The sequence below is a fragment of the Citrobacter sp. FDAARGOS_156 genome, assembly GCF_001559235.2.
GTDB classification, from domain to species: domain Bacteria; phylum Pseudomonadota; class Gammaproteobacteria; order Enterobacterales; family Enterobacteriaceae; genus Citrobacter; species Citrobacter youngae.
The window spans coordinates 2475644-3398389 of the sequence record NZ_CP014030.2; the positions used below are offsets into that span (position 1 = coordinate 2475644).

At 51.2% G+C, this 922746-nt stretch carries 859 protein-coding genes, 10 tRNA genes, 3 other RNA genes, 27 pseudogenes, 4 riboswitches and 1 other annotated feature (2 of these 904 only partly in view); of the genes and pseudogenes, 427 read left to right on the forward strand and 472 right to left on the reverse strand.

What is annotated here, in order from left to right:
- Positions 1-510 carry the 3' portion of an RluA family pseudouridine synthase gene (locus AL515_RS12030; RefSeq protein ID WP_048211772.1) on the forward strand. 189 nt of this gene lie to the left of the window's left edge, so 510 of the gene's 699 nt are visible here — the last part of the coding sequence; its start codon lies beyond the left edge, outside the window; its stop codon occupies positions 508-510.
- A 19-nt stretch (positions 511-529) separates the two neighbouring features.
- On the opposite strand, the gene mdtK is transcribed toward AL515_RS12030, so the two are convergent.
- The gene (gene mdtK / locus AL515_RS12035; RefSeq protein ID WP_061067852.1) at positions 530-1903 is read right to left on the reverse strand and encodes a multidrug efflux MATE transporter MdtK; all 1374 of its coding nucleotides are present in this window, start codon (positions 1901-1903) and stop codon (positions 530-532) included.
- 217 nt (positions 1904-2120) lie between these two features.
- On the opposite strand from mdtK, the gene AL515_RS12040 reads away from it, so the two are divergent.
- Positions 2121-2768: a riboflavin synthase gene (locus AL515_RS12040; RefSeq protein ID WP_061067853.1), complete on the forward strand. Its 648-nt coding sequence runs from the start codon at positions 2121-2123 to the stop codon at positions 2766-2768.
- A 41-nt stretch (positions 2769-2809) separates the two neighbouring features.
- Here the strand turns inward: AL515_RS12040 and cfa are convergent, their stop codons facing one another.
- Together cfa and punC are read right to left on the reverse strand one after the other, a co-directional pair.
- Complete coding sequence (gene cfa, locus AL515_RS12045; RefSeq protein WP_061067854.1) at positions 2810-3958, reverse strand: cyclopropane fatty acyl phospholipid synthase; 1149 nt, start codon at positions 3956-3958, stop codon at positions 2810-2812.
- A 290-nt stretch (positions 3959-4248) separates the two neighbouring features.
- Positions 4249-5454, reverse strand: a complete 1206-nt coding sequence (gene punC / locus AL515_RS12050; RefSeq protein ID WP_048211768.1) for a purine nucleoside transporter PunC — start codon at positions 5452-5454, stop codon at positions 4249-4251.
- Between the two features lie 111 nt (positions 5455-5565).
- Here punC and punR point away from each other — a divergent pair, with 111 nt between their 5' ends.
- Positions 5566-6498 (forward strand): DNA-binding transcriptional activator PunR, encoded by a 933-nt coding sequence (gene punR, locus AL515_RS12055; protein ID WP_048211767.1) that lies wholly within the window; start codon positions 5566-5568, stop codon positions 6496-6498.
- On the opposite strand, the gene purR is transcribed toward punR, so the two are convergent.
- Positions 6495-7520, reverse strand: a complete 1026-nt coding sequence (gene purR / locus AL515_RS12060) for an HTH-type transcriptional repressor PurR (protein WP_048211766.1) — start codon at positions 7518-7520, stop codon at positions 6495-6497. The genes punR and purR overlap by 4 nt on opposite strands.
- Positions 7521-7817: 297 nt before the next feature.
- On the opposite strand from purR, the gene cydH reads away from it, so the two are divergent.
- On the forward strand, positions 7818-7907 hold the full coding sequence (gene cydH, locus AL515_RS12070) for a cytochrome bd-I accessory subunit CydH (RefSeq protein WP_003029209.1): 90 nt from the start codon (positions 7818-7820) through the stop codon (positions 7905-7907).
- 177 nt (positions 7908-8084) lie between these two features.
- Positions 8085-9254 (forward strand): MFS transporter, encoded by a 1170-nt coding sequence (locus AL515_RS12075; protein ID WP_048211765.1) that lies wholly within the window; start codon positions 8085-8087, stop codon positions 9252-9254.
- Between the two features lie 40 nt (positions 9255-9294).
- On the opposite strand, the gene sodB is transcribed toward AL515_RS12075, so the two are convergent.
- Together sodB and AL515_RS12085 are read right to left on the reverse strand one after the other, a co-directional pair.
- Positions 9295-9876 carry a superoxide dismutase [Fe] gene (gene sodB / locus AL515_RS12080; protein ID WP_048211764.1) on the reverse strand — a complete coding sequence of 194 codons (582 nt, stop codon included), beginning with the start codon at positions 9874-9876 and terminating at the stop codon, positions 9295-9297.
- 127 nt (positions 9877-10003) lie between these two features.
- Complete coding sequence (locus tag AL515_RS12085) at positions 10004-10834, reverse strand: C40 family peptidase (RefSeq protein ID WP_048211763.1); 831 nt, start codon at positions 10832-10834, stop codon at positions 10004-10006.
- 334 nt (positions 10835-11168) lie between these two features.
- On the opposite strand from AL515_RS12085, the gene grxD reads away from it, so the two are divergent.
- A complete protein-coding gene (gene grxD, locus AL515_RS12090; RefSeq protein ID WP_003832760.1) occupies positions 11169-11516 on the forward strand; it encodes a monothiol glutaredoxin 4 in 348 nt (115 codons plus the stop codon).
- A gap of 53 nt (positions 11517-11569) precedes the next feature.
- Here grxD and rnt read toward each other — a convergent pair whose 3' ends face one another.
- The 4 genes from rnt to AL515_RS12110 all read right to left on the reverse strand — a co-directional run bounded on the left by rnt (position 11570) and on the right by AL515_RS12110 (position 14569).
- Positions 11570-12217 (reverse strand): ribonuclease T, encoded by a 648-nt coding sequence (gene rnt / locus AL515_RS12095; RefSeq protein WP_048211762.1) that lies wholly within the window; start codon positions 12215-12217, stop codon positions 11570-11572.
- Between the two features lie 95 nt (positions 12218-12312).
- Complete coding sequence (gloA, locus tag AL515_RS12100; RefSeq protein WP_003029198.1) at positions 12313-12720, reverse strand: lactoylglutathione lyase; 408 nt, start codon at positions 12718-12720, stop codon at positions 12313-12315.
- Positions 12721-12817: 97 nt separating this feature from the next.
- Positions 12818-13915 carry an alkene reductase gene (locus tag AL515_RS12105; RefSeq protein ID WP_061067855.1) on the reverse strand — a complete coding sequence of 366 codons (1098 nt, stop codon included), beginning with the start codon at positions 13913-13915 and terminating at the stop codon, positions 12818-12820.
- Positions 13916-13969: 54 nt separating this feature from the next.
- Positions 13970-14569, reverse strand: a complete 600-nt coding sequence (locus AL515_RS12110) for a TetR/AcrR family transcriptional regulator (protein WP_048211760.1) — start codon at positions 14567-14569, stop codon at positions 13970-13972.
- Between the two features lie 101 nt (positions 14570-14670).
- Here AL515_RS12110 and AL515_RS12115 point away from each other — a divergent pair, with 101 nt between their 5' ends.
- From AL515_RS12115 to sodC, 3 genes are all read left to right on the forward strand, one after another.
- Positions 14671-14910: a DUF1289 domain-containing protein gene (locus AL515_RS12115; protein WP_048211759.1), complete on the forward strand. Its 240-nt coding sequence runs from the start codon at positions 14671-14673 to the stop codon at positions 14908-14910.
- A 49-nt stretch (positions 14911-14959) separates the two neighbouring features.
- Positions 14960-15856 (forward strand): aldo/keto reductase, encoded by an 897-nt coding sequence (locus AL515_RS12120; RefSeq protein ID WP_061067856.1) that lies wholly within the window; start codon positions 14960-14962, stop codon positions 15854-15856.
- 81 nt (positions 15857-15937) lie between these two features.
- Complete coding sequence (gene sodC, locus AL515_RS12125; protein WP_005127180.1) at positions 15938-16459, forward strand: superoxide dismutase [Cu-Zn] SodC; 522 nt, start codon at positions 15938-15940, stop codon at positions 16457-16459.
- Here the strand turns inward: sodC and AL515_RS12130 are convergent.
- The 3 genes and pseudogenes from AL515_RS12130 to AL515_RS12140 all read right to left on the reverse strand — a co-directional run bounded on the left by AL515_RS12130 (position 16435) and on the right by AL515_RS12140 (position 19574).
- Positions 16435-18475, reverse strand: a pseudogene (locus AL515_RS12130) (FUSC family protein). The gene sodC and the pseudogene AL515_RS12130 overlap by 25 nt on opposite strands.
- Complete coding sequence (locus AL515_RS12135; protein WP_048211756.1) at positions 18472-19335, reverse strand: efflux RND transporter periplasmic adaptor subunit; 864 nt, start codon at positions 19333-19335, stop codon at positions 18472-18474. Before AL515_RS12135 ends, AL515_RS12130 begins: the two are co-directional and overlap by 4 nt.
- 2 nt (positions 19336-19337) lie before the next feature.
- On the reverse strand, positions 19338-19574 hold the full coding sequence (locus tag AL515_RS12140; RefSeq protein WP_005127177.1) for a DUF1656 domain-containing protein: 237 nt from the start codon (positions 19572-19574) through the stop codon (positions 19338-19340).
- Between the two features lie 192 nt (positions 19575-19766).
- Here AL515_RS12140 and slyA point away from each other — a divergent pair, with 192 nt between their 5' ends.
- Positions 19767-20207 carry a transcriptional regulator SlyA gene (gene slyA, locus AL515_RS12145; protein WP_019076732.1) on the forward strand — a complete coding sequence of 147 codons (441 nt, stop codon included), beginning with the start codon at positions 19767-19769 and terminating at the stop codon, positions 20205-20207.
- Between the two features lie 48 nt (positions 20208-20255).
- Here the strand turns inward: slyA and slyB are convergent, their stop codons facing one another.
- Complete coding sequence (gene slyB, locus AL515_RS12150; RefSeq protein ID WP_003029175.1) at positions 20256-20723, reverse strand: outer membrane lipoprotein SlyB; 468 nt, start codon at positions 20721-20723, stop codon at positions 20256-20258.
- A 274-nt stretch (positions 20724-20997) separates the two neighbouring features.
- Here slyB and anmK point away from each other — a divergent pair, with 274 nt between their 5' ends.
- The 5 genes from anmK (at position 20998) to pdxY (ending at position 25576) form a co-directional block, all read left to right on the forward strand.
- On the forward strand, positions 20998-22119 hold the full coding sequence (gene anmK, locus AL515_RS12155; protein WP_048211755.1) for an anhydro-N-acetylmuramic acid kinase: 1122 nt from the start codon (positions 20998-21000) through the stop codon (positions 22117-22119).
- 87 nt (positions 22120-22206) lie between these two features.
- Positions 22207-22536, forward strand: a complete 330-nt coding sequence (mliC, locus tag AL515_RS12160; RefSeq protein WP_086523662.1) for a C-type lysozyme inhibitor — start codon at positions 22207-22209, stop codon at positions 22534-22536.
- Between the two features lie 58 nt (positions 22537-22594).
- A complete protein-coding gene (pdxH, locus tag AL515_RS12165; RefSeq protein WP_048211753.1) occupies positions 22595-23251 on the forward strand; it encodes a pyridoxamine 5'-phosphate oxidase in 657 nt (218 codons plus the stop codon).
- A gap of 126 nt (positions 23252-23377) precedes the next feature.
- Complete coding sequence (gene tyrS / locus AL515_RS12170; protein ID WP_020996426.1) at positions 23378-24652, forward strand: tyrosine--tRNA ligase; 1275 nt, start codon at positions 23378-23380, stop codon at positions 24650-24652.
- Between the two features lie 63 nt (positions 24653-24715).
- Complete coding sequence (gene pdxY / locus AL515_RS12175; RefSeq protein WP_048211752.1) at positions 24716-25576, forward strand: pyridoxal kinase PdxY; 861 nt, start codon at positions 24716-24718, stop codon at positions 25574-25576.
- 83 nt (positions 25577-25659) lie between these two features.
- Here pdxY and gstA read toward each other — a convergent pair whose 3' ends face one another.
- From gstA to blr, 12 genes are all read right to left on the reverse strand, one after another.
- Positions 25660-26265 (reverse strand): glutathione transferase GstA, encoded by a 606-nt coding sequence (gene gstA, locus AL515_RS12180; protein WP_048211751.1) that lies wholly within the window; start codon positions 26263-26265, stop codon positions 25660-25662.
- Between the two features lie 104 nt (positions 26266-26369).
- On the reverse strand, positions 26370-27875 hold the full coding sequence (gene dtpA / locus AL515_RS12185; protein ID WP_048211750.1) for a dipeptide/tripeptide permease DtpA: 1506 nt from the start codon (positions 27873-27875) through the stop codon (positions 26370-26372).
- 611 nt (positions 27876-28486) lie between these two features.
- Positions 28487-29122 (reverse strand): endonuclease III, encoded by a 636-nt coding sequence (gene nth / locus AL515_RS12195; protein ID WP_048211749.1) that lies wholly within the window; start codon positions 29120-29122, stop codon positions 28487-28489.
- Complete coding sequence (locus tag AL515_RS12200) at positions 29122-29814, reverse strand: electron transport complex subunit E (RefSeq protein ID WP_048211748.1); 693 nt, start codon at positions 29812-29814, stop codon at positions 29122-29124. Before AL515_RS12200 ends, nth begins: the two co-directional genes overlap by 1 nt.
- 2 nt (positions 29815-29816) lie before the next feature.
- Complete coding sequence (gene rsxG, locus AL515_RS12205) at positions 29817-30437, reverse strand: electron transport complex subunit RsxG (protein WP_048211747.1); 621 nt, start codon at positions 30435-30437, stop codon at positions 29817-29819.
- 9 nt (positions 30438-30446) lie between these two features.
- Entirely contained in the window at positions 30447-31499 is a 1053-nt protein-coding gene (gene rsxD / locus AL515_RS12210) for an electron transport complex subunit RsxD (protein WP_048211746.1), read from the reverse strand.
- Positions 31500-33524 (reverse strand): electron transport complex subunit RsxC, encoded by a 2025-nt coding sequence (gene rsxC, locus AL515_RS12215; protein ID WP_061067858.1) that lies wholly within the window; start codon positions 33522-33524, stop codon positions 31500-31502. It abuts the gene before it with no gap.
- Positions 33517-34095: an electron transport complex subunit RsxB gene (gene rsxB, locus AL515_RS12220; RefSeq protein ID WP_005121200.1), complete on the reverse strand. Its 579-nt coding sequence runs from the start codon at positions 34093-34095 to the stop codon at positions 33517-33519. Before rsxB ends, rsxC begins: the two co-directional genes overlap by 8 nt.
- Entirely contained in the window at positions 34095-34676 is a 582-nt protein-coding gene (gene rsxA, locus AL515_RS12225; RefSeq protein ID WP_005121199.1) for an electron transport complex subunit RsxA, read from the reverse strand. The genes rsxB and rsxA overlap by 1 nt, the downstream gene beginning before the upstream one ends.
- A gap of 76 nt (positions 34677-34752) precedes the next feature.
- Positions 34753-35193, reverse strand: coding sequence for a DUF2569 domain-containing protein (locus AL515_RS12230; protein ID WP_061068822.1), 441 nt, complete (start codon positions 35191-35193; stop codon positions 34753-34755).
- 91 nt (positions 35194-35284) lie between these two features.
- On the reverse strand, positions 35285-35500 hold the full coding sequence (gene ydgT / locus AL515_RS12235; protein ID WP_003832804.1) for a transcription modulator YdgT: 216 nt from the start codon (positions 35498-35500) through the stop codon (positions 35285-35287).
- A 298-nt stretch (positions 35501-35798) separates the two neighbouring features.
- The gene (gene blr, locus AL515_RS12240; protein ID WP_040233850.1) at positions 35799-35924 is read right to left on the reverse strand and encodes a division septum protein Blr; all 126 of its coding nucleotides are present in this window, start codon (positions 35922-35924) and stop codon (positions 35799-35801) included.
- 241 nt (positions 35925-36165) lie between these two features.
- Between blr and AL515_RS12245 the strand changes: the two genes are divergently transcribed.
- Positions 36166-37206 (forward strand): oxidoreductase, encoded by a 1041-nt coding sequence (locus AL515_RS12245; protein ID WP_048211743.1) that lies wholly within the window; start codon positions 36166-36168, stop codon positions 37204-37206.
- A gap of 90 nt (positions 37207-37296) precedes the next feature.
- On the opposite strand, the gene add is transcribed toward AL515_RS12245, so the two are convergent.
- The 3 genes from add to malX form a co-directional block, all read right to left on the reverse strand.
- Entirely contained in the window at positions 37297-38298 is a 1002-nt protein-coding gene (add, locus tag AL515_RS12250) for an adenosine deaminase (protein ID WP_048211742.1), read from the reverse strand.
- 100 nt (positions 38299-38398) lie between these two features.
- Positions 38399-39571: a MalY/PatB family protein gene (locus AL515_RS12255; protein ID WP_061067859.1), complete on the reverse strand. Its 1173-nt coding sequence runs from the start codon at positions 39569-39571 to the stop codon at positions 38399-38401.
- 10 nt (positions 39572-39581) lie between these two features.
- The gene (gene malX / locus AL515_RS12260) at positions 39582-41174 is read right to left on the reverse strand and encodes a maltose/glucose-specific PTS transporter subunit IIBC (protein WP_061067860.1); all 1593 of its coding nucleotides are present in this window, start codon (positions 41172-41174) and stop codon (positions 39582-39584) included.
- Positions 41175-41343: 169 nt separating this feature from the next.
- On the opposite strand from malX, the gene AL515_RS12265 reads away from it, so the two are divergent.
- Positions 41344-42372, forward strand: a complete 1029-nt coding sequence (locus tag AL515_RS12265; protein ID WP_048211739.1) for a Mal regulon transcriptional regulator MalI — start codon at positions 41344-41346, stop codon at positions 42370-42372.
- A gap of 57 nt (positions 42373-42429) precedes the next feature.
- On the opposite strand, the gene AL515_RS12270 is transcribed toward AL515_RS12265, so the two are convergent.
- Positions 42430-43938: a YdgA family protein gene (locus tag AL515_RS12270; protein WP_061068823.1), complete on the reverse strand. Its 1509-nt coding sequence runs from the start codon at positions 43936-43938 to the stop codon at positions 42430-42432.
- 107 nt (positions 43939-44045) lie between these two features.
- Positions 44046-45221 (reverse strand): mannose-6-phosphate isomerase, encoded by a 1176-nt coding sequence (manA, locus tag AL515_RS12275; protein ID WP_061067861.1) that lies wholly within the window; start codon positions 45219-45221, stop codon positions 44046-44048.
- A gap of 263 nt (positions 45222-45484) precedes the next feature.
- Between manA and fumB the strand changes: the two genes are divergently transcribed.
- Complete coding sequence (gene fumB / locus AL515_RS12280; RefSeq protein WP_048211738.1) at positions 45485-47131, forward strand: class I fumarate hydratase; 1647 nt, start codon at positions 45485-45487, stop codon at positions 47129-47131.
- Between the two features lie 141 nt (positions 47132-47272).
- Complete coding sequence (fumC, locus tag AL515_RS12285; protein WP_048211737.1) at positions 47273-48676, forward strand: class II fumarate hydratase; 1404 nt, start codon at positions 47273-47275, stop codon at positions 48674-48676.
- On the opposite strand, the gene tus is transcribed toward fumC, so the two are convergent.
- Together tus and rstB are read right to left on the reverse strand one after the other, a co-directional pair.
- Positions 48673-49602, reverse strand: a complete 930-nt coding sequence (gene tus, locus AL515_RS12290; protein WP_061067862.1) for a DNA replication terminus site-binding protein — start codon at positions 49600-49602, stop codon at positions 48673-48675. The two genes, fumC and tus, sit on opposite strands and share 4 nt — an antisense overlap.
- A 73-nt stretch (positions 49603-49675) precedes the next feature.
- Complete coding sequence (gene rstB, locus AL515_RS12295; protein ID WP_048211735.1) at positions 49676-50977, reverse strand: two-component system sensor histidine kinase RstB; 1302 nt, start codon at positions 50975-50977, stop codon at positions 49676-49678.
- 354 nt (positions 50978-51331) lie between these two features.
- On the opposite strand from rstB, the pseudogene AL515_RS12305 reads away from it, so the two are divergent.
- The 7 genes and pseudogenes from AL515_RS12305 to AL515_RS12340 form a co-directional block, all read left to right on the forward strand.
- Positions 51332-51657, forward strand: a pseudogene (locus tag AL515_RS12305) (DDE-type integrase/transposase/recombinase); the annotation flags it as partial.
- A gap of 49 nt (positions 51658-51706) precedes the next feature.
- Positions 51707-52090: a hypothetical protein gene (locus AL515_RS12310; RefSeq protein WP_225807907.1), complete on the forward strand. Its 384-nt coding sequence runs from the start codon at positions 51707-51709 to the stop codon at positions 52088-52090.
- A 1368-nt stretch (positions 52091-53458) separates the two neighbouring features.
- Positions 53459-53937 (forward strand): annotated as a pseudogene (locus AL515_RS12320) (transposase); the annotation flags it as partial.
- 110 nt (positions 53938-54047) lie between these two features.
- Positions 54048-54392: a DUF1294 domain-containing protein gene (locus AL515_RS12325; RefSeq protein WP_061068825.1), complete on the forward strand. Its 345-nt coding sequence runs from the start codon at positions 54048-54050 to the stop codon at positions 54390-54392.
- A gap of 41 nt (positions 54393-54433) precedes the next feature.
- Positions 54434-54958, forward strand: coding sequence for a hypothetical protein (locus AL515_RS23815; protein ID WP_048211733.1), 525 nt, complete (start codon positions 54434-54436; stop codon positions 54956-54958).
- Between the two features lie 44 nt (positions 54959-55002).
- Positions 55003-55845 (forward strand): aminoglycoside phosphotransferase family protein, encoded by an 843-nt coding sequence (locus AL515_RS12335; RefSeq protein WP_061067864.1) that lies wholly within the window; start codon positions 55003-55005, stop codon positions 55843-55845.
- A 121-nt stretch (positions 55846-55966) separates the two neighbouring features.
- Positions 55967-56995, forward strand: coding sequence for a HoxN/HupN/NixA family nickel/cobalt transporter (locus AL515_RS12340; protein WP_061067865.1), 1029 nt, complete (start codon positions 55967-55969; stop codon positions 56993-56995).
- Positions 56996-57079: 84 nt separating this feature from the next.
- Here the strand turns inward: AL515_RS12340 and rstA are convergent, their stop codons facing one another.
- Positions 57080-57814 carry a two-component system response regulator RstA gene (rstA, locus tag AL515_RS12345; RefSeq protein WP_162926026.1) on the reverse strand — a complete coding sequence of 245 codons (735 nt, stop codon included), beginning with the start codon at positions 57812-57814 and terminating at the stop codon, positions 57080-57082.
- 126 nt (positions 57815-57940) lie between these two features.
- Here rstA and AL515_RS12350 point away from each other — a divergent pair, with 126 nt between their 5' ends.
- The gene (locus AL515_RS12350) at positions 57941-58276 is read left to right on the forward strand and encodes a GlpM family protein (RefSeq protein ID WP_005121178.1); all 336 of its coding nucleotides are present in this window, start codon (positions 57941-57943) and stop codon (positions 58274-58276) included.
- On the opposite strand, the gene folM is transcribed toward AL515_RS12350, so the two are convergent.
- The 3 genes from folM to ydgH all read right to left on the reverse strand — a co-directional run bounded on the left by folM (position 58273) and on the right by ydgH (position 61547).
- A complete protein-coding gene (folM, locus tag AL515_RS12355; RefSeq protein WP_061067866.1) occupies positions 58273-58995 on the reverse strand; it encodes a dihydromonapterin reductase in 723 nt (240 codons plus the stop codon). The genes AL515_RS12350 and folM overlap by 4 nt on opposite strands.
- 37 nt (positions 58996-59032) lie before the next feature.
- Entirely contained in the window at positions 59033-60415 is a 1383-nt protein-coding gene (locus AL515_RS12360) for an amino acid permease (protein WP_061067867.1), read from the reverse strand.
- Positions 60416-60602: 187 nt separating this feature from the next.
- Positions 60603-61547 (reverse strand): DUF1471 family protein YdgH, encoded by a 945-nt coding sequence (gene ydgH, locus AL515_RS12370; protein ID WP_005121175.1) that lies wholly within the window; start codon positions 61545-61547, stop codon positions 60603-60605.
- Positions 61548-62072: 525 nt separating this feature from the next.
- Between ydgH and pntA the strand changes: the two genes are divergently transcribed.
- A complete protein-coding gene (gene pntA / locus AL515_RS12375) occupies positions 62073-63602 on the forward strand; it encodes a Re/Si-specific NAD(P)(+) transhydrogenase subunit alpha (RefSeq protein ID WP_048212589.1) in 1530 nt (509 codons plus the stop codon).
- 10 nt (positions 63603-63612) lie between these two features.
- On the forward strand, positions 63613-65001 hold the full coding sequence (gene pntB, locus AL515_RS12380) for a Re/Si-specific NAD(P)(+) transhydrogenase subunit beta (protein ID WP_005121173.1): 1389 nt from the start codon (positions 63613-63615) through the stop codon (positions 64999-65001).
- A gap of 45 nt (positions 65002-65046) precedes the next feature.
- Here pntB and AL515_RS12385 read toward each other — a convergent pair whose 3' ends face one another.
- Positions 65047-65898 (reverse strand): aldo/keto reductase, encoded by an 852-nt coding sequence (locus AL515_RS12385; RefSeq protein ID WP_048211726.1) that lies wholly within the window; start codon positions 65896-65898, stop codon positions 65047-65049.
- A 262-nt stretch (positions 65899-66160) separates the two neighbouring features.
- On the opposite strand from AL515_RS12385, the pseudogene AL515_RS12390 reads away from it, so the two are divergent.
- Positions 66161-67358 (forward strand): annotated as a pseudogene (locus AL515_RS12390) (multidrug effflux MFS transporter).
- Positions 67359-67389: 31 nt separating this feature from the next.
- On the opposite strand, the gene AL515_RS12395 reads toward AL515_RS12390, so the two are convergent.
- On the reverse strand, positions 67390-68424 hold the full coding sequence (locus AL515_RS12395) for an AI-2E family transporter (protein WP_048211724.1): 1035 nt from the start codon (positions 68422-68424) through the stop codon (positions 67390-67392).
- A gap of 130 nt (positions 68425-68554) precedes the next feature.
- Between AL515_RS12395 and AL515_RS24105 the strand changes: the two genes are divergently transcribed.
- The 3 genes from AL515_RS24105 (at position 68555) to mdtI (ending at position 69514) form a co-directional block, all read left to right on the forward strand.
- Positions 68555-68725 (forward strand): protein YdgV, encoded by a 171-nt coding sequence (locus tag AL515_RS24105; protein ID WP_086523670.1) that lies wholly within the window; start codon positions 68555-68557, stop codon positions 68723-68725.
- 107 nt (positions 68726-68832) lie between these two features.
- Positions 68833-69198: a multidrug/spermidine efflux SMR transporter subunit MdtJ gene (gene mdtJ / locus AL515_RS12405; protein WP_161958620.1), complete on the forward strand. Its 366-nt coding sequence runs from the start codon at positions 68833-68835 to the stop codon at positions 69196-69198.
- Positions 69185-69514 carry a multidrug/spermidine efflux SMR transporter subunit MdtI gene (gene mdtI, locus AL515_RS12410; protein WP_040233868.1) on the forward strand — a complete coding sequence of 110 codons (330 nt, stop codon included), beginning with the start codon at positions 69185-69187 and terminating at the stop codon, positions 69512-69514. Before mdtJ ends, mdtI begins: the two co-directional genes overlap by 14 nt.
- Positions 69515-69548: 34 nt before the next feature.
- On the opposite strand, the gene AL515_RS12415 is transcribed toward mdtI, so the two are convergent.
- The 3 genes from AL515_RS12415 to AL515_RS12425 form a co-directional block, all read right to left on the reverse strand.
- On the reverse strand, positions 69549-70370 hold the full coding sequence (locus AL515_RS12415; protein ID WP_048211723.1) for a trypsin-like serine peptidase: 822 nt from the start codon (positions 70368-70370) through the stop codon (positions 69549-69551).
- 270 nt (positions 70371-70640) lie between these two features.
- Entirely contained in the window at positions 70641-71081 is a 441-nt protein-coding gene (gene asr / locus AL515_RS12420; protein ID WP_048211722.1) for an acid resistance repetitive basic protein Asr, read from the reverse strand.
- Positions 71082-71218: 137 nt separating this feature from the next.
- Positions 71219-72706 carry a carboxypeptidase M32 gene (locus AL515_RS12425; protein WP_061067868.1) on the reverse strand — a complete coding sequence of 496 codons (1488 nt, stop codon included), beginning with the start codon at positions 72704-72706 and terminating at the stop codon, positions 71219-71221.
- A gap of 173 nt (positions 72707-72879) precedes the next feature.
- Here AL515_RS12425 and AL515_RS12430 point away from each other — a divergent pair, with 173 nt between their 5' ends.
- Complete coding sequence (locus tag AL515_RS12430; RefSeq protein ID WP_061067869.1) at positions 72880-73566, forward strand: CPBP family intramembrane glutamic endopeptidase; 687 nt, start codon at positions 72880-72882, stop codon at positions 73564-73566.
- A gap of 35 nt (positions 73567-73601) precedes the next feature.
- Here the strand turns inward: AL515_RS12430 and AL515_RS12435 are convergent, their stop codons facing one another.
- Positions 73602-74855, reverse strand: a complete 1254-nt coding sequence (locus AL515_RS12435; protein WP_048211719.1) for an MFS transporter — start codon at positions 74853-74855, stop codon at positions 73602-73604.
- 107 nt (positions 74856-74962) lie between these two features.
- On the opposite strand from AL515_RS12435, the gene AL515_RS12440 reads away from it, so the two are divergent.
- From AL515_RS12440 to bioD, 3 genes are all read left to right on the forward strand, one after another.
- Positions 74963-75862, forward strand: coding sequence for a LysR family transcriptional regulator (locus tag AL515_RS12440; RefSeq protein ID WP_048211718.1), 900 nt, complete (start codon positions 74963-74965; stop codon positions 75860-75862).
- A 128-nt stretch (positions 75863-75990) separates the two neighbouring features.
- Complete coding sequence (mlc, locus tag AL515_RS12445) at positions 75991-77211, forward strand: sugar metabolism global transcriptional regulator Mlc (protein WP_061067870.1); 1221 nt, start codon at positions 75991-75993, stop codon at positions 77209-77211.
- Positions 77212-77335: 124 nt separating this feature from the next.
- Positions 77336-78031: a dethiobiotin synthase gene (bioD, locus tag AL515_RS12450; protein WP_005121161.1), complete on the forward strand. Its 696-nt coding sequence runs from the start codon at positions 77336-77338 to the stop codon at positions 78029-78031.
- On the opposite strand, the gene clcB is transcribed toward bioD, so the two are convergent.
- From clcB to AL515_RS12480, 6 genes and pseudogenes are all read right to left on the reverse strand, one after another.
- Positions 77987-79276 carry a voltage-gated ClC-type chloride channel ClcB gene (gene clcB, locus AL515_RS12455; RefSeq protein ID WP_061067871.1) on the reverse strand — a complete coding sequence of 430 codons (1290 nt, stop codon included), beginning with the start codon at positions 79274-79276 and terminating at the stop codon, positions 77987-77989. The genes bioD and clcB overlap by 45 nt on opposite strands.
- A 120-nt stretch (positions 79277-79396) precedes the next feature.
- A complete protein-coding gene (dmsD, locus tag AL515_RS12460) occupies positions 79397-80011 on the reverse strand; it encodes a Tat proofreading chaperone DmsD (protein WP_048211716.1) in 615 nt (204 codons plus the stop codon).
- A 42-nt stretch (positions 80012-80053) separates the two neighbouring features.
- Positions 80054-80908: a dimethyl sulfoxide reductase anchor subunit family protein gene (locus AL515_RS12465; protein ID WP_061067872.1), complete on the reverse strand. Its 855-nt coding sequence runs from the start codon at positions 80906-80908 to the stop codon at positions 80054-80056.
- A gap of 1 nt (position 80909) precedes the next feature.
- The gene (locus AL515_RS12470; protein ID WP_048211714.1) at positions 80910-81527 is read right to left on the reverse strand and encodes a DMSO/selenate family reductase complex B subunit; all 618 of its coding nucleotides are present in this window, start codon (positions 81525-81527) and stop codon (positions 80910-80912) included.
- Positions 81528-81537: 10 nt separating this feature from the next.
- Positions 81538-83976, reverse strand: a pseudogene (gene ynfF / locus AL515_RS12475) (selenate/tellurate reductase subunit YnfF).
- A gap of 138 nt (positions 83977-84114) precedes the next feature.
- Positions 84115-84423 carry a DUF1161 domain-containing protein gene (locus AL515_RS12480; protein ID WP_086523673.1) on the reverse strand — a complete coding sequence of 103 codons (309 nt, stop codon included), beginning with the start codon at positions 84421-84423 and terminating at the stop codon, positions 84115-84117.
- Between the two features lie 103 nt (positions 84424-84526).
- On the opposite strand from AL515_RS12480, the gene AL515_RS12485 reads away from it, so the two are divergent.
- The gene (locus tag AL515_RS12485) at positions 84527-85237 is read left to right on the forward strand and encodes a YnfC family lipoprotein (protein WP_082193773.1); all 711 of its coding nucleotides are present in this window, start codon (positions 84527-84529) and stop codon (positions 85235-85237) included.
- A gap of 6 nt (positions 85238-85243) precedes the next feature.
- Here AL515_RS12485 and speG read toward each other — a convergent pair whose 3' ends face one another.
- Complete coding sequence (speG, locus tag AL515_RS12490; RefSeq protein WP_048211711.1) at positions 85244-85804, reverse strand: spermidine N1-acetyltransferase; 561 nt, start codon at positions 85802-85804, stop codon at positions 85244-85246.
- A 37-nt stretch (positions 85805-85841) separates the two neighbouring features.
- Entirely contained in the window at positions 85842-86183 is a 342-nt protein-coding gene (locus tag AL515_RS12495) for a DUF1283 family protein (RefSeq protein ID WP_048211710.1), read from the reverse strand.
- 154 nt (positions 86184-86337) lie between these two features.
- On the opposite strand from AL515_RS12495, the gene AL515_RS12500 reads away from it, so the two are divergent.
- The 5 genes from AL515_RS12500 to AL515_RS12520 all read left to right on the forward strand — a co-directional run bounded on the left by AL515_RS12500 (position 86338) and on the right by AL515_RS12520 (position 92094).
- Positions 86338-86664, forward strand: a complete 327-nt coding sequence (locus tag AL515_RS12500) for a YnfA family protein (protein WP_005121149.1) — start codon at positions 86338-86340, stop codon at positions 86662-86664.
- Positions 86665-86772: 108 nt separating this feature from the next.
- The gene (gene rspA, locus AL515_RS12505) at positions 86773-87987 is read left to right on the forward strand and encodes a starvation-sensing protein RspA (protein WP_061067873.1); all 1215 of its coding nucleotides are present in this window, start codon (positions 86773-86775) and stop codon (positions 87985-87987) included.
- Positions 87988-88000: 13 nt separating this feature from the next.
- A complete protein-coding gene (locus AL515_RS12510; RefSeq protein ID WP_061067874.1) occupies positions 88001-89020 on the forward strand; it encodes a Zn-dependent oxidoreductase in 1020 nt (339 codons plus the stop codon).
- A 53-nt stretch (positions 89021-89073) separates the two neighbouring features.
- On the forward strand, positions 89074-90453 hold the full coding sequence (locus AL515_RS12515) for an MFS transporter (RefSeq protein ID WP_040231128.1): 1380 nt from the start codon (positions 89074-89076) through the stop codon (positions 90451-90453).
- A 165-nt stretch (positions 90454-90618) separates the two neighbouring features.
- Positions 90619-92094: a mannitol dehydrogenase family protein gene (locus tag AL515_RS12520; protein ID WP_061067875.1), complete on the forward strand. Its 1476-nt coding sequence runs from the start codon at positions 90619-90621 to the stop codon at positions 92092-92094.
- A gap of 66 nt (positions 92095-92160) precedes the next feature.
- On the opposite strand, the gene ydfZ is transcribed toward AL515_RS12520, so the two are convergent.
- From ydfZ to ydfG, 3 genes are all read right to left on the reverse strand, one after another.
- Positions 92161-92364 carry a putative selenium delivery protein YdfZ gene (gene ydfZ, locus AL515_RS12525; protein ID WP_003032393.1) on the reverse strand — a complete coding sequence of 68 codons (204 nt, stop codon included), beginning with the start codon at positions 92362-92364 and terminating at the stop codon, positions 92161-92163.
- A gap of 189 nt (positions 92365-92553) precedes the next feature.
- Positions 92554-93240 (reverse strand): GntR family transcriptional regulator, encoded by a 687-nt coding sequence (locus AL515_RS12530; RefSeq protein ID WP_061067876.1) that lies wholly within the window; start codon positions 93238-93240, stop codon positions 92554-92556.
- 86 nt (positions 93241-93326) lie between these two features.
- Positions 93327-94073, reverse strand: coding sequence for a bifunctional NADP-dependent 3-hydroxy acid dehydrogenase/3-hydroxypropionate dehydrogenase YdfG (gene ydfG, locus AL515_RS12535; protein WP_061067877.1), 747 nt, complete (start codon positions 94071-94073; stop codon positions 93327-93329).
- Between the two features lie 137 nt (positions 94074-94210).
- On the opposite strand from ydfG, the gene dcp reads away from it, so the two are divergent.
- Both dcp and AL515_RS12550 read left to right on the forward strand, forming a co-directional pair.
- The gene (gene dcp / locus AL515_RS12540; protein ID WP_061067878.1) at positions 94211-96256 is read left to right on the forward strand and encodes a peptidyl-dipeptidase Dcp; all 2046 of its coding nucleotides are present in this window, start codon (positions 94211-94213) and stop codon (positions 96254-96256) included.
- 637 nt (positions 96257-96893) lie between these two features.
- Positions 96894-97820, forward strand: a complete 927-nt coding sequence (locus AL515_RS12550) for a diguanylate cyclase (RefSeq protein ID WP_061067879.1) — start codon at positions 96894-96896, stop codon at positions 97818-97820.
- A gap of 239 nt (positions 97821-98059) precedes the next feature.
- On the opposite strand, the gene AL515_RS24110 is transcribed toward AL515_RS12550, so the two are convergent.
- Entirely contained in the window at positions 98060-98104 is a 45-nt protein-coding gene (locus tag AL515_RS24110; RefSeq protein ID WP_420889184.1) for a hypothetical protein, read from the reverse strand.
- Positions 98104-98199 (reverse strand): protein MgtS, encoded by a 96-nt coding sequence (gene mgtS, locus AL515_RS12555; protein ID WP_003032406.1) that lies wholly within the window; start codon positions 98197-98199, stop codon positions 98104-98106. Before mgtS ends, AL515_RS24110 begins: the two co-directional genes overlap by 1 nt.
- 486 nt (positions 98200-98685) lie before the next feature.
- Between mgtS and urtA the strand changes: the two genes are divergently transcribed.
- Genes urtA through urtE form a run of 5 tightly spaced genes read left to right on the forward strand, consistent with a single transcriptional unit; the run spans position 98686 to position 104155 of the window.
- Complete coding sequence (gene urtA, locus AL515_RS12560) at positions 98686-99957, forward strand: urea ABC transporter substrate-binding protein (protein WP_048211701.1); 1272 nt, start codon at positions 98686-98688, stop codon at positions 99955-99957.
- A 45-nt stretch (positions 99958-100002) separates the two neighbouring features.
- Positions 100003-101577, forward strand: a complete 1575-nt coding sequence (gene urtB, locus AL515_RS12565) for an urea ABC transporter permease subunit UrtB (protein WP_061067880.1) — start codon at positions 100003-100005, stop codon at positions 101575-101577.
- A complete protein-coding gene (urtC, locus tag AL515_RS12570) occupies positions 101577-102650 on the forward strand; it encodes an urea ABC transporter permease subunit UrtC (RefSeq protein ID WP_048211699.1) in 1074 nt (357 codons plus the stop codon). The genes urtB and urtC overlap by 1 nt, the downstream gene beginning before the upstream one ends.
- Positions 102650-103447, forward strand: a complete 798-nt coding sequence (gene urtD, locus AL515_RS12575) for an urea ABC transporter ATP-binding protein UrtD (protein ID WP_040231114.1) — start codon at positions 102650-102652, stop codon at positions 103445-103447. Before urtC ends, urtD begins: the two co-directional genes overlap by 1 nt.
- A 9-nt stretch (positions 103448-103456) precedes the next feature.
- Entirely contained in the window at positions 103457-104155 is a 699-nt protein-coding gene (gene urtE, locus AL515_RS12580; protein WP_061067881.1) for an urea ABC transporter ATP-binding subunit UrtE, read from the forward strand.
- A gap of 40 nt (positions 104156-104195) precedes the next feature.
- Here urtE and ydeE read toward each other — a convergent pair whose 3' ends face one another.
- Positions 104196-105383: an efflux MFS transporter YdeE gene (gene ydeE, locus AL515_RS12585; protein ID WP_048211697.1), complete on the reverse strand. Its 1188-nt coding sequence runs from the start codon at positions 105381-105383 to the stop codon at positions 104196-104198.
- A gap of 198 nt (positions 105384-105581) precedes the next feature.
- Between ydeE and eamA the strand changes: the two genes are divergently transcribed.
- A complete protein-coding gene (gene eamA, locus AL515_RS12590) occupies positions 105582-106481 on the forward strand; it encodes an O-acetylserine/cysteine exporter (RefSeq protein ID WP_061067882.1) in 900 nt (299 codons plus the stop codon).
- Between the two features lie 31 nt (positions 106482-106512).
- Here eamA and marB read toward each other — a convergent pair whose 3' ends face one another.
- The 3 genes from marB to marR are packed head-to-tail and all read right to left on the reverse strand — an operon-like array spanning position 106513 to position 107598.
- On the reverse strand, positions 106513-106731 hold the full coding sequence (gene marB / locus AL515_RS12595) for a multiple antibiotic resistance protein MarB (RefSeq protein ID WP_048211695.1): 219 nt from the start codon (positions 106729-106731) through the stop codon (positions 106513-106515).
- 30 nt (positions 106732-106761) lie between these two features.
- Complete coding sequence (marA, locus tag AL515_RS12600; RefSeq protein ID WP_140168326.1) at positions 106762-107145, reverse strand: MDR efflux pump AcrAB transcriptional activator MarA; 384 nt, start codon at positions 107143-107145, stop codon at positions 106762-106764.
- Positions 107146-107163: 18 nt separating this feature from the next.
- Positions 107164-107598 carry a multiple antibiotic resistance transcriptional regulator MarR gene (marR, locus tag AL515_RS12605; RefSeq protein ID WP_061067884.1) on the reverse strand — a complete coding sequence of 145 codons (435 nt, stop codon included), beginning with the start codon at positions 107596-107598 and terminating at the stop codon, positions 107164-107166.
- Positions 107599-107855: 257 nt separating this feature from the next.
- Here marR and AL515_RS12610 point away from each other — a divergent pair, with 257 nt between their 5' ends.
- Positions 107856-108521 (forward strand): MarC family NAAT transporter, encoded by a 666-nt coding sequence (locus AL515_RS12610; protein ID WP_048211692.1) that lies wholly within the window; start codon positions 107856-107858, stop codon positions 108519-108521.
- Between the two features lie 34 nt (positions 108522-108555).
- On the opposite strand, the gene AL515_RS12615 is transcribed toward AL515_RS12610, so the two are convergent.
- The 5 genes from AL515_RS12615 to AL515_RS12635 form a co-directional block, all read right to left on the reverse strand.
- Positions 108556-109752 (reverse strand): sugar transporter, encoded by a 1197-nt coding sequence (locus AL515_RS12615; protein WP_048211691.1) that lies wholly within the window; start codon positions 109750-109752, stop codon positions 108556-108558.
- 184 nt (positions 109753-109936) lie between these two features.
- Positions 109937-111256: an MFS transporter gene (locus tag AL515_RS12620; protein WP_048211690.1), complete on the reverse strand. Its 1320-nt coding sequence runs from the start codon at positions 111254-111256 to the stop codon at positions 109937-109939.
- A gap of 65 nt (positions 111257-111321) precedes the next feature.
- On the reverse strand, positions 111322-112272 hold the full coding sequence (locus tag AL515_RS12625) for a phosphoglycerate dehydrogenase (RefSeq protein WP_048211689.1): 951 nt from the start codon (positions 112270-112272) through the stop codon (positions 111322-111324).
- 47 nt (positions 112273-112319) lie between these two features.
- Positions 112320-113204, reverse strand: a complete 885-nt coding sequence (locus tag AL515_RS12630; protein WP_061067885.1) for a dihydrodipicolinate synthase family protein — start codon at positions 113202-113204, stop codon at positions 112320-112322.
- Positions 113197-114366 (reverse strand): iron-containing alcohol dehydrogenase, encoded by a 1170-nt coding sequence (locus tag AL515_RS12635; RefSeq protein ID WP_048211687.1) that lies wholly within the window; start codon positions 114364-114366, stop codon positions 113197-113199. The genes AL515_RS12630 and AL515_RS12635 overlap by 8 nt, the downstream gene beginning before the upstream one ends.
- 171 nt (positions 114367-114537) lie before the next feature.
- Here AL515_RS12635 and dtnK point away from each other — a divergent pair, with 171 nt between their 5' ends.
- From dtnK to AL515_RS12650, 3 genes are read left to right on the forward strand one after another with little or no spacing between them, the layout of a single operon-like run.
- The gene (dtnK, locus tag AL515_RS12640; RefSeq protein ID WP_105242171.1) at positions 114538-115782 is read left to right on the forward strand and encodes a D-threonate kinase; all 1245 of its coding nucleotides are present in this window, start codon (positions 114538-114540) and stop codon (positions 115780-115782) included.
- Positions 115775-116761 (forward strand): D-threonate 4-phosphate dehydrogenase, encoded by a 987-nt coding sequence (locus AL515_RS12645; protein WP_061067886.1) that lies wholly within the window; start codon positions 115775-115777, stop codon positions 116759-116761. The genes dtnK and AL515_RS12645 overlap by 8 nt, the downstream gene beginning before the upstream one ends.
- A gap of 1 nt (position 116762) precedes the next feature.
- Positions 116763-117524, forward strand: a complete 762-nt coding sequence (locus AL515_RS12650; protein ID WP_048211684.1) for a DeoR/GlpR family DNA-binding transcription regulator — start codon at positions 116763-116765, stop codon at positions 117522-117524.
- On the opposite strand, the gene ptrR is transcribed toward AL515_RS12650, so the two are convergent.
- Positions 117521-118396, reverse strand: a complete 876-nt coding sequence (ptrR, locus tag AL515_RS12655) for a putrescine utilization regulator PtrR (RefSeq protein ID WP_061067887.1) — start codon at positions 118394-118396, stop codon at positions 117521-117523. The two genes, AL515_RS12650 and ptrR, sit on opposite strands and share 4 nt — an antisense overlap.
- Positions 118397-118498: 102 nt before the next feature.
- Between ptrR and sad the strand changes: the two genes are divergently transcribed.
- The 7 genes from sad (at position 118499) to AL515_RS12690 (ending at position 126202) form a co-directional block, all read left to right on the forward strand.
- Positions 118499-119887, forward strand: a complete 1389-nt coding sequence (gene sad, locus AL515_RS12660; RefSeq protein WP_061067888.1) for a succinate-semialdehyde dehydrogenase — start codon at positions 118499-118501, stop codon at positions 119885-119887.
- A 102-nt stretch (positions 119888-119989) separates the two neighbouring features.
- Positions 119990-121567, forward strand: a complete 1578-nt coding sequence (locus AL515_RS12665) for a methyl-accepting chemotaxis protein (RefSeq protein WP_061067889.1) — start codon at positions 119990-119992, stop codon at positions 121565-121567.
- Between the two features lie 62 nt (positions 121568-121629).
- Positions 121630-122556, forward strand: coding sequence for a glutaminase B (glsB, locus tag AL515_RS12670; RefSeq protein WP_048211680.1), 927 nt, complete (start codon positions 121630-121632; stop codon positions 122554-122556).
- Positions 122556-122915 (forward strand): DUF4186 domain-containing protein, encoded by a 360-nt coding sequence (locus AL515_RS12675; RefSeq protein WP_048211679.1) that lies wholly within the window; start codon positions 122556-122558, stop codon positions 122913-122915. The genes glsB and AL515_RS12675 overlap by 1 nt, the downstream gene beginning before the upstream one ends.
- An 80-nt stretch (positions 122916-122995) precedes the next feature.
- The gene (locus AL515_RS12680; RefSeq protein WP_061067890.1) at positions 122996-123523 is read left to right on the forward strand and encodes a GNAT family N-acetyltransferase; all 528 of its coding nucleotides are present in this window, start codon (positions 122996-122998) and stop codon (positions 123521-123523) included.
- 106 nt (positions 123524-123629) lie between these two features.
- The gene (locus tag AL515_RS12685) at positions 123630-125081 is read left to right on the forward strand and encodes a tagaturonate reductase (protein ID WP_061067891.1); all 1452 of its coding nucleotides are present in this window, start codon (positions 123630-123632) and stop codon (positions 125079-125081) included.
- Between the two features lie 206 nt (positions 125082-125287).
- Complete coding sequence (locus tag AL515_RS12690; protein WP_061067892.1) at positions 125288-126202, forward strand: bestrophin family protein; 915 nt, start codon at positions 125288-125290, stop codon at positions 126200-126202.
- Positions 126203-126286: 84 nt separating this feature from the next.
- On the opposite strand, the gene AL515_RS12695 is transcribed toward AL515_RS12690, so the two are convergent.
- The 5 genes and pseudogenes from AL515_RS12695 to AL515_RS12715 form a co-directional block, all read right to left on the reverse strand.
- Positions 126287-126664: a GFA family protein gene (locus tag AL515_RS12695; RefSeq protein ID WP_048211675.1), complete on the reverse strand. Its 378-nt coding sequence runs from the start codon at positions 126662-126664 to the stop codon at positions 126287-126289.
- 151 nt (positions 126665-126815) lie between these two features.
- Positions 126816-127574, reverse strand: coding sequence for a trans-aconitate 2-methyltransferase (tam, locus tag AL515_RS12700; RefSeq protein ID WP_061067893.1), 759 nt, complete (start codon positions 127572-127574; stop codon positions 126816-126818).
- A gap of 68 nt (positions 127575-127642) precedes the next feature.
- The gene (locus AL515_RS12705; RefSeq protein ID WP_082759578.1) at positions 127643-128818 is read right to left on the reverse strand and encodes a capsular polysaccharide export protein, LipB/KpsS family; all 1176 of its coding nucleotides are present in this window, start codon (positions 128816-128818) and stop codon (positions 127643-127645) included.
- A gap of 211 nt (positions 128819-129029) precedes the next feature.
- Complete coding sequence (locus AL515_RS12710) at positions 129030-129422, reverse strand: hypothetical protein (protein ID WP_048211672.1); 393 nt, start codon at positions 129420-129422, stop codon at positions 129030-129032.
- Positions 129423-129709: 287 nt separating this feature from the next.
- A pseudogene (locus AL515_RS12715) lies at positions 129710-129895 on the reverse strand (hypothetical protein); the annotation flags it as partial.
- Between the two features lie 181 nt (positions 129896-130076).
- On the opposite strand from AL515_RS12715, the gene AL515_RS12720 reads away from it, so the two are divergent.
- The gene (locus tag AL515_RS12720) at positions 130077-130361 is read left to right on the forward strand and encodes a VF530 family DNA-binding protein (protein WP_048211670.1); all 285 of its coding nucleotides are present in this window, start codon (positions 130077-130079) and stop codon (positions 130359-130361) included.
- A 12-nt stretch (positions 130362-130373) separates the two neighbouring features.
- Positions 130374-131741 carry a glycoside hydrolase family 10 protein gene (locus tag AL515_RS12725; RefSeq protein WP_061067895.1) on the forward strand — a complete coding sequence of 456 codons (1368 nt, stop codon included), beginning with the start codon at positions 130374-130376 and terminating at the stop codon, positions 131739-131741.
- Here AL515_RS12725 and AL515_RS12730 read toward each other — a convergent pair.
- The 3 genes from AL515_RS12730 to hdeB all read right to left on the reverse strand — a co-directional run bounded on the left by AL515_RS12730 (position 131738) and on the right by hdeB (position 134772).
- Positions 131738-132256, reverse strand: coding sequence for a hypothetical protein (locus tag AL515_RS12730; RefSeq protein ID WP_105242172.1), 519 nt, complete (start codon positions 132254-132256; stop codon positions 131738-131740). The two genes, AL515_RS12725 and AL515_RS12730, sit on opposite strands and share 4 nt — an antisense overlap.
- Before the next feature lie 87 nt (positions 132257-132343).
- Positions 132344-134287 carry a methyl-accepting chemotaxis protein gene (locus AL515_RS12735; RefSeq protein ID WP_061067896.1) on the reverse strand — a complete coding sequence of 648 codons (1944 nt, stop codon included), beginning with the start codon at positions 134285-134287 and terminating at the stop codon, positions 132344-132346.
- Positions 134288-134442: 155 nt separating this feature from the next.
- The gene (hdeB, locus tag AL515_RS12740) at positions 134443-134772 is read right to left on the reverse strand and encodes an acid-activated periplasmic chaperone HdeB (protein WP_005122660.1); all 330 of its coding nucleotides are present in this window, start codon (positions 134770-134772) and stop codon (positions 134443-134445) included.
- Positions 134773-135171: 399 nt separating this feature from the next.
- On the opposite strand from hdeB, the gene AL515_RS12745 reads away from it, so the two are divergent.
- From AL515_RS12745 to AL515_RS12775, 7 genes are read left to right on the forward strand one after another with little or no spacing between them, the layout of a single operon-like run.
- Complete coding sequence (locus AL515_RS12745) at positions 135172-136038, forward strand: MurR/RpiR family transcriptional regulator (RefSeq protein ID WP_048211666.1); 867 nt, start codon at positions 135172-135174, stop codon at positions 136036-136038.
- Positions 136039-136052: 14 nt separating this feature from the next.
- Positions 136053-136640 carry a D-alanyl-D-alanine dipeptidase gene (gene ddpX, locus AL515_RS12750; protein WP_061067897.1) on the forward strand — a complete coding sequence of 196 codons (588 nt, stop codon included), beginning with the start codon at positions 136053-136055 and terminating at the stop codon, positions 136638-136640.
- Between the two features lie 15 nt (positions 136641-136655).
- Positions 136656-138218 carry an ABC transporter substrate-binding protein gene (locus AL515_RS12755; protein ID WP_048211664.1) on the forward strand — a complete coding sequence of 521 codons (1563 nt, stop codon included), beginning with the start codon at positions 136656-136658 and terminating at the stop codon, positions 138216-138218.
- A 44-nt stretch (positions 138219-138262) separates the two neighbouring features.
- Positions 138263-139285: an ABC transporter permease gene (locus AL515_RS12760; protein WP_061067898.1), complete on the forward strand. Its 1023-nt coding sequence runs from the start codon at positions 138263-138265 to the stop codon at positions 139283-139285.
- The gene (gene ddpC / locus AL515_RS12765) at positions 139282-140178 is read left to right on the forward strand and encodes a D,D-dipeptide ABC transporter permease (RefSeq protein WP_048211662.1); all 897 of its coding nucleotides are present in this window, start codon (positions 139282-139284) and stop codon (positions 140176-140178) included. Before AL515_RS12760 ends, ddpC begins: the two co-directional genes overlap by 4 nt.
- Positions 140175-141161 carry an ABC transporter ATP-binding protein gene (locus AL515_RS12770; RefSeq protein WP_061067899.1) on the forward strand — a complete coding sequence of 329 codons (987 nt, stop codon included), beginning with the start codon at positions 140175-140177 and terminating at the stop codon, positions 141159-141161. The genes ddpC and AL515_RS12770 overlap by 4 nt, the downstream gene beginning before the upstream one ends.
- On the forward strand, positions 141154-142095 hold the full coding sequence (locus AL515_RS12775; RefSeq protein ID WP_061067900.1) for an ABC transporter ATP-binding protein: 942 nt from the start codon (positions 141154-141156) through the stop codon (positions 142093-142095). Before AL515_RS12770 ends, AL515_RS12775 begins: the two co-directional genes overlap by 8 nt.
- Positions 142096-142105: 10 nt before the next feature.
- On the opposite strand, the gene AL515_RS12780 is transcribed toward AL515_RS12775, so the two are convergent.
- Positions 142106-142996: a LysR family transcriptional regulator gene (locus tag AL515_RS12780; protein ID WP_061067901.1), complete on the reverse strand. Its 891-nt coding sequence runs from the start codon at positions 142994-142996 to the stop codon at positions 142106-142108.
- Between the two features lie 142 nt (positions 142997-143138).
- Here AL515_RS12780 and AL515_RS12785 point away from each other — a divergent pair, with 142 nt between their 5' ends.
- The 6 genes from AL515_RS12785 to AL515_RS12810 are packed head-to-tail and all read left to right on the forward strand — an operon-like array spanning position 143139 to position 148848.
- A complete protein-coding gene (locus tag AL515_RS12785; protein ID WP_048211658.1) occupies positions 143139-143846 on the forward strand; it encodes a CoA transferase subunit A in 708 nt (235 codons plus the stop codon).
- A gap of 2 nt (positions 143847-143848) precedes the next feature.
- Entirely contained in the window at positions 143849-144505 is a 657-nt protein-coding gene (locus AL515_RS12790) for a CoA transferase subunit B (RefSeq protein WP_061067902.1), read from the forward strand.
- A 10-nt stretch (positions 144506-144515) separates the two neighbouring features.
- Positions 144516-145721 (forward strand): acetyl-CoA C-acetyltransferase, encoded by a 1206-nt coding sequence (locus AL515_RS12795; protein ID WP_061067903.1) that lies wholly within the window; start codon positions 144516-144518, stop codon positions 145719-145721.
- Complete coding sequence (locus tag AL515_RS12800; protein WP_061067904.1) at positions 145711-146634, forward strand: 3-hydroxyacyl-CoA dehydrogenase family protein; 924 nt, start codon at positions 145711-145713, stop codon at positions 146632-146634. The genes AL515_RS12795 and AL515_RS12800 overlap by 11 nt, the downstream gene beginning before the upstream one ends.
- Before the next feature lie 37 nt (positions 146635-146671).
- Positions 146672-148066, forward strand: a complete 1395-nt coding sequence (locus AL515_RS12805) for a GntP family permease (RefSeq protein ID WP_197081310.1) — start codon at positions 146672-146674, stop codon at positions 148064-148066.
- Between the two features lie 11 nt (positions 148067-148077).
- Positions 148078-148848 carry a 3-hydroxybutyrate dehydrogenase gene (locus AL515_RS12810; RefSeq protein WP_061067905.1) on the forward strand — a complete coding sequence of 257 codons (771 nt, stop codon included), beginning with the start codon at positions 148078-148080 and terminating at the stop codon, positions 148846-148848.
- Between the two features lie 47 nt (positions 148849-148895).
- Here AL515_RS12810 and osmC read toward each other — a convergent pair whose 3' ends face one another.
- The gene (gene osmC / locus AL515_RS12815) at positions 148896-149327 is read right to left on the reverse strand and encodes a peroxiredoxin OsmC (RefSeq protein ID WP_048211652.1); all 432 of its coding nucleotides are present in this window, start codon (positions 149325-149327) and stop codon (positions 148896-148898) included.
- A gap of 227 nt (positions 149328-149554) precedes the next feature.
- Between osmC and sra the strand changes: the two genes are divergently transcribed.
- The 5 genes from sra (at position 149555) to AL515_RS12840 (ending at position 154341) form a co-directional block, all read left to right on the forward strand.
- The gene (gene sra, locus AL515_RS12820) at positions 149555-149695 is read left to right on the forward strand and encodes a stationary-phase-induced ribosome-associated protein (protein ID WP_005126806.1); all 141 of its coding nucleotides are present in this window, start codon (positions 149555-149557) and stop codon (positions 149693-149695) included.
- Positions 149696-149874: 179 nt separating this feature from the next.
- Positions 149875-151572 carry a malate dehydrogenase gene (maeA, locus tag AL515_RS12825; RefSeq protein ID WP_048211651.1) on the forward strand — a complete coding sequence of 566 codons (1698 nt, stop codon included), beginning with the start codon at positions 149875-149877 and terminating at the stop codon, positions 151570-151572.
- 309 nt (positions 151573-151881) lie between these two features.
- Positions 151882-153597 (forward strand): ABC-F family ATP-binding cassette domain-containing protein, encoded by a 1716-nt coding sequence (locus tag AL515_RS12830; RefSeq protein ID WP_061067906.1) that lies wholly within the window; start codon positions 151882-151884, stop codon positions 153595-153597.
- A 181-nt stretch (positions 153598-153778) separates the two neighbouring features.
- Entirely contained in the window at positions 153779-154057 is a 279-nt protein-coding gene (locus AL515_RS12835; protein ID WP_048212587.1) for a type II toxin-antitoxin system RelE/ParE family toxin, read from the forward strand.
- Complete coding sequence (locus AL515_RS12840; protein WP_048211649.1) at positions 154057-154341, forward strand: HigA family addiction module antitoxin; 285 nt, start codon at positions 154057-154059, stop codon at positions 154339-154341. The genes AL515_RS12835 and AL515_RS12840 overlap by 1 nt, the downstream gene beginning before the upstream one ends.
- A gap of 43 nt (positions 154342-154384) precedes the next feature.
- Here AL515_RS12840 and AL515_RS12845 read toward each other — a convergent pair whose 3' ends face one another.
- The 4 genes from AL515_RS12845 to fdnG all read right to left on the reverse strand — a co-directional run bounded on the left by AL515_RS12845 (position 154385) and on the right by fdnG (position 159709).
- On the reverse strand, positions 154385-154987 hold the full coding sequence (locus tag AL515_RS12845; RefSeq protein WP_061067907.1) for an inorganic diphosphatase: 603 nt from the start codon (positions 154985-154987) through the stop codon (positions 154385-154387).
- 128 nt (positions 154988-155115) lie between these two features.
- Positions 155116-155772: a formate dehydrogenase-N subunit gamma gene (gene fdnI, locus AL515_RS12850; RefSeq protein ID WP_061067908.1), complete on the reverse strand. Its 657-nt coding sequence runs from the start codon at positions 155770-155772 to the stop codon at positions 155116-155118.
- Positions 155765-156649 (reverse strand): formate dehydrogenase N subunit beta, encoded by an 885-nt coding sequence (gene fdnH, locus AL515_RS12855; RefSeq protein WP_003833024.1) that lies wholly within the window; start codon positions 156647-156649, stop codon positions 155765-155767. Before fdnH ends, fdnI begins: the two co-directional genes overlap by 8 nt.
- 12 nt (positions 156650-156661) lie before the next feature.
- Positions 156662-159709 carry a formate dehydrogenase-N subunit alpha gene (fdnG, locus tag AL515_RS12860; RefSeq protein WP_105242173.1) on the reverse strand — a complete coding sequence of 1016 codons (3048 nt, stop codon included), beginning with the start codon at positions 159707-159709 and terminating at the stop codon, positions 156662-156664.
- A gap of 286 nt (positions 159710-159995) precedes the next feature.
- Here fdnG and yddG point away from each other — a divergent pair, with 286 nt between their 5' ends.
- From yddG to AL515_RS12880, 3 genes are all read left to right on the forward strand, one after another.
- Positions 159996-160877, forward strand: coding sequence for an aromatic amino acid efflux DMT transporter YddG (gene yddG, locus AL515_RS12865; RefSeq protein WP_048211643.1), 882 nt, complete (start codon positions 159996-159998; stop codon positions 160875-160877).
- Between the two features lie 458 nt (positions 160878-161335).
- Positions 161336-162415, forward strand: a complete 1080-nt coding sequence (gene ompD / locus AL515_RS12875; protein ID WP_048211642.1) for a porin OmpD — start codon at positions 161336-161338, stop codon at positions 162413-162415.
- A 143-nt stretch (positions 162416-162558) separates the two neighbouring features.
- Positions 162559-162939, forward strand: a complete 381-nt coding sequence (locus tag AL515_RS12880) for a GFA family protein (protein WP_086523677.1) — start codon at positions 162559-162561, stop codon at positions 162937-162939.
- On the opposite strand, the gene AL515_RS12885 is transcribed toward AL515_RS12880, so the two are convergent.
- Positions 162940-164427 carry an MFS transporter gene (locus tag AL515_RS12885; protein WP_061067910.1) on the reverse strand — a complete coding sequence of 496 codons (1488 nt, stop codon included), beginning with the start codon at positions 164425-164427 and terminating at the stop codon, positions 162940-162942.
- 117 nt (positions 164428-164544) lie between these two features.
- Here AL515_RS12885 and AL515_RS12890 point away from each other — a divergent pair, with 117 nt between their 5' ends.
- The 7 genes from AL515_RS12890 to AL515_RS12920 all read left to right on the forward strand — a co-directional run bounded on the left by AL515_RS12890 (position 164545) and on the right by AL515_RS12920 (position 174413).
- A complete protein-coding gene (locus AL515_RS12890; RefSeq protein WP_048211640.1) occupies positions 164545-165123 on the forward strand; it encodes a TetR family transcriptional regulator in 579 nt (192 codons plus the stop codon).
- 211 nt (positions 165124-165334) lie between these two features.
- The gene (locus AL515_RS12895) at positions 165335-166720 is read left to right on the forward strand and encodes a NarK family nitrate/nitrite MFS transporter (RefSeq protein WP_061067911.1); all 1386 of its coding nucleotides are present in this window, start codon (positions 165335-165337) and stop codon (positions 166718-166720) included.
- 49 nt (positions 166721-166769) lie between these two features.
- The gene (locus tag AL515_RS12900) at positions 166770-170510 is read left to right on the forward strand and encodes a nitrate reductase subunit alpha (RefSeq protein WP_061067912.1); all 3741 of its coding nucleotides are present in this window, start codon (positions 166770-166772) and stop codon (positions 170508-170510) included.
- Complete coding sequence (narH, locus tag AL515_RS12905; RefSeq protein ID WP_061067913.1) at positions 170507-172051, forward strand: nitrate reductase subunit beta; 1545 nt, start codon at positions 170507-170509, stop codon at positions 172049-172051. The genes AL515_RS12900 and narH (AL515_RS12905) overlap by 4 nt, the downstream gene beginning before the upstream one ends.
- Positions 172051-172746, forward strand: a complete 696-nt coding sequence (gene narW, locus AL515_RS12910) for a nitrate reductase molybdenum cofactor assembly chaperone (RefSeq protein WP_061067914.1) — start codon at positions 172051-172053, stop codon at positions 172744-172746. Before narH (AL515_RS12905) ends, narW begins: the two co-directional genes overlap by 1 nt.
- Positions 172743-173423, forward strand: a complete 681-nt coding sequence (gene narI, locus AL515_RS12915) for a respiratory nitrate reductase subunit gamma (RefSeq protein ID WP_061067915.1) — start codon at positions 172743-172745, stop codon at positions 173421-173423. Before narW ends, narI (AL515_RS12915) begins: the two co-directional genes overlap by 4 nt.
- Positions 173424-173519: 96 nt before the next feature.
- Positions 173520-174413 (forward strand): PhzF family isomerase, encoded by an 894-nt coding sequence (locus AL515_RS12920; RefSeq protein WP_061067916.1) that lies wholly within the window; start codon positions 173520-173522, stop codon positions 174411-174413.
- Positions 174414-174471: 58 nt separating this feature from the next.
- Here AL515_RS12920 and nhoA read toward each other — a convergent pair whose 3' ends face one another.
- The gene (gene nhoA / locus AL515_RS12925) at positions 174472-175317 is read right to left on the reverse strand and encodes an N-hydroxyarylamine O-acetyltransferase (protein WP_061067917.1); all 846 of its coding nucleotides are present in this window, start codon (positions 175315-175317) and stop codon (positions 174472-174474) included.
- Between the two features lie 158 nt (positions 175318-175475).
- Between nhoA and AL515_RS12930 the strand changes: the two genes are divergently transcribed.
- Positions 175476-176048 (forward strand): flavin reductase family protein, encoded by a 573-nt coding sequence (locus AL515_RS12930; RefSeq protein ID WP_061067918.1) that lies wholly within the window; start codon positions 175476-175478, stop codon positions 176046-176048.
- 28 nt (positions 176049-176076) lie between these two features.
- Here AL515_RS12930 and pptA read toward each other — a convergent pair whose 3' ends face one another.
- Both pptA and AL515_RS12940 read right to left on the reverse strand, forming a co-directional pair.
- Positions 176077-176304, reverse strand: a complete 228-nt coding sequence (pptA, locus tag AL515_RS12935) for a tautomerase PptA (RefSeq protein ID WP_061067919.1) — start codon at positions 176302-176304, stop codon at positions 176077-176079.
- Positions 176305-176338: 34 nt separating this feature from the next.
- Positions 176339-177391 (reverse strand): LacI family DNA-binding transcriptional regulator, encoded by a 1053-nt coding sequence (locus tag AL515_RS12940; protein ID WP_442861303.1) that lies wholly within the window; start codon positions 177389-177391, stop codon positions 176339-176341.
- A 272-nt stretch (positions 177392-177663) separates the two neighbouring features.
- Between AL515_RS12940 and AL515_RS12945 the strand changes: the two genes are divergently transcribed.
- Both AL515_RS12945 and AL515_RS12950 read left to right on the forward strand, forming a co-directional pair.
- The gene (locus AL515_RS12945; protein ID WP_048211630.1) at positions 177664-178860 is read left to right on the forward strand and encodes an L-talarate/galactarate dehydratase; all 1197 of its coding nucleotides are present in this window, start codon (positions 177664-177666) and stop codon (positions 178858-178860) included.
- A 73-nt stretch (positions 178861-178933) separates the two neighbouring features.
- Positions 178934-180244: an MFS transporter gene (locus AL515_RS12950; protein WP_061067921.1), complete on the forward strand. Its 1311-nt coding sequence runs from the start codon at positions 178934-178936 to the stop codon at positions 180242-180244.
- A gap of 72 nt (positions 180245-180316) precedes the next feature.
- Here AL515_RS12950 and AL515_RS12955 read toward each other — a convergent pair whose 3' ends face one another.
- Positions 180317-180934: a glutathione S-transferase family protein gene (locus tag AL515_RS12955; RefSeq protein WP_061067922.1), complete on the reverse strand. Its 618-nt coding sequence runs from the start codon at positions 180932-180934 to the stop codon at positions 180317-180319.
- 120 nt (positions 180935-181054) lie between these two features.
- Between AL515_RS12955 and AL515_RS12960 the strand changes: the two genes are divergently transcribed.
- The gene (locus tag AL515_RS12960) at positions 181055-181741 is read left to right on the forward strand and encodes a LysR family transcriptional regulator (protein ID WP_061067923.1); all 687 of its coding nucleotides are present in this window, start codon (positions 181055-181057) and stop codon (positions 181739-181741) included.
- Positions 181742-181830: 89 nt separating this feature from the next.
- Positions 181831-182820, forward strand: a complete 990-nt coding sequence (locus AL515_RS12965; protein WP_048211626.1) for a zinc-dependent alcohol dehydrogenase family protein — start codon at positions 181831-181833, stop codon at positions 182818-182820.
- Positions 182821-182865: 45 nt separating this feature from the next.
- Here the strand turns inward: AL515_RS12965 and AL515_RS12970 are convergent, their stop codons facing one another.
- From AL515_RS12970 to AL515_RS13000, 6 genes and pseudogenes are all read right to left on the reverse strand, one after another.
- Positions 182866-183639, reverse strand: coding sequence for an amino acid ABC transporter ATP-binding protein (locus tag AL515_RS12970; protein ID WP_061067924.1), 774 nt, complete (start codon positions 183637-183639; stop codon positions 182866-182868).
- Positions 183623-184549, reverse strand: a complete 927-nt coding sequence (locus tag AL515_RS12975; protein ID WP_061067925.1) for an amino acid ABC transporter permease — start codon at positions 184547-184549, stop codon at positions 183623-183625. The genes AL515_RS12970 and AL515_RS12975 overlap by 17 nt, the downstream gene beginning before the upstream one ends.
- Before the next feature lie 9 nt (positions 184550-184558).
- A complete protein-coding gene (locus AL515_RS12980) occupies positions 184559-185068 on the reverse strand; it encodes a GNAT family N-acetyltransferase (protein ID WP_061067926.1) in 510 nt (169 codons plus the stop codon).
- 10 nt (positions 185069-185078) lie between these two features.
- Positions 185079-187337 (reverse strand): annotated as a pseudogene (locus AL515_RS23610) (NtaA/DmoA family FMN-dependent monooxygenase).
- A gap of 24 nt (positions 187338-187361) precedes the next feature.
- Positions 187362-188483, reverse strand: coding sequence for an amidohydrolase (locus AL515_RS12995; RefSeq protein ID WP_061067929.1), 1122 nt, complete (start codon positions 188481-188483; stop codon positions 187362-187364).
- A complete protein-coding gene (locus AL515_RS13000) occupies positions 188483-189481 on the reverse strand; it encodes an MsnO8 family LLM class oxidoreductase (protein WP_061067930.1) in 999 nt (332 codons plus the stop codon). Before AL515_RS13000 ends, AL515_RS12995 begins: the two co-directional genes overlap by 1 nt.
- 530 nt (positions 189482-190011) lie before the next feature.
- Here AL515_RS13000 and AL515_RS13005 point away from each other — a divergent pair.
- Positions 190012-191553: a methyl-accepting chemotaxis protein gene (locus tag AL515_RS13005; protein WP_061067931.1), complete on the forward strand. Its 1542-nt coding sequence runs from the start codon at positions 190012-190014 to the stop codon at positions 191551-191553.
- A gap of 283 nt (positions 191554-191836) precedes the next feature.
- Positions 191837-193279 carry an L-asparagine permease gene (gene ansP / locus AL515_RS13010; protein WP_061067932.1) on the forward strand — a complete coding sequence of 481 codons (1443 nt, stop codon included), beginning with the start codon at positions 191837-191839 and terminating at the stop codon, positions 193277-193279.
- Between the two features lie 44 nt (positions 193280-193323).
- Here the strand turns inward: ansP and AL515_RS13015 are convergent, their stop codons facing one another.
- The 4 genes from AL515_RS13015 to AL515_RS13030 all read right to left on the reverse strand — a co-directional run bounded on the left by AL515_RS13015 (position 193324) and on the right by AL515_RS13030 (position 196688).
- Positions 193324-193545 (reverse strand): YgdI/YgdR family lipoprotein, encoded by a 222-nt coding sequence (locus AL515_RS13015; protein WP_043016274.1) that lies wholly within the window; start codon positions 193543-193545, stop codon positions 193324-193326.
- 136 nt (positions 193546-193681) lie between these two features.
- Positions 193682-194743, reverse strand: coding sequence for a 7-bladed beta-propeller protein YncE (yncE, locus tag AL515_RS13020; RefSeq protein ID WP_061067933.1), 1062 nt, complete (start codon positions 194741-194743; stop codon positions 193682-193684).
- A gap of 265 nt (positions 194744-195008) precedes the next feature.
- Entirely contained in the window at positions 195009-196043 is a 1035-nt protein-coding gene (locus tag AL515_RS13025; RefSeq protein WP_101742165.1) for an NADP-dependent oxidoreductase, read from the reverse strand.
- A gap of 69 nt (positions 196044-196112) precedes the next feature.
- Positions 196113-196688, reverse strand: a complete 576-nt coding sequence (locus AL515_RS13030; protein ID WP_048211614.1) for a helix-turn-helix domain-containing protein — start codon at positions 196686-196688, stop codon at positions 196113-196115.
- A 37-nt stretch (positions 196689-196725) separates the two neighbouring features.
- On the opposite strand from AL515_RS13030, the gene AL515_RS13035 reads away from it, so the two are divergent.
- Together AL515_RS13035 and AL515_RS13040 are read left to right on the forward strand one after the other, a co-directional pair.
- Positions 196726-197244, forward strand: coding sequence for a GNAT family N-acetyltransferase (locus tag AL515_RS13035; protein WP_048211613.1), 519 nt, complete (start codon positions 196726-196728; stop codon positions 197242-197244).
- The gene (locus AL515_RS13040; RefSeq protein ID WP_048211612.1) at positions 197241-197690 is read left to right on the forward strand and encodes a DMT family transporter; all 450 of its coding nucleotides are present in this window, start codon (positions 197241-197243) and stop codon (positions 197688-197690) included. Before AL515_RS13035 ends, AL515_RS13040 begins: the two co-directional genes overlap by 4 nt.
- Positions 197691-197767: 77 nt before the next feature.
- Here the strand turns inward: AL515_RS13040 and AL515_RS13045 are convergent, their stop codons facing one another.
- Together AL515_RS13045 and AL515_RS13050 are read right to left on the reverse strand one after the other, a co-directional pair.
- Complete coding sequence (locus tag AL515_RS13045) at positions 197768-198001, reverse strand: YdcY family protein (protein WP_048211611.1); 234 nt, start codon at positions 197999-198001, stop codon at positions 197768-197770.
- A gap of 17 nt (positions 198002-198018) precedes the next feature.
- Complete coding sequence (locus tag AL515_RS13050; RefSeq protein WP_061067934.1) at positions 198019-199617, reverse strand: ABC transporter substrate-binding protein; 1599 nt, start codon at positions 199615-199617, stop codon at positions 198019-198021.
- A 282-nt stretch (positions 199618-199899) separates the two neighbouring features.
- On the opposite strand from AL515_RS13050, the gene AL515_RS13055 reads away from it, so the two are divergent.
- The 3 genes from AL515_RS13055 to AL515_RS13065 are packed head-to-tail and all read left to right on the forward strand — an operon-like array spanning position 199900 to position 206349.
- The gene (locus AL515_RS13055; RefSeq protein WP_061067935.1) at positions 199900-201210 is read left to right on the forward strand and encodes an SrfA family protein; all 1311 of its coding nucleotides are present in this window, start codon (positions 199900-199902) and stop codon (positions 201208-201210) included.
- A gap of 4 nt (positions 201211-201214) precedes the next feature.
- Entirely contained in the window at positions 201215-204193 is a 2979-nt protein-coding gene (locus tag AL515_RS13060) for a virulence factor SrfB (RefSeq protein WP_048212586.1), read from the forward strand.
- Entirely contained in the window at positions 204190-206349 is a 2160-nt protein-coding gene (locus tag AL515_RS13065) for a virulence factor SrfC family protein (RefSeq protein ID WP_061067936.1), read from the forward strand. Before AL515_RS13060 ends, AL515_RS13065 begins: the two co-directional genes overlap by 4 nt.
- Before the next feature lie 19 nt (positions 206350-206368).
- Here the strand turns inward: AL515_RS13065 and AL515_RS13070 are convergent, their stop codons facing one another.
- Positions 206369-206542 carry a GhoT/OrtT family toxin gene (locus tag AL515_RS13070; protein WP_071887342.1) on the reverse strand — a complete coding sequence of 58 codons (174 nt, stop codon included), beginning with the start codon at positions 206540-206542 and terminating at the stop codon, positions 206369-206371.
- 192 nt (positions 206543-206734) lie between these two features.
- Between AL515_RS13070 and yncL the strand changes: the two genes are divergently transcribed.
- Positions 206735-206830, forward strand: coding sequence for a stress response membrane protein YncL (gene yncL, locus AL515_RS13075; RefSeq protein WP_071828932.1), 96 nt, complete (start codon positions 206735-206737; stop codon positions 206828-206830).
- Positions 206831-206951: 121 nt separating this feature from the next.
- Here yncL and AL515_RS13080 read toward each other — a convergent pair whose 3' ends face one another.
- Positions 206952-207734, reverse strand: coding sequence for an AraC family transcriptional regulator (locus tag AL515_RS13080; protein ID WP_061068826.1), 783 nt, complete (start codon positions 207732-207734; stop codon positions 206952-206954).
- 100 nt (positions 207735-207834) lie between these two features.
- Between AL515_RS13080 and AL515_RS13085 the strand changes: the two genes are divergently transcribed.
- On the forward strand, positions 207835-208962 hold the full coding sequence (locus AL515_RS13085; protein ID WP_061067938.1) for a multidrug effflux MFS transporter: 1128 nt from the start codon (positions 207835-207837) through the stop codon (positions 208960-208962).
- A gap of 189 nt (positions 208963-209151) precedes the next feature.
- On the opposite strand, the gene patD is transcribed toward AL515_RS13085, so the two are convergent.
- The 6 genes from patD to AL515_RS13115 all read right to left on the reverse strand — a co-directional run bounded on the left by patD (position 209152) and on the right by AL515_RS13115 (position 216259).
- Positions 209152-210579 carry an aminobutyraldehyde dehydrogenase gene (gene patD, locus AL515_RS13090; RefSeq protein WP_061067939.1) on the reverse strand — a complete coding sequence of 476 codons (1428 nt, stop codon included), beginning with the start codon at positions 210577-210579 and terminating at the stop codon, positions 209152-209154.
- 21 nt (positions 210580-210600) lie between these two features.
- Positions 210601-211407 carry an ABC transporter permease gene (locus tag AL515_RS13095; protein ID WP_005126751.1) on the reverse strand — a complete coding sequence of 269 codons (807 nt, stop codon included), beginning with the start codon at positions 211405-211407 and terminating at the stop codon, positions 210601-210603.
- Positions 211397-212341 (reverse strand): ABC transporter permease, encoded by a 945-nt coding sequence (locus AL515_RS13100; protein ID WP_005126750.1) that lies wholly within the window; start codon positions 212339-212341, stop codon positions 211397-211399. Before AL515_RS13100 ends, AL515_RS13095 begins: the two co-directional genes overlap by 11 nt.
- Complete coding sequence (locus AL515_RS13105) at positions 212342-213358, reverse strand: ABC transporter ATP-binding protein (RefSeq protein WP_048211603.1); 1017 nt, start codon at positions 213356-213358, stop codon at positions 212342-212344.
- Between the two features lie 16 nt (positions 213359-213374).
- Complete coding sequence (gene ydcS / locus AL515_RS13110; RefSeq protein WP_061067940.1) at positions 213375-214520, reverse strand: putative ABC transporter substrate-binding protein YdcS; 1146 nt, start codon at positions 214518-214520, stop codon at positions 213375-213377.
- 329 nt (positions 214521-214849) lie between these two features.
- Positions 214850-216259: an aminotransferase-like domain-containing protein gene (locus AL515_RS13115; protein WP_061067941.1), complete on the reverse strand. Its 1410-nt coding sequence runs from the start codon at positions 216257-216259 to the stop codon at positions 214850-214852.
- A 410-nt stretch (positions 216260-216669) separates the two neighbouring features.
- Here AL515_RS13115 and AL515_RS13125 point away from each other — a divergent pair, with 410 nt between their 5' ends.
- The 4 genes from AL515_RS13125 to AL515_RS13140 all read left to right on the forward strand — a co-directional run bounded on the left by AL515_RS13125 (position 216670) and on the right by AL515_RS13140 (position 219629).
- On the forward strand, positions 216670-218073 hold the full coding sequence (locus AL515_RS13125) for a cytochrome ubiquinol oxidase subunit I (RefSeq protein WP_048211600.1): 1404 nt from the start codon (positions 216670-216672) through the stop codon (positions 218071-218073).
- The gene (gene cydB / locus AL515_RS13130) at positions 218073-219083 is read left to right on the forward strand and encodes a cytochrome d ubiquinol oxidase subunit II (protein ID WP_061067942.1); all 1011 of its coding nucleotides are present in this window, start codon (positions 218073-218075) and stop codon (positions 219081-219083) included. Before AL515_RS13125 ends, cydB begins: the two co-directional genes overlap by 1 nt.
- On the forward strand, positions 219083-219208 hold the full coding sequence (locus AL515_RS13135; protein ID WP_071887343.1) for a DUF2474 domain-containing protein: 126 nt from the start codon (positions 219083-219085) through the stop codon (positions 219206-219208). Before cydB ends, AL515_RS13135 begins: the two co-directional genes overlap by 1 nt.
- A gap of 190 nt (positions 219209-219398) precedes the next feature.
- On the forward strand, positions 219399-219629 hold the full coding sequence (locus tag AL515_RS13140) for a DUF2554 family protein (RefSeq protein ID WP_048211598.1): 231 nt from the start codon (positions 219399-219401) through the stop codon (positions 219627-219629).
- A 3-nt stretch (positions 219630-219632) separates the two neighbouring features.
- Here AL515_RS13140 and AL515_RS13145 read toward each other — a convergent pair whose 3' ends face one another.
- Positions 219633-221594, reverse strand: coding sequence for a peptidase U32 family protein (locus tag AL515_RS13145; protein ID WP_061067943.1), 1962 nt, complete (start codon positions 221592-221594; stop codon positions 219633-219635).
- Between the two features lie 79 nt (positions 221595-221673).
- Entirely contained in the window at positions 221674-222210 is a 537-nt protein-coding gene (locus tag AL515_RS13150; protein WP_061067944.1) for a helix-turn-helix domain-containing protein, read from the reverse strand.
- A gap of 104 nt (positions 222211-222314) precedes the next feature.
- Here AL515_RS13150 and AL515_RS13155 point away from each other — a divergent pair, with 104 nt between their 5' ends.
- Positions 222315-223481, forward strand: coding sequence for a benzoate/H(+) symporter BenE family transporter (locus AL515_RS13155; protein ID WP_061067945.1), 1167 nt, complete (start codon positions 222315-222317; stop codon positions 223479-223481).
- Here the strand turns inward: AL515_RS13155 and AL515_RS13160 are convergent.
- Positions 223464-224333 (reverse strand): helix-turn-helix domain-containing protein, encoded by an 870-nt coding sequence (locus tag AL515_RS13160; RefSeq protein ID WP_061067946.1) that lies wholly within the window; start codon positions 224331-224333, stop codon positions 223464-223466. The genes AL515_RS13155 and AL515_RS13160 overlap by 18 nt on opposite strands.
- Before the next feature lie 185 nt (positions 224334-224518).
- Here AL515_RS13160 and AL515_RS13165 point away from each other — a divergent pair, with 185 nt between their 5' ends.
- Complete coding sequence (locus tag AL515_RS13165) at positions 224519-225427, forward strand: DMT family transporter (protein WP_061067947.1); 909 nt, start codon at positions 224519-224521, stop codon at positions 225425-225427.
- 35 nt (positions 225428-225462) lie between these two features.
- On the opposite strand, the gene AL515_RS13170 is transcribed toward AL515_RS13165, so the two are convergent.
- From AL515_RS13170 to tehA, 3 genes are all read right to left on the reverse strand, one after another.
- On the reverse strand, positions 225463-226134 hold the full coding sequence (locus tag AL515_RS13170; protein WP_048211592.1) for a DUF3313 domain-containing protein: 672 nt from the start codon (positions 226132-226134) through the stop codon (positions 225463-225465).
- Positions 226135-226276: 142 nt separating this feature from the next.
- Entirely contained in the window at positions 226277-226873 is a 597-nt protein-coding gene (tehB, locus tag AL515_RS13175) for a tellurite resistance methyltransferase TehB (RefSeq protein WP_061067948.1), read from the reverse strand.
- On the reverse strand, positions 226873-227874 hold the full coding sequence (gene tehA, locus AL515_RS13180; RefSeq protein ID WP_061067949.1) for a dicarboxylate transporter/tellurite-resistance protein TehA: 1002 nt from the start codon (positions 227872-227874) through the stop codon (positions 226873-226875). Before tehA ends, tehB begins: the two co-directional genes overlap by 1 nt.
- Before the next feature lie 113 nt (positions 227875-227987).
- On the opposite strand from tehA, the gene ydcK reads away from it, so the two are divergent.
- Complete coding sequence (gene ydcK, locus AL515_RS13185) at positions 227988-228968, forward strand: YdcK family protein (protein ID WP_061067950.1); 981 nt, start codon at positions 227988-227990, stop codon at positions 228966-228968.
- Here ydcK and rimL read toward each other — a convergent pair.
- Positions 228960-229505, reverse strand: a complete 546-nt coding sequence (gene rimL / locus AL515_RS13190) for a 50S ribosomal protein L7/L12-serine acetyltransferase (protein WP_061067951.1) — start codon at positions 229503-229505, stop codon at positions 228960-228962. The genes ydcK and rimL overlap by 9 nt on opposite strands.
- A gap of 219 nt (positions 229506-229724) precedes the next feature.
- On the opposite strand from rimL, the gene alr reads away from it, so the two are divergent.
- Positions 229725-230951: an alanine racemase gene (gene alr / locus AL515_RS13195; protein WP_061067952.1), complete on the forward strand. Its 1227-nt coding sequence runs from the start codon at positions 229725-229727 to the stop codon at positions 230949-230951.
- 66 nt (positions 230952-231017) lie between these two features.
- Here alr and AL515_RS13200 read toward each other — a convergent pair whose 3' ends face one another.
- The 4 genes from AL515_RS13200 to AL515_RS13220 all read right to left on the reverse strand — a co-directional run bounded on the left by AL515_RS13200 (position 231018) and on the right by AL515_RS13220 (position 235626).
- Complete coding sequence (locus tag AL515_RS13200) at positions 231018-231242, reverse strand: YdcH family protein (protein WP_003020276.1); 225 nt, start codon at positions 231240-231242, stop codon at positions 231018-231020.
- Positions 231243-231407: 165 nt separating this feature from the next.
- The gene (locus AL515_RS13210) at positions 231408-233063 is read right to left on the reverse strand and encodes a glucan biosynthesis protein D (RefSeq protein ID WP_048211586.1); all 1656 of its coding nucleotides are present in this window, start codon (positions 233061-233063) and stop codon (positions 231408-231410) included.
- A 193-nt stretch (positions 233064-233256) separates the two neighbouring features.
- On the reverse strand, positions 233257-234600 hold the full coding sequence (gene hglS, locus AL515_RS13215) for a 2-oxoadipate dioxygenase/decarboxylase HglS (protein WP_061067953.1): 1344 nt from the start codon (positions 234598-234600) through the stop codon (positions 233257-233259).
- A 123-nt stretch (positions 234601-234723) separates the two neighbouring features.
- Positions 234724-235626, reverse strand: a complete 903-nt coding sequence (locus AL515_RS13220) for a manganese-dependent inorganic pyrophosphatase (protein WP_061067954.1) — start codon at positions 235624-235626, stop codon at positions 234724-234726.
- A 230-nt stretch (positions 235627-235856) separates the two neighbouring features.
- Between AL515_RS13220 and AL515_RS13225 the strand changes: the two genes are divergently transcribed.
- The 7 genes from AL515_RS13225 (at position 235857) to AL515_RS13255 (ending at position 243383) form a co-directional block, all read left to right on the forward strand.
- Positions 235857-236780 carry a LysR substrate-binding domain-containing protein gene (locus AL515_RS13225; RefSeq protein ID WP_048211583.1) on the forward strand — a complete coding sequence of 308 codons (924 nt, stop codon included), beginning with the start codon at positions 235857-235859 and terminating at the stop codon, positions 236778-236780.
- A 388-nt stretch (positions 236781-237168) separates the two neighbouring features.
- Positions 237169-237726 (forward strand): fimbrial protein, encoded by a 558-nt coding sequence (locus AL515_RS13230; protein ID WP_061067955.1) that lies wholly within the window; start codon positions 237169-237171, stop codon positions 237724-237726.
- An 86-nt stretch (positions 237727-237812) separates the two neighbouring features.
- Complete coding sequence (locus AL515_RS13235; RefSeq protein ID WP_048211581.1) at positions 237813-238535, forward strand: fimbria/pilus periplasmic chaperone; 723 nt, start codon at positions 237813-237815, stop codon at positions 238533-238535.
- Between the two features lie 23 nt (positions 238536-238558).
- Positions 238559-241144, forward strand: coding sequence for an outer membrane usher protein (locus AL515_RS13240; RefSeq protein WP_061067956.1), 2586 nt, complete (start codon positions 238559-238561; stop codon positions 241142-241144).
- A gap of 66 nt (positions 241145-241210) precedes the next feature.
- Positions 241211-241690, forward strand: coding sequence for a fimbrial protein (locus AL515_RS13245; RefSeq protein ID WP_225807909.1), 480 nt, complete (start codon positions 241211-241213; stop codon positions 241688-241690).
- Between the two features lie 8 nt (positions 241691-241698).
- Positions 241699-242286 carry a fimbrial protein gene (locus AL515_RS13250; RefSeq protein WP_048211578.1) on the forward strand — a complete coding sequence of 196 codons (588 nt, stop codon included), beginning with the start codon at positions 241699-241701 and terminating at the stop codon, positions 242284-242286.
- Positions 242286-243383: a hypothetical protein gene (locus AL515_RS13255; RefSeq protein WP_061067958.1), complete on the forward strand. Its 1098-nt coding sequence runs from the start codon at positions 242286-242288 to the stop codon at positions 243381-243383. The genes AL515_RS13250 and AL515_RS13255 overlap by 1 nt, the downstream gene beginning before the upstream one ends.
- A gap of 49 nt (positions 243384-243432) precedes the next feature.
- Here AL515_RS13255 and AL515_RS13260 read toward each other — a convergent pair whose 3' ends face one another.
- The 5 genes from AL515_RS13260 to AL515_RS13285 form a co-directional block, all read right to left on the reverse strand.
- Complete coding sequence (locus AL515_RS13260) at positions 243433-245121, reverse strand: methyl-accepting chemotaxis protein (protein ID WP_061067959.1); 1689 nt, start codon at positions 245119-245121, stop codon at positions 243433-243435.
- A gap of 169 nt (positions 245122-245290) precedes the next feature.
- A complete protein-coding gene (locus AL515_RS13270) occupies positions 245291-246409 on the reverse strand; it encodes an S-(hydroxymethyl)glutathione dehydrogenase/class III alcohol dehydrogenase (RefSeq protein ID WP_061067960.1) in 1119 nt (372 codons plus the stop codon).
- Positions 246410-246441: 32 nt separating this feature from the next.
- Positions 246442-246717, reverse strand: coding sequence for a metal/formaldehyde-sensitive transcriptional repressor (locus AL515_RS13275; protein ID WP_003833178.1), 276 nt, complete (start codon positions 246715-246717; stop codon positions 246442-246444).
- Positions 246718-246778: 61 nt separating this feature from the next.
- Positions 246779-248047, reverse strand: a complete 1269-nt coding sequence (locus AL515_RS13280) for a Y-family DNA polymerase (protein WP_061067961.1) — start codon at positions 248045-248047, stop codon at positions 246779-246781.
- Positions 248047-248466 carry a translesion error-prone DNA polymerase V autoproteolytic subunit gene (locus tag AL515_RS13285; RefSeq protein ID WP_061067962.1) on the reverse strand — a complete coding sequence of 140 codons (420 nt, stop codon included), beginning with the start codon at positions 248464-248466 and terminating at the stop codon, positions 248047-248049. Before AL515_RS13285 ends, AL515_RS13280 begins: the two co-directional genes overlap by 1 nt.
- Before the next feature lie 180 nt (positions 248467-248646).
- On the opposite strand from AL515_RS13285, the gene AL515_RS13290 reads away from it, so the two are divergent.
- Positions 248647-249573: a DMT family transporter gene (locus tag AL515_RS13290; protein WP_061067963.1), complete on the forward strand. Its 927-nt coding sequence runs from the start codon at positions 248647-248649 to the stop codon at positions 249571-249573.
- A gap of 42 nt (positions 249574-249615) precedes the next feature.
- Here AL515_RS13290 and cybB read toward each other — a convergent pair whose 3' ends face one another.
- The gene (gene cybB / locus AL515_RS13295; RefSeq protein WP_048211572.1) at positions 249616-250146 is read right to left on the reverse strand and encodes a cytochrome b561; all 531 of its coding nucleotides are present in this window, start codon (positions 250144-250146) and stop codon (positions 249616-249618) included.
- A gap of 189 nt (positions 250147-250335) precedes the next feature.
- Here cybB and gap point away from each other — a divergent pair, with 189 nt between their 5' ends.
- The gene (gap, locus tag AL515_RS13300; RefSeq protein ID WP_061067964.1) at positions 250336-251337 is read left to right on the forward strand and encodes a type I glyceraldehyde-3-phosphate dehydrogenase; all 1002 of its coding nucleotides are present in this window, start codon (positions 250336-250338) and stop codon (positions 251335-251337) included.
- A gap of 126 nt (positions 251338-251463) precedes the next feature.
- Positions 251464-252390 (forward strand): alpha/beta hydrolase, encoded by a 927-nt coding sequence (locus AL515_RS13305; RefSeq protein WP_061067965.1) that lies wholly within the window; start codon positions 251464-251466, stop codon positions 252388-252390.
- Between the two features lie 41 nt (positions 252391-252431).
- Here the strand turns inward: AL515_RS13305 and aldA are convergent, their stop codons facing one another.
- From aldA to hrpA, 3 genes are all read right to left on the reverse strand, one after another.
- A complete protein-coding gene (gene aldA, locus AL515_RS13310) occupies positions 252432-253871 on the reverse strand; it encodes an aldehyde dehydrogenase (protein WP_061067966.1) in 1440 nt (479 codons plus the stop codon).
- A 199-nt stretch (positions 253872-254070) separates the two neighbouring features.
- Positions 254071-254868 carry a YdcF family protein gene (locus tag AL515_RS13315; RefSeq protein ID WP_170927359.1) on the reverse strand — a complete coding sequence of 266 codons (798 nt, stop codon included), beginning with the start codon at positions 254866-254868 and terminating at the stop codon, positions 254071-254073.
- A gap of 80 nt (positions 254869-254948) precedes the next feature.
- Positions 254949-258851 (reverse strand): ATP-dependent RNA helicase HrpA, encoded by a 3903-nt coding sequence (hrpA, locus tag AL515_RS13320; protein ID WP_061067967.1) that lies wholly within the window; start codon positions 258849-258851, stop codon positions 254949-254951.
- Positions 258852-259052: 201 nt separating this feature from the next.
- Between hrpA and azoR the strand changes: the two genes are divergently transcribed.
- Positions 259053-259658, forward strand: a complete 606-nt coding sequence (azoR, locus tag AL515_RS13325) for an FMN-dependent NADH-azoreductase (protein ID WP_005126702.1) — start codon at positions 259053-259055, stop codon at positions 259656-259658.
- Between the two features lie 34 nt (positions 259659-259692).
- Here the strand turns inward: azoR and AL515_RS13330 are convergent, their stop codons facing one another.
- From AL515_RS13330 to AL515_RS13365, 8 genes are all read right to left on the reverse strand, one after another.
- Complete coding sequence (locus AL515_RS13330; protein WP_048211566.1) at positions 259693-259872, reverse strand: hypothetical protein; 180 nt, start codon at positions 259870-259872, stop codon at positions 259693-259695.
- Positions 259873-260004: 132 nt separating this feature from the next.
- Positions 260005-260328: a YdbL family protein gene (locus AL515_RS13335; RefSeq protein WP_061067968.1), complete on the reverse strand. Its 324-nt coding sequence runs from the start codon at positions 260326-260328 to the stop codon at positions 260005-260007.
- A gap of 7 nt (positions 260329-260335) precedes the next feature.
- Positions 260336-260527: a YnbE family lipoprotein gene (locus tag AL515_RS13340; protein WP_061067969.1), complete on the reverse strand. Its 192-nt coding sequence runs from the start codon at positions 260525-260527 to the stop codon at positions 260336-260338.
- The gene (locus AL515_RS13345) at positions 260524-263163 is read right to left on the reverse strand and encodes a YdbH family protein (RefSeq protein WP_061067970.1); all 2640 of its coding nucleotides are present in this window, start codon (positions 263161-263163) and stop codon (positions 260524-260526) included. Before AL515_RS13345 ends, AL515_RS13340 begins: the two co-directional genes overlap by 4 nt.
- Before the next feature lie 230 nt (positions 263164-263393).
- Positions 263394-263729 carry a hypothetical protein gene (locus AL515_RS13350; protein ID WP_048211557.1) on the reverse strand — a complete coding sequence of 112 codons (336 nt, stop codon included), beginning with the start codon at positions 263727-263729 and terminating at the stop codon, positions 263394-263396.
- A 10-nt stretch (positions 263730-263739) separates the two neighbouring features.
- Entirely contained in the window at positions 263740-264192 is a 453-nt protein-coding gene (locus AL515_RS13355) for a hypothetical protein (RefSeq protein ID WP_061067971.1), read from the reverse strand.
- Positions 264193-264195: 3 nt separating this feature from the next.
- Entirely contained in the window at positions 264196-265575 is a 1380-nt protein-coding gene (locus tag AL515_RS13360; protein ID WP_082759580.1) for a DUF2272 domain-containing protein, read from the reverse strand.
- 34 nt (positions 265576-265609) lie between these two features.
- Complete coding sequence (locus AL515_RS13365; protein WP_129533670.1) at positions 265610-266467, reverse strand: hypothetical protein; 858 nt, start codon at positions 266465-266467, stop codon at positions 265610-265612.
- 408 nt (positions 266468-266875) lie between these two features.
- On the opposite strand from AL515_RS13365, the gene AL515_RS13370 reads away from it, so the two are divergent.
- From AL515_RS13370 to hslJ, 4 genes and pseudogenes are all read left to right on the forward strand, one after another.
- Complete coding sequence (locus tag AL515_RS13370) at positions 266876-267982, forward strand: alpha/beta hydrolase (RefSeq protein ID WP_061068827.1); 1107 nt, start codon at positions 266876-266878, stop codon at positions 267980-267982.
- 210 nt (positions 267983-268192) lie between these two features.
- A pseudogene (locus tag AL515_RS23820) lies at positions 268193-268494 on the forward strand (class A beta-lactamase LEN-27); the annotation flags it as partial.
- A gap of 156 nt (positions 268495-268650) precedes the next feature.
- Positions 268651-269640, forward strand: a complete 990-nt coding sequence (gene ldhA, locus AL515_RS13380; RefSeq protein ID WP_048211554.1) for a D-lactate dehydrogenase — start codon at positions 268651-268653, stop codon at positions 269638-269640.
- 112 nt (positions 269641-269752) lie between these two features.
- Positions 269753-270172 (forward strand): heat shock protein HslJ, encoded by a 420-nt coding sequence (gene hslJ, locus AL515_RS13385; RefSeq protein WP_061067973.1) that lies wholly within the window; start codon positions 269753-269755, stop codon positions 270170-270172.
- 13 nt (positions 270173-270185) lie between these two features.
- Here the strand turns inward: hslJ and AL515_RS13390 are convergent, their stop codons facing one another.
- Positions 270186-270452 (reverse strand): putative hemolysin, encoded by a 267-nt coding sequence (locus AL515_RS13390; protein ID WP_003020360.1) that lies wholly within the window; start codon positions 270450-270452, stop codon positions 270186-270188.
- Positions 270453-270728: 276 nt separating this feature from the next.
- Here AL515_RS13390 and nifJ point away from each other — a divergent pair, with 276 nt between their 5' ends.
- From nifJ to AL515_RS24115, 6 genes and pseudogenes are all read left to right on the forward strand, one after another.
- Positions 270729-274253, forward strand: a complete 3525-nt coding sequence (gene nifJ / locus AL515_RS13400; protein WP_061067974.1) for a pyruvate:ferredoxin (flavodoxin) oxidoreductase — start codon at positions 270729-270731, stop codon at positions 274251-274253.
- 370 nt (positions 274254-274623) lie between these two features.
- Positions 274624-275775: a porin OmpC gene (ompC, locus tag AL515_RS13405; RefSeq protein WP_061067975.1), complete on the forward strand. Its 1152-nt coding sequence runs from the start codon at positions 274624-274626 to the stop codon at positions 275773-275775.
- A 152-nt stretch (positions 275776-275927) separates the two neighbouring features.
- A complete protein-coding gene (locus tag AL515_RS13410) occupies positions 275928-276140 on the forward strand; it encodes a KTSC domain-containing protein (RefSeq protein ID WP_071887345.1) in 213 nt (70 codons plus the stop codon).
- Positions 276141-276221: 81 nt separating this feature from the next.
- Positions 276222-276656, forward strand: a complete 435-nt coding sequence (gene uspF, locus AL515_RS13415) for a universal stress protein UspF (protein ID WP_005126652.1) — start codon at positions 276222-276224, stop codon at positions 276654-276656.
- 166 nt (positions 276657-276822) lie between these two features.
- Positions 276823-276975: pseudogene (locus AL515_RS23615) on the forward strand (SOS response-associated peptidase); the annotation flags it as partial.
- Positions 276975-277082, forward strand: a pseudogene (locus tag AL515_RS24115) (SOS response-associated peptidase); the annotation flags it as partial. The pseudogenes AL515_RS23615 and AL515_RS24115, both read left to right, overlap by 1 nt.
- 32 nt (positions 277083-277114) lie before the next feature.
- Here AL515_RS24115 and AL515_RS13420 read toward each other — a convergent pair.
- From AL515_RS13420 to AL515_RS13430, 3 genes and pseudogenes are all read right to left on the reverse strand, one after another.
- Positions 277115-278110: a hypothetical protein gene (locus AL515_RS13420; protein WP_061067976.1), complete on the reverse strand. Its 996-nt coding sequence runs from the start codon at positions 278108-278110 to the stop codon at positions 277115-277117.
- 119 nt (positions 278111-278229) lie between these two features.
- Positions 278230-278708 (reverse strand): annotated as a pseudogene (locus AL515_RS13425) (DUF4113 domain-containing protein); the annotation flags it as partial.
- 325 nt (positions 278709-279033) lie between these two features.
- Positions 279034-280647: a mechanosensitive ion channel family protein gene (locus AL515_RS13430; protein WP_061067977.1), complete on the reverse strand. Its 1614-nt coding sequence runs from the start codon at positions 280645-280647 to the stop codon at positions 279034-279036.
- Between the two features lie 614 nt (positions 280648-281261).
- Here AL515_RS13430 and AL515_RS13435 point away from each other — a divergent pair.
- From AL515_RS13435 to ttcA, 3 genes and pseudogenes are all read left to right on the forward strand, one after another.
- Positions 281262-281504, forward strand: coding sequence for a hypothetical protein (locus AL515_RS13435; RefSeq protein ID WP_061067978.1), 243 nt, complete (start codon positions 281262-281264; stop codon positions 281502-281504).
- A gap of 427 nt (positions 281505-281931) precedes the next feature.
- Positions 281932-282474, forward strand: a pseudogene (locus tag AL515_RS13440) (site-specific integrase); the annotation flags it as partial.
- A gap of 49 nt (positions 282475-282523) precedes the next feature.
- Complete coding sequence (ttcA, locus tag AL515_RS13445) at positions 282524-283459, forward strand: tRNA 2-thiocytidine(32) synthetase TtcA (protein ID WP_061067980.1); 936 nt, start codon at positions 282524-282526, stop codon at positions 283457-283459.
- A gap of 95 nt (positions 283460-283554) precedes the next feature.
- Here the strand turns inward: ttcA and dbpA are convergent, their stop codons facing one another.
- From dbpA to AL515_RS13465, 4 genes are all read right to left on the reverse strand, one after another.
- On the reverse strand, positions 283555-284928 hold the full coding sequence (gene dbpA / locus AL515_RS13450; RefSeq protein WP_061067981.1) for an ATP-dependent RNA helicase DbpA: 1374 nt from the start codon (positions 284926-284928) through the stop codon (positions 283555-283557).
- A 28-nt stretch (positions 284929-284956) separates the two neighbouring features.
- On the reverse strand, positions 284957-285139 hold the full coding sequence (ynaL, locus tag AL515_RS24120) for a proline-rich small protein YnaL (RefSeq protein ID WP_071887346.1): 183 nt from the start codon (positions 285137-285139) through the stop codon (positions 284957-284959).
- Positions 285140-285415: 276 nt separating this feature from the next.
- A complete protein-coding gene (gene zntB, locus AL515_RS13460; RefSeq protein ID WP_061067982.1) occupies positions 285416-286399 on the reverse strand; it encodes a zinc transporter ZntB in 984 nt (327 codons plus the stop codon).
- A gap of 157 nt (positions 286400-286556) precedes the next feature.
- Complete coding sequence (locus AL515_RS13465) at positions 286557-287723, reverse strand: methyl-accepting chemotaxis protein (RefSeq protein ID WP_071887347.1); 1167 nt, start codon at positions 287721-287723, stop codon at positions 286557-286559.
- A gap of 411 nt (positions 287724-288134) precedes the next feature.
- Between AL515_RS13465 and AL515_RS13470 the strand changes: the two genes are divergently transcribed.
- On the forward strand, positions 288135-290249 hold the full coding sequence (locus AL515_RS13470) for a putative bifunctional diguanylate cyclase/phosphodiesterase (RefSeq protein ID WP_061067983.1): 2115 nt from the start codon (positions 288135-288137) through the stop codon (positions 290247-290249).
- Positions 290250-290316: 67 nt separating this feature from the next.
- A complete protein-coding gene (locus AL515_RS13475; protein ID WP_061067984.1) occupies positions 290317-291549 on the forward strand; it encodes a GGDEF domain-containing protein in 1233 nt (410 codons plus the stop codon).
- A gap of 12 nt (positions 291550-291561) precedes the next feature.
- Here the strand turns inward: AL515_RS13475 and smrA are convergent, their stop codons facing one another.
- Positions 291562-292125, reverse strand: a complete 564-nt coding sequence (gene smrA / locus AL515_RS13480; protein ID WP_048211543.1) for a DNA endonuclease SmrA — start codon at positions 292123-292125, stop codon at positions 291562-291564.
- Positions 292126-292322: 197 nt separating this feature from the next.
- Between smrA and ogt the strand changes: the two genes are divergently transcribed.
- Both ogt and fnr read left to right on the forward strand, forming a co-directional pair.
- Positions 292323-292838: a methylated-DNA--[protein]-cysteine S-methyltransferase gene (gene ogt, locus AL515_RS13485; RefSeq protein WP_048211542.1), complete on the forward strand. Its 516-nt coding sequence runs from the start codon at positions 292323-292325 to the stop codon at positions 292836-292838.
- A 194-nt stretch (positions 292839-293032) separates the two neighbouring features.
- A complete protein-coding gene (gene fnr / locus AL515_RS13490; protein ID WP_003020397.1) occupies positions 293033-293785 on the forward strand; it encodes a fumarate/nitrate reduction transcriptional regulator Fnr in 753 nt (250 codons plus the stop codon).
- Positions 293786-294046: 261 nt separating this feature from the next.
- On the opposite strand, the gene AL515_RS13495 is transcribed toward fnr, so the two are convergent.
- Positions 294047-294346: an AzlD family protein gene (locus tag AL515_RS13495; RefSeq protein WP_061067985.1), complete on the reverse strand. Its 300-nt coding sequence runs from the start codon at positions 294344-294346 to the stop codon at positions 294047-294049.
- A complete protein-coding gene (locus tag AL515_RS13500; protein ID WP_225807910.1) occupies positions 294346-295107 on the reverse strand; it encodes an AzlC family ABC transporter permease in 762 nt (253 codons plus the stop codon). The genes AL515_RS13495 and AL515_RS13500 overlap by 1 nt, the downstream gene beginning before the upstream one ends.
- Before the next feature lie 102 nt (positions 295108-295209).
- On the opposite strand from AL515_RS13500, the gene AL515_RS13505 reads away from it, so the two are divergent.
- Together AL515_RS13505 and uspE are read left to right on the forward strand one after the other, a co-directional pair.
- Positions 295210-296583, forward strand: a complete 1374-nt coding sequence (locus AL515_RS13505; protein WP_048211539.1) for an aminotransferase-like domain-containing protein — start codon at positions 295210-295212, stop codon at positions 296581-296583.
- Between the two features lie 174 nt (positions 296584-296757).
- Positions 296758-297708 (forward strand): universal stress protein UspE, encoded by a 951-nt coding sequence (uspE, locus tag AL515_RS13510; protein ID WP_005126626.1) that lies wholly within the window; start codon positions 296758-296760, stop codon positions 297706-297708.
- Between the two features lie 48 nt (positions 297709-297756).
- Here uspE and AL515_RS13515 read toward each other — a convergent pair whose 3' ends face one another.
- Positions 297757-298017 carry a DUF2534 family protein gene (locus AL515_RS13515; protein WP_048211538.1) on the reverse strand — a complete coding sequence of 87 codons (261 nt, stop codon included), beginning with the start codon at positions 298015-298017 and terminating at the stop codon, positions 297757-297759.
- 245 nt (positions 298018-298262) lie between these two features.
- Between AL515_RS13515 and AL515_RS13520 the strand changes: the two genes are divergently transcribed.
- Positions 298263-299294, forward strand: coding sequence for a mechanosensitive ion channel family protein (locus tag AL515_RS13520; protein WP_048211537.1), 1032 nt, complete (start codon positions 298263-298265; stop codon positions 299292-299294).
- 22 nt (positions 299295-299316) lie between these two features.
- On the opposite strand, the pseudogene AL515_RS23825 reads toward AL515_RS13520, so the two are convergent.
- The 4 genes and pseudogenes from AL515_RS23825 to AL515_RS13540 form a co-directional block, all read right to left on the reverse strand.
- Positions 299317-299600 (reverse strand): annotated as a pseudogene (locus AL515_RS23825) (zinc-binding dehydrogenase); the annotation flags it as partial.
- Between the two features lie 109 nt (positions 299601-299709).
- Positions 299710-300117 carry a cupin domain-containing protein gene (locus AL515_RS13530; RefSeq protein ID WP_048211535.1) on the reverse strand — a complete coding sequence of 136 codons (408 nt, stop codon included), beginning with the start codon at positions 300115-300117 and terminating at the stop codon, positions 299710-299712.
- A gap of 36 nt (positions 300118-300153) precedes the next feature.
- Entirely contained in the window at positions 300154-300615 is a 462-nt protein-coding gene (locus tag AL515_RS13535; protein ID WP_061067986.1) for a carboxymuconolactone decarboxylase family protein, read from the reverse strand.
- A gap of 375 nt (positions 300616-300990) precedes the next feature.
- A complete protein-coding gene (locus AL515_RS13540) occupies positions 300991-301374 on the reverse strand; it encodes a VOC family protein (protein WP_048211533.1) in 384 nt (127 codons plus the stop codon).
- A gap of 118 nt (positions 301375-301492) precedes the next feature.
- Between AL515_RS13540 and AL515_RS13545 the strand changes: the two genes are divergently transcribed.
- Positions 301493-302263 carry a DeoR/GlpR family DNA-binding transcription regulator gene (locus AL515_RS13545; protein ID WP_061067987.1) on the forward strand — a complete coding sequence of 257 codons (771 nt, stop codon included), beginning with the start codon at positions 301493-301495 and terminating at the stop codon, positions 302261-302263.
- A gap of 28 nt (positions 302264-302291) precedes the next feature.
- Here the strand turns inward: AL515_RS13545 and AL515_RS13550 are convergent, their stop codons facing one another.
- Positions 302292-302561: a Rho-binding antiterminator gene (locus AL515_RS13550; RefSeq protein WP_061067988.1), complete on the reverse strand. Its 270-nt coding sequence runs from the start codon at positions 302559-302561 to the stop codon at positions 302292-302294.
- Positions 302562-302629: 68 nt separating this feature from the next.
- Complete coding sequence (locus AL515_RS13555) at positions 302630-302860, reverse strand: glutaredoxin domain-containing protein (protein WP_048211530.1); 231 nt, start codon at positions 302858-302860, stop codon at positions 302630-302632.
- Between the two features lie 115 nt (positions 302861-302975).
- On the opposite strand from AL515_RS13555, the gene AL515_RS13560 reads away from it, so the two are divergent.
- Positions 302976-303539: a MarR family winged helix-turn-helix transcriptional regulator gene (locus AL515_RS13560; protein ID WP_048211529.1), complete on the forward strand. Its 564-nt coding sequence runs from the start codon at positions 302976-302978 to the stop codon at positions 303537-303539.
- 130 nt (positions 303540-303669) lie between these two features.
- On the opposite strand, the gene AL515_RS13565 is transcribed toward AL515_RS13560, so the two are convergent.
- On the reverse strand, positions 303670-304251 hold the full coding sequence (locus AL515_RS13565; protein WP_048211528.1) for a YrbL family protein: 582 nt from the start codon (positions 304249-304251) through the stop codon (positions 303670-303672).
- 285 nt (positions 304252-304536) lie between these two features.
- On the opposite strand from AL515_RS13565, the pseudogene AL515_RS23830 reads away from it, so the two are divergent.
- Positions 304537-304648: pseudogene (locus tag AL515_RS23830) on the forward strand (SOS response-associated peptidase); the annotation flags it as partial.
- Positions 304649-305221: 573 nt separating this feature from the next.
- On the opposite strand, the gene AL515_RS13580 reads toward AL515_RS23830, so the two are convergent.
- Positions 305222-305455 (reverse strand): hypothetical protein, encoded by a 234-nt coding sequence (locus AL515_RS13580; protein ID WP_048211527.1) that lies wholly within the window; start codon positions 305453-305455, stop codon positions 305222-305224.
- A 954-nt stretch (positions 305456-306409) separates the two neighbouring features.
- Positions 306410-308023 carry a murein tripeptide ABC transporter substrate-binding protein MppA gene (mppA, locus tag AL515_RS13585; protein WP_061067990.1) on the reverse strand — a complete coding sequence of 538 codons (1614 nt, stop codon included), beginning with the start codon at positions 308021-308023 and terminating at the stop codon, positions 306410-306412.
- A 184-nt stretch (positions 308024-308207) separates the two neighbouring features.
- On the opposite strand from mppA, the gene mpaA reads away from it, so the two are divergent.
- A complete protein-coding gene (gene mpaA / locus AL515_RS13590; RefSeq protein WP_061067991.1) occupies positions 308208-308915 on the forward strand; it encodes a murein tripeptide amidase MpaA in 708 nt (235 codons plus the stop codon).
- On the opposite strand, the gene ycjG is transcribed toward mpaA, so the two are convergent.
- On the reverse strand, positions 308890-309876 hold the full coding sequence (gene ycjG / locus AL515_RS13595) for an L-Ala-D/L-Glu epimerase (protein WP_061067992.1): 987 nt from the start codon (positions 309874-309876) through the stop codon (positions 308890-308892). The two genes, mpaA and ycjG, sit on opposite strands and share 26 nt — an antisense overlap.
- A gap of 115 nt (positions 309877-309991) precedes the next feature.
- On the opposite strand from ycjG, the gene tpx reads away from it, so the two are divergent.
- On the forward strand, positions 309992-310498 hold the full coding sequence (tpx, locus tag AL515_RS13600) for a thiol peroxidase (protein WP_040230898.1): 507 nt from the start codon (positions 309992-309994) through the stop codon (positions 310496-310498).
- Between the two features lie 52 nt (positions 310499-310550).
- Here the strand turns inward: tpx and tyrR are convergent, their stop codons facing one another.
- The 8 genes from tyrR to pspA all read right to left on the reverse strand — a co-directional run bounded on the left by tyrR (position 310551) and on the right by pspA (position 316770).
- Positions 310551-312095, reverse strand: coding sequence for a transcriptional regulator TyrR (tyrR, locus tag AL515_RS13605; RefSeq protein WP_061067993.1), 1545 nt, complete (start codon positions 312093-312095; stop codon positions 310551-310553).
- Positions 312096-312241: 146 nt separating this feature from the next.
- On the reverse strand, positions 312242-313303 hold the full coding sequence (locus AL515_RS13610) for a YcjF family protein (protein ID WP_061067994.1): 1062 nt from the start codon (positions 313301-313303) through the stop codon (positions 312242-312244).
- Positions 313300-314697, reverse strand: a complete 1398-nt coding sequence (locus tag AL515_RS13615) for a YcjX family protein (RefSeq protein ID WP_048212579.1) — start codon at positions 314695-314697, stop codon at positions 313300-313302. Before AL515_RS13615 ends, AL515_RS13610 begins: the two co-directional genes overlap by 4 nt.
- 142 nt (positions 314698-314839) lie before the next feature.
- On the reverse strand, positions 314840-315157 hold the full coding sequence (gene pspE, locus AL515_RS13620; RefSeq protein WP_048211521.1) for a thiosulfate sulfurtransferase PspE: 318 nt from the start codon (positions 315155-315157) through the stop codon (positions 314840-314842).
- Positions 315158-315233: 76 nt separating this feature from the next.
- The gene (pspD, locus tag AL515_RS13625; protein WP_040230893.1) at positions 315234-315455 is read right to left on the reverse strand and encodes a phage shock protein PspD; all 222 of its coding nucleotides are present in this window, start codon (positions 315453-315455) and stop codon (positions 315234-315236) included.
- An 8-nt stretch (positions 315456-315463) separates the two neighbouring features.
- Positions 315464-315823 (reverse strand): envelope stress response membrane protein PspC, encoded by a 360-nt coding sequence (gene pspC / locus AL515_RS13630; protein WP_048211520.1) that lies wholly within the window; start codon positions 315821-315823, stop codon positions 315464-315466.
- Complete coding sequence (gene pspB / locus AL515_RS13635; protein ID WP_048211519.1) at positions 315823-316047, reverse strand: envelope stress response membrane protein PspB; 225 nt, start codon at positions 316045-316047, stop codon at positions 315823-315825. Before pspB ends, pspC begins: the two co-directional genes overlap by 1 nt.
- 54 nt (positions 316048-316101) lie before the next feature.
- Positions 316102-316770, reverse strand: coding sequence for a phage shock protein PspA (pspA, locus tag AL515_RS13640; protein ID WP_003020532.1), 669 nt, complete (start codon positions 316768-316770; stop codon positions 316102-316104).
- A gap of 156 nt (positions 316771-316926) precedes the next feature.
- Between pspA and pspF the strand changes: the two genes are divergently transcribed.
- The 7 genes and pseudogenes from pspF to AL515_RS23835 form a co-directional block, all read left to right on the forward strand.
- Positions 316927-317916, forward strand: a complete 990-nt coding sequence (gene pspF / locus AL515_RS13645; RefSeq protein WP_161958607.1) for a phage shock protein operon transcriptional activator — start codon at positions 316927-316929, stop codon at positions 317914-317916.
- Between the two features lie 213 nt (positions 317917-318129).
- Positions 318130-318993 carry an arginase family protein gene (locus AL515_RS13650; protein ID WP_048211516.1) on the forward strand — a complete coding sequence of 288 codons (864 nt, stop codon included), beginning with the start codon at positions 318130-318132 and terminating at the stop codon, positions 318991-318993.
- A gap of 85 nt (positions 318994-319078) precedes the next feature.
- Positions 319079-319651, forward strand: a complete 573-nt coding sequence (locus AL515_RS13655) for a TetR/AcrR family transcriptional regulator (protein WP_061067996.1) — start codon at positions 319079-319081, stop codon at positions 319649-319651.
- A 374-nt stretch (positions 319652-320025) separates the two neighbouring features.
- On the forward strand, positions 320026-320421 hold the full coding sequence (locus AL515_RS13660; protein ID WP_048211514.1) for a RidA family protein: 396 nt from the start codon (positions 320026-320028) through the stop codon (positions 320419-320421).
- A gap of 26 nt (positions 320422-320447) precedes the next feature.
- Positions 320448-321416 (forward strand): threo-3-hydroxy-L-aspartate ammonia-lyase, encoded by a 969-nt coding sequence (locus tag AL515_RS13665; protein ID WP_061067997.1) that lies wholly within the window; start codon positions 320448-320450, stop codon positions 321414-321416.
- A 126-nt stretch (positions 321417-321542) separates the two neighbouring features.
- Positions 321543-322184: a helix-turn-helix transcriptional regulator gene (locus AL515_RS13670; protein WP_048211512.1), complete on the forward strand. Its 642-nt coding sequence runs from the start codon at positions 321543-321545 to the stop codon at positions 322182-322184.
- Between the two features lie 5 nt (positions 322185-322189).
- Positions 322190-322330 (forward strand): annotated as a pseudogene (locus AL515_RS23835) (pentapeptide repeat-containing protein); the annotation flags it as partial.
- 74 nt (positions 322331-322404) lie between these two features.
- On the opposite strand, the gene AL515_RS13680 reads toward AL515_RS23835, so the two are convergent.
- Positions 322405-322857, reverse strand: coding sequence for an SgcJ/EcaC family oxidoreductase (locus tag AL515_RS13680; protein ID WP_061067998.1), 453 nt, complete (start codon positions 322855-322857; stop codon positions 322405-322407).
- 545 nt (positions 322858-323402) lie between these two features.
- On the opposite strand from AL515_RS13680, the gene sapA reads away from it, so the two are divergent.
- Genes sapA through sapF form a run of 5 tightly spaced genes read left to right on the forward strand, consistent with a single transcriptional unit; the run spans position 323403 to position 328685 of the window.
- Positions 323403-325046 carry an ABC transporter substrate-binding protein SapA gene (sapA, locus tag AL515_RS13685; RefSeq protein ID WP_048211510.1) on the forward strand — a complete coding sequence of 548 codons (1644 nt, stop codon included), beginning with the start codon at positions 323403-323405 and terminating at the stop codon, positions 325044-325046.
- Positions 325043-326008, forward strand: coding sequence for a peptide ABC transporter permease SapB (sapB, locus tag AL515_RS13690; protein WP_005126482.1), 966 nt, complete (start codon positions 325043-325045; stop codon positions 326006-326008). Before sapA ends, sapB begins: the two co-directional genes overlap by 4 nt.
- Entirely contained in the window at positions 325995-326885 is an 891-nt protein-coding gene (gene sapC, locus AL515_RS13695) for a peptide ABC transporter permease SapC (protein ID WP_061067999.1), read from the forward strand. Before sapB ends, sapC begins: the two co-directional genes overlap by 14 nt.
- Positions 326885-327877 (forward strand): peptide ABC transporter ATP-binding protein SapD, encoded by a 993-nt coding sequence (sapD, locus tag AL515_RS13700; protein WP_061068000.1) that lies wholly within the window; start codon positions 326885-326887, stop codon positions 327875-327877. Before sapC ends, sapD begins: the two co-directional genes overlap by 1 nt.
- A gap of 1 nt (position 327878) precedes the next feature.
- Positions 327879-328685: a peptide ABC transporter ATP-binding protein SapF gene (gene sapF, locus AL515_RS13705; RefSeq protein ID WP_048211509.1), complete on the forward strand. Its 807-nt coding sequence runs from the start codon at positions 327879-327881 to the stop codon at positions 328683-328685.
- A gap of 44 nt (positions 328686-328729) precedes the next feature.
- Here sapF and AL515_RS13710 read toward each other — a convergent pair whose 3' ends face one another.
- Positions 328730-329419 carry an EAL domain-containing protein gene (locus AL515_RS13710; protein WP_048212578.1) on the reverse strand — a complete coding sequence of 230 codons (690 nt, stop codon included), beginning with the start codon at positions 329417-329419 and terminating at the stop codon, positions 328730-328732.
- 512 nt (positions 329420-329931) lie between these two features.
- Here AL515_RS13710 and fabI point away from each other — a divergent pair.
- The 7 genes from fabI (at position 329932) to osmB (ending at position 338070) form a co-directional block, all read left to right on the forward strand.
- Positions 329932-330720, forward strand: a complete 789-nt coding sequence (fabI, locus tag AL515_RS13715; protein ID WP_005126472.1) for an enoyl-ACP reductase FabI — start codon at positions 329932-329934, stop codon at positions 330718-330720.
- A 216-nt stretch (positions 330721-330936) separates the two neighbouring features.
- A complete protein-coding gene (locus tag AL515_RS13720; RefSeq protein ID WP_061068001.1) occupies positions 330937-332082 on the forward strand; it encodes a carboxymuconolactone decarboxylase family protein in 1146 nt (381 codons plus the stop codon).
- An 89-nt stretch (positions 332083-332171) separates the two neighbouring features.
- Positions 332172-334106 (forward strand): exoribonuclease II, encoded by a 1935-nt coding sequence (locus tag AL515_RS13725; protein WP_048211507.1) that lies wholly within the window; start codon positions 332172-332174, stop codon positions 334104-334106.
- Positions 334107-334367: 261 nt separating this feature from the next.
- Complete coding sequence (gene pdeR, locus AL515_RS13730) at positions 334368-336359, forward strand: cyclic di-GMP phosphodiesterase (RefSeq protein ID WP_061068002.1); 1992 nt, start codon at positions 334368-334370, stop codon at positions 336357-336359.
- Between the two features lie 194 nt (positions 336360-336553).
- Complete coding sequence (locus AL515_RS13740; RefSeq protein WP_048211505.1) at positions 336554-336736, forward strand: YciZ family protein; 183 nt, start codon at positions 336554-336556, stop codon at positions 336734-336736.
- Between the two features lie 96 nt (positions 336737-336832).
- Positions 336833-337585 (forward strand): DNA-binding transcriptional regulator YciT, encoded by a 753-nt coding sequence (gene yciT, locus AL515_RS13745; RefSeq protein ID WP_048211504.1) that lies wholly within the window; start codon positions 336833-336835, stop codon positions 337583-337585.
- Between the two features lie 266 nt (positions 337586-337851).
- Positions 337852-338070, forward strand: coding sequence for an osmotically-inducible lipoprotein OsmB (gene osmB, locus AL515_RS13750; RefSeq protein WP_003020583.1), 219 nt, complete (start codon positions 337852-337854; stop codon positions 338068-338070).
- Positions 338071-338161: 91 nt separating this feature from the next.
- Here the strand turns inward: osmB and yciH are convergent, their stop codons facing one another.
- The 5 genes from yciH to pgpB form a co-directional block, all read right to left on the reverse strand.
- A complete protein-coding gene (gene yciH / locus AL515_RS13755; RefSeq protein ID WP_048211503.1) occupies positions 338162-338488 on the reverse strand; it encodes a stress response translation initiation inhibitor YciH in 327 nt (108 codons plus the stop codon).
- The gene (gene pyrF / locus AL515_RS13760; protein ID WP_061068003.1) at positions 338489-339226 is read right to left on the reverse strand and encodes an orotidine-5'-phosphate decarboxylase; all 738 of its coding nucleotides are present in this window, start codon (positions 339224-339226) and stop codon (positions 338489-338491) included.
- 189 nt (positions 339227-339415) lie between these two features.
- On the reverse strand, positions 339416-340585 hold the full coding sequence (gene lapB, locus AL515_RS13765; RefSeq protein WP_061068004.1) for a lipopolysaccharide assembly protein LapB: 1170 nt from the start codon (positions 340583-340585) through the stop codon (positions 339416-339418).
- Between the two features lie 6 nt (positions 340586-340591).
- Entirely contained in the window at positions 340592-340900 is a 309-nt protein-coding gene (locus tag AL515_RS13770; protein WP_005126452.1) for a LapA family protein, read from the reverse strand.
- A gap of 155 nt (positions 340901-341055) precedes the next feature.
- Positions 341056-341814: a phosphatidylglycerophosphatase B gene (pgpB, locus tag AL515_RS13775; protein WP_061068005.1), complete on the reverse strand. Its 759-nt coding sequence runs from the start codon at positions 341812-341814 to the stop codon at positions 341056-341058.
- Between the two features lie 196 nt (positions 341815-342010).
- Between pgpB and ribA the strand changes: the two genes are divergently transcribed.
- Complete coding sequence (gene ribA / locus AL515_RS13780) at positions 342011-342601, forward strand: GTP cyclohydrolase II (RefSeq protein ID WP_005126450.1); 591 nt, start codon at positions 342011-342013, stop codon at positions 342599-342601.
- Positions 342602-342655: 54 nt separating this feature from the next.
- Here ribA and acnA read toward each other — a convergent pair whose 3' ends face one another.
- From acnA to topA, 5 genes are all read right to left on the reverse strand, one after another.
- Entirely contained in the window at positions 342656-345331 is a 2676-nt protein-coding gene (acnA, locus tag AL515_RS13785; protein ID WP_061068006.1) for an aconitate hydratase AcnA, read from the reverse strand.
- Between the two features lie 298 nt (positions 345332-345629).
- On the reverse strand, positions 345630-345800 hold the full coding sequence (locus tag AL515_RS23630; protein ID WP_165712368.1) for a hypothetical protein: 171 nt from the start codon (positions 345798-345800) through the stop codon (positions 345630-345632).
- Between the two features lie 3 nt (positions 345801-345803).
- Entirely contained in the window at positions 345804-345944 is a 141-nt protein-coding gene (locus tag AL515_RS13790; RefSeq protein WP_213083770.1) for a YmiA family putative membrane protein, read from the reverse strand.
- A gap of 311 nt (positions 345945-346255) precedes the next feature.
- Positions 346256-347230: an HTH-type transcriptional regulator CysB gene (gene cysB, locus AL515_RS13795; RefSeq protein WP_005126442.1), complete on the reverse strand. Its 975-nt coding sequence runs from the start codon at positions 347228-347230 to the stop codon at positions 346256-346258.
- A gap of 208 nt (positions 347231-347438) precedes the next feature.
- Positions 347439-350036 (reverse strand): type I DNA topoisomerase, encoded by a 2598-nt coding sequence (topA, locus tag AL515_RS13800; protein WP_061068007.1) that lies wholly within the window; start codon positions 350034-350036, stop codon positions 347439-347441.
- Positions 350037-350434: 398 nt separating this feature from the next.
- On the opposite strand from topA, the gene AL515_RS13805 reads away from it, so the two are divergent.
- Positions 350435-350686: a YciN family protein gene (locus tag AL515_RS13805; RefSeq protein WP_003020616.1), complete on the forward strand. Its 252-nt coding sequence runs from the start codon at positions 350435-350437 to the stop codon at positions 350684-350686.
- Positions 350687-350794: 108 nt separating this feature from the next.
- Here AL515_RS13805 and sohB read toward each other — a convergent pair whose 3' ends face one another.
- Positions 350795-351841, reverse strand: a complete 1047-nt coding sequence (gene sohB, locus AL515_RS13810) for a protease SohB (RefSeq protein WP_048211497.1) — start codon at positions 351839-351841, stop codon at positions 350795-350797.
- A gap of 220 nt (positions 351842-352061) precedes the next feature.
- On the opposite strand from sohB, the gene AL515_RS13815 reads away from it, so the two are divergent.
- Together AL515_RS13815 and cobO are read left to right on the forward strand one after the other, a co-directional pair.
- On the forward strand, positions 352062-352823 hold the full coding sequence (locus tag AL515_RS13815; RefSeq protein WP_048211496.1) for a YciK family oxidoreductase: 762 nt from the start codon (positions 352062-352064) through the stop codon (positions 352821-352823).
- The gene (cobO, locus tag AL515_RS13820) at positions 352820-353410 is read left to right on the forward strand and encodes a cob(I)yrinic acid a,c-diamide adenosyltransferase (RefSeq protein ID WP_061068008.1); all 591 of its coding nucleotides are present in this window, start codon (positions 352820-352822) and stop codon (positions 353408-353410) included. Before AL515_RS13815 ends, cobO begins: the two co-directional genes overlap by 4 nt.
- 83 nt (positions 353411-353493) lie before the next feature.
- Here the strand turns inward: cobO and rluB are convergent, their stop codons facing one another.
- The 3 genes from rluB to rnm form a co-directional block, all read right to left on the reverse strand.
- Positions 353494-354369: a 23S rRNA pseudouridine(2605) synthase RluB gene (gene rluB, locus AL515_RS13825; protein WP_003020625.1), complete on the reverse strand. Its 876-nt coding sequence runs from the start codon at positions 354367-354369 to the stop codon at positions 353494-353496.
- A 100-nt stretch (positions 354370-354469) separates the two neighbouring features.
- Entirely contained in the window at positions 354470-355090 is a 621-nt protein-coding gene (locus AL515_RS13830; protein WP_061068009.1) for an L-threonylcarbamoyladenylate synthase, read from the reverse strand.
- Positions 355087-355965: an RNase RNM gene (gene rnm / locus AL515_RS13835; RefSeq protein WP_048211492.1), complete on the reverse strand. Its 879-nt coding sequence runs from the start codon at positions 355963-355965 to the stop codon at positions 355087-355089. The genes AL515_RS13830 and rnm overlap by 4 nt, the downstream gene beginning before the upstream one ends.
- Positions 355966-356100: 135 nt before the next feature.
- Here rnm and trpL point away from each other — a divergent pair, with 135 nt between their 5' ends.
- From trpL to trpA, 6 genes are all read left to right on the forward strand, one after another.
- Positions 356101-356145, forward strand: coding sequence for a trp operon leader peptide (gene trpL / locus AL515_RS23505; RefSeq protein WP_133087228.1), 45 nt, complete (start codon positions 356101-356103; stop codon positions 356143-356145).
- Positions 356122-356216: a sequence feature (Trp leader region), on the forward strand. (Overlaps the previous gene by 24 nt.)
- Before the next feature lie 23 nt (positions 356217-356239).
- Positions 356240-357802: an anthranilate synthase component 1 gene (locus AL515_RS13840; RefSeq protein ID WP_061068010.1), complete on the forward strand. Its 1563-nt coding sequence runs from the start codon at positions 356240-356242 to the stop codon at positions 357800-357802.
- Positions 357802-359397, forward strand: coding sequence for a bifunctional anthranilate synthase glutamate amidotransferase component TrpG/anthranilate phosphoribosyltransferase TrpD (gene trpD / locus AL515_RS13845; RefSeq protein WP_003020639.1), 1596 nt, complete (start codon positions 357802-357804; stop codon positions 359395-359397). Before AL515_RS13840 ends, trpD begins: the two co-directional genes overlap by 1 nt.
- A 3-nt stretch (positions 359398-359400) precedes the next feature.
- Complete coding sequence (gene trpCF, locus AL515_RS13850) at positions 359401-360759, forward strand: bifunctional indole-3-glycerol-phosphate synthase TrpC/phosphoribosylanthranilate isomerase TrpF (protein WP_048212577.1); 1359 nt, start codon at positions 359401-359403, stop codon at positions 360757-360759.
- 10 nt (positions 360760-360769) lie between these two features.
- Positions 360770-361963 carry a tryptophan synthase subunit beta gene (gene trpB / locus AL515_RS13855; protein ID WP_003020645.1) on the forward strand — a complete coding sequence of 398 codons (1194 nt, stop codon included), beginning with the start codon at positions 360770-360772 and terminating at the stop codon, positions 361961-361963.
- Entirely contained in the window at positions 361963-362769 is an 807-nt protein-coding gene (trpA, locus tag AL515_RS13860; RefSeq protein ID WP_048211489.1) for a tryptophan synthase subunit alpha, read from the forward strand. Before trpB ends, trpA begins: the two co-directional genes overlap by 1 nt.
- Positions 362770-362801: 32 nt before the next feature.
- Here the strand turns inward: trpA and AL515_RS13865 are convergent, their stop codons facing one another.
- From AL515_RS13865 to ompW, 3 genes are all read right to left on the reverse strand, one after another.
- A complete protein-coding gene (locus AL515_RS13865; protein WP_061068011.1) occupies positions 362802-364271 on the reverse strand; it encodes a GGDEF domain-containing protein in 1470 nt (489 codons plus the stop codon).
- 187 nt (positions 364272-364458) lie between these two features.
- A complete protein-coding gene (locus AL515_RS13870) occupies positions 364459-364734 on the reverse strand; it encodes a hypothetical protein (protein WP_048211488.1) in 276 nt (91 codons plus the stop codon).
- A gap of 130 nt (positions 364735-364864) precedes the next feature.
- Positions 364865-365503, reverse strand: a complete 639-nt coding sequence (gene ompW / locus AL515_RS13875; protein WP_048211487.1) for an outer membrane protein OmpW — start codon at positions 365501-365503, stop codon at positions 364865-364867.
- A gap of 281 nt (positions 365504-365784) precedes the next feature.
- Here ompW and AL515_RS23840 point away from each other — a divergent pair.
- The 4 genes and pseudogenes from AL515_RS23840 to yciA form a co-directional block, all read left to right on the forward strand.
- A pseudogene (locus tag AL515_RS23840) lies at positions 365785-365871 on the forward strand (YkgJ family cysteine cluster protein); the annotation flags it as partial.
- A 28-nt stretch (positions 365872-365899) separates the two neighbouring features.
- Positions 365900-366643: a YciC family protein gene (locus tag AL515_RS13880; protein ID WP_040233207.1), complete on the forward strand. Its 744-nt coding sequence runs from the start codon at positions 365900-365902 to the stop codon at positions 366641-366643.
- Between the two features lie 56 nt (positions 366644-366699).
- A complete protein-coding gene (locus AL515_RS13885; protein ID WP_005126421.1) occupies positions 366700-367239 on the forward strand; it encodes a septation protein A in 540 nt (179 codons plus the stop codon).
- 165 nt (positions 367240-367404) lie between these two features.
- Positions 367405-367806, forward strand: a complete 402-nt coding sequence (yciA, locus tag AL515_RS13890) for an acyl-CoA thioester hydrolase YciA (RefSeq protein WP_048211486.1) — start codon at positions 367405-367407, stop codon at positions 367804-367806.
- Between the two features lie 68 nt (positions 367807-367874).
- Here yciA and tonB read toward each other — a convergent pair whose 3' ends face one another.
- Positions 367875-368594, reverse strand: a complete 720-nt coding sequence (gene tonB, locus AL515_RS13895; protein ID WP_048212575.1) for a TonB system transport protein TonB — start codon at positions 368592-368594, stop codon at positions 367875-367877.
- A 223-nt stretch (positions 368595-368817) separates the two neighbouring features.
- Here tonB and AL515_RS13900 point away from each other — a divergent pair, with 223 nt between their 5' ends.
- The gene (locus AL515_RS13900; RefSeq protein ID WP_048211485.1) at positions 368818-369114 is read left to right on the forward strand and encodes a YciI family protein; all 297 of its coding nucleotides are present in this window, start codon (positions 368818-368820) and stop codon (positions 369112-369114) included.
- A gap of 52 nt (positions 369115-369166) precedes the next feature.
- Here the strand turns inward: AL515_RS13900 and AL515_RS23510 are convergent, their stop codons facing one another.
- On the reverse strand, positions 369167-369340 hold the full coding sequence (locus AL515_RS23510) for a YciY family protein (RefSeq protein WP_005126414.1): 174 nt from the start codon (positions 369338-369340) through the stop codon (positions 369167-369169).
- Between the two features lie 142 nt (positions 369341-369482).
- On the opposite strand from AL515_RS23510, the gene cls reads away from it, so the two are divergent.
- On the forward strand, positions 369483-370943 hold the full coding sequence (cls, locus tag AL515_RS13905) for a cardiolipin synthase (RefSeq protein WP_048211484.1): 1461 nt from the start codon (positions 369483-369485) through the stop codon (positions 370941-370943).
- Between the two features lie 34 nt (positions 370944-370977).
- Positions 370978-371307 (forward strand): HI1450 family dsDNA-mimic protein, encoded by a 330-nt coding sequence (locus AL515_RS13910; protein WP_040233211.1) that lies wholly within the window; start codon positions 370978-370980, stop codon positions 371305-371307.
- Positions 371308-371344: 37 nt separating this feature from the next.
- Here the strand turns inward: AL515_RS13910 and AL515_RS13915 are convergent, their stop codons facing one another.
- From AL515_RS13915 to ychE, 7 genes are all read right to left on the reverse strand, one after another.
- Positions 371345-372181 (reverse strand): ion transporter, encoded by an 837-nt coding sequence (locus AL515_RS13915; protein WP_048211483.1) that lies wholly within the window; start codon positions 372179-372181, stop codon positions 371345-371347.
- Positions 372182-372228: 47 nt separating this feature from the next.
- Positions 372229-373233: a murein tripeptide/oligopeptide ABC transporter ATP-binding protein OppF gene (gene oppF / locus AL515_RS13920; protein WP_048211482.1), complete on the reverse strand. Its 1005-nt coding sequence runs from the start codon at positions 373231-373233 to the stop codon at positions 372229-372231.
- Complete coding sequence (gene oppD / locus AL515_RS13925; protein WP_005126407.1) at positions 373230-374243, reverse strand: murein tripeptide/oligopeptide ABC transporter ATP-binding protein OppD; 1014 nt, start codon at positions 374241-374243, stop codon at positions 373230-373232. Before oppD ends, oppF begins: the two co-directional genes overlap by 4 nt.
- Positions 374244-374254: 11 nt before the next feature.
- Positions 374255-375163: an oligopeptide ABC transporter permease OppC gene (oppC, locus tag AL515_RS13930; protein WP_048211481.1), complete on the reverse strand. Its 909-nt coding sequence runs from the start codon at positions 375161-375163 to the stop codon at positions 374255-374257.
- 14 nt (positions 375164-375177) lie between these two features.
- Entirely contained in the window at positions 375178-376098 is a 921-nt protein-coding gene (oppB, locus tag AL515_RS13935; RefSeq protein WP_005126405.1) for an oligopeptide ABC transporter permease OppB, read from the reverse strand.
- 233 nt (positions 376099-376331) lie between these two features.
- Positions 376332-377963: an oligopeptide ABC transporter substrate-binding protein OppA gene (oppA, locus tag AL515_RS13945; RefSeq protein ID WP_048211480.1), complete on the reverse strand. Its 1632-nt coding sequence runs from the start codon at positions 377961-377963 to the stop codon at positions 376332-376334.
- Positions 377964-378735: 772 nt separating this feature from the next.
- On the reverse strand, positions 378736-379383 hold the full coding sequence (gene ychE / locus AL515_RS13960) for an NAAT family transporter YchE (protein ID WP_048211478.1): 648 nt from the start codon (positions 379381-379383) through the stop codon (positions 378736-378738).
- Between the two features lie 486 nt (positions 379384-379869).
- Between ychE and adhE the strand changes: the two genes are divergently transcribed.
- The gene (adhE, locus tag AL515_RS13965; RefSeq protein ID WP_048211477.1) at positions 379870-382548 is read left to right on the forward strand and encodes a bifunctional acetaldehyde-CoA/alcohol dehydrogenase; all 2679 of its coding nucleotides are present in this window, start codon (positions 379870-379872) and stop codon (positions 382546-382548) included.
- Positions 382549-382772: 224 nt separating this feature from the next.
- Here the strand turns inward: adhE and tdk are convergent, their stop codons facing one another.
- On the reverse strand, positions 382773-383390 hold the full coding sequence (gene tdk / locus AL515_RS13970; protein WP_005126397.1) for a thymidine kinase: 618 nt from the start codon (positions 383388-383390) through the stop codon (positions 382773-382775).
- 645 nt (positions 383391-384035) lie between these two features.
- On the opposite strand from tdk, the gene hns reads away from it, so the two are divergent.
- Positions 384036-384449 carry a histone-like nucleoid-structuring protein H-NS gene (gene hns / locus AL515_RS13975; protein ID WP_003020723.1) on the forward strand — a complete coding sequence of 138 codons (414 nt, stop codon included), beginning with the start codon at positions 384036-384038 and terminating at the stop codon, positions 384447-384449.
- A gap of 137 nt (positions 384450-384586) precedes the next feature.
- Here hns and galU read toward each other — a convergent pair whose 3' ends face one another.
- The 3 genes from galU to rssA all read right to left on the reverse strand — a co-directional run bounded on the left by galU (position 384587) and on the right by rssA (position 387711).
- Positions 384587-385495: a UTP--glucose-1-phosphate uridylyltransferase GalU gene (gene galU, locus AL515_RS13980; protein WP_045443617.1), complete on the reverse strand. Its 909-nt coding sequence runs from the start codon at positions 385493-385495 to the stop codon at positions 384587-384589.
- A 203-nt stretch (positions 385496-385698) separates the two neighbouring features.
- Positions 385699-386712: a two-component system response regulator RssB gene (gene rssB, locus AL515_RS13985; RefSeq protein WP_061068012.1), complete on the reverse strand. Its 1014-nt coding sequence runs from the start codon at positions 386710-386712 to the stop codon at positions 385699-385701.
- 90 nt (positions 386713-386802) lie between these two features.
- The gene (gene rssA, locus AL515_RS13990) at positions 386803-387711 is read right to left on the reverse strand and encodes a patatin-like phospholipase RssA (protein WP_048211475.1); all 909 of its coding nucleotides are present in this window, start codon (positions 387709-387711) and stop codon (positions 386803-386805) included.
- Positions 387712-387822: 111 nt separating this feature from the next.
- Between rssA and AL515_RS13995 the strand changes: the two genes are divergently transcribed.
- From AL515_RS13995 to AL515_RS14025, 7 genes are all read left to right on the forward strand, one after another.
- On the forward strand, positions 387823-388278 hold the full coding sequence (locus tag AL515_RS13995) for a YchJ family protein (RefSeq protein WP_061068013.1): 456 nt from the start codon (positions 387823-387825) through the stop codon (positions 388276-388278).
- 55 nt (positions 388279-388333) lie between these two features.
- Positions 388334-389176 (forward strand): formyltetrahydrofolate deformylase, encoded by an 843-nt coding sequence (gene purU, locus AL515_RS14000; protein WP_048211473.1) that lies wholly within the window; start codon positions 388334-388336, stop codon positions 389174-389176.
- Positions 389177-389333: 157 nt separating this feature from the next.
- A tRNA-Tyr gene (locus tag AL515_RS14005) sits at positions 389334-389418 on the forward strand.
- Positions 389419-389461: 43 nt separating this feature from the next.
- Positions 389462-389593: non-coding RNA, RtT sRNA (locus AL515_RS14010), on the forward strand.
- 34 nt (positions 389594-389627) lie between these two features.
- Positions 389628-389712: transfer RNA gene (locus AL515_RS14015), tRNA-Tyr, on the forward strand.
- 43 nt (positions 389713-389755) lie between these two features.
- A non-coding RNA gene (locus AL515_RS14020) (RtT sRNA) lies at positions 389756-389886 on the forward strand.
- Between the two features lie 43 nt (positions 389887-389929).
- Positions 389930-390060, forward strand: a non-coding RNA gene (locus tag AL515_RS14025) — RtT sRNA.
- 210 nt (positions 390061-390270) lie between these two features.
- On the opposite strand, the gene narI (AL515_RS14030) is transcribed toward AL515_RS14025, so the two are convergent.
- The 5 genes from narI (AL515_RS14030) to AL515_RS14055 form a co-directional block, all read right to left on the reverse strand.
- Positions 390271-390948: a respiratory nitrate reductase subunit gamma gene (narI, locus tag AL515_RS14030; RefSeq protein WP_045443634.1), complete on the reverse strand. Its 678-nt coding sequence runs from the start codon at positions 390946-390948 to the stop codon at positions 390271-390273.
- Entirely contained in the window at positions 390948-391658 is a 711-nt protein-coding gene (gene narJ, locus AL515_RS14035) for a nitrate reductase molybdenum cofactor assembly chaperone (protein ID WP_048211471.1), read from the reverse strand. Before narJ ends, narI (AL515_RS14030) begins: the two co-directional genes overlap by 1 nt.
- Positions 391655-393193, reverse strand: a complete 1539-nt coding sequence (gene narH, locus AL515_RS14040) for a nitrate reductase subunit beta (RefSeq protein WP_061068014.1) — start codon at positions 393191-393193, stop codon at positions 391655-391657. Before narH (AL515_RS14040) ends, narJ begins: the two co-directional genes overlap by 4 nt.
- Complete coding sequence (locus tag AL515_RS14045; RefSeq protein ID WP_061068015.1) at positions 393190-396933, reverse strand: nitrate reductase subunit alpha; 3744 nt, start codon at positions 396931-396933, stop codon at positions 393190-393192. Before AL515_RS14045 ends, narH (AL515_RS14040) begins: the two co-directional genes overlap by 4 nt.
- Before the next feature lie 515 nt (positions 396934-397448).
- On the reverse strand, positions 397449-398840 hold the full coding sequence (locus AL515_RS14055; protein ID WP_061068016.1) for a NarK family nitrate/nitrite MFS transporter: 1392 nt from the start codon (positions 398838-398840) through the stop codon (positions 397449-397451).
- A gap of 339 nt (positions 398841-399179) precedes the next feature.
- On the opposite strand from AL515_RS14055, the gene narX reads away from it, so the two are divergent.
- The gene (gene narX, locus AL515_RS14065; protein WP_061068017.1) at positions 399180-400976 is read left to right on the forward strand and encodes a nitrate/nitrite two-component system sensor histidine kinase NarX; all 1797 of its coding nucleotides are present in this window, start codon (positions 399180-399182) and stop codon (positions 400974-400976) included.
- Positions 400969-401619: a two-component system response regulator NarL gene (gene narL, locus AL515_RS14070; protein WP_061068018.1), complete on the forward strand. Its 651-nt coding sequence runs from the start codon at positions 400969-400971 to the stop codon at positions 401617-401619. Before narX ends, narL begins: the two co-directional genes overlap by 8 nt.
- 11 nt (positions 401620-401630) lie before the next feature.
- On the opposite strand, the gene AL515_RS14075 is transcribed toward narL, so the two are convergent.
- Entirely contained in the window at positions 401631-403016 is a 1386-nt protein-coding gene (locus tag AL515_RS14075) for a YchO/YchP family invasin (protein WP_071887350.1), read from the reverse strand.
- Between the two features lie 175 nt (positions 403017-403191).
- On the opposite strand from AL515_RS14075, the gene AL515_RS14080 reads away from it, so the two are divergent.
- Together AL515_RS14080 and AL515_RS14085 are read left to right on the forward strand one after the other, a co-directional pair.
- On the forward strand, positions 403192-403545 hold the full coding sequence (locus tag AL515_RS14080) for a DsrE/DsrF/TusD sulfur relay family protein (RefSeq protein WP_005126372.1): 354 nt from the start codon (positions 403192-403194) through the stop codon (positions 403543-403545).
- Between the two features lie 263 nt (positions 403546-403808).
- The gene (locus tag AL515_RS14085) at positions 403809-404054 is read left to right on the forward strand and encodes a DUF1883 domain-containing protein (protein WP_042318612.1); all 246 of its coding nucleotides are present in this window, start codon (positions 403809-403811) and stop codon (positions 404052-404054) included.
- Positions 404055-404114: 60 nt separating this feature from the next.
- Here AL515_RS14085 and AL515_RS14090 read toward each other — a convergent pair whose 3' ends face one another.
- Positions 404115-404810 carry a gamma-glutamylcyclotransferase gene (locus tag AL515_RS14090; RefSeq protein WP_061068019.1) on the reverse strand — a complete coding sequence of 232 codons (696 nt, stop codon included), beginning with the start codon at positions 404808-404810 and terminating at the stop codon, positions 404115-404117.
- A gap of 403 nt (positions 404811-405213) precedes the next feature.
- On the opposite strand from AL515_RS14090, the gene chaA reads away from it, so the two are divergent.
- Positions 405214-406314 carry a sodium-potassium/proton antiporter ChaA gene (gene chaA / locus AL515_RS14095; protein WP_061068020.1) on the forward strand — a complete coding sequence of 367 codons (1101 nt, stop codon included), beginning with the start codon at positions 405214-405216 and terminating at the stop codon, positions 406312-406314.
- Between the two features lie 44 nt (positions 406315-406358).
- Here the strand turns inward: chaA and AL515_RS24125 are convergent.
- Positions 406359-407379: pseudogene (locus tag AL515_RS24125) on the reverse strand (amidohydrolase family protein).
- Between the two features lie 70 nt (positions 407380-407449).
- Positions 407450-408043, reverse strand: a complete 594-nt coding sequence (locus tag AL515_RS14105) for a TetR/AcrR family transcriptional regulator (protein WP_061068023.1) — start codon at positions 408041-408043, stop codon at positions 407450-407452.
- A 72-nt stretch (positions 408044-408115) separates the two neighbouring features.
- On the opposite strand from AL515_RS14105, the gene bdcA reads away from it, so the two are divergent.
- Positions 408116-408829: an SDR family oxidoreductase gene (gene bdcA, locus AL515_RS14110; protein WP_061068024.1), complete on the forward strand. Its 714-nt coding sequence runs from the start codon at positions 408116-408118 to the stop codon at positions 408827-408829.
- A gap of 46 nt (positions 408830-408875) precedes the next feature.
- Here bdcA and kdsA read toward each other — a convergent pair whose 3' ends face one another.
- From kdsA to hemA, 6 genes are read right to left on the reverse strand one after another with little or no spacing between them, the layout of a single operon-like run.
- Complete coding sequence (gene kdsA, locus AL515_RS14115) at positions 408876-409730, reverse strand: 3-deoxy-8-phosphooctulonate synthase (protein WP_048211463.1); 855 nt, start codon at positions 409728-409730, stop codon at positions 408876-408878.
- Positions 409731-409765: 35 nt separating this feature from the next.
- Positions 409766-410575, reverse strand: a complete 810-nt coding sequence (gene sirB1 / locus AL515_RS14120; protein WP_048211462.1) for an invasion regulator SirB1 — start codon at positions 410573-410575, stop codon at positions 409766-409768.
- Between the two features lie 3 nt (positions 410576-410578).
- On the reverse strand, positions 410579-410971 hold the full coding sequence (gene sirB2, locus AL515_RS14125; protein ID WP_061068025.1) for an invasion regulator SirB2: 393 nt from the start codon (positions 410969-410971) through the stop codon (positions 410579-410581).
- Positions 410968-411801 (reverse strand): peptide chain release factor N(5)-glutamine methyltransferase, encoded by an 834-nt coding sequence (gene prmC, locus AL515_RS14130; protein WP_048211461.1) that lies wholly within the window; start codon positions 411799-411801, stop codon positions 410968-410970. The genes sirB2 and prmC overlap by 4 nt, the downstream gene beginning before the upstream one ends.
- The gene (gene prfA, locus AL515_RS14135) at positions 411801-412883 is read right to left on the reverse strand and encodes a peptide chain release factor 1 (protein WP_061068026.1); all 1083 of its coding nucleotides are present in this window, start codon (positions 412881-412883) and stop codon (positions 411801-411803) included. Before prfA ends, prmC begins: the two co-directional genes overlap by 1 nt.
- Positions 412884-412924: 41 nt before the next feature.
- Complete coding sequence (gene hemA / locus AL515_RS14140) at positions 412925-414181, reverse strand: glutamyl-tRNA reductase (protein WP_040233235.1); 1257 nt, start codon at positions 414179-414181, stop codon at positions 412925-412927.
- 304 nt (positions 414182-414485) lie between these two features.
- On the opposite strand from hemA, the gene lolB reads away from it, so the two are divergent.
- The 13 genes from lolB (at position 414486) to AL515_RS14200 (ending at position 426262) form a co-directional block, all read left to right on the forward strand.
- The gene (gene lolB, locus AL515_RS14145; protein WP_061068027.1) at positions 414486-415109 is read left to right on the forward strand and encodes a lipoprotein insertase outer membrane protein LolB; all 624 of its coding nucleotides are present in this window, start codon (positions 414486-414488) and stop codon (positions 415107-415109) included.
- On the forward strand, positions 415106-415957 hold the full coding sequence (gene ispE, locus AL515_RS14150; RefSeq protein ID WP_061068028.1) for a 4-(cytidine 5'-diphospho)-2-C-methyl-D-erythritol kinase: 852 nt from the start codon (positions 415106-415108) through the stop codon (positions 415955-415957). Before lolB ends, ispE begins: the two co-directional genes overlap by 4 nt.
- A 28-nt stretch (positions 415958-415985) precedes the next feature.
- Positions 415986-416135, forward strand: coding sequence for a hypothetical protein (locus AL515_RS23635; protein WP_161958608.1), 150 nt, complete (start codon positions 415986-415988; stop codon positions 416133-416135).
- Positions 416136-416221: 86 nt separating this feature from the next.
- Entirely contained in the window at positions 416222-417169 is a 948-nt protein-coding gene (gene prs, locus AL515_RS14155) for a ribose-phosphate diphosphokinase (protein ID WP_001518537.1), read from the forward strand.
- Positions 417170-417320: 151 nt separating this feature from the next.
- Entirely contained in the window at positions 417321-418973 is a 1653-nt protein-coding gene (gene dauA, locus AL515_RS14160; protein ID WP_061068029.1) for a C4-dicarboxylic acid transporter DauA, read from the forward strand.
- Positions 418974-419081: 108 nt separating this feature from the next.
- Positions 419082-419597, forward strand: coding sequence for a GNAT family N-acetyltransferase (locus AL515_RS14165; RefSeq protein WP_071887408.1), 516 nt, complete (start codon positions 419082-419084; stop codon positions 419595-419597).
- A gap of 242 nt (positions 419598-419839) precedes the next feature.
- Positions 419840-420069: riboswitch (cobalamin riboswitch) on the forward strand.
- Between the two features lie 211 nt (positions 420070-420280).
- Entirely contained in the window at positions 420281-421333 is a 1053-nt protein-coding gene (locus tag AL515_RS14170; protein ID WP_061068831.1) for an ABC transporter substrate-binding protein, read from the forward strand.
- Between the two features lie 65 nt (positions 421334-421398).
- Positions 421399-422463, forward strand: coding sequence for a FecCD family ABC transporter permease (locus tag AL515_RS14175; RefSeq protein WP_061068030.1), 1065 nt, complete (start codon positions 421399-421401; stop codon positions 422461-422463).
- Positions 422460-423239 carry an ABC transporter ATP-binding protein gene (locus AL515_RS14180; protein ID WP_048211454.1) on the forward strand — a complete coding sequence of 260 codons (780 nt, stop codon included), beginning with the start codon at positions 422460-422462 and terminating at the stop codon, positions 423237-423239. The genes AL515_RS14175 and AL515_RS14180 overlap by 4 nt, the downstream gene beginning before the upstream one ends.
- Positions 423240-423257: 18 nt before the next feature.
- Positions 423258-423698, forward strand: coding sequence for a pseudoazurin (locus AL515_RS14185; protein WP_048211453.1), 441 nt, complete (start codon positions 423258-423260; stop codon positions 423696-423698).
- A gap of 21 nt (positions 423699-423719) precedes the next feature.
- The gene (gene petA / locus AL515_RS14190) at positions 423720-424274 is read left to right on the forward strand and encodes a ubiquinol-cytochrome c reductase iron-sulfur subunit (RefSeq protein WP_071887352.1); all 555 of its coding nucleotides are present in this window, start codon (positions 423720-423722) and stop codon (positions 424272-424274) included.
- Between the two features lies 1 nt (position 424275).
- Positions 424276-425448: a cytochrome b gene (locus AL515_RS14195; protein ID WP_061068031.1), complete on the forward strand. Its 1173-nt coding sequence runs from the start codon at positions 424276-424278 to the stop codon at positions 425446-425448.
- Positions 425449-425452: 4 nt separating this feature from the next.
- Complete coding sequence (locus AL515_RS14200; protein WP_061068032.1) at positions 425453-426262, forward strand: cytochrome c1; 810 nt, start codon at positions 425453-425455, stop codon at positions 426260-426262.
- Positions 426263-426308: 46 nt separating this feature from the next.
- On the opposite strand, the gene ychH is transcribed toward AL515_RS14200, so the two are convergent.
- A complete protein-coding gene (gene ychH / locus AL515_RS14205; protein WP_048211449.1) occupies positions 426309-426587 on the reverse strand; it encodes a stress-induced protein YchH in 279 nt (92 codons plus the stop codon).
- A gap of 274 nt (positions 426588-426861) precedes the next feature.
- On the opposite strand from ychH, the gene pth reads away from it, so the two are divergent.
- Positions 426862-427446, forward strand: coding sequence for an aminoacyl-tRNA hydrolase (gene pth / locus AL515_RS14210; protein ID WP_003020814.1), 585 nt, complete (start codon positions 426862-426864; stop codon positions 427444-427446).
- A gap of 115 nt (positions 427447-427561) precedes the next feature.
- The gene (gene ychF / locus AL515_RS14215; RefSeq protein WP_048211448.1) at positions 427562-428656 is read left to right on the forward strand and encodes a redox-regulated ATPase YchF; all 1095 of its coding nucleotides are present in this window, start codon (positions 427562-427564) and stop codon (positions 428654-428656) included.
- A gap of 168 nt (positions 428657-428824) precedes the next feature.
- On the opposite strand, the pseudogene AL515_RS24000 reads toward ychF, so the two are convergent.
- Positions 428825-428926: pseudogene (locus tag AL515_RS24000) on the reverse strand (integrase); the annotation flags it as partial.
- Positions 428924-429285, reverse strand: a pseudogene (locus AL515_RS14220) (transposase); the annotation flags it as partial. The pseudogenes AL515_RS14220 and AL515_RS24000, both read right to left, overlap by 3 nt.
- Positions 429286-429485: 200 nt before the next feature.
- Between AL515_RS14220 and AL515_RS14225 the strand changes: the two are divergent.
- The 17 genes from AL515_RS14225 to AL515_RS14305 all read left to right on the forward strand — a co-directional run bounded on the left by AL515_RS14225 (position 429486) and on the right by AL515_RS14305 (position 452040).
- Positions 429486-430016, forward strand: a complete 531-nt coding sequence (locus tag AL515_RS14225) for a Csu type fimbrial protein (RefSeq protein ID WP_048211446.1) — start codon at positions 429486-429488, stop codon at positions 430014-430016.
- 14 nt (positions 430017-430030) lie between these two features.
- Positions 430031-430753 carry a fimbrial biogenesis chaperone gene (locus AL515_RS14230; protein ID WP_061068034.1) on the forward strand — a complete coding sequence of 241 codons (723 nt, stop codon included), beginning with the start codon at positions 430031-430033 and terminating at the stop codon, positions 430751-430753.
- Positions 430754-430808: 55 nt separating this feature from the next.
- Positions 430809-433094 carry a fimbria/pilus outer membrane usher protein gene (locus AL515_RS14235; RefSeq protein WP_061068035.1) on the forward strand — a complete coding sequence of 762 codons (2286 nt, stop codon included), beginning with the start codon at positions 430809-430811 and terminating at the stop codon, positions 433092-433094.
- Positions 433095-433107: 13 nt separating this feature from the next.
- Positions 433108-434076 (forward strand): Csu type fimbrial protein, encoded by a 969-nt coding sequence (locus AL515_RS14240; protein WP_061068036.1) that lies wholly within the window; start codon positions 433108-433110, stop codon positions 434074-434076.
- Between the two features lie 322 nt (positions 434077-434398).
- Positions 434399-435673, forward strand: a complete 1275-nt coding sequence (locus tag AL515_RS14245; RefSeq protein WP_048211442.1) for a Glu/Leu/Phe/Val family dehydrogenase — start codon at positions 434399-434401, stop codon at positions 435671-435673.
- A 395-nt stretch (positions 435674-436068) separates the two neighbouring features.
- Complete coding sequence (locus AL515_RS14250; RefSeq protein WP_061068037.1) at positions 436069-437928, forward strand: STY4199 family HEPN domain-containing protein; 1860 nt, start codon at positions 436069-436071, stop codon at positions 437926-437928.
- Positions 437929-437966: 38 nt separating this feature from the next.
- A complete protein-coding gene (locus AL515_RS14255) occupies positions 437967-440078 on the forward strand; it encodes a hypothetical protein (protein WP_061068038.1) in 2112 nt (703 codons plus the stop codon).
- A 276-nt stretch (positions 440079-440354) separates the two neighbouring features.
- A complete protein-coding gene (gene dhaK / locus AL515_RS14260) occupies positions 440355-441425 on the forward strand; it encodes a dihydroxyacetone kinase subunit DhaK (RefSeq protein WP_061068039.1) in 1071 nt (356 codons plus the stop codon).
- 11 nt (positions 441426-441436) lie between these two features.
- Positions 441437-442069, forward strand: a complete 633-nt coding sequence (gene dhaL / locus AL515_RS14265; protein WP_005122292.1) for a dihydroxyacetone kinase subunit DhaL — start codon at positions 441437-441439, stop codon at positions 442067-442069.
- 10 nt (positions 442070-442079) lie between these two features.
- Positions 442080-443510 (forward strand): dihydroxyacetone kinase phosphoryl donor subunit DhaM, encoded by a 1431-nt coding sequence (dhaM, locus tag AL515_RS14270; RefSeq protein WP_061068040.1) that lies wholly within the window; start codon positions 442080-442082, stop codon positions 443508-443510.
- Between the two features lie 172 nt (positions 443511-443682).
- Positions 443683-445395 carry an alpha,alpha-trehalase gene (locus AL515_RS14275; RefSeq protein WP_061068041.1) on the forward strand — a complete coding sequence of 571 codons (1713 nt, stop codon included), beginning with the start codon at positions 443683-443685 and terminating at the stop codon, positions 445393-445395.
- A gap of 208 nt (positions 445396-445603) precedes the next feature.
- The gene (locus AL515_RS14280; protein WP_048211436.1) at positions 445604-446626 is read left to right on the forward strand and encodes an ABC transporter substrate-binding protein; all 1023 of its coding nucleotides are present in this window, start codon (positions 445604-445606) and stop codon (positions 446624-446626) included.
- Positions 446627-446631: 5 nt separating this feature from the next.
- The gene (locus tag AL515_RS14285; RefSeq protein WP_370528887.1) at positions 446632-447612 is read left to right on the forward strand and encodes a FecCD family ABC transporter permease; all 981 of its coding nucleotides are present in this window, start codon (positions 446632-446634) and stop codon (positions 447610-447612) included.
- The gene (locus AL515_RS14290) at positions 447609-448370 is read left to right on the forward strand and encodes an ABC transporter ATP-binding protein (RefSeq protein ID WP_061068043.1); all 762 of its coding nucleotides are present in this window, start codon (positions 447609-447611) and stop codon (positions 448368-448370) included. Before AL515_RS14285 ends, AL515_RS14290 begins: the two co-directional genes overlap by 4 nt.
- Positions 448371-448379: 9 nt before the next feature.
- Positions 448380-449192 (forward strand): class I SAM-dependent methyltransferase, encoded by an 813-nt coding sequence (locus AL515_RS14295; protein WP_061068044.1) that lies wholly within the window; start codon positions 448380-448382, stop codon positions 449190-449192.
- On the forward strand, positions 449189-450046 hold the full coding sequence (modD, locus tag AL515_RS14300; protein ID WP_061068045.1) for a ModD protein: 858 nt from the start codon (positions 449189-449191) through the stop codon (positions 450044-450046). Before AL515_RS14295 ends, modD begins: the two co-directional genes overlap by 4 nt.
- Before the next feature lie 23 nt (positions 450047-450069).
- Positions 450070-452040 (forward strand): TonB-dependent receptor plug domain-containing protein, encoded by a 1971-nt coding sequence (locus tag AL515_RS14305; RefSeq protein WP_061068046.1) that lies wholly within the window; start codon positions 450070-450072, stop codon positions 452038-452040.
- Between the two features lie 41 nt (positions 452041-452081).
- On the opposite strand, the gene AL515_RS14310 is transcribed toward AL515_RS14305, so the two are convergent.
- The gene (locus AL515_RS14310) at positions 452082-452336 is read right to left on the reverse strand and encodes a GlsB/YeaQ/YmgE family stress response membrane protein (protein WP_048212573.1); all 255 of its coding nucleotides are present in this window, start codon (positions 452334-452336) and stop codon (positions 452082-452084) included.
- A 201-nt stretch (positions 452337-452537) separates the two neighbouring features.
- Here AL515_RS14310 and ycgR point away from each other — a divergent pair, with 201 nt between their 5' ends.
- Positions 452538-453272 (forward strand): flagellar brake protein YcgR, encoded by a 735-nt coding sequence (gene ycgR, locus AL515_RS14315; RefSeq protein WP_048211430.1) that lies wholly within the window; start codon positions 452538-452540, stop codon positions 453270-453272.
- A gap of 11 nt (positions 453273-453283) precedes the next feature.
- Here ycgR and emtA read toward each other — a convergent pair whose 3' ends face one another.
- Positions 453284-453895 (reverse strand): membrane-bound lytic murein transglycosylase EmtA, encoded by a 612-nt coding sequence (gene emtA / locus AL515_RS14320; RefSeq protein ID WP_048211429.1) that lies wholly within the window; start codon positions 453893-453895, stop codon positions 453284-453286.
- Positions 453896-453993: 98 nt separating this feature from the next.
- On the opposite strand from emtA, the gene ldcA reads away from it, so the two are divergent.
- Positions 453994-454908, forward strand: a complete 915-nt coding sequence (ldcA, locus tag AL515_RS14325; RefSeq protein ID WP_061068047.1) for a muramoyltetrapeptide carboxypeptidase — start codon at positions 453994-453996, stop codon at positions 454906-454908.
- Positions 454909-455038: 130 nt separating this feature from the next.
- Positions 455039-456673 (forward strand): annotated as a pseudogene (locus AL515_RS14330) (potassium/proton antiporter); the annotation flags it as partial.
- Here the strand turns inward: AL515_RS14330 and AL515_RS24130 are convergent.
- From AL515_RS24130 to AL515_RS14340, 3 genes and pseudogenes are all read right to left on the reverse strand, one after another.
- Positions 456674-456733: pseudogene (locus tag AL515_RS24130) on the reverse strand (hypothetical protein); the annotation flags it as partial.
- Positions 456734-456790: 57 nt separating this feature from the next.
- Positions 456791-457861 (reverse strand): catabolic alanine racemase DadX, encoded by a 1071-nt coding sequence (dadX, locus tag AL515_RS14335; RefSeq protein ID WP_061068048.1) that lies wholly within the window; start codon positions 457859-457861, stop codon positions 456791-456793.
- A 12-nt stretch (positions 457862-457873) separates the two neighbouring features.
- On the reverse strand, positions 457874-459172 hold the full coding sequence (locus AL515_RS14340) for a D-amino acid dehydrogenase (RefSeq protein WP_061068049.1): 1299 nt from the start codon (positions 459170-459172) through the stop codon (positions 457874-457876).
- 322 nt (positions 459173-459494) lie between these two features.
- Here AL515_RS14340 and AL515_RS14345 point away from each other — a divergent pair, with 322 nt between their 5' ends.
- The gene (locus AL515_RS14345) at positions 459495-461027 is read left to right on the forward strand and encodes a SpoVR family protein (protein ID WP_048211425.1); all 1533 of its coding nucleotides are present in this window, start codon (positions 459495-459497) and stop codon (positions 461025-461027) included.
- Between the two features lie 102 nt (positions 461028-461129).
- Here the strand turns inward: AL515_RS14345 and fadR are convergent, their stop codons facing one another.
- Complete coding sequence (fadR, locus tag AL515_RS14350) at positions 461130-461849, reverse strand: fatty acid metabolism transcriptional regulator FadR (protein ID WP_005122254.1); 720 nt, start codon at positions 461847-461849, stop codon at positions 461130-461132.
- A gap of 237 nt (positions 461850-462086) precedes the next feature.
- Between fadR and nhaB the strand changes: the two genes are divergently transcribed.
- The 3 genes from nhaB to AL515_RS14365 all read left to right on the forward strand — a co-directional run bounded on the left by nhaB (position 462087) and on the right by AL515_RS14365 (position 464755).
- Positions 462087-463631 carry a Na(+)/H(+) antiporter NhaB gene (nhaB, locus tag AL515_RS14355; protein ID WP_048211424.1) on the forward strand — a complete coding sequence of 515 codons (1545 nt, stop codon included), beginning with the start codon at positions 462087-462089 and terminating at the stop codon, positions 463629-463631.
- Between the two features lie 141 nt (positions 463632-463772).
- Positions 463773-464303: a disulfide bond formation protein DsbB gene (gene dsbB / locus AL515_RS14360; RefSeq protein ID WP_005122248.1), complete on the forward strand. Its 531-nt coding sequence runs from the start codon at positions 463773-463775 to the stop codon at positions 464301-464303.
- A 110-nt stretch (positions 464304-464413) separates the two neighbouring features.
- Positions 464414-464755, forward strand: coding sequence for a DUF1971 domain-containing protein (locus tag AL515_RS14365; RefSeq protein WP_016153372.1), 342 nt, complete (start codon positions 464414-464416; stop codon positions 464753-464755).
- 29 nt (positions 464756-464784) lie between these two features.
- On the opposite strand, the gene AL515_RS14370 is transcribed toward AL515_RS14365, so the two are convergent.
- The 3 genes from AL515_RS14370 to AL515_RS14380 all read right to left on the reverse strand — a co-directional run bounded on the left by AL515_RS14370 (position 464785) and on the right by AL515_RS14380 (position 466347).
- Positions 464785-465231, reverse strand: coding sequence for a YcgN family cysteine cluster protein (locus AL515_RS14370; protein WP_003020944.1), 447 nt, complete (start codon positions 465229-465231; stop codon positions 464785-464787).
- A 93-nt stretch (positions 465232-465324) separates the two neighbouring features.
- Positions 465325-465984 (reverse strand): fumarylacetoacetate hydrolase family protein, encoded by a 660-nt coding sequence (locus AL515_RS14375; RefSeq protein ID WP_061068050.1) that lies wholly within the window; start codon positions 465982-465984, stop codon positions 465325-465327.
- Positions 465985-466053: 69 nt separating this feature from the next.
- Positions 466054-466347 (reverse strand): YcgL domain-containing protein, encoded by a 294-nt coding sequence (locus AL515_RS14380; RefSeq protein ID WP_048211421.1) that lies wholly within the window; start codon positions 466345-466347, stop codon positions 466054-466056.
- A 126-nt stretch (positions 466348-466473) separates the two neighbouring features.
- Between AL515_RS14380 and minC the strand changes: the two genes are divergently transcribed.
- Genes minC through minE form a run of 3 tightly spaced genes read left to right on the forward strand, consistent with a single transcriptional unit; the run spans position 466474 to position 468287 of the window.
- On the forward strand, positions 466474-467181 hold the full coding sequence (gene minC, locus AL515_RS14385; RefSeq protein WP_048211420.1) for a septum site-determining protein MinC: 708 nt from the start codon (positions 466474-466476) through the stop codon (positions 467179-467181).
- 23 nt (positions 467182-467204) lie between these two features.
- Positions 467205-468017, forward strand: a complete 813-nt coding sequence (gene minD / locus AL515_RS14390; protein WP_003020956.1) for a septum site-determining protein MinD — start codon at positions 467205-467207, stop codon at positions 468015-468017.
- A gap of 3 nt (positions 468018-468020) precedes the next feature.
- A complete protein-coding gene (gene minE, locus AL515_RS14395) occupies positions 468021-468287 on the forward strand; it encodes a cell division topological specificity factor MinE (protein ID WP_001185666.1) in 267 nt (88 codons plus the stop codon).
- A gap of 85 nt (positions 468288-468372) precedes the next feature.
- Here minE and AL515_RS14400 read toward each other — a convergent pair whose 3' ends face one another.
- Positions 468373-469290 carry a LysR family transcriptional regulator gene (locus tag AL515_RS14400; RefSeq protein WP_048211419.1) on the reverse strand — a complete coding sequence of 306 codons (918 nt, stop codon included), beginning with the start codon at positions 469288-469290 and terminating at the stop codon, positions 468373-468375.
- A 103-nt stretch (positions 469291-469393) separates the two neighbouring features.
- Between AL515_RS14400 and AL515_RS14405 the strand changes: the two genes are divergently transcribed.
- The 5 genes from AL515_RS14405 to AL515_RS14425 all read left to right on the forward strand — a co-directional run bounded on the left by AL515_RS14405 (position 469394) and on the right by AL515_RS14425 (position 475996).
- A complete protein-coding gene (locus tag AL515_RS14405; RefSeq protein ID WP_048211418.1) occupies positions 469394-470476 on the forward strand; it encodes a tartrate dehydrogenase in 1083 nt (360 codons plus the stop codon).
- A gap of 257 nt (positions 470477-470733) precedes the next feature.
- Complete coding sequence (locus AL515_RS14410; protein ID WP_061068051.1) at positions 470734-472335, forward strand: BCCT family transporter; 1602 nt, start codon at positions 470734-470736, stop codon at positions 472333-472335.
- A 44-nt stretch (positions 472336-472379) separates the two neighbouring features.
- A complete protein-coding gene (yeaW, locus tag AL515_RS14415) occupies positions 472380-473504 on the forward strand; it encodes a carnitine monooxygenase, oxygenase subunit YeaW (RefSeq protein ID WP_061068052.1) in 1125 nt (374 codons plus the stop codon).
- 18 nt (positions 473505-473522) lie between these two features.
- The gene (locus AL515_RS14420) at positions 473523-474971 is read left to right on the forward strand and encodes an NAD-dependent succinate-semialdehyde dehydrogenase (protein ID WP_061068053.1); all 1449 of its coding nucleotides are present in this window, start codon (positions 473523-473525) and stop codon (positions 474969-474971) included.
- A 59-nt stretch (positions 474972-475030) separates the two neighbouring features.
- On the forward strand, positions 475031-475996 hold the full coding sequence (locus AL515_RS14425) for a PDR/VanB family oxidoreductase (RefSeq protein ID WP_061068054.1): 966 nt from the start codon (positions 475031-475033) through the stop codon (positions 475994-475996).
- Between the two features lie 48 nt (positions 475997-476044).
- Here AL515_RS14425 and rnd read toward each other — a convergent pair whose 3' ends face one another.
- The 5 genes from rnd to AL515_RS14455 form a co-directional block, all read right to left on the reverse strand.
- Positions 476045-477160 carry a ribonuclease D gene (rnd, locus tag AL515_RS14430; protein WP_061068055.1) on the reverse strand — a complete coding sequence of 372 codons (1116 nt, stop codon included), beginning with the start codon at positions 477158-477160 and terminating at the stop codon, positions 476045-476047.
- An 84-nt stretch (positions 477161-477244) separates the two neighbouring features.
- On the reverse strand, positions 477245-478930 hold the full coding sequence (gene fadD / locus AL515_RS14435) for a long-chain-fatty-acid--CoA ligase FadD (protein ID WP_005122193.1): 1686 nt from the start codon (positions 478928-478930) through the stop codon (positions 477245-477247).
- 204 nt (positions 478931-479134) lie between these two features.
- Positions 479135-479719 (reverse strand): Slp family lipoprotein, encoded by a 585-nt coding sequence (locus AL515_RS14445; protein ID WP_048211412.1) that lies wholly within the window; start codon positions 479717-479719, stop codon positions 479135-479137.
- A gap of 94 nt (positions 479720-479813) precedes the next feature.
- Positions 479814-480509: a tRNA (adenosine(37)-N6)-threonylcarbamoyltransferase complex dimerization subunit type 1 TsaB gene (gene tsaB, locus AL515_RS14450; RefSeq protein ID WP_061068056.1), complete on the reverse strand. Its 696-nt coding sequence runs from the start codon at positions 480507-480509 to the stop codon at positions 479814-479816.
- A gap of 58 nt (positions 480510-480567) precedes the next feature.
- On the reverse strand, positions 480568-482478 hold the full coding sequence (locus AL515_RS14455; RefSeq protein ID WP_061068057.1) for an ATP-dependent DNA helicase: 1911 nt from the start codon (positions 482476-482478) through the stop codon (positions 480568-480570).
- Between the two features lie 141 nt (positions 482479-482619).
- On the opposite strand from AL515_RS14455, the gene AL515_RS14460 reads away from it, so the two are divergent.
- Positions 482620-482964: a RidA family protein gene (locus AL515_RS14460; protein WP_005122186.1), complete on the forward strand. Its 345-nt coding sequence runs from the start codon at positions 482620-482622 to the stop codon at positions 482962-482964.
- Positions 482965-482970: 6 nt separating this feature from the next.
- Here the strand turns inward: AL515_RS14460 and AL515_RS14465 are convergent, their stop codons facing one another.
- The gene (locus tag AL515_RS14465; protein WP_003020986.1) at positions 482971-483150 is read right to left on the reverse strand and encodes a YoaH family protein; all 180 of its coding nucleotides are present in this window, start codon (positions 483148-483150) and stop codon (positions 482971-482973) included.
- An 83-nt stretch (positions 483151-483233) separates the two neighbouring features.
- Between AL515_RS14465 and pabB the strand changes: the two genes are divergently transcribed.
- From pabB to AL515_RS14485, 4 genes are all read left to right on the forward strand, one after another.
- Entirely contained in the window at positions 483234-484595 is a 1362-nt protein-coding gene (pabB, locus tag AL515_RS14470; RefSeq protein WP_061068058.1) for an aminodeoxychorismate synthase component 1, read from the forward strand.
- Between the two features lie 3 nt (positions 484596-484598).
- On the forward strand, positions 484599-485177 hold the full coding sequence (locus AL515_RS14475; RefSeq protein ID WP_048211408.1) for a CoA pyrophosphatase: 579 nt from the start codon (positions 484599-484601) through the stop codon (positions 485175-485177).
- 183 nt (positions 485178-485360) lie between these two features.
- Entirely contained in the window at positions 485361-486725 is a 1365-nt protein-coding gene (gene sdaA, locus AL515_RS14480) for an L-serine ammonia-lyase (RefSeq protein WP_048211407.1), read from the forward strand.
- 130 nt (positions 486726-486855) lie between these two features.
- The gene (locus AL515_RS14485; protein ID WP_048211406.1) at positions 486856-488457 is read left to right on the forward strand and encodes an EAL domain-containing protein; all 1602 of its coding nucleotides are present in this window, start codon (positions 486856-486858) and stop codon (positions 488455-488457) included.
- A 6-nt stretch (positions 488458-488463) separates the two neighbouring features.
- On the opposite strand, the gene yoaE is transcribed toward AL515_RS14485, so the two are convergent.
- Positions 488464-490023, reverse strand: coding sequence for a CNNM family cation transport protein YoaE (gene yoaE / locus AL515_RS14490; RefSeq protein WP_061068059.1), 1560 nt, complete (start codon positions 490021-490023; stop codon positions 488464-488466).
- Complete coding sequence (locus AL515_RS24135; protein ID WP_071887353.1) at positions 490011-490220, reverse strand: protein YoaL; 210 nt, start codon at positions 490218-490220, stop codon at positions 490011-490013. The genes yoaE and AL515_RS24135 overlap by 13 nt, the downstream gene beginning before the upstream one ends.
- Before the next feature lie 264 nt (positions 490221-490484).
- On the opposite strand from AL515_RS24135, the gene manX reads away from it, so the two are divergent.
- The 5 genes from manX to mntP all read left to right on the forward strand — a co-directional run bounded on the left by manX (position 490485) and on the right by mntP (position 494687).
- Positions 490485-491447, forward strand: a complete 963-nt coding sequence (gene manX, locus AL515_RS14500) for a PTS mannose transporter subunit IIAB (RefSeq protein WP_005122176.1) — start codon at positions 490485-490487, stop codon at positions 491445-491447.
- Positions 491448-491505: 58 nt separating this feature from the next.
- Positions 491506-492306 (forward strand): PTS mannose/fructose/sorbose transporter subunit IIC, encoded by an 801-nt coding sequence (locus tag AL515_RS14505; protein ID WP_003021004.1) that lies wholly within the window; start codon positions 491506-491508, stop codon positions 492304-492306.
- A 12-nt stretch (positions 492307-492318) separates the two neighbouring features.
- Positions 492319-493170 carry a PTS mannose transporter subunit IID gene (locus AL515_RS14510; RefSeq protein ID WP_003833769.1) on the forward strand — a complete coding sequence of 284 codons (852 nt, stop codon included), beginning with the start codon at positions 492319-492321 and terminating at the stop codon, positions 493168-493170.
- Positions 493171-493230: 60 nt separating this feature from the next.
- Entirely contained in the window at positions 493231-493689 is a 459-nt protein-coding gene (locus AL515_RS14515; protein WP_005122172.1) for a DUF986 family protein, read from the forward strand.
- Between the two features lie 196 nt (positions 493690-493885).
- Positions 493886-493989: riboswitch (yybP-ykoY riboswitch) on the forward strand.
- A gap of 131 nt (positions 493990-494120) precedes the next feature.
- A complete protein-coding gene (gene mntP, locus AL515_RS14525) occupies positions 494121-494687 on the forward strand; it encodes a manganese efflux pump MntP (RefSeq protein WP_003021013.1) in 567 nt (188 codons plus the stop codon).
- Here mntP and rlmA read toward each other — a convergent pair.
- The 6 genes from rlmA to mgrB all read right to left on the reverse strand — a co-directional run bounded on the left by rlmA (position 494684) and on the right by mgrB (position 499028).
- The gene (rlmA, locus tag AL515_RS14530) at positions 494684-495493 is read right to left on the reverse strand and encodes a 23S rRNA (guanine(745)-N(1))-methyltransferase (protein WP_048211404.1); all 810 of its coding nucleotides are present in this window, start codon (positions 495491-495493) and stop codon (positions 494684-494686) included. The genes mntP and rlmA overlap by 4 nt on opposite strands.
- 63 nt (positions 495494-495556) lie before the next feature.
- Positions 495557-497302 carry a peptidoglycan glycosyltransferase FtsI gene (gene ftsI, locus AL515_RS14535; protein ID WP_048211403.1) on the reverse strand — a complete coding sequence of 582 codons (1746 nt, stop codon included), beginning with the start codon at positions 497300-497302 and terminating at the stop codon, positions 495557-495559.
- Positions 497303-497521: 219 nt separating this feature from the next.
- On the reverse strand, positions 497522-497731 hold the full coding sequence (gene cspE, locus AL515_RS14540) for a transcription antiterminator/RNA stability regulator CspE (RefSeq protein ID WP_001062678.1): 210 nt from the start codon (positions 497729-497731) through the stop codon (positions 497522-497524).
- Positions 497732-497743: 12 nt separating this feature from the next.
- Positions 497744-497887, reverse strand: a complete 144-nt coding sequence (locus AL515_RS14545) for a DUF2627 domain-containing protein (RefSeq protein WP_003034983.1) — start codon at positions 497885-497887, stop codon at positions 497744-497746.
- A 638-nt stretch (positions 497888-498525) separates the two neighbouring features.
- On the reverse strand, positions 498526-498810 hold the full coding sequence (locus AL515_RS14555; RefSeq protein ID WP_061068060.1) for a YebO family protein: 285 nt from the start codon (positions 498808-498810) through the stop codon (positions 498526-498528).
- A gap of 74 nt (positions 498811-498884) precedes the next feature.
- Positions 498885-499028 (reverse strand): PhoP/PhoQ regulator MgrB, encoded by a 144-nt coding sequence (mgrB, locus tag AL515_RS14560; RefSeq protein ID WP_003034977.1) that lies wholly within the window; start codon positions 499026-499028, stop codon positions 498885-498887.
- Positions 499029-499192: 164 nt separating this feature from the next.
- Between mgrB and AL515_RS14565 the strand changes: the two genes are divergently transcribed.
- Positions 499193-499432: a YobH family protein gene (locus AL515_RS14565; RefSeq protein ID WP_061068061.1), complete on the forward strand. Its 240-nt coding sequence runs from the start codon at positions 499193-499195 to the stop codon at positions 499430-499432.
- A 105-nt stretch (positions 499433-499537) separates the two neighbouring features.
- Here AL515_RS14565 and kdgR read toward each other — a convergent pair whose 3' ends face one another.
- The gene (gene kdgR, locus AL515_RS14570; protein WP_005120190.1) at positions 499538-500329 is read right to left on the reverse strand and encodes a DNA-binding transcriptional regulator KdgR; all 792 of its coding nucleotides are present in this window, start codon (positions 500327-500329) and stop codon (positions 499538-499540) included.
- Between the two features lie 175 nt (positions 500330-500504).
- Between kdgR and AL515_RS14575 the strand changes: the two are divergent.
- From AL515_RS14575 to AL515_RS14585, 3 genes and pseudogenes are all read left to right on the forward strand, one after another.
- Positions 500505-500678 (forward strand): annotated as a pseudogene (locus tag AL515_RS14575) (MFS transporter); the annotation flags it as partial.
- A 167-nt stretch (positions 500679-500845) separates the two neighbouring features.
- Positions 500846-501253 carry a hypothetical protein gene (locus tag AL515_RS14580; protein WP_048211399.1) on the forward strand — a complete coding sequence of 136 codons (408 nt, stop codon included), beginning with the start codon at positions 500846-500848 and terminating at the stop codon, positions 501251-501253.
- Positions 501254-501815: 562 nt separating this feature from the next.
- Positions 501816-503183: an MFS transporter gene (locus tag AL515_RS14585; RefSeq protein WP_048211398.1), complete on the forward strand. Its 1368-nt coding sequence runs from the start codon at positions 501816-501818 to the stop codon at positions 503181-503183.
- A gap of 65 nt (positions 503184-503248) precedes the next feature.
- Here the strand turns inward: AL515_RS14585 and AL515_RS14590 are convergent, their stop codons facing one another.
- A complete protein-coding gene (locus AL515_RS14590) occupies positions 503249-503455 on the reverse strand; it encodes a hypothetical protein (protein WP_048211397.1) in 207 nt (68 codons plus the stop codon).
- Positions 503456-503464: 9 nt separating this feature from the next.
- The gene (locus AL515_RS14595; protein WP_225807913.1) at positions 503465-504217 is read right to left on the reverse strand and encodes an IpaD/SipD/SspD family type III secretion system needle tip protein; all 753 of its coding nucleotides are present in this window, start codon (positions 504215-504217) and stop codon (positions 503465-503467) included.
- A 42-nt stretch (positions 504218-504259) separates the two neighbouring features.
- On the opposite strand from AL515_RS14595, the gene AL515_RS23645 reads away from it, so the two are divergent.
- The gene (locus tag AL515_RS23645; RefSeq protein ID WP_048211396.1) at positions 504260-504706 is read left to right on the forward strand and encodes a hypothetical protein; all 447 of its coding nucleotides are present in this window, start codon (positions 504260-504262) and stop codon (positions 504704-504706) included.
- Between the two features lie 100 nt (positions 504707-504806).
- On the opposite strand, the gene htpX is transcribed toward AL515_RS23645, so the two are convergent.
- From htpX to AL515_RS14620, 4 genes are all read right to left on the reverse strand, one after another.
- On the reverse strand, positions 504807-505688 hold the full coding sequence (gene htpX / locus AL515_RS14605; protein WP_003034964.1) for a protease HtpX: 882 nt from the start codon (positions 505686-505688) through the stop codon (positions 504807-504809).
- 192 nt (positions 505689-505880) lie between these two features.
- Complete coding sequence (gene prc / locus AL515_RS14610; RefSeq protein WP_048211395.1) at positions 505881-507929, reverse strand: carboxy terminal-processing peptidase; 2049 nt, start codon at positions 507927-507929, stop codon at positions 505881-505883.
- Positions 507930-507948: 19 nt separating this feature from the next.
- Positions 507949-508635, reverse strand: a complete 687-nt coding sequence (proQ, locus tag AL515_RS14615; RefSeq protein WP_048211394.1) for an RNA chaperone ProQ — start codon at positions 508633-508635, stop codon at positions 507949-507951.
- 96 nt (positions 508636-508731) lie between these two features.
- Positions 508732-509229, reverse strand: coding sequence for a GAF domain-containing protein (locus tag AL515_RS14620; protein ID WP_048211393.1), 498 nt, complete (start codon positions 509227-509229; stop codon positions 508732-508734).
- Positions 509230-509356: 127 nt separating this feature from the next.
- Between AL515_RS14620 and yebS the strand changes: the two genes are divergently transcribed.
- The 4 genes from yebS (at position 509357) to AL515_RS14640 (ending at position 515139) form a co-directional block, all read left to right on the forward strand.
- The gene (gene yebS, locus AL515_RS14625) at positions 509357-510640 is read left to right on the forward strand and encodes a membrane integrity lipid transport subunit YebS (protein WP_048211392.1); all 1284 of its coding nucleotides are present in this window, start codon (positions 509357-509359) and stop codon (positions 510638-510640) included.
- A complete protein-coding gene (locus tag AL515_RS14630; protein WP_061068062.1) occupies positions 510609-513242 on the forward strand; it encodes a PqiB family protein in 2634 nt (877 codons plus the stop codon). The genes yebS and AL515_RS14630 overlap by 32 nt, the downstream gene beginning before the upstream one ends.
- Positions 513243-513413: 171 nt before the next feature.
- The gene (gene rsmF / locus AL515_RS14635; RefSeq protein WP_061068833.1) at positions 513414-514802 is read left to right on the forward strand and encodes a 16S rRNA (cytosine(1407)-C(5))-methyltransferase RsmF; all 1389 of its coding nucleotides are present in this window, start codon (positions 513414-513416) and stop codon (positions 514800-514802) included.
- A 100-nt stretch (positions 514803-514902) separates the two neighbouring features.
- The gene (locus tag AL515_RS14640; protein ID WP_192575279.1) at positions 514903-515139 is read left to right on the forward strand and encodes a DUF1480 family protein; all 237 of its coding nucleotides are present in this window, start codon (positions 514903-514905) and stop codon (positions 515137-515139) included.
- A gap of 27 nt (positions 515140-515166) precedes the next feature.
- On the opposite strand, the gene AL515_RS14645 is transcribed toward AL515_RS14640, so the two are convergent.
- Positions 515167-516294, reverse strand: a complete 1128-nt coding sequence (locus tag AL515_RS14645; RefSeq protein WP_061068064.1) for an MFS transporter — start codon at positions 516292-516294, stop codon at positions 515167-515169.
- 180 nt (positions 516295-516474) lie between these two features.
- On the opposite strand from AL515_RS14645, the gene AL515_RS14650 reads away from it, so the two are divergent.
- Together AL515_RS14650 and AL515_RS14655 are read left to right on the forward strand one after the other, a co-directional pair.
- On the forward strand, positions 516475-517392 hold the full coding sequence (locus tag AL515_RS14650) for a LysR substrate-binding domain-containing protein (RefSeq protein WP_061068065.1): 918 nt from the start codon (positions 516475-516477) through the stop codon (positions 517390-517392).
- Positions 517393-517464: 72 nt separating this feature from the next.
- Complete coding sequence (locus AL515_RS14655; protein WP_048211387.1) at positions 517465-517656, forward strand: YebW family protein; 192 nt, start codon at positions 517465-517467, stop codon at positions 517654-517656.
- Here the strand turns inward: AL515_RS14655 and pphA are convergent, their stop codons facing one another.
- The 5 genes from pphA to yobA all read right to left on the reverse strand — a co-directional run bounded on the left by pphA (position 517657) and on the right by yobA (position 521442).
- The gene (gene pphA, locus AL515_RS14660) at positions 517657-518298 is read right to left on the reverse strand and encodes a protein-serine/threonine phosphatase (RefSeq protein ID WP_061068066.1); all 642 of its coding nucleotides are present in this window, start codon (positions 518296-518298) and stop codon (positions 517657-517659) included.
- A gap of 88 nt (positions 518299-518386) precedes the next feature.
- Positions 518387-519217 carry a GIY-YIG nuclease family protein gene (locus AL515_RS14665; RefSeq protein WP_061068067.1) on the reverse strand — a complete coding sequence of 277 codons (831 nt, stop codon included), beginning with the start codon at positions 519215-519217 and terminating at the stop codon, positions 518387-518389.
- A 615-nt stretch (positions 519218-519832) separates the two neighbouring features.
- On the reverse strand, positions 519833-520171 hold the full coding sequence (locus AL515_RS14670) for a YebY family protein (RefSeq protein WP_061068068.1): 339 nt from the start codon (positions 520169-520171) through the stop codon (positions 519833-519835).
- Positions 520172-520191: 20 nt separating this feature from the next.
- Positions 520192-521064 carry a copper homeostasis membrane protein CopD gene (gene copD / locus AL515_RS14675; RefSeq protein ID WP_061068069.1) on the reverse strand — a complete coding sequence of 291 codons (873 nt, stop codon included), beginning with the start codon at positions 521062-521064 and terminating at the stop codon, positions 520192-520194.
- Positions 521065-521067: 3 nt separating this feature from the next.
- A complete protein-coding gene (gene yobA, locus AL515_RS14680) occupies positions 521068-521442 on the reverse strand; it encodes a CopC domain-containing protein YobA (protein WP_044711069.1) in 375 nt (124 codons plus the stop codon).
- Positions 521443-521584: 142 nt separating this feature from the next.
- On the opposite strand from yobA, the gene AL515_RS14685 reads away from it, so the two are divergent.
- From AL515_RS14685 to exoX, 3 genes are all read left to right on the forward strand, one after another.
- Positions 521585-521815: a DNA polymerase III subunit theta gene (locus AL515_RS14685; protein ID WP_005120732.1), complete on the forward strand. Its 231-nt coding sequence runs from the start codon at positions 521585-521587 to the stop codon at positions 521813-521815.
- A 106-nt stretch (positions 521816-521921) separates the two neighbouring features.
- Entirely contained in the window at positions 521922-522578 is a 657-nt protein-coding gene (locus AL515_RS14690; protein WP_061068070.1) for a carbon-nitrogen hydrolase family protein, read from the forward strand.
- 22 nt (positions 522579-522600) lie between these two features.
- Positions 522601-523263, forward strand: a complete 663-nt coding sequence (gene exoX / locus AL515_RS14695; RefSeq protein ID WP_061068071.1) for an exodeoxyribonuclease X — start codon at positions 522601-522603, stop codon at positions 523261-523263.
- A 2-nt stretch (positions 523264-523265) separates the two neighbouring features.
- Here the strand turns inward: exoX and ptrB are convergent, their stop codons facing one another.
- From ptrB to yebG, 4 genes are all read right to left on the reverse strand, one after another.
- The gene (ptrB, locus tag AL515_RS14700; protein ID WP_192575267.1) at positions 523266-525320 is read right to left on the reverse strand and encodes an oligopeptidase B; all 2055 of its coding nucleotides are present in this window, start codon (positions 525318-525320) and stop codon (positions 523266-523268) included.
- Between the two features lie 86 nt (positions 525321-525406).
- Positions 525407-526066 carry a tellurite resistance TerB family protein gene (locus AL515_RS14705; protein WP_061068073.1) on the reverse strand — a complete coding sequence of 220 codons (660 nt, stop codon included), beginning with the start codon at positions 526064-526066 and terminating at the stop codon, positions 525407-525409.
- Positions 526067-526160: 94 nt separating this feature from the next.
- On the reverse strand, positions 526161-526514 hold the full coding sequence (gene yebF / locus AL515_RS14710; RefSeq protein ID WP_003034909.1) for a protein YebF: 354 nt from the start codon (positions 526512-526514) through the stop codon (positions 526161-526163).
- 121 nt (positions 526515-526635) lie between these two features.
- Complete coding sequence (gene yebG, locus AL515_RS14715) at positions 526636-526926, reverse strand: DNA damage-inducible protein YebG (protein ID WP_048211378.1); 291 nt, start codon at positions 526924-526926, stop codon at positions 526636-526638.
- A gap of 131 nt (positions 526927-527057) precedes the next feature.
- Between yebG and purT the strand changes: the two genes are divergently transcribed.
- Positions 527058-528236 carry a formate-dependent phosphoribosylglycinamide formyltransferase gene (gene purT / locus AL515_RS14720; protein WP_061068074.1) on the forward strand — a complete coding sequence of 393 codons (1179 nt, stop codon included), beginning with the start codon at positions 527058-527060 and terminating at the stop codon, positions 528234-528236.
- Between the two features lie 102 nt (positions 528237-528338).
- Here purT and kdgA read toward each other — a convergent pair whose 3' ends face one another.
- From kdgA to zwf, 3 genes are all read right to left on the reverse strand, one after another.
- A complete protein-coding gene (kdgA, locus tag AL515_RS14725; RefSeq protein ID WP_003034901.1) occupies positions 528339-528980 on the reverse strand; it encodes a bifunctional 4-hydroxy-2-oxoglutarate aldolase/2-dehydro-3-deoxy-phosphogluconate aldolase in 642 nt (213 codons plus the stop codon).
- Between the two features lie 34 nt (positions 528981-529014).
- Positions 529015-530826 (reverse strand): phosphogluconate dehydratase, encoded by a 1812-nt coding sequence (gene edd / locus AL515_RS14730; protein WP_061068075.1) that lies wholly within the window; start codon positions 530824-530826, stop codon positions 529015-529017.
- 233 nt (positions 530827-531059) lie between these two features.
- Positions 531060-532535 carry a glucose-6-phosphate dehydrogenase gene (zwf, locus tag AL515_RS14735; RefSeq protein WP_061068076.1) on the reverse strand — a complete coding sequence of 492 codons (1476 nt, stop codon included), beginning with the start codon at positions 532533-532535 and terminating at the stop codon, positions 531060-531062.
- 367 nt (positions 532536-532902) lie between these two features.
- Between zwf and AL515_RS14745 the strand changes: the two genes are divergently transcribed.
- Both AL515_RS14745 and pyk read left to right on the forward strand, forming a co-directional pair.
- Positions 532903-533772 carry a MurR/RpiR family transcriptional regulator gene (locus AL515_RS14745; protein ID WP_003034893.1) on the forward strand — a complete coding sequence of 290 codons (870 nt, stop codon included), beginning with the start codon at positions 532903-532905 and terminating at the stop codon, positions 533770-533772.
- Positions 533773-533891: 119 nt separating this feature from the next.
- Complete coding sequence (gene pyk, locus AL515_RS14750; RefSeq protein WP_048211374.1) at positions 533892-535334, forward strand: pyruvate kinase; 1443 nt, start codon at positions 533892-533894, stop codon at positions 535332-535334.
- Between the two features lie 86 nt (positions 535335-535420).
- Here the strand turns inward: pyk and lpxM are convergent, their stop codons facing one another.
- The 3 genes from lpxM to znuA all read right to left on the reverse strand — a co-directional run bounded on the left by lpxM (position 535421) and on the right by znuA (position 538792).
- The gene (gene lpxM / locus AL515_RS14755) at positions 535421-536392 is read right to left on the reverse strand and encodes a lauroyl-Kdo(2)-lipid IV(A) myristoyltransferase (protein WP_061068077.1); all 972 of its coding nucleotides are present in this window, start codon (positions 536390-536392) and stop codon (positions 535421-535423) included.
- Positions 536393-536512: 120 nt separating this feature from the next.
- Positions 536513-537832 carry a murein DD-endopeptidase MepM gene (mepM, locus tag AL515_RS14765; protein WP_071887356.1) on the reverse strand — a complete coding sequence of 440 codons (1320 nt, stop codon included), beginning with the start codon at positions 537830-537832 and terminating at the stop codon, positions 536513-536515.
- Between the two features lie 15 nt (positions 537833-537847).
- Positions 537848-538792 (reverse strand): zinc ABC transporter substrate-binding protein ZnuA, encoded by a 945-nt coding sequence (gene znuA / locus AL515_RS14770; RefSeq protein WP_005120703.1) that lies wholly within the window; start codon positions 538790-538792, stop codon positions 537848-537850.
- Between the two features lie 78 nt (positions 538793-538870).
- Here znuA and znuC point away from each other — a divergent pair, with 78 nt between their 5' ends.
- Together znuC and znuB are read left to right on the forward strand one after the other, a co-directional pair.
- Positions 538871-539626 carry a zinc ABC transporter ATP-binding protein ZnuC gene (gene znuC / locus AL515_RS14775; RefSeq protein WP_048211371.1) on the forward strand — a complete coding sequence of 252 codons (756 nt, stop codon included), beginning with the start codon at positions 538871-538873 and terminating at the stop codon, positions 539624-539626.
- Complete coding sequence (gene znuB / locus AL515_RS14780) at positions 539623-540408, forward strand: zinc ABC transporter permease subunit ZnuB (RefSeq protein WP_048211370.1); 786 nt, start codon at positions 539623-539625, stop codon at positions 540406-540408. The genes znuC and znuB overlap by 4 nt, the downstream gene beginning before the upstream one ends.
- Before the next feature lie 91 nt (positions 540409-540499).
- Here the strand turns inward: znuB and ruvB are convergent, their stop codons facing one another.
- From ruvB to aspS, 6 genes are all read right to left on the reverse strand, one after another.
- On the reverse strand, positions 540500-541510 hold the full coding sequence (gene ruvB, locus AL515_RS14785; RefSeq protein ID WP_048211369.1) for a Holliday junction branch migration DNA helicase RuvB: 1011 nt from the start codon (positions 541508-541510) through the stop codon (positions 540500-540502).
- An 8-nt stretch (positions 541511-541518) separates the two neighbouring features.
- Positions 541519-542130, reverse strand: a complete 612-nt coding sequence (ruvA, locus tag AL515_RS14790) for a Holliday junction branch migration protein RuvA (RefSeq protein ID WP_016153412.1) — start codon at positions 542128-542130, stop codon at positions 541519-541521.
- A gap of 80 nt (positions 542131-542210) precedes the next feature.
- Complete coding sequence (gene ruvC / locus AL515_RS14795) at positions 542211-542732, reverse strand: crossover junction endodeoxyribonuclease RuvC (protein WP_061068078.1); 522 nt, start codon at positions 542730-542732, stop codon at positions 542211-542213.
- A gap of 34 nt (positions 542733-542766) precedes the next feature.
- A complete protein-coding gene (locus AL515_RS14800; RefSeq protein WP_003833836.1) occupies positions 542767-543510 on the reverse strand; it encodes a YebC/PmpR family DNA-binding transcriptional regulator in 744 nt (247 codons plus the stop codon).
- 28 nt (positions 543511-543538) lie between these two features.
- A complete protein-coding gene (gene nudB, locus AL515_RS14805; protein ID WP_040232398.1) occupies positions 543539-543982 on the reverse strand; it encodes a dihydroneopterin triphosphate diphosphatase in 444 nt (147 codons plus the stop codon).
- A gap of 1 nt (position 543983) precedes the next feature.
- Positions 543984-545756: an aspartate--tRNA ligase gene (gene aspS, locus AL515_RS14810; protein ID WP_061068079.1), complete on the reverse strand. Its 1773-nt coding sequence runs from the start codon at positions 545754-545756 to the stop codon at positions 543984-543986.
- Positions 545757-546043: 287 nt separating this feature from the next.
- Between aspS and AL515_RS14815 the strand changes: the two genes are divergently transcribed.
- From AL515_RS14815 to cmoB, 5 genes are read left to right on the forward strand one after another with little or no spacing between them, the layout of a single operon-like run.
- Positions 546044-546610 (forward strand): hydrolase, encoded by a 567-nt coding sequence (locus tag AL515_RS14815; protein ID WP_061068080.1) that lies wholly within the window; start codon positions 546044-546046, stop codon positions 546608-546610.
- Positions 546607-547425: a DUF72 domain-containing protein gene (locus tag AL515_RS14820; protein ID WP_061068081.1), complete on the forward strand. Its 819-nt coding sequence runs from the start codon at positions 546607-546609 to the stop codon at positions 547423-547425. Before AL515_RS14815 ends, AL515_RS14820 begins: the two co-directional genes overlap by 4 nt.
- 52 nt (positions 547426-547477) lie before the next feature.
- On the forward strand, positions 547478-547873 hold the full coding sequence (locus tag AL515_RS14825) for an MAPEG family protein (RefSeq protein WP_003034689.1): 396 nt from the start codon (positions 547478-547480) through the stop codon (positions 547871-547873).
- 40 nt (positions 547874-547913) lie between these two features.
- Positions 547914-548657, forward strand: a complete 744-nt coding sequence (gene cmoA, locus AL515_RS14830) for a carboxy-S-adenosyl-L-methionine synthase CmoA (protein ID WP_048211364.1) — start codon at positions 547914-547916, stop codon at positions 548655-548657.
- Positions 548654-549622 carry a tRNA 5-methoxyuridine(34)/uridine 5-oxyacetic acid(34) synthase CmoB gene (gene cmoB / locus AL515_RS14835; RefSeq protein WP_048211363.1) on the forward strand — a complete coding sequence of 323 codons (969 nt, stop codon included), beginning with the start codon at positions 548654-548656 and terminating at the stop codon, positions 549620-549622. Before cmoA ends, cmoB begins: the two co-directional genes overlap by 4 nt.
- Positions 549623-549842: 220 nt before the next feature.
- Here the strand turns inward: cmoB and cutC are convergent, their stop codons facing one another.
- Together cutC and AL515_RS14845 are read right to left on the reverse strand one after the other, a co-directional pair.
- Entirely contained in the window at positions 549843-550589 is a 747-nt protein-coding gene (cutC, locus tag AL515_RS14840; protein WP_048211362.1) for a copper homeostasis protein CutC, read from the reverse strand.
- Between the two features lie 2 nt (positions 550590-550591).
- A complete protein-coding gene (locus AL515_RS14845; RefSeq protein ID WP_048211361.1) occupies positions 550592-551158 on the reverse strand; it encodes a VOC family protein in 567 nt (188 codons plus the stop codon).
- A gap of 238 nt (positions 551159-551396) precedes the next feature.
- Here AL515_RS14845 and argS point away from each other — a divergent pair, with 238 nt between their 5' ends.
- Together argS and mrdA are read left to right on the forward strand one after the other, a co-directional pair.
- A complete protein-coding gene (gene argS, locus AL515_RS14850; protein ID WP_061068082.1) occupies positions 551397-553130 on the forward strand; it encodes an arginine--tRNA ligase in 1734 nt (577 codons plus the stop codon).
- A 287-nt stretch (positions 553131-553417) separates the two neighbouring features.
- Positions 553418-555355: a penicillin-binding protein 2 gene (gene mrdA / locus AL515_RS14855; RefSeq protein ID WP_061068083.1), complete on the forward strand. Its 1938-nt coding sequence runs from the start codon at positions 553418-553420 to the stop codon at positions 555353-555355.
- Here mrdA and bglB read toward each other — a convergent pair.
- The 10 genes from bglB to tar all read right to left on the reverse strand — a co-directional run bounded on the left by bglB (position 555327) and on the right by tar (position 566879).
- The gene (gene bglB, locus AL515_RS14860; protein ID WP_061068084.1) at positions 555327-556466 is read right to left on the reverse strand and encodes a beta-galactosidase BglB; all 1140 of its coding nucleotides are present in this window, start codon (positions 556464-556466) and stop codon (positions 555327-555329) included. The genes mrdA and bglB overlap by 29 nt on opposite strands.
- 329 nt (positions 556467-556795) lie before the next feature.
- Positions 556796-557188, reverse strand: a complete 393-nt coding sequence (gene flhE, locus AL515_RS14865) for a flagellar protein FlhE (RefSeq protein WP_048211357.1) — start codon at positions 557186-557188, stop codon at positions 556796-556798.
- Entirely contained in the window at positions 557188-559266 is a 2079-nt protein-coding gene (flhA, locus tag AL515_RS14870; protein ID WP_048211356.1) for a flagellar biosynthesis protein FlhA, read from the reverse strand. The genes flhE and flhA overlap by 1 nt, the downstream gene beginning before the upstream one ends.
- Positions 559259-560410, reverse strand: coding sequence for a flagellar biosynthesis protein FlhB (gene flhB / locus AL515_RS14875; RefSeq protein ID WP_061068085.1), 1152 nt, complete (start codon positions 560408-560410; stop codon positions 559259-559261). The genes flhA and flhB overlap by 8 nt, the downstream gene beginning before the upstream one ends.
- A gap of 168 nt (positions 560411-560578) precedes the next feature.
- Positions 560579-561223 carry a protein phosphatase CheZ gene (gene cheZ, locus AL515_RS14880; protein ID WP_040232409.1) on the reverse strand — a complete coding sequence of 215 codons (645 nt, stop codon included), beginning with the start codon at positions 561221-561223 and terminating at the stop codon, positions 560579-560581.
- 10 nt (positions 561224-561233) lie between these two features.
- Positions 561234-561623 (reverse strand): chemotaxis response regulator CheY, encoded by a 390-nt coding sequence (gene cheY / locus AL515_RS14885; RefSeq protein WP_005127682.1) that lies wholly within the window; start codon positions 561621-561623, stop codon positions 561234-561236.
- A gap of 17 nt (positions 561624-561640) precedes the next feature.
- On the reverse strand, positions 561641-562690 hold the full coding sequence (locus AL515_RS14890; protein ID WP_005127683.1) for a protein-glutamate methylesterase/protein-glutamine glutaminase: 1050 nt from the start codon (positions 562688-562690) through the stop codon (positions 561641-561643).
- On the reverse strand, positions 562687-563553 hold the full coding sequence (gene cheR / locus AL515_RS14895) for a protein-glutamate O-methyltransferase CheR (protein ID WP_048211354.1): 867 nt from the start codon (positions 563551-563553) through the stop codon (positions 562687-562689). The genes AL515_RS14890 and cheR overlap by 4 nt, the downstream gene beginning before the upstream one ends.
- Positions 563554-563572: 19 nt before the next feature.
- Positions 563573-565174 (reverse strand): methyl-accepting chemotaxis protein IV, encoded by a 1602-nt coding sequence (gene tap, locus AL515_RS14900; protein WP_061068086.1) that lies wholly within the window; start codon positions 565172-565174, stop codon positions 563573-563575.
- Between the two features lie 43 nt (positions 565175-565217).
- Positions 565218-566879, reverse strand: coding sequence for a methyl-accepting chemotaxis protein II (tar, locus tag AL515_RS14905; protein ID WP_061068087.1), 1662 nt, complete (start codon positions 566877-566879; stop codon positions 565218-565220).
- A 407-nt stretch (positions 566880-567286) separates the two neighbouring features.
- Here tar and AL515_RS14910 point away from each other — a divergent pair, with 407 nt between their 5' ends.
- Positions 567287-568558, forward strand: a complete 1272-nt coding sequence (locus AL515_RS14910; protein ID WP_048211351.1) for a dicarboxylate/amino acid:cation symporter — start codon at positions 567287-567289, stop codon at positions 568556-568558.
- A 110-nt stretch (positions 568559-568668) separates the two neighbouring features.
- On the opposite strand, the gene AL515_RS14915 is transcribed toward AL515_RS14910, so the two are convergent.
- The 7 genes from AL515_RS14915 to flhD form a co-directional block, all read right to left on the reverse strand.
- Entirely contained in the window at positions 568669-572163 is a 3495-nt protein-coding gene (locus AL515_RS14915; RefSeq protein WP_061068088.1) for an autotransporter outer membrane beta-barrel domain-containing protein, read from the reverse strand.
- A 355-nt stretch (positions 572164-572518) separates the two neighbouring features.
- Positions 572519-573022: a chemotaxis protein CheW gene (gene cheW, locus AL515_RS14920; protein WP_003839146.1), complete on the reverse strand. Its 504-nt coding sequence runs from the start codon at positions 573020-573022 to the stop codon at positions 572519-572521.
- A 21-nt stretch (positions 573023-573043) separates the two neighbouring features.
- Complete coding sequence (gene cheA, locus AL515_RS14925) at positions 573044-575089, reverse strand: chemotaxis protein CheA (RefSeq protein WP_061068089.1); 2046 nt, start codon at positions 575087-575089, stop codon at positions 573044-573046.
- Between the two features lie 4 nt (positions 575090-575093).
- Positions 575094-576023 carry a flagellar motor protein MotB gene (motB, locus tag AL515_RS14930; RefSeq protein ID WP_061068090.1) on the reverse strand — a complete coding sequence of 310 codons (930 nt, stop codon included), beginning with the start codon at positions 576021-576023 and terminating at the stop codon, positions 575094-575096.
- Positions 576020-576907, reverse strand: a complete 888-nt coding sequence (gene motA / locus AL515_RS14935; protein WP_032939611.1) for a flagellar motor stator protein MotA — start codon at positions 576905-576907, stop codon at positions 576020-576022. Before motA ends, motB begins: the two co-directional genes overlap by 4 nt.
- A 124-nt stretch (positions 576908-577031) precedes the next feature.
- Entirely contained in the window at positions 577032-577610 is a 579-nt protein-coding gene (flhC, locus tag AL515_RS14940) for a flagellar transcriptional regulator FlhC (RefSeq protein WP_005127694.1), read from the reverse strand.
- 2 nt (positions 577611-577612) lie between these two features.
- Complete coding sequence (gene flhD / locus AL515_RS14945; protein ID WP_040232414.1) at positions 577613-577954, reverse strand: flagellar transcriptional regulator FlhD; 342 nt, start codon at positions 577952-577954, stop codon at positions 577613-577615.
- 794 nt (positions 577955-578748) lie between these two features.
- Here flhD and uspC point away from each other — a divergent pair.
- Positions 578749-579177 carry a universal stress protein UspC gene (gene uspC / locus AL515_RS14955; protein WP_048211346.1) on the forward strand — a complete coding sequence of 143 codons (429 nt, stop codon included), beginning with the start codon at positions 578749-578751 and terminating at the stop codon, positions 579175-579177.
- Here the strand turns inward: uspC and otsA are convergent, their stop codons facing one another.
- From otsA to AL515_RS14990, 6 genes are all read right to left on the reverse strand, one after another.
- The gene (gene otsA / locus AL515_RS14960) at positions 579178-580599 is read right to left on the reverse strand and encodes an alpha,alpha-trehalose-phosphate synthase (RefSeq protein ID WP_048211345.1); all 1422 of its coding nucleotides are present in this window, start codon (positions 580597-580599) and stop codon (positions 579178-579180) included. It abuts the gene before it with no gap.
- Entirely contained in the window at positions 580574-581377 is an 804-nt protein-coding gene (gene otsB, locus AL515_RS14965; RefSeq protein ID WP_061068092.1) for a trehalose-phosphatase, read from the reverse strand. The genes otsA and otsB overlap by 26 nt, the downstream gene beginning before the upstream one ends.
- Before the next feature lie 175 nt (positions 581378-581552).
- Entirely contained in the window at positions 581553-582539 is a 987-nt protein-coding gene (gene araH, locus AL515_RS14970; protein WP_048211343.1) for an arabinose ABC transporter permease AraH, read from the reverse strand.
- 14 nt (positions 582540-582553) lie between these two features.
- Positions 582554-584068, reverse strand: a complete 1515-nt coding sequence (gene araG / locus AL515_RS14975) for an arabinose ABC transporter ATP-binding protein AraG (RefSeq protein WP_048211342.1) — start codon at positions 584066-584068, stop codon at positions 582554-582556.
- A 105-nt stretch (positions 584069-584173) separates the two neighbouring features.
- A complete protein-coding gene (locus AL515_RS14980; protein ID WP_005127705.1) occupies positions 584174-585163 on the reverse strand; it encodes an arabinose ABC transporter substrate-binding protein in 990 nt (329 codons plus the stop codon).
- Positions 585164-585481: 318 nt separating this feature from the next.
- Positions 585482-586039: a DJ-1/PfpI family protein gene (locus AL515_RS14990; RefSeq protein ID WP_061068093.1), complete on the reverse strand. Its 558-nt coding sequence runs from the start codon at positions 586037-586039 to the stop codon at positions 585482-585484.
- Between the two features lie 546 nt (positions 586040-586585).
- On the opposite strand from AL515_RS14990, the gene AL515_RS14995 reads away from it, so the two are divergent.
- Entirely contained in the window at positions 586586-587089 is a 504-nt protein-coding gene (locus tag AL515_RS14995) for a non-heme ferritin-like protein (RefSeq protein WP_048211340.1), read from the forward strand.
- 80 nt (positions 587090-587169) lie between these two features.
- Here the strand turns inward: AL515_RS14995 and AL515_RS15000 are convergent, their stop codons facing one another.
- Positions 587170-587421: a DUF2766 family protein gene (locus tag AL515_RS15000; RefSeq protein ID WP_005127709.1), complete on the reverse strand. Its 252-nt coding sequence runs from the start codon at positions 587419-587421 to the stop codon at positions 587170-587172.
- A 131-nt stretch (positions 587422-587552) separates the two neighbouring features.
- On the opposite strand from AL515_RS15000, the gene AL515_RS15005 reads away from it, so the two are divergent.
- Positions 587553-588974, forward strand: coding sequence for an MFS transporter (locus AL515_RS15005; protein WP_105242177.1), 1422 nt, complete (start codon positions 587553-587555; stop codon positions 588972-588974).
- A 33-nt stretch (positions 588975-589007) separates the two neighbouring features.
- On the opposite strand, the gene AL515_RS15010 is transcribed toward AL515_RS15005, so the two are convergent.
- Positions 589008-589646, reverse strand: coding sequence for an RpiB/LacA/LacB family sugar-phosphate isomerase (locus AL515_RS15010; protein WP_061068094.1), 639 nt, complete (start codon positions 589644-589646; stop codon positions 589008-589010).
- A gap of 269 nt (positions 589647-589915) precedes the next feature.
- On the opposite strand from AL515_RS15010, the gene yecR reads away from it, so the two are divergent.
- Positions 589916-590251, forward strand: a complete 336-nt coding sequence (gene yecR, locus AL515_RS15015; protein WP_048211338.1) for a YecR family lipoprotein — start codon at positions 589916-589918, stop codon at positions 590249-590251.
- A 192-nt stretch (positions 590252-590443) separates the two neighbouring features.
- Positions 590444-590941: a non-heme ferritin gene (gene ftnA / locus AL515_RS15020; RefSeq protein ID WP_005127719.1), complete on the forward strand. Its 498-nt coding sequence runs from the start codon at positions 590444-590446 to the stop codon at positions 590939-590941.
- A gap of 45 nt (positions 590942-590986) precedes the next feature.
- Here ftnA and AL515_RS15025 read toward each other — a convergent pair whose 3' ends face one another.
- Positions 590987-591226, reverse strand: a complete 240-nt coding sequence (locus AL515_RS15025; RefSeq protein ID WP_061068095.1) for a YecH family metal-binding protein — start codon at positions 591224-591226, stop codon at positions 590987-590989.
- Between the two features lie 234 nt (positions 591227-591460).
- Here AL515_RS15025 and tyrP point away from each other — a divergent pair, with 234 nt between their 5' ends.
- Positions 591461-592672: a tyrosine transporter TyrP gene (gene tyrP, locus AL515_RS15030; protein WP_061068096.1), complete on the forward strand. Its 1212-nt coding sequence runs from the start codon at positions 591461-591463 to the stop codon at positions 592670-592672.
- 93 nt (positions 592673-592765) lie between these two features.
- On the opposite strand, the gene AL515_RS15035 is transcribed toward tyrP, so the two are convergent.
- The 4 genes from AL515_RS15035 to AL515_RS15050 all read right to left on the reverse strand — a co-directional run bounded on the left by AL515_RS15035 (position 592766) and on the right by AL515_RS15050 (position 595393).
- Positions 592766-593431, reverse strand: a complete 666-nt coding sequence (locus AL515_RS15035; protein ID WP_048211335.1) for a YecA/YgfB family protein — start codon at positions 593429-593431, stop codon at positions 592766-592768.
- A 207-nt stretch (positions 593432-593638) separates the two neighbouring features.
- Positions 593639-593920: a heavy-metal-associated domain-containing protein gene (locus AL515_RS15040; protein ID WP_048211334.1), complete on the reverse strand. Its 282-nt coding sequence runs from the start codon at positions 593918-593920 to the stop codon at positions 593639-593641.
- Positions 593917-594273 carry a mercuric transporter MerT family protein gene (locus tag AL515_RS15045; RefSeq protein ID WP_048211333.1) on the reverse strand — a complete coding sequence of 119 codons (357 nt, stop codon included), beginning with the start codon at positions 594271-594273 and terminating at the stop codon, positions 593917-593919. Before AL515_RS15045 ends, AL515_RS15040 begins: the two co-directional genes overlap by 4 nt.
- Entirely contained in the window at positions 594251-595393 is a 1143-nt protein-coding gene (locus AL515_RS15050; RefSeq protein WP_061068097.1) for a transglutaminase-like domain-containing protein, read from the reverse strand. Before AL515_RS15050 ends, AL515_RS15045 begins: the two co-directional genes overlap by 23 nt.
- Before the next feature lie 320 nt (positions 595394-595713).
- On the opposite strand from AL515_RS15050, the gene AL515_RS15055 reads away from it, so the two are divergent.
- Positions 595714-596733: a patatin-like phospholipase family protein gene (locus tag AL515_RS15055; protein ID WP_061068098.1), complete on the forward strand. Its 1020-nt coding sequence runs from the start codon at positions 595714-595716 to the stop codon at positions 596731-596733.
- 121 nt (positions 596734-596854) lie between these two features.
- Here the strand turns inward: AL515_RS15055 and AL515_RS15060 are convergent, their stop codons facing one another.
- The gene (locus AL515_RS15060) at positions 596855-597325 is read right to left on the reverse strand and encodes an SRPBCC family protein (protein ID WP_061068099.1); all 471 of its coding nucleotides are present in this window, start codon (positions 597323-597325) and stop codon (positions 596855-596857) included.
- A gap of 214 nt (positions 597326-597539) precedes the next feature.
- Between AL515_RS15060 and AL515_RS15065 the strand changes: the two genes are divergently transcribed.
- On the forward strand, positions 597540-597878 hold the full coding sequence (locus AL515_RS15065; protein WP_061068100.1) for a hypothetical protein: 339 nt from the start codon (positions 597540-597542) through the stop codon (positions 597876-597878).
- Positions 597879-598046: 168 nt separating this feature from the next.
- Here AL515_RS15065 and AL515_RS15070 read toward each other — a convergent pair.
- The 6 genes from AL515_RS15070 to uvrY all read right to left on the reverse strand — a co-directional run bounded on the left by AL515_RS15070 (position 598047) and on the right by uvrY (position 601588).
- A tRNA-Leu gene (locus AL515_RS15070) sits at positions 598047-598133 on the reverse strand.
- 12 nt (positions 598134-598145) lie between these two features.
- Positions 598146-598219: transfer RNA gene (locus tag AL515_RS15075), tRNA-Cys, on the reverse strand.
- 52 nt (positions 598220-598271) lie between these two features.
- Positions 598272-598347 (reverse strand) — tRNA-Gly (locus AL515_RS15080).
- Between the two features lie 151 nt (positions 598348-598498).
- A complete protein-coding gene (pgsA, locus tag AL515_RS15085; protein ID WP_003030490.1) occupies positions 598499-599047 on the reverse strand; it encodes a CDP-diacylglycerol--glycerol-3-phosphate 3-phosphatidyltransferase in 549 nt (182 codons plus the stop codon).
- Positions 599048-599102: 55 nt separating this feature from the next.
- Complete coding sequence (gene uvrC / locus AL515_RS15090; protein WP_061068101.1) at positions 599103-600935, reverse strand: excinuclease ABC subunit UvrC; 1833 nt, start codon at positions 600933-600935, stop codon at positions 599103-599105.
- Entirely contained in the window at positions 600932-601588 is a 657-nt protein-coding gene (uvrY, locus tag AL515_RS15095) for a UvrY/SirA/GacA family response regulator transcription factor (RefSeq protein ID WP_048211324.1), read from the reverse strand. The genes uvrC and uvrY overlap by 4 nt, the downstream gene beginning before the upstream one ends.
- 297 nt (positions 601589-601885) lie before the next feature.
- On the opposite strand from uvrY, the pseudogene AL515_RS24140 reads away from it, so the two are divergent.
- From AL515_RS24140 to AL515_RS15105, 3 genes and pseudogenes are all read left to right on the forward strand, one after another.
- Positions 601886-601987: pseudogene (locus tag AL515_RS24140) on the forward strand (hypothetical protein); the annotation flags it as partial.
- Positions 601939-602052: a hypothetical protein gene (locus AL515_RS15100; protein ID WP_101743137.1), complete on the forward strand. Its 114-nt coding sequence runs from the start codon at positions 601939-601941 to the stop codon at positions 602050-602052. The pseudogene AL515_RS24140 and the gene AL515_RS15100, both read left to right, overlap by 49 nt.
- Positions 602049-602273 (forward strand): DUF2594 family protein, encoded by a 225-nt coding sequence (locus AL515_RS15105; protein ID WP_005127733.1) that lies wholly within the window; start codon positions 602049-602051, stop codon positions 602271-602273. Before AL515_RS15100 ends, AL515_RS15105 begins: the two co-directional genes overlap by 4 nt.
- Positions 602274-602339: 66 nt before the next feature.
- Here AL515_RS15105 and sdiA read toward each other — a convergent pair whose 3' ends face one another.
- From sdiA to AL515_RS15145, 8 genes are all read right to left on the reverse strand, one after another.
- Positions 602340-603062, reverse strand: a complete 723-nt coding sequence (sdiA, locus tag AL515_RS15110) for a transcriptional regulator SdiA (protein ID WP_048211322.1) — start codon at positions 603060-603062, stop codon at positions 602340-602342.
- A gap of 231 nt (positions 603063-603293) precedes the next feature.
- Positions 603294-604046, reverse strand: a complete 753-nt coding sequence (gene tcyN, locus AL515_RS15115) for an L-cystine ABC transporter ATP-binding protein TcyN (protein WP_005127735.1) — start codon at positions 604044-604046, stop codon at positions 603294-603296.
- Positions 604043-604711: a cystine ABC transporter permease gene (gene tcyL / locus AL515_RS15120; RefSeq protein WP_061068102.1), complete on the reverse strand. Its 669-nt coding sequence runs from the start codon at positions 604709-604711 to the stop codon at positions 604043-604045. Before tcyL ends, tcyN begins: the two co-directional genes overlap by 4 nt.
- A 21-nt stretch (positions 604712-604732) precedes the next feature.
- Positions 604733-605719 carry a D-cysteine desulfhydrase gene (gene dcyD / locus AL515_RS15125; RefSeq protein ID WP_061068103.1) on the reverse strand — a complete coding sequence of 329 codons (987 nt, stop codon included), beginning with the start codon at positions 605717-605719 and terminating at the stop codon, positions 604733-604735.
- A gap of 155 nt (positions 605720-605874) precedes the next feature.
- Positions 605875-606675 (reverse strand): cystine ABC transporter substrate-binding protein, encoded by an 801-nt coding sequence (gene tcyJ / locus AL515_RS15130; RefSeq protein WP_005127738.1) that lies wholly within the window; start codon positions 606673-606675, stop codon positions 605875-605877.
- Positions 606676-606775: 100 nt separating this feature from the next.
- Entirely contained in the window at positions 606776-607327 is a 552-nt protein-coding gene (fliZ, locus tag AL515_RS15135) for a flagella biosynthesis regulatory protein FliZ (protein WP_040232441.1), read from the reverse strand.
- A gap of 57 nt (positions 607328-607384) precedes the next feature.
- Positions 607385-608104, reverse strand: coding sequence for an RNA polymerase sigma factor FliA (gene fliA, locus AL515_RS15140; RefSeq protein ID WP_005127740.1), 720 nt, complete (start codon positions 608102-608104; stop codon positions 607385-607387).
- Between the two features lie 162 nt (positions 608105-608266).
- Entirely contained in the window at positions 608267-609754 is a 1488-nt protein-coding gene (locus tag AL515_RS15145) for a FliC/FljB family flagellin (protein WP_061068104.1), read from the reverse strand.
- A 255-nt stretch (positions 609755-610009) separates the two neighbouring features.
- On the opposite strand from AL515_RS15145, the gene fliD reads away from it, so the two are divergent.
- From fliD to amyA, 4 genes are all read left to right on the forward strand, one after another.
- A complete protein-coding gene (gene fliD, locus AL515_RS15155; RefSeq protein WP_048211317.1) occupies positions 610010-611413 on the forward strand; it encodes a flagellar filament capping protein FliD in 1404 nt (467 codons plus the stop codon).
- Between the two features lie 15 nt (positions 611414-611428).
- Positions 611429-611836 (forward strand): flagellar export chaperone FliS, encoded by a 408-nt coding sequence (gene fliS, locus AL515_RS15160; protein ID WP_061068105.1) that lies wholly within the window; start codon positions 611429-611431, stop codon positions 611834-611836.
- On the forward strand, positions 611836-612207 hold the full coding sequence (gene fliT / locus AL515_RS15165; RefSeq protein ID WP_048211316.1) for a flagella biosynthesis regulatory protein FliT: 372 nt from the start codon (positions 611836-611838) through the stop codon (positions 612205-612207). Before fliS ends, fliT begins: the two co-directional genes overlap by 1 nt.
- Positions 612208-612275: 68 nt before the next feature.
- Positions 612276-613763, forward strand: a complete 1488-nt coding sequence (gene amyA, locus AL515_RS15170) for an alpha-amylase (RefSeq protein WP_061068106.1) — start codon at positions 612276-612278, stop codon at positions 613761-613763.
- Between the two features lie 40 nt (positions 613764-613803).
- Here the strand turns inward: amyA and yedD are convergent, their stop codons facing one another.
- Complete coding sequence (yedD, locus tag AL515_RS15175) at positions 613804-614217, reverse strand: lipoprotein YedD (protein WP_048211314.1); 414 nt, start codon at positions 614215-614217, stop codon at positions 613804-613806.
- Between the two features lie 185 nt (positions 614218-614402).
- Here yedD and yedE point away from each other — a divergent pair, with 185 nt between their 5' ends.
- Positions 614403-615608 (forward strand): selenium metabolism membrane protein YedE/FdhT, encoded by a 1206-nt coding sequence (gene yedE, locus AL515_RS15180; protein ID WP_061068107.1) that lies wholly within the window; start codon positions 614403-614405, stop codon positions 615606-615608.
- Positions 615605-615838 carry a sulfurtransferase-like selenium metabolism protein YedF gene (gene yedF, locus AL515_RS15185; RefSeq protein WP_000790504.1) on the forward strand — a complete coding sequence of 78 codons (234 nt, stop codon included), beginning with the start codon at positions 615605-615607 and terminating at the stop codon, positions 615836-615838. The genes yedE and yedF overlap by 4 nt, the downstream gene beginning before the upstream one ends.
- Positions 615839-615892: 54 nt before the next feature.
- Here yedF and fliE read toward each other — a convergent pair whose 3' ends face one another.
- Positions 615893-616207 carry a flagellar hook-basal body complex protein FliE gene (fliE, locus tag AL515_RS15190; RefSeq protein ID WP_005127749.1) on the reverse strand — a complete coding sequence of 105 codons (315 nt, stop codon included), beginning with the start codon at positions 616205-616207 and terminating at the stop codon, positions 615893-615895.
- Positions 616208-616423: 216 nt separating this feature from the next.
- Here fliE and fliF point away from each other — a divergent pair, with 216 nt between their 5' ends.
- The 14 genes and pseudogenes from fliF to rcsA all read left to right on the forward strand — a co-directional run bounded on the left by fliF (position 616424) and on the right by rcsA (position 627929).
- Complete coding sequence (fliF, locus tag AL515_RS15200) at positions 616424-618103, forward strand: flagellar basal-body MS-ring/collar protein FliF (RefSeq protein WP_048211312.1); 1680 nt, start codon at positions 616424-616426, stop codon at positions 618101-618103.
- Positions 618096-619091 carry a flagellar motor switch protein FliG gene (gene fliG, locus AL515_RS15205; RefSeq protein ID WP_048211311.1) on the forward strand — a complete coding sequence of 332 codons (996 nt, stop codon included), beginning with the start codon at positions 618096-618098 and terminating at the stop codon, positions 619089-619091. Before fliF ends, fliG begins: the two co-directional genes overlap by 8 nt.
- A complete protein-coding gene (gene fliH / locus AL515_RS15210) occupies positions 619084-619791 on the forward strand; it encodes a flagellar assembly protein FliH (protein ID WP_048211310.1) in 708 nt (235 codons plus the stop codon). Before fliG ends, fliH begins: the two co-directional genes overlap by 8 nt.
- Positions 619791-621161: a flagellar protein export ATPase FliI gene (gene fliI / locus AL515_RS15215; RefSeq protein WP_005127755.1), complete on the forward strand. Its 1371-nt coding sequence runs from the start codon at positions 619791-619793 to the stop codon at positions 621159-621161. Before fliH ends, fliI begins: the two co-directional genes overlap by 1 nt.
- Positions 621162-621182: 21 nt before the next feature.
- A complete protein-coding gene (fliJ, locus tag AL515_RS15220) occupies positions 621183-621626 on the forward strand; it encodes a flagellar export protein FliJ (RefSeq protein ID WP_005127756.1) in 444 nt (147 codons plus the stop codon).
- Positions 621623-622840, forward strand: coding sequence for a flagellar hook length control protein FliK (fliK, locus tag AL515_RS15225; RefSeq protein WP_061068108.1), 1218 nt, complete (start codon positions 621623-621625; stop codon positions 622838-622840). Before fliJ ends, fliK begins: the two co-directional genes overlap by 4 nt.
- Positions 622841-622944: 104 nt before the next feature.
- Positions 622945-623412: a flagellar basal body-associated protein FliL gene (gene fliL / locus AL515_RS15230; RefSeq protein WP_048211308.1), complete on the forward strand. Its 468-nt coding sequence runs from the start codon at positions 622945-622947 to the stop codon at positions 623410-623412.
- Between the two features lie 4 nt (positions 623413-623416).
- Positions 623417-624421 carry a flagellar motor switch protein FliM gene (gene fliM / locus AL515_RS15235; protein WP_005127760.1) on the forward strand — a complete coding sequence of 335 codons (1005 nt, stop codon included), beginning with the start codon at positions 623417-623419 and terminating at the stop codon, positions 624419-624421.
- Positions 624418-624831, forward strand: a complete 414-nt coding sequence (gene fliN, locus AL515_RS15240; RefSeq protein ID WP_005127761.1) for a flagellar motor switch protein FliN — start codon at positions 624418-624420, stop codon at positions 624829-624831. Before fliM ends, fliN begins: the two co-directional genes overlap by 4 nt.
- A 2-nt stretch (positions 624832-624833) precedes the next feature.
- Positions 624834-625208 carry a flagellar biosynthetic protein FliO gene (gene fliO / locus AL515_RS15245; protein ID WP_048211307.1) on the forward strand — a complete coding sequence of 125 codons (375 nt, stop codon included), beginning with the start codon at positions 624834-624836 and terminating at the stop codon, positions 625206-625208.
- Positions 625208-625945: a flagellar type III secretion system pore protein FliP gene (gene fliP / locus AL515_RS15250; RefSeq protein WP_048211306.1), complete on the forward strand. Its 738-nt coding sequence runs from the start codon at positions 625208-625210 to the stop codon at positions 625943-625945. Before fliO ends, fliP begins: the two co-directional genes overlap by 1 nt.
- A gap of 9 nt (positions 625946-625954) precedes the next feature.
- On the forward strand, positions 625955-626224 hold the full coding sequence (gene fliQ, locus AL515_RS15255) for a flagellar biosynthesis protein FliQ (RefSeq protein WP_003030425.1): 270 nt from the start codon (positions 625955-625957) through the stop codon (positions 626222-626224).
- 8 nt (positions 626225-626232) lie between these two features.
- Positions 626233-627025 (forward strand): annotated as a pseudogene (gene fliR / locus AL515_RS15260) (flagellar biosynthetic protein FliR); the annotation flags it as partial.
- 280 nt (positions 627026-627305) lie between these two features.
- Positions 627306-627929 carry a transcriptional regulator RcsA gene (rcsA, locus tag AL515_RS15265; RefSeq protein ID WP_048211304.1) on the forward strand — a complete coding sequence of 208 codons (624 nt, stop codon included), beginning with the start codon at positions 627306-627308 and terminating at the stop codon, positions 627927-627929.
- 47 nt (positions 627930-627976) lie between these two features.
- On the opposite strand, the gene dsrB is transcribed toward rcsA, so the two are convergent.
- Complete coding sequence (gene dsrB / locus AL515_RS15270) at positions 627977-628165, reverse strand: protein DsrB (protein ID WP_005127768.1); 189 nt, start codon at positions 628163-628165, stop codon at positions 627977-627979.
- A gap of 162 nt (positions 628166-628327) precedes the next feature.
- Here dsrB and yodD point away from each other — a divergent pair, with 162 nt between their 5' ends.
- On the forward strand, positions 628328-628555 hold the full coding sequence (gene yodD / locus AL515_RS15275) for a YodD family peroxide/acid resistance protein (protein WP_048211303.1): 228 nt from the start codon (positions 628328-628330) through the stop codon (positions 628553-628555).
- Between the two features lie 206 nt (positions 628556-628761).
- On the opposite strand, the gene AL515_RS15280 is transcribed toward yodD, so the two are convergent.
- Together AL515_RS15280 and AL515_RS15285 are read right to left on the reverse strand one after the other, a co-directional pair.
- A complete protein-coding gene (locus AL515_RS15280; protein WP_061068109.1) occupies positions 628762-628944 on the reverse strand; it encodes a YodC family protein in 183 nt (60 codons plus the stop codon).
- Positions 628945-629021: 77 nt separating this feature from the next.
- Positions 629022-629933, reverse strand: coding sequence for a DUF808 domain-containing protein (locus AL515_RS15285; protein WP_048211301.1), 912 nt, complete (start codon positions 629931-629933; stop codon positions 629022-629024).
- 178 nt (positions 629934-630111) lie between these two features.
- Here AL515_RS15285 and yedA point away from each other — a divergent pair, with 178 nt between their 5' ends.
- Positions 630112-631032: a drug/metabolite exporter YedA gene (gene yedA, locus AL515_RS15290; RefSeq protein ID WP_061068110.1), complete on the forward strand. Its 921-nt coding sequence runs from the start codon at positions 630112-630114 to the stop codon at positions 631030-631032.
- Here yedA and AL515_RS15295 read toward each other — a convergent pair.
- The 3 genes from AL515_RS15295 to AL515_RS15305 form a co-directional block, all read right to left on the reverse strand.
- Positions 631024-631491, reverse strand: a complete 468-nt coding sequence (locus AL515_RS15295; RefSeq protein ID WP_048211299.1) for a very short patch repair endonuclease — start codon at positions 631489-631491, stop codon at positions 631024-631026. The genes yedA and AL515_RS15295 overlap by 9 nt on opposite strands.
- Entirely contained in the window at positions 631472-632902 is a 1431-nt protein-coding gene (locus AL515_RS15300; protein WP_061068111.1) for a DNA cytosine methyltransferase, read from the reverse strand. The genes AL515_RS15295 and AL515_RS15300 overlap by 20 nt, the downstream gene beginning before the upstream one ends.
- Before the next feature lie 73 nt (positions 632903-632975).
- On the reverse strand, positions 632976-633671 hold the full coding sequence (locus AL515_RS15305) for a phosphohydrolase (RefSeq protein ID WP_061068112.1): 696 nt from the start codon (positions 633669-633671) through the stop codon (positions 632976-632978).
- Between the two features lie 439 nt (positions 633672-634110).
- On the opposite strand from AL515_RS15305, the gene ompC (AL515_RS15310) reads away from it, so the two are divergent.
- Positions 634111-635313 carry a porin OmpC gene (ompC, locus tag AL515_RS15310; RefSeq protein ID WP_061068113.1) on the forward strand — a complete coding sequence of 401 codons (1203 nt, stop codon included), beginning with the start codon at positions 634111-634113 and terminating at the stop codon, positions 635311-635313.
- 170 nt (positions 635314-635483) lie between these two features.
- On the opposite strand, the gene AL515_RS15315 is transcribed toward ompC (AL515_RS15310), so the two are convergent.
- Positions 635484-635573: transfer RNA gene (locus AL515_RS15315), tRNA-Ser, on the reverse strand.
- Positions 635574-635666: 93 nt separating this feature from the next.
- On the opposite strand from AL515_RS15315, the gene mtfA reads away from it, so the two are divergent.
- Both mtfA and AL515_RS15325 read left to right on the forward strand, forming a co-directional pair.
- The gene (mtfA, locus tag AL515_RS15320) at positions 635667-636464 is read left to right on the forward strand and encodes a DgsA anti-repressor MtfA (RefSeq protein WP_061068114.1); all 798 of its coding nucleotides are present in this window, start codon (positions 635667-635669) and stop codon (positions 636462-636464) included.
- A 99-nt stretch (positions 636465-636563) separates the two neighbouring features.
- A tRNA-Asn gene (locus AL515_RS15325) sits at positions 636564-636639 on the forward strand.
- Positions 636640-636681: 42 nt separating this feature from the next.
- On the opposite strand, the gene cbl is transcribed toward AL515_RS15325, so the two are convergent.
- Together cbl and nac are read right to left on the reverse strand one after the other, a co-directional pair.
- Positions 636682-637632 (reverse strand): HTH-type transcriptional regulator Cbl, encoded by a 951-nt coding sequence (gene cbl, locus AL515_RS15330; protein WP_048211294.1) that lies wholly within the window; start codon positions 637630-637632, stop codon positions 636682-636684.
- Between the two features lie 101 nt (positions 637633-637733).
- Positions 637734-638651: a nitrogen assimilation transcriptional regulator NAC gene (gene nac, locus AL515_RS15335; RefSeq protein WP_061068115.1), complete on the reverse strand. Its 918-nt coding sequence runs from the start codon at positions 638649-638651 to the stop codon at positions 637734-637736.
- A 326-nt stretch (positions 638652-638977) separates the two neighbouring features.
- Between nac and AL515_RS15340 the strand changes: the two genes are divergently transcribed.
- The 4 genes from AL515_RS15340 (at position 638978) to AL515_RS15355 (ending at position 643954) form a co-directional block, all read left to right on the forward strand.
- A tRNA-Asn gene (locus AL515_RS15340) sits at positions 638978-639053 on the forward strand.
- Between the two features lie 217 nt (positions 639054-639270).
- Positions 639271-640587: a shikimate transporter gene (shiA, locus tag AL515_RS15345; protein WP_061068116.1), complete on the forward strand. Its 1317-nt coding sequence runs from the start codon at positions 639271-639273 to the stop codon at positions 640585-640587.
- Positions 640588-640705: 118 nt separating this feature from the next.
- A complete protein-coding gene (locus tag AL515_RS15350; protein WP_061068117.1) occupies positions 640706-642160 on the forward strand; it encodes an AMP nucleosidase in 1455 nt (484 codons plus the stop codon).
- Positions 642161-642175: 15 nt separating this feature from the next.
- A complete protein-coding gene (locus AL515_RS15355; RefSeq protein WP_061068118.1) occupies positions 642176-643954 on the forward strand; it encodes an aminopeptidase P family protein in 1779 nt (592 codons plus the stop codon).
- A gap of 55 nt (positions 643955-644009) precedes the next feature.
- Here the strand turns inward: AL515_RS15355 and ptsG are convergent, their stop codons facing one another.
- The 14 genes from ptsG to yceD all read right to left on the reverse strand — a co-directional run bounded on the left by ptsG (position 644010) and on the right by yceD (position 656499).
- On the reverse strand, positions 644010-645443 hold the full coding sequence (gene ptsG, locus AL515_RS15360) for a PTS glucose transporter subunit IIBC (protein WP_005128998.1): 1434 nt from the start codon (positions 645441-645443) through the stop codon (positions 644010-644012).
- A gap of 293 nt (positions 645444-645736) precedes the next feature.
- Positions 645737-646534, reverse strand: a complete 798-nt coding sequence (locus tag AL515_RS15365; RefSeq protein WP_048211242.1) for a metal-dependent hydrolase — start codon at positions 646532-646534, stop codon at positions 645737-645739.
- A gap of 10 nt (positions 646535-646544) precedes the next feature.
- On the reverse strand, positions 646545-647549 hold the full coding sequence (gene holB, locus AL515_RS15370; RefSeq protein ID WP_048211241.1) for a DNA polymerase III subunit delta': 1005 nt from the start codon (positions 647547-647549) through the stop codon (positions 646545-646547).
- A complete protein-coding gene (gene tmk / locus AL515_RS15375; protein WP_048211240.1) occupies positions 647546-648187 on the reverse strand; it encodes a dTMP kinase in 642 nt (213 codons plus the stop codon). The genes holB and tmk overlap by 4 nt, the downstream gene beginning before the upstream one ends.
- On the reverse strand, positions 648177-649199 hold the full coding sequence (gene yceG, locus AL515_RS15380) for a cell division protein YceG (RefSeq protein ID WP_061068119.1): 1023 nt from the start codon (positions 649197-649199) through the stop codon (positions 648177-648179). Before yceG ends, tmk begins: the two co-directional genes overlap by 11 nt.
- Positions 649200-649201: 2 nt before the next feature.
- A complete protein-coding gene (gene pabC, locus AL515_RS15385; RefSeq protein WP_061068120.1) occupies positions 649202-650011 on the reverse strand; it encodes an aminodeoxychorismate lyase in 810 nt (269 codons plus the stop codon).
- Positions 650012-650141: 130 nt separating this feature from the next.
- Positions 650142-651383 (reverse strand): beta-ketoacyl-ACP synthase II, encoded by a 1242-nt coding sequence (fabF, locus tag AL515_RS15390; protein ID WP_005129014.1) that lies wholly within the window; start codon positions 651381-651383, stop codon positions 650142-650144.
- Positions 651384-651469: 86 nt separating this feature from the next.
- On the reverse strand, positions 651470-651706 hold the full coding sequence (gene acpP, locus AL515_RS15395; RefSeq protein WP_000103754.1) for an acyl carrier protein: 237 nt from the start codon (positions 651704-651706) through the stop codon (positions 651470-651472).
- A gap of 155 nt (positions 651707-651861) precedes the next feature.
- A complete protein-coding gene (gene fabG / locus AL515_RS15400) occupies positions 651862-652596 on the reverse strand; it encodes a 3-oxoacyl-ACP reductase FabG (protein ID WP_003036255.1) in 735 nt (244 codons plus the stop codon).
- A 12-nt stretch (positions 652597-652608) separates the two neighbouring features.
- On the reverse strand, positions 652609-653538 hold the full coding sequence (gene fabD / locus AL515_RS15405; protein WP_061068121.1) for an ACP S-malonyltransferase: 930 nt from the start codon (positions 653536-653538) through the stop codon (positions 652609-652611).
- 15 nt (positions 653539-653553) lie between these two features.
- Complete coding sequence (gene fabH, locus AL515_RS15410; protein WP_005129019.1) at positions 653554-654507, reverse strand: beta-ketoacyl-ACP synthase III; 954 nt, start codon at positions 654505-654507, stop codon at positions 653554-653556.
- Positions 654508-654585: 78 nt separating this feature from the next.
- Entirely contained in the window at positions 654586-655665 is a 1080-nt protein-coding gene (gene plsX / locus AL515_RS15415; RefSeq protein WP_071887359.1) for a phosphate acyltransferase PlsX, read from the reverse strand.
- A 122-nt stretch (positions 655666-655787) separates the two neighbouring features.
- Complete coding sequence (rpmF, locus tag AL515_RS15420) at positions 655788-655961, reverse strand: 50S ribosomal protein L32 (protein ID WP_003036242.1); 174 nt, start codon at positions 655959-655961, stop codon at positions 655788-655790.
- A gap of 16 nt (positions 655962-655977) precedes the next feature.
- Positions 655978-656499 carry a 23S rRNA accumulation protein YceD gene (gene yceD / locus AL515_RS15425; RefSeq protein ID WP_003036239.1) on the reverse strand — a complete coding sequence of 174 codons (522 nt, stop codon included), beginning with the start codon at positions 656497-656499 and terminating at the stop codon, positions 655978-655980.
- 197 nt (positions 656500-656696) lie between these two features.
- On the opposite strand from yceD, the gene AL515_RS15430 reads away from it, so the two are divergent.
- Entirely contained in the window at positions 656697-657281 is a 585-nt protein-coding gene (locus AL515_RS15430; RefSeq protein ID WP_048211235.1) for a Maf family protein, read from the forward strand.
- Between the two features lie 116 nt (positions 657282-657397).
- On the opposite strand, the gene rluC is transcribed toward AL515_RS15430, so the two are convergent.
- Positions 657398-658351, reverse strand: a complete 954-nt coding sequence (gene rluC, locus AL515_RS15435) for a 23S rRNA pseudouridine(955/2504/2580) synthase RluC (RefSeq protein WP_170973089.1) — start codon at positions 658349-658351, stop codon at positions 657398-657400.
- 699 nt (positions 658352-659050) lie between these two features.
- Between rluC and rne the strand changes: the two genes are divergently transcribed.
- Positions 659051-662299, forward strand: a complete 3249-nt coding sequence (rne, locus tag AL515_RS15450; protein WP_061068123.1) for a ribonuclease E — start codon at positions 659051-659053, stop codon at positions 662297-662299.
- Positions 662300-662340: 41 nt separating this feature from the next.
- Here the strand turns inward: rne and AL515_RS15455 are convergent, their stop codons facing one another.
- Complete coding sequence (locus AL515_RS15455) at positions 662341-663276, reverse strand: LysR family transcriptional regulator (protein WP_048211232.1); 936 nt, start codon at positions 663274-663276, stop codon at positions 662341-662343.
- 111 nt (positions 663277-663387) lie between these two features.
- Here AL515_RS15455 and AL515_RS15460 point away from each other — a divergent pair, with 111 nt between their 5' ends.
- The gene (locus AL515_RS15460) at positions 663388-664587 is read left to right on the forward strand and encodes an MFS transporter (RefSeq protein WP_048212563.1); all 1200 of its coding nucleotides are present in this window, start codon (positions 663388-663390) and stop codon (positions 664585-664587) included.
- Positions 664588-664665: 78 nt separating this feature from the next.
- Here the strand turns inward: AL515_RS15460 and flgL are convergent, their stop codons facing one another.
- The 11 genes from flgL to flgB form a co-directional block, all read right to left on the reverse strand.
- Entirely contained in the window at positions 664666-665619 is a 954-nt protein-coding gene (gene flgL, locus AL515_RS15465; RefSeq protein WP_048211231.1) for a flagellar hook-associated protein FlgL, read from the reverse strand.
- A 14-nt stretch (positions 665620-665633) separates the two neighbouring features.
- Positions 665634-667292 (reverse strand): flagellar hook-associated protein FlgK, encoded by a 1659-nt coding sequence (gene flgK / locus AL515_RS15470; RefSeq protein ID WP_048211230.1) that lies wholly within the window; start codon positions 667290-667292, stop codon positions 665634-665636.
- 64 nt (positions 667293-667356) lie between these two features.
- A complete protein-coding gene (flgJ, locus tag AL515_RS15475; protein WP_061068124.1) occupies positions 667357-668307 on the reverse strand; it encodes a flagellar assembly peptidoglycan hydrolase FlgJ in 951 nt (316 codons plus the stop codon).
- The gene (locus AL515_RS15480; RefSeq protein WP_086523801.1) at positions 668307-669383 is read right to left on the reverse strand and encodes a flagellar basal body P-ring protein FlgI; all 1077 of its coding nucleotides are present in this window, start codon (positions 669381-669383) and stop codon (positions 668307-668309) included. Before AL515_RS15480 ends, flgJ begins: the two co-directional genes overlap by 1 nt.
- A gap of 33 nt (positions 669384-669416) precedes the next feature.
- Positions 669417-670115 (reverse strand): flagellar basal body L-ring protein FlgH, encoded by a 699-nt coding sequence (gene flgH, locus AL515_RS15485; RefSeq protein ID WP_003836756.1) that lies wholly within the window; start codon positions 670113-670115, stop codon positions 669417-669419.
- A 57-nt stretch (positions 670116-670172) separates the two neighbouring features.
- Positions 670173-670955 carry a flagellar basal-body rod protein FlgG gene (gene flgG / locus AL515_RS15490; protein ID WP_005129045.1) on the reverse strand — a complete coding sequence of 261 codons (783 nt, stop codon included), beginning with the start codon at positions 670953-670955 and terminating at the stop codon, positions 670173-670175.
- Between the two features lie 13 nt (positions 670956-670968).
- Positions 670969-671724 carry a flagellar basal body rod protein FlgF gene (locus tag AL515_RS15495; protein WP_048211227.1) on the reverse strand — a complete coding sequence of 252 codons (756 nt, stop codon included), beginning with the start codon at positions 671722-671724 and terminating at the stop codon, positions 670969-670971.
- Positions 671725-671744: 20 nt separating this feature from the next.
- A complete protein-coding gene (gene flgE / locus AL515_RS15500; RefSeq protein WP_048211226.1) occupies positions 671745-672956 on the reverse strand; it encodes a flagellar hook protein FlgE in 1212 nt (403 codons plus the stop codon).
- A gap of 26 nt (positions 672957-672982) precedes the next feature.
- A complete protein-coding gene (gene flgD, locus AL515_RS15505) occupies positions 672983-673681 on the reverse strand; it encodes a flagellar hook assembly protein FlgD (RefSeq protein WP_040230672.1) in 699 nt (232 codons plus the stop codon).
- Positions 673682-673692: 11 nt separating this feature from the next.
- Positions 673693-674097 (reverse strand): flagellar basal body rod protein FlgC, encoded by a 405-nt coding sequence (gene flgC, locus AL515_RS15510; protein WP_045441655.1) that lies wholly within the window; start codon positions 674095-674097, stop codon positions 673693-673695.
- Positions 674098-674100: 3 nt separating this feature from the next.
- Entirely contained in the window at positions 674101-674517 is a 417-nt protein-coding gene (gene flgB / locus AL515_RS15515; protein ID WP_003036189.1) for a flagellar basal body rod protein FlgB, read from the reverse strand.
- Positions 674518-674674: 157 nt separating this feature from the next.
- On the opposite strand from flgB, the gene flgA reads away from it, so the two are divergent.
- The 3 genes from flgA to flgN all read left to right on the forward strand — a co-directional run bounded on the left by flgA (position 674675) and on the right by flgN (position 676147).
- Positions 674675-675334, forward strand: a complete 660-nt coding sequence (flgA, locus tag AL515_RS15520; protein ID WP_061068834.1) for a flagellar basal body P-ring formation chaperone FlgA — start codon at positions 674675-674677, stop codon at positions 675332-675334.
- Positions 675335-675427: 93 nt separating this feature from the next.
- A complete protein-coding gene (flgM, locus tag AL515_RS15525; RefSeq protein WP_005129057.1) occupies positions 675428-675721 on the forward strand; it encodes a flagellar biosynthesis anti-sigma factor FlgM in 294 nt (97 codons plus the stop codon).
- A 3-nt stretch (positions 675722-675724) separates the two neighbouring features.
- Positions 675725-676147: a flagella biosynthesis chaperone FlgN gene (gene flgN, locus AL515_RS15530; protein WP_048211225.1), complete on the forward strand. Its 423-nt coding sequence runs from the start codon at positions 675725-675727 to the stop codon at positions 676145-676147.
- A gap of 88 nt (positions 676148-676235) precedes the next feature.
- On the opposite strand, the gene murJ is transcribed toward flgN, so the two are convergent.
- The 4 genes from murJ to rimJ all read right to left on the reverse strand — a co-directional run bounded on the left by murJ (position 676236) and on the right by rimJ (position 680187).
- Positions 676236-677771 carry a murein biosynthesis integral membrane protein MurJ gene (gene murJ / locus AL515_RS15535; protein WP_048211224.1) on the reverse strand — a complete coding sequence of 512 codons (1536 nt, stop codon included), beginning with the start codon at positions 677769-677771 and terminating at the stop codon, positions 676236-676238.
- A 223-nt stretch (positions 677772-677994) separates the two neighbouring features.
- Positions 677995-678918, reverse strand: coding sequence for a Gfo/Idh/MocA family protein (locus AL515_RS15540; RefSeq protein WP_061068125.1), 924 nt, complete (start codon positions 678916-678918; stop codon positions 677995-677997).
- A 1-nt stretch (position 678919) separates the two neighbouring features.
- Positions 678920-679567: a YceH family protein gene (locus tag AL515_RS15545; RefSeq protein WP_048211222.1), complete on the reverse strand. Its 648-nt coding sequence runs from the start codon at positions 679565-679567 to the stop codon at positions 678920-678922.
- Positions 679568-679602: 35 nt separating this feature from the next.
- Positions 679603-680187: a ribosomal protein S5-alanine N-acetyltransferase gene (rimJ, locus tag AL515_RS15550; RefSeq protein ID WP_005129064.1), complete on the reverse strand. Its 585-nt coding sequence runs from the start codon at positions 680185-680187 to the stop codon at positions 679603-679605.
- Between the two features lie 260 nt (positions 680188-680447).
- Between rimJ and mdtH the strand changes: the two genes are divergently transcribed.
- From mdtH to AL515_RS15595, 9 genes are all read left to right on the forward strand, one after another.
- On the forward strand, positions 680448-681656 hold the full coding sequence (gene mdtH, locus AL515_RS15555; protein ID WP_061068126.1) for a multidrug efflux MFS transporter MdtH: 1209 nt from the start codon (positions 680448-680450) through the stop codon (positions 681654-681656).
- Between the two features lie 116 nt (positions 681657-681772).
- Positions 681773-682333 carry a lipoprotein gene (locus AL515_RS15560; protein ID WP_061068127.1) on the forward strand — a complete coding sequence of 187 codons (561 nt, stop codon included), beginning with the start codon at positions 681773-681775 and terminating at the stop codon, positions 682331-682333.
- A gap of 105 nt (positions 682334-682438) precedes the next feature.
- Entirely contained in the window at positions 682439-683485 is a 1047-nt protein-coding gene (gene pyrC, locus AL515_RS15565) for a dihydroorotase (protein ID WP_061068128.1), read from the forward strand.
- A gap of 74 nt (positions 683486-683559) precedes the next feature.
- Positions 683560-683805 carry a DNA damage-inducible protein I gene (gene dinI, locus AL515_RS15570; RefSeq protein ID WP_061068129.1) on the forward strand — a complete coding sequence of 82 codons (246 nt, stop codon included), beginning with the start codon at positions 683560-683562 and terminating at the stop codon, positions 683803-683805.
- A gap of 339 nt (positions 683806-684144) precedes the next feature.
- Positions 684145-684399, forward strand: coding sequence for a biofilm formation regulator BssS (gene bssS / locus AL515_RS15575; RefSeq protein ID WP_003036154.1), 255 nt, complete (start codon positions 684145-684147; stop codon positions 684397-684399).
- Between the two features lie 279 nt (positions 684400-684678).
- The gene (gene solA, locus AL515_RS15580) at positions 684679-685797 is read left to right on the forward strand and encodes an N-methyl-L-tryptophan oxidase (protein ID WP_061068130.1); all 1119 of its coding nucleotides are present in this window, start codon (positions 684679-684681) and stop codon (positions 685795-685797) included.
- 52 nt (positions 685798-685849) lie between these two features.
- Entirely contained in the window at positions 685850-685963 is a 114-nt protein-coding gene (locus AL515_RS15585) for a YceO family protein (RefSeq protein ID WP_071887361.1), read from the forward strand.
- A 261-nt stretch (positions 685964-686224) separates the two neighbouring features.
- A complete protein-coding gene (locus tag AL515_RS15590; protein WP_005129081.1) occupies positions 686225-686791 on the forward strand; it encodes a cytochrome b in 567 nt (188 codons plus the stop codon).
- A gap of 1 nt (position 686792) precedes the next feature.
- Positions 686793-687368: a YceI family protein gene (locus AL515_RS15595; RefSeq protein ID WP_061068131.1), complete on the forward strand. Its 576-nt coding sequence runs from the start codon at positions 686793-686795 to the stop codon at positions 687366-687368.
- 47 nt (positions 687369-687415) lie between these two features.
- Here the strand turns inward: AL515_RS15595 and trhO are convergent, their stop codons facing one another.
- Positions 687416-688468 (reverse strand): oxygen-dependent tRNA uridine(34) hydroxylase TrhO, encoded by a 1053-nt coding sequence (trhO, locus tag AL515_RS15600; RefSeq protein ID WP_040230660.1) that lies wholly within the window; start codon positions 688466-688468, stop codon positions 687416-687418.
- A gap of 219 nt (positions 688469-688687) precedes the next feature.
- On the opposite strand from trhO, the gene AL515_RS15605 reads away from it, so the two are divergent.
- Together AL515_RS15605 and mdtG are read left to right on the forward strand one after the other, a co-directional pair.
- Complete coding sequence (locus AL515_RS15605) at positions 688688-689608, forward strand: Kdo(2)-lipid IV(A) acyltransferase (protein WP_005129093.1); 921 nt, start codon at positions 688688-688690, stop codon at positions 689606-689608.
- A gap of 154 nt (positions 689609-689762) precedes the next feature.
- Positions 689763-690983 (forward strand): multidrug efflux MFS transporter MdtG, encoded by a 1221-nt coding sequence (mdtG, locus tag AL515_RS15610; RefSeq protein ID WP_061068132.1) that lies wholly within the window; start codon positions 689763-689765, stop codon positions 690981-690983.
- 93 nt (positions 690984-691076) lie between these two features.
- Here mdtG and AL515_RS15615 read toward each other — a convergent pair whose 3' ends face one another.
- Positions 691077-692408 carry a sensor domain-containing diguanylate cyclase gene (locus AL515_RS15615; protein WP_061068835.1) on the reverse strand — a complete coding sequence of 444 codons (1332 nt, stop codon included), beginning with the start codon at positions 692406-692408 and terminating at the stop codon, positions 691077-691079.
- A gap of 662 nt (positions 692409-693070) precedes the next feature.
- Here AL515_RS15615 and AL515_RS15620 point away from each other — a divergent pair.
- On the forward strand, positions 693071-693451 hold the full coding sequence (locus AL515_RS15620) for a MysB family protein (protein ID WP_061068133.1): 381 nt from the start codon (positions 693071-693073) through the stop codon (positions 693449-693451).
- Here AL515_RS15620 and AL515_RS15625 read toward each other — a convergent pair whose 3' ends face one another.
- The 3 genes from AL515_RS15625 to mdoG all read right to left on the reverse strand — a co-directional run bounded on the left by AL515_RS15625 (position 693452) and on the right by mdoG (position 697810).
- Positions 693452-693691 carry a YceK/YidQ family lipoprotein gene (locus tag AL515_RS15625; RefSeq protein WP_202927478.1) on the reverse strand — a complete coding sequence of 80 codons (240 nt, stop codon included), beginning with the start codon at positions 693689-693691 and terminating at the stop codon, positions 693452-693454.
- Between the two features lie 62 nt (positions 693692-693753).
- Complete coding sequence (mdoH, locus tag AL515_RS15630; RefSeq protein WP_048211213.1) at positions 693754-696282, reverse strand: glucans biosynthesis glucosyltransferase MdoH; 2529 nt, start codon at positions 696280-696282, stop codon at positions 693754-693756.
- Positions 696275-697810, reverse strand: coding sequence for a glucans biosynthesis protein MdoG (gene mdoG, locus AL515_RS15635; protein WP_086523802.1), 1536 nt, complete (start codon positions 697808-697810; stop codon positions 696275-696277). Before mdoG ends, mdoH begins: the two co-directional genes overlap by 8 nt.
- 271 nt (positions 697811-698081) lie before the next feature.
- Here mdoG and mdoC point away from each other — a divergent pair, with 271 nt between their 5' ends.
- The gene (gene mdoC / locus AL515_RS15645; protein ID WP_061068134.1) at positions 698082-699242 is read left to right on the forward strand and encodes a glucans biosynthesis protein MdoC; all 1161 of its coding nucleotides are present in this window, start codon (positions 698082-698084) and stop codon (positions 699240-699242) included.
- Between the two features lie 20 nt (positions 699243-699262).
- On the opposite strand, the gene AL515_RS15650 is transcribed toward mdoC, so the two are convergent.
- From AL515_RS15650 to csgB, 6 genes are all read right to left on the reverse strand, one after another.
- Positions 699263-700750, reverse strand: a complete 1488-nt coding sequence (locus tag AL515_RS15650; RefSeq protein WP_086523385.1) for a phospholipase D family protein — start codon at positions 700748-700750, stop codon at positions 699263-699265.
- Positions 700686-701228 carry an O-acetyl-ADP-ribose deacetylase gene (gene ymdB, locus AL515_RS15655; protein ID WP_048211210.1) on the reverse strand — a complete coding sequence of 181 codons (543 nt, stop codon included), beginning with the start codon at positions 701226-701228 and terminating at the stop codon, positions 700686-700688. Before ymdB ends, AL515_RS15650 begins: the two co-directional genes overlap by 65 nt.
- 100 nt (positions 701229-701328) lie before the next feature.
- Positions 701329-701649 carry a type 1 fimbrial protein gene (locus AL515_RS15660; protein ID WP_061068135.1) on the reverse strand — a complete coding sequence of 107 codons (321 nt, stop codon included), beginning with the start codon at positions 701647-701649 and terminating at the stop codon, positions 701329-701331.
- 151 nt (positions 701650-701800) lie between these two features.
- Positions 701801-702133 carry a curli assembly chaperone CsgC gene (gene csgC, locus AL515_RS15665; protein WP_048211208.1) on the reverse strand — a complete coding sequence of 111 codons (333 nt, stop codon included), beginning with the start codon at positions 702131-702133 and terminating at the stop codon, positions 701801-701803.
- A 60-nt stretch (positions 702134-702193) separates the two neighbouring features.
- Positions 702194-702643, reverse strand: a complete 450-nt coding sequence (gene csgA / locus AL515_RS15670; protein ID WP_048211207.1) for a curli major subunit CsgA — start codon at positions 702641-702643, stop codon at positions 702194-702196.
- A gap of 40 nt (positions 702644-702683) precedes the next feature.
- Positions 702684-703139 (reverse strand): curli minor subunit CsgB, encoded by a 456-nt coding sequence (gene csgB / locus AL515_RS15675; RefSeq protein WP_048211206.1) that lies wholly within the window; start codon positions 703137-703139, stop codon positions 702684-702686.
- A gap of 760 nt (positions 703140-703899) precedes the next feature.
- On the opposite strand from csgB, the gene csgD reads away from it, so the two are divergent.
- From csgD to csgG, 4 genes are read left to right on the forward strand one after another with little or no spacing between them, the layout of a single operon-like run.
- A complete protein-coding gene (gene csgD / locus AL515_RS15680) occupies positions 703900-704550 on the forward strand; it encodes a biofilm master transcriptional regulator CsgD (protein ID WP_005129125.1) in 651 nt (216 codons plus the stop codon).
- A gap of 4 nt (positions 704551-704554) precedes the next feature.
- Positions 704555-704953: a curli production assembly/transport protein CsgE gene (gene csgE, locus AL515_RS15685; protein WP_061068136.1), complete on the forward strand. Its 399-nt coding sequence runs from the start codon at positions 704555-704557 to the stop codon at positions 704951-704953.
- A 25-nt stretch (positions 704954-704978) separates the two neighbouring features.
- Complete coding sequence (gene csgF, locus AL515_RS15690; RefSeq protein ID WP_005129126.1) at positions 704979-705392, forward strand: curli production assembly/transport protein CsgF; 414 nt, start codon at positions 704979-704981, stop codon at positions 705390-705392.
- 25 nt (positions 705393-705417) lie between these two features.
- Entirely contained in the window at positions 705418-706251 is an 834-nt protein-coding gene (csgG, locus tag AL515_RS15695) for a curli production assembly/transport protein CsgG (protein WP_048211204.1), read from the forward strand.
- 45 nt (positions 706252-706296) lie between these two features.
- Here csgG and AL515_RS15700 read toward each other — a convergent pair whose 3' ends face one another.
- The 4 genes from AL515_RS15700 to ghrA all read right to left on the reverse strand — a co-directional run bounded on the left by AL515_RS15700 (position 706297) and on the right by ghrA (position 709251).
- Positions 706297-706779 carry a DUF1097 domain-containing protein gene (locus AL515_RS15700; RefSeq protein WP_048211203.1) on the reverse strand — a complete coding sequence of 161 codons (483 nt, stop codon included), beginning with the start codon at positions 706777-706779 and terminating at the stop codon, positions 706297-706299.
- Positions 706780-706880: 101 nt separating this feature from the next.
- Entirely contained in the window at positions 706881-707435 is a 555-nt protein-coding gene (locus AL515_RS15705; protein WP_005129133.1) for a TorD/DmsD family molecular chaperone, read from the reverse strand.
- A 23-nt stretch (positions 707436-707458) separates the two neighbouring features.
- Positions 707459-708196, reverse strand: a complete 738-nt coding sequence (locus AL515_RS15710) for a phosphatase (RefSeq protein WP_048211201.1) — start codon at positions 708194-708196, stop codon at positions 707459-707461.
- A gap of 116 nt (positions 708197-708312) precedes the next feature.
- On the reverse strand, positions 708313-709251 hold the full coding sequence (gene ghrA, locus AL515_RS15715; protein ID WP_061068137.1) for a glyoxylate/hydroxypyruvate reductase GhrA: 939 nt from the start codon (positions 709249-709251) through the stop codon (positions 708313-708315).
- Between the two features lie 236 nt (positions 709252-709487).
- Between ghrA and AL515_RS15720 the strand changes: the two genes are divergently transcribed.
- Both AL515_RS15720 and yegS read left to right on the forward strand, forming a co-directional pair.
- Positions 709488-709575 (forward strand) — tRNA-Ser (locus AL515_RS15720).
- A 170-nt stretch (positions 709576-709745) separates the two neighbouring features.
- Positions 709746-710645, forward strand: coding sequence for a lipid kinase YegS (gene yegS, locus AL515_RS15725; RefSeq protein ID WP_061068138.1), 900 nt, complete (start codon positions 709746-709748; stop codon positions 710643-710645).
- 21 nt (positions 710646-710666) lie between these two features.
- Here the strand turns inward: yegS and fbaB are convergent, their stop codons facing one another.
- A complete protein-coding gene (fbaB, locus tag AL515_RS15730) occupies positions 710667-711719 on the reverse strand; it encodes a class I fructose-bisphosphate aldolase (RefSeq protein ID WP_005129139.1) in 1053 nt (350 codons plus the stop codon).
- Between the two features lie 252 nt (positions 711720-711971).
- Here fbaB and AL515_RS15735 point away from each other — a divergent pair, with 252 nt between their 5' ends.
- From AL515_RS15735 to AL515_RS15745, 3 genes are read left to right on the forward strand one after another with little or no spacing between them, the layout of a single operon-like run.
- Positions 711972-713249: a nucleoside permease gene (locus AL515_RS15735; protein WP_048211198.1), complete on the forward strand. Its 1278-nt coding sequence runs from the start codon at positions 711972-711974 to the stop codon at positions 713247-713249.
- Entirely contained in the window at positions 713246-714250 is a 1005-nt protein-coding gene (locus AL515_RS15740; RefSeq protein WP_048211197.1) for an ADP-ribosylglycohydrolase family protein, read from the forward strand. Before AL515_RS15735 ends, AL515_RS15740 begins: the two co-directional genes overlap by 4 nt.
- The gene (locus AL515_RS15745; RefSeq protein WP_061068139.1) at positions 714247-715212 is read left to right on the forward strand and encodes a PfkB family carbohydrate kinase; all 966 of its coding nucleotides are present in this window, start codon (positions 714247-714249) and stop codon (positions 715210-715212) included. The genes AL515_RS15740 and AL515_RS15745 overlap by 4 nt, the downstream gene beginning before the upstream one ends.
- On the opposite strand, the gene AL515_RS15750 is transcribed toward AL515_RS15745, so the two are convergent.
- The 3 genes from AL515_RS15750 to thiM are packed head-to-tail and all read right to left on the reverse strand — an operon-like array spanning position 715186 to position 717569.
- On the reverse strand, positions 715186-715932 hold the full coding sequence (locus tag AL515_RS15750; protein WP_005129153.1) for a GntR family transcriptional regulator: 747 nt from the start codon (positions 715930-715932) through the stop codon (positions 715186-715188). The genes AL515_RS15745 and AL515_RS15750 overlap by 27 nt on opposite strands.
- 51 nt (positions 715933-715983) lie before the next feature.
- On the reverse strand, positions 715984-716784 hold the full coding sequence (thiD, locus tag AL515_RS15755) for a bifunctional hydroxymethylpyrimidine kinase/phosphomethylpyrimidine kinase (protein ID WP_048211195.1): 801 nt from the start codon (positions 716782-716784) through the stop codon (positions 715984-715986).
- Positions 716781-717569, reverse strand: coding sequence for a hydroxyethylthiazole kinase (thiM, locus tag AL515_RS15760; RefSeq protein ID WP_061068140.1), 789 nt, complete (start codon positions 717567-717569; stop codon positions 716781-716783). The genes thiD and thiM overlap by 4 nt, the downstream gene beginning before the upstream one ends.
- Before the next feature lie 32 nt (positions 717570-717601).
- A riboswitch (TPP riboswitch) is annotated at positions 717602-717698 on the reverse strand.
- 423 nt (positions 717699-718121) lie between these two features.
- On the opposite strand from thiM, the gene AL515_RS15765 reads away from it, so the two are divergent.
- The 4 genes from AL515_RS15765 to AL515_RS15780 all read left to right on the forward strand — a co-directional run bounded on the left by AL515_RS15765 (position 718122) and on the right by AL515_RS15780 (position 722446).
- On the forward strand, positions 718122-718307 hold the full coding sequence (locus tag AL515_RS15765; protein ID WP_061068141.1) for a hypothetical protein: 186 nt from the start codon (positions 718122-718124) through the stop codon (positions 718305-718307).
- Between the two features lie 257 nt (positions 718308-718564).
- Positions 718565-720004 carry a type III restriction endonuclease subunit R gene (locus tag AL515_RS15770; protein WP_061068837.1) on the forward strand — a complete coding sequence of 480 codons (1440 nt, stop codon included), beginning with the start codon at positions 718565-718567 and terminating at the stop codon, positions 720002-720004.
- 992 nt (positions 720005-720996) lie between these two features.
- Entirely contained in the window at positions 720997-722037 is a 1041-nt protein-coding gene (locus tag AL515_RS15775; protein WP_061068142.1) for a hypothetical protein, read from the forward strand.
- A gap of 43 nt (positions 722038-722080) precedes the next feature.
- Positions 722081-722446 (forward strand): hypothetical protein, encoded by a 366-nt coding sequence (locus AL515_RS15780; protein WP_061068143.1) that lies wholly within the window; start codon positions 722081-722083, stop codon positions 722444-722446.
- Positions 722447-722534: 88 nt separating this feature from the next.
- Here the strand turns inward: AL515_RS15780 and AL515_RS15785 are convergent, their stop codons facing one another.
- Together AL515_RS15785 and AL515_RS15790 are read right to left on the reverse strand one after the other, a co-directional pair.
- The gene (locus AL515_RS15785; RefSeq protein ID WP_061068144.1) at positions 722535-723530 is read right to left on the reverse strand and encodes a hypothetical protein; all 996 of its coding nucleotides are present in this window, start codon (positions 723528-723530) and stop codon (positions 722535-722537) included.
- Between the two features lies 1 nt (position 723531).
- Positions 723532-725214 (reverse strand): AAA family ATPase, encoded by a 1683-nt coding sequence (locus AL515_RS15790; protein ID WP_105242178.1) that lies wholly within the window; start codon positions 725212-725214, stop codon positions 723532-723534.
- A gap of 644 nt (positions 725215-725858) precedes the next feature.
- Between AL515_RS15790 and AL515_RS15795 the strand changes: the two genes are divergently transcribed.
- A complete protein-coding gene (locus AL515_RS15795; RefSeq protein ID WP_061068147.1) occupies positions 725859-726434 on the forward strand; it encodes a recombinase family protein in 576 nt (191 codons plus the stop codon).
- Between the two features lie 340 nt (positions 726435-726774).
- A complete protein-coding gene (locus tag AL515_RS15800; protein WP_061068148.1) occupies positions 726775-727767 on the forward strand; it encodes a hypothetical protein in 993 nt (330 codons plus the stop codon).
- Between the two features lie 202 nt (positions 727768-727969).
- On the opposite strand, the gene AL515_RS15805 is transcribed toward AL515_RS15800, so the two are convergent.
- Positions 727970-729271, reverse strand: coding sequence for a tyrosine-type recombinase/integrase (locus AL515_RS15805; RefSeq protein ID WP_061068149.1), 1302 nt, complete (start codon positions 729269-729271; stop codon positions 727970-727972).
- Between the two features lie 67 nt (positions 729272-729338).
- Positions 729339-729434, reverse strand: a riboswitch (TPP riboswitch).
- Positions 729435-729639: 205 nt separating this feature from the next.
- Between AL515_RS15805 and AL515_RS15810 the strand changes: the two genes are divergently transcribed.
- Positions 729640-729972 (forward strand): RcnB family protein, encoded by a 333-nt coding sequence (locus AL515_RS15810; RefSeq protein WP_086523387.1) that lies wholly within the window; start codon positions 729640-729642, stop codon positions 729970-729972.
- 40 nt (positions 729973-730012) lie between these two features.
- On the opposite strand, the gene AL515_RS15815 is transcribed toward AL515_RS15810, so the two are convergent.
- The 6 genes from AL515_RS15815 to apbC all read right to left on the reverse strand — a co-directional run bounded on the left by AL515_RS15815 (position 730013) and on the right by apbC (position 736716).
- Complete coding sequence (locus AL515_RS15815; protein ID WP_061068150.1) at positions 730013-731002, reverse strand: fimbrial protein; 990 nt, start codon at positions 731000-731002, stop codon at positions 730013-730015.
- Between the two features lie 9 nt (positions 731003-731011).
- Positions 731012-733492, reverse strand: coding sequence for a fimbrial biogenesis outer membrane usher protein (locus tag AL515_RS15820; RefSeq protein ID WP_061068151.1), 2481 nt, complete (start codon positions 733490-733492; stop codon positions 731012-731014).
- A gap of 12 nt (positions 733493-733504) precedes the next feature.
- Positions 733505-734188, reverse strand: a complete 684-nt coding sequence (locus AL515_RS15825) for a fimbria/pilus periplasmic chaperone (RefSeq protein WP_061068152.1) — start codon at positions 734186-734188, stop codon at positions 733505-733507.
- A 47-nt stretch (positions 734189-734235) separates the two neighbouring features.
- Positions 734236-734784 carry a fimbrial protein gene (locus AL515_RS15830; RefSeq protein WP_061068153.1) on the reverse strand — a complete coding sequence of 183 codons (549 nt, stop codon included), beginning with the start codon at positions 734782-734784 and terminating at the stop codon, positions 734236-734238.
- 277 nt (positions 734785-735061) lie between these two features.
- Positions 735062-735343: a DUF2574 family protein gene (locus AL515_RS15835; RefSeq protein WP_071887363.1), complete on the reverse strand. Its 282-nt coding sequence runs from the start codon at positions 735341-735343 to the stop codon at positions 735062-735064.
- A gap of 263 nt (positions 735344-735606) precedes the next feature.
- Positions 735607-736716 (reverse strand): iron-sulfur cluster carrier protein ApbC, encoded by a 1110-nt coding sequence (apbC, locus tag AL515_RS15840; protein WP_048211189.1) that lies wholly within the window; start codon positions 736714-736716, stop codon positions 735607-735609.
- A gap of 164 nt (positions 736717-736880) precedes the next feature.
- Here apbC and metG point away from each other — a divergent pair, with 164 nt between their 5' ends.
- Positions 736881-738914: a methionine--tRNA ligase gene (gene metG, locus AL515_RS15845; protein ID WP_048211188.1), complete on the forward strand. Its 2034-nt coding sequence runs from the start codon at positions 736881-736883 to the stop codon at positions 738912-738914.
- 115 nt (positions 738915-739029) lie between these two features.
- On the opposite strand, the gene AL515_RS15850 is transcribed toward metG, so the two are convergent.
- From AL515_RS15850 to AL515_RS15860, 3 genes are read right to left on the reverse strand one after another with little or no spacing between them, the layout of a single operon-like run.
- On the reverse strand, positions 739030-739500 hold the full coding sequence (locus AL515_RS15850; protein ID WP_005129173.1) for a DUF1456 family protein: 471 nt from the start codon (positions 739498-739500) through the stop codon (positions 739030-739032).
- A 46-nt stretch (positions 739501-739546) separates the two neighbouring features.
- Positions 739547-740266, reverse strand: coding sequence for a two-component system response regulator BtsR (btsR, locus tag AL515_RS15855; protein ID WP_005129174.1), 720 nt, complete (start codon positions 740264-740266; stop codon positions 739547-739549).
- Positions 740263-741948, reverse strand: coding sequence for a sensor histidine kinase (locus tag AL515_RS15860; RefSeq protein ID WP_061068154.1), 1686 nt, complete (start codon positions 741946-741948; stop codon positions 740263-740265). The genes btsR and AL515_RS15860 overlap by 4 nt, the downstream gene beginning before the upstream one ends.
- Before the next feature lie 225 nt (positions 741949-742173).
- Between AL515_RS15860 and mlrA the strand changes: the two genes are divergently transcribed.
- Positions 742174-742905 carry an HTH-type transcriptional regulator MlrA gene (mlrA, locus tag AL515_RS15865; protein ID WP_048211186.1) on the forward strand — a complete coding sequence of 244 codons (732 nt, stop codon included), beginning with the start codon at positions 742174-742176 and terminating at the stop codon, positions 742903-742905.
- A gap of 51 nt (positions 742906-742956) precedes the next feature.
- Positions 742957-743064 (forward strand): protein YohO, encoded by a 108-nt coding sequence (locus AL515_RS15870; protein ID WP_003027354.1) that lies wholly within the window; start codon positions 742957-742959, stop codon positions 743062-743064.
- Here the strand turns inward: AL515_RS15870 and AL515_RS15875 are convergent.
- The 5 genes from AL515_RS15875 to bglX all read right to left on the reverse strand — a co-directional run bounded on the left by AL515_RS15875 (position 743045) and on the right by bglX (position 749290).
- A complete protein-coding gene (locus AL515_RS15875; RefSeq protein WP_061068155.1) occupies positions 743045-743776 on the reverse strand; it encodes an ABC transporter permease in 732 nt (243 codons plus the stop codon). The genes AL515_RS15870 and AL515_RS15875 overlap by 20 nt on opposite strands.
- A complete protein-coding gene (locus AL515_RS15880) occupies positions 743760-744707 on the reverse strand; it encodes an ABC transporter ATP-binding protein (protein ID WP_061068156.1) in 948 nt (315 codons plus the stop codon). Before AL515_RS15880 ends, AL515_RS15875 begins: the two co-directional genes overlap by 17 nt.
- Positions 744700-745893 (reverse strand): ABC transporter permease, encoded by a 1194-nt coding sequence (locus AL515_RS15885; RefSeq protein WP_061068157.1) that lies wholly within the window; start codon positions 745891-745893, stop codon positions 744700-744702. Before AL515_RS15885 ends, AL515_RS15880 begins: the two co-directional genes overlap by 8 nt.
- Positions 745881-746798 carry a glycine betaine ABC transporter substrate-binding protein OsmF gene (gene osmF, locus AL515_RS15890; RefSeq protein ID WP_048211182.1) on the reverse strand — a complete coding sequence of 306 codons (918 nt, stop codon included), beginning with the start codon at positions 746796-746798 and terminating at the stop codon, positions 745881-745883. The genes AL515_RS15885 and osmF overlap by 13 nt, the downstream gene beginning before the upstream one ends.
- Positions 746799-746992: 194 nt before the next feature.
- Positions 746993-749290, reverse strand: coding sequence for a beta-glucosidase BglX (bglX, locus tag AL515_RS15895; protein WP_071887364.1), 2298 nt, complete (start codon positions 749288-749290; stop codon positions 746993-746995).
- 232 nt (positions 749291-749522) lie between these two features.
- On the opposite strand from bglX, the gene dld reads away from it, so the two are divergent.
- Complete coding sequence (gene dld / locus AL515_RS15900; protein ID WP_061068158.1) at positions 749523-751235, forward strand: D-lactate dehydrogenase; 1713 nt, start codon at positions 749523-749525, stop codon at positions 751233-751235.
- Between the two features lie 64 nt (positions 751236-751299).
- Here dld and pbpG read toward each other — a convergent pair whose 3' ends face one another.
- Both pbpG and AL515_RS15915 read right to left on the reverse strand, forming a co-directional pair.
- Positions 751300-752247, reverse strand: a complete 948-nt coding sequence (gene pbpG, locus AL515_RS15905; RefSeq protein ID WP_048211180.1) for a D-alanyl-D-alanine endopeptidase — start codon at positions 752245-752247, stop codon at positions 751300-751302.
- Between the two features lie 179 nt (positions 752248-752426).
- Positions 752427-753014: a Yip1 family protein gene (locus tag AL515_RS15915; RefSeq protein WP_005129189.1), complete on the reverse strand. Its 588-nt coding sequence runs from the start codon at positions 753012-753014 to the stop codon at positions 752427-752429.
- Between the two features lie 162 nt (positions 753015-753176).
- Between AL515_RS15915 and AL515_RS15920 the strand changes: the two genes are divergently transcribed.
- Positions 753177-753752, forward strand: a complete 576-nt coding sequence (locus AL515_RS15920) for a DedA family protein (protein ID WP_048211179.1) — start codon at positions 753177-753179, stop codon at positions 753750-753752.
- A 30-nt stretch (positions 753753-753782) separates the two neighbouring features.
- On the opposite strand, the gene mdtQ is transcribed toward AL515_RS15920, so the two are convergent.
- Positions 753783-755222 (reverse strand): multidrug resistance outer membrane protein MdtQ, encoded by a 1440-nt coding sequence (mdtQ, locus tag AL515_RS15925; protein WP_048211178.1) that lies wholly within the window; start codon positions 755220-755222, stop codon positions 753783-753785.
- A gap of 168 nt (positions 755223-755390) precedes the next feature.
- On the opposite strand from mdtQ, the pseudogene AL515_RS15930 reads away from it, so the two are divergent.
- Positions 755391-755668 (forward strand): annotated as a pseudogene (locus tag AL515_RS15930) (SAM-dependent methyltransferase); the annotation flags it as partial.
- Between the two features lie 74 nt (positions 755669-755742).
- Here the strand turns inward: AL515_RS15930 and dusC are convergent.
- Complete coding sequence (gene dusC / locus AL515_RS15935) at positions 755743-756687, reverse strand: tRNA dihydrouridine(16) synthase DusC (RefSeq protein WP_048211177.1); 945 nt, start codon at positions 756685-756687, stop codon at positions 755743-755745.
- Positions 756688-756902: 215 nt separating this feature from the next.
- Here dusC and AL515_RS15940 point away from each other — a divergent pair, with 215 nt between their 5' ends.
- The 7 genes from AL515_RS15940 (at position 756903) to preA (ending at position 762855) form a co-directional block, all read left to right on the forward strand.
- Positions 756903-757301, forward strand: coding sequence for a CidA/LrgA family protein (locus AL515_RS15940; RefSeq protein ID WP_005129194.1), 399 nt, complete (start codon positions 756903-756905; stop codon positions 757299-757301).
- Positions 757298-757993, forward strand: a complete 696-nt coding sequence (locus tag AL515_RS15945; protein ID WP_048211176.1) for a CidB/LrgB family autolysis modulator — start codon at positions 757298-757300, stop codon at positions 757991-757993. Before AL515_RS15940 ends, AL515_RS15945 begins: the two co-directional genes overlap by 4 nt.
- A 148-nt stretch (positions 757994-758141) precedes the next feature.
- Positions 758142-759026 carry a cytidine deaminase gene (cdd, locus tag AL515_RS15950; protein ID WP_061068159.1) on the forward strand — a complete coding sequence of 295 codons (885 nt, stop codon included), beginning with the start codon at positions 758142-758144 and terminating at the stop codon, positions 759024-759026.
- A 163-nt stretch (positions 759027-759189) separates the two neighbouring features.
- The gene (sanA, locus tag AL515_RS15955) at positions 759190-759909 is read left to right on the forward strand and encodes an outer membrane permeability protein SanA (RefSeq protein ID WP_048211175.1); all 720 of its coding nucleotides are present in this window, start codon (positions 759190-759192) and stop codon (positions 759907-759909) included.
- 2 nt (positions 759910-759911) lie between these two features.
- Positions 759912-760151, forward strand: a complete 240-nt coding sequence (locus AL515_RS15960; RefSeq protein ID WP_048211174.1) for a DUF2542 family protein — start codon at positions 759912-759914, stop codon at positions 760149-760151.
- A 233-nt stretch (positions 760152-760384) separates the two neighbouring features.
- Positions 760385-761626 carry an NAD(P)-dependent oxidoreductase gene (locus tag AL515_RS15965; protein ID WP_061068160.1) on the forward strand — a complete coding sequence of 414 codons (1242 nt, stop codon included), beginning with the start codon at positions 760385-760387 and terminating at the stop codon, positions 761624-761626.
- Complete coding sequence (gene preA / locus AL515_RS15970; RefSeq protein WP_061068161.1) at positions 761620-762855, forward strand: NAD-dependent dihydropyrimidine dehydrogenase subunit PreA; 1236 nt, start codon at positions 761620-761622, stop codon at positions 762853-762855. The genes AL515_RS15965 and preA overlap by 7 nt, the downstream gene beginning before the upstream one ends.
- A 57-nt stretch (positions 762856-762912) precedes the next feature.
- Here preA and mglC read toward each other — a convergent pair whose 3' ends face one another.
- The 6 genes from mglC to folE form a co-directional block, all read right to left on the reverse strand.
- The gene (gene mglC, locus AL515_RS15975) at positions 762913-763923 is read right to left on the reverse strand and encodes a galactose/methyl galactoside ABC transporter permease MglC (RefSeq protein WP_003027393.1); all 1011 of its coding nucleotides are present in this window, start codon (positions 763921-763923) and stop codon (positions 762913-762915) included.
- Between the two features lie 15 nt (positions 763924-763938).
- Positions 763939-765459, reverse strand: coding sequence for a galactose/methyl galactoside ABC transporter ATP-binding protein MglA (gene mglA / locus AL515_RS15980; protein WP_061068162.1), 1521 nt, complete (start codon positions 765457-765459; stop codon positions 763939-763941).
- Between the two features lie 71 nt (positions 765460-765530).
- On the reverse strand, positions 765531-766529 hold the full coding sequence (mglB, locus tag AL515_RS15985) for a galactose/glucose ABC transporter substrate-binding protein MglB (protein WP_003027399.1): 999 nt from the start codon (positions 766527-766529) through the stop codon (positions 765531-765533).
- Between the two features lie 295 nt (positions 766530-766824).
- Positions 766825-767847: an HTH-type transcriptional regulator GalS gene (gene galS / locus AL515_RS15990; RefSeq protein ID WP_061068163.1), complete on the reverse strand. Its 1023-nt coding sequence runs from the start codon at positions 767845-767847 to the stop codon at positions 766825-766827.
- Positions 767848-767990: 143 nt separating this feature from the next.
- On the reverse strand, positions 767991-769148 hold the full coding sequence (gene yeiB / locus AL515_RS15995) for a DUF418 domain-containing protein YeiB (RefSeq protein ID WP_061068164.1): 1158 nt from the start codon (positions 769146-769148) through the stop codon (positions 767991-767993).
- Between the two features lie 14 nt (positions 769149-769162).
- Positions 769163-769831: a GTP cyclohydrolase I FolE gene (folE, locus tag AL515_RS16000; protein ID WP_003027410.1), complete on the reverse strand. Its 669-nt coding sequence runs from the start codon at positions 769829-769831 to the stop codon at positions 769163-769165.
- 321 nt (positions 769832-770152) lie between these two features.
- Here folE and fghA point away from each other — a divergent pair, with 321 nt between their 5' ends.
- Positions 770153-770989 carry an S-formylglutathione hydrolase gene (fghA, locus tag AL515_RS16010; protein ID WP_048211168.1) on the forward strand — a complete coding sequence of 279 codons (837 nt, stop codon included), beginning with the start codon at positions 770153-770155 and terminating at the stop codon, positions 770987-770989.
- Positions 770990-771267: 278 nt separating this feature from the next.
- Positions 771268-773253 (forward strand): ligand-gated channel protein, encoded by a 1986-nt coding sequence (locus tag AL515_RS16015; RefSeq protein ID WP_061068165.1) that lies wholly within the window; start codon positions 771268-771270, stop codon positions 773251-773253.
- A 752-nt stretch (positions 773254-774005) separates the two neighbouring features.
- Here the strand turns inward: AL515_RS16015 and lysP are convergent.
- Both lysP and yieE read right to left on the reverse strand, forming a co-directional pair.
- Positions 774006-775475 carry a lysine-specific permease gene (gene lysP / locus AL515_RS16035; RefSeq protein ID WP_061068166.1) on the reverse strand — a complete coding sequence of 490 codons (1470 nt, stop codon included), beginning with the start codon at positions 775473-775475 and terminating at the stop codon, positions 774006-774008.
- Positions 775476-775669: 194 nt separating this feature from the next.
- Positions 775670-776551, reverse strand: coding sequence for a DNA-binding transcriptional regulator YeiE (yieE, locus tag AL515_RS16040; RefSeq protein WP_048211165.1), 882 nt, complete (start codon positions 776549-776551; stop codon positions 775670-775672).
- A gap of 133 nt (positions 776552-776684) precedes the next feature.
- Here yieE and AL515_RS16045 point away from each other — a divergent pair, with 133 nt between their 5' ends.
- The 3 genes from AL515_RS16045 (at position 776685) to AL515_RS16055 (ending at position 779748) form a co-directional block, all read left to right on the forward strand.
- A complete protein-coding gene (locus AL515_RS16045) occupies positions 776685-777734 on the forward strand; it encodes a YeiH family protein (protein WP_048211164.1) in 1050 nt (349 codons plus the stop codon).
- 65 nt (positions 777735-777799) lie between these two features.
- Positions 777800-778657: a deoxyribonuclease IV gene (gene nfo / locus AL515_RS16050; protein ID WP_048211163.1), complete on the forward strand. Its 858-nt coding sequence runs from the start codon at positions 777800-777802 to the stop codon at positions 778655-778657.
- 2 nt (positions 778658-778659) lie between these two features.
- Positions 778660-779748, forward strand: coding sequence for a sugar kinase (locus AL515_RS16055; RefSeq protein WP_048211162.1), 1089 nt, complete (start codon positions 778660-778662; stop codon positions 779746-779748).
- A gap of 47 nt (positions 779749-779795) precedes the next feature.
- On the opposite strand, the gene AL515_RS16060 is transcribed toward AL515_RS16055, so the two are convergent.
- From AL515_RS16060 to hypT, 4 genes are all read right to left on the reverse strand, one after another.
- Positions 779796-781046 carry a NupC/NupG family nucleoside CNT transporter gene (locus AL515_RS16060; RefSeq protein ID WP_048211161.1) on the reverse strand — a complete coding sequence of 417 codons (1251 nt, stop codon included), beginning with the start codon at positions 781044-781046 and terminating at the stop codon, positions 779796-779798.
- Between the two features lie 95 nt (positions 781047-781141).
- Complete coding sequence (locus AL515_RS16065) at positions 781142-782077, reverse strand: pseudouridine-5'-phosphate glycosidase (protein ID WP_061068167.1); 936 nt, start codon at positions 782075-782077, stop codon at positions 781142-781144.
- Positions 782065-783006: a pseudouridine kinase gene (locus tag AL515_RS16070; RefSeq protein WP_048211159.1), complete on the reverse strand. Its 942-nt coding sequence runs from the start codon at positions 783004-783006 to the stop codon at positions 782065-782067. Before AL515_RS16070 ends, AL515_RS16065 begins: the two co-directional genes overlap by 13 nt.
- A 301-nt stretch (positions 783007-783307) precedes the next feature.
- The gene (hypT, locus tag AL515_RS16075) at positions 783308-784219 is read right to left on the reverse strand and encodes a hypochlorite stress DNA-binding transcriptional regulator HypT (RefSeq protein ID WP_061068168.1); all 912 of its coding nucleotides are present in this window, start codon (positions 784217-784219) and stop codon (positions 783308-783310) included.
- 351 nt (positions 784220-784570) lie between these two features.
- Here hypT and AL515_RS16080 point away from each other — a divergent pair, with 351 nt between their 5' ends.
- Together AL515_RS16080 and AL515_RS16085 are read left to right on the forward strand one after the other, a co-directional pair.
- Positions 784571-785290, forward strand: coding sequence for an aspartate/glutamate racemase family protein (locus AL515_RS16080; RefSeq protein ID WP_048211157.1), 720 nt, complete (start codon positions 784571-784573; stop codon positions 785288-785290).
- 76 nt (positions 785291-785366) lie between these two features.
- Positions 785367-786665 (forward strand): anaerobic C4-dicarboxylate transporter, encoded by a 1299-nt coding sequence (locus AL515_RS16085; RefSeq protein WP_061068169.1) that lies wholly within the window; start codon positions 785367-785369, stop codon positions 786663-786665.
- Positions 786666-786733: 68 nt separating this feature from the next.
- Here the strand turns inward: AL515_RS16085 and AL515_RS16090 are convergent, their stop codons facing one another.
- The 4 genes from AL515_RS16090 to fruB all read right to left on the reverse strand — a co-directional run bounded on the left by AL515_RS16090 (position 786734) and on the right by fruB (position 790889).
- Positions 786734-786970, reverse strand: a complete 237-nt coding sequence (locus AL515_RS16090; RefSeq protein ID WP_061068170.1) for a YgdI/YgdR family lipoprotein — start codon at positions 786968-786970, stop codon at positions 786734-786736.
- Between the two features lie 145 nt (positions 786971-787115).
- Positions 787116-788804 carry a PTS fructose transporter subunit IIBC gene (fruA, locus tag AL515_RS16095; protein WP_048211154.1) on the reverse strand — a complete coding sequence of 563 codons (1689 nt, stop codon included), beginning with the start codon at positions 788802-788804 and terminating at the stop codon, positions 787116-787118.
- A gap of 16 nt (positions 788805-788820) precedes the next feature.
- Entirely contained in the window at positions 788821-789759 is a 939-nt protein-coding gene (gene fruK, locus AL515_RS16100) for a 1-phosphofructokinase (protein ID WP_003027446.1), read from the reverse strand.
- Entirely contained in the window at positions 789759-790889 is a 1131-nt protein-coding gene (gene fruB / locus AL515_RS16105) for a fused PTS fructose transporter subunit IIA/HPr protein (RefSeq protein WP_061068171.1), read from the reverse strand. Before fruB ends, fruK begins: the two co-directional genes overlap by 1 nt.
- A 368-nt stretch (positions 790890-791257) precedes the next feature.
- On the opposite strand from fruB, the gene setB reads away from it, so the two are divergent.
- Complete coding sequence (gene setB, locus AL515_RS16110; protein WP_061068172.1) at positions 791258-792439, forward strand: sugar efflux transporter SetB; 1182 nt, start codon at positions 791258-791260, stop codon at positions 792437-792439.
- Here the strand turns inward: setB and AL515_RS16115 are convergent.
- Positions 792436-792690, reverse strand: coding sequence for a YkgJ family cysteine cluster protein (locus tag AL515_RS16115; protein ID WP_040230605.1), 255 nt, complete (start codon positions 792688-792690; stop codon positions 792436-792438). The two genes, setB and AL515_RS16115, sit on opposite strands and share 4 nt — an antisense overlap.
- A 157-nt stretch (positions 792691-792847) precedes the next feature.
- Here AL515_RS16115 and yeiP point away from each other — a divergent pair, with 157 nt between their 5' ends.
- Positions 792848-793420 (forward strand): elongation factor P-like protein YeiP, encoded by a 573-nt coding sequence (gene yeiP / locus AL515_RS16120; RefSeq protein WP_005129255.1) that lies wholly within the window; start codon positions 792848-792850, stop codon positions 793418-793420.
- A 55-nt stretch (positions 793421-793475) separates the two neighbouring features.
- On the opposite strand, the gene torD is transcribed toward yeiP, so the two are convergent.
- From torD to torC, 3 genes are read right to left on the reverse strand one after another with little or no spacing between them, the layout of a single operon-like run.
- Positions 793476-794108, reverse strand: coding sequence for a molecular chaperone TorD (torD, locus tag AL515_RS16125; RefSeq protein ID WP_061068173.1), 633 nt, complete (start codon positions 794106-794108; stop codon positions 793476-793478).
- Positions 794098-796596 (reverse strand): trimethylamine-N-oxide reductase TorA, encoded by a 2499-nt coding sequence (gene torA / locus AL515_RS16130; protein WP_061068174.1) that lies wholly within the window; start codon positions 796594-796596, stop codon positions 794098-794100. Before torA ends, torD begins: the two co-directional genes overlap by 11 nt.
- A gap of 12 nt (positions 796597-796608) precedes the next feature.
- Complete coding sequence (gene torC, locus AL515_RS16135) at positions 796609-797739, reverse strand: pentaheme c-type cytochrome TorC (RefSeq protein WP_061068175.1); 1131 nt, start codon at positions 797737-797739, stop codon at positions 796609-796611.
- Positions 797740-797906: 167 nt separating this feature from the next.
- Between torC and pdxR the strand changes: the two genes are divergently transcribed.
- Positions 797907-799388: a MocR-like pyridoxine biosynthesis transcription factor PdxR gene (gene pdxR / locus AL515_RS16140; protein WP_061068176.1), complete on the forward strand. Its 1482-nt coding sequence runs from the start codon at positions 797907-797909 to the stop codon at positions 799386-799388.
- Between the two features lie 70 nt (positions 799389-799458).
- Here pdxR and uxuA read toward each other — a convergent pair whose 3' ends face one another.
- A complete protein-coding gene (uxuA, locus tag AL515_RS16145) occupies positions 799459-800649 on the reverse strand; it encodes a mannonate dehydratase (RefSeq protein ID WP_048211147.1) in 1191 nt (396 codons plus the stop codon).
- 202 nt (positions 800650-800851) lie between these two features.
- On the opposite strand from uxuA, the gene AL515_RS16150 reads away from it, so the two are divergent.
- The 9 genes from AL515_RS16150 to yejF all read left to right on the forward strand — a co-directional run bounded on the left by AL515_RS16150 (position 800852) and on the right by yejF (position 812523).
- A complete protein-coding gene (locus AL515_RS16150; RefSeq protein WP_061068177.1) occupies positions 800852-802318 on the forward strand; it encodes a mannitol dehydrogenase family protein in 1467 nt (488 codons plus the stop codon).
- Positions 802319-802437: 119 nt separating this feature from the next.
- The gene (locus tag AL515_RS16155; protein WP_048211145.1) at positions 802438-803424 is read left to right on the forward strand and encodes a CobW family GTP-binding protein; all 987 of its coding nucleotides are present in this window, start codon (positions 802438-802440) and stop codon (positions 803422-803424) included.
- A gap of 34 nt (positions 803425-803458) precedes the next feature.
- Positions 803459-804172, forward strand: coding sequence for a phosphatase PAP2 family protein (locus AL515_RS16160; RefSeq protein ID WP_048211144.1), 714 nt, complete (start codon positions 803459-803461; stop codon positions 804170-804172).
- Between the two features lie 413 nt (positions 804173-804585).
- Positions 804586-805155 carry a bifunctional murein DD-endopeptidase/murein LD-carboxypeptidase gene (mepS, locus tag AL515_RS16170; protein WP_003027474.1) on the forward strand — a complete coding sequence of 190 codons (570 nt, stop codon included), beginning with the start codon at positions 804586-804588 and terminating at the stop codon, positions 805153-805155.
- 182 nt (positions 805156-805337) lie between these two features.
- A complete protein-coding gene (locus AL515_RS16175; protein ID WP_048211143.1) occupies positions 805338-806897 on the forward strand; it encodes a cyclic di-GMP phosphodiesterase in 1560 nt (519 codons plus the stop codon).
- A 100-nt stretch (positions 806898-806997) separates the two neighbouring features.
- A complete protein-coding gene (locus AL515_RS16180; RefSeq protein WP_061068178.1) occupies positions 806998-808812 on the forward strand; it encodes an extracellular solute-binding protein in 1815 nt (604 codons plus the stop codon).
- Positions 808813-809907: a microcin C ABC transporter permease YejB gene (locus AL515_RS16185; RefSeq protein ID WP_061068179.1), complete on the forward strand. Its 1095-nt coding sequence runs from the start codon at positions 808813-808815 to the stop codon at positions 809905-809907.
- Positions 809907-810932 (forward strand): ABC transporter permease, encoded by a 1026-nt coding sequence (locus AL515_RS16190; RefSeq protein ID WP_061068180.1) that lies wholly within the window; start codon positions 809907-809909, stop codon positions 810930-810932. The genes AL515_RS16185 and AL515_RS16190 overlap by 1 nt, the downstream gene beginning before the upstream one ends.
- 1 nt (position 810933) lies before the next feature.
- The gene (gene yejF, locus AL515_RS16195) at positions 810934-812523 is read left to right on the forward strand and encodes a microcin C ABC transporter ATP-binding protein YejF (protein WP_048211140.1); all 1590 of its coding nucleotides are present in this window, start codon (positions 810934-810936) and stop codon (positions 812521-812523) included.
- Between the two features lie 3 nt (positions 812524-812526).
- On the opposite strand, the gene AL515_RS16200 is transcribed toward yejF, so the two are convergent.
- The 3 genes from AL515_RS16200 to rsuA all read right to left on the reverse strand — a co-directional run bounded on the left by AL515_RS16200 (position 812527) and on the right by rsuA (position 815118).
- On the reverse strand, positions 812527-812871 hold the full coding sequence (locus tag AL515_RS16200; protein WP_087051313.1) for a YejG family protein: 345 nt from the start codon (positions 812869-812871) through the stop codon (positions 812527-812529).
- 333 nt (positions 812872-813204) lie between these two features.
- A complete protein-coding gene (locus AL515_RS16210; protein ID WP_048211138.1) occupies positions 813205-814395 on the reverse strand; it encodes a Bcr/CflA family multidrug efflux MFS transporter in 1191 nt (396 codons plus the stop codon).
- 15 nt (positions 814396-814410) lie between these two features.
- Complete coding sequence (gene rsuA / locus AL515_RS16215) at positions 814411-815118, reverse strand: 16S rRNA pseudouridine(516) synthase RsuA (RefSeq protein WP_061068181.1); 708 nt, start codon at positions 815116-815118, stop codon at positions 814411-814413.
- Positions 815119-815269: 151 nt separating this feature from the next.
- Here rsuA and AL515_RS16225 point away from each other — a divergent pair, with 151 nt between their 5' ends.
- The gene (locus AL515_RS16225; RefSeq protein WP_061068182.1) at positions 815270-817030 is read left to right on the forward strand and encodes a DEAD/DEAH box helicase; all 1761 of its coding nucleotides are present in this window, start codon (positions 815270-815272) and stop codon (positions 817028-817030) included.
- A gap of 124 nt (positions 817031-817154) precedes the next feature.
- Complete coding sequence (rplY, locus tag AL515_RS16230) at positions 817155-817439, forward strand: 50S ribosomal protein L25 (protein WP_003027502.1); 285 nt, start codon at positions 817155-817157, stop codon at positions 817437-817439.
- 120 nt (positions 817440-817559) lie between these two features.
- On the opposite strand, the gene yejK is transcribed toward rplY, so the two are convergent.
- Positions 817560-818567, reverse strand: coding sequence for a nucleoid-associated protein YejK (gene yejK, locus AL515_RS16235; protein WP_005129293.1), 1008 nt, complete (start codon positions 818565-818567; stop codon positions 817560-817562).
- A gap of 134 nt (positions 818568-818701) precedes the next feature.
- On the opposite strand from yejK, the gene AL515_RS16240 reads away from it, so the two are divergent.
- The 3 genes from AL515_RS16240 (at position 818702) to AL515_RS16250 (ending at position 820873) form a co-directional block, all read left to right on the forward strand.
- The gene (locus AL515_RS16240) at positions 818702-818929 is read left to right on the forward strand and encodes a YejL family protein (RefSeq protein WP_003027506.1); all 228 of its coding nucleotides are present in this window, start codon (positions 818702-818704) and stop codon (positions 818927-818929) included.
- Between the two features lie 31 nt (positions 818930-818960).
- On the forward strand, positions 818961-820721 hold the full coding sequence (yejM, locus tag AL515_RS16245) for an LPS biosynthesis-modulating metalloenzyme YejM (protein ID WP_061068183.1): 1761 nt from the start codon (positions 818961-818963) through the stop codon (positions 820719-820721).
- Positions 820722-820796: 75 nt separating this feature from the next.
- A tRNA-Pro gene (locus AL515_RS16250) sits at positions 820797-820873 on the forward strand.
- Between the two features lie 97 nt (positions 820874-820970).
- On the opposite strand, the pseudogene AL515_RS24145 reads toward AL515_RS16250, so the two are convergent.
- The 6 genes and pseudogenes from AL515_RS24145 to AL515_RS16275 all read right to left on the reverse strand — a co-directional run.
- Positions 820971-821143 (reverse strand): annotated as a pseudogene (locus AL515_RS24145) (VENN motif pre-toxin domain-containing protein); the annotation flags it as partial.
- Between the two features lie 5 nt (positions 821144-821148).
- Positions 821149-821367: a hypothetical protein gene (locus AL515_RS16255; RefSeq protein WP_061068184.1), complete on the reverse strand. Its 219-nt coding sequence runs from the start codon at positions 821365-821367 to the stop codon at positions 821149-821151.
- A gap of 833 nt (positions 821368-822200) precedes the next feature.
- Positions 822201-822638: pseudogene (locus tag AL515_RS23650) on the reverse strand (VENN motif pre-toxin domain-containing protein); the annotation flags it as partial.
- 99 nt (positions 822639-822737) lie between these two features.
- Positions 822738-823121: a DUF6911 family protein gene (locus tag AL515_RS16265; protein ID WP_061068185.1), complete on the reverse strand. Its 384-nt coding sequence runs from the start codon at positions 823119-823121 to the stop codon at positions 822738-822740.
- Position 823122: 1 nt separating this feature from the next.
- The gene (locus AL515_RS16270; RefSeq protein WP_225807944.1) at positions 823123-835077 is read right to left on the reverse strand and encodes a hemagglutinin repeat-containing protein; all 11955 of its coding nucleotides are present in this window, start codon (positions 835075-835077) and stop codon (positions 823123-823125) included.
- 12 nt (positions 835078-835089) lie between these two features.
- Entirely contained in the window at positions 835090-836727 is a 1638-nt protein-coding gene (locus AL515_RS16275) for a ShlB/FhaC/HecB family hemolysin secretion/activation protein (RefSeq protein ID WP_061068840.1), read from the reverse strand.
- 593 nt (positions 836728-837320) lie between these two features.
- Between AL515_RS16275 and narP the strand changes: the two genes are divergently transcribed.
- On the forward strand, positions 837321-837968 hold the full coding sequence (gene narP, locus AL515_RS16280; protein WP_061068186.1) for a nitrate/nitrite response regulator protein NarP: 648 nt from the start codon (positions 837321-837323) through the stop codon (positions 837966-837968).
- A 101-nt stretch (positions 837969-838069) separates the two neighbouring features.
- On the opposite strand, the gene AL515_RS16285 is transcribed toward narP, so the two are convergent.
- From AL515_RS16285 to napF, 15 genes are all read right to left on the reverse strand, one after another.
- Positions 838070-839119 (reverse strand): cytochrome c-type biogenesis protein CcmH, encoded by a 1050-nt coding sequence (locus AL515_RS16285; protein WP_061068187.1) that lies wholly within the window; start codon positions 839117-839119, stop codon positions 838070-838072.
- Positions 839116-839673 (reverse strand): thiol:disulfide interchange protein DsbE, encoded by a 558-nt coding sequence (gene dsbE / locus AL515_RS16290; protein ID WP_061068188.1) that lies wholly within the window; start codon positions 839671-839673, stop codon positions 839116-839118. Before dsbE ends, AL515_RS16285 begins: the two co-directional genes overlap by 4 nt.
- Entirely contained in the window at positions 839670-841625 is a 1956-nt protein-coding gene (locus tag AL515_RS16295) for a heme lyase CcmF/NrfE family subunit (RefSeq protein ID WP_061068189.1), read from the reverse strand. The genes dsbE and AL515_RS16295 overlap by 4 nt, the downstream gene beginning before the upstream one ends.
- Positions 841622-842101 (reverse strand): cytochrome c maturation protein CcmE, encoded by a 480-nt coding sequence (ccmE, locus tag AL515_RS16300; RefSeq protein ID WP_005129319.1) that lies wholly within the window; start codon positions 842099-842101, stop codon positions 841622-841624. The genes AL515_RS16295 and ccmE overlap by 4 nt, the downstream gene beginning before the upstream one ends.
- Complete coding sequence (ccmD, locus tag AL515_RS16305; protein ID WP_005129320.1) at positions 842098-842310, reverse strand: heme exporter protein CcmD; 213 nt, start codon at positions 842308-842310, stop codon at positions 842098-842100. The genes ccmE and ccmD overlap by 4 nt, the downstream gene beginning before the upstream one ends.
- Positions 842307-843044, reverse strand: a complete 738-nt coding sequence (locus AL515_RS16310; RefSeq protein ID WP_061068190.1) for a heme ABC transporter permease — start codon at positions 843042-843044, stop codon at positions 842307-842309. Before AL515_RS16310 ends, ccmD begins: the two co-directional genes overlap by 4 nt.
- A gap of 86 nt (positions 843045-843130) precedes the next feature.
- Complete coding sequence (ccmB, locus tag AL515_RS16315) at positions 843131-843790, reverse strand: heme exporter protein CcmB (RefSeq protein ID WP_005129323.1); 660 nt, start codon at positions 843788-843790, stop codon at positions 843131-843133.
- The gene (ccmA, locus tag AL515_RS16320; RefSeq protein ID WP_105242180.1) at positions 843787-844404 is read right to left on the reverse strand and encodes a cytochrome c biogenesis heme-transporting ATPase CcmA; all 618 of its coding nucleotides are present in this window, start codon (positions 844402-844404) and stop codon (positions 843787-843789) included. Before ccmA ends, ccmB begins: the two co-directional genes overlap by 4 nt.
- 13 nt (positions 844405-844417) lie before the next feature.
- Entirely contained in the window at positions 844418-845020 is a 603-nt protein-coding gene (gene napC, locus AL515_RS16325; RefSeq protein WP_005129332.1) for a cytochrome c-type protein NapC, read from the reverse strand.
- 9 nt (positions 845021-845029) lie between these two features.
- Positions 845030-845479 carry a nitrate reductase cytochrome c-type subunit gene (gene napB / locus AL515_RS16330; protein ID WP_048212558.1) on the reverse strand — a complete coding sequence of 150 codons (450 nt, stop codon included), beginning with the start codon at positions 845477-845479 and terminating at the stop codon, positions 845030-845032.
- A gap of 132 nt (positions 845480-845611) precedes the next feature.
- Positions 845612-846463 carry a quinol dehydrogenase ferredoxin subunit NapH gene (napH, locus tag AL515_RS16335; protein WP_048211126.1) on the reverse strand — a complete coding sequence of 284 codons (852 nt, stop codon included), beginning with the start codon at positions 846461-846463 and terminating at the stop codon, positions 845612-845614.
- A complete protein-coding gene (gene napG, locus AL515_RS16340) occupies positions 846450-847145 on the reverse strand; it encodes a ferredoxin-type protein NapG (RefSeq protein ID WP_048211125.1) in 696 nt (231 codons plus the stop codon). Before napG ends, napH begins: the two co-directional genes overlap by 14 nt.
- A gap of 6 nt (positions 847146-847151) precedes the next feature.
- Positions 847152-849638: a nitrate reductase catalytic subunit NapA gene (gene napA / locus AL515_RS16345; RefSeq protein ID WP_048211124.1), complete on the reverse strand. Its 2487-nt coding sequence runs from the start codon at positions 849636-849638 to the stop codon at positions 847152-847154.
- On the reverse strand, positions 849635-849898 hold the full coding sequence (gene napD / locus AL515_RS16350; RefSeq protein WP_048211123.1) for a chaperone NapD: 264 nt from the start codon (positions 849896-849898) through the stop codon (positions 849635-849637). The genes napA and napD overlap by 4 nt, the downstream gene beginning before the upstream one ends.
- Positions 849888-850379, reverse strand: coding sequence for a ferredoxin-type protein NapF (gene napF, locus AL515_RS16355; RefSeq protein ID WP_061068192.1), 492 nt, complete (start codon positions 850377-850379; stop codon positions 849888-849890). Before napF ends, napD begins: the two co-directional genes overlap by 11 nt.
- Positions 850380-850792: 413 nt before the next feature.
- Here napF and eco point away from each other — a divergent pair, with 413 nt between their 5' ends.
- Entirely contained in the window at positions 850793-851290 is a 498-nt protein-coding gene (gene eco, locus AL515_RS16360; protein WP_048212557.1) for a serine protease inhibitor ecotin, read from the forward strand.
- 97 nt (positions 851291-851387) lie between these two features.
- Here the strand turns inward: eco and mqo are convergent, their stop codons facing one another.
- A complete protein-coding gene (gene mqo / locus AL515_RS16365) occupies positions 851388-853049 on the reverse strand; it encodes a malate dehydrogenase (quinone) (RefSeq protein ID WP_061068193.1) in 1662 nt (553 codons plus the stop codon).
- Between the two features lie 278 nt (positions 853050-853327).
- Here mqo and AL515_RS16370 point away from each other — a divergent pair, with 278 nt between their 5' ends.
- Complete coding sequence (locus tag AL515_RS16370) at positions 853328-854575, forward strand: SulP family inorganic anion transporter (RefSeq protein WP_061068194.1); 1248 nt, start codon at positions 853328-853330, stop codon at positions 854573-854575.
- On the opposite strand, the gene mgtE is transcribed toward AL515_RS16370, so the two are convergent.
- The 6 genes from mgtE to AL515_RS16405 form a co-directional block, all read right to left on the reverse strand.
- Positions 854538-855974, reverse strand: coding sequence for a magnesium transporter (mgtE, locus tag AL515_RS16375; protein ID WP_048211119.1), 1437 nt, complete (start codon positions 855972-855974; stop codon positions 854538-854540). The genes AL515_RS16370 and mgtE overlap by 38 nt on opposite strands.
- A 105-nt stretch (positions 855975-856079) precedes the next feature.
- Positions 856080-857723, reverse strand: coding sequence for a multidrug ABC transporter permease/ATP-binding protein (locus AL515_RS16380; RefSeq protein WP_061068195.1), 1644 nt, complete (start codon positions 857721-857723; stop codon positions 856080-856082).
- A 75-nt stretch (positions 857724-857798) separates the two neighbouring features.
- Complete coding sequence (gene alkB / locus AL515_RS16385) at positions 857799-858449, reverse strand: DNA oxidative demethylase AlkB (RefSeq protein ID WP_061068196.1); 651 nt, start codon at positions 858447-858449, stop codon at positions 857799-857801.
- Positions 858449-859513 carry a bifunctional DNA-binding transcriptional regulator/O6-methylguanine-DNA methyltransferase Ada gene (ada, locus tag AL515_RS16390; protein WP_048211116.1) on the reverse strand — a complete coding sequence of 355 codons (1065 nt, stop codon included), beginning with the start codon at positions 859511-859513 and terminating at the stop codon, positions 858449-858451. The genes alkB and ada overlap by 1 nt, the downstream gene beginning before the upstream one ends.
- Before the next feature lie 79 nt (positions 859514-859592).
- The gene (gene apbE / locus AL515_RS16395; RefSeq protein WP_061068197.1) at positions 859593-860648 is read right to left on the reverse strand and encodes an FAD:protein FMN transferase ApbE; all 1056 of its coding nucleotides are present in this window, start codon (positions 860646-860648) and stop codon (positions 859593-859595) included.
- Positions 860649-860763: 115 nt separating this feature from the next.
- Positions 860764-861864: a porin OmpC gene (locus tag AL515_RS16405; protein ID WP_005129375.1), complete on the reverse strand. Its 1101-nt coding sequence runs from the start codon at positions 861862-861864 to the stop codon at positions 860764-860766.
- Positions 861865-862605: 741 nt separating this feature from the next.
- Between AL515_RS16405 and rcsD the strand changes: the two genes are divergently transcribed.
- Together rcsD and rcsB are read left to right on the forward strand one after the other, a co-directional pair.
- Positions 862606-865275 carry a phosphotransferase RcsD gene (rcsD, locus tag AL515_RS16410; protein WP_048211113.1) on the forward strand — a complete coding sequence of 890 codons (2670 nt, stop codon included), beginning with the start codon at positions 862606-862608 and terminating at the stop codon, positions 865273-865275.
- Positions 865276-865291: 16 nt separating this feature from the next.
- On the forward strand, positions 865292-865942 hold the full coding sequence (gene rcsB, locus AL515_RS16415) for a response regulator transcription factor RcsB (protein WP_003027592.1): 651 nt from the start codon (positions 865292-865294) through the stop codon (positions 865940-865942).
- A gap of 112 nt (positions 865943-866054) precedes the next feature.
- Here rcsB and rcsC read toward each other — a convergent pair whose 3' ends face one another.
- Positions 866055-868901, reverse strand: a complete 2847-nt coding sequence (rcsC, locus tag AL515_RS16420; protein ID WP_061068198.1) for a two-component system sensor histidine kinase RcsC — start codon at positions 868899-868901, stop codon at positions 866055-866057.
- 168 nt (positions 868902-869069) lie between these two features.
- On the opposite strand from rcsC, the gene atoS reads away from it, so the two are divergent.
- From atoS to AL515_RS16450, 6 genes are all read left to right on the forward strand, one after another.
- Positions 869070-870908 carry a two-component system sensor histidine kinase AtoS gene (gene atoS / locus AL515_RS16425; RefSeq protein WP_048211111.1) on the forward strand — a complete coding sequence of 613 codons (1839 nt, stop codon included), beginning with the start codon at positions 869070-869072 and terminating at the stop codon, positions 870906-870908.
- Entirely contained in the window at positions 870905-872290 is a 1386-nt protein-coding gene (gene atoC, locus AL515_RS16430) for an acetoacetate metabolism transcriptional regulator AtoC (protein ID WP_048211110.1), read from the forward strand. The genes atoS and atoC overlap by 4 nt, the downstream gene beginning before the upstream one ends.
- Before the next feature lie 196 nt (positions 872291-872486).
- Positions 872487-873146: an acetate CoA-transferase subunit alpha gene (atoD, locus tag AL515_RS16435; protein WP_061068199.1), complete on the forward strand. Its 660-nt coding sequence runs from the start codon at positions 872487-872489 to the stop codon at positions 873144-873146.
- A 2-nt stretch (positions 873147-873148) separates the two neighbouring features.
- Positions 873149-873799 carry a 3-oxoacid CoA-transferase subunit B gene (locus tag AL515_RS16440; protein WP_048211108.1) on the forward strand — a complete coding sequence of 217 codons (651 nt, stop codon included), beginning with the start codon at positions 873149-873151 and terminating at the stop codon, positions 873797-873799.
- On the forward strand, positions 873796-875118 hold the full coding sequence (locus tag AL515_RS16445) for a TIGR00366 family protein (protein ID WP_048211107.1): 1323 nt from the start codon (positions 873796-873798) through the stop codon (positions 875116-875118). The genes AL515_RS16440 and AL515_RS16445 overlap by 4 nt, the downstream gene beginning before the upstream one ends.
- 30 nt (positions 875119-875148) lie before the next feature.
- Positions 875149-876333, forward strand: coding sequence for an acetyl-CoA C-acetyltransferase (locus AL515_RS16450; protein WP_061068200.1), 1185 nt, complete (start codon positions 875149-875151; stop codon positions 876331-876333).
- 43 nt (positions 876334-876376) lie between these two features.
- Here AL515_RS16450 and gyrA read toward each other — a convergent pair whose 3' ends face one another.
- Positions 876377-879013 carry a DNA topoisomerase (ATP-hydrolyzing) subunit A gene (gene gyrA / locus AL515_RS16455; RefSeq protein ID WP_061068201.1) on the reverse strand — a complete coding sequence of 879 codons (2637 nt, stop codon included), beginning with the start codon at positions 879011-879013 and terminating at the stop codon, positions 876377-876379.
- A 158-nt stretch (positions 879014-879171) separates the two neighbouring features.
- Here gyrA and ubiG point away from each other — a divergent pair, with 158 nt between their 5' ends.
- The 4 genes from ubiG (at position 879172) to yfaE (ending at position 884168) form a co-directional block, all read left to right on the forward strand.
- The gene (gene ubiG, locus AL515_RS16460) at positions 879172-879900 is read left to right on the forward strand and encodes a bifunctional 2-polyprenyl-6-hydroxyphenol methylase/3-demethylubiquinol 3-O-methyltransferase UbiG (RefSeq protein WP_048211104.1); all 729 of its coding nucleotides are present in this window, start codon (positions 879172-879174) and stop codon (positions 879898-879900) included.
- Between the two features lie 487 nt (positions 879901-880387).
- Positions 880388-882673: a class 1a ribonucleoside-diphosphate reductase subunit alpha gene (gene nrdA, locus AL515_RS16465; RefSeq protein WP_048211103.1), complete on the forward strand. Its 2286-nt coding sequence runs from the start codon at positions 880388-880390 to the stop codon at positions 882671-882673.
- A gap of 110 nt (positions 882674-882783) precedes the next feature.
- Positions 882784-883914, forward strand: coding sequence for a class Ia ribonucleoside-diphosphate reductase subunit beta (gene nrdB, locus AL515_RS16470; RefSeq protein ID WP_003834668.1), 1131 nt, complete (start codon positions 882784-882786; stop codon positions 883912-883914).
- Positions 883914-884168, forward strand: coding sequence for a ferredoxin-like diferric-tyrosyl radical cofactor maintenance protein YfaE (gene yfaE, locus AL515_RS16475; RefSeq protein ID WP_061068202.1), 255 nt, complete (start codon positions 883914-883916; stop codon positions 884166-884168). The genes nrdB and yfaE overlap by 1 nt, the downstream gene beginning before the upstream one ends.
- Before the next feature lie 3 nt (positions 884169-884171).
- Here the strand turns inward: yfaE and AL515_RS16480 are convergent, their stop codons facing one another.
- Positions 884172-885362 (reverse strand): MFS transporter, encoded by a 1191-nt coding sequence (locus AL515_RS16480; protein WP_061068841.1) that lies wholly within the window; start codon positions 885360-885362, stop codon positions 884172-884174.
- 161 nt (positions 885363-885523) lie between these two features.
- Here AL515_RS16480 and AL515_RS16485 point away from each other — a divergent pair, with 161 nt between their 5' ends.
- Positions 885524-886402, forward strand: coding sequence for a LysR family transcriptional regulator (locus AL515_RS16485; protein ID WP_048211100.1), 879 nt, complete (start codon positions 885524-885526; stop codon positions 886400-886402).
- Positions 886403-886464: 62 nt separating this feature from the next.
- Here the strand turns inward: AL515_RS16485 and glpQ are convergent, their stop codons facing one another.
- Complete coding sequence (gene glpQ / locus AL515_RS16490) at positions 886465-887532, reverse strand: glycerophosphodiester phosphodiesterase (RefSeq protein WP_061068203.1); 1068 nt, start codon at positions 887530-887532, stop codon at positions 886465-886467.
- 3 nt (positions 887533-887535) lie between these two features.
- Complete coding sequence (glpT, locus tag AL515_RS16495) at positions 887536-888894, reverse strand: glycerol-3-phosphate transporter (RefSeq protein ID WP_048211098.1); 1359 nt, start codon at positions 888892-888894, stop codon at positions 887536-887538.
- 272 nt (positions 888895-889166) lie between these two features.
- Here glpT and glpA point away from each other — a divergent pair, with 272 nt between their 5' ends.
- From glpA to AL515_RS16515, 4 genes are all read left to right on the forward strand, one after another.
- A complete protein-coding gene (gene glpA / locus AL515_RS16500; protein WP_061068204.1) occupies positions 889167-890795 on the forward strand; it encodes an anaerobic glycerol-3-phosphate dehydrogenase subunit A in 1629 nt (542 codons plus the stop codon).
- Positions 890785-892044 carry a glycerol-3-phosphate dehydrogenase subunit GlpB gene (gene glpB / locus AL515_RS16505; RefSeq protein ID WP_061068205.1) on the forward strand — a complete coding sequence of 420 codons (1260 nt, stop codon included), beginning with the start codon at positions 890785-890787 and terminating at the stop codon, positions 892042-892044. Before glpA ends, glpB begins: the two co-directional genes overlap by 11 nt.
- Positions 892041-893231 carry an anaerobic glycerol-3-phosphate dehydrogenase subunit GlpC gene (gene glpC / locus AL515_RS16510; protein ID WP_048211095.1) on the forward strand — a complete coding sequence of 397 codons (1191 nt, stop codon included), beginning with the start codon at positions 892041-892043 and terminating at the stop codon, positions 893229-893231. The genes glpB and glpC overlap by 4 nt, the downstream gene beginning before the upstream one ends.
- A gap of 183 nt (positions 893232-893414) precedes the next feature.
- The gene (locus AL515_RS16515; RefSeq protein ID WP_061068206.1) at positions 893415-894392 is read left to right on the forward strand and encodes an Rpn family recombination-promoting nuclease/putative transposase; all 978 of its coding nucleotides are present in this window, start codon (positions 893415-893417) and stop codon (positions 894390-894392) included.
- A 38-nt stretch (positions 894393-894430) separates the two neighbouring features.
- On the opposite strand, the gene AL515_RS16520 is transcribed toward AL515_RS16515, so the two are convergent.
- Positions 894431-895627: a nicotinamide mononucleotide deamidase-related protein YfaY gene (locus AL515_RS16520; RefSeq protein WP_048211093.1), complete on the reverse strand. Its 1197-nt coding sequence runs from the start codon at positions 895625-895627 to the stop codon at positions 894431-894433.
- A 79-nt stretch (positions 895628-895706) separates the two neighbouring features.
- Complete coding sequence (locus AL515_RS16525) at positions 895707-896249, reverse strand: YfaZ family protein (RefSeq protein WP_048211092.1); 543 nt, start codon at positions 896247-896249, stop codon at positions 895707-895709.
- A 318-nt stretch (positions 896250-896567) separates the two neighbouring features.
- Here AL515_RS16525 and nudI point away from each other — a divergent pair, with 318 nt between their 5' ends.
- The 8 genes from nudI to arnF all read left to right on the forward strand — a co-directional run bounded on the left by nudI (position 896568) and on the right by arnF (position 904651).
- Positions 896568-896993 carry a nucleoside triphosphatase NudI gene (nudI, locus tag AL515_RS16530; RefSeq protein ID WP_048211091.1) on the forward strand — a complete coding sequence of 142 codons (426 nt, stop codon included), beginning with the start codon at positions 896568-896570 and terminating at the stop codon, positions 896991-896993.
- A gap of 284 nt (positions 896994-897277) precedes the next feature.
- Positions 897278-898417: a UDP-4-amino-4-deoxy-L-arabinose aminotransferase gene (gene arnB, locus AL515_RS16535; protein ID WP_061068207.1), complete on the forward strand. Its 1140-nt coding sequence runs from the start codon at positions 897278-897280 to the stop codon at positions 898415-898417.
- A 2-nt stretch (positions 898418-898419) separates the two neighbouring features.
- Positions 898420-899403, forward strand: coding sequence for an undecaprenyl-phosphate 4-deoxy-4-formamido-L-arabinose transferase (gene arnC / locus AL515_RS16540; protein ID WP_061068208.1), 984 nt, complete (start codon positions 898420-898422; stop codon positions 899401-899403).
- Positions 899400-901382, forward strand: coding sequence for a bifunctional UDP-4-amino-4-deoxy-L-arabinose formyltransferase/UDP-glucuronic acid oxidase ArnA (gene arnA / locus AL515_RS16545; protein WP_061068209.1), 1983 nt, complete (start codon positions 899400-899402; stop codon positions 901380-901382). Before arnC ends, arnA begins: the two co-directional genes overlap by 4 nt.
- Complete coding sequence (gene arnD, locus AL515_RS16550; protein ID WP_061068210.1) at positions 901379-902281, forward strand: 4-deoxy-4-formamido-L-arabinose-phosphoundecaprenol deformylase; 903 nt, start codon at positions 901379-901381, stop codon at positions 902279-902281. The genes arnA and arnD overlap by 4 nt, the downstream gene beginning before the upstream one ends.
- On the forward strand, positions 902278-903933 hold the full coding sequence (arnT, locus tag AL515_RS16555) for a lipid IV(A) 4-amino-4-deoxy-L-arabinosyltransferase (RefSeq protein ID WP_061068211.1): 1656 nt from the start codon (positions 902278-902280) through the stop codon (positions 903931-903933). The genes arnD and arnT overlap by 4 nt, the downstream gene beginning before the upstream one ends.
- Positions 903930-904265 (forward strand): 4-amino-4-deoxy-L-arabinose-phosphoundecaprenol flippase subunit ArnE, encoded by a 336-nt coding sequence (gene arnE / locus AL515_RS16560; protein ID WP_048211085.1) that lies wholly within the window; start codon positions 903930-903932, stop codon positions 904263-904265. Before arnT ends, arnE begins: the two co-directional genes overlap by 4 nt.
- Positions 904265-904651 carry a 4-amino-4-deoxy-L-arabinose-phosphoundecaprenol flippase subunit ArnF gene (gene arnF / locus AL515_RS16565; RefSeq protein WP_061068212.1) on the forward strand — a complete coding sequence of 129 codons (387 nt, stop codon included), beginning with the start codon at positions 904265-904267 and terminating at the stop codon, positions 904649-904651. Before arnE ends, arnF begins: the two co-directional genes overlap by 1 nt.
- A gap of 2 nt (positions 904652-904653) precedes the next feature.
- On the opposite strand, the gene pmrD is transcribed toward arnF, so the two are convergent.
- The 9 genes from pmrD to AL515_RS16610 form a co-directional block, all read right to left on the reverse strand.
- Positions 904654-904917, reverse strand: a complete 264-nt coding sequence (gene pmrD, locus AL515_RS16570) for a signal transduction protein PmrD (protein ID WP_048211083.1) — start codon at positions 904915-904917, stop codon at positions 904654-904656.
- Positions 904918-905023: 106 nt separating this feature from the next.
- Positions 905024-906439, reverse strand: coding sequence for an o-succinylbenzoate--CoA ligase (gene menE, locus AL515_RS16575; RefSeq protein ID WP_105242211.1), 1416 nt, complete (start codon positions 906437-906439; stop codon positions 905024-905026).
- An 11-nt stretch (positions 906440-906450) separates the two neighbouring features.
- Positions 906451-907413, reverse strand: coding sequence for an o-succinylbenzoate synthase (gene menC / locus AL515_RS16580; RefSeq protein WP_061068214.1), 963 nt, complete (start codon positions 907411-907413; stop codon positions 906451-906453).
- Complete coding sequence (gene menB, locus AL515_RS16585; protein ID WP_048211080.1) at positions 907413-908270, reverse strand: 1,4-dihydroxy-2-naphthoyl-CoA synthase; 858 nt, start codon at positions 908268-908270, stop codon at positions 907413-907415. The genes menC and menB overlap by 1 nt, the downstream gene beginning before the upstream one ends.
- Before the next feature lie 14 nt (positions 908271-908284).
- Positions 908285-909043, reverse strand: a complete 759-nt coding sequence (gene menH / locus AL515_RS16590; RefSeq protein WP_061068215.1) for a 2-succinyl-6-hydroxy-2,4-cyclohexadiene-1-carboxylate synthase — start codon at positions 909041-909043, stop codon at positions 908285-908287.
- Positions 909040-910710, reverse strand: a complete 1671-nt coding sequence (menD, locus tag AL515_RS16595) for a 2-succinyl-5-enolpyruvyl-6-hydroxy-3-cyclohexene-1-carboxylic-acid synthase (protein WP_048211078.1) — start codon at positions 910708-910710, stop codon at positions 909040-909042. The genes menH and menD overlap by 4 nt, the downstream gene beginning before the upstream one ends.
- Positions 910711-910797: 87 nt before the next feature.
- Positions 910798-912096 carry an isochorismate synthase MenF gene (menF, locus tag AL515_RS16600; protein WP_061068216.1) on the reverse strand — a complete coding sequence of 433 codons (1299 nt, stop codon included), beginning with the start codon at positions 912094-912096 and terminating at the stop codon, positions 910798-910800.
- Between the two features lie 94 nt (positions 912097-912190).
- Positions 912191-912496 (reverse strand): stress response protein ElaB, encoded by a 306-nt coding sequence (gene elaB / locus AL515_RS16605; RefSeq protein ID WP_005129450.1) that lies wholly within the window; start codon positions 912494-912496, stop codon positions 912191-912193.
- Positions 912497-912549: 53 nt separating this feature from the next.
- Entirely contained in the window at positions 912550-913011 is a 462-nt protein-coding gene (locus AL515_RS16610) for a GNAT family N-acetyltransferase (protein ID WP_061068217.1), read from the reverse strand.
- A 67-nt stretch (positions 913012-913078) separates the two neighbouring features.
- On the opposite strand from AL515_RS16610, the gene rbn reads away from it, so the two are divergent.
- Positions 913079-913996 (forward strand): ribonuclease BN, encoded by a 918-nt coding sequence (gene rbn / locus AL515_RS16615; protein ID WP_061068218.1) that lies wholly within the window; start codon positions 913079-913081, stop codon positions 913994-913996.
- Positions 913997-914060: 64 nt separating this feature from the next.
- Positions 914061-915065: a chemotaxis protein gene (locus AL515_RS16620; RefSeq protein ID WP_061068219.1), complete on the forward strand. Its 1005-nt coding sequence runs from the start codon at positions 914061-914063 to the stop codon at positions 915063-915065.
- Between the two features lie 58 nt (positions 915066-915123).
- Here AL515_RS16620 and nuoN read toward each other — a convergent pair whose 3' ends face one another.
- From nuoN to nuoG, 8 genes are all read right to left on the reverse strand, one after another.
- Entirely contained in the window at positions 915124-916581 is a 1458-nt protein-coding gene (gene nuoN, locus AL515_RS16625) for an NADH-quinone oxidoreductase subunit NuoN (RefSeq protein ID WP_048211072.1), read from the reverse strand.
- A 6-nt stretch (positions 916582-916587) separates the two neighbouring features.
- Positions 916588-918117: an NADH-quinone oxidoreductase subunit M gene (gene nuoM, locus AL515_RS16630; protein ID WP_003027692.1), complete on the reverse strand. Its 1530-nt coding sequence runs from the start codon at positions 918115-918117 to the stop codon at positions 916588-916590.
- Positions 918118-918368: 251 nt separating this feature from the next.
- Positions 918369-920210, reverse strand: coding sequence for an NADH-quinone oxidoreductase subunit L (gene nuoL, locus AL515_RS16635; protein ID WP_061068220.1), 1842 nt, complete (start codon positions 920208-920210; stop codon positions 918369-918371).
- Positions 920207-920509: an NADH-quinone oxidoreductase subunit NuoK gene (nuoK, locus tag AL515_RS16640; protein WP_000612644.1), complete on the reverse strand. Its 303-nt coding sequence runs from the start codon at positions 920507-920509 to the stop codon at positions 920207-920209. The genes nuoL and nuoK overlap by 4 nt, the downstream gene beginning before the upstream one ends.
- Entirely contained in the window at positions 920506-921060 is a 555-nt protein-coding gene (nuoJ, locus tag AL515_RS16645; RefSeq protein ID WP_003028059.1) for an NADH-quinone oxidoreductase subunit J, read from the reverse strand. Before nuoJ ends, nuoK begins: the two co-directional genes overlap by 4 nt.
- Positions 921061-921071: 11 nt before the next feature.
- Entirely contained in the window at positions 921072-921614 is a 543-nt protein-coding gene (gene nuoI / locus AL515_RS16650; RefSeq protein ID WP_003028062.1) for an NADH-quinone oxidoreductase subunit NuoI, read from the reverse strand.
- Between the two features lie 14 nt (positions 921615-921628).
- Positions 921629-922606 (reverse strand): NADH-quinone oxidoreductase subunit NuoH, encoded by a 978-nt coding sequence (gene nuoH / locus AL515_RS16655; protein WP_003028063.1) that lies wholly within the window; start codon positions 922604-922606, stop codon positions 921629-921631.
- Positions 922603-922746, reverse strand: partial view of an NADH-quinone oxidoreductase subunit NuoG gene (gene nuoG, locus AL515_RS16660; protein WP_061068842.1) — the 3' end only. 2583 nt of this gene lie beyond the right edge of the window; only the last 144 of its 2727 coding nucleotides appear in the window; its start codon lies beyond the right edge, outside the window — the gene reads right to left on this strand; its stop codon occupies positions 922603-922605. The genes nuoH and nuoG overlap by 4 nt, the downstream gene beginning before the upstream one ends.

Consider the following 922746-nt stretch of genomic DNA (forward strand, 5'->3'; position numbering starts at 1 on the left):
CATCGGCTTGATTTTGGTACTTCGGGTCTGATGGTCGTTGCACGCAATAAAGCGATCAATGCAGCGCTCTGTCAGCAGTTCAGCCAGCGCGCGGTGACTAAGGTGTACAGCGCATTGTTATGTGGACACCTGAAACAGGATGACGGTGTGATTGATGCCGCCATTGTCAAAGATCCAGCACTGTTTCCGTTGATGTCGATTAGTGCTATTAGCGGTAAACCTGCGCGTTCCCGTTTTCGGGTGATTGAGCGCTTCAATCAGCTACTGAAGGATGGACGGTCACTGCCCCTGACACGGGTGCAACTGATGCCGGAGACCGGACGAACCCATCAGCTACGTCTTCACTGTCAGCATTTGGGTCATCCGATCTGGGGCTGCGATCTTTATGGTGGACGCGAGTGGCCTGGCACGGAGCAGACGTCGCGGCTGATGTTACACGCCAGCGAACTGCGCCTGGTACATCCCATCAGCCATGAACAAATCAACGTCTGCCATGCCAGCCCATTTTAACCCGGCGGCTATTACGGTGTTATCGTGCTGCACGCTGCAGAATGACGGCTGACGGCTGGCGTTGCAGAAAACGCATCCGCAGCATCATCAGCACCGCGGCAGAGGTCAGGCCAATAATAAAGCCCATCCAGAAGCCCGCTGGCCCCATGCGGTCGACGACCAGATCGGTGAGCGCAAGAATATATCCACTTGGCAAACCCAGCACCCAGTACGCCGTGAAGGTGATAAAGAAAATGGAACGCGTATCTTTATAACCACGCAGGATCCCGCTGCCAATAACCTGAATGGAGTCCGAAATCTGGTACACGGCAGCCAGCAGCATCAGCTGTGCAGCCAGTGTGACAACTTCAGGATTATTGTTGTAGAGCAGGGCGATGTGCTCGCGCAAAGTGACGGTGAAAACGGCGGTCATCATCGCCATACATACGCCGACACCTAAGCCAGTTCTGGCAGCGGTCTGTGCATCCAACGTTGATCCCTGACCCAGGCGGTATCCCACACGAATAGTGACGGCAGCCGCCAAAGACATCGGCAGGACAAACATTAATGAGCTGAAGTTCAGCGCGATCTGGTGCCCGGCCACGTCGACAATCCCCAGCGGGGAGACCAACAGCGCCACCACGGCAAACAGCGTGACTTCAAAAAATAATGCCAGCGCAATTGGCAAACCCAGCTGTACCAGGCGTTTCATCACCGCGGTGTCAGGTTTCTGGAAGCCACGCTCATTACGGATATCACGCATTGATCGGGCGTGTTTTACGTAAGAAAGCATGGCGGCAAACATCACCCAATACACCGCCGCCGTTGCCACACCGCAGCCTACGCCACCCAGTTCTGGCATACCCAAATGGCCATAGATGAAAACATAGTTAACCGGAATGTTCACCAGCAGGCCGAGAAAACCCATTACCATTGCCGGTTTGGTCTTGGCCAGGCCTTCGCACTGATTACGGGCAACCTGGAAGAACAAATATCCGGGCGCACCCCATAGCAGCGCGCGCAGATATCCCACGGCTTTGTCGGCCAGTGCAGGGTCAATGTTATGCATAGAGCGGATAATGTATCCCGCATTCCAAAGCACAATCATAATCAGAACGGATACGATCCCCGCCAGCCAAAAACCCTGACGTATTTGATGAGCAATACGATCGCGGCGCCCGGAACCGTTAAGTTGCGCAATCACTGGCGTCAGCGCCAGCAACAGCCCGTGACCAAACAGAATTGCGGGTAGCCAGATGGACGTACCAATAGCAACGGCTGCCATGTCCGTCGCGCTATATCCGCCGGCCATCACGGTATCGACGAATCCCATTGCGGTTTGAGCGATTTGCGCAAGAATCACCGGAATTGCCAGAGCTAATAACTGACGCGCTTCACTTACATACTTTTGCACGTGTACACCACTATATTGTTGTTATTTGAGAGACTAAAAAAGCCGCCTTATATGGCAGCAAGGAGAAAATGCAGGGGAAATTTCAGTCTATTGTAGCGAGGAATCCGTATTTCTCCAGTGAAAAAATAGGCGGGAGCGGCGCATTGCTGGCAACCTGATTTTCCACCTGCTATTGTGCACAGCAGAGATGTCTTAATTGAGTTCAGGAGTTACAGGTATGTTTACGGGTATTGTGCAGGGCACCGCGAAACTGGTGTCGATTGATGAAAAACCGAATTTTCGCACACATGTAGTGGAGTTACCTGAATACATGTTGGATGGGCTGGAGACCGGCGCATCGGTAGCACACAACGGCTGTTGTCTGACAGTGACCGAAATTAACGGTAACCAGATAAGCTTCGATCTGATGAAAGAGACGCTGCGAATCACCAATCTGGGTGACCTGAAGGTCGGCGATTTGGTCAACGTTGAGCGCGCAGCAAAATTCAGCGATGAAATTGGCGGACATTTAATGTCAGGCCATATTATGACTACCGCCGAGGTATCGAAAATTCTGACCTCAGAAAACAACCGCCAGGTGTGGTTTAAAGTTCAGGATCCGTTGCTGATGAAATATATCCTGTACAAAGGATTTATCGGTATTGACGGTATTAGCCTGACGGTTGGCGAAGTCACACCGACACGCTTTTGCGTGCATTTGATTCCGGAAACCTTGGAACGTACAACGCTGGGCAAGAAAAAACTGGGTGCGCGAGTCAATATCGAAATCGACCCGCAAACACAGGCTGTTGTTGATACGGTTGAACGTGTATTGGCCGCGCGTGAAAGCGCTATGAGCAACGTTACTGGCGAAGCGGGCGTTTAAGTCGGAATAAAAAGCCCCCGGTAGTTCGGGGGCTATGCTGTCTAACGGGGAACGCGGAGCCCGTGTTCAACGCCACGAGAGAACACAACCTGCCACAGCTGGATGTCGCGCGCGCGAAATGCGCCAGCACACGCATTCAGGTAATAACTGAACATCCGTTTAAAGCGTTCACTATAGTTGGCGGCAATTTCTGGCCAGGCGGTTATGAAACGCTCGTGCCAGGCCATCAGGGTAGTATCGTAATCCGCACCAAAGTTATGCCAGTCTTCCATCACGAAATGTGGCTCGCTGGCGTTGGCTATCTGGCGAACTGACGGTAAACAGCCGTTCGGGAAGATATATTTATTGATCCACGGATCAACATTATTGTCGGTTTTTTTAGAGCCGATGGTATGCAGCAAAAAAAGACCGTCTTGCTTTAAATTACGGTCAACAACGTCAAAATAGGTGTTGTAGTTTTTCGGCCCCACATGCTCAAACATACCGACGGAAACGATACGGTCAAACCGGTCATTCAGGTCACGGTAGTCCTGCAGCAAAATCGTGACATCCAGCCCTTCACAGCGCGTCTGCGCCATTTTTTGCTGTTCTGCTGAAATAGTCACGCCAGTCACGCTCACCCCGTATTGTGACGCCATGAACTGGGACAAGCCTCCCCAGCCGCAGCCAATATCGAGAACGCGCATACCTGGTTTCAATTGCAATTTATCGGCAATCATTTTTAGCTTCGCCTGCTGGGCAGATTCCAGGGTATCGGCATCTTTCCAGTAGGCGCAGGAATATTGCATGTAGGGATCAAGCATGCGGCTAAAGAGATCGTTGCCAAGATCGTAGTGTTCTTTGCCAACGACCCACGCACGTTTTTTGGTTTGTAAATTAAACAGACGGGCCGTTGCGATACGTAGCGTATCTCTGAAGTGGCGGGGAAGTTGGCTTTCAAGACCTGCACGCAGGACTTTGCTAAAAAACATATCCAGCCGATCGCATTCCCACCAGCCGTCCATATAACTTTCACCTAAACCCAACGACCCTTCCTGCAACACGCGTTTGAAAAAGTCGGGGTTTTTAACGCGAATATCTGCCGGTGCCGGGCCATTAATAGTAATGCCTGCACGGCTCAATAGCTCATTGGTGATTCGGTACCAGTCATCATCCGGTACGCTGACGTCTTCTATACATGATGAACTCATAGCTTCTCCATCACTGGTCGGTGATCAGAACCTTAAAACAGCGTAGACGCTTTTTTGGGCTTTGTGAGAAATCTCACGGAATTAATCCGCGAATCTATAATCCGACGTAGAACAGAGGAAGGGAGGAACCCTTGCCGAAAAGGCCATCCATGGAAGAACGGGAACCTGCTTGTTCCCGTTACTCTATAAATCTTATCGTTTTATTAACAACCGAAAATCAGTATAGGCCTGAATTTTTGGCTATTCAACCGAAAATTGTTAGCGGGCTAACTAAATGCCCGCAACAATGATTAATGTGACTCACCGTGTGCAACTTGCGCGCTCTCATCCGGCAAGGATGTGTTCTCAGCCTGTGACTGCATTTTGTAACCTAACGCGGCCAGCAACACTGTCGTCAGCATAACGCTGGTGGTCGTGAGCAGCGGCGTGCTGATTAACCACGAAACGACCAGGCTTGCCAGGAAGCATAACCCCAGTTGCAGCGTATTCTGCAACGCAGCGGCGCGCCCTGTTGCCTGAGGGAATGGGCGCAGCGCCTGAGCGACAACGATAGGGTAGATTGCCCCGTTCGCAATGGCCATCACGCAGAATGGGATCAGGATTTCAGCCAACGCAACGTGGTGAATAAAGCCTGTAGCCCAGGTGCCGATAACGCTAATGGCGTACAGGATAAGCAACCATGGCAGAAGCTGGCGACCCTGCCATTTTTGCAGTGCCGCGCGGCAGCCGTAACCCCCGATCAAAAATGCAATAGTTTGCGGGACATAGCTCAGACCAATCACAGCCGGGCTATAGCCCATTTCGCTAAGGATAAATGGTGAACCCGTCAGCCATGCGAAGAAACTTGCAGAACATGCTGCGTAAATCAGTACATTTCCACGGTATGCTTTGGAGCGCAGCAGCGTAGCGAACGTCAGTTTATCCTGGCTGTCGTCGCGCGCTTTTGCCGTTGGTTTTAAGCGCAGGGCCGGCAGCATCAGGATCAGGGTAATCGCAAAAAGGGTAGCAAAAATGGCCTGCCAGGAAAAATGTACCAGGATCCAACTGCCTAATAACGGTGCAAGTGCAGGGGATAATCCAACCAGCGGCATAATGGTGGCAAAAATGCGGTTTACTTTTTGTGAAGGATAATAATCGGTAACCAGCGCCTGCCAGATAACCGAAGCCGCACAGACACCAACGGCCTGAATAAAGCGTAGCACCAGTAAGCCGGTGGCGTTTTCTACCCACAACATGCCCAGGCTGCCCAGCGCGAAGATGGATAAGCCCAGCAGCAAAATAGGTTTGCGACCATAGTGGTCAGAGAGTGGCCCCCACAAAAGTTGTGCGACGGCAAATCCCGCTAAGAACAAGCTAAGGCTGGCACTCACGGCAGAGGCGGGCGTCTGTAAATCGGACTGAATAGCCGCAAAGGCGGGCAAATACATATCCGTTGCCAGAAAACCCAGCACGCTAAGACCTGCCAGCCAGACTAAAAACCCTTTTCCCGGTTGCATTATCGTTTCTCTTTTTAGCAATAGAACATTGCCGCTGAGTGTAGTGAGTGTAATTCTCGCTGTGAAACGCTAATATTTGCTTACTGATTTCAAATTTTTTGCAGGCAGAATATGTGGTCTGAATATTCACTTGAGGTGGTTGATGCGGTGGCGCGTAACGGTAGCTTTAGTTCTGCTGCTCAGGAGTTGCACCGCGTACCTTCGGCGGTAAGCTACACAGTGCGTCAACTGGAAGAGTGGCTGGCTGTGCCACTTTTTGAACGTCGTCATCGGGACGTGGAATTAACGCCTGCTGGCGCGTGGTTTTTAAAAGAAGGCCGATCTGTTATCAAAAAAATGCAGATCACCCGTCAGCAATGTCAGCAAATTGCCAACGGCTGGCGCGGGCAGTTGGCGATTGCAGTCGATAACATTGTCCGCCCGGATCGTACCCGCCAGATGATCGTGGATTTCTACCGCCATTTCGATGATGTGGAACTTCTGGTCTTTCAGGAGGTGTTTAACGGCGTCTGGGACGCGCTTTCAGATGGTCGGGTGGAGTTAGCTATCGGAGCAACGCAGGCCATTCCGGTAGGGGGGCGCTATACGTTCCGGGATATGGGAATGCTAAGCTGGAGTTGCGTGGTGGCCAGTCATCATCCGTTGGCGGCAATGCCGGGACCGCTCAGTGACGATACGTTGCGCAACTGGCCATCGCTGGTACGCGAAGACACGTCCCGTACGCTGCCAAAGCGTATTACCTGGCTACTGGACAACCAAAAACGCGTCGTGGTGCCTGACTGGGAATCATCGGCCACCTGCTTGTCAGCCGGACTCTGTGTCGGGATGGTACCGACGCATTTTGCTAAACCGTGGATCGATAGCGGAAAATGGGTGGCGTTACAGCTGGAAAATCCGTTCCCGGATGCCGCATGCTGTCTGACATGGCAACAGAACGATACGTCGCCGGCATTGAGCTGGCTGCTGGACTATTTAGGGGATAGCGAAACGCTGAACAAAGAGTGGCTGCGGGAGCCGGATGAGGCTCCCGCACAACAGTCTTAACGACGGTAATCGCGGAACGGGCCGTCGGCCACGGAGCGACGCTCTACCAGGCGTGGGTGTACCTCGATGGACTGCGATTCTTCACGTTTATTCACGATTCGGTCTAACAGCATGTTGAAGGCCGTTTCACCAAGTGAATCTTTTGGCTGATGGATGGTTGTCAGCGCAGGGGTGAAGTAACGGGCGTTGCGCACGTTGTCGTAACCGATAACTGAGATATCCTGCGGCACGCGCAGTCCCATCTCATCTGCGGCACACAGCGCACCCATCGCCATAATATCGCCACCACAGAATACGGCGGTTGGGCGATGTGACTGGGAGATGATTTGCTGCATAGCGCGGTAGCCGGATTCAGGCTCAAAATCACCCTGGACAATCCAGTTGTCAGGCACTTTAATCAGCGCTTCTTCCATCGCTTTCATGAAGCCAGCCAGGCGGCCTGCGCCGGTATTACGCTCCATAGGTCCTGGGATCACGCCGATCTCACGATGACCGCGTTCAATCAGATACCGGCCTGCCATGTAACCGCCTTCGAAAGCGTTATCAATGACGGTATCGGTAAAGTCGGCTTTTGCTTCGCCCCAGTCCATAACCACCATGGGAATATGGCGATACTCTTCGAGCATGGAAAGCAGTGATTCCGGATATTCTGAACACATTACCAGCAAGCCATCTACGCGCTTTTGCGCCATCATAGACAGATAAGCCTGCTGTTTTTCGAGACTGTTCCAGGCGTTGCCCAAAATCAGGGTGTAGCCTTTCTGGAAACAATTTTTCTCAACGGCCTCGATAATTTCGGCGAAATAGGCCGCTTCGCTGCTGGTTGCCAACAAACCGATCGATTTGGTGTGATTCACCTTCAGGCTACGTGCAACTGCGCTAGGGGAGTAGTGCAGCTCTTTGATCGCTGCCCAGACAGCGTTGCGCGTTTCTTCAGCGACAAAGCGCGTTTTGTTAATTACGTGTGATACGGTTGTAGTGGAAACGTTTGCTCGCTTCGCTACATCTTTAATAGTTGCCATTACATCTCACTCCAGACCATATCCTAAGCTCCTGAGAATACTCCAGGTAAACGTTTGCCTTCACACACCCTCAACGCAACGTCAGGGTTGCGGCACGCCGGGAAAACGACACGGAACGTCAGGAAGGGGTCAATGGCCGGTACGCTAATCAAGTAAGCGTGGAATTTTGTCTGATCTTAACGAAAAGGGGAAGAGTTAAAAGCAGTTATCAATATAAATCGTGAGAGATTTTTGCTTTCAAGTGTGTAAAAATGCGCAATATCACTTTTTGTGTGGGAATAAAAAGGAGAAAACTTGATGAGCACCGATCTGAAATTTTCGTTAGTAACGACCATAATTGTTCTGGGCCTGATTGTCGCGGGTGGCCTGACTGCAGCACTGCACTGATTTCCCCCGAGGGAGTTCGCTCTCCCTCATCCTTTCTGCTTGCCTTTTCCGTCCTATTTTTTGCAAATAAGCAAAAGTCTTTTGCAGTTTTGTTAACTTTATTAATTTTGCGATCAATGTCATGCTTTTGACTCTTATGATGTGTCGTGCCAAGGCTCGACGTTACGGAGTCGATAGATGAAACTAAATTATCCTTTACTGGCGCTGGCGATAGGTGCGTTTGGCATTGGAACGACCGAATTTTCTCCTATGGGGTTGCTACCCGTCATTGCCAAAGGCGTGGATGTATCCATTCCGGCCGCAGGGATGTTAATCAGCGCGTATGCGGTAGGCGTGATGGTTGGCGCCCCGCTGATGACATTACTGCTGTCCCATCGTGCGCGTCGCAATGCGCTTATCTTCCTGATGGCCATTTTTACGTTGGGTAATGTACTTTCGGCGATATCTCCGGATTACACGACGCTGATGCTGTCGCGCATTTTGACCAGTCTTAACCACGGGGCATTTTTCGGCCTTGGCTCTGTGGTTGCCGCAAGCGTGGTGCCCAAACACAAACAGGCCAGTGCCGTAGCAACTATGTTTATGGGGTTAACAATTGCCAATATTGGCGGTGTTCCCGCAGCAACCTGGCTTGGGGAAACCATCGGCTGGCGTATGTCCTTTATGGCGACGGCGGGACTGGGTGTTATCGCCATGGTCAGCCTGTTCTTCTCATTACCCAAAGGTGGGGCAGGAGAGCGCCCGGATGTCCGCAGCGAACTGGCGGTACTCATGCGTCCGCAGGTGTTGTCGGCTCTGCTGACGACCGTTCTGGGGGCCGGGGCGATGTTTACGCTTTATACCTACATCTCACCCGTGCTGCATAGCATTACTCATGCTACACCGGCGTTTGTCACCGCTATGCTGGTGCTGATTGGCGTTGGGTTCTCTATCGGTAACTATCTGGGGGGTAAACTGGCTGACCGTTCGGTTAACGGTACGCTGAAAGGCTTTTTACTGTTGCTGATGATTATTATGCTGGCGATACCTTTCCTTGCGCGTAATGAGCTGGGTGCGGCCGTGAGTATGGTGGTGTGGGGTGCAGCAACGTTTGCGGTGGTTCCGCCGCTGCAGATGCGTGTGATGCGCGTTGCCAGCGAGGCGCCTGGATTGTCATCGTCAGTTAATATTGGCGCGTTTAATCTGGGGAATGCCCTGGGAGCGGCGGCTGGTGGGGCGGTAATTTCCGGAGGGTTGGGCTACAGTTTCGTACCGGTAATGGGGGCGATTGTGGCGGGACTTGCGCTACTGCTGGTCTTTGTCTCGGCAAGGAAACAAGCGGAAGAAGTCTGCAACGCAACGAATTAAAAACAAAAACGCAGAAGGGAAACCCTTCTGCGTTGTCATCTTATGCTGCGAAGTTTTTCGCAACAAATTCCCAGTTCACCAGTGCCCAGAAGTGTTCCAGGTAGCCAGGACGGGCATTACGATAATCGATGTAGTAAGCATGTTCCCACACGTCAACGGTCATCAGCGGCGTCGCGTCAGTCGTCAGCGGTGTACCTGCGTTGGAGGTGGACACGATAGCCAGTTTGCCATCCGTTCCTTTGACCAGCCAGGTCCAGCCAGAACCGAAATTCTTGATAGCGGCATCGGTGAATTGTGCTTTGAAGTCTGCAAAGCTGCCAAAGGAGGCGGCAATCGCTTCGGCCAGTTTACCGGTCGGCTCGCCACCTGCGTTCGGGGCCAGGCAGTTCCAGTAGAACGTGTGGTTCCAGACCTGGGCTGCGTTATTGAATACACCACCTTCAGAGCTACGTACGATCTCTTCCAGTGATTTACCTTCAAACGCCGTGCCTTTAATCAGGTTATTCAGGTTAGTAACGTAAGTCTGGTGATGTTTGCCATAGTGGTATTCCAGCGTTTCGGCAGAAATGTGCGGTGCCAGAGCATCTTTGGCATACGGTAATGCAGGTAATTCGAACGACATTGCTTCTCTCCTTATTATTTATATTGAGTACACACAATAGCCTCATTGTGAGTAAGGATAGGGTAGCAAATTGAAAGGTTATGCAAAAGAAGAACTTACCCTACAGCATATTCTGTAGGGTAAGTTTTTAGCGAATTGTTTTCGGCGTCATTACACGGCGAGCGCCCACGTAGTGGCGTTGCCAGTAATCTTCGCTCAGAGAGGTTATTTGAATTTCCTGACCGCTGCGTGGAGACTGGATAAATTTACCATTGCCGACATAGACGCCAACGTGGTCGGCGGTACCGCGACCTTGCGTGCGGAAGAAGACCAGATCACCGTTTTTCAGTTCGCCACGTTCAATCGGCGCAGCGTCGCGCAGGTGATACATTTCATTGGCGGTACGCGGAATGCGGAACTTGACCAGATCTTTGTATGCGTAATAAACCAGCCCGCTGCAATCAAAACCGGTTCTGGGTGAGGTGCCCCCCCAACGGTAAGGTTTGCCGATTTGGTTCATCAGGGTAGACATGGCGGTTTTGGTTGCTTTCTGTACTTTCACTTTATGTACATCAGCAACGGCTGTTGGCGCAGTCGTCTTCACTTTTACGCAACGTGGCTTATGACCTTTGCGCGGGGTACATTTTTCAGTCCAGGTGACGGCGGGGGATTGTATTGCCGCTGTTTTACTACGACGGTTTGCTGTTTTCGTCGATTTTGCCGGAGTCGCTGTGCGTTTTTTGGAGGAGGAAGCCGTTTTCGTACTGGTTTTACTGGTGTTTTTTGTCGCCGTTTTCTTGTTGGTTTTTGTTGCTTTTTGGCTGGCTGTTGCGCTTTTCTTTTTATCTACCGTCTTGACGGTGTGGGAAGCGGTAGGTGTCGTCCTGGCCTGCTTGGAAGCATGAGCCATAGGCGTAAAAGGCAGTGTGGTAAAAAGTAAAGCACAGAGCGTGATCGAGATTCGGTTTATCCGCGCCACTGAGCAGTCCTCTGGTAAGGCAGGTCTATCGTGCCTGCGTGTGATTTTCAAAACTTGACGATTCTAATCTATAGAAAGAGGGAAAGTTAATAGCTTTTTTCGTTTAAAACTACGTTTCGTAACCGACCGCAAAAAAAAACAGCAATTCAGGGCGTAATTGGTGAACAGATAATCAAATCCACAGGCTTCATGCGGATAAATGAGATTGTGAATGCAACTTTTAACGACAGGCGATAAAATAATATCGCGTAATGAAAATGTTATTTTCCGTTACCTGCCTGACCCGCTACAATGTCAGACTACTGCCGTAAAAGAAGTTTAAGGAAGCAAGATAATGAGCACCACTATCGAAAAAATCCAGCGCCAGATCGCTGAAAACCCGATTCTCCTGTACATGAAAGGTTCCCCAAAACTGCCAAGCTGCGGTTTCTCTGCTCAGGCTGTGCAAGCGTTGTCCGCCTGTGGTGAACGTTTTGCTTATGTTGATATTCTGCAGAACCCGGATATTCGCGCCGAGCTGCCGAAATATGCCAACTGGCCGACTTTCCCACAGCTGTGGGTTGATGGTGAACTGGTAGGCGGCTGTGACATTTTAATTGAAATGTACCAGCGCGGGGAGTTGCAGCAGTTGATTAAAGAAACTGCTGCGAAATACAAAACCGAAGAGCCAGACGCTGAGTAATTTTAGCGGAAATAAAAAAGCGACCTGTGATGGTCGCTTTTTTTATCGGTCCGTTATGCTTCTTCGGGCATGGGAAGAGGCCAACCGCCGAGGCGTTTCCAGCGGTTAACGATTTCGCAAAACAGAACGGCTGTCCGTTCTGTGTCATACAGCGCCGAGTGCGCCTGAGTCCCATCAAACTCCATTCCTGCAGCCAGACAGGCTTTCGACAGTACTGTTTGCCCCAACGACAGGCCGCTTAATGCTGCCGTATCAAAGGTGACGAAGGGGTGAAACGGATTACGTTTCAGTGAAGCGCGTTCTGCTGCAGCCATCATAAAACTGTGATCAAATGTCGCATTGTGCGCCACCATGATAGCCCGATTACAGCCGCTATCTTTGATACCTTTACGCACCATTTTGAAGATGGCATGCAGCGCGTCGTACTCGCTGACCGCGCCACGCAGCGGGTTGCTCGGGTCGATACCGTTAAATGCCAGCGCTTCGGGTTGTAAATTCGCCCCTTCAAACGGTTCAACGTGGAAATGTAACGTCATGTCCGGCATCAGCCAGCCTTGTTCATCCATTTTCAGAGTGATGGCGGCAATTTCAAGCAGCGCATCGGTTTTGGCGTTAAATCCTGCTGTTTCGACATCAATGACGACAGGATAAAAACCACGAAAACGGTCACACAGACCGGAAAGTTGAGCGTTATCGGACATCTGGGTCTCTTAATACGGGAAAATTGCAGCGCGTATTATGGCAAAATGATGAGTATAAAACTACGGGCACAGACGATCTGCGCCCGAGGGGGGGGTTAGTCGCCCAGACCGCGGCCGGCGTCTTTTTCTTCGATCAGCTCAATTTTATAGCCGTCCGGATCTTCAACAAACGCGATCACTGTTGTGCCGCCTTTTACCGGACCCGCTTCACGCGTTACGTTACCGCCGTTTTGACGAATACGTTCACAGGCCTCTGCCGCGTTATCTACGCTCAGGGCGATATGACCGTAGGCTGTGCCCAGCTCATACTTATCGACACCCCAGTTATAAGTCAGTTCGATCACCGCTTCGCTGGTTTCCGGGCCGTAGCCGACAAAGGCCAGAGAGTACTTGTATTCAGGGTTTTCGCTGGTACGCAGCAGCTTCATGCCCAACACGTTAGTATAAAACTCGATGGAACGCTGCAGGTCACCCACGCGCAGCATGGTATGAAGTAAACGCATCTTTTTCCCCTTCGAAAATGGCTAATACATTCAAAATGTTGTTTTAGTATAGCGGCGTTGTTACGCCGCTATCAATGGCAGAACTGAGTTTGTGAGGTTACAGGGTAGGATAATCGGTATAGCCTTCAGCACCGCCGCCGTAGAAACTTTCCGCACGCTGTGGATTGAGCTCGGCTTTACGCTGCAGACGTGCAACCAGATCCGGGTTAGCAATGTAAGCACGACCAAAGGCAACAGCATCGATCAGACCTTTCTCGATCAGTGATTCGGCTTTCTCTGGCGTATAGGCGCCCGCACCAATAATCGGACTGTGGAAACGGGCGCGAACTTTCTCGCGAAACGCGTCTGAATACGGTTCGCCACCAGCCCAGTCTGGCTCGGACATGTGCAGATAAGCAATGCCGCGTTTGCCCAGTTGTTCAATCAGGTACAGAGCATCAGCCTCTTCATTCGGACCGTTGTCGACGTTCTGGAACGAGCCGATAGGGGAAACACGAATACCAATGCGATCGGCACCCCATTCTTTAATACCGGCATCAACCACTTCCAGCACAAGACGCGCACGATTTTCGACGCTACCGCCGTATTGATCGGTACGCTGGTTAGAGGTTGGCGACAGGAACTGGTGCAGCAGGTAGCCGTGGGCAGAGTGTAGTTCAACCATGTCGAAACCCGCTTCGCGCGCGTTGGCTATTGCCTGACGGAAGTCATTTACGATGCCTGGGATTTCTTCGGTTTCCAGCGCACGCGGCATTGAGGTATCGACACGTGTTGCCTGGCCATTTTCATCGCGCAGTGAGGTACGGGTACCGGCGCTAATCGCAGAAGGCGCAACCGGTGCCTGACCATTTGGCTGCAGACTGGCGTGAGAAATGCGCCCGGTGTGCCACAACTGAACAGCAATATGACCTTGCTCAGCATGTACGGCCGCAGTGATTTTTTTCCATGCGGCAATCTGTGCTTCGCTGTGTAGCCCCGGCGCCCCTGCGTAGCCTTTCGCCTGGGCGGAGATCTGCGTCGCTTCACTGATAATAAGACCTGCGCTGGCGCGTTGACGGTAATACTCGGCCATCAGCGGAGTAGGGATGTCGCCCGGCTCGATGCTGCGCAGACGCGTCAGTGGCGCCATGAATATGCGGTTCGCTGCCGTAATGGCGCCCACTTTCAGTGGGGAAAACAGTTTTTCAGATGACATGTGGCACTCCTGAATAGACCGGTCGTCTAGTAATAAAGGAAATAAAAACGCCTGTTAAACGGCAGGCGTTGTAATGATGGTTTTAACGTGCGCCAGCGCATTTTCCAACGGAGTGGCGCTACGAGAAATCTTGGCCTGGAGGTTGGCGCCCAGCCACAATGCATACAGCACCTGTGCCTGCTGTAACGGCTCGCCAACAAAGGACAGACAGTGATTGCCCCGGCCTTTCTCCAGCGCCTGCGCTAACAGCGCAATAATGTGCCGTGCACCTTTATCCATCGCTGTGCGCATATCCTCTGACAGATCGCACACTTCGGCAGACAGCTTAACGGTTAAACAGCCGCTGATAATGCCGTGCTGGCTAAACTGGTTCAGGGTTTCCTGATAGTAGGCCAGGATACGGTCGCGGTAATTCCCCGCCCCTGTAGCAAAATGCGTAGCCAGTCGCTGATGATAGGCCGCATAGTGGCGTTCCAGCATCGCGACGCCGAACGCTTCTTTCGAGCGAAAATAGTGATAAAACGAACCTTTAGGAACTTCAGCTGTTTTCAGTAGTTCGCTTAAGCCCATGCCGGTGAAGCCGCGCTGCATACACAGCAGTTCGCCGGTCGCCAGCAGATGTTCGCGTGTATCGTGTTCAGTGACTTTGTTCATGGGACGAAGTGTAATAGACCAGTCGGTCTAATGCAATAGCCCTTGCGAGAAATTCAGTTAACGTCTTCAATAGGTATATCAATCTTACTAAAGGAGGGGATGTGGCCGAACAGCTGGAGTTTTTCCCTGTCCAGAGCCCATGCCGTGGAATATGTCAGTCTGACGAACGCGGATTTTGCCGTGGCTGTTTTCGCAGTCGGGATGAGCGTTTTAACTGGCAGAAAATGAGCGATGCCCAAAAGCAGGAGGTACTGCGGCTTTGTCGCCAGCGCCTGATGCGTAAATTACGCGCAAACAAATCCAACCCGCCGGAAGAACCGCAACAACCTTCACTCTTTTAAAAGCGTAATTGCGTATACTCGATGCACATTCACTTATAAGGAAGCTGCTATGGTTCAGCGTATTACTATTGCGCCGCAAGGCCCGGAATTTTCGCGCTTTGTGATGGGGTACTGGCGCCTGATGGACTGGAATATGTCCGCACGTCAGCTAGTCAGCTTTATTGAGGAACATCTCGATCTGGGTGTCACGACTGTCGATCACGCGGATATTTATGGCGGATACCAGTGTGAGGCGGCGTTTGGCGAGGCGATGAAACTGGCACCGCACCTGCGTGAAAAAATGCAGATTGTTACCAAATGCGGTATTGCCACGACGGCGAAAGAGGAAAACGCGCTGGGTCATTACATCACTGACCGCGCCCATATTATTGCCAGTGCCGAACAGTCGCTGAAGCTGCTGGCAACCGATCATCTTGATCTGCTGTTGATCCACCGTCCCGATCCGTTAATGGATGCAGACGATGTGGCGGAAGCTTTCAAGACATTACATCATAGCGGTAAGGTGCGCCATTTTGGTGTCTCTAACTTCACCCCGGCACAGTTCTCATTGCTGCAATCGCGTCTGCCGTTTACGCTGGCGACCAACCAGGTAGAAATTTCACCGGTACATCAGCCGCTCCTGCTGGATGGCACTTTAGATCAACTACAGCAGTTGCGTATCCGTCCAATGGCCTGGTCCTGCCTCGGCGGCGGTCGCTTGTTTAATGACGATGCGTTCCAGCCATTACGAAATGAACTTGCCGTGATAGCAGAAGAACTGAATGCACAGTCCATAGAACAAGTGGTGTATGCGTGGATCCTGCGTCTGCCGTCGCAGCCACTGCCGATTATTGGCTCGGGTAAAATCGAACGTGTGCGTGCTGCAATTGAATCAGAGTCATTGAACATGTCTCGCCAGCAGTGGTTCCGTATTCGTAAAGCGGCGCTCGGTTACGACGTGCCTTAATCACGTATTCAGCGTTCCGTCGTTCAAATTTGTGCCACTGGATTACACTTATCAGTCAGACACCTGGATGACGGAGGTTGTATGAAACGTTTGAGTTTAGCCATCATCACGTTATTGGCCTGTGCAGGTGCACAGGCTGCCAGTGAGAAGGTGGTGATGAATCTGGTGACGTCACAGGGCGTTGGCCAGGAGATTGGTACGGTCACTATTGCCGAATCCGCAAAAGGGCTGGAGTTTACGCCTGATCTTAAAGCACTGCCACCGGGTGAACATGGTTTTCATGTGCATGCTAACGGCAGTTGCCAACCCGCTATCAAAGAGGGTAAAGCCTCAGCAGCAGAATCGGCTGGCGGTCATTATGATCCGCATAAAACTGGCAAGCATGAAGGTCCGGAAGGCGCAGGTCACATGGGTGACCTGCCATTGCTGGTGGTAAATAACGAAGGGAATGCGACAACGCCGGTTGTTGCGCCGCGGCTCAAAACGCTCGACGAGGTAAAAGGTAAGGCGCTGATGATCCATGTGGGTGGCGATAATATGTCCGATCAACCGAAACCACTTGGCGGCGGAGGTGCGCGCTACGCCTGTGGTGTTATCAAGTAATCAGCGACTCAGCGTGCCCGGTGGCGGCGCTTGCTCAAGTTGTGAAAGTGAGCAGTGTAGTCGCCAGATAAGGGCCGATAACTCCTGCGCTGCGGGCTGATGATGATGGGCCAGTGCATCACAGATGCGCTGGAGTTCGTTAAGCGTGGCATTCAGCGGACGTTGCTGCACGCCACGTTCACTCATCACATCGCGTAACAGTGATATACACACATCCCTGACGCGCGCCAACGGATCTGATCGTGCCTCCCAGACGCGAAGTTGCCATACCACGTGTGAGCAGTTCAGTAGCACCACTCCCCAGCGTAGTAACCAACGTCGCGCCAGTGCATCCTGGCTGTTGCTGAGCTGGCTGACATGATGATAGGTCAGTGACTCAAACTCATTTTCACTGAGTGACGGATGGCGGCTAAGTTGATCAACAAAGTTACGCCGTAACGCGCGAATATGACGGCGGCTCTTTCTCGCATCAGAACCTGGCCGCAGAATGGCAAAAGCCAGCCACGACAGAGCGACGCCCGTGATCTTCGCCGTATTGTCATTCAAAAAAACTGCAAAATCATAGACGGGAGGATTGGTCACCGCGATGAACGATCCCATAAAGACGATCAGCTGTCCCCAAAGCCCCGCCAGTTTCGGCATCTGTAATTTTAACAACTGCATGGTGGCAAGCAGTGGGAAGAGAAACAGAATGAACTGCCAGAGATCGGTAATTTGTACCATCAGACCGAATTTCACCACAAAACTGAACAGCGACAGCAGGACCAGCGTGCGCATCAGCAAAGAGAGTGATTTGAAGGGGGCTGCTACGGCGGAATACAACACGCAGCTGATGGCGGCAAGTGTCAGAGCCCCGGAGCCTGATTCCCATTGTGCGCCAATGCTCCACGCGCCGATTGCCATCAGCGTAATGAAGGTACGCAATCCGCTCCAGAGAGCCTCCGCGTTATCGGTATGACGGGCAAGACCCGGCGTGCGCTCAATATTGATATTATCGACCGTAACCCCCTTTTCCAGTAAGCGCAGATAATGGCTGCTTTTCAGATAGATACGGCAAAAATAGCGCAGACGCTGCCAGAAGGCGACGTGCCGATAGTCATGCTGATCGACGGGGCACAGCGGGGCGATAATCCGCGCGACGGCGTAGCTGTCGGTATCGGGTTTTACCAATGCGTTCAGCAACTGCTCAATGACATTCCGGGTATTTGCCGGGGGATTGGGCCAGTTCAGTAGCATCCGCCGCAGACTGGAAATTACGCTGGTCAACCGCAACTGCTGGTGTAACAACGCATTGAGCAAGGTATTTTGACGGCGAAAACGGTAGTGGCTCCAGAACGCCTGAATACGTAGCAGATTCATGGTCAGGATTTGGCCGATCACCCCTTCATGGGCGGTGCGGATAGCATCTGTGGTTTCTGGCTGCCAGAGTAAACTGGCATGCTCCAGCAAACGTGCATGCATATTTTTCAATGCGGTCAACAGCGTGGTGCCATCGGATGTACTGGGCAGGATCATCATCATCAAGCCGCCACACAGGATCCCGACAATGACTTCGCACACACGTGCCTGGGCGATATCCCACAGTTGCGTAACCTCTGTAATATGCACCATTGGAAACGCAATAATCGCCGCGGTATAGCCTGCCAGTTGAAAAGCGTAGGCCACGTTGTTGGTGAAATGCGCGCACGCCCAGGTACAAAAACCGATCCAGACTGACATGCTCAACAGAAACAGCCACGGTTCATTGAGTGTATGGCCGGCTATAATCAATGCGGCCGTTGCACCAAGTAAACTGCCCGCGATACGCCCCAGACTTTTGCTGATCACGCCACCAACGGTTGGAAAACTGACTACCGCTGCTGATGTCATCGCCCAGTAGGGTTCGTCCAGATTGAGGTAATAGGCGAAGGTTAGCGCCAGACACATCGCAATAGTATTACGCAGCGCGTAACGCCATTGTCCGCTCGTGGCTTTAAACCACGGCAGACTGGCTGGTGTCAGGCGGGGCAGTTTCATTTTTGCTGACCGATGGACACGCTACAGGTTGTCCCCGAAACCAGCGTAACATCGTGCGGAAGGGTATCAAATTCGATACGAACAGGAACCCGCTGCGCCAGACGGACCCACGGAACGTTTGGTTTGATGTCAGGAACCAGACCGGAATTGCTTTCCACGCTCTGATCATAAATAGCGCGACCAATGCTGGAAACGTGACCCTGTAACTTAATGTTGCCGCTGTAGAGAGTGATTAGAGCAGGTGCCCCGTCTTGAATATGGCGTAGCTTGGTTTCTTCGAAATAGCCCATGACATAAAAAGAGTGACTGTCGACCAGAGCAAACAGCGGTTTACCCGTTGAGGCGTAGTCTCCGGTACGGGTTGATAGATTGGTGACCCAGCCTGTGACCGGGGCTTTGACTACCGTTTGCGCCAGTTGCCACTGAGCATGGCGCAAGCTGGCCTGGGCTGCGGCAACGGTCGCCTGCATGGCTTTTACATTGAGCAGTGCACTGTCCAAATCTTCTGCCGAGATGAAATTTTGCGACAAATTGCGGCGACGTCTGGCTTCATTATCGGCTTTGGTCAGATCGGACTGCGCTTTGGCCAGTTGAGCCTGTGCATTCAGCTCAGCTATTTGGAAAGGGGTCTTGTCGATAACAAAAAGAATATCGCCTTTGTTAACCAGTTGATTATCTTTAATGTTGAGTTCACTAATGCTGCCAGAGATTTGCGGTGTGATGCTGACCTGTTCAGCGCGGACTTTTCCGTCACGCGTCCATGGAGATTGCATATAGTAATTCCACATCCACCACCCGGCGAGGACGGCGATGACAGCGACTATAATAGTGGAGAAGTATTTAATGGTTTTAAGCGACATAATCACCACGCAATCAACATGACAAAGGCCAGACACACGCAAAGCGTAAAGAGGGACAGATCCATTAACAGGGGATGCCAGATTTCGCCAGAATAGATCCAGTCGCGTAGCAGGCGATGAACAACTAGCCAGAGGATAAATCCTGCAACAAACGCCTTGAAAATAGGGGGGAAGTAGACAGATGCTCCGATCATTAAATCTTGTAGGGGCAATCCTGTTGCATTAAACATAAACTTCACGGGCAAAATCCTTGGCGAAAAGAGCGTTGCTATAGGTTTAGCAAAAAAAGGGACAATGTGTCTCTGTAACGCATAATGTCTGAAAAAATGTCATCCGGTAAGCAAATTTGGCAATACATTTGTTTTGGGAATACAAATGCTGCACACTATTCTAAAATCAGCACAATAACTTAGCAAGCTAATTATAAGGAGATGAAATTGGAATCGCCATTAGGTTCTGATCTGGCACGGTTGGTGCGCATTTGGCGTGCTCTGATTGACCATCGCCTGAAACCTCTGGAGTTGACGCAGACGCATTGGGTTACGCTGCACAACATTCATCAGTTGCCACCGGATCAATCACAGATTCAACTGGCTAAAGCGATTGGTATTGAGCAGCCTTCATTGGTGCGTACACTCGACCAGTTAGAAGAAAAGGGACTCATTTCACGACAGACTTGCGCCAGCGATCGTCGGGCAAAGAGAATTAAATTAACGGAGAAGGCCGAACCGCTGATTGCTGATATGGAAGCGGTTATCAATAAAACGCGCGGCGAAATTCTGGAAGGGATTTCCGCTGAGGAAATTGATCTGCTGATAAAACTGGTCGCCAGACTGGAACACAATATCATTGAACTGCAGTCGCAGGGCTAAAGCGATCAAAACGACGTGTGGCCAGAGGCTGACCACACGTGAATTCGATTAACGTGGAGACACGGTAACCTGGCTACCATTGTTAGCCATAACAACGCGCTGGCCCGCAGAGAATTTGGTCGCACCCTGCTTCTGAACCACCATAATGGTATTACCGTCATCCTTACGAATTTCCAGTTCTACGCCCTGGGTTTTATTCATCGCGCCTTGTACGCCCTGGCCTGCTACGCCACCAGCAACCGCACCTGCAGCTGTCGCTAATGAACGACCGGTACCGCCGCCTACGGTGTTACCGAGGAACCCACCCAGCACAGCACCACCAATAGCGCCAATCACGTTTGCGTCGTCACCACCCTGGATTTGCACCGGACGAACATGAACAATCGTACCGTAGGTAACGTTCTGAACTTGTTTCGCTTCGGATGCGGTATACACGTCACCGGAAAGGCTATCATTGTTAACGCAGCCCGCTAAAGATACGCCCATTAATGAAACAATCAGCACACGTTTAATCATTTACAAATCTCCTTTGTCACCACGAAACGCTAATAAAGCACTCCTCATGGCTAAATTATATGGCATTTGTGAGTCTAAGGTCACATGTTCTACTGGAATAATATGAAAATCTTAACCGAAATCGGGTTAACCGAGTATAAACGAATCATTCATCACGGTGATGGAATTTAGCGGTTACTGGAAAGATTAACCTGCAAAAATCATCAAGGAAGCATGGAATTAGTCGACACTTTATGGTGGAGTGTCAAGGCTAATTTGCTTAAAAGGATGACGTATGAAATCGGGCCGTTTTATCGGAGTGATGTCTGGAACCAGCCTTGATGGTGTGGATGTTGTGCTGGCGGCGATAGATGAAACGATGGTTGCGCAGCAGGCAAGTCTGACATGGCCCATCCCCGTTCATGTAAAACAGGCCATTCTGGATATTTGTCAGGGGCAGCAACTGACGCTTTCCCAATACGGTCAACTGGACACGCAGTTGGGGCGTTTGTTCGCTGATGCGGTGAACGCGTTGCTGCAGCAGGAAAAATTAAAACCGCAGGATATTGTCGCGATCGGCTGTCATGGGCAAACCGTGTGGCATGAACCGACAGGAATTGCGCCACACACGCTACAAATTGGTGATAACAACCAGATTGTAGCGCGTACCGGGGTAACGGTGGTCGGTGATTTTCGTCGGCGCGATATCGCGTTAGGTGGACAGGGGGCACCGCTGGTTCCCGCTTTTCATCAGGCGTTGCTGGCGCATCCAACGGAACGCCGGATGGTGTTAAATATTGGTGGTATTGCCAATCTGTCACTGCTCATTCCAAAACAACCGGTTCGGGGGTATGACACCGGCCCGGGCAATATGCTGATGGATGCGTGGATTTGGCGGCAATGTGGCCAACCTTATGATAAAGATGCACAGTGGGCCTGCTCGGGTACAGTGATCCTGCCACTGTTGCAAACGATGCTTAACGATCCGTATTTCTCTGCACCAGCGCCAAAGAGTACGGGGCGCGAATATTTCAATTATGGCTGGATTGAACGCCATCTGGCGCAGTTTCCGGGAATTCGCCCACGAGACGTACAGGCGACTTTGGCTGAGCTGACGGCCGTGACGATTTCCGAGCAGGTCCTGTTGAGCGGTGGGTGTGAACGGTTGATGGTATGTGGCGGCGGTAGTCGCAATCCACTTCTTATGATGCGTCTGGCGGCGCTGCTGCCAGGAACGGAAGTGACCTCCACCGATGAAGCCGGGATCAGTGGTGATGATATGGAAGCGTTAGCCTTTGCCTGGCTGGCGTGGCGTACACTCGCGGGACTGCCGGGCAACCTGCCTTCGGTGACCGGTGCATCTGAGCCAAGCGTTTTAGGGGCTATTTTCCCCGCCAATCCACGAACTCAGAGTTAACTGAAATTATTTCAGGCGCTATACCGATAAACTAGGGATGTTAGGGAGGGTGTTTTTGCCCTCCGGGACCAGGAAAGTCTTCAGGATATGGCTATGAAAAAATTGTTATTAGTGTGTCTGCCCGTATTGCTTACCGGTTGTAGTGTGTACAACCAATTTGTCGAGCGCATGCAAACGGATACGCTCGAATACCGCTGTGATGAAAAACCGCTTACCGTAAAATTGAACAATACCCGACAGGTGGCGAGCTTTGTTTATGATAATCAACTATTGAATCTCAAACAGGGTGTGTCGGCATCAGGTGCACGCTATACCGATGGTATCTACGTCTTCTGGTCTAAAGGCGACGAGGCAACGGTCTATAAACGAGACAGAATTGTGCTAAATAACTGTCAGTTACAGAACCCGAAGCGTTGAGATTTTCACCTGGGCGGCGCACAATAGCGTCACCCACTGACAATCCGTAGCCAACATCATGTCTGATAACGACGAATTGCAGCAAATCGCGCATCTGCGCCGTGAATACACGAAAGGTGGTCTTCGCCGCCGCGATCTTCCCGCCGAACCCCTTGCGCTGTTTGAGCGCTGGCTGGGGCAAGCCTGTGATGCCAAACTGGCAGACCCTACCGCTATGGTCGTCGCAACAGTCGATGAACACGGTCAGCCGTATCAGCGAATCGTGTTGCTCAAACATTATGATGACAAAGGGCTGGTGTTTTATACCAACATGGGCAGCCGTAAGGCGCACCAGATCGAGAACAACCCACGCATTAGCCTCTTGTTCCCCTGGCATACGCTGGAACGGCAGGTGATGGTCATCGGTAAGGCCGAACGCTTGTCCACGCTTGAGGTGGTAAAATATTTCCACAGTCGCCCGCGCGATAGCCAGATTGGCGCCTGGGTTTCTAAGCAGTCCAGTCGGATCTCCGCACGCGGAATTCTGGAAAGTAAATTTCTTGAGCTGAAGCAGAAGTTTCAGCAAGGGGAAGTTCCGTTGCCGAGTTTCTGGGGCGGCTTTCGCGTGAGCATTGAACAAATGGAGTTCTGGCAGGGTGGTGAAAACCGTCTGCACGACCGTTTTTTATACCAACGTGAAGATGACGCGTGGAAAATTGACCGTCTGGCCCCCTAAAGATGCAAAATTCTTGTTTTAAGCGCTGGTGCTGATGAATCCGGCGCTTTATTCTATGTCTCTTTCGCATCAGGCGAAAAGTCGTGTACCGGCAAAGGTGCAGTCGTTTTATACATGGAGATTTTGATGGCAAGCAGTAACTTGATTAAACAATTGCAAGAGCGGGGGCTGGTGGCCCAGGTGACGGACGAGGAAGCGTTAGCAGAGCGACTGGCGCAAGGCCCGATCGCGCTCTATTGCGGCTTCGATCCTACCGCTGACAGCTTGCATTTGGGGCATCTGGTTCCATTGTTATGCCTGAAACGCTTCCAGCAGGCAGGCCATAAGCCTGTTGCGTTGGTGGGTGGTGCAACGGGTCTGATTGGCGATCCGAGCTTTAAAGCCGCCGAGCGTAAACTGAATACTGAAGATACCGTGCAGGAGTGGGTGGATAAAATTCGCAAACAGGTGGCACCGTTCCTCGATTTCGACTGTGGCGACAACTCGGCGATTGCTGCGAACAACTACGACTGGTTTGGCGGTATGAACGTACTGACTTTCCTGCGTGATATCGGCAAACACTTCTCCGTAAACCAGATGATCAACAAAGAAGCGGTTAAGCAGCGTCTGAACCGTGACGATCAGGGGATCTCCTTTACCGAGTTTTCTTACAACCTGCTGCAAGGTTATGATTTTGCCTGCCTGAATAAACTGCATGGCGTGGCATTGCAAATTGGCGGTTCTGACCAGTGGGGTAACATTACCTCGGGTATCGATCTGACCCGCCGTCTGCATCAGAATCAGGTATTTGGCCTGACGGTTCCGCTGATCACTAAAGCTGACGGTACCAAATTCGGTAAAACGGAAGGTGGCGCAGTTTGGCTGGATCCGAAGAAAACCAGCCCATACAAGTTCTACCAGTTCTGGATCAACACAGCTGACGCGGACGTATATCGCTTCCTGAAATTCTTCACTTTCATGGACATTGAAGAGATCAATGCGCTGGAAGAAGAAGATAAGAACAGCGGTAAAGCGCCGCGTGCCCAGTATGTTCTGGCTGAGCAGGTAACGCGTCTGGTTCACGGCGAAGAAGGTTTAGTGGCGGCGAAACGCATTACCGAAAGCCTGTTCAATGGTAACCTGAGCGACCTGAGCGAAGCGGACTTCGAACAGCTGGCACAGGATGGTGTACCGATGATTGAAATGGACAAGGGTGCCGACCTGATGCAGGCGCTGGTGGATTCTGAACTGCAGCCTTCTCGCGGTCAGGCGCGTAAGACCATCGCGTCTAATGCGGTCACCATTAATGGTGAGAAACAATCTGACCCGGAATATTTCTTCCAGGACAGTGATATTTTGTTCGGCCGCTACACCTTACTGCGCCGTGGCAAAAAGAACTACTGTCTGATTTGCTGGAAGTAAGTCAAAGTCAGCAGGGGCGTGGGAAACTACGCCCCTTTATTTTTTAGGGTTGTGGTAAGTAAAATGAAGAATATCCTCGCCATCCAGTCCCACGTTGTTTTTGGCCATGCCGGCAACAGTGCTGCCGAATTTCCGATGCGTCGTCTTGGCGCGAATGTCTGGCCGCTCAACACCGTTCAGTTTTCTAACCACACGCAGTACGGTAAATGGACCGGCTGTGTTATGCCACCCAGTCACCTGACTGAGATTGTTCAGGGCATTGCTGATATCGATAAACTTCAGACCTGCGATGCGGTGCTGAGTGGTTATCTGGGATCCGCTGAGCAGGGCGAGCATATTCTGGGTATTGTGCGCAAAGTGAAAGCGGCAAATCCCCAGGCGAAATTCTTTTGCGATCCAGTGATGGGTCATCCTGAAAAAGGGTGCATCGTGGCGCCTGGCGTTGCGGAATTTCATGTTCGTCACGCACTTCCGGCCAGCGACATTATCGCGCCAAATCTGATTGAACTCGAAATTCTGTGCGAGCATGCGGTTAACAATGTTGATGAGGCGGTGCTGGCTGCCCGTGAACTGATTGCGCAGGGGCCGGAAATTGTGCTGGTTAAGCATCTTGCCCGTGCAGGCATGAGCGCAGATCGCTTTGAGATGCTGTTGGTCACCGCTGATCAGGCGTGGCATATCAGCCGTCCGCTTGTTGATTTTGGCTCACGCCAACCGGTTGGCGTTGGTGACGTCACCAGTGGCTTGCTGTTGGTTAAACTGTTGCAGGGGGCTTCATTGCAGCAGGCGCTGGAACATGTGACTGCGGCGGTGTACGAAATTATGATCGCCACCAAAGAGATGCAGGAGTATGAGCTGCAGGTGGTTGCCGCTCAGGATCGTATCGCGAAACCGGAACACTACTTTAGCGCTACTCAGCTGTAATCAATGTGCAATGGCGCTCACGCTTATCGGGCCTGGGTTTGGCTGTAGGCCGGGTAAGCGCAAGCGCTACCCGGCAACAACAATTAATTTAATCCTTCCGCTTTAAGCGCTGCGGCAACCGCCGGGCGTTCAGCCATCCGCGCCATATACGCCTCGATATGGCTTAATCCTGCCATATTCAACTTAACCGCATACGCCCAACGCAGTACGGTAAACAGATAGGCATCAGCAATGCTGAAGCGTGCGCCGCAAATCCACGGGTTGTCTTTCAGCGATTCGTTCACATACTGCATTTTTTTCTCAAGCAATGCGCGTACGGTTGGTTTGTACTCCTCTGGCGTGTCCGGGCGGAACAGTGGGGTAAAACCTTTATGTAGCTCTGTAGCGATATAGTTAAGCCATTCGATAGTTTTGTAGCGTGAGAGACTGCTGGTAGGGGCCAGGAGATGACGGTCTGGAACGGTATCTGCGAGATATTGCATGATGGCGACGCCTTCGGTCAGTAGTGTACCATCATCCAGCAACAGTGCGGGAACTTGTCCTTTCGGGTTTACCGCGAAAAAATCGTCGCCGTTTTCCAGGCGTTTCTTCATCAGATCAACACCATCCAGAGTGAAATCTTTACCGCTCTCACGAAGTGTGATGTGGGAAGCGAGAGAACAAGCGCCCGGTTTGTAGAACAGTTTCATCGGTAACTCCTTTTGGCTGAGGTATACCGTATGGTAGTGCTACCTGGAGCAAAAAAAAAGCCGCTAACAACAGTTAGCGGCCTGAAATTAAGTTTCCCTGAGAATTACGCTGTTGCGGCCTTAGCGGCTTTCTCATCGGCTTCGTCGTCCTGAGTCATACGATTCAGTTTCGGTGCCGTCAGCAGCATCAGAACAGCGATAACCGCCGTTGCAACACCAATCTGCAGGAACACGCGACCGTAGACTTCCAAAGACATCAGCGGATCGGTCACATTCTCCGGAACCGCCATCATGTTAGCCACGTAACCACCGATGATGTTTGCACCGGCAGTGGTCAGGAACCAGCTACCCATAATGAAGCCCATCAGACGCTGTGGAACCAACTGTGCCACCATCGCCAGGCCCAGACCAGAAATCATCAGTTCACCGATACTTTGCAGACCGTAGCAGATGATCAGCCAGTTAACAGAAACGATGCCCGCATCGGTCGCGAATTTAGCGCCCAGCGGCAGGATCAGGAACGCACCGGAACACAGCACCATACCAATCGCAAATTTGGTTGGCATCGGCAGCGTATCGCCCATCTTGTTATAGATAGCGGCGAGGATTGGGCTACCAATGATGATCCAGAACGGGTTCAGCGCCTGGTACTGTTCAGGTTCGAAAGCAATGCCAAGAATAGAGTGCTCAACGTTACGAATCGCAAAGAAGTTCAGTGAGGTCGGCATCTGGCTGTACAGCACGAAGAAGATAATCGCTTCCAGCATCAGAATGAAGGCGACGATCATTTTACGACGGGCAGCACCGTGCATGGTGAAGGCTTCTTTACCGAAGATAAATACGATACCGATAGCAATTACACCCAGAACCATACGTGCGATCTGCTGGTTGTGCAGCAGCCAGGTCGCAATCGCGATCAGCACCACAACGCCAACGATGGTCAGCAGCAGGTTACGGAAGTTGATCGGCTCAAAGTCAGGCTTGGAACCGTACTGTTTAACCCAGCGCTGGCAGAAGGCGAAGTTAACAACGGTGATCAGCATACCCACAACGCTCAGGGCGAACGCGGTGCTCCAACCGTAACGCGCTGCCAGCCACGGTGTTGCCAGCATAGAGAAGAATGAGCCGATGTTGACGGACATGTAGTACATGGTGAATGCACCATCAAGACGCGGGTCATCTTTGGCATAGCAGGTAGAAAGCAGGGAAGATGGGTTCGCTTTAAACAGGCCGTTACCGACCGCGATGGCTGCCATACCCATATAAACGATACCCGCATCGTGACCAGACCATGCAACCAGCGCATAACCAATGGCCAGGACAACGGCACCCAGCATAATGACGCGTTTTGTACCCAGAACTTTATCACCTAACCAGCCACCAATAGCAACAAGGCCATACACCAGGGCGCTAAAGGAGGAGAAAAGGGTGATGGAATCCGCTTCTGACATACCCAGTTGCTTCACCAGGTAGACGGCCATAATCCCTTGCAGGCCGTAATAACCAAAACGTTCCCATAGCTCAATTGAGAAAATGAGATAGAACGCTTTTGGTTGTTTGAAGGCGTTTAAACTGACGCTTTCTGTTGGTTTATTGTTTGCAGTAGACACTTTTACCTCTTTTTTTACATCCCATATCAACGGGGGTGTTCTGGTACGTGATGAGTCAAGTTCATCCGTCCGATTGTTATAGTGGGAGGGGAAACGGCAAGTAATGTTCACTATCTTGACCATTCAGACAAGGGGTTTGTAATAATCTGTTACATATAACTCAGATGGTGAAATCGTCGGGGCTGAGAAATGTTATCCAGCGTTAAATTTCTTCATATGGAGAATGACAGATTTTTACACTGTAAGGATGGGGTCAAAATGGGAATGTGGCGATATGTTCTGCTATTTTGGCTTGAAGGTAGTGATATGGTCCATTATCTGAAAAATAGCCAGTGTAATGTTTTGTATCGAAACGAAGCTGTCAGGTCATCTGATTGTCATTTTAACTACAAAATAATAAATATTTTACATAATGTTATCAGGGTGATCTTGATCACGGATGGATAGAAATTTCTACTATTAAAAAAACGATTAACCTACTCAGGTGTTAGTTCACAAGAATATTACATTAGATATGCAGGAAGGTACGGCATCATTGTCGGGAAATTAACGGTTGAGAAGTGCATAACTAATCGTTATGAAATAGGGGCCAGCGTTGTGGCCCCATGTTGTCAGATATCGACTTTTTCTTTGAATTCGCAAAGATCTTCGATAATGCAGGAACCGCAACGTGGTTTTCTGGCTATGCAGGTGTAGCGACCATGAAGAATTAACCAGTGGTGGCAATCGACTTTAAATTCACTGGGGACGACTTTCAGCAGTTTCTCTTCGACCTGTTCGACGTTTTTACCTGGGGCAAATTGTGTCCGGTTACATACCCGGAAAATGTGGGTATCTACGGCAATCGTTGGCCAGCCGAAGGCGGTATTTAACACTACATTCGCCGTCTTGCGCCCAACGCCAGGCAGGGCTTCTAATGCGGCTCTGTCTTCCGGAACCTCGCCATTGTGCTTTTCCAGTAAAATGCGGCAGGTTTTAATCACGTTCTCCGCTTTGCTGTTAAACAAACCGATTGTCTTGATGTAGGACTTAACACCTTCAACGCCGAGTTCCAGCATCGCGGCAGGCGTATTAGCGACGGGGTAAAGCTTAGCTGTTGCTTTATTGACGCTGACATCGGTGGCCTGCGCGGAGAGCAAGACCGAAATCAGCAGTTCAAACGGTGATGTAAAATTAAGCTCGGTTGTCGGATGCGGATTGTTATCACGCAGGCGCGTCAGTATTTCCAGCCGTTTTGCTTTGTTCATTACACATTCCCTGTTTCACCCGCCGGGTCTGCTGCCATAGCGGCCTCGGCACGACGCTTCTTCATCTTTTCATCAATCAGATACTTAACAGCCAGCATCAGCCCCAGGCCAATGAATGCACCCGGCGGTAGCATGGCCAGCAGAAATGGTGTGTCAGTATGGAAGATCTCCACGCGCAGGACTTTGGCCCAATTGCCCAGCAGTCCGTCTGCGCCGTCGAACAATGTACCGTTACCTATGATTTCACGCAGCGATCCGAGAACAAACATGGCGCCGGTCGCCCCCATGCCAATAGAAAAACCATCGAGCGCGGATAAAGCAGGGCCCTTTTTAGCGGCAAAGGCTTCTGCGCGGCCAACAACAATACAGTTGGTCACAATCAAGGGGATAAAGATACCCAGAGACTGATACAGGCCAAAGGCGTAGGCATTGATAAGCATTTGTACCGCACTCACTACGGAGGCGATGATCATGACATAAATGGGAATACGGATTTCGGGCGGTGTCCAGCGGCGTAGCGCTGAAATTGTCAGGTTTGTCAGGGTCAACACCAGCGTAGTCGCAAGCCCCAGACCTAACGCATTGGTTGCAGTAGAGGTAACGGCCAGCAACGGGCACATCCCGAGTAACTGTACAAGGGCGGAGTTATTTTTCCAAAGCCCCTGAACAATGACGTCTTTAATTTCGCTCATGGTTATTCTCCACAGGCGCTAAGTTGAGGAAGTTGCGCAGGCAGCGTCTGCGCATATAAACCGGCGCGTTTTACTGCATTCACTACCGCACGCGGCGTGATGGTTGCGCCCGTAAACTGGTCAAAGTCGCCGCCGTCTTTTTTCACCGCCCAGTGAGGGTCGTTCTCTGCACTAATCGTTTTGCCGCTAAAATGGGTTATCCAGTCTGACAGACGTAACTCGATTTTATCACCGAGGCCTGGTGTTTCATGATGTTCTGTTACCCGCGTACCCAGCACAGTACCGTTGAAATCTACACCAACCAGAAGTTGAATTGCGCCGGAATAACCATCGGGGGCCGTAGCCTCCAGAATTGCCGCAACCGGACGATCGTCCTGGCGGGCAATATACACTCGGTGGCTGCCTTTGCCTAACGCTGGCGCATCGACCAGATAACAACTCTCAGGCAAGTTATTATTGTAGCGTTCGCCAGGCAGAACCTGATCGAACAGTGCTTTTTGCTGCAGCGCGGCCTGTTCATCAATAGTGGACTTGGTTAATTGATTGATTGCCGCGGTTAACCCCGTCGAGCCCGCAGCAAACAGCGCCAGTGTAATACCGTGTTTACGAATCGTTTTCAGCATAGGGAGTCCTTAGCGATGTCCGTACACGCGAGGGCGAGTGTAATAATCAATCAGCGGAACCGTGATATTTGCCAGCAATACGGCAAAAGCCACACCATCAGGATAACCGCCAAAACTACGAATCAGCCAGACCAACAGACCCGCAAGCGCGCCAAAAATCAGGCGACCACGGTTGGTAGTTGATGCCGTAACGGGATCGGTAAGAATAAAGAATGCACCCAGCATGGTGGCGCCGGAAAGCAGGTGCAACTGCGGTGATGCCAGAGAGTCTGGCGAGAAAATCCAGCCTAAAGTGGCGCAAACAGCGAGCGATATCAGGAAGCTCACCGGGATGTGCCAACGAATCGCTTTCTGCCATAACAACACGATGCCGCCCGCGAGCCAGGCAAGGTTAACCCACTGCCAACCCGCGCCCGCGAGCATGCCGCTGTAAATCGGATACTGCATCACCTGTTCAACGGTACGCCCTGCATGTAGTGACGTCTTAAAGGTATCGAGAGGCGTTGCCTGACTGATGCCGTCGATCCCTATACGGAGCGTGTTCATATCGCTGCCGCCAGCGGTATGTCCGGTAAAGATAACGTTTAAAGCATCAAAAAATCCGGGCACCGTAGCGGCAATTTCATGCGGTGGCAGCCAGCTTGTCATTTGCACCGGGAATGAGATCAACAGCACGACATAACCAATCATTGCCGGATTAAATGGATTCTGCCCAAGACCGCCATACAGCTGCTTGGCAATGATAACGGCGAAGACGGTACCCAGGATCACCATCCACCACGGAGCCAGGGGAGGAATACTGACGGCAAGCAGCAACCCTGTAAGCAGGGCGGAGTTGTCTTTCAGGATTGCGGCAACGGGCTGTTTACGTAGTTTAAGCACGCCCGCTTCGGCGGCGATGGCACTGACCGATGCCAGCACTATCTGGAACAATGTACCCCAGCCGAAGAACCACCATTGAGCGGCAATTCCTGGTAATGCAGCAATCAGAACCAGCATCATGATACGCGATGTTTGACGCTGGTTATGGGTATAAGGGGAGCTAGCTATTCTGAATACCATTTATTCCTCGTTTACAACCTGCTGCTGTGCGGCTTTCTTTGCCTGAGCGCGAGCAATAGCGGCCGCAACGGCGGCTTTACGTGGATCAACCGGCTCGGCCGTTTCCGTTACTGCCTGCTGCTCAAGCTTGCGGGCTTTGGCACGGGCAATTGCGGCTTCGACGGCAGCTTTGCGCGGGTCAACCGGTTCGGTTGTTTCCGTAGCTGATTGCTGCTCAAGCTTGCGGGCTTTAGCTCGGGCGATTGCGGCTTCGACGGCGGCTTTGCGCGGGTCAACCAGTTCGGCTGTTTCCGTAGCTGCCTGCTGCTCAAGCTTGCGGGCTTTGGCTCGGGCAATTGCGGCTTCGACGGCAGCTTTGCGTGGATCCGCACCCGCTCTGCTGTCCTCATCTTTTGACGGATTATCAGTGCGTGCGGCGCGAGCCTGCGCTTTTCGCGCTTCACGTGCGGCAATCACTGCGCTGTTATCAGGTTTTTCACCCGCCTGAATGACAACCGGCTGCATAGCCTGGGCCTGTTTCTCTTTCACGCGAGCCAGTGCAGCAGCGATGGCATCATGATCTTTCGCTGCAGGTTGTACAGCTGCGTTTTTATGCCGCTCAAGACGCGCTGCTTTTTCACGTTCAAGGCGCGCCTGTCGGGCTTCAAATCGCGCTTTTGCTTCAGCCGCTCGTTTTTCTTCCTGACTAATGGCGTAAATCTCGGCTTTTTCCTGACGGAAATACTGCACCAGGGGAATGTTGCTTGGACATACCCAGGCGCAGGCACCGCATTCAATGCAGTCAGCAATGTTGTGGGTTGTCGCTTTATCATGCTGCTGGCCTTTACTGAACCAGTAAAGTTGCTGCGGCAGAAGATCGGCAGGGCAGGCATCGGCGCAGGCGCTACAGCGAATACAGCCTTTTTCTTCCTGCGGTTCACCCATTTCACTGGCAGAAGGCGCAAGCAGGCAGTTGCTGATCTTCACGATGGGAACATCCAGCCAGGGCAGGGTAAAGCCCATCAGCGGACCGCCCATGATCACCATCTGGTCAGCAGAAGGACAGAAATCTGCATCATTGAGCAGGTGACGAACAGGCGTACCCAATCGCGCCCAAACGTTGCCCGGGCGGCTGACTGCTTCGCCCGTTAGCGTGACCACACGCTCGGTGATTGGCTCGCCGTCAATAACGGCCCGCTTGACAGCATAGGCAGTCCCCACGTTTTGCATCAGCACCCCGATATCGGAGGAACGTCCACCGTGAGGAACCTGTTTCCCGGTCAGGATTTGCGTCAATTGTTTGGCACCGCCTGACGGGTATTTAGTGGGAATGACTCGTAAACTGATATCGTGAGAATCAGCCAACACTGCGCGCAGCATGGAGATAGCCTGCGGTTTGTTATCTTCAATACCCAGCAGGACTTCGCGCGGTTGAAGAATATGAGCAAGTATGCGGATACCTTCGACCACCTGGGCCGCGCAATCTTGCATTAAGCGGTCATCCGCGGTGATGTAGGGTTCACATTCAGCGGCGTTGATGATCAGTGTTTCAATTTTATCACCGCCACCCTGCAATTTGACGCCGGTTGGAAAACCTGCGCCGCCGAGTCCGGCAACACCGAATTGGTGAATACGGGCTATGAGCTCCTCGCGGCTGCGGGCACGATAATTTGCCCAGCCGTCACGCTCAATCCAGCGATCTTCGCCGTCCGCATCAATGATGACGCTAAGTTCAGCTAAAGCCGAAGGATGCGCGGTAGAGTGCGGGGCAATGGCAACAACGGTGCCGGAGGTCGGGGCGTGTACGGGCAACATTCTGCCGCGCCCACGGGTTAGCGCCTGACCACGCAGCACGGTGTCGCCCACATTGACACACAGTTCACCTTCAGCGCCAATATGCTGCTTCAACGGAATAATAAAGCGCGGAGCCAGCGGAACCTGCCGCAGCGGTGTCCCGTTAGACTGGGTTTTCATTTCAGGTGGGTGAATGCCGCCATCAAAGTCCCAGATTTTATTTTTTCTGAATGCGGAGAATAACTTAAGCATGTTGTTCCACAGGAATGATGCGCACAGGAATAGTGTTTAAATCCCACTTCCAGCTGTCAGGTGTCTCGGCGACCGGGCGTAATTCGATACATTGGGTCGGGCACGGATCAACGCACAAATTGCATCCGGTGCACAGATCGCTCATCACCGTGTGCATGGCACGCGTAGCGCCCACGATGGCATCGACCGGGCAGGCCTGAATGCATTTTGTGCAGCCGATACAGTTATTTTCATCAATCACCGCCAGCATACGAACGGGGGTAGCGTCCTGCTCATCACCATCAATAGGTTGCGGATCGACGTTCAACAGGGTCGCAATTTTTAGCATCACCGCTTCGCCACCAGGGGCGCATCGGTTGATTTTTTCGCCCTGACAGCCAATAGCTTCAGCATAAGGACGGCAGCCCGGATAACCGCACTGCCCACACTGGCTTTGCGGGAGAATTTCATCAATTTTCTCCACGACTGGATCATCCTCGACGGCAAATCGACGAGAGGCATAACCCAAAATAGCGCCGAACGCCAGACCCAGCAGACTCACTGCGGCAACGGCAATCCAGATAGCATTCATTACAACTTCACCAAACCACTAAAGCCCATAAAGGCCAAAGACATTAAACCAGCGGTAATCAGCGCAATCGCATTACCGCGGAAGGGGGCAGGAACGTCTGCCACGGCGAGGCGTTCGCGAATTGCGGCGAACAGAACCATCACCAGTGAGAAGCCGACGGCGGCGGAAAAACCGTACAGCGCCGACTGTAAAAAATTATGCCCGAGGTTGATGTTCAGCAACGCTACACCTAATACCGCGCAGTTAGTGGTGATCAGCGGTAAGAAGATCCCCAGTAGGCGATACAGCGCAGGGCTGGTTTTGCGTACAACCATCTCGGTAAATTGTACCACCACGGCGATGACCAGAATGAAGGCCAGCGTGCGCAGGTAGATGAGATCGAGCGGGATGAGGATCCAGGTGTCAATCAGCCATGCGCAAATGGATGCCAGCGTCATTACAAAGGTCGTGGCGAGGCCCATACCCATTGCGGTTTCCAGTTTTTTGGAAACGCCCATAAAGGGGCATAAGCCCAGAAACTTGACCAGTACAAAGTTATTGACCAGTACAGTTCCGACAAACAGCAGCAGGTAATCAGTCATTTTTCGGCCTGAAATAAAAAAGCCGCCTATTATCTGACAATCTACAACAGGCGACAACAGGTTAACTGTAGGGTTATTACGGGTTCACAAACGTCGTCTTAACGCGTTGCGAGCGTTTGAAATAGGGTACCAGCAGCGCAGCCGCTAACAAAGGGAACAGCAGTTGACGCACGGCAAACGCATCCGGAACAGGTGAAAATGCAAACGCTTTAATTGCCAGTAACACCGAGATCAGCAGCCATATAATATAGTGTTTTGGCACACAGACTCTGCGTTTGAAAAACGCGATGGTCAGCCACAGCGTGTAGTACCACATGGCGATAGCGGTAATAAAGGAGACGCCCCATAGCAGCAAATTCGTCGTACTTTGCTCGCTCAGCGTGTGGAATGTCTGCGGTGTGGCCAACGCAGTGACATACAGCAGTAACGCCAGCGAAGCACTTAACAACGCGACTAACAGCCAGGCCAATGGCCCAAGTAGCCAGCCTCCGATACGTTGTGCCGCTGTTGTAGTCATTTCATCTCCAGGTTTACGCGCGCGAACAGACATGCCGTTCATTTTGGGGCAATTATTATAAAGCTTTTAACGCCAGGCGCTACTGTCTTGTTTATTGCACGTAATGCCAGACGGATTTGGGTACCTGGCCAACATCGAACAGGCGGCCTCCCGAAATGAGCTCGGCACGGCGGTGGTCTGCAGCGCGATACATATTGATAATGTCGCTATCGTCAGTAAGTGTGTAGTTAAGATGATCGAACAATTTTTCCAGACTTTCTAGCGAACTGATTTTGCGGAATTTTAATAAGTAATCCTGAACAGTCATAAAAGGCAATCCATATTAATAAAATAATACTAACGGAGTAGTAAATATTAAAAAACAACCAACGTTGTACAGGTAAACGCGAATTTGCGCGCAAATGTAAGAAGAGTTTTCAACCCTGTGGGAATCCAGGCGCTATTTACGCCTGCGGAAAGGGTAACGCGCTTCACGATCGCAGGCAATACGCGCTGGAGCGGGATGCGGCATAATTCGCTTTTTTTTTGACAAAAAATGATCTTTTACAGCCCTACCCAGCAACCATCGCGGAGTTAACTGCCAGGCTATAACGGGCTGCGTATATTTATTTTTTCTGTACTGCAGCGACGGGTTCCGGTGGTTGGTAGTTGTCAATATGATTGGCAACACCCAACAGGATCACGGAGACCACGAGAACAATCCAACCTGTTAACTCAATAAGACGATTCATTACTGACGACATTTGCTTTGATTTATCCATAAACACAGGTAGCAAATGTTACTTATCAATAAATGATACAGCAAGAGCATTGGGAACGATTTCGATGACTTTTTCGCGGCAAGTTAACTCTAAGTGGCATATGTTTGACTTAAGTTAAGCAACAACCTTTGTAGCGCAAAGGTTATTAAACTATTGTGGCGCTACTATCTATGGTGTGAAATAGGCCAGATCTGAATTGAGAGGCAAAAACATGAGTGACAACATCCGCGTTGGGCTAATCGGTTACGGTTATGCCAGTAAAACTTTCCATGCCCCCCTGATCGTGGGCACTCCGGGTCTGGAACTGGTTGCGGTGTCCAGTAGTGATGAAACAAAAGTGAAGGCGGACTGGCCTTCGGTGGCGGTTGTTACTGAGCCTAAACACCTGTTTAACGATCCGAGTATCGACCTTATTGTGATCCCTACACCCAATGATACACACTTCCCGCTGGCGAAAGCGGCGCTGGAAGCAGGTAAGCATGTGGTTGTTGATAAGCCTTTCACTGTGACACTGTCACAAGCACGCGAGCTGGATGCGCTGGCCAGAAGCGTAGGGCGCCTGCTTTCTGTCTTCCATAACCGTCGCTGGGACAGCGATTTTCTGACGCTGAAAGCCTTGCTGGCTGATGGCGCGTTGGGTGAGGTGGCTTATTTTGAATCTCATTTCGATCGCTTCCGCCCGCAGGTCCGTGACCGCTGGCGTGAACAGGGTGGCCCGGGGAGTGGTATCTGGTATGACTTAGCGCCGCATCTTTTAGATCAGGCAATTAACCTGTTTGGCTTGCCGGTGAGCCTGACGGTCGATCTGGCACAGCTCCGTCCAGGGGCGCAGTCGACAGATTACTTCCATGCCATCCTGACGTATCCGCAGCGTCGGGTGATTCTTCACGGAACGATGCTGGCAGCGGCTGAGTCTGCTCGTTATATCGTTCACGGATCGCGTGGCAGCTATGTGAAGTATGGTCTGGACCCACAAGAGGAACGTCTTAAAAATGGTGAGCGGCTGCCACAGGAAGACTGGGGTTATGACATGCGTGATGGTGTACTGACACGCATGGAAGGTGATGAGCAGGTGGAAGAAACCTGGTTAACCGTGCCAGGTAATTATCCGGCTTACTATGCGGGAATCCGTGATGCGCTGAATGGTAACGGCGAGAACCCGGTTCCAGCCAGACAAGCCATTCAAATCATGGAACTGATTGAGTTGGGCATTGAATCGGCGAAACACCGATCGACGCTGTGCCTTGCCTGATAATGCCAATGTCGGATGTCGAGGCATCTTATCTGGCCTACAATGCAATGTAGGCCAGATAAGCGTTAGCGCCATCCGGCAATAAAGCCATTACGCTGCGGCGACTTTCTCACGCAGTGCTTGTTTCTCTTCATTGCTCAGGAACGCCATTTCCAGGCCATTGATTTGCGCCTGGCGAATCTGTTCACGCGTCAATCCTGCAGCCGGAGCGGCTACGGTGTATTCGTGAATAATATCCACACCCTGAACCGCCGGGTCGTCCGTATTCAGACTGGCCAGTACACCGTGTTCAAGGAATGTTTTCAGCGGATGCGTCGTCAGTGAGGCGACGGTACTGGTTTGAATATTCGATGTAAGACAGGATTCAATGCCGATACGCTGCTCGGCGAGAAAATCCATCAGGGCGCGATCTTCGACGGCTTTTACGCCGTGGCCAATACGTTCTGCTCCCAGTTCTCTGATAGCTTGCCAGATGCTTTCCGGGCCTGCCGCTTCACCTGCATGAACCGTGATATGCCAGCCAGCGTCGCGTGCACGGTTGAAATGGGACAGGAACAAACTGCCCGGGAAACCGAGTTCATCGCCGGCCAAATCCAGTGCGGTGATGTGATCACGATGCGCTAACAGTGCATCCAGTTCCTGCAAACAGGCAGCTTCGCCGAAAGTACGGCTCATAATTCCAATTAAGCGAGCTTCAACGCCGAACGTTTTACAGCCTTCGCGTACGCCTGCAATAACGGCTTCAACCACACCTGCAACGGGGAGTTGATGGGCCATCGCCATATAGCCTGGGGAAAAACGTAGTTCAACGTAATGCAGACCATTACGTGCGGCATCCTCAATATTCTCAAATGCGACGCGGCGACAGGCATCCAGCGAGGCCAGCACTTTGACACCCCAGTCAAGCTTTGACAAAAAACTGACCAAATCAGGCTCAGTTGACGTTACCTGCACGTGAGGGATCAGCATTTCAAGTGTTTGAGCAGGAAGCGTTAAATTAAACTGACGACCAAGATCCAGGATCGTTTGGGCACGGATGTTCCCATCAAGGTGGCGATGGACGTCGGTTAAAGGAAGGGAAGTATCAATCATGGTCGCACTCATGTTTTTAGGTAAAGTGCGCAGTATTATAAGAATAAATCGGGATAAAAATCTATGTTGCGCAATGATTAATTTCATTGCGCAACTTTAGTTAGCGCAGAGAGCGCAGGGCGTTAATTAATCCCTGAACACCTTTCTCAAGTTTTGAGCGGGGACATCCGGTATTCAGGCGTACAAAACCGCACCCTTCCTCTCCGTAGGTCGAACCTGGCATGATCGCCACTTTTTGCTGGTGGATAAGCGCATTTTGTAACGCCTGGTCATCAACCCTGAGCGGACGTAAATCTATCCAGGCCAGATAGGTGGATTGCGGGATCTGCCAGTTAAGTTCAGGGAACGCGGTATTAAGTTCATCAGCAACATAATGCAGGTTGCCGACAAGATAATCCCGTAAGGCATCCAACCAGCGCTCACCTTGCTGATAGGCGGCAATATGTGCGGTGAGTGCCAGCACCGCAGGGGAAGACAATCCATCGCGTCCCTTTAGCGCACTGAGATAATCGTTGCGACTATTGGCGTCTTCGATGATCCCATACGCTCCGGTTAATGCCGGGATATTGAAGCTCTTGGAGCCGGAGGTGAGTAGCGCCCAGTCGCCGCGTGCGACATTGATCCACGGGATATGCGGTTGCTCTCCCCAAACCATATCCATATGGATTTCATCGGAAATGACGTTGACACCATGTCGCTGGCATAAGTCAGCCATGGTTTCCAGTTCCTCGTGCGTCCACACTTTGCCCGTTGGATTTTGTGGGCTACACAGCAGAAGAATTTTACTCTCTGGCCGTGAGAGAGCTGCTCCCAGCTTTGCCATGTCGCAATACCAACCGTCGCTCCGCTTTTCCAGACCGACGGGGAGCACTGTGCGCTGGTTGCCCTCGATGGCCTTGTAGAATGCATCGTAAGCTGGCGTATGGACAACTACCGCGTCGCCTGCAGACGACCACTGGCGGATGAGTTCTGAGACCATATAGATAACTGAGGGGCCATATACCAGCGATTGAGGATCGATCCGGGTATTGTGACGAGTTAGAAACCAGTGGCTAATGGCCGCCAAAAACTCGTCATTTTTCCAGCGGCTGTATCCTAATACACCGTGTGACAGGCGCTGTGTCAGCGCCTCCAGAATGCAAGGGGCCGTAGCAAAATCCATATCAGAGATGGTGAACGGCAGCAGATCGGCAGTGCCAAAACGGTCGGCAACGTAATCCCACTGAGTACACCAGGTACCATGCCTGTCCACAACCTTTGAAAAATCAAACATGTCGTTGTCCTCACGCCTGTACGGTGTTCATCAGAACTGCGATTTCGTCTTTCACTGACTGGACCTGCGGGCCAATAACGACCTGAAGGTTATGCTGATTGAGCTGTACCACGCCAATGGCCCGGTTGTCTTTCAGTGCCTGGACATTTACGCGTGACATATCTTTGACCGACAAGCGCAAACGCGTAATGCAGTTATCCAGACTAACGATATTCTCCGCGCCACCCAATGCCGCCAGAATTGCCGGGACATTGTAGCCAGATTTACCGGGTGTGCCTGCCATCACTTTCTCGATATTGCTGGCAATTTCGACATCACGGCCCGGTGTCTTCAGATTAAAGCGGGTGATCGCGAAGCGGAAGATAACGTAGTACACCGCAAACCAGATGGCCGCGACAACAGGGACCAGATACCACTTGGTGGACAACCCGTGCAGGATCCCGAACACCACGAAGTCAATCAGGTTACCGTCTGTGTTGCCGATAGTCACACCGAGCACCGCCATCACGGTAAAGCCGAGGCCGGTCAATAAGGCGTGGATCACGTACAGAACTGGGGCAACGAACAAGAACAAGAATTCCAGTGGTTCGGTGGTACCGCCAATGACGCAGGCAATCAGACCAGAAATTAATAACCCTTTAATTTTATGTCGATTCTCAGGACGAGCACAGTGATACATCGCTAATGCTGCACCCGGCAAACCACCGAGGAACGCCGGCATTTTGCCCTGAGACAGGAAGCGGGTTGCGCTTTCAGAGAAGCCTTGTGTTGTCGGGCAGCTCAGCTGCGCCTGGAAAATAGTCAATGCGCCACTGACGCTATGACCACACACTTCCTGGGTACCGCCCGCTTCAGTAAAACGAATGAGGGCCACCAGAATATGGTGCAGGCCAAAAGGCAGCAGCAGGCGTTCGCCGGTACCAAACAGCATCGGACCAAATTCACCTGCGCTGTTGATGATATTGCCGAGCCCGGTAATACCCATCGCAAATATAGGCCAGATCAGAGGGATAACTAATCCAACCAGTCCCATGACCAGTGAAGAGATGATGGGGACAAAACGGGTGCCGCCGAAGAAAGCCAATGCGTCCGGCAGACGGATATTGTGGAAGCGTTCATGCAGCATCCAGACAATGATCCCAGCGATGACGGCACCGAGGATCCCGGTGTCGATCGACTGGATCCCCAGGATGTTTTGGATGTTATTGGCCTTCAGGATTGCTGCATCAGTGGTAGGTAAAATCCCTTTCGCCGTCAACCAGAAGTTAACGGCAAGGTTCATGACTGCATAACCAACAAACCCGCCAAATGCCGCCACACCTTTGTTCTCGCGCGCCAGACCGAGAGGAATAGCAATACAAAACATCACGGGTAAGAAACTAAAGGCGAAAGAGCCGACTTTACTCATCCAGGTAAAAAGAGCCTGAAGCACCGGGTTACCCAATGCGGGGATCAGCGTTAAGACATCATGACTGCTTAATGAACTGCCGATCCCCAACATGATCCCGCAGAAGGAGAGCAGAGCCACGGGCAACATAAAGGTTTTGCCCAACTGCTGGAAAAATTCCCATAACGTTATTTTTGGTGTGGTTCTCGTCGTCATCTAACGACTCCTCGTGAAAGCTCGGTGACTAATGATGGCGAGAAGATAAAACGTTTTACCTAATTTTAGTGCGGTATAAATCACATTATCGAATGATAATACGGCGTATAACTATAACCGATTGATAAAACGTTTTATCCGTCACGTTATCAGGGAGTTTTCTGTTTTTATGGCTATAGCCAAAAAAATAACCATTCATGATGTTGCGCTGGCTGCCGGGGTTTCGGTCAGTACAGTCTCATTGGTGCTTAGTGGAAAAGGGCGTATCTCATCCGCAACCGGGGAGCGGGTAAACGCAGCCATTGAGCAGTTGGGGTTCGTACGTAATCGTCAGGCATCGGTGCTGCGTGGCGGTCAGAGTGGTGTGGTCGGGCTGATTGTGCGCGATCTGTCTGCGCCATTTTATGCTGAACTGACGGCAGGCCTGACGGAAGCATTAGAAGCACAGGGTCGGATGGTCTTTCTTTTACACGGCGGCAAAGACGGTGAACAATTGGCTCAGCGTTTTGCGATGCTACTTAATCAGGGCGTGGATGGCGTAGTCATTGCAGGTGCAGCTGATAGCAGTGATGCGCTGCGACAACTGGCTGAAGAAAAAGGGATTCCGGTCGTATTTGCCTCACGAGCCAGTTACCTGGATGACGTCGACACGGTACGACCCGACAACATGCAGGCAGCGCAATTGTTGGTTGAGCATCTCATTCGGCACGGTCACCAGCGAATCGCGTGGCTGGGGGGGCAGAGTTCTTCTTTAACCCGCGCAGAGCGTGTCGGCGGCTATTGTGCGACGCTGCTAAAATATGGTTTACCGTTTCATAGTGATTGGGTTCTGGAGTGTTCATCCAGTCAAAAGCAGGCTGCCGAAGCCGTTGCTGCACTGTTACGCCGCAACCCGACGATCAGCGCCGTAGTGTGTTACAACGAAACCATCGCTGTTGGTGCCTGGTTTGGTCTGATGAGAGCGGGGCGTCAGAGCGGCGAAATTGGCGTCGATCGCTATTTTGAACAGCAAGTCTCACTGGCCGGATTTGCGGATGTGGCAGAAAACGCGCTGGATGACATTCCCATTATCTGGGCCAGTACCCCGGCACGCGAAATGGGTTATACCCTGGCTGAACGTATACTGCAGCGCATTGGTAATGATGACAGCCATTCCCGCAATCTGACGCTTTCCGCCCGACTGGTCACGCAGAAGTAGCTTGCCGAAGATCAAAAGCCCGATAAGCGGTATTATCGGGCCTGGTTCAGAGAAGAATTACTGTTGTGGAACTGCCGGAGCATCCGGTTCGCCAAGGGTCGGCATACCGAACATACCAACAAACTCATCCAGCGGCATCTTCTGCCCGTTGAGCGTTACCTGGCCATTGGTGTATTGCAGGCTGGAGCCGATAGTGTTGTCCTGCATCGTGGTAATGCGGAACATCTGCCCCATCGCAGCCATGCCATTGACCTGCTGTTTAGCCAGCTCCGCGGCTTGCTCCTGCTGATAGCCCTCAATTTTGGCTATCTGTGTCATGAACTCAGTTGCCATATCCACAGGAATAGTCAGCTTCGCGTCCAGTGATTTGACTGAACGATCCACTTCCTGAGCCAGCGTTTGTGGCTCTTCTTTGGTCGCGGTTGGATCTTTGAGCAGCAGCGACAGATTAAACGTCGTTTCGCCTTTCGCATTTTTCCAGCTTAACGGCGCAATGGTGATTACTGGTTCACCTTTCATCAGAATGGGCAGCGCATTAAAGAACGCTTCCGTGACTTTCTGCTGATACAGCTCTGGGTTTTGGACGACATCAATCTGCGACATTAGCGCCTTGGTTTGGGCACTGTACTGCTGGCTGAACTGATGCAGGGCTTCACCGTCAATCTGACCCACTTTCAGCGTTAGCTTACCGCTACCCAAATCCTGACCCTGTAATTTAAGGCTGTTCAGGGTGTAATCCAACTGACTGTTCACGGTTTTTCCGTCGTTAATCAGATCGGATTTACCATCAATTCCCATTCCTTCCAGCACGGCCAGTTCTTTGCCTTCGACCGATATCGACAGCTTATCGAGAGACAGCTTCTGGTCGCCGATGCGTTCACCAAAACTGGCGACACTGCTGGACCCTTCGGTTGTCAGGTTATTAAAGGTAATTTGCACCTTCTGATCGTATTCGTTGACTGCATTAACCTGACCGCTTTGCGCAGTGCCCGTCAGGGAAACCGCGTTACCGTCTTTATCTGCGGTGAACTGGAATTCCCCACCGCTAAAGGCCACTTTTTCGTCGCCTTTCTCGTAGTTCAACGGTTTAAGGGAAAGATCGGAACGGGTGTCGCCACTATAGCTAATACGGGAGTTGATGACGAAAGGAGACTCGCCTTTGGCTATATCAAACAATGACTTAGTGACATCGTTATTCACCAGTGTTGTTCTCACCGAAGCCATAGCAGGAATGAGGTTCAATGACTTAAGCTGGGTTAACGGGAAGGGGCCGTGATCCACCGTTTCATCCAGAACGATAGTTTGGCCTGCTTTCAGCCATGCGTTTTCCTGTCCGGCGATGGGCTTCACTACCAGTTGCAGTTGGCTATTGAACACGCCGCGCTGGTAGTTTTGATAACTCAGTTCAATTCCTGCCTCAGGTGAGTAGCGTTTGATCTGATCATTTGCCTGCGTCACCATCTCAGCGAGATGCGTTTCCAGTTTCTTTCCGGTGTACCAGGCGCCGCCCGTCCAGACGATACCCAGCGCAACCACCACACCCGCAGCTACCAGCGATTTTTTCATTTCGATATCCATAAAATAAAACCAGGCGTTTGAAGACGCCTGGAGGAGTGACATGTTTTTAACTCTCTACTAGCTTAGCAAGAGTTGTCAAAAATATCAGTATCTTGCTAGAGCTTGTTGTAAACACGCGCTAAACGGCCGACGCCGCTGACACTTATTGGCGATTCATTCGCACTAATAAATGCGGATTCACCCGGTTTTAGTTCCAGACGTTGATCGCCTTTACTCAGTAGCGCTTCACCTTCGATGCAGAACAAAATTGCCGCGCTGTGCTGGCTAATTACGGCTTCTCCGGCAGACAGTTCATGCAGGGAGAAGGCGAAATCATCAACCGGGATCGGGAAGTCGAGTTCACCACCGGTTTTGACCGGCGTGGTCAACAGTTGGTTCGCCGGTTTTGCGACAAATTTAACGTTGGCCACCAGCTCCGGAATATCGATATATTTCGGTGTCAGCCCTGCACGCAGCACGTTATCTGAGTTTGCCATGACCTCAAGTGCCACACCTTGCAGATAGGCGTGCGGCGTTTCGGCGAACAGGAACATCGCTTCGCCAGGATTTAGCTTCACCACATTCAGCAGCAGTGGGGAGAAAAGACCGCTGTCGTTCGGGTAGACATCGGCGATAAGGCGAATAGTCTGCCACGGTTCGCCTTGCTGGCTGTTAAGGGCTGATTTCAGTATTGCCAGTGCATGCGATTTTTCCTGGTCCTGCATATTTAACAGGCTGGCGAAAAGGTAGCTCAGGCGCTCGGCACCGGGTTCCTGCAAAAAGTGAGCAATGGCAGGATGTGCGCCCGCAACCGGTTGTAACAACGCAACGATGTCAGAGAACTCGCGAAACGCATTCATCGCCAGGAATGGCGTCAGGGCAAAAACCAGTTCTGGCTTGTGGTTCGGATCTTTGTAGTTACGCTCAGCGGCATCCATCGGGATCCCGGCAGCGTTTTCTTTGGCGAAACCTATCTCAGAGTTGTGTTTGTTTGGATGGACCTGAATAGAAAGGGGTTGAGCGGCGCAGAGCACTTTAAACAGGAAGGGCAGTTCGCCAAAGCGTTTTGCTACCGCATCGCCCAACAGTGCGGATTTATCGTGCTCGATAACATCGCGCAGAGCAACGGGTTGGCCATCGGCCCCTTGAACCTGAGAGCTGCTTTTCGGATGAGCACCCATCCACAGCTCGGCCATTGGCTGCTGGGTTGGGTTGGCAATGCCATAAAGTTCCGTTAACGCAGTTTTACTTCCCCAGGCGTAGTGTTGCACTGAGTTGATCAGTTTTTGCATTATCAATGCCCTGTTTCAATGTTGAAAAATCTCTGGCTATTAAACCAAGAAACCCCGGTCGAAGTAACCTGCACGTGCAAAAAGTCGTACTAGTCTCAGTTTTTGTTAAAAAATTGTGTAGGATATGGTGACTCGCTTTTAATACCCTGAGTAATTCTGGTTGCAGAAAGCCATATCTTCTACAACCCGATCTGCGGCAGGGAAGCAGGGCAATGGAACATCTGCCCAGAGAATAACCAGACCGAGCAGTAAGTGAGAGCACAATGTCAAACAAACCCTTTCATTATCAGCATCCTTTTCCCCTCAAAAAGGATGATACCGAATACTATCTGCTGACCAGCGACCATGTTTCCGTTGCCGAATTTGAAGGGCAGGAGATTGTCAAAGTTGCGCCTGAGGCTTTAACTTTGCTGGCTCGCCAGGCATTTCATGACGCATCGTTTATGCTGCGTCCTGCTCATCAGCAGCAGGTTGCAGACATTCTGCGTGATCCGGATGCCAGCGAAAACGATAAATATGTCGCCCTGCAATTCCTGCGTAACTCTGATATCGCGGCAAAGGGCATTCTGCCGACATGTCAGGACACCGGCACGGCGATTATCGTGGGTAAAAAAGGACAGCGTGTCTGGACTGGCGGCGGTGACGAAGCGGCGCTGGCGCGTGGGGTTTATAACACCTACATCGAAGATAACCTGCGCTATTCACAAAACGCCGCGCTGGATATGTACAAAGAGGTGAACACCGGTACCAATCTGCCAGCACAGATTGACTTGTATACCGTCGACGGCGATGAATATAAATTCCTGTGTATTGCCAAAGGCGGCGGTTCGGCGAACAAAACCTATCTGTACCAGGAAACCAAAGCGCTGCTCACGCCAGGCAAATTAAAAAATTACCTGGTGGAGAAGATGCGTACGCTGGGAACAGCAGCTTGCCCGCCGTACCACATCGCGTTTGTGATCGGTGGAACATCCGCAGAAGCCACGCTGAAAACGGTGAAACTGGCGTCGGCGAAATACTATGATGAGCTGCCGACCGAAGGTAATGAACATGGCCAGGCATTCCGTGATGTGGTGCTGGAAAAAGAGCTGCTGATTGAGGCACAGAATTTAGGGTTGGGCGCGCAGTTTGGCGGAAAGTACTTTGCTCATGATATCCGTGTAATCCGCCTGCCGCGTCACGGCGCGTCGTGTCCGGTCGGTATGGGGGTCTCTTGCTCTGCTGACCGTAATATCAAAGCCAAAATCAACCGTGAAGGGATCTGGATTGAGAAGCTCGAACACAATCCTGGCAAATATATCCCGGAAGAACTGCGTCAGGCAGGCGAAGGCGAAGCCGTGCGTGTCGACCTGAACCGTCCGATGAAGGATATCCTGGCACAGTTGTCGCAATATCCGGTTTCTACCCGCTTGTCGCTGAATGGTACGATCATCGTTGGACGTGACATAGCGCATGCGAAACTGAAAGAACGTCTGGATAACGGCGAAAGTTTGCCGCAGTATGTTAAAGATCACCCAATCTATTACGCCGGACCGGCAAAAACGCCGGAAGGTTATGCATCTGGCTCGCTTGGTCCAACCACTGCCGGACGTATGGACTCGTATGTTGACCAGCTTCAGGCCGCGGGCGGGAGTATGATCATGCTGGCAAAAGGAAACCGCAGTCAGCAGGTTACTGACGCTTGCCATAAACATGGCGGTTTCTACTTAGGCAGCATTGGTGGGCCAGCGGCCGTGCTGGCTCAGGGCAGTATCAAGAGTCTGGAGTGCGTGGAATATCCCGAACTGGGGATGGAAGCCATCTGGAAAATTGAAGTGGAAGATTTCCCGGCGTTTATCCTGGTGGATGACAAAGGGAACGATTTCTTCCAGCAAATTCAGACGTCGCAGTGCGCACGCTGCGTTAAGTAACGTCAGCCGCCCTACGGGGCGGTTTTTTTTACCGCACGAACCACCAAACGACAGTTTTTTCCTCGTTAATACTCATAAGACCAATGCAAGTGGGCAATGTCGAAACATAACCTAATCAATCGTTAATATAAGGAGCAGGTAATGGTAACGGTACGCCGCGAGAATGATTCAATGGGTGCGATCGATGTTCCGGCCGATAAACTCTGGGGCGCGCAAACGCAACGATCGCTGGAGCATTTTCGCATTTCAACAGAGAAAATGCCGGTCTCGCTGATCCACGCGTTGGCGCTGACTAAACGGGCCGCTGCGAAGGTTAACCAGGATTTGGGGTTGCTGGCTGCGGAGAAAGCCTCCGCCATCATGCAGGCTGCAGACGAGGTGCTGGCAGACAAACATCGTGATGAGTTTCCGCTGGCTATCTGGCAGACCGGCTCCGGCACGCAAAGCAATATGAATATGAATGAGGTGCTGGCAAACCGGGCCAGCGAATTGTTGGGCGGCGTGCGGGGGATGGAGCGAAAAATACATCCGAACGATGACGTCAACAAAAGCCAAAGTTCAAATGATGTTTTTCCCACGGCAATGCATGTCGCCGCGCTGTTGGCTTTGCGTGAGCATCTGATCCCTCAACTGAATGTGTTGACCACCACGTTACGTGAAAAATCGCATGCCTTCGCCGACATTGTCAAAATCGGCAGAACCCATTTACAGGATGCGACGCCCCTGACGCTGGGTCAGGAAATCTCAGGCTGGGTGGCCATGCTGGAACATAACCTGAAGCATATTGAACATAGTCTGCCACACGTTGCTGAACTGGCGTTGGGCGGTACGGCGGTAGGGACCGGGCTGAACACCCACCCGGAATATGCCGAGCGGGTTGCGGATGAACTGGCTGTGTTGACCTCTGCACCTTTTGTCACCGCGCCGAATAAATTCGAAGCGCTCGCCACCTGCGATGCCCTGGTTCATGCCCACGGCGCGCTCAAAGGCCTGGCTGCATCGCTGATGAAAATCGCCAATGATGTACGCTGGCTGGCATCCGGTCCGCGCTGCGGCATTGGCGAAATTTCTATTCCTGAAAATGAGCCGGGCAGTTCCATCATGCCGGGTAAGGTTAACCCGACACAATGTGAAGCCCTGACTATGCTGTGCTGTCAGGTTATGGGTAACGATGTTGCCGTTAATATCGGCGGGGCGTCAGGGAATTTTGAACTGAACGTCTATCGCCCGATGGTTATCCACAACTTCCTGCAATCGGTTCGCCTGTTGGCTGATGGTATGGAAAGCTTCAACGAACACTGTGCGACAGGGATCGAGCCAAATCGTGAACGCATTGATCAGCTGCTCAACGAATCACTGATGCTGGTAACCGCGCTAAACACCCATATCGGTTACGATAAAGCGGCTGAGATTGCTAAAAAGGCGCATAAAGAAGGACTGACCTTAAAAGCGTCAGCCCTGGCGCTGGGATATTTAACCGAGGTCGAATTCGACAGCTGGGTCCGCCCGGAACTGATGGTCGGTAGCATGCGACCGGGTCGTTAATCCGCTACATACAGGTGCAGCCGTGGGATAATCAGTCTTAACGGTTGCGCCTGAGGTTTAAAACGGTGCTGAACATTGTCAGCATCGTAGTTCAGTAATCCTCCGATATCCGGCACCGTCATGCCGTTTTCGTTATTTACTAGCGCAATTAATGGCGTCGGGCAGGCATATTGCACCTGTTTTTGCTGCCCTTTGTACCAGACTCGGGCGATGGGTTGTACTTTGACCGGGCGTTTGATCTTCAATTTTGCCTGCTGTGGCAGGGCAGCGATGTCCTGGTATTCACGCTCAAGCCTGGCCTGCCACTCTTCGCGTGTCCACGGATGCACGCTGCGTGGTGATGTCAGGCTCTTTTCCAGTTGTTGCAGTACCTCATCACGTGTCAGGTTCTTAATAATATGCTTGTTGGCCCAGCCAAATCGCAGGGTAGCCGGATTTCTGACGACCGTTAGCGTCCGATAGGCGTTCAACGTAATCAGCCCCGGTAGGTGGCGGTGCACCCATTCAAAACGCGCCGCCGATGGCAGACCAGAATCTACGGTGACAATACGCTCAAAGGTGGTTTTAAGCTGATTAATACGTTGTATTTGCTCTTCCAGCACGACTTGTGTGCCGGTATTCACCTGATAGCAGAGTACCCCCGGCAGGCGGACAGCCGCTTTGCTGCTGCGATTCTCGGACTGCTGTTGAATAAACAGGTGGCGAAAGTGGCGTAGTGCCAGGGTTTCCGCCTCTTTACCCAAGTGCTGTTTAACGTCGATGGTTTCCAGTGGCGCGTGTTCTGCCTCTTTCACCACTTCCGGCAACGAGAACACGCGAGCAATCAGCAGCGTCTGCTGTTGCAATTGCCCAGTGAGGTGTGCCAGTTCTTGTTCCATCTGGCGAAAGGTTCCGTTTAAGCGTTCGACAAGATCATAGCGAGACATAGGCTTACCATTTTAGTTACAACATACTTTTTTATAGCACAAGACACTCAACCTGACCACCGAGCTGTGTAGGTCAGGCAGCTGAAAATTCAGGTATGTTATGCCAGACAGGCCAACTGAAGGAGAAGCGGGCACCACCGAGTTCACTTTCACCACAGACCACAGTACCGCCCATAGCCAGAGCAATGGAGTGGACGATGGCGAGGCCAAGTCCGCAGCCACCTGTCGCCCGGTCACGGCTGGGGTCCAGACGAACGAACGGTTCAAAAATTTGCTCGCGCGCAGCTGGCGCGATGCCGGGTCCATCATCTTCGACGATAAGCGTTGCCTGACTCCCATTGAGTTGCAGGCTGGCTTGCACAGTAGACTGGCAGTAACGCAGAGCGTTGTTTAACAAATTATCCAGCACACGCTCCATCAAACGCATATCCAGTGCGCCGTAGTCTCCGATTTGAAGATGGCGCAGGCGTACCGCACGATCGGGATTGACGCTTTGTACATCTTCCAGATGTGTTGTTAGCCACATAGGCAGGTCCGGGACACTGAGTTTTAGCTCATTTTGCGGCCGATCCAGACGAGCATAGGTGAGCAATTCTTCAATTAACGCTTCCAGTTGACCAATATCGCGGTTTAGCGCCTGCGATTCCTGCTCGGTGAGGTTATCGCTCATTTCCAGGCGGTAACGCAATCGCACCAGCGGTGTGCGAAGCTCATGGGCAATGCCGTCAATCAGCTGTTTTTTACTGGCAATCAGGGCATTGATATTGTCTGCCATTTGGTTAAACGCCACGCCCAGGCGCTCAAAGCTTGATCCGCTGTCAAAGTGCAACCGCTCATTAAGATGCCCTTCACCAAAACGCTGCGCAGCGGCCTCCAGTCTGAGCATCTCTTGCCAGTGTGGGCGCATCCAGATCAGCACAGGGAAGGCTAATGAAATAGCAATGAAGGCCATCAGCGCGACGTCCAGCAAGCGCATCTGGTGCAGGAAATAGAGATAAGGTACCGGGCCGACGGCTAGTACATAGTGGCTTCGCGGAATTCGTTGAATAAAGGTGTACTGATCGTCGAGCGCAACGATATCGCCTTCCCGTAAGCGCTGCATGGTGGGAGCATCCAGATGGTATTTATTCAACGGTTCTACGCGAAGATCAAAAGACAGATTTAAATCCATCTCTTTCAGGGTTTTCCCCCAGTCACGCGGCGGGATTTCGCGTAATTCGCTGCGCATCAGATACAACGAGCTTTTCATCAAGTCGTCGAGCGACTGTCTACCCGCACGTTCCGCGGTGAATTTGTACACCAGGCCAACCAGCAGGGTCATCACCAGAAAACAGACAAACAATAAGAGATAAAACTGCACAAACAGCTTTTTCATGAAAAATCACTCAATGTTCAATATGTTAGCTATTGCGCGTTTCCCTCTGGGGGCACCAGGGGGACACAGTTGTATCCGCTGATGCGCTGGTTCAGAAAGGCTATTTGATCACCATCAAGCGCGTTTATCCAGGCAGAGTACACTGTATAAACCATTTCTGCATTCTCATGACCCATCTGATTTGCAATAAACGCAGGGTTGGCTCCAGCGGAGAGCATCCAGCATACATAAGTATGCCGGGTTTGCTATGGGCGACGGCGGCGCACGCCAGAACGCCTTATGGTTGTGTTCCAGAGTGAGCTTATCGAATTAGCAGTGAATCGCCACAGGTTTAACAGATACCTCGGAGTCATCCTGCGAGATAGCGGGCAACAATGTGGGATTAACCGGGTCTGGCGGCTGATGAAGCGTGCCGGGATAAAGGCTCAGGTCGGGTAGCGCAGCCCACGAGCGCGTAAAGGTGAAGTCAGTATCGTGACACCCGACAGGCTCCAGCGACAGTTCAACCCGGAAGCTCCGGATGAACGTTGGGTAACGGACATAACCTACATCCGAACCCACGAAGGCTGGCTGTATCTGGCTGTCGTTGTTGACCTGTTCTCGTGCAAAGTTATCGGCTGGTCAATGCAACCCCGGATGACAAAAGATATTGTTCTGAATGCGCTTTGATGGCCGTGTGGTGACGTAATCCCCAAAAACAGGTACTGGCTCATTCTGACCAAGGTAGTCATGGTTACGGATGCGGTGCTGCTTACGGGGCTGTATAGGGGTATATTCATTGCCACTAATGTTTTTTTACGACGAAAAGATATGATTGATTTGGCGTATTATGTGAATGCTATTAAAAGCGGAAAGGAAGTAATTTGTATTCAAGAATCTTGTGAATGCGATGATTTGGCTGAGGTTGAGACTATAACCATGGAATGGAGACATGATAGTGGTGTGGTAATCCGCTGTACTAATGAACTTGAAGCTACACAACATCCCAATGATGTTTGCCCTGAATGTTGGATTTGTTGGGAAGTGATAGATGCGGCAGGGCAGGAAATCAGGCCAATGAAGAAGAATTTTTATAATGTTTGTCAGGAGTCATTCTGGTTGAGTATGAATTGACAGTCTGTACTACATTTCACTTTTTGCAACACTGCAAGCAATCGCTCCTTTTTATGAGATGACGCTCGCGGCCAAAGCAGGTTAGTGAGAAATAAAAATGAGCACAGAAGCGGCTATCAAAATCTTCGATCCCCGGATAGCTAAGCTGGAACCACGCGGCGGTAAGTCGTCCATCCACTGGGATGATAGGTGGACGATCGAAGTGGCGATATTTAGTACAGGCATCTCGCAGTAATAGCTATTGTGAAGCTCATCTGCGGATAGGTTTGATAGTGGAAATGAGTTATCAATGATTTTGACAAAACATCCAGAGGATAAGAATTATCATCTTCGGTAACTGGTTGGATAAAATATTATAATCTTTCTCGGTTAGATAGTGCTTCAACAGGTGATGATTTATAGTTTTATTTAACATGAAATTAACTTTGCATGACGTGTATAATATTTTGATGTGAATAAATTGACCGATATTGCCATTATGAAATTCGCTTAGGTGGGGCGGTTAGTAAAAAACCCGCACCCATAGCTAAAATTACCTAAAAGATAATTGAGTAGAATGTGTTTGCGGTGAATCCCCCTAAGCGGTGGGGCATAAACAGCAAAGTGTAATTAATTTTACATGGTCCAAAATTGGTGCGAGTCACGGAGGCTGTCCAAAGACTCACCGGGAGGCACCCGGCACCATACTCAATTAGCCCCGACTCCCCTGCCGGGGCTTTTTCATACCTGTTTTCTGCAAATTCCATAATTAGCCGTCAACCAGTGAAGAATACTGCTATAGCATTTGCTTACATGACTCTCAATTGCTCTGCATTAACCGCCCATACTGAAAATACTTGGCACACCGAATCCACATCGGCGAACGATAAAGCGTTAAGCGTGTTTCTATTGCTGCCAGCATAAGCGAGACCGCAAGCCCCAGTGCCTGTATTAATGCTGATAGTAGTACGAGTGAACAGCAGAGTGCGACAATCTACGAAATGATTAAAAGGCCGGGGGATGGACATCATCATCCCCGGTAACCGGTTGGCAAGCTGTTGTTGTTTTCTCCAGATTAGAGAGTGGACTGATAGCTGTGATTACACAACATGATTTAACATGAAATTAACTCATCATTAGTATATCTAATATTTTTATTATGAATATATTGGTAGTCAAAAAATGGAATGCGGCCTGTAAAATAGTGGTTATTGCCCTGCATAGACGTTGAGCAATGATTATTTGGTGATGTTATGCCGAAAATGGACTGGAAAAAGCTGGAGCAGGAATTCCAGCGTGCGCAGGTATATTAAAACGCGCAAGAGTGCGCAGAAAAAGAAACCAGAAGCCAGTTGTAGTGGCACAGTAAATTTGGCCACCTGATTAAAAGTGATATTCTCACCACTACCTAAAACAGGTGGCTTAATGAACAAGAAAACTAAGCGTACTTTCACCCCTGAGTTCAGGTTGGCATGTGCACAGCTGATTGTTGATAAGGGCTACTCAATCGACAAGCCAGTGAAGCAATGAATGTCGGTTCTACCACGCTTGAAAGTTGGGTTCGTTAGCTCAGGCGAGAGCGTCAGGAGGAACAGAATACGATATTAAAAAAGGCTACCGCACTCTTGATGTCCGACTCACTGAACGGTTCACGATAGCCGCCAGACTGAGTGACAGCCACACGGTTGTAAGCCTTTGTTCCGCACTGGAAATACACCGTAGCAGTTACCGGTACTGGCGAGAAGGCGAAAACGACGCGATACTGTCAATCCGGCGCGAGTGAGGCTGTACAGCGAAGTACGCCGGCGTGGAACCGGACAGGGGCGCGCACTCTGGCTGAAATGCTGACCCAGAATGGCATTCCGATATTACACTGTATCCACTATTTCTGCATTGCCATCCTCCGCTCGGCGCTTTGGCATGTATGACGTATAATGCGGCTTTGATGCATTCTGATCTATTCCACACAACTAATAAAATGAACCTCAATCGTTTCTGTTACTTGCTACTGATTTTGGCTGCGTCAGGCAGTATATTCACCCCACATCCCTTGGTCATGTGGTGCCTGCTTGTTAATGTTTTGACGCTGGTGATTTACGGCGCAGATAAAATGGCGGCGCGTAAGGCCTGGCGCAGAGTGCCAGAATCCACTTTGCTGGTGTTTGGCGTTGTGGGCGGGTGGCCTGGCGCGATTGCGGGCCAACAACTTTTTCGTCATAAAACACAAAAACAGCCATTCAAAACCTATTTCATAATCAGTATTTTATTGAGTGTTTCAGCGATGGCAGCTGTTTATTGGCTTTTAGCATTTTCATCTTCCTGAGTATCAATCACGAGTATCAAAAACAGCGGAGACAGGATGATATGAAGATCTATATTATCGACCAGAATGGCGATTTAGCCTTACAAAATGGTCGCAGTATTGTTGTTGAGTTTGCTGATGGCAAATCGCTTGAACTGGCTGGTAGCCCACAACCGTTACCGGAGGGAATCCCTGACGGGATCCATATTTGGGGCGGCAGAATTCCGTATCAAACGTCAGAAGAAGTGAAGACCTCGCAACTGGATTTCAAACCGGTAGCGGCCAATGGCATGATTGTTTCACCGCTCCCGATCAAAGAATCTGATTCCTGTGTAACAGAGATGTTTATTGCAGATGATGACGGTTCCCTGCAACCGCTAAAAGGGAGCAGGGTGGTTATTGCGCTTGAAAATGGCAAAACCCTGGAGTTCATGGAACATTATGCCAACAATGGGCTGCTGGTTTGGGGAGGACGCGAGCCCGATTCGCAACTTCCTTTTGAAGAAGTTAAGCAAAGAACCGAGAGTCTTGGAGTGTATCTACTGGCAGGCAACGTTGTTCATGTATTTCCCTATAAAGTGGAGTAACAATATGCTTTTCGCCTCAAGGCTCAATCAAATAAGAGGTCGCATTGGATAAATCTGTAGTCAATGGCTGGCTCAGCCGATGGGGACTCACCCCTGATGGCGAACAGATTGCAACGCACACATCGCAGCTTTTGCCCGTTACCGTTATTAAAAATGGACAAAAAGCGATACTCAAACTCACCACCGATGATAGTGAACGGAATGGCGGCGAGCTGATGGTTTGGTGGAGCGGGAATGGCGCAGCGAGAGTGCTTGCTCATGCTGATGGCGCGATTCTGTTAGAACGAGCGACAGGGTCAAGTTCTTTAGCTGACATGTCCCGCTCTGGCAAAGATGCGCAGGTTTGTCGCATTATTTGCCATACTGCCAGCCGTCTCCATCTCCCGCAAAATACGTATACACCCGCGCTAACGCCGCTACATCATTGGTTTGGCGATCTTGCCCCAGCGGCGAAAATCTATGGTGGAGTTATGACGCGCTGTGCAGAGATCGCAAACGAATTGTTCTCATCTCCTCAGAATGAGGTCGTATTGCATGGTGACTTACACCACGGCAATGTCCTCGATTTTGGCCCGGCAGGCTGGCTGGCAATTGATCCCAAGGGACTACTGGGTGAGCGAGGGTTTGATTACGCCAATATATTCACGAATCCTGACCTTGCCGATCCCTGTGTTGCTATCGCGACAGACCCAAACATTTTTAAGCAACGCGTGCAACTTGTCTCTGAGATAGCCGGGATTGAACGACAGCGACTGCTGATGTGGATAGTCGCATGGTGTGGTTTATCTTCTGCATGGTTTCTGGAGGATGGGGAAAATGCGGCGATAACCTTGCGTGTTGCGGAGTTAGCGATTGTTGAACTGGACGAAGAGAGCAGGCAACTTTGATCTAAGACACTGGGCTGGTAATTCTTAAACGTTATCATTAGGCTGATAAACGTTTTATTAATCTATCAGTGAACGGCGGTGATGTTGTGTTGTTTATTACAAAACGAGTGGGCCGGAAATAATGACTTCGTTGTATTCATTAATAAAAAAACGGCCAAACCTCATATTGCTGGTGGTTTTTCTCATCGGAGCAAACATAGTCGCCTGGCTTTGGGCATTAACCGCGTTTAGTCATAATACGTCACTTCTGGCGCTGAGCCTGATCGCGTGGTGTTATGGTTTGCGTCATGCAGTCGATGCCGATCATATTGCTGCCATAGATAGTGCGACGCGAAAGCTCATGCAGCAAAAGAAACGCGCACTGACGACGGGGGCATGGTTTTCTCTGGGACACTCCACCATCGTTGTGCTGGCAAGCATTGGTATTGCTCTGACCACCAGCGTATTTAAGCAACATATGGTATGGTTTCAGAATATTGGTGGAATTATCGGAACCACCGTTTCTGCCGCATTTCTGCTGATTCTGGCTACCATCAACCTCATCATTTTCTGTCAGGTCTGGAAGGCGTTCCGCCATCTGAAACGTACCGGTATTTATGATCTCTCCACGGAAGATGTCACGGTTTCAGGTCCGCTGAATTGGCTATTCCGCTCAGCCTTCAGGTTGGTTGGGAAAGACTGGCACATGTATTTTGTTGGTTTCTTATTTGGCCTGGGCTTTGACACCGCGACTGAAATCTCGTTATTGGGCATATCGGCTTCAAGCGCCTCCAACGGGATGTCTGTCTGGTCCATTTTAGTCTTCCCGGCGCTGTTTACCTGCGGTATGGCGCTGATTGACTGCCTCGACAGTATTCTGATGGTTGAGGCCTACGGTTGGGCATTCAATAAGCCGCAGCGTAAGCTGTATTACAATATGACCATTACCGGAACCTCAGTGATTGTGGCGCTGTTTATCGGTGGACTGGAGGGGTTGGGCCTGCTGTCTGATGCTTTTTCGTTACAGGGCGGGCTGTGGGACACGGTCAGTAACTTAAGTGACCACATGGGCAACGTCGGGTTTGTCATTATTGGCGTTTTTATTGCCTGTTGGATTATTTCCGCGTTGAACTACCGCTGGAAAAAATATGACGGTCTGACGTTCAGTTGAGGTAGAAAATCGGTATGCAACTCAACGTGACGCTGTCACGTTGAGTTGCATTCACGCGATAGGTTATGCGCCTCATCCGGTGGGTTATTTCTGAGATTCGTCGTCCCAGGCGTGCGGCGCGAACAAATAACCTTTGTTGCGTACCGTTTTGATTCGATAGGGTTCAGTCGCGTTATCGAGCAGTTTTTTACGTAACCGGGAAATTGCGACATCGACACTGCGGTCCATACCGTCGTAACTTACGCCGCGCAGATTCTTCAGCAACGCATCACGGTCCATAATCTGCCCGGCATGGGTTGCCAGTTCCCAAAGTAACTCAAAATCCGCCGTAGAGAGGGCGACCAGCTCACCGCCGAGCAGCACAGACCTATTCGTTGGGTCAATGGTCAGTGCGCCAAAACGCAGAGTGGTGTGCGGGGTGATGGTGGCAGCCTGAATCCCTTTAGCCTGGGCTGAATGTTCGTTTTGGCGTAAATGCAGGCGCAGGCGAGCCAGCAGTACTGCCGGTGGTGTGGTTTTCAGGATATAGTCGCAGGCACCCATTTCGAGAGCCAGAATATGGTTCATGTCACTGTCCAGCGAAGTCAGCAGGACAATTGGACCTTGCCAGCGCCCACGCAAATCACGGCAAATAGTCATACCGTCCTTACCTGGAAGCATAATATCTAACAACACCAGATCGGGTTGCACTTGCAGAATTTTCTCTTCGGCCAAATCACCACGAGGTTCAACGATAACCTCAATATCATGCCGGGCCAGATAGGCCGCAATCAGCGAACCTACTTCGGGATCATCTTCAACAAATACGATGGTGTTCATATCATTCATTTTGAATATAAAACGCCAACATACACCGCCATCGTTTTTCCTTCCATTAATCTTTTCTAAACGAGAACGCTTCCGTTATGCTAGAGGCTGATGTTATTGATGTGTTAAGGCAAAACGATGGGGCTCGTAGTAAAAGCGGCGCTGGGTGCGCTGGTGGTGGTGTTGATTGGCTTGCTGGCTAAAACAAAGAATTACTATATTGCCGGATTAATTCCGTTGTTCCCAACCTTTGCGTTGATTGCCCACTATATTGTGGCCAGTGAACGTGGGATCGAGGCGCTGCGTACAACGATTGTATTCAGCATGTGGTCGATTATTCCCTATTTTGTCTACCTCATTTCACTGTGGTACTTCACCGGTTTTATGCGTTTACCCGTCGCGCTCATTGGCTCGGTAGTCTGCTGGAGCCTGAGCGCGTGGTTGCTGATCTTTTGTTGGATAAAACTGCACTAGCGCAGGTGGCGACCACCGTCAACGGCAAAGCTGCGGCCGGTGACAAAGCAGCTGGTAAACAGGTAGTCTATTAAATCAATGACTTCTTTTTCACCGGGTGCGGTTTTCATCAACGATTTATTCAGCGCCTGCTGACGATATTCTGCATCGTCACCCTCGTTAAACAGGATTAGCGAGGGGGCGATTGCGTTAACTTTCACTTCCGGGGCCAGTTTGCGGGCAAATGAGCGGGTCATATTATCCAGAGCAGCTTTACTGGCAGCATAGGCAATATGCTTGTCGCTGCCACGCTCTACGACGTAATCAGTAAAATGGATAATATCGCTGGCCGCATGCCCATGTCCGCGCAGCAGGCCTTCCAGCGCGTGATTAAGCAGGTAAGGGGTATTCACGTGGATCTGCATCATGCTGGACAGCACCTCAGAAAGCGGCAGCCCCGGTTTTTCGGCAAGCCAGGCGCTGGCATTATGCACAATAGCGCGTAAACCTTCGGTACGGGCTTTCACTTCCCTGGCAAAATCGAGGACGCCTTCGTCGGTCGCGAAGTCAGCCTGAATACATTGTGCCCCCGCCTCTTGCAGGCCATCAATCGCCGGGTAGTGTGTCCGGTAACTGACGATCACCGGCTGCTTTTGATTCAGAAAATGCCACGCGATGGCGAGACCGATACGACGGCCCCCTCCGGTGATAAGTATTGGCAAAGCGGGCTTTTTACCCATCGAGATCTCCATGAGTCGCAAACGATGGGTCAACTATTTAACCCATCAGCATCCAGGTCGCTGGAACAGCTGCTACAAGAAGCAGGCCGATCAAAGCCATTTCCTGGCGTTTTAATACGTTGTCATGCGCGTGAGTTTTGCGGGCATAAAGGAAAACCAGCAACCCCGGAGCATACAGCACCACGGACAACAGCAGGTGCATTGGACCTGACGCGTACAGTAACCATAAGCCATAAATGCATGCACCGACACCAACAGCCTGATGAATTGGGCGGGTCGCTATTTTCAGCAAAAATGCGCCGACGAGGAAATAGGGCACCAGAATCATCTCAGAGGCAATAGTCAGCAGCGTATTGTAGTCAGAACCTGTGAGCCAGATCAGCACCAGACAGACCTGTACACAGATGTTAGTCAGCCACAGTGATGCAGATGGCGCACCTTGCGCATTCTGACGGGCAAAAATACGCGGGAATGCTTTGTGCGTGGATGCCAGAAATGGGACTTCCGCCGCCATAATCGTCCAGCTCAAATAGGCGCCGCAGACAGAGATAATCAAACCCGCGGCGATAATGATTTCGCCCCATGGCCCCATCATTTTAACCATCAGACCAGCCATTGATGGGTTGCGGATCTCAGCCAGTTCCGGGCGTGCGACCACGCCAAGAGAAAGCAGGGTCACCAACAGGTAGACGCCAAGCGCGGCAAGTACTGCCAGCAGTGTCGCGCGCCCAACGTCGCGTTTGTTCCTCGCCCGTGCGGACACCACGACAGCGCCTTCCACGCCGATAAACACCCACAGAGTGATAAGCATGGTGTTTTTAACTTGCTCCCAGACAGGAACACCCAGTTTCACACCGGTAAAGTCCAGGCTAAAGGTGTCGAGCTTAAATAACATAAATGCCAGAACGATAAACAGGCCAAGCGGCAGTAGCTTCGCCAGCGTCGCCACCAGATTAATGCTGGCGGCTGTCTGTACACCACGTAACACCAGAAAATGCACGACCCACAGCAGTACCGATGCGCCAACAATAGACTGCCAGGTATTCCCGTCGCCAAACAGACGCAACGCAGGTGTATCGGTAAAGAAGCTAAGTGCGGAAAAGACGATAACCAGATAGGAAACGTTAGCGATAACGGCGCACAGCCAATACCCCCAAGCGGAACAGAAACCGATCAGTTCTCCGAAGCCTTCACGCGCGTAGGTAAAGATACCGCCGTCCAGTTCCGGGCGGATACGCGTCAGGATAAGCATGGCAAACGCGAGCAGCAGGATCCCCGCGCCCGTAATCGCCCAACCAATCAATAACGCTGCCGGGCTGGCTACTGCAGCCATATTTTGTGGCAGGCTGAAAACACCGGCGCCAAGCATTGAGCTTAGAACCAGCGCTGTCAGTGCGCTCAGACCCAATTTCTTTTCCATTTGTATCCAGTTACAAAAACGAGAGTGAGAGAATAATTATTTTGGCAAATCGCATAAAAATGGTGAAAGCGACTCAAGGCGCGGGATTTTACGGAGAGAAGACAGCGCATGCAATGGGGATAGGCAGATTTGTGACTAAAAATGCTAAAGGCGGCATAAAGCCGCCTTTTATTGTTACAACTGTCTGTTACTTATACAGGTCGGCGCTGATGGTCATGTTGTTACCACGTTCCGACCACTGGCGGGTAATGTGGTAGTACTTGGCACCTTTTTTCGCTGCACGTTTAGCAACCTGGTAAGAGACTTCGGTCATGTTGCCATAGTTACCGGTGAACTTGATGCTGTCGAACGGCACCATCATCGCGGCGGTAGCTTTGTTCAACTCCTCAACTTTAGTACCGTCAGGCAGGGTGACAGTGTAACGTCCGCCTTTAGTTGACTGAGTTTCGAAGAAACGACCCACTTCGGCACTCGGAGACGCGGTTGTTGCCACGCCTGGGATTTCAACTTTCTTCGCGGCTTCGCCACCGGCTGCTAACGCGGCACGTCCGGCATCAGAATCGGCAGGGATCGCATCAGGGCTTTGAACAACACGTTTTTTCGCATCTTCTTTGTAGATGAATGCGGTAATACGTTGGTTACCCCCCTGGTTGGCATCAACCTGGCGTACGATATAAAAAGAGTAAGCCCCTTTTTCTTTCGCCACTTTGGTGATGGCATCATTTACTTCAGGCTGGCTGCGGTAGAAACCCTGAACCGTAACGGTATCGAAAGGTTCAATCAGAACAGCCTGGTCTTTCGGTAATTCCATAACGCCGTTGATGACGCGATTTTTGGTGACTTCTGCTTTTTCAGCGTCGGCTTTATAGATATCGGCGACGACGCGCCAGTTACCGCCACTGCCAAAATCTGAGGTATCAACAACATAAAAGGAGGCTGCACCGTCTTTATCTGCACGACGGGATACGGCGTCTACCGCATCACCGATAGCATTAAAACGACCGGTAACCACAATGCGGTCATAGGGTTTCAGGGCAGCTGCTTGCTCCGGCGTCAATTCTGTCGCTGCATTTACAGAAAAAGCAGTTGCAGAAAGAAGAGCGGACGCCAGGAGAGTGTTCTTAAGCTTCATAAAAATAATCCTTCGCCTTGCGCAAACCAGGTACTGGTATTGTTATTGACTAGAAACGTGGCTGATTATTGCATTTAAATTGTGTCAGTGTCTGCGTGATTTTTCACTCATCGTGCCACCCATGCTAACAACATCGATAACATTTAGTGATATGTCTAAAAATTCGGCGTTTGGCGGCTAAAACTGATAAAGCAGTTGAATTTCATAAGTTAATTTAATGTTAATCAATTGTTCTACGGTGGCGCTTAATCATGTTTTGCCGCTTCGCTTGAGCGAATTATCGGCCTTTGCGGGCTATTTAAAGGGCATTATCCCTGCTTGCGAATGAATTCATTCCTGTTTTGCAAATTTCATAATAAATACTGTTTTTTGGCGCTAGATCACAGGCGTCATTTTCAGTAGCTTATACAGAGTTTGTTACTGTTTTATTTTATTGGGGTAACACTGAGCTCTCTCGGGAGTGTGCGCATGCCTCTTGCGAACATTGATAAACCATCATCAAAAATACAGATGGAAGGGAACATTATGCGAATTGGCATACCAAAAGAACGGTTAACCAATGAAACCCGTGTTGCAGCCACACCGAAAACGGTTGAGCAGCTGCTGAAGCTGGGTTTTAGCGTCGCGGTTGAAAGCGGCGCAGGTCAACTGGCTAGTTTTGACGATAAGGCGTTTGTGCAAGCAGGCGCAGAAATTGTTGACGGGAATGCTGTCTGGCAGTCAGAGATTATCCTGAAGGTCAATGCGCCAGAAGCGTTTGAGATTCCGTTGCTTAATTCGGGTACCACGCTGGTGAGTTTTCTCTGGCCTGCGCAGAACCCTGAGCTACTGCAAAAGCTCGCTGAGCGAAATGTGACGGTCATGGCGATGGATTCCGTGCCGCGTATTTCGCGTGCGCAGTCACTGGATGCCTTAAGCTCGATGGCCAACATTGCCGGGTATCGTGCAATTGTTGAAGCGGCACATGAGTTCGGACGGTTCTTTACCGGGCAAATTACTGCGGCGGGTAAAGTTCCACCTGCCAAGGTGATGGTGATCGGTGCTGGCGTGGCGGGATTGGCCGCTATCGGTGCAGCAAACAGCCTCGGGGCGATTGTTCGCGCCTTTGACACGCGCCCGGAAGTAAAAGAACAAGTTCAGAGTATGGGCGCTGAGTTCCTCGAACTGGACTTTAAAGAAGAAGCGGGCAGCGGCGATGGCTACGCCAAAGTGATGTCCGAAGCGTTTATTAAAGCGGAGATGGAGCTGTTCGCCGCTCAGGCAAAAGACGTCGACATCATCGTTACCACCGCACTGATCCCGGGGAAACCAGCGCCGAAACTGATCACGCGTGAGATGGTTGATTCGATGAAGCCCGGCAGCGTGATTGTCGATCTCGCCGCGCAAAACGGGGGTAACTGCGAGTATACCGTTGCCAATCAGGTGACCACCACCGAGAACGGCGTCAAGGTTATCGGCTATACCGATTTGCCGGGACGTTTGCCGACTCAGTCTTCACAATTGTATGGCACCAACCTTGTAAACCTGCTGAAACTGTTGTGCAAAGAGAAAGACGGCAACATCACCGTTGATTTTGACGATGTGGTGGTGCGCGGCGTGACAGTGGTTCGCGATGGTGAAATTACGTGGCCTGCACCACCCATCCAGGTTTCTGCTCAGCCACAAGCGGCGCCTAAAGCTGCACCTGCACCACAGGAAGAGAAAAAACCTGCATCCCCATGGCGCAAATATGCGCTGATGGCGCTGGTGGTGATTTTGTTTGGCTGGCTAGCCGACGTCGCGCCAAAAGAGTTCCTCGGACACTTTACGGTGTTCGCACTTTCCTGCGTGGTGGGTTACTACGTGGTGTGGAATGTCTCGCATGCGTTGCATACCCCGCTGATGTCCGTGACTAACGCTATCTCCGGGATCATCGTCGTGGGGGCATTATTACAAATTGGCCAGGGCGGCTGGGTGAGTTTCCTGAGTTTTATCGCGGTGCTTATTGCCAGCATTAATATTTTCGGTGGCTTCACCGTGACTCAGCGCATGCTGAAAATGTTCCGGAAAAACTAAGGGGTAACATATGTCTGGAGGATTAGTTACAGCTGCATACATTGTTGCCGCAATCCTGTTTATTTTCAGCCTGGCGGGACTTTCCAAACACGAAACGTCTCAACAGGGTAACAACTACGGCATCGCCGGGATGGCGATTGCGCTGATTGCCACGATTTTTGGCCCGGATACCGGCAACGTCGCCTGGATTCTGGTTGCAATGATCATTGGTGGTGCAATTGGTATTCGTCTGGCGAAAAGAGTCGAGATGACCGAGATGCCGGAGCTGGTGGCGATTCTGCACAGCTTCGTCGGTCTGGCCGCCGTACTGGTTGGTTTCAACAGCTACCTGTATCACGATACCGGTCTGGAACCGATCCTGGTGAACATTCACCTGACTGAAGTGTTCCTCGGCATCTTTATCGGTGCAGTAACCTTCACCGGTTCTATCGTGGCGTTTGGTAAACTGCGCGGCAAGATCTCATCTAAGCCGCTGATGCTGCCGAATCGCCATAAGTTGAACCTGGCGGCACTGGTGGTTTCTTTCCTGCTGCTGGTGGTGTTTGTTCGTACCGAGAGCGTGGGCCTGCAGGTTCTGGCGCTGCTGGTGATGACCATTATCGCACTGGCGTTTGGTTGGCACCTGGTAGCATCCATCGGTGGGGCCGATATGCCAGTCGTCGTCTCTATGCTGAACTCCTATTCAGGATGGGCGGCAGCAGCGGCAGGCTTTATGCTGAGCAACGATCTGCTGATCGTTACGGGTGCGCTGGTCGGTTCCTCGGGTGCGATCCTGTCTTACATTATGTGTAAGGCAATGAACCGTTCTTTCATCAGCGTTATTGCGGGTGGGTTTGGCACCGATGGGTCCTCAACCGGTGATACCGAAGAAGCAGGTGAACATCGCGAGATTAATGCCGAAGATACCGCTGAAATGCTGAAAAACTCTCATTCTGTGATTATCACCCCGGGCTACGGTATGGCGGTGGCGCAGGCGCAGTATCCGGTGGCGGAAATCACTGAGAAACTGCGCGCCCGTGGTATCAAAGTCCGCTTTGGTATTCACCCGGTAGCAGGGCGCTTGCCTGGTCACATGAACGTGCTGTTGGCGGAAGCAAAAGTGCCGTATGACATCGTGTTGGAAATGGATGAAATCAACGATGATTTCGCCGATACCGATACCGTGCTGGTTATTGGCGCGAACGATACGGTGAACCCGGCAGCGCAGGATGATCCGCGCAGCCCGATAGCCGGAATGCCGGTGCTGGAAGTGTGGAAAGCGCAGAATGTTATCGTGTTCAAACGCTCAATGAACACCGGTTATGCAGGCGTGCAGAACCCGCTGTTCTTTAAAGAAAACACCCATATGCTGTTTGGTGATGCCAAAGCCAGCGTGGATGCGATTCTGAAAGCGTTGTAATGCGTGCTTAAAAGTAAGACGGCCTCTGCGGAGGCCGTTTTTTTATTAAACATCCAGTTTACGCTGGGTTATCCATTCCACGCGCGCCGGATCGCGATGCGAGAAAAATGCGCTGATCCCGGCGTCCATGGCGGCGATTTGCGTCATTTCCTCAGTCGTTAAGGTAAAATCCAGTATCTGAATATTCTCTGTCATACGCGCTTTACGCACGGTTTTCGCCAGAGAAATAATTCCGCGCTGATAAATCCAACGCAGTACTACCTGACCGATGCTTTTCCCGTATTTTTTACCAATCGCGGCCAGTGTCGGATTTTGAAACAGGTCATTGCGCCCCTCGGCGAACGGTGCCCAGGCTTGTGGTTGAATATTGCGGCTCTGCATCCAGGCTACGGCATGCGGTTGCTGGTGGAAGGGATTCACTTCTATCTGATTCACTGCCGGGATGATGCGGTTGAAGGCCATCAAATCTGCCAGACGGTCCGGGTGAAAATTGCTGACGCCAATTGCGCGAATTTTCCCTTCCTCGTAGAGTTCCTCCATCGCACGCCAGGCACCGTGTACGTCGCCATAGGGCTGGTGGATTAAATACAGGTCAAGGTAGTCAAGTTGAAGGCGCTGCAACGAACGCGCAAACTGAGCTTTCGCGCCAGCGTAGCTGGTATCCTGTAACCACAGCTTGGTTGTGATGAAAAGTTCATCGCGGGGTACGCCGCTTTGTTTCAGCGCATTGCCGACCTGAGTTTCATTCAGATAGGAGGCGGCGGTATCGATCAGGCGATATCCTGTTTCGATGGCATCCCGCACGGCTTGCTCACACTCGTTCGCTTCGGTCATTTGGTATACACCAAAACCGAGCAGAGGCATCTCAACACCGTTATTTAAGACCGTTGTATTCATGGAACGCTCCTGAACATCATTTTTTGCATTGCCAGCAGATTAGCAAGAATCTGTTCACACCATTAGTCCGTTAAATCAGCATAGACCTATGAGCTAAATTCATTTTTAGCCGGCTAAAATGCGAAGGTTGTCGCATGTGTTAGCGGGGAGAGGGCGTTACTCATGATTGGCGTTCATAAACTTATGCTTCTTCGGCTATCTAATCACTGTCATTCACCCCGTATATACTGCCACCTGACTTTTCCTAAGATAACAGGACGCTATGCGTACACGTGAACAGTGCTTGCCGGCTGCTACTGCAAGCCAGACCGGTCTCTCTTTTATTCTAATCCTCAGCGGCCTGATGGCCTTTACTTCACTTTCAACCGATATCTACCTCCCGGCGATGCCGACCATGGCGGGGGATTTAAACGGCAATGTGGAGCTTACTGTTACCGGTTTTTTGGTGGGGTTTGCTATTGCGCAGCTGATCTGGGGACCGATCAGCGATCATCTGGGTAGACGTACACCGTTGTTCATCGGCATGGTGCTGTTTATCATCGGTTCTGCGGGGTGTGCGCTGTCCACGGATATCACGCAAATTGTTTTCTGGCGGGTCTTTCAGGCGCTGGGGGCCTGTACCGGACCGATGCTGGCGCGTGCCATGATTCGTGATCTCTTTGCTCGTACTCGTGCGGCGCAAATGTTGTCAACCCTGGTACTGGTTATGGCGATTGCCCCCATCGCAGGGCCATTGATTGGCGGGCAAATTATTCGACTGAGCACCTGGCACTCTATTTTTTGGTTACTGGTGGCCATTGGCGTGCTGATGTTTATCTCGTTGCTGTGGTTACCGGAAACACTCCCTGAAGAAAGACGCGTAAAAGCCTCACTGGCAGGCGCATTCCATCATTACCGCGCGCTATTAACCAATGGTCGATTTATGCGCTACACCCTGAGTCTGACCTTTTATTACGTGGGTGCGTATGCGTTTATTACCGGTTCGCCATTTGTTTACATTCGCTATTACCATGTCGATCCGCAGCATTATGGCTGGTTATTTGCGTTAAATATTGTCGGCGTTATGGCGATGAGTGTGGTCAACCGCCGGCTGGTGCAACGGCACGCGTTAGAACAGTTGCTTAAGTACGCGACAATGTTGGCGGCACTGGCTGCTGTTGCATTGGCACTGCTGGTTAAGCTGGAAATAGGGGGGGGTTATTGCCATTATCATCACTGTGTTTCTGCTATTTTCGATGAATGGGATCATTGCAGCAACGTCGACGGCCGCCGCGCTGGATGCGGCCCCCAATATCGCCGGGTCAGCTTCGGCGCTGATTGGTTCATTACAGTATGGCAGTGGCATCATCTCATCGTTACTGCTGGCGAGATTGAGTGACGGCACCCCCTGGACCATGGCCTGGATTATTGCGCTATTCACACTGATGAGCGCCGCACTGGTGTTCCGAGACAAACAGTAGTTGAACAGCTCCGCGATAGCGGGGCATACGCTTATTCTTTGTTAAGATCGCTCAGCAGGACGGCAATGCTTTGACCACCATTTGTTTGCTCAAGGGCAATCTTTACAATGATGGTCAGCGGTACTGAAAGCAGCATCCCAACGGGACCGAGCAGCCAGCCCCAAAAAATCAGCGACAGGAATACCACCAGCGTAGAAAGTCCCAGCCCACGTCCCATGATGCGGGGTTCGAGGATATTGCCGAATACCAGGTTAATCACCAGATAACCTGCCAGCACGAGCAACGCGTCGTAAAAACCGCTGAATACCAGTACCTGAGCAATAGGGGGAATCGCTGCCAACACCGAACCGATGTTAGGAATATAATTCAGGGCAAAGGCCAGTAGTCCCCAGACAAACGCGAAGCGGACATCCAGTGCGGCAAGCATGCCCCAGGCGACCAGGCCGGTGACGATGCTGATGGCGGTTTTTAGTACCAGATAGTGTGAGACACTGTCGATAGCGCGTTGGATTGCGGCCATTCCCTCAAGAGGGCGGCTCATCATTTGTTTGAGTTTTCCGGGGAGTTGCGGTACTTCCAGCAGCATAAAAACCACGGTCAGCAACAGTAGAAATATCGAGGACATCGCATTAGAGAGTTGCGTCAATAAATTGGTGACCAGCGTCATCGCAGCGTTCGGATCGACATATTTCACCAACTCGTCTACGGAAACGCCGATCCCCGCACGTTGTAGCCACGGTTCGATATTTTTCAGTGGGATAACCAATGACGAACGATACTGCGGCAGTGTCCGTGCCAGCTCATTTAAGGATGTACCTAAATAAGCCAGAAGCAGCACCATTAGCATGACAATAATAACAACCAGCAATGACACGGCAAAGACACGCGGTATGCGGAGCTTAACCATGCGCTGTACTACGGGATTAAGCACGACGGCGATAAATAACGCCAGAATAAACGGTACGATGATATCGGCGGCAAATCGGATACCGGTTAAAATGATAACCAACATGCCGAGCATAATAACTATTTTTAGGCCGTTAAGCGTGATGATCGGTTTTGCCATGTGAATCCCTGAGTTTTTTATCAATATAATAATGTGATCTGCCTCGAGCCGTTATAACAAAAATCAAACGAGTCGGGTAAAGAAGTGAAAAGATTTTGAGTTCGCATTGAACCTATGATACAAATCATCTGTGTTTAACTACCGAGGACAATTATCATCCGCGATGATGAGAAGCAACACTGCGGATAATTGTAATATTATGGACAATACGTTCAGGATGTTTTTGCGTTTACCTACACTTCTTCGTACCTCCTCCACTTTCTTGCTTGCGGGTGAGCAACACTGGCGCAACGCGCTTTAGTCCCTTCTTCTGCCTGAGCTGGCGTTATGCGCTGAGCTATCTGATTCTATTTTTTGGTTTACTGCATGCAGTAGGCCCAAAGGACTATATTCTCAAGCAGGAGAAGCATCATGTTTTACTGGATATTATTAGGTCTGGCCATTGCGGCTGAAATTACCGGTACGCTGTCAATGAAATGGGCCAGCGTAGGCCATGGTAATGCGGGCTTTATTTTAATGCTGGTAATGATCGCCTTATCGTATATTTTTCTCAGTTTTGCCGTTAAAAAAATCGCCCTTGGTGTGGCCTATGCCTTATGGGAAGGTATCGGAATTTTATTTATTACGCTGTTTAGCGTGTTGTTATTCGACGAAACCTTGACCACGATGAAAGTTGCTGGACTGGTCTCGCTGGTGTTAGGCATTGTGTTGATCAAATCGGGTACCCGCAAGCCGGCAAAAGCGAGGAGGGAGGTGACCCATGCAGCAGTTTGAGTGGGTTCACGGCGCGTGGCTTGGAATGGCCATCGTTCTTGAAATCGTTGCTAACGTCTTCTTAAAATTTTCCGATGGTTTCCGCCGTAAGGCTTATGGCGTGTTGTCGCTGGTGGCGGTGTTAGCGGCCTTTAGTGCGCTGTCCCAGGCGGTAAAAGGGATCGACCTTTCTGTCGCCTACGCGCTGTGGGGAGGATTCGGGATCGCCGCAACGTTGGCCGCAGGATGGGTGCTTTTTGGTCAGCGCCTGAATAACAAAGGCTGGATTGGCGTCGCCTTGCTGCTGGCCGGAATGATAATGATCAAACTTGCCTAATCTACGTGCTGCCCGCAAACGTGGGCAGCATGCGTCATCCCTTCGCCAGTGCTTCGAGTTTATCGCGAAAACCCGTCACAGAAATGGCGCGATTATCTGCCCGCCAGCGATCTTTTGCTGCTGGAGCGGAGCTTTGCACACCAATTAATTGCCAGCCTGAATCTGTCTTTAACATCAATGGGGAGCCGCTGTCGCCAGGGAGCGTATCGCACTGATGCGACAAGACTGTATTTTGCGCCCAGCCAGTTACCACGCAATCCTGATGCGTGTACAGGTCATCCAGGTGATCTTCCGGGTACCCCGATTGAGTCACTTTACGGTCAGCAGCTTTTAGCGCAGCGGTTAACGCGGCTTTATCACCGTCAAATAACGGTAGCGGCGTGATCCCGGAGGGGGGATAACGTAACACTACCAGACCAAAATCCCACGGAGCTGCAGAAGGTGGGACAATCCAGCCGTCACCATCTGCTTTTAAACGCTTGCCGAGAGAGGGATCAACCCGTCCTTCAATGCCGTGGATTTCATAGCGCCAGATACCCTTTTTCGACACAAAACGTAGCGCGACGGCTTTATCCGGCTTGCCTTTTGGTGGGGTGAGTAAGCAGTGCCCGGCGGTCAGGGCCAGGTGAGGTGAAATGAGCGTAGCCGTACACAGGTTACCGCTGGCGGTTTCCAGTTGCCCGATAGCGTCCCACGGTGATTGTGTAGGGTCAGTCACCCTCACACGATCATCATGACCAAAAAACAGCGTTTTTATGTTATCGGCTTCAGCAATGGTCGTTGCAGGCTGCTCCGCATGTGCAACGACAGGAAATAGACAAATTGAACCCAGTAATACCGCAATGGTTTTATGCATATCACACTCTGGTGGGGAATTATGATTATTAACAGCAAACCCTCAGTTAATACTATAGACGGGACGGCGGGAAAGTGGGAGTAAAATCAGATAACTACACTCAGGAAAGATAAAAATGCATGGCGATAAGAGCGCAAATTATCAGGGTAATAAGAATGAACTCAAAGCGGTAATGTGACACCATTTTACCCTCCGAAAGGCGGCGCTAAATCAGACTGATTTAGCGCCGTATGCTATGGCATGGGGGATGCCATGGTTACTACAGATGTTTTATGCAGCCGGCTGAGCAGCTGGTTTAGCGGTTTCGTGTTTTACTGCTTTTTTGGTGTGTTTTTTAGCGGCCTGAGCTTTCTGCTCTGCGGCTGGTTTGGTTGCAGCTGGTTTAGTTGCTGCTTTTTTGGTGTGTTTTTTGGCTGCCTGAGCTTTCTGCTCTGCAGCTGGCTTGGTTGCTGCTTTTTTGGTGTGTTTCTTCGCAGCCTGAGCTTTCTGTTCTACAGCCGGTTTAGCTGCGGATTTTTTAGCGTGCTTTTTGGCAGCCTGCGCTTTCTGCGGAGCTGCTTTGTGCTGTTTTTTATGATGAGTGGTTTTTGCCGGTGCGGCTTTCGTGGTCGCAGCAGCAGTCGGAGCGGTAGTAGCAGTTGTTTCAGCAGCAAATGCAGCGGAAGACAGACCCATAGCAGCGGCAACAACCAGAGCTAATACTTTTTTCATTCTCATACCCTCGATTTGGTTTTTCATTCAACCCCACTGCGGGGCCGTTGAAATAACTATATCGCTGTAATCTCTGGGCTTCCGTGAGTCATTGGTTTCGACGTGTAACCGTTTGTACAATGACTCACGGTTTACGATTACAGATAGCGGGCTTCCAGATGGGCGCGGAAATAGCGGCTGCTCAGCGGCTCTCCGGTTGCCTGGGTAATGAGCTGCTCGGTCGTGAAACGACTGCCATGTTGCCAGATATTCTGGCGCAACCAGTCAAACAAGGCGCTAAAATCTCCTTGCGCAATGGCGTGGTTTAAGCCTGGCAAGGCACGGTTAGCTGCACTGAAAATCTGGGCTGCATACATCGCCCCCAATGTGTACGAAGGGAAGTAGCCAAAACCGCCATCGGTCCAGTGGATATCCTGCATACAGCCGTTACGGTAGTTCCCGATCGTAGAGAGCCCTAACCAGGCCTGCATTTTTTCATTCCACAAGGCAGGAATATCATCGACCTCAATGTCGCCGTTAATCAACGCGCGCTCGATTTCATAACGCAGGATCACGTGAGCAGGATAGCTAACCTCGTCAGCGTCAACGCGGATATAGCCCGGTTTGACCTGCTGGTTCCAGGCGATGAAATTGCTTTCCTCAAAGGCGGGTTGATTGCCAAAATGTCGGGTTACTGCGGGAATTAACCGTTTCAGAAACGCCGGGCTGCGGCCTAATTGCATTTCAAAGAACAGGCTCTGAGATTCATGGATGGCGGTTGATCGTGCCAGGGCAATAGGTTGTCCTGACCAGTTCTGAGGTAGATTTTGCTCATAACGCGCATGACCTGTCTCATGAATGACGCCAAATAACGCGCTGAGCAGTTCGTTTTCATCGTAGCGGGTGGTAATCCGAACATCTTGCGGTACGCCGCCGCAGAACGGATGTGCACTGATGTCCAGGCGTCCCGCGGTAAAATCAAAACCTAACTGAGCCATGGTTTCAAGGCCCAGCTCACGCTGAACTGCAGTCGGGAAGGGACCAGTGGGGGCGATAAGCGATTGTTGTGATTGTTTTGCCACTACCTTATTGAGCAATTCGGGTAGCCAGCTCTTGATGTCGGCAAAGAGAATATCCAGCCGGGCGCTGGTCATCTCTGGTTCAAAGACATCCAGTAATGCGTCGTAGGGCGAACATCCTTTCGCTTCTGCACGCAGTCGGGCTTCTTCGCGGCTGTACTTAACCACCTCTTTCAGGTTTTCAGCAAACCCTTCCCAGTCATTGGCCGGGCGTTGGCTGCGCCAGGCATGTTCGCAACGACTGCCCGCCAGTGATTTCGCTTCTACCAGTGATTCGGGTAGCAAGGACGCTTGATGATGTAGCCGTGACATTTCGCGCAGATTGGCCTGCTCGACATCGTTCAGGTCTTCCTGCTGTGCGGCGGCGATCCACTTTGCCACATTGGCACCGGTTAACAGTTGATGTTCAAGCACGCTCAGTTCAGCCAGCGCTTCACCCCGGGCTTTGCTACCGCCAGGCGGCATCATGGTAAACATGTCCCAACTGGCTATTGCCGAGAGGTGGGAGAAGCGAGAGAGGCGCTGGAACGTACGGGTGAGTTGATGGTAATTATCGCTGTTACTCATTTTTTGTTCTCGTTCTGTTGGACCAGATTTCAGAGTCTAACGCGATTTCGCAAATTAACCCATTCATCATAGGCATGGGAATTTTGGTAGCTTGTCAATGATAATGATACTTTTTATCATGGTTGTGTATTGTTCAGATAACGAGAACATTTCATTTTATCCAAGGAGCTGATGTGCAACAGGAAGTCAGTAACGAATATATCGCAAGGACAAAAGCGGTGGCTGGCTGTTTCTCTATGTTTTTGTTGATGTTCGGCCTCACATTTTCCCCATTATTTTTCCCTGCCAGTCACGACTTGCTCGCCAAAGGATTACTTTTCCCGCTGCTGTTTACACTGGAATTCGTCGTTCTGGTGCCGTTGTATTACGTTTTCTTTAGAAAAAGAGACGGTCTCGGCAAAGGAACATTCAACGCCAGGTGGTTTGCCATATTGTTTGTTGCGCTGCTGATTGTGCAGCTGGTCCTGCCCTGGGTATTGGGGATCAGAAAGACCGAAGAATGGGTGACAAGCCAGGTCTCACTGAACAGCTACGCGCTTTGGTTATCCAGTGTAACGCTGATATTTATTGCACCCGTGTATGAAGAAATCATCTTCAGGGGCTGCCTGTTCAATGCCTTTCAGTACTGGTTCAATAATAAAACAGGATTGTCGTCAGTGGTGGTGTCGGCTATTTTCGCCGTGATGCATACACAGTATGTGGATCTGAGAACGTTATTGATGTTGTTTATTGTGTCCCAGGTTTTGATCCTGGCGAGGCTGAAAAGTAACGGTTTACTGATGCCGATTTTGCTACATATTTTGATGAACGGTACGGTAATTGCTCTGCAGATTAGCGCCCAGACGTTTATGTTATCGTGAGACGTTTATGATGCCCGGTTTTCGGGCATCATTGATTATGCGTGCAGACGGTGGTGCAATCGGGCACCAACCAATAGCGCCAGCACCAGCATCAGTGCGATAAACCCGCCCACGCCGTTCCAGCCATAGCTATGCCAGAAAACACCCCCTAGTGTACCGGCAATGCTTGAGCCCAGGTAATAGCTGAACAGGTACAGTGAAGAGGCCTGGCCTTTAGCGCGTTTGGCTCGCGGCCCGATCCAACTACTTGCCACGGAATGCGCCGCAAAAAAGCCGGCTGAAAAGAGCAACATACCGGCAAAAATCAGCCATAACGAGGTAAACAGAGTCATTATTAATCCGAACAACATCACGCCTGTCGAGAACAACATTACCGGGCCGCGCCCATAACGGGTGGTCATGGAACCGGCTTTTGGTGAGCTCCAGGTGCCGGTAAGATAAGCCACAGACAACAAACCGACGACAGCCTGGCTCAGCGCCCAGGGAGACAGCATCAGACGGTAGCCGATGTAGTTAAACAGTGTGACAAACGACCCCATCAGCAAGAACCCTTCTGCGAACAACAGTGGAAGTCCTCTGTCACGCCAGTGCAAACGGAAGTTGATAAATAACGTTTTAGGCCGTAACGATGTCGGTCTGAAGTGCCGTGATTCCGGTAAGATCTTCCAGAACATTAGCGCGGAGGCGAGGGCAAAGCAGCCAATAGCCGCCAGCGCGATTCGCCAGTTAAAAAAGTCAGTAAACACGCCGCTAATCAAACGACCACTCATACCACCAATCGAGTTTCCGCTGATGTATAAGCCCATTGAAAATGCAACAAAACTTGGGTGAATTTCCTCACTCAAATAGGTCATCCCCACGGCCGCCACGCCGCTCAGTGACAGTCCGATCAGCGCACGCATGATTAAAATACCGTGCCAACTGGTCATCATTGTTGAAAGGAGCGTACAACAAGAGGCGAGCAGCAGCGCGGTCACCATCACCGGCTTGCGGCCTATGGCGTCGGAAAGTGGGCCGGTAAACAGTAACCCTATTGCCAGCATCGCTGTTGAAATGGAGAGCGAAATACTACTGCTGGCAGGAGAGACACCAAACTCGTGCGAAAGCACAGGCAGTATGGGTTGTACGCAATAGAGGAGGGCAAAAGTCGCCAGTCCGGCGGAAAACAGCGCCAGCGTGACGCGCATAAATGGGGATGTTCCGCGTTTGATAAAACCATCCGGCGGGGTAACTATCTGTTCATCAACATCGCTTGTTGGCGCGGTATCGACAGTTGTTGTACGGCTCACTTGAAATCCTTGCTCATCCAATTACGTCTACAGGACCAGCCTTAAGAGTATGAAAATCACAATATTCTGTCTAATATATTAATAATCTCAAATAATATTTTAAAGATATGAATATCGAACTGCGTCATTTACGTTACTTTGTGGCAGTTGCGGAAGAGCTGCATTTTGGTCGTGCAGCGGCACGACTGAATATTTCGCAACCTCCGTTGAGTCAGCAGATCCAGATTCTTGAGCAGCAGGTGGGTGCACGGCTACTGGCGCGGACTAACCGCAGCGTGGCGCTTACCGCTGCCGGAAAACAGTTTCTGGCGGACAGTCGGCAAATCCTGGGTCTGGTAAATGAGGCTGCCGCCCGTGCTGAGCGATTACACCTGGGGGAGTCGGGAGAACTGCGCATCGGTTTTACGTCATCAGCCCCGTTTATTAAGGCCGTGTCCGATACGCTGTCTCTTTTTCGCCAATGCTATCCTGCGGTGCATATGCAAACCCGTGAAATGAATACGCGCGAGCAAATTGCCCCGCTCAACGAGGGAACACTGGATTTAGGGCTCCTGCGCAATACGCAACTACCGGACACGCTGGCGCGGGAGGTCATTTTGCATGAGCCGCTGATGGCGATGATCCCACGCGCACATCCTCTGGCGCAAAAGCCGGTGGTGACGCTGGCGGAGTTGGCAAACGAGCCGTTTGTCTTTTTTGATCCGCATGTTGGAACGGGGTTGTATGACGATATTCTCGGCCTGATGCGCCGTTATGATCTGAAACCAACCATCGCCCAGGAGGTCGGTGAGGCGATGACCATCATTGGACTGGTGGCCGCAGGGTTGGGGGTTTCCATTTTGCCCGCCTCTTTTAAACGGGTGCAATTGTATGAAATGTGTTGGATCCCTATTGCCGAAGACGATGCGGTCTCCGAAATGTGGTTGGTGTGGCCGAAGCATCATGAACAAAGCCACGCTGCGCAGCGTTTTCGCCAGCAGCTTTTAGCCGCAGTGCAGCGCGGTTAATTTAGTTTAAAAATGGTCGAAAATGTGCAGTAAATCACAAGGCTAAGCAAAAAGTTGACGGAAACCATTGAAGTGCTTCACCATAGTCTACAGATTATTTCGGAGCGCGAAAATAAAGGGAGTAAGTGGTGGTTGCTGATAGTCAGCCTGGGCATATCGATCAAATTAAGCAGACCAATGCGGGCGCGGTTTATCGTCTGATTGATCAGCTGGGACCGGTATCGCGTATTGATCTCTCTCGCCTGGCACAATTGGCGCCTGCCAGTATAACCAAAATTGTCCGAGAAATGCTGGAAGCGCATTTGGTGCAGGAGCTGGAAATAAAAGAAGCCGGTAACCGCGGACGTCCGGCGGTTGGGCTGGTTGTCGAAACAGAAGCCTGGCATTACCTTTCTATTCGTATTAGTCGTGGCGAGATTTTCCTGGCGCTGCGCGATCTGAGCAGCAAACTGGTGGTCGAGGATTGTCTTGAAATGGCGCTGGTCAGCGAGACATCGTTACTGGAACGGGTTGTTGCGCAAGTTGATCATTTTTTTATTCGTCACCAGCAAAAACTCGAACGCCTAACTTCCATCGCGATTACCTTACCCGGCATTATTGATACAGAGAACGGTATCGTACATCGTATGCCATTCTATGATGACGTCAAAGAGATGCCGCTCGGCGAAACGCTGGAGCGGCATACCGGCGTGCCGGTATACATTCAGCACGATATCAGCGCATGGACCATGGCCGAGGCGCTGTTTGGTGCATCACGCGGGGCGCGTGATGTTATTCAGGTAGTCATCGATCACAACGTGGGTGCAGGGGTGATCACTGATGGTCATTTACTGCATGCAGGCAGCAGCAGCCTGGTCGAAATAGGTCATACGCAGGTGGACCCTTACGGCAAACGGTGCTACTGCGGTAATCATGGGTGTCTGGAAACGATCGCCAGCGTCGACAGCGTGCTGGAACTGGCGCAGGTGCGACTGAAGCAGTCAATGAGCTCCTCTCTGCACGGACAACCGTTGACGGTAGACGCACTGTGTCAGGCGGCCATGCAGGGCGATTTATTGGCGAAAGATATTATTAACGGCGTTGGGACACATGTCGGTCGTATCCTGGCCATCATGGTGAATTTGTTCAACCCGCAAAAGATATTGATAGGATCTCCACTCAGTAAAGCTGCTGACATTTTGTTCCCGACGATTGCTGACAGCATTCGTCAACAGGCGCTTCCGGCCTACAGCCAGCACATTGTTGTCGAAAGTACGCAATTTTCTAATCAGGGGACGATGGCGGGGGCCGCTCTCGTTAAAGACGCGATGTATAACGGTTCTTTGTTGATTCGTCTATTACAGGGTTAACATTTTTTAACTGTTGTACGAAAAATTGCGCTATCTCAAGCTGGTTCTGGCCGTCATACTTTAGACTTTCTCCACTGTTTTATTTTCCTGACTTATATTTTCAGAGCATACGGTGGAGTTAGTGATGCTGAAGCGTTTCTTTATTACAGGTACAGACACTTCTGTTGGGAAGACCGTGGTTTCCCGCGCATTACTACAAGCGTTGGCGTCAGGGGGTAAACGTGTGGCGGGTTACAAACCCGTCGCCAAAGGCAGCAAAGAGACCCCGGAGGGTATGCGCAATAAAGATGCACTGGTGCTGCAAAGTGTGTCATCCATCGAACTGCCGTACGAGGCGATTAACCCTATCGCGCTGAGCGAAGACGAAAGCAGCGTGGCGCATAGTGGTCCGGTTAACTACACCCTGTTATCCAATGGACTTGCAAGCCTGAGTGAGAAGGTTGATCACGTTGTTGTTGAAGGCACAGGTGGCTGGCGTAGTCTGATGAACGATCTGCGTCCGTTATCGGAGTGGGTAGTACAGGAGCAACTCCCGGTTCTGATGGTGGTGGGCATTCAGGAAGGCTGTATTAACCATGCCATTCTCACCGCACAGGCGATTGCCAGTGACGGGCTGCCGTTGATTGGCTGGGTAGCGAACCGTATTAACCCCGGATTGGCGCATTATGCCGAAATCATCGACGTGCTAAGCAAAAAATTACCGGCACCGTTGATGGGTGAATTGCCTTATTTGCCACGTGCCGAGCAGCGCGAGCTTTCTCAGTATATTCGTCTGTCAATGCTCGGCAGCGTGTTGTCTGTAGATAGAGTCATGGCGTAACGTTCGCGACAGCACTGACGACACGACGCAAGCAATCAACAGGCCGGGGAGCAGTCGATACTCCCCGGTCATTTCACAGACCATCAATGTCGACATAATGGGGGCATGGGTCGTCGCCGCCAGCAGTGTGGCCATTCCTGTTAAGCCCAACAGTACCGCTATTTCATCCGCCCCCGGAAGCCAGAATCCCCATACCCGACCCAGTAACATACCGATCGACAAACCGACGAACAGCGTTGGTGTAAACACGCCGCCGGGGGCTCCTGAACCGCTACTGGCGAGTACGGCCAGCAATTTGCAAATGAAAATTCCGCTGATGACGGCGAGCAAAGGCGGAGAGAGTAAATACGACTGTACCACGCTGTAGCCGTTGCCCCAGACCGCAGGTGTGAGTAGCGACAACAGGCCAACGATCAACCCACCCAGGGCTAACTGGCCTGGTGGTGCGAGTTTTAAGCGCAAAAAGCCGTTGTGGCTGGTGGTCATAAGCCACATAAAAAGAGGTCCGCAGAGACCGGCTAACAGACCCGTGCTGATAATCATCACATATTCCAGCACATGCAGCTCACGTGTCAGATGAACGGTATACAGTAGCGCGTTGCTGTCGCTAAGCGCATTGGTGGTTAACAATGCGACGACGGCGGAGACAACCACCGGCCCTAATGAGGCGAGGATCAACGTGCCAAACAGCACTTCGGCAATAAATAAGCTACCCGCCAACGGAGCGTGATACGCACCGGCCATACCAGCAGCAGCCCCGCAGGCAATCCATAATTTCCATTCCGAACGCGGTGTGAAGCGTTGTGCGAAGCATGAGGCCGCCAATGCGGCCAATAAAATCATTGCTCCTTCACGACCAATGGCGCTACCGCTCGCCACGACTACCAAAGAGGCCAGTGATTTCACCAGACTTGCGCTGACGTCGAACTGCCCGTCAGTCTGCAGGGCTTCCATATAATCTGTGGGGGCCTGTGGGCGTAAACGATTAAATTTTTGCCAGCCCCAGAGCAAGAGTCCTGCGGCCAGACCACCGAGCGCAGGTGTCAGCATGCGTCTGAACGGCGGCAGATTTGTCGCGGCATTGACCAGACTTCCCGTATCGTTACTCAGAAACAGCCATTCAAGCAATTGCATCGCATGACGAAATCCTGCAACGGCCAGGGCTGCAAGGATACCAATCAGCGCGGCGATCAGCAGACGCCGAAACAGAGTGCGTAGGTCAGGATAAGCATGTAAACGATGCATGGGTTGCCAGACAGGAATATTCAGACGGCTTATTTTGCGGGTAATTAGCCGCAGAAGCAAAAGCTCAGCGTGCGAAACTCAGCGGGAAATGGGCAGGAACTGTCCTGCCCGTGGGTGACATTAACGAAACAATGGTTTATCTGCCACCGGAACTAATAACTGCGACTGCCATTGTGCCAGCGTCAGGCGTGCCAGTTTACCCAACCCCTGGTAGAACGGATGGTCCGCCTTCTCGATAAAAATATCGAGAAAGCGAGCCGACCACGGCAGTAGATGCCAGGCCAGCAATTGCTCACATTCGGTGTGGCGGCCATTTTCGGCAAGCCAGGCGGTTAGCAGTAACAGCGAACCAAAGTGATCTTCTGGCTCATTCTGTTGCAGCGCAAACTGAATGCCGTTGTCGCGCATCCATTGACGTAATGCCAGCGTGGAATCACCAAACAACACGTTTTCGCGATCCAGCCAGACCGAACCCCAGGGCGGGGATGGCAAAGCGTAGGGGCCGATAAACAAACGTTGCCAGGCTTGTGGGAGCGTTTCATCGCTATCTGTCTGCATTTGTGCAGCCAGTGGCGACAGCGTAGCTTCCGGCAGCGGCCACTGTGCTTGCCAGCCATCAGCTTTTAACGCACTGACCATCGCAGATGCTTCAGCGCTATCTGGCGCATAGAAGAACAACGCGCCCAGAACGCGCGCTGCGGTTGAAAAGTTGTCACATTGTGAAAAATGGGTCATGCAAACAATCCTGAACAGTGCGGGTTGCCCCGCACCCGAGAGTTAACCTGCAACAGCCATTCCGACTGTCATATGCAAACCATAAAACAAACCACGACCAATGATTTCACCGGCCAGGACTAAAATTAAACCTAACGCCAGCCCAGCGGCATGCGGGTTTTTACGGCGGATAAGCGGGCATATCCAGCACCCAAGACCTGAGGCCAGCAAGACGATGCGCCACACCTGTAAGCGGCCGTAGTCAGGTACCAGCGCATTGGCGAATTGCACCGAACTGTGGATTGTGCCGAGGGAAAGTCCCTGCAGGACAATCACACCTGCACTCACCAGTAACGCCAGCACGCTTATTCCCGCGAACACGTTGGCATTAAAAGGAACACCAGCAGCACGCAACAGCAGGGCGGCAAAGAGTGGCCCGCTCAGAAGCATGGTCATGAAAAAGGCCACCGTAGTGTAACCATTATACCAGGTCGGTACGGTATCTATCTGGTAAACGTTGGTCATCGCCCAGACAAACACCACGCCCAGCAACATGCTTACCAGCAGCCATATTTTACCTAATGCAGCAGGCATTTTACCGAGAAAAGCGACCAGCCACCATAAACCACCGACGGCAAAAAACAGCGAACCGCTGGCGATTTCATTACTTAGCGCTGATTCACCGACTCTGTTCAGTGAGTTAAATGCGCGTAACGGAGACCCCAAATGCATAACCGAGGCCAGGAATGCGATTCCCATTACCAGCCAAAGAAAAAACATACTGCGAACAATGCGCTGCCTTACAACATCGTCTTTGGCGGCAACCCAACCCAGCCCACTGACGATTAGCGCGCCTGCCACGCATTGGCCCAGAACCGTGAACAGTACCAGCGGCCATTCATGCCATCCACTTCCCATTTTAGACCTCCTTCGGATTAGCCAGATAACCCGTGGTATCCCCGGTCGGGCGGCTATTGGCATTTGGTTTGATGACGATGCTCGGTTTGGTAAAGTGCGCGCCAGGGAGCGGCGCAACCGCGGCCAGGGTGCCGTGTTTTTTACGCAGTTCCTCTATCGGGCCGAAGTCCAGCGCACGCAACGGGCAGGATTCGACACAGATGGGTTTCTTACCCTCAGCAACGCGTTCATGACAGCCATCGCACTTGGTCATGTGTCCTTTGGCGGCATTGTATTGCGGCGCGCCATACGGGCAGGCCATGTGGCAATAGCGACAGCCAATGCACACGTCTTCATCCACGACCACAAAACCATCTTCACGTTTGTGCATCGCGCCGCTTGGACACACCTTGGTACAGGCCGGGTCTTCACAGTGGTTGCACGCAATGGAGAGGTAGTAGGCGAAAACGTTCTGGTGCCAGACACCGTTATCTTCCTGCCAGTCACCGCCGGCGTATTCGTAAATACGGCGGAAACTGACGTCAGGCGTTAAATTTTTGAAGTCTTTGCAGGCCAGTTCGCAAGTTTTGCAACCGGTGCAACGGGCGGAGTCGATAAAAAATCCGTATTGAGTCGTCATGGGTTACACCTTACGCCTTTTCAACCTGAACGAGATTACTGTGGGATGGATTCCCCTTCGCTAACGGAGAAGGACGATGTGACGTGAGAATGTTAATAGAACCACCGTGATCGATCTGGTCACCAAACATATCAGCATTGAGCCATGCGCCTTGGCCGATGGCTGTCACGCCGGGCAAAATACGCGGTGTAACTTTCGCGGCGATCAGCATCTGACCATTGCTGTTAAACACCCGTACCGTATCGCCGTGATGAATACCACGTGAACGAGCATCGACGGGGTTGATCCAGATTTCCTGCGGGCATGCCTGTTGTAAAACATCAATGTTGCCGTAGCTTGAGTGAGTTCGCGCCTTATAGTGGAATCCGGTGAGCTGTAGCGGATACGTTTTGCGTTTGGGGTCGTCCCAGCCGTCAAAGCCTGGCGCATAAGCCGGTAGCGGATGCACAATCTCGTCTTGCTTGAGTTCCCATGTCTCGGCAATGGTGGCCAGCCTTTCAGAGTAAATCTCAATTTTCCCTGATGGCGTTTTCAATGGGTTTGCCGCAGGATCTTCGCGGAATGAACGGAAGGCGACATAGTGTTCTTCCGGGCATTTTTTCTTGAAAATACCGGTTGTTTTCATCTCTTCGTAATCCGGCATTTCCGGGTTACGTTCTTTGGTTTTGGCATGCAGATATTTCACCCACTCGTGCTGGGTGCGGCCTTCCGTGAATTTTTGATAGACGTCCGGGCCCAGGCGTTTCGCGACTTCACTTAACATCCAGTAGATGGGTTTTCGTTCAAATTTAGGTGAGGTAGCGGGCTGTCCGAGGATCACATAGCCCATATTCCCGGCGGACTCATGTGAGATGAGGTCTTCCTGTTCAGTAGGCATCAGATCCGGCAGCAGGATGTCGCAGTACTTCGCCGACGCGGTCATAAAGTGCTCAATGCCGACAATCATTTCGCACTTACTGTCATCCTGTAAAACGTCATGAGTATGAGCAATATTGCCATGCTGGTTGATGAGCGTATTGCTGGCATAGCACCAGATAAACTTAATAGGCACATCCAGTTTATCTTTGCCGCGTACACCGTCGTGGGTGGCTGTCATTTCTGCGCCATGATCGATAGCATCCGTCCAGGTGAACACCGATATCTGTGTTTTGACCGGATTCTCTAACATGGAGAACCATTCAACGCCCAGATCCCAGGTCCCTTCACGCATACCGGAGTTACCGCCGTTAATTCCCACGTTTCATGTTAAAACAGAGAGCATGGTGATTGCTCGGGCTGTCTGTTCACCGTTGGAATGGCGTTGTGGTCCCCAGCCCTGGCAGATGTAAGCCGGTTTTGCCGAACCGATTTCACGCGCTAACTGGATGATTTTGTCTGCTGGGATGCTGGTAATCTGAGATGCCCATTGCGGTGTTTTGGCAATTCCGTCCGGGCCGTCACCTAATATATAGGCCTTGTAGTGCGCATTACGCGGTGCGCTGGCGGGGAGAGTGGTTTCATCGTAGCCGACGCAGTATTTATCAAGGAAAGGTTTATCAATCAGATCTTCTGTGATCAGCACCCAGCCGATTGCGGCGGCCAGTGCAGCATCCGTCCCTGGGCGAATAGGCAGCCATTCATCTTCACGACCTGCGGCGGTGTCATTGTAGCGTGGATCGATAACGATCATTCTGGCATTTGACCGCTCACGTGCCTGCTCGACATACCAGGTTACGCCACCGCCGCTCATACGCGTTTCGGCTGGGTTATTACCAAACATCACAACCAGCTTTGTGTTGGCGATATCGTCGGGGCTGTTACCGTCGTTAGCACCGAACATATATCCCATGGCGGCGCTGATTTGTGCGGTGCTGTAACTCCCGTAACGGCTTAAATAGCCGCCACAGGAATTCATCAATCGGTAGGGGACGTTGGAGTTCGTGATATTACCGCCATCCACACCGGTACCGTAAAGAACGTGAACGGCTTCATTACCGTAATCATGCAAAATACGCTTCAGATTTCCGGCAACGGTATCCAGTGCTTCATCCCAACTGATACGCTCAAATTTGCCTTCACCGCGTTTACCAACGCGTTTCATCGGGTATTTGAGGCGGTCAGGGTGGTTCATACGACGGCGAATCGAACGACCGCGCAAGCAGGCGCGAACCTGGTGATTACCGTAGATATCATCGCCGGTCGTATCAGATTCAACCCAGTAGACTGCATCATCTTTCACATGCAGACGTAAAAGGCAACGGCTGCCGCAGTTAACCGTACAGGAACTCCAGACAGCTTTATCTTCAACAGGTTGCACTGATTGCTGTACGGCAGCAGCAGCGGCACGAATACCAAAGGGTAGTGACAGGCCTCCGGCAGCAAGTGCCAGTGAACCTATAGCCGAGGATTTCACTAACGTCCTGCGGCTAATACCTCCATATTGCTCATCTTCAGACATAACCCACTCCATTGTAATTATCGTTATATACATTGTTTTATAACGAAATAACTAGCTTGCTAACAATGAAGTAGAGTCTACCTATTTATAGGTAAATCTTATTAATGCATATCAAACAGGAGTGACCCTCCGCGAACGGAGGGTAAAAATTTATTGCGGTTCAGCCACGTGACCGTCCTGAGAAGGGCTACTGTTTGCGGGTGCGTTACCGCTGTTAGTTCGGGTATAGAGGATCTTGTGCGTATCATTGGCACAATGACCGACCACCAGTGAATCAGGCTGATCGGCCTGGTCATTAGGAACAATATTCAACGTGAAACTGGATTCCGCGACACCATTATTAATAATGCGCTGCTCGATATCACTCTTCACGCGCTCACATGACGCGGGTGCCGCCAGGATCTGCGGGGAAGCGACCAGTAATAAGCTCGCGGCAATTCCTGCTATGTATTTCATCATCAACTCCTTTCGTGATCGACATAAACTAAGATTAGCATTTCTGGTGTAAATAACTGTATTTGCTAATATGATTGAGAATTATCTTCTTATCCCGGTGAAAAATGTGAAGAAACAGACCCTGTTAGGTTTCCTGTGTATCGTGTTGGTTGGGTGTGATAACGCCAAAGGGCTGGTGTCCTTTACGCCGGAAATGGCCAGCTTCTCCAATGAATTTGATTTTGATCCGCTGCGCGGCCCGGTGAAAGATTTTAGTCAGACACTGCTCAACGACAAAGGCGAAGTGACTAAGCGCGTCACAGGTACGCTCTCGCAGGAAGGCTGTTTTGATACGCTGGAATTGCATGATGTCGAAAATAATACGGGTATGGCGTTAGTGCTGGATGCGAACTTCTATCGGGATGCCGAAACGATGGAAAAACGGATCCGTTTACAGGGGAAATGCCAACTGGCGGAACTGCCTTCTGCGGGCGTAGTGTGGGATACCGACGATAACGGTTTTGTTGTGTCCGCCACGGGAAAAGAAATGAAGGTGCAGTACCGGTATGATGCGGAAGGCTACCCGCTCGGCAAAACCACCGTCAGTAAGGACAATACGCTGCAGGTTGAGGCTAAACCGTCAGCCGATCCATTGAAAAAACTGGATTACACGGCAGTAAGCATGCTGAACGATCATCCTTTAGGTAACGTCAAACAAACCTGTGAGTATGATTCGTATGCTAATCCGGTCAACTGCCAGCTGGTTATCGTTGACGAAAGCGTAAAGCCGGCAGTTGAGCATCATTACTCGATTGAAAACACCATTGATTACTACTAACCGTTTTTACTGAGCGGTAGGTTGTAACAGGCTGGAACCCGGTATTTTGTGATCGGCAAGATATTGCTGTTGGAAGATACACATGCGAATGGTGTTACGATATTGGCCGTTAATAAAGAACTCATGAATCAATTCACCTTCGACCATAAAGCCAAGTTTGCGGTAGATGTGAATGGCTTTTTCGTTCTCTTTATCAACGATCAGATACAGCTTATATAAATTAAGCACGGTAAAACCGTAATCCATCGCCAGCTTTGCCGCGCGCGTTGCCAGACCTTTGCCCTGGTAATCCGGGGAAATGATGATCTGAAATTCAGCCCGGCGGTGCACATGGTTTATTTCAACCAGCTCCACCAGCCCGGCTTTCTCACCGTCACACTCGACCACAAAACGGCGTTCACTTTGGTCGTGAATGTGTTTGTCATACAGGTCTGACAGCTCAACAAACGCTTCGTAAGGTTCTTCAAACCAGTAGCGCATGACGCTGGCGTTGTTATCAAGCTGATGGACGAAACGTAAATCTTCACGCTCCAGCGGGCGCAGCTTTACACTGAGGGCGCTTGCCATATCGTATCCTTTCAATATCTTCTAGTGAGCACAATGATTATGGGGCAACGGTGCGGCCAGTGCGGCGATCGAGACAACGCAGGGTGTTAGGCTCCCAATACGCATTCAGGTTCGCGCTTTGTTCGCATTTATCACGGCTATCAAAAGCAGCGTCGGCTTTGTCCCACTCTTTCTCTGTACGCTTGTTGACTTTCTGACGCAACTGACGCGTATCGTTCCACTGTTCCTTTTCCATTGCAGCCTGTTGACGACTTTGCGCACTGTCCCCGGACTCTATGACCAGTTTACTGGTTTCAGCAAATACGGAAGAGGTGTACACGGCCGCCGCCAGCGTCAGCATGGCCGTCAGACACAGGCGTTTGGTCAGTGTAATTTTCATGGCGAATTCCTTTAATGAGAAAGGGAAAAAAACGATAAAACAGGGTTAAATTCTACACTATTCCTGCGCCAGGGCATACCCACTGGGCGCATATGGATACGTTGGACATATTCTGTCGTATCATGGTTAAACCGAAGGTAACTGAATTACTTCAATGCTTAAGACAACATTACTTTTCTTCGTCACCGCGTTATGCGAAATCATTGGCTGCTTTTTACCCTGGCTCTGGCTTAAGCGTGGGGCGACGGCCTGGTTGCTGGTTCCCGCTGGGGTGTCATTAGCGCTGTTCGTCTGGTTGCTGACGCTACATCCGGCGGCGAGCGGGCGGGTATATGCCGCGTATGGTGGTGTCTACGTGGTGACTGCACTGCTCTGGTTACGCATTGTCGATGGCGTAAAACTGAGCCTGTACGACTGGTCCGGCGCGTTAGTAGCACTGTGCGGGATGTTGATCATCGTTGCCGGATGGGGGCGCGCATAGCGCCTTTTTTTGTGATCAGTGAGCGTTTTTTTGATCTTCATACTTGTATGGTAGTAGTTCAGTTGGGTAAATTTCCTGCATCACAAGAAGAGATGTAAGGATTAAAAAATGAAGATTGTCGGGGCTGAAGTTTTTGTTACCTGTCCAGGACGTAATTTTGTCACGCTGAAAATCACGACAGACGATGGGATCACTGGATTAGGGGATGCCACGCTTAACGGGCGTGAATTATCCGTGGCGTCCTACCTGAAAGATCATGTGTGTCCACAGCTAATTGGACGTGATGCGCATCGAATTGAGGATATCTGGCAGTTTTTCTACAAGGGGGCTTACTGGCGCCGCGGCCCGGTAACGATGTCGGCGATTTCTGCGGTGGATATGGCCCTGTGGGATATCAAAGCGAAGGCGGCGAATATGCCGTTGTACCAGTTGCTGGGGGGCGCATCACGCGAAGGCGTCATGGTGTACTGTCACACAACGGGTCATTCCATTGATGATGTGCTGGAGAATTACGCGCGTCATAAAGAGATGGGGTTTAAAGCGATCCGTGTGCAGTGTGGTGTACCGGGAATGAAGACCACCTACGGAATGTCTAAAGGTAAAGGCCTGGCCTACGAACCTGCGACCAAAGGCCAGTGGCCGGAAGAGCAGCTGTGGTCGACGGAGAAATATCTCGATTTCACACCGAAATTGTTTGAAGCCGTCCGCAACAAATTTGGTTTTGATGAACATCTTCTGCATGACATGCATCACCGTCTGACGCCAATTGAAGCGGCTCGTTTTGGTAAGAGCATTGAACAATACCGTTTGTTCTGGATGGAAGACCCAACCCCCGCTGAAAACCAAGAGTGCTTCCGCCTGATTCGCCAGCATACGGTCACGCCGATTGCGGTAGGGGAAGTGTTCAACAGTATCTGGGACTGCAAGCAGCTTATTGAAGAACAGCTGATCGACTATATTCGCACCACTATTACCCACGCAGGCGGTATCACCGGTATGCGTCGTATTGCTGATTTTGCCTCACTTTATCAGGTACGCACGGGTTCTCATGGACCTTCCGATTTGTCGCCAGTCTGCATGGCCGCTGCGCTGCATTTCGATCTGTGGGTACCCAATTTCGGGGTGCAGGAATATATGGGGTACTCAGAACAGATGTTGGAAGTGTTCCCGCATAACTGGACCTTTGATAACGGCTACATGCATCCAGGTGACAAACCAGGGCTCGGTATTGAGTTTGACGAAAAACTTGCAGCGAAATATCCGTACGATCCCGCATATCTGCCGGTCGCCCGTCTTGAAGATGGCACGCTATGGAACTGGTAAGGAGTGATTTGTTATGAATAGTATTGTGATTGAAAAACCGAATACGCTTGTTATCGCACAGCGACCAGTACCAGAACCCTCAGCAGGAGAGGTCCGGGTAAAAGTAAAACTGGCGGGGATTTGCGGTTCAGACAGCCATATTTATCGTGGACATAATCCATTTGCGAAATATCCGCGAGTTATTGGCCATGAATTCTTTGGTGTAATTGATGCTGTAGGTGAAGGGGTTGAACGTTCGCGAATAGGTGAACGTGTGTCCGTTGATCCGGTTATCAGTTGTGGACATTGTTATCCCTGTTCGATTGGTAAACCTAACGTTTGCACATCGCTGGTGGTGCTGGGCGTGCATCGGGATGGCGGTTTCAGCGAGTACGCTGTCGTGCCGGCGAAAAATGCCTGGACGATCCCCGATACCGTGCCCGATGAGCATGCCGTTATGGTCGAACCTTTTACCATCGCCGCAAACGTGACCGGACAAGTTAAACCAACAGAGAACGATATCGCACTGATTTACGGGGCAGGCCCGATGGGGCTCACGACTGTTCAGGCACTTAAACATGTCTATAAAGTAAAAACGGTAGTGATTGCAGACAGAATTGACGAACGTTTGACGATGGCAAAACAGTGCGGTGCTGACTGGACAGTCAATAATGGGCAGCAATCATTGCAGGATTTTCTTGCTGAGAAGACACTGAAACCTACGATTATCGTGGATGCGGCTTGTCATCCATCCATTTTACAGGAGGCTATCACGCTGGCATCACCGGCTGCGCGTATAGTTTTAATGGGATTCTCCAGCGAGCCTTGCCAGATTGTGCAGCAAGGTATTACAGGGAAAGAGCTTTCAATCTATTCTTCAAGATTAAATGCAAATAAATTCCCGGTTGTTATTGATTGGTTGGTCAAAGGACTTATCGACCCCAATAAACTTATTACCCATACTTTTGACTATCACCACGTTACCGACGCAATTGAATTGTTTGAGAAAGATCAGCAGCATTGCTGCAAAGTTTTACTCACATTCACTGAATAATATTAATAACTGCGAGCAAGTGGTACGCATCTTACCTCTTAGAGATAGCCAATATGAATCAAGAAAAACACGAAAGGTCAACGAAAGATCTGGTGAGAGCAGCCGTTTCAGGGTGGTTAGGGACAGCTCTCGAATTTATGGATTTCCAATTATATTCATTGGGTGCCGCGCTGGTATTTCATGAAATATTTTTCCCGGAGCAATCTGCCGCGATGGCACTCATTCTGGCAATGGGTACCTACGGTGCGGGATATATTGCTCGTATCGTTGGAGCATTTATATTTGGCAAAATGGGCGACAGCATTGGACGTAAAAAGGTGCTGTTTATTACCATTACCATGATGGGGATCTGTACAACATTAATAGGCGTACTGCCAACGTATGCACAAATCGGTATCTTTGCGCCCGTATTACTGGTGACGCTGCGTATTGTGCAGGGTCTCGGTGCAGGGGCCGAAATCTCTGGGGCTGGTACAATGCTCGCTGAGTACGCACCAAAAGGAAAACGCGGTATCATTTCCTCTCTTGTTGCAATGGGAACTAACTGCGGCACATTAAGTGCTACTGCAATCTGGGCCGTGATGTTCTTTGCCCTTGATCGTGAGGAATTGTTAGCCTGGGGTTGGCGAATTCCGTTTCTGGCGAGTGTAGTGGTTATGGTTTTTGCCATCTGGTTGCGAATGAACCTCAAAGAAAGTCCAGTATTTGAGAAAGTTAATAATGAGGAAAACGCACCTGCATTGAATAACCCGTCAGAAAATACGCTGGGTGCAATGTTTACCAGTAAATCTTTCTGGTTGGCAACCGGCTTACGTTTTGGACAGGCGGGTAACTCAGGTTTAATTCAGACTTTCCTTGCCGGATATTTGGTGCAAACATTGTTGTTTGATAAATCAATACCGACAGATGCCTTAATGATTAGTTCTGTGCTTGGATTTATTACAATACCCTTACTAGGGTGGTTGTCAGATAAATTTGGTCGCCGTTTACCATATATAATTCTGAATATATCTGCAATTATTCTTGCTTATCCAATGTTATCGATTGTTGTAGATAAAACGTATAGCCCCGGCGTCATTATGACAGCGCTGATTGTTATTCATAATTTTGCGGTGCTGGGATTGTTCGCACTCGAAAATATCACCATGGCTGAAATGTTCGGTGCGCGTAATCGCTTCACCCGAATGGCAATTTCAAAAGAGGCCGGTGGATTGGTGGCCGTTGGTTTTGGTCCTGTTCTGGCCGGTATTTTCTGCAACATGACAAATTCCTGGTGGCCGATTCTGGTGATGGTTATGGCTTACTCGCTGATTGGTTTGGTTTCAGCACTGCTAATGCCTGAAGTGAAAGACCGTGATTTGAGTGTCCTGGAAGATGCTGCGGAAGTGAGCAAAACCGAGACGGTTCGTGCTGGAGCCACTCAGGCTGGCTAGTACGGACAGGGTATGGTCAGGTCTGAACTGATGGCCTGATCATGCTATTACACAGCTTTAAATGATGTCATACCAATCATAGAAAGTTTAATGCAAATCAAAACATACAACCATACAGGCGTTACTCTGAGACAGTCCTGATTTCATTGATAAGTAGGTCATACAATGCAAAACAAGCTCTTAGCGGCAAAGGCTGCACTTCCTGGCTACGATCGTACAAAACTGGTTCCGCGTATTGTTCATCTGGGGTTCGGTGCTTTCCACCGTGCACACCAGGGGGTATACGCTGACATCCTGGCAGCAGATCACAATAGTGACTGGGGATACTGCGAAGTAAACCTGATTGGTGGAGAGCAGCAGATTGCTGATTTGAAACAGCAAGATAACCTGTACACCGTTGCGGAAATGTCTGCGGATGCCTGGACCGCAAGAGTTGTTGGCGTGGTTAAAAAGGCGTTGCATGCGCAGGTTGATGGTCTGGAAGCTGTACTGGCTGCGCTGTGCGAACCGCAGGTGGCGATCGTTTCCCTGACCATAACTGAGAAGGGGTATTGCCATTCTCCGGCTACCGGGCAATTGATGCTGGATAACCCGATGATTGTCGCCGACCTGCAAAACCCAAAACAGCCGAAGACGGCACCGGGTGTGGTGGTTGAAGCACTTGCACGCCGTAAAGCCGCAGGTTTAGGTGCGTTTACCGTGATGTCCTGCGACAACATGCCTGAAAACGGCCATGTGATGCGCAATGTTGTCACTGCGTATGCCCGGGCGGTGGATGCTGAGCTGGCTGCATGGATCGAACAACATGTGACGTTCCCGTCAACAATGGTTGACCGTATTGTCCCGGCGGTAACCGCAGATACGCTGGACAAAATTGAACAACTTACCGGGGTACGCGATCCGGCGGGTGTGGCATGCGAACCGTTCCGTCAGTGGGTCATTGAAGATAACTTTGTCGCAGGGCGTCCAGAGTGGGAAAAAGCCGGGGCTGAACTGGTGGCAGATGTTATCCCGTTCGAAGAGATGAAGTTGCGTATGCTTAACGGCAGCCACTCTTTCCTTGCTTACCTCGGCTACCTGGCAGGATATCAACACATCAACGACTGCATGGGTGATGAGAACTATCGTGTCGCCGCCCGCGCGTTGATGCTGCAGGAGCAAGCGCCAACATTAAAAGTGAAAGGGGTGGATCTTCAGCATTATGCCGACTTACTGATTGACCGCTATAGCAACCCGGCGTTGCGCCACCGTACCTGGCAGATTGCCATGGACGGTAGTCAGAAACTGCCGCAACGTATGCTTGACTCTGTGCGTTGGCATATCGTGCACGGCAGTGGTTTTGATCTGCTTGCACTCGGTGTAGCGGGTTGGATGCGCTATGTCGGGGGCGTGGATGAGCAGGGACAAGCCATTGAAATTAGCGATCCGCTGCTGCCAGTGATCCAGAAAGCGGTACAGAACAGTCACGAAGGTGAAGATCGTGTGCAGGCGCTATTGGCTATTGACGCTATTTTTGGTGACGAACTGCCACAGGTTGAACGGTTTAAAAAGCGGGTTACAGAAGCGTACCTGACTTTGCTGGCGGAAGGCGCGAAGGCAACGGTTGCAAAATATGCTGCGAAATTACTGTCAGTAAGATAACGCTTTATGTCGCCATCCGGCTTTAACGACAGCCAGATGGCGCATTGTTTTTGGCATTCACACCAATTAGTTCATGCCTAAACGAATCAGTTCGAGGGGGGCATATTTGCCTTCACATCCTTCGATTTCCACTGTTTTACCGCGGCGGATTTGCTCAGCGGTCAGGCCATCGGTGTCAATGGCTGTAATACGGCCGGTGAGTCCGGTGTCACTAATCATGACACGGCTGCCAGTGGTGATTGCGTTGCGGTTACGATCGTATGTTTTCATGGTGTTTTCTCCTTTCCAACTTACCGTCAAAGCCCGTGGGCTTTAGTCCCACGTAACGGGCGCAATATAAATACGCTTCTCGTTAATGATTTTTTTTGTTTTCGATCAAAATCACAGCTTTTTTTATCGGGATATGCAGGAGAGGGGATCTTTCGGGGAAACTCACCTCAGTGAGAGGTGAGCTACGTATTAGTCTTCGCTAAACCAGTCGCTATTTTCCTGACGAATAAGCTGAACAGATTCGCTAATTTCCTGTAGATGCAGCATCATTGCACGCTCGACGGCATCGCCATCATGTTTTACCAGCGCTGCAAAGATATCATGGTGCTGACGAAGTAGCATTTCAGGTGGGGAGACATGATCCAGACTCATATAGCGCACACGGTCAATCGTGGCTTTAATATTCTCGACGGTGTCCCAGGCAAGCTGGCAATCAGCGATTAATGCCAGCTTCTGATGAAACTCATCATCAAGCTGGAAGAAATCGTTGAGCTGCTTACGGTCGATGGCAATGCGTTGCTGGTGCAGATTCTGTTCCAGTTGATAGCACTGGTTATCGGTGATCATCGAGGCGGCGCGGCGGGCTACGGCACACTCAATGGCCTGACGTACAAAACAGCCATTTTGCACCTGCGACAGCGAGATCTTATTTACGTAACTGCCACGTTGTGGACGGATCTGAATCAAACCGTTTTCTGCCAGTTTGATGAATGCTTCTCGTACCGGCTGGCGAGACACGTTAAAGCGTACGGAAACCTCTTTCTCCGACAATGGCGTACCAGGTGCAATCAGACAATGCACGATATCGCTGCGAAGAATACGGTAAATCTGTTGATTTACCGGCTGTGTAGGGTTGAGCTGCGTTTCTACGGTCATTCATTCTTACTTATTAGAGAGTTAACCCGGCTATTTTATCACTTATCGAGCGCTTTCTATACCCGGCACAAGGCCGGGTATCTCATTTAGCTTCGATGCACGCTAAGCCCGGCAAAAGACTGGGTGACTGGCATCATCTCAAGGGTATTGATGTTGACATGAGCCGGTAACGAAGCAACCCACCATACAGCTTCAGTGACATCCTGCGGAGTCAGTGCAGTGGTATTTTCGTAGGTTTTACCTGCTTTATCATCGTCGCCTTTGAAACGCACATTAGAGAACTCGGTACCGCCAACCAGTCCGGGTTCAATGTCGGTAACGCGGATCGCCGTGCCGTGTAAGTCTGTACGCAGGTTCAGACTAAACTGACGAACAAACGCTTTGGTTGCACCATAAACGTTCCCGCCAGCGTACGGCCAGCTACCGGCGGTAGAGCCGATATTAATTATGTGTCCGCGGTTACGCTCGACCATGCCAGGCAGAACGGCACGAGTCATATAAATCAGGCCTTTGTTGTTGGTATCGATCATGGTTTCCCAGTCATCGACATTCGCTTTGTGGGCTGGCTCAAGACCCAGCGCCAGACCGGCATTGTTGACCAGGATATCGATATTGCGCCATTCGGCAGGCAGGGTGTCCAGCATCTCTTCAATGGATGCGCGATTGCGTACGTCAAGCTGGGCGATATACAGATTATTACCCAGTTCATCTTTCAGTTCCTGCAGACGTTCCTGGCGGCGTCCGGTGGCAATAACTTTATGCCCATTCTCAATAAAACGACGCGTAATGCACTCACCAAAACCTGCTGTTGCTCCGGTTACTAAAACGATCATCTCACTGTTCCTCAACGCTTTTTATGTAGTACTACCATAGCACGTCATTTCTGTTCAGAGCTATTCCTGCTTAACGAGATTGCGGTCAAATCCTGGGAGGCCTACTCTAGTAAACAAATCGTTTTCAGGAGGAAAAGATGTCGTTAACAAATCCTTTTTTGCACCACAGCACATTACCTTACCAGGCACCGCAATTTGATCAGATTGAAGATTGCCATTATCGGCCCGCGTTTGATGAAGGTGTGAAACAAAAACGCGCTGAAATAGCGGCGATTGTGCAAAACCAACAGGCTCCTGATTTCACAAATACGTTGCTGGCGCTTGAGCAAAGTGGGGCGTTGTTGACGCGCGTCACCAGCGTTTTCTTTGCGATGACGGCAGCGCATACCAACGATGAGCTGCAGCGTCTTGACGAGGAGTTCTCCGCCGAACTGGCCGCGCTGTCCAATGATATCTATCTCAATGACGCACTTTTTTCGCGTATAGATGCCGTCTGGCAGCAACGCTCTTCGCTGGCGCTGGAAGGTGAATCATTGCGTCTTTTGGAGGTGGTTCACCAACGCTTTGTGTTGGCTGGTGCATGTCTTAATGATGCCGATAAAGCGCGCCTGAAAGCGCTAAATACGGAGTCAGCGACGTTAACCAGCCAGTTCAATCAGCGTCTGCTGGCGGCGAACAAAGCGGGTGCACTGATTGTGGATGATGTCCGGCAGCTTGACGGACTCAGCGCAGAAGAAATTGCCGTTGCGGCGCAAGCCGCCAGCGACAAAGGACTTGAGGTTCGCTGGGTTATCCCACTATTGAACACCACACAACAACCGGCACTTGCTGCGTTACGCGATCGACAGACACGAGAAAACCTGTTTACCCAGGCATGGACGCGGGCGGAAAAAAATGATGCCAACGATACTCGCGCTATCATTAAACGGCTGGTGGAGATCCGCAGAGAGCAGGCAACATTACTGGGTTTTGCGAATTTTGCTGCCTGGAAAATTGCCGACCAGATGGCGAAAACGCCAGAAGCGGCACTTTCTTTTATGCGGGCGATCGTGCCCGCTGCACGTCAACGCGCACTGAATGAGCAGGCTGAAATTCAGAAAGCGATTAATCAGCAACAGGGACAATTCGAGGTTGAGGCCTGGGACTGGGCATTTTTTGCCGAGCAGGCGCGTCGTGAAAAATATGCTCTTGATGAAGCTCTGCTTAAACCTTACTTTGCCCTGGATACGGTGCTGAATGAAGGTGTTTTCTGGACAGCAAACCAGCTATTTGGCATTAAATTCATCGAGCGCTTTGACATCCCTGTTTATCATCCGGATGTACGGGTTTGGGAGATTTTCGATCATGATGGCGTAGGACTGGCGCTATTTTATGGTGATTTCTTTGCCCGTGAATCAAAAAACGGTGGTGCCTGGATGGGAAATTTTGTTGAGCAATCTCTGCAAAATGAAACCAGGCCGGTAATTTACAACGTCTGCAATTATCAGAAACCTGCTCAGGACCAACCCGCCTTGCTGCTGTGGGATGATGTCATCACGTTGTTCCATGAGTTCGGACACACGTTACATGGTCTGTTTGCCAGCCAACGGTATGCGACGCTGTCAGGCACGAATACCCCGCGTGATTTCGTCGAATTCCCGTCGCAGATAAACGAACACTGGGCGAGTGATCCGCAGGTTTTCGCGCGTTATGCTCGCCATGTTGAAACGGGTGAAAAAATGCCCCAGCCATTGCTGGAGAAGATGCAACGGGCCAGCTTGTTTAACAAAGGCTATGATATGACGGAGCTTCTCAGTGCTGCATTGCTGGATATGCGCTGGCACAGCCTGGAGCAGTGTGTGTCATCGCTGTCAGTTGATGAATTTGAGCAGCAGGCCCTGGCTGCGGAAGGATTGGATCTGCAGGCTGTACCGCCGCGTTATCGCAGCAGCTATTTTGCCCATATATTCGGTGGTGGCTATGCCGCAGGGTATTATGCCTATTTATGGACGCAAATGTTGGCCGATGACGGCTATCAGTGGTTTGTAGAGCAGGGCGGATTGACCCGTGAAAACGGGCAGAAATTCCGCGAAGCGATTTTGTCCCGTGGTAACAGCACTGACTTAGCTGAGCTTTATTGCCAATGGAGCGGCCGAGATCCAAAAATGGAGCCAATGCTCAAACATCGAGGTTTGAGCGCCTAAGGCATTGTCTGCCAAAAAATTGAACCGGGCGCGATGCCCGGTTTTTAGCGTGATTTTTTCTTGCCCAAAATGTGAGATGGATGAATGACGATGAGGTTGCCAACAAAGGTAGAGCTGATTTCATTCTGCTTTGCTGTTACCTGGGTTATTTGGTGTGTATGGGTAGACAAAATCACTCATGACACGTACCTCTTTGACGGGGTGCTTTATAAGTCAGTTATTGTTGGAGTTGCCTTTCTGCCAGGCGTGTTCATGGCCTGGCGCGTGTACCTAAGAAATAAGTACGCAACAGGTAGATAAGCTGATTTCAGGTATGGGCGGGCAGATTCTTTACCACGAAGCCGTTCATTGAGGAAATCGTTTTCAAATATCACATTTCATGCGGTTAATATTATCGTCATTTTTGCGATTTAACTCATGGGTGTTCGGTTCCATTAAATATAAAACAAGGAAAATAGAATAAAATCTATCGCATTGATTACCATGATTATTTTAATTTCAAGTTAATTTATTATCATTCGAAGTAATCTTTGTTTTCTTTCCTTAATATTAATTACTATTAAAAAATTTACATAAGTTTTCCTTTTTGGCGCTAAAATGCCCATGTCTAAATGTTCATACAGGGAAGGAAACCGTGATGATCAGAAGAACGCAGGAAATAGATGTAATTTTAATCGAACTTAACAAATCAATTGATGCTCATTATAAGTGGCTAGTGAAAATGTTCCGCTGTGTGGTGTCATCAGATGTTACTCAGCCTGATATTTCGGGCGATGACTCTCACGCTGTTTGTCAATTTGGGCAGTGGCTCAAAGACCATCCACAGCACGATGATGATGAATGCAGTTATGTCAGCAATATTCACGCGACACATGAGAAAATGCATTTGTTAGGTAAGGAATTGCTATTGGCAATCGTGGAAGAGCGTAGCCATTCATGGCATTTCGACAGTTTCCAGGATGCGTTACTGGGATTTACGTCTGCGGTCATGGACTACAAAATATATTTACTGACTATCCGCAGTAATATTGATGTGTTAACAGGTTTGCCTGGCAGAAGAATGCTTGATGAGTCGTTTGACCAGCAGTTACTCGATGCTGAGCCGCTTAACCTGTACATATTGTTGCTGGATATCGACCGTTTTAAACATGTTAATGATACCTACGGACATCTGGTTGGTGACATGGTGTTGCGCAGTCTGGCGTCAAATTTATTAGCATGGACTCGATACGATGAGGTTGCTTATCGCTATGGTGGTGAGGAGTTTATTGTCATCATCCGAACCAAAACGGACGAGCAGGCATGCCAGGCAGGGTTGCGTCTTTGTCATCTGATTGGCCAGAAAAAAATCCCTTATCCAGAAGGCGAAATCGGCATAACGGTAACGGCTGGCATTACCAGAGTTCAACAGGGTGAAACACTGGACAACGGTCTTGGACGTGCTGACAGAGCCATGTATGAAGGGAAACAGACCGGCAGGAATCGCTGCATGTTTATGGATGAAAAAGAGAAAATCACGCTAGTTGGCACTAATGATCAACTGACACCGCGCGTCAGAGCGTGAATTTTATCAGTGTAGACCGGCTGTAGTTACGTTTCGTTTAACTTCCATTGCGGTTGTCGATGATATGTTAGCCGACTATTCGTTATCTTCGCAGGGAATTGCCAGATAACGTATAAAGCAAAACACAAATCTATCCATGCAAGCATTTACCGCTGGTTTTTCCGGCGGTTTTTTTTATCTGTAATTCTGAGAAATGATTCAGGGAAGGGAAGCAGGTAAAAAAATGGCCCCTTGTGCAGTTATGCGACAAGGGGCCGGTTCGGTGCAGGATTATCTCCGTTCATCAATCATCCCATCTGTGGCTAAAATACGCGGCCAGGAAACCGGAAAATAAAATAATTCCCAGAACAGCCATAAAAATATTCATATTACCCAGCATAGTAAATGCTCCTTTATCTATTGAGTTTCCTCTCTTACCTTAATTTCACCTCGTTAATGACTATAGTAGCAATTCGAACTTAAACAAAGAGTGAACTGTGTGAATATTTCGTCTGAAATGTAAGGTTTTGGCTTTTTCTCGTCGAAGAAAATAAATAATCGTGACGAAACAGGCGCACCCATCTGCAAATAATCATAATTTTATCTTGTAATCCGCTGCAGCTACCGGGTTGTCCGGACACAAGATGTTGCACGTTTATAATGCAACACTGTGTCATGGTGGTTCAATTCTTCTCTCTTGCCGTCATGGCGACGCATTCTTTTTATCTGCATTTCATTGATGGTATTTATAATTTATTGAATTATATACCTTTTTTATATCTGGCACTGTTTTTGCCTTATTCCTTCTGAACACCCTTAATTTGCACCGTTTTGCCTTTCCGGCTGCACCGGAGCTTTCAGCAAGTCTACTTTCAGGAGTGAAACTATGCAGCGTCGTACATTATTAAAAGCCTTTGCTCTTTCGGCCTCTGTTGTGGCTATGGGGATGAGTTTTAGCGTTCAGGCTGCCGACACCATTAAAGTTGGCATCATGCATTCGTTGTCCGGGACAATGGCTATTTCTGAAACACCGCTGAAGGATGTGGCGTTGATGACCATTGATGAGATCAACGCCAAAGGCGGTGTACTGGGAAAAAAACTGGAGCCGGTAGTGGTTGATCCGGCGTCAAACTGGCCGCTGTTTGCCGAAAAAGCCCGTCAGTTGCTAAGCCAGGACAAAGTGGCGGTGGTTTTTGGTTGCTGGACATCGGTTTCGCGCAAATCTGTACTGCCGGTATTTGAAGAGTTAAACGGCCTGTTGTTTTATCCCGTGCAATATGAAGGTGAAGAGATGTCACCTAACGTTTTCTATACCGGCGCTGCGCCCAATCAGCAAGCCATTCCCGCGGTTGAGTATCTGATGAGTGAAGACGGTGGCAGTGCAAAACGTTTCTTCCTGCTGGGCACCGATTACGTTTATCCGCGAACAACCAATAAAATTCTCCGTGCCTGGCTGCATTCAAAAGGCATTGCGGATAAAGACATTGAAGAGGTTTATACCCCGTTTGGCCACAGCGATTACCAGACCATCGTCGCCAGCATCAAAAAATTCTCCGCCGGGGGAAAAACGGCGGTGGTATCAACCATTAATGGCGACTCTAACGTTCCGTTCTATAAAGAGCTGGCAAACCAGGGTCTGAAAGCGACCGATGTTCCGGTTGTTGCGTTCTCTGTTGGAGAAGAGGAGTTGCGCGGTATTGATACCAAACCCCTGGTAGGCAATCTTGCGGCCTGGAACTATTTTGAATCCGTTGATAATGCCACCAATAAGCAATTTATCGCTGATTACCGCGCCTATGCGAAAGCGCACAAACTACCGAATGCTGATTCTGTGGTCACGAACGATCCGATGGAAGCCACGTATGTTGGCCTGCACATGTGGGCGCAGGCGGTTGAAAAAGCCGGAACGACGGATGTCGATAAAGTCCGTGCGGCCATGGCGGGGCAATCATTCTCTGCACCTTCTGGCTTTACGCTGACAATGGATGCAACGAACCATCACCTGCATAAACCCGTCATGATTGGCGAAATTGAAAGTAACGGTCAGTTTAACGTGGTATGGCAAACGGATGCCCCGGTCCGTGCCCAACCGTGGAGTCCGTATATCGCCGGGAATGATAAAAAATCTGAGCAGCCCGTCAAAACCGCCAGCAACTGATCTTACGCCCTCCTGTTGGAGGGCCCAATTTTGGAGAACGCTATCATGAAAGCCATGCGCTTTATTCGTGGCGTGTTGTTGCTGACGTGGCTTTTGCCGTGGATAGCGCAGGCAACAGATGCCGATACCTTCGCCGCGGCCAGTCGGACACAGCAGGCGACATTACTGGAACAATGGGCGATTAACCCCGATGTTCAGCGTTTACCTTTGCTTAATGCCCTGAGTGGCGAAAACCTGCTGACCGATGACGTTAAAAATTCATTCACGATGAACGGTTCGCGTGTGCAATCTCTGGGGGCGGCCAGCACACCCAGTGGTGAATTAAAAAAAATCCGCCTGACTAACCGCCTGCGTAACCTGGTGGCTGGCACATTGTCTGTTCATCAGTTATTAAGTGACAATGTCACTTTTAGAATGAATGCTGCCCGAACATTACAACGTGAAGCACTGCCAGTGATGCTGCCATTTTTGCAGCAAAGGCTGCTGCAGGAGACGGATGCTGGCGTGAAATCCGCCCTGGCGGCTGCTCTGGCAAACCTGCAACTGAACAGTAGTTCGCCCGATGTCAGGCGCCGGGCCATCGAATTGCTGGGCGCATCCAATGATCCTGAAACACAAGCGCGATTACAGCCTTTCACCCAACTGGAACATGAACCCGATGCGCGTGTACGCGCTGCCGCCAGCGAAAGCCTGAATACCATTGAACATCGAATGAAGGTTGGAGAGTTGCTTGGCCAGGCGTTTATGGGATTATCGCTCGGGTCTATTTTATTGCTGGCGGCGCTGGGGCTGGCCATCACCTACGGGTTACTCGGCGTCATTAATATGGCGCACGGTGAAATGCTGATGCTTGGTGCTTATTGTACCTGGATAGTGCAACAGCTGATGAGCCAGTTTTTCCCGCAGTGGTTAGCCTTTTATCCGCTGATTGCGCTGCCGGTTGCTTTCCTGCTGACCGCCGCTATGGGAATGCTGCTGGAACGCACAGTGATCCGCCATTTGTACGGACGCCCACTTGAAACGCTACTGGCAACCTGGGGGATTAGCCTGATGCTGATCCAGTTGGTGCGCATGACCTTTGGTGCGCAAAACCTTGAGGTAGCTAACCCGGCATGGCTGTCGGGTGGTATTCAGGTCTATGCCAATCTGATTTTGCCGTGGAACCGGATTGTGGTGCTGGGATTTGCCATTCTGGTGCTGTCCTTCACCTGGTTGTTGCTGAATAAAACCCGTCTGGGTATGCGCGTGCGTGCAGTGACACAAAACCGCAGCATGGCAGATTGCTGCGGCGTTCCCACGGGGCGCGTGGATATGTTGGCATTTGGTCTCGGCTCCGGCATTGCCGGACTTGGGGGCGTGGCGCTATCGCAGTTGGGCAACGTTGGGCCAGAACTGGGGCAAAGCTACATCATTGATTCATTTTTGGTGGTGGTGCTGGGAGGCGTTGGACAGCTTGCCGGGAGCGTCGCGGCGGCGTTTGGTTTGGGGATTTTCAACAAGATTCTCGAACCGCAGGTTGGGGCCGTCCTCGGCAAAATTATGATTCTGGTGCTGATTATTCTGTTTATTCAAAAACGTCCGCAGGGGCTGTTTGCGCTAAAAGGGAGGGTCATTGACTGATGACGATGCCAATGACATTAACGCTGGCGCGCAAAGCGCCGCGTATTACCTGTGTGCTGGGGCTGGCTTTACTGCTGGCACTGATTATTCTGCCATTTCTCGCGCTGCTGCCTACGGATCATCCGCTGGCGATATCTGTCTGGACACTGACACTGGTTGGGAAAATTCTCTGTTATGCCATTGTGGCAGTTGCCCTGGATCTGGTGTGGGGATATGCGGGAATGCTCTCGCTGGGCCACGGTATTTTCTTTGCGCTGGGCGGTTATGCGATGGGGATGTACCTGATGCGCCAGGCATCTGGTGAAGGGGTGCCAGCTTTTATGTCGTTCCTGTCGTGGACTGAACTTCCGTGGTTCTGGTGGGGAACGCAGCATTTTCTTTGGGCGATGATGTTGGTTGTTATGGTGCCTGGCTTGCTGGCGTTGGTGTTTGGCTGGTTTGCCTTCCGTTCAAAAATCAAAGGGGTCTATTTCTCCATCATGACGCAGGCGCTGACCTTTGCCGGCATGCTGTTGTTCTTCCGTAACGAAACCGGGTTTGGCGGCAATAACGGATTTACCGGTTTTACCACCATTCTGGGATTTTCGGTGACGGCGACCACGACACGTATCGCGTTGTTCCTGGCGACCGTTGTGCTGCTGATTCTGGCGCTGTGGCTCGGATGGGCGCTGGCTCGCAGTAAATTTGGCCGTATTTTGACAGCCGTTCGCGACGCTGAAAATCGGTTGATGTTCTGCGGGTATGACCCAAAGGGTTTCAAACTACTGGTATGGACACTCTCTGCCGTCCTGTGCGGGCTGGCGGGGGCGCTGTATGTTCCGCAGGTGGGGATCATTAACCCCAGTGAAATGTCACCCACCAACTCAATTGAAGCCGCGATTTGGGTCGCACTGGGTGGGCGCGGTACGTTGATTGGCCCGGTGTTTGGCGCGGTGCTGGTGAACGGCGCTAAAAGTTGGTTTACCGTCATCATGCCTGAATACTGGCAACTGTTTCTCGGCCTGATTTTTATTGGCGTTACGCTGTTTTTGCCTCGAGGCGTAATTGGTCTGTTTCGCAAGGGAGACAAATAATGCAGCCAGATGAAGGGCTTTTTACCCGCCAGATGCCGGGCGATCGTTTTCGCAATCAAACAGATCCGGTGCTCCAACTGGAAAAAATAAACGTTAACTTTGATGGTTTCCAGGCGCTAACGGATTTGACGCTCAATATTGGGGTTGGCGAGTTACGCTGCGTTATTGGACCCAATGGCGCGGGAAAAACCACGTTGATGGATGTCATCACCGGTAAAACGAAGCCGCAAAGTGGGCGGGCGATTTACGATCAATCCATTGATTTAACATCACTCGACGCCATCGCCATTGCTCGCCAGGGCATTGGTCGCAAATTTCAGAAACCGACCGTTTTTGAAGCGTTGACGGTGGAAGAGAACCTCGAGTTGGCGATGAAAAATGATAAATCCGTTTGGGGGTCATTACGGGCGTGTTTATCGGGAGAACAACGGGATCGCATTGATGACATGTTGACGCTGTTGCGACTGAGTAACGAACGCGCCCGTCGTGCCGGACGCCTTTCCCATGGACAGAAACAATTTCTGGAGATTGGTATGTTGCTGGTGCAGGAGCCGCATTTGTTGCTACTGGATGAGCCAGCTGCCGGGATGACGGATGCTGAGACGGAATACACCGCTGAACTGTTTCGCCAGCTTGCCGGAAAACATTCTCTGATGGTGGTTGAGCACGATATGGGGTTTGTTGAGAGCATTGCTGATCACGTCACGGTATTGCACCAGGGGCGGGTACTGGCCGAGGGGAGCCTGCGCGATGTTCAGGCCAATGAGCAGGTGATTGAAGTGTATCTCGGACGCTAAGGAGTGCTGATGCTACAGGTAAATGAACTAAATCAATACTATGGCGGCAGCCATATCCTGCGTGGCGTGAGTTTTGAGGCGCGTATCGGTGAAGTAACATGTCTGCTGGGGCGTAATGGGGTTGGCAAAACGACACTGCTGAAGTGCCTGATGGGTCTGATTCCAACCCGCAGCGGCAGTGTTATCTGGCAGGGTAAAAACATTACTCTCCGTAAGCCACATCAGCGGGTACTGGCGGGGGTAGCGTATGTGCCGCAGGGCCGCGATATTTTTCCTCGCCTGACGGTTGAAGAGAATCTGTTGCTGGGACTCTCCCGGTTTTCAGCGCAAGAGGCAAAACGTGTACCGGATGAAATTTATGCGTTGTTTCCGGTATTACAGGAGATGAAATACCGGCGGGGCGGTGATTTGTCGGGCGGGCAACAGCAACAGTTAGCTATTGGCCGGGCGCTGGCCAGTCGCCCGCAGTTGTTGATCCTCGATGAACCAACAGAGGGGATCCAGCCTTCGGTGATTAAGGAGATTGGCCTGGTTATTAGCCAACTGGCCCATCGTGGTGATATGGCTATATTGCTGGTGGAGCAGTTTTATGACTTTGCCGAACAGCTTGCAGACAAATACCTGTTAATGTCGCGAGGCAGCATTATTCAACGTGGATCAGGTGAAAATATGGCAGCAGAAGGTGTGCGTGGGTTGGTTGCCATCTGAATCAGGCGACAGTGCCGTTTTGGCACTGTCGCAGTAATTTTCAGCAGACTGCCGGCTGGCTCCAGGGTTTGGCGCGCATGCCTTTTATCATTAACGCCCAGGCCAGGACAATCGCCACCATTAGTGCGACAAACAGCGACCATGGGGGCAGTGTGGTCAGGATGACCCCGCTGACTAATGGGTTTACCGCCGCGCCAAGCCAGCCCAGTGACTGGGCGGAAAAGTAACTGGCTTTCATACCTGCCGGTGCGATGTTGTCGATCAGCATGTATTCACCCGGCGCGTAGATGACCTCGCCAATGGTGAAAAAGGCGGCTGAAATCCCCCAGAACAGCAGGCTGTTGCCAGAGAAGGTAAAACCGACCAGACCGATAACAAAAAAAAGTGTACCCGCAGCCATCAGCGGGCGGATGTTTGCAGACGTCAGTCTGCGTCCGACAGCATATTGCAGCGATACCACAATTGCTGCGTTGACGGGCAGGACGACCGCCACCACTTTCTCAGCAAAATCACCATCGGCAACCACCATCACGTACTGAGAAATACAGGATGCAAATGCGCCACCGACAAACGAGGCCAGAAAAGCAGACAACGTAAACCAGCATAATGCTTTATCGCGCAGCAAAACTGAGGGTGACCAGACTGTCGCGTTCAAACCTTCAGAGGGAATTGCGGAGCGTTTTACCCATGTCTGGATAAACACCAGCGGGAAGGCTGAACATATGGCCGCCAACCAGAACGGCAGGTTAATGCTTTGCATGACCAGTAGCGTGCCCAACGGCGGGCCAACGGTCCAGCCGATGTTCAGCACGGTGTAGTTAAGTGAGAAAATCTTTGTTTTAGTGGTGGCTGAGAGGTTATCGGCAAACCAGGCTTTCAGCACGGTTGCAAACACGGAGTAGGCACAGTTGATCAGCGCGAAGAGCAGAACCACCACCACCACGTTATGCACCAGAGGAATCGCTATAAAGCCGCAAGCAAAGCCCGCGATCGCCAGTAGCATAAAGCGTTTTTTTTCAAATTTATCGGCCAGGATGCCGAATCCAAGACTGAAAACGACGCCAATAGTCAGTGCTACTGTCATTGCATAACCGATCAGATCGACACCCAGGCCATACTGACGACTGAGGTAAATCGTCATGAATGGTAGCGTGGCTCCGCGTCCAATGGTTAATAACAAAGATGACGCGAGTAACGCGAGAGTGGACCTTCTCAGTGAGATATTCATTTTTCTGCCCGACAATGCATGTTGTTATGTTTTTTTTAGATATCAGAAACAAATAGCATGCTAAAAGTGTGATGTACACTCAATAAGTTGTCTGAAAATGCCCTGTGTGGCCTACCTGAATTAATGATCTGTTACGGTACAACGATTTCCGTTACCTTAACTTGTTTACAAAAATTTAATATTTGCAGGGGCGGTGGTATGTCGCGTAAAGATGGGTTGCTGGCGTTACTGGTTGTCGTAGTTTGGGGGCTGAACTTTGTTGTCATTAAGGTGGGACTACACAATATGCCGCCGTTGATGCTGGCAGGCTTGCGCTTTTTACTGGTGGTGTTTCCCGCAATCTTTTTTGTTGCCCGCCCGAAGATCCCGCTCTCGCTGTTACTTGGCTATGGCCTGACCATCAGCTTCGGTCAGTTCGCTTTTCTGTTTAGCGCCATCAAGTTTGGGATGCCTGCCGGTCTGGCATCGCTGGTTTTACAGGCGCAAGCGTTTTTCACTATCGTGCTGGGCGCGTTCGCCTTTGGCGAGCGTTTGCAGGGGAAGCAACTGGTCGGTATCGCGCTGGCGGTGTTCGGTGTGCTGGTATTGATTGAGGCGAGTCTCAATGGACAACATGTTGGTATGCTTGGCTTTATGCTGACGCTGGCGGCGGCACTGAGCTGGGCCTGCGGTAATATCTTTAACAAGAAAATTATGCAGCATACTTCGCGTCCAGCGGTCATGTCGCTGGTGGTGTGGAGCGCATTAATTCCTGTCGTACCGTTTTTTCTGGCATCGGCATTGCTTGATGGCCCAGCGCAAATCGTGCAGAGCCTTGTGGCGATCGATATGACCACCATCCTGTCCCTGGTGTATCTGGCCTTTGTGGCGACCATTGTGGGCTATGGCATTTGGGGTTCTCTGCTGGGGCGCTATGAAACCTGGCGTGTTGCGCCATTGTCGTTGCTGGTACCCGTGGTAGGGTTGGCCAGTGCCGCAGTGCTGCTGGATGAAACGTTAACCGGGCTGCAACTGCTTGGTGCATTGTTGATCATGGCGGGGTTGTATATCAACGTGTTCGGTTTTCGCTTGCGCAAGATTGTGCAGGTGAGGGGTTAAAAAAAAGCCCCGCAGTGACGGGGCTAAATAATTACAGGCTGTGCATATTGTAATAAGGCACGCCTAACTCATCGGATTTATCGCTGCCGGCACCCATATGATTAAAATCGAACGGGGACTGATCGTGCGCAGGGGGCATAATCATCGCGTCGCGATTATTTTGCGTTGTCGGTTGCGGGGTCTGTTCCGCCATGCTCTGGCCCGACGCAACAAGCAGCAGGGCCAGCATCGCATAAGACAGAAGTTTCATGATTTCCTCGGTTACGTCGTTAACTGGCGATTAGCAATTGCATTGATTGAGCGGGAGCAAATACCGGGATTCGCCATGCATATTCGTCACCCGATATTTATGCGGCGGTACATCAAAATAGTTCTTGAAGGTCCGGGTCAGCGTTTGCTGAGACTCAAAACCGTAACGCTCTGCAAGATAGAGGATCGGTTCGTTACTCTCTTTCAATTTTTGCGCTATTTCAGTCATTTTGCGGCTACGGATGTATTGACCTAATGAATGGCCGGTTTCTTTTTTGAACATCCGCTGCAGGTGCCATTTGGAGTAACCTGAACGCTCAGACACTTTTTCCAGCGAGAGTGGCGATTCAAGGTTATTTTCGATCCAGTCCAAAATGCTATGAATAGTGATTGTGTCAGTATTGCGTCTGGACATCGTCATACCTCTTTCTGTTTACGGCAGGATCCTCTTAAGCAAATGCTCAAGTGTTGCTACTTCTTCCGCCGTTAAGTTTTTTGTTAGTTCCTGGTGCAGGTCTTGCCCTACTAATTGATGACACTGCTCGCAAATTGCTGCGCCGTGCTCGGTGAGTTTCACCAGTACACCGCGCTTGTCATGTGGATTCGGAAGCCTTTCTATCCAGCCTTTACAGGCCAGTCTGTCCAGCATCCGCGTCAGGGCGCCAAGATCGACAGACAGCACTTTTTTCAATTCGACAGGGGTAATGCACACCGCACAACGGATGGAGCAGAGCACCTTAAACTGCGATGCCGTGATATCCAGCGGTGACAAATAGTCGTTTAATAAACGATCTTTTTTCTGATTAACCATGTAGATCAAACGACCCAGTGGGATGATTTCATTGAACAGATCACTGGTGTTTTTCACAATGGTTGCCCTGGCAAGTAGTTAGTCACGGCTGATACTATTGCTTAGGCAAATATAAGTCAAATGAATGAGTGGCCGCATGCCACGTTTTGCTAAAACATCAGGAACGCGCTACGCATAGCGCGTTTTTAACGTTCTGATCCGTAGGGTTTATGCGTAAAGAGAACTAATGAATCCTTACATCGACAACATGGCTTAACCCTGGAGTTTGCCCTTATACTTGCCGTTGACGAAAAACGCACAGGAAAGATGACATTATGATGGACTTGTTTAAAGCAATAGGACTGGGGCTGGTAGTCCTGTTACCGCTGGCAAACCCGTTAACCACCGTGGCGCTGTTTCTCGGCCTTGCTGGCAACATGAACAGCGCAGAGCGTAACCGTCAGTCATTAATGGCGTCTGTCTATGTATTTGCCATTATGATGGTCGCGTACTACGCCGGGCAGGTGGTAATGAATACGTTTGGGATTTCGATTCCAGGGTTGCGTATTGCGGGCGGGTTAATCGTTGCGTTTATCGGCTTTCGTATGCTGTTCCCTCAGCAGAAAGCGCATGATTCTCCGGAAGCGAGAAGCAAATCCGAAGAACTGGAGGACGAACCGACGGCCAATATTGCCTTTGTTCCGCTGGCCATGCCGAGTACTGCCGGCCCGGGGACGATTGCAATGATCATCAGTTCGGCCTCTACCGTGCGGCACGGTTCCGAATTCCCGGACTGGGTGATCATGGTTGCGCCGCCCATTATTTTTGCCGTCGTCGGGATTATCTTGTGGGGATGTCTGCGCAGTTCTGGCGGAATTATGCGGCTGGTGGGGAAAGGCGGGATCGAAGCTATTTCCCGTCTGATGGGCTTCCTGCTGGTGTGTATGGGTGTGCAGTTTATTATTAACGGCGTGCTGGAAATCATCCAAACCTACCATTAAACAACGGGCCCGGTATATCTACCGGGCCTTTTTCTTATTGCTGCTGTGGTTGTTCTTCCAGCGTTACCGGCCATTTGCGGAAGATAATCACTGACCAGATCAGCGCGGCAACGGCAGGAAGTGCACCGACGTAACCAATCGTCGACATCGACCAGTGCAGACTTACCTGATTTCCCACCAGCGCTCCCGCGCCAATACCAATATTAAAGATACCGGAGAACAGCGCCATTGCGACGTCAGTGGCATCCGGAGCCAGTGCCAGTACTTTCACCTGCATTCCCAGGCCGATCACCATAATGGCAATACCCCAGAAAATACTCAGGACAGCCAGGTGCATTTCGCTATCAGCAGCAGGCAATAGCAGCACCAGGCACAGGGTCAACAGGGCGATAGCCGCGCTTATCAACACCGAGGCATACTGATTACCCAGCTTGCCAAAAATTACGCTGCCAATAATACCCGCGCCACCGAGAACCAGAAGCAGCACAGTGGCAAAGTTAGCGCTCAGCCCGGCGACAGTCTGCACAAAGGGTTCGATATAGCTATAAGCCGTATAATGCGCAGTGACCACAATCACCGTCAGCAGATACAGGCTCATTAACGCCGGACGGCGGAATAACACCGGCAGGCTTTTTAATGAACCGGAATGCTCACTGGGTAATTTGGGCAGAAGCTTAATCAGGCAAAGCAGGGTAATTAGCGCGCCCATACCGATGGCGAAGAAGGTAGTGCGCCAGCCAAAATACTGGCCGACGATGCGTCCGATAGGCAGGCCTAATACCATCGCCAGCGCGGTGCCGGTCGCAATCAGGCTGAGTGCCTGCGCGCGTTTCCCGGCCGGAGCAAGGCGTATCGCCAGCGATGCAGTGATCGACCAGAAAATGGCGTGTGCGAAAGCAATACCAATACGGCTAATCACCAGCACGGTAAAATTCCATGCCAGGAAAGAGAGTACGTGGCTGGCGATAAACACGACAAACAGGCAGATCAGCAGCTTGCGGCGTTCTACCTGACTGGTGAGCAGCATGAAGGGCAGCGACATCAGGGCTACCACCCAGGCGTAGATCGTCAACATGATCCCAACCTGCGCGGTCTGCATATTAAAACTTTGCGCAATGTCGGACAGCAACCCGACCGGGACAAACTCAGTGGTATTGAAAATAAAACCGGCAATAGCAAGCGTAACTACCCGTAGCCACGCGACCTTGCGGGAAACAGTGTTTGTTGTCATATGTATAAATCGGGTTAACTGCAAAAAGGAGAGGTGGCGATCTTAAAACGTTTACTGGTGAAAATACAATCATTTCGTGATTAAGATCACGCTGTTTTGCGGATGATAATGCGGTGCATTACGAGAGAAAATAAAGCCGGTCAGTACTACTGACTGACCGGAGAATACCGTTACCTGAGCGAGTTTAGTGCAGCTGCGCTTCTTTCATGCACAACGCTTCATGCTCACTGTCGATGATTGGCTCAACTTTACCCATCAAAAACAGATAGTTCAAAATTCCCAGAACCACCAGTGCGGCAGAGAACACCAGCGCCCAGGTAAAGGAGCCAGTGGCTGCAACAATGGCTCCGGTAATAATTGGTCCTACCGCGCCTCCCATATTGGAGACAGTATTCTGTAACCCTGCAACAATCGATACGCTGTTTTTAGGTGCAACGTCACCCGGTAGTGCCCAGACCTGCGAGGCGGCAACCGTGGTGCCTGATTTCGCCACACACAGTAAAAACACGGTCATAAACACGGAATCAGTAAAAGGGGCAAAACCAATACATAAAGCCATTAACAGACCGATTGTCAGGAATAATTTTCTTGTGGCAGTCAGCGACAGGATCCGCTTATGTACCATACGGTCAGAGGCCCAGCCGGCAAAGACTTCGATCACCATCCCACATAATAATGGCAGGGCGGCAACCATCCCCATTTTGATAAAATCCATTCCTTTGTCTTTTACCAGATAAGTGGGTAGCCAGGTAATAAAGAAATAGGATGTATAGTTGATGGTAAAGAAACCGATACACATTGCCCAAATGTTACGGTAGCGCAACAGTTTATACCAACGCATCGGTAATACGGATTTGTCGCCGTGTTTTTGCTTTTGCCCTTCGCGAATATGTTTAATTTCGCTTGTACTGATCCTTTTGTGGTCCTCCGGGTTTTCTGTATAAATAAAATACCAGGCAATGACCCAAAAAATGCCTACACCACCAATAATCAGAAATGTCATCCGCCAGTCAAACTGGTAGATCATCCAGACAATAAGCGGCATCGCGACGGCACCACCAAATTTAGAGGCACTGTCAAACAATCCTGAGACGGTGGCCCGCTCCCGATCCGGGAACCAGCGCGCAGCGATCCCTGCATTGCTTGGATAGGCGGCGGCTTCACCGACGCCCAGAGCGAGTCTCAATGCGAGTAGAGATTTAAATCCAGTGGCTAAACCCATCATTGAGGTGGCGATTGACCACCACGCGACGGCAAAACCCAGACCTTTTTTCTGACCAAAACGGTCAGCAAACCAACCTGCCGGTATTTGCAGTAAAGAATATGACCAGAAGAACGCCGCCATGATAAACCCCATCATTTCAGGATCGAGTTTTAGCTCATCAATGAGGTGAGGTGCTGCAGCAGATAATACCGTCCGGTCAATATAGTTAATTGCAATAGCAAGCCACATTAATCCCGCAATCCACCAACGAATTCGGGATTTTTCTGCAAAATTATTCATATATCTGGCCCATGGTAGATGTTCATTTTTATTATTGTGGAAAGGGTAGGGTTATCTCCACAATGTTATAATCCGTTCATTATATTTTTAGGCTTACGCTGATGAATGACATGTTCAATGATGTTATAAACACATTGCTCGCCTATATTGCTGATCGCACCCTCGGTATATCCTGCAATATGTGCCGTAGGGATGAAATTATCGAGCGCAAATAAGGGGTGTGAATTGCACGGCTCTTGTAAAAAGACATCGGCGGCAGCGCCCTTAATGACACCCTGCGTGAGAGCCAGAAAGAGATCCTCTTCATTAACGACACCACCGCGTGAAACGTTTATGAGATAACTAGTGCTCTTCATTTTTTTCATCTGCGCTAAATCAAAGAGATTTTTGGTTTCAGGCGTCAGCGGAGTGTGTAACGTGATGAAATCACTTTGTTCTGTTAGTTCATCGAGCGAAACGTATTCAATGTGATTATCTGCGGCGAACTGTGCATCCTGCCATGCGTCGTGAGCCAGCACGCGCATATTAAAGCCGCGGGCTCGCAGTGCAACCTGTTTACCGATATTACCTAACCCAATAATGCCAATCGTTTTTCCATATACATCGGAGGCGAAGATCCGTGGCCAGTTTCCCGCGCGGGTTTGTTCAATCGCGTAGGGGAGTTGACGCGCACAGTTAAGGATCAGGGAAAACGCAAAGTCTGCGACGGCATGCTTATTGGCATCCGGCACATTGGTAACAAAAATACCTTTTTCACGCGTGGCATTGAGGTCAATATTATCGACGCCCACGCCGTGTTTGCAGACGATTTTCAGATTCGGTGCCGCAGCTATTAGTCCGGCATTAACATCGGTAAAAGCGACGATCATTGCCACTGTCTGTTCCAGATGAGGTGCAAGCGCTTCTAAACCGGCATCTGCAGGTAGCATGATTAACTCAAGTCCGGCGTCGTTAAGCAGTTTGATCGGTTGCTGATCGTATTTGGCAAATGAAGGTGATGTACAGATGACTTTCATAATACAATCCTGTTAGTTAAGCGGCGTTGCCGCCGCTGTAAAAGTGTCTATCGTAAATAGTTATTGATAATTTGCTGGATCTGGCGTTCCTGATGAGCATCAAACGTGACAGCGTAACGGCTTGCGCCTACCTCGTGCCCCATGATTTGCAATGCTTTTTTGACTGCGGCGGGCGAGAACGCAACTTTATAGAGCTCGGTTCGCAAACCTGTGACGCTTTCCTGTGCTTCATGCGATCCGACAACATCACCGGCCTTGAATCGCGCCCAGATAGCGTTAATTTCTTTTGGCGCTACGTTCGCCAAACCGGAAATACAGGCTGAACAGCCATCAACAAATCCCTGATGAATGAGTGAATCTGGACCATTCAGCACATCAAATCCCTCGATATCTTTAACTGCATCCAGGAAGCTGCTAAGACTTTCATAACTGCCGGCACTGTCTTTGATCCCGATAATGTTCGGGTGTGCCGCCAGCACTCTGGCTGTTTCCGGTTCAATGGTATTTCCCGTACGTGCCGGAATGTTGTAGAGAAATACCGGTACCGATAGCGCGTCGGCAATCGCGGTATAGTGAGCTATCAGTTCCTGCTGTTTGAGCGGAACAAAATACGGGGTAATCACCGATACGGCATCGACGCCCAGTTTTTCTATTTGCTTGCCCAGACGAATGGTTTCACGGGTAGAGATTTCACCAATATGCGCCACTACGTTCGCCCGCCCAGCAACTTCCTCAACGCAGGTGCGGGTCACTGCTATTTTTTCTTCCTCGTTGAGCACAAAAAACTCACCGTTTGTGCCGCCGCAGAAAATACCGTTTCCGGCATTTAACTGGCGGTTTACCTGGTTTCTCAGTTCTTTAAGGTTAAGCCCGCCGTCGTGGTCGAACGGGGTAACGATTGCCGTCAGTACACCACAGATTTTCTTACTCATGATTCACTCCTTTGGTATTCAGTTCTGGAAACAGAGTTTGATAAATGGCCTGAATATCCTCATGACTCACCTCGCAGGGAGCATTATTCATCAGGCGTTTTACGTTCAGTGCGGCATCGGCCAGTGCGGGAATATCAGTAGACGGTACACCAAGCGTTGCCAGGTTATCGGGCAGGTTCAGTCGTTTCACGAGTGTGGCGAAGTACTCCACCAGGGCGCGGGATTTTTCTTCGGCACTGAGTGTTGAGTCAGCGTCAGGCAGCAGATCCCACACCAGGGCAAACTTGTCGACCACAAATGGGCGAATCACTTTCATGCAGGGTGCTAACAGAATGGCGTTAGCGACGCCATGTGGGAGATGGTATCGACCGCCGAGCGGGTAAGAGAGCGCGTGGACCAGGTGAGTACCAGCATGATTAATCGCCACACCGCCGTAATACGATGCCCACAGCATCTCCAGTTTGGCCAGCAGATTTTCCGGCTCATTGACGGAGATTTCGATATGGTTGAGTAGCTTACGCAGGCCAATGAGCGAAGCGTTATCACTTACCGGATTGGCGACGGTAGCGGTAAAGCATTCGATCAGATGACATAGCGCGTCGATGCCAGTGGACGAGGCAATATGCGCCGGCATGCTGGTGGTGAGTTCTGGCAACAGGGCCACGTAATCCGGTAATAGCACCGGAGAAATGATTCCGACCTTGGTGTTTTGTTCCGGGATCGCCAGAATCGCATTGGGAGTCGCTTCAGAACCCGTACCTGCTGTGGCGGGGATCAGCACAGAAGCAACGCGTTGCAGCGGTTTTTCTCCCGCCAGCATGGCGTCAAGCGTTGGAGATTCAGGATGGCATAAGACGGAGAGCAGTTTCGCCACATCCAGTACGCTACCACCGCCGATACCGATCACCATTTCTACGTTGAGACCTTGTACGTTTTTTAATAGTGCGCTGACATCGTGATGCCCGGGTTCTGCAGGCACATTGTCAATCAGAGCCACATGACGTCCATCGTTGGTCAGTAAGTTGCGGATCTGTGTTACCGCGCCCAGTCCGACAATATTGCTATCCGTCACCAGTAACAGCTGGCGTTTACCTGCCAGTAACGGCTCCAGTGCGGGGATAGCATTCGAACCGCTAATGACGGTGCTATTGATTGTTGCCACAGCATTCTCCTGTTGTTCGAGTGATTGAATTCGCTCACTGAGATTCAGGAACGATTGCATCATGGGCTAAATTTATAATTTATCTCGGAGATGAATAACTTGAGCTTGCTCACATTTAATCAAATGTGATTGAATATAATCATTATCAACATACAACAACCCGGAGCATGGATGAGTAGACATGTTGTAAGACCCCAGATCCTTGTCATTGCTGATGACTTTACGGGGGGAAATGATGCGGGGGTGAGTCTGGCGCTGACGGGAATGACGGTAAATGTCGCTTTCACATTGCCCTGTGCCGATGATGTAGATGTGCTGGTCATCAACACGGATAGTCGTGCGCTGGAGGCAGAGCAGGCCGCCGCCAGAGTAAGTGAGCTGGCTCTGACGAGTCAGGCTGGTCCTCAGACGCAGTGGCTGAAGAAAATAGATTCAACATTGCGCGGAAACCCGGGGGCCGAACTGGACGCGTTAATGCGGATTACAGGTAAAAAGCGGGCCATCGTGGCACTGGCTTGTCCCTCAGTCGGGCGAACCACCGAGCAGGGGCAGTGCCTCGTTAACGGTATTCCGGTAACGCAGACCGAATTTGCCAGCGATCCGAAAACACCGGTGATGAGTGCCGATATTTGTGAGGTGATACAGGCACAAACCACCATTGCGTGTCGGGCGATGTCACTGAATGACTACATGCAGCACCTGCGCGAGCCTGCTGTTGAGACGCCGCAGATTTGGGTTGTGGATGCCCGGACTGACGCTGACCTTGATGTGATTGTTACTGATGCGCTGATGCAGGATGAGCTGCCGCTGCTGGTGGGGTCTGCCGGGATCTGTGACGCGCTGGCCCGCCATGTCCGGACACCGTCCTCACAGTGTTTACTGGCGGTAGTGGGTTCAATGAGTGAAATCGCTCAACAGCAGATTGCCGCTGTGTACCAGGACCCGCAGGTGGGGACTGTATTCATTGATATCGAAAATATCTTCAGCGGTAGCTCGACAGAGTACGCGCAGCGCATCGTTAGGATCCTCTCCTCTGGTAGGCACTGCATTGTTCACACAAGTCCCGACAGTGAAGCACGCCATCATATTCCGCAGCTGTGCGTGCGTATGGGGATGAATCGCGCTCAGCTCGGTGAAAAAATCTGCCAGTTTCTTGGACAGCTTATCCGGCAGGTTTTGCAGGAGGTATCGCCAGGCGCGCTGTATCTCTCTGGCGGTGATGTGGCGATGGCGGTTGCAGACGCCCTTAAGGCAACAGGATTTCGTATTACTGACCGTGTGGCCCAGTGTGTGCCGTACGGTCATTTTGTCGGTGGCGACTGGCAACGCCCGGTTATGACAAAGGCAGGGGGATTCGGTGACGAAACGACGTTGCGTCAGGTTTTAAATTTTATCGAGGAGAACATGAGTGAATAACATTATTGCAGTAACTATGGGCGACCCTGCAGGTATTGGACCTGAGATTATTATTAAATCGCTGGTGGAGGGAGAGCTGTCTGGCGCTCCGGTTGTGGTTGTGGGATGTGCCCAAACGCTGCGTCGTATCCAGTCATTAAATGTCACGCCGCCAGCGGAACTCCGGGTTATCGACAGCGTAACCCAGGCGCAATTCGCCCCCGGTGTTATCAACGTGATTGACGAACCCCTTGCCGATCCTGCGGCGCTTGAACCGGGGGTGGTGCAAGCGCAGGCGGGTGATTTGGCCTATCGCTGTATTAAACGCGCTACAGCACTGGCGCTAAGTGGTGAAGTTAAGGCCATTGCCACTGCGCCGCTGAATAAAGAAGCACTGCACATGGCGGGACATCATTATCCCGGCCATACCGAACTGCTGGCGCAACTGACCAACAGCAAAGACTATGCGATGGTGCTGTATACCGAACAGCTTAAAGTGATTCATGTCACCACGCATATTGCACTACGTAAATTCCTTGATACGCTCAGTGAACAGCGTGTAAAAACAGTCATTCAGGTCGCAGATGATTTCCTGCGTCGTGTCGGGTTTGATAATCCACGTATTGCGGTCGCAGGCGTCAACCCCCATGCCGGCGAAAATGGCCTGTTTGGCGAGGAAGAGATAACGATTGTCGGACCCGCGGTGCAGGCAATGCAAGCGAAAGGGTTAAATGTTACGGGACCATGTCCACCAGATACTGTCTTTATGCAGTGCCACGAAGGTATGTATGACATGGTGGTGGCAATGTATCACGATCAGGGCCATATTCCGCTAAAATTGCTGGGATTCTATGATGGGGTGAATATCACCGCCGGATTGCCATTTATTCGCACTTCTGCAGACCATGGCACGGCGTTTGATATTGCCTGGACAGGTAAAGCCAAGTCTGAGAGCATGGCCGTGTCCATCCAGTTAGCAATGCAAATTACGCGGGATTAAAATGAAGGGATATAATCGGTTAGAACAGATTATGGATTATCTGAAAGGGCATAATCTGGCGACAGTTGAACAGCTTGTCGCTGTGACTCAGGCCTCTCCGGCGACCATTCGCCGCGACCTGATTAAACTCGATCAGGAAGGTGTTATCAGCCGTACTCACGGCGGCGTGACGCTTAACCGGTTTATCCCTTCGCAACCAACCACACATGAAAAAATGCAGCGCAGCCTGATGGAAAAACAGGCTATTGCCTGCGCGGCGGCAAGCCTGGTGAAAGCCGGGGACGCCATTATCCTGGATGCGGGAACGACGATGATTGAACTGGCGCGCCAGCTTACCCATCTGCCGTTGCGCGTCATCACCAGCGATCTGCACATTGCGCTATTTCTTTCTGAGTTCAAGCAAATTGAAGTGACGATCATTGGCGGGCGTATTGATGACTCCAGCCAGTCCTGTATCGGCGAGCACGGGCGTAAACTGCTGCAAAACGTGTGGCCGGATATCGCGTTTCTAAGCTGTAACGGCTGGGATCTGACCCGCGGGATCACCGCACCGACGGAAGAAAAGGCCGGTCTGAAGCGCGACCTGATTGCAAACGCCAAACGTCGCGTACTGCTGGCAGACAGTTCAAAATACGGTGCATGGTCACTTTTCAACGTCACACATCTGGATGCGTTGACGGATATCGTGACCGATGCGCGACTCAATGAAGAGGTGCGGCAGCAGCTTGAGCAACTGCCTTGCCATCTGACGTTCGCCAGTTAATCTGCATTTTGCGACAGCTGAGGTTCCAGTACCTCAATAAATGCTTCCAGCTGTCGCGTCATCGCCCCCCGACGCCAGACCAGCCACGTATTTAACCAACGCCAGTTTTCACTCAGCGGCCAGGCATTGACCTGATGGTGGCCTGGCATGCTTTCCAGCATAGAACGTGGAATCAGCGCGATTCCCGCGCCGGCAATCACACAGGCCAGCATGCCGTGGTAGGACTCCATTTCATGGATCGTGCCTGGCATGGCGCGATCGGCGTGAAACCAGCTTTCAAAGTGGCGGCGATAGGAACAGTTGGCGCGAAAGGCATAGATATTGTAACCATTCACATCGCTGGCCCGTTTGATGGGGGGGTGGCCATGTGGGGTGACAATCATCATCTCTTCACGGTACACCGGCATTCCTTCAAGACCTGGATGGGTAATAGGGCCATCAGCAAAAGCGGCGTTCAGCGTACCGTCGAGCACACCGTCCAGCATGGTACCGGACGGTCCTGTTGCCAGTGCAAACTGGATTTTAGGGTAGCGCTGATTATATTCGGCAAGTGTGGCCGGAATACGCACGGCGGCTGTACTTTCCAGCGATCCCAGAGAGAACAATCCCTGTGGTTCATCACCTGCGACCACCATCCTCGCTTCTTCTACCAGCGCCAGGATCCGCTGGCTGTAACGCAAAAAATTGTGCCCGGAGGGAGAAAGCCGCAGACGTTGATTTTCACGAATAAACAGATCGACGCCAAGGTCCGCTTCAAGCTGGCGAATACGCGTGGTGAGATTGGACGGCACGCGATGCACCTTCGCCGCAGCCTGCGTGATGCTGCCGGTCTCTGCGACGGCATTGAACATTTCAAGTTGCGTCAGGTCCATAATTTTCTCTGTTCGTGAATGGTATGGTTAATATTATTCATTTTTCAGAAAGAGTAAACCTGCGCATGATATAACCATACCTTGCGAGAAAGAGAGGCACTTATGACCATCACAGCAGCAACACATGCTATTTCCGTTGACCCGACCTGTGGCGAAATGCTGACGGCAATGCCGTGGGCCAGCGACGATGAGATTACCCACGCGCTGAATCTGGCGGCGACGGGATTCAACGCATGGAAACGCACGACCGTCACCCATCGCGCACAGATGTTGCGCCGGGTCGGACAAGCGCTGCGTGAACGCGCCGAAGAGATGGCGCAGTGTATCTCGCGTGAAATGGGTAAGCCCGTCAGGCAGGCACGTGCGGAAGTGGCAAAGTCTGCGGCATTATGTGACTGGTACGCCGAACATGGGCCAGCGATGCTCAGTACCGAGGCCACGCAGGTTGAGAATCACCAGGCCGTGATTGAGTACCGTCCCCTGGGGACTATTCTGGCGATCATGCCGTGGAACTTTCCGCTCTGGCAGGTTATGCGCGGCGCCGTGCCGATTTTGCTGGCCGGAAATGGCTATCTGTTAAAGCATGCACCGAATGTCACTGGTTGTGCCGCGATTATCGCCCAGGTCTTTACCGATGCGGAAATACCCGCTGGGGTATATGGCTGGGTGAATGCCGATAACGCCGGGGTGAGTCAGATGATCAATGACCCGCGTATCACGGCGGTAACGGTGACGGGCAGCGTTCGTGCTGGTGCTGCGATTGGCGCTCAGGCTGGTGCAGCGCTGAAGAAATGCGTGCTTGAGTTAGGCGGTTCCGATCCGTTTATCGTGCTTAATGATGCAGACCTTGATTTAGCGGTTAAAGCCGCAGTGGCAGGGCGTTATCAGAATACCGGGCAGGTTTGTGCCGCAGCGAAACGCTTTATTATTGAAGAAGGGATTGCGGCAGAATTCACCCACCGTTTTGTTGCGGCAGCCAGTGCACTGAAAATGGGCGATCCGCTAAATGAAGAGAACGATCTCGGCCCAATGGCACGTTTTGATCTGCGGGATGAACTGCATCAGCAGGTTGAAGATTCACTGGCTCAAGGAGCGCGCTTACTCCTCGGTGGGGAAAAAATAGCTGGTCAGGGTAATTACTATGCCGTGACGGTACTGGGTGATGTTACGCCGGAAATGACTGCGTTTCGTCAGGAGCTGTTTGGCCCGGTTGCGGCGATTACCGTCGCGAAGGATGCTGAGCACGCATTAGCACTGGCTAATGACAGCGAGTTCGGCTTGTCGGCGACGTTGTTTACCGCGGATGAGGCACTGGCGCAAACTATGGCGGCCCGTCTGGAGTGTGGTGGCGTGTTTATTAATGGTTACAGTGCCAGTGATGCTCGCGTTGCTTTTGGCGGCGTGAAGAAAAGCGGTTTTGGTCGTGAGCTTTCTCACTTTGGTCTGCATGAGTTTTGCAATGTGCAAACCGTCTGGAAAAATCGTCTCTGATAGCCCGGGTGCCTCTGCAGGGGCACCCGTCTTATTTCTGCAATAAATTTGTCATTTACTCTGCGTACACTCGCGCCTAACGCTTTGATACAGAAGAGTAATATGAACATAACGCAAATTTTTCGTCGCCTGACTCCCCGTCAGTTTGGTCTGTTAACCGGTATCATTTGTATTATTGCACTGTTCTCTGTTTTGCAGATTGCATCCTCGCTTATGCTCTCAGCCTCTGTCAGGGACGCGCAGATTAATGAACAGCATAATCAGCAGGTGCTTTTGCAACAGTCGAAGATCGATGAAGCAAGGGTGGCGTTGTTATCTGCCAGCGACTTACTTAATCGTGCTGGCGTTTACTTTATGCAGGATGCGGCTACCGGCTCGGAAGGGAGCTGGCGCCCGTTAATGGAAGAGGCCCAGCATGCGTTAACGCAGTCAAAAACGGCATGGGATGCCTGGCTTGCAATGGATCCGCATCAGCCTCCCGACTTGATGGAGAGCTATCAGCGTTTTTATAGCGGTATTCAGGAGCAGGCCGATGGATTAATGCAATCCAATAGCATTGATGCGTTTTTTGCCGTGCCTGTTCAGGCGTTTCAGACAGACTTTAATGAAAATTATGCACGTTTTCAGCAAGACAGTTTCCAGCAGACGGAAAAAGGGCGAGAGCAGCTGTTGACCAGTCTTGAACGTTTACAGCACCTCTTTTTATTTATTCCTCTTGTGCTGGTGGTGATTGCGGTACTGGTCTGGCGCAGTATGTCCCGCTGGGTAATCGCGCCACTGAGACGACTGATCGATCATATTGATGTGTTAGCGGCTGGCGATCTTTCCCGTCCAGCCCCCCAGGTGAGCCAGTTTAATCGTGAAGTGACACAACTGAGCTCACGTATCGACGCGATGCAGCAGGGGCTACGGATGCTGGTGCAACAGGTGAATGACGCTACGACCTCAATGGTGGGAAATATCACTCAGCTTACGCAAAGCAATAAACAGTTATATCAGCAATCCGCGAAACAGAGCGATGAGCTAAATACGGTGACATCACATATTTCGTTTCTGGAAACACATGTTGAGGATAACAGTGGGTTTGCTCAACTGGCGAATCAACGCGCCGTGCAGGCGCGGGATATTGCTGCGGGTGGCAACCGGATGATGGCAACGGTAAATGCGTCGATGCAGGCAATTGTTGCCCGTTCATCAGAGATGCGCGGGATCATCTCACTGATTGACAGCATCGCGTTTCAGACCAATATTCTGGCGTTAAATGCGGCGATTGAAGCTGCGCATGCTGGTGAACAAGGGCGTGGATTTGCGGTTGTTGCAAAAGAAGTTGGGTTGTTGGCGAGAAAAAGCAGTCAGTCCACGCAGAATATTCAGGCGCTGATTCATCATTCCTTAGCGGGTATTGACGAGGGATTTCATGCGGTGAACGGACTGGATGACAACTTACAGCAGGTTATATCGCTGGTGGAAAATCTTGGCGCCTTACTGAATGATATTTCTGCTGCGACGATGAATCAAGGAACCCGTATTCACGAGTTGACCAGTCAGCTTCAGGCTCTGAATAACGAAGCCCGACAGACCAGCGATCTGGTGAATGCTGCGTCTGATTCCTCCTTACAGTTACATCATGAATCTCATCAGCTTATGCAGGCCGTTGCCAGATTCCGTCTTCCGGCCTGACGCTGTGTATTCAGCTCTGTTATACTCGCAGGCCTTTCATACCTGCGAGCAAGGAGCATGTTGTGGCCAGGGCCATGGACAATTCAATTTTAGAGACCATTGTGCAGCAGGTTCGTCCGCTGATTGGTCAGGGAAAAGTTGCCGATTATATTCCTGCATTAGCCTCTGTCGATGGCTCAAAACTGGGTATTGCCATTTGCACCGTTGATGGTCAGCACTATCAGGCGGGGGATGCGCAAGAACGTTTTTCTATTCAGTCGATTTCAAAGGTGCTTAGCCTGGTTGTCGCAATGCGTCATTACCAGGAAGACGAGATCTGGCAACGTGTTGGCAAAGATCCTTCCGGTCACCCGTTTAACTCGCTGGTGCAGCTGGAAATGGAGCAGGGTATACCGCGTAATCCCTTTATCAATGCCGGGGCATTGGTGGTTTGCGATATGCTGCAAGGTCGCCTGAGTGCGCCACGGCAACGAATGCTGGAAGTGGTACGTGCATTAAGTGGCGTTTCAGATATTGCTTATGATACGACGGTGGCACGCTCTGAGTTTGAGCACTCAGCCCGCAACGCGGCAATTGCCTGGCTGATGAAGTCCTTTGGTAATTTTCATCACGATGTGACGACCGTTCTGCAAAATTATTTTCACTACTGCGCGCTGAAAATGAGCTGTGTGGAGCTGGCGCGCACGTTCGTCTTTCTGGCGAATCAGGGGCATGCCTTTCATCTTGCGGAGCCCGTGGTCACGCCGATGCAGGCGCGGCAGATTAACGCGCTAATGGCGACCAGCGGTATGTATCAAAATGCCGGGGAGTTTGCCTGGCGGGTAGGTTTGCCGGCGAAATCGGGTGTCGGTGGCGGTATTGTGGCGATCGTGCCGCATGAGATGGCGATTGCGGTCTGGAGTCCGGAACTGGATCCCGCAGGGAACTCGCTGGCGGGTATTGCGGTACTGGAACAATTAACTCAACAGTTAGGGCGCTCGGTTTACTGATGAACACGCTCGACTCGCTTTTTGCCCGACTGGCGAAATCGACTTTTCGATCGCGGTTTCGTCTCGGTCAGAAAGAAAGACAATATTGTCTGGAAAAAGGTGCGCCGGTCATTGAACAACATGCGGCCGATTTTATTGCTAAGCGCCTGGCTCCCGCGCTCCCGACCAATGACGGAAAGCAAACGCCGATGCGTGGACATCCGGTGTTTATCGCTCAACATGCCACGGCGACCTGCTGTAGGGGATGTCTGGCCAAATGGCATGATATACCTCAGGGGCAACCGTTGAGCGAGCAACAGCAACGTTACGTTGTCACTGTTATCTACCACTGGTTAGTGCTGCAAATGAATAAGCCATAGATAACATAATCCTATGATTCGACTCCTTGTGTTATGTAATTGTTAATTGCAGTATGAAGGGGTCAATCTAAGGAGACTAAATGGCTACCCACACCCCCTGCTTTATACTGAGCGCGGAACAGATCCTGTCGAGAATCGACGAGCTTAGTGATGTCCTTGAACAGTGCGTGAACGATGGCGCATCTGTCAGTTTTATGCTCCCTTTTAACCGCGATAAGTCGCGGCCTTTTTGGACGCGTGTTGCACAAAGTGTCTCTTGTGGAGAACGCATTGTTCTGGGGGCTGAAAATGCGCAAGGGACCCTTGTTGGGACCGTTCAGCTCATTATTGATCAACCCGAAAACCAGCCTCATCGTGCAGACGTTGCCAAACTCCTGGTTCATACCTCTGCACGGCGGTGCGGGATAGCCCGGGAATTGATGAATACACTGGAAATTTGCGCCCATCATGAAGGGAAAACCCTCCTGGTTCTTGATACGTCTACAGGCAGCGCCGCCGAGTTGTTCTACCACAATTGTGGATGGCAAAAAGCAGGGGTAATCCCTGACTATGCAAAAATGCCTGATGGAACAGTGGCCGGGACCACACTTTTTTATAAAACGCTCTAATTTGTCACCGGGGATTGATCAAAACAGGGTTTCATTGTATTAAAGTTTGCTAACCTATTGGACCAATTCAATCAGGTTGTATGACTAATCAAAAAGGGAACCCATTGTGCAAACACTAAATCGTCGCGATTTTCCCGGTGCTCACTATCCTGAACGCATTATTCAGTTTGGTGAAGGAAACTTCCTGCGCGCCTTTGTTGACTGGCAAGTTGATCTGCTGAATGAACATACCGATCTGAACGCTGGTGTGGTCATTGTTCGTCCTATCGAAAGTACTTTTCCGCCGTCACTGAGTACCCAGGATGGTCTCTATACCACCATCATTCGTGGTTTGAATGAAAAGGGCGAGGCCGTCAGCGATGCCCGTTTAATTCGTTCGGTTAACCGCGAAATCAGCGTCTATAGCGAATACGATGAGTTCCTGAAGCTGGCGCATAATCCTGAAATGCGTTTTGTTTTCTCTAACACCACGGAAGCGGGTATTAGCTACCACGCGGGTGATAAGTTTGATGATGCGCCGGCTGTGAGTTATCCGGCAAAACTGACCCGACTGCTGTTCGAACGCTATAGCCATTTCAACGGTGCGCTTGATAAAGGCTGGATTATCATTCCTTGCGAGCTGATTGATTACAATGGTGAAGCGCTGCATGAACTGGTTTTGCGTTATGCTCAGGAATGGGCGTTGCCGGAAGCATTCGTACAGTGGCTGGACCAGGCAAACGCATTTTGTTCTACGCTGGTGGACCGTATTGTTACCGGTTACCCACGTGACGAAGTTGCGAAGCTTGAAGCTGAACTGGGTTATCATGATGCGTTTCTTGATACCGCAGAACACTTTTATCTGTTTGTTATTCAGGGGCCAAAATCATTAGCCACTGAACTTCGCCTCGATAAATACCCGCTGAATGTTCTGATTGTTGATGACATCAAGCCGTATAAAGAGCGTAAAGTCGCCATTCTCAACGGTGCGCACACAGCCCTGGTACCGGTCGCCTGGCAGGCAGGGCTTGATACCGTGGGTGAGGCAATGAATGATGCTGAGATTCGCGCCTTCGTTGAGAAAGCTATCTATGAAGAGATTATTCCGGTGCTGGATCTGCCGCGTGATGAATTGGCTTCATTTGCCAGCGCGGTGACCGGCCGATTCTGCAACCCGTACATTAAGCATCAACTATTGTCGATTGCGCTTAATGGCATGACCAAATTCCGCACCCGTATTCTGCCGCAGTTGTTGGCAGGGCAGAAGGCCAGCGGCCAACTGCCGCTGCGTCTGACATTTGCCCTGGCAGCCTTGATTGCTTTCTACCGTGGTGAGCGTAACGGTGAATCTTATCCGGTTCAGGATGATGCGCATTGGATGGAGCGTTTCCAGGTGTTGTGGGCTCAGCATCGTGACCGCCAGATTACTACCGAAGCGCTGGTCAACGCGGTATTGGCCGTAAAAGATCACTGGGAACAGGATCTGACACAGGTTCCCGGGCTGGTCGAACAGGTTTCTGCCGACCTGGGTTCTATCCTGGCGAAAGGCATGCGCGAAGCGGTTAAGCCACTGTGCTAATACGTTAACCCGGTTCAGGCCGGGTTTTTTAATCGCCCTTATTTAGTTACAACATACAATATAACTTCTAAAAATGGAGCACACCTGTAGCTTCAATGCCCACTATGGTCAGCAGGAAAAGATGTTTAGATAATGTTGCTATAAGCTTGCAACATTGATCGCGATCACGTTTAATGTCCCGGCTTTCACATTTTCCGAAGATAACCATGATCGTTCGCCCCCAACAACACTGGCTACGCCTGATATTCGTCTGGCATGGCTCAGTATTATCCAAAATCTTTTCACGCTTGCTGCTGAATTTCCTGCTCTCCATTGCCGTTATCATCATGCTGCCATGGTATACGATGCTGGGTATCAAATTTACTTTGGCACCGTTCAGCATTCTTGGTGTCGCAATTGCAATCTTCTTAGGCTTTCGTAACAACGCCTGTTATTCGCGCTATGTTGAAGCCCGACATTTATGGGGGCAGTTGATGATTGCTTCCCGTTCGCTTCTGCGTGAGGTGAAAACGACCTTACCAGACGATGCTGAACTGGGACAGTTCGTTCGTTTGCAAATCGCATTTGCCCATTGCCTGCGTATGACTTTACGTCGACAACCGCAGGCGGAACCCCTGGCGAAATATCTCAGCGAGAGCGATTTACAGACCGTTTTTGCGGCTCAATCACCGGCCAACCGCATTCTGCTGATGATGGGGGAGTGGCTGGCCGTTCGCAGACGAAATGGGCAGCTATCTGATATATTATTTCACAGTTTAAACAACAGGTTAAATGATATGTCAGCAGTGCTGGCAGGTTGTGAGCGTATCGCGAACACACCCGTTCCGTTTGCTTACACCTTAATCCTGCATCGCACGGTATATCTGTTTTGCATCATGTTGCCATTCGCGTTAGTGGTGGATTTACACTATATGACACCGTTCATCTCGGTGCTTATTTCCTATACTTTTATCTCGCTCGATACGCTAGCCGAAGAACTCGAAGATCCGTTTGGTACAGAGAATAATGATCTGCCACTCGATGCGATTTGTAACGCGATTGAAATCGATTTGCTGCAGATGAATGATGAAACCGTTGTGCCGGCGAAACATATGCCAGATAAGCATTACCAGCTGACATAGCATCCGGTAGAGCTGGTAACACGACCAGCTCTTATTGTTTCACGGAAGGAATAGGTAAGACTTGATGCGCCGGTGAGTGCGGTTTTAGCCGAATTCTCTTTGCCACCACGCAGGCTGCATATCGGTAAATGAATGAAACTCGGGGGCCAGATCTTCATCATTGGGATCATCAAAAACGCCCGCTAATAGCGCTATTACCGGAGCATCATCAATGGCACCAACTGAACTTCCGCATTGAGGGCAAAAAGCGCGACTGGAGGTTTCTGAAGAACGCCAGGTAGTCGGTTTACCCGCTTTTCCCGTCCATTCTACATTTTCAGCATTAAATTCAATCCAGACGACGGTTGGTGCACCGGTATGCTTGCGGCAAATATCGCACGAGCAGGTATGCGAATTATTAGGGCTCGTCGCGGTAAAGCGAACAGAGCCACACAGACAACCGCCAATGTAGATTTTAGACATGACAACCCCCCGTCAGTAAACGTTCTCAGACACTAGCAGATGACTGGCTTCATCACTAGATCCTCATTGTAAAAAGGCGAGGGTGCGCATGGGGAATTCACAATAATTATCAGCCCCTGGTATAAAGAGGCTGATACCAGGAGGTCAGTGCTTAAGAATTGTGTTTAGCAACGATAAACAACCGCGGAAACGCCAGCAGTATTTTCCCATTCTCTTGCAGTGGATATTGCTCCTGCAGCAATGCATGATAACGCGCCAGATAGCGATGTTGTTCGCTTTCACTCAGGTCCTGCAACCACGGACGCAACCCCGTCGAACTCACCCAGTCGATAATTGACTGGTGTGAATCCATAACGTGATAGTAGGTTGTACGCCAGATATCAACATCGCAACCCATGTCAGTCAAAATATCATAGTACGCATGCACTCCGGGAAGAGGCGCACGGCCGCGATCGGGGTAACCCAGTTCATAGGCAACTTCACGCATCAGAACATGCGTTGGCTCCAGCCAGTTATCCGGCATTTGTACAGCCAATACGCCATCTTTCCCCAGCAGAGAGACCAGGTGGGGGAACAGCTGATAGTGATCGGGAACCCATTGCAAAGATGCGTTTGCATACAACAGATCTACGGGCTCTTCTGTCTGAAATGCGCTAATATCCGCTTCGATAAAATGACAGCCAGGCAACGCGTTACGCGCTTCGCTCAGCATTGCCGGCGAAGAATCCACGCCTGATATTTGCGCTGATGGCCAACGTTGATGTAGCAATGCGGTGCTGTTACCCGGGCCGCAGCCGAGATCGACGACTGAGCGGACATTCTCCAGCGCGACTCTGCTGAGTAATTCAGCTGCGGGTCGCGAACGTTCGGTTTCATATTGCAGATAGAGCGAAGGGTTCCAGTCAGCCATGTTTCTGTATCCTGTATGCGATGAAATAGTATGATTCTGAGCCAGCAATTTCCATCACGCCCTCAGAATCAATGATTCTTGTTCCTTCTCAGCATAGTAAGTGTAGCTTTAAAGGGTAAAAATAGGACAAATCGTATTACAAAAGATAATAATTCATAATCTTTCTTATACTTCTTTTGCTTTCTCTTCAGGATCGCGATCTCTCTTTGGGCATTCAAAAAACTTCTGACATAACATTCACCATTATTATGGTTGTCGATAAAGTCATCACCGTAGTTGCTCTCATAGAGGCTTATGCAGTATTTTATTTTTTCCTTAATAGACTCAATGTCATCAAATTGAATCCAATATTCAGATAATAAATATGCTATCAACTTCTCCTGGAAAACAGACATGGTACTGTGTGTATCATTCAAAAATATCGCATCGAAATCTTCTAAGGCTTCAATTTTATGTGTAGCTTCGTACCATTCGCTTCGCCCAAAGCAATAAACTGGTTTACCGAAAATCAAGGCTTCAATGCTTGTACCAGAATTACATGCGATAACGGCAGAACTCCCTTCAATTAATTCGTGGATATTAGCATCAACAGACAAAACATTCTCGTTGGTTGCTAATAGATACGCAATCTTGGCATCAACACCTCTGGATTTACACATCGGATGGCGTTTGATTACCAACTTTCGATTTGTCTTTTTAGCCAATGCTGCAACATAGTCTAATGCCTCCATGGCGCTGATGTTCTCATGATCGGTAACCGAATCAGAGTTGACCTGCATGGGGAAAAAAAGGTAATTCGAGGGTAGAGCAACGTGGTTATGTGGTTGTTGATGCTTGGAGAGTTTTGTCTCCCTGAAAAATTCCCGCTTCTCGCCAATGATACTTTTGGCACTGTCGTGATCTATTTTATTTATTTTATCGATATATGAACTGAAGTTAACACAAATATCTGCCCATCCCGAATATCCATTTTTATCTACAGAGTACAGTCCATATATAGGTGATTCTTTTATCGAGAAAACATTTTTGTCATTATTATATGAGTGGAAGGAGAATGTAATAGAGTCTTTAATTGCCAGTCTTTTAAGACCATAACAGGGAAAACTAACTGGATTCAGTACTACTTGTAATTGTTCATCATGGAGACAAGATATAAAGTTACCAATAAATTGTCGATGAATGCCTTCACTCTTACCTAGCCATTGTGGTAAGTCAAAGTAAAAACGATTTAAATCATTCATCATAACTCCACGTGATTAATGTAATTAAAACTTTGGGTTAGGCTAATCTTTATTTGGCAGTCGACTGTCCGCTAAACAGTAACGATTATCATTAAAAGTATGCAGGTATTATATTATTTTTATAGGGTCAATACAATCCGGTACTCTTGAATAGAAGTGGAGACAGAAGGGGGATATCGATATGACATAGGCCCTACTGGTGCCGATGTCATATTCAGAAACAAGTATGCTGATTAATATATTTCCCCACATCAACAACTTTATTTGTATCGGGGTCAACATTGAGTACTATAAACCGCATTTGTGGGCAGAACAGTTCCAGGCTTTTTTTACTGCATTCCGTTTGTAACCATTTATGACTGCCACTTTCGGTTTGTACCTGATTGAGGTTTGTATCCTTACTGCACACAAAACCATCCACGATTGCTTTTTGCCTTGCAGCATCCAGATTCAAGCCAATAACATTTAGCTCATCGACGTCTTTGTCATGTGAGCTGGCAGAGACGCGGGTCAACGCACAACCGGTCAGTGTGAATGAAAGAACCAATAGAAACGCGACGCGTAAGATAGCGTTGTCATTTTGATGAACATGGATAGTTCTTTGCATTGTGCTGTAGGGTCCATTGCTGTGAAATTCCAGGGCACAGGTTTGTGTCGTACCTTGTGGTTGTACGCGAAAAGGACTGAGTGAGCAATTGCAACGTCAGCGATTTGACGTATGCGTAAAGTATATGGTTTGAATGGTAGTCGGTGAACAGCCTGAATCCAGGAACAACGCTGTCAGGCGTTATCAATGACCAGCACAATGATGAACCCAGTATGGCAGATTTCACTTCTCTCTATCTAAGTGCGTATAATGTATATTATGTTAAATCAAATCAATGCGTACCTGACTCATAACCCTCTACGGGTTCCCCCCATTACAAAATACTCATAGAAGGCCCGGGCCTTGTCATCAATGGCATGCACCATGATGGCCTTGATACCCACTTGATCAGCTAAGTTAGAAATGCGCAATACAACATCATTAAGCAGCCATTTTCCAAAACTATGACCTTGCGTACAGACATCATTAGCCTGGCCGCCGGGAATAGTCACTTCGCCCTTCTCTTTCCCCTGTTTCAAGTAATGAGCGCACATTGCTGGCCTGGTGCTCATTCACCGTGCTATGCCGGTTTATACCATTGCTGGTCGCCTTGCTTTCTTGTAACCTTGCGCTCGTGCAACTGACAAAATCTGGAACCACCGAACTGGACTTCATATGAATGCTCACATTTCTAAAGACCCCTTACATGGCGTGACGCTAGAAATGCAGGTCAATGCCCTGGTTAATCGTTATGGTTGGGCTGAACTTGGCCAACGGATAAACATCAACTGTTTTAAAAATGAACCGAGCGTTAAATCCAGTTTGAAGTTTCTGCGTCGTACGCCGTGGGCGCGAGCAGAAGTTGAAGCACTGTATCTCGATTCTCTGTATGACGTTGCACCAGAACCCACTGCTCCTGCTATTGATCCCTGGGCTAACAGCCGCAACAAGAAAAAATAAGAGCAAAATTCGATGTCAGCATCCGGTTTTTTTTCAGGTCATTATCAGAAAAAACTGGCGACTCTGCTCGCCCGTTCCCGCAACTCGCTACCGCTAACCAACGTGAAATGGTTCGCTGCACTGGTTGGCAGTATGCTGTTACTTGGCAGTTGCTCTTCACAACCGCCAGGGCCGAAGGTTAACCCTCACCCCCCGGTCACAACGCCGCAACAGAGCAAAGAACCGGTTCGTGGTATCTGGCTGGCAACGGTTTCCCGTCTGGACTGGCCGCCAGTCTCATCCGTAAACATCAGTTCGCCCGCCATCCGCATCAGCCAGCAGCAGAAAGCGCTGACGGATAAGCTGGATAATCTGAAACGTCTTGGGATCAATACCGTTTTTTTCCAGGTGAAACCGGACGGCACTGCGCTGTGGCAATCCAAAATTCTCCCCTGGTCAGACACTCTGACCGGCACCATCGGCCAGGATCCTGGTTACGATCCGTTGCAATTTATGCTCGATGAGGCGCACAAACGCGGGATGAAAGTTCATGCCTGGTTTAACCCCTACCGTGTCTCCGTCAATACGAAGCCTTCAACGGTCGCAGAATTAAACCGCACGCTGTCGCAGAACCCGTCCAGCGTTTATGTTCTGCATCGGGACTGGATCCGTACATCGGGTGACCGTTTTGTACTGGACCCGGGTATTCCTGACGTGCGCGACTGGATAACCAGCATCGTGGCGGAAGTCGTTGAGAATTATCCGGTGGATGGCGTGCAGTTTGACGACTACTTCTATACCGAATCGCCGGGTTCGGCGCTTAACGACAGCCAGACTTTCAGACGGTATGGCCAGGGTTTTGATTCAAAAGCGGACTGGCGACGTCATAACACGCAACGGCTGATCGAACAGGTTTCACAGACCATCAAAAAGCTTAAGCCTGACGTGGAGTTTGGCGTCAGTCCTGCAGGCGTGTGGCGTAATCGCTCCCACGATCCGGCAGGCTCCGACACCCGTGGTGCGGCAGCGTATGATGAATCGTATGCCGATACCCGGCGCTGGGTGCAATTAGGTCTGTTGGATTACATCGCACCACAGCTGTACTGGCCTTTCGCCCGTGATGCGGCGCGTTATGATGTACTGGCAAAATGGTGGGCTGGCGTGGTGAAATCCACCAATACCCGCCTGTATATTGGCGTGGCGCTGTATAAAGTGGGTGAGCCGTCGCGAAAAGAACCGGACTGGACGATACAAGGCGGTGTGCCGGAGCTTAAAAAACAACTCGATCTGAACGAGTCTGAACCGAATATTAATGGCACTATCTTGTTTCGAGAGGACTATCTTAACCAACCGCAAACCCAGGAAGCCGTGACCTATATTCGTGACCGTTGGGGACGCTAAGTATTGCCGGGGGCTGGTGACCGGAGATAAACGCTGACGTAGCGGATAAATTTCCCGATAAACACCCCGGCGAGCACGCCACCGGTAATAATTGCCAACGCGCTCATTACCGGCTGGCGTAAAATATCGGGAGCGATAGCATTCAATACACCTTGTACATATTTGATGCCAAAGGCCAACATCATGAACGGTAATGCAGAGTAATCTGCCGGGCGATGAATGCTGCGTGGTGCGCTACTGCGTGTCAGACGACTGGGGTTTATCAACATATAGCCCACTATCGCGCCGCTAATAATACCAACCATCCACTGCAGATACGTACTGATGGACTGATTGCGGTAAGTGACTAAATCGTAAATATCCCAAAAAAGAAAGAGCGCCGGGATCAGTGCCAGCTTTTCCAGCGTAACGGTAGCGGGTATCCTGGCTTTAATCCCCCGAAATAACAGGAAGACCAACAAGACATACACCCACACCGGTGTGTGCACCAGCATCGCTACGACAAACTCAGCCATACTCCGGCTCCCGACGTATTAACTACGTTAAGTGTAGCCTGGAGTTATCCGGGTGCAGACGATGCCCCCGGATACTTTACGTGGGGGTCAGGCCGCTGAAGGCTCCGGCAATTTGAAGGAGGAAACCAGTAGCGCTAATTGTTCCGCCTCTTCTTTCAGTACCTGGGTTCGCGTGGCGGCATCATCAATCAACGATGCGTTTTGCTGCACAGTGCTGTCCATTTCGGTGACGGCGAGCGTGACTTCGGAAACGCCCTTACGTTGCTCGTCACCCGCGACACGGATTTCCCCCATCAGTTGGCTAACCTGACGCACGTTGTTGACCAGCTCTTCCAGGCGCTCACCTGCATTGTGGATTTGCTGGCTGCTGCTGCCAACATGTGAAACGGACTCATCAATCAACGCTTTGATTTCCTGGGCTGCAGTGGCACTGCGTTGTGCCAGGGTACGAACTTCAGAGGCAACAACCGCAAATCCTCTGCCTGCATCCCCTGCTCTGGCGGCTTCAACGGCGGCATTCAGCGCCAGGATATTGGTCTGGAATGCAATACTGTCGATGACCGCTACAATTTCCACCATTCTACCGGACGAGGCACTGACGTTATCCATTGTCGAGATCACACCTTGCATCACGTCGCCACAGCGATTCGCCGTTTGCGCAGTGTTGTCGGAAAGTTCATCTGCCAGTTGCGTGTTGCTCGCATTTTGATGAACGGTCGCATTTAATTGTTCCATCGCGGCCGAGCTCTCTTCCAGCGCAGCCGCCTGCTGAGTTACCCGTGAAGAAAGCTCCATGTTACTGTCGGCCAGGCTGACGGCGTTATTGGCTACCACCACGCTACTGCTTCTGACGGTGATCAGAATGGCGGAAATTTTATCGACGAACAGGTTAAAGGCTTCCGCGATATCTGAAATCTCATCTTTACCTCGAACATCCAGACGTCGGGTAAGATCGCCTTCACCCTGTGCGATATCATCGAGTGCGCGACGTGTATCATCGAGACGAGAGATCAAGCGACGCACCACCAGCCATGATCCTACCAACAACACGGTCATAATCGGGATCAGCACTTCCAGCACATCCTGCATCATGACTTTGGCGAGGCCAACGATGCGCGTTTCCGGTGTCACCAGCCCTACGACCCAGCCAGTATCAGCCATCGGGAACAACATTACGCGTGACGGAGCATTCAGTACGTTATCGCTTTCCAGCGTGATGGTTTTCACGCCATCAGTCGCGCGCAGCGATTTCAGCCCGGCTTCTACCGGAGCCAGCCAGTGTGCGCTTTGCGCCAGATCGCTAAAGGTTTTGTATTTTGTCTGATCGGCCTGGGGGAAATAGAGGATCTGCCCCTGTTTATCAACCACAAATGCGTAGCCGCCGGTGCTGTTGCCTTGCTGCTGCATAAAGGTCGCTACGTTATCCAGACGAATATCGGTGGTGGCCACACCGGCAAACTTGCCGGCTAATTGATACGGAATACTGCACGTCACCATGTTCACGCCGGAACTGGCATCCTGGTAAACATCAGACCACAGGCAACTGTTCTGTGAGTGACCTTTGGCATGCTGATACCAACTTTCATTGTGATAACCGGCAGATCCTTCGGCATTATAATCATTCGAAAAATCAAGCTTGCCCTCAGCATTGCGCGCCCAGAAAAAGCTACGTTTATCTACTCCCGGGGTAAACGCGTTTGGCTCTGGCCAGATCCCGCCGCCGGTAATAATTGAGTGGCTGTCTTCGCCAATCAGGTGTGGAACCACGCTTTGATACAAAGACTCATCATTAGGCAGTACTTCGGCCAGTCGTGACAGACTGACGGTTTCGCCCTCGATTCGGGATAGCACAGTACTCAGTTGACGGGTTAAACCTTGCCCTGTTTCTTCTATCAGAGCGGTATTGATTTCGACGACGCGTGGCTGACCACGCCAGAGCATAATTGCAACAATAACAAGGGTGGTCACCGCAAGCAGCAGGATGCCGCCAATGGTTAACCGCGTTGAAATACGAGTAGGATACCAGGCCATACAAACTCCTTCTGCAAAAGGCTAACTTTTACCCAGTATCGGCACAGGAGTTTATATCTTTATAACGTTTTCTTAAGTCTTACGAAATAAATAAGTGACGTTGTCACATATAGCAAAACCCAGCACTCAGGCTGGGTTTTAATACATGGATAATCTTATTTAGATAATTCTTTTTTGATTTCTTCTTTTATTTTACTTAATTCACTTTGCGGATGTTTTTTGCAAAGTTCAACGGTCAGAGGCACAGCTGTAGTGATGGTTTCGTTATAGTCAACGAAGTCGCCGCCTTTGAAGTCTTCGTCTTCATTCAGCACCCAGAAAGCAACCGGAGCCATAGTTTGCGGGTTCAAATCAATAAACTCCTGGCAGCTCATGCCTTTCGGAGTGACTTCAGTTTTAGCGTTATCAGTTGCTGCATTGACGCTTACACTGGTTAACAGCGCTGCGACCAGGATGCCTGCTGTAGAAAGGGAGAATTTATTCATTGTAGTACTCCATTTATAATCCAGATAATATCTACACTTGCGCTTTAAACCGTTAATGTAGTTCGCAAAAAATAATACTCCCACCGTCAGAAGAATAAATATTACGGCCATCGATATGGCTGAAATTTATATTTCACATTACTGATTCTGATGTCTGATAAGAAATGTTGCACACAATGTGATCGTTACGACGAAATCAGCAGATTCATCCCTCACTTACCCTACCTTTGCACCAAAACTGAACTACGCTGCACAAATGTTGATCATTGGTTAATGAAAATTGATGTTTTTTAACAAAGAACCCCGACGCAGCGCTGTCGCCGACCTGGCACGCGTCCTGCATTGTTAATCCGGTAACAGTGACGCGGTATCTGACAAACAACTAACAGCGAGATGGTAATGACATCAAAACCTGAGTTATTTGCCCGCATAGAAAGGACCTTTAGCCAGCTAACGCCCAGCGAAAAGCGCGTTGCCGGTTGGTTGTTAGCGCACGCTGCACAGATCCCTTTTGAAACGGCAGACGGCATCGCGAAAGCAGCAGGAACCAGTGGCATTACCGTCGGGCGCTACCTGCGTAAACTCGGGTTTCGTAACCTGGAAGATGCGAAAGCCAGCCTGCGTGAAATACCGGCTATTCCCTATCAGCCCTGGGGAATGAACGAGCGCCTGGACTCCTGGCACCAGCAGCAAAATCTACCTGACCGCGCACAACAGTCGCTGTTGCTGGAGATTGACGCTATCACCCACGTCTACCAACTGGCGCAAAGCGAGACATTTTTACGTATTGCGCAGCAATTGGCGCAGGCAGAAGCCGTTTATATCCTTGGGATCCAGTCCACCCGCGGGATCGCTAACGCCTTTTTTAGCCATCTGGAATATCTGCGCCCGAAAGTGAGTTACTCCGAAGGACTTTCCGGTAGCTGGGTTGAGTCGCTGAACTCGGGATTTAATCAACCTTATGTCGTGATCACCGATACGCGCGCTTACTCGGCGACATCCCGACAATATTGCCGCGTTGCCAGTGAGCGCGGCATTCCTCTGGCGTTAATCACGGATGTATGGTGCCCCTGGGCCAGAGACTATGCCATTGATTTACTTCAGGTGAAAACGGATACCGGGCACTTCTGGGATTCGCTTGCTCCGGTAAGTTGCCTGTTCAACTTATTACTCTCCGCGGTGGTGGCGCAACTGGGCGACTCCCTCGCGGGACGCCTGCAAACTAACCGCCAGTTACAACAACAATTTGGTCAATTCGAACAATAAACAGGAAACGTGCTATGTCAGATACCCCAGAACTGGTCGATTTGTCGGTGATTTTCCCGTCACTGCATATCGACCTGAAATACGCTACAGCCGATAACATTACCGGCGCGCCCATCTACCAGGAAGCGCGCTGCCTGCTGCATTCCGAGGCCGTCACTGCACTGGCTAAAAGCATCAGCATCGCGCAACTGGCGGGTTTGTCATTGGTGGTGTATGACGCCTACCGCCCACAACAGGCGCAGGCGATACTGTGGAATGCCTGTCCGGATCCGCAGTATGTGGTGGATGTGGCGATCGGTTCGAATCACAGCCGGGGTACGGCCATTGACGTCACGCTGATGGATGCTCGCGGTAATGTGCTCGATATGGGGGCTGGTTTTGATGAAATGCATGACCGTTCCCATGCCTGGCACCCTTCAGTTCCTCCGGCTGCGCAGCGTAATCGACTGCTGCTCAATGCCATCATGTTCGGCGGCGGTTTTGTCGGCATCAACAGCGAGTGGTGGCATTTCGAACTGCCAAATGCCGCGCGTTACCCGCTGCTTGACGATCAAATAGCTTGTTACACTGTCACGTCTATAACAACACAACATCCCATTTAATTCTGGAGCCTGGTTATGAAGACTACACCTGCGTTAACCTCGTTTTTTCGCCCCGCTCTGTTAGCCGTTGCGCTGGCGGTCGCTTTGCCTGCCGCACAGGCCGCCGTCCCTAAAGATATGCTGGTTATCGGTAAAGCCGCTGATCCACAAACGCTCGACCCCGCTGTAACAATCGATAACAACGACTGGACGGTGACCTATCCCTCATATCAGCGTTTGGTTCAGTACAAAACAGAGGGCGGCAAAGGTTCCACGGAAGTTGAAGGTGATTTGGCCAGCGGCTGGAAAGCGTCTGATGACCAAAAAGAATGGATCTTTACCCTGAAAAGCGATGCAAAATTCGCCGACGGCACGCCAGTGACCGCTGATGCAGTAAAACAATCTTTTGAGCGCTTGCTCAAGATCGGTCAAGGGCCGGCTGAGGCATTTCCGAAAGATCTGAAAGTTGATGCCATCGACAACAACACGGTGAAATTTACCCTTAGCCAACCATTCGCGCCGTTCTTATATACGCTGGCAAATGACGGCGCCTCAATTATCAACCCGGCGATTTTAAAAGAGCATGCCGCTGATGATGCCCGTGGATTTCTGGCACAAAATACGGCCGGGTCTGGTCCCTTCATGTTGAAGAGCTGGCAAAAAGGACAACAACTGGTACTGGTACCCAACCCACATTATTCCGGCCCTAAACCCACGTTTAAACGCGTATCGGTCAAGATCATCGGAGAAAGCGCTTCCCGTCGTTTGCAACTGTCCCGTGGCGATATCGACATTGCCGATGCGCTTCCTGTTGACCAGCTTGCTGCTCTCAAACAGGAAGGTAAAGTCAACGTGGCGGATTATCCCTCGTTGCGCGTGACCTATCTGTATCTGAATAACAGTAAAGCGCCGCTCAATCAGGTGGATTTGCGCCGCGCCATCTCGTGGGCCACCGATTATAAAGGCATGGTAAATGGGATCCTCAGCGGTAACGGCAAGCAGATGCGTGGCCCTATTCCTGAGGGGATGTGGGGTTTTGATGACAAGGCCATGCAGTACAGCTTTGATGAAGCGAAAGCAAAAGAAGCATTAGGTAACGTTGCCAACAAACCCGAAACCCTGAGCTTCCTGTATTCCGATAACGATCCTAACTGGGAGCCAATTGCGCTCTCCACTCAGGCCAGCCTCGGCAAGTTAGGCATTAAGGTGAAACTGGAAAAACTGGCGAATGCCACCATGCGAGATCGCGTCGGTAAAGGTGACTATGACATTGCCATCGGTAACTGGAGCCCGGACTTTGCTGACCCGTACATGTTCATGAACTACTGGTTCGAGTCGGATAAGAAAGGCTTGCCGGGTAACCGTTCATTCTATGAAAACAGTGAGGTCGATAAGTTGCTGCGCAGCGCGCTGGCCACCACCGACCAGGTCGCCAGAACCAATGATTACCAGCAGGCGCAAACCATCGTCATTGATGAAGCGGCTTACGTCTATTTATTCCAGAAAAACTACCAGTTGGCGATGAATAAAGACGTCAAAGGTTTTGTCTTCAACCCCATGCTGGAACAGGTCTTCAATATCGCCACCATGAGTAAATAAACCACATTAATGCGGAGCCGATTTGGCTCCGCAAGGGGAAGCCAATGACCTTCTGGAGCATTTTACGCCAGCGATGCTGGGGACTTATCCTGGTGGTTGCCGGTGTCTGTGTAATCACTTTTATTATTTCACACCTGATCCCGGGCGACCCTGCACGACTGCTGGCCGGCGATCGCGCCAGTGATGAAATTGTCGAAAATATTCGCCAACAGCTGGGACTGAATCAGCCGCTGTATATTCAGTTTTTCCGTTACGTCAGCGATATTTTTCAGGGTGATTTAGGCACATCCATTCGCACCGGCCGTCCGGTGCTGGATGAACTGCGCGTATTCTTCCCTGCCACTCTTGAATTGGCCTTCTGCTCTCTGCTGCTGGCGCTGATCATCGGTATCCCGCTGGGTATTCTGTCTGCTGTCTGGCGCAACCGTTGGCTCGACCACCTCGTCCGCCTGATGGCGATCACCGGTATTTCGACCCCGGCATTCTGGTTGGGCCTCGGCGTTATCGTGCTGTTTTATGGCCATTTGCAGATTTTACCCGGCGGCGGACGGCTTGATGACTGGCTCGATCCCCCCACGCACGTCACCGGTTTCTATCTGGTTGATGCGCTACTGGAAGGCAACGCCGAGGTCTTTTTCAATGCGCTGCAGCACCTGATCCTGCCGTCGCTGACGCTGGCCTTTGTGCACTTAGGGATCGTTGCCCGACAGATTCGCTCCGCCATGCTGGAACAACTGGGCGAAGATTATATCCGCACCGCGCGTGCCAGTGGTTTACCGGGTTGGTACATCATTTTGTGTTATGCACTGCCGAATGCGTTGATTCCGTCAATAACCGTGCTGGGTCTGGCCCTGGGCGATCTGCTCTATGGCGCGGTACTGACCGAAACGGTCTTTGCCTGGCCGGGCATGGGCGCCTGGGTTGTGACCTCTATTCAGGCGCTTGATTTCCCGGCCGTGATGGGATTTGCCGTGGTGGTCTCCTTCGCCTATGTGCTGGTTAACCTGGTGGTGGATTTGCTCTATCTGTGGGTAGATCCTCGAATTGGACGTGGAGGCGCACAATGATGCTCACACAAGAAACGCCAGCGGCCCCGCAGACCGCCCGCCGTCGCACGGACTGGGCCAAATTGTTCTGGATGATGAAAAGCAGCCCGCTGACGCTGATTGGCGGCGTTATTATTGTACTGATGCTACTGTTAATGGTGCTCTCTCCGTGGATCACCCCTTACGATCCTAACGCCATCGATCTGACCGCTCGCCTGTTGCCACCGTCGGCCAGCCACTGGTTTGGCACCGATGAAGTGGGGCGTGACCTGTTCAGCCGCGTCCTGGTCGGAAGTCAGCAGTCAATTGTCGCCGGTCTGGTGGTGGTGGGTATCGCTGGCGGGCTGGGCTCGCTGTTGGGATGCCTGTCTGGCGTGATGGGCGGACGTGCCGATGCGATCATCATGCGTATGATGGATGTTATGCTGTCCATTCCTTCGCTGGTACTGACAATGGCACTGGCCGCTGCATTAGGGCCAAGCCTGTTCAACGCCATGCTGGCGATTGCGATTGTGCGTATTCCTTTCTATGTACGCCTCGCCCGCGGTCAAACGTTGGTCGTTCGTCAGTTTACTTATGTACAGGCCGCGCGAACCTATGGCGCATCACGCTGGCATCTGATCAGCTGGCATATTTTACGCAATTCACTTCCCCCGCTGATTGTGCAGGCATCACTGGATATTGGCAGTGCGATCCTGATGGCCGCCACGCTCGGATTTATTGGCCTCGGCGCCCAGCAACCCAGCGCTGAATGGGGCGCAATGGTGGCGATTGGTAGAAACTACGTGCTTGACCAGTGGTGGTATTGCGCATTTCCTGGTGCCGCCATTCTGATTACCGCCGTGGGCTTTAATCTCTTTGGTGATGGTATTCGCGATCTGCTGGATCCGAAAGCCGGAGGAAAACACTCATGACACAACCTGTCCTGGAGATCGAGAATTTACATCTGAGCTTCCCCGGTTATAAAGCGGATGTGCATGCGCTGAATCATGTGTCGCTGCATATCAACCGGGGTGAAATTGTCGGCGTGGTTGGTGAGTCTGGCTCAGGGAAATCCGTCACGGCCATGCTCGCCATGCGTCTGTTACCCGAAGGAAGCTATCGTATCCATCAGGGGCACGTTACGCTGTTGGGTGAAGATGTTTTAACTGCCAGCGAAAAACAAATGCGCCAGTGGCGCGGCCAGCGCGTTGCGATGATTTTCCAGGAGCCGATGACGGCGTTGAATCCAACACGACGAATCGGCCAGCAAATGGTGGAGGTCATCCGTCACCATCAGGCATTGAGCCGCACGGATGCCCGGCAGAAAGCCATTGCGTTACTGGAAGAAATGCAAATCCCGGATGCCCCGGAAGTAATGTCCCGCTTCCCGTTTGAGCTTTCTGGGGGGATGCGTCAGCGCGTGATGATTGCGCTCGCGTTTTCCTGTGAGCCAGACCTGATCATTGCCGATGAACCCACCACCGCGCTGGATGTCACGGTACAGCTTCAGGTGCTGCGCTTACTGAAGCGTAAAGCGCGGGCCAGCGGTACCGCCGTGTTGTTTATCAGCCATGATATGGCCGTCGTCTCGCAATTGTGTGACCGGTTATACGTTATGTATGCCGGGAGCGTGATTGAAAGCGGCCCGACGCAAACCGTTATTCAGCACCCCACACATCCCTACTCTATTGGCCTCCTGAAGTGTGCGCCTGAGCACGGTGAACCGCGTGCTTTGCTCCCCGCGATTCCGGGTACCGTACCGAATTTAACCTGTTTACCCGTAGGATGTGCGTTCCGCGATCGCTGCTTTGCCGCGGGGCCTCGCTGTGAAGAAACACCTGATTTATGCAGCCAGGGCGGTGCGGATCAACAATCCGCCTGCTGGTACCCACAACTGGAGACGACACATGTCTGATATTTTACTGGACCTGCAGGATGTTCATATTAACTTCCCCGCGCGAAAAAACTGGCTCGGCAAAGTAACAGAGCGGGTGCATGCACTCAACGGTCTGGATTTACAAATCCGCCAGGGGGAAACGCTGGGGATTGTTGGCGAATCCGGCTGCGGTAAAAGTACGCTGGCACAACTGCTGATGGGGATGCTCAAACCGAGCCAGGGGCACTATTCTTGCGGCGGTGGCAAACAGCATAACGGTATGCAGATGGTCTTTCAGGACCCGCTTTCATCCCTGGATCCGCGCTTGCCGGTATGGCGAATAATCACTGAACCGGTATGGATCCAAAAGCGTAGCCCTGAACGCGAACGCCGCGCCCTGGCCGAGGATTTGGCTCGCCAGGTAGGGATTCGTCCGGAATACCTCGACCGCCTGCCGCATGCCTTTTCTGGCGGACAGCGCCAGCGTATTGCCATCGCCCGCGCGCTGTCATCGGAGCCGGATGTGATCGTCCTTGATGAGCCGACGTCGGCACTGGATATTTCGGTACAGGCGCAAATCCTCAATCTGCTGGTTGCATTGCAGGCACGCCGGAATCTGACTTTTGTGCTGATATCGCATAACGTATCGGTCGTACGGCATATGAGCGACCGCGTGGCGGTGATGTACCTTGGGCAAATTGTTGAGCTGGGCGATGCGCAACAGGTTCTCTCGCATCCGGCGCATCCTTACACCCGTCTGTTGCTGGATTCGGTGCCTAAAACGGGTACGCCGCTGGCTGAAGACCTGGTCCTGCGTAAAACCGAACTCCCCGGCAACAGGACACTACCGCAAGGCTGTTTTTTCCGCGACAGATGCCCGCTGGCAACCCACGGATGTGAAAAAAAACAGACATTACTGAAAAATGAAACCGGACGCGAAGTTCGTTGTTGGCGGGCCATTGACATCTGCTGACTACGCATTTTCAGGCGAGATACGCCTTTTTCAGCGCGTCCACCAGCATTCCCGACGCGGTTGATAATTTATGGTGTGCCGAACGCAGCACCCCGATCCGCCGCTGGATCACGGGACCGTCAAGCTCTATACAGGTTGCGCCAAGTTCCGTCATTTGTGTTCGACACAGTGCGGGAACTGCGCTGCCGCCTAATCCGTTTGCCACCATACGGCCAACGGTCACCAGTTGATGGCTTTCCAGCGCCACGTCCAGCGTATGTCCGCTTTGCACCAGTTGTTCTTCCAGCATCAGGCGCACGGCAGATGGGCGTTGCAGCGTAATAAAATCCAGCGTCAGCAGTTCGCGCCACGCAATACGCTCTCGCCCCGCCAGCCTGGATGTTGGCGGGACGATCGCCACAAAACGATCGACACCGAGCGGCGTGAAGTGCAGTTGCCCTGAATAATCAGGCTCGAAGGCGATCCCCATCTCCACCCGCCCTTCACTCACCATTTCAATGACCTGTTCGTTGATCACATCGTGAACCGTCACGTTAATACCGGAATAGCAATCCCGAAAGGTTTTCAGTACCTGTGGCAGGACGTTAGCCGCAAACGAAGGCATGGCAGCAATGGAGATTTTACCGCGTTGCAGTGTAAAGCGCTGGCGCATTGCTTCTTCCGTATTCTCCCAGTCCGCCAGCAGTTGTCGCCCCATATTCAGCAGCGTTTCTCCTTCCTGCGTCAGGGTCACTTTGCGGGTGGTTCTCAACAGTAACGCCCCGCCCAGCGAGTCCTCAAGTCCTTTAATCGCCAGGCTTAATGCGGGCTGCGACATATTCAGTCTTTCACTGGCATGAGCAAAATTCAGAGTGTGAGCTACCGCTAAAAACGCGCGTAACTGTTTGATGCTCATTCCCATTTCGCATTCCTTTAACCTATTGAATACCTTTAATTAACATTAAATTGATAAAAAAACCCAATGAGTGAGTCACAAATTTAAAATTAACAAATCATTTTTCACCCCCAATGATGTCGGCAAGGACAACTGGAGGGACAAGTGTATGGCTGGACTGGATAAACGTGTCGCCACGTATCAAGAGGCGCTGGCAGGGCTGACCGACAATATGACGCTGCTGGCGGGCGGTTTTGGCTTATGCGGCATTCCTGAAAACCTGATTGCCGAAGTACGCCGTCGGGAGGTTCAGGGACTGACCGTCGTTTCAAACAACTGCGGCGTGGATGGTTTTGGCCTCGGTGTGCTGCTGGAAACACGTCAGGTACGTAAAGTGGTAGCGTCCTATGTTGGCGAAAATGCGCTGTTTGAAAAGCAGGTACTGAGCGGTGAACTGGAAGCCATTCTGACCCCACAGGGCACGCTGGCTGAGCAGTTACGTGCCGGCGGCGCAGGGATCCCGGCGTTTTTCACCGCCACAGGATACGGTACACCCGTCGCCGAAGGCAAAGAGGTACGTGAATTTGACGGCCGTCCTTACATTATGGAACAGGCGATTACCGGTGATTTTGCGCTGGTCAAAGGCTGGAAAGCCGACTGGTACGGCAACGTTATTTATCGCCACACCGCACAGAATTTTAATCCACTGATGGCCGCCGCCGGGCGTATTACCGTCGTGGAAGTCGAAGAAATTGTCCCTCCCGGCGAGCTGGATCCCGCCGCAATTCATACCCCGGGAATTTTCGTAAACCGCATCATTCAGGGGCAGTTTGAAAAACGCATTGAACAACGCACGCTGCGCCAGAAAGGAGCCTGACCATGTTAACACGTGAACAAATGGCGATGCGTGTCGCCCGGGAACTGCGCGACGGTTATTACGTCAACCTTGGGATCGGTATTCCAACTTTAGTGGCCAATTATATTCCCGATGGTATGGACGTGATGCTCCAGTCGGAGAACGGTCTGCTGGGGATGGGCCCGTTTCCGACCGAAGACGAAATTGATGCTGACATGATCAACGCCGGTAAACAGACCGTGACGGCGCGCAAAGGCGCGGCGATCTTCGACTCGGCGCAATCTTTCGCCATGATCCGCGGCGGTCACGTTGACCTGACGGTGCTCGGCGCGTTTGAAGTGGATGTTAACGGCAATATCGCCTCATGGATGATCCCCGGAAAAATGGTGAAAGGCATGGGTGGCGCGATGGACCTGGTGGCCGGGGCTGAAAACATCATTGTGGTGATGACGCATGCGTCCAAAAACGGTGAGTCCAAGCTGCTCCCCGCCTGCACTCTGCCATTAACCGGCGTGGCCTGCATTAAACGCGTGCTTACCGACCTGGCGTTACTGGAGATCGCCGATGGCGCGTTCATTCTGCGCGAACGTGCGCCGGGCATCAGCGTGGATGAGATTGTCGCCAGAACAGCCGGCAAGCTGATCGTTCCCGAAAACGTCCCCGAAATGCAATTTAGCTGAGGAGCTGACCATGCAGGATGTTGTTATTGTCGCCGCAACGCGCACACCCATTGGCAGTTTCCACGGGGCGCTGGCACCGCTCAGTGCCGTGGAACTGGGGGCAGTGGTGATCCGCTCTCTGTTGGAAAAAACCGCCGTCGCGCCGGAGCAAATTGACGAGGTGATCCTGGGGCAGGTTCTGACGGCGGGCAGCGGCCAGAATCCGGCCAGACAGACAGCATTACGGGCTGGCTTGCCGGTGACGGTCCCTGCGCTAACCATCAATCTGGTATGTGGTTCAGGTCTGAAAGCGGTGCAACAGGCGGTGCAGGCTATCCGCTGCGGTGATGCGGACATCATCATTGCCGGAGGCCAGGAAAGCATGAGCAATGCGCCCTATTTTCTCGACGGCGCACGCTCGGGTCTGCGTCTGGGGCATGCCAGTCTGAAAGACAGCGTGGTACACGACGGGTTGTGGGATGCGTTTAACGACTACCACATGGGCATTACTGCGGAAAATCTGGCGGATAAATTCGTTATCAGTCGCGAGCAGCAGGATGCCTTTGCGCTGCAGTCTCAGCAGAAAGCCGCGGCGGCAATTGAAGCCGGTCGATTCAATGCAGAAATCACGCCGGTCAGCGTTCCACAAGGGAAAAAACCACCACGTTTGGTTGAGCGTGATGAACAATCGCGCCCGGATACTCAGGCGGAGAAACTGGCACAACTGAAACCGGCTTTTCGTCCTGGTAATGGCACAGTGACCGCAGGGAACGCCTCATCAATCAACGACGGCGCGGCGGCGGTGATGCTGATGAGCGCCGCCAAAGCAACAGAACTTAAGCTGCCGGTTCTTGCCCGGGTGGCGGGTTACGCCGTTTCCGGTGTCGACCCGGCCATTATGGGCATTGGGCCGGTAGTGGCGTCACTCCAGTGCCTGAAGCGAGCGGGCTGGACGTTGAATGATGTCGATCTCATTGAAGCCAACGAAGCCTTCGCCGCACAGGCGCTGGCGGTTGGCGAATCCCTGAACTGGGACAGCGACCGGGTGAACGTAAACGGCGGTGCGATTGCGCTGGGTCATCCGATTGGCGCCTCTGGCTGCCGCATTCTGGTGACCCTGTTACATGAAATGGCGCGCAGTAACGCGACCAAAGGGCTGGCTACGCTGTGCGTAGGCGGCGGTCAGGGCGTCGCGCTGGCGGTAGAGCGTTCAACAGGAGAACAGCATGCAAAATAATCACTTTAGCGTCCTGGGCGCGGGTTTAATGGGCGTCGGCATTGCCACCCATTTTGCCCGTTTTGGCCATAATATCTGGCTATTTGATACCGATAGCGACCGGATTGCTGAAATTAACGCCGTTGCCGGGAGCATTCTCGATGAGCTGATCGCGACTGACCAGTTTCACGCAGAGGAAAAAGCGTCGGTTCTGAGTCGCTTGCACGGTACGACTTCGCTGCAGGATATCGCCACCGCGCAATTACTGATTGAAGCGATCCCGGAACGACTCGAGCTCAAACACGCACTGTATGCACAACTGGAAGCATTAATCGCCCCAGATGCGGTGATCGCCAGTAATACCAGTGGCCTGCCGCCGGATGCGCTGGCAGAAAAACTCACCCACCCCGAACGGTTGCTGATCGCCCATTTCTGGCATCCCCCCCACTTTATTCCGCTGGTTGAAATTGTGCCGGGTTCAGCAACGAAACCGGAATATCTCAGCGAGTTGCAACGTCTGTTGCTCTCAATGCAACTGGAAGCGGTGGTGCTCGATCGCGCCGCACCGGGGTTTGTCGGTAACCGTTTGCAATTCGCACTGCTGCGTGAAGCGCTGCATATCGTCAAAAGCGGGATCGCCAGCGCGGAAGTGGTGGATCAGGTGATGCGCGCCTCCCTCGGGCGTCGCTATGCGATGGTCGGTCCGCTGGAGGCGGCTGATATGACCGGGCTGTCTACTGTGCAGGATATTTGTCGGCATCTGCTCCCGGAGCTGGCCACTGGCAGCGACATGATGTCACTTGTTGCTGACAAGGTTGCCAACGGCGACACCGGCTTGCGCAGTGGTCAGGGGTTTTATCGCTGGGATGATTCGCGCAAGGAATACATCCAGCAACGCCGTGAACATCAACTGCGCTTTGCCCTGAAGCCATAACGTCTCTTTCTGTACCCCACTATAATAATAAGGAGTCATGATGAGTGTATTAATCGCCCTGGCAGCGCTGGGCTTGCTGATGCTGGCAGCCTATCGCGGATACAGCGTTATCCTGTTTGCCCCCATCGCGGCATTAGGTGCTGTTCTGCTTACGGAACCGAGCGCCGTCGGCCCCGCCTTCACCGGTCTGTTTATGGAAAAAATGGTCGGTTTTGTAAAGCTTTACTTCCCGGTGTTCCTGCTGGGAGCGGTGTTTGGCAAGTTAATCGAGTTATCCGGTTTTTCCCGTTCAATCGTTGCTGCTGCCATCAACATTCTCGGACGTCGTCACGCCATTCCGGTGATTGTGCTGGTATGTGCTCTCCTGACCTACGGCGGTGTGTCGCTGTTCGTAGTGGCCTTTGCGGTGTATCCGTTCGCGGCTGAACTGTTCCGTCAAAGTAATATTCCGAAGCGCCTGATCCCGGCAACCGTGGCGCTGGGGGCATTCTCTTTCACGATGGATGCCCTGCCGGGGACGCCGCAGATCCAGAACATCATTCCAACCAGCTTCTTTGGGACTAACGCCTGGGCCGCGCCGTGGCTGGGGCTGATTGGCTCGCTCTTTATTATCTTTGTTGGCCTGATGTACCTCGAGCGCCAGCGTCGGAAAGCGCAGGCTAAAAATGAAGGCTATGGCACTGAGCTGTTAAACGAGCCGGAGACGCCGGATAACATTAACCTGCCAAACCCGATTATTGCTATTTCTCCGCTGATCCTGGTGGGTGTGTTTAACCTGCTGTTTACCCGCTGGATCCCGCAGTGGTATGGCGCAACGCATCAATTGGAACTCCCGGGGCTTGCCAAACCTATTACCACTGAAGTGGGGAAAATTACGGCTATTTGGGCGGTAGAAGCGGCATTGATATCGGGGATCCTGCTGGTGGTGGTGTTCGGCTATCGCAATATAAAAGGTCGCCTGGCGGAAGGCAGCCGAACGGCGGTTGGCGGCGCTATCCTGGCCGCGATGAATACCGCATCAGAATACGGTTTTGGCGCGGTTATCGCCGCCCTGCCGGGATTTCTGGTGTTGTCAAAAGCGCTGGCTGCGATTCCCGATCCGTTGCTCAATGAAGCGATCAGCATTACCACGCTTGCCGGGATCACCGGCTCGGCATCCGGCGGGATGAGTATTGCGCTCGCGGCGATGTCTGATACGTTCATTGCTGCTGCCCATGCCGCCAATATTCCACTTGAAGTCTTCCACCGCGTCGCATCGATGGCAAGCGGCGGCATGGACACTCTGCCACATAACGGCGCGGTCATTACCCTGCTGGCGATTACCGGCCTCAGCCATCGTCAGGCGTACGGCGGGATTTTTGCCATCACCGTAATCAAAAGCCTGGCCGTGCTGTTTGTAATCGGCGTTTTCTACACCACCGGAATTGTTTAAGGAGAATCATCATGAACTTAACGGGAAAAGTTGCCCTGGTTACCGGCTCGACCAGCGGTATCGGATTAGGCATCGCGCAGGTACTGGCGCAGGCGGGCGCGACGCTGATCCTTAACGGATTTGGTGATGTCGATGCCGCCAAAGATGCCGTTGCGCAATATGGCAAAACGCCAGGCTATCATGGTGCGGACTTAAGCGATGAAGCGCAAATTGCCGACATGATGCGTTATGCCGAAAGCGAATTCGGTGGTGTGGATATTCTGGTCAACAACGCCGGGATCCAGCACGTTTCACCGGTAGAGACTTTTCCGGTTGATAAGTGGAACGCGATTATCGCCATTAACCTCTCTTCTGTTTTTCATACCACGCGCCTGGCGCTTCCCGGCATGCGTACGCGTAACTGGGGACGCATCATCAATATCGCCTCTGTTCATGGTCTGGTGGCCTCAAAAGACAAATCTGCTTATGTGGCAGCGAAGCATGGCGTGGTGGGTTTAACCAAAACCATTGCGCTTGAAACCGCGCAGACGGGAATCACCTGCAATGCGCTGTGTCCCGGCTGGGTGTTGACCCCGCTGGTCCAACAGCAGATCGACAAACGTATTGCTGATGGTGTAGAGCCCGCTGCGGCGCGTGACGCTCTGCTGGCGGAAAAGCAGCCGTCACGCGAATTTGTCACGCCGGAACAGTTGGGTGAGCTGGCGCTATTTCTGTGCTCAGACGGCGCAGCGCAGGTGCGCGGCGTAGCGTGGAATATGGATGGCGGCTGGGTGGCGCAGTAATACCCTCGGGTGCCGGATAAGACGTGGTCACATCCGGCACGCCATTACTAAGATTTCAATTGATAATCCAGCGTAATTTCCGCTTTCAGAACCTGCGACACCGGGCATCCGGCTTTCGCTTTCTGAATAATGCCGTCAAACGTAGCGGCGTCTATCCCCGGAACGCTCACCTGGCTGTGTAACGCCACTTTGGTGATAGCAAAACCGGCATCCACCTTATCCAGAGAAACATCGGCAGTCGTATCAATGGCATCTGGCGTAAAACCTGCTTCGCCCAGCATCAACGACAGTGCCATCGAGAAGCAGGCAGCATGTGCTGCGCCAATCAACTCTTCAGGGTTAGTGCCTTTGACGCCTTCAAAACGTGTATTAAATCCATACGGTTGCTGGTTAAGTACGCCACTTTCGGTCGACACGGTCCCTTTACCGCGTTTAATGTCGCCTTCCCAGTGGGCCTGACCTTTCTTATGGATAGTCATTACCGCTCTCCTGTGTTGTCATCGGAGTAACAAGTATAGGCCTCATGGGAAAATGCATGACCATAATGGAAAGTTCTGCATTTCCTGCTTAAGCATTGACCTTTCAGATAAAATGACCGACCATCCAGAGAGCCGTTAGTTTACTCATCGGCTTTTTGTCAGGTTGTATTTCGTCCGTTCTTACGCGGGCTCGCCCTTGAAACCAGTAACAGGATTAAGGAGTTAGAATGAAATCGAACCGTCAGGCCCGTCATATTCTTGGACTGGACCACAAAATCTCCAATCAACGTAAAGTCGTGACCGAAGGCGACAAATCCAGCGTGGTCAACAATCCTACCGGAAGAAAACGCCGCGCTGACAGCAAATAGTTTCCCGCACGACATACTGATTAACGAGATAAACACCATTGCAACCGCAGTGGTGTTTTTGCTTATAAAACCCCTTAACCCATTCACAATGCTTTATACTTCGCCCGTTTCCCTGGCGGACAGGCCCTATACGATCATAAAGAGTGCCAGGGACGGTTATTCAAAAAAGAGTGAGTGACATGGAAAACGAAACTAAAAAACTGCGTTCCCTTTACATCCCTTACGCTGGCCCGGTACTGCTGGAATTCCCTTTACTGAATAAAGGGAGTGCTTTCAGTGTGGAAGAACGCCGTAACTTCAACCTGCTGGGGTTACTGCCGGAAGTGGTCGAGACGATTGAAGAACAGGCTGAACGTGCCTGGATCCAATATCAGGGATTCAAAACCGAAATCGATAAACATATTTACCTGCGCAACATCCAGGATACCAACGAAACCCTGTTCTATCGACTGGTGCATAATCATCTTGATGAGATGATGCCGGTTATCTACACCCCAACGGTAGGCGCGGCCTGTGAGCGCTTCTCTGAGATCTATCGTCGCGCCCGCGGCGTGTTTATCTCGTATCAGAACCGTCACAACATGGACGATATTCTGCAAAACGTCCCGAACCACAATATCAAGGTTATCGTCGTCACCGACGGTGAACGCATCCTTGGTCTTGGCGATCAGGGGATCGGCGGGATGGGTATTCCAATCGGTAAGCTGTCGCTGTATACCGCGTGTGGCGGGATTAGTCCGGCTTACACCCTGCCGGTGGTACTTGACGTCGGGACCAACAACCAGCAATTGCTGAACGATCCGCTGTACATGGGGTGGCGTAATCCGCGCATTACTGATGATGAATACTACGAATTTGTTGATGAATTCATCCAGGCCGTGAAGCATCGCTGGCCTGATGTGCTGTTGCAGTTTGAAGATTTCGCGCAGAAAAACGCCATGCCGCTCCTGACCCGTTATCGCGATGAAATTTGCTCATTCAACGACGATATTCAGGGCACCGCAGCGGTTACCGTCGGTACGCTGATTGCGGCCAGCCGTGCAGCCGGCAGCCAGTTGAGCGAGCAGAACATTGTTTTCCTTGGGGCGGGTTCCGCCGGTTGCGGGATTGCCGAGCAGATCATCGCGCAAATCCAGCGTGAAGGTTTAAGCGAAGAAGCCGCGCGTCAACGCGTGTTCATGGTCGATCGCTTCGGCCTGTTAACCGATAAAATGCCCAACCTGCTCTCTTTCCAGACCAAACTGGTGCAAAAACGCGAAAATCTTCAGCACTGGGATACACAAGAAGATGTGCTGTCGTTGCTTGACGTGGTCCGCAACGTTAAACCTGACATCCTGATCGGGGTTTCCGGACAGGTTGGCCTGTTTACTGAAGAGATCATTCGCGAAATGCACAAGCATTGTCCGCGTCCGATCGTTATGCCGCTGTCTAACCCGACCTCGCGCGTTGAAGCCACGCCACAGGATATTATCGCCTGGACCGAAGGTAACGCGCTGGTTGCCACCGGCAGCCCGTTCGCCCCGGTCGCCTGGAAAGATAAAATCTACCCGATTGCCCAGTGTAATAACGCGTACATCTTCCCGGGTATCGGCCTTGGCGTGATAGCCTCTGGCGCCAAACGCATCACCGATGAAATGCTGATGTCGGCCAGCGAAACGCTGGCGCAGTATTCACCGCTGGTGCTGAACGGTGAAGGACTGGTGTTACCGGAACTGAAAGATATTCAGACCGTTTCCCGCGCAATTGCCTTTGCCGTCGGTAAAATGGCCCAGCAGCAAGGCGTGGCGGTGAAAACCTCCGCTGAAGCGCTGCAACAGGCAATCGACGAGAATTTCTGGCAGGCGGAATATCGCGACTACCGTCGTACTTCTATTTGACGGTTTGCCCGGCGGTGCTCTGCCGCCGGGTGTTCAACACTTGCGCAATCCAGTAGCTTGCGTTTACACTTTCACCATCGATTAACATTCGGAAATATAAAAGGAGGATACTTATGCTGTACTGTGAACGTTTCATCGTTTCACATGCTTTTGGCGATCGCCAGTGCTCAAGCGTTATCGGTATCGTGCTGCGATAACTTCTGCTTGAGCGAAGCTAACATCTAAATCCCCTTCTCTCGGGCTTACCGGGTTATCGTCAGCGATGTTTGACGAGGCGTTTTTACGCCTGTAACTCTTGAGTAAGCAACAATGAGCACATTACTAACCGCGCAATCCTTACACGTTGATACGGCATTCGGCACCCTGTTCGACGATCTCTCATTTACCCTCAAAAAAGGCGACCGCATTGGGCTAATCGGCTACAACGGCTGCGGAAAAAGCACGCTGTTAAAACTGCTTGATGGCACCATCGCCCCCACCAGTGGAACCATTGCGCAGGCGAATCACTGCCACCTCGCCCGTGTGGAGCAGCACTTGCCGGACGATATACTGCCGCTTACGCTGCAGGAGGCCGTTCTCGTTCAACTTCCTGAGCATGAGCGTGCGGCTCAACAATGGCGGGTTGAAGCACTGCTTGCCGAAATGGGCTTTACGCCGGAAAATTTGCATCTCACAGCGCAAACTCTGAGCGGTGGACAGCACACACGCCTGCTGCTGGCGCGTGCGCTAATGCGAAACCCTGACCTGATGCTACTGGACGAACCTGGCAACCACCTGGATTTGCCGACATTGCTATGGCTGGAGCAGTTCTTACAGAACTGGTCTGGCAGCTTCGTGGTGGTGTCCCATGATCCACAACTGCTTGATGCCGTCACGCAGGGAACATGGATCCTGCGCGATCGCACACTGCACGCTTTTGATCTTCCCTGCAGCGCCGCTCGTCAGGCTCTGGTTGAGAGAGATGCCAGCGATGCACTGCGCTATAAGGCGGAACAAAAGGAGATTGATCGCGTTACCGCCAGTGCCAAACGACTGGCAACCTGGGGGCGTGTCTATGACAACGAAGATTTGTCCCGCAAAGCAAAGCAGATGGAAAAGCAGGTGCAGCGCCTGAAGGATGTTCAGACGGAAGTGACCGCAGGAAGTCAGTGGACACTAACATTGCAGGGTGATGCCCTGCGTGCCGACCGTCTGCTGGAAATGACAAACCTGTCGGTCTCACCAGCCCCTGACGCCGCGACGTTATTTTCCATCGCCGGGATCAGGATAAAAAGTGGCGACCGGGTGGCAATTGTTGGGCGCAATGGTTGCGGGAAATCATCGCTGCTACGGCTTATCTGGCAGCAATATCAGTCGCAAATGGCATCGTGCTCACTGATGTTGCACTCTCGCGTCACACTAGGGTATTACGATCAGACGCTACACCAGCTCACAGATGACGACACGTTGTTTGATGCGCTCGAACCGTTTGCTCCGCAGCCTGATGTTCGCAAGATGGCGCTGATTAGCGCGGGCTTCCCGTGGGTCCGCCATCAGCAGCGGATCAATACCTTAAGCGGTGGAGAGCGTTCGAGGCTACTGTTTGTCGGGCTTACGCTTGCGCGCTACAGCCTGCTGATGCTCGATGAACCAACCAACCATCTGGATATGGAAGGTAAAGAAGCGCTGGCGCAGACGCTACAAAGTTTCAGCGGCGGCGTGCTGCTGGTCAGCCATGACCGTCAGCTTATCAGCCAAAGCTGTAATAGGTTCTGGTTTATCGATAATGGTGAACTTAGCGAATGGCACGATCTGGACGCGATCAACGATCGTATTCGGGAAACGTCTGAGGAGATGAGCGTTCCCAAAACGGTGGTCGAAGCGAGGGCCGAAATACGCGGTGACAGCGATGAATTGCTGGAACAACTCCTCGAGCTGGAGCAACGTCTGGCCGACGATCTCGCCCGCAAGCCGAAACATCAAAAGCCGTTGTTGCAAGCGCAATGGCGTAAAGAGATTGAGCGTCTGAATTCACAACTGGAGTAATCTTTATTGCCGGATGGCGCAAGCCTATCCGGCAATTCTTGCGTGGCGCTTTCCAGATATGCCCCTTCTCCCTTTCTCTTTCTGCGCATTCGCCGCACAATTTTGAATAGTGCAATCCTGGTGTTGCGCTTAAAGGAACATTAATGGTAGTGTTCCTCTTGAAGGAACAAGGATGATACGGATGATCATGAACTTCAGACACAAGGGATTGCGCGATTTGTTTCTTCATGGACGAACATCAGGCGTTATGGCAAAACATGTCCGACGATTACGACATAGACTTGCCGTTATTGATGCAGCAAACAAGGTTACAGATATCAATATGCCCGGTTATCAGCTACATCCTTTGGTGGGCGAGCGTGACGGCAGATGGGCAATTTCTGTTTCAGGTAACTGGCGTATTACGTTTGAATTCGTCAATGGCGACGCGTACATACTGGACTACGAGGACTATCATTGATGAAGATGGCAAATCATCCCCGTCCTGGGGATATCATTCAGGAAGCGCTGGACGAACTCACTGTCAGCCTGCGCGAGTTTGCCAGAGCGATGGAGATTGCACCTTCAACGGCAAGTCGGCTATTAACCGGGAAAGCGGCACTAACGCCTGAGATGGCGATTAAACTCTCCGTGGTGATTGGCAGTTCACCCGAAATGTGGTTAAACCTGCAAAATGCCTGGAGCCTGGCAGAGGCCAAAAAAAACGTGGATATTTCACGCCTGCGTAAGCTGGCAGCGCAGTGATAAAAGTGAATGCCGGATACGCTAACGCCATCCGGCATTTCATTTACTGTTTCGGCTGTTTTTCTTTCCAGGCATCCCAGGCCTGTTTGATCTCTTGCTTTGCCGTAGCTGCGTCGTTGAAACCGTTTAATTCGACCTTCTTACGCCCTTCCGGCAACTCTTTGTACACGCGGAAAAACGACTCCAGTCGTTGCACTTCGATCTTTGGCAAATCGCTCAACTCTTTGATGTCGTCATAGGTGGGGTCAATTTTGCTGGCCGGCACGGCGACAATTTTATCGTCCTTTTCCCCGCCATCAATCATCTTCAGCACGCCAATCGCGCGCAACTTGATCAGCGTTCCCGGGGCCAGCGGTGCCCGGGTATAGAAAATCACATCCAGCGGGTCACCGTCACCTGCCAGGGACTGGGTCAATGAGCCGTAGTTTGCCGGATAGGCAACCGGCATTGACTGGAAGCGATCGGCAACGATAAAGCCGGTTTTGGCGTCGGTTTCATATTTTATGATCCCGCCTGCCGGGATTTCAGTCACGGCATAAAACTCTTCCGGGTTATTCTCCGGTTGCGGAAATTCGAGGATATTCTGCGCCTGAGCGGACGCACAGAGAAACACGCTGACTGCGAGTAGTTTTTTCACCAGATGCATTGTCTTTTAACTCTTCTCTTATTGGAAAGACAACACCTTACGTTTACCAAATGACAGAAACATGACGTTTTTTTGGCAAAAAAATGGCGCTACATCCGCAGCGCCATTGTTGTCAGAAAGCATCAGGTTTACTTAACCCCTTCTTCACTCTCTTTCTTTGCTTCCAGCTTTTCAACATCGCGATACCAGCGCGGGTGATGCTTCTTCGCCCAGCGACGGCTCACTTTCCCTTCAACCATGCCTTTAATTGATCCTTTCACCCAAAATGCCATATACATATGGATGAGGATAGCGTGCATCAGAATAATGCCCGCCGCGGCGTGGAGCAGCAGGCTATAGCGCACGACCTGCATCGGGAAGAACTGCGCAAAGTATGGACGCCAGATAATAACGCCCGTGACCAGCAGCACAAAAATCATGCTCATGATCGACCAGAACATCATTTTCTGTCCGGCGTTGTATTTGCCCACATCCGCCACTTTGTGTTCATTGCCCTTCAGCACTTCCACAATGTTTTTCAGCCACGGAATATCTTTCTTATCCGGGATGTTGTGGTGCACAAAGCGCACAAACATGAACATCAGCGCAACGAAGATCAGCAAACCAAAGAAGGGGTGCAGAATACGCCCCATCTGCGGCGTACCGAAGGTTTGCGTCAGCCATTGTAGGGTCGGGAAGAAAAACGAAATCCCCGACAGCGCCACCAGGAAAAAGCAGATCACCACCGTCCAGTGACAGGCGCGATCGATAAATTTCGTGCGCACAATCATTTTCGACTTACTCATGATGATCCTCCTCGTCGTCGTCCACTTCCTTATTCGGGCCGATGCCAATGTAGTGGTAAATCAGCCCGGCGAAGGTAGCGATAAATCCGGCAGCAGCCAGCGGTTTCAGCGCCCCTTTCCACAGATTGATAGAGGTATCGATCTGCGGATCTTTCGGCAGGCCGTGATACAGCTCCGGCTGGTTGGCATGATGCAGAACGTACATGACGTGCGTGCCTCCCACACCTTCCGGGTTGTAGAGACCGGCATGTTCGAAACCGCGTGCTTTCAGTTTTGCCACACGCTGCTCGCCCATTTCCAGCATTTCCTGCTTGGTGCCGAAATGTATTGCCCCGGTCGGACAGGTCTTCACGCAGGCAGGTTCCTGCCCGACGCTGACGCGATCCACACACAGCGTACATTTATACACGCGGTTATCCTCTTTATTGAGGCGCGGAATATTAAATGGACACCCGGCAATACAGTACCCGCAACCAATGCAATGCTCTGACTGGAAATCAACAATCCCGTTCGCGTACTGGATGATTGCTCCGGCAGACGGGCATGCCTTCAGGCAGCCCGGATCTTCACAGTGCATACAGCCGTCTTTACGAATCAACCATTCCAGCTTGCCGTTCTGTTCGGTTTCGGTAAACCGCATCACCGTCCAGGACTTGGCGCTTAGATCTGCGGGGTTGTCATACACCCCGACGCAATGACCCACTTCATCGCGGATATCGTTCCACTCTGAGCAGGCCACCTGACAGGCTTTACAGCCTATACAGGTGGAAACGTCGATCAATTTTGCGACTTCGGCTTTGTAATCACGGGCCTGAGGTGGCGGCGTGATGGAGTTTGTTGCGGACCTTTTGATGATGTCCTGCGTTTCCATAGACATATATTCGCCCCCTTACGCCTTCTCGATGTTAACTAAAAACGCTTTGTATTCCGGCGTTTGCGAGTTTGCATCACCGACGTTCGGCGTCAGGGTGTTGGCAATAAATCCTTTACGCGCGACTCCTTCAAAGCCCCAGTGGATCGGGATCCCTACGGTTTCAACCTTCTGACCGTTGACGTTCAGGGTTTGCAGACGACGGGTGACCACCGCAACTGCGCGAATAAATCCACGCTTGCTGCTGACTTTCACGTAGTCGCCGTTGCCGATACCTTTTGCTGACGCCAGCGTTTCGCTGATTTCCACAAACTGCTCTGGCTGGGCAATCGCATTTAACAGTGCGTGTTTGGTCCAGGTGTGGAAATGCTCGGTCAGACGATAGGTGGTTCCGACGTATGGGAAGTCCTGCTTCGTCCCCATACGCAAGGCATCCGCTTCGTACAGACGCGCTGCGGGGTTGGAGATCACGTTCGGGTGCAGCGGGTTCGTACCCAGCGGCGTTTCCATCGGCTCGTAGTGTTCCGGGAACGGCCCTTCCGCCAGCTTATCGATAGCAAACAGACGCCCCAGCCCTTCCGGCTGCATGATAAACGGATTGGTGCCACTACCCGGTGCGGCGTTGTTGAAGTCAGGGATATCGTTTCCGGTCCACTTAGTACCGTTCCACTGGATCAACATCCGTTTCGGATCCCACGGTTTACCCTGCGGGTCTGCCGAAGCGCGGTTGTACAGTACTCGACGGTTCAGTGGCCATGCCCATGCCCAACCCAGCGTATTACCCAGACCTGATGGGTCGGCGTTATCGCGGTTAGCCATCTGGTTGCCCTGCTCGGTCCAGCTACCGGTATAAATCCAGCAGGAGGATGACGTTGTACCGTCGTCACGCAGGAGCGCAAAGCTGTTGAGCAACTGACCTTTTTTCGCCACCAGCACGCCATTCGCATCATAGAGATCTTCCAGCGCATAGCCGTTGTTCTCTTTGGCCACTTCCTCGGAATGCGGTTCGTCCGGCACCTTATAGTTCCAGCTCATTTTCAACACAGGCTCTACAGCTTTACCGCCTTCGGTGCGATACATGTCGCGCAGACGATGGTAAATACCGGCCAGAATTTCGCCGTCATTACGCGCTTCACCTGGTGCATCCTGACCTTTCCAGTGCCACTGCAGCCAACGGCCAGAGTTAGCAATCGAGCCGTCTTCTTCTGCAAAGCAGGTGGATGGCAGACGGAAAACTTCAGTCTGAATCGACGCCGGATCGACATCGTTGGATTCGCCGTGGTTTTGCCAGAATGTGGACGTTTCTGTGACCAGCGGATCAATAACCACCAGATACTTCAGTTTGCTGAGGCTCTGTACTACTTTGTTTTTGTCCGGGAAGGACGCAACCGGGTTAAAGCCCTGACAGATGTAGCCGGTAACTTTCCCGCTATCCATCATGTTGAAATATTTGATGACGTCGTAGGACTGATCCCACTTCGGCAGCCATTCAAAGCCCCAGTCGTTTTCTTTCTGTGCCGCATCGCCGTAGAAAGATTTCATCAAACTAACGAAGAACTTCGGATAGTTGCCCCAGTAGTTCACCTGGGAGGCCAGCGTCGCTTTGGGTGTATTGGCGGCCAGATAGGTTTGCAGATCAGTCTGCTTTTCTGACGGCAGCGTCAGATAACCGGGCAGGCTGGTTGATAACAGACCCAAGTCGGTTAAGCCCTGAATGTTGGAGTGACCGCGTAATGCGTTTACGCCGCCACCGGCCATCCCCATGTTACCGAGCAGCAACTGGATCATCGCCATGGTGCGGATGTTCTGCGCCCCAACGGTATGTTGTGTCCAGCCCAGCGCGTACAGGAAGGTCGTGGTACGATCGGCAGCACTGGTGGAGGCCAGAACTTCACACACTTTCAGGAAGTCGGCTTTCGGCGTACCGCAGATGTTTTCCACCACATCCGGCGTATAACGGGAAACGTGCTGTTTGAGCAGGTTCCACACGCAACGGGGATGGCTTAAGGTTTCATCGCGTTTTGCGTAGCCATTTTCATCGAACTGGTAGTTCCAGGACGACTTATCATATTGACGTTTTTTGGCGTCGTAACCGCTGAACAAACCGTCTTCAAAAGCAAAATCATCCCGCACCAGCAGGCTGGCGTTGGTGTAGTGCTTAACGTATTCAGCATTGATTTTGTTATTTTCAATCAGATACAGTAATACGCCGGAAAGGAACGTAATGTCCGTGCCGGAGCGAATCGGCGCATAGATATCCGCCACCGACGCTGTACGGGTAAAACGGGGATCGACAACAATCAGCGTAGCATCATTGTTGTTTTTAGCTTCCATCGCCCAGCGGAATCCCACCGGATGTGCTTCAGCGGCGTTACCGCCCATCACCATTACGACGTTAGCGTTTTTGATATCAACCCAGTGGTTGGTCATCGCACCGCGACCAAATGTTGGAGCAAGACTTGCTACCGTTGGTCCGTGTCAGACGCGTGCCTGGTTGTCTACCGCCAGCATGCCGAGTGAGCGCACGAATTTTTGCGTCAGCATGCCGGTTTCATTACTCGCCGCAGATGCACACAGCATCCCGGTTGAAAGCCAGCGGTTTACCGTCACGCCCTGCTCATTCTTCTCAATAAAGTTGGCGTCACGGTCTGCTTTCATCAGTTTTGCTATGCGGGAGAAAGCTTCATCCCAACTGATGCGTTGCCATTTGTCGGAACCGGGAGCGCGATATTCCGGGTAGCGTAAACGGCTTTCGCTGTGCACGTAATCCAGTAATCCTGCGCCCTTAGGACAAAGTGCCCCACGGCTCACCGGATGATCCGGATCCCCTTCGATATGATAAATCGACTCTTTGGCGTTTTTTGCTCCATCACCAAGGCTATACATTAATAGCCCGCAACCTACGGAACAGTATGTGCAGGTGTTTCGGATCTCTTTTGCGCGTAACAGTTTGTAGTTTCGCGCCTGAGCCAGTGCCATTTTGGGTGCAAAACCCAGTGCGGCCACTGTTGTTCCCGCCATACCGCCCGCGCAGATTTTAAAGAATTGTCTGCGGCTGACGTCCATTGCTTTCCTCTTTTTTACAGGGGTTCGTACAAGACATCTTTCACCTTGCGCCAGCGCGGCAGTCTGAAAGATGACATGTACAACTTCGCGACGAAACTAACAGCTATATCCATATTTTTTTTGCGTCAAATCAATAACGAAACGGTTCCGCTACTAAATAGTGCAGTTTGTGTAACCTGTATACCCACAAGGGGTTAGCTAAAAGCTAATTAGTTAGCCCGTGCTGACGTAAAAGTGCTATAAATTTCAGCTTCATTTTTGCCAGGACGACGGACAGACAAACAGCATGACAAAACAAAAAGCAACGTTAATCGGGCTCATCGCCATTGTGCTGTGGAGCACGATGGTGGGGTTGATTCGTGGGGTAAGCGAAGGTCTCGGGCCAGCGGGCGGCGCAGCGATGATCTTCTCGCTAAGCGGCCTGCTGCTGATATTTACCGTCGGATTTCCAAATATTAGAAAAATACCTGTTCGTTATTTAATCGCCGGTAGCGTGCTTTTTGTCAGCTATGAAATTTGCCTGGCGTTGGCATTAGGTTATGCCGCTACCCGACACCAGGCAATAGAAGTAGGAATGGTCAATTATCTCTGGCCAAGTCTGACGATTTTGTTTGCTATATTATTTAATGGTCAAAAAACAAACTGGATGATTATTCCAGGATTAATTCTCGCATTGACCGGAGTCTGTTGGGTTTTAGGTGGCGAGAACGGTCTAAATCCAGGTGAAATTATCAGCAACATTGCCAGTAGCCCGCTGAGTTATTTTCTCGCATTCTTGGGCGCTTTTATCTGGGCAACGTATTGCACTGTCACTAATAAATTTGCGAAAGGGTTTAACGGTATCACCGTTTTTGTTTTACTGACGGCGGCAAGTTTGTGGGCCTACTATTTTATGACGCCACAACCAGAAATGGTTTTCAGCACACCGGTGACCATTAAGATGTTCACAGCTGCATTAACACTAGGATTTGCCTATGCGGCCTGGAATATCGGAATTTTACACGGAAATGTCACTGTCATGGCAGTAGGGTCTTATTTCACCCCAGTGCTTTCTTCTGCCCTGGCTGCTGTATTGCTCAGCGCCCCGCTGTCGTTCTCGTTCTGGCAAGGCGCACTGATGGTCTGTGCTGGCTCACTACTGTGCTGGCTGGCAACACGTCGGATATAGAAATCAGGCCGGGTTTCTGGCATAGAGATAGAACCCGGCTACACTCTGGTCAGTTAACGGATAATAATTGTACATTTCGCTTGTGTATTATGTTTTTATTTGTTTAATTAAATGTTAAGTAACTGGTAATTAATCAACAACCGAAAATATTATATGTTTACCTATAACCCTCCGGTTGTATATATTTTACATAGGTTACTAACGATTAGTAAACCATAACCAGCACAATAGTCCCCGCCGAAAATATATCCCAACAAAAGGTCACATATTAATATTAATATAATCAGCTGTATTATGTAGATCTAGATCACACAAATTCAAATATTCCGCAATATTATGAAACTTATTATTGAACTAATACCACATCGTCATTTAAAAATAGTTCGTCATTGATGAACGGCCTCGTTTAGCAATGGTTTAGGAAACACACCAAGAAAAAATTATAAGGATTATTTAGAATGAAACTTAAATTAGTTGCAGTGGCAGTGACTACCCTGTTGGCAGCGGGTGCGGTAAACGCAGCTGAGATTTATAACAAAGACGGTAACAAACTGGATCTGTACGGTAAAGTTCACGCTCAGCATTACTTCTCTGACGATACCAGCAGCGATGGTGACAAAACTTACGCGCGTCTGGGCTTCAAAGGCGAAACTCAGATCAACGACCAACTGGTTGGTTTCGGCCAGTGGGAATATGAATTCAAAGGCAACCGTTCTGAAGATCAAGGTTCTGAAGCAGACAAAACCCGTCTGGCATTCGCTGGCCTGAAATTCGCTGAATACGGTTCTTTCGACTACGGTCGTAACTACGGCGTAGCCTACGACATCGGCGCATGGACTGACGTCCTGCCGGAATTCGGCGGTGATACCTGGACCCAGACTGACGTCTTCATGACTCAGCGTGCTACCGGCGTTGCAACTTACCGTAACACTGACTTCTTCGGTCTGGTTGAAGGTCTGAACTTTGCTGCTCAGTATCAGGGCAAAAACGACCGTAGCAGCGACGTTGAAGCGAACGGTGACGGTTTCGGTCTGTCTTCTACTTATGAATACGAAGGCTTCGGCATCGGTGCGACCTATGCGAAATCTGACCGTACTGATGACCAGATGCGTAATGGCAACAACGAATTCTACGCTTCCGGTAAAAACGCAGAAGTATGGGCTGCTGGCCTGAAATATGATGCGAACAACATCTACCTGGCAACTACCTACTCTGAAACCCGCAACATGACCACGTTCGGTAAAGTAGACGGTATTGCTAACAAAGCGCAGAACTTTGAAGTTGTTGCTCAGTACCAGTTCGACTTCGGTCTGCGTCCGTCCATCGCTTACCTGAAATCCAAAGGTAAAGATCTGGGTGTTTACGGCGACCAGGATCTGGTTGAATACGTTGATCTGGGTGCGACCTACTACTTCAACAAAAACATGTCTACCTTCGTTGATTACAAAATCAACCTGCTGGACGACAACAAATTCACTTCTGACGCACGTGTTAGCACTGACAACATCGTGGCAGTTGGTCTGAACTACCAGTTCTAATTTTGTTGTAAGTTGAATACAAAGCCAGTCCATCCAGGGCTGGCTTTTTCTCTTGATGTAGACTCGGTCATAAGGAGTATGCCGTGCAGACGTTCACTGGTCGTTGTCTTTGCGGACAGAGTCATTTTACCGTAAACGTCGAAATGCTTGATGTCTATGCCTGCCACTGCACGCTGTGCCAGAAATGGTCCGGTGGTGTCGCCATGTATCTGGAAGCCAGCGGTCATCCACTACTTTCCCCTGATTCAGCAGAACCTTCGCACTTTCCCTCATCAACGCGCGGAGAACGTTTCTTCTGTTCCGGCTGTGGATGCCCCTTGTGGTTTACGCTGACCGATAGCGACCGCTACTTTATTCCGTGGACATTGCTGGAGCTGAATGAGGTGGATCGCCGCCGTCTGATTCTGGCGGCTGAAATCTATACCGAAACACAGCCTGCGTTCTGGCGGTTGACGGGGCAATACGCTCGCCTGAGTGGAAAAGAAGTCGAAGCGATGGATTACCCCTGTCATTTAGCTCACTAGTTATTGATGGTTCACTTTTGCCAGGCTGAACCACATCCCTACCGCTAATACGATAAGCATGCTGCCAGCGCTGCTCAATGCCACGCTGTGCGACCAGGTAAATGCTTCTCTGGCAGCTGCAAGCAACGCGTCGCTAAGAGACGGCGAAAGAGAATGTGCTAATTGCACCGCTTCACCCATTGACGATGAAGCACGTTCCAGATCCTGCGCACTGAGGCCGGCAGGCGGTAGAATCGATGCGGAAAAACTACGGCTTAGCAAGAGACCAAAAATCGCGATCCCAAGACCGGCCCCCAATTCATAGGCCATGGTTTCGATAGCCCCCGCCGCAGCGGCTTTTTCAGCCGGGGCTGCCGCCATAATGGCCGCCGTTGAGGCCAGTAGCGCACTGGCGGCACTGAACCCCAGTAACGCCATTAATATCCAGGCCTGGATCTGCTGAGTGCTGAAATCCGTCATTGCCAGACCGTAGAAACTGACCGCACTCAACGCCATACCTGCCGTTGCCACGCAGCGCAATCCCAGCCGTGAAACCAACATACCGGCAATCGGGCCGCTGAAGCCACTCGCCAGCATGACGGGTAGCATAAACAGTCCCGCCTGATACGGAGTTAAACCGTGAACAAACTGTAATTCCTGGGCCATCAACAGCTCAAATCCCACCAGGGTGATCATCGCAGTCATCGCCATTACCACGCCGCTTAAGATAATGCGATGGGTGAACAACCGCATATCAATCATCGGACGTGAGGCCGCGAGCTGAATACGAACAAATTTCCACAGCAGCACGGCTCCTGTTAACAGTGTCAATACGATAACCCCGGTCGCCATATGCCCTTTTAGCGCCGTTTTAGCACTGTAAACCAGCAGTAAAATCGCCACGATCAACATAATCGCATGGCCAAAATTTAACGACTGATCGCGGCGTCCAGTCTGGCGCGGCACGTAACGTGCGGTCAATGTCATCACCACCAGAACAATGGGCACATTGATTAAGAACACTGAGCCCCAGTAGAAATGCTCCAGCAACATACCACCGACTAAGGGACCAAATGCTGCACCGCCTGAACCGACGGCAGCCCAAACGCCGAGCGCCATATTACGATGACGTTGTTCGGCAAAGGTGGCGCGAATACCTGCCAGCGTCGCCGGAACGATCATCGCCGCACCAATAGCCAACACGGCCCGGGTTGCGATTAGCCAGCCGGCACTGTGAGCAAACGCGGCAGCCAGCGAAGCCAGACCAAATAGCCCACCCCCTAGTATCAGCAAGCGCTTAAAACCGATGCGATCGCCCAACGCCCCCATCGGTAACACCATACCGGCCATTACCAGAGAATAGATATCAATGATCCACAGCAGCTCGTTACCACTGGCACCCAGCGTCATACTCAGCGTGGGCGCGGCAACGTGCAGCACCGTTGCATCAATCGCAACAGGGATGTAGACCAGCACAATAATCACTAACGTTAACCACTGACGAAACATAAAACTCCCTACAAAACTGAAACTGGACACATGTCCAGCTTTAGCGATCCTACGGAAAATTGAACGTATGTCCAACTTTTTGTTAAACTGGCAATAATGTGAATATAGGGAGGAAGCATGAGCTATATGAATCGGGATGAACGTCGGGAAGTGATCCTGCAGGCGGCAATGCGCGTGGCGCTTGAAGAAGGATTTTCCGCCATGACGGTTAGACGTATTGCCACAGAGGCTCAGGTAGCGACCGGGCAACTGCATCATCATTTTACGTCTGCCGGTGAGCTTAAATCCCAGGCCTTTGTCCGCCTGATTCGCACCCTTCTCGATGCCGAACTGGTCAGTGAAAACGCAACTTACCGTGAACGACTCCATGCCATGTTGGGAAGTGAAGACGGTGGGTTCGAACCCTATATAAAACTGTGGCGTGAAGCACAGGTTCTGGCGGATAAAGATCCGGAAATCAAAAGCGCTTACCTGCTGACCATGCGGATGTGGCACGAGGAAACCGCGAATATTATCACTCAGGGACAGAAGGCCGGTGAGTTTTCATCCACCCCAGATGCCGCCGATGTGGCCTGGCGTTTAATTGCGTTGGTATGCGGTCTGGATGGTATCTATGTATTAGGCATTGAGGAAATGGCCGATCCAGCGTTCGAGCGCCACCTGGATCGCATGATAACGCTGGAGTTATTTATTTGATGTTATACATGAATTAACAATACACCTTTTCAATTTACAATTAGTAACACTTAAGCAACGTGTTATTCCTCTGACGCGCCGCGTTATTGCGCTTTTTTATCTATTCTTTCAGTCAATATTCCCAAAACTTTTCAATAGTTTCTAAAAGAACTCGCGCGGCGCTGTATGCGTTTATTTCTTTTTCATGAACGGCATGTGCATGGAGAATAATATGTCAGCATCAAATGAGAAAAATAATCGTTATCTTTTAACTGACTGGAAACCGGAGAACCCCGCCTTTTGGGAAAATAAAGGTAAGCACATTGCCCGAAGAAACCTATGTATATCAGTGAGTTGTCTGTTGCTGGCGTTCTGTGTCTGGATGTTGTTCAGTGCTGTGGCCGTCAATTTGAATAAAATTGGCTTTAATTTCACCACCGACCAACTGTTTTTATTAACCGCATTGCCTTCTCTTTCAGGCGCAATATTGCGAGTCCCCTACTCCTTTATGGTACCTATATTTGGTGGACGCCGTTGGACCATTTTTAGCACCATTATTCTGGTCATTCCCTGCCTTTGGCTCGGATTTGCCGTGCAAAATACCGCTACTCCGTTTGGCGTATTTATTATTATTGCGCTGATGTGTGGTTTTGCTGGCGCTAACTTTGCCTCCAGCATGGGTAATATCAGCTTTTTCTTCCCGAAAGCGAAGCAAGGCAGTGCGCTAGGTGTTAACGGCGGGCTCGGTAACCTTGGTGTCAGCGTGATGCAGTTAATCGCGCCGTTAGTCATTTTCCTGCCCCTATTTACCTTTTTAGGGGTACAAGGCGTGCCGCAGCCTGACGGTTCTTTACTGTCACTGGCAAACGCCGCATGGATTTGGGTTCCGCTGCTGCTGCTCTCAACGCTGGCTGCGGGCGTGGGAATGAATGACATCGCCAGTTCGAAGGCCTCAATCGCCTCTCAACTACCGGTCCTCAAACGCTTTCATCTGTGGCTGCTAAGCCTGCTGTATCTCGCCACCTTCGGTTCATTTATCGGTTTCTCGGCCGGCTTTGCCATGCTGGCGAAAACACAATTCCCTGACGTGAATATTCTGCAACTGGCGTTCTTCGGCCCGTTCATCGGCGCGCTTGCGCGTTCGGCTGGCGGCGTGATCTCTGACAAGTTCGGCGGCGTGCGCGTCACGTTAATCAACTTCATCTTTATGGCGCTGTTTAGTGCCCTGCTGTTTCTTACCCTTCCCGGCTCCGGAGAAGGAAGTTTTGTTGCCTTCTATCTGGTGTTTATGGGCTTGTTCCTGACCGCAGGACTGGGCAGCGGTTCGACCTTCCAGATGATTGCGGTGATCTTTCGCAAAATCACCATTTACCGGGTGAAGCTGCACGGTGGTACTGAAGAACAGGCCCAGCGTGAGGCGGTAACCGATACCGCAGCCGCACTGGGTTTTATCTCCGCAATTGGCGCTGTCGGGGGCTTCTTTATCCCGAAAGCGTTTGGTTCATCGCTGGCGCTGACCGGGTCTCCGGTAGGTGCCATGAAAATATTCCTTGTGTTCTACATCGTCTGCGTACTGGTGACCTGGCTGGTATACGGCCGGAAATCACAAAAAAAATAGTCATCTTTTGGCCTGTGCAGGCAACGTTATTCGAAGCAGGAGTTATGTCATGAGTAAACTGTTAGATCGCTTTCGCTACTTTAAACAAAAGGGTGAGACATTTGCCGAGGGGCACGGGCAAGTGATGCACACCAACCGGGACTGGGAAGACAGCTATCGTCAGCGCTGGCAGTTCGACAAAATTGTGCGCTCTACCCACGGCGTGAACTGTACCGGCTCATGCAGCTGGAAAATCTACGTTAAAAACGGACTGGTGACCTGGGAAACACAGCAAACTGACTACCCGCGAACCCGTCCTGACTTGCCAAATCATGAGCCACGCGGCTGCCCGCGTGGTGCCAGCTATTCCTGGTATCTGTACAGCGCCAACCGCCTGAAATATCCGCTGGTGCGTAAACGTCTCATCGAGCTGTGGCGTGACGCCCTGTCCCGCCAGCCCGATCCGGTGCTTGCCTGGGAATCGATCATGAACGACCCGCAGAAGTGCCAGAGCTACAAACAGGTGCGCGGGCGCGGCGGGTTTATCCGTTCCAACTGGAAAGAGCTTAATCAACTGATTGCTGCTGCCAACGTCTGGACGGTAAAAACCTATGGCCCGGACCGCGTGGCCGGATTCTCGCCCATTCCCGCCATGTCGATGGTTTCCTACGCGGCGGGTACGCGCTATCTCTCACTTCTGGGCGGAACCTGCCTGAGCTTCTATGACTGGTACTGCGATTTACCGCCTGCGTCACCCATGACCTGGGGTGAGCAGACCGACGTTCCGGAGTCAGCCGACTGGTATAACTCCAGCTATATCATCGCCTGGGGGTCTAACGTGCCACAGACCCGTACCCCGGACGCCCACTTCTTCACGGAAGTACGCTACAAAGGCACCAAGACGATTGCCATTACGCCGGATTACTCGGAAGTCGCCAAACTCTGTGACCAGTGGCTGGCACCCAAACAAGGTACTGACAGCGCGCTGGCGATGGCAATGGGCCACGTCATCCTGAAAGAGTTCCACCTCGATAATCCCAGCGATTACTTCCTCAATTACTGTCGCCGCTATACCGACATGCCAATGCTGGTGCTGCTGGATGCCCGCGAAGATGGCAGCTACGTACCTGGACGCATGATGCGCGCTTCAGACCTGGTTGATGGCCTGGGCGAAAGCAACAATCCGGAGTGGAAAACGGTGGCTTTCAACCGCGCAGGCGAACTGGTTGTCCCGAACGGTTCGATTGGTTTTCGCTGGGGCGAAAAAGGCAAATGGAATCTCGAATCGCTGGCGGCTGGCGCTGAAACAGAGCTTTCCCTCTCGCTGCTTGGTCAGCATGATGACGTGACCGGCGTGGCATTCCCCTATTTCGGCGGCAACGAAAACCCACATTTTCGCAGCGTGAAGCAGGAGCCGGTGCTGATTCGACAATTGCCGGTAAAACGTCTCACCCTCGCAGATGGCAGCGTTTGTCCGGTGGTGAGCGTCTATGATCTGGTGCTGGCGAATTACGGCCTCGACCGTGGTCTGGATGATGTTCATAGCGCACAAGATTACAGCGAAGTAAAAGCCTACACCCCGGCCTGGGGTGAGCAAATTACCGGCGTGCCACGCCGTCATATCGAACAAATCGCCCGTGAGTTTGCCGATACCGCGCACAAAACGCATGGCCGTTCGATGATCATCCTCGGGGCTGGCGTTAACCACTGGTATCACATGGACATGAACTACCGCGGGATGATTAACATCCTCGTGTTCTGTGGTTGCGTGGGACAAAGCGGCGGCGGCTGGGCGCACTATGTGGGTCAGGAGAAACTGCGTCCGCAAACCGGCTGGTTGCCGCTGGCCTTTGCGCTGGACTGGAACCGCCCACCGCGTCAGATGAACAGCACCTCGTTTTTCTACAACCACTCCAGTCAGTGGCGTTATGAAAAACTCACCGCGCAAGAACTCCTCTCTCCGCTGGCCGATGCGTCGAAGTTTAGCGGACATTTGATTGACTTTAACGTACGTGCTGAACGGATGGGCTGGCTACCGTCTGCCCCGCAGCTAAATCTCAACCCACTGACTGTCAAAGCAAAGGCAGAACAAGCGGGAATGTCTCCGGTGGAATACACCGCGCAAGCGCTGAAATCGGGTGATATTCGTTTTGCCTGCGAGCAGCCGGATAGCGGCAAAAACCATCCACGCAACCTGTTCGTCTGGCGCTCTAACCTGCTCGGCTCCTCCGGTAAAGGGCATGAATACATGCTCAAATATCTGCTGGGTACCGAAAGCAGGCTCCAGGGAGAAGCGCTCGGTTCAAGCGACGGTATTAAACCTGAAGAGGTTGAATGGCAGTCGGCGGCGATTGAAGGCAAGCTCGATCTGCTGGTGACGCTCGACTTCCGTATGTCCAGTACGTGTCTGTTCTCCGATATCGTGTTACCTACCGCCACCTGGTATGAAAAAGACGATATGAATACCTCGGATATGCATCCGTTTATTCACCCGCTGTCGGCTGCAGTCGATCCTGCCTGGGAGTCAAAAAGCGACTGGGAAATTTATAAAGGCATCGCCAAAGTGTTCTCCGAGGTATGTGTGGGGCACCTTGGGCAAGAGACGGATGTTGTATTACAACCGCTGCAACACGACTCCCCGGCAGAGCTGGCGCAGCCGTTTGACATTCTGGACTGGCGCAAAGGCGAATGCGATCTCCTGCCGGGTAAAACAGCGCCGAATATTGCCGTTGTGGAACGTGATTACCCCGCCACCTGGGAACGTTTCACTTCGCTCGGTCCACTCATGGACAAACTCGGCAACGGCGGGAAAGGCATTGCGTGGAATACCCAGGCGGAGGTCGATTTCCTCGGCAAGCTGAACTACACCAAACGCGAAGGCCCGGCGAAAGGCCGCCCGCTGATCGACACCGCACTGGATGCTTCTGAGGTGATCCTCGCCCTGGCGCCGGAAACCAACGGTCAGGTGGCGGTGAAAGCCTGGGAAGCGCTGGGGGCGATGACCGGTCGCGACCATACGCATCTGGCGTTGAACAAAGAAGACGAAAAGATTCGTTTTCGCGATATCCAGGCGCAGCCGCGCAAAATCATCTCCAGTCCGACCTGGTCCGGCCTTGAAAGCGAACATGTCTCCTATAACGCAGGCTATACCAACGTCCACGAACTGATCCCATGGCGCACTCTGTCCGGTCGCCAACAGCTGTATCAGGATCACGCGTGGATGCGCGCCTTCGGTGAAAGTCTGGTGGCGTATCGTCCGCCTATCGATACCCGCAGCGTCAGTGAAATGCGCGAGGTTCCGCCTAACGGCTTCCCGGAGAAAGCACTCAACTTCCTGACGCCGCACCAGAAATGGGGCATCCACTCTACCTACAGTGAAAACCTGCTGATGCTGACGCTGTCGCGTGGCGGGCCGATTGTCTGGATCAGTGAAACTGATGCTAAGGAGTTAGGTATTGAAGACAACGACTGGATCGAAGCTTTCAATGCCAACGGCGCGCTCACCGCGCGTGCAGTGGTGAGTCAACGCGTGCCGCCGGGAATGACCATGATGTATCACGCCCAGGAGCGAATCATGAATATCCCTGGCTCCGAAGTCACCGGGATGCGTGGCGGGATCCATAACTCGGTCACCCGCGTCTGCCCGAAACCCACGCACATGATCGGCGGCTATGCGCAACTGGCATACAGCTTCAACTATTACGGGACGGTCGGCTCTAACCGCGATGAGTTCATCATGATTAGAAAAATGAAAAACATTAACTGGCTGGATGATGAAGGTCGCGATCAGGTACAGGAGGCGAAAAAATGAAAATACGCTCACAGGTAGGCATGGTTCTGAATCTGGATAAGTGCATCGGCTGCCACACCTGCTCCGTCACCTGTAAAAACGTCTGGACCGGGCGTGAAGGGATGGAATATGCGTGGTTTAACAACGTCGAGACTAAACCGGGCATTGGTTATCCAAAAAACTGGGAAGATCAGGAAGAGTGGCAAGGCGGCTGGGTTCGCGATGTCAACGGCAAGATCAGACCGCGCCTCGGCGGCAAGATGGGCGTGATCACCAAAATTTTCGCCAATCCGGTGATCCCGCAAATCGATGATTACTATGAACCGTTTACCTACGATTATCAGCATCTGCATAGCGCGCCGGAGAGCAAGAATCAGCCCACCGCGCGTCCGCGCTCGCTGATTGATGGGAAACGGATGGACAAGATTATCTGGGGCCCCAACTGGGAAGAACTGCTTGGCGGTGAATTCTCAAAACGGGCCCGCGACCGTAACTTTGAGAAGATGCAAAAGGAGATGTACGGTCAGTTTGAAAACACTTTCATGATGTATTTACCGCGCCTGTGCGAACACTGCCTGAACCCAAGCTGTGTCGCCACCTGCCCGAGCGGTGCTATTTATAAGCGTGAAGAAGACGGCATTGTGCTGATCGACCAGGACAAATGTCGCGGTTGGCGCTTGTGCATCAGTGGCTGTCCGTACAAAAAAATCTACTTTAACTGGAAGAGCGGTAAGTCAGAGAAGTGTATTTTCTGCTACCCGCGTATTGAGTCCGGCCAGCCGACGGTGTGTTCAGAAACCTGCGTTGGGCGTATCCGTTATCTCGGGGTATTGCTGTACGACGCCGACCGTATCGAGGAAGCAGCGAGCACCGAGCATGAAACCGATCTCTACGAGCGTCAGTGCGATGTGTTCCTTAACCCGCACGATCCGGCGGTGATTGAAGAAGCGCTTAAACAGGGTATTCCGCACAACGTCATCGAAGCGGCCCAACGTTCACCGGTTTACAAAATGGCGATGGACTGGAAGCTGGCGCTACCACTGCATCCGGAATACCGCACCCTGCCGATGGTCTGGTACGTGCCGCCGTTGTCACCGATTCAGTCAGTCGCTGACGCGGGCGGACTGCCGCACAATGGCAACATTTTGCCTGCGGTTGAGTCGCTGCGCATTCCGGTACAGTACCTCGCCAATATGCTTAGCGCGGGCGATACCGGCCCGGTACTGAGGGCGCTCAAGCGGATGATGGCCATGCGCCACTATATGCGTTCGCAAACCGTAGAAGGTGTTACGGATACTCGCGCGATTGAGGAAGTGGGTCTGAGCGTTGAACAGGTTGAGGAGATGTACCGCTATCTGGCCATCGCCAACTATGAAGACCGCTTTGTGATCCCAACCAGCCATCGTGAAATGGCGCGTGATGCCTTCCCGGAGAAAAACGGCTGCGGCTTTACCTTCGGCGACGGCTGTCACGGCTCGGACACTAAGTTCAATTTGTTTAACAGTAGCCGCATTGACGCTATCGATATCACCGAAGTACGCGATAAAGCGGAGGGTCAATAATGCAAATCCTCAAGGTTATCGGCCTGCTGATGGAATACCCCGACGAGCTGCTATGGGAGTGCAAAGATGACGCGCTGGCGCTTGTGGCCAGCGATGCTCCAATGCTGAGCGATTTTAGCCAGGAACTGCTCAATGCGCCGTTACTGGATAAACAAGCTGAATGGTGCGAAATCTTTGACCGGGGCCGGGCCACCTCTCTGCTGTTGTTTGAACACGTGCACGCCGAGTCCCGCGACCGTGGTCAGGCGATGGTCGATCTGTTGGCGCAGTACGAAAAGGTCGGGCTGCAGCTTAACTGTCGTGAACTGCCGGATCACCTGCCGTTATATCTTGAGTACTTAAGCGTGTTACCGGAAGCGGAGGCCAAAGAAGGACTGCAGAACATCGCACCGATTCTGGCGTTGCTGGGTGGGCGTTTGAAGCAGCGCGATACACCGTGGTATCAACTGTTTGATGCCCTATTGCAGCTTGCCGGAAGCCCTCTGTCAAGTGACAGTGTCACTAAACAGGTTGGCACGGAAACCCGCGACGATACCCGTCAGGCGCTGGATGCGGTCTGGGAGGAGGAACAGGTGAAGTTTATCGAGGATAACGCCACCACCTGTGACAGTTCACCGTTACAAAACTATCAACGACGCTTTAGCCAGGACGTGGCACCTCAGTATGTCGACGTCAGCGCGGGAGGCCCGAAATGATACAGTACCTGAACGTCTTTTTTTACGATATCTATCCGTACCTGTGCGGTACGGTGTTTATCCTCGGCAGTTGGCTACGCTACGACTACGGGCAATACACATGGCGCGCTTCTTCCAGCCAGATGCTGGACAAACGCGGTATGGTGTTGTGGTCAAACTTATTCCATATCGGCATTCTGGGGATATTTTTCGGTCACCTGTTTGGCATGTTAACGCCGCACTGGATGTATGCCTGGTTTCTGCCGATTGCGGTAAAACAGCAGATGGCGATGATTGCCGGCGGGCTTTGTGGCGTGCTGACGCTGGTTGGTGGCGCAGGTTTGCTGGTGCGCCGTCTGACCAACCCGCGTATTCGTGCGACATCTTCTACCGCCGATATTCTGATCCTCTGCGTTCTGTTGATTCAGTGTATCCTCGGCTTAACCACCATCACGTTCTCTGCACAGCATCCTGACGGCAGTGAAATGCTAAAACTGGTCGGTTGGGCGCAGTCGGTGGTGACCTTCCAGGGCGGTGCGTCTGCGCATCTGGATGGCGTGGCGTGGATTTTCCGTGTGCATCTGGTGCTGGGGATGACCATTTTCCTGCTGTTCCCGTTCACCCGCCTGGTTCACGTGTGGAGTGCGCCGTTTGAGTACTTTACCCGCCGTTATCAGATAGTGCGTTCGCGCCGCTAATTTCCTCTGCTGCCCGGTAGCGCGTGCGCTTACCGGGCAACATCGCTATCCCGCTTCTTGTACGTTATGATGCTTCTCCATTCCAGGAGAACGCTAATGAAACCACAGGTTTATCACGTCGATGCCTTTACCTCAGTACCCTTTCGCGGCAATTCAGCGGGTGTGGTGTTGCATGCTGACGGACTGAGTGACGCCCAGATGCAGCTCATTGCTCGCGAGCTGCGCCATTCGGAAACGGCTTTTCTACTGACCAGTGACGACAGCGATGTTCGCATTCGTTATTTCACGCCGACGGTCGAAGTTCCTATCTGTGGACACGCTACCGTCGCCGCACATTATGTGCGCGCCAACGTGCTGGGTCTGGGCAACAGCACCGTCTGGCAAACCTCGCTCGCCGGTCGTCATCGGATCGATATTGAAGCGAGTGACAATGACTATCACATCAGCCTTGAACAAGGCGTACCTGGATTCGAAGCTCCGCTGGAAGGTGCTGTACGTGCCGCAATAATCGATGCGCTGCACCTGAGCGAAGACGATATGTTGCCCGGATTACCCATTCAGGTTGCCACCACCGGACACTCTAAAGTGATGATTGCGCTGAAGCCTGAGGTGGACATCGACGCCCTTTCCCCTGATTTGCCTGCCCTGACCGCTATCAGCCAGCAAATTGGCTGTAACGGGTTCTTCCCTTTTCAAATTCGCAAGGACGAAAACGCCACCGATGGCCGCATGTTCTCGCCAGCTATTGGTATTGTGGAAGATCCGGTCACCGGCAACGCGAATGGTCCAATGGGCGCGTGGCTGGTACACCATAACCTGATGGCTCATAATGGCAAAACGTTGCATGTTCAGGGCCACCAGGGTCGCGCGCTCGGGCGTGACGGTATTGTTGATGTGACAGTGACTATCCGTGATAACCAGCCAGAGAAAGTAACGATTTCCGGCTCTGCTGTGATCCTGTTTCACGCCGAATGGGCGATCGATTTTTAAATCTTCAGGTAGGCCGGATAAGGCGATTACGCCGCATCCGGCATTAATTCTGATGCCCCTATTTTCCCGCCTCCGGATGTGTATCAAACGCCGCCATGACTGTCGCCAGCTCATCCAGGGTAAACCCATGCTTCGCGTCATCCACGCCCAGTCCAAACCGTTCCTGCAACAGCGTATACAGGCTGGCGACGTCAGGCAGATTAATCTGCTCTATCGCGTGACCGTCCTGATAATGGGTAAAGTGGAAATTGGTCAACGTCAGCTTGCCGCCGTCAGGTAAATGACGACACATCAGCAGATGGTGGCGGAAATGCGACTGCGGCCAGTGCGCGGACCAGAAGTTACCCATCAGATAATCGCTGTGATGTTGAACGACCAGGTCAAAACGGTACATTGATTGCCAGTGATCGTGATGGCGGAACTGCAGGATCCAGTCTTCCCCCTCCTGAATCAACCGATAGTCGCCGTGCGGCGTTTGCTGTTCAAGATCAGCCTGCAGACGAATGGGAGCCGTCAGCGTTTGTCCGCCGAAGCCAACGTCAGCGATCCACTGTTCACCCTGTAATTCAACCAGTAACAGGCGATGTGTACGCGGCGGCAGACTTGACGGATTAGCCAATACCACGCGTCCCAGTAAACTGCGTACGGTAAAGCCGATTTCGCGTAGCGCCCGTTCAAATACACCATTTTGTTCAAAGCAATAGCCACCGCGGCGGGCAGTGACCAACTTCTCTTCAAGGGACAGATCGTCAAGCTGTATTTCACGCGGCAGCAGCACATCAAGATTTTCAAAGGGTATGGCACCGTTATGCAGTAAGTGTAGCGCTCTCAACGTTTCAATGTCGGCGTTGGGCGCATCTGACCAGCCAATACGGGCAAAATAAGCGTTTAAAAAAGGCGTCATACGGGATTCCTGTTTGTTGAATGTTGTACTTATAACGCATTTTTAATTTTACGCCGTCGCTTTTGTGCGCTGTTCACCCCGGTGAGGCGACAAAATCGCTAATCCCGTTACTATCTATGTTTATTGTGATGTCATTTTTATTCTGCCGAGGAGTCACTATGAGTCATTTTCGTCCGGTTGAATTACAACACGCCAGCCGACTGCTTAATCACGGCCCCACCATTTTGATAACCAGTCGTGACGCGAATACAGAACGGCGTAATGTGATGGCGGCCGCGTGGTCAATGCCCGTGGAATTTGATCCGCCGAGGGTGGCCATTGTTGTCGACAAGACCGCCTGGTCGCGTGAACTGATTGAGCGTAGCGGGCAATTTGGTATTGTTATTCCAGGGGTTGCCGCGATCAACTGGACCTATGCCGTGGGGAGTGTTTCTGGTCGAATAGAAGATAAGTTCAACTGCTACGGTATTCCGGTGGTCAACGGCCCGGTATTGGGATTACCGCTAATAGAAGCCAAGTGTCTCGCCTGGATGGAATGCCGCCTGCTTCCTGCCACAGCGGCTCAGGACAAATATGATACCTTGTTTGGCGAAGTGGTTTCTGCCGCTGCCGATGAGCGGGTATTTGTGCAAGGACGCTGGCAGTTTGATGATGGCAAACTCAATACCTTGCACCACCTTGGTGCCGGAACGTTTGTCACCAGCGGGAAACGTATAACAGCGGCTGAATAATACGGGCGCAATAATCGCCCGTTCTCGTTCACATGCTGTAGCCGGGTTTTTTAATCAATGTGTCCATCTGCGGTGCGATTTCCGCATTCCACACGCCCTGCCACGCCTCGGGCTCAATTTCATTCAGCGCCACGCTGACCGAGCTGTCTTTGCTTTGCAAATGACGAATAATGACCTCGGTAATATCCGCCGCCAGCGCGGTTTTTTGTTCGTTGGTAAGGGCGCGAGGAAAGCATTTGATATCGACGTGCGGCATAGCAGATTCCTTATTGTTTTGGGATGCAGGTAACTTATGCGGACTCTCGTTCAACCAGGTGAAATCCGACATCAATAATATCGTCTTCACGTGGAATTTGTTCGATACGATCGGCAAGCAGCGAGGCAGCGCGTTGTCCAATGGCCCGTCGGTCGACGCTGATTGTGGTGATAGCAGGCCGGTTACTGGCGGCAAAATCAAGATCGCCAAAACCGATTACCGCTAGCTCCTGCGGCACGCGTAAACCACGGCTTTCGGCTTCCATAATCGCCCCCTGGGCTAAGGTATCTGAGCTACAGACAATGACATCGCACGCACCTTCAGCCAATAGCTGAGCTAATCCACTGCGCCCCAATGCCAGAGAGGCCGGAAGCGGGACATCTATCTGTGCGTCAGCCGCAATACCATGACGACTCAGCGCATCGCACAGCCCTTGTTTACGCTGGCCTGCCCGGCGATCGGCTGTCCATAGCAAACCAGGACGGCGATAACCTTTTTTCAGCAAGTAGTCTGCTACCGCCTGACCGACTTTTTCGTGCGAAAACCCGACCAGCATATCAATGGGGGTTGGCGTTAAATCCCAGATCTCCACAACCGGAATGGCCGCATTAAGAATCACCTTTTTCATCCCGGCGGTATGATGGATACCGGTGAGCACGACGCCATCCGGGCGGCGAGAAAGCAGCGTCGCCACCAGCTCAGCCTCTGTTTGCGGCGTGTAACCTGATACGCAGAGCAAGATGTGGTATCCGCGTTCGGCCAGTTCATCGCTTAATGACTGAATGGTATCGACAAACATATTGTTGTTAATTTGCGGAACAACCACGGCGATAAGCTTGCTGCGACGCGACGCCAGCCCCCCGGCCAGCGCGTTGGGAATGTAGCCGGTGGCGCGTACCGCCTGCATCACTTTTTCCACCGTTTTCGGGCGCACCAACTGCGGAGTATTTAGCGCCCTGCTCACCGTCATGGGTGACAATCCCGCGGTACGGGCCACATCTTCCAGCGTGGGTGCTCGCGGAGGTCTGGCGTTTTTCACTGTCGATGCCCTTGTCAAAAATCGCTGATTTATCCTGGCATTATTCATCATGATTTCGGCTATTGCTAGCATGGCTCTGTGATAACACTGGGAAAACAGCAGCTTAGATAGTCATCCCTGAGCAAAATGATAGCGATATCATAAAGATTTGTGCATTTCCCCATAAAGTATTGGAATGTGATGCTGCATACAAGTTATCGCCCTTTTATCTTCGTATTTGTGAGCAATTGTTCAAATCGCAATCAATTCGCTGGTGCAGTGATTGCGCTAACATTAAAAATGATAGCGCAATCATTTATTAATCACCAGGAGAGAATAAGATGTCTTTAAGTGCTAATTCCGATGCCGTAACCTATGCCAAATCGGCCAATGCAAAAACCGCGGCAGAAACCGGCGACCGTATCGAATGGGTTAAGCTATCCCTCGCTTTCCTTCCCCTGGCAACACCGGTAAGCGATGCCAAAGTGCTGACTGGTCGTCAGAAACCACTAACCGAAGTCGCCATAATCATCGCCGAGATCCGCAGCCGTGACGGGTTTGAAGGCGTGGGATTTAGTTACTCCAAGCGGGCTGGCGGCCAGGGAATCTACGCGCATGCCAAAGAAATTGCCGATAACCTGTTAGGTGAAGATCCAAACGATATTGACAAGATCTATACCAAGCTGTTGTGGGCTGGCGCTTCCGTCGGGCGCAGCGGCATGGCGGTTCAGGCCATCTCCCCTATCGATATCGCTTTATGGGATATGAAGGCCAAGCGTGCAGGATTGCCGCTGGCAAAACTGCTTGGCGCGCATCGTGACTCCGTACAATGCTACAACACCTCCGGCGGATTCCTGCATACGCCGCTGGATCAGGTGCTTAAAAACGTGGTTATTTCCCGTGAAAACGGTATTGGCGGCATCAAACTCAAGGTCGGTCAACCAAACTGCGCCGAAGATATTCGCCGCTTAACCGCGGTGCGTGAAGCGCTGGGTGATGATTTCCCGCTGATGGTCGATGCCAATCAGCAGTGGGACCGGGAAACCGCCATCCGTATGGGACGTAAAATGGAGCAGTTCAATCTGATCTGGATTGAAGAGCCGCTGGATGCCTACGATGTTGAAGGTCACGCCCAACTGGCTGCCGCGCTGGATACCCCGATTGCTACCGGTGAGATGTTGACCAGCTTCCGCGAACATGAACAGCTGATCCTCGGCAATGCCAGCGATTTTGTCCAACCCGATGCGCCGCGTGTGGGCGGGATTTCACCGTTCCTTAAAATTATGGATCTGGCGGCAAAACACGGACGAAAACTGGCACCCCACTTCGCCATGGAAGTTCACCTGCATTTGTCCGCCGCTTATCCGCTTGAGCCATGGCTGGAACATTTCGAATGGCTGAATCCGCTATTTAATGAACAGCTTGAGCTGCGCGATGGGCGGATGTGGATATCTGACCGTCACGGTCTGGGGTTCAGCATCAGCGAACAAGCGCGCCGCTGGACGCAATTAACCTGCGAGTTTGGTAAACGTCCTTAATTTATTTGGCGGGTAAGTAATACCCGCCCTCTTCCCTACAGAAACGCTCTCAACCTTATGAAAGGAGTGGGTGATGAACACAATAATAAAGCGCACAAAAGTGCGTTACGGCATTTTGATATTTCTGTTTCTTGCTACCGTATTTAATTACGCCGATCGCGCGACGTTATCCGTGGTGGCTCCAATAATGAGCAAAGAATTAGGTTTTGATCCTGAAGCAATGGGGCTGGCCTTTTCTGCTTTCGGTATTTCTTATGTCATTATGCAACTGCCCGGCGGCTGGCTACTGGATCGCTATGGTTCTCGTCTGGTATACGGCTGCGCCCTGATTGGCTGGTCGCTGGTGACCATGTTCCAGGGCACCATTTATCTGTACGCCAGCCCGCTTGTCGTATTGATTATCTTACGATTACTGATGGGTGCCATTGAAGCTCCGGCCTTTCCGGCCAACAGCCGATTAAGCGTGCAGTGGTTTCCGAATAACGAACGAGGCTTTGTCACTTCAGTTTATCAGGCCGCGCAATATATCTCGCTAGGGATTATTACGCCGCTCATGACGATTATTTTGCATAATCTGAGCTGGCACTTTGTTTTTTATTATATCGGGGCTATTGGCGTTATTCTTGGCATCTTCTGGCTGGTCAAAGTCAGGGATCCCATGCATCATCCGAAGGTAAACCAACATGAAATTGACTATATCCGGGAAGGCGGTGGCGAACCGTCGCTGGGCAATAAAAAAGAGCCGCAGAAAATTACCTTTACGCAAATTAAGAGCGTCTGCGTCAATCGCATGATGATTGGCGTTTATATCGGACAGTTCTGCGTGACGTCAATTACCTGGTTCTTCCTGACCTGGTTTCCTACCTATCTGTATCAGGCTAAAGGAATGTCGATCCTCAAAGTGGGATTTGTCGCCAGTATCCCTGCCATTGCCGGTTTTATCGGTGGATTATTAGGCGGCGTGTTCTCCGACTGGCTACTAAAACGCGGCTACAGCTTGACGATTGCCCGTAAGCTGCCGGTGATCTGTGGAATGCTACTTTCCTGCGTCATCGTTATCGCGAATTACACCTCGTCAGAGTTTGTGGTTATCGCCGCGATGAGCCTGGCGTTTTTCGCCAAAGGCTTTGGCAATCTGGGATGGTGCGTTCTCAGCGATACCTCGCCAAAAGAAGTGCTTGGCATTGCAGGCGGCGTATTCAATATGTGCGGCAATATGGCAAGTATCATTACGCCGCTGGTGATCGGTGTGATTCTGGCAAATACCCAGTCATTTGATTACGCCATTCTGTACGTCGGCTCGATGGGGCTGATTGGCCTGATTTCTTATCTGTTTATCGTGGGTCCGTTGGATCGTATTACGCTGACGCCTTCTGCTGCGTAATTTAAACTTATGGCGATGATAGTTCGCCCGCTGTTCCGGGAATTGCACTCCTGCGGAACAGCGTTTTTTTATTCAAATAATCTTATTGTTTTTCAGGACAGTACGCAGCCGCGGGATTTGACAAACCGCGTCCGCGATGGCGCTAATATTAGGCGTATTATCCTGGAACCAGTCATGTCCAGGCCCCCAGGTGCGCATAACGGCAATATAAACGTCCAGCAACGTGAGCTGATCGCCAAACGCGTACGGTTCGGCGCTTAGCTGGTCGTTCAGCCACATATAAAGCGATTTACGGTACTCAATACAGTTCTTTTTCAACTGCGCCGGAGCATCTGGCGTCCAGCGTTCGGGATAATCAGCATAAGCAAACGTGGGATAGACATTTGCCACCAGCCATATCAGCAGGCGCTGAAATTGTTGACGTTCCACATGTCCGACAGGCGGGGCCAGATCGGGCCTGCGATCAAGAATCATCAGCGCAATAGCCGCCGTTTCCGTCATAATGTCGCCATTTTCCATCCTGAGCGTTGGAATCTGGCACAGCGGATTCATTTTTTTAAGTAACTCCCGCGAAGGGCCGTCACTGTCAAAGCCGCCCACATTAATAAACGTGTAAGGGATCTCCGCCAGTGTGAGCATCACTTCACTGATGGCCGATCCCCAGCCCGGTACCCCATAGACTTTCATCATGCTGCAACCCTCAATGTTAAAACCCTAAGTGTAGAGCAGCATTCGCGTGTCTATGCAGTCATCATTATTACTCTCATAATAACAATATCCGTGCCAGAGCGAACACCAGGAGAGTAAGAGATGCGTTCCAGTATGTTTGAATACATGAGCATTTTTGTGCAGGTCGTGGAGCAAGGGGGATTCGCCAAAGCTGCCGATGTGCTGCACCTGCACCGCCCCGCGGTGACCAAAGCAATTCAGCATCTTGAGGACGATCTGGGGACGAAACTCCTGAACCGAACGACGCGGAAGGTTACCCTGACCGAAGAAGGTGACGCATTTTACCAACGAACCAAAGTACTGCTTGGTGACGTGGATGACATCATGGCCTCTTTCTCACCGACACGGCCTCCACGTGGAAAGCTCAGGATCAATGCTCCACTGTCGTTGGCTCACTCGATTATAGTCCCTGCGCTAAGCGACTTTCAGTCACGCTATCCGGACATTGAGATTGTACTCACCTCCACTGACCGCAAAATTGATCTGCTTGCGGAGGGGATCGACTGCATGATCCGCATTGGCGAGTTGCAGGACTCCTCGCTGATATCCCGACGACTTGGCGAGGTAAAAATGGTGACCTGTGCGTCCGCAGATTATCTGGCTATACGGGGCATCCCACAGACACCGGATGATTTGGCTCAGCATCAGGCACTCAACTTCTTTAGCGAACGTCATCTTGCCCCGCGCGTGCGGGTGTTTATTGACTGGCTGTGTGCGCTTTTTAACGAGCAAAAACCGCGCCTGCAGGGATTATTACAATCTGAGTAATAGTGAAGTTCCATAACGGCGGTTTTTCGCCCCCACCGGAACCGATACATTGTGCGGACTCAAGTCAGAACAATTTACCGAGGTCCGCTATGTCTAAAGTCGTGGTTTTCAATCAAACAGGTGGCGCTGATGTGCTGAATATTCAGGATATTCAGACCCCGGCTCCGCTTGCAAACGATGTTCAGATCCGCGTTCGCGCAATAGGTATTAACCGGGCGGAAATTATGTACCGTACCGGACAGTATATTTACCAACCCAATTTTCCTGCTCGCCTGGGCTATGAAGCCTCCGGCATTGTTGAAGCCGTCGGTGACAATGTGCACGAGTTCGCACCAGGCGATAGCGTGAGCGTCATTCCGGCATTCAGCTTTCATGAGTACGGTATGTATGGCGAAATCGTCAATGCGCCTGTTCATGCGGTCGTCAAACATCCTGAAAACCTGAGCTTTGCCGAGGCCGCCGCCAGTTGGATGATGTATGTGACGGCTTTTGGCGCGCTGGTCGAATATGCCAATATCGGGCCTGGCGATAACGTGCTGATCAATGCCGCGTCCAGCAGTGTCGGGCTGGCAGCGATACAGATAGCCAATATGCTCGGGGCAAAACCGATTGCGATGACGCGCACCAGTGAGAAGCGCGCCCAGCTTCTACAACTTGGCGCGGCAGAGGTTATCGCCAGTCAGGAGCAGGATCTGGTCGTGGAAATTAATCGTATAACCGATGGCAAAGGTACCCGCGTGGTCTTCGACCCGGTCGGCGGCCCCGGTGTGGCGAAAATAGCCCAGGTAATGCCCGCCGGAGGGTTATTTTTCCAGTACGGTTCGCTGGACGGTCGCGATCTGTCGATCCCGGTGATTGAGATCCTTGGCCGTCATCTGACCTTCCGCGGCTATGAGCTTTTCGAAATCACCACTGATGCTGAAAAACTGGCACGAGCTAAACGTTTCATCTTTGAAGGATTGCAATCGGGACAACTCAAGCCACTGATTGATAAAACCTTTGCGTTTGATGACATCGCGAAGGCCCACCAGTATATGGAGGCCAACGGTCAGGTAGGCAAAATCGTCGTTACCCTGTAATCGCTGTGCGGCACAGCCTTGTGCCGCAACATTTTTTCCGCGTATTTACAGAACTTTCGACAAAAACTGCTGCGTGCGCGTGTGGCGCGGATAATTTAGCACCTGTTCGCTGCTACCCTGCTCGACGATTTTGCCGTCAACCATAAATACCACCTGATCGGCCACCTCCCGGGCAAAACCGATTTCATGCGTCACCACCACCAGCGTGGTTCCCGACTGTGCCAGTGACTTAATCACATCCAGCACTTCGCCCACCAGTTCAGGATCGAGTGCGGACGTCGGCTCATCAAACAGCATCACGCGCGGATTTAACGCCAGCGCGCGGGCAATGGCGATTCGCTGCTGCTGTCCGCCGGACAAGTGACGCGACCAGGCATCGGCTTTATTTCGCAGCCCAACCGCATCAAGCAGAGTTAATGCCCGTTCGGTAGCGGCTTTACGCGATGCCAGCCCGTGGGCTATTGGCGCTTCAATCAGGTTCTCCAGCACCGTTAAATGCGGGAACAGGTTAAAGTTCTGAAATACGTAGCCCACATTAATGCGCTGGCGCAGGATTTCTGCCTCTTTTAGTTCATACAACCGGTCTCCCTGAAGGCGATAGCCAATATAATCACCGTCAATCTGAATAAACCCCTCATCGACACGCTCCAGATGATTAATCGCCCGCAATAGCGTTGATTTACCTGAACCGGAAGGCCCGAGAATGACCGTGACCGTACCGGGTGGGATCTCCAGCGATACGTTATCCAGCGCCTTATGGCGACCAAAATATTTGCTGACGCCGGTAATGGAAATATGACCTTCAGGCGAGTGGGACATGGATAGCCTCCTGCTGTGGAACCAGGCGACGACGTTTAGCCGAGCGACTCACCCTGGCGGTGTTAATAGCGGATCGTCTTTCACTGCGTGCCAGCGCGCGTTCAACCAGATGCTGAATTAATGACAAAACGCTGGTGATCACCAGATACCACACGGCTCCAACCATCAGCAGCGGAATCACTTCCTGGGTGCGGTTGTAGATCATCTGGATGGTGTAGAACAGTTCCGGCATCGCCAGCACATAAACCATCGCCGTACCTTTCGCCAGGCTGATAATTTCATTGAACCCGGCGGGCAAAATGGTGCGTAACGCCTGTGGCAGGATTATGCGCAGCGTGCGGCGCCAGGCAGGTAATCCCAGCGCGGCTGCGGCTTCGTACTGACCATGATCAACCCCAAGAAACCCGCCGCGAATAATTTCTGCGGTATAAGCACTTTGCACCAGCGTCAGGCCAACAACTGCAGTGGAAAACTGTCCAAGGACATTAATAGTCTCAAAGCTGCCCCACTGGATAGCAGTGAAGGGTATGCCGATCGCCAGCGTGTCGTACAAATAGGAGAAGTTGTACAAAATGATCAACACCACAATCAACGGGAGTGAACGAAACAACCAGATGTATCCCCACGCCAGGCTGTTTAGCAGCCAGGATGATGAGAGTCTGGCCAGCGCCAGCAACCCACCAAATACCACGCTCAGTAATGTCCCAATGAGCGTCAACAACAGCGTTTGCCCAAGTCCAGACAAGATAACCGGGTCGAAGAACCAGCGGGCAAACACACCCCATTCCCAGCGCGGATTAAACGCGACAGACTGAATAATCGCCGCCAGCACAAACAGAGCAATAATCGCCCCTACGGTGCGCATCGGATAACGTGCCGGGACGACTTTGATGGTTGCAGTCGTTTTCATCTTCTCTCCTCAGGCAATTTTGGCCTGACCTGCGATAGTCAACAGTTTGGTGAAGCGCAGCCTCCCATCAAAGGGCGGCTGGCTGTACTCTTCTGGGTTACGAGTGGTATCGAACTGTGGATCGTATCCCTGACTCAAATAAAGTCGGACGGCCTCTGGCTGGCGAAAGCCCGTGGTCAGATAGATACGGCTATAGCCCGCCAGTAATGCCCGGCGCTCCAGTTCCTGCACCACGTACGCTGCCAGCCCCTGCTTACGCAGGCTGCTTTTAGTCCAGATACGCTTAATTTCAGCGGTGTCTTTGTCATAGGGTTTATAAGCCCCGGTGGCGATAATTTCGCCGTCGCGCTCCAGCACCACAAAGATCCCCTGTGGAGCCAGATACCATTCGGTTAGCTCCACTTCAGCATCACGAGAAAAATAATCACCATAGCGGGCGGCGTACTCACCAAACAGTCCGCTGAGGATCGGCTGTAGCTCAATGGCTTCGGGCGAGACAACGCGGAATTGATCGCTCACATTGACCTCCTTAGTCGCCTAAACCGGCCGGGTTAACTTCAGATTGTGGGATACGTTCTACCCCTTCCCCCCAGCGGTTCAGCACCTTGTCATAGTCGCCATTGCCGATCACACCGTTGAGAGCTGTTTGCACCGGCAGCACCAGACCGCTATCTTTTTTCAGCGTGACGGCAATATGTGCGGCTTTTGGCCAACCGCCATCAACGCTGCCCACCAGTTGCGTTTTGCCGTTGAGGGCAGCTTTCCAGGCCCCAATGACATTCGGACCAAAGTAAGCATCTGCACGACCTGACTGTAGAGCTAACGTCTGAGCAGCATCATCTTTGGTATACACCGGCGTAAACGGTTTTAATCCTTTCTTCAGATTCTCTTCGTTCCACGCCAACAGAATGGCTTCCTGGTTCGTCCCTGAGCCGACGATGATACGCAGACCGGCAATATCTTCCGCCTGCTCTATTTTCTTCAGCTTGCTGCCGGTTTTGACGTAAAAGCCAAGGGAATCTTTCCGATACGTCGCAAAATCGAATTTTTCTTTGCGTGCTTTGGTGACGGTAATATTGCTGATCGCGGCATCATATTTGCCGGAAGCTACGCCCAGCGGCCAGTCTTCCCATGACGTGGGTACGACATTCAGCTCCAGCCCCAGGCTATCGGCAACCAGGCGAGCGATATCTGCCTCACTGCCGATGAGCGTTTTATTATCATCGGCAAATACAGTCAGCGGCGGCTGGCTCAGTCCGGCGATAGCGACCGTGAATTTACCCGGTACAGCCAGATGCAGGTTGGCGGGTAACTGCGCGATCGCCTGTGGATTTTTGGCCGTGTTAATCGGTGTTTTATTAGCTTCCAGACTTACGCCGGTACCGTTGATGGTGACGTCATTTGCCCAGACTGTCGCGCTGAAAGTCAGTGACAGCGCAAGAAGTAGTGATTTTTTCTGCATAGCGTTTTTCTCTTATTGTGTGAATTGATTTGCAGGCGTTGCCAGCCCCAGACTTGCGCGCAGCGTCGTGCCGGGGTAGTCGTGGCGAAATAAACCGCGCGCCTGAAGCACGGGAATAACCTGTTCGACAAACCGTGGGAAGGTATCTGGCGTTCCCCCCTGAATGATGAAACCGTCGGCGGCTTTATCCTCGAACCACTGCTGCAGACCATCAGCAACCTGTGCCGGCGTTCCGCTAAAACGTGGACGTGGACTGGCAGCTTCCAGCGCCACCTGACGCAGGGTTAATCCCCGTTCCCGCGCATTGCGCTTGATCTCGTCAGTGGTACTGCGAAAACTGTTTTCCCCGAGGGGGCCAAGATCCGGGAACGGTGCGTCCAGCGGGTACTGGCTAAAATCGTGATGTTCAAAATAGCGTCCCAGGTAATTCAGCGCGTCGGTGATCGACACCAGTGCAGCGGTCGCCTGGTACTGTTGCTCTACGTCAGCGTCACTGTCGCCAACAATAATGCTGACGCCCTGGAAAATATGCAGCTCATCGACATGACGTCCGACAGCTTCAAGCCGACTTTTGACATCCTGATAAAATGCTTTGGCTTCAGACAGCGATTCCTGATGGGTGAAAATAGCGTCCGCATGCTGCGCCGCTAATTTTTTCCCATCGTGTGATGCGCCTGCCTGAAAAATAATCGGACGGCCTTGCGGCGTACGCCCAATATTTAATGGCCCGGCGACCTGGAAATAATCTCCATGATGGTTTAGCGTGTGCAGTTTATGAGGATTAAAAAATGCCCCGCTTGTTTTATCACGGGTAAAAGCATCGTCTTCCCAGGAATCCCACAGTCCTTTCACTACCTGTAAATATTCATCGGCAATACGATAACGCTGGGCATGCTCAGGATGCTGAGCGCGAGAATAGTTTTTAGCCGAACCTTCCAGCGGGGATGTCACCACATTCCATCCGGCCCTGCCCTGGCTAAGATGGTCCAGACTGGCAAACTGTCGCGCAGTAGTAAACGGCTCGCTATAAGAGGTTGAAACCGTGCCCACCAGACCAAGATGACGGGTGATGCTTGCCAGCGCAGATAATACCGTCAGCGGCTCAAAGCGATTTAAGAAATGTGGAATAGATTTTTCATTAATATACAGACCGTCAGCGACAAAAATAAAATCAAGTTTCCCTTTCTCCGCAATAAGCGCCGTCTCTTTGACAAAATCAAAATTAATACTGGCATCAGCACGTGCTGCCGGATGACGCCATGCTGACATATTCCCGGAGGCACCATGCAAAATAGTGCCCAGACGTAATTGCCGATTTTCAGCCATAGTAACCCCTACCCAACAGGTAAATTAAAGGTGTGCGAATGCCGTTTTTGCTAAATGTGCAAAGTAGTGTGCGGCAGGTTCAATTAACCGTTCATCCGGATTAAATCCCGGATGATGTAATCCGTATTCACTGGCACTACCGATGCTAACAAACGCACCAGGTGTATTTTGCAAATAAACGGCAAAATCCTCCCCGCCCATATGCAGGTCGGCATGATGCGTTGTGTAACCGGATTGTCTGGCTACTTTGGTCGCAATATCGGCCCAGTGCGCGTCATTGACCAAGGCCGTGGGCCCCGCGTGCCAGATAACATCGATCTGTGCGCCAAAGGCGTGGGCAAATCCAGCGACAATATCACTGACCCGCGATTTAACCTGTTGTTGCACCTCTGCGCGATGTGTCCGAAGCGTCCCTTCCAGCTCAACGGATTCCGGTAGTACGTTCCATGTATTTCCCCCCTGAATTCGGGTGACGCTAAGCACCACCGAATCCAGCGTATTGACCTCACGGCTGGCGACACTTTGTAATACCGTCACCAGTTGACTGGCGAGGAGGATGGCATCTTTTCCCTCGTGTGGGCGTGCCGCATGCGCACCTTTTCCGGTAATACGCAGCACAAAGCGATCGACATTGGCATAGAACGCACCGCCGCGTGTGGCAAATTCGCCCACCGGCAAACCGGGCTCATTGTGCATACCGAAAATAGCCGCTACGTTTTGCAGCGCTCCGGCGCGGATCAGCGTTTTAGCTCCACCAAAATTTTCTTCTGCCGGCTGAAACAAAATACGCACGCGTCCGGGTAGTGTGTTTTCCTCCTGCTTAAGCAGCAGTGCTGCACCAAGCATGACGCTGGTATGGACGTCATGCCCGCAGGCATGCATCACCCCCGGCGTGACAGAGCGAAACGGCACATCGGTGTTTTCTTCTATCGGTAACGCATCGATATCCGCCCGCAGAGCGATGACATCTTCTCCCTGACCGATTTCGGCAACCACTCCGGTTTTCAAATTGAATGGCAATAAAGTGACATCTGCAGCATGCAACCAGTCACGAATACGCGCGGTTGTCGCCACTTCCTGGAGGGATAGCTCCGGGTGCTGATGTAGCTCGCGACGCCAGTCGATAAGCTGTGAGGCTAATGACATCAGACAACCTCCATCGTGCTATGGGCTTGCGCCAGCAGGCGTAACGATGTCAGGCGCGCCTGACCTTCGGCCACCGGCGTATCGATAATGAATTCATCAATACCGTATTGCACCTGCAATGAGCGCAGTGTTGCCACCACCTCCTGGGCACTCCCGTGCAGTAACGCCTGCTCACGCCGGGCGATTGTTCGCGGTGCGCTGCCCGCCTGCGCGGCGAAAGCCAGCGCCTGCTCTTCGCTGGCGACGGTGACACGTTGCCCATCCTCCAACTCGACGCCCCAGATTTGTACATCTTCCGCCAGTTGCGCAGCCATATCACTGCTGTCAGCCACAATAACCTGTACGGCGACAATCGTTGGACGTGAACTGTTGGCCTGCCAGAAGCTCAGCACCTCATGCAGTAACGCTTTATCGCCGTTCAGGTGCGCCGCGAAAATAAAGTTCCAGTCAGACTCTGCCGCCAGGCGTGCACTTTCTACGCTCGCGCCCAGCACAAATCTTTGCGGCGGCGCAGGCGGGAGCGGTGTCGGGAATACTGTCTGCCCGCTTTCTGTCCCGGTCAGCGCCAGCCAGGCGTTCAGTTGAGCAAGCTGGTCGGCAAAACTGCCTTTTTCTTCCTGATGAAGACCCAACTGCAGTGCCTGTGTTGACAGCGGTAAGCCGCCTGGCGCTTTTCCAATCCCAAGATCGACACGTCCCGGCGCCAGTGAGGCCAGAAGATTAAAGTTTTCCGCAACTTTGTAGGGGCTATAGTGTTGCAGCATGACGCCGCCGGAACCCACGCGAATGCGCTGGGTTTGTCCCAGTATCCAGGCGATCACCAGCTCCGGCGATGGACTGGCAAGCTGTGGCGTATTATGGTGTTCCGCGATCCAGAAACGATGGTACCCCCACTCTTCTGCGCGTTGTGCCAGGCGCAGCGTACGGGTCAGTGCGGTTGCGGCAGTTTCACCTTCTCCGATGGGGCTTTTATCCAGAATACTCAGGCGGTATGACATGTTGCAGGCCTATATTTGTTAACATGTCAGTATTATTAAATTATAAAATAACCATATAGAAACATTTAATTCACATTTGCTCAGCTAAAAAACAGATAACCAACCCCGCAGCGATCAGGGATAACGTTCATACCAACAGGAACCAAACTTCCGGTTTTGGACGCGGCACTCTGCAGAAAAAATGGCTTGTATTTGCATACTACAAAATATAATAGGTTTTTTCTTGATACTGGAAAGACGGCAACATCCTTTTCCGTTTGATTTATTTTTACGCATGCGTTCAGTAATGAATTTAATTTAAGTCAGACTAAACACCTGTCTGTGTTATGCGCTTGTATTGATTGTTTCATTTTTATGAAAGAGACATAGGTTCCACGCATTAATTTTTTATTTTAAATACTTTCACAGAACTGATGATTAGTAGAGAATGCAGCGTTTCTTATTAAAATGGTTTAAAACAGCTTTTTAATATCCCCTGGCATTATTACGGGGATCTTTGTATGAATTATACATACCATCATGGGGCCTTTATGAAAAGTAACATGCCCGTTACACAAATTGAGCACACACTTAACGGTAAAGCGACGCTGCTATCGACGACAGATAAAGAGAGTCATATTACCTATGCAAACTCCGCGTTTATCGATGCCAGTGGTTTTAACGAAAGTCAATTAATGGGTGAACCACATAATATTATTCGCCATCCGGATATGCCGCCAGCCGCGTTTGCTGACATGTGGTACACGTTGCAGCAAGGTGACAGCTGGACGGGAATGGTGAAAAACCGGCGTCAAAACGGTGACCACTACTGGGTACGTGCCAACGTCACGCCCGTTTGGCACAATGAAAAGTTAACGGGTTACATCTCAGTGCGTACTGTTCCTTCGCGAGACGAAATATCTCAGAGTGAGCAGTTGTATGAAAAAATAAATAATCAACAACTTAGCGGGTTCCGTCTTTTTAAGGGTATTATCATTCGCCGTGGCATATTGGCATGGACTTCAATGTTTAAATGGTTGAGCATTAGTCAACGCGTCAATTATGCTTTGGGAGTCGTTGCCCTGCTCTCTTTGTTATTAATCTTCGCTCCCGTAAATCATTTTATTCAATCCGGCGGTTTACTGGCGTTATTTCTGTTATTTGCCATTTACCTTAAGTGCCAAATTTGTCAGCCAGTTAATACACTATTGACTCAAATGAAGAAAGTCGTATCCGGACGAAAACCCGATAACTGCCATTTAAATCGCGTAGATGAAATCGGCATGTTAATGCGACTGGTTAATCAATCCGGACTTAATCTAAATTCACTGGTTGATGACGTTAGTACGCAAATATCCGGAATTCAGGCCATCAGCCAACGCGTTTCTAAAGAAAGTACCGCGCTGCATACGCGTTCTGAAGAAACATCCGCAGACCTTCAGCAAACCGCTGCCGCCATTGAAGAAATTGGTAGTGCAGTGCAGCAAACTGCAGAAACGGCGGCACATACCATGACGATGGCCGACCAAACCAGCACCAATGCCGCTGAAGGCGGCGATATTATGAAACAAACTATCGCCATGATGCAGGCGATCTCTCGTGATAATGGTCAGATTGTCGATATCATTGGCGTAATTGATAGCATTGCCTTCCAGACTAATATTCTGGCGCTCAACGCGGCCGTTGAGGCGGCGCGTGCCGGAGAATCCGGGCGCGGTTTTGCCGTCGTGGCCGCGGAGGTGCGCAATCTTGCGCAACACTCTGCATCAGCGGCAAAAGAGATTAAACAGCTTATCGAGAAGAACGTCGCTAACGTCAATACCGGCGTAAAAATGGTTGAACAAACAGAAACGCATCTCACCGGAATGATCAGCGATGTGTTACAGATGTCGATGATGATTAAAGACATTAGTCTGGCAACGCGGGAGCAAACCCAGGCGTTGGATCTGATTAATGATTCTATTTCGCGTGTTGGTACCATGACGCACAATAATGCCGAGATGGTGGAGCGTGTCACTGACGCAACTGCCGATTTAACGCAGCGCTCATCGCGATTGCAGCAGGCCGTGCAGGTCTTTGGCGTGTCGGTATAAGGCAAACAGCGCTCATTCTGCTGACGATCAGGATGAGCGCATTCCTTCGCATTTTCCCACCGCCTCTATTTTTACTGAATCGAGTCCACATCCCGTCGATTCAGGCCACAGAAAAACCCCATTTCCCCGTGTCCAGGCTTTGCGTCACTTCTCAATTGAATGTAGGATGCTCGGCCGACAGTTTCCCGCGGTAACACAATGAAGGGTTTCGTAAACGCTGTTTTCGCCGCAACTGCTGCGGCAAAAAGGATTTTGTAAATTAGTCAGGTTAACAGGAAACGTAATGAACAAACACAACACGCAAGCCGCGGAACAACACGCGGCGAAACGACGCTGGTTGAATACTCACGAAGAGGGGTATCACAAAGCGATGGGTAACCGGCAGGTACAAATGATCGCCATTGGCGGTGCTATTGGTACCGGGTTATTTTTAGGGGCTGGCGCACGTTTGCAAATGGCCGGTCCCGCTTTAGCACTGGTCTATCTGGTCTGCGGTATTTTTTCATTCTTCATTCTGCGGGCACTCGGTGAACTGGTTTTACACCGCCCTTCCAGCGGCAGCTTTGTCTCTTATGCCCGCGAATTTTTAGGTGAGAAAGCGGCCTATGTGGCTGGCTGGATGTACTTCATCAACTGGGCGATGACCGGAATCGTAGATATCACGGCCGTGGCCTTGTATATGCACTACTGGGGCGCATTTGGTGACGTACCGCAATGGGTGTTTGCCCTCGGCGCATTGGCCATTGTCGGCACCATGAACATGATCGGCGTAAAGTGGTTTGCGGAGATGGAGTTCTGGTTTGCACTGGTCAAAGTGCTGGCTATCGTTATCTTCCTGGTCGTCGGGACTGTCTTTTTAGGCACGGGAAAACCGCTCGATGGTAACGCCACGGGTTTTCATCTGATCACCGACAACGGTGGTTTTTTCCCGCATGGCCTGCTGCCAGCGCTGGTACTGGTACAGGGCGTCGTCTTTGCATTTGCTTCCATTGAACTGGTAGGCACTGCGGCGGGTGAGTGCAAAGATCCGCAAACGATGGTGCCAAAAGCGATTAACAGCGTTATCTGGCGAATTGGCCTGTTCTATGTGGGTTCAGTGGTGTTACTGGTCATGCTGCTGCCGTGGAATGCCTATCAGGCAGGCCAAAGCCCGTTTGTTACCTTCTTTTCCAAACTCGGCGTTCCCTATATTGGCAGTATTATGAATATCGTGGTGCTTACCGCTGCGCTTTCCAGCCTCAACTCGGGTTTGTATTGCACTGGTCGTATTTTGCGCTCAATGTCGATGGGCGGTTCCGCGCCCAAATTTATGGCCAAAATGAGCCGTCAACACGTACCTTATGCTGGCATACTTGCCACGCTTGTCGTGTACGTCGTCGGGGTTTTCCTCAACTATCTGGTGCCTTCGCAGGTATTCGAGATCGTGCTTAACTTTGCCTCGCTGGGCATCATTGCATCGTGGGCCTTCATTATGGTGTGCCAGATGCGTCTGCGTCGGGCCATTAAAGATGGCAAAGCGGCAGACGTTCACTTCAAACTGCCCGGTGCGCCGTTTACGTCCTGGTTAACACTGTTGTTTTTACTGGCTGTGCTGGTGCTGATGGCGTTTGACTATCCGAATGGGACCTACACTATCGCCTCATTACCGCTGATTGCCATTCTGCTGGTCGCTGGCTGGTTTGGTGTACGTAAACGCGTCGCGGAAATCCACCGTACCGCGCCATAACGCTTTAAGGTAGGTCAGATTTCTGGCCTACCCGTTTGAGCGACTTAGTTTGCTTCAATTAGCTGAGCAACATCATTGCTGTTAATTTCCCGCGCATTCCCGTCCTGATCGGTATAGCTGGTCATTCCCGTATCTTTATCCAGTTTTGGTTTGCCCTGGGTGGTAATCGTTTGTCCGCTTTTCGTCGTCATGACGTAATCGGTGGTGCACCCTGCCAGCGTAAACAGCATTACGCCCGCACAAAGACAGATTAATGGCTTTTTCATGGTATTCCCGTGTTATTCAGTTAGCCGTTGAGGGCGTAGTGTAAGTCTCTGAAGTTTGTCAGGCTACCGATGGGGTGTAACGAGGCGTATCGTGGAGTATAGAGAAATGACAGGAGGGGTTGCCCCCTCCGAATAATTATAGGGCGATACGAATAACATCGTCCGGTTGAGTCGCTTCCTGCTCGCGTGTGGATTTCTGTTTCACGCTAACGTACAGGGTTTTACCATCGGCGGAGAGCGCCAGGCTGTTTGGGAACGTCGGGGTATCGAAGGTTTTAACCACTTTATAGCTTTTCGCGTCGATCACGCTGACTTTACCGGCCTGACGGTGGGTCACGTAAGCTTCGTTACGCACCGGGTTGAACAGTACGGCCAGGGATTCCGGCGCGGCAACTTTTGCCAGCACGTTGCCGTTACGGGTATCGATAACCAGCACTTCCGCTGCTTTAGAGTCAGTGACAAACGCACGATGACCTGCCGTATCCAGGCTCAGGTTAATGAAGAAGTGCTCTTTGCCATCGTCCAGCAGTTTTTTGCGGCTGAGAATTTTGTTGGTGGCGGTATCGATGGTAATGAATTCGCCATCGGCATTGGCGGTATACAGGCGTTTAGCCTTGCTGTCGACGGCCAGTGCAGTGCTCATTTTACCGGTATTTTGAATCGTGTCCTGAAGTTTGACAGTCTCACCGTCCACGACCCAAATCACGCTCTCCTTACCTATTCCGCTGATGTATACCTTGTTGGTGGCGTCATCGGCGACCAGTTCACGAGGCTGCAGCGGACGGACATCTTCAGAACGTTTACGCGCATCCAGTACCAGACGCCCTTTCACCTCACCGGTTTTCGCATCAATCGCCGTCACCGCGCTATTCACGGTATTACCAAACCACAGCGTTTGCGTCGCGTTATTGATGGTTGCGCCAAACGGTTTGAGATCGTTATGAATAACCTGAGTCACTTCAAGCGTCACCGGATCAAGACGGTAAACTATCCCACCTTTATCCAGCTTACGACTCTGCGAGGTGGCCAGCCACAGTGCGTTTTCCTGCTGGCTGTACGCCATTTCGTAGGCGCCTTTACCTACGCCTTTGCGCAGCAGTTCTTCCGCAGCCTGCGTGCTAAATGATGATGCAACCAGCAGTGAACCTAACAGTAAAGAACCACGCAGGCGCGGTGAAAACAGATGACGTAAAGACATGACGACTCCCTTTGATAAATTCAGTTGTTACTGCTTCACATAGCTTCAATGAGCAAAATCATGGTTTTGCCTTTTTAAGAATGAGAATAGTAATCATTATTTATCGCAAAGTGGAGTGTTTATTCACATTCGGTGAAAACCTGCTTATTTTCTCTATGAATACTCGCTTGCGGCGAAATCAATATTCAGACAGATTGGCTCTACAACGCTTGCCGGATGGCGGCGTTGACGCCATCCGGCTGTTACCGTCTTTAACCCCTCCGTATCACTCTTCAGCAAGCCGAATTACGACCTTGCCAAAGTTTTTACCGGTCAGCAGACCGATAAACGTCTCCGGTGCATTTTCCAGCCCCTCAGTGACCTGCTCGCGATAGTGGATCTTGCCTTCCTGGACCCAGCGCCCCATTTCTCGCTGAAATTCATGAATGCGGTGACCATAATCCTGACCAATGATAAAGCCCTGCAAGCGAATACGTTTTTTCAGTAACGTGGCCATAAGCAGCGGTAAACGGTCTGGGCCCGTCGGCAGTGATGTGGCGTTATAACCACTCACCAGACCACACAGCGGAATACGCGCGGAGGTGTTGAGTAACGGCAAAACAGCATCAAAAACTTTACCGCCGACGTTTTCATAATAGATATCGATACCCTGCGGACAGGCTTGTGCCAGTTGGAGTGCGAAATCGGGGGCATGATGATCGAGGCAAATATCAAAGCCCAACACGTCAGTAGCATGGCGACATTTCTCTGCCCCACCAGCTACCCCAACGACCCGGCAGCCCTTCAGTTTACCGATCTGGCCCACGGTTGCGCCAACAGGTCCGGTTGCCGCAGCAACAACCAGTGTCTCACCGGCTTTGGGCTGGCCAATATCCAGCAGCCCCATATACGCCGTAAAGCCCGGCATACCCAGCAGACCAAGCGCCCAGGAAGGATGCTCAGGATGATCGCCTAACTTTACCAAATCAGAACCCTTTGAGATGGCGAAGTCCTGCCAGCCGCTATAGCTCAACACCCATTCACCGGGTTTAAAATCCGAATGATTCGATGCCTCGACCCGACTGACCGTGCCGCCCACCATCACTGCGCCAATCTCAACCGGGGGGGAATAAGACGGTTCGTCACTCATACGCCCACGCATATAGGGATCGAGTGAGAGGTAGACGTTACGCAGTAACACCTCTCCGTCACCGGGGGGGGTGATGGCCTCTTCTTCCAGACGGAAGTTACCGGGCACCGGTGCGCCATGCGGGCGTGACGCCAGAACCCAGCGACGATTGCGTTGCATTTGTTGACCCATTGATGTTCTCCTCAGCTTTTGGCATGAATCCATCAATAGTAGACGCGCTATCTCTGTGATGCTTTCACATTAATTGCCAGCGTGGTTTAACCGCACAACCAGATAAACGCAGGACTGCGCGGTTTCATTGATAAACCGACAGTCATTTGGCGGCCCCAGCTCCAGGCAGTCCCCTGCCTTCATTTCATGGCGTGTATCACCTTCAACAAACACCAATTCGCCCTGCTGCAACCAGAGAAGCTGTCGGGCCTGCACGTAGGAAGAGGCGGGCATCGGGATATCACTGCCGGCCGGTAATTCGATTTGCACCAGATCGATAGGCAGATCGCTGCGCGGAGATACGTGGCGGCGCAAATAATGGCTTTGCGGATCGTGCCAGACCGGCTGGTCGGCGAAACGCAGCAGTTTACCCTCCTGCATTTCGGCTCGGGCAATCAGCGTCGACATGCTGATACCAAACGCACCGGAAAGCCGTCCCAGTAGCGTCGCCGTTGGACTGCTCTCTCCACGTTCTATTTTATGGATCATCGCCCGCGAGACCCCTGCTCGTTCGGCAAGTTCCGTCAGCGACCAGCCGCGAGATTCCCGCTCAATGCGAATTCTTGCACTGATCCGTTGATTTATGCTGTCTTCAATAGTATTCATATTGTAATACTATAGTGAACAACCCCTGAGGTTCAACATGTCAATTCGATTTGCCAGCAAAGACGACTGCGCCGCCATCGCAGAAATCTACAATCACGCCGTACTGCATACGGCCGCTATCTGGAACGATCAAACGGTCGATGCCGAAAACCGCATCTCCTGGTATGAGGCTCGCCAACTGATGGGGTATCCGGTACTGGTAAGTGAAGAGAATGGCGTCGTCACGGGGTACGCCTCTTTTGGCGACTGGCGCAACTTTGACGGTTTCCGTCATACCGTCGAACATTCAGTGTACGTGCACCCGGAACATCAGGGAAAAGGACTGGGGCGCAGGCTGCTCAGCAGACTCATTGAAGAAGCGCGCGCGTGTGGCAAGCATGTCATGGTGGCAGGAATTGAGTCGCACAATCAGGCATCGCTCCACCTGCATAGCACGCTGGGTTTCAATATTACCGCGCAGATGCCCCAGGTCGGGACTAAATTTGGTCGTTGGCTGGATCTGACTTTTATGCAGCTACAGTTAGACGACCGCAGCGAACCGGATGCGCGTGGATGAACCAGACGCTGACCCTCTCCTTTCTGATTGCCGCAGGTATTGGTCTGGTGGTGCAAAACACTTTGATGGTACGCATTACCCAGACGTCCTCGACAATCCTTATTGCTATGTTGCTTAACTCACTGGTCGGGATCGTCTTGTTTGTCAGCATACTATGGTTTAAACAAGGTGCGGCGGGATTTGGCGAACTGGTTTCCAGCGTGCGCTGGTGGACATTAATCCCGGGTTTACTGGGATCGTTCTTTGTTTTTGCCAGTATCAGCGGATACCAAAACGTAGGCGCTGCCACCACCATCGCGGTGCTGGTCGCCAGCCAGCTTATTGGCGGTCTGGTGCTGGATATTCTGCGTAGCCAGGGTGTACCGCTTCGCGCGCTGGTGGGTCCGGTATGCGGTGCGATATTGCTGGTTGTGGGTGCCTGGCTGGTGGCAAGACGTTCGTTTTAATTGCCTGATGGCGCTTCGCTTATCAGGCCTACAGAACGCCGGATAAGGTGTGAACACCGCCATCCGGCAAGGAAATATCAAAGAATAGAGCCGCCTTTGGTCAACTGCTCACGACGCGCTTCCATATCTTCTTTATGCTGGCGCCCATGATGTGCAATTGCCGTACGCAAACGTTGTTGCTGGGTGTAACGATCTTCCCGGCTCAACGCAACATCATCGCTCAACTCAATCAGCAATTCATTCATATGCGTAATGACGCTCTCTTCAATGGCGGCATCAACACGTGCGCTGACCTCATCCAGATGCGACATACTCCCTCCTTAACTCATTAATTTAATTTCGCCTTTGAAAAATCACTGCCCATCAGGCTAACGCTGTATCCGCTGACATTGCTGCGTGTGGCATAGAAGGTTTTGCCATTCGCCAGCGCAATCCACGGGGCCTGCTGATAGAAAATTTCCTGCGACTGCTGGTAAAGTGCGGCGCGCTCTTGCGGTTTGCTCACCAGTTTCGCCTTTTGAACCAGCGAATTATACTCTTTATCACACCAGCGCGCGGCGTTTGATCCGGTTTTAATGCTGTCACAACCCAGCAGAACATCGGCAAAGTTATCCGGGTCACCGTTATCTGACATCCAGCCAAACAACGCAGTATCGTGCTCGCCTTTACGCATCCCGGAGAGATATTCCCCCCATTCCCAGGAGACGATTTTCGCCTTCACACCAACTTTTGCCCAGTCGCTTTGAATCATCTCAGCAATACGACGAGAGTTCGGGTTATAGGGGCGCTGCACCGGCATAGACCACAGTGTCGCTTCAAAACCGTTTTCCAGCCCCGCTTTCTTCAGCAGCTCTTTCGCTTTCTGCGGGTCGTAAGCGTAATCTTTCAGGTCTTTATTGAAGCCCATCATATTCGGCGGGATTGGCGATTTCGCCACCGTTCCGGAACCTAAAAAGACCGCGTTAATAATGGCTTTTTTATCTGTCGCATAGTTCAGCGCCTGGCGCACAAGTACGTTATCAAACGGTTTTTTCTCCGTATTAAACGCCAGATAACCGACGTTCAGCGCTTCAACCGAATGCAGCGTCAGATCTTTGTTCTTTTTAATTTCATCAAACTGCACCGGTGCTGGCGCGGGAATAATCTGGCATTCGTTGGTTTGCAGTTTCGCCAGTCGCGTCTGTACGTTTGGTGTGATGGAGAAAATCAGATGTTTCGTTGGAACTTCACCATCCCAGTAGTTCGGGTTGGCCAGATAGCGGATTTGTGAATCCTGCTTGTATTGTTGCAAAACATAAGGCCCGGTACCAATCGGCCAGTTATCGACGTTTTCCGGTGTGCCTTTTTTCAGCATCTCGTCGGCATATTCAGCCGAAAGAATAGAGGCAAAATCCATCCCCCAGTCAGCAAGAAATGCAGCGTTGGGTTCGTTCAGAACAAACTGAACGTGATAATCATCAACCTTTTTAACCTCTTTGATCAGTTTGTCCAGGCCAACATCGTTGAAATATTCATAGCTACCCTGTGAAACCTTATGGTACGGATGATCGGCATCTTTCTGGCGTAATACTGAGAAAACGACGTCATCAGCATTGAAATCACGGGTAGGTTTAAAGAACTTATTACTATTGAACTTCACGCCCTGACGCAGGGTAAATGTGTAGGTCTTGCCGTCGGGGGAAATTATCCACTCCGTTGCCAGAGACGGGACCGGAGTATTTTTGACCGGATCGAAGTTGATCAATCGGTTGTACAACACCTGTGAACTGGCGACAAACGACGGACCTGAACTGGCTATTTGGGGGTTAAATGATTCCGGGGATGCTTCAGAACAGTAAACGATGGTATCAGTACTGGCGGCATATGCAGCGCCTGTTGGTAAGACGGCGCTGAGTGCCAGCGCGAGCAGCGTTTTCCTTGCAATCATGGTTATAAGCCTTCTTCTTTTATTATTTACTCGTCTATCAGAGCATAGCTGGCAAATACACACTAATAACAAATCTCTATCAGGTTATTCTAATCTGGCAGGTTTCGCTGATTAATTCATCATCGCAGGTGAAATAATTTACCTTAAGTCTTTTTCAAAACGTCAAGATTTTTCCCAATACTCTATGCCATGAAAATTCGCTCCTTTTTGCCTCTCTTCCAACGTTTGTTTACTTTTATTCCCCGTAAAGTAGATGTGTGAAGAAGTCTAAGGGGCAATTACGTGGCAAAAACTCTCTTGCGCAGCGGCAATTTGGATGACTATCAGGCCGTGGGTGGCGGTGGTCAGGCCGTGTTTGATTCAGCACTACAAATTCGTGAAACGCTTCGTCTGCGTAAACAACAGGCGATGGCGGACTGTCTGGCAATACCACAAGTTAACGACAGTGGCGATCGGGTGGACTGGTATTCCCCGGTTGAAGGAAAGGCTGTCGCGTGGAAAGCCGCTGATGAAGATGCGCGTTTTCGGGCTCTGCGCTATCTGTCCAGTACGCTGGAGAATGCCGCGGCACTGAGCCGGAAAAGCCTGCAATCGGGTAAAACTTCTCTGCAACTGTTTGGTTCACTTCTCGACAAAGCCATCCAGTTTCCAGGTGAGAACCACGTGTTCCTGGTTGATGGCAAGCCCGTCATTACGTTCTGGGGCTTCGTCAATCTGAATGAAAACACCCGTGACGATGTACTCGATTGCCTGCGTCATACCGACGTTCCCCCGGTTGTATTGGCACCTGAACCGGAGCCGGAAGTCGAAGAAATCCCGGCGGAAATCACTTTCGCCGAGGCCGATACCCCGCTGCTGACAACAGCTATTGAGCTACCGAAACCCGCTGAACCCGAACCACAACCCCCGGTCATTGCAAGTGAGCCAGAGATTGCGCCGCCGCCAGTACAGCGTAAGTCTACGCGACGCCTGCCGCTGTGGAGCCTGCCCGTTGCTGCTGCAGTGATTGCCGCCATTGCAGGGCCGCTATTGTGGAAACAACACACGGAATCTCCCGCACCTGCGGTTGCCTCCATTGACGTTGCAAAGGTAGACAGTAAACCGCTGCCTGAACTAACACCTTCGCTGCCGCTGCATCGGGCTGACGTTATTCCACCAGTGAAAAAAGAGAAGCCCGTAGAAGGACCGGTGGTGATAGCCGCCATCCCGAAAGATGCGCTGGTAATGGATGCCAACCAGATGAAGGCAGGTACAACACGTTTTCTTAACGGCAACTGGCGTGTGCTGGTCGATATAAAAGATCCGGTCAGCGGTAAAGCCCCATCGCTGCGCTATCAGATCCAGGCCAATAAGGGCACTGCGCGCGTCGTGCATGGCGACAATATCGTTTGCCGCGCCGAAATTTTCTCTGGTCTGCATCAATCGGGCGAATTAATGATTAAGAGTCGCGGGAATGCCCGTTGCACGGACGGTTCGCGTTACCCAATGCCTGAAATCACCTGCAAAGCAGGAACAAACGACGTCGCAGCTTGTACCGCACGTTATGACGAACACGCGGAAATCCCTTTGACGATCAAAAAGATAGGTGCCTGATTTTATGTTGGTGAATCTGTGTGATTACAAACAGAGCGTAACGCTCATCGCCAATAGCGGTGTGCAATTTCTGGATTTTGGGCTGACACCACAGGAATCTGCGCACCACGGTCGTTTTGTTCGCAAAACGGCAAACGGTCCGCTACTGCGTCTGGATTTTGATCTGGCGTCGGGACGCTATACCCTGCCGGGTAATACCGGTGGCCAACCCGAAGTAGTGAAACCGGAAAGCACGCAGACGCTGCATTATTCTCTGGACGTACTTGACGGTGTCTGGTTGCCGCTGCCGTTCCTGCGTTTTAACCCGCCCCGCACATTTGTTGAAGGCCCGGATAACTGGGCGCGCGTCCAGGTGCGAAAACTCGCACAGCCGGACAGTGCCGGCAATACTCACCGTGTCACGGTGGCGCTGGACAGTCAGTTGACTGAAGCCCCGGCAGCATTGACGCCCAATGAGAACGATCTGCTGAATGGCACGCGATTTGCGCTGGCCTGGCACGATAATGAGATCGCAGATTTCCTCGACCAGACGTGGATTGATGGCTGGCTACGCGAGTCCTTTTTGCAGCACGTCACACAGCAAGAAAACCGTTCAGAGCAGGAGATCCAACAAGCTCTACGCAACTTTGAATACCAGGCGCACTGGCTGAATTTGTTGACCCTGTTAGGCGAACAACTTTCCGTCCCGGAAGTGAAGCTGGTGACCCATACGCTCAGCACGCCCGCGATTCCTGTCGATCTGATTCTGGATATTGGCAATACCCATACCTGCGGCGTGTTGATTGAAGATCATGGCGATGCCAATGACGGTTTGCGTCAGACGGCTGAATTGCAGGTGCGTTCATTAAGTGAACCACAGTTCCTCAACGATCCCCTGTTCACCAGCCGACTGGAGTTTTCCGAGGCGCGCTTTGGTAAGCAACATTTCTCCGTTGAGAGTGGCCGCGATGATGCCTTTATCTGGCCGTCGATTGTCCGCGTTGGGGATGAAGCCCGTAAGCTGGCGATGCAGCGTATGGGAACGGAAGGCAGTAGTGGGATCTCCAGCCCACGCCGGTACTTATGGGATGAAACCCCCGTTTTACACGACTGGCGCTTTAGCCAGATGAACAGTAAAACGCAGCGCGAGCCGCTGGCTACCGCCTTCCCGCTGATGAATCTGATGAACGATGACGGTCAGCCGCTGTTCAGCCTGCCGCAAGATGACCGGCTGCCGGTGTTCTCACCACAATACAGCCGCAGCACGCTGATGACGCATATGTTGTGCGAGATTCTGGCCCAGGCGCTGGGACAAATTAACAGCGTAGCGACACGGCTGCGTCTCGGGTTCCCGGCCTCTCCACGCCAGTTGCGCACGCTGATCCTCACTCTGCCGTCAGCCATGCCAAAACAGGAGCGAGAGATCTTCCGTCTGCGTATGTTTGAAGCCATTGCGCTGGTCTGGAAAGCAATGGGCTGGCACCCGCAGGACGAAGATTTCACCACCCGCAAACAGCAAGAAAAGAGCGTTGTTCCCGTACCTGAGATCCAGATGGAGTGGGATGAGGCCAGCTGCGGACAGTTGGTTTGGCTGTATAACGAAGCGATTTCACACTATGACGGGCACACAGAATCGTTCTTTAACGCCCTCGCCCGTCCGGACCGCCAGCCAGAACCCGGTGAAGTTAAAGGTCGTGCACTGCGCGTCGCCTCCATCGATATTGGCGGCGGCACGACGGATATGGCCGTGGTCCATTATCAACTGGATGACGGCGTTGGGGCGAATGTCAAAATCACCCCGCATCTGCTGTTTCGTGAAGGCTTCAAAGTCGCCGGGGACGACATGTTGTTGGATGTCATACAACGCTGCATACTGCCCGCCCTGCAAACCCGCTTACAACAAGCTGGCGTGACCGATGCCGCCGCGCTGCTGGCCACACTGTTTGGTGATTCCGGGAGAATCGATACTCAGGCTATTTTGCGACAACAAACCGCGTTGCAACTCTTTATGCCACTGGGTCATGCGGTGCTCAGTGCCTGGGAGCAAAGCGATATTAACGATCCCGTAGCGGGGTTGCACGCCACCTTTGGCGAACTGCTTTCTCAGCGCCCGACACGCAATGTGATGAACTATATCCAGCAGGCTATCGATCATGCTTTACCGTCTGGTTCACCGGCTTTTGATGTGCTGAGCGTTCCGTTGCAGGTACAGTTCAGGCAGTTGCAAGAAGCGCTGCTGGCAGGGCAATTTACCCTGACATCCCCTCTGCACGCCGTTTGCGAAGCGATTTCCCACTATCGTTGCGATATTTTGTTAGTCACTGGCAGACCCGCCTGTTTGCCGGGGGTTCAGGCGCTAATCCGCCATCTGCAACCCGTTCCGGTCAACCGCATGATCTGGATGGACAGCTATCGCGTACATGAGTGGTATCCGTTCAGCCAGCAAGGGCGTATCGGCAATCCAAAATCTACCGCTGCCGTTGGCGCGATGCTGTGTAGCCTGGCGCTGGATTTACGCCTGCCGCGCTTTAATTTTAAAGCTGCGGATATCGGCGCGTATTCGACGGTCCGCTACCTTGGCGTACTGGATAATACGGTCAATACGTTGCGCGATGAGAATATCTGGTATCACGACATCGATCTGGATAAACCTGGAGCAAAACTGGATACCCGTCTGCACTTCCCGCTGCGCGGCAACGTGACGCTGGGCTTTCGCCAGTTAGCAAACAGCCGCTGGCCAGCCACCCCGCTATATACGCTGAGCATCAATTCCGCTGAGCTGGCAAAAACGATTGCCGGTGACGGCGTATTAAATGTACGGCTGCAACTGCGCGGCGGCAGCAAAGAGACAGGGCCGGAATTTTTCGTTCTCAGTGATGCCTGGCTACAGGATGGCACGCCCGTTGCCGCCAATGCCCTAACGTTAAAACTGAATACACTGGCAGATCGTCGCCATAGCGGCAGCCATTACTGGATTGATAGCGGGAGTGTGTACCTGAAATGAGTAAGATGTTTAACACAGCACAAGCCGCCATCGAATGGGTGAATGACACACGCCAGCGCGCAGCGCGTCTTGATGATGAAGCGGATTCCCTGCTCGCTCAGCTCACCATCGCCGCGGTTACTGAGTCTGCGCTGAATACGGCGTTTTCAGCGCGTGGCTGTGTGGGTCTGTACGGTCATTCACAGCCAGCAAAAGCACATCTGTTGTCCGCACTGTGCAGCAACACCAGTGGGAAATTGAATATTGCTACACCGGATCGCAGTTTTGATTATTTTTCGCATATCAATCCGGGCCATGCGCCGACCAATATGGCGATCCGCTTTACGCGTGAAGACAATCCCGTTGATAGCGAGTGGCCTCTGCGTCTGCGCCTACTGAGTGAAGCGGAACTGGTACAGCTGTTTATCACGCAGTTTTGCGCAATGCCTGACAGCCGCCAGGTTGAAAAATCGATTATTGAAGCCCGGTTAGAAAAATGGCAAACGCTGCGTCAACGTCATCCGGTTCAGGGCATCACGGCACATGACGTAGCCGCCATCGGCCGTTTTTGGCGCTCTTGTGTTCCTGCAAATCAGCAGCAAATTGATGATGCGCTATGGCATCAATTTGCTACATTGCTGCCGGCGCTGGATCTAACCACCCGCGCTCACGCCTGGGCGCTGTTGTGGGGAGAACAACCAGAGTTAACGCAGCAATGGCTGGCATTAGCGCATACTTTGCAACAAACCGGACAGGCGCACGAGCTAGCCGCACCGCTGAGTTTGTTGGTCGATCATTTTGGCTTGCCCGCCGAAAGCTTCCTGACCCAGGTCGCATTAACCGGGAATGACGCGCAAAGCGATGTGGTGGTTCATCCTGTTGCAAACCATCAGTTGCTTAACGCGGTCAGTCTGTCGCTGGAATCGCTGGCGCTGCTGACGCGTGAACTGGTGCTGACTGTCGAAGACTCGGTGTTGGAAAACGTCGACCTGCTCGATATTCCCCTCGCACCGGATGCCCACCCCAACCCGCTGTGGCGGGCCAAATTAGGCTGGATGTTGGAACATTACCGCCAGCATCTGCAACCCGATGTCCTGCTGATCTGCAACGCAGTGTCTTCACGCTCGCAGACACCGACCATCACGCGTAAGCTGATGAGCTGGGCCAACGATACCCAACCCGTACACGATGCGGCATTACCGGGGGTTGTGTGGGCCATTACGCCACAAGATGCTCGTTTTAGCACACAGCAAAACCTTGATGAGGCCGTGCAGCAATTAATGGGCAAGCCCGGGTTGCGCTGGGGAACATTGCAGGCACTGGATAAACACAGCCTGTTGCGCCTTGCTGAATGGCTGTCGCAAGCGACATCCGCTCAACAACGCCAGTCGCGATTAACGTCCCTGCATGAACAGCATCAACAGCGTGTTCGTGAGGCGCTGATGAGCTGGCTTAACGACAGCGAAAGCGTGCCAGACTCCAGCGAGACAGTGATCCGCCAGCTTCAGGCCCAGGCAGCAAAGCATGGTGAACTCCTGGAGGGGTTACTACCACCGATGCGCTGCTTTGAGTCGTTGCTGCGTATCCAGCAGCCACGTGAAGAACAAGTCAGTGGACTCTTTAATGAAGAGATTGACCTGTTTGCCGACGTCCGGGAACCGTCGCATGCATCCGAAAGCAAAGAGACCGGATACCAGGCGCACAAAATGTGGATCAACCATGTGCGTCAGTGGTGTCGTGATGACAATAATGCGCGCCGATTGCGGCTTGATCCTCGAACGCTTAGACAGGTAGCCGACATTCTTATCACTACCAGCTATCGACTGGAGATGCCTCAACGCCTTCAGCAGATTATGCAGCGAGAGAATGTCTGCGGGGCGCAGTTACACGCCGATATCGGTGATTTTATTACCTGGCTCGGCTACGCCAACGTTGCAGAGGATCAACGCCCTGCCAGCAGGATCCTCAAGGGTGCGGCTATTTTCAGTGCGCCAGTACAACAACCGATGTCGCGCCTGACTCAATTGGATGAGCAGCCGCAGCACGGTGCAAGCCGACACGTTTACGACTGGCTGGTTGCGTTGTACACCCGTGCGAATGAAAACGTGGGATACCAGCATCCCCTGGACGTAACCAAAGACGACAGACTGCGATTAGTCGCTCTGCTGGCCCCCTGAAACGGCATTGACAACGCAATCAGAAAAGGGAAAACAGGAGTGCGACGGGAAAGCTCATCGGCCATGTCGCCCCGACTAATACCGCGCTCAGAAAGCGAATACGTTTTTTATCACGTGACAGAAACCAGGTGGTAATGGCCGCAATTGCAGCCATTGCCGCATAAAAAAACAACATTTTTTGGTACAGAGACATTTAGGGCATCCAGGCCAGAAGAGAAAATCGCGCGCAATATGCTCTCTTTTATGACCCACATCAAGTTTTATTCATTTATTTAAGAAAACCGCCTAAATAACAGCCCACTTTCAATATGTTCAGATTTCGTACTATTGCGGATAGCTATAAGCCGTACTATACCCAAAGGGGTAAAAACGAAAGGTGGCAAAAATGAATGTTTCCAGTAAGACCGTGGTGCTGATAAATATATTTGCTGCTGTAGGACTTTTCAGCCTGATCTCCGTAAGGTTCGGCTGGTTTGCTTGATGTGACTCTTTTTGATGAATTGCAGCGCCTGCTGGCAGAGAGAAAATCTTCTCTCTGCCATTAGTAAACGATCTTCGCACTCCGTCACTGCCCGGTAAATTATCCTTAATATGTAACACCCCTAATCCTTCTGCGGCATTATTCCCCCGTGATAGTGGGTCGGTGTCGTACCTGTAAGCTGCCGAAAAAACACGATAAAAGCACTGTCGCTAACAAATTCCAGCTGTTGCGCCACCTGGCTGATTGAGTCACCCTCCGCCAACATCTCCATCGCTTTTAACAGCCTGAATTGCTGCCGCCAGGTCTGATAATTCATCCCTGTATCCCTGATAAAGATGCGGCTGATTGTCCGTTCGCAGGCACCGACCAGGCGGGACAACTGATTCAGTCGGGGCGGTAACGTCCCCATTCGAACCCCTTCCAGCCACAGATTCAGGCGGACATCAGAGGGAAACTGCAACGTCCAGTTTTCACGGCGTGCGGCCCTGATTTCCTCACAAAAAACAGTGATGAGGCTGGCCTGCTGCGTTTCTGTCATTTGCCAGGGCCAGAATGCCATCCGTTCTATGACTTCAAAAAAGAGCGGGTTCACTTCGACAACCTGTAGCGGCAATGCGGATAACGGCGGCAGAATGGTTGAAAAATATAATGACCGATAAGCCATCACCCCGCGCATGATGGCCCGGTGAACCGTACCCGCGGGGATCCAGACCGCACGGCGAGGCGGAAGCAGACACAGGGTATTTTCCAGTTCAATGGTGATACACCCCGCCGCCGAAAAGAGTAACTGATGGCGAAGATGACTGTGCCGGCCTGAATCATGTACGCCCATATCAGAGGCAATACCCACTACTGTTTCCTTAAAACCATCCGGGTCGAAGACATCATCAGGCGCAATTTTCATCATCTGTCCGATATTTGATATATAAAGTCCTGATAATGGTAATAAGACATTTTCTATTCAGCAATAATCCCCCCAAGTTTTTTGCTTCTTGGATATTGCCATGAATATGACCCATCGACCGCCCTTGTGGCTTCTCACATTACTGATTATGTTTCCGCAACTGGTGGAAACCATTTACAGCCCGGCGTTGCCAAATATCGCCACGTTTTTTCAAATAAGCAGTGAACGTGCTGCTCAAACACTTTCCGTTTATTTTGTCGCCTTTGCCGTGGGGGTTGCGCTATGGGGCTGGCTTAGCGACTGCATTGGACGACGGTGGGCAATGGTAGCTGGACTTCTCTGTTACGGAGCGGGTTCCGTAATGGCGGTTATTGCCACTGATTTCAGCGTCTTGCTGCTGGCCCGTATGGTATCAGCCATAGGCGCGGCCGCCGGGTCTGTTGTGGTGCAGACTATGTTGAGGGACAGTTATGAATCAACAACACTGTCCCGCATTTTTTCCATTATGGGCGCAGCACTGGCAATCAGCCCGGTTTTTGGTCTGGTGAGCGGAGGTTGGTTAGTCAGTCTTTACGGCCATACGGGCGTTTTTACTGCGCTGGTATTGCTGGCGATACTGCTACTGATGTTAACCGCAGCCTTATTGCCGGAAACACGGCCGGAGACTACGCGCAGACCACAATTAACGGGACTGGTCTCCCGGATGGTGAGGGACAGTACACTGTGGAAAAATGCCATGCTGGTTGCTCTGTTGAATACTATGCTATTCAGCTACTACAGCCTGGCCCCGTTTCTTTTCGGACAGTTAGGATGGAGTTCCAGGGCATTTGGCTGGACGGGATCCTTGCTTGCCCTCGCGTCACTGTCAGGCAGCCTGCTGAATCGCAAGCTGTTAACGATCGGCTTGTCATCGGGATATCTGGTGCGCCATGCCTGTGCTTTAGCTCTGCTGTCTGGTCTCGCGGCATGGTGGCTACAGCATTCAGTCTGGATTCTGTTGCCAGTGGTTGGGGTTGTTGTTGCCTATGGCATCGCGATCCCCAATGTGTTGAGTCAGGCTCTGCATCACTATCGTGAACAGGCCGGGGCCGCAGGTGCTCTGTTCGGATTATGCTACTACCTGTTACTGGGAATGATGTTAGGGTTAGCGGGTATCATGCAGCAACTGGGACTGGTTCTGACTATCTGTGCGTTCATCGCCTGGCTATGTAGCCTGTGCCGTCGTTAGAACAATCACCTAAATAATCAGGCCCCGACATTGTGCCGGGGCCTGATGGAGTGCAAATTAGCCTGACCTCGCGGATATTTCCAACTTACCGCCGTCCGATGGCGACGAGGCCAGTGGCGCGAATAGTATAGACACACGTTTACCAATATTTAGCTATCCGTGCCCCATTTACCGCTCGCGCTTAAGATATTACTCATGCTTGATCATGACATGGCGAACAATCGTGTAATCTTCCAGCCCGTAAACCGACATATCCTTGCCATACCCAGACTGTTTTTGCCCGCCGTGGGGCATCTCGCTAACCAGCGTGAAGTGCGTATTGACCCAGGTGCAACCATACTGCAGGCGGGCGCTCAGTCGGTGCGCGCGACCAACATCCCGCGTCCAGACTGACGAGGCCAGTCCATACTTCGAATCATTGGCCCACGCCAGGACCTGATCTTCATCTTCAAAGACGGTAACACTGACCACCGGACCAAAGACCTCACGCTGCACGATAGCATCTTCCTGTTTCGCGCCCGCCAGCAACGTTGGCGCAAAATAGTAGCCTGAACCCTCCACTTTTTTGCCGCCGGTGATGACCTTAATGTGTCCGAGCGCTTTCGCGTCATCGACCGCTTTAGCTACCCTGTCAAGATGCGCCTGTGAGCTTAACGGTCCCAGTTCTGTCGTTTCATCATTCGGTGCGCCGATTTTCAGGCTGGCAACTGCAGCGCCGAGTTTTTCGACCAACGCATCATAGATGCCTTTTTGCGCGTAGATTCGACAGGCAGCAGTGCAATCCTGTCCGGCGTTGTAATACCCAAAGGTCCGTACACCACTGACCACCGCATCAAGGTCCGCATCATCAAAAATAATCACCGGGGCTTTCCCGCCCAGTTCCATATGCGTGCGTTTAATCGAAGGCGCAGTATGCTGGATAATATGTTCCCCGGTCACAATGGAGCCGGTCAGTGAAACCATACGTACTTTTTCATGGCCGGTCAGCGGATCGCCCACTGTTTTACCACGACCAAACAGGACGTTAATCACGCCTGCCGGGTAAATATCTTTCGCATATTCCGCCAGTTTAAGCGCCGTCAGCGGGGTAATTTCTGAAGGTTTAATCACCACGCAGTTACCGGCGGCCAGCGCTGGAGCCAGCTTCCATGCCGCCATCATCAGCGGGTAGTTCCACGGCGCGATGGAGGCCACCACACCCAGCGGATCGCGACGAATCATGGAGGTATGCCCTTCCAGATACTCCCCAGCGGCCTGTCCTTGCAGGGTGCGCGCAGCCCCCGCGAAGAAACGGAAAACGTCCACGATGGCCGGAATTTCATCATTAAGCACACAATGTAGTGGTTTACCGCAGTTAAGCGATTCCAGCTCAGCGAAGGTCTGTGCATTATCTGCAATGGTGTCCGCCAGCTTTAACAACAGCTCCGAACGCACTTTCGGCGTGGTTTGGCCCCAGGAGGCAAACGCATTGTCTGCCGCGCGCACTGCGGCATCAACCTGCGCGGCTGACGCCTCAGCAATCTCCAGAATAAGTTCACCAGTGGCAGGGTTATAAACTGGTTGCTTTTCACCTTCACCGCTGACCAGCTCACCGTTAATCAGTAATTGATGTTGCATAGCAATTTCCCATATCGTCGTTTATTTACCGTTTCCGGCGACGGTGTCGCCTTCACGCGTTAGCCACCAGGCCCCTAAAATTGGCAGTGTTGTTACCAGCATTACCAGCAATGCCACAACGTTGGTAACAGGCACATCTCGTGGGCGACCCAGTTGATTGAGCAGCCACAGCGGAAGTGTTCTTTCATGTCCGGCGGTGAACGTTGTCACGATGATTTCATCAAACGACAAGGCAAACGCCAGCATGCCCCCCGCCAGCAGTGCTGATGCCAGATTGGGCAGCACGACATAACGAAAGGTTTGCCAGCCGTTGGCGCCAAGATCCATAGACGCTTCAACCAGACTCCATGAGGTACGGCGAAAACGCGCCACGACGTTGTTAAAGACAACCACCACGCAAAACGTCGCATGACCCACCACGATCGTGAGAAAACCCGGTTCCAGGTTGATGGTCTTAAATGCCGTCAGCAGTGCCAGGCCGGTAATAATGCCCGGCAGCGCAATCGGCAACAGCAGCAACAGCGATATTGCGCTTTTACCGAAAAAGTCCCTGCGCCACAGCGCAGCCGCCGCCAGCGTCCCCAGTACCAGAGCGATTGCTGTCGACAACGCGGCGATTTTAAGTGACAACGTCACTGACTCAAGAATATCGCTACGCTGCGCCGCCACGCTAAACCAACGTAATGTCAGTCCCTGAGGCGGAAAACTAAAAGCAGCCTCCTCTGTATTAAAAGCATAGGTGCCGATGATGAGGATGGGAAAGTGCAGAAAAAGAACCCCTCCCCATGCTGCCAGTTTGAGTAACCAGGGTGCGCGTTCAGAGTGCATCGAAAGCTCCCAGACGCTTCACGAACGCCAGATACAGTGCAATTAAAACAATGGGCACCAGAGTGAATGCCGCCGCCATTGGCATATTGCCGATGGCCCCTTGTTGCGAATACACCATGTTGCCGATGAAATATCCCGGCGGTCCCACCAGTTGCGGCACAATAAAGTCACCCAGCGTCAGTGAAAAAGTAAAGATAGAACCGGCGGCTATACCGGGTATTGCCAGCGGGAAAACCACATAGCGGAAGGTTTGACGAGGACGCGCGCCCAGATCGGCCGATGCCTGCAAAAGCGAGGGCGGAAGCCGTTCCAGAGCAGCCTGAACCGGCAGGATCATAAAGGGAAGCCAGATGTAGACAAAAACCAAAAAGCGCCCTAATCCCGATGTTGACAGCGTATTACCGCCGACAGCCGGCAAGGTGAGGAAAGCGGTCAACAGTGGCTCCAGCCCGAGATGGGTTAGAAACCACTGCGCCACGCCGTCTTTCGCTAACAGCAGCGTCCACGCATAGGCTTTGACGATATAGCTCGCCCACATCGGCAACATGACGGCAATGTAAAAAAAGGCTTTCATTTTGCCACTGGTATAGCGCGCCATATACCATGCCATCGGGAACGCCAGAATGGCGCTGGCAATCGTCACCGCCACCGCCATTGTCAACGTTCGCACAATGATGTCGTAATTAGCCGGATTAAACAGAGCCTGCAGATTCGCCAGCGTCAGGTCTGGCGTCACCGACATAGTGAAATCGTCGAAGGTGTAAAAACCTTGCCACAACAGCGTCAGCAACGATCCAAAGTAGACGATGCCAAACCACATCAGCGGCCCGAGTAGTAGCAAAAACAGCCCAAGCCCTGGATTACGCCAGAAGAACCCCGAGATACGGTTCAGCTTTGTCGGCTGTGCTGGCGAATGTATGACGTTCATAGCCATTCACCTCTCCTCTACCAGCGGAACCATGACATCGCGTGACCACGATGCCATCACCTGCTGACCCGGCGACAGCGCCGACGGCAGCATTTCTCCCGTCAGGTTCGCCTGGCTCACCAGCAACTTTTCACCACCGGCAAGTTTCAGTTCAAAACGCGTCGCCGCCCCCTGGTACTGCACCGCCTGAATGACACCCCGAGCCTGAACCTCGCCCGCCATATCATTTAACCGAATGTGTTCCGGGCGCAGCGAGAACATCCCCTGTAAGCCACAGACGTTTGCCGACATCGCTTCGTCAAAGACGTTTGACGTACCTACAAAACTCGCCACAAACGGCGTGCGCGGACGCATGTAGAGTTCTCGCGGTGAATCCACTTGCTCGATACGACCATTGTTAAATACCGCCACACGATCGGACATCGACAGCGCCTCACCCTGATCGTGGGTGACAAAAATAAAGGTGATACCGAGAGACTGCTGGAGTTTTTTCAGCTCCAGTTGCATCTGTTCGCGTAGCTTGAGATCCAACGCGCCAAGTGGCTCATCCAGCAGCAGGACGCGAGGCTCATTGACCAACGCACGGGCAATCGCTACACGCTGACGCTGTCCACCAGAGAGTTGTGATGGCTTGCGCTCATAGACAAAGCCGAGCGCAACCTTATCTAACGCTTCGCGTGCCCTGGCATGACGCTGCTTTTTATCAATGCCTTTCACCATCAGCCCATAAGCCACGTTGTCGAGAATCGACATATGCGGGAATAGTGCGTAATCCTGAAATACCGTATTGACGTCCCGTTCCCAGGGCGGTAATTCACTGGCTTGCTTACCAAAAATTTTAATTGAACCGCCCGAAAGCTGCTCAAACCCTGCAATCATGCGCAGACAGGTCGTTTTGCCGGAGCCGGATGGCCCCAGCATAGAGAAAAACTCACCATCATTAATTGCAATACTTACCCCATCAACTGCACGAACATCCCCGTACAGACGCGAGACATTATGAAACTCCACTGCGTACGTCATAAAACCCCCAGCGGAATTAACGACCGCCCATAATGGCGATGTAATCCTGCGTCCAGCGACTGTAAGGAACGAATTTTCCACCTTCTGCGATTGGCGTTTTCCAGAAAGCAATTTTGTCGAAATAGCTATAGCCGTTGGTTTCACAGCCTTTTTCGCCCAGCAGCGGGCTGGCTTTACAACCTTCAGGGACTACCGGCAGAGATCCAAACCAGGCTGCGACGTCGCCCTGAACTTTCGGGGTTAATGACCAGTTCATCCATTTGTAAGCACAAACAGGATGTTTTGCTTCGCTATGCAGCATGGTGGTGTCAGCCCAACCGGTGACGCCCTCTTTCGGGAAAACCGTGGCGATTGGCTGGCCTTCTGCTTTCAGGGCGTTAGCCTGATAGGGCCAGGCGCTTGATGCCACCACACCTTCGTTTTTGAAGTCACTCATTTGCACAGTGGTGTCATGCCAGTAGCGATGAATCAGTGCGTGCTGATCGCTCAGGACTTTGATGACCGCCTGATACTGTTTCTCGGTGAGCTGATAGGGATCGGTGATACCCAACTGCGGTTGAGTGGCTTTGACGAACAGCGCCGCATCGGCGATATAGATCGGGCCATCGTACGCCTGGACTCGTCCTTTATTGCTTTTTCCGTCCTCAAGTTTTTGCTCGACGAACACCACTTTCCAACTATCTGGCGGCGTTGGGAAGGTTTTGGTGTTATACATCAGCAAGTTGGGACCCCATTGATACGGAGTGCCGTAAACTTTCTCACCGACGTTAAACCATTCCCCTTTGACCACACGCGGATCGATAGTTTTCCAGTTTGGGATAAGCGCAGGATTTATAGGCTGGACACGTTTGCCCATAATCAGACGCAGTGAAGCATCACCAGAAGCCGTCACCAGGTCATAGCCGCCTTTCGCCATCAGGCTCACCATTTCGTCTGATGTGGCCGCTGTTTTAACATTGACGGCACAACCGGTTTCCTTCTCAAACTGCGAAACCCAGTCATATTGTTTATCGGTTTGTCCGCGTTCGATATAACCTGGCCAGGCAATAATATCCAGGCGCCCTTCCGGTTTATCTAATGATGTTGGGGGTTCGGCTGCATGGGCTGTCATCAGCGTCATACTGAGTGCACACAAGCTACTGAGGGCAAATTGCTTGCTCATAACGTCTTACTCCTGTCGAAAAAATATTGAGCGGCAGCCTTGCCGTAAATATATGTCCTTTCCTAAAAATAGTCGGGGTGTTGAAAGCGTTCCTGCTGGCGCAAGGAAATTTAATCAGGTTGTGAGCTAACGCTCATTACGCCACGGGTTATAGCAAAGTAATTTAATCTTCTGGAGTATAGACAAGGAGTTAAGTGCCAGGGTGGCACCAGGAAGAACTATTGATATTTCGTATGGTGGCACCTGATATAAATAACATCAGGGTTTAACATTCACTATTTCTAAAATAAGAATGCGCTATTCTTTTATATTGAATAGCACATTCAGTTTTATTTCATCATCTCGCGAATTAATTTTCCAAGCTGTTTAACCGCCTGTTCTTCGCGTTCACCCCAGTGCCATGCGGTATTAAAACGAAAGAAACGTGACCATGTCCCCGAGGTTGAAAACATCTTACCTGGTGCGATGCTGATGTGGTGCGCCAGCGCCTGGGTGCTGAGTTCTCCCGCATCCAGCGGTTCTGGCAGTTCGAGCCACAGAAAATAGCCGCTGTCGTTATGGTGTATTTTGACCTCTGCCGGAAGATGACGCAGCAACGTTTGCCAGGCCTGCTGTTTGCGTTCCGCCAGCTGACGACGCAGCCGTCGCAAATGCGCGTCATAACGCCGGGTCGACAGGTAGTCCACCAACGCAAGCTGCATTGGGGAACTGGTGGATAAGGTGCTCATCAACTGGAGTCGCTGAATACGACGGGCATGTTTCCCGGCAGCAACCCAACCGATGCGAAATCCGGGGACCAGACATTTCGAGAAAGATGAACAGTGCAACACCCTGTCTCCTCGATCCCACGCTTTAGCCGGCAGTGGTTTCTCCCGGCCAAAATAGAGTTCGCTGTAAACATCATCTTCAATCAGCATCACATTGTATTTTTCCAGTAATGCGACCAGATGGGCTTTTTTCCGTGCGCTGAGTGTAAAACCCAACGGATTTTGGCTGTTGGTCATCAGCCAGCAGGCTTTGACCGGGTACTCCTGTAGGGCCTGCTCCAGTGCGACAAGGTCGATTCCGTCCTTCACGTCGGTGGCAACGGACAACGCCTTCAGGCGCAATCGCTCCAGAGCCTGTAATGCGCCGTAAAAACACGGATTTTCGACAATCACCCAATCCCCCGGCTCAGTGACCGCCTGCAGGCTCAGGTTAAGCGCTTCAAGTGCGCCAGTGGTGATCACAATCTCATCCGGAGAAAGGGTCATTCCCTGTTGCGCATATCGACGGGCAATAGCATGACGCAGTTCATCATTTCCTGGCGGCAGGTTTTCGATAACACTCATGGCGGTAGCCGTTTTACTCACCTGAGCCAGCGAGCGATTAAGCTGCTGAAGCGGAAATAAGCGCGGATCGGGGAAAGCGGATGCAAACGGCATCACGGAAGCATCACGACTGGCCTGCAGCATGTCAAAGATGTAGGTGTTGATATCCACGGCCTCATCGCGCATGACCTGTACCTGCGGTACGGCGGCTTCGCGTTCGGGGCGCGCGGCAACATAATAGCCCGACTGCGGCCGGGCGATGATCCGCCCCTGACTTTCCAGCAGTTGGTAGGCATGCCCCACGGTCATAAAACTCATCCCGCTGCTTGCCACCTGCTCGCGCAAAGAGGGCAACCGATCGCCTGGTTGCCATACGCCAGACGCGATTTGATCGCGAATTTGCTCCGCCAGTCGCTGGTATTTCTTCATTTTTCGTCCTGATATTCGGTATCGGTGACAACCTCTGTATATATCAGTCTACATAAATAACGATTTTTTCAGAACTGTTATAGTTAACAGTTTTACAACATCGTTAGCGAAAGCTCTTTGCCTGAGGCCCGGGCAGCTATCTGTACAGCATCAATTTTCGGGGGTGTGCTTTAAGGCGAATAAACAGGTGATGTTCACATAGTCATCAGCACCGTCAATCACCGCAGACCACGGGATAAACTCATTATCGTCGAAGTAAAATTCAAATGCGGGACCAGATTGCATATCAGATCGTGCGACCTATAACGGCAGCACAACTGTTATGGTTAAAAAGAACTGTTCTGTTTCTGCCCCACATTTCGCCAGGGGCTTAGAATTGCGCCAAATCAATTTTGCCTGCGGAGTTAAGCATGTTCGGTCTTGACGCGTTTCACCTGGCGAGGATCCAGTTCGCGTTTACGGTGTCCTTTCACATCATTTTTCCGGCCATTACTATCGGTCTTGCCAGCTATCTGGCGGTACTGGAAGGTCTCTGGTTGAAAACCAAAAATCCGACCTGGCGTTCGCTGTATCATTTCTGGTCGAAAATCTTCGCCGTAAACTTTGGTATGGGCGTAGTGTCCGGGCTGGTGATGGCTTATCAGTTCGGCACTAACTGGAGCGGTTTTTCTGAGTTTGCCGGGAGCATCACCGGGCCGCTGCTGACCTATGAAGTGTTAACCGCCTTCTTCCTCGAAGCAGGCTTCCTCGGCGTAATGCTGTTTGGCTGGAACCGTGTGGGGGCAGGCCTGCACTTCTTTGCAACTTGCATGGTTGCGCTGGGGACAATTATTTCTACCTTCTGGATACTGGCCTCCAACAGCTGGATGCAGACTCCACAGGGCTATGAAATCGTCAATGGACAGGTCGTTCCCGTCGACTGGTTCGCCGTTATTTTCAACCCTTCATTCCCATATCGTTTGTTGCATATGTCCGTTGCCGCTTTCCTGAGCAGTGCGCTGTTTGTCGCAGCATCAGGGGCATGGCATTTATTACGTGGGAATAACACTCCGGCTATTCGCGCCATGTTTTCGATGGCGCTGTGGATGACGCTGATCGTCGCCCCGCTGCAGGCATTGATTGGCGATATGCACGGGTTGAATACGCTGAAGCACCAGCCGGCAAAAATTGCCGCGATTGAAGGACACTGGGAAAATCCGCCCGGCGAACCGACTCCGTTGCTACTGTTCGGCTGGCCGGATATGGAGCAGGAGCGCACCCACTATGGGCTGGAAATTCCGGCGCTGGGCAGTCTGATCCTGACCCATAGTCTGGATAAACAGGTCCCGGCTCTGAAAGAGTTTCCTAAAGAAGACAGGCCCAACTCCACCATGGTGTTCTGGTCGTTTCGCATTATGGCGGGGCTAGGCATGCTGATGATCCTGTTGGGTGCGTTTGCCCTGTGGCTACGTTATAAGCAGCGTTTATACACCTCGCGCGCTTTCTTGCGCTTTGCCTTGTGGATGGGCCCTTCCGGTCTGATTGCCATCCTCGCTGGCTGGGTGACCACTGAAGTTGGCCGTCAGCCGTGGGTGGTTTACGGTTTGCAACGCACAGCGGATGCGGTTTCCGCACATGGTGATTTGCATATGAGCATCAGCCTGCTGGCTTTCTTTGTGGTTTACAGCTCGGTCTTCGGTGTGGGTTATAGCTACATGATTCGCCTGATCCGTAAAGGACCACAGGAAGATGATCCGACCCTCCCGCCAGCTGGCACACCCGCACGGCCGCTTTCCGCTGCCGTCCTCGATTCTCAAGCTGAGGCACATCGCTAATGGGTATTGATTTATCAGTTATCTGGTTCGTTATTATCGTGTTCGCCACGCTGATGTATATCGTGATGGACGGCTTTGATCTCGGGATCGGTATTTTATTTCCCGCTATTCAGGACGCTGATGACCGCGACGTGATGGTCAACAGCGTCGCACCGGTATGGGATGGGAATGAAACCTGGCTGGTGCTGGGCGGTGCAGGATTGTTTGGCGCATTTCCTCTGGCCTATGCAGTCATTGTCGATGCACTGACGATCCCACTCACCCTGATGCTGATTGGCCTGATTTTTCGCGGCGTTGCCTTTGAGTTTCGCTTCAAGGCCACGCCGGCGCATCGACCATTCTGGGATAAAGCCTTTCTGGGCGGTTCAATTCTTGCCACGTTTACCCAGGGAGTGGTCGTGGGCGCGGTCCTCAACGGATTTTCCGTCACTGGCCGCAGCTACAGCGGCGGTCCGTTTGACTGGTTAACGCCTTTCACGTTGTTTTGCGGGCTGGGACTGGTGGTGGCCTACGCCCTGCTGGGGGCAACATGGCTGGTGATGAAAAGCGAAAACCCGCTACAGGATAAAATGCGCAGTGTGGCAAAAAAACTGCTGCTGGCGATGTTGGCTGTCATTGCCATTATCAGCCTGTGGACGCCGCTGGCGCACAGTGCCATTGCCGATCGTTGGTTTAGCCTGCCAAATCTGTGGTTTCTGATGCCGGTTCCGCTGCTGGTTGCGCTAATGAGTCTGTGGCTGTGGCGTTCTCTGAGCCAGCAGCATAGCCATGCCCCGCCATTTATATTGACGCTGGGTTTAATTTTTCTCGGTTTCAGCGGGTTGGGGATCAGTATCTGGCCACACATCATTCCACCGTCTATTACCCTTTGGCAGGCGGCGGCTCCGGCGCAAAGTCAGGGCTTTATGTTGGTGGGCGCACTGCTGATTATCCCGATAATCCTGGTGTACACCTTCTGGAGTTACTACGTTTTCCGCGGCAAAGTTCAACATGGTGAGGGGTATCATTGATGGAACAATCAATCTGGAAACGTCTGATGTGGCTGATCATTCTCTGGGGCGGCAGCGTGCTGGCCCTGGCGGCCGTCGGTTCATTCTTTCGCTTACTGATGACGGCGGCGGGATTTAAGTCCTGATTTTCCCCCCCGGTAACAACCGGGTCGCGCTGCGCTTCCCGGTTTTAACAAATCCTAACGTTGACTAAATAAAAATGTAAAAAACATCGAATTGGCAAAACAGAGATTGCCATTAACCCGATTAAAATATTGAATAGTCACCTGACGAAATTATCGCCAATTCCGCAGCTAACGTACCAGAGGGTGCATGATGTTTAAGAAAGGGTTAACGGTGTTATTGCTGGCCAGCGCGCTTTTTTCGGGTCAGCTTTTCGCTACTAATCAGGGACATGAATATCTTCAGGTGCAGGATGCCGATCACCTATTACGACACACGGCCGACAGCGATGAGCTGCGAGTAACGGCGGAAGAATCCGCCGCCGATCTTCGCGAGCACCACCACTGGCAGAAATCACGCAAACCCGATATCCATATGAGTTAACCGTCAGCCTTTACGCTTCGGCAGCGTCTTCATCAGGTCTTCGGGGCTGACGGAAGCCACTACGCTGCCCGGCAATGGCATCTTCAGGATGTGATGTTTCATCTTGCCGATCACGTGCATTTCGCACGGTCGGCAATCAAATTTCAGCGTCAGCACTTCATCGCCATTTACCAATTGCATCGGCGTGGCTTTCCAGCTCTTGATATTCCCTTTCGCCTGTTTCGGACACAGATTGAATGCAAAACGCAGGCAGTGCTTGGTAATCATCACTGGAACATCGCCCTTTTCTTCATGCGCTTCATAGGCTGCATCAATCAACTGGACGCCATAACGGTGGTAAAACTCACGCGCTTTATGGTTATAGACGTTAGCCAGAAAACTCAGATGCGTCTGTGGATAGACCGGTGCCGGCTGGGCAACAGGTTTACGACTGCCACGCCGGTAGTTTTCCAGACGCGCGGCATCCAGCATGTCGATGGCTTCACGGCGCAACTGATTCAGTTGACCATTCGGTACAAACAGCGCGCCCGGCAGATTCACCTGAATATTGCGGGCGTAGTACATCGTCTGCCCAAGTTTTGCCAGTCCGTCCTGTAGGTTACTCAACGCTTTTTCCGCATTGTTCGCTTCCTCAAACTGACCATCCAGCGTATGGGTGATACTCACGCCGTCTTCACTGGTCAGTGTCAGGATCAACTCTTCCTGCCAGCCGCCCAATTCAATATCAACCGCGACACGGCGTTCGCTGGAGGTTTTGGTCAGCGCCTGTTGCCAGTTATGATCAAGGTTGCGATTCAGCGGATGGTTAGCACGAACTTTGTGCAGATCGGCAGGCATTTCATTCGGCCACACCCGGTAACGATTGTGCCCGGTTTTTTCAACGGTATTAGCGCGAAATCCCACGACCTCACGCTTGATTAACACGTTCAGGCCATCCCCGTTTGCCAGCGGTTCCGTCACGTCGACATCAAGATAATCCTTCGCCACCTTCAGGACTTCACCCACTGGCAAGCCAATGAATTTAGGTGAGTCGAATGCACCAATGTCGCCTTTACGGGCATTTACAAAATAGTCAGTGCTACCGCGGTGGAAGGTTTTCTCCGTAGATGGCGTGAAGAAATGCTCAGTGCGACCTGCAGATGAACGAGCCAGATCGCCGCGTTCTTCGATGATGGCATCCAGCATCTGCCGGTAATGTGCAGTGATGTTTTTCACATAGCTCATGTCTTTGTAGCGCCCTTCAATTTTGAAGGAACGTACTCCGGCATCAATCAACGCACCGAGGTTGGCGGTCTGATCGTTATCTTTCATCGACAGCAGGTGTTTTTCATACGACACCACCCGGCCCTGATCGTCTTTCAGGGTATACGGTAGTCGGCAGGCTTGTGAACAGTCGCCGCGGTTAGCGCTGCGCCCGGTTTGCGCATGAGAGATATAGCACTGGCCTGAATAAGCAACGCATAACGCACCGTGGATGAAAAACTCGATCGTCGCGTCCGTCACCTGATGAATCGCGTGAATCTGCTCAAGACTCAGTTCGCGCGCCAATACAATCTGCGTGAATCCGACATCAGAAAGAAACTTCGCCTTCTCGACGCTGCGAATATCACACTGGGTGCTGGCATGTAGTTCAATCGGTGGGATATCCAGTTCCAGAATCCCCATATCCTGCACAATCAGCGCATCAACGCCAGTCTGATACAAATCGGTAATTAACCGCTGAGCAGGTTCCAGCTCATCATCATGCAAAATCGTGTTCAACGTCACAAAGATTTTCGCCCCATATCGATGAGCGAATGGCACCAGTTCAGCGATGTCTTTCAGGCTGTTACTGGCGTTATGACGCGCGCCAAAACCCGGTCCGCCAATGTAAACGGCGTCAGCACCGTGCAAAATGGCTTCACGCGCAATGGCGGTATCCCGGGCCGGGCTTAACAATTCAAGGTGATGAGGTTGCTGGCGCATACAGTTGTTACCATCCACAAGCGGTAAAAATGGCGGCTATTGTAGTCAGAAGCGCGACATTTCGGAATAGTTTTCCCAATTAACCGCGTGGGTAATGGATCAGGGAATGAAAGTGAACCGTCTGTTCGCTGCTGTTACGGTAACTATGTGCAGTATCACCCGCAAAACGGACGCCCTCACCCGATTTGATGGTTCGCCACTGTCCGTCAATGCACATATCCAGCAGGCCACTAATCACCACTACGTGCTCAATCACACCGGTTTCATGCGGTGTAGATTCACTCAACGCCCCCGGTGCCAGCAATATTGAAAAATGGTCAAAACAGAGTTGTGGGTCCCATGGAAACAGCGGTGTCACTACCATTGCCTGCTGTTGGGGATCAAAAGTCGCTGTGCCTTCTGACTCTGGTGGTGAAATAAACGTCGAAAACGGCACGTTCAGTCCGGTGGCAATTTTCCATAGCGTCGCCACTGTTGGGCTGGATTCATTGCGTTCTATCTGCCCCAACATGGCTTTAGAGACACCCGTTTCTTCTGCCAGACGCGACAGACTCCATTCCCGCTGGTGACGTAATGTCCGGAGCGTGGTAGCCAGATAGTGGGTTAAATTGTCCATTGTCGCCTTCCTCTATCTCCTGTTTCTGTCCATCAGCTTATCACTTGTACGCTATAACGCACAGTGCTACAGTGAATGACCGTTATAACGCACGCGGAGTCGCTATGCGCACATTATTAATCCCTTTGCCCACCGTTTTATCGGGTTTTGTTGCCGTGCTGGTCGGCTATGCCAGTTCTGCAGCCATCATCTGGCAAGCGGCGGTAGCCGCAGGCGCAACGACCGGGCAGATTGCGGGCTGGATGACCGCACTGGGAATCGCGATGGGCGTGAGCACGCTGGCATTGTCAGTGTGGTATCGTGCTCCCATCCTGACCGCCTGGTCTACGCCCGGTGCTGCGCTGCTGGTTACGGGTCTGCAAGGCGTGACCATTCAGGATGCTATCGGCGTTTTTATTGTTGCTAACGCGCTGATAGTCCTGTGTGGTGTGACGGGGTTGTTTGCACGTCTGATGCAAATAATCCCACACTCACTGGCGTCGGCAATGCTGGCTGGGATCCTGCTGCGTTTTGGTTTGCAGGCATTTAATAGTCTTAATAATGAGCTTCTGCTGTGCGGCAGCATGCTGCTGGCGTGGCTGGTGTTAAAAGTTGTCGCGCCCAGGTACGCCGTCATTGCTGCCATGCTGGTGGGTACCGCCATCGCACTGCTAAAAGGTGACATTGTCACTTACAACATTAATTTATCTCCGGTGATGCCTGAATTCATCACCCCCCACTTTTCTCTTGCACACAGTATAAGCATCGCATTGCCGTTCTTCCTGGTTACCATGGCATCACAAAATGCTCCTGGCATTGCCACCATGAAAGCGTCAGGTTATTCCTTGCCCGTTTCACCGCTGATTGTCTTCACTGGTCTGTTAGCGCTGCTGTTTTCGCCTTTTGGCGTTTACTCTATTTGTATTGCCGCCATAACCGCGGCAATTTGCCAAAGTCCCGAAGCACATCCTGATGCCAAACGACGTTGGCTCGCCGCCGCATCGGCAGGCGTTTTCTATCTTCTGGCTGGTGTATTTGGTGGTTCGGTCACAGGACTGATGGCGGCCCTGCCCGTAAGCTGGATCCAGATGCTGGCTGGCCTTGCTTTACTCGGTACGATTAGCGGTAGTCTGTATCAGGCATTGCTTCATGAAGCGGAGCGAGATGCTGCCATCGTCACCTTTCTGGTTACTGCCAGTGGTTTGACCTTAATGGGGATTGGCTCTGCTTTCTGGGGATTAATCGCCGGAGGGATATGTTATGCCACGCTGAGATTATCGCGACACACGTAATTGCGTTGGCGTCTTGCCCGTCATCTGCTTAAACCGATTGCTAAAATGGCTTGCTGAACTGAATCCACAAGCCATCGCGATATCCGACAAGCTACGTGAAGAATAACGGACCAGTTGCTGCGCCAGCGCCATACGACGCTGCATAACATACTGATGCGGAGCCATATTCATCGACTGGCGAAACATTCTGGCAAAGTGGAAATCGCTTAGTGCCGCTTCGCCTGCCAAATCGCTGAGGGTCATTGGGTAGGCCAGATGCGCGTCAATATAGGCCAGCACATTGCGCAATGTGGCTGGCGCAAGCCCACCGGTTACCACCGGCGGCCGCCATTGAACGTTGCTGTAATGTTGAATCAGATGCGTCAGCAACAGCGAAGATGCCGCGCTGAGCGTTAGATGATTAGCCGGTTGCTGCCAGTCATTACCCAGTAAAAACTGGCGATAAACCGCCGTGATCCCCGGATCGCTGCCGAACGTATGTTCGTCCAGCGTGAAGCTGTAAGGGCTTTTGTCCCAAACTTTCTCACCCACTTCCCGCAGATGCGCGTCGGTACAATAAAGATGTACAAAGGAAAGATCGTCACGAATATCCCAACTGGATTCGCTCTCTTTCGGCATCAGGCAGAAGCGATCCGGGCCGCCGCCGTTTTTCCAGCCCCCTGCCGTCTTGTGATAGCTTTCGTAGCCATCCGCGATATATAAACTGAGCGTGTGGTGATCGCAATACTGAGTGATGGTATCGCGCTTGTTCGACCACGCCGCCAGTTGGATCCCCGAATGTAACGCAACCGACTCATGCAGCACGGCATTATGTTTGCGTAAGTTTTCAAAGGCGCCATAGGGCTGAGACATACCATCACATTCAAAATAAGTTAGCAGGCTTTCAGTCTATATCAGCTACATGTTGTTAACAGCCTCCTTTTCACTTTCGCGAGAAAAAAAGCGCAAGATTTTGCAAGTCTGCCGCAATCAGATGAAAGCCAGCCCCGGCCAGCCATGACACTGTGTGCGCTTAAATACAAAAATGAGAGAGATGTATGAACGCATTGTTGTACTGCCTGGTAGTCGTGATATGGGGAACGACATGGATTGCCATTTACCTGCAGCAAGGTCCGGTAGCTGCCCCGGTCTCTATCTTTTGGCGCTTTGCGGTCGCCAGTTCGGTGATGATCCTTCTCCTGCTGTTCAGCGGCAAATTGCGTAAGCTCTCCGGACGCGACCACCTGTTTTGTCTGTTACAGGGCGGGTGTGTTTTTTGCTTCAATTTCTGGTGTTTTTACACGGCCGCAGCGTGGATTAATACCGGTCTGGAGTCGGTAATTTTCTCGATGGCCGTGCTGTTCAATGCGGTGAATAGTTTTGTATTTTTTGGTCAAAAACCACCGATACGCTTTTATTTCGCCGCGGCGCTGGGGTTGACGGGTATCATCACCCTGTTCTGGCAGGATTTGGTCAATAGCGGCCTGAATCATACGCTGCTGTTGGGTATTGGTTTAAGCGCTCTGGGAACGTTTGGTTTTTCCCTGGGCAATATGATCAGCCTGCGCCATCAGAAAAAAGGGCTTGAAGTGATGACTACCAACAGCTGGGCCATGCTGTACGGTACCTTGCTAATTGCCATCATTGCACTGGTGCGCGAGGACAACTTCACGCCGCAGTGGACGTTCAGCTATCTTAGCGCGCTGTTATATCTGGCTATTTTTGGCTCGGTGATTGCTTTCGGCGCCTATTTCACACTGGTAGGACGCATCGGTCCGAGTAAGGCCGCCTACAGTACGTTACTTTTCCCGTTGGTCGCGCTGACGCTGTCAACATTGTATGAAGGATACGTCTGGCAGGTTAACGCAATTGCCGGATTAGTGCTGATTTTGCTGGGTAATCTGGTGATGTTTGCACGCCCGGAGGCGTTAGTGGGGAAACTGCTGTACCGTCGTCGGACGGCATAAAAAAAGCGCACCATCCAAAGATGGTGCGCTCTGCATTACTGTTTTTTGTTGACATCAAACATGGAGGCGTCTGTCGCCATGTCATCAACAACTTTCTTCAACGTTTCGAACGCCATCGGCGTACTTTCGTTGTTCAGGTCCTTGCCTTCACCCTGACGTACCACTTTAATCACCGGCTTATTGGTTGCCGCATCGATCAATTCACCTTCAAAATAGAGGTGAGTATCCATGGTGCGGTGACCTGTCGCCATTTGTGTCCCCGCTACGAGTAACGCAACCGGAACGACTTCATAGAACTGCAGCCCTTCCTTGCTGGTTGCGACACCGGTAATCGCGCCACGGAAAATCAGGCTGCGCGGGCCGGGGGTCGTCACCAGGGGTTTACGTTTACTAATGGCGGTTTTCATTTGCGTATTGGTATAGCTCAACAGTTTATCCAACACCTGTTGCCCAACCTGAGTCGTTGGTTTAGGAATCGGATAATAGGTTATCGGGTTATACACAATACTGTCATATTTGGACTCATTGAAGTTGGGATCAACCCAACGCAGCACAGGCTGTCCTGTTGCCGATTTCGTTTCCTTCAGGCCAGAGTAATCTTTTAAAAAACCTGAATATTTATCTGGCTGCGTGATTTTTGACGCACAGCCTGATAACGCCAGTAAACCCGTAAGCACTGCAACTTTAAATAAAGTTTGAGCACGCATGGAACGATCCCTTAGTATTTGCAGATATGCATCTGAAATAATAGCAAAAGGAAATCATTTTGGATGTGCGAAAAATGGTAAGCGCCGCACAATTTTATTTTTGCGCTCAGCACAAAAAATGCTGAACGCAGAGCGTGGGCCATCAGCCGATTTTGCGGGCCAGCATAGTCGCAAAACGCAGTTTAATGCGATTGCCGTTTTCGTCTGTACGATGCAGTTCCCCCACGTCTTCGTTATATTTCAGCAGCTCCCATCCGCGGTAATAGTTGCGTAATTCCCCCGCTTTAAACGCGAACGGGAAGCCAACAGTGCACGGGAAATCATCGGTATCCATCGCCGCAACGATTAAGTTATATCCACCCTGTTTCGTGCAACGTTGCATATTTTCGATAAGCCCCGGAATGGTTTTCGCTTCGAGGAACATCAGCACTACGGTAGACAGGATAAAGTCGTATTCACCATCAAAACTCAACGCATTAAGGTCCGCGACGCTTGCCTGCAGATTAGTCAACCCTTCGGCTGCTTTGATACGCTCAAGATTAGCGATGCTCATGGGATTTTTATCCCATGCTGTCACATCATAGCCGTTTGCCGCAAGGTACAGGCTGTTTCGACCGTTACCGCAGCCCAGGTCTAACGTTTTGCCTGGCTTAACAATTTTCGCCGCTTCAACGACATCGGAATGCGTACGGGTTAGATCGTATTTCTCAGTAAAGTAGTTTTCGTCGCAAAGGGTCATTATTTATCCTCAGATTTCAGTAATGCAGCACGCTCCGTGCGGATGAGCAGTTTCCCCTGCATCAACAATGCAAACGTACGTACCAGTAATAATGCAATGATAACATTGGTAAAAATAAACAGAGGGATCGACAGCATATGAAAAAATCCCGATTCGCTGCCGTGTCCCAGATGCAGCCCCGTTGTCGCCAGGGCCGACACGCCGAACGAGAAGCTCCAGAAAGACGCATTAAACGGCTGAGACAGATACCACGGCATGAGGCGTAGCATAAACAGCAGTTGCAGCAGACCATAGCCAAACAGCATTTTGGCCAACGTATCGCCCTCGCCGCCGTTGACGCTAAGCCAGGCGCTGCAGGCGACCAGCGCAGGCGCCAGCTGAATGCCAAGCGAGGTACGTAATGCCGTTGGCAGCTCGCCGCAACTGCGTAAACGCTGCAGAATAACCGGCTCGAGGCTGAGCCAGGAAAATACCCCTGCGCCCAAAAACACCAGTCCTGCGTCGTTGAAACCCAGCGCACCACAGGCCATTGCGCTAATAAAGTTATTGGCGACAGTCGGCAAATACAGCCCCGGTGTGGTGGCTTCTTCTGGGTGATCTCCGCGCCATAATCCTGCCGTTTGCCAGGCCGCGTACGCCAGTTGGATAACGACCCCAATGCTGAACAAGCCAAGCGCCAGCGGTCGATACCACGGGACAAAACCAATCGCGACCAGCATGGTTGTGGCCGGAAACAGACTGACAAAGCTACTCATCACTGGATGACGAATCTCCGCCAAAACGCTATGCGGAAAACGCAGTAAACGACTAAAAAAGGCCAGCGTCAGCAGCCCCCAAATGACCATGGCCAGGATGACTAACCCATCGCCTATCCAGTGGCTCACAGGCCACACCTGACTGGCATATCGCCACGCAAATCCCATCCCGATGATGCCCAGTACCATGCCAAAATAACCGGCCGGAAGATTAAGGACCCGATCACTATGCTTGTTATTACTCATTTTGTTTATTTTTTAAAGTATATTTGAAATGCATTTTATGGAAATTATGGCGATTTAGCCAGTACGGAAAACTTTGCTACGTTTAACTAAGGTGCGCAACACGGAAATGAGCTATGACCAAATACCGTCTGAGCGACGAACCTCGCTCCTTCAGTTATCAGGATAATGGCAACAAAAGAAGCGTATTACTACGCCAGATAATTGCACTGATCGATTTTAATGATGTTCCGGCCGGCACGCCTGGTGGCTGGATTGATAATGAAGCCGTACTGGCGCAGTGCGGTGATTGCTGGATTTACGATGAGAACGCGATGGCATTTGCGGGGGCAACCATTTCTGGAAATGCCCGCATTACGCAGGCCAGCGTGGTCAGAGATGGCGCACAGATTGGCGGTGCCGTATGGATAGATCGGGCTGAAATTAGCCATGGCGCGCAAATACGTGACAACGTCACCATTCAAAATTCTGTTGTACGTGGCGAATGTTTTTTGTCGGGCGATGCACGTGTTTTGGGAGGCTCCGAAGTCATCGCCGCCAAAGGGTTAACCCGTGAAAGTGACCAGCCCCTACAAATATATGATCGCGCAACCGTAAACCATTCACGCATTGTGCATCAGGTGCAGATCTATGGCGATGCAACCATTGACTACGCTTTTATTGAACATCGCGCCGAGGTTTTTGATTGTGCCCGCATCGAGGGTAATGAGGAAAATAACGTTTGGATCTGCGATTGTGCGAAGGTATACGGCAACGCCCGCATCATCGCTGGTACCGATGAAGATGCGATACCGACCCTGCGCTATAGCTCCCAGGTGGCTGAGCATGCGGTGATTGAAGGTAACTGTATCCTGAAACACCATGTGCTGGTCGGGGGGCATGCAAAATTACGCGGCGGGCCACTCTTGCTGGATGGACACATCCTGATTGAAGGCCACGCCTGTATTCTGGGTGAAGTGCTGATCGAGCATCATATTGAGATAACCGGTCAGGCCCACGTTGAAGCCTTTGATGGTGATGCAATCCATCTGCGCGGGCCAAAAGTGATCAACGGCGAACAGCGTATTACGCGCACCCCCCTCGCCGGTTTATTCTGAAACGCTATCAATGATACGGGCATAGAGATTCACATCATGATAACCATCATTGAGAAACTCTGCCTGCTTTAAACACCCTTCCAGCTGAAAACCGTTGCGCAGCGCCACCTGGTTACTTTCCAGGTTATCGACGCGGCATTTAATAATGAACCGACGGATCTCGCCACGCTGAGCATAATGATGAATCAGTGCCTGTAGCGACCGGGACATAATACCCTGTCCCTGATGAACTTCATCCAACCAGTAGCCAATGTAAGCCGCTTTATTCAGCGGTTCTATTTGGTTAAATGAAATAACGCCAACCACTTCACCTTGTTTGAAGATAAGGAACATTTTGGCGTAGCCACGCTGGTGCAACATCATATTCCCCTGCACATTCTTACGCGTATCGTCCTCAGATTCGACAAGCTGCGGCCAGTTCAGCGACCGCTGGAGCCACACTTTATTTTTGAGCACCAGTCGATGCAAAGGCGTGACGTGTTGTTCTTCTACTGCCCGCAGTTCCAGCGTGTCACTGACGGTAATAATTTCTGGCATGTTTATCTCCTTGGCGATTGTAAACGGGGGATTTCTGACTGGCAGTAGCCGATATTAATCTGCTTAGCGCCGTGGATGTCATATTTTTATGCTGTAACAGCAATAACTTAGAAACAATCTCTGGCGTGGAAGCCGTTACTCTGGATGTCCGGTTATCCCATGCCTGGATAGGCCGTAATGATGACAACAACACTTTCATTCTATTGCTAAGGAGCAAGCATGGCAGCACCTTTGGGTCGTTTAGCACTTATTCCGCTTTTACTGATTACCGCCTGTCACCAACCCATCCCCACCACGCAAGCGGGTTCTGTCCCCTTTGCCGTTAACAAACAACCGGTTGTAGATAATACCACGCTGGAAATTTCCCGTAGCGCGCTGGAATATAACATTCATAAGGTTCAGCAGCTGCTGGGAGACAAAACCCGGATGTGCGCCATTCTTAAAGGCGATGCGTATGGCCACGATCTCTCACTGGTTACGCCGGTGATGATGCAAAACGGTGTGCAGTGTATTGGCATCGCCAGCAACGAGGAGATTAGCATTGTTCGTCAGTCAGGCTATACATCGCAGCTGATGCGCGTTCGCAACGCGACGGAAAAAGAGATGCGCCAGGCGGCGGATTTTGATACCGAAGAGCTGATTGGCAATCTGGATATGGCTAAACGTCTGAGTGCAATTGCCCAGGAGAAAGGGAAAACGATTCGTATTCATCTGGCCCTGAACTCTGGCGGTATGTCACGAAACGGTCTGGAAGTCAGCACCGCGGCAGGTCTGGAAGAGGCCCGCGCCATTTCCACGTTACCCGGTCTGAAAATTGTTGGCATCATGTCACATTTCCCGGAAGAAGATGCGGCGGTGGTTAAACGCGATCTGGCCCGTTTCAATACGCAATCGGCCCAGGTACTCAAAATTACCGGGCTTAAGCGCGAAGATGTCACCCTGCATGTCGCGAATACGTTCGCCACCCTGACCGTTCCTGAATCCTGGCTCGACATGGTGCGTGTTGGCGGTATTTTTTATGGCGATACCATTGCCAGCACCGAATACAAACGCGTCATGACGTTTAAATCCGCAATCGCGTCGGTAAACCATTACCCCAAAGGAAATACCGTCGGCTATGACAGAACCTATACCCTTAAACGTAATTCCGTTCTTGCCAATATTCCGACGGGTTATGCTGATGGCTATCGTCGCGTGTTCAGTAACGTGGGGCACGTATTGATCCACGGCCAGCGGGTTCCTGTACTGGGTAAAACATCCATGAATACCGTGATTGTTGATGTGACCGATCTACCGCAGGTTGCCTCCGGCGATGAAGTGGTGTTATTCGGTAAACAGGGAAATGCGCAGGTGAGCGCAGAAGAAGTCGAAGAAATTAGCGGCGCGCTGTTCACTGAAATGTCGATCCTCTGGGGGGCGACAAACAAACGCGTAATGGTCGATTAACACCTAAAACAGGAAGGGCTTCCTTTTCTCGCTGGAAGCCCTTTTACACAGTGAGCACAGTACTATTTAGCTCTCACTGACACTCTCTCTTTGCAAAATTTTGAGCAAATCTTCCTTCAGGTGAAGTTTCTGTTTCTTAAGACGAACAATGTCCAAACTGTATCCCCGACCATCCGAACCTTCCAGTCTGGAAATCTCATGATCAAGGCTGTTGTGTTTTTCGAATAAGGACAGAAAACGAGGATTCTCGGATTTCAGTCGGGAAATAAGGTCTCTGTATTCTGGAAACATACTTTCTCCCTGTTAGTGGTAAAGAGTGTGTATAAGAAATACACACCTTCAGCTTATCGGTTTGAGTCAGGGAAAAATGCGAGCAGGATCGAGTAAATAGTGTACAGAATTTTTTAAGAAAATGACGAACATGGCTCCCCGTCAGGAGAGCCATAAAGGTGAGGATCAACGCATTTCGCGGTCGTCAACGTACTGACGTTTATCCGGCGCTGGCGGGAAGTACTGATACAGCCAGGTTTCACTGATGGCGTCGCCCTGACAACGCAGGAACATACGCATATCTACCGGATCGGTTGAGTCAGAAGTCGGATACCAGTCAAACTGAATACGGTAGCCGTCGATAGGTTCAACGTAGAGGATCTCAATCTGTTTCGCTTCACCACTCGAAAGCGTAATTACCGGTTCAATACCTTTCGGCGCGGCGGCTTTTAAATCTCCACCAACGAAATCAACGGCAAAACGTCGTGCCCATTTTTCCGGGTAGTGCTCGCCCGGCGCCCATCCTTCCGGGAAGCCGCCCATACCTGTACGGGTCGCCATCACGCGAGCCAGCGGAGAGCGCACTGGCGGCTGAGCGCTCCAGTACAGGCGATATTTGAATTCCAGTTCATCGCCGGCTTTGATCTTCTTCTCCGGCTGCCAGAAGCAGACGACGTTATCCAGCGTTTCCCCGGTCGTCGGGATCTCCATTAAGCCAATGGTTCCCTTGCCCCACTGGTTACGTGGCTCAACCCACAGGCTTGGGCGCTTGTTGTACCAACCCATAATGTCCTGATAGTGGGAGAAGTCACGATCCAACTGCAGCAGGCCAAATCCGCGCGGGTTGTTATCGGTATAGGCATTAAACTGCAGTTTTTGCGGGTTATTCAGCGGACGACAGATCCACTCGCCATTGCCCCGCCACATCGCCAGACGGTCGGAGTCATGAATTTGCGGGTGAATGGTGTCACACATCCGGCGTTCATTGTTACCACAGCTGAACATGCTGGTCATCGGCGCAATACCGAGTTGCTTGATGTCTTTACGTGCATAGACATGATTCTGTACATCCATGATCACCTGCGTTTTCTCACAGTGGATCACAAACTTAAACGCGCCGGTCACGCTTGGGCTATCGAGCAGTGCATAAACAGTAAATGAAGTGGCGCCCGGTTTAACCGTTTCGAACCAGAATGCGGTGAAGTCCGGGAACTCTTCTTTGCTGTCGGTATACGTATCAACCGCCAGACCACGCGCCGACAAACCGTACTGATAGGTGTCATCTACGGCGCGAAAATAGCTGGCACCGAGGAAAGACACGACATCGCGACGAGCCAGTTCAGGCGCTTTGAACACGCGGAAACCGGCGAAACCGAGATCGGTTTGCCCTTCCAGCTGTTTGGTATCCACACCGGCATCGTTGTACTTGAAAAGCTCCGGGCGGAAGTGGATCTCACGCGCCATATGCGTACTGTCATCAACCGAGTACATGCGTACGCGGCGACGGAAGCCCATTCCCACATGGAAGAACTGCGCGTCAAGTTGACGATTTTCAACGTTGTTCCACAGTGACTGTTCTGCGTCGTACTGAATACTGTTGTAAGCCTGCGGCGTCAGTTTAGCCAGCGTATCCGGCAATGCGCGCGGCGCGCCGCCCCAGGGTTTCTGTGCTAAATCATGGGCCATCGATTGCAGAACGGAAAAATCAAAACGTACGGTTTTTCCGTCTGCAATGTCAGACTCTGCCGCATAGGCGGCGCGGGAAAAGAGTGATGCAATACCACTGGTTCCGCACACGGCGGCCACTGCCATTGAACCTTTAATAAATCGTCTGCGATTCATGCCTGAAAGTGAGTCCTTCTGGTCGTGTAAATGGTCCCGCGCCGGTCAAAATCTGCGGCAAGAGAGTGCACATTTCTGACCGCTCACTCTAGACAAAATTCATTAATAATCCAATTGTTGGTCGACGATTATCTGTACAAAATCGAAAATATTTTATGTCGATAAGAACAGGCCGAATCCCGTGTAAATTCAGTTAAAGTAAACCACACCGCCGTTTACTACGTTCTTCTGCCTCCTGATACAACGCAAACTCATCATATACTGCGCAGCCCAGCGCCTGTTCAAAGGCATCGCGGCTGGAATTACCGTGGCTGCGCGCCTGCGTTTCATTACCCAGATTAGACTGGAAAATCCCTGCGGCGCTCACGGGCAAAAAATCCTCGTAGGTGATGGGTTGCGCAACCAGCCACCCTCGCTCAATGAGCGGCTGCGGGTCGTCATCCGGACGGATAGCCTGCCGATGCGCCTCGCCCGACGGCGTCAGGCGATAACGGAACCAGGCAAGCCCTTGCTGGCGCAACAGAAACTCGCTGTCCGGGAACGCTTTAAACACGTCCTGAAGATGCAACTGGTGCGTCAGGTTATCTTTCCCCGTCCCCGCTTTACTCAACAGTTCGTCGTACAACGCCCGGCCCTTTGGCGTCAGCGCCACACCACGTTGCTCGATTTCGCCAAAACGTGCTGTGTGAGTCCCACGCATTTCGCCGGCAAACAACACCGGTTCTTCCAGCGCCTTAAAGCTGGTCTGGCGCAGCAAGATAGGCACCTCGCGCCGTGGTGGGCCTTCAATGAGAATTTTCGGTGCAATACCGCACTCCGGCATCATCGACTGCACCCGATCGATATCCAATGTACGCGGCGTCAGATGGTTGATATGACAACCAGGGAAGCACACCACATCGGCAATCAGTCGATGCTCGTTATGCAAGGCATGATACGTTTGTTCATCTACGGTGGCGTGTTGATGCCAACGGAACGTTTCCAGTGCCTCATGCACAAATTCCTGAGCTTGTGCGGGTGTGAAACTACCCTGTGCATCAAACTCATCCAGCAGTTCGTGGCAACGACGCGTGAAAATATCACGCTTTGCGAGGATCTCCGCTGCCTGCTGGCGCAACACCGTGTTCTCGATTAATTCGAGGCGTAATAACGAGGTAAATACCCGGAACGGGTTGCGCGAAAGCGAAGCATCGTCGATAGGACGAAACGCCGTGGAATGGACGGGGACGCCGGCCTGGGAGAGATCGTAATAGCTAACCGGATACATCCCCATAATGGCAAACATCCGCCGCAGTGTAGACAACTCCTGCGCAGTACCGACCCGAATTGCCCCATGGCGTTCAACATTGAGCCGTGCCAGTTCATCCGCATTGGCCAGTTTTTCATGCAGCGTCGGATTATTTTCCAGTACCGCCAGATTCACATCAGCGACAAGTTCCAGCAACGTGCCATACTGCGGGACTTCCTGCTGGTACATTGCTGACATTGCCTGCGAAAATTGTTCCCGAATCTCATCAGCCGTGATGGTGTTCGCCATAATGTCATGCCTCCAGTGAATATTACCTGGAGTGTAGAAAACGCTGCTGAGTCCGGTGGGAAGAATTTACAAACTGTGATCCCGCATAAATTCCCCCCACCCACAAAGGCAGTGAACTGAAGCTTACTGACGCGGTTTTAACTGACGTTCCAGCCATGGCAACATCTGTTTTTTACGACTGAGCATGCCTTCGACCTTGCAGGGTTGCGGTAACTCTGACAACTCAGATCCAGCGAACCACAGGCTGGTATCGCCAAGATTGATGTCCGTCAGCATCAGTACCACCAGCGCAGCCTGATTTTCCTCAGCATAACGGGTCATCTCCTCGCGGAGATCGTCCAGCATACCGTCAACCTGGCGCAATGCATACAGCTCGAGTTGCGCCACGCAGACTTTATGCCCATGAATGGTGAACGTTTTAATGTCTTTATGCAGCAGCTCACGGGCACTCATGTCTTCGACGCTGGTTTTGGCCGACAACAGATCACGGCTAAAAGCGTCCAGATCCACACCCGTTTTTTGGGCCAGAGCCCCCACCGCCTGGCTGTCATCCGGTGTAGTAGTCGGCGAGCGAAGTGTGACAGTGTCACTTAAAATAGCCCCCAGTAGCAAAAAAGCCTCCGCAGACGACAGCTGACTGCGCTCGTCATCCGCCATCAGTTGCCACAACAACGTCGCACTGCTGCCAACAGGTTTGACCCAGACCTCTGGAGGAAGACGAGTCACTAATCCGCCGAGTCGATGATGGTCGATGATACCAACGACATTGCTCTCAGACAGCGATTCCGGTCCCTGTGTCGGTTCGGTGAAATCTACCACCCAAACATCCTGATCGGTCAGCGGAAACGTGAGTCGTTCGGGCATGTCCAGTCCTGCATGCGCAAAGATAAATTGCGTTTCGCGGTTCGGTTCGCCCAGACGCCATGCCGTCGCCTGCTGGCCGCGTAACGTAAGCCAGCGAGCTGTCATTGCCGCGGTGCAAATGGCATCACTATCGGGGTTAAGGTGCCCTATTACATGGATCATGGTCAGTGCCTTGTGATGATGGATGATGAAAAAGCGAACAATTGTCCGAGTATAACGACTGGCTACATTCCCTTCCATGATCCCACTACGCGGTCATGCTGTACAAAACATAAGCAAAATAAATCAGTTGTAAGTAAAACGCGTTAAATGTTAATAATATTTTGCTATCAAGTTATCAAAAACAAACAACTTCACTTGTCACCAATACGGCTCTGTTTTTAACATCGCTTATGGAAAAAAATGTTCTGTTCAATCAGCGCATTCGCTTGCGCCATCTTCATACTTTTGTCGCCGTTGCCCAACAGGGAACGTTGGGACGTGCGGCCGAAACCCTTAACCTGAGTCAACCAGCCCTCTCCAAAACACTGAACGAACTGGAGCAACTGACCGGAACCCGACTCTTTGAACGCGGTCGCCTTGGTGCACAATTAACGTTGCCCGGCGAGCAGTTTCTTACCCATGCGGTAAGAGTGCTTGATGCACTCAACACTGCCGGGCAGGCATTAAATCATCGTGAAGAATCTCAGAATGATGTCGTGCGTATTGGTGCCTTGCCAACAGCTGCGTTGGGTATTCTTCCGGCGGTAATCGGTCCGTTCCATAAGCAGCAAATGGAGACTACGCTGCAAGTTGCCACCATGAGTAATCCCATGATACTGGCCGGTTTAAAATCCGGGGAGATCGACCTCGGTATTGGCCGTATGGCCGATCCGGAATTGATGGTCGGTCTGAACTACGAACTGTTATTTCTGGAATCGCTCAAACTGGTCGTGCGTCCTAACCATCCATTGTTACAGGAAACCATCACGCTGAGCCGGGTGATTGAGTGGCCAGTGGTGGTTTCGCCGAAAGGAACCGCCCCTCGCCAGCATGCTGAGGCATTGTTGCAAAGTCAGGGCTGTAAAATGCCGCCGGGTTGTATTGAAACGCTGTCAGCATCGCTCTCCCGTCAACTGACGGTTGATTACGACTATGTGTGGTTTGTCCCTTCAGGCGCGGTTAGAGAAGATCTGCGCCAGGCAACGCTGGTGTCATTGCCAATTCCCACCCACGGTGCGGGTGAACCCATCGGTATTCTTACTCGTGTCGATGTGCAACTCTCTCAGGCCGCCCAGATCCTTATCGCCGCAATACGCAAAACCGTACCTGTTTAATCGTATTGATGATTGGGTCTGTTATTACCGGCAGGCCCACCCCATGTAAATGTTCAATATATGGACGGTAAAACCGTCATAAAACACAGCTAAAAAGCGTATTTTTACTTACAAGCAAATTAAGCAATACTTATTATTGATGATATTTCTGTCGAATAATGGCGGATGAAATTCTCTACACAAACTTACATCTATAAATTTTCTTTTAGAATTCAATGAAGAATAAAAAATCAATCTAATTAAGTTAATACTATATTACATTAAATAATTAGCTATTGCCCCTAATCTAAATCTTAAAAAAAACCAACTACAACTTCACCTGCTATCCAGTCAGAATCTCGGGATATATAATGTCTTCGCTATTTAATTTGTTATTAAGGAAAATAACATGAAATTTGTTAATTGTATAAGTGCAGCAGCGCTTCTGATCGCAGGGGCTGCTTTTCAGGCCCAGGCGGCTGGTTCTGACTCTGCAAACATTGACTTTGCAGGAAACATTACATCATCAACCTGTGATGTCAGTATTGATGGTATTTCTGCTTCCAAAGAAGTCAAACTGCCAGACATCACCGTTTCTGCGATGCAAGCGGCTGTCAGCAGTCCTGCGATGAAAACCAAATTTCAGATCACCGTTAAGAACTGCGCCACTGAACCAGCAGGCGGTAAAGTAAAAGGCCAATTTTCAACAACCGGTAATTACAACAGCACCAGCAAAGCATTGTTAAACGCTGCGACAGGAGATAAAGATGCGGGTTTCCAGGTAGAAGATACCGCAACCAGTACTATTATCGATTTTACATCAGCCACACCGCAATCTGAAGCCACTTACGATACCACCAACGGTGCAGAATTTAATTACACCGTCGGTTATATCTATTCAGGTTCTGGCACGCCGACCGTTGGTGTAGTGAAAGCGAATACCACCTTTGTAACAACCTACCCCTAACAAGCTGTGTAAGGTCAAGAATAGTTAATAACTCTGCTGCAATTTTTAATTCAAGGTTGCAGCTATTTAACCAAGATATAAATGATATGAATCTACAAAATACATTCAGAATAATTATACTTTCTACCACTATCTCTTTTAGCTATTCGTCAGTCGCCAGCATAGTGATTAACGCTACCCGTGTCATTTACCCTTCCGACGCGAAAGAGGCGCTCATTAAAATGGTGAATCAGGGGCAACAACCTTTATTAGTCCAGTCCTGGTTAGACGATGGTCATGAAGATGTTGATCCGCAAACCTTAAACGTTCCTTTTATCGCCTCCCCCCCGGTAAGTCGGGTCGATCCTAAACAGGGATTGACCGTACGCTTAAACTGGGACGGTCAACCGTTACCTACCGATCGTGAAAGCGTGTATTGGTTTAATGCACTTGAAATCCCCGGCAAAAATAAAGATGCCGCCAAATCGAATCAACTGCAGATCGCGCTGAAAACCCGCATCAAAGTATTTTATCGCCCGGCATCCCTTCCAGGTTCGGCGGATGACGCAATCCAACATCTGAAATGGAGCCTTGCTAACCAAGGTAAACAAGTTTGGGCGACGGCGAAAAATGACTCTCCTTATTTTGTTTCGCTTGTTGGCGCTAACATCACTTCCGGAGGGAAAAAATACAAAATTGAGCCCGACATGGTCGCCCCTTTTTCCAGCGCCAGCTATGAAGTGAAAACGCTCACCACTCCTCGGCTAGAATCCGTTTCATGGACAGCCGTCAATGATTACGGGGCTAACGTTGACGTAACGGATAAATAAAGAACACGTGCAAGGATTGCTCTATGTCGATGTCAAAACACCGGTTAGCGACCTCAGTATGGGTATTACTGGCTATTTGTCAGACAGGATTTGCTGACGATAATTACATTGAATTCAACGATGACTTTATCTTCAGCAATGCAGGTAAAAAATCGACAATCGACGTGTCACAATATGCGCGCGGCAACCCGGTGAAACCCGGTATTTATACCGTCTCCGTTTGGATTAACGGTGAGCAACAGCAAACTGCAAAGATCCAGTTTATTGACAACCACACCCCGAACGCGTCTCCCTGCCTGACTCGTGAGGTGCTCGATGAAGCAAACGTTGATGTAAACAAACTCCCCACGGCAGATGCGGACGAAGGTGAATCGCAATGCTATATACTGGCGGATTATTACCCCTCATCCAGCGTGAGTTACGATCCTAATTCACAGATCCTGATGCTCACAATTCCGCAGCTGTTTCTCGTCAGCCACCCTGCGGGTTATGTCAACCCCGCACGTTGGGATGCCGGTATTCCTGCTGCAATACTGAACTGGAGCTTCAGCGGCTATCACAGTGAAAACGACGGTAGCGCTTCTGACAGTGGTTATCTGGGGCTCGGCTATGGTCTCAATTTGGGAGCATGGCGGTTACGTTCCAGCGGCGCGCTGAACTGGGCAAAAGACGATAGCGCGACCTGGGACAACTACGACCTCTATTTGGCACGCGATTTACCCCCTATCCGGGCACAAATGGAACTAGGTCAGGTCACCTCTCGCAGCGAAGTACTGGATAGTATCGGCATTAAAGGCGTACATCTGTATAACGACAAACGTATGGATCCACATGACGGTCGCTACGTTCCCGTCATCAACGGCGTGGCTAACAGTAATGCCAAAATTACCGTACGACAGCAGTCTCGCATCATCTATGAAACCACCGTTCCCCCAGGTCCTTTTGCCCTGAAAGATTATTATGTGGCAATCAACGGCGCTGACCTTGACGTTACCGTGGAAGAAGCTGATGGGTCAAAACGGTTATTCACCGTACCGTACGCCTCTGTTGCTCAGTTAATGACCAAAGGTGAAGTTGACTGGGATTTTGCCGTTGGGACATTAGACAACGATGGCAACAGCGATTCTCCCTGGGTGCTCACCACTAACGGTAATTATGGACTGAGCGATATTTTCACGCTGTATGGCGGCATACAATCAATGGAAGAAGACTATCTGGCGGGGATGCTGGGTCTGGCGATGAATACGCGTCTTGGTGCTATCGCAGTCGATGTTATCCACTCTCGCGCTTCACTTGAAGATATTGGCGCTCTGCAGGGGCAGAGTTACCGTATAAGCTACAGTAATGTGCTGGACGCAACACAGACCAATTTCAGCTTTAGCGCCTATCGATACAGCACCAAAGATTACCTCTCGCTTAATGACGTCATCTCTTTGCAAAATAGCATCGATAGTTATAGCGACGATCACGATACTAACCGTAACGATGCGTATCGCAACAGCTACAGCCATTCCAAGAATGAGCTTCAGGCTAACGTCAATCAACCGATCAACCTTAACGGTGAAGATTACGGTTCATTTTATCTCAGCGGCACCTGGACGAGTTACTGGGGTAGCTCAGACAAAACGTCTCAGTATTCGCTGGGCTACAGCAATACTTTCCGCTCCATCTCGTGGAATATCTCGTTGCAGCGCAGTTATAACGAATGGGGCGATGAAGATGACAGCCTGTACGTTGGGTTGAGTATTCCTTTTGGTAGCAACGCTCAAAACGATCAACCAGCATTCTCCAGTCTGAACCTCAGCGCCAATAGCGACTTTAGCGGCAACAACGGTTTCACCAGTACGGCCAGCGGCAACAGTAGCAACAATAAATGGAACTACAGCCTCAGCACCACCGCTAACCAGGCCAGCCAGGGAGAAGACACCTATTCCGTCAGCGGATATTCCACTTATAACGGCGCGCATGGATCGACCAGCGTTTCCGCTACAGTCGATAAAAATCATAACCAGCAGTATTCCCTAAACAATAACGGCGGTGTGCTGTTACACAGCGGTGGATTGACGCTCTTACCGGGTAATGTCAACGCACAAAGCGCCATAGCCCTTATTGAAGCGCAAGGTGCAGATGGCGCGACCACCACCAATGGGTATGGTGAGATTGACAGTGCCGGATACGCAGTTGCCACCAGTCTTTCACCTTATGCCGAGAATACCGTCGGACTGGATCTCAGCACCATCAAGGCGGACGTCGAAGTGAAAAATACCTCCGCCGCCGTGGTTCCGCGCGATGGTGCCGTGGTGAAAGTCACCTTCGCCACCCAGCAAGGTCAATCGGTGTTTGTCACGCTCAGACGTAGTGATAACAGTTTCATTCCATTGGGCGCGAACATTCTCAATGAGCAGGGAAAATCCGTTGGCGCAATGGGTCAGGCGGGCCGCGCCTTTTTACGCGGGATCGAACAACGTGGCAGCCTGAAGGTTATTTGGGGGAGCGACGCGGCAAGCTACTGCGATGTGACCTACCAGATCCCTGACGCGCCCGCGATGATCGGAAAATCAATTCATCTGGAGACGTTAGTTTGCCAGATGCCAGGAGCCGGAAAGTAGCTTATGCGCCAGGTAATGCTTGTTTCTTTTCTATTATGCAGCCCGCATCTCTTTGCGGCGGATGTCGTGGTTAACTTTAAGGCCAATTTGCTTGCTATGACCTGCACCGTCAATATTGTTGTTGGTTCAAGCAAAGCGGTGAACCAAACCATCGATTTTGGTGTATTAACCCGCGCAGAACTTGAGGCTCAGGGCGCTAACACGCTGAAAGATTTTTCGTTGCAGTACAGCAACTGCACGATCGGCTCCAGTACAAACCAGACAGTGACCTGGATGAAAACGGGAATTAAGGCCTCATCTGTCTACAGCGGTTATCCAACCGAACTCAAGGGTGGGGATAACGGGGCAGCAGCGGTTTTGTATCGTTCTGGCTCCCCAAACTCTCTGTTGGTTCTCAATAGTAGTACTCCGCTTGACTGGACCTCGACTGAGCGCACCAATAAAGCCCTGAATCTGGTCTTATCTCTGCGTCCGACGTCTTATGCAACCTCTGCGACAAGTGGCACCTTCAACGGTTCGTTGACGTTCACTACCACCTATCAGTAGGAGCCACCATGAAATTTATCCCAACAGTCTTATTGCTGATATCCACACCGCTATGGGCCGCAATCAGTACCAATACAAATGTATTAACGGTTAAGGCGGAGCTGGTTACCGGTAGCTGTTATATTGCCGCTTCTGATATGGATTTAGGTGACCTGGACGCAAGCGAATTCTCTGCGGGTGGCGCATGGGCGGATTTATCTGCCACTGCGCAGGGAAACGTAACCTTAGCAGGGCAAATGCTTACTCTGAGCTGCGACTCAGGGTCCGTTGCCAAATCTCTGGTAATGAGCATCAAACCGCAAAAGGCGCAGCTAACCGGTAACCAGATCTTCCCTAATGAATATACAGGGCCAACAGGGCGAGTTAAATCAACAACCGCAGCAGGTAATGTTGGCGTTGTCGCTTTTTTTGACGGAAAAAATGTTTTAAATAAAGACAATACTTCCGAAGTTATTATCGATAGTAACTATATTGGTACCGATGACAATAAGGTCCTTCCTATCCTTCGCGCCCGCTTCCAGAAAATAGATTCATCAAAACCGGTCACTCCAGGTGGAGTATTAAGTCAGGTGCAAATCAGCGTGAGCTACAAATAATGGATAAATGGCAGGTTAATATGAGTACGATGATTTCACGATCAATTTCTTTTGTGGCATTACTGCTGAGCGGAATTTATTCATATCAGGTGCAGGCCAAGGAGTGTTATTTTGAAACAATTAATACCAGCACGGTAAGCGCGGGAACGTTAGTTGTTAATAGTTATAACCCATCCAGTACAACACCCGTGTTATTGGGGACATTAAGTGCAGGAAAGTATGGTAACTTAGTCTGTAATACAGGTAATGATGGTTCTGATTTTTATGGAATGACCACAGTAACAAGCGGTACGCAATCCGATAGTTATACCAGTACCAGCGGCAGTACAAAATATAGCTACAATAGAGTTTTTTTTCCAACGAGCATACCCGGAATATATTATAACATTTACATAGCTAATTCTATTAATGCTAATTATACAGCTTATATTCCGTCTAATACGAGTTGGACACGTGAGATCGATAATGCTGCAGATGGAAGTTTTCCTGTTGGATTATACGTCGAGGTTTGGCAACGTGGGGTGGTTTCCTCAATAGGTAATGGTGAAGCGCATCCGGTCATAAATGGTGAGGTAGGTAGGTTTAAAGCAGGAGATGAAAATATAACCAGTCAACAGATTGTCGCCACAGTAAACGCGTCTTCATTCACCGTAAAATTCGCCGCACCAACCTGTAACCTATCCGTTTCCCCCACCACCATCGACTTTGGCGATGTGGGTAATGACAAACCACGAAAAACCTTCACCTTGAAAAATAGCAACTGCGTTAATGCTTCAGGGGTTACCCTTAAACTGACGTCGACCAAAGCGGCTTATGATAATAGCGGGTTGTCTATTCTCGCCAATACCACAACTGGCACCTCAGCAGCGGGCGGACGGGGAGTGGCGGTTTCTTACGAGGGATCGTCCCGGCAATATCTGTCGGCGAATGACACAAATTCTTCAGTGTCCATCGACTTTGGTTCCATCGTAACGGCGAAAGATATCACCATGGCCGGATTACTCACCTGTACCTCCGCCAGCAACAACAGTACCTGTGATGACTACACCCCCGGAGCCTTCACCGCCGTAGGCACCCTCAGCGCGACGTACAAATAAATAAGAAATCCGGTAATACAAAGAATCGTATTACCGGATGACTGACCTGTCAGAATGTTTCCCAGTTATCCGTATTTACCGTGTTTGATTTTGGCAGTGAAACCGATGGATTAACGGCAGGTGTAACGCGTTTAATTGCGCTTGTCCCGGTTAAACGGAATGTGCCGACGGCTTCCGTTAAGCGTGCGGCCTGCTCTTCAAGAGAGGCCGCAGCGGCCGATGCTTCTTCAACCAGTGAGGCGTTTTGCTGCGTGACCTTATCCATCTCTGAAATCGCCTGGCTTACCTGGACGATACCCCGGCTTTGTTCATCAGAGGCCGCCGCAATTTCCAGCATAATGTCGGTGACACGTTTTACCGCATCGACAATATCCGTCATCGTATTGCCTGCCGCGACCACTTCTCCGGATCCCTGGTCAATCAGTCGGACTGATTCGCTGATCAACCCTTCTATCTCTTTTGCCGCCTGGGCGCTGCGGCTTGCTAACGTACGTACCTCACTGGCTACGACGGCAAACCCTCTCCCCTGCTCGCCTGCCCGCGCCGCTTCGACCGCTGCGTTCAGCGCCAGGATATTGGTCTGGAAGGCAATGCTGTTTATAACGGCGGTAATTTCGGAGATTTTCTTCGAACTTGTTGAGATATTCCCCATGGTTTTAACCACGCCAGAGACCATCTGACCGCCCCGGCTGGCCTTGCCGGAAGCATCTTCCGCCAGCGTGCTCGCATGATGTGCGTTGTCGGCGTTTTGCTTCACCGTAGCCGTCAGTTCTTCCATGCTGGCCGCCGTTTGTTCAATCGCCGCGGCCTGTTGTTCAGTTCGTGAAGAAAGATCGGTATTGCCCGCAGAAATCTCACTGGTACCACGGTAGATTTCTTCCGCCCCCTGACGTACCGTGCCCACCGTTTTCCCAAGCGATCGTTGCATTGTTTGCAGATGACGGCTCAGGCGACCAATTTCGCTGCGCCCGGTTGGTTCCTCCGGCATCGTCAGATCGCCCGCTGAAATTTGCTCAATGCGCTGGGCCGCACGTAACAAAGGATGAATAACGGTACGGCGCAAAACAATGAACGTCATCACGGTCAGCGCCAGCGCAAGAACGAATGCACCCAGCATAAAGGCCATGCCAAGCTGTGTACGTTGGTGCGCCTGTTCGCTTAACTGATTCGCCCTGGCGGTACGAATATCGATCGCCTTTAACAACACCTTGTTGTAAGCAGAGTCCAGCGGTCTGGCCTGTTCATTTTCATGGTTGATGATCGCCTCGAACATACCGTTTTTAGCGTACTTCAGCATAGGCTGTAAGCCGTCGATATAGGCTTTGAAATTGGCGCTCAGTTCAGCGTCTAACGCCTCTCCGTCAGTGGTTTTCACCGCACGCGCCATATAGGTATTAAAACCGTCCTGCGATTGCTTAATACGTTTTTCTGCCTCGGCAATATTGGCCTTCATGTCATCCATTTCAGCAATACGGCTCGCCGCACCAGCATGGATCATGTTGATACGCGCGGTGCGTAAGTGGTTAGAGCTGTTAGATAACCCCATCCGAACCTGAATCTCATCGGTTACATCGCGCTGATCGCGATCGGCCTGCATAAGAAAATAACCTGCCAGCCCTGAACTTAAGGCGAACAGCAGAAGGATGCCACCGAGAATGGAGGAAAACAGCGGAACCAGCCGGATTTGATGCAGAAAGCCCAGTTTATGCTGGGCTTGCATCGATGTAGTGTTGTCCATGACCGTCGACTCTCTTGTAGGGTTTATGCGTGAAAACACGCCCGTTAGATAGTCATCGGCAATCCGCGAAGTTTACTTACCGTGAAAAGCGCCGGATTCGTCACACTTTCACAACATCATTCAAAGAAATTCAGGAAAGTGCCAGCGGTGAAATCCGCTGGCCAATGAATCAGTTATCACCAAAATGGATAACGGTACGGATGGATTTACCCTGATGCATTAAATCGAACGCGTCGTTGATCTGCTCCAGCGGCAGGCGATGCGTAATAAACGGATCTAACTGAATTTTTCCGCTCATTGCTTCTTCGACCATACCCGGCAACTGGGTGCGCCCTTTTACACCGCCAAACGCGGAACCGCGCCACACGCGCCCGGTTACTAACTGGAACGGACGTGTTTTGATCTCCTGACCAGCACCCGCCACGCCAATGATGATGCTTTCACCCCACCCTTTATGGCAACACTCCAGCGCCGCACGCATCACGTTAACGTTGCCGATACACTCAAAGCTAAAGTCCACGCCACCGTCGGTGAGCTCAACAATCACGTCCTGCACCGGCTTATCGTAATCGTTCGGGTTGATGAAATCGGTCGCGCCCATTTCACCCGCCAGCTTGAATTTTTCCGGATTAGTATCAACGGCCAGAATACGCCCGGCTTTCGCCTGTACCGCGCCCTGAATCACCGCCAGGCCAATACCGCCCAGCCCAAATACGGCCACGGTATCGCCTTCTTTCACTTTCGCGGTGTTATGGACCGCTCCGATCCCGGTGGTTACGCCACAGCCCAGCAGACACACTTTATCCAGCGGAGCCTGCGGGTTAACCTTCGCCAGCGAGATCTCTGCGCAAACGGTGTATTCACTGAAGGTACTGGTACCCATATAGTGATAAATCGGCTCGTCGTTATACGAGAAGCGCGTTGTGCCATCCGGCATCAGACCTTTGCCCTGTGTCGCACGCACGGCCTGACACAAGTTAGTTTTACCTGATTTACAGAACTTGCACTCGCCGCACTCTGCGGTGTACAGCGGGATCACATGATCGCCAGGTTTCAGACTGGTGACTCCCTCACCCACTTCAACCACGATACCCCCGCCTTCATGGCCGAGTACCGCCGGAAACACACCTTCCGGATCGTCGCCAGAGAGCGTAAAAGCGTCAGTATGGCACACGCCTGTGTGGGTAATTTTAACCAGCACTTCACCTTTCTTTGGCGGTGCGACGTCGATCTCGATAATTTTTAACGGCTGACCGGGGCCGAATGCAACTGCTGCGCGTGATTTCATTTGTCTCTTCCCATTATTGCGAGGTGATGGTGTTATTTTAGATAAGCGCGCAGAAGATGGCCGATTTCAGCCATGCGCACAGCACGCTGGTCTGGGGTAGTCTCCCCGCTGACCAGTTCATCTTTCAGGTGGATCTCAACCATTTCGCCCATCAGGCCATTGGATGCGCCGCGCACGGCGGCAATTTGTTGCAGGATCGCCAGACACGGCTCGCCGGACTCCAGCGCGCGCTCAAGCGCATCAACCTGGCCGCGAATACGGCGTACACGGGTGAGAATGCGTTTCTTATCTTCAGGTGAATGCGGCATACGCCCTCCAGATACCATACCCCCCTATAGTATCAGTAATTTTACATCTTTGTAAAATCCACTACCCCACGCGCAATAAATCACTGTATCTCGTCGTATAGCGAGGCGAAAGCATGTCTCGTTTCATTGCCCACGGTTGCTGTATCCCTTGTCCGGCAAACCAGAGCGTCCCTTTACCATTTTTAGCATTAAGGGTATCCAGAACCGTCATAAGTTTGTCGCTATTATGCCGCGGGACGTTTTCATCAAAAAGATTTAGCTGCGCCATACCGGAACTGAAAAAATCCCCTAACATCACGCCTGCTTTTTGATAATGCCGCCCCTCTCGCCAGATGGCGTCAAGGCAGCGCGTCGCCGCACCAATAATATCCCGACTGTCCTGGGTTGGTGTCAGTAGTTTTACCGACGCGTTGTTACCATAGTAAGGTTCGTTATGGGCAAATGGACTGGTTTTAATAAACGCAGAAATGAAGCGGCAGAACTGGTGCTCTCCGCGCAACTTCTCCGCCGCACGTGAAGCATAGGTACAAATCGCCTCTCGCATGGCATTATAATCCGTGAGCCGCTCACCAAACGACCTTGAGCAGATGATTTCCTGCTTAACCGGAGCAAACTCCTCCAGTGCCAGGCACGATTCGCCGCGCAATTCCCGTACGGTTCTTTCCAGCACAACGCTGAAATGTTTGCGGATAAAGCGAATATCGGTTTCAGCCAGGTCGCAAACTGTTTTAATGCCCATTGCATCCAGTTTCTTACCAATACGGCGGCCAATGCCCCAGACTTCATCTACCGGAACTGCGGCCATCAGCTTGCGTTGGCGCTCGCTATTCGATAAATCGACCACACTGCCGGTCTGATCCTGCCACTTTTTAGCCGCATAGTTTGCCAGCTTAGCCAGTGTTTTGGTCTGGGCAATACCGACACCCACTTTAAGATGAGTTTTCTGCAAAATAGTGTCCCTCATCTCGCGACCAAAATCAGTAAGATCTCTGCAGTTCCTCACCCCCGTCAAATCACAGAACGCTTCATCAATACTATATCTTTCCACGCGCGGAGAGAGTTCCTCCAGGATGGACATGACTCTGCTACTCATATCCGCATACAGCTCGTAATTTGAACTAAAGCACGCCACGCCGTAACGTCGAAACAGATCTTTTTGTTTGAAGTACGGAGCCCCCATTTGGATACCCAATTTTTTGGCCTCCGCGCTGCAGGCAATAACACAGCCATCGTTATTTGAGAGAACCACCACCGGTTTATCACAGAGATCAGGCCGGAAAACGGCCTCACAGCTGGCGTAAAACGAATTTACATCGCAGAGTGCAAACATCAGCGCAGAGCCTTCACGGCATAGGTAACGACACCGAATACATTCAGTGATTCTTCACGACCGATAACGATCGGTGCATAAGCGCTGTTCATTGGAACGAGCTGTACCGTTGGACGAAGCTGCAGCCGCTTAACCGTGAACTCACCATCAACGGCAGCGATAATAATGTCGCCATGTACCGCCGTCAGCGAACTGTCAACAACCAGCAAATCGCCATTATCGATCCCCCCTTCAATCATTGAATCCCCCGCGGCTTTCACGAAGTACGTGGCACTGGGATGCTGAATTAGCAATTCATTCAAGTCGATGCCCCGCTCGACATAATCCGCAGCCGGGCTGGGAAACCCGCACTGAACAAGGTCACTAAACAAGGGGGTTGTATTGATTTCGCGGAGATCCGCTGGCTTGAGAAACAACATAATGACTCATCCAATATTAACTGTATTTATATACAGTAGTTTTATCTGAGCAGTTGTTCAAGCGGCTTTTTGTGGCGCTATTGCTATTCACCTGAATTATAACGACTAGTGTCTGTACAAACGTATCGCGACATGAAACCGGGTATAGTAGCGCCATAACATCATCAAAACGGACACACTATGACTACCGCAGGGAAAAGCAATCCGCTGGCCATTGGCGGCCTGATCGCGCTAACGCTCATCTGGAGCTATAGCTGGATTGCCATGAAACAGGTCACGCACTACATTGGTTCATTCGATTTCACCGCACTACGTTGTTCTTTTGGGGCATTGTTATTATTTATTGTCCTGATGCTACGCGGACGCGGAATGCGCCCGACCCCGTTCGGTTATACGTTGGCGATAGCCTTGTTACAAACGTGCGGCATGGTGGGATTATCACAGTGGGCGCTGGTCAGCGGCGGTGCGGGAAAAGTCGCTATTCTGAGTTATACCATGCCCTTCTGGGTGGTCATTATGGCCGCCCTTTTTCTCGGTGAACGCATGCGTCGTTTGCAGTACGTCGCTATTGCAGTGGCGGCGTTTGGCCTGATACTGGTATTACAGCCGTGGCAACTGGACTTTTCGTCAATGAAGAGTGCGCTGCTGGCAATCCTCTCGGGCATCAGTTGGGGAGCCAGTGCGGTTGTCGCCAAACGTATGTATGTTCGTCATCCCAGTATAGACCTGTTAGCACTCACCTCGTGGCAGATGCTGTATGCCGCGCTGGTGATGAGTCTGGTAGCCTGGCTGGTCCCACAGCGAACACCTGACTGGCAGCCTGTCGTATTCTGGGCATTAGGATATAGCGCCGTACTGGCAACCGCGCTGGCCTGGAGCTTATGGCTGTTTGTGTTGCGTAACCTGCCTGCCAGTATCGCCAGTTTAAGCACACTGGCGGTGCCGGTTTGCGGGGTACTATTTTCCTGGTGGTTGCTCGGCGAAGAACCTGGCGTTGTCGAAGGTAGCGGGATTGTGCTGATTGTTCTGGCACTGGCCATCATCAGCCTGAAGAAACGCGCCACGCAGGTGCAACGCGTTGAAAAAGAGATCTCATGCGAAAAATAATCACAGAGAAATAAAACACCCCGCATTACGCGGGGCGTTTTATCAGGAACGTTTTCGCGGCATCATGCGCAACAACGTATTATCCTTCCAGAAATAGTGATGTAGCAGAGCCGCGGCGGCATGCAGGCCAATGACAAAATAACCCAGGTTTGCCAGCGTTTCGTGCCATGATTTCAGCATATCGGCCAGTTCAAAATTGGCTTCTGCCGCATGTGGCATAACAATGCCGAATGCAACCCACGGATTTCCCCGGTTATACATCATCACCAGGCCAATAATCGGCAGCGCAATAAACAGCAAATAGATAACCAGATGCCCCAGATGCGCCATGCCAATCATCATCGGCTTCGGTTTTGGTTCAATCGGTGGTGCCGGATACTTAAGTCTGACCAGCAGACGCGCCACCATCAACGCTAAAATCGTGATACCACAGGAAACATGCACCATGTTGAACCCGGGACGATAGCTGCGCGGGAAAAATCCGCGAAACTCCATGGCACTGTAGGCCACAATGACCAACAAAAAGACCAGCCAGTGAATGCCAATTTGCAGGCCAGAATACTTCTTCCCCATAACACTTCTCGAATAAAAACAATAATGCGTCAACATAACGGGCTTTTGTTAAAAATTCATTAAGTTTTGTTCACCCATTTTCAGTCAGTTACGTTTAACCGCAAAAACAGCTATTGCCGCGGATGCCTGACTGGACTATGCCTGGTAGGGAAAATATGTCGTACCGTCTCATCCTGACAGGAGAAAACCATGAATAAAATTGGCATTAACGGTTTTGGTCGTATCGGTCGTCTGGTATTGCGTCGGCTACTGGAGGTCAAAAGCAGCGTGGAGGTCGTCGCTATCAATGACCTCACCTCACCGAAAATCCTCGCTTATCTGTTAAAACACGATTCAAACTACGGCTCGTTTCCCTGGAGCATCGACTTTACCGAGGACGCACTGATTGTCGATGGTAAAAAAATTGCCGTTTACGCCGAAAAAGAGGCAAAAAATATTCCGTGGAAAACGACTGGCGCAGAGATCATCATCGAATGCACCGGTTTTTATACCTCAACAGAAAAAGCCAACGCGCACCTGGATGCCGGGGCCAAAAAAGTGCTGATATCCGCCCCGGCTGGGGATATGAAAACCATTGTCTTTAACGTCAACGACGACACGATGGATGCCAGCGATCGGATTATCTCTGTCGCGTCGTGCACCACCAACTGCCTGGCGCCGATGGCAAAAGCGCTGCATGACAGCTTCGGTATTCAGCTTGGTACCATGACCACTATCCATGCTTACACCGGAACGCAATCACTGGTTGATGGCCCTCGCGGGAAAGATCTGCGCGCCTCACGCGCGGCAGCAGAAAATATCATTCCTCATACCACCGGTGCGGCGAAGGCGATTGGTCTGGTGATCCCGGCCCTGAGCGGGAAATTAAAAGGCCACGCCCAGCGTGTTCCGGTAAAAACCGGATCCGTTACGGAACTGGTGTCGATTCTGGGTAAAAAAGTCACTGCGGAAGAGGTTAACGACGCGCTGAAAAAGGCAACGCTGAACAATGCATCATTCGGCTATACCGACGAAGAAATTGTCTCGTCAGATGTCATTGGCTCACATTTCGGTTCAGTATTTGATGCAACACAAACCGAGATCACCGAAGTGGGCGATCTGCAACTGGTAAAAACCGTGGCCTGGTACGATAACGAGTACGGTTTTGTCACCCAACTTATCCGTACGTTGGATAAATTTATCACGCTTTAGTGTTATGGCGGAGGATCGCCTCCGCCTCGTTTCATTTCCCGCTAATTCAATACGTTGTGAGTCTCTCCCCGTTTTCAACCCATTAAGTGTGCTATAGCTAACCTTTGCCACAAAGGGAGCACAGTAATGGAAGCACTGAGTCGAGAAACGTTAGAAACTATGATCGCACAAGCCGTTGCCCACGCCGCCACCGTCTCAGTCTGGCCAATGGGTGAAGCCCCCGGAGCAAAAAACAGCGATGCGGTATTTACCCCCGAACCCAGACATACAGGAACCTCTCATTACGATCGTGCGGTAACCGGTATTCGTGCCCCAGAAATCACCGTCTACGCCCCCGCAAAACCGAATGGTGTGGGAATACTTGTCACCCCCGGCGGCTCTTATCGACGCGTAGTGCTGGACAAAGAAGGCAGTGCGCTGGCGCCCTTTTTTAATGCCCGCGGTTATACTCTGTTTGTCATGACCTATCGCTTGCCGGGGGATGGTCACGAGGAAGCGTCAAACGCACCGTTGGCCGATGCCCAACGCGCTATGCGCTACATTCGGGCTAACGCACATGAATGGGGAATCGATCCTTATCGTATCGGTATACTGGGCTTTTCCTCCGGCGGTCATGTGGCAGCCAGCCTGGGAACACGTTTTGCTGAATCGGTTTATACGCCCCTCGATAGCGTAGACGAACAACCCGCCCGCCCCGCGTTCATGGCGCTGGTCTATCCGGTGATTAGCCTGCGTGAGAATATCGCTCACCCAGGCTCTCGCCTTGAATTAGTTGGCACGACCCCCGAAGAAAAGGACCTGCACCGCTATTCACTTGAAGAACGAGTTGAGAACACAACGCCGCCGACATTCCTGCTACACGCCATTGACGATCCGGCGGTGAAGGTAGAAAACAGCCTGGTCTTCTTTAATGCGCTACGTGAGCAGGGCGTTCCGGTCGAAATGCATCTGTTTGAACGCGGTAAGCACGGATTTGGTATTCGCGATGCGCAAGGGTTACCGCTGGCCATCTGGCCGGAAATGATGATGAACTGGGTAGCCACTAAAGTGTGAGGATGGCGCCGGGTGGCGTACAGACTCACCCGGCGAAAAACTTAGGACTGCAGATACACCACTTGCGTTTGCAGGTATTCGTTCAGACCATGTTTACCATCAGCCCCGCCAATCCCGGACTTACGCCAGCCAGCGTGGAAGCCCTGCATCGCCTCGAAGTTTTCTCGATTAATATAGGTTTCGCCAAACTTCAGCCCCTTAATCGCCTTCATTGCCGTATTCAGATTCTGCGTATAGATCGATGAGGTCAGACCGTAGTCGCTGTCATTGGCCATTGTCAACGCCTGTTCCAGCGTATCAAACGCCACCACCGGCAGCACCGGACCAAACGTCTCCTCGTGCATAATCGCCATCTCCTGGCGCACGTCTAACAGTAACGTCGGCGGGTAGTAATAACCTTTGCCGGCAACGGCTTTACCGCCCAGAACCACTCTGGCCCCTTCCTGCACTGCGCGCGCCACTTTCTGTTCCACACGTGCCAGCGCAGCCGCATTAATGAGCGGCCCCATCGCGATGTCATTACGCTCGGCCGGATTGCCAAACTGCACGGCTTTCATTGCCTCTCCCAGACGATTCACAAACTGGTCATAGATACCTTTCTGGACATACACGCGTTCGGCACAGTTGCACACCTGACCGGTATTGATCACCCGCGAGTCAACAATAGCCTTCACTGCCAGCTCAAGGTCAGCATCGTCCATGACGATTGCCGGCGCTTTGCCGCCCAGCTCCAGACATACCTTAGTGATATTTTTCGCTGCCGCAGCCATGATTTTCTCGCCCGCCACAACGCTGCCGGTCATGCTCACCATCGCCACTTTGGGATTCCCGGCAAGTTCCTGACCGACTGTTTCACCGCGTCCCAGCACCAGGTTAAAGACTCCGCGCGGTAAACCAATGTCATCAACAATTTTGGCAAAGGCGATGGCGTTATTCGGTGTGAATTCACTCGGCTTAATGACAATGGTATTCCCCGTCAGCAAGGCGGGAGCCAGTTTGCGGGCAATCAGGAAAAACGGGAAGTTCCACGGCAGAATGCCCGTCGTCACGCCCAGTGCACGCTTAAACAGCAGAATATTCTCGCCCGGGCGGTCGCTTTGCAGGATCTCACCTTCATAACGACGTGCCCATTCCGCCATGTAATCGATATAGTCGGCGGTAAATGAGACTTCGACCTCGGCCAGTTGCTGTATTTTTCCACCTTCCGCCACAATCAACGCACTGATTTCAGCGGCTCGCTGACGGATGCCCGCAGAAATTTTGCGTAACCAGTTCGCCCGTTCAATAGCAGGCAGGGCTTCCCATTGCGGCTGAGCACGCTGTGCGGCATCGATTGCTTTACGCGCATCTTCAGCGCGTCCATCGGGAATACGCGAGATAATCTCTTCCGTGGCCGGATTGACGACATCAATCCAGGCGTCATCGTGCCAGGTCACAAACTGCCCATCGATATACATAGGATGTTGTACGGGTACTGACATGCGCTTCTCCTGTGATTGATTTGTTTTTAACAAGTAAAACTATTGTTAATTAATACCAATCATGCATGACGCATTACTGCTGGAATTGTCGTTCTGTGAGCCGCTTCATAAAAGCATCTGGTAATGTCATGGCGGAGGGAAAAAACAGGCAGGATTTATGCCCGTTTGCGGCAAAACGCCGACAAACGGGCAGCAAAGATTACAGCGATCGGCTCGCCAGCAGGTCAGTCAGCGCCGTATCGTTTTGCAGATGCAACCATGCATCCTCAACATTCTGCGGAATATCAACATGGGCGATAAAATCACGACCACGAGGGCCATAGCCGGTTGCATCATCGCGCAGTCTCGGCAATTCGCCGGTAATCAGTGAAAGATAGCGATCCACAGACCACAGCCCCTCCGCAGTTGGCGCGAAATCCACACCACCGTTCTGTAGAGTCAACTCAGGGATAAAACCGGGAAAACTCAACCAGCGCGGCGCCTGCAGAAAATCACGGGTTACACGCTGAAACGTCGCCATCGTGCGGCGTTGCATTGTAGGGTCCTGCACCACAATGACCGTGTGAATATTTTCTGTCGCCTGGTTCAGTAAGGCACAGCTAAAGCGTGCATTCTCACCGCAGTTTGTTGACTGGTCTTCCACCCAAATCGTCTCACCCGGAATTTGCCAGAACTGGTGCGCAATATCAGCCAGGATCGCAGCTTCTGCTCGTCCGCTGGTGCGGATGATGTTATAGCGAGGATGCTCTGCAATCGCGTCATACAGAAAGCGCGTAGAATGACCGATGCCACCGCTAATCAATAAGGGAACCTGTTGTTCTTTCGCGATCCGACAGGCGGCGTCGATGGTCGGAATAACCGCGTTGCCCGCCAGAATCACGCAGTCTGACTGAACGGTGATGTTCTCCATAAAATCATTCTGCGCCAACCATCGCCCTACGGTATTTATCGCCGCAAGGGTGGCTGCGGAAAGTATCGGGAACTGACTCATACTCATAACTCCTGGTGTTTATTCTTTACCGGGTACAGATGCCGGATGGCGGCTATGCTTTATCCGCCCTACGGTCCAGCATCGCGTCACCCCGTAATCTGCTCCATCGCCTGCAGAATACGTTTATCGGAGATCGGATATGGTGTGCCAAGCTGCTGGGCAAAATAGCTGACACGCAGCTCTTCTATCATCCAGCGGATCTCTTTGACATCATCATCTTCACGCCGCGCGGGCGGCAGTTTATTGAACCACTGCTGCCAGGCCTGCTGCACACTATCTACTTTCAGCATCTGCGCCCGATCGCGATGTGGATCAATCGCCAGTTTCTCCAGCCGTTTTTCAATGGCCTGCAAATAACGCAACGTATCGCCCAGGCGTTTGAATCCATTGCCGGTGACAAATCCACGGTACACCAGCCCGCTCATTTGCGCTTTGATATCCGAAAGCCCCAGCGCCATGGTCATATCCACACGCCCTTTCAGACGTTTGTTGATATTAAATACCGCTGTCAGGATCTGTTCGACCTGCTTCGCAATATCGACCACTGTGTCATTCAGCTCAGCCCGCACTTTTTCGTGCAACGCCGCAAAGCCCTCTTCCGTCCACACCGGGCCGCCGTTAGCGTCGATAAGTCTATCCACACCGCAGGAGATACAGTCGTCAATCAAATCCAGCACTTTGCCATACGGGTTAAAATACAGCCCCAGCTTCGCTTTATTAGGCAGTTTCTCGTGTAAATATTTGATAGGTGATGGAATATTCAGCAACAACAGGCGGCGTAAACCGCACCACATCGCCTGCTGTTGCTCCAGCGGATTATCAAACAGTTTGATGGCAACGCTGTCACGCTCATCCACCAGCGCAGGCCACGCTTTGACTTTATAGTTGCCGCGTTTTTGCTCGTAACTTTCCGGTAGTTGACCGAAGCTCCAGATGTGCAATCCGCTCTGTTCAATACCGTCATCCGCCACCGCAGACAGCGTTTCCTGAACTTTGCCCTTCAGCGCATCTTTCAAATCCTGCAGCGAACGCCCTTCCTGCAGCTTTTTGTTCTTATCGTCGACCACCCGGAACGTTATTTTCAGATGATCGGGCACCTGATCCCAGTGCCAGTCGTCACGGTCAACGGTGACGCCGGTCATCCGGCGCAGTTCACGCTCCAGTGAATCCAGCAGCGGCAGTTCCAGCGGAGTCACACGACCTAAAAATGCTTCCGCATAGTTCGGTGCCGGCACAAAGTTACGTCGTACCGGTTTTGGCAGTGATTTAATCAGGGCGATCACCAGTTCACGGCGCAGCCCCGGAATTTGCCATTCAAAACCGCTCTCTTCGATCTGGTTAAGCAGCGGCAGCGGAATATGCACGGTCACACCATCCGCATCAGCGCCGGGTTCAAACTGATAGCTCAGGCGCAGTTTGAGATTGCCCTGATGCCAGAAGTTCGGGTAATCCAGCTTGCTGATTTTCTCCGCGCCCTCTTTGATGAGCATGCTCTTTTCAAAGTTGAGCAGATCCGGTGTCTCGCGGCTAACCTTCTTCCACCAGCTGTCAAAGTGGCGGGCAGAAACCACATCATGGCTGATGCGCTGGTCGTAAAACTCAAACAGCGTCTCATCATCGACCAGAATGTCGCGACGGCGTGATTTGTGCTCTAACTCTTCCACTTCCGCACGCAGCTTGAGGTTGTCACGGAAAAACGCATGGCGAGTTTGCCAGTCGCCTTCCACCAACGCATGGCGGATGAACAGTTCACGCGACAGGACTGGATCGATCTGGCTGTAGTTCACCTTACGGGCGGCCACAATCGGTAAGCCGTAAACGGTGACCTTTTCTGTCGCCATTACAGCACCCTGCGCGCGTTCCCAGTGCGGTTCACTGTATGAACGTTTGATCAGATGCTGGGCAACCGGCTCCACCCACTCGGGATCGATACGTGCGGCAATACGTCCCCACAGGCGGCTGGTTTCCACCAACTCCGCCACCATCGTCCATTTCGGTGGTTTTTTAAACAACCCAGAGCCGGGGAAGATCGAGAAGCGGGCGTTACGCGCGCCGGTAAATTCCTGTTTATCGGCATCTTTCATCCCGATATGCGAGAGTAACCCGGTCAACAGCGCAACGTGAATTTCCCGATACTCAGCAGGTTCGCTGTTAACCGGAATACCCAACTCTTTCACTACCTGGCGCAGTTGCGTGTAGATATCCTGCCACTCTCGCACGCGCAGGTAGTTTAGAAAATCAAGTTTGCACTGGCGACGGAACTGGTTTGACGACAGCGCTTTTTGCTGCTCGCCAAGATAGTTCCACAGGTTCACAAACGCGAGGAAATCAGACTCTTTGTCGTGGAAGCGGCGGTGTTTCTCGTCAGAAGCCTGTTGCTTGTCCATTGGACGCTCGCGCGGGTCCTGAATGGACAGCGCCGAGGTAATGATCATCGCTTCACGTACGCAGCCATGTTTTTGCGCTTCCAGCACCATGCGCGCCAGACGCGGATCCACCGGCAGTTGCGACAGCTGACGGCCCAACGGCGTTAACTTGTAAGCGGTTGCCTGTTCGTCGGTGGTTATCGCCCCCAGCTCTTCGAGCAGGCGTACCCCGTCCTGAATATTGCGTTTATCCGGTGCTTCAACGAACGGGAATGCCGCGATATCCCCCAGTCCCAGCGCAGTCATCTGCAAAATAACGGATGCCAGGTTGGTACGCAGGATCTCCGGGTCGGTAAACTCCGGACGCGACAGGAAATCGTCTTCGGAATACAGGCGAATACAGATCCCTTCCGAAACACGACCGCAGCGGCCTTTACGCTGGTTCGCAGAAGCCTGCGACACCGGTTCAATCGGTAAACGCTGGACTTTAGTACGGTAGCTGTAACGGCTGATACGCGCAGTGCCCGGGTCAATTACATATTTGATCCCCGGCACGGTTAGCGAGGTTTCCGCCACGTTGGTAGCCAGCACGATACGGCGGCCGCTGTGCGACTGGAATACGCGGTTCTGCTCACTGTTTGAAAGACGCGCATAGAGCGGTAGCACTTCGGTATGGCGCAAATCCAGCTTATTCAGCGCATCCGCAGTATCGCGAATTTCGCGCTCGCCGCTCATGAAGATCAGAATATCGCCCTGACTTTCACGGCCTAACTCATCTACGGCATCAAAAATTGCCTGCAGTTGGTCACGCTCGGTGTCATCTGCATCTTCAACAATCGGGCGATAACGCACTTCCACCGGGTACGTTCGACCGGAGACTTCGATAATCGGCGCGTTATTGAAATGCTTTGAAAAACGCTCCGGGTCGATGGTCGCCGAAGTGATGATAATTTTTAGATCCGGGCGACGCGGCAGAAGTTCTTTCAGATAGCCGAGCAGAAAGTCGATATTCAGACTGCGTTCATGCGCTTCATCGATGATGATGGTGTCGTACTGCATTAGCAGCCGATCCTGTTGGATTTCCGCCAGCAGGATACCGTCCGTCATCAGCTTGACCATAGTGTTATCACTGACATGATCGCTGAAACGCACTTTATAACCAATACAGCCGCCCGGCTCGGTCTGCAGCTCTTCCGCAATACGGTTCGCCACGGTGCGCGCCGCCAGACGACGCGGCTGGGTATGGCCGATCAGCCCTTTTACCCCGCGCCCCAGTTCCATACAGATTTTGGGTAACTGGGTGGTTTTCCCCGAGCCGGTCTCGCCAGCAACAATCACCACCTGATGATCGCGAATTGCGTCCAGAATATCCTGTTTTTTCTGGCTGACGGGCAGGTTTTCCGGATAGGTAATCTCCGGACGCGCCGCTTCGCGCAGCACGACTTTACCTGCTGCCTGCGCGATCTCTTTCGCCATCTCCTGGTAAATGGCCTGTTGTGCATCAGGATTTTTAACCTTCTTCACGCCGTGCAGGCGGCGGGCAAAACGCTGTCTGTCGCGCAGCATCAGTGAGTCCAGCTGTTGCTGCAGCATGTTGAAGGTTAATTTTTGTTGTTCTGTCATAGCGTTAGAGGGCAGTGCTCTGCCGGGTTAAATCTCTTGTAGATGATAGGTATAGAGTACCACATCGGCGCTTTTCATGTGTTGTTCAATAATTTCGAACATAGGATTCGATATATTGCGCTATCACTGCGGCAGGATTGTGAATAAAGTGTCAACAAGCAACGGGGCACATCCCCTTCAAACACATAAAAGGAAACACCCATGAGCAAGGTATTAGTTCTTAAATCCAGTATTCTGGCAGGGTACTCTCAGTCTGGTCAGTTGTCTGATTATTTTGTTGAACAGTGGCGTGAAAAGCACTCCGCTGATGAAATCACCGTCCGTGACCTGGCTGCAAATCCTGTTCCGGTGCTGGATGGCGAGCTGGTGGGTGCGATGCGCCCGAGCGATACGCCGCTGACGCCACGCCAGCAAGAAGCGCTCGCGCTGTCCGATGAACTGATCGCTGAGCTGAAAGCGCATGATGTGATTGTTATCGCCGCGCCGATGTATAACTTCAACATCCCAACGCAACTGAAAAACTACTTCGACCTGATTGCCCGTGCTGGCGTGACCTTCCGTTACACCGAGAAAGGCCCGGAAGGTCTGGTAACTGGAAAACGTGCGATCGTGCTGACCAGCCGTGGTGGTATCCATAAAGATACGCCGACCGACCTGATCACCCCGTATCTGAATGTGTTCCTGGGCTTTATCGGTATCACCGACGTGAACGTCGTCTTCGCGGAAGGCATTGCTTACGGTCCGGAAGTGGCATCTAAAGCACAATCCGATGCAAAAGCGGCAATCGACAGCGTCGTCGCTGCCTGATGATTGACCCTCTCACCATCCGGTGGGAGGGTTTTTACTTCTTTGCCTGCTTCCCGTGAATGCGATTAATATCACGCCAGATGGTTGCGTAATCCCTGCACTTCGCCAGATTCTCTTCCCAGCAATGCTGTAAAAATTGTTCCGGCTCCGCGACATCCCGGCTTAACAGCTTGAATACCCAACGATTCCAGACATACCACTTGAAAAGCCACATGATTTCACCCCAGGACGCTACCGGAGGGGAACTATATCAACATCGATATCATGCAGTGTGGCAACTATTGCGATATCGATGAATAATTCATGTGAATGCAATACTTGTCAGCTCCTGCTCAGAAATGAATTATTATTTCCTTAACCATTTCCCATTTATGCCCTGTACATACTCGCCGGGTTTGGCGCGAGCAACCAGCTTTTGTCCGGCCATTTTCGCCACTTCATCTGGCGGAATGTTGTTACTCTCAGCCAGTTGCTGATAGCTGGCGCTGCGCGCTTTATTAATCTCATTCACCAGCGCCTGCGTTTCAGCATCCGTTTTCAGCGCTACAAGATAGCCGTTAAGCGTTTCACCTACCCGTCCCTGCGTTCTGGCTTCATTCAGCGTCAATGCCCATACGTTGCCGCTCAAAAAACTTAACGCCACCAGGATCGCTACAAGCTGTTTTTTCATCGTGACCTCAGAACAGATCGCTGCGCGATTTCAGTAAACTCTCGACGTCTTTATCCACTTTGATATGGATCTCGTGCTCGATTTTGACGTTCATATTGATAGTGATGGGCTCTTTAGGCGCAGCCACTTCGATTCTGGGGGTACACCCCGCCAGCAGAGATGACGCAAACAGTCCCAGCATGGCAGCTTTCGTTTTCATTGTTGTTCCTCACATTCCTTGCCTTCCGGGCAATGGGTTTCTGGCAGCGCTGCATTTTGTTCAAGCCATGCCTGTAAATTGTCGCCAAAACGCAAACTGCGCCATAGCGTAAAGACGTTTTCCTCGTGGGTGTAATTCAAATTAACCGTTCCCACTTTGCCATCTACCCGGCTGTTGCCAGTCACCGTTGCCTGCATGGTTAAAACACCGAGGTTATCCAGATTTATTTTCGTCCAGGAATGGCTTATTTCCATATAACGCAGCCAGTTAATGGCCGCACCCGCCGCCATATTATCTTTGACGACGGCATCCGCGGTGTCTTTATCAATACGCAACGTCATTGGTCCTGGGTTGGTCAGCCAGCCGTCTTTGATGATCCACTTTTCGTTATTCAGCCATAACGGTAACGCACCGCTGACCGGACCCGACATAGCAAACTGCTTCGGATTTACCGCACTGATGAGTTCGCTGGAGGAGATATTCTGCACCCGTAACAATGCCGGATCGTGCTGCGGCATCCGCAGTTGTTGCATAACCACTTTGCCACCCAGTAGTTCGGCGCTGACATCGCTTAACAGCAACGGATTGTCTTCACTCCAGGGATACCCGCCCTGCAGATCGGCGGTGATGTTTGTCGCAGCAACCTGATTCACAACTTCTGCAATACGTAATGACACCGGCCCCCGCGTACCCAGTTGCCATACGCCTTCGCTAAAACGAAACGGCAGCACAAAATCGACACCGTTAATTTGGTTATCAGGCATCCAGGCACTACCCCCTTTCAGTACACCGTGCCCCCCCGCCTCAAAGCCCTGCTCCGGCGCGGCGGAGAACGCCACCTGCGCATAAAGTTCACCTTCGCGCAGATTCATTTTCCAGTCCGGTGGTACCAATGGCTGGAAAACGGTGAGTGATTGTTTTGGCCACCAGGCCTGGCCACGCAGGCGGATCCCATCCCAGCGCCCATTCAACTGTACAGGACCAATTGCTCCGGCATGAAGTTGACCTTTGAACTGGAAAATCGTCGGATCAGTCCCTTCAACACTGAACTTCAGCGTTGAAGGAGGTAAGACGCTGCCCCCGCTAAAGAGCGTATTTCCGGCATCGAGCGAAAGCGCACCGCTAAACGTCGGTTTTTCGGCATCACGGACCCACACAATCGGCGCATCCATCACCAGACGCGGGTTTTCCACCTTCATGGTGCCGTATTGCAGTTGGTCAAACCCGGTCGAGAGGTCGAAAAGTCTCAGGGTGTTGTCGTGCCACTCCCCTTTGCCCGCGACATCCCAAAGCGCATGCATCGGTGTAAAACTGCCTTTGCCCCAATACCGCCACTGCCAACGACCGGCATCAGGAAGAAAATCATTGGCCAGACCATCAAGGTGTAACTCAAAGTCACCCATCTGGTTCTCATGCGCTCGTAAAATGGCCTGCAGACGCCCATCCACACCGCGCTGTGTCACTTTAACGCCAGCCAATGGCCAGCGAATTTCGTCAATATCGAGTGAATCGATGACTCGCCCACGGGAACGCAGCAATGCCCCTGGCTCGAAAGCGAGCTGCGGATCGATCAGGCTTCCGGTAAGTCTGGCGGGTAACTTCGCGTAGAAGATCAGGTCATCCTGTTTCGCCTCACCGATCAACTGTAACGGCATATCGCTACTATCCACACCGAGCCTACCTGGCCCTAACGTTAATACGGCGTTTCCTTTACCGGCATCGCCTTGCGTCAGAATGTTCAGACGCCCACTCACCACGGCATTTTCCAGACCGGCCTGCCAGTTTTCAACTATCACCCCCAGACGCCCACTTAACGGGAACCCCTGATAAGGCCAGTTCCAGCGACCGTCACTGATAGTCAGTTGCTGACGCGTTATTTCCCATGGCAGATCGAGAAGCGGATCGACCGCATCCCGTGCCATAACGATCAGTTGTCCGCTGTTTTCTTGCCACTCAAGTTCGGCGTCAACCAGCGTTGGCTCCTGCGGCAAGCTCAGAGTAGCAACCGCATGCCCGCTCACTGGTAGTCCATCAGGAACCAGCGGCATGGTAAATTCACCGACCAGTTTTATCGGCGGCTGCCCTTCAAATGCTGCAACATCCAGCTCATTTACCGTCAGATTCTGTCCGTGCAGACGCCCCTGAAATTTAACTTTTTCACCCTGGTAGCGCAGCTGCTGGGTAGAGGGCGTTAGCGAGAGCGACAGTTTCCCCTGCCACTCCTGCCATGGAGAGAGAATAACGTTGTCGATGTTAATCCAGGTATTGGGTAGCATTGATTGCCATTCAGCCAGCGTTTTTGGCGCTACCGGCGAGGGTTCTGCCTGCGGCAATTTGGCCAGGCAAGCCGAGTCGAGCTCAATTGTCCCAACATTAAGCAACCAGCGACTGGGGTGAGAGAGCTCTGCCTGAGTAATGTGCGCTAGCGGGCAATCATCGACCAGATAGCGAAGTTCCGGGATATGCAGCCCATGCCGTGTCAGCCGTGGGCTCTCATCCAGCGCAATACGCGTGCCGACAGGCAACCAGACGCCCACCAGCGTGGGAACCCACAGGCCAAGCGTCATGACCAACGTCAGCGGCACGAGAATCAATAATAAGAGGAGTGCCAGAACGGCTTTATATTTACCCTTCATGGGTAGTTAATATCCTGATTTAGCGAAAATTTAAGCCGGTTTAGGCCAGTATTGTGGCATGTTTAGCTAAACATGCCCACCTTAAGAATAGATACCATTGAAATATATGTAATATTTATAGGTTGTGGGTAATAAAAAATAGTGGTCTCTCAGTGAGATACCCTGTACCACATCCGTCAGTGGCGCAGAAAACCGACCATTTTTTCGCCCTATTAGCCCTATGCCGTGCCTCATTTCTGATGAAAGGCAATGCCCAATAATTTGTCGAGCACAATATTAACCAGCGAAATAGCAATCTTCTCAACCTGAGCTCTTGCTGCAATTTCCACCGTGTTTTTATATTGTCGCAGCAGTTGATCTCTGGCGTAGAGCAACGCCTCCAGTTCACTGTCACTCAGTTTTCCCTGCCCACGAAGACGCAGCCAGTACGCAATTTTCTTACCGGTATCGTTTATTACCTCATTCGTATCTTTTGCTGCCGAGAGCAAGAGCGCTTTCAGTTGTTCTTTAATGGATTCAGCAACCTCATTTTTAATCGCATTCATGGCATCATCAATATCTGACATTTTTCATCCCCTATTTTACAATAGACCCCACACGGGAACTTTCTCCCCGAATGGCCAGATCGTAGTTCAACTTAACTACATCGGTTTTTTCATCCGCATAGACGACGCTAAATAACTTTTTATCCTTCATCGCCATTCGGCAATCACTCTCAAAGACATTATCGAGGTAATGAATAGCCCGTACACGTGAGTCATCATGTTTGCCTGCAGCATATTCTGTCGCCTCACGGAACTTGAGGTCCCCGGTATCGCAAGTAGCCTTTACCTTAGTTTCATCAAAGGTATTCCCGGGTTTAGCTGTATTATCTTCGAGAAATTTAAGGTGGAACGCCTTTAAATTTGTGAAGTTCTGGTACGCGCCTGCATCGTAGTGTGAAACGAATAAGGCACACCCACTCAGTAAAAGGAAAGTGCAAAACATTAGCGGGGCAGCGTATTTAAGCACTATATTAGATCGTTTCATTTTTCACTCTCCGCGATACCCCATGATGGCAAACAGCGTTTCCCCTCCTTGTACATCGCTGGCAAGGAATCCGTCGGCGGTGAGCGCCAACGGGCGTCGTGTCACCGAATTACCAACATTACCGCCAATAATTTCAATCTCATTAGTGCCTACGGAAACAACTAAGTCGGTGTGACTGCTGTAGTTGCCCAGATGCTGATGATCGTAATCAACGACTTTGTCGGGGTCTCTGTCCCAACAAACCAAATCCCCCACCTGCGGTTTACGCTCATTCAGCCTGTATCCCCAGTACAACGCTTTAGCATTACCCTGATTTCTGTCGCGGATCGATTTGCTGATGTACGTCGCATGCGAAGCAGAGTAGGAAAAACGCTCCCCCGCGCCAGCCTGACGTATGGCCCATGAAATGAACGCCGCCGACCACGGCCAGTCATGATCTCGCCCGTCCAGATCGTCCCGCCCGATTTTTGCCCAATACAGGCCAACACGTTGCCACCAGCCATCCTCACCCTCTTTGTGCCCGGAATGAAGAAGGCCACCATTGCGGTTGTAGCGCTGCTCGCCAAAAAAATGCCACTCGTCAGCGGCGATCGACGCGGCGTTATCCGCAAAACCAGAAACGGGTGCTTCCTCACCAAAATACGGAACGCTGGGTTGTTCCACCGGAGGTATCGATGTCTGAGTGATTGATATATCAGGTAAGGGCCTGACGGGTATACCGTTAGCGTTAATGGGGACCTGCGAAAGATCCCAGTTGCCGCGATCTATTTCAAATCGCAAACATTTTGTACGATAAACGGTAGGATGAAGTTCGGGGTTGCTATGGTTGGCTAACCATGAATTTCTCACTTCAACATACTGGGAAATCCAGGTGTGTTCATCACCGCCACTGGCTGGAGGCACCTCACGAAACTGGGCGCGCAAGAACGTCAAAATAGTGCCGCTATGAACAAATGAGTCATAGATGACCAGAAATGAGAGCGCATCTTTAAAACCAAAGTCCTGTGCCCATTTCAGCGCAGGCAGATAGTAGCGCTCATCAAAGAACCGATCCTGTACCGATTTCATTATCGGATCATCGCGCCCTGCTCGTCGTAATAAGTCCTTAAACGGTTCATTGTCAACCAGTGCGATATTGCCTATCTTTGCAACAAACGGAGCAAGATCGGCGCTGAATCGCCCATTTGCATTAACGTAGCGGGTCACCAGATCCTGCAATTTGCTGTATTCCGTAGTTTGTGAACGACCGTAAGTGATCTGCCTGATCCCGTGAGGACCATCATGGAATATCGCGATAGCCGAGTAATCGCCTTCGGCCGAGCCGGTTTCAAACGCATTCAAAACTCGTTCACAGAGACTTTTCTGTGCGGGTGTAAGTATCATGATGCCCTCTCTGTCGATAGTTAACCGTTACACTTCACTTACTTTTCGGACTGTCAGATTTACCCGGTGCTGCTGGTTTTGGGCCAGTTGAACGGACCTGCATAACCCGTTGAAGAATATCGAACCAGAAAGGTCCGCCGAGTGAGACGGCGAAAATAGTCACCAGCAGGCCCACCACTTTTGCCAGCCATTCAGCACCCCCTTGCGGCCATCCTTTCCAGCCCAGTTCGAAGCCTGCAGACTGCATAACGGCAATCGCGTGGTTATATTTACCTTTAGCTGCCGCGATGCGCTCCTTGTCCTGAGCCTGATTTTTCGCCTCATTGACTTCCTGCTGCGCGATCGCCACCATTTTTTCTCGAACATCAGGATTGGAGGCCAGCACAGTCGCAAGGTTGAGGGTGTCAATATTCCCCCCAAGAACCAGAACGGTGGCGACAATCAACGTGATGGTCTGCATTTTTCGTTTATACCAACCCGAGGCGCGATCCATTACCGCATCAAACTGTTTTGCAACCGCGTTGCGAAACGTGGCCGCGTTATTGCCCGTCTGCGCCACCACTGTTTCGAGGATGCCTTTGATCCGATTATTTTTGGCATTTCCCGGCATGGCGTTCACTCCAGCGGAGAGCGTTGCCATCGCACTTTTGCTGACAACTAACGCCTCCACGACTTGCGCGACAATGTCTGGGGGAATATAGGAAGGACGCCCCTGGTTTCCTTTACTTAGGGACTGAATTAACGGATGTTCAAAAAACTGAGTAATAAATTGCTGATTTTGAGACAGATCGCCTGAAAGGAACTCGCTCAGCGCCACGTCAAGATTTTGACTACGAATACGGGTCCACGCAGAAATAGCTTCAACAATCGCGGTACATGCTATCCCAAACATGAAATACACAGTCATTATCCCAATTAATATATCAAGCGTTTCAAGTCCAAACATATTGTCTCCCTCACGGTGAAGAACGTTTGGTCAACCGATAGCAGAACCATGCGGGTTGCTTCCTGAAAATATGAGTCAGAAACAGTGAGTATTCGGTAAGAGGTTCGTAGTAATTACTAGCGCGGTATCAATCAGAAGTCTGATGTCCTTTGGCTAGCCACATGCGTTATCTAATAAACAGTCACTAATAAAATATTACTATCCTGTCAGTCCAAATTAAAACCATTTTATTAATGCCATTCCCTGCGGAAATACGTAAATCTTAATTACTCCGATTAATTTTAGTTGGTAATATTCAGAAAAAATCAATAAAGGAAAGACACTCCAACCATGTTTAAAGCAAGGTCAAGCAAAATGAAAACATTAAAATACATAGTTTTCAGTATTTTTATAGCCATACTAAATGGTTGCGGCATGTCCAACACAGGTGTTACCAGTATGGCATCTAGCAGCAATGAAATAAATATATTAACTCAAAAACCAGATTATGCCATTGTCAAGGTTTTGTATGCCACCGATAGAAATTATAACAGCGGCGCACCACCCAACCAATCATATGGAATCAATCGAGCCTCAATCTCCTATGGACTCTGTGAAGTTAGCATTCCTCGACACCACATTATAGGAGTAACTGAACAACCTTCATTTTTAAAGCTTGAGTTCAAAGAAGATCCCAAAAAACACGTGGCCTTACTTGGTGTAACGCCTTTAGCTAAAAATGTTTTTTTCAATTACCTTGTATCCACAGTAAGCAATATACCAGAGAAAAAGACCTTCATTTTCGTTCATGGGTATAATGTCTCATTCGCCGAGGCAGCCAGAAAAACAGCTCAAATATACTATGATTTAAACATCGATATGGTCCCTGTCTTTTATAGCTGGCCTTCACAGGCCAGAACTTCTGCTTATACCATCGATGAGCAAAATGCTGAGTGGACACAAACCAACCTAAAAAATTTCCTTATCGACTTTCTTGAGAAATCCGATTCAAAAAATATTTACCTGATAGCCCACAGCATGGGTAATAGAATTTTATCGCGGGCGATTATTGATGTATTGAATACAAATACAGATTATCGAAATCGCATAAAAGAGGTCATTCTAACTGCTCCTGACATAGATGCCGATGTTTTCAAACGAGACATTGCCCCTGCACTGGTGGCACAAGGAGAACCTGTTACTTTATATGCTTCATCAACAGATAAGGCGTTAGCCGCATCCCAGACGATACACCGTTATCCGCGAGCGGGTGATTCGTCTACGGGTTTGATTTATTATCCTGGAATAGAATCGATTGACGCAACTAATGTTGATACTAGCTTTATAGGCCATAGTTACCCAAGCGAAGAACGTTCTGTGCTTTCAGATATTTTTTATCTTATTAATGATAACAAGCGAGCATCCCAACGCATCGGGCTAAGCTACATTGAAGCTGGGCAATACTGGAAAATCAATGAATGAATAAATAATGAATTCAAACATTCTGAATAACACAAGTATACCCTGTTCGGCGATAGTAGACTCCTGGAGACAAGAGTCTACTATCAGTACGAATGTCCATAACCAGGAACGACCAGGTAAAAGCTAACACTCATGTGTCGAACTACATTTAACCTTATGTATTTGCTATATATCTAGTTATGTTAAGACATCCCCCAAGGAAGAATATGACTGTGCCACTTTCGTCTGTCCCTCATCCCTCTGCTCACGGCATTTTGCCTGCCCACGTTAGCCCATCAGGCAACGTTGAATAAAGTCAAAGAAGCAGAAAGCCAGCTCACCGCACGCGTTTATGCCGAGCTGGATCTCACCAGCGGCGCTGGTGCTATCACCCGTTGACGCCGGGCAAGAGCAGCTCAAACCGTCGCATTAAGTACGGCCTGCCTGACCTGGTCGAGTACTCGCCGGTAACGGAAAAACATCTTGCGGACGGCATGACCGTCGGCGAATTATACGATGCCACCATCACCCTATGCTGAGTAAAGTGGTTTAAATCCAGCAATGTGCCCACATTAAGAAGAGATACTCTAGAATTATTCATTATATCTATGACTACCAATAACTTTTTAGATTTTGTAAAATAATTTGAACTGAATTAATGTGACGTCAAAATCACTGGAGAAAGTCTTATGAAACTCGCCATCTATAGTACAAAACAGTACGACAAGAAGTATCTGCAGCAGGTTAACGAGGCTTTTGGTTTTGAACTTGAATTCTTTGACTTTTTGTTGACGGAAAAAACAGCGAAAACCGCCCATGGTTGTGAAGCCGTGTGCATTTTCGTCAACGACGATGGCAGCCGCCCTGTTCTGGAAGAACTGAAAAAGCACGGTGTGAAATACATCGCGCTGCGCTGTGCCGGGTTCAATAACGTCGATCTGGACGCTGCGAAAGAGTTGGGCTTGCAGGTTGTACGTGTTCCTGCCTATTCACCTGAAGCCGTCGCCGAACATGCAATCGGTATGATGATGACGCTGAACCGCCGTATCCATCGTGCTTATCAGCGTACGCGTGACGCCAACTTCTCTCTTGAGGGGCTGACCGGCTTTACCATGTATGGCAAAACGGCTGGGGTGATTGGTACAGGTAAAATCGGTGTTGCTGCACTGCGGATCCTGAAAGGGTTTGGTATGCGCCTGCTGGCGTTTGATCCCTACCCAAGCGCTGCTGCGCTGGAGCTAGGCGTTGAATATGTCGATCTTAAAACACTGTTTGCGGAGTCTGATGTTATTTCCCTGCACTGCCCGTTAACACCAGAAAATTATCATCTGCTCAATCACGAAGCTTTTGAGCAAATGAAAAATGGCGTGATGGTTATCAACACCAGCCGCGGGGCGTTGATCGATTCTCAGGCAGCAATCGACGCGCTGAAAAACCAGAAGATCGGTTCCCTGGGGATGGACGTGTACGAAAATGAACGCGACCTGTTCTTTGAAGATAAGTCCAATGATGTGATTCAGGATGATGTGTTCCGTCGTTTGTCAGCCTGTCATAACGTCCTGTTCACCGGGCATCAGGCATTCCTGACTGCCGAAGCATTGACCAGCATTTCTGAAACAACCTTGCAGAATCTGGCTCAAATCGCCAAAGGCGAAACCTGCCCGAACGCCCTCTTCTAATCATTCCGCTCCCCCGCCTCCGGGGGAGCATTTTCAGATAACCCCCGATGATAAATCTGGCGATATCATTACCATCATGAATGCAATTCCGCCACGAACGTAGAGAAAGTTAATGAAGAAAATTGTCACGCTGATTGCGCTCAGCATGCTGATGGCTGGCTGTGTGAGCAATGGAAAAATTTCCGTCAATCGCGAACAGTTACAGCACCACCGTTTTGTTTTACAGAGCGTCAATGGCAAGCCGGTAACCGTCGCCAATACCCCACCTGAATTAAGTTTCGGTGAAAATATGACGGTGTCGGGAAAAATGTGTAATCAGTTCCACGGTCAGGGCAAGCTGTCCGACGGTGAATTAAAAGTGAAAGACATGGCAATGACGCGCATGATGTGCGCCGATCCACAGCTTAACGCGCTCGACGGCATCGTCAGCGAGATGTTTAAGCAAGGCGCACAGGTTGATCTGACTGCTGACCAGTTAACACTGGCTACGGCAGAACAAACGTTGACGTTTAAACTGGCAGATTTAATGTAGTAAAAGCAGTGGTTCAATAATTTCCACAGCTTCCGGCGGCAAGCGACTGCTCACTACAGCGTTTGCCGTTAGGTAATGCACACATCCCGATAGCAGAACCATCCAGTTGACGGGCAACGGATAGCGAACCGCCAATCATGGCACAATTTGCCTCTCCAGAACTGGACATTGCGGCCTTCATCCCCGGTGCAACGTGTGCGGCCGTTGCCTGCTGAACAGGTTCACTGCTGCAAGCCGATAATAATAACGCGGCACACCCTACCCAAAACGCTGCGCGCATCTTACTCCCCTCTGAATATTAACCAAACGACACAGCCATAAATAATAGGCAGCGAAAACACCGCCGTCGAGAGGCAAAATGCGCATTTATGCGTGCTGTTTACATTTTCTGGCAATTTTTTGGCTCCTCCTTTGATCAAACCATTCATTCTGCTTATTCCCAGGACACAAAAGCGAAAATCTGTCTTTAGCGCTTTTGCTAAAATAGAAAGATATAACTACAGGATTCGCCGCGGTTACGCGGATCCCTCTTTTTGCGCAATGTAAGGGTGTCAGTATGCAAACAATTGACGGTAATGGTGCGGTTGCTTCGGTCGCATTTCGTACCAGCGAAGTTATCGCCATCTACCCGATTACACCAAGTTCGACGATGGCGGAACAGGCAGACGCCTGGGCCGGGAACGGGCTTAAAAACGTGTGGGGGGATACCCCTCGCGTCGTTGAAATGCAGTCGGAAGGCGGTGCGATCGCGACCGTTCACGGCGCGTTGCAGACCGGCGCGCTCTCTACGTCGTTTACCTCATCGCAGGGCCTGTTGCTGATGATCCCAACGCTGTACAAACTGGCCGGTCAGTTGACGCCATTTGTGCTGCACGTTGCCGCGCGTACGATTGCTACTCATGCGCTGTCTATCTTCGGTGACCATTCCGACGTAATGGCGGTGCGCCAGACGGGTTGTGCGATGCTCTGCGCCAGCAGCGTCCAGGAAGCACAGGATTTCGCACTGATTTCACAAATCGCCACCCTGAAAAGTCGGGTGCCTTTTATTCATTTCTTTGATGGTTTCCGTACTTCGCATGAAATCAATAAAATTGTGCCGCTAGCCGATGACACGATCCTCGGACTGATGCCGCAGGCGGAAATCGATGCTCACCGCGCCCGCGCGCTTAATCCAGAGCATCCGGTTATTCGCGGTACATCTGCGAACCCGGATACCTACTTCCAGTCGCGCGAAGCGACAAACCCCTGGTACAACGCGGTTTACGAAAACGTCGAACAGGCGATGAACGACTTCGCCGCGGCGACGGGCCGCCAGTATCAACCCTTTGAATATTACGGTCATCCGCAGGCAGAACGCGTCATTATCTTGATGGGTTCTGCGATTGGTACCTGCGAAGAAGTCGTCGACGAGTTACTTGCTCGTGGAGAGAAAGTTGGCGTCCTGAAAGTTCGACTGTTCCGCCCCTTCTCCGCCAGACATTTACTGCAAGTATTACCAGAAACGGCGCGTAGCGTTGCCGTTCTGGATCGCACCAAAGAGCCTGGCGCCCAGGCAGAACCGTTGTATCTGGATGTAATGACCGCGTTGGCAGAAGCCTTTAACTGCGGTGAGCGGGAAACCCTACCGCGCGTGATTGGCGGACGTTACGGGCTTTCTTCTAAAGAGTTTGGCCCGGACTGCGTGATGGCGGTGTTTAATGAACTGAGCAGCGCTAAGCCCAAATCACGTTTTACGGTCGGTATTTATGACGACGTCACCAATTTGTCGCTACCTCTGCCAGAAAACACCCTGCCCGGTACCGCGAAGCTCGAAGCGCTGTTCTACGGTCTGGGCAGTGACGGTAGCGTGTCGGCCACCAAAAACAATATCAAGATTATCGGTAACTCCACGCCGTGGTACGCGCAGGGCTATTTCGTCTATGACTCGAAAAAAGCAGGTGGCCTGACCGTTTCTCACCTGCGCGTCAGTGAGAAGCCTATCCGTTCCGCGTATCTGGTATCGCAGGCTGATTTTGTCGGCTGCCATCAGTTGCAGTTTATCGATAAATATCAAATGGCCGAGCGTCTGAAGCCTGGCGGTATTTTCCTGCTCAATACCCCGTACAGCGTGGATGAAGTCTGGGCGCGTTTGCCGCAGGAAGTTCAGGCGGTCCTGAATCAGAAGAAAGCCCGTTTCTATGTGATTAATGCGGCCAAAATCGCGCGCGAGTGCGGTCTGGCTGCGCGTATTAACACCGTGATGCAGATGGCATTCTTCCATCTGACGCAAATCTTACCTGGTGACAGCGCGCTGATTGAATTGCAGGGTGCGATTGCGAAAAGCTACAGCAATAAAGGTCAGGATCTGGTGGAACGTAACTGGCAGGCGCTGGCGCTGGCACGTGAATCCGTTGCCGAAGTGGCACTGCAACCGGTTGATCCACACAGCGCCAACCGTCCGCCGGTAGTTTCCGATGCCGCGCCTGATTTCGTGAAAACCGTCACCGCAGCGATGCTCGCCGGACTCGGCGATGCCCTGCCCGTTTCAGCGTTACCGCCGGACGGTACCTGGCCGATGGGTACCACGCGCTGGGAAAAACGCAATATTGCCGAAGAGATCCCAATCTGGAAAGAAGATCTGTGTACCCAGTGTAATCATTGCGTTGCCGCCTGTCCGCACTCGGCCATCCGTGCCAAAGTGGTATCACCAGAAGCGATGGAAAACGCGCCTGCCAGCCTGCATTCGTTGGATGTGAAATCACGCGATATGCGCGGTCAGAAATATGTCCTGCAGATTGCACCTGAAGATTGCACCGGTTGTAATCTGTGCGTCGAAGTGTGCCCTGCGAAAGACAGGCAAAATCCGGAGATCAAGGCCATCAATATGATGTCGCGCCTTGAGCATGTTGAAGAAGAAAAAGTTAACTACGACTTCTTCCTCAATCTGCCGGAGATTGATCGCACTAAACTGGAACGTATTGATATTCGTACCTCGCAGTTGATAACGCCGCTGTTTGAATATTCCGGCGCCTGCTCTGGCTGTGGTGAAACGCCGTATATCAAACTGCTTACGCAGCTGTACGGCGATCGTATGCTGATCGCCAATGCGACCGGCTGTTCATCGATTTATGGCGGTAACCTGCCCTCAACGCCGTATACCACCGATGCCAATGGCCGTGGACCTGCATGGGCGAACTCACTGTTTGAGGATAACGCCGAGTTCGGTCTGGGCTTCCGTCTGACGGTGGATCAGCATCGTGTGCGCGTCATGCGTTTACTGGAACAGTTTGCCGATAAAATCCCGGCTGAGCTGAATGACGCCCTGCACGCGGAGGCAACACCAGAAGTCCGTCGTGAGCAAGTTGCCGCGCTGCGCCAGCACCTGAAAGATGTCGAAGGCGCACAGCAGCTGTTAACCGATGCCGACGCGCTGGTCGAAAAATCCATCTGGCTGATTGGCGGCGACGGCTGGGCTTACGATATTGGCTTTGGCGGCCTGGATCACGTCCTGAGCCTGACCGAGAACGTCAATATTCTGGTGCTGGATACTCAATGTTACTCCAACACGGGTGGACAAGCATCGAAAGCCACGCCGCTCGGGGCCGTCACCAAATTTGGCGAGCACGGTAAGCGCAAGGCGCGTAAAGATCTTGGCGTCAGTATGATGATGTACGGGCACGTGTATGTTGCACAGATCTCTCTGGGCGCACAGCTAAACCAGACGGTGAAAGCGATTCAGGAAGCGGAAGCCTATCCAGGTCCGTCGCTGATTATCGCCTATAGCCCATGTGAGGAGCACGGTTACGATCTTGCGCTAAGCCACGATCAGATGCGCCAGCTCACGGCTACCGGATTCTGGCCGCTGTACCGCTTTGATCCGCGTCGTGCAGACGAAGGTAAATTGCCGCTGGCGCTGGACTCTCGCCCACCGTCAGACGCGCTGGCTGAGACATTGATGAACGAGCAGCGCTTCCGCCGCCTGAATGCTCAACAACCCGAGGTTGCGGAGCAACTGTGGAAAGACGCAACGGCTGACTTGCAAAAACGCTACGATTTCCTGGCGCAATTGGCAGGAAAAGCAGAAAAAAGCAGCACTGATTAATACGCTCTGTCAGGTATTAACCAGGAGTCAAAAAAAAAGCCCGAACAATTGTTCGGGCTTGTCAATTTATTCGCTGAGTAGTGAGCATTCCTGCCAACATACCAACGACAATAAATTAAGTCGTGACAATAAAGGCATATAACCCGCGCAGAATAACGCAATGAGATTCACTTGTATAATTTTTATTTTATATATTTTCACAACAAAACATTCATGATAATTATCACCATTTCAGCAGAATTATTTATTTAAGGTTTTACTTAAGGCGTAACAATTCATATTTATCTCTTTACGGAACTTCTCCTTTAGCATGCTTTTACTCCCTACACGGGTAGTCACAGGTTAATAAAAAAACTAAAGGATTATTTCAATGAACAGAAAAGTATTGGCACTTGTAATTCCTGCACTGTTAGCGGCAGGCGCTGCTCACGCTGCTGAAGTTTATAATAAAGACGGCAACAAATTAGATCTCTATGGCAAAGTAGACGGCCTGCATTACTTCTCCGACGACGCCAACAGCGATGGCGATCAGACTTATATGCGTATGGGCTTCAAAGGTGAAACTCAGGTTAACGATATGATCACCGGTTATGGCCAGTGGGAATATCAGGTTCAGGCTAACGGTACTGAAAGCGGCGATAAAGGTGATTCCTGGACTCGTCTGGCCTTCGCCGGTATTAAAGTTGGCGACTACGGTTCATTCGACTACGGTCGTAACTACGGTGTACTGTACGACGTAGAAGGCTGGACCGATATGCTGCCAGAATTCGGTGGCGACTCCTATACCAAGGCTGATAACTTCATGACCGGTCGTGCTAACGGCGTAGCGACCTACCGTAACACCGACTTCTTCGGTCTGGTTGACGGTCTGAACGTTGCGCTGCAGTATCAGGGCGCGAACGAAAGTCAAAACGGGCAGGAAGGCACCAATAATAGTGGTGACCGTAATGTGAAGAACTCCAACGGTGACGGCTTCGGTATCTCCTCTACCTACGATCTGGGTATGGGCGTAAGCTTCGGTGCAGCATATACCTCTTCCGATCGTACCAACGAGCAGGTAAATCAATCCACTGCTGGCGGCGACAAAGCGGATGCGTGGACTGCCGGTCTGAAATACGACGCGAACAACATCTATCTGGCAACCATGTACTCCGAAACCCGCAATATGACTCCGTATGGCGGCTCAGACGGTCACGACAATACTATTGCCAACAAAACTCAGAACTTTGAAGTTACGGCACAATATCAATTCGACTTTGGTCTGCGTCCGGAAGTGTCTTTCCTGATGTCTAAAGGTAAGGATCTGACCATGCCAGGTACTGCAGCAAGCCCAGCAGGAACCAGCACAGACAAAGATCTGGTGAAATATGCTTCTGTAGGTGCAACTTACTACTTTAACAAAAACTTCTCCACCTATGTTGATTATAAAATCAACCTTCTGGATGAAGATGACCAATTCTACAAAGACAACGGTATCTCTACCGATGACGTTGTAGCACTGGGTATGGTTTACCAGTTCTAATCTGTCTCTGATAGCCCGCTGGCAACAGCGGGCTTTCCTTTCTGTTATCGCAATTCTGTTTTATCCAGATCAAAACATTATATCTGTTGCGTTAAAATACACCTTTGATAGATGATATCTTGCATTAATACCTGTAGTAGAGGATACCTGCAATGAATCATCACCCCGTTAAATCATCCCGTATTGCATCCGTCGGCTATGACGAATCCTCTCGCACACTGGAAATTCGCTTTCATCAACTCACTACATTGCAGTATCAGCATGTCCCGGCGCGTATTTTTCGTGATTTCCTTAGCGTGGTCTCTAAGGGCCGATTTTATGATGGGGTTATAAAAGGGAAATTTCCTGAAATCAAAATAAAGTGATGCCAAAATGTGATCTTTGTCATTGTACATAAAGTGCCATTACGCGGTAAGCTTTAGATGGATACTTAAACAGGAGGTTTTATGAACAGAACGATTCTTGTACCCATCGATATTTCAGACTCAGAATTAACTCAACGCGTTATTGCCCATGTTGAAGCAGAGGCAAAAATTGACGATGCGCAGGTCCATTTTCTGACCGTTATTCCGTCACTGCCCTATTACGCTTCTCTGGGACTGGCCTACTCGGCAGAGTTACCGGCCATGGACGATCTGAAAGCCGAAGCAAAATCTCAACTGGAAGAGATTATCAAGAAGTTCAATATCCCAACGGACAGAGTGCATGTTCACGTTGCTGAAGGTGCACCAAAAGATAAAATCCTGGAGATAGCCAGGAAATTACCAGCAGATATGGTCATTATTGCGTCACACCGACCGGACATCACCACTTATCTGCTGGGCTCTAACGCCGCAGCCGTGGTGCGTCACGCGGAGTGTTCAGTTTTGGTGGTTCGCTAAGCTGTCTGGCCCGCACACCGTTGCGGGCTTTTTGTTTCCTCTCTTTTACCCCACGACTCCTGACCTAAATGTGCTGACATTTTTCTCGCTTATCCGTACCACACACGCCATAGTTTTTAGATCAGACTTTTTTAATACTTTCTCTGGCATCTGGCTGGAAGTTTCTGTGTGTGGACGCTTTTCACAGTCAATGACGCGTGAAGATTATCTCGCCCTTCTCGCTGGAGAAGTCGAACGAGACATTCCATATGGTCCGTAACCGATCGGGCATTTCAACGTAGTACCAGGGACCAAAGTTCTGCTTCTGAGCGGACGTGAATTGCAGCCGACGGCTCCGTGACGGCTGATAAATTTATATGGCACGCCATGACGCGTGCCGTTGGGAATGTGAATAATCAAGGTGCCATACTTATTGACCCTTTATAACTACCGTTATGTCTATTGGATCGGCTCGCTGGTTAACGTTTACATAACCGAGGATGCGTCCATGTCCAGTCGTCATTGAATCTTCCCCCTTTTCCGACGTTGTTACTATAATCCGGATTGTGCATTATCCAACCTACCACTCCCTGGCTTGTCCAGCCATCTGGACAGTTCTCTGCATTAGTAACAACCACAAACTTCAACGCAACTTTTTCTTTATTCGAATCATTTTCTAAAGATAATGTTTTTGCGGAAAGTTCAAAGCTACTCGCCTCAAGCTTGTCCACTCGGTTCGAAATGTTTTGAGCCATATCTATTGGCATTCTTTCATCTTGTGGTAAAAAAACAGTGTAGTTACCTAGATTGGTGGCCAGTGTTATTACTTGCTCTTCATACGTTTTAACCCCTGCCCCCTGTGCCTTAGCAATTCTCGAACAAGAAATGCTAATGCTTGGTTCAACTTTGGTGTACGTCTCTTCAGTTATATTTTTAAGCTGTCCATCAACTTGTGATTTACATAAAACACCATCATCAGGAGTAGGGAACAATCCTTTTAACTCTAATTTCGTTGCTGAACCGCTTTGCAAATAAAACACGACGGATTTTGCGTTTGGTATTTCATGCGTCACCACTGCTCCAGTCGCAGCGATCCGCAAGCATGAGTCTATTGTTTCCAAAGACTTGGTGGCGATTTTCTCTTCGTACGAGAATTTTCTCTCGGCAGCAGTTGCTACTGACGAGTAATTTTTACAAAAGTTTCTAAAGCCTTCTTCTGTCGAAGAATAACTTCCAGTAAATTTAATTGGGATGGCTTTTATCACCATATCCAACCCAATCCCGCCACCAGATGCTTTTGTGGAGCCACTCTGGTCACAATATTGGTCAAATGCACTATTTAGAAATGCTGACGACTGGCTCGATATATTATATTCTTTTAGGGTGTTGGCTAACCCGACACAGCTATTCATATCTGCAAATGAAATTAATGGGATGAAAGCCAGGCTTATAGAAAGTATTTTTTCTGTTTTCATCGACTCACCCACGATATTGATTGCAAATTTAAAAACACTTAATTATATAATCGTTCACATTTCAATTACTGGAATAGTAGTTTTGTATGAATTTCATGAGCACCTTAAATACTCACGCGCTATCTAATGCATAATAAATCAGAATATCTCAGCGTATACCGTAGCGAGAGCATCTCCCTCTTTATCTGCCATTGTTGCTGTATCCCCTGCCCGGCAAAGAACAAAGTCCCCCTGCCATCTTTCGTATTGAGGTGATCCAACACCTCCATCAATTTTTCACTCCCGGCGTGCGGCACGTGGTCGTCAAACAGGTTGAGCTGAGCCAGACCCTGACTGAAGAAGCCACCAAGAATAATTCCCGCTTTCTGATATTGGTGGCCGTCGCGCCAAATCGCATCAAGGCAACGCGTAGCCGCGCTGATGATGGCCCGACTGTCTTATGCTTCATTGAAGAGCTGTTGCCATAATAAGGTTCGTTAAGGGCAAACGGCGAGGTTTTGACGAATGCTGACACAATCCGGCAGTATTGATGTTCACTACGCAACTTCTCCGCTACACGCGTAGCATAGCTGCAAATAGCCTGGGAAGTTATTTCATGCGATCAATGGTTAATTCAACTTTCATAATAGCCTTCATTGCATTTACTGTGTTTTTATACAGCATAACTGTACACAAAAATGATCAACGTTTTAAGAGCACAAATTGTTAATTTCCTGTCAGTAGTAAAAAAAGAAAACACGCCTTAGCGGGTTGAATTATCTATGCTTTATAAGGAGCGATTTCTTTCAGCTGGCAAAATCCAGGTAAATTAACACAAGCATGGGTTTCGACGAATGAAGACTAAATTTTCCAACTGCAGGAGATCATCCTCGTGGAACCGAATCAAGATCCAGATAGGGACATAGTAATATCAAGGCAGCAAGTCATTCTTTACCCTGCGGTGGCATAGCCGGTGGCATATACCAGCTATCTTTGGGCACCATCACACTGTTTTCCGGTTGCAGCACAAAGTTCGGGGACATAATCTGCACATTAAATTCATTGAAGACATCCTGAATATTGCTGTGCAGTTCGTTACGGGCATCTGCCAGCGACACGCCCGGTAACAGACATACTTGCAACTCGTAGGCGATATACCAGTCCATCAGATTCAATTGACGAACCAACGGTGGCTGTGAAAGATCAACGCCTTTGGCTCGCTTGCCCGCCAACTCGAGCATTGCATGGACCTGGCGCCAGGGAGTGTCATAACCAATAGTGACACCAACAGTCAGGTTGACACCTCCGTTAACGCTTTGTGAGCTCAAATTAGTAATTTTCCCGCTTACCACTACCGCATTAGGTACCGTGACCACATAATTTTCACGGGTGATGATCTTTGTCGCCAGCATACCGATTTCGCTTACCAGCCCCTCGTTATCAGCCACCCGGATCATGTCCCCTTTTCGCAGAGCGCGAGAGTAGATCAATACCAGCCCACTCATGGCGTGGTTCATAACCCCGGCCGAACCAAGTGTGAGCATCAGTCCAAAGAATACACTGATGCCTTTAAATGCCAAGGAATTGGCTCCGGGTAAAAAAGGGTAAGCTGCTGATAATGCAAAGAGCCATACCACCACAGATATCAACTTACGGGTGGCTCCTACTGTCTCTGGATGAATACCCGGCAATTGTAAACGCCCTGCTTCCACTTGGTTGAGTATCGCCTTTAACAGTTTCAGGATTAATGCTGTGATGAAGAAAATGATCAGTACGATCATTAACCCCGGCAGGGCCGAGACGATGGACAATGCAATCCCTTGCACCACGCGTACAGGCCAATCACCTAATGATTCTCCCCAGACGCGTGTCCAGGGAAACAGACCGAACACCCAACTGAGCCAGACATACAACGCCACGATGCCTATCAGAATTATTAGAATGGCATATAAGCGTGTTTCAATTGCGCCAATAAACCGTCTCCAGTGTTGGGGGATCAAGCTACGGTTCTCAATAATACGCCGACGATAAACTCGGCTCACCCAGCGACAGGAACGGTATGAGCAGTACCAGAAAAGAACCAGTCCCAGGAATCCCACCGCAGTCTTCACTGCTGAAAGTACCAGCCAGCCACTGTTAAACTGATCGTTCAGCGCTTTTCGCTGCTTCTCCATGCGCCCCAGTACACGATGTGCCGCCTGATCGAGTGTGAGATCATCCCCTTCATCCAGGTCGCCTGCGCTAAGCAACATCACTGGTTTACCGTTCATCACGATAAGCCTTCCAGGTTGGTTATAACGGGTGACAGAAACGATTTTTAGCGGCTCACGCACATCGGTTTCAGTGAAGTTTCGCAATGTGTTACGGATACGTAGCACCCGCTCCTCCGGAGTGCTCAAACCGAACTTTGCCTGCAGCATCACTATCGGTTGATGGAAGATATATACTGTGCGTGCGCGTTCTTGCTCGGAGGGTTCCTGCCGGGGTTCAGCGGCAATCGATGTGAAAGCTATGATGGTAGTAAAGCAGGTTAAGAAAGCGAGCAGGACCCTTTTCATCACAAGCACCCCAAAGGCTAATTATCTTGTTATTGTCTGAATCAAAATAAGGTTTCACCCTCTCTTGAGCATAGACTAGCGTTTTGCTTATGCTACGCCTGTAACAAACGGTTTTATTTGTATTATCGATGGAGTTAACTCAGCATTTTGGCTGGATTTAACGCAACAATCCCGTACAGTCATTCAACCTTATTGTAATTCAAAGCAACGCATACCTCCGTCCTTTCTGATACACACAGAGAACGCTCCTACCATTCCTGGGGAGCCGTAACGCTAAAAATTAATATGGTGATCATTATTATTTATGTATTTTATTTTCTCCAGCACATATCTAAAAAGACAAGATTTTAGGGGCGTTCTTATGTTATACAAATAACATCCAAGTGATTATATTATTCGACGCCGCATTGTTACTTTAATGTTTCAATCAAATATAATTAATGTTTACGCAGAAAGTAAACATTAATTATATGTTATTTATTAAAGGAAATGAAAAGTGAGCGTTAATGTAAAAGTTAAAAGACCATGCTTAGGTATTCTTATTGTTTGTGCAGTCATTGCTGTTTCCGGATGCAGTTCTCTAATTGTAAAAGCAGAGAGAAATTCTGACGAACGTGCACAAAAATGTTGACCAGAAAGCACAGGCAGCAAAAAAAGCAGGCGTGAAACACTGGAACGGCATGAAACTGGAAATGACACCGAACGGCCTTGTCGTTGATGGTAAGCCAGCAGCAACTGCTGAAGAAACAAAAGAAACTACAACTTACCAACAAGGATTGTATACATTTATCGCTTATAAAAACGGTAAGCTTGCTGTGATGGATGATAAAGGCGTATTTAAAGGTTATGCAAAGTAAGTAATCAAATTAATGTCTTTTGATTCAAGTTATGTCGCACACTAAACCTCGCATTGCGGTTTTTTTTATAAAAAGCCGCATACATTGTATTTAGAATTAATACTACGAATTATCAATCCTGCTTACTTTCACACATATGCCCTTTTCTATTTTTCGCGGGTTTCGAATTTCTCAATAGCGACCTGTATGAGTTGGGTTGATTTTCCGATCTGCATCATTATTTGCCATTACAACCACTTAATCTGGTGAACCAACTATCACGGTTTGTTTCAGCTCAGTTCTGAGACAACATCAGACATAAAGATCCCCTTGTGCTAAAGGGGATTGTATCGCTTAGGTATTCTTATTCAGTGATGGGTATTATGTTTTACTGCGGTGCTTCTGAAGGGCCGACCCTATAAGGGTGCAGCAAAATGAAAGAGACATACACGGTGAGCTGGCCGCTCTGGCTTGGGAAGATGTAGACATGGCGGTGGGAACTGTCAACGTCTGCCGCAACCTGACCATCATTGGGACTTTCGGACCACCAAAGACAGATGCCGGGATCAGGACGATAAAACTACTGGAGCCAGCACTGGATGCGCTCAAAGTTCAGCGCGAAATGACTGCACGACAACCCAGGACAAAAATAGTGTTCCACCATAGAGAGTACGGTAAGACTGAAAACCAACGCGTACACTTTTTCTTGCCCCGGATGCGAAAAGAAGAGCAAAAATCTTACTACTCTATGAGTAGCATCGGTGCGAGTTGGAACGCCGTTGTAAAACGTGCTGGTATTCGTCGCCGTAATCCGTACCATACGCGGCATACTTTTGCCTGCTGGCTATTATCGGCTGGAGCGAACCCATCATTTATAGCTAATCAGATGGGGCATGAAAACGTGCAAATGGTGTACGAAGTCTACAGTACATGGATTGAAGAAATGAATGGCGATCAGGTTGCAATGTTGAATAACAAACTAGCCCTGTGATGGAAGTTTGCCCCTTATATGCCCCTTTTGTTTTTTGAGAACGGTAAGAATGCAAGATAATCAACAAGTTACAAAGAAAGAACAATACAACCTGAACAAATTACAGAAACGCCTGCGTCGTAACGTAGGTGAAGCTATTGCCGATTTCAATATGATCGAAGACGGCGATCGCATTATGGTGTGTCTTTCCGGTGGGAAAGATAGCTACACCATGCTGGAAATCCTGCGGAATTTGCAGCAAAGCGCCCCAATCAGTTTCTCTTTGGTCGCCGTAAATTTGGATCAAAAACAACCGGGCTTCCCGGAGCACATCCTGCCGGAGTATCTGGAACAACTGGGTGTTGAGTATAAAATTGTCGAAGAAAATACCTACGGGATCGTCAAAGATAAAATTCCTGAAGGCAAAACGACCTGCTCTCTCTGTTCTCGTCTGCGCCGCGGCATTTTGTACCGCACGGCAACCGAATTAGGCGCCACCAAAATTGCGCTCGGACACCATCGCGACGACATCCTGCAAACGCTGTTTTTAAATATGTTCTACGGCGGGAAAATGAAAGGCATGCCGCCGAAGCTGATGAGCGATGATGGTAAGCATATTGTGATCCGTCCGCTGGCCTATTGCCGCGAAAAAGATATCGAGCGCTTCTCTGAAGCGAAAGGTTTCCCGATTATTCCGTGCAACCTGTGTGGTTCACAGCCTAACCTGCAACGTCAGGTGATCGCTGATATGCTGCGTGACTGGGACAAGCGGTATCCAGGTCGTATTGAAACGATGTTCAGTGCGATGCAGAATGTGGTGCCTTCTCACCTGAGCGATATTAATCTGTTCGATTTTAAAGGCATCAAACACGGCTCAGAAGTGGTAGATGGCGGTGATCTGGCATTCGATCGTGAAGAGATCCCACTGCAACCAGCAGGCTGGCAGCCGGAAGAAGATGAAAACCAGTTAGATGAGTTGCGTCTGAACGTGGTGGAAGTGAAGTAATAGAGAGGATGCCGTATCCGGCCTACTGGACAAGGTATTACGTCAGTACCAGTAGGCCTGATAAGCGGAACGCCATCAGGCATTCCTACGGGCATTTATTTTAATAAACGAACCCGGCAGTTCTTACCTTTGATCTTACCGTTCTGCAGTTGCTTCCACGCTTTATGTGCCACAGACTGGCGAACGGCCACGTAGACATGCGCCGGATGAACGGCAATCTTGCCGATATCTGCCCCGTCCAGACCAATATCTCCGGTCAACGCCCCTAATACATCACCAGGCCGCATTTTAGCTTTTTTACCGCCATCGATGCACAGCGTCGCCATCTCAGCCTCCAGCGGCAGAATTGAGCCATTACCCGGTGCGGGCAGCCAGTTCAGCTTCAGTTGCAGCATCTCGGACAAAATATTGGCACGTTGCGCTTCTTCCGGCGCACAGAAGCTAATCGCCAGGCCACTGTTACCCGCACGGGCAGTACGTCCAATACGGTGTACATGAACTTCCGGATCCCACGCCAGTTCAAAGTTAACCACCAGCTCGAGCGATTTAATATCCAGGCCACGCGCCGCCACATCGGTGGCAACCAGAACACGAGCACTGCCGTTGGCAAAACGTACGAGCGTCTGGTCCCGATCGCGTTGCTCAAGATCGCCATGAAGCGATAATGCGCTTTGCCCGGCTGCGTTCAGTGCATCACAAACAGCCTGACAATCTTTTTTGGTGTTACAGAAAACCACACATGATGCCGGCTGATGCTGGCTAAGTAATTTTTGCAACAGCGGAATTTTGCCGTGTGAGGAGATTTCAAAGAATTGTTGTTCAATCGCTGGCAACGCATCGACTGTATCAATCTCAATCGTTAACGGATTGTTCTGCACGCGACCACTGATCGCGGCAATCGCTTCCGGCCAGGTTGCGGAAAACAGCAATGTCTGACGTGACGCTGGCGCAAAGCGGATTACGTCATCAATTGCATCACTAAATCCCATATCCAGCATCCGATCGGCTTCATCCATCACCAGCGTATTCAACGCATCAAGGGAGACGGTGCCTTTTTGCAGGTGGTCGAGTAAACGTCCCGGCGTGGCAACAATAATATGTGGGGCATGTTGCAGAGAATCACGCTGTGCGCCAAAGGGCTGGCCACCGCACAGCGTCAAAATTTTGGTATTTGGCAGAAAACGCGCCAAACGACGCAATTCACCGGCGACCTGGTCAGCCAGTTCGCGGGTTGGGCACAGCACCAGCGACTGAGTCTGAAACAGCGCAGCATCAATGTGTTGTAACAGGCCAAGACCAAACGCGGCCGTTTTGCCACTGCCGGTTTTTGCCTGCACACGAACATCTTTTCCTGCCAGGATTGCCGGCAACGCAGCGGCCTGAACAGGCGTCATTTCAAGATAACCCAGCTCATTAAGATTCTCGAGTTGGGCGGCAGGCAAAACATTCAGGGTTGAAAAAGCGGTCACAATTTAATCTCGCGGTAAAAACTCACATTCAGCAGGCGCGTATCCTCGCAGATCTGCGCCCGTGATGCGACAATTTAATCGGCTCTTCATCCGGTGACGGGTCCGGCATAGGTTGCGGACGAGGTATGGAGTCGGGAATCGGAACCGGATCGGTGGGAACAGTATCGGAATGGGGACGTTGCAACTGCAACGGGGCGAATAAGCAGGTCATATTACCCTCCAGTGAGTCAGACTGACCCTTTTAGGGTAGACGCTGGTTTCCTGCAGGCAAAAAAAAAGCCGACTAATCTAAGTCGGCGTCGTACGAATCAATTGTGCTATGCAGTAATTCAAAAAAGGAAGTAAGACAATATGGAGCGCAACGCCCATCGCTTGACGTTGCATTCACCTGCGAGAGAGATATTGCCCCGAATAGGTAGATGGTTTATTGACCTCGCTCAAAAACTTCGCCGTTTTCACTCACGAAAGTCGATGAAAAACGTAGTTGTTACAACCATTTACTACGATGCAACCATAAAGTAACACCACCAATCAGGACAACTAACAGAATACAGAATAGCGAAAAACCAAACTGCCAGCCGCCACCGGGAATCCCCCCGAGATTGACGCCAAACAGTCCGGTTAAAAATGTGCTGGGCAGAAAAACCATTGCCATCAACGACATGGTATAGGTTCTTCGCGCCAGAGATTCCTGCATAACCTGAGCAATTTCATCCGCCATAATGCCCGTCCGGGCGATGCATGCGTCGATCTCATCCAACCCTCTTCCCAATCTGTCGGCGATATCCTGCATCCGACGTCGGTGATCGTCAGTCATCCACGGTAAACGTTCACTGGCCAGGCGCGCATAAACATCGCGCTGAGGGGCCATATAGCGCCGCATGACTATCAGTTGTTTGCGCAGCAATGCCAGAAAACCGCGAGGCGGGATCTGCTGATCCAACAGGTTGTCTTCCAGATCGATAATTTTGTCATGCAATTGTTCGATAAACTCACTGGCATGATCGGTTAAGGCATCACAAACATCCACAAGCCAGCTACCACAGTCAGACGGTCCCGTCCCTTCCTGCAAGTCACTTACCACATCATCCAGTGCCAGCACTTTACGCTGACGTGTTGAGACAATCAGGCGTTCATCCATATATAAGCGCATGGCGACAAGCTGGTCAGGGCGTTCGTCGGTGCTGCCATTAATACAGCGTAACGTAATCAGCGTCCCTTCCCCGACCCGGCTTACGCGCGGGCGAGTACTTTCTCCCGCCAGTGCATCACGCACATTATTAGGAAGCAGAGGCGTTGTCGCCAGCCATTGTGCGCTATCAGAATGGGTGTAATTAAGATGCAGCCAGCACGGATGCGCACTGTCGATAACATCGTTGTCTTCCAGCGGTTTCACGCCACCGCGACCATCCAGCAGCCAGGCAAACACGGCATCCGGCACATTAACTTCGGTTCCCTTAATGGCTTCCACAGCGCCTCCATAAACATTCAAACTTTTCGTTAGTCTAGTCTTCAGTATATGTTAAGCAATATCGCATTGTCCCATTATGCTGAAATGATTCATAAAAGTGTTCAAGAAAATAAAAAGCGCCGACGGGTTCGGCGCTGTGGCGAGCAGATGTTGAATCTTAATATGAAGAACTGCATTTAACCCGTTGACGTAGTCCGGAGACAGGAGAATCTCGATGCAAGATCGTGGTTGTTTCGACAGATATATTTTTACTTAAGCGAAATTTATGTGTGCGTGACAGAAGATCATTCACCTGACTTTTCAGGATACCGGACGAATCAGATAACTCATCGACCATGCTGACATTACTTTGCGTCACGTTTTCCAGTTCGGCAAGAGCCTGGGCAATTCTGGTGATCCCGTTTTCCTGTTCCCGTGTGGTTGTTAATATCTCCGCCATCAGCTGATTTAATTGCCCTGCACCACCCACAATATCCTGCATGTTTTTTTCGGCTTCACGTACAACCGCCGCACCCTGCTGGACATTGTGATGCGTTTCATCGATAAGCCGTTTAATACTTTTTGCCGCTTCTGCGCTACGATGTGCCAATATTCTCACTTCACCTGCAACGACAGAAAAACCTTTGCCATGTTCACCAGCCCTCGCCGCCTCAACCGCCGCATTCAATGCCAGAATATTCGTCTGGAATGCAATACCATCTATTAACGCGATAATTTCAGTCATCTGCTGAGCGCAGTCGGTGATCGAGCGCATATTGGTGGCGACCTGCACCATTAAATCGCCCCCCTGGCGAGCAGATTGTGTCGCAATATTTGCCTGGGCGCTCGCCATGTGCGTATTGTCTGCATTATTGCGCGTACTAACCGCTATCTCATCCATATTCGCAGCTGTTTGCATTAACGCGCCAGACTGCTGTTCCGTTTTTACTGACAGTTCAGCGCTACGCTCCGCGAGTTGTTCAGAAAGCGTCATCACGGTCCGCGAAGAGGATCTGATCTCACTGACTAACGTGGAAATATTACTCGCCAGACTGTTAATTCCCGGAATAAGTCTGCCAGCACAATTATTACCGAACTCAGGAATACTCATTGCCAGATTCCCTGCAGTCACCTCTTCAATGCTTTCTTTTACCGTATTAATCGGCACGACGAGATATTTTGTCATATACCACCATAAATATAATAGTGAAATAGTACAAACCACATCAGTGCCAATAATGACATTAAATCCTGCAGATAATATTACCTCTACGATATTGAGGGCCACTACGGTACATACCAGAAATAAAGTAATAAACGTCCTGACGCTTATATTATTTAACATTTTAATCCTGCCTGCCAAAGAATAACGCGGAGTATTATTTTTTATAGCACCTGCAATGCAGATTGCCATTCCGCGATACCGAAAGTTCCACTTTCAAAGAGAGCATGCCGCCTTTTCACTTAAAGCACACTATCGCACCACCAGTTTACATTAGTTTGGTTATTTATCCCGCATAAGCTGGCGTTCACGCCAGTTGCCAGACTATTGTCACCCAGTGCACAATGCGAACAAAAATACGCCAAATCATAAACTCGGTGAATGTTTTCATAAGCAAACATCACGTACTCCACCGTTATAGCGGCTCAGACTAATACTGCTGACAGGAAACTAAGAACGCGCCTGGTTTTACCAGGTTAACTGGACAGAATCTGCTAGATTTATCATCACGGTTTTTTATCGATGGGTAGTAAGATGTTGCACGTGTCATGGGACCCTGTACTGATTGGGATTTCCTTTGTTGTCGCATTCATTGCTTCGTTTATTGCCCTCGATAGCGCAGGGAAAGTGGCGATCTCTAATCGTCGGGAATCGACTTTCTGGCGTTTATCTGGCGGGGCAACGCTGGGGATGGGGATCTGGTCGATGCATTTTATTGGCATGCTGGCCATGAAAATGAGTATGCCAATTAATTATCACTTTTCACTCACGGCATTTTCTTTTTTGATCGCTCTCATTTCCGCGACGCTTGCCATCAATATTGCGATATCAGGTCAAACGCTTTCGACCAGGCGGCTTATTGTTGCAACAAGCCTATTAAGCACCGGTGTTGTGACCATGCACTACGTTGGCATGGTCGCTATCGTTGAACATGTTGCTATCCGCTGGCAGTTCTCACTTATTTTGCTTTCCGTGGTCATTGCCATTATCGCGTCAGGGATCGGCCTGTGGTTAGCTTTTCATTTGCGGCAAAATACCCGACGCGCATTAATAAACCGACTTATTGCCGCTTTGGTAATGGCGCTGGCGATCGCCTCAATGCATTACACCGGGATGGGGGCGGCCACCTTCACGCATTTCGGTCACACTGCGCATGATGGACTGAGCACGCTGGAACTCTCTATCTGGGTCTGCGCCGTCACGCTGGTGATTCTGGGTATTATGCTGGTCATTTCGATGGTGGATTCTCAGCTACGCACCTCAAGACTGGCCGATAATCTGCATCAACTGAACTGCCAGCTTGAGCACCAGGTCCACTTCGATGCGCTGACCGGCCTTGCCAATCGAACGCAAATAGACGTCTGCTTACAGACCTGCCTGCGTCATTCCAAACTGCATCAACAACACTTCGCCCTGGTCTTTATCGACCTTGATCGATTCAAAATCGTAAACGACACCTGGGGCCATCACATTGGCGATCAGTTGCTTATCTCCAGCACACACCGCATATACAACTGCCTTGAGGACACCATGACGCTGGCGAGGCTGGGTGGTGATGAATTTATCCTGCTGGTGCCAAACAGCAACCGGGAAGCAATTTCGGTGCTGATGACCCGTATTGCCAGCGCCGTCAAAGAACCTTTTACACTGTTTGGACATACCATTCGCGTTTCGTTAAGCGCGGGAAGCAGTCTTTATCCCGAACACGGCTCAACGTTACATGAGCTAAAAGTTAAAGCCGATACTGCGATGTATCATGTCAAACAGGCTGGCAGAAACGGCTGGGCGATTTATACCCCAGAGATGGAGGCTATCGCCGATACGCCGCCAACGTTCTTGCAGGAACTGTCGCAAGCGCTTGAGCGGAATCAATTTGAATTATGGTATCAACCTAAATACACCGCCGGGGATCGCTCTCTGACGGGTTTTGAGGCGTTGTTACGCTGGCACCATCCTGAACGCGGCATTCTGCTGCCGGCTGAATTCCTGCCCGCACTTGAAGAAACAGGCCTGATTATTCCTGTCGGCACCTGGGTTCTCCAGCAGGCATGCAGTCAGTTATATCAATGGAAGTCACAAGGCCACACGGAGTGGACCCTTGCCGTTAATCTGTCACCAGCCCAGTTTGAACAACCTGATATTGTCGATATAGTCTGCAACGCCCTGGCACAATATCAGCTTTCACCAGCACATCTCACGCTGGAACTGACTGAAAGTACGGCACTTAAAAATTTAAAACGCAGCGTAGAAGTCCTGAACGCGTTTGCCGATTTGGGGATCACCGTTTCTATTGATGATTTTGGCACCGGCTATTCAAATATATTGATGCTGAAATCACTTCCGGCACGAGAATTAAAAATCGACAGAATATTTGTCAAAGATATTAGTGAGAACAGCAAAAATACAAAAATCGTGTCTACTATTATAGACATAGCGCACTCTATGAATATGCGCGTTGTGGCAGAGGGTATAGAGACCCAGGAGCAGGAAACGCTGTTAACCCAGATGGGCTGCGGTGTGCTGCAAGGCTTCCTGTATGCGAAACCGCTGCCAGCACATAAAATCTATGACTTGATACAAACTGAAAACGCCACAAAAGTAAAACCAACGGTACAACCCTTGTCTCACCGACAATCAATAACATTGTGAGATTGCATAATTAAAAAAATTCGCCAATAAACCGGCAACACAGCATATGAAGATAACGGGATTATCGATGAGCATAAACGAGCTGCATTCACTGGATTTATTAACCATTCCGGTCTGGATCGTTTCGCCACATACCGAAGAACTGGTGTTCGCCAATACCGTTGCACGGGAACTGATGCAGGCCCCGTGTTTCCCCCCTCTCAGAAAAGGCACATTCTCCACGCACGCACAAAATGATTTACCTATGTATCTTAGTGATTTGCGAAATCATCATGACATTGTAGAGATACTCACGGTTTACCGCGAAAGCGAGGAAATCGCGCTGGCCTGTCGTTTGTCCATCAGGACGCTTCAGGATATAGGTGATGTTATCCTCTATGAAGGCATTGAAACACCGACAGCGCAAGGTCTGAAAGCCAGCCGCTCTGCCACCTATCAGCGGAAAAAACAAGGATTCTATGCCCGTTTTTTCCAGACTAACTCAGCACCCATGTTGCTTATTGATCCGTCACGCGACGGATTGATTGTGGATGCAAATCTCAGTGCCCTGAATTTCTATGGCTATGATCATGACGTGATGTGTCAGAAGCATACCTGGGAAATCAATATGCTGGGGCGCCATATATTGCCGATAATGCATAAAATTGCGCATCTTCCTGGTGGCCATAAGCCCTTACATTTTGTCCACAGACTTGCCGATGGAAGCACCCGTCACGTACAAACCTATGCCGGTCCTATCGAAATCTACGGCAATAAGCTGATGCTGTGCATTGTTCACGATATTACCGAGCAAAAACGTCTGGAACTGGAACTGGAACGCGCCGCCTTGCATGACGCGTTAACCGGATTACTCAACCGGCGGCATTTTTATCAGATAACTGAGCCAGCGCAGACACACACAACATCGTTAACGCAGGATTACAGTTTGCTGCTAATCGACACCGACCGGTTTAAAAGCATCAACGATCTTTTCGGGCATTTAAAAGGGGATGATGTACTTTGCGCGTTGGCACGAACCCTGGAATCCTGTGCAAGAAAAGACGATCTGGTTTTTCGTTGGGGGGGAGAAGAGTTTGTACTGCTTTTGCCACACACGTCTTTAGATGCAGCACTTAATCTCGCTGAAGTAATACGCGCGACGGTAGCCAAGGTGAGCCTCCCTGGCCTTCCCCGCTTTACTGTCAGTATTGGTGTGGCACGACACGAAGCCAATGAAAGTATTGATGAGTTATTTAAACGCGTGGACGACGCATTGTACAAAGCCAAAAATGAAGGCAGAAACAGAGTGCTGGCTGCCTGATGACTACCCTGTCTAGCGACTACGTTTAGCGTGGCGTTCCCAGTTCTCCTGTTTCGCCAGCGCCGTTTTACGTAACGCCACATAACATGCCCCGCTGCCGCCATGATGCGGCAGTGCGGTGCAGAAAGCCTGCACATCATCAAACTCCGTTAACCAACGCGCGACGTAGCTACGAACGATGTTGGCATGGGAGTTATCATCACGCCCCTTACCGTGAATCACCAGGACGTTGCGCAACCCATCCTGCTGCGCCTGTAAAATAAAGCTAAATAGCATCTGGCGGCAGGTTTCAACGGGCTGTCGCACAAGATTAAGGCTTGCTTGTTGCGGATATTTCCCGGTGCGCAGCTTGTCAGTCACGCCATGCTGTAACCCTTCACGACGAAACTCCAGCGGAACGCTCAGCGGGACGATATCCAGAAAACCTGTCGAGAGAAAGTTATCCAGCTGCAGCGTATCAATACGTGCCGGAGCGCGAAGATTACGCGTTGGCTGCCAGTGAACATCGGCGCATCCCTTCAGTGGTTGAACATCCCCCATGGCGTCAAGAAACAGCGATGCATCATCATGGTTCATGTTTCATCCTCCAGCGATTTTACGACGGTCATTATCATAACCGCGCACTATTATACCGACAACGGTTTACGGTTATTTCCAATAACGCACCGTTCGACATTCCTTTACCTCCACAAGTTAAGATCCGTTTTTGGGGGTATAGAAACGACTATCACTGACATGATAATGTGTAACCCCGCCTGTAATGAGAAAAACGGATGCTGAACTTACTTGAAGACATCATTGCAACACCCCTAGGCCCGTTGTGGGTAATTTGTGATGAGCAATTTCGCCTGCGTGCGGTTGAATGGGATCAACATCGCGATCGTATGGAGCAATTACTCGATATTCATTATCGTTCCGAGGGTTATCAGCGTATTGCTGCCAAAAACCCCGGAGGGCTAAGCGATAAGCTGGCAGAGTATTTTGCGGGAAATCTCAGCATTATAGATACGCTTGAAACCGCAACAGCGGGAACCCCTTTCCAACGCGAGGTCTGGAAAGCGTTACGTTCTATCCCCTGCGGGCAGGTCATGCATTATGGACAACTGGCTGAACAACTGGGGCGCCCCGGTGCCGCCAGAGCCGTTGGTGCGGCTAATGGTTCCAATCCTGTCAGCATCGTCGTCCCGTGCCACCGCGTGATTGGACGGAATGGCACAATGACTGGCTATGCGGGTGGCGTGCAGCGAAAAGAGTGGTTATTGCGCCATGAAGGCTATCTGTTACTCTAGAATCCAGGCAATTAATGCCTTATTCATCACACTTCCACACAATGCATCCCCAAATAAAGTGCGGTTAATCAGATAGATACAAACATTCAACTCGCTTATGCCTGAATTATTCTCTATTGGGAGTAGCTCAGGCTTACGTGCTCACCAAAAAGATGTTAAAATTGACAAATATCAATTACGGCTTGAGCAGACCTATGATCCCGGAAAAGCGAATTATACGGCGCATTCAGTCTGGCGGTTGTGCTATCCATTGCCAGGATTGCAGCATCAGCCAGCTTTGCATCCCGTTCACACTTAACGAGCATGAGCTTGACCAGCTCGATAACATTATCGAGCGCAAAAAGCCTATCCAAAAGGGGCAGACGCTCTTTAAAGCAGGTGACGAGCTTAAGTCACTCTATGCTATCCGTTCCGGAACGATAAAAAGCTATACCATTACCGAACAAGGCGATGAGCAAATCACCGGTTTCCACTTAGCGGGCGACCTGGTTGGTTTTGACGCGATTGGCAGCGGTCACCACCCAAGCTTTGCCCAGGCGCTGGAAACGTCAATGGTATGCGAAATTCCTTTCGAAACCCTGGATGACCTGTCCGGTAAAATGCCGAACCTGCGTCAACAGATGATGCGTCTGATGAGTGGCGAAATCAAAGGCGACCAGGACATGATCCTGCTGTTGTCGAAGAAGAATGCTGAAGAGCGCCTGGCGGCCTTTATCTACAATCTGTCCCGCCGTTTTGCCCAGCGAGGCTTCTCTCCGCGCGAATTCCGTCTGACAATGACCCGTGGCGATATCGGTAATTACCTCGGCCTGACGGTTGAAACCATTAGCCGCCTGCTGGGTCGCTTCCAGAAAAGCGGTATGCTGGCGGTGAAAGGTAAATATATCACTATTGAGAATAGCGACGCGCTGGCCGTCCTTGCTGGCCACACGCGTAACGTTGCGTAACCTTCTCAGTTAACCTTCTGTCAAATTGCTAAATTACCCCAATTTAATGGTTTGGCAGAAGGCTCTTCTGCTCTGATTTAATTAAAATATAAACACTATAAGTGTACTCAATATAAATATTCCCATCATTAATGCTGTCACAATAACTACGGTTAAAAACTCTTTCCTGCCTGGTAGCATAAAAAGCCTCTGAGGTGATTCAATTTAATAACCAAACTATTCCATGGTCAGACATTTACTTCTGTAAATAATCCAATATTCTCAGCCGAGATAATGACGCAGGATAGCAGCGGTCAGCACACCAATAGCAACGGTGACAGGCATAGGAAAACGTAATGCGGCGATCAGTGTTAAACCTAATGCGATAAGATCGGCAGGGTTTCCGGACGCAAAATAAGGTGCGATAAATGCCAGCATGACGCATCCTGGCGATGATTTAAGAACGGCCATCGATCTGGGGGATAACACCCGATTGCGCAATATCATGTACGACGCAATACGTGTCGCATAGGTGGTCAGAGCCATCAGGAGGATGGCGAACAGCGTTTGCTGGTCTGGCATTATTTATCCCCCTGCAACCATGCAACCACTAATCCCACCAACGGACCTGCCATGACATACCAAACACCGGGGACATAATGATAAACCGCAACCGCAACAATCAGGCTGGCAAACCACGGTATCGCTTTGCGAAAACCGCTCCACATGCCCCTGACAAGCACAAGGAATACAGCGGGAAAAGCCATATCAAAACCGTAGTGATGAACATCGCCAAGCACAGGGCCGATTAACGCGCCTAACGTGGTACAACCTACCCACATAATATAAAAAGAAAAAGAAGCGGCTAAATAATAAGGCATACTAAAATGAGGAACATTATTAATGCTTCTTTTATATGCATCACTATAACTTAACGCCCAACTTTCATCAGTCATAAAAAAAAGTGCAGGTAAAACTTTACGCTTAGAAAAACGCATCAACAGCGGAACAAGAGTTGCCCCCATCAGAATATGTCTGCTATTAACCAGGAATGTAACTGCCATAATAAGAAAAATATGGGGAGGTGAAGTCCAGATTTGTATTGCTGCAAATTCAGATCCACCAGCGAAATTTAATCCCGTCATTAGCGGAACAGCTAAACCATTGAGTCCTTTATGGCTGGCCTGGGCCCCCAAAACCAGAGCAAAAGGAATCACGCCAAGTAAAACGGGAAAACCGTCTTTCAACCCACGGACAACGTCTTTTCTAATACTATTAATAGCTGTCGGATCATCTGCAGATCCTGCGCCATCTATACTTTCACTCATACTTTTCACACTCATACCCGATGCCTGTTCTGACCCATTTTGATACTGGCGTCAGAATAGAATGCGTGACACTATTAGTAAATATAAATAGTGTCACATTACACTTATGGTGATCCGATGCGTGAGCGTTCTCCCTGGCAGCCAAGACTGTCCAGCAATGCGACATCTCCAACAGAACAATTAGTTGAGGCCCTGGCCGAAGATATCCTCTCAGGATCGCTTCAGCATGGCGCCCGCTTACCAGCCCACCGTAATTTAGCGGACACATTGGGTATCGGGCTTGGCACCGTAACGAAAGCCTATGGGATCCTTGAGAAACGTGGACTTGTCAGAAGTGTGAAAGGAAGCGGGATGTTTGTAGCACTAGCAAATTCGCGTGGTCAGACCGTCATCGATTTGTCGCAAAATACCCCCCCGGCTGCGCTAAGCTCGCGTTCACTCAGCGCGACACTTTCGGCAATCGCTCGCCGTCCGGATATGGACATGTTCAACACTTACGCGCCGGCAGCCGGCCATGACGAACACCGTCGCCTGATGGCTCGCTGGTTCAACAGGCTGGGAATGCCCGCTGATTATCGCCAACTCATTATTACCAGCGGAGCGCAACATGCGCTTTCAGTGGCGTTATCAACGGTATGCGAACCTTTTGGGACACTTTATGTGGAGGCGCAAACGTATTCCGGACTGATCCAACTTTCACGGCTGTTAAAACTGAGACTGGTTGGCATCCCGATGGATGACGAAGGGATGGATGTTTCAGTATTGGAGAAAATGCTGGATGCCAGCGATGACAAACGCAGTGCGGTATATGTCACTCCCCTGCTACAAAGCCCTTCGACGCGCATAATGAGTCTTGCCCGGCGAAAAGACCTGATACGCGTTTGCCGTGCAAACGCATTATTTATTATCGAAGATGATGTCTATCGACTCACCCGTAATATTGAACTCCCACAAATTGCCCGATTAGCACCGGATATCACTTTGTATGTAAATAGTTTATCAAAAATACTGAACCCCACGTTACGCATCGGCGGACTTCTGCTGCCTGAACAGCTATATTCCCGAGCTGAATCCATGCTCAGAGCAACGGCAATGATGGTTTCCCCGATAAGTTGCGCGATCATGGAGCAATGGTTACTTGATGGTACTGCGGAAACCGTAACCTCTGCGATAGAACACGAAACAGTTCGCCGCTATGAATTAGCCTTTTCTATTTTAGGTGAGCATCTTTATCGCTCCGGGCATCCCAGCTTTCACCTCTGGTTGCCACTGGCTCGCGAAAGCGTACAGCCGTTCTACGAAGCAGCCTTAGCGGCAGGGATCAAAGTTACCTCACCCGTATCAACAGAGGTCAACCCGTTATCCGAGCAGTCAGGTATCCGACTGTGCATTGGTGGGCCGGAGATCGAACAACTTCACCGGGCACTCTTAACTCTTAAAGAGATTGCCGGGCAGTTGAAACGTCCACACGTCCAAACTTTTTCCGTGTAGTGCGCAAGCACAATAGCAACAACGGAAAATGGTTTAAATTGAGCGGGATGTGGGGAAAAGCTGGAGATTTCCCCAGTTTATTGATCTGGCAAGAGGTTCTCCCCTGTTTCAATCCACATTATTGGGTTACTCTTTTAAATACAAACTGCGGTGACAGTTGTAAGGAGACCCTGTATGGCTATGTATCAAAACATGCTGGTAGTCATCGATCCAAACCAGGACGATCAACCAGCATTACGGCGAGCTGTTTATTTGCATCAACGGATTGGTGGCAAAATTAAAGCCTTTTTGCCGATCTATGACTTTTCCTACGAGATGACCACCCTGCTGTCGCCGGACGAGCGTACGGCAATGCGTCAGGGGGTCATCAGCCAGCGAACTGCATGGATACGTGAACAAGCGAAATACTATATCGAAGCAGGGATCCCGCTTGATATTAAAGTGGTCTGGCACAACCGTCCCTTTGAAGCCATCATCCAGGAAGTGATCAGCGCTAAGCATGACCTGGTGCTCAAAATGGCACACCAACACGATCGCCTTGAAGCCGTAATTTTCACACCAACTGACTGGCATTTGTTGCGTAAATGTCCAAGCCCGGTATGGATGGTCAAAGATCAGCCGTGGCCGGAAGGTGGTAAAGCGCTGGTAGCGGTGAACCTCGCCAGTGAAGAGGCATATCACAATGCACTCAACGAAAAACTGGTCAAAGAAACGTTGCAGCTCGCAGAACAGGTTAACCATACCGAAGTACACCTGGTGGGCGCCTATCCTGTAACGCCTATCAACATTGCGATTGAGCTACCTGAATTTGATCCCAGCGTGTACAACGACGCCATCCGTGGACAACATCTGCTGGCCATGAAGGCATTACGCCAGAAATTCAGTATTGATGAAAAAGTTACACACGTTGAAAAAGGATTGCCTGAAGAGGTCATCCCGGATTTAGCTGAGCATTTACAGGCGGGTATCGTGGTACTCGGCACCGTTGGGCGCACCGGCATATCAGCTGCGTTTTTGGGGAATACCGCAGAACAGGTTATCGACCATCTGCGTTGCGACCTGCTGGTTATCAAACCGGATCAGTACCAGACCCCGGTTGAACTGGACGACGAAGAAGACGATTAACCCTGTAGCAAAATGCCGGATGGCGATGTCATCCGGCATGACATGTTCTTAGTGCTTCTCCTCGCCTCCGAGGAAATAGATACCGAGCGGAATAGCCAGCAAAATAGTAAAAACCATACTGTAGACGCAAATCATTGCGGATTGAATGGCATACATCGAAGCTGTCCAGTCGGAAAGCGGAATGTCATACTGTTCAATGACGCCACCAATCGTCGCGCGCGTCACAACCGATGCCGCAATAATAAATACCCCAAGCAGACATAACAGAAACTTCCGTCCCTTCGCTGTCTTCAGCTTAGCCATGATCATAATATCGTCCTTATGCAGATGAATACCGTGTTACTTTGCAGCAACAATACCATGACATCAACTCACTGTCTGCTACATACGCCACACTCAAACTTGACATGCGTACTATTCGCCTGAAAATAACGCTGATTGTATTATTTCGCTCTCCTTTTGATGAATGATCTGACAGCCTGAACTAGGTAAAATATCCGCTGATGAAGGATATCAGATGATATTTAGCTAACACAGAGTGACCTGGGAGAATCATGATCGCTGAACTGTTTATAAATAATGCGTTTAATTTAACGGTAATTCTCAGCAGCTGTGCAGCGTTAGTCCTGATGAGCGTGTGGTTTCATCGTAGTGAAAAACACTGCAAAGGATTCATATTCCACGCAGCACAGTTTTTTGTTTATGCCATTATCATTGGTACGTTTGGCACTATTGCGAATAACGTCATCGATAGTTATAAGCTGAAATTTATCTCCCCAAGCGTGGTCGACTTTATCTGTACCTCGTTGATTGCGTTGATCCTGACGATAAAACTCTTTCTGGTCATCAACCAGTTTGAAAAAACGCAGATTAGTAAGGGCAGAGATATCACCAGTGCGAGGATCATGTCACGCATCATTAAGATTACGATCGTCGTCGCCATCATCTTGCTGTACGGTGAGCATTTCGGCATGAGCCTGTCAGGGCTGTTAACGTTCGGCGGCATCGGCGGTATCGCTGTCGGTATGGCAGGTAAAGATATCCTGAGCAATTTTTTCTCTGGCATTATGCTCTACTTCGACAGGCCGTTTAGCATCGGTGACTGGATCCGCTCTCCGGACCGAAATATCGAAGGTACGGTAACGGAAATCGGCTGGAGAATGACCAAAATAAACACCTTCGACCACCGTCCGTTATACGTGCCGAACTCAATTTTCTCTTCCATCAGTGTAGAAAACCCGGGGCGGATGAGTAATCGACGAATCAAAACGGTGATCGGGTTACGTTATGAAGATGCTGATAAAATTGGCGCAGTTGTCGAGTCGGTCAGAAAAATGTTGCAAAATCATCCCGGAATAGATCAAAAACAAACCCTGCTGGTCTATTTTAATGAATTTGCCGATTCATCGCTGAATATCATGGTGTATTGCTTCACGAAAACCACCGTGTGGCAGGAGTGGCTTGCTGTACAACAAGATGTGTACTTGAAAATTATTACAATAGTTCAGGAAAACGGTGCTGACTTTGCGTTCCCCAGTCAGACGTTGTATATGGATAACGCCGAGGCACAACCTTCTGCCCACTAACCAAAATCAAGACGCGGATACCCGCGTCTTTCATCTGTTCGCTGTCTGCTGAAAGCACAACATCACTGCCCCCGGGCGTCTGGCATCAGCTTCTTTGCCTGGCGACCGCGTGAATAACGTAACATCAGCCCCCAATGCTTTAGCAATCTTGATCGCCATGTGTCCCAGGCCACCCAACCCAACAACAGCGACTTTACTCCCCTGCCCAACCTGCCAGTGACGCAACGGCGACCATGTGGTGATACCGGCACACAACAACGGTGCAGCACCACGTAAGTCGATTCCTTCCGGCACCTTCACGACGAACAAAACTGTGCGGGACCAGATCTTCTTTCACCGCCAGCGCGGCATAACCCTTCACGTTCATGGCTATTTCGATCTCCTCAGAGATAAAGTGCACCTCAACCAGCATAGCTCAGGGCAACAGGTTGTACTCGGCGTCAGCGACCGGCTCCAGCCATTCATTCGATGCGCCTGCTACCGGGATTTCTACCGCAATATGGGCAAACCAGCTATCACGTGCAGCTCCGTGCCAGTGTTTCATTCCCGCCGGAATATGAACCACATCACCCGTTTTCAGTTCTCGCGCAGGTTGATTCCACGCTTGGTACCAGCCTCTGCCGCCAGTCACCAGCAGAATTTGACCGCCCTGATGATGAATGTGCCAAAAATTACGGCAGCCAGGTTCAAATGCAACGTTACCAATCACCACTCCTTCCATTGAAAGCATGGTCAGATAGCTGGTCCCGGTGAAGTACTTCGCATAGGCTTCATTTTTCTCTCCCCGGGGGAAGACGCTGTTGCCATCAAATTGTTCGTTCATCATGACTCCTGCTGGGGTATTAGCTAACGGAATTCCTTAAATACATTCATCAAGAACTGCACGGGCATTTTCTGCAATCTCAGCACCACAGTGCTGCTTAAGTAGCGCAGTAAACGCGATAAGTTGCTCAGGGCGGAACCCAACATTCAGGCTGATCGCGAAGTGACTTTTCAGTTGGCTGTTCACGCCGCCCAGTACGGCTAACGCAGAGACGGTTGCCAGTTCACGAGTCGGCCAGTCCAGCACATCGCGCTGAAAAATATCGCCAAACAGATGTGCTTTAAGCCAGGTATCAATGGCAGGGGCAAAATCAAACAGCGGACCGCTAACCGGCTGTCCAACCAGTTGGGTTTGCGTTTGGCTCCCCGCCAGCAGGCTGTTCCAGTCAACAGCTAACCCTGCATTAAGCGCTGACTCCAGCTTATCTGGCTGTCCTGTGGCAGTGAATGCTGCAATGGGGACAACTGCCAGTTGTCTGGCATTCAAATGATTTGACATGTTCGATTCTCCGGGGAGGCGACAGTCTCTGCCGCCGAATGCTGAAAACGCAAAAATTATAGAGGCTCAGCGTATCGACGATTAGAGGGTTAAATAAGGACAAACCTATGAAGACAAGTCATGAATAGCGCTATTCACAATGTGGCAGTACAGCGCTGTCCGTCACATCCACTTGCGGTGCATCCAATTTCACGGGCCAGCGACTCATATGCTGGATAAACTCGACACATGAAAGATATTTTTTACGGCAGCCGAAACGCTGAAGTTCAGAGAGGCTGCCGCAACACTCGGTCTGGCCACCCAACAAATAACCCGAGGTATTACTGAACTACAGATCCTGCGCGGGCAATTTTGTCATCCGGACTGATCTACGTATTACGCTACAATCTCGATTAAATTACCGTCGGGGTCCTGAATGACGGCCTCGTAATACCCGTCACCGGTGGTTCGCGGTCCGGAGACCAGGATGCCCTGTTCTTTTGCGCGTATAGCCAGAGCATCAACATGCCCCGCGCCACCAACAGAGAGAGCCAGATGCACCCATCCTGAAGTGTTATTGTCAGGTACAGGGTGGGTCAGTCCCGGTTTGGTCATTAACTCAATCGCAATGTCCTCACCAATGTTGACGAAATAAGATTCAAACCCGGGATTGGTTTTGCTGCAGTATTTTTCGTTTATCACACCATCAAAAAACGACACCCAGAACCGGGCTTGTCGTTCAAGATCCCGGGTCCATAAAGCCATGTGTGCAATTTTCATCGCGATCCTCTTATCGTTTACTCTGAACGGTACGCCCCCGTTAAGGGATATTGACATCCTGCATTATAATGCAGGATTATGCACGTTATTGCTCGATGTTTATTTTTATGGAGTTCTCATGCTCGATTACGCTGCATTCCCGGATCAACGCCAGGCGCTTATCTATCAGATCCTGCAGGAAAACGGCAGAGTGATCTGTACTGAACTGGCCGTCCGTTTGGGGGTGTCAGAACATACGATCCGCCGCGATTTACATGAGTTGTGTAAAGAAGGTGTTTGCAAGAAAGTCTATGGCGGGGCTGTCATTTCACTACCAGAGTCAGCTGACATCACAGTACGCAAGAATATTAATACCGCGAAAAAGAGCAGCATCGCGCAAAGATGTGCCCGGCTAGTGAAATCCGGAAGCTGTATTTTTATCGACACAGGAACAACCAACCTGGCAATGGCTGAAGCCCTTCCCGCTGAGCTGGCATTAACCGTCGTGACAAATTCACCTGATATTGCCGCCGTACTGCTGAAAAAACCGCTATTCGAGGTCATCATGTTAGGTGGGCCAGTGCAGCGATCGTCCGGTGGGTGCGTAGGTCCGACAGCCATTGCCCAGGTACAGGATATTTTATTTGATCAAGGTTTTATTGGTGGTTGTGCGATGGCACCGGAGTCCGGATTAACCGGGTTTGATTACGCCGATTGTGAGTTTAAAAAAGCGGTAATTAAGCAGTGTAACGAAACTATCGTCGCACTGACGGCGGATAAGATCCCTGCCGTCGCACGTTATGTTGTCACCGCCAGCAGTAACATTGATGTCATTGTCGTGGAGGAAAACATCAGCAAACAGTACGGCACCGCTTTTCAGGCGCATGACATCCGCATTTACACCGTATAACGGTGGCGCAGTCTTTTTACGTGTAAATTCAACGGAATATCACGGTGCTAAAAGTGGCGCCAGCCGTCAATGGGGTAATGGCTGACAGATAGTCCAGGCGAATTCTATGATGGTGTTCATGGCACTCCACAAGCAAGAATTCCTCTTTGTCTGCTGTGGTGCATGTCGTCACGGCCCTGGCATCAAAGTGTTCCCCGGAAGTCAGTTCAATGCGCAGCAAATAGTGATAAAGACAGGCAATCTCCAGATAGTCATGCAGATCGCAATCGACAGGATGATACTTTTCTGCCGCACACATAAATCCCCCCTTCCCTATGTCCACGCCGGTTCGGGAAATAGCTCACGCGACTTCCCGAACATGCGACGCTATTTCAGCGCTTCGATAGGTGCGCCAAAGTTGATATGCAGCACATTACCGTCGATTACCAGAGCGGGAACAGACTTCACTCCGATTCGCTCCGCCTCTGCAACGTGATCGGGTTGTTCTCCCAAATGAATAACCTCGATTTCCACATCCGGGGACAGATACTGTAGCAGTGTTTCTTCTGCGGAAACGCAAACCGGGCAACCAGCATGATAAAAACGGGCTTTGGTCATGATACCTCTCCTTTAAATTATAGTATCGAATCGATACTATAATTTATGCTACGCCAGTTTTATGCTTTGTCAATATAGTTTTTAGTCGATACTATATGCCGAGGAGGATTTTGTTATGCATGATATGTCGCTTTTTGACGTACTGGACCGACTGTCTGGTCTGACGCGGATGTGGTTTCGCCAGCATCCTTTACTGGCGGATCTTCAGCCAGTACAGCTCAGTGCGTTGATGTATCTCGCACGCTGTAACCGCTACTCCAATACGCCTCTCGCCGTGACGGACTACCTCGGTCTCACCAAAGGAACGGTGTCACAATCGCTAAAGTTGTTGGAATCAAAAGGACTGGTGGTACGCACGCAGGATGCCAGGGATAAGCGTAGCGTTCATCTGCAGCTCACCGAGTCGGCCAAAAATTTGCTGGATGCCCTGCTTCCCCCCTCATTTTTGATGACGGGCGAATCTGCGATGGGTGAACGCGCGGGTTTACTCAAGGAGCTACTCTTCGAACTTCTGCGGGGCATTCAGCGCACCAGTAATGTGCCGGGATTTGGTCTGTGCCAGAGCTGTCGGTTCCACCAAAAAGTAAATGGTCAGGGATTTTGTAATTTAACGAAAGAACCGTTGAGCGAGGATGATTCGATGTTAATTTGTCGGGAGCATCAGCCCCCGGACGTATGATCTTCTCTGTTATAGTGTCTTCATGTGGCCGGGTTGCCGCTTTCCAGGATAACCACTCGCTACAGGCATTTGACACGGCGATATTACGGTAGCCGCGTTCCCACGCCATATCGTCAACAATTTCTGCGGATTACGTATGTTGCAGGTGGTTCAGATCCCGTAGCATCCGCTTGAGACATTTGACTTTATTTTTATCGCGTATTGCCGCTGAAAACTTACTGAGCTGAAAAAACGTTTTGTCACCAAAACCATCAATGACTTTGAAACAATATTCCTGACGCGTGGCATCCCAGGCGTAGACGATATTTTTACAATGCAGGGAGTTAATAATGACACCGGTACTGACAAACCACGCTAAAAAAACATTCAACTTCTGCAATTTGCTGGCATCAAGTTCTTTGTTCAGGGCAAGCTGATAAAGCGTTTGCGCGATGTGACCATGCTCATCACATTCCTTAACCGTGAGTTGCCCTATTCCTTTATTTGTTTCAACAAGTCCTTCAATTTTTTGCATATAAAATGCGTCGGTTTGGTGACTCAACTTACATTCTTTGATGTCCCGAAAGACCTCACGTAGCTTGCTTTTATATTTCGCAATGCCTGGAATCACGATTTTGACCAGCAGTTTACTATCCTGTGGATGCTGGAAGACGTAGCGATCGTTACCTCGTGCCAGCAAGTCTTCATCTTTCAATATAAGTATTTGTTTCATAATATTTTTTATTTTTACCCTACGTGAAATGGAGTTGCCTCAACGAAGAGTTGTCTCAGCCAAAAAATATTGTGTATCTGTCTATTTCAATGGTTGTTAAACAAATAGCGTATTCATCCAATAAATAACTTTTGTAGTGACGTACTGAAGCAAAGTAACGGTGGATGTGCAGCAGGTTGAACGCCAGGAGATACTGTTGGAGAAATCCACGCCAGCTTTGTTTTTTTGATGTTGTTAACGAAGGTAAACAGCGGAAGGTATTCAACTAAGCTTCATTCACCGTGACCTATGGTGCTGCCACCAGAGGCCGCTCGCGAATGGATGAGGCCGGATGTTGGAGGGGAAAGAAGCCGAGGACATTGCAGACGATGGTTTCGTGCCCGTTACAGAATTGATATGACAGGGCGTAAGACGTACAGGCAAGAATGTAAAAATTAGGGAGCCAAACTACGTTGCGTCAGATACCCAGATTAAACACTGCAAGGGAAAATCACTATGGATATCTTTCATACTAACTCCCAACAAATTGATTAAAAATCCACAGCAATACAATGATCATTATTTTCACATAAACCCAAAATCATTAACAATTCAGAGAGACGGTATCTGCCCATACTTCAACACTGTTCAAGAAATATAGATGACTCACTATGATGTTTATGCTCACCCTGTAGGTAATTTTTATACATCGTTGCAACATCAACACCGTAGATAACCGCTACCTGCGTTCTCTCCGCTGTGCGCCAGAAAACGACACCCGGACAATTAAAATTGAAACTCCTGCACGCCACAAATTTATCGTTCAGATGCCGGAATCGTTTGTACAGAGTTGGTATTTCGACGTCAATAATGAGAATAACCCTGTAGCGAGTCACATTCATCGCTAACAATCTTCCGGTCGGTCCCCACTGTTCACAGGCCAGATTTGGCCGGAACCCCTTGTGCAGTACGAGGTTAAGGTACCAATGATTCAGGCGGAAACACTCTGCCGGCGCAGATGCCTGATCCCCAAAAGCATTGGTCCCAGAAGCGCAAAAGAGAAAACCAGAATAATCAGCTCAGGAAGCCAGAATGTAGAAATAATTATTAATACTATAATTTCCCAGTTGTGCAATTTTCCCGGTTTTTCGTACGTCATCAAGACATAAAATGTTGCAAAAAGACACAAAGCAAAAAGTGCGTAACAAATAGTAATCAAAAACATTCATAATCCTTTGTTTATAATCTAGTAACTGCACTTACAAGTCAGAGCATGTCAACCCTGCGAAATATACAGCTTTTCCCTGCTGTTTAGTAGTCCCTTGAAACACCAGGAAATAGATGTCCGCGCAGAGAAGAAACAGGTTTAAGTATGTGTCTGGCACGGATACTAACGTTACGATAACTGGGCTCTGGTCAGGTTACTATGCCGATTACATAAGGCTTCTCTGGAGAAAATCCCGATGATTCAACAGGTAATGGCGTCACTGTAGGTAGTGGGAATTTCTTACAAAGTACCAACAAAGTTAATTCTAAGCCACATGCAATCCATATTGGTTTTTACACTGCAAATAACCATAGTCACAATCTGATAACCTGGCCAGATACCATCAGTAGCTTAATCAGACTAAAATCTAACCACATACATAAACACATGACATAATATTAATAAACATTAATTCATTGAGATTATGGCAATCATCGGCCATATCAGGGCCATGCCCCCCGGCAGTTTCGAATACCTTGCTCGCCAGTTAACGGCCCTTAAGTACTGTCGCCATGGTTGCACGGCTGTTTTTTCTTCAAATATAACATCAGATTATGCAGGTTAATATAGCTGACCGTTCTTTGTTGGGTTCCGACAATATTTTCCTCATCCACAATGCACAAGCTTATTGCCCCGTTGCTTTCAGTCCCATTTCATATTTTGCACCACAACTCTAATTATTAAACCTTATTTTCGACAAGCACCGACAGTGTTTTTTATTGAAGAATACCATTTCATTAAGTTTAAATGACGGTATAAATCGAAATCTGCAGTATGAATAATTCATTAGATATATTTTTATCATTATTTCTAATGAGGTTGATACTGATTGTCTGGAGATGCTGGCGCTGAAGTCAGCGCCAGTTCTGGTTTTGAAGTGGTTAACGAAGGTTAACAGGAGGACGTACGCAATTAGTGCTTAACAATATACATAGTGCGACTGTATGCCACATCCTCTGGGTTGGTAATCGGATACCCTTTCAGCCACGGTTTAATTAAACGTCCGTTGGTGTACTGATAAATCGGCGCAATAGGTGCCTGTTCCATCAGAATTTTCTCCGCAGCGTTATAATCAGCATTCCGCGCTTTCTCTGTATTTTCCAGAGTAGCCTGGGTCAACACTTTATCGTATGCCGGATTATTAAAGCGGGAGATATTGCCCGTATGGGTCGATGTTAATAATGACAGGAACGTAGAAGGCTCATTGTAGTCGCCCACCCAGGAGGCACGGATAACATCAAAGTTGCCGGTATTACGACTATCAATATAGGTTTTCCACTCCTGGTTCTGTAGCCTCACATCCACGCCAAGATTTTTCTTCCACATGGAAGCCACAGCAATAGCAATCTTCTGATGGTTTTCAGAGGTGTTGTACAGCAGTGTGAGTTTAAGCGGTTTCTGCGGACCATAGCCCGCGGCACGCAGCAGCGTTTTCGCCTGGGCATTAAGCTCTTCCTGACTCATTTGTTCAAACGGAGAAGGTTCCGGGATAAATCCTGCCGTCACATCCGGCGTAAAGTGCCAGGCGGGTTTTTCGCCAGTTCCTAATACTTTCTCCGCCATCAGACGACGATCGATAGTCATACTGAGCGCCAGACGCACGCGTGAATCGGCAGTCGGCCCTTTTTGCGTGTTAAATGCATAGTAATAAGTACCAAGCTGCGGCGGCGTATACACCTGGCCCGGAATATCCTTCAATAGCTTCTGATACATATTTTTCGGGAAGGACTCAGTAATATCAATATCGCCAGCAAGATAGCGTTTGGTCGCAGCAGACTCCTGGTTAATCGGCAGGAAAGTCACTTTTTGCAGCACCGTTTTGGCGTTGTCCCAATAATGTGTATTCGGCACAACTTCCAGTTTCTCGTTAACCACACGGTCTTTCAGCACATAGGCACCGTTACCGATAAGGTTGCCTGGCTTCGTCCACTCTTTACCGCTTTCGACATTGGTTTTTTGGACAGGATAAAACGCAAAGCTCGCTGTCAGGTTGGCAAACCAGGGTAGCGGTTTGTCCAACTGCACTTTGAAGGTATGCGCATCCACCGCGCTGACACCTAACTTATCGGGCGCGGCTTTGCCATCGATGATCGCCTGGGCATTGTTGATCCCTGCTAGCGCGGCAAACCAGGCAAACGGCGATAGTGTTTTCGGGTCAACCAGACGCTGCCAACTGTAGACAAAATCCTGTGCCGTTACCGGCGTGCCATCGGCCCATTGCGCATTATTGCGCAACGTAAACGTCCAGATACGGTTATCATTACTCTTCCACTGTGTGGCGACACCGGGAATAATCTCACCCTTTTCATTCTGGTTGACCAGCCCTTCGAATAAATCGCGAATAACCTGAATTTCTGGAAGCCCAACGGCTTTTGCCGGATCGAGTGACGCTGGCTCATCTTTTATATGACGCACCAGTTCTTGCTTTTCTGCCAGTACCGTCCCGCTGGGAACATCAGCAGCCCAGGATAATGAAATGCTGCTAACCAACAGCGCACAACAGGTTACTGAAACAGAATGCTGCATAAGATACCCTCAATTCCGGCTACTAAGTGAATGTGTAATTATTTGTATCGCCAGCAGGAAATGCAATTAACTTCCGACAGGAAAGTGATATTACACCTGAAAAGATAAGTGTGTGAAAACGATTTGATTATCCATACATTTTGCACAACACTGCGAGTAACTATCCCAGCATTCAGAGATGACTATGACCGTTACCCGCCCCCGTGCCGAGCGCGGCGCATTTCCGCCAGGAACCGAACATTACGGACGTTCACTATTGGGCGCGCCGCTAATCTGGTTCCCGGCACCGGCAGCCGATCGTGAAAGCGGCCTGATACTGGCGGGAACGCACGGCGACGAAAACTCCTCGGTCGTTACCCTTTCCTGCGCATTGCGTACGCTTAACCCCTCCCTGCGTCGCCATCATGTGGTGCTGGCGGTAAACCCTGACGGTTGCCAGTTGGGTCTGCGTGCAAATGCAAACGGCGTGGATCTTAACCGTAACTTTCCGGCGGCAAACTGGAAATCCGGTGAAACGGTATATCGCTGGAACAGCAGCGCAGAAGAGCGTGATGTGGTGTTATTGACTGGCGATCATCCGGGATCTGAGCCTGAGACCCAGGCACTATGCCAACTTATTCACCTCATTCATCCTGCATGGGTAGTTTCTTTCCACGATCCGCTGGCCTGTATTGAAGATCCCAGACACAGCGAATTAGGCGCGTGGCTGGCGCAGTCGTTCGAATTGCCGCTGGTAACCAGCGTCGGTTATGAAACGCCGGGCTCTTTTGGTAGCTGGTGCGCCGATCTAAACCTACATTGCATTACTGCAGAATTTCCGCCCATTTCATCGGATGAAGCGAGCGAAAAATACCTGCTGGCAATGTCTAATCTTTTGCGCTGGCATCCTTGAGATGAAGCTGTCCGGTTGTAAAATGCAAGGCAGGCTCCACGTCTCGGGCCAGCCACGTTGGGCCATCCAGATCGGCAAAGTTGACCTGTGGCGTAAGCGGCAATGCAGCGCCGATCGCCCTTGATGTACACAACATACAGCCCAGCATGAGTGCAAATCCCTGCTCGCGGGCTTCGGTCGCCAGCGCCAGCGCCTCCGTCAGTCCGCCTGTCTTATCCAGTTTGATATTGACCATTTCATAGCGTCCATGCAGCGCTTTCAGACTGCTGCGGGTATGGCAGCTTTCATCTGCACAGACAGGCAGCGGATGCACGAAATTCTCCAGCGCGGCATCATCATTAGCCGGCAGAGGCTGCTCCAGCATCGCAACGCCTAAATCCGCCATTAACTGGCAGCGTGCGGCCAGCCCTTCAGCACGCCAGGATTCATTAGCATCAACAATGATTGTCGCCTCAGGCACAGCCGCCCGGATCGCAACCATCCTTTCGCTGATTAAGTGTGCATCCAGTTTGACTTTCAGCAATCTGGCACCGTTATCCCATAGCGCAGTCGCGCTCGCCGCCATCTGCTCCGGCGTGCCGATCACGACGGTTTGCGCGGTCGTTACTGTTGCATCCAGTTCAGTACCAACGTAGTCGGCCAGAGACTGTTGTTGCTGACGCGCATTGAGATCCCAAAGCGCACAGTCAACGGCATTACGCGCCGCCCCCGCGGGCAGCAATGCCTGCAGCGCTTCACGCGTCACACCGTGTTCCAGTTGCGGCACAACACTCATGATTTGAGCCAGTACCGACGCATCGCTTTCGCCATAGCGAGGATAAGGCGTACATTCTCCAACGCCCTTTACACCATTCTCTTCCAGTTCAACCACCACCACATGCGCTTCGGTCCTGCTCCCGCGGGCAATCACAAAGGGAGTGTGTAACGGCCAGGCTTCCTCATACACCTTAACTGATCTCATTTGTTTTCCTTAATGCAGTCCCTGAAGCGGATATCCGCAAATAGCGTTTGCCGTGTTAACTGCTGATGGCATAAACTAGCCTTGACGTTAACTATATGTAAACAGGAAGATAACCATGTCACAAACCGTTCATTTCCAGGGCAACCCGGTTGCAGTTGCCGGCTCTATTCCTCAGGCTGGAAGCAAAGCCCAGGCTTTTACCCTTGTGGCTAAAGACCTGTCTGACGTTACGCTGGGCCAGTTCGCAGGCAAGCGCAAAGTGCTGAATATTTTCCCAAGCATCGATACCGGCGTGTGCGCGGCATCAGTACGTAAGTTTAACCAACTGGCGACAGAAATCGACAACACCGTCGTACTGTGCATTTCAGCCGATCTGCCATTCGCCCATTCTCGTTTTTGCGGCGCGGAAGGTCTGAGCAACGTTATCACGCTGTCCACCCTGCGTAACGCTGAATTCCTGAAAAACTACGGCGTTGAAATTGCCGAAGGTCCGCTGAAAGGTCTGGCTGCTCGTGCCGTTGTCGTTATCGACGAAAATGACAACATCGTGTTCAGCCAACTGGTCAATGAAATTACCAACGAGCCTGACTATGATGCAGCGTTGGCCGTGCTGAAAGCCTAAGTTGCCCTGAATACAAAAATGCCTCCGGATGGAGGCATTTTTATTTGCATCATTACTCTTCGTTTTTTTTCTGCTGACTCAAACCATACTCGCGTAACTTATTGGCAATCGCGGTATGTGAAACCCCCAGGCGTTTAGCCAGTTTACGCGTGCTGGGATAATTCATATAAAGCTGCGTCAACACGGAACGTTCAAAGCGGCTGGTGATCTCATCCAGCGACCCTTCCATCACCTCTTCTCCGACGGCAACTGTCGCTGCATCATAATCCGGCAATAAGATATCCTGCGGACGCAGTTCATAGCCCTCAAGCTGAGTTAACGCCCGATAGATAGCATTTTTAAGCTGACGCACATTGCCCGGCCAGCCGTAGCGGGTGAGCACCGTGCTGAGATCGGCAGACAACTTCGGACGCGGTACACCCTGCTCATCGGCAAAACGCGCCACAAACAGCTCTGTGAGTGGCATAATATCTTGTGGGCAATCGCGTAGCGGCGGCAGATTAAGCGTCAGGACATTCAGACGATAATAGAGATCTTCGCGGAAAAGACCTTTCTGCACCAGTTCCACCAGGTTCTTTTGCGTCGCGCAGATTACACGAACATCAACATGAACTTCATGATCTTCACCCACGCGACGGAACGTCCCGTCATTGAGGAAGCGCAGCAATTTCGTCTGCATGCGCGGCGACATTTCGCCAATCTCATCCAACAACACTGAACCGCCATTCGCCTGCTCGAAGAACCCTTTTTTACCTTCCGGGGCGTGACCAAACAGTTCGCTTTCTACCGCATCTTCAGGAATAGACGCGCAGTTCAGCGCCAGATAAGGTTTTGACGCACGTGGGCTCGCCAGATGGCAGGCATGCGCAAAGAGATCTTTGCCCGTACCGGTATTCCCGGTGATCAGCAGCGGCGCACTCAGCGTCGCCAACTTGCGCGCCTGTTCAACAACGTGTTTCATTTTGGCGCTTACGGCAATAATCTGGCTGAATGCGCTCAGATCCTGGGTGGTCATGTTTTGCAATTGACGGCCCATGCGGAGGGTAGAACGCAACATGACAACGGCACCGGTCAGCATTTGCTCCTGATTTTCGCCCTGCAAATGGACCGGCGTAATTTCCATCAGGAAGTTCTGTCCGTTAATTACCACATGTTCACTATGGGAATCCTGCGGATTACTTTCCAGCCAGCGCTGGAAGTTAAACCCATTAATGAGCTGTGCCGCCGTGTGGTTGCGCATCCGCTCCTGGGGATGGGCAAAAAGCTGGCAACTTGCCGGGTTTGCCATCTCCACTTTGCTTTTCATATCCAGAGAAAGAACGGGTTCAGGCAATGCTTCAAGCAACGCGCTAAGCGCCAGATGTTCGCGTTCGGAAGGCATCCAGGGCACGGTACGGACGTCCGTTACCCCTGCGATGCGGCGGATTTCAGCCATCAGGCTGCTGAAGTTAGTGAACTCCAGCTCCGCAAAATTAAGGTAAATTCGCCCGATGGGGTCAATCTCGATACCGCGTAAATCAATGCTTCTCAGCACCAGTAAATCGAGCAATTCGCGGGTCAGACCAAGACGGTCTTCACAAAAGACTTCCAAACGCATAGGAACCTTCACCTGGACAAGGGATTATGTATTAAATGATAAGCCAGTATTGGGTTAGCAGGAAGGACTCTGTCAACAAATATTGACAGCACGCTGGAAAATTGGGCGCCGGGGCGTAAAGTTATACGATCGGCACCCGTATTTACTCAACTTTCGCGCGGGGATTTGTTCTTTTGTAAGGTCTCTTTCACCTGACCGATCAACTGACGGCGGAAATCCCCCAGTCGCGGTTTATCATCATCAATCCACGGTAATGGACGGCACAGCTCCATCGCTTTAATCCCCAGACGCGCTGTTAACAAGCCCGCGCCAATACCCTGCGCGGCACGCGTGGATAACCGGGCCGCTAAATCCTGCGACATCCAGTCCATCCCCACTTCCCGCACCAACTCGCTGGCCCCGGCAAAAGCGATATTTAACAGTACCAGACGAAACAGGCGCAGGCGGCTGTAATAGCCGAGTTCGATGCCATACAGCGTAGCTATACGGTTAATCAACCGCAGATTTCGCCAGGCAATAAACGCCATATCCACCAACGCTAACGGGCTGACGGCAATCATCAGCGTGGATTCCGCCGCAGAACGACTGATCTCACGTCGTGCTTGCGCATCCAGCACTGGCTGCACCAGGTGGGCATACAGGCTCACAACTTCCCGATCATTCTGCGTTTCATGGATAGAGGCATACCAGCGTTGTAGCGCAGGATGAGACTGATCGATACCCGCCTGCTGCGCCAGCTTTTCACAAAATGCGCGGCCTTTTCCGGTTCCATGGCTGTGGAGCAGATCACGCGCTTCATCACGCTCGTGTGCGCGTTGACGCAAACGCCACAGCCGACGCCACTCGGTTGCCACCGACCCAACGCCTGCGCCAATAATCAGCGCACCCGCAGCACAGCCCCCCAGCGCGACCCAGTCCTGAGTCTGCCAGGCGTTCATGGTCCACTGCACACCCTGAGCGACAACGCTTACGCCAAACAGTGCCAGCCCGCCCATCACCATCTTGCGCCACAGACTGCGTTTAGGGCGAAGGGCCGCATCAACAACGGCTTCTGCCTGACCTTCGTCTTCCAGTGGTTCATCCACTGTCGCCGGAGAAAAAGTCTGCGCCTCCGTATCGTTGAACATTTGCTGTGCTTTAAATGCCGTGTTTGGTTCCACTTCCAGTGGACCTGAGAAATCGATACGCGGTTTTAACGGCTCGCTCATCGCAATTTATCTCCTATTAAAAACTCCAGCGCGGCATCCAGGCGAATATGCGGTAAGGGTTTATCTACATCCATGACCTGCGGGCGAAAGGCTTCAAACTGGAAACCCTGGCGATCCCAAAAAGCCTGGCCCGGTAAACGCGCAGGGACTTCTCCCGGATAGACGGTCAACGGCTCGCCGTCGCTCAGGCGATTGCCGCGCAACGCGGGGATCTTCTCGCCCTTCACATCAATCAGGCCGCTGGTGGTTGCCTGCACCGATGCCAGTCCCAGACAGTCCATACTGATGCCTTCAAACGCAGCATTTTGCCAGGCGTCCTGAATCAATTGCTGCAACAACGACACCATATTGGCATGTTGATCGACCGTAACGTGGTCGGCCTTGGTGGCAGCGAACAGCAACTTATCGATTACCGGCGAGAACAACCGGCGGAACAACGTGCGCTGACCATAATGAAAACTTTGCATCAGTTGTGTCAGCGCCAGTCGCATATCGTTAAACGCCTGTGGTCCGCTGTTAAGCGGTTGCAGGCAATCGACCAGCACAATTTGGCGATCAAAGCGCAGGAAGTGATTCTTGTAGAACCCTTTCACGACCTTTTCGCAGTAGTAATTAAACCTGTCGCGTAACATACCTGCGTTGGTATGTTTATCCGCCTGTGCCAGTTTTGACTCACCAAAAGCATCAACATCCGGCCACGGGAAAAATTGCAGCGCAGGTGCGCCAGCCATGTCCCCCGGCAGCACAAAGCGCCCGGGCTGAATGAAATGCAATCCCTGCTGTTTGCACTGATGCAGATAATCTGTCCACGCCGCGGCGATTTCCGCCAGACGGTTTTCGTCAGCAGGCGCCAGCGGGTCAAGCCCCTCGCATAGCTGCCGCCATCTGGCCGACCATTCACCTCGCTGGCCCTGCAATAATCCGGTCATTTGCCGTGACCAGCCAAGGTAATCCTGGGCCAGCATCGGTAAATCGAGCAGCCACTCCCCCGGATAATCGACGATCTCCAGGTACAACGTGGACGTATCTTTAAAGTGACGCAGCAAAGAATCGTTGGATTTGTAGCGCAACGCCAGGCGAATTTCACTGACGCCACGCGTTGGCGTCGGCCAGGTTGGCGGAGAGCCATAAAGCTGCGCCAGTCCCTCATCATAGGTAAAGCGCGGAATACCAAAATCGCGCTGAGGAACCCGCTTTACGCCAAGCAGACGCTCTTCACGCACACAACTGAGCAACGGCAGGCGCGCACCGGCATGAATATTGAGTAACTGGTTTACCATTGCGGTAATAAACGCTGTTTTACCGCTGCGGCTAAGTCCGGTGACAGCCAGGCGCAGATGCCGATCTACGCCGCGATTAACCAGCGAGTTGAGTTCATTTTTAAGTCGCTTCATCGCCATCCCGTTATGCTGAAGGAACCGAAGAAATTATAACAAACAGGGAGCAAACATAAGGTTTAATACTGAGTTATCAACTCCCTGAAAGAAATCAGGCGACATCATTCATGTCGCCTTTAGCCAAAAGAAAGCATGCGGATTATTTATTCTCTACTTTAGGAAGATGAATCCCGCTAATACCGCCTTCGTTGGTTACCTGTGTATAGCCCATCCCGGTCAGCATATCTTTTGCCATCCCGGATTGACGACCTGAGTTGCAATACAACTTCACGGTGTCGGTCTTATCAGGGACTTCTGCCGCAATTCGTGCCTGCAAATCCTTTAAAGGGATGTTGATGGCCCCCTGAAGGTGTTCCTGCTGATATTGTTCAGGAACACGAACATCAATCCAGTGCTCGGCCGCAAATACCGGCATCCCGATGACCAGCGCTAGTGCGAATACTCCTTTTTTCAACATAGTATCGTTCCGTTAAATGATGGAAAGTCACCTAACACTATATACTTGATCTTAAGGAAATATTGCGAGCATGCTATCACTGGCCGTAGCGTTGGGAAATTTTCCTGGCAACCTTGCTCAATAATGGCTCCAGTACCAACACCAGCAACATTTTTAACGGACGGCGGGCCACTGATTTCACCGCCCACCCCGCAACACCTGCGGGGCCGTAGCGAAGCGCAGTCAAAAGTACCAGCTTGCCTGCTATTTTAAAGCCCGGCTTAACCCTTTGCCCGGCACGTTGCCAGCGATTATTCATTTCAATCCTCACAATTGACGGAAACGACTGCGCAATGTGAAGGTGTCCGATGTCACATAACGCTCCATTTCACGCAAACGCTTTTCACTCGCGGCCAGTTCACGATCGACGGAATCTAGCAGTTCCCCGCTTGATGGCTGTTGGTCGCCGGATACGACGTTGTCCGGCATTGGGTCCAGCACAAACGTCAACACGATATAGGCAACTACGGTGAAAAAGGCCAGACCAAAAAAGACTGACAGTACCACCAGGATCCTTACCAGCTTCACGGGGACATCAAGATAGTGCGCAATACCAGCACAGACCCCTTTAACCATGCCCTGCTGCGGGATACGCCACAGCTTTTTGTTCAGGTTAACGCCCCCCATTAGCGGTCCCTCCAGTTTGGATGTTCGGCATCAAGGATATCTTCCAACGCCTGAATACGTTCACGCATACGCTGTGCATCATTGTTGAGCTCTACCAGACGTTGCTGATCGCTTTGCGACAGTTCACCACGGCTGGAACGGTTGCTGTAATGCAGCCACAGCCAGATCGGCAAAACGAACAGCACAAAGATAGTTAACGGAATGGCCAGAAATAGCGCGCTCATGAGTACTCCTTACAGGTGATGAGCGGCGGCGCGTTCGGGCGCCGCCAGTAGTTATTATTGCTTGTCTTGCTGCATTTTGGCTTTAAGCTGCGCCAGCTGCTCGCTGATTTCATCATCTGCTTTCAGGTCAGCAAATTGCTGATCCAGAGATTTTTGCTTACCGAAGTTATGGCTTTCGGCTTCCGCTTCCATCTGATCAATACGGCGCTCAAAAGATTCAAAGCGGGCCATTGCTTCATCCAGTTTGCCGCTATCCAACTGACGACGGACATCACGAGAAGAACTCGCCGCCTGATGACGCAACATCAATGCCTGCTGACGAGCCCGGGTTTCACTGAGTTTATTTTCCAGCTCACCAATCTCTTTTTTCATCCGCGCCAGCGTATCGTCAACCAGCGTCACTTCATGCTCCAGAGAGGCAATTAAATCGGTCAGTTTCTGCTTTTCAATTAATGCAGAACGCGCCAGATCTTCTTTCTCTTTACGCAGCGCCAGCTCAGCTTTTTCTTGCCACTCCGCCTGCTGCGCACTGGCCTGTTCAATCCGGCGGGACAGCTGTTTTTTTTCTGCCAGTGCACGCGCTGAGTTAGATCGAACCTCAACCAGCGTGTCTTCCATTTCCTGAATCATCAACCGCACCAGTTTCTGCGGATCTTCGGCCTTTTCCAGCAACGCATTAATATTGGCGTTCACGATGTCGGCAAAACGAGAAAAAATACCCATAATGTAATCCTCACTTACTGTTCTGATATCGGGCAATGCCCTGCTGCTTCCATAATGCACTTGTCGTGCCAACTTTTTTATATTATTGATTTTGAAGATAATATCTAATTTTACCTGACGAGATAATTAGGGTAAATTGGTGAATAACACTAACAAATGGTGAATTTCATCATGGCAGGATACAAAGATACTCTTCTGGGGGAAGCAAACAGCTTCATTGAAGTGCTGGAACAAGTCTCCCATCTGGCCCCCCTGGAAAAACCCGTGCTCGTTATCGGTGAGCGTGGCACAGGAAAAGAGTTAATCGCCAACCGTCTGCACTACCTTTCCACTCGTTGGCAAGGACCGTTTATTTCTCTTAATTGTGCGGCGCTGAACGAAAATTTACTCGATTCCGAACTCTTCGGCCATGAAGCTGGCGCTTTTACCGGAGCGCAAAAACGCCATCCTGGCCGCTTCGAGCGCGCCGACGGCGGCACACTTTTTCTTGATGAACTGGCAACCGCACCGATGTTGGTACAGGAGAAATTGCTGCGCGTTATTGAGTATGGAGAGCTCGAGCGCGTAGGCGGTAGCCAGCCGCTGCAGGTTAACGTGCGCCTGGTCTGTGCCACCAATGCCGACTTACCGAGAATGGTCAGTGAAGGTACTTTCCGCGCAGACCTGTTGGATAGACTGGCCTTTGATGTCGTGCAACTTCCACCTTTACGGGAGCGTAAAAGCGACATCATGTTGATGGCCGAACATTTTGCGATTCAAATGTGCCGCGAGATTGGATTACCGCTGTTTCCCGGTTTTAGCACACAAGCCAGAGAAACACTTCTCCACTATCGCTGGCCGGGCAATATCCGCGAATTGAAAAACGTTGTTGAACGCTCGGTATACCGACATGGTACCAGCGATTATCCGCTGGACGAGGTAGTGATAGATCCGTTTAAGCGCCACACTACAGACGTTCAGCAGCAGGAAACCCACTCTACAGCGGCAACGTTACCGCTGGATCTGCGCGCATTCCAGCAACAGCAAGAAAAGACGTTTCTGCAAACCAGCCTACAACAGGCAAAATTTAACCAGAAAAAGGCCGCCGAACTGCTTGGGCTGACGTACCATCAGCTCCGCGCGTTGCTTAAAAAACACCAGATTTAGCGATGCATTACCAACCGTTAAGCGCCTTCATGTGCAAAATCCTCCACAAAGCACATTGAAATAGTACCGTTTAACGGTTCCCACATATCATCAATCTTGCATAAGTTTCATACTGACCCATAATGAATGAGCGTTCATTCATACAATCATTACAAGGCGACCAACACGAATACGCCTTGAGGATCCTCTTTAGAAACTGACAGCAGGTAAATTATGGCTAAAAAAACGCTTCGACTTTCCTTCCCCCAGTGGCAGGGAGGCAACAATCCCCCCTATCATCTCGGATCACTTCTGTTGTCCTTTCTCTCGCCTGAAGCGAAAGGCCCCGTCGAGGATGTTCCGGTTGCTTTACCTGAAAGCGAGCCGCTGAGTGTAATAGATGGCATTACTGGTAAACCACAGATTCTTAAACAGTTGAACGATGCGGTGACGCGTATTGAAAAACACGATCCCGACGCGATTGTCGTATTGGGCGGTGACTGTCTGGTTTCTTTGGTGCCCTTCGCGCATCTGCTGAATAAGTACGGTGATAAGCTGGGCGTGCTTTGGATCGACTCTCACCCCGACGTGCAGACGGCTGAACAGTATCCAAATGCGCATGCCCATGTACTTGGCGCACTGATTGGCACGGGCGATAAAGATTTAGTGGACCACGTCACACACAAGGTTTCGCCGTCAAAAATTATGATTGCCGGCATTCACAATCCACTGATATACGAAAGCGACTATCTGGCCCATCACCGGATTGCGACGGTTGGCCCTGATGATGTCAAAAACGGTGCCAACGAGGTTATGGAATGGATTGCCCGCGAACACATTGAATATCTGGCGATTCATATTGATCTGGATGTTCTGGACCCGTCACTTTTCCGTTCTGTTTTGTTCGCCAAACCAGGCCGAGGGGAACATGATTTTGGCGATGTGGCCGAGGGTAAGCTGACTATTGAAGAGGTGCTTAAACTGGTTAATCTTGCCACTGCAAACGCCGAGGCCGTCGGGCTTACCATTGCTGAACATCTGCCGTGGGATATGGTGAATCTGAAGAACATGCTCAGTGCATTACCTCTCATGAAGTAACGCAAGATATCGATAAATCTCATCGCTGGTTCCAGGCCTCAAAGCACGGTAAAGTTTCGCCATAGATTCAAAGATAAAGGTCGATATGCTAAAGAATACTGAAACCTACCATAAGCTTATTACCGCTGCCGCAGCCTGTTTTGCTGAGAAAGGATTCAATGCAACCAGCGTGCGCGAAATTTCCACGCGTGCAGGTATCAGCCAGGGAGCCATGTACACTTACTTCAAAAGTAAGGATGAGCTTATTCGGGCAATCGTTCTGGAAGAGCAAAACACTGCGCTGGCTGCCCATAATGAGCCCTGTAGCGGATCGTTTTTTGATCGTCTTTGCAAGCAGGTCGTTTCTTGCATAAGCGATGTCGGTTACCCTGTCACGCACAACCTTTGGATAGAGATCATGGCCGAATCGGCACGCAATCCGGAACTCAGGGAAGCGTTTATCGCCAGTGATAACATCATGCGACAAAGCATTGCGGGAATAATTGCGCAAGGTATCGCCGCAGGAGAGTTTCGTCGGGATATTAACCCACAAGCGATAACCATCATTCTGTTTGCATTTATTGACGGACTGATTGCACGTAAGGCTATTAACCCTGCGTTCTCATTGGAAACAGATGTACCAGCGTTCCCTGATTTAATGTCAAAGTTGCTTAAATAAAATACTTCCCGAGCCTGCTTTCTGATCTTTCCCCTGCCCACTTCGCGCCAGAAGTGGGCATTGCGGGCGTCAACACAATCAATACATAAAGTATCAATTTATACAATTGTCGGTGAATTGCAGCTGAACTCCCGACCACGAGTAAAAGCAAAAAATCATTTCTGCGTACTCATCATTCCTGCCCGACCTCACAGCCATAAATCCTAACGTTATACAAGCATTTCAGCGGGTATGCCGATCGTTTTACGTCGTCCACAGGGCCATGTCGTTGAAAAAAGAGACTGGATGCCAGGATGACGATGGTGTATAAAATAATACAAACTGTATTATTTTATACTAAATGAATCATCAATACTTAAGCTGGAGATTGAACCATGCCCACCAATATTACCCAGAACACAACGACGGATAGCTTCCCGCCAGCAGGCCATTACTCACATAGTGTGACTGCCGGAGGATTCGTTTTCATTTCTGGACAGCTACCTGTCACGACTAATGGCGAAAGAAAAGCGGATGCTTCTTTTGAAGAACAGACCAGACTGGCTCTACAGAATGTTGATGCTTGTCTGGCAGGAGCCGGCGTTTCCCGTCAGCACCTGGTATCGGTACGCGTCTATGTCACGGACATTAATCAGTGGCCGACGTTTAATCGGATCTACGGCGAATGGATCGGTGATTCCCGTCCAGCCCGTGCTGTCGCTGGCGTTGCAGAGCTTCATTACGGCTTTGCCGTAGAAATTGAAGCCATTGCGTTAGCACAACAAGTGTGACTATTAACTGTTACAGGTGAACAACAATGACTGAAATGACACTACCTGATTACCACGATGTTGCCGCGGCCGCTGAGCGTATCGCAGGTTATGCGAACAAGACACCGGTTATGACATCACGAACGGTGAATGAAGAGTTTGGTGCTGACGTTTTCTTCAAATGCGAAAACTTCCAGCGGATGGGGGCATTTAAGTTTCGCGGCGCGATGAATGCTTTGCGCCAGTTTACACCAGAACAGAGAGCAGCCGGCGTCGTGGCTTTTTCATCCGGAAACCATGCTCAGGCAATTGCCCTGTCCGCAAAATTACTGGGTATTCCGGCGACAATTATCATGCCGCACGATGCGCCAGCCGCTAAGGTTGCTGCCACGAAAGGGTATGGCGGACATGTCGTGATGTACGACCGTTATACTGAAGATCGTGAAAAAATTGGCCGGAATCTGGCAGAAAAACAGGGACTAACGCTGATCCCACCTTACGATCACCCGCACGTTATTGCAGGCCAGGGTACCGCCACGAAAGAACTGATTGAAGAAGTTGGTGCACTGGATGCCCTTTTTGTTTGTCTGGGTGGTGGCGGTCTTCTATCTGGTTCCGCACTGGCCGCGCGACACTTGTCCCCTGATTGTCTTATCTATGGTGTGGAACCTGAGGCAGGCAACGACGGTCAACAGTCGTTTCGCAGTGGCAAAATTGTGCACATCGATACGCCGAAAACCATTGCAGATGGCGCGCAAACCCAACATCTAGGACAGCATACCTTTCCACTGATCCAGAAACATGTTAACGATATTCTGACGGTTTCAGATGATGAATTAATTGCCGCAATGAAATTTATCGCGGAACGAATGAAAATGGTCGTGGAGCCAACAGGCTGCCTTGGTTTTGCCGCCGCGAGAGCGCGAAAAGCAGGCCTTCGGGGAAAGAGAATCGGCATTATCATCAGCGGTGGCAATGTTGATATCAACCGCTACAGTGAATTCCTTGCAGGGTAATCTAATTAAGGTATCTGCGGTGCGGATACCTTGTCGCTATACGCCTGTTCCAGTCTGGAAAAGAAGCCCCAGGACGCTGTAAACTGGCCGCCATAATGGCAACAGGCATCACTGCAGGAGACTGGCATGCCAAAAACCGACGATAACTCGCTACTCAATCAAATTGAAACCATCGCCAAAGGACTGAGCGATACCTTCTCTCCGTTTTGCGAGGTTGTGGTTCATGACCTCAAGAACCCTGAGCATGCGATCTTATCCATACATAATAATCTGTCCGGTCGCAAAGCTGGCCAGCCCGCAACGGAGCTTGGACTGGCGCGGATCGCATCACCTGATTTTCCTAGCATCGTTGCCAACTACAGCAATCAGTTTGCTGATGGTCGCCCGGTAAAAAGTACCTCTATTGGCATCAAGGACGAACAAGGCAAATACATCGCGGCGCTATGCCTGAATGTTGATATGACGCTATTTCGCGGGATGCAGAGTGCGCTTGCACGGTTTACTGAAACCGAGTGCTCACCTGTCAGCGAACACCTCGATCCTGGCAGTAATGAAGTGATTCGCCAGCGTATTGATAACTTTGCGGCTGAACGTGCAACAACGGCGCGAGCGCTGAAAACAGAAGACAGAAAGGTACTGATTCAACAATTGCGTAAGGAAGGTTTACTGAACGTACGAAAATCCATGGATACAGTGGCGCAGCATCTGGGAGTGTCCAGAGCAACCGCATACCTGTACGCCCGTCAGGCTAACGCTATCGGCGAATAAGTTGGTCGTTTAACTGGCGAGCAGCGAACTTCACGCATTGCGATCTGACCAATTCTGAACTGGGTGATTTAGATATTCGGGGCGTCGATTTACAAGGCGTTAAGATAGATAGTTACCAGGCCTCTTTGATCATGGAACGGTCTGGGCGGTTAGCCCTGGTTAATCAAGCCCGCAATACACCTGGGAGCGGTGAATCCCCGCCCCCTACGTATCTGTTTTGTTACCCTTCAGGCATTGCTGAAGAGTGGTGGGTGGAAATTTTCCACGCCTTCCCATCCCATGCGTAAGTAAACGTATAACGGGCCGAAACAGTCGATTTGTCTGCGAAGGTGAAGGTATAGGTACCAGCATCAATCGCCTTATTACAGCCAAGGCGAATGGTACGACTGTCAATTTTCCCGGTCGGTTTCTTTGCCAGAAAATGTTCAAAATAATCCTCACGCTCAGCATCTGTTAAGCGGGCTTTATTCGACACCGTGGGAAGTAATACTGCATCACTAAGATAATTTTCAGATACTGTCTTCGCGTTACCCGTTTTCAGTGATTCATTCCACTTGTCGAATAACGCTTCGATTTGCGCTTTGTTCACCTTCACACATTCTGGGGCCGGAGTCGCAAAAACGGGGCCCGATAAAAGGAGCAGTGAACAAGCAAAACCAAGTAATTGCTTCATAGTAATCATTCCATTAATGGTTAGATGGCCACAAGAAGGTCATTGATAACCGGATAGTCAAATCACCTGTAATAACCAATAGAAACCATTAACATACGCCGGGTGTAGAAAATAAAGACGTTAAATAAATGAGTAATTAATACAATGAAATAATTAGATATTTTGGCATTGATGCTCTGTATTTAACATAAACCACTACCTGAATGATTATAGTTCAGCATGCATATGATTTCTGTCCTCCTTCCCGAATCTCTTTAACGCTATCCCTTCCTTACGTTTCGGTACTTGCGACACCCCAGCACATAAATTTGGCATAGCTATACCCTCATGAAACTCGCGCTTCGTTTATTACGGGTCAGATGAGACATGAAAATGCTAAGATAGTTTATGAGTTATATTCAAAGTGGAGCGCTGGTATGAATATTGACCAGGCCGCGACGTAGAATTTGCAACTAACTGTATGGTTGCCCCCAAACTCAAACGGTAATGGCGAATGTCATTAAATATTAGTAAGATAGCTTCTTTATTCATAGTCCCTTAAAATTATGCGCCTGGTTTTATCAACTCTGATCGTAATGGCTGGACTTCTGAGTGGTCAGGCTGTTGCCGCGCCTCTGCAGACCACGCACGCTGATATTCGTGACAGCGGCTTTGTCTATTGCGTCAGCGGGCAAGTCAATACATTCAACCCACAGAAAGCGAGCAGCGGCCTGATTGTCGACACTCTGGCAGCCCAACTCTATGACCGGCTACTTGATGTGGATCCGTACACCTACCGACTGGTGCCAGAACTGGCTGAGAGCTGGGAAGTGCTGGACAACGGCGCAACCTACCGTTTCCACTTGCGCCGCGACGTTTCGTTTCAAAAGACGGCCTGGTTTAAGCCTACCCGTAAGCTAAATGCAGATGATGTGGTATTTACCTTCGAGCGCATATTTGACCGTCACCATCCGTGGCACAACGTCAATGGCAGCAGCTTTCCCTACTTCGATAGCCTGCAATTCGCTGATAACGTGCAAAGCGTGCGCAAGCTGGATAACAACACGGTTGAATTTCGTCTGACTCAGCCAGATGCCTCCTTCCTGTGGCATCTGGCGACACACTATGCCTCTGTAATGTCGGCTGAATATGCCACACAACTGGCCAAACAGGATCGCCAGGAATTACTCGACAGGCAGCCCGTCGGTACCGGACCGTTCCTGCTTTCAGAAAACCGCGCGGGGCAATATATTCGTCTACAACGTCACGAAAAATTCTGGCGCGGCACGCCCCTGATGCCACAGGTCGTTGTGGATCTCGGTTCAGGCGGCACCGGACGGTTATCAAAGCTCCTGACCGGGGAGTGCGACGTTCTGGCCTGGCCCGCGGCCAGTCAGCTCACCATATTACGTGATGACCCACGCCTGCGCCTGACGCTGCGTCCTGGAATGAACATTGCCTATCTGGCATTCAACACCAATAAACCGCCGCTGGATAACCCCGCAGTGCGGCATGCGCTGGCACTGGCCATTAACAACCAGCGTCTGATGCAGTCTATCTACTACGGTACGGCAGAAACTGCAGCATCTATTTTGCCCCGCGCCTCGTGGGCTTATGACAATGAAGCTAAGATTACTGAATACAACCCGGCTAAATCCCGTCAGCAGCTAAAAGCACTGGGACTTGAGAACCTGACGTTGCAACTGTGGGTCCCGACCAGCTCTCAGGCCTGGAATCCGAGTCCGCTGAAAACAGCGGAACTGATCCAGGCAGATATGGCGCAGGTGGGTGTGAAAGTGAAGATCATCCCGGTTGAAGGTCGTTTTCAGGAGGCGCGATTAATGGATATGAACCATGATCTGACGTTGTCCGGTTGGGCGACGGACAGTAACGATCCTGACAGTTTTTTCCGACCGTTGCTCAGTTGCGCCGCCATCAACTCACAGACTAACTTCGCGCACTGGTGCAATCCGCAGTTCGACAGCATTTTACGCAAAGCGCTGTCTTCGCAGCAGCTCTCCTCGCGTATTGACGCCTATGACGAAGCACAAAATATCCTGGCGCAAGAGTTGCCGATCCTGCCGTTGGCCTCATCATTGCGTCTACAGGCTTACCGCTATGACATCAAAGGTCTGGTGCTAAGTCCGTTCGGGAATGCTTCCTTTGCCGGGGTTTCCAGGGAAAAGACTGATGAGGTGAAAAAACCATGATTATCTTCACCCTGCGCCGCTTCTTATTGCTGCTGGTCACCCTGTTCTTCCTGACATTCATTGGGTTCAGCCTGAGCTACTTCACCCCCCATGCGCCGTTACAAGGCGCATCGCTGTGGAACGCCTGGATATTCTGGTTCAACGGTCTGATCCACTGGGATTTTGGCGTTTCCAGTATTAACGGTCAGTTAATCTCAGAACAGCTGAAAGAGGTTTTCCCAGCCACGATGGAGCTGTGTATTCTTGCCTTTGGGTTTGCGCTGATGGTCGGGATCCCCATCGGCATGCTGGCCGGCATCACACGTAATAAATGGCAGGATCGCTGCATCAGCGCATTGGCTCTGATGGGGTTTTCCATTCCCGTTTTTTGGCTGGCGCTGCTGCTGACGCTCCTCTTCTCACTGACTCTCGGCTGGTTACCCGTTTCGGGACGTTTCGATCTACTTTACGAAGTAAAACCGGTGACCGGTTTCGCCATTATTGATGCGTGGATCTCTGACTCCCCCTGGCGCGACGAAATGTTGGTCAGCGCAATCCGTCATATGGTGCTTCCGGTATTGACGCTTTCCGTCGCGCCCACCACGGAGGTCATTCGCCTGATGCGTATCAGCACCATTGAGGTCTTCGATCAGAACTATGTCAAAGCGGCAGCCACGCGCGGTTTGTCACGCTTCACCATTCTGCGTCGCCACGTATTGCACAACGCACTTCCGCCGGTCATTCCTCGTCTTGGATTACAGTTTTCCACCATGCTGACGCTGGCGATGATCACCGAGATGGTCTTTAGCTGGCCAGGGCTGGGACGTTGGTTGATTAACGCAATTCGCCAGCAAGACTACGCCGCTATTTCGGCGGGTGTGATGGTGATTGGCTCCCTGGTTATTATCGTTAACGTCATCTCTGATATTTTGGGTGCTATGGCTAACCCTCTGAAACATAAGGAATGGTATGCCCTACGATAGCGTATATAGCGAGAAGCGCCCACCCGGAACGCTACGCACCGCATGGCGTAATTTTTATGGCGATGCTTCTGCGATGGTGGGTCTGTACGGTTGTGCGGGACTGGTCATTCTGTGTGTGTTTGGTGGCTGGTTTGCCCCTTACGGCATCGATCAGCAATTTCTTGGCTACCAACTGTTGCCACCGTCCTGGTCACGCTATGGCGAAGTGTCATTCTTCCTCGGAACTGACGATCTGGGCCGCGACGTATTAAGCCGTCTGCTCAGCGGCGCGGCCCCGACCGTTGGCGGTGCGTTTGTCGTTACCCTCGCCGCCACACTCTGCGGTCTGTTGCTGGGCGTGGTTGCCGGGGCAACGCACGGACTACGCTCAGCGGTGCTGAACCACATTCTGGATACCCTGCTGTCAATTCCATCGCTACTGCTGGCCATTATTGTGGTGGCTTTTGCCGGGCCACATCTGACGCATGCGATGTTCGCCGTCTGGCTGGCTTTACTGCCGCGTATGGTGCGCTCCGTCTACAGCATGGTGCATGACGAGCTGGAAAAAGAGTATGTCATTGCTGCTCGTCTGGATGGCGCGAGCACGTTCAATATCCTGTGGTTTGCGATTCTGCCGAATATCACTGCCGGTCTTATCACTGAAATCACCCGAGCACTGTCAATGGCGATTCTGGATATCGCCGCCCTGGGCTTCCTTGATCTCGGCGCACAACTGCCCTCCCCAGAATGGGGTGCCATGCTCGGCGATGCGCTGGAGTTGATCTATGTTGCGCCGTGGACCGTCATGCTGCCCGGAGCGGCAATTATGATAAGTGTGCTGCTGGTAAATCTGTTAGGTGACGGCGTACGCCGCGCAATTATTGCGGGGGTGGAATAATGCCATTACTGGATATCCGCAACCTGACTATCGAGTTCAGGACCGGTGACGACTGGGTGAAAGCAGTGGACCGCGTCAGCATGACGCTAAACGAAGGTGAGATCCGTGGACTGGTCGGTGAATCGGGTTCAGGTAAAAGTTTGATCGCTAAGGCCATCTGCGGCGTCGCCAAAGATAACTGGCGCGTTACCGCGGACCGCATGCGTTTTGATGATATCGACCTGTTGCGCCTTTCCGCCCGCGAGCGACGTAAGCTGGTCGGCCATAACGTGTCCATGATCTTTCAGGAGCCACAGTCTTGTCTGGATCCGTCTGAACGTATTGGACGCCAACTGATGCAAAACATTCCCGCCTGGACTTTCAAGGGGCGCTGGTGGCAACGTATCGGCTGGCGCAAACGCCGCGCGATTGAACTGCTGCACCGCGTCGGGATAAAAGATCATAAAGATGCCATGCGCAGTTTCCCTTATGAGCTGACCGACGGCGAGTGCCAGAAGGTCATGATCGCCATCGCACTGGCAAACCAACCTCGCCTGCTGATTGCAGATGAACCCACCAATGCGATGGAACCCACAACCCAGGCGCAAATTTTTCGTCTGCTGACTCGACTGAATCAAAACAGCAATACCACCATTTTGTTGATCAGCCATGACCTGCAAATGCTCAGCCAATGGGCAGACAAAATCAACGTAATGTACTGCGGACAAACGGTGGAAACCGCGCCCAGTAAAGATTTGGTGACGATACCCCATCACCCTTATACGCAAGCGCTGATTCGCGCCATTCCTGATTTTGGTAGCGCAATGCCGCATAAAAGCCGCCTGAATACCATGCCAGGAGCAATTCCGTTGTTAGAACAGTTGCCCATCGGCTGTCGTTTGGGGCCGCGTTGCCCTTATGCGCAGCGAGAATGCATTGAAACCCCAAGGCTGACCGGAGCAAAGAATCATCTCTACGCCTGTCATTTCCCGCTGAATATGGAGAGAGAGTGAGATGGTAGAAACCCTGCTCGAAGTGCGTAATCTGAGCAAAACCTTCCGCTACCGGACGGGATTATTTCGCCGCCAGACCGTCGAAGCCGTTAAACCGCTGAGCTTTACGCTGCGTGAACGTCAAACGCTCGCTATTATTGGCGAGAACGGCTCAGGCAAGTCCACGCTGGCGAAAATGCTGGCTGGGATGGTTGAGCCGACCAGCGGCGAGCTGCTGATTGACGATCATCCGCTAAAATATGGCGATTATTCATTTCGTAGTCAGCGTATTCGCATGATTTTCCAGGATCCGTCAACGTCGCTAAACCCACGGCAGCGTATCTCGCAGATCCTCGATTTTCCGTTACGCCTGAATACCGATCTGGAGCCTGAACAGCGCCGCAAACAGATTGTGGAAACTATGCGTATGGTGGGTCTGCTACCCGATCATGTTAGCTACTATCCGCATATGCTGGCCCCAGGGCAAAAACAGCGTCTGGGCCTTGCCCGTGCGCTGATTTTGCGGCCAAAAGTTATTATCGCCGACGAAGCGCTGGCTTCTCTGGATATGTCGATGCGATCGCAACTCATCAACCTGATGCTGGAATTACAGGAAAAACAGGGGATTTCGTATATCTATGTGACCCAACATATTGGGATGATGAAACACATCAGCGACCAGGTGTTAGTCATGCATCAGGGCGAAGTTGTCGAGCGCGGCAGTACGGCGGACGTGCTGGCCTCTCCGCTACATGAGCTGACTCGTCGTCTTATTGCAGGGCATTTTGGCGAGGCGCTTACCGCCGATGCCTGGCGGAAAGACCGTTAATCAGATAATAGCCCACCAGGACGGGAGGGCTATCCGTTCTGTCATCAGTGACAAAACCGGGGCAAGAGTAGCGCGTCAACCTCAGAGAACGTGACTGACGGGAAAATTTCACCCTGCATCGCCCAAACGCCGGCGGTGCAGACCTCCTCGATAAGATGGGTCGTATCTATCCCCTCAACCACAACGCGCTCGCAATATCCCCTGATATTTTTAATCAACACCGGGAAAATTGTTTTTTCTACCTGTGACAGGAAGAAGTCGCGATCCATTTTCACAACGTCAAAACGGCCGCACACCAGCGGACTCGCGCCAATACTGCCAGATCCGAGATCGCCCAGCCACAAGGCATTTGGGCCATCACTCAGCGAATTAATCAGCAGGTTGTTCAGGCAAACTGTATTCGACAGAAAGCGTTCTGAGAGTTCCAGCGCAATAAAGGGCATGGAATGCAAGGCCGACTTAATGACGGGATCACCAATTGCTAATAGCGCCATTTCATCAATAAGGCTTAGCGTACAGAGCAGATTATTGTTCTCGAACCAATTACGCTTTTCTGCAATTAACCGAATTTGCTCAAGCATGAAATTACGTTTTTGTTCGCTACTCCATGCCGAAATGATGGAATCTGCGTGTAACGGATGAACCGTCTCAGAGGTGAAGCGGGCGAGCATCTCAACACCCAGCAACTTATCTGTTGTGTCTCTCATCGGTTCCGCGATGAAATGATAGTGCATAAGACCACTCCAATTGATCATAACGTCCTGATAATGCACTTTTAATCATAATCAATCAATAATATCGATCAATGAATCGATATTGATCGATAAAAACAATATATCATAACTAAATGAATATGGTCATATTTTTTGTTTTAAGAATGTTCTTACATTGATATGTGTTAAAACATCGACTAGAGGTCAGATCATACCATTTTAACCCTCTGACGCCTTGTATTTTCACCTTATACCCCTGCTCTTCTCTGGTTGGATGAGGCAGAACCAGGGGGGAGTGATATACTCCTCACGTGCAATGAATAGTGACAGGCCACCAGGTGCTGACAACGATTCCCTGCCCTCTGAAATGCCGATTACTGCTGCTCACCGTCTGGTGAATAGCAGAGAAAGATCGTGACACAAGGGGCAAAGAGTGGGATATAATTTCACACCAATTTCGAGTGACCTTGAAATTGCAATCATAACTCATTGATTGCTAAAAAAAATAAGTAATGACTATAAGGATTAAAGCTATGGGTTTTCTTTCCGGTAAGCGCATTCTGGTGACCGGTCTTGCCAGTAAACTGTCCATCGCCTACGGTATCGCACAGGCGATGCACCGCGAAGGCGCTGAACTGGCGTTCACCTACCAGAACGACAAACTGAAAGGCCGCGTGGAAGAATTTGCCGCTCAGCTGGGTTCCAACATCGTACTGCAGTGTGATGTGGCTGAAGACGCCAGCATCGACACCATGTTCGCTGAACTGGGCAAAGTCTGGCCGAAATTCGACGGTTTCGTACATTCCATCGGTTTCGCACCTGCTGACCAGCTGGATGGCGACTACGTGAATGCGGTCACCCGCGAAGGCTTTAAAATTGCTCATGACATCAGCGCATACAGCTTTGTTGCAATGGCAAAAGCATGCCGTTCAATGCTGAACCCTGGTTCTGCACTGCTGACGCTGTCCTACCTGGGTGCAGAGCGCGCGATCCCGAACTATAACGTAATGGGTCTGGCGAAAGCCTCTCTGGAAGCCAACGTTCGTTATATGGCTAACGCGATGGGTCCTGAAGGCGTGCGTGTGAACGCAATCTCCGCCGGCCCAATCCGTACTCTGGCGGCTTCCGGTATCAAAGATTTCCGTAAAATGCTGGCACATTGCGAAGCGGTTACGCCGATTCGTCGTACCGTTACCATTGAAGATGTGGGCAACTCTGCGGCATTCCTGTGCTCAGACCTGTCCGCCGGTATCTCCGGTGAAGTCGTTCACGTTGACGGTGGCTTCAGCATCGCCGCAATGAACGAACTGGAACTGAAATAATCTTTCAGACTTCCTCTATGGGCGACGCTCCGTCGCCCATTATTTTCCTCTCCCTTCTCCTTCGCTCGTGGCTATATATGCTTTTCTGATATTTATTATCACTTAACAATCTTTCATCACCTCATTCGCTTACGTCAGGATATCGCAGCGCAAACGATCCGGCGTACAGGTATGACGACGTATCCGGGTCGCCACTTTTTAGACCAAGGAACGCCCATGGAACAACGCCGAATTGAAGGCAAAAGCCACTGGTATCATGAGACACAGTCCAGTACATATCCGCAAGATGTTCTACCGTTGGTGCCCGAAGCCGCACACGTAGAGGACCGATTTTTGCTGGATCTGACAATACCTGCCGTTGCGCTTTTACCCTTTCAGTCCTGGTTAGAACCTGCCCGTAAACTTGCTCAACTTCTCTTCCCAGTGCATGTTTCTCTGGATTCAATGCACACGTTCAGCGCCTATGAACGTATGAGTACCGCTTTAACCGTCGCACAGGTTTGTGGCGTACAGCGTTTATGTAATCATTATGCTGCACGTCTGACCCCCCTTCCTGGCCCTAATTCATCCAGGGAAAGCAACCACCGACTGGCGCAAATCACCCAATATGCTCGCCAGCTAGCCAGCTCTCCGGACGTCATCGGCTCACGCGATCGCCAGCATCTGGAGGCGGTTGGCCTCACGACCAGCGACAGTGTTCTGATGAATCAAATCGTTGGCTTTGTCGGCTTTCAGGCCCGCGTCGTTGCGTTGTTTCAAGCCTGGTTTGGCCATCCTGTGCGACGCATTCCAGGCCTTGATATTCAGCAATTTGCCGAGGCATCCCCCTTTAGTGCAGAAGAAGCACAGTGGCACACCGCCGACCTGCCAATTGAAAAACATCTTGCCGGCGCAGAAGCACATGCCAGCCATACTCCCATTGTGTTGCAAGCGCTGAGGCCATTACTTCAACACTCACCTGAAGAACTGGCGTTATTTGAAGCGCTTTTTACCAGCACATTACACAGCGATGTGCAATCACGGACATTTTCTCTGACCACGCTGTTCACATCGCGGATTAACGGTAGCGTGTCCTGCTTCAATGAGTACGCCCTCTCAGCCACTGAGCTCACTGAGATTATTACCGTACTTCGCCAGGATGAGCGCCAAATACAGCGTTGGGAGCAACGACATCCGGTTGAGCGCGTCACCCTGCAGGCGGTACAATGGCTAACCCGGGCGCCCGATCGCTTTAGCGCCGCACTGCTTACTCCGTTACTCGACCAGGGTATATCTTCAGAACAGGCAATTAACGTACTGGCCTGGAGCGGATTGTGCGGATGGTTAAATCGTTTGAAGATCGCGTTGGGCGAGACGTATTAACCGATCCACTTGCTGAAAGAGCGCTTGCTGCGACTGGCAGATTCGCGTAAAACTGTCAGCCGCTCTTTCAGCCACGAAAATAGACAATTATGCTTCAGGACAACCCGCTGCTAGCGCAGCTTAAACAGCAACTACATTCCCAGACGCCACGTGCTGAAGGGGTGGTAAAAGCCACGGAAAAAGGCTTTGGCTTCCTGGAAGTCGATGCACAAAAAAGCTATTTCATTCCACCGCCGCAGATGAAAAAAGTGATGCATGGCGACCGCATTGTGGCGGTTATCCATACGGAAAAAGATCGCGAATCTGCCGAACCGGAAGAACTGATCGAGCCGTTCCTGACGCGCTTCGTGGGCAAAGTTCAGGGTAAGAATGACCGCCTGTCCATTGTGCCGGATCATCCGCTCCTGAAAGATGCGATTCCCTGCCGCGCCGCGCGTGGCGTTGAACATGAATTTAAAGAAGGTGACTGGGCTGTTGCAGAAATGCGTCGCCACCCGTTAAAAGGCGACCGCACCTTCTACGCCGAGTTAACCCAATTTATTACCTTCGCTGACGATCACTTCGTTCCGTGGTGGGTCACACTGGCTCGCCATAATCTGGAAAAAGAAGCACCCGATGGCATCGCCACTGAGATGCTGGATGAGGGTCTGGTGCGCGAGGACTTAACCGCACTGAACTTCGTCACCATCGACAGCGCCAGTACGCAGGACATGGATGACGCGCTTTACGCCGAAGAACAAACGGACGGTAAATTGCAGTTAACCGTCGCGATTGCCGATCCTACCGCCTGGATTGCTGAAGGCAGTAAGCTGGATAACATTGCAAAAATTCGTGCATTTACCAACTACCTGCCGGGGTTCAACATCCCAATGTTGCCGCGCGAGCTTTCGGACGATCTGTGTTCTCTGCGTGCTAACGAAATTCGCCCGGTTCTGGCCTGCCGCATGAGCATCACTGCTGACGGCACGATCGAAGACAATATCACCTTCTTCGCAGCAACGATTGAATCGAAAGCGAAGCTGGCCTACGACAACGTCTCTGACTGGCTTGAAGGCTCGGGTGACTGGCAGCCGGAGAATGACGCAATTGCACAGCAGATCCATCTGCTGCACCGTATCTGTCTCAGTCGTGGCGAATGGCGCCATAATCACGCTCTGGTATTCAAAGACCGCCCGGATTACCGTTTTGTTCTCGGTGAAAAAGGCGAAGTACTGGATATCGTGGCGGAACCGCGCCGCATCGCGAACCGCATTGTGGAAGAGTCCATGATTGCGGCGAACATTTGTGCTGCCCGCGTACTGCGCGACAAGCTGGGCTTTGGTATTTATAACGTGCATATGGGATTCGATCCGGCTAACGCAGAAGCACTGGCTGCCCTACTGAAAACCCATGGTATGCACGTTGATGCTGAAGAGGTCCTGACGCTGGAAGGCTTCTGTAAACTGCGTCGTGAACTGGATGCGCAGCCTTCCGGTTTCCTCGACAGCCGCATCCGCCGATTCCAGTCTTACGCTGAGATTAGCACCGAGCCGGGTCCGCATTTTGGTCTGGGCCTGGAAGCTTATGCCACCTGGACCTCGCCTATCCGTAAATATGGCGACATGATCAACCATCGCTTGCTTAAGGCCATCATCAAAGGTGAGACAATTTCCCGCCCGCAGGATGATACGACTTTGCAGATGGCTGAACGTCGCCGCCTGAACCGCATGGCCGAGCGTGATGTGGGTGACTGGCTGTATGCACGTTTTCTGAATGACAAAGCCGGCACCGACACCCGCTTTGCGGCCGAGATTATTGATGTCAGCCGTGGTGGTATGCGTGTACGTTTAATTGATAACGGCGCGGTAGCCTTTATTCCGGCCCCCTTCCTGCACGCGGTTCGTGATGAACTGGTGTGTAGCCAGGAAAGTGGTACGGTCCAGATCAAAGGTGAGGTGGTTTACAAAGTTACTGATGTCATTGACGTCACCATCGCCGAAGTGCGGATGGAAACCCGCAGCGTCATCGCGCGCCCTGCCGTATAATACGCATTAACTCAACGACCTTTCTCTTTTGTGAAAGGTCGTTTTCTTTTTTCCCGACCAATTGCCTGCCACGCACTACACTTCTTCCATCCAGTCAGATTTATTTTTTACTATTTTCCGTTCGCCAGCTTTGCTTTTTCCTGAATCTGGATTACACATAAATATATAAATAAAACAATATGTTCAGCCATCATCACCCTTTGAATTATGGCTACCCTTACTTTTGAGGCTCTATGCGCTTTAAACGGGATAGTACACATCATGAAAGACGTTCGGGAGCTGGCTACGTTGTATAGCTATGTGGGCACCCATAACCCCTACTGGCGTTTGTCAGAGGATTGCGACATCCTGCATTTCTCTATTGACGAAGCGGCAGAAACGAACCAAAACATCGAATTATCTCCTGAGCAAGCCGACCGCATTCGGGAGATGACGGTCATCACGTCAAGCCTGTTAATAACACTGTCGATTGAAGATGACGATATCCCTGTTCACCTGGTCGGGCGGAAAATAAATAAACGCGAATGGGCCGGAAGTGCATCCGCTTGGGATGATACCCCTCCGGTCGCCCGCGATTTGGCACAAGGACTTTCTTTTGCCGAACAGGTGGTCTCTGAAGCCAACTCCGTTATTGTCATCCTTGACCGCATGGGGAACATTCAGCGTTTCAATCGCCTGTGTGAAGAATATACCGGACTCAAAGAACGCGAAGTGATTGGTCAAAGTGTCTTCACGCTGTTTATGAGTCGACGCGAAGCCGCAGCCTCCAGACGCAACATCGATGTTTTCTTTCGCGAAGGTAACTCATATGAAGTCGAACGTTGGGTGAAGACCTGTAAAGGTCAGCGACTGTTTCTGTTTCGCAATAAATTTGTGCACAACGGCAGCGGTAAGAACGAAATATTTCTAATCTGCTCAGGTACCGATATCACCGAAGAACGGCGTGCTCAGGAACGCCTGAGAGTTCTGGCAAATACCGACTCCATTACCGGATTACCTAATCGGAATGCGATTCATGAACTGATCACTGAAGCCATTGAGAATGCAGGAGATACCCAGGTTGGTATTGTGTACCTCGACCTGGATAATTTCAAAAAAGTAAACGATGCCTACGGACATATGTTCGGCGATCAACTGTTGCAAAGCGTGTCACTGGCAATTCTCAGCTGTCTTGATGATAACCAGTTACTGGCCCGTTTTGGTGGCGATGAGTTTATTGTCCTCGCGACTCAAACATCTCAAGTGGCGCTGGAAGCCACGGCATCACGTATTTTGACCCGTTTGCGCCAGCCCTTCCGAATTGGCCTGATTGAGGTTTATACCGGTTGTTCGATTGGAATTTCCCTTGCACCACAGCATGGACACGACTGCGAGAGCGTTATTCGCAATGCCGATACTGCCATGTATACCGCAAAGGAAGGCGGACGGGGACAATTCTGCGTTTTCTCTCCGGAAATGAACCAGCGAGTCTTTGAGTATCTTTGGCTGGATACCAACTTGCGTAAGGCGCTGGAAAACGATCAACTGTTGATTCATTACCAGCCGAAAATAACATGGCGTGGTGAAGTACGTAGTCTGGAGGCGCTGGTGCGCTGGCAGTCCCCTGAACGTGGTCTCATTCCTCCGCTGGAGTTTATCTCCTACGCTGAAGAATCAGGCTTGATTGTGCCGCTGGGGCGCTGGGTTATTCTCGACGTTGTTCGTCAGGTCGCAAAGTGGCGCGATAAAGGGATTAATCTGCGAGTGGCCGTGAACGTTTCTGCTCGCCAGCTTGCCGATCAGACGCTGTTTACCGACCTGAAACAGGTGCTTCACGATCTCAATTTTGAATATTGCCCTATCGATGTCGAATTGACCGAGAGCAGTTTAATTGAAAACGAACACCTGGCACTGTCCGTTATTCAGCAATTTAGCCAGCTTGGGGCACAGATCCATTTAGATGATTTTGGGACGGGTTATTCATCGTTGTCTCAACTGGCCCGCTTCCCACTTGATGCCATTAAGCTGGACCAGGCGTTCGTCAGGGATATTCATAAACAACCCATTTCACAGTCGCTGGTGCGCGCTATTGTCGCAGTGGCGCAGGCGCTTAACCTACAGGTGATAGCTGAAGGCGTTGAAAGTACGAAAGAGGATGCTTTTTTGACCAAAAATGGCGTCAATGAACGTCAGGGTTTTTTGTTCGCCAAGCCAATGCCAGCCGCTGCATTTGAACGTTGGTATAAACGTCATCTGAATAAAAAATTGCGATAACGCAACAAGAAAATTGGAAGGGATAAACGTGAAAAATAGCCAAAAATGGACACTACGTGATGACCATATCTGTATGTAATCACAGAATATATAATATTCTCCAATCATTCATGTTAATACTATTTTTCCCTTCTCTTTTGGCATGAATTTCTGCATCATGAAATTCAAACCTTTTTGACATTAGGATGATGACCATGTCTGATACCGACGCACAACGTCTGGCCGAGCGCATTGATACCGTGCTGGATATTCTCGTTGCAGGCGATTACCACTCAGCGATCCACAATCTCGAAATTCTCAAGGCTGAACTGTTAGATACGGTCAAAGAAGATACAGCGTCTGTGTCAAAAAAACCGAAGGCCCCGTGGGAGATCTGATGACTTCACTCACGTTATGTCGCTGTAGCCATCAGATTTCAGATAACGCAGCTACCGTTTAATTTCCGATACGATATCGCTATAAAAATTAATACTATGAATTCCCGACAACAATCTATTTTGCAGATGGTGATCGATAAAGGTCAGATGAGCGTGGCCGACCTGGCTAAAATCACCGGTGTCTCCGAAGTGACGATTCGACAGGATCTGAATACACTGGAAAAACAGAGCTACTTGCGCCGTGCGCACGGTTTTGCGGTGTCACTGAACAGTGATGATGTCGAAACGCGCATGATGACCAATTTCACCCTTAAACGTGAACTGGCCGAATTTGCGGCGTCACTGGTTAATCCTGGTGAATCCGTCTTTATTGAAAATGGCAGCAGCAATGCGCTGCTGGCCAGAACGTTGGCAGAACAAAAAGATGTCACCATCATCACGGTCAGTAGCTACATCGCGCACCTGCTCAAAGAAACACCGTGTGAAGTCATTCTCCTCGGTGGGATCTATCAGAAAAAAAGCGAGAGCATGGTCGGACCGCTGACTCGCCAATTTATTCAGCAGGTACATTTCAGTAAAGCCTTTATCGGTATTGACGGCTGGCAGGCTGACACCGGCTTCACCGGGCGTGATATGATGCGCTCTGATGTGGTTAATGCGGTTCTGGAAAAAGGCGCTGAGGTGATTGTACTCACCGATAGCTCTAAATTTGAGGCCATTCATCCATACACGCTGGGCCCGTTAGACAGATTCAGTCGCGTAGTCACGGACTCCAGACTCAGCGCCAGCGTGCAAATGCAACTTGAACACTCGGGTTTAACCGTCAATATCATTGATGCTCACGCATAATACTTCAGCAGATGATTTGTCCGCGGGCAGATCATCTTCTCTCTGAGACTTATCCGACAGTCCAATTAAGACTTTTTACCTGTCGTTAACAGGATAAAGTCGTAGAATTAATGTTAGCGATATAACAGGAGCGAACAGTCACCTCAGGATTTGATTGTAACGTCCTGCGCTAAACGGTTTCGCGGAAATATCTTTAGTCGTCCTATTTTGGCGCTATCATTAAAGTGAACTGGATTCCGTGATTCAATAATTCAGGAGAAAGTATTATGTTAGTAACGAGCAAAAAAATGACCGCTGCCATTCTGGCGATTACACTAGCAATGTCTTTGAGTGCCTGCTCTAACTGGTCCAAACGTGACCGTAACACTGCGATAGGTGCTGGTGCAGGTGCGATAGGCGGTGCAGTCCTGACTGACGGCAGCACGCTGGGTACGCTGGGTGGTGCTGCAGTAGGTGGTATTATCGGCCACCAGGTGGGTAAATAATTTACGGTTGAACGGCTCGATATAATAATACGTTTACTTTTTCAGGTTTGTATTATTAGAGAAGCCACGGATGCTCTCCGTGGCTTTTTTATTAGCCGCCGGCCAGCTTAACTTTCATTCCTTTGGCTTCCAGCAGCGATTTTATCAGGTCGCGTTTATCACCCTGAATTTCAATTACGCCGTCCTTCACTGCCCCACCACAACCACATTTTTTTTTCAGCTCTGCGGCCAATTTAACCAGTGCAGCGTCATCTTGATCAATACCGGTAATCAGGCAAACGCCCTTACCTTTACGACCGCTGGTCTGGCGCTGGATGCGAACAATACCATCGCCCTTCGGACGCTCTGCTACCACTCTGGGTTCATCAATTCGTCCGGACTCAGTTGAATAAACCAGTCGAGAGTTTGAGTCGCTCATTTATGCACCTCGATTCAGAGAGGCGTTGATCATCTTCAGCGTTTGCGCCGGATCTTCCGACTGCGTGACTGGACGACCAATCACCATGTAATCCACACCAGCGGCCAGCGCCTGCTGTGGCGTCATAATACGGCGCTGGTCACCCGCCTCACTACCTTCAGGACGAATGCCTGGCGTCACCAGCTTGAATGTCTGTCCAAACGCCTGCTTGAACCTCAACGCTTCATGCGCCGAGCATACTACCCCGTCCAACCCACAATTTTGCGTCAAACGCGCCAACTTTTCAGCATGCTCCGCAGGTGACAACGTCACACCAAGATCGGCAAGGTCGGTGGCTTCCATACTGGTCAGGACCGTCACTGCAATTAACAGTGGCGCATCTTTACCAAAAGGCAGTAATGCCTCGCGGGCAGCGGTCATCATTCGTGCCCCACCAGAAGCATGCACGTTTACCATCCAGACGCCAAGGTCAGCAGCTGCCGCGACGGCATGCGCCGTGGTGTTGGGAATATCATGAAATTTCAAATCCAAAAAGATGTCGAAGCCACGTTGTTGCAGATCCCGTACCAATTGAGGTCCAAAAAGCGTGAACATCTCTTTGCCCACTTTCAAACGACAATCACGGGGATCAATTCTGTCGACAAACGCTAATGCCTTATCACGATTTGAGTAATCCAACGCGACAACGACGGGAGAATCAGTAGCTGCGCGGGAAGAAGATGAAGCAGTAAACGTCATGACCAGACCTTCTTGATGATGGGCGCACGAACGGCGCAAAATGGATAAACGGCGTGCATTCTACCTGTGGTAATAGAAAATTAACAGGTGCGTTTACATTTCTGCGAAACGATGTGGCTCAGGAGCCTGAGCGCTGGATGAAGAAAAATAAATAAGTATGTTGTAACTAAAGTGAGTTTTTTTTAAAAATTAGAGCCCGTCCAGACCGCGAATTGGCTTAATGGTTGACCAGGAGCGGCACGATGGGCAGTGCCAGTACAGCGAATAAGCAGTAAACCCGCACTTCTGGCAACGATAACGCGGCTTGCTGCGCACCTGCTCACCAACCATATCGCGCAGGACCATCAGACTCTCTTTTGCGCGCCCTTCTTCCGCTTCATTAAGGTGGTAATCCATCAGTTTATGGAACACGCGCATCGTCGGATGACGTTGCAACTGACGGGTAATATAAACCTGCGCAGTATCAGTACCCTCGCGCGCCTCAAGAATATCAGCCAGCATCAACTCAGCGGCAGCACCGGTGTTTTCTTCGACCGCACGGCGTAAAAACTCCGCCCATTCATCGTTTTTACCCAGCTGTTGGTAGCAGCTCTGCAGCATTTCCAGCGTTTCACTGACCAACTCTTTATCCTGCGAGATCACGCGTTGCAGGCATTCAACGGCCTTCGCGTAATCTCCCTTCAGCATGTAAACGCGCCCCATCATAATCGAGACACGAGCACTGTTTTTGTCTGCAGCAGCTCCTTTTTTCAGCAATGTCATGGCGCGATCCATATCGTCGCTGCCCATTTGCTGCAAGGCCAGTTCACAGTAGAAATGCGCTATTTCAATACGCTGTTTATCTTTGCCGAGTTTCACCAGTCGTTCTGCAACATCAATGGCTTTTTGCCATTCGCTGGTTGCCTGATAGATTTGCAACAGTTGCTGCAATGCCCCTACACGGAAATCCGTTTCATCAGTCAGCTGATTGAACATGTCTTCCGCACGGTCATACAATCCGGCTGCCATGTAGTCACGTCCCAACTGCTGTACAGCCAACAAACGTTGCTCGTAAGTCAGCGAAGCACTTTCCGTGAGGGTTTGGTGGATACGGATAGCGCGGTCGACTTCACCGCGTGAGCGGAACAGGTTTCCGAGGGTGAGATGAGCCTCAACGGTGCCGGTATCCTCTTTCAACATATCGAGGAACAGATCTACCGCTTTATCTTGTTGGTTGCTCAAGAGGAAGTTAACCCCGGCGACATAGTCGCGCGAAAGACGGTTAGCTTCATCCTGCTTTGTTTGTTGCGCACTTCTGCGACCCATATACCACCCATAGGCAGCGGCTACAGGCAAAAGCAGAAACAACAACTCCAACATAAATAATTATTCCTTCACAACCGACGAGTCGGCAGTTACCGCAACGTCGGTCGCAGGCGCAAGCTGGTTTTCCAGGCGTTTAATTTTACGTTCGGCGCGCGCAAGAGACACACGAACCTTCAGCCAGAACAGGCCGCAAATTAACCAACCAATCGCAAAACCTGCTGCAAACAATACAGCAAGCAGCGTGGAGATACGATACTCACCCTGAGCTAGCAGGTAATTAAACGTAACCTGTTGATCGTTTTGCGCACCCAATGTCACCGAAATAACAAAAATCGCCAACACCAGTAAGAAAATGAGTAAATATTTCACATTACTTCCCGTTATGTGGTTTGAGCGAATAAATCGTGTACAACTTACCGCGTTAAGCCCTTTAAATTACCATTTTCACGACGAGTGCGAAACGGAAAAGCGCCTTACGCTGTATGATTTGAGGGCTAAATTTGAAAAATCAATCACGGTCTGCGTTATTGCTCACGCTGCGCTATTTCCTTTGTCTCCTGGACGGGCGGTGTCAGAGGTCCACATATTCGCTGTGCAAGCCATGTTGCCAGCGTTACCAGCAGCCACGATATCAGCGTCGCAACAACCAAATCGCGCGGCCAGTGCATGCCCAGAAGCAAACGACTGCCCATTACGCCGGTCGCCCAGACGAGTAAGAACACAATCGTCAGCGTGCGTCTGCGTGGCCATAACAACCCGACACCCAGTAACGCCCAACTGGCAGCAAACAGGGTATGCCCGGAAGGGAAAGCAAAACCGGTCTCTTTTTGCCAGTGCTTACGTAAAAAAGGCGGAATATCCTTCTGCCCGGACAACTGCTCTTTTACTAAGTGTCCGCGATCTTTACGTTTTAAAGTGTAGAACTCATCTACCGGAACATGGTGCGTTTTTTCCAGCCACAGAACAAATGGCCGGGGCTCCTGCACCCTCTCTTTAACCCAGGATTTCACACCCTGGCCAATTAAGATAGCCGCCGCCAGGATCGCAAATAGCATAAACGCAGCTTTCAGACGAAATCGCAGACACCACAAAAACCACGCACAGAGAACAACATGGGTGATAATCCCCCAGGGTTGCGTCACCGTTTCAGTTACCCAGTATAAGGATTTTAACCACCAGACATTCTGTCCAGGCTGCCAGCTCCAGCCGGATATCCATACGGAAACCGGCATAATCAGTAACAGTGCTGCGCCTACAGTGGTTCGCTTGGCAATAGACAGCATTGCGTCTCCTTTCGTCGATAAGTCCCACAATCATAACTGAAAAATCCGCACACCGGGGAAATTGACAATTTTGTGCCATTCGGAAATGAATGCGTTGCTGCAATTAGGTGAACACCCTTGCCTTATGGCAAAATAGTGCAATACAGAAGCCAACAGGCGACGGCACGCACAGTGCCAGCATAATCTGGAGAATTACATGCAGCTTAAACGTGTGGCAGAAGCCAAACTGCCAACCCCCTGGGGTGATTTCCTGATGGTGGGATTTGAAGAACTGGCAACCGGACACGATCATGTCGCACTGGTTTTTGGCGATATTTCAGGCCAGACGCCTGTCCTGGCACGTGTTCATTCCGAATGTCTGACCGGCGATGCGCTGTTCAGTCTGCGTTGTGATTGTGGCTTTCAGCTGGAAGCGGCGCTTACGCATATCGCTGAAGAAGGACGCGGTATTCTGCTCTACCATCGTCAGGAAGGACGTAACATCGGCCTGTTGAATAAGATCCGCGCCTATGCGTTGCAGGATCAGGGCTATGACACCGTCGAAGCCAACCATCAGTTAGGCTTTGCGGCGGACGAGCGTGACTTCACCTTGTGTGCTGATATGTTCAAATTATTGGGCGTGGATGAAGTCCGTCTGCTAACCAATAACCCGAAGAAAGTGGAAATTCTGACAGAAGCTGGGATCAATATTGTGGAGCGTGTGCCGCTAATTGTTGGCCGTAACCCGAAGAATGAACACTATCTGGATACCAAAGCCGCTAAGATGGGACATCTGTTAAGCGAGTGACATTCTCGCTTGCTGACAGTACAAAAAGCCTGCTTCCGCAGGCTTTTTTATAATTTAATTCAACATATTACGAATAACATAGTGCAAAATACCATCGTTTTGGTAATAGGTCAGCTCTGTCGCGGTATCAATACGACAGCGACACGAAATCACCTCTTTTCGCCCATCCGCACGAACCATATTCACCGGGATAGTCGCTCCCGGTTTAATATTTTGTAAGTCCATAATATCAATGAATTCCTCCCCGGTTAACCCCAGGGTTTTACGTGTAACCCCCTGCGGAAATTCCAGAGGCAGGATCCCCATGCCAATCAGGTTAGAACGGTGGATGCGCTCAAAAGATTCGGCAATTACTACGCGAATACCTAACAAACGCGGGCCTTTCGCCGCCCAGTCCCGACTGGAACCCGAGCCATACTCCTTGCCGGCAACAATCGCCAACGGGGTCTTCTCTTGCTGGTATTGCATAGCGGCGTCATAGATAGCCATCACTTCTGTACCCGGCAAATGACGCGTCATCCCCCCTTCCACACCCGGTACCATTTCGTTACGGATACGGATATTGGCAAACGTGCCACGCATCATTACTTCGTGGTTTCCACGGCGAGAACCGTAGGAGTTAAAATCTTTGCGCTCAACACCGTGGCTTTGCAGATAGCGACCCGCCGGGCTGTCCGGCTTGATGCTCCCCGCAGGAGAAATATGATCGGTGGTGACGGAATCGCCGAGCATCGCCAGGATACGAGCACCATGGATATCCTGTACCGGGTCCGGCTTCGCCTGCATACCATCAAAGAACGGTGATAACCGGATGTAGGTTGAGTCCGACTGCCAGCCATAGGTGTCTGCACGATCAACATTAATCGACTTCCATTCCGGCGTGCCTTCGAACACTTCGGCATACTCTTTATGGAACATCTCGGTAGAGACCTGCTCCACGGCACGGGCAATTTCCTGCGCACTCGGCCAGATATCTTTCAGATAGACAGGATCGCCTTTTCTGTCATGACCCAGCGGGTCTTTCGTCAGATCAATATTCATATTCCCGGCCAGCGCATAAGCCACCACCAGCGGCGGAGAAGCCAGCCAGTTTGTCTTCACCAGCGGGTGGATACGCCCTTCAAAGTTACGGTTACCGGAAAGTACCGCCCCTACCGTCAGATCACCTTTTTTAATCGCCGTTTCAATAGGGTCAGGTAACGGGCCAGAGTTGCCGATACAGGTAGTACAGCCATAACCAACAAGGTTAAAACCCAGCTCATCAAGATACGGCGTCAGTTTTGCCTGCGCCAGGTAATCAGAGACGACTTTTGACCCAGGCGCCAGCGACGCTTTCACCCACGGTTGGCGCTTCAGACCAAGCGTCACTGCTTTTTTCGCCAGCAACCCAGCCGCCATCAGGACGCTGGGGTTGGAGGTGTTGGTACATGACGTGATCGCTGCAATCACCACAGCACCATCCGGTAACTGATATTGATGACCGCTCATGACATAGTCGACCGGTTGACGATCTTTTTGCGAGCTATTCACTTCAAGTTCATTACTCGCGGCGAATGCTTTCGGCACATCACCCAATGCGACACGATCCTGTGGACGCTTCGGCCCGGCCAGACTGGCTTCCACAGTGCCCATGTCCAGTTCCAGTGAGCTGGTAAACACAGGCTCATCACCTGGGTTACGCCACATCCCCTGTGCTTTAGCATACGCACCGACTAATTCAACCTGCTCTTCACTACGCCCACTCAGACGCATGTACTCAAGAGTTACCCCGTCAATCGGGAAAAAGCCGCAGGTTGCGCCGTATTCCGGCGACATGTTAGCAATGGTCGCCCGGTCAGCGAGCGGCAGGCTGTCCAGCCCATCACCATAGAACTCAACAAATTTACCGACCACACCGTGTTTACGCAGCATCTGCGTGACGGTCAGTACCAGATCGGTAGCGGTGATCCCTTCGCGAAGTTTACCAACAAGTTTGAAGCCCACGACATCCGGAATCAGCATTGAAACCGGTTGCCCCAGCATGGCGGCCTCAGCTTCAATCCCTCCGACACCCCAGCCCAGCACACCGAGACCATTAATCATCGTAGTATGGGAATCGGTACCGACCAGCGTGTCCGGGTAAGCGATCCACTCGCCGTTTTGCAGTTCACTCCACACCGCTTTACCCAGGTATTCGAGGTTTACCTGGTGGCAAATTCCTGTTCCCGGTGGAACGACACTGAATCGGCTAAACGCCTGCTGCCCCCATTTAAGGAACACATAGCGCTCATGGTTGCGCTCCATTTCCAGTCGAACGTTCTCTTCAAAAGCATCATCGTCACCAAAACGATCGACCGTAACGGAGTGATCAATAACCAGATCAACAGGTGAAAGCGGGTTCACTTTTGCTGTATCCCCGCCAAGGCGTTTAACCGCTTCGCGCATGGCAGCCAGATCGACCACCGCCGGAACGCCGGTAAAGTCCTGCATGAGAACGCGAGCGGGTCGGTAGGCAATTTCGCGCTCGGCATGCGCCGTTTTCAGCCATTGCGCCAGAGCATGAATATCCTCTTCGGTAACAGAATCACCGTCCTGCCAGCGAAGCAGGTTTTCCAGCAATACTTTTAGTGATTTAGGTAAACGGGTGATATCACCCAGTGATTTGGCAGCCAGGGGCAAACTGTAGTAGCGGTAGGTTTTATCTTTAACCTGCAATGTGTCCTTACTGGCTTCTCGTAGGGTAGACGACATAGCTCCTCCTTAAATGACAGGGTTGGATCCCCTGATTTTCCTCAGGGTTAGTATTAAAGATAACACAAACAAAATGTAACGCTTTGATAACAACTCAAATTGATAAACGAGGAGAACGACAAAAAGGTAACGAACTATGCAAGTGGCGGGGAATAAGATTAAAGTGCGGTAAATGAACGAACCCGATACATCGATGCAACCGACAATACGCTGTTTAGATGGCGTACTGCGATTGCGATGTGATTATTCATACTGAATTCAATAAGCATGTTAATACTTATTATAAAACACGTATTGCTTATTGTTCTTGCTTATCATCTTCAATAAACAGATCAATAAATGCCCGTTGCTCAGGTGAAAGATCCCACGAAGCGGGAATATCCTGCTTTTTTTCTATACCGGTTTCATTCTCTTGCTCATTATTATGATGAGCAGGTGTAACAGTAGACTGCTGTTCCTGCGTGGACATCAATTACCCCCACACTTTCCAGACCACCAGAGCAACCACGATCCAGAACACGGCGGAGCCCAGAAACACGATGAACCATGCTTTACGTTTCATCGCGGGATCTCTGCGCGCAGGCTGGTTTCCAGAAGGCATTGCTAACCTCATACTATCGAAATCACTTATCATTTAGGCACCAAACAATCGGTACAATTAATCATCAGATAAGAGGAATCCTAATAAAAACATCCTGAAAAAGCCAGATAATTTTCGAACCCAGCTTTATAAATAACTTAATTGTTTGATCGGTTATAAATATTTGAAAGGGATTTTGGCAGGGTTACTCATTTGAAACTACTTTGGAGAATATTTTCCATAAATAATTTAGGGATAATAGACAAATAAAAAATCATGAATACATTCAACCGCCCCGCTGGTATGGCTGGAGAACCAGGATACCAACGAGGCAACTTCCGTTATTATTTCTCTGGCAATTTAATATCTTTGAACATAGCTTCAATATCATCGTTGGAACGCAACGCCACCGCCGTATCCACCACATCGCGTGTCAGATGCGGTGCGAAACGCTGAATAAAATCATACATGTAGCTGCGTAAAAACGTGCTGCGACGAAAACCAATTTTAGTGGTGCTGTGACTGAAAATATCATGAGCATCAACACGCACCAGATCCGGATCAGAGATAGGATCTACCGCCATGCTGGCAATCACGCCCACGCCCAGCCCCAGTCGGACATAGGTCTTAATAACATCGGCATCAGTCGCGGTAAAGACAATACGCGGCTCCAGACCCGCACGGTTGAACGCAGTGTCCAACTCCGAGCGTCCGGTAAATCCAAACGTGTAGGTCACCAGCGGATACTGCGCCAGCTCTTCAATGGATACGGAGGCTTTGCCTGCCAACGGATGGTCTGGCGTAACAACAATCGAACGGTTCCAGTGATAGCATGGCAGCATCACCAGATCATCGTACAAATGCAGTGCTTCCGTCGCGATGGCAAAATCAGCATTCCCTTTCGAAACGGCCTCGGCAATTTGCGTCGGCGATCCCTGATGCATATGCAACGAGACGCGAGGATAACGCTCAATAAAACCTTTAATCACGTTGGGCAGCGCGTAACGCGCCTGGGTGTGCGTGGTGGCGATATACAACGAGCCTTTGTCGGGCCAGGTATGTTCACCTGCAACCGACTTAATAGCATCCACTTTAGACAAGACTTCGCGGGCAATACGAATAACTTCCTGCCCTGCCGGAGTCACCTGCGTCAGGTGCTTACCGCTACGGGCAAAAATCTGGATGCCAAGCTCATCTTCCAGCATACGAACTTGCTTACTGATCCCTGGCTGGGAGGTATAGAGTCCTTCGGCCGTTGAGGAGACATTAAGGTTGTGATTTACCACCTCAACGATATAGCGAAGCTGCTGTAATTTCATGTTAAGCCATCCAGAATTATGCCATCAGAACATCGTTTAAAAGCAGACTCACACGCGCTGCTAATACGATTTAATAATAAAAAGCCTGCCAACTATAACCACTATATCATTTCTATGTACGCTGTATAGGGATGACAAAAAATAATACGCCAGAAACAAAAAGGGCCGCTTACGCGACCCTTTGAGGAGAAATTCAGCCGGAATGCTGTTATTTCTTCCCTTCTACCCATTTGCCATCAACGAAAAATGCAGACCACCCGGTTGCTTTACCGTCTTTTTCCGCAGCGACATACTGCTGCTTAGTTTTACGGCTAAAGCGAACCATCGACTTATTACCATCGGGGTCCGTCTGCGGCGCATCGGCCAGATAGCGCAGTTTTTCCGGCAAACGATCGCGGAAGCGATACAACTCTTCCACTAACGGCGCACGGGTTTCACGTGATTTCGGGAAGGTGTTCGCAGCCAGGAAAATACCTGCTGCACCATCACGCAACACGAAATACGCGTCCGATTTTTCACACGGCAGTTCCGGCAACGGAACAGGATCTTCTTTCGGCGGAGCCACTTCGCCGTTACGCAGGATCTTACGGGTGTTTTTACACTCGTCGTTAGTACATGCCATGTATTTACCGAAACGCCCCATTTTCAGGTGCATTTCAGAACCACATTTCTCGCACTCAACGACAGGACCGTCATAACCCTTAATGCGGAACTCGCCCTCTTCGATTTCGTAACCATCGCAGGTCGGGTTGTTACCACAGACATGCAGCTTACGTTTTGGATCGATGAGATAGCTGTCCATCGCCGTACCACACTTCTGGCAGCGACGTTTCGCGCGCAAAGCGTTCGTTTCCGCATCGTCGCCTTCCAGCACGTTCAATACTTCGTTTTCCGGCACCAGGTTAATGGTGGTTTTGCAACGCTCTTTCGGGGAAAGTGCGTAGCCGGAGCAACCAAGGAAAACGCCGGTGCTGGCGGTACGAATACCCATCTTGCGCCCACATGTCGGACAATCAATGCTGGTCAGCACCATCTGGTTCGGACGCATACCGCCTTCTTCAGGATCTTTCTCGGCTTTATCCAGTTGCTGAGTAAAATCGCTGAAGAAGTTGTCGAGCACACCTTTCCACTCGGCTTCGTGGTTCGCCACCTGGTCAAGGCTGTCTTCCATCTGCGCGGTGAAATCGTAGTTCATCAGTTCGCGGAAGTTTTCTTCCAGACGATCGGTGACGATTTCACCCATTTTTTCTGCGTAGAAACGACGGTTCTCCACGCGAACATAACCGCGATCCTGAATCGTAGAAATGATCGACGCATAGGTGGAAGGACGACCAATGCCACGCTTTTCAAGCTCTTTAACCAACGAAGCTTCACTAAAGCGCGCAGGCGGTTTAGTAAAGTGCTGTGCTGGCGTCAGTTCAATAAGCGTCAGCGTATCGCCTTTTTCTACCGCCGGTAAAATGCGATCTTCATCACCCTTACGCAGTGCAGGCATTACTTTCGTCCAGCCATCGAAGCGCAGAATACGACCGCGCGCCTTCAGACGGAAATCACCCGCGCCCACGGTCAGCGTGGTGGAGTCGTATTTCGCTGGCGTCATCTGACAGGCAACAAACTGGCGCCAGATCAGCTGATACAGTTTTTGCGCATCGGCTTCCATATCTTTCAGCGATTCTGCCTGTACGGCGACATCGGAAGGACGGATAGCTTCGTGCGCTTCCTGCGAGTTCTCTTTGCTGGCGTACTGGTTCGCGCTCTCCGGCAAATACTTTTTGCCAAAATTATCGCTGATGTAATCGCGAACCATCGCCACCGCATCCTGACTCAGGTTGGTTGAGTCAGTACGCATGTAAGTGATGTAACCCGCTTCATACAAGCGCTGCGCCATCATCATGGTTTTCTTCACACCGAAGCCCAGACGCGTGCTGGCGGCCTGCTGTAGCGTGGAGGTGATGAACGGCGCGCCCGGCTTGCTGCTGGTCGGCTTATCTTCACGTTCCAGAACGCTGTAGCGCGCTTTTTCCAGCAGGCTTACTGCCGCGAGTGTTTGCTCGCGATTAACCGGACGGAACGGTTTATCGTTCTGATGCGTCACTTCGAGCGGTAACGCGTCGCCGCCTGGCGTCGTGGTATTGGCATCAATTTCCCAGAACTCTTCGGGTACAAATGCCTTGATTTCGCGTTCACGCTCAACCACCAGACGCACAGCCACAGACTGTACGCGGCCAGCAGACAGGCCACGGGCAATTTTTTTCCACAGCAGCGGCGACACCATATAGCCCACAACACGGTCCATAAAGCGGCGAGCCTGTTGCGCATTAACACGATCGATGTTCAACTCGCCCGGTTTTTCAAACGCCTGACGAATAGCATTTTTAGTAATTTCGTTAAACACCACGCGGCTGTAGCGGGTGTCGTCGCCACCGATAACTTCCCGCAGGTGCCAGGCAATGGCTTCCCCTTCGCGGTCAAGGTCGGTTGCGAGATAGATGTGGTCGGCTTTTTCAGCCAGTTGTTTCAGTTCAGAGACAACTTTCTCTTTACCAGGCAGCACTTCATAGCGCGCATCCCAGTTGTGCCACGGGTCAACGCCCATGCGGTTGACGAGAGCGCCACGTTCATCCTTTTTGGGCTTTTTAGCCGTTTTGGTGGAGGTTGAGTCGGCGCTCTTTTTAGTTGCTGAGCCACTAGTCGGCAAATCACGGATATGACCGACGCTGGATTTCACCACGTAGTCATTACCCAGATACTTGTTGATCGTTTTGGCTTTTGCCGGGGACTCAACGATGACAAGAGCTTTACCCATATTCACCTTTACCTAATTTGATTCTTCCAGAATGCGTCGCACGTTGATTCACCTTCCACTGGCGACGAGACATCGATATGGTCTCTGTGTCGGCGGATATCAACCCCTTAAACTGATTCGCGCTTGTAATGTAACGCTCATATAACTGAGTTAACAGGCTTTTTCACACGCAAACGCTATGGCGCGACGGAGTATTGGTCGAATGTCAAGCAAATCTGTTGCCAGATTGACGAAAGCGTCACACTGTACCTGATAAAATGCGTTACGCAACTTTATTAGCATGCAAAAACAAATCTCGCTAGTTGTAACACCGTCGTAAAACCTTCATTTGTGTCAGGGAATATTTGCCCATAAGCCGGGCTCGGCGTAGACTAATGTCCTTGTTTAAGGAGTAAAAAATGCATAAAGATACTCAACCCATCGATCGCGAGACACTGCTGATTGAAGCCAACAAAATCATTCGTGAGCATGAGGACACGCTGGCGGGGATTGTCGCCACCGGTGTTACGCAGCGAAATGGTGTGCTGGTTTTCAGCGGAGATTACTTTTTAGACGAGCAAGGGCTGCCGACGCCCAAAAGTACGGCTGTGTTTAATATGTTTAAACACCTGGCGCACGTACTTTCTGAAAAGTATCACTTGATCGATTAACGCGAGAAATCATTTGCCGGATGGCGGCGCTGCCTTCTCCGGCCTACGATGCTCTGAACCTGTAGGCCGGATAAGATGCGTGAGCATCGCCATCCGGCAATTGCAATTTTACATCAGGGGCTTCTGTCCCCGCTGCCACCAACGCATGAGTAAGCGGTCTGCACTTTCTGCCGCGCTGCCAGTGAAACGGTCCATCAGTTTTTTACGCTGCATATAGCGGACGTTCAGCACTTCACGGCCATCCATCAACCCCAGAATCACTTCGTCACTGGTATTGATCTCATCGACCAACCCGTTTGCCAACGCCTGTTGCCCGAACCAGTGTTCACCTGTAGCAACCTGTTCGATGTCCAGAGTTGGACGCATGCGCTGCACAAAATCTTTAAACAGATGATGGGTTTCATTCAAATCTTCACGGAATTTCTGTCGCCCTTCTTCCGTGTTTTCACCAAGTAGTGTCAGCGTGCGTTTGTACTGTCCTGCCGTGTGCAGTTCGATATCAATATCCTTGCTTTTCAGGAAACGGTTAAAGTTTGGGATCTGCGCGACGACGCCAATAGAGCCGACAATGGCAAACGGCGCTGAGACAATTTTATCCGCCACGCAGGCCATCATATATCCGCCGCTGGCAGCGACTTTATCTACCGTGACGGTTAGCGGGATCTGCTTATCGCGCAGGCGTTGTAACTGCGAAGCGGCCAGACCATAGCCATGTACCACACCGCCGGGGCTTTCCAGACGCACAACCACCTGATCTTGCGGTTTCACCACTGCCAGTACCGCCGTGACCTCTTCCCGTAATGCGCTGACCTCGTGGGCGTCCATACTGCCCTTAAAATCAAGCACCCAGACGCGAGGTTTTTCTGATGACAAACTGTCCCCCAGTTTTGCTTTGGCTTTGGCGGTTTTGGCCTCCAGCTTGTGCTTCTTTTTCTGCGCTTTATGCCATAACTTCTGCTGATGACTATCCAACAATGCCATCGACAGATCTTCCTTCATCTCTTTATATTGATCGCTAAGATTAATAACGCGTAGTTCACCACGCTGACGCTTACGTTGTGTCGCGTTTACAATCAGCATGACAATCACCGCAATAGCCACCACAACAGTGACAATTTTTGCCAAAAACAGCCCATATTCAGACAACAATTCCACGAGACCCACCTTGGTTAAACAACGCTACTTTCGCTCAGTGTACAACAGGCGTGTAAACCCGTCTTGCTTCATCCATCCGATGCTGAATCGGCAAAAAGCATGACAAAGTGTTCATTTTGCGGTGTTATTACCTTTGGCTGATTGAAAAACACCAGTGTTTAAGGCATAAAGCCGAAAAGTTATCGCGAACGAGATGGCCAGACGTCGCCGAGGAGTAGCCGTGCATTACCAACCTAAACAAGACCTGTTACAGGATCGCATTATTCTGGTCACCGGTGCCAGTGATGGCATCGGGCGTGAAGCCGCGCTTACCTATGCACGCTACGGTGCGACCGTTATCCTGCTTGGACGTAATGAAGAAAAATTGCGTCAGGTTGCCCGCGCCGTCGCCGATGAAAACGGAACACAACCACAATGGTTCACGCTGGATCTGCTCACCTGCACTACTGACGAATGCCACCAGCTCGCGCAGCGTATTGCCGCGCATTTCCCACGTCTGGATGGCGTACTACATAATGCCGGATTGCTGGGCGATATCTGCCCGATGAGCGAACAAAACCCGCAGGTATGGCAGGATGTCATGCAGGTCAATGTCAACGCGACATTTATGTTGACTCAGGCATTGCTGCCGCTGTTACTCAAATCAGATTCAGGATCGCTGGTCTTCACCTCCTCCAGCGTCGGTCGTCAGGGACGGGCTAACTGGGGAGCGTACGCCACCTCGAAATTTGCTACTGAAGGAATGATGCAGGTACTGGCAGACGAATACCAGAATCGTCATCTGCGCGTAAATTGCATTAATCCAGGCGGCACGCGTACCGGCATGCGTGCCAGCGCATTCCCGACGGAAGATCCGCAAAAACTCAAAACCCCCGCCGATATTATGCCGCTTTACCTGTGGCTGATGGGCGATGACAGCCGCCGTAAAACCGGTATGACTTTTGATGCCCAGCCGGGCCGTAAACCAGGAATTGCCCAATGAGTGAAGAACGCTATCAGCAGCGCCAGCAGCGCGTAAAAGACCGGGTTGACGCGCGTGTTGCGGCCGCCAGGGACGAGCGCGGAATTATCATCGTTTTTACCGGTAATGGTAAAGGTAAAACTACAGCAGCGTTCGGTACAGCGACTCGCGCAGTGGGCCACGGCAAAAAAGTCGGTGTAGTGCAGTTCATTAAAGGTACATGGCCAAACGGCGAAAGAAACCTGCTCGAACCTCATGGTGTAGAATTTCAGGTGATGGCGACCGGGTTTACCTGGGAAACACAGAATCGTGAAGCTGACACCGCTGCATGTCTGGCCGTATGGGAACACGGTAAACGGATGTTGACCGATCCTGAGCTGGATATGGTTGTGCTGGATGAACTGACGTATATGGTGGCCTACGACTACCTACCGCTTGAAGAAGTGATCAACGCCTTAAACGCGCGCCCAGCCCAGCAGACGGTCATTATTACTGGTCGAGGATGCCATCGCGATATTCTGGAGTTAGCCGACACGGTCAGCGAGTTGCGTCCGGTCAAGCATGCTTTTGAGGCGGGCATTAAAGCCCAAATGGGGATTGATTACTAACAGCAGGCCGGATAAGGCGCTTGCGCCGCATCCGGCTCCACGCTAACGCCTGATGGCGCTTTGCTTATCAGGCCTGGTCATGATTAACCGTTGTTGCTGCGTCCGCCCGGGCGACGACTGCTGCCGACCTGAGAGTGACGTTTCACCGCACGGCGGATCTGATTCGCCTTCATGCGGCGACGATCTTTCTCGACGGCCACTTTAGAGGTCGTTTCTGGCTTCAGCTCCACCAGTTCACGCAGATAGTTGGTCTGAGCAAGATCAAGCTCTGTCCAGCCACCACGCGGCAGGCCTTTCGGCAGCGGGATATCACCGTAGCGTACACGGATCAGACGGCTTACCTGCACACCTACCGCTTCCCACAGACGGCGAACCTCGCGGTTGCGGCCTTCAGTCAGCGTGACGTTATACCACTGGTTAATCCCTTCACCACCGCTGAACTTGATCGTTTTAAACGCAGCCGGACCATCTTCCAACTGTACGCCACGGCTCAGATCACGCAGTTTAGCATCGTCAACCTGACCGAATACTCGCACCGCGTACTCGCGTTCAACTTCACGGCTCGGGTGCATCAGACGGTTCGCCAGTTCACCATCAGTAGTAAACAGCAGCAGACCACAGGTGTTCACGTCCAGACGACCTACGGCAATCCAGCGCGCGTCGCGCAGTTTTGGCAGGCGATCAAATACGGTCGGACGACCTTCCGGGTCGTTACGGGTACACAGTTCGCCTTCTGGCTTGTAATAAGCCAGAACGCGGCAGATTTGTTCTGCAGATTCTTTCACCGAAATCAGATGACCGTCGATACGGATTTTCAGACCCGGCGTCACTTCAACGCGATCGCCGAGCGTGGCAATTTTGCCATCAACGCTCACGCGACCCGCGGCAATAATAGATTCGATTTCACGGCGAGAACCGTGGCCAGCGCGCGCCAGCACTTTTTGTAACTTTTCGCTCATAGAGCTTCCTTTAAGTGTCGCCTTCACAGGCGTCGAACAGGAGAATCAACGGCGCCAGTCAGCGCCATTTTAAGGCCGCGTAGTATAGCGGTTCGCGCCCTTATAAGAAAGGTTTAACGTCACCAACGCCTTCACGCAACACCACCGGAGAATCGTCGGTTAAATCAATGACCGTGGTCGGCTGTTGGCCGAGATATCCACCATGGATAATCAAATCCACCTGTTTCTCCAGACGGTCTTTAATTTCTTCCGGATCTGACTCAGTAAAATCACTGCCCGGCAGCATCAGTGATGTGGAGAGCATCGGCTCGCCCAGCGCTTCAAGCAGCGCCAGTGCTATCGGGTTTGAGGGTACACGCAGGCCGATGGTCTTACGTTTTTCCTGCAACAAGCGGCGCGGAACCTCTTTCGTCCCCTTCAGGATGAAGGTGTAGTTGCCCGGCGTGTTGTTTTTGATCAAACGGAAGGCCACGTTGTCGACAAACGAATAGGTCGACAATTCGGACAGGTCACGGCACATCAGCGTAAAGTTGTGCCCGTCCGGCAGGTGACGGATGCGGCAAATGCGCTCCATTGCGCCTTTATCTTCAATTTTACACCCCAACGCATAGCCGGAATCGGTTGGATAGACAATCACCCCACCTTTCCGCACGATATCAACGGCCTGGTTAATCAGTCGCTGCTGCGGGTTTTCGGGATGAATATAAAAAAACTGGCTCATACTTTCCTCTCTGTGGTCTCGGGCTGCTCCCAAAGTTGCCAGACGCCTTCCACGCCTGCGGGCAACCAGAGTTTACGCCCCAGTTCAATCCATGGGCAGGGTAGATGAAAATCAGACCCTTGCGATGCCCACAGTTGATGCTGACGCGCAAGCGTCGCCAGATGGGTGCGTTCATTGGGAGACTGCTGGCACTGTGCCACCTCCATCGCGTCACCGCGGTGCTCAGCAAAATGCGCAACCAGTCTTTTCAGCCACTTAGCGCTAAGATCGTACCGACCTGGATGAGCCAGAACTGCCTTACCGCCAGAATGATGAATGACATCAATAGCTTGTTCTATTGTACACCACTGTGGCGGAACGTAACCGGTTTTCCCACGAGCAAGATATTTTTTAAAGACATCCGCCATGGTTGTGGCTTTGCCACATTCCACCAGGAAACGCGCAAAATGCCCCCGCGTAACCGCCCCGCCATCAGCCAGTCGTAGAGCCCCTTCCCATGCGCCGGGAATGTGCGCTTTGTCGAGCCGTTCAGCAATCAGGCGCGCGCGCTGCTGGCGACGTTCCGTCTGTTGCGCCAGAAAGTCGCACATCACTGGATGCGCGATATCAATGTTCAGACCCACTATATGGATCTCATGGTTTTCCCAGACCGTTGATATCTCAACGCCAGAGATCAAATTTAACGCTAAACCTGAACGTGAAATTTCTTCTCTTGCCGCCGCAATGCCCGCCGTGGTGTCATGATCTGTGATCGCCAGTGTACCGACTCGCATCTCTACCGCACGGTGTACTAAGGCTTCTGGCGTTAATCGCCCATCAGAAGCAGTAGTATGGCTGTGCAGGTCATAAATCACTGCGTAATTCGTGTCGCTCAAGGCGGCTCCCGTTTCAATAAATGTCGTAACACGCCCATCATAACGGTTTCGACAAATATACTGAAATCAGGTGTTGACTTTATTCCACCGAACTAGTTAACTAGTACGAAAGTTCACATGAAGAAGGTATCTGAGATGAAAGCAACATTTATCCTGCACGGTTGGTGGCGCACTTCCTGATTTCGGGCAGTGTCTTACGTCTGCAATATGCAACCAGATACCCGGCCCGCCAAATGAGCGGGCTTTTTTTTGAACAAAATTAATGAGAATAACGATGCAAACACAAAAACCAACACTTGAACTGCTCGCCTGCGATGCCGCCTACCGTGAGAACCCGACGGCGCTGTTTCATCAGGTGTGTGGCGCACGACCGGCAACGCTGCTGCTGGAATCCGCCGATATCGACAGCAAGGACGATCTCAAGAGCCTGCTGCTGGTCGACAGCGCATTGCGCATTACCGCCCTGGGTGACACTGTCACTATTCAGGCACTGTCGGCGAATGGCGCATCGCTGCTGCCCCTGCTGGACGCCGCCCTGCCCGCGGGCGTTGACAACGATAAACAGCCGAATGCTCGTCAGTTGACATTCCCCAGCGTAAGCCCGCTGCTGGATGAAGATGCCCGCTTATGTTCCCTTTCTGTATTTGATGCGTTCCGTTTACTGCAGGAACTGGTTAATGTTCCGGCGCAGGAACGTGAAGCGATGTTCTTCGGCGGTCTGTTTTCCTACGACCTGGTTGCCGGATTTGAAGATTTACCCCAGCTTGAGGCGGGTAACCAGTGCCCGGACTACTGCTTCTATCTGGCAGAAACGCTGATGGTTATCGACCACCAGAAAAAAAGCACCCGCATTCAGGCCAGCATCTTTACGCCAAATGACGAGGAAAAACTACGACTGAACGCCCGCCTGGCACAGTTGAGCCAACAGCTCACCGAACCCGCACCGCCGCTGCCCGTCACTGAAGTCCCGCAGATGCGCTGCGAATGCAATCAGAGCGATGAAGAGTTCGGCGCCGTAGTACGTGGCATGCAAAAAGCGATTCGCGCAGGTGAGATTTTCCAGGTGGTTCCATCTCGTCGTTTCTCGCTGCCCTGCCCGTCGCCGCTGGCAGCCTACTATGTGCTGAAGAAAAGCAACCCCAGCCCGTACATGTTTTTCATGCAGGACAACGAGTTCACACTGTTCGGCGCATCGCCGGAAAGCTCGTTGAAATACGATGCCACCAGCCGCCAGATTGAAATTTACCCGATTGCCGGGACCCGCCCACGCGGTCGTCGTGCGGACGGTTCGCTTGACCGCGACCTTGACAGCCGTATCGAGCTGGAGATGCGTACCGACCATAAAGAGCTTTCTGAGCACCTGATGCTGGTTGACCTTGCGCGTAACGACCTGGCGCGCATCTGTACGCCGGGTAGCCGCTACGTTGCGGATCTCACCAAAGTGGATCGTTACTCCTTCGTTATGCACCTGGTTTCACGCGTTGTCGGCGAGCTGCGAAGCGATCTGGATGTGCTGCATGCTTACCGCGCCTGTATGAATATGGGCACGTTAAGCGGTGCGCCGAAAGTTCGCGCTATGCAGCTTATCGCCGAGGCCGAAGGTCGACGCCGTGGAAGCTATGGCGGTGCCGTAGGTTACTTCACCGCCCATGGCGATCTGGATACCTGTATTGTGATTCGTTCCGCCCTCGTGGAAGACGGTATTGCTACCGTACAAGCCGGTGCCGGGATTGTTCTGGATTCTGTTCCGCAGTCTGAAGCCGATGAAACCCGTAATAAAGCGCGTGCGGTTCTGCGTGCTATCGCTACCGCACACCACGCACAGGAGACTTTCTGATGGCTGACATTCTGCTGCTCGATAACATCGACTCATTTACCTACAACCTGGCAGATCAGCTGCGCACTAACGGTCACAACGTGGTGATTTACCGTAACCATATCCCGGCCCAGACGTTAATTGACCGTTTAGCGACGATGAAAAATCCGGTGCTGATGCTTTCTCCAGGGCCTGGCGCACCCAGTGAAGCAGGCTGCATGCCAGAGCTGTTAACCCGCCTGCGCGGCAAGCTGCCGATCATTGGCATCTGTCTGGGTCATCAGGCGATTGTTGAGGCCTATGGCGGATATGTGGGCCAGGCTGGAGAAATCCTGCACGGCAAAGCCTCCAGCATTGAACACGACGGTCAGGCAATGTTTGCTGGTCTGGCGAATCCGCTGCCGGTGGCACGCTATCATTCGTTGGTTGGCAGCAACGTTCCGGCAGGATTAACCATTAACGCCCATTTTAACGGCATGGTGATGGCGGTACGTCACGATACCGATCGCGTCTGCGGCTTCCAGTTCCATCCGGAATCCATTCTGACCACCCAGGGCGCGCGTCTGCTGGAACAAACGCTGGCCTGGGCGCAACAGAAGCTTGAACAGACCAATACGCTGCAACCTATTCTGGAGAAACTGTATCAGGCTCAGACGCTGTCCCAGCAGGAAAGCCACCAGTTGTTCTCTGCCGTGGTCCGCGGTGAACTGAAGCCGGAACAACTGGCAGCGGCGCTGGTGAGCATGAAAATTCGTGGCGAGCATCCGAATGAAATTGCCGGTGCGGCAACCGCGCTGCTGGAAAATGCCGCCCCGTTCCCACGCCCTGATTATCTGTTTGCCGATATTGTCGGTACCGGTGGTGATGGCAGCAACAGTATCAATATTTCCACCGCCAGCGCCTTTGTTGCAGCGGCTTGCGGACTGAAAGTTGCCAAACACGGTAACCGCAGCGTTTCCAGCAAATCGGGTTCTTCGGATCTGTTAGCGGCATTTGGCATCAATCTGGATATGAATGCCGATAAATCCCGCCAGGCGCTTGACGATCTCGGCGTGTGCTTCCTGTTTGCGCCGAAATACCACACCGGTTTTCGCCATGCCATGCCGGTACGCCAGCAGTTGAAAACCCGCACGCTGTTTAACGTGCTCGGCCCGTTGATTAACCCGGCACATCCGCCGCTGGCGCTGATCGGCGTGTACAGCCCGGAGCTGGTGCTGCCGATTGCCGAAACGCTGCGCGTGCTCGGCTATCAGCGAGCAGCCGTAGTGCACAGTGGTGGCATGGACGAAGTTTCGCTGCATGCACCGACCATTGTGGCTGAGCTGCACGATGGGGAAATCAAGAGCTACCAGCTAACGGCGGAAGACTTTGGCCTGACGCCATATCATCAGGAACAGTTGGCTGGCGGCACGCCGGAAGAAAACCGTGACATTCTGAGTCGCTTGTTACAAGGTAAAGGTGAGGCCGCTCATGAGGCTGCTGTTGCCGCGAATGTCGCCATGTTAATGCGCCTGCACGGTGAAGAAGACTTAAAAGCCAACGCGCAAACCGTGATTAATGTGCTGCGCAGCGGTGCGGCTTACGACCGTGTTACTGCACTGGCAGCGAGAGGGTAAATGATGCAAACCGTTTTAGCGAAAATTGTCGCTGACAAGGCGATTTGGGTAGAAGCCCGCAAACAGCAACAACCGCTGACCAGCTTTCAAAATGATGTTCAACCCAGCACGCGTGATTTCTACGATGCGCTGCAAGGGACACGTACCGCTTTTATTCTGGAGTGCAAAAAAGCCTCTCCATCAAAAGGCGTAATTCGTGATGACTTCGACCCGGCACAGATTGCGGGAGTATACAAACATTATGCGTCAGCAATTTCCGTGCTAACGGACGAGAAATATTTTCAGGGTAGCTTTGATTTTCTGCCCATCGTCAGTCGCATCGCACCACAGCCGATCCTGTGTAAAGACTTTATTATCGATCCTTACCAGATTTATCTGGCACGTTTCTACCAGGCGGACGCCTGCCTGCTGATGTTGTCGGTTTTAGATGATGAACAGTATCGTCAGCTCGCCGCCGTCGCCCACAGCCTGAAAATGGGCGTGCTGACCGAAGTTAGCAATGAAGAAGAGCTGGAGCGCGCCATTGCGCTGGGGGCGAAAGTCGTCGGTATTAACAACCGTGATTTGCGTGACCTGTCGATTGACCTCAACCGTACTCGCCAGCTTGCACCACGTTTGGGTCATGGCGTCACCGTCATCAGCGAATCCGGGATCAACACTTATGGTCAGGTTCGCGAACTCAGCCATTTCGCCAACGGATTTCTGATAGGTTCTGCGCTGATGTCCCATGATGATCTTCACGCCGCCGTTCGTCGTGTTTTGCTTGGCGAAAATAAAGTCTGCGGACTGACTCGTGCACAGGATGCAAAAGCAGCGTACGAATCTGGGGCCATTTATGGCGGCGTAATTTTTGTCCCGACCTCACCACGCGCTGTCAGCGTTGAGCAGGCGCGAGACGTTATGACGGGTGCGCCGCTACAGTATGTAGGCGTGTTCCGTAACACCGACATCGCAGACGTCCGCGAAAAAGTCACCGCACTGTCGCTGGCCGCCGTACAACTACATGGAAGCGAAGATCAGGCCTATATTGATGCTCTGCGCAATGTGCTACCCGCGCAGGTGCAAATCTGGAAGGCGCTAAGCGTCAGCGAGACATTGCCAGCCCGTGATTACCAGCATGTCGATAAATACGTTTTCGACAACGGTCAGGGCGGTAGCGGGCAACGCTTCGACTGGTCACTCTTAGGCGGACAATCGCTGGATAACGTTTTACTCGCTGGCGGACTCGGTGCAGATAACTGCGTCGACGCGGCTAAAACCGGCTGTGCCGGGCTCGATTTCAATTCTGGCGTAGAGTCACAGCCGGGCATCAAAGATGCGCGTCTTCTGGCTTCAGTCTTTCAGACGCTGCGCGCATATTAAGGAAAAGGACATGACAACATTACTCAATCCGTATTTTGGTGAATTTGGCGGTATGTATGTGCCACAGATTCTGATGCCTGCGCTGCGTCAACTGGAAGAAGCGTTCGTCAGTGCACAAAAAGACCCTGAGTTTCAGGCACAGTTTACAGACCTGCTGAAAAACTATGCTGGTCGCCCAACTGCACTGACCAAATGCCAGAACATTACTCAAGGCACCAACACCACGTTGTACCTTAAACGTGAAGATTTGCTGCACGGCGGCGCGCACAAAACCAACCAGGTGCTGGGCCAGGCGTTGCTGGCGAAGCGAATGGGTAAAACCGAGATCATCGCCGAAACCGGCGCGGGTCAGCATGGTGTGGCGTCTGCCCTTGCCAGCGCCTTGCTGGGTTTAAAGTGCCGTATTTATATGGGTGCGAAAGACGTCGAGCGCCAGTCGCCTAACGTTTTCCGTATGCGTCTGATGGGCGCTGAAGTGATCCCGGTTCACAGCGGTTCCGCGACGCTGAAAGATGCCTGTAATGAAGCGTTGCGCGACTGGTCTGGCAGCTATGATACTGCGCACTATATGCTCGGTACGGCGGCAGGTCCGCATCCCTTCCCGACCATTGTACGTGAATTCCAGCGCATGATCGGTGAAGAAACCAAAGCGCAGATCCTCGAAAAAGAGGGTCGCCTGCCGGACGCCGTGATCGCCTGCGTGGGCGGCGGTTCTAACGCCATCGGTATGTTCGCCGACTTTATTAATGAAACCAGCGTCGGTCTGATTGGCGTAGAGCCAGGCGGTCACGGGATTGAGTCTGGGGAACACGGCGCGCCGTTGAAACATGGTCGTGTCGGGATTTACTTCGGCATGAAGTCCCCGATGATGCAAACCGAAGAAGGACAGATTGAAGAGTCTTACTCTATTTCCGCCGGGCTGGACTTCCCGTCAGTCGGGCCACAGCACGCTTATCTGAACAGTATCGGACGTGCTGACTATGTATCGATTACTGATGATGAAGCGCTGGAAGCCTTCAAAACGCTGTGTCTGCATGAGGGGATTATCCCGGCGCTGGAGTCCTCCCATGCCCTGGCGCACGCGTTGAAAATGATGCGTGAAAATCCGGAAAAAGAGCAGTTACTGGTGGTTAATCTCTCCGGTCGCGGCGACAAAGACATTTTCACCGTACACGATATTCTGAAAGCGCGAGGGGAAATCTGATGGAACGTTACGAAAACCTGTTTGCACAGCTGAAGGACCGCAAAGAAGGCGCTTTTGTCCCCTTCGTGACCCTGGGCGATCCCTCTGTTGAACAGTCACTGAAAATCATTGATACGCTGATCGAAGCGGGTGCCGATGCGCTTGAGCTGGGTATTCCGTTCTCCGACCCGCTGGCCGACGGCCCAACCATTCAGGAAGCAACATTACGTGCGTTCGCGGCAGGCGTCACGCCGTCACAATGTTTTGAAATGTTGGCGTTGATTCGGCAAAAACACCCAACCATTCCAATTGGTTTACTGATGTATGCCAACCTGGTGTTCAGCAAGGGTATTGACGAATTTTACGCACAGTGTGAGAAGGTCGGCGTAGATTCGGTATTAGTCGCCGATGTGCCGGTTGAAGAGTCTGCGCCATTCAGAACGGCCGCATTACGTCATAATGTAGCGCCAATTTTCATTTGCCCGCCTAACGCTGACGAAGAACTGCTGCGTCAGATTGCCGCTCATGGCCGCGGTTATACCTATTTATTGTCACGCGCAGGCGTTACGGGTGCCGAAAATCGTGCGGCGTTACCGTTGCATCATCTGGTCGAAAAGCTGAAAGAATTCAATGCCCCGCCTTCTTTACAGGGCTTTGGTATCTCTGCACCGGAACAGGTGACAGGCGCCATTGAAGCAGGTGCTGCGGGGGCTATTTCCGGATCGGCGATTGTCAAAATCATTGAGAAAAATGTTGCAGCACCAGAGCAAATGCTGGCTGAGCTGAAAGCGTTTGTCAGCGCGATGAAAGCCGCCACCCAACAGTAAGCTAATTAAACCGCCAGTGACTTCTGGCGGTTTTACTCCCTGGCCTGCTTCATTTTGTACATGGCAGTATCCGCATTCTGGATTGCCGCATCCAGCTCCCCCTTCACCTCTGCAATCCCCCACGACACTGACAAGGGTATAGTGTTGCCGTCCACCACAAATACATGGCTGGTCACCTGTCCGCTTATACGCTGCGCAATCGCGATAGCATCACTGGCCTGAGAGCGAAACAGCAGGATCATAAATTCATCTCCGCCGGTGCGGATCACAAGATCGTGGCTGGTACGGGTGTTAGACAACATTCTGTTGGCGATAATTTGCAGCGCACGGTCCCCAGCAGCATGCCCCCAGGTATCATTGACGGCCTTGAACTTATTGCAATCCAGTAGCACTACCGAGCAATGTGATAAATCCCTGCGCTTGATGATGTCGAGAATTCGGCGATTAAAGCAGCCGGTCAGCGTATCAATATAAACTTTCAGGTCGCTTTCATTCAGCCATGATTTTAGCGAGAAAGTAATCATGATGAAAAAGAACGGCGCCAGCAGAATAACAATGCCGGCTTGCGTATCGCGCGCCATAAAACGGCCTAATGACAGCGAATAGTGCAGCGCATATTTTTCTGAGAAATTGCGCACCAAATAGCTGGATTGTCCCGCACATTTGCCGGATAAACAAAGGCTCTCTTTGTTGGTTAAATTCACTAACTCCACGTTCAATCCGGGAAGAATTTGATTATCAAACGCCTCGGCCAACGCTTCCTGCAGCTCGGGTTTCGAATGATCATAGACCAGATAGGCAACGATTTGGTCTGATATCTCTTTACCCGACAGATCGTAGATATAGCTCACCACGCTGTAGGCTTTTTCACCGGTAATTTTATCGGTATAGAAGTTTGTTGAACTGAGAGCTTTATTTTTGACATTTTTTTGCAGCAACCGGGTATAGAAATCGACGGGCGGATAGAAAAACTGCGTAATATCCATCGCCATTTCGGAGTCAGAAAAACTGAAATTGCGCGAGTCGGAAGCCATAAACCAGTAAAAATAATCTGAATGGCTGGCGATAATGTAACGATGCGCATCGAAGCTGCCTGGATTTAGCTCATTAACCATTCCACGAATGAACTCCGCCGCAGTATACATACACAGCGCATTATGGCTGGGTTGCTGAGCAATAATCGTCCCTGTCGCGGAATGAACCCGCTTTGGGTCGGCGTTAATTCCCCATTCATCTTTATTTCGCGGAACAAACTGCGCCATAACACCACACTGTTCGCCGGTTTTGATGTGGTAGTAACGCTCGCCAATCGCATCGGCAATTAGTTCATTATCGTTAAAAATGTCCAACATGTGAGCTTGCAGGCGGCTCACGCCTTCACTGGCGGTCGCCATACGCTGTTCATAAATGATAAACAGAAACAGCGAGGTAAATACCAACGTAATGAGCCCGGATACCAGCAGAGCCTGCCTGTTTCGGAGCTTATCCTGCACAATCTTCACGAGTCCACCCCGATAGTTAACAGTATTACCAAACCGGTTACCCGTTTATGTTGTTGCATAACAGCGTTGTATATGGATAAAGATGTTAACCATCCAGAGACTAATGAGTTGAAATAAGAAGCGCACTCGTGCACGAAAGTTACAGACTTATACAATAAAAGCACATTTTTGTTAACACAAATGCAAACTAATCATCACCTTCAATCGGATACCCTGCCCGACGGATGGCCTCACGGCAGTCGCTCACGCCTGCGGCATAGCCCGCTTCAATCTCGCAAACCGGGCTGGCGCTGCAGTAAGGTAGTGTGATTTGTGTGGCGATGACCTTTTCCAGGGCTTCCACCCTGCTCATGTAATTCAATAATTCGCGCGCAGCATACACGGCAAACTCTGTTGTATCATCGTCTATGGATGCTTCCATAAGGGAAATTTTTTGTTGTAACAGCTGACGGGTCAATATCATCGTCAATACCCTCAAAGCCAGTTTGCTTAAAGAGTAGCATTACATCGAAGGGGAGAAAGTCGGGAAGGGAAAAAGAGAGGAGAAAAAGCTGGCCGCGAAACGACCAGCCTATCAGACTGGAATCATTGACTTAAAAACGATAACCCGCAGAGAACATAAACACCCACGGATCGAGGCGTACGCTGTCACGCTGCTGGACGCCACCCATTTTATAGCTCGCGGTGGTGTCGATATCCATGTACCAGACTGACATGTTAATCAGCCAGTCGCGGTTGATCAGATAGTCCATACCGACCTGTCCTGCTGCACCCCAGGAGTCTTTCAGGCTCAGATCGGATAAACCTGCTTCTTTCCCGTTGTTGTTAAAACCTTCATCGAAGAAAGTCGTGTAGTTCACACCCACGCCAACGTAAGGACGCAGTTTGCTGCTGGAGTCGCCAAAGTACCACTGCGCCATTAACGTCGGCGGTAAATGATGAACGGTGGCAATATCACCGGTTGCCCCGGTGCCTATCTTATGGCGAAACGGCGTGGCTGCCAGTAATTCAACGCCAATATTGTCGGTTGCCATATAGGTGAATGTCAGGCCCAACTGCGTATTGTTGCTGACATCAAAGCCACCCAGGCTTCCCAGCGTACCACCCGCGCCTTCCGTCGGTCTGACGGTAGCCGAGCCTGCTCGAATAAAGAACTCTCCGGCCTCATGCGCAAATGCGTTACCAGAGAGAATAGTTGTTAAAGCCAATGCTGCAACTGTTAATTTTTTCATGTCCGCTCCATCGTTATGGTTATAAAAGCGGAACGAATATACCCACAATGGAGTAATAAGTGATCTAACCTGGATCACATTGAGTTTGATAATTTAACATTTATTGATCCAGATTAAGTTAGAACTTGCATTCAAAATCCTGGTTAAATTAATTCAGATCAATTTTGATATATTTTCACTATGCAAGTACCTTTAGCGACAACACGAAGCGTTGGTTATTTGAACGTGATGCACAGAGAACAAACAACGATGTTGCAAGATGCTGAAGTCCTGGCCAAAAATTACCGGAGCTTTACAAAGATATGCCTTTCCATACATCGTACGATGCTGCCACTGTAGAGTTATCCAGGGTACAATTGCGCGCAAATGAACACCTGCAAAACTCAAGGAGAGTGCATGTCTATCACGGCGAAATCCGTTTACCGTGACACGGGAAACTTTTTCCGTAATCAATTCATTACCATCTTGCTGGTATCGTTATTGTGCGCGTTTATCACAGTGGTGCTAGGGCATGCCTTTTCTCCCAGCGACGCGCAAATCGCGCAACTGAGCGAAGGGGATCAGCTAACCAGCAGTGTGGGCCTGTTCGATCTGGTACAGAATATGACGCCGGAGCAGCAGCAAATTTTGCTACGCGCTTCTGCAGCATCGACGTTTTCAGGGCTGATTGGTAATGCCATCCTTGCAGGAGGCATCATCCTGATGATTCAATTGATTTCGGCGGGTCATCGGGTTAGCGCATTACGCGCCATTGGCGCCAGCGCGCCGGTATTACCTAAATTGTTTATTCTGATTTTTCTGACTACCCTGCTGGTACAGGTCGGTATTATGCTGGTTGTCGTACCTGGTATTCTGTTGGCTATCTTGCTGGCCCTCGCGCCGGTGATGGTCGTGCAGGATAAAATGGGCGTCTTTGCCGCTATGCGCAACAGTATGCGTCTGGCGTGGTCTAATATGCGACTGGTAGCGCCGGCAGTAATCGGTTGGTTACTGGCAAAAACGCTGCTGTTGCTTTTTGCGCCAAGTTTTGCAGTACTAACGCCAAACGTAGGCGCGGTATTGGCGAATACGCTGAGCAATATGATCTCTGCTGTGCTGCTGATCTATTTGTTCCGCCTGTATATGCTGATTCGTCAATAAACCCTGAACGCATGCCGGGTGTGTTACCCAATGCTTTTTGATTACGGACTCGAAGAATGAAGCAGTTTCTTGATTTTTTACCGCTGGTTGTCTTTTTTGCTTTTTATAAGCTTTATGACATCTACGCGGCAACCTCGGCGCTTATTGTCGCAACAGCTGTGGTGTTGATTTACAGTTGGGTTCGCTATCGCAAAGTCGAGAAGATGGCGTTAATCACCTTTGTTCTGGTTGCTGTCTTCGGTGGCCTGACTATTTTCTTCCACAACGATGAATTCATTAAGTGGAAGGTTACGGTGATTTACGGACTGTTTGCCGGTGCACTGCTGGTTAGCCAGTGGGTGATGAAAAAACCGTTGATTCAGCGCATGTTAGGAAAAGAGCTGACGCTGCCGCAGCCGGTATGGTCGAAGCTAAATCTGGCCTGGGCCGTTTTCTTCATCCTGTGTGGACTGGCCAATATCTACATTGCGTTTTGGCTACCACAGAACATTTGGGTCAACTTCAAAGTGTTCGGTTTAACCGCCCTGACCTTATTCTTCACGTTGCTGAGCGGAATCTATATCTACCGCCATCTGCCGCAGGAAGATAAATCGTAATAAGTGTTCGCCAGATCTGCGGATCTGGCGAATTTTTACCCACCCACGCTCTTCGTGGCAGACAAGCTGGCTTACATCCCCTCCGCGCGCTGCATCCCCTCTGTTCTCCGCTCGTAAATTCTAGTAGCATCCCGCCTGTAATCTTTCTCTACAGTCGGTTCTACAATGACAACAACGAATAACACCCCCCAGGGTGAACTGGTTTTACGCACTCTGGCCATGCCTGCCGATACCAATGCTAACGGTGATATTTTTGGCGGCTGGCTGATGTCACAGATGGATATTGGTGGCGCTATTCAGGCCAAAGAGATCGCACATGGCCGCGTGGTGACGGTGCGAGTGGAAGGAATGAGCTTTTTGCGCCCGGTTGCCGTGGGTGATGTGGTCTGTTGCTACGCACGCTGCGTAAAACGCGGGACGACGTCAATCAGCATTAATATTGAAGTCTGGGTGAAGAAAGTCGCTTCGGAACCTATTGGCCAGCGTTACAAAGCCACTGAAGCCCTGTTTATCTACGTCGCTGTAGATAAAGACGGTAAACCTCGTCCGATACCAACACAGGTCTGATAACCGCGTTGACACCGTTATCAGACCTGCTTGCCGGAGAAAGCCTGACGCCGACTCCGGCACGCCAGTTACTCAATCTGCGCCGTACCGTTCAGACGGAATACGATATTCACCACCAGGCCAGATCCCGGTTTGCCCGCTTCGTAACGCCATCTGCGCATCGCATTTTTCACTTCACGCTCAAACATGTTGGCAGGCTGTGCGGAAAGCACTTCAACATTCTCCACACGGCCATCTGATGTCACATCAAACTTGACCTTCACCCGACCTTCAATGCGCAAAGCCTGCGCGCGCGCCGGATACTGTGGCTGATTACGACTTAAGGCGCGTGGCCCAGACGGTGCGCTAACCGCAGGTTTACTGGTTGCCGGCGCGGTGCTGGTCGTTGCCGAACGAGCAGGCGCCGTGTTCTCAAACGGCGATACTGGACGCGACTCAACCGGTTTCACGTCACGTTTGGGCTGCTCTTCAACCTTTTTCACCGGTTTTGGCTTCGGTTTTGGTTTAGGTTTCGGTTTCTCAATCACCACCGGCGCCTCTTTTGGCGGTTCCGGTATCGGTTCAGGTTCCGGTTCAGGCTCAACGACAGGCTGCGGCGGTGGTTGAACTGCCTGAGGTGGCTCAAGATCGGCAGGTGCGACCATCGTGATGGAGATCGGCTGCGCGGGTGCAGGCAGTTCAATAACCTGATGTACCGAGGTATACAGCAGACCCGCCACTACAGCGCCGTGAATGCCGACGGAAAGTAACGTCGGCCAGGGAAAGCGACGAGGTAAATCAAGGGTCATTGCAGTCATAATCGTTTCAGTTATAAAACCAGGCCTCGATTTTAAATGCAAATAGCAATCATATTCAATAAGCCCATGACAGTAAGCCGCATTTAAAACGCAATTTCATGTAAAAAAACCATTATCTTAATATGGCCTTAACAAAGCTATTATCTTTACGTTGCAGTTGCCAGGGCTTTCCAATAACGTAAACGCGACTTTTACCGATCAAGGAGCTCTACCCGTGCTGTATGTTATTTATGCTCAAGATATCGCAGATTCTCTCGAGAAACGTCTTTCCGTGCGCCCTGCTCACCTGGCCCGTCTGCAACTCCTCCATGATGAAGGTCGTCTACTGACGGCGGGCCCCATGCCAGCTGTCGACAGTAACGATCCGGGTGCGGCGGGATTTACCGGATCGACGGTGATTGCGGAATTTGAATCTTTAGAGGCAGCGCAGGCGTGGGCAGATGCCGACCCGTATGTAGCTGCAGGCGTTTATGCGCAAGTTTCGGTCAAACCGTACAAAAAAGTATTTTAAGAAACAGAACGGACAGGAATACATTGGGCACCGCAACGGTGCCCTTTTTGGATCAAATGCTGTAGATCGCAAACAGCAACGAATTTCGTTGATGATTGAGAATGCATTTTCTGATGGAGTGGATACGCATGTTACGGCGCGATTGCCCTTCAAGCCAACGTGCTTTACGGCGGCTAGCCTGACGCAGCATCCGCCAGCGTCCCACTTCCGTTCTACTACGCTTCATGTTAACTACTCTTCCAGTCACAGAGCGGGCATTATACCCCCAGACCGCATGCAGACCAGTGGTTTTCCCGTGTTTTTATTTGCCAGATGACTCCTGATGCGTAAACTCTTAACAATACGCTTTCAAAAGGATTTTTAATTTTATGACAACCTTCTACACCGTGGTGAGTTGGCTGGTCATTCTGGGTTACTGGGTACTCATTGCTGGCGTAACGTTACGCATTCTGATGAAGCGACGCGCAGTACCCTCCGCAATGGCCTGGCTTTTGATCATCTATATACTGCCATTGGTAGGGATCATTGCTTATCTGTCCTTTGGTGAACTCCACCTGGGCAAACGCCGCGCCGAGCGCGCCAGAGCGATGTGGCCATCAACAGCCAAATGGCTGAACGATCTCAAAGCCTGCAAACATATATTCGCGCAAGAAAACAGCAGCGTTGCCTCCTCATTATTTAAGTTATGCGAGCGTCGCCAGGGCATTGCCGGCGTTAAGGGAAATCAGCTGCAGCTGCTCACCAGTTCAGATGACGTGATGCAGGCGTTAATCCGTGATATTCAGCTGGCGCGTCACAACATTGAAATGGTGTTCTACATCTGGCAACCTGGCGGTATGGCCGATCAGGTCGCGGAATCATTAATGGCCGCCGCGAGGCGTGGCATTCACTGTCGCCTGATGCTGGACTCCGCCGGCAGCGTGGCATTCTTCCGCAGTCCGTGGGCGGCGATGATGCGCAACGCGGGTATCGAGGTGGTCGAAGCGCTGAAGGTTAACCTGATGCGTGTATTTTTACGCCGTATGGACCTGCGCCAGCACCGTAAAATGATCATGATCGACAACTACATCGCCTACACCGGTAGCATGAATATGGTCGATCCGCGTTTCTTTAAACAGGATGCCGGTGTCGGACAATGGGTTGATTTAATGGCAAGAATGGAAGGCCCGGTGGCCACCGCTATGGGCATCGTCTACTCATGCGACTGGGAAATTGAAACCGGTAAACGTATTTTACCGCCGCCTCCCGATGTCAACATCATGCCGTTTGAGCAGGCCAGCGGGCACACCATTCACACTATTGCCTCCGGTCCTGGCTTCCCTGAAGACTTGATCCATCAGGCCTTATTGACCGCCGCATATTCTGCTCGTGAATATTTAATCATGACCACCCCCTACTTCGTCCCCAGTGACGATCTGCTGCACGCCATCTGTACGGCAGCGCAGCGTGGTGTAGATGTCAGCATCATTCTTCCACGCAAGAATGACTCGATGCTGGTTGGCTGGGCAAGCCGGGCTTTTTTCACCGAGTTGCTGGCGGCAGGCGTGAAAATCTACCAGTTCGAAGGTGGGTTGTTACATACCAAGAGCGTGCTGGTTGATGGCGAATTGAGTCTGGTCGGTACTGTTAACCTGGATATGCGCAGCCTGTGGCTGAATTTTGAGATAACACTAGTGATTGACGATGCCGGATTCGGCGGTGACCTCGCTGCGGTACAGGATGATTATATTTCGCGTTCCCGCCTGCTAGATGCACGTTTGTGGGTAAAACGACCACTCTGGCAGCGTATCGCTGAGCGACTGTTTTACTTCTTTAGCCCGTTGCTGTAAAACGTGCCCATCAGACAGTAAACAGGTAGTCATTATGGATATGGATTTGAACAACCGCCTGACCGAAGACGAAACGCTCGAGCAGGCTTATGACATTTTTCTCGAACTGGCGGCGGACAATCTCGATCCGGCCGACATCCTTCTGTTCAATTTGCAGTTTGAAGAGCGTGGCGGTGCAGAGTTATTCGACCCTGCACAAGACTGGCAGGAGCACGTTGATTTTGACCTGAATCCTGACTTCTTCGCCGAAGTGGTGATTGGTCTGGCAGACTCAGAAGACGGCGAGATTAACGATATTTTTGCGCGTGTTCTGTTATGTCGCGAAAAAGATCACAAACTCTGCCACATCCTCTGGCGTGAATAATGAAAACAAAAAGCTGCTCTCGCAGCTTTTTTTATTTCTAGTCAGGCAATTTACTTCCGCAACGATTACAAAATTGCGCGCTGTGCTCATGCTGGCTTTGTTGGCACTGTGGACATTTGCGCTGATTTTGCCGGTGCTGAAACGCACTACTCATATGTGTTGTTATCAATCCTGTCGGGATTGCGATAACCGAATAACCAATCAGGATCAGCACTGACGCAACCATGCGGCCAAGCGGTGTATGCGGGGTAATATCACCATAGCCAACAGTTGTAACCGTAACGATTGCCCAATATACCGACGCATTCAGCGTAGTAAAACCATATTTCGGGCCTTCAATCAGGTACATCAGGGCGCCAAAGACAATCATCAGAATGGCAATAAACGAATAAAACAGCATCAACTGATGACGGGCACTTTTAATTGCGCTCCAGAACACACGCAGCGACGGCATAAATCGCAGCAGTTTGAGTATTCGCAGTACACGCAGCACGCGCATCGCTCGCCAGGCGAAAACATAACTCAGACTAATTTCCGGCCATAGCCACATCACATACAGTGGCAGAATTGTCGCGAGATCGATAATTCCCCAGAAGCTAAACACATATTTTGCAGGATTGGCCCAGCAGCACAATCTGAGCAGATATTCGATGGTAAAGACCAGCGTAATAAAGACTTCCAGCCAGACAAAAATATGCCATTCATCATAGGTTAAATGGTATTGCGTCCCGACCCCAGACTCAATGAAGATAACAATCACGCTCAGCAATGCGAACAGTGCGCACATGCCTTCAAAACGGCGCCCCGAGCGCGTGTCTAAATCAAATAATGTACGATAGAGAGTACGGCGAACAGAAGAGACTAAGCCTGACACATTTACCTCACCAAAAAGAAGGGCTGACAGTGTGTCAGCCCTCTCGATTATAGCGGGTCTACTTTTAAGCAGGAAACCGCGTGTCGGAAACTCCCTTCAAGTACAGGACGCGTTTTCGCGCATTCTGGGCCGGCGATCGGACAACGTGTGCGGAACACACACCCCGAAGGCGGATTAATCGGGGAGGGTAACTCACCTTCCAGCAGTTGGATAACCTTGTTCCTCTCCATATCAGGATCGGGAATTGGCACCGCTGACATTAGTGCTTTGGTATAGGGATGCAGCGGATTATGGTACACCTCGTCATAGGTCCCCAACTCCACCGCATGTCCGAGATACATCACCAGCACACGATCGGAAATATGCTTAACCACTGCCAGGTCATGGGCAATGAAGATTAATGATAAGCCCATCTCACGCTGTAATTGCTGCAACAGGTTAACAACCTGCGCCTGAATCGACACATCCAGCGCGGATACAGGCTCATCACAAATTATCAGCTTCGGCTCAAGGATCAACGCGCGAGCAATACCAATACGCTGGCACTGCCCACCGGAAAACTCGTGCGGGTAGCGGTTAATCAGGTTAGGCAGTAACCCCACTTTCATCATCATCGCCTTTACGCGGTCACGGACTTCCTGCCCAGGCAGATTCGGGTGATAAGTCCGCAGCGGTTCGGCGATAATTTCACCGATGGTCATACGTGGGTTTAACGATGCCAGCGGATCCTGGAAAATCATCTGGATGTCACTGCGCACTGCCCGCCACTCATCGGGTTTCATGCCAAGCAAATCTTTGCCGAGCCAGGCGACTTTACCATCAGTCGCTTTTACCAGACCGATAATCGCACGCGCAAACGTCGATTTCCCGCAACCCGATTCCCCCACTACGCCTAATGTTTCGCCCTCATACAGACGTAGGGTCACGCCATCAACGGCTTTCAGCGTTTTCGACGGTTGCCAGAACCACTGTTTACCATCTTTGATGTCGAAATGGACTTTCAGATCGGCAATTTCGAGGAGTACTTTTCGTTGTTCGGTTACCGCATTCATACCAGTTCCTCCACCGGTTTAAAGCAGGCGCGCAGACGGCCTGGACTAAACTCTTCCAGTGGCGGAGCACTGTTACAGATTTCCATGGCATGCGGGCAACGGGGCTGGAACGGGCAGCCTTTCGGTAAACGCAACAGATTCGGCGGATTACCCGGGATAGTCAGCATTTCTTCCCCTTCGGCATCCAGACGCGGGACGGCATTAAGCAGGCCAATCGAATACGGATGAACCGGCTTATAAAAGACATCGCGCGCACTGCCATACTCCATCGTGCGTCCGGCATACATCACCAACACCTTGTCGCAAATACCAGCAACAACACCGAGGTCGTGAGTAATCATGATAATTGCGGTATTGAATTCACTTTTCAGCTCATTTAGCAGCGTCATGATTTGCGCCTGAACCGTGACATCCAGCGCAGTAGTCGGTTCATCGGCTATCAGTAATTTTGGCCTGCACAGCAGCGCCATGGCGATCATGACGCGCTGACGCATCCCGCCGGAGAATTCATGCGGATACATTTTCATTCGCTTACGCGCTTCCGGCATTTTCACCGCATCCAGCATCCTGACTGATTCTTCAAAGGCTTCCGCTTTGCTCATACCTTTATGTAGCATCAGAACTTCCATTAACTGTTCGCCGACCCGCATATACGGATTCAGAGAGGTCATGGGATCCTGGAAGATCATCGAGATTTGCTCGGCGCGTAGCTTGTTCAGCTCACGCTCCGGTAAGTTCAGGATCTCACGACCGTTGAATGTAGCGGAGCCGCCAATCCGGCCATTTGCGGCCAGCAGGCCCATCAAGGCAAATGCAGTCTGCGACTTACCTGAACCAGACTCACCAACAATACCCAGCGTTTCCCCGGCGCGTAGTGAAAAGTTTAAATCGTTTACTGCAGTAACATCACCATCTGGGGTGGCAAACGTCACTCGCAGATCGGTAACGTTTAGCAGTGCGTTAGCCTGTTGTTGCGCGAGCGGCGCGGTTGAGGTCTCAATTACGCTCATGGCGGCACTCCTTAACGGTCTTTCGGGTCGAGGGCATCACGCAGGCCATCGCCAATAAAGTTAAAACAAAATAGCGTCACCACCAGGAACCCTGCCGGAAACAGCAGTAACCATGGTGATACTTCCATCGAGTTGGCACCATCGCTGAGCAGTGCGCCCCAGCTACTTAGCGGCTCTTGTGTGCCAAGTCCCAGGAAGCTCAGGAACGATTCAAACAGGATCATGCTGGGAACCAGCAATGAGGCGTAGACCACCACCACACCGAGTACGTTTGGCACAATGTGGCGCACAACAATACGCACGGTAGACACCCCACCGACCTGGGCTGCTTCAATAAACTCTTTGCGCTTCAGGCTCAGCGTCTGGCCACGAACGATACGCGCCATATCAAGCCAGGACACCATCCCAATCGCCACAAAGATTAACAGGATGTTTTGCCCAAAGAAGGTAACCAACAGAATAACGAAGAACATGAACGGGAAGGAGTTAAGGATTTCCAGCAGACGCATCATCACAGAGTCGATTTTGCCGCCCAGGTAACCCGACAGTGAACCGTACAGCGTGCCCACAATCACCGCCACCAGCGCCGCAGCAATCCCCACCATCAACGAGATCCGTCCACCAATAGCCACCCTCACCAGCAGATCACGGCCAGATGAGTCAGTGCCAAAATAGTGCCCAGACTCCGTATCAGGCGCGCTGGACATCATGCCCCAGTCAGTATCGAAGTAGGTAAACTGCGATAACATGGGTGCCAACGTCACAAACAGCGCAATAATCACCAGTACCACGAGGCTGGCTACTGCCGCTCGGTTATGCATAAAGCGTCGACGAGCGTCCTGCCACAGGCTGCGGCCTTCGACCTCCAGCTTCTCACTGAAATTCTCCAGCGCTTCGCTGTTTTTCTTACTTAACATCATAGCGAGCTCCAGTATCAGTAACGGATTTTCGGGTCGATTACGGCATACAGCACATCGACAATCGCGTTAAACACGATGGTCAGCGCGCCAACCAGAATGGTCAGGCTCAGTACCAGCGAGTAATCGCGGTTTAATGCGCCATTCACGAACAACTGCCCAATCCCTGGTAAACCATAGATAGTTTCAATAACCATCGAACCGGTAATGATGCCGACAAACGCGGGCCCCATATAGGACAACACCGGCAACAGCGCAGGTTTTAACGCATGGCGGAAAATAATCCGTCGCATCGGCAACCCTTTAGCACGCGCGGTCCGAATAAAGTTAGAGTGCAGCACTTCAATCATCGAGCCGCGGGTAATACGCGCAATACTGGCAATATAGGCCAGGGATAGCGCCACCATGGGCAGGATCATAAATTTCAGCGCCCCACCGTTCCAACCGCCACCGGGTAGCCATTTCAGTGTGATCGCAAATATCATGACTAATAAGGGGGCAACGACAAAACTGGGGATCACCACCCCGGTCATCGCCACCCCCATAACCGTATAATCCCAACGCGTGTTTTGCTTCAACGCGGCGATTACGCCCGCACTAACACCGATCACCACCGCCAGAATAAAGGCCGCAGCCCCCAGCTTCGCGGAAACCGGAAAGCTTGACGCGACCAGGTCATTAACGGTGTAGTCTTTATATTTAAAGGATGGTCCAAAATCACCGTGCGCCAGCTGTTTCAGATAGCTAAAGTACTGCGTTGAGATCGGATCATTAAGATGGTATTTCGCTTCAATATTCGCCAGAACTTCTGGCGGTAAGGCGCGCTCTCCGGTGAAAGGACTTCCCGGCGCAAGACGCATCATAAAGAATGAAATCGTAATAAGAATAAATAGTGTCGGAATCGCTTCCAGACAGCGGCGTAATATAAATTTCAACATTGCCCGTACCTTCTGGCGTGTGCCTTTATACCCGTCATACTTCAAGCTGCAGGTGCGTTGGCTTTGCTCGCGCACGCCCGTCACTTACTTAAGTAAGCTCCTGGCGATTCGCTGCGTTGCCGCCTTCCTGCAACGTGAATTATTTAGGGTATACCTCTCTTTGTCTAAAGAGGTATTTATAGTTCGAAGAAAAAGACACTGTAGGGCAACCTTAATCGCCCCACGTCTTGCCATTAATGCTTGATAATATACAAGTCTTTAACGTGGATATTATCCATCGGGTCTTTACCGGAGTATCCGCCTACCCAAGGTTTCACCAGACGGGCGTTGACGTAGTAGAACACCGGTACAATTGCAGAGTCTTTATCCAGCAGCTGTTCTGCTTGCGAATACAGTTCACTGCGCTGAGCATCATCAGTCGCTTTCAGGGTATCAGCAATCAACTTGTCAAATGCAGGGCTCTTATAGTGGACGGTGTTGTTGGAGCTATCGGACAGTACCATATTCAGGAAAGACGTCGGTTCGTTATAATCCGCACACCAGCCTGCGCGTGAAACATCATAGTTGCCCTGATGACGCGTATCGAGGAACGTCTTCCACTCCTGATTTTCCAGCTTCACATTCGCACCCAGATTTTTCTTCCAGATGGATGCCGCAGCGATAGCCAGCTTCTTGTGCAGATCGGAGGTGTTATACAGCAGATCAAAGGTCAACGGTTTTTCAGCGGTGAAGCCAGCTTCGGCCAGCAGTTTTTTCGCCTCTTCGTTACGTTTTTCCTGTGACCACTTGAACCACTCTGGCTCAACCAGTTTAGCGCCATCAGTATACGGCGGGGTAAAGCTATAGGCGGGCAGATCGCCCTGGTTTTTCACTTTGTTGACGATGATGTCACGATCCAGCGCCAGCTTCAGGGCGGTACGTACACGAACATCGTTGAACGGTGCTTTTTGGTTGTTAATTTCGTAATAGTAGGTGCACAGATAAGGATCAACGTGAACTTCGTTCGGGATCTCTTTTTTCAGTTTCTGGAATAACTCAATCGGCATGTTGTTATAGGTCATGTCGATTTCACCGCTGCGATAGCGGTTCACGTCAGTCACTTCAGAAGAAATTGGCAGGTATGTGACCTGGTTAATAATGGTTTTCGCGTTGTCCCAGTAGTGAGTATTACGCTCAAGTACAATACGCTCGTTGACAACCCAGTCTTTCAGTTTATAAGAGCCGTTAGAAACGATGTTAGCGGGCTGGGTCCATTTTTCACCGAATTTTTCCACCACGGCTTTAGGCACAGGGGAAAGAGAAGAGTGCACAAGGAGTTTGTAGAAATAAGGAACAGGTTCACTCAGAGTCACTTCAAAGGTATGGTCATCAATCGCTTTTACACCGAGATCGGTAACTGGCTTCTTACCAGCGATGATGTCATCAATATTGACAATATGTCCGTACTGTAAATAGCTGGCGTACGGTGAAGCAGTATTGGGGTTCGCCAGACGTTGCCAGCTATAGACGAAATCTTGTGCGGTAACAGGCGTTCCGTCAGACCATTTAGCGTCTTTACGCAGATGGAATGTCCAGACTTTAAAATCTTTATTTTCCCATTTATCAGCCACACCCGGCGATGGTTTGCCATCAACGTCACTGATTAATAAACCTTCAAATAAATCACGGCTAATGTTGGATTCCGGTACACCTTCGATTTTATGCGGATCGAGTGACTGAACTTCCGAACCATTATTACGCACCAGAGTCTGCTTCTCAGCCAACTGAACGCCTGCTGGTACCACTGCTGCTGTAGCAACATTTCCAGCGATTAGCGCAGTTAGGATCCCCGCAGCTACTAAACTTTTTTTAGTGATGTTAGTCATTGTGTTTGTACTCCCTCATTATTATGGCTGGTTTTATAACCAGACTGTTAATCCTGTCAGGATCCCTGTACGACACCGGAGATTTTCTGCCGTCAGGTGTTTTTTTGTTTACTGCTCGCTATCACCGACTTTATTTATTCTGGCGATTCGTTTGATCGCCTTGCGTCGATTATCTACGTGCCTCCCCTGCCGGAAGCACGCTATTACCCTGTTGAGAGAGATCAAATGAAAATTATTCTCATCAACGTGAAATCTTCTGCTAAATACCTGGCCGGAAAGTATCAAATGCGTTTCTTCACCGCCAATACATTTTACAGATTTGTTAACCAATTCTCTTTTATCGAAAAAAAAACGCACAACAAAAGCATTGATACGGCAATTTTTTAACGATAAAATCAATTAATTCAATGCGTTACGTGAGACACTCGACTCATCGCCCTGTCCGGCATCGAAGAGACGTCAAAATGCACATAAATTTAACAATTGGTTATTAATTAGCACATTCATCTAAATTAGGTGCTGAAATAACTAATAACATTTCGATAATCCTTCAGCAAGCCCAAGAGTATGATGTTAATAAAATAACAATGCTGCCCTGGTTCATCTGTTCTGCTGAAAAGATAATTGTGTTGAAAATCAATACATAAAAATGCAGTGGCTATCAGCATCTTTTATTACTGCTATGGCGCGTTTCAACTTTAGTGAGAAGTATTACTGATAATGGTGGGAAACGGAGCCTGGAAGCAGCTCCGTTTATATTGATTCGGTGGATTCAGGCAAGTAAGCCCGGGAAAATGGATTTGATCCCGGTCACAATGAACTCAATGCCCAACGCCATGAGTAACAACCCCATAATACGCGTAATGACGTTGATGCCCGTTTGGCCCAGCAGGCGAACTAACCACGGCGCCATACGAAACAATCCCCAACAGCACAGCGCAAACAGCGCAATCGCCACGAAAAAGCCGAACAGATTAATAGCACTATGGTAACGCGTGCCCCAGACGATCGTTGAGCTTATTGCCCCCGGCCCCGCCATTAACGGCAGCGCTAACGGGACAACGCCAATGCTCTCGCGTATCGCCGTCTCCGACTTTTCCTGCTTGTTTTGCTTATCTTCCCCAAGTTTTCCGCTGATCATCGACATCGCGATAGTCACGACCAGGATACCACCGGCAATCCTGAACGAATCAATTGAGATACCAAACAATTGCAGAATTCCATCCCCCAGAAACAGAGAGATCCACAGAATGATAGCAACCGACAGGTTTGCCGTAAGGTTGGTTTTATTGCGTGCGGCAGCGGTTTGGTAGCTGGTCATGCTGATAAAGACAGGGATGATCCCTACCGGGTTGACCAATGCAAATAACCCAATGAAAAATTTAAAATAAACAGGAAAATCGAATAGCGTATGGATCACGGTTAGCTCCGAAGCGTTAGCCGGATAAAATGAGTCATAAAATTGATGAAATCCGCGCTGAAGATACGCCTTTTGTCAGCATACTTCACCTGCTATCTGCGTATATCTACGTAAATACGCTACCATTACTCAGTGTTATTAATATGTATTAAATATGCTAATGTTAACCTCATTCATTACATCAATTTTTTAACACTTACCAAGAAACGCTAAAAGGGCCTGCTGAAAGGTGTCAGCTTTGCGGAAATTTGATCCAGATCACGCAATTACTACTCAGAAGTGAGTAATCTTGCTTACGCCACCTGGAGGTAACGCGTTAGAGTTAAATGACGCTAACGCATAAGCTCTTTTAGTAAATCAAAGTAAAGTGGACGTTAATTAACCGTTTTATTTTCAAAACGTTATACGATTTTTCGTCGGTCTGTCTATACTCTCGTATCGAGCAGATGATTTACTAAAAAAGTTTAACATTATCAGGAGAGCATTATGGCTGTTACTAATGTCGCTGAACTTAACGCACTTGTAGAGCGCGTAAAAAAAGCCCAGCGTGAATATGCCAGTTTCACTCAAGAACAGGTTGACAAAATCTTCCGCGCCGCCGCTCTGGCAGCCGCAGACGCTCGAATCCCTCTCGCGAAAATGGCCGTTGCCGAATCCGGCATGGGCATCGTCGAAGACAAAGTGATCAAAAACCACTTTGCTTCCGAATACATTTACAACGCTTATAAAGATGAAAAGACCTGTGGTGTTCTGTCTGAAGACGACACTTTCGGTACTATCACCATCGCTGAACCGATTGGTATCATCTGCGGTATCGTTCCGACCACTAACCCGACATCTACTGCTATCTTCAAATCGCTGATCAGCCTGAAGACGCGTAACGCCATCATCTTCTCTCCACATCCGCGTGCTAAAGATGCCACTAACAAAGCGGCTGACATCGTTCTGCAGGCTGCTATCGCTGCTGGCGCACCGAAAGACCTGATCGGCTGGATCGATCAACCTTCCGTTGAACTGTCTAATGCTCTGATGCATCACCCGGACATCAACCTGATCCTTGCGACCGGCGGCCCAGGCATGGTTAAAGCAGCATACAGCTCCGGTAAACCAGCAATCGGTGTAGGTGCAGGTAACACCCCGGTTGTTATTGACGAAACTGCGGATATTAAGCGCGCGGTTGCTTCTGTTCTGATGTCTAAAACCTTCGATAACGGCGTAATCTGTGCTTCTGAACAGTCCGTTGTTGTTGTTGACTCTGTATACGATGCAGTTCGTGAACGTTTCGCTAGCCACGGCGGCTACATGCTGCAGGGTAAAGAGCTGAAAGCCGTTCAGGACGTTATCCTGAAAAATGGCGCACTGAACGCCGCTATCGTTGGTCAGCCGGCATATAAAATTGCTGAACTGGCAGGCTTCTCGGTTCCGGAAACAACTAAGATCCTGATCGGTGAAGTGAAAGTTGTTGATGAAAGCGAGCCGTTTGCTCACGAAAAACTGTCCCCGACGCTGGCGATGTACCGTGCGAAAGATTTCGAAGATGCGGTAGACAAAGCAGAGAAACTGGTTGCGATGGGTGGTATCGGCCACACTTCTTGCCTGTACACTGACCAGGACAACCAACCAGAACGCGTTGCTTACTTCGGTCAGATGATGAAAACTGCGCGTATCCTGATTAACACCCCGGCTTCACAGGGTGGTATCGGCGACCTGTACAACTTTAAGCTCGCACCTTCCCTGACTCTGGGTTGTGGTTCCTGGGGTGGTAACTCCATCTCTGAAAACGTTGGTCCTAAGCACCTGATCAACAAGAAAACCGTTGCTAAGCGAGCTGAAAACATGTTGTGGCACAAACTTCCGAAATCTATCTACTTCCGTCGTGGCTCTCTGCCAATCGCGCTGGATGAAGTGATTACCGATGGTCACAAACGTGCTCTGATCGTGACCGACCGCTTCCTGTTTAACAACGGTTATGCAGACCAGATCACCTCCGTTCTGAAAGCAGCCGGCGTTGAAACCGAAGTGTTCTTTGAGGTTGAAGCTGACCCGACTCTTAGCGTTGTTCGTAAAGGTGCTGAGCTGGCTAACTCCTTCAAGCCTGACGTTATCATCGCACTGGGCGGTGGTTCCCCGATGGACGCCGCGAAAATCATGTGGGTGATGTACGAACATCCGGAAACCCATTTCGAAGAGCTGGCGCTGCGCTTTATGGACATCCGTAAACGTATCTATAAGTTCCCGAAAATGGGCGTGAAAGCGAAAATGATCGCCGTCACCACCACTTCCGGTACTGGTTCTGAAGTGACTCCGTTTGCGGTTGTTACCGACGATGCAACGGGTCAGAAATACCCGCTGGCTGACTACGCATTGACCCCAGACATGGCAATTGTCGATGCCAACCTGGTTATGGATATGCCGAAATCACTGTGTGCATTCGGTGGTCTGGATGCGGTGACTCACGCTCTGGAAGCTTACGTTTCCGTACTGGCATCTGAATTCTCTGACGGTCAGGCTCTGCAAGCGCTGAAACTGCTGAAAGAAAACCTGCCTGCGTCCTACCATGAAGGTTCTAAGAACCCGGTAGCGCGCGAGCGTGTTCACAGTGCCGCAACCATCGCCGGTATTGCGTTTGCTAACGCCTTCCTGGGTGTATGTCACTCAATGGCGCACAAGCTGGGTTCTCAGTTCCACATTCCTCACGGTCTGGCGAACGCCCTGCTGATCAGCAACGTCATTCGTTATAACGCGAACGACAACCCGACTAAACAGACTGCTTTCAGCCAGTATGATCGTCCGCAAGCTCGTCGTCGCTACGCCGAAATCGCAGACCATCTGGGTTTAAGCGCACCGGGCGACCGTACTGCGGCTAAAATCCAGAAACTGCTGGCATGGCTGGAAGAAATCAAAGCTGAACTGGGTATTCCTAAATCTATCCGTGAAGCTGGCGTTCAGGAAGCTGACTTCCTGGCACACGTCGACAAACTGTCTGAGGATGCGTTTGACGACCAGTGCACCGGTGCTAACCCGCGTTACCCGCTGATTTCTGAACTCAAACAGATCCTGCTGGATACGTACTACGGTCGTGAGTATAGTGAAGGTGAAACCGCTGCTAAAACTGAGCCAGCAGCAGCGCCTAAAGCTGAGAAAAAAGCGAAAAAATCCGCTTAATGCACTCACATAAGTTTTAGTATCTTCATAAACGGCCCTTTGGGGCCGTTTTTTTTTGCCATACTCAGCGAAAATCAGACTATGCAGACGCCAGCCACCGAGGTGAAAAGGCGTAAGGGAAATAGGTGTGAAAGTGGCACCAGAAGGCAATACGCAGGGTATCGCTTCTGGCTAAAACAGAGGCCTACCCTGCGATTTTAACTCAGCAGGAGAACAGAGGAGGGTTAATCGTGGCTGTGACGTTCCTGAATGGCCGTCAGAGAGCCTTCAGACTGTGCTTCCTTATAATGCTTGCGGCACACCGATACATAGCGTTCATTTCCGCCTATAACGACCTGCTCTCCTTCGTTATAAGGCCTTCCGGCCTGATCAAGGCGTAATACCATGCTGGCCTTACGGCCACAGAAACAAATAGTTTTTAATTCAACCAGCTTATCTGACCATGCAAGCAGGTATTCGCTACCACCGAAGAGCTCACCACGAAAATCAGTGCGTAAGCCATAACACAACACGGGAATATCCAGCTGATCAACAACCTCTGATAATTCATAAACCTGCTGTCGCGTCAGAAACTGAGACTCATCAACCAGCACGCAGTGAATTCGTTGCTGCGCATTCTCCGCACGAATCTCCTCGAACAATGATGAATTTTGGTTAAACAATTTTGCAGGTGACGACAGGCCTATACGTGAACTTACTTTTCCCGCGCCAAAACGGTCATCAATTTCCGCTGTATATACAACGGCACGCATCCCACGTTCCTGATAATTGTATGAAGATTGCAGCAATGCCGTCGACTTGCCTGCATTCATTGCAGAATAGTAAAAATAAAGCTGTGCCATTGTGTATCGGCCCTCACCGGGGAAAATAAATATGGGCAGGATTGTATCATATTTCACAAACATGTCGGTGCAGCGTGACATCCGGGATGTATAAAAGAACGTGCGAACATCGCCCTGTTTCGTCTAAATACCCCGCTGCGCGGAAGTGTCCTTGAGTACTTTCTCAAGTGTACGATAGAGTGAAAGTCCGCTGCCAAAGCACAAACAACCTGAAGTATGATGAGTATATACACACTCTTTCACAAATAGTGCTCCTGAAATTCATCAACGTCACTTATCATCACAGCGCAATAAAGAAACCCTGCCCTTATTGTTATTGCATCTAACGATAGCCACCTTGTAATAGGGGATTCCCGTAAGCAAAACTAATACAAAAGGTTGAAATCACTGCAAAGAGATACTATTTGTACACCATGAAATGTGACCTGAATCTTGAATTTTTACTCGCTGCTGCCATGAAGCCCGCATACCAATAAGCCTTTTTTATGCCCGACATCGTCGTAAAATTAAGACAGAACAATTAATACAGACACTAAATAAAGAGCAATTTTGAATTCCTTACATTCCTGGCTATTGCACAACTGAATTTATCGCTCTATTATTAGCTCAACAAACCACCCCCAATATAAGTTTGAGATTACTACAATGAGCGAAGCACTTAAAATTCTGAACAACATCCGTACTCTTCGTGCGCAGGCGAGAGAATGTACTCTGGAAACGCTTGAAGAAATGCTGGAAAAATTAGAAGTTGTAGTTAGCGAGCGTCGCGAAGAAGAAAGCGCTGCGGCTGCTGAAGTTGAAGAGCGTACTCGTAAACTGCAACAATATCGTGAAATGCTGATTGCTGATGGTATCGATCCGAACGAACTGCTGAATAGCATGGCAGCGGTTAAGTCCGGTACCAAAGCTAAACGCGCAGCGCGTCCGGCTAAATATAGCTACGTTGACGAAAACGGTGAAACTAAAACCTGGACTGGCCAGGGTCGTACACCGGCTGTGATCAAAAAAGCGATGGAAGAACAAGGTAAACAACTGGACGATTTCCTGATCAAGGAATAATTCAGAAATAGTTTGCTTAAAATCCCGCCACTGGCGGGATTTTTTTACCCGTACTTCGCACATCGCCCTACCCAAATTAGGTATAAAAAAACGGCGCTGGATTAGCAGCGCCGTTCTGTCCTTATAATACCGCGAGGTTACTTCTTAATACCCATCTCATCTTCAAGCCACGCTTTAAATTCAGCGCCAAGCGTATTATGGCGAATACCATATTCAACAAACGCCTGCATATAGCCCAGCTTATTACCACAGTCATGGCTTTTACCCTTCATGTGATAGGCTTCTACCGTTTCTTTTTCGATCAGCATATCGATAGCGTCAGTCAGCTGAATTTCATCACCTGCTCCCGGAGGTGTTTTTGCCAGCAGAGGCCAGATATCCGCACTGAGAACATAACGCCCCACAACGGCCAGATTAGATGGCGCAACGTCTGCTTTCGGTTTTTCTACCACGCCAACCATCGGTACGCTTTCACCAGGCGTTAATTCAACGCCCTTGCAATCAACAACGCCATAAGCCGTTACGTCTGCTACAGGCTCCACCATAATCTGACTGCTGCCTGTTTCATCAAAACGGTGGATCATTTCAGCAAGGTTGTCACGGGATAAATCAGATTCGTATTCGTCAAGAATAACGTCCGGCAGGATGACCGCAACGGGTTCATCGCCAACAACCGGATGGGCACACAATACCGCGTGCCCCAGACCTTTTGCCAACCCCTGACGCACCTGCATAATAGTGACATGCGGAGGGCAAATAGATTGCACTTCTTCCAGAAGCTGACGTTTTACGCGCTTTTCAAGCATCGCTTCAAGTTCAAAGCTGGTATCAAAGTGGTTTTCAATTGAATTTTTAGACGAGTGAGTCACGAGTACAATTTCAGTGATGCCCGCAGCAATACATTCGTTCACGACGTACTGAATTAATGGCTTATCAACCAACGGTAGCATCTCTTTCGGGATTGCCTTCGTAGCCGGTAACATCCTGGTTCCTAATCCCGCAACCGGGATAACGGCCTTTTTGACTTTTGAATTAAGGGCAGCCATTTAAAACTCTCCTGGACTGTTCATGTATTGAACATGTTCATCAATCTGTTTCGCATCCGAGTATATCAGTACCGCAGTAAGCTTCAGGTCTGAAAAGGACGCGCGTCGGTATAATTAAGATAAATACGTATAAATCTGGCGCTGATAGTAGCACTCGCCGCGTGAGTAGGTGAGCCAATTTTATTCCCCTACCTGTCAATTGTTCATTCCGCAGACAACATCAGGCGCAAACGACCGCCTGCCCCCCAGATTTGGCATTGCCAGGACTCACTACGCTGGCTCAGTTGATTAAGATACGCATTACCTAAGGTGCCCAGCGGAACACCATTACTGATTTGTACATTATGTGAACCTGTATTTAATGTCGCATTCAGCCCTGCTGATACCAAAATCAGGTTTTTTAATCCGCTGTGATAATAGCCCACCAGCAAAGGAAACTGTCCTGGTAAATTAGCCTGACGCAGTAAATGATTCACCTGCTTCAATAACGCACCCAACTCCGGCAATCGTTGATTTTGATGTGCCAACTGTTCCTGTAGCAAACCGTTAAATAGCGCACGCAGTAGTAATGCCGCCAGGACGCCATTATCCCCGGCCCTTGTCACATCCAGACAATAAAACGCGAGATCATGGTCTGAGAGCGGCGCAATATCCAGTACCAGCCCTGGCTGATCGGCGGCAACCAACTGGCGGTAGTTAACCCGACAATGCGAGATGACCTGCGACACTGGGGGCTGCAATTCTTGCAACAGTTTTGCAGCAGCTGCAGGATCGCCCACCATCGCATCCCAGTCGCGAAACAGCCGCTCTTCTTCTTCCACACGAGAATTAAACATATTGGGATAAAGACACGCAAAAACGGTTTCTCGCAGGCGGTTAAGGTCCTTCACGGGCTTTAAAAGAACATCATCCACACCGAGTCGTAATGCTTTGGCAATATCGGCCATATTTTCCGTTGCGGAGATCACCAGAATCGGCGTCTGATCGCCACGATTACGCAGATACTCAACCAGTTTAAGGCCGTTCATTCTCGGCATAGCGAGATCGCAAATCATCAGGTCGGGGGTGAAGCGCCCCAGTAACTCCAGCGCATCAAGCCCGTCTCCCGCTACTGCTGTTGTCGCTCCCAAAGAGGAAAACCATGAATCCAGAAGCGAGCGAAATACCGGCTCATCTTCAACGATAAGAATCTGTTTTCCGACCAATGGCTGCGTCATATTCTCCCCCCTGACTGGCTTTAGTAAATAGTGGCATGCTATTGCAACTCACGCCTGTCAGAATTTGCTTAAGTGTTGATGAAAAATGCGTTAAACGTTGGTTTTTACCAGGGGCAGAAGCTCATCCATTTTCTTCTCGACCGCTAACTGCCCGGCAGCAATTGCAGCACTGGCGCGATGGAAATCCAGCGTAGATATTTGCGGACAAAACGGCTGAATCAGAATATCAGGCGGATCTCCAGCCATACGGTTGCGCTTGAGACGGTTTTCCAGAACCTGAATCGAGGTCGTCATGATCTCCATCGCCGTAGGTGCCGTGACTGCACGCCGGGCCGTAATGTTGCTCAAACGTTCTTTCAGGCGGGCATGCCATGACAGCTCATCATCATCGTTCGATTCGGTTTCACTATTGACGTTGAAGGAGAGCAGATCCTGTTGCATCAGGTGCGCATCATGTTGCAGGTCGACTGCAATAACGATATCGGCCCCCAACGCACGCGTCAGGGAGACAGGTACAGGGTTCACCACCGCGCCATCAACCAGCCAATAACCATTATGCGCCACAGGTGACATCAGGCCAGGAATACTGCAGGAGGCACGGACGGCAAGATGCAAATCACCTTCGGTAAACCAGAGTTCACGGCCCGTACTTAGATTGGTTGCGACAGTAGCAAAACGACGTGAGCATTGTTCGATAGATTCTACCGGCATGACATTCCGATACTGATTGAATACCCGTTCGCCGCGCAATAATCCGCCCCTGCGCCACGAGAGATCCATCAGGCGTAAAACATCCCAGTAACTGAAGGAGCAAACCCACTGTTCAAGCGCGGGGAGTTTGTTACATGCGTAGGCGGCTCCGACCAGTGAGCCAATGGAACACCCTGCCACAATATCAATATCAATGCCCATGTGTTTCAGGGCTTTGATCACACCAATATGCGACCAGCCGCGTGCTGCGCCGGAACCTAGCGCCAGCCCAATTTTTATTTTTCTCATTATACCTACAGACTTCCCCTGGCTTGCAGACGTAGCAACATCGCCACGGCTCAGTTAACATAGTGCCACCCTGGCGTTTTTACGCCGTTTTTTTATTCCAGGGAGTACTTTGTGTCTCAGCTTTGTCCCTGTGGTAGCGCTGTCGAGTATAGCCTATGTTGCTACCGTTATGTGTCCGGTGCACAAGTAGCACCTACGCCGTCACATCTCATGCGTTCTCGTTACTGTGCTTTTGTGATGAAAGACGCAGATTACCTCATCAAAACCTGGCATCCAGATTGTCATGCCGCCGATTTCCGGGATGACATTATTGCAGGATTTACCCATACCGAATGGCTGGGACTGACCGTTTTTGAACAGCAGACGGCAGAAACCGACAATATCGGCTATGTCAGTTTTGTCGCACGGTTTTCTGAACAGGGAAAAACAGGCGCAATTATCGAACGCTCTCGTTTTTTAAAAGAAAACGGTCAGTGGTACTATATCGATGGTACACGCCCGCAAATTGGACGAAACGATACCTGCCCTTGTGGCTCCGGTAAAAAATTTAAAAAGTGCTGCGGCTAATCAACGCCCGACAGTATCAATTATGCAAACATTCTCAACAGGATCTCCGCTGCAAATGCATTCATTACAACGAAAAGTGCTGCGTACAATTTGCCCGGACCAAAAAGGTCTGATCGCGCGCATTACTAACATCTGTTACAAGCACGAACTGAACATCGTGCAGAATAATGAGTTCGTGGACCATCGTACCGGGCGTTTTTTCATGCGCACCGAGCTGGAAGGCATTTTTAACGATGTCACACTGCTGACCGATCTGGACAGCGCGCTACCAGAAGGTTCCATTCGCGAGCTTACGCCTGCGGGACGGCGCCGCATCGTTATTTTAGTCACCAAAGAAGCCCACTGTTTGGGCGATCTGTTAATGAAGGCCAATTACGGCGGACTGGATGTTGAAATTGCCGCGGTTATCGGCAACCACGACACGCTGCGTTCCCTGGTTGAGCGTTTTGATATTCCTTTTGAGCTGGTCAGCCACGAAGGATTAACGCGTGACGAACATGACCAGAAAATGGCCGATGCTATCGACGCACATCAGCCAGACTATGTCGTGCTGGCAAAATATATGCGTGTCCTGACGCCGACATTTGTTTCTCGCTTCCCAAATAAAATTATCAATATCCACCACTCATTCCTGCCAGCGTTTATTGGTGCTCGCCCGTACCATCAGGCCTATGACCGCGGTGTGAAGATCATCGGTGCGACGGCGCATTATGTGAATGATAACCTCGATGAAGGTCCGATCATCATGCAGGACGTGATTCATGTGGATCATACCTATACCGCAGAGGATATGATGCGTGCCGGTCGTGACGTTGAAAAAAACGTATTAAGCCGCGCGCTGTATCAGGTTCTCGCGCAGCGTGTCTTTGTTTACGGTAACCGAACGATTATTCTGTAATCGATTGATAATTTTATTGGTTACCTTTACATCTTTACGCGTAAAAATCAGGCAACCAGTTCTTTTTTATCAACGGAATGCTTTACAGGGGCGCATCATTTGATATGATGCGCCCCGCTTCCAAAGGAAGCAGGCCAGTAACATAGCATTACCCCGTGGTGGGGTTCCCGAGCGGCCAAAGGGAGCAGACTGTAAATCTGCCGTCATCGACTTCGAAGGTTCGAATCCTTCCCCCACCACCATTATTCACTACAGCGATGTAGTAACCCCAATAAGCTATGCTGAAGTTTGCACTTACTGGGAAGGGTGAGAATCTTCGATTAAGGTTCGACTCGAGCGAAAGCGAGAGAACGTTGCCAGCGGCAACGGCCCGAAGGGTGAGGAGCGAAGCAACGAATAATCCTTCCCCCACCACCATCCTCAAGCTTTACCTACAATTTGAATTACCCCTGGTGGGGTTCCCGAGCGGCCAAAGGGAGCAGACTGTAAATCTGCCGTCATCGACTTCGAAGGTTCGAATCCTTCCCCCACCACCATCATCTCCAGTAAGACTTCACTAAATCATATCTCAATGCCTTATATTCTACCCAGCCGGGAAGGATGAGAAGCTTCGACTAAGGTTCGATTCGAGCGTAGTGAGAAAGCGTTGCCGCAGGCAACGACCCGAAGGGCGAAGCGCACAGCGCTGAGTCATCCTTCCCCCACCACCATCTTCTCCTGTAAGACTTCACTAAATCATATCTCAATGCCTTATATTCTACCCAGCCGGGAAGGATGAGAAGCTTCGACTAAGGTTCGATTCGAGCGTAGCGAGAAAGCGTTGCCGCAGGCAACGACCCGAAGAGCGAAGCGCACAGCGCTGAGTCATCCTTCCCCCACCACCATCACTTCATATAGCACCAACACAAAGTCCATCTGCAATCCCCCATATTCTGCCCTCAATACGTGCCAGCAATTTGCCTGATGCGCTACGCTTATCAGGCCTACAGAGAACTGACGTCTGCATAGGCCGGATAAGGCGGTTACGCCGCCATCCGGCGTGCAGAATACAAAAAACCCCGCCGTAGCGGGGTTTGGTGCGTTGCAACGCGAAATTAATGACGGGCGCGCACAATCTGATATTTACGTGTCAGATACTCGACTGGCACGCTCCAGATATGTACCAGACGCGAGAACGGGAACAACAGGAACAGCGTCATACCTAATACCAGGTGCATGCGGAAAATGAATGCCACGCCATCCAGATACTGAGACGCCCCGCCGTGGAAGGTCACCACTGATTGTGCCCAGTTCACCAGCTTCATCATTTCGCTACCGTCCATATGCTGAGCCGAGAACGGAATGGTCAGCAGGCCCAGTGCACACTGGATAACCAGAACAGACAACACCAGAATGTCGGCTCCCGTGGTCGTTGCACGCACGCGTGGACTAAACAGACGACGTTTCAGCAGCAGCACGCCCCCCACCAGGCACATCACACCACTGGCACCACCGGCAAACATTGCCATCTTTTGCTTCACTTCAAGCGGTAACCACGCTTCGTACATCCAGTGTGGCGTCAGCATCCCCAGGAAATGACCCGCGAAGATGCCAAGGATCCCAATGTGAAACAGGTTTGACGCAAGGTTCATCCCTTTGCGATCCAGCATCTGGCTGGAAGCCGCACGCCAGGTATACTGACCGTAGTCGTAACGTAACCAGCTGCCAATCAGAAAGACAGAACCCGCAATATACGGATAGATGTCAAAGAAGAACGTATTCAGGAAGTGCATTAGTTCTGTCCTCCGGTGGTGATGTTCAGGTACTGCGGCGCAACGGCCCCTGCAAAACGACGCTGGTGAGCAGAAATTTCAGACTCACCACATCCCTGGTCGGCAAAGAATTTCACCTGCTCTTCTTCCCAAACAGCATCCAGTGCCTGCGGCGTGTCGTCACGAACTTCATCCGCAATTTTTTCGGCCACTTTGTCACCGTCGATAGCGGTATTCGCCAGTTTTAACAGCAGATCGAACAGCACCGCGTAACGGCTTTCGCGCTGTTGCAGACGCGCACTGAGCAGCGCCAGAATCGGGGCGATATCCTGCAAGCCACCTAACGCTTCGCTTTTTGGCAACTGTGCGAGGTACTCCAGATACAGCGGCAAGTGATCTGGCAATTCGCGGCTATCGAGTTGTAGCCCGTGCTGCTCATACTGCGCCATCAGGTCAACCATCGCCTGTCCACGATCGCGGGATTCACCGTGAACATGTTCAAACAGCAGTAGCGAAGTCGCACGACCACGGTCGAACAGTTCGCTATAGCTTGCCTGTGCATCCAGCATGTCCTGCGCAGTTAAATCGCGCAGGAAAACGCCCAGAGTCTGGGCATCCTCTTTGTCCAGGTTTTCAGATGACGCGAGTGCATCGAAAAGTTCCTGCTGATGCTGCCACAAGGCAGCATCCGGGTACTCGAGCAGACGCGAAACAATGACGAGTTCAATCATTGGTGCGGCTCCGTTTTGCTGGTCACATCGACAGCATCGATGCGGCGACTGTTGAACAGATTGAATTTAGTATCAGAACCGTGGCAACCATCACCAAAGGTGAAACCACAACCGCTCTTCTCCGGGAATGCTTCACGCGCCAGTTCGCGATGGCTGCTCGGGATCACAAAACGATCTTCATAGTTAGCAATCGCCAGGTAACGATACATCTCTTGTGCCTGAGCTTCGGTCAACCCGACTTCTTCCAGCGCGCGGGTATCAACTTTACCGTCTACGGTTTCTGCGCGTTTGTAGTGACGCATCGCCAGCATACGTTTCAACGCCCGCAGTACCGGCTGGGTATCACCCGCTGTCAGCAGGTTCGCCAGGTACTGAACCGGGATACGCAGGCTGTCCACGTCTGGCAGAATACCGTTGCTACCCAGTTCACCCGCGTCAGCAGCGGACTGAATCGGAGATAAAGGTGGCACATACCAGACCATCGGCAACGTGCGGTATTCCGGATGCAGCGGCAGCGCCAGCTTCCAGTCTATCGCCATTTTGTATACCGGAGACTGCTGGGCCGCGTCGATTACACTCAGCGGAATGCCATCTTTCAGTGCCTGTTCAATCACCGCTGGATCGTTTGGATCGAGGAATACGTCCAGCTGACTCTGATACAGATCTTTCTCGTTCTCGGTGCTTGCCGCGCTTTCAATCGCATCTGCGTCATACAGCAGCACGCCGAGATAACGAATACGACCTACGCAGGTTTCAGAGCAAACTGTCGGCTGACCGGCTTCGATACGCGGATAGCAGAAAATGCACTTCTCAGATTTCCCGCTCTTCCAGTTGAAGTAGATCTTCTTATACGGGCAACCGGTGATGCACATACGCCAGCCACGGCACTTGTCCTGGTCAATCAGCACGATGCCATCTTCTTCACGTTTGTAGATGGCGCCACTTGGGCAGGTCGCCACGCACGCCGGGTTCAGGCAGTGCTCGCACAGACGGGGCAGATACATCATGAAGGTGTTTTCGAACTGGCCGTACATCGCCTTCTGTATATTTTCGAAGTTCTGGTCTTTCGCCAGTTTCTCGAACTCGCCGCCCAGGTCATCTTCCCAGTTCGGACCTTTGGTGATTTTGTCCATACGCTGACCGGTAATCAGCGAGCGCGGACGGGCGATCGGCTGCGCCTTGCTATCAGCAGGTGCGTTGTGCAGCGTCTGGTAGTCGAAATCAAACGGCTCATAGTAATCATCAATGCCCGGCAGATGCGGGTTAGCAAAGATTTTACCCAGCAGCAGCGCTTTGTTACCCATGCGCGGCACCAGCTTGCCGTTGATTTTACGGATCCAACCGCCCTTCCATTTTTCCTGGTTTTCCCAGTCAGTCGGGAACCCCGTACCTGGCTTCGTTTCAACGTTATTGAACCAGGCATATTCGGCACCTTCACGGCTGGTCCAGACGTTTTTGCAGGTTACTGAACAGGTGTGGCAACCGATGCACTTATCGAGATTCAGCACCATGCCGACTTGTGAACGAATTTTCATTTTACGCTCTCCTGTACCTGGTCATTGCCTTCACCATCCAACCAGTCAATGTTCTTCATCTTACGTACCACAACGAACTCATCACGGTTCGACCCTACGGTGCCGTAGTAGTTAAAGCCGTAGGCCAGATGTGCATAGCCGCCGATCATGTGGGTCGGTTTCGGCGTAATACGCGTTACCGAGTTATGGATCCCGCCACGCTGCTGGGTAATTTCTGAACCTGGCAGGTTCACAATACGTTCCTGCGCGTGGTACATCATGGTCATCCCGGCCGGCACACGCTGGCTGACAACGGCACGGGCGGTTAAGGCACCGTTGCTGTTGAAAACTTCGATCCAGTCGTTATCTTCGATACCCAGTTCTTTCGCATCAACTTCACTCATCCACACGATCGGACCACCGCGTCCCAGCGTCAGCATCAGCAAGTTGTCGCTGTAGGTGGAGTGGATACCCCATTTCTGGTGCGGCGTCAGGAAGTTAAGTGCTTTTTCCGGGTTACCGTTAGACTTCTCGCCCATCACCTCTTTCACCGAACGGGTGTCGATTGGCGGACGATAAACCAGCAGGCTTTCACCGAAGTCGCGCATCCACTGATGATCCTGATACAACTGCTGGCGACCAGAAAGCGTGCGCCAAGGGATCAGCTCGTGAACGTTGGTATAACCGGCGTTATAAGACACATGTTCATCTTCCAGACCTGACCAGGTCGGGCTGGAGATAATTTTGCGCGGCTGCGCCTGAATATCACGGAAGCGAATCTTCTCATCTTCTTTGTTCAGCGCCAGATGCGTATGGTCACGTCCGGTAAATTCACTCAGCGCTTCCCAGGCTTTCACGGCAACCTGACCATTTGTTTCCGGTGCCAGGGTGAGGATCATCTCAGCGGCATCAATAGCCGTGTTTAGACAAGGCTGTCCTTTCGCCGGGCCTTCCGCCTTGGTGTAATTGAGCTTACGCAGCAAGTCCATTTCACTCTGGGTGTTCCAGGCAATCCCTTTACCACCGTTACCGATTTTTTCCATCAACGGACCGATAGAGGTGAAGCGCTCGTAAGTTGCCGGGTAATCACGCTCAACGGTCATGATGTGCGGTGCGGTAACGCCTGGAATCAGATCGCATTCGCCTTTTTTCCAGTCTTTCACGTCCAGCGGTTGCGCCAGTTCGGCGACGGAGTCGTGCTGGATTGGCAGCGTCACCACGTCGGTTTCTTTCCCGAGGTGGCCTACGCAGACTTCAGAGAATTTCTTCGCGATGCCTTTGTAGATTTCCCAGTCGCTTTTCGACTCCCAGGCTGGATCAACAGCGGCAGACAGCGGATGAATAAACGGATGCATATCCGAAGTATTCATATCGTCTTTCTCGTACCAGGTTGCGGTAGGCAGCACGATGTCGGAGTACAGACAGGTGCTCGACAGACGGAAGTCCAGCGTCACCACCAGATCCAGTTTGCCGTCCAGCCCGTTGTCCTGCCATTCCACTTCTTCTGGCTTCACGCCGCCCTGTTTACCCAGGTCCAGTCCCTGAATACCGTGCTCGGTACCCAGCAGGTACTTCAGCATGTATTCATGACCTTTACCGGAAGAACCGAGCAGGTTAGAACGCCAGATAAACAGGTTACGCGGATGGTTTTTACCGTTTTCTGGTTGTTCTGCCGCAAAGCGAATAGAACCCTCTTTCAGAGATTTAACGGTGTAATCGACGGGTGTCATCCCAGCTTTTTCCGCCTCACGCGCAATGTACAGCGGGTTAGTACCCAACTGCGGTGCGGACGGCAACCAGCCCATACGCTCGGCGCGCACGTTAAAGTCAATCAAATGGCCGCTGTAGCGGGATTTATCCGCCAGCGGAGACAGCAGTTCCTGCGCGGTGACCGTCTCATAGCGCCACTGGCTGGAGTGGTTATAGAAGTAGGAGGTGCTGTTCATGTGACGCGCCGGACGCTGCCAGTCGAGGGCAAACGCCAGGGGCTGCCAGCCTGTCTGCGGACGCAGTTTTTCCTGGCCCACATAGTGTGCCCAGCCGCCGCCGCTCTGACCAACGCAGCCGCAGAAAATCAGCATGTTGATAAGGCCACGATAGTTCATATCGAGGTGGTACCAGTGGTTCAGACCCGCACCGACGATAATCATCGAACGACCGTGCGTCTTATCGGCATTATCTGCAAATTCACGGGCGATGCGCACGATCTGAGCGCGCGATACGCCAGTGATTTTCTCTGCCCATGCCGGGGTATACGCTTTGATATCGTCGTAGCTGGAGGCGCAGTTTTCATCGTTCAGACCACGTTCCAGACCGTAGTTGGCCATGGTCAGATCGTAAACGGTAGTCACCAGCGCAGTAGAGCCATCTGCCAGTTGCAGGCGTTTTACCGGCAGTTTGTGCAGCAGAACATTTTCCAGTTCAACTTTGCTAAAGTGCTCGGTGCCTTCGCCGCCAAAATACGGGAAGCCGACTTCAGCGATGTCGTCCTGGCTGCCCAACAGGCTGAGCTGCAGCTCGGTTTCCTTACCGGACGTGCCGTCGCGCTGCTCAAGGTTCCATTTACCTTTTTCACCCCAGCGGAAACCAATTGAACCGTTTGGCGCAACCATTTCGCCGTCGGTATTGATGGCAACGGTTTTCCACTCTGGATTATTTTCCTGACCCAGGGAGTCAACCAGATCGGCGGCACGCAGCATACGCCCAGCGGCATAGTAACCGTCACGCTCTTCAAGCATGACCAACATTGGCATGTCGGTGTAACGGCGCACGTAATCGGTAAAGTACTGGCTTGGGTTGTCGAGATGGAACTCACGCAGCATAACGTGGCCCATCGCCAGCGCCATCGCCGCATCGGTCCCCTGCTTCGGTGCCAGCCACAGGTCGCAAAGCTTGGCGATTTCTGCGTAGTCCGGCGTAATCGCGACAGTTTTGGTACCTTTGTAGCGAACTTCTGTGAAGAAGTGCGCATCCGGGGTACGGGTCTGCGGTACGTTAGAACCCCAGGCGATGATGTAACTGGAGTTGTACCAGTCAGCAGATTCAGGTACGTCTGTCTGCTCACCCCAGGTCTGCGGAGACGCAGGCGGTAAGTCGCAATACCAGTCGTAGAAGCTCAGGCAAGTACCGCCGATCAGCGACAGGTAGCGCGCGCCAGAAGCATAAGAAACCATCGACATTGCCGGGATCGGTGAGAAACCAGCAACGCGGTCAGGACCATAGGTTTTCACGGTATAGACGTTAGATGCCGCAATCAGTTCGTTTACTTCCTGCCAGGAAGAACGGACAAACCCGCCACGACCACGCGCTTGTTTGAAGCTTTTTGCTTTATCGGCGTCTTCGATGATGGAGGCCCAGGCGTCAACGGGATCGCTGTGCAGTCTTTTCGCTTCACGCCACATCTTCATCAGACGTTTGCGCATCAGCGGATATTTGAGGCGGTTTGCGCTGTAGAGATACCAGGAATAGCTCGCGCCACGCGGGCAGCCGCGAGGTTCGTGGTTTGGCAGATCTGGACGAGTACGCGGGTAATCAGTTTGCTGGGTTTCCCAGGTTACCAGACCATTTTTCACGTAGATTTTCCAGCTGCATGAGCCGGTGCAGTTTACGCCGTGGGTTGAACGCACGACTTTGTCATGCTGCCAACGCTGGCGGTATCCATCCTCCCAGTCCCTGTTGGTGTTGAGAAGCTGGCCGTGCCCATCGGCAAAGGTTTCGCCCTTCTGTTTGAAGTAGCGAAACCGGTCCAGGAATTTACTCATCGGTTTTCTCCTGTAGGAGCCTGACGGCTCTCTGATAAATCGACATTGCTTGATTGGGAGTGAAGGTAACGCTCTGAAAGGGCGTGATAATTGATAACGATCAAGGCAGACAGGGATGAAAAATGAGGGTTGGTTTTTACATACCCCCAAAGTGGGATATTAATATTTAGCGTAATGAATTGAATTTAAAGGATTTTAAATAATTCACTTATCATGCAAATGTTAAATTCTTTATAAGTGGGTATTAAGGGGTATCCCCCCTGCTTAGCATATTGCGTACGCCGTTCTCACAGGCTGTTGTCATGCCACAATACAAAAGTATGTTGTAACTAATCACAGGCAAAAAAAAGCGCGGTATAACGCCGCGCAATGGATAATCAACCTACACTTCATCCTTCAAACTGCTTCTGCGTTGGCTGCGCTCGTTCTCCCCAGGAGCTTACTTCAGTAAGCTCCTGGGGATTTCGCACTTGCCGCCTTGATGCAGTTAGAATGATTTTGTGTATACCTCTTTTTTACTTTTTAGAATGACGTCCGTATACCACCCAGGTGATGACCACGCAGGCGACATAGAAGATCAGAAATACTTTCATCGCACCGACCGGAGAACCGGTTAATGCCAGGGACGTACCAAATGCTTTCGGGATAAAGAAGCCGCCGATCGCACCAATAGCAGAGATAAAGCCCAACGCTGCCGCAGTGTCGGTTGCCGCCTCGCGCATCGCTTTCTCTTCTGAACCGCCTTCAGCTTTCACTCTGTCCATCGTCAGCTTACGGAAGATGACAGAGATCATCTGGAAGGTTGAACCACTCCCCAGCCCGGCCGTCAGGAACAGCGCCAGGAACACGGCGAAGAAGGCAATGAAGTTGCCGCCGACACCGTTTGATGGCAGCGTCAGGAACAATAAGGCACTGAAAATAGCCATCAGCACGAAGTTCACCAGCGTGACGCGGGTCCCGCCCAGACGGTCAGAGATTGCGCCGCCCGCAGAACGCGCCAAAGCGCCAATGAACGGCCCAAAGAAGGCATAATGCAGGATCTGCACTTCCGGGAACTGCGTTTTTGACAGCATCGCGAAACCTGCGGAGAAGCCGATGAAAGAGCCGAAGGTTGCCAGATACAGCAGGCTCATAATCCACAAATGCCCGCGTTTCAGTACCGGCAATTGCTCTTTTAACGACGCTTTTGAGGTTGCCAGTTCGTTCATACCGAACCATGCGGCCAGCGTGAAAATAGCGAGGAACGGCACCCAAATCCATGCGGCGTTTGCCAGATACAACTGCGTGCCATCCGGTTGTTCAACACCATGGCTGCCAAAAGCGGCGAAGATGGACAGTGAGACCACCAGCGGCGCAACCAACTGCATCACGCTGACGCCCATGTTGCCCAGGCCGCCGTTCAACCCCAGCGCGCCGCCCTGTTTCTGTTTTGGAAAGAAGAAGCTGATATTTGCCATGCTGGAAGCAAAGTTCGCACCGGCAAAACCGCACAGCAGGGAGATAATAATAAAGGTACTGAACGGCGTGGTGGTATCCTGCACAGCAAAGCCTAACCACACGCAGGGGATTATCAGGATACCTGTGCTGAACGCTGTCCAGCGTCGTCCACCAAACAGGGGAACCATAAAGGAGTACGGTACGCGCAGCAGCGCGCCGGAAACTGAAGGCAATGCCGTCAGCATAAACAGCTGCTCAGTGGTGAAATTGAATCCCACTTTCGGTAAGTTCACCGCCACTGCGCTAAATAACATCCATACGCAAAACGCCAGCAGCAGACAAGGGACTGAAATCCACAGGTTACGGCTGGCAACTCGTTGACCACGCTGTTCCCAGAAGGCGGGATCTTCCGGCCGCCATTCCGTGATTACAGCTCCAGATGCCCTTTCCGGGGCAGATGAGTGACTCATAGACACCTCTGATACTTGTTTCGATGCCTGCAACATTAGGGTTTACAGCCGGGGGTAAGTTGATATAAATCAAAGGAAAAGGTGTCATTATTAACGCCTAAAATTTATCATTACCCTAAATGAGTACATAACTTCGGTAAAAAAGATGTGGTTTTTCACGCTTCTGTCGCACCCTACTCCCCGACGTCCAGGATCTCTCCCCCTGTCGGCAATTAAGGGGTAGCCCGTTTGAGGTATGGGTATACTCCAGTGTATCGCTGAGAATAGCGGCACTGCCTGCAGCAGAATCGTCATTCAATAAGGTTTTCTGCTCACTGAGAACCCGAAGGAAGAAGTCACATGTTTAAACGTTGTCTTTCCCCGCTTACGCTGGTTAACCAGGTGGCGCTGATTGTTTTGCTGTCTACCGCGCTTGGCGTGGCGGGTATGGCTGTCTCCGGCTGGCTGGTTCAAGGCATTCAGGGTAGCGCTCACGCGATCAATAAAGCCGGCTCGCTACGCATGCAGAGCTACCGTTTGCTGGCTGCCGTACCGCTGGACGCCAGCGATCAACCGCTGCTGGATGAAATGGAACAAACGGCGTTTAGCCCTGAACTGACTCGTGCCGCGCAGCGCGACGGCCAGCAGACCCAGTTAAAGGCATTACAGGATTACTGGCACACCGAACTGGCACCTGGGCTTAAACATGCACAAACGGGGGATGCGGTCGCCGACGACGTTTCACGCTTTGTGACCGGACTGGATAAGTTGGTTACCGCCTTTGACCATACCACGGAGTTGCGTATTGAACGCGTTGTTATGCTGCATCGCCTGATGGCAGTATTTATGGCTCTGCTGCTGGTCTTTACGATTATCTGGCTGCGCGTACGTCTGCTGCAGCCGTGGAAACAACTGCTGGCGATGGCCCGCGCCGTCAGCCAGCGTGATTTTACGCAACGTGCGCATATCAGCGGACGTAATGAGATGGCGGCACTGGGTTCGGCGCTGAACAATATGTCCGAAGAACTGGCCGAAAGTTATGCCGTACTGGAACAGCGGGTGCAGGAAAAAACCGCGGGTCTGGAACATAAAAACCAGATCCTCTCTTTCCTGTGGCAAGCCAACCGCCGTCTGCACTCACAGATACCGTTGTGTGAGCGGCTTTCACCGGTACTCAACGGGTTGCAAAATTTAACGCTGCTGCACGATATTGAGTTGCGGGTTTATGACCTGGAAGATGAAGATAATCATCAGGAATTTACCTGCCAGTCGAGTGCCAGTTGCGATGAAAAAGGTTGTCATCTGTGTCCACGAGGCACACTGCCCGCCATTGATGGTGGTACTACGCTGAAATGGCGGCTGACCGATGCGCATACCCAGTACGGTATTCTGCTCGCCACCTTGCCGTACGGGCGTCATCTCAGTCACGATCAGCAGCAACTGGTCGATACTCTGGTTGAACAACTCACCGCAACACTGGCGCTGGACAGACACCAGGAACGTCAGCAGCAGTTGATCGTGATGGAAGAGCGTGCCACCATTGCTCGCGAACTCCATGATTCTATTGCACAATCGCTCTCCTGTATGAAGATGCAGGTCAGTTGTTTGCAGATGCAGGGCGACGCGCTCCCGGAAAACAGTCGTGAGTTGCTAAGTCAGATTCGTAACGAGCTGAACGCCTCCTGGGCACAGCTACGTGAATTGTTGACGACCTTCCGTTTGCAGTTGACTGAGCCTGGGTTGCGGCCCGCGCTGGAAGCCAGCTGCCAGGAATACAGCGCTCGCTTTGGTTTTACGGTGAAGCTGGATTATCAGTTGCCGCCGCGCCTGGTCCCTTCACATCAGGCAATCCACCTGCTGCAGATTGCCCGTGAGGCCCTGAGTAATGCGCTTAAACACTCTCAGGCCAATGAAGTCATCGTGACGGTGGTGCAAAATGGCAAACAGGTCAAACTGACAGTGCAAGATAACGGCTGCGGCGTACCAGAAAACGCCGAACGCAGTAACCACTACGGCATGATTATAATGCGCGACCGTGCGCAGAGCTTGCGCGGCGATTGCCGCGTACGCCGTCGCGAGACGGGCGGTACTGAAGTTGCTGTCACTTTTATTCCCGAAACAAACTTCACAGAAGTCCAAGGAGATACCCATGAGTAATCTGGAACCGGCAACCATCCTGTTGATCGACGATCATCCGATGCTGCGCACCGGTGTAAAACAGCTTGTCAGCATGGCGTCCGATATCACCGTGGTCGGCGAAGCCAGTAATGGCGAGCAGGGTATCGAGCTGGCTGAATCACTTGATCCCGATCTGATCCTTCTTGATCTCAACATGCCGGGAATGAACGGTCTGGAAACGCTTGATAAGCTACGAGAGAAATCTCTGTCCGGACGCATCGTCGTTTTCAGTGTTTCCAACCATGAAGAAGACGTCGTGACTGCCCTGAAACGCGGTGCTGACGGCTATCTGTTGAAAGACATGGAGCCAGAAGATCTACTGAAGGCGTTGCAACAGGCTGCCGCCGGTGAAATGGTACTGAGCGAAGCCTTAACCCCGGTTCTGGCCGCCAGCCTGCGCGCTAACCGTGCGACCTCCGATCGTGATGTAACTCAGTTGACGCCACGTGAACGCGATATTCTTAAGCTCATCGCCCAGGGTCTGCCTAACAAGATGATTGCTCGCCGCCTCGATATCACCGAAAGCACGGTAAAAGTGCATGTAAAGCATATGCTGAAGAAAATGAAGCTTAAATCACGCGTTGAAGCCGCGGTATGGGTGCACCAGGAACGCATCTTCTGATAACGCGAGTATTAACGAGGATCATTTCCCGAAACGGCATTAAACGGTTCGGGCAGTGATAGCGTGATCTCATTGGAAGAGACACGCTGGCCCTGCTCGTCTTCCACGACGACGGACAGCCGCCAACGGTTGGTTGCTCCTTCACTGCTATCCCACTTCGGCATAATAACCGTCCAGCCTTGCGCACTACGAGGATGGCTTCCGGCCGTTAAACTCAATGCTTTCGTGTCTCCCTGCCATGTCAGATGACGGATGCCATACTGACTACGCACCTGTAATTTCAACGCTACCGTCTCGCCGGGTTTCAGATCCCACGGCGGTGTTGTCAGAAATACAGATAAGGTTTTACGCTGGCGATACTCCAGCGTTGGCACGCTGTTACGCTGAGGATCGTCATAACGACTCCCGCGCAGCGATCGGCTGTTTGCGACTTCACTCACCATTAACTGTTTTTTTAACGGAACGCCAAAACGATAATTGAGGGTCAATCCCAGATTATTTTGGCTTACCCCGCTTTCGCCCTGTTTATGCTGCGCGGTCACCGTAATCAGCGGCACTGGCGTATAGCTCAGTCCCAGGTTTACCGCCACCGGATTGCGGTAGCCCGTTCCCGAATGGAAAAGGTCTACCCGATCGCCAAAATATTGCTCGACGCTGACGCTGGTATTGAGATGCTCATAAAAGGGTAACCGCATCAACGCAGTAAGGTCGTAGCCCCGCGCCATCCTTTGCTCCTGTGTCGAAGAACGATTCTGCCACGAGGAAAACGGCTGGTAGTAGTTGGCGGATAGCCGCAGATACTCTCCCCACGCCTCGGCGCCGAATCCGCCACGTGGCAGATTCTCATCCAGCAGGTTGTCATAAAAGGTGTTGTAACCCACTAACCAACCGTCACGTACCCAGCGCTGCCCAATCCCCGCATTACTGACCAGGCCTTCGTCCTGTTGCGTCAGTCCCAGCTGGCTCCAGATGAGATAGCGTTGATTGTCCTGCCACGGGATAAACCAGCTTCCTCGACTGCCGGCAAAGCTACCTTCATTATCCACCTGCAACCCAACGCTGGCATTCCCCCACGGAGAAAGCCAGGATTCAAGCTGTTGATTCACCTGCTCACTGACTGTGTCACGCACCTGGCCAAACGCGAACTGCTTCGCTTGCTCGCCAGTATCAAGGCCGTTATCGGTCATGCTGGCTTCCCCAAACGCTTTAACCATTTCGGCAAAGTGCTTTTCGCCTGCCCGCGACTCCGGCGCCATACCGAGATCGGGCAAGCCATCACTATTGTTATCGAAAGGGTTTTCCGCCTGGTGAATAAAAGACGATTGCGCGCTGGCAGTACCGCCTGCAAACGGCAAGAGTGAGAATACTGCGAGAGATAAATAAATATTACGGCTCAAATCGTTAGTGGTTTCTTACATCAATTAGCCACAGCGGCATACTTATCTTAAACCATAACGTCTTCAGCATTGATTTTCAGCCCTTCCTTCCTTTTTCGGCATTATCCTGGCATCGGGAAATAGGTGTAACATACGTGTCAGTTATTAACGCTCACATGCAGCAACAGGAGTAAAAATGCAAAAGATAGTGATCATCGCGAACGGTGCAGCCTATGGAAGCGAGTCGTTATTCAACAGTCTGCGTCTGGCCATCGCTCTGCGCGAGCAGGAGGGCAGCCTCGACCTGCGTCTGTTTTTAATGTCGGATGCCGTCACTGCAGGGCTGCGCGGGCAGAAACCGGGGGAAGGTTATAATATTCAGCAAATGCTGGAAATCCTGACAGCACAAAACGTTCCGGTAAAACTCTGCAAAACCTGTACCGATGGCCGCGGGATCACCGCTCTGCCGTTAATTGATGGCGTTGAAGTCGGTACGCTGGTGGAACTGGCTCAGTGGACGCTGGCAGCAGATAAGGTTTTGACCTTCTGATGCCAACACTTTCAGGCAAGCGTACTGAAAGTGCCGGTAATTTCCCGATTTAATCTCAGATGGGCGCGGTTTCGTTAAACGTAAGCTCGCCCTTTCAACCCTTTTAAGGGATTTTGTCATTTTTGTTTAATCGTTATGCCATTTTTTGATCAAAATCAGCATCCTGCCCCCTCCCCTTTGGTGTTATGCAATGAGTGAAATGTGAACAACATCACGCAGCACTTTCGACAGAAAGTACGTTGTTTTCAAGAACGGGGTGAAAAATGGCATTAGTGAAGGCAAGTTTGAAATTATTTGGTGGAGATACGGTGGTGGTACGCTGTTCGGAGCGTTGTCACATCCATCTGATGAGCGAGAAAAATCACGTCAAAGACACGCAGACCGACATTTTAAGTGTGCAGAATCGTGATAACGCATGGCTGACTGTACCGTATACCGGCGTCTGGAACGTGCTGATCGACAGCCACAGCCAGTCTCTGGAGCATTCAATCAGTTATATTGCAGCCTGATGATGTACTGCCCGAAAGCATCTACGCTTATCGGGCACACAACAGATAACCTGGCAACGCCTAGGCAAATCTCGGTCGCATGACGCCTTCCGGCAGGTTCTCTCCCAACAATCTTTTGACCGTAATCACCAGATCGTTAAGACAGTCATCCTGCATCCCCAACTTCACCAATTCCTGTTCCAGCGAGAACAGATATTGCGCGTTAGTTCCCAATGGCCCACTGGCAGAAGCAATAAGCGGCGCGATAACCTGAGCACGGGTATCGGACTCAAACAATGGATGTCGCGGATCCATAATAAAGACCAGCGCACTCACCGTTCGGCCATCATCCAGCGTGAGCTGACACCACGTTGGCAGGTAGCAACCCGTGATCATTTCACGCTTCCACAGCAGGGACAGCTCTTGCTCCAGCGATGCATCCGGTAAACGGTATGCCACACCCGTAGTGCGCCCCCCCTCTTTCAGGGCCAACATCCGTCCCGGCTGACACGCCGTTCCTCGCCCTGCCGTCAGGCGCAAACAAAATGCGCGATGCCAGCCGACTAACGTCCCGGTACAGGACTCTTCAAACTCTAACGCCGGGTTCCACATCAACGATCCATAACCAAAGATCCACACCGGTCCATCATCTGGACGGCAGGCAAGCGTGGCGGCCAGTGAGGCTGCCCGTTGTTCCGCCGACCAGAGTAGTGATTCTTCAATATCACCAAATGCCGTCTTACAGTCAGCATTCAATAAAAAATCACGCGTTAACACCTTACACCTCCGCCACTGCGACTTCCCTGCGACAACTTTTTTGACGCCTTCCAAGCTTTTTTACTGCTCATTTTGAAACCAATACCAGGACAATAGGCAATTCATCGACTGCATGCAAGGTAACAAAGGCTCAACGGCACTTTATATCCTCTTTTTATGTCCCGGTCTGGCGCGACCGTCAGCATCTCATCGTGTGATATTTTGACTAATTTAGAAACCTAACATCTTGTTATTTAAATACTCTCTAAACAAGACACACCATTTTGCTCACTTTGATGCAAAAAATGGTCCATGCCGTAAAATTACGTAAAATCAGATCGGAAATACCGAAAGATCTGTTATTTTTTACATTCTTTAATACATTTATAATTATAAGCACCTGCAGAGATGGAGAATTAATTACATGACACATGCACATGAGGCGGTAAAAACCCGCCACAAGGAGACCTCACTCGCCTTTCCGATTTTGGCGCTGGTAGTACTGTTCTTTTGGGGGAGCAGTCAGTCACTACCAGTGGTCATCGGCATTAACGCACTAGCCCTTATTGGTATATTAAGTAGCGCATTCAGCGTTGTCCGTCATGCAGACGTATTAGCTCACCGACTTGGTGAACCCTATGGCTCGCTGATTCTCAGCCTTTCGGTGGTTATTCTCGAAGTCAGTTTAATTTCCGCATTAATGGCAACTGGTGACGCCGCACCCACGCTAATGCGCGATACGCTCTATTCAATCATTATGATCGTAACCGGTGGGCTGGTCGGGTTTTCATTACTGTTGGGTGGCCGCAAATTTGCCACCCAGTATATGAACCTGTTCGGTATTAAGCAGTATTTAATTGCTCTATTTCCGCTGGCCATTATCGTGCTGGTATTCCCGATGGCATTACCGGGAGCGAATTTCACCACCGCACAGGCACTGCTGGTAGCCTTAATTTCAGCAGCAATGTACGGCGTATTTTTGCTGATCCAGACTAAAACACACCAGAGCCTGTTCATTTACGAACATGAAGATGAGGGGGACGGCGATGACCCACATCACGGTAAACCTTCAGCGCACAGCAATCTGTGGCACGCAGCCTGGCTTGTCATCCATTTGATTGCCGTTATTGCCGTCACCAAAATGAATGCCAATCCGCTGGAAACATTACTCACTGAGCTGAATGCACCAGTGGCATTTACCGGTTTCCTGGTGGCGTTGCTTATTCTCTCCCCTGAGGGTTTAGGTGCGTTGAAAGCAGTACTGAACAATCAGGTGCAGCGAGCGATGAATTTATTCTTCGGCTCAGTACTTGCCACCATCTCACTGACCGTACCCGTCGTCACACTGATTGCCTGGGCAACAGGGAATGACCTGGTGTTCGCGCTGGGCGCACCAGAGATGATTGTCATGGTTTCTTCGCTGGTGCTGTGCCATATCTCCTTCTCCACCGGACGCACCAATGTGCTCAACGGTGCAGCGCATCTGGCACTGTTTATCGCCTACCTGATGACGATATTCGCCTGATAATCAACTCAGGTGCAACCCACGGCCCTTTGCAGGGCCGTTTTTTATCCTGGTTTATTCTCCGGGTAGACCTGTTGGCCATCCACAAACGTTAATAGCGCTTGTGTCTGGTGCAGTTTATCTGCAGTAACTGCCAGAACATCCTGATCCAGAACGGCAAAATCAGCGAGCTTGCCAGCGCGCAAACTCCCTCTCTGCTGTTCGGCAAATGCCAGCCAGGCGGCATTTAGCGTATACATTTTTAACGCATCTTCCCGGCTGATCCGACGTTCCTCATCACGTACAGAGCCGTCGAGCACTTTCCCCGTCACATGGTATTCAATGGCATGCCACACACCCGCAACGCCAATTCTTGTCGCATCCGTTCCCCCTGCAACGATCACGCCTTGCTCTAGTGCGGGTTGAATGGGGGATGACTGTGCTGCAACGGTTTTACCATTAGCGCGTTCAATGGCGGGAGATTCAAAATATGGCCCCATCTGCACGGAATAGGCTAAACCTAATTGCTTCATCCGGGCTATCGTCTCTGCCGTACCGGTATTTAAATGGGCTATTGACCAGCGAAGCTGGGTAATATCATGCGTTTGCAGGGTTTGCAGGCAGCGCCTGATTCAGTTCCTGTAGGGTGGGAGCTCGCTTTTCAACAAATTGCTCAGGTATCCATGATCCCACCACGGCCACCCACTGCGCTGCGTTTTTCTCTTCTGCCGATTGCGACAGTTTGCGCAGAGCATCAGGTATAGTTTTAGCATCAAACCAGTAGGTTTCGAATAAGAACGTCCTTCCTCCGCGAATACCATGCAGATGCGTATCAATTAATCCAGGGATCACCGTTTTACCCGCAAGATTAATTTCTCGCGTATTCTGCCCTGACCATTTTTTAATCTCTTCATTATTTCCGACAGCAATAATGTGTTGCCCTTTTACCGCCAGAGCCTGCGCGTTTGGCTGTTGTTCGTCCATGGTAATAAGCTGGTCGTTATACAAAACAACATCAGCTTTATCCTGTGCAGAAGCCAAAGAGGATGTCCCCATCAGCATTACAGCCAACGCCATATTACGCATCGCAGGAGGAGGTGTTTTGAAGCAAAGGCCCATTTTACTCATCATGTTTATCTTCCTTTCTTGTGCAAAGCTAATCAGGAAACCTGTGCCGAAACGCAAGGCTGGCAAGTTGCGCGCTGGATACCAGTTGTTCAAGCGAGTGTCCGCAACGCGCTTTTCCCGACAAACCCAACATCGTGGTACAGACGTAATCGGTCATACTTTTCGCCTCTTCGGGGTAACGCTGGGCAATAAAGTTATGGATCTTATTTTCAGCTACCGAGTAGAACGCACGGGCGGCATTGCGTGCCTCAGGGTCATTGCAATGTGTTCCTTCCAGCACTAAACATCCTGCCGCATCGGGATCGGCTGCGTAATGACGTGCCGCCTCCTCAAGCAGCGTTGCCAGACAGTCAGCAACGGGTCTGTCGGCACATAAAATATCGTCAAAAGGGATCGCATCGGTTTGTACGTAACGGCTCAATACTCGTTGATAAAGGCCGAGCTTATTCCCAAAAGCAGCGTAGAAACTGGGGGGTTTGATACCCAGTACCTGAGTGACATCCGCCACGCTAACGGTATCGTAGCCGTGAGCGTGAAATAAGCGTTGTACCGTCGCAACCGCCTGCTCTGGGTCAAAATTACGTGGTCGACCCGGCGCGCGTGAGTATTTTGTAGTGACCATTATAAATCCATTGACAGAAAACCATGCGCCAATTATATATCGATCACTACATAATTGTTCAAGGAGTATCTGATGTCTTCATTCAAGGGTAAATCGGTGCTGGTTCTTGGTGGTAGTCGTGGGATCGGTGCGGCAATTGTACGCCGCTTTGCCGCGGAGGGCGCATCCGTCACCTTCACGTATTCCGGCTCTCCTGACGCCGCCAAAGCGCTGGCCGATGAGACTGGCACCCATACGGCGCAAACCGACAGCGCCAGACGCGAGGACGTTATCGCACGGGTGCGGGAAAGTGGCCCGTTAGATGTGCTGGTCGTTAACGCTGGGATTATCCTGTTCGGCGACGCGTTGGAGCAGGATCCTGATGAAGTTGAACGTCTTTTCCGCATTAATATTCACGCCCCCTACTACGCCGCGGTGGAGGCTGCACGCCAGATGTCTGATGGAGGACGAATCATTATTATCGGTTCAGTAAATGGTGACCGTATGCCCATCGCCGGTATGGCCTCTTATGCGTTGAGCAAGTCGGCACTACAAGGGATGGCGAGAGGGTTGGCTCGTGATTTTGGTCCGCGTGGTATTACGGTGAACGTTGTGCAACCTGGCCCGATTGATACCGATGCCAATCCGGCAGAAGGCCCGTTGAAAGAGCTGATGCACAGCTTTATGGCACTAAAACGACATGGGCGACCGGAAGAAGTTGCCGGAATGGTTGCCTGGCTTGCTGGACCTGAAGCAGGGTTTGTGACAGGCGCAATGCATACTATTGACGGCGCGTTTGGCGCCTGACGGAAATAACAGGCCGGAGGAATATCCCCCGGCCTGTTGAACGCTCTTAGTTTTCAGTATCCAGCTCGTCGAAGCTTTTCACCAGGTCATCAATGGCTTTAATCTGCGTCAGGAACTGTTCCAGTTTCGCCAGCGGCAGCGCGGATGGACCGTCGCATTTAGCATGGGCTGGATCCGGGTGCGCTTCAATGAACAGACCCGCCAGGCCTACCGCCATACCGGCGCGAGCCAGTTCGGTGACCTGTGCACGGCGACCGCCGCTTGCTGCGCCAAACGGGTCGCGGCACTGCAGAGCGTGGGTGACGTCAAAAATCACCGGAGAGTTACCGGAAACTTTCTTCATCACGCTAAAGCCCAGCATATCGACAACCAGGTTGTCATAACCAAAGTTCGCACCACGGTCGCACAGGATAACCTTGTCGTTACCGCCTTCATGGAATTTATCCACGATGTTGCCCATCTGACCCGGGCTTACGAATTGCGGTTTTTTCACGTTAATAACAGCGCCCGTTTTCGCCATCGCTTCTACCAGGTCGGTCTGACGAGCAAGGAATGCCGGCAGCTGAATCACATCCACCACATCGGCAACAGGCTGTGCCTGGCTGGCTTCATGAACGTCGGTGATCACTTTTACGCCAAACGTCTGCTTCAGTTCCTGGAAGATTTTCATCCCTTCTTCAAGACCTGGCCCACGGTAAGAGTGGATGGAAGAACGGTTGGCTTTATCAAAGGAGGCTTTGAACACGTAAGGGATACCCAGCTTTTGAGTAACGGTTACGTAGTGCTCACAAATGCGCATCGCCAGATCGCGGGATTCCAGCACGTTCATTCCGCCAAACAGCACGAACGGCAGGTCATTTGCCACGTTGATGTCGCCAATGCTAACCACTTTTTGTTTCATAGGATCGCCTTAAACGGTAGGTAAAGTGTTATTAATCAATGCAATACAATTTGCTTGTGCGAAATAGTATTAATCTGCGCACGGATCATTTCGCTGATCGGGTCTTCCGGACACTGCTCAACGAAATAACTTAAATCAGTCAGCGCAACATGTTCACATTCCAGCTGCGCGTAGATTAATCCGCGATCGCGTATTTCATACGGATCCTCAGGATTAAACTGCAGTAATGCTTCGCTGGCTCGCAGCGCCAGTTCCATTTGTCGCTCTTCCATTAGCGATGATTTCAGCGTGTCGAGCAGTTTGCGGATCACTTCCGCGTTATCCGCTTCGTCAAGATCCTCGTTGAACAGTTCGGCAACCGGGCTAATGTTACCCTTCAGCCACACTTCCAACGTGTGTTCATTTAACGTTTCGCCATTGAACGGATTGATTAGCCACATTTCACCATCGAGCGATTCAATACGCAGGATGAGTTGTGTCGGGAAAATCACCGGTACCAACGGCAGATCCAGTCGGTTAGCAATCCACAATAAGATGGCACCGAGTGAAACCGCACTGCCCTGACGATTTTTCAGAACCTGGTCGAGCCATAGTGCATCAGAAAGACGATAGACGCCGTGGGTGTCCGTAAAACCCCATTCGCCGTAAAAAAGTGCCAGCAGTTTATCCAGTTGCTCATCCTGAGACAGGAGCTGGCTAATTTCTTCTTGCGCCAGACCAACCAGACGTTCCAGTTCGTCATAGACAGTTTGTGTTGGAAAATCCAGACGGATAGACTCCGACGCCAGGATCATCCCATCACACAACGGCGCTTTATTAAATTCGAAATCAGCTAACGACCTCATGACTTACCCCAGTAACGGTATTTTTGTGGTGGCGAGTTTAATGATGATGTACAGCACCACCAGCGCCAGCGGAAATGCGATTAATCGCGCCTGCTGACTGCGCGCCCGACGGTAATCGAGCGCAATAAAACCCAAAACGATGTAAATGATAACCCCAAACAGCTTTTCAGTCAGCCATGTCCCCTGCTCGGTGAATGGCAGGATGTGCGTTTTAGCGATCAACGCCACGCCGCTGAGGAGTAAAACGGTATCAATGATCGGTGGCAGAATACGCGTCCAGCGCGATGATGCAAGACGTGTATTGGTAGAACGCCACCAAAAACGCAACGTGAGTAGCCCGACAGAAAGCACGATGCTAACGAGATGAATAGTAAGTAGTGTGCTGAACGAATTCATGATGGGATGCGCCCGAGCGTAATCCGCTCGTTGCCGCCATAGTCACGACAGGTTTCAACCGCCTGGTAACCTGCGCGGGTAAACGCGTCGCGTACCGCCTCACCCTGCTGCCAGCCATGTTCCAGCAACAGATAACCGCCGGGCGTTAGCATGTGTCGAGACTGATCAATGATATGCACGATATCCGCCATACCCTGCTCGCCCGCTACCAGTGCCGATAGCGGCTCAAAACGTACATCGCCCTGCGCCAGGTGAGGATCCTGCTCGTCGATGTACGGCGGGTTACTAACGATCATCTCAAACTGCTGCCCCTGCAAAGCACTGAACCAGTCACTTTGCAACACATGCACATTGTCGATAGCCAGATTTTGTCGATTGCGGTTTGCCAGGTTTACGGCATCCGGCATGCGGTCAACTGCTGTCACCGTGCAATCCGGACGCTCAGACGCCAGCGCCAGCGCGATGGCGCCCGTACCGGTTCCCAAGTCGAGAATACGGCACGGCGAGGCAGGCAAACGCGCCAGTGCCTGTTCAACCAGGCACTCGGTATCCGGGCGTGGAATAAGCGTAGCCGGAGACACAAACAGCGGCAGCGACCAGAACTCGCGCACACCGGTCAGATGTGCCACCGGCTCACCCCGCTGACGGCGTTCCAGTAATGTACCGAGCCGTTGATGCTGCGCCTCGGTTAACACCGTTTCGCCGAACGCCAGAATAAAGGTACGCCCTTTACCGGTGACAAACTCGAGTAAAATCTCGGCGTCACGGCGCGGGCTTTCACTGGTCTGTAACTGGCTTATTGCTTCACGCAGCCATTGCTGATAGTCCATTAATCTTGCTCGGACAACGCCGCCAACTGGTCGGCCTGGTATTCCTGGACGATTGGCTCAATGAGCATATCCAGTTTACCTTCCATCGCTTCATCCAGACGGTAGAGCGTCAGGTTAATGCGGTGATCGGTCACACGCCCCTGCGGGAAGTTATAGGTACGGTTGCGATCGCTGCGATCGCCACTGCCCAACAGGTTGCGACGTTCAGAGGCTTCCGCCTGCTGACGCCTGGCCACTTCGGCGGCACGAATACGCGCGCCCAGCACTGACATCGCTTTCGCTTTGTTTTTATGCTGTGAACGTTCGTCCTGACACTCCACCACAATGCCGGTCGGCAAGTGGGTAATACGGATAGCGGAGTCGGTGGTGTTAACGTGCTGACCCCCAGCGCCGGATGAGCGGAAGGTATCAATACGCAGATCGGCTGGGTTGATATCCGGCAGTTCTGCTTCCGGCAGTTCCGGCATCACCGCGACCGTACAAGCGGAAGTATGGATACGCCCTTGAGATTCGGTCGCCGGTACGCGCTGTACGCGATGACCGCCGGACTCAAATTTCAGCCGACCATACACACCATCACCGCTGACTTTGGCAATAATTTCTTTGTAGCCACCATGTTCGCCTTCGTTGGCGCTCATGATCTCTACCCGCCAGCGACGCGATTCAGCGTAACGGCTGTACATGCGGAACAGATCGCCCGCAAACAGCGCCGCTTCATCACCACCGGTTCCCGCACGCACTTCGAGGAAGGCGTTACGTTCATCATCAGGATCGGTTGGCAGCAGCAGAACCTGCAGATGCTGTTCCAGTTGTTCACATTTTTCTTTTGCTTCGCGCAGTTCATCCTGCGCCATTTCACGCATTTCAGGATCGTCGAGCATCATCTGTGCCGTTTCAATATCTTCCTGAACCTGTTGCCAGTCCGTAAAACAACGGGAAACATCACTTAATTGCGCATATTCGCGCGACAATGCACGAAAGCGTTCCTGGTCTGCGATAGTTCCCGCATCACCGAGCAGCGCCTGAACTTCTTCATGGCGTTCATGCAGGGCTTCCAGTTTGGCAACGATAGAAGGCTTCATAGGCGTAAATGCACCCTGTAAAAAATGAGATTGGTGTATTGCTACTCCAGCCCGAGGCTGTCGCGCAGAATATTCAGGCGTTCACTGTCCCCGTCACGGGCGGCCTGTTGAAGTGATTTGGTTGGTGCGTGGATCAGGCGGTTAGTCAGCTTCCACGCCAGGTCCTGCATAATGGCTTGCGCATCACCGCCCTGTTCCAGAGCAGCCAACGCTTTAGCGGTCAGTTCATCACGGATTTGTTCAGACTGACTGCGATAATCGCGGATGGTCTCGCTTGCGCTTTGTGCTCGCAGCCAGGCCATAAACTCGCTGGTTTCCTGCGCAACGATGGTTTCCGCTTCCACGGCGGCCGCTTTGCGCTGCGCCAGGTTATGCGAAATGATGCTTTGTAGGTCGTCAACACTGTACAAATAGGCGTTGGACAGTTTGCCCACTTCCGGTTCAACATCGCGTGGTACCGCAATATCGACCAGCAGCATAGGCTGATTACGGCGATTTTTTAGCGCACGTTCGACCATCCCCTTGCCAATAATAGGCAGTGGGCTGGCGGTAGAGCTGATAATAATATCGGCATCCTGTAAGCGGGCATCAATATCGCTCAGAGAAATCACCTCGGCGCCGACTTCATCGGCCAGCACCTGCGCACGCTCACGAGTGCGGTTAGCGATGATCATCTTCTTCACTTTATGCTCACGCAGATGTCGCGCCACCAGCTCGATGGTCTCGCCGGCACCTACTAACAACACGGTTACCGTGGAAAGGGATTCAAAGATCTGCCGCGCCAGGGTACAGGCAGCAAACGCGACGGACACCGCGCTGGCACCGATATCCGTTTCTGTGCGTACACGCTTCGCGACAGAGAATGATTTCTGGAACATACGTTCCAGCGCACTGGCGTTCAGATGGCCTTTTTGCGAGTCCGCAAAGGCTTTTTTCACCTGCCCCAGAATTTGTGGCTCGCCAAGCACCAGCGAATCCAGACCGCTGGCGACACGCATCAGATGGCTGACGGCGTCGTTGTCCTGGTGCCAGTAGAGGCTACTGCGCAGGTCTTCTTCGTTCAGATTGTGGTACTCACACAGCCAGCGAATCAGCGCTTCCTGCAGGTTATCCTGCTCTTCTACGCTGAGATACAGCTCTGTGCGGTTACACGTCGACAGCACTACCCCGCCCTGCACCATTGGCTGCGCAAGCAGGCTGTCCAGCGCCTGATCGAGCGTATCCGGCGAAAACGTTACGCGTTCTCGCAGCGATACAGGTGCCGTTTTATGGTTAATACCAAGCGCTAAAAGGGTCATGTGTGCGGGAATAGTACCAGCGTTGATAAGGTTAGACTGGGTGCATCATACAGGATGCGTGCAGCCAATAAAAGAGACTGCCCCCTTTTGGAGTAATAGCTTACGGTTTAAATTAAGATAACGTGACCGTAGACGATATTCACGGTCGGCGCTAGCATTAAGGGTTATAACTGCAACCGCTGGCATGATTTTGCCGGATGGCGAAAAACGCGTCTTTTCCGACCTGCGAATTCAGTTTGTAGGCCTGATAAGCGCCGCGCCATCAGGCAATTAATGCACCGTATTACAAGGATTTGTCATCATTATGACCCTGCCTGATTTTCGCCTGATTCGCCTGCTGCCGCTGGCGGCCCTGGTTCTTACTGCCTGTACGCTCAACGCGCCGAAAGGTCCCGGCAAAAGCCCCGACTCTCCGCAGTGGCACCAGCACCAGCAGGAAGTGCGCGCCCTGAACCAATATCAGACACGCGGTGCGTTTGCCTATATTTCCGACCAGCAGAAAGTGTATGCCCGCTTTTTCTGGCAGCAAACTGGCCAGGATCGCTATCGCCTTCTGCTAACCAATCCGCTGGGCAGTACCGAACTGGAACTGAACGCGCAACCGGGCAACGTGGAACTCGTCGACAACAAAGGGAAGCACTACACCGCTGACGACGCCGAAGAGATGATTGGTAAACTGACCGGCATGCCTATTCCATTGAACAGCTTGCGCCAGTGGATCCTGGGTCTGCCGGGAGACGCCACCGATTATAAACTTGACGACCAATATCGTCTGAGCGAAGTGAATTACAGTAAAGATGGCAAAAGCTGGAAAGTCGTGTACAGCGCCTACGACAGCAAAACGCAGCCGGCGATGCCTGCAAATATGGAGCTTTCCGACGGCTCCCAGCGCATTAAGCTGAAAATGGATAACTGGATTGTGAAATGATGACCCGTTGGCCCTCTCCGGCAAAATTGAATTTATTTCTATACATCACCGGGCAGCGTGCGGACGGTTATCACACGCTGCAGACGTTGTTCCAGTTTCTGGATTACGGCGATACGATAGATATTGCGCTGCGCAGCGACGGTGAAATTCACCTGTTAACGCCCGTTGATGGGGTTGAGCATGAAGACAACCTGATCGTTCGCGCAGCGCGTTTGCTAATAACAACGGCGTCTGAAAGCAATCGTCTTCCCAAAGGGAGCGGCGCGGACATCAGTATCGACAAACGCCTGCCGATGGGCGGCGGCCTCGGTGGTGGCTCATCGAATGCCGCCACCGTTTTAGTGGCGCTGAATCATCTTTGGCAGTGTGGGTTGTCTGTAGATGAACTGGCAATACTGGGCTTAACGCTGGGCGCCGACGTACCGGTATTCGTACGCGGTCATGCAGCCTTTGCTGAAGGCGTAGGAGAAATTCTGACGCCGGTCAATCCAGCAGAAAAATGGTACCTGGTCGCCCATCCGGGAGTCAGTATTCCAACGCCGGTGATTTTTAACGATCCTGACCTCCCCCGTAACACGCCAAAAAGGTCAATAGAAACGTTACTAAAATGTGAATTCGGCAATGATTGCGAGGTTATCGCAAGAAAACGTTTTCGCGAGGTTGATGCGGCGCTTTCCTGGCTGTTAGAATACGCGCCGTCGCGCCTGACTGGTACAGGGGCTTGTGTCTTTGCTGAATTTGACACTGAGTCTCGTGCTCGCCAGGTGCTTGAGCAAGCCCCGGATTGGCTCAAAGGCTTTGTGGCGAAAGGTGTCAACCTCTCCCCATTGCACAGAGCGCTACTCTAAATCATTTGGGTTTCAGGAAGATGGCGAGATGACGAATCGCCAGACACATACAAAAGTATGTGACTGGTGTGAGAAATTGATGCCAGCACGTGAAACGCGGCTGATGACGAGTAAGCCGGGCAAGCTGAGTTGCGGTGACAACGTCACCCTGTTCCAGACGTTGCATCGCGCTCTTTAATACACCGCCTGGAGAGGATACTGCCTGGCCCGCACAGTTTTCGGCAGATTCTTTCCACCAATGGACGCATGCCTGAGGTTCTTCTCGTGCCTGATATGAAGCTTTTTGCTGGTAACGCCACCCCGGAACTAGCACAACGTATTGCCAACCGCCTGTACACTTCACTCGGCGACGCCGCTGTAGGTCGCTTTAGCGACGGCGAAGTCAGCGTACAAATTAATGAAAATGTACGCGGTGGTGATATTTTCATCATCCAGTCCACTTGTGCCCCTACTAACGACAACCTGATGGAATTGGTCGTTATGGTTGATGCGCTGCGCCGTGCTTCCGCAGGCCGTATCACCGCCGTTATCCCTTACTTCGGCTATGCACGTCAGGATCGTCGCGTACGTTCTGCTCGTGTTCCGATTACCGCTAAAGTCGTCGCGGACTTCCTGTCCAGCGTTGGCGTTGACCGCGTCCTCACCGTTGACCTGCATGCTGAACAGATCCAGGGCTTCTTTGATGTGCCGGTTGATAACGTATTCGGTAGCCCGATTCTGTTAGAAGACATGCTGCAGCTGAATCTGGACAACCCGATTGTGGTTTCTCCAGACATCGGTGGCGTCGTGCGTGCCCGCGCTATCGCTAAACTGCTGAACGATACCGATATGGCTATCATCGATAAACGTCGCCCGCGTGCGAACGTTTCTCAGGTGATGCACATCATTGGTGACGTTGCGGGCCGTGACTGCGTGCTGGTTGATGACATGATCGATACCGGCGGTACGCTGTGTAAAGCAGCTGAAGCGCTGAAAGAGCGTGGTGCTAAACGCGTATTTGCTTATGCAACTCACCCGATCTTCTCAGGTAATGCGGCAAACAACCTGCGCAACTCAGTAATTGATGAAGTCGTTGTCTGTGACACCATTCCACTGACCGACGAAATCAAAGCACTGCCAAACGTGCGTACGTTGACTCTGTCGGGTATGCTGGCCGAAGCGATTCGTCGTATCAGCAACGAAGAATCCATCTCTGCTATGTTCGAGCATTAATCGAACCCGGCTCAAAAACCCGCTGCGGCGGGTTTTTTTATCTGTAATATTTATTTGTATGACTTTTGCCTCCTTCACCTGCCATTCAATTGACAGATGATGCGCCCATGGATGAAACATTATTGTGAACAGATTATTTTCCTCACATGTGATGCCTTTCCGCGCCCTCATCGACGCTTGTTGGAAAGAAAAATATACCGTTTCTCGCTTTACCCGCGACCTGATCGCCGGGATAACGGTTGGGATAATTGCCATTCCGCTGGCGATGGCGCTGGCAATCGGTAGTGGCGTTGCTCCGCAGTACGGCCTGTACACCTCTGCCGTGGCTGGGATTGTTATCGCCCTCACCGGGGGCTCACGCTTTAGCGTATCAGGCCCAACTGCCGCCTTCGTGGTGATTTTGTATCCGGTGTCGCAACAGTTTGGACTGGCAGGTCTGCTGGTCGCCACGCTAATGTCCGGGATATTCCTGATCCTTTTCGGCCTCGCCCGCTTTGGTCGTTTGATCGAATACATTCCGGTGTCCGTTACGTTAGGTTTTACCTCGGGTATTGGTATCACCATCGGTACCATGCAGATTAAAGATTTTCTTGGCCTGCAGATGGCTCATGTCCCTGAGCACTACCTGCAGAAGGTCGGCGCGCTGTTTATGGCCCTGCCAACCATCGACGTGGGGGATGCCGCGATTGGCGTGGTCACACTGGGGATCCTGATTTTCTGGCCGCGTCTGGGGATCCGCCTGCCGGGCCACCTTCCTGCACTGCTGGCTGGCTGCGCGGTGATGGGTATCGTGAACCTGACGGGTGGCCATGTAGCGACCATCGGGTCTCAGTTCCATTACATTCTGGCCGATGGCTCGCAGGGTAACGGTATCCCACAGCTGCTGCCGCAGTTGGTACTGCCATGGGATATGCCTGGCTCCAACTTTACGCTGAGCTGGAGTTCATTACAGGCACTGTTACCCGCAGCCTTTTCGATGGCAATGCTCGGAGCAATCGAATCTCTGCTGTGCGCTGTCGTCCTCGATGGGATGACCGGCACCAAGCATAAGGCCAATAGCGAATTGATTGGTCAGGGTCTGGGCAACATCGTCGCACCGTTCTTTGGCGGTATCACTGCCACTGCGGCAATTGCCCGTTCTGCGGCTAACGTTCGTGCCGGCGCAACGTCGCCAATTTCTGCGGTCATTCACGCGATTCTGGTGATCCTCGCCCTGCTGGTGCTTGCGCCGCTGCTTTCCTGGTTACCGCTGTCGGCGATGGCTGCCCTGCTGCTGATGGTGGCATGGAACATGAGTGAAGCGCATAAAGTTGTGGATCTCCTGCGCCACGCGCCAAAAGACGACATCATCGTTATGCTGATGTGTATGTCTTTGACGGTGCTGTTCGATATGGTTATCGCCATCAGCGTCGGTATCGTTCTCGCTTCGCTGCTGTTTATGCGCCGTATTGCACGCATGACGCGTCTGGCACCGGTCAACGTAGACGTACCAAACGATGTACTGGTACTACGCGTTATTGGCCCGCTTTTCTTTGCCGCAGCAGAGGGACTCTTTACCGATCTCGAATCTCGCCTTGAAGGCAAACGCATTGTGGTGCTGAAGTGGGACGCCGTCCCGGTACTGGATGCCGGTGGTCTGGACGCCTTCCAGCGTTTTGTTAAACGCCTGCCGGAAGGTTGTGAGTTGCGTATCAGTAATCTGGAATTCCAGCCGCTACGCACCATGGCACGCGCGGGTATCCAACCCATCCCCGGCCGTCTGGCGTTCTTCCCGAACCGTGATGCCGCGCTGGCAGATATTTAATCATACGATGTTACCGGCTTGCGCAGGCTTGCCGGTAACACTTCTCTTCTGTAAACGCGTCTGAGTTGCTATTATCCAGTTCCCCTGGTTCTGATGATATCTGCAACGATGAACGCTGATACTACATTTATATTCCGTGAAATAACTGAGGCTGATATTTCGTCCGTTCAGTCGTTTATTATCCACCATTTAAATCTCTATTTTAACGCTAACCGACCAGCACCTGAACCGCATGCAGATGTATTAAATCTGCGCTCACACTACCTCCATCAACCGCGAAATCTGTTGCTCGGCGCATGGAATAACCGACAGCAACTTATCGCTACGCTGGCGGTCTGCCAGTACGATGACCGAATACCGGCACTGCGCGGACGCTATCAATTATCCTCAACCGCGGAAATTTGCCGCTGCTACGTCGCACAGGAATATCGTCGGCAAGGCATAGGCAGCCAACTTGTCCTGCTGGCGGAACAATTTTGCGACCGACAACAATATAAAATACGCTATCTGCACACCCACCATTTTTTACCTGGTGGCTATCAGTTTTGGTTGCGAAATCACTTTACCGTCTTTTTTGATGAAGGTGGCGAACAGCAAATCGTACACATGGAAAAATATCAATAAAAATGTGACGCCGCGCAAATAATTAAATATCACAGTAAATTTCGTTATTAAGCGTGGTCAGCTCGGCAAAGAAAACATTAATTGATCAACATCAAACAATTCTCATTTAGTTTATCGGCATTTGTGTTTTTCACATAATTAATGTCACAAACACCAAAGCAACGAATTGATTTTATTGAATTTAAAAATAAAAGCGGTATCAACCCTACTTATTCAAGCGGTTGACGGGGCTATTCGATACCGATAAAGTCCCCACCGACAGTATTTCAGAATCTATTTATCATTTTGAAACGGAATATGGTGCGGATTATTTTAATCTTATGCCATAGCTGCCCCCGCAACTGTAAGCGGAAACTGAATATCACTGTGTCGTGGATTATCCACGACAGGTCACTGTAAAGAACGCCTTTATGGGAAGGCCGATATTCAGATTGCCGCGAGCCAGGAGACCTGCTGTCAAGGTTGTATACATTGAGTGGACGGGATGGTCCATGGGGTGATTTATTTGACGAATGAATAATATAATTTCTGAACAAATTGGCAACAATATGTTTTATTTTCATATTATCTTGCCCGCAGTTCACGATTAGATGTCATCTATCGTCATGTGCCTGTCCCGAATTTATGGAACGAAATGAACCATGACCAGACGTTCAGATTCTGGCATGAACGGGACAACGCTAATGCACGCAAAAATAACTTCTGCTTATTGCAAACTTTCACTTCTGGCACTGACTGGCGCAGCACTCTTCCTGACCAGCAATATGGCTTCTGCGGCAAAAACAGAATATCCATTAACGATCAAAAACTGTGGTAGGGATATTACGTTTAATCATGCGCCAAAACGCGTGACTACCGTTGGACAAAACAGTACTGAAATCCTCTATTCCCTGGGTCTGGCCGATCGTGTTGTTGGAACATCACTGTGGTTTGGCCCGGTACCTGAACAGTACAAAGCAGTGAATGACAAGATTGCAGTCATTGCGCAAAACATCCCGAGTTTCGAAGGGATTATTGCGAAAAAACCGGATCTGGTGGCCAGTCAGTTTGAATGGCAGATTGGCCCTGCGGGCACAGTTGCCTCTTACGAACAATTTAGCGAATTACACGTTCCGGTTTATACCGCCCCAGCCGATTGTGCCAAAGACAACGAAGACGGCGGCGACGGCGTGCGTAAGAGCATGTTTGATATCGCCATGGTCTATCAGGAAATTGCCGACCTGGCGAAAATTTTTGATGTACAGGACAAAGGCGATGAACTGATTGCCAGCCTGAAAGCACGTGAAGCCGCTGCGAAAGCTAAGATTGCCGGCATGGACAACCACGTATCTGCCGTCTTTTGGTTCTCCAGCGCCGACCTGCAGCTTGACCCCTATGTCGCCGGGAAATTTGGCCCCGCGGCGTGGATAGCGCAATCTCTTGGGGTGAAAAATGTCATTGATTCCGCCGAGGAGTGGCCAACAGTAGGTTGGGAAACCATTGCCAAAGCCAATCCATCGGTCATCGTCCTCGGCGAGATGGGCCGTCGCCGCTTCCCGGCCGATGACTGGAAAGTCAAAATGGAATACCTCACGTCCGATCCTGTTACCCGGCTGATCCCGGCAGTGAAAGAAAACCACCTGCCGGTGATCGACGTGCAAACCATGAACGCGGGTATCAGAACCATTGACGGACTGGAAAAACTCGCCGATGCGCTGGTGCAATATGGTCTGGCGCACCCTCAGACGACTCACTAACTCTCGTCGCGCGTTATGCCTTATACGGGCATAGCGCCCTTTCGTATTCCGGGAAGTCGTAAACAATGAGCGAATTACGCAGGACGCGTCATGCCATGAGCCAGCTTGCATGCAGGACGCTGTTCCACGCGCTGTGGGTCAGCATGGTGATGTGCGGCGTCCTTCTGGCGGGCATTTCAATCGGTGAGACGGTTATCCCGTGGCAGCATGTCAGCCATACGCTGGCAAACCGCTTGTTTGATACACAGTATGCGGTGGATGCGCTTGATGCCGGGATTATCTGGAACTACCGCCTGACCCGCGCGCTGGTTTCCGCCTGTTGCGGAGCCTGTCTGGCGGTTTCAGGCGTGGTTCTCCAGTCGCTGCTGCGCAATGCGCTGGCCGAACCTTACCTGCTGGGTATTTCTGCCGGAGCCTCAACGGGCGCGGTGCTCATCGCCCTGACCGGACTTGGCGCAGGGATCATTTCCATGTCGCTTGGCGCGTTTATTGGCGCGCTGACGGCATTTCTGTTTGTCGCGCTATTGGCGATGGCGGCAAGGGGCAAAAGCGGCTCGGCCACCACGCAAATCATTCTCGCCGGGATTGCCAGTTCGCAGCTGTTCAATGCCATTACCTCGCTCATCATTACGCGCTCAGCCAATGCCGAACAGGCTCGGGGCATCATGTTCTGGCTGCTGGGCAATCTCAGCGGAGTACGCTGGCCGGATGTCGTGCTGGCCATCCCTACTGCGCTGATTGGCATCGTCGTTTGCTTTTGCTACGCCCGCCATCTGGATGCTTTCTCGTTTGGCGCGGAATCAGCGGCATCGTTGGGCATTCCCGTTAAACGCACCCGTGGCGTACTGATTGCCGCCGTAACAGGGATGACGGCCATAATGGTATCAATCGTCGGCGCCATTGGCTTTGTCGGACTGGTCATCCCCCATGCTGCGCGGTTACTGGTGGGAAATCAGCACCATCGTCTATTGCCCGTCAGCGCTCTTATTGGTGCCATTTTCCTTATCGTCGCGGATGTTATTTCACGCACCTTACTTCCAGGACAGGTCTTGCCGATCGGCGTGATTACCGCACTGGTCGGCGCACCTGCATTTGCCATCATTTTGATACGAGGGAATCCGGGGAAATGACCGCTAATCCTGTGGTAAACGCCCAGCATCTGTACTGGGAGGTCAAAGGCAAAGCCATCGTCAATGATGTCTCTTTTCAGGTCTCGCGCGGCGAGTTTGTCGGCATTATCGGCCCCAATGGTTCTGGGAAAACGTCGCTGATTTCGCTCCTGGCGGGTTTACTGAAACCGTCTTCCGGGCACGTTACGTTAAACCATCAGGATATTCGACGCTATTCACGCCGCCATCTGGCGCAAAAGGTGGCACTGGTTGAACAACAGGCTGAAACCAGTGAGCGTCTTACCGCCATTCAGGCGGTTTCGCTTGGTCGCACGCCATGGCTGAGCCTGCTGTCGCCGTGGTCGAGGAAAGACGACGATATTGTGCAGACGATGCTGGAGAAAGTCGCTCTACAAAACATGCAGCATCGCTGCTGGCATACCTTCTCCGGCGGAGAGCGTCAACGTCTGCACATCGCCAGAGCGCTGGCACAACAGCCGCAGGTACTGCTGATGGATGAGCCGACAAACCATCTTGATATACAGCATCAGATTGGCCTGCTCAATCTGGTTAAACGTGAAAAACTCACCGTCATCGCTGCCCTACACGACCTGAATCATGCGGCGATGTTCTGCGATCGCATCATGGTGATGAAAGCCGGACAGCTGGCGATGCAGGGGCGTCCTGCCGCCATTTTTACCCGTGAAAATCTTAATAGCTGGTTTGGGATCGACGCGATTGTCGAACACGCCCCCGACGAAGAGAACTGTTTTATCCGTTACCAACGCCCCGCGTAAACACCGAAAGGAACCGCAATGAAATGTGTTAAGCAAAGTTTGCAAATCTTATGCCTGTTAGCCTTCACCTCGACGGCTTTTGCACAAACCTACGAAGTGCTGATGAAAAACCGCGGTACAGGCGGCCCGATGGTTTATGAGCCGGACTATCTGGCGATCCAGCCAGGTGATAGCGTGAAGTTTATCCGCAAACATAAGAGCCACAATGCCGCGTCGATTGCCGAACTCTCTCCCGCCGGATACCCCGGCTTTATCGGCAAAATCGATGAAGAGATTGAAGTGAAATACGACAACGCAGGTTTCTACGGCATCAAATGTTCACCGCACTACGCGCAGGGCATGATCATGCTGATTAAAGTCGGCGACGCCGTTTTACCCGACAGCTACCGCGCGTTCAAAGCCCCTGGTCTTGCCGATAAGCGTTTTCAGGAAATTTATACCCGCATCGATAAACAGTAACGCCGTCACAAAGGGAGAATAATGGTGGTGGACAAAAAAACGCTTAGCGAAACAATCCAAACTCAGCGGCGCGATTGCCTGTGCAAGCTGACGAAATTTGTCGGCGCAGCGGGCGTGACTGCCGCCGTCTGGCCACTCATTTCCGCGCTGGGTCCGGATGATAAAACGGTGGCGGAAAATGAACCTGTTGATGTCTCCCTCGCAGGCGTAACAGCAGGCCAGACGGTGAAGCGTATCTGGCAGGGAAAACTGATCCTGATTCGCCACCGCACGACGGAGGAGATTGCCGCGGCGCGGCAAGCTGATCTGCGTCTACTGGCCGATCCACAGGCGGATAGCGAGCGGGTGGCAGCGGCACATCCACAGTGGCTGGTAGTACAAGGTTACTGCCCCCACGCGGGTTGTGTACCCAATGCCAACCCCAACGGACAGGGCTGGGTCTGCCCGTGTCATGGTTCAGAGTTTGACACCTCCGGGCGCGTAACACGAGGCCCGGCCACGGCGAATCTGGCCATCCCTGACTTTAGCGTGTCGGCTGACGGCCTGAGTCTGCGTATTGGTACGAAGGATGCCTGAGATGAAATCCGCTTATCCGTCCTCCCCCTGGTATCACCTGCAGTTTCGTCTTCCTGTCCCCCGCTCAGTCGCTGGCGTGTGGATCTTTGCTATTGGTCTCATATTGCTGGTCATGCTCGGCGTGCAAATGCTCTCCGGTATCGTGCTGGCTATGTTCTATGTGCCTACAGCGGGATCCGCTTTTGACTCTATTGTTCATATTCTGCGCGCAGTCAGACACGGTGAGCTGGTGCGCAATCTGCATGCTATTGGCGCGTCGCTTTTTTTCTTCGCCTGTTATCTGCATATTTTCCGGGCAATGTATTACAACGTCTACCGCAAACCCTATCTGAAGATGTGGGCAATCAGCGTGACGCTGTATGTGCTGTTGATGATCACCGCGTTTCTCGGCTATAGCCTGATTTGGGGGCAAAAAAGCTACTGGGCCGCTACGGTCATCACCAGTTTCGCCCGGTCGATACCGTTTATTGGCGATACGCTATATACCTTTTTGGTCGGTGGCTATATGCCCGGCACGCCGACATTAGGCCGTTTTTATGTCCTTCACTTTATCATCCCCTTCGCCATTGTCGCGGTTACGATATGGCACATCCGTACCGTCCAGTCGGCTTTTGCCCACGCGCGGAAGAAAACATTTTCGCCCAAAGAGTCTCAGCGTGTGTTGTTCGATTTTCGCATCACCGAAAACGATGCAATCAAACTCACCCTCTTTTTAATGCTGTTCGCCTGGTTTCTGTTTTTCGCGCCGCACTATCTCAGCAGCGCCGATAACTTTATTCCGGCAGACCCGACACTCACACCGGCTATCGTCGCGCCTGAATGGTATTTCCTGCCTTTCTTCTCCATTCTGCGCTGCTTCCCCAATGAACTGGCAGGCATCACTGCGATGTGCGCTGCGGTACTGATTTTCTATTTTCTCCCGTGGCTGGATACGTCACACGCACGGTTTCGTAATAACAGTCGGCTGGTTAAAGCCATTTTTTGGCTGTGGGTCGCCAATGCGCTCTTTCTGGGTTGGTTGGGCTCAAAAGCATTGGTCGGGCCGGACTTAATTGATGGTTTTAGCGATGACGATGGCTGGACACGCGCGGCGTCTCAGCTTTCAACCGTTATTTATTTTGCATGGTTTCTGCTTGTGCTGCCGTGCCGACGTTTACTGGAACGACAGGACTGACATCATGGCGCGATTTTTACCCACTGCAACTCTGACTCTGGCTCTTTTATTGAGCAACGCGATTTGCGCACAGCTACCCACCGCGCAGACATGGTCGTTTAGCGGCGTGAACGGTAAACACGATAGCGAACAACTGCGACGCGGGCTGCAAGTCTACGAAGAGAAATGCCGGGCCTGCCACGGTATGAAATATCTCACTTTCAAAACGTTAACTAAAGCTGGAGGGCCGCAACTCAGTGAGGCGGAGGCCAAAACACTGGCCAGCGGCTACGTCTTCGCGACAATTGAAGACGACGGTCAACCCGGCGAACGGGAAGGCAAGCTGAACGATGTTTTCGCGTCACCTTATCTGAATGACCAGGAAGCAAAATACCTTAATAATGGCGCGCTGCCGGTTGACCTGAGTTATATCGTTCGAGCGCGAACCTACGACCGTGGGTTTCCGCGATTTTTACTGGATGCGTTCACCCCCTACACCGAGCAAGGCGCTGATTATGTTTATGCGCTGCTGACCGGGTATGCAACCGATGACCCGGAGATGAAAACCAACCGTTTTTTCCCTGGCGGGATGATTAATATGCCCAAACCGCTGGCTGACAATGACATCACCTGGGCTATGCAAACGCATGCTCCCCAAACGGAAGAACAGTACGCACGAGATGTCACCGCGTTTCTGGCATGGGCCGCTGACCCGCAGCTTGAGAGCAGAAAACATCAGGGAGCGGTCGTTATGGGATATCTGGCGAGTATGTTGGCGCTATTAGCACTGTTACAGCGCATGCGATCCCGCTCGCGCAGCAACGAGAAAAACTAACGACCAGTCAGCGTAACGCTGGCTGGTCTGCAGGTTATGTCAGCACTTAGCTGTGGCGTTGGCTATCATTACGACGGCAGCGTTTGTCGTAATGGCGAACCCACCAGTAGCGGTCACTGATTTGTTCATGTCCGCCGACGCGGGCACCCGCCAGCCAGAGGACTCCACCAACAAAAATACTGAGCACGGCACCATGTGCAAAAAACTGTGGCAGATTAAATTGCGGTAACTGGTTTAAAATAGAGTAACCAACACCACCGACCATCACCACCAACCCTAAAGCCATGAGCACGTTACCGAGTAACGAAGCGTTTTTGCGTTTCATGTGTCACCTCCGGAACTTTGGGTTGTTACAGGGAATACCCCTAATCCTTATGTGTAAAGTATAGACAACACTGCCATTCGCAAGTGCGCCTGTGATCACAAATACAAACACCAACGCAACAAAACTTTACAAATAAGCTACTGAACACCCTCAATTTCCAATAGTCCACTTCTGCAATTATTCAGTTTTCGGTGCGACCCACGCAGTTTTTTGTCAAGCGCGTCGGCAAACAGTAAACTACACGCCGGTTATAGACACACTCAGGACAAATTACGTGGCGATTAAATTGATTGTCGGCCTGGCGAATCCCGGCGCAGAGTATGCGGCAACGCGACATAATGCAGGCGCGTGGTACGTCGATTTACTGGCAGAGAGACTCCGTGCCCCCCTGCGCGATGAGCCGAAATTCTTCGGTTACACCTCCAGAGTCACGCTTGAAGGTGAAGATGTCCGCCTGCTGGTACCGACCACATTTATGAATCTGAGCGGCAAAGCCGTTGGCGCAATGGCCAGCTTTTATCGCATTAACCCTGATGAAATTCTGGTCGCCCACGATGAATTAGATCTGCCGCCCGGCGTCGCCAAATTTAAGCTCGGCGGCGGTCATGGCGGACATAACGGCCTGAAAGACATCATCAGCAAGTTAGGCAATAACCCTAACTTTCATCGTTTACGCGTTGGAATCGGCCATCCGGGCGATAAAAATAAAGTTGTCGGTTTTGTTTTAGGCAAACCGCCTGTTTCAGAACAGAAGTTAATTGATGAAGCCATTGACGAAGCGGCACGTTGTACCGAGATTTTATTCAAAGATGGACTCACCAAAGCAACGAGCCGGTTACACACCTTTAAAGCGCAATAAGCAGCGATGTGCGGCATTTTTCTCGCGTGCTGTGTATAATAGGCAAAGTTATTTACATTTCTACAATCTGTTTTCCATAACAGGTTGAATATCAAAAGATTAAGGTGATTTAAACATGGGATTCAAATGCGGTATCGTCGGTTTGCCAAACGTAGGCAAATCCACCCTGTTCAACGCGCTCACAAAAGCGGGTATTGAAGCGGCAAACTTCCCGTTCTGTACTATCGAGCCGAACACGGGTGTTGTCCCGATGCCCGATCCTCGTCTGGATCAACTGGCCGAAATCGTTAAACCGCAGCGTATCCTGCCCACCACAATGGAATTTGTGGATATCGCGGGTCTGGTAAAAGGCGCATCCAAAGGTGAAGGCCTGGGTAACCAGTTCCTGACCAACATTCGTGAAACCGAAGCTATCGGTCACGTTGTTCGCTGCTTCGAAAACGACAACATTATCCACGTGAACAATAAAGTGGATCCGGCTGACGATATCGACGTTATCAACACCGAACTGGCACTGTCCGATCTCGACACCTGCGAGCGTGCTATCCACCGTGTACAGAAGAAAGCCAAAGGCGGTGATAAAGACGCTAAAGCTGAACTGGCTGCACTGGAAAAATGCCTGCCGCAGTTGGAAAACGCTGGTATGCTGCGAGCGCTGAAAAACCTGACTGATGAAGACAAAGCAGCCATCAAATACCTGAGCTTCCTGACGCTGAAGCCAACCATGTATATCGCCAACGTGAACGAAGACGGTTTTGAGAATAACCCGTACCTCGACAAAGTGCGCGAAATCGCGGCTGCCGAGGGTTCTGTTGTGGTTGCCGTTTGCGCTGCCGTTGAAGCTGACATCGCAGAACTCGATGATGCTGACCGTGAAGAATTCATGGCTGAACTGGGTCTGGAAGAGCCGGGCCTGAACCGCGTTATCCGCGCAGGCTACGAACTGCTGAACCTGCAGACCTACTTCACCGCGGGTGTGAAAGAAGTCCGTGCATGGACCATCCCTGTCGGCGCAACGGCCCCGCAGGCAGCTGGTAAGATCCACACCGACTTCGAGAAAGGCTTTATCCGCGCACAAACCATCGCGTTTGAAGACTTCATCACCTATAAAGGTGAGCAAGGCGCGAAAGAAGCCGGCAAGATGCGTGCAGAAGGTAAAGATTACATCGTTAAAGATGGCGATGTGATGAACTTCCTGTTCAACGTTTAAGTTGCTTCTGCTGTCTGATCAGGCTTTCCGGAGCTTTATCAGATCAATGAACGCGAAAAAAATCCACGCAGCTGCGTGGATTTTTGTTTTCATAGCGACCGTGTCAGCACCTTAGAAACACAGCTAAAATTGAGCACGCTGGTGAGTGCAATTGTAAGCACACCTGTTTTAGTTCCACGCATTTTTTGAAATTTCCGGTTTTTCAGCCATCAGCCGGTACTCTTCCGGCGTCAGGTTGTTCAGGGATTCATGAGGCCGCTCGTTGTTATAGCGTTCTGCCAGCTCAGTCAGCGCATGGATCACTGGTTCTTCACGTCCGGTATTGGGCTGATAAAAATACACCGTCCTGCTCAACGATAACGTCCCGCAGGCCTGGCGTAAACTCATGGCAAATTGTGCCGTCAGATAGCTGACGAGCTCACGCTTTATCGCTGGTTTTAAAGCTTTTTTTCGATGACGTCTTTTAACGTGAGATTTTCCAGACTCAGGTCGGCAAACATTTGTTTCAAACGTCGATTCTCATCCTCAAGGTCTTTGAATTTTTTAATATCGGCCGCTTCCATCCCGCCATACTTTGCCTTCCAGTTGTAATAGCTGGCCTCCGAAATAGCTACCTCACGGCATACTTTTGAGTAGCATAAAAAAGAAACGACATACTCACCCGTTGGTATTATTTTTTTGTCGACGACATCACCTTTTCTCTAAGTAAAATTCATGAGATCAACTGGCGTACGTCTAATACTTATTCTAGGGTTAACTCATGTCTTCTTGTGTCACATTATTGTTTTTTTAAAGCAAAAAATGTGGTTATTTGAAAAAGGTGAAGGATATGGCTCTAGTCTTCGACAAACGCTTAATTCTTTTTTGCGGCGCCTTTTCCATTATTCCGGCGGCAAACGCAGCGTCTACAAGCGGGACATTTCAGGTACTGATGACGATACAAAAAGCGTGTACCGTCACTGCGGGGTCGGCTTCAAATATTACTCTCGGTCCCGTGAATACCACTGCGACAAATACCAGCGCAAGCAACACAATTTCAATTAATTGCTCAAAAACCACCCCCTACTTTATTGGCCTGGCACCTTCAGCGGCCAACGGCGGGACACCCACGGGGTCCGGAGCCATGTCCTCTGTCGCAAATGCAGCAAACAATACCGATAAAGTGCCTTACCAGCTGAACCAAACATCAGCAACAGGACCGGTCTGGGGGAATACGGCCACCGCCACCACGGTAGGAAATGGTGTTGCATCCCAGGGAACTGGGCTTCTACAGAGTTTTACCGTATATGCCACCGCGCCAAGCGCGAACTTCACACCTGACGACTATGCCGACACCGTAACGGTAAACGTTAACTACTAAATTCAGGAACACAGATGACAGTAAAACTGCCTGTACAGCAGTATGCCTGCGCATGCCTGTTAGGAGCGGCTATGAGCGTAAATCCGGCGACAGCCAGCGGATTGCAGGTTGCTCCAGTTACATTAACGCTGCAAGCGTCGCAAAATGCCGATGGGATCTGGCTAAGCAATGCCGGAGAAAACGTGCTGAATGCCCAGGTTCGGGTCTTTCGCTGGAGCCAAAGCGCATACGGCGATAAGCTGTCTCCCTCTCAGGGGCTGGTTATCAGCCCGCCGATGCTGGCGTTAGCCCCTGGTGAACGCCAGTTGATTCGTGTTATTCGCACCGGCCCGCCATCGACACATACCGAAGATGCCTATCGGTTATCAATTGACGAATTACCGCCAGCAAAATTACAAAAAAATAAACTTCAGTTTGTGCTGCATTATTCCGTACCTGTATTTATTCAACCAACGGCGCAGGCTGAAACCCAGGCCAAATTGCAATGGAAATTACAGCAACTTGACGGCAAAAAATTTCTTGAAGTCAGTAATCAGGGAAATGGTCATGCGCAATTATCAGCGGCAACCTTTATAAACCATAATGGTGCGAAAAAGGTCATTACGCCGGGACTATTAGGCTATGTTCTTCCGGGCTCAACAATGCGGTGGATATTATCCACGTCCGCCAGCGATACCCATTATGGCGGTAAAGTTGAAGTAACAGTTAATGGCCAAAAAACAGTACAAGATCTCTAAGAGATCCTGGCTTCTGGTGAAATGTTGCTTACTCAATGGAGCATTATTATCTGGAATGGTTTCAGCTCACGCGATCAATAATAACCAGACAAACAGTGGAATTATTGGCGACGCAACACCTCTTGCGGGCATCGATTTATATCTCGACGTGACCCTGAATGGAAACCCTGTCGGCTTGGTTCATTTTGGCTATGAGAATGAAAAACTCTATGCTGGCGCCAATACCCTACGACAGTTGGGTTTTCGCTTACCGCAAAATGCGGCTGCCACCGTCAGCCTGAACGATATTGCCCAACTGAGCATTGACTACAACGTCGAACAACAAACTCTGGCGCTCACTGTGCCGCTCGGTTCCCTTGATCTTGCCACCACGCAGGTGAACCCGACCGGCGAAGCGACACCAATAGCATCAAACTCACGTGGGGCGTTACTCAATTACGATGTCTATGCTCAGCAGGGAGATGAAACCAGCGCCAACACATTTAGCGAGTTGCGCGCGTTTAATGGCTTAGGGGTGTTAAGCACAACCCAACTGACTCAATATTCCACCGCGCCCAACGCAGATAATGCCTTCTACCGCATGGACACCCGCTGGCGCACGTCATTTCCGGAAAATATGTTGGCGATAAACGTTGGCGATACCCTGACAAGCTCGCTCACCTGGTCCCGACCGACCCGCATTGGCGGCATCCAGATAGGAACCGATTTTGGTTTACAGCCGTACATGCCAACCACCCCGCTTCCCTCCTATCTTGGTTCTGCCACGCTTCCTTCAAACGTTGAGTTGTACGTCAATGGGGTTAAGTACTACAACGGGGAGGTTCCGGCCGGAAGTTTTCAAATCAACACCATGCCTAATATCAGTGGCGCAGGGACCGGTCAGGTGATGATGACCGACGCGCTGGGCAGAACGACAGTACAAAATTTCTCGTTCTACAACGATCAGCAACTCCTGCGAGAAGGGCTAACAGCCTGGTCAGCGGAATTAGGCGCAGTAAGAGAGAATTACGGTTACGCCTCATTTGATTATGCCAGTGCCCCTGTGTTTAGCGGGACCTGGCGTCGGGGATTCAGTAACACCTTTACTGCAGGTACACACGCGGAAACCAGTGATGGGCTGATTAACGCAGGTTTTAGCAATGACTGGGTTCCCGGCCCGCGCAGCGGCACAGTGTCCACCGCATTGGCAGCCAGTACGGACTCAGGGAAAAGTGGATTTTTGTACAGTGTTGGTTACCGTTGGTCAGGTGAACAGTTTAATTTCAGCACCAGCACAACGGCGACGTCGGGTGACTACCGTGATGTCGCGACCCATTATGGTGAGCCGCCACCCTCGCTGAGCAGCAATACGGTAATAGGTTATGCAATGGCGTCAGCCGGCAATGTCAGCCTGAGTTACCTGCAGTTTCGCTATCCGCACGATAGCGCGGTACGCTACGCCAACGCCAGTTGGTTCAAATCCGTCACCGAAAACATCTCACTCAATGCCGGATTTAACCAGAATATTGACGACACCCGCGATCGCAGCGTTTACCTGATGGTGACGGTCACCACCAGCGGTAATCTGAGCGCCAGCAGTACCGTACAACATACCAATAATGAAACCGGCTACCAGATCAATGCCAGCCAAACGCCACCGGGTGACGGCGGCTGGGGATGGAACGTCGCTGCCAGCCAGCAAGCCTCCCGGCAAAGCGGCCAGGGAGAAGTCGGGTATTTGGGCCGTTTCGGAAAAGCCTACACCGGATTTAGCCGCCTGCCCGACAACCACTACGGTTATGCTGGTGCGACCGGTTCCCTGGTTGCGATGGGGGGAGGTTTGTTCGCGGCTCGGGAAATCAACAATGGTTTTGCCGTCGTATCAACAGACGGCATTCCGGACGTGCCAGTCAAGCTGCAAAACAACCTTGTCGGTCGCAGCGACGATCAGGGTCTGCTGCTGGTCACGTCACTCAATAGCTATCAAAACAATCAAATCAGTATTGACCCCATGGATCTACCCGCCAATATGCGGATCGCCCGCGTTGAAGCCAATGCAACGCCGGCGGATCGCTCCGGAACCCTGGTCAGTTTTGGTATCACTCCCGTACGCGCCGCGCAGGTTACTCTCGTTAATGAACAGGGTAAGGCCATTTCTGAGGGCAGCATGGCATATATCACTAACGGCGCAGGCCAGTCATCCGTCGTCGGATTCGATGGAATGGCCTGGTTTGACAGCCTGGAACAGCACAACAGGTTACGCGTTGACACAGATACCGGTAGCTGTAACGCACAATTCGATTATCCCGCCAATGCAAAGGGGATTGTACAAATAGGCCCGCTGGAATGTCGGTCACAATAGCAGGAGTTCATTCATGAAATTAAGACAGTTGCTGTTTATCGCTGCACTCCTCGTCTGTCCAGGGATAAGTCATGCGGTAACCTGCTCCGTCAGTAACGTCCAACCAATTAGTTTTGGTGCAGTGGACCCGTTGTCATCATCAGGCGCAACGACCTCAATGACCTTCACCTGGACTTGTGCAAAAGAAGTGACCGACGTACTGGCGGGGATTAACCTCTGTTTTAATATTGGCGCATCGGGCGTCAGCGGTCAGGTGGCAACACGGAATATGTCGTTAAGCGGAACACCTGCCAGAACGTTGAGCTATCAGCTATATCAGGACGCCGGGCACAGTAAAATCTGGGGGAGTCAGTATCAGAGCGGAACCTCGGTTCCCATGGTACAACTTAACTTGCTCAATTTGCTCCCAGTGACCGGTTCACTGACAGTATCCGCCCAGCTCGTCACGCCGCAAACTTCTGCAGTCCCCGGAAGCTATCAGGACAGCTATACGGCAGCCACGGCGCTTATCACCCTCAACCCTGGATTAGTTATTCCGCCCACCACGTGCGGTGATACCGTTGCCGCCAGACTTCCCTTCAGCGTATCAGCCACTGTCAGCAAACAGTGCAATATCACATCGGCCACTAACATTAGTTTTACCCCGGTGAAGGCAACTCAGCGCAATGCGACAGCATCAAATACCATCGGGGTGGCATGCACCAATAACACCCCTTATACCATTGGACTGCAACCCTCCAACGGCAATACTGCAGGCAACGGTGTGATGAGCGGAACGGGGGCAAACAGCGATAAAGTGCCCTATCAGCTCAGCTCAACGCCAGGGCCTTCCGGCACAGTGTGGGGCAACAGCTCGCTCAATACCGTTACAGGCACTGGCACCGGCTCCGCTACGCCATATTCGGTGTATGCCACCGTTCCCAGCGCGAACTACACCCCCGACAACTATGCGGACACCGTCACTATCTCAGTGACCTACTGACGCGCCGCTAAAATGCAATCAAGAAAACACAAATAATTATCATATTGTTTACTTTTAGAGGTGCATCATAAATCTGACAAATAGTCATTCTCATGCACGATGCATATTAAATGCCTGAATTGCTACTTGATCGCAAACATTCGCAAAATCAATAGATAATTATTCACTTAACGCTTAATTCACATATTTTTTATATGGCTATTAGAGGGCTGGAGGACAGGCCGTTTCTTGAAAAAAATGTTAAATTTAAGTTTATATGGTGAGATCCACTGTATACCACGGCCAAATTAAGAACATATTACTTTTATAACTAAGGTTTATCATGGATAAGTTATCTTACGCTTCAGATAGCAGCACATCTGCCTGGAATACCTACCTGCAACAAATCGAGCGTGTGGCCCCTTACCTGGGCGAACTTTCCCATTGGGTGGATACCCTGCGCCACCCGAAACGCGCGCTAATTGTCGATATTCCGGTGCAGATGGATGACGGCACTATTCGCCATTTCGAAGGATATCGTGTACAGCACAACCTCTCCCGCGGCCCGGGAAAAGGCGGTGTGCGTTATCATCCTGATGTTGATCTTAATGAAGTGATGGCCCTTTCCGCCTGGATGACCATCAAATGTGCCGCACTGAACCTGCCGTACGGCGGTGCCAAAGGTGGCGTTCGCGTCGACCCATTCTCGCTGTCCGAAGGTGAACTGGAGCGTTTAACCCGCCGCTATACCAGCGAAATCGGCATTATCATTGGGCCGCAAAAAGATATTCCAGCGCCGGATGTCGGCACCAACGGCAAAGTGATGGCATGGATGATGGATACCTACTCCATGAACCACGGCACCACCGTAACCAGCGTGGTCACCGGTAAACCTATCCACCTTGGCGGTTCGTTGGGTCGTGATAAAGCAACGGGTCGTGGCGTGTTCGTCAGCGGTCTGGAAGTGGCTCGTCGTGCCGATATCGACGTTGAAGGCGCGCGCGTAGCGGTACAAGGCTTTGGTAATGTCGGCAGTGAAGCGGCTCGCCTGTTCGCCAGTGCTGGCGCACGCGTCGTTGCCATTCAGGATCACACTGCCACCCTGTTTAACACCACCGGGATCGACATGACCGCGTTGACCGCCTGGCAGTTGGAGCACAAACAGATTGCCGGTTTCCCGGGGGCGGAAACTATCGCCAGCGAAGCCTTCTGGAGCGTGGAGATGGATATCCTGATCCCTGCCGCGCTGGAAGGGCAGATTACCCGTCAACGTGCAGAAATACTGACCTGCAAACTGGTGCTTGAGGGCGCTAACGGCCCAACTTACCCGGATGCCGATGATATGCTGGCAAGCCGCGGTATCATCGTGGTACCTGACGTCGTATGTAACGCAGGCGGCGTCACCGTCAGCTACTTCGAATGGGTTCAGGACATGGCCAGCTTCTTCTGGAGCGAAGAAGAGATCAACAATCGCATGGATAAAATCATGACCGATGCGATGGTTCATGTGTGGGAGAAAGCGGCGGAGAAATCCTGCTCATTGCGCACTGCTGCCTATATTGTGGCCTGCGAGCGTATCCTGCTGGCACGTAAGGACCGTGGTATTTATCCGGGATAATACGACGGCAGATACGTCAACGTTTTGAACGACGATAAACGCCAGTCGTGAGTTACGCCAATAATGCGGCATTATTTGTGGCATTATTGGCGTGTAGTCGCCTGATTCATCCGCCCCGCTTTCTGCGTTTTACTTACCCAATATCTGCGCGGTTTGTTAGCCAATAAACATTAAATCCCATCGCAGCAACCATAATTTGCGTTAAGAACCCATAGCAACGCATTATTGGCCGCAATGTCTACTACCAATATTACGCCCGCCATATATATTGACGAACTGATTAAAAATCCCGAATAATTGTCGAATTATGGCATTCTGGCTGCTGGGAAAGTTGCCTGACACAGTGCGATTAGATCGGGCCGGGAAAACTCAGCGAATAACCATGTGAGAATATAATGGTCGATCATTCATCTGCTTCTGAGCACAACGATTTTACTCGTTGCCTGTCTCTTTTCGACAGCGCATTTCCACAAATCTTATCCCTGCTGGGCATGCCAGCCCCCACGCAACTCTCGCCTGATACGTTTTATGATTCACTTGATAAAGCCCGAGAGAAATTGGGCAACTGGAACAGTGTAGCGACCCGCTTTAACTATAACGAGCAGGAAATGGCGAGCTTTCTTGCGGCACTACGCACCTTGAACAAATGGCTCGGCAGAAATACAGATGGCCAGCCTGCCGACAGAAATCTAACCATTGCCGCGTTGCGTTTTTTGTGGCAGCTCGAATATTTGCGAGAAAAACAGCCTCAATTAACTTACTCAACGACGCTGAATAACGAAGACGAAGAAAAGCAGTTACGTAGTTTGCAGCAGGTACGGGCATTAGAGTTGACCATTCGTAGTTTAATTAATGAAGCGTACAATAACCAACAAGCCCTACTTGAGCACCTGAACAAATTATTTGGTCAGGAACGTGTAAAAAAATGGCTGAACGTTGCCGATCGTGATGACGTATTGAGCGGTACTCTTTTCAGTGAACTCGCCTCACTGTTTATTGATAAAGACGAATATCCCATCCACTATTCTCCACTTTATCAATATACCCCTTTGCTCAGCTTTGTTAACGATAAACGTAGAACACTGAATACCTTTCTTGACGATATTCGCGTAATTCGCAACCGTCTGGCGCATCATAAGCGGGTAACCTCCGTCCAAACAACATTGGTGAATTACTATTACCGAGAAATTACTGAGCCGGTACAGGAGGCCTTCGATGAAGGTCGGGTAAAAGTTAACCCTGATCGTTTTTTTGATGACAGCAATGCTGAGGTTGCGCGCTATTTCGAACGGACCGCCCAAAAAATTGACGATCTTGGCGGCGACGTTCAGGGAATAAAGGATGACCTGGCGGCTCAGGCTCAGGATATTGGAAAAATCAAAATGGAAACGGGCATCATTCGCAATCGAGTGGCCTGGGTGCTGGGCGGTATCGTCGTCATTATTGTTGGCTCGGTACTGACTTTCGGAACCTCAACCAAGACGCTGGTGAATACGGAGTCCATCCGTAGCGATCTCGGGGAAGTGGGTAAAACGGTTGCCGGTGCGAAAAAAGAAACCAGTAGCGATCCGCGTAAAGAACTGGCGAATATCGGCATTGCCTGGGATGAAAAAAATCTTCGCGCCGCTATCGACCGCGGTGATACCCAGGTTGTCAATTTGTTTCTTGCCGGAGGCATGCGCTGGAAACTGTATTATGCCGAAGCCGCATTACAGGAAGATCGCCAGGAAACGTTGAATGCCCTATTACAATCAGCATCGTTGATGGATGAAAAAAACGGTTGTCTCAGAATGGCCGGTAAATTACGTCAGCAAACGAACCAGAATGGCACGCTGACCCCCATACAGATTCGTTATTTAAAAACATTCTGTTCTTCTGCCAAGGATGTTCAGGGTATTAAAGCGGAACTGGACAGAGCGCTTAATTTTGAGAAAGCCCAGAAGAAAGCTTACGATGAAGAAATGGCTAAAAATGAACCTGCGGGTCGCTGTGAACGCCGTTTGATGGCCGATAATGCGCGTGACTTACTGGCTGACGCGGCGCAGTTTTCACTGCAAAGACCTACCACCTATTCACTCCACGATGTGTTATTGAAAGAACTGAATACGCGTCTGATGTTCGGCACACTCAACGGGGCAGAGTTAAAAAGCCTGGTTAAGAACTACTGCGTGAAACAAGAAAACCATGAACCCAATATTGCGATTGACGATAACTGGAGTCGCTCACAACGGGTCATTTATAACGTAGTCAAATAATGAGCGATACAACAACACATCCATCGAAAGAGAATTATATGTTCGCATTCAACAATGCATGGCCGCAGTTTACTTTCGAGTTCAATCCGTCGCAGCGTGATGCACCGGCAGGCAGCCTGCTGATCGGATTGGGCGACGGCAATGATACGGAAAGCCAAAAGGGTGTCGCGCTCAATAACAAAGGATACCGTGCAGGTCACTACAATTCGGTGAGTGAACTGGTGGCAAATGCCGACGATCGTCAATGGACTATATGGCGCAATAAACTCTCAAGTGTCCAGGGAATACAACGAATCGTTATCGAAGATTTCTCTCTGGATACCTGTTTTACGCTGTTGCTGTTTTTGAACCATCTCGATGCCGCTGGTTCGCTGTCGCTATCAACACATCCGTGGCTGGAATACGTCACCGCATGGGAAAGCGGTATTTATCTGGACGGTGATGATACGACGCGTTCTGCCGCGTGCTTGTTATCCGCACTCGCACATAGCAGCCTGTGCGAGCAATCCATGGATGATACTGCCGTTGTTCGCCACAACATATTGGCCTGCCTGCGCCTGTTGAGCGATATGATAATAGCCAACCCAGACCCCACCGCAGGCATTATGCCCATGCACACGCAATGTTATGCAAGTGCGGTCGCAAGTCTGGCGTATGAGCAACAGATTTACCAACACGTTATCAAGCGTTCGGTGACCTGCCAACTCCTGCTGGACCTCGGCACAGGCCGGCGGCAAACGGTGGTTGATGCACTGTTTATCACCGAAACGCTCCCTTCCGGGATGCTGAAAATTCTCGCGCGCTGCGACAAAGAACGCAGTTGGACGCACAATGGATTTGGGCTGCTGGCCATTTATCGCCCGCGAGAAGTGGGCACGGGCAATGATATCGTTATTTCGCTCAACCCCATTCAGGGGACGCGCCTTGATGCCCTGTGGTTCGCTCTGGAACAGCGTGAAGATGCGGCCTGGCAAGGGTTACGCCCGCACGATACTCCGCGTTTTCTCGAAAGCTATCGCCTGGCCGGAAGCGATAAACTAATCCCAGGAGCACCGAACCAACCCTGGTACGACGATCAAGGCAGAATGACGCTAATTGCGGCACCGAAGCAGCTTGCGCCCGGAGAGCCAGGCTCGAAACTGACCTGGCAACAAGACGTTTTACCCGCAATCTGGGAAAATTATTTTACCCGGTACCTTGATAACGCCATTGTGCCAATAGCTTTACCCGAACTTGATTGCCGCACAAAGGGTAAATGCATTCGTGTCTATCAGCATCGCATCCCGGAGGGCGGTGATATTACGATAGTCCCGCTGATGCGTATGATCGATACCCCCACTTTCCATGCCTGGCTGGCAGCACAGAGCGATAGCACGCGCGTCGTCCGGAGCCCTGCGGATCTCCCCCCCACCAGCGAGTACAGCAGCCAGTGGTACAGCAATATTCTGGTCGTCGCTCACCGTCATGGCGTCACATTCTTCTGTCGCGAAGAAGAGGATAAACATCTGGCAATACTGACTAAAGCGGCCAGTTCAGTAGCGGATGTCAGCCATGAGTATGAAAATTTTCTGGCAAACTCTGCCCAACAGATTGAACAGTGGCTCAAGGATCTGCTCGAATCGCAGCAAATTCACAACCGAAAGGGAAAAATTCGTCGTTTATCTGACTGGTCCGAAATGATGCTGGAAACCAAGGCCCGGGCGCTAAAAGCCATGAATAAAGGTGCTTTGGTCGGCAACGATGCCCTGCATAACCAGCTGAGTGACGATCTCTCGCGGCAGTGGGGATTATCGGAACAGCGCCAGGAGCTCATGGCGCAGATAGAGCAATTGGATCAGCTCATGCGCCAGGCGATTAGTCAGCGTCAGGAAAAACGTCAACGTATTTACGGCGCACTGTTTTCCGCTTTAGCACTCGGCGCGGCGGCTAACCATATTTGGGAACCGATTAAAGAGATAAAAACAACAAACCTTTATGAATGGCAACTCATGCTATTCAAAGAGCAGCCAGCCCCGGCAATGGACAAATTGCAGGCGATTGCCGCAGATGCCGCACGATACGAAGTCTATACCCTGGCTATTCTGCTAATTTTTGGTTTTATTGGTTTTATCCTGTTCTGGTTTTTCGATTTTAATGGCAAAGAAGAGTAAGGAATAACGTTTTATTCACAATACCGTCAGCATAAACCTTGCCGCATCTCTCACTTCCGCTGTTTTATGCACCAATACGTTTCAATACGGAACATTACCAGATGCTAATGTTCCGTATTGAAACGCCAATCACATCAATTTTCTTTTGACTACCCGTGTGCAAAATTACCTTATCGGCAGCGAGAGGTCGCCGTGGCGCTGTACAAACCGATACCCTACATCAGATGTCTGCCTGATATGTGCAGCCATCTCAGGACTGTCTGCGGAGCATAAACAATGAAAAAATTGATCAACCGTGTTGAAGACGTACTGAACGAACAACTCGCCGGGCTGGCAAAAGCCTACCCTTCTCTGGCACTGCATCAGGACCCGGTGTATGTCACTCGCGCAGATGCGCCAGTGATGGGCAAAGTGGCGCTGCTTTCCGGTGGTGGTAGCGGCCATGAGCCAATGCACTGCGGCTACATTGGCCAGGGTATGCTCTCCGGTGCCTGTCCGGGTGAAATTTTCACCTCGCCAACGCCGGATAAAATGTTTGAATGCGCCATGCAAATTGATGGCGGCGAAGGCGTACTGCTGATAATCAAAAATTACACCGGCGACATTCTTAACTTCGAAACGGCAACCGAGCTATTGCATGAAAGCGGCGTCAAAGTCACCACGATGGTTGTGGATGATGACGTGGCGGTGAAAGACAGTCTGTACACCGCCGGTCGTCGCGGTGTGGCAAATACTGTATTGATTGAAAAACTGGTCGGTGCGGCCGCAGAACGCGGTGACTCACTGGATGCCTGCGCGGTATTGGGGCGCCAGTTGAACAATCAGGGTCATTCCATCGGGATTGCCATTGGTGCCTGTACCGTTCCGGCGGCCGGTCAACCTTCATTCACCCTGCGGGACAACGAAATGGAGTTTGGCGTCGGTATCCACGGCGAACCCGGCATTGACCGCCGTCCATTCTCCTCGCTTGATCAAACTGTGGATGAAATGTTTGACACCCTGCTGGAAAACGGCAACTACAGTCGTACGCTGCGTCACTGGGATCACCTTCAGGGCGCATGGCAGGAAGGGAAAGAAAGCAAACGCGCGCTACAGAGCGGCGATCGCGTGATTGCGCTGGTCAATAATCTCGGTGCGACACCGCTGTCTGAGCTCTTCGGCGTGTATAACCGCCTTGAAAGCCGTTGCCAGGATGCCGGTATTGTCATCGAACGTAACCTGATTGGCTCTTACTGCACCTCTCTGGACATGACCGGTTTCTCAATCACCCTGTTACAGGTGGATGACGAAACGCTGAGCTTATGGGATGCACCGGTTCACACCCCTGCACTCAACTGGGGTAAATAAGGAGATTCATGATGTCCCTCACCAGAACACAAATTGTTAACTGGCTCTATCGCTGCGGCGAAATATTCACCACCGAAAGCGATTTTCTTACCGGCCTTGACCGGGAAATCGGCGATGCCGACCACGGTCTGAATATGCACCGCGGCTTCAGTAAAGTGGTCGAAAAGCTCCCGTCCATTGCGGATAAAGATATCGGTTTTATTTTGAAAAATACCGGGATGGTACTGCTCTCAAGCGTCGGTGGTGCCAGTGGCCCGCTGTTCGGCACCTTTTTCATCCGCGCCGCGCAGGTCACTCAGGCCCATCAAAGTCTGACGGTTGACGAATTGTATCAGATGATGCGTGATGGCGCAGAAGGTGTCATTAGTCGTGGTAAAGCCGAACCGGGTGACAAAACCATGTGCGACGTTTGGGTGCCTGTCGTCGAATCTTTACGCCAGTCCAGCGAGCAAAAGCTGAGCGTACAGGCCGCTCTGGAGGCGGCAAGCGCCCAGGCAGAAGCCGCGGCGCAAAGTACCATCACGATGCAGGCGCGCAAAGGCCGCGCCAGCTACCTTGGTGAGCGCAGCATTGGGCATCAGGACCCCGGCGCAACGTCCGTTATGTTTATGATGCAAATGTTGGCTCAGGCGTCCAGAGAGTAAGGATAAAACGATGGTAAACCTGGTTATTGTGTCTCACAGCGCCCAACTGGGCGAAGGCGTCGGTGCGTTAGCCCGACAGATGTTAATGGGTGATGGTTGTAAACTCGCTATTGCCGCAGGCATTGACGATCCTGAGAACCCCATTGGCACCGACCCCATCAAAGTGATGGAGGCCATTGAGTCAGTGGCAGACACGGATCACGTGCTGGTGATGATGGATATTGGCAGCGCGTTACTGAGTGCGGAAACAGCGTTGGATCTGCTCGATCCGGCAATCGCCGCCAAGGTGCGTCTGTGCGCTGCCCCGCTGGTTGAAGGTACGCTGGCGGCAACCGTCAGTGCTGCGGCGGGCGCTGATATCGATCGGGTCATCAATGATGCCATGAATGCCCTCGACGCCAAGCGTGAGCAACTGGGTTTACCTTCGTCGTCTGTTGCGAAGACAGCACCCGCTGAATTGTCACCCGACGCCGATGCTCGTTCGGTTGCCGTGACCGTAAGAAACCCCAACGGTATACATGTTCGCCCGGCATCGCGGCTGGTCTCCACATTGTCTGGCTTTAATGCCGACATGTGGCTGGAAAAAAACGGCAAATGCGTCGTCCCTGACAGCCTGAATCAGATAGCACTGCTGCAGGTGCGCTGTAATGACACGCTGCGCCTGATTGCTAAAGGTGAACAGGCAGACGCGGCGCTGGCTGCGTTTACGCAGCTGGCGGCTGAGAATTTTGGCGAGTCCGTCGAAGAAGCACGCGCTGAAAGCATCGCAGTACCGGTGCCAGCGCTGGCAACGGGTACGGCATTTTGCTATACGCCGTTCTCACCGCAAGTCACCCATCGCCCGACCGCGGATATGCAGGACGAGCAGCAGCGGCTAAAAGCGGCCATTCAACGCACACTCGACGACCTGAGTGATTTAACCGCGCTGGCAGAGGAGAAGTATTCCGCTGATATCGCCGCCATTTTCTCTGGTCATCACACGCTGCTCGACGATCCTGAGCTTTTCGATATGGCCTGTGATTTGATGCGCGAAGAGCAGTGTAGCGCAGCATATGCCTGGCATAACGTACTGCGCGATCTGAGTCAGCAGTATCTGCAACTCGACGATCCTTATTTACAGGCGCGATACATTGATATTGAGGATTTGCTGTCCCGTACGCTGCAACATTTGACCGGCGAAAGTGCCCGTATCCCCGCGTCTATTCGACCGACCATTCTGGTCGCCGATGTCATCTATCCGTCTACCGTGCTGCAACTCGACCCACTCACGATCAAAGGGATCTGCCTGCGCGCCGGTAGCGAAGCCTCCCACTCGGCGATTATCGCCCGCGAGATGGGCTTGTGCTGGGTATGCCAACAAGGCGCAACCCTCGATGCTATCAAGATGGGTGACGCTCTGACTCTGGACGGTGTAGCAAATCGGGTGATCCTCGCGGGCTGATACCCACAGCCCACCCTTTATCTGTAAAAGGTGGGCTATTTCACTCCCTCCGTCAGGAAATGTCTGTTTAATCGCAAAATGGGGGGCCGATCACGCGCAACGGTCGATCCTGAACTAAGGTTTTCTCATGGTAGATGCCGCAACTTCGGCACGCCGCTAAGGAGATTAACCGATGATAACACCCGCAATTCGCCATCCTGGCCTGCTCTCAGTGGCGATAAAACTGACGCTCGCAAGCACCTTTTTTGCTCTGGCCTCTTTTACTGCGAACGCTGAGGATTCACCTGTCGCTACGCCTTCTCCTCCTGATATTCTGCTTGGTCCATTGTTCAATGATGTACAGACAGCAAAGCTATTTCCCGATCAGAAAACTTTTGCCGACGCAGTGCCCAACAGCGATCCACTGATGATCCTTGCCGATTATCGGATGCAGAAAAATCAGTCCGGCTTTGATTTACGCCATTTTGTGGAAGTGAATTTTACGTTGCCAAAAGAGGGTGAGAAATACGTGCCCCCGGCCGGGCAATCACTCCGCGAGCATATTGACGGACTGTGGCCGGTACTCACTCGCTCAACCACCGATGTCGAAAAATGGGACTCTCTGCTGCCGCTACCAGAACCCTATGTAGTGCCGGGCGGGCGTTTTCGTGAGATTTATTACTGGGATAGCTATTTTACTATGCTGGGGCTTGCCGAGAGCAATCGCTGGGACAAGGTTTCTGATATGGTGGCCAACTTCGCTTATGAGATTGATTCCTGGGGGCACATTCCTAACGGCAACCGAAGCTACTACCTGAGCCGTTCACAGCCACCGTTCTTTGCCTTTATGGTTGAACTGCTGGCGCAGCATGACGGTAACGACGCGCTGAAAAAATACCTCCCGCAGATGCAAAAAGAGTACAGCTACTGGATGGAAGGAGGCGAAACACTTCAGCCCGGTCAACAGCATAAACGTGTGGTCAAACTGGCTGATGGCACCCTTTTAAACCGCTACTGGGATGACCGGGATACGCCAAGACCTGAATCCTGGGTTGAGGATATTGCCACCGCGAAAAGCAATCCGAACCGCCCTGCCACTGAAATTTATCGCGACCTGCGCTCAGCCGCAGCATCCGGCTGGGACTTTAGTTCACGCTGGATGGATAACCCCAACCAGCTAAGTACCCTGCGCACCACCAGCATTGTGCCTGTCGATCTCAATGCCTTGTTATACAAGATGGAGAAAATGATCGCTCTCGCCAGCAAAGCCGCAGGTGACGATGCCAAAGCAGCGCAGTACGAGGGCTTTGCCAATGCCCGCCAAAAAGGGATTGAAACCTGGTTGTGGAATGACAAAGAAGGCTGGTATGCCGACTATGATCTGAAGAGCCACAAAGTCCGTAATCAGTTAACTGCCGCCGCGCTGTTCCCTTTATTTGTGAATGCGGCGGCAAAAGATCGCGCCGGCAAGGTGGCCGCAGCAACTCAGGCGCATCTGTTGCAACCTGGCGGCCTTGCAACCACGTCGGTGAAAAGCGGCCAGCAGTGGGATGCTCCCAACGGCTGGGCGCCGTTACAGTGGGTCGCCGCCTCGGGATTACAGAACTATGGCCAAAATAATGTCGCCATGGATGTCACCTGGCGATTCCTCACCAATGTGCAGCACACGTACGATCGTGAGAAAAAATTGGTTGAGAAGTATGACGTGAGCAGCACAGGAACCGGCGGCGGCGGTGGCGAATACCCGCTACAGGATGGTTTCGGCTGGACCAACGGCGTAACGTTAAAAATGCTCGATCTGATATGCGCTAAAGATAAACCCTGCGACAGCGTACCGGCAACGCGCCCCGCCCCCGCCAATAACACGCCTTCCGAGGCCAAAAAGCAGACTCAACCGACGTCCTAATCTTCTTCTGGTGTCTTCAGTCTCCTCTAAATCCGCGCCATGTCGCGGATTTTTTGGTGCCATGTATCTCCATTTCAGGTGTATCCATTGCATCTAGCCCTTATGGGGTAGCCCCTGTTTTCATCCGTGTGAAATTGATTCTGAACATGTTTTTATTCGCTGTATATGTAAATATATAGCGATTTTATCACTGTTCAGGACCAACATAATGCCACTGACAAGAAGGATGTTTGCCCAGCTCGTGGCATCTGCGCTGCTGTTACGCCATTTTCCGGCCCTTGCCCAAACACCGCTTACCGTTGCTGTCGGTTCACCGCCGTCACCCGAGGCAATCCAGCGCGTCGTCAGCGCCGGAGCACCTGCTGATATGCTATTGCTGGCTGTCGCACCGGAAAAACTGGTGGGATTTTCATCATTTGATTTTTCTCACCAGGCCGCAGTGCCATTCCATCATGACATTTTGGCGTTACCGAAATTGGGAAGACTGGCAGGACGCGCCAGCACCCTGTCACTGGAGGCCTTGTTAGCGCTGAAACCCGATCTGGTGGTTGACTGCGGCAATGCTGATGAAACCTGGCTTTCTCAAGCCCGGCAGGTCAACGCGCAAACGCACGTTCCGTGGCTGCTGATTAACGGCGAGCTCCGACAAACCCCGGCACAACTGCAAGCCGCAGGGGCTGCGCTGGGTACCGCAACACGGGCCTCGGCACAGGCCGCACTTGCCCGTCGATTTATTGATGACGCAGATGCGTTTTCGCACTCCCCCGCAGCAAAACTGCGCTTTTATGCCGCACGCGGTGCCAGAGGACTGGAAACCGGTTTACAGGGTTCACTGCATACCGAAGCACCAGAGTTACTGGGATTACACAATGTCGCGCAAATCCCGGGACGACATGGATTGACCCAGGTATCCATGGAAAATCTGTTGAGCTGGCAGCCCGATATTATTCTGGTTCAGGATGCAGTCACCGCACAGTACCTGCGAGAAGATCCCGTCTGGCAAGGGGTTAAAGCCGTTGCTGAGCAACGTATTCTGTTTCTCAGCGGACTGCCGTTTGGCTGGCTGGACGCCCCGCCGGGCATCAACCGGTTGCTGGGATTACGTCGCCTGCACGCCTGGCTTGACCCCAAAATTGAAACCCACTTTAAGACCGATATGCAGCGCTACGCAGAGTTGTTCTGGCACACCTCATTAAGCGATGCACAGTTTCAAAAGCTGGTGACACCCTGATGAGAATGACTACGCTGAGTGCTCTGATGATCGCAGCCATTGCCGTGTGTGTCATCGTCGCAACGGTTTCAGGTGCATATCGCCTGGATGCCCAGCAGGTGATGAACCTCATTGCTGACCATCCGGGCGTGCCGCCCCAGGACAAAATCGTCTTCTGGCAGATTCGATTGCCACGCATTCTGGCTGCATTGCTGCTGGGCGCGGCACTGGCGGGCGCAGGGACCACTTATCAGGGTATGTTCCGTAACCCACTGGTGTCGCCGGATATTCTCGGCGTGGCAGCCGGGGCGGGTTTAGGGGCCTGTACCGCCATCCTGCTCGGTTTACCGATCCTGTTTATTCAACTGTATGCGTTTGTCGGCGGCCTGTTCGTGGTGGCGGGCGTGTGGCTCATCACCCAGCGGGTAAAACGCCACGATCCGGTACTCACCCTTGTACTGGTCGGCATTGCGCTGGGTACGGTGTGCGGCGCAGGTATTTCGCTCATCAAAACGCTGGCTGACCCGTATACCCAGCTACCGTCGATTACCTTCTGGCTACTCGGTGGTCTGTCGACCATCACCGCCCATGACCTGTGGTTGTCCGTACCGCTGATCGTGGCCGGTTTGGTGCCGCTGTTGCTGCTACGCTGGCGTATGAATTTACTCACCCTCTCGGATGATGAAGCCCGTTCTCTGGGCATCAACGTTTCCCGGCTACGGCTCTGGCTGATTATCTGCGCCACGCTTATCACCGCCTGTACTGTGGCGATTGCCGGAATTATTGGCTGGATTGGGCTGGTGGTGCCACACATTGGCAGACTGCTTTGTGGGAACAACCACCAACGGCTACTGCCTGTTTCAATGGGGATCGGCGCTATTTTACTGCTGCTGACAGATACCCTTGCCCGCACTCTGAGCAGCACGGAAATCCCGCTGGGGATCCTGACCGCGTTTATTGGTGCCCCCTTCTTCCTGTTACTTCTGCTCCGGGGAGGCCGACAATGACGCTGCTGAGCGTACAACATGCATCTCTCGGCTACCATTCCCGGCACCCAGTATTACGCGATGTCTCGTTTAGCGTCGCGCCAGGGGCAATTTGTTGCCTGATTGGCGCCAATGGCAGTGGGAAAACTACGCTGATGCGTACCATTCTTGGCGTTCTTCAACCGCTTGCTGGCCAGATTACGCTTGATGGTATCGCGGTGAATCATCTCAGCGACCGGGAACGCGCCGCCGCCATCGCCTGGGTTCCTCAGGCACATGACGGTGCGTTTGCCTTCACGGCTCTGGACATGGTGATGATGGGACTGGCCCCGCAAATGGCGGCATTTGCCGTTCCCGGCGGCAAAGAACGCGACATCGCCCTTGAACAACTGGACGTGCTGGCAATCCCGCATCTCGCGCCCCGGCGCTGGAACACCCTGAGCGGTGGCGAACGTCAACTGGTGTTGATTGCCCGTGCGCTGGCACAGCGTCCACGTCTTTTACTGCTGGATGAACCTGCTTCCAGCCTCGATTTTGGTCACCAGATCCGACTGCTCGACACCCTGGTCACGCTGAAAAATTCGGGCATGGCGCTGCTGATGTCGACCCACCATCCGTTGCATGCACGGGCCATTGCCGACAGCGTGGTACGCGTCGAGCCAGATGGTCTGGTGTCACAGGGGGGGCCTGAACACCAACTGGCTGCTGAACGTCTGGCCACGCTGTATCGGGTCACGCCCTCACAAATAGCCCATCACCTCTTTGGCTCACACGATTAAGGAATCACGATGCTCATTGACGACATTGATTTTGCTGACCTGTACCGCAAACAGTTACTTCAGGCGAAGCGAACCGAGAAAAAACCAGAACACTGGGACAAACGCGCGGAAAAAATGGCAGAAAATTGCGCCTCATTAACCGACAACTACCTGCTCCAGTTATTGAGCAAGATTGACCTGAAAGGTGCTGAATCACTGTTTGATATGGGTTGCGGCCCCGGAACGGTTGCGCTGGCGCTGGCCAAAAAAATGCCGATCGTTTACGGCGTAGACTACAGCCAGGGAATGCTGAGCGTTGCCGCTCGCCGTGCCGGGCAGATGGGCGTGCGCCACGTACAGTGGGTGCAGCGCGCATGGGAAGCGCACTGGGACGACTTGCCCCAGTGTGATATTGCCGTCGCCTCACGTTCAACGCTGGTTGCCGATATGCGTCAGGCTATGACCAAACTGAATAATCAGGCACGGCTGCGGGTTTACACCACCCATCTCGTCAGTTCCTCATTTGTATCGCCCACGATTCAGCGCGCGCTGGGGCGCGAGGTGATTGAGCTTCCCAACTATATCTATGCACTGAATGTTTTGTATCAGATGGGCATTCACGCACATGTTGATTTTATCCGTGGACCAAACTGTCAGCAGGACAACAGCACCTGGACACGTTTTCTGGAGAACGTGCGCTGGAGCATGGGAGAACTGAGCACCGACGAAATTGAGCGTCTGGAGCACTGGTACCATCAGCAGGACCCCGGCACCATCGCTCCCGCCAGTCGCGACTGGGCGCTTATCTGGTGGGACAGCGTACCGCGGGAGGCGCTGCAATGATCTACTTCTCACAGGCGCAAGTCGATGCGCTGCTGCTGGAGGATATTCAGGGCGGCGATTTAACAACCCGCGCGTTGGGTATCGGCGCACAGCCAGGAAGTATGGGTTTTTATCACCGCCAGGGCGGGTGCGTAAGCGGAACTACTGTTGCCAGACAAATGCTGACATCACTGGGTTTGACCGTTACCGACCTTATGTCCGATGGCGAACGGGCGCGTACCGGACAGTTACTTCTGCGCGCGCACGGTAACGCGGCGGCACTTCACCAGGGCTGGAAAGCGGTACAGAACGTGCTGGAGTGGAGTTGCGGTGTCTCACGCTATCTCGACGATATGCTAAGCATCCTGCGTCAGCGCTATCCTGATGGCCAGATTGCCTGCACCCGCAAAACTATCCCTGGCACCCGTATGCTGGCTACCCAGGCGATCCTTGCTGCCGGAGGCATTATCCACCGGGGCGGGAGCGCCGAAACCGTGCTGCTTTTTGCGAATCATCGCCGCTTTCTTGCCGATCCGAACAACTGGGCCGCGGCAATCGCGCAACTACGCGCCCATGCGCCAGAAAAAAAGATTGTGGTCGAAGCAGATACCCCCGATGAGGCACTGGCCGCGCTACATGCGGCCCCTGATGTGCTGCAACTCGATAAGTTTACCCCTGAGCAGGCAGCAGGCATCGCTCGCCTGGCACCGTCTCTGGCCCCCCATTGCACGCTGGCGCTGACTGGCGGCATTACCCTCGCCTCACTGGCGAGTTATCTCGACTGTGGCATCAGACTCTTTATCACCTCCGCACCTTACTACGCCCCACCGGCGGATATCAAAGTTAGCCTGAGCCCGGACGCCTACGGCGTATAACATTTATAAATGGACTATAAATAATGAATTTTAACAAAAGTTGTCTTTACACAGCCCTGTCGTTTGCTTTCGCGCAAGGTGCTTTTGCTGGGCAGGAAAGCGAAACCATGACCGTCTGGTCTAGTCCGGCCTCCGCCGCAACCACTACGGTTCTCGGCCAGGAAACGATGCAGCAGTTGGATAAACAAAACGTGGCGCAGGCGCTAAGCGTCGTTCCCGGCGTCGTGCTGCAAAAATCCGGTAACCGTAACGAGCAACAAGTGAAGGTCCGCGGTTTTGACAGTCGTCAGGTCCCGGTCTTTTTCGACGGTGTTCCGGTGTACATCCCCTACGATGGCAACCTTGATTTAGGTCGTTTTCTGACATCCGATATCGCTTCTGTCGAGGTCTCTAAAGGCTACTCATCCTTGCTACAGGGGCCGAACCAGATGGGTGGCGCTATCAACATCACGACCAAGAAGCCCACCAAACCGATTGAGGGCTCTCTGGGCTATCGTCAGGGCTGGAGCCGTAGCAAAGACAATGCCCATGATATGCACGCGTCGTTCGGTGCCAGCAACGATCTCGGATATATCCAGCTCAGCGGTAGCCAGCTAAAACAGGATTTCCTCGGATTACCTCATGGTGTTGATAACCCGGTAGCGGGCAGCAATGGCAAGATGATTAACTCATCAGCCGATGATAAACGCGGCATCGTGAAACTGGGGTTCACGCCACGCGGTGATGATGAGTATGTTCTGACCTACATTAATCAGGACGGCGAAAAAGATAACCCGCCATATGCCGGGACCAGCAGCCAGAAATCACGTTACTGGCAATGGCCGCAATATGATAAAGAAAGTTATTACTATCAGGGCACCACGCATTTGGGCGATCGCTTTACATTGAAAAGCCGCCTGTATCGCGACACCTTTGAAAATACACTGATGATGTACAATTCCCTTGCCGATCTGAAAAATAAGAAAGGCAGCTACAGCCATTATTCTGACTATAGCGACGGCGCAGGTTTGCAGCTTTCCGCTGATATGCGGGAGAACGACCTGCTCTCTTTCGCCGTGAACTGGAAAGACGATGTTCATCGCGAAAAAGGGGCTCCAAATGCCGCTTATGACCGCTACGAAGATCGCACCTGGTCTGTTGCCAGTGAATATCAGTGGGCGGCTGCGGATAATGTCGATGTGGTGGCGGGTATCAGCTACGACTGGCGTGACAGCGTAGAGGGGATGAAGCACGAGAAAAACGGCAGCGTTACCCATTATGATGACAACGATCAGTCCGCCTTTAACTGGCAGGTAATGACCAAATATCACTTTGAAAATTCTGACACATTAGCGCTGTCCTACTCTGACAGAACGCGCTTCCCCACACTGAAAGAGCGCTACACCACGTCAAAACCGGCTTATAACCAGATAGCGCTGGTCAACCCGCAGCTAAAACCGGAACGCGCCCGTAGCGTCGATCTCACGTGGAACGGTTCGTTCACCCAAAACTGGGGATTCGAAGCCAGCGTGTATTACAACCGCATTACCGATGCGATTCTGTCGCACAATATTGATGCCGACACGATTCAGAACCAAAACAGTGGTCGGGTGGATTACACCGGCCTGGATGCCGGCGTCAAAGGTAAGGTCTTTGACATGCTGGATGTGGGGCTAAGCTACGGTCTTATCCATGCTGACGTTAAACGCAGCGACATCGGTAAAATTACCGATCTGCCGACGCAAACTCTCACCGCCTGGATGACGCTGAAACCGTGGGACCCACTCAGCATTACGCTATCCGAAGAAGCCCGCTCTTCAAGCTATAGCAATTCTGATGGCTCACAAAAAGCGACCGGATTCGCCATTACCCACCTCCGGGCAGATTACACCATCGGACATGGCTTTAGCGTTAACGCTTCGGTCAACAACCTGTTTGATACACAGTACGTCTACAGCGAAGGGTTTATCGAAGAAGGGCGTAATTACTGGGCGGGGATTGAATACCAGTTCTGACTAAACTACGCAGAGAAACGGCCCCCGCAGGGGCCGTTCGATTAATCTCGTCGTACCAGTCGGAAAACACCCAGTACCACAATCGCGCCGACCACGGCCACCAGGAAGCTGTGGAGATTAAACCCACTGACATCGCCGCCGATACCAAACATCGTTGCCAGCCACCCACCGACCACAGCACCGACAATACCGAGAATGCAGGTCAGAATAAATCCGCCGCCATCACGCCCCGGCATAATCAGCTTGGCGATAACCCCCGCAATCAGACCAAAAATAATCCAGGCAATAATTCCCATTTTCAGGCCCTCTTTCCAGTGAACGCATACGCAAGACATTCTTGCGCCAGCACGTTAAGTATAGGCAAGCCATCGCTACCTGCTGTTTGCACTCAGACTTAATTCATTGGCTTGGGTAAAAAATTTCATCCATTTGTATTAAGTTCCGTCTCGCAATGCCGATAACCCAACGATAAGCCAGGTATCCAGGAGTCATTAGGTGTGAGTAACTACAATGAGCAGTTCCTGAAGCAAAACCCGCTCGCCGTATTAGGGGTACTCCGGGACTTAAATTCACAGCAGGTTCCACTGCGTATCTCCTGGTCAGGAGGTCAGTTCATCAGCAAAATTCTTGCTGTCGGCCCGGACGAATTGATCATGGATTTTGGCAGTCAGGAATATGAAAACCAGGCCGTGCAACGCGCCAGCCAGATCTCAATTATCGCTGAAACGCAGGGTGCCAAGGTGGAGTTTACCCTCCCGCAACTGACAAAAGGCGAGTATCAGCGATTGCCAGCCTTTGTCTCATCGTTGCCACCTTCGCTGTGGTTCGTCCAGCGTCGGGAATACTTCCGCATCGGCGCGCCGTTACACCCGCCCTATCACTGCAAGGCGAAGATGCCGGACAACAGTCTCCTGCATTTTCGCTTATTCGATTTGTCTCTTGGCGGCATGGGCGCGCTATTAGAAGGGACAGCACCGGAGGGGCTGGTCGAAGGCATGCGCTTCTCGCAGGTTGAACTGAATATGGAACAATGGGGGGTGTATCACGTTGATGCCCAGCTCATCTCGATTACCGAGCGAAAAGTGATCGACGGAAAAAATGAGACCATCACCACTCCCCGCCTGAGCTTTCGTTTTCTCAACGTAGGCCCGGCGGTGGAGCGGAATTTACAGCGGATTATTTTTTCACTTGAGCGTGAGGCTCGGGAAAAATCGAATAAAGTGCGCGAGTAATATTACGCGCGTTACATCGCATCCAGCGCTCGCTGAAGCTTCCAGATATAACGTGGAGCCTGCGGCGCTGGATGGTTATCGACAACATGCTCGAAAAACTCATCCGCACTCAGATCGTTGATTTTGCTGATGGCTTTTTTCCTGTCAGAGGAGAACGTCCGCAGCAGCGCCCCGGCACCGTTCGCGTATGACACCACCAGCGCATATTGCATCACCTGTGGGTCTTCAATTCCCGCCAGCGGACCGGTTTCAAGAATGCTCAGATATGCCGCCCCCATGGAGATATTGCGCTCTGGATTTTTCAGCTCACTGGTCGACGGCTCACCGCTCCATCCCATACGACGATAAACATCCCGCCCGGAGGTAGAGGCTTTAAGCTGCATCAGACCGATGGCATTAGATTTACTGACTGCATTGGGGTTACCCCCTGATTCAATAGCGATAATCGCCGTAATCAATTGTGGGCTAACGCCCCAGGCAGCACCGGCTTTTTCACTGATCGGCATCCATTGCATTGCGCGTTTAACCGGAACTTCTGCATTCCATGGCGGATTTTTGTAATCCTGTTTTGAACTACAGCCCGCGAGTAATACAACCAAAAAAGCAAACCATCTCAATTTCACGTCATCTATCCTTATAGCCGGAACCTGTCGCTGAGGTGACAACGACATACCTACGCGGCATGATATACATTTGGTTTTAGTTGTAGCAAGGAAATGCCATGTCCCGGTTTCACTTAATTGCCCCGTCGGGCTACTGTATTAACCAGCAGGCAGCATTACGTGGGCTTGCGCGTCTTACTGAGGCCGGTCATCAGGTCGATAACACTGCCGTCATTACCCGCCGCTGTCAGCGTTTTGCCGGTACCGAAGCCGAGCGTCTGGCGGATGTGAACTCACTCGTTGAGCTAAAAATGCCTGATACTATTGTGATGGCGGTGCGCGGCGGCTACGGTGCGAGCCGTTTGCTGGCAGATATTGACTGGCAGGCGCTGGCCGTTCGTCAGCAACAAAACCCGTTGCTGCTGTGTGGACACAGCGATTTCACGGCCATTCAGTGTGGTCTGCTGGCTCATAGTAATGTGATTAGCTTCAGCGGCCCGATGCTGGCGGCTAACTTCGGTGCCGAGGAAATGAACGCCTTTACCGAGCACCATTTTTGGCAGGCTTTGCGCAATGCCGAATTTACCCTCGACTGGCAAGGGCATGGCCCGGATTGCGCTACTGAAGGCACGCTGTGGGGAGGCAATCTGGCAATGCTCATTTCGCTGATGGGAACGCCGTGGATGCCCGCCATTGAGAACGGTATTCTGGTGCTGGAAGACATCAACGAGCACCCGTTTCGCATCGAGCGCATGCTGCTGCAACTTTATCATGCTGGGATCCTCGCCCGCCAGAACGCCATCATTCTCGGCAGTTTTAGCGGCAGTGCGCCTAATGATTATGATGCCGGTTACAGTCTCGATTCAGTTTGTGATTTTCTGCGCGCCAGATTATCCGTTCCACTGTTAGGCGGCCTCGATTTTGGCCATGAACAACGCACCGTCACCTTACCTTTAGGGGCCAAAGCCGTGCTGAAAAATGATAAAAACGGCAGTCAACTCACAATCTCCGGTCATCCGGTGCTTAAATCGTAAAAAAAGCCTGCTTCAGGGCTAAGTAAAACGCTGTTTCTGTCGTTATTATGTTAGGGTTTATTAATACGAAACAGCGTAATTCAGGAGTAACCGAACGTTGGATGCCGCAGCAATCATTAGCCTTTTTATTTTGGGTTCCGTTCTCGTCACCTGCAGTATCTTGCTTAGTTCATTCTCATCACGTCTTGGTATCCCGATTCTGGTGATTTTCCTCGCTATTGGCATGTTAGCGGGCGTGGACGGCGTGGGCGGTATTCCTTTTGATAACTACCCTTTTGCCTACATGGTGAGTAACCTGGCGCTGGCGGTTATTCTGCTCGACGGTGGGATGCGCACCCAGGCCAGCTCATTTCGTGTAGCGCTGGGCCCGGCGTTATCGCTAGCGACCGTGGGTGTGCTGATTACCTCTGGCCTCACCGGCATGATGGCGGCATGGCTGTTTCATCTGGATCTCATTGAAGGGCTGCTGATTGGTGCGATTGTCGGCTCAACCGATGCCGCGGCGGTCTTCTCCCTGCTCGGCGGTAAAGGACTCAACGAACGTGTGGGCTCGACGCTGGAAATTGAGTCAGGTAGCAATGACCCAATGGCCGTATTTCTGACCATTACGCTTATCGAAATGATCCAGAACCACGAGACCGGTTTAAGCTGGATGTTTGCGGTACATATTATCCAGCAGTTTGGCTTAGGTATCGCTATCGGTCTCGGCGGTGGATATCTGCTCCAGCAGATGATTAACCGTATTTCACTGCCTGCCGGGCTTTATCCACTGCTGGCCCTGAGCGGTGGGATCCTGATTTTTGCCCTGACTACCGCGCTGGAAGGCAGTGGTATTCTGGCGGTCTATCTGTGTGGTTTTCTGCTGGGAAATCGCCCGATCCGCAACCGATTCGGTATTCTGCAAAACTTTGACGGACTGGCCTGGCTGGCGCAAATCGCCATGTTCCTGGTGCTTGGACTGCTGGTTACACCGTCCGACCTGCTGCCTATCGCGATTCCGGCGCTGATTTTGTCCGCCTGGATGATTTTCTTCGCGCGTCCGTTGTCAGTGTTCGCCGGATTGCTGCCATTTCGTGGTTTCAATCTGCGTGAGCGCATTTTCATCAGTTGGGTGGGTTTGCGCGGCGCGGTGCCGATCATCCTCGCCGTCTTCCCAATGATGGCGGGCCTGGAAAACGCGCGCCTGTTCTTTAACGTCGCGTTCTTTGTGGTACTGATCTCGCTGCTGTTCCAGGGAACGTCGCTGTCGTGGGCCGCCAAAAAAGCCAAAGTGGTGGTCCCGCCCGTTGGCTGGCCGGTTTCTCGTATAGGTCTCGATATTCATCCGGATAATCCCTGGGAGCAGTTTGTTTATCAGCTCAGTGCGGATAAGTGGTGTGTCGGGGCCGCGCTGCGTGACCTGCATATGCCGGAAGAGACGCGAATTGCCGCCCTGTTTCGTGACAACGTGCTGTTTCACCCCTCAGGCAGTACCCGCCTGCGTGAAGGCGACGTATTGTGTGTTATTGGCCGCGAACGCGACCTGCCCGCCTTAGGTAAGCTGTTCAGCCAGTCGCCGCCAGTGTCGTTAGACCAGCGTTTCTTTGGTGATTTTATTCTTGAAGCCAGCGCGAAATATGCCGATGTGGCACTGATTTATGGCCTGGAAGATGGCACCGGGTATCGCGATAAGCAGCAAACGCTGGGTGAAATTGTCCAGCAACTGTTGGGGGCTGCGCCGGTCGTCGGTGACCAGGTGGAATTTGCCGGTATGATCTGGACGGTAGCCGAGAAAGAAGATAATGCGGTACTGAAGGTTGGTGTTCGCGTTGCTGAAGATGAGGATGAGTAACGCGGATGTTTTTTGCCGGGTGGAGGCTACGCCTTACCCGGCCTACAAAAGTTACACCGTCACTACCGGCACACGCAGCGCCAAAGAACACATTAATTCATAACCCACCGTGCCCGCCGCTGTCGCCACATCGTCGATTTTAATCTCTTTACCCCACAGCTCCACTGGCGTCCCGATCCCCGCCTGCGGGCACGGCGTCAGGTCTACCGCCAGCATATCCATGGATACCGTGCCGACCGTCCCGGTACGTACGCCATCCACCAGCACAGGCGTGCCGCTTGGCGCATGGCGCGGATAACCATCGGCATAGCCTGTCGCCACAATGCCAATGCGCTGCTCGCCGCTGGCGGTGTAGCGTCCACCGTAGCCCACCCGATCTCCGGCTTTCAGCGTCTGTATGCCGATTATCTCGCTGCTCAGGGTCATTACTGGTTTCAGGCCGGTATTGGCGATGTCCCGCCATTGCCCCGACGGTGATGCGCCATACAAAATAATACCCGGGCGAACCCAGTCATAATGCGCTTGTGGGTGCCACAGCGTCGCAGCTGAATTCGACAGCGAACGTCGACACTCCAGCCCTTCCGTTGCCTGCGCAATACGCGCCATCGCGTCCTTAATGCCATCCGGATGTTCAGCATCCGCAAAATGCGACATCAGCGTCATCTCACCTACGTTAGGCATTGCCCGTAACTGTTGCCAGACGGTGGCAACGCGCTCTGGTAAGAAACCCAGCCGGTTCATGCCGCTATTCACCTTGAGGTAAATATCCAGCGGCGCGTTCAGGCGGGCATTTTGCAACGCTTTGAGCTGCCAGTTACTGTGGACACAAGTGGTCAGACGATATGTGTCATACACCGTCAGGTCTTCGGCATGGAAAAAACCCTCCAGCATTAAAATCGGTCCTTTCCATCCCCGCTCCCGCAGGGTGATCGCCTCCTCGAGATTGAGCATCGCGAAACCATCGGTCGTTCCCAGTGCATTCCAGACACGTTCTATACCGTGTCCGTAGGCATTAGCTTTTACGACCGACCAGACGCGGGAGTCCGGCGCAGCCTGACGCGTAATGGTCAGGTTTTGTTTCAACGCCTGCAGGTCAATGCTGGCCAGTATCGGGCGGGTCATCTCGCGTCCTTATTAGTTATGTACGCCATGTAAATGCCGCGGGCGAGACGGGGTAAATCCCGGACTGTAACGCGCCACGCTCAGATCGTCATAAGGTATGGCAGGCGTGCGACCAGAGAGGATATCGCTCAGCAACTGACCGGATCCACACGCCATCGTCCAGCCCAATGTGCCATGACCCGTATTGAGCAGCAGATTCTTAAAGCGGGTACGCCCCACCACTGGCGTTCCGTCTGGCGTCATCGGGCGTAGCCCGGTCCAGAAGGTCGCCTGTTCCACATGCCCACCGCGTGGAAAGAGATCGCGCACCACCATCTCCAGCGTTTCACGACGTGGTTGTAGTAGCTCAGTATTAAAACCAACAATCTCTGCCATACCGCCAACACGAATACGCTCATCAAAACGGGTAATAGCGATTTTGTAGGTTTCATCAAGAATAGTTGAAACCGGAGCGCCGTCATCTTGCGCCACCGGAATGGTTAATGAGTAGCCTTTGAGCGGATACACCGGAATATCAACGATCCCTTTGAGCATCGCCGTGGAGTACGAGCCAAAGGCCATCACATAGGCATCGGCTTTGACTATCTCCTCGCCGCACTGAACGCCATAAATCTGCTCGCCATCGCTCAGCAGCTTATCGACCGGAGTGTTAAAACGGAATTTTACCCCCGCCTGCTCGGCCATTTGCGCCAGACGCTGGGTGAACAGCTGACAGTCACCAGTTTCGTCATTCGGTAACCGTAACCCGCCTGTCAGTTTGTGCGCGACCTCTGCCAGCGCAGGTTCGACTTCCGCCAGGCGACTTGCTTCCAGCAGTTGATAGGGTACGCCCGCATCTTCGAGCACGGCGATGTCGCGGGTGGCGTTCTCATATTGTTGAGCGGTACGGAAAAGTTGCAGGGTTCCGCCCTGACGTCCTTCATACTCGATACCGGTAGAGGCACGTAACGCTTTCAGGCAATCACGGCTGTATTCCGCCAGGCGCACCATCCGCCCCTTGTTTTCCATGTAGTGGCTGGTATCGCAGTTGCGCAGCATTTGCCACATCCATTTCAACTGGAACTGCGTCCCGTCGAGGCGTACTGCCAACGGCGCGTGGCGCTGAAACATCCATTTAATCGCTTTTAGCGGTACGCCTGGGGCCGCCCACGGCGCGGCATAACCAGGGGAGATTTGCCCGGCGTTCGCCGCACTGGTTTCCAGTGCCGGCCCCGGCTCACGATCGATGACGGTGACATCGTGTCCAGCCTGACTTAAATACCAGGCGCTGGTCACGCCAACGACGCCACTTCCCAGTATGACAACTCGCATAGCCACTCCGTTAACAGTAAAAGAACAATCTTCTAATTACATCTTGATAACTCAGTTGAAAATATTATTCAACATATGGCTTTTTTATGGTGACGTATCTCACACATAGCAGTGATTGCAGGGAAGTCTCTGCTTTGGCATCTCCTGCTGTGCGTTATTTTTATCCAGCATAAAATTTTGTCACCTGGCCGTTTTTCGACGCTTCGCTGACGTGAAATCGCAAAGAAAAAATTTCTCCTGCAGCACGTTTTTTAACACCATGATCTATGCTTGAAATGAGGTACTCCAGACAGAGAGTGCCGCCAACAATGAGGGTGCGCGAATGGCTACGATTGATTCCATGAACAAGGACAGCACACGGTTAAGCGATGGACCCGACTGGACGTTTGATCTGCTGGATGTCTATCTGGCAGAGATAGACCGCGTGGCGAAACTCTACAGGCTGGATACCTACCCGCACCAAATCGAGGTGATCACCTCCGAGCAAATGATGGACGCCTATTCCAGCGTTGGGATGCCGATCAACTATCCGCACTGGTCGTTTGGTAAAAAGTTTATTGAAACCGAACGCTTGTACAAGCATGGTCAGCAGGGGCTGGCCTATGAGATTGTTATCAACTCCAATCCGTGTATCGCGTATCTGATGGAGGAGAACACCATCACCATGCAGGCGCTGGTGATGGCGCATGCCTGCTACGGACACAACTCCTTCTTCAAAAACAACTACCTGTTTCGTAGCTGGACGGATGCCAGTTCCATCGTCGATTACCTAATCTTCGCACGAAACTATATAACCCAGTGTGAAGAACGCTACGGGGTGGATGAAGTCGAAAAGCTCCTCGACTCCTGCCATGCGCTGATGAACTACGGCGTTGACCGTTACAAACGCCCGCAAAAAATCTCCCTACAGGAAGAGAAGGCCCGGCAGAAAAGTCGTGAAGAGTATCTGCAAAGTCAGGTGAATATGCTGTGGCGTACGTTGCCGAAGAAAGAGGAAGAGAAGACGATCTCTACCGCGCGTCGTTATCCTTCTGAGCCGCAGGAAAACCTGCTGTATTTTATGGAGAAAAACGCCCCACTGCTGGAGTCCTGGCAACGCGAAGTTCTGCGCATTGTGCGTAAGGTGAGCCAGTATTTTTATCCGCAGAAACAAACTCAGGTGATGAACGAGGGATGGGCAACTTTCTGGCACTACACCATCCTCAATCACCTTTATGATGAAGGCAAAGTCACCGAGCGCTTTATGCTGGAGTTTCTACATAGCCATACCAACGTGGTATTCCAGCCACCGTATAACAGTCCATGGTATAGCGGGATAAACCCTTATGCGCTGGGCTTTGCTATGTTCCAGGATATCAAACGTATTTGTCAGTCGCCCACCGAGGAGGACAAATACTGGTTCCCAAATATTGCGGGTTCCGACTGGCTGGAAACGCTGCATTTCGCGATGCGTGATTTTAAAGATGAGAGCTTTATCAGCCAGTTCCTGTCACCAAAAGTGATGCGCGATTTCCGCCTGTTCACGGTGCTGGATGATGACCGCCATAATTACCTGGAAATTTCAGCGATTCACAATGAAGAGGGGTATCGCGAGATCCGTAACAGGCTGTCATCGCAATATAACCTGAGCAATCTGGAGCCGAATATTCAAATCTGGAATGTCGATCTGCGCGGCGACCGTTCACTGACCTTGCGTTATATCCCACATAACCGCGCGCCGTTGGATAAAGGACGCAAAGAGGTGCTTAAGCATGTGCACCGGCTATGGGGTTTTGATGTGATGCTGGAGCAGCAGAATGAAGATGGCAGCGTTGAGCTGCTGGAGCGTTGCCCGCCAAGGATGAACGGCCTGTAACGCTTATTGCCGGAGGCGGTGTAAACACCATATCCGGCCTACGACGTAGACGCATTGTAGGCCGGATAAGACGCTTTGGCGTCACCATCCGGCATTGCGCGATTAGCGTCCCTGAATAGCTAAATCGCCCGGTAAATTCTTCTGCATACGGTGCCAAATCTCACCACTGTCGTGACCATAGCGGCGCACCGTTTCATAGACCAAATCATGAGCGCCCTGCTCACACAGCTCTGACAGCTTACGGTAGAAGTTCAACGCCAGGCCGCGCGCTTCCGGGTTGGCAAAGTAATGACGGCCAATACGCGTATAAAGTCCTTTCATACCGTTGAGGATCAAACCGTAAATCGGATTGCCCGATGCAAATGCCAGACCACGGAAAATGTTGTAGTCCAGATCGGCAAACGCGTCAGCATGGTCAGCAACCTGATTCGCCGTGGCCAAAACGTCCTGGGCTTTATCAGGATGTTGGCGGAATGCGGTGCGAATAAAGATCGTCGAGATGTTAGTACGCACAGACAGCAGATTATCAATCAACTGCGGAACACTTTCGTGATCGAGACGCGCCAGCGTTTCCAGGATATTCAGTCCGGAGGTTTCCCAAAAGTTATTCACTTTCGTCGGTTTGCCGTGTTGAATGGTCAACCAGCCGTCCCGCGCCAGACGCTGCAAAACTTCGCGTAACGTGGTACGTGTTACTCCAATGAGTTCGGATAGTTCACGTTCAGCGGGCAAAATAGTGCCAGGTGGGAAGCGGTTATTCCAGATACTCTCAATGATGTACTCTTCCGCGAACCCAGCAGGGCTTTGCGCCTTAATGACCATAGTGATAATTCCATTACACAGCAAAACATAGTTACACACATCATACCAGACGGGTTTCTTAGCTGATAGCTGACGCAACGAAGAAAAAGTGGATCAAGGCTTCATTTTCCAGATAACGCTGATACGCAGTCGGTACGATAAGCCACGTGAAGAGCTTGCCTGCGTTCACTCGTGCCGCTAAGCTTTGCGGTCAAACATAAAAACATGATTTCATTTTTACAGGTAAGGGAAACTGCCATGGAGCTATCATGGGGCCGCGCTATGTGGCGCAACTTTTTAGGCCAGTCGCCGGACTGGTATAAACTTGCACTGCTCGTCTTCTTAATCATTAACCCGCTTATTTTTTTCATCAATCCCTTTATCGCGGGTTGGTTGCTGGTGGCCGAATTCATTTTTACGCTGGCAATGGCGCTTAAGTGTTATCCACTGTTGCCGGGCGGGCTGTTAGCCATCGAAGCTGTCGTCATCGGCATGACCAGCGCCACTCATGTTCGTGAAGAAGTTGCCGCCAACCTTGAAGTGCTCTTGCTGCTGATGTTTATGGTGGCGGGCATCTACTTTATGAAGCAACTGCTGCTGTTTATTTTTACCCGACTGCTGCTCAGTATTCGCTCCAAGATGCTGCTGTCGCTGGCCTTTTGTGTTGCCGCTGCCTTCCTTTCGGCGTTCCTCGACGCATTGACTGTGGTCGCGGTCGTGATCAGCGTGGCGGTCGGTTTTTACGGTATCTACCATCGCGTCGCCTCTTCCCGCCCGGGAGATAACAATTTGCTGGATGACAGCCATATCGACCAGCACAATAAAGTCGTACTGGAGCAGTTCCGCGGTTTTCTGCGCAGCCTGATGATGCACGCGGGAGTCGGCACAGCCTTAGGCGGTGTGATGACCATGGTTGGCGAACCGCAGAACCTGATTATCGCCAAAGCAGCTGGCTGGCATTTTGGTGATTTTTTCCTGCGCATGTCGCCGGTCACCGTCCCGGTGTTGATTTGCGGTCTGCTCACCTGCCTGCTGGTTGAAAAGTTACGTTGGTTTGGCTACGGTGAAACATTGCCGGAAGCTGTCCGTGGCGTTCTGCAACAGTTTGACGATGAAAGCCGGCAACAACGTACCCGCCAGGATAAAATCAAGCTGATTATTCAGGCAGTCATCGGCGTATGGCTGGTCGTCGCCCTCGCGCTGCATCTGGCAGAAGTTGGATTAATTGGCCTGTCGGTGATTATTCTGGCGACTTCGTTAACTGGCGTTACTGACGAACACGCTATTGGTAAAGCCTTCACCGAGTCGCTGCCGTTCACCGCACTGCTGACCGTGTTCTTCTCTATCGTTGCGGTGATTATCGATCAACAGCTCTTCTCGCCGATTATTCATTTTGTTTTGCAGTCTTCTGAGCATGCACAACTGACCCTGTTCTATCTTTTCAACGGCCTGCTGTCGTCAATTTCAGACAACGTCTTTGTTGGCACAATTTACATCAACGAAGCGAAAGCGGCGCTGGAGCACGGGACGATTAGCCTGAATCAATATGAACTGTTAGCGGTGGCGATCAATACCGGGACCAACCTGCCTTCCGTGGCCACGCCAAACGGCCAGGCAGCATTCCTGTTCCTGCTGACCTCCGCGCTGGCACCGTTGATTCGCCTTTCTTATGGTCGCATGGTGTGGATGGCTCTGCCGTATACTCTCGTCCTGACGCTCGTCGGTCTGCTTTGCGTAGAGTTCACGCTGGTTCCAGTGACCGAGTGGATGACGCAAACAGGCTGGTTAGCTACACTTTCATAACAATAAACCGGGTAAATCACTGCCCGGTTTGACTTTTTGCATGATAATTATCCGATTACACAATATTTCAATTGCCGCTAGTGGCGCATAAATTGAATTGGTTTAAACTGCGGTCTCTACGCATGTTGCAGGGAAATTATTATGTTGCGATTTTTAAACCAGTGCTCCCGTGGGCGTGGAGCGTGGTTATTGCTGGCGCTAACCGCCCTGGCGTTGGAACTTGTTGCCTTGTGGTTCCAGCATGTCATGCTGCTAAAACCCTGCGTGTTGTGTATTTACGAACGTAGCGCATTATTTGGCGTGATGGGTGCTGGTCTGGTGGGCGCAATTGCCCCAAAAACGCCACTGCGTTATGTGGCAATGCTTATCTGGATTTACAGCGCCTGGCGCGGGCTTCAGTTAGCGTATGAACACACGATGATTCAGCTTCACCCGTCACCGTTCATGACCTGTGATTTTGCCGCGCGCTTCCCGAGTTGGTTACCGCTGGATAAATGGCTGCCGCAGGTATTTATGGCATCCGGTGACTGCGCTGAGCGTCAGTGGTCATTTTTAACCCTGGAGATGCCGCAGTGGCTGTTGGGGATTTTTGCCGCGTATCTGGTCGTTGCAGTGTTGGTGCTGATTGCTCAGCCCTTTAAACCGAAAAAACGTGACCTCTTCGGTCGCTAACAGAACGCTCCTTCGGGAGCGTTTTTTTTTGCCATAATGTTATTGCTTGCTGGCATCTATAAGATGTATATTAAATACATCTTATAGATGCCATACAAAGGAGATGTCTTATGTCCCATTTACGCATCCCGGCAAACTGGAAAGTTAAACGCTCTACTCCCTTCTTTACGAAAGACAATGTCCCGGCCGCTCTGCTTTCTCACCACAACACAGCAGCCGGCGTTTTTGGACAACTCTGCGTGATGGAAGGCACTGTAACGTATTACGGCTTTGCCAATGAAGACGCAAAAGAACCTGAAGTTAAAGTAGTCATTAATGCCGGACAGTTCGCGACCAGCCCACCGCAGTACTGGCATCGTGTTGAATTAAGCGACGATGCGCAGTTCAACATTAATTTCTGGGTTGAAGATGACAACCATAGTGATGAGATGTATCAGGCGAAAAAGTCTTAATCCTTAACGCCTGTTAATCGATGGGCGGCTTAGTCCGCCCATGAAGGTTTGTTCAATATATGGTCCTGCCAGTCACGCACTTCTGATTCTTTCACCGCGATATGGCGTACTGAAATACGCTCACCGTGCATTGCCGCCTTTGACCCCGTCAGCAGCGGATGCCACTCCGGCAGCCCTTTACCTTCCGCGAGCAGACGATAGGCGCAGGTCATCGGCAACCATTCAAAAGTCGGCAAATTATCGCGCGTCAGCTTGATGCAGTCAGGCTCGTACTCGAATCGACGTTCGTAATTACGGCACTGACAGGTTTTGATATTGAGTTGCTTACACGCGACGTTGGTAAAGTAGATTTCGTCGGTGTCTTCATCCATCAGCTTATGCAGGCAGCATTGGCCGCACCCATCACATAATGACTCCCACTCGGCATCGGTCATTTCATCAAGGGTTTTACTTTGCCAGAAAGGTATGTCGCTCATCAGGGTATCCGCTATTTCACTAAAGCTGCACCTTATAACCAGTCTGGCACGTTGATGCAAGTTTTGCCGCCCGAAATAGGCGGCAAGCAGAGGTTACAGCACCCGGGTGGTTAGCGTCTGACCATGGAAACTGATAGCCAGCTCATCACCGCTGCGTAACGGCCCAACGCCAGCTGGCGTCCCAGTCAATACCACATCACCGGCTTTAAGCGTGAAAAATCGGCTCATGTAAGCAATCAATGGGACAATATGATGGATCATATCCGCCGTAGTGCCCTGCTGGCGGACTTCGCCATTCACCGTTAATCCGAGCTGAGTATCCTGCGGATCACCGTTAAATTCCGCTACCGGAATAAACCCCGACAGCGGGCAAGAGTTGTCAAAACCCTTCGCTTTTTCCCACGGCTGGCCCGCTTTTTTCATTTTGCCCTGAATATCACGCAGGGTCAGGTCCAGCGCCACACCATAGCCAGCGATGGCTTTGCGCACATGCTCTTCTGTCGCCTGGCGCAGGGTTGCACCGATCAGCACGGCCAGTTCAACTTCGTGATGGACGGACCCCATATCCGCCGGAATGACCAGCGGTTGGCGCAAATCACACAGCGCAGTTTCAGGCTTAATAAACAACACTGGCTCTTCCGGCGTTGCTCCCCCCATCTCTTTAATGTGGTTTGCATAATTGCTACCGACGCAAACCACTTTGCTCACCGGATAATCCAGCAGAGCACCATGCCAGTTGTGATGTTGATACATTACTTTCCCCTAACGTAGTCATAGATTTCAGGTACTGCATCGGTGAGACATGCTGCTGCCGGATGCAGTTTAACGTTTAGCGTCTGATGTATTTTCTTTTACCGCAGATAAATGCTGTTTGAGTAAATCTTCAGGCGGCGGTGGTATTTGTAAATAATAGCCCTGCTCGGTTAGTGCCTGTTTTACTTTTTCAAGATCGGCATTAACCAGTTTTTTACGACCATCAAGCGGTAAAATCATTGCCAGCTTTGGCTGGCCAAACCCTTTCATCAGTTCTTCAGGAACACGCGAGAAATCGTCTTTTTTTTCGACATATAAATAGGTCTGGTCACGTTTGCTGCTTCGGTAGATCACACAAAACATATCTTTTACTCTGAATTCACGGAATGGTGGCTTGCCTCAATATAATACTGACTATAACATGCCTTATAGTCTTCGGAATATCACCCCGCACTGGGGATGATAAATAGCAAATTGAGTAAGGCCAGGATGTCAAACACGCCAATCGAGCTTAAAGGCAGTAGCTTCACCTTATCAGTGGTTCACTTACATGAAGCAGAACCCGAGGTTATTCGTCAGGCGTTGGAAGACAAAATCGCGCAGGCACCTGCTTTTTTAAAACATGCTCCCGTCGTAGTTAACGTGAGTGGTCTTGAAAGTCCGGTAAACTGGTCAGCGCTGCAGAAAGTTGTCGCGTCTACCGGATTGCGCATTATCGGCGTTAGCGGATGCAAAGATGCCAGACTCAAAGCTGAAATCGACGAAATGGGTCTTCCTTTACTGACAGAAGGTAAAGAAAAAGCCATTCGTTCCGCACCTGTTGAAACTCCGGCACCTGCCGTACCGCCACAAAACGTTACTCCCATCACAAAAACACGATTAATAAATGTACCGGTTCGTTCCGGTCAGCGTATTTATGCTCCACAATGTGATCTGATTGTTACAAGTCACGTCAGTGCGGGCGCAGAGCTTATCGCTGATGGCAATATTCACGTTTATGGCATGATGAGAGGCCGTGCGCTGGCGGGCGCAAGCGGCGATCGGGAAGCGCAAATTTTTTGTACCCATCTGACGGCAGAACTGGTGTCTATCGCAGGTGTTTATTGGCTGAGTGATAAAATCCCAGCAGAATTTTATGGCAAAGCGGCACGTCTGCAATTGGCAGAGAACGCTTTGACAGTTCAACCGTTGAATTGATCCCTTTTTAACAAGGAATTTCTATGGCACGCATTATTGTTGTTACTTCGGGTAAAGGGGGCGTTGGCAAAACCACCTCCAGCGCGGCCATCGCTACAGGTTTGGCCCAGAAGGGAAAGAAAACTGTCGTTATTGATTTTGATATCGGCCTGCGTAACCTTGATTTGATTATGGGTTGTGAACGCCGCGTCGTTTATGACTTCGTCAACGTTATTCAGGGCGATGCGTCGTTAAATCAGGCGTTGATCAAAGATAAACGTACCGAAAATCTCTTTATTCTTCCGGCCTCACAGACTCGTGATAAAGACGCGCTGACGCGTGAAGGCGTCGCGAAAGTTCTGGACGACCTGAAAACGATGGAATTTGACTTCATCGTCTGCGACTCCCCGGCAGGTATTGAGACCGGCGCGCTGATGGCCCTGTATTTTGCCGACGAAGCCATTATTACCACCAACCCGGAAGTGTCTTCTGTACGTGACTCTGACCGTATTCTGGGTATTCTGGCGTCGAAATCTCGTCGCGCTGAAAATGGCGAAGATCCGATTAAAGAGCATCTGCTGCTTACGCGCTATAACCCTGGCCGCGTAAATAAAGGTGACATGCTCAGCATGGAAGACGTACTGGAAATTCTGCGAATCAAGCTGGTTGGTGTGATTCCTGAAGATCAGTCAGTCCTGCGCGCGTCTAACCAGGGTGAGCCGGTTATTCTCGACATCAATGCTGATGCCGGTAAAGCCTATGCTGATACCGTAGACCGTCTGTTGGGAGAAGAACGTCCTTTCCGCTTCATTGAAGAAGAGAAGAAAGGTTTCCTCAAACGCCTGTTCGGAGGATAAGTTATGGCATTACTGGATTTTTTTCTCTCGCGGAAAAAGAGCACAGCGAACATCGCTAAAGAGCGACTGCAGATTATTGTTGCGGAACGTCGTCGTAGTGACGCAGAGCCACATTATTTACCGCAACTGAGGAAAGATATTCTCGAGGTTATCTGCAAGTATGTACAAATTGATCCTGAAATGGTCACCGTACAGCTTGAACAAAAAGACGGCGATATTTCTATCCTCGAACTTAACGTGACTTTGCCTGAAGCAGAAGAGTCTAAATAGCATCTTTTGTAAATGAGTCATGGTTGAAAAAAGGCAGATTATTCTGCCTTTTTTATTTTTGATCGTAGTCCAGGCTGCGCCCCATTTATTCCAAACTGAACTTCGGGTAGTTCTCAGCAAAATAGCGACGTAAATACTCCACGGTAATACGGATTTTTGCCGATGTCGCCAGACGTGACACATAAACGGCCCAAATATTTGCTGGTTGATAATAGTCAGGCAATATATGAACCAGATGCCCACTGGCGATGTTATCGCAGACATCCCACCATGAACGTAGCGCAATCCCCTGACCATCGACACACCATTGGTGAACAACTTCGCCATGATTGGAGGAGAGCGGCCCCGTCACCTTGATCGAGTGCACGCCCTCTTTATTACGCATTTGCCAGATGCCAAATGGATGATCGCGCTCTTTAATCACCAGGCAGGGCAACGTGGACAGATCGTTCAGTTGCTTCGGTGTACCGTGCTGCGCCACAAACTCAGGCGATGCACACAATACTCGATAATTGGTCGCCAGCTTACGTGCGATCAAATTGGGTGCAATATCATCCCCGATGCGGATATCAAGATCGACACCTTCATTAACCAGATCGACTAACCGATCCTCAACGTCAAACCGCAACTCCAGCTGCGGATACTCTTTTGCCAGCGCTGACAACGCTGGAGCCACTACACGGCGACCAAAACCAAAGCTGCTGATAATACGTAACATCCCCTGCGGGATCTGCCGGACATCAGACAGCTCATCCATCATCTGATCCACATCCTGCAGGATCCGCTGAGCCCATTCGTAGATCCGCTCCCCCTCTTCCGTGATGGTTACGCGTCGCGTAGTCCGGTGCAGCAGCACTACATTCAGCGTCTGCTCCAGCAGGGCAACTCGCTTACTGATAAAAGCCGGTGAAACGCCTAGCTCCTCGGCAACGGCGGCAAAACCCGCACGGCGGGCAACCAGCATAAAGACGCGTAAATCATTTAACAGCGGCAGATTATTCATGATCTGTGTTTTATGTTTCACCAGTTGGAGGGATTAACTATTAATCAGTCAATTATAGGATAAGGGGAAAGTCAATTTTGATGGCGTACAAGTGAGAGCTGCTATGAAGAAAACCTGTCGTATTGCCGCTATCCCCGGAGATGGCATTGGTAAAGAAGTCCTGCCTGAAGGCATTCATGTGTTACAAGCGGCCGCTGAGCGCTGGGGGTTGTCGCTCAGCTTTGAGCAAATGGAATGGGCCAGCTGCGAGTACTATATGCATCACGGCAAGATGATGCCCGATGACTGGCATGAACAGTTGAAATCCTTCGATGCTATCTACTTTGGTGCGGTCGGCTGGCCGGACACTGTACCGGATCACATCTCACTATGGGGCTCGTTACTCAAGTTTCGTCGGGAGTTCGATCAATACGTCAACCTGCGTCCGGTACGCCTGTTTCCTGGTGTTCCTTGCCCACTGGCGGGTAAGAAACCTGGCGACATTGATTTCTACGTTGTACGTGAAAACACCGAAGGCGAGTATTCATCACTGGGTGGGCGCGTAAGCGAGGGTACCGAACATGAAGTGGTCATTCAGGAGTCGGTCTTCACCCGTCGCGGCGTGGATCGTATATTGCGTTACGCTTTCGAGCTGGCGCAAAACCGCCCGCGTAAAACCCTGACCTCGGCGACCAAATCCAATGGCCTGGCTATCAGCATGCCTTACTGGGATGAGCGCGTTGAAGCTATGGCGGCTCACTATCCCGAGATCCGTTGGGATAAACAGCATATCGACATTCTGTGCGCCCGCTTTGTGATGCAGCCAGAGCGTTTTGACGTAGTGGTCGCCTCTAACCTGTTTGGCGACATCCTGTCCGATTTGGGACCTGCCTGCACTGGCACGATTGGCATTGCACCTTCGGCAAACTTAAATCCGGAACGAACCTTCCCATCGTTGTTCGAACCGGTCCACGGTTCGGCCCCGGATATCTACGGCAAGAATATTGCTAACCCAATTGCCACCATCTGGGCTGGTGCGATGATGCTGGATTTCCTTGGCAACGGCGATGCGAATTATCAGGCGGCCCACGATGGCATTCTGGCTGCGATTGAACAGGTTATTGCCAGCGGCCCGAAAACGCCGGATATGAAAGGCAATGCCACCACTCAACAGGTAGCTGACGCTATCTGCCGGGCACTGCGTTAGAGGTCAAACCACGAAATATGAGCCGCGTCACTGACGCGGTTTTTTTATGTGTTCTGTACGTCAAATAACCTGCGTGAATTCACCTTTTATTATTTCCGTTCCGTGTTTTATTGCTTCACGCATCAGGCAATTGTTTAATTCATGTAAAGAACAAATAATAAAATTGTTAAATACGAAGCGACAAAATCTTACCCTACAGCATGATAACAACGACAGGCTAATGCCAAACGCGGGCGACTATGCCCAGGAGATCATCCATGTTGAGCAACGTAAAGAAAAAAGATGTGCCACTGATAGCCATCAGCCTGGTGGCTATTCTTTTTATCGCCGCCACACTCAGTTTCTTCCCTCAGCAGTCTGCACAAGTTGCAAATACCATTTTTAACGGCGTAACCCGAATGCTGGGTTCCGCCGTGCAGATCCTGGTCCTCATGGCCATGGGGCTGGTTGTCTGGCTGGCCACCAGCAAATACGGCAATATTCGCCTCGGTGAAGGTAAAGCGGAATACAGTACCCTTTCCTGGCTGTTTATGTTTATTTGCGCTGGATTAGGCTCCTCCACGCTCTACTGGGGGGTTGCTGAATGGGCCTATTACTACCAAACGCCGGGGCTGAACATCGCCCCACAATCACAAAAGGCCCTGGAATTCAGTCTGCCTTACTCCTTTTTCCATTGGGGGATCAGCGCATGGGCGACCTACACGCTGGCCTCGTTAACCATGGCCTACCATTTCCATGTGCGTAAAAATAAAGGCTTGAGCCTGTCCGGGATAATTGCTGCTATCACCGGCGTTCATCCACAGGGCGTATGGGGAAGACTGGTCGATTTGATGTTCCTGATCGCCACCGTCGGCGCGTTAACCATCTCCCTGGTCGTTACCGCTGCAACCTTCACTCGTGGTTTATCAGCACTCACCGGTTTACCGGATAACTTCACGGTGCAAGCCTTTGTGATCCTGTTCTCTGGCGGCATTTTCTGCCTGAGTTCCTGGATTGGCATCAACAATGGTCTGCAACGTCTGAGCAAAATGGTCGGCTGGGGGGCATTTTTACTGCCGTTGGTGGTACTGATTGTCGGCCCAACCGAGTTCATCACCAATAACATCATCAACGCTATTGGCCTGACGACACAAAACTTTTTGCAGATGAGTCTGTTTACTGATCCACTCGGTAACGGTGAGTTTACCCGCAACTGGACGGTGTTCTACTGGCTGTGGTGGATCTCCTACACCCCGGGCGTCGCTATGTTTGTCACGCGCGTATCCCGTGGTCGCAAAATTAAAGAGGTTATCTGGGCATTAATCCTCGGTAGCACCGTTGGCTGCTGGTTCTTCTTCGGGGTGATGGAGAGCTACTCTATCCATCAGTTTGTCAATGGCGTGATTGATATCCCGCAGATCATGGCAACGCAGGGCGGAGAAACGGCTGTGCAGCAGGTACTGATGTCACTGCCTGCCGGGAAGCTGTTCCTGGTCGCGTATCTGGCCATCATGATTATTTTCCTTGCCTCGCATATGGATGCTGTGGCCTACACCATGGCAGCCACCAGCACACGTAATCTACAGGAAGGGGATGATCCTGAACGTGGCTTACGTTTGTTCTGGTGTGTGGTCATCACATTAATTCCATTATCAATTTTATTCACCGGTGCGTCTCTGGAAACAATGAAGACCACGGTGGTACTGACCGCCCTTCCCTTCCTCGCCATCCTGTTGGTAAAGGTCGGCGGTTTTCTTCGCTGGGTACGGCAGGATTATGCCCATGTTCCTGCTCACCAAATTGAAAGTCATCTTCCCGAAGCACCGGGCGACGCGCCTGTCACGCCACCGGCTGGGACACTACTCAAAGGCGGCAATTAAGCGCCAGTCAAAAATCTTCTTACTCACAAATTAAAGGTAATCCAATGAGCAATCTGAGCCCTGAGTTTATTCTGCCGCAAAATTTTTGTGCCAATCCGCAGGACGCCTGGACTATCCCGGCACGGTTCTATACCGACCAGCAGGCTTTTGAACACGAACAAGAGAACGTATTTGCCAAAAGCTGGATTTGTGTTGCCCACAGCAGCGAACTGGCAAAGCCAAATGACTATGTCACGCGTGAAGTGATTGGTGAGAACATCGTGCTGGTGCGTGGCCGCGATAATGTACTGCGCGCATTCTACAACGTCTGCCCGCATCGTGGTCATCAACTGCTGAGCGGCGAAGGGAAAGCCAAGAACGTGATTACCTGCCCCTACCACGCGTGGGCATTCAAACTTGATGGCAATCTGGCTCATGCCCGTAACTGTGAAAACGTCGCCAACTTTGACAGTGAGAAGGCTCATCTGACACCAGTGCGACTCGAAGAATATGCCGGTTTTGTATTCATCAATATGGACCCGAACGCCGGTAGCGTTGAAGATCAGCTTCCGGGACTGGCAGCCAAAGTCGTCGAGGCCTGCCCTGATGTACATGATCTGAAACTCGCCGCGCGTTTCACTACCCGCACGCCGGCCAACTGGAAAAATATCGTTGATAACTATCTGGAGTGCTACCACTGCGGTCCGGCCCACCCTGGTTTTTCCGACTCAGTACAGGTTGACCGTTACTGGCATACCATGCACGGCAACTGGACGCTGCAATACGGTTTTGCCAAACCCTCTGAACAGTCGTTTAAGTTCGAAGAAGGTGTTGATGCTGCGTTCCACGGCTTCTGGTTGTGGCCGTGCACCATGCTTAACGTCACGCCAATCAAAGGCATGATGACCGTTATTTATGAATTCCCGGTGGATGCAGAAACCACACTGCAAAACTACGACATCTATTTCACTAATGAAGAGCTGACCGAAGAGCAAAAAGCGCTGATCGAATGGTATCGCAATGTCTTCCGCCCTGAGGATTTACGCCTGGTTGAGAGCGTACAAAAAGGTCTGAAATCACGTGGCTATCGTGGACAGGGACGCATTATGGCGGATACCAGCGGTAGCGGAATCTCCGAACATGGCATTGCCCATTTCCATAACCTGGTCGCTCAGGTGTTTCAGGATTAATCAGTGAAGGAGTTCGTCATGACCGTTTTTCAGACCTCACTTTTTCGCCAGCAGGCGTTTATCGCCGGACTGTGGTGTGATGCCGATGACAGTAACACGTTGTCGGTCAGCAACCCGGCAACAGGGGCCGTTCTGGGACAAATTCCCAACATGGGAACGTCAGAGGCGCAACGCGCCATTGATGCCGCCTCTCAGGCGCTTCCTGCCTGGCGGGCAATGACCGCAGCCCAACGTTCCACGTTGCTTAAAGCCTGGCATCATTTAATTCTCGACAACAAAACGGCGCTGGCGCAAATCATGACCGCCGAGCAGGGCAAACCGCTGGCTGAGGCGGAAGGAGAGATTGTCTATGCCGCGTCGTTTATTGAGTGGTTTGCCGAGCAGGCTAAACGTACTAATGGCGAGATTATCCCCTCGCCTGCGGCGGATAAACGGTTGATGGTTATCCGTCAGGGTATCGGTGTCTGCGCGGCAATAACACCATGGAACTTCCCTGCGGCAATGATCACCCGCAAAGCCGGTCCCGCGCTGGCTGCAGGTTGTACGATGGTAGTAAAACCGGCCAACGAAACACCGTTTACCGCTCTGGCGCTGGCAGAACTTGCACGTCAGGCCGGTATTCCGGCGGGTGTTATCAATGTCGTGACCGGAAAGTCCCGCGAAATTGGTGCATTGTTCACCGCAGACGATCGCGTACGCAAACTGTCGTTTACCGGCTCTACCGAGGTAGGGCGCGTAATGATGCGCCAGTGTTCCGATTCTATCAAAAAGGTCTCGCTGGAGCTGGGCGGCAACGCGCCGTTTATCGTATTTGAGGACGCGGATCTCGACAAAGCCGTTGAAGGCGCGCTGGTGGCTAAATTCCGCAATGCCGGACAGACCTGTGTTTGCGTGAACCGTTTTTACATTCATCAGGCTGTTTATGACGCGTTTTGTGAGAAATTCGTGGCCCGGGTCGCCGCTCTGAAAGTCGGCAACGGTGAGCAACCCGGCGTACAAACCGGTCCGCTGATCAATAGCGCCGCCGTCGACAAAGTGCAGTCGCTTCTTGATGACGCGCTGACGTGGGGCGCCACGCTGTTAACCGGGGGTCAACGCCATGCTCTGGGAGGAAACTATTTTACGCCCACCGTCATCGGCAACGTGCAGCCGGGCACGCAGTTACTCCAGGAAGAGATATTCGGACCGGTCGCCGCGCTGGTGAAGTTTGAAGATGAACAGGATGCGATCCGCCAGGCAAATGACACCATTTATGGACTGGCATCCTACTTCTACAGCAATGATGCCGCACGCATCTGGCGTGTTTCAGAGCAACTGGAGTATGGCATGGTCGGTATTAATACCGGACTGATCTCGAATGAAGTCGCCCCTTTCGGTGGTGTGAAGCAATCAGGGCTGGGACGAGAAGGTTCTGAACACGGTATCGAAGATTACCTGGAGATGAAATATCTCTGCCAGGGGCTGTAACGACAGATTCCGGCGCGCCGGGTAACCCGCGCCGGACAGATTTTTTAGGGAGTGCCGCAATGTCTGAATATCAAATGCGAGAAGTTCAGGTCAGTCAGATTGAAACGATTACCGCGCATGTAAAGCGCTTCACCTTAACGGCTGCCTCAGGCGATCCGTTGCCTGCGTTCCAGGGCGGCAGCCATATCATCGTGCAGATGCGCGATGGCGAAAATCTCTATAGCAACGCGTACTCGCTGATGAGCTCGCCGTTGGATACCCGCACCTGGCAAATCGCTGTGCGCCTGGAGGAGAATTCCAAAGGCGGCTCACGATACCTGCATCAGCAGGTCAAACCCGGCGATACGCTGACGATTTCCACGCCCAATAATCTTTTCGCCCTCGAACCGCAGGCGCAAAAGCATTTGTTAATCGCTGGCGGCATCGGTATTACGCCCTTCCTGTCGCAGATCCCGGAACTCGAAAGCGCCCAGGCACAGTGGCAGCTACATTACTGTTCACTCAGCCCTGAAAACTGCGCGTTTCATGATGAACTGAAACAGCACCGCCAGGCCGATCGCATTCATCTGCACCTTTCGAGTGAAGGCACACGCCTCGACCTGGCACGTCTGCTTGCCGATGTAGAACCCGGCACCCATATTTATACATGCGGCCCGGCCGCGCTTAACGATGCCGTAAGAAGCGAGGCCGCCCGCCACGGTCTGGATAACAATACGCTACATTTCGAGCAATTTGCGGTAGAAGATAAGAGCGGTGATGCTTTCACCCTCGTGCTGGCACGTTCCGGACGTGAGTTTGTCGTTCCGCAAGAGATGACGATTCTGCAGGTTATCGAAAATAACAAAGCTGCCAGAGTCGAGTGTCTGTGCCGTGAAGGCGTGTGCGGTACCTGTGAGACGACGATTCTTGAAGGGGAAGCGGATCACCGCGATCACTACTTTAGCGACGACGAAAAAGCCAGCCAGCAGAGCATGCTTATTTGCTGTTCACGTGCCAAAGGCAAACGCCTGGTGCTTGATTTGTAGAATTTAACCGACCGGATAAGCGATGGACTACCCGGTCGGCCTGCTCGCTTACTGTGGATAGTCCAGCAGCAGCGTCTTGAGGCGGTCGGCCATCAGTTCGCCACGCCAACCGGAAATCAGCTCCGGCAGGGACGCCTGCGGCTTTAATTTCCAGTGCCAGTTGAGCAGTTGGTTGATTTGACGACGCGAAGCAAGGAGTTCCACGCTAAGATTCTGCTCCGCACTCACATCGGCCACCAGGGCTTTAATGGCTTTGAATGCCTTGCGATAACCCGGCATATCCATCAGATTCAGCAACGGTTGCGGCAGCGACTCTTCCGGTAAGGCCTGTGCCTTTTCTACCAGGGAGATCAGCGTCTTGCCGTGGAAACGAATTTCGCTCCCGGAAAGTCCCAGACTATCCAGCTCGCCCAGACTGCCCGGCATATAACGGGCCACCGCCCACAGATGCTCTTCACGCACCACGAAGTTTACCGCCAGATCGCGCTCGCGCGCTTTACGCAGTCGCCAGTCGGCAAGCAGTTGCAGACAGGCGAGCTGACGGGTACGCAACTGCCAGGCATTGGTAATTTCTCGCCACGCATCTTCGGGTGCCAGAATTTCCTGACGACGCTGTTGCATCAAACGACATTCGTCCAGCGCAGCGGGCAGCCAGCCGGACGCATCGGTTTCTGCCATGAGTTTTGTGGTGATCGGTAATAAATACCAGACATCTGCCGCCGCATACTCGCACTGCCGCTCGGTCAGCGGTCTGGCCAGCCAGTCGGTACGTGATTCACTTTTATCCAGCACCACCCCGGTGAACTCTTCCACCATCGCAGCAAAGCCCCACGACAGTGGGCGCCCACAAAAGGCGGCCAGAATCTGTGTATCGATCAGTGGTTGCGGGAGCTCACCAAACGTGTTGAGAAACACTTCGAGGTCTTCACTTCCGGCATGCAGGAATTTGGTGATCGCAGTGTCACGCAGGATATCGCGCAGCGGCGACCAGTCGGTGATCCCCTGCGGGTCAATCAGAGCAACGTGTTTGCCATCAAACAGCTGGATCAGTCCCAACTGCGGGTAGTAGGTACGCGTGCGAACAAATTCGGTATCCAGGGCTATCGCCGGAAATTCACGAACGGCTTCGCACAGCGTGGCCAACGCGTCGTCCGTGGTGATCATTTGATAATTCAAATCGTGCTCTCTTAGGTTTTCGCCAAAAAAAACGCCGGATTATCCGGCGCTTTCTGCTGGCTGTCTTAACGCTCAGCCTTTATTGTCCACTTTGCCGCGCGCTTCGTCACGTAATTCTCGTCGCAAAATTTTACCGACGTTAGATTTCGGCAACTCATCACGAAATTCCACCAGCTTCGGTACTTTATAGCCCGTCAGGTGACGACGGCAGAAAGTAACCAGCGCTTCATCGGTTAACGAGGCGTCTTTCTTCACCACAAAAATTTTCACCGCTTCACCGCTGCTGCCTGATGGCACGCCAACGGCAGCCACTTCCTGCACACCTGGATGTTGCATCACCACGTCTTCAATTTCGTTCGGATAGACGTTAAAGCCGGAGACCAGGATCATATCTTTCTTACGATCAACAATACGCAGGAAGCCTTCATCATCCATCACCGCAATATCGCCGGTGTGCAGCCAGCCGTCTTTGACGATTTCGTCTGTGGCGTCTGGTCGCTGCCAGTACCCCAGCATCACCTGCGGACCTTTCACGCACAGTTCGCCCGGTTCTCCCGGTGGCACTTCGTTGTCGTCATCATCCACCAGTTTGACCTCGGTAGACGGAACCGGTAACCCGATACTGCCGCTATGGTAGTCGATATCGTGAGGGTTGACGCTCACCAGCGGAGCGCACTCCGTCAGGCCATAGCCTTCCAGCAGATACTGCCCCGTCAGCTTCACCCAACGTTCCGCTACCGCCTGTTGAACCGGCATCCCGCCGCCTGCAGAAAGGTGCAGTGACGAGAAGTCCAGTTGCTGGAACTCTTTGTTATTTAGCAGCGCGTTAAACAGCGTGTTGACGCCGGTCATCGCGGTGAAGGGATATTTCGCCAGCTCTTTTACCAGTCCGGGAATATCGCGCGGGTTGGTAATCAGCAGATTTTGACCGCCCAGCTCAATAAACAGCAGGCAGTTCATCGTCAGCGCAAAAATGTGATACAGCGGTAGGGCCGTCACCACCAACTCTTTGCCCGGATGCAGCAACGGACCATAGGTGGCATTAACCTGCTCCAGGTTAGCCAGCATGTTACGGTGCGTGAGCATTGCGCCTTTCGCCACGCCGGTGGTACCACCGGTATACTGCAGGAAAGCCAAATCTTCTGACACGACTTCCGGCTTCACATACTGCATGCGGTAGCCGTTTTGCAGCGCACTGCGAAACGAGATGGCATCCGGCAGGTGATATTTCGGCACCAGACGCTTGATATATTTCACGACGAAGTTAACCAGCGTCCCTTTCGCGGTCGACAACTGATCGCCCATACGCGTGAGGATCACGTGTTGAACTGAGGTCTTATCGACCACTTTCTCCAGCGTGTGAGCAAAGTTAGAGACGATGACGATCGCCGATGCACCGCTATCGTTGAGCTGATGTTCCAGCTCGCGAGGCGTGTACAGCGGGTTCACGTTCACAACTATCATGCCAGCACGTAAAATCCCAAACAGTGCAACGGGATATTGCAACAGGTTGGGCATCATCAGTGCCACGCGATCGCCCTTTTTCAGTCCAAGTCCTTGTTGCAAATAAGCCGCGAATGCCCGACTGCGCTCTTCGAGTTTGCGGAAGGTCATCACCTCCCCCATGTTCATAAACGCGGGTTGATCGGCATACCGTCTTACTGAGTGTTCAAAGAGTTCCACCAGGGATTGATAACGGTCAGGATTGATCTCCGCGGGAACACCAGCGGGATAACGGTTAAGCCAAACCTTTTTCAATACATCACCTCTAAAATGCGTATTCGTCGTCATCACAACCCCAGACAATAAACAAACTGTTAACATAATATTAACTCAGCGTACCAGTTTGTTTATTACACAACGACAAGGTTGCGAAGCACGTCACTATTTATTTTTCTTATATCCACGTTAATGCAGAAACAGCGGACGAGCCGCTGTTTCTTTTATCATTAAAACAAAGAGTTACTCTGTTACTATCGTCTGAACCTGCGCGGGACCGGGATTGTACCATCCCCATCCGCCGTAGCCACCGTAAGGCCAGCCACGCGCACCGTAGAACCAGGGGTCAATCGGCTGCGGAGGCATCACAATTTGCTGAGTAATATGCCAGCGTTTATAACCGGTTACCTGCATCAGCATGAACTTATACGGTGTACTACCAATTTTTCCGTCCACAGTTCCGCTAATGGGTCCGACGACGGTGACCAGTTGACCACGAAAATCTACCGGGTCGAGGAAACCGTTAACATCGGCATAAATTCGCCCGCGTGACGCTTCGCCCAGAATCGGTCGTGCCCCGCTATCGAGCGGCATAGTGGCGATCTCCAGTCGGGATTTCCCCTGCTGGTTTTGAATATCCACCACCTTACCGCCAAAACGTGCTTCTTGTCCGACGTACAACTGCGGCGCATTCATCACCCGCACCAGATCCTGCTGCGGTGTCGGGCTCGAACCTTTAATCGCATCCGGGATGGTGACACAGCCACTTAGCGATAACGCCAATACGCCTGCCAGTACACCTTTCAATAACTGCTTTTGCACCACCATATTGCGACTCCCTTTTCTTAGCCTCTGCCCGGACATGTTCGCGATGCTGTGTATTGACATCAGTGCGAATTTACCAGGGATGTACTACTAAGATTCATTCTTTACCGGGAAGTTTCTTCCACGCCACGGTGTTACGTAAATAAACCGGTTCAGCATGTTCAACCGCCACGGTCTTACCGGCAGCCAGCATTTGCGTGGCGACAGGCAGCATATCTTCTGCCGCAGGAAGCAGCACATCACCATCGCTGAGCGTCAGACCGCTGTCTTTACCAAGCTCAGGCCAGGCTGGCCAGCCCGTGCCAACGGTTACCCAGTCGCCAGAAAGCTGCAGCAGGCGATCGTGTACCTGCTCCGGCGTTAACACCGCTTCTGTCTCTTCGCCGTGCCAGATGCCATCTTCATCACGCTGGTATTCAGCCCAGTACACTTCACCCATACGCGCATCAATCGCGGCCAGTACGCGGGTAGCGCCCGATTTACGCCAGGCCCCCTGTGCCATTGTCGCGAGAGTGGAGACGCCGATCATCGGTAAATTCGCGCCTAACGCCAGCCCCTGGGCAATGCCAATCCCAATACGGACACCGGTGAAACTACCGGGACCGCGCCCAAATGCCAGGGCGTCAATGTCGGTTAACGTGAGATCGCCAGCGGCCAGGATTTCCTCGACCATCGGTAAAATTCGTTGGGTATGTTCTCGTGGGCAAAGCTCGAAGTGAGCCTTGATAGTACCGTCATTCCACAGGGCAACAGAGCACGCCTCTGTGGCGGTATCGATAGCCAGAATTCGCATGGGTATTTGTGATCAGATCAATAAATTTGGCGCGCATCTTACCACACTCCGTAACAAATTACTCAGTCGTTGGTATGGCAAGAAAGCGAACCGCGCGAGCTATGTCACGCGTCCGCGGCGCAGGAGGAAGACTCGCCAGGAAGGTGGCGCCGTATGGCCGCATAACCAGACGATTGTCGCAAATCACCAGCACGCCGCGATCGTCGGCATCACGTATCAGACGCCCTACCCCCTGCTTCAGGGTGATTACCGCATCCGGCAACTGCACGTCTTCAAACGGATCGCCGCCGCGCAGGCGGCAGTCCTCCATTCGGGCTTTTAACAGCGGGTCATCCGGCGAGGTAAACGGCAGTTTGTCGATAATGACCAGCGACAGCGTATCACCGCGCACGTCTACCCCTTCCCAGAAGCTGCTGGTGGCGACCAGTAATGCATTACCTGCGCTGACAAACTGCTGTAACAGTTGCCCTTTACTGGTTTCGCCCTGCAGCAACACGGGAAGCGTCATGGTGGCGCGGAATTGTTCCGCCAGTTCGCGCATCATCGCGTGCGAAGTGCACAGCATAAAGCAGCGACCGTTGTTCGCTTCAATAATAGGTCGCAGCATGGAAGCCAACTGCCGCGCTGCCCCCGGCTGGTTAGTTTGCGGGAGATTACGTGGCACGCACAGCAGCGCCTGACGGGTGTAATCAAATGGACTCGGCAATAACATCGACTCGGCATCTTCAATCCCCAACCTCGCGGTGAAATGATGAAGGTCATCGTTTACCGACAGCGTCGCGGAAGTAAAAATCCAGCAGCCCGGTTTTTGCTCCATCACTTCTTTGAATTTGTCGGCCACGGTAAGCGGCGTCAGCGCGAGCGTAAAATGGCGGGAGGTGCATTCATACCAGTAGCTGAAGCCTGGCTGGTTGATCTCTTTCAGACGCTTCAGGCGCGCACGGTAAAGCGTGGCACGTTCAAACGCAGCATCCAGCAAGGCAGAACGGCCGAGAGACAGCTTCGCCACGTCATAACAGAGCTCAAGTGTGTCATCGAGCAGCAAAAACGCGCGCTGCACACGCTGGTCAGCCAACAGCTCTCGTAGGTTTCCACGATAGCCGGGCTCGCCGAGCTGTAGGCGAAAGTCCTGAGCGCTTTGCGCCAGCCGGTCCGCGCATTTTTGCAACTGCTGGGTGTCTTTCAGCTCGGTGCGATAGGCAATGGTGATGTCTTTTGCCAGATCCAGCAGTTGGCGACTGGAAAGCGATTGACCAAAGTACTGGCTGGCGATATCAGGTAGCTGATGGGCTTCATCGAAGATCATCACGCCTGCCTCGGGGATTAATTCACCAAATCCACTCTCTTTCACCACCATATCAGCGAGAAACAGATGATGGTTCACCACGACGACATCCGCTTCCATCGCCTTCTTGCGCGCTTTAACGACAAAGCACTCTTTATACAGCGGGCAGTCGCTGCCAAGGCAATTATCGTTTGTGCTGGTTACCAGCGGCCAGGCCTGAGAGTCTTCCGCCACGCTGACGCAGGTGCTGATGTCGCCATCAAGCGTTTGATTTGACCATGAGCGCAGCAGTATGACATCGCTTAACGTTTGTACCGGTAGATCACCACCCGCCAGCGCCTGCTGTTCGAGGCGTTCCAGACACAGGTAGTTGGAGCGCCCTTTTAGCAACGCCAGCTTACCGGTGAATTTCAGTGCTTTGGCAACGGTGGGAAGATCGCGACTGTAGAGCTGATCCTGCAACGCTTTCGATCCCGTCGACACAATCACTTTCTTTCCAGCGCGAAGCGCTGGGGCGAGGTAAGCGTACGTTTTACCTGTGCCAGTGCCGGCTTCTACAACAAGCGGTTGTGATTTTTCAATGGCATGACTGACAGCAATCGCCATCTGTCGCTGTGGTTCACGCGGTTTAAAACCCGGTATCGCTTTAGCCAATTGACCGTCTGCTGCAAAATCGTCCGTCACACTGCCCCCTGTTCATTTGAACAGGGATTATGTCAGGCCAGCGGGTCTTTCGCCAGTTGAAGAGGTGACGCGGGCGCAACATTATGGCAGTCTTGGCGCAATCTGAAGCCCATGAAGAAAAATGCAAATAAGGAATGATTTATGACGATTGTGCGCATTGATGCTGAAGCTCGTTGGTCTGACGTGGTTATCCATAACAACACGTTGTACTACACCGGCGTGCCGGAGAATCTGGATGCAGACGCTTTTGAGCAAACGGCAAATACGCTGGCGCAAATTGATGCGGTGCTGGAAAAACAGGGTAGCGACAAGTCACGAATCCTTGATGCCACCCTTTTTCTGGCGGACAAAAGTGATTTTGCCGCCATGAACAAAGCCTGGGATGCGTGGGTCGTTGCCGGTCACGCGCCGGTACGTTGTACCGTTCAGGCCGGATTGATGAACCCGAAATACAAAGTCGAGATCAAGATTATCGCTGCGGTTTAAGCGGCGCTATTCGTCTTCATCCTCAAAACGCGCCACGATCCGTTCACCGGTATGGCTGGCGCGTAGCTCTTCAGCAACCAGAGCAATCGCCTGTCCGCTGCTCATCCCCTGCGACATCAGTTCCTGAATCCGCTCTACTGCTTTTTGCTGCTGCTCATGACTGAGTGAAGGTAAACCTGCAAACATTGTTAACTCCTGCTAAATTGTCTGCGCTAATTATTTCATGCTACCGGGCAGTTAGCCAGTAGAGTAGCAACGAGTCAGGACTGATGAAGACGTTATCTCCCGCAGTAATCACATTACCCTGGTGTCAGGACGCCGCTGAACGCTATTTTTCGACCTTAAGCCATCTGCCCTGGGCGATGCTGTTGCATTCAGGTCATGCCGATCATCCGCATAACCGTTTTGATATTCTGGTCGCCGACCCTGTAGCGACCCTGGTTACGCGTGCACAGGAGACTATGGTCAAGGACAGGCAAGGCATTTTGCGCACGCTTGATGACCCGATGGCAGTATTATATTCAACGCTAACCGCTCAGGCTATTCAGCCTGATTATCATCCCGACCTCCCGTTCCAGGGCGGCGCACTGGGTTTGTTTGGCTACGATCTGGGCCGCCGCTTTGAATCGCTGCCAAATATTGCCGAACGCGATATTGCCCTGCCGGATATGGGCGTCGGTATCTATGACTGGGCGTTGATTGTCGATCACCAGCTACAGACTGTATCACTGCTTAGCCATAGCGATGTGCATGCCCGTCTGGCGTGGCTCGAAAATCAACTGCCGCCGGTACGCGAGCCATTTACATTAACGTCGGCATGGCACTCGAATATGAGCCGTGAGCAATACGGCGAAAAATTTCGTCAGGTGCAGCACTATTTGCACAGCGGCGACTGCTATCAGGTCAACCTGGCCCAACGTTTTCAGGCGCAATATCAGGGAGATGAATGGCAAGCGTTTGTGCAGCTCAATCGCGCTAACCGCGCGCCATTCAGCGCGTTTATACGCCTGGAAGACGGCGCAATCCTCAGTCTGTCACCGGAACGCTTTATTCAACTGGAAGATCAGCATATCCAGACACGCCCCATCAAAGGTACGCTACCCAGACTGGACGATCCTGATGCCGATCGCCAGCAAGCCGACAAGCTGGCAAATTCGCCAAAGGATCGGGCGGAAAACCTGATGATCGTCGATTTGATGCGTAACGATATTGGCCGCGTTGCTGTACCGGGTTCGGTAAAGGTTCCGGAGCTGTTTGTGGTTGAACCGTTCCCTGCCGTTCATCATTTGGTCAGCACCATTACCGCACGTCTGCCAGAGTCATTACACGCCGCAGATCTGCTGCGTGCCGCCTTCCCTGGCGGCTCCATCACCGGCGCGCCAAAAGTGCGGGCGATGGAAATTATCGACGAACTGGAGCAGCAAAGACGCAACGCCTGGTGCGGCAGCATTGGTTATCTGAGCTTTTGCGGCAATATGGATACCAGCATCACCATTCGCACACTGACAGCCACAAACGGACAAATTTATTGCTCCGCTGGCGGTGGCATTGTTGCAGACAGTCAGGAAGACGCGGAGTATCAGGAAACGTTTGATAAAGTGAATCGTATTTTGCACCAACTGGAGAACTGACACGTGGAATACAGCAGCCTGACGCTTGATGATTTTTTATCGCGCTTCCAACTCCTGCGCCCGCAGGTCAATCATGCCGCGTTAAACCAGCGCCAGGCCGCCGTACTGATCCCTGTCGTACGCCGTGCGCAGCCGGGATTGCTGTTAACCCAGCGATCCGTTCATCTGCGCAAGCACGCCGGACAGGTCGCCTTTCCCGGCGGCGCGGTGGACAGCAGCGATGCTTCATTGATTGCCGCCGCCCTTCGCGAAGCGCAGGAAGAAGTGGCGATCCCACCTTCTTGCGTTGAGGTGATTGGCGTGCTGCCACCGGTCGACAGCGTTACCGGATTTCAGGTCACGCCAGTGGTAGGTATTATCCCGCCAAATTTACCGTATCGCGCCAGTGAGGATGAAGTGTCTGCAGTGTTCGAAATGCCGCTGGCGCAGGCCCTGCATTTAGGTCGCTATCATCCTTTGGATATCTACCGTCGCGGTGATTCACATCGTGTATGGCTTTCCTGGTATGAACACTATTTCGTCTGGGGAATGACCGCCGGAATAATTCGTGAGCTGGCGCTGCAAATTGGCGTCAAGCCCTGACTATACTTATCTTTACGCACGCCATAGACAACTTGAAACTCAGGTCACAACATTAGTAAAACCGCGGTTATCTATTAGTTTAATTCATGTGAATAGTTAAGCCGATCGCCGCGTTCCCTCTTACACTATGCGCAGTTATAACATCGTTACTGGAAAGCCCAGTCGCCCTGTAGGAGTATTATCGTGATTAGTCTATTCGACATGTTTAAGGTGGGGATTGGTCCCTCATCTTCCCATACCGTAGGGCCTATGAAGGCGGGTAAACAGTTCGTCGATGACCTGGTCGAAAAAGGATTACTGGACAGCGTTACTCGTGTCGCCGTCGACGTGTATGGTTCACTGTCGCTCACGGGTAAAGGTCACCACACCGATATCGCCATTATTATGGGTCTGGCGGGCAATGAGCCTGCTACCGTGGATATTGACAGCATCCCCGGATTTATCCGCGACGTAGAAACGCGTGGCCGCCTGCTGCTTGCGCAGGGGCAGCACGAAGTGGATTTCCCGCAGAATGACGGCATGCGTTTTCACAACGGCAACCTGCCGCTGCATGAAAACGGGATGCAGATCCATGCGTACAATGGCGAAACCGTCATTTACAGCAAAACGTACTATTCCATTGGCGGTGGGTTCATCGTTGATGAAGAACATTTTGGTCAGGATGCAACGAATGAGGTCAGCGTACCTTATCCGTTCAAATCCGCCACTGAAATGCTGGAATACTGCAACAGCACCGGTTTGTCTCTCTCTGGCATGGTGATGCAGAACGAACTTGCGCTGCACAGTAAAAAAGAGATTGAAGAGTACTTTGGCAACGTCTGGCAGACCATGCAGGCTTGTATCGATCGTGGGATGAACACCGAAGGCGTGCTGCCGGGTCCGCTGCGCGTTCCTCGCCGTGCCTCCGCCCTGCGTCGTATGCTGGTTTCCAGCGACAAGCTCTCCAACGATCCGATGAACGTGATCGACTGGGTGAACATGTTCGCGCTGGCGGTTAACGAAGAAAACGCCGCGGGTGGTCGCGTTGTAACCGCGCCAACCAACGGTGCCTGCGGGATCGTGCCTGCAGTACTGGCCTATTACGATCATTTCATCGAGTCCGTCAGCCCGGATATCTACACCCGTTATTTCCTGGCGGCGGGGGCAATTGGTGCGTTGTACAAGATGAACGCCTCTATCTCTGGCGCCGAAGTAGGCTGTCAGGGTGAAGTCGGTGTGGCATGCTCCATGGCTGCTGCAGGTCTGGCTGAGCTACTGGGCGCGAGCCCTGAGCAAGTGTGTGTTGCTGCCGAGATCGGTATGGAGCACAACCTGGGCTTAACCTGCGATCCGGTTGCCGGACAGGTGCAGGTTCCGTGCATCGAACGTAACGCTATTGCGTCCGTGAAGGCGATTAACGCCGCACGTATGGCGATGCGCCGCACCAGCGCGCCACGCGTCTCGCTGGATAAAGTCATTGAGACCATGTACGAAACAGGTAAAGACATGAACGCCAAATACCGCGAAACGTCACGCGGTGGTTTGGCAATCAAAGTTCAATGTGACTAATACTTAATTTTCGCCCATCTGCGACGGATGGGCGAATTTGCCCCTTCTCGCTCGTCTACTGTAATTTTCCCCACTACACTTGCTCTGTTGCTGTTGGCTTCTGTGACCAACGGCTTATCGGGCGGCCCGCATGCAAACAGCACAACGGATCATTCAAAACTATCGCCGTAATCGCTTAATCGTCTGCACAATATGTGCACTACTGACGCTCATCCTCACATTAACGGTCCGATTTATTTCGGAGCGTAATATAAATCACCGTTACACCGTCACCTTTGCTAATCATGCCGTAGAGGCACTGGATGATGTGCTGCTCCCACTGCAGGCCGGGCGCGATATACTGCTCCCGTTGATTGGTCTTCCCTGCTCTGTGGCGCGTTTACCTTTGAGCAAGCATGCTGCCAGGCTACAAACAGTGCGCTCTATCAGTCTGATTCAGGGGGGGATTCTTTATTGCTCCAGTATCTTTGGCTATCGCAATGTGCCTATCCGCCAAATTCAACCTGAATTACCGAGCCGGGAGGCGCAACTTCTGTTGTCCACCGACCATTCGCTGATTAAAGGTAGTCCCATTCTGACGCAGTGGTATCCGGCCTCCGCGGATGGCGAAAATGGGGTGCTGGAAATCGTCAATATTGATTTATTATCGACCATGCTGCTGGAACCCCAGCCACCGCAAATCACCAACGCCAGTTTAACCGTCGGCAACCGCCACCTGCTCTACGGACAAGGTGTTGTCGAGACCTTGCCTGCACTGAACGATGAAAAACGTTATCAGCTTTCATCGCAACATTTTCCCTTCACGATCAGCGTCACCGGCCCTGGCGCCAGTGAATTGGCGATAAAACATCTGCCGACACAACTGCCGCTGGCGGTGATCCTGAGCCTGTTGGTGGGATACCTTGCCTGGCTGGCAACCGCCAGCAGAATGAGTTTTTCCTGGGAGATTAATCTGGCTCTCGCGGCACACGAGTTCGAGTTGTTTTGTCAGCCACTGCTGAACGCGCAGACCCAGCAATGTATGGGTGTAGAAATTCTGTTGCGCTGGAACAACCCACGTCAGGGCTGGATTTCGCCGGAAGTGTTTATTCCTATCGCCGAAGAGCACAACCTGATTGTCCCTCTTACCCGTCATGTCATCGCAGAAACCATTCAGCAACGACACGTTTTTCCGATGAGTAGCCAGTTTCATATCGGTATCAATGTTGCCGCCAGCCATTTCCGCCACGGTACGCTGTTAAAAGACCTTAATCAGTACTGGTTCAGCCAGCATCCCATCCAGCAACTGGTTATAGAACTGACCGAACGCGATGCCTTACTGGATGTGGATTATCGGATCGTGCGCGAGTTGAATCGCCTCGGCGTTAAGCTGGCGATTGACGATTTTGGTACCGGAAACAGCTCGCTCTCCTGGCTGGAAAAATTGCGCCCGGATGTGCTGAAAATTGATAAATCATTTACTTCGGCGATCGGAACCGACGCCGTGAATTCAACCGTCACAGACATCATTATCGCGCTGGGAAAAAGGCTGAATATCGAACTGGTGGCTGAAGGCGTAGAAACGCAGGCACAGGCGCAGCATTTACGCCGTCATGGCGTACATATCTTGCAGGGTTTTTTGTATGCCAAGCCGATGCCGCTTCGTGATTTTCCCAAATGGCTGGCGGGCAGCACGCCGCCGCCCGCCAGGCATAACGGGCACCATATCATGCCCATTATGCCATTTCGCTAACCCCGTTTACTCGTCTTCGTCGTGAGTGGGTTGTTCTTTAACAATGCGAACTAAATCCACACGATAGTCATTAGCTTCGACAATCGTAATGCTCAGCGGTGCAACCTCAATAACATCACCTACACGCGGGATGTGACCGTTAGCCGCAATCACCAGCCCTGCTACGGTGGCGATGTCTTCGTCCTCATCCACCAGCGTATCCACGTCCAGCGCCTGTTGCAGCGCGTGCAGATCGGTTCCCCCTTTCACCAACCAGCCACCGGCGTCGGCAATGATTTCAGGGGTTTCGTCGGCATCCGGGAATTCACCTGCGATCGCTTCTAATACGTCCAGCGGTGTTACCAGCCCTTGCACCACGCCAAATTCGTTAGTGACGATGACAAAGCTACCGCGGGCACGACGCAGCACGCCTAGCAGATTAATCGGGTCGAGCGTTTCCGGGACGACAATTGCCGGCGAGGCAGACGCAATCGCTGCAACATCCACGCCGTCTTCCAGCGCCACCAGCAGCTCTTTAGCACGCACGATACCGATAATTTCATCAAGTTCACCGCGACACACCGGGAACAGGCTGTGTGGAGAAGAAAGCAACTGTTCGCGAATTTCCGCTACGCTCAGATCGGCGTCGACCCAACTAATTTCACCACGAGGTGTCATGATGCCGCGTAATGAACGGGATGCCAGTGAGAGAACACCGTTGATCATATAGCGTTCTTCTTCCACAAACGCGCCTTCCGGGACCGGAACAGGAACCGGATTGTCGGATTCCATCTGCACGCTGGCCTGACGTTTACCCCCCATCAGACGCAAGATTGCATCCGCAGTCCGCGCACGCAGCGGCAGAGTCGACTGGTGGCGAATAAAGTTACGACGGGCAATCTGGTTAAACAGTTCGATGATAATTGAGAAGCCAATCGCCGCATACAGATAGCCTTTCGGAATGTGGAAGCCAAACCCTTCGGCAACCAGGCTCAAACCGATCATCAGCAGGAAGCTCAGACACAGCACCACCACCGTCGGATGTTGGTTCACAAATCGCGTCAGCGGCTTCGATGCCAGCAGCATCACCGCCATCGCAATAACCACCGCCGCCATCATCACCGGCAGATGGTTGACCATACCGACGGCAGTAATGACCGCATCCAGCGAGAACACCGCATCGAGGATAACAATCTGCGTCACCACGACCCAGAAGCTCGCATAGCCTTTTGACTGCCCGGTATCATGTTCACGGTTTTCCAGCCGCTCATGCAGCTCTGTCGTAGCCTTGAACAAGAGGAAGATACCCCCCAGCAGCATAATCAGATCTCGCCCGGAAAACGCGTAGTCCATGACCGTAAACAGCGGTTTTGTCAGCGTCACCATCCACGAAATCACGGACAACAAGCCCAGACGCATAATCAGCGCCAGTGACAAACCAATGAGGCGCGCTTTATCTCGCTGTTTCGGTGGCAGCTTATCGGCAAGAATTGCAATGAAGACCAGGTTATCGATACCCAGAACAATTTCGAGAACAACAAGCGTGAGCAAACCCACCCAAATCTGCGGGTCCATTAAGAGTTCCATGACAAGCTCCTGCTTAAGGAATGATCAAACTGCGCCCTGAACATCTCAGGCGTTAAAGCAATATGCAGATAAAGTTTGTGGCAAAAAGTGCCAAACTGACAGGCTTGATACGGCCTAAAGGTGAAATGACGTCGGTGACGATCCATATGGTGGGCTACTGCCCTATACTCCTGAGTAATTAAACAGATGCTAAACATAACAGAGACAACCGGTTTTTAGCAAAGATTTACCTTCCTTTGCAATAAGTTGTTTCGGAGATATTTCACCCTTCGAAATTTCTTCTGATCGGAAGTTAAATTACGGATCTTCATCACATAAAATATTTTTTTCGATATCTAAAATAATTCACGAAAATCATAGGTTTTTCTTTGTAACCCTTATCTGAATCGATTCGATTGCGGACGAGCGATTCAAAATGCATCTTCACGTTGATGTGTTAACGATAATAAAGGAGGTAGCAAGTGACCATTGCTATTGTAATAGGCACACATGGTTGGGCTGCAGAGCAGTTACTTAAAACAGCAGAGATGTTGTTAGGCGAGCAGGAAAACGTCGGCTGGATCGATTTCGTTCCAGGCGAAAATGCCGAAACGCTGATTGAAAAGTATAACGCTCAGTTGGCAAAACTGGATACCAGTAAAGGCGTGCTGTTTCTCGTTGACACATGGGGAGGCAGCCCGTTTAACGCTGCGAGCCGCATTGTTGTCGATAAAGAGCATTATGAAGTTATCGCAGGCGTGAACATTCCCATGCTGGTAGAAACCTTCATGGCGCGTGACGACAACCCCAGCTTCGATGAATTAGTCGCACTGGCGGTTGAAACGGGTAGCGAAGGCGTAAAAGCGCTGAAAGCAAAACCTGTTGAAAAAGCCGCTCCTGCCCCCGTCGCAGCACCTAAGGCAGCGGCACCCGCGAAACCGATGGGCCCGAACGACTATATGCAGATCGGCCTCGCACGTATCGATGACCGTTTAATCCATGGTCAGGTGGCAACTCGCTGGACCAAAGAAACCAACGTAACGCGCATTATCGTCGTCAGTGATGAAGTTGCTGCTGATACCGTGCGTAAGACGTTGCTGACTCAGGTCGCACCGCCAGGCGTTACCGCACATGTGGTTGATGTCGCGAAAATGATCCGCGTCTATAACAACCCGAAATACGCCGGTGAGCGTGTAATGCTGCTGTTCACCAACCCGACCGATGTAGAACGCATCGTTGAAGGTGGCGTAAAAATTACCTCTGTTAACATTGGCGGCATGGCATTCCGCCAGGGGAAAACGCAGGTAAACAACGCGATTTCGGTGGATGAAAAAGACATCGAAGCCTTCAAGAAACTCAACGAACGCGGTATTGAGCTCGAAGCCCGTAAGGTTTCTACCGATCAGAAACTGAAAATGATGGATTTGATTGCCAAGGCGAAATAACCACCTGGCATTTACTTAGTTTTCACACTTAAGTCTGTATAGCAATAGGAGAAGTACAATGGAGATTACCACTCTTCAGATTGTGCTGGTGTTCATCGTCGCATGTATCGCGGGTATGGAGTCGGTACTCGATGAATTTCAGTTCCACCGTCCATTGGTGGCCTGTACGCTGATTGGTGCCGTTCTAGGGGATATGAAAACCGGTATTATCATCGGTGGTACCCTGGAAATGATCGCTCTGGGCTGGATGAACATCGGTGCTGCGGTTGCGCCTGATGCTGCACTGGCTTCCATTATCTCTACCGTTCTGGTTATTGCGGGTCACCAAAGTATCGGTGCAGGTATCGCGCTGGCGATACCACTGGCAGCAGCAGGCCAGGTTCTGACCATTATCGTTCGTACCATCACCGTAGCATTCCAGCACGCGGCGGATAAGGCGGCCGAAAACGGCAACCTGACGGCGCTCTCCTGGCTGCACGTTTCCTCCCTGTTCCTGCAGGCTATGCGTATCGCTATCCCGGCGGTAATCGTAGCGATTTCTGTCGGTACCAGTGAAGTTCAGAGCATGCTTAATGCCATTCCGGAAGTCGTGACCGGCGGCCTGAACATCGCAGGCGGTATGATCGTGGTGGTTGGTTATGCGATGGTCATCAACATGATGCGCGCAGGCTACCTGATGCCATTCTTCTACCTCGGCTTCGTCACCGCGGCATTTACTAACTTCAACCTGGTTGCTCTGGGTGTGATTGGCGCAGTAATGGCGATCCTCTACATTCAGCTGAGCCCGAAATATAACCGCGTAGCCGGTGCGCCTGCTGCGGCGGCTGGCAATAACGATCTCGATAACGAACTGGACTAGCAGGTGAGCGAAATGGTTGATATGACTAAAACTACCACCGAGAAAAAACTCACTCCGAGTGACATTCGTGGCGTGTTCATTCGTTCTAACCTGTTTCAGGGTTCATGGAACTTCGAACGTATGCAGGCGCTGGGCTTCTGTTTCTCCATGGTACCGGCTATTCGCCGCTTGTATCCGGAAAACAACGACGCCCGTAAGCAAGCTATCAAGCGTCACCTGGAATTCTTTAACACCCATCCCTATGTAGCGGCACCGGTTCTGGGCGTTACACTGGCAATGGAAGAACAGCGTGCGAATGGCGCAGAGATTGACGATGGTGCTATCAACGGTATCAAAGTTGGTCTGATGGGACCGCTGGCAGGCGTGGGCGACCCGATTTTCTGGGGTACCGTACGCCCGGTATTCGCCGCGCTGGGTGCAGGTATCGCGATGAGCGGTAGCCTGCTTGGGCCACTGCTGTTCTTTATCCTGTTCAACCTGGTACGTCTGGCAACCCGTTACTACGGCGTGGCATACGGCTACCGTAAAGGCGTAGATATCGTTAAAGATATGGGCGGCGGCTTCCTGCAGAAACTGACTGAGGGAGCGTCAATCCTCGGCCTGTTTGTCATGGGGGCCTTGGTTAACAAGTGGACGCACGTGAATATCCCACTGGTGGTCTCCACCATCACCGGTCAGGATGGCCAAACGCGCGTGACCACTGTGCAGACAATCCTTGATCAGCTGATGCCGGGCCTGGTTCCTCTGCTACTGACCTTCGCCTGTATGTGGCTTCTGCGTAAGAAAGTGAACCCACTGTGGATCATCGTTGGCTTTTTCGTCATCGGTATCGCGGGCTACGCTGTCGGCCTGCTCGGCCTGTAAGACTGTTGTACATCACCGGGGGCTTGCCCCCGGTTTTTCTATTTAGAGGGTTGAGGATTCATGACTATCACGGACCTGGTGCTGGTTCTATTTATCTTTTCGCTGCTGGCGTATGCCATTTACGATCAGTTCATCATGCCCCGCCGTAATGGCCCCACTCTACTTACTGTTGCCCTGCTTCCACGCAGTCGAGTCGACAGCGTTATCTTCATCGGTTTGATTGTTATTCTGATCTACAACAACATCACCAGCCACGGCGCGCAATTTACCACATGGTTATTATGTGCACTGGTGTTAATGGGGTTGTATCTGTTCTGGATCCGTACGCCTAAAATTATTTTCAAACAAAAAGGTTTTTTCTTCGCCAATGTCTGGATTGAATATGACCGAATTAAAGAGATGAATTTATCAGAAGACGGTGTGCTGGTGATGCAATTAGAGCAAAGACGATTGCTTATTCGCGTACGAAATATAGACGACCTGGAGAAGATATATAAACTTCTCATTTCAAACCAATAGGTTACAAATATATCCCGAACTATGTTTTTTATATCTCAGTGAAAAATAAACATAGCTAAGGCTATATTTCTCCGCCCATATGTTATTTAATTTAACGTTTTATCTATAAATAAATCTAAATGAAAATTGTTTTCATTTAGAAGTCAAATAATATTTCTGCGTTTCTTGTTTTATATTCCCAAAATATGTTAAGGTTGCGCCCGTCGTTGGGGAGTAGCCGATTTCCAGACTCCGGAAATGTACGTGTCAACATACTCGTTGAAAAACGTGGCACGTACGGACTGAACATCACGTTTAGTCAGGCGAGACCATAGGCACATCAACTGCAATGCATATTTGAATGGCTCTGTATAGACAATGGGTCCGCTCAGTGTGCATGGTTACTGGGGGCAGTGATGTGTTTTATGGAATACCCCGGTCAGGACGCTGTTATGAATCTCACCGCTACCGTTCTTCTCGCTTTCGGCATGTCGATGGATGCTTTCGCCGCATCAATTGGCAAAGGCGCCACCCTGCATAAACCCAAATTTTCTGAAGCATTGCGCACCGGACTGATATTCGGCGCAGTTGAAACGCTTACGCCGCTGATTGGCTGGGGCATGGGGATGCTGGCCAGCAAATTTGTGCTGGAGTGGAACCACTGGATCGCCTTCATTCTGCTGATCTTTTTAGGCGGGCGAATGATAATCGAAGGTTTTCGCGACAACGGTGATGAAGAGGAAGAGCCGCAGCGCCGTCACGGTTTCTGGCTGCTGGTCACCACTGCCATTGCGACCAGTCTCGACGCGATGGCCGTCGGGGTGGGTCTGGCCTTCCTGCAGGTCAACATTATTGCCACAGCGCTGGCCATCGGCTGCGCCACATTGATTATGTCCACGCTCGGCATGATGATTGGTCGTTTCATTGGCCCAATGCTGGGCAAACGAGCTGAAATTTTGGGTGGGGTGGTGCTGATTGGTATCGGTGCCCAGATCCTCTGGGCACACTTCCACGGTTAATTCAGACGCTGCCAGACATGAATACTAAAGTCGGTCTGGCAGTCAAACGTCGTTTTCCCCGCTAACGTTTCCCACACTTCCGGCTTTGCCCGCCAGGCGAACGGCGTCATTTGCAGTAACGCAACGGCCTCGCTGCCCTGAAGCTGCATCTGATATCCCAGCGCAATACTCTGTTGCAGAACAAAACCGTCCAGTTGCTCTGTGTGTGGCGCATGCAAACGCACCTCATCATAAATCAGCCCTTTCAGTTCCATTAAATGACGCGGTCCCGGCGTGGCAGTGATCACCCATCCACCCGGTTTAACCACGCGAGCCAGCTCTTGCGCTTTACAGGGCGCATAGATCCGGATGATGGCATCCATTGACTCGTCTGCGAACGGCAGACGATGGCTGGAGGCAACGCAAAAGGTCACCTGCGGATAGCGTCTGGCTGCGGCTTTAATTGCCACTTTGGAGACGTCAAGACCAAAGGTTGTACAGCCCGCCAGCACATCGGCAAACGCGTGAGTGTAGTACCCTTCCCCACAGCCGATATCCAGGATCGTCGCATCGTCTGAAATCAGCCTCTGCTTGAGCGCATCCACAATCGCATCGCGTAGCGGCTGATAGTGACCAGCATCAAGAAATGCCCGGCGCGCCTGCATCATTTCCGCACTGTCACCCGGATCGCGAGACCGCTTATGCTGAACAGGCATCAGGTTAACATATCCCTCTTTCGCCACATCAAACTGGTGTCGCTCCGGGCAGACAAAACTGTTATTCGCTTGAGTAAGAGGCTGGTGGCAAAGAGGACAGGAAAACGACATGACAACTCCGGCAGGTGGCTTAAGGGCGCAAGTGTAACGCGAATTGCGCCCTGGGAAAATAACTTACAGCGACGGCGAGGATACGCTGCTGCCGTGCATCACCAGCAGATGATCGGAGTCAGCAGGCATGCCGTCCGGTTTGACGTTTTCCAGACGCAGAACATCGCCCATAATCTGGCTGAAGACCGGCGCGGAGACGGCTCCCCCATAGTAAGCACCGTTTTGCGGGTTATTAATCACCACGACCAGCGCGAATTTTGGATCGCTCGCTGGCGCAACCCCTGCCGTATAAGCCACGTATTTATCGACATATTTACCGTCATCACCAATTTTCTTTGCCGTCCCGGTTTTCACCGCAACACGGTAATCCCTCACCGCAGCCTTGGTCCCACCGCCGCCGGGTAGCGCGACGCTTTCCATCATATGTTCAACCTGATGCACCAACGCCTCCGGCATCACCCGCGTACCTATCACTGGCGGATCGATACGCGTAATAGAAAGGGGGCGGTAAATACCAAAACTGCCGATGGTGGCATAGACATGCGCCAACTGGAGCGGCGTCACCATTAACCCGTAACCGAATGCAAAGGTCGCCCGGTCCAGATCGCTCCAGTAACGTCGCTGAGGCATTAAACCGCTACTTTCTCCGGTTAGCCCCAGCCCGGTTGGGTCGCCAAAACCAAAGCGTTTATAGGTATCCAGCAGTTTCTGTACCGGCATTGCCAGCGAAAGGTGCGACACACCGGTATCGCTTGATTTCTGCAAAATACCGGTAAGCGATAGCTCCGGGTAAAATCCGACATCGCGGATGCGATGTCCATCGAGATTAAAAGGATGGGTATCAATGACGCTATCAGGCTGCACAATCCCTTGCTGCAGAGCAGTCATGATCACCAGCGGTTTAACGGTTGAACCGGGTTCAAAGGTGTCGCTAATTGCACGGTTGCGAAAATCATCCAGCACCGCGCCATCACGGTTATTGGGATTGAAGTCGGGAAAGCTTGCCATCGACAGGATTTCGCCGGTGGCAATATTGACCAGCACCGCGGCTCCAGATTCCGCTTTATTCCATGTTACGGCATTGTCCAGCGCATCTTCAGTCACCGTCTGCAAGCGCTCATCAATACTGAGCTGCAATTCGTGCGCGGGGACCGGCATCACTTCCGTGATATTTTCAATCACATGCCCGAACTTGTCTTTGCGCACAAGGCGAGAGCCGGGTTTACCCATCAACTGGCTGTTGAAACTTTTCTCCAGGCCTTCAATACCTTGTCCATCAATGTTCGTAAAGCCGATAAGATTTGCCGCCACATGGCCTGCGGGATAGAAACGGCGGGATTCTTCGCGCAGATTAATCCCCGGGAGATTAAGATCATCGACCCACTGCGCCTGCTGAGGAGAGATCTGGCGCGCCAGATAAATAAAGCGGCCAGATGGATTGCTGTTAACACGTTCAGCCAGCGTGCTGAGTGAAATATGCAGGGTCTTCGCCAATGCCTGCCAGCGTTCGTTATAGCCAACGCCACCTTTGCTGACAATCGTCTTCGGATCGGCCCAAACTGCATTCACCGGCACGCTTACTGCGAGAGGACGTCCTTCTCTGTCGGTAATCATCCCACGCGGTGAGGCGATTGTGACTTCACGTAACGAACGCATATCCTCCTGCTTGACCAGGCTCGTTGGGGTGACAATTTGTAACCAAGCAACCCGACCAAGCAACAATCCCAGACTCAACAGTATTGCCACACAAAGCAGGGCAAAACGTACGGGAGTAAAATTGCGCGCATCGCCGTCGTTTTTCTTTTTCACCGGGGCTCCAGCAAGATAGTTTTTCAGGTGACTGATTTAACGGGAATTGCCGGGAGAAAGCGGGAAAAACAATGCTACGAACATCGCGCCTTTGCAACAAAGCGCTAATGGAGAGGCATTCAGAAATATTTTGACGTAATTTGAATTAAAAAGCCCCGCATAAGCGAGGCTTTATATCTGAATTGGTTGCGCCTGAGCGCTTCAAATCAGTGGTATCGATCAGATAGCTGTTACGTTAACAGCAGCCGGACCTTTCTGGCCGTCCTGAATTTCGAACTCAACGTTCTGGCCTTCAGCCAGAGTTTTGAAGCCGTTACCCTGGATAGCGGAGAAGTGTACGAACACATCTTTGCTGCCATCAGCCGGGGTAATGAAACCAAAACCTTTAGACTCGTTGAACCACTTAACTTGACCTTTAATCTTTGCCATTTGCAAAATTCCTTAGAGTATTTTCTTCGCCCGCAGGCATAACATAGATAAAACTGAGACATTACTGCTTGAGGCACTAATATAAGGTTCGGCAGAGAAGCGGTATTCAACGTCAACGTGTTTACTCAGGACTTCTTTACTGAAAATGCCACACATAAACAGAACTGTACCTCGTTTAACCCAAACCGTGTTATCACATACAACGTTAATAATGGCAAGCCATTTTTAAACGTGTCTCGATCGGTCGCACAAATCACGCAGTTCATCAAACAACAACTGCACAGTTATGCGCCAGGCCGAGTAGAGATATATCCTCGCCTCTCTCCCCTTGCCCCGGCTGGCCTGCGCCGTAGCAGGGACTTTTCTACCATAGCTCATCAGGTTCAACTGTTCCAGATTATCTGTCACAGCCTCTGCCAGATATCATTTTTTATGCTTAGTAATGCATAAAATATCACAAGCGTAAAAATGAGATCGGCATTCTGGTTTTGCACCAAAATAATGAAAGAATGATGACAATGCACAAAAAAAGTAAGAGAAACGTTTCGCTGATAATAAAACGATCGGTATCACAAAAATGATACAATCATATTATTAATCTATGGATAATTATATTTATGTCAAACCAGAGATAAGATATTAATTGGTCAGAGCATCTGGAAAAACGCAGGTTCCACGTGTGTCGGCGCAGTAATTGCCGGATTGTTGCAGAAGAAAATAATCTGATGTCGTTGACGACAGGATGAAGCATCTGAGAATAGCATCTACAGACTCTCACCCTGTCTTTCTGTTTACTACCGTTCGGCTACCAGACGAATGATGTCATCATCTTCATCCTGAGTTTGCACCGCGGTAGGCTCTTCTGCTTTTTCCGGTTCGTTAGCTTCACAAAGACGACGGAGCAATGCGTTCTGTCGTTTTTGCTGCTCCAACAACGCCTCAAGCAGTTCAATCTGCTCGTTAGTACGCGAACTTGCCCGATTGATGAAAAACCACAATACAAGCCCGATTACCAGAACCACCACCGATACCACTAAAGACGCAAAACTCAACGCGCCAGAATTCAAAACTTCGTTCATTTCACCACCTCAATGTAGACAGCGTAGTTTACCATTGCCGCACAAGAAGGTAATCAACTGTTACTGAAATGCGCTTACCAGGGAATAAATTTATTGATGGCGCAAATTCCGCTGAAAAATTGTACGTCCTGATCGCACATGATGTTGAACACCTGCGCCCACATCAGTATGCATACCAGCACGACAACTATCAGGACCACCCATCGAATTTTTTTCACTCCAACTCCACTCTCCGAATCTACAGCCTATGTTGATAAATTATCATGAGTTACCTAAACCCTAAGTTAACTGTAACGGCATTAAATGTTTTTAGGAATGATTCACTTGTTTCATCCCATGTACAGGCTAATCTAATAATAACGAGAAAAGATAAGAGGTTGTAATGCGTTTGATTATCCGCGCTATTGTATTGCTCGCTCTGGTTTGGATCGGTTTATTACTGAGTGGCTACGGCGTTTTGATAGGAAGTAAGGAGACTGCGGCAGGTCTGGGCCTGCAATGTCAATATCTGACCGCCCGCGGGACCAGCACCGCGCAATACGTCCATACCAACAGCGGCATCATTGGCCTGTCAGATTGCCCCCTGTTGAGGAAAAGCACCGTCGTTATCGATAATGGTTAATATAGCAGCAAAAAATCAGTACGTTATTCGCTCCGGCGACGACGGCAGATCGTAAAAAACCCGATACGCCGTATCGGGTTTTCTGTGTATCGCAACACGTCAAAATTAGAACGGGTAATCGTTATAACCCATTTGCTCTGAAATCTTACGCGCTGCGGTGTGCAGCATTTCGACATATTCGTGCAAACGTTCTTCAGAAAAACGCAGCGTCGGGAATGAGATGCTCAGACCCGCAATGACCACGCCGAAACGATCAAACACCGGTACCCCGATACAGCGCAGTCCTTCTTCCTGCTCTTCGTTGTCTTCGCCATAGCCCTGCTCACGGACTTTATCGAGTAATACCAGCAATTCATCAGTGTTAGTGATTGTCCGATCTGTACTGCGTTTGTACTCAATACCATCCAGAATTTGCTTCACTTCATCGCGGTCGCGCCATGCCAGCAGCACTTTACCAATGGCGGTGCTGTACAGCGGATTACGACGACCCACGCGGGAATACATGCGCAAATTGTACATCGAGTCGATTTTATGGATGTAGACAATGCTGTCTTCATCCAGCGCACCGAGGTGTACTGTTTCCTTGGTCAGACGTGAAAGTTCGCGCATCTGGATGTCAGCGCTACGGATCAGATCAACGTTCTGTAATGCACGCGCACCCAGTTCAAATAATTTCAGGGTCAGGGAATACTTCTCAGACTCGCCTTCTTGTGCCACATAGCCCAGCGTTTTCATGGTCTGCAAAAAGCGATAAACGGTGCTTTTTGACATCATGACGCGTTGTGACAATTCGGTAATACCAATTTCGCGCTCTTCACCCAGCGCCTGCAGGATGCCAAAAACCTTCAGCACGGAAGATACAGAATCGGGTTGTTTATCCAGATCTGCGATAGCCATTTACCACCTCATTGCGAGTGTTTTATAAAAATCAGAACCGGTTTTTATTATAATTTCACGTACCTGCCGTCGCAATCTGTCTTTGCTCACTTAGTTACAAATCTGCGACCTAACGCCTGAATATCAATGCTAAAATTATTATTCTCATCATAATTTCCGACAAAATTGACTTCCTATGGAAAAAATTCAGGCCGATGGCCTGCCATTGCCCCAGCGATACGGTGCAATTTTAACCATTGTTATTGGCATCTCTATGGCAGTACTGGACGGCGCAATTGCTAACGTTGCCCTGCCGACGATTGCCACCGATCTTCAGGCCTCCGCGGCCAGTTTCGGGTGGATCATTAATCAGAGCTGTCATTTCTGTCAAAGCTGACACTTTAAAAGAACAGTTTATTGACGCTAACCAAGATCGTATCTGCGTTCATAACGCACACTTCCACGACTATTATTTGAACGTTGGCTTATCTGGGCACAGCTCTTTCAACGTTCTTGACGCTAAGGTTGTTCCAAACGATGAAAACTAAAATTTTGCTTGTCATGGCACTGATGACTTCGTTCTCTGGTGCTGCTCATGCAGTGGGTGTGCAGTATGGTGAATACCAGCAGGTGGAGAACATCGCACAATGTGGGTATATTGCCAACACAATGATCGCCGACAACACTGCTCAGGTGATGGAGTTGTCACTCAAAAAGTATGTAGACATAACAGCGCGAATGCGCCCTGGCGGTTATAACCCATCTCCTGTCGATCTGGCCACTGACTATGCGCTGTTCTTCCAGCAGTCAGTGTCAGATACAGAAGATGACATGTTTAAAGCGATCAATGCACAGGGCCTATCTCTTGCTCCTGAGTCCTGGCAAGCTATGGCCGCTCAGTTTTGGGTAAGCAATAACTGTGCAGCTATCACCGCAGTGAAGTAACGGCAACGCGATACAGGAAGGACAGACCGTCTTCATTAATGGAGTATTTGACACAAAGGCGAAATCGAACGCTGGCTGACTCACATTCTTTCTTCCAAAGTGGGTGCAGAACATCGCCAGCACTCGATCCATCGATCATCGTATTGTCTGGTTAAGAGGGAGATTTAACCTAAGCCTGCAACTACAACCACTTCGGTGGACATATCGCGCCTATCGGAGCACAAAACTATCCCTCTTTGGCGACATCTTCGTATTCGGAGCGTTTATTCTTTTTCGTATGGGAGAATACCGATTTTGCGCTCTTCACCCAGCAGCGCCTGCAGGATGCCAAAAACCTTCAGCATGGAAGATACAGAATCGGGTTGTTTATCCTGAGCGCGATAGCTATTTACCACCTCATTGCGAGTGTTTTATAAAAATCAGAACCCGTTTTATTACAATTTCACGTACCAGCCGCCACAATCTGTCTTTGCTCACTTAGTTACAAATCTGCGACCTAACGCCTGAATATCAATGCTAAAATTATTATTCTCATCATAATTTCCGACAAAATTGACTTCCTATGGAAAAAATTCAGGCCGATGGCCTGCCATTGCCCCAGCGATACGGTGCAATTTTAACCATTGTTATTGGCATCTCTATGGCAGTACTGGACGGCGCAATTGCTAACGTTGCCCTGCCGACGATTGCCACCGATCTTCAGGCCTCCGCGGCCAGCTCAATCTGGGTCGTTAACGCCTACCAAATCGCGATTGTCGTATCACTCCTGTCACTCTCATTTTTGGGTGATATGTTTGGCTACCGTCGCATATACAAGTGCGGACTGGTGGTATTTCTGCTCGCATCACTTTTCTGTGCCCTCTCCGATTCGCTGCACATGCTAACACTGGCGCGTGTGGCTCAGGGGTTTGGCGGCGCGGCGCTGATGAGCGTGAATACAGCACTCATTCGCCTGATTTATCCGCAACGTCAGCTTGGACGAGGAATGGGGATCAACTCCTTTATTGTGGCGGTTTCCTCAGCAGCAGGCCCAACTATTGCGGCAGCGATCCTCTCAATTGCCTCGTGGAAATGGTTGTTTCTGATTAACGTCCCGCTGGGGATTATCGCGTTGCTGCTGGCCATGCGCTTCCTGCCACCTAATACACCGCGCAGCAATAAGCCACGTTTTGATCTGCCCAGCGCAGTGATGAATGCGCTAACGTTTGGCTTGTTAATTACTGCACTCAGTGGGTTCGCGCAAGGGCAATCGCTTAAGTTAATTGGTGCTGAGCTCGTAGGGCTTATCGTGGTCGGTTTTTTCTTTATCCGCCGTCAGCTGGCGCTGCCGGTGCCGTTACTACCGGTTGACCTGCTGCGCATTCCACTGTTTTCACTCTCGATTTGCACGTCAATTTGTTCATTCAGCGCGCAAATGTTGGCGATGGTTTCCCTGCCTTTCTTTTTGCAAACCGTACTGGGTCGTAGCGAAGTCGAAACAGGACTACTACTGACCCCATGGCCGCTGGCAACCATGGTGATGGCGCCGCTGGCTGGTTATCTGATTGAACGCGTTCATGCGGGTCTTTTAGGTGCGCTGGGTATGGCCGTCATGGCAAGTGGGTTATTTTCGCTGGTGCTACTGCCTGCGACTCCTTCTGATTTTAATATCATCTGGCCGATGATTTTATGCGGTGCGGGTTTTGGCCTGTTCCAGTCACCGAATAACCACACCATCATCACCTCCGCACCACGTGAACGCAGCGGTGGAGCGAGCGGGATGCTGGGAACGGCACGCTTGCTTGGACAAAGTACCGGGGCAGCGCTGGTTGCATTGATGCTCAATCAGTTTGGCGATAACGGAACACATATATCACTGATAACAGCGGGTGTACTGGCAACGGTTGCCGCCATAGTGAGCGGCCTGCGTATCACGCAACCGCGCGCATAAACGCCATGCCCGGCAGCACTTCGCCGGGCATGGCGTCATTTATTATTCGCGTAACAGTGCCGATGTCACCACTCCGGTTGGTACATAGGATTGGACGGATCGTCGGTATCTCCCATTATACAATCTGAAAAAAACTCCAGACTAAATCCTGCAGTGGCTAACTGCATCAATTTACGCTGCTCATCCGTTAAATTCGCTGTTGGGTCGAGCTCTTCTGCTGAAGCAGCATCTTCTGCGGAAACTGGCGTTGTGCTGATGGTCATATCGCTCATGATAAATACCTATTTCAGAAACTCTTTTTGGGTTTCCAGCAAAGCTTCTATCGTCGACGACAAGACTTTAGTCAGGTTATTGAAGATAGTATTGGCCTGGCTTAATTTTTCAGACATAACTTGCGACTGACTCTCTACCGTACTCGACATCGTGTTCATCGAGTTTTCCCACTCGTTGAACATGCTGCTACTGATAGTGACTGATTCATCTGCGTTGTGCCCTTCAAAATCCCAGGTCGATGCGGGAGAGACATAAATATTCGCTTCATCCCCGCCAGTTCCGTTCATGTCATATGACCGGTCTATAACAACAATACTTTCTGTAACATGCACACTAGCATTACTATTACCAGCTTCACCATTAGTTTTTGCCGGGTCTAACATTGCCGTTGGAATTAAATAACAATCATATTCATGATAATCTTTAGTATCCGGTGATGTTACGAGTGTATAACCCGTCGGGATATAAAACTCTTTCTCGTCTATTTTGTCAATGGGGACAATAACCATATCCTTAGACGTTGGAATAACAGAATATGATTTATCACCCCCTGTATTTCCAGTATATCTTGTATCGGGAGAAACGACGGCTAAAGGCGGTGGTACAGGAACAGCCGATGCTGGAGACGCACTTCCAGCATCGGCTCGATACGCATACGATGAAGATGACTGAGATCCGTGAGCCTCAAAATCCCAATCGTCAGCATCGCTAACATAGATATTAGTTGCATCCTTGCCACTTGCTGGACCACCGTTGACCATATTCTTGATGTTGCTAGTGTCCAGTCCGCATTTAATGACATTATGAATATCAGTGATAGTGCACCTAACCTCGATACGGCAACAATTCAGGAGCGAGGTAGTGCAGCAGGCCAAATTATCAAGAGATTTCTTCTCTCCCCTCGAACAGTGCATATCTCGGACGCGAGCATAGCTAAACTAGAGCAATCTGGTTTTGATGCTTACATGAATCAAGGGCTTCAGAAATTGCCAAAAGAGGACCGTGAAATGACATTATCCATATATAAGGCTTTCGCCACACACCTAAATAAGTCAAGCGAGAATGACGTGCTAAAAAATGATGTTTCTTCTACCTTTTTCGGACAGGCTATATTGACAACATCATCTTTTCTCGAATCCAGTCGTATTGCGAGGGAGGCCCCAGGTATCGCCGGGGTTGGAGTTACTAGTACAGGAGAGGCTATCAAATCCGTATATGAAAAATTTCTTACTTACATTAACTCCCTGTAATTAATTCACCTGCATAGCATTTTATTCTGGATATCACCACACGATTGATAGTTTGAACTATTAAAGAGCCGCATCGCGGCTCTTTATCAATCCAGGCCACTTACTTCAGGTATTCCCCACTGCGCAGCGCTTCAATACGCTTATCCAACGGCGGGTGTGTCATAAACAGCTCACTCAACGATTTGGATTTACCGTTGATGCAGAACGCCATCATACTGGTCGCTTCCTGCGGCTCATAGCTGGTTTTCAGGCGCTGCAGCGCGGCGATCATTTTTTCACGACCCACAAGTTTCGCTGAGCCTGCATCCGCATGGAATTCACGATGACGTGAGAACCACATGGTAATGATGCTCGCCAGAATACCAAACACCAGTTCCAGCACAGTCGCCACCGCAAAGTAGATCAACGGGTTACCGTTGCTACCCTCTCCTTCATCGCGGTTACCGCCCATAAACCCAGCGGCAATCTGCGCCAGAATACGCGAGATAAAGATAACAAAGGTGTTCACCACACCCTGAATTAACGTCATGGTCACCATATCGCCATTGGCAATGTGGCTGATCTCATGCGCGATAACGGCTTCGGCTTCATCAGGGCTCATGTTTTGCAACAGGCCGGTACTCACAGCCACCAGCGAAGCATCCCGGCGTGCACCGGTAGCAAACGCGTTAATATCAGGCGCGTGGTAGATTGCAACCTGCGGCATAGCGATCCCGGCCTGGCGGGCCTGATTCGCGACTGTATTCATCAGCCAGCGTTCTCTTTCATTACGCGGCTGCTCAATAACTTCCCCGCCAACGGACTTTAACGCCATCCATTTGGACATCAGCAGCGAAATGAAGGAACCACCAAAACCAAACAGCAGTGCCATGATCAACAAGCCTTGAACGCTGCTTGACTGGATCCCTGTCAGGCTCAATACCAGCCCGAAAACGACCATCACAGCCAGGTTCGTCAGCAGGAAGAGCGCGATTCGCATCATAATTTTCTTTTAACCTCAATTTAACAAAACGCACTATGCGATTACCCATATCGTATGGGTCTTACGGCTATTTTCAAGCATCCATAGGTGCTAAGTCACCAGAAAGACACAACTTTACATTTTATCGTATCAGACTGACGTCTTCATGCGTTTGTTAAAAAAACAGGCACAATTTCTTGTGCCTGTATGAGGTTATTGAGTGGTTGCGGGCTGTTCCGCTGGCTTCTCTTTCTCAAGATGCGCCAGGTCGAGCGCGATTTTTACCGTTTCATCCAGGTACGGATCCGGCTCCTGGTAATCCTTCGGCAGATCGTCCAGTTTCTTCAATGGTGGTTTGCCTTCACGTTTAAACCGATCGTTGATACGCGCCAGACGCATTGCGTCATCTTCGTTATTCTCTTTCTCGCGCTGAGCGTAATTGAGAGAAGCGATGTTGCGCTTATCCTTCATCGCATTGAAACGCGCAATGTCCTTCATGATGTACTGGAACTCAGGATCGTTCGCAATACGTGCATTGTGCTCTTTCAGCAATTCAGGTCCGAACGGCGTCAGATTATCTGACTTAGTGTAGGTTGCAGCATCAATGCTGTCCCACGGCAGCGCGTTATCTTCGAACTTCTCACCGGTTTCGGTTTCTTCATTACCTGTCGGCATGATGATATCCGGCGTTACGCCCTTACGCTGCGTACTGCCACCATTAACGCGGTAGAACTTTTGAATGGTGTACTGAACAGAACCCAGCGCCGGCCATTCCGGACGCAGCATCTGATCGTAAATACGATTCAGAGAGCGATACTGCTGTACGGTACCCTTACCAAACGTCGGTTCACCGACAATCAGTGCACGGCCGTAATCCTGCATTGCCGCAGCGAAAATCTCTGATGCCGAAGCACTGAAGCGGTCAACCAGTACCACCAGCGGACCTTTGTAGTAAACAACGCCATCAGTATCGCTGTCTTCGCGCACCTTGCCGTTGTTATCACGAACCTGAACCACCGGACCAGAAGGGATAAACAGACCGGAAAGCGAGACCGCTTCGGTCAGTGCGCCACCACCATTGGTACGCAGGTCGATAATCACGCTGCTGACATTCTGTTTTTCCAGTTTCTGCAGCTGAACTTTGACGTCATCCGTCAGGCCAACATAGAAACCAGGAATATCCAGTACGCCGACTTTTTCTTTACCAACGGTTTTCACCGACATTTTAACAGCGCGGTCTTCGAGACGAATGCGTTCACGCGTTAACGTGACGATGCGCGTCTTGGTTCCCTTACCGGCAGGCAGGATTTCGAGGCGAACTTTACTGCCTTTTGGTCCTTTGATCAGCGCGACAACATCATCCAGACGCCAGCCAATCACGTCGACCATACCTTTTCCGGTCTGGCCTACGCCGACAATACGGTCGCCAACACTTATCGCTTTGCTCTTGGCTGCCGGGCCGCCCGCAACCATGGAGTTAATGACGGTGTAGTCATCATCCATTTGCAGCACTGCGCCAATACCTTCAAGAGACAAGCTCATTTCCGTATTGAACTGTTCGGTATTGCGTGGAGAAAGATAGTTAGTATGCGGGTCGATTTCACGGGCAAAAGCCGTCATCGCCAGAGAAAACACATCTTCGCTATTGGTCTGCGCCAGACGGCGAATCGCAAACTTGTAGCGGCGCGTCAGCGTTTCGCGAATTTCAGCGTCGGTTTTACCGGTCAGCTTCAGGCTGAGTTCGTCAAATTTAACCTTGCCGTCCCACAGCGCATTTAGCTCTGCTTCGCTTTTCGGCCACGGAGCTTTACTCCGGTCGAGGTTAAAGTTGTCGTTACCCGTGAAATCCATTGGACGTGCCAGTACGCCTAATGCGTACTGATAACGTTCAAACCGGCGCTTTTGCGCCAGATTATAGAGATCGTAAAAGACATCCAGCTTACCGCTACGCAGTTCATCACCGAGGACCGTTTTCTTTTTTGCAAACTGTTCGATATCGCTCGCCAACAGCACGTTGTGGCTGTAGTCGAGCAGATTCAAATAGCGGTCAAAAATTTTCGCCGAAAACGCCTGATCCAGATCGAACTGGCGATAGTGTGAACGCGTAAAACGCGATGTCACACGTTCGCTTACCGTCGCATGCTGGGTTTCTTCCTTTAAAACGGGGATTTGATCGGCACGCGTGATGTCTTCCACAGCGAGTGCCTGGCCTGCAAATGCAAGCAGACCAGCTAACGCAGTAAGCCTAAAAAAAGTGTTCATGCCAGGCCTGGCCTCCGTTTCAGAACACCAGGTGTTCTGCGCGTACAATCAAAGACATACCCGAATTCAGCTGTACACGGACGCCATCTTTGGTGATTTCTAATACGGTGGCATCCATCGCATTATTACCTGCTTTCACCTTCAGAGACTGCCCTACCGTCAGCACTGAAATATCAGATACCGGGGTATGCTGTTCTTCACGAGGAGCACGCGGTGCTTTTGCTGCTGGTTTTTCAGCGCGAGGTTTACGCTCTGCGACTTCCTTACGACGCGGAGCAGGACGCGGCTTGCGCTCGCGACGCGGTGCGTCTTCTTTTTCACCAGCAGCAGCGGCCGCTTCGCGTTTTTTCGCCTGTTGCTCTGCACGTTGCGCCTGAACGCGGGCTTTAGCTTCTTCCAGCTGTTTGCGCGCATGTTCAACGTGCTGCTCATCCAGCTCACCACAAGGGTTGCCGTCAAGATCGACACGCGTTGCGCCCAATTTAACGCCATACAGATAGCGCCAGCTTGAAGTATAGAGACGTAAGGCAGAGCGGAGCTGTGTCTTGCTGAGGTTCATTTCGCCCTCAACACGCTCTACCAGATCCTGAAAAATGCCAATTTTCAGTGGGCGCGCTTCGCCTTCCGCACTAAAACACTGCGGGAAGCGTTCGGCCAGAAACGCGATGACTTCTTTACTGCTATTCAACTTAGGTTGATTTTCCATGAAATTTCCTGATTACAACGGACGTAGCCAACAAGCGCAGGCATGAACAGGCGTCATTATAATGACGTCATCAGTAATTGCTACGTTATCCGTTGATTATCCTGCGACGGTCGCAAAGAATTTTTTGTAATCCGTCGTTGCAAGCACGGTTTCAAGCTGTGCCACAAGCGTCCGCAGACCCTGTTCATCTTCTTCTGTAAAGCGACCAAACGCTGTGCTATCAATGTCCAGCACGCCGATAATTTGATTCTCAACCGTAATCGGCAGAACGATTTCCGCATTGCTGGCGGCATCGCAAGCGATATGGCCATCAAAGGCATGCACGTCCTCTATACGCTGAACCTGGTTCTGCGCCACCGCAGTACCGCACACGCCGCGCCCTACCGGGATGCGTACGCAGGCGATTTTCCCCTGGAAGGGACCGAGCACCAGCGTAGTGTTCTCAAGCAGGTAAAAACCTGCCCAGTTCACTTCTGCAAGACGTTCGTACAATAACGCGCTGGTATTCGCCAACGTTGCCAGAAAACTGGTTTCACCTGCCATTAATGCCTGAAAATCACGGTTCAGATCCGTGTATAGCTCTATTTTGTTCATTATGTAATCACTTAGTTGTCTTACTTAAAACTGCAGCCTACTAAAATAAACATTAAATGCGTAAATGCTCAAGATCATTCCCATCATGGGTTAAGATAACATTACTTCAACACTTGATTCGCGATACATGGCCCTTACTCATCCACGCATCACGCCGGCTAAAAAAATAGCGATCAGATCCATTGGTGAAGCGCTACCCCGTGCGCATTACCAACGATGCCCTGAATGTGACCTGCTGTTTAGCTTGCCGAAAATGCGTTCGCACCAAAGTGCATTCTGCCCACGCTGTGAGGCCAAAATTCGTGACGGCCGTGACTGGTCGTTAACGCGACTGGCAGCAATGGCTTTCACCATGCTGTTACTGATGCCCTTTGCGTGGGGAGAGCCGCTGCTGCACATCTATCTATTAGGCATACGCATTGACGCGAATGTGGTACAGGGCATCTGGCAGATGACCCGGCAAGGCGATCCGCTGACGGCATCCTTCGTGATGTTTTGCGTCATTGGCGCTCCCGTAATACTCGTTTCATCAATCGCTTATTTATGGTTTGGCAATATTCTCGGTATGAACCTGCGCCCAGTATTATTGATGCTGGAAAGGCTTAAAGAGTGGGTCATGCTTGATATCTATCTTGTCGGTATCGGCGTCGCCTCGATCAAAGTGCAGGACTACGCTTTTCTGCTGCCTGGAGTGGGACTCTATGCTTTTATTGCGCTGGTGATCCTGAGCATTTTGACGCTGTCGCACCTCAATGTTGAGCAATTATGGGAACGCTTTTATCCACAAAGGCCCGCACGCCGCCCCGACGGACAGCTTCGTGTTTGCCTCGGTTGTCACTTTACAGGTTATCCTGATGCCCGAGGCCGCTGTCCCCGTTGCCATATTCCATTACGCTGGCGCAGAAATCAGAGTATCCAAAAGTGCTGGGCAGCTCTGCTGGCCTCGATTGTCCTGTTGCTGCCTGCTAATCTGCTGCCCATCTCGGTAATTTATGTTAACGGTGCCCGCCAGGAAGACACTATCCTGACAGGCATCATGTCCCTGGCGAACAGCAACGTTGGTGTAGCAGCCATTGTTTTTATCGCCAGTATCCTGGTGCCCTTCACCAAAGTGATTGTGATGTTTACGTTGTTGTTCAGTATCCAGTTTAAATGTGAACAAGGGTTGCGCACCCGCATCCTGCTACTCCGTATGGTGACCTGGATTGGTCGCTGGTCGATGCTGGACTTGTTTGTTATCGCCTTAACCATGTCGCTGATAAATCGCGATCAGATACTTGCTTTTACTATGGGACCGGCTGCGTTTTATTTCGGTGCAGCGGTAATATTGACTATTCTTGCAGTGGAATGGCTGGACAGCCGCTTACTTTGGGATGCACATGAGTCAGGAAACGCCCGCTTCGCAGATTGAAGCGCAGATTAAAACAAAACGCCGTATCTCTCCGTTCTGGCTGCTGCCGTTCATCGCACTGATGATTGCAGGATGGCTCATCTGGGGCAGCTATGAAGATCGTGGCAATACCGTGACCATCGACTTTATGTCCGCGGACGGTATTGTCCCAGGACGCACGCCCGTGCGCTATCAGGGTGTCGAAGTTGGCACGGTGCAGGATATCAGCCTGAGTAAAGATCTGCGCAAAATTGAAGTTCGAGTCAGCATTAAGTCCACCATGAAAGATGCCCTGCGCAAAGACACACAATTCTGGCTGGTCACGCCGAAGGCATCACTGGCGGGCGTTTCTGGTCTCGATGCACTGGTTGGCGGGAACTATATCGGGATGATGCCGGGCACCGGCGAGCCGGAAGATCATTTCGTCGCGCTCGACACGCAGCCAAAATATCGGCTGAATAATGGCGATTTGATGTTGCACCTGCAAGCATCCGACCTCGGTTCTCTCAACAGCGGTTCGTTGGTTTATTTCCGCAAGATCCCGGTAGGCCGGGTCTATGACTACACCATCAACCCCAATCATCAGGGTGTAACCATCGATGTACTGATTGAGCGCCGCTTTACCAATCTGGTGAAAAAAGGCAGTCGTTTCTGGAATGTGTCTGGCGTGAATGCGGATGTCAGCCTGAGCGGCGCAAAGGTAAAACTGGAAAGTCTGGCCGCGCTGGTCAATGGCGCCATAGCCTTTGACTCCCCAGAAGATTCACAACCTGCCGCCGCCGACGACACGTTTGGGTTATATCAGGATCTCGCCCACAGCCAACGTGGCGTGATCGTCAAACTGGAACTACCCAGCGGCGATGGCCTGAAGGCTGGATCAACCCCGCTGATGTATCAGGGCCTGGAAGTCGGTCAACTGACCAGGCTGGATTTGAATCCAGGCGGTAAAGTCACTGGTGAAATGACCGTCGACCCCAGCGTTGTAACGCTGCTGCGCGACGGCACGCGCATTGAGTTACAAAGCCCCAAATTATCATTAAACGATATGAGCCTGAGCTCGCTGTTAACAGGGAAAACGTTTGAACTGGTGCCCGGCGAAGGCGAGCCACGTAGCCAGTTTGTGGTGATCCCCGGTGAACAGTCCCTGCTTCATGATCCCGGCGTTATGACACTTACGCTGACCGCCCCGGAAAGTTACGGCATCGATGCTGGCCAGCCGCTGATCCTTCATGGCGTGCAGGTCGGTCAGGTTATCGAACGTAAGCTATCAAGCGATGGCGTTTCATTTATCGTGGCTATCGAGCCGCAGCATCGTGCACTGGTGCAAGGTGACAGCAAATTCGTGGTTAATAGTCGAGTGGATGTCAAAGTGGGCATTGATGGCGTTGAGTTCCTTGGCGCTAGCGCCAGCGAATGGATAAGCGGCGGTATTCGCATTTTGCCTGGTACCAAAGGTGAAATGAAAAAAAGCTATCCACTGTATGCAAACCTCGAAAAAGCAATTGAGAACAGCCTGAGCGATCTGCCCACCACCACCGTCAGCCTGAGCGCCGAGACACTACCGGATGTGCAGGCCGGGTCAGTGGTGCTATACCGTAAATTCGACGTCGGTGAAGTCATTAGCGTACGCCCTCGTGCCGACGCGTTTGATATCGATCTGCATATCAAACCGGAATACCGCAATCTGTTAACCAGCAACAGCGTGTTCTGGGCTGAAGGTGGCGCAAAAGTTCAGCTTAACGGCAGCGGCCTGACCGTACAGGCATCTCCCCTGTCGCGGGCGCTAAAAGGGGCGATTAGCTTCGATAACCTGAGCGGTGCCAGCGCCAGCCAGCGCAAAGGCGACAAGCGTATTTTGTACGCGTCAGAGACCGCTGCACGTGCGGTAGGTGGACAGATTACTCTGCACGCATTCGACGCTGGGAAACTCGCCGCAGGGATGCCAATTCGCTACCTGGGGATTGATATTGGTCAGATCCAGACCCTTGAACTGCTCACCAGCCGTAACGAAGTGCAAGCCAAAGCGGTGTTGTATCCGGAATACGTGCAGACCTTCGCGCGAAGCGGTACACGATTCTCGGTAATTACCCCGCAAATTTCGGCGGCAGGTGTAGAGCATCTGGATACTATCTTACAGCCATACATTAACGTGGAACCAGGGCGCGGTAACCCGCGCCGTGATTTTGAACTGCAGGAAGCGACGATTACTGATTCACGCTACCTTGATGGTCTGAGTATTGTGGTAGAAGCGCCAGAAGCAGGATCACTCAATATCGGTACTCCGGTTCTGTTCAGAGGTATTGAAGTGGGGACCGTCACGGGTCTGACGCTGGGTTCACTGTCCGATCGCGTGATGGTGGCCATGCGCATCAGTCAGCGCTACCAGCACCTGGTGCGCAATAACTCCGTGTTCTGGCTGGCATCTGGATACAATCTCGATTTCGGCCTCACCGGCGGCGTCGTGAAGACAGGTACCTTCAATCAATTCATTCGCGGTGGTATCGCGTTTGCCACCCCACCAGGTACGCCACTGGCACCGAAAGCGCAGGCGGGTAAACACTTCCTGCTACTGGAGAGTGAGCCGAAAGAATGGCGTCAGTGGGGAACCGCCCTGCCACGCTAATCTTTTCCCTGCTCCGGCGTACTCGCGCCGGAGCGGTTAGCCTCGTCATACTTCAAGTAGGCGCGTAGTTGTCCTGCAACTCGAATTATTGAGGGTATATGCTACACTGCGCACCTGTTTTTTTGCCGGTGGTACCAAGTGGCTTATTTTCCTGACGCCTTTCTGACACAAATGCGTGAAGCAATGCCTTCCACGCTCTCTTTTGAAGATTTTCTCGCAGCCTGCCAGCGTCCATTACGCCGCAGTATCCGCATCAATACGCTGAAAATCTCCGTTGCTGATTTTCTCGACTTAACCGCGCCTTATGACTGGTCACTCACTCCGGTTCCCTGGTGTGCTGAAGGCTTTTGGATTGAGCGCAACGATGAAGAGTCTGTACCGCTCGGCAGTACTGCTGAGCATTTAAGCGGTCTGTTTTATATTCAGGAAGCCAGCTCAATGCTGCCAGTCGCCGCGTTGTTTGCCGAAGGTAATACCCCGCAACGTGTCATGGATGTTGCGGCTGCCCCCGGTTCTAAAACCACGCAAATTGCCGCAAAAATGAATAATCAGGGCGCGATTCTGGCGAATGAGTTTTCCGCCAGTCGCGTCAAAGTTCTGCATGCCAATATCAGCCGTTGCGGGATAGCCAATGTCGCGCTCACCCATTTTGACGGCCGGGTATTTGGCGCAGCGTTGCCTGAATCCTTCGATGCCATTTTGCTGGACGCCCCATGTTCCGGCGAAGGCGTGATGCGTAAAGACCCCGATGCGCTAAAAAACTGGTCGCCAGAAAGTAATCTGGAAATAGCCGCAACTCAGCGCGAACTGCTCGACAGCGCCTTTCACGCTCTGCGCCCCGGCGGCACGTTGGTTTACTCGACCTGTACGCTTAACCGTGACGAAAATGAAAACGTCATGCAGTGGTTGATTGAGACTTACCCGGACGCCGTCGAGTTTCTTCCTCTGGGTGATTTATTTCCGGAGGCCGGACGCGCCCTGACACCTGAGGGATTCCTGCACGTGTTCCCGCAAATTTATGACTGTGAAGGATTCTTTGTCGCGCGTTTGCGAAAAACAGCCCCTATCCCTGCACTGCCTGCACCGAAATATAAGGTGGGAAATTTCCCCTTCAGCCCGCTGAAAAGCCGGGAAGCCGCACAAATCACCCAGGCTGCTACCGCCTGTGGATTGCAATGGCAAGACAATCTGCGCCTTTGGCAGCGTGATAAAGAAATTTGGTTATTCCCGACAGACATTGAACCGCTGATTGGTAAAGTCCGTTTTTCCCGCCTCGGGATTAAACTCGCTGAAACCCACAATAAGGGTTACCGCTGGCAGCATGAGGCAGTTATCGCCCTTGCTAACCCGGAACATCACAATGCGTTTGAACTGACGCTTGAAGAAGCGGAAGAGTGGTATCGCGGCAGAGATGTCTACCCGCAAACCTCACCAACAATCGACGATGTACTGGTCACGTTCCAGCGTCAGCCGATTGGACTGGCAAAACGTATTGGATCACGGTTGAAGAACAGTTATCCACGCGATCTTGTCCGGGATGGAAAACTCTTTACAGGATAACGCACGTTTTTACTGGCGCTTTTGCCCACGTTGACTACGCTGAAAAATGGGCGGCTTAACTGGTCGTACCACAACCCGCAAATCAACGGAGAGCACGATGATGAAAACCAGTGTGCGCATTGGCGCTTTTGAAATCGACGACGCCGAGTTACATGGCGAATCGCCGGAGGACCGAACGTTAACCATTCCTTGTAAATCCGATCCGGATTTATGTATGCAACTGGACGCCTGGGATGCCGACACCAGCGTCCCGGCCCTTCTCAATGGAGAACATTCCGTTCTATTCCGCGAGCACTACGATCGTAAGTCAGATGCCTGGGTCATGCGCTTTGCCTGATTCAAAAAGAACCCGTCGCCAGACGGGTTATTTATTGGCGTTAAAACAATTGAATCTAAGTACGCAGGCGGAGAAGAAAGCGATGGTTCCCCCCGCAGCCAGCACGCTATAAGCGAGTTCCCAGCTTTGCGTTGAATCCATCACCACACCAAATGTTAAAGGCGCAAGAGACCCCACGCCAAATCCAAGCAGCGACCGCAATCCCATCACACTTCCCAGCTTTGCCTGAGGCACATTATCGGCAATCGCGGCAGATAAGACGCCTGAATCACCAAGAATGAAGAAACTCCCCATAAACGCGAACAATAATGTCCACCCCGCCCCCCAGGAAACCGATAATCCCATCAGGAGTGAACTCAACGCACCGGCAGCGCCCATAAAAATCAACACCGATGCGCGATTAAAATAATCGGAGATTGCCCCTACAATCAGCGTCGAGAACATCCCCGATAAATGTACAGCACAGGCGACGATCAACCCGGTGGCCATCGGCTCCATCTGCCAGGCTTGCAGCGCATTCGTCACCAGGCTGGGGGTCCATGCCCAGCTCCCCAGTAACTCCCAGCAATGCGCAATATAACCTACCATCAGCAGTATTGCGCCGACCGACAGAACATGGCTCTTTGCCGATCCCCCCTGCTTCTGCGTCCTGTACATGTCTTCCTGATAGCCGGATAACGCCACTGAACCGGATACCGCGCCAACCAATGCGCCAGCGGCACATAAAGAGAACGCAAAGGAAGCTCCCCAGCGCAATGCTCCCCAGGCGGAGATAAATACAGACAGCAAGTAGCCAAACGAGCCTGCGGCCAGGATCATCCCAACGGCAAGTCCACGTTTGGGCACGCTGTTCATGCCCATAGCCAACATCATCGCTGGCGTGTAGGCCCCACCCTGGGTCAATCCGACAAAGGCCATCATGACCAGAGCGGAGGAATAAGAGCGGGCAAAACAGGCAAAAAGCAATAAAGCGAGCACACCGAACCACGAGAAAATGAGATACACCTTGCGAGCCCCCAGATAGTCGCACAGCCAGGAGGCAGCAAATAAGGCGCAGGCGTTTGAAATACTAAATACCGTCTGTATTGTTCCCGCAGCGGCGGCGTCTATATGCCACTCTTCACGTATTACCGGAAGTGCACCAGCAAAAGCCATTGTCCCCAGGCATGTCCCCGCCCGTCCAAGGCAAAACAAATTGAATGCTTTCACTAAAATTGCCTTCAGAAAAAGTGAATATCGATAATGAACCAGAGCGTTACCGGCCATGTTATGAGCAAGGGGAAGACGCTGACAAACGATCTTTATTGCGTCAATTGGTTGAGTTAGACTCAACCAATGACACGATTACTCTCGCTCCCCCATTTGCCGGCATTCGAAGCTGCTGCGCGTAGAAGCAGCTTCAGTGCGGCAGCTGATGAACTGTTTATCACCACAGGAGCAGTCAGCCGACATATCCGCGCACTGGAAGCACAACTGGGCGTACAACTGTTTTATCGTGCACACAAATCTGTCAGGCTGACGAGTGCCGGCGAGACCTTTTCCCGCGTCGCAACACGGTTACTAGATGAACTTGCGCAGGCAGAAAAAGAGGTCAGCGCTAACACCTTTTCGGGAAGGTTAACCATCCAGTGCCTGCCCACATTCGCCATGCACTGGCTAATGCCAAGACTGGCTGAGCTGAATGAAATCCACCCTGAACTCACCGTCGATGTCACCACCAGCATTGGTCCCGTTAGCTTCGCTTCTCCCTTTGATGTCGCGATTCGCCGGGATCCGGCACATTTTTCCGGGCTTAAACCTGTTCCATTTCTTCGGGAATCAAGCCTGCTGGTTTGTAGCCAGCAGTACCTGCACAGCCGACCTCTGGTCTCGCCAGATCAACTGGACGATCATATAAAAATTCAAATTCGTGCGCGTAACGATCTCTGGAAACGCTGGCATAGCCATTTCCCAAATGATCATCAAGAAAGTAACCAGATTATCACGCTGGATCATACATTTGCGGCAATGCAGGCGGCTGAAGATGGCTTGGGTTTGGCCGTAATGCCCTATTTATTCTGTGAAAAACACCTGAAAACAGGAAGGCTGGTTGCGCCATTTGGCGATTTGACTATCGATACCGGAACCTATTCTCTGCTGTGGAATGACAGGCAAGATGGGGCCGTAAGAAAATTTACCCACTGGTTGCAATCTTTCGAACTGCCCGGTGAAACGTACCTGCCCTTCACGAATGAGTACACAGTGACGCGTTAACTTATTTCTCCCCGCCCCATTAACTGCAATTTCTTCTACACTATTGATACGGCAATACAATTTGAGGATGGAATGTTCACGCTGATTCTTTTTGTTTGCTACCTGGATGGCGGTTGTGAAGATATCGTGGTTGATGTCTACAATACAGAACGGCAGTGCTTAATTTCGATGGACGATCAGCGCATTCGCAACGGCGGATGCTTGCCGGCCGAAGACTATATCGACAGCTTCTGGCGTCCTGCTCAGGAATATAGTGATTTCTAATTATTGTAACTGCACCAACGTTAGCTCACCGCCAAATACCGCGCCGGTATCAATATAGTGCAGATTATCGCGATCAAGCCGATGGCGCAGGGGAGTATGGCCAAACCAAAAGTGATCTGCGCCATGAATTCCACTGCCTTTATTCATTAATCGCGCACGATCCCACAACACCCGTTGCAAATCGACCTCTTTTCGCCACAGATAAATATCATCCGGGTAATCGGCATGGGCAATCACGTGTACGCCATTCTGACAATGCAGTTCCAGAATCCACGGTAATTGCTGACAGGCTTCAAGAGCAAATCTTGCCGCGGGTTGTGCTGCCTGCGCAAACCACGAGCCCCCATTCATAAACCACAGTTGCAGATCCCCCGTTACCAGCGCATCCAACGCCATCTGCTCGTGATTCCCCCTGACCGCTATCATCCAGTTTCGGCGAAGCAACTGTAGACAGCGCAGACTATCAGGCCCACGATCGGTAACATCGCCGACAGAAACCAACAGATCGCGCCACGGATCAAACCGACACTGGCGCAATTTATCCATCAGCATAGAAAAACAGCCGTGAAGATCTCCCACGACCCAGATGTGACGCCAGTTTGTTCCTTCGACCCTCTGGTAGACGTTGTCAGACAGCCCCATATGACCTTCTGCATTCTTGTTTCACTCACCATTAAGTTTAGCAATAACAGCAACAGGCACCGTACCGTAGGGTTTTCGCAGCAAATGTTCAATTATTTATATGTAATTGGGCATTCAGCATTTTCCCTCTGGAAGTAACAACAACTAGCGGTGTCGGTTTTAGTTCATAGCAGTCCAATATTCGCGAAAGAAGGTCACGCGGTATATTTGAAGAATCCATAGCCTTCATTACAAATGTTTTTCTATTAATAGTACGGAGAAGCAAGCTATCAAAAACAACTTGTTTATATTCGTTGAACTCATAATATCGTTTTGCTTTACAAAAAGCTTTAGCCAATGCTTCCCATATTTGTATTTCTTTTTCTGAATTATGATCTTTCATAAATCCATCATACCATCTCGAAATATCATTAGGAAATACATCAACAAAAACAAGCATTAATATCTCAACCCTATTTTTCTGATCAGCGGTTAATGTTGAATTGTAGCTATCTTGCTCAAGAAGGTCTTTAATCGACAGAATAAATCCCGAGCGATGATATTCTTCAATTTCAATAACTGTGTCTTCCTTTTTTTCTGAAATAACTGGATTGGTATAGTTTAAACCCAGATGTTCATTGATTTTATTACATTCATCCAAAACGACCTTACTGCAAATTTCTATGGGCAGTTCAAAAAATTCCCTGCGGCGATTGACCCGATAAGGTTTAAGACGCGCGTGGACGTTCTTCTCTGCCTCCTGATAGTTACCTACCTGACAGGCCATCACGACATCAAAGGGCAACGGTACGCCTGTCATCCCGTTAAATAACTGCTTAGCCCTCTGTTCTGGCATGTTCTTTGTGAAACCTATTTTGAAGAGGCTTTTCTGAAAGGCTTCATTCTTCAAAATGTAGACATAGCCACTTGAATCATTCATACATTCGTTCCATTTAATCTAATTCCATAACTAAAAGTTAAACGTGCACCCTTTAAATTCACTCCCTGAGTTTCTCACACTAAACTTTTCCAGAATTAATAGAATTATTAATGTGTTAAGATGCTATCTTAACTGATAAAACACTACCAATGTTATATTTTCTCTTTATCCGATAAGTCCGTGTACCGGGACGCGAGTTGTAAGTAAAGGCACCGATACCCAGAAAAAAGGACCGAAAAGTACTTGGATGTGTGAAAGAAAATGTTTAGATTGTAGTAACAGCTTACGGAAACCGAAGAGGGTCTTTCGTGTATTTCGGGGCTATGTCCTATAACTAGCTGGTTTATAAGGGACATAAAAAGAGACCGAATACGATTCCTGTATTCGGTCCAGGGAAATGGCTCTTGGGAGAGAGCCGTGCGCTAAAAGTTGGCATTAATGCAGGCTAAGTTACCCTGCCATTTAAGAATAGATGACAGCGCCAGGTTTTCCAGTCCGCGACTAAAGTGGTCTGAAAAAAAGGGAGATTGTCACTCGCTACAATGTAAAAACCGCAAGTTCTCCTGTGAGATCCTTGCGGTTTTTTATTGGAAATCAGAGCACTACATCTGACAATTAACAGAGTTTTTCTGCGCGCTCGATAAACGGAGCAAGGCTCATTTTTTCGCCAGGTTTAGTCGGATCGTCAATCTGGATAACGTCGATCGGTTTTGCCGTGGTTTTACCGCTCTCAACCTGCTGTCTGGCAACATCATTCAGCGGGTATTGCACCAGCGTGCTGGGATTGATGACATACAGCGCGTTGCCCGGACGGCAGGTCAGCATCACCTCTTCCCGATTAAACGCCCACTTATCTTTGCCAACCTCAAAACGGCTGACGGTAATGACCTGCGGCGCAGCCAGCGCGGCTCCGGAGCTTGCCAGGAGTAATAAAGAGATAATGATTTTTTTCATGCGTTTCGCCAGTCCATCAATCAGAAAGGTTCAAGGGTTGCGAACAGGCTGACAATTGCCAGCACAACAGCGCCTATACCCCATTCCAGCTTCGTCATCCAAATAAAATAGAGGGTCATGCAGCGGTTATCCTGCCGCATGCGTGGTACCAGAACATACCGATTCACCAGCGCAATCGCCACCATTAGCATGACCAGGGCACCTTTTAACAAAAGCAGCCGCCCGTAAGCCATGTGCCAGGGAACAGAAAAACCGACAATAAACAGCGCATTCATAATACCAGTAAGTAAAACACCGATAACAAAAAGATGCCCGTAGCGGGAGAAACGCATCATGGTGCTGATTGCCTGTTCTCGCCAGCGGCCATGCGCCATTCGCATACAGTAAAGTACGGGTAGCAGGCCACCGAACCAGGCGGCGGCGCATATCAGATGCAAGGCATGGTTAACCTGCTGGATTGCCCCAGTAATACCACTATGCAGCGTCGCATGCCCGACGCCAGCCAGCAAAATAAACTGCGCAATCGTCAGCATTAGCAGCCGTCGCGGCATACTGCGCGGTACGATAATAGTCACCGCCAGAGTGACTAGCGCAAGGATAATTTGCCACAGCCAGACGCCCCCGAATTGTGTTTGCAGGACAGCTCCCCAAACGGAGATGGAGAGGACATCCTGCCAACCCGCGCCCATTAATCCCCCCTGAACCGCCAGCATCAGCGTCGCGCTGATAAAGCTCCACGCCGCGGCGTGGCGTTGCAGATGCAAGAAACGACGCATCATCAAACGACGGAGCGATACAGGCGCCAGCCATGCACCATAGAGCGCACAGCCAAACACCAGCATCAGCGTGGTAAAATGGATAAAACGCAGTGCAACCCAGGTAAACGCCAGCATCGGTTATTTCACGCTAAAGGTATATTGCCCCTTCGTCTTGTGCCCATCCACTGACACAACGTGCCAGTCGACCGTATATTTTCCTGCTTCAAGTGTTTGATCAAGCGGAACAATCAGCTGTGTTTTGTCCTGCTCACTGCGTGACGCCTTGCCCGTTTTGATCTGTTCTTTGTTTGGACCTGTCAGCGTTGCACCGCTGAATCCCGGCTCTACGCCTTCAGAAAAATTCAGCGTCAACGCCTGAGGAGATGCCGCAACCTCGGCATTAGCCGCCGGGCTTTGTTTTGTGAGGTGGGCATGCGCCAGGGCGGCGGGCGTTGCCAGCACGCTGGCGAGTACGATGAGAGCGCTGCGAAGCATAGATGCAGATGAAGCCATTTCAACTATTCCTTTTTGTTATGTCTAATCTATAGAGAATAACCTTCTACAATGATCGAGTCGAGAATCATCATTTCAGGCTTGCCATTAATGCGCACTCTTAGTAACTTTTGCGCGCTAATGGAGAGATGAGGAAAAACGTATGAATATTAATCTGGCCAAACTTGAGCAAGCAGAAATGGATAAGGTTAACGTCGATCTCGCTGCGGCAGGTGTCGCATTTAAAGAGCGCTACAACATGCCTGTCGTTGCTGAAGTAGTCGAGCGTGAACAGCCTGCACATTTACGCGACTGGTTCCGTGAACGCCTGATCGCGCACCGTTTAGCTTCTGTTTCCCTGTCACGTTTACCTTACGAGCCTAAAGTTAAATAAACCTTATATTAAGTTACAATTCCTTACATGATGCCTGCTACAGTATAAGTACATTCTTAATCTACTATTTAAGGATGGTTGTAGACACTATGAAAAGGAAATCATTATGTCACACTGGAAAATTGCTGCAGCGCAGTACGAACCACTTCAACGATCATTAAGCGAACACGTCGCCCATCATTTGCAGTTCATTCAGGCAGCGGCTAAATGCCAATGCGAATTGTTGGTTTTTCCATCATTGTCCCTGTTGGGATGTGTGGACGAAGACGACGCTCTCCCAGCCCCACCTGATGAAGAGTTATTGCAACCCCTCGCCCACGCTGCGGCCACGTATCGTATGACCATCATTGCCGGGTTGTCGGTAGAGCATCACGATCGCTTTGTGAAGGGAATAGCGCTTTTCTCTCCCTGGATGACCTCGCCGTTAATGTTTCATCAAAGCCATGGCGCCTGTATCGCCAGGCAACAAAATGCCATCAGCGTTGTCGACAGTCAGCCGGAAGGTATTGATATCGACCCGACATTTTCGCTGTTCACAACCTGTCAGTCCGTCAGCGAACCAGAACTGCTCTCTTCCGCTTCGCGCCTGCAAAGTTTTTCACATAAATTCGCCATTGCGGTGCTGATGGCCAATGCACGTGGCAGCAGCGCGTTGTGGGATGAAGGGGGTCGGTTAATTGTACGCGCAGACAGCGGTTCGTTACTGTTAACCGGACAACGCACGCCACGGGGTTGGCAAGGTGATATCATTCCATTACGCTAGTCGTTTTGGTCTGGAGCCCGGCATGTTGCGCATAATAGATACAGAAACCTGTGGTCTGCAGGGAGGCATTGTTGAGATTGCGTCTGTCGATGTCGTTGACGGAACGATCGTCAATCCCATGAGCCATCTGGTGCGTCCTGACCGTCCCATCAGTCCACAAGCCATGGCTATCCATCACATCACCGAAGCGATGGTAGCGGATAAACCGTGGATTGAAGACATCATCCCGCAGTATTACGGCAGCGAGTGGTACGTGGCGCATAACGCCAGTTTTGATCGGCGTGTGCTGCCCGAAATGCCAGGAGAATGGATTTGCACCATGAAGCTTTCCCGCCGTCTGTGGCCGGGGATCAAATACAGCAATATGGCGCTCTATAAATCCCGCAAGCTGAGCGTCCAGACGCCGTCTGGTCTGCACCACCACCGCGCGCTTTATGACTGCTACATCACAGCGGCACTGCTGATCGACATTATGAAGACGTCCGGCTGGACCCCGGAGCAAATGGCCGATGTCACCGGTCGTCCTGCGTTGCTAACCACATTTACCTTCGGAAAATACCGCGGGAAACCGGTATCTGAAGTCGCTGAACGCGATCCGGGCTATTTGCGCTGGCTGTTTAACAACCTTGACAATATGAGCCCGGAATTGCGCCTAACGCTGAAACACTATCTGGATAACGCCTGAGTTTACGCTTGTCCAGGCAGTGTGCCCTGCGCCAGCCCAATCAAAAACGCGTATTCCAGGGCCACACCTTCGTAAGATTTATAACGTCCGGATTTACCGCCGTGCCCGGAATCCATATCCGTGCAGAGTAACAGCAGATGGTCGTCCGTTTTCAGCTCACGCAGTTTTGCCACCCACTTTGCCGGTTCCCAGTATTGCACCTGGGAGTCGTGCAAGCCCGTTGTCACCAGCAGATGCGGATAAGCCTGCGCGGTAACATTGTCATACGGACTGTAGCTTTTCATGTAGGTGTAATACTCTTCCTCCTGCGGATTACCCCACTCTTCAAACTCACCGGTCGTCAGTGGAATTGACTCATCCAGCATTGTGGTCAGCACATCGACAAATGGCACCTGTGCAATGACGCCATGAAACAGTTCGGGGCGCTCATTGATGGCAACACCCATTAACATTCCTCCGGCGCTTCCTCCCATGCCATAACATAGCGAAGGCGCGCCATAGCCCATTTTTAGCAGTGCATCGCAGACGTCGAGATAATCATTGAAGGTATTTTTCTTATGCAGAAACTTACCGTCTTCGTACCACTGTTGCCCTAACTCACCGCCGCCACGGACATGGGCAATGGCATAAACAAAGCCGCGATCCAGCAGGCTCAAGCGGCTGCTGCTGAAATCGGCGTCCATGCTGGCGCCATACGAGCCATAGCCGTAAACCAGTAACGGATTTTTTCCTTTCAGGAAGTACTTTTGATGGTAAACCAGCGAAACCGGAACCTCGGTACCATCCCGCGCGGTGATCCATACGTGTTCGCTGCGGTAGTTCGCCGCATCAAATCCGGGAACCTCCGTCTGCTTGAGCACGCGACGCTCTCCGGTGTCCATATCCAGTTCAAACAGCGTATCCGGAGTGGTCATGGAGGAATAGCCATAACGCAGGCGCGAGGTCTCCGGCTCAGGGTTATAGGCAAGCCATGTCACATACGCCGGATCGTCAAAGGCGATACCGACCACTTCGCGCGTTTTACGATTGATCTGGCGCAGACTGGTTAAGCCCCGCTGGCGCTCTTCCACCACCAGCCAGTCTGTGAACAGCGTAAAGCCCTCCAGCATGACGCTGTCGCGCGGCGGGATCAGCGTCTCCCAGACTTGTTCATCACGCACCCGGGTACGGTACAGGCCGAAATTTTTACCCTGACGGTTGGAACGCAGATAAAACGTATGTTGATAGTGATCGAGACTGTATTCATGGTCTTTCCGGCGCGCCAAAAAGACCAGTGGCTCCGCATCAGCCAGTTCTGCATCAATGAGCATAACCTCACTGGTGGTTGCACTCGCAATATGAATAACAACATAGTGCTGTGAGGTGGTTTTATGCAGACTGACATAAAACATATCATCGGCTTCTTCATATACCAGCTCATCCAGTGATGATGGCGAGCCTACGGTATGCCGCCAGACCTGAAACGGCAGCAATGTGGTTTCATGCTTGCGGACATAATAGAAAGTCTGCGAGTCGTTGGCCCAGACTAATTCCGGCTCGACGTTTTCAAGTACCTCCGGGTACCAGTTACCCGTTTGTAAGTTGCGAAAACGCACGCCATATTGCCGGCGGGACAGATAATCCTCAGCCAGCGCCATAATGGTGTTATCCGGGGATATCGCCAGTCCTCCCAGCGTATAAAACTCACTGTGGGCCGCGCGCTGGTTACCATCCAACAAGGTGTCCCATTCATCCCACTCTTCACTGAAGGCAGACTGACGTTGATAAATGGCATATTCGCACCCCGGTTCATAGAGATGGCGATAGCGGTACCCATTTTTCACATACGGTGCAGACACATCCTGAGGGGGAATACGGTCGATAATCTCTTTCAGAACACGATCCTGCAAAGCTTGCTGCGAAGCCATCACCTGGCGGCCATATGCATTTTCTTGTTGCAGGTAATTCAGTACTTCTGGTTGCGAGCGGGTGTCATCTCGCAACCAGTAATAATTATCAACGCGGGTGTCGCCATGCTGCGTCATGGCGTGGGGAATACGAGGAGCTTTAGGTAGCATGTCATTGTTCTTTTGCTTAATCATCCTATAAGGGTGGCAAAAGTCAGCAATGATGCAAGCGAAACATGCGCCTTGGCGGTAACTATTTAACCCGGCAGGGCCTGTTTTTGTTCCTTAAGATCCTGCTCAATCCCTTCACGAACATCCTGCGGGATCTTCAACGCATCACCCAATGCATTCAGATAACTGCGTTCCATAAAGTGGTCGATATCAATCGCCGCACAGCTCAGGAAGTAAATTTCTAGCGCTTCTTCTTCGTTACGGATCCCCTGAGCCAGACGCTGAGGATCGAGTGGTTGTTCAATCGCACGTTCAATCAGAACGCGGCCCTGCTCTTCCACGCCCGCTTCACGGAGCTGCTGCTCAATAGCGCTACGTTCTTTGGCATCAATATGGCCATCGCTTTTCGCCGCAAAAACCAGCGCCAGAATCAGGCGTTCGGTTCGCTCATCCAGCGGTGAGCTTTGTGCACCAAACTGCGGCTCATCCTGATGCGCTGCGCGAACTTTATCCTTGTACTTGTTCCATAACACAGTCCCGGCAACCGCACCGCCGCCCACCAGAAGCGCGCTGGTGCCGTATTTACTCAGTAATTTACGAGAAGATTTGTTGGCAACCAGTAATCCTGCCAGACCGCCTAACGCGCCTGGAACGAGAAGTTTACTCAGCCCTTGCTCGCCAGAAGATGACGCGGAGGAACCCTTTTGCCCAAGAAGAGATTGTAGTTGATTTAGCCAGTTAGCCATTTTGCCCCTCAAGTACAGACGAATAATCATCAAAGCGTACCCGAGGGGATGTCAGGAAGTGTTCAGGTCATCAAAAGATGTGCAAATACCTCCGTTACTGCGGCTGATACTCCGCTGTTCCGGCTTTGCAGTCGACTTTTACCTGATAGTGAATATCCGCACTTTTACCGCGAACAGTCAGGGGGACAGACCATTTACCGTCTTTGCCCGTAATATCGGGCGTGTTTACCCAGGCGACCGGATCGGCTTGCCCGACGCGCTTTTGATCGTCAGCCCAGCGCGCGATGCGATTTTGTTGATAATCACGTTTCACGCTCGCCGCAATACCGTTAGCGTCCAGTCCCTCACACTTGGGGAACTGGACGTTTTTGCTTTCCATATTTGCCGCAAATACAGATACGCTGGCAGACAGCAGCAGCAGGCTCAATAACGTTCTTTTTTTATACATTCTTTTCTCCTTAATCTCCCCTTCGTCATTCAGATTGCCTGTAGCAACGGGAAATAACGTCAGGGATTGCACAATGATTCAGGGAAAAGCATGGTACAAAATATCAGGAGCGCAAGTCGCTTCAGGCCGCCTGGGTATCATCCTCAGCGTGCGCGTCGTTGTCGACCACCTGTGGAGAAGGCAGCTTGCCGTTTTTGAGGATGGCGCTTAGCACATCTTTTTGCTCAGCCAGCCACAGGGAAAGCGCTTCGCGCTGCTCGTCTTCAAGCGCTACCGGCGATTGCTCCAGCCATGTATCGAGCAAATCCGCTGTATCCAGCATTTTGTCATACGCATCGGCTTCCTTTTTGCTGGTAAACGACATTTTTTCCTCACCTTCCCGAATGACTACGTATTTAACTTCAACCGCCATTTTGCAGCCTCTTAAATTACCTGTATTTATGTACAGTATATTCTTTTTAAGCCCTGAAATCAACCTGGTAATAAAGACAGACGCAAACGTTTTCGTATATACTGCGCCCAGATAAAACAGGGGATTAATTTATGACGTTATTAGGCACAGCGCTGCGTCCAGCAGCAACGCGAGTGATGTTATTAGGTTCGGGAGAACTGGGTAAAGAGGTGGCAATTGAATGTCAACGCCTGGGTGTGGAAGTCATTGCCGTGGATCGTTACCCCGACGCGCCAGCGATGCACGTTGCTCATCGTTCCTACGTCATCAACATGTTGGATGGTGATGCATTACGCCAGCTCGTCGAGCGTGAAAAACCACATTATATCGTGCCGGAAATCGAGGCGATCGCCACGGATATGCTGGTAAAACTGGAGCAGGAAGGCCAGCGTGTCGTGCCATGTGCAAGAGCAACGCAACTGACCATGAACCGGGAAGGGATCCGTCGACTTGCCGCCGAAGAATTGTCTTTACCGACCTCTTCTTACCGCTTTGCTGACAGTGAAGTCCGCTTTCGCGAGGCCGTCGCTGAAATCGGCTATCCCTGCATCGTAAAACCGGTAATGAGTTCTTCCGGTAAAGGCCAGAGCTTTATCCGTTCAGCCGATCAGCTCGCTGCAGCCTGGGACTATGCTCAACAGGGCGGTCGGGCTGGTGCCGGACGCGTTATCGTCGAAGGCGTAGTGAATTTTGATTTTGAAATCACACTGCTTACCGTCAGCGCCATTGACGGCGTACATTTTTGCGCACCGGTTGGACATCGCCAGGAAGACGGCGACTATCGTGAATCCTGGCAGCCGCAGCAGATGAGTGAACTGGCACTGGCGCGCGCGCAGGAGATTGCCCGTAAGGTGGTGCTGGCGCTGGGAGGCCACGGACTGTTTGGGGTCGAACTGTTTGTCTGCGGTGATGAAGTGATTTTCAGCGAAGTCTCCCCTCGCCCTCACGACACGGGTATGGTGACGCTGATTTCTCAGGATCTGTCCGAGTTTGCCCTGCACGTGCGTGCATTCCTTGGTCTTCCCGTTGGCGCAATCCGCCAGTATGGGCCGTCAGCATCAGCGGTGATCCTGCCGCAGCTAAGCAGCCAAAACGTTACCTTTGATAATGTGGATGCTGCCGTTGGCGCGGGTTTGCAGATACGTCTGTTTGGTAAACCCGAAATCGACGGTACGCGTCGTTTAGGTGTCGTACTGGCAACTGCAGAAAGTGTTGAAGAAGCTGTTGATCGCGCAAAAAACGCGGCTTCACAGGTAAAAGTGACAGGTTAAAACCGGAGCCGTAGACCGGATGAGGCAGTAAAACCCCATCCGGCAAAGCCCGATATCGGCGCTAACGCCTCTTATCGGGCCTTCGGTTTACACGTTGATAGCTTACTGCTTCGCGCCTTCAACCGCTTCGCGAGCCAGTTTGGTGATACGATCGTAATCACCCGCTTCCAGCGCATCCGCCGGAACCAGCCAGGAACCGCCAATGCACAGTACGCTTTTCAGTGCCAGGTAGTCGCGGTAATTCGCTGGAGAGATACCACCGGTTGGGCAGAAACGGACCTGTGAGAACGGACCCGCAATCGCCTGCAGCGCTTTCGTACCGCCGTTCGCTTCAGCCGGGAAGAATTTGAACTCTTTCAAACCGTAGTCCATACCCAGCATCAGTTCAGAAACGGTGCTGATACCCGGGATCAACGGAATAGTGCCTTCAGTTGCGGCTTTCAGCAGCGGCTCGGTCAGACCCGGGCTGATGGCGAACTGTGCACCCGCTTCGGTGACTTCAGCCAGCTGTTGTGGATTCAGTACGGTACCCGCACCAACGATAGCATCCGGAACTTCTTTGGCGATCGCGCGAATGGCATCCATCGCACATGCGGTACGTAACGTCACTTCCAGAACGCGCACGCCCCCTGCAACTAACGCTTTTGCCATCGGCACAGCGTGTTCCAGTTTGTTAACCACAATAACCGGTACAACCGGGCCAGTGGTCAGGATTGCTTCTGCACTTGTCTTCCAGTTTTTCATCAGAGTTTTCTCTCGCCTGATTACAAATTAAGTCTTAAAAAGTGATACAGGTTGCGCCCTGCTCCGCACCGGACAGCTTTTCACGCAACGCGCTGAACATTTCACGCCCGGTACCCACGCGCGAAGCGCTAAGGTCAGGGATGTGAGGCTGACGGGAAGCAAGTTCCTCTTCATCAACCAGCAGCGTTAATTCACCTGTCTGTCCATTCACACGAATGATGTCGCCATCGCGCACTTTCGCCAGCAGCCCGCCATCGTAAGCTTCTGGAGTTACATGGATTGCTGAAGGCACTTTACCTGAAGCACCTGAAAGTCGTCCATCGGTAACTAACGCAATTTTGAAACAACGGTCCAATAATACACCAAGTGGCGGCATGAGTTTATGTAATTCTGGCATTCCGTTCGCTTTTGGTCCCTGATGGCGCACAACGACCACACAATCCCGGTCAAGCAGACCCGCATCAAACGCCGGTAACACATCATGCTGACTTTCGAAAACAACTGCAGGCGCTTCAATCACCTGATTTTCAACTGGAACAGCTGAGGTTTTCATCACCGCACGCCCCAGGTTACCGCTCAGTACTTTAGTGCCGCCGTGATGGGAGAATGGCTGTTCAAAGGCGGCAATCACATTGCTGTCCAGTGATTTTTCCGCACCTTCGCGCCAGTCCAGTTCACCATTGTTGAGCCACGGCTCCAGGGTGTAGCGCGATAAACCGAATCCAGCGACAGTGTTCACATCTTCATGTAACAGACCCGCATTCAGCAGTTCACGCATTAATACAGGCACACCGCCAGCAGCCTGGAAATGGTTAATGTCTGCCGGGCCATTCGGGTACAGACGCGCCATCAGCGGCACGATATCGGATAGATCGGAGAAGTCATCCCAGTTAATCAGAATACCGGCTGCACGCGCCATGGCTACCAGGTGCATCGTATGGTTGGTTGAACCGCCGGTCGCCAGCAGTGCCACAATACCGTTCACAACCACTTTTTCATCGATCATTTTCCCGATCGGCATCCACTCATTACCGTTACCGGTCAGACGTGTTACCTGACGGGCCGCCGCTGCGGTCAATGCTTCACGCAGTGGTGCATCCGGGTGAACAAAAGAGGAGCCTGGCAACTGCATGCCCATGAACTCCACTACCATCTGGTTGGTGTTAGCGGTGCCGTAGAACGTACAGGTACCCGGCGCATGATAAGACGCAGCCTCGGATTCGAGCAGTGCCATACGATCCACTTTGCCTTCGGCATACAGTTGACGAATACGCACTTTCTCTTTGTTCGCCAGACCACTCGTCATCGGGCCTGAAGGGATGAAGATTGAAGGCAGATGACCAAAGGAAAGCGCCGCCATGACCAGGCCCGGGACAATCTTGTCACATACACCGAGGAACAACGCACCGTCGAACATATTGTGTGAGAGCCCCACAGCCGCTGACATCGCAATGACTTCACGACTTAGCAGAGAAAGCTCCATACCGTCCTGGCCCTGGGTCACACCGTCGCACATCGCAGGTACGCCACCAGCAACCTGGCCCACCGCATTGGCTTCATGTAGTGCTTTGCGAATGATGGCCGGATAGTGTTCATACGGCTGGTGTGCGGAAAGCATGTCGTTATAGGAGGTAATGATCGCGATATTGTTACGCAACATGCTTTTGAGCGAGGCTTTATCCTCCGGCTGACAGGCGGCAAAACCATGCGCCAGATTGCCGCATGCCAGCTGTGAGCGATGGACGGTAGTCGTTTTAGCCTGTTCGATTCGAGCGAGGTAGGCGGAACGCGTGTCCCGGGAACGTTCGACGATACGTTGTGTTACGCGTAACAAATTCGGATTCATAGAGGCTCCTAAAATTTATCTGTCAGAGCGGTTGGTTAAACAATGTATTCAGCATTACTAAATGTAGCTGAATCGCTTGTTAGCCGTAGCTCAGGGGCAAAATCGTTTCAGGCAGTGTAATAAAAAAAACCTCGCGGGTGAATCCACGCGAGGTTTAAAAGTGCAAAAATTATTCTACAATCTGTGTTAGATCATGTTACCGGTAAAATAACACCTAATGGCTAGATGATCTTTTACTCGAATTCGTTCCAGGAACGACCGTCACGGGTAATCATGGCCACAGACGCAACCGGTCCCCAGGTTCCTGCCTGATAAGGCTTCGGCGACTCGTTATCCATCGCCCAGGCTTCAGTAATTGAATCCACCCACTTCCAGGCTTCTTCGACTTCATCGCGACGCACAAACAGAGCCTGAATACCGCGCATGGTTTCCAACAGCAGGCGCTCATAGGCGTCGGCCAGGTGCGTTTGGTTGAAGGTTTCTGAGTAGCTCAGATCCAGCTTAGTGATCTGCAGATTATGTTTGTGGTCCAGACCCGGCACTTTGTTCAGTACCTGGATATCAACCCCTTCATCAGGCTGCAAACGAATAGTCAACTTGTTCTGCGGCAGATCCTGCCAGGATTCTTTAAACAGATTCAGCTCAGGTGTTTTGAAGTAAACCACCACTTCAGAGCACTTGGTTGGTAAACGTTTACCGGTACGCAGGTAGAACGGTACACCCGTCCAACGCCAGTTATCGATATCGACGCGGATCGCCACAAACGTTTCCGTATTGCTGCTCTTATTCGCGCCCTCTTCTTCCAGGTAACCCGGTACCTTTTTACCCTGGGCAAAACCAGTGGTGTACTGGCCGCGAACCGTTTTTTCACGCACGTTCGAGCGATCGATGCGACGCAGCGATTTCAGGACCTTCACTTTCTCATCGCGAATGCTGTCGGCGCTCAGATCAGCCGGAGGGGACATTGCGATCATGCAGAGGATTTGCAGCAAGTGGTTCTGGATCATATCGCGCATTTGACCGGCCTGGTCAAAATAGCCCCAGCGGCCTTCAATACCGACCTCTTCAGCCACGGTAATTTCTACGTGATCGATAGTGCGGTTATCCCAGTTGTTCACAAACAGGGAGTTGGCAAAACGCAGTGCCAACAGGTTCAGGACCGTCTCTTTCCCGAGATAGTGGTCAATACGATAAACCTGGCACTCTTCGAAGTATTCGCCAACCTGATCGTTGATTTCACGGGATGTCGCCAGAGACGTGCCCAGCGGTTTTTCCATCACCACGCGAGCGGGTTTAGCATTCAGCTTTGCTTCACCCAAGCCTTTGCAGATCGCGCCAAAGGTGCTTGGCGGCATAGCGAAATAGTTAATCGTGGTACGTGATTTTTGATCCAGCATCTCGCCCAGACGGCTAAATGCGGCGGTGTCATTGACGTCCAGGTTACAAAACTCCAGACGGCCACTGAGAGTTTCCCATAAACTTTCATCAATTTTTTCTTTCATGAAAGTTTCGAGCGCTTCGCGTACAACCTTGGTATAGGCAGCTTTGTCCCAATCAGCACGCCCAACCCCAATGATACGGGTTTCCGGGTTAATCTGGCCGGCCTTTTCCAGTTGATACAGGGAAGGCAGCAATTTCCGTCGCGCCAGGTCGCCCTTCGCACCGAAAATGACCAGGTCACATGCCTGGGCTGTTTGCGTTACCGCCATGTCATTCTCCTCAATTAAGTGCCTGGTGCTTTTGCCAGACACTGGTTGTAATTTTATTACAGTGCACTGTACTGCTTTTACGTGAATCCGGAAACCGTAAACGCTTATCCAGCCGTGCTGTTACCGCGAACAGCCGCTTTATTGGCGTATAACCCATCAAAATGGATAAAAAAGTCGTATTTTTCGTACCCATGACGAAGTATGAAAATCCGACTCCGATCATGTAATGAAAAAAAACAACAACTATTCTGTCCATTTTGCCCCGTTGCTGCATTAGCAGGGGTAATATCTATACACTAAATTGTGTATCGGTTTCCCCGTATCGCTGAAATCGTTTTTGCCCATGACCCATGAGTCTACCTACATCATGAATATGCTGGAAAAAATCCAGTTAAAACTGGAACATTTGAGCAAGTCAGAGCGTAAAGTCGCCGACATTATTCTTGCCTCTCCCGAGCGGGCAATCCATTCAAGTATCGCCGCACTTGCTGTAGAAGCGAATGTCAGCGAGCCAACGGTGAACCGTTTCTGTCGCAGCATGGACACCCGCGGCTTTCCTGATTTTAAACTGCATCTGGCACAAAGTCTGGCAAATGGTACCCCTTATGTTAATCGCAATGTGGATGAGGATGACAGCGTTGAATCTTACACGGGGAAAATCTTCGAGTCAGCGATGGCAAGCCTCGACCACGTTCGCCAGTCGCTGGATAACGCAGCGGTAAACCGGGCAGTAGATTTATTAACCCAGGCGAAGAAAATTGCCTTCTTTGGTTTAGGTTCTTCCGCCGCGGTAGCACATGACGCGATGAATAAATTTTTCCGCTTTAACGTTCCGGTTATCTATTCCGACGACATCGTACTGCAACGCATGAGCTGTATGAATTGTAGTGATGACGATGTCATTGTGCTCATTTCACACACCGGAAGAACCAAAAGTCTGGTGGAACTGGCACAACTGGCAAGAGAAAACGATGCCATGGTGATTGCCCTGACATCTCCTGGTACTCCGCTGGCACGTGAAGCAACGCTGGCAATTACCCTCGATGTACCGGAAGATACTGACATTTATATGCCTATGGTCTCTCGACTTGCTCAACTTACCGTGATAGATGTGCTGGCTACGGGATTTACTTTGCGCCGTGGGGCAAAATTTAGAGATAACTTGAAGCGTGTCAAGGAAGCGCTCAAGGAATCGCGTTTTGATAAAGAATTACTCATCAAGAGTGATGACCGCTAAAAGCAATAACAATGTTCTACCCTTTTATCATCCGGGTCGTTCATTTTACCGTTTATGTTCGAGAACGGCCGGATTAATGTTCACGCAACACCAAGTTGTTTCAGTCAACGGAGTATTACATGTCCAGAAGGCTTCGCAGAACCAAAATCGTTACCACCTTAGGCCCGGCAACTGACCGCGATAACAACCTTGAAAAAATTATCGCCGCTGGGGCGAACGTTGTACGTATGAACTTTTCGCACGGCTCTCCAGAAGATCACAAATTGCGGGCGGATAAAGTCCGTGAGATTGCCGCCAAACTGGGACGTCATGTAGCTATTTTGGGTGACCTGCAGGGACCTAAAATCCGCGTATCGACCTTTAAAGAAGGTAAAGTATTTCTCAATGTTGGCGACAAATTCCTGTTAGACGCCAACCTCGGTAAAGGTGAAGGCGACAAAGAAAAAGTCGGCATCGATTACAAAGGCCTGCCTGCTGACGTTGTGCCGGGCGATATCCTGCTGCTGGATGATGGTCGCGTACAGCTCAAAGTGCTGGAAGTTCAGGGTATGAAAGTCTTCACCGAAGTCACTGTCGGTGGCCCGCTCTCCAACAACAAAGGCATCAACAAACTTGGCGGTGGCCTTTCTGCTGAAGCTCTGACGGAAAAAGACAAAGCAGACATCATTACTGCAGCGCAAATCAGCGTTGACTATCTGGCGGTTTCTTTCCCTCGCTGTGGCGAAGATCTGAATTATGCCCGCCGCCTGGCGCGCGACGCTGGCTGCGATGCGAAAATTGTTGCCAAGGTAGAGCGTGCTGAAGCCGTCTGCGACCAGAATGCGATGGATGACATCATCCTTGCCTCTGACGTGGTAATGGTTGCGCGTGGTGACCTGGGCGTGGAAATCGGTGACCCGGAGCTGGTTGGTATTCAGAAAGCGTTGATCCGTCGCGCACGTCAGCTGAACCGTGCGGTTATTACCGCAACGCAGATGATGGAATCAATGATCACTAACCCAATGCCGACGCGTGCGGAAGTCATGGACGTGGCAAACGCCGTGCTGGATGGGACTGATGCCGTCATGCTGTCTGCCGAAACTGCGGCAGGCCAGTACCCGGCGGAAACCGTCGCAGCTATGGCTCGCGTATGTCTGGGTGCAGAGAAAATCCCGAGCATCAACGTTTCTAAACACCGTCTGGACGTACAGTTTGATAATGTCGAAGAAGCTATCGCCATGTCAGCGATGTATGCCGCGAACCATCTGAAAGGCGTTACCGCTATCATCGCCATGACCGAGTCCGGTCGTACTGCGCTGATGACATCACGCATCAGTTCTGGCCTGCCAATTTTCGCGATGTCTCGTCATGAGCGTACGCTGAATCTGACCTCTCTGTATCGTGGGGTTACACCGGTCCACTTTGACAGCGAAACTGACGGTGTAATGGCTGCCAACGAAGCGGTCAATCTGCTGCGCGACAAAGGCTACCTGGTGTCAGGCGATCTGGTGATTGTGACCCAGGGTGATGTCATGAGCACCATCGGCTCCACCAACACCACACGTATTCTGACTGTAGAATAACGACGCTGCTGACTGCCTGATATTACTCGCTTATCAGGCGCACAGGTCGCCTGATACAAAAAAGCCTCTCGAACGAGAGGCTTTTTTTATTTCTTCGGATAGAGATCTTTGCGCTTATAGGGCTCAATCTCGCCGGGTTTGCGGGTCTTTAGCAGTTTCAGAATCCAGGTGTATTGTTCAAGATGTGGGGTGACAAAAATCTCCACTTCTTCATTCATCCGTCTGGCAATGGTATGGTCATCGGCCGTCAGAATGTCATCCATGGGTGGGCGTACCTGAATCGTCAGGCGATGCGTTTTACCATCGTACACCGGGAATAGCGGTATTACGCGTGCATGACAAACCTTCATCAGGCGGCCAATCGCCGGTAACGTTGCCTTATAGGTCGCGAAGAAATCGACAAACTCGCTGTGCTCCGGGCCGTGGTCCTGATCCGGTAAGTAATATCCCCAGTATCCCTGCCGTACCGACTGAATAAAAGGTTTAATACCGTCGTTACGTGCATGTAAACGACCGCCGAAACGTCGACGTACCGTATTCCAGACATAGTCAAATACCGGATTACCCTGGTTATGGAACATCGCTGCCATTTTCTGGCCTTGAGCTGCCATCAGCATTGCCGGAATATCAACACCCCAGCCGTGAGGGACGAGAAAAATCACCTTTTCCTCATTACGTCGCATCTCATCGATAATTTCCAGGCCCTGCCAGTCAACGCGGTGCTGGATTTTCTCCGGACCGCGCATGGCTAATTCTGCCATCATAACCATCGCCTGAGGCGCAGTCGCAAACATCTCATCAACGATGGCCTCACGCTCGGCTTCGCTGCGCTCCGGAAAACAGAGGGATAAATTAATAAGCGCTCTACGACGCGAACTTTTCCCCAGCCGTCCGGCAAGCCGCCCCAGTTTCGCCAGAACGGGATCGCGAAATGACGCGGGCGTTAATGCAATCCCTGCAATCGCTGCCACGCCAAGCCAGGCGCCCCAGTAGCGCGGGTGACGGAATGATTTTTGAAACTCAGGGATATACTCAATACTCTTTTTTTTCGTTTCCATGCTCTTCCAGTATCGGGGGCCGCGAAAAAGTAAATCTGCTGATAGTGTAGCGGCGCACCGTGTCCCGTACAAAATAAAAAAGCCGGCACGCATAGCGTACCGGCTCTGTCAGTGTATTTATTAATCGAAGCGTAACTGAGGCAGAACCTCTTTCACCTGAGCCAGGTACTCGGTACGATCCGAACCGCTCAACCCTTCCGTACGCGGCAGTTTTGCCGTCAACGGGTTCACAGCCTGCTGGTTGACCCATACTTCGTAGTGCAGGTGCGGGCCCGTAGAACGCCCGGTGTTACCTGACAGCGCAATGCGATCGCCACGTTTCACTTTTTGCCCCGGTTTAACCAGCAGCTTACGCAGGTGCATGTAACGGGTGGTGTAAGTACGACCGTGACGAACAGCAACATAGTATCCGGCCGCGCCACTCCGTTTCGCGACAACCACCTCGCCATCACCGACTGACAGCACCGGCGTACCTTGCGGCATCGCAAAGTCGACACCTTTGTGCGGTGCAACGCGCCCGGTTACCGGATTCAGGCGACGCGGATTGAAGTTTGACGAAATACGGAACTGCTTCGCCGTAGGGAAACGCATAAACCCTTTAGCAAGCCCGGTCCCGTTACGGTCATAGAATTTACCGTCTTCAGCACGGATCGCGTAATAATCCTTGCCTTCAGAGCGCAAACGAACGCCCAGCAGTTGGCTTTGTTCGCGTTTACCGTCCAGCATCTCGCGAGACATCAAAACGGAGAACTCATCGCCTTTCTTCAGCTTGCGAAAGTCCATCTGCCATTGCATCGCTTTAATCACTGCGCTGATTTCAGAGCTGGTCAGGCCGGCATCTCTTGCACTGGCGACAAAACTACCGCCCACCGTACCGTTGATTCGGCTGTTGACCCAGTCGCCCTGCTGCATTTCGCTGCTCATTTTGAAACCCGTTGCTGTACGATCATAAGTACGAGTTTCACGGCGGGAGACTTCCCAGGTCAGGCGCTGCAAATCACCTTCCGAAGACAGTGTCCAGGAAAGTTGCTGGCCAATTTTCAGATTACGTAGATCTTTATCAGATGCGGCAAGCTGGCTGATATCGCCCATATCAATGCCGTACTGGTTCAGAATACTGCTCAGCGTATCGCCGGTAGAGACAACATACTCGTGAACCCCGGCCTCGCCAGAGGTCTTGTCATCAAGTTCGTCCTGAGGGATAGCTTCATCTTCCTGAGCGGCTTGATCGATAGGTTCGCTGGCCTCTGGCAACAGTGAACGTATCTCGCTTTTTTCCAGCTCAATGGTTTTAACGATGGGTGCAGAGTCGGGATGGTATACATAAGGCCGCCAGACTGCGACGGCCAATGTCAGAACAGTAAGCGACCCCAACATAACACGATGGGGTCGCGGCAAATTATTAAACGCCAGAGCGACAGAGCGGGCTATCTGTTGCACGTATTCACTTCCTCATTAATCTCCTTTCAGGCAGCTCGCATACTGGTTGGCTAATTGGTTCAGAAACGCTGAATAGCTTGTTTTACCCAGTTTGATATTCGTTCCGAGGGGATCCAACGTTCCCATTCGAACGGATGTCCCTCTCGCTACGGCTTCAACGACCGCTGGCCTGAACTGTGGCTCAGCAAAAACGCAGGTTGCTTTTTGCTCAACCAACTGTGTTCTTATTTCATGTAAACGCTGCGCACCAGGTTGAATCTCAGGGTTCACGGTAAAGTGACCAAGCGGTGTTAGCCCGTAGTGTTTTTCGTAGTAGCCATAGGCGTCATGAAAAACGAAATACCCTTTACCCTTGAGCGGTGCGAGCTCGTTACCTACCTGCTTATCGGTTGCGGCTAATTGTGCCTCAAAATCCTTCAGGTTGGCGTCAAGTTTGGCTCGACTTTGCGGCATAAGTTCCACTAATTTATCATGGATTGCAACCGCTGAGGCCCGCGCTATCTCTGGGGAAAGCCAAAGATGCATGTTGTAATCACCATGATGGTGATGCTCGTCACTTTTTTCGCCGTGAGCGTCGTTATGCCCATGATCGTCATCATCATCGTCAGCGCCTTTCATGAGTAACGGTTTCACGTCATTGAGCTGCGCAATCGTTACCTGTTTTGCGTTAGGAATATTCTTGACTGACTTTTCCATAAACGCCTCCATTTCCGGACCTATCCAAACAACTAAGTCCGCGTTCTGTAAGCGTTTTACGTCTGAAGGACGCAGCGAATAATCGTGTTCGGAAGCCCCGTCAGGCAACAGAACCTGGGTGTCTGTAACCCCATCTGCAATCGCTGAAGCAATAAAGCCCAACGGCTTAAGTGACGCCACTACAGCAGCATTTGCTGCCTGAGTTGCACTACCCCAAAGAGCAGCGGATAATGCTGCGAAAAGAAGCGTATTTTTATGTAACATAATGCGACCAATCATCGTAACGAATGTGAGAAATGTGATATTATAACATTCTATAACTTCTGCAAGACTAAAATTGATATGACGACTTTGGTTTCACTGGAAAATGTCTCGGTCTCTTATGGTCAACGCCGCGTCCTTTCTGACGTATCGCTTGAACTTCGACCCGGCAAAATTTTAACGCTTCTTGGCCCGAATGGGGCCGGAAAGTCTACGCTGGTGCGCGTTGTATTGGGGCTGGTAGCGGCTGATGAAGGGGTTATCAAGCGCAACGGGCATTTGCGGATTGGCTATGTACCGCAAAAACTCTACCTCGATACAACACTTCCGCTGACGGTGAGTCGCTTTTTGCGCTTACGTCCTGGCACAAAGAAAACCGACATTCTCCCTGCGCTGAAGCGTGTTCAGGCCGGGCATCTGATGGATGCGCCGATGCAAAAACTGTCCGGCGGGGAAACACAGCGTGTCTTGCTGGCCCGTGCGTTGCTCAATAAACCGCAGCTCCTGGTGCTCGATGAACCGACTCAGGGCGTGGATGTGAATGGTCAGGTTGCACTGTACGATCTTATCGATCAGTTGCGACGTGAGCTGGATTGCGCCGTGCTGATGGTATCCCATGACCTGCATCTGGTCATGGCAAAAACCGACGAAGTCCTGTGTCTGAACCACCACATTTGCTGCTCCGGCACGCCAGAGGTGGTTTCTATGCACCCTGAATTCATTTCTATGTTCGGGCAACGCGGCGCTGAACAACTCGGAATTTACCGTCACAACCATAATCATCGCCACGATTTACAGGGTCGCATTGTTTTACGCCGGGGAAATGGTCACTCATGATTGAATTATTATTACCCGGTTGGTTAGCCGGGATCATGCTGGCCTGTGCTGCTGGCCCGCTTGGCTCGTTTGTAGTCTGGCGTCGAATGTCTTATTTCGGCGATACGCTGGCTCATGCGTCGCTGCTGGGGGTCGCCTTTGGCCTGCTGCTGGATGTAAACCCTTTCTATGCGGTTATCGCCGTCACCCTGTTGCTGGCCGCAGGCCTTGTATGGCTGGAGAAACGCCCGCATCTCGCGATTGATACCCTGCTCGGTATTATGGCGCACAGTGCGCTGTCATTAGGGCTGGTTGTTGTTAGCCTGATGTCCAACATCCGTGTGGATCTGATGGCCTATCTGTTTGGCGATCTGCTCGCCGTCACCCCAGAAGATCTGGTGGCCATTGCCATTGGCGTGGTTATCGTTCTGGCGATATTGTTCTGGCAGTGGCGTAACCTGTTGTCGATGACTATCAGCCCGGATCTGGCATTTGTCGATGGCGTGAAGCTGCAACGTGTCAAGCTATTGCTGATGCTGGTCACTGCACTCACTATTGGTGTGGCGATGAAATTCGTCGGGGCACTGATTATCACCTCACTGCTGATAATTCCTGCGGCTACCGCACGTCGTTTCGCCCGTACACCCGAACAGATGGCCGGTGTTGCCGTGGGCGTTGGGATGATAGCGGTTACAGGCGGGCTGACCTTCTCAGCGTTCTATGATACGCCAGCAGGACCATCCGTGGTGCTTTGTGCTGCACTGCTGTTTATCTTCAGTATGATGAAGAAGCAAGCGAGCTGAGTGGTATTTCGCCGGATGGCGGTTTCACCTAATCCTGCCTACATCATACCGTAGGCCTGATTAGCGTAGCGCCATCCGGCATTATTGGGGATTAAGGCATTGCCGGCGGCGTGATCCCGAAATGGTTCCAGGCCCGTACCGTTGCCATTCTTCCGCGCGGCGTACGCTGCAGAAAACCTTGCTGAATCAGATACGGTTCCAGCACGTCCTCAATGGTTTCACGTTCTTCGCCGATTGCCGCCGCCAGGTTATCCAGTCCTACCGGACCACCGAAGAATTTATCGATAACCGCCAGCAGCAGCTTACGGTCCATATAATCGAAGCCTTCCGCATCCACATTGAGCATATCCAGTGCCTGGGCGGCGATATCCGCCGAGATGGTGCCGTCATGCTTCACTTCAGCAAAATCGCGTACCCGACGCAATAAACGGTTGGCAATACGCGGCGTACCACGTGCCCGCCGCGCCACTTCCAGCGCGCCTTCATCACTCATCTCCAGCCCCATAAAGCGGGCACTGCGTCCAACAATATGCTGCAGGTCAGCCACCTGATAGAATTCCAGGCGCTGTACAATCCCAAAGCGATCACGCAGTGGAGACGTTAACGACCCCGCGCGGGTTGTTGCGCCGATTAGCGTAAACGGCGGCAGATCGATTTTAATTGAACGTGCTGCCGGGCCTTCGCCAATCATGATATCCAGCTGATAGTCTTCCATTGCCGGATACAATACTTCTTCCACGACCGGTGACAGACGATGGATTTCATCGATAAACAACACATCGTGTGGTTCAAGGTTGGTGAGCATTGCCGCCAGGTCGCCTGCTTTTTCCAGTACCGGACCGGACGTAGTACGCAGATTAACGCCCATTTCATTGGCAACAATATTGGCAAGCGTGGTTTTACCGAGACCCGGAGGACCGAAAATCAGCAGATGGTCGAGCGCGTCACCGCGCAGCTTCGCCGCCTGGATAAAAATCTCCATTTGCGAACGCACCTGCGGCTGACCAATGTACTCTTCCAGCAATTTAGGGCGGATCGCACGATCCACCAGATCTTCAGGGGTCGTGCTGACAGCCGAAATCAGACGGTCTGCTTCAATCATCCTCTACCTCACAGCGCCGCGCGAAGCGCTTCACGAATCAGGGTTTCACTGCTGGCATCAGGGCGGGCAATTTTGCTCACCATGCGGCTGGCTTCCTGTGGTTTATAGCCCAACGCCACCAGCGCAGCAACCGCTTCCTGCTCGGCATCGTCCGTTGCCGGACTTGCCGGCGAGGTCAGGACCAGATCTGCCGCCGGGGTAAAGAGATCGCCATGCAGTCCTTTAAAACGGTCTTTCATTTCGACGATCAATCGCTCTGCCGTTTTCTTACCGATGCCCGGTAATTTCACCAGTGCGCCAAGCTCTTCGCGCTCAACGGCATTGACAAACTGCTGCGCAGACATACCGGAGAGGATCGCCAGCGCCAGCTTCGGCCCCACACCGTTGGTTTTAATTAGCTCTTTAAACAGCGTGCGCTCTTGCTTATTGTTAAAGCCATACAGCAGCTGTGCGTCTTCGCGCACCACAAAATGCGTGAAGATGATCGCTTCCTGCCCGGCTTCCGGCAGCTCGTAGAAACAGGTCATCGGCATATGCACTTCATAGCCTACCCCGCCCGTTTCCAGAAGGACCAGTGGGGGTTGTTTTTCAAGAATGATGCCTCTGAGTCTGCCTATCACATGACGCTCCTGCGTTAAGGGCTAAAAGGTAATGCGCTATCATAAAAAAAGGCTGGATAGATATCCAGCCTCATTTGTCACTAACGTAACCTACCGCGCGCTAAATTCAACCTCGACTCACTCATTTGTATGGCGTTCTGGCTGACATGGCAGTGGGTAATGGCAATCGCCAGCGCATCCGCAGCATCCGCCTGAGGGTTAGCCGGGAGTTTGAGCAGCGTACGCACCATGTGTTGTACCTGGCTTTTTTCCGCGCTGCCGATACCGACGACGGTTTGTTTAACCTGTCGGGCAGCATACTCAAACACCGGAAGATCCTGATTGGTCGCAGCAACAATCGCCACGCCGCGCGCCTGCCCCAGCTTAAGCGCCGAATCGGCATTTTTCGCCATAAAGACCTGCTCGATGGCAAAATAATCCGGCTGGAACTGGGTGATGATTTCCGTCACCCCCGCGTATATCAATTTCAGGCGTGACGGGAGATCGTCAACTTTGGTGCGAATACAACCACTGCCGAGGTAGGTCAACTGTCTGCCGACCTGACGGATTACGCCATAACCGGTAATGCGCGACCCCGGATCAATGCCGAGTATGATAGACATCACGCATCTCCTGTTATTTTATGGCTTAACCACATCATTCTAACGTAGCTGCAACCTCATCGGAGATTTCGCCGTTGTGGTAAACTTCCTGCACGTCATCGCAATCTTCCAGCATATCGATCAGACGCATCAGTTTCGGCGCTGTTTCTGCATCCATATCCGCTTTGGTGGATGGGATCATAGAAACTTCAGCCGCGTCCGCTTTCAGACCTGCCGCTTCCAGTGCATCACGAACTTTACCCATCTCTTCCCACGCGGTGTAAACGTCAATCGCGCCGTCGTCGAAGGTTACAACGTCTTCAGCACCGGCTTCCAGTGCCGCTTCCATGATTGCGTCTTCGTCGCCTTGCTCAAAGGAGATCACGCCTTTCTTGCTGAACAGGTATGCGACAGAACCGTCGGTACCGAGGTTGCCGCCTGTTTTAGTGAATGCGTGGCGCACTTCCGCAACGGTACGGTTACGGTTGTCAGACAGACATTCAATCATAACGGCTGTACCGCCAGGACCGTAACCTTCATAGATGATGGTTTCCATATTGGAATCTTCATCACCACCCACACCGCGCGCGATTGCACGGTTCAGAGTGTCACGTGTCATGTTGTTTGCCAGCGCTTTATCAACCGCTGCGCGCAGACGCGGGTTAGCATCTGGATCGCCACCACCCAATTTAGCCGCCGTCACCAGCTCACGAATGATTTTGGTGAAGATCTTACCGCGCTTAGCATCCTGCGCTGCTTTACGATGTCTGGTGTTGGCCCATTTACTATGACCTGCCATAAATAATCTCTCCAAAAAGCGCGCCTTCTCAGGCGACGTTAATTACAAACTCTTCAATCGCCTGCCGGTTACTCCACGACTTGGTTAACTGTGCCGCCTCATGCGCATTAACCCAACGGTAGGTCAAATGTTCGGTGAACACGATCTCTCGTTCAGTGGGCAGTGCCAGGCAAAACCAGGACTCGGTATTACGTACAATTCCTGGCGCATAGCGATGACGTAAATGACTAAAAATCTCAAACTCCACCGTGCGCTGGCAGTCAATTAAGGTCAGTTGCTCACGCGCAACATCAATGGCGACCTCTTCCTTTACTTCGCGCAGGGCGGCTTGCGACGCGGTTTCACCTTCTTCAAGGCTGCCGGTGACCGACTGCCAAAAATCAGGATCGTCGCGTCGCTGTAACATCAGCACTCTCCCGGTGTCCTTTGCATAAATCACGACTAACACCGAGACAGGCTGTTTATATGCCATATCAGTTATTCTCGGCCTTCTTAACAACCTGAATGCTCAGTTCCGCCAGCGCAGCTTCATTGGCCAGGCTCGGCGCTTCAGTCATCAGACACGCGGCAGCCGTCGTTTTCGGGAAAGCAATAACGTCACGGATGTTATCAGTACCGGTCAGCAGCATGGTCAGACGATCCAGACCAAACGCCAGGCCCGCGTGCGGCGGTGTACCGTATTTTAACGCATCCAACAGGAAGCCGAATTTCTCGCGCTGCTCTTGTTCGTTGATACCCAGAATACCGAATACGGTCTGCTGCATATCACCGTTATGGATACGTACAGAACCGCCGCCTACTTCGTAGCCGTTGATAACCATATCGTACGCATTGGCAACCGCATCTTCCGGCGCAGCTTTCAGCTCAGCTGCCGTCATGTCTTTCGGCGAGGTGAACGGGTGGTGCATCGCGGTCAGACCGCCTTCACCATCGTCTTCAAACATTGGGAAGTCGATAACCCACAACGGCGCCCATTTGGATTCGTCGGTCAGGTTCAGGTCTTTACCCAGTTTCAGGCGCAGAGCCCCCATCGCGTCGGCAACCACTTTCTTGTTGTCGGCGCCGAAGAAGATCATATCACCGTCTTGCGCGCCAGTACGTTCCAGAATGGCTTCAATGATTTCAGCATTCAGGAACTTGGCCACCGGGCTGGTTACCCCTTCCAGACCTTTCGCACGCTCAGTGACTTTAATGTATGCCAAACCTTTCGCGCCGTAGATCTTAATGAAGTTACCGTAATCGTCGATCTGCTTACGGCTAAGTGCAGCGCCGCCAGGTACGCGCAGAGCCGCTACACGCCCTTTCGGATCGTTAGCCGGACCAGAGAACACGGCGAATTCAACAGATTTCAGCAAATCAGCAACGTCCACCAGCTCCATCGGGTTACGCAGATCCGGCTTATCGGAACCGTAACGACGCTCAGCTTCAGCAAAGGTCATGATCGGGAAATCGCCCAGGTCCACACCTTTTACTTCCAGCCACAGATTACGCACCAGCGCTTCCATCACTTCACGCACTTGCGGTGCGGTCATGAAGGAGGTCTCAACATCGATCTGAGTAAATTCAGGCTGGCGGTCAGCACGTAAGTCTTCGTCACGGAAGCATTTTACAATCTGGTAGTAGCGGTCGAAGCCAGACATCATCAGCAGTTGTTTGAACAACTGAGGAGACTGTGGCAGCGCGTAGAATTTACCTTTATGTACGCGAGACGGTACCAGGTAGTCACGCGCACCTTCTGGCGTCGCTTTCGTCAGCATCGGCGTTTCGATGTCGAGGAAGCCATGGTCGTCCATGAAACGACGCACCAGGCTGGTAATTTTGGCACGCGTTTTCAGGCGCTGCGCCATTTCAGGGCGACGCAGATCGAGGTAGCGGTACTTCAGACGAGCTTCTTCAGTATTTACGTGGTTAGAGTCGAGCGGCAGTGAATCTGAACGGTTGATAATGACCAGATCGGAGGCCAGCACTTCAATTTCGCCAGTCGCCATATCAGCGTTGACGTTTTTCGCGTCACGCGCACGCACGGTGCCCGTTACCTGAATGCAGAACTCATTACGCAGTTCGGAGGCCAGCTTTAACGCGTCCGCACGGTCCGGATCGAAAAATACCTGCACGATACCTTCGCGGTCGCGCATATCGATAAAGATCAGGCTACCAAGATCACGACGACGGTTGACCCAACCACACAGAGTCACCTGCTGCCCCTCGTGGGACAGACGTAGCTGTCCGCAATATTCTGTACGCATGAGATATCCCTTAACTTTGCCGCAGGCGGATTGTCATCTGCCCGGCAGATGACCAAGTCGCAGCTTTAGCTGAATGTCACAACTGAATGAAAAAAGGCGGCTATTATACTGGAAATTCTGCCGCACGATAAGAGCCTACTGGGATAGACTCTCAGTCCGGTACTGACTGTACGCGTGTTTCCTAAGCGGGTATTGCGTAATCTCACAAAAAATAACAAAAATTGTCACCCCTTTCACACAGATTCGCGATTAAGGTGTAACGGAAATCTTTTTTTACTGGAGTCACCATGCTGGAACTGAACGCAAAAACAACCGCTCTTGTCGTCATCGATCTACAGGAAGGGATCCTGCCTTTCGCGGGTGGGCCTCATTCGGCAAACGACGTCGTCGCCCGCGCGGCACAACTGGCGGAAAAATTCCGTACTAACGGTTCACCAGTGGTGATGGTTCGCGTCGGCTGGTCTGCGGATTATGCCGACGCGCTAAAACAACCGGTTGATGCCCAAGCGCCAGCCAAAGCATTACCCGACAACTGGTGGGAATACCCACAAGCGCTGGGAAAGTGTGCGACAGATCTGGAGGTCACCAAGCGCCAGTGGGGAGCATTCTACGGTACTGACCTGGAACTGCAATTGCGCCGTCGTGGTATCGACACCATCGTCCTGTGCGGTATCTCCACCAATATCGGCGTCGAATCCACCGCGCGTAACGCCTGGGAGTTGGGTTTTAGCCTGATCGTTGCTGAAGACGCCTGCAGTGCCGCCAGCACCGACCAGCATAAGGGCAGCATGACGCATATTTTCCCACGTATTGCCCGCGTACGCCGCGTGGACGAGATCCTGCAAGCGTTATGATCTATATCGGCTTACCCCAGTGGTCGCACCCAAAGTGGGTGCGTCTGGGGATCACCAGTCTGGAAGAATATGCCCGCCACTTTAACTGTGTGGAAGGCAACACCACGCTGTACGCACTGCCAAAAGCTGAGATTGTTGCGCGCTGGCAGGCACAGACCACCGATGCGTTTCGATTTTGTTTTAAGTTTCCGGCCACCATTTCACATCAGGCTGCGCTGCGTAATTGTGATGACCTGGTACAGGAATTTTTCGCGCGCATGTCGCCACTGGATGCCCGTATCGGACAATACTGGTTGCAGCTACCTGCCACGTTCGGCCCGCGTGACCTCCCTGCCCTGTGGCAATTCCTCGATGCCCTCCCTAAAACGTTTACCTACGGTGTCGAGGTTCGTCATCCGGATTTCTTTGCGAAAGGTGAATCAGAGATCCGGCTCAATCGGGGTCTGCATGAACGCGGAATTAATCGGGTCATTTTAGACAGCCGTCCGGTCCATGCCGCGATCCCACACACGGAAGCGATACGCGATGCTCAACGTAAGAAACCTAAGGTCCCGGTGCATGCGGTGGTGACGGCAACCCACCCGATGGTCCGTTTTATCGGTAGCGATGATATGGCTCAGAACCGGGCATTTTTCGCCGCCTGGCTGGCAAAGTTGCCACTCTGGCAACAGACCAGCACGCCATACCTGTTTTTGCACACGCCGGATATCGCACAGGCTCCTGAGCTGGTAGACACGCTATGGGCAGATTTACGTAGTGCCCTGCCAGAGATCGGATCAGCACCGTCGATTCCACAGCAATCTTCTCTTTTCTGAAAATGCCACCTATCATAGTCAATGCCAGCAGCCATTTTAAAAGGGAGTTTGTATGGTAAGCGCGCTTTATGCCGTCCTGGGTGCGTTATTGTTAATAAAGTTCTCCTTTGACGTCGTTCGCCTGCGCATGCAATATCGCGTTGCCTATGGTGATGGCGGCTTTAGCGAGCTGCAAAGCGCTATCCGCATTCACGGTAATGCGGTGGAATATATTCCCGTTGCATTAGTGCTGCTGTTATTTATGGAAATGAACGGCGCAGAAACGTGGATGGTGCATCTTTGCGGGCTGATGTTGATTGCCGGGCGACTGATGCATTATTACGGATTCCACCACCGTCTTTTCCGCTGGCGCCGTTCCGGCATGAGCGCCACCTGGTGTTCACTGTTGCTAATGGTGCTGGCGAATCTTTGGTATATGCCCTGGGAGTTGGTTTTCTCCCTGCATTAGCGCACAATACGCCACTTTATTTTTCCCGGATTTTTACGTTATGTCTCACCGCGACACGCTTTTTTCTGCGCCTATCGCCAGTCTGGGTGACTGGACCTTTGATGAACGGGTAGCTGAAGTCTTCCCGGATATGATCCAGCGTTCCGTTCCTGGTTATTCCAATATCATTTCGATGATTGGCATGCTGGCCGAACGTTTCGTGCAACCCAACACGCAGGTCTACGATCTGGGCTGTTCTCTGGGCGCGGCGACGCTCTCGGTACGTCGCAATATCCATCATGAGAATTGCAAAATTATTGCCGTCGATAACTCCCCGGCCATGGTTGAGCGCTGTCGTCGTCATATCGATGCCTATAAAGCCCCCACGCCTGTTGACGTGGTCGAAGGCGATATTCGCAACATAACTATCGAAAACGCCTCGATGGTGGTGCTGAATTTTACCCTGCAATTCCTTGAACCACCCGAGCGCCAGGCATTGTTGGATAAGATTTATCAGGGGTTAAACCCCGGCGGCGCGTTGGTGCTGTCAGAGAAGTTCAGCTTCGAAGATACCAAAGTTGGCGAGCTGCTGTTCAATATGCACCACGACTTCAAACGCGCCAATGGCTACAGCGAACTGGAAATCAGCCAGAAGCGCAGCATGCTGGAAAATGTGATGCTAACTGACTCTGTTGAAACGCACAAAGCGCGTCTGCACCAGGCAGGTTTTGAGCACAGCGAATTATGGTTCCAGTGCTTCAACTTTGGTTCTCTGGTGGCATTGAAAGCTGAGGCTAGCGCATGATCGACTTTGGTAACTTTTATCAGCTGATTGCCAAAAATCATCTTTCCCATTGGCTGGAAACGCTGCCAGCGCAAATCGCGACCTGGCAGCGCGATCAACACGGCTTGTTTAAGCAGTGGTCGAATGCCGTGGAGTTTCTGCCGGAACTGACGCCACATCGTCTGGATTTACTGCATAGCGTGACTGCCGAAAGCGAGGAGCCGCTCAGCGAAGGACAGATCAAACGGATTGATACGCTGATGCGTCATCTCATGCCGTGGCGCAAAGGTCCATATTCGCTGTACGGCGTCAATATTGATACCGAATGGCGTTCCGACTGGAAGTGGGATCGCGTTCTGCCGCATTTGTCTGACCTCACCGGACGTACCATTCTTGATGTTGGCTGCGGCAGCGGATACCACATGTGGCGCATGATTGGCGCGGGGGCGCATCTGGCGGTTGGCATTGATCCTACGCAGCTGTTCCTGTGTCAGTTTGAAGCGGTACGTAAACTGCTGGGTAACGATCAGCGCGCGCATCTGCTGCCGCTGGGTATTGAGCAGCTTCCGGCGCTCAACGCCTTTGATACCGTATTCTCTATGGGCGTGCTTTATCACCGCCGCTCACCGCTGGAACATCTCTGGCAGTTGAAAGATCAACTGGTAAAAGACGGAGAGCTGGTGCTGGAAACGCTGGTGGTCGAAGGTGATGAAAATACCGTTCTGGTACCAGGCGATCGCTACGCGCAAATGCGTAACGTCTACTTTATTCCATCCGCACTGGCGCTTAAAAACTGGCTGGAAAAATGCGGATTTGTCGATGTTCGTATCGCCGACGTGTGTGTGACCACTACCGAAGAACAACGTCGCACCGAATGGATGATAACCGAATCGCTGGCCGACTTCCTTGACCCGAACGACCACAGCAAGACGGTGGAAGGCTACCCCGCCCCACTGCGCGCGGTATTGATTGCACGTAAACCGTAATGGATTGCCGGAGCACCGTTTCTCCAAAATAGTTCAAGTTGCAGCAAGGCGGTAACGCAGCAAATCCCCGGGAGCGTAGATAACTACGTGACCGGGGTGAGCAAGGCGGCCAACGCTGCTGCGGCTTGAAATATGAAGGAGAAAAAAAGGCCCCTGTTGAATTGGCAGGGGCCTGGTACGAGCAAGCATCATATTGGGCGACATGATGCAACGGTAAAAATCAGCTGGCCTGGTGGTGCGCAATGATTGCCTTCATTTCAGCAACCGCCGCCCCGTCAACCGCATAGCGGGAATATTCATCCGCCTGCGTATCCGAAGACATCGACAACCCCGAATTGCGATACCGCATGGGTGAAGCCAGCCATACTCCGGCAGAACTGTGGACTTCCTGCACTCCAGCGTTGAGGAACAGGGATAAATTCGCGGCGCGAACCCCCGCTCCGGCCATAATGATTGGAGCATCCACCTGCTCAATAAGTTCCATTATTTTTGTTAAACCTTGCGCTGCATCTGATTTTTGCCCGGAAGTTAGTACTCTGGCGACACCTAAATCGGACAATTTATTCAGCGCATTTAATGGGTTGGCGCACATATCGAAGGCCCGATGAAACGTGACATTTAGCGGGCCCGCAGCAACCATTATTTTTTCCATACGTGGCATATCGACATTCCCGTCCACATCGAGAATGCCGGTCACCAGCCCTGAAAAACCTAAATCTCTGACCATCGCGATATCATCAAGCATCGCGGCAAATTCACCGTCGGTGTAACAAAAATCGCCCCCACGCGGACGGATAATGGGATTAACGGGAATAGAGACATGCTGGCGTACAGAGCGCAACACCCCCAGCGACGGCGTTAAGCCTCCTTCTTTGGGCGCCGAGCACAGTTCAATACGATCCGCGCCGTTTTGCTGCGCCGTGCGCGCGCACTCCATGCTGTAACAGCAAATTTCCAGCAATGTCATATTTACTCCTGTTGCTCGCTTGCGACAATCGCTTCAATTGACCACGGATGAAATTTGAGGGTGACGCTGCCATCACTGACCGCCAGTGTCGGATTCGGTAAACGCTCACGCTCTCCTTTTGGCGAGCTGGTTTTCACGAAAATCCCCGGCTGACTCAATCCTTCATCAGAAAGCAGCGCCAGCGCTCGCGCATTCAACGTCTCCACGTCACCCGGCAGAACTATTTCAACATGCTCCCAGCCTTCATGCGGATAGCGTTTTTCGCCCGGCCATGGCAGCTCTACGATGGTAAATTGCCAGTGTTGCACACAAACGGGTTCATCAAGCTTGAACAGGCAAATCGGTCGGCCATTAATGATATTTTCTGACAACAGTTCGCCACACTGTTCAAATCCCCGACGCCAACGCTCTGCGGTGGTATTTTGATGACAGCGCAGAGAAATGTGATCGGCTTCAAGCGATGAGACATCCAGCCCAAGGCGAGTGGAAAGATCCGTTAACGCCTGAATGAAATGCGGTAAATCTGCGGAAATATCATGCAGTTCTGCAACTGTTTGCCAGTTCGCCATAATGAAAGCTCATATCCATGTTCAAAGCGGCTAATTTACCCTGTTGCGCAGCCCCAACCAACTGCTGATTTTCTTAAGCGCGATATGAATAATTATACGTAATAACAATGTTTATATTTCAGGCTGCTGGCGCTACTCGCAATGCTGACGGCAACGGGCATTTGCAGTATACTCCCGCCCTTAATTCTTAAACTGGTGCGGTCAATTTTAAGCCGCTTCATAAATGTAAGGTATTCCGGTGAATATTCAGGCTCTTCTCTCAGAAAAAGTCAGTCAGGCCATGATTGCTGCAGGCGCGCCTGCAGATTGCGAACCGCAGGTTCGTCAGTCAGCAAAAGTACAGTTCGGCGACTATCAGGCTAACGGCATGATGGCTGTCGCGAAAAAACTGGGTATGGCGCCGCGACAACTGGCTGAGCAGGTGCTGACTCATCTGGATCTCAACGGGATCGCCAGCAAAGTTGAAATTGCGGGCCCGGGCTTTATTAACATTTTTCTCGATCCGGCATTTCTGGCGCAGCATGTTCAGCAGGCGCTGGCCTCCGATCGTCTGGGCGTTACCCAACCGGCTAAACAAACCGTTGTGGTTGACTACTCCGCACCTAACGTCGCGAAAGAAATGCACGTGGGTCACCTGCGCTCCACCATCATCGGCGACGCTGCGGTACGTACGCTGGAGTTCCTTGGTCACAATGTTATCCGCGCTAACCACGTCGGCGACTGGGGCACTCAGTTCGGTATGCTCATCGCATGGCTGGAAAAACAGCAGCAGGAAAATGCCGGTGAGATGGCGCTGGCCGATCTGGAAGGTTTCTACCGTGATGCGAAAAAACATTACGACGAAGATGAAGCCTTCGCCGAGCGCGCCCGTAGCTATGTTGTGAAGCTGCAGGGCGGCGACGAATATTTCCGCGAGATGTGGCGCAAGCTCGTCGACATCACTATGTCGCAGAACCAGTTAACCTATGACCGTCTGAACGTGACTCTGACCCGTGACGACGTGATGGGCGAAAGCCTGTACAACCCGATGCTGCCGGGCATTGTGGCCGATCTCAAAGCCAAAGGTCTGGCTGTTGAAAGCGAAGGCGCTACCGTCGTATTCCTTGATGAGTATAAGAACAAGGAAGGCGAACCGATGGGCGTTATCATTCAGAAGAAAGATGGCGGCTATCTCTACACTACAACCGACATCGCCTGCGCCAAGTATCGTTACGAAACGCTGCATGCCGACCGCGTCCTCTATTACATCGACTCCCGTCAGCATCAGCACTTAATGCAGGCCTGGACCATCGTGCGTAAAGCCGGTTATGTGCCGGACTCCGTACCGCTGGAACACCATATGTTCGGCATGATGCTGGGTAAAGACGGTAAGCCGTTCAAAACGCGTGCGGGCGGCACGGTAAAACTGGCCGATCTGCTGGATGAAGCGCTGGAGCGCGCACGTCGTCTGGTTGCGGAAAAGAACCCGGACATGCCTGCTGATGAGCTGGAAAAACTGGCGAATGCCGTTGGTATCGGCGCGGTGAAATATGCGGATCTGTCCAAAAACCGTACCACCGACTATATCTTCGACTGGGACAACATGCTGGCGTTCGAAGGCAATACCGCGCCGTACATGCAGTATGCTTACACCCGCGTACTGTCCGTATTCCGTAAAGCGGATATTGACGAAAGCGCGCTGGCCAGCGCGCAGGTGATTATTAACGAAGATCGCGAAGCTCAGTTGGCCGCCCGCCTGCTGCAGTTTGAAGAAACGCTGACCGTTGTTGCACGTGAAGGTACACCGCACGTGATGTGCGCTTATCTGTACGACGTTGCCGGCCTGTTCTCTGGCTTCTACGAACACTGCCCGATCCTCAGCGCAGAAAACGAAGAAATTCGTAACAGCCGCCTGAAACTGGCACAGCTGACGGCGAAAACCCTGAAGCTGGGTCTGGATACGCTGGGTATCGAAACCGTAGAACGCATGTAATCACCTCGAGTGATGTGAAAGCCTGCGCTATGTCGCGGGCTTTTTTATTTTCCCGAATGACCTCCCTCGTAGGCCTGATAAGCGAAGCGCCATCAGGCGGTCAGGCGCACCTTGCCGGATGGCGGCGTAAACGCCTTATCCGGCCTACGAGAAACGACTACGTTCGCTGTAATTTGTAACAACTCACAAGGAATGACACATTTCCGTAGAGGGATGGAACATTTTTTGCCTGTCATCCCGTTTACTCCTCCGTATCATTAGGCGGCGAATTAATCGGGTACGGGTCAATGACATTCAGAGATTTTGAGGCGGAAGAAAAACTTTTCCAGCGGCGTGTAATGGTGGCCTTTGGCCTGGTCGTCATCTGTTTTGGCATCCTGATTTATAACCTCTACAACTTACAAATCCGTCAACACCAGTATTACACCACCCGATCGGATGCAAACGACATCAAAATGCTGCCCGTCGCCCCAACGCGCGGTATCATTTATGATCGCAACGGTATCCCGCTGGTACGAAATGTCACCTGGTACGACATTTCTGTTACGCCTTATAAAATCAGCGATATGGACGCCCTGCTGAAACAACTCACGCCGATTGTTGACCTCACGCCAGATGATATTGACCAGTTTCGCCATGAACTGAAGGCCAGTAGCCGCTATCGGCCGGTAGTACTTAAAAATGCGCTGACCGATGTAGAAATTGCCCGTTTTTCTGTGAACCAGTTCCATTTCAGCGGCGTGACCATCAATAGCTACGAAGATCGCCAGTATCCTTATGGGGCGGCACTGGCACATGTACTTGGCTACGTATCAAAAATCAACGATAGCGATCTGAAAGCACTGGATAAAAAAGGACTGGCAGAGAACTACGCCGCCGATCACAACATCGGTAAACAGGGCATTGAGCACTACTACGAGAATGATCTGCACGGCAAAACGGGTTATCAGGAAGTGGAAGTTGATAATCACGGGCGTATTGTACGTTTGATTAAAGACGTTCCCCCTGTCGCCGGCAAAGATATCCATCTGACGCTGGATTTACACTTGCAGGAATACATTGAAAGCCTGCTGGTGGGCCAACGCGCCGCGGTGTTGGTGGAAGATCCCCATGATGGCTCCGTGCTGGCGATGGTCTCAAACCCCAGCTACGATCCGAACCCGTTTGTCAAAGGCATCAGCTACCAGGATTACAACACGCTGTTGCAGGATAAAGACCTGCCATTAATTAACCGCGTCACCCAGGGGTTATATCCTCCTGCCTCAACGGTAAAACCGTACATGGCGATGTCAGCGTTACTGGACGGCGTGATCACGCCGCAGACCAGCTTCTTCGGCGCGCCCACCTGGACGCTCCCCGGCACCGAGCGACATTACCGGGACTGGAAGAAAACCGGCCACGGTATGCTGGATGTCACCAAAGCGATTGAAGAGTCTGCCGACACGTTCTTTTATCAGGTGGCGTATATGATGGGAATTGACCGCATTAACAGCATGCTTAGCCAGTTTGGCTACGGCAAACCGACCGGCATCGATCTTGATGAAGAGTACAACGGCCTGCTGCCAAGCCGTGACTGGAAACAACGGGTGCATAAAAAAGCCTGGTACCAGGGAGACACCATTTCGGTCGGCATCGGCCAGGGCTACTGGATTGCCACGCCAATTCAGATGGTAAAAGCGATGGTCGCACTGATTAACAACGGGAAAGTTATTGCCCCTCACCTGCTACAGGATGAAGAAAGCGACAAATCAATCACCCACTATCAGGCACCGGAGGCACCCACACAAATTGCTTCTGCTTCATCACCCTATTGGGGACTGGTGCGTCAGGCGATGTTCGGCATGGCGAATGCACCAAACGGTACCGGGTATAAATTTTTCCATACGGCACCTTATGGCATCGCAGCCAAAAGTGGGACATCACAGGTCTTTAGTCTGAAAGAAAACCAGACTTACAATGCGAAGATGATCCCCATACGACTGCGTGACCATGTGTTCTATACCGCATTTGCGCCGTATAAGAATCCAAAAGTCGCCATCGCATTGATTCTGGAAAACGGCGGCAGCGACGGGGTTACCGCCGCGCCGGTCATGCGTCAAATCATGGACCATCTGTTTGCGCCGCAGGACAACAGCGGGCAACCCGATGCCGCAGAACAACCAGGCCCGGTCAGCACGGCGTCAGCGAACGACACGATTAATAGTACTTACGCAAGTATTCGGTAAGGCACAGCATTGCCATTGCCTGCCCGTAAGGCATAGAGGTGAGTGGGATGTTGTGGTAGAAATCGAGATCGTGCCCCATGCCGGTGCCAAACGAGGTTTGTAGCAACTCCCCTTCAGGGGAAATGTGTTGCACAATACCTCTGATAGCTTTCTCCGCCACCCCCGCATATTCCTGCCCGACATAGCGTTTACGCACCGCTTTGAGAATACCGTAAGCGAATCCAGCCGTTGCGGAGGCTTCCAGATATGACTGAGGATCGTCCAGTAAGGTGTGCCACAACCCGCTCTCATCCTGACATTCCGCCAGAGCTGCAATTTGCGCATTGAGAACCTGCACCAGATAACGGTGAACGGCACTGTTTGCCGGCAAATCGATAAGCTCAAGGAAGTCCGGGATCACCATCGTAAGCCAACTATTACCACGCGCCCAACGGGCGTTTGCGAAGTTATGCCGCCCCACATAGCTCCAGCCGTGGAACCACAGCCCCGTTTTCTTATCCATCAGATTTTGTACATGCAGCAGAAACTGATATGTGGCCTCTTCGATATACGCTGGACGATTGAGCAACTTGCCAATTTTCGCCAGCGGCAGCACCGTCATCATCAGCGTGTCATCCCACATCTGTTGATGATTTTCTTCTGCCAGCGTGATGTGTTGCATACCGCCAAACTCGGTGCGGGGCATATCATGCATTGCCCACTCCGCCCAGCTGTCGAGCCACGGCAGGTACGCCGGATTACGCGTTTCTTCATAGCGATATGCCAGCGTTAAAAACGGGGCCATGGTGTTAACGTTTTTGGTTGTTGCGCCTTCCGCAAAGCGTTCGGCAAACCAGCCGTCGATGATATCGCGCATCGTTGCATCGCCAGTTTGCTGATAATACTGATACATTCCGTATAGGCCAACGCCGTGCGTCCACTCCCATCCGGCCCAGCCTTTGGTATCAATAACACGTCCGTCATCCAGCCGCAGCAAGAACTCGCCCGTTTCATCATGAATATTGACCAGGTTATGCGTCACCTTTTTAATGAGCGTTTTTAATTCATCCCTGGCAATAAAATGTTCTGGTTGACGCAACAATGGACTGTGTTTAACCGGGTAAACAATCATTTCCTTAACCTCTGTCAGTGTCGAATTCAATGCTGCACCCTGTTCCAGTTTCGGCGCGGCAGGTTTATTACGATTCGGATAACCCTGTGTGTTGTTACCCTAAAGTGCTTCGTAAACATTGGGTATCATTACCGGGCCACAGTAAAAGCTAACCGCAGGGGAAACCTTTTTGTTTCTGCCAGGGGTTTTTGCGAAATGGCAATAGCACAAAGAGTCCGATAACACAGGTCACTGATTTTATAAAACAGCGTTTCTTTTTAATCGGGATGGTTGATCAGAACTGCGAGGTGGCCAGCAGTTTCGCCTGCTGGCCGACGTAAAGAAGGGAATTAACGGTAGTTCACAATCACCTGATTGCTCTGAACCTGCAAGGCAGGGAGCAGGCGACCGCCACCAGGCACTTCCCAGACGAAGTGCATTGGTTCAATTGCAGGGACATTATTAAAGCCATTGGTGGTACCGCTTTGTCCATCCAGTTCGACACAACGGGATTGAGAGCATAAGCGCACACGTAACCCCGCAGGCGTAGGACCATTTAATTCATAGCGCCAGGCGACCAGCGTCATCAGACCGGAAACGGGCTGGCTGGGAACCAAAGGCGAAGATGAAGCCGACTCCCCACGATAATTTAAGGTAATCCCCATACCGCTTGCCTGCCATGTCCCTTCCCCGGCGGCCTGTGCCGCCAGTGGAAAAAGCAACAGCCAAAGAAATGTACGCATTATTTACCTCCAATGGTCGCGGTCATACGGATATGGCGGTTATCGGAAAGCTCCATATTCGACAACACCACCAACTGCGGAATACTGCGGCGTAAAAAACGCGCAAGGAGAGGTCGCAGCGCATGATTCACCAGCAATACTGGCGGCGCACCCAACATTTCCTGACGCGACAGTGCTTCCTGCGTCTGTGCCAGCAACCGGTCTGCCAGACCAGGTTCAAGGCCCCCACCGCCCTGTAACGCCTGCAACAACAGACGCTCAAGCGGTGTATCAAGTCCGATAACCTGAACTTCCTCGTTACCCGGGAACCACTGTTGAGTAATCGCCCGTCCAAGCGCCACACGCACCACTGCGGTAAGTTCATGCGGATCATTCTGTAACGGGGCATGTTCCGCCAACGTTTCAAGAATGGTGCGCATATCACGAATAGGGACTTTTTCATCCAACAGGTTCTGCAGCACTTTGTGCAGTGTGGTCAGTGTGACCACACCCGGCACCAGATCTTCTGTCAGTTTTGGCATTTCTTGTGAAACTCGATCCAATAACTGTTGCGCCTCCTGGCGACCAAAAAGCTCTGCGGCAAACTGACCAATCAGATGGTTCAGATGTGTGGCAACGACCGTACTGGCTTCGACAACGGTGAAGCCCTGAATTTGCGCCTGCTCTTTTAGCGCGCTTTCAATCCAGATAGCATCCAGACCAAAAGCAGGATCAACTGTTTTCTCCCCTGGCAGCGATCCGGCCGCGGTACCTGGGTTGATAGCCAGCCAGCGCCCAGGGTAAGCATCACCACTACCAATCTCGACCCCTTTCATCAGAATACGATAGCGGGCAGGTTGCAGATCCATATTGTCGCGAATGTGTACCACTGGCGGCAGGAACCCCATATCCTGGGCAAATTTCTTACGAATGCTGCGAATACGCCCCAGCAATTCGCCGTCCTGTTGGAAGTCCACCATCGGAATCAGGCGATACCCAACCTCCATTCCCAGCGTGTCTTCCAACTGAACATCACTCCACGTAGCTTCCACCACCGAGTTGTTTTCCGGCATTTTCACCGGCTGAGCTTCTTCTGGCGCTTTTTGCTCGCGTCCGCGCATCCACCAGGCCAGCCCCAGCAATGCCGCGGTAAACATCAGAAACACCAGGTTTGGCATTCCCGGTACCAGCCCCAGTAAACCGAGGACCGCCGCACTAAGCAGCATAACGCTTGGGTTGCTGAACAACTGGGTGACCATCTGCTCACCCACGTCCTGATCGGTACTCACGCGGGTTACGATAACCCCCGCCGCCGTTGAGATAACCAACGCAGGGATCTGGGCTACCAGCCCGTCACCGATGGTCAGCAGGGTATAGCTTTCTGCCGCACTGCCCATGCTCATACCGTGCTGCAACACCCCAACCAGCAAACCTCCCACCACGTTGATGACCATGATCAGAATACCGGCGATGGCATCCCCACGAACAAATTTACTCGCACCGTCCATGGAGCCGTAAAAATCGGCTTCCTGTGTCACTTCAGAACGGCGTTTTTTGGCTTCATCTTCACCAATCAATCCCGCATTCAGATCGGCGTCAATCGCCATCTGTTTACCCGGCATCCCATCCAGCACGAAGCGCGCACCCACTTCCGCGATACGTCCCGCACCTTTGGTGATAACCATAAAGTTAATGATGACGAGAATGACGAAGACCACGATACCGATGGCAAAGTTACCGCCGACCAGGAAGTGACCAAAGGCTTCCACCACCTTACCTGCCGCCGCGGCACCGGTATGTCCTTCCATCAAAATGATACGCGTTGACGCGACGTTCAGTGCCAGGCGCAACAAAGTGGTGAACAGCAGAATCGTTGGGAATGCGGCGAATTCAAGCGTGCGCTGAGTGAACATCGCCACCAACAGCACCATGATCGACAGCGCAATGTTAAAGGTGAACAGTAAATCGAGGATGAAGGCCGGAAGCGGCAACACCATCATCGACAGGATCAGCAGAATGAGGATCGGCCCGGCAAGAATTTGCCATTGCGTGGATTTCAGGTTGCCGGGCAGACGCAGCATCGCGACCAGATTAGCCATCAGTATTCTTCTCGTTCATAAAATCCAGTGCTTCAGGCACCGGAAGGTTTCCAGGTTGTGGTGGCGGTGTGCCGCCAGCCAGACGCCAGCGTTTTAGCTGCCATACCCATGCCAACACTTCGGCAACGGCGGCATACAATTGGCCAGGTATTTGCTGACCGATCTCAGCATGGCGATATAACGCACGCGCCAGCGGCGGAGCTTCTAACGTTGGGACACGGTGCTCCGCGCCAATCTCTCGAATACGCAATGCCACCAGCCCGGCCCCTTTAGCCACAACTTTTGGCGCGCTCATTTTGTTTTCGTCGTACTGCAAGGCAACCGAATAGTGCGTAGGGTTGGTCACAATAACATCCGCCTTCGGCACATCCGCCATCATGCGGCGCTGTGCGGCCGCACGCTGCATCTGGCGAATTTTGCCCTTAACGTGCGGGTCACCTTCGCTTTCTTTAAATTCGTCACGGATATCCTGACGCGACATCCGCAGTTTTTTCACGTGGCTATAAATCTGGAAAAAGACGTCAAACCCCACCATCGGGATGACGCCAAGCACCACCAGTAATGCGCACATACCGACTAAATCCAGCGCATTACCCATCGCCGTAATCGGGGATTCTGCCATCAGGCGCATCATCTCCGGCCAGTTGTGCCAGAGATAGAAGCCCGCTACGCTACCCACCAACGTGGATTTTAATATGGCTTTGAGCAGCTCCGCCCCGGTTTGCGCCGAGAACATACGCTTAATACCTGGTAACGGATTCAGCTTTGAGAATTTGGGTTGCAGCGATTTACCACTGAAGATCAAGCCGCCAAGCATCACCGGGGAGATCAATGCCACCAGCACAACCCCGGTAATCAGCGGCAACAACGCAATCATGGCGTCTTTAATCAACAAAATGATTTGACTCAGGATCAGGTTTGGGTCGTTGACCATACTGTGGTCAAAACGTAATCCGGCCGACAGCATACCGGCCAGTCTGCGGGCGAGCGACTCCCCACCAATCCAGATGATGCACACGCCCACCAGCAAAATAAGCAGTGAGGTTAGCTCCTTGGATCGGGGTATCTGCCCTTCTTCCCGTGCTTTTTCAAGTCGGTGGGGTGTGGGGGCTTCTGTTTTGTCGTCGTCGCTTTCTTCTGCCACGCATCAGACCCTGGATAGAGATATAGGCGTGAATGATGCCAGAACAGCCATGCAACAATGGGAAGAGTAAGCGGTAAAAAAGACGGGATTTATGGCTTTAACGCCAATTGCCGATGAATAACATGTAAGCCGGATGAGAAGTTTCCTTCCGCATCCGGCAAATACACATCAGAAACCGAGGCTATCCAGCAGGTCGTCGACCTGATCCTGGCTTGCCACTACGCCGGCTTTAGAAGTGTCAACCTGCGGACCGTTCAGCAAGCTTTCGTTCTCGCGTTTTGGACGAGCGCCCTGTTCCGGAATGTTTTCCAGCAGCACCATCAGCAGTTGACGCTCAATCTCCTGGATAACATCCATCATGCGCTTGATAACCTGACCGGTGAGATCCTGGAAATCCTGCGCCATCATGATGTCCAGCAATTGGGCATTGGTAAAGCTGGTATGACCGGGGACATCACCAAGGAACTGGCGGGTATCAGTGACCAGTTCACGGGCATCGGACAGTTCAATCGGATTTTCGAACCATTCATCCCAGCGTTTGGTCAGGTCTTTTGCCCCTTTTTCCATGGCATCCTGGTGCGGCTGTGAAGCTTCTACGCTGTTCAGCGCACGCTCTGCCGCCTGTGCAGTCATTTGTACAACGTAGTCCAGGCGATCGCGCGCGTCAGGAATGGCTTCCGCCGCTTCGGCAATGGCCTGATCCAGCCCCAGTTCACGTAGGCTGTCGCGCAGCATTCGGGTCAAACTACCGATGCGCGCAATGATGTCCCCTGCCGAGTGTTCGTCAACAGGTTTAATTTGTGGTTGCATCATCATCACATCCTCACATGCCCAGTTTCTCAAAGATCTTATTGAGTTTTTCTTCCAGCGTCGCCGCGGTGAACGGTTTTACAACATAACCACTGGCACCCGCTTGTGCTGCCGCAATAATGTTTTCTTTCTTCGCTTCTGCCGTCACCATCAGCACCGGCAGGGCAGACATACTGCCGTCAGCACGAATGGTTTTCAGCAGTTCAAGACCGTCCATGTTAGGCATGTTCCAGTCGGAAATCACAAATCCGAATCCCCCTGCCTGCAGTTTGTTCAACGCGTCTACGCCATCTTCAGCTTCTTCAACGTTGTTAAAACCCAGTTCTTTCAGCAGGTTACGCACAATGCGACGCATGGTGGAAAAGTCATCCACAACCAAAAACCTAAGCTCTTTATCCGCCATAAAAATAAACTCCTGATTCAAATACGTATTGCCTGTCCGGCACTGATTTTCGCCAGCATTTGCTGGCTTACCTGGCTAAGATCGACCACTTCGCTTACGCCACCCATATTGATGGCCTCGCGCGGCATGCCGAACACCACACAACTTGCTTCGTTTTGCGCAATAGTCCAGGCGCCAGCCTGGTTCATTGCTAACATTCCGGCGGCCCCATCGTTGCCCATACCTGTCAGGATCACCCCGACGGCATTACGCCCCGCATGTTTCGCCACCGAATGGAACAGCACATCCACTGAAGGCCGATGCCGGTTAACTGGCGGGCCATCATGAATTTTGATCTGGTAGTTCGCCCCGCTACGCGCCAGTTCCATATGCTTGTCGCCAGGCGCGATATACGCATGCCCAGGAAGCACACGTTCTCCGTCTTCAGCCTCTTTCACGGTTATCTGACACAGTTTGTTCAGACGTTCGGCGAACGAACGGGTAAATCCTGGCGGCATATGCTGGGTAATAAGGATACCGGGACTTGAAAGCGGCAATGGCTGGAGTACATGACGAATTGCCTCTGTTCCTCCGGTTGATGCGCCGATAACCAGCAGTTTTTCCGAACTGAGTAACGGTCCTGCTTTCAAGGTCGCTGGCGCTGCCGTGGGTTTGTGGGCGGCCAGTTTTGCGCGCGATGCAGTGCGGATTTTCTCCGCAATCATCTCGCTATACGCCAGCATTCCTTCGCGGATCCCCAACTGAGGTTTGGTGACAAAGTCAATTGCCCCCAACTCCAGGGCCCGCAGCGTGACCTCAGACCCTTTGCCAGTCAGTGAAGAGACCATCACCACGGGCATCGGACGCAGACGCATCAACTTTTCAAGAAAATCGAGGCCATCCATGCGCGGCATTTCAACATCCAGCGTCAGAACGTCGGGATTAAATTTTTTGATGAGATCCCGCGCAACCAAAGGATCAGGCGCCGTCGCAACCATCTCCATATCGCTGTGGCTGTTAATAATCTCGGTCATGATTTGACGCATCAATGCAGAATCATCAACCGACAATACCCTGATTTTACTCATGCTTTATCCTTACCTAGCGCATACACCGTCTGCCCGCGCAGGCTAAACTCGCGCACGAGGTTGCTAAAGTTTTCTGAATGACCTGCAAACAGCAGTCCGTCAGGTTTAAGGAGTGGAACAAAACGGTGCAAAATGTCCTGCTGAGTCGTTTTGTCAAAATAGATCATGACGTTACGACAGAATATGGCGTCGAACGGGCCTGGCACGTTGTATTTTTTGTCCAGTAAATTCACGCTGGAAAACTCAACATGGCTTGCCAGTTCCTGCCGTACGCGCACCAGCCCTTCATGAGGCCCGGTACCGCGCATGAAATAACGCTGCAACTGTTGTGGCGACAACGTCTTTAGCTCGTCAAGACGGTAAATACCGCTTCTTGCCTTTTCCAACACCTCAGTATCAATGTCGCTCGCAAAAACACGCCAGCGACCCGGCGCCATACCCAGGGTATCGGCCAGCGTAATCGCAATACTGTAAGGTTCTTCTCCGGTAGACGCTGCCGCGCTCCAGACGCGATATTCACCGCTGTGTCGACGGGCGTGGTCAGACAGCACCGGAAAGTGATGCCCTTCGCGAAAAAAAGCGGTCAGATTGGTGGTCAGGGAGTTAATAAAAGCCTGCCACTCAGCACTGTTCTGGTTGGCTTCCAGCATACTGAGATAGCGACCAAAATCATCCAGTCCCAGGGTACGCAACCGGCGAACCAGGCGGTTATAGACCATGTCCCGCTTATGGTCGGCCAGCACGATCCCCGCGCGCTGGTAGATTAATTGACATATCCGACGAAAATGCGCGTCAGACAGCGCGAGGCGCTGTGTCATCTGTAACAATAATGACGTTTGCCCGGAGGGCAGAGATGATGTCATAGCGCCTTCTCAATCACATTCAGGATACAACGGGCACAACCTGCGGTTGTGCCAATTCTTGTTGTGTTACGGTTTGTTCTTCAATTTTAAAAAACGCGACACAGGCGGAAAGATTATCTGCCTGGGTAGCTAACTGCTCAGTGGCGGCTGCCGCTTCTTCCACCAGCCCGGCGTTCTGCTGTGTGACAGAATCCATCTGGCTGACGGCTTGCGCCACCTGCTCAATGCCTCTGCGTTGTTCATCGGAGGCCGAGGCAATCTCCCCCATGATGTCGTTAACCCGGGTAACCGAGCTAACAATCTCTGTCATCGTGCGCGCCGCCATATCCACCAGTTGCGATCCCTGGTGAACGCGGGTAACGGACTCTTCGATCAGTCCTTTAATTTCTTTCGCTGCCTGTGCGCTACGGCTTGCCAGATTACGGACCTCTCCGGCGACCACGGCGAAACCGCGCCCCTGCTCACCGGCACGGGCAGCTTCTACCGCAGCGTTTAACGCCAGGATGTTGGTCTGGAAGGCGATGCTGTCAATCACACTGGTGATGTCACCTATCTTCTGCGAGCTGGCAGAAATCTCATGCATAGTGCTGGCAACCTTAGCCGTCTGTTCCCCTCCTTTATGCGCCGTGTCGGCCGCACTTTTGGCAATGCCTGAGGCTTGTCGCGCGTTATCCGCATTTTGCCCCACGGTAGCGGTAAGCTGTTCCATACTGGCTGCCGTTTGCGCCAGCGATGCCGCCTGCTGTTCAGTTCGCGAGGACAGGTCGTTATTACCCATCGCGATTTCCGAGATCCCGGTATGCATTGCCGAGCTCCCCTGGCGTACCTCACTGACCGTCTCACGCAGTGCCTGTTGCATCGCTTTCAGGCTGGCAAAAATGGCTGAAATCTCATTACGCCCATAAACCGCTATCGGTCGCGCCAAATTACCCGCCGCAATACTGTCGAAATGGCTACCGATGATAGCCAGCGGCTGTACAATCATTTTGCGCGACCAGTACAGCGCTGCAGTCGTTAATAGCGCCGCCAGTACCAGCACGGTGGCGAAAATCACCCCGGACATATGGTAACTACGCTGGCTGTGATCCTCTGCTTTTTGCAATACCTGGTTGATGTTGTTTTGCCACGCCGTAAAGTTTGCATCAAAGGCATCCTGTGAAGCCTGCACCGGGGCGGTCAAAAAATCTGACAGCTGATTATTTTCCAGCCAGGTTGCCTGGTGAACCAGATCGCTATGCCATTGACTGAAACTTTTCTCGGTTGCGCTTTGCAGCGCCTTCCCCTCTTCTGCCGTCTCTGTCGTCGCCATAAAGCGTTTAAATATCGATTCGGACTGGGCCAGGCTGTCCTGTGCAATCGTCATCAGCGCTTTGATATCCTCTGGCGGATAGCTCAGAGCCGTCAACGTGCCTGCTTTATTAAGCGCAGTACTGGCCTGTAATAACACAGCGCGGGTTTGCGCCAGCGCAGCGCGTTGCTGATTACTCTGTTCGACCTGGTTCAGGTTCTGAAAACCATCCCGAAATGCCCAGAAGGACAAGCCATTACTGCCAATCTGCAAAACACCGCAGAGGATTAAAATCAAAAACAGCGTGGTCGAAATTCGAATACGATTAAACATCAACGCTCCCATCAGGCGGCGCAGGCCGCGGTTTAGCTGTCAGTCAAAATGTTTCCCAATGCGTATCTTGTTCGGTGGCTAGCTGGCGCGGTTGTGACGCCGGAGTCGCTGTCGCAGGTAGTCGTGTATCTCGTGTCTTTGATGATGAAGGACGTGACGCGAGGCGGAATGTCGACACCGACTGGGTCAGGCGACTGGCCTGCTCCTCAAGTGCGGCAGCGGCAGCGGCCGACTCCTGCACCAGCGAGGCGTTCTGTTGCGTAACCCGGTCCATTTCAGACACGGCGAGCGCAACCTGATCTATCCCTCGACTTTGTTCATCGGATGCCGAGGCGATTTCCCCCATGATGTCAGTCACACGCGTGACCGCATTAACGATGTCATGCATGGTTTCCCCGGCGCTTTCTACCAATACAGAACCGGTATCAACCCGCGATACAGAATCCTCAATTAGCGCTTTAATCTCTTTTGCTGCCTGCGCACTGCGGCTCGCCAGGTTACGCACTTCACCAGCAACGACGGCAAAACCACGGCCTTGTTCACCGGCGCGCGCAGCTTCTACCGCCGCATTCAGCGCAAGTATGTTTGTCTGGAATGCAATGCCATCAATAACGCTAATAATGTCGGCAATTTTCTTCGAACTATCGGCGATTTCGTGCATGGTATTCACCACGCTATCAACCACTTTGCCGCCATGTTGCGCGGTATCGGAGGCGCTTTTCGCCAGTTGCGAGGCCTGACGCGCATTGTCCGCATTTTGCTTCACGGTAGCCGTCAACTGTTCCATGCTGGCTGCTGTTTCTTCCAGCGCGGAAGCCTGTTGTTCAGTACGGGATGAAAGATCGGTGTTACCGCTGGCAATTTCACTGGTACCGGAATAAATCGCATCCGAACCTTCGCGCACCAGGGTTACCGTTTCGGTTAGCGAACGCTGCATATGATCGACCGTGCTGGCCAGCTCGCCAATTTCATTACGACCGCTGACAGCCAGAGTTGCGGTTAAGTTACCGCTGGCAATTTCACGGATATGCGCAATGACACGAGACAAAGGGTTTAGCAAGGCATGACGAATGCCATACCACACCACCACCAGAATCAGTACCAGCACTACAGCCAGAATGCCGAGTTGCCATTGGGCAAAATGGTAATCGCTTGCACTTTGATCAAAGGCCTGGCGGTAGAGTTTCTCGCTAACATCTGCATATTTACCTAACGCTGCGCCGAGGGCATTTTGCATGCCCTGAGTTGGCTGTGCGAAATAGGCATCCATGTTGCCGTTTTCAAGGAACTGGATGAGCTCCACCAGGGCCGCATGGTACTGCTGATATTTTTCATCGACGTTACCACTGGCATCCGTCATATCAGGCAACGGCGTGATTTTTTTGAAATTAGCGTAATGCGCTTCGGCTTGCGCCAATGACGCTTTCGCATTCTTCAGCAGATCGTTTTTCGCGCTGCTTTGCTGGTTGGACGCATCCATCATCATGCGCGCAGAGGAACGACTCAAATTGATGCGTGTTTGCAGCATCAGATCCCATGTTGAGGTGAGTTCGCTTTGCTGCTGTCGAAGATCGTTAGAAATAACAAAACTTTGCTGATTCTGCTGCAATGAAGAAAACAACAGACCACCGGAAACAAGCTGTAGCAGTGCGAAAACCCCCAGCACCATCATCAGCATTGTGACAACGCGGATACGGTTAAACATAAGGCACCTTCCTGAAAACGAGTTATCAACATTATCGGCATTCACTGAGATAACTTTACGTTTGCAAAAAGGAAATCCATCAGGAAAGCAAGGCCCGGTGGGTGGAGGGAAAGCCGGAGGCACAGAAACCACAACCCATTTACATAAAAACATCATAATTATCATGCAAATAACATTTTCAACTCGCCTGATTTTGCCGCTATTTGTATTCTCCGCCCCTTTTTCGTGTGACTCCGATCACATAATCACTCGCCAAATACCACAACAAAATGGATAAAAAATTAAAAAAAGTTGTATCTGCTTACGCTTTAATCCAATTTATATGATGAATACTTCGTTACCACTTAATAAGTATAAAAAATGAGTAACAGAACAATAAATGTTAAATCCTTACTGAGGGCTTTTTAGTGGCAAATGCAAACAAACTCACGTTGTTTATTGTGATCTTCATGCTGGCGGGGATCCTGTCGGGTGCGGTGATCCACTCTTATGCCTCCCCCGGCGTCGTTACCGCCTGGGCCGATAATATTACGCTGCTCACCGACATCTTTTTGCGCCTGATTAAGATGGTAATTGCACCTTTAGTATTCAGTACCCTGACCGTGGGTATTATGCGCCTGGGCGAAACCTCAACCATCGGGCGCGTGGGCGGCAAAGCGATGATCTGGTTTATCAGCTCTTCTATTCTGTCTATTCTGGTCGGCCTGTTTGTGGTCTCCCTCGAACAACCCGGCAGCGGTCTGAACCTGGCGATCCCGCTGGAAGCCACTGATACCGGCCTGGCCGTTGGTGGTATGAGCCTGAAAGGTTTTCTGACGCATACCATTCCCACCAGCATCGCCGAAGCGATGGCGAATAATGAGATCCTGCAAATCGTCGTATTCTCGATGTTCTTCGGAATCGGTGGTGCTTCGCTCGGCGAAAAATTTAACGCACCGCTGGTTGCTGCGCTGGATGTGGTCTCCCACATTATGCTGAAGGTGACCGGCTACGTGATGTATGTTGCGCCGCTGGCTATTTTTGCCGCTATCTCTTCCGTTATCTCCACCCAGGGCCTGGGGATCCTGCTCAACTACGCATCGTTCATTGGTGGTTATTATGTGGCGATTTTGCTGACCTGTCTGGTCCTGCTGGCCGTGGGTTATATGATGCTGAAAAAAGAGGTATTCCGCCTGGTCAGTATGCTCAAAGACCCGGTTCTGGTTGCCTTCACCACCAGCAGCTCCGAAGCCGCTTATCCGAAAACGCTGGAGCAATTAACCAAATTTGGTTGCTCGCCCAATATCGTGTCATTTGTACTGCCTATCGGTTATTCGTTTAACCTGGTGGGTTCCATGGTCTACTGCTCGTTCGCCTCCATGTTTATCGCACAGGCTTATAACATCCACCTTTCCTTCGCGGAAATTACCGTGCTGATGCTGACATTGATGCTGGCGTCAAAAGGGATAGCCGGTGTGCCGCGTTCAGCGCTGGTGGTGCTGGCGGCAACCATCCCAAGCTTTAATATTCCGGTTGCCGGAATTCTGCTACTGATGGGTATTGACCACTTCCTGGATATGGGACGTTCAGCAATCAACGTATTAGGTAACGGGATTGCAACGGCGATGCTGGCACAGGATGAAGGTTTACTGGAAGAAAGCGAGTCTTCAGAAAACATCACAGAAGAGATTAAGGCTTAACTTTTTTAAGACAAGAGCGAGCTAAGTAAACAAGAGCAGCAAATCAACAAAGATTACCCCAGCCACAGGCTGGGGTATTTCAACAACACCTGGATGATAATTTACATCAATTACCAGCTGTAACGTACGAGCAAACTACCGCTGAGATCGCCATAGTCATTACGTCCTTTTTGACCCGCCACTTGTCCAGTGATACTCCACTGGCTATTCAGATTCGCCTGGATACCCACTTTCACCTCGGCGCGATCTGCCGGAAGATCCTGCTTCACCTCAGCACCATCAAATGCTACGCCAACATCATCGCTGGTGTGTAACCAGTTTACCTCCGCAAACGGCTGGATAACCGACGTCGTATTCTTGTGCAGCTTGCCATCTACCCGCAGTCCGAGGCGCGTGGTCCAGCTGTCACCGTTTTGTCCGTCAATACGCGTTCCATTCTGCACAACCGCGTCCGCTTTATATTGCTGCCATGTCACCTGAGCCTGTGGCGTCAGGCTGACAGTATTCAGGTTTTCAAGTCCGATGTCGTACCGATAGCCCGTTTCCAAGGAGGCCGCGCTGGCCGCCGAATCATAATCTGTTGACCCGACATCGCCGTTATCGACGCTGTTATTGTAGAGGCCGTACTGGTACCAGCTATCCACATACAGCCCGCTGTGATTCTTCGCATCCGCAAACCAGGTGGCATAAGCGCCGAGATTATAACCGGCTACGTTACCACTGGCAGAGAACCGGCTCCCATCAGCACCACGGTTGCCTGTACTGTCCGTGTCGGCGTTAATGTAACTCACCATCAGTCCCGCCTTCAGGCTCTGCTCGCCATTATCCCAGCTAAGCACATCACCACCGATTTGCAGTTGCGAGTAAGTGTTGTCAATATCCACATGACCGTCTGCCGCTGTTGACGACGCATCACCTGCTTTAAAGCGCATCCACATACTGCCATCATCGGTACGTAATTGACTCCCTTCGCGGTCATAAAGGGTCTGCATTTGCAGATTACGCGCCATCCACTGGTTGCCCAGATAAGCGCCAATATCAGCCCGATATTGCGGATCTACCGGTTTACTATCACCACCATCGTCCGGGTATACCGGCGTAACATCGTCGCCATCATTCGGGTCTACCGGTGTAACATCGTCGTCATCATCCGGATCTACCGGTGTAACATCGTCGCCATCATCCGGATCTACCGGCGGGACAGCCTGCGAACGCAAATACCAGTCACCGCCGTCTTCATACAATCGGTATTCATACAAACCTGTCTGCACCTGATTACCCTGAGTAAAAACGCCATCAGACTGACCGCCGACATCAATCACTTCAATACCTTTTGTTGTTAACGCCCCTTCCCCCCCGATGTTATTGACATAGAGCGTCGTGCTACCGGATGTATCACCAGTGATAATCACTTTATCCGTCGGTGAATTGTCATCCCCTAACTGCGTGTTCAGATAAAGATGACTGTTATCGCCATGATAATTCCCATTAATCGTCAGCGTTTTAAATTGTCCGTTCTGTGAAGGAGTATCAAATACAATATCTCCGGCATTATTTAATTGAGTTAAAGAAGAATCACCGGTAATTGTCCATTGCGTCTGTTCAGCCAGTGAGAGATTCAGCGAGGAGTCTACCGTCGGATCGGTGTTAACAAACGTCGCCCCCACCAACCGCGAACCAGACGCCATATCCAGTGAAATACTGCCTTCACCCGCGCTAATGATATCGCCCGTAATATCCATTACACCTGAACCGGTCACGGTCCCGCCGGGTAAGAGATTTCCCGCACTGTCGGTAACAACAGGAACAAGAATAGCGACACCATCCTGGGTTTTAATGGTAGTGTCACCGGTCAGCGATATTGCCCCGCCCTGCTGAACCACCGCGCCATAACCATTTGCCCCACTCGCTGTCACATCAATGGTCAGGTTTTCACCATTAATTATTCCCGGACGGTTTAAATTATTACTTCCTATCGCCCAAAGCCCGTAAGGGTTATTTTGCCCACTCATGAGAATATCGGTATTCGCGATATTAACCGTTGCGCCGTAGAACTGGGATGACACGCCGTAACCATCGATCGCGTAAATAACATTTCGATTGTCGGCATCCCCTTTAAAATCAAGAGTACTCCCGGAGGTCGCAGCGATACCGCTGGTCGCAGAGCCCGACATGGCAGAACTTCTGCCGTCAACAACGCTGCCTGCGCCAATCATCACATCGCCCCCCTGCGCAATGATGCCCACAGACTGAGCGGTATTGACGGTAAGCGCGTCCGCGTGGAATTCGCCCCCCGTCACCCAGAGGGTCGTCGCCCCTCCGGCTGCGCTTATGATGCTGTTTTGGCCTAAATCCATAAAACCTGTGCTCATTGATATTGCACTTACCTGCGTCCCAGTCACATCAATCGTCAGATTATCAGCAATAAATTCAGAACCTTTTGCCGCGGGGTTTATCGTTACTCCAGCCCCATCATAGAACCCGGTGATTGAGATGGTCGATCCGCTGCCCAAATCAATGCGTGATCCGGCCCCATTAATAGCGATGCCACGCGTGGTACACCCCCCTGTACGGCAATCCAGAGTCGTACTGATATTAATATCCATATTATTGGCGATTAACGTAGCATCGGGACCCATAACGGAGATGCCTTCAGCAAGATCGGAGGCACCATTGATGGTTACTCTGCTGTTATCTCCCAAATCAACATGATTATTTTTACCCAGCTTTAAACCTGTCACAGAACCATAATCTGTTGCCAGTCCTGTTGCAGTGACAGTGAGTTGATCGGCATCTAATACACCATCAGTACCTATCTCAATACCGGTTGCAATATTATTGCCCTCTACAACCACCTGGCTATTTTTACCTAAATCAATTTTAGCATTACCCGTACTTTGAATCCCCCACGCAGTGTTATCTATACTTGTAGCATGGATAAAACCATTATCCATGGTGAAAGTACCACTACCGCCTAATAAATAGACACCGCGGGCATCACCTATCCCACCAATACTATAATCAGTTTCAGTTATGGCTGTAATAGAACTTCCACTACCAAGATCGACGTTACTGTCTTTGCCTATATTTTTAAATCCATAAACATTATTTTTACCCGAAACATCAATATTAATACCGGATGCTGTTACTTCTGTACCCAGGTTATTACCTGAAATCAAAATTCCGGTGGTATTTTTACTTGAATTTTGTGTGCCATCCGTATCGACGACATGGATTTCGGTATTCGTGCCTAAATCATTTTTGGTGCCATTATCCAGTGAAACCCCGGTAGACAAAGTTTCACCCGATACGTTGATAGTTGCTTTTCCTTTGATCTGTAAGCCATCACCGCCGGTAGTGATGCTCTCAACACCCGTGGTATTTGTTTGTCCACTCGCCGTAACGACTTCATTATCATTCAAAATAATTGATGCACCGTTTTGTGGGCCTAACCCGGTAGCATTGACAGCAGCACTGCATATTAATGTTGCCAGACCTGTTACCCTGATGCTATTACGCATTCCATTATTACCGCGGGAAAACTCACCAGCGACCACAAACATATTACGCGCCGTACTCCAGACTATATTATATATAGCATTCACATTTAGTTCCCTCTACGCCAATAGAAAAAATCAGGAGGCACAACTTCATTACATATTCATTAGCAATATAAATTATTCCAAAAGATAAATTATTTATATATTGCACTTGTAGATTGTATTATATGTACCCACAAACGACAGATACTATAAAGATTCGCCAGTTTTAATTAAAGAAAAAAAAATAAAAATAAACCAAGTGAATAAGATAAATATAAACATTCAAAATCAAAATAAAACAACCATTATTACCTGGCTTCCCTACACATAAAATTAAAAGCAAAACGCCCTCCATATTGTGGAGGGCGTTTAATAACTGCCAGCTAAATATTACAAAGAATGATAATATTGACTACTTTTATGCCATATGCGAAGCCGCGATATCCAATAGCGCCATCTCTTCGCTGTTCAGCAATTTCTCAATGTTAACCAGAATCAGCATCCGGTCTCCCAACGCGCCCAGCCCCGTCAGATATTCCGTTGACAGCGTAACCGCGAATTCCGGTGCCGGTCGGATTTGATCGGTTGTCAGCGACAGCACATCGGATACGCCATCCACGACAATCCCAACCACCCGTTGTCCCAGATTCAGCACAATCACCACGGTGTTCTCGTTGTAATCCACATCGCTCTGGCTGAATTTCACACGCAGATCAACAATCGGCACAATCACGCCGCGCAGGTTAGTCACACCTTTAATAAAGGCTGGCGTATTGGCAATACGCGTAACCTGATCGTAGCCGCGGATTTCCTGCACTTTCAGGATATCGATACCGTACTCTTCATCCCCCAGCGTAAACACGAGGAATTCCTGACCTGACGGTTCGCCGGCCAGTTTAGTTACATTACTCATACCGGTCATATTCTTCCCTTTCTTACTCAATCAGGCGGCTGTGATTGCCACACGTTGTTCGCGGTTTAACCCCTGCAATGCAGAGACATCGACAATCAGCGCGACGCTACCGTCGCCGAGGATCGTTGCTGCGGAAATGCCTGGCACTTTGCGGTAGTTGCTCTCCAGGTTTTTTACCACCATCTGGTGTTGACCAATTAGCTGATCGACCAGCAACGCGTAGCGACGCCCTGCACTTTGTAAAATCACTACAATACCCTGAGTTGCTTCGGTTTTTGCACCTTCAACTTCAAAGACTTTCCACAACTCAACCAGCGGTAAATACTCACCACGCACTTCCAGAACGCGCTCTCCGCCGGCCAGCGGATGGAGATCTTCTTCACGAGGTTGCAGAGATTCCATCACCGCATTCAGCGGCAGGATAAACACTTCATCGGCTACACGAACGGACATGCCATCAAGGATAGCGAGCGTCAGCGGCAGTAAGATACGGATAGTTGTGCCCTGACCCTGTTTTGACTGGATCTCAACATGACCGCCCATCTCCTGGATATTTCGCTTCACCACATCCATACCGACACCGCGCCCGGAAACATCCGTCACCTGCTCGGCGGTTGAGAATCCCGGGGCGAAGATCAGCATGCCGACTTCGTCATCGCTCATATTTTCGTGGATCGGCATCCCCTGGGAAATAGCCTTCGCCAGGATACGTTCGCGGTTCAGACCCGCGCCATCATCAGTCACTTCGATACAAATATTCCCGCCCTGGTGTTCGGCAGAAAGTGTCAGATTACCAATCGGGCTTTTCCCGGATTCGATGCGTTTTTCCGGCAATTCAATACCGTGATCGAGGCTGTTACGTACCAGGTGCGTTAATGGATCAATGATGCGTTCAATCAGGCTCTTATCGAGTTCGGTTGAGCTCCCCACCTGCGTCAGTTCGACCTGTTTACCCAGCTTACCGGCCAGATCGCGCACCAGACGTGGGAAACGGCTGAACACATACTCCATTGGCATCATACGAATCGACATCACCGACTCTTGTAAGTCGCGGGCGTTACGTTGTAACTGACCCATGCTGGTGATGAGATCGCCATGATTGACGGGATCCAGTTCATTAGAGCGCTGAGCCAGCATTGACTGTGTGATGACCAGTTCACCCACCAGGTTAATCAGTTGATCGACCTTCTCAACCGCCACGCGGATGCTGGTCGACTCGCTTGCGCGGGCTGGTTTCTCACGCTCTGCTCGTCCATGCGGCGCTTCGTTGGCGGTCGCTTTGGCCACCGGCGCAGGCGCAGCAATCGGTAGCGGCTGTGGTTCGACGACATCCGCGACAGCTGGCGTTTCTGCAACAGTCGGCGCGACAGTGATAGTTTCGAACTCAATCTGATCCGCTTCAATGACGAAGCAGAGCACAGCAATAATGTCATCTTCAGCGAGGCTACCGTCGATCGTTGCCGACAGCGTATCGGCACCTTTGACCACATCGCTTAAGGTCGCCAGATTCCCCAGTTCCTCTTCCAGTAAATCGACTTCACTGGCTTTCAGGCGCGAGAGAATGATCCGCTTTTTGATCTCTTCAGTGACAGGGGCGGCTTGTGCAACCACCTCGTCTGGTATCGCCGTGCTATCAACAACGCTCAGTTTGGCGCTATTGACCACCGCGGGCGCGGTTTCACCTTTTGCTTCGAGCGCTAACTGTCGTAACGCATTACAAATGTACTCAAAGCTGGCGGCATCCGGCTCCTCTGAGTTTTTATAGGCGTCGAGCTGTTCCTGCATAATATCTTTCGTTTCCAAAAACAGGTTGATAATGTCGGCATTGAGCTGCATCTCGCCACGCCGCGCTTCATCCAGCAGGTTTTCCATCAGATGGGTCGTTTCCTGCAAAATGGTAAAGCCGAAAGTGCCCGCCCCGCCTTTAATCGAGTGCGCTGCACGAAAAATGGCATTCAGCTGTTCGGAGTCCGGGGCTTCAGGCACCAAATCCAGCAGGTGTTGCTCCATGTCAGCCAACAGTTCGTCAGCTTCATCAAAAAATGTCTGATAAAAATCGCTAATATCCATGCTCACGCTATCACCTCGGATTGGCTGGTGGCGATGTGGGAACGCTTGCCGGCGGCATCGCCACTGGCTGTTGTAAGACACTTACCGGCTCATTCTGGCTTTCAGCGTTTTCATGCAAAATGGCCTCTTCGGCCTGCTTATTCAGAACCAGCAGGCTTATACGGCGGTTGATGGCGTCCTCGGGACCGCGATCGCTCAGACGCATCGTGGCGGCCATACCTACCACCCGTAATACTTTTCCATCATCCAGTCCGCCGCTGACCAACTCGCGACGCGATGCATTGGCGCGATCGGCAGACAGTTCCCAGTTGCTATATCCCTTCTCACCGTTGGCATAGGGATAATCATCCGTATGACCAGAAAGACTGATACGGTTTGGGATCCCATTCAGCACCGGCGCAATCGCCCGCAAAATATCACGCATGTAAGGTTCAACCTCTGCGCTTCCGGTTTTAAACATCGGGCGGTTCTGACTGTCGATAATCTGTATCCGCAGCCCTTCCTGGACCAAATCAATTTTCAGATGTGGGCGTAGTGCACGCAGCTTAGGATCGGATTCAATCAGTTGATCAAGATCGCCACGTAGCTTGCTCAAGCGACTTTGCTCCATGCGCTTTCTCAGATCATCAATGTTGGGCTGCTTATTCACTTCCCCCTGCTGCTGGGTGTAATCATCACCCCCACCAGGAATTGGACTTTGGCTATTCGAGATCCGATTTCCGCCCGTCACCGCAGTGGCCAGCGGAGTACGGAAATATTCGGCAATTTGAATCAGTTCTTTAGGGCTGGAGATGGAAATAAGCCACATCACCAGAAAGAAGGCCATCATCGCGGTCATAAAATCGGCGTAGGCAATTTTCCACGAACCATGCGCCCCACCACCGTGATTTTTATGTTTGCGTCGCTTTACGACGATAATGGGATGGGCCTGATTTTTCATGCGTCCTCGGTCGTCTGCTGCGCTGCTGGATTCCTCACCGCACGAACATGCTCTTCCAGTTCGATAAACGAAGGACGTTCGCTGGAATAGAGCGTCTTACGACCAAACTCGACCGCAATCGGTGGCGCGTAGCCATTCAGATTGGAGAGCAGAGTTATCTTCACACACTGCATCATCTTGGTGGTTTCAGCACTCTTCTGTCGCAGGACGCTGGCGAGTGGGGAAATAAATCCATAGGCCAGTAAAATCCCGAGGAATGTCCCTACCATCGCATGCGCAATCAATGAACCCAGTTCAGCCGCCGGACGGTCAGCAGAAGCCAGAGCGTGAACAACCCCCATAACGGCTGCCACGATCCCGAACGCCGGTAATGAGTCACCGACCATCGCCAGGCTATTAGCCGGGACTTCAGCTTCACTTTCGTGAGTCTCAATTTCTTCGTCCATCAACGCTTCAATTTCAAATGTGTTCATGTTGCCGCTGATAATCAGACGCAGATAATCAACAATAAAATCAAGCATCACCGCATCCGCAAGAATGCGTGGATAGCTGGCGAAGATTTCACTCTCTTTGGGGTTTTCGATATCGCGCTCAAGCGAAAACATGCCCTGCTGACGTGACTTGGCCATCAGGCGATACAGCAGCGCCAGCAGATCCATATACATCGCTTTGGTGTATTTTGAACGACGGAAAAGCATCGGGATCGCTTTCATCGTCCCCTTGATGGCTTTTCCGTTGTTGCCAACGATGAATGCCCCGATACCTGCGCCACCGATGATCACCAGCTCAGCCGGTTGATAGAGTGCCCCAAGGTGTCCGCCGGTCATCATGTAACCGCCGAAAACTGTACCAATAACAACCAGGTAACCTAATAAGATAAGCACGACATCATCCTTTCGCAATTGACTATGACAGGATGCGCAGTCGGGCAGTTAACTCATGGTCAGGACAAAAAAAAGCAGCGGTAATCGCTTACCGCTGCTGGAGTGTTTATCCACACCGTTTCAGTTAAACAGCCTGTTCGATCTGTTCATCCAGCAGTTGTGGAATAATATCGGCAGCATTCTGGGAAAGTTTACGTCTTTTTACGGCTCGCGATGGCGGCTGACATAAACTGCAGGCAAAGCTACCTGCGGGTTGGTGCGCGTGGGTAATAAAATTTCCGCCGCAGCAGTTACAGGCGGACAATTCAAGCAAACCACTGTCAACAAAACGGACAAGGGTCCACGCACGAGTAAGCGCCAACAACGGCCCTTCTTCTGGTTGCGGGCACTGCTCAAGATATAACCGATACGCTTTAATCACGGCATCCACGCCGCTGCACAAACCGGTTTTAAGCAGAAACTGCCATGCATTACAAAACATCGATGCATGAATATTTTGTTCCCACGTCATAAACCAGTCGGTGGAAAACGGAAGCATCCCTTTTGGCGGAGGACTACCGCGTAATTCTTTGTACAGCTTGATGAGTCGGCCACGGCTTAATTGCGTTTCGCTTTCCAGCATTTGCAAACGGGCGCCCAATGTGATTAATTCCATCGCTAACTGGATATCACGCGCTTCCTGAACAATGCTTTTTTCGCTCATCATCAAGCCCTTTTCTTACGCGCTGCGTCATCGATGTCGTTAAGCAGGCGTGTTGAAAGCATAATACCGGTATGAATTTGCTGAAGATCGTCAACGCGGGAATCTTGCGTCAAACGCGTTACAGTCTGATGATCGTCGAAACGGAAATGGCATACCAGTTGATTGGTTTCAGCCAATTTGACCATTTGAGGAAGTGTTAATGTTGCCAATGTATCTGCCATCTCCTCGCTGATACCCAAGCGGAACATTGCAGACGCTTTGTCCTGAACGATCAAACGCTGTGCTAGCAATAAATACGACAAATTGATGTCATAAATGTGTTTCAGCAACTCGGATGTATGCATTATTTGCATCCATAATAACCAACATTATTTTCATGCGGCAGAACCGCACCCCGTGATGTCGCCGGGAAGGCCCGGTAAAAAAAAAGCAAAAGGTCAAATACATAGCAACGTGATGGCGCTTACGCGTTGTCTAAACATTCCTTTCGTAGAATGCCGCGTCCCTTACAAGCTCACATCATTTCTTACAAATGTCTAAGATTTTTCCTAATTCGACGCAACTCTACCCGCCACCCGTTACACATACAACGTAGCTATGCTGCGAATTTAAAGAATATGTGACGCAGATCACATAATCAAGCTAAACACTTAACATAAATCCATCAGCACAGCTTTTATTTTGGCTATTTTTTAAACCACCATTATCTTTTTCGATTCCAGCCATACGAATAATCTTGCAATAAAAGCGAATAGTATTCTGTTTACGAACGTTAATATCACGCGCAGAAATAGCGAACTGGATCACAGATTTAATATGAAATGACATTTCAGTTAAACTCTTTATAAACAAAGACTTAAATATTAAGACTGATTAATTAATACCGGGCTGTGATAACCGTTTAAATGTTAATTGATGTATACTTTTTATTAACAAATTGTTTTTATTAGAGATGAGTTTAACTTAAATCATCAGAACAGATTTGCAGCTTATATGAAGTGATTATTCTATTTATAAGAATAATTAATGAATAATCATGATGACATTCACACAATTACCGTACGAAACGTAGCAGTATGGCGTTATACGATCAAAACTGAAAAGTTCTCTCATAATTCATGAACAAAAGGAGCGAGTTATGAGCTATGCGCACATTCTTGTCGCTGTTGCCGCCACCCCCGAAAGTCACCAACTGTTAGCAAAGGCTGTTTCAATCGCTCGCCCTGTCAACGCCCGCATTAGTCTGATAACCCTGGTTTCAGATCCCGAACTGTATAACCAGTTTGCTGCTCCAATGCTGGAAGATCTGCGGGAAGTCATGCAAGAAGAGACCCATAATTTTATCGATCAGTTAAGCAAAGAGGCGCAGTACCCCATTGAGCACACGTTTATTACCTATGGGACATTGAACGAACACATTCTGGATGTATGCCGCAAACACGCGGTTGATCTGGTGATTTATGGCAACCATAACCACAGTTTCTTTTCGCGAGCCTCCTGCTCAGCGAAAAGCGTGGTCAGCGCAAGCCAGGTTGATGTGTTGCTGGTACCGCTTGCCGGCGATTAATCACGCCTGTTTGCTGCAGGCTGTCTGCGGGTCAGGCGACAGGTTTTCTATATGACGCGATGCGACGTTCTTCAGATCGCAAATAAATCGCGCCTGCCAGTTGTTGATATCATTTTTAACGATGGTCTGCAGCATTGCCGCATGACGGGAAATGCGCTCGGCAAGCGACATCGTCAGAGCCTGGTTTAATGCGCCTGCAACATCATCCCGATCATAAGGGTTTACAATGAGTGCAGAAGTCAACTCATTCGCAGCCCCGGCAAACTGCGAGAGCACCAGGACGCCGGGGTTGGCAGGGTCCTGTGCGGCGACATACTCCTTTGCCACCAGATTCATGCCATCGCGTAGTGGCGTCACCAGTCCAACATCTGAGTAACGGAAGACCTTCATCAGTAATTTACGGTCAAAATACTGATTCAGGTAGTACAGCGGCGTCCAGCCCAGTTGCCCGTATTTACCATTGATCCGCCCGGCCTCGGTCTCTAACTGGTGACGAATATCCTGATAAGCCTGCACCTCCTCACGCGAAGTCGGTGCTATCTGCGTATAACGAATCTTACCGTGATGCTGGGGAAACTGTTCCAACAGCGCCTCGTAGGCCTGAAAGCGCTCCGGCAGGCCTTTGGAGTAATCCAGCCGCTCAACAGAGAAGATATTTTTCACATTTTTAAGTTCTGCTTTTAACTGCGCCAGTTTCGGCGGTAGCGATCCTGATGCTTGCCGTGCAATCTCCTCAGGTGCAATACCAATAGGATAAACTTCCGTGCGGAACGCTTTCCCCCAGGCCAGATGCTGTTTCTCGCGGAGCGTAGTTACCTGAGTTTGCGCCGTCAGACAGTCAAGAAAGGCCTGGCGATCGTTGTCGGTTTGAAAGCCCAATAAATCAAAGTCGCACAGTTGCTCAAGCAACGCCTGATGTGGCGGCAACGCATTGAAAATTTCGGGTGTCGGAAAAGGAATATGCAGAAAAAAACCGATGCGATTATTCACACCACGTTTGCGTAGCTCGCAGGCAAAGGGTAACAAGTGATAATCGTGGACCCAGATGATATCGTCATCGCTAAGCAGTGGCAGCAGCTTATCAACCAGTAAGGCATTAACCCGCTGGTAGCCTTCCCAGGCACTACGCTGAAACTGTACCAGGTCCAGTCGATAATGGAACGCGGGCCATAACACGGCATTCGAAAACTGGCAGTAATACTCCTCGTAATCCTGTTCACTCAGATTAAACGATGCCCAGGTGATGTTGCCACGGGTAACCTTTTTTAACGGTTGTTCCTCATTGCCTGTATCACCGCTCCAGCCGAACCACAGGCCGCCAGCCGCCTTCAGTGCGCCCAGCACACCTACAGCAAGACCGCCAGCACTGCCTTTGTCATCCGGTGAGGCGATGCGGTTAGATACTACGACTAAACGACTCATAGCCACCTCTCCTGTCATTCGTTGCTTCTTGTTCCTGCTGCGGACAGTTGATTTGTTCCAGCCAATGCCAGACGTTCCTGACAGCAGCCAGACGCCATGTCGCCTGAGTCTCCCCGCTACCCACTTTTACCGAGATACCGCCGGCGCGATTGACCACGACAAAACCTGTTTCATCGGTCAGATCATCACCAACAAAAACAGGGGTCCGTCCGACAAACGGCGCTTCCTGCATAAATGCCGCAATTGCATCTCCTTTATTGGTGTCCTGTGATTTGATTTCCACAACACACTTCCCGGGCTGCAATGCCAATTGCGGCCAGATATGGGTAATACGTTCCGCCAACGCCAGCAGCGCGGCCTCGTGCTCAGGCGCCTGCCGGTAATGCAGAGCGAAAGCCATGCCTTTAGTTTCAAGCGTTGTCCCCGGTAACGTCGCCAGCGCCGCATGCAATAACGCCCCCGCTTCGCGCTCGACCACCGCAGGCAGATGCACAATATGGGTTTGACCATTGATGTCACGGCGTTCTGCCCCATGCACCCCGGCGAGCGGGAAACGATAAGGGGTGGTGAGTGCGTCAAGCTCTGCCATTGAGCGCCCTGAAATCAATGCCAGAGCACCCGCATTTTGCGTGGCCAGGCGATGTAATAACTGCAGAATTGCCTGTGGAACAACAACCTGGTCAGGATGCGGTTTGATTTCAGCCAGTGTTCCATCGAGATCGAAAAAATAAGCACAGTTTGTGGGATGCTCAGGGGGTAAGGTTAGCGATGCTGTCACCCGATTCTCCTCCTCGTCATGGTCTGTACGCCGCGCGGATCGCGCCGTATATAGGATGTATGACGGGTATAAGTATAGACAGTGTGACCGTGCTCGCCATTTAGAAAAACAATCGCCAGCCGGGTAGCGGCTGGCGATTGGCGGAAGCTAGACTAAAAAGTTGGGATTTAAATCATCAAACAGTACGCTTAGCTTTTTGTTTGTAGCGGTCGAAGATCACCGCCGCCAGCAGGATCAAACCTCGTACCACATACTGTGCGAATGGAGAGATATTCAGCAGGTTCATCGCGTTCTCGACCGTCCCCAAAATCAACACCCCTGCGACGACATATGAGATTTTTCCGATACCGCCTTTGAGCGAAACGCCCCCTAACACACAGGCAGAAATTACGATCAGCTCATAGCCGATAGAGGTCATTGGCTGGCCGCTGGTCATACGTGATGCCAGGATAATCCCCGCCACGGCGGATACCAGACCGGAGAGAATAAAGATAATAATCTTAGTGCGAACGACCGGCACCCCAGCCAGACGAGCCGCTTCCTCATTGCCCCCAATCGCCAGCGTATTACGACCAAACGTGGTTTTATTCAACAGCAGGCCAAAAATAATAAAACAGCCCACGGTTAACCAGATCGGTGCCGGCAGTCCTAACCAGTTGGCATAGCCAAGCGTAAAGAAGCGCTCGTCTTCGATTCCCACAGCTTTACCGTCGGAGATAATGTAGGCCAGACCACGAACAATTTGCATGGTGGCGAGCGTCGTAATTAACGCGTTAATTTTTAAGCGTGCAATCACGAAACCATTCACCAGACCGCACAGAACGCCGAGCAACAACCCTGCCGCCACGCCAATCCACAGGCTTTCGGTCATATTAATGACCACTGCCGTCGTCACCCCTGCGCAGGCAATAACGGACGCTACCGAGAGGTCAAAATCGCCGGATGCCAGGCAAAATAACATCCCGCACGCAACCATACCCGACATAGATACCGCCAGTCCCAGCCCCTTCATGTTGATGAACGTCGCAAAGTTTGGCACAAAAATAGCGCAAACCAGGAACAACACGGCAAACACCACCAGCATCCCGTACTGATCCCAAATTCGGCCAAGATTTAGCGCCGACTTCGCAGCGCCTGAACCCGATGTAGAAACGGAAGACATCATATTCTCCTTATTCAGGCGACTGCCTGGCTGACTTTAGGCATAGCAAGGCTCAACGCCTGGCGTTCATCCGCCTGTTCATGAAGTAATTCACCTGCGATCTCACCTTCTCTCATCACCACAATGCGGTCGGCGACACCAAGAACTTCCGGCAGGTCACTGGAGGCAAACAGCACGGCAACACCGCGCGCAGCCAGGGCATAAATCACGTTATAAATTTCATGTTTCGCTCCAACATCAATGCCGCGGGTGGGCTCATCCAGCAAAATCACTTTCATCTCTTCCGATAACCAACGCCCCAGAATGGCCTTTTGCTGATTACCGCCAGAGAGGTTCATGATCAGTTGCTCTGCACCCGGCGTTTTAATGTTGAGTGAACGGATATGATGGTCAGCATTGGTCTCTTCCCAGCCGTTGTTGATCAGACATCCCCCCGTAACATGTTTACGGCGCGCACTAATATTGATGTTGTTGCGTACCGAATGGACCGGGATGATCCCTTCGGCTTTGCGATCCTCCGGACACAGCATCATGCCTGCTTCAATGGCGTGACTGGGTTTGCGGATATCTATCGCTTGTTCGTCAATAAACACCTGGCCCTGTGTGATACGCGTCCCGCCAAACAGACCTTTCATTAATTCGCTACGTCCGGCACCAACCAGGCCGAACAGTCCGACGATTTCGCCGCTACGCACCGATAAGCTGATCGGAGTGCGCACGCCTGGCGCTTTTACCTCATGCAGACGCAGACGCTCCGCGCCATAAGGTCTGGCTTTCCAGCCATAGATGTCCCCAAGATCACGCCCCACCATCGCCTGTACCAGTGCGTCGTGATCAACCTGCTGCATATCCGTAAACGTTTTGACGTACTGGCCATCCTTAAACACCGTTATGGCATCGCTGAGGGCGAAAATCTCCTCCATGCGGTGCGAAACGTACAGAATGATGCGGCCCTCATTGCGTAGCTCACGAATTACGCGAAACAGATTGTCAATCTCCCTGGCGGAAAGAGAGCTGGTGGGTTCATCAAAAGCGATAATCTTGGCATTACGCGCCAGCGCCTTAGCAATCTCCACCATTTGCCACTGACCGATGGAGAGATACTTCAACGGAATATCAGGATCGATATCCATTCCCAGATGCTTTAACTGCAGCCCCGCCTCGTAGTTCAACAACGAGCGGTTCACAATCCCACCCTTATGCGGAAGCTGGCCTAAATAGATGTTCTCGGCGACGGTCATTTCCGGCACCAGATGCAATTCCTGGTAAATAATGGCGACACCGGCATTCAGCGCAGTGGTTGTGTCCGCAAACGAAACCTCCTGTCCGCGGATCGCTATAGATCCCGTGGTTGGCGCGTAGTTACCGCTGAGAATTTTTAATAATGTTGATTTCCCGGCGCCATTTTCACCCATCAGTGCATGCACCTGACCGGCATAGCAGTCGAAACTAATATCCGTCAGCGCTTTTACGCCAGGGAAGGTTTTGCCGATGCCGCGAAATGAGAGATACGGGGTAGACTGTTGCATAACGTCTCCGTGGATCTAAACGGTTGCCTGATGGCGGCGTAGCCTTATCCGGCCTACGAAGGGCATTATTTGTAGGCCGGATAAGATCGTTTTACGGCAGTTGAGTTATTTGCCGCCTAAGCCTTTTTTCGCCAGTTCTTCTTTGAAGTTGTCGCGAGTAATCAACACCACATCGGTAACTTCAGTAAACACTGGCGGTTCTGCGCCTTTGGTGACCCAGTTGTAGAGCATTTCACTGGATTTATAACCGTGAACGTCCGGGCTAGGCAGCAGTGAACCGTAGAATCCGGTGGCTTCCGCTTTGGAGAGTTCGCTAATTGCATCAACACCGTTAATACCGATACCAATCACGTTTGCAGCTTTAAACCCCTGCCCTTCGGTAGCACGCACGCCACCCAGCACAGTGTTGTCGTTCATACCGACAATCAGCCAGTGTTTAACTTCAGGATGTTGCACCAGCATGGAGTTTGCGGCGTCGAATGCGCCCGGGATATCATTCGATTTGGTTGGGACCTGGTAGATCTGTTTTTCCGGGAAGCCTGCAGCTTTAAGCGCTTCCATCGAACCCGATGTACGACGGCGCGCGGTATCCAGTTCGTTTGCGGTAATCGCCATTACAGCGGAAGATTTCACATCCCAGCCACGTTTCTGCATTTCTTTGTACAGTTCCTGGCCCTGGCGTTCACCAATTTTGGTTGCTGCCATCATCACCAATGGCACAGTATCCATCGGCTTACCTTTCGCATTGGCGAACTGATCGTCAACCGCGATGACTTTCATGTCATAGCCACGCGCCTTTGCCATAATAGCAGGCCCAAGTTTTGGGTCCGGCGTACAAATTACAAATCCTTTTGCCCCGCTTGCCGCCAGGCTGTCGATAGCATTCAGGGTTTTCTCGCCGTCTGGAACGGCAATTTTAATCACCTCAAACCCAAGGTCTTTACCGGCTTTATCAGCAAACTTCCACTCTGTCTGGAACCAGGGCTCTTCCGGTTGTTTGACCAGGAAACCGAGCTTCATGGATTCAGCGATAGCGGATTGTGACATAATGGCAGCCAGGCCAATGGCCGCCAGCGCTTTAGTGAATTTGTGCATGGTTAACTCCAGCTTTAACGTTCTTTTATGTAGGGTAAAATCAAACGATTTTTTGTAATCCGGACGTAAAACAAGGCATTACCTTTTATTGATAAGATCAATGCCAGTGCTGAGAGTATTTTTAGCGGGAAATTGATTCTCCATAAGAGAGCGGCATCACACCCTGGAATTACAGTAGTTGCGTACATAAATTCAGCGGGAAATGACATAAAAAAACTCAATTTTCAGAATAGGGAAAATGAGAAATAGCAGATTAATCCATAACATCAGCCAGTGAATCCTTGTTCCCGAATATCGAAACATCCGGGAGTCCAATGATTACCAGGGGTAATAAATATGGTCAGCGTGATCGCGAACAGGGATATCGTCTTCTAACAGACGCGCAGAAAGCGTAAACGCAAAATCAAAAATATGGCCCAGCCCTTTGCCACTGATAAGATTGCCATCTTCAACAACAGGCGCATCGACATACTCGCCGTCGGTGATGGTTTGCCACAGCTCACCTGAACACACGTAGCGCCGTCCTTTCAGCAACCCATTACCCGCCAGCACCCGCGCGGCTGCCGAACAAACCGGGCAAATCAGTTTTCCTGCATCGTCATGACGAGCGACAAACTGGACGACTGCAGCGCTGGCGGCAAGATTTACGCTACCCTGTGGTCCCCCTGGCAACACGATCGCGTCGTAGAAGGCATCCCGACGGGCCTCCAGCGTACTGTCGGCCACCATCGGCACGTCATGATAGCTCACCACCGCACGAGACTCAGCGCAGGCCAGCGTCTCAACCTCAATTTGCAGGCGACGTAGAATATCAATAGTAACAATAGCTTCAGCCTCTTCAAAACCGGGTGCCAGCAACACCGCCACCTTCTTCATATACAACTCCTCGATTTATCCACCGATATCCAACAACAAATGCCGAATAATTCATTCCGTTAAATTTATTAAAACTGATCTGGCGCAAGAAATTAGGTTGCAGATAATTTCCAGACACATCACTTCACCGGGAAGTTCGCATCAAAACCAGCGGTGATAATCACCAGACGTCATAGAATACCGCGGCCTGAAATTTAATTTTGAGACTTGAAACAGCATTTCACTGTCTTTATTTTACATAAATACATTATAAATCATATGATTACATTCATATTACTTATATACGCAAACGGTATGGCTAAGCATATTGTTATGCCAATATGTAAAAAAACATAAATAGGTGGTTTTAAGGATTTTCTTGATACCAGGCACGCGCTATGCTGATTCACGATCGGAAGCGGATATAATTCGCGATCATCTAAAGGACCGGCGGAACGGATTTATTCTGCTAACAGTATTACTCGTACGTAGATGTGAAGTGCAACGGCAGCCCGTTGTACTGGCGTTGGTGACGTACTTCTCTTTTCTGGAAATAAGGATATTGATATGGCTGCAGTTGGAATTGTGCACAAACTCAACACGCAAATGAACCTTGAGTTTTACGCATCGAATCTCTACCTTCACCTCAGTGAATGGTGCTACGAACACAGCCTGACAGGCACCGCGACGTTTCTGCGCACTCAGGCGCAGGGTAACGTGACGCAAATGATGCGTATGTTTAATTTTATGAAAAACGCAGGGGCTAACCCCATCGTCAAAGCCATCGATGTTCCCGGTGATGACCTAACGTCCCTTGAAGAGCTGTTTCAGAAAACGCTGGAAGATTATCAGCAGCGTTCTCGTACGCTGTCACGTCTGACGGATGAAGCAGAAGCGTTGAACGACGCACCAACCGTTGATTTTCTTCATGATCTGGAAAAAGAACAGCAGCAGGATGGCGTGCTGCTACAAACGATTCTTGATGAAGTTCGTAGCGCTAAACGTGCTGGACTGTGTATGGCGCAAACGGATAAGCATTTGCTAAACGTCGTAAACTACCAACATCACTGAAGTCCGATCGCGACAAATCTGCGCCTCCCGTTCTGAGAGGCGTAAAAAAACCTTTCTAAAACCTGAAACAACGGTTTATTTTAGTGAGACTCATTCTGCGGAGTGAATTTCAGCTCGATCAACGCAACCGCTTTTTGAATTGCGCGCATCGTAACGGGATCAGCGCCCGCGGGATGGCTGGAAAAGTCGATGCTTTTCAGTTGACTGGACATTTTTTCCCGAACTTCTACCGGGGCAATAACATCAATAACATCCAGAATTTGCTTGATAACCAACTGGCAGGCAACAACATCCGAGAGCAGTTCCTGATCGGCATTCAGTGTTTGGGACATAGTGAGCTCCTTATAGAAAGGTTGTCATAGTACCTATTCAGCGCTCGAAACGGTAGCGGTGCAAGCAGTACAACCGCGCTGAAAATAAAAAAACAGACCCAGTTAATTTCGTTTGAGATGGCAAGCACAACATGAGTGAACATTTAGCGGTTGAGAATAAGCGGGGTCTTTCTCCGGCTGCACTACTGGTCGCCGGGGCCTTCTTTATGGAGTTCATCGATGGCACGGTGATTGCGACGGCCCTGCCCGATATGGCAAAAAGTTTCGGCGTGCAGGCCGTTGATCTGAACATCGGCATCAGTGCTTATCTGATCACGCTGGCGGTTCTCATCCCTGCCAGTGGCTGGATTGCCGATCGTTTTGGTGCCCGAAAAGTGTTTACCCTGGCACTGGCGATCTTTACCTTCGCCTCAGTCTTATGCGGACTGGCCACCAGCATTGAAGGCTTTGTGGCAATGCGCATTTTACAGGGTGTCGGGGGGGCACTGATGGTGCCGGTCGGCCGCCTCGCCGTTCTGCGTACCACGCCTAAACACCAGTTAATCACCGCAATCGCCACCCTGACCTGGCCTGCCTTAGTGGCCCCAATAATTGGCCCCCCCCTGGGCGGATTTATTACCAGTTACGCCAACTGGCGCTGGATCTTCTTCATTAATGTGCCGCTGGGGTTGCTGGCGATTGCGCTGGCGCTGCGTTTTATCCCGGATATTCATGATGACGAGCGACGCCCGTTCGATTTTCCCGGTTTTATTGCCACATCGGTCGCGATGGTCAGTCTGGTATATGCGATGGAACTGCTGGGAACCCAACAGCCGCAGGGTTGGTTAACCGCGGGACTTCTGGCACTTGGAATAGCCACGTTCCTGTTTGCCCTGCGTCATTTTCGCCAATCCGCATGGCCGATGATTCGTCTGGATGCCATGCGCGTGCCTACATTTCGTGTCACGATGTACGGAGGTTCGCTGTTTCGTGCCTCTATCAGCGCGGTACCCTTTCTGTTGCCACTGATGTTTCAGGTTGGGTTTGGTATGAATGCTTTCCATGCCGGTTCGCTGGTGTTGGCCGTGTTTGTTGGCAACCTAACGATTAAACCCGCTACTACGCCGTTAATACGCTGGTTAGGCTTTAAAAAGCTGCTGTTGATAAACGGTGCGCTTAATGTGCTGGCGCTATTGGCGTGTGCGCTGATCACGCCGCAAACTCCCGTATGGGTAATATTACTGGTGCTGTATCTGGGCGGCGTTTTTCGCTCAATTCAGTTTACCGGTGTCAGCACGTTGGCATTTGCGGATGTTCCTGCATCGCAGATGAGCTATGCCAATACGCTGTTTAGTACAGCGACGCAACTGGCTGTTGGATTAGGGATTTCGTTGGCGGCTATCGGGATCCGTATCGGGGATCAAGTGAGTGAATGGTTGTCACTGGGTGCGATACCCGGCATCAGTTTCCGGCTGGCATTCGTCGCTATCGCCATGATTTGCCTGATAGGAATGGTTGATACCCTGCGCCTTACCCGCGATGCGGGAAGCGCAGTGTCAAATAAGCGTCGATAAGCCCGATAGTTCGCGCCATCGGGCCAACCGGGTTTAGCCAATAACTTCACGGACAAAGGCTTCGATCGCTTTATCCTGGCAGTTTTCAAAGAAACACTGCTGGAAACGTGGGCCTGAAACGGCGGTTTTCACCAGTTCAGGATCGATAGCGCGCAGGGTATCAAGATAATTTTCTTTTACTACTGCCGCTTTCACCTGGTTTAAAATCCCCGCATTACGCACCTGCGGGTCTTTCCGCTCCGGCGGATAACCTTCACCATTACGACCGGTAAACGCTTTTTCAAACATATACCGGACATTCAGTTCAGCACCCCAGCCAAACCCTTTCGCAAAGGCCAGCGAGAGCGCATTACCGTTGTTGATCTGCGCAAACAGGAACGCATCCGCGGGATCAAGGCAGTAGCCACACACCACGCCCGGGTGAATATTCAGTGACATCATGGCCCCCTGACCCGTACCGCAGCCCGTGACAACGAAATCAACCGCTTTTGAATTGAGCAGAATGCTGGCCATAATCCCTAAATGGATGTAAGTCAGATGGTGATCATTTTCGTCGCTCATCCCGACGTTGAACACCGGAAAACCCTTTTCATCCGCGACAGACTTAAGCTCATGGTGAATGATCGCGTTTTTGCTTGCCTGGCTGTTTTCCATCATCAATGCAATTTTCATTGTGTATTCTCCTGAATGCGTCGCGGGGGGCCCGCCGTAAGTCATGACATTTCAGCCACATTACTATTTAGCAAATCAGCTTTCAAATTTTATGAAATTAAGTTTCATAAAATATCGAGATGCTCACGGTTTTTACGCCAGCCTTCAGAATTGACTCATAAACAGGGGGTCGTTGCGATTAATCACAGGTGATCTTCTGGCTATTCAGGCCATTGATTAGCCGTGATGTATGTCAGGATAGCGTATCACCGATTTTTCAGAGCGATTTCATGAAGACCTTTATTCTTGCCCTCTTACCGCTCATGCTGACGGGATGCACCATCACCAGACAGGCTCAGGTCAGCGAAGCCAGCAGCATTACCGGCGTGGTTCGTCTGACTTACAACCAGGCCATGCTACAAACAGCACGTACCGACGACTATGTTGCTCAGGGAACGGCGACAAAAGCATGTCAGCGCATGGGTTATGCCAGTGCAGTCGGATTTGGCCAGCCGGTTGCGACCTGCAGCGTTTATGCGGGTTCTCTGTGTTTGAATACCAAAATCACGCTGTCCTGGCAGTGTCACGGTGTTGCCGTACCACAAACTTCCACTTTCCATTATTAATCATTCCGACCAGCACATCTGCTGGTCATCTATTCTATTTTTATTTATATCATCAATTTAATAGCGTTAATGCGTTTTATTCCCATTCGCATTTTTAATAAATAAATTTATTATTTTACCTTTTGCAAATAATTAAATAACAAATTATAGTGGCGCCACGTCAATATATAATAACGTTCGTGGAGCAGAACCATGCTGAAAACAGAAATGATCGACAAACTGAATGAGCAAATGAATCTTGAATTATATTCATCCCTGCTCTACCAACAGATGAGTGCGTGGTGCAGCTATCACAGCTTCGAAGGTGCCGCCGCGTTTCTGCGTCGCCACGCCCAGGAAGAAATGACGCACATGCAGCGTCTGTTCGATTACCTGACGGATACCGGCAGCCTGCCGCGTATTAATACCGTTTCTTCACCGTTTGCAGAATATGCGTCCCTGGATGAGCTGTTCCGTGTAACCTATGAGCACGAACAATTGATCACGCAGAAAATTAATGAACTGGCGCATGCGGCAATGACCCACCAGGATTATCCGACCTTTAATTTCCTGCAATGGTATGTTGCTGAGCAGCATGAAGAAGAGAAGTTATTTAAATCTGTCATCGATAAGTTATCGCTGGCCGGTAAAAGTGGCGAAGGTCTTTATTTCATCGATAAAGAACTGGCAACCCTTGATACACAGAATTAATGTTGTTGGGTAACGGTGGCTGTTTGCCACCGTTATTCGAGAATCTTAGTGACGGCAGATCTTGCTTTCATGCGTAGAGAAGCCGTCTTCTTTGGCAATAAACTTCCCCTTCGCCGCTAAAAACGCGACCAGCTCACCCGCCGTCATGCCTTCTGCTGAACAGGTGTGAAAACGTGCCTGCTCACCAAAACGCGCGGTAATTGCCGCCTCAAGGCTGGCATGTGAATACTGCTCATCAGATTCAATCATCATGTTGAGCACCTCGTGACCGTGAATAGATTCCATACTACCTCCTCAATAAAGCCCGTAGCCTAATGTGAACCGTACAACGCTGCTTTGCGCTAACGCAGGTTTATGCGGGCAGAGAGCAGATAAATATCATTTTTAACACATCTTAAGCCCCAAACATCTGTAAACATTAATATACAGCATTTGTAACGGTGATTTGACGAAAATAGCGTTATGCCTTAACCTGCGCCGCAGATATAACCGTTGATTATCTCTGGGACAGAGGAAAGCGTGAAAAACAGAACCCTGGGTAGTATTTTTATCGTGGCGGGAACCACGATTGGTGCCGGTATGTTGGCAATGCCGCTGGCGGCGGCAGGCGTGGGGTTTAGCGTCACGCTGGTGTTGTTGGTTGGGTTATGGGCCCTGATGTGCTACACCGCGCTGTTGCTACTTGAAGTGTACCAGCATGTACCGGCAGACACCGGGCTTGGCACACTGGCAAAACGCTATCTGGGTCGATACGGGCAGTGGGTAACGGGCTTTAGCATGATGTTCTTGATGTATGCCCTGACCGCCGCCTACATCAGTGGTGCAGGCGAGCTGCTGGCCTCCAGCATCAGCGACTGGACCGGAACCAGCATCTCGCCCACCACAGGCGTATTGCTGTTCACCTTTGTTGCCGGTGGCGTGGTATGCGTCGGGACTTCACTGGTTGATTTATTCAATCGTCTGTTGTTCAGCGCCAAAATCATCTTCCTGGTGGTAATGCTCGCGCTGTTGATGCCGCATATTCATAAGGTGAACTTGCTTACCCTGCCGCTTCAACAAGGCCTGGCGCTTTCCGCGATCCCGGTTATTTTTACCTCATTTGGTTTTCACGGTAGCGTGCCCAGCATCGTCAGCTATATGAACGGCAACATCCGTAAACTGCGCTGGGTGTTTATCAGCGGTAGCGCCATCCCGTTAGTAGCCTATATTTTCTGGCAACTGGCCACGCTCGGTAGCATTAACTCGTCAACATTTATGGGACTTTTAGCCAATCACGCTGGCTTAAACGGTTTGTTACAGGCATTACGTGAAGTCGTGGCTTCGCCGCACGTCGAACTGGCTGTGCATCTGTTTGCCGATCTCGCACTGGCAACCTCTTTCCTCGGTGTCGCACTGGGGTTATTTGATTATCTGGCAGATCTCTTTCAACGCCGTAATACTGTGGCCGGCAGAATGCAAACTGGCGTCGTGACGTTCCTGCCACCGCTGGCATTTGCTCTTTTCTATCCGCGAGGTTTTGTCATGGCGCTGGGATATGCAGGCGTTGCTCTGGCCGTTTTGGCTCTGTTGATCCCCTCCATGCTGGCCTGGCGGAGCAGAAAGCACAATCCACAGGCAAACTACCGCGTAGTGGGTGGCACGCCAGCGCTGGCGCTGGTATTTATTTGCGGTATCGTGGTGATAGCAGTGCAGTTTTCTATTGCCGCAGGGCTGCTGCCTGAAGTTGGTTAACGGAGATTCTGCCTGATGGCGCTTCGCTTACCAGGCCTACCATTGACTCTGCCAGAAGCGCATTAAAGTAAAAGGGGCTTTCGCCCCTTTCTGTTAATGCAAACAGCACTGCTTATATTTCTTGCCGCTGCCACAGGGACAAGGGTCATTGCGCCCTACTTTGGCATCCACTTTCACCGGTACTTTGACTGGCGTTTCCTGAGGATGCGCCATCCAGTAAGCGTGCAGATCCAGAGCCGCCAGACGAATGGCATCGACGCTCGCTTCAAATGCCTCTGGCGTCAGTTTCTCTACCACCTCGAAGTTTTCTTCTGTCCCGTGTAGCGCAATAGCATCGAGAGCGGGTTTCAGTGAATCAGGTAGCGTTGACCAATCCGACAACGCGACGCCTCGCATATAACCAAAGCACCACTCTTCAACGATAGTCAGCTCATGCTCTTCAATTTCACGCAGGCCGAACAGCGGTTCAAACTGCTCCGGGAACTCATCCAGACGATCGGCCGTATCCGCCATATGCTGGAACGCCAGATTCATAAAACGCGCCATTTCTTTTTCGGAGGACCAGCGCGGAACATACTGTGCACCGCCCCAGATAGCGACCAGCCACTGCTCCGGCTCGATCTCATACGGTGAACTGAGCACCGCCGTCAGTAAGCCATCCAGCTCTGACACATCCAGAATAGACTTGTCCGTATTGTACTTAGTCAGCACATCATCCAGCCATTCCAGCTCGCTCTCGTTTAGTGGTCCCGTTTTCATAACGCTTTTCCTTAGTAAAAATTCTTGCCTGTGATTATCTTACATGGCTGGTGGGATAGCAGATCCAAATGGGCATGAGCGGCTTACAGGTACCGCCAATTCAGGTTAACAGGAAACGAGGGGAATTCCGGTAGTTAACGCACAAAAGGGAGCATCAGCCGCGGGGCATCATACGCGGAAAACAGAACAAAACCACCCGAAGGTGGTTTATTGTGGCTCAATACGGTTCAACGTTGCGGTATATCCCGTTTTCGCCACCGCGTTAAGTAGCGTATCGGTAGAAAATCCCTCCGGGACGATAGCCTCTGCCTGCCGGGTCTTGAGCGAAGATTTGGCTTTAATCACCCCATCAGTTTCACGTAACGCCTGATTGACCGAAATGACACATAACGAGCAGGTCATATTTTGGATATCCAGCACCACTTTCTGATTGGCAGCCTGAGTCCACAATGGCAACAGCAAACATGCGATTAACGTAATAATCTTCACTCAAACACCTCATAAAACCAGGCCACGATCGTGGGGTAAAACAACACGGGCAGAATCAGCGCCAACGCACACCAGTAAAGAACGCGCGCTTGCTTCAGGGACAGCCATCCGGAACACCATAGCTTTTTAGAAAAGTAGAGTCGCCAGAAAACGCGTAATAATAGCCCTAAGGACAGCAACATCAGAGGAACGCGCAGAAACTCAAACTGAGTGAACACGGCAAAGCTCGCCGCCGAAATACCAAACAGCAGATACAGCAGCGGTCCGACGCAACATAAGCCAGCCGTGACGGCAGCCGCGGCGGCCGTCAGCAGGGTCAATCCCGCCCCTTTAGCGTTGTTCTGTTGCGACATAGTGGTAAGAGAACGCTTTCGGGTCATAGAAATTGATGGGGTCACCGTCTACTTCAGCATAAGGATAACCAAAGTTGTTCATCGCTCCCTGCTCAGTAGCCGGGTACAGTTCAAAGTCACGACCATAGTTGAAGCCAACCCAGTTCATTTCCCAGTTGCCAAACAGATAGGTATTCACTGCCTGGACGTCCGCATCCTGATGCGTTTTTTTCTCCGCCAGACGCATTTTGGTCACATCGGCCGGATCGCATGGTAACCAACCGTAACCCGCCAGGTAGAACTCCGCACGGCAGTGCTGTCCCCCGCTAACATCAGCAACACCTGCACTGTCGGCTTTGCCAAATGCGCTTTTTGAGTAGCGCTCCAGCTTGTTTGCTTTCCCCAGACGAATCCCGAACAATTCACGTGCAGGAATGCCGCTGGCTCGGGCCAGGGCGACAAAAACAGAGCTCATGTCGGTGCATTTGCCCTTGAGCTTTCCGCTTTTCAAAATCTCCGCGACATCCCCGGTTCCGCAGCCGATAACGTCATTATCACGCTCCATATGACTGCTCACCCACTCGTATATCAGGCGAGCTTTTTTCAGCGGATCTTGTTCATTACCGGTAATTTTACGCGCCGTTTCCAGGACCTGCCCATCAATCGGTGTGTGCGTTGTTGGCAGCAGATACGGTTTTACATCCAGCGGATACGTAATCTGTTCCGGTGCTTGCCAGTTTTTTAGCGCGTCATGTTGCAGTGGTTCCCAATCGGCTGTCTCAATGTCGAGATCAACCTTGATCAGCAGTTCTCCCTGCGAGTCAGGCCAACTGGCAAACAACGTTTTCGCGCCATAAGCATTGTTGGTTGTGACGTACGCCTGTTTATAATTGCCGCTAAAAGCAAGATTCGTCATTTGCTGGAATGCGGTATCGACCGGCAAAGGGATCCACAACTTCACGACACCATTCGACCCCTTTGGTGGGTTGAGCTTATACGTTTGCGATAGCACAAAGCGCCGACGTGCCACAGGCACGATTGCAGGCTCAGCAGCCTGGACCGTGCGGCTAACAATCGAAGGGCCGACTATACCGGCGGCGGAAAGGAGAACGCTATTTTTGAGAAATTGTCGACGTTGCATTGCTGTCTGTCCATGTTATGAGAGTTGAGTGGCGGCTGAATAACAAACCGTAGGCGATCATCACAGCAGACAGACGCTTCCATAAAAAGGCGAGTCGATGGAGGTTATTCATCAATAACAGACCTGTTAACTGTGAATGAAATAAGAAACTACGTGGTCGCCATTAAGCCACTTACCGGCGAGAAAGTACAGTAATGGCGGCATGAAGATCCCTCATTCTCATTAAGGAAAGACCGCCGAAAACCTGTCTATATTTAAACGCAGGCACTTCCACATGTAGTCCTCCGCTTTCATGTTTCATACACTGAGGGGAAGTCAAAATGGCGATGAGAATACTGTCTATTGATGGCGGTGGCATCAGAGGCATCCTGCCAGGTATGCTATTAGTCGCACTGGAGAAAAAGTTACAAGAAAGAGCAAAAAAGCCAACAGCAAGAATCGCTGATTATTTCGATTTAGTTGCAGGCACCAGTACTGGTGCCATCCTCTGTTCTGCCTATGTGTGTCCCGACGCGACAGGAAACCCCAAATTTTCCGCACAGGAAGCCGTCAACTTCTATCTTCAGGACGGCGATGAGATTTTTGACGTCGGCATTTGGAAAAACATCACTTCATTAGGCGGTGTCAGTGATGAAAAATACTCGGCAACGGAACTGGAGCGAGTATTAAAAACAGCCTTCGGTGATACAAAACTGAGTGAATTATTAAAACCAACCTGCTTTGTTGCTTATGATGTCAGCAGTCGTCTTCCTGTGATCTTCAAACAACACTCTGCCGTAGCCAAAAAACGGGATTTTCTGGTCAGAGATGTTTTACGTGGTACCTCCGCGGCACCAACGTACTTCGAAGCAGCGCGTATTTACTCACTTCCCCCATTGCCGCAAAAGTATGTCCTGGTCGATGGTGGTGTCGTGGCGAACGATCCAGCACTGTGTGCCTATTCCGAGGCGATTAAGTTTTCAAACGTCGCTGGCATCAAAGACATGATCATTGTCTCTCTGGGTACCGGTAAAAAGCTGCAGGGTTATTCATATTCAGAGGTTAAAGACTGGGGACCCTTTGGCTGGGCGAAACCCGCTATCGATATCGCGCTCGAAGGCGGTCCGCAGATGACTGCCTACTATTTACAACAAATCGCCTCAACGGTAAAAAACGCAAAATATTACAGGCTTCAACCCGAATTATATGGTGCCGATCCAACGCTGGATAACGCATCGCGAGAGAATTTAGAACAGCTGCATAACGCAGGACTGCAAAATGCAGCGGAATTCGACAAGACGTTAAATGAAATTGCTGCATTGTTAGTTAGCAACGGCGGGATTTTTAACTTTCAGGGATAAAACAGCCCCTGAGAACAGAGAACTAAAACCTATCCTGGCAGACGTCATTGGCGCAAACAGTTTGAGCACTGCCCAGCGGCGAAATGGCAAGCAAAATAGCCCTGATGGGATAGGTTCTGAATCAAAATATATACACATGGGTGCCAAGTTTACGGGCTAATCCCTTCGCTCCCTCGCGCATTACCGTATCGTGGTTCCAGCGAAATACCGGCGCCGCCAGTGGGGCAAGTATATTCATCCAGCGAATCGTGGTTCGTACATTCCAGTCGTACCTGACAATCGTCTCCTTACCGGTATCAATAAAAGACCATACCCCGCGCCCTTCAACCTCGCCGCTGGCAGCACCTTCAAGAAGAGAGTACTGCATAATATTTAATACATTGATATCAAAGGTTAAACGATACGGAAGTACACCCTTCCAGGTGTAACGATGCAACGCTCCGCCCCCCTGTATATCGCCTTTCTTGATCTCAACAACACGCTCAAGGCTTCTCCACCATTCTGGCCACTGATCCGGGTGGGAGAAAACATCCCAGACATCCTGCAGTGAAGCCTCAACCCGCCAGACTGTGGAAAACTGATAGTCAGTCATCGCCTTCTCTCCCCTATGGGATGAAAAATCTGCGGCACCTGCCTGTGCTACGAACAGGCATAATCACCTGTGAGCTGTTTTTATTATAGTGCTTAATACACAGCCAGGCCCTCCAGAATCACCGCCTCAGCCGCCAGAAAATGGTTTTACCGCCCGGATTAGAGCGCCATTAAACGCTATACTTTAATAGCCACATTATTTATGAGTATTTATCATGAAACTGCCACGGGTATTTTCATGCGCCGTCCTTGCACTACTGCTGTTGACGTCTTCATCTGTTGCAGCCGGCACATTGCAACGTCAGGCTCAACGAGAGCAAGAATTGAGTGCTGCGTTAGCTGCCGGCAATGGCGTTATCGTGATTGGCGGCGCGGATGATTTTGCGTTTACGCTCAGAGCCCGTAGCCGGATCCACAGACCCTTTGCGATTGAGGATGGCATTAACGATCCCCTCATAATGAGCGGTTTTCAGAACCAGAACCCCGCCCGTGATGGGTTCATGAACAACCCGGCCCGGGGAGGGTTTATGCTGAGCACGCCTATTCGCCGATAAGCGAATGGGCTAAATCATGTTGGTGACTGGGCCGTTTTGGCGGTTTTGCTTTATTGGTGGGTATTGTGACGCACGCTATTAGCTGTCAGTAAGTTTCAGGCACAAAAAAACCACCCGTAGGTGGTTTCACGACACTGCTTATTGCTTTGATTATTCTGTTCTTTCCCATGGTACCCGGAGTGGGACTTGAACCCACACAGCGCGAACGCCGAGGGATTTTAAATCCCTTGTGTCTACCGATTCCACCATCCGGGCTCGGGAAGAAATTGGAGGCGCGTTCCGGAGTCGAACCGGACTAGACGGATTTGCAATCCGCTACATAACCGCTTTGCTAACGCGCCGAAATCTTCTGGCTTTACAGCCAAACATCCGCAAATGCCGATGTTTTAAATTTGGAGCGGGAAACGAGACTCGAACTCGCGACCCCGACCTTGGCAAGGTCGTGCTCTACCAACTGAGCTATTCCCGCATCACCAAGTAACTTTGTTAATCACTTGATTTTGTTATCGTCTGGCAATCAGTGCCGCCGTTCGATGCGTTGCATTCTACTTACCTGACGCAATGAGTCAACGATATTTTTCACCACTGACGATCGTTTGCTGAAATTTGCGGCGAAACGATCACTGATCAAGCAAATCTCCCCGTGCAGCGCTCAAATACTGGAACATTGACCATAAAGTCAGAATCGCGGCGACAAAGAAAAGTGCAATCCCGGCATACTCTACCCAGATATTTGGGCGCCACAGCAGCCATGCCAGCGCCGCCATTTGCGATGTCGTTTTGACTTTACCGATCCACGACACCGCCACGCTGCTACGCTTGCCAAGTTCTGCCATCCATTCACGCAGCGCTGAAATGATAATTTCACGCGCGATCATCGTGGCGGCAGGCAATGTCACCCACCAGCTGTGGTAGTGCTCCGTCACCAGCACCATCGCAATAGCCACCAGGACTTTATCTGCCACCGGATCGAGGAACGCCCCGAAACGTGTGCTTTGGTTCCAGCGGCGCGCCAGAAAACCGTCAAACCAGTCGGTAACGGCTGCGATACAGAAAATCAGCGCACAAACGAAGGGAGCCCAGGTGAATGGCAGATAAAACGCCAATACAAAGAATGGGATCAGAATGACGCGAAACAGCGTGAGCAATGTAGGGATATTAAATTGCATATGACGGATAACTATCTGTTGTCAGTGAAATTACCCCTATGTTGCTACAGAGGGCTTAATGTTTCAACGAGTAGAAGATCTTTTCTGCCAGAGCTTGCGAAATACCCGGCACTTTTGCAATTTCTTCGACACTGGCGTTACGAAGCCCTTGCAAACCCCCCATATATTTCAACAACATTTGTCGGCGCTTAGGGCCAACGCCTTCGATGGTTTCCAGCGTACTGGTGCTTTTCACCTTCGCCCGTTTTTTACGGTGTCCGCTGATGGCGTGATCGTGAGACTCATCGCGGATATGCTGAATAACGTGCAACGCAGGAGAGTCCGGCGGCAGGCTAAACCCCTCGCCTTCCGGTTCGAAGAACAGGGTTTCCAGGCCTGCTTTGCGATCTGCCCCTTTTGCCACACCCAGTAACAGAGGATGCTGTTTATCCCAGGGCACGTCCAGTTCAGCAAAAACAGCTTTCGCCTGCCCTAGCTGGCCTTTACCGCCGTCGATCAAAATAACATCCGGGATCTTACTTTCTTCTATTGCCTTACCGTAACGCCGACGCAGTACCTGGTTCATCGCCGCGTAATCATCACCCGGCGTAATACCCGTAATGTTATAGCGACGATACTCTGCGCGCAGCGGCCCGTTAGCGTCAAAAACCACGCAGGAGGCAACGGTCTGCTCGCCCATCGTGTGGCTAATGTCAAAACATTCCATGCGTTTCACCGCAGGCAGTTTCAGCACGGATGCCAGCGCCGTCAGACGTTGGGTAATAGTGGACTGCTGGGAAAGTTTGGTGGTTAACGCCGTAGCCGCATTGGTACGCGCCAGCTTCAAATATCGGGCGCGATCGCCTCGCGGTTTCGTCTGGACGTTAATCTTCCGCCCGGCCAGTTCAGACAAAGAGTCAGCCAACAGCGTCTTATCGCTAAGATTAAAATCAAGCAGGATCTCACCAGGCAAGGTACGCACCTGGCTACCCTGTAAATAGAACTGCCCAACGAAGGTTTCAACTACCTCGCCCAGCTCCGTTCCCCCTGGTACTTTAGGAAAATAGCTGCGACTGCCTAACACTTTACCCTGACGAATGAACAAGACGTGTACACAGGCCATTCCAGCATCAAATGCCACGCCGATAACATCCAGATCGTCGCCAGTATTGGAAACAAACTGTTTTTCAGTGACACGGCGAACCGCCTGAATTTGGTCGCGGATGCGTGCGGCCTCTTCAAACTCAAGGTTCTGGCTGGCCTTCTCCATCCGGGTTATCAGTTGCGTTAACACCTGATCGTCTTTGCCGGATAAAAACAGCCGTACATAGTCGACCTGCTGTGCGTACTCTTCTTCACTCACCAGACCGGCGACGCATGGCCCAAGGCAGCGGCCAATCTGATATTGCAAACACGGGCGTGAACGGTTGCGATAAACGCTATTTTCACACTGACGTATTGGGAAAATTTTCTGCAATAGCGCCAGCGTCTCGCGGACGGCATAACCGTTAGGGAACGGTCCAAAGTATTCACCTTTAGCATGCTTGGCGCCGCGATGCGTCGCCAGACGCGGATGGGTATCGCCACTGAGGAAAATAAAGGGATAGGATTTATCATCGCGCAGCAATACGTTATAGCGCGGCTGGTACAGCTTGATGTAATTGTGCTCAAGCAATAATGCTTCAGTTTCGGTGTGCGTCACCGTGACATCAATCTGCTGAATTTGTGCCACCAGCGCTTCGGTTTTACGCGACGCGAGATTGCTGCGGAAATAGCTGGAGAGCCGTTTTTTCAGGTCTTTCGCTTTACCGACATAGATAACCGTCCCGGCGGTATCGTACATACGATAGACGCCAGGCTGGCTGGTCACGGTTTTCAGAAACGCTTTAGCATCGAACTGTTCGGTCACAGGCTTGTTAATGTCTCCGCATTACACAGGCCATGGCGAATTGCCAGGTGAGTCAGCTCCACATCGCCATGAATGTTTAATTTACTGAACATTCGATAGCGGTAGCTGTTCACTGTTTTGGGACTAAGATTCAGTTGTTCTGAGATCTCATTGACCTTCTGGCCTTTGGTGATCATCAGCATAATCTGCAACTCGCGTTCAGACAAACTGGCAAACGGGGTTTCCGTTTTCTCTGGCTCAATCTGGCTAAGCGCCATTTGTTGCGCAATATCGGAAGCAATGTAGCGCTGCCCGGAAAAAACCGAACGAATCGCGCTCACGACTTCCTGAGGGGCGGCCCCCTTGCTGAGATAGCCCGCGGCTCCCGCCTGCATAACTTTTGCCGGCAATGGGTTTTCGGTATGAACAGTCAACATGATCACTTTAATGTCAGCCGAGGAACGCGCAATTTTGCGGGTTGCCTCCAGACCGCCAATACCGGGCATATTCATGTCCATCAGCACAACGTCGACGGCGTTAGTGCGGCACCATTTGACCGCATCTTCGCCGCAGCACGCCTCGCCGACAACTTTAATGCCTTTTATATCTTCCAGAATGCGTCGTATCCCTGCGCGCACCAGTTCGTGGTCATCAACAAGAAAAACGTTGATCAAAGGAATATCTCCAGAATAGGGATAACGCTACCGATAGTTAATCGGTCCTATGTTAACGGGTTTTATCTCAACTTTGAAATCTAAAAAACACCCGACTTTCGATTTTGCTCTCGTTTTTGGAAATTAGATTGTACGAACCGTGGAAACTTTCACGGTTGAAGGCTGTTTGCCCGCGCTTATATCTGCATAGCTGTTTCAGAATAGTGACAAAAAATTCATATTCTTACGCTGAATGCTAAATAGGAAGGTAAGCTTGTAACAATAATTAACGAGTAAAATACTCGGAATAAACAATGAATGGAGAAAATATATGCACTGCAACATCTTGTTTATTTTAATCTCATTGGGTTTTGTTTGTGCAAAAAACAACCTCAGATATTTTTAGCCGAGCTTATGGTATACTCCGCCGCCTTGACGTTTGCCATCGCACTTTTTCATTGAAACATAACGAGGAAAATAAATGAGTACGCCTGATTTTTCCACTGCTGAGAATAATCAAGAACTGGCTAATGAAGTCACCTGCCTGAAGGCCATGTTAACGCTGATGCTGCAGGCTATGGGACAAGCCGATGCAGGACGCGTGATTCTTAAAATGGAAAAACAGATCGCGCTGATTGAGGACGAAACACAGGCCGCGGTATTTACCAGCACTGTTAAACAAATTAAACAGGCCTATCGTCAGTGATAAGAAACCGGCTGACAGCGATGCTCTCAGCCGGTTTTGCGTCTGACACTCAGAACGACATTTTATTCAGATAAGCCCTGTTGCAGCGGCATAACAAGCAATCTGTGTTTTGTTTGGCGCGTTAAACTTCTTCTGCATATTCTTCTGATGAAAGTTAACGGTATTTTCAGAGATCGACAGAATCATTGCTATCTCGGAAGAGGTTTTCCCCTCAGCGGTCCATTTCAGAATCTCTTTTTCGCGCTTGCTAAAACGCATCTCCGGCGCCATGACCATGTCATCTTCCAGCCGCATAAGTACTGACAGACTTTCTCGTACCAGCAGTTGCATCCTGAGTTCGACTTCATCCTGGGCATAGCGGCCATTACGCACACTTGCGCGTGAAACGGACAAAAAGCCTAGCGCCCGATTTGGCAACATTAAGCATTGCGTCATCCCCTTGCGCAGACCGTGATTACGCGCGGCGTCCCACAGCGGTTGTGCGTCACGGAACAAGGCGTCATCCCACGGTAAGTGGCCCTGACTGAAGTTTTCGGGTTTCAGTACCGGATCGATAGCGAAATAATTTTCTGATTGGTAATGTGCGACCCATGCTTTGGGATACGTCGTATGAAGTACCGTTTTAGGTCGGGTAAAGGGTACGGGATGCCGGACACAGAGCGCATAAAAATCGAACTCTAAGTGCTGCGTCTGAAGTTGTAATTCGTTATAGACATCCTCTGCCGCCGCCATTTCCTGAAAGCGTAACAGCATGCTCCGTCGCCAGGTGAAGAAATCATGATCCTGCATACTAAGTGGTAATGCCCCTGAGATTGATAATCATCCAAATGTACGAAACAAGCTAACACATAAATGTATTTTATATATGCAAATTATCGGACAAATAAGAAATTACTTGAGTGTAATGTAACAGCCCACAATGCTGACAGGATGAAGCAATAATAATAAAGCAGTAATTATAAATAGTTATGCAACAAGCACTCACCAAAAAAACTATTTCGATGAGTGCTCTCTGACCTTTTATTGCATCAGGAATTTTTCAAGAAACTGACGGGTTCGCGGTTGCTGCGGATGCGTGAATAATGATTTTGCAGGCCCCTGCTCCACTATCTTGCCCTGATCCATAAATATCGCCCGGTCAGCAACGTCACGCGCAAAACTCATTTCGTGCGTCACAATGACCATGGTGCGCTTTTCCTGCGCCAGTTGACGAATAGTATTAAGCACTTCGCCAACCAGTTCCGGGTCAAGCGCGGAGGTCGGTTCATCAAAAAGAATAACTTCCGGACGCATAGCCAGCGCCCGGGCAATAGCGACACGCTGCTGCTGACCGCCGGATAACCGCCGTGGATAGCTGCTCTCTTTACCCGCAAGCCCAACCTTTGCCAGAAGTTCACGCGCGCGCGCTGTCGCTTCCGCCTTCGGTTCGCCCTTCACAATTACCGGACCTTCAATAATGTTTTCCAGTACTGTGCGATGTGGAAATAAATTAAAGTTCTGGAACACAAACCCCACATGCTGGCGCAACTGGCGAATCTGTCCTTTCTGCTGGCTTAAGGAACGCGCGGTATCAATGGTAATATCTCCAACCTTGATGGTGCCCGCCTCCGGTTGTTCCAGCAAATTTATACTGCGCAGCAGCGTGGTTTTACCTGAACCGCTCGGCCCGATAATCGCCACGACTTCACCAGGCTTAACGTCCAGATCAATGCCGTGCAGTACCGTTTGCCCGTGAAATTTTTTCACCAGGTTTCTGACTTCAATAGTACTCATTTCGGATCTCTCTCCTGGCGGTTGAGCTGTTCTTCAAAATAGTTCTGCAGCGCAGAAAGCACCGTCGCCATGACCCAGTAAATCAGCGAGGCCGCCAGATACATGGTAAACACTTCCAGCGTGCGTGAAGTAATCAGCTGCGCCTGGCGGAACAGTTCCGGTACCTGGATGGTCGCGGCCAGTGATGTGTCTTTCACCAGACTGATAAAGCTGTTGCTCAGCGGTGGAAGCGCAACCCGCGCAGCCTGCGGCAGGATCGCCCTGCGCATCGTCTGCCACGGTGTCATACCGATACTCGCCCCGGCTTCCCACTGACCTTTATCAATGGAGGAGATGGCCGCACGCAGCGTTTCTGCCGCGTAAGCCGCAGTATTCAGCGACAGACCGATCATAGCTGCCGGGATCGGGTCCAGCTCAATACCAAACTGCGGCAGACCGTAGTAGATCATAAACAGTTGGGCAATTAACGGCGTACCGCGAAAGATAGAGATATAAAAGCGCGCCAGCCAGCGCACAGGCAACAGTGACGATAAACGCATTAGCGCCAGGATGAACCCCAGCACCAGGCCAAAAAACATCCCGCCGATACTCAGTTGGAGCGTAAATACCGCCCCTTTCAGCAGATACGGCAGCGAATCAATGACCAGTTGGATACTTTCTTGCATTAGTGTTTTTCTACCTGGTTGTCATACATGTGGATGGTAGGCAAACAACGCAGGTGCCCCACCGGTATGAATAAAGAGGATTGGCCCTTCATCTTTAAAGCGTTTCTGGCTGATACCGTCAATCAGGCCTGCCATCGCTTTACCGGTATACACCGGATCCAACAAAATGCCTTCCAGACGCGCCAACAGTTTCACCGCCTCCATGCCTTCTTCATTTGGCGTACCGTAACCCGGCGCAAAGTAATCATCCCACAGTAAAATATCTGCCGCCGCAGTCAGCTCCAGCTCACTGGCAATGGCCTGCTGCAGCGCAACGACTTTTGGTTTTTGGTCAGCAACACTGCGCGAAACGGTGACACCGATAAGCTCAACGTTCGGCATCAATTGTTCCAGTCCTACCGCCAACCCGGCGTGCGTTCCTGCACTGCCCGACGCCACCACGACGGATGAAAGTTCTACGGCCCCTTCACACTGCTGAGCAATTTCCAGCGCGCTTTCGACATAACCCAATGCACCCAACGCGTTAGAACCGCCAACCGGGATCACATACGGGCGGAACCCCTGCGCTTCAACCCGCGTCGCCAGTTCCTGAAGCTGCGCATTCGGGTCGGTCAGCGCATCACACATTTCAATCTGGGTATTGAACAGATCCAGCAGCAGGCGGTTACCGTTACTGAGATAATTTTCCGCAGTCGTGCCTATTGGGTTTTCTAACAGCGCCACACAGTGAAGCCCCAGCTTCGCCGCGACCGCCGCCGTCTGACGCACGTGGTTCGACTGGATAGCCCCTGCGGTGATCAATGTGTCTGCGCCTTCACGCAGCGCGTCCGCCGCCAGAAACTCCAGTTTGCGCAGTTTATTGCCGCCCATCGCCATCGGCGTGACGTCATCGCGTTTAATAAAAATATCGCGGCCGAGATAATCAGAGAAACGCGGGAGATATTCGAGCGGCGTGGGCGCGCCAATAAATTCCAGACGGGGAAAGCGCGTTAAGTTATGCAGTGGCATAGAGCCTCCGGTGTTTACTCATCATCTTGTGGGCAACAAGCAGCCCAAAAGCCTGAGAGTAGAAGTTGTTGTGATGTTCTTTTTATTATGCACGTTCAGGCGCAATGGAATAAAAAAAGGCGCTGTTAAAGGCGCCTTTTTTATCCGGATGATGATTATTTCGTCACATCCGCTCCAAACCATTTTTCGGACAGGGCTTTTAGCGTGCCGTCTTTTTGCATATCGGCAATGGCTGCATCCACGGCTTTCAGCAGATCTTCATTGCCTTTACGCAGCGCCACACCAGATTCCTGGCGGGAGAAAGCTTCACCAGTCACGGCCAGTGTGTCTTTGGTTTTCTTCACCAGATCCAACGCTGCCAGACGGTCAACCAGAATGGCATCGATACGGCCTACGCGCAGATCCTGATATTTGGTCGGATCATCATCATAGGTACGAATATCTACGCCCTGCACGTTCTGACGCAGCCACTCTTCATAGTTGGTTCCCAGACCAACGCCGACTTTTTTACCTTTTAGATCGGCAGCAGTCTTAATAACGCCTTCGTTACCTTTCTTCACCAGCGCCTGGATACCAGAAACCGTATACGGGGTAGAGAAATCGTATTTTTTCTTCCGTTCGTCAGAGATGGTTACCTGGTTTATCACCACATCGATACGTTTGGAATCTAACGACGCCAGCATGCCGTCCCATTTGGTCGGCTTGAGCGAGGCTTTCACACCCAGATGTTTAGCCAGCTCCTCGGCAAATTCCACTTCAAAACCGGTCAGTTTGCCATCGTCACCCTGGAAACTAAACGGGGGATAAGTCCCTTCAAGCCCCACCAGCAGCGTGCCGCGCTCTTTCACTTTATTTAACAGACCTTCGTCCGCAAATGTTTTTGCGCTCATACCCGCGACAAGTGCAACAGCCATTACACCCATCAGCGCCTGACGTCCCAGAAGTGCTAATTTCATAGTTACCCCGAATATTGTCATTAGTGACCATCATTTATGACCGAAGTGTAGAACGTTCGCCGTAATTCACAAACACGACTCTGTTACACCTTATTCGTTTTTAATATATATCAGAACTGGCTGTCCAGGCGGATTTCTGCATATGCCCCATATGTGTATGGGCTTTAAACTGCTCATACTTACGTAGCGCAATGCGGTAATTATTGGTGCTGGTTTCTGGCAGCCACGGGGCGAGGTTTTCGTCGAGGAACCCTTCCTGCAGCAGGTCATGAGAAATTTTTTGTTCGGTCAGATGATTGCCGAGACGACGCAGGCGAACAACATATTCGCGCACCGTGCCGTGGCTCATTTCGGTTTGCTCAAACAAAAATTGTTTAAAGCCGATGATGTCAAAGAAGTCGCTTTGCTCTTTGCAATGCAAATCACCGCAGAAACGGCATAACGCCACCCACTCTTTTTTCTCCTGCGCCCATTCAGCATCATCAAGCAGCGTGTCCAGGCGGGAGATGGCTATCTTATTCACAATCTGCCCGCGACGAACCAGCGTGATCCTGTCAAGCAACTTAAAGCAATGGGCGCAATGCGTCTGGCTGTGTTTGAAATCTTTGAGGTAGCGGCTTAGTGGCCGTCTTTTTGATTGCTGCACCGTCATGAGAACTCCTGGTAGTCAATACGTTATGCGGCATTGTTCAGGGGCAAAGATTACCCCTTATAGCTTACCCAGCTTGGTGCGTAGACGTTTGATAGCCTGGCTGTGCAACTGACTGACCCGTGATTCGCCCACTTCCAGAACAGCACCAATCTCTTTCAGATTCAGCTCTTCCTGATAGTACAGCGTCAATACCAGCTTCTCGCGCTCCGGCAATGCATCAATCGCATCCATCACGCGCTGACGGAGGTTCCCCTCAAGAAGCTGTTGTAACGGGTTTTCTTGCTGATGTTCTTCTGTCACCAGCTCAATACTATCGCCATGCTCTTCCCGCCACTCGTCGTAGGAGAAGAGTTGGCTATTATTGGTATCAAGCAACATCTGACGATACTCTTGTACAGGGATCCCCAGACGCTCCGCCACTTCAGTTTCCGTCGCGTTACGCCCTAATTCCTGCTCCAGTTGCCCCATCGCCTGTGCCACTTCGCGGGCATTGCGCCGAACGCTACGCGGCACCCAGTCCCGGCTGCGTAGTTCATCCAGCATAGCCCCACGAATACGCTGCACTGCGTAAGTGGTAAATGCCGTTCCTTGCAAAGCGTCATATCGGTCAACTGCATTCAATAACCCGATGCCGCCCGCTTGTAGCAGGTCATCCAGTTCCACGCTCGCCGGCAAGCGCACCTGAAGGCGCAATGCTTCGTGACGCACCAACGGTACATAACGCTGCCACAGCGAGTGTTTATCCATTACACCTTCAGCGGTATACAGTGAATTCACGATAAACAGCCCTGCGTTAAATGAGTTATCGGCATGATTATCCGTTTCTGCAGGGGTTTTAATCGGGTGAATAGTGGGTGAAATGGGGGGTTATTTGGGGGTTACGGGTAAAGCGGAATGTAAAAAACCCCGCCGGAGCGGGGTTTGCGCGATAAGTGTAAATTAACGCAGCAGAGACAGGACGTTCTGCGTGGTCTGGTTGGCCTGCGCCAGAACAGAAGTACCCGCCTGTTGCAGAATGTTTGCACGAGACATGTTGGACACTTCGGTCGCGTAGTCAGCATCTTCGATACGGCTACGGGCTTCAGACAGGTTGTTTACGGTGTTACCCAGGTTAGTGATGGTAGAGTTGAAACGGTTCTGTACCGCACCCAGGTCGGAACGCAGGTCAGCAACTTTCGCCAGAGCCGCGTCGATTTTAGCCAGCGGGCTTTCAGTTTTGGTGGTAGCCACTTCGTTCAGCGCTGCACCAGATTTGAAGTCGTGACCTTTAACGCTGGAAGCTAGGTACTGTTTGGTACCAACAGTTGCCACTTCAGTTTTACCGTTCACACCACCAAACTGAATCGCTGCCTTCTGGGGAGCGCCATTCGTGTCAGTGTAATCAACAGTTTTAGCTGTCACTTTACCTGTTTTATCGTCGTAATCTGCTGCATAGTAGTTTGCTCCCACTTTCAGGGCATAACCACCATCGATTGCTTTCCCATTTTTATCTTCAAAAGACATTTTTACCAGTGTAGTGTTAGCGCCTGTTGCAGTAGCAACACCACCTGTAACCAGTTGCCCTGCAGCCGCAGTGGTATCAACTGGTTTTGCAACCTGTACGTTGCCTACAGTATTCGTATCTGCTTTAGTAAGAGTCGTTTCTTTTTCACCAATAGTGATTGCACCAGCACTTGTTACCGTCGCTTTATAAAGACCATCACCACTAGTACCTGTGGAGCCAGTGATATTTACATAGTAATTTCCATCTTTAAACTCAATTGTGCCAGTACCACCTTTAGTTGCGGCTGCACCAGTGGCGGCTTCTAACTGTGATGCTGTCGGTGCCGTAATAGCCTGAGTTGGCGTTGCATCTTGGTAACCCTTAGTTACAGCAGTTGCTTTAGTTGTATAAGCATCCTGCACGCTCAGGCTATCCAGACCCAGGGTTTTGGAGTTGATTTCTTTCAGGTTGATATCGATGGTTTCGCCATCGTTGGCACCGACCTGGATGGTCAGGGTGTTGTCTTTCGCCAGTACTTTCACGCCGTTGAACTGGGTCTGGCCGGATACGCGGTCGATTTCGTTCAGACGCTGAGTGATTTCAGCCTGGATGGAGTCGAGGTCAGACTGGGAGTTGGTACCAGTAGAAGACTGAACCGCCAGTTCACGAACACGCTGCAGGTTGTTGTTGATCTCAGACAGAGAACCTTCAGTGGTCTGTGCGATGGAGATACCATCGTTGGCGTTACGGGACGCCTGAGTCAGACCTTTGATGTTAGAGGTGAAACGGTTTGCAATCGCCTGACCTGCAGCATCGTCTTTCGCGCTGTTGATACGCAGACCGGAAGACAGACGCTCGATAGCGGAGCTCAGAGAAGACTGAGATTTGTTCAGGTTGTTCTGGGTCAACAGCGACAGGCTGTTTGTATTGATGACTTGTGCCATGATCTTTTCCTTATCAATTACAACTTGATGTTATTGGGCTGTTGCCCACGGTTTCTGACCGTAACCCATGTATCGGCACCTTAAATTCGAACTTTAGAAAATTTTTACTTTCCGCCCATTTTTTTCTTAGCCCCGGAAATACCCGCTTTAATTACCACTATTCCGCGCATTATTTTTGCAAAACTATTATTAAACTTTGCGCGCAGATTGCCGATATAGCGGTTAACTACTGTTTGCAATCACAAGGAATTAGGCATGCCTTCATTTACATCACTGGGCGTTGGCTCGAACTTACCACTGGACACATTGCTGACAAACTTAACCACTGCTGAGAAAAAGCGCTTAACGCCCATTACCCAGCAGCAGAGCGCTAACACCTCGCGTCTGACCGCGTACGGTACGCTGAAAAGTGCATTAGAAAAATTTCAAACGGCGAATACCGCACTGAACAATGCCGACCTGTTTAAAAGCACCACGGCAACCAGCAGCACAGAAGACTTAAAGGTCAGTACAACCGCCGGTGCTGCTCCCGGTAAATATACCGTCAGCGTGTCCAAACTGGCACAAGCACAGTCGCTATCAACCACGTCCAAAATTACCTCTACCAAAGAACAGTTGGGCGATACCAGTGTTGATGAACGCACCATAACGATTTCACAACCGGGTCGTAAAGAACCCCTGGAAATCAAGTTAGGCAAAGGCGAAACCTCTCTGGAGGATATTCGTGACGCCATTAACGATGCGGACAGCGGTATTTCGGCAAGTCTGGTAAAGGTTAAGGAAGACGATTATCAGTTAGTGTTAACCGCTGAAAGCGGCACTGAAAGCGAAATGACCATCTCAGTCTCGAATGATTCGAAACTGAGCGATTTACTGTCCTATGACAGCAAAGCGGGCAGCGGCAAAATGAAGCAACTGGTCGGTGCGCAAAATGCGCAACTGACCGTCAACGGCATTGATATTGAACGTCAAAGCAATACCGTAACTGACGCACCGCAGGGCATCACGCTGCAACTGACCAAAGAAGTCAAAGATGCCTCTATCACGGTAACAAAAAGTGATGAAAAGGCCACAACGGCAATTAAAGCCTGGGTGGAAGCCTATAACTCACTGGTCGATACCTTTGGTACGCTGACTAAATATAAAGAAGTTGAACCGGGTGAAGCGGCCAGTGCAGATAACGGCGCGTTACTGGGCGACAGTGTTCTCCGTACCATTCAAAACGGTATTCGTGCGCCATTTGCTAACAGCGGCAGCGAGTCCCCGTTTAAAACCATGTCTGAGATTGGCATTACTCAGGATGGCGGCACTGGCAAGTTAAAAATTGATGAAGAAAAACTGGCTAAGGCACTGAAAGATAACACAGCAGCGACCCGTGAACTGTTGGTGGGTGACGGCAAAGAAACCGGTATTACCACCAAGATTGCCACCGAAGTAAAAAGCTATCTGGCCGATGACGGTATTATCGACAATGCGCAAGACAATATTAACGCCAACCTGAAACTGCTGACTAAGCAGTATCTGACCGTGAGTAACAGCATTGATGAAGTCGTGGCTCGCTATAAAGCACAGTTTACCCAACTCGATTCCATGATGAGTAAGCTGAACAGCACCAGTACCTATCTGGGCCAACAATTTTCAGCGATGAATAATTCCTGATAACACGAGGTAAGCATGTATACCGCGAGCGGTACCAAAGCCTATGCACAGGTCAGCGTGGAAAGCGCCGTGATGAGCGCCAACCCGCATCAGTTGATCGAAATGTTGTTTGATGGCGCACATAGCGCCCTGGTGCGCGCTCGTCTGTTTATGCAGCAAGGCGATATCGTTGCCAAAGGTGAGGCATTAAGCAAGGCAATCAATATCATCGATAATGGTCTGAAGGCGGGCCTGGACCACGAAAAAGGAGGAGAGATCGCCACCCATCTTTCTTCGTTGTACGACTATATGGTTCGCCGTTTATTGCACGCAAATCTGAATAATGATTGTCAGGCGATTGAAGAAGTCGAAGGGTTGCTCGGAAACATCGCGGATGCCTGGAAACAGATCTCACCAACCGCGTCGTCCCAGGAGTCCCGTTAATGACCTCAGCCGTGGAGTTTATCAACCGTTGGCAGCGCATTGCGCTGCTCAGTCACTCGCTGCTGGAACTGGCGCAGCGAGGTGAATGGGACCTTTTACTGGAACAGGAAGTTAGCTATCTGCAAAGTATTGAAGTGGTCATGGAAGAACAAACTCCATCTGGCATCACGCGAAGCGTTCAGGATTTGATTGCCGGGTATATTAAACAGACGCTGGATAACGAGCAGTTGCTCAAAGCATTACTGCAGCAGCGTCTGGATGAACTCAGCACGCTGATCGGTCAGTCAACCCGCCAGAAGACGCTAAATAACGCCTACGGTCGGCTTTCCGGTATGTTACTGGTTCCGGATGCGCCAACTGCCCCACAATAATTTCCCGCTTCGTCTGAATAATCTTCCATACTCCAGAGGTCGGCCAAACGGCTTCTGGAGCACGGAAGATGAAAAACCCCACCTTATTGCAGTACTTCCACTGGTATTACCCTGATGGCGGCCAGCTCTGGTCGGAACTCGCCGCACGCGCGGACGGACTTAATGATATCGGCATCAATATGATATGGCTGCCTCCTGCCTATAAAGGTGCGTCCGGCGGATACTCCGTTGGCTATGACACCTACGATCTGTTTGATTTAGGCGAATTCGACCAGAAAGGCACTATTGCCACCAAATACGGCGATAAAAATCAGTTACTGGCGGCAATCGACGCGTTAAAGCACAACGATATCGCGGTACTGCTGGATGTGGTGGTCAACCACAAAATGGGGGCCGACGAGAAAGAACACATTCAGGTTCAGCGCGTAAACGCCGATGACCGCACGCAGATTGACGATGAGATTGTCGAATGCGAGGCCTGGACGCGGTACACCTTCCCTGCCCGTGCGGGTCAGTACTCTCAATTCATTTGGGACTACAAATGCTTTAGCGGCATCGATCATATTGAAAATCCCACCGAGGACGGCATTTTTAAAATTGTTAATGATTATACCGGCGAAGGCTGGAACGTTCAGGTCGATGACGAACTGGGCAACTTTGACTATCTGATGGGCGAAAATATCGATTTTCGCAATCATGCCGTGACTGAAGAGCTCAAATACTGGGCACGCTGGGTGATGGATCAAACCCATTGCGATGGTTTTCGCCTGGATGCCGTCAAACATATCCCGGCATGGTTCTATAAAGAGTGGATCGAGCACGTCCAGGAGGTGGCACCCAGGCCGCTGTTTATCGTCGCGGAATACTGGTCCCATGATGTCGATAAACTGCAAACCTATATTAACCAGGTCGAGGGGAAAACCATGCTGTTTGATGCCCCTTTGCAAATGAAGTTTCACGAAGCGTCCCGCCAGGGTCGCGATTATGACATGAGCCAGATTTTCACCGATACGCTGGTGGAGGCCGATCCCTTCCATGCGGTGACGCTGGTTGCGAACCATGACACCCAGCCGTTGCAGGCGCTGGAAGCCCCCGTCGAGGCGTGGTTTAAGCCGCTGGCCTACGCGCTGATCCTGCTGCGCGAAAACGGTGTGCCGTCGGTGTTCTACCCCGATCTTTACGGGGCACATTACGAAGACACTGGCGACGATGGCGAAACTTATCCTATCGACATGCCCATCATCGAACAGCTTGATGAACTGATCCTCGCACGTCAGCGCTTCGCTCACGGCGTACAGACGCTCTTTTTCGATCATCCTAACTGTATCGCCTTTAGCCGCAGCGGAACGGACGACGATCCCGGCTGCGTGGTTGTTCTGTCTAACGGCGATGACGGGGAGAAGACCATCAATCTCGGCGCGAATTACGGCAATAAAACCTGGCGTGATTATCTGGGAAATCGCGAGGAAAGCGTGGTCACCGATGAAAACGGCGAAGCAACGTTTTATTGTAACAGCGGGAGCGTCAGCGTGTGGGTCATTGAAGAAGTGATTTAAAACTCAACCCCGGTGGCCATTGGCTACCGGGGCGTACGGCTTATGGCAGTGGCGTAGGCAACGGCGTTTTCTTTAACGCATCGGCGCACTCCTGCGTCGGGCGATCAACCCGCTGCAGCGTCATACCGTCATATTCCAGCGTATTGCCGTCACGCTCAATCTCATACAGCTCGCGTTTCACCGTCACGTTGGTGAGATCGCCAGAGAGCATCGTTAGCTTGCCCGGCAGCGCGATCACTCGCTGCCACTGACGGCAATCCAACGTATCCCCCTCTTTTGTGACAATCAGACTGGCGATCGCTTCCGGGCTCACCAGCGCGCGCTGCGGACCTTTCGACTGCCAGTATCCTGCCAGACCGGCAGGAGCTGGTGTTTTCACCACGTCATTATAATTTTGTACCTCGGCGCAGCCAGCAAGCACCAACAATGCACCAACGATTGCTAATTTTTTCATCATTCATCCTGCATGCGAAGAAAAGGGGATTGTGGCATTAAAGCCCTGATGTCGCCAGCCTTTCGGCAGCCCGGAGAAAGATTGATCCAGACGGTGTTACCTCTTATTACTCATAGTCAAAAATTCTGATCGGTGTAATATCCACGCTTCTTGTTACATACCTTCTGAGTTCAGAGGCAAAACGCATGTCATGGCAACACTTCAAACAGGCCTGGTTAATTAAATTTTGGGCCCCTGCCCCTGCGGTTATCGCAGCGGGTATTCTCTCCACTTACTATTTCGGCATTACGGGAACCTTCTGGGCCGTTACCGGCGAATTTACCCGCTGGGGTGGGCAAATCCTGCAACTGTTTGGCGTGCACGCCGAAGAGTGGGGATACTATAAACTGATCCACCTCGAAGGTTCGCCCCTGACGCGTATCGACGGGATGATGATCCTCGGTATGTTCGGCGGCTGTTTCGCTGCCGCACTGTGGGCCAACAACGTCAAATTACGCATGCCGCGCAGTCGGATCCGCATTCTGCAGGCGGTGGTCGGCGGGATGATCGCCGGTTTCGGCGCCCGTCTGGCAATGGGCTGTAACCTGGCCGCGTTTTTTACCGGCATTCCACAGTTCTCGCTGCATGCCTGGTTCTTCGCGCTGGCAACGGCTATGGGCTCATGGTTTGGCGCCCGCTTTACCCTGCTACCGATGTTTCGTATTCCGGTCAAAATGCAGAAAGTTTCCGCCGCCTCGCCGCTGACGCAAAAACCGGAACAAGCGCGTCGTCGTTTCCGCCTCGGTATGCTGGTATTTATCGGCATGATCGGCTGGGCGCTATTGACCGCAATGGACAAGCCGAAGCTGGGTCTGGCCATGTTGTTTGGCGTTGGGTTCGGCCTGCTGATTGAACGGGCGCAAATCTGCTTTACCTCGGCCTTCCGTGATCTGTGGATTTCCGGGCGCACCCATATGGCAAAAGCCATTATCTTCGGCATGGCGGTAAGCGCCATTGGTATCTTTAGCTATGTGCAACTGGGCGTTGAGCCGAAGATTATGTGGGCTGGTCCAAATGCGGTGATCGGTGGCTTACTGTTTGGTTTCGGTATCGTGCTGGCGGGCGGGTGTGAGACCGGCTGGATGTACCGCGCGGTTGAGGGCCAGGTGCATTACTGGTGGGTGGGGCTGGGAAACGTTATCGGCTCGACCATTCTGGCTTACTACTGGGATAACTTTGCCCCTGCCCTTGCCACTCGCTGGGATAAAGTGAATCTGCTCGACACCTTTGGGCCGCTCGGCGGGCTACTGGTGACTTATCTGCTGTTGTTTATTGCATTGATGCTCATCATCGGTTGGGAAAAACGTTTCTTCCGCCGCGCAGGGCTGACGCCTGCTAAGGAATCCGCATGAAAAATATCGTCCCTGATTATCGCCTCGACATGGTCGGTGAACCGTGCCCTTACCCTGCGGTCGCCACGCTGGAAGCCATGCCGCAGTTGAAGAAAGGTGAAATTCTGGAAGTGGTCAGCGATTGCCCGCAGTCAATCAACAATATTCCGCTGGATGCGCGTAACCATGGGTATACGGTGCTGGATATTCAGCAGGATGGGCCAACGATTCGCTATCTGATTCAAAAATAAGTGTAGGCCGGATAGCGCTGCGCTTATCCGGCCTGCATTCTCTGCTTGTTGCACCTACACCTGCATGGACATCACTTCCTGGTAGGCTGATACCAGTTTGTTGCGCACCTGAATACCCATCTGCATCGAAACCGACGCTTTCTGCATATCGGTCATCACATCATTCAGCGCAATGCCTGGTTCACCCAGGGTAAATTTTTCAGCCTGAACGCGAGAGGCGGTTTGCACATCGCTGATTCTGTCCAATGCCGCGTGCAGCTGACCGGCAAAACTCACGGTCGATTGTGGCTGCACATCCTGCATTTTCGCTGACATTGCCGTGGCCTGTAGCTGACTGATAACCCCTTCAATCCCCTGTATTGCCGACATTCTGATCCCCTGGATGATTTTTTACGTAGCAGAGATTACCAGCTCGTCAATAAGATAAAGGCGCTAAATAACGATAAAAAACCTCGGTTTTTAACGCATAGAAAAATTCGAAACCGCAAATAATGAGACCGTCAATTTTTCGAGTTTGCTGACCCGGGAGTGAGTCTTGTTCCACTTTGCAAAAAACGCCGTCCACGATAAGCCACGAGGTGCGAGATGAGTGCGACAGCATCGACTGCAACCCAACTGAAACCTCTCGAGTGGTTAAATCGCCTGCGCGCGAATCCCAAAATCCCTCTGATTGTGGCGGGTGCCGCTGCCGTCGCTATCATCGTTGCGATGGTCCTGTGGGCCAAAGCACCTGACTACCGCACACTGTTCAGCAACCTATCCGATCAGGACGGTGGCGCGATCGTCACGCAGCTGACGCAGATGAACGTTCCTTATCGTTTCACTGAGGGAAGCGGCGCCATTGAAGTCCCTGCTGATAAAGTTCACGAACTGCGTTTACGCCTGGCACAGCAAGGCCTGCCGAAAGGCGGCGCGGTGGGCTTTGAGTTACTGGACCAGGAAAAGTTTGGTATCAGCCAGTTTAGCGAGCAGGTCAACTACCAGCGAGCTCTGGAAGGCGAATTAGCCCGTACCATTGAAACACTGGGGCCGGTAAAACGCGCCCGTGTCCATCTTGCGATGCCCAAACCGTCACTGTTCGTACGTGAACAAAAAGCTCCTTCTGCCTCCGTCACGGTAAACCTGGAGCCGGGTCGGGCACTGGACGAAGGTCAGATTAGCGCAGTAACGCATCTGGTCTCCAGCGCTGTCGCAGGCTTGCCACCGGGCAACGTGACGCTGGTCGATCAGGCAGGACATCTGTTAACCCAGTCGAACACCAGCAGCCGCGACCTGAACGATGCGCAGCTGAAATATGCCAGCGATGTTGAAGGTCGCGTACAGCGTCGTATTGAATCAATCCTGTCGCCCATTGTCGGTAACGGCAACGTACATGCACAGGTTACTGCCCAGCTGGATTTCGCCAACAAAGAGCAAACCGAAGAGAAGTACAGCCCAAATGGCGACGACTCACAGGCTGTTCTGCGTTCACGCCAGCTTAACGTCAGCGAGCAGATAGGAAGCGGAGCGCCTGGCGGCGTACCGGGCGCACTGTCTAACCAGCCCGCGCCGGCGAATACGGCCCCGATTAATACACCACCAGCAAATCAGCAAAACCCGCAGAATGCGCAAACCACGCAAACGGCGAATAACGCCAATGCCGGACCGCGCAGCACGCAGCGTAACGAAACCAGCAACTATGAAGTTGACCGTACCATTCGTCACACCAAGATGAATGTGGGTGATGTACAGCGCCTGTCGGTGGCGGTAGTGGTCAACTATAAAACGTTACCGGATGGCAAACCGCTGCCGTTAACCGCCGACCAAATGAAACAAATTGAGGACCTGACCCGCGAGGCCATGGGCTTCTCTGAAAAACGCGGCGATACCCTGAATGTCGTGAACTCCCCCTTCACCGCAAGTGATGACGCGGGCGGAGAGCTTCCATTCTGGCAGCAGCAGTCCTTTATTGATCAGCTAATGTCCGCTGGCCGTTGGTTGCTGGTTCTGTTGGTGGCCTGGATCCTGTGGCGTAAAGCGGTTCGTCCGCAGTTGATGCGTCGCAGCGAAGAGGTCAAAGCCGCACAAGAACAAACACGTATTCGCCAGGAAACGGAAGAAGCGGTTGAAGTTCGCCTCAGCAAAGACGAGCAGACCCAGCAGCGCCGTAACAACCAGCGGCTGGGTGCTGAAGTCATGAGCCAGCGTATTCGTGAAATGTCAGATAACGATCCGCGCGTCGTGGCGCTGGTCATTCGCCAGTGGATAAATAACGAACATGAGTAATCTTAGCGGCACCGATAAAAGCGTCATCTTATTGATGACCATTGGCGAAGATCGCGCGGCGGAGGTCTTTAAGCACCTTTCCACGCGCGAAGTGCAGGCTCTCAGTACGGCAATGGCCAACGTGCGTCAGATCTCCAACAAGCAGTTGACGGAGGTTCTGGCCGAATTTGAACAAGAAGCCGAGCAGTTTGCCGCACTGAACATCAACGCCAACGAATACCTGCGCTCCGTGCTGGTAAAAGCGTTGGGCGAAGAACGTGCCTCCAGCCTGCTGGAAGACATTCTGGAAACTCGCGATACCACCAGCGGCATTGAAACGCTCAACTTTATGGAGCCACAAAGCGCCGCCGATCTTATTCGCGACGAGCACCCGCAGATTATCGCCACCATTCTGGTTCACCTCAAACGGGGCCAGGCCGCCGATATTCTGGCGCTGTTCGACGAGCGCTTACGCCACGATGTCATGCTGCGTATCGCGACTTTCGGCGGCGTACAGCCTGCCGCACTGGCAGAACTGACCGAAGTGCTGAACGGGTTGCTCGACGGCCAGAACCTCAAGCGCAGCAAAATGGGCGGCGTGAGGACAGCAGCAGAAATTATCAACCTGATGAAGACGCAGCAGGAAGAAGCGGTTATTACCGCGGTACGCGAATTCGACGGCGAGCTGGCGCAGAAAATTATCGACGAGATGTTCCTGTTCGAAAATCTGGTGGATGTCGACGATCGCAGCATCCAGCGTCTGTTGCAGGAAGTGGATTCCGAATCGCTGCTGATAGCCCTGAAAGGTGCCGAGCAACCATTGCGCGAGAAGTTCCTGCGCAACATGTCGCAGCGTGCCGCCGATATCCTGCGCGACGATCTTGCCAACCGCGGTCCGGTACGTTTGTCGCAGGTGGAAAACGAACAGAAAGCAATTCTGCTTATCGTACGTCGTCTGGCCGAGACCGGCGAGATGGTGATCGGCAGCGGCGAGGATACCTATGTCTAACGATCTGCCATGGAAAGTCTGGACGCCTGACGATCTCGCCCCGCCAATGGCGGAGTTCATACTGGCCGATCATACCGACGATCAGCCGTCCGACGAGACAGAAGAGCCACAGCTATCTGCGGAACAACAGCTTGAGCAGCAGTTGGCGCAAATGCAGCTCCAGGCCCATGAGCAAGGATATAATGCCGGTCTGGCTGAAGGTCGGCAAAAAGGGCACGCACAAGGTTATCAGGACGGACTGGCCCAGGGTCTGGAGCAGGGTCAGAACCAGGCTCGCGCCCAACATGCGCCGATTCATGCCCGCATGCAGCAACTGGTCAGTGAGTTTCAGAATACACTGGATGCCCTGGACAGCGTCATTGCATCGCGCCTGATGCAAATGGCACTGGAAGCGGCGCGCCAGGTTATCGGCCAGACCCCCATCGTGGATAACGCCGCACTGATTAAGCAAATCCAACAGCTGTTACAACAGGAGCCGCTGTTTAGCGGTAAACCGCAGTTGCGCGTCCATCCGGACGATCTGCAGCGGGTGGAAGAGATGCTGGGGGCGACCCTCAGTCTGCACGGCTGGCGACTGCGTGGCGATCCAACGTTGCATCACGGTGGCTGTAAAGTCTCTGCTGATGAAGGCGATCTGGACGCCAGTGTTGCCACCCGCTGGCAAGAGCTCTGCCGTCTGGCAGCGCCGGGAGTCGTGTAATGACCACTCGCCTGACTCGCTGGCTCAACACGCTGGACAACTTCGAAGAAAAAATGTCGCTGCTGCCTGCGGTGCGTCGTTACGGGCGTCTGACCCGCGCCACCGGGCTGGTACTGGAAGCCACAGGTCTGCAGTTGCCGCTGGGTGCCACCTGCGTCATTGAGCGTCAGGATGGCAACGAAACCCAGGAAGTCGAAAGCGAAGTGGTTGGCTTTAATGGTCAACGCCTGTTTCTGATGCCGCTAGAAGAGGTCGAAGGCGTTCTGCCGGGCGCGCGCGTTTACGCGAAAAACATCGCCGGCGAAGGGCTGCAAAGCGGGAAACAATTACCGCTGGGCCCTGCCCTGCTGGGGCGTGTTCTCGATGGCAGCGGGAAGCCGCTTGATGGGTTGCCTGCACCCGACACCACGGAAACAGGGGCGCTAATCACCCCGCCATTTAACCCCCTGCAACGTACCCCGATTGAACACGTGCTGGATACTGGCGTACGGCCTATCAATGCGCTGTTAACCGTCGGGCGCGGTCAGCGAATGGGGCTTTTCGCTGGTTCCGGTGTGGGTAAAAGCGTCCTGCTCGGCATGATGGCACGCTATACCCAGGCTGACGTCATTGTTGTCGGTCTGATTGGCGAGCGTGGACGCGAAGTTAAAGATTTTATTGAAAATATACTTGGCGCCGAGGGACGTGCACGCTCGGTGGTGATTGCCGCTCCGGCGGACGTTTCCCCGCTGTTGCGTATGCAGGGTGCAGCCTACGCCACGCGCATCGCCGAAGATTTTCGCGATCGCGGCCAGCACGTGCTGCTGATTATGGATTCCCTCACCCGTTATGCAATGGCACAGCGTGAAATTGCACTGGCGATCGGCGAACCTCCGGCAACGAAAGGCTATCCGCCGTCGGTGTTTGCTAAATTACCCGCACTGGTTGAACGGGCTGGCAACGGTATTCATGGCGGCGGTTCCGTGACCGCATTTTATACCGTACTGACCGAAGGCGACGACCAACAGGACCCTATTGCTGACTCCGCCCGTGCCATTCTCGACGGCCACATTGTCCTGTCCCGTCATCTGGCCGAGGCCGGTCACTATCCGGCCATTGATATTGAAGCCTCAATCAGCCGCGCAATGACCGCATTGATCAGCGAGAAACATTATGCGCGGGTACGCAACTTTAAGCAGCTACTGTCCAGTTTCCAGCGTAACCGCGATCTGGTCAGCGTAGGCGCCTACGCCAAAGGCAGCGATCCCATGTTGGATAAAGCCATTGCCTTATGGCCACAGCTGGAAGCATTTTTACAGCAAGGCATCTTTGAACGAGCCGACTGGGAAGACTCCCTGCAGGCTTTGGATCTGATTTTCCCAGGTGTGTGATTAAGCAGGAGAGCATAGGTCATGGCACAACATGGTGCGCTGGCAACACTTAAAGACCTGGCTGAAAAAGAAGTCGATGACGCAGCTATCTTATTAGGCGAGATGCGCCGCGGATGTCAGCAGGCGGAAGAGCAGTTGAAGATGCTGATCGATTATCAGCATGAATATCGCAACAATCTTAATAGCGATATGGGTCAGGGTATTACCAGTAATCGCTGGATTAACTATCAACAATTTATTCAGACGCTGGAAAAAGCGATTGAGCAACATCGCCAACAGCTCAACCAATGGACGCAGAAAGTGGACCAGGCGTTGAGCAGTTGGCGCGATAAAAAGCAGCGACTGCAGGCATGGCAGACTCTGCAGGACAGGCAAACCACAGCCGCGTTACTGGCTGAAAACCGCCTGGATCAGAAAAAAATGGATGAATTTGCTCAGCGTGCAGCTATGAGGAAACCCGAATGATTACTTTACCCCAACTGATTACCACCGACACCGACGTAGCCGCAGGTCTTCAGTCAGGCAAAGCGGTAGATTCCCCCGAGGATTTTTTAGCGTTGCTGGCAGGTGCATTAGGTGCAGGCGATGCACAGGGTAAAGGCGCCCCGCTGTCACTGGCCGATTTACAGGCCGCAGGCAGCAAACTGCAAAAAGGGTTATTGCAAAAGAATGGTGATACCGCACAGACGCTAAAATTAGCCGATCTGCTGACACAAAAAGAGGTCCAGACCGAGGCGTCGCTGGCCGACCTGACTGATGCACAACAGTTGCTGTCTGCGCTCACGCCGTCACTGAAGGTTAATGCCCTGACAACACTGGGCAAAACCGCACAGCATGATGAAAAAACCGCCCGTCTGAGTGATGACGATCTCGCCAACCTGAGTGCGCTGTTCGCTATGCTGCCGGGGCAACAGGTAACCACTCCGGCTGTTGATGCCACCCCAGCCCCGGCGGATGCGACGCTGTCGGTGTTGTTACGTGGTAATACCCCCAGCACGACTGCCGATAGCGCCAGTGAATTACTGACCGGCGAAGGGAAAAAAGGTAAAGCAGATACAGCGATGCATGCCAGTGGCGCGGATCAGACCAACAATGCTGGTTTCACCCCATTAACGGCAGCGGCAGCAACGCGCGCAGAGATTGAAAGTTCACCGTCACCAACCAGCGTTGGCGCAACAATAGCTCCGCTGGCTGGCACACAGACACATGCGCAGCCGTTACCGACTGCCGCGGCTCCGGTATTGAGCGCCCCGCTGGGAAGCCATGAATGGCAGCAATCACTGAGTCAACACGTCACGCTGTTCACCCGCCAGGGCCAGCAAAGTGCGGAACTGCGTTTACATCCGCAGGATCTGGGGCAAGTGCAGATTTCCCTCAAGCTTGATGACAACATGGCGCAACTGCAAATGGTCTCGCCTCATAGCCACGTTCGCGCGGCGCTGGAAGCGGCATTACCCATGCTGCGCACGCAGTTGGCTGAAAGCGGGATCCAACTGGGGCAAAGCAGTATCAGCAGCGAAAGTTTCGCCGGTCAGCAACAGTCGTCTTCACAGCAACAACAGGCTGGGCGTGCGCATGGACAAGATATTTTTGCTCCCGAAGATGATGCTGTTCTGGCCACACCTGCCGCACTGCAAGCCGCGGCTCGCGGTGATGGTGCAGTAGACATCTTCGCCTAACGCCAGAGGTAGCATGATTATCCGCGTCTTTTCCACGCTTTGTCGTGGTCAGGACACGGGATAATCAGCCTATAAGCTGTACCGAAACAGGAAGCCCGTATCTGATGACTGACTCCGCGATTAACAAAAAGAGTAAACGCGCTATTTGGATCCCTCTGCTGGTGTTAATTACGCTCGCCGCCCTCGCTACTGCGGGCTATAGCTACTGGCGCATGCAGCAGCAACCGTCCGCCAGCGTAAAAGCGGAACCGGCTCCACCGCCTGCCCCAGTGTTCTTTGCACTGGATACGTTTACCGTCAATTTAGGTGATGCGGATCGCGTGCTGTATATCGGTATCACACTGCGCATGAAAGACGAGGCGACACGCTCGCGTCTGAACGAATATCTGCCAGAAGTGCGCAGCCGTCTGCTGCTATTGTTCTCTCGCCAGAACGCCGCCACGCTCGCAACAGAAGAAGGCAAACAGCAGCTGATTGCCGCTATCAAAGAGACGCTCGCGACTCCGCTCGTTGTCGGGCAGCCGAAACAGGTTGTCACCGACGTTCTTTATACAGCTTTTATTCTGCGGTAAAGACATGGGCGACAGTATTCTTTCTCAGGCTGAAATCGACGCATTGCTTAACGGCGATAGCGAAACTAAAGACGAACCCATTTCCGGTATCGCAAATGAAAGCGATATTCGTCCTTATGATCCCAACACTCAGCGCCGCGTCGTTCGTGAGCGTTTGCAGGCGCTGGAGATCATTAACGAACGCTTTGCGCGCCAGTTCCGTATGGGGTTATTTAACCTGCTACGCCGCAGCCCGGATATTACCGTGGGCGCGATCCGTATCCAGCCCTACCACGAGTTTGCACGTAACTTGCCGGTTCCGACCAACCTGAACTTAATCCACCTGAAACCGTTACGCGGGACAGGTCTGGTGGTGTTCTCACCGAGTCTGGTGTTTATCGCCGTAGATAACCTGTTCGGCGGTGATGGTCGTTTCCCGACGAAAGTCGAAGGCCGTGAATTTACGCACACTGAACAACGCGTCATCAACCGCATGCTGAAACTGGCGCTGGAAAGCTACAGCGACGCGTGGAAGGCTATCAACCCGCTGGAAGTGGAATATGTCCGTTCCGAGATGCAGGTGAAGTTTACAAATATCACCACCTCCCCGAACGACATCGTGGTGAACACCCCGTTCCACGTTGAAATCGGCAACCTGACCGGTGAATTTAACATCTGTCTGCCATTCAGCATGATTGAACCGTTGCGCGAACTGCTGGTAAACCCACCGCTGGAAAACTCGCGTAATGAAGATCAGAACTGGCGCAATAATCTGGTGCGTCAGGTTCAGCATTCTGAGCTGGAACTGGTAGCAAACTTTGCTGACATTCCGCTGCGGCTGTCCCAGATTTTGAAGCTGAAACCCGGCGATGTACTGCCGATTGAAAAACCCGACCGCATTATTGCTCATGTGGACGGCGTACCTGTGCTGACCAGCCAATATGGCACCGTAAATGGTCAGTATGCGTTACGCGTAGAACATTTGATAAACCCGATTTTGAATTCGCTGAATGAGGAACAGCCCAAATGAGTGACATGAATAATCCGTCCGATGAGAACACTGGTGCATTGGACGATCTGTGGGCTGACGCGTTAAACGAGCAAAAAACAACGACCACCAAAAGTGCGGCCGATGCGGTATTCCAGCAGTTAGGTGGCGGCGATGTCAGCGGTGCACTGCAGGATATCGACCTGATCATGGATATTCCGGTCAAGCTGACCGTTGAATTGGGCCGCACCCGCATGACCATCAAAGAGCTACTGCGCCTGACGCAGGGTTCGGTCGTCGCGCTGGACGGTCTGGCGGGCGAGCCGCTGGATATTCTGATCAACGGTTATTTGATTGCTCAGGGTGAAGTTGTGGTAGTCGCAGATAAATACGGTGTACGTATTACTGACATTATTACCCCATCTGAACGTATGCGTCGTCTGAGCCGTTAACGATGAATACCCAGGCCACCGTCGCTCAGCCCGCAGCTGTACCCGGCTCACCGTTAGTGCAGGTCAGCGGCGCGCTGCTGGGGATCATTGTGTTGATCCTGGGAGCCGCCTGGCTGATTAAGCGCCTGGGATTTGCCCCCAAAAGCGTCGGCACGCGTGGACTGAAAGTTTCAGCCAGTACCTCATTAGGTCCACGTGAGCGGGTGGTAATTGTTGAGGTCGAAGATGCCCGTCTGGTACTGGGGGTCACAGCGTCGCAGATCAACGTTCTGCATACCCTCCCCCCGGCACCTGCCAGTGCAGAAGAAAAAGCGGCCTCCCCTGCGGATTTCCAGGCCATGATGAAGAGTTTGCTGAAGCGTCCTGGGAGATCCTGATGCGCCGTTTGTTATCCCTCACGCTGACGGGTGTGTGGCTGTTCAGCCCAGCAGCCCTGGCCCAACTACCGGGTCTGGTTAGCCAGCCGCTGCCCGGCGGCGGACAAAGCTGGTCATTGCCCGTCCAAACGCTGGTGTTTATCACCTCGCTGACGTTCCTGCCCGCTATTTTGCTGATGATGACCAGCTTCACCCGCATCATCATCGTTTTTGGCCTGTTACGTAATGCGCTGGGAACACCGTCAGCACCGCCGAACCAGGTTTTACTTGGACTGGCGCTGTTTTTGACCTTTTTCATCATGTCGCCGGTGATCGACAAAATCTACGTTGATGCGTATCAACCCTTCAGCGAAGAGAAGATCTCCATGCAGGAAGCCATGGAGAAAGGCGCACAGCCGTTGCGTGAGTTTATGCTGCGTCAGACCCGTGAAGCCGATCTGGCTCTGTTTGCCCGCCTGGCAAACAGCGGTCCGTTACAGGGACCTGAAGCCGTACCGATGCGCATTTTGCTGCCGGCTTATGTCACCAGTGAGTTGAAAACGGCATTCCAGATAGGTTTTACCATTTTCATTCCATTTCTGATAATCGATCTGGTTATCGCCAGCGTCCTGATGGCGCTAGGGATGATGATGGTGCCACCTGCCACCATTGCACTCCCATTCAAGCTCATGCTGTTTGTGCTGGTTGACGGCTGGCAGCTGCTTGTCGGCTCGCTTGCACAAAGCTTTTACAGTTAGAGGCGCGAAATGACTCCTGAATCGGTCATGATGATGGGCACTGAGGCGATGAAAGTTGCCCTTGCCCTTGCCGCACCTTTGTTGCTGGTTGCCCTCGTTACGGGTCTTATCATCAGTATCCTGCAGGCGGCAACCCAGATTAACGAAATGACGCTGTCCTTCATTCCGAAAATTGTCGCGGTCTTTATTGCCATCATCGTTGCCGGTCCGTGGATGCTTAATTTGCTGCTCGACTACGTGCGTACGCTGTTCAGCAATATTCCCTACATCATCGGGTAAACGACGCTATGTTGCAGGTGACCAGCGTTGAGTGGCTCCACTGGCTGAATCTTTACTTCTGGCCCCTGCTGCGCATACTGGCGCTCATTTCAACGGCTCCGATACTCAGCGAACGCGCCATCCCCAAACGGGTAAAACTGGGGCTGGGGTTAATGATTACCATGGTTATCGCTCCGCTGCTTCCCCCCGTAAACGTGCCCATCTTTTCTGTCGGCGCGATATGGCAGGCGATGCAGCAAATCCTGATCGGCATCGCATTAGGGTTCACCATGCAATTTGCGTTTGCCGCGGTGCGTACCGCCGGGGAAATCATCGGTCTGCAAATGGGTCTCTCCTTCGCAACCTTCTTCGACCCGGGCAGCCGCCTGAATATGCCCGTTCTGGCACGTCTGATAGATTTGCTGGCGATGCTGCTGTTCCTCACCTTTAATGGTCACTTGTGGCTTATCTCGCTATTGGTGGATACCTTCCATACTCTGCCTATCGGTGGCAATCCGGTTAATAGCAATGCCTTTCTCGCGCTGGCGCGGGCGGGGGGACTCATCTTCCTCAATGGTCTGATGCTGGCTCTGCCGGTGATGACGCTGCTGCTCACACTCAACCTCGCACTCGGTTTGTTAAACCGTATGGCGCCGCAGCTATCGATATTTGTCATTGGTTTCCCACTCACCCTGACCGTGGGTATTTCATTAATGGCCGCGCTAATGCCATTAATTGCCCCCTTCTGTGAGCGCTTATTCAGTGAGATTTTTAATTTGCTGGCTGACATCATCAGTGAAATGCCTTCAAAATAATAACCCTTATTTTTTATCCTGTTTTACTAAGGATTGTCCTAAATTCAAATACAGGCAACATCCACCAGGATAACGCTGTCGCGGTTTATTTGTTTTTGCCTCACTCACATAACGCAACATTTACTTTACTTTAAGATGTTTCCTGGCAAATTATACGCAACTTTACGGGATAGTAAATTCGCCTGAAAACAGCGAAAGCGTCATATTGGGTCGTTATTATTCCGTTTAGTTGTGATGAAATAATCAGGTAAGGGGAATTATCGTTACGCATTGAGTGAGGGTATGCCATGTCAACGATTATTATGGATTTATGCAGTTACACCCGGCTAGGGTTGACCGGATATCTGGTAAGTCGGGGGGTGAAGAAAAGGGAAATCAACGATATTTCAAGCGTTGATGAACTCAGCGTCGCCTGTGTCTCACTGCAGCCGTCTGTGGTGTTTATTAATGAAGACTGCTTTATTCACGATCCGGATAACAGCCAGAGAATTAAGCAAATCATTAATCAACATCCCAGCACTTTATTTATTGTATTTATGGCGATTGCCAATGTCCATTTTGATGAGTATCTCTTAGTAAGAAAAAATTTATTAATCAGTTCTAAGTCGATTAAACCAGATTCACTGGATGAACTTCTTGGCGATATTCTGAAAAAGGAAGTGGATATTGTCATTGATGTGAACCTGCCAACACTATCATTAAGCCGTACCGAATCCAGCATGCTACGTATGTGGATGGCCGGTCAGGGAACAATACAGATATCCGATCAAATGAATATCAAGGCGAAGACAGTCTCATCCCATAAGGGGAATATAAAACGAAAGATCAAGACACATAATAAACAAGTTATCTATCACGTTGTACGACTCACAGATAACGTCACCAATGGTATCTTTGTGAATATGCGTTAGGACATTCTGACTGGTGGGTTTACCACCAGTCAGAATCAGCGTCTGGATTACTCCACTTTTTCCACAAAGATCCCATCCTGATGGCCTGACTCATTAAAGAACCAGATACCGAGCGGGTAGTCTTCCAGAGAAACCAGGTACATGGTGCCTTCACTAAACTCTTCAATCGCCAGTACCCGGCCTGGCCGACGCGGCCCACCGTCCGTTTTGACTGTAACCCGATCATTCACCTTCATCGTTTTCCTCCTGTGGCTTTGTGCCAGTGTAGAACAAATTCCTTTTCCTGGCAGCGCCCTGCTCGCGTGATTGCGGGTTTTCTCGACGGTCTATACTTAACTTGTACGCATCAGAGATTCTGATACGTGCCCCGGTATCCTTAACGGTTGAGAGGTATGAGGATGAAAACCGCGAAAGAGTACAGCGATACGGCCAAACGTGACGTCAGCGTCGATGTGGACGCGCTATTGAAAGCTATCAACGAAATCTGCGAGAGCGAAATTCATCGCAGCCATGATGACCCCGATCGCGTCAGCGTTGATGGCCGGGATTATCATACATGGCATGAACTGGCCGACGCGTTCGAGCTTGATATCCATGATTTTAGCGTGACGGAGATCAATCGCTGACTTTGGGCGAAAAAAATCCCGGCCCGTATCGGGTCGGGATCAAGCTTGCTTATGCAAGAAGCACTTGAAAATTCGTTACACCAGGAAATCTGATGCGAAACCAACCTTATCTGCAATTTTTTTGCCTGACAAGTAAATAATTCTCACCAAAATGATAAATATAACTAATGGTTGAGAGATCACCAGGTTACGCCAGCCTGCGGTATTCAGGCATCCTGGCGCAGCGGACTGCGTTCGCCAGGAACCAGTTCATCTTCACGAAATGCCTCCCGTTTGACGCCAAAACCGTCATACCAGCGGCACTCCACCATTCCGCTGGCATACCCGGTAACGATCATGCGTGGGCCACCCTCTTTCGCGGTGACTTCCTCACTGACAGAAAAGACCATACCCGCCTCCTGTATCAAGAGAAACCTTTTCACCTTAGACGACAAAGAGACGTTTTGCGTAGTCTGGCAGGCGACAATTAGTGCGAAACTCCGCGTAACCTGGCAACCATTTTTACCAGCACCACCACGATCCCACCGATAATAAAGCCGAGCACCAGATTAAGCAGAGTCGGAAGCATCAGAGCAATGAATGAACTCTGCTGTTGGGCAAATTGCTCAATCGCATGATGCAGCGGCGCAATGCCGTGTACCACAATGCCGCCACCGACTAAAAACATCGCCAGCGTGCCGACCACGGAAAGTGATTTCATGAGCCAGGGAGCAACCACCAGCAATCCCTTACCCAGGGCCTGAGCCAGTGCGCTGCGCTTTTCTGCCAGCCAGTAGCCAATATCATCGAGCTTCACAATAATACCGACCAGACCATATACGCCAACGGTCACCACCAAAGCAATACCCGACAAAACCAGTACCTGATTCAACAACGGCGCATCCGCCACAATACCCAACGTAATGGCCACAATCTCTGCAGATAAAATAAAGTCAGTACGTATCGCCCCTTTGATTTTATCTTTCTCAAAGGTGAGAGGATCCTGCGCCGCCAACGATGTCAGACGCTGCTGACGCTCCTCTGGGGTCTCTTTTTGTTTTCGCGCTTCCAGGGTGTGAAGCACTTTTTCCACGCCCTCAAAACAGAGGAACGCCCCACCAATCATCAATAAGGGGGTGATAGCCCATGGAATGAAGGCGCTGATCAATAGCGCCAGCGGCACCAGGATAACTTTGTTGACGAAAGATCCTTTAGCCACACTCCAGACCACCGGAAGCTCGCGGTTCGCCCGCACGCCCGATACCTGTTGCGCGTTAAGCGACAAATCGTCTCCCAGCACACCCGCCGTTTTTTTCGCGGCCAGTTTTCCCATCACTGAGATATCGTCCAGAAGCGTGGCGATGTCATCAAGCAAGGTGAGTAAGCTACTTCCTGCCAAAATTTTAATCCTCAATATTATTGTTTTGCAGCCATAAGTATGAAGTAAAACACGCCATGCTGAAACAGACCTTTCTGGTCAACAATTATTTAACAACAGCAGGCAATTATAAGTCTCGCCAGCATGATAGTTTTGACGTTTACTATGTTGCACCTTTTTATTTCCACCGTGAGGGATTATGCGTTTCAGGCAATTGTTACCGCTTTTCAGTGCGCTATTTGCGCTGTACATCATTTGGGGTTCCACGTACTTCGTTATTCGCATTGGCGTTGAAAGTTGGCCGCCGTTGATGATGGCTGGCGTACGTTTTCTCTCTGCTGGAGTGTTATTAACACTTTTTTTACTTCTTCGCGGACACAAGCTACCGCCTCTGCGCCAGCTCCTGAACGCCGCGTTAATTGGTATCCTGCTGCTGGCCGTGGGTAATGGGCTGGTTACTGTTGCAGAACATCAAAATGTTCCTTCCGGTATTGCCGCCGTAGTGGTTGCCACCGTCCCGCTGTTTACGCTGTGCTTTAGCCACTTTTTTGGCATCAAAACACGCAAACTGGAATGGATGGGGATCGCAATTGGACTCGCCGGGATTATCATGCTTAACAGCGGCGGTAACTTGAGTGGTAATCCCTGGGGGGCAGTATTAATCCTGATTGGTTCAATGAGCTGGGCGTTTGGCTCCGTGTACGGCTCACGTATAACCTTGCCCGTTGGCATGATGGCCGGTGCTATTGAAATGTTAGCCGCGGGCATTGTGCTGATGTGCGCATCGCTGCTCAGTGGAGAAAAGCTGACCACGATGCCAACCTTCTCCGGTTTTATGGCGGTGGCATATCTCGCCCTGTTCGGCTCAATTATTGCGATTAACGCTTATATGTTCCTTATTCGTAATGTAAGCCCGGCGTTAGCCACCAGCTATGCCTACGTCAACCCGGTAGTGGCGGTTCTGTTAGGTACGGGGCTGGGAGGTGAAAGCCTGGCGTTGATCGAGTGGCTGGCGCTCGGGGTCATTGTTTTTGCCGTGGTATTGGTGACGCTGGGGAAATACTTATTCCCGGTCAAAGCTGACGCGGTCGCAGCCCCATCGGAAAAGTCGTTACAGTAAATGAATGCCCTGAGTGTCGATCTGCGCGGTGGCACCGCCGCCGCAGATCCACTCGATAACCCGTTCAGACAGTGCCTCGTTATCCAGTTTCTCACGCCCACGCAGGGCGCATTCCCAGACAATCAAGACCCGCCATCCCAACGACTGCAATTTTTCGCAGTCCCGCTTATCACGTACCACATTTTTTCCTATCTTCTCCAGCCAGAACGCCGTGCGGGTTGCCGGGACTTTAAAGAGATAGCAGTTGTGCTGATGCCAGAAACAGCCGTGGGTAAAGAGAACGCAACGGTAGTCATCCACCACAAAATCGGGGCGACCGGGCAACGTTGCATCCTGCGCGCGAAACGTTACCCCCTGCTCCGTCAGGATGTCGGCCAGACGTTTTTCGATCGCCGTATCGCGGGTCCCTATCGCTCGCATATTTTTACTGCGTGTCGCCTTATCGTGAACGTCTGCCATGCTGCTGTTCTTTCTCACGGAGCGCAACAGCCTGCTTGATCTTCGGCTCCAGCAGTTTGGCTACCGCCGCAAATGCCGGGACGACCACCGAATTACCGAACTGGCGGTAAGCCTGGGTATCTGATACCGGAATGCGAAACTGGTAACCCTGAGGAGACTCAAACCCCATTAGGCGAGCACACTCTCTTGGCGTTAATCGACGAGGACGATGTCGTTGATTGGCGGGATCATCGAAATCCTGTTCACCCAGCGCCATATCCCAGCCACGGTCTATCAAAATTTCAGCCCCATCCTTATAGTAACGTGCGGATAATGTACGCGTTACGCTATCGGGATTGCCGGGATAGACCATACCGTAGCCAAACCCATTGCCCCGTGCCTGATGTTTTTTCGCATAGCGATACAGGTATTTCCACAGGACCGGTGTCAGCACATATTTCGCATCAACGGTCGGTTCAAGCAGCTCTGCGAGCGTCGTTCGACGCTGAGGGTAGCGGCTGACAATATCGCGCAACGTAAAGTCTGACTTCAAGCTCAGATCACGTCGAAAGCCGACGAGCACGATACGTTCGCGATGCTGGGGTAAAAAATGTTGCCCATCGATAATCTTCGGATCATCCGGGCCATTATCGGCTGCATCCGCCACGTCATAGTCCAGTTCATCCAGCGTTTGCATGATGATGCGAAAGGTTTTTCCCTGGTCATGACTCTTCAGATTTTTAACGTTTTCGAGCACAAATATAGCCGGCCGCCGCGCGTCGATAATTCGCACCACGTCAAAAAAAAGCGTGCCTTGCGTATCACAGGCAAAACCGTGGGCACGCCCTAACGCGTTTTTCTTTGATACACCCGCCAGAGAAAATGGCTGGCAAGGGAAGCCGGCCAGCAGGACATCATGCTCGGGAACATGTTGACGAATATGCTCTGCAGCCTGCTCGTCACTCACCCCCTCATGATGGCTGAGCGTAATATCACGAATATCTTCATTAAAGTGGTGCTGCAGAGGATCGCAGTAGTGATTCGCCTTGTAGGTGCGCACCGCATGCTTGTTCCACTCGCTGGTAAACACGCACTGCCCGCCGATCGCTTCAAAACCGCGACGAATTCCGCCAATACCAGCAAAAAGATCGATAAAGCGAAAAGCATAATGTGGATGATGCGCAGGCGGTGTCGGTAGCATGGCGTTCAGATGAGCCAGCTCAGCGTCGCTGAGCCGATGCCATGTTTCATTGGCGACCACACGCTTAAAGATGGCCGGACTCCAGCGATTCTCACCAACACCATTCAGATGAGCAACCAGCGTTTTCACATCGTATATTTCAAGCAACTTAGCCAAAATCACCTGTGCGGCGGCCTCGTTATCATCTGTCATCGGGTTCATGGAGCCTGCTACTGATAAATTATCCTGCATACGTTTAACCGGCCGAAATGGATAGTCGACAGGTTAACATAAATTGGTGCAATTGACGTTTCAGCAATGACGACTACTGATATGCTTTAAGGGGTTGAATCGCCGCAAGATCCAACATTTCATATTCTCCTTTTAATTCTGCGCTGAGTTTTGCCATATACGTCAATAAAAAGTCAGCATTATGCTGTGCTAAATGCCGCCCTTGTTCAGTTTGCATTGTCAGTGGCAACGTCAGCAGTTTGGTCTGGAAATGATCAAGCGCGTACTGTTTATCATCGAGGCTACGCTGCCGGGCAAACGGATCCTCCGCATCAAACAATGCCACACCCAGCGAGCCAGAAACGGCGAACACGCGCGCCAGACCGATAGCACCGAGCGCCTCAAGTCGATCGGCATCCTGAACGATTTTGGCTTCAAGTGCCGTGGGCGTAATTTTTGCGCTAAAACTGTGCGCTGCGATAGCGTGACTCACCGCATGCAGCCGATCCTGAGGAAATTCAGGAAAGTCCTGTGACAGTACACGACAGGTTTCCTGGGCTGCCAGTACCGATGAGCGATGACGTTCCGGATGATTTTTCGGTAAGCTGACAAGATCGTGGAAATAGCACGCGGTCAGTACGACCAACCAGTCTACGTTCGCATCCGTGCTCAGCTTTTGAGCCGTCTGCCACACGCGGCGAAAGTGAAAGATGTCATGGGCAGCGTCGTGCCCTGAATGATTTTCACGTAACCAGGCTTCAAATCTCGACTGCCAGTCGTGGAGTTCCATGATCTCTCCCTTTACATAAAGAAAACCACCTTAGCAATAATTTTTACCCTGAACCACTGTCTGCCTTCTTTTATATCAAAATTCAATTGTTAAATAACATCCATAACAAATGCCAATTTATAATTTCCACATACAGCATTGATAATAAATTATCCTGACAAGCATAAAAACAATAATAAAAACATATAAAATACACACAACAAATATCAATCCACAAGATACAAATCAATTGATAATCATGTATTTATGTGTTGAATAAAAACAATAAATACATATAAAAATAATTTAAAAAACTCAAATGGAAACATTTTGAAATATCTAAAATATAATTGTTACATGTTATATTTTAAATTAAATGAACTTCATAGATAGTATCGAAATGTAGTTTTCAGGACATCACTACATATTCATTTTAATTATTAAATAAAGGGAATACATAATGAAAAGAAAAGTACTGGCACTGCTTCTCCCAGCTTTATTAGCTGCAGGCGCAGCAAATGCGGCTGAAATTTATAATAAAAACGGCAATAAACTGGATCTGTACGGAAAAGTCGATGGTCTGCGTTATTTCTCTGACGATACAGATAACGACGGCGATCAAACCTATGCGCGTCTGGGCTTTAAGGGCGAAACGCAGATCAACGATATGCTGACTGGCTACGGTCAGTGGGAATATAACGTTCAGGCCAACGGCACCGAAGGTGACAAAGGCGATTCCTGGACTCGTTTGGCTTTCGCAGGCCTGGGCTTTGCTGAAAACGGCACCTTCGATTACGGTCGTAACTACGGCGTCGTGTACGACGTTGAAGCCTGGACCGATATGCTGCCAGAATTCGGTGGTGATACTTACACTCAGACCGACGTGTATATGCTGGGTCGTACCAACGGCGTTGCTACTTATCGTAACCACGGCTTCTTTGGTCTGGCTGATGGCCTGAACTTCGCCCTGCAGTATCAGGGTAATAATGAAGGTAGCAGCGTAGGTCAGGAAGGTTCTGGTAATAGTGAAAACCGCAAACTGGCGAAAGAAAACGGCGACGGTTTCGGTATGTCCACCTCTTATGACTTTGACTTCGGTTTAAGCCTCGGTGCAGCGTACTCCAGTTCTGATCGTACTAACAGCCAGGTCGCTGCTGGTCGCGGCGATCGTAGCTATGCCAATAAATATGCAGGTGGAGATACAGCAGATGCCTGGACTATTGGTGCGAAGTACGACGCTAACAACGTTTACCTTGCTGCTATGTACGCAGAAACACGGAACATGACAGCATACGGCAGCGGCTCTTCTAAAAATGCTGCTGGTGAAGATGTTGCAAATGGCGGTATCGCCAACAAAACACAGAACTTCGAAGTTGTTGCACAATACCAGTTTGACTTTGGTCTGCGCCCGTCCGTTGCATTCCTGCAATCTAAAGGTGTCGACTTAGGTGGCTGGGATCACCATAGCAATGGCACCCCACGCTACACCGACAAAGATCTGGTAAAATATGTTGATGTGGGTATGACTTATTACTTCAACAAAAACATGTCCACCTACGTTGATTACAAAATCAACCTGCTGGATGAAGATGACAGCTTCTATGAAAGCAATGGCATCGCAACTGACGATATTGTTGCCGTTGGTTTAGTCTACCAGTTCTAATTTTGCACAATACGTATCAGGCCTGCTTCATATGAAGCGGGCTTTTTGTTTATTTGAAGCGGATTTTTATGTCACGAAGGCAATAGAACGACAAACTTGTGAGGATACTCAAAGAAAAAAACATCCGTGACTGCTGTCGTTGAAAGCAAGGCGTGCAAGTGTTTGAATAGTGGCGGAGAGAGGGGGATTTGAACCCCCGGTAGAGTTGCCCCTACTCCGGTTTTCGAGACCGGTCCATTCAGCCGCTCTGGCATCTCTCCGTTCTGGTGGTTGCCATGATGCCAGGTAATTTGGCATTTTAACAGACCCAGTTCCGTCAATTTCGTTCAAGTGACGAGTTTGCGAGCAAAACGATGATTAAGTGGCCCTGGAAAGAGCAAGAAACAGCCCGGAATGATGACTGGCCCTGGGATGATGCCCTGGCAATTCCTCTTCTGGTGAATCTTACTGAACAAGAACAAGCCAGGCTTATTGTCCTGGCTGAGCGTTTTTTACAGCAAAAAAGATTGGTTGCGCTACAAGGATTTGAACTGGACGTACTGAAAAGTGCACGAATTGCTCTGCTTTTCTGTTTGCCTGTTCTGGAATTAGGCATCGAGTGGCTCGATGGTTTTCATGAAGTCCTTATTTACCCTGCCCCGTTTGTCGTGGATGACGAATGGGAAGATGATATTGGGCTGGTGCACAATCAACGGATTATTCAGTCAGGCCAAAGCTGGCAACAGGGTCCGGTGATCCTGAACTGGCTTGATATCCAGGATTCCTTCGATGCTTCCGGCTTTAATCTGATTATTCACGAAGTGGCACATAAACTTGATATGCGTAATGGCGATCGCGCCAGCGGCGTTCCGGCTATTCCGCTGAGGGAAATTGCGAACTGGGAGCACGATCTCCATGCCGCGATGAACAACATCCAGGATGAAATCGATCTGGTAGGTGAAACGGCCTGCAGTATAGATGCCTACGCAGCAACCGATCCTGCAGAATGCTTTGCGGTATTATCCGAGTATTTCTTCAGCGCCCCCGAGTTGTTTGCACCACGTTTTCCGGCATTGTGGCAACGTTTTTTCCAGTTCTATCGCCAGAACCCAATGCTTCGGTTGCGCGATAGCCAGGAAGAAGACCATTTTCGCTCATCAAATGTACATTAATACTGAATTTGAAGATTAATTAACCAATTGATATGACGTATTAATTTTACTGTTGACACGTCATGGTGAGGTCAGTAATATGCGCCTCGTTCACACGATTCCTCTGTAGTTCAGTCGGTAGAACGGCGGACTGTTAATCCGTATGTCACTGGTTCGAGTCCAGTCAGAGGAGCCATATTTAAGAAGCCTGCTTAGGAAACTAAGCAGGCTTTTTGCTTTATATCTGATAATCAATCATCACTTCATCAGGCTCCATCGCCTGGCGTTTAATCTCTTCCACAGATAAACCTGCGTTGCATAGCTCGATGAATCGCCAGACGTAATTGCGCTGCAACTGACCACGTTTGAGCCCCAGCCAAACGGTGTTCGCATCAAATAAATGCCGGGTATCAAGGCGGGTTAACGTCCCCTCCTCCTGCTCGCCACTGGATTGCTCCGCCACCAGCCCGATTCCCAGCCCCAGCGCTACATACGTTTTAATCACATCCGAGTCCTGTGCACTGAGGATAATATCCGGCACCAAACCTTTACGCGCAAATGCCTCATCAATACGTGAACGCCCCGTAATACCCTGCCGATAGGTAATGAGCGGCCAGTGAGCAATAGACTCAAGCGTAAGCGGGGAAGCCTTAACTAATGGATGATCGAGTGGAACAAGCAGGCTGTGCTGCCAACGAAACCAGGGAAACGCCACCAACAGCGGATCGCTGCTGAGTCGTTCACTGGCAATACCAATGTCAGCGCCACCATTTTGCAGGAGAACGTCAATTTCTTGCGGCGTCCCCTGGATAAGCTCCAGGCGAACCTCCGGGAAGAGCTCACGAAATGCTTTGATCACCGCAGGCAGACTATAGCGTGCCTGCGTGTGTGTGGTCGCAATGGTCAGCACACCAGACGTGTCATTGGTAAACAGGTCCGCCAGTCGGCGAACATTACTGGCTTCATTAAGAATACGCTCAGCGATCACCAGCAACGCCTTCCCCGGTTCGGTCATGCCAAGTAAACGTTTACCACGACGAATAAAAATTTCGATGCCAAGTTCATCTTCAAGTTCACGAATATGCCGACTTACCCCCGACTGCGAGGTATAAAGAATATTCGCGACTTCCGTCAGGTTGTAATCCTGACGGGCCGCCTCGCGGATTATTTTAAGTTGCTGGAAATTCACTTTTCGCTCCGGGTACATCAGACATTACACTATTGTTAAAGTCTGATGCCCGGCATAACAAATAATAAAAACCTGCATCTTATTCCTGGCTGGAATAAGGTCTAACTCACCAGCTGTAGTTCCCGATTTTCCAGAGCCGGACGGCTAACCAGCGACAACAGGATCTCTTTCACCGCCTGAGCCTGTGGTGTCAAACTGCCTCTGGCTGACATGTTAAGCGAGAGGGGCAGATTCATGGAGGGCGTTGTAATCCGCGCCATCCAGCCATTCGCTGCATGGCATAATGCCCGGGCTGCCGATTCAGGTAAGACTGTCACCCCCATACCGCTGGCAATCGCGGCCGTTAGGGTGGAGATAGAATCAATTTCACCTATTACTTTCGCCGTTAAGCGGCGCAGTGAGAAGGCTTCGTCAACACGGAGACGAACCGCACTGTAATCCCGTGGCAGAAACAAATTCATCTGCGCGACTGCCGTTAAATCGACACCAGGTCCTGGACATTCGCGCGTCCCCACCAGGTAAAGATCCTCTTTGAGTAACGGTTGACTGGAAATACCCGCGATCGGCGAGCGCTCGTAGAGCACCGCCATATCTAATTGACCACTGAGCAGTTTATCGTTCAGCACCGCCCCGCTGTTTTCATGCAAATAGACCAGTACATCGGGCAGCTCGGCGCGAACGGTCTGTAATAGCGGCATGGTAATTGATGATGCCGCCGTGCCAGGCGCCAGGCCAATAGAGACGTGTCCACTCAGAGTCTGCCCTACATTATTGACCGCAAGCTGTGCCTGTTCACACTGACGTAATATCGTCCGGGCGTGCGTATACAGCACTTTCCCCGCCTCCGTCGGCGTCACCCCGCGCTTGGTGCGGATCAACAACTGTTGATCCAGCTCCCCCTCCAGCGTAGCAACCTGCTGGCTCAGCGCGGGTTGAGCGATATGCAATACTTCCGCTGCCTGGGTCAGGCTACCAATATCGACGATTTTTACGAAGTATTTCAGTCGTCTGAAGTTCATTTTGCCTCCTGTCGGAATACCAGAACCCATGCTGGCAATCATGAAACTCAGGATTGCAAGATGCTTGCCAGTTTCATCTGTAGACGATTATTTAATGTTAAGCTCCCGTTAAGTAAGGGATGGCGCAGGAAAGTGATCGCTTCTACTGATTCCGCGTTTTTCCGGGCTGCCCCACAAGAGGTAGACCCGCACCAGAATGGGGCAAATGTCTAAAAAGCATGAAAGATCGCCGCTTTGTTGAATTTGTCAGCAAACGAACACACAATTTCATTTACCCCTTTGACAACCCCCATCGCCCCCGCTAATATGCGCCTCGTTCACACGATTCCTCTGTAGTTCAGTCGGTAGAACGGCGGACTGTTAATCCGTATGTCACTGGTTCGAGTCCAGTCAGAGGAGCCATATTTAGAGAAGCCCGCTTAAGGAAACTTAAGCGGGCTTTTTGCTTATTAATTTCTTCAATCGTCTTATTTTTCATCTTGTCCTCTTGTAAGGGATAAAATCGTTTTATCTTCTCATCTGTCGCGGTAGTCTCATTACAGTCGTTTATACCTCGACTGCAATGTGCGTAACCTAACTCCAATACTAATAATTAAAAAACAGTACAGACAGGATAACTATGGATTCCACCCTCACCTCCACGGGTCCCCAGCAGGACACCTCATCGCTTAACCGTGCCCGACGTGCCGCACTCGGCAGCTTCGCGGGTGCCGTGGTCGACTGGTATGATTTTCTGCTTTATGGCATCACCGCCGCGCTGGTCTTTAATCGCGAGTTTTTCCCGCAGGTTAGTCCGGCGATGGGAACACTTGCCGCATTCGCCACCTTTGGCGTCGGATTTTTGTTCCGTCCGTTAGGCGGGATAATCTTCGGCCACTTCGGCGATCGTCTGGGCCGCAAACGTATGTTGATGCTTACCGTCTGGATGATGGGTATTGCCACTGCGCTGATCGGGATTATTCCCTCTTTTGACACCATTGGCTGGTGGGCTCCTGTGCTACTGGTGACGCTGCGCGCCGTTCAGGGATTCGCCGTTGGCGGTGAATGGGGTGGCGCGGCGTTGCTCTCGGTCGAAAGTGCGCCGAAAAATAAAAAAGCCTTCTACAGTAGCGGCGTTCAGGTCGGTTACGGCGTCGGGCTACTGCTCTCTACGGGGCTGGTCTCGCTGATTAGCTCGCAAACAACCGATGAGCAGTTCCTGAGCTGGGGCTGGCGCATTCCGTTCCTGTTCAGCATTGTGCTGGTTCTGGGCGCGTTGTGGATGCGCAACAGAATGGATGAATCGGCTGAATTCGAACAGCAAAAACAAGCCCCTCAACCGGTGAAAAAGCGGCTGCCGGTTATCGAGGCGCTCACCCGTCACCCAGGAGCATTTCTGAAAATTATCGCCCTGCGTCTGTGTGAGCTCCTGACGATGTACATTGTTACCGCATTTGCTCTCAACTACTCCACGCAGAACCTGGGGCTGCCGCGCGAATTGTTTCTGAATATCGGGTTACTGGTTGGTGGACTGAGTTGTTTGACCATCCCCTGCTTTGCCTGGCTTGCCGATCGCTTTGGCCGTCGGCGCGTCTATATTACCGGTGCGCTGGTCGGTACGCTGAGCGCCTTCCCATTCTTCATGGCGCTGGAAGCGCAGTCCATTTTCTGGATAGTGTTCTTCGCGATTATGCTGGCCAACATTGCGCACGATATGGTGGTCTGCGTACAGCAGCCTATGTTTACCGGCCTGTTTGGCGCAAGCTATCGCTACAGTGGCGCAGGCGTGGGTTATCAGGTTGCCAGCGTTGTCGGCGGTGGTTTTACGCCTTTTATTGCCGCTGCATTAGTGACTTTCTCCGGTGGCGACTGGCACAGCGTTGCCATTTACCTGATGGCCGGATGCCTTATTTCGGCCGTGACCGCAATGCTGATGAGAGATAAGCAACACGCGTAAACCTTTGTGCGAAGGCCATCGGGTCTTCGCATAATCTTCCTCAACGTCTGACTTTTGTTTCACATTCCTGTGACATACTATCGGGAGAGCAGTACATCTGTGGAACAAGGAGACAGACATGAACAATAAGGGCTCCAGCCTGACCCCGGCTCAGGCATTGGATAAACTGGACGCGCTGTACGAGCAGTCGGTTAAAGCACTGCGTAGCGCCATTGGTAAGTATATTGAAACAGGAACGCTCCCTGACGACATCGCCCGCCCAAACGGTCTTTTTGTTTACCCATCGCTTTGTGTCACCTGGGATGGCAGCGCCACCAATCCCCCCAAAACCCGCGCCTATGGCCGTTTTACCCATGCAGGCTGCTATACCACAACCATCACCCGCCCGTCGCTTTTTCGCCCTTATCTTGAAGAACAACTGACGCTGCTGTATCAGGATTATGATGCGCATATTTCCGTCGAGCCGTCGCAACATGAAATTCCCTATCCGTATGTCATTGACGGCTCTGAACTGACGCTCGACCGCTCGATGAGCGCCGGATTGACGCGCCATTTTCCGACCACCGAGCTGTCACAGATTGGCGATGAAACTGCGGATGGTACCTATCATCCGGCGGAGTTCTCCCCGTTGTCGCACTTCGACGCGCGACGAGTCGATTTCTCGCTGGCGCGACTGCGTCACTACACGGGAACGCCGGTTGAGCACTTTCAGCCCTTTGTACTGTTCACCAACTACACCCGCTACGTCGATGAGTTCGTGCGCTGGGGTTGCAGCCAGATCCTCGATCCGGACAGCCCGTACATCGCGCTGTCATGCGCAGGTGGGATCTGGATCACCGCGGAAACTGAAGCGCCGGAAGAGGCCATCTCCGATCTGGCGTGGAAAAAACACCAGATGCCCGCCTGGCATTTAATTACCGCCGACGGTCAGGGGATCACGCTGGTTAATATCGGCGTCGGCCCCTCTAACGCCAAAACCATTTGCGATCATCTGGCCGTACTGCGTCCTGACGTCTGGCTGATGATTGGTCACTGCGGCGGTCTGCGTGAAAGTCAGGCAATTGGCGACTATGTTCTGGCCCACGCTTATCTGCGTGACGACCATGTACTGGATGCCGTATTGCCGCCGGACATTCCGATTCCGAGCATTGCGGAAGTGCAACGCGCCCTGTATGACGCTACCAAAGAAGTCAGCGGCATGCCCGGCGAAGAGGTTAAGCAGCGTTTACGTACCGGAACCGTCGTCACCACCGACGACCGTAACTGGGAGCTACGCTATTCCGCTTCTGCGCTACGTTTTAACCTCAGCCGCGCGGTAGCTATCGATATGGAGAGCGCCACCATCGCCGCTCAGGGCTACCGCTTCCGCGTCCCTTACGGCACGCTGCTATGTGTTTCCGACAAACCACTGCATGGCGAGATCAAACTGCCTGGTCAGGCCAACCGTTTTTATGAAGGTGCCATTTCTGAACACCTGCAAATAGGTATCCGGGCTATCGACCGTCTGCGTGCTGAAGTCGACCGACTGCACTCCCGTAAATTACGTACGTTCAACGAACCGCCGTTCCGTTAAGGCCTGAAGGTAACTATGCACAACTCAACTCCTCTTTCCGCCCTGCGCAGTCTGCTGTTAGCGCAGGGACTGGATGGCATGATTGTTCCGCGCGCCGACGCTCACCAAAGTGAAGATTGTACGCCACATGACAATAAACTGGCCTGGCTCACCGGCTTTAGCGGTTCCGCTGGTCTTGCATTGGTACTTCGCGATCGCGCGCTGATGTTTGTCGATGGGCGCTATCAGGTCCAGGTGCGTAACGAAGTCTCTCTCGATGATTTTGAAATCCATCATTTGCACGAGGAACCTCTGGCCGACTACTTGCAGGCTTACGTCACCTCTGGTGCGCGTATCGGCTTTGAACCTCTGCTGATGGTCAACAGCCAATTTGAAGCACTGTCGGCCACTCACTGCAAACTGGTTCCGATGGAACGCGATCCCTTCGACCAGATCTGGCTCGACCGTCCAGCCGCCCCCTGTGGTGTAATTCGTGAAATGCCCGTTGAGATAAGCGGCGAAAGCAGCGCACATAAGCGCGAACGAATAGTGGAACAACTGGCCCAGCATCAGGCCGACGTGCTGGCGATCACGCTGCCGGATAACATCGCCTGGCTGCTGAATGTGCGCGGTTCGGATCTGGCTATGGTGCCAGTGCCGTTTTCGTTTGCCCTGCTCCATCGCAGCGGCGAACTGGAGTGGTTTGTTGATAATAATAAGACGCAGCAGCTGCCTGCATCGTTGCTGGAGACGATCACGCTGGCCCCGCAAGAAAACTTTCTTCCGCGCTGCCAGCAACTTGCCCAAGGAAAGCGTTTCCTGGTTGATAAAGACTATGCGCCAGTCGCGCTGCGGTTCGCCATTGAACAAAACGGAGGAGAGGTTCTCTGGACCCCCGACCCCATCACATTGATTAAAGCTCATAAAAATGATGTTGAACTGGCAGGGTATCGGGAATGCCATGAACAGGATGGCGCCGCATGGGTAAACTTTCTGGCCTGGCTGGCGCATGAGGTTCCGCTGCGCGAGGCAGCAGGTAATCCTGTCACTGAACTGGAAGCACAAGCCAAGCAGCTGGCGTTTCGCCAGCAGCAGCCAGGATTTATAGAGCAAAGTTTCAGTACTATTTCCGCCTCTGCCAGCAATGCGGCGATGTGTCATTACCATTCCAGCGAGAAAACAAACACCCCCATCACCACACAGGCAATGTACCTGAATGATTCCGGCGGCCAGTATCAAAATGGCACTACGGATACAACAAGAACGCTCGCCTTTGGTCCACAGGATCCGCAGCGTCGTCTGCATTACACCGCCGTGTTGAAAGGCTTTTTATCGCTTATCTCACTGCAGTTTCCCACCGGTACTCAGGGACATCAACTGGATGCCTTTAGTCGTCGGGCGTTGTGGGATTTAGGTCTGGATTTTGATCACGGTACCGGCCACGGTGTGGGTCATCAGTTACTCATCCATGAGCAACCCCATCGCATCGCCAAAAAAGTAAACCCCTGGCCTCTGGTTGCGGGCAATATCATTACCATCGAGCCGGGTTATTATCTGGCCGGACAATATGGGATCCGTATTGAGAATCAGGTGGAGATTATCAACAGTCGCCCTGGCTTCTGTCGTTTCTCAACGCTGACGCTGGTGCCGATTGATTTGAATCTGGTTGAACTGCATTTGCTCAGCGATGCAGAAAAACAGTGGATTGATGATTACCACCAGCAGGTCAGAGAGACGTTATCCCCCCGCGTGAACGCAGAGGCTCGTCCGTGGCTGTTCGCCGCCACCGCGCCGATTCGCGTTCAGGCCAATTAAGGCAATAAAAAAGGCAGCCCGCAGGCTGCCTTAGTTCTCCCCAACGTCTTACTGCTTAGCTGTTACGGATGTACTCATCCATTTCAGTTTTCAGGTTATCGGACTTGGTACCGAAAATAGCCTGAACACCAGAACCCGCGACAACAACGCCCGCCGCACCCAGTTTCTTCAGGCCAGCCTGATCCACTTTGGCAACATCAGCAACGCTGACGCGCAGACGCGTGATGCACGCATCGAGGTTAGTGATGTTTTCTTTACCGCCGAACGCGGCAACCAGGGCCGGCGCCATTTCGCCAGTCGCGCCCGCTTTGTTGTCTTCAGTCGCATCTTCACGACCCGGCGTTTTCAGGTCCAGCGCTTTGATCAATACACGGAAAATGGTGTAGTACACGATCGCATAACCGATACCGACAATCGGGAACAGCCACAGTTTGCTGCTGTTACCGGACAGAACGATAAAGTCGATCAGACCGTGGGAGAATGATGTACCGTCGCGCATACCCAGCAGAATACAAATCGGGAATGCCAGACCAGCCAGGATAGCGTGGATGATGTACAGGATCGGCGCCACGAACATGAAGGAGAACTCGATCGGCTCGGTAATACCGGTCAGGAACGAGGTCAACGCAGCGGAGATCATGATACCGCCCACTTTCGCGCGGTTTTCTGGTTTAGCAGAATGCCAGATAGCGATAGCAGCAGCCGGCAGACCGTACATTTTGAACAGGAAGCCACCGGACAGTTTGCCCGCAGTCGGGTCACCCGCCATATAGCGAGGGATGTCGCCGTGGAATACCTGGCCCGCAGCGTTGGTGTATTCACCGATCTGCATCTGGAATGGAACGTTCCAGATATGGTGCAGACCAAACGGCACCAGGCAGCGTTCAATGAAGCCATAGATACCGAACGCCACGACCGGGTTCTGGTATGCAGCCCACTGGGAGAACGTCTGAATAGCAGTACCGATCGGCGGCCAAATGAAGGACAGAACCACACCTGTGAAGATGGCAGCCAGACCAGAAATAATAGGAACGAAGCGCTTACCGGCAAAGAAGCCCAGATACTCAGGCAATTTGATACGGTAGAAGCGGTTGAACATATACGCTGCAATCGCACCGGAGATAATCCCCCCGAGAACACCCGTATCAGCAAGGTGTTTAGCGGCGATCTCTTCAGCAGGTAAATGCAGAACCAACGGCGCAACAACAGCCATGGTCTTGACCATGATGCCGTAAGCAACAACGGATGCCAGAGCGGATACGCCGTCGTTGTTGGTGAAGCCTAACGCAACACCGATAGCGAAAATCAGCGGCATGTTCGCAAAAACAGAACCGCCTGCTTCTGCCATTACGTGCGATACAACGGCTGGCAGCCAGCTGAAGTTAGCGGAACCGACGCCCAGCAGGATACCTGCGATAGGGAGTACGGATACCGGCAGCATCAGCGATTTACCGACCTTTTGCAGGTTAGCAAATGCATTCTTAAACATAATTAGGAGTGCTCCTGAGTATTTGTGCTTTTCTACGTTCTCACGCATTGGCGAGGGGGGAGAACCTCGCCGTGGACAGGGTATCTAAGTACCCTTTATTTATTACACAGAGTAAAATAATTCAGTTTGTTTTTGTTTGACGGCTATCACAATTCAGCTGTGGATGGCCGAAAAACTCGCACATTCCGATAAAATGAGTATCTGAATGTTTCAAACTGGTTATTCACCGCCCATTTAATGGCGGTGAACTTTACTCGCTTTGTTTATTAATTACGAGCTTTAAAAAAACTCAGTTAGCGTACTGATTGCAGGCGAGAGGCGTCGATGTGAAACAGGCGGGCAAAGTTATCTGTGGTGATTTGCGCCAGTTCTTCAACGGCAACACCTTTCAATACGGCCATGTACTCGGCGACATCACGAACCATGGCTGGCTGATTCTCTTTTCCGCGATGCGGCACGGGCGCAAGGTATGGGGAATCAGTCTCAACTAACAAACGATCCAGCGGAACATAACGCGCAGCATCACGAAGCTGTTCAGCATTACGGAACGTGACGATGCCAGAAAACGAGATATAAAATCCGAGATCCAGCAATTTACCCGCAGTTTCCCTGTCCTCTGTAAAACAGTGTAGTACGCCGCCACAATCCGTCACTTTTTCTTCGCGCAGAATTGATAGCGTATCAGCACGCGCATCGCGGGTATGAACAATAACCGGCTTGTGTAACTCACGGCCAATCTGGATGTGGTGGATGAATGATTCCTGTTGGCGAACTTTAGTTTCCGGGGTGTAAAAATAGTCCAACCCCGTTTCACCCATCGCAACTACGCCCTCTTCGGCGGCAAAACGACGCAAATCCTCGACATCATAGGTTTCATCCTGGTTTAGCGGATGAACACCACATGAGAAAACCACATTGTCACGCTCACCAACCAGTTCGCGCATACTGCGGTACCCCGATAGCGTGGTGGCAACGGCAAGGCAGAATTTCACATCGCGTGCGGCCGCTTTCGCCAGCACGTCATCCACGTCCTTATGCAGAGATTGATAATCCAGGCCATCAAGATGGCAGTGCGAGTCGACTAAAAACATAATGTCTCTCTCAAAGATGGGGAACAGGCAGTATGGTGCCTGGTTGCAGATAATGCTCAGTACGGAGAATAAGATCGGTTAATACCAGTTCACGGTTTACGCCTGTCACGTTCAGCAATTGCTGACGACAGTGACAAACGTCACCGAGTATCGCCTGTATCTGCGCGACGGATAACCGCTCAGCGATGGACGATATCAACGTCAGAGCATCAGGATTGGTTAAATGGGCAACACCATACGGACGTTTGAGGGCATCTGTAAACAACGTTGCCAGCCAGTGTAAACGGGTCGCAGCTTGCTCATGGTTGAGTGCTGCCAACAGGATATACCAGTCGTCGGACTGCAATGTGTTCGCCAGTGCCGCACAGAAGTCGGTCCGGTGCGCCCAGCTTTCGGCCTGTAACAGCGAGAGTGCCGCACCGGGCGAACCTGCACTAAGGCGTAACGCGCTCAACAACGCTTCTGACGACGCTGTTACTTCACGGGCAAGCCAGGAAATTGCATACGACTCAGGCGGCGGCGCAAGATGGTGTAACCGGCAGCGGCTACGTAATGTCGCCAGCAGGCGAGCTGGCTCTGTGCTGGCAAGAAAAAACCAGGTTTGCGCGGGCGGTTCTTCCAGCGTTTTCAGCAACGCATTGGCGGCGGCATCGGTTAACTGAGCGGCATCCGGGATCCACACCACTTTCGCACCGCCAAGGCGTGAATGCTCGTACAGCTTCTCGCTGACTTCACGTACCGCATCAATACCCAGCGTGCTTTTGCCTTTTTCCGGCAGCAACGAATAGTAGTCCGGGTGTGTACCTGCCTGCATCAATTGACAGCCACGGCACTGTCCGCAGCTTTTATGTCCTTCTGGCTGCTGGCACATTAAATAGCGGCTAAGAGCGTAAATCAGCGCGTCGTCACCCATGCCGGGTAACGCCTGAATCAGTAGCGCATGGTGACCACGACCCGCCTGGTAGCTGGCTACCAGTTTTTCAAAATCCGGTCGTAACCATGGATACCATTTCATGCGCCCTGCTCCTTCACCCACTCGGTGATGGTAGTGCGGATATCCTCCATCACGACATCAAGCGGCTGTGTTGCATCAATTGTACGAATGCTGGCGTCTTGGGCAGCCAGTTCAAGGTAGCGTGCGCGGGTGCGATTAAAGAAATCGAAAGACTCCTGTTCAATACGATCCAGTTCGCCACGTGCTCGAGCGCGTTTTAGTCCTACCTCAGGTGTCACATCCAGATACAGAGTCAGGTCAGGGCGAAAATCACCAAGCACGGCATCACGCAGTGTTGCCAGCATGTGTTGATCGATGCCACGACCGCCGCCCTGATACGCCTGGGTCGACAGATCGTGACGATCGCCAATAACCCATGCGCCTTTTGCCAGCGCCGGCTTAATCACCGTTTCAACCAGTTGTACGCGCGCGGCATAAAACATCAGGACTTCGGCTTTATCGGTAATCACCTCATCGCCGACCGATTTAATGTCCAACACCAGACTTCTTAATTTCTCCGCAAGCTGCGTTCCACCGGGCTCGCGGGTAAATACCATGTCGCGAATCCCGAGTTGCTCAAGAGTCTCTACCACCACATTACGCGCAGTAGTTTTTCCGGCGCCTTCCAGGCCCTCGATAACGATATAGTTACTGCCCATTTTTTTCCTTAAGCACTTTCAGATAATCCTGCACGGAGCGGTTGTGGCTGACAAGATTAGTGTTAAACGTGTGGCCGCCTTTACCGTCAGCCACGAAATAGAGATACGGCGTTTTGGCCGGATGCGCTGCGGCCTGCAACGAAGCCTCACCCGGCATGGCAATCGGGCCCGGCGGCAAACCTGTGATGGTATAAGTGTTATAGGCTGTCGGCATTTCCAGATCCGCACGCGATAATTTGCCATTATACCGTGCCCCCATACCGTAAATCACGGTCGGATCGGTCTGTAACCGCATACCGATACGTAAGCGGTTAATAAAGACCGAGGCCACCTGATCACGCTCACTGGCAACAGCGGTCTCTTTCTCAATAATTGAGGCCATCGTCACCAGTTGATTTTTGTCTTTATACGGCAAGCCGTCAGCACGACTTTCCCAGACGGTGTCCACCGCTTTAACCATTTTTTGATGCGCACGTTTTAGCAACGCCACGTCGGTGGTATTCGCGGTGTACATCCAGGTATCTGGCCAGAACCAGCCTTCCACCCATTGCGGGTTTTCCAGCTTCAGCGCCTGGGCAACGGTCTCGTAGTTATCATCACTCAGCGTATGCTTGATATACGGCGCATCGCGCAGTTGTTTGAGGTAATCGCTCAGGCGCATCCCTTCAACCAGGCGCAACGGGAACTGTGCCTCTTTACCGCTTTCCAGCAGTTGCAGCATGTCCCGCACCGTCATGTCGGGCGTAAAACGGTAGGTTCCGGCTTTAAAATGCGACAGGTCGGGTTCCACACGTAGCAGCCACTGGAACACGCGCGGGCGATTGATAACCTTGTCCGCATACAGCTGTTCGCCAAGGGCCAGACGGCCCGTACCCGCTTTCAGCGTAAAAATCGTCTCTTCTTTAATCAATAACTTACTGTCCGCCAGATGGCGAACTTTCCACATTCCCACTCCCGCGGCAATGCCCAGCACAACCAGCAATAACAGGACAACGAGTAACAGTTTTTTCATGACTAATTCGGGTGCTCACAAAGTGGGGCTAAAAAATCGAATAACAAACGTGATGACAGCAATGTGTCGCCACAGGCACGCACGGGAATAACAGGCATTAACGCATTACAGACGACGATTTCATCGGCCTGCATAACCTCTTCCAACCCGGCATACTTTTCGACAATACTGAACGGCGATTGTGCCAGCATCCGGATACAGAATTGTCGCATAATGCCGTTCACGCCGGCCTGATCCAGCCGGGGAGTGTAAACCACATCACCCTTACGCCAGAACAAATTAGCCGCACAGCATTCCGTAACCCATCCCTCACTGTCAAGAACCAGTGCTTCATCTGCGTCCGTCTGCTCAAGATGAGAGCGAATCAACACCTGCTCGAGTCGATTCAAATGTTTAAGCCCGGCAAGCATCGGATTGCGCCCCAGACGAACAGGACTTAACGCCAGCACGATGCCTTGCTTTCGCCAGCTATCATAATGCGCAGGGTAAACAGAGACAGAGAGGATACGGGTCGGCTCATGGCAGCTTGCCCCACTGTAACCGCGACCGCCACTGCCACGACTGATAATCACTTTCAGTACGCCACGCGCATGCCCTGCAGCCAGTTTTCCCATTTCAGCTTGCAGTTCTGACCACTTATCGAAGGGGATAAACAATGTTTGGCATGCGTCCTGTAAACGCTGGAGATGCGCTGCAAAAAAGCAAATTTCGCCGTCGGTAATACGCGCAGTGGTAAAGCAGCCATCGCCAAACTGCGTCGCCCGATCGCTTGCAGCCAGCATATCCTGCTCACGGCCATTAATTAAGAACATAGTGGCTCCTTATTCGTGGTCCGCTAGTTTGGCAGGATGAGTCAACCAGGACAAGGACTGAAAGCTGAATAAAAAAAGGCCCGACAAGCGGGCCTTTTCTCTTAGAGCCAGGTAAGTTACCTGCTGGTGCTTAGATCTTTTTGAAGATCACAGAACCGTTGGTGCCACCGAAGCCAAAGGAGTTACACAGTGCGTATTCCATACCGCTAACCTGACGCGCCTCGTGCGGAACGAAATCCAGGTCACAACCTTCATCTGGGTTATCCAGGTTGATGGTTGGTGGAACAGCCTGATCGCGCAGCGCCAGAATAGAGAAAATAGACTCTACCGCGCCCGCAGCACCCAACAGGTGTCCGGTCATGGATTTGGTTGAACTAACCATCACGCTACGTGCAGCATCACCAAACACCGATTTCACGGCCTGGGTTTCTGCTTTATCACCTGCTGGTGTGGACGTACCATGCGCATTGACATAGCCAATACGACCAGGTTCAATCGCCGCATCACGCAGCGCATTGACCATCGCCAGTGCAGCACCTGCACCATTTTCCGGAGGTGATGTCATATGGTAAGCATCGCTGCTCATACCAAAGCCAACCACTTCAGCATAGATTTTTGCGCCACGTGCTTTCGCATGCTCGTACTCTTCCAGCACCACCATACCTGCGCCGTCGCCCAGCACAAAACCGTCACGCTCTTTATCCCACGGACGGCTTGCCGCTTGCGGGTTATCGTTACGCGTAGACAGCGCACGTGCTGCGCCAAAACCACCCACACCCAGCGGTGTACTGGCTTTTTCTGCACCACCCGCAACCATCGCGTCCGCATCGCCGTATGCAATGATACGCGCGGCATGACCGATGTTGTGCACGCCTGAAGTACAGGCCGTGGCGATGGAGATGCTTGGCCCTTGCAGGCCGTACATGATGGTCAGATGACCCGCCACCATGTTAACAATCGTCGACGGAACGAAGAACGGGCTGATCTTACGCGGTCCACCATTTACCAGAGAGGTATGGTTTTCTTCGATAAGACCGAGACCGCCAATACCGGAGCCGATAGCGGCGCCAACACGGTGAGCGTTCTCTTCCGTAATTTCGAGGCCAGAATCCTGCATGGCCTGAACGCCAGCGACAATTCCATATTGAATGAAGGCATCCATCTTGCGCTGTTCTTTGCGCGAGATAATGTCGTCACAGTTAAAATCCTTTACTAAGCCAGCAAATTTCGTTGCATAGGCGCTAGTATCGAAATGGTCAATCAGGCTGATGCCACTCTGACCGGCAAGGAGAGCTTTCCAGGTAGACTCTACGGTATTGCCGACAGGAGACAACATGCCCAGTCCGGTCACAACTACACGACGCTTAGACACGGTTGTCCTCCAGGGAGGGAAAAATAATTCAAGTGGGAAAAAAAGATAAAACTCAGGCGGTCGAATGACCGCCTGGAGATGTTCACTTACGCCTGGTGGCCGTTGATGTAATCAATGGCAGCCTGAACGGTAGTGATTTTCTCAGCTTCTTCGTCCGGAATCTCAGTATCAAACTCTTCTTCCAGAGCCATTACCAGCTCAACGGTGTCAAGAGAATCCGCGCCCAGGTCTTCAACGAAGGAAGCATTGTTAGTAACTTCTTCCTGCTTAACGCCAAGCTGTTCGCCGATAATTTTCTTAACGCGTTCTTCGATAGTGCTCATACTCTTAAATTTCCTATCAAAACTCGCTTTCGCGATGGTTTTCGTAGTGTATAAAATGTTGAAAAATTTGCAACTAAATCCCGGCAGGTCTTACCACGATTTTGCGCTATTTTGAGGCCATTCACCCTAATAACGCAAATATTTTTCAATCGTGGTTAAACCATGTACATCCCGCCGTTGACGTGCAAAGTCTCACCTGTGATGTAACTTGCTTCGTCGGAAGCTAAAAATGCAACCGCGCTGGCGATTTCCTGAGCGCCACCAAGGCGACCCGCAGGAACCTGCGCCAGAATACCCGCACGCTGATCATCTGACAGCGCACGCGTCATGTCCGTTTCAATAAAGCCCGGAGCAACAACGTTTACAGTAATACCACGGGACGCGACTTCACGCGCCAGTGATTTACTGAAGCCGATCAGACCCGCTTTCGCCGCAGCGTAGTTAGCCTGACCCGCATTTCCCATGGTACCAACCACAGAACCGATAGTGATAATACGACCATGACGCTTTTTCATCATAGCTCGCATTACCGCTTTTGACAGACGGAAAACAGATGACAGGTTGGTTTCGATGATATCGTTCCACTCGTCATCTTTCATGCGCATTAACAGGTTATCACGAGTAATCCCGGCATTATTGACCAGGATATCGACTTCACCAAATTCTGCACGAATATTTTCCAGAACCGATTCGATAGATGCAGGGTCGGTCACATTCAACATCAGACCTTTGCCATTTGCACCTAAGTAATCGCTAATGGCCTGCGCGCCGCTTTCGCTTGTGGCAGTACCGATAACTTTCGCGCCACGGGCAACGAGTGTCTCAGCAATTGCGCGGCCAATGCCACGGCTTGCACCGGTAACCAGCGCGATTTTTCCTTCAAAACTCATGGTTTTCCTCTTTTATTGCTCTAGCGCCGCAGACATCGCCGCCGGCTCATTCAGTGCCGAAGCAGTCAGGGTGTCAACAATACGTTTCGTCAAACCGGTGAGGACTTTACCCGGACCGACTTCATACAGGTGCTCTACGCCCTGAGATGCCATAAATTCAACGGTCTTAGTCCACTGAACCGGGCTGTAAAGCTGACGAACCAGCGCATCGCGGATAGCATCGGCAGTGGTTTCGCACTTCACGTCAACGTTGTTCACAACGGAAACAGTCGGCGTGTTAAAGGTAATTTTTTGCAGTTCAACAGCCAGTTTCTCGGCTGCAGGCTTCATGAGCGCACAGTGAGATGGAACGCTAACCGGTAACGGTAACGCACGCTTAGCGCCAGCAGCTTTACAAGCTGCACCTGCACGCTCTACAGCTTCTTTGTGCCCGGCAATAACCACCTGACCCGGTGAGTTAAAGTTTACCGGTGAAACCACCTGACCTTCAGCAGACTCTTCGCACGCTTTCGCGATAGCGGCATCATCCAGACCGATGATAGCAGACATGCCACCTGTGCCTTCCGGTACGGCTTCCTGCATAAATTTGCCACGCAGTTCAACCAAACGTACGGCATCGGCAAAGCCGATAACACCCGCACATACCAGCGCAGAGTATTCACCCAGGCTGTGACCTGCCATCAGCGCAGGCGTTTTACCACCCTGCTGCTGCCATACGCGATACAGCGCGACAGATGCGGTCAACAGCGCTGGCTGCGTCTGCCAGGTTTTGTTCAGTTCTTCTGCCGGACCTTGCTGAGTCAACGCCCAAAGATCATAGCCCAGCGCCGCTGAAGCTTCAGCAAAAGTTTCTTCAACAATTGGGTAGCTTGCTGCCATATCAGACAACATTCCAACGGTTTGGGAACCCTGACCGGGGAACACAAATGCAAATTGCGTCATGTTAAAATCCTTATACTAGAAACGAACCAGCGCGGAGCCCCAGGTGAATCCACCTCCGAAGGCTTCAAGCAATACCAACTGCCCTGCTTTAATTCGCCCGTCGCGGACGGCTTCGTCCAACGCGCACGGTACGGAAGCAGCGGACGTATTGCCATGTCTGTCCAGCGTGACGACGACATTATCCATCGACATCCCCAGCTTTTTCGCTGTTGCGCTGATAATGCGAAGGTTTGCCTGATGCGGCACCAGCCAGTCCAGCGCAGAACGGTCGAGGTTATTTGCTTCCAGCGTTTCATCAACGATGTGCGCAAGCTCGGTCACCGCGACTTTAAAAACTTCGTTACCCGCCATCGTCAGGTGAATCGGGTTTTCCGGGTTCACGCGATCGGCATTAGGCAGCGTCAGCAGTTCACCATAGCTACCGTCAGCGTGCAGATGGGTGGAGATAATACCTGGCTCTTCTGATGCGCTCAGTACAACTGCACCCGCGCCATCACCAAAAATAATGATCGTCCCACGGTCGGTTGGATCACAGGTGCGCGCCAGCACATCCGATCCGACAACCAGCGCATGTTTGACCGCGCCAGATTTTACATACTGATCGGCAACACTAAGTGCATAGGTAAAACCAGCACAGGCCGCTGCAACATCAAACGCCGGACAGCCTTTAATCCCCAGCATACTTTGGATCTGGCACGCCGCGCTTGGAAATGCGTGGGTTGATGACGTGGTAGCAACCACAATCAGACCAATTTGTTCTTTGTCGATGCCGGCCATTTCAAGTGCACGGTTAGCGGCGGCAAAGCCCATCGTCGCAACGGTTTCATTTGGCCCAGCAATATGGCGTTCGCGGATACCTGTACGAGAGACGATCCACTCATCAGATGTCTCGACCATTTTTTCCAAATCGGCGTTAGTACGCACTTGTTCAGGCAGATAGCTGCCAGTACCAATAATCTTCGTATACATGTACGCTCAGTCACTTTTTGGTTATATACCGCCACGAGCAAATCGCTGGTACGTTGACAGCACCCTCAGCCGGCACTGTTACCTGTGCACTCGTGAGTTGATACTTTCGCCACCGTCCAGCAGTTCGAATCCAGCTGGGTATACAGATTCCAGGCGAGCGGCAATTCGCTGAGGAACTTGTCGCTGCACCGCCTGCACTGCCTGTTCAATCGCGACTTCAAATGCTCGCTGATTGGCAGCACCATGACTTTTAATCACCGTGCCGCGCAATCCTAACAGACAGGCGCCATTATACTGGTCGGGGTTGAGGTGACTAAATCGCCTTGTCAGGCTTTTTTGTAACCAACGTTTTAATAACAGCAGCCACCACGACCGTTTTTTGCCCTCACCCTGAGATTTCAGCAGTGAAAGGAACATTCTGACAACACCTTCCATCGTCTTTAATGTGACATTACCTGTAAAGCCGTCACAGACCAACACATCCGTTTTGCCAGTCAGCAACTCATTGGCTTCAAGATAGCCGATATAATTGATAGAAGGGATTGTTTTTAGCACAGCAGAAGCGTCCCGAATACTGTCGAGACCCTTAGTTTCTTCTTCGCCTATATTGAGTAACGCAACGCGAGGCCTGGCAATCCCAACCACCTCTTCTGCCAACACGGAACCCATAACGGCAAATTGCACCAACATCGTACTGTCGCAATCCACGTTGGCGCCTAAATCCAGCACCACCGTTTTGCCCTTTTGCTGATGCGGTAAAACCGTGACCAGCGCAGGACGCTCAATACCCTCAAGGGGTTTGAGCAAGAGTTTCGCAAGACCCATTAGTGCGCCCGTATTACCAGCGCTGACACAGGCTTGCGCTCGACCTTCTTTCACGAGCTCCAGGGCAACACGCATTGAGCTTCCACGACTGGCGCGGATTGCTTGCGAGGGCCGGGCATCACTGGCAATAACTGACTGAGCAGGGATAATCTGCAGACGTGAACGTTGTTCGAAGTCAGCTTTGGCAAGTAATGGCGTGATTGTATCGGGATCCCCGACTAAAAGAAGAGTGAGTTGCGAATTAGAATTCAGTGCCTGCAATGCTGCAGGCACTGTCACGGTAGGGCCAAAATCTCCCCCCATGACATCTAACGCCAGGGTTAGACGTGTCAAGGTATCGTCGCTGCCCGGTTAGGTGTTTCCCCAGTTACCCGGGGAAAGCCTCACTAAGCTTCATCACGCGTGTACTCTTTGTTTTTCTCACCAAAGTGGGAAATCCATTGAGTCATGCGTGATTACTTAGCGATTACCTTACGGCCACGGTAGAAACCGTCGGCAGTGATGTGGTGACGCAGGTGTTGTTCACCAGAAGTTTTGTCTACAGACAGGCTGGTGACTGCGGTCAGAGCGTCATGAGAACGACGCATGCCACGTTTGGAACGGGTTGGTTTATTCTGTTGTACGGCCATGGACCTTACTCCTCAATTACTTACGCTTTAAGCTGGCTAATACGGCAAATGGGTTTGGTTTTTGCGCTTCATCAGGCAATTCGCCAAAGACCATGTCCGCCTCGGACACTTCACAGTGTTCAGAATCATGCACCGGAACTACCGGCAAGGAGAGGATAATCTCATCTTCAACCATTGCAAGCAGATCGATTTCACCGAATTCGTTAACCTCAATCGGCTCATACGCTTCCGGGAGTGCTTCAGCCTGCTCGTCAGAACGGACAGGACTAAAACAATATGTTGTGTGAACATGAAGTGGGAACGGTTTCCCGCAACGCTGACACTCGAGCGTAACCGATACCTTCGCATCACCGGTTATAACGGCGAGACGCTGGTTATCGATAGCGAACGACATGGAGCATTCCACATCACTGTCCACACTGACTACAGAATCGGCGACGCGCTCTACCAGATCAGAAGTATAGATACCTTCATAATCGAGGCGTTTTTGAGCCGTACGAACCGGATCAAGAGTCAGGGGTAATTTTACCTTTTGCATAGGGCGCGCATATTAACTTTGTAACGTCATATAGTCAAAGAAAAAGGCAGCCTGTGGTTGCCTTTTGCCAATAATTCGCACACATTGCGGGTCATCGACTTAAAATCGATCACGACAAGCCATCGCAGCCAGCTTGAAGGACGCAGTCCATAGTTTAAAATGGCTCTCATCATTACGCTATATGCGGGGGAAAAAATATGCCTCAACTTATTCTTGCGTCTACCTCTCCCTGGCGTCGCGCTTTGCTCGAAAAATTGGCCATCCCGTTTGAATGCGCAGCCCCAGAGGTTGATGAAACCCCCTTACCCGGCGAAACACCCCGACATTTAGTGTTACGCCTGGCACAGGAAAAAGCGCAATCCCTTGCCCATCGGTTTCCATCACATTTGATAATTGGGTCTGATCAAATTTGTGTTCTTGATGGTGAAATAACCGGCAAGCCGTTAACGGAAGAAAACGCCAGACAACAATTAACCAAAGCCAGTGGAAATATTGTCACGTTTTATACCGGACTGGCGCTTTATAATTCAGCTAACGGTCATCTACAAACCGAAGTTGAACCGTTCGATGTCCATTTTCGCCATTTAAGTGAAATGGAAATTGAAGATTACGTGCGTAAAGAACGCCCGTTACATTGCGCAGGTAGTTTTAAAAGTGAAGGATTAGGTATCGCACTCTTTGAGCGTCTGGAGGGCCGCGATCCTAACACACTGATTGGCTTGCCGCTGATCGCGTTGTGTCAGATGCTGCGCAGGGAAGACATGAACCCGCTGAACGCCTGATTAAAGAACTCCTGTACAGGCGTAATCAAGTAGGCCTGATAAGCGCAGCGCCATCAGGCGCGACGTAAACGTCTTATCCGGCCTACGGGTTTAACGCGATAAAATCGCAACGCGCATCAGGCTTTGCTGCGTAATACCTCAAGGCAGCGTTTCAGTTGATTATCCATCGGCGCTTCAACACGCATAACCTCACCCGTACCGGGATGAGTAAACTTCAACGCAGCAGCGTGCAGAAACAGACGGTTCAACCCCGTACCCGCCAGTTGCTTATCGAACTCACGGTCGCCATAGCGGTCATCAAAAGCAATCGGATGTCCGGCATATTGCGTATGCACACGAATCTGGTGCGTGCGTCCGGTCACGGGGCTGCAGCGCACAAGCGTGGCAAACGCATAGCGCTCCTCCACTTTAAAACGGGTTTCCGACGGTTTCCCTTCCTGATTTACCCGCACGATACGCTCGCCGCTTTGCAGAATGTTCTTTAACAAAGGTGCCTGCACAGCTTTGACATGCGATTGCCACTGACCCCTTACCAGCGCCAGATAGTCTTTTTGCATCCCTTTTTCACGCAATTGTTCATGCAGTGAACGCAGCGCCGAGCGCTTTTTGGCGACCAGCAAAACACCGGAGGTATCACGGTCCAGGCGATGCACCAGTTCAAGGAAACGCGCTTCCGGACGTAAGGCACGTAAACCTTCGATCACACCAAAGCTTAATCCGCTGCCGCCATGGACGGCGGTGCCAGAAGGTTTGTTAAGCACCAAAATATGGTCATCTTCATACAAAATGACATCCGTCAGCGCAGCGACCTTCTGCAAATTCGGAGAAATCGCTTCTTCTTCACGCTCAGCGACACGCACTGGCGGAATACGCACAATATCCCCGTCTTCGAGTTTGTACTCAGGTTTGATGCGTTTTTTATTCACCCGCACTTCGCCTTTACGCAAAATGCGATAAATCATACTTTTCGGCACGCCTTTGAGCTGGGTGCGCAAAAAGTTGTCGATGCGTTGCCCTGCTTCATCGGCAGTAATGGCAACTATTTTTACGGCTGGAGTCTCTGTTTTCATGGGGGCCGATTTTAAATAGCCATCAAGATTCGCGCCACACATTTTTCTATGCTTATATTAACTGCTATACCTGATTACTTAAGTTTGACAGAACCGATTTGGTGGTTATTAAAGCAATCACCAGGCGGAAGTGTAAAAACTGTGAGTAACCGGGTGATAAATGGCAAAAGTCATCTTGCTATAACAAGGTTAGCAGTGGAATAATGAGCTCGTTTCCGTGTTGAATCTTGTTAAAACAAGAACTTTTCCGGAATGACCCAATTTTGCCCGACCGATCATCAACGCAGCAATGGCGTAAGACGTATTGATCTTTCAGGCAGTTAGCGGGCTGCGGGTTGCAGTCCTTACCGGTAAGTGCTCTATGGATTTCGCGTTGTAGGAAGGCGGCAAGTCTGGGAACCCCCAGAAGCTTACTCCTGTAAGTGTCTGGGGTGAGAAGATGAAGCCAACGCACCAACAGCGTGAAAGACGACAAGCACAATGGAAGCTTCTCTGGAGAGTAATACCCAGACTGTTCCCCTGATAATTGCGCTGTGTTTCCGTATGAAATACAGGCAACCGACACTCTGCGCCTCTTTGAGCTGACGATAACCGTGAGGTTGGCGACGCGAATAGACACGAGGCCATCGGTTCACACCCGGAAAGGCATTTCTCTGCCCGCAGCTTAGTCGTCAATGTAAGAATAATGAGTAAGTTACGATGAAAAGAATGTTAATTAACGCAACTCAGCAGGAAGAGTTGCGTGTCGCCCTTGTAGATGGGCAGCGTCTGTACGATCTGGATATCGAAAGTCCTGGACACGAGCAGAAAAAAGCCAACATCTATAAAGGTAAAATTACCCGTATTGAACCGAGTCTGGAAGCTGCTTTTGTTGATTACGGCGCTGAACGTCACGGTTTCCTCCCGTTAAAAGAAATTGCCCGCGAATATTTTCCTGCAAACTACAGTTCCCATGGCCGCCCCAACATTAAAGATGTGTTGCGTGAAGGTCAGGAAGTTATCGTTCAGATAGATAAAGAAGAGCGCGGAAATAAAGGCGCAGCACTGACAACCTTTATCAGTCTGGCAGGCAGCTATCTGGTTTTGATGCCAAACAACCCGCGTGCGGGCGGTATCTCTCGTCGCATTGAAGGCGATGACCGTACCGAGTTAAAAGAAGCGCTGGCAAGCCTCGAATTGCCTGATGGCATGGGGCTTATCGTACGTACCGCGGGTGTCGGTAAATCGGCCGAAGCACTGCAGTGGGACCTGAGCTTCCGTCTGAAACACTGGGAAGCCATTCAAAAAGCGGCTGAAAGCCGTCCTGCCCCGTTCCTGATCCACCAGGAAAGCAACGTTATCGTGCGTGCCTTCCGCGACTATCTGCGCCAGGACATCGGCGAAATCCTCATCGACAACCCAAAAGTCATGGAGATGGCGCGTCAGCACATCGCTGCGCTGGGTCGTCCGGATTTCAGCAGCAAAATCAAACTGTACACCGGTGAAATCCCGCTGTTCAGCCACTACCAGATTGAATCCCAGATTGAATCCGCCTTCCAACGTGAAGTGCGTCTGCCTTCCGGCGGCTCAATCGTTATCGACAGCACTGAAGCGCTGACTGCTATCGATATCAACTCCGCTCGCGCAACCCGCGGCGGCGATATTGAAGAAACGGCGTTTAACACTAACCTTGAAGCTGCTGATGAAATTGCGCGTCAGTTGCGTCTGCGTGACCTTGGTGGCCTGATCGTCATCGATTTTATCGATATGACCCCGGTTCGCCACCAGCGTGCGGTAGAAAACCGTCTGCGTGAAGCGGTTCGCCAGGACAGAGCGCGTATTCAGATCAGCCATATTTCTCGCTTCGGTCTGCTGGAAATGTCCCGCCAGCGTCTGAGCCCGTCGCTGGGTGAATCCAGTCACCACGTCTGCCCGCGTTGCTCCGGCACCGGTACCGTACGTGATAACGAATCACTGTCGCTGTCTATTCTGCGTCTGATCGAAGAAGAGGCGCTGAAAGAGAATACACAGGAAGTTCACGCTATTGTTCCTGTGCCGATCGCATCCTACCTGCTTAACGAAAAACGTACCGCGGTCAATGCCATCGAGACGCGTCAGAACGGCGTGCGCTGTGTGATCGTGCCAAACGATCAGATGGAAACCCCGCACTACTCCGTGCTGCGTGTACGCAAAGGGGAAGAAACGCCTACCCTGAGCTACCTGCTGCCGAAACTGCACGAAGAAGCGATGGCGTTGCCGACGGAAGAAGAATACGTTGAGCGTAAGCAACCTGAACAACCGGCACTCGCCACTTTCGCGATGCCTGATGTTCCGCCTGCCCCTGCACTGCAGGAGCCAGCCGTGAAAGCTGCCGCGCCTAAAGCTGCTGCCGCGACCGCACCTGTCGCTGCGCAGCCGGGTTTGATTAGCCGTTTCTTCGGCGCGCTGAAGTCCATCTTTGGCAGCAGTGAAGAAGTGAAACCGGTTGAACAACCGGCACCGAAAGCTGAAGAGAAAACGGAACGCCAGCAGGATCGTCGCAAACCGCGTCAGAACAATCGTCGTGACCGTAACGAGCGTCGTGATAATCGTGACAACCGTGGTGACCGTGACAACCGTAATGAGCGTTCAGAAAACGGCGAAAACCGCGATGAAAATCGTCGTAATCGTCGTCAGGCGCAGCAGCAGACTGCTGAAACTCGTGACAACCGCCAGCAGTCCAGCGATGTGGCAGACAAAGCGAAATCCGGTGACGAGCAGCAGGCTCCGCGTCGCGAACGCAACCGCCGTCGCAACGATGACAAACGTCAGGCGCAGCAGGAAGTTAAAGAGCTGAACCTGGCTGAACAGCCTGCGCAGGATTCCGAGCAGGAAGAACGCGTGCGTCAGCCGCAGACTCGTCGTAAACAGCGTCAGTTGAATCAGAAAGTTCGATTCGCTGACAGCGCGCCGGTTGAAGCTGAAGTGGCGACCGCAGCCATTGTTGCTGAAACCGCCGTTGCTCAATCTGTTGAACAGTCTGCCCCGGCTCAACGTACCGAACTGGCTAAAGTCGATTTACCCGCAGTCGTTGCATCAGAGCAAGAAGACAACAACGAAGCACGTGATAATAACGGTATGCCTCGTCGCTCACGTCGTTCTCCTCGCCATCTGCGCGTAAGCGGGCAGCGTCGTCGTCGCTATCGTGACGAACGCTATCCGGTTCAGTCGCCGATGCCGTTAACGGTTGCCTGTGCTTCTCCGGAATTAGCGTCCGGCAAAGTCTGGATTAGCTACCCTGTTGCCCGTACTCAGGACATGCAGGTTGAAGAACAGCGCGAACAGAAACTGGAGCTGGAACAAAACGCATCTGTGGCAGTAGAGCCTCAAGCCGCTGCAGCTGTCGTTGAGCACATTGTGGATGTCCCTGCACAGGCAGACGTCGCGCAACCCGATGTTAGCGTAGTGGAAACGCAGACCGTTGTGGCTGAAACGGCACATCCGGAAGTGATTGCTACTCCGGTCGAGCAGCAACCGCAAATTATCGCTGAGTCTGACGCACCGGTTGCCGAGGAGATCGCTGCGAAAGCCGAACCTGTGGCTGAAGTTGTGGCTTCGCCGGTTATCGAAGAACCTGCGGATGTCGTTGTCTCCCAGCCTGAAGCGGTTGAAGAGATTGTCGAGGTTGTGGAAACAGCGCCTGTTGTTGAAGAAGTCGCAGCGCCGCAAGAAGTTGTTGCAGCACCTGTCGTCGAAACCGCAGTCGTTAAGTCTGACGCTGTCGCAACCCGTGTTGACGCAGAACATCTTCACAGCCATGCGACCGCACCGATGACCCGCGCTCCGGCTCCGGAATATGTGCCTGAAGCGCCGCGTCATAGCGAGTGGCAGCGCCCGGCATTCGCCTTTGAAGGCAAAGGTGCTGCAGGCGGACACAGTGCCAGCCATCAGGCAACCGCGCCAGCAACGCGACCGCAGTCTGTTGAGTAAGTCCTAAGCAATGAAAAAGCCGACCTCAGGGTCGGCTTTTTTTATACGTCGTGAACGCCCCTCATCCCTGCTACCTGTGGCATAACATCTTTCATCAACGCCAGAAATTTGCGTAAGCGGGTTGGATAATAACGAGCCCAGGGATAAACCAAATGCACGGGCAATGACGACGCATGCCAGTCAGGTAATAGCGTAATCAATCTTCCGCTGGCGATATCGTCTTCAACCATCCAGCTTGAGACAAGCGTAACCCCCAGCCCCGCAAGTGCAGCATTTCTGGCGACATAAATACTGTCGGTACTTAATCTGGGAGAAATATTTAACGTGATAGCTTCGTTACGCCGGTGGTGAAGTAACGACACGCTGTGCTGATAAAATGTATTTACCGCGATCCAGGGCAGCGCCGATAGCTGTTCAGGGTGAGTCAAAATCCCAAATTGCGCGAGAAGCTCAGGGCTTGCCACCATACTTCGCGGGACTTCAGCCAGTAAAACCGAGACCGTAGCAGGATCAACCTCAGCCCCAACCCGGATAGCGCAGTCGATATTGTCGCTGAGAAAATCAACGGTCTTATCATTCAGCATCCACTCAACAGATAACTGTGGATAGCGGGAAAGGAACTGCAGAAGCGGCTCAAGGAGTTGTTGTTGGCCGAACGCATGTGGCGCCCGAACCCGCAACGTCCCCACCGGTTCATCCTCCGTGATGTTCAGTCCGTCCTCCAGCGCCAGCCAGGCATCAATAATGTGTTTGGCATGCTGATACCCTCGCTCACCATCATCAGTCAGCTTCATTGCATGGGTGGTACGCATAATCAGCTTAACGCCCAACAGCGTCTCAAGGGATTGTAACCGCCGACTGACAGTTGCCTGGGTGGTGCCCATTTGCTTTGCCGCCGCTGAAAGCGAACCGGCCTCGACGATGCGCACAAACGTGCGCATCAATTCCACCCTATCTATACGTTCAGTTTTTATCATTTAGTCGTTATTCATACGCGTAACGTATAACTGTTTTACCACTGCGCTCGCTACCGTGCTACCGGTTGAAGGATAAAAATAGCCGCACATCCCGTGATTGAGGAATCATTTGTGAACACACACACCGCACTTTCCCGTTGGGTTATTTTTGTTCTGGCACTGGGCGCTGGGTTCAGCGTTGCCGCAATCTATTATGCCCAGCCTCTTTTACCTTTAATGGGTCAGGACCTGGCCTTAAGCGTCACCGGCATGGGGCTGGTGCCAACGCTCACCCAGGCAGGATACGCGCTGGGCATTTTGTTTTTGTTGCCGCTGGGCGACCGTTATGACCGCCGGACATTAATCCTGCTAAAAAGCGTCTCTCTTGCCGCGCTGCTGTTGGCCTGCAGCTTTACCGGTCAGTTGCATTCGCTACTGCTGGTTAGCTTACTGATGGGGATGGCAGCGACCATGGCTCAGGATATCGTGCCAGCCGCAGCCATCCTTGCGCCTGAGGGCAAGCAGGGAAAAACAGTAGGTACCGTCATGACCGGTCTTCTGCTGGGGATCCTACTCTCGCGGACCATCAGCGGGCTGGTAGGTGAAGCCTATGGCTGGCGGGAAATGTATCAACTTGCCGCCGTCAGTATTGCCGTGATTGCCGTACTGATGTGGAAAATGCTGCCCCGCTTTACGGTCCATTCCACGCTGAGTTATCCGGCATTAATGTTCTCCATGGCGCAACTGTGGCAGCGTTATCCTGCACTGCGCCGGGCGGCGTTGGCACAGGGCTTCCTGTCTATTGCCTTTAGCGCCTTCTGGTCAACACTGGCGGTTATGCTCTCTGAGCATTACCACATGGGCAGTGCGATGGCGGGAGCATTTGGTATTGCAGGGGCAGCCGGGGCGCTGGCAGCCCCTATGGCGGGTCATCTGGCAGATAAAGTAGGTGCCGGACGGGTAACACAGTTGGGGGCGCTGTTAGTCACGCTTTCATTTGCCCTGATGTTCTTGCTTCCGGCCCTGCCAGTACAGGGGCAGTGGCTGCTGATTGCCCTGTCAGCGATAGGCTTTGATCTCGGACTGCAATCCAGCCTGGTCGCCCACCAGAACCTGGTTTATAGCCTGGAGCCTCAGGCAAGAGGTCGTCTGAATGCGTTGCTATTTACCATGGTGTTTATCGGCATGGCGCTGGGTTCTGTACTCGGAAGTCAGGCCTATGCGCTGGCAAACTGGGAAGGCGTGGTGACACTGGCCACTTTCAGTGGCGTTGTTGCGCTGGTAATTAGACTGACCGGTAAATTACCTGTTAGCCAGACAACTGCAGCCTAAAAAAATGCCCGCTCCGGGGTGTATGTGGAGCGGGCAGACAAACATATCCAGTTTCATGATATGTTTCAAAAAGGATCGTTACCGGTTGAGCTGGAACAGTGACATTCCCTGCATATCGGTAAACGTTTTATACGATGCCTGTAGCGCAGCCTGCTGCATAACATACGAAGAAATCGCCGCATTCCAGTCAACATCAACCAGATTGCTCATCTGCTGCGTTTGACCCAACGCGCGATCGGCCCCCAGCGAGTCCAGAGCGCTAAGTTCACTGAGTTGCGTACCGAGTTCAGCACGAACAGACAGCACGTTATTCAGTGAGTTCTTCAGACCACGGTTGGATTTATCGATGGCTGCTTTGGCTGCATCTCTTGCCGCATCATCGCCTTCAATCGGCGTATTCAGGGCCGCAATAGCGGAATCCAGCATGGCGAATAAGTTCGTTTCTGACTTGCTTCCATCTGGCTCCGGAACCGCGTTGCTGGTCACCGAGTCAAAAATCTTATCCCCGGTATGACCAATCACCATTGACCGAGCGGCATCGACCTGTTGGGTAATATTTTGCGTTCCACCACTATAGGCACCATCAGTCTGGGCAAATGGTGGGGCTTCCGTTTTGTATCCGCCAAAGATATAACGACCATTACCGTCGGTACTGTTCGCCAGATTCATTAACTGATCGCGGATCCCTTGCAAATCAGTTGCCAACGATGCCCGGTTATCATCACTCAATGTCCCATTGCCAGCATTGACAATTTTTTCCTGTGCCGCGGTAATAGCGGTCGTCGCCCGGCTTAACACGTTCTCTTCCAGTGACACTTTTTGCGTCGCGAAAGTACGCGCCAGCGTATATTGGCTGTTCTGTGCCTGAGCCTGTGAAAGCACCACGGCCTGTGATGCGGCAATCGGATCGTCAGACGGGTTGTTCACGCGTTTCCCCGTTGACATCTGCTCGCCAAATTTCAACCATTCAGCCTGAGAGTTGGTGATGCCGCGCATATTCTGCTGGTACATCATCTGAGTACTGATACGCATTGAGTTCCTCTCCCTTAGCGAATATTCAGCAGTGCATCAAAGAGCGAATTCGCCGTTTGCAGTACCTGAGCGTTGGCCAGGTAATACTGCTGATAACGCTGCAAATTCCCGTACTCTTCGTCGAGGTTAACCCCGGAAATAGACTGTTGCTGATTTGAAAGCTGCGTGACCACGTTGTTTTGCGTGGTGCTGCTGGTTTTTAAGGTCGCCGTTTTGTTCCCGACATCGCTCACCAGCGTAGCGTAAGCATCGTTAAAGGTTTTATTTCCGATGGTTGCCTTGGTTTGCAGATCCAGCAGTTTCTGGCCGTTACGGTTATCGCTTTTACCTTTATCAACATTGGGATCAGTGTCATTTTTGGACACTTCAGCCATGGCGATTTTCGACTCATCGGTCACCGCCACTTTCATATTAATAATGGCGTCACCCACGGGTTTCACCGTAAAGCTGTCATTTGCCAGCGCACCATTTTTGACGGTGATTTCCAGCCCATCAAAGGACATTTTTCCGCCAGTAACCGTCGGCTTAAAGCTGGTATTGTCAGCCAGACGGGTTACCTGCCAGTCAGTACCATCAAACGTAATTTTATAGTCGGTTGCCTGCACCGACGAGCTATCCGTCATTTTAACATCAAGCGCACCGGTCCCTTTATTCTTCGTATTGCTAAGGACTGCCGGGCCACCAATATCGAAAAAGTTTTTGCCCGGGTCGCCGTTGGCATCAAAACCTTCTTTGTGCTGCGTGTTAAACGCATCAGCAAAGGCGAGGGCCAACTGACCAAGGGTATTACGCGTCTGGTCGAGTTCCTGCGAACGGAACGTCAACAGCCCGCCCAGCGAACCGGTCGTGATCAGTTTTTCCGGGATGGCAACTTCTCCGGCCACGCCGTCAACATAAGCGACGGTCGTGCGAGAGGGATCATCGCTGGAAGGTACAGCAGCCAGTTGGCGAGCATTGCTGCCTTGCACCAGCGAATAGCCATTCGCCATGGTCACGTTGTAGGTGCCGCCGTCCTGAATGCTGACTTCCACACCGACAATCTTGTTCAGATCACTCACCAGTTGATCGCGCTGATCGAGCAGATCGTTAGGTGATGCACCCGCACCAACGCCGGTCAAACGGGAGATTTGGTCGTTAAGGCTGGCAATTTGCTTCGAATAGTTGTTGATTTGATCGACGCTGGCCTTAATCGCAATATTGACCTGCTTATCCTGATCGCGCAGATATTGGTCCGTCGTTCTGAACTGATTGACTAAGCCATCAGCTTTACCGATAAGTGCCTGACGCGCCGCCGGATCTTCTGCGTTACTCACCAACGTCTGCAGGCTGGTAAAAAAGCCCTGCATCGACGTTGAGATCGAACTGGTTTTGCTGGCGAGCAGGTTGTCGATTTTTGACATTTGCTCGTAACGTGTCGTCAGACCGCTGCTCTGGTTCTGCGCCGCACGTAACTGATTAGTGATAAATGAGTCATACTCACGCTGTACGCCAGAAACATAGACACCATTGCCGACCCAGCCCCCCGCACCCAGCGTGCTGTTCGCTTGCGCCATAATTGTCGTTTGTCGGGTATAGCCGGCAACGTTATAGCTGGAGATGTTATTACTGGCAGTGTTCAACGCGGCCTGCGCTGCGCTGAGTCCACTCATCGCGTTATTAATCAAGCTGGACATGGAGGTTCCTTGTAATCCTTCAATACTCGGTATTATCGGCAGCAGGTCAGCAGACTTGAGCTATTTAAAAGAGATTATCGAGATTCGTGCTGTAGGTTTTACTCACCTTTTCGCTCATCGATTTTAGCTGCTGGATCATGCTGGTTAATTTGCGCGCATAGTTAGGGTCAGTGGCGTAACCCGCATTCTGCAATGCCTGGGCACCCTGCTCTGCGGTCGCGGCACCGGTCACCGCTGCGTAACGCGGATTGCGGGATATCAGACCGACATAATCCGACAGTGCTTCAAGATAGGAGCTATAAACACGGAATTTCGCTTTCACTTTTTTCGCCTCACCGTTTTCGTATTCGGTGGTGGTGATTTCAGTGGTCGGCCCTTTCCAGCTTCCCGAGGCTTTCACACCAAAAATGTTAAAGCTCGGCTCGCCGTTCTCCCGTCGAATTTGTCGTTGCCCCCACCCGGACTCCAGCGCCGCCTGCGCCAGAATCAGATGATGAGGAACCCCACTCTGCTGACTGGCCAGTTTTGCCGGCAGCGAAAGTTGAGCCAGAAAGTCTTTACTGTCACCCGACAGCGGCTCATCATTGCTTTCCGTCGCCCGGGGAATGGCTTTACGCACCAGTTGCGTCAGCGCCTGATTTTGATAGCTGGTCACCGTTTCCAGCGAGAACTTCATCGGCACCTGCGGCGCATCATCCGCAGGTTGCGCCTGCCCTTCGGTCATCTGCTTGACCATCATTTCAGCCAGCCCCAGACCTTTTCCTGCCGTCATCTGCTGGGCGATCTGTTGGTCATACATGCTGGTGTATAAACGCGTGGAGTCGCTGCTAAACACACCGTCTTTTGGCAACGCCTCGCGCATACTTTTCAGCATCATTTGCACGAACATCCCTTCAACCTGGCGGGCGACCGGGCGGATATTTGCCGCCGGGTCCTGACCCGCTTTCGCTTTCAGTTCGTTCAGTGATTGTGCATCCCAGGCGGCGCTGGTCAGCAGTTTGCTATCACCAATCATCAGATGATTTCCAGTTTGGCGCGCAGACAACCCGCACTTTGCATGGATTGCAGGATAGACATCAGGTCCATCGGTGTTGCTCCCAGCGCATTCAATGCACGTACGACGTTGTTCAGGTTGGCGCTGGAACGAACGCTCTGCAACGAACCACCGCTCTGGCGCAGATCGATCTGCGTTTGTGGCGTCACCACGGTTTGTCCACCACCAAACGGTGTATCCGGTTGGCTGACATTCGCCTGGCGGTTAACCGTAATCGACAGATTGCCTTGTGCAACAGCGCAACTATCCAGCGTCACCTCGCGGTTCATGACCACCGATCCCGTACGGGAGTTAATAATCACCTTCGCGTCCTGCGGCGTGACGTTCACTTCCATATTCTGGATATCCGCGAGGAAACGTACCTGCGAGCTATTGCCATTCGGGACGCGTACCTGGATCGTACGTGCATCCAGCGCTGTTGCGCTGCCAAAGCCGCGCGAGCGGTTAATAGTGTCGGTAATTTGCTGCGCCATGGTGAAATCTTCATTATTCAGCTGCAAATTAATGGTGTTACCGCCGCCGAACTGGCTGGGTAATTCGCGTTCGATGGTCGCGCCGTTGGTAATACGTCCGCCATTGAGCTGGTTCACCTGCACGCTGCTACCACCCGCTGCGGCGCCTGCACCACCGACCAGAATATTCCCCTGCGCCAACGCATACACCTGGCTATCGACCCCTTTCAGCGGCGTCATCAGCAGCGTTCCGCCGCGCAGGCTTTTGGCGTTACCCATTGAAGAGACCACTACGTCAATGGTTTGCCCCTGACGACCAAAGGCCGGGAACTGCGCGGTGACCATTACCGCTGCCACGTTTTTCAGCTGCATATTGGTGCCGGTAGGCACGGTGATCCCCAACTGCGACAGCATGTTATTCAGCGTTTGTGTCGTAAACGGTGTCTGGGTGGTCTGGTCACCCGTACCGTCCAGCCCGACCACCAGCCCGTAGCCTATCAGCGAGTTTTCCCGCACGCCCTGCACGCTGGTCAGATCACGAATGCGATCGGCATGCGCAAAGGTGGTAGCCAGTACCAGTACCATTCCAACAAGAGTTTTAAACACTGGATACCTCGCTTACATCGGCGATAAATTAAGGAAGAAACGCTGCAACCAGCCCATATTCTGCGCTTCATTGATATAGCCGTTACCGACATATTCAATACGCGCATCCGCAACCTGCGTTGACGGTACAGAGTTGCTGCCGCTAATGGTGCGCGGGTTAACAACCCCAGAGAAGCGAATGAATTCAGTGCCCTGGTTAATGGCGATCTGTTTTTCACCCACGACATGTAAATTGCCATTCACCAGTACCTGGTCAACCGTCACAGTCAACGTACCACTGAAGGTGTTCCTGGCGTTCGCGCCGCCTTTGCCGTTAAACGAGTTACCGCCAGAAGCCTCTACGTCGGCGCGCTCGTTGCCAAATAATCCCTGCAGGTAACGTGGTACTGTGTCAAACCCAAAGTTAGTTTTGCCATCACGACTGGCATTCGCCGAGGAGCTTTTGCTCGCACTGACGTTTTCCTGCAATACGATAGTCAACGTATCGCCAATATTGCGCGGACGGCGGTCTTCAAATAACGGCTGGTAGCCATAATTAATCGGCTGCGCAGACTGAAATATTGATCCATTCGCCACCGGCGTCGGGCCTGGAACTGGCTGGGCAGTCGTCGCGCCCTGCACGAGCGGAGTGGCCGGGATCCAGGCGCATCCTGTCAGTGAAACCACCAGCAGGGCCAAAATCGGGTATGGGTGAAGCGCGTATTTTCGCATTGCCTTCATCTTCAAAATCAGTGCGCCGGTGAGGCTTTCACCCCACCGGACGTCACTTTAGAGTTGCGTCAGTTTCTGCAGCATCTGATCGGTGGTCGATACCGCTTTACTGTTGATTTCATAAGCACGTTGAACCTGGATCATGTTGACCAGTTCTTCCGCCACGTTGACGTTAGAGGTTTCCACATAACCCTGGTACAACAGGCCCGCACCGTTCAGCCCCGGCGTGCTTTCGTTCGGTGCGCCGGATGATTGCGTTTCGGTGTACAGATTCTCACCAATACTTTCCAGACCGGTATCATTCATGAAGGTCGTCAGGTTGAGCTGTCCCACCTGAACAGGCGCAGCCTGGCCCTGCTGAGTCACACTGACAATACCGTCGCGTCCAATGGTGATGCTCAGCGAGTTAGCCGGAATAGTGATTGCAGGCTGCACCTGAAACCCCCCCGCCGTTACCAACTGACCGTTCTGATCCACCTGGAAAGAGCCATCACGAGTATAAGCTGACGTGCCATCTGGTAGCATGACCTGGAAAAACCCCTGGCCTTTAATCGCCACATCTTTACTGTTGTTGGTCTGCGACAGGTTGCCCTGACTGTGTAAACGTTCAGTCGCAACCGGACGCACACCGGTACCAATCTGCAAACCAGACGGCAGCGTTGTCTGTTCAGAAGACTGAGCGCCAGGCTGGCGAATCGTCTGGTACAGCAGATCTTCAAACACCGCACGCTGGCGTTTAAAACCATTAGTACTGACGTTTGCCAGGTTGTTGGCAATCACATCCATGTTGGTTTGCTGCGCGTCCAGGCCGGTTTTGGCGATCCATAATGAATTGATCATAAAATGTCCTGTATTAACTCATCGACAGCAGTTGGTTGGCACGGCCTGCGTTATCATCCACGCTACTGATAATCTTCATCTGCATTTCGAAGCGGCGAGCGCTGGCGATCATATCGCTCATCGCGGCAACCGGTTTGACGTTACTGCCTTCCAGTACGCCCGACATCACGCGGATGCTGGGGTCGGCTTGCAGTGTCGGTCCCCGGGTAGCCTGCGCTGCCGCACTCAGACGGAACATACCGTCATCACCACGTTGCACTTCACTTCCCGTCGCTTTAACCAGCTTCAGACGTCCTACTGGCGCCACCGTATTCGCAGGATCGCCGGGGTTGAGCGCCGAAATCGTTCCGTCAGCGGCGATAGTCACTTCCGACCCTTCCGGTACCGCTATAGGCCCAGCTTCGCCGATCACCGGATGTCCCTGAATGGTCAGTTCACCGGTTGGACTCACCTGAATTGCGCCATTGCGGGTGTATCCTTCGCTACCATCGGCGGTCTGCACAGCCAACCAGCCATCCTGCTGCAAAGCCACATCCAGCGGACGGGAGGTATAATCCATCTGGCCTGGCGTCATATCGGCCCCAGGCGTGGAGGCGACCACCAGCGTACGCGTTGGCAGCGAAAGCCCTTCTACGGGAACCGCACGCAGCGCGTTGAGCTGAGCACGAAAACCCGGTGTGGAGGCATTTGCCAGGTTGCTGGCCGTCACCGCCTGTTGATTCAGCGTCTGACTGGCCGCGCCCATGGCGGTATATATTGCGTGATCCATTAAGCCATCCCGTCAGGCGCTTAGCGCAGGTTGACCAGCGTGTTAAGGATCTGATCCTGGGTTTTGATGGTCTGCGCATTCGACTGATAGTTACGCTGAGCGACGATCATATTCACCAGTTCTTTACTCAAATCCACGTTAGAAGCTTCCAACGCACCGTTGGTCAGCTTGCCGAAGTTACCCGTACCCGCGGTACCCAGCAGCGCCACACCGGAAGCCTGAGTTGCTGCCCAGACGTTATCGCCCTGAGACGCCAGACCTTCGTTGTTGGCAAAGTTTGCCAGCACGATCTGTCCCAGAACCTGTTTCTGTTCGTTGGAGTAGTTACCGACTACGGTACCGTCATTGTTAATCTGGTAGCTCACCAGATCGCCTGGTTTGTAGCCGTCCTGGTTAGTGGCAACAATGTTGTTTGCACCGGTGTTCTGCTGCATGGAGTTCTGGAAACTCATTGCGAAGGTGACGGCCGGTGCGCCATTGAGCGCAGCTGTGGTGATATTGAATGTACCGCCGCCGATTAGCGCCCCATTGGTATCAAATTCCAGCGTGGACGTCGGTGCGGTTGGTACAGCAGCCTTAGGATCGCTGCTATCAATGGTATAGACAGCCCATTTGTTATCAGGCTGTTTTACAAAATAGGCGTTAACTTCGTGGGCATTGCCCAGGCTGTCATAAACGGTGACAGGGCCTTTTTTGTTATAGCTGTCAGCATCTTTCGGATCGAACTTTGTCGTTGTCGGGATTTTATCCGACGAGTTCAGGTTGATCTGCATTGAGGCCTTGCTGGTTGCCTGTGCCGCCATCAATGTATTGGGGATCGTGATCGGCCCCGGGTTCGCACCCTGCTGAACTGTCGGCGGCGTACCGGTCGCCGGATAGCCTGTCAGTTTCAGTCCCTGCATGTTAACGATATTACGGTTTTCATCGAGCTTGAACTGACCGTTACGGCTGAAGAAAACAGAACCATTGCTGTCAACCATACGGAAAAAACCGTTCTGGCTGATAGCCACATCCAGCCCACGTCCAGTGTTGGTGGTGGTACCATCGGTAAAGTCCTGGGTAATACCCGCAACTTTAACGCCCAGACCCACTTTAGAACCGGCGAACATATCGGCAAAGGATGCCGTACCGGATTTAAAACCGTAAGTGGCGGAGTTGGCGATGTTGTTACCAATGACATCGAGGTTGGTCGCTGCAGCGTTCAGACCGCTGACCGCTTGTGAAAAGGCCATGACTTACTCCTGATAAGTGTGAAGGCTTAAATTATCTGCCGTACTTCGTCGAGGGTGGTGGTTCCATAGGTGCCCAGGTCCAGCGTATTACCGCCGTTACTGCGGATAACACCCTGCACCAGCGCAAACTGTAGAGGCTGCGCCACAAGTTGCGTTCCGGCGTTGCTGGCCGCAATCGAAACGTTATACGAACCGCTCGGCGCATCCGTGCCGTCCGTCATGGTGCCATCCCAGGTAAAGGTGTGAACGCCCGCTTTCAACCCGCCAATATCAATGGTGCGTACCACCTTGCCGTCTTTATCGGTAATGGTTGCGGTAACCTTATCTGCCGGTTGCTGCAGCTCAACGCCAAACGGTGTCGTGGTCGTCGTTGCCCCTTCTTCCGCACCTTTACCGGTCAGAATGGTGGTCCCCGGGATCATGACGCCATGACCAATCAGCGTACTGGCCTGTAACGACTGGCTGCTATCGATCTGTCCGGAGATCGATCCCAGCGTGGTATTCAATTTTTCAATGCCGCTTACGGTACTAATTTGCGCTAACTGGGTAGTCAACTCATTGTTTTGCAGCGGGTTGGTCGGGTCCTGGTTTTTTAACTGCGCGACCAGAAGCGTCAGAAAGCTGCTTTGCAGATCAGCCGCGTTGCTCCCTGTCAGCGAACTTTTGCCAGTGGCAGCATTAACACCCGACGTACTCGGGTCATTCATTTTTACAGCAACGGACATGTGCGCCTCCTTTACTGGCCCAGCGTCAGCGTTTTAAGCATCAAGCTTTTTACGGTATTGAGCACTTCAACGTTTGCCTGATAGCTGCGTGAAGCAGACATGGTGTTAACCATCTCGCCGACCACGTCGACATTCGGCATTTTTACGTAGCCATTCGCATCCGCCAGCGGATTGCCCGGCTCATAAACCAGCTTGTCCGGCGCCTGACTTTCAATGACGTCAGCGACTTTTACGCCACCGGTTGCTGCGCCTGGCGCTGCATCGACCTGAAAAACAACCTGTTTTGCGCGATACGGCTGACCATCAGGTCCGGTCACGCTATCGGCGTTCGCCATGTTGCTGGCAGCCACGTTCAGACGCTGAGACTGAGCCGTCAGCGCAGAACCTGCGATATCAAAAATATTGAGCAACGCCACGGGTTAGTTCCCTCCTTGCAGCACGTTCATCATGCCCTTGATTTGCCCACCTAACGCGGTAAGCCCCATCTGGTACTTCAGGCTGTTATCCGCAAACTGCGTACGCTCCCGGTCCATATCCACCGTGTTGCCATCCAGAGACGGCTGGTCAGGAATGCGATAGAGCAACTCCGTAGATGGCGCCGAGACAGTCTGGGCAGGAATGTGTTGTGCAGAGGTCAGCGTCAACGAAACACCGCCGGTTTCTTCCCGCCCGCGCACCATGACTTTTTTTAATTCACTGGCGAAATCCAGGTCGCGCGCCTGATACCCTGGCGTGTCGGCATTGGCAATGTTGGCCGCTAATATTTCCTGGCGTTGGGCGCGCAAATTCAGCGCTTCCTGTTGAAAACGTAAGGCGGCGTCGAGCTTATCGAGCATATCTCCTCCGCAAATGACAAGATTCAGCCGACAGCTTAAATCCCATCACGCGCGCGTTATCGCCGGAATAAACGCAAAATGCGTCGCTATTTGTTGCGTTGATGACTGCGTCACACAGGTAGAATCCTGCCACTACCTGAAAAAGCGCGAGGTTTTGATGCAAACGTTTAAACGTGGAATAGTTGTGGCAGCACTGCTGTTCAGCCCTATGACGCTGGCACAAGACCTGAATTCGCAGTTAACCGCGTGGTTTTCCCAGCGCCTGGCCGGGTTTAGCGATGAGGTGGTCGTCACTGTCCGTACGCCGCCAAACTTGCAGCCCAGCTGTGACCAGCCTGCGCTGAGCGTGTCCGGCAGTGCAAAACTGTGGGGTAACGTGAACGTACTGGCCCGCTGCGCCAATGAAAAACGCTATCTGCAGGTCACTGTGCAAGCCACCGGCAACTATGTTGTCGCAGCGGCCCCTGTTGCCCGAGGAAGCGCCCTGAACGCGGCCAGCGTAACGCTAAAACGAGGTCGTCTGGATCAACTGCCGCCACGCGCCGTACTGGACATTAATCAGGTTCAGGATGCCGTGAGCCTGCGCGACCTGGTTCCGGGTCAGCCAATCCAGCTCACAATGTTGCGCCAGGCATGGCGGATAAAAGCGGGTCAGCGCGTGATGGTTATCGCCAACGGAGACGGCTTTCGGGTCAATGCCGAAGGTAAAGCGCTCAACAATGCAGCCGTCGCGCAAAACGCACGAGTGCGGATGATTTCGGGTCAGGTGGTGAGTGGAATCGTCGATTCTGATGGGAATATTCTTATTAACCTATAATAGGTTAAAGATTTTTTAGCGAGTGCCGATAGATAATCAACCAATGATTAAAGCGGGTCGCTATAGCGTAACCCCTCGATGAGGATAGAAAAAATGAGTATTGATCGTACCTCACCATTGAAGCCAGTAAGCACTGTCCAGCCACGCGAAACCAGCGACTCGCCGGTACAAAAAGCGCGGAAGGAAAAAACAGCGACGACAAACAGCACCAGCGTAATGCTGAGTGACGCTCAGGCCAAACTGATGCAGCCCGGCACCAATGACATCAACATGGAACGTGTCGAAGCGCTGAAAACCGCGATCCGTAACGGCGAGCTGAAAATGGATACCGGAAAAATTGCCGACTCGCTGATCCGCGAGGCACAGAGCTACCTACAGAGTAAATAAAGTATGACTCGTTTGTCAGAAATACTTGATCAGATGACGACCGTCCTCAATGACCTGAAAACGGTGATGGATGCTGAGCAGCATCAGCTTTCTGCAGGGCAGATCAACGGTAGCCAGCTACAGCGAATTACAGAAGAAAAAAGTTCTTTGCTGGCCACCCTCGATTATCTGGAACAGCAGCGCCGCCTGGAAAATGATGCCACGCGCAGCGCCAATGATGAGATTGCCGAGCGCTGGCAGACTATCACCAGGAAGACACAGCATTTGCGCGATCTCAACCAGCACAATGGTTGGCTGCTCGAAGGGCAAATCGAACGCAATCAACAGGCAATTCAAGTGCTGAAACCGCACCAGGAGCCGACGCTGTATGGCGCGAACGGCCAGACCTCTGCGGCACATCGCGGCGGGAAGAAATTCTCTATTTGATGATTGCCTGATGGCCTTGTGCTTATCAGGCAACGCTATTCTGTTGGCCGGATGCGGCGTTGCGCCGCCATCCGGCATCGGATGTTCATTACGCCGTCCGGCGTACAAACTCTTTCACTTTAAAGCCCAGCACGGCGAGCGCAGCAAAGTAAGCGGCAATACCTGCCACCACGACGGCCATCAGACGCAACAAACGCCATAACATCGTACCTTGAGACCAGTCCGGCATCATGTAAAGCATCCCTACCAGCGCGGCCGACATCACCAGCACAGAAATCACCAGTCGCATCAGGAACCAGGCCCAACCCGGTTGGGGAGTAAAGATTTTCTGCTTACGCAACTGCCAGTACAGCAATGACGCGTTCAGACACGCTGCCAGACCAATCGACAGCGACAGCCCGGCATGCTTCAGCGGCCCGATAAACGCCAGGTTCATTACCTGGGTCATAATCAGCGTTACAATGGCAATCTTTACCGGCGTTTTAATATCCTGGCGCGAATAGAAACCTGGAGCCAACACTTTCACTACGATCAAGCCAATCAAACCAACCGAGTACGCCACCAGCGCACGCTGGGTCATGGCAGCATCAAAGGCGGTAAATTTACCGTACTGGAACAGAGAAACCGTCAGCGGTTTAGCCAGAATACCCAACGCTACGGCGCTCGGTAATGCCAGCAGAAAACACAAACGCAGGCCCCAGTCCATCAAACGGCAATACTCGTCATGATTACCGCTGGAAAAGCTTTTGGACAGTGATGGCAGCAGGATAGTCCCCAATGCTACGCCGAGTACGCCAGACGGAAACTCCATCAGGCGGTCGGCATAGTACATCCATGAAACCGAGCCGGAAGCCAGAAACGAGGCGAAAATCGTATTGATGATGAGAGAAATCTGGCTGACAGAGACCCCAAGGATCGCCGGGCCCATTTGCTTCACGACGCGCATCGCCCCGGCATCGTGGAAGTTCACGCGCGGCAGCACCAGCATGCCAATTTTCTTCAAATGTGGAAGCTGATAAACCAATTGCAGCACACCGCCCACGGTGACAGCCCACGCCAGCGCCAGCACCGGCGGATGGAAATAAGGCGCGGCAAACAGCGCGAAGCCGATCATACTGATATTCAGAAACGTGGGCGCAAACGCCGGAATGGAAAAGCGGTTCCAGGTGTTCAGGATTGCCCCCACCAGCGAAGCCAATGAGATCAGCAGAATATAAGGAAAGGTAATTCGCAGCAGTTGGGTGGTCAGTGTGAACTTATCTGCAGTATCGGCAAACCCTGGCGCGGTGACCATTATCACCCACGGCGCAGCAAGCATCCCGGCCACCGTGACGACGGCCAGCGCCAGCGTCAACAGCCCGGAAACGTAAGCGACAAACACGCGGGTGGCGTCTTCGCCCTGCTTACTTTTGTATTCGGCAAGAATCGGTACAAACGCCTGAGAGAACGCTCCCTCAGCAAAAATGCGGCGCAGCAGGTTAGGAAGTTTGAATGCCACAAAAAAGGCATCTGTCGCCATCCCTGCGCCAAAGATTCTGGCGACAATCGCATCACGCGCAAAACCCAGCACACGTGAGAACATCGTCATCGAGCTGACGGCTGCCAGCGATTTTAATAAATTCATCTATGTTGTATTCCAGACTCTGAGGCAGAACCCCGCATAATCAGCCCATTTACCGGATAAGACATAAGCGCCGGTATCCGATAATTTCGCAGTGCCTGCTGGCAACGCCTTTGCGTCTTATCAAGCCAACAAACCAGCCAAGGGTTGAAAAGAGGTGTTATTTTTGAGTTGGCATATAGTACCTGGATTACATTGAATTACTACCGCCAGATGTTACAGGGGGTTATTCCGCCATCGCCTCCCGCCACAGCATTTCGACAACGCGCTGGGCCAGTAGCGCCTGTTCGCCTGCCGTCTGCGGAACCGTCTGATTTTGCACGCACTCAATAAAATGGCGTGCGCATCCGGCAAAACCACGCTGTTCCAGGGTGGTTTGCCAGCCTGCTACCGGCTTGTGCACTACGCCTTGCCCACGTTCCTCGCGCCATTCACGCATATCCGTAACGTCAATCAGGCCACCGTCCGTCACCGCCTGCACGCTCTCGCGTTGGCTACCAGCACGGCGGTGCATACTGGTGGTTATCTGTAGCTGATCGGCAGAAAAATGATGTTCAGCATAAAGCATTTCACCGATGTCATTTGTTAACAGCGTGCCGCCATTAAGTTGAACCTTTCCTCCTGCCAGCCACAGCGCGGTGTCTATCACGTGCAGATAATCATCCAGCAGCGTAAAACGCAGATCGTGCGGCCCGACGCTGTTCGTACGGTGCTTGTCCATACGGACTGACGCCGCATTGCCCAACTGCACCTTTAGATCCTGATACAGCGGCGCAAAGCGACGATTAAATCCAACCATTAGCGTCAGTTTTTTCCGCGCCGCCAGCTCCACCAGTTGTTCAGCTTCGCGCAGATTTTCTGCCAGCGGCTTGTCCACGCAAACATGAACGCCGGCATTCAGCAATTCACTCACTACGGCGTAGTGAGTGGCGGTACTGGAATGAACGAAAACGGCATCACAGGTTGCCGCTAAATTCTGTACGGAATCAACGTATGGCATTCGCCAGGTCTCACAAATACGCTGCGCTTTTTCCCGCGAGGGAGACCATGCGCCCTGCAGCGTCCAGTCCGCAGATGCGCCCAACACTGGCAACCATGCCTTTTGCGCGATGCCCCCTAACCCGACCACGCCAATACGCAATTTTCCCACGTTAGTCTCCCAGGTGTGCCAATAACGAATCGAGCCGCTGTTTCAACTCTGCCACTTCGGTTTCCAGCGCTTCAACACGCGCCTGCAAATCTCCAGACGCCGCCTGCGGTTCATCTGCCGCAGCGAGTGACTCATCAACCTCGCCACAAAACAGGTGCATATAACGACTTTCTCGTTTCCCAGGTTCACGCGCCAGGCGGACCACATAAGGGCCATCTTCCCGGGTAGCCAGTTTCTCCAGCGTCGACTCCACTTCCGCCATATCGCTGAACTCATACATTCGGGATGCGCGGCTACGTAATTCACCCGGTGTTTGAGCGCCACGGAGTAACAGCGTGGTGATCAATGCCACTTCACCCGCGCTAAGCTTAAGATTGCCAAACTCTGAATTACAGAACCGTTGTTCGTATTTGGTCACGCGATTACCAAAGCCGCTCACCGTACGCAGAAAATGCCTTTTTACCAGGTTATCAAGCTGATCCTGCACGTCGGCTTCCGATAGATTCATCACCGGTTCACGGTTGGTTTTTTGATTACACGCGGTCACCACACCATTCACGGAAAGGGGATATTGTTCCGGTGTAGTAACCTGCTTTTCTAATAAGCAGCCAATCACACGGGCTTCGGTGGCGGTTAATTCGTATTTCATCGTCTTCTCCATTATTCAGGCCGTGCGCCTGAAACTTAGCGACCGGGGGTCCATTCTGATGTAGTCAACGCCGTCAGCACATGATCGCGCCACTGTCCATCAATCAGCAGATAGTCTTTTGCATACCCTTCTTTCTCAAAGCCGAGTCGCGCCAGCAAATCGCCGCTACGCTTATTGTGTGGCATGTAGTTCGCCATAATGCGGTGAATATGTTGCGTCCGCTGCACATAACGAATAGCGGCGGTCAGGGCTTCGTACATCAGCCCCTGCCCTTGCCACTTCTGCGCAATGGAATAACCAAGATAACAGGCGTGGAAAGATCCGCGCACCACGTTCGAGAAGTTCGCAACGCCGATAATTTCTTTTTCGTCAGGATCGAGCAACGCGAAATACCAGGCTGTGCCTTGTTTATGGAATTCAGAGATCATGCTCAGACGCGCCTGCCAGCCAGAGGGGTAGCAGTGGCTTTCATCGCGGATAGGTTCCCAGGGCTTTAAGAAATGACGATTCTCTGCGTAATAATCTGCCAGACGCCAGGCATCACGCTCATGCACCAAACGCACGACCAGGCGGTCCGTGGTTAAGCGCACTTTTGGCACGTTACTGCGATAGCCAAACATTCTATACCTACTCCTTCCCGTAACGTCTTCAATACGCAATTCGCATTACTATACCTGTGCAAATACACCGTGTGAAAAGAGCAAAATGCCATTTTTTGAATTATTCACACATTTTGATGAAAACTCTCTATCAAGACTGACTTTTGATAAAAAAATATTGTCCCGCCAAGGGTGGGAAAAGCACAAACGACACCGCAGAATAGAAGGTGCTTATCTTTTAAACTCTCCACCGAGTGACGAGTTTTTTCCCTGGAGGGGAAATGTCGCAAGTCTCGCAGGCAAGGAACCTGGGTAAATATTTCCTGCTCATCGATAATATGCTGGTCGTGCTGGGTTTCTTTGTCGTTTTCCCACTGATCTCTATCCGTTTCGTCGACCAAATGGGCTGGGCCGCCGTGATGGTCGGTATCGCACTTGGATTGCGCCAATTTATCCAGCAAGGTCTGGGGATTTTTGGCGGCGCAATTGCTGACCGCTTTGGTGCCAAACCGATGATTGTGACCGGTATGCTGATGCGTGCCGCCGGGTTCGCCACGATGGGGATTGCACACGAACCCTGGCTATTGTGGTTCTCCTGTTTCCTCTCCGGTTTAGGTGGTACGTTATTCGACCCGCCCCGCTCGGCGCTGGTGGTCAAACTGATCCGCCCGGAAAAGCGCGGGCGTTTTTTTTCTATTCTGATGATGCAGGACAGTGCCGGTGCCGTGGTCGGCGCATTGCTCGGCAGTTGGCTGTTACAGTACGATTTCCGTCTGGTATGTGCCACCGGCGCAATTTTGTTCGTTCTGTGCGCGGCGTTTAACGCCTGGCTGCTCCCGGCATGGAAACTGTCGACGGTGAAAATTCCGGTGCGCGAAGGGATGAGCCACGTGATGCATGACAAGCGCTTTGTCACCTATGTGCTGACGCTGGCGGGCTATTACATGCTGGCGGTACAGGTGATGCTGATGCTGCCCATCATGGTGAACGACATCGCTGGCTCACCGGCCGCCGTGAAATGGATGTATGCCATCGAGGCATGTCTCTCTTTAACGCTGCTGTACCCGATTGCACGCTGGAGTGAAAAACGCTTTCGCCTTGAACATCGTCTGATGGCGGGTCTGCTGGTTATGTCTCTGAGCATGATGCCCATTGGCCTCGTCGGGAATTTGCAGCAGTTGTTCACCCTGATTTGCACCTTCTATATCGGTTCTATCATCGCCGAACCGGCGCGCGAGACGTTGAGCGCGTCGTTGGCAAATGCGCGCGCACGGGGCAGTTACATGGGCTTTAGCCGCCTCGGATTAGCCATCGGCGGTGCCATCGGTTATATCGGTGGCGGCTGGCTGTTTGACATGGGTAAAGCACTGTCACAGCCAGAACTCCCGTGGATGATGCTCGGCATTATCGGCTTTATCACCTTCCTCGCGCTGGGTTGGCAGTTTAGCCATAAACGCCCGTCACGCGGCATGCTGGAACCTGATGCCTGATAGCTGACCAGACGTCCCGGACTCAATTTCAGTTTTTTCTGCTGGTGCCCGGGCCGCTGGTGCTGGATGCTGCTTTGTGTCACGATTACGCCACAAGTATCATGTTGAGGAACCCCATGAAAAAGATTTTTTTTGCTGCTGCACTGATTGTCAGCGGCCTGTTGGTTGGTTGTAATCAACTCACACAATACACGGTTAGCGAGCAAGAGATTAATCAGGCACTGGCTAAGCATAACGACTTCTCGAAAGATATTGGTCTGCCTGGCGTTGCTGAAGCCCACATCGTACTGACCAATCTCGCCAGCCAGATTGGTCGCGAAGAACCGAATAAAGTGACTCTGACAGGCGACGCCAATCTGGATATGAATTCCCTTTTTGGTAGCCAGAAAGCGACCATGAAGTTGAAGTTAAAAGCATTGCCAGTCTTCAATAAAGAAAAAGGCGCGATTTATCTGCAAGAAATGGAAGTGGTCGATGCGACCGTCACACCAGAGAAAATGCAATCTGTACTGCAAACTCTGATGCCCTACTTAAATCAGTCGCTGCGGAATTACTTTAACCAGCAACCGGCCTACATTCTGCGTGAAGACAGCAGCAAAGGCGAAGCATTGGCGAAAAAACTGGCGAAAGGGATTGAGGTTAAACCGGGTGAAATCATTATCCCGTTCACCGATTAATAAACAACAGGGCGCTAATGCGCCCTTTTTTTTCGTGCAAACGAAAACGTTTCCGCTTATCCTTTGTTTCCGGCAAAAAAGACTATCCTCAGCCGGAGCATATTAATGACTGCACCATCCCAGGTTTTAAAGATCCGCCGCCCAGACGACTGGCACCTTCACCTTCGCGATGGCGACATGTTGAAAACTGTCGTGCCTTATACCAGTGAAACTTATGGTCGCGCGATCGTTATGCCAAACCTCGCTCCGCCGGTCACGACAGTTGATGCGGCCATTGCGTACCGTCAGCGCATTCTGGACGCTGTACCCGCCGGACATAGCTTTACTCCGTTAATGACCTGCTACTTAACGGACACGCTGGATCCTAATGAACTTGAGCGTGGATTCAATGAAGGCGTCTTCACCGCCGCGAAACTTTATCCCGCTAATGCAACAACCAACTCGACACAGGGTGTAACCTCGGTCGATGCCATTATGCCGGTACTGGAGCGCATGGAAAAATTGGGGATGCCACTGTTGGTGCACGGTGAAGTGACGCACGCTGATATCGACATTTTCGATCGCGAAGCACGTTTCATCGAAACGGTGATGGATCCCTTACGTCAGCGTTTAACCGCGCTAAAAGTGGTGTTTGAACATATCACGACCAAAGATGCCGCCGAATACGTGCGCGATGGTAACGAGCTTCTTGCAGCAACCATCACACCGCAGCATTTAATGTTTAACCGCAACCATATGCTGGTCGGTGGAATTCGTCCGCATCTGTACTGCCTGCCAATACTCAAACGTAACGTTCACCAGCAGGCGCTGCGTGAACTGGTTGCCAGCGGATTCAGTCGTGCATTCCTGGGTACCGACTCCGCACCGCATGCGCGTCATCGTAAAGAGTCCAGTTGCGGCTGTGCGGGCTGCTTTAATGCGCCAACCGCGCTGGGCAGCTATGCCACTGTGTTCGAAGAGATGAACGCCCTGGACCATTTCGAAGCCTTCTGCTCACTCAATGGCCCACAGTTCTATGGTTTGCCGGTGAATGAGACCTTTATTGAGCTGGAACGCGTGGAGCACCTGGTCCCGGAGAACATTGCGTTGGAAAACGATACGTTGGTGCCTTTCCTTGGCGGTGAAACGGTACGCTGGTCAGTAAAACGCTAAAAAAGTGTAGCCTCCTGTTGTCAACTGGCGCAGTTAACTGTATAAATAACCAGTATAAACAACAGGGGGCTATTATGCATATTGAAGTCACTATTGCCAAAACTTCACCTTTACCAGCCGGTGCTATCGACGCGCTGGCAGATGAACTCTCCCGCCGTATTCATCATCATTTTCCGGATAACGAAGGTAACGTTACCGTTCGTTATGCCGGTACCAACAACTTGTCGGTTATTGGCGCAACAAAAGAGGACAAAGAACGCATCAGCGAAATCCTACAGGAAACCTGGGAAAGCGCGGATGACTGGTTCATCAACGAATAAAAAATGATATGCAGTGATGTTTGTTTGCCGGGTCGCCCCGGCTTTTTTATGCGTGCATCCTTTAAATCAATCTTGCATTCACCACGCTAGCAGATAATTTATATTAAACACATTGATTATCTTTTAATCAAAACACCAAAATAATTGCACAACATGCTAAAAAAAAATGAATGACATGTTGTTTTATTAATCATATAACACTGAAAACAAAAAATTTATGCGCCGCCCTCTTTAAATTTTCAATGAATACCCTTATTTATTGATATACTGAAGTTGCTTCAGAAAAAAACGCATTGAACCTCGAAAACCGTTGTCTAGTAACACGAATTAGGGGGCATGATGGAAAAGAATAATGAAGTCATTCAGACTCATCCGCTTGTAGGATGGGACATCAGCACTGTTGATAGCTACGATGCGCTGATGCTGCGTTTGCACTACCAGACCCCGAATCGTCCGGACCCGGATGGGACTGAGGTCGGTCAAACGCTCTGGTTAACCACTGATGTTGCCAGGCAATTTATTTCGATATTAGAAGCCGGAATCGCTAAAATTGAATCTGGCGATTACCAGGTAAATGAGTATCAGCGACATTAAACCTGATACATCACACCATCAAAAGGCACCTTCATGGTGCCTTTCTTATTTGCAGGTTGAATATTCCGGGTCAGTTATTTACTCTGCTATACCTGTCATACTTCAAGTTGCATATGCGTTGGCTTTATTACTCGGCCCATCCCTGGGATTCGCTGCGTCGCCGCGTGATTCGGCCTTACGGCCTCACCCCTTCGGGGGCGCTGTTCAAAACGGCCCGGGCGTTTGGTCCTGCAACTCGAATTATTTAAGGTATACTATCGCGATTGCAGAGAGAAGCGGATGAAATACGACTTAATCATTATTGGCAGCGGTTCCGTGGGCGCCGCAGCCGGATACTACGCCACTCGCGCCGGTCTCAACGTTCTGATGATCGATGCGCATATGCCACCGCATCAACAGGGCAGCCACCACGGCGATACACGATTAATTCGTCATGCGTATGGCGAAGGTGAAAAATACGTTCCGCTGGTGCTACGTGCGCAAACATTGTGGGATGAACTTTCCGCACAAAATGAAGAGCCTGTTTTTGTTCGCTCTGGCGTTATCAACCTGGGTCCTGCAGATTCGACCTTTTTAGCGACCGTGGCGCAAAGTGCCAAACAGTGGCAACTCAATGTCGAACAGCTGGATGCAGCAGCCATCATGACTCGCTGGCCAGAAATTCGCGTGCCTGAAAACTATATCGGGCTGTTTGAAGCCGAATCCGGTTTTTTGCGCAGTGAGCTAGCCATTAAAACCTGGATTCGCCTGGCTGAAGAGGCAGGTTGTGCGCAGTTGTTTAAATGCCCCGTCACGGCAATTCATCACCACGATGATGGCGTAACGGTTGCAACAGCCGATGGTGACTACCACGCGAAAAAAGTTGTCGTCAGCGCCGGCACCTGGGTCAAGGCATTATTGCCTGAACTGCCGATACAGCCGGTGCGTAAGGTATTCGCATGGTATCAGGCTGACGGGCGCTACAGTGTCAAAAACAAATTCCCGGCATTTACCGGCGAACTGCCTAATGGCGATCAATACTACGGTTTTCCGGCTGAAAATGACGAGTTAAAAATTGGCAGGCATAACGGCGGACAGGTCATTCATTCACCTGAAGAACGTAAACCGTTTGCCGCTGTCACCAGCGATGGTTCGGAAGCCTTCCCATTCCTGCGCGCTATTTTGCCTGGCATCGGCTGTTGTCTGCATGGTGCATCCTGTACTTACGATAACTCGCCAGATGAAGACTTCATTATCGATACGCTGCCAGACCATGACAACACGCTGGTGATTACCGGACTCAGCGGACACGGTTTTAAGTTTGCTTCCGTACTGGGCGAAATTGCGGCTGAGTTTGCCCAAGGTAAACCGTCAGCCTTTGACCTGACGCCATTCAGGCTGTCCCGTTTTAAGCGATAATTGATCAATGGCCTCGTTGGTGAGGCCATTTTAAATGACAGGAATAACATTGATGCGCCGCATCTTTAACTATCTGGTTAATAATATTCGCGAGCATTTCATGCTCTACATTATTTTATGGTCGCTGCTGGCGATTATGGACGTCATATATATTATGTTCTTCTAATCTATATGCGCTGACATTAATTGACAAAAACTGATAATTTCTTAATTTCATTGCAATAAACTGAATAACATAATCTTCATCCTTCCTTGTTTTCAAGCCCTTCTCAATGGCCACTCACACTAACGATTTGATGATTGCGCCTTTAATCAATCAATTTTATTGAAATAAAAACAAATATCATCACCATTGTTATTTATTAGTTGCATTAATGTCTTTTACGCGCCATTTTCATTCACTTCTGAAATATCTAACGGTGTATTTATGCAATTCAATAATAGTCCACAGCGCTATGGCGTGGTGTCTGCCGCATTACACTGGCTGGTCGCTATTGCCGTCTATGGCATGTTTGCTCTGGGTTTATGGATGGTAACACTCAGTTATTACGATGGTTGGTATCACCAGGCGCCTGAACTGCATAAAAGTATCGGTGTGTTGCTGATGATGGGACTGGTTGTCCGCATTGTCTGGCGGGTTGTTTCCCCTCCCCCTGCCGCACTGAAAAGCTATTCCCGTTTAACCCGTATTGCGGCGGCATTGGGCCACCTCACGCTGTATACCCTGCTTTTTTCTATTGGCATCAGCGGCTATCTGATCTCTACCGCAGACGGTAAAGCAATAAGCGTATTTGGTTGGTTCGATGTTCCCGCCACGTTTGCCAACGCAGGCGTGCAAGCTGACATCGCCGGTAGCGTGCACCTGTGGCTCGCGTGGGCCGTGGTGGTTTTATCACTTCTGCATGGGTTAATGGCCCTGAAACATCACTTTATCGATAACGACGATACCCTTAATCGCATGTTGGGAAAATCGTCATCTGACTATGGAGCTTAAAATGAAAAAAAACCTGCTGGGACTCACACTCGCCTCTTTATTATTCACGACCGGCTCTGCTATCGCAGCGGATTACAAAATTGACAAAGAGGGACAGCATGCCTTTGTTAATTTCCGCATTCAGCATCTGGGATACAGCTGGCTGTACGGCACATTTAAAGACTTCGACGGCACATTTACCTTTGACGAGAAAAATCCGGCTGCCGATAAAGTCAATGTCACCATCAACACCAACAGCGTTGATACCAATCATGCCGAACGTGACAAACACCTGCGTAGTGCAGAATTCCTCAATGTGAGCAAGTTCCCGCAGGCCACCTTTACGTCCACCAGCGTGAAGAAAGAGGGCAACGATTTAGATATCACCGGTAACCTGACCCTGAACGGCGTCACCAAACCGGTAACACTGGATGCAAAGTTGATGGGTCAAGGGGGCGATCCATGGGGTGGCACACGCGCCGGTTTTGAAGCTCAAGGGAAAATAAAGCTGAAGGATTTCAACATTACCACCGATCTCGGTCCCGCTTCGCAGGAAGTCGAATTAATTATCTCGGTGGAAGGCGTACAGCAGAAATAACATCCTATTGATGCCGGATGAGGCTTTTGCCGCCATCCGGCATCGTGTTATTGCGCAGGATCGGGAATACCGAGCTTAGTATTTAAACGACCACGCGATTTATTAAAGATCTTATTGCCATTCTCACGTCCCGCGCGACGGCGGCGCTGCTCTTCTTCCGGCAGTTCGCTCTCTTCACAACACAGTTCACTACAGCAGCCTTTATACTTTTGCGCACAGGCTGGACATTGTATAAACAGCAGATGGCAGCCATCGTTTTTGCAATTGGTATGGCTGTCACATGCGGTACCGCACTGGTGACAATGCGAAATCACATCGTCAGAGATCCTCTCTCCCATGCGTTCATCGAAAACAAAATTTTTGCCGATAAAACGCACAGGCAGCCCCTGCTCACGCGCTTTGCGGGCATACTCAATAATGCCGCCCTCAATGTGCCAGACTTTGCTAAACCCGTTATGTTTCATCCAGGCACTGGCTTTCTCACAACGAATCCCCCCGGTACAATACATAACGATTTTTTTATCCTTATGCTCCTGCATCATTTCTACCGCTTTCGGCAGCTGATCGCGGAAGGTGTCTGCCGGGATCTCCAGCGCGTTTTCGAAGTGACCCACTTCATATTCATAGTGGTTGCGCATATCAATAAACACCGCATCCGGATCGTCCAGCATGGCATTCACTTCAGCTGCCTTCAGATAATCACCCACGTTGCTGGCGTCAAAATCAGGATCATCAATGCCATCCGCAACAATTCGCTCACGGACCTTCATGCGCAGAACCCAGAAAGATTTGCCGTCATCATCTAATGCAATATTGAGACGCAACCCGGATAATGCAGGATCAAATGCGTATAACTGTTGGCGAAACGCATCAACGTTACTTTGCGGTACACTGATTTGTGCGTTAATGCCTTCCCGTGCAAGATATACGCGGCCAAACACATTCAGTGTAGTGAACAGTTGATACAGTGCATCACGCGTTTGCTGAGGATCAGCGATGGTGAAATATTTATAGAATGAAATCGTCGTGCGCGGCTCAGATTCCGCCAGCATTTTAGCTTTGAGCGCGTCATTCGAAATGCGGTTGTGTAACACTGGCATGGTGTACGTATCCTGCAATCAGTAAAAATGAAAATCGGCCGGCATGATAAAGCAAACTTCGCCAATTTACATCCACACATTTTACGCTACATTTCATACTTCACGATAAAAATGCAACAACAATTGATGATTTAATCACCACTCTCCCGTCGTAAATTTTAGATACGCGCAAAAAAATGCGACAATACAGGGAATTGGTCGTTAGAAGACAGGATAGACATGACGAATTTACCCAAGTTTTCGGCTGCGCTACTGCATCCGCGTTATTGGTTAACCTGGCTGGGTATTGGCATCCTTTGGTTAATCGTACAGTTACCCTACCCAGTGCTCTATAAATTGGGATGCGCATTAGGCCGTCTGGCATTACGCTTGATGAAACGTCGGGCAAAGATTGTTTCCCGCAATCTGGAACTGTGCTTCCCGCAAATGAGCGAGCAGGAACGCCAGCAGATGATGGTAAAAAACTTTGAGTCTGTCGGTATGGGCGTAATGGAAACCGGCATGGCCTGGTTTTGGTCCGACAGGCGAATATCACGCTGGACTGAAGTTATCGGAATGGAGCATATCCGGGACGTTCAGGCACAAAAGCGTGGGATCCTGTTAGTTGGTCTGCACTTTTTGACCCTCGAGTTGGGTGCACGCCAGTTTGGCTTACAAGAGCCGGGAATTGGTGTGTATCGTCCTAACGACAATCCTCTGCTCGACTGGCTACAAACCTGGGGGCGTATGCGCTCCAATAAATCAATGCTCGATCGTAAAGACCTGAAAGGGATGATTAAAGCGTTGAAGAAAGGTGAAGTGGTCTGGTACGCGCCGGATCACGACTATGGCCCTCGCGCCAGTGTATTTGTGCCTTTGTTCGCCGTTGAACAGGCTGCGACGACGTCCGGAACCTGGATGCTGTCCCGAATGTCGAATGCCTGCCTGGTGCCATTTGTTCCCCGTCGCAAACCTGACGGCAAGGGGTATCAATTGATCATGCTGCCACCGGAGTGTTCACCACCGCTGGACAATGCTGAAACAACGGCGGCCTGGATGAATAAAATCGTTGAAAAATGCATTATGATGGCCCCCGAGCAATACATGTGGTTACATCGCCGCTTCAAGACACGCCCTGAAGGCTCCCCGTCTCTGTACTGAGTCTTTGTTGCAGTCCTGTGGGCTGCAACACCTTCTCTCCCCTTTTAGGTTTAACTGCTATCCGCATTGCAGCAACTATCAACCAGGCGCATAATTAGCCTGCTTATTTATATTTACTCGATAGCGCAAACAGCGCATCACACTGCGGATCGCTATGTCACCCTCTGATGTCTCCATAAACTGGAAACGCAACCTTACCGTTGCCTGGCTGGGCTGTTTTTTAACCGGCGCAGCATTTAGCCTGGTCATGCCATTTTTACCCCTTTACGTCGAGAGTCTTGGCGTGACGGGTCACAGTGCCCTGAATATGTGGTCAGGGCTGGTATTCAGTATCACCTTCCTGTTTTCAGCGATTGCCTCACCTTTCTGGGGCGGACTGGCCGATCGTAAAGGCCGGAAAATCATGCTCTTACGCTCGGCGCTGGGCATGGCCATCGTCATGCTGCTGATGGGGCTGGCGCAAAATATCTGGCAATTCTTGATCCTGCGCGCCCTGCTGGGTTTGCTCGGTGGATTTATTCCTAATGCCAACGCACTGATCGCAACCCAGGTGCCACGCAATAAAAGCGGCTGGGCGTTGGGGACACTTTCCACCGGCGGCGTTAGCGGTGCTTTACTTGGGCCACTGGCGGGCGGGTTACTCGCCGATCAGTATGGTCTGCGCCCTGTATTTTTCATCACAGCCCTGGTGCTGTTGATCTGTTTTATTCTGACTCTCTTTTTTATCCGTGAACGCTTCCAGCCAGTGAGCAAGAAAGAGATGCTGCACGTTCGCGAAGTCGTGACGTCGTTAAAGAATCCAAAGCTGGTGCTGAGCTTGTTTGTCACTACCCTGATAATTCAGGTTGCAACCGGCTCCATTGCGCCAATCCTGACGCTGTATGTACGGGAGCTTGCAGGTAATGTCAGCAATATCGCGTTTATCAGTGGGATGATTGCCTCTGTACCCGGTGTTGCGGCCTTAATCAGTGCACCAAAGCTCGGCAAATTGGGTGACAGGATTGGTCCGGAGAAGATCCTGATCGTTGCATTGGTTGTCTCCGTACTGCTGCTGATCCCAATGTCATTCGTCCAGACGCCCTGGCAGCTAGGCGTGCTGCGCTTTTTACTGGGTGCCGCTGATGGCGCATTGCTGCCTGCCGTACAGACCTTGCTGGTGTATAACTCAACCAACCAAATCGCCGGGCGTATCTTTAGCTACAACCAGTCGTTTCGTGATATAGGCAACGTTACTGGGCCGTTAATGGGGGCTGCTATATCGGCAAATTATGGCTTCCGTGCCGTCTTCTGCGTCACCGCTGGTGTTGTGTTATTCAACGCAATCTACTCATGGAACAGTCTGCGCCGCCGCCGGGGATCTCAGGTCCTGGGATGATTTTGTGTATTCATTCTCAACGGTCCCCCTAACATATCAATTGGCTTAATATGGGGGATACGCAGAGTGAACTCAATAACGCTTAATATTATTCTAGCTGTTATAGTAAACCACTTTATTTCTCCCTGAGTTTTTCGCATCATACAGCGCAGCATCGGCATATGATACGACTTTGTCAGCAGAATAATCATCAGATTTACTACAATATACACCGATGCTGATTGTCATTTTCTCTTTCAGGCCATATATATTGGGCTCCGCTGTTTCAGTCTCAACATTTTTTCTTATTCTTTCCGCAACAAACATTGCTTCAGCTTTATCTTTACATTTAATCAGGAGCCCAAACTCTTCCCCACCAATTCTCGCAAAAATGTCTGAGTCCCTGATCGATTTATTGACAATATCAACAATGCTCTTTATAACGTGATCGCCTTCCTGATGGCCATAAGAATCATTGATGCGTTTGAATTTATCTATATCCAGTATCATTATACAAACAGCACCTTTTACTAAAGATGATTTTAGTGCCTTATAGAATAATTTCCGGTTATATATCTTAGTCATCGCATCTTTTATTGCTGAATCCGCCTCTCTCTTAAGAATAATGAACGTGTTGTACATTAATATAGATATGATACTTAAGGTGCTGATAACTTCGATTCCCCTACTGACATACCAAATATACATACTATATTCATCCAGACTCAACAGCAGAACATTCGTCAGGATTGCAGAGCAACACAGTAACGCGATGCTTTTCCATAAGATACCATGCATTTTTGTTTTCACTGACAGATACAACAAAACCATTCCCCATGCAATAATCAGTGAATATATGTAGCCAATATGCCAGTGCACCGTTTTATTGTCAGTTTTGTGACTGGTAATTTCAATCGTAACATCAGCGTTATAACTTGATAAGTTATGCGAAAGGAATGCAATTGCCAGCATAATCAACAATGCTATAATTATGTAGCATGGTTCTCTTTCTTTAGTCTCAATAACTGTAGAAGCCGCTTTATAATCTTTCAATGATACAAAAAGTAATGCGATAAAACTAACTTGCCTAAAATAATAGAAGATAGCGATATCATTTGTGCGTTTTTCTATCAAAACGCTATCATTAATTAAATCCTGAACGATATATATAGTTTCTATAAGATAGATATTATTACTAAGGAATGCCATTCCTAATATCATCAGGTATGTTAGATCTTTCCTGCAAAGGTATTGAAAAAGCATAAAAAGAAAAACAATGCCGTACAGAAAAAATAACCCAACGATGATTATTAAATATGTTGTTTGAGGTACACTCTGCACTTCTAACTGATACTGAGAAAGACACACACCAGCAATAAAATAGCTGACTAAGCAAGTAATGTAAAAGTTCATCAACCTGCTATTGTTTGAATTACTATTATCCATAACAGCCCTGGCAAGAATCCTATTTTGCATTTTATATATTAAGCCATTACCTTTTGCAAATTAATAATTTATCATTCTTTCAATAATGACAATCTTATTTATAACGCATGTTATTATTCATTGAATGTTATGGATGTTTTCTTATACTTTGTTATACATTAACATATTTATCACATATATAATGATTAACAATATCATTTATGGATATCTAACTTAAACAAATATCGATACTTTAAGACGTAATACTCACGCGCGTCACTTTTTGCCTTACTCTTTAATTTCAATTAGTTATAATAAAAACCTTATATAAATTATATTGTTTCATCCGCTATAAAGTATGGCTTGCAGTCTATTCAATCACCCCCTTTAAACTATGACATCCTCACTCATGGTGCTCCTGCATAACCGCTTGAGTTTAATACACTCCAACCGATTCTTAAAAACTTAAGGTTTGCTGTTCATGAAACGTATTGGCGGTAGGGTTCCCCCGTGTTTTTGTTGTTCCAGGAAGCACCACAACCGAGTGGTTATGGTAAGAAACACTCGATGCTTCAAGCCGTTGCATACCTGAAACTTCGCGATAAACGAATGCTTTGACAGTTCTCACCACACCACCTATATCTTTTTATTAAGCCAATCACCCATGCGATCAGGATGCGAATATGAATGCCTTGTACCCCACCCTTGAAGAAGCCATTGATGCAGCACGTGAAGAGTTTCTGGCTGATAATCCAGGTCTTGAATCTGACGAAGCCAGCGTCCAGCAGCTGAACGTACAAAAGTACGTGCTACAGGATGGCGATATCATGTGGCAAGCTGAGTTTTTTGCCGACGAAGATGATGGCGAAGGCGAATGTTTACCCATGCTGAGCGGTGAAGCGGCACAAAGCGTTTTTGATGGTGACTATGATGAGATTGATATTCGCCAGGAGTGGCAGGAGGAAAATACGCTCCACGAATGGGATGAGGGTGAATTTCAACTGGAGCCTCCCCTTGACACAGAGGAAGGCCAGACCGCAGCCGATGAATGGGATGAACGATAGTTACTCGTAAGGCCCATGGTGTATATCGAGCGGTAATAGCAACGTATCAAACACCAGCGAAAACGGCAGATCCAGGATGGTGACGTAACGCCACGCAGAGTCCCGGACATCCCATTGCACGCCTGGATAGTATTGATTTCCGTGTCCTTGTCCGGGGATCGTCCGGCTAATAATGCTGCCGCATCCGCTCAGAAGAAAGACCATCATTCCCACAGCCAGTATTCGCACTGGATACCTCATGACTTTTATATTCAGTATAAAAAAATACCGGCTCCAGGCCGGTATTTTTACGTTTCACACGCTTATTTTTTCCTGAGTGCCAGTGGGTTCAGGGAGATCCCCTGATAATAATTAACCCATGAAGAATACTTATCTGGTGAATTCCAGACGCGATAATGTAAACGCGCCATGGTCACCGGATCGCTCAACAGAACCAGGCGACGATCGCGATTCAGTTTCTCCGGCGTTTCATTCAGCGCCTGCTCGACATGGCGATCACGTGCGATTTCAAGCACGTTACTCGCACGATGGCGCGCGGTAGCCATTGCCGTTGCCAGCGCGTTAAACGACGGGTTAAACACAGCGTGCATGAAACCATCATCCAGCGAACGATTACGGTTCAACTCCAGATAGTTATCCGTGTCCACCAGCACCTTCGGCGGAGAATACTCTTCCGGGATCAGGAACAGTTTCCAGCGTTTGGTACGTAACCCAACCGTTGAACGACTGGAAATGACGGAAACAAACGGCGACAGGATTAGTGAAAAGACAATCGGAGCCAGCCAGAACAGGAAACGCAGATCCAGCCAGGCCATCCCTACTGCCCACACCAGGCCCAACAACAGCTGAGATCCGTGGCGCATAAACGCCTCGCCCCACGGAGTGGAGTCGTCATCGCGTTGCGGCGAATTCCACACCACTTCCCATCCGAGGAAGGCACTCACCACGAAAACGGTATGGAACAGCATACGCACCGGCGCCAGCAGCACGGAGAACAGAACCTCCAGCAGCAGCGACAACGTGACGCGAATAAATCCACCGTACTCTTTCGTGCCTTTGCACCAGATAAGCAAAATACTCAGCAGCTTCGGCAGGAACAACAGCACCATCGTTGAGGCAAACAACGCGATAGCCAGCTCAGGGCGCCACTGCGGCCAGACCGGGAACAGCTGACGTGGTTGCAGGAAGTACTGCGGTTCCGTCAACGCATGGACCACCTGTAATGCGGTCGACAACGCGAGGAACATGAACCACAACGGTGCTGACAGATAGGACATCACACCGGTCAGGAACACCGCGCGATGAACCGGGTGCATCCCTTTAACCAGGAACAGACGGAAGTTCATCAGGTTACCGTGGCACCAGCGACGGTCACGCTTGAGCTCATCCAGCAGGTTCGGTGGCAGCTCTTCATATGAACCCGGCAGATCGTAGGCAATCCACACGCCCCAGCCCGCACGACGCATCAATGCCGCTTCCACGAAGTCATGGGAGAGGATCGATCCCGCAAATGAGCCTTCGCCCGGCAGCGGTGCAAGCGCACAGTGTTCAATGAACGGTTTCACACGAATAATCGCGTTATGACCCCAGTAGTGCGACTCACCCAACTGCCAGAAGTGAAGTCCGGCGGTAAACAGCGGGCCATAAACGCGGGTAGCAAACTGCTGGCAGCGCGCGTACAGGGTGTCCATACCAGACGCTTTCGGCGAAGACTGGATAATCCCGGCATTCGGGTTCGCTTCCATCAGGCGTACCAGACCGGTCAGACAGTCTCCGCTCATCACGGAATCAGCGTCCAGCACCACCATATAGCTGTACTGGTTGCCCCAGCGACGGCAGAAGTCATCAATGTTACCGCTTTTACGCTTCACACGACGACGACGACGACGGTAGAAAATCTGTCCTTCGCCCTGCACTTCGGCAATCAGCTCCATCCACGCCTTTTGTTCCGCAACGCAGATATCAGGATTGTAGCTGTCACTCAGAATGTAAACATCGAAATGCTCCGCATTCCCCGTGGCTTTAACCGACTCCCACGTAGCGCGCAAGCCCGCGAATACGCGGTCAACGTCCTCGTTACAGATAGGCATGATTAGCGCAGTGCGGTGCTCGGGATTCAGCGGCTCATCCCCTACCGTTGAGGCAGAGATACTGTACTTGTCACGCCCAATCAGCAACTGCAGGAAGCCCATCAGCGCGGTCCAGAAACCGGCTGATACCCAACAAAAAAGCACGGCAAACAGAATGAGGATACCGGTCTGCAGCACATAAGGCAGCAACTGCATAAAGGAAACCCACAGGTTCTGCCCCATCATATCTGCTGGATTAATGAACGCCCATCCCTGATAAGGAAGGATCGTCTTCATATACCAGGTCGCTACGACCGTTTGCGCCAGCGTTAAGATCAACAGCGTATAACGGCGGATCGTGCCGACGGTACGCCATTTCTGCTCACTTTCTTGTTCTTCTTTCGTCAAACGAGAAAGATAACGCGGTGTGACATCGCGCCCACGCAGGCGATCCCAAAAACGGCCAACCGGGTTAGTACGCCAGGGATCGGGAAACATTGAAGTACGTGTCGCTTTCGGCATTGCCTGCAGCTGGTCACGCCCTTCATCATCCTTTATCAACTGATCTTTGGCCAGAGAGTCTGGCCAGGTTTGCTCAAGGCGAGCTTTTACAGAACCCTGCGGTGAATCATCTTCGCGCGAGTAAGTACGGTGCTCGGCATCCAGCGCCTGATGAACGGCACGGATGTCAGTTTTCGGCAGTGCCGCTTTTTCGATATCCGAAAGCGGCATTGCGTCAATATACTCAGTTGTCTTATTCATTGGCAGGTAACTGGTAGCTCCAGGTTTCACTCAACGGCTGATCGGCATTGGCCAACGCAGCACGCATTTCAGTGGTTTTCTTCGCATCTTTCACTTTCACGCGCAGCATCAAGCGCCACCCTTTCGTAACCGGGTTATAACGCACGGTGCTTTCCACGATTTCACCGTTGTCGCCAATACTGGTTTGCGCGGTAATCGGGGTGTCCTGCGGCAGCTTTTTCATCTCGGTGCCGGTGAAATCCACCACAAACGCGATAGTGCCGTCAGGCTGACGAATGAGATTAGATTGTTTGACATCACCTGTGGAACGGCGAGTCTGCTGCACCCAGGCATTTTCTGGCGCATGAAGCTTATCTTCATCGCGCGTAAACGTCAGGGTGTACTTAAAGTTCATCTCTTTACCTGCTTCCGGCAGTTGATCCGGTGTCCAGTAGGCAACGATGTTATCGTTTGTTTCGTCGTTAGTGGGGATCTCAACTAATTCAATTTTGCCTTTACCCCAGTCGCCTTTTGGCGTGATCCAGGCACTTGGGCGCAGGTCATAACGGTCGTCGATATCTTCGAAACGGGAGAACTGACGTCCACGTTGCAACAGGCCGAATCCTTGCGGGTTTTCCATCGCAAAGCTGCTCACCGCGAGATGTTTCGGGTTATTCAGCGGACGCCAAATCCACTCGCCGTTACCAGCATGGATAGACAATCCGTTTGAGTCGTGCAGTTCCGGACGATAATTTGTCGTCGGAGATGGCTGGTTCGGTCCGAACAGGAACATACTGGTTAACGGAGCTACGCCCAGCTTGCCCACTTTATCGCGCAGATAGACTTTGGACTGAACATCCACAACCGTGTCACGGCCTGGAATAATCACAAAGCGATACGCCCCGGTTGCACGCGGGGAGTCCAGCAGGGCATAAATGGTTAAACGTTTGTCAGTCGGTTTTGGACGTTCGATCCAAAACTCACGGAAGCGGGGAAACTCTTCACCAGAAGGCAGTGCGGTATCTATCGCGAGACCGCGCGCAGACAGACCATAGACCTGGCCTGCGCCAAGTACGCGGAAATAGCTGGCGCCGAGCATGCTGACGATTTCATCGTTTTTGTCTTTGCTGTTGAGCGGATACAGTACCTTAAACCCGGCGAAACCGAGATCTTTTACCGTGTCTTTATCGTGCTGCACATCGCCAAAATTAAAATAATCCGGGCTGTATTTGATTTTTTTCACCGCAGTTGCGGTAACTTCGTTGATCTTGACCGGCGTGTCGAAGTACATACCCTGGTGGTAGAATTCGAGCTTAAATGGGGTCTTAAGATTGCTCCAGTATGCTTTGTCGCGATTAAACTGGATCTGCTGATAATCCGCATATTTCATGTCGCGGAAAACGGAGGGCAAGTTACTTTTTGGCGCCTCGTAGCCTTTATCGGCTAAAGATTGAGCTTGCTTTGCAACATCATCAATACTGAACGCCCAGCTCGATGATGTATACAGCGTTAACATTACTGCTGCACCCAACCAACGCATTTTCATCATTTGTAGTTTATGTTTCATAATTAGTAAGCACTTCCCCCTTTGTGTGCTTATATTGATCCGATCCATTTTAATGGATAATCGGGTATTCCGACAACTGAATCCCTGTATTGTTCGCGTGCTGGCTCATGGTTTAAGCAGGTTCGCCTGCCTGTTTTCACTTTGAGTGCTTATCCTGGAGACAGGTTGTTGGACTTCGTGTAGGGTTGCCTTCGAATGTAACCATAATTCGTCTTAGGGATAAGACGAAAAGTCTGAGAATACGTAACTGTCTATGAGCTCTGTATCTCCACCACGTGAATATTTTCTGGATTCCATCCGTGCCTGGCTGATGTTGTTGGGGATTCCCTTCCATATCTCGCTGATCTACTCCACACATACCTGGCATGTGAACAGCGCAGAACCGTCATGGATATTGACCCTCTTTAACGATTTCATACATGCATTTCGCATGCAGGTCTTCTTTGTTATTTCGGGTTACTTTTCATACATGCTGTTTTTGCGCTATCCCTTAAAGCGGTGGTGGAAAGTGCGTGTTGAACGCGTGGGGATCCCTATGCTGACCGCCATCCCGCTACTCACACTGCCGCAATTTATCATGCTGCAATATGTGAAAGGCAAAGCCGACAGTTGGCATACTCTCAGTGGGTACGATAAATACAACTCACTGGCATGGGAGCTGATTTCTCATCTGTGGTTTTTACTCGTCCTTGTCGTTTTAACAACCGTGAGTATGTGGGTGTTTAGCCAAATGAAACACCGGTTGACGAGCCCCGATGGCGTCAGCACGTCCACGATATCGATGACAAAACTGACGTTGATCTTTTTGTTGCTTGGCGTCGGATACGCCGCCGTCAGAAGAACAATTTTTATCGTCTACCCGTCTATTCTCAGCGATGGCATGTTTAATTTTATCGTCATGCAAACGCTGTTCTATGTGCCGTTCTTTATGCTCGGCGCGCTGGCGTTTATCAATCCGCAGTTGAAAGCACTGTTCACAACGCCCTCGCGCAGCTGCACGTTAGGCGCGGCATGCGCTTTTATGGCTTATCTGCTTAATCAACGCTATGGAAACGGCGATGCCTGGATGTATGAAACCGAATACGTGATAACAATGGTGATGGGACTGTGGATGGTTAACGTCGTTTTCTCGCTCGGCCACCGTTTATTGAATTTCCAGTCAGCCCGTGTCACCTATTTTGTCAATGCATCACTGTTTATCTATCTGGTGCATCATCCGTTAACGCTGTTTTTCGGCGCCTATATCACACCGCACATTACATCAAACCTGCTGGGTTTTCTCTGTGGGCTGCTATTTGTTGTCGGGATTGCGGTAATATTGTACGAAATCCACTTGCGGATACCGGTGCTGAAGTTCCTCTTTTCAGGGAAACCCATCGTTAAGCAGGATAAAAGCAAGGCCATTGCCGGATAGCAGGCCTGTCATTGCATGGTTCAGAGCAACCATTCAATCGGTAATACAGAGGCCAGCCTCACCAGAACCCGCTTCCAGAATCCTGTGGCGGGTTCTTTTTTCACTACCCGCTCACTGCCGCCAGGACAATCTACCCAGTTTATCCGACCCCAGCGGTCCAGGCGCAATTGCCAGGCCACATCACGCTGGCTTTGCATAAAGCGTTTATGAATCAATGACGCCAGCACTTCACTCTCAATCACAAATCCCATTTCCGTATTGAGCAACGTTGAGCGCGGATCAAAATTAAGCGAGCCGATGAAGACTTTGCGGCCATCAATGCTGAAGGTTTTCGCATGCAGACTAGAGCCTGAATTGCCGGTCAACCCGCGATCGTGTACCACCGTACCGCGATCGCGGGTTGGTTTTAGCTCATACAGTTCTACACCATAACGCAGCAATTTTTTCCGCCAGCGCGCATATCCTGCATGCACAATTGCCACATCATTCGCGGCCAGCGAGTTAGTTAAAATAGCAATCTTTACCCCTTTTCGGACCAGGCGCAGGAGTTGTGCGACTCCGGCACGTGTCGGCACAAAGTAAGCGGAAATAATATCAATACGCTCAGTGGGTGAGCCCATGACGTCAAACAAACGCTGCGGTAATAGCGAGTGACGCGGCGCTTTCCCCTCTCCTTTTGCCGGATCGTCACTGAGCAGGCGCGTTTTGGCCCAAATCAGCGACAGTGAACCCTGGTCAAGATGCGTCATAAACTGGCTGGTCTCCAGTTTGTGCAAATAGCGTCGGGTAATATCGTCGTTATACCAAGATTCAGGCAGTTCAATGCGTTGAGTCGTTTCTGGTTCAGACAACTCCAGGACTCTTTGTAACGTTGAAACTGACTGACATTGCCAGTATCGCTCAAAATCATCCGCGACCTCTTTCACCACTGGACCGATGGCCATCACGTCAAGATCGGAAAACAACGGTTCTTCACCCGCACCGAAATAGGCATCTCCGATATTACGCCCGCCGACCAGCGTCACTACACCGTCCGCGGTATAACTTTTATTGTGCATGCGGCGATTGAGCCGGGCGAAATCGGTTAAATACCCCAATGCGCGAAGGATGCGAAATGAAAAGGGATTAAACAGGCGGACTTCAATATTTGGATGGTTATCCAACAGACGCAGCGTGTCATCAAGGCCCGGAGTGTTGTTATCATCCAACAGCAAACGAACCCGTACCCCGCGTTTCGCCGCGGCCAGCAGAACAGAAAACAGCAGCAGCCCGGACATGTCGTTCTCCCAGATGTAATACTGCACATCCAGCGTTCGTTCCGCCATTTCTGTCAGCCGATAACGGGCTGCGAAAGCATCCAGACTGTCATCCAGTGCCAGAATGCCGCACTGGTCCGGATGGCTTGCGCACAATGGGGTAATGGCACGCTCAAGTCGCGTCATATCAGGCCGTGTTATCATCGCCTTGTTGGGTGAGTAATCTCTTGTATAACCTGGCATTTTCCTCATCAAAACACACGAAGTAGATTTGATCAGGTAGCGCACGGCGGGTGATAAATTTTTGCACCGTATTCACCGCAATCTCCGCCGCCGCTGCACGTGGATATCCGTAGGCTCCGGTGCTGATAGCCGGGAACGCAATGGATTGATAGCCATTGGCCAGTGCCAGTTGTAATGAATTGAGATAGGCCTCTTCAAGGCGTTCTGCTTCATGATGATCGCCGCCCTGCCAGACGGGCCCAACAGTGTGGATCACCGCTTTGGCGGGAAGATTTCCCGCCAGGGTGATAACCGCATGGCCGGTTGGGCATTCGCCCTGTTGCTGTAATACCTGTTTGCAGGCCTCCAACAGTGCAGGTCCAGCAACGCGATGAATCGCTCCATCAACGCCACCGCCGCCCAGCAACGAGGAGTTGGCCGCATTGACAATCACATCAACGGCGATTGTCGTAATGTCGCCCTGTAAAACATGAACACGCGATTGCATAAGTTCCCCCTGACAAAACACTCTCCGTTAAGTGTACAGCAGGGTTTTCTATGAAATCTCACTTTTTAACTATACAGGTGCATATCTACGCCAGAACGATTCATTTATATTCAATATTAAGAATTGCCAGATTTTTCTGTTCATTAAGGTACTGCATTCTCATACTGGCAATTTGCTGGAGGCTTTCAGGGGCCATCGTTATCTGTTGTGTGTTATAGCGACTACTCCGTAACTTGCCATCACGTATACATGACACTTCAATCTGCTGTTGTTGCGAGCTCACATCACAAGGCGATTCAACTATTGCGCCACGAAAATGGATAATCCCGCCAGGTGTGATTTGCTGCGCCGTTGCGGGGAAGATAAAAAAAGAAGTAACACATAAACTGGTACTTAAAATACGTTTTAATAAGGTGCTCATAAGGGTTCCTCAATGATAAACCATCCTTGAGGGATCGAAGTGATCCTTCACCGCTGCGATTAACGACCAAATAAAAACGTTTTCACGTCTCTATATTCATAGAACAGCACCGCTTTCCCAGCCACACCTTTAAAGCAAATACAGCAAAAAATCATGAGCGATTGCTTGAATCAGGCCACTGCTGGGACAGATGCAATGACTGCCCATCCGAAACGGTAACGACAATGTTGACCGTATCTTCAGGTGAAATATTAAAGCTCAGTTTTGTTAATTCAATCGGCCGATTAGCAGGGATCGACAGGCTTGTTTTCTGTTGCGTTTGGCTTTGCCCCCCCGACCCTTTACGTATGGCAAGAACTTGTACCTCGCACACGCAGGGTTGCGATAATGTCACCTGCGGAATAATGGTATACATCTCACCTTGCTGGGTTGTATTAAAGGTTATTTGATTTGAAAGCGCGGCAATGAGTAATAGCGTATGCATAATATGCTCCCGAAAAAAAACAGGGCTTTCGCCCTGTTTATTATCAGTTATAAAACTGAATTAGTGCTGGTTAGCTGTCGCATTGTTGCCATAACCAACCTGCTGAATCAGAACATTCGAGTCAGATGCAGTCTGATTAACCACCGCACCGTTACGACCACCGAACTGAGTTACACTGATGTCAGCATTTTTTGCATTCCACTGATTGATATCAGCGCTGTTCTGGAAGCCAGTCTGTTTCAGGCTAATGGTACTGTCATCAGCACCTTGCCCGACGGTAGCACCGTTACCATGTCCGTGTTGTGTGATGGTCACGTCTGATTTACGTGCATCACTTTGCAGCGCATTCGCAACGTTACTTGACCCATATTGGTAAATACTCAATGAAGAGTCCGGGCCATAATTACTACCGCCACCATGATGATTGCCGCCCCATTGCGGAACAACACCTGCCAGAGCACTGCCAGAAACTACGATTGCTGCGAATGCTGCCACTTTTAAAAGTTTCATGGTAAACCCCCATCGGATTGATTTAAACGTCGTTTACGGATTAGCGTTGAGTAACGCGAATTGCCATTTGCGACTGTCTCTGCACCACAACTGCTGTTTTTTGTGTACCGTACTGGGTAATATTTGCTTTATTACCAGAACCTTTCTGGATAATCATCGCTGTATTACCGTAAGAACTTTGTTTAATACTCGCATCATTGGAGCTGCCCGTTTGATCAATATATGCAAAATTATATGATCCTGTCTGATCTGTTCTCGCCCGGTTACCTGAACCTTCTTGCGAAATGACCGACAATAACTTGCTGCCCTCCTGGCGAGTATTTGCACTGTTAGCAGTGCCAACCTGACCAATAATGGCTGCCTGATTAAATGAAGACTTACTTAATTCATTTACCGCAAAGTTATATTCTGAATTAGCTAAATCATAACTGGTTGCGGATGCAATCCCAGGCACACCCAGTATTGTAAACATCATAAATAACAACTTGTTTTTCATGCTGTCACCCTGGACCTGGTCGTACATGAAGTTAAATTAATTACCACTCAAATTGTTGTTAACATGACTTACATTTGTTAACGCCACGTTACGATGAAGAGTATGTCCGTTGAAACATTTTAAATAACTCACCCGCGAGTGGTATTTTGATATCCAGATTCACCCCAAAGTACTAATTCACAGTGAATAACACCGCTACAGGTATAGGTTTTATTTTTATTTCTCAATCAGAAATGAATTTCTATGCAGTCACTGAAAAAGTGCATTTTCCGCGATTTCAGGGCTTCGCAGCACCGTGTCGCGATAGTCATCGATGCAAGTCGTGACAAAGGTCAGTTTTTTCCTCTTAAAATTGTCCAACGTAAAGTGGGACAAAGAATTTAGAATTCATTAGAAATCTAAAACTCGCTAATCATTAATTAAAACCTTATAAATCAATAAATTATTATAATTTGTATGATTTTTTAAATCTATGCAGTAACGGTAAAATGTACAACTTTCCTATCAAATCTAAACTCCAATAAAACCTAAAAATCACATTTTAATATATAATTTTACATTCTGTTACATGTTTAACACTTGCTTTAAGATTTGTAATAGCTAGATTGAAATCAGTTGAAGTCCATTTGTTTTAATATTTTCACCCCTTTGGGTCGATATTTTATTTCTACACAGCAGTGCAACATCTGTCAGTACTTCTGGTGCCTCTATTTTAGTAGAGACAGCTGTCAGGTGTGCGACTAAAAAGTGGAGTTTCATCATGTTTAATGAAGTCCATAGCATTCATGGTCATACATTATTGTTGATCACGAAACCTTCTTTGCAGGCAACTGCATTATTACAACATTTAAAACAATCACTGGCGCTAACCGGAAAACTACATAATATTCAACGTTCTCTGGATGATATTTCCTCCAGCTGCATTGTTTTACTGGATATGATGGAGGCAGATAAAAAACTGATCCATTACTGGCAAGATAATTTGAGCAGAAAAAACAACAATATAAAGACGTTATTGTTGAATACCCCTGATGACTACCCTTATCGGGATATCGAAAACTGGCCACATATCAATGGCGTGTTTTACGCAACTGAAGACGAACAGCGTGTTGTTAGCGGCTTGCAGGGTGTCTTACGCGGTGAATGTTACTTCACGCAAAAGCTTGCCAGTTATCTGATCACGCATTCTGGAAATTATCGTTATAACAGCACGGAATCAGCACTGCTGACACACCGTGAAAAAGAGATACTTAATAAATTGCGTATCGGCGCCTCAAATATTGAAATCGCTCGCTCACTATTTATCAGTGAAAATACGGTAAAAACACATCTTTATAATCTTTTCAAAAAGATAGCTGTCAAAAATCGTACGCAGGCGGTCTCATGGGCCAATGATAACCTCAGGCGATAAAGCCATGAAACGCTATTTGACCTGGATTGTGGCAGCAAATTTATTCTTTGCTGCCGGGAATTTGCACGCGGCTACAAGCGTAGAAGTGGAGGTTCCCGGACTGTTAACTGACCACACTGTCTCTTCAATCGGGCATGATTTTTATCGTGCATTTAGTGACAAGTGGGAAAGTGAGTACACAGGAAATTTAACTATCAATGAAAGACCCAGTGCGCGTTGGGGAAGTTGGATCACCATAACGGTCAATCAGGACGTTATCTTCCAGACTTTTTTATTCCCCACGAAAAGAGACTTCGACAAAATTGTCGTCTTCGCATTGGCACAAACTGAGGAAGCATTAAATCGCCGGCAAATAGATCAAACACTATTAAGCACGAGCGATTTAGCGCGCGATGAATTCTAAAACATGATTTTGTCCGGAGGCTTTCATGCGTGTCAAACATGCAGTGGTTTTGCTCATGCTAATTTCACCATTAAGTTGGGCCGGAAACATGACGTTCCAGTTCCGAAATCCAAACTTTGGTGGCAACCCGAATAACGGCGCTTTTTTGTTGAACAGCGCTCAGGCGCAGAACTCCTATAAAGATCCGAGCTATAGCGATTACGGAATTGAAACACCGTCAGCGCTGGATAACTTTACTCAGGCGATTCAGTCACAAATTCTCGGCGGCCTGCTCACCAACATTAATACCGGTAAGCCGGGAAGAATGGTGACCAATGATTTTATCATTGATATCGCTAACCGGGACGGGCAGCTGCAATTGAATGTTACCGACAGGAAATCGGGAAAAACATCAACGATCGAAGTGTCGGGTTTACAAACACAGTCAACCGATTTCTAAGCCATAGCCACGAAAGGAAAAAATCATGCAGCGCTTACTTATAATGGTTGCAGTATTTTTACTCAGCGGATGCTTAACGTCCCCACCGCAAGAAGCCGCTAAACCGACATTAATGCCTCGCGCCCAAAGTTACAAAGACTTGACGCATCTCCCGATGCCTACGGGTAAAATCTTTGTATCGGTTTACAATATCCAGGATGAAACTGGTCAGTTTAAACCTTATCCGGCAAGTAACTTCTCCACTGCCGTACCGCAAAGTGCCACGGCAATGCTGGTTACCGCGCTGAAAGATTCGCGTTGGTTCGTCCCGCTGGAGCGTCAGGGATTACAGAACTTACTGAACGAACGAAAAATCATCCGTGCGGCACAGGAAAACGGCACGGTTGCCATTAACAACCGAATTCCGCTGCAATCATTAACCGCAGCTAACGTGATGGTGGAAGGTTCAATCATCGGCTATGAAAGCAACGTTAAATCAGGTGGTGTCGGCGCGCGTTATTTCGGTATTGGTGCCGATACGCAATATCAACTCGACCAGATAGCGGTAAACCTGCGCGTAGTTAACGTCAGTACCGGTGAGATCCTTTCTTCGGTCAATACCAGTAAAACCATCCTGTCTTATGAAGTGCAGGCAGGGGTATTCCGTTTCATTGACTACCAACGGCTTCTGGAAGGGGAAATTGGTTATACCTCTAACGAACCGGTCATGCTTTGCCTGATGTCAGCCATTGAAACTGGCGTTATCTTCCTGATAAATGACGGTATCGATCGCGGCTTGTGGGATTTGCAGGATAAGAAACAAGTTGATAACGACATTCTGGTCAAATACCGCCATATGTCGGTACCTCCAGAGTCCTGATACTAAAGAGAGAATAAAAAGCGTGAGGAAGCCCTCACGCTTTTTTTATTTACTGGTCAGCGTGGATGAAGCCGGGTTTTCGCGACGTGATGCCAGCCACAATCCGCTGTTTTTCATCGCATAGCCGAATACCAGACCTAGCGCCAGAGACGGCACAACCAGTTGCCAATCCCCTTGCCCTGCAAACGTTGCGCATGCGCCAATAAACGTGCCTGGCACAAATGAAAGCAGCCATTGCTTTGCCTGGATACACATCATAAATGCGACAATTCCCGTCATGACATAGCCAAGGATGTCCATATGCGGGGCAAGTGCACTACCATTAATAATCACCAACGCCCACACCACACCGCTTAGCAGCGTACACGCCGAGATCCACAGCCCTTTCAGTCCACCTTGTGGGCAGGCAAAATAGGCTGTACAGCCCAGGAAGCCAGCCCAACTGAGTAAACCAAGAGAAACGGCCACCCATCCCCAGAGTCCGGAGAGAATGCCCGTTGTGATTGCAATAGAGAGAAGTATGTTCATGCCGCGCATCTTAGCAGAAAAACGGCATGGTAATGAGATCGTGCACACAATTCATGCAAGATGATGAATTGCGTTGCAGTATATAGTGATTTAAATCACATTTATTCGTCTGTATCTTCCTGTAATTCATCCCACATTGCGCTAATTGCATCGCGCGTCAGTGGCGCCATAGTTCGCCAGAAAGCGGTATTCGCATGCGCCTCAACTTTACCAAGGAACGTGTCGCACCAGGGAAGCAGGTAGTCAACAAACAAGGTTTCCAGTGCTTCACTCTCATCTTCTGCGGACTGGTCTTCAAGCCAGGATGCCGCCAGCAACAAGGTACCAATATGATCGGCAGGTGTATCCGCAAGCGGCATTCCACGCGCAGACAGGAATGCACGAACATCCGCTTCCTTCGCCCCTTCTACCCAGGCGCTACGATAAGGCGGCACTGAACATTCTTTCCCGACAAACAGCGCGTTGTAATCTGCAGCAAGCTGGGGCATATCACAGCTTTTCTGCAAACGGGCCAACAGCTCATCCTGTTCCAGTGGCCAGTTAGCAGACAGTTTACCTTCGCTAATCAAGGTAAACAGGGGAACCAGTAAAGGGTCCTGCGGTTGGCGGTAAAACAGTGAGCCCAGTACACGGCACAGGATAGAAAACTCGTTCATTGATATATTCCAGTTAGTAACAATTAAAGTTCAGCAAATTCCGCGATAGGCTCCATGCCCCGCGATTCCAGAAACGACAGCAAGCGTTTTGGTGAAACGTTCAGAATTCGGTCTTCCGGGAAGCCCACATCATCCAGAATCTTACGGCATTCACCGAACTCTCCCAACGTGAATGCGGTATGGGAATCTGAACCCAGGGCCACCCAGCCACCTGCATCACGTACTGCCGCAGCCACAGCGCGACAATTATCTTCACTGCCCTTACGCGAATGCAAAAACGAGGAATTATTGATTTCCAGCGCGACCTGATATTTTGCCGCCGCCTGTGCAATTGCGGTGATATCAACGGGATACTTTGGATTTCCTGGATGGCTGATAATATGCACATTGCCGCTCGCCATCGTGGCGATCATCGCCTGGGTATTCGTGTCTTTATCGTGAGGTGCAAAAACCGGCTCATGGAAGCCCGCAATAATCAGATCGAGTGAGTCAAACATCGGCCCTGAGCAGTCAATTTCACCTTCAATATTCTTAATATTCGCCTCAATGCCGCGCAGGATCCCTACGCCATCTACAACACGCGGCCAAATACGCATGTTAATAAAGTGCCAGTGATGAGGCGCATCCGCCATGTCCGGTCCATGATCGGTAATGGCAAACAGCTTGATGCCTTTGCGATGAGCTTCAGCGATGTAATCACTTAAGGTGCTGTAGGCATGGGTGCTGGCAACGGTATGCATATGCAGGTCAACGGGATACATAACTCTCTCCTGTAGTCGTTTTCCGTCAAGGATAGCAGGTATCGCCGCCATTAATACCCTAAATAATTCGGGTTGTATTTAGTCGAAACCCGGCGCTGGCCGGGTTGACATTGATATCAGTAACCCCGAACGCGATCAACCTGACCGGTAACCGCTTTTCCACTTTCCAGGCTCAGGATTGTACGAGAAATATAATCCACCGCTTCCGCTGGGCGCGTTACCGCAGCAATGTGCGGCGTCATCGCCACACGTGGGTGTTTCCACAATGGGTTGTCTTCCGGTAGCGGTTCTCGGCTATAGACATCCAGCATCGCACCTTTCAGTTTTCCGCTATCCAACGATGCCAGAAGATCGTCTTCATGGAGATGAACACCACGCGCCAGGTTCAGCACATAGGCTCCATCCTGTAATTGATTCAACAGTCCGGCATTAATAATGCCTACCGTTTCTGCCGTATTGGGCAGAAGATTAATCAGCACTCGCGTCTGGCTTAAAAATGCACTCAATTCTTCGGTGCCCGCAAAACTTTCCACACCAGGCCAGGATTTACGGGTACGGCTCCAACAACGCAGTGGGAACCCCCATGCCTGCAGGCTCTCTGCCACTTTAGCCCCTAATACACCGGCCCCCATGATGCCGATGGTAAATTCATCACGGGTATACTCTTGCAACGGCTGCCACTTCGCCTGGGATTTTAATGCCTGATAGTCATCAAAGCGGCGGAACCAGTGCAACACCTGACTCACCGCATACTCCTGCATTTGCAGACCCATACCGGTATCTTCCAGACGGAAAAGTGGAATCGAGGTATCCAGCATCTCCGGGTGTGCTTTAAGCTTACTGAGGATGGAGTCCACTCCGGCTCCCAATGCAAAGACAGCTTTTAACTTTCGCCCTGCCAGCATTTCAACCGGAGGATGCCAGACCAGCGCATAGTCGGCATGGGCATTATCACCCGCTTTCCACTCGCGAACGTTAGCGCCAGGGATGGCTTTCGTCAGCGCCTTTACCCACCAGGCCGTATCAAATGTAGGGTGATAGAAAATTATTTCCATATTGTCTCCTGAACATTGTTATGCGGAACATTCTCGCACTTATTATCATCATTTTCCGAGGGAACATCAGATTAGCAAATTTCAGAGTGCTGGCAAAAAAAACAATTCCCGCTCATTTAAGCCCCATGTTGCTTGAAGTTTGTGTAAATGCACGTTTTTTTGAAAAAGTAGATTGACGCCGGGGCGGTATTTCCCCTACATTAGCGCCCGTTCCAGCAGTACAGGAACAACAATATGGTGAGGTGTCCGAGTGGCTGAAGGAGCACGCCTGGAAAGTGTGTATACGGCAACGTATCCGGGGTTCGAATCCCCGCCTCACCGCCATATTCGAGAAAGAGCTCGTACGCATGTACGGGCTTTTTTTCGCCTCTGTCCCATACAGACTATCAACCGCCCTCAGAACCCGTCGATGGATCTTCGCTTTCAGTCAGTTCCTACGCCATATATGCATTCCTGACATACACTAGTTAAAACGATAAAAGTGAGGCAACAGGATGATAGCATTCCCGGCCAGCTTACTGATCCTGAATGGAAAAAGTGCTGATAACCTTCCCCTGCGTGACGCTATCGCTCAACTGCGCAATGAGAGTGTCGAAATCCATGTTCGCGTGACCTGGGAAAAAGGCGATGCACAACGTTACGTTGATGAAGCGCTCCGGTTGGGCGTAGCAACGGTGATTGCCGGCGGTGGTGACGGTACCATCAACGAAGTATCCACTGCGCTGATCCACTGTCAGGGGGAGAATGTTCCGGCGCTCGGGATTTTGCCATTGGGAACGGCAAATGATTTTGCTACCAGCGTTGGCATTCCTGAAGCGCTGGACAAGGCATTAAAGCTGGCCATTGCCGGGAATTCGGTAGAGATTGATATGGCGCAGGTCAACGATAAAACCTGCTTTATCAATATGGCGACCGGAGGGTTCGGTACTCGGATCACCACCGAAACACCGGAGAAACTCAAAGCCGCCCTTGGCGGTGTGTCGTACTTTATTCACGGGTTAATGCGCATGGATACGCTGAAGCCAGACAGTTGCGAAATTCGCGGCGAAAACTTTCACTGGCAGGGGGACGCGCTGGTGATTGGTATTGGCAATGGGCGTCAGGCCGGTGGTGGACAGCAACTTTGCCCGACAGCGCTCATTAATGACGGCCTGCTGCAACTGCGAATCTTTACCGGTGAGGAGCTGATTCCGGCACTGCTATCGGCGATAACTCAGTCCGAAGACAATCCGAATATCATTGATGGCACATCATCATGGTTTGATATCCGTGCGCCACATGAAATTACCTTCAATCTGGATGGAGAACCGCTCAGCGGGCAAGAGTTTCATGTTGAAATCCTGCCTGCAGCCCTGCGCTGCAGGCTACCGCCGGGTTGCCCATTATTGCGCTAATCCGACGGCACTCTACTGACATCAGGCAATCGTGACTTTGTTATCCAGATAAACATCCTGGACGGCATTAATCAGCTTCACGCCGTCAGCCATGGTTTTCTTGAACGCTTTACGTCCAAGAATTAACCCCATGCCACCGGCACGCTTGTTAATCACCGCGGTACGTACCGCATCGCTGAGATCGGTTTCTCCGCCGGCCGCACCACCGGAGTTAATGAGTCCGGCGCGTCCCATATAGCAGTTCGCCAGTTGATAACGCACCAGGTCAATCGGGTTATCACTGGTCAACTTGCTATAGACACGATCGTCGGTATAGCCGAAGTTAACCGCTTTATACCCGCCGTTATTCTCCGCCATTTTCTGTTTAACGATATCCGCGCCGATAGTTGCCGCCAGATGGTTTGCCTGCCCGGTCAAATCAGCCGAAACATGATAATCCACACCGTCTTTCTTAAACGCAGAGTTGCGCAAATAGGCCCACAGTACCGTCACCATGCCCAGCTCATGGGCGCGCTCAAAGGCTGCAGAGATCTCTTCAATCTGGCGGCGCGACTCCTCTGAACCAAAATAAATGGTTGCCCCCACCGCGACCGCGCCCATATTGAACGCTTGCTCCACGCTGGCATACAGCGTCTGGTCAAAGGTATTCGGGTAGCTAAGCGTTTCGTTATGGTTAATTTTCACCAGGAATGGAATGCGATGCGCATAACGGCGGGAAACAGACGCCAGCACGCCATAGGTTGACGCGACGCAGTTGCAGCCCGCTTCAATCGCCAGCTCAACAATATTTTTCGGATCAAAATACAGCGGGTTTGCGGCAAACGATGCCCCAGCAGAATGTTCCACACCCTGGTCTACAGGCAGAATCGACAAATAACCGGTCCCGGCGAGCCGTCCGGTGTTGTACAGCGTCTGCATATTACGCAGCACGGCGGGGGGACGGTTATTGTCAACCATCACGCGGTCGACGTAATCATGTCCTGGCAGGTAAAGTTGGTCAGAAGGAATGGTCATACAACGATGCTGTAAAAGGTTGTCGGCATCTTTGCCAAGCAACTGCGCAATATCAGTCATAGCTATGCTCCCGTAAGTTCCGATTTGATCTCGGAAGTGGATTGTCCTGACCCGCCTGATGGCGGGCAGCAATAAGTCTGGTACTGACTGCGCATTTTTTCCATCTTTAGCGCACTTTTCAGCGATTTCCGCTGGCTCGATTCAGGCATCAAAAAATGATACAGCGGTCAAATTTAGACCATAAAGGTATTTAAAAGGTATTGTTGAGTGGTACTATCCAGACGTACCTTACCTGTCATGAAGGATTTAAAGATGAAAACTACAGTTAAGCTGTCGTTCATGATGTTTGTGGAGTGGTTTATCTGGGGCGCCTGGTTTGTGCCGCTTTGGCTCTGGCTGAGTAAAAGCGGCTTTACTGCTGGTGAAATTGGCTGGTCTTATGCCTGTACCGCCATTGCCGCGATCCTCTCACCGATCTTCGTCGGTTCGATCACTGACCGCTTTTTCTCTGCGCAAAAAGTACTGGCAGTGCTGATGTTTGTCGGCGCGATTTTGATGTATTTTGCAGCGCAGCAGACGACGTTCGGCGGATTCTTTCCGCTATTGCTGGCGTATTCACTCACCTATATGCCGACGATTGCACTAACCAACAGTATCGCCTTCGCCAACGTCCCGGATGTCGAACGTGATTTTCCGCGCATTCGCGTAATGGGCACGATCGGCTGGATTGCTTCCGGCCTGGCTTGCGGGTTCTTACCGCAAATGCTCGGCTATAACGACATTTCACCGACCAACATTCCGCTGCTCATTACGGCCGCGAGTTCCGCGTTACTGGGTATCTTCGCTTTCTTTTTACCGGATACACCACCGAAAAGTACCGGCAAGATGGATTTCAAAGTCATGCTGGGTCTGGATGCGCTGATCCTGCTGCGTGATAAGAACTTCCTGGTCTTTTTCTTCTGCTCTTTTCTGTTTGCCATGCCGCTGGCGTTTTACTACATCTTCGCCAACGGCTACCTGACAGAAGTTGGGATGAAAAATGCGACCGGCTGGATGACGCTGGGCCAGTTCTCTGAAATTTTCTTCATGCTGGCACTGCCGTTCTTCACCAAACGCTTTGGCATTAAAAAGGTACTGTTGCTTGGTCTTATCACTGCCGCGATCCGCTACGGATTTTTTGTTTACGGCGGCGCGGAAGAATATTTCACCTACGCCCTGCTATTTCTCGGCATTCTGCTACATGGCGTTAGCTACGACTTCTACTACGTTACGGCCTACATCTATGTCGATAAAAAAGCGCCAGTGCACATGCGTACCGCTGCGCAGGGGTTAATCACTCTCTGCTGTCAGGGATTCGGCAGCCTGCTCGGCTACCGCCTGGGTGGGGTGATGATGGAAAAAATGTTTGCTTATAAAGAGCCGGTGAATGGCCTCACCTTTAACTGGGCTGGCATGTGGGGATTTGGCGCGATCATGATCGCCGTTATCGCCGTGCTGTTTATGATTTTCTTTCGCGAGTCAGACAAAGAAATCACCGCCATTAAGGTGGACGACCGCGATATCGTATTGCAACAAGGGGAAATTAAATGAAAGCAGAACGTATTCTCGGTGCTCTTTATGGGCAGGCGTTAGGGGATGCGATGGGTATGCCGTCGGAACTGTGGCCACGAACCCGGGTAAAAGCTCACTTCGGTTGGATCGACCGTTTTTTGCCCGGTCCGGCGGAGAATAATGCCGCCTGCTATTTCAGCCAGGCGGAGTTCACTGATGACACCTCCATGGCGCTGTGTCTGGCAGATGCCCTGCTTGAGTGCGACGGAGAAATTGTACCCGACGTCATTGGTCGCAATATTCTGGCCTGGGCAGAGCGCTTTGATGCCTTTAATAAAAACGTGCTGGGTCCGACCTCAAAAATTGCGCTCAATGCCATCCGCGATGGTAAGCCCGTTGCTAAGCTGGAAAACAACGGTGTCACCAATGGGGCGGCTATGCGCGTGTCGCCGTTGGGATGTCTGCTGCCCGCGCGCGATCTCGATGCCTTTATCGACGACGTAGCATTAGCTTCCAGTCCAACGCATAAATCGGATCTGGCTATTGCTGGCGCAGTTGTGGTCGCGTGGGCGGTATCACGCGCCATTGATGGCGGTAAATGGTCGGAGATTGTCGACGCACTGCCCGCCATTGCCCGGCATGCCCAGCAAAAGCGGATCACCACCTTCAGCGCGTCTCTCTGTGCACGCCTTGAACTGGCGCTGAAAATCGTCCGTAATGCCGACGGCTTTGAGTCTGCCAGTGAGCAGCTGTATCAGGTGGTGGGGGCTGGAACCAGTACGATTGAATCCGTACCTTGCGCCATCGCGATGGTCGAACTGGCGCAGACCGATCCCAATCGCTGCGCCATTCTGTGCGCGAACCTCGGCGGCGATACCGATACCATCGGAGCGATAGCAACCGCCATTTGTGGCGCGCTGCACGGCGTCGGCGCGATTGACCCGGCCCTGAAACATGAGCTTGATGCGGTAAATCAGCTGGACTTTATCCGCTACGCCAGTGGATTACTGCGCCTGCGTGAGCAGCGGGAGGCGCTATGAGCACCGCGCGTCTGCAACAACTTCTCTCGCAGTTACGTACACAGCGGCCAGTAACGGTGGTGGGTGCGGCGGTGATTGATGTCATTGCCGATGCGTATGCTCTTCCCTGGCGCGGCTGTGACATTGAGCTTAAGCAGCAAGGGGTGAACGTTGGCGGCTGCGCGCTCAATATTGCCGTGGCGCTTAAACGTTTAGGTATCGAGGCCAGCAATGCGTTACCGCTGGGTCAGGGCGTGTGGGCCGATATTATCCGCAACCGTATGGCGAAAGAAGGATTGCACAGCCTGATCGATAATGCCGAAGGTGATAACGGCTGGTGTCTGGCATTGGTAGAGCCGGACGGTGAACGCACATTTATGTCCTTTAGCGGCGTTGAGAATCAGTGGAATGCCGCCTGGCTGGCACAGCTGGATATCCCGCGTCATAGCCTGGTGTATCTCTCGGGTTATCAGCTAGCGTCCCCGTGCGGTGAATTGCTGGTGCAGTGGCTGGAAGGTCTGGAAGAGGTGACGCCGTTTATCGATTTTGGCCCGCGCATCGGCGACATTCCCGAGCCCTTACTGGTACGAATTATGGCCTGCCGTCCGCTGGTGTCACTTAATCGTCAGGAGGCGGAAATTGCTGCCGAGCGATTTGCATTGAGTCAGGATGTGGAAGGTTTTGGCGCAGAATGGGTGCAGCGTTTCACCGCAGCGGTGGTCGTGCGTCACGATAAAGACGGCGCATGGTATTTCAGCGCACAGACATCTGGCTGCGTACCGGCATTTGCAACGGCGGTCGTTGACACCATTGGCGCAGGTGACAGCCACGCCGGCGGCATGCTGGCTGGGCTGGCATCAGGCTGGTCGCTGGGCGATGCCGTCCTGCTTGGCAATGCAGTAGCATCCTGGGTGGTGGGTCACCGCGGCGGCGACTGCGCCCCCTCACGCGAGGCGTTACTCCTCGCACACAAAGACGTATAGGTCGCTTCGACAGTAACTGATACTGTATTCAATAGGCCGTTGCTGCTGATCAAGCGCTACCTGCTTGATCACCAGTACCGGCACTTTGCTGTCCATCTGGATATGTGACTGAAACTCGGCGTCCGGCATCCGCGCGCTAACGCGTGAGCGTGTGCGCTGTGGAAAGATATGCTGGCTGCGGAAATAGTCGTACAGTGAAACGCCAATGGCATCCACGTCATGGATAAGATGGGCGGGTACCCATGATTCTTCAATAGACACAGCATCTTCATCAACATAGCGAATGCGCTTGAGCAAGAAGACCTCACTGCCGACAGCAATGGCCAACTGCTGAGCCACCTCTTCCGGGCAGGGCACCACGCGTTTATTCACCCACAGCGTATCCGGCTTTTTACCGCGCAACACCACCTGTTGTGAAAAACCGCGCGCTTCTTTGAGCGAATACTCGAAGATGTTATTGATTTGCGTCCCGTAGCCACGCGCACGCGTCACCACCCCCTCTTCTTCCAGCGCCTGCATCGCTTTGCGCACCGTAATGCGTGAAACGCCGGTCAACTGGCTGAGGTCGCGCTCGCCAGGCAGGATATTGCCATGCTCCAGGATCCCACTGCGCACAGCGTTCTTAACCGTTTGAGCGAATTTCATATACAGCGGCGTGTTGTCCGCCGCTGAAATACGTTCATTCAGTTGCGCGATAAGCTGGGTATGCGCTTGTTCCATTTATCTTTTTCCTGGCAGCCGTTTCTGCAGCCAGTATACCATTTCTGCTCATCACCACCACGCGTGGAAATGATGCACCGGACCAATCCCCTCGCCCACTTCCAGCGTATCCGCCTGCGCCAGCGCCGCAGAGAGCCACAACTTAGCCTCCTGTACCGTATCAGCCCAGTTAACATGGCGTGGACGCAGTGCCGCCAGCGCTGCTGACAACGTGCACCCTGTTCCGTGCGTATTTTTTGTCACCACCCTTGGCGCGGTGAAACGCTGTTCGCCATCGCGGGTAAACAGCCAGTCAGGGCTTTGCTCATCATCAAGATGACCCCCTTTCATTAATACCGCCTCACAGCCCAGCGCCCGCAACGCGCGCCCCTGCTCTAACATTTCCTGCTCCGTTCGGGCATGCGATGCCCCGAGCAACGCCGCCGCCTCCGGCAGATTAGGGGTAATAATCGACACTTGCGGTAACAGACGGGTACGCAGCGTTTCAACCGCAGAGGAAGACAATAGCGGATCGCCGCTTTTTGCCAACATTACCGTATCCAGTACGACGTTTTGTACCCGATGACGCTGTAAACGTTCGGCAACGGCTTCGACAATATCGGTTTCTGCCAGCATGCCGATTTTGGTGGTATCGATGCGCACATCGCTGAACACCGAGTCCAGCTGTGCAGCAACAAAGTCAGGTTCAATGCGATACACCGACTGCACCCCACGCGTATTTTGTGCCACCAACGCGGTAATAACTGAGCAGCCGTATGCGCCAAGCGCCGAGAAGGTTTTTAAATCGGCCTGAATACCCGCGCCACCGCTTGGATCGGTTCCGGCGATCGTTAATGCGTTAATCCGTTTCATGCTTGCTCCTGGGCGTTCAGGTTATAGAGAGCGTCGAGAAATGCCGGAACAAAACTTCCCGGTCCCGTCGATTGTTCAGTGGCGCGTTGTCCGGCTTGCTTCATCCAGCTACAGGCAGAAGCAACATTATTCAACCGGTCGCCCTCCAGGGCGCAACTGGCTGCGACTACCGCTGACAATGCACAGCCGGTGCCCACTACGCGCGTCATCAACGGGTCACCGCCGCTCACGCAGACGGTACGCTGACCATCGGTAACATAGTCAACTTCGCCGGTCACCACGACAATGGTTCCAACCTGGCGTGCCAGTGTTTGTGCTGCCGGAAGGGCTACCGCTGGCGTATCAGTCGTGTCTACACCGCGCCCCACTCCGTTCATCCCCGCCAGCGCAAGGATTTCTGAGGCGTTACCGCGAATAGCCGCTGGCTGTATCGCCAGTAAATCCAGACAGAAACGACGACGAAACGCCAGTGCGCCCACGGCAACGGGATCGAGCGTCCAGGGGGTTTTCGCCTGCTGCGCCTGTTCAACGGCGGCACGCATTGCCGTTGCCCGCGCCTGAGTCAGTGTCCCAACATTAATGAGCAGCGCCTGGGCAATAGCAGCAAACTGGCTGGCTTCCTCAGGTTCGATCACCATCGCGGGCGATGCGCCAAGTGCCAGTAACGTATTGGCAGTGAAGCTTTGCACAACCTCGTTGGTCATACAGTGAGTGAGGGGGGAAAGCGTTCTAAATTGGTGTAAGGTGTGGGCCGCAAGTGCGCGGCTGTGCAGGTCAGGCTGCATGGTTCAGCTCCTGCCCGCGTGAAAGAAGGGACACGAGCAGTGTCAGACTTCCCTACGCTGGCATTATCCAGATCAGGTGGTACGGGTATTTCTCAGCCTTCACGCGGAAGGGCACCCCGAGTCGTTTGGTTACATTTCTCTTAATTTTTGTCAGCTTAGGTTAAGTTGCTCGCCGATGCAAGTTTACCGGTGGTGACGTCACTTATACACGCTGTACCCCACCGAGTACCCCATTTTGTACCTCATACCAATTAAGGAATAGCTCCCAACTTCATTTTGAAACACTAATAGTTGCTCGATTTATTTGGAACCAAGAATCCAACATTGTAATATTTAAAAACAACTGTATCTGATGGGAAAAATATACACCAGTATAGTTTGGAGAACTTTTTATATATAGCAAGGCAACGGATGTGATAAGTACTTTATAAAAACACTTATCTTTACTCTATTTCATTGACAGAAAATGAAACGAATTAATTCTATGTGCTACAATGTGTAGTGCAGAAAACAACTCTGTGTTAACAACAAAAAAAATAAAAGGTGATTTATATGAAAATGAAAGAATATTATGAAGAGATTTCTCTATTAAAGTTTAAAGAATTAGAAGATGAACATGATTATATGGTAGCCACAGGTGATTTCCTAACAGAGTTATCAAACATAGCCGATCATTGTGAAAGGAATAAGTCACAAATTAACAAAGAGCAGAACAAGCAATACAAACCCTCTTATTAACAGGTCACATCTCAATCATTAAATACCTCAGCCTGCTAATTTTTGCATAGAAGATAACGAAGTGAAATTTACGATGTTTTCGAAAATAATTACGAAACTGACTGTAGCTTTTTAGGCGGTAAAACTGCTTATTTCACTTGTTTATAAACATTCTCTTGCAGTTGTCGCAACTCAAAAATACTAATAACTAAAACAACGAAAGGCCAGACACTGGAATGGCTGACCTTTCTACATTAATCAATATGGAGCGTGTACAAATGATTAATCCCACACCTATTTATAATAAATTTAAGTATGTCTCCGCCCCTTGTGGTTCAGGTAAAACATATCAATTATGTGAGAATATCAATAATAGTACTGAAAAATATATTTTAGTACAGAACACTCAAGAGCTTATTAAGCAGACGGCAAAACAAATCAATAATTGCGAGTATATTATTACTGATACGGTACAAAAAGATGAAAGTGTTATTAGTTCAGTCATTGAATTTCTTTCATCTGGAAGTAATAAAACATTAATCATAACAGATAAAACATTTTTCAAAATCCCTCGTGAATTGTTAGCTAACTGGAATGTTTATATTGACGACGTGACTAATTTCCACTCTTTTCAGAATATAAATGAAGGTAGTGCTGAAATAAAAAGCGTTATCCGTAATGATTTAATCCACAAAGTACAGTCATTAGATGATAAAAATATGTACATTGCGGCTGAAAGAAATCCAGAAGTAAAGGGCGATATAGTAAAGAACATTTTAAATAAACTTTCAGCATTGAATGATAATGATCTTTTTATAATGAATAATGAGTACTTTACCGATGAGGAAAAGGAACAGCTTAATATCACAGCATGGAAAGATCTCAATAAGTACAAAGATATATCAATTACCTTTCTTGGTGCTAATTTCGAAAACTCACTGATCTATAAAGGCAATAAAGAACTCTTTGAAAGTACTGAACTTGAAGGATTATTAACACGAAAAACAGCTCTCAAAGACAGGTTAAAGGTTTATTACTTTTCAAAAAATCACAAACTATCAAGGACATGGAAAACTTACAACCCTGATAAAGTACAAAGAATATACTCATATATTGATGAAAAACTTGAGGGACAGGATTTCTACTGGACTAAGAACAAAAGCGATTCTCAGAGCCTTAAGAACGGCACAGAGATAAGCCCGGATGCCAGAGGATTTAACCAGTACAGGCACCTTGATACGTGCGTTTGGTTGGCCTGTATGCGTCCCTCTGAAACAGAAGCTAAACAGTGTGAATTGTTCTTTGAGATTGACGGCGAGGCGATACACATCGCAAGGGAGTACGAAAGTTTACACCAGTTCGTACTACGAGGAATTTCAAGGGATTTTGACAGTACTGAAACACAGACTGTTTATGTTTTTGATGAATGGCAAGCCAGATCTCTTACAGACAATATTGAGTACATAGATCTCGGTATTGATGATGACGAACAAGGGCAGAGAGGCAGGCCGCAAGGCTCAATGAACAAGGAAAAGCGTTTCACTCTTGATGACACTAAAGCAACACGTTTCAGACGCTGGAAAGACAACAACCCAGGACTTGAGTTAGAAGCGTTCAGGGCGTTTCTTGCCAGTTCTACCAACGCAGATCTCAGTACTGAGGAAAGGGCAGCTATGTACGAGAAGTACGAAAAAGCAGCAAAAAAGAAACAGAAATAGCTCTGTTTCCCTGTCAGAAACACCATCATAAAACCAATAAATGTCCGAAAAATAATACCTTATAATATCTATAGGTAATAAATTTCCGACATCACAACGAGCAAAAGCGAATTAACTACCTGAAAGCAGGAGCGGCGAAGCAAGCGAACTGTTTCGGGTAGTTAGTGAGAGTGCTCACGCAGTGAGTGCTTGATAGTTATCCCATTGTTTATATAGATAAAAAATTTAAACAGCACCCGCTTTGCGTGTACTGTTCGCTGGATTCGGTTCTACTGCTTCGTTCCTTTCAGTCACTGGCAGAGCGAACCAATCGCGTTTTTTGTTCTGTCAGTAAGTACATAACTGATTGTTATTTCATTACTTATTGTACTAATAATTCCTTTGAGTACTTAGTGGGGTATCTGCTGTTTCAGCTACTGGAAAAGCCCTGTCAGTACTGACCAGAGCGAAGCGACCCCGATCCGAGCTGTCCCCCTTCATGATGGTGTTTCGGACAAAACGCACAGGAAGCCTCTGAATGCGATGTTCATTACTGACACACATGAATGTCCAAAACCCTACAAAACGTCGTAGCGACGCTTTAAGAGCGTTTGCGAGATGGAATCGCCAGTACTCTCTGTATTGAAATCAGATACATAACCCCTTTCATGGATGGCGAATCCGCTTGATCGATTTTACCTATTGATTTGTATTGAATTAATAGTTATTGATAGATTATAGCGATCAATAACTCAATAATCGATCGTTATAATCGATTATTTGTTGATGTGCGTGCTACTCTTGAGCACCTGAACACGGACGGTTTTAAGTCCGTACTTTTGGCCTGAGAGAAGATAATGGGGGTGACAAAACGGTGAGAGTGGTACAACTGCTAATCTATAAATTTTGGGGGGATTCCTTTTTAAGGGATCTACCTAAAGGCAAACGAATTATTGTCGATAATACAAATAGAACAAACCATCGATTTGGAAAATTATTAAAGGATAATTGCGGTGAGTAAATATTTAAAAATAGGAATTTATGGCATTTGGGGAGTGTTTTTATTCCTTGCGTCAATGGAGAAATTTGGTGATCTATTCGCAGTCGGTAATGGCTTTTGGTCAGTGATAATGCTTATGGTCGCTGGAGTGTGTCAGCTACTGGCAAGTACTGCCGCGATCGGCTGGGCTGTTTTGGGTTCTGGTACGCTTAAAGCGAAGTACTTACCCTATAAACTCGTTAATAATTATACGGTTCCTGTAGTGATCATTGTGCTTGCATTCGTGGCAAGTTCTGCCCGATCTTCAAGCGATGGAGCCAGAGCACAAAAACTTGGTTTTAAAGATAGTAAAGAGTTTTCTATCGCTCGTGAAAATCACATTACAAATACTGATGACTACGCGAAATTTGTAGAAGAACAACGAGTTAAAGCGGCGGAAAAGAAGGTTCAAGATGCGTTAGTAGCAGCTGAGAAAGCTAATCAGGATATAGTAAAGAAATACATTTCAATATTTGATGAGGATAAAAGAGAACAAGCTAAAAAAACGATTAGCAGAGATTTAGAAGAAAATTCAGTATTAACAGAGTCAATACTTACTGAAATTAAATCCTACCCCAATAACTCAGTTGATAGAACTGTAGGACAACGCACATACTTAGATATTGGCGTTAGTATGAAAGAATACATGTCAGCTATCGAGCAATCTAATTGTAGGCAAAGGCTTAACAATTCTTTATTTCCTTTAAATGAATGGAATAAATCTCAATTTAATTTATTGAACGAAAGATTTAATGCTATGAGAAATGGAGTTGATATGGATAGGATTCAGCTTGGCAAAGAATTGCAATACGAAAGAGATAAAATCACCATGCAGTACTTTTATGAAAAAAATAAATATCAAAAATCATTTAATGAGTGTGTTTTCAGTCTGTTGTCTTCTATACCCAATCGTCTTTCAAGACCTGATGCCAGACCTGCTCCCGTAACTGATTATATTCCTGAAGGTATTAAATGCATGAGAAAACCCGAAGGAAATATAAAATCTTGTTATTAAGCCCATTGAAATATAATGTACTGTTCTTTAATAAGGAATTAAAGTGAAAAAGACTTCTGTTGCAATGCTGTTATTGTTGAGTACTTCCTTTCATTTACAGGCTGCTGTACCTGATGGAAAAACAGAAACCCCCTTTGCTATTGATAATGAGGTTATTTGTTTGAAAGAAATTCAGAAACAAATGACGCCTTTCCTTAAACAGTTTGAACAGGAAAACGGTGTTAAGTACAAATTCAATGTTAAATCTGGTTTATCGTACAAGGACACTGTAGGACTTCGACTACAGATCAATCGTGTGGATTCGGGGCTGAATGTACGTGTTGCTGATCTTGATTACTACTGGCTAGAGGAACGGGGGAGTATGTGCCAGCCAGCTTACATGGTACTTGATCGTTCTGATAATGTTTAAATCAACGACGAAAATAATGTTATTTCATATAAAAATCACAGTTAAGATAATATAGGACAAAGGGGAAGTTTATCTTCCCCTATAGCTATTAAAATTTTAATGCGTAATGAACACAAGCATGATGCCGTCCATTGATTTCAAAGTGTTGAACTAATTTTTTTAACGAAGGATACAAAGTACCTTCAATTTTAGTTTCTGTAATTTCAGAGTTTCCGTCAAAATTGAAAAGTTCAACATCCACACTGGAAATATGTGTTGTATAACCCTCCCACCAATCATCAAACCTCGATCCGGTATAGTAAGTTATAAGAATTGTTTTGGTTATCTGCAATGGATTATAGTTTGTAAGCAATTTTTGATAATGATCGTTGATATATTCGACTTTGACGCTATTCAATTTCATTGCTTCAACTATTGAAAAAAGTTCTCCATCATCTTCTATGACAAGATCTAATTCCCCTGCACCTTTACCAGATAATGAACGACCTTCACGAGTCTGATCTTTTACTTGGTATTTCATGCATAATAACATGTTACGCAATTGATCATTAATGTCGTCTTCACTCAATCCTTTGTTACTTGTCCTTGCTAATCTGTGTAAAGCCCAAGCTACATCATGTGATAACTCATCAAATGATAAATTTTTCTTGAGTATGTTTTTTATGTTTTTAGGAGATAGATTTTGGAGGTTATATAGTGATATTCTTTGTTTTTTTAATTCTTCAATATAAGGTCTGTAAGCCTCATTGTTAGATGTGACAATATCCCTATCAAAGGTAGTTGCAGCTTTTTGGATTAATTTAAAAACTAATTCGTGAATATCACCATCTGGTTCACAACTAGTTAGAAGTACTTTTCCATCTTTACGTTTATCAAGTTGGGTCTGCCAAACTTTTAATAAAGCAAAAGCATCCGTATTTTTTTCTACAGACTTTGCATATTCAAGGGGTAATCTACCTTTAGAATCTATGACTATCTGGTCATCTGAATTTAAAAGCACACCCATAAAGATATTACTGAATATTACGGGATCGGAAATATGGCTTGAAACAAATCCTGGGCAAACACAATGAGCATACGCCATCTCAATTACCCTCATGTTTCTTCAACATACGATCAAGTTTTTTCTGTTGAATTAATAAAGTGTCATTTATTTCAACATCCATGAATTCAGAAGGCCAGGATATGTCACCATCAGGAGTTACCATAATGCGTTTCATTTCTGTTTTGTAATCGATTTTATTTCTTTCCAGATAATAAACAGCTACATCGTTTTCTGAAAGAGAGGATTCCTCATCAACTATTCTAAGCCGCAATCTTCGAACCAAAGCATCGCTATGGGTTTCAATAATAAATCTTTTTGAACTTCCTAACGCTATTTTTATTAATGCATCAGTTAACCATGCTTGCATTTTAGGATGGAGGTGAATTTCTGGTTGTTCAATTATAGTTATCGACCCAACAGGGGAGAGATATGCTTGAACAAGGATTGGCAAAACCTGAGAAATACCAAATCCAACGTCTGTTAATTCAAGGTTTACTGCCTCTTGATTAACTGATATTTTATGAATGATATCATTGACTTTGTCTACTTCAATAGCGATTTTGAATTCTGCCAAAAGCTCGTTAATATTATCTTTAATATGATTGTTGTTTTTTAAGACCTCTGCTAATTCTGTGCCGTCTAAAGCATTTAACTGATTGTGATAAATGGCTTTGTCTAACAAATAATATCGCTGTGGGAATGCTCGTAACGGACTTACATGATTGATGCTAACACCTGAAAAAGATTTTTTAAGCTCTTTAAACGATGAGCTAATTATTCTTGAGAAATGTACTGCAAATGGATTGTTAGTCTTTTCAAAGTAAGATGCTGCTGAAACTCTAATCTCTTCATTAGTATCACATATTAATAGGGATTTTAAATCCAACAATTTCTTAATGTCGTTTTTTGATTTTCTTAAAATATCGTTATCGATGATGTCAGAAAAAAGAGTAATATCCTCCGATGCGTCAACTTTAATATCAATTATTTTCTCCCCCCCTCGATTTATTAGTCTCGCTTGAGAAATATAAAAATAATCATCTTTTTTCTTATATTTAAAGTCAAGCTGTATTTTTTGAGCTGCCAATTTCATTAATGAAATAGAAATTAAGCCGACCATACAGTCATGAATTTTCTGATAGGATACGTCTTCTACAAAATTTCGAAATGTTTTTGATAATGGAGTTTTTCCTTTTGAAATAATTTTATCTTTGTGGCTTCTGTATACACGGATGAAAGAGCATATTTTTTTAGAAATTTTTGATAGTTGGGTAGTGTTGAAATTATCATTTGAGTAATATAGATTATCAAGTTCATTTAACAATGGACCAATAGAGTTGCTCAAAACTCGATCTCGGCGTAATACTTGATATATATAGCGGGAACAGTCGAAATGTACCTCAAGACATTCACGTTTAGCTAAATCAATAGATCTTTTAATTTTTGTTTGTTCATCAAATTCGAATGTAAAACTTAGAACTTTACTCTTATCTTTATCTTTTATTAAGTTTAATGATTCACCCATTCCTACTCTATTGCCATTTAATCGAAAGGGGGTTTCTGTCCTTGATGAAGTCTCTATTGACTGTGAAAGCATAAGAAAAGAATTCAATACAGCACTTTTACCACAGCTATTTGCTCCTAATAAAATAGTTAGTGGTTTTAGATCCAGCGAGAAATCTTCAAATGCCTTATAATTACTTCCCGTAAATCTCGTTAACATAATTTAACTCCATTAAAATTAGACTTATGCTAAGTATAGTAAATTACTTATAATAACAACGATTAATTTTACCAGCTTAGTTGATTTTGATAAAGCATGCGATTTAAAAATCAACTGTTTATTCATACATATTTAATGTGACAATTGAAAGTTGTGATTCAATCCTCAATTTCATGGGGGATATTTTTTAAGTTTATCGTTAACAGATGTGTTAAAATTTTTTTACATTTTAGAGCGAAGGTAAGTACATTTCGGTTGGAATTGTATTGTTCCCTCAGTTACCTGCCTTTAGATCACAAAATAATCAAAGTCTAGGTCACTCATTTTCCGACAAAAAAGTTAAAGGGATCGTTTATTCAGATAAAAGTACAGTCAGTTTTTTTCTGCACGATTTAAAATCTCGCTCGTCTGATCAGGTTCAACCCCGCCGACCAAATGCCGTGTACTCAGAACTCAGTACTGAACTTTTCACTAACCCTATATTGACTAAAGAACGCACGATCAAAAATCTCTTTTGGGTACTCCCTAACGATACTCGCTTTTCTCGTCTCGTTTAGTATCATTTAGATGTTGAATGAATTTAAATGATACTGTATCATTAAGTAAATTCAAATGATACTTTTCACGCAAGTGAGGGCAGGAAAATGATTTTTGGTTACGCGAGAGTCTCAACAAAGGATCAAAATCTTGAGCGTCAGTTGGCAGTGCTGGAACCTGTTTGTGACAAAATTGTGACTGAGAAAGAATCTGGTAAGTCCACCAGCGAAAGACCTGAATTGTTGAACCTGCTTTCACACCTCCGCGAAGGTGACACGCTCGTTACTCACTCGATTGATCGCCTTGCACGTAATACCCGCGATTTGCTGGAAATGATTGATAACCTAGTGGCTCGTGGGATCACTGTTCAGTTCCTTGCAAACTCTATGAGTTTTGATAATTCCCCACAATCACGCCTTATCCTAACCATGATGGGAGCTGTTGCAGAATTTGAGCGGGGTATGATCGCATCTCGTCGCAATGAGGGGATTGCCCTTGCTAAAGAGGCTAAGAAGTACAAGGGCAAGCAAAAGAACAAAGAGCTACATAACAAGATTATCGATATGTTACAGGCCGGGAAGAATACACCAGACGAGATAGCAAAGTTATGTGATTGCGGTAGGGCTACAGTGTTTCGCGTGAAGAAAGAACTGCTTGCCAGTACTGGCTATTTCGAACGCTGATATAGCGGCAGAGGATGAAGAAGAGCCGTCGATAGTTTAGTGCCAAAAGAATTCTTTCGATATCTTGGTTTAATGAAATTTAATTTTTCTTTTAAAATCAGTATGATGATCGATATTTTTGTCTATGATCAGCTAATCGATGCTTGGCGTTTTCTTACTTAGAATAGATAGGATTTCAAATCTGCCATACCACATATAGATGTTTATATATACCTTGGTACTATATGTTGGTGATTTGTGCACTAAATGGACATTAATAGCATTGATTCCGAGGTTATTGAGTTGTATATTTACTCAGTGCTGTTCATCCAACCAGTTTCTTCATCGTAGGGAGAAGTTGATGTCTGACAAAACTGAGTATTTTTCAAAATATTTTGAAATTGGAAATCGAAAATCGTTCTCATCTAAACAAGAGATTAGTCCTGAGAATTTCAAGGAGCTAATTGGCTACTATGAACTCGACGAGGATGTTTCTTGTCAAGTGAAAACTAAAAGAGGTTTCTGTCGTAAGAATCATAAAACTGGTTGGTTAGGGGTTACAGTTGATGGTGTTGAAGCTCTCATTGGAGGGCATTGTGCAAAAACTTACTTTAAAGCAGATATGCGATTTAGTATGGAAACGAAACGTATTAAATCTGAATTAGAGCGAAGGGATTATGTTACCGAATTACAAAATTATAAAATTAATGCTGATGTGATTTTAGAAGAGCTTTCTAATTTAAGAGCTAACCTAATCACTGTTAGAAAGATAGTTGATGTTGTGTATAAAACTATGCCAAATAGTGTCCTGCGATTTCTTGAGTCAGGGCAACGTACTAACAACTGGGCAGTTAATGTAGATGTACTTTATCCTGCGAAGAACGACGATCAAAAGTCCACATGGCAAGTACACGCATTGACCTCTCTTAAATCTATAAGTACTACACGAGAGATTATTAGCTTAATCACAAAGGTTAAATTCCTGATTGGAATTGTTGAGGAATTTAAAAAAATTGATATTTCTGAATTGCCGACGCCTAAGTTAAGATATTATACTAATGAAATTCGTGAAAAGATAGATTATGAGAAACGTTACGGCAGGTTCGTCAATGAAACCAAAAAATTCATCGAATCCAAGAATTTGGATTTGCTATTGTTCGTTTGCGACGACTATGAAGAGCAGTTTTTAACTGTCAAATCAATTTTTAAAATTACAGGTTCTAAAGTCCAATCAGATGCTCATATCAGGCTTAGAATTAAAAGAGTCGAGGAGCGTGTTAGCAAATTGTTTAATAGCCACCCAGTTAGAGTAAACCAACAAGTCATTAAATATAAAAATAATGCTTTGGCTTAGTTATAAAGTTTATAAATCAAACAAACACCTGCATTTTAACGTATGCAGGTGTTTTATAGCAAAAAAAGTATATAAACAGACCTCATCAATTATTCAACACAACCATCAGTTAATGATATTTTTAATACTACCTAAATTACTATTTCGCCACCAACCTGTAAACGATGATGGCATAATATAAAGAATGAATTATTAATGTAATTTAAGCCCAACAGATTCCATCAATCACATAATTTATGGAGGAAAGAGGAAACGTGTGCAAATAGCGTTTTGTAATCCCACCATTTTTCTCATGGCCTACCGTTTGTTGCAAATGCAAGATGTTCTTAACCCATCCGGCCATTGCGGTAGAGCAAACAGAATGACGAATGCTATGCAAAAGCCTACGCTGTCCAAAGTCATCTAAGTATGAAATTCCAAGCTGATCACGCACGTTAGCAAATTCTTTGCCAATTTTAGTCATGTTCGTACCCGCCACTTCTGAAAAAATCCGCTCTTTCCATTGCCGATCAACATAATCCATAAACCCCCATTCGATAAGCTTAGGGTGTATTACCACTTGCCTGGTGGCGTTTTCGGTTTTCCCCTGCCCTCCTTCTGCGATCAAGAAGTAATACCGTTGGCTATCCTCATCATATTTGATTTGTGATTTTCCCAGTTTGGCAATTTCTCCTCTCCTAGCTCCAGTGTGTGCCAACAACAACGTAATCCATTTCAACCAGCCATCCGGCTGCTTAAGTGCCCACTCTACAATCTTCTTCATCTCCGCCGGACTGTATGCACCAAATCTGGCTTTTGATGGTGCTGCCACTACGCCATCAGTTGGCGATTTAGGTAATATATCTTTGCTATCGGTGAGAAATGTTTTGAACAAGGATTTATAGAGCTTGAGATGCTTATGGATAGCCTCAACACCCACAAGCTCATCAGGAGGCACGTCATCACAATCTATCAACTGCTGAACATTCATCGAACGATACGGCTGAATAACACGCTTAGGTAAATTCTCAACAACCTCCATCACCTGTCTAATGTCCTGTTTGGTGATCGCAGTTACATCCATATTTTCCCCCAACACTACAAGCAATACTTCAATGTAACGCTCATTCGCCATTGAGATCGATTTAGTCCAATTCTTCCCCTTTTCGACTTTGTACATAGCCCAAGCATCAGTGATAGTTAATACATTTTCCGGTTCAACTTGTGCCGATGGTTCCTCAATTTTAGGGGATACAACAAGCGGTAGACTGGATAGCAGCGGAAGTGTCACAGTCCTACGTTCTGACACGATCAGGTTTGAGATAAACGCGTCAAACATCGGAGTCGGAGTTGCTAATGATTTAACAAATGGGATGTGCGGAGTGATGTTAACCATCAAAGCTGAGGCTTGGTGATAGCTATCAGTAAGGAGTGATTTTTTATACATCCTGCCATTTGAAAGCCGGATTTGTAGATAGTAATTACCATTTCGTTGAAACGTGTATGGCAGAGTTTTGTACCTCATGATCACTCTCTTTTTGTACCTTAGGTGCATTACACACGGACAAAAAGAAATGTAACCACATGAATACTAATCGGAATATTGGCAACCTACGCTGGCATTATCCAGATCAGGTGGTACGGGTATTTCTCAGCCTTCACGCGGAAGGGCACCCCGAGTCGTTGAAACACAAATATGATATTCAGGTTTCAGCAACAGGATACTGTCTGCACGCCATGTTGTAAATTGCAGGCCAACATTGCCTACATATCTGCACTTCATTTACACTTTTTACGAAATAACTGGGGTACACACAAAATAGTGCTTGTCAGATATCCTGTAAGCCAGAAATGATACACGACTGATTTTGATGACCCGAAGAGGTAGAAAGGATGGGTATGAAAAATAAAATGTTGCTGGGCGCACTTCTGCTTGCGAGCAGCGTCGTCTGGGCCGCGCCAGCCGCAACGGCAGCCCCCACCGGTATCGATAAGTATGAGCTGAGCAGCTTTATTGCTGACTTCACCCATTTCAAACCCGGTGACAAGGTTCCACCACTGTATCTCACCGAAGAATACACCATTAAGCAGTGGAATCTGCGCAACCTGCCCGCACCGACGCCAGGCACCCACTGGACCTATATGGGCGGCGCGTATGTGCTGGTCAATGATGCCGACGGTAAAATCATTAAAGCCTACGACGGCGAGATTTTTTATCACCGGTAAAAAAACACGCACCCTATATAAAGGGTGCGTCAATTAAATATCACTCGTATTCCGTAACAACTTTAACTCTACTTTGTACTTTACCTGGTCGAATATTTTGTCCATATACAACATATCTCCCATATAGATTTAAGTTAACGCGTTGTTCTTCTGGAGTTACATCTTTAAAATTCAAAAGATCATAGCTGGAACTATTCCCTGCACTAAAATTAATTGCTTGACTTCCATTTAGTGAGATTTCAAACCCAACATCCCCAGCACCTCCATATTCATTTTCATATTCATTCTTGAGGATATTACCTTGAATACTCTCCGACTCAAAATGATACTTAAAAGAATAAGAGGACAATCCTTTATTGCAAATAAAAGATACGTTACCTGATGTAGGTTCAAGCTTTAGATACCTGGAAGCATTATTATTCAGATCTGATATCGTAACTGCTGGGGCAGTAAGTACACCATCATTAAATCTACAAGTTTTTGTCATTTTCGTGATTTGTGGGATATAAGTTACACGATAATAATGATTCGTATTATCATGCCCGAACAAACATCCTGTTGAAAAGCATTTCTCAGGAATAAAATCTATCTGGATGCCTTCATTTATATTTTTTGCATTTTGACTTACCCCAGTAGCTTTTGAAACAACATCAAAAGTTAAGGTAATTTCTGCCTTATTTATTTTTCCTATATCCATCTCTGTAAAAGAGTTTTTTTTATCATACAAGATATGTGCAGGGTCAGAAGAAAATGTAGCCCTCAAATATATGTCACCAGCATCAGCATGGTATACATAATAGGTTTCCCTAGGAAATTCTATACTAAATACAGTTTCCCCCCCCATGTCAAATAAATTTCTACATATAGGCTTATGCGTAAATTTAAAATTGGATATATTGACAACATTGCCTTTCATATTATTAAGCTTTAATTCATCGCCAGACACATAGGTTTCAGCCCCATTAGAAATATAACAATGACTACTTGCACCAAAACTAATTAATGCAATTAAAAAAAACAAATATTTCATATCCACCTCTCACCGACAAATATAAACTTTACTTTCATCAATCGTTTTGCCGAAAGTGATTGAGCATGAAAGTCCCTGTTGTTTATCGACCGCCACTTTTATCACCGATGGCACTTCATTGGTGCGAATAAAAAGCTGGCTTCCCTGGCCTACTACGCCAATATTGTGTCCATGATTGTCTTCAACTTCATAACCAAACGTCAGCGGTAAACTATCAGGGCGCTGCGCCCGGATATACCACGGTTTACGCTGGTCAGTATCAAATGTTGTCAGCACTACCGCACCGCGATATGGCGCAACGTTGCGGCGGTTCCCCTGCAGATCGGTTTCACTATTGGTATTGGACACATCCAGCATCAGATGGTTTTCGCGATAAGGCGTTAAGCCGTCGTAAACCACCACGCCATTGTGGTCAGTGGTGCGATATTTCTGCCCGTTCACATACGCCCCTTCCAGACCAGGCGCATGCATGACGGCAAACGTTTCTGACAGTCTGTTGGCTAAATTCACGCCACCAGACCAGGCCACAAGGCCACCTGAAATACTGCCGCCAGTTTGTGTGTATTTAGACGATTGACTGTAGCTGCCGTTAAGCGTCGCAACGGGCGCATTCCACGTCAGATTGCCGCCTGCTGTTGTTTCGCTACCCTGCCGTTGATGGCTCAGACTCACCCCATAGTTAAACTGATCGCGACTGCCTGCGGAGCCCGAAAGTCCGGTATTGTTGGACGCAAAACCATCATCATCAAACGTCGTGGAATTAGACACATATAAATGCCTGCGTGGAGCGCTAATATCATCTCCCCAATCGAAAGGTATAGAGATAAAGACGTTAAAACGTTTATCTTCATGATGATCTTCATCGTAAGTCTGGCTGGCGGAAAAGGTATAGCTAATCCGTTGCCAGCTATTGGAATAACTCACCTGATAATCTTTACTGTTACCGCTCCGTCCCCAGTAATCGCGCCACAGCGTACTGAGCGAAAAAGAGCCCCAACCTTGCGGCAAAGACTGGCTGACGTTAGCCGAAAAGCTGTTTTTACGACCAAAATCATTCTGGTAATAATCCGCGATGTCGTACACATCATTTTCATCGCGATGGTAGTTGTTCTTATTGTTTGCCCAGACATGATCGTTAAATGTCCGATAATCCCGTGATGAGTAGCGATAAGCTGCCAGGCCAAAACGGGTGGCGGTTTGCGTCAAATATTTGTTATAGGCAATCTGGTAGCTCTGCCCGTCAAACACATCACCATTATCCTGTTTGCTGTGCGATTGTGTCGCATCGACGGAAATCGCGCCGATACGTGTATTCCAGCCGGTTCCAAGCGTAAACGCATTGTAGTTATCTGCCAGCATGGTGCCGCCATACAGCGTTAACAGATTATTCAGCCCGTATTGGTAGCTCATCTGCGCAAAATCGGTCTGGTTGCTGGCGCCTTCGATATGGCTACGTCCAGCGGCAAAATCATATTTTGAGACCCCCGGCTGCAGCATATTGGGCACCGCAGCGTACGGTACCAGATAGGTTGTTACCGAGCCGTCAGCCTCTTTGATACTGACGTCAAGATCCGCTCCCCCTCCAGCCAGCTGCAAATCAGCAATGGAGAACGGGCCAGGCGGAACCTCTTTCTGGTAAACCACAAAACCGTTTTGTTCGATGGTAACCAGCGCGTTGCTTTGCGCAATCCCCTGAACCAGCGGCGTAAAATTCTGCTTTGAGTTTGGCAGCATCTGCATATCGCGATACAGCCGCACGCCCCGAAAACGTACCGCGTCAAAAATATCTGATGAGGTATACATATCCCCGGCACGCAGAGTGCCCAGAATTTGCGGGATGCCACGTTCCAGATACAGGGTATTACTTTTCCACTCCCCGTTGCTGTCATCGGTTTTGTTATAGCTGGCATCGGAATGCAACTGCCAGCCCAGCAGATTTAACCCACTGGTAAAGCGTGCATAGGTACTTTTACTGTTACCAGAATCCTTATAGTCGCTGTAATACTGGCTGGCATAGTACGAGGTATAGAAGGCATTGATGCCACGATCCCAGTTTTCCGGAGGAACATAGCCATTCTCAAGCTCATCGACATACGCCTGCGGTACGCTGAGATCAAGACGAAACGTGCCGATATTCCAGGCGTAACTGCCTCCCTGTACCGCCTGCTTTAGGGTTGGGCATTCATTCTGCTGGTCCAATGCTTGTGTATTTATCCCCAGACGCGTTAATGCGTCACGGGATAAACAGGTGTCATCCGGATTATCCTTAACGGTTATTTCATACTTACCACGCCACTGCTTATTGACGTAGATATCAATATCATATTGGCCTGGCAGCGGTTGGTTATCATCGAGGCGAAAATTTGAGACTTTTTCGCCTTTCATACCGCCCATCATAAAGTGGGTGTCAAACGTATCTTCTGCAGCCTGGGCGTCAATGCCAACCAACAACAGTAGTATTGCCGAAGCAAGCGGAGTCATCCTTAACATAACCAGCTCCTGTTATTTTAGGCTGACGTTATCACTAATATAATTGCCGTGATCGTCAATAATGGTCATTTTATACTGATTGGCATTAGTATTTTTCAATGCCACATTCGCACTGGAGAGCGGAGCAAGCATAATACTTTCATTGTTGATTTTGACATTATTAGCTTTAACTTCTGTCACCGTAACCCAGTTAGCAGCATCATTTCTGATAGAATAACTATTACCACTGCGTGTTAACGCCAGTTTATGGAAAGTATTTTTATTAACGGCGGAAATACCTTTTGGCCGATAAAAAAGTTTAATTCGATTCTGCATGGCGAATTTGAGTACATTTTTTCCGGCGCTATCGGGATTATTCGGTGGAATATCCAGTACATTAAGAAAAAATAAACTCTCTTTATCGTTAGGCAGCGTATTCGGCATTTTTTTAATTTTCAGTTGCTGGCCTGAATCTCCGGGAATCTTCGCTACTGGAGGTGTAAGCATAAAGGGTACGTTAATTTTTTCCGGCGGTAATGACGTATTGCCGTCATCAATCCATGATTGCACCAGTGACGAACGCTCCCCTTGGTTCATCAACTGTACCAGAACTTCATTTTTTTCTGCAGGGTAGATTACGCGAGTACCATAAATCACGATCCCTGCGTGTCCAGAAAAAGAGCATATCACAAGCATTGAGATAAATATTCGTTTCATACGGTGCCATCCAAAATAATGCCGGTAATAATTACCGGCAAAATAATTTATTCAGCCGAAACAGAAAAGGTGACTGTGGCGCTAAGTTGACCATTTTTAACCGGATTTAAATTCAATCGAGAATAGTCGGCATCAAAATTCAAAGTATAGATCTCCCCTTCCCCTCCCAGCGTTTTATTTAAAGATGAAATATCAATAACGCCAGTTTTATCAATATGCTTTTCGTCCATTTTAAGTTTGAAACCAACGTTAGTATCCGCCCCTGTTGACGGTTTAATAATGCCGCCATCACCAAAAACAACATTTGTGATATTAATGCTTGTTAACTTCGAATTCCCAGGGCAAATTATCTTCATATTTGTTGCTTTTTGGGCATTGCCTTCAACCACCTCCCCGACCGCTTTATTGGCGAAAAGTGATGCATCAACGGCATTCAATTGAAGAATTTCAGAGTCTTTGCCACTGTCAAAATAGCAAGAAGATCCTTTAATTTCCCCATTAATAGTTAGAGTACCCTCTTCATTATTAGCAGCAAAAACCCCAGCACTCATAAATACAGCAGACAGAACAGCAGCAGAAATAATTGAACGTTTCATAATATCTTCCTTAATAAATTAATTTCGATTTGTTAAGAGGGGTTATCTCTTGAAATTAAATTCTCACAGGTGAAACGTTGCCGCAATGTAAACACGTTGTTTTATTGATTTAAAACAAGTTACAAATCGCAATATACATGCAACAAATAAATCAGGATTTGTATTATTTTCAGAATTAATAAATTTATGCGATTAACTGCCTGGAGAAATTTATTTTATGCATAGAAAACCATATATCATTCATTAAAATGATATATGGTTAATAAAGGCGTTCTTTTTAATCGTAGCGATTGAGTACGATCTGTCGCGTGGTATCGCCAGGGACTGTAACCATTTCCGTCACCACCCCACGTGCAGGTGAAGAAGCGACATTGTTAACAGTTGAAAAATGGAACGTCTTACCACACCGCTGTTGCACGTCGTTATTTACAACATCGGTACTACAGGTTGGTTCGGTTACTCGTCCACTGATTGTTAAGGTCGCGGTATCGGAAGCAAACGCAGATGCACTTATTCCATAAGTCAGAATTATAGTTCCCATCAGCGAGCTAATTTTCATTTTTATCGTCACCTCTGTGGTTAACATCAAATAACATGCAGATGGCCTGTCAGCGTAATACGGGTGAAACGCGCTGTTCAATCCAATGGAAATTATAGATTAATGAGATCAATTTGATCAATTACAATGATGCATTGAGGGCGTTCATTCAGAAAAAGACATGGTTTATTAAGGCAGGATGAAATATATCGTGGACTTTTTAGCTCGATATATTCACCACATCAATATATCATTGATGTGGTGAATATTTGTAACACTGTTAATTACACGGCGCGGAAGGCGATCTCACCAGGGATAACTTCTCCCTGCCAGTAAAGCTGGGCAGCAACACGCCCTGCCAGGCTGCGGTAAATCGCGGTGAATTCACTGTCGGGACGACTGATAACCGTCGGCATACCGCGGTCGAGATCTTCACGCAAGGAAATATGCAGCGGCATTTGTCCCAGCAGTTGGGTATGATACTGCTCGGCCAGTTTCTGCGCGCCACCCGTGCCGAAAATCGGTTCATGATGACCGCAGTTGCTGCAAATATGCATGCTCATATTTTCAACAATACCCAGCACTGGTACTTCCACTTTTTCGAACATCACGATGCCTTTTTTCGCATCGATCAGCGCAATGTCCTGCGGCGTAGTCACCACAACAGCACCCGTTACCGGAATGTTCTGCGCCAGCGTCAACTGGATGTCACCCGTACCCGGCGGCATATCCAGTACCAGGTAATCCAGATCCGGCCATAAGGTTTCCTGCAGCATCTGCAGCAGCGCTTTACTGGCCATCGGGCCGCGCCACACCATCGCGTTATCGTCAGTGACCAGATAACCAATGGAGTTCGTCGCCAGACCGTGAGACATGATCGGCGCCATATGAGTGCCGTCTGGCGAGGTTGGACGCTGATTTTCCGCACCAAGCATTGTCGGGATAGACGGACCATAAATATCGGCGTCCAGAATACCTACCTTCGCTCCTTCCGCAGCCAGCGCCAGCGCCAGGTTCACGGCGGTAGAGGATTTACCCACACCGCCTTTACCCGAACTGACGGCGATGATGTTTTTTACACCATTTATACCCGGCTGGTTTTTCACGCGCTTCAGCGTCGCGATGTTATGCGACAGTTTCCAGTCGATCGCTTTCGCACCGGTAATGCGCAGCAGATCGGCGCTACATTGCTCTTTTAAGTCCTCAAACGCGCTATGCCAGACAAACGGCATGACCAGCTCAACGTGCAACGTGTCATCCATCCAGGCGACGTGATGCAACGCTTTAAGCGTCGTCAGATTATGCTTCAGGGTTGAATGCTGAAAATTCGCCAGCGTCCCGGCAACCATCGCGCGCAGGGTCTCTGGTGATTTGGCCTGGGATTGTGCGTTCATCCCGACTCCTTTTTGTTGTTCTGAATATACAATAGTCACCAGGTAGTTTACTCCAACCGCAACAATTATTCATTTACGGATAAATGCCCTTATCGCTTGGCGCAGTAATTACCATTTTGGTACTATCAAAGCCCTTTTCACTACAAAAGAAGTAATTGCCCACTATGACTCAAGTCGCGAAGAAAATTCTGGTAACGTGCGCGCTGCCGTACGCCAACGGCTCAATCCACCTCGGCCATATGCTGGAGCACATCCAGGCTGATGTCTGGGTCCGTTACCAGCGAATGCGCGGCCACCAGGTTAACTTCATCTGCGCGGACGACGCACACGGTACGCCAATCATGCTGAAAGCACAGCAGCTTGGGATCACGCCAGAGCAGATGATCGGTGAAATGAGTCAGGAGCATCAGACTGATTTTGCAGGTTTTGACATTAGCTATGACAACTACCATTCAACGCACAGCGAAGAGAACCGTGAGCTGTCTGAGCTGATTTACACACGCCTGAAGGAGAACGGTTTTATTAAGAACCGTACGATTTCCCAGCTTTACGACCCGGAAAAAGGTATGTTCCTGCCGGATCGTTTCGTTAAAGGCACCTGCCCGAAATGTAAATCTCCGGATCAGTACGGCGATAACTGTGAAGTCTGCGGCGCAACCTACAGCCCGACTGAACTTATCGAGCCGAAATCCGTTGTGTCTGGCGCGACGCCGGTAATGCGTGACTCCGAGCACTTTTTCTTTGACCTGCCGTCGTTCAGCGAAATGCTGCAGGCGTGGACGCGCAGCGGCGCGTTGCAGGAGCAAGTGGCGAACAAAATGCAGGAGTGGTTTGAATCCGGCCTGCAGCAGTGGGATATTTCCCGCGATTCACCGTACTTCGGTTTTGAAATCCCGAACGCACCGGGCAAGTATTTCTACGTCTGGCTGGATGCGCCAATTGGCTACATGGGCTCGTTCAAAAACCTGTGCGACAAGCGCGGCGACACAACCAGCTTTGATGAGTACTGGAAGAAAGATTCCGACGCCGAGCTGTATCACTTCATCGGTAAGGATATCGTCTACTTCCACAGCCTGTTCTGGCCTGCCATGCTGGAAGGCAGTAATTTCCGTAAGCCGACTAACCTGTTCGTTCACGGGTATGTCACGGTAAACGGCGCGAAGATGTCCAAGTCTCGCGGAACCTTCATTAAAGCCAGCACCTGGCTGAAACACTTTGATGCCGACAGTTTGCGTTACTACTACACCGCGAAACTCTCTTCGCGCATTGATGATATCGACCTGAATCTGGAAGACTTTGTCCAGCGCGTTAACGCCGATATCGTTAACAAAGTGGTCAACCTGGCGTCGCGTAACGCGGGCTTTATTGCTAAGCGTTTTGACGGCATTCTGGCTGCTGAACTGGCCGATCCGGCACTGTACAAAACCTTTACCGACGCCGCAGCGGTAATTGGCGAAGCGTGGGAAAGCCGTGAATTCGGGAAAGCAATCCGCGAAATCATGGCGCTGGCCGACGTGGCGAACCGCTACGTTGACGAACAGGCACCGTGGGTCGTGGCTAAACAGGAAGGCCGTGACGCCGACCTGCAGGCAATTTGCTCCATGGGTATTAACCTGTTCCGCGTTCTGATGACGTACCTGAAACCGGTACTGCCGACGCTTGCTGAACGTGTTGAGGCATTCCTGAACAGCGACCTGTCCTGGGATGCCATTGAGCAACCGCTGCTCGGTCACAAGGTCAACACCTTTAAGGCGCTCTACAACCGTATCGACATGAAACAGGTAGAAGCGCTGGTGGAAGCCTCCAAAGAAGAAGTGAAAGCCGCAGCCACACCGGTGACCGGCCCGCTGGCGGATGACCCTATCCAGGACACTATCACCTTTGACGATTTCGCCAAAGTTGATCTGCGCGTGGCGCTGATTGAAAACGCCGAGTTCGTGGAAGGTTCCGACAAACTGCTGCGCCTGACGCTGGATCTTGGCGGTGAGAAGCGTAACGTCTTCTCCGGTATTCGCTCCGCCTACCCGGATCCGCAAGCCCTGATTGGTCGCCAGACTATTATGGTGGCGAACCTGGCGCCGCGTAAGATGCGCTTCGGTATCTCTGAAGGGATGGTGATGGCAGCAGGCCCTGGCGGAAAAGACATCTTCCTGTTAAGCCCGGATGACGGTGCGAAACCTGGTCAGCAGGTGAAATAACAAAAAAGCCGGAGATTATCTCCGGCTTTTTTTTGTTTTTTTCCGGCTGTCGGCTTCGCCTTACCCGGCCTACAAATCCCGTAGGTCCTGCAAGCACCGCGCCGCTGGCCAAAAATCACGACTTCGCGTTATGTACTCGCGCAGTTAAACCGCGCAAGAAATAGCGCAAGAATTGATCGCCACATTCGCGATAGTTCTTATGGTCCGGTGCACGCATCATCGCGGTGATTTCCGGCATCGATACGCGAAATTTCTGTTCGGTCATGATGGCCAGAATATCATCAGTTTTCAGTGAAAACGCGATACGCAGTTTTTTCAGCACCGTATTGTTGTTAACACGACGTTCAATCGCCAGTTCCGGCGCAGAATCATCTTTGCCACGCAGATGATAGATAAGACCGTTCAGGAAACCGGAGAGAATGATATCCGGGCAGCGAACAAACCCGTCCTCATCTTCTTTTGTCATCCAGGTGTCGAAACCTGCTGAGGTGGATTCCATCTCAGCAAGCGCAAGAATGCGCACCATATCGTTATTGTTCGCTTTCAGGGTGTAGCGCAGGCTACGAAGAATATCGTTACTTAGCATAGAGCCTTCAACTGTCGGTGATGCAATAGCGCGCAGTGTACCAGTTTTACAGGCCAATCGCCTCTTTTAGACTTTTGAGGTACCGACGGCTCACCGGGACAGTCAGTCCGTTACGTAAAATCAGCTCAGCCTGACCGTTATCTTCCAGACGGATCTCCTGCAAATGGGCCATGTTGACCAGGTATTGTCGGTGGCAGCGCAGCAGCGGAGTACGGCTCTCCAGCGTTCTGAGCGTCAGCTCGGTGAATCCTTCTTTGCCATCGCTACTGGTCACATAAACGCCGCTCATCCGACTGCTGACAAACGCCACATCATCCATTTGCAGCAGATAGATTCGGCTATGACCGCTACATGGAATGAACTTAAGCGCCTGCTGATGTTCCGGCAGTAACGACACATCCTGCTTCGTGCGCTCCTGACGTAAACGGATCAGCGTTTTCTCCAGCCGCGTTTCTTCAATCGGCTTAAGCAGATAATCAAAGGCATGTTCTTCAAAGGCTTTCACTGCATATTCGTCAAAAGCGGTGAGAAAAACGATATACGGGCGATGCTCGGGATCCAGCATACCCACCATTTCCAGCCCGCTGATACGCGGCATCTGGATATCGAGGAACAGCACATCCGGACGCAGCTTATGTACTGCACCAATGGCCTCTACCGCATTCGAACACTCTCCGACTATCTCGATGTCGCTTTGCTCCTGTAACAGGATCCGCAGGTTCTCCCGCGCTAACGGTTCATCATCGACAATCAGCACTTTGATCATGCCAGTTCCTCCAGGGGAAGTCGTAAAGTAATTCGGGTAAAGAGGTCAGGCTCACAGGCTACGCTGATGCCAAAATCATCGCCAAACCGTTCCCGCAGGCGTTTGTCCACCAGACTCATTCCAAGCCCGCTGGACTCAGTCGTGGGCTGATACAGTCCGGCATTATCTTCAATATCCAGCATCAGATACTGCCCTTCCTGACGAGCCGTGATAGAGACTTCTCCGGTATCAAGTAGCTGGGAAGTGCCATGCTTAATCGCATTCTCGACTATCGGTTGCAGAGTAAACGCAGGTAATTGCTGATACGCAAGCGCTTCCGGGACCGTTAAGGTCACCTGCAGACGGGACTGGAATCGTGCCTTTTCAATTTGCAGATAGGCATTTACGTGTTCAATTTCATCAGCCAGCGTCACAATTTCCGACGGTCGTTTTAAATTCTTACGAAAGAAAGTCGAGAGATATTGCACCAGTTGGCTGGCCTGTTCGCTGTCACGACGGATCACGGCTTTAATCGTATTCAACGCGTTAAACAGAAAATGGGGATTAACCTGAGCGTGCAGAAGTTTGATTTCTGACTGCGTCAGCATCGCTTTTTGTCGCTCATATTGTCCGGCCAGGATTTGCGCGGAAAGCAACTGGGCGATCCCTTCTCCCAGCGTGCGGTTAATTGAGCTAAAGAGACGGTTTTTAGCTTCATACAGTTTAATCGTCCCCATCACCCGCTGGTTTTCACCACGCAACGGGATCACCAGCGTCGACCCTAATTTGCATTGCGGATGCAATGAACAGCGATAAGGCACTTCATTACCATCGGCATACACGACTTCTCCGGTTTCAATCGCCCGTTGAGTATATGAAGAGGATATGGGCTTGCCTGGCAGGTGATGGTCATCACCAATGCCGGTAAACGCCAGTAGCTTCTCGCGGTCAGTAATCGCCACCGCACCGATATCCAACTCTTCATACAGCACCTGAGCGACCTTCATGCTGTTAACCTCGTTAAATCCCTGTCGCAGAATCCCCTCCGTAGAGGCGGCAACTTTTAGCGCAGTGGCAGAAAACGCCGAGGTGTATTTTTCAAACATCGCGCGTTTGTCGAGCAGAATACGCATAAACAACGCAGCGCCAACGGTATTGGTCACCATCATCGGCGCGGCAATGTTACTGACCAGGTGCAAGGCATCCTCAAAGGGACGCGCAATCAGCAAAATGATCAGCATCTGCACCAGCTCGGCGACAAAGGTAATCGCGCCCGCAGTCAGTGGACTAAACACTTTATCAGTACGGCCACGTCGGGTAAGGACACTATGTACCAGTCCCCCAAGCAGGCCTTCCACGATGGTCGAAATCATGCAACTGAGCGCCGTCATGCCCCCCATCGAATAGCGATGAAGACCGCCGGTCAGGCCAACCAGTCCCCCAACAACAGGACCGCCAAGCAGACCGCCCATCACCGCGCCGATGGCGCGAGTATTCGCAATGGAGTCTTCAATATGCAGCCCAAAGTAGGTGCCCATGATGCAAAAGATGGAGAAGGTGACGTAACACAGAAGTTTGTGCGGCAGTCGTATAGTGACCTGCATCAGCGGGATAAACAGGCGCGTCTTGCTCATTAGCCACGCGATAACGAGAAACACACACATCTGCTGAAGCAGCAGCAACACCAGATTAAACTCGTACATACCCGCCAACCACACATTTCTTAAAAGCGCGTAACATACATGGGCTGCGCGTAACTTTCTTTGAACTGTTGCAAAAAAACAGGAATTTGTGAGAACGATCACTCGAAAGCGCGAGTATGACGACAATCTCACCCTTCTTTTGATCAAAAAACAGACAAAACTACCTGGTTCGCAAAAGAGCGTCTAAAGTAAAACTGGGACCTCGCGAGCAAGAGTGAGACAACGATGGCGCTTTACACGATAGGTGAAGTGGCTTTGCTTTGTGATATCAACCCTGTCACTTTACGTGCATGGCAGAGGCGTTACGGATTACTAAAACCTCAGCGTACAGACGGGGGGCATCGCCTGTTTAACGATGCGGACATTGACAGGATCCGTGAGATAAAACGCTGGATAAATAATGGCGTTCAGGTCAGTAAAGTTAAAATGTTACTCAGCAATGAGAACATTGATGTGCATAACGGTTGGCGTGAGCAACAAGAAACGCTATTGAGCTATTTGCAAAGTAACAATTTGCACAGCCTCAGGTTGTGGATCAAAGAGCGTGGTCAGGATTACCCTGCGCAAACGCTCAATACGCATTTGTTTATTCCCTTACGCCGACGTCTGCAATGCCAGCAGCCCATTCTTCAGGCGCTATTGGGGATCCTTGACGGTGTGCTCATCAATTATATTGCGATTTGCCTTGCCTCGGCGCGTAAAAAACAGGGTAAAGATGCCCTGGTAGTCGGCTGGAATATCCACGATACCACCCGCTTATGGCTGGAAGGCTGGGTTGCCAGCCAGCAAGGATGGCGTGTTGATGTACTGGCCCACTCGCTCAATCAGCTACGGCCCGAACTGTTTGAAGGACGCACCCTGCTCGTCTGGTGCGGAGAGAACCAAACCCCTGCACAACACCAACAACTGGATGAGTGGCGCGCGTTAGGTCACGATATTTATCCACTCGGTATTTAATATTTTATTAACAAACGTGTACAATCCTTGAATTCACATAAGGAGTACAAAATGAGCGCAGCTAAAATCGGTGTTATAACCCTCTTCCTGCTGATGGCCATCGGTGGTATCGGCGGCGTGATGCTGGCAGGTTATACCTTTATTTTACGTGCCGGGTAAGGTAGTACGCTAATCGCTCAAACCCGCGATCGACAATGGCTGCGGCCAATGCGACCAGCAGCGCCCCCTGGATCACATAGGCGGTATTAAACCCGCTTAACCCGATAATAATCGGTGTTCCTAACGTATTCGCACCAACGGTAGAGGCAATCGTTGCGGTGCCAATATTAATAATCACTGACGTGCGAATCCCGGCCAGAATAACCGGTGCCGCGAGCGGAAGTTCGACTTTGCGTAGCCGCTGCCCCTGACTCATGCCCATCCCGCTGGCGATATCTATTACGCTGGCAGAGATCCCTCCCAGCCCTGCCAGCGTTGCCTGTAAGATCGGTAACACCCCATACAGGATCAGCGCGATAATCGCAGGCTCCGGGCCAAACCCCATCACCGGTACGGCGATCGCCAGCACCGCAACCGGCGGAAAAGTTTGCCCCACGGCGGCAATGGTTTCCACTATCGGCCTGAATTCCGCGCCCCAGGATCGGGTTACCGCTACACCTGCCCCAACGCCAATAATGACAGCAATCAGGCTTGAAATGCCCACCAGCGTGAAATGCGCCAGCGCCAGTGCCATAAAGCTCTCTTGCTGATAAACAGGACGCGGCAATTGGGGAAACAACGCGCTGAACAGTGTCTGGCTGTGGGGCAATCCCACCAGCAACACCAGGAACAGCGCAATGAGCCACAGCAGAGGATCAAACAGATGTTTCACTGTGCGGTGTCTCCGAAAGCAGATCGTGAAAATGCAACGTACCACGGGCCACGCCCTGGGCATTAACCACCGGCAACACATCACAGCCACGGGCGACAAAAACAGATAACGCATCACGTAACGTCATCTCGTCCACCAACGGCTCACCGGCCAGCTGTTCACCACGACGGGTAAAATCTCCCACCGTGCGCAATGACAGCAGTCTTACACCCAGTTCACTGTGGCCAAAAAAGGTCCGCACGAAATCATTCACCGGAGCCGTCAACATCGACAGCGGCGTGCCCTGCTGCACCACCTGGCCCGCATCCATTAACACCAGGTGCTCCGCCAGTCTCAGCGCTTCATCGATATCATGCGTCACCAACACGATGGTACGACCCAACAGACGGTGGATACGCGTCATCTCCTGCTGTAGCGCACTGCGTGTTACCGGATCCAGCGCGCCAAAAGGTTCGTCCATCAGCAGGACCTGAGGGTCAGCCGCCAGCGCGCGTGCCACACCGACCCGCTGCTGTTGGCCGCCGGAAAGCTGATGCGGATAGCGGTGACGCAAATCCGCTTCCAGCCCCAGCAACGCCATCAGTTCTTCTGTTCGGTCATCAATACGTGCACGTGACCACTTCTGCAGCTGTGGTACGGTGGCAATGTTCTGGGCGACAGTCCAGTGTGGAAATAAGCCAATCGACTGGATGGCATAGCCCATACGTCGTCTTAATTCCAGCACCGGCAGGCTACGGATCTCTTCCCCGGCAAAACGGATCTGCCCACTGTCATGCTCGACCAGCCGGTTGATCATTTTCAACGTGGTGGATTTCCCCGAACCGGAGGTCCCAATTAATACCGAAAAGCTCCCTTCGCCTAAATGCAGATTGAGATCGCTCACGGCCTGTTGCTGGTTATAGGTTTTATTGACATGGCTAAATTCAATCATCGTTTGTCACCTTCAGCAGCGCTAAGCCTAAATCAAACAGCGCATCAATCAGCACTGCCAGTACCACCACCGGAATCACACCCAGTAGCACTAAATCAACGGCGCTACTGAGCAGTCCCTGAAAGACCAACGCGCCAAATCCGCCAGCCCCAATCAATGCGGCAATGACCGCCATCCCCACCGTCTGTACCATCACCACCCGCAAGCTACGCAGGAAAACGGGTAGCGCTAACGGAAGCTGCACCGAAAGAAAACGCTGACGCGCGCTCATCCCCATCGCCCGCGCACTTTCCATCACATCATGCGGAACCTGATTCAGCCCGGCCACCACGCCACGAACCAGTGGCAATAAGGCATACAGCACCAGCGCAATCAGCGCCGGCGTCAGGCCCGTTCCCGCTACGCCGAGCAAGCTAAGCCACGGGAAATGCTTAACCAGTCCGGCAAGCGGCGCGATCAACAAACCAAACAACGCGACGGAGGGGATCGTCTGGATGATATTCAGCACAGCAAATATTGGCCCCTGACGCGAAGCAGAAAAGGTGCACCAGATGCCCAGCGGCACACCAATACACAGCGCAGGCACCACTGTACCGAACAGAATAGTCAGGTGCTGCGCCAGAGCATCATCAAAGACATCATGGCGGTTGGCATATTCTTTGAGCAGAGAAAGATCGTTAAGGGTGCCGGTCAGCAGCAGCGCCACTGGCACAATGACAATTTGCGCATGCAGCACCCAGCGCCACAGCGGCTGAGCGGTGATACGCCGAATGGCGTCACTGCCAGCCAGCAACAACACCCCTACCCCAAGCCAGAAACCGCTCCCCAGGCTGGTTCTGGCGACAGAAGTTCCCGTCTGAGCCAGATGCGTTGCCGTTTTCCCGGCCATAAACAACGCCGCTATCACCAGTAACTGGACAACAACCAGCGTCAATACACTGCCGGATTTACCGGGTATGAAGCATAGAACCACGAGCAGTAAAAGTGTCGCCGCCAGTCCCCACGCCATGTGGGGCCAGACCTCCCAGAGTTGGCGACCTTCACCGGAAACCAGACGATTAGGGGCATAACTGATGAAAGGAAGCGCGGCTGCGGCCACGGTCAGAACCACCAGCAGCAACAGCACCCGATTAACGGATATCTTCGACACAACACTCACCTGCTGCAAATCCGTTACTTCACCCATCCTTTTTGCTTCAGGTAATCTGCCGCGACTTTTTTCGCATCCAGCCCCTCAACGGCGATACTGGCGTTGAGCTGCTGCAGCGTTTTTTCATCCAGGCTGGCAAATACCGGCTGTAGCCATTCCCCCATTTGCGGGTAGTCTTTCAGCACCGACTCACGCACGACGGGCGCTGGCGCGTAAATCGGCTGAACCCCTTTAGGATCGCTTAATGTTTGCAGCCCCAGCGCGGCAACAGGGCCATCGGTTCCGTAAGCCATTGCGGCATTAACTCCGGAGGTCTGCTGCGCCGCAGCTTTAATTGTCACTGCGGTATCGCCCCCTGCCAGCGACAACAATTGGTTCTGATTGAGTTTGAAGTCATACGCTTTTTCAAATGCGGGCAGCGCGTCTGCACGCTCAATAAACTCAGCAGAGGCCGCCAGTTTGAACGTCCCCCCCTCTTTCAGGTAGCGGCCTAAATCCGCAAGAGAGACAAGTTTGTTTTTTTCAGCGATATCCTGACGTACTGCAATAGTCCAGGTATTGTTGGCTGGCGCAGGCGTTAGCCAAATCAGTTTATTTTGCTCAGCGTCCAGTTTTTTCACTTTGTCGAAACCGGCCTGCGCATTTTTCCACGCGGGGTCGTTTTCATCTTTAAAAAAGAATGCGCCATTGCCGGTATATTCCGGATAAATATCCAGTTCACCGGAAGTGATGGCCCCACGCACCACGGGCGTAGTGCCCAGTTGTACTTTATTGACAGTTTTCACGCCGTGGCTCTCAAGCACCTGCAAAATAATATTGCCGAGCAGCGCCCCTTCGGTATCAATTTTTGACCCCACAGTGACGGGTGACGCGGCCTGTAAAGGCAAGCTTATCGTGGCCAGTAACGCCAGCGAACCCACCCATACCTTTGAGATTATCATGCTGCTCTCCTCATCCTTTTGCTGCCCTTTTCAGAGACTTGAGGAAAAAGCATAGTCGAAAAATCAGGGCTTAACCTACAATTGGGGAGTAAGAGAGGGATTCGTTAACCGTAACGTGATGAGAAATAAGAAGCAGACGCGGCGCGTACGCCTAAAGATAAAGGCCGGAAACCCGGCCTTTATTCGCTAATCAATTACAGCAGCTCAAATTCGCCCTGCTTCACTCTGGCAGAATCCACGCCGATAAAGACGTTAAACTTGCCCGGTTCGGCATCGTATTGCATACGCTGATTCCAGAACTTCAGCGCTTCAATGTCTATCGGGAAGCTGACGGTCTGGGTTTCACCTGGCTTGAGGTTCACTTTCTCAAAACCTTTCAGCTGTTTGACCGGACGACTCATTGAAGCGGTCACATCCTGCAAATACATCTGAATAACCGTTGCACCTTCGCGCTTGCCGGTGTTGGTCACCTGCACGCTGGCCGTCACGGTCCCGTCACGCTTCATCGTTGGGGAGGAGAGCTTCACATCAGAAACCGTGAACGTGGTGTAGCTCAGACCATAGCCAAAGGGATACAACGGACCATTCGCTTCATCAAAGTAGCGCGACGTGTACTTGTTCGGCTTGTCCGCATTATACGGGCGACCGGTATTGAGATGGCTGTAATAGACCGGGATCTGTCCGACAGAGCGCGGGAAAGACATCGGCAGTTTACCTGACGGGTTGTAATCACCAAACAGCACATCGGCGATGGCGTTACCGCCTTCCGTCCCGGCAAACCAGGTTTCGAGGATCGCATCGGCCTGTTGATCTTCTTTAACCAACGCCAGCGGACGACCGTTCATCAGCACCAGCACCAGTGGTTTACCGGTTGCTTTCAGCGCGGCAATCAGGTCACGCTGACTCTGTGGAATAGTGATATCGGTGCGGCTGGAAGCTTCATGCGCCATACCCTGCGCTTCGCCGACTACCGCAACCACCACGTCAGACTGCTTCGCTGCGTTCACGGCTTCATCGATCATCGCCTGCGGCGAGCGCGGGTCAACCTTCACCGCCTCTTCATACAGATTGAGGAAATCGACAATGCCTTTGTCGTTGGTGATATTCGCCCCTTTGGCGTACAGCACTTTGCCCTTATCACCGACGGCATTTTTAATCCCAGTCAGTACCGTTACCGACTGATCGGCAACACCCGCCGCAGACCAGCTTCCCATGACATCACGTTTGCTATCTGCCAACGGTCCGACAACTGCCACGGTTGCTGTTTTTTTCAGCGGCAACGTTTCCAGACGGTTTTTCAGCAATACCAGACTTTCACGCGCCACGTCACGCGCCTCTTTGCGATGCAAACGGCTTTCCGCGTTGGTGTCCTGTGGGTCAGAGTCTTTCGCCCCCAGGTGGCTGTACGGGTCATTAAACAGCCCCATATCATATTTTACATTCAGTACATGACGCGCGGCATCATCGAGTTCCGCCATCGTAACCTTGCCCGACTTAATCAACCCCGGCAGATACTTACTGTAGTATTCATCGCTCATGCTCATGTTAATACCGGACGTGATCGCCACGCGCACAGCATCTTCGGGGTCGGACGCGGTACCGTGCTTAATCAGTTCCTTAATCGCGCCGTGATCGGAAACGGTAATACCCTTAAAGCCCCATTCATCACGCAGCACGTCTTTTAGCAGCCAAGCATCAGAGGTGGCGGGCGTCCCATTCAATGAATTAAGCCCCACCATCACCGCACCGCTACCGGCATCCAGTCCGGCCTTGTATGGCGGCATATAGTCGTTGAATAAACGCTGCGGACTCATATCCACAGTGTTGTACTCTTTTCCGCCCTCAACGGCGCCATAAGCAGCGAAGTGCTTGACGCTGGTCATCACTGAATACCTGTCGGCCGGGCTTTTCCCCTGCATCGCTTCCACCATGGTTTTGCCCATGATGGCGGTCAAATACGTATCTTCACCAAAACCTTCGGATGCACGGCCCCAACGCGGATCGCGGGAGACATCGACCATCGGCGCCCAGGTCATATTCAGACCATCGTCTGCGGCTTCATACGCAGAAATACGGCCAACGGTTCTGACCGCATCGAGATTAAAAGAGGACGCCAGGCCGAGACTTATCGGGAACACAGTACGTTGGCCATGCAATACGTCGTAGGCAAAAAAGAGAGGAATTTTCAGGCGGCTGAGTTCCATCACCTGATCCTGCATTTTGCGGATATCCTGGCGCGTGACGGTGTTAAAAATCGCCCCAACCTGTCCATCTTTGATCATTTCACGGATGGCTTCTTTCGGGTTATCAGGTCCGACGCTTATCAACCGCAATTGCCCGATTTTCTCATCCACGGTCATCTGTTTGAGTAAATCGGTCACAAACGCATCCCGCGCTTCAGGCGTCAGTGGATGGTTACCAAACAAGGTGTCCGCCAGCGCTGGTTGCAACGCCAGGCCCACAGCGACACCTACAGAACATAGCCATTTCATGTTGATTCTCTCTTAATTTCTACCCGACGAGGCAGCGAAAATATAACAAAAACCGCAGCTTGCCGTAAGCCTAAACGGGAGTGGGGAAGAAAGCTAAGGATATTCTCTGAATTTTCAAAACCAGCATGAATCAGTGGGATACAACACAGAGACAATGCGAATGAGAAAGCGTATTGTCATACATAGCGCTATGCTTGTTCCTGATATTGAGTCCCACCACAAGGAGTGGAGAATGTCTTCCATTACAACAATTGATAATAAAGCGTTTCTGACTGAATTGACCCGACTGGTCGGCCATTCACACCTGCTCACCGAACCGGCCAAAACTGCCCGTTATCGTAAAGGCTTCCGCTCGGGCCAGGGCGATGCGCTCGCCGTCGTATTCCCTGGCTCGCTATTAGAGCTGTGGCGTGTCCTCAACGCCTGCGTCTCGGCTGACAAAATAATCCTGATGCAAGCCGCCAATACCGGTCTGACCGAAGGCTCTACGCCTAGCGGCAATGATTACGATCGCGACATCGTTATCATCAGCACTCTGCGCCTCGATAAGCTGCACGTCATCGGCAACGGTGAACAGGTGCTGGCTTATCCCGGTACGACACTTTATTCGCTGGAAAAGGCGCTCAAACCTTTTGGCCGTGAGCCACATTCTGTGATCGGCTCTTCCTGTATTGGCGCTTCGGTAATTGGCGGCATTTGCAACAACTCCGGCGGATCGCTGGTGCAACGTGGTCCGGCATACACAGAAATGTCGCTCTTTGCACGCATTGACGAACAAGGTAAATTGCAGCTGGTCAACCATCTGGGTATCGAGCTGGGTCAGACTCCGGAGCAGATCCTGAGCAAACTTGATGACGAGCGGATCAAAGATGATGATGTCCAGCACGATGGGCGTCATGCACACGATCACGATTACATCACCCGCGTCAGAGATATTGAGGCCGATACGCCGGCACGCTATAACGCAGACCCTGAGCGTTTGTTTGAATCTTCTGGTTGCGCCGGAAAGCTTGCGGTGTTCGCCGTGCGCCTGGATACCTTTGAGGCTGAGAAAAACCAGCAGGTATTTTATATCGGTACCAACCAGCCAGAAGTGCTGACAGAAATCCGTCGTCATATTCTGGCCAAATTTGAACATCTGCCGGTCGCGGGTGAATATATGCACCGCGATATCTATGACATCGCCGAAACCTATGGCAAAGATACGTTTCTGATGATCGACAAACTCGGCACTGACAAAATGCCGTTTTTCTTTACGCTGAAAGGCCGCACCGATGCGATGCTGGAAAAAGTGAAAATTTTCCGCCCGCACTTTACCGACCGGGCGATGCAGAAGTTTGGCCATTTATTCCCCAGCCATTTACCGGCACGGATGAAAAGCTGGCGTGATAAATACGAACATCACCTGCTGTTAAAAATGGCCGGTGGCGGTGTAGCTGAAGCACAAAGCTGGCTGACTGAGTTTTTCAAAACTGCCGAAGGTGATTTCTTTGCCTGTACGCCGGAAGAAGGTAGCAAGGCATTTTTGCACCGCTTCGCAGCGGCGGGCGCGGCCATTCGATATCAGGCCGTCCATGCGGATGAAGTGGAAGATATTCTGGCGCTGGATATTGCGCTGCGTCGTAACGATACCGAATGGTATGAGCACCTGCCGCCGGAAATAGACAGCAAACTGGTGCACAAACTCTATTACGGCCACTTTATGTGCTATGTCTTCCATCAGGATTACATCGTGAAGAAAGGTGTGGATGCTCACGAACTGAAAGAGCAAATGCTAGTGTTACTGCGTGAGCGCGGGGCACAATATCCTGCAGAACATAACGTGGGGCATCTGTATAAAGCACCTGAAACATTGACGCGTTTTTATCGCGAAAACGACCCGACCAACAGTATGAATCCGGGTATTGGCAAAACCAGTAAGCAGAAGTACTGGAAAGAATCGTAGGCCCGATAAGCGTAAGCGCCATCGGGCACGTTGCCGGGGGCGCTTCGCTTGCCCGGCCTACGGTTTAATCGTTTTGCGCGGTTTGCTCACCTGTCGCTGAACCCGCTGCCGCCATCTGTGCGGCTTTTTGCTTTTTATAGCTCAGCGCCGCGGCCGGAACAGGCATCACCTTGCCGGTTTCGATCCAGGTGCGTAAACGACTGGCATCAGCAAAGTGGGTATATTTGCCAAAGGCATCCATGACCACCAGCGCTACCGGCTTGTTATTAATAACCGTACGCATCACCAGGCAGTGACCAGCGGCATTAGTAAACCCAGTTTTGGTGAGCTGAATGTTCCAGTTATCACGGTACACCAGATGGTTGGTGTTACGGAACGGTAACGTATAAGCCGGATTAGCAAAGGTCGCCATGTCTTCACGCGTCGTACTCAACTGACCAATCAGCGGATACTGCTTGCTGGCAATCAGCAGTTTAGTTAAATCACGCGCCGTCGAGACGTTATGAATCGATAACCCGGTCGGTTCCACAAAGCGCGTCTGGGTCATTCCCAACGACTTCGCCTTCGCATTCATCGCCTTGATAAATGCGTTATAACCGCCCGGATAGTGGTGCGCCAGGCTTGCCGCTGCGCGGTTTTCTGAGGACATCAGCGCCAGTAGCAGCATATTCTTACGACTGATCTCACTGTTCAGACGCACACGAGAGTAGATGCCTTTCATTTCCGGCGTCTGGCTGATGTCAACTTTCAGTTTTTCATCCAGCGGCAGTCGTGCATCAAGCACCACCATCGCCGTCATTAATTTGGTAATCGATGCAATCGGACGCACGAGGTCCGGGTGGTTCGAATAGATAACTTTGTTGGTATTCAGATCAACAATCATCGCACTACCGGAAGCAATCTCAGGTTGAGATGCCGCTGCAGTAGTCGCCGTTTTCGCTACGGCTTGGGGTGCAAAAGGAACAGCCAGCACCAGGGCAAGACTTAATAATGAAACTCGGAATTTCAGCATGATGAGGTTTCTGATAATGGTTCACGCACGTCACAACGCACACCGCCTGAAATAAGGATTATCTCAGGCTAGCTCTGGCATCATAGCGATCCGGCAGGTTTGCCGCTACAGAAGAATCATCTCGAAATGCTGCGTTGCTGACTTTTACGCCAACAACGCAGCACAGACAGGTTGTACGCCTAGAACAATCGGTACCCGTAACCCCACAGGATCACCGTAATCGCCAGCAGAACCTCCAGCACCAGCACGCCAATCGCCAGCGTTGAACTGGAAAAGCTCAGCCCTTCTTCTTTAGTGATATTCAGGAACGTTGGAATACCGAGATAGAGTAAATAGCCGGTGTAAAACAGCGCGATGGTTCCCACGAGCGCACACAGCCAGACCAGCGGATACAGCGCCACCAGCCCGCTTAAAAACAGCGGCGTGGCAACATATCCGGCAAAGACCATACAATGCGCCAGCGACGGGCGTCGCGAGTAATTACGCGCCATCCACCAGATAACTCTGCCCATGATGGCCACACCCGCCAGCATCACGCCGTAAAACAGAATTGCCATCGCAAATCCGGTAAACAGGGATAACTTCAGTATATTGCCGTCGCCAAAATTCCAGCCAATTTGCGTGGTGCCAATAAACGCACAAATCACCGGGATTGCCGCCATCAGCAATACATGGTGGGTATAGTGATGCGAAACACTTTCGTTTTCGCTGTTGATCACGTGCATTTCACGATCGGGATGGGAAAACAGCCCCCAGACATGGTTCATACCGCCCCCTTCTTGTCAGCTCCGGACCTCAACACTTCAAGTATAATTCAGCTTTTGATTATTTTATGTACACATGAAAAATACCGATACGCTGAGTTGCTGCTTTTCCGGCATGAACTATTCACTGGGTGTATGCTATGGAACGTGGAGGTCATACAACGTATGGATATAACGCATTATGTTGAGCAATACGGCTATGCGGCGCTGATTATTGGCAGCCTTGCCGAAGGCGAAACCATTACCTTGCTAGGCGGTGTTGCTGCGCATCAGGGAATTCTTAAATTTCCGCTGGTGGTACTCTCCGTCGCGTTGGGTGGGATGATTGGCGATCAGTTACTCTTCTTACTTGGGCGTCGTTTTGGCGGCAAAATCTTACGTCGTTTCTCGCGTCATCGGGCAAAAATCCACTACGCGCAGAAGATGATCCAACGGCGTCCCTACCTGTTTGTGGTCGGCACGCGCTTTATGTACGGTTTTCGCGTCATTGGCCCGTTGCTGATTGGGGCCAGCCACCTGCCACCGAAGATTTTCATCCCACTGAATATCCTGGGGGCGTTTGTCTGGGCATTGCTGTTTACCACGCTCGGCTATGTGGGCGGTGAAGTGATTGCCCCATGGTTGCATAGCCTCGACCAGCATATTAAACATGGGGTGTGGTTGGTTCTGGTTATCGGCGTTGTAGTGGCTGCCCGCTGGTGGATGAAACGGCGAAGTAAACGCAAAGAACACGCAAATTGACCCGACAGAGGCTTCTGCCGGGTCAGACTATCAGGAGGCGCGGTAACCGCCGCCCAGTGCGCTGGTCAGCTGTATAGAAGCATCCAGCCACTGTCCCTGCAGAACCAGACCATTAAGCTGTTCGCGTAATGCCGGAATTTTGGCCTCGCTAACCCGGGAACCTGCAATGATACCGGCGCTATATCGTGCCTGCGCAAGCCCCACGACGCGCTGTGCGTCATGTTCAATTTGCTGCTGATGCTGGTTCTTCTGCGCCAGCGTTTCTACCTGTGATGCCGCACGCGCCACGTCATTCACCGCATCGACCACTGCCTTGTTGTAATTTGCCACCGTCAGGTTACTCTGCGCTTTCGTGATATCGAGATTCGCATTCAGTCTGCCGCTATCAAAAATAGGCAGCGTCAGTCCAGCCGTCACGCCCATCTGCTGTGCGGAATGGCGGAATAAATCGCTCAGATGCAGCGCATCCTGCTGTAAAAACGCCATCAGGTTAACGTCCGGATAGAATGCCGCTTTTGCCGCATCAATGCTGCTCAGCGATGACTCGATGTACCAATGCGCGGCCTGTAAATCAGGGCGGCGGGCCAGCAGCGAATAACCAAGCTGTGACGGTAGCTGGCTTTCTACCGCCGGCAGCGTCGTTGCTTTAAGCTTCATGACGGAAGATTGCGAGTTGGTCAGTGCGCTCAGCCGCGCCTCTATCACCTTCATTTTGCCGCTGACATCGTTCAGCTGCTGCTCCGTTTTACTGGAATCGATATCCGTTTCAACACCTTCGACAGAAGAGGTAATCCCGTTTTGATACAGTTGACGATCGACGGTGATGACGTTCTGTTGCTCGGTTTTAATCTGCGTCAGCACGGTTTTAAGCGCCGCCTGTGTCTGCCACTCCCAGTACAAACGCGATACGCCGCTCGCCAGTAGCTGGCGAGTTTGCTCACGTTCAGCCTCACGCGCTTTCACCTCGCCAATACGCGCCGCCACTTCAGCCCGGTTTTTACCCCACAGATCCAGGTTCCAGCCTGCGGTTAAGCCAAAGGTTCCATTGGTGTACCACGGCCCGGTCGTGCCTGCAGCAGGATCGGTAATGGCAAACGGTCCCATTAAACCTTCTGCCGACATTCTTTGACGTTCAACGTCTGCGGAAAAATCAACTTCTGGACCATCCTGCGCCTTAACCGCTTTAGCCTGCGCTTCTGCCAGTTGAATGCGCTGTTCTGCTACCTGCATGTCTGGAGAATTCTTCAGGGTGCTGTCAATCAACGCATTCAGCTGTGGATCGTGATACGCCTTCCACCATTGGCTGTCCGGCCAACCATTTTTTAATGCCGCGGGCAACGCGGAGTCAACGTTCACAGCGGGCGTCTGCTGTGACAGCGATTGACGATTGTCATGCATAGGCGCACAACCGACCATCAAAATAAGCAGCGGCAAACATGCCGTTGCAACAAGAACAGAGTTACGATTCATGGGAATATACAGGTAAGAAAAGATGCACAGAGAGTACGACTTACCGCATTCTCTTTTTTAGTTACGCGTGGCAATACATCTTTTGAAATAAAATCACATAATAAAGAAACATATACATGGCAAATGGTTCTGTCAAAATAATTCCAATAAATTATAAATGGAGGCGTAATGTCACAAAATATCTATGATGACCCGACATTCTTTGCCGGATATGCCACGCTGGTTCGTTCAGTAAAGGGACTCGACGGCGCACCAGAGTGGCCAACAATACAAGCCATATTCCCTCCCCTACAGGGAAAAAATATTCTTGATTTAGCTCACTGGCACTGCATTATTTGCACGATATAGAACGATTATTGCAAACCATTTACCAATCATTAATACCGTGCGGAATGCTGGTTTTTTCCGCTGAACATCCTATTTATACCGCGCCGCTCAGCCAGGGGGGGATTAAAGATAAAACCAGGTTTGGATGAATGGGGTCCATCGGTTGAACAAATTGCCGCCATCCGGCAATAAATCAGGCAACACTTGTGATGGCCTGAATCGCGCGTGCAATATCCGGTGAATTATTCAAAGCCCGAATTTCCTGAAACAGTTCTGTCGCTTCAACATATTCTTTACGAAGATAGCCCAGCCACTGTTTGATACGCGCCACATGATACAGCCCGGTATCACCTTGTTTTTCCAGTCGGGTATATTTTTGCAGTAACGTCACGACTTCAGGCCATGGCATACGCGGTTCATTATATTTCACCACGCGACTCAAATTCGGGATATTAAGCGCACCGCGCCCGATCATGACGGCATCGCATCCGCTGATGGCCATACAGTCCTGTGCGCTTTGCCAGTCCCAGATCTCACCATTCGCGATAACCGGGATATTGAGACGCTGGCGAATCTCGCCAATGGCCTGCCAGTTAATGTACTCGGCCTTATAGCCCTGTTCTTTGGTTCGACCGTGTACCACCAACTCGCTGGCACCGGCCTGCTGGACGGCATCAGCAATTTCGAATTGCCTGTCACTGCTGTCCCAGCCCAGACGCACTTTTACCGTCACCGGTAAATGGGCCGGAACCGCATCACGCATGGCCTTAGCGCCACGGTAAATCAGCTCAGGGTCCTTCAGTAACGTTGCGCCGCCGCCGCTGCCATTCACCAGTTTCGACGGGCATCCACAATTTAGATCGACGCCATACGAACCCAGCTCAACCGCGCGGGCTGCATTTTCTGCCAGCCACTGCGGATACTGCCCCAGCAGTTGTATACGCACCGGCGTACCGGATGTCGTGCGGCTGGCGTTAAGAAGTTCAGGGCAAATGCGGTGAAAGACTTTTACCGGCAGTAGTTGATCTACCACGCGAACAAATTCGGTGATACAGAGATCATAATCATTTACTTCAGTCAGCAGCTCGCGCACCAGTGAGTCGAGCACGCCTTCCATCGGCGCCAGTAAAACACGCATATTGTTACCCGCAAAAAAGAGAGGCGCTATGGTAACGTCTCTATGCAGGAGATTAAAGCGTCTCAGCGCCGGGCACAGATTTGGTTATGCTGATTGGGGGTATTGCCTGATGTTCCTGATATCTATTTCCACTATGCTTAGAATTCATGATGTGATCGGTAGCACGTTTTAAAGTTTAATTGTATGATGAATCAGTCTCGTCAAGGGTTTCAATTATGAGCAAGTCACTGAACATTATCTGGCAATATTTACGCGCATTCGTCCTCATTTATGCCTGCCTCTACGCAGGTATTTTTCTTGCATCACTGCTGCCTATAACGATTCCAGGCAGCATTATCGGCATGCTGATTCTGTTTGTATTACTGGCATTACAGATCTTACCAGCAAAATGGGTAAACCCAGGGTGCTACGTACTGATTCGTTACATGGCCCTGCTGTTTGTCCCGATTGGCGTGGGGATCATGCAGTACTTTGACTTGCTACGCGCACAATTTGGTCCGGTCGTGGTGTCCTGCACCATCAGTACACTGGTCGTATTCCTGGTAGTGAGCTGGAGCTCGCACATTGTTCACGGCGAACGCAAAATCGTTGGCCAAAAAGGGTCTAAACAATGATGTCGTATATCTGGTGGTCGTTACCCCTCACCCTGGCGGTATTTTTTGCTGCACGTAAGCTGGCAGCGCGATTTAAAATGCCGCTATTGAACCCGTTGCTGGTCGCCATGGTGGTGATTATTCCCTTTCTGATGCTGACCGGTATCCCCTACGATCACTACTTCAAAGGCAGCGAGGTGCTGAACGATTTACTGCAACCTGCTGTCGTCGCGCTAGCCTATCCGTTATATGAGCAGCTGCACCAAATCCGTGCCCGCTGGAAATCCATTATCGCAATCTGTTTTGCCGGGAGCGTTGTGGCGATGGTAACAGGTACAACAATCGCTTTGTTGATGGGCGCATCACCGCAAATTGCCGCGTCTATTATGCCTAAATCGGTAACCACGCCTATCGCTATGGCTGTGGGTGGCAGTATTGGCGGCATTCCAGCTATCAGCGCCGTATGCGTTATTTTTGTCGGTATCCTCGGCGCCGTATTTGGCCATACCCTGCTTAATGCGATGCGTATTCGCACCAAGGCCGCTCGTGGGCTGGCCATGGGCACCGCTTCGCACGCCCTGGGCACAGCTCGTTGTGCGGAACTGGACTACCAGGAAGGCGCGTTTAGCTCACTGGCGCTGGTGATTTGCGGGATTATTACCTCATTGGTTGCCCCATTCCTGTTCCCGGTTATCCTGGCAGTGGTTGGCTAATCTGCATTTTTAAGCTGTTTATTTGCGATGCGTTGCACATTTTTCATTTAAGTTTCATTAGTTGCATAAACAATGAGATTTGGATCACATATAAAGCCCTATCAGGCCCGTAAACTACGGTTCCATTACATTGTTATGAGGCAACGCCATGCATCCACGTTTTCAAACTGCTTTTGCCCAACTCGCGGATAACTTGCAATCAGTCCTGGCCCCTATTCTGGCGGATGTACATTTCCCCGCCATGCTGACGGCTGAGCAGGTTTCATTGCTGAAACGCGAATCGGGACTGGACGAAGACGCGCTGGCATTCGCTCTGCTGCCTTTAGCTGCGGCCTGCGCGCGTACTCCGCTGTCCAACTTCAACGTTGGCGCAATCTCACGAGGTATCAGCGGAACCTGGTATTTCGGTGGGAATATGGAGTTTCTTGGTGCCACAATGCAGCAAACCGTTCACGCCGAGCAGAGCGCCATCAGCCATGCCTGGTTACGTGGTGAAAAAGGACTCGCTGCGATTACCGTCAACTACACCCCTTGCGGGCACTGCCGTCAGTTTATGAATGAGCTGAACAGCGGACTGGATTTACGTATTCACCTGCCTGGGCGTGAACCACACGCACTACGCGACTATCTGCCGGACGCTTTTGGCCCAAAAGATCTCGACATCAAAACGCTGTTGATGGATGACCAAGATCACGGCTTCGCGCTGCAAGGCGATGCGCTGACCCAGGCGGCGATTGCCGCCGCCAACAGATGCCACATGCCGTACAGCAAATCCCCGAGCGGCGTGGCGCTGGAGTGTAAGGATGGTCAAATTTTCAGCGGCAGTTATGCTGAAAACGCCGCCTTCAACCCAACGCTGCCACCGTTGCAGGGTGCATTAAACCTGCTGAGTCTGAACGGTTACGACTATCCGGACATTCAACGTGCGGTGCTGGCAGAAAAAGCGGATGCGGCGCTTATCCAGTGGGACGCGACATCTGCCACGCTGAATGCGCTGGGCTGCGACAATATCGAGCGCGTACTACTCGGTTAATGGTTTCAATAACGCCAGTTCGTAGGCTGGATAAGGTGTTTACACCGCCATCCGGCAATACGCAGAATGCCTAAAATCCCCTCAATCAGACTGCTGTTTCTTGCGCTCCGCCGTTGGGTACAGTAGCCTGATTGAAATTCCATCCAAATAACGAGTTTTCTGCATGTTAAAGCGCGTGTTTTACAGCCTGTTAGTCCTGGTAGGCTTGCTGCTGTTGACTGTGCTTGGACTCGACAGATGGATGAGCTGGAAGACGGCCCCCTACATCTATGACGAATTACAGGATCTCCCCTACCGTCAGGTTGGCGTTGTCCTCGGCACGGCAAAATACTACCGTACCGGCGTCATCAATCAGTATTATCGCTACCGAATTCAGGGCGCATTAAATGCGTATAACAGCGGCAAAGTAAACTATCTGCTACTTAGCGGCGACAACGCGCAGCAAAGCTATAACGAACCGATGACGATGCGTAAAGACTTGATTGCCGCGGGCGTCGATCCCGCTGACATCGTGCTTGATTACGCAGGCTTCCGTACGCTTGATTCGATTGTACGCACCCGCAAAGTATTCGATACCAACGATTTCATCATCATTACCCAGCGATTCCACTGTGAGCGAGCGTTGTTTATTGCGCTACATATGGGGATTCAGGCCCAGTGTTATGCGGTACCTTCGCCAAAAGATATGCTTACCGTGCGGGTGCGCGAATTCGGTGCTCGCTTTGGTGCGCTGGCCGATCTCTACCTTTTTAAACGCGAGCCACGTTTTTTAGGTCCGCTGGTGCCCATCCCGACCATGCATCAGGTACCTGACGATGCTCAGGGATATCCGGCAGTCACTGCAGAACAATTACTCGAATTACAAAAGAAACAAGGAAAATAAGCATGGATGTACAAACTCTCTTCGTCGTATTGGCCTTTCTGCTCATTCCCCTCTTTTGTTTCCGTGAAGCCTGGAAAGGCTGGCGTACTGGCGCGGTAGATAAAATTAAGAAGAATGCGCGTGAGCCGGTTTATGCCTACCGGAATGAAGCCCCATTACAGTTCTGGTCTTATGTATTAGTTTATGCCGGATGCGGATGTTTATCTTTCGGTATGGTTATTTATTTAGTCTTTTATCGCTAAAGAGATTACCGTTATATTAGCACTTGAGAATAGCTAATATTATGATAATGGTTACCATTTCAATATAAGGGATTAATGCTGCCCGCCAGCATTTCCCTCAAACTATCTTCTATTTGTGAATCCTTTCACAGAATACTCTTCCTGCAGTGCTTAGCCTTAAGAATAGCCTTTCACTTTTTATATTTTGTTATTAACGGTTTGCCTTAATTTACTCAAGCATTAAGGAAGAAAATATGCCACAACAAAATTATCTGGATGAGCTCACGCCTGCTTTTACCCCTTTATTAGCCATAAAAGAGGCTTCCCGCTGTTTATTATGTCACGATGCCCCTTGTAGCCAGGATTGCCCGGCGCAAACCGACCCGGGGAAATTTATTCGCTCCATTTATTTCCGTAATTTTAAAGGCGCAGCCGAAACTATCCGCGAAAATAATGCGCTCGGTGCGGTGTGCGCCCGCGTATGCCCAACCGAAAAATTATGCCAGCGCGGATGTACGCGTTCAGGAATTGATAAACCTATTGATATCGCGCGTCTGCAGCGCTTTATAACCGATTTTGAACAGCAGACCGCGATGAAAATATATCAGCCGGCAACAAAAACGCTGGGCAAGGTCGCCGTCATCGGTGCGGGCCCGGCAGGATTACAGGCCAGCGTAACGCTGAGCAATCTTGGTTATGACGTCACCCTCTTCGAAAAACAGGCTCAGCCAGGTGGCTGGTTGCGCTATGGCATCCCTGAGTTTCGTTTGCCGCAATCGGTTTTGGATCTTGAAATTGCCCGAATCATTGAAATGGGCGTGACCATCACGTGCAATTGTGAAGTTGGCCATGCCCTTTCCATTGAGCAACTCAAAGCTGAATATCGCGCTGTACTGGTTACCGTAGGGATGTCTTATGGTTCAACGTTACCTCTGTTTGAGAGAGCGAATCACGTTGAAATTGCCGTCGATTTCCTGCAGCGCGCCCGACAAGCCAGCGGCGATATTACCGTCGCAAAAAGTGCATTGATCATCGGCGGCGGCGATGTGGCGATGGATGTCGCCAGTACACTGAAACTGCTGGGCTGCCCGTCCGTCACCTGTGTCGCGCGTGAAGAACTAGCCGAATTCCCTGCCAGCGACAAAGAGTTCAACAGCACCCAGGCATTAGGGGTATCAATTATTGACGGTTTCACGCCTGTGGCGGTTAGTGGAAATCGCGTAACCTTTAAGCACGTACGCCTGCCAGGAGAACTCTCGCTTGAAGCCGAACATATTATTCTTGCCGTCGGTCAACATGCGCAGCTTGATGATTTTGCCGCGTTAAAGCCACAGCGCAATCTTATCGATACGCACAATTACCAAACCGCCGATCCGGTTATGTTTGCCGCGGGCGATATTGTTAAAGGCGATAAAACCGTTGTATACGCCGTGAAAACCGGAAAAGAAGCCGCTCAGGCCATTCATCACTATTTAGAGGGAGCTTGCTCATGTTAACGAAAGATCTTTCTATTACCTTTTGCGGCGTCAAATTTCCCAACCCGTTCTGCCTCTCTTCTTCTCCGGTAGGCAACTGCTATGAGATGTGCGCCAAAGCCTATGATAGCGGCTGGGGCGGCATTGTTTTTAAAACGATCGGGTTCTTTATTGCCAATGAAGTCTCCCCGCGCTTTGACCATCTGACCAAAGAAGATACCGGCTTTATTGGCTTCAAAAACATGGAGCAAATTGCCGAGCATCCGCTGGAGGAGAATCTGGCTGCTATTCGGCGACTGAAACAAGACTACCCGGATAAGGTCCTGATTGCGTCGATCATGGGTGAAAACGAAGAACAGTGGCAGGAACTGGCCCGCCTGGTTGAAGAGGCAGGTGCCGACATGATCGAGTGTAACTTCTCGTGCCCGCAAATGACCTCGCATGCTATGGGCAGCGATGTAGGACAAAGCCCTGAGCTGGTTGAAAAATATTGTCGGGCAGTGAAACGCGGCTCGTCTCTGCCAATGCTGGCTAAAATGACGCCGAATATTGGTGATATGTGTGAAGTGGCGCTGGCGGCAAAACGCGGAGGTGCGGACGGTATCGCGACCATCAATACGGTTAAATCCATCACTAATATCGACCTGAACAGGAAAATCGGGATGCCGGTCGTCAACGGTAAATCCAGTATTTCCGGCTACTCCGGCAAGGCCGTCAAGCCTATCGCCCTGCGATTTATCCAACAGTTGCGCACGCATCCCGAACTGCGCGATTTCCCGATTAGCGGCATCGGGGGAATTGAGACCTGGGAAGATGCCGCCGAGTTTTTACTGTTAGGCGCGGCCACGCTGCAGGTGACCACCGGGATCATGCAGTATGGCTATCGGATTGTGGAGGACATGATCAGCGGGCTGTCACATTACCTCGCCGATCAAGGGTTTGATTCACTGGAGGAGATGGTGGGGCTTGCTAATAGTAATATCATCCCCGCCGAGGAGCTTGACCGTAGCTACATCGTTTATCCGAACATCCATCTGGATAAATGCGTTGGCTGTGGGCGCTGCTACATCTCCTGTTACGACGGTGGGCATCAGGCGATGGAATGGAATGAGGAAACCCGTACACCACACTGCAATACGGAAAAATGTGTGGGATGCTTATTGTGCGGTCACGTTTGCCCGGTAGCCTGTATTGATCTGGGCGAGGTGAAATTTAAACCCGGAGAGAAAGAACATGCGTTAACGTTGTAACGCAGATAAAAAAGCCCGGTGCAGATTGCGCTGCACCGGGCTTTTTACATTGTACGATTACTTCTTACGCGCGTATTTCAGTGAATCCAGCGCGACCGCGAAGATGATGATGCCGCCCTTGATAATATACTGCCAGTAAGGGTTTACGCCGATGTAGGTCAGACCGTAGTTGATGACGGTGAAGATAATCACACCGGTCACCACACCAAACACGGTTCCTACCCCGCCGCTAAACGACACGCCGCCAACCACGCACGCGGCAATCGCATCCAGCTCATACATAAAGCCGAGGTTGTTGGTCGCCGAGCCAATACGCCCAGCTTCGAGCAAACCACCAAAAGCATAGAACACGCCAGACAACGCATAGATGATCAGCAGGTTCAGCGCGACGTTTACCCCGGACACTTTCGCCGCTTCAGGGTTACCGCCGATGGCGAAAATGTTTTTACCGAAGCGGGTCTTGTTCCACAGCACCCACACAAAGGCCACGGCAATCAGCGCGTAGAAGGTGATGTAGGAGAGTCGGAAACTGCCCAGCGCAATAAAGCCCTGCGCAAAGGTTGAGAACCCGCTGTCAAAGCCAGAAATTGGCGATGCGCCGACGAAATCGTAGTACAGGGAGTTGATCCCGTAAACGATAATCATCGTACCGAGGGTGGTAATAAATGGCGTCACGTTCAGGTAAGCAATGATAATACCGTTCACCAGACCGATAATGGCACCAATCACGCAGACAATCAGCACCACCACGATGATTGGCATCGTCGCCATTTCCGGGAACACCTTGTTGGCGTTCTCCATCGACTGCAGCAGGGTTGCCGCCACAACCGCCGCCAGCCCGACCTGACGCCCTGCAGACAGGTCGGTCCCCTGGGTAACAATCAGCCCGGCTACGCCCAATGCGATAATAATACGCACCGAGGATTGCGTCAGAATATTACTCAGGTTCAGTAAACTTAAGAAAGTGGGATCCTGGAAAATAATAATCGCCAGCAAAACCAAAAGAACAACGTAAATTCCGCCTTCTTTCAGATAAGTAAGAAAACTTTTCTTATTTAACGCACTCATGAGGAGCCCCTAATCTTAAAGGTGCAAAGACGCAAGACGGAGGATTTCGTTTTGCGTTGTTGTTTTAGTGTCAACAATTCCGGCAACGAGGCCATTGCTCATCACCAGAATACGATCGGTAATACCTAACAACTCCGGCATTTCAGAGGAAATAATAATAATCCCCTTTCCTTTTTTCGCCAGTTCAGCAATCAACTGATAAATCTCAAATTTCGCGCCGACATCGATACCGCGTGTAGGTTCATCCAGCATCAGGATTTCAGGCTGCGTTAACAACCAACGGCCAATGACCACCTTTTGCTGATTACCACCAGAAAGCGAACCTATTTGCGTACGATGCCCTGGCGTTTTTACCCTCATCGAGTCAATTACCCACTGGGTATCGCTCTTCATGCGGGAATTATCCAGCAGGCCGACTTTATTTTTATAGTTCTGGATATTGGAGATTAACGAGTTAAAACCAATGTCCAGATAGGCATAAATACCGGTTGAGCGACGCTCTTCGGTGACCAGCGCAAAACCATGGTTAATCGCTTCATTCGCGCTGTGGTTATTGATTTTTTTGCCGTGGAGCGTAATCGTGCCCGATGATTTCTCACGAATGCCAAACAACGTTTCAACAATATCGGTGCGTTTCGCGCCAACCAGGCCGGCAATGCCGAGAATTTCCCCTTTATGGAGATCAAAAGAGATATCACGAATCGACGGCTGACGCAGAGAAGTCAGGTTACGCACTTCCAGAATCACTTCTCCCGGCTTGTTCTCTTTATCCGGGAAACGTTGGTTCAGTGAGCGTCCGACCATCATGGCGATGATCTTATCCATGTCCAGCCCTTCCAGCGGCTGGGTCGCAATCCATTGACCATCACGCAGCACGGTAATTTCATCACACAGTTGAAATATTTCTTCCATTTTGTGAGAAATATACACAATCCCGCACCCACGCTCTTTCAGCTTACGGATGATGGTAAACAGATGATTAACCTCTTTCTCGGTTAACGATGAGGTCGGTTCATCCATAATGACGATTTTGGCGTCATACGAAAATGCTTTCGCAATTTCAATCATCTGCATTTGCGAAACAGATAATGTTCCAACGCGCGCACGCGGATCGATGTCAATATCCAGTTCATCGAAAATCGCTTTGGTATCGCGATACATCTTTTCCTGATCGACAAACATACCTTTGGTGGGATAGCGCCCCAGCCACATGTTATCCATTACAGAACGTTGTAATACCAGGTTTAATTCCTGATGTACCATTGAAATACCATTCTCAAGCGCTTCTTTAGCAGAATGAAAATCGATTTCTTTACCCTGAAATAAAATACTACCGGAATCTTTTTGATAGATCCCAAAAAGACATTTTAATAATGTTGACTTTCCAGCGCCATTCTCGCCCATCAGAGCATGAATAGAATGTGGGCGGACTTTTAAATTGACATTATCAAGAGCCTTAACGCCGGGAAAGGACTTGTTGATGCCGCTCATTTCCAACAAGTATTCGCCTGACGACTGAGTATTAGTGCTGACCATAATTATACCTTGTTGGCCTTGCAGAGTGCGCAATTAAGGGCGCAATGAAATTGCGCCCACAGACGGAGTATTTATTTGTTGGTGAACTCTGCCAGATTATCTTTATCGACACCTACATATGGAACGCGAACAATTTTGTTCTCAATTTTCCAGTTGGTGCCGTCTGCCGCGCCTTTGCCATCAGCCAGGTTTTTCGCCAGATCAAAGGTGGCTTTCGCCTGGTTATTAGCATCGTTCAGCACGGTGCCGGCCATAGCGCCAGATTTCACCAGAGCCAGGGCTTCAGGCAGCGCATCGACGCCAAATACCGGGACGCTGGTTTTGTTGTGTGCTTTCAGCGCTTCAACTGCGCCCATTGCCATCGCATCGTTGTTGGCGATAACCACTTCGATTTTGTTTGCGTTAGGACCGGACATCCACGCATCCATCTTATCTTTCGCCTGAGCGGTATCCCACATTGCAGTATCTAACTGCAGTTGTTCAGTTTTGATGCCTTTATCGTTCAGCTCTTTAATTACGTAGGTCGTACGAGCTTCGGCATCCGGGTGTCCCGGTTCGCCTTTCAGCAGAACAAACTGAATTTTGCCATCTTTGTTCAGATCCCAGTTCGGGTTAGCGGCCCAGTGCTTGGCAATCAAGTCACCCTGAATAATCCCGGACTCTTTAGAGTCGGTACCGACATAATAGGCTTTGTCATAGCTGTCCAGCGCTTTACGGGAAGGCTCTTTGTTGAAGAACACAATCGGTACGTTCTGACCGCGTGCTTTTTCAATGACCGTTCCTGCTGCTGCCGGGTCAACCAGGTTGATAGCCAGTGCTTTAACGCCTTTTGCCAACAACACATCAATCTGATCGTTCTGTTTGGACTGATCGTTTTGCGAGTCATTCATCAGCAACTGTACATCCGGCGCCGCTTTGGCATCTTTTTCAATAGCCTTACGTACCACGGACATAAAGTTATCGTCATATTTATAGATAGTCACACCAATGCGGGTATCAGCAGCGTGCGCAGCCGCGCCGAATAACATGCTTGCCATTACAGCAGACAGGGTCAACACCTTCTTATTCATGGTATCTCCGGTTTTATTATGCAGGGTAGTGCTTGAGATAAATGCTCGGCAGGCAGAACGTTACTGAAGTGTTACTGAACGCCGAAGCTCACTTTTAAAAATATTTCTTCCGTGTCTGGCAACGCTCCAAAAACAGGCTTTAATTGTTGTTTAAGACGCCTATACCTCGATGAAAGTGATTATTCACCGTTACATAGTAGTTACAGCGCAGCAAACAGTGTCATCATAGCTATCGCATTGTTAAGATACTGTGAATTTACTCACATATTGAAAGCGGTTACATAGCCCGACATTATCAGTTAGTGATCGGTGCCGCATTCTGCCGCAAAGCCACAGAATGACGTCGCACCAGCGTCGGCATAAAGCAATGTGTTGCGTCAGGATCCAGCGTTCCCGCCGCGCCTTGTAGCGCAAGCTCAGTGGCCATTTTTGCCATAGAAGCAATGGGATAGCGCACCGTTGTCAGCTGCGGGTCAGTGTAACGTGCGATAGGAATATCGTCGAAACCAATGATAGATAGATGTAATGGAATGGCGATGCCGTTGTCTTTTAGGGCCGTTAGCGCGCCAGCGGCCATATTGTCGTTGTAAGCGAAGACTGCCGTCAGTTGCAGGTTACGTCCCAGTAGTTCCACCATTGCGGACTCTCCGCCCTGCATATCCGGTGAACCGGTACCTATCCAACTGTCTGCCGGGGTAACCCCCTGTTCTTTCAGGGCACTTAGCCACCCTTCTTTACGCATTGCATCGTCCTCAATGCGGTGACTTGATGCCAGGTAACCAATACGTTGATGCCCATTATTCAGCAGCATACGGGTTGCCATTTTAGCCCCGCTAATATTATCCAGACAGACGCAACGATGCGCATAGCCCGGCACAATGCGGTTGATCAGCACCATGCCAGGGATCTGATCCATGAACCCGGCCAGCTCGCGATCGCTCAACGCTTTCGAGTGAACAATCAGTGCGTTACAACGCTGACGAATCAGTACCTCAATGGCATGACGTTCTTTTTCAGCCTCATGGTAGCTGTTGCCAATCAGGACGTACTTCTGATGCTGTTGAGCAACCATATCCACGGCCTTGACCAGCGCGCCAAAAAATGCGTCTGAAACATCCATCACCACAACGCCAATCGTGTCGCTCACCTGCGTCGCCAGCGCTTGCGCGTTGGCATTCGGTCGATAGCCGAGCTGAGTGACCGCCTTCATTACCGCTTCACGCGTATCGGGACTCACCAGCGCGCTGTTGTTCAGTACGCGGGAAACAGTCGCGACAGAAACGCCAGACTGTCGTGCCACATCACGGATGGTTACCATATTCACTACCCTGTTTAAGATGCGGTTACCCGCAGACACCCCAGGCTGGGTATTTTGTCAGCACAACGAAACGGACTGCGTGAGTGATGTCACAGGAATGAAAGCGCTTACATCCATTTTGTTAATGAATGTGATCCAGATCGTTATCTGGATGTTCGCGGTAATGATGTCCCTGACGCACGCAGGGTTAATTGACGCCATAGCCATTCTACCGGGCCTTGCCGGTAAAAATGCAACCAAATGACGGAGAAAAGCAGGTTAACGGCCCAGACCGGAATGACGAAATACAGCAACTCCAGCCGGTCGAATTTCATAAATAAGCCGAATTGATAAAACAGCGTGGTGCAAATTAAGGTTTGTAACAAATAGTTGGTTAGCGCCATGCGCCCAACGCAGGCTATGGCAATGACCCATTTTAAACGGCTAAGCTGCGGCCAGAAACCGAACATCAGCGCAGCGTAACCAATGGTCTGCAACGGCGCGCCCAGCTCTCGCGGGGCTTGTAACAGGAAAGCACACCAGCGGTAGGCCCAGTCCAGATGCCACTGCGCAACGATAGCAGGCAGGTTAATCGCCATCCCAATAATGACCAATAACGCGCCGGTACGTCGATAGTGCTGCAAACTGTACTGCCCTTTCAGCCAACCGCTGCGCATCAATGCCGCGCCCAGCAGCATCATCCCCGCCAGTTGCCAGCCGTACTGCGCACCCAACGCCAGCAAGCTATTGGACATCATATCTACGCGATTGCTGACCGCTTCCATACCGCCGTTCACCTTCCAGTATTTCTCATACAGCAACGCAGAAGCATCCGGTGTCCAGGCCCGACTGGTCTCACTTCCGGAGATAAATCCCAGCAGCAACAGCACACCAACGCCCGCCAGATAGAGCAACACGCCGGTATTAAACAGACTTTTGACGGAAGGGGCATCGCGAACCAACCGCCAGCAAATCAGCCCAATCAGGCCATACGCCAGCAGGATATCGCCATCCCAGAACAGCAAACCGTGAATAAACCCCAGCAGAACCAGCAAAGTGAGTCGTGACTGGATCCAACGTTTGCCTCGCGGTAGCAGCATCTGCAGACCCGCGCCAAACAGCAGCGCAAATAACGTGAGGAATTTCACCTGCGCGAAGAGATCAAGCACGGCCCAGGTCCAGGCATCTGACGGGGTAATGTTGCCGTACCAGGCAGGATTCAGATAGGCCGCCTTTGGCAGACCAAAGGCGCTAATATTGAGAAGCAGGATGCCGAGGATGGCGACGCCACGAATAAAATCCAGCGTGACATTACGCTCCATGGCCCCTGCCCTGATCAGTTGTGGTGACGTACGGCGCGCAGGAATTCCTGACGCGTATTCTGGCTGGACTTAAACAATCCGCCAAGCGAGGTAGTGGTGGTAGCGCTGGTCGCATCACGAATACCACGCGCTTTCACGCAGTAATGCACAGCATCAATTGAAACCGCCACATTATTCGTCCCGAGCAACGTTTGCAGCGCGGTGAGAATTTGCTGAGTCAGGCGTTCCTGGACCTGCGGGCGCTGAGCGAAGAACTGCACAATGCGGTTAATCTTCGACAGACCGATGACCGAATCTTTCGGGATATAGGCCACCGTCGCTTTGCCATCAATCGTGACGAAGTGATGTTCGCAGGTGCTGGTCAGCGTGATATCGCGAACCGTGACCATCTCGTCCACCTTCATTTTATTTTCAATGACGGTGATTTTCGGGAAATTGGCGTAATCGAGGCCGGAGAAAATCTCATCGACATACATTTTCGCAATGCGATGCGGAGTTTCCATCAGACTGTCATCGCTCAAATCAAGATTGAGCAATTGCATAATCTCGGTCATATGACCGGAGATAAGACGTTTGCGCGTTTCATTATCCATCTCTTGCACGGGCGGGCGTAGTGGTGTTTCAAGACCACGCGCGACCAGCGCTTCATGAACCAGTGCCGCTTCTTTACTGAGTGATGACATTTCTTTTTCTCCTGCAGGTGGGGCGCCTCTGCCCTGCGTGGGGCAAAGTTTTTAGGCTGTGTCACAGCCAGAACATTGTGCGTGAGGCGGCGCACATAATCCAGTATTCACCGCGATAATTATTGAAATTGGTGCTGCCTTTTAGCACACAGATTTCATATGTCGTTCAACCGGGTGAATTCGAGTGTTAATGTAAAGTTATATAGATGATGAAGTATGTTTGCTCAATGCGGAAGTGAAAGTTACTCACAGTGCAATGAATAATCTGTATTATGGTGAGTTCGCAAACACATTCAGGTTCAACACAACAAGGAGCCACGCATGGAAATGCTTGAAGAGCACCGCTGTTTTGAAGGCTGGCAACAACGCTGGCGTCATGACTCCACCACGCTAAATTGCACCATGACCTTCAGTATTTTTCTTCCACCCCCCCGGGATAACACCCCACCTCCGGTGCTGTACTGGCTGTCAGGTTTGACCTGCAATGATGAAAACTTCACCACTAAAGCCGGAGCACAACGTATTGCGGCTGAACTGGGCATCGTTCTGGTGATGCCTGATACCAGCCCGCGTGGCGAACAGGTCGCCAATGATGAAGGCTACGATTTAGGCCAGGGTGCCGGATTTTATCTCAATGCCACGCAACAACCGTGGGCCTCACATTTTCGCATGTATGACTATATGCGTGACGAGTTGCCGGCACTCATTCAGTCACAGTTTAACGTCAGCGATCGCTGCGCCATCAGCGGGCACTCTATGGGGGGGCATGGTGCACTGATCATGGCACTGAAAAACCCTGGCAAATACACCAGCGTTTCTGCCTTCGCCCCCATCGTCAATCCATGTCGCGTACCGTGGGGTGAGAAAGCCTTTAGCGCCTACCTGGGTGAGGATAAATCACGATGGGCGGAATGGGACAGCTGTGCGCTAATGCTGGCCAGTAAACCCGCAGATGCGATCCCAACGCTTATTGATCAGGGGGATAGCGATCAGTTTCTTGCCGATCAGTTGCAGCCCGCAGTGCTGGCCGAAACGGCCCGTCAAACCGCATGGCCGATGACATTACGCATTCAGCCGGGTTACGATCATAGCTACTACTTCATTGCATCATTTATTGAAGATCATCTGCGTTTCCACGCCCAATATTTGCTGAAGTAACGCCTGAGTGAGGGCGTCAGCCCTCTTCATTTCTCCATCATTCCTTCACTTTTTCTCCTTTTTTATTTCACCACTATCCCACTGAATTAAAAAGATTTTCCATGCCAAACACATCAAACACAAATGATTTCTATTATCATTTGTGTTTACAAAAATTCATACTTTTGTACAATCCCCCCGCTTCTTTACTGAAAAGAGTCCTTAAAAGACAAATACATACAATTGTCATGGCCTTTCACATGACACGCAGTTAGATTCATTTAAATGGAATGATACAAATGACTATACCTCACGTTAAGGCTGTAGCCGCCGCAGTATGCGTCGCGAGTCTCCCATCACTCGTCTATGCCGCCGACCAGGATACCGTGGTCGTCACCGCCACCGGGTTTGAGCAAAAAATTCAGGATGCCCCCGCCTCCATTTCGGTTATTACCAAGCAGCAGATCGAAGATAAAGCGTATCGCGATGTGACCGATGCACTGAAAGACGTCCCTGGTGTTGTTGTGACCGGCGGGGGGAGCAGCAGCGATATCAGTATTCGCGGTATGGCTTCGCAATACACGCTCTTCCTGGTCAACGGTAAACGCATCAGCACCCGTGGCACACGTCCTAATAGCGACAACTCAGGTATTGAACAAGGCTGGCTGCCGCCACTGGAATCCATCGAGCGTATCGAGGTGATCCGCGGCCCGATGTCGTCTCTGTACGGCTCTGACGCTATGGGCGGCGTGATTAACGTGATCACCAAAAAAGTCTCGAATACTAAAGCCTGGACCGGCTCCCTGCATGGTGATGCCACCCTCCAGGAAGATCGGGACTCCGGAGACCTTTACCAGACAAATGCATACGCGTCCGGACCACTGATCGACGGGCTACTCGGCGCAAAAGTGACCGGGCTGTTCTCCCATCGCGGAGAAGATAAGATAGTCAATGGTTACAATGAACAACGCCTGCGCAACGGCGGACTCACCCTCAACTTCACCCCGGATGATAAAAATGACATCGACTTCGATGTCGCGCATGAACTACAGGATCGCAACAGCACACCGGGCGAATCGATGGCGGCAGAAAACTGCCGTAACGGTGTTTGTAAGCCAAACAGCAAAAGCTACAACCGTTATGAACACACAACGTATTCATTAACCCACAGCGGTTATTACGACGATTTCAACAGCACCAGCTATGTTCAGCAGGAAGAGACCAAAAACCCTGGTCGTCAGATGAAATCCTACAACACGATCTTCAATAACCAGAACCAGGTCTTCCTCGGGGCGCACACCCTGACAGTTGGCGGGCAATACCGTTATGAAAAACTGCGCGATAACGGCAACCAACTGCAAGCAGCTGACGGTCTGAACAAATTGACCCGCTGGAGTTGGGCGTTGTTTGCCGAAGATGAATGGGCGGTTACCGATACTTTCACGCTGACCGGCGGTCTGCGTATGGATAAAGATGAAAACTACGGTGACAACTGGACGCCGCGCGGCTATGGCGTATGGCACCTGAGCGATCAGTGGACCTTAAAAGGGGGAGTTTCTGCGGGCTATCGTGCACCGGATCTGCGCCAGTCATCCGCAAGCTGGGGGCAAGTGACCGGTGGCGGTCGTCTGAACGGTATCATTGTCGGCAACCCGGATCTGAAACCAGAAAAAAGCCTGAGCGAAGAGATCGGTTTGCTGTGGGATAACGGCAACGACCTCAATGCGGGTGTCACGCTGTTCAATACTGACTTCAAAAACAAAATTACCGAAGTCCGTCGCTGTAACAGCAGTGCCGATCCGGCTTGTACTATTGGCAGCACTCATTACGACTTTGTCAGCGATCGGGTTAACGTTGATAAAGCCAATATGCGCGGTGTCGAATCCACCTTCGGTTGGAAGATGACCTCCGACATCAACTGGACAGCGAACTATACCTACACTGAATCTGAACAGAAAAGCGGTCAGTTCTCGGGCCAGCCATTGAACAAAATGCCGAAGCATATGTTCAACACCACGCTGGACTGGCAGGCTACGCAGGATATCGGTTTCTGGAGCCGTTTGAATCTGCGTGGCAAAACATCAGAATACCTGAGCCGTACCTCCATGGCGCAAGGCACCCCTTCCTATACCCAGGTCGATATCGGTATGCGTTACTATGCGACCAAAGATGTACTGCTTACTGCTGGCGTGTATAACGTGCTGGATAAACAGATTGATTACGAGACCTATGACACCGTGCTTGATGGTCGTCGTTACACTGTTGGCCTGACATATAACTTCTAAATTTTAGACCATAAAAACCCCGGCATTCACCATGCCTAATGCTGTTCAGTTAACATAAAGCATCAACATGTGTTGGCGGGGTAATGAACATGCTCTCTCAGAGAAAGGGTTCCGTTCACCTCATGTTCATCACTTCTCTGTACACTGAACACCCGTGAACGTGTTAAGGGTGCTATCTCCGCACCCTTAACAATCCCGGCTCCCGGCAGGAAAATTGTTGCTTCGCAATCCCCTCCGCTTATTCCTCCAGGCTACCGGGCCGGGCGCGATGCAACATCCCTGTCGTTCACTCCCTGAACCCGCATCCCTGCGGGTTCTCCCGGCCTTATGGATACACGTCGGCAATTATCAGCCGGACCAGCCCACACCTCACCATCTGCGTTTTTTGTTTAAACAGCAAAACAGATTTAACTGGAAGTCAGAGCGTTGAAGCGATGACCCCGGTCCGGCTGAAAATCGATGAGGCGTTGACGGTTGACCGGGACTGCCCGCAGGGATGCGGTCAGAGGGGACGGCCTGCGGGGACGCGGGCCCAGCCCCGACCCGACAGGCAGACGGAATAAGACGAATGAATCGCGTAGCGACGATTTTCCCGCCGGGAGCCAGGGTTGCAAGGGAGGCGGCGGCGAGCCTCCCTTGCACGTTCACAGATATCTGTGCTTCAGAGAAATGACACCACTAAGATGAACGGAACCCTATAGCGGAATCAAATGTTCTCCATAATGCTTACCTGGCAAGCATTATGCACTGGATTACTTCTTCACACGTTTCGGAAAGTGCATTTCGCTGTAACGAACGAAACGGGTTCCTTTGGTCAGCTTATAGCCAAACCAGATAATCAGGAACAGCGGGATACCAATATAAGTAGCCATTACACCGCCCCAGTCAATGGTATCTTTCAGGAACGCTTCGTAGTTTTGCCCCAGGGTGATTATCAAGCACAGGACAAAGGCAAAGATCGGCCCCAGAGGGAAGAAGCCTGAACGATACGGCAGCTCATTAATATCATGGCCCTGCAACACGTAACCACGGCGGAAACGATAGTGGCTAATTGCAATTCCCAGCCAGGCGATAAAGCCCGTCATCCCGGAAGTGTTCAACAGCCACAGGTACACAGTCTGGTTACCAAACATGGATGTCAGGAAGCACAGACCTGCCACAACAGTCGTCGCATACAGCGCGTTACGCGGTACGCCGCCACGAGACAGTTTAGAGAAAATACGCGGCGCTTTACCGTCACATGCCAGGGTGTAGAGCATACGTGTTGATGCATACATCCCGGAATTACCCGCCGACAGCACCGCCGTCAGGATAACGGCGTTCATCACCGCCGCCGCAGACAGCAGACCCGCATGCTGGAATACCAGCGTGAACGGGCTGACGCTGATGTCTTTTACATCATTGCGCAGCAGGCTCGGATCGGTATACGGGATAATCAGGCTGATAATCAAAATCGCGAACACATAGAACAGCAGGATTCGCCAGAATACCTGACGCACCGCGCGTGGAATGTTCTTCTCTGGATCTTCAGATTCGCCCGCGGCGATACCAATCAACTCGGTCCCCTGGAAAGAGAAGCCGACGATCATCGCCACACCAATCATGGCGGCAAAACCGCCAGCAAAGGGGGCATCACCTGTCGTCCAGTTACTCCAACCCACCGGTTGAGCACCTTTGAAGATACCGATAATCATCATTACGCCAACCACGATGAAGATAATCACGGTGGTGACTTTAATCAGTGAGAACCAATACTCCGCTTCGCCAAATCCACGTACCGAGATGTAGTTCAGCAGGAAGATAACGCCAAGGAACAGCGCACTCCAGATCCAACCAGGCGTATCCGGGAACCACCAGCTCATTACCAATTGTGCGGCCACCAGGTCCACGGCGATAGTCACCGCCCAGTTGTACCAGTAGTTCCAGCCGAGCGCGAAGCCAAAGCCTTCTTCTACATAGTTCTGACCGTAGGTAGAGAACGAACCGGAAACCGGCATGTAGGCAGCCAGCTCACCAAGACTGGTCATCAGGAAGTACACCATCAGGCCAATCAGAATATAAGAAAACAGCGCGCCGCCAGGACCCGCCGCAGAAATGGTTGCACCAGATGCAACGAAAAGACCCGTACCGATGGAACCACCAATGGCGATCATCGTCAGGTGACGCGCCTTCAGTTCACGGCGTAGCGTGGGCGCTTCTGTGGTTTTAGTTTCGGAAACCATGTGAAAATGCTATCCATCCAAAAAATGAGGCGCGATTGTAGCAGACGAAATGGCATTCTTCCGGCACAAATGCGCTGTTATAAGAGACCTTCATGACTGGCCGCGGATTATAAGTAAAGCAGAAATGGGCAACGTATGACGATTGCCCTCAGTTGACGATGGGGTGTTTATTGCAGGTACGACGCATCAGCGCCTTATTCAACCTGCTCTACCTGGTCGCTATAACGTAAAAAACGCAGCAGCGAGTTTGAAAGATGTTTTTGGCGATGATGGACGCGCCAAAGCGTGCGGACCAGACGTGGCAACGGCACCGGAACTTCGCTTAACGTTCCTGCCTGCAGTTGTTCTGCAATAACCCGACGCGACAAGCAGCTGATCCCGAGACCATGGCGCACCGCATGCTTAATAGCCTCAGAGTTACCCAACTCCATTGCCATCTGAAATCTCGGTAGATGAGACAACAGCAGGTAATCCACCAGCTCGCGAGTACCAGACCCACGTTCGCGCAGGATCCAGGGCGAAGCCGCAAGTTGCTCCAGCGTCACGGGCCCCGTGGTTAGCGGCGATGACGGCGCAGCAAATACCACCAGTTCATCTTCCAGCCACGGTTCAGAGATGATTTCGGTACTGTGACAGGGCCCTTCAATCAGCCCGATATCGACCCGAAAATCCAGCACGGCATTGATAACATCCTGGCTGTTGCCCACGCTGAGTTCCAGCGGCAAATCGGGGAAATCCCGCCGGTAACCTGCAATCATGGCAGGTAAAATATAGTTGCCAATGGTGCTACTGGCATAGACGCGAATCGCGCCATTATCTTCACGAAAAAGCTGTTCAATTTCTGTCGTTTGCTCGAGCAAGGCCAACGCACGCGGATAGAGTAAGCGCCCGTGCTCATTAACGACCAGTCGCTTGCCGACGCGGTCAAACAGTTGCACGCCAAGTTGCCCCTCTAAATCGGTAAGCGCAGCACTGACCGCTGACTGCGACAATGACAACATGACAGATGCCTGAGTCGTCGAGCCGCTTTTCAGTACCTCAGCAAACACTTCAAGTTGTCGCAGGGTGATATGCATAGTCGTTTTCCACCGGGTAGCCCGTGCTTACCACTTATAAAGATTAATTATAAATATATAATCAATTTTATTTTTAAGCCACTTCACCTTACAATTTTTGCCAAGAAATCATTCAAATTGTTCAGGAGGGGTTATGACTGAACTCGCCCTACAGAATCATCGTCGTACAGTGTGGCATTTTATTCCGGGGCTTGCCCTGAGTGCAGTTATCACCGGGGCCGCCTTATGGGGAGGTTCCATTCCCGCCGTCGCAGGTGCCGGGTTCAGCGCCCTCACCTTAGCCATTTTATTCGGGATGGTTATCGGCAACACCGTGTATCCACAAATCTGGAAAAGCTGTGACGGTGGCGTGCTGTTTGCCAAGCAACATTTACTGCGTCTGGGGATCATCCTTTATGGTTTCCGCCTCACCTTCGCGCAAATTGCTGACGTCGGCGTCAGCGGTATCGTGATTGATGTGTTAACGCTCAGCAGCACCTTTATGATTGCCTGCTTCCTTGGGCAGAAAGTGTTTGGTCTGGACCGCCACACCAGTTGGCTGATTGGCGCGGGGAGCAGCATTTGTGGTGCCGCCGCCGTATTAGCCACCGAGCCGGTGGTGAAAGCAGAAGCCAGTAAGGTAACGGTCGCCGTTGCTACCGTGGTTATCTTCGGGACCATTGCTATCTTCCTGTACCCGGCAATGTACCCGCTACTGGCGCACTGGTTTAGCCCGGAAACCTACGGGATTTATATTGGCTCCACGATGCATGAAGTCGCACAGGTTGTTGCTGCCGGGCATGCAATCACCCCGGAAGCTGAAAACGCAGCCGTCATTGCTAAAATGCTGCGCGTCATGATGCTGGCTCCGTTCCTCATCATCCTGGCAGCACGTGTTAAACAACTGTCTCCGGCGGCCAGCGGAGAAAAAAGTAAAATCACTATTCCGTGGTTTGCCATCCTGTTTATTGTGGTCGCGATTTTTAACTCGTTCCACCTGCTGCCGCAGTCGGTAGTGAACATGCTGGTAACGCTGGATACCATTTTGCTGGCAATGGCGATGGCCGCGCTGGGGCTGACCACTCACGTTAGCGCCCTGAAAAAAGCCGGTGCAAAACCTCTGCTGATGGCACTGGTGCTGTTTGTCTGGCTGATTGTGGGCGGTGGCGCGATTAACCTCGCTATCCACGCGCTGATGGCATAAACGAGCACGACTCCCCCCCATTAACCCGCTATACTCTCCCCTTTTGAGTATGGCGGGTTTAATTTATGAAATATATTGGAGCGCACGTAAGCGCCGCTGGCGGTCTGGCTAACGCCGCTATTCGAGCCGCAGAAATCGAAGCGACCGCATTCGCCCTGTTCACCAAGAATCAGCGTCAGTGGCGTGCCGCGCCGCTGACCACCGAAATCATTGATGATTTCAAATCTGCCTGCGAGAAGTATCACTATACTTCTGCGCAAATCCTGCCTCACGACAGCTACCTGATAAACCTCGGTCATCCGGTCAGCGACGCGCTGGAAAAATCACGCGATGCTTTTCTTGATGAAATGCAGCGCTGCGAGCAGCTTGGTTTATCCCTGCTTAACTTTCACCCGGGCAGCCACTTAATGCAGATCCCGGAAGATGAATGCCTGGCGCGTATTGCCGAATCAATCAACATTGTCCTTGCTCAAACTCAGGGCGTGACGGCAGTCATTGAAAACACCGCCGGGCAAGGCAGTAATCTTGGTTTTAAATTCGAGCATCTGGCGGCAATCATCGACGGCGTCGAGGATAAATCCCGTGTCGGCGTCTGCATCGACACCTGCCACGCCTTCGCGGCCGGTTACGATTTGCGTTCCGTTGACGAGTGTGAAAAGACATTCGCTGAATTTGAACGTATTGTCGGCTTTAACTATTTACGCGGTATGCACCTGAACGATGCCAAGAGCGCATTTGGCAGCCGCGTTGACCGTCACCATAGCTTAGGGGAAGGTAATATCGGTCACGATGCATTCCGCTGGATCATGCAGGACAACCGTTTTGACGGCATCCCACTGATACTGGAAACCATTAATCCAGATATCTGGGCAGAAGAGATTGCCTGGCTGAAAGCGCAGCAAACTGAAAAAGCGGTGGCCTAATCATGAACGACAGGGAAAAGCAGATCCTTAAGATCCTGCGACGTAATCCGTTGATTCAGCAGAATGAAATCGCCGATATTTTGCAGATCAGCCGTTCGCGCGTCGCCGCACATATTATGGATTTGATGCGCAAAGGAATGATCAAAGGTAAAGGTTATATCCTTACCGAACAAGATTATTGCGTCGTCGTCGGAGCTATCAACATGGATATCCGGGGTATTGCAGACATCCACTATCCTCAAGCCGCATCTAACCCCGGCAGCATCCACTGTTCTGCAGGCGGCGTGGGACGCAATATCGCTCATAATTTGGCGCTGCTGGGCCGTGACGTGCATTTAATCTCCGCTGTTGGTAGCGATTTCTATGGCGAAACGCTACTGGAACAGACCCGTCAGGCTGGTGTTAACGTTTCCAATTGCATTCGTCTGCATGGACATAACACCTCCACCTATTTGTCGATCGCGAATCAGCAGGAAGAGACCGTACTGGCGATTAACGATACCCACATTCTGCAACAGCTAACGCCGCAGTTGCTGAACGGTTCACGGGATCTTATCCGCCATTCCGGCGTCGTGCTGGCGGATTGCAACCTGACTGCTGAAGCCATCGAGTGGGTATTTACTATTGCTGATGACATTCCGGTATTTATTGATACCGTTTCAGAGTTCAAAGCGGCAAAAATGAAGACCTGGTTTACACGTATTCATACGCTCAAACCCACGCAGAAAGAGCTGGGCATTTTATGGGGTAAGCCTGTCCAGTCGGATGCGGATCGCATGCAGGCCGTCAACGACCTTCATCAGCAAGGAGTAAAACGCATCTTTGTGTGTCTGGAAGACGAATCCGTTTTTTGCAGCGAAAAGGACGGCGAACAGTTTTTATTGACGCCGCCTGAGCATACGGTGGTAGACAGTTTTGGCGCCGATGACGCTTTTATGGCGGGATTACTGTACAGCTTTCTGGAAGGTAGCGAGTTTCGTGAAAGCGCGCAGTTTGCCATGGCCTGCGCGGCATTATCGCGGGCCAGCGTCAGTATCAACAACCCAACGCTCTCCGCCGATAATGCCCTGTATTTGCTGAAAACCGCTTAGATATAATGCCGGATGGCGCTCTGCTTATCCGGCCTACAAACTTTATTTTATGCCAGTCCGATAAAGAAACCGGCTATTGTGGCGCTCATCAGGTTAGAAAGCGTTGCCGCTGCCAAAGCACGCATTCCAAGTTGCGCGATTTCCGGTGCGCGCTGTGGCGCAATGGCTGAAAACGCACCGACGACAACACCAATTGAACCAAAGTTTGCAAAACCACACAAAGCAAACGAGATAATCGCGATGGTCTTCACGTCCAGCGCACCGCCCATTTGCAGATACGGTGAGAAGTTGAGATAAGCGACAAATTCGTTGATCGCCAGCTTCTGTCCAATCAGGCTACCTGCCAGCGTCGCATCGCTCCAGTCCACGCCCATAATCCACGCCAGCGGGGCCAGAATATAGCCAAAAATGCCTTCCAGAGTGGCGTGACCGAAGCCAAACCAACCACCAACGCCACCAATAATGCCGTTAATTAACGCAATAATGGCGACAAATGCCATTACCACCGTCGCCACACCTGCGGCGATTTTCAGCCCGGTCATCGCCCCACTGGCCGCCGCTTCGATGATGCTTTTCGGCGGCGTTTCCGTAAATGACAGGTTTTCAAAGGTGACGCGAGACTCTTCCGTTGCCGGACTCAGCATACGCGCGAACAAAATACCGCCAGGGATTGCCATCAATGATGCCGCCAACAAATAATCGATGGGTACACCCATTCCGGCATAACCAATCATCATTGAACCCGCAATAGATGCCATCCCGCTACAAATTGCAGTAAACAGCTCATTGCGATTCAGGCGATCAATAAAGGGTTTCACGATTGCCGGAATTTCGTTTTGCCCGAGAAAAATCGTCGTCACCGCGACAAATGATTCGATTTTGCTGATGTTCAGCGCTTTCTGGAAAATACCACCGAGAATACGGATCAACAGTCCCATTACGCCAATGTAGTAAAGCAGGCTTATCAGCGCGGTAACAAAAATGATCGCGGGGAGTACCCGGAAGGCAAAGATAAAACCGGCACCGTCAAACAGCACATCCATTTTAGGACCGACCAACGAGCCGAAAATAAATGCGCTTCCCGCATCGCTATATGACATGACCTTGTGGACGCCGAGTGCAGCCTGTTCAACCAGCCATTTTCCCGGAGGGAAATACAACATGATACCGCCAATGGCGATTTGCAAAACCAACGCAGCGCCAACGGTACGCAGGCTAATCCGTTTTTTATTTACTGACAGCAGAAACGCGATGGCCAGTAATACCACCATACCCACAACACTTCTCATTATATCCATAATGAAATCCCTTCATGCCAGGAAACCCGGCGCTAACGCCAGGTTTTGGTAGGTTTGATATTCACGGGCGACCGCTTTCTGCCCGAAAAATTTGGTCAGGCGAGGCGTTGGTATTCCTTCGCAATCTCGCAAGCCAGTACGGCGTTGTTGAACACCAACTGAATGTTTGATTTCAGACTGTCGCCTCCGGTCAGTTCCGCAACCCGCGCCAGCAGGAACGGCGTGCTATCTTTGCCCACAACGCCCTGTTCTTCAGCTTCCTTCACGGCCCGATCGATTGCCGCGTTAATTTTTTCCTCTGCCATGGCAAACTGCTCCGGGATTGGATTGGCGACAACCAGGCCGCCGTTCAGACCGGTTTGCCATTTCACCGCCATCGCGCGGGCAATTTCTTTTGCGCTGTCCAGACGAATACTGACGTCAAACGGGCTGGTGCGGCAGAAAAATGCTGGCAGCGATGTTGTCTGATAACCAATGAGCGGTACACCGAAGGTTTCTAAATATTCAGTTGTTAATCCAAGGTCGAGAATAGATTTTGCCCCTGCGCAAATAACTGTAACATTGGTATGTGCCAGTTCTTGCAGATCCGCAGAAATATCAAATGTATGCTCAGCCCCGCGGTGAACACCGCCGATCCCCCCGGTTGCAAATACTTTAATTCCCGCCATAGCGGCAATAATCATGGTAGAGGCAACGGTAGTCGCGCCATTTTTCCCTGCGGCTACAACAAACGGTAAATCTCGGCGGCTAACTTTAGCAACGTTATGCCCTTCACGTCCTAAAAGTTCAATTTCGTCTTTACTCAAGCCAACTTTCATTACCCCGCCAATAATGGCAATGGTTGCAGGCACAGCACCATGTTTGCGAATAGTTTCTTCTACTTCAATTGCTGTTTGCGCATTTTGTGGAAATGGCATGCCATGGGAAATAATGGTTGACTCAAGTGCAATAATGGGTTTTTTACTGTTTAATGCTTCCTGAACTTCTGGAGATATTTGTAATAATTCAGAGGAAAGAGTTAATTCAGACATTCTGTGTTCTCCACTATTAAGCTAACATTCGCAACAGACAAATCAGGGTTGTTGGTATATTCACAGGCCAGTGCCATAGATGAGCAACCCTGCGCAAATCGAACCGAATCAATAAAGGGCAGACCGTCTACCCAGCAGGAAGCCAGTCCCGCCATCATGGCATCACCAGCCCCCGTGACATTAATGACGTGAGTTTTAATGGGCAGCGACCAGCCGCTACTCCCCGAGATATCACTGTAATAAACACCGTCCCCCCCCATGCTGAGCACCAGGCGGTTTAGGCCGCGTTCATGAAACCACGTGGCAACTTTGCCAACATCCTCTCGCCCGGAGAGTGCAATCCCACTCAGGGTTTCAGCTTCAAGTCGATTAGGTTTTAAGGTATGGATTTTGCCGAGCTGCTCGCGAATTTTAACGCACTTCCATGCCGATACCGGGTCAATAAACACCGGTACCTCGCCCGCATTTTCCAACACCCATGTCAGCGCGTCTTCACTGATATTACAGTCAGCGACAATGACTTTTGCTGCACGAATAAAATCACGATGTTGCGACAAAAAATCCGCTGAAATGTGGTCGGTAATACTCATATCATTTATGGCAACCAGCATCTCACCGGTATTATCAAGCAGCGACAAATAACTTGATGTATTTTCTCCAGCAACAATCAGGCATTTTTCGACATGAACGCCAGATTGATTAGTTTGCGCCAGCAATGATTGTCCATAGAAATCGTTACCAACTGCAGTCAGTAACCATGAATCTTTTCCCAACAGCGCCAAATTATGAGCGATATTGCGTCCCACGCCGCCTGGCGTAAATTTTATTTTCCCTGGATTCGAGTCCGCATAATTCAGAGAAGCATGCGAATACCCGGCGACATCCATATTGGCCGAGCCAATGGTTACTATGTATTCCTTTTCACGCATAGCACGTCCCCTGGCAATATAATTACCACTAATGAGTTCGTCAAAAATAACAATTGCTACAGCAAAGGTTATTAGAGCACATGTTCACTATCAAACACGTGTTCATGTTAGCCAGGTTTTTTGTAAAGTAAATCCATCCGCAAGATCTAAAACAAATAGATATGAACAGAGTCACAATTTTTTATAGATACAGTTTGCAAGGGAGAGAAAAAATGAGAGGCAGAACACAAATTGAGCAAACCAGAAAAAAACCTCCGGATAACCGGAGGTTTTTCAGATGTGCCAGGCAGACTGGTGTGTATTAACTGAGCGAAACCAGGTCCTCCGGCATGTGGTTGTACAAAATCCGCCAGAAGTGCTCAGCCGTTTTATTCAAGCGGGTATCCATCCGGTAAATATAGGCCTGAATAGGCACCATCAGTTCCGGCGTCTGCAGACAAACCAGCCGCTTGTCACGCAGTTCGTTTACGATAGTCCACGCCGGCAGCCAGGCGATACCATGGCCATCTAATGCCATATTTTTCAATAACTCACTCATCGAAGACATAAACAGTGTACGAGCAGAAATACCGCCCACTTCCGCCAGATGACGGTTTACCAATCTTCCCATGTAGGATGTACTGGTATAGTTCAGAATCGGCACCTGCGGCTGATAGATATCAAACAACGCCTTCCCCTGCGCGTCAGCCGCACAAACGGGATACAACTCAGACTCAAAAACCTTCAAACCGCAGAAGGGTGACTGCATTAAATCTTCATCCCGAAAAGAGATAATAAAATCACTTTTCCCTTCACGCAGGGTATTCACCGCTTGCACCACATCAATCGCCTCGACGTGATAAACAAACTCTTCCCCCCAGGCCGCCATTGAGTGCACTAATCTGGGCAACATCGTCAGCGACAGAGAATGCGCCGCCGCTATTTTAATATTGGGAACCCCAAGCAGGTTGTGCCCACTTAGCTCATCCAGATTGCATTCCAGCTGTTGCAGCAGGCTACGGGTTTGCGAATGGAATAGCTTGCCCTCCTCCGTGAGTTGCAGTGGACTCGTCGTGCGATCAAAAAGCTGTACTCCCACGGCGGATTCGAGCGCCTTGATCCGCCTGCTAAATGCCGGTTGGGATATATTGCGTTCCTCAGCCGCCTGGGAAAAATGACGACACGCCTCCAGCGTCAGGAAATCATATAACCATTTTGTCTCAATATTTTTCATGCCTGTCACGCGGATGTTTAAATAGGGTGATTAACCTAAAACATCATGCCAGAGGCGTTCCAGAGATGATATTGGCGATTAGCCACTGATGATTCGTTTTTTGCATCAAGCCTTCGTTTTTGGCATTAACATGTTGGCTTCGCCATTCAGTCATCCCCCTTCTCTGCAGGCAAAACTTCAGGTTTCGCACGCTTTCCGAACCTCATGGGAGGACGAAAGAAACTACAGTCATGCAGTTTTTGCATTTAGACAAACATTATTGCATTTCTCCTCTCGACTCCCTGCTGTTAAACATTAGGGCAAGATAAAAACAGCCTGAATATTATTTAACGGTAAATCGAGGTATATATCGTGAAAGGTTTAATTGGTGTACTGGGTGGTATGGGGCCAGCGGCAACCGTCGATCTCTTTAATAAATTCGTCACCTTTACCGCGGCACAACGTGACCAGGAACATATCCCATTAATTATTTCATCTATTCCTGACATTCCTGACCGAACTGACGCGTTAATGCATCATGGTAATTCCCCACTCCCGGCAATGCGCGATTATATGCATAAACTCGAAGATGCTGGCGCTGAGTGTATTGTCATCCCCTGTAATACCGCCCACTTTTGGTTTAATGAATTAAAAGAGTGCTGTCACACAGAGCTGCTCAGTATCGTTGAAACGACCATCAGCGAGGTCAGGAACTGTGGAAAATCACGTATTGGACTACTCGCCACCAACGCCACGTTGTACATGGGTCTCTATCAAAAAGGCATTGAATCTCTTGGGTTAACCTGCATCAGTCCTGACTCTGCCAGTCAGGAAAAAGTGATGGAAAGTATCTATTGCTTAAAAGCCGGTGATGTTAAGCGGGCGCAAACGCTGATGAATGAACAGGCTCAAGCACTCTTCTCTCGCGGCGCACAAGTTATCGTACTGGGATGTACTGAAGTTCCCGTCATCCTTGCTGAGGCTGTCAAAACGTCACCTGAAAAATATATTGATTCAACCGGTTCATTGGTTCGCGCCGGTATTAAATGGTACGAGAAACGCGTTGGTAAAGATCATCTTTTGGTGCAATGAAAATCTATGCCTGGTTAATTATTGCATTAAATAAATACCCATTTTAATAACGAATTATTCTCTGGCGGAGGCCATTATGATTTGGCTGGAAATTATCGTAGTGTTGGGCGCAATATTTTTTGGTATCCGCTTCGGCGGTATTGGTATTGGTTTATGTGGCGGGCTGGGGCTGGCTATTTTAACACTGGGATTTGGGTTGCAAATTGGTTCACCACCCGTTGACGTGATTCTCATTATTATGACGGTGGTAGTGGCTGCCTCAGCACTACAGGCCGCGGGTGGTATGGATTATCTGGTACGCGTTGCAGGGAATTTTATGCGGCGTAACCCTAAATATATCAATGTTATTGCGCCCATTATTACCTGGTCGATGACCATTATGGCGGGGACCGGATTTATTGTCTTCTCTACCCTACCGGTCATTGCCGAAGTAGCAAAAGAGTCCGGTATCCGCCCCTCACGCACGCTCGCAGGATCCGTCGTCGCCTCCCAGGTGGCAATATCCGGCTCGCCGATCAGCGCTGCAATGGCCGCAATGTTGACCATCATGGAGGGAAACGGCGTCAGCTTTATACAGGTCATGGCAGTATGCCTGCCGGCCTCGTTCGTTGCCGCAATGGTGGCGGCATTCATCGCTTCACGCCAGGGGTGCGAGCTACAGGATGATGAAGTGTATCTGCAACGCCTGCAAAAAGGTCTGGTCCGTAAATATGAAAGCCAGAGTAGCACGACGCCGGGTGCCGTGCTTTCCGTTGCCCTGTTTATGCTGGCAACGGTCGTCATCGTTATTCTTGCAGCATGTCCTCAACTACGTCCTGGATTCGATGCAGGTAACCCAATGAATACCCGGGATATCATCATTATCTGCATGTTATCTGCCGCTTGTCTGATGGTCGTACTGTGCAAAACATCGACAGATGCCATTGTACTGACATCCACTTTTCGAGCAGGTATGAGTTCGCTGGCCGTCATTCTCGGCATTGTTACACTGGGAACCACATTCATTGACGCACACTTAGCGGAAATTAAAGACATCGCGGGTAATATTCTACAGGCCTACCCGATGCTGTTGGCTCTGGTACTGTTTGGGACCTGCGCGCTGCTCTATTCGCAGGGAGCCACCACGCCGCTGATTATCCCGCTTGCCGTCGCGCTCGGCGTACCCACCTGGGCCATTCTGGCTTCCTACGTGGCAGTGACAGGTGTGTTTGTTCTACCCACATACCCCACTTCACTGGCGGCAATGGAGTTCGACACCACCGGGACAACGCGCGTGGGCAAATATGTCTTAAACCATCCGTTTATGTTGCCAGGACTGGGTGGGATCATCGCGGGCGTTGCCTTTGGTTTTATCATCGCGCCAATGATTGCCTGACCCGTTTTATTCAGGGGGGCCGAAAGCGATATCGCCTCCTGAATACTTCGCGACTTACCTGACCTGACTCACCATAGCAATACCGTCTTACCTTTAGCTATTTGCTTCACATCGCTGCTTTTAATCACGCGGTGATAGCCATAGGTGTCAGCATATTTTGTCAGTCCAGTCCCGGAATCCTGCTCAGGCTTGCCTTGCGTCTCTATCGTTGCCCCTGATGTTGTTGTCATCACCCAGGTGGTTGAGCACCCCGTAAGCAACAGCGTAGCGAGTGACAGAGAGGCAAAAATGTGCGTTTTTTTCATATTCGATTTCCGTGACGAGTTTGATTTAAGGGCACTTTATCGAATTTGGTTAAGACAGGATGGATTATTGTGGCGGTGCCGCAACTGCCGGGATCAAAGAATAAAAAAGGGCAGAGAAATCTCTGCCCAGGGAAGTAAAGAAGAGTTAGGCTACTTTCGCGACAGCGTCCACTTCCGGGCGCTTCAGCACCGCGTAGGAGAGACCGGCCACCAGCGTACCAGCAACAATCGCCAACAGGTAACCCAGTACAGGGGTAATGGCTCCTGGGATCAGCAGTACAAATAGTCCGCCGTGTGGCGCCATCAACTTCGCACCCACAGCCATTGAGATTGCTCCCGTCACCGCGCCACCGACGATACAGCATGGCAGAACACGCATCGGATCGCGTGCCGCGAACGGAATTGCCCCTTCGGTGATAAAGCATAAACCCAGAACCAGCGCCGCTTTGCCACCTTCCTGTTGTGCTTTGTCGAACTTGCGACGCGCAACCAGCGTTGCCAGACCCAGCGCCAACGGTGGCACCATACCTGCCGCCATAATGGCTGCCATCGGTGCATAAGTTTGCGTACTCAGCAGCCCCACTCCAAACGCGTAGGCCGCTTTGTTCACCGGACCGCCCATGTCGGTACACATCATGCCGCCAAGAATAGCGCCAAGCAGAACCGCATTCGCCGTCCCCATGGTTTGCAGCCAATGAGTCAGGCCTTCCAGAATGCCCGCAACCGGTTTACCAATCAGGTAAATCATTGCCAGACCAACGACCAGGCTCGAAAGCAGCGGAATAATCAGAATCGGTTTCAGCGCTTCCATACTCTGTGGGAGTTTCAACTTCGTGCTGATGAGCTTCGCCACATAACCGGCAAGGAAACCGGCGATAATCCCACCGATAAAGCCAGAACCGGTGCTTACCGCCAGCATACCGCCAATAAGACCCGGCGTCAGACCTGGGCGGTCAGCGATAGAAAATGCAATGTAACCTGCCAGAACGGGCACCATCAGTGCGAAGGCTGAGCCCCCACCAATCTGCATCAGTGCTGCCGCAAGCGTTCCCTGCTCTTTGAATGCTTCAATACCAAAGGCGAATGACAGCGCAATACACAGACCGCCCGCAACCACCATCGGCAGCATGTAAGACACACCGGTCAGCAGGTGACGATACGCGCCCGCGCCCTCTTTTTTTCCTTCGGTGGCCGCAGTCTGATTTTTCCCGGCTGGCTGATACGGGGTCGCTTCATCCAGCGCTTTATCCAGTTCCTGCTTCGTTTTCTTCAGCGCCAGGCCCGTAGACGTGCGATACATCGGTTTTCCAGCAAATTTCGCCAGATCAACCTCAATATCAGCCGCCACAATCACCAGATCGGCCTCGGCAACCTCTTCCGGCGTAATGGCATTACCTGCCCCTACTGAGCCGCGGGTTTCCACTTTCACCCACCAGCCGCGTTTTTTCGCTTCGGTTTCGATAGCTTCAGCAGCCATAAACGTATGTGCGACGCCTGTCGGACAGGCTGTCACTGCCACCACACGTTTTGGACCATTGCTTGCCGCTGGCGTTGCCACAACCGGCGCACTATATGGCTGCGCATGACCTTTTGCTTCACTGAGAAAAAGCTCGGGATGCGCAACCGCACGACCGATGTCACCCAGCCAGACTTTTTTGCCGTTCAGCGAATTGTCGACAGGCAGCTTATCGCCCAGGACAATCGCCAGCTCTGCATCATTTGGATTGTCGATGATCTCCAGATGCGCTTTCTGTGCCGCCGCTCCAAGCAGGGTTTTCGCCATATAGGCGCGAGCCTGGCCGAGATTAGCGTCAATAATCAGCAGCGTTTTCATTATGCCTCTCCTGCTGTCAGTTAAACGGTTTTAAGTCGACACGCGCCATCATTGCGGCCAACTGAGGACGATCGGTAATACCCACATTACTTTGGCTTACCGCCAGGGCGGCAACTGCCGTCGCCAGACGCAGGGTATGTTCGCTGGATTCACGCATCAGCAAGCCATAAATCAGACCGCCAACCATCGAATCACCCGCACCTACAGTGCTGACCACCTCAACTGACGGTGGCTTAGCAATCCATTCACCCGAAGCGTTGACCCACAACGCGCCTTCCGCACCGAGTGAAATCACCACGTGCGCAATGCCTTGCTCACGCAAAGCATGTGCCGCATCGATAACATCTTTCATTTCTGGCAGCTTACGGCCAGCCCAGATTTCCAGCTCACGACGGTTAGGTTTAACCAGCCACGGAGCTGCCTTCAGGCCAGCGACCAGCGCTTCACGACTACTATCAAAGATAATGCATGGACACTGGCTGCGCAGGCGCGTCATCCAGTCAGTGAATGCTTCAGGGCTCACGCCGGTCGGCAAGCTGCCGCTGACGCACACCATATCGAATTGCCCCAGCCAGCTTAGTGAGTCATTCACAAAGCGTTCCCAGTCAGCCGGTGTGACTTCAAAGCCGGAAAAATTGAAGTCAGAAACTTCACCATCTTTTTCAGTCAGCTTGACGTTAATTCGGGTACGCCCCTGCACCACCTGAAAACGGTTAGCGATGCCCAGTTCACTGAACAATTGCTGAAAACCATCCTGGTTGTCCTTACCCAGAAAGCCGCCGACCGTCACGTCAATCCCCAGGTCCTTAAGTACTTTTGCGACGTTAATCCCTTTTCCCGCCGCATGCAGACCGGTCGTTTTCACCAGATTGACTTCACCGCGTTCAATTTCCGGGCAAAAACCGACCAGATCGTAAGCCGGGTTCAGGGTGATAGTTGCAACACGTCTGCTCATTATGCGCCCTCCCCAAGGCCTGCCGCGATGGCATCGCCAATGGCTTTTAGCGCCTGTTCAGCATCTTCACCCTGTGCGGTGAAGCGCAGGTGGTGTCCTTTTTTCACGCCCAATGCCACAACTTTCATCAAACTGCGTCCATTTGCCGGTTTTCCGGTTCCATCAAGATTTGTCACGGTTATTTCACTATTAAATTGTTTAATCGTATTCACCAGCATGGTGCCCGGGCGGGCGTGTAAACCATGCTCATTACGCACTACAAACTCGGCACTCAGTACATCATCAGTTAATGCATCATCGCTGGTCAGCATCGCTAACACCGTTGCAGCATCCGCCTTCAGCAAACGGTCAGCTTTATTGCTCAGCAACAGATCGCCCAGACGCTTCAACACCGCAACGGGCTGGTCATCATTCATCGCGACAGTCACCAGCAGCGCAGCGGCTTCGCCCTGCACCTCAAATGCGGTTGCCGCACGACTGACCGCGACGGCGCTGCGCACATTGCCTTCAGCACAGTCATTCAGCCAGATGCCCTGACCAAGATTCATTGGTTGCTCGTTAATCGCTCTGGCCACAAAGGTGGCATCTACTGCACCGGCTTCTTTCAGACGCGCGGCGTTCAGCGCCTGCAGCGTCACCAGCGAATTGGCGACGACGTCCAACGACAGCGTTTCGTTATCAAGCTTCAGTTGCTCGCTCTGCTTTTCGCCCATCAGCAATGCGCGTAATTCTTCTGCCGTGGTGGCTGATTTCAGCTGTTCCGCAACCGAGTCATCACTCAATACATGAGTCAGCTGACGCAACAACCCAAGGTGCTCATCTGAGCTGGCCGCAATGCCGATAGCCACATACGCAATCTGACCTTCGCCCCACGTCACACCCTGCGGAAACTGAAACACCTGCACCCCGGTTTTCAGCACCTGATCGCGTGTGTCTGTCGTACCGTGAGGAATGGCAATACCATTGCCGAGAAACGTCGATGTTTGTTGTTCGCGCGCCAGCATGCCATTGACATAGCCGTCCGCAACGTTGCCCGCTTGCACAAGGGCTGCGGCAACCTGGCGAATAGCCTCTTCTTTGTTCCCGGCCTGTTCGCCCGGGTGAATATCCTGAACAGATAACTGGAACATGATTCTCCTCTCCTGCTGAATTGAAACGATTCAGCTAACATGAGAAAAAAGGCGTCACCCGACTCCATCAGTTAAGGTAAGATGACGCTGAAACGTTTCAATGAGTCTGGATCTTTCTGCTTCAGCACGCAAGTAAAGTTAACAATTAACTTGCTGAATTTAGATGTACCGCACATTTTCTCGGCGTTTCTTTGAAACAAGCTGACGCAAAAATGTGTTCAGCTACTCAACTTCAGCATCGTCAGCATGTGGCCTTCTCAGACTGAAATGACATTTTGATTTTCCATACCGATTTTGATTTAGTGCCCTGTTTATTTTCTGGCGAGCAGCGTAAACTCCGCCTCTCTTCACTCCACTGATAGCTAAACATGCATAACACCCCCGTAGCCGCCACACCCAAGGCGTTTGATTTAACGTCTTCGGCGTTCCTGCTTGTCGCTTTTCTCACGGGCATCGCCGGGGCATTACAGACGCCCACGCTCAGCCTTTTTCTGACCGATGAGGTCCATGCACGTCCGGGAATGGTGGGTTTCTTTTTTACCGGTAGCGCCGTCATCGGCATTTTGGTAAGCCAGTTTCTGGCCGGACGCTCTGACAAAAAAGGCGATCGTAAAAACCTGATCGTTTTTTGCTGTGTGCTGGGTATGCTGGCCTGCGTGTTGTTTGCCTGGAACCGTAACTATTTTATTCTGCTGTTTATCGGGGTATTCCTCAGCAGCTTTGGATCGACTGCCAACCCGCAAATGTTTGCGCTTGCTCGTGAACACGCCGATCGCACAGGCCGGGAAGCCGTCATGTTCAGCTCGATTTTACGTGCCCAGGTTTCACTGGCCTGGGTGATCGGCCCACCATTGGCCTACGCGCTGGCCATGGGGTTCAGCTTTACGGTGATGTATCTCAGCGCGGCGGTGGCGTTTGTTGTCTGCGGCGTAATGGTCTGGTTATTTTTACCCTCGATGAGTAAAAACGTCCCGCTCGCAACAGGCGCAGTTGAGGCCCCGCGCCGCAATCGACGCGACACGCTGCTGCTTTTTGCTATCTGCACATTAATGTGGGGCACCAACAGCCTCTATATCATTAATATGCCGCTGTTTATCATCAACGAACTGCATCTGCCTGAAAAACTCGCCGGTATCATGATGGGCACCGCCGCAGGACTGGAAATCCCAACCATGCTGATTGCGGGATATTTTGCGAAACGTCTGGGCAAACGTCTGTTGATGAGAATCGCCGTCATCGCCGGGTTCTTTTTTTATGCAGGCATGCTGTTGGCACATTCACCGATTGTTTTGCTCGGCTTACAGTTGCTGAACGCGATTTACATCGGCATCCTCGGCGGGATTGGCATGCTCTATTTTCAGGATTTAATGCCGGGGCAGGCGGGATCAGCCACAACGTTGTACACCAATACCATCCGCGTCGGCTGGATTATTGCCGGCTCACTGGCGGGGATTGCCGCTGAAATCTGGAACTATCACGCGGTGTTCTGGTTTGCGCTGGTGATGATCGTCGCGACGGTTGTGTGCCTGGCGCGCATCAAGGACGTTTAAGGCGCGGTCAGCGCTTCAAGCTCGATGAGATAAATCATGGCCTGGTGCGTCGTCTGTCCGCACATTTCCGCACTGGGCTGTAAACCGCCGCACACTTTTGGTCGCAACGGAGACGCAAAAATTTTACAGCGCAGGGATTCATCCAGCTGAACGCATGGCGTATTAGCAGGTTTGCCATCAGGCATGCCAGGGATGGGACTGGAGATTGAAGGCGCGGTGCAGCATGCACCACAATCCGGACGGCATTCCATACAGTACTCTCTTTATCGTAAACCATCGGATTGTGCGGGAAGCGCACAGTACCACCTTTTTGGCACCAGCAAAAGCATGAATTCCGCTTGCCTGAATGCCCCGGCGCGAGTAGTTTTACGCGATATTTTAGACACTCCTCACTACAGGATTTTTTCGATGCCAAGAGCGAACGAAATTAAAAAAGGTATGGTACTGAACTACAACGGCAAGCTGCTGATTGTAAAAGATATCGATATTCAATCACCGTCCGCACGTGGTGCAGCTACGCTGTACAAAATGCGTTTTTCTGATGTCCGTACCGGTCTGAAAGTTGAAGAGCGCTTCAAAGGTGACGATATCGTGGATACCGTCACCCTAAGCCGCCGCGGGGTTGATTTCTCCTACGTTGATGGCAACGAATATGTCTTTATGGATAAAGAAGACTATACCCCGTATACCTTCACCAAAGACCAGATTGAAGAAGAGCTGCTGTTCATCCCGGAAGGCGGAATGCCAGACATGCAGGTACTGACCTGGGACGGCCAACTGCTGGCGCTTGAACTGCCACAGACCGTAGACCTGGAAATCGTTGAAACCTCACCGGGTATTAAAGGTGCTTCAGCGAGTGCGCGTAACAAGCCAGCAACCCTGAGCACCGGTCTGGTGATCCAGGTTCCTGAGTATCTGAGTGCGGGTGAGAAAATCCGTATTCATATCGAAGAACGCCGCTATATGGGCCGTGCAGACTAATTTTCTGCCGCACATTGACGTATAAGGGACAGCGCAGGCTGTCCCTTTGTCATTTTCAGCGCTGACTGCTGAGGTAAAAATCATCCATCAACAATGATTCCAGATACTGCTCATCTTCCCGTATAAAACCCACAATGACGCTAACCGCCCGCGCATAAAATCCCTTCTCATCACGCTGCAGGCAGCTATCACGAAACAAGGGTGCCCAACACATAATATGATGATGTAAAAAGTAATATTGTGCAGATAGCGTTTCCTCTTTGGCTGCCATCCTCGCCATCAAAGCCAGCTGTATAGCGATATGATCGGAGGGCTCATTTTCCTGCGCAGCCAGCCCGTGTTCAACCAACAGTACATTCATTTGTCGACGTTCTTCGCCCGCCGTTGTGTGCGGATAATGTCCCGCATACGGGGAAACACCGCCAGGCGGTGCCAGCAGAAATAACGTTGCAAAATCTGCGGCCAGCTCCAGTTGTCGGCTTTCACGACGCAGAGCCTGCGTCAGGCTACGCTCCAGTTTTTTGACATCCAGCGAAAGCCCAGGGATACCCGCCAGCGACGCAAGCCACTGTCGGGTATCCTCGCTTTCAAGACGAGCGAGTTGTTTCTGGTCCAGCTCACGAAACAGCAATTGTGAAAACCACTGATAGACCGCGGCACGTTGCTGGAAAATAAGGCTATGCTGCATTGTCCCCCTCCTCTTTCACTATCTCCGGCCCACCAAATCCCGTGACCGGTGGAACATGTTGCTGATAGCGCTCGACATCCACCAGCACGGTATGCGCTGAAGGCCCTTGCGCCAGTTGAGACGTACCAATATCCGCGCTCAGGACATTAGGATCGCCATAGGTACATAGCGTCCCGGCTTTCCCACCTTCCTGTGGGGAATACCATGCCCCTTCATGAATGCGGATCACGCCAGGGGTAAAATCAGGGCTAATCACCACCCCCGCCAGCACCTGACCGCGCGCGTTAAAGACCCGCGCAATATCCCCGGCTTTTAACCCCCGCGCGGCAGCATCTTGCTCGCTGATGTAAAGCGGTTCTCTTCCCGCTACCGCATACGTGCTGCGAAACGCATCACTTGAGCACAACTGGGAGTGCAGGCGTTTATCCGGGTGACAGGATTGCAGGTGCAGTGGATATTTATCTTTCCTACCCTGATGGCTACGTTCAAACGGCTCCATCCACACCGGATGCCCAGGGCAATCGTCATACTGAAAACCGGCAATCGTTTTGCTGTAAATTTCAATCAGACCGGATGGTGTGCCCAGGGGATTAAGATCGGGCTGATCGCGAAATTCGCCATGACGCACCCACGGTTGTCCCGCGGGATATTCAACATACCCTTCACCTTTCCAGAACGTGTCAAAGTCTGGCAACATAACACCGAGCGAGGCCCCCATTTTGACCCCTTCGTCATAGAGCGCTTGTACCCACTGCATTTCATCGCGGTTTTCCCGGTATACCGACTCCTTGTCAAAACGTTTACAGAGTCCGGCAAACACGTCGAAATCATGCCGCGCTTCATATTGCGGTTTGACGACCTGATGCAGCGCCATCAGTCCCTTATTCGAATGGGTGCCAAACTGCTCAATATCGTTACGTTCAAAGCGTGTGGTAACAGGCAGGACGATATCGGCAAAACGACAGGATGCGGTCCATTGGTGATCTAACACCACCACGGTCTCCAGTTTCTTCCACGCCTCGATCATCCGGTTGCGATCCTGCTGGGCGTGGAACGGGTTAGCCGCGCTGAAGATCGCCATTTTGATGTCAGGGTAGATTAACGTCTCACCGTTAAACGCAATCTTTTTGCCCGGCTCCAGCAGGCAATCAACAATACGTGAGGTAGGAATATGCTCGGATACGCCGCGAAAATCTGGTTTATACTTCGCCTCTGGCGGATTGTTAATGCTCCCCAGACCAGAAAGTACCGGCCCGGCTGACGTCACCGTCCCTCCGCCGTTGTAGTGCCAGCCGAACCCCACACCGCCGCCCGGTAAGCCAATTTGACCAACCATACTGGCCAGCACCACCAGCATCCAGGGATACTGTTCGCCGTGGTGCATACGCTGTACGCACCAGCCGCCCATAAACTGCGTCCGACCTTTCACCAGCAGCCGGGCAAAGTCACGGATCTGATCCGCCGTCAGCCCACAGATTTCAGCAGCCCACTCGGCGCTTTTCGGTTGTTTGTCTGTTTCTCCCATCAGGTAGGGTAAAAACTGCTCGAAGCCGACGGTGTAGTCGTTAATGAATGCCGTGTCGAACAGTTTTTCTTCATACAGGGTATGTGCGAGCGCCAGCAGTAACGCAACATCGGTCTGTGGTCGTAACGCCAGCTGTTCACACCCCAGAAAATTTTGCGATTTGCTGCGCACCGGATCAACGCTGATGACGCGCATTTTGCCCTGGGCGACGGCCTCTTTGATCTGCTGCCAGTAGCCAAACGCATCGTGATCGGGAACCAAAAATTCAATCTGCAAGTTCTTAATGGGATCACAGCCCCACAGTACGATGGTATTACTGTTCTCGATAACCAGCGGCAGCGAGGTTTGCTGTTCATAGACTTCAAGCGAACCAATAACATGCGGCAAAATCACCTGGGCTGCAGCCGCTGAATAGTCGCCTACGGTCGTCACATAGCTACCATGCAGGCCGAGCCCTCTGTCCATTGCACCGCCAGCCTTGTGGTATTTGCCCACCATTTGCCAATCTGCCAGCCCGGTAAAGACGCCGGATGAACCGTAGGTTTTTTGCACCCGCTCAAGCTCTTCATAAAACAGGTCCAGCGCCTGATCCCAGCTAACCCGCACAAAACGATTATCTCCCCGCTGGCTACGATCCGACTTCTCACGCTTGCGTAACCAGTCCAGTCGAACCATCGGATAGCGAACCCGTGAAGGGTTGTAGACGATTTCACGTACCGCATTGAGCATATCGCACGGGTGTTTGTCATGTTTGAACGGACGCGTTTCCGTCCACTCGCCGTTAACCACTTTGGCTTCAAAAGCACCATAATGTGAGCCGGACTGGATCCATTGTTCGGGGTTTTCCCCCGCCGCCCATACTTTTGATATCAGCGGATTAGGCGCCAGCGCACTGGCTGCGCCAACCGCCAGCATTCCGGTCAGAAAACGACGGCGGGACGGATTAAAGTCATGAATATCCATATCTTATCCTTATTATTTGTTGGGTTCAGACACATCGCTGGCGTGTGTCTGGAGGTATTTCAACAACGTACGTTCTTCCACCGGATTGAGTCGATAATACGTCGACATCGCTTTCAGTCCGGCAATCCAGCCATTGGCGGTGTATCGGGTAGCCGGCGGCGTGCTGTGACAGGCGCTACACGTCGATTGCAGCATCTGATCTGAGTACTCCCATACCGGAGTAATGCTATCGATGAGTCCCTGCGCGGAGGTCCATGCGGTCACGCTCACCTGCTGCCATTCCTGATGCGAACCTGGGTCAGTCTGGGTTTGCAGGACTTTCACGTTTTCCATCAGTGAAGCATCCAGAACCGCGGAGAATACGCGTTTACCCATATACTGGGTGATCACCCGCCCACGCCCTTTGCTTTCACGCCAGCCCGTCACTTCCAACTGGACGTTGCTTCCCTCTTTTTGCAGCACCTTGACCTGGGTCGCCGGAAATAACAGCGCTTTCCCTGCTGGTGCCCCTGCCGTGGCTGTCAGTGTTTTTTCGCTTAACGAAAACAGTGTCATCGCAGTTGACAGTTTTTCTCCCTGCTGTTGTAGCTGCTTGTAGCGATCGCGAAAACCACTGCTCATGTCCGGTTTGTGGTGCGCGATCCCTTTGTGGCAATCAATGCAGTTGCTGTCCTTCGCCGCTGCCGCCGTCATCTGCGCCGCGGCATTGGCGGATTGTTTTCCATGATCCATTGCTTCATAGCTGTGACACGATTTACAGGCTGCCGAGTTGTTGGCGCTCATCCGCGCCCACTCTCGCTGGGCGAGCTCAGCCCGTTTAGCATTGAATTTTTCCGGGGTATCGATAGAGGGTGAGATAAAGGTGTGATAGATATCGTTTAGGGCTTCGGTTTTACGCATCAACGTCGGGACGACTCCCGGGGGAATGTGGCAATCCTTACACTCCGCTCGCACGCCAGAGGCATTACGAAAATGCACGCTGGTTTTATACTCCTCTCCAGGTGTGCGCATCGAGTGGCACGATAAACAAAACTCCGTAGTGCTGGTGTAATGGACTCCTTGCCATGTTCCCCAAATAACAATGGCCATTACGACAGCGCCACCTAACGCACACCAAAGCGCGTTCTTTTTTATCCACGACATACCTGCCTCCATTTTTTTAATAGCGTCACGCTAAGGGATATTAAAAAGCAAAAATAGAGACAGCGATTTCAGATTATAGGAACAGCCTTAACTCTATGAGGCGTGTCAAAATAGCAATATTCTGAAACGTGTAATATGCCGCTATTGTTTAAACAAGGAATTTCCTCATGCTGGCACTGTTTCTCAATAGGGAAAGTCGCACCCCGCTACAATTACAGATCTTTCAATTCTACTTTCAGGCAATTCAGCAAGGCGATTTGCTTTGTGGGGATAAACTGCCCTCTATCCGCGAACAGGCACAGACGCTAAACGTGGCCAAAATCACGGTGGTGATGGCGTATGAAAAACTGATGGCGGCCGGTTTTATTAAGAGCAGGCAGGGTATCGGCTATGAAGTCACATTTACGGCACCTATGCGTAGTCCCCCAACACACGTGCCATCTGCGGAAGGCTCACCACCGATAAAGCCTAAGCCTGCCGGTGTTTCTACCGATGTTTACGCTGAAATGGGACGTGAGTGCTATTGCCGGATGGGCGTCCCTGACCCCAATGCGTTTCCCTGGTCAAGCTGGCGTAAATGGAATAATGCCCCCAGCGTACTTAAAGAGCAGCTACTGACTCGATATCATTCACCAAATGGATTATTTTCATTGCGTGAGCAAATTGTCAGATACCTTAATTTATCCCGTGGTATTAATACCAGTGCACAAAACATCATCATTACTGATGGAATTCAGGAAGGGTTGTCACTGCTCAGTCAAATATTCATTATTCATCATGCACTAAGCCAGAATAAAAAGTGTCACGTGGTCGCCGAATCACCTTGTTATTCTGGCGCATGGCATCTGTTTAATTATTATGGTGCCGATATTACGTCTATTGCCGTGGATAATCACGGGCTGTGCACCGATAATTTACCCGAGGTTGAAACCCAGCTTTGTTATGTGACACCTGCTCATCAGTATCCAATGGGCAGTGTTCTGTCACTTGAACGACGTAAGTCATTACTCACGTGGGCACAGCGAGTGGGCGCCTGGATTATTGAAGACGATTACGATGCCGTATTTACGTATGGCGAGAATCCCCTTCCGGCACTGAAAGCCATGGATTACCACAACCGGGTTATCTACATGGGGACCTTCTCAAAAACGCTGGGACCAGGGGCACGTCTCGGTTACCTCGTTTGCCCCGATGAGCTGCTGCCCGCCGTTCAAAATATGAAAGCGCTGAACAACAATGGTAGCCAGTGGTTATTGCAGCAGTTTTTAGCCGAGTTAATGCAAAACCAGGTGTTTTATACCCATCTCGGTAAGCTAGCCTGCAACTATGCAGCACGCCTCGCATTACTGCGTGATGGCTTATCAGCCCTGTTCCCTGAAGGAAAGATCGATGGTGCCACGGCAGGGTTACATCTCTCATTACGCATTGACTGGTCGCCTGACGTCATCGCAAAACTACGCCAGCGCTGCCTGCAGGCAGGGGTGCGCTTTGATACATTACAGGAAATTGAAAACGGCTCAGAAACAGCGTGGCGGCAAAAAAATTCCGATGCTGTGATGTTCTTTGGTTTTGGCGGACTGCAGGTGCCGCACCTCAGAAAGGTATTAAACGTACTGGAGCAAGAGAGGTGTGCGTTATTACAGCAATAACAACGCACCTGAGTATTGCCGGGGGCGGGACAAGCGCCATCCGGCAATTTATCGCCTGGTGTTGGGCGAATTACAGCAGATCGCGGAACTGCGTTTTTTTCAGCGCCAGCTCCACGCCGCGAACTTCTGCCAGTCCTTTCAGGCGACCAATCGCGGAATAGCCCGGATTCGTTTTCTTATGCAGATCGTCAAGCATCTGATGCCCATGATCCGGGCGCATTGGGATCGGACGCAAATCACCCGCTTTCTTACGGCGTTGCTCTTCGCTCAAAATAGCTGCCACCACCGATACCATATCCACATCGCCCTGCAAGTGTGCGCCTTCGTGGAAGGTTTTCGGGTTTTCTTCACGGCAGGTTGAACGCAAGTGTGTGAAGTGAATACGATCGCCAAAGGTTTCGATCATTTTTACCAGATCGTTATCGGCGCGCACGCCGTACGAACCGGTACACATGGTGAAACCGTTATTGATACTGTCTACCGTTTCTTTCAGCCATTGCATATCTTCAATGGTCGACACGATACGTGGCAGACCGAGGATTGGCCTTGGCGGATCGTCAGGATGCACTGCCAGACGTACACCAACTTCCTCAGCAACAGGCACAATCGCCCGCAGGAAGACAGCCATGTTATTGCGCAAATCATCTTTGCTGATCCCATCATATTCCGCCAGGCGCGCGCGGAATTGATCCAGCGTATAACCTTCTTCGGCACCAGGCAGGCCAGCAATAATGTTGCGGGTCAGCTTTTCAATTTCTGCATCGCTCATGGCATTGAAGTAATCCAGCGCCTGGCGTTGTTCTTCGTCGGTATAATCCGCTTCAGCTCCCGGGCGTTGCAGAATGTGCAGCTCGAAAGCCGCAAAGGCAATCTGGTCAAAACGCAGCGCTTTGGACCCGTCCGGTAGCTGATATTCAAGGTCAGTACGCGTCCAGTCCAGGATCGGCATGAAGTTGTAGCACACGGTATCGATGCCGCAGGTCGCCAGGTTACGAATACTTTGCTGATAGTTGGCAATCCACGTTTGATATTGACCTGAACGCGTTTTGATATCTTCGTGAACAGGGATACTTTCCACCACCGACCAGGTCAGCCCTTTTTCGGCCAGGGTAGCCTGGCGCTTTTGAATTTCTTCTACGGGCCACACTTCACCGTTGGGAATGTGGTGCAAGGCGGTCACAACACCCGTTGCGCCAGCCTGACGCACATCGTCAAGCGATACTGGATCGTTTGGTCCGTACCAACGCCAGGTTTGTTCCATTACTTCACCTCACAAGTTGTTATACCAAATTAAACGACTTTTATGACGACTACCATACAGGCATCCGGTATACGATCAACACACCGCCCATCATTGATTGATCCAGCTCACATTACCCGGATAAATTAGGCACACCAATTCAATTTGTTGTCATATAACTTTATACTGCCATTGTTAATTAATGGTTAATCAGGTGTATTTAATGAAGACTATTGCCTCAGCGTCTCTTGCGGAAAATGTCGTGATGCCTCAGTACGATCGCCAACAGCTAAAAACGCGGATCGTACATTTTGGTTTCGGTGCATTTCATCGCGCCCATCAGGCGTTATTGACCGACCAGGTGCTGAATGCGCAGGGTGGAGACTGGGGGATTTGTGAGATCAGCCTGTTCAGCGGCGACCGGCTGATGAGCCAGCTACGCGAGCAGGATCATTTATTTACCGTGCTGGAAAAAGGTGCGGCCGGCAACCAGCCGATTATCGTCGGGGCCGTCAACGAGTGCCTGAATGCAAAGCTGGATTCACTGGCGGCTATTATCGAAAAATTTTGCGAGCCTCAGGTCGCTATTGTGTCGTTAACCATTACGGAAAAAGGCTACTGTATTGATCCTGCCACGGGGTCACTCGATATCGCTAACCCGCGTATTATTCACGATCTGCAGACACCGGCTGAACCGCACTCCGCGCCCGGAATTATTGTTGAAGCACTGCACCGCCGACGTCAACGTGGGCTGCAACCGTTTACCGTCCTCTCCTGCGATAACATCCCGGACAACGGTCATGTGGTAAAAAACGCTGTACTGGGAATGGCGGAGAAACGCTCACCTGAACTGGCTAACTGGATTCGGGAGCACGTCAGTTTCCCGGGAACCATGGTAGACCGGATTGTCCCGGCAGCGACGGAAGAATCACTGGATGAAATCGCCCGCGAATTAGGCGTGGCAGACCCTTGCGCAATCAGCTGCGAGCCGTTTATTCAGTGGGTTATTGAAGACCATTTTGTCAGCGGCCGTCCGCAATGGGAAACGGCAGGTGTCCAGATGGTCGAAAACGTCTTGCCGTGGGAACAAATGAAACTGCGGATGCTGAACGGCAGTCATTCGTTTCTCGCTTATCTCGGCTATCTGGCGGGATTCCAGCATATCAGCGACTGTATGCAGGACAGCGCATTTCGTGAAGCCGCTTACCGGCTGATGCTCAGCGAACAGGCACCCACGCTGCAAATTACCGATGTAGATTTGGACCAGTATGCCGACAGCCTGCTGGAACGCTTTGCCAATCCGGCGCTGAAACATAAAACCTGGCAAATCGCGATGGATGGCAGCCAAAAATTACCGCAACGTATGCTGGACGGGATCCGCGTTCATTTAGCACGTCAAAGCGAGTGGCCGCTGCTGGCACTCGGCATTGCGGGCTGGATGCGCTACGTAAGCGGGATTGATGATTCAGGTGAAATTATCGATATTCGTGACCCGATGAGTGACAAAATCCGCACTATCGTCGAACAGAGTACGGAATCAGAACGCGTCAGCGCGTTGCTTTCACTGCACGAAATCTTTGCCACTGACCTCGCGCAGAACCCACAATTCATCGATACCGTGGAACGAGCCTGGCAACGTATCGCCCAATACGGTGCACATCAGGCGGTCATCGAGACGTTAAAAAGTTAACGATTTCTGCCATTAAACAGGACGAAGTTCGTCTTCGTCCTCTCTGCGCTTCTCTTTTCCCCCGTTTTTCGCCAGGATTGTTAAAAGCCATTACGGTAATTTATGAATCTGGAGTAAGCGTGACTAAAACCAATCTCATCACGGGTTTTCTCGGCAGTGGCAAAACCACATCTATTCTTCATCTATTGGCCAACAAAGATCCCGCAGAGAAGTGGGCCGTTTTGGTCAATGAGTTTGGCGAAGTGGGTATCGACGGCGCACTGCTCGCCGACAGCGGCGCAATGCTCAAAGAGATCCCCGGTGGCTGTATGTGCTGCGTTAATGGTTTGCCCATGCAGGTTGGCCTCAATACGCTGTTACGTCAGGGAAAACCGGATCGGCTGCTGATTGAGCCCACCGGCCTCGGGCATCCCAAACAGATTCTGGATTTACTCACCGCGCCGGTTTACGAACCGTGGATCGACTTGCGCGCAACTCTCTGTATCCTTGATCCGCGCCTGTTGCTGGATGAAAAAAGCGTCGCGAATGAGAATTTCCGCGATCAGTTGGCCTCTGCCGATATCATCGTTGCCAATAAATCCGATCGTGCCACGACAGAAAGCGAAACTGCTCTGCAAACCTGGTGGCAGCACTACGGCGGTAACCGCCAGTTAGTTTATGCCGATCATGGACAGATCGACGGACAATTACTGGATTTGCCCCGACTGAATCTGACAGAACTTCCCTCCAGTGCGGCACATACTCACCAGCATGCTGATAAAAAAGGGCTGGCAGCACTAAGCCTGCCTGCCCAGCAACGCTGGCGCCGCAGTCTGAACAGCGGTCAGGGGCATCAGGCCTGCGGCTGGATTTTTGACGCTGACACGGTGTTCGATACCATCGGCCTGCTGGAATGGTCACGTCTCGCCCCTGTCGGCCGCGTGAAGGGAGTGATGCGTATTAAAGAGGGGCTGGTGCGTATCAATCGTCAGGGTGAGGACTGGCATATTGAGACCCAAAACGTCGCCCCTCCAGATAGCCGCATTGAACTCATCTCCGATACCGAGACCGACTGGAATGCATTACAGAGTGCATTGTTGAGGCTTCGTTTAGACGCTGGCGCGTAAGGTTGCCTCCGTTTTATGGCAATGGTAAACGACGATGAAAACCCGATACCCACTAATACTCCTGCTTAATATTGCTGGTCTGGCGCTGTTTTTGTCCTGGTACCTTCCACATGGGCATGGGCTCTGGTTTTCTCTCGATTCGGGCATCTTCCACTTCTTCAATCATAAGCTGGTTGAGAGCCCGCTCTTCCTGTGGATTGTCGCGGTCACCAATAACCGGGCATTTGACGGCTGCTCATTATTGGCGATGGGCACATTAATGCTGAGTTTTTGGTTAAAAGAAACGCAGGAAGGTCGTCGTCGTATTGTGGCAATTGGGTTGGTGATGCTGCTAACAGCGGTGATATTAAACCAACTGGGCCAGGCGCTTATTCCGGTTAAGCGCGCCAGCCCCACCCTCACGTTCGATAATATTAATCGCGTCAGCGAGCTGCTGCATATTTCAACAAAAGATGCGTCCAGAGACAGTTTTCCTGGCGATCACGGTATGATGCTGCTTATTTTTTCCGCATTTATGCTACGTTATTTCGGAAAAGTCGCAGGAATAATCGGCCTTATTATCACTGTGGTTTTTGCCTTTCCACGCGTAATGATCGGCGCACATTGGCTTACAGATATCGTGGTAGGTTCTATGACCGTCGTATTGATTGGCTTGCCCTGGTGGTTAATGACGCCATTAAGCGACCGTCTGGTTACGCTGTTTATTCATTATCTTCCCGGCAAAAACAAACAATTTTTAAACAAATAACGCAAAGTAATTAACATCATCAGGAATGCTTCTGATTTCCTGATGATATCTGCCAGGAAATTATCCTTCTGACTGTCATTCTCCTGTCATATTATTCCTGTTTAAAATGAATGAATTGCGTGTTTTTCACTCTATTTGTTCTTAATTTAGCCAATGCAGTCTATTCACTTTCTGTATCACTTTTTCTTATAAGAAATCACATAAAATCACTCGCAATGACCGGAGCGATCGGGTAACCTCAGACTCGTTTTGCCTCGCGGGATAATTATTCACTATAAGAATAAATTTGTGCGTTCTGCCACAGATTTGACCTTAAAGAATTGTCTCATCATGCGTTGGTAATTAGTCTCGTCACGTTTGGCATTTTTTATAACGATATTTATCGTTAAGGACTTCAAGGGAAAACAAACAAAATGGTCAAATCTCAACCGATTTTGAGATATATCTTGCGGGGCATACCCGCGATAGCAGTTGCGGTTCTGCTTTCTGCATGTAGCACAACGAACACCGCCAGGAATATGCATTCTGAGACGCATGCTGTGGGCAATGGAGATAACTCTTCACTGCAAGCCTCTCAGGATGAATTTGAAAATATGGTACGTAATATCGATGTTAAATCACGTATTATGGACCAATATGCTGACTGGAAAGGCGTGCGTTACCGCCTTGGCGGCAGCACCAAAAAAGGTATTGATTGTTCAAGCTTCGTACAGCGTACGTTTCGTGAGCAATTTGGTTTAGAGCTTCCGCGCTCAACCTACGAGCAACAGGAAACGGGCAAATCCGTTTCGCGCACTAATCTGCGCACAGGCGATCTGGTTCTGTTCCGTGCGGGTTCCACCGGCCGTCACGTCGGTATCTATATCGGCAATAACCAGTTTGTACATGCCTCGACCAGCAGTGGCGTTATCATTTCCAGCATGAACGAGCCTTACTGGAAAAAACGTTACAACGAAGCTCGCCGGGTCCTGAGCCGCAGTTAATTTCGTTTGGCAGCTATCCCTTGGCTATCCTGATGAGACTTATCAAAAGCACTGCTTCGGCAGTGCTTTTTGCGTTGCGCTATGTTTAAGAAAAATCTCACTATACGAATCAATCCAGGTTATAGTTTTACAGATCAAGCCGTTTAATAATAAGCAGATACCCCAGGTAAACATAAGGAACTATGTTCAGACGTCCTTCATCTTCCAGTCGAAATGTCCTTTTTACCTGTATTTTTACGGGGGTAGTCGTCGCGGTACTTGTCAGCACCCTGCAGTTTTTTGCCACCTGGCACAAACGAGATGTAAAGTACGAAACGCTTCTTTCCGATATCGACTATTACATCAGCAGTTACCTCTCAGACCTCAAAAGCACAACAGATGCCCTGCAGCCGCTGGTCTCATACAATTGCCAACAAGTTGCCGCCAGGCTAACCGCCAGCGCAGCGTTTAACCTCAATGTACGCGCTTTTTTATTGGTAAAAGATGGTATTGCTTTCTGCTCATCCGCAACTGGCGCGATGGACTCGCCTATTCTGTCGCTGGTTCCGAAGCTGGATCTCAAGCAAGATGTCGATGTGGAATTACTGTCCGGTACCCCGATGATGCCGGACAATCCGGCGATCATGATTTGGCAGCGGAATCCTTCATTTAAGAATAGCGGCGTGTTTTCCTCACTGAATATCAATCTGGCGCCTTACCTTCTCTATACCGCCCGAGAAGATGATTTTGACGGTATTGCAATTATTGTTGGTGATACCGCTATCACGACATTTTCATCCCAACTGATGGACGTTTCCGCGCTTCCGGATACCACCTGGCGCCAGACGACGCTGAAAGGGATCCCGATGAAGATCCGGCTATACGCGCAAGAGTGGACGTACACTGACGTCTGGTATGCCGTCATGTTGGGATGTATGGCCGGGATCATGACCGGGTTGCTTTTGTGGTACTACAACTACGCCGTTCGTTTACGCCCGGGAAAGGATATTCTCAACGCTATCAAGCACGATCAGTTTTATGTGGTCTACCAACCAGTCGTTGAAATGCAGACGCTGGAAGTAAAAGGGGTAGAAGTATTGTTACGCTGGCGCCACCCGACAACAGGTGAGATCCCGCCAGATGCGTTTATTCACTACGCTGAATCACAGCAAATGATCGTGCCGCTGACGCAGCATCTGTTCAAACTGGTGGCCCGTGATGCCCCCGCATTAAAAAAAGTGTTACCGCAAGGCGCAAAGCTCGGGCTCAACATCGCCCCAACGCACCTGCATGGTGAAAGCTTTAAAGACGATATTCAACACCTGAACGCTTCCCTGCCGCCACACCATTTCCAGGTTGTGCTCGAAATCACCGAACGCGATATGCTCAATCAGCATGAAGCCTCAAAGTTATTTGAATGGCTACACGCTGCCGGATTCGAAATTGCCATTGATGATTTCGGTACCGGCCATAGCGCACTCATTTATCTGGAACGCTTTACCGTTGACTATCTGAAAATCGACCGAGGATTTATCAACGCCATTGGGACAGAAACGCTAACGTCTCCGGTACTGGATGCGGTGTTGACACTGTCTAAGCGTCTTAATATGCTGACGGTTGCTGAAGGGGTAGAAACGCCTGAGCAAGCCCGATGGCTACGCGATCGCGGGGTTCATTTCTTCCAGGGATACTGGATCAGCCGCCCATTAATGCTTGATGATTTTGTACGTTGGATGGCGCAATCCGATAAGCCAACGTGGTGATCGCACCAGGCGATTCATATATTTTCACTCGCCACCCCAACCGCTATTTCTCAGGCAAGAAGCCTGTCGGGTTGTGGCAGGACAAGGAAACCTCTGTGATATGATTCCTCGCGTACTGCTTCTGTTTATCGCCCTTATCGGGTTTAACGTTCATGCCCAATCCATCAAAGAAAGCTACGCCTTTGCCGTGTTGGGCGAACCCAAGTACGCGTTTAATTTTAATCATTTTGATTACGTAAACCCTGCGGCCCCCAAAGGCGGGCAGCTCACTCTCTCCGCCCTGGGTACCTTCGACAACTTCAACCGCTACTCGATGCGCGGCAACCCTGGCGCACGCACCGAAACGCTCTACGATACGCTGTTTACCACCTCGGATGACGAACCCGGCAGCTACTACCCGCTCATCGCTGACAGAGCGCGTTACGCCGATGATTATTCGTGGGTAGAAATCGCGATTAATCCGCGGGCCCGTTTTCATGATGGTTCACCCATTACCGCACGCGATGTTGAATTCACCTTCCATAAATTTATGACCGAAGGCGTACCGCAGTTTCGTTTGGTCTACAAAGGAACGACGGTAAAGGCAATTGCCCCGTTAACAGTGCGAATTGAACTCGCCAAACCGGGTAAAGAGGACATGCTCAGCCTGTTTTCATTACCGGTGATGCCAGAGAAGTACTGGAAAGATCATAAGCTCAGCGATCCCTTGTCATCACCACCGCTCGCCAGCGGCCCTTATCGCATTACCAAATGGAAGATGGGCCAGTATATTGTCTATTCGCGCGTCAAAGATTATTGGGCTGCTGACTTGCCCGTCAATCGCGGACGCTGGAACTTTGATACCCTCCGCTACGATTACTACTTAGATGATAACGTCGCTTTTGAAGCATTTAAGGCTGGAGCGTTCGACCTGCGACTGGAAAACGATGCAAAAAATTGGGCAACCCGTTATACCGGCAAGAATTTCGCCAATCATTACATTGTCAAAGACGAACAAAAGAATGAGTCCGCGCAGGACACACGATGGTTAGCCTTTAATATTCAACGTCCAATGTTTAGTGACCGACGTGTACGGGAAGCGATTACGCTGGCCTTTGATTTCGAATGGATGAATAAGGCCCTGTTTTATAATGCCTGGAGTCGGACAAACAGCTATTTCCAGAACACCGAGTATGCAGCCAGAGGTTATCCCGATGCGGATGAACTGGTGATCCTCGCGCCATTGAAAAAAGAGCTGCCACCGGAAGTCTTCAGTCAAATCTATCAACCACCGATGTCGAAAGGCGATGGCTACGATCGTGAAAACCTGTTGAAAGCCGATACGTTACTCCAACAGGCGGGATGGATACTGAAAGGGCAACAACGGATAAATAGCACCAGCGGTAAACCGCTGACCTTCGAGTTATTACTCCCGGCAGGTAGCAACAGCCAGTGGGTGCTGCCGTTCCAGCACAACCTGCAACGCTTAGGCATTACGATGAATATCCGCCAGGTCGATAACTCGCAAATCACTAACCGTTTGCGCAGTCGCGACTATGACATGATGCCCAGGCTCTATCGCGCAATGCCGTGGCCAAGTTCAGACCTGCAAATTCTCTGGGCCTCTGAATATATAGACTCCAGCTATAACGCGCCCGGAGTGCAAAGCCCGGTCATTGATAAACTGATTAGCCAGATCATTGCCGCACAAGGGAATAAAGCCAAACTGATCCCGTTGGGGCGGGCACTGGACCGGGTATTAACCTGGAACTACTACATGTTGCCGATGTGGTACATGGCTGAAGATCGTATCGCCTGGTGGGATAAGTTTTCGCATCCGGCGATCCGCCCGATTTATACCATTGGCATCGACAACTGGTGGTATGACGTCAACAAAGCGGCGAAGCTTCCCGCAGCCAGACGACAGGGAGAGTAAATGGGCGCTTATTTGATTCGACGTGTGCTGCTGGTGATCCCAACGCTTTGGGCCATCATTACTATCAACTTTTTTATCGTACAGATAGCACCTGGCGGTCCTGTTGAACAGGCCGTCGCCGCCATTGAGTTCGGACAAAGCGGCGCGTTGCCCGGTGCGGGCAGCGAAGGTGTTCGCGCCAGCCACGCGCAAACCGGCGTAGGGAATATCAGCGACAGTAACTACCGTGGCGGTCGGGGTCTGGATCCGGAAGTCATCGCGGAAATTACCCGTCGTTACGGATTCGATAAACCCATTCATGAACGCTATTTCAAGATGCTCTGGGACTATATCCGTTTTGATTTTGGCGATAGTCTGTTTCGCAGTGCCTCTGTTCTTACGCTAATCAAAGACAGCCTCCCGGTGTCCGTTACCCTGGGGCTGTGGAGTACGCTCATCATCTATCTGGTGTCGATACCGCTTGGGATCCGCAAAGCGGTTCACAACGGCAGTCGTTTTGACGTCTGGAGCAGCGCATTTATTATTATTGGCTATGCCATTCCGGCCTTTCTGTTTGCCATTTTGCTGATCGTTTTTTTTGCCGGGGGCAGCTATTACGACCTGTTCCCGCTACGTGGGCTCGTGTCCGCTAACTTTGATGCCCTGCCCTGGTATCAAAAAATTACCGATTATCTGTGGCACATTACCCTACCAGTGCTGGCAACCGTCGTAGGTGGGTTCGCCGCGCTGACCATGCTGACCAAAAACTCATTTCTGGATGAGGTTCGTAAGCAGTATGTCGTTACTGCGCGCGCCAAAGGCGTTAGTGAGAAAAATATTCTATGGAAGCATGTGTTCCGCAATGCCATGTTGCTGGTAATCGCAGGATTTCCCGCCACATTTATCAGTATGTTTTTCACCGGCTCACTGCTGATTGAAGTGATGTTTTCGCTTAATGGTCTGGGATTACTGGGGTATGAATCTACCGTATCGCGCGACTACCCGGTGATGTTCGGCACACTCTACATCTTCACCCTGATTGGCCTGTTGCTCAATATCCTCAGTGATATCAGCTATACGTTGGTCGATCCTCGTATTGATTTTGAGGGACGCTAATGTCGCGATTAAGCCCCGTCAATCAGGCCCGCTGGGCGCGTTTTCGTCATAACCGCCGCGGCTACTGGTCATTATGGATTTTTTTGGTGTTGTTTGGCCTGAGCATGTGTTCCGAGCTGATCGCTAATGATAAGCCGCTGTTGGTACGCTATGACGGCAGCTGGTATTTCCCTCTGGTTAAAAACTACAGTGAGAGCGATTTCGGCGGCCCGTTAGCAACAAAAGCTGATTATCAGGATCCGTGGCTGCAACACCGTCTGGAGAGACAGGGTTGGATACTATGGGCCCCCATCCGGTTCGGTGCTACCAGCATTAACTTTGCCACCGATAAGCCCTTCCCCTCTCCACCCTCTGCGCAAAACTGGCTGGGTACTGACGCAAATGGTGGTGACGTGCTGGCGCGTATCCTTTACGGCACCCGCATCTCAATTCTGTTTGGCTTGATGCTGACCCTGTGTTCCAGCGTCATGGGGGTGATGGCTGGCGCGCTACAGGGCTATTATGGCGGTAAGGTAGACCTGTGGGGACAACGGTTCATCGAAGTGTGGTCCGGTATGCCAACGCTGTTTCTGATTATTTTGCTATCCAGCGTCGTTCAGCCTAACTTCTGGTGGCTATTAGCGATCACCGTGCTGTTTGGCTGGATGAGCCTGGTGGGCGTGGTACGCGCGGAATTTCTGCGCACCCGAAACTTTGATTATATTCGTGCCGCTCAGGCGCTCGGGGTTAGCGATAGCAGTATTATTTTGCGTCATATGCTACCCAATGCGATGGTTGCCGCCCTGACCTTTTTACCGTTTATTTTATGTGCCTCAATCACCACACTCACCTCGCTGGATTTTCTCGGGTTCGGATTACCGCTTGGCTCGCCATCACTGGGAGAATTGCTGTTGCAGGGTAAAAACAACCTGCAGGCGCCGTGGCTTGGCATCACCGCGTTCATCTCCGTTGCCCTCTTATTATCGCTACTGATTTTTATTGGTGAGGCGGTACGCGACGCATTTGATCCCAATAAGGCGATTTAAGATGACACAACCTCTGTTAGCTATTGACAATTTATCGGTAGGTTTTCGCCAACAGAACACCGTGCGCACCGTGGTCAACAGTCTGTCACTGCGCGTTGATGCCGGACAAACGCTGGCGCTGGTGGGCGAGTCCGGCTCAGGTAAAAGCGTCACCGCGCTTTCGGTGTTGCGTCTGTTGCCCACGCCGCCTGCGGTGTACCTCTCCGGTGATATCCGCTTTCACGGCGCATCACTACTTCACGCTAACGAGCAGACGCTTCGCGGTGTGCGGGGAAATAAAATCGCCATGATTTTCCAGGAACCAATGGTGTCGCTAAATCCACTCCACAACCTGGAAAAGCAGCTTTATGAAGTGCTGTCGCTGCATCGGGGAATGCGTCGGGAAGCCGCACGGGCAGAAATTCTGACCTGTCTGGATCGTGTAGGCATTCGCCATGCAGCGAAACGCCTTACAGATTATCCGCACCAGCTTTCCGGCGGTGAGCGCCAGCGCGTAATGATTGCTATGGCGCTGTTAACCCGCCCGGAGCTGCTAATTGCTGATGAACCAACCACTGCGCTGGATGTCTCTGTGCAAGCGCAAATTTTGCAACTGCTGCGGGAGTTGCAGCGTGAGCTGAACATGGGATTGCTGTTCATCACTCATAATCTCAGCATCGTGAGAAAACTAGCCGATTCCATTGCCGTCATGCAGAACGGTCAATGCGTTGAACAAAACCGTGCCGAGCCACTGCTTGCCGCGCCAACCCATTCCTACACACAGAAACTGTTAAATAGCGAACCCTCCGGCGATCCAGTCCCTTTAGCCGCCGGACAACCGCCATTGCTGGAAGTGAATGGGCTCAGGGTCGCCTTTCCCGTACGCAAGGGTATCCTCAAGCGCGTGGTGGATCATAACGTCGTGGTTAACAACGTCAGTTTTACCCTCAGACCCGGTGAAACACTGGGACTGGTGGGTGAATCAGGCTCTGGGAAAAGTACCACTGGTCTGGCGCTACTGCGATTAATCACATCGCAAGGCAGTATTGTGTTCGATGGTCTGGCGCTGCATACCTTAAATCGCCGCCAACTGTTGCCAGTACGTCACCGCATTCAGGTGGTCTTTCAGGACCCCAACTCTTCACTGAATCCGCGTTTGAGCGTATTACAAATTATTGAAGAGGGATTGCGCGTTCACCAGCCAACGCTTTCCGCTGAACAGCGTGAAGCGCAGGTAAAAGCAGTGATGGCTGAAGTCGGACTCGATAGCGAAACCCGCCATCGTTATCCTGCAGAGTTTTCTGGCGGTCAACGCCAGCGCATAGCCATTGCCAGGGCATTGATTCTCAAACCCTCGCTGATCATTCTGGATGAGCCAACATCCTCGCTCGACAGAACCGTACAGGCGCAAATCCTCACGCTGTTAAAGTCCTTACAGGAAAAGCATCGTCTGGCTTATATTTTTATCAGCCATGATTTGCATGTTGTACGTGCGTTATGCCATCAGGTAATTGTGTTGCGGCAGGGAGAAGTCGTGGAACAGGGGCAATGCGAGCACGTATTTAACGCGCCACAACAGGCCTATACGCGTCAGCTGCTCGCGCTAAGCTGACGCTCAAAACGGATTGTTGTTTGAAAACGGTTCTGCGATGGCCACGCCGAAATTTTTCAGTCTGCAGGTCGCGGCAAACTCATCCTGGCGATTCACAAACAGGCACGGTTCCCCTTCACATTCCAGCACGGAACAAGGTACCTCAATGTCGCTGAGAGCCTGGCTAAGTTTATGCATGACTGACCATGCGCTGTCACCATCAGGACTAAGCAATTTGAGGGCCACCAGGCTGTTCTCATTGCTCTGACCGTTGTGCGGAATCGGTTCAACCTTTGAACCTGCGAAACCCACCGACCAACGATAGCACTGCGGCAGACGATGAACGATTGAGAGTTGTAATGTCATCACTTTCTTTCCCTGGAAGTACAATCACTTCACAATTATTTTACATCAATATTAACACATCATTGACAATACGTCTTTAGACAGTTGGTAAACGTTTACACCCAGTCTTTATGCCGCCTTCCGAACCCACTATTTAAATTTATTCAACGGTTCAGGCATGTTTCCGCGCTATATGTACTCGTTTCTGCGATCTAACTCAACCTTTTTAACTACAATGATGTGACTTTTTACATAAATTGATTTTACATAAAATAAACATAAGCGGGGAAAATGATAGATTTGCGGTTGATGTACATCAACTCTGGAGGCCTTATGACCCCCAGGTTGTGTAATAGATCACCGTTTTTTGGCGCGACTGGCGTAGAGATAGAAGAGAATTGAGCTGGTGGCGCAAAACGCTATCGACCATATCATTGGCCAGGCCGAGTTAAAGGTTGCCAGAGATAACAGCGCGCCAACAATCGCGCCGATGCCAAAACGAAACGTCCCCGCCAACGATGAGGCCGTCCCGGCCATGTGTGGAAACTCATCCAGAATGACCGCCATCGCATTTGATGACACCATCGACACACAACCTACAAACGCCGCAACACCGACAACCAGTGCCCAGAATCCAACGCCGAACAGCGCGCTGAATACCATCCAGCCCGCCATCACAAACTGGATCCACAGCCCGGTACGGAACATATTTAGTGCACCAACCCGCCGAACAAAGCGGCTGTTGATGATGGTCATCACGAACAGGAACACAATATTCAGCGCGAAGTAATAGCCGAAATTCTGCGGTGAAACGTGGTTGATCTCAATGTAGACAAAAGGTCCGGCGCTCAGGAAAGAAAACATCCCGGCAAAGCTAAACCCACTGGCCAGCATGTAACTCAGGACGCGCTTGTGGCGAAACAGCGAGGCAAAGTTGCCCAGAGTCGTGCGCAAGCGAAACGGCTGGCGACGCTCTACGGGCAAGGTCTCTTTGATCAGCGTAAAGATCATCACCGAGGCCAGAATCGCCGCTACAGCGAGGATCCAGAAGATATAGTGCCAACTCAGCCATACCAGCACCCAACCGCCCACAATAGGTGCCATCAGTGGCGCAATCGTCGTCACCAGCATGACAAATGACATCATGCGCGAGAATTCTTCTTTCGGATAGATGTCGCGCATCAGGGCATTGATGACCACGCTTGCCGCCGCAGCTGCCAGACCATGGAAGAAACGCATAGTGATCAACTGATCGATAGTTTGCGCCAACGCACAGGCGACCGCTGCTGCCGCAAACACCAGAGTCCCGCCCAGTATCACCGGTTTACGCCCGATGCTGTCGGCCATCGGACCATAGATCAACTGCCCAACCGCGAACCCCAGAATATAGGTACTGAGGGTCATTTGCGCGCTGCCTGCCGGCACGCCAAATTGAGCAGAGATCACCGGCAGTGCCGGAAGATACATATCGATCGACAACGGCATCAACATGGCCAATAAGCCAAGGATAAAAACAATGGCAATTGAAGAGTTCTGCCGGGTGGTCACATTTAGCTCCTGAAATTAACGCGGGGTTAAGTTAACGCTGGCGATTTCTTCTTCGGTCAATGGACGGTATTCTCCGGGCGCCAGATCCTCATCAAGCTTGATGGCACCGATGCGTTCACGATGCAGTTCCACAACGTGGTTTCCCACGGCGGCAAACATACGTTTAACCTGATGATAGCGCCCTTCACTGATGGTCAAACGTACCTGAGTCGGCGTAATCACTTCCAGCACGGCGGGTTTGGTCAGGTCTTTCTCATTGTGCAACTGTACGCCACGGGCAAACAGTTCGGCGGTATCATCTGCCACTGGCGACTCCAGTGTCACCAGATAGGTTTTCTCACAATGGTGGCGAGGCGAAGTGATGCGATGAGACCACTGTCCGTCGTCGGTCATTAACACCAGTCCGGTGGTATCGATATCCAGACGCCCTGCCGCATGTAGTTTGTGCGCGACAGGTTCATCAAGGAAATAGAGCACAGTCGGGTGATCCGGGTCATCCGTTGAGCAAACATAACCCTGGGGCTTATTCAGCATAAAATAGCGCGGGCCATTTTGTTGAACCAGGGAATTACCGTCATATTCTACGTCGTGCTCTGGCAGTAGCTTAAAAGCGCTATTTCTGACGATTTCGCCGTCGACAGTAACACGGTTACCACGGATCTCACGCCCGGCAATAGCGCGGCTGACGCCGAGTTGCTGAGCGATAAATTTATCAAGTCGCATGAGTGTGATTTTGCCTGTAACAATACGGAAATCGGGCGTTATGCCCGAAAAGTGGAGCCGTTTTCCGCTCAGTATAACGAGCTAACAACTTCCCTCAAGGGAAAAAGATTCGTGGCATACTATACGCGAGACTGTTACATATTGTGAGCCCATGATTTTTACTCTTCGTCCTTACCAAAAAGAAGCCGTGGATGCCACGCTCAACCATTTTCGCCATCACCGTACTCCGGCAGTTATCGTCCTCCCCACAGGCGCGGGCAAAAGCCTGGTGATTGCCGAGCTGGCCCGCGTGGCGCGGGGTCGCGTACTGGTACTGGCGCACGTCAAAGAGCTGGTCGCGCAAAACCACGCGAAATATTGCGCGCTGGGGCTGGAAGCCGATATTTTTGCCGCAGGTCTGAAGCGTAAAGAGAGTCACGGGAAAGTGGTATTTGGCAGCGTACAGTCGGTGGCGCGCAATCTGGACGCCTTTCAGGGAGAATTCTCCCTGCTCATCGTCGATGAATGCCATCGCATTGGTGATGATGAAGAGAGCCAGTATCAACAAATCCTGACACACCTGACCAACGTAAACCCTCACTTACGCCTGCTCGGACTTACCGCCACGCCTTTTCGCTTGGGCAAAGGCTGGATTTATCATTTTCATTATCACGGAATGGTGCGCGGCGATGAAAAAGCACTGTTTCGCGACTGCATTTATGAATTACCGCTGCGCTACATGATTAAACACGGCTACCTGACGCCGCCAGAACGCCTCGACATGCCGGTCGTACAATATGATTTCAGCCGCCTGCAGGCGCAAAGTAACGGCCTGTTTAGCGAAGCGGACCTGAATCAGGAACTGAAAAAGCAGCAGCGAATAACGCCGCATATCATCAGCCAGATTGTCGAGTTTGCTCAGACACGCAAAGGGGTAATGATTTTCGCCGCTACCGTTGAGCACGCCAAAGAGATAGTCGGCCTGCTGCCTGCTGATGATGCGGCGCTTATCACCGGGGACACGCCTGGCGCTGAACGCGACGTGTTGATTGAAGAGTTCAAAGCCCAACGTTTTCGCTATCTGGTGAATGTGTCGGTCCTGACCACTGGCTTCGATGCCCCGCACGTCGACCTTATCGCCATTCTGCGCCCGACCGAGTCAGTTAGCCTTTACCAACAAATCGTTGGACGAGGGTTGCGCCTGGCGCCGGGGAAAACGGACTGTCTGATCCTTGATTACGCCGGGAATCCGCACGACCTGTACGCCCCGGAAGTGGGTGCGCCCAAAGGGAAAAGTGACAACGTTCCGGTACAGGTGTTCTGTCCTGCCTGCGGCTTTGCCAACACCTTCTGGGGAAAAACAACGGCCGACGGCACGCTGATTGAGCACTTTGGCCGCCGCTGTCAGGGATGGTTTGAAGATGATGACGGCCATCGCGAACAGTGCGATTTTCGTTTCCGTTTTAAAAACTGCCCGCAGTGCAACGCGGAAAATGACATCGCCGCCCGCCGTTGTCGGGAGTGCGACACGGTACTGGTTGACCCGGATGACATGCTGAAAGCCGCGCTCAGGCTTAAAGATGCGCTGGTTTTGCGCTGCAGCGGGATGGCGCTACAAAATGGGCAGGATGAAAAAGGCGAATGGCTGAAAATTACCTATTACGATGAAGATGGCGCCGACGTCAGCGAACGCTTTCGCCTGCATACTCCCGCGCAGCGTACAGCCTTCGAGCAACTGTTTATTCGCCCGCACACCCGAACGCCCGGCATTCCCTTACGCTGGATAACCGCCGCCGATATCCTCGCCCAGCAGGCGCTGTTACGTCATCCTGATTTCGTGGTGGCGCGCATGAAAGGTCAGTACTGGCAGGTCCGTGAAAAGGTCTTCGATTATGAAGGACGCTTTCGTCGGGCACATGAATTACGCGGTTAATCGTACTTTTGATTGATGTACCAGCCGTTTGAGTATAGAATCTCGCCCGCTTTTGCATACGCAAAGCAGATCACTTACCTGTTGCTGGGTCGCCTGTAGCAGGAATTATTAAAGAGAGATTTAAATGTTTACTATCAACGCTGAAGTACGTAAAGAGCAGGGTAAGGGTGCGAGCCGCCGCCTGCGTGCCGCTAACAAGTTCCCGGCAATCATCTACGGTGGCGCAGAAGCCCCGATTGCTATCGAACTGGATCACGATGCAGTTATGAACATGCAAGCTAAAGCTGAATTCTACAGCGAAGTTCTGACCATCGTTGTTGACGGTAAAGAAGTTAAAGTTAAAGCTCAGGCTGTACAGCGTCACCCGTTCAAGCCGAAGCTGTCTCACATCGACTTCGTTCGCGCGTAATCGCAAACAAGTTGAAGAAAAACCCCGCCAAGGCGGGGTTTTTTTATGGGATTTTGTAATCGATACTGATGGTTCTCGTCGACCGGATAAGGCGTATACGCTCTCACCCGGCAAACGGTTTTATTTCCCGCCCGACGTGCGACGCTGGAGCTGATCGCGCAGGTTCGGCGGCGTACCTTTGATGGTCAAAGTATCTGTAGCCGGATCCCAGAAAATACGTTCACCCAGTAACATGGCGTCGAAGTTGATGGTTAACCCACCGCCGCTTCCGGCAAATTTGGTTAACTGACGCAGCGTACTGCGATCCGCCGGAAAGCTCTCTTCCAGCTCGTAGCCTTTATCTGCGGTAAATTCGCTGAAGCTGACTTCACTGACGCCGGAAAGCTCTTTGGACAGCGACTCCAGCTCGATCTCTTCACCGGCTTGTAGCTGTTCGTTGCAGTAGCTGTACACCTGCTGACGCACGTTCTGGCGTTCAGCTTTATCGAGCTGCGCCTCGGCAGTAAAGTCGTCCACTGCCTGCAGCAGGCCACGGTTTTGCGCTTTGGCATTCAGACCTTCGCTGGCACCGAGGAAATCCATAAAGAAATCGGCGACTTTGCGCCCTACCCGCCCTTTCAGGAACGTCAGATAGCGCGTGGACTCCGGATTGGTTTCCCACTCGGTTAAATCAATACGCGCCACGATATCCGCATGATTGATGTCCAGATAGTGCGTCGGATTGATATCCAGATTTTCATTGACGCGCATGCTACTTAAATTGTTCAGCACGGCGACCAACAGATACTCTACCGCCAGATAACGGTAATGGCAGAACAGGACAATACCGCCGTCGGCAAAAGGATATTTCGCCAGCTCGTCCCGCAAGCGTCCGGTCGCGGCACGACTAAATGCCAGAAAATCCTCTTCACCCTGACGCTGTAAACGCAGCGTTTGCGCCAGTTCACTCTCTTCGCTAAACAGGCCATAGGCTTTATTCTTGGCGCTATACACCCGGTGCAGCTCAGCCATCATCTCGACAACCGTCGCTGTCGGTTCCAGTAATGAATCGCGCAAGACCAGCTCAAGGTTCTGCTCGTCACGTTTGATAAGCTGGTGCAGGGCAATCTGGTTGATATCCAGACTCATGATAAACTCTCCTTTTAGACCGGGCGGTATTCAACCACCTGCCGGGCAGTGACGCAATAGAAGATAAAAAAGCAGAAAAAAAACTGTCTGTACGGTAATATGTTGCCCTTTCATGAACAGACTGATTTCGATTTATGCCACAAATTTCCCGCTATAGTGACGAACACGTTGAACAACTGCTGAATGAGATGCTCAACGTACTGGAAAAACATAAGGCGCCAACCGATCTTTCCCTGATGGTATTGGGAAATATGGTGACTAACCTTATCAATACAAGCATCGCACCGGCCCAGCGCCAGGCGATTGCCAACTCTTTTGCCCGCGCATTGCAGTCTTCGGTAAACGACGACCAAGCGCATTAAGAGCCTGCTCCGGGGAAACGAACAACAGTTTATGGTAACTCATCGTCAGCGCTACCGTGAGAAAGTCTCCCAGATGGTTAGCTGGGGGCACTGGTTTGCCTTGTTCAACATTCTGTTGGCCATGGTACTCGGTAGCCGTTACCTGTTTGTCGCCGACTGGCCGACAACGCTTGCAGGGCGTGTTTATTCCTATGTAAGCCTGGTCGGACATTTTAGTTTTCTGGTGTTTGCCACCTATCTGCTAATCCTGTTTCCTCTGACGTTTATCGTCATGTCCCAGAGGCTGATGCGATTCTTATCAGCCATTCTGGCGACAGCAGGTATGACGCTGTTGCTCATCGACAGCGAAGTGTTCACCCGCTTCCACCTGCATCTCAACCCCATCGTCTGGGAGCTGGTCATTAACCCTGACCAGAATGAAGCGGCGCGTGACTGGCAACTGATGTTTATCAGTGTGCCAATCATTCTGCTAATCGAAATGCTGTTTGCGACCTGGAGCTGGCAGAAACTGCGCAGCCTGACGCGTCGCCGCCATTTTGCCAAACCGTTAGCCGCATTCTTCTTCATTTGCTTTATCGCCTCGCACGTGGTGTACATCTGGGCTGATGCCAACTTCTATCGCCCGATTACCATGCAGCGCGCAAACCTGCCGCTCTCTTACCCGATGACGGCGCGTAAGTTTCTGGAAAAACATGGTCTGTTGGATGCGCAAGAGTATCAACGCCGCCTGATTGAACAGGGTAATCCGGAAGCGGTCTCCGTCCAGTATCCGCTCAGTGAGCTGCGTTACCGTGATATGGGAACGGGTCAGAATGTCCTGCTGATCACCGTTGACGGTCTGAACTACTCGCGCTTTGAACAGCAAATGCCTGCTCTGGCAGAATTTGCCGGGCAGAATATCTCCTTTACGCGCCACATGAGTTCGGGAAATACTGCCGACAACGGGATTTTTGGCCTGTTTTATGGCGTTTCACCAAGCTACATGGACGGCATTTTGTCGACCCGAACGCCTGCCGCGCTAATCTCTGCGCTGAATCAACAAGGCTATCAGTTGGGATTGTTCTCCTCTGATGGCTTCACTAGCCCACTGTATCGCCAGGCATTGCTGTCAGACTTTTCGATGCCAAACGTGCAAACGCAATCTGATCAACAAACTGCAAGCCAGTGGATTAACTGGCTGGGCCGCTATGCGCAAGATGATAACCGTTGGTTCTCATGGGTTTCCTTTAACGGAACGAACCTTGATGACAGCAACCAGAAGAATTTTGCCAAACGCTACGCCAGCGCGGCGCAAGATGTGGATGCCAACATCAACCGTATACTCAGCGCCCTGCGTGACTCCGGCAAACTGAACAACACGGTGGTCATTATTACCGCGGGCCGGGGCGTGCCGTTGACGCAGGAAGAGAATAACTTTGCCTGGTCGCGTGGCCATCTACAGGTGCCTCTGGTTATTCACTGGCCGGGAACACCTGCGCAGCGTATTAATAGCCTGACCGATCATACTGACCTGATGACAACACTGATGCAGCGCCTGCTCCACGTCAGTACCCCAGCAAGCGAGTACTCACAGGGTCAGGATTTGTTTAATGCAACACGCCGCCATTACTGGGTCACGGCAGCTGACAGCAGCACCATGGCCATTACCACACCAGAGATGACGCTGGTGCTTAATAACAACGGTAATTACCAGACCTATAATTTACGCGGCGAGAAAATTAAAGATCAGAAACCGCAGCTAAGTTTGCTGCTGCAAGTGCTGACGGATGAGAAACGATTTATCGCTAACTGATTAATTATAAATCAGTTAGCAGTCCATCCTCTTGCATTCGTGGTGGAAAGCAGTAGTATTAGCAGCCATAAGTGTCGGCACGTAGCGCAGCCTGGTAGCGCACCGTCATGGGGTGTCGGGGGTCGGAGGTTCAAATCCTCTCGTGCCGACCAAAATTCCCCAAAAAAACCAACCTTCTACGGTTGGTTTTTTTATGCCTGTTTTCTGTATGGGGAAGCAATGGGGAATTATCGGGGAAAAACCCCGGCGCATATGTGAAGGATCTTTGGTGAATTTAGGAACCAGTGCATCGCTACGTTTATCGGCATTCTCCAGCTTGATAAGTCATTAGCAGTTGCTAATGACTTATCACCGTTCTTAATTTTCTCAACGGCCTTATCAAGTTTGTCTGAAGATGTTGCACAAAGGAAATTATTCTCAACAACAACTACTTACGATTATATTTTAGTACTTGTAAATAGAGCAGTAGCCAAACTCCTGCCCCTCCCCACACACCAACAATTGCACCAATTTTTCCAGCTAAGATATATTCCGAAAAGGGAACATCTCCTTTACTGATCAGCCAGGTACTAGCAACCATTCCAATAGAGAACGTAACTGCCAGTATAAACACCAACTTAATAAGTTCTAATAGAGGATGTTTCATTTACTATCTCCATTAGCTTCTTTTTGCGTCACATTGCCAGTCCATTCTGAGATTACAGAACCACCAAAACCACCCAGTATACCAGGGTATGGGCTCATTTGACCGCCCTGATATATACCGTATCCGATAGATTTTTCCGAATATTTCAGTGAATACTTACTGGCATCCATTCCTAGCTGATTTTTTATATACTGTGATTCAAACTTATTAGTAATTGAAGCACCAATATTATAGCCAAAACCTGTACCGGCCATACTGCCCACTACTGATGCGGTACTGTCCTGGCCTTCAATCTGACTGCTCATGTAAGCGCTACCGGCCCCTAACAACTGGTTAGCGTAATATCCTTTCCTGGCTGTACCTACACCAGTTAAGCCTGACATCATGAAACTGAGGTAATCGAACTTCTCACCGGTATTGCCGGTTGCAACCTGGACAGCCCCATTTGCTCCGTAACTCAGCCCGGCACTAACAAATTTTTCCGTCAGCGTGGCTGATGACGTTAACAACGAACCCGCTCCGGCAACCGTACCCCAATAATTTTCTGGCTCACCGAAGAAAGCCAGAGCTCTATCACCCTGTGACGTATTGCTATTCAGATAGTTTAAGTCGTAGCGGTTACCTTCAATGACGTAGTCCTTCACATCCGGGTTTTCCAGCGAACCATACAGCCAGCCAGGCCGACCTGCCGCGCTAAGTCCGCCCTCAATATTCCATTTATCTTCCCCGGACAGCGCCGTCAGAGGGTCGGCAGCCAAATCAATATGCAATTTCAGCCGGTTATCAGCACTAATTACAGCATACTTGTTCTGAATATCTCCGCATTCACGACCGGCTTTACGACAGGCAGTCATTTCTCTGTCAAAAGCATGAGCCTCGTCGTAGCTCAGATAGTTATTCTCAACCGCATTTTTCCCGGCCTGCGCCCCGGCAGCCGCCGACGCCGTACTGTCGCCCGACAAACCACCGGCCATCCCTGCTGATATCGTTGCCAGCGTGCTGATGGTCTGCTTCTGATCCTCACTCAGTTGCGACAGGTCAGTCACATCAGGATACAGCATACCTGCAATCGCCCTAGCCGCAAGTTCACCCGTTGCCGCCCCCGCTGCGCCCGCTGCCGCGCTGTTTCCCTGCATCGCCGCCACTGCGCCGCCCAGTATCGCGTGGGCAATAACATTTACCGCACTATTGCCCTCTGTCGATTTAAGCAGATGCGCGAGCTCCGGTGCCGATGCCCCCGCCAGCGCGGCCCCCATATCACCGCCAGCCAGATACGCGGTTTTGCTCCCCGTTCTCCACTTTTCCCAGCGCTGTTAAAGAACTTATAGCTGTGAAATCAAAAATCCTGACGTATGCTCGGGATCTATGTGTTAGCTCAAAAGCTCCATTGATACGTTGCCAGTATTAAAAAATTCCTTAAAAACACTGATAACAATATCAAAGTCTTTTGTAAGCTGACGTTCAGGCCAATAATCACCAAGTATCATCATTTCGGCATCAAGTTTAGAGCGATCCCAGTAACTTCTTATCTGATATTCATCTTCGAAGATCTCACCTAATGTTATTAGGTAAAAATTATTTTCTGTTCTTACCTGAAGCATTTCAGCTCCACTATCCACACTGGTTAGGGTATCAAGAGTTATGGAACCTTTTTTTCCCTGAAGTTGTTTCAACTGATTTAATATATCATCCCAGTTTGAAATCTGCTTATTTCCGCCAGTTCCATTTAGCGTCCAACTCATTTTAAAATTCATTTTAATCCCTGGCCTTGAGAGATTTCATTCCCGGCTGCCAATAGAGGACAGACCCAGTAGTCTCTTCATAGATTGTTAAAGATTTTAGCCCCGCTTTATCGGCCATAGCAGCTATATCACCGCGACAATAACCACATACAGGCTCTTTAGATACACTCATTGTCATCTCACGCCCTTGAGACATACCCTTTTCAAAAGCTTGTTGGATGACGCCCACTTCAGCATGAGCTGTAGCCATATTTCCATTAGGAAGAGGCTTGCCTTGCTTATCTATTTTAGCTTGGATTCTTCCATCAATGAGTGTTGGCTTATTCACATCTGCTAAGTTGGATGGTCTTGCACCCTGATTGGTATCAGTGAATTTAGCCCCGTCTACATTACCTTTCGCAACAACCTTGAGATTAGCATCAACGACTTTACTGAGCTGTTTTGCTGCCACTGAACCCAACACTGGAGTCACCGAAGCAACGATAATATCCATTCCCTGCTTCGTTTCGGCATAACCCTGAGCCGTCTGGCGATCAACACCCAGCACATCCATTGCATACTGCGTTAGTGCATCCTTCACCTGCTGCTGATTCTGCGCATCAACGCTGGTGATATTCAGCAGATTTACTATCTGGCCGTAAGCATCTCCGTATTGCTGGCTGGCTTTCGAGTTGTAGTTGCCGGTGTTCTCGTATTCACCTTTCGCAGCGATAACTTCCAGCCTTGCACCCGCACATGCTGCACTTCCGGCATTACCATTACCACAGGCATCAATGACTTTCTGGTCGCTGGCGATATCCTTTTCACGCAGCTCATTGATTGTCTGCTGTGCCAGCTCACGCTCTGCCGGGTCTTTGCTGTTGAGTTTGAGCTTCGCTAACTCAAGCTCTGTCTTCTCTGACACACTCAGGAAGTTATTCTCAACCGCATTCTTCCCGGCCTGTGCGCCTGCTGCTGCCGAGGTCGTACTGTCGCCCGACAGACCACCGGCCATCCCTGCTGATATCGTTGCCAGCGTGCTGATGGTCTGCTTCTGATCCTCACTCAGTTGCGACAGGTCAGTCACATCAGGATACAGCATACCTGCAATCGCCCGGGCCGCAAGTTCACCCGTTGCCGCACCCGCTGCGCCCGCCGCCGCGCTGTTGCCCTGCATCGCCGCCACTGCGCCGCCCAGTATCGCGTGGGCAATAACATTTACCGCACTATTGCCCTCTGTCGATTTAAGCAGATGCGCCAGCTCCGGTGCCGACGCCCCCGCCAGCGCGGCCCCCATATCACCGCCAGCCAGCCCCTGAAGCGCCGCCGTTGCCGCCTGAATCCCCCGCTGAATATCGCTGCCCGTACCATACTTCGCCAGTTCTTCCTTATACTTCGGCGTATCTTTCAGCTTATCCGCAGGCAGATTCGGATTGTCCCTGCGCGCCTCTTTCAGCGCATTTATCTCTCCCTGTGTTCTGGCAATATCCGCTGCCTGACCGCCAATATCACTGATGAGACTTACCGTCTGCAGCCGCTTCTGCTCTTTCTCTTTGTCAAAAATCGGGCTGATGCTGTCGTTCGCATGTTCCGTATCACGGCTCAGACCGGATACATCCTGCTGCTGGTTCGCTGTATCACGAACCGTAATTGTTCCTTCCGCTACCGCCGCCTGCGTAGTTCCTTCCGCATGCCCGCTGTTGCCTCCGGCTGATATCATCCCGCCAGGCATATTGCCTTTGAACGCGTCGCCGCCAAAAGAACCGCCGCCGCTCAGGCTGACGCCTGAATGACTGACCTTAAAATCCGCTTCGTTATGAATGTCCCTGAACCCCAGCGTTCCGGTATCCAGGCTGTTTTTGTCCCCCGTTGCCGTCGAAGCGATTACCGCGCCATCCAGTTGCGTGTGACGTCCCACCGTCACATCAAATCCGCCATCGCCGGCAAAAAGCCCTGTCTGCTCCTGAACCGAGTCATAAGTGCTTTTCATCTTGTCCTGGCTGGCGCTGATATAGCCCGAACCGGTCATGCTACCGAAGGTAAAACTGCCGCCTGCCGCTACGCTGTTCTGCTTCGATTTGTAGTCGTTGCTGTCCTGCTGGCTGCTCATCCACAGGTCGCGACCAATATCCGCGACCACTTTATCGCCGCTGACCTGCGCGCCATTCAGAAGGGCATCGCGACCACTGGTCATCGATACAATGCCACCGCTGTCCAGCGTGGTCTCCGTCCACGCCGTGCCGTTACCCTTCTCATGTCCTTTTGCCGCATTCACGCTGGCGAAGACGCTGATACCATAGCCATTACTTCCGCCGCCAATGCTGACCCCTACACCGCCGCCGCTGCTGCTATTTTTCCCGGTTGTCTGTTGAGTGTTTGCCGCACCGCTCAGTACGATATCATTCGCTGCTGCAAGCGTGGTGTCCCCACCCGCCTTTATCTGGCTGCCGCCGATCAGAATATCGCCGCTGTTCCCGCTCTGACCTTTACCCGTCGCCGTAATAGCCAGATTGTTGCCTGCATTCAGGGTGCTGCCTGCCACAGTATCACTCCGGGCATGCTGCTCAGACTTTGATTTCTGGGAAGTCAGAGAAATGCTGACGCCTATACCGTTATTCGGATCGCCGCCAGCCTGAGCAACTGCAACCCCCTGCGCAGCCTGCACGCCGGAAAGCGCCGCTTTCGTTGCCTTCAGAGCCGCAAGACGATCGTCACTCTCATCTTTCGCATCCTGCGCTGCTGAAACCGCGCTGTTCACCGCACTGCCCACAGCCCCTGACAACGCCACCGTCAGTCCGCTGGTTTTCTGCTCAAACTTCTCATCACGGGTGCGTTTGTCGTGTCCCGGTTCAATAAGTACACTATCGCCGCCAACAGCAATATCTTTCTGGGCGATGATATCCGCGCCGCCGATATGTGCCTGCTGGCCTGCGGTGATACTGACGTTGCCCCCCGTAGAACCGACCGTACTGAAGCTCTCGCTTTGGGTGGTGCCTTTTTCGCGCAGATCGTGCGTCGTTTTACTGCTACCGATGGTGAAGCCGATCCCGCCCGACCCCATCAGCCCGCTCTTTTTCGTCTCTTTAAAGCGCCATGAGGTATCCGTATTGGTGGCAGCAACGATATCCACATTGTTGCCAGCCCCCAGCGCCACATTGCCGTCACCGGCAACGGCTGAGCCCTGTACCAGAATGTTATTCCCGGCGGCGACAGTCACATTGTCCCCGCTCAGCAACGCGCCTTTTTCCCGCGTAGCACTGTCTTCTTCAATCGTATGGGTAGTCTTTTTACTGAGGAATCCTTTTTTGGTTTTCGTGGTTTCCTGGTAGTGATAATCGCTCTCTGTGGCGGTCGTGAGATTCACATCCCGGCCTGCCGTGACGCCGATATCGCCCTGCGCCGTAACATCCGCTGCCTGCGCACTCACATCGCGCCCGGCGATAATGACCGTGTCGCCACCGCTGGCAATTTCCGTCCCCTGCTGGCGTACGGCGTCATTGACCACGGTTTTCTTCTTCGCACGATAGCTGTTGCCGTCGGTTGTTGCTTCAGCCAGCAGGTTAACATCACGCCCGGCCAGCAGACCCACATCATTTTCCGCTGCCAGCCCGGCCGCGTGAGAATTAATATCCTGACCCGCTTTCAACACCAGATTGTCACCCGCTGAGACGGTGGTACGGGAAAGCCCGGTGCTGTGCGATTCACTGCCGCCGTTACGGCTATTCTGCTGAGTGGTGGCCGCATTCAGACTGAGATCGTTACCCGCTGTAAGCTGAGCATTCCCCCACGCGTTAACATTGCTGGCGGTGACGTTGAGGTTATTCCCGGCATTGATACCGAGGTTACCGCCCGCGCTGATGGTGCTCCCCTGCCAGTCCACGGACGAACGACCGGTCTCAGTGACCCTGCGTCCGGAATGGCTCCGGGCATCGTTAATCTGGTTGGCATTTACCGCAATATCCCCCCACGCATCCATCAGCAATGAGCCACCCGCAGAGAGATTCGCGCCAGTAACGGAGATATCCTTGCCTGCCGAGAGCGACAATCCGTCCTGCGCGGTAATGGACGCCACAGAACCTAGCAACGTATCTTTAAAGCTCACATTGCGGTATTTGTCCCTGGCACTTACATCAATCTGCTCCGCCAGCGTCAGGTTATTGATGTTGCCGCCCAGGCTTTCCAGCGTCACCGTTTTTCCGCTGATAGCGGAGCTGACGTTGTTGATATCGCCAGCCGCACTCAGCTCAAGGTTGCCCCCGGCCTGCATCAGACTATTGTTAAGGTTGCTGATGCTGTTCTGACTGTCGAGAGTGAGATCGTTTCTCGCCAGCAGCGTACTGCCAGCGTTGGTGATATTCCCGCTGGTAAGCTGAACATTATTCCCGGCAATGACGCTACCGTTGCTCACCGTGATATCTTTCGGCGAGAGATACAGCTTCGGTATCATTACCGTCTCACCGTTGACGGTCGCGGCTTCCCACCACAGCATGCTGTGCTCAAGGGACGCTATCTGATCGGCCGTCAGGGCCACCCCAAATTTCAGCCCCAGCGACTGCTGGGTACTGGCAGCGCTGTCCATCAGATAACGCATCTGCTCCAGGTCAGAACCTATACCGTTGATGTAACGACTTCCCGTCTTATTCAGCATGGCGTTACTGACATAGCGGGTATCGAACGCCGCATCACCGAGGAAACGGTAGTCATATTCCGGGTTCAGTTTGAGACGATCGAGCATATAGGCCGATCCCAGAAACTGGTTTTGATCGGTATACGCAACGTTAGTTTCACGCGGCGCTTCGCCCGGTTTGATACCCAACATGGCATTCAAATCACCAAACAGGCTGGGATCGAGTTGACCAAGGCCATTCAGTTTCGGGTTGACGTTGATCAGGTACGGGCTTTTCGGATCGTCGGAGACGACGAAATAACCGTTCTTTCCGGAAGGCAACGGATACGCACTGGTATCCACCGTTTTGCCCTGATTTTGCCCGGCGGTATTCACGCCCTTCTCGCCTGGGTTAATCAGGCCATTGAGTTGACCGAGGCTGGCATCACCTTTCTGCGTGGTAGAAACAGAACTGAGCGTGGCGTCTGATACGCCACCGCTTTCCAGCGCGCCGCCGCCGGTAATCTGCTGTAATGCATCCTGCAGTTGGTCGTTCCACTGTGGGGAGCTGACGCTCACCGTGTCATTGCCTGCCAGCGCCTGCTTTTGCACCCCATTACTGAGGGTTTGGTTGCTGAGAGTGTTGAGGGTTGGGGTAACGATGGTATTGCTAACCCGTCCCCCACCAGAGGTTGTGTTTTCGTTGCCAATAGAAGTAGCAAACCTGGCATTTACATTACCGCCAGCCTGAATCACCGAACGGTACGTTTCTCCGCCTTCCTGAACACGGTCATGCCCTTCCAGGGTAAATGTTATTGTGCGTTCTTTAGGAAGCACAATAGTTTCACCTTTACTGTTTCTCCCCTCGTTATAACGCGGAGGTAAAACATCAACATTATCTACAGCAAACTGTTTATTGGAATATTTCTCTGGGTTATAGGTATAAACCAGATAATCAGTAAGCGTCCCAGACTGCCAGCTCTGGTTATTTAATGTGCTTCCTGAAAGGTCGATATTATTGTTTGCCAGAATAGTACTGGCTGCGTTATCCAGCGCATTTGCATCAATTGACAGATTTCGCCCTGATGAAATACGAGCTGCACCGCCAGAGCTGGAAACCTCTGTTTTTACCCGGCTGGAAATGAATTTCTGCGTCGCCGTGTCTTTAAACGGTGCGTAGTAATACTGGTAATAACGACGAATATTACAGGAGGCATTTGCACTACAGGAGCTGGTTTGTCTCTCATAGGAGTAACCATTAACGCCATAAGTACCTTCTGCCATCTGACTGATATCTATCGCAGCAGTCGCATCACCTATCCCTGGAATACTGTTTGACCCAGCTATTTGTGTCTGGTTTGCTTTCAACCCATCCCGCTGGTTCAGCAGATGCCCGGTTTTGATGGTGATATCACCGTTCTGGGTTTCGATATTGCCGGAGGTGTTGACCACTTCGCTGTTGGCATTTCCCGCCGCATCTCGCTGCATCCACAGATTGTTGCCTGCGAGGATATCGCCGCGCTGGTTGGTAATGGTGTTGGCATAAAGCGCCAGATTATTTGCCGCGTACAACAGCGCCGTATTAACGATAGCGCCTGGTGCATTGAGCGTCAGAGAACCACGCGTGCCGGTGAAACCATCGACTGAAATATTACCGCGACTGGTCAGCGTAATATCCCCACCACCCTGTAACGTTCCGGCGGCATTGAGCGCCACGTTGCTGCCGCTGAGGTGACTCGCACCGTTGCCCGTTGTGATTTGCCCGTTATTGCTGAGCTGCCCGCCCGCCGTCAGGTTGAGCGACTGCCCCTGAAGCACGCTACGGTTGTCGATAGCACCCTCGCTGGTCATGGTCAGCGTTTTACCCGCGGCAAACGCGCTTTGCGCAGTAAAGCCATTCACCAGCTTCAGCGTCAGATTACCCAGCGCAACCACCTGCCCCAACGCATCCAGCCCGTGGCTTTCAACGGACAGGTCGCCACCACTGAACAGTTTGCCTGCTGCATTCTGATTAACCTGGCTGGCATTAACACTCAGTTGCGAGTTGCCCAACAGCGTACCGTTATTCGTCACCTGCGTGTATTTCACCGCCAGCTGACCGGCCTGTGTCGTTCCCTGGTTGGTAAAATTGTTACCTGTAAGCGTGGCGCTGTCGGCCAGCCAGTTCCCGCCATTGGTGGCCGTTGCCGCATTCAGAATGAGGTTTGTCGCCTGTAACCAGCCTGCGCCGGAATACTGCGGCGTGGTCAGCGTCATTCCCGCGCCGGAAAGCAGTTTACCGTCATTGAGCGCGCGAGCTGTGGCGTTAAGATGGGTCTCTCCACCGCTCTGCATTAAACCGTAGTTGGACAGCACTGGAGTAGAAAGCGTCAGCCCCTGACGGCTGACAATCTCCCCGGAAGCCTGGTTTATCAAATCGCCGCTCAGCGACAGCGTTGCGCCATTATCCCCTTGTAGGCGTCCGCTGTTGGTCAATGCGCCGGACGTCATGCCCAGCGTCGCACCCTGAATTTTGCCCTCGTTGGTGACTGACGCCGCAGTCAGATCCAACGCGCCGCCGCTCAGCATACTGCCCGCTTTCTGCTGCCTGACCGCGCCGTTCATGGCAAGCGTGAGCGCATTTACGCCGCTAATTGCCGCGCTGTTATCGAGGGTTGCCCCCTTCAGCGTAAGATTTTTCGCCGTCCATTGCCCGGCGTTAGTCAGAGAAAGCGCCTGTAGCGTCGCGTTACCCAGCGCGGTAATTTTGCTGCCCGCCGCAGAAGTCAGGTTATTCGCGAGCGTAAGCTGCAGGGCGTCGGCGCTGTGTATTGCCCCATTGTTTGTCAGCGCTTGCGCATTGAGCAGAATCGACTGCCCCTGCCATGTGCCATTATTCGTCACATCGCCAGAAGTGAGTTTCAGCGTTCCCTGCGTCAGCAGTGAACCACCTGCTGCGTTAATCAATTCCTGTTGCGGTGAAGCCATCGCCATGCGCGCCATCAGACGCTGACGTGCTTCCAGCGTCAGGCTTTGCAGGCCGGTCAGCGTGCCCTGGTTGTGGATCCGGTTTTGCTGCAGGGTCAGGGTATTCCCCTGTACCGTGCCGCGGTTATCAAGCTGTGCGCCGTCGAGCGTTACGTCGCTTTCGCTGAGCAGCTTTCCGCTGTTATCAAGCTGCTGCGCGGTCAGTGACATTCCGCCATGACTCATCATGTCGCCTGACGTGGTAAGGCCGTTGTTTACAGTCGCCGTCAGATTACCCAGGCTTATCAGCGAGCCTTTGTGCAGCCAGTCATCAGCGGTCAGCGTAAGCTGCTGCCCCTGCAGCGTGCCCTGCGTCGTGATATTGCCGACATCGAAGGTCAACGCGCCGCCGCTCAGCGTACGGGACGTTATACCCGTCGTGAGCACATCGCCAGACAGCGCAAGCCCGTTCGTCCCCTGCCAAAGGCCTGTATTGTCTAACGTCGAGGCTGCAAGCGTCAGCCTGTCACCGGCAATACGCCCGGTGCTGTTGATATCATCAGCCGTCAGCGTCAGTGCACCGCCACTTTGAATGTATCCAGGGTTGATAAGTCGCCCGGATAGCTTGCCTTCCAGGCCATGTAAACCGTTAAGCACGCCGCTGTTATTCAGCGAGTCGGCAGTGAATGTCAGGACATCGCCCTGCAGTACACCGGCGTTTTCCATCGCACTGGTATGCACCAACAGCGCATTACCGGCCAGCCATTTACCAGTGGCATCCGTGGTGAAGGTATTCGCAGAAACCGAGGTACTGTCATTACCCTGAACCAGACCGCTGTTACGGATGGATTTTCCATCCAGAGTGACACTTTTCGCCGCCAGCGTACCGCGGTTATCCAGAGAGGCGGTATTTATCGACGCCCCCTGTTTCGCCACCAGGTTACCCTGGTTTTCAACTGAGTTTGCCAGCGTCAGATCCAGGGAATCGGCCTGAATATCACCGGCGTTAATTAATGTGCTGCCGCGCAGCGTGAAGTCGGTATTCGTCAACAGCAGACCGTGGTTTTCCAGCGTGTCGAGGCCTAAATCCAGCCCCGCGCCGCTAACCAGTTGTCCCTGCTGACCATTAAACAGATTGCGGGTGGTGAGCTGTAGCACCGAATTACCCTGCACAGTGCCGTTATTCATAAGCTCCGGCGCGGAAATGCTAAGGGATTTTGCTGCAATCGTTTTGTCGTTAAACAACTGCGCTGCAGCCAGTTCGAACAGATTCAGACTGCGCAGCGCTCCCTGATTGTCCAGTCGCTCGCTGGCAGTGATCTTCAGGCTATTCTGAGCCTGAATACTGCCGCCGTTCCGCAGAATGTCCAGCGTAATCGCCGCAGTTCGGGCCTCCAGTTGGCCATCGTTGTCGATACGCTTTCCGCTAAGATGCAACTCTTCGCCGCCGGTCACCTGCCCGCCAGCAAGGTTAGTGAAGCGATTGCCATCCCAGCCGAGCATCTGATTCCCCTGCAGGATCCCGCTGTTACTGAGATCGCCGTGTAATGCCAGCACCTTCGCCGCCAGCAGTCCGCCGTTATTCACGCTGGCGGCATGCACGGTCATACCCTGTTGGCTGAGTACGTTGCCCTGATTCGTGAACACGTCGTGTACCGTTGCCGTTACCCCTGTTTCACCCAACGCATTACCGCTGTTTTGCCACGTATTTGCTTCCAGATTCAGCGTGCTGCCCTGCAGCAAGCCGGCGTTGTGGAGGGTCTGATTCTTCAGACTTAATTCCCCCACCGACAGCACATTGCCGTCGTTATTCACGTCCCGACTGTTCAGCACAAGCGTATCGGCGGCCATGAGTCCGAGGTTATCTGTCTTCTGTCCGTTAACAGATAATGACGTGTCCGCCAGCAGGCGCCCCGCGGTTTCGTTTTTTACCGTCGCATATTCACTTTGCAGATCAACGCCGTTAATTTCTCCGCCATTAACCAACTGGCGACCGTTGAGGTGCAATGAACCGTCGGTAGTAATCAGCCCATGGTTGGTCAGATACGGTATATCCAGCGCCAGAGAACGCCGGGCATAGAGCGAACCGCCGCTAAGGTTATCTAACGTATCAATCTGCAGATCCAATGCCGCGTTGCCCTGCATCAGACCGCTATTCACAACATGCTGACTGTGAAGAGCTAGCGTTTCGGCTACCAGAGAGCCGCTGCTGGTGAAAAGTTCAGGGGCAATAATCGAGATGCGTTCAGCGCTGGCGCTACCGCTATGAGTCAGCGTCGCCGCGCTGAGCATCAGGGTATCGGCCAGCAGTTCACCCTGGTTATCAACTGACTGCTGCGCGCTGAAACCAACGCGTGTCCCGGTGGATTTTCCGCCATGACTGAGCCTGTCCGCCGTTACGTCCAGCAAACCTTTTGCCGCCTGTACACCGTCCAGCGTGACGCTGTTGCCGGTAATCGCAAGGTCCAGACCACTCTGCAGATGGCCGTCCTTGCCAGTAGTCAGCTGCTTTGCGCCCACGTTAAGCGCACCAGCGGCATTAACCTGACCGTTCAGGTTCAGGTTTTGCGCAGCGTTTAACTGTATGCCCTGTTGCCCGGCGATCAGCGAATCTTTCGCGGCGGTGAGGTTCTCAGCATTGACTGTCACCCCCCGGCTGCCAGAGAGGACGCCATATTGTTCAACTGTCGCGGCCTGCACCGTTAATGAGCCATCAGAGAGCAACGTTCCACCGTTTAGCAGCGTGGCATCTGCCCGGATATCCGCATCGTTTTTCGCGCTGAGGGTGCCCTGTTGGTTCAGCGTTGTTGTCTGTACTGAAAGCAGGCCACCGCTCGCCAGTGTGCCCCTATTTTCCAGCGACCCGCTATGGACCGATACGCTGTTACCCTGCATCAGCCTCCCATTTTCGAGGCGGGTTACCGACGCATCAAGATGGCCGTTCGCAGCCAGTTGACCACCATTCACGAGGTAGTCACCGGAAAGAGACAACGCGCCTCCCGCATTGACCTGTCCCTGGTTGTTCATTTCGCTACCGGCCAGGCTTAATGCTCCTTTCGCATCGGCCCGACTGGCGTTATCCAGTGCTATGCGCTGTGCCTTCAGCGTGAGTCCGTTACCTGCAGAGAGCAATCCCCCTTTAGCCGACAGATTGCCGTGACTGTTAAGGCTAACATCAGCATCACTCCCCAGCGTGGAACGGGTCAGCGTCATCCCATTAGTGCCCGCGACATCCAGTTTTTCTTTACTGGTCAGGCTGCCGTCGGTGATTGTCAGCAAACCGTTACTACGCAGTGAGGTGTTTTTCTGGCTAACCAGAGTGGTTGCGGCAATGGCTACATCCTGTTTAGCCGTAATCTGCAACTCTCCAGCTGCGGCAACCCCGCCACCATCGATCGTCATCTTGCCATCGCTACCCAGCAGCATGCCTGCACCACTGGAGAGATTTGCACCTTGTAGCGCTAACGCCCCGGTGCTGTTGATGGCCATCCCGCTTGCGGTCTTATGACTACCGGTCAACGTGACACCTTCTCCCCTGGCAGAAAGACCACCGTTTGCCAGACTGTTGCCGATCGTTAATTTCCCGTTAGCATTGAGGGTGATATCACCCTGGCGGGCATTCAGATCCCCGAGGTTGACCCCCAGCCCTTTCTCGCTGGAGACCAGATGAATACGGTTAGCGTACATCCCACCTAATGCGCCAGTGTCTACCGCGATTTTCGGTGCTTCTCCTTCGCCATTCAGCGGGCTCGTCTGGCCATTCGCCGCGATGCGATTCGCGCCAACGATAACATTCAGATCTTTGGCGTGTAGCGCTGCGTTAATTTCCGTGGCGCGGGCAATAATTGACACCGCATCGCTCTGGCTTCCATCCAGCCCTTTGCCTTCAATGGTAATGCTGCCTTTGCTCACATCCAGCGACTGCAGGTTACCGTTAGCATCCAGCACCGGTTTACCGGTAGTCAGTGTGGCGTTAGGCGTGTTGATAAACCCGCACCCGTTACAGGTAATGCCGTAGGGGTTGGCGACCATGACGTTGGCGGCTTTCCCCGCGACTTCGGTATAGCCCTGTAGCTGCGAACGGTTAGCGCCGGTAACTTCGTTGATGATCCCTGATGCTTCCTTTCCGGGACGCAGGTTCGGGTTATTCTGGACGATGCCGCCGAGCTGGGTTTGGGTAAATTGCCCGGTCGCGTTGTTGAGGATCAGTCCCTCTTTTCCCACGTTGTAGTCGTTATATTTGTTGTGTGAAATCCCGGACTGGTTCGGCGTGGCAATATTCACCACCGGAACACCATTGGCGGCTTTATCCATCTGCGTATTGCCTTCAGGCGTGATGGCGGCAGCCATCGCCGGGAGCAGTGGTTGGGTAGCCAGCAGGAAACTCAACATGCCACTTAGCAAACGCTGGGAGAAACGAACCTGATCCTTTTTCATCATCCTTGTTCCTTAAAATGCCACCGCAACGCGGTAATACACATTGAGATGATCCGGTGCCAGCCAGTCCGGATAATTCACCGGTGTTCCTACGGTAAACTGACTGGAGAACCAGCGCCCTGAGCTGGTTAATCCCAGCGCGGCCCCCCACAACGTGCCAGAGGCATACCTGTCAACGCTATCTTGTTTCAGCCAGCCGCCGTCGAATGCCGCTATCGCGCCAATCTGTCCCAACACCGGCAGCGTAAAAAGCGAGTAATTCACTTCGTTGCGCCAGTAGCCGCCGTTATCTCCTGAAATGTATTGTTCTTTATAGCCGCGTACCGATGTTTCACCGCCCAGCGTCAGGCGTTCGCTGCCGTAAAGGCGGTCCGGTGACCATTGAAAATAGAGGCTGCTCAGCCACCACAGTTTTTCTGTCAGCGGGCGCTGAAAACTGCCGCTGACGCTCCATTTTCGAAATTCTGCCTTTGGCACATCACCTTGTTTATCATTGTCATCCTCTGCGCCAAACCACGGCACGCCCTGGGTGAATGTGGGGTTAAACGTCGCAACGCCGGACGCAATTTTTTGCGTATGGTTGATACCCAGCGAAACGCTGGAAAGCTTGCGGCTACTGGTTTCCAGCAGCACATCGTTCAATCTGTTACGGTTGATTCGATGCGTGAGACCCAGCGATGCTGCGGTTTTGATATCACCGTTGCGAAACAAAACCCTGGAGCCGGTCAGACGATGGGTTTCACTGTCACCGGTGGAGCGCCAGGAGTAGCCATTGTTATTAATGGTGCTGAGATAGTTACTCCAGCTGTAGCTGTAATCCAGCAATCCGTAGCCGTAAGGAACACTCACACCAGCAGCAACGTTCTGCGCATCTTTACTGCTGGAAAAATCGCTGCTACGCCCGCCGCTGATAAACCATTTATCCGCCAGCCCAAGCATGTTATTGAAAAATAATGCCCCGCTCAGTTGTCCGGTTCCGGTACTCTTTTGTCCGCTGTTATCAAAACTGACGGAGCCGTTAACGGGGAATTCAGGCGTGGCGCTCAGATTAATTATTGATAACCCCTGCTGGCTGCCCGGCAAAATTTCAATTTCCACCGGCGTCTGGCGAACCCGGTTCAACTGCTCCATACCCTGTTCAATGTCACGCAGATTGAGAATCTTTCCTTCCAGCCCAGGAAAGATCATTTTCAGCGTACGCGATGGGACACCTTCCAGACGTATTTGCTGCAATTTTCCCTCAAGCACCGCAATGTGCAGCACCCCAGAGGAGAGATCCTGTTCGGTTAAAAAGGCACGACTGGTGATGTAACCTCGGCTGATATACCAGTCGGAAATTGCATTTGTCAGTTCCGTCAGGCGAGGAATATCCAGGCATTGATTCACCCACGGCGCGGTAAGCTTTGCCGAGGCAGCGACGGACAACTTCGTTGCGCCGTCAATATCAATGCGCGAAATCATAAAACATGGTCCTTCAGTCCGGGCTGGCGTTTCCGGCGTGACGGCTTCGGGCAGCGTAACGCTACGCTCCAGCTCTTCACGCTGGCGCTGGTTTTCATTAAGTAGCTGCTGTTGTTGCTGCTGAATGGTATTACGATCCGCAGGAGAGAGTAGTGCGGCAGAAACCGTTGTGAACGGCAAAACTAACATCCCAATCAGTAATGCCAACTTTCTTTCATCCCTGAACTTCACCCTACCCCCCAAAAAGTACGAAACCGAACCTGGCTGTACGACTCTTGCCAAAAAAGCACAAAATGCAAACAAAAGTAAAGGCAATAAATGCGTTTTCACTTTATTCCTATTGCATTTTAGGATTTTTTATATTCTTAAGTTAAATTACTCTATTGGCCCAATCCCATAGCTAGTCGCCCATTTGCAGGAAGATCGCGGGGATGAGTATGTCGCGCACGTCGTGCCGCATGGGTGACGTCTGCGAAGTTTTCTTCCAACTGCTCGCACCCTTAATATCAACATTGCTTATTATTGCCACTTATTAATGTTGATATTTAATTAATGTTGTCAAACAGCAAATCGAGAATACTTTCGTCTCGCAAACCGCCAGCACCTTGATTCAAATCATAAAGAGTATTCTTTGTAAAAATTCCAATGAGAGCTTTTTGAGTCAGGATATACTATTTGCACCTGTAAAAAGTAAGGTCACGTTGCCTTATCATCTACGTGATAAATCAGGATTATCCCATGCCCCGGAATATAACGAAATTAAGAGTGCTCAGGAGAAGAAGATGCCTGAATTAACACCTTTTAAGGTGATGATTGTTGACGACCACCCACTCATGCGGCGAGGAATCAGTCAATTACTGCAGCTGGATAGCGCATTTGACGTAGTTGCCGAAGCCGGCGATGGCGCAAGCGCTATCGATCTGGCAAACCGTCTGGATCTTGATGTGATCCTGCTGGATCTCAATATGAAAGGCATGAGCGGACTGGATACCCTGAATGCGCTGCGTCGGGACGGCGTCACCGCGCAAATTATTATTCTTACCGTATCGGATGCCGCCAGCGATGTGTATGCCCTAATTGATGCCGGCGCGGATGGTTATTTACTTAAAGACAGCGATCCTGAAGTCCTGCTGGAAGCCATTCGCGCTGGCGCAAAAGGAGGTAAAGCCTTTAGCCAACGCGTCAGCGATTATCTGCGGGAACGGGAACTGTTTGGCGCCGAGGAAGATCCGTTCAGCGTACTCACCGAACGCGAGCTGGATGTGTTACATGAACTGGCTCAGGGATTATCGAATAAACAGATTGCATCCGTACTGAATATTTCCGAGCAAACGGTGAAAGTGCATATCCGCAACCTGCTGCGAAAACTTAACGTCCGCTCTCGCGTTGCCGCCACCATCCTGTTTTTACAAACACGCGGCATGCAGTAATCAGATATTGCCCGATGGCGCTACGCTTATCGGGCCTACAAGTCACGTGCATCAGTAGGCCGGATAAGACGCTTTGCGTCGCCATCCGGCATCTTCCACTCTTACTTCTCCTGCGGCGTTAGCTGCTCCATCGCCTGTTTGATGCTGCGCTCAATTACCGCCCGACGGGTATCATTGGCGGGCAATAATTTCAGCATCATCTCCCACGCCGCAACTGCCTCGCCGAAGCGCTGCTGTTCAAAAGCGTTAAACGCGTACATGCTGAGAACCCGCACGTTGGCATGTTCGCCGCGCACCAACTGGCGTAGCAGCTCCCCTCCCCGACGGTTATCGTCTGGATCGGAAGAACGGGTCAACGCTTCCGCATAGCCCAGCGCAGCATCGCTGTTTTTCGGATCCAGTCGGTACGCATTGGCATACGCTTCAGTCGCCGTACTGGCATTACCGAGAACCATGCCTATGCGACCAAGCATAATCCAGCCTTCAACGTTTCCGGCATCGGTTTGCAGCCGGGTGCGTAATCCCAGCGCCAGGCGCGCCATATCCTCTTCATTGAGCGGTTCAGCCTTTGGATCTAACGCCCGCTCCAGCAGCGCCGGGGCCTGTGCAGTCGCCTGCTGCCAGACCTGAACCTGCTTATAGTTGCCGGTTTCATAATAGCTCACTGCGCCAACCCCCAGCGCCACCACGATGCCGGGCACAAACAACCCGAACCCACCGCGCTTGCCATCCGGGATAACGTCGTCAGGAAACGCTTCCTGTTTCACCCGGACACGTCGGCGAGTACGGGCGAAAATAATCCAGCCACCCAGACCAATCGCGACCACCGGCATCACCCACAGCAGCACGGTCAGCGGCGTCAACGGCGGATCGTAAGTCACGAAGTTGCCGTAGCGCGCCACCATGTAATCGACAATTTCTTTCTGGCTTTTCCCTTCCTGCATCAGTTCGTAAACCTTCTGACGCAGATCGGTGGCAATCATTGAGTTAGAGTCAGCAATGCTGTTGTTCTGGCACTTTGGGCAGCGTAACTGTTCAGTGAGCTGACGGAACTGCTGTTCCTGCGCCTCATCTTTGAACTGCATCACGTCAATAGTGGCCAGCGCCGATCCCGAGATAACCAGCATCAGCAGGCCCAGAAAGAACCTCATTGCGCAGCCTCCTTACTGTATTTATCCCACAATGGTTTGATCTCACTCTCCCACACCCTGGCGTTTAAGTCGCCGGCATGGCGATAGCGAATAATGCCTTTACCGTCGATCAGGAACGTTTCCGGCGCGCCGTACACCCCAAGATCCAGACCAAGCATCCCGTCGCCGTCAAACAGGCTTAGCGCATATGGATTACCCAGCTCTTTCAACCAGACGATGGCTTTCTGACGGTCATCTTTATAGTTCAGACCCACCACCCGAATTCCCTGTGCAGAAAGCTGGTTCAAATACTGATGCTCAGCACGACAGGTCGGACACCAGGTCGCCCAGACGTTCAGCAATACCGGTTTGCCCTGCGTCAGCACATCGGCCTGATAATGCTGACCCGGATTTTCCAGCGATTCGAGGCGGAATGTTGGCACCGGTTTGCCAATCAGCGCCGATTCCAGATTCGTGGGATCGTCACCCTGCGCGTTACGCGCTAACTGCCACAGCAGCGCCGCCGCAATGATAAGAAAAATAATAAACGGAATTAACAGTGCGTTGCGCTTCATACAGCCTCCGACGCATTTTTTTGCACCGCAGCGCGAGGACGCGTGCGCTGGCGATAGCGTGGATCAAACAGGCAGAACAACCCGCCCAGCGCCATCAGCAACCCTCCGGCCCAAATCCAGCGAATAAACGGTTTATAGTACAGACGTACAGCCCATGCGCCGTTATCCAGCTCTTCGCCCAGCGCAGCGTACAGGTCACGCGTGAATCCGCCGTCAATTGCCGCTTCAGTCATCATTGAACTGGTGCTGTTGTAAAAGCGTTTTTCCGCATGCAGCGTGGCTTCTGGTTTACCATCTCGGGTAACGCCAATAATGGCGACACCGCCCCGGTAGTTAGGTCCGGTAATATCTTTCACTTCGCGGAACGTGAACTGATAGTTATGGATACTGACGCTATCACCCGCCTTCATGCGCACATCACGTTCAACGCTGTAGTTCTGGCTAAAGGCAATACCGACGATGGTAACAGCCAGTCCTACGTGACCTGAAACCATGCCCCAGTAGCTCGGCGTCAGCTTCGTGCCGCGCGAAATACGCAGGAACGCCTCGGACATCGCCAGCACGAATATCCAGCATGCCATTGCCATACCCACGACCGTCATGGCAGCGATGCGGTCTTCAAACAGCCACGGCAGCAGCAGCGACAGTACCAGCGTGGTGACAAACGCGACAATCAGTAGCGTTTTCAGCTTGCGCGGTCTGTCACGGCCCCAGCGCACCAATGGTCCAATCCCCAGCAACAACGCAAACGGCGCCATCAGCCAGGTAAACATGGTGTTGAAGAACGGCTCGCCAATCGAAATACTGCCCAGTCCAAGCTGTTTGTGCACCAATGGCAACAGCGTGCCCAGGAGCACCACCAGCATGGCAGCAATCAGCAGCACGTTATTACCCAGCAACAGCGATTCACGCGACCACAGCGCGTTATTAACCCGTGAGCGGACCTTGTGACCGCGCACAGCAAACAGCAGCAGGGAACCGCCGATAACCAGCACCATGAAGGCCAGAATAAACATCCCGCGTGACGGATCGGAGGCGAAGGCATGCACCGACACCAGCACGCCAGAGCGCACCAGGAACGTCCCTAACAGGCAAAGCGAGAAGGCGCAGATTGACAGCAGCAACGTCCAGGCTTTAAAGCTGGCGCGCTGTTCGGTCACTGACAGCGAGTGCATCAGCGCAGTCCCCACCAGCCACGGCATAAACGACGCGTTCTCTACCGGGTCCCAGAACCACCAACCGCCCCAGCCCAGTTCGTAATAGGCCCACGCAGACCCGAGCACAATACCCAGCGTCAGAAACACCCATGCAGCCAGCGTCCACGGACGCGAAAAACGGGCAAAGGTGCTATCCAGACGCCCGCTCATCAGTGCGGCAATCGCAAAGGCAAACGCCACGGAGAAACCGACATAACCCATGTACAGCAATGGTGGGTGGAAAATAAGCCCAGGATCCTGCAACAGCGGATTCAGGTCGCGGCCTTCAATAGGAAAATCTGGCAACGTGCGGGCAAACGGATTGGAAGTAAACAGGATAAACAGCAGGAAGCCAACGCTGACCATGCCCATCACCGCCAGTACGCGGGCGACGATATCCAGCGGCATCCGCTGGCTGAACAGCGCCACAGCGAACGTCCAGCCGCTCATCAGCAACACCCACAGCAACAATGAGCCTTCATGCGCGCCCCATGTCGCGGCGACGCGATACCAGACCGGAAGTTGCGTATTGGAGTTGCTGGCGACATAGGTCACGGTAAAGTCATTAACCACGAAGGCGTTTACCAGCACCAGAAACGCACCCATCACACAGATAAACAACACCCAGGCAAAGGGTCGCGCAGAGGCCATCATCCGGACATCGCCACGCGCAACACCCCACAGCGGATAAACCGACAGCAACAGTGCAACGCCAAGCGCAAGGCACAACAGCGCGTTGCCAATTTCAGGCATCATGACGTTTTATCCTTATAAACACTTTCCGGACGACGATGGTTTTCCTGCATCGCTTTTTCGACTTCCGGCGGGGTGTAATTTTCATCATGCTTGGCAAGGACCTCTTTGGCCTGCACATGATTTCCCTGATCCAGTTCTCCCTGAACAACGACGCCCTGCCCTTCACGGAACAGATCCGGCAGGATACCTTCATAGGTCACATCCACCACGCCTTCGGCGTCATAGATGCTGAAGTTAACTTTCAGCGACTGCGGGTCGCGCTTCACACTGCCCGGCATAACCATACCGCCAACGCGCAGGCGTTGACCGACTTCCGGCATCTGCTGAGTTTCGCGCTTGCCGTAGAGTATTTCTCCCGGCGTATAGAACAGATCGATATTGGAACGCAGCGCATAGAGCACCAGCGTGATGGTCAAAGCCAGGCCCGCCAGCACCGCACAGGCTATCCATAGCCGATTTTTACGTCGAATATTCACGCCGCCTCCCGTTGCACTTGCGCTGCACGCATACGCGCTTCTCTCGCCCGCTGCTGCGCCACACCGCGTAAGATTGCGCGATGCTGTAGTGCAGAATGCAGCACCAGCACCAGCAACGGAATTACACTCATGGCCACGGCCAGCCAGACATATAAGGCGTAACCGCCCATCGCGAAAAAATCACTCCATGATGCAAATGCAGGGGTCATTGGCGGCCTCTTTTTAAGATCAGTTCACTCACCCACGGGCGGCGTTTTTCCATCAATAAAATCAGATTACGCATGCGCATCAGCGCCAGCGTGACAAACAGGAGCAGATAGCCGACGATCGCCAGGCGCAGTGGCGTACGCATCGCCGGATCAATACTTTGCTGCATGCGGGTCGACCCCTGATGCAGCGTGTTCCACCACTCAACCGAGTAGTGAATAATCGGTAAGTTCACGACACCAATCAGCACCAGAATACCGGCAGCGCGCCCCGCCAGGCGGCGGTCATCAAAGGCATGCCACAGCGCAATGGCGCCAACGTAGAGAAACAGCAGCACCAGTTCAGAGGTGAGTCGGGCATCCCAGACCCACCAGGTCCCCCACATCGGTTTGCCCCATGCGGAACCTGTCACCAGTGCAATAAAGGTAAACACTGCGCCAACTGGCGCCATCGCCGCCAGCGCCAGATTGGCCATTTTCATCTGCCAGACCAGGCCGATAAACGCGGCAACCGCCATTGATGCGTAAATGCCCATCGACCAGATTGCCGCCGGGACGTGCAGATAGATAATGCGATAGCTCTGCCCCTGCTGATAATCCGCTGGCGCGAAGCCAAATCCCCAAACCCATCCTGTTACCAGTACCACTGCGCTGGCAATCGCCAGCCATGGAATAAACCAGCCACAGACCTGATAGAGACGTGGGGGCATCGCCAGTTGATGAAGTGTTTTCCACATAGTTCAGTCACCAGACTCAATAAATTAGTAAATTTCCGTTTTACCGGAGGGCGGCTTCGCCTTGTCCGGCACAAGTCATATCTGCGCTATTGCACGCTGATACGTAACGCCGCCGCCGTCGCAAAGGGACTTAACGTGGCGCTTCCTACCAGCAACGCGCCAAGAATCGCCATGTACCCTTCAACGGGTAAGTGCATCGAGGCGGCGTCCATCGCAGCGGTCGCAAAAATCAACAATGGAATGGTTAGCGGGAGTACCAGCACGCTCAACAGCACGCCACCGCGTTTTAACCCCACCGTCAATCCCACGCCCGGTGCGCCGAGAAAACCCAGCGTCGGCGTTCCAAGCAGCAACGTCAGCGCCATAATTTGCCAACCGTACATATCCATTCCCAGCAGCAATGCCACCAGCGGCGAGAGGATCAGCAGCGGCAAACCGGTTACAACCCAGTGCGCCATCACCTTCGCCAGCACCACGGCCGGTAGCGGCAATGGCAGCAGCATCAATTGTTCGAGGCTGCCATCCTGTAAGTCATCCCGGAATAAACGTTCCAGCGCCAGTAATGAGGCCAGCAATGCGGCAACCCAGATAATGCCCGGTGCGATGCGCGCCAGCAGCTGTGGCTCCGGCCCAATGCTCAGAGGGAACAACGTGATAACGATCAGGAAAAACCATAACGGATTGGCGATCTCTGCACTATGACGGAACGCAACCCGCAGTTCTAAACGGAAGATTTGCCACATCATTGCGCGGCCCTCTCGCTGGTCAGCGCAATACGTCGAACTTTATCGGTCTCAACACCCAGAGGCTGGTGCGTTGTAAGGATCACAATACCACCCTGCTCTGTATGCTGTGCCATGCGCTGAGTCAGTCGCTCAACGCCGTGCACATCAATTGCCGTAAAGGGTTCATCGAGGATCCACAGTCGCGCGCGGGTCAGCCAGAGGCGAGCCAGTGCCACGCGCCGCTGTTGTCCGGCGGAGAGTTGATTAACAGGAATATCTTCATATCCGGCAAGCCCTGCCTGCGCCAGTGCCGCCAGACAGTCGCCATCGTGATGGAAAAATCGCAGATTCTCCAACGCCGAAAGCCGGGTTTTTATCCCCGGCTGATGTCCGATCCACAGTAGTTCCTGATGGTAGCTGTCCCGCACCTGGTGCAGCGATTTCCCTTGCCAGCAAACCTCTCCGGCATCAGGACGAGCCAGCCCGGTAAGCAACCGCAGCAGGGTGGTTTTCCCTGCGCCATTGCTCCCGGTAATTTGTACCCATTCCCCTGCATCGACGCGAAATGACAGATCGCTAAACAGTATTCTGTCATCTCGCTCGCAGAGCAGTTCTCTGGCCTCAAGCATCCTGATTATTTACATCCTGTTAAAAGCCCGGTTTGACTTCGCGCATATCAGGCAGTTTGTGCGCTATCCCTTTATGGCAGTCAATACAGGTTTGCCCTTCTTTCACGGCCTGATCATGCATTTTAGCCGCTACGCCTTTCTGGGCGGTTAAATCCATAAACTCGAAGTTGTGACAGTTCCGACACTCTTGCGAATTATTGTCTTTCATACGCCGCCATTCATTTTGCGCCATCGATAAACGGTGGTCTTCAAATTTTTGCGGTGTATCTATTAACCCCAGTGCTTTCGCGTACAGCTCCTTGCTGGCCTTGATTTTGCGGATCATTTTCGGCCCCCACTCATGAGGGACGTGGCAATCAGGGCAAGTCGCGCGCACACCGCTGCGGTTGTTGTAGTGTACGGTTTCCATGTATTCCTGGTATACCGTGTTGCGCATTTCGTGACAGCTAATGCAGAACTCTTCAGTATTGGCCTTTTCCATACCGGTATTAAAGCCGCCCCAGAAAATAATGCCGCCCACAAAGCCGATTAACAACAGCGTGCCGAGCGCCAGACGGCTGGGGCGACGCCACCATTGCCAGACGCGCTTAATCCAGCCTGGTTTACGGTTAGAATTTTCCATAATGACCTCTTATTTCCCGTAACCTTTCGAGGGGGTGAAGGTATTTTCAACAATCGGCGCGGCGTCAGCCTGCGGGACATGACACTGCAGACAGAAGTAACGACGCGGGGCGACTTCAGCCAGTACCTTGCCGTTGCTGTCCATAAAGTGCGTCGGGCTGATGCGCGGTGCACCGGTGGTGCGGTAGCTTTCAACACCGTGACACTGCAGGCAACGGTTGGTATTGGTCGTCACCTGGTAACCGTCAACACTGTGCGGAACCATCGGTGGCTGATTCACATAATTCAGCGGCATACGCTCCTGCTCTTTCGGCATGCGAATCGCCCCTTCCTGTGTCCCTGAGACCTCCGGTGACTGGCTCAGATCCACTCCGTTTGCAGCCCAAACGGCCCCACTGACTACCAGGGCCAGCGCGGCTGTCCATTGACTCAGCGCTTTAATCAGGTCATGGCTTTTCATTGTTTCGCTCCCGAACTCCATCGCATTTACACTTCATCCTTTAAGCTGCCTCTTTGTTGGCTGCGCTCCGAAACCCCAGTCACATAGTTACTATGTTCCTGGGGAATTTCTCGCTTGCCGCCGCGATGCATCTCAAATGATTTTGTGTATCGTTATTGTAAAAACATCCTCAGAACAGACATCCACACAGCGACCGCAGGCCATGCAATCGCGACTGGTCACCTGCACCGGGCTTTGCTCATCCAGCACCGGCGCACGTAGCACATGCGGTTCCGGGCAAACATGAAAACAATCCATACAGCGGTTACATCTCTTACGTTCTTTTGCTGATACGGTTATTGCACCTTTACTGCCCAATGCGCCATACAGCGCACCCAGGGGGCAGAGATGTCCGCACCAGCCATGCTCAACGACCAGTAAATCAAATAAAAACAGCGCGAGAATAAGCAGCGCACCGCTGCCAAAGCCCATGACCAGGCTACGTCCCAGCAAAGAAACCGGGTTTATCCACTCCCACAGCAGCGTTCCTGTCAGGGCAGAACCGACCAGGATAACCACCAGCAGGACGTACCGTATATGGCGCGGCAGGGTCGCAGACTGATTCAGGTCAAACCTTCTGCGCAGCCAGCTCGCCAAATCAGTCACCGGATTCATCGGGCAGACCCAACTGCAAAACAGTCGCTTACCTGCAAGGGCATACAGAACCGTAATAATGGCGGCCCCTGTTAACGCGACTGTTGCTGGCAGGTGCCCGCTGGCCAGGCTTTGCAGGGTAATGAGTGGGTCGGTTAACGGAATGGTATCCAGCAACAGGCTGCTACTGTAATTACCATGCAGGATCCACACGCCAAGCCACGGACCGCTGAGGAACATCGCCAGAACCAGGAACTGGCTCAGGCGACGCAACACCAGCCAGCGATGGCTCTTCCACCACCCTTTTTTCGCTTGTGCTTCACGCCCCGCATCACGTTTACGATTTGCCATTGTTCCCCTCCAGCCAACCGAAGCGGTAATGGTGTCCTAACTCCCCTTTCGCCAGCGACAGCGGCAGCACTTTTATTGCCGGCTGCTCCAGTACGCAGACTTTTTCGCATTTCCCACAGCCAGTACAGGCATCGCTGTGCACGGTCGGAATAAACCGCGCATGCTTACCAGTACGCATGTTGCGGTCCAGCTCCAGGGTGATAGCCTCATCGATTTTCGGGCACTCGCGATAGCAAACGTCGCAGCGTAGCCCCTGATAGTTGAGGCAGTTTTCGTGATCCAGCAGAACCGCCAGTCCCATACGCGAATCGTCAATGGATGCAATTTCCCTGTCCAACGCGCCGCTGGGGCAGACTTTGGCGCACGGGATGTCCTCACACATTTCGCAGGGGATGTCGCGAGCGACAAAATAGGGTGTTCCGGCCGCCAGCCCGGAGGCCAGCGTTGCCAGTTTCAGCGTGTCATACGGGCAGGCCTGGACGCACTGGCCACAGCGCACACAGGCGCTGGCAAATGCGTCTTCACTCAGAGCCCCAGGCGGGCGCAGCCGCACGCCGGTTGCGCGTGCGGTTTGCTGTTGCAACCCCAGCGCCACGCCAACGACAGCCAGCCCGCCTGCTGCGCGAACCATATCGCGCAGGAAGCGGCGGCGGCCATTTTGGGGTTTTGCTGACCGGGACATAACGCGTTACACCTTCGCCAGTTTCACAGCGCACTTCTTGAAATCCGTCTCTTTAGAGAGCGGATCCGTCGCATCCAGCGTCAGGTTGTTCACCAGCTGTGCGGCGTCGAAGAACGGCATGTACACCAGCCCCTGAGGCGGACGGTTGCGGCCGCGTGTTTCAACAATCGAAATCACTTCACCACGACGGGATACCACTTTGACCTTGTCGCCACGGCGAAGATCGCGCGCTTTTGCATCCAGCGGATGGATAAACAGTACCGCCTCCGGGAACGCACGGTGCAGTTCCGGCACGCGGCGCGTCATGCTGCCAGTATGCCAGTGCTCCAGCACGCGACCGGTGGAGAGCCACAGATCGTATTCTTTATCCGGTGCTTCAGCCGCCGGTTCAAATGGCAGCGCGAAGATGACGGCTTTCCCATCCGGTTTGCCGTAGAACTTGTAGCTTTCTCCAGCCTTCACGTACGGATCGTTGCCTTCGCTGTAGCGCCACTGAGTCTCCTTACCATCGACCACTGGCCAGCGTAACCCGCGCGCCTTGTGGTAATCATCGAACGGTGCAAGATCGTGTCCGTGTCCGCGACCAAACCAGGCGTACTCTTCGAACAGACCTTTTTGCAGGTAGAAACCGAGTTCGCGAGATTCATCGTTCAGTTGATCTTCAGCCAGTTCGCTGACCGGGAATTTCGTTACTGCTGGCGTGGCGAACAGCACGTCATACAACGTCTTACCGCGTAGCTCGGGTTTCTTCGCCAGCAGTTCCTCCGGCCAGACGTCTTCCGTTTTGAATCGGCGGGCAAACTGCACCATCTGCCACAGGTCAGATTTCGCTTCGCCCGGTGCTTTAATCTGCTGGCGCCAGAACTGAGTACGGCGCTCGGCGTTACCGTAAGCCCCTTCTTTCTCTACCCACATCGCTGTTGGCAGGATCAGGTCGGCCGCCAGAGCACTGACCGTCGGGTACGGATCGGAAACGATGATAAAGTTGCGCGGATCGCGCCAGCCAGGCATGCGCTCTTCGTTGATGTTCGGCCCAGCCTGCATGTTGTTGTTACACATCACCCAGTAAACATTGAGCTTGCCATCTTTCAGTGCGCGGTCCTGCGCCACAGCATGCAGACCGATTTTCGCCGGAATGGTCCCCGCCGGAATATTCCAGTGTTTTTCACAGATATCGCGGTGTTTCTCGTTCGTCACCACCATATCCGCAGGCAGACGGTGAGAGAAGGTCCCGACTTCACGCGCGGTACCACAAGCGGAAGGCTGACCCGTCAGCGAGAATGGGCCGCAGCCTGGCTGAGAAATTTTACCGGTCAGCAGGTGCAGGTTATAGACCAGGTTATTAGCCCATACGCCACGGGTATGCTGGTTAAAGCCCATCGTCCAGTAGGAGATGACTTTCTTCTTAGGATCGGCATACAACTGCGCCAGCTGTTCCAGCTGATCTTTTGGCACGCCGGTCATTTCTGCAGTTTTATCCAGCGTATACTCCGCAACAAACGCTTTGTACTCTTCAAAACTGATCGGTTCCGAGGCATCGGAACCCGGGTTTTTCGCCGCTTTTTCCAGCGGATGGGTTGGACGCAGACCGTAGCCGATATCCGTCGCCCCTTTACGCAGGTTAACGTGCTTGCTAAAGAAGTCCTGGTTTATCGCATTGTTTTGAATGATATAGTTTGCGATGTAGTTGAGGATCACCAGGTCGCTTTGCGGCGTAAAGACGATACCGTTATCCGCCAGCTCAAAGCTACGATGCTGGAAGGTAGAGAGAACGGCGACGTTGACGTTAGGATCGGACAGACGACGGTTGGTGATGCGCGACCACAGGATCGGGTGCATTTCCGCCATATTAGCGCCCCACAGGACGAAAGCATCCGCATGCTCGATATCGTCATAACAGCCCATCGGCTCATCCATACCAAAGGTACGCATAAAGCCCACAACGGCTGACGCCATGCAGTGACGCGCGTTCGGATCGATGTTGTTTGAACGGAAACCGGCTTTGAACAGTTTTGCGGCAGCGTAGCCTTCCCAGATGGTCCACTGACCGGAGCCAAACATACCAATAGCGTCTGGCCCTTTCTCTTTCAGAGAGGTTTTAAATTTCTCTTCCATCACATCAAAGGCCTGGTCCCAGCTAATCGGGGTGAATTCGCCTTCTTTGTGATATTTGCCGTCTTTCATGCGCAGCATCGGCTGCGTTAAACGGTCTTTTCCGTACATGATTTTCGGCAGGAAGTAACCTTTGATGCAGTTGAGCCCACGGTTAACCGGCGCATCCGGGTCACCCTGACATGCCACAACACGCCCTTGTTGAGTGCCTACCAATACGCCACAACCGGTACCGCAAAAACGGCACGGGGCTTTATCCCATTTGATCGCTTCTTGCTGACCGACTACCGCACGGGCTACGCCCGGCACGCTTAACCCGGCAGCCGCCGCAGCGGCCGCAACGGCGTTAGCTTTCATAAAGCTACGACGACTGAGTTTCATGGTGTTTCCTCACCTTGCTCATCCTGCTGGTGATAAACCAGCGACACCGCCAGCACGCCCGCAACGTTGCGCACTGACTCAATTGTTTTCATTAGCGTTTCACTGTGCTCTGCTTCCACCACCACAATCAGTTGACCGCTTTCCACATCGCTGAGAGCAACTTCGCAACCCGGAAACGAACGTAACTGCGTAGCGATATCACTGATGTGCTGACTTTTGGCCTGAACGACCAGGCTGCAGACCTGCCAGTTAGTGTCCATGGTTGTACTCCGCATTAATGGCTGATACCGGACAGATAGCGACACACGCGCCGCATCCGTTACATGCCTGATTGTCGAGCTGTGGCTGATAAATACCGGACAGCGTGGGACGAAAGGTTATGGCCATGGGTTCACAGCTATCCTGACAGCGATGGCATTCAACGGACTGATGCGCGAGACAGTTGTCACCGATCGAAAAATTCAGATCCCATGCCCTGGTGTGGCGCGGAAGAAAAAGTGATTCGGGGCAGGCCTCTGCGCAGGCGTAACAAAAGCTGCATTCGCCGTGTTTGAAATTTACGCCTGGATAACCGCCCTGGCCTCGCTGCAGGATGTCGGTTTCACACGCCTGGATGCAGGCGTCACAACGGAGGCAATGAGCCAGAAAATGTGAGTCTTCCATGCTCCACGGCGGACGAATCCCATTGCTGGCTTTACGCCAACTGCCTGTCAACATGCCTCGACGGGATAAATCAACCATGACATTGTCCTTCCATAATGACGCTCTCCCTCGGCGGGTTGAACGACAATAAAAAACGCACTATTTATGAGTAGTTATTTTTAGCCGTAAGATATTTCAGGATGTGTTTGAGGTGCATACCCCAATTGGGGTAAATGCTGTTGCCGGATCAAAAGAGTGTTGAGTTGGCGGGAAAAAGTGCGCTTTTGCTCACATTTCAATGAGTTATATAATCAATTATATAACGAAAACATGAAACAGAGAATAATCTCACAATTAAGATAATTCCTGGTATTTATCGCTACACAACTTATAAACCTTTAATTAATGCACTTAAAATATAAGTAAATTTAGATTAATAGACGATATGAATATGCTAACCTGCCCTTGATACGTTCATAAGACAGAAGAAAGGAAACACTGTGAACAATAAGATGAAGACAATTGTCCCTGCCGTACTCCTTGCCGCCTTCGCCAGCACCTCTGTGTGGGCGACAACCACCGATGCCAGCGCTCAGCCGCTGGAAAAAGTCGCCCCTTATCCTAAAGCGGACAAGGGAATGAAGCGTCAGGTTATTCAGCTTACTCCTGAGAAAGATGAATCTACTCTGAAAGTAGAACTGCTGATCGGACAAACGCTGGAAGTTGATTGCAACAAACATCGCCTTGGCGGAGAACTGGACAGCAAAACGCTGGAAGGTTGGGGTTATGACTACTATGTATTCGACAAAGTTACGTCTCCGGTTTCAACCATGATGGCCTGCCCGGACGGCAAGAAAGAGAAGAAATTCATCACCGCGTATCTGGGTGAAGACGGTATGCTGCGTTACAACAGCAAATTACCGATTGTGGTTTACACCCCGGAAAACGTGGAGGTGAAATACCGCATCTGGAAAGCAGAAGATAAAATTCAGGACGCCGTCGTGCGATAAGTGAGAATGTGCCGGATGGCGGCGTACCGCCTTATCCGGCATACAGACGCATGAAGTAGAAGTAGGCCGGATAAGCGCAGCGCCATCCGGCCTTTTTTTACAGCGCGATATCCGCCACGGCTTTCTGCTCAGGCTGCGGTTGCGCCTGAGGTTTTAGCTGTGGTTTCGGCGCTTCATCAGCAACCTGCGGTTTATCGTACTTCAGACCCAGTACTTCGCTGGTGTATTGCAGCTCTTGCTCCGTAGCCTCAACGTTGCCGTTCAGCTTCGTGCCATAAGACGGAATAATCGTTTTCAGCTTCGCCTGCCATTCCGGGCTGGCAACTTTATCTTTAAACACTTTTTCCATCAGATGCAGCATGATCGGTGCCGCGGTTGATGCCCCCGGTGATGCACCCAGCAGCGCAGCAATGGTGCCTTCTTTATCGCTGACCACTTCGGTTCCCAGACGCAGAACGCCGCCCTTCTCCGCATCACTTTTGATAATCTGCACACGCTGGCCTGCCTGCCATAAACGCCAGTCTTCTTTTTTCGCCTGTGGATAGTACTCTTGCAGCGCGGCAAAACGCTCGTCGTCGCTGAGCATGACCTGGCTTACCAGATATTTGACCAGATCGAAGTTATCCAGACCCACGTTGACCATCGGCATAAAGTTCGACGTGGTGGTAGAACTGAGCAGATCCCACAATGAACCGTTTTTCAGGAACTTAGTGGAGAATGTCGCGAATGGCCCAAACAGCACTACACGTTTACCATCCAGAATACGGGTATCGATGTGCGGTACGGACATCGGCGGCGCACCAACGGAGGCCTGACCATACACTTTCGCCAGATGACGATTGACCACATCAGGGTTTTCCGCCACCAGGAACTGCCCGCCAACCGGGAATCCGGCATAGCCTTTCGCTTCCGGAATGTCGGTTTCCTGCAACAGCTTCAGGGCAGCGCCACCGGCACCGATAAAGACAAACTTCGCCTTAATAGCGTGTTCCGCTTCATTGTTTTTCAGATCAGCAACCGTGACGGTCCAGCTATTATCCGCGTTACGCTTAAAGCCGCGAACTTCGGTGCTCAGTTGCAGCGCAAAATTAGGTTTTTTCTGCAACGATGCAATCAGCTGGCGCGTAATTTCACCGTAGTTCACGTCAGTACCGATCTCGGTACGCGTTGCCGCAACTTTCTGTTTCGGATCGCGACCTTCCATAACCAAAGGCGCCCATTCTTTAATCTGCGCGTGATCTTCAGAGTAGCGCATACCGCGGAACAGGGTGCTTTGCTGGAGTGCCGTGTAACGGGCACGCAGGAAATTCACGTTCTCGTCGCCCCAGACAAAGCTCATATGGGGAACAGTGGTGATAAACGAGCGGGGTTCATGCATCACGCCGTTGTTGACCTGATACGCCCAGAACTGGCGGGAAATCTGGAAGGCTTCGTTAATTTCGACTGCCTTTTCAATACTGATGCTACCGTCAGCCTTTTTAGGCGTGTAGTTCAGTTCCATCAGTGCGGAGTGGCCTGTTCCGGCGTTGTTCCAGCCGTTTGAACTCTCCTGAGCAACGCCATCCAGTCGCTCTACCATGGTCATTGACCATTGCGGCTCCAGCTCCTGTAAATAGGTTCCCAGTGTGGCGCTCATGATGCCGCCGCCAATCAACAGTACATCCGTTTCCTGCTCTTCCGCCGCTTTCGCTTTTGCTGCCATCGAGACAACATTCAGCCCTACAGCCATGGTGAAGAGCATGGCAGTCACTTTTTTCATAATGTTAATGCCTTACTTTTAGTATCGCTTTTTGCTTTTTATGCAGGTGAAAATCGAGCGGTAACAACGGTAACACTTAAGTAAAAATAATTAAATATTGTTTATAAATTATATTTAAATTTTAAAAATGTTATTAATACGTTGATTCTTTATATGGTTATTGACAATCATTTCTGGAAACCTCCCCGTCAGACGGGTACTATGCTGCGCTTTGCTATTCACCGCACGGATGCCTGTCGGTCTGCTGTCATCAGGCCTTTTCTGACCTGAGAGTAACTATGTCTGCAACACACTCTTCCTCTGCCGCGGTGGCAGAACACACCACCCACACCGTGTTACGCCACCCCCGCCTGCTGGTTCGTGAAACGCTGGCCGGTGTGGTAACCGCCCTGGCTCTGATCCCGGAAGTGATCTCTTTTTCCGTTATTGCTGGCGTCGATCCGAAAGTCAGCCTGATAGCCTCGGTCGTACTGTGCCTGGCGATGTCCTTTTTAGGTGGGCGTCCGGCAATGGTTACCGCCGCTGCAGGATCGGTTGCATTAGTCATTGGCCCGATGGTGCATCAACACGGCGTGCAGTACATCCTGCCTGCGGTAGTGCTGGCCGGGATTATTCAGATCCTGTTTGGTGTGTCAGGAATGGCGCGTTTGATGCGGTTCATCCCTACGGCCGTGATGACAGGATTTGTCAACGCGCTGGGTATTTTGATTTTCTTTGCCCAGGTCCCGCATTTCTGGGGGAAAAGCCCGCTCATCTGGGGGCTGTTCGTCCTGACGCTGCTGATTGTGCTGTGGGTTCCGCGGTTTATCAAAGCCATCCCCGCGCCGCTGATCGCTATCGTGCTGCTGACGGTGTTCACTGTCACCAGCGGGCAACTGTTACCGACTGTCGGTGACGAAGGTTCAATGAGCGGCGGTTTGCCGGGCTTGACGCAGTTACTTGTACCACTCAACCTGCAAACGTTAACCATTATCTGGCCCTGCGCGCTGAGCATCGCTTTTGTTGGATTGATGGAATCGCTATTAACTGCCCGACTGGTTGACGACCTGACGGTCACCCCGTCGAATAAAAACCGTGAAAGTACCGGACTGGGCGTAGCCAATATCCTGGCCGGTTTTTATGGCGGCATCGCCGGATGCGCGATGATCGGTCAAACGATTGTCAACGTTGAGATGGGGAAAGCTCGCAGCCGCGTTTCCACGTTTGCCGCCAGCCTGGTCTTGCTGCTGCTCGTCACCGCACTCAGCGAGGTGATGGCAAAGATACCAATGTCAGTACTGGCGGGAATTATGGTGATTGTGGCGGTAAAAACGTTTAGCTGGCACAGCATCCGACCCGCGACGCTGACCAACATGCCGGTCACCGAAACGCTGGCAATGTTGGTTACCGTCGCCGCGACAGTCTCTACCGGCAACCTGGCGATTGGCGTGGTTGCCGGCGTGATCACGATGTTGATACTGCCGCGCATCGTCAGTAGGAAACGGGCGTCTACATCAAAAACAGCGTCGCCAGACCCAGAAAAATAAAGAATCCGCCGGTGTCGGTGATAGCGGTAATCATGACGCTGGAGCCGACCGCCGGATCGCGCCCGAGCTTCACCATCGTCATCGGAATGATAACGCCCATCAGCGCCGCCATCAGCAGATTGAGCATCATTGCCAGGGTCATCACGCCGCCCAGCGCCATATCATCGTACAGCCACCAGGTGATGCCGCCCATGATGCCGCCCCAGACAAGGCCGTTGATCAGCGCTACCCCCATCTCACGCAGGATCAGAAACGTCAGGTTGCCGGGCTGAATATTCTGCAACGCCAGCGCCCGGACAATCATGGTGATGGTCTGATTACCCGTATTACCGCCAATCCCTGCCACAATTGGCATCAGCGAGGCCAGCGCCACCAGTTGTGAAATGGTGTGCTCGAAACCGTCGATTACCCGCGAGGCGATAAAAGCGGTACAGAGATTAATTGCCAGCCACGCCCAACGGGTTTTTACCGCTTTAGTGACCGGAGCGAATACATCCTCTTCGGCACTTAAGCCCCCCATTCGACGCAGATCGGTATCGGTTTCTTCATAAACCACGTCGACGATCTCATCGATGGTTAAGCGTCCCATCAGTTTGCCTGAGGGATCAACCACCGCAGCACTAACCAGGTTGTCACGTTCAAACGTACGCGCAGCATTCTCGGCGATATCTTCCGGAGAAAATGTGAGCGGATCGTCCTCCATCACTTCGCTGACTTTACGCTGCACGTCATTGAGCAGAATACAGGTTAGCGTCAGTTCACCCACCAGCACTTTATTGCGATCGGTTACGAAGAGTTTATCGGTGTTCTCCGGCATTTTTCCCAGCCGCCGCAAGTACCGCTGCACCACTTCCAGCGTCACGTCCGGACGTACGGTGATGACTTCGAACTCCATGATCGCACCGACGCGATTCTTCTCGTAGTGCAGCACCTGACGTACGCGCGCACGCTCTTCAGCAGGCAATGATGCCAGCAGTCGACCGGTAAGGTTACGGGGTAAATGCTGTACCAGATAAATCTGTTCGTCGATATCGAGATATTGCAGCGCATCCAGTAGCTCGCGGTCACTCATCTCGTCGATCAGGTCATCCCACACATTTTCTGATGCTTCAAGCAGGACGTTGCCGCGTTTTTCACTTTCGACCAGTCGCCACAGGGCGTGACGCTCTTCGGAGGGCAGTGCTTCGAGGGTATCGGCCAGATCGGGTGGCGGCAGATGCGCCACCAGAGCCCCTACCTCAGCAATATCGTCGGCTAACGTGCCGACGTCATATTGCTCAGCCAGGGTAAGCTTGCCCAACAGTGTTGAAATAATGGCTTTATCAGTGGTCAGCAGCCAGATTAGACGCGCACGCTCTTCATCACGTAGCCTGGCGCTGTTTTTGTTTATTGCGGACATTAATCATAAATCCATGATATGAAATATCATCAATCATGATGCCGAATTATGTAAATAACAATAAACGAGGCCGCCGGGTGGATAAAAAACCGGCGGCATGTGGGATCATGCAGTGCGCGCCACCGCATCGCGCGAAGCCGCATCGCGTTCATCGCCCAGCAGTTCACTCAATTGCCCATTACGCATTTCCAGCAAACGGTCTGCATGAATAAAGTAATGATCGTCATGACTAATGGCGAAAATGGTTTTGCCCATCTCCTGCATCAGCGGCAGCAACACCTGGTAGAATTCACGCCGGAAATGGGGATCCTGATCGGCGGCCCATTCATCCAGCAGAATGATGTCGCGCTCCTCTGCTAAGGCCAGCAACAGCGCCACACGCTTTTTCTGCCCTTTCGACAGCTTCAGGTTGAGAATGCGCCCGTCGTTCAGTTCCAGCTTGTGCGCCATTTGCAGATGATCCAGCCACTTCGCTACCAGCGCCGGAGAAGCGTCTCTGCCTTCAGGTCCCAGCAATTTGTCAAACAGCCAGACGTCGGTAAACACCGCGGAGAACAGCTTGCGGTAGTCCTCCGGTTTTTCGACAGCAACCGCCTTGCCATCCAGTAAAATCTCACCAGACTGTGGCTGGTATAGCCCGGTCAGCAACATCGCCAGCGTAGATTTCCCACTACCGTTACCGCCAATCAGGAAGATCAGTTCACCACGATGAATGGTCAGATTCACTGGCCCAACGGCGAACGCATTATCCTGATAGCGGAAAACCACGTCGCGCAACTCCAGCGTTTGCCAGTCCGGAAATGCGGTTGGCCGTGGGAATTCAGCCTTGAAGGAGGCCAGGGAGAACTTATTCAGCTTGTTGAACGCCACCTGTGCAGTCAGCAGCGTTGGCAGCGCGCCGACGGCAGAGAGCAGCGGCGTGCGCAGGAATAGCAGCGTCAGCGAATAGGTCGCCGCCACGGCGGTATCCGCCCAGCCCAGACTGTTGGCCATCCAGAACACCAGGCCAATAGCGCCCAGCATCATAATGTTCGACCAGTTGACCGCGCTCAGGTGGAAGGTATCGGCACGGATAATATGATGACGGTACTCTTTGGCATCCGGGACGTACAGCTGATTAAAGATATGCTCCGCACGTTCCCGGTTGAGCGTCAGCTCTTTGCGCCCTTCCAGCACCGTCTGGTAGTCGTTGTACAGCTTGTCTTCGGTTTCACGCAGGGTAGCCATGTGTTTATACACCCGCGCCACCAGCACAAATCCGCCCCAGATGGTGATTGCCATCCAGATTGCCGTCACCAGCAGCATTTTAGTCGACAGCATCGCCAGATACGCCGCCGACCCCACGGTCAAAATAATCCCCTGTACCAGCTCAGGCAGGCGGACAAAGGCAATGGTAATGTTACGGATATCGCTGGTTAAACCGGCCAGTAACGAGGCGCTACCGATTTGCTCGATACGCTCGACGTGGGTGTCCAGAATTCGTTTGATAAATTCGCTACGCAGACGGTAGACAAAGTGGTGCCCCAGCGTGGTGAGCGCCAGCTGTGAACCGAGGGTGACGACCATCAGTAACAGCAGCAGGCCAAGAAACTCCGGTAGCACCATCAGCGTGGTGTCGACCGTTTCAATCAGGCGCTGATTAATAAACGCAATCAGCCCAATCCCCAGCGCGGCACTGACAAGGCTGAGCGCCATGACGCTGATAAATGGCCAGCGATACTGCCGCCAGACAAGAAGTAAAAGTTCCATGCAAACAACCCGGACAAGTAATAACAGCCCGCAGTTTAAACATCTCTTCGCTGACAGCAATAATAATTCTTATTTTTATTCTTTTTTACCTGCCTGGCGAAACGTCAGGTTATAACGACAATCTCCCGTCAATGGATGATACCCCGTCTTAAGCGGCTGGACGCCATGATAAAACAGCCGCGAGTTTCCCCCCCATACCACCACATCACCATGCTCCAGCAATACTCGCTTTAAGGGATCGTTGCGCCGTAAGCCGCCAAACTGAAAAATCGCCGGCAGGCCCAGCGATACAGAGACGATAGGCGCTCGCAGGTCAGGCTCATCTTTATCCTGATGTAAAGACAGTTTTGCCCCCGGCGTATAGCGATTAATAAGGCAAACATCCGGTTGAAAATCAGGATAGCCTGCGGCCGTTGCCGCCTGTTGGCACAGCTCAGCAAAGACCTCGGGTAATGGCGGCCAGTGAACGCCGGTTAATGGATCGACCGGTGAATAGAGGTAGCCATGTTGATCCGTTGTCCAGCCCAGATGGCCGCAATTCGTCATGGCTACCGACATCGTATAACCGCCAGGGGTGACCATCTGGCGAAACGGCGACTGTCTGGCTGTCGCCGCGATTGCCCGCAGTAAAGCGGGGGCGGATTCAAATGCAAAGCGCCGCAAAATCACCGCACCTGACGCCAGCGGCTCGTGCCAGGGTTTCTCATCTGCAAAGAGATCGAGCATTACGTTTCCTCGCGGGTGGCTTCACGTTGCAACAGTTGCGCCTTGCGCGTTATTCCCCAACGATAGCCAGAAAGCGCGCCATCACCGCGGATTACGCGGTGACACGGGATCACAATCGCCAGCTTGTTCGCCGCGCAGGCGCTGGCTACGGCACGCACCGCCTTCGGCTTGCCGATAGTGCTGGCAAGTTGCTGATAACTCACCGTCTCACCACAAGGGATTGCCCGCAGCGCTTGCCATACCTGCTGCTGAAAGGCGGTTCCCTGAATATCCAGCGGCAGTGACAGTGCGGTATTGCGCGTGTTAATCACGGCGATCACCTCACGCACATGTTGTTGAAACTCCGTATCGGCGGGCTCGTCACGTGCCGTCGGAAACAGTTCATGCAATTCTGCTATCAGCGTAGCATCGTCGTCGCCCAGCAAGATCGCGCAGATACCCCGTTCACTTTCCGCCACCAGGCAACGGCCGAGGGCGCAATCTGTGAGGGTATAGCGCACAGAAACATTACCGCCGCCTTGACGAAATTGCCTGGCGGTCATGCCTAACGCCTGATCCGCTTTGCGGTAATAGCTGCTGCTGTCGGGGAATCCGGCGTCAAGAATCGCCTGCGTGACCGGTGCGCCTTTTGCCAGCGCGTCACGCAGGCGACGGGCACGCCACGACTGTTGCCAGGCTTTGGGGGTCATCCCGGTGGTGGCTTTGAACAGGCGATGCAGGTGAAACGGGCTCATCGCAACATGCTGCGCAAGAGCCTCCAGTGTGAGGGGGGACTCCTGCTCCAGCAACTGACAGGCGTGGGCTATTTTGTCCAGCCGCTGCTGTTGCGCGCTATCTTTGTCCGGCCGGCAGCGTTTGCAGGGACGAAACCCTGCCGCCTGTGCCTGCTCGGCATCCGCGAAGAAACTGACATTTTTGCGCAGCGCATGTTTTGCCCGACAGGACGGTCGACAAAAAATGCCTGTAGTCTGAACAGCAAAAACAAACTGACCGTCAGCCCTGGCGTCACGATCCAGCACAGACTGCCAGCGTTCATCATCAGTGATGTGTAAGAGATTTGTCATGATGGACTCCTTTGTTAAGCATAGCGCTTAGCCTCAGTGTGTCCGCATTGCGGGTTATAAAAACCCGCAATCTTGCTTTTTAATTTTTTTCGCTGACCAGGAAGCTTTTAAACTGCGGCGACATCCAGGTGCTAAACCCTTCGCCTTCTTTAACAATCATATACACCGCTAACCCTTCGCGACGCACAACCTCTTTGGCTTTTTGCGGGCCAAGCACCATTAGCCCGGTATCCCAACCATCAGCCTCCAGCGCCGTGGGTGCAATCACCGTCACAGAGACCAGATTGTGTTCAATCGGACGGCCGGTTTGCGGATCGATGACATGGGAAAGACGCTTGCCATCCAGTTCGTAATAGTTGCGATAGCTACCGGAGGTGCTGATACCATGCCCATTGATATCGACAATCGCCTGGACCGCGTTTTCACGATCGGTCGGTTTCTGTATTGCCACACGCCACGGTTGCCCCTCGGCATTCATTCCACGGCTATTCAGCGCGCCGCCAACAGAAACCAGATAGCGGGCGATCCCTTCCTGTTCCATCAATCGCGCCAGATGGTCAGCCGCATACCCTTCCCCCACGGTGGAGAGATCAACGTACAGCGCCGGCAGATCTTTCTGCAGATAATTCTGGTGCGCCTCATTAACAACCTTCAGATGTGAAAGTCCGGTTTGCGCTTTTGCAGCGTCAATTTGCCCTTGGGTGGGAATATGTAGCGGTTGCCGATCCGGGCCAAAGCCCCACAGGTTGACCAACGGACCGACGGTGATGTCCATCGCGCCGTCGGTTTTTGCGCCAATACGTAACGCCGATGTCACAATATCCGCCAGCGCATCATTCACCGGCCACGGTGACAAGCTTTTTGACAGGTTAAAACGCATCAGCGCAGAATCATTCTTATAGGTAGAAAGCAGTTGATCATCAGCATCGAGCTGAGTCTGGATCTTCACCTGCAACTCCCCGGCACGTTTGGCATCCACGCCAACCACACTGACCCGCCAGAAAGTGCCCATGGTTTTGCCTTCCAGGACTGTCGCGGTTGAGGACGGGGTCTGGGTTGATTTCGGGGCCTCATCGCACCCGACAAAAAAGAGTGTTACAGCCAGGAGCGCTGCACGACAAAAAATCATATCCATACGTGATTACCCTTATGAAAACGGGCGCAAGAGTACACCAAAAAAGAGTGTTTGTACGTCAGAAAAACGGCATTAAAAAAGGCCCCGTAGGGCCTTTGATAGAAATAGATACAGATTAGAACTGGTAAACCAGACCCAGTGCTACGATATCATCGGTAGAGATACCTGCATTACGGGTGAACTGGTTGTCATCCAGCAGGTTGATTTTGTAATCAACATAGGTAGACATGTTTTTGTTGAAGTAGTAGGTCGCGCCAACATCAACATATTTCAGGATATCCTGGTCGCCGTAGCCGTTGTCCAGATCTTTACCTTTTGACTGCAGGTAAGCCACGGACGGACGCAGACCGAAGTCGAACTGGTACTGCGCAACAGCTTCAACGTTCTGTGCTTTGTTAGCCCAGCCCAATTTACCTGCACGCGTTGCGTTGTAGGTCTGGGTGTACTGTGCTGCCAGGTACACATTGTTCGCGTCGTATTTCAGACCGCCAGTGTAGGTTTCAGCACGATCGCCGGTACCGAAGTTCAGCTTGTTCTGCTCATCAGTACGTTTGGAGCTGGTGACTGCGGTACCCAGGGAGAAGCCTTCGCCGATATCATAAGTGATAGATCCGCCGACGCCGTCACCGTTCTGATTCAGTGCGTCACGACCGTTGCCAGTCACGCCGGTCATGCCTTCACCTTCCGGACTACCGTTTTTACCCTGGTACTGCAGGGCAAAGTTCAGACCATCAACCAGACCGAAGAAATCGGTGTTACGGTAGGTTGCAAAGCCGTTACCACGCTGCTGCATGAAGTTGTCAGAACCGTAGGTATCGCCGCCGAATTCCGGCAGAACGTCGGTCCAGGACGTGACGTCATAAACCACGCCGTAGTTACGACCGTAGTCGAAAGAACCTGCATCAGCGAATTTCAGACCGGCAAACGCGACACGCGTCCAGGCGTTGTTTTCGTTTTCAGAGGAGTTACCCATGATCTGGTATTCCCACTGGCCGTAACCGGTCAGTTGGTCGTTAACCTGGGTTTCACCTTTGAAGCCGATACGCATATAGGTCTGATCACCATCTTTAGTAGAGTCATCAGAGAAATAGTGCAAACCGTCGACTTTACCGTACAGATCTAATTTGTTGCCGTCTTTGTTGTAAATTTCAGCCGCATTTGCTGCGCCTGCTACCAGCAGAGCCGGTACCAGGAGGGACAGTACTTTAACTTTCATGTTATTAACCCTCTGTTATATGCCTTTATTGCTTTTTTATGCCACTGCTCACTGGCTAACCCTCATTAACCAGTCGGCAACTTCATTCTCCGCAAAAACACAGAATAATCCAACACGAATATGATACTAATACTTTAAAGATGTTTCATTTATCTATGTAGATGTTTCAAAACATTAACAAAAGGGAACTTTTTTTAATTAAGAAAATGGAGAGAATAAGCACGAATAGTCAAGAATCATTACAAAATATATATAAATCAATAAAGTACACAAAGCGCAACCATAGCACTGAATGATAAAACAAAATCTTCACTCGCAACTAAAATAGACTCGCTATCATCATTAACTTTATTTATTACCGTCATTCATTCATGAATGTCTGTTTACCCCTATTTCAACCGAATGCTCTGCGTTCGGTTTTTTTTTACCCTTCTTTACACAAACATCGCGGTTCTGTGCTACCGATGAAAAACTATAACGACTATTAACTATCTCACCTGTTCACCATCGCATATAAATCAGGCAAATAATTTCTTGTTATTTAATGCTAAATCTGTAGGTTTCATACCTTTATTTGTACTGATAGTGACCGGCTGTACACGTTTGCATTGCCTGCCTGGCAACGATACACAGCAATAAAAAACGCAGCTCCGCAGATGTTGCGTAAGTATGGCAATTCATACATTACCCTTTATACTGCCCCTTCATCTTTAGCGTCGTTTTAACAGGTCATAAACACGAATGAGTCAGTCTGACACAACGGCTTCTACCCGATTCTCCCTGCTTCCGGGAAGTATTACCCGTTTCTTCTTATTACTGATCGTGGTGCTGTTGGTGATGATGGGCGTGATGGTCCAGAGCGCGGTCAACACCTGGCTTAAAGATAAGAGCTATCAGATTGTCGATATCACCCACGCTATTCATAAAAGGGTAGATACCTGGCGATACGTGACCTGGCAAATCTATGACAATATTGCAGCGACAACCAACTCATCGACTGCCGACGGGTTACAGGAAACCCGACTCAAGCAAGATGTCTACTATCTTGAAAAACCCCGTAGAAAGACTGAAGCGCTGATTTTCGGCTCGCATGACAGTTCTACGCTGGAAATGACCCAGCGGATCTCAACCTATCTGGATACACTGTGGGGCGCGGAGAATGTCCCATGGTCTATGTATTATCTGAATGGTCAGGACAATAGCCTGATTCTTATCTCAACATTGCCGCTGAAAGATCTCACCTCCGGCTTTAAAGAATCGACAATTGGCAACATTGTCGACTCGCGCCGCGCTGAGATGTTACAACAGGCCAATGCGCTCGATGAGCGTGAAAGCTTCTCGTCCCTTCGCCGGCTGGTCTGGCAAAACGGTCATTACTTCACGTTACGCACAACCTTTAATCAGCCAGGGCATCTGGCAACCGTGGTCGCGTTTGACCTGCCGATTAATGATTTGATCCCCCCGGGCATGCAGTTGGACAGCTTTCACCTGGAGCCCGATGCCACGTCTACGGCTGAACATCTCAGTGAAAAAGAGTCGCCTGACAGCGTCAGCATCAACTTTAACAATAGCAAGATTGAGATCTCTTCAGCGCTAAATTCAACGGATATGCGACTGGTCTGGCAGGTTCCCTTTGGTTCATTACTGCTTGATACGCTGCAAAGCATTCTGCTGCCGCTGTTACTGAATATCGCTCTGCTGGCGCTGGCGCTGTTTGGCTATACCACTTTCCGCCACCTCCCTGCCCGCTCAAACGAAGTAGCGCCAAACCTTGCCGCAAATAATGAACTCCGGGTGCTTCGTGCAATCAATGAAGAAATTGTTTCGCTGCTGCCGCTGGGGTTATTGGTACACGACCAGGAATCCAACCGCACGGTTATCAGCAATAAAATTGCCGACCACCTGCTGCCACATTTAAATCTGCAAAATATCACCAGCATGGCGGAGCAGCATCAGGGGGTAATCCAGGCCACAATCAATAATGAATTGTATGAGATCAGGCTGTTCCGCAGCCAGATCTCAGCCCGCACGCAGATCTTTATCATTCGCGACCAGGACCGCGAAGTGCTGGTAAATAAAAAGCTGAAACAAGCGCAGCGACTGTATGAGAAAAACCAACAGGCTCGCGCCGCCTTTATGCAAAACATTGGTCGCGCACTGAAAGATCCCGCCAAAACGCTGGCCATCAATGCTGCCGCACTCAATACGCCCGACAGCCACAAACTGGCAAACCAGGCAGACGTTCTGGTACGTATGGTCGATGAGATTCAGTTGGCCAATCTTCTGGAAAGCGATGACTGGAAAAGTGAATCAACGCTGTTTTCCGTGCAGGCGTTAATTGACGACGTAGTGCCTGAAGTACTACCCGCCATCAAGCGTAAAGGGTTGCAGCTGCTGATTAAAAATCACCTGAGCGCCAATGATGAGCGCCGCGGCGACCGCGATGCCCTGCGTCGTATTTTGCTGCTACTCATCCAATATGCCGTGACCACAACGCAGATTGGCAAAATTACGCTGGACGTCGACCAGGATGAGTCGGAGGCAGAGCGTCTGACCTTCCGTATTCTGGATACCGGGGAAGGCGTCGCGCTGAATGAAATTGATAATCTGCACTTTCCGTTCAGCAATGACACGCAGAGCGATCGATATGGCAAAGCGAATCCACTCACGTTCTGGTTGTGCGATCAGCTAGCGCGCAAACTGGGTGGACATCTGAATATTAAAGCGCGGGAAGAACTTGGAACGCGTTATATCGTCCATGTTAAGATGCCGCTGCATGACCAACATGCTGATAATGAAGAACGGCTGTTAGATGACGTCTGCGTGATGGTTGACGTCACCTCGAATGACGTACGCAGCATTGTATTGCGTCAGCTGGAAAACTGGGGAGCAACCTGCATCACGCCCGATGAGCGACTGAATAGTCAAGAATATGATCTCTTTATCACTGATAATCCGTCTAATCTTACTGCCTCGGGCTTGCTTTTAAGCGATGATGAGTCTGGCGTGCGAAAAATTGGCCCCGGTCAGCTGCGCGTCAACTTTAATATGAGCAATGCTATGCAGGAAGCTGTCCTGGAGCTAATAGAAGAACAACTGGCGCAAGAAGAGATCCAGGAACTCCCCCTCGGCGGTGATGAAAACGCCGAACTTCATGCCAGTGGTTACTATGCACTCTTTGTAGACACAGTACCGGATGATGTTAAGAGGTTGTATACTGAGGCAGCAACCAGCGATTTCGCTGCGTTAGCCCAAACGGCCCATCGCCTGAAAGGCGTGTTTGCCATGCTTAATCTGGTACCCGGCAAGCAGTTATGTGAAGCGCTGGAACATCTTATTCAAGAGAAAGATGCTCCAGGTATAGAAAAGTACATCAGCGACATTGACGTTTACGTCAAGAGCTTGCTGTAGCAAGGTAGCCCAATACATGAACACTATGAACGTAATTATTGCCGATGACCATCCGATTGTACTGTTCGGTATTCGTAAATCACTTGAACAAATCGAATGGGTGAACGTTGTCGGCGAATTTGAAGACTCCACTGCACTGATCAACAATTTGCCTAAATTAGATGCTCATGTGTTGATTACCGATCTCTCAATGCCGGGAGATAAATATGGTGATGGGATCACGTTAATTAAATATATCAAACGCCATTTCCCGAGCCTGTCGATCATCGTTTTGACCATGAACAACAACCCGGCCATCCTGAGCGCGGTACTGGATCTCGACATTGAAGGGATCGTGCTGAAACAAGGTGCGCCAACTGACCTGCCGAAGGCGCTGGCGGCGCTGCAAAAAGGTAAGAAATTCACCCCGGAAAGCGTCTCTCGCCTGCTGGAAAAAATCAGCGCCAGCGGTTATGGCGACAAACGCCTGTCACCGAAAGAAAGTGAAGTTCTGCGCCTGTTTGCCGAAGGCTTCCTGGTGACTGAAATCGCTAAAAAACTCAATCGCAGTATTAAAACCATCAGTAGCCAGAAAAAGTCTGCAATGATGAAACTCGGCGTGGAAAACGATATCGCCCTGCTGAATTACCTGTCATCCGTGACGTTAAGCCCGTCAGACAAAGAGTAATTCGGTTTCATATCATCTGCCTGATGGCACCGCGTTTATCTGGCCTACGAACAATACAGTGTTGTGTATGTTCTGTAGGCCGGATAAGGCAAACACCGCTACCCTGCCTCTTTTATCCCCGCGTTTTTCTTACGCGATCCGCATAGACCGTTAGCGTCTGCTTCAGCACGTCTAGCGTCACTGGCTTGGATAAGCAACTGTCCATTCCCGACTCCAGACAACGCTGCTTCTCTTCCGCCAAAGCATTGGCCGTCACACCAATCACCGGCAGCGTTAATCCCAGTTGGCGAATACGCTGCGTCAAGCGATAACCATCCATATTCGGCATGTTGACGTCGCTCAGCACGATATCAATATGGTTTTTACTCAACACATTGAGCGCGTCCACACCGTCGTTGGCGGTTTTACACTGATACCCCAACGATCCCAACTGATCGGCCAGTAAACGACGGTTAATCGGATGATCGTCAACCACCAGAATCATCATGTCATCGTTTGTGGCTCCCACTTTGTCCGGAGCTGGTAGTGCGGTGGAAAGCGCTTCACTGCCCAGTTCAACGCTGTAGATATGCGCCAGCAGCGCCGGCAACTCGTGCGGTGATGCCACGCTGTGCACCCACTCGCCAGGCGTTCTTTCCAGCGGAATACCAATGTGGCGACGACAGAAAATCACCGTGGCTCGTCCCTGCCACGCCTGATCCAGCACATCATCAGCAATCAATACATCATTTGCATCAGGTTGCTGCCCCTCATAACGCAGCACCGTCATCCCGGTACGCGTGAGGCTGGATTCGATAAAGTGATAGAGTGACGCGTTTCGCACCGCCAGCCAGCAGCGGGTACTGGCAAGACCGTCCACACTTTTATTCTGTGGATACTGGGCTCCATACAGCGGTATCCGCAGCGTAAACTGGCTCCCCATCCCCGGTTCAGAATCAACGGAAATATCCCCGTCCATCATGCTGATCAGTTTTTCACAGATAGCCAGACCTAACCCGGTCCCCTGGAAATTACGCTGCACGCCCGTCCCCACCTGGAAGAAGGGATCGAACAGACGAACGACTTCTTTGGCCGGGATCCCCACGCCAGTATCACGCACACGAATGCTGAGGTAGTCGCCGCTGCACTGAACGTGCAGCACAATACAGCCGGTATCGGTGAATTTAATAGCATTACTCAACAGGTTAGAAATGACCTGCTGCAAGCGCATCGGATCGCCATTTAATGCCACAGGCACATCCGGTTCAATGAAACAGTACAATCCCAGTTGCTTGCGTACCACCAGGGGCAGATAGTTGGCCGTAATATGGCTCATCACTTCCCGCGGTGAAAATTCGCGCGGTTCAATCTTCAACTGTTCGGATTCAATTTTCGAGAAATCAAGAATATCGCTGATAATCTTCAACAACAGGCTGGAGGAGTTATTCATCGCCGTCACCAGGCGATCCACTCCGCTGGGCAGTTCTTTCGTTTGCAGCAAGTCAAGGTTGCCGATAATGCCATACAGCGGCGTGCGTAGTTCATGACTCACCGTCGCAAGGAACATTGATTTTGACTGGCTGGCCTGTTCCGCCGCCTGCGCCATCTCCTGTAACGACTCTTCCATTTTCACACGCGCACTCACATCGACCAGGACGCATATGGCTACGTTCTCATTGCGATAACGTGAATGCACAAAGCTGATTTGCAGATTGGTATTATTGCTGGTCAACACATCGACGAAATTAACCTGCTGGCCGCAGATAATTTGCGTCAACCGTTGCCTGTCTTCATGCGTCAGCATGTTGAGATAGGTATGCGCCAGCTCGTTGCTCAGAATGTTAATGCCATCAATTGTGCGCAGAATACAAATACCGACCGGCGCAGAAGCCACAATTTTACGGTTAAACTGTTCATGCTCTTCCAGGCGCTGGGCATCGCTTTCCGCTGGAATAAAAATACGCCGCTCATACATGCGCGTCAGCATAAACAACGCCGCACCTACCAGCACATTCAGCAGAACCGCATTCAGGATCATCATGCGTATCCGCTCCAGCACCAGATCGACCGGCACGGAGTACACAATACTGAGCGATGATGGCGGCAGGTTTTTCTTCAACACCAGATTGCGAAAACCCGGCGTGTAGCCAAACCACGAGCGCTCCTGCATCCAGCGCGGTTCAGACTGAATATTGCCTTCAGGACCGGTGAGTGAAATCAGCGCATGACCATTTTCATCAAGGATTGTCACCCCCATCGGCAAACTGCCCGGCGTGAAGAAGTTCTCCATACGAATCGGCTGTTCCACACCCAGCAACGCCTGCAGACGATTGGCAAGATAGACCGGCGTCAGCGCATAAAAATACCCCACGCCCGGACGCGGTCCCTGGCTTATCCAGAACAGGTTATTGCCGTTTTCTTCCTGCGGCGCATTGCGATACTTAATGATGCGCTCATGCAGTGCTTTCAGCGCCTCGTCACGTTCGACAGGCATATCCCGCAGACCGAAATTGGCCATGCAGAGGTTATCGCTGCCGATCAGGAACACACGGTTCAAATCATAAGCCGCTGAGAAATTGTCGCGCCAGTAGCGCATAAACCACGCCAATGACTCCAGCGAGCCACGCCAGGCATTACCCATCACCGCACAGTCGGAATCGGCAAACAGCGGTTCAAAATTCGGCACCACGGTTTTATCATCCCGTGCCCGCAATGACATCACGCCGTTTTCTGCCGTTAATCGGTTTTCAGCAATGTATTTCAGCTCTTTTATCACGTCAGAAGTACGCTGAATGTAGCGTTGAGCCTGGTCGGAGCTGAGATTAAACTCCTGGCGGATCTCAGACTCTCGCTGGTGCAACGCATTCACAATGTAGAACACCGACGCAAAAGCAATCAGACACCAGACCAGTAAGGCCAGCGCTCTGAACAGGTAGCGTGAGACTTTTAGAGTTGAATGAACGGAAGCAAGGTATTTCAAAGGGGCGAAGCTCCGCCTCAGGATATCAATAGAGTGTGGTTAAGGTAGCGGTAAATGTCCGACGTCGCAATGCCCTCTCTTTACGGGAATATGATACACCGCTCTGACACCGTTGTCTTAACCCCTGATAATCGTCGTTTGCCTAAAAAACACTGCACGGATGTGAGAATGCGCAAGCTGAGATGGCTGACGCGTCGTTTATACCCGCGACGTTTACGCAACCAAATGATCATGATGGCCATTCTGATGGTCATTGTGCCGACGATTTCTATTGGTTATATCGTAGAAACCGAAGGCCGGTCAGCAGTCTTATCTGAAAAAGAGAAAAAACTGTCATCGGTGCTCACTCTGCTTAACGGCGCGCTGGGCGATCGCTTTAGCCACTACGCGGATTTACCGCGTGAAGCGCGCATTCGGGCGCTGAATCTTGAGTTGGGGCCCATCACCGAACGGATCACCCAGGCATTTCCTGGCATCGGTGCGGGGTATTACAACAAAGCACTGGATGCAATCATCACCTACGCCCCCTCTGCGTTGTACCAAAGTAATGTCGGTATCACCATCACCGAGGATCACCCCGGTCGCGAAGTGATGCGCAGCAACGCACCTGTGGTTTTTTCCGGACGACAGGTTCGTGGCGACATCCTCAACTCCATGATCCCCATCGAACGGCAAGGTGAAGTCATTGGCTATATCTGGGCGAATGAACTAACGGAAGATATCCGCCAGCAAGCCTGGAAAATGGACGTCAGGATCATTGCCGTACTGGCTGCCGGACTCATCAGTAGCCTGCTGTTGATTGTGCTTTTCTCTCGCCGTCTCAGTGCGAATATCGATATTATCACCGACGGCCTCTCCACGCTGGCGCAAAAAACACCTGCCCGCCTGCCTGAACTGCCCGGCGAACTGGGGCAAATCAGCCGCAGCGTCAATGCGCTGGCACAAACGCTTCGGGAAACCAAAACCCTTAACGACCTGATAATTGAGAACGCAGCAGACGGCGTCATTGCCATCGACAGACAGGGTGATGTCACCACCATGAATCCGGCGGCAGAGCAAATCACTGGCTATCAGTTGCATGAACTGGTCGGACAACCCTATGCAACCCTCTTTGCCGATACTCAGTTCTCCAGCCCGGTACTGGATACGCTGGAGCACGGCACCGAACATGTCGCCCAGGAGGTGAGTTTTCCTGGCCGCGACCGCACTATTGAAATAAGCGTCACCACCAGCAGGATCCATAACGCGCATGGCGAACTAATCGGAGCTCTGGTGATCTTCTCTGATTTAACGGCCCGCAAAGAGACACAGCGCCGGCTGGCACAAACGGAAAGGCTCGCGACGCTCGGCGAGTTGATGGCTGGAGTGGCGCATGAGGTACGTAACCCGCTGACGGCAATCCGTGGCTATGTACAGATCATCCGCCAACAAACATCTTTACCAGAACATCAGGAATATTTATCCGTTGTGCTGAACGAAATTGACTCAATCAATAAAGTCATCCAACAACTGTTGGATTTCTCACGCCCGCGACAAAGCCAGTGGCAGCAGGTACAGCTCAATGCGTTGATTGAAGAAACGCTGATCCTCGTGCAAACCGCGGGCCTACAGGCTCGAATCACGTTTACCACGGAATTAGATACCAGCCTGCCAGCCATCGTCGCCGATCGCGAACTCCTCAAGCAGGTGATCCTCAATATTTTAATCAATGCGGTGCAGGCGATAGCCGCACGGGGCGAAATTCGAATCCGCACCTGGCAATACTCGGCCTCACAGCAGGCGGTGATGATTGAAGATAATGGCAACGGTATCGATATTGCCATTCAGAAGAAAATATTCGACCCCTTCTTTACGACCAAAGCATCAGGTACGGGTCTTGGACTGGCGCTAAGCCAGCGCATTATCAACGCGCATCAGGGGGATATCCACGTGACAAGTATGCCGGGCTGCGGCGCAACCTTCACCCTGATTTTACCTCTTAACCCGCAGGGAAATCCGTCAGAATGAAAACGACCTACCGTATTCTCATCGTTGATGACGAAGAAAATGTTCGCCGTATGCTTGCCACTGCGTTTTCCCTGCAAGGGCATGAGACGCACTGCGCCAGCGATGGAAAAGCCGCGCTGACTCTGTTTGCTGATACGCATCCTGACGTGGTACTGATGGACATCCGCATGCCAGAGATGGACGGTATTGATGCTTTGAAAGTCATGCGCGCCCAGCAGCCGCGGATCCCCGTTATTCTGATGACGGCCTACGCCGAAGTGGAGACCGCAGTGGAGGCTCTCCGTAGTGGCGCGTTTGACTATGTGATTAAACCCTTTGATTTGGATGAGCTCAATCTGGTCATTCAGCGCGCACTACAGCTTCAGGCAATGAAGCAGGAGATCCGCAATCTACATCAGGCGCTAAGCACCAGCTGGCAATGGGGGCATATCCTGACTAACAGCCCGGTGATGATGGATATTTGTAAAGACACGGCAAAAATCGCCCTCTCACAGGCGAACGTACTGATTAGCGGTGAAAGTGGCACAGGAAAAGAGCTGATTGCCCGCGCCATCCACTACAACAGCAGACGCGCCAACGGTCCCTTTATCAAAATCAACTGTGCGGCCTTACCGGAATCATTACTGGAAAGCGAACTGTTTGGTCACGAAAAGGGGGCATTTACCGGTGCGCAAACTCTACGCCAGGGACTGTTCGAACGTGCGCATCAGGGAACGCTTCTGCTCGACGAGATTGGTGAAATGCCGCTGGTTCTGCAGGCCAAACTGCTGCGTATTTTGCAGGAAAGAGAGTTCGAGCGCATCGGCGGACACCAAACTATTCGCGTCGATATCCGTATTGTTGCCGCCACCAATCGCTGCCTGCAAACAATGGTGAAGGAAGGAACGTTCCGTGAAGACCTGTTTTACCGGCTCAACGTGATTCATCTGACCCTTCCCCCGTTACGCGAACGCCGCGAAGACATCGCTCTGTTAGCGAATCACTTTTTACAAAAGTTTAGCTCAGAAAATCAGCGGGATATCATTGAGATCGATCCAACGGCGATGTCCATGCTTACAGCCTGGCCATGGCCAGGAAACATTCGTGAACTGTCTAACGTCATCGAACGTGCAGTGGTCATGAATACCGGCGCGGTGATTTTTGCCGAAGACCTGCCTGCGCAGTTCCGATCACCTGTCAGTACCGTAACAGAAGTAAAAGCAGTTCAGACCGGAGAACGCAATCTGAAGGAAGAAATTAAGCGTGAGGAAAAACGCATCATCCTTGAGGTGCTGGACAATCAGGATGGCAACCGCACCCGCACCGCGCTAATGCTGGGGATCAGTCGGCGCGCTCTGATGTACAAATTGCAAGAGTATGGCATTGACCCGTCAGGCTCCTGATACCTAAATTTGCTATGCAGAATTTTGCACACTGCGCAAAACTCTGCATAGCAACTCCACCTTCCTCTCGCCAGACAATAAAAAATAAACCATAAAATTCAAATAATTAAAAAATAATTTTACCATTTATCATTCTGGCACCCGGCTTGCAATTCCCTGAGCGTACCCAAAATGGAGTATGCAAAAGGGAAACATAATGAAAACAAAACTGATTACTTTACAAGACGCAGCGAGCCTCTTTCGTGACGGCATGACCATCATGGTCGGCGGTTTTATGGGGGTTGGCACGCCACCTCGCCTTGTCGAAGCCTTACTTGAATCTGGCGTCAGAGATTTGACGTTAATTGCCAACGATACCGCATTTGTCGATACCGGTATCGGCCCCTTAATCGTCAACGGTCGCGTGAGCAAAGTGATTGCCTCGCACATTGGCACCAACCCTGAAACCGGTCGCCGCATGATTGCCGGCGAAATGGACGTACAACTGGTGCCGCAAGGCACTCTGATTGAGCAAATTCGCTGCGGTGGCGCAGGCCTTGGCGGTTTTCTGACGCCAACCGGTGTCGGCACCGTAGTAGAAGATGGCAAGCAGACCATGACGCTCGATGGCAGAGTCTGGTTGCTCGAACGTCCATTACGTGCCGATCTGGCGCTGATCCGCGCACACCGTGCAGACACGCTTGGCAACCTGACCTATCAACTTAGCGCCCGTAATTTTAACCCACTGATTGCCCTTGCCGCCGACATCACACTGGTTGAACCGGATGAAATGGTCGAGATCGGTGAACTCCAGCCAGACCAGATCGTCACCCCTGGTGCCGTTATCGACCATATCGTCATTCCACAGGAGAGCTAATCATGGATGCTAAACAACGTATTGCGCGCCGTGTGGCGCTTGAGCTTCACGATGGGGATGTCGTCAACCTGGGGATTGGTCTGCCGACGATGGTTGCCAACTACCTGCCCGCTGACATTCATATCACATTGCAGTCAGAAAATGGTTTTCTCGGTCTGGGTCCGGTCACAACTGCGCATCCCGACCTGGTAAACGCTGGTGGGCAACCGTGCGGTATTTTGCCAGGCGCGGCCATGTTTGATAGCGCCATGTCGTTTGCGTTAATTCGTGGGGGCCATGTCGATGCCTGCGTGCTCGGTGGGTTACAGGTCGATGAGCAGGCCAACCTCGCTAACTGGGTCGTTCCCGGCAAAATGGTTCCCGGCATGGGAGGAGCGATGGATCTGGTGACCGGTGCGCGCAAAGTGATTATCGCGATGGAGCATTGCGCAAAAGACGGCTCAGCGAAGATCCTCCGACATTGCACCATGCCGCTGACGGCACAACATGCGGTGCATATGCTGGTCACCGAACTCGCCGTTTTCCGCTTCATTGACGGCAAAATGTGGCTTACGGAAATCGCGGAAGGATGCGATATCGCCACGCTGCGTGAAAAAACCGAAGCGCAGTTTGATGTCGCCGCCGAGCTGATTATCCTGCGAGGTGATGCATGATCGGCCGCATTGCTCGTTTTATGACGCGCGTGGTCAGCCGCTGGCTGCCTGATCCGCTAATTTTCGCCATGCTGCTAACGCTGTTGACCTTCGGCATCGCGCTGTGGCTGACGCCACAAACGCCAGTCAGCATGGTGAGATTCTGGGGTGATGGTTTCTGGAACCTGCTGGCGTTTGGTATGCAGATGGCGCTGATCATCGTCACAGGCCATGCGTTAGCCAGTTCAGGACCGGTGAAAAGTCTGCTGCGAACGGCGGCGTCTGCCGCCAAAACCCCCGCTCAGGGTGTCATGCTGGTGACGTTTTTCGGTTCAGTCGCCTGCGTCATCAACTGGGGTTTTGGTCTGGTAGTGGGGGCGATGTTTGCCCGTGAAGTCGCACGCCGGGTACCCGGCTCCGACTATCCCCTGCTGATTGCTTGTGCCTACATCGGTTTTCTCACCTGGGGGGGTGGCTTCTCCGGTTCAATGCCATTGCTGGCGGCAACGCCAGGCAACCCGGTTGAGCACGTCGCAGGGTTAATTCCGGTCGCAGACACGCTATTTACCGGTTTCAACATCTTCATCACCGTGGCACTGATCGTCGTAATGCCGTTCATCACACGCATGATGACGCCAAAACCTTCCGATGTGGTAAGCATCGATCCGAAGCTGTTACTGGAAGAAGCTGATTTCCAGAAAAAACTGCCACCCGACGCTCCACCATCGGAAAAACTGGAAGAGAGCCGCATTCTGGCCCTGATCATCGGGGCATTAGGGATTGCTTATCTGGCCCTCTATTTCACCGAGAAAGGCTTCAACATCACCATCAACACCGTCAATCTGATGTTTATGATTGCCGGTCTGCTGCTGCATAAAACGCCGATGGCCTATATGCGTGCCGTTAGCGCTGCCGCACGTAGCACCGCCGGCATCCTGGTGCAGTTCCCCTTCTACGCCGGTATTCAATTGATGATGGAGCACTCTGGTCTCGGCGGATTGATTACCGAGTTCTTCATCAACGTCGCCAACAAAGACACCTTCCCGCTGATGACCTTCTTCAGTTCAGCACTGATTAACTTTGCTGTGCCATCCGGCGGCGGCCATTGGGTTATTCAGGGACCGTTCGTCATGCCCGCCGCTCAGGCGCTTGGTGCCGATCTTGGTAAGTCAGTGATGGCTATCGCCTATGGCGAGCAGTGGATGAACATGGCGCAGCCGTTCTGGGCGCTACCTGCATTGGCTATCGCCGGATTGGGGGTGCGCGACATCATGGGGTACTGCATCACCGCCCTGCTCTTCTCAGGCGTCATTTTTGTCATTGGATTGACCTTGTTCTGACAGCCATTACTTACATAAAGGAACAGAAAAATGAAAAACTGTGTCATTGTCAGCGCGGCACGTACCGCAATCGGTAGCTTTAATGGCGCACTGGCGACCACCAGTGCTATCGAGTTGGGATCAACCGTGATAAAAGCGGCAATCGAGCGCGCTCATCTTGATCCGCAGCAGGTTGAAGAAGTGATTATGGGTAACGTACTGCAGGCCGGCCTGGGACAGAATCCGGCGCGTCAGGCATTGCTAAGAAGCGGTCTTTCCGACACCGTTTGCGGCTTCACCGTCAACAAAGTGTGCGGATCCGGCCTGAAAAGCGTGGCGCTTGCCGCCCAGGCAATCAAAGCAGGACAAGCCCAGGCGATCGTCGCGGGGGGGATGGAAAACATGAGCCTGGCCCCCTACCTGTTAGACGCGAAAGCCCGTTGGGGGTATCGCCTCGGTGACGGGCAATTGGCAGACGTCATTCTGCGCGATGGGCTGATCTGCGCCGAACATGGCTATCATATGGGGATTACCGCCGAGAACGTCGCTAAAGAGTACGGTATCAGCCGCGAAATGCAGGATGAACTGGCACTGTTATCACAGCAGAAAGCCATTGCCGCAATAGAGTCCGGCGCTTTCCAGGCCGAAATCGTCCCTGTCAGCGTGCAATCACGTAAGAAAACCCTCATTTTTGAACGCGATGAGTTTCCCAAGGCAGACTCCACGGCGGAAGGTCTTGCCGCATTGCGTCCGGCCTTCGACAAAGCAGGTACTGTTACCGCTGGCAACGCCTCGGGGATTAACGACGGTGCTGCCGCTCTGGTGGTAATGGAAGAGTCGGCAGCACTGGCGGCTGGGCTAAAACCGCTGGCGCGGATCAAAGCCTGGGCCAGCGGCGGCGTCGCCCCGGCGATGATGGGCATGGGACCCGTTCCTGCCACGCAAAAAGCGCTACAACGGAGCGGGCTGCAACTGTCGGATATCGATCTTATCGAAGCTAACGAAGCCTTTGCCGCGCAGTTTCTTGCGGTGGGTAAAACACTGGGGTTTGATGCACAAAAGGTCAACGTTAACGGTGGTGCGATTGCGCTGGGTCACCCTATCGGCGCCAGCGGCGGGCGTATTCTGGTCACATTGCTGCACGCGTTACAGGCACGGGATAAAACGCTCGGTCTGGCAACGCTGTGTATCGGCGGCGGCCAGGGTATTGCGATGATCGTGGAGCGCATGAACTAAAAAAAAGGGCCGGATTTCTCCGGCCCTTCTCATCACAACTTAATTACTCTTCTGCGTCGTCTGCCGCATCATCGTCGCTTTCAGCTTCAGGAGCGATATCCTCGTCCCCTTCCGCAGCGCTGCCGTCGATGGAGTCGAGCTCTTCATCATCAACCGGTTCAGCAACACGTTGCAGGCCCACAACGTTTTCATCTTCCGCAGTACGGATGAGGATCACGCCCTGGGTGTTACGCCCTACCACGCTGATTTCCGACACGCGTGTACGCACCAGCGTACCGGCATCGGTGATCATCATGATCTGGTCAGTATCTTCAACCTGTACCGCGCCAACAACAGAGCCGTTGCGTTCGGTGACTTTGATGGAGATAACGCCCTGCGTCGCACGAGACTTCGTCGGATACTCTTCCGCTGCGGTACGCTTACCGTAGCCGTTCTGCGTCACGGTCAGGATGGCACCTTCACCGCGCGGAACAATCAGAGAAACAACTTTATCTTCCCCGGCCAGCTTGATACCACGTACACCGGTCGCGGTACGCCCCATCGCACGAACGGCGTCTTCTTTGAAGCGCACCACTTTACCGGCAGCAGAGAACAGCATGACTTCATCGGAACCGGACGTCAGGTCAACGCCAATCAGTTCGTCGCCTTCGTTCAGATTAACCGCAATGATACCGGCTGAACGCGGACGGCTGAACTCGGTCAGCGCCGTTTTCTTCACGGTACCGCTGGCGGTCGCCATGAAGACGTTAACGCCCTCTTCGTACTCGCGTACTGGCAGAATCGCGGTAATACGTTCGTTAGCTTCCAGCGGCAGCAGGTTGACGATTGGACGTCCACGCGCGCCACGGCTGGCTTCTGGCAGTTGATAAACCTTCATCCAGTACAGACGACCACGGCTGGAGAAGCAGAGGATCGTGTCATGGGTGTTGGCCACCAGCAGGCGGTCGATAAAGTCTTCTTCTTTAATGCGTGCTGCTGATTTGCCTTTCCCGCCACGACGCTGTGCTTCGTAGTCGGTTAACGGCTGATATTTCACGTAGCCCTGATGAGACAAGGTCACGACAACATCTTCCTGGCTAATCAGATCTTCGATGTTGATGTCAGCGCTGTTCGCGGTGATTTCGGTACGACGCGCGTCGCCGAACTGCTCGCGAACCAGCTCCATCTCTTCACGGATAACTTCCATCAGACGATCGGCACTGCCCAGAATGTGCAACAGTTCGGCGATCTGCTCCAGCAGCTCTTTGTATTCGTCGAGCAGTTTTTCATGCTCAAGGCCGGTCAGTTTCTGCAGACGCAGATCCAGAATCGCCTGGGCCTGCTGTTCAGTCAGGTAGTACTGACCATCACGCACGCCAAACTCAGGTTCCAGCCACTCAGGACGCGCAGCGTCATCACCCGCACGTTCCAGCATGGCAGAGACGTTCCCCAGTTCCCAGGAGCGCGCAACCAGCGCCGCTTTCGCTTCTGCCGGGGTCGGCGCACGACGGATCAGTTCGATGATCGGATCGATGTTGGCAAGAGCAATCGCCAGCGCTTCGAGGATGTGCGCACGGTCGCGGGCTTTACGCAGTTCAAAAATAGTACGGCGAGTAACCACTTCACGACGGTGACGAACAAATGCAACGATAATCTCTTTCAGGTTCATGATCTTCGGCTGACCATGGTGCAGCGCAACCATGTTGATACCGAAAGAAACCTGCAGTTGGGTCTGGGAGTAGAGGTTGTTCAGCACCACTTCCCCGACCGCATCGCGTTTCACTTCAATCACGATGCGCATACCGTCTTTGTCAGACTCGTCACGCAGCGCGCTGATGCCTTCAACGCGTTTATCTTTTACCAGCTCGGCGATTTTCTCGATCAGGCGTGCTTTGTTCACCTGATACGGAATTTCATGCACGATGATGGTTTCGCGGCCAGTTTTCGCGTCAGCTTCGACTTCTGCACGTGCGCGAATGTATACCTTGCCGCGACCGGTACGGTAAGCTTCTTCGATACCACGACGACCATTGATGATCGCTGCGGTCGGGAAGTCCGGACCCGGAATATGTTCCATCAGCCCTTCAATGCTGATGTCTTCATCGTCAATATATGCCAGACAGCCGTTGATCACTTCCGTCAGGTTGTGCGGCGGAATATTGGTTGCCATACCTACCGCGATACCGGACGAACCGTTCACCAGCAGGTTAGGAATTTTGGTTGGCATAACGTCTGGAATGCGTTCGGTGCCGTCGTAGTTATCGACGAAATCAACCGTTTCTTTTTCCAGGTCAGCCATCAGCTCGTGGGCGATTTTCGACATACGGATTTCCGTATAACGCATCGCAGCTGCGGAGTCGCCATCGACAGAACCAAAGTTACCCTGACCATCCACCAGCATGTAACGCAAGGAGAATGGCTGCGCCATACGAACAATGGTGTCGTAAACGGCGGTATCACCATGAGGGTGGTATTTACCGATTACGTCACCAACGACACGGGCAGATTTTTTATAGGCTTTATTCCAGTCGTTGCCCAATACGTTCATGGCGTAAAGTACGCGACGGTGAACCGGCTTCAGGCCATCTCGGACGTCTGGCAGCGCACGGCCAACAATGACCGACATCGCATAATCCAGATAGGAGCTCTTCAGCTCTTCCTCAATGTTGACCGGTGTAATTTCTCTCGCAAGGTCGCTCATCTAACCGCTATCCCTCTACTGTATCCCGGATTCAAAGGTCGCAAATTATAACACATACGTGAAGATTCAGGTAAATGGATTCCCCCAGACAGAGGCTTTATTCATCCCGTCAGGCTGATATACTCGTTTGCATCGCAAATTTAGGAGTAGAAGCCCCAATGAATGCCGAAAAACCCCCGGTAACTCACAACGTTGACCATGAAGAAATTGCCAAATTTGAAGCAGTCGCGTCGCGCTGGTGGGATCTTGAGGGTGAATTTAAGCCTCTGCACCGCATAAATCCGCTGCGTCTGGGCTATATCGCCGAACGGTCAGGTGGTCTGTTTGGTAAAAAGGTACTCGACGTCGGCTGCGGCGGCGGGATTCTGGCAGAAAGCATGGCGCGTGAAGGCGCAACAGTCACCGGCCTGGATATGGGGTTTGAACCCTTACAGGTGGCAAAACTGCATGCGCTGGAAAGTGGCATTCATGTTGAGTATGTGCAGGAGACAGTCGAAGAACACGCCGAGAAATATGCGCACCAGTATGACGTCGTCACCTGTATGGAAATGCTGGAACACGTACCAGACCCGCAGTCGGTGGTCAGGGCCTGTGCCAGACTGGTTAAACCGGGCGGCGAAGTGTTTTTCTCCACGCTTAACCGCAACGGCAAATCCTGGCTGATGGCGGTGGTCGGCGCGGAATATATTCTGCGCATGGTGCCTAAAGGTACGCACGATGTGAAAAAATTTATTAAGCCCGCTGAACTGTTAGAGTGGGTTGACCAGACCGTACTGAAAGAGCGTCATATGACCGGCCTGCACTACAACCCCATTACCAACACCTTTAAACTGGGCCCCGGCGTGGATGTGAACTATATGGTGCATACCACCGCCAAAAGCGAATAAACCGGCTCTCATGGCCTGATGACGCTGGATTGTAGGCCGGATAAAGCGCGCCAGCGCCGCCATCCGGCACGACTCCGGGCTTTAACGCCTGATGGCGCTTCGCTTATCAGGCCTACGTGATTATGCATCGCCTACTGATCCTGAGTAGGCGTCTCAGGGCAATTTTTGTGCCAGATCATAAGAACTTTCTTTGCCTTAGATGAAGAAATCAGCACTCGATCAAATTTTCTATTTTTTTTCTCAATTATTGACATCCCCGCCAGGCCTTATAAGACGCGCACTTAGCGATTCTTACCCTTTTGCAACCTCAATTTAACCTCAAAATCAACTCTTGTGCTGAAAAGAATCCCTACTAGAATACTCACCATATAGCGTCTATTTTATCAAACAACCCCTACATATAGTATTTATCCACAGACTTAGTCACAACGTGGCACTGTGGATAATATGGGGGATATTTTTTCTTTCACGGACAGGTAAAAACCACATGAATCAGAGTCTGCTGGTGACAAAGCGTGATGGTAGTACAGAGCGCATCAATCTCGACAAAATCCATCGAGTTCTGGATTGGGCGGCAGAAGGACTGAATAACGTATCGATTTCACAGGTCGAGTTGCGCTCCCACATTCAGTTTTATGACGGTATCAAGACTTCCGATATCCATGAAACAATCATCAAAGCAGCTGCAGACCTGATCTCCCGCGACGCGCCGGATTATCAGTACCTGGCTGCTCGCCTGGCAATTTTCCACCTGCGTAAAAAAGCCTACGGCGAGTTTGAGCCGCCAAAACTGTTCGACCATGTGGTCAAAATGGTTGAAATGGGCAAATACGACAATCATCTGCTGGAAGACTACACGGAAGAAGAGTTCAAGCAGATGGACTCGTTCATCGTGCACGACCGTGATATGACCTTCTCTTATGCTGCAGTGAAGCAGTTAGAGGGCAAATATCTGGTGCAAAACCGTGTTACCGGTGAGATTTATGAAAGCGCACAGTTCCTCTACATTCTGGTCGCTGCCTGCCTGTTTTCTAACTACCCGCGTGAAACCCGTCTGGAATACGTTAAACGTTTCTACGACGCCGTTTCTACGTTTAAAATTTCGCTGCCAACCCCCATCATGTCCGGCGTGCGCACCCCAACCCGTCAGTTCAGTTCCTGTGTACTGATCGAGTGTGGCGACAGCCTGGATTCGATTAACGCCACGTCCAGCGCGATTGTAAAATACGTTTCTCAGCGTGCTGGCATTGGTATCAACGCGGGTCGCATCCGTGCGCTGGGTAGCCCGATTCGCGGCGGTGAAGCGTTCCACACCGGCTGTATTCCGTTCTACAAGCACTTCCAGACGGCGGTGAAATCCTGCTCCCAGGGCGGCGTTCGCGGCGGTGCTGCCACGTTGTTCTACCCGATGTGGCATCTGGAAGTTGAAAGCCTGCTGGTGCTGAAAAACAACCGCGGCGTCGAAGGCAACCGCGTGCGTCACATGGACTACGGCGTACAAATCAACAAGCTGATGTATACCCGCCTGCTGAAAGGCGGTGACATCACCCTGTTCAGCCCGTCCGATGTTCCGGGTCTGTACGACGCATTCTTCGCCGATCAGGACGAGTTTGAACGCCTGTACACAAAATATGAAAACGACGACAGCATCCGCAAACAGCGCGTGAAAGCGGTTGAGCTGTTCTCGCTGATGATGCAGGAACGTGCTTCTACTGGTCGCATCTACATTCAGAACGTTGACCACTGCAACACCCACAGCCCGTTTGATCCGGCTGTCGCACCGGTACGCCAGTCCAACCTGTGTCTGGAAATCGCCCTGCCGACCAAACCGTTGACCGACGTTAACGACGAGAACGGTGAAATCGCGCTGTGTACGTTGTCCGCATTCAACCTGGGGGCAATCAAAGATCTGAGCGAGCTGGAAGAGCTGGCCGTACTGGCTGTGCGTGCTCTCGATGCGCTGCTCGATTACCAGGATTATCCAATTCCGGCCGCTAAACGTGGCGCCATGGGCCGTCGTACGCTGGGTATTGGCGTAATCAACTACGCCTACTGGCTGGCGAAAAACGGTAAGCGTTACTCTGACGGCAGCGCGAATAACCTGACCCACAAAACCTTTGAAGCCATTCAGTATTACCTGCTGAAAGCCTCTAACGAACTGGCAAAAGAGCAAGGCGCATGCCCATGGTTCAACGAAACCACCTATGCGCAGGGTATTTTGCCGATCGATACCTATAAGAAAGACCTCGATGCCATTGCCAACGAGCCGTTGCACCTGGACTGGGAGCAACTGCGTGAGTCCATTAAGACCCACGGTCTGCGTAACTCCACGCTGTCCGCCCTGATGCCGTCGGAGACCTCTTCGCAGATCTCCAACGCCACCAACGGTATTGAACCACCACGCGGTTACGTGAGCATCAAAGCATCGAAAGATGGAATTCTGCGTCAGGTCGTGCCGGACTACGAACACCTGCACGACGCGTACGAACTGCTGTGGGAAATGCCGAACAACGACGGCTACCTGCAGCTGGTAGGTATCATGCAGAAATTTATCGATCAGTCGATTTCTGCCAACACCAACTACGATCCGTCACGCTTCCCATCAGGAAAAGTGCCGATGCAGCAGTTACTGAAAGACCTGCTCACCGCCTACAAATTTGGTGTCAAAACGCTGTATTATCAGAACACCCGCGACGGTGCGGAAGATTCTCAGGACGATCTGGTGCCATCCATTCAGGATGATGGCTGCGAAAGCGGCGCATGTAAGATCTGATGAATGATGCCGGGTGGCGCTACGCTTACCCGGCCACGATTGCACGGTTTGTAGGCCGGACAAGGTGCTTGCACCGCCTCCGGCGCTCATCCCACAAAGGATTCACATCAATGGCATACACCACTTTTTCACAGACGAAAAATGACCAGCTTCTGGAACCGATGTTTTTCGGCCAGCCGGTGAACGTCGCCCGCTACGATCAGCAAAAATATGACATCTTCGAAAAACTGATCGAAAAGCAGCTCTCTTTCTTCTGGCGTCCGGAAGAAGTCGACGTTTCACGTGACCGCATTGACTTCCAGGCACTGCCGGAACATGAAAAACATATCTTCATCAGCAACCTGAAGTATCAGACGCTGCTGGACTCTATTCAGGGACGTAGCCCGAACGTGGCGCTGCTGCCGCTGATTTCTATCCCTGAGCTGGAAACCTGGGTGGAAACGTGGGCGTTTTCTGAAACGATCCATTCCCGCTCCTACACCCACATCATTCGTAACATCGTGAACGATCCTGCGGTGGTGTTCGACGATATCGTCACCAACGAACAGATCCAGAAACGCGCGGAAGGCATTTCCAGCTACTACGATGAGTTGATCGAGATGACCAGCTACTGGCATCTGCTGGGCGAAGGCACCCATACAGTCAATGGTAAAACGGTTGTCGTAAACCTGCGTGAACTGAAGAAGAAGCTATATCTGTGCCTGATGAGCGTCAACGCGCTGGAAGCGATCCGCTTTTATGTCAGCTTCGCCTGCTCCTTCGCATTCGCCGAACGTGAACTGATGGAAGGCAACGCGAAAATTATTCGTCTGATCGCCCGCGACGAAGCCCTGCATCTGACCGGTACTCAGCATATGCTGAACCTGCTGCGCAGCGGCGTGGACGATCCGGAAATGGCGGAAATCGCCGAAGAGTGTAAACAAGAGTGCTATGACCTGTTTGTACAGGCCGCGCTGCAGGAAAAAGAGTGGGCGGATTATCTGTTCCGTGACGGTTCGATGATCGGTCTGAACAAAGATATCCTGTGCCAGTACGTTGAGTACATCACCAATATCCGTATGCAGGCTGTTGGCCTTGACTTGCCATTCCAGACACGCTCTAACCCGATCCCGTGGATCAATACCTGGCTGGTATCCGATAACGTCCAGGTTGCACCGCAGGAAGTCGAAGTCAGCTCTTACCTGGTCGGCCAAATCGACGCCGAAGTTGATACCGACGACCTGAGTAACTTCCAGCTCTGATGGGTCGCGTTACTCTGCGCATCTCTGGCACACAACTGCTGTGCCAGGATGAACATCCTTCCCTGCTCGCCGCGCTCGAATCGCACAACATCGAAGTCGAGTATCAGTGCCGTGAAGGTTACTGCGGTTCCTGCCGTACCCGCCTGGTGGCGGGACAGGTTGACTGGATTGCAGAACCTCTGGCCTTTATTCAGCCGGGTGAGATATTGCCCTGCTGTTGCCGGGCAAACGGGGATATTGAGATTGAAATGTAGTGCTTAGTGGACTTCATGCGTGGAGACCAATACCACGTCTGGGCGTTTTTTCATCTGCATGATATACAACGCCCCGGCCAGCACCACCAGCAAAGCCCCGACCAGGTAAATCGCCCGATACCCCACGCCTTCAACCATCATCCCCATAATGAACGCACCAATCGCCATTCCCGCGTCCATTGCATTGAAAAACAGCGAATTGGCAACACCGATTTTGTGCGGCTCCACTGAACTAATAATTTGTGTCTGAAATACCGGCGTAACCGAACCGTAACCAATACCGATTAATCCTCCGGCCAGAATCATCATGATACTCCCGTTGGTGTAACCCAGCGCCACCAACCCAACGGTGAAGGCCAGTAAGCACGGATAAACCACGTATTTCGGCCCTTTTCTATCACAGATATTGCCGGTAAAGGTTCGGCAGACCATCAGGCAAATAGCGTAGCACAGCAGGAAATTACTGGCGGCTGCCATCAGATCTAACTCCCGGGCATACAGTGCCAGGAAGGCGGAAACGCCTGCGTAAGAGAAGGTCATGAAAAACGTCACCAGTGCGAAAGGCAGCGCGGCGCGATCAAACATTGCCGCAAACCCGAGCGTCGGTTTAGAGCCGTCAGCATGGCGAATGACCGGCGGCACCGCGACAATAAAAGACAGAATGATACCCAGTGCGGCAACCGCGCTACACAGCCAGAATGCCTGGGTAAAAGCTTCCCAGCGCGCCATGTTCAGCCCTACCCATGGCCCCACAACCATTGCCAGTCCCATGGCTAAAGAGAAAAAACTGATGCCCTCCCCACGTCGGGAGGCCGGTATCAACCGCGCGGAAATCGTTCCTTTTACCGTGGTTATAACGCCAAACGTTACACCATGAAGCACCCGAATCAGCAGGAGTGATTCAATTGAATGGCAAACCGGATACAGCGCAGTGACCACCAAAAAGGCCAGAGAAGAGAGCACCAGAATCGTTTTATTCGAATATTTCCCCACCCACTGCCCGGCAAAAGGACGAACAAGAATGGCAGAGCCCAAAAAGAACGTGACTAATAAACCGGCCTTATCAGGAGTAGCATGCAGGCGATCCGAAATATAGATCGGAAGCAGGGTCAGCAGGACATAAAAAACAAAAAAGATAATAAAGCTGATAATCGTTATTGCCCAGAAATCCTTCGTCCACAGTTTTTCTTTCATTTTCGCCAACCTGTTCAGACGGCGCACACAGGCAACGCTCAGCACAACTGAACGACGGACAAGTGCGTCAAAATGTGAGTTAAACACCAGAACGCCAGTATAAATAGGCTCATGATATTAGAGAAATTAATCGTTTTAATATTATTAATTAGAAGGAACTAATGACACTAACACAGATCCACGCTTTGCTTGCCGTGCTCGAGTACGGCGGTTTTACCGAAGCCAGCAAGCGGCTGTATATGACCCAGTCCGCCGTGAGTCAGGCAATTTCAGCATTAGAAGAAGAGCTGGGCGTTGATATTTTAATCCGCGAACGTCGCAAAGACATCAGGCTCACCCCGGCGGGACACCGGATCGTGCCACGCCTGCGAGCCATCGTGTCAGAAACCAACGCGGTGAAAGAAATTGCCGAGCAGGAACGACAAAATCCAGCCCGAACCCTGCGTATCGGCTGTTTTCCCAGCGCCTGCGCCTGCATTTTACCTGGCATTATCCGCCACTTTGAACAGCAGCATCCGCACATCAAAATTATCCCCTTCGAAGAGAACAGCCCGGCGATCGTTGATTCCCTGCGCAGCGGGGATATCGATGCGGGATTTGTGCATTTCCCGGTCAATGGCATGTACTGCGTACCGGTTTACCGCGATAAATTTACCGTAGTGGTTCCCGAAAGCCACCCACTGGCAGCCAACACCACTATTTCGCTGGAAGAACTGATGGGAGAACCGCTGATTATCAGTAAAGGCCGCTATGAATTAAGCATCATGACGTTGTTTAAAGAAAAAGGGATTGAGCCAATTATTAAATACGAATTTAACCACCCGGATACCGCAATGAGCTTTATTCGCCAGGGGCTGGGGATTGCATTATTACCGGAACTCACGCTGAAGGCGGTTGGCGGGGAAATTCGCTCAGTGGCGCTGGAGCCAACGTTTTATCGACAAATATCGTTATTGGCAAAAGAGCCGCCGGTAGACGGCAGCCCTTTATTTCTACTGCAGGCATATATGGAATCGTTGACTGCTGACGGCCTCATCTAGCAATCTGCTCACGCTTCACAAATAAGGCCTGCGGGAATACGTTCATCGCAGGCCTTCTGCCCTTACTCTTTATGCAGGAATTTCACCGCTTTGTCGGGGAAGTCGGTGAACAGCCCGTCAACGCCCGCCTTGTTGTACAACACGTCATACAGCTGGTTTACATCCGTTGCATAATCCGGCAACTGATCGGCACGAACAGTATAAGGATGCACCACCATCTTGTTCTGGTGCGCGTCCTGTACCATACCCGTCAATGAGATGTTGCCCTTACTGGACTTCTCATCAACCAGCATATGGTAGTCCGGCCCAATGCCGTCCGCATACTGCGCAACCTGCTTCATGGCACCCGGTTTGAACATCCAGTCGTAGTTGTAATTCACCCAACTGCCGTCTGGTTTTTTCTCCTGAGTTTCATTCCAGTCAGTGTACGCAATCAACTGCACCAGATTGAGATCCATCCCCATCTTCGGTTCCAGTTCATTCTTAATGCGTTTTAACTCCGCAACATCAAAGCACTGCAGATAGACATTGTCTTGTTTACCGGTGTATCCGTACTTTTTCAGTACTTCCAGCGTTTTAGCCGCAATGTCCTTCCCTTCCTGATGATGGAACCACGGCGCTTTCATTTCCGGGTAAATACCGATATTTTTGCCGGTTGAATGATTTAATCCCTGAACAAATTCAATTTCTTCTTCGAAAGTGTGCACACGGAAATCAGATTTACCCATCGGGAAACGCCCTGGATATGTCTGTACCTTTTTGCCATTTTCGATATCGAAACCTTCGGTAAATTTCAGCGATTTGATCTCATCCAGCGTAAAGTCGATGGCATAGTAACGCCCATCTTTACGCGCACGATCCGGGAAGCGATCAGCAACATCGGTGACGCGGTCAAGATAGTGGTCATGCAGGACGACCAGATGGTCGTCTTTAGTCATCACCAAATCCTGCTCCAGAAAATCCGCGCCCTGAGCATAAGCCATCGCTTTCGCAGGTAACGTATGCTCCGGTAAATATCCGCTGGCGCCACGGTGCGCAATGACAATTTTATCTGCGGCAACCGCCGCACTGCTCACAACCATACCTGCCAGCATCAGCGCCACGCTAAGACTTTTCAATGTGGTTTTCATCTATTAGCCCCCGTTACGCTTGAGCAGCATCTCTTCATGATGGCGTTTTTCACCAATCATGACGACTACCAGCAGAATCACCGCCAGCACGCTACCGCCAATCATCACCATAAAGCCGCCGTCCCAACCGAAGAAGTCAACGGTGTAGCCGACAATGGCGCTTGCCGCCACAGAACCGCCAAGATAACCGAACAGACCAGTGAAGCCTGCCGCCGTCCCCGCCGCTTTTTTCGGTGCCAGTTCCAGCGCATGCAGACCGATCAACATGACCGGGCCGTAGATCAGGAAGCCGATGATAATCATACAAGCCATATCTACGTTCGGGTTGCCTGCCGGGTTCATCCAGTAAACGATGGTCGCAATCGTCACCAGCGTCATAAAGAACACGCCGGTCGCGCCACGGTTTCCACGGAAGACTTTATCCGACATCCAGCCACACAGCAGCGTGCCAGGAATCCCCGCATATTCATACAGGAAGTAGGCCCAGGATGATTTATCCAGTGCAAAATGCTTCACTTCTTTCAGGTAAGTCGGCGACCAGTCGAGGATGCCGTAGCGCAGCAGATAAACAAACACGTTGGCGATAGCGATGTACCACAACAGTTTATTCGGTAGTACGTATTGCATGAAGATCTGCTTGGCAGTCAGCTCTTCTTCCGCTTTTTCGTTGTAATCATCCGGATAGTCGTTCTTGTACTCTTCGATAGGCGGCAGGCCACAGGACTGCGGCGTATCACGCATCATCGCAAAAGCAAACAGCGCAACGACTATCGCACCAAAGGCAGGCATGTACAGCGCCGCTTTCCAGTCGTTAAACCAGGCCATACCCAGCAGGAACAGCAGCGGAGGCAGACCGCCACCTACGTTATGCGCACAGTTCCAGACAGAAACGATGCCGCCACGCTCTTTCTGCGACCACCAGTGCACCATAGTACGACCACACGGCGGCCACCCCATCCCCTGGAACCAACCGCAGAGGAACAGCAGCACAAACATGACTGCAATGCTGGATGTCGCCCACGGCACGAAGCCCATGAACAGCATCACCGCAGCAGCCAGAATCAGACCCGCGGGCAGGAAAACGCGCGGATTCGAGCGATCTGAGACGGACCCCATGATGAATTTCGAAAATCCGTATGCAATGGAGATACCGGACAACGCAAAACCCAGATCGCCACGCGAGAAACCCTGTTCAACCAGATACGGCATGGCCAGAGCAAAGTTCTTACGTACCAGATAGTACGCGGCATAACCGAAAAATATTCCCAGGAAAATCTGCCAGCGCAATCGACGATAAGTCGGATCGATCTCCGCTGCAGCTAAACGCGCTTTGTGTGGCGCAGGTTTAAAAATGCTCAACATATATAGTAGCCTCCGTGGCCGTCTTTCATTCGAAGGAAACACTGCAGATTGCCGTAACAACCCTACCGCTCCCAGTGTGGCCGCGATGTTAAGGAAACATTCCGGGCAATAATGTGAATTACAGCACAGATTGTTACACATTTATGACAAATGTTCATAAAAGCGCACGGAATCACGTTTCATTTTCGAATTATGAGCGATTATGCGCGAAATCAAACAATCCATGTTTTTTATGTGGCTAAATGATAAAAAACGAACTGTGAGGAAAAACAATGAAAACTCGCGACTCGCAAACAAGTGACGTGATTATCATTGGTGGAGGAGCAACAGGTGCAGGGATCGCACGCGACTGTGCCCTGCGCGGATTGCGCGTCATCTTAGTAGAACGCCACGATATCGCGACAGGCGCGACGGGCCGTAACCACGGTCTGCTGCACAGCGGAGCACGTTACGCCGTTACTGACGCTGAATCTGCCCGCGAATGCATTAGCGAAAACCAAATTCTGAAACGTATCGCCCGCCATTGTGTTGAGCCGACGGACGGTCTGTTTATTACGCTGCCGGAAGATGAACTCTCTTTCCAGGCAACCTTTATTCGTGCCTGTGAAGACGCGGGCATCCGCGCAGAAGCGATTGATCCACAACAGGCGCGTATTATCGAACCTTCGGTAACCCCCCAACTGATTGGCGCAGTGAAAGTACCAGACGGTACCGTTGATCCTTTCCGCTTAACCGCCGCCAACATGCTGGATGCACGAGAGCATGGCGCGGTTATCTTAACGGCCCATGAAGTGACGGGGCTGATTCGTGAAGGTGCGACGGTGTGCGGGGTAAACGTACGCAACCATCTGACGGGCGAGATGCAATCTCTGCATGCGCCGGTGGTCGTGAATGCCGCCGGGATCTGGGGTCAGCGCATTGCGGAATATGCCGATCTGAGCATCCGTATGTTCCCGGCGAAAGGTTCTCTGTTGATCATGGATCATCGCATAAATCAGCATGTTATCAACCGCTGCCGTAAGCCATCTGATGCCGATATTCTGGTGCCTGGCGATACCATTTCGCTGATCGGTACAACCTCACAACACATTGATTACGACGATATCGACAGCAACCGCGTCACCGCAGAAGAGGTGGATATTCTGCTGCGTGAAGGTGAGAAGCTGGCGCCAATTATGGCGAAAACTCGCATCCTGCGTGCTTACTCCGGTGTGCGTCCGCTGGTGGCCAGCGACGACGATCCGACCGGTCGTAACGTCAGCCGCGGTATTGTGTTATTCGATCACGCAACGCGCGACGGACTGGACGGATTTATCACCATTACCGGTGGCAAACTGATGACCTACCGCCTGATGGCGGAATGGGCCACCGACGCAGTATGCCGCAAACTGGGCAATTCTCGCCCTTGTACAACCGCAGAGACAGCTCTGCCAGGCTCACAGGAGTCGACCGAACACACGCTTAAACGCGTTATCTCTTTGCCAGCGCCACTGCGCGGCTCTGCGGTCTACCGCCATGGCGACCGCACCCCGGCGTGGCTTAGCGAAGGCCGTCAGCACCGCAGCCTGGTCTGTGAATGTGAAGCCGTCACCGCAGGTGAAGTGCAATATGCCGTTGAAAATTTAACCGTCAACAGTTTGCTCGATTTACGTCGTCGCACCCGCGTCGGGATGGGGACGTGTCAGGGCGAATTGTGTGCCTGCCGCGCTGCAGGTTTGCTACAACGTTTTAATGTCACCACCGCCGCACAATCTATCACCCAGCTTTCTGAATTCCTCAACGAACGCTGGAAAGGCGTGCAGCCTATCGCGTGGGGAGATGCGCTGCGCGAAAGCGAATTCACGCGTTGGGTCTATCAGGGATTGTGCGGTCTGGAAAAGGAGCACCAGGATGAAATTTGATACCGTCATTATCGGCGGCGGTCTCGCCGGGCTGATGTGTGGCCTACAACTGCAAAAAAGCGGGTTGCGCTGTACGATTGTTACCCGCGGCCAAAGCGCGCTGCACTTTTCCTCCGGCTCACTGGATTTGCTCAGCAACCTGCCCGATGGTCAACCGGTAACCGACATTGAAGCGGGGCTGAATGCGCTGCGCACTCAGGCACCTGGTCATCCTTATAGCACCATCGGCACGCAGACCGTACTGGCGCTGGCGCAGCAGGCGCAGAATCTGCTGGAAGAGTGCGGAACGCATTTGCACGGTAAGGTTCATCAGGCTCATCAACGTGTAACACCGTTGGGAACCCTGCGTTCAACCTGGCTTAGTTCAGCGGAAGTGCCGGTCTGGCCGTTATCAGCACAACGTGTCTGTGTGGTGGGAATTAGCGGCTTACTGGATTTCCAGGCGCACCTTGCCGCGGCCTCACTGCGCCAGCGTAACCTCAGCGTCGAAACGGCTGAAATCGATTTGCCAGAACTGGATGTCCTGCGTGATAACCCAACCGAATTTCGCGCCGTCAACATTGCACGTCTGTTAGATAACGAAGATAAATGGTCGCTGCTCTATGACGCCCTGTTACCAATCGCGAAAACCTGCGACATGATAATTATGCCAGCCTGTTTCGGCCTGGCTGACGATCGGCTATGGAAGTGGCTCAATGACCGCCTGCCCTGCTCACTGATGTTATTACCAACTTTACCGCCGTCAGTGCTGGGCATGCGCCTGCATAACAAATTGCAGCGCCAGTTTGTACGCCAGGGTGGAGTGTGGATGCCCGGTGATGAAGTGAAAAAAATCACCTGTCAGGATGGCGTTGTCAGCGAAATCTGGACCCGCAACCATGCCGATATTCCATTGCGCCCACGCTTCGCCGTACTCGCCAGCGGTAGTTTCTTTAGCAGCGGACTGGTCGCCACGCGCGAAGCCGTTCATGAGCCGATTCTCGGTCTGGATGTGCACCAAACCGCCACACGTGCGCAGTGGTATCAGCGTGACGTCTTTGATCCGCAACCGTGGCAACAGTTTGGCGTAACCACCGATGCTGAACTGCGTCCATCGCTTGCAGGAAAAACAGTAGAGAATATGTTTGCCATCGGATCGGTACTTGGCGGTTTTGACCCTATCGCCCAGGGTTGCGGAGGCGGAGTGTGCGCAGTGAGCGCTTTACACGCCGCACATCATATTGCGAAACGTGCAGGAGGCCAGCAATGAGCGACACACGTTTTGAAAGTTGTATCAAATGCACAGTGTGCACCACTGCCTGCCCGGTAAGCCGTGTCAACCCTGGTTACCCTGGCCCTAAACAAGCCGGCCCTGACGGTGAACGTCTGCGTTTGAAAGATGGTGCGTTATATGACGATGCGCTGAAATATTGCATCAACTGCAAACGCTGTGAAGTGGCCTGCCCTTCGGATGTCAAAATTGGCGATATCATTCAACGCGCGCGTGCCAAATACGACACGACACGTCCGTCGATACGTAACTTTGTCTTAAGCCATACCGATTTGATGGGCAGTGTTTCTACGCCGTTCGCACCCATCGTGAACACCGCGACTTCACTGAAACCGGTGCGCCAGCTTCTTGATTATGCACTAAAAATCGATCATCGCCGTACGCTGCCGAAGTACTCCTTCGGTACCTTCCGCCGCTGGTATCGCAGCATAGCCGCACAGCAGGCGCAGTATCAGGATCAAGTTGCATTTTTCCACGGTTGCTTTGTGAACTACAACCATCCGCAACTCGGTAAAGATCTGATAAAAGTGCTGAACGCGATGGGTACTGGCGTACAACTGCTGAGTAAAGAGAAATGCTGTGGCGTACCACTGATCGCCAACGGTTTCACCGATAAAGCACGTAAGCAGGCGGTAAGTAATGTGGCTTCACTGCGAGAAGCGATTGACGGAAAAGGCATCCCGGTTATTGCCACCTCTTCAACCTGTACCTTTGCACTACGCGATGAATACCCTGAAGTGCTGGATGTCGACAACTCAGGGCTACGCGAACATATTGAACTGGCTACACGCTGGCTGTGGCGCAAGCTGGACGAAGGGAAAACGTTGCCGCTGAAAACGTTGCCGCTAAAAGTGGTCTATCACACACCATGTCATATGGAGAAAATGGGCTGGACACTCTATACGCTGGAACTGCTGCGACAAATTCCTGGACTTGAACTGACAGTGCTGGATTCACAGTGCTGCGGGATCGCCGGAACTTACGGATTCAAAAAGGAAAACTACCCGACGTCACAGTCAATTGGCGCACCGCTATTCCGCCAGATTGAAGAAAGCGGCGCGGATATCGTCGTGACCGACTGCGAAACGTGTAAATGGCAGATTGAGATGTCGACAAGTAAGCGTTGCGAACATCCTATCACCCTGCTTGCCAAAGCGTTGGGGTAACTCAGTTGCCCGATGGTGTTTGCTACCGGGCATTTTTGTGCATCCAGTTCCGCTTATTTGAATACGTTACAGTCGGGCGTATTTATCTCTGATTCACCCACGCAAAGAATCAATTTCTCATATGCAGCGCTTGCGAAAAGTAGATACCGTCACGCCATCTTCTCTTTCTGGTGACGGACTACCATGGCTAAACCCACCACATCCACACCGCATGATGCGGTTTTTAAAAAGATCATTTCTTATCCTGAGATGGCCCGGGATTTTCTGGAGATTCACCTCCCCGTCACATTACGTGAGATTTGCAATTTGCAAACGCTGAAGCTGGAGTCCACCAGTTTTATCGAACAGGATCTCCGCGCGTACTACTCCGATATATTGTGGTCGCTAAAGACCCACGAAGGTGATGGCTATATCTATTGTGTCATCGAACATCAGAGTACAGCTGTGCAGCACATGGCATTCCGCCTGATGCGCTATGCCACCGCTGCGATGCAGCATCATCTTGATGCCGGGAATAAAACGCTGCCGCTGGTGATCCCCATGTTGTTTTATCACGGTCAACAAAGTCCCTATCCCTGGTCACTCAACTGGCTGGATGAATTTGACAACCCACAACTGGCGCGACAACTTTATTCAGAAGCTTTTCCGCTGGTCGACATTACCGTGATTCCTGACGATGAAATCGCGCAACATCGGCGTGTTGCGCTGCTTGAATTGATGCAAAAACATATCCGCGATCGCGATTTGATGGGATTAGTGGACCGACTGGTCTCGTTATTAGTTACAAGCACCGCTAATGACAGCCAGCTACAGACGCTATTTAATTATCTGCTACAGTACGGCGACGTTTCTCACGTCAACGAATTTATCCATAAAGTTGCCGAACGTTCCCCTCATAACAAGGAGAGGCTGATGACAATCGCAGAGAGACTCAGACAAGAAGGCCACCACGATGGGCTGCAACAAGGGTTACAACAAGGATTGGAACAAGGGTTACAACAAGGATTGGAACAAGGAGTACAAAAAGGATTGGAACAAGGAGTACAAAAAGGTACGCAAGAAGAAGCAATACGGATCGCTCGCATGATGCTGGAACAAGGAATTGATCGTGATTTGGTTCAGTTAATTACCGGGTTGTTGCCAGACGATGTCACAGCGTGAGTCAGACAGGGAAGGTTTGTAACCTTCCCTGCCACTAATCAAACCGTCAGGAATTCCACCACATCGATCCAGCCGTGTTCCCCGGCGATATCCTGACCATTTAGCCAACGCCGCAGCATATTAAGCGCCATCATTGCGCAAACCTCCTGACGAACAGCCAAACTATAGCGATTTGCATTGAGTCGCACCCGCAAGGCATGCGTGCCGTCAGGTGTTGCCAGTGCGAAGTTAATATGTTCGTTTTCGAAACCCGATACCGCCAGCGCCAGTTCGGCATAATGATTGCCGCGTCGCTCGGTTATCCAGTGCGCCGTTTGCGCCAGCGTTTCTTCCTGAGATGGCACTACCTCGCTCGCTAACAACGGGGCACTGGCGCGAGACAGCTGCAGGGCAATTAAGCCTCCGGTAAATTGCTCGCTCAGCGTCAGACTGTACTGGCGCTCCTGGAGCTTACGGGCAATTTGCGCAGGTAACCCTTCGGTACCTTCAAAAATCATATTCTGGCCAGCAACGCGTTTCACCTCTGGCCATAGCGCCAGCATCGCTTCACGTTGGGAATCGGGTCCGGTTAACTTCAGCTCGATAATCGGCATCGACGAGCGATAGCCCATTGTCACCCCGGGCGGTAAAACCAAAGGATCCAGGCTCTGCGCCAGATCGCTTTCAGAACGACCAAAGGTCGTTAAGCGCAGGCATAGCGGGGGTTGAGAGAGAGAGAAACGCTCTCGCAGGCGCGGCAGGATCTCATGTTCAACCATGACTTTAAATTCTGACGGCACACCCGGCGTAAAGAACATCAGGCAGCGATTAAGCTTTACGGCGAACCCGCAGGCAGTTCCGACCGGATTATTAATAAACTCCGCACTGGCCGGAAGCTCAGCCTGTTTGCGATTGCTCGGCGCCATGACGCGTCCCCGCTCACGGAAAAAACGCGCCATTTCGGCCAGCCACGCTTCATGCAGCACCAGCCCTTCACCTTTTGCGGTTGCCGCCGCCAGTGCGCTCAAATCATCGCTGGTCGGCCCTAAGCCGCCATTGACGATCAGCACATCAGCATGTTCGCTACGCTCACGCAGAATAGCGACCAAATCGTTCAGATTGTCGCCAACTGTATTGCGGCGTGTTAACGGTAATCCCTGATTAAAGAAAAAATCGGCCAGCCAGGCGGCATTAGTGTCGACGATTTGTCCGTGCAACACTTCATCCCCGGTGGATAGCATCTCCACGTTTAACATCGTGTTCTCCTGCTTTTATGATGAAAACACTATAACGCATGGAGGGGGGAAGGCGCGACTGAACGCCGCGCCTGGTCGATTAGAAACTGGCGTTTACCCCGATGTATGGGCCGTCAGCAATCGCGTTATCGCGGTTGCCATCTTTACCCGCCAGATTCAGGTAACGGTAACCTGCTTCAATACTCAGCGGACGCATAATCGTCAGGCGCGCACCGGCATTTGCTTCTTCGTAGCTGTCGATCCCGCTGGAGAGTGAATCCGGGGAGTAGTAGTATTCACCAAACAGACGGAAACTGTCGCCAATCGGCCACTGTAAACCACCACCGACAGCTGCCGCGTAGCCTTCATCACCGTCTTTCGGGTTGGTATAGATACCTTTCCCACCGACTGTTGCCAGCAACGGACCCAGAGGGATATTCAGACCAAGGCCAAGCCCTGCAACATCACCGTCGTCATCGTTATGCATCCAGTTGCCGCTAACAGCCAGTCCAGTGGACTCAGTACCCATACCGAAACCGAGGTTGGTGTAATCTTCGCCTGCCTGACCGCTAATGCTAATCGCATTCGCCGACGCAGAAACAAACAGCATTCCGGCAAAACCCAGTAATAAACTTTTTTTCATTTTCTATCCTTTCCAGCAAGAATCAAAACATAGCCCCAAAACCGCTGGATTGTACTGCCAGATGGCGAGGAATCAATGAGCTAAAAAAGCGATGCAATGACATATTGTAACTAAATACTACCCGCAATGTTTCAGTAAGGTTAAGTTCTTACCCGAAATAGACGATAAAAGGCACCTGATTGCCGTTTTCAACAGACAACGTCATCTTCCCCGGCAAAGCTGGCTTAAACGGCAATGAAGCGTTTTTTCTGTCGCCTGCAAAAGGTAAGATGTGTTAACAATGGACTCCTCCGCCCCTCCCCTACAAGGAACAGACTTATGCGTCAAAGAACGATTGTTTGCCCACTCATTCAAAATGAAGGCTGTTTTTTACTGTGCAAAATGGCCGACGATCGCGGTGTTTTCCCTGGTCAGTGGGCGCTGTCTGGCGGCGGCGTTGAGCCAGGTGAGCGCATCGAAGAGGCTTTGCGTCGGGAAGTGAGGGAAGAGTTGGGTGAACAACTGGTATTATCAGAAATTACTCCGTGGACCTTCAGCGATGATATTCGGACCAAAACCTATGCCGATGGCAGTCAGGAAGAGATTTATATGATTTATCTCATCTTCGATTGTGTGGCGGCTAATCGTGAAGTGAACATTAACGAAGAGTTCCAGGACTTCGCCTGGGTTAAAGCGGAAGATCTTGGCACCTACGACTTAAATATCGCCACGCGTAAAACGTTGACCTTGAAAGGGTTACTGTAAATCCCACGAGTTTAAACGTAATATAAACGATGTTCACAATAGCGGTATTGTTCTCAGCATTCAGCAACAGAGACCAATGCCGCCATAACGACTAAAAATACTTTATATTCAAATAAATAAATCACCCCTCCCTGTTTTTATCTTTATACCCCAAACCTTAAACTCTTAAGGATAAATTAACCTTCAGTCTTTAACCTTTGTGGCCTGATGAAATAATTAACGATGCCCCTGTTTATCACTAAAAATAAAACTGCGGTGGCGTTAAATGGCTTGAAGGAATAATGATGTCTGACTTTTTGCCTTTCTCCCGTCCGGCAATGGGTGATGAAGAACTTGCCGCAGTTAAGGCGGTTCTGGATTCAGGGTGGATAACCACGGGTCCTAAAAATCAGCAGTTGGAAGACGCTTTCTGCCAGCTCACAGGAAACCAAAACGCCGTTGCCGTCTGTTCCGCGACGGCAGGTATGCACATTACGCTAATGGCGCTGGGTGTGGGTGAAGGCGATGAAGTGATCACCCCGTCGATGACGTGGGTATCTACACTCAACATGATTGTCCTGCTGGGCGCCACACCCGTTATGATCGATGTTGACCGCGATACGCTGATGGTGACTCCCGAACAAATTGAAGCCGCTATCACACCACGAACCAAAGCTATTATTCCCGTGCATTATGCCGGGGCCCCAGCCGATCTTGATGCCATTTACGCCATCGGTGAACGCTATGGAATCCCTGTCATTGAAGACGCAGCACACGCCGTCGGAACGTTATACAAGGGTCGTCATGTCGGTGCTCGTGGTACCGCAATCTTTTCCTTTCACGCTATCAAGAATGTGACCTGTGCTGAGGGTGGACTGATTGTTACTGACGACAGCCAGCTCGCTCAACGGCTTCGCAGCCTGAAATTTCACGGCCTGGGTGTAGATGCGTATGACCGTCAAACCTATGGCCGCGCGCCGCAAGCTGAAGTTCTCGCGCCGGGATATAAGTACAACCTGACTGATATCAATGCTGCCATCGCCCTGGTACAGTTGAACAAGCTGGCTCGTCTGAACGCACGCCGTGCGCAAATTGCGCAGCAGTATCAACAGGCGCTGGCCGATACGCCGTTTCAACCGCTCACCCTGCCTCAGTGGTCACATGTGCACGCCTGGCATTTGTTCATCATTCGCGTGGATGAAGCCCGCTGCGGGCTGAGCAGAGATGCTCTGATGGAAGCACTAAAGGCCAGAAATATTGGCACAGGCCTGCATTTTCGCGCGGCCCACACGCAGAAATATTATCGCGAACGTTTCACCGATCTTTCTTTGCCTAATACCGAATGGAATAGCGCACGCATATGTTCACTGCCGCTATTTCCCGACATGACCGACGATGACACACAACGCGTCATTACGGCACTTCGCCAGATTGCAGGACAATAAGCATGTTTGAAGCCACACCGATTAGTAAAGTCTCGGTGGTCATTCCCGTTTTTAACGAACAGGAAAGCCTGCCAGAATTAATCAGGCGCACCAACGCCGCCTGCGAAAAACTGGATACTGAATATGAAATCCTGCTCATTGACGACGGTAGCAGTGACAATTCGGCTCAACTGATGATGGACGCCTCCCAGGCACCGAACAGCCATATTGTCTCTATTCTGTTGAATCGAAACTATGGGCAACACTCGGCGATTATGGCCGGTTTCAGCCACGTCACGGGCGACCTGATCATCACGTTGGATGCTGATTTACAAAACCCGCCAGAGGAGATCCCGCGGCTGGTTGCCACGGCAAAAGAAGGCTTCGATGTCGTCGGAACGGTGCGTCAGAACCGCCAGGACAGCCGCTTTCGTAAGACCGCCTCACGGATGATCAACCATCTGATTCAGCGCACGACTGGTAAAGCCATGGGCGATTATGGCTGCATGCTGCGCGCCTATCGCCGTCACATCGTCGATGCCATGTTGCATTGCCAGGAGCGTAGCACCTTTATTCCGATCCTGGCTAACATCTTTGCCCGCCGCGCCACGGAAATCCCGGTACACCATGCCGAACGTGAATTTGGCGACTCTAAGTACAGTTTCATGCGTCTGATAAACCTGATGTATGACCTGGTAACCTGCCTGACCACCACGCCATTGCGTATGTTGAGCCTGCTGGGCAGCATCATTGCCGCCACAGGCTTTACCCTGTCGGTTCTGCTTGTTGTTCTTCGCCTGACGCTCGGCCCGCAGTGGGCGGCAGAAGGTGTGTTTATGCTGTTTGCCGTGCTGTTTACCTTTATCGGCGCGCAATTCATTGGCATGGGATTACTCGGCGAATATATCGGTCGCATCTATAACGATGTCCGCGCACGCCCTCGCTATTTTGTTCAACACGTTATCCGTCCACAAACCACGCAGTCAACTGAGGAAAACCGCGCATGAAAGCCGTCGTATTTGCCTATCACGATATGGGATGTCAGGGAGTTCAGGCCCTGTTGGATGCGGGTTATGACATCGCTGCTATTTTTACGCACGCCGATAACCCAGGTGAAAAAGCGTTTTTTGGCTCAGTTTCCCGCCTCGCTGCCAGCGCAGGTATTCCGGTGTACGCTCCGGACGAGGTCAATCATCCGCTGTGGATCGAGCGGATCGCCCAGCTCGCCCCCGATGTGATCTTCTCATTCTACTATCGCCATTTACTCAGCGATGAGATCCTGCGTCTTGCACCTGCGGGGGCCTTTAATCTGCACGGCTCATTACTGCCCAAATATCGTGGCCGTGCACCGCTGAACTGGGTATTAGTCAATGGCGAAACCGAAACAGGCGTGACGCTGCACCGCATGGTCAAGCGCGCAGATGCCGGTGCCATCGTCGCCCAACAACGCATTACCATTTCCCCCGATGACGTAGCGTTAACCCTGCATCATAAATTATGCCAGTCTGCCCGCGAGGTACTGGCACAGGCGCTGCCAGCCATCAAAGCCGGTGATTTTCAGGAGTATCCACAACAGGAAGCCGACGCCACCTGTTTTGGTCGCCGCACGCCGGAAGACAGTTTCCTTGACTGGAACAAACCCTGCGCACAACTGCATAACATGGTTCGCGCCGTGTCCGATCCATGGCCGGGTGCATTTAGCTATGCCGGTACGCAAAAATTCACCATCTGGTCATCGCGCCAGAGTGCAAATACATCTGCAGCGCTGCCGGGAACGGTTATCTCCGTATCGCCATTGCTGATTGCCTGTGCCGATGGCGCACTCGAAATCATTACCGGGCAAGCGGGTGATGGCATTACCATGCAGGGCTCACAGCTGGCACAAGTTTTGGGTCTGGTTGCCGGTTCTCGCCTCAACAGCCAGCCCGTTTCCGCCAGCAAACGTCGTACCCGCGTTTTGATCCTTGGCGTTAACGGTTTTATTGGCAACCACCTGACCGAACGCCTGCTACGCGAAGATAACTACGAAATCTACGGGCTTGATATTGGCAGCGATGCGATTGAGCGTTTTCTGCAACACCCACGATTCCATTTTGTGGAAGGTGATATCAGCATTCACTCCGAATGGATTGAATATCATGTGAAAAAATGCGACGTCGTGCTGCCACTGGTCGCCATTGCCACACCGATTGAATATACCCGCAACCCGCTGCGCGTCTTCGAACTCGATTTTGAAGAAAACCTGAAAATTATTCGTTACTGTGTCAAGTACCGCAAACGCATCATTTTCCCGTCAACATCTGAAGTCTACGGTATGTGTACCGATAAAGACTTCGATGAAGACAGCTCCAACCTGATCGTCGGCCCGGTTAATAAACCGCGCTGGATCTACTCGGTCTCTAAACAACTGCTGGATCGCGTTATTTGGGCATACGGTGAAAAAGAAGGGCTACGTTTCACCTTATTCCGTCCATTTAACTGGATGGGACCGCGTCTGGACAGCCTGAACGCCGCACGTATCGGCAGCTCACGCGCCATTACCCAACTGATCCTGAATCTGGTGGAAGGCTCCCCCATCAAGCTGATTGAAGGCGGCAAGCAGAAGCGTTGCTTTACCGACATTCGTGACGGTATCGAAGCCCTGTTCCGTATCATTGAAAACGACGGCGGGCGCTGTGATGGCGAGATCATCAATATCGGTAACCCGGATAACGAAGCAAGTATTCAGGAACTGGCTGAAATACTCCTTTCCTGCTTCGAAAAGCATCCGTTGCGCCAACACTTTCCGCCGTTTGCTGGTTTCCGCGACGTTGAGAGTAGCAGCTACTATGGTAAAGGCTACCAGGACGTTGAGCACCGCAAACCCAGTATTCGTAACGCCAAACGTTGCCTGAACTGGGAACCAACAATCGATATGCAAGAAACGGTTGAAGAGACGCTGGACTTCTTCTTACGCAGTGTGGACATCACGGAACACACATCATGACCAAAGTGGGCTTGCGCATAGATGTCGATACATTCAGGGGGACACGCGAAGGCGTGCCCCGCCTGCTGGAGACATTGAACCGGCATAACGTTCGGGCTAGTTTCTTTTTTAGCGTCGGGCCCGACAACATGGGACGCCATCTCTGGCGTCTGGTGAAGCCGCAATTTTTGTGGAAGATGCTGCGCTCAAACGCAGCCTCACTCTACGGGTGGGACATTTTACTGGCCGGCACCGCCTGGCCTGGAAAAGAAATTGGCCTGGCTAATGCGGCCATCATTTCGCAAGCTGCCCGGTATCACGAAACAGGCTTACACGCCTGGGATCATCATGCCTGGCAATCACGAAGTGGCAACTGGAACGATAAACAGCTGATTGATGATATTTCGCGGGGTATTAATGCACTCGAAACAATCATCGGCCAACCCGTTACCTGCTCTGCCGTCGCTGGCTGGCGTGCCGACTCGCGGGTCGTAGAGGCGAAAGAAACATTCCATCTGCGCTATAACAGCGATTGCAGGGGGACATCGTTATTCCGTCCTGTACTTGAAACGGGAGAAATAGGGACACCACAAATTCCGGTCACGCTACCGACATGGGATGAAGTAGTTGGTCAGGAGGTGCAGGCAGCGGACTTCAACGACTATATTCTCTCCCGCATTCAGAGGGACAAAGGCACCCCGGTCTACACGATTCACGCAGAGGTGGAAGGCATTGCTTTTCAGCAGCAATTTGACGATCTGCTCATTCGTGCCGCCGACGCCGGGATTACGTTTTGTCCACTGGGCGAACTGTTACCAGACGATATCAGTACACTGCCAACGGGCCAGATCGTTCGTGGCAAAATACCCGGCAGAGAGGGATGGCTCGGCTGCCAGCAACCCGCGAGTGTGACACCATGAAATCCGCACGTTACGCCCTGGCATTTGTCGCATTTATTGCACTGTATTTTATTTTACCCATCAATAGCCGCCTGCTCTGGCAGCCCGACGAAACGCGCTATGCTGAAATCAGCCGGGAAATGCTGACGTCTGGCGACTGGATCGTCCCACATTTTTTAGGACTACGCTATTTTGAAAAACCTATCGCGGGATACTGGTTAAACAGTATCGGGCAATGGTTATTTGGCGCAAACAACTTTGGCGTCAGAGCGGGGGCTATTTTTGCAACCCTACTGACTGCACTCCTGGTCGCCTGGCTGGCAATGCGGCTATGGCGTGATAAACGTACGGCCCTACTCTCTGCCGTCATCTTTCTAACGTTTTTCTCTGTTTACAGTATCGGAACCTATGCGGTACTTGATCCCATTATCGCGCTGTGGCTGATGGCAGGTATGTGCTGTTTTTGGGAGGGAATGCAAGCCACCACCAGAACACGTAAAATTGTCGCCTTTTTGCTGTTAGGATTTACTTGCGGCATGGGCGTGATGACCAAAGGCTTTCTCGCGCTCGCTGTCCCTGTCCTCAGCGTGTTGCCATGGGTTTTCGTGCAAAAGCGCTGGAAAGAGATCTTTATTTACGGCCTGCTGTCGATTATCAGCTGTATTGCCATTGTCCTGCCGTGGGGGCTGGCGATTGCGCAACGCGAACCCGACTTCTGGCACTACTTTTTCTGGATTGAGCATATTCAGCGTTTTGCGCAGGATGATGCCCAGCATAAAGCGCCATTCTGGTACTACATACCGGTTTTCGTGGCGGGTGCCTTACCCTGGCTCGGGCTACTACCGGGCGCATTGCGTACCGGCTGGCGTGAACGGGATGTACCACGTAGCGCCTTATACCTGCTGAGCTGGATTATTATGCCGATCCTGTTTTTCAGTATCGCCAAAGGGAAGTTGCCAACCTATATTCTTTCCTGCTTCGCACCGCTGGCAATCCTTACCGCGCGGTTTGGCTTGCAGGCTGCTGAAAAAGGTTCTGCAGCCCTGCGCGTCAACGGTTGGATCAACATTCTGTTCGGTGTTATTGGTATTGTCGCCACATTTATCGTATCCACGCTCGGACCGTTGAAGACACCGGTCTGGTCGCATATCGAAACGTATAAAGTGTTTTGCTCATGGGGTATCTTTATCACCTGGACGCTATTTGGCTGGTATACGCTTAACAACAGTGAAAAAAACTGGAAATTAGCAGCGCTCTGCCCGCTGGGACTGGCGCTATTGTTCGGCTTCTCAGTACCTGACCGGGTAATGGAATCCAAACAGCCACAGTTTTTTGTCGAGATGACCAAAGAGTCGCTGGAGTCGAGCCGTTATATTTTCACCGACAGTGTTGGCGTTGCCGCTGGCCTGGCCTGGAGCCTGAAACGCGATGACATCAACATGTACGGGCAAACAGGTGAGTTAAAATACGGCCTTAATTATCCGGATGCCCAGGGACGCTTCGTCAGCTGGGATGACTTTGCCGGCTGGTTGGCGCAACATCGTCAGGAAGGGATCATTACGCTTGTGCTGTCAATTTCGAAGGATGAGGATATTAATCAGCTTGCCATTCCTCCCGCTGACTATATCGACAATCAGGGGCGCCTGGTCTTGATTCAGTACAGGCCTAAATGATCTGGCTAACCTTAGTCTTTGCCAGCCTGCTCAGCGTCTGTGGGCAATTGTGCCAGAAGCAGGCCACCCGCCCGGTACCCGCCCACGCGCGAACACGCTATATCGCGCAGTGGATTGGTCTGGCGCTGGCCTGTCTGGGACTGGCCATGCTGCTCTGGCTGGCAGTATTGCAGAATATTCCCGTCGGCATCGCCTACCCGATGCTAAGCCTGAACTTTGTATGGGTCACGCTGGCGGCATGGAAAATCTGGCGTGAACCTGTCACAACACGTCACTGGCTGGGGGTTGGGCTACTCATCACCGGCATCTTTATTCTTGGGAGCGCGGTGTAATGGGCATCTTTTGGGGGCTGTGTAGCGTGATTATTACGTCGGTTGCTCAGCTAAGTCTGGGTTACGCGATGGATAATCTGCCGCCCATGCTGCAACCGCTGGCGTTTATCTCCGCCGTTTTTGCAACCAGCAGCAGCGCATTCGCCTTATATGGCGGGCTGGTAGGTTATTTACTGTCAGTGATGTGCTGGCATAAAGCCCTGCATCAGCTCGCGCTGAGCAAAGCCTATGCCTTGCTCAGCCTCAGCTATGTGCTGGTGTGGATCGCATCAATGATTTTACCGGGCTGGCAAGGAACCTTTTCAGTAAAAGCCCTGGTGGGTGTGCTGTGTATTATAGCGGGATTAATGACCATATTCTTACCTGCCCGCCAACACACGCCCTGAGATCATTTATCGTCAGACAGTTGTCGCAGACGCTCCCATTCTTCGGCGAGATACTGTCTGGCATCAATGATTTTAATCACTCGCGATGCGTCACGGTTAATACAATACTGGGCATCTTTTAACGGTGACAGGAGATCGCCTGCTTTTACACGCTCGCTGGCTTGCGCTTCAGCCAGCATTTTCAACGAACCACCGCTATCACAAAGTACAATATAGAGCCTCCCTGCTTTTTGGTTACAGCAAGACTTCTTCACATGCCATTCCATAGCGCACCTTTTGCTAATGATTTTCACACCAGGTTACACTTTAGCAGATAAACCAAAGGACAATGGCCAGGGAATGGCAATTATGCGAGATAAATTTAATGTTTTCTTAAGCTTTACCGCGGGTACGGACCCACTCCAGCAGCGCCCGGCGAGAAACCTTAATACCACCGCTTTTTAATTCTGCGGGTAAGGTTAGCCAACGAACGGGTTGCTGGAAACGTGCCAGCTTATCTTTCACCCATTCTGCCAGATCAATTCTTCCGGCTTCAGTATCGTACTCCACAACCGCAACGGGGCGGTGGCCAAACTCTTCATCTTCTATTGGAACAATAAAAGCTTGCAGAACATGGGGATGCGATACAATAACGCGCTCCACCTCTTCCGGTTGGATCCCTTCTCCACCGCTAAAGAACAGATTGTCCATACGCCCGACTATGGTTAGCTTGCCATCCTTTAACACGCCGCGATCGCGGGTGGCAAACCAGCCTTGCGCATTAACCAGTGGATAAAGCTGTCCGTCGCGCCAGTACCCTTGCGCCATGCTGGCGGCACGAAGCCAGACTTCATCATCAACAATCCTGACTTCTCTGCCTGGTAGTGCAGAGCCGACATCCGCCTTACCATCGGCCTCTTTCGCACACACCGTGGAGGCAAATTCCGTTAACCCGTAACCGCACCAGCAGCGAATACCCTGCTCACGAGCTTGTTCAGTCAATTCAACAGGAATCGCGGCACCGCCCAGCAACACGGCCTTTAGCGATACCGGTGTGTGATTGACCAACAGTCGCCAAAGCTGCGTGGGAACCAGCGAAGCATGGGTACAACCCACCAGCATCTGCTCTAACGGCTGCTTATCGCGCACGGTCATACGCGCGCCCGCAAACAACCAGCGCCACATAATCCCCTGACCGGAAACGTGAAATAACGGTAGCGAGAGCAGCCAGTCATCGTCTTCGCCAAATGGCATCAGTGACAGCACCCCCTGCGCACTCGCCAAATGCGCCTGACAGGTATGTACCGCTGCTTTAGGCAGTCCGGTTGAGCCGGAAGTTAACGTCATTGTGCTCAAGCGCTGAGGCAACCAGACGGCAGCATGCTCGCCAGACTGTTCCAGCATCCGCAGCGGTGCCAACCCCGGGAGCGGACTTTCGCCTTCCAGATCCAGCGCAAAACGCAGCGTTAACTCCGGGACCAGCGCATCAAGCAGCGACTGAGGCAACTGTGGGTTCACAGGTAAAACCCGCGCCCCACACTGCAACAGTGCCAGCCATGCCAGCAGCGGACGGGGATGATTCCAGGCGCGGAGCAATATGCCATCGCCCTCTCCCACCCCTTGAGCCGCAAAGCCGCTTGCCAGACGATCGACTCGCGTACAGAGTTCGCTCCAGCGTAACACCTCATCGTTGAGGCGTAAGGCTGGCGCGTCAGTACGAGCCTGTCGCCAGTGACGCCACGGCCAGTCAGTAAAATCAGGCGTATCGGACAACCGTTCCAGGCCCGATGCGCTTGCGCCATCGGGCATTTCCCGCTGGGTCATAGCAATCGTTCCAGCGCATCAATCTCAATGCACGGCAACGTACTGCCAGGCCACGCGCGTACCTGCTGGCACTGCATCAGGCTGAGCGTATCCAGACCAGGGATAGTCTGTGGCGTCAACCAGGCAGCAATGCGCGCCAGCTGGGTTAAGCCCAGGCTCGATTCGATAGAGGAGCTGATCACGGCGGTGAGACCTATCGCGTGTGCGGCGGCAACCTGCTCACGCACCTTGTCGAGGCTACCCGTCAGCGTAGGCTTGATGACGACTGCCTTCACGCCCTCTTCGGCTTCGAAGGTGAAATCCGCTTCACGCAGACTTTCATCCCAGGCAATGGCAATCCCTGTTTCACGCGAGAACGCGCGGGAATCATCACGGGTTTTACACGGCTCTTCGAGGAAGGCAATGCGCCCGCGATACTCCGGATTAACGTATTTCGCAAACTGCTGGGCTTTCAGCGGCGTCCAGGCACGATTGGCATCAAGCCGCAGGTGCAGTTCCGGGATCGCCTCCAGCAACAGGTTGACGACCATACCGTCGCGAACAGCTTCATACAGACCGACTTTGACCTTCGCAACTTTCTCACCCGGCATGTCCGCCAGTTGCAGCACCAGATCATCAGGATCGCCCGTACACAGCGGCGCAGCACGGTAGTCCGCCGCCTCTGGCAGAGTGCCTGCCAGTTCGGCCAGCGCGCAGCTTGCGCCAAAGGCGACCGAAGGCATTTGCGGTAAGGAAGCATCGCCCTGTAGCCAACCCTTCACCCAGGCCAGCAGCTCAGTTTGCGCCTCTTCCCAGCTTTCCTGACTGAAGCCCGGCAGGGGGGAGATCTCTCCCCACCCTTCGCGCTCGCCGTCACGAAGACAAACGTACAGCCCGTCACGCGTTTTTAACCGCCTGTCGCGCAGAATCACCCCCGCGTCCATGGGGATCTGCCAGCGGTATACCTGCGCGCTACGCATTACGGATTCCGTTTGAATTTGCTGAAATCAGGCTGACGTTTCTGGTTAAAGGCGTTACGGCCTTCCTGACCTTCTTCCGTCATGTAGAACAGCATCGTGGCGTTACCCGCCAGCTCCTGCAGACCCGCCTGACCATCGCAGTCAGCGTTCAGCGCAGCTTTCAGGCAGCGCAGCGCCATCGGGCTGTTTTGCAGCATTTCACGACACCAGCGCACGGTCTCTTTTTCCAGATCGACCAGCGGAACCACGGTGTTTACCAGGCCCATATCCAGCGCTTGTTTTGCATCGTACTGACGGCACAGGAACCAGATTTCACGTGCTTTTTTCTGACCGACGATGCGCGCCATGTAGGACGCGCCCCACCCGCCGTCGAAGGAACCGACTTTCGGCCCGGTCTGACCAAAGATGGCGTTTTCAGCCGCAATGGTCAGGTCACACATCATGTGCAGCACATGACCACCGCCGATGGAATACCCTGCCACCATCGCGACAACCGGTTTCGGACAGGTACGAATCTGGCGTTGGAAGTCCAGTACGTTCAGGTGATGCACACCGGAGTCATCCTGGTATCCGCCGTAGTCGCCACGTACCTTCTGATCGCCGCCTGCACAGAACGCTTTATCGCCCGCACCGGTCAGAATAATCACGCCGATGTTGTCATCATAGCGGGCATCCGCCAGCGCCTGGATCATCTCTTTCACGGTGACCGGACGGAAGGCATTGCGTACCTGCGGACGATTAATGGTGATTTTTGCGATACCGTCGGTGGATTTCTCGTAGAGAATATCGGTGTAGCCTTCAGAGCAATCGTTCCATTCTACCGGTGCGTAAAGCATTGTTTCATCAGGATAGATCATAAAATGTCCTATAGTCAGCGACGCAGAATCTGAGCCAGACAGTCCACCACGCCAGCGGGGTTTTCCCGATGCGCGTTGTGTCCGGCATTACGAATCACATGGTTTGGTACTGACATTTCCGTCGCCAGAGCGCGGAATTTATCGTCACGTTCACCACATAAATAATAAAACGGAAATGTGCGCGTAGTGAGTTGCGCACGTAAATCAGGTTGTACGGCAAGCGAGGTGGCCTCCAGCATTGCCGCCAGCGTTTGCCCGTTATTCTGGCTACGCATATCGACCAGCGCCTCTCTTTGCGCGACATTCAGTGAGGAAAAGACCGGCTGTTGATACCAGTCATTAAACACCTCGCGCAGCGGCTCTGCGCGAAAACGCGCAGCCCAGCGGCCATCCGAGAGACGACGCTGAACGCGCGCCTCTTCGCCTTGCAAGCCTGGATGCCCACCTTCAACCACCAGACCACAAAGCCCAGGCATCTCCTGACAGGCCGCCATCATCGCGACTCTGCCGCCAAGGGAATATCCCACCAGCCAGTAGTTAAGTATGTTGTAACTAAGCAGCGTATTACGCAACAAATCGCTGACGTCATCGAATCCTCTCACGCTGATGTCAGCAGAACCGCCGTGGCCAGGCAGGTCGATATACAACCGCGAAAACTCCGGGAATGCTTCACCGACCGCCTGCCATTCCCGGCAATCACCGGAAAATCCGTGCAGGAAAACCAGCCAGGGGAAATCCACCTGACCCGTGTTCGCCTGCGCGTGCAGGATCATAGATGACTTACCTGCGCCAGCAATTGCTGCAGGGTTTGCGCCCCGTCAGTTTCATTCACTACCAGCTCAATCACCGTTGCCACCGGAGTACGCCAGGCATTCGTCAGCGCGCTCTCCAGTTGCGCCCAGTTCTCCGGACGGTGATATTTGAGGTCAAACATGGCGGCAGCATGCTCAAAATGGACGTTCTGCGGCATCAGGTAGAACCGTTCACGTTCGCTTGCTGGCGTCGGCAGCAGGGAAAAAATTTGCCCACCGTTATTATTGACCACGATCAGGACAAACGGCGCGGAAACCTGACGCAATAACGCCAGCGCATTCAGGTCATACAATGCAGATAAATCGCCGACGATAGCCAGCGTCGATTTTGCGCTGGCGCGCTGTACGCCAGCTGCGGTTGACAGCAGGCCGTCAATGCCGCTCGCGCCACGATTGCTATAGACCGGGTAACCAGCCGGAAGCTGCGACAACGCATCAATCAGGCGCACCACCAGGCTGTTGCCCACAAACAGCTGTCCCTGCTCTGGCAGATACTCGTGAATACGGTGTGCCAGCTGTGCTTCGCCAAACGTATCACGGCGGGCTTCTACCGCCTGCCATGCCTGTTTCGCCAGCCGCGGGATCTCCACACACCAGGGCTGGCGTTTCTCCGCCGGATGCAGCTCCAGCCAGTCGCCAACCTTCGCGACCAGCCTGCGTCCACGATGGTGAGCCGGATCGAGGCGGCCTTCGATATTATCAACGATCCAGTATTCCTGCGGATCGCAGCTGGCCTGCCATTGCAGGAGTCGTTTTCCGGTCAGGCTGCTGCCAAGCTGCACCACAATCTGCGCCTGCTGTAACTCTGCCACCGCTTTCGAATTCCCGAGCCACAAATCGGCACACGGCAACGGTTGTCCGGTTTGCGACAGAACATCGCCAATCAACGGCCAACCTAACGTCTGCGCCCAGAGCGCAACTTTCTTGCCCTCTTCGGCGCTCATGCGCCCGGCAAGTACCACGCCACGTTTTTGCCGCCAGAAAAACCAGTCACGCTGTTTGTCGCTTTCCAGCCGACGCGCTTCACGCAGCCAGGGCTTGTCATCCTGCCACCAGTCACCAAGACGCTGCTGCCAGGCAACCCCTGTTTCATCCATGTCACCATACAGCGGTTCCGCAAATGGGCAATTGATATGCACCGCCCCGCTATGTAGCGCGGCTAAGGCGTTATCGATGGTAGACACCAGCCAGCTTGCGGGAATGTCCTGCGTCGGACGCGGTAAAGAGAGCGTTTGCGACGGATGCGAGGCAAACATACCGGCCTGACGAATCGCCTGGTTAGCGCCACAATCGATAAGCTCAGGCGGTCGGTCAGCCGTGAGTAAAATCAGTTTTTCACCGGTCAGGCCCGCTTCAATCAACGCGGGATACAAATTCGCCACCGCTGTACCGGACGTCACAATCACGGCAACAGGTTGCCTGCTGACTTTTGCCAGACCTAAGGCCAGATGCCCAAGCCCACGCTCATCAAAATGAGTATGGTGGATAAAAGCGGGGTTTTCCGCTGCCGCTAAAGTCAACGGCGTCGAACGAGAGCCAGGGGCAATACAGACATGCCTGACGCCGTGGCGAGTGAGAGCTTCCAGAATGACCGCCGCCCAGCGTCGGTTAAATGCGCTTACTGACATGAGATTGTCCGGTATCAATATTGCGACACAGTATAAAGAATCGAATAAATGGATTTTTGATATGAATCGGGAATATACACGAAATCATTATCCTTCCATCTGTAATAAAGTACGTAACCCTGCCGCTTTATTATCTATTTCTTGCCATTCTTGCTCAGGATCGGAACCGCGCACGATCCCCGCCCCGGCATACAGACGGACGACATTTGCGCTAATTTTCGCTGAACGTAATGACACGCAAAACTCGCTCTGACGCAGTGAAAGATAACCCGCAGAACCGGCATACCACTCGCGTTCAAAGGGTTCATTATGTTGGATAAATTCGCGCGCCAGCTCGCGTGGAATACCCGCTACGGCCGCAGTAGGCTGTAGCTGTACCAGACAGAGCGTATCATCCGCCTGATTGAGCGCAGTCCAGATACAGCGGCGCAGATGCTGTACTTTGCGCAGCCTGAGTACCTGCGGCGGCAGGACATCTAGGGTTTGCGTACAGTTCTGCAGCCGTTGGCAAATATCTTCCACTACCAACATGTTCTCACGCTGATTTTTATCGTCCTTCATCAGCCATTCACCCAACTGCCAGGCGCGATGATCGTCAGGGTGATTGGCAACGGTTCCGGCCAGCGCCTCAGTGCGCAGTGCCGTGTCACGCCGCCGATACAGACGTTCAGGGGAAGAGCCAAGAAAAGCAGATTCGGCGGAAAACGCCATATAGAAGTGGTAACAGTTGAGATTTAAACGACGGCTGGAGGCCATAACCGCCGCGGCATTAACTGGCTGAGAAAACTGTAAATCGGTCGCACGCGCCAGCACCACTTTGTCGAGTTCTTCCCCGGCAATAGTTTGGGTGGCAAGCTCAATAAGGCGCGTCCAGCCCGCTTTATCTGGCCAGTGTTGTTCACCGGTTAAATTCAGGCGCAGTGCGGGAAGCGGTTTTACCTGCGCAAGCGCTGAAATAAACGCAGCGGCCTGCGCGGCATCTTCACGCAACGACACGTCGCTATACAGGTGTAGTCGTAAGGTCGCAACCCCGGCACAGCGTCGCCATTCCAGTCGTGGTAGCAATAAATTACCGCGCTGCGGCTCAAACGCATTCAGGCCCCAGACGCGCAGTTCGGGGTAATTATCATGTTGGCGTAAAAACCGTTGGGCAGATTCCAGTGAGGAAAATGCGGCGACGGCTCCCAGTACGGCTGCCTCTTCGTCACCGTTACGTTGCTGCCAGTAAAACTGAGGCCAGACGGGCTGGCTGGCCAGCCATCCTAAAGCGTCAAACGCATCATTCAGAGGGAAAGGTATATCGTAAATACGAATTCCAGGTGCGGCTGGTATCTCTTGCGACAAATGACGCATCAGACTTTCCAGCGCAGTAGTGATTGAATGCACGCGGACCTCTCCCTGTTAAAAACCTCACATTATACGGGGTACTGAGCAGAAAAAGCAGTACCCCCGTATAGGGAGTGCGATGACAGCGCTGTATTTATCGCCGTGCCAGCAATAATCCCATCACTAAACCGACTGTCGCCCCCACGCCGATCCCACGCCAGGGTTTTTCGTGTACGTAGTCATCTGCCCGGCAAACAGCCTGCTTTGCACGATAATAGTAACTGTCAGAGGCGTGACTAACGCGATTTCTCACCTCTTCTAACGCCTGCTCAGCCCGCGCTTTCAACTCAAGGTATTTTTGGTCGGCAGGATCGCCGGAAGAACGTAGCACTTCTTCCAGCGTTTCGCTCAACAATTCCAAATCGTCATCAATACGTGATTCGTAAGAATGAAAAGACATTGTATTCTCCCTTTCTATTGACGTACCCGCTAACTATAGACGACAGGGGCTGTTTACGCTTGATGCCCCTCACGCGCCATGCCGATGTGTGGAATCCCGTCTTCGTCATAGACTTCCGTGACTGGAACAAACCCAAATCTCGCATAAAACGATTGCAGATGTGCCTGAGCCCCCAGGTATAACGCCTTATGCGGCCAATGCTGCGCACAGGATGCCAGTGTTTGCGTCATTAACTGCTGCCCCAGTTTTTCACCGCGCAGCGCTTCGCTGACAATCACCCGGCCAATTACTACCGGCTCCAGATCATCGTCACTTTTCAGAATCCTCGCATACGCCACCAGTTCATCGTTATGCCATCCCAGAATGTGACGGTTCTCGCCGACTAAGTCGTCGCCATCCACGTCCTGATACGGACATTGTTGCTCAACAACGAATACCGCGCAGCGAAGCTGAAGAATGGCATACAGCTCCTGAACACTCAGCTTTGCATGATGGAGATCTTGCCAGTGGATCATTGTCTGCCCCTTTGTTGTGATAACCTGAACACCCTGCCTCATTGATGGCGAAAAGTGTAACGTAAAGATGGAATTACTATTTTTAGGTACGTCAGCGGGAGTTCCCACACGCTCTCGCAATGTAACGGCAATTTTACTAAATCTGCAACACCCGACTCAGGCAGGTTTGTGGCTTTTTGATTGCGGCGAAGGGACGCAGCATCAAATGCTTAGCACGCCATTTAATCCGGGAAAACTCGATCGTATTTTTATCAGCCATTTACACGGCGACCACCTGTTTGGTTTACCGGGGCTACTGTGCAGTCGTTCAATGGCCGGGAACGTCCAGCAGCTAACGCTCTACGGACCCAAGGGGTTGCGAGAGTTTACCGAAACCGCTTTACGTCTGAGCGGCTCCTGGACCGATTACCCGCTGGATATTGTAGAAATTACCGCCGGTGAGGCTGTGGATGACGGCCTGCGCAAAGTGACTGCGTTTCGACTGGAACATCCACTGGAGTGCTACGGTTTTCGTGTTGAAGAACACGACAAACCCGGCGCGCTTAATGCCAGCGCCCTGAAGGCGGCAGGCGTTAAAGCGGGCCCGTGGTTTCAGGATTTGAAAGCCGGGAAAACCATCGTACTGGAAGACGGTCGCGCGATTAACGGTGCCGATTTCCTCTCCCCGGCAACCCGAGGGAAATCCGTGGCTATTTTCGGCGATACCGGGCCCTGTGCGAGCGCTATCGAACTGGCAAAAGGGGTGGACGTGATGGTACATGAAACCACGCTGGACGCCTCAATGGAGGAAAAAGCCAACAGCCGCGGGCATAGCTCCACCCGGCAGGCCGCACAGCTGGCACGGGACGCCGGTGTGGGCAGACTCATCATGACCCACGTCAGCTCACGCTACGATGCAAAAGGCTGCCAGCGGTTACTTGAAGAGTGCAGAGCGATTTTTCCAGACACGGAACTGGCTCACGATTTCGCCATTTTCACCGTTTAATGCTCCATTTTTCCGCCTCAGTGCCGATAACAGTGGAAAGGCTGGCTTTCACACTGAGGACAGGATGAACAATTTCCAGAAAGATATTGATGACAGGACAAACCTAACCCTGTCTAACCGTTTTGAACTGCTGCTGTTTCGCCTTGGCAAATCCGTTGAGGAGCAGAAATCAGAGCTGTTTGGCATCAACGTATTCAAACTGCGTGAAATCGTACCGATGCCGACCTTTACACGCCCTGCCGGCATGAAGGCTCCGTTGTTAGGCATGGTGAATATCCGGGATCAGGTGATCCCGGTGATCGACCTGCCTGCTGTCGCCGGGTGTAAACCTGAAACCGGGCTTAATATCCTGTTGATCACAGAGTACGCCCGCAGCGTACAGGCCTTTGCGGTGGAGTCAGTAGAGAACATTATGCGTCTCGACTGGCAACAGGTGCACACTGCTGAGAAAGCCGTTAATGGCCGCTATATCACCAGTATCGCTTGCCTGGACGACAACAAAGAGACCAACAACCTGGCGCTGGTGCTCGACGTTGAGCAGATCTTGTACGACATCGTACCGGCGAACCACGACCTGCGCGCAACCGATCTGAAAACCAATAAATTCAACATCACGCCGGGTGCGGTGGCGATTGTGGCAGATGATTCCAAAGTGGCCCGCGCAATGTTGGAAAAAGGGCTTAACGCGATGGAAATCCCGCATCTGATGCATGTAACGGGCCAGGATGCGTGGGAAAAAATACAGCAGCTTTCCGCAGAAGCGCTGGCGGAAGGTAAGCCAATCAGCGAGAAGATTGCCCTGGTGCTTACCGATCTGGAAATGCCGGAGATGGATGGTTTTACGCTGACCCGTAAGATAAAAACCGACGAACGTCTGAAGAAGATCCCGGTCGTCATCCACTCTTCACTTTCCGGTAGCGCCAACGAAGATCACGTCCGCCGGGTTAAGGCCGATGGTTACGTGGCAAAATTCGAGGTCAACGAATTATCTTCTGTGATTCAGGAAGTGATGGAGCGCGCAGCAAAAGATGTTAGTGGTCCTTTGGTGAGCCGTCAGCTTTCCGCCTGATAGCCTTGCCCCCATAAAAAAACCCGCCGAGGCGGGTTTTTTTATTCCAACGTGTCGCTTACATCAGCGGCGCCGCCAGTTGCACGATACTGATCAGCGGTTGCGGGTAGATACCCAGCACCAGCACCAGCAGTGCAGAGATCAGCACTACGATACCGCCCGCGCTGTACTGCCAGTTAGACGGCGCATCACGGTTCAGTTGCTGCGGTGCACTCAGGTACAGGCTCACGGCAACGCGCAGGTAATAGTACAAACCAATCGCCGAACCGACCACTACAGCGGCAACCAGCCACCACAGGTTAGCCTGCACACCGACCGCCAGTACGTAGAATTTACCGATAAAGCCCAGCGTCATCGGGATACCCGCCAGAGACAGCATCATCACTGTCATCACTGCCGCGAGGATCGGACGATGCCAGAACAGGCCGCGATAGGAGAACAGAGAATCCGCATCCGGACCACGGTACGGGCTGGACATCAGACTGACCACACCGAACGCGCCAAGGCTGCTGAACAGGTAACCGGCCAGATAAACGCCAACGGCTTCCATCGACATCTCGCCGCTCTGCAGGGCAATCAGCGCCACCAGCAGATAACCGAGGTGAGAGATGGAAGAGTAGCCGAGCAGACGTTTGATGTTGGTCTGGCTCAGCGCCATCAGGTTACCGAAGATGATAGAAGCAAAGGCAATCACGCCCAGCACGATACGTACCGCTTCGCTATCACCGACCGGCGCATACAGGAACAGACGCATCACCACACCGAAGATAGCAATTTTGCTCGCCGTCGCCAGGAAGGTAGAAACCGGAGCCGGAGCGCCCTGGTAAACGTCTGGCGTCCACAGATGGAACGGAACCAGCGAGAGTTTGAAGCCGAGGCCAACAATCATCAGACCGAAGCCCGCCAGCAGCAGCGGTTCGCTCAGCATGCCGTCGCCGAGGCTCTTACCGAGCGCGACAAACGACAGATTCCCAGACTGCGCGTACACCAGCGCCATACCGAACAGCAGGAAGGAAGACGCTGCGGCAGACAGAATGGTGTATTTGATACTGGCTTCCAGCGAACGTTTCTGACGGAACGCATAGCCGACCAGGCCAAATAGCGGCAGAGAGATAAGCTCAATACCAAGGAATAGCGCCGCCAGATGGTTAGCGTTAGCCAGCAGAATACCGCCGAGCGCGGCAATCAGCACCAGCAGGTAGAACTCTTCCCGGTTGTCGTCGTAGCCTTCCAGCCACGGGTAAGCGAAGGTACAGGTGGCAAGACTCGCCAGCAGCACCAGCCCGGTGTAGAGCATGGCGAAACCGTCAACCCGCATCAGCGGGGTGACGTCCATGGCGCCCGCCTGGCCAACAAACCAGAGCGAAACCAGCGCGGCGTTAAGCCCAATGACTGACAACGTGGCATTGAGGAAGTGATTGCGTCGCCACGCAATGGAGAGCATCACAACCACCACCGTCAAGCCGACGATCAGCAGCGGTAGCAGCGCAATCAGGTGTTGTGGAGTTATTGTCATGGCGATTTACGGCCTTGTAGTAGTAACGGAATTAACAAACCACTGCTGGATGTTGCTCATCGCAGAATGCGAGGTATCCAGAATCGGCTGCGGATAGAAGCCAAGCAGTACCAGAAGCACGACCAGCAACAGGATGATAAACAGCTCACGCAGCGACATCCCTGGCAGTTCAACACTGGCAATCTGGCTTTTCGCCTTACCGAAGTAAGCGCGATGCAGCATCGCCAGCGAGTAAACAGAGGCAAACACCAGACCAAAGGTTGAGATCACGGTAATGACCGGAACCACCTGATAGCTGCCGAACAGAATCATGAATTCGCCAACGAAGTTACCGGTACCCGGCATACCCAGCGTACACACTGCAAAGAACATTGACAGCGCAGGCAACCATTTCATTTTGCCCCACAGGCCGCCCATCATACGCATATCACGCGTGTGCAGACGTTCGTACAGCTGACCACACAGGATGAACAGACCGGCTGCAGAAAGACCGTGCGCAATCATCTGGATAACCGCACCCTGGTACGCCAGTTGGCTGCCGGTGTAGATAGCAATCAGCACGAAGCCCATGTGCGATACAGAGGTGTAGGCAATCAGACGTTTGATATCGTACTGATTAAAGGCCATCCACGCGCCGTAAAAGATGCCGATTACGCCAAGCCACATAGCGATAGGTGCAAACTCCGCCGACGCGTTCGGGAACAGCGGCAGGGAGAAACGCAGCAGACCGTAGGCCGCCGTTTTCAGCAGAATCCCCGCCAGGTCAACGGAACCTGCGGTCGGTGCCTGGGAGTGCGCATCCGGCAACCAGCCGTGCAGCGGAACCACCGGCATTTTCACCGCAAACGCGATGAAGAAGCCCAGCATCAGCAGATATTCCACACCGTGGGACATCGGGGTATTCAGCAGTTCTTCATAGTTGAAGGTCCACACGCCGGTCGCTTTGTAGTGCACAAACACCAGCGCCAGGATGGCAATCAACATCACCAGACCGCTTGCCTGGGTATATATGAAGAACTTGGTGGCCGCCGTGATACGCGTTTTACCGTCAGAGGCTTTATGCCCCCACAACGCGATCAGGAAGTACATCGGCACCAACATCATTTCCCAGAAGAAGAAGAACAGGAACATGTCGATGGCAAGGAATACGCCGATTACGCCGCCTAAGATCCACATCAGGTTCAGGTGGAAGAAGCCCTGGTATTTTTCGATTTCATTCCAGGAGCACAGTACCGCCAGAACACCGAGCAGACCGGTTAGCACCACCATCAGCAGCGACAAACCGTCGATGGCTAAATGAATAGAGATGCCAAAACGTGGGATCCACGGCAGGACAAACTCAGACTGCCACTGCGGAATGCCAGCGGATTGCGTCAGTGAATAGCCGCCCTGCAACCACAGTTGCAAGCCAAGCGCCAGCGTCAGTCCCATGGTAATCAGCGCTATCCAGCGCGGCACCTTCACGCCAAAGCGTTCGGTCTGCCAGCACAGGAAGCCACCGATAAAGGGGATTAATATCAACCAGGGTAATAACATAGCTAAGTATGTCCCTTATATTTACTCCTGCTCAGGCTATCTCACTCATCAGCCCAAATCCCGGCAGTGCTCGCAATCCTCACGTACTTCAGTACGCTCCGGTTGCTCTGCGCTGGCGGTATTCGGTCTGACTTCGCCGATGACGCCTGTACTTCAGGAACAGATTTTCAACGAATTCTAAAAATTATTTTTGGGTTTGTAGGCCGGATAAGCGCAGCGCCATCCGGCAGTCGTTCATCCAGCCAACAAACTCAACGCAGTACCATCAACAGTGCCAGCACAACAACGGCGCCGATGCTCATTGATGCCACATACCAGCGCAGATAGCCGTTCTCGCTTAACAGCAGGCCTTTACCTGCAAAGCGAGACAGGATCGCCGGAATGTTCATCATTGCGTTCAGCGGATCGCGTTTCAGCAGCCATGCAACACCGAGGAACGGCTTGACGAACACTTTGTCATACAGCCAGTCGAAGCCCCAGGCGTTATACCACCAGGTACCCAGCAAACGGCCTGGCGCACTGTTGGCAATCGATGTCACAAGCTGGCGTTTACCCAGCCACAGCCATGCAGCGATCAGGATGCCCGCAATCGCGACGATACCGGAAGTAATTTCCAGCGTCATGACGCGACCATGCTCAAGCTCGGTCGTCGCAGGCAGTACGCCATGCAGTGGCGGCACAATCAGCGCGCCAACAAAGGTGGACAGGATCATCAGCACAATCAGCGGCAGATGATGGGTAATCCCCTTCCCGGCGTGAGCGTGAATTTGTTCTTTACCGTGGAACACGATGAAAATCATGCGGAAGGTATACAGCGAGGTCATGAACGCACCGACCAGACCTGCAACCATCAGATTGATATGACCGTTCGCCATCGCACCGGCCAGAATCTCATCCTTACTGAAGAAGCCAGCGGTAATCAGCGGCAGAGCCGACAGCGCCGCGCCACCAATCAGGAAGCAGAGATACACCAGCGGAATAGACTTACGCAGGCCACCCATCTTGAAGATGTTCTGTTCGTGGTGGCAGGCCAGGATAACCGAGCCGGATGCCAGGAACAGCAGCGCTTTAAAGAAGGCGTGCGTCATCAGGTGGAAAATCGCCGCATCCCACGCCTGAACGCCAAGCGCCAGGAACATGTAGCCAATCTGGCTCATCGTGGAGTAAGCGAGAACGCGTTTGATGTCGGTCTGTACCAGCGCAGCAAAACCCGCCAGCACCAGCGTGATAGCACCGATAATCCCCACCAGATGCAGGATTTCCGGGGTCATCAGGAACAGGCCGTGCGTACGTGCAATCAGGTAGACACCGGCGGTAACCATCGTTGCGGCGTGGATCAGCGCAGAGACAGGCGTCGGGCCTGCCATCGCATCAGCAAGCCATGTTTGCAACGGCAGCTGTGCAGATTTACCGACCGCACCGCCCAGCAGCATCAGGGTTGCCCACATCAGCATGTTGTTGCCGTCTGCAAAGTGCACAGGCGCCAGTTCCACCATTTCGCGGAAGTTCAGCGTGCCCAGCTCGTTGTAGAGAATGAACAGTGCGAACGCCAGGAATACGTCACCAACACGGGTTACCACGAAGGCTTTCATTGCCGCAGCGCCATTCTTCGGATCGGTATAGTAGAAACCAATCAGCAGATAGGAGCACAGGCCCACGCCTTCCCAGCCGAGGTACATCAGCAGCAGGTTATCCGCCAGCACCAGAACCACCATGCTGGCGATAAACAGGTTGGTGTAGGCGAAGAAACGAGAATAGCCCTCTTCTCCGCGCATATACCAGGAGGCGAACATGTGGATCAGGAAACCGACGCCGGTCACCACGGAGAGCATGGTCAGCGACAGGCCGTCCAGCACCAGGTTAAAACCGATGTTGAAGTCGCCAACTGACATCCAGGTCCACAGCGGCTGGCTGTAAGCCTGCTGGCCATTGGCAAAAAAATCAACGCCAACAAACGCAGTCACCAGCGCGGCCAGGCCAATCGACCCGACACCCACGGTCGCGGACAGATTTTCTGACCAACGACCACGAGAAAACGCCAGTAATACAAAGCCAATAAATGGCAGAATAATGGTTAAGGCAAGCATGTTCATCCACGCATCTCACTTACTGAATCGATGTTCAGGTTCTGGCGACGGCGATGAAGTTGCAGCAACAGCGCAAGTCCAATGCTCGCTTCAGCAGCCGCAAGGCTGATGGCGAGAATGTACATCACCTGACCATCGGTCTGGCCCCAGTAGCTTCCGGCGACCACAAAGGCCAGCGCGGAGGCGTTAATCATGATTTCCAGCCCGATCAGCATAAACAGCAGATTGCGGCGGATAACCAGACCGGTCAAACCCAGGACGAATAAAATCGCAGCGAGGATCAGTCCATGTTGTAAGGGGATCATGCGTGCTCCTCCGTTTTTCTTTTCGCGCGGTCATCGGTGCGATTGCTCAGCACCTCACCTGAACGCTCTTCGCGCCCCACGTGGAAGGCCACAACCAGACCCGCCAGCAGCAGCATCGAAGCCAGTTCGACCGCCAGTACATACGGTCCGAACAGGGAAATACCGACTGCTTTCGCGCTGATTGGTGTCCCGTCGATGCCCTGATCGTTAACGCCCAGAATGGCGTAAACAATAACCACCAGCATGATGGCCGACAGAATCGCCGGTCCAATCCACACCTGAGGTTTCAGCCACTGGCGTTCCTGTTCAATTTCAGAACCACCGAGGTTGAGCATCATTACCACGAATACGAACAGCACCATGATGGCGCCCGCGTAGACGATAATTTCCAGCGCACCCGCGAAGTAAGCGCCTAACGAGAAGAACACCCCGGAAATCGCCAGCAGCGAAATAATCAGATACAGCAGTGCGTGTACCGGATTGGTGTGGGTGATCACCCGCAAGGTTGCGAGAATGGCTATCAGGCCACAGATATAAAAAGCGAACTCCATTGCCCCTCTCCTTACGGTAACAGGCTCTTGACGTCGATAGGCTTAGCTTCGTTCTCTGCTTCGCCCTTATCTTTGCCGTCGATTGCCATACCTGCCATCCGGTAGAAGTTATATTCCGGGTATTTGCCCGGACCGGAGATCAGCAGATCCTCTTTCTCGTAAACCAGGTCCTGGCGCTTGTACTCACCCAGCTCGAAATCTGGAGTCAGCTGAATAGCCGTTGTCGGACAGGCTTCTTCACACAGGCCGCAGAAAATGCAGCGTGAGAAGTTAATGCGGAAAAACTCCGGATACCAGCGGCCATCTTTGGTCTCTGCTTTTTGCAAAGAGATACAGCCTACCGGACACGCTACCGCACACAGGTTACAGGCAACGCAGCGCTCTTCTCCGTCCGGGTCACGGGTCAGAACGATACGGCCACGAAAACGGGGCGGTAGATAGACCGGCTCTTCCGGGTACATCTGCGTTTCACGTTTCGCGAACGCATGCAGGCCGATCATCCAGATACTGCGTACCTGGGTGCCGAAACCTACGAACAATTCTTTTAAGGTCATGGTCTTTGTGTCCCTTATTGCGCCTGCCAGAGAATGACAGCCGCCGTTACCAGCAAGTTGACGAGCGTCAGCGGCAGACAGACTTTCCAGCCGAAGGACATTACCTGGTCATAACGAGGACGCGGTAACGACGCACGAATCAAAATGAACATCATCATGAAGAACGCGGTTTTCAGCGCGAACCAGACGAATGGTGGTAAGAACGGGCCATGCCAGCCACCGAAGAACAGGGTAACCATCAGCGCAGAAATGGTGACGATACCGATGTACTCACCGACGAAGAACAGACCGAATTTCATACCGGAATATTCAATGTGGTAACCGTCGGCCAGTTCCTGCTCGGCTTCTGGCTGGTCAAACGGGTGACGGTGACACACCGCCACGCCCGCGATGGCAAAGGTGACAAAACCAAAGAACTGCGGAATAACGTTCCAGATATCAGCCTGGTTGTTGACGATGTCGGTCATGTTAAATGAACCGGCCTGCGCCACCACGCCCATCAGGGAAAGTCCGAGGAACACTTCGTAGCTCAGCGTCTGCGCAGACGCACGCATCGCACCGAGCAGGGAGTATTTGTTGTTACTGGACCAGCCGGCGAACAGCACCGCGTATACCGCGAGGCCCGCCATCATCAGGAAGAACAGGATCCCGATGTTCAGGTCGGCCACTACCCAGTTCGGACTCACCGGCACGATAGCGAAAGCCAGCAGCAGCGAGGTGAAGGCGATCATCGGTGCCAGGGTAAAGATGACGCGATCCGAGAATTTCGGGATCCAGTCTTCTTTAAAGAACATCTTGATCATGTCCGCAACCAGCTGGAGCGAACCGCCCCAGCCAACACGGTTCGGTCCGTAACGGTTCTGGAACAGACCCAGCAGACGACGTTCGCCAAAGCTCATGAATGCCCCGCAGGTGACCACCACCAGCAGGATCACCACCGCTTTGAGAATGCTCAGCAGGATCTCAATCAGATCGGGTGTAATCCAACTCATTGTTGTGCCTCCTGCAGATCCTCAAGACGCGCACCTGCCAGAACCGGCGCGATGCCAGGCATGCCCATCGGCAAACCAACCTGCCCTGCCGTTAATCCTTCAGCGATTTCAACCGGCAGCATAACCGTGTTGCCATCGTA

Excerpts from the sequence above, each read along its gene's own strand:
- AL515_RS12040 (WP_061067853.1), top strand. The coding sequence starts at position 2,121 with ATGTTTACGGGTATTGTGCAGGGCACCGCGAAACTGGTGTCGATTGAT.
- cfa (WP_061067854.1), bottom strand. The coding sequence starts at position 3,958 with ATGAGTTCATCATGTATAGAAGACGTCAGCGTACCGGATGATGACTGG.
- punC (WP_048211768.1), bottom strand. The coding sequence starts at position 5,454 with ATGCAACCGGGAAAAGGGTTTTTAGTCTGGCTGGCAGGTCTTAGCGTG.
- punR (WP_048211767.1), top strand. The coding sequence starts at position 5,566 with ATGTGGTCTGAATATTCACTTGAGGTGGTTGATGCGGTGGCGCGTAAC.
- purR (WP_048211766.1), bottom strand. The coding sequence starts at position 7,520 with ATGGCAACTATTAAAGATGTAGCGAAGCGAGCAAACGTTTCCACTACA.
- cydH (WP_003029209.1), top strand. The coding sequence starts at position 7,818 with ATGAGCACCGATCTGAAATTTTCGTTAGTAACGACCATAATTGTTCTG.
- AL515_RS12075 (WP_048211765.1), top strand. The coding sequence starts at position 8,085 with ATGAAACTAAATTATCCTTTACTGGCGCTGGCGATAGGTGCGTTTGGC.
- sodB (WP_048211764.1), bottom strand. The coding sequence starts at position 9,876 with ATGTCGTTCGAATTACCTGCATTACCGTATGCCAAAGATGCTCTGGCA.
- grxD (WP_003832760.1), top strand. The coding sequence starts at position 11,169 with ATGAGCACCACTATCGAAAAAATCCAGCGCCAGATCGCTGAAAACCCG.
- rnt (WP_048211762.1), bottom strand. The coding sequence starts at position 12,217 with ATGTCCGATAACGCTCAACTTTCCGGTCTGTGTGACCGTTTTCGTGGT.
- gloA (WP_003029198.1), bottom strand. The coding sequence starts at position 12,720 with ATGCGTTTACTTCATACCATGCTGCGCGTGGGTGACCTGCAGCGTTCC.
- AL515_RS12105 (WP_061067855.1), bottom strand. The coding sequence starts at position 13,915 with ATGTCATCTGAAAAACTGTTTTCCCCACTGAAAGTGGGCGCCATTACG.
- AL515_RS12110 (WP_048211760.1), bottom strand. The coding sequence starts at position 14,569 with ATGAACAAAGTCACTGAACACGATACACGCGAACATCTGCTGGCGACC.
- AL515_RS12120 (WP_061067856.1), top strand. The coding sequence starts at position 14,960 with ATGGTTCAGCGTATTACTATTGCGCCGCAAGGCCCGGAATTTTCGCGC.
- sodC (WP_005127180.1), top strand. The coding sequence starts at position 15,938 with ATGAAACGTTTGAGTTTAGCCATCATCACGTTATTGGCCTGTGCAGGT.
- AL515_RS12135 (WP_048211756.1), bottom strand. The coding sequence starts at position 19,335 with ATGTCGCTTAAAACCATTAAATACTTCTCCACTATTATAGTCGCTGTC.
- slyA (WP_019076732.1), top strand. The coding sequence starts at position 19,767 with ATGAAATTGGAATCGCCATTAGGTTCTGATCTGGCACGGTTGGTGCGC.
- slyB (WP_003029175.1), bottom strand. The coding sequence starts at position 20,723 with ATGATTAAACGTGTGCTGATTGTTTCATTAATGGGCGTATCTTTAGCG.
- anmK (WP_048211755.1), top strand. The coding sequence starts at position 20,998 with ATGAAATCGGGCCGTTTTATCGGAGTGATGTCTGGAACCAGCCTTGAT.
- mliC (WP_086523662.1), top strand. The coding sequence starts at position 22,207 with ATGGCTATGAAAAAATTGTTATTAGTGTGTCTGCCCGTATTGCTTACC.
- pdxH (WP_048211753.1), top strand. The coding sequence starts at position 22,595 with ATGTCTGATAACGACGAATTGCAGCAAATCGCGCATCTGCGCCGTGAA.
- tyrS (WP_020996426.1), top strand. The coding sequence starts at position 23,378 with ATGGCAAGCAGTAACTTGATTAAACAATTGCAAGAGCGGGGGCTGGTG.
- pdxY (WP_048211752.1), top strand. The coding sequence starts at position 24,716 with ATGAAGAATATCCTCGCCATCCAGTCCCACGTTGTTTTTGGCCATGCC.
- gstA (WP_048211751.1), bottom strand. The coding sequence starts at position 26,265 with ATGAAACTGTTCTACAAACCGGGCGCTTGTTCTCTCGCTTCCCACATC.
- nth (WP_048211749.1), bottom strand. The coding sequence starts at position 29,122 with ATGAACAAAGCAAAACGGCTGGAAATACTGACGCGCCTGCGTGATAAC.
- AL515_RS12200 (WP_048211748.1), bottom strand. The coding sequence starts at position 29,814 with ATGAGCGAAATTAAAGACGTCATTGTTCAGGGGCTTTGGAAAAATAAC.
- rsxG (WP_048211747.1), bottom strand. The coding sequence starts at position 30,437 with ATGCTGAAAACGATTCGTAAACACGGTATTACACTGGCGCTGTTTGCT.
- rsxD (WP_048211746.1), bottom strand. The coding sequence starts at position 31,499 with ATGGTATTCAGAATAGCTAGCTCCCCTTATACCCATAACCAGCGTCAA.
- rsxC (WP_061067858.1), bottom strand. The coding sequence starts at position 33,524 with ATGCTTAAGTTATTCTCCGCATTCAGAAAAAATAAAATCTGGGACTTT.
- rsxB (WP_005121200.1), bottom strand. The coding sequence starts at position 34,095 with ATGAATGCTATCTGGATTGCCGTTGCCGCAGTGAGTCTGCTGGGTCTG.
- rsxA (WP_005121199.1), bottom strand. The coding sequence starts at position 34,676 with ATGACTGATTACCTGCTGCTGTTTGTCGGAACTGTACTGGTCAATAAC.
- AL515_RS12230 (WP_061068822.1), bottom strand. The coding sequence starts at position 35,193 with ATGACTACAACAGCGGCACAACGTATCGGAGGCTGGCTACTTGGGCCA.
- ydgT (WP_003832804.1), bottom strand. The coding sequence starts at position 35,500 with ATGACTGTTCAGGATTACTTATTAAAATTCCGCAAAATCAGTTCGCTA.
- blr (WP_040233850.1), bottom strand. The coding sequence starts at position 35,924 with ATGAATCGTCTTATTGAGTTAACAGGTTGGATTGTTCTCGTGGTCTCC.
- AL515_RS12245 (WP_048211743.1), top strand. The coding sequence starts at position 36,166 with ATGAGTGACAACATCCGCGTTGGGCTAATCGGTTACGGTTATGCCAGT.
- add (WP_048211742.1), bottom strand. The coding sequence starts at position 38,298 with ATGATTGATACTTCCCTTCCTTTAACCGACGTCCATCGCCACCTTGAT.
- AL515_RS12255 (WP_061067859.1), bottom strand. The coding sequence starts at position 39,571 with ATGTTTGATTTTTCAAAGGTTGTGGACAGGCATGGTACCTGGTGTACT.
- malX (WP_061067860.1), bottom strand. The coding sequence starts at position 41,174 with ATGACGACGAGAACCACACCAAAAATAACGTTATGGGAATTTTTCCAG.
- AL515_RS12265 (WP_048211739.1), top strand. The coding sequence starts at position 41,344 with ATGGCTATAGCCAAAAAAATAACCATTCATGATGTTGCGCTGGCTGCC.
- AL515_RS12270 (WP_061068823.1), bottom strand. The coding sequence starts at position 43,938 with ATGAAAAAATCGCTGGTAGCTGCGGGTGTGGTGGTTGCGCTGGGTATC.
- manA (WP_061067861.1), bottom strand. The coding sequence starts at position 45,221 with ATGCAAAAACTGATCAACTCAGTGCAACACTACGCCTGGGGAAGTAAA.
- fumB (WP_048211738.1), top strand. The coding sequence starts at position 45,485 with ATGTCAAACAAACCCTTTCATTATCAGCATCCTTTTCCCCTCAAAAAG.
- fumC (WP_048211737.1), top strand. The coding sequence starts at position 47,273 with ATGGTAACGGTACGCCGCGAGAATGATTCAATGGGTGCGATCGATGTT.
- tus (WP_061067862.1), bottom strand. The coding sequence starts at position 49,602 with ATGTCTCGCTATGATCTTGTCGAACGCTTAAACGGAACCTTTCGCCAG.
- rstB (WP_048211735.1), bottom strand. The coding sequence starts at position 50,977 with ATGAAAAAGCTGTTTGTGCAGTTTTATCTCTTATTGTTTGTCTGTTTT.
- AL515_RS12310 (WP_225807907.1), top strand. The coding sequence starts at position 51,707 with ATGGTTACGGATGCGGTGCTGCTTACGGGGCTGTATAGGGGTATATTC.
- AL515_RS12325 (WP_061068825.1), top strand. The coding sequence starts at position 54,048 with ATGAACCTCAATCGTTTCTGTTACTTGCTACTGATTTTGGCTGCGTCA.
- AL515_RS23815 (WP_048211733.1), top strand. The coding sequence starts at position 54,434 with ATGAAGATCTATATTATCGACCAGAATGGCGATTTAGCCTTACAAAAT.
- AL515_RS12340 (WP_061067865.1), top strand. The coding sequence starts at position 55,967 with ATGACTTCGTTGTATTCATTAATAAAAAAACGGCCAAACCTCATATTG.
- rstA (WP_162926026.1), bottom strand. The coding sequence starts at position 57,814 with ATGAACACCATCGTATTTGTTGAAGATGATCCCGAAGTAGGTTCGCTG.
- AL515_RS12350 (WP_005121178.1), top strand. The coding sequence starts at position 57,941 with ATGGGGCTCGTAGTAAAAGCGGCGCTGGGTGCGCTGGTGGTGGTGTTG.
- folM (WP_061067866.1), bottom strand. The coding sequence starts at position 58,995 with ATGGGTAAAAAGCCCGCTTTGCCAATACTTATCACCGGAGGGGGCCGT.
- AL515_RS12360 (WP_061067867.1), bottom strand. The coding sequence starts at position 60,415 with ATGGAAAAGAAATTGGGTCTGAGCGCACTGACAGCGCTGGTTCTAAGC.
- ydgH (WP_005121175.1), bottom strand. The coding sequence starts at position 61,547 with ATGAAGCTTAAGAACACTCTCCTGGCGTCCGCTCTTCTTTCTGCAACT.
- pntA (WP_048212589.1), top strand. The coding sequence starts at position 62,073 with ATGCGAATTGGCATACCAAAAGAACGGTTAACCAATGAAACCCGTGTT.
- pntB (WP_005121173.1), top strand. The coding sequence starts at position 63,613 with ATGTCTGGAGGATTAGTTACAGCTGCATACATTGTTGCCGCAATCCTG.
- AL515_RS12385 (WP_048211726.1), bottom strand. The coding sequence starts at position 65,898 with ATGAATACAACGGTCTTAAATAACGGTGTTGAGATGCCTCTGCTCGGT.
- AL515_RS12395 (WP_048211724.1), bottom strand. The coding sequence starts at position 68,424 with ATGGCAAAACCGATCATCACGCTTAACGGCCTAAAAATAGTTATTATG.
- mdtI (WP_040233868.1), top strand. The coding sequence starts at position 69,185 with ATGCAGCAGTTTGAGTGGGTTCACGGCGCGTGGCTTGGAATGGCCATC.
- AL515_RS12415 (WP_048211723.1), bottom strand. The coding sequence starts at position 70,370 with ATGCATAAAACCATTGCGGTATTACTGGGTTCAATTTGTCTATTTCCT.
- asr (WP_048211722.1), bottom strand. The coding sequence starts at position 71,081 with ATGAAAAAAGTATTAGCTCTGGTTGTTGCCGCTGCTATGGGTCTGTCT.
- AL515_RS12425 (WP_061067868.1), bottom strand. The coding sequence starts at position 72,706 with ATGAGTAACAGCGATAATTACCATCAACTCACCCGTACGTTCCAGCGC.
- AL515_RS12440 (WP_048211718.1), top strand. The coding sequence starts at position 74,963 with ATGAATATCGAACTGCGTCATTTACGTTACTTTGTGGCAGTTGCGGAA.
- bioD (WP_005121161.1), top strand. The coding sequence starts at position 77,336 with ATGCTGAAGCGTTTCTTTATTACAGGTACAGACACTTCTGTTGGGAAG.
- clcB (WP_061067871.1), bottom strand. The coding sequence starts at position 79,276 with ATGCATCGTTTACATGCTTATCCTGACCTACGCACTCTGTTTCGGCGT.
- dmsD (WP_048211716.1), bottom strand. The coding sequence starts at position 80,011 with ATGACCCATTTTTCACAATGTGACAACTTTTCAACCGCAGCGCGCGTT.
- AL515_RS12465 (WP_061067872.1), bottom strand. The coding sequence starts at position 80,908 with ATGGGAAGTGGATGGCATGAATGGCCGCTGGTACTGTTCACGGTTCTG.
- AL515_RS12470 (WP_048211714.1), bottom strand. The coding sequence starts at position 81,527 with ATGACGACTCAATACGGATTTTTTATCGACTCCGCCCGTTGCACCGGT.
- AL515_RS12480 (WP_086523673.1), bottom strand. The coding sequence starts at position 84,423 with ATGATGAAATACATAGCAGGAATTGCCGCGAGCTTATTACTGGTCGCT.
- speG (WP_048211711.1), bottom strand. The coding sequence starts at position 85,804 with ATGGCAAGCGCCCTCAGTGTAAAGCTGCGCCCGCTGGAGCGTGAAGAT.
- AL515_RS12495 (WP_048211710.1), bottom strand. The coding sequence starts at position 86,183 with ATGAAAATTACACTGACCAAACGCCTGTGTCTGACGGCCATGCTGACG.
- AL515_RS12500 (WP_005121149.1), top strand. The coding sequence starts at position 86,338 with ATGCTTAAGACAACATTACTTTTCTTCGTCACCGCGTTATGCGAAATC.
- rspA (WP_061067873.1), top strand. The coding sequence starts at position 86,773 with ATGAAGATTGTCGGGGCTGAAGTTTTTGTTACCTGTCCAGGACGTAAT.
- AL515_RS12510 (WP_061067874.1), top strand. The coding sequence starts at position 88,001 with ATGAATAGTATTGTGATTGAAAAACCGAATACGCTTGTTATCGCACAG.
- AL515_RS12515 (WP_040231128.1), top strand. The coding sequence starts at position 89,074 with ATGAATCAAGAAAAACACGAAAGGTCAACGAAAGATCTGGTGAGAGCA.
- AL515_RS12520 (WP_061067875.1), top strand. The coding sequence starts at position 90,619 with ATGCAAAACAAGCTCTTAGCGGCAAAGGCTGCACTTCCTGGCTACGAT.
- ydfZ (WP_003032393.1), bottom strand. The coding sequence starts at position 92,364 with ATGAAAACATACGATCGTAACCGCAACGCAATCACCACTGGCAGCCGT.
- AL515_RS12530 (WP_061067876.1), bottom strand. The coding sequence starts at position 93,240 with ATGACCGTAGAAACGCAGCTCAACCCTACACAGCCGGTAAATCAACAG.
- ydfG (WP_061067877.1), bottom strand. The coding sequence starts at position 94,073 with ATGATCGTTTTAGTAACCGGAGCAACAGCAGGTTTTGGTGAGTGCATT.
- dcp (WP_061067878.1), top strand. The coding sequence starts at position 94,211 with ATGTCGTTAACAAATCCTTTTTTGCACCACAGCACATTACCTTACCAG.
- AL515_RS12550 (WP_061067879.1), top strand. The coding sequence starts at position 96,894 with ATGATCAGAAGAACGCAGGAAATAGATGTAATTTTAATCGAACTTAAC.
- mgtS (WP_003032406.1), bottom strand. The coding sequence starts at position 98,199 with ATGCTGGGTAATATGAATATTTTTATGGCTGTTCTGGGAATTATTTTA.
- urtA (WP_048211701.1), top strand. The coding sequence starts at position 98,686 with ATGCAGCGTCGTACATTATTAAAAGCCTTTGCTCTTTCGGCCTCTGTT.
- urtB (WP_061067880.1), top strand. The coding sequence starts at position 100,003 with ATGAAAGCCATGCGCTTTATTCGTGGCGTGTTGTTGCTGACGTGGCTT.
- urtC (WP_048211699.1), top strand. The coding sequence starts at position 101,577 with ATGACGATGCCAATGACATTAACGCTGGCGCGCAAAGCGCCGCGTATT.
- urtD (WP_040231114.1), top strand. The coding sequence starts at position 102,650 with ATGCAGCCAGATGAAGGGCTTTTTACCCGCCAGATGCCGGGCGATCGT.
- urtE (WP_061067881.1), top strand. The coding sequence starts at position 103,457 with ATGCTACAGGTAAATGAACTAAATCAATACTATGGCGGCAGCCATATC.
- ydeE (WP_048211697.1), bottom strand. The coding sequence starts at position 105,383 with ATGAATATCTCACTGAGAAGGTCCACTCTCGCGTTACTCGCGTCATCT.
- eamA (WP_061067882.1), top strand. The coding sequence starts at position 105,582 with ATGTCGCGTAAAGATGGGTTGCTGGCGTTACTGGTTGTCGTAGTTTGG.
- marB (WP_048211695.1), bottom strand. The coding sequence starts at position 106,731 with ATGAAACTTCTGTCTTATGCGATGCTGGCCCTGCTGCTTGTTGCGTCG.
- marA (WP_140168326.1), bottom strand. The coding sequence starts at position 107,145 with ATGTCCAGACGCAATACTGACACAATCACTATTCATAGCATTTTGGAC.
- AL515_RS12610 (WP_048211692.1), top strand. The coding sequence starts at position 107,856 with ATGATGGACTTGTTTAAAGCAATAGGACTGGGGCTGGTAGTCCTGTTA.
- AL515_RS12615 (WP_048211691.1), bottom strand. The coding sequence starts at position 109,752 with ATGACAACAAACACTGTTTCCCGCAAGGTCGCGTGGCTACGGGTAGTT.
- AL515_RS12620 (WP_048211690.1), bottom strand. The coding sequence starts at position 111,256 with ATGAATAATTTTGCAGAAAAATCCCGAATTCGTTGGTGGATTGCGGGA.
- AL515_RS12625 (WP_048211689.1), bottom strand. The coding sequence starts at position 112,272 with ATGAAAGTCATCTGTACATCACCTTCATTTGCCAAATACGATCAGCAA.
- AL515_RS12630 (WP_061067885.1), bottom strand. The coding sequence starts at position 113,204 with ATGAGTAAGAAAATCTGTGGTGTACTGACGGCAATCGTTACCCCGTTC.
- dtnK (WP_105242171.1), top strand. The coding sequence starts at position 114,538 with ATGAGTAGACATGTTGTAAGACCCCAGATCCTTGTCATTGCTGATGAC.
- AL515_RS12650 (WP_048211684.1), top strand. The coding sequence starts at position 116,763 with ATGAAGGGATATAATCGGTTAGAACAGATTATGGATTATCTGAAAGGG.
- ptrR (WP_061067887.1), bottom strand. The coding sequence starts at position 118,396 with ATGGACCTGACGCAACTTGAAATGTTCAATGCCGTCGCAGAGACCGGC.
- sad (WP_061067888.1), top strand. The coding sequence starts at position 118,499 with ATGACCATCACAGCAGCAACACATGCTATTTCCGTTGACCCGACCTGT.
- AL515_RS12665 (WP_061067889.1), top strand. The coding sequence starts at position 119,990 with ATGAACATAACGCAAATTTTTCGTCGCCTGACTCCCCGTCAGTTTGGT.
- AL515_RS12675 (WP_048211679.1), top strand. The coding sequence starts at position 122,556 with ATGAACACGCTCGACTCGCTTTTTGCCCGACTGGCGAAATCGACTTTT.
- AL515_RS12680 (WP_061067890.1), top strand. The coding sequence starts at position 122,996 with ATGGCTACCCACACCCCCTGCTTTATACTGAGCGCGGAACAGATCCTG.
- AL515_RS12690 (WP_061067892.1), top strand. The coding sequence starts at position 125,288 with ATGATCGTTCGCCCCCAACAACACTGGCTACGCCTGATATTCGTCTGG.
- AL515_RS12695 (WP_048211675.1), bottom strand. The coding sequence starts at position 126,664 with ATGTCTAAAATCTACATTGGCGGTTGTCTGTGTGGCTCTGTTCGCTTT.
- tam (WP_061067893.1), bottom strand. The coding sequence starts at position 127,574 with ATGGCTGACTGGAACCCTTCGCTCTATCTGCAATATGAAACCGAACGT.
- AL515_RS12705 (WP_082759578.1), bottom strand. The coding sequence starts at position 128,818 with ATGATGAATGATTTAAATCGTTTTTACTTTGACTTACCACAATGGCTA.
- AL515_RS12710 (WP_048211672.1), bottom strand. The coding sequence starts at position 129,422 with ATGCAAAGAACTATCCATGTTCATCAAAATGACAACGCTATCTTACGC.
- AL515_RS12720 (WP_048211670.1), top strand. The coding sequence starts at position 130,077 with ATGAATGCTCACATTTCTAAAGACCCCTTACATGGCGTGACGCTAGAA.
- AL515_RS12725 (WP_061067895.1), top strand. The coding sequence starts at position 130,374 with ATGTCAGCATCCGGTTTTTTTTCAGGTCATTATCAGAAAAAACTGGCG.
- AL515_RS12730 (WP_105242172.1), bottom strand. The coding sequence starts at position 132,256 with ATGGCTGAGTTTGTCGTAGCGATGCTGGTGCACACACCGGTGTGGGTG.
- AL515_RS12735 (WP_061067896.1), bottom strand. The coding sequence starts at position 134,287 with ATGGCCTGGTATCCTACTCGTATTTCAACGCGGTTAACCATTGGCGGC.
- hdeB (WP_005122660.1), bottom strand. The coding sequence starts at position 134,772 with ATGAATAAATTCTCCCTTTCTACAGCAGGCATCCTGGTCGCAGCGCTG.
- AL515_RS12745 (WP_048211666.1), top strand. The coding sequence starts at position 135,172 with ATGACATCAAAACCTGAGTTATTTGCCCGCATAGAAAGGACCTTTAGC.
- ddpX (WP_061067897.1), top strand. The coding sequence starts at position 136,053 with ATGTCAGATACCCCAGAACTGGTCGATTTGTCGGTGATTTTCCCGTCA.
- AL515_RS12755 (WP_048211664.1), top strand. The coding sequence starts at position 136,656 with ATGAAGACTACACCTGCGTTAACCTCGTTTTTTCGCCCCGCTCTGTTA.
- AL515_RS12760 (WP_061067898.1), top strand. The coding sequence starts at position 138,263 with ATGACCTTCTGGAGCATTTTACGCCAGCGATGCTGGGGACTTATCCTG.
- ddpC (WP_048211662.1), top strand. The coding sequence starts at position 139,282 with ATGATGCTCACACAAGAAACGCCAGCGGCCCCGCAGACCGCCCGCCGT.
- AL515_RS12770 (WP_061067899.1), top strand. The coding sequence starts at position 140,175 with ATGACACAACCTGTCCTGGAGATCGAGAATTTACATCTGAGCTTCCCC.
- AL515_RS12775 (WP_061067900.1), top strand. The coding sequence starts at position 141,154 with ATGTCTGATATTTTACTGGACCTGCAGGATGTTCATATTAACTTCCCC.
- AL515_RS12780 (WP_061067901.1), bottom strand. The coding sequence starts at position 142,996 with ATGGGAATGAGCATCAAACAGTTACGCGCGTTTTTAGCGGTAGCTCAC.
- AL515_RS12785 (WP_048211658.1), top strand. The coding sequence starts at position 143,139 with ATGGCTGGACTGGATAAACGTGTCGCCACGTATCAAGAGGCGCTGGCA.
- AL515_RS12790 (WP_061067902.1), top strand. The coding sequence starts at position 143,849 with ATGTTAACACGTGAACAAATGGCGATGCGTGTCGCCCGGGAACTGCGC.
- AL515_RS12795 (WP_061067903.1), top strand. The coding sequence starts at position 144,516 with ATGCAGGATGTTGTTATTGTCGCCGCAACGCGCACACCCATTGGCAGT.
- AL515_RS12800 (WP_061067904.1), top strand. The coding sequence starts at position 145,711 with ATGCAAAATAATCACTTTAGCGTCCTGGGCGCGGGTTTAATGGGCGTC.
- AL515_RS12805 (WP_197081310.1), top strand. The coding sequence starts at position 146,672 with ATGATGAGTGTATTAATCGCCCTGGCAGCGCTGGGCTTGCTGATGCTG.
- AL515_RS12810 (WP_061067905.1), top strand. The coding sequence starts at position 148,078 with ATGAACTTAACGGGAAAAGTTGCCCTGGTTACCGGCTCGACCAGCGGT.
- osmC (WP_048211652.1), bottom strand. The coding sequence starts at position 149,327 with ATGACTATCCATAAGAAAGGTCAGGCCCACTGGGAAGGCGACATTAAA.
- sra (WP_005126806.1), top strand. The coding sequence starts at position 149,555 with ATGAAATCGAACCGTCAGGCCCGTCATATTCTTGGACTGGACCACAAA.
- maeA (WP_048211651.1), top strand. The coding sequence starts at position 149,875 with ATGGAAAACGAAACTAAAAAACTGCGTTCCCTTTACATCCCTTACGCT.
- AL515_RS12830 (WP_061067906.1), top strand. The coding sequence starts at position 151,882 with ATGAGCACATTACTAACCGCGCAATCCTTACACGTTGATACGGCATTC.
- AL515_RS12835 (WP_048212587.1), top strand. The coding sequence starts at position 153,779 with ATGATCATGAACTTCAGACACAAGGGATTGCGCGATTTGTTTCTTCAT.
- AL515_RS12840 (WP_048211649.1), top strand. The coding sequence starts at position 154,057 with ATGAAGATGGCAAATCATCCCCGTCCTGGGGATATCATTCAGGAAGCG.
- AL515_RS12845 (WP_061067907.1), bottom strand. The coding sequence starts at position 154,987 with ATGCATCTGGTGAAAAAACTACTCGCAGTCAGCGTGTTTCTCTGTGCG.
- fdnI (WP_061067908.1), bottom strand. The coding sequence starts at position 155,772 with ATGAGTAAGTCGAAAATGATTGTGCGCACGAAATTTATCGATCGCGCC.
- fdnH (WP_003833024.1), bottom strand. The coding sequence starts at position 156,649 with ATGTCTATGGAAACGCAGGACATCATCAAAAGGTCCGCAACAAACTCC.
- yddG (WP_048211643.1), top strand. The coding sequence starts at position 159,996 with ATGACAAAACAAAAAGCAACGTTAATCGGGCTCATCGCCATTGTGCTG.
- ompD (WP_048211642.1), top strand. The coding sequence starts at position 161,336 with ATGAAACTTAAATTAGTTGCAGTGGCAGTGACTACCCTGTTGGCAGCG.
- AL515_RS12880 (WP_086523677.1), top strand. The coding sequence starts at position 162,559 with ATGCTTGATGTCTATGCCTGCCACTGCACGCTGTGCCAGAAATGGTCC.
- AL515_RS12885 (WP_061067910.1), bottom strand. The coding sequence starts at position 164,427 with ATGTTTCGTCAGTGGTTAACGTTAGTGATTATTGTGCTGGTCTACATC.
- AL515_RS12890 (WP_048211640.1), top strand. The coding sequence starts at position 164,545 with ATGAGCTATATGAATCGGGATGAACGTCGGGAAGTGATCCTGCAGGCG.
- AL515_RS12895 (WP_061067911.1), top strand. The coding sequence starts at position 165,335 with ATGTCAGCATCAAATGAGAAAAATAATCGTTATCTTTTAACTGACTGG.
- AL515_RS12900 (WP_061067912.1), top strand. The coding sequence starts at position 166,770 with ATGAGTAAACTGTTAGATCGCTTTCGCTACTTTAAACAAAAGGGTGAG.
- narH (WP_061067913.1), top strand. The coding sequence starts at position 170,507 with ATGAAAATACGCTCACAGGTAGGCATGGTTCTGAATCTGGATAAGTGC.
- narW (WP_061067914.1), top strand. The coding sequence starts at position 172,051 with ATGCAAATCCTCAAGGTTATCGGCCTGCTGATGGAATACCCCGACGAG.
- narI (WP_061067915.1), top strand. The coding sequence starts at position 172,743 with ATGATACAGTACCTGAACGTCTTTTTTTACGATATCTATCCGTACCTG.
- AL515_RS12920 (WP_061067916.1), top strand. The coding sequence starts at position 173,520 with ATGAAACCACAGGTTTATCACGTCGATGCCTTTACCTCAGTACCCTTT.
- nhoA (WP_061067917.1), bottom strand. The coding sequence starts at position 175,317 with ATGACGCCTTTTTTAAACGCTTATTTTGCCCGTATTGGCTGGTCAGAT.
- AL515_RS12930 (WP_061067918.1), top strand. The coding sequence starts at position 175,476 with ATGAGTCATTTTCGTCCGGTTGAATTACAACACGCCAGCCGACTGCTT.
- pptA (WP_061067919.1), bottom strand. The coding sequence starts at position 176,304 with ATGCCGCACGTCGATATCAAATGCTTTCCTCGCGCCCTTACCAACGAA.
- AL515_RS12940 (WP_442861303.1), bottom strand. The coding sequence starts at position 177,391 with ATGAATAATGCCAGGATAAATCAGCGATTTTTGACAAGGGCATCGACA.
- AL515_RS12945 (WP_048211630.1), top strand. The coding sequence starts at position 177,664 with ATGTCTTTAAGTGCTAATTCCGATGCCGTAACCTATGCCAAATCGGCC.
- AL515_RS12950 (WP_061067921.1), top strand. The coding sequence starts at position 178,934 with ATGAACACAATAATAAAGCGCACAAAAGTGCGTTACGGCATTTTGATA.
- AL515_RS12955 (WP_061067922.1), bottom strand. The coding sequence starts at position 180,934 with ATGATGAAAGTCTATGGGGTACCGGGCTGGGGATCGGCCATCAGTGAA.
- AL515_RS12960 (WP_061067923.1), top strand. The coding sequence starts at position 181,055 with ATGCGTTCCAGTATGTTTGAATACATGAGCATTTTTGTGCAGGTCGTG.
- AL515_RS12965 (WP_048211626.1), top strand. The coding sequence starts at position 181,831 with ATGTCTAAAGTCGTGGTTTTCAATCAAACAGGTGGCGCTGATGTGCTG.
- AL515_RS12970 (WP_061067924.1), bottom strand. The coding sequence starts at position 183,639 with ATGTCCCACTCGCCTGAAGGTCATATTTCCATTACCGGCGTCAGCAAA.
- AL515_RS12975 (WP_061067925.1), bottom strand. The coding sequence starts at position 184,549 with ATGAAAACGACTGCAACCATCAAAGTCGTCCCGGCACGTTATCCGATG.
- AL515_RS12995 (WP_061067929.1), bottom strand. The coding sequence starts at position 188,483 with ATGTCATTAGCCTCACAGCTTATCGACTGGCGTCGCGAGCTACATCAG.
- AL515_RS13000 (WP_061067930.1), bottom strand. The coding sequence starts at position 189,481 with ATGTCATACCGCCTGAGTATTCTGGATAAAAGCCCCATCGGAGAAGGT.
- AL515_RS13005 (WP_061067931.1), top strand. The coding sequence starts at position 190,012 with ATGAAAAGTAACATGCCCGTTACACAAATTGAGCACACACTTAACGGT.
- ansP (WP_061067932.1), top strand. The coding sequence starts at position 191,837 with ATGAACAAACACAACACGCAAGCCGCGGAACAACACGCGGCGAAACGA.
- AL515_RS13015 (WP_043016274.1), bottom strand. The coding sequence starts at position 193,545 with ATGAAAAAGCCATTAATCTGTCTTTGTGCGGGCGTAATGCTGTTTACG.
- yncE (WP_061067933.1), bottom strand. The coding sequence starts at position 194,743 with ATGTCTTTACGTCATCTGTTTTCACCGCGCCTGCGTGGTTCTTTACTG.
- AL515_RS13025 (WP_101742165.1), bottom strand. The coding sequence starts at position 196,043 with ATGGGTCAACAAATGCAACGCAATCGTCGCTGGGTTCTGGCGTCACGC.
- AL515_RS13030 (WP_048211614.1), bottom strand. The coding sequence starts at position 196,688 with ATGAATACTATTGAAGACAGCATAAATCAACGGATCAGTGCAAGAATT.
- AL515_RS13035 (WP_048211613.1), top strand. The coding sequence starts at position 196,726 with ATGTCAATTCGATTTGCCAGCAAAGACGACTGCGCCGCCATCGCAGAA.
- AL515_RS13040 (WP_048211612.1), top strand. The coding sequence starts at position 197,241 with ATGAACCAGACGCTGACCCTCTCCTTTCTGATTGCCGCAGGTATTGGT.
- AL515_RS13045 (WP_048211611.1), bottom strand. The coding sequence starts at position 198,001 with ATGTCGCATCTGGATGAGGTCAGCGCACGTGTTGATGCCGCCATTGAA.
- AL515_RS13050 (WP_061067934.1), bottom strand. The coding sequence starts at position 199,617 with ATGATTGCAAGGAAAACGCTGCTCGCGCTGGCACTCAGCGCCGTCTTA.
- AL515_RS13060 (WP_048212586.1), top strand. The coding sequence starts at position 201,215 with ATGTTGGTGAATCTGTGTGATTACAAACAGAGCGTAACGCTCATCGCC.
- AL515_RS13065 (WP_061067936.1), top strand. The coding sequence starts at position 204,190 with ATGAGTAAGATGTTTAACACAGCACAAGCCGCCATCGAATGGGTGAAT.
- AL515_RS13070 (WP_071887342.1), bottom strand. The coding sequence starts at position 206,542 with ATGTCTCTGTACCAAAAAATGTTGTTTTTTTATGCGGCAATGGCTGCA.
- yncL (WP_071828932.1), top strand. The coding sequence starts at position 206,735 with ATGAATGTTTCCAGTAAGACCGTGGTGCTGATAAATATATTTGCTGCT.
- AL515_RS13080 (WP_061068826.1), bottom strand. The coding sequence starts at position 207,734 with ATGAAAATTGCGCCTGATGATGTCTTCGACCCGGATGGTTTTAAGGAA.
- AL515_RS13085 (WP_061067938.1), top strand. The coding sequence starts at position 207,835 with ATGAATATGACCCATCGACCGCCCTTGTGGCTTCTCACATTACTGATT.
- patD (WP_061067939.1), bottom strand. The coding sequence starts at position 210,579 with ATGCAACATCAATTACTGATTAACGGTGAGCTGGTCAGCGGTGAAGGT.
- AL515_RS13095 (WP_005126751.1), bottom strand. The coding sequence starts at position 211,407 with ATGCACTCTGAACGCGCACCCTGGTTACTCAAACTGGCAGCATGGGGA.
- AL515_RS13100 (WP_005126750.1), bottom strand. The coding sequence starts at position 212,341 with ATGGCTATGAACGTCATACATTCGCCAGCACAGCCGACAAAGCTGAAC.
- AL515_RS13105 (WP_048211603.1), bottom strand. The coding sequence starts at position 213,358 with ATGACGTACGCAGTGGAGTTTCATAATGTCTCGCGTCTGTACGGGGAT.
- ydcS (WP_061067940.1), bottom strand. The coding sequence starts at position 214,520 with ATGAGCAAGCAATTTGCCCTCAGTAGCTTGTGTGCACTCAGTATGACG.
- AL515_RS13115 (WP_061067941.1), bottom strand. The coding sequence starts at position 216,259 with ATGAAGAAATACCAGCGACTGGCGGAGCAAATTCGCGATCAAATCGCG.
- AL515_RS13125 (WP_048211600.1), top strand. The coding sequence starts at position 216,670 with ATGTTCGGTCTTGACGCGTTTCACCTGGCGAGGATCCAGTTCGCGTTT.
- cydB (WP_061067942.1), top strand. The coding sequence starts at position 218,073 with ATGGGTATTGATTTATCAGTTATCTGGTTCGTTATTATCGTGTTCGCC.
- AL515_RS13135 (WP_071887343.1), top strand. The coding sequence starts at position 219,083 with ATGGAACAATCAATCTGGAAACGTCTGATGTGGCTGATCATTCTCTGG.
- AL515_RS13140 (WP_048211598.1), top strand. The coding sequence starts at position 219,399 with ATGTTTAAGAAAGGGTTAACGGTGTTATTGCTGGCCAGCGCGCTTTTT.
- AL515_RS13145 (WP_061067943.1), bottom strand. The coding sequence starts at position 221,594 with ATGCGCCAGCAACCTCATCACCTTGAATTGTTAAGCCCGGCCCGGGAT.
- AL515_RS13150 (WP_061067944.1), bottom strand. The coding sequence starts at position 222,210 with ATGGACAATTTAACCCACTATCTGGCTACCACGCTCCGGACATTACGT.
- AL515_RS13155 (WP_061067945.1), top strand. The coding sequence starts at position 222,315 with ATGCGCACATTATTAATCCCTTTGCCCACCGTTTTATCGGGTTTTGTT.
- AL515_RS13160 (WP_061067946.1), bottom strand. The coding sequence starts at position 224,333 with ATGTCTCAGCCCTATGGCGCCTTTGAAAACTTACGCAAACATAATGCC.
- AL515_RS13165 (WP_061067947.1), top strand. The coding sequence starts at position 224,519 with ATGAACGCATTGTTGTACTGCCTGGTAGTCGTGATATGGGGAACGACA.
- AL515_RS13170 (WP_048211592.1), bottom strand. The coding sequence starts at position 226,134 with ATGCGTGCTCAAACTTTATTTAAAGTTGCAGTGCTTACGGGTTTACTG.
- tehB (WP_061067948.1), bottom strand. The coding sequence starts at position 226,873 with ATGACCCTTTGCGACGAAAACTACTTTACTGAGAAATACGATCTAACC.
- tehA (WP_061067949.1), bottom strand. The coding sequence starts at position 227,874 with ATGAGTAATAACAAGCATAGTGATCGGGTCCTTAATCTTCCGGCCGGT.
- ydcK (WP_061067950.1), top strand. The coding sequence starts at position 227,988 with ATGACCAAATACCGTCTGAGCGACGAACCTCGCTCCTTCAGTTATCAG.
- rimL (WP_061067951.1), bottom strand. The coding sequence starts at position 229,505 with ATGCCAGAAATTATTACCGTCAGTGACACGCTGGAACTGCGGGCAGTA.
- alr (WP_061067952.1), top strand. The coding sequence starts at position 229,725 with ATGGCAGCACCTTTGGGTCGTTTAGCACTTATTCCGCTTTTACTGATT.
- AL515_RS13200 (WP_003020276.1), bottom strand. The coding sequence starts at position 231,242 with ATGTTTCCAGAATACAGAGACCTTATTTCCCGACTGAAATCCGAGAAT.
- AL515_RS13210 (WP_048211586.1), bottom strand. The coding sequence starts at position 233,063 with ATGAATCGCAGACGATTTATTAAAGGTTCAATGGCAGTGGCCGCCGTG.
- hglS (WP_061067953.1), bottom strand. The coding sequence starts at position 234,600 with ATGGCGAACACCATCACGGCTGATGAGATTCGGGAACAATTTTCGCAG.
- AL515_RS13220 (WP_061067954.1), bottom strand. The coding sequence starts at position 235,626 with ATGATCCATGTAATAGGGCACCTTAACCCCGATAGTGATGCCATTTGC.
- AL515_RS13225 (WP_048211583.1), top strand. The coding sequence starts at position 235,857 with ATGGAAAAAAATGTTCTGTTCAATCAGCGCATTCGCTTGCGCCATCTT.
- AL515_RS13230 (WP_061067955.1), top strand. The coding sequence starts at position 237,169 with ATGAAATTTGTTAATTGTATAAGTGCAGCAGCGCTTCTGATCGCAGGG.
- AL515_RS13235 (WP_048211581.1), top strand. The coding sequence starts at position 237,813 with ATGAATCTACAAAATACATTCAGAATAATTATACTTTCTACCACTATC.
- AL515_RS13240 (WP_061067956.1), top strand. The coding sequence starts at position 238,559 with ATGTCGATGTCAAAACACCGGTTAGCGACCTCAGTATGGGTATTACTG.
- AL515_RS13250 (WP_048211578.1), top strand. The coding sequence starts at position 241,699 with ATGAAATTTATCCCAACAGTCTTATTGCTGATATCCACACCGCTATGG.
- AL515_RS13255 (WP_061067958.1), top strand. The coding sequence starts at position 242,286 with ATGGATAAATGGCAGGTTAATATGAGTACGATGATTTCACGATCAATT.
- AL515_RS13260 (WP_061067959.1), bottom strand. The coding sequence starts at position 245,121 with ATGGACAACACTACATCGATGCAAGCCCAGCATAAACTGGGCTTTCTG.
- AL515_RS13270 (WP_061067960.1), bottom strand. The coding sequence starts at position 246,409 with ATGAAATCACGCGCAGCAGTTGCATTCGGCCCCGGTCAGCCGTTAAAA.
- AL515_RS13275 (WP_003833178.1), bottom strand. The coding sequence starts at position 246,717 with ATGCCGCATTCACCTGAAGATAAGAAACGCATTCTCACCCGTGTACGC.
- AL515_RS13280 (WP_061067961.1), bottom strand. The coding sequence starts at position 248,047 with ATGTTTGCACTCTGCGATGTAAATTCGTTTTACGCCAGCTGTGAGGCC.
- AL515_RS13285 (WP_061067962.1), bottom strand. The coding sequence starts at position 248,466 with ATGTTGTTTCTCAAGCCAGCGGATCTCCGCGAAATCAATACAACCCCC.
- AL515_RS13290 (WP_061067963.1), top strand. The coding sequence starts at position 248,647 with ATGACTACCGCAGGGAAAAGCAATCCGCTGGCCATTGGCGGCCTGATC.
- cybB (WP_048211572.1), bottom strand. The coding sequence starts at position 250,146 with ATGGGGAAGAAGTATTCTGGCCTGCAAATTGGCATTCACTGGCTGGTC.
- gap (WP_061067964.1), top strand. The coding sequence starts at position 250,336 with ATGAATAAAATTGGCATTAACGGTTTTGGTCGTATCGGTCGTCTGGTA.
- AL515_RS13305 (WP_061067965.1), top strand. The coding sequence starts at position 251,464 with ATGGAAGCACTGAGTCGAGAAACGTTAGAAACTATGATCGCACAAGCC.
- aldA (WP_061067966.1), bottom strand. The coding sequence starts at position 253,871 with ATGTCAGTACCCGTACAACATCCTATGTATATCGATGGGCAGTTTGTG.
- AL515_RS13315 (WP_170927359.1), bottom strand. The coding sequence starts at position 254,868 with ATGAGTATGAGTCAGTTCCCGATACTTTCCGCAGCCACCCTTGCGGCG.
- hrpA (WP_061067967.1), bottom strand. The coding sequence starts at position 258,851 with ATGACAGAACAACAAAAATTAACCTTCAACATGCTGCAGCAACAGCTG.
- azoR (WP_005126702.1), top strand. The coding sequence starts at position 259,053 with ATGAGCAAGGTATTAGTTCTTAAATCCAGTATTCTGGCAGGGTACTCT.
- AL515_RS13330 (WP_048211566.1), bottom strand. The coding sequence starts at position 259,872 with ATGTGGCTTTTCAAGTGGTATGTCTGGAATCGTTGGGTATTCAAGCTG.
- AL515_RS13335 (WP_061067968.1), bottom strand. The coding sequence starts at position 260,328 with ATGAAAAAACAGCTTGTAGCGATCCTGGTGGCGTTAAGTTTTTTGAGC.
- AL515_RS13340 (WP_061067969.1), bottom strand. The coding sequence starts at position 260,527 with ATGAAAACGAAAGCTGCCATGCTGGGACTGTTTGCGTCATCTCTGCTG.
- AL515_RS13345 (WP_061067970.1), bottom strand. The coding sequence starts at position 263,163 with ATGAAGGGTAAATATAAAGCCGTTCTGGCACTCCTCTTATTATTGATT.
- AL515_RS13350 (WP_048211557.1), bottom strand. The coding sequence starts at position 263,729 with ATGTCAGATATTGATGATGCCATGAATGCGATTAAAAATGAGGTTGCT.
- AL515_RS13355 (WP_061067971.1), bottom strand. The coding sequence starts at position 264,192 with ATGAAACGATCTAATATAGTGCTTAAATACGCTGCCCCGCTAATGTTT.
- AL515_RS13360 (WP_082759580.1), bottom strand. The coding sequence starts at position 265,575 with ATGATACTTACACCCGCACAGAAAAGTCTCTGTGAACGAGTTTTGAAT.
- AL515_RS13365 (WP_129533670.1), bottom strand. The coding sequence starts at position 266,467 with ATGTTTGGGATAGCATGTACCGCGATTGTTGAAGCTATTTCTGCGTGG.
- AL515_RS13370 (WP_061068827.1), top strand. The coding sequence starts at position 266,876 with ATGAAAACATTAAAATACATAGTTTTCAGTATTTTTATAGCCATACTA.
- ldhA (WP_048211554.1), top strand. The coding sequence starts at position 268,651 with ATGAAACTCGCCATCTATAGTACAAAACAGTACGACAAGAAGTATCTG.
- hslJ (WP_061067973.1), top strand. The coding sequence starts at position 269,753 with ATGAAGAAAATTGTCACGCTGATTGCGCTCAGCATGCTGATGGCTGGC.
- AL515_RS13390 (WP_003020360.1), bottom strand. The coding sequence starts at position 270,452 with ATGCGCGCAGCGTTTTGGGTAGGGTGTGCCGCGTTATTATTATCGGCT.
- nifJ (WP_061067974.1), top strand. The coding sequence starts at position 270,729 with ATGCAAACAATTGACGGTAATGGTGCGGTTGCTTCGGTCGCATTTCGT.
- ompC (WP_061067975.1), top strand. The coding sequence starts at position 274,624 with ATGAACAGAAAAGTATTGGCACTTGTAATTCCTGCACTGTTAGCGGCA.
- AL515_RS13410 (WP_071887345.1), top strand. The coding sequence starts at position 275,928 with ATGAATCATCACCCCGTTAAATCATCCCGTATTGCATCCGTCGGCTAT.
- uspF (WP_005126652.1), top strand. The coding sequence starts at position 276,222 with ATGAACAGAACGATTCTTGTACCCATCGATATTTCAGACTCAGAATTA.
- AL515_RS13420 (WP_061067976.1), bottom strand. The coding sequence starts at position 278,110 with ATGAAAACAGAAAAAATACTTTCTATAAGCCTGGCTTTCATCCCATTA.
- AL515_RS13430 (WP_061067977.1), bottom strand. The coding sequence starts at position 280,647 with ATGAAAAGGGTCCTGCTCGCTTTCTTAACCTGCTTTACTACCATCATA.
- ttcA (WP_061067980.1), top strand. The coding sequence starts at position 282,524 with ATGCAAGATAATCAACAAGTTACAAAGAAAGAACAATACAACCTGAAC.
- ynaL (WP_071887346.1), bottom strand. The coding sequence starts at position 285,139 with ATGACCTGCTTATTCGCCCCGTTGCAGTTGCAACGTCCCCATTCCGAT.
- AL515_RS13465 (WP_071887347.1), bottom strand. The coding sequence starts at position 287,723 with ATGTTAAATAATATAAGCGTCAGGACGTTTATTACTTTATTTCTGGTA.
- AL515_RS13470 (WP_061067983.1), top strand. The coding sequence starts at position 288,135 with ATGTTGCACGTGTCATGGGACCCTGTACTGATTGGGATTTCCTTTGTT.
- AL515_RS13475 (WP_061067984.1), top strand. The coding sequence starts at position 290,317 with ATGAGCATAAACGAGCTGCATTCACTGGATTTATTAACCATTCCGGTC.
- smrA (WP_048211543.1), bottom strand. The coding sequence starts at position 292,125 with ATGAACCATGATGATGCATCGCTGTTTCTTGACGCCATGGGGGATGTT.
- ogt (WP_048211542.1), top strand. The coding sequence starts at position 292,323 with ATGCTGAACTTACTTGAAGACATCATTGCAACACCCCTAGGCCCGTTG.
- fnr (WP_003020397.1), top strand. The coding sequence starts at position 293,033 with ATGATCCCGGAAAAGCGAATTATACGGCGCATTCAGTCTGGCGGTTGT.
- AL515_RS13495 (WP_061067985.1), bottom strand. The coding sequence starts at position 294,346 with ATGCCAGACCAGCAAACGCTGTTCGCCATCCTCCTGATGGCTCTGACC.
- AL515_RS13500 (WP_225807910.1), bottom strand. The coding sequence starts at position 295,107 with ATGAGTGTGAAAAGTATGAGTGAAAGTATAGATGGCGCAGGATCTGCA.
- AL515_RS13505 (WP_048211539.1), top strand. The coding sequence starts at position 295,210 with ATGCGTGAGCGTTCTCCCTGGCAGCCAAGACTGTCCAGCAATGCGACA.
- uspE (WP_005126626.1), top strand. The coding sequence starts at position 296,758 with ATGGCTATGTATCAAAACATGCTGGTAGTCATCGATCCAAACCAGGAC.
- AL515_RS13515 (WP_048211538.1), bottom strand. The coding sequence starts at position 298,017 with ATGATCATGGCTAAGCTGAAGACAGCGAAGGGACGGAAGTTTCTGTTA.
- AL515_RS13520 (WP_048211537.1), top strand. The coding sequence starts at position 298,263 with ATGATCGCTGAACTGTTTATAAATAATGCGTTTAATTTAACGGTAATT.
- AL515_RS13530 (WP_048211535.1), bottom strand. The coding sequence starts at position 300,117 with ATGAACGAACAATTTGATGGCAACAGCGTCTTCCCCCGGGGAGAGAAA.
- AL515_RS13535 (WP_061067986.1), bottom strand. The coding sequence starts at position 300,615 with ATGTCAAATCATTTGAATGCCAGACAACTGGCAGTTGTCCCCATTGCA.
- AL515_RS13540 (WP_048211533.1), bottom strand. The coding sequence starts at position 301,374 with ATGAAAATTGCACACATGGCTTTATGGACCCGGGATCTTGAACGACAA.
- AL515_RS13545 (WP_061067987.1), top strand. The coding sequence starts at position 301,493 with ATGCTCGATTACGCTGCATTCCCGGATCAACGCCAGGCGCTTATCTAT.
- AL515_RS13550 (WP_061067988.1), bottom strand. The coding sequence starts at position 302,561 with ATGTGTGCGGCAGAAAAGTATCATCCTGTCGATTGCGATCTGCATGAC.
- AL515_RS13555 (WP_048211530.1), bottom strand. The coding sequence starts at position 302,860 with ATGACCAAAGCCCGTTTTTATCATGCTGGTTGCCCGGTTTGCGTTTCC.
- AL515_RS13560 (WP_048211529.1), top strand. The coding sequence starts at position 302,976 with ATGCATGATATGTCGCTTTTTGACGTACTGGACCGACTGTCTGGTCTG.
- AL515_RS13565 (WP_048211528.1), bottom strand. The coding sequence starts at position 304,251 with ATGAAACAAATACTTATATTGAAAGATGAAGACTTGCTGGCACGAGGT.
- AL515_RS13580 (WP_048211527.1), bottom strand. The coding sequence starts at position 305,455 with ATGTTTTTGATTACTATTTGTTACGCACTTTTTGCTTTGTGTCTTTTT.
- mppA (WP_061067990.1), bottom strand. The coding sequence starts at position 308,023 with ATGCAGCATTCTGTTTCAGTAACCTGTTGTGCGCTGTTGGTTAGCAGC.
- mpaA (WP_061067991.1), top strand. The coding sequence starts at position 308,208 with ATGACCGTTACCCGCCCCCGTGCCGAGCGCGGCGCATTTCCGCCAGGA.
- ycjG (WP_061067992.1), bottom strand. The coding sequence starts at position 309,876 with ATGAGATCAGTTAAGGTGTATGAGGAAGCCTGGCCGTTACACACTCCC.
- tpx (WP_040230898.1), top strand. The coding sequence starts at position 309,992 with ATGTCACAAACCGTTCATTTCCAGGGCAACCCGGTTGCAGTTGCCGGC.
- tyrR (WP_061067993.1), bottom strand. The coding sequence starts at position 312,095 with ATGCGTTTGGAAGTCTTTTGTGAAGACCGTCTTGGTCTGACCCGCGAA.
- AL515_RS13610 (WP_061067994.1), bottom strand. The coding sequence starts at position 313,303 with ATGAGCGAGCCGTTAAAACCGCGTATCGATTTCTCAGGTCCACTGGAA.
- AL515_RS13615 (WP_048212579.1), bottom strand. The coding sequence starts at position 314,697 with ATGAAGCGACTTAAAAATGAACTCAACTCGCTGGTTAATCGCGGCGTA.
- pspE (WP_048211521.1), bottom strand. The coding sequence starts at position 315,157 with ATGTTGAAAAAAGGAGTATTCGCACTAGCGCTGGTCATCGGGATGCCG.
- pspD (WP_040230893.1), bottom strand. The coding sequence starts at position 315,455 with ATGAATAATCGCTGGCAACGTGCCGGGCAAAGGGTTAAGCCGGGCTTT.
- pspC (WP_048211520.1), bottom strand. The coding sequence starts at position 315,823 with ATGGGGGGCGTTAACCTGAACAAAAAGCTGTGGCGTATCCCGCAGCAG.
- pspB (WP_048211519.1), bottom strand. The coding sequence starts at position 316,047 with ATGAGCGCGCTATTTCTGGCCATTCCGTTAACTATCTTTGTGCTGTTC.
- pspA (WP_003020532.1), bottom strand. The coding sequence starts at position 316,770 with ATGGGTATTTTTTCTCGTTTTGCCGACATCGTGAACGCCAATATTAAT.
- pspF (WP_161958607.1), top strand. The coding sequence starts at position 316,927 with ATGGTGAATTTCATCATGGCAGGATACAAAGATACTCTTCTGGGGGAA.
- AL515_RS13650 (WP_048211516.1), top strand. The coding sequence starts at position 318,130 with ATGGCTAAAAAAACGCTTCGACTTTCCTTCCCCCAGTGGCAGGGAGGC.
- AL515_RS13655 (WP_061067996.1), top strand. The coding sequence starts at position 319,079 with ATGCTAAAGAATACTGAAACCTACCATAAGCTTATTACCGCTGCCGCA.
- AL515_RS13660 (WP_048211514.1), top strand. The coding sequence starts at position 320,026 with ATGCCCACCAATATTACCCAGAACACAACGACGGATAGCTTCCCGCCA.
- AL515_RS13665 (WP_061067997.1), top strand. The coding sequence starts at position 320,448 with ATGACTGAAATGACACTACCTGATTACCACGATGTTGCCGCGGCCGCT.
- AL515_RS13670 (WP_048211512.1), top strand. The coding sequence starts at position 321,543 with ATGCCAAAAACCGACGATAACTCGCTACTCAATCAAATTGAAACCATC.
- AL515_RS13680 (WP_061067998.1), bottom strand. The coding sequence starts at position 322,857 with ATGAAGCAATTACTTGGTTTTGCTTGTTCACTGCTCCTTTTATCGGGC.
- sapA (WP_048211510.1), top strand. The coding sequence starts at position 323,403 with ATGCGCCTGGTTTTATCAACTCTGATCGTAATGGCTGGACTTCTGAGT.
- sapB (WP_005126482.1), top strand. The coding sequence starts at position 325,043 with ATGATTATCTTCACCCTGCGCCGCTTCTTATTGCTGCTGGTCACCCTG.
- sapC (WP_061067999.1), top strand. The coding sequence starts at position 325,995 with ATGCCCTACGATAGCGTATATAGCGAGAAGCGCCCACCCGGAACGCTA.
- sapD (WP_061068000.1), top strand. The coding sequence starts at position 326,885 with ATGCCATTACTGGATATCCGCAACCTGACTATCGAGTTCAGGACCGGT.
- sapF (WP_048211509.1), top strand. The coding sequence starts at position 327,879 with ATGGTAGAAACCCTGCTCGAAGTGCGTAATCTGAGCAAAACCTTCCGC.
- AL515_RS13710 (WP_048212578.1), bottom strand. The coding sequence starts at position 329,419 with ATGCACTATCATTTCATCGCGGAACCGATGAGAGACACAACAGATAAG.
- fabI (WP_005126472.1), top strand. The coding sequence starts at position 329,932 with ATGGGTTTTCTTTCCGGTAAGCGCATTCTGGTGACCGGTCTTGCCAGT.
- AL515_RS13720 (WP_061068001.1), top strand. The coding sequence starts at position 330,937 with ATGGAACAACGCCGAATTGAAGGCAAAAGCCACTGGTATCATGAGACA.
- AL515_RS13725 (WP_048211507.1), top strand. The coding sequence starts at position 332,172 with ATGCTTCAGGACAACCCGCTGCTAGCGCAGCTTAAACAGCAACTACAT.
- pdeR (WP_061068002.1), top strand. The coding sequence starts at position 334,368 with ATGAAAGACGTTCGGGAGCTGGCTACGTTGTATAGCTATGTGGGCACC.
- AL515_RS13740 (WP_048211505.1), top strand. The coding sequence starts at position 336,554 with ATGTCTGATACCGACGCACAACGTCTGGCCGAGCGCATTGATACCGTG.
- yciT (WP_048211504.1), top strand. The coding sequence starts at position 336,833 with ATGAATTCCCGACAACAATCTATTTTGCAGATGGTGATCGATAAAGGT.
- osmB (WP_003020583.1), top strand. The coding sequence starts at position 337,852 with ATGTTAGTAACGAGCAAAAAAATGACCGCTGCCATTCTGGCGATTACA.
- yciH (WP_048211503.1), bottom strand. The coding sequence starts at position 338,488 with ATGAGCGACTCAAACTCTCGACTGGTTTATTCAACTGAGTCCGGACGA.
- pyrF (WP_061068003.1), bottom strand. The coding sequence starts at position 339,226 with ATGACGTTTACTGCTTCATCTTCTTCCCGCGCAGCTACTGATTCTCCC.
- lapB (WP_061068004.1), bottom strand. The coding sequence starts at position 340,585 with ATGTTGGAGTTGTTGTTTCTGCTTTTGCCTGTAGCCGCTGCCTATGGG.
- pgpB (WP_061068005.1), bottom strand. The coding sequence starts at position 341,814 with ATGCTGTCTATTGCCAAGCGAACCACTGTAGGCGCAGCACTGTTACTG.
- ribA (WP_005126450.1), top strand. The coding sequence starts at position 342,011 with ATGCAGCTTAAACGTGTGGCAGAAGCCAAACTGCCAACCCCCTGGGGT.
- acnA (WP_061068006.1), bottom strand. The coding sequence starts at position 345,331 with ATGTCGTCTACCCTACGAGAAGCCAGTAAGGACACATTGCAGGTTAAA.
- AL515_RS23630 (WP_165712368.1), bottom strand. The coding sequence starts at position 345,800 with ATGTCCACGCAGGAACAGCAGTCTACTGTTACACCTGCTCATCATAAT.
- AL515_RS13790 (WP_213083770.1), bottom strand. The coding sequence starts at position 345,944 with ATGAGGTTAGCAATGCCTTCTGGAAACCAGCCTGCGCGCAGAGATCCC.
- cysB (WP_005126442.1), bottom strand. The coding sequence starts at position 347,230 with ATGAAATTACAGCAGCTTCGCTATATCGTTGAGGTGGTAAATCACAAC.
- topA (WP_061068007.1), bottom strand. The coding sequence starts at position 350,036 with ATGGGTAAAGCTCTTGTCATCGTTGAGTCCCCGGCAAAAGCCAAAACG.
- AL515_RS13805 (WP_003020616.1), top strand. The coding sequence starts at position 350,435 with ATGCATAAAGATACTCAACCCATCGATCGCGAGACACTGCTGATTGAA.
- cobO (WP_061068008.1), top strand. The coding sequence starts at position 352,820 with ATGAGTGAAGAACGCTATCAGCAGCGCCAGCAGCGCGTAAAAGACCGG.
- rluB (WP_003020625.1), bottom strand. The coding sequence starts at position 354,369 with ATGAGCGAAAAGTTACAAAAAGTGCTGGCGCGCGCTGGCCACGGTTCT.
- AL515_RS13830 (WP_061068009.1), bottom strand. The coding sequence starts at position 355,090 with ATGAGCCAGTTTTTTTATATTCATCCCGAAAACCCGCAGCAGCGACTG.
- AL515_RS13840 (WP_061068010.1), top strand. The coding sequence starts at position 356,240 with ATGCAAACACAAAAACCAACACTTGAACTGCTCGCCTGCGATGCCGCC.
- trpD (WP_003020639.1), top strand. The coding sequence starts at position 357,802 with ATGGCTGACATTCTGCTGCTCGATAACATCGACTCATTTACCTACAAC.
- trpCF (WP_048212577.1), top strand. The coding sequence starts at position 359,401 with ATGCAAACCGTTTTAGCGAAAATTGTCGCTGACAAGGCGATTTGGGTA.
- trpB (WP_003020645.1), top strand. The coding sequence starts at position 360,770 with ATGACAACATTACTCAATCCGTATTTTGGTGAATTTGGCGGTATGTAT.
- trpA (WP_048211489.1), top strand. The coding sequence starts at position 361,963 with ATGGAACGTTACGAAAACCTGTTTGCACAGCTGAAGGACCGCAAAGAA.
- AL515_RS13870 (WP_048211488.1), bottom strand. The coding sequence starts at position 364,734 with ATGATATTGACCCGTCAGCTGTTACAACAAAAAATTTCCCTTATGGAA.
- ompW (WP_048211487.1), bottom strand. The coding sequence starts at position 365,503 with ATGAAAAAATTAACAGTTGCAGCATTGGCTTTAACAACTATTCTCTCT.
- AL515_RS13880 (WP_040233207.1), top strand. The coding sequence starts at position 365,900 with ATGTCTATCACGGCGAAATCCGTTTACCGTGACACGGGAAACTTTTTC.
- AL515_RS13885 (WP_005126421.1), top strand. The coding sequence starts at position 366,700 with ATGAAGCAGTTTCTTGATTTTTTACCGCTGGTTGTCTTTTTTGCTTTT.
- yciA (WP_048211486.1), top strand. The coding sequence starts at position 367,405 with ATGACAACAACGAATAACACCCCCCAGGGTGAACTGGTTTTACGCACT.
- tonB (WP_048212575.1), bottom strand. The coding sequence starts at position 368,594 with ATGACCCTTGATTTACCTCGTCGCTTTCCCTGGCCGACGTTACTTTCC.
- AL515_RS23510 (WP_005126414.1), bottom strand. The coding sequence starts at position 369,340 with ATGAAGCGTAGTAGAACGGAAGTGGGACGCTGGCGGATGCTGCGTCAG.
- cls (WP_048211484.1), top strand. The coding sequence starts at position 369,483 with ATGACAACCTTCTACACCGTGGTGAGTTGGCTGGTCATTCTGGGTTAC.
- AL515_RS13910 (WP_040233211.1), top strand. The coding sequence starts at position 370,978 with ATGGATATGGATTTGAACAACCGCCTGACCGAAGACGAAACGCTCGAG.
- oppF (WP_048211482.1), bottom strand. The coding sequence starts at position 373,233 with ATGAATGCGGTAACCGAACAACGAAAAGTACTCCTCGAAATTGCCGAT.
- oppD (WP_005126407.1), bottom strand. The coding sequence starts at position 374,243 with ATGAGCGTAATTGAGACCTCAACCGCGCCGCTCGCGCAACAACAGGCT.
- oppC (WP_048211481.1), bottom strand. The coding sequence starts at position 375,163 with ATGATGTTAAGTAAGAAAAACAGCGAAGCGCTGGAGAATTTCAGTGAG.
- oppB (WP_005126405.1), bottom strand. The coding sequence starts at position 376,098 with ATGTTGAAATTTATATTACGCCGCTGTCTGGAAGCGATTCCGACACTA.
- oppA (WP_048211480.1), bottom strand. The coding sequence starts at position 377,963 with ATGACTAACATCACTAAAAAAAGTTTAGTAGCTGCGGGGATCCTAACT.
- adhE (WP_048211477.1), top strand. The coding sequence starts at position 379,870 with ATGGCTGTTACTAATGTCGCTGAACTTAACGCACTTGTAGAGCGCGTA.
- tdk (WP_005126397.1), bottom strand. The coding sequence starts at position 383,390 with ATGGCACAGCTTTATTTTTACTATTCTGCAATGAATGCAGGCAAGTCG.
- hns (WP_003020723.1), top strand. The coding sequence starts at position 384,036 with ATGAGCGAAGCACTTAAAATTCTGAACAACATCCGTACTCTTCGTGCG.
- galU (WP_045443617.1), bottom strand. The coding sequence starts at position 385,495 with ATGGCTGCCCTTAATTCAAAAGTCAAAAAGGCCGTTATCCCGGTTGCG.
- rssB (WP_061068012.1), bottom strand. The coding sequence starts at position 386,712 with ATGACGCAGCCATTGGTCGGAAAACAGATTCTTATCGTTGAAGATGAG.
- rssA (WP_048211475.1), bottom strand. The coding sequence starts at position 387,711 with ATGAGAAAAATAAAAATTGGGCTGGCGCTAGGTTCCGGCGCAGCACGC.
- purU (WP_048211473.1), top strand. The coding sequence starts at position 388,334 with ATGCATTCATTACAACGAAAAGTGCTGCGTACAATTTGCCCGGACCAA.
- narI (WP_045443634.1), bottom strand. The coding sequence starts at position 390,948 with ATGCACTTCCTGAATACGTTCTTCTTTGACATCTATCCGTATATTGCG.
- narJ (WP_048211471.1), bottom strand. The coding sequence starts at position 391,658 with ATGATTGAACTCGTCATTGTTTCGCGTCTGCTCGAGTACCCGGATGCT.
- narH (WP_061068014.1), bottom strand. The coding sequence starts at position 393,193 with ATGAAAATTCGTTCACAAGTCGGCATGGTGCTGAATCTCGATAAGTGC.
- AL515_RS14045 (WP_061068015.1), bottom strand. The coding sequence starts at position 396,933 with ATGAGTAAATTCCTGGACCGGTTTCGCTACTTCAAACAGAAGGGCGAA.
- AL515_RS14055 (WP_061068016.1), bottom strand. The coding sequence starts at position 398,840 with ATGAGTCACTCATCTGCCCCGGAAAGGGCATCTGGAGCTGTAATCACG.
- narX (WP_061068017.1), top strand. The coding sequence starts at position 399,180 with ATGTTTAAACGTTGTCTTTCCCCGCTTACGCTGGTTAACCAGGTGGCG.
- narL (WP_061068018.1), top strand. The coding sequence starts at position 400,969 with ATGAGTAATCTGGAACCGGCAACCATCCTGTTGATCGACGATCATCCG.
- AL515_RS14080 (WP_005126372.1), top strand. The coding sequence starts at position 403,192 with ATGCAAAAGATAGTGATCATCGCGAACGGTGCAGCCTATGGAAGCGAG.
- AL515_RS14085 (WP_042318612.1), top strand. The coding sequence starts at position 403,809 with ATGGCATTAGTGAAGGCAAGTTTGAAATTATTTGGTGGAGATACGGTG.
- chaA (WP_061068020.1), top strand. The coding sequence starts at position 405,214 with ATGACACATGCACATGAGGCGGTAAAAACCCGCCACAAGGAGACCTCA.
- AL515_RS14105 (WP_061068023.1), bottom strand. The coding sequence starts at position 408,043 with ATGGTCACTACAAAATACTCACGCGCGCCGGGTCGACCACGTAATTTT.
- bdcA (WP_061068024.1), top strand. The coding sequence starts at position 408,116 with ATGTCTTCATTCAAGGGTAAATCGGTGCTGGTTCTTGGTGGTAGTCGT.
- kdsA (WP_048211463.1), bottom strand. The coding sequence starts at position 409,730 with ATGAAACAAAAAGTGGTTAGCATTGGCGACATCAACGTGGCAAATGAC.
- sirB1 (WP_048211462.1), bottom strand. The coding sequence starts at position 410,575 with ATGAGGTCGTTAGCTGATTTCGAATTTAATAAAGCGCCGTTGTGTGAT.
- sirB2 (WP_061068025.1), bottom strand. The coding sequence starts at position 410,971 with ATGAATTCGTTCAGCACACTACTTACTATTCATCTCGTTAGCATCGTG.
- prmC (WP_048211461.1), bottom strand. The coding sequence starts at position 411,801 with ATGGACTATCAGCAATGGCTGCGTGAAGCAATAAGCCAGTTACAGACC.
- prfA (WP_061068026.1), bottom strand. The coding sequence starts at position 412,883 with ATGAAGCCTTCTATCGTTGCCAAACTGGAAGCCCTGCATGAACGCCAT.
- hemA (WP_040233235.1), bottom strand. The coding sequence starts at position 414,181 with ATGACCCTTTTAGCGCTTGGTATTAACCATAAAACGGCACCTGTATCG.
- lolB (WP_061068027.1), top strand. The coding sequence starts at position 414,486 with ATGACCCTGCCTGATTTTCGCCTGATTCGCCTGCTGCCGCTGGCGGCC.
- ispE (WP_061068028.1), top strand. The coding sequence starts at position 415,106 with ATGATGACCCGTTGGCCCTCTCCGGCAAAATTGAATTTATTTCTATAC.
- AL515_RS23635 (WP_161958608.1), top strand. The coding sequence starts at position 415,986 with ATGACGAATCGCCAGACACATACAAAAGTATGTGACTGGTGTGAGAAA.
- dauA (WP_061068029.1), top strand. The coding sequence starts at position 417,321 with ATGCCTTTCCGCGCCCTCATCGACGCTTGTTGGAAAGAAAAATATACC.
- AL515_RS14165 (WP_071887408.1), top strand. The coding sequence starts at position 419,082 with ATGAACGCTGATACTACATTTATATTCCGTGAAATAACTGAGGCTGAT.
- AL515_RS14170 (WP_061068831.1), top strand. The coding sequence starts at position 420,281 with ATGCACGCAAAAATAACTTCTGCTTATTGCAAACTTTCACTTCTGGCA.
- AL515_RS14175 (WP_061068030.1), top strand. The coding sequence starts at position 421,399 with ATGAGCGAATTACGCAGGACGCGTCATGCCATGAGCCAGCTTGCATGC.
- AL515_RS14180 (WP_048211454.1), top strand. The coding sequence starts at position 422,460 with ATGACCGCTAATCCTGTGGTAAACGCCCAGCATCTGTACTGGGAGGTC.
- AL515_RS14185 (WP_048211453.1), top strand. The coding sequence starts at position 423,258 with ATGAAATGTGTTAAGCAAAGTTTGCAAATCTTATGCCTGTTAGCCTTC.
- petA (WP_071887352.1), top strand. The coding sequence starts at position 423,720 with ATGGTGGTGGACAAAAAAACGCTTAGCGAAACAATCCAAACTCAGCGG.
- AL515_RS14195 (WP_061068031.1), top strand. The coding sequence starts at position 424,276 with ATGAAATCCGCTTATCCGTCCTCCCCCTGGTATCACCTGCAGTTTCGT.
- AL515_RS14200 (WP_061068032.1), top strand. The coding sequence starts at position 425,453 with ATGGCGCGATTTTTACCCACTGCAACTCTGACTCTGGCTCTTTTATTG.
- ychH (WP_048211449.1), bottom strand. The coding sequence starts at position 426,587 with ATGAAACGCAAAAACGCTTCGTTACTCGGTAACGTGCTCATGGCTTTA.
- ychF (WP_048211448.1), top strand. The coding sequence starts at position 427,562 with ATGGGATTCAAATGCGGTATCGTCGGTTTGCCAAACGTAGGCAAATCC.
- AL515_RS14225 (WP_048211446.1), top strand. The coding sequence starts at position 429,486 with ATGGCTCTAGTCTTCGACAAACGCTTAATTCTTTTTTGCGGCGCCTTT.
- AL515_RS14230 (WP_061068034.1), top strand. The coding sequence starts at position 430,031 with ATGACAGTAAAACTGCCTGTACAGCAGTATGCCTGCGCATGCCTGTTA.
- AL515_RS14235 (WP_061068035.1), top strand. The coding sequence starts at position 430,809 with ATGGTTTCAGCTCACGCGATCAATAATAACCAGACAAACAGTGGAATT.
- AL515_RS14240 (WP_061068036.1), top strand. The coding sequence starts at position 433,108 with ATGAAATTAAGACAGTTGCTGTTTATCGCTGCACTCCTCGTCTGTCCA.
- AL515_RS14245 (WP_048211442.1), top strand. The coding sequence starts at position 434,399 with ATGGATAAGTTATCTTACGCTTCAGATAGCAGCACATCTGCCTGGAAT.
- AL515_RS14250 (WP_061068037.1), top strand. The coding sequence starts at position 436,069 with ATGGTCGATCATTCATCTGCTTCTGAGCACAACGATTTTACTCGTTGC.
- AL515_RS14255 (WP_061068038.1), top strand. The coding sequence starts at position 437,967 with ATGTTCGCATTCAACAATGCATGGCCGCAGTTTACTTTCGAGTTCAAT.
- dhaK (WP_061068039.1), top strand. The coding sequence starts at position 440,355 with ATGAAAAAATTGATCAACCGTGTTGAAGACGTACTGAACGAACAACTC.
- dhaL (WP_005122292.1), top strand. The coding sequence starts at position 441,437 with ATGTCCCTCACCAGAACACAAATTGTTAACTGGCTCTATCGCTGCGGC.
- dhaM (WP_061068040.1), top strand. The coding sequence starts at position 442,080 with ATGGTAAACCTGGTTATTGTGTCTCACAGCGCCCAACTGGGCGAAGGC.
- AL515_RS14275 (WP_061068041.1), top strand. The coding sequence starts at position 443,683 with ATGATAACACCCGCAATTCGCCATCCTGGCCTGCTCTCAGTGGCGATA.
- AL515_RS14280 (WP_048211436.1), top strand. The coding sequence starts at position 445,604 with ATGCCACTGACAAGAAGGATGTTTGCCCAGCTCGTGGCATCTGCGCTG.
- AL515_RS14285 (WP_370528887.1), top strand. The coding sequence starts at position 446,632 with ATGACTACGCTGAGTGCTCTGATGATCGCAGCCATTGCCGTGTGTGTC.
- AL515_RS14290 (WP_061068043.1), top strand. The coding sequence starts at position 447,609 with ATGACGCTGCTGAGCGTACAACATGCATCTCTCGGCTACCATTCCCGG.
- AL515_RS14295 (WP_061068044.1), top strand. The coding sequence starts at position 448,380 with ATGCTCATTGACGACATTGATTTTGCTGACCTGTACCGCAAACAGTTA.
- modD (WP_061068045.1), top strand. The coding sequence starts at position 449,189 with ATGATCTACTTCTCACAGGCGCAAGTCGATGCGCTGCTGCTGGAGGAT.
- AL515_RS14305 (WP_061068046.1), top strand. The coding sequence starts at position 450,070 with ATGAATTTTAACAAAAGTTGTCTTTACACAGCCCTGTCGTTTGCTTTC.
- AL515_RS14310 (WP_048212573.1), bottom strand. The coding sequence starts at position 452,336 with ATGGGAATTATTGCCTGGATTATTTTTGGTCTGATTGCGGGGGTTATC.
- ldcA (WP_061068047.1), top strand. The coding sequence starts at position 453,994 with ATGTCCCGGTTTCACTTAATTGCCCCGTCGGGCTACTGTATTAACCAG.
- dadX (WP_061068048.1), bottom strand. The coding sequence starts at position 457,861 with ATGACCCGCCCGATACTGGCCAGCATTGACCTGCAGGCGTTGAAACAA.
- AL515_RS14340 (WP_061068049.1), bottom strand. The coding sequence starts at position 459,172 with ATGCGAGTTGTCATACTGGGAAGTGGCGTCGTTGGCGTGACCAGCGCC.
- AL515_RS14345 (WP_048211425.1), top strand. The coding sequence starts at position 459,495 with ATGGCTACGATTGATTCCATGAACAAGGACAGCACACGGTTAAGCGAT.
- fadR (WP_005122254.1), bottom strand. The coding sequence starts at position 461,849 with ATGGTCATTAAGGCGCAAAGCCCTGCTGGGTTCGCGGAAGAGTACATC.
- nhaB (WP_048211424.1), top strand. The coding sequence starts at position 462,087 with ATGGAGCTATCATGGGGCCGCGCTATGTGGCGCAACTTTTTAGGCCAG.
- dsbB (WP_005122248.1), top strand. The coding sequence starts at position 463,773 with ATGTTGCGATTTTTAAACCAGTGCTCCCGTGGGCGTGGAGCGTGGTTA.
- AL515_RS14365 (WP_016153372.1), top strand. The coding sequence starts at position 464,414 with ATGTCCCATTTACGCATCCCGGCAAACTGGAAAGTTAAACGCTCTACT.
- AL515_RS14370 (WP_003020944.1), bottom strand. The coding sequence starts at position 465,231 with ATGAGCGACATACCTTTCTGGCAAAGTAAAACCCTTGATGAAATGACC.
- AL515_RS14375 (WP_061068050.1), bottom strand. The coding sequence starts at position 465,984 with ATGTATCAACATCACAACTGGCATGGTGCTCTGCTGGATTATCCGGTG.
- AL515_RS14380 (WP_048211421.1), bottom strand. The coding sequence starts at position 466,347 with ATGTTTTGTGTGATCTACCGAAGCAGCAAACGTGACCAGACCTATTTA.
- minC (WP_048211420.1), top strand. The coding sequence starts at position 466,474 with ATGTCAAACACGCCAATCGAGCTTAAAGGCAGTAGCTTCACCTTATCA.
- minD (WP_003020956.1), top strand. The coding sequence starts at position 467,205 with ATGGCACGCATTATTGTTGTTACTTCGGGTAAAGGGGGCGTTGGCAAA.
- minE (WP_001185666.1), top strand. The coding sequence starts at position 468,021 with ATGGCATTACTGGATTTTTTTCTCTCGCGGAAAAAGAGCACAGCGAAC.
- AL515_RS14400 (WP_048211419.1), bottom strand. The coding sequence starts at position 469,290 with ATGAATAATCTGCCGCTGTTAAATGATTTACGCGTCTTTATGCTGGTT.
- AL515_RS14405 (WP_048211418.1), top strand. The coding sequence starts at position 469,394 with ATGAAGAAAACCTGTCGTATTGCCGCTATCCCCGGAGATGGCATTGGT.
- AL515_RS14410 (WP_061068051.1), top strand. The coding sequence starts at position 470,734 with ATGTTGAGCAACGTAAAGAAAAAAGATGTGCCACTGATAGCCATCAGC.
- yeaW (WP_061068052.1), top strand. The coding sequence starts at position 472,380 with ATGAGCAATCTGAGCCCTGAGTTTATTCTGCCGCAAAATTTTTGTGCC.
- AL515_RS14420 (WP_061068053.1), top strand. The coding sequence starts at position 473,523 with ATGACCGTTTTTCAGACCTCACTTTTTCGCCAGCAGGCGTTTATCGCC.
- AL515_RS14425 (WP_061068054.1), top strand. The coding sequence starts at position 475,031 with ATGTCTGAATATCAAATGCGAGAAGTTCAGGTCAGTCAGATTGAAACG.
- rnd (WP_061068055.1), bottom strand. The coding sequence starts at position 477,160 with ATGATCACCACGGACGACGCGTTGGCCACGCTGTGCGAAGCCGTTCGT.
- AL515_RS14445 (WP_048211412.1), bottom strand. The coding sequence starts at position 479,719 with ATGGTGGTGCAAAAGCAGTTATTGAAAGGTGTACTGGCAGGCGTATTG.
- tsaB (WP_061068056.1), bottom strand. The coding sequence starts at position 480,509 with ATGCGAATTCTGGCTATCGATACCGCCACAGAGGCGTGCTCTGTTGCC.
- AL515_RS14460 (WP_005122186.1), top strand. The coding sequence starts at position 482,620 with ATGACGATTGTGCGCATTGATGCTGAAGCTCGTTGGTCTGACGTGGTT.
- AL515_RS14465 (WP_003020986.1), bottom strand. The coding sequence starts at position 483,150 with ATGTTTGCAGGTTTACCTTCACTCAGTCATGAGCAGCAGCAAAAAGCA.
- pabB (WP_061068058.1), top strand. The coding sequence starts at position 483,234 with ATGAAGACGTTATCTCCCGCAGTAATCACATTACCCTGGTGTCAGGAC.
- AL515_RS14485 (WP_048211406.1), top strand. The coding sequence starts at position 486,856 with ATGCAAACAGCACAACGGATCATTCAAAACTATCGCCGTAATCGCTTA.
- yoaE (WP_061068059.1), bottom strand. The coding sequence starts at position 490,023 with ATGGAACTCTTAATGGACCCGCAGATTTGGGTGGGTTTGCTCACGCTT.
- AL515_RS24135 (WP_071887353.1), bottom strand. The coding sequence starts at position 490,220 with ATGTTTAGCATCTGTTTAATTACTCAGGAGTATAGGGCAGTAGCCCAC.
- AL515_RS14505 (WP_003021004.1), top strand. The coding sequence starts at position 491,506 with ATGGAGATTACCACTCTTCAGATTGTGCTGGTGTTCATCGTCGCATGT.
- AL515_RS14510 (WP_003833769.1), top strand. The coding sequence starts at position 492,319 with ATGGTTGATATGACTAAAACTACCACCGAGAAAAAACTCACTCCGAGT.
- AL515_RS14515 (WP_005122172.1), top strand. The coding sequence starts at position 493,231 with ATGACTATCACGGACCTGGTGCTGGTTCTATTTATCTTTTCGCTGCTG.
- mntP (WP_003021013.1), top strand. The coding sequence starts at position 494,121 with ATGAATCTCACCGCTACCGTTCTTCTCGCTTTCGGCATGTCGATGGAT.
- rlmA (WP_048211404.1), bottom strand. The coding sequence starts at position 495,493 with ATGTCGTTTTCCTGTCCTCTTTGCCACCAGCCTCTTACTCAAGCGAAT.
- cspE (WP_001062678.1), bottom strand. The coding sequence starts at position 497,731 with ATGGCAAAGATTAAAGGTCAAGTTAAGTGGTTCAACGAGTCTAAAGGT.
- AL515_RS14545 (WP_003034983.1), bottom strand. The coding sequence starts at position 497,887 with ATGTGTGGCATTTTCAGTAAAGAAGTCCTGAGTAAACACGTTGACGTT.
- AL515_RS14555 (WP_061068060.1), bottom strand. The coding sequence starts at position 498,810 with ATGAACGAAGTTTTGAATTCTGGCGCGTTGAGTTTTGCGTCTTTAGTG.
- AL515_RS14565 (WP_061068061.1), top strand. The coding sequence starts at position 499,193 with ATGCGTTTGATTATCCGCGCTATTGTATTGCTCGCTCTGGTTTGGATC.
- kdgR (WP_005120190.1), bottom strand. The coding sequence starts at position 500,329 with ATGGCTATCGCAGATCTGGATAAACAACCCGATTCTGTATCTTCCGTG.
- AL515_RS14580 (WP_048211399.1), top strand. The coding sequence starts at position 500,846 with ATGAAAACTAAAATTTTGCTTGTCATGGCACTGATGACTTCGTTCTCT.
- AL515_RS14585 (WP_048211398.1), top strand. The coding sequence starts at position 501,816 with ATGGAAAAAATTCAGGCCGATGGCCTGCCATTGCCCCAGCGATACGGT.
- AL515_RS14590 (WP_048211397.1), bottom strand. The coding sequence starts at position 503,455 with ATGAGCGATATGACCATCAGCACAACGCCAGTTTCCGCAGAAGATGCT.
- AL515_RS14595 (WP_225807913.1), bottom strand. The coding sequence starts at position 504,217 with ATGGTCAACGGTGGTCCAGCAAGTGGCAAGGATGCAACTAATATCTAT.
- AL515_RS23645 (WP_048211396.1), top strand. The coding sequence starts at position 504,260 with ATGAATATCAGTGATAGTGCACCTAACCTCGATACGGCAACAATTCAG.
- htpX (WP_003034964.1), bottom strand. The coding sequence starts at position 505,688 with ATGATGCGAATCGCGCTCTTCCTGCTGACGAACCTGGCTGTGATGGTC.
- prc (WP_048211395.1), bottom strand. The coding sequence starts at position 507,929 with ATGAACACTTTTTTTAGGCTTACTGCGTTAGCTGGTCTGCTTGCATTT.
- proQ (WP_048211394.1), bottom strand. The coding sequence starts at position 508,635 with ATGGAAAATCAACCTAAGTTGAATAGCAGTAAAGAAGTCATCGCGTTT.
- AL515_RS14620 (WP_048211393.1), bottom strand. The coding sequence starts at position 509,229 with ATGAACAAAATAGAGCTATACACGGATCTGAACCGTGATTTTCAGGCA.
- yebS (WP_048211392.1), top strand. The coding sequence starts at position 509,357 with ATGGCCCTTACTCATCCACGCATCACGCCGGCTAAAAAAATAGCGATC.
- AL515_RS14630 (WP_061068062.1), top strand. The coding sequence starts at position 510,609 with ATGAGTCAGGAAACGCCCGCTTCGCAGATTGAAGCGCAGATTAAAACA.
- rsmF (WP_061068833.1), top strand. The coding sequence starts at position 513,414 with ATGCGTGAAGCAATGCCTTCCACGCTCTCTTTTGAAGATTTTCTCGCA.
- AL515_RS14640 (WP_192575279.1), top strand. The coding sequence starts at position 514,903 with ATGAAAACCAGTGTGCGCATTGGCGCTTTTGAAATCGACGACGCCGAG.
- AL515_RS14645 (WP_061068064.1), bottom strand. The coding sequence starts at position 516,294 with ATGGCTTTTGCTGGTGCACTTCCGGTAATACGTGAAGAGTGGCATATA.
- AL515_RS14650 (WP_061068065.1), top strand. The coding sequence starts at position 516,475 with ATGACACGATTACTCTCGCTCCCCCATTTGCCGGCATTCGAAGCTGCT.
- AL515_RS14655 (WP_048211387.1), top strand. The coding sequence starts at position 517,465 with ATGTTCACGCTGATTCTTTTTGTTTGCTACCTGGATGGCGGTTGTGAA.
- pphA (WP_061068066.1), bottom strand. The coding sequence starts at position 518,298 with ATGGGGCTGTCTGACAACGTCTACCAGAGGGTCGAAGGAACAAACTGG.
- AL515_RS14665 (WP_061068067.1), bottom strand. The coding sequence starts at position 519,217 with ATGAATGATTCAAGTGGCTATGTCTACATTTTGAAGAATGAAGCCTTT.
- AL515_RS14670 (WP_061068068.1), bottom strand. The coding sequence starts at position 520,171 with ATGAAAAAAATCATTATCTCTTTATTACTCCTGGCAAGCTCCGGAGCC.
- copD (WP_061068069.1), bottom strand. The coding sequence starts at position 521,064 with ATGCTGGCGTTTACCTGGGTTGCACTGCGTTTTATCCATTTTACCACG.
- yobA (WP_044711069.1), bottom strand. The coding sequence starts at position 521,442 with ATGGCTTCATCTGCATCTATGCTTCGCAGCGCTCTCATCGTACTCGCC.
- AL515_RS14685 (WP_005120732.1), top strand. The coding sequence starts at position 521,585 with ATGAATATTAATCTGGCCAAACTTGAGCAAGCAGAAATGGATAAGGTT.
- AL515_RS14690 (WP_061068070.1), top strand. The coding sequence starts at position 521,922 with ATGTCACACTGGAAAATTGCTGCAGCGCAGTACGAACCACTTCAACGA.
- exoX (WP_061068071.1), top strand. The coding sequence starts at position 522,601 with ATGTTGCGCATAATAGATACAGAAACCTGTGGTCTGCAGGGAGGCATT.
- ptrB (WP_192575267.1), bottom strand. The coding sequence starts at position 525,320 with ATGCTACCTAAAGCTCCTCGTATTCCCCACGCCATGACGCAGCATGGC.
- AL515_RS14705 (WP_061068073.1), bottom strand. The coding sequence starts at position 526,066 with ATGGCTAACTGGCTAAATCAACTACAATCTCTTCTTGGGCAAAAGGGT.
- yebF (WP_003034909.1), bottom strand. The coding sequence starts at position 526,514 with ATGTATAAAAAAAGAACGTTATTGAGCCTGCTGCTGCTGTCTGCCAGC.
- yebG (WP_048211378.1), bottom strand. The coding sequence starts at position 526,926 with ATGGCGGTTGAAGTTAAATACGTAGTCATTCGGGAAGGTGAGGAAAAA.
- purT (WP_061068074.1), top strand. The coding sequence starts at position 527,058 with ATGACGTTATTAGGCACAGCGCTGCGTCCAGCAGCAACGCGAGTGATG.
- kdgA (WP_003034901.1), bottom strand. The coding sequence starts at position 528,980 with ATGAAAAACTGGAAGACAAGTGCAGAAGCAATCCTGACCACTGGCCCG.
- edd (WP_061068075.1), bottom strand. The coding sequence starts at position 530,826 with ATGAATCCGAATTTGTTACGCGTAACACAACGTATCGTCGAACGTTCC.
- zwf (WP_061068076.1), bottom strand. The coding sequence starts at position 532,535 with ATGGCGGTAACGCAAACAGCCCAGGCATGTGACCTGGTCATTTTCGGT.
- AL515_RS14745 (WP_003034893.1), top strand. The coding sequence starts at position 532,903 with ATGAATATGCTGGAAAAAATCCAGTTAAAACTGGAACATTTGAGCAAG.
- pyk (WP_048211374.1), top strand. The coding sequence starts at position 533,892 with ATGTCCAGAAGGCTTCGCAGAACCAAAATCGTTACCACCTTAGGCCCG.
- lpxM (WP_061068077.1), bottom strand. The coding sequence starts at position 536,392 with ATGGAAACGAAAAAAAAGAGTATTGAGTATATCCCTGAGTTTCAAAAA.
- znuA (WP_005120703.1), bottom strand. The coding sequence starts at position 538,792 with ATGTTACATAAAAATACGCTTCTTTTCGCAGCATTATCCGCTGCTCTT.
- znuC (WP_048211371.1), top strand. The coding sequence starts at position 538,871 with ATGACGACTTTGGTTTCACTGGAAAATGTCTCGGTCTCTTATGGTCAA.
- znuB (WP_048211370.1), top strand. The coding sequence starts at position 539,623 with ATGATTGAATTATTATTACCCGGTTGGTTAGCCGGGATCATGCTGGCC.
- ruvB (WP_048211369.1), bottom strand. The coding sequence starts at position 541,510 with ATGATTGAAGCAGACCGTCTGATTTCGGCTGTCAGCACGACCCCTGAA.
- ruvC (WP_061068078.1), bottom strand. The coding sequence starts at position 542,732 with ATGTCTATCATACTCGGCATTGATCCGGGGTCGCGCATTACCGGTTAT.
- AL515_RS14800 (WP_003833836.1), bottom strand. The coding sequence starts at position 543,510 with ATGGCAGGTCATAGTAAATGGGCCAACACCAGACATCGTAAAGCAGCG.
- nudB (WP_040232398.1), bottom strand. The coding sequence starts at position 543,982 with ATGGCATATAAACAGCCTGTCTCGGTGTTAGTCGTGATTTATGCAAAG.
- aspS (WP_061068079.1), bottom strand. The coding sequence starts at position 545,756 with ATGCGTACAGAATATTGCGGACAGCTACGTCTGTCCCACGAGGGGCAG.
- AL515_RS14815 (WP_061068080.1), top strand. The coding sequence starts at position 546,044 with ATGCTGGAACTGAACGCAAAAACAACCGCTCTTGTCGTCATCGATCTA.
- AL515_RS14820 (WP_061068081.1), top strand. The coding sequence starts at position 546,607 with ATGATCTATATCGGCTTACCCCAGTGGTCGCACCCAAAGTGGGTGCGT.
- AL515_RS14825 (WP_003034689.1), top strand. The coding sequence starts at position 547,478 with ATGGTAAGCGCGCTTTATGCCGTCCTGGGTGCGTTATTGTTAATAAAG.
- cmoA (WP_048211364.1), top strand. The coding sequence starts at position 547,914 with ATGTCTCACCGCGACACGCTTTTTTCTGCGCCTATCGCCAGTCTGGGT.
- cmoB (WP_048211363.1), top strand. The coding sequence starts at position 548,654 with ATGATCGACTTTGGTAACTTTTATCAGCTGATTGCCAAAAATCATCTT.
- cutC (WP_048211362.1), bottom strand. The coding sequence starts at position 550,589 with ATGACATTGCTGGAAATTTGCTGTTACAGCATGGAGTGCGCGCGCACG.
- AL515_RS14845 (WP_048211361.1), bottom strand. The coding sequence starts at position 551,158 with ATGGCGAACTGGCAAACAGTTGCAGAACTGCATGATATTTCCGCAGAT.
- mrdA (WP_061068083.1), top strand. The coding sequence starts at position 553,418 with ATGACATTCAGAGATTTTGAGGCGGAAGAAAAACTTTTCCAGCGGCGT.
- bglB (WP_061068084.1), bottom strand. The coding sequence starts at position 556,466 with ATGATTGTTTACCCGGTTAAACACAGTCCATTGTTGCGTCAACCAGAA.
- flhE (WP_048211357.1), bottom strand. The coding sequence starts at position 557,188 with ATGCGTACATTTCTTTGGCTGTTGCTTTTTCCACTGGCGGCACAGGCC.
- flhA (WP_048211356.1), bottom strand. The coding sequence starts at position 559,266 with ATGGCTAATCTGGTCGCGATGCTGCGTCTGCCCGGCAACCTGAAATCC.
- cheZ (WP_040232409.1), bottom strand. The coding sequence starts at position 561,223 with ATGATGCAACCACAAATTAAACCTGTTGACGAACACTCGGCAGGGGAC.
- cheY (WP_005127682.1), bottom strand. The coding sequence starts at position 561,623 with ATGGCGGATAAAGAGCTTAGGTTTTTGGTTGTGGATGACTTTTCCACC.
- AL515_RS14890 (WP_005127683.1), bottom strand. The coding sequence starts at position 562,690 with ATGAGTAAAATCAGGGTATTGTCGGTTGATGATTCTGCATTGATGCGT.
- cheR (WP_048211354.1), bottom strand. The coding sequence starts at position 563,553 with ATGACATCATCTCTGCCCTCCGGGCAAACGTCATTATTGTTACAGATG.
- tap (WP_061068086.1), bottom strand. The coding sequence starts at position 565,174 with ATGTTTAATCGTATTCGAATTTCGACCACGCTGTTTTTGATTTTAATC.
- tar (WP_061068087.1), bottom strand. The coding sequence starts at position 566,879 with ATGTTTAACCGTATCCGCGTTGTCACAATGCTGATGATGGTGCTGGGG.
- cheW (WP_003839146.1), bottom strand. The coding sequence starts at position 573,022 with ATGACCGGTATGAGTAATGTAACTAAACTGGCCGGCGAACCGTCAGGT.
- motB (WP_061068090.1), bottom strand. The coding sequence starts at position 576,023 with ATGAAAAATCAGGCCCATCCCATTATCGTCGTAAAGCGACGCAAACAT.
- flhC (WP_005127694.1), bottom strand. The coding sequence starts at position 577,610 with ATGAGCGAAAAAAGCATTGTTCAGGAAGCGCGTGATATCCAGTTAGCG.
- flhD (WP_040232414.1), bottom strand. The coding sequence starts at position 577,954 with ATGCATACATCCGAGTTGCTGAAACACATTTATGACATCAATTTGTCG.
- uspC (WP_048211346.1), top strand. The coding sequence starts at position 578,749 with ATGAGCTATGCGCACATTCTTGTCGCTGTTGCCGCCACCCCCGAAAGT.
- otsA (WP_048211345.1), bottom strand. The coding sequence starts at position 580,599 with ATGAGTCGTTTAGTCGTAGTATCTAACCGCATCGCCTCACCGGATGAC.
- araH (WP_048211343.1), bottom strand. The coding sequence starts at position 582,539 with ATGTCTTCCGTTTCTACATCGGGTTCAGGCGCTGCGAAGTCGGCGCTA.
- araG (WP_048211342.1), bottom strand. The coding sequence starts at position 584,068 with ATGCAACAGTCTACCCCGTATCTCTCATTTCGCGGCATCGGCAAAACC.
- AL515_RS14980 (WP_005127705.1), bottom strand. The coding sequence starts at position 585,163 with ATGCACAAATTCACTAAAGCGCTGGCGGCCATTGGCCTGGCTGCCATT.
- AL515_RS14990 (WP_061068093.1), bottom strand. The coding sequence starts at position 586,039 with ATGAAGAAGGTGGCGGTGTTGCTGGCACCCGGTTTTGAAGAGGCTGAA.
- AL515_RS14995 (WP_048211340.1), top strand. The coding sequence starts at position 586,586 with ATGGCTGCAGTTGGAATTGTGCACAAACTCAACACGCAAATGAACCTT.
- AL515_RS15000 (WP_005127709.1), bottom strand. The coding sequence starts at position 587,421 with ATGTCCCAAACACTGAATGCCGATCAGGAACTGCTCTCGGATGTTGTT.
- AL515_RS15005 (WP_105242177.1), top strand. The coding sequence starts at position 587,553 with ATGAGTGAACATTTAGCGGTTGAGAATAAGCGGGGTCTTTCTCCGGCT.
- AL515_RS15010 (WP_061068094.1), bottom strand. The coding sequence starts at position 589,646 with ATGAAAATTGCATTGATGATGGAAAACAGCCAGGCAAGCAAAAACGCG.
- yecR (WP_048211338.1), top strand. The coding sequence starts at position 589,916 with ATGAAGACCTTTATTCTTGCCCTCTTACCGCTCATGCTGACGGGATGC.
- ftnA (WP_005127719.1), top strand. The coding sequence starts at position 590,444 with ATGCTGAAAACAGAAATGATCGACAAACTGAATGAGCAAATGAATCTT.
- AL515_RS15025 (WP_061068095.1), bottom strand. The coding sequence starts at position 591,226 with ATGGAATCTATTCACGGTCACGAGGTGCTCAACATGATGATTGAATCT.
- AL515_RS15035 (WP_048211335.1), bottom strand. The coding sequence starts at position 593,431 with ATGAAAACGGGACCACTAAACGAGAGCGAGCTGGAATGGCTGGATGAT.
- AL515_RS15045 (WP_048211333.1), bottom strand. The coding sequence starts at position 594,273 with ATGTCGCAACAGAACAACGCTAAAGGGGCGGGATTGACCCTGCTGACG.
- AL515_RS15050 (WP_061068097.1), bottom strand. The coding sequence starts at position 595,393 with ATGCAACGTCGACAATTTCTCAAAAATAGCGTTCTCCTTTCCGCCGCC.
- AL515_RS15055 (WP_061068098.1), top strand. The coding sequence starts at position 595,714 with ATGGCGATGAGAATACTGTCTATTGATGGCGGTGGCATCAGAGGCATC.
- AL515_RS15060 (WP_061068099.1), bottom strand. The coding sequence starts at position 597,325 with ATGACTGACTATCAGTTTTCCACAGTCTGGCGGGTTGAGGCTTCACTG.
- AL515_RS15065 (WP_061068100.1), top strand. The coding sequence starts at position 597,540 with ATGAAACTGCCACGGGTATTTTCATGCGCCGTCCTTGCACTACTGCTG.
- pgsA (WP_003030490.1), bottom strand. The coding sequence starts at position 599,047 with ATGCAATTTAATATCCCTACATTGCTCACGCTGTTTCGCGTCATTCTG.
- AL515_RS15105 (WP_005127733.1), top strand. The coding sequence starts at position 602,049 with ATGAGTACGCCTGATTTTTCCACTGCTGAGAATAATCAAGAACTGGCT.
- sdiA (WP_048211322.1), bottom strand. The coding sequence starts at position 603,062 with ATGCAGGATCATGATTTCTTCACCTGGCGACGGAGCATGCTGTTACGC.
- tcyN (WP_005127735.1), bottom strand. The coding sequence starts at position 604,046 with ATGAGTACTATTGAAGTCAGAAACCTGGTGAAAAAATTTCACGGGCAA.
- tcyL (WP_061068102.1), bottom strand. The coding sequence starts at position 604,711 with ATGCAAGAAAGTATCCAACTGGTCATTGATTCGCTGCCGTATCTGCTG.
- dcyD (WP_061068103.1), bottom strand. The coding sequence starts at position 605,719 with ATGCCACTGCATAACTTAACGCGCTTTCCCCGTCTGGAATTTATTGGC.
- tcyJ (WP_005127738.1), bottom strand. The coding sequence starts at position 606,675 with ATGAAATTAGCACTTCTGGGACGTCAGGCGCTGATGGGTGTAATGGCT.
- fliZ (WP_040232441.1), bottom strand. The coding sequence starts at position 607,327 with ATGACGGTGCAGCAATCAAAAAGACGGCCACTAAGCCGCTACCTCAAA.
- AL515_RS15145 (WP_061068104.1), bottom strand. The coding sequence starts at position 609,754 with ATGGCACAAGTCATCAATACAAACAGCCTGTCGCTGTTGACCCAGAAC.
- fliD (WP_048211317.1), top strand. The coding sequence starts at position 610,010 with ATGCCTTCATTTACATCACTGGGCGTTGGCTCGAACTTACCACTGGAC.
- fliS (WP_061068105.1), top strand. The coding sequence starts at position 611,429 with ATGTATACCGCGAGCGGTACCAAAGCCTATGCACAGGTCAGCGTGGAA.
- fliT (WP_048211316.1), top strand. The coding sequence starts at position 611,836 with ATGACCTCAGCCGTGGAGTTTATCAACCGTTGGCAGCGCATTGCGCTG.
- amyA (WP_061068106.1), top strand. The coding sequence starts at position 612,276 with ATGAAAAACCCCACCTTATTGCAGTACTTCCACTGGTATTACCCTGAT.
- yedD (WP_048211314.1), bottom strand. The coding sequence starts at position 614,217 with ATGAAAAAATTAGCAATCGTTGGTGCATTGTTGGTGCTTGCTGGCTGC.
- yedE (WP_061068107.1), top strand. The coding sequence starts at position 614,403 with ATGTCATGGCAACACTTCAAACAGGCCTGGTTAATTAAATTTTGGGCC.
- yedF (WP_000790504.1), top strand. The coding sequence starts at position 615,605 with ATGAAAAATATCGTCCCTGATTATCGCCTCGACATGGTCGGTGAACCG.
- fliE (WP_005127749.1), bottom strand. The coding sequence starts at position 616,207 with ATGTCGGCAATACAGGGGATTGAAGGGGTTATCAGTCAGCTACAGGCC.
- fliF (WP_048211312.1), top strand. The coding sequence starts at position 616,424 with ATGAGTGCGACAGCATCGACTGCAACCCAACTGAAACCTCTCGAGTGG.
- fliG (WP_048211311.1), top strand. The coding sequence starts at position 618,096 with ATGAGTAATCTTAGCGGCACCGATAAAAGCGTCATCTTATTGATGACC.
- fliH (WP_048211310.1), top strand. The coding sequence starts at position 619,084 with ATGTCTAACGATCTGCCATGGAAAGTCTGGACGCCTGACGATCTCGCC.
- fliI (WP_005127755.1), top strand. The coding sequence starts at position 619,791 with ATGACCACTCGCCTGACTCGCTGGCTCAACACGCTGGACAACTTCGAA.
- fliJ (WP_005127756.1), top strand. The coding sequence starts at position 621,183 with ATGGCACAACATGGTGCGCTGGCAACACTTAAAGACCTGGCTGAAAAA.
- fliK (WP_061068108.1), top strand. The coding sequence starts at position 621,623 with ATGATTACTTTACCCCAACTGATTACCACCGACACCGACGTAGCCGCA.
- fliL (WP_048211308.1), top strand. The coding sequence starts at position 622,945 with ATGACTGACTCCGCGATTAACAAAAAGAGTAAACGCGCTATTTGGATC.
- fliM (WP_005127760.1), top strand. The coding sequence starts at position 623,417 with ATGGGCGACAGTATTCTTTCTCAGGCTGAAATCGACGCATTGCTTAAC.
- fliN (WP_005127761.1), top strand. The coding sequence starts at position 624,418 with ATGAGTGACATGAATAATCCGTCCGATGAGAACACTGGTGCATTGGAC.
- fliO (WP_048211307.1), top strand. The coding sequence starts at position 624,834 with ATGAATACCCAGGCCACCGTCGCTCAGCCCGCAGCTGTACCCGGCTCA.
- fliP (WP_048211306.1), top strand. The coding sequence starts at position 625,208 with ATGCGCCGTTTGTTATCCCTCACGCTGACGGGTGTGTGGCTGTTCAGC.
- fliQ (WP_003030425.1), top strand. The coding sequence starts at position 625,955 with ATGACTCCTGAATCGGTCATGATGATGGGCACTGAGGCGATGAAAGTT.
- rcsA (WP_048211304.1), top strand. The coding sequence starts at position 627,306 with ATGTCAACGATTATTATGGATTTATGCAGTTACACCCGGCTAGGGTTG.
- dsrB (WP_005127768.1), bottom strand. The coding sequence starts at position 628,165 with ATGAAGGTGAATGATCGGGTTACAGTCAAAACGGACGGTGGGCCGCGT.
- yodD (WP_048211303.1), top strand. The coding sequence starts at position 628,328 with ATGAAAACCGCGAAAGAGTACAGCGATACGGCCAAACGTGACGTCAGC.
- AL515_RS15280 (WP_061068109.1), bottom strand. The coding sequence starts at position 628,944 with ATGGTCTTTTCTGTCAGTGAGGAAGTCACCGCGAAAGAGGGTGGCCCA.
- yedA (WP_061068110.1), top strand. The coding sequence starts at position 630,112 with ATGCGTTTCAGGCAATTGTTACCGCTTTTCAGTGCGCTATTTGCGCTG.
- AL515_RS15295 (WP_048211299.1), bottom strand. The coding sequence starts at position 631,491 with ATGGCAGACGTTCACGATAAGGCGACACGCAGTAAAAATATGCGAGCG.
- AL515_RS15300 (WP_061068111.1), bottom strand. The coding sequence starts at position 632,902 with ATGCAGGATAATTTATCAGTAGCAGGCTCCATGAACCCGATGACAGAT.
- AL515_RS15305 (WP_061068112.1), bottom strand. The coding sequence starts at position 633,671 with ATGGAACTCCACGACTGGCAGTCGAGATTTGAAGCCTGGTTACGTGAA.
- ompC (WP_061068113.1), top strand. The coding sequence starts at position 634,111 with ATGAAAAGAAAAGTACTGGCACTGCTTCTCCCAGCTTTATTAGCTGCA.
- mtfA (WP_061068114.1), top strand. The coding sequence starts at position 635,667 with ATGATTAAGTGGCCCTGGAAAGAGCAAGAAACAGCCCGGAATGATGAC.
- nac (WP_061068115.1), bottom strand. The coding sequence starts at position 638,651 with ATGAACTTCAGACGACTGAAATACTTCGTAAAAATCGTCGATATTGGT.
- shiA (WP_061068116.1), top strand. The coding sequence starts at position 639,271 with ATGGATTCCACCCTCACCTCCACGGGTCCCCAGCAGGACACCTCATCG.
- AL515_RS15350 (WP_061068117.1), top strand. The coding sequence starts at position 640,706 with ATGAACAATAAGGGCTCCAGCCTGACCCCGGCTCAGGCATTGGATAAA.
- AL515_RS15355 (WP_061068118.1), top strand. The coding sequence starts at position 642,176 with ATGCACAACTCAACTCCTCTTTCCGCCCTGCGCAGTCTGCTGTTAGCG.
- ptsG (WP_005128998.1), bottom strand. The coding sequence starts at position 645,443 with ATGTTTAAGAATGCATTTGCTAACCTGCAAAAGGTCGGTAAATCGCTG.
- AL515_RS15365 (WP_048211242.1), bottom strand. The coding sequence starts at position 646,534 with ATGTTTTTAGTCGACTCGCACTGCCATCTTGATGGCCTGGATTATCAA.
- holB (WP_048211241.1), bottom strand. The coding sequence starts at position 647,549 with ATGAAATGGTATCCATGGTTACGACCGGATTTTGAAAAACTGGTAGCC.
- tmk (WP_048211240.1), bottom strand. The coding sequence starts at position 648,187 with ATGGGCAGTAACTATATCGTTATCGAGGGCCTGGAAGGCGCCGGAAAA.
- yceG (WP_061068119.1), bottom strand. The coding sequence starts at position 649,199 with ATGAAAAAACTGTTACTCGTTGTCCTGTTATTGCTGGTTGTGCTGGGC.
- pabC (WP_061068120.1), bottom strand. The coding sequence starts at position 650,011 with ATGTTCTTAATTAATGGCCGTGAGCAGGATATGCTGGCTGCAAGCGAT.
- acpP (WP_000103754.1), bottom strand. The coding sequence starts at position 651,706 with ATGAGCACTATCGAAGAACGCGTTAAGAAAATTATCGGCGAACAGCTT.
- fabG (WP_003036255.1), bottom strand. The coding sequence starts at position 652,596 with ATGAGTTTTGAAGGAAAAATCGCGCTGGTTACCGGTGCAAGCCGTGGC.
- fabD (WP_061068121.1), bottom strand. The coding sequence starts at position 653,538 with ATGACGCAATTTGCATTTGTGTTCCCCGGTCAGGGTTCCCAAACCGTT.
- fabH (WP_005129019.1), bottom strand. The coding sequence starts at position 654,507 with ATGTATACGAAGATTATTGGTACTGGCAGCTATCTGCCTGAACAAGTG.
- rpmF (WP_003036242.1), bottom strand. The coding sequence starts at position 655,961 with ATGGCCGTACAACAGAATAAACCAACCCGTTCCAAACGTGGCATGCGT.
- yceD (WP_003036239.1), bottom strand. The coding sequence starts at position 656,499 with ATGCAAAAGGTAAAATTACCCCTGACTCTTGATCCGGTTCGTACGGCT.
- AL515_RS15430 (WP_048211235.1), top strand. The coding sequence starts at position 656,697 with ATGCCTCAACTTATTCTTGCGTCTACCTCTCCCTGGCGTCGCGCTTTG.
- rluC (WP_170973089.1), bottom strand. The coding sequence starts at position 658,351 with ATGAAAACAGAGACTCCAGCCGTAAAAATAGTTGCCATTACTGCCGAT.
- rne (WP_061068123.1), top strand. The coding sequence starts at position 659,051 with ATGAAAAGAATGTTAATTAACGCAACTCAGCAGGAAGAGTTGCGTGTC.
- AL515_RS15455 (WP_048211232.1), bottom strand. The coding sequence starts at position 663,276 with ATGATAAAAACTGAACGTATAGATAGGGTGGAATTGATGCGCACGTTT.
- flgL (WP_048211231.1), bottom strand. The coding sequence starts at position 665,619 with ATGCGTATCAGTACTCAGATGATGTACCAGCAGAATATGCGCGGCATC.
- flgK (WP_048211230.1), bottom strand. The coding sequence starts at position 667,292 with ATGTCCAGCTTGATTAATAACGCGATGAGTGGACTCAGCGCAGCGCAG.
- flgJ (WP_061068124.1), bottom strand. The coding sequence starts at position 668,307 with ATGATTGGTGATAGCAAACTGCTGACCAGCGCCGCCTGGGATGCACAA.
- AL515_RS15480 (WP_086523801.1), bottom strand. The coding sequence starts at position 669,383 with ATGGTACTGGTACTGGCTACCACCTTTGCGCATGCCGATCGCATTCGT.
- flgH (WP_003836756.1), bottom strand. The coding sequence starts at position 670,115 with ATGCGAAAATACGCGCTTCACCCATACCCGATTTTGGCCCTGCTGGTG.
- flgG (WP_005129045.1), bottom strand. The coding sequence starts at position 670,955 with ATGATCAATTCATTATGGATCGCCAAAACCGGCCTGGACGCGCAGCAA.
- AL515_RS15495 (WP_048211227.1), bottom strand. The coding sequence starts at position 671,724 with ATGGATCACGCAATATATACCGCCATGGGCGCGGCCAGTCAGACGCTG.
- flgE (WP_048211226.1), bottom strand. The coding sequence starts at position 672,956 with ATGGCCTTTTCACAAGCGGTCAGCGGTCTGAACGCTGCAGCGACCAAC.
- flgD (WP_040230672.1), bottom strand. The coding sequence starts at position 673,681 with ATGTCCGTTGCTGTAAAAATGAATGACCCGAGTACGTCGGGTGTTAAT.
- flgB (WP_003036189.1), bottom strand. The coding sequence starts at position 674,517 with ATGCTCGATAAGCTCGACGCCGCCTTACGTTTTCAACAGGAAGCGCTG.
- flgA (WP_061068834.1), top strand. The coding sequence starts at position 674,675 with ATGCAAACGTTTAAACGTGGAATAGTTGTGGCAGCACTGCTGTTCAGC.
- flgM (WP_005129057.1), top strand. The coding sequence starts at position 675,428 with ATGAGTATTGATCGTACCTCACCATTGAAGCCAGTAAGCACTGTCCAG.
- flgN (WP_048211225.1), top strand. The coding sequence starts at position 675,725 with ATGACTCGTTTGTCAGAAATACTTGATCAGATGACGACCGTCCTCAAT.
- murJ (WP_048211224.1), bottom strand. The coding sequence starts at position 677,771 with ATGAATTTATTAAAATCGCTGGCAGCCGTCAGCTCGATGACGATGTTC.
- AL515_RS15545 (WP_048211222.1), bottom strand. The coding sequence starts at position 679,567 with ATGAAATACGAATTAACCGCCACCGAAGCCCGTGTGATTGGCTGCTTA.
- rimJ (WP_005129064.1), bottom strand. The coding sequence starts at position 680,187 with ATGTTTGGCTATCGCAGTAACGTGCCAAAAGTGCGCTTAACCACGGAC.
- mdtH (WP_061068126.1), top strand. The coding sequence starts at position 680,448 with ATGTCGCAAGTCTCGCAGGCAAGGAACCTGGGTAAATATTTCCTGCTC.
- AL515_RS15560 (WP_061068127.1), top strand. The coding sequence starts at position 681,773 with ATGAAAAAGATTTTTTTTGCTGCTGCACTGATTGTCAGCGGCCTGTTG.
- pyrC (WP_061068128.1), top strand. The coding sequence starts at position 682,439 with ATGACTGCACCATCCCAGGTTTTAAAGATCCGCCGCCCAGACGACTGG.
- dinI (WP_061068129.1), top strand. The coding sequence starts at position 683,560 with ATGCATATTGAAGTCACTATTGCCAAAACTTCACCTTTACCAGCCGGT.
- bssS (WP_003036154.1), top strand. The coding sequence starts at position 684,145 with ATGGAAAAGAATAATGAAGTCATTCAGACTCATCCGCTTGTAGGATGG.
- solA (WP_061068130.1), top strand. The coding sequence starts at position 684,679 with ATGAAATACGACTTAATCATTATTGGCAGCGGTTCCGTGGGCGCCGCA.
- AL515_RS15585 (WP_071887361.1), top strand. The coding sequence starts at position 685,850 with ATGCGCCGCATCTTTAACTATCTGGTTAATAATATTCGCGAGCATTTC.
- AL515_RS15590 (WP_005129081.1), top strand. The coding sequence starts at position 686,225 with ATGCAATTCAATAATAGTCCACAGCGCTATGGCGTGGTGTCTGCCGCA.
- AL515_RS15595 (WP_061068131.1), top strand. The coding sequence starts at position 686,793 with ATGAAAAAAAACCTGCTGGGACTCACACTCGCCTCTTTATTATTCACG.
- trhO (WP_040230660.1), bottom strand. The coding sequence starts at position 688,468 with ATGCCAGTGTTACACAACCGCATTTCGAATGACGCGCTCAAAGCTAAA.
- AL515_RS15605 (WP_005129093.1), top strand. The coding sequence starts at position 688,688 with ATGACGAATTTACCCAAGTTTTCGGCTGCGCTACTGCATCCGCGTTAT.
- mdtG (WP_061068132.1), top strand. The coding sequence starts at position 689,763 with ATGTCACCCTCTGATGTCTCCATAAACTGGAAACGCAACCTTACCGTT.
- AL515_RS15615 (WP_061068835.1), bottom strand. The coding sequence starts at position 692,408 with ATGGATAATAGTAATTCAAACAATAGCAGGTTGATGAACTTTTACATT.
- AL515_RS15620 (WP_061068133.1), top strand. The coding sequence starts at position 693,071 with ATGAATGCCTTGTACCCCACCCTTGAAGAAGCCATTGATGCAGCACGT.
- AL515_RS15625 (WP_202927478.1), bottom strand. The coding sequence starts at position 693,691 with ATGAGGTATCCAGTGCGAATACTGGCTGTGGGAATGATGGTCTTTCTT.
- mdoH (WP_048211213.1), bottom strand. The coding sequence starts at position 696,282 with ATGAATAAGACAACTGAGTATATTGACGCAATGCCGCTTTCGGATATC.
- mdoG (WP_086523802.1), bottom strand. The coding sequence starts at position 697,810 with ATGATGAAAATGCGTTGGTTGGGTGCAGCAGTAATGTTAACGCTGTAT.
- mdoC (WP_061068134.1), top strand. The coding sequence starts at position 698,082 with ATGAGCTCTGTATCTCCACCACGTGAATATTTTCTGGATTCCATCCGT.
- AL515_RS15650 (WP_086523385.1), bottom strand. The coding sequence starts at position 700,750 with ATGAGGAAAATGCCAGGTTATACAAGAGATTACTCACCCAACAAGGCG.
- ymdB (WP_048211210.1), bottom strand. The coding sequence starts at position 701,228 with ATGCAATCGCGTGTTCATGTTTTACAGGGCGACATTACGACAATCGCC.
- AL515_RS15660 (WP_061068135.1), bottom strand. The coding sequence starts at position 701,649 with ATGAGCACCTTATTAAAACGTATTTTAAGTACCAGTTTATGTGTTACT.
- csgC (WP_048211208.1), bottom strand. The coding sequence starts at position 702,133 with ATGCATACGCTATTACTCATTGCCGCGCTTTCAAATCAAATAACCTTT.
- csgA (WP_048211207.1), bottom strand. The coding sequence starts at position 702,643 with ATGAAACTTTTAAAAGTGGCAGCATTCGCAGCAATCGTAGTTTCTGGC.
- csgB (WP_048211206.1), bottom strand. The coding sequence starts at position 703,139 with ATGAAAAACAAGTTGTTATTTATGATGTTTACAATACTGGGTGTGCCT.
- csgD (WP_005129125.1), top strand. The coding sequence starts at position 703,900 with ATGTTTAATGAAGTCCATAGCATTCATGGTCATACATTATTGTTGATC.
- csgE (WP_061068136.1), top strand. The coding sequence starts at position 704,555 with ATGAAACGCTATTTGACCTGGATTGTGGCAGCAAATTTATTCTTTGCT.
- csgF (WP_005129126.1), top strand. The coding sequence starts at position 704,979 with ATGCGTGTCAAACATGCAGTGGTTTTGCTCATGCTAATTTCACCATTA.
- csgG (WP_048211204.1), top strand. The coding sequence starts at position 705,418 with ATGCAGCGCTTACTTATAATGGTTGCAGTATTTTTACTCAGCGGATGC.
- AL515_RS15700 (WP_048211203.1), bottom strand. The coding sequence starts at position 706,779 with ATGAACATACTTCTCTCTATTGCAATCACAACGGGCATTCTCTCCGGA.
- AL515_RS15705 (WP_005129133.1), bottom strand. The coding sequence starts at position 707,435 with ATGAACGAGTTTTCTATCCTGTGCCGTGTACTGGGCTCACTGTTTTAC.
- AL515_RS15710 (WP_048211201.1), bottom strand. The coding sequence starts at position 708,196 with ATGTATCCCGTTGACCTGCATATGCATACCGTTGCCAGCACCCATGCC.
- ghrA (WP_061068137.1), bottom strand. The coding sequence starts at position 709,251 with ATGGAAATAATTTTCTATCACCCTACATTTGATACGGCCTGGTGGGTA.
- yegS (WP_061068138.1), top strand. The coding sequence starts at position 709,746 with ATGATAGCATTCCCGGCCAGCTTACTGATCCTGAATGGAAAAAGTGCT.
- fbaB (WP_005129139.1), bottom strand. The coding sequence starts at position 711,719 with ATGACTGATATTGCGCAGTTGCTTGGCAAAGATGCCGACAACCTTTTA.
- AL515_RS15735 (WP_048211198.1), top strand. The coding sequence starts at position 711,972 with ATGAAAACTACAGTTAAGCTGTCGTTCATGATGTTTGTGGAGTGGTTT.
- AL515_RS15740 (WP_048211197.1), top strand. The coding sequence starts at position 713,246 with ATGAAAGCAGAACGTATTCTCGGTGCTCTTTATGGGCAGGCGTTAGGG.
- AL515_RS15745 (WP_061068139.1), top strand. The coding sequence starts at position 714,247 with ATGAGCACCGCGCGTCTGCAACAACTTCTCTCGCAGTTACGTACACAG.
- AL515_RS15750 (WP_005129153.1), bottom strand. The coding sequence starts at position 715,932 with ATGGAACAAGCGCATACCCAGCTTATCGCGCAACTGAATGAACGTATT.
- thiD (WP_048211195.1), bottom strand. The coding sequence starts at position 716,784 with ATGAAACGGATTAACGCATTAACGATCGCCGGAACCGATCCAAGCGGT.
- thiM (WP_061068140.1), bottom strand. The coding sequence starts at position 717,569 with ATGCAGCCTGACCTGCACAGCCGCGCACTTGCGGCCCACACCTTACAC.
- AL515_RS15765 (WP_061068141.1), top strand. The coding sequence starts at position 718,122 with ATGAAAATGAAAGAATATTATGAAGAGATTTCTCTATTAAAGTTTAAA.
- AL515_RS15770 (WP_061068837.1), top strand. The coding sequence starts at position 718,565 with ATGATTAATCCCACACCTATTTATAATAAATTTAAGTATGTCTCCGCC.
- AL515_RS15785 (WP_061068144.1), bottom strand. The coding sequence starts at position 723,530 with ATGGCGTATGCTCATTGTGTTTGCCCAGGATTTGTTTCAAGCCATATT.
- AL515_RS15790 (WP_105242178.1), bottom strand. The coding sequence starts at position 725,214 with ATGTTAACGAGATTTACGGGAAGTAATTATAAGGCATTTGAAGATTTC.
- AL515_RS15795 (WP_061068147.1), top strand. The coding sequence starts at position 725,859 with ATGATTTTTGGTTACGCGAGAGTCTCAACAAAGGATCAAAATCTTGAG.
- AL515_RS15800 (WP_061068148.1), top strand. The coding sequence starts at position 726,775 with ATGTCTGACAAAACTGAGTATTTTTCAAAATATTTTGAAATTGGAAAT.
- AL515_RS15805 (WP_061068149.1), bottom strand. The coding sequence starts at position 729,271 with ATGAGGTACAAAACTCTGCCATACACGTTTCAACGAAATGGTAATTAC.
- AL515_RS15810 (WP_086523387.1), top strand. The coding sequence starts at position 729,640 with ATGGGTATGAAAAATAAAATGTTGCTGGGCGCACTTCTGCTTGCGAGC.
- AL515_RS15815 (WP_061068150.1), bottom strand. The coding sequence starts at position 731,002 with ATGAAATATTTGTTTTTTTTAATTGCATTAATTAGTTTTGGTGCAAGT.
- AL515_RS15820 (WP_061068151.1), bottom strand. The coding sequence starts at position 733,492 with ATGTTAAGGATGACTCCGCTTGCTTCGGCAATACTACTGTTGTTGGTT.
- AL515_RS15825 (WP_061068152.1), bottom strand. The coding sequence starts at position 734,188 with ATGAAACGAATATTTATCTCAATGCTTGTGATATGCTCTTTTTCTGGA.
- AL515_RS15830 (WP_061068153.1), bottom strand. The coding sequence starts at position 734,784 with ATGAAACGTTCAATTATTTCTGCTGCTGTTCTGTCTGCTGTATTTATG.
- AL515_RS15835 (WP_071887363.1), bottom strand. The coding sequence starts at position 735,343 with ATGAAAATTAGCTCGCTGATGGGAACTATAATTCTGACTTATGGAATA.
- apbC (WP_048211189.1), bottom strand. The coding sequence starts at position 736,716 with ATGAACGCACAATCCCAGGCCAAATCACCAGAGACCCTGCGCGCGATG.
- metG (WP_048211188.1), top strand. The coding sequence starts at position 736,881 with ATGACTCAAGTCGCGAAGAAAATTCTGGTAACGTGCGCGCTGCCGTAC.
- AL515_RS15850 (WP_005129173.1), bottom strand. The coding sequence starts at position 739,500 with ATGCTAAGTAACGATATTCTTCGTAGCCTGCGCTACACCCTGAAAGCG.
- btsR (WP_005129174.1), bottom strand. The coding sequence starts at position 740,266 with ATGATCAAAGTGCTGATTGTCGATGATGAACCGTTAGCGCGGGAGAAC.
- AL515_RS15860 (WP_061068154.1), bottom strand. The coding sequence starts at position 741,948 with ATGTACGAGTTTAATCTGGTGTTGCTGCTGCTTCAGCAGATGTGTGTG.
- mlrA (WP_048211186.1), top strand. The coding sequence starts at position 742,174 with ATGGCGCTTTACACGATAGGTGAAGTGGCTTTGCTTTGTGATATCAAC.
- AL515_RS15870 (WP_003027354.1), top strand. The coding sequence starts at position 742,957 with ATGAGCGCAGCTAAAATCGGTGTTATAACCCTCTTCCTGCTGATGGCC.
- AL515_RS15880 (WP_061068156.1), bottom strand. The coding sequence starts at position 744,707 with ATGATTGAATTTAGCCATGTCAATAAAACCTATAACCAGCAACAGGCC.
- AL515_RS15885 (WP_061068157.1), bottom strand. The coding sequence starts at position 745,893 with ATGGGTGAAGTAACGGATTTGCAGCAGGTGAGTGTTGTGTCGAAGATA.
- osmF (WP_048211182.1), bottom strand. The coding sequence starts at position 746,798 with ATGATAATCTCAAAGGTATGGGTGGGTTCGCTGGCGTTACTGGCCACG.
- bglX (WP_071887364.1), bottom strand. The coding sequence starts at position 749,290 with ATGAAATGGCTATGTTCTGTAGGTGTCGCTGTGGGCCTGGCGTTGCAA.
- dld (WP_061068158.1), top strand. The coding sequence starts at position 749,523 with ATGTCTTCCATTACAACAATTGATAATAAAGCGTTTCTGACTGAATTG.
- pbpG (WP_048211180.1), bottom strand. The coding sequence starts at position 752,247 with ATGCTGAAATTCCGAGTTTCATTATTAAGTCTTGCCCTGGTGCTGGCT.
- AL515_RS15915 (WP_005129189.1), bottom strand. The coding sequence starts at position 753,014 with ATGAACCATGTCTGGGGGCTGTTTTCCCATCCCGATCGTGAAATGCAC.
- AL515_RS15920 (WP_048211179.1), top strand. The coding sequence starts at position 753,177 with ATGGATATAACGCATTATGTTGAGCAATACGGCTATGCGGCGCTGATT.
- mdtQ (WP_048211178.1), bottom strand. The coding sequence starts at position 755,222 with ATGAATCGTAACTCTGTTCTTGTTGCAACGGCATGTTTGCCGCTGCTT.
- dusC (WP_048211177.1), bottom strand. The coding sequence starts at position 756,687 with ATGCGTGTTTTACTGGCGCCGATGGAAGGCGTGCTCGACTCACTGGTG.
- AL515_RS15940 (WP_005129194.1), top strand. The coding sequence starts at position 756,903 with ATGAGCAAGTCACTGAACATTATCTGGCAATATTTACGCGCATTCGTC.
- AL515_RS15945 (WP_048211176.1), top strand. The coding sequence starts at position 757,298 with ATGATGTCGTATATCTGGTGGTCGTTACCCCTCACCCTGGCGGTATTT.
- cdd (WP_061068159.1), top strand. The coding sequence starts at position 758,142 with ATGCATCCACGTTTTCAAACTGCTTTTGCCCAACTCGCGGATAACTTG.
- sanA (WP_048211175.1), top strand. The coding sequence starts at position 759,190 with ATGTTAAAGCGCGTGTTTTACAGCCTGTTAGTCCTGGTAGGCTTGCTG.
- AL515_RS15960 (WP_048211174.1), top strand. The coding sequence starts at position 759,912 with ATGGATGTACAAACTCTCTTCGTCGTATTGGCCTTTCTGCTCATTCCC.
- AL515_RS15965 (WP_061068160.1), top strand. The coding sequence starts at position 760,385 with ATGCCACAACAAAATTATCTGGATGAGCTCACGCCTGCTTTTACCCCT.
- preA (WP_061068161.1), top strand. The coding sequence starts at position 761,620 with ATGTTAACGAAAGATCTTTCTATTACCTTTTGCGGCGTCAAATTTCCC.
- mglC (WP_003027393.1), bottom strand. The coding sequence starts at position 763,923 with ATGAGTGCGTTAAATAAGAAAAGTTTTCTTACTTATCTGAAAGAAGGC.
- mglA (WP_061068162.1), bottom strand. The coding sequence starts at position 765,459 with ATGGTCAGCACTAATACTCAGTCGTCAGGCGAATACTTGTTGGAAATG.
- mglB (WP_003027399.1), bottom strand. The coding sequence starts at position 766,529 with ATGAATAAGAAGGTGTTGACCCTGTCTGCTGTAATGGCAAGCATGTTA.
- galS (WP_061068163.1), bottom strand. The coding sequence starts at position 767,847 with ATGGTAACCATCCGTGATGTGGCACGACAGTCTGGCGTTTCTGTCGCG.
- yeiB (WP_061068164.1), bottom strand. The coding sequence starts at position 769,148 with ATGGAGCGTAATGTCACGCTGGATTTTATTCGTGGCGTCGCCATCCTC.
- folE (WP_003027410.1), bottom strand. The coding sequence starts at position 769,831 with ATGTCATCACTCAGTAAAGAAGCGGCACTGGTTCATGAAGCGCTGGTC.
- fghA (WP_048211168.1), top strand. The coding sequence starts at position 770,153 with ATGGAAATGCTTGAAGAGCACCGCTGTTTTGAAGGCTGGCAACAACGC.
- AL515_RS16015 (WP_061068165.1), top strand. The coding sequence starts at position 771,268 with ATGACTATACCTCACGTTAAGGCTGTAGCCGCCGCAGTATGCGTCGCG.
- lysP (WP_061068166.1), bottom strand. The coding sequence starts at position 775,475 with ATGGTTTCCGAAACTAAAACCACAGAAGCGCCCACGCTACGCCGTGAA.
- yieE (WP_048211165.1), bottom strand. The coding sequence starts at position 776,551 with ATGCATATCACCCTGCGACAACTTGAAGTGTTTGCTGAGGTACTGAAA.
- AL515_RS16045 (WP_048211164.1), top strand. The coding sequence starts at position 776,685 with ATGACTGAACTCGCCCTACAGAATCATCGTCGTACAGTGTGGCATTTT.
- nfo (WP_048211163.1), top strand. The coding sequence starts at position 777,800 with ATGAAATATATTGGAGCGCACGTAAGCGCCGCTGGCGGTCTGGCTAAC.
- AL515_RS16055 (WP_048211162.1), top strand. The coding sequence starts at position 778,660 with ATGAACGACAGGGAAAAGCAGATCCTTAAGATCCTGCGACGTAATCCG.
- AL515_RS16060 (WP_048211161.1), bottom strand. The coding sequence starts at position 781,046 with ATGGATATAATGAGAAGTGTTGTGGGTATGGTGGTATTACTGGCCATC.
- AL515_RS16065 (WP_061068167.1), bottom strand. The coding sequence starts at position 782,077 with ATGTCTGAATTAACTCTTTCCTCTGAATTATTACAAATATCTCCAGAA.
- AL515_RS16070 (WP_048211159.1), bottom strand. The coding sequence starts at position 783,006 with ATGCGTGAAAAGGAATACATAGTAACCATTGGCTCGGCCAATATGGAT.
- hypT (WP_061068168.1), bottom strand. The coding sequence starts at position 784,219 with ATGAAAAATATTGAGACAAAATGGTTATATGATTTCCTGACGCTGGAG.
- AL515_RS16085 (WP_061068169.1), top strand. The coding sequence starts at position 785,367 with ATGATTTGGCTGGAAATTATCGTAGTGTTGGGCGCAATATTTTTTGGT.
- AL515_RS16090 (WP_061068170.1), bottom strand. The coding sequence starts at position 786,970 with ATGAAAAAAACGCACATTTTTGCCTCTCTGTCACTCGCTACGCTGTTG.
- fruA (WP_048211154.1), bottom strand. The coding sequence starts at position 788,804 with ATGAAAACGCTGCTGATTATTGACGCTAATCTCGGCCAGGCTCGCGCC.
- fruK (WP_003027446.1), bottom strand. The coding sequence starts at position 789,759 with ATGAGCAGACGTGTTGCAACTATCACCCTGAACCCGGCTTACGATCTG.
- fruB (WP_061068171.1), bottom strand. The coding sequence starts at position 790,889 with ATGTTCCAGTTATCTGTTCAGGATATTCACCCGGGCGAACAGGCCGGG.
- setB (WP_061068172.1), top strand. The coding sequence starts at position 791,258 with ATGCATAACACCCCCGTAGCCGCCACACCCAAGGCGTTTGATTTAACG.
- AL515_RS16115 (WP_040230605.1), bottom strand. The coding sequence starts at position 792,690 with ATGGAATGCCGTCCGGATTGTGGTGCATGCTGCACCGCGCCTTCAATC.
- yeiP (WP_005129255.1), top strand. The coding sequence starts at position 792,848 with ATGCCAAGAGCGAACGAAATTAAAAAAGGTATGGTACTGAACTACAAC.
- torD (WP_061068173.1), bottom strand. The coding sequence starts at position 794,108 with ATGCAGCATAGCCTTATTTTCCAGCAACGTGCCGCGGTCTATCAGTGG.
- torA (WP_061068174.1), bottom strand. The coding sequence starts at position 796,596 with ATGGATATTCATGACTTTAATCCGTCCCGCCGTCGTTTTCTGACCGGA.
- torC (WP_061068175.1), bottom strand. The coding sequence starts at position 797,739 with ATGTCGTGGATAAAAAAGAACGCGCTTTGGTGTGCGTTAGGTGGCGCT.
- pdxR (WP_061068176.1), top strand. The coding sequence starts at position 797,907 with ATGCTGGCACTGTTTCTCAATAGGGAAAGTCGCACCCCGCTACAATTA.
- uxuA (WP_048211147.1), bottom strand. The coding sequence starts at position 800,649 with ATGGAACAAACCTGGCGTTGGTACGGACCAAACGATCCAGTATCGCTT.
- AL515_RS16150 (WP_061068177.1), top strand. The coding sequence starts at position 800,852 with ATGAAGACTATTGCCTCAGCGTCTCTTGCGGAAAATGTCGTGATGCCT.
- AL515_RS16160 (WP_048211144.1), top strand. The coding sequence starts at position 803,459 with ATGAAAACCCGATACCCACTAATACTCCTGCTTAATATTGCTGGTCTG.
- mepS (WP_003027474.1), top strand. The coding sequence starts at position 804,586 with ATGGTCAAATCTCAACCGATTTTGAGATATATCTTGCGGGGCATACCC.
- AL515_RS16175 (WP_048211143.1), top strand. The coding sequence starts at position 805,338 with ATGTTCAGACGTCCTTCATCTTCCAGTCGAAATGTCCTTTTTACCTGT.
- AL515_RS16180 (WP_061068178.1), top strand. The coding sequence starts at position 806,998 with ATGATTCCTCGCGTACTGCTTCTGTTTATCGCCCTTATCGGGTTTAAC.
- AL515_RS16185 (WP_061068179.1), top strand. The coding sequence starts at position 808,813 with ATGGGCGCTTATTTGATTCGACGTGTGCTGCTGGTGATCCCAACGCTT.
- AL515_RS16190 (WP_061068180.1), top strand. The coding sequence starts at position 809,907 with ATGTCGCGATTAAGCCCCGTCAATCAGGCCCGCTGGGCGCGTTTTCGT.
- yejF (WP_048211140.1), top strand. The coding sequence starts at position 810,934 with ATGACACAACCTCTGTTAGCTATTGACAATTTATCGGTAGGTTTTCGC.
- rsuA (WP_061068181.1), bottom strand. The coding sequence starts at position 815,118 with ATGCGACTTGATAAATTTATCGCTCAGCAACTCGGCGTCAGCCGCGCT.
- AL515_RS16225 (WP_061068182.1), top strand. The coding sequence starts at position 815,270 with ATGATTTTTACTCTTCGTCCTTACCAAAAAGAAGCCGTGGATGCCACG.
- rplY (WP_003027502.1), top strand. The coding sequence starts at position 817,155 with ATGTTTACTATCAACGCTGAAGTACGTAAAGAGCAGGGTAAGGGTGCG.
- yejK (WP_005129293.1), bottom strand. The coding sequence starts at position 818,567 with ATGAGTCTGGATATCAACCAGATTGCCCTGCACCAGCTTATCAAACGT.
- AL515_RS16240 (WP_003027506.1), top strand. The coding sequence starts at position 818,702 with ATGCCACAAATTTCCCGCTATAGTGACGAACACGTTGAACAACTGCTG.
- yejM (WP_061068183.1), top strand. The coding sequence starts at position 818,961 with ATGGTAACTCATCGTCAGCGCTACCGTGAGAAAGTCTCCCAGATGGTT.
- AL515_RS16255 (WP_061068184.1), bottom strand. The coding sequence starts at position 821,367 with ATGAAACATCCTCTATTAGAACTTATTAAGTTGGTGTTTATACTGGCA.
- AL515_RS16265 (WP_061068185.1), bottom strand. The coding sequence starts at position 823,121 with ATGAATTTTAAAATGAGTTGGACGCTAAATGGAACTGGCGGAAATAAG.
- AL515_RS16270 (WP_225807944.1), bottom strand. The coding sequence starts at position 835,077 with ATGAAAAAGGATCAGGTTCGTTTCTCCCAGCGTTTGCTAAGTGGCATG.
- AL515_RS16275 (WP_061068840.1), bottom strand. The coding sequence starts at position 836,727 with ATGTTAGTTTTGCCGTTCACAACGGTTTCTGCCGCACTACTCTCTCCT.
- narP (WP_061068186.1), top strand. The coding sequence starts at position 837,321 with ATGCCTGAATTAACACCTTTTAAGGTGATGATTGTTGACGACCACCCA.
- AL515_RS16285 (WP_061068187.1), bottom strand. The coding sequence starts at position 839,119 with ATGAGGTTCTTTCTGGGCCTGCTGATGCTGGTTATCTCGGGATCGGCG.
- dsbE (WP_061068188.1), bottom strand. The coding sequence starts at position 839,673 with ATGAAGCGCAACGCACTGTTAATTCCGTTTATTATTTTTCTTATCATT.
- AL515_RS16295 (WP_061068189.1), bottom strand. The coding sequence starts at position 841,625 with ATGATGCCTGAAATTGGCAACGCGCTGTTGTGCCTTGCGCTTGGCGTT.
- ccmD (WP_005129320.1), bottom strand. The coding sequence starts at position 842,310 with ATGACCCCTGCATTTGCATCATGGAGTGATTTTTTCGCGATGGGCGGT.
- AL515_RS16310 (WP_061068190.1), bottom strand. The coding sequence starts at position 843,044 with ATGTGGAAAACACTTCATCAACTGGCGATGCCCCCACGTCTCTATCAG.
- ccmB (WP_005129323.1), bottom strand. The coding sequence starts at position 843,790 with ATGATGTGGCAAATCTTCCGTTTAGAACTGCGGGTTGCGTTCCGTCAT.
- napC (WP_005129332.1), bottom strand. The coding sequence starts at position 845,020 with ATGGAAAATTCTAACCGTAAACCAGGCTGGATTAAGCGCGTCTGGCAA.
- napB (WP_048212558.1), bottom strand. The coding sequence starts at position 845,479 with ATGAAAAGCCATGACCTGATTAAAGCGCTGAGTCAATGGACAGCCGCG.
- napH (WP_048211126.1), bottom strand. The coding sequence starts at position 846,463 with ATGGCAAATCGTAAACGTGATGCGGGGCGTGAAGCACAAGCGAAAAAA.
- napG (WP_048211125.1), bottom strand. The coding sequence starts at position 847,145 with ATGTCCCGGTCAGCAAAACCCCAAAATGGCCGCCGCCGCTTCCTGCGC.
- napA (WP_048211124.1), bottom strand. The coding sequence starts at position 849,638 with ATGAAACTCAGTCGTCGTAGCTTTATGAAAGCTAACGCCGTTGCGGCC.
- napD (WP_048211123.1), bottom strand. The coding sequence starts at position 849,898 with ATGGACACTAACTGGCAGGTCTGCAGCCTGGTCGTTCAGGCCAAAAGT.
- napF (WP_061068192.1), bottom strand. The coding sequence starts at position 850,379 with ATGGTTGATTTATCCCGTCGAGGCATGTTGACAGGCAGTTGGCGTAAA.
- eco (WP_048212557.1), top strand. The coding sequence starts at position 850,793 with ATGAAGACAATTGTCCCTGCCGTACTCCTTGCCGCCTTCGCCAGCACC.
- mqo (WP_061068193.1), bottom strand. The coding sequence starts at position 853,049 with ATGAAAAAAGTGACTGCCATGCTCTTCACCATGGCTGTAGGGCTGAAT.
- AL515_RS16370 (WP_061068194.1), top strand. The coding sequence starts at position 853,328 with ATGTCTGCAACACACTCTTCCTCTGCCGCGGTGGCAGAACACACCACC.
- mgtE (WP_048211119.1), bottom strand. The coding sequence starts at position 855,974 with ATGTCCGCAATAAACAAAAACAGCGCCAGGCTACGTGATGAAGAGCGT.
- AL515_RS16380 (WP_061068195.1), bottom strand. The coding sequence starts at position 857,723 with ATGGAACTTTTACTTCTTGTCTGGCGGCAGTATCGCTGGCCATTTATC.
- alkB (WP_061068196.1), bottom strand. The coding sequence starts at position 858,449 with ATGCTCGATCTCTTTGCAGATGAGAAACCCTGGCACGAGCCGCTGGCG.
- ada (WP_048211116.1), bottom strand. The coding sequence starts at position 859,513 with ATGACAAATCTCTTACACATCACTGATGATGAACGCTGGCAGTCTGTG.
- apbE (WP_061068197.1), bottom strand. The coding sequence starts at position 860,648 with ATGGATATGATTTTTTGTCGTGCAGCGCTCCTGGCTGTAACACTCTTT.
- AL515_RS16405 (WP_005129375.1), bottom strand. The coding sequence starts at position 861,864 with ATGAAAGTTAAAGTACTGTCCCTCCTGGTACCGGCTCTGCTGGTAGCA.
- rcsD (WP_048211113.1), top strand. The coding sequence starts at position 862,606 with ATGAGTCAGTCTGACACAACGGCTTCTACCCGATTCTCCCTGCTTCCG.
- rcsB (WP_003027592.1), top strand. The coding sequence starts at position 865,292 with ATGAACACTATGAACGTAATTATTGCCGATGACCATCCGATTGTACTG.
- atoS (WP_048211111.1), top strand. The coding sequence starts at position 869,070 with ATGCGCAAGCTGAGATGGCTGACGCGTCGTTTATACCCGCGACGTTTA.
- atoC (WP_048211110.1), top strand. The coding sequence starts at position 870,905 with ATGAAAACGACCTACCGTATTCTCATCGTTGATGACGAAGAAAATGTT.
- atoD (WP_061068199.1), top strand. The coding sequence starts at position 872,487 with ATGAAAACAAAACTGATTACTTTACAAGACGCAGCGAGCCTCTTTCGT.
- AL515_RS16440 (WP_048211108.1), top strand. The coding sequence starts at position 873,149 with ATGGATGCTAAACAACGTATTGCGCGCCGTGTGGCGCTTGAGCTTCAC.
- AL515_RS16445 (WP_048211107.1), top strand. The coding sequence starts at position 873,796 with ATGATCGGCCGCATTGCTCGTTTTATGACGCGCGTGGTCAGCCGCTGG.
- AL515_RS16450 (WP_061068200.1), top strand. The coding sequence starts at position 875,149 with ATGAAAAACTGTGTCATTGTCAGCGCGGCACGTACCGCAATCGGTAGC.
- gyrA (WP_061068201.1), bottom strand. The coding sequence starts at position 879,013 with ATGAGCGACCTTGCGAGAGAAATTACACCGGTCAACATTGAGGAAGAG.
- ubiG (WP_048211104.1), top strand. The coding sequence starts at position 879,172 with ATGAATGCCGAAAAACCCCCGGTAACTCACAACGTTGACCATGAAGAA.
- nrdA (WP_048211103.1), top strand. The coding sequence starts at position 880,388 with ATGAATCAGAGTCTGCTGGTGACAAAGCGTGATGGTAGTACAGAGCGC.
- nrdB (WP_003834668.1), top strand. The coding sequence starts at position 882,784 with ATGGCATACACCACTTTTTCACAGACGAAAAATGACCAGCTTCTGGAA.
- yfaE (WP_061068202.1), top strand. The coding sequence starts at position 883,914 with ATGGGTCGCGTTACTCTGCGCATCTCTGGCACACAACTGCTGTGCCAG.
- AL515_RS16480 (WP_061068841.1), bottom strand. The coding sequence starts at position 885,362 with ATGAAAGAAAAACTGTGGACGAAGGATTTCTGGGCAATAACGATTATC.
- AL515_RS16485 (WP_048211100.1), top strand. The coding sequence starts at position 885,524 with ATGACACTAACACAGATCCACGCTTTGCTTGCCGTGCTCGAGTACGGC.
- glpQ (WP_061068203.1), bottom strand. The coding sequence starts at position 887,532 with ATGAAAACCACATTGAAAAGTCTTAGCGTGGCGCTGATGCTGGCAGGT.
- glpT (WP_048211098.1), bottom strand. The coding sequence starts at position 888,894 with ATGTTGAGCATTTTTAAACCTGCGCCACACAAAGCGCGTTTAGCTGCA.
- glpA (WP_061068204.1), top strand. The coding sequence starts at position 889,167 with ATGAAAACTCGCGACTCGCAAACAAGTGACGTGATTATCATTGGTGGA.
- glpB (WP_061068205.1), top strand. The coding sequence starts at position 890,785 with ATGAAATTTGATACCGTCATTATCGGCGGCGGTCTCGCCGGGCTGATG.
- glpC (WP_048211095.1), top strand. The coding sequence starts at position 892,041 with ATGAGCGACACACGTTTTGAAAGTTGTATCAAATGCACAGTGTGCACC.
- AL515_RS16515 (WP_061068206.1), top strand. The coding sequence starts at position 893,415 with ATGGCTAAACCCACCACATCCACACCGCATGATGCGGTTTTTAAAAAG.
- AL515_RS16520 (WP_048211093.1), bottom strand. The coding sequence starts at position 895,627 with ATGTTAAACGTGGAGATGCTATCCACCGGGGATGAAGTGTTGCACGGA.
- AL515_RS16525 (WP_048211092.1), bottom strand. The coding sequence starts at position 896,249 with ATGAAAAAAAGTTTATTACTGGGTTTTGCCGGAATGCTGTTTGTTTCT.
- nudI (WP_048211091.1), top strand. The coding sequence starts at position 896,568 with ATGCGTCAAAGAACGATTGTTTGCCCACTCATTCAAAATGAAGGCTGT.
- arnB (WP_061068207.1), top strand. The coding sequence starts at position 897,278 with ATGTCTGACTTTTTGCCTTTCTCCCGTCCGGCAATGGGTGATGAAGAA.
- arnC (WP_061068208.1), top strand. The coding sequence starts at position 898,420 with ATGTTTGAAGCCACACCGATTAGTAAAGTCTCGGTGGTCATTCCCGTT.
- arnA (WP_061068209.1), top strand. The coding sequence starts at position 899,400 with ATGAAAGCCGTCGTATTTGCCTATCACGATATGGGATGTCAGGGAGTT.
- arnD (WP_061068210.1), top strand. The coding sequence starts at position 901,379 with ATGACCAAAGTGGGCTTGCGCATAGATGTCGATACATTCAGGGGGACA.
- arnT (WP_061068211.1), top strand. The coding sequence starts at position 902,278 with ATGAAATCCGCACGTTACGCCCTGGCATTTGTCGCATTTATTGCACTG.
- arnE (WP_048211085.1), top strand. The coding sequence starts at position 903,930 with ATGATCTGGCTAACCTTAGTCTTTGCCAGCCTGCTCAGCGTCTGTGGG.
- arnF (WP_061068212.1), top strand. The coding sequence starts at position 904,265 with ATGGGCATCTTTTGGGGGCTGTGTAGCGTGATTATTACGTCGGTTGCT.
- pmrD (WP_048211083.1), bottom strand. The coding sequence starts at position 904,917 with ATGGAATGGCATGTGAAGAAGTCTTGCTGTAACCAAAAAGCAGGGAGG.
- menE (WP_105242211.1), bottom strand. The coding sequence starts at position 906,439 with ATGCCCGATGGCGCAAGCGCATCGGGCCTGGAACGGTTGTCCGATACG.
- menC (WP_061068214.1), bottom strand. The coding sequence starts at position 907,413 with ATGCGTAGCGCGCAGGTATACCGCTGGCAGATCCCCATGGACGCGGGG.
- menB (WP_048211080.1), bottom strand. The coding sequence starts at position 908,270 with ATGATCTATCCTGATGAAACAATGCTTTACGCACCGGTAGAATGGAAC.
- menH (WP_061068215.1), bottom strand. The coding sequence starts at position 909,043 with ATGATCCTGCACGCGCAGGCGAACACGGGTCAGGTGGATTTCCCCTGG.
- menD (WP_048211078.1), bottom strand. The coding sequence starts at position 910,710 with ATGTCAGTAAGCGCATTTAACCGACGCTGGGCGGCGGTCATTCTGGAA.
- elaB (WP_005129450.1), bottom strand. The coding sequence starts at position 912,496 with ATGTCTTTTCATTCTTACGAATCACGTATTGATGACGATTTGGAATTG.
- AL515_RS16610 (WP_061068217.1), bottom strand. The coding sequence starts at position 913,011 with ATGATCCACTGGCAAGATCTCCATCATGCAAAGCTGAGTGTTCAGGAG.
- rbn (WP_061068218.1), top strand. The coding sequence starts at position 913,079 with ATGGAATTACTATTTTTAGGTACGTCAGCGGGAGTTCCCACACGCTCT.
- AL515_RS16620 (WP_061068219.1), top strand. The coding sequence starts at position 914,061 with ATGAACAATTTCCAGAAAGATATTGATGACAGGACAAACCTAACCCTG.
- nuoN (WP_048211072.1), bottom strand. The coding sequence starts at position 916,581 with ATGACAATAACTCCACAACACCTGATTGCGCTGCTACCGCTGCTGATC.
- nuoM (WP_003027692.1), bottom strand. The coding sequence starts at position 918,117 with ATGTTATTACCCTGGTTGATATTAATCCCCTTTATCGGTGGCTTCCTG.
- nuoL (WP_061068220.1), bottom strand. The coding sequence starts at position 920,210 with ATGAACATGCTTGCCTTAACCATTATTCTGCCATTTATTGGCTTTGTA.
- nuoK (WP_000612644.1), bottom strand. The coding sequence starts at position 920,509 with ATGATCCCCTTACAACATGGACTGATCCTCGCTGCGATTTTATTCGTC.
- nuoJ (WP_003028059.1), bottom strand. The coding sequence starts at position 921,060 with ATGGAGTTCGCTTTTTATATCTGTGGCCTGATAGCCATTCTCGCAACC.
- nuoI (WP_003028062.1), bottom strand. The coding sequence starts at position 921,614 with ATGACCTTAAAAGAATTGTTCGTAGGTTTCGGCACCCAGGTACGCAGT.
- nuoH (WP_003028063.1), bottom strand. The coding sequence starts at position 922,606 with ATGAGTTGGATTACACCCGATCTGATTGAGATCCTGCTGAGCATTCTC.